We start from the raw sequence: 693,919 nt of genomic DNA, 5'->3' as shown, positions 1-693,919 counted from the left end.
AGTTATAGGGTCAAGTGACTAAGAGCATGTGGTGGATGCCTTGGCGATGATAGGCGACGAAAGACGTGATAGCCTGCGATAAGCTTCGGGGAGCTGGCAAATAAGCTTTGATCCGGAGATTTCTGAATGGGGAAACCCACCCGCAAGGGTATCGCATACTGAATACATAGGTATGCGAGGCGAACCTGGAGAACTGAAACATCTAAGTACCCAGAGGAAAAGACATCAACCGAGATTCCGAAAGTAGTGGCGAGCGAAATCGGAACAGCCTTCTAGTGATAGTCAGACGGTTAACAAAACGGAATGGAAAGTCCGGCCATAGTAGGTGATAGCCCTGTATGTGAAAACCGACTGGTGGTACTGAGCTAGAGAAAAGTAGGGCGGGGCACGAGAAACCCTGTCTGAATATGGGGGGACCATCCTCCAAGGCTAAATACTCATCATCGACCGATAGTGAACCAGTACCGTGAGGGAAAGGCGAAAAGAACCCCGGGAGGGAGTGAAATAGATCCTGAAACCGCATGCTTACAAAAAGTAGGAGCCCGCAAGGGTGACTGCGTACCTTTGTATAATGGGTCAGCGACTTACATTCAGTGGCAAGGTTAACCGAATAGGGGAGCCGTAGAGAAATCGAGTCCGAATAGGGCGTCCAGTCGCTGGGTGTAGACCCGAAACCAAGTGATCTATCCATGGCCAGGATGAAGGTGCCGTAACAGGTACTGGAGGTCCGAACCGACTAGTGTTGCAAAACTAGCGGATGAGCTGTGGATAGGGGTGAAAGGCTAAACAAACTTGGAAATAGCTGGTTCTCTCCGAAAACTATTTAGGTAGTGCCTCAAGTATTACCTGCGGGGTAGAGCACTGTTTAGGCTAGGGGTCATGGCGACTTACCAAACCTATGCAAACTCCGAATACCGCAGAGTACAGCTTGGGAGACAGAGCACCGGGTGCTAACGTCCGGACTCAAGAGGGAAACAACCCAGACCGCCAGCTAAGGTCCCTAAAATTGGCTAAGTGGGAAACGAAGTGGGAAGGCTAAAACAGTCAGGATGTTGGCTTAGAAGCAGCCATCATTTAAAGAAAGCGTAATAGCTCACTGATCGAGTCGTCCTGCGCGGAAGATGTAACGGGGCTAAGCCAGTTACCGAAGCTGCGGATTTGCAATTTATTGCAAGTGGTAGGAGAGCGTTCTGTAAGCCTGTGAAGGTGCCTGGTAACGGGTGCTGGAGGTATCAGAAGTGCGAATGCTGACATGAGTAGCGTTAAAGGGGGTGAAAAGCCCCCTCGCCGTAAGCGCAAGGTTTCCTACGCAACGTTCATCGGCGTAGGGTGAGTCGGCCCCTAAGGCGAGGCAGAGATGCGTAGCTGATGGGAAACAGGTCAATATTCCTGTACCGATGTGTAGTGCGATGTGGGGACGGAGAAGGTTAGCTCAGCCAACTGTTGGATATGTTGGTTCAAGCCTGTAGTCGTGCCTGGTAGGCAAATCCGCCGGGCTTAGATGAGGGTGATAACGAGTCTGCTTGCAGACGAAGTGAGTGATACCCTGCTTCCAGGAAAAGCCACTAAGCTTCAGCTACACACGACCGTACCGCAAACCGACACTGGTGCGCGAGATGAGTATTCTAAGGCGCTTGAGAGAACTCTGGAGAAGGAACTCGGCAAATTGATACCGTAACTTCGGGAGAAGGTATGCCGCAAGTAGGTGAACTTGTACAAAGGGAGCCCAAAGCGGTTGCAAAAAATCGGTGGCTGCGACTGTTTAATAAAAACACAGCACTCTGCAAACACGAAAGTGGACGTATAGGGTGTGACGCCTGCCCGGTGCTGGAAGATTAAATGATGGGGTGCAAGCTCTTGATTGAAGTCCCAGTAAACGGCGGCCGTAACTATAACGGTCCTAAGGTAGCGAAATTCCTTGTCGGGTAAGTTCCGACCTGCACGAATGGCGTAACGATGGCCACACTGTCTCCTCCAGAGACTCAGCGAAGTTGAAATGTTTGTGATGATGCAATCTCCCCGCGGAAAGACGGAAAGACCCCATGAACCTTTACTGTAGCTTTGTATTGGATTTTGAACGGATCTGTGTAGGATAGGTGGGAGGCTTTGAAGTGAGGACGCTAGTTCTCATGGAGCCGACGTTGAAATACCACCCTGGTGCGTTTGAGGTTCTAACCCAGGTCCCTTATCGGGATCGGGGACAGTGCATGGTAGGCAGTTTGACTGGGGCGGTCTCCTCCCAAAGCGTAACGGAGGAGTTCGAAGGTACGCTAGTTACGGTCGGACATCGTGACGATAGTGCAATGGCATAAGCGTGCTTAACTGCGAGACTGACAAGTCGAGCAGATGCGAAAGCAGGACATAGTGATCCGGTGGTTCTGTATGGAAGGGCCATCGCTCAACGGATAAAAGGTACTCTGGGGATAACAGGCTGATACCGCCCAAGAGTTCATATCGACGGCGGTGTTTGGCACCTCGATGTCGGCTCATCTCATCCTGGGGCTGTAGTCGGTCCCAAGGGTATGGCTGTTCGCCATTTAAAGAGGTACGTGAGCTGGGTTTAAAACGTCGTGAGACAGTTTGGTCCCTATCTTCCGTGGGCGCTGCAGATTTGAGGAAGCCTGCTCCTAGTACGAGAGGACCGGAGTGGACACACCTCTGGTGTATCGGTTGTCACGCCAGTGGCATTGCCGAGTAGCTAAGTGTGGAAGAGATAACCGCTGAAAGCATCTAAGCGGGAAACTCGTTTCAAGATGAGATCTGCCGGGGCCTTGAGCCCCCTGAAGAGTCGTTCAAGACCAGGACGTTGATAGGCTGGGTGTGGAAGCGCAGTAATGCGTTAAGCTAACCAGTACTAATTGCTCGTGAGGCTTGACCCTATAACTTTGATGACGTTGATCATCAAGGTGGTTATGCCAAGTAAGGCGCAGTCAAAATACAAAGCTGATTACAGACTCTATGAATTCGTTGTGTTGCTCGCAAGAGCAGCATGACAACAAGTTATGCCTGATGACCATAGCAAGTTGGTACCACTCCTTCCCATCCCGAACAGGACAGTGAAACGACTTTGCGCCGATGATAGTGCGGGTTCCCGTGTGAAAGTAGGTCATCGTCAGGCTCTTACAGCCCAAGAAACCCCGTAGCCCAAAGCTACGGGGTTTTTTGCTTGTTTGCGCAGAATACCTGTTCCGGCCCTGCGCGATGTGCGTGCGCCATGGTGGGTGCGCCGGCTTGAAAGACCAACATGCAACTGCAAGACATTCTGTATTCCCAAGGCTTCGGTATCCGCCGCGTGTGCTCGGGCCTGGTCCAGCAGGGCTGGGTGGAACTGTGGGACACCGAGGCCAACGACTGGGTGCGTTGCCTCGACTCCACGCAGGACATCGATCCTGAAGGCCTGCGCTATCGCGTACAGGGCGTGGAGTGGGCCTATCACGCGCTGGGCTATGTGCTGCTGCACAAGCCGGCGGGCACGGAGTGCTCGCAAAAGCCTTCAACCTATCCGAGCATTTACTCGCTTTTGCCCATGCCGTTGCGCCAGCGCCCGAACAAGGGTGCCGTGCAGGGCGTGCAGGCCGTGGGCCGGCTGGACCAGGACACGACGGGCCTGCTGCTGCTCAGCGATGATGGCCAGTTCATCCACCGCATGAGTTCGCCCAAGAAGCACGTGCCCAAGGTCTACCGTGTGACCACCAAGCATGCCGTGGATGCGCGGCAGGTGCAGCGCCTGCTGGAGGGCGTGGTGCTCGATGACGACCCCAAGCCCGTCAAGGCGGCTGCCTGCGAGCAGGTGAGCGAGCATGTGCTGGACCTCACGCTGACCGAGGGCAAGTACCACCAGGTCAAGCGCATGATCGCCGCCGTTGGCAACCGCGTTGAAGGCCTGCACCGCTGGAAGATTGGCGAGTTGGAGCTCACCGAGGACCTGCAGCCGGGCCAGTGGCGCTGGCTGTCGGTCGAGGACCTGGCCAAGCTCAAGGCCAAGTGAAGCTCTCTTGTCGTTTCCCATGATGAATTCCTCTGAGCCGCGCCCAGGCTGGGCCCTGCTGTGCACGGCCTTCGATGCCCCCACGCCGTACGCACTGCGCATCCGGCAGGACGTGCTGATCGTGGTGGATGGCCGCGGCATGATCGACGCCGTGCTGGAGCGGAACGACCCTCGGCGCACGACCCTGGAGGCCTTGCATGCGGCAGCGGGCACGCTGAAGCGCCTGCCCGAGGGCCAGTACCTTTTGCCCGGCATGGTGGACCTGCATGTGCATGCGCCGCAGTGGCCGCAAAGCGGCAAGGCCCTGGATGTGCCGCTGGAAACCTGGCTGCAGGAGTACACCTTTCCCCTGGAAGCGCGCTACGGCGATGCCGGCTTTGCCACTTCGGTGTACGACAGCGTGGTGCGTACGCTGCTGGCCAATGGCACGACGACGGCCATGTACTTCGGCACCATCCACGCCGTGGGCAACCAGGTGCTGGCCGAACGCTGCCTGGCCCTGGGCCAGCGCGCCCTGGTCGGCAAGGTGGCCATGGACGAGCCGTCGCAATGCCCTTCGTTCTACAAGGACGCTAGTGCCGCCGAAGGCATTGCCGAGACGGCGCGCTTCATCGACTGGCTGCGCCAGCATCCGGACAACGCGCAGCAGCGCGTGCTACCGGTGATCACGCCGCGCTTCATTCCTTCGTGCACCGACGAGCTGCTGCGCGGCCTGGGCGACCTGGCTGGACGCACCGGCGCCCATGTGCAAACCCATTGCTCCGAGAGCGACTGGGCCCACGCCCATGTGCTGGAACGCCAGGGCCGCACCGATGCGCATGCGCTGCATGATTTCGGCCTGCTCACGCGCCGCACGGTCGTGGCCCATGCCAACTTCCTCACGGCCGATGACGTGGCGCTGATGGCGCGCACGGGCGCCTCGGTGGCGCATTGCCCTCTGTCCAACTTCTATTTCGCCAACAGCGTTTTCCCCGCGCGCAGCGGCCGTGAGCAGGGCCTGGGCATGGGGCTGGCCACGGACATTTCGGGGGGCTACAGCCCCAGCATGTTCGACGCCTGCCGCCATGCCATGACAGCCTCGCTGGCCTTGCACGAAGGCGTGGATCCGGCGCAGACGGCCGCCCGGCGCGGCAGGGCGGGGCAGGGCGTGCAGGCCCGCATCGACCACGTCTTTGCACTATGGCTGGCCACGGCGGCGGGTGGCGATGCGCTGGACCTTCCCATTGGCCGCATCGAGCCCGGCCATGCCATGGATGCCCTGGCCGTCGACTGCCTGGCGCCGGACTCCAATGTGCAGATCTGGCCCGAGCAGGACGGCCCGGCCGACATCCTGCAGAAGATCATCCACCATGCCACGCGTGCCAATGTGGCCTGCACCTGGGTGCAGGGCGCGTGCGTGCACCGGCGCCAGGCGGCCAGCCCCGCCTGAAGACCGGCTGCGTTTGCGCACTGGCTGTTTCCCGCGTTTTCCGCTCCATGACCGAACCGACCTCCTCCTACGAAGGGCGCCTGATCGCCCGCCCTGACGACCGCGTCACGCTCTCCCAGGCCCTGTTGCTGGGCCTGCAGCATGTGATGGCCATGGACGTGTATGTCGTGCCCTTCATCATTGCCTCGGCCCTGGCGCTGTCGCAGGCCGACGCGGCGTCCATGATCCAGTCCACCTTCCTCGCAGCGGGACTGGGCACGCTGATCCAGACGGCCTGGTGCATGCGCATGCCCGTGGCACAAGGGCCTTCCTACATTCCCCTGGGTGCCATCCTGGCCGTGGCCTTTGGCGCGGGCGGCGGCTTCGGCGGCATGGGAGCGGTCTATGGCGCGCTGATTCCGGGCGCGCTCATCGTCATCGCGCTGGGTGCGCTGGGCTGGTTCCACCGCGTGATCCGCTGGCTGGTGCCTCCCATCGTCGGCGGCACCATCATCCTCGTGGTGGGGCTGTCGCTGCTGCCGATTGCGCTGAGCGCCAACGTGTTCGCGGTCCACGGCGGCATGACGGTCAACCAGTCCATCGCGCTGGCATCGGTATCGGCGGCGCTGCTGATTGCGGCCATGATGCTGGGCCTGCGCTTCGACAACCGGCTGGGCCGCTGGATGCGCCTGTCGTCGGTGATCATCGCGCTGGCTGGCGGCACGGCCGTCGCCTGGGGCATGGGGCTGTTTGCCTGGCAGCCCATTGCCGATGCGCCCTGGCTCACGCTGCCCAAGCTGGCGGGCATCGACTATCCGCTGCAGTTCTCGCTGCCCGCCGTGCTCACCTTCGTCGTGATCTACCTCGTGGTCATGGCGGAGACCACGGGCACGTGGTTCGCGGTCTCGGCCGTGATCAACCAGCCCATCACCAGCCGCCAGCTGGACCGTGGCGCCGTGGGCGAAGGCCTGAGCTGCAGCGTGGCCGCGCTGATAGGTGCCACGCCGGTCACCGGCTACTCCACCAACGCCGGCGTGATCTCCATCACCGGCGTGGCCAGCCGCATGGTTTTCATTGCAGCCGGCCTGGTGCTGGCCTGCCTGGGCTTCCTGGGCAAGTTCTCCGCACTGATCGCGGCCATTCCCTCGCCCGTGATCGGCGGCATGTTCGCCGTGGTCTGCGTGACCATTGCCATGGCGGGCATCCGCATCCTGCGCCATGTGCGCCTGGACGAGCGTGCCATGCTGGTGGTGGGCGTGCCCATCATCTGCTCCTTCTTTGCCACCCTGGCCCCCAAGGACTGGGTGCAGACCCTGCCGGACATGCTGCAGTACCTGCTGGGCTCGGCCGTGACCGTGGGCGCCATGGCCGCCATGGTGATGAACCTCATCCTGCCGCGCGCGCAGGATGACGACGCCCCGGCCAGGGACCAGGTGGTCTGAACGCCGCAGGGCCTGCTTCCCGCAAATCCATGCAAAAAAGGCCATGCGCAGTTGTTGCGCATGGCCTTTTTTGCTGGAAGAGGCGGGCAGGGCCGTGCGATTCAGCGCCGGTCCAGATCGTCGATGGAGGCGCTCCAGCGGCTGTCCCAGCTGCCGCGCTCGCGCACCTGGTCGATCTGGCGGCGGTCGCGCTTGGTGGGGCGGCCTTCGTGCTGGCTGGCGATGCTGCTGGCGGGCTCCGGCGCCAGCCGGCGCTGCTCTGCCAGCCGTTCGCGCTCGGCCAGGCTTTCGGCGGTTTCCTCGTACAGGGCCTGGGCCACGGGGGCGGGGCCCCGCATGCCTGAGAGGCCGCGGATGACCACGGTGCGCGGGACCTGGCCCTGGCGCAGGGCCACGGTGTCGCCGCAGCGCACCTCGCGCGCGGGCTTGACCAGGGCTCCGTTGACGGTGACGCGGCCCTTGCCGATTTCCTCCGTCGCCAGGCTGCGCGTCTTGTAGAAGCGCGCGCACCACAGCCATTTGTCCAGACGCATGGATTCGATATCGGTCATGGCGTTATTGTGCGCGCGGCGCGGGGTGCCTGCCAGTGGTCGGCTGCAGCGGAATCGCCACGTGCGCATGCAGTCCGCAGACCAGGCCTTGCCGGTAGATGTTGCGCAGCTCGATGGCGCCGCCCAGCGTCTGCACGATCTCGTGGCAGATGGCCAGCCCCAGGCCCGAGCCGCTGCGCGCATTGCCGGCCGAAAATGGCTGGAACAGCCTCTGCGCCAGCTCGCTGTCTATGCCCGGCCCGCTGTCGCGCAGGCTGAGCACGGCCTGGCTGCCTGCCTGGTGCACGCTGATGTGCAGGCTGCCGGCCGCAGGCATGTGGCGTATGGCGTTGTGCAGCAGGTTGCGCGTGAGCTCGCGCAGCATCCATTCGTGGGCAGGAACGGGGCAGGGCTCCGTGTCTATGGAAAAGTCGATGTCCTGCTCCGCAATCAGCGGCGACAGTTCGATGGCCACGTCGCGCACCACTTCGTCCAGCAGGCTGGGCGCGGGCGATGCGGGCTCGGCGCTGTCTTCCTGGCGCAGCTGCTCGACCTTGGCCAGCGCCAGCATCTGGTTGGCCAGGCGCGTGGCGCGGTCCACGGTGGCGCCGATTTCCTCAAAGGCCTGCTCGGCCGGCACATCGCCGCGCTGGGCCGACTGCAGCTGTGCCTTGAGCACGGCCAGCGGCGTGCGCAGCTGGTGCGACGCGTCGCGCACAAAGCGCTTCTGGTCCGACAGCAGCTGGCGCAGCCGCAGCATGAGCTGGTTGATGGCCTCCAGCAGCGGCTGCAACTCGCGCGGTGCTGAGGGTGCCGACAGCGGGCTCAGGTCGCCGCGCGGGCGCGATCGCAGGTCGCTGCTGAGCCGGCGCACGGGCTGTGTGGCGCGCTGGACGACGAAGATCACGATCAGCGCCACGGCGGCCACCAGCAGGGCCTGCCGCGCCAGCGTGGTGCGCAGGATCTGCAGGGCCAGCGCTTCACGCAGCTCCAGCGTCTCGGCCACCTGGATCACGGCCATGCCGCGCCCCTTGGCGCTGGCCACGGGCTGCAGCAGCACGGCCATGCGCACGGGCCGGCCCCGGAACTGTGCGTCGTAGAAGTCGACCAGGGCCGCGTAGGGCGGGCGCTGGGGAATGACGCCGTGCCACATGGGCAGCTCGCCAAAGCCCGACACCATTTCCCCCTCCAGCGTGGAGACGCGGTAGAACATGCGGCTCTGGTTGTCGGCCTCGAAGATCTCCAGCGCCGAGTAGGGAACGATGGCATGCAGCTGGGCGGACTCGTCATAGCCCGTCACATCCAGCTGCTCGCTGATGCTCTTGGCCGAGGCCAGCAGCGTGCGGTCATAGGCGGTGTTCAGCGCAGCCAGCGTCTGGTGGTACAGGCTCCAGGTATTGAAGCCAATGAACAGAATGACGGGCACGAGAATGCCCGTCAGCAGCTGGCGGCGCAGCGACCAGGGCTGGCGCGTGCGCGCGGGGGCGGGAAGGGGAAGACCGGGGTCGCGCATGGGCTGCGGTGAGTGGTGGAGTGCCTCAGGCCGACTCGGCCTTGAGCAGATAGCCCAGGCCGCGCAGCGTGACCAGCTGCACGCCCGTGCCCGACAGCTTCTTGCGCAACCGGTAGGCGACGACTTCCACGGCTTCGTACTGCACGTCCGACTCGCCGGGAAACACCAGCGCGAACAGGCGCTCCTTGGCCACGGCATGGCCGGGGCGTGCCAGCAGGGCGTGCATCAGGGCCAGCTCGCGCGGCGTCAGCTCCATGATCTCGCCATCGCGGTGGATGGCGCCGCTGGCCTTGTCGTAGCGCAGCGCACCCATGGCGATGGTCTCGGGCGGCGGCTTGGGCGTGAAGCTGTCGCTGCTGCGGCGCAGCAGGGCGCGCAGCCGGGCCTCCAGCTCGTCGAGGTCGAAGGGCTTGGCCAGGTAGTCGTCGGCACCGGCGTTCAGGCCCAGCACGCGGTCGCCCACGGTGCCGCGCGCGGTCAGGATGAGCACGGGCGTGCGCAGGCCCTGGCCGCGCGCACGCTCCAGCACCTGCAGGCCGTCCAGGCCGGGCAGGCTCAGGTCCAGCACCACGGCGTCGGGCTCGCGCACCAGCCACTGCGCCAGGGCCGAGGGGCCGTCGGCCGCCGTCTCCACCTGGATGCCGCGCCGGATCAGCGTGCGCTGCAGCGTGGTGCGCATGGCGTTGTCATCTTCTACGAGCAGCAATTGCATGGGCCGGACGTTAGCACCGGGCGCGATGCAGGCCATCGTGGCGAGAGCGATCTAGGGATTCCCCTAGGGGTTTGGACAGCCATTTGACAGGTAGCGAACCGATCATCGACAGCCTTACAACACAAGGAGTCAAACCATGCGTCGTGATACTTTTCTGAAGTCGCTGGCCGCACTGGCCGCCGCAGGCAGCCTGCCGCTGTCTGCGCAGGCTGCGGCAGCCGTCAAGATGATGCTGCCGGCCAACCCCGGCGGCGGCTGGGACACCACGGGCCGTGCCCTGGGCAAGGCTTTGCAGGACGCTGGTCAGGCTGCTTCCGTCACCTATGACAACAAGGGCGGCGCCGCCGGCGCCATCGGCCTTGCGCAGTTTGTCAACGGCAGCAAGGGCGATCCCAACGCCATGATGGTCATGGGCGCCGTCATGCTGGGCGGCATCATCACGGGCAAGCCGCCCGTGAACCTCACGCAGGCCACGCCGCTGGCCCGCCTGACCAGCGAGTACAACGTCTTCGTGCTGCCCGCCAACTCGCCCTTCAAGAACATGGCCGAGGTGATCGCCCAGCTCAAGAAGGACCCGGGCTCCGTCAAGTGGGGCGGCGGCTCGCGCGGCTCTACCGAGCACATCGCGGCGGCCATGATTGCGCGTGAAGTCGGCGTCGATCCCTCCAAGATCAACTACGTGGCATTCCGTGGAGGCGGCGAGGCGATCTCCGCCATCCTGGGCGGCAACGTCACCGTGGGCGGCAGCGGCTACAGCGAGTTCGCCGAGTACATCGGCACCGGCAAGATGAAGCCCATCGGCGTGACCTCGGGCCAGCGCCTGAAGGGCGTGGACGTGCCCACGCTCAAAGAGCAGGGCATCAACGTGGAGATCGGCAACTGGCGCGGCGTGTACGGCGCGCCCGGCATCACCAAGGCACAGCGCGATGCGCTGGTCGCCATGATCGAGAAGGCCACCAAGAGCAAGGCCTGGGCCGAGGCGCTGCAGAAGAACGACTGGACGCCTGCATGGCTGGCCGGCGATGCCTTCGGCGAGTTCGTGGACCAGGAGTTCGCGAGCCTGCGCGCCACCATGGTCAAGTCCGGCATGGTGTGATCGAGCTGCTGCACCGGCCTCTTGCGGGGTCGGTGCAGCAACAGGCCCGCACTCCTGCGGGCCACGGCAGGCGCCAGTCGCAGCGCCTGCTTCAAGAAGCGGAAGATGCCCGCGCGCCGCGCCAGCGGCTCGCAGGCCCCGGCGGCTTAATTTTTTCCCCACGTCTGCAGCGGTGGCCGGCCCCGGTCGCCGGTCCCGCTGCGGCCAGGAACTGACCATGTCCGAGTCCTCACAACCCAATCCACTTGCCACGGATGCCGCCCAGGCCGATGAGCCCAGCGGCTTTCCCTCGGTACGCGCGCAGACCATCGTCGGCTCCGGCGTGCTGCTTGTCGCCGCAGGCCTGGCCTTCGGCGCGCTGCAAATCCCTGGCGATGCCGGCTACGGCGGCGTCGGCCCCAATTTCCTGCCCTGGCTGTGTGCCTTGGTGCTCGCAGTCTGCGGCGCCTGGCTGGTCTGGGAGGCACGCACGGGCGGCTTTCGCGAAGCCTCTTGCGGGGGCGGCCACCCACGAGCCGACATCGGCGCCTTCGTCTGGGTGTCGACGGGCCTGCTGGTCAATGCCGTGCTGATCGGCACCGTGGGCTTCATCGTCAGCTGCACCGTCTGCTACGTGCTGGCCGTGCAGGGCCTGCGCCGTGCCGGCGGCCAGGCCCAGGCGGGCAAGCCCATCACCTGGGCCAAGGACGTGGTCACCGGGCTGCTGATCTCGGCGCCCGTGTTCTGGGCCTTCACGCAATTCCTGGCGATCAACCTGCCGGGCCTGACTGAGACGGGGTGGCTGTAATGGAAATCTTTGACGCACTGCTGGCGGGCTTTGCCACCGCCATCACTCCGGCCAACCTGCTGTGGGCCCTGGTCGGCTGCGCCCTGGGCACGGCCGTGGGCGTGCTGCCCGGCATCGGACCGGCCGTGGCCGTGGCCATGCTGCTGCCCATCACCGCCAAGGTCGATGTCACCGCCTCGATGATCTTCTTCGCGGGCATCTACTACGGCGCCATGTACGGCGGCTCCACCACCTCCATCCTGCTGAACACTCCCGGGGAGACCGCGAGCATGGTCACGGCCATGGAGGGCAACAAGATGGCCAAGAGCGGCCGCGCGGGCGCCGCGCTGGCCACCTCCGCCATCGGCTCCTTCGTGGCCGGCACCGTGGCCACCGTGGTCGTCACGCTGTTCGCGCCTTCGGTGGCCGACTTCGCCGTCAAGCTGGGCCCGCCCGAGTACTTCATGCTGATGGTGCTGGCGTTCACCACCGTGAGCGCCGTGCTGGGCCAGAGCGCATTGCGCGGCATGACGGCCCTGTTCCTGGGGCTGGCGCTGGGCTGCATCGGCATGGACCAGATCTCGGGCGCTGCGCGCTACACCATGGGCAAGATGGAACTGCTGGACGGCGTGGACATCGTGCTCGTGGCCGTGGGCCTGTTCGCCGTGGCCGAAGTGCTGTACGCCGCCATGTACGAAGGCAAGGTCGTCGATACGCAAAACAAGATGGGCCGCGTGCACATGACCGGCCGTGACTGGAAGCGTTCGTGGCCCGCGTGGCTGCGCGGCACCGTCATCGGCACGCCCTTCGGCTGCATTCCCGCCGGCGGCACCGAGATCCCGACCTTCCTGAGCTATGCCACCGAGAAGAAACTGGCCAAGGGCGAGGACCGTGCGGAGTTCGGCACCAAGGGCGCCATCGAAGGCGTGGCCGGCCCAGAGGCGGCCAACAACGCCACCGTGACCGCCGCGCTGATCCCGCTGCTGACCCTGGGCATTCCCACCAGCAACACCACGGCCGTGCTGCTGGGCGCCTTCCAGAACTACGGCATCAACCCCGGCCCGCAGCTGTTCAGCTCGTCCGCGGCCCTGGTCTGGGCGCTGATCGCCTCGCTGTACATCGGCAACCTGATGCTGCTGGTGCTCAACCTGCCCATGGTGGGCCTGTGGGTCAAGCTGCTCAAGATCCCGCGTCCCCAGCTGTACGCCGGCATCCTGATCTTCGCCACCGTGGGTGCCTACGGCATGCGCCAGAGCGCGTTCGACCTGTTCCTGCTGTACGGCATCGGCGTACTGGGCGTGATCATGCGCCGCTTCGACTTCCCCACCGCGCCCGTGGTGGTGGGCATGATCCTGGGCCCCCTGGCCGAGGCGCAGATGCGCAACGCCGTGTCCATCGGCGAAGGCAGCTGGTGGATCTTCCTGCAGCGCCCCATGTCGCTGACGCTGATCATCATCGTGGCCTGCGTGCTCATCGTGCCGCGCGTGCTCAAGCGCCTGCAGCCCAAGCCCTCGCCGCAGGCCACTGCCGGCTGACGCCAACCCGTTGCTAGCCGGCCCGTCGATGCTACGCATGGCGTCCACGGGCCCCTGACAGCCCCTGCCTTTCGAGGCAGGGGCTTTTTTCGTCAGCTGGTTGATGCCTTCCATTCACAGATGGTGTTCCAGCAGACCGTCTAGTCCCGCGCCGCCCTTGAATCCATGATCCTGCCATCCACAGACATCGGATTCCTTGCATGCGGCAACTTTTTCCATCGCTTTCCACGGCCTCGGGCGCGGCCCTTCTGGCGCTTGTGATTTCCACGCCAGCCATGGCGGATTCAACGGCGCCGGCGGGTTCGGCTGAAGCCTCCCACTGGGCTGCCACGTGGCAGGCCAGCCCGCAGCCGGTCTGGGGGGCGGATTTCCTCTTTCCCACCAATCTGCCCGCTGTGCTGCAGGACCAGACCGTGCGCCAGGTGGCACGCATCAGCCTGGGCGGGCCGCGCCTGCGCATCGTGCTGTCCAACGCCTACGGCGGCCAGCCTGTGACCGTGGGCAGGGCGACCGTGGCAAAGCCGTTGCCGGCAGGCGCCGTCGAGTCCGGCAGCCTGCAGGCCGTGACCTTTGGCGGCAGCGCGCAAGCCACCATTGCCGCAGGCGCATCCCTGGTCAGCGACCCTGTGGCCTTGCCGCTGGCCTCGCTGTCGCAGGTGGCCGTGAGCCTGTACCTGCCCGGTGCCACGCCTGTGCAGAGTTTTCACTGGGATGGGCGTCAGACCGGCTGGATCGTGGCGGGCGACCAGTCCGCGGCTGCGGCGCTGCGGACTTCGGACCCTGGCGCAATCAGCAGCACGGCCCGCCCGCTGTTGGCGGGCATAGAGGTCGAGGCAGAAGCTGCGGCGCCCGTGGTAGCGGTGATGGGCGACTCCATCACCGACGGTGCCACGGCCAGCCTGGACAGGGACAGCCGTTGGCCGGATTTCCTGGCCGCGCGCCTTGCGCCGCACGGCGCGGCGGTGGTCAATGCCGGCATCTCGGGGGCGCGCCTGCTGTCCGATGGCATGGGCGAGCATGCCCTGGCGCGGCTGGAGCGTGATGTGCTGGCCCAGCCCGGTGTGCGCAGCCTCATCGTGCTGCTGGGCATCAACGATATTTCCTGGCCCGGCACGGCCTTTGCGCCGCGGGCGCAGCGCCCCACGCTGCAGGACATGGCGGAGGGCTATCGCCAGCTGGTTGCCAGGGCGCGCAGCCACGGCCTGCGCGTGATCGGCGCCACCTTGCCGCCTTTCGAGGGCGCCTTGCCAGGCACGCCGCTGGACGACTACTACCAGGACGGCAAGGACGACCTGCGGCGGCAGGTGAATGCATGGATACGGTTGGGCGGCGCCTTCGATGCCGTCATCGACTTCGACGCCGTGCTGCGCGACAGCGCCCACCCGGCACGCATGGCGGCGCGCTTCGACTCGGGCGACCACCTGCATCCTGGCGACGAAGGCAACCGCGCCATGGCCAACGCGGTAGACCTGAACGCCATACTGCCCGGCCTGCCGCAGCGCTAGTGCGTCGCGGCGGCGGGGGCTGGCTTCCATATAAAATGCAAATGGTTCTCATTTGTCATGCGTCCCCGGCGTGCCTGCGCCCTGGGGCACAGGGAGGGGTACTGTGGCCGCCGCCAAGTTTGCGCTTCAGCAACAAGTCGAAATTCTCTACACCGATCACCATGGCTGGCTGCGCGGCCTGCTGCGCCGCAAGCTGGGCAATGCCTTTGATGCGGCCGATCTGGCGCACGACGTCTACCTGCAACTGCTGCGCACCGGCCGTGTTCCGCCGGCCGACGAGCACCGCCGCCATCTCACCCAGATCGCCAACGGCCTGGTGATCGACCTGTACCGGCGCCGCCGCGTGGAGGCGGCCTATCTTGAAGCGCTGGCCCTGCTGCCCGAGCAGATGGCGCCCTCCGAAGAAACACGTGCCCTGGCGCTGGAGGCGCTGGTGGAGATCGATGCCGCGCTGAACGGCCTGCCGCCCAAGGCGCGCAAGGCCCTGCTGCTGTGCAAGCTCGACGGCATGGCCTACCGAGATATCGCGGCCGAGCTGGGCGTGTCCGTGTCCTCGGTGGAGAAATACATCGCTGCCGGCCTGCTGGCCTGCTACCAGGCGCTGCACGGCGCCGTGTGCTGAGTGGCCGGCATGTCTTCATCTCCGGCATCGGCCGCGTCAGCCGCATCCACTGACGCCTGCGCAACTGCGTCCGCCAGCGAGCCGCTGGAGCCGGCCATCGTCCAGCGCGCCGCCGAATGGATGGCCCGGCTGTGGGCTGACGACGCCAGCGATGAAGACCGCGCCGCCTGCGCCCGCTGGCGTGCCGAGCATCCGCGGCACGAGCTGGCCTGGAGCCGGCTGCAGGCCTTTGACGACAAGCTGCGCAGCGTGCCCGGCGGCATCGCGCGGCATACGCTGGGGGACACCTCCGCTGCGTCGCCGGCGCCCCGGGGCCGCCGCCGTGCCATGCAGTTGCTGGGCCTCATGGCCACGGCCGGAGGCATTGCCCATGTGGTGCGCGGCACCGATGCATGGCAAATCGCCGCCGCCAGCCATGGCACGGCGCGCGGTGAAGTCCGAGAGATCACGCTGCCGGATGGCACGCAGGTGGTGCTGGCCTCGGCCTCGGCCATCGACCTGCGCTTTGACGAGGCCGAGCGCCTGATCCTGCTGCGCGCCGGCGAAATCCTCGTCACCACCGCGCCCGATCCGCAAAGCACACCCCGCCCGCTGCGCGTGCGCTCGCGCCACGGCACGGTGCAGGCCCTGGGCACGCGCTTCACGCTGCGCCAGGAAGATGAGCAGTCCCGCGTGGCCGTGTTCGAGGGCGCGGTGGAGGTGCGTCCTGCCAGGGCGCCGGGCCAGGTGGTGCGCGTGGATGCGGGGCAGGGCGCCGTCTTCACTGGCGAGCAGGCCCGGGCTCCGGTGCCTGCGCAGGAAAGTGCCGCCGCCTGGGCGCGCGGCGTGCTGGTGGCCGACAACATGCCGCTGGGCGAGCTGGTGGCCGAACTGGCGCGCTACCGCACGGGCCTGCTGCGCTGCGACCCGCAGGTGGCCGGCCTGCGCGTCACGGGCGTGTTCTCGTTGCGCGACACCGACCGCGCCCTGCACAACCTGGCCCTGGGCCTGCCCGTGCAGGTGGTCTCGCGCACGCGCTACTGGGTCACGGTGCAGGCGGCGGGCTGAGGCTTCTTTCATCGCGGCGCCTTACCCGTCTCTCGGAACCCGTTACCGGCTGATTCAACTTTCTGCCCCTGGGGATTGAGGGTTTGGCGTTCTCGTTCGGAAGACAGGCAAGAGCCCTTGTTTTCTGTTCTTTTCTGATCCGCCATGCCTTCCAGGAGAACCCATGCACTCACCCGAGGCCGATGACGCCCAGGCCGGCCCCGGCCCCATTGCGCAGACGCTGCAGCCCATCCGCGCGCAGCTTGTTCTTGCCGCGCTGCTGTCGTTTGCGGGCGCCGTGCTGGCGCTGGCGCCGCTGGCCGGCATCGCCCATATCGCGCGGCTGGCGCTGGCCGATGGCGGCATGGTGGCGGCAGATGCCTGGCGCGTCATCGCGCTGTGCCTTGTCTGCCTGTTCGCGGGCATGGCCCTGGTGTCGGCGGGCGAGCTGGTTGCCCATCTGGCCGACAACCGCCTCACCCACGGGCTGCGCCTGTCGGCCATGCAGCGGCTGGCGCGTGTGCCGCTGGGCTGGTTCACCGAGCGGGCCTCGGGCCAGGTCAAGCAGGCCATGCAGGACGACGTGGCCACCCTGCACGAGCTGACCGCGCACTTCTACACCACGGTGGGGCGCGGCGCGGGCACGGTGGCCGCTTCTGCGGTCTACCTGGTGGCCATGGACTGGCGCATGGCCCTGGTCTCGGCGCTGCCGTTCGGCATCTTCTTTCTGGTGATGCGCCATGCCATGCAGGCCAGCAGTGCCCACATGCCGGCCTTTGGCGCGGGACTGGCGCGCATCAACAACGCGGTGGTGGAGTTCGTGCACGGCATTCCCGTGGTCAAGGCCTTTGGCGCCAGCGGCCGAGCCCATGGCAGCTACCGCGAGGCCGTCGATGGCTTTACCGATGCCTTCCTCGGCTTTGCGCGTCCGCTGGTGTCGGCGCGCGCCAATGCCAATGCGCTGATCGCGCCCGTGGCCGTGCTGGGGGTGGTGCTGGCCTTTGGCACGCTGTTCACGGCCCTGGGCTGGATGGTGCCCGTGGACGTGCTGCCCTTTGCCCTGGTGGCGCCGGGCATCAGCGCGCCGCTGCAGCTGCTCAGCTTCAACCTGCATGCGCTCAATCACGCCACGGGCGCTGCCCAGCGCGTGCAGGCGCTGCTGCGCACGCCCGTGCTGGAGCAACCGGCCGCCGATCAATGCAGGCTGCCCCAAGGCTGCGAAGTCCGCTTCGAAGGCGTGGGCCATGCCTACGAGGCGGGGCATGACGTGCTCAAGGGCATGGATTTCACGCTCAAGCCCGGCACGGTGACCGCCGTGGTCGGTGCCTCGGGCGCGGGCAAGTCCACGCTCGCCCGGCTGCTGCTGCGTTTCTTCGACCCGAACGAAGGGCGCATCACGCTGGGCGGGGTGGACCTGCGGCAGATCGAGACCCGGCAGCTGTACCGCCACCTGGCCTTTGTGCTGCAGGACGTGCGCCTGGTGCATGCCAGCGTGCGCGAGAACATCGCACTGGGCCGGCCCTCGGCCAGCGCGCAGGAGGTGGAAGAGGCGGCGCGCGCCGCCCACATCCATGAACGCATCCTGGCGCTGCCGCGCGGCTATGACTCGGTGATCGGCGAAGACGCCCAGTTGTCCGGGGGCGAACAGCAGCGCCTGAGCATTGCGCGCGCCGTACTGCTGGACGCGCCCGTGCTGGTACTGGACGAACCCACGGCCGCTGCCGATGCCGAGAGCGAGGCTGCCATCCAGGAAGCCCTGTCGCGCCTGGCCGCCGGACGCACCCTGCTGGTCATCGCCCACCGGCTGGACACCGTCATGCATGCGGACCAGATCCTGGTGGTGGAAGGCGGAGCCATCCGCGAGCGCGGCAGCCATGCCGAGCTGCTGGCGCTGTGCGGACGCTACGCACGGCTGTGGGCGCTGGGCGGGTACGAGTCACAGCCCTCCCAATCCCTGCCTTCCACCCCCGCCCTGGCCCCGGAGCTGCCCCCATGCTGAAGACCCTGATGCAACTGCTGGGCGACGACGCCCGGCTTTTCCGCCGCTATGCCTGCATGGCCGTGCTGCATGGCCTGCTCAGCGGCCTGGTTGTCACCGCTCTTGTGCCCGTGCTGTCGCGCCTGCTGGCAGGCGATACGCGCGGCGCGGCGGCCTGGCTGGCCGTGCTGCTGGCGGGCGTGGTGTTGTGCTGGGCCTGGCAGCGCCAGGTGGAAAAAGCCGGCCTGGGCCTGGGCGCCGCCGTGCTGCGCGTGGCGCGCCACCGGCTTGGCGACCATGTGGCCCGCCTGCCCGTGGGATGGTTCACGCCCGAGAACACGGCCCGGCTCAACCACGTCGTTTCGCAGGGAATGATGGAAGTGGCCCAGCTGCCGGCCCATGTGTTCACGCCCGTGTTCAGCGGCGCCGTGGCGCCCGTTACCGTGGTGGCCGCGCTGTGTGCCATGGACTGGCGCATGGGCCTGATTGCGCTGCTGGCGCTGCCGCTGCTGGCAGGCGTGCTGCTGGTCACCGCGCACCTGGGTCGCCGTGCCGACGAGCGCCTGCAGCGCAGCATGGCCGGCGCCAGCCAGCGCATGGTGGAGTTTGCGCAGGCGCAGTCCGTGCTGCGCGCCTTCAATGGCGAAGGCGGCGGCACGCGCTGGCTGGAGCAGGCACTGGGCCGGCAGCGCGCATCGGGCGCGCAGTCCATTCGCCTGGCGGCGCTGTCGGGCGTGCTCAACGGCTGGGCCGTGCAGGCCGTGTTTGCGGCCCTGCTGGTGGCCGGCGCGCTGTGGCTGGACGAGCGCCTGGGCGGCGTTGCAGCACAGGGCATGGGAATGGAAGCCGCCATCCCCGTGATCGTGGCCCTGCTGCTGGCCTGCCGCCATGTCGATCCGCTGCTGGAGGTGGCCGGCTACGCCGACTCGCTGCGCGCCGCGCGCGTGCAGCTCGATGCCGTGCGCGACATCCTCGCGGTCCAGCCGCTGCCCGAGCCTGCCGTGCCCCAGGCGCCGCGCGATGCCTCGGTGGAGCTGCGCGATGTGGTGTTCCGCTACGCGCCGGGCCAGCCCGAGGTGCTGCGCGGCCTGAGCCTGCGCGTGGAGCCGGGCTCGATGACGGCGCTGGTGGGCGCCTCGGGCTCTGGCAAATCGTCCGTGCTGCGGCTGGTCGCACGCTTTTTCGATGTGCAGCAGGGCAGCGTTCTGGTGGGCGGCATCGACGTGCGCCAGATCGCGGGCGAGCGGCTGGCCGGGCAGATCAGCCAGATCTTCCAGGACAGCTACCTTTTCCAGGGCTCCATTGCCGACAACATCCGCATGGGCCGCCCGCAGGCCAGCGATGCCGAGGTGATGGAAGCCGCCCGCCAGGCCGGCGTGGCCGAGATCATCGAGCGCCTGCCGCAGGGCCTGGACACGCCGGTGGGCGAGGGCGGGGCGCGCCTGTCGGGCGGCGAGCGCCAGCGCATCGCCATTGCCCGCGCGCTCATCAAGGATGCGCCCATTTTGCTGATCGACGAGGCCACGGCCGCGCTGGATGCCGAGAACCAGGCCGCCATCGCCCAGGCGCTGGCGCGGCTGCGCGGCCGGCGCACGCTGATCGTGATTGCCCACCAGTTGTCCACAGTGGCCATGGCCGACCAGATCATCGTGCTGGACCAGGGCCGCGTCAGCGAGCAGGGCACGCCGCAGCAGCTGGCACAGGCGCAAGGCCTGTATGCGCGCTTTCTGGCGCGGCGGCGCGCCGCCAAGGGCTGGCGCATTGCGGGCACGGGCACGGTAGCGGGCACGGGCACGGGCACGGGCACGGGCACGGGCACGGGCACGGGCATGGGCGAGGACCTCCGTTGAGCGAGCCTGCGAAGCCAACGACAGGGACGCAGGTCCCGCGCCTGGCGCCGTGGCTGCTGCCGTTTGCCGCGCTGTGCTGCGCCTCCGTGCTCACCGGCGCGCGGCAGGTGGAATGGGGGCAGCTGCTGTCGCTGTCGGGCGATGCCTGGCTCACCCTCACGGCCAGCCGCCTGCCGCGCCTGGCAGCGCTGGTGCTCACGGGGGTGGGGCTGTCGGTGTGCGGCGTCGTGCTGCAGCAGATCGTGCAGAACCGCTTTGTGGAGCCTGCTACCTGCGGCGGTCTGGACGCGGCCAAGCTGGGCATTCTGGTGTCGCTGACGGTGGCGCCCGCCTCGGCCTTCACCTCGGGCGCGTGGGGCGTGGCCTGGCGCATGGTGTTCGCGCTGGTGTTCTGCCTGGGCGCCAGCCTGCTGTACGTGGCCATCATCCGCCGCATGCGCCTGCGCAACCTGGTGCTGGTGCCTGTGGTCGGCCTGATGTACGGCAGCGTGCTCAGCGCCATCGCCGAGTTCCATGCCTTCCGCCACAACCTGCTGCAAAGCATGCAGGGCTGGCTGCTGGGCGACTTCTCGCGCGTCGTGCAGGGCCACTACGAGATCATCTACCTCATCGTGCCCATCGTGGTGCTGACCTATGCGTTTGCGCACCGCTTCACCGTGCTGGGCATGGGCGAGGGCATGGCCACCAGCCTGGGGCTGAGCTATCCGGCGCTGGCCACGCTGGGCCTGGTGCTGGTGGCGGTCACCGTCTCGGCCACGGTCATCACCGTGGGCGCCATTCCCTTCGTGGGCCTGGTCATTCCCAACCTGGTGGCCATGCGATGCGGCGAGAACCTGGGCCGCACCCTGCCCATCGTCGCGCTCAGCGGCGCCTCGCTGCTGCTGGCCTGCGACATCGTGGGCCGGCTGATCATGCACCCCTTCGAGGTGCCGATCGGCCTGACGGCGGGCAGCGTGGGCGGCTTGCTTTTTCTCGTGCTCATCCTGCGCAGAAGGCCGTGATGCGCAAGGCCTTGCCTCAGACAACCGCATGGATTGCGGCTGCCGTGGTTGCCGTCGCGCTGGCGGCCTGCTTCGTGCTGCTGGGCTCGGGGCTGGACTTCGGCTACGTCATTGCACGGCGGCTGACGCGGCTGTCGGCCATCGTCATCGGCGGCATCTGCATTGCGCTGTCGTCCATCGTCTTCCAGACGCTTGCGGGCAACCGCATCCTCACCCCCGCCATCATGGGTTATGAGGCGGTCTACCTGCTGCTGCAGGCGCTGCTGGTGCTGGCCATGGGCGTGCAAAGCCTGGTGGTGCTGGGCCCCAGCGGCAACTTCTGGCTGTCGGTGGCCTGCATGCTGGGCTACTCCTGGGCCCTGCACCGCTGGCTGCTGGGCGGGGGCCGCGACAACGTGTACTTCCTGCTGCTGCTGGGGCTGGTGCTGGGCATGGTGATAGGCACCTTCACGCAGTTCGTGCAGCTGCGCATCAGCCCGGGCGAATTCTCGGTGCTGCAGGGCTACAGCTACACCTCGTTCAACCGCGCCCGGCCCGCGCAGCTGCTGTGGTCGGCGCTGATCGTGGCCGTGGCCTGCGTGATCGTGCGGCGCAGCCTGCCCGTGCTGGACGTGCTGGCCCTGGGGCGCGAGCAGGCCATCTCGCTGGGCGTGCACTACCAGCGCCAGCTGCGCCTGCAGCTGGCGCTGATTGCCGCGCTGGTGGCGGTGTCCACCAGCCTGCTGGGGCCCACGGCCTTCATGGGCATCTTCGTGGCCCACATCAGCTATGCGCTGGCGGGCACGGCGCGCCACCGGGTCACGCTGCCGCTGGGCTGTGCCGTGGCCGTGTCCATCTTCATCGCGGCGCAACTGGCGGTGGAGCATGTCTTCAACTACCGCACCTCGGTGGGCATCCTCGTCAACCTGGTATGCGGCAGCTACTTCCTTGCACTCATGGTGCGCGGGCGCGGCCGGGCCTGAGCCGAGCACCGGCGCCACCAAAAAACAGTCAAGCAATGCATGCCATTTTTCAGGAGAGAAAGCCCATGACCCATCTTTTCCGCATTCCCCACCGCGCGCCCATGCTTGCGCTGGCGGCAGCGCTTTGCCTGTCGGCCTGCGACCGGCCCGCCACACCCACGACCCAGGCCGCAGCGCCGCAGGCGGCGGGCACCGGCGAGTTCAAGCCCGTCACCGTGCAGCACCAGCTGGGCACGACGGTGGTGGAGCGCCCGCCGCAGCGCGTGGCCGCGCTGGACATGAACGAGGCCGACTTCCTCGACCAGCTCGGCGTGCCCATTGCCGGCATGCCCAAGGACTTCGTGCCCCACTTCCTGGCCCGGTACAAGGACGATGCCAACGTGCAGGACCTGGGCTCCATCGTCCAGCCCAACCTGGAGCGCGTGCATGCGCTCAAGCCCGACCTGGTGCTGATCTCGCCCATCCAGGCCAGCGCCTACCAGGAGCTTTCGGGCTTTGCGCCCACCGTGCATTTCGACGTGGACTTCAGGAGCAGCGGCACCCGGCACCTGGACACCGTGCGCGATCACCTGCTCACCCTGGGCCGCATCTTCGGCAAGCAGGACCTGGCGCGCGCCAAGGCCGCCGAGATGGACGACAAGGTGGCCCAGGCCCGGCGCGCCACCGAAGGGCGCAAGGAGACGGCCCTCATCGTCATGCACAACAACGGCGCCTTCACCTCGTTCGGGCCGCAGTCGCGCTACGGCTTTGTCTTCAACGCGCTGGGCGTCAGGCCCGCCAGCACGGCGGCCGAGGCCGACCTGCACGGCCAGCCCATCTCCAGCGAATTCATCCAGCAGGCCAACCCGGACATCCTCTACGTGATCGACCGCACGGCCATCATGCAGCGCCGCCCGGGCATGGATGCTGACGGCATGGACAACCCGCTGCTGCGCCAGACCAGCGCCTGGAAGAACAACCGCGTGGTCTTCGTCGATTCCGAGGCCTGGTACGTCACGGCGGCCAGCGTGACCTCGGTGAAGCTCATGGTCGATGACGTGCTCAAGGGCTATGGCGATGCGCCTGCAGCAGGCGCAGGTCCGGTGGCCGCTGCGGTTGCAAATTGATCGCATTCTCGATTGAGGGTTTGGCTTTCTCGTTCGGAAGACAAGGTGAAACACCCAACGCCTACCCGAATCGAAAGGAGTCCCGCATGGCACTACGCCATCCATCCCGCCCCGCGCACAACGGCGCATCGCGCGCCCTGCCGCACCCGGCCTTTGCCTGCAGGCACACGGCCATCGCCGTGCACATGCTCTGCATGGCGGGCCTGGCACTGGGGGGCCTGGCCGTGGCCATGCCGTCCGCGCTGGCGCAGGCGGCTGCCCAGGGGGCCGCATCTGGAGCCGCCTCCGGGGCGGCACCCGGCGAGGCCCGCCGCGCCTTCAGCATCCCGGCCGGCCCGCTGGGCCAGGCGCTCAACGCCTTTGCCGCATCGGCCGGCGTGGAGCTGACGGTGGATTCCAGCCTGCTGCAAGGCCGCAGCAGCGCAGGCCTGTCGGGCAGCTACAGCGTGGCCGAAGGCTTTGCCGAGCTGCTGCGCGGCCAGGGCCTGCGCGCCCTGCGCGAAGCCAACGGCAGCTACACCCTGGGCCGCGACCGCAACGCCGCAGCGCCCGTGGACGGCGGCGTGCTCATGCCTGCCGTCACCGTGCGCGCACAGGCTCAGCAGGCGCCGGAAGCCTATGCCGGCGGCCAGGTCTCCACGGGCGGCCGCATGGGCCTGCTGGGCGACAAGGACTTTATGGAGACGCCCTTCAACACCATCAGCTACACCGAGAAATTCATCGCCGACCGCCAGGCCCGCGACATCACCGACGTGATCTCGGCCGCCGACCCCACCGTGTTCAGCACGGGCATGACCGGCATCATCAGCGAGAACTACTCCATTCGCGGCTTCAGCTCCAGCATCGGCGATGTCACGTTTGGCGGGCTGTTCGGCGTGGCGCCGTTCTACCGCGCATCGCCAGAAATGTTCGAGCGCGTGGACGTGCTCAAGGGCCCCTCGGCCCTGCTCAACGGCATGCCGCCCGGCGGCTCGGTGGGCGGCACGGTCAACCTCGTGCCCAAGCGCGCGGGCGACGAGCCGCTGACGCGGCTGACCACCTCCTTCATGTCGGATGCGCAGCTGGGCGCCCACATCGACCTGGGCCGGCGGTTCGGCGAGCGCAAGCAGTTCGGCATCCGCTTCAACGGTGTGCTGCGCGACGGCGACGGCGCCGTGAACCACCAGGAAAAAGAGACCCGGCTGGCCTCGCTGGGCCTGGACTGGCGCGGCGACCGTGCCCGCCTGTCGGCCGACCTGTACAGCAGCGAGGACCGCACCGACGGCCTGAACCGCGGCATCAACCTGGCCGCAGGCCTGCCCGTGCCCAGGCCGCCCAAGGCCGACACCCTGCTCAACCCCAGCTGGGCCTTCTACGACACCAAGGACAAGGGCGCCATGGTGCGCGGCGAACTCGACCTGGGCGACCGCGTCACGGCCTATGCCGCCGTGGGCACCAGCAAGACCCGGTACCGTTCCACGGGGGCCTACCTGATCCAGGTCTTCAACACGGCCGGCGACTACCGCACCAACCTGGCCGACCTGGGCTTCGAGATGGACAAGAAGTCGGCCGAGGCCGGCCTCAAGGGCAAGTTCAACACGGCTGGCGTGGGCCACCAGTGGGCGCTCAACGCCACCTACTACACGCATACCGACAAGCAGTTCGGCCGCCGCAACGTGCTGGCCCAGGACTGGATCACCAACATCTACCACCCCATCTGGGGCCCGGCCACCAGCTTCAACGCGCCCCCGATCTCGCGCACCGAACTGCGGCTGACCAGCATCGGCGTGGCCGACACCCTGTCTTTTGCGCAGGACCGCGTGCAGCTCACCCTGGGCCTGCGCCGCCAGCAGGTGCTCAGCGACACCTTCAACGTGGCCACGGGCGCGCGCACCGCGCGCTATGACGAAGGCGCCACCACGCCCGCCGCCGCGCTGCTGGTGAAGGCCAGCGAGCGTGTCTCGGTCTACGCCAACTACATCGAAGGCCTGAGCCAGGGCGCCACCGCACCCATGACGGCGGCCAACGCGGGCGAAGTGTTTGCTCCCTACAAATCCAGGCAAAAGGAGCTGGGCCTGAAGCTGGACCTGGGCGACTTCGCCCACACCTTCAGCCTCTACGAGATCCAGCGGCCCAACGGCTACACCGATCCCGTCTCCAACGTCTTCTCCTTCGGCGGCGAGCAGCGCAACCGGGGCGTGGAATGGGGCTTCTTCGGCAACGTGGCCACGGGCGTGCGCCTGATGGGCGGCATTGCCTACGTACAGCCCAAGCTCACCCGCACGGCAGGCGGCGTGAACCAGGGCAAGCTGGCGGCGGGCGTGCCCAGGCTGCAGGGCAAGCTGGGCGTGGAGTGGGACCTGCCCGCCGTGCAGGGCCTGACGCTGACGGCCAACGCCACCAAGGCTTCCAGGCAGTACATCAATGCCGACAACTCGCTGTCCGTGCCGGGCCGCACCGTGTTCGACATCGGCGCGCGCTACGTGACCACGGCGGCCGGCCATCCGCTCACGCTGCGCGGCAGCATCACCAACGTGGCCAACAAGGCCTACTGGGCCACGCCGCTGTGGACCAGCCTCGGGCTGGGCGCACCGCGCACCTTCATGCTGTCGGCCACGGTTGATTTCTGAGCGATGACAGGGCGGCTTGCCGTCCATCAAGCCGCACCGAGCCTGCGCTGCCGCCCTGCGGGCTATAAACTAGCCCGGTCGGGCGGCAAAGCATGCCAGCCCCCTTGCCCTCCCGCCGTATACCAGGATGACAGACGCCTATGGACAGCCGCAATGACAGCATGGACCTGAGCGACGACAGCGTTTTCGAGAGCGCTGCGGAGTTGTTCCGTGCCATGGCGGCGCCCGTGCGCCTGAAGATCATCAGCGTGTTGTGCAATGGCGAGAAGAACGTGACCGAGCTGCTCGCCAGCATCGCCACCACGCAGCCCAACATGTCCCAGCACCTGAACACGCTGTACCAGGCCGGCGTGCTGGGCCGGCGCCGCGAAGGCGTCAGCATCTACTACTTCATCGCCAACGAGCAGGCTGCGCAGATGTGCTGCGCCATCTGCACCCAGGTCGCCATCGAGCAGGGCTGAGTGCCGCAGCCTGGCAGGGGCGACTCGGCTAGGATGCCATCCATGCCGCCCACACCCACCCTGGTCCAGCCCCTGCCGCTCGATGCCGACGGCATCCTCGCGCTGGCAGCGCGCTCCATGTTCCAGCTGTTCTCCACCATGAGCCAGGGCATGTTCCTGGCCGACAGGGCGGGGCGCATCGTCTGGGTCAACGAGGGCTACCAGCGCTTCCTGCCCGACCTGGGCGTGGCCTCGGTGGATGAGTTCCTGGGCCACATGGTCGAGGACGTCATTCCCAACACCCGCATGCGCCGCGTGCTGGAAACCGGCGAGCCCGTGCTCATCGACCTGCTCACCAACCGCGCCGGCACCTTCGTGGTCAGCCGCATCCCGCTCAAGGACGATGCGGGCGCGGTCATCGGCGCCATCGGCATCGTGCTCTTCGACCAGCCGGAGACCACGCTGCAGCCCCTGATCAGCAAGTTCGCCGTTCTGCAGCGCGACCTGGACGAGGCCCGGCGCGAGCTGGCCGCCCAGCGCAACCGCAGCCTGCGCGTGGCCGTGCAGGGCGAGCGCCGCGCCAAGTACAGCTTTGCCAGCTTTGTCGGCAGCAGCCCGGCCGCCGTGGAGGTCAAGCGCCAGGCGCGCCGCGCGGCCCAGTCGCTCAGCCCCGTGCTGCTGCTGGGCGAGACCGGCACCGGCAAGGAACTGCTGGCCCATGCCATCCACGCCGCATCGGCCCGCAGCGGCGGCCCCTTCGTCACCGTCAACATCGCCGCCGTGCCGGACGCCTTGCTGGAGGCCGAATTCTTCGGCGTTGCCCCCGGCGCCTTCACCGGCGCCGACCGCAAGCCGCGCGACGGCAAATTCCGGCTGGCCGACGGCGGCACGCTGTTCCTCGACGAAATCGGCGACATGCCCCTGAACCTGCAGGCCAAGCTGCTGCGCGCGCTGCAGGAAGGCGAGATCGAACCGCTGGGCTCCAACCAGCTCGTGCGCTTTGACGTGCGCGTGGTGGCAGCCACCTCGCGCGACCTGCCGCAGATGGTGCGCGATGGCCGCTTCAGGGAAGACCTCTTCTACCGCCTGCACGTGCTGCCCATCCGCGTGCCGCCGCTGCGCGAACGCAGGCGCGACATCCCGGCCCTGGTCGAAGTCCTCTCCGAAGAACTGGCCCTGCGCAACGACATGCCCCCGCCCGAACTGCTGCCCGACGCCCTGGCCCTGCTGGCCGGCCAGACCTGGCGCGGCAACATCCGCGAGCTGCGCAACGTGCTGGAGCAGGCCGCCATGCGCAGCGAAGACACCGCCATCAACGCAGAGCAACTGCGCGAAGTGCTGCGCTCATCCGGCGTGGAACCCGCCGCCCCCGCGCCCGGCCCAGAGACTGCACCCGCCCCGTCCTCTGCCCACAACAGCCCCGCCGACACCGACCTGCTGCGCCCCCTGGCCCAGCAGGTGGCCGAGCTGGAGCGCAAGGCCATCACCGCCACCCTGGCCGCCAACAGCGGCAACAAGCTGGCCACGGCGCGCCAGCTGGGCATCTCGCGGGCCACGCTGTATGACCGCATGGCGGTGCTGGAGCTGGGGGGCTGAGTCACCCGCCATCTGCAGGCTGTACCGTGGCCAAGAGGCAGGGCGATTCCTGCTGTTCCCCATCCCGGAGCCCATCCCGGAACCCAGTCCGTGAACATGAAAAACCTCCTTACCCGCCTCAAGACCGCATTCAGCAAGCCTGCACCCGAGCCCGCTCGCCCACGGGAACACCAGCAACACCAGCGCCAGCAGCAGGAACCCCAGGCGGATGCTGCAAAGGACGAAGTACTCATCAACGCCTACTGCACCGTCTGGGACCTTCCTGCGATTGACTTTCCGCACACGCTGGCCGGGCGCCGCGATCTGTCGGACCCCGAACTGGCACCGCATCTTTCCGGCTTTGTCGGCTATGTGCTGGGGCGCGGCGATGGGCAGATGACGCGCAACCGCTACCACGCCATGCGCCATATCCAGCGCGTGCAGCAGCACCTGAGCCTGGGCGTTGCGCCGGAGCAGCTCGATGCCTTTGCCGGCTGGGCGCAGCGCGCCAACGCCATCGCATTTCTGGCGGATGGCAGCATCCGCGACCCGCAGGGCCGCATCCTGCTGGCCGCCAACGGCGCCGAGCCCGATGAACAGGCCGCGCTGCCCTATCCGCAGCAGGCCTGGCAGCGCAAGCAGCGCAGCGAGCAGACGCTGGCTCAGCGCGGCTTCATGCCAGCGGCCAGCCTGCCGCCGCTGATCTCCGAGCCCGAACTGCGCATGCGCGCGCCCGACGAGATCGCCGCACGCGCCTTCGCCCTGCTGGCCGTGGCCGTGCGCGCCAAATCGCTGAACGAAGCAATGAACAGTGGCGAACCGCTCACACCCGAGCAGCTGTTCCAGCGCCTGCCAGCCGCCCAGGCCGCGCTCACCCCCAACGAGCGCGACTTCATGGCCGCTGCCCAGCCCTCCGAAGAGGCCATCGCCAAGTTCGGCTGGCGCTACGAAGCCGCGTACTTGCTGGAATGGGCGCTGGGCCTGGTCGATACGCTGCCGTTCCCCGATGCCATCTGCGACGTGCCGCTCACCTCGCGCGTCCTGCTGCAGGCCAGCGACTTGCAAGGCGCCCTGCATGCCGCGCGCATGCGGCCCGACAGCGAAATCCTCGACGCCCTGGACCAGCACTACCGCCTGCACTGGATCGTGCGCCAGGCCCAGGTGCAGGTGCAGCAGCAGCCCGCGCCCGCGGGGCTGAACGCCGACGTGCTCATGGAGCGCCACCACGCCCTGAACTGGCTGGTGCGCTTCGAGGGCAATGACTGGGATGACGTGGATACGCCGACCTGAGGCGTGCTGCGCAGGGCGCCTGGCTGCCGCGGCCACAGCTCAACTCCCGCCCAACTGCTCCAGCGTGATGCAGGCCAGCCACCTGCATCCATCCAATGGCCAGGCGGCGTCATCCGATATGCAGCGCCCTGTGGCGTCCATCTGGATACGGGTGACGTGGCGCGAAGCCCCGGGCTTTGAACGGCGGGCAGGCATGGCCAGCAAGGCTTCGGGCAGCGGCTGCGCTGGTGGGCTGGGTTGCAGTCCCTTGGGATTTTTGGCTGGGCGCAGGCGCTGCGGTGATCGCTCCATCCCAATCACCCACATCCAGAAGACTGCCGGGTCGCGAAATCGATGACCTGGCATTTCCAGCAGCAGCATGGCGCTGCCGCCCCGCTGCATGGCTTGGGCACAGCGCAGCGGAGCGAGGGCGGGGAAATTCTCAAGCTGCGCTCTCCAGCCGGGCAGCAACAACGCCAGAACCTGCGCCAGCTCCTGCGGGCCGGGCTGTGGCGTCAACTGCAGCGGCAATTGCACCTGCAGCCATGCCCGTTGTCGCAGCACGGCAGCGCACCGCCGTGCACACCACCAGGCGCCCAGCGGATCGGGCAGGCACTGGGCATCGGGAACTGCGGGCAGCGTGGCCCAGCGCGTCCTGCGCGAGGGTGTGCAGACCGCATACCGCCATTGCGTATCGAAGCGCAGGCCAGACATGAAGGTGCGAACGGCAGACTTGGTGGGGCTATGCATTGCGACGGCAGGCGTGCCACCGTCAGGCCGGTGCGGTCCTGGCTCCAAGCGTGACAGTTCCAAGCCAACGGCATGGGTGCCATGGCCCCTCGGCATTTTGCAGATGGCAGGACCCGTCGGCTTGCACCTGGATCCGGGTGGGGTATCCGCTGGACCAGGGGATGGTCCAGTCGAAGGGCAGGACCAGCAGGGCCTGGGGCGGTGCCATGGCTTGTATGTCCAGTGGCTGCCACGTGTCGGGTGCAACGCAATCTTCGGTGCACGGCAAAGGCAGTTGCGGCTCGTACCCCACCACCCAGGCCCAGAAAATGCCGGGCTTGGGGCCGTCACATTCCGGCGACTCCAGCATCAGCAATGCACTTCCTGCCTGCTCCACCGCATGGGCGCAGAGCAAGTGTGTCTCGGCGCATTGCGCATGTGCCTGCACGTTGCAATCGGGCATCAGCACATCGAGGATCTGCGCCATCTCCTGCACGACGGCAACAGCGGGCAGGTGAGTGGGAAGCTGCAGGAACAGCCAGCTTCGCTGCTCCAGCACCACGGTGCACCGGCGAACGCACCACCAGACGCCATAGGGGTCGGCCGGGGCAACGGGGTCGGATGCCATCGGCAGCTGTGTCCAACTGGTGTGGCCCGATTCCGTGCGTCTCCTGTATTGCCAGTGCTCATCAAAGCGCAGGCCGCAGATGAGGCGGTGATCGAGACGGATGTCTTCCTGCGGAACCTCCCGCTCACATGGCTCTGGTGCGTCGTCGGGCTTTTGCATTATTCGGATCCGGAAAGGCCGCCGTTGCCGGCGCTGTGGTTGTCCGACTGCGCCACGGTAATGGCCCCGATGCACCGGTACCGGCCCCGGCGCGCATCGATGCCATCCACACCGCACAGCCCTTCGCCATCCACCGTCATCCTCAAGGCGTGGTTCCTTGTCAGGGGAGATTTCGAGCCGAAGGGCCAGATCAGCAGGGCGCGAGGACGCCCGGGCACGTCAAAGGCCGAAGTGCGCTTGGCGCGCTTGAACTTCTCATGCATTTCCACGCCGACCACCCAGGCCCAGAAAACGGGTGGCGCGCCAACACTCAAATCTTCGGCCTGCAACTGCAGCAAAGAGCAGCCATTGGCAAGCAGCGCATCGGTGCTGCGCAGCAGCGGCGCCTGTGCCGTGCTCTCGTCGAGCACCTTGACGTTCCAGTCCGCAAGCATTGCGCCCAGGGCCAATGCCACATCGCCACATTCCGGCTGCACAGGCAGGCCCGGGGGCAGATGCACGGAATGCCAGGGCATGCGATTGAGCACCGCAACGCACTGGCGCACGCACCACCACGCGCGCTGTGGATCTGCTGCAGCCACGCCGCCTGCGCGGGTTGCCGGCAGTCGCGCCCAATAGCGACGGCCAGACGGCATGCGCGCCGCGTACGTCCACAGCCCGTCAAAGCGCAGCCCAGGGGTGAAGCGGTGGGTGACGTGCGCGGTCTCAGCCATGTGGAGCCTTGTCGTGGTGGACTTCAACACAGTGCGGGCCCCGTCAATGGCCCTGCATTGCCGCGTTGCGCGGGTGACCACGTGATTGCGGCAAGGCAGCGGCACTCGCGCCACTGCCCGTCAATGCCATCCACATCGCAGCGCCCGTCGCTGTTCATCTGCACCCGCGCCGCATAGCCGCAGGCCCAGGGCATGCTCCAGCCAAAGGGAATGGTCAGCAGCGCGGCAGGGCGGGGCGCGCGGCTTGCGGGCCATGGCTTCACCGGCGCGGGCCGCATCTTCTGATGCATCTCCACGCCAATCACCCAGGCCCAGAACGTGCTCTGCGGCCGCTGGTGCAGCGCCTCTGACTGCAGTTGCAGCACAGCTCCGCCCCCGGCCATCACTGCCTGGGTGCAGGACTGCATGGACATGTGCCCGGCCCCTGCGCTGAGCTGCACCTGCCAACGCGGCATCAGCGCGTGCAGAGCCAGCGCCACATCTTCCGGCCCCGGCCGCAAGGGCATGTCTGAAGGCAGATCCACCGACTGCCACATCTCCCGCCGCAGCACGGCAGCGCAGCGCCGCACACACCACCAGGCGCCATGCGGATCAGCCCTGCCCGCATCAGGCTGCCCCAGCGGCAGCCGCGACCAACAGGCCCGGCCCGATGGCGCGCGGGCGGCGTACTTCCAGCGCGCAGCGAAGCGCAGGCCAGGGGTGAAGTGGTGGGTGATGTGCATGGATGTAGGCGTCTGCGTCTAGTTGAAGCTTGTGCGGCCAAGTTGATCCAGAGTTTGGACAGCTTCACCGAAAGCGGTATGAGAAGTTTTAAGTTGAGCCATAGGCTGGCTCTTCAAAACTGGCGAATTCAAGTGAATTTGCACTAACTCTACCGTACCGAAATCGGTATAGCAAGATCAAAGAATGCTGCCCATGCGCAGCTTCGTGAACGCAACATTGGCCGAAAACGTTGCCCTGATGATCAAGGGCAAGGCGATCGGGCGTCTGCGTAGTGACATGAAGAATGCTGGATTCGACATCGGGCAGGGCACTTTGCAGCGCATCGTTGCCGGGGAAACCGGCGTGCGAATGGAGTCACTGCAAAAGTTTGCTGACTACTTCAGTGTGGACGTCGATACCTTGTTGCGAGGCCGTGTCGCGGAAGGTGAGGACTTCATCCAACTCGTCCGCCTGGATGTTGAAGCCGCGCCCGAACGCTCTCGAAAAACCAATCTTGTCGAGGAACTCGGGGCTCTCCAGTTCCGACGCGATTTTCTACGTGCTATCGGCGTCAGCCCGGTGAACGCGGGCATCGTCCATGTCACCGGAACCAGCATGGAGCCCACGATTCGGGACGGGGCTGTGCTCTTGCTCAATCGTGCGGATCGAACGCCGCGCCGTGGCAGCGTCTATGCATTCGCGTGGGAAGGGCAGATGCTTGTGCGGCGCTTTCAGCGGGTGGGCGATGTTTGGCATGCCGTGGCTGACAACGCTGATAAAAGCGAGCACCCGGATATCGTCATTGCTGGGAAGGCAGAGGGTCTGGTGCAAGGGCGAGCCATATGGGTCGGGGCCAAGCTCTGAGTCTGTTGTTGCTTGTGAATTCAACCGGTCGATGCAACACAATGACTGCACCTGGCGCAAGGAGTGCTGGCCATGAAGCAACGACCTCGGATCTACTACACCGAAGCACAGAAGGCGATGATGTGGGATCGCTGGAGCAAGGGCGATACCCTGCACCAGATCGGCAAGCTGTTCGATCGGCCACATACCTCCATTCAGAACATCCTGGCCGCAACCGGCGGAATCCGCCCGCCAGCGCGCCATCGATCACGATTGGCACTGACTCTCGCTGAGCGCGAGGAGATCTCGCGGGCATTGGCTGCGGGCGAATCCATCCACTGCGTTGCCGCGCGCTTGGGGCGAGCTGCATCCACTGTCAGCCGTGAGCTTCACCGCAACGGTGGCAAGAGTTGCTACAGGGCTGCGCGCGCCGATGAAGCAGCCTGGGAGCGTGCGCACCGCCCCAAGCCTTGCAAGCTGGCGAGCAATCCAGCCCTGGCGCAGATCGTGGCTGGCAAACTGCAGCATCGATGGTCGCCTGAGCAGATCGCCGGTTGGCTCAAACGGACCTACCCAGAGCAAAGGAGCATGCAGGTGTCCCACGAAGCCATCTATCGCACGCTCTTTGTCCAGACGCGGGGCGCTTTGAAGAAGGAGCTTCTGGAGCATTTGCGGCGCACCAGAGGCATGCGTCGTTCACGGCACTACACGCAAAAGACCAGTATCCATGGCCGAATCGTCGGTGCCGTCCCCATCAGCGAACGTCCGGCCTGTATAGAAGATCGGGCCGTGCCAGGGCATTGGGAAGGAGACTTGCTGTTCGGCGATGCTCATAGCCAGATCGCGACCTTGGTGGAGCGACACACGCGCTATGTGATGCTGGTCAAGCTGGTGGACAAAGACTCGTACACCGTGGCTGCGGCCCTAGCCAGACATGCCAGGAGCCTGCCGCATGAGCTCTACCGCTCCTTGACCTGGGATCGCGGCTCGGAAATGGCGGGGCACAAGCGCTTCACGTTGGCGACCGACATCCAGGTCTACTTCTGCGACCCGCACCATCCATGGCAACGGGGCACCAACGAGAACACGAACGGGTTACTCAGGCAGTACCTTCCCAAAGGCCTGGATCTGTCGGGCTACTCACAGGAGAGCTTGGATGCGATTGCAAGGCAGTTGAACCAGCGTCCCAGGAAGACGCTGGGGTTCAGAACACCTGCTGAAATGTTTGATGAGTGTGTTGCGTTGACCGGTTGAATCCACCTCCTGGACTGGTCAGTGAGCCCATTGGTCGCCCTCTACTTCGCGCTAGAGTCTGACGCCGATTCAGACCGAGTGCTGTACGCGGTCAAGTACTCCCGCTACATCCATGAGGTCGACCATCGGAATACTAGCCCCTTCGAAATTAAACAATCCGGTCGTTTCACAGCGCCGCTGGCATTTGACCGTATACGCGCGCAACGGGGAATTTTCACTATCCACCCTGACCCGACCAAGATATTTCATCCCAAAGGAATTAGAAGCTTCCTTATCCCGAGATCAAATGTGGATGACTTCCGCCGCCGCTTGTTCAAGTACGGCATTGATCACTGGCACATCTACCCTGATGCCCAAGGCCTGGGGCAGCAACTCGCATGGCAGTTCAAGAATAAGGTTGGACTGGGCTCACTCTTCTTGCAAGAATGATGAGTGATTTTCTGTCATGTTAGTTTAGTTAGAGGTATTATGAAGCCAAAATCCAACACTCTTTTCCATTTTACAAAAAGCAGTGAAAAATTGAAACTCATTTTGAAGAATGGTTTCTGGCCACGATATTGTTTAGAAGATATTAAATGGCTTGGGTATGAAGAGTTTGACTATATCGCCTACCCAATGGTCTGCTTCTGCGACATTCCTTTATCAAGAATATCCGAGCATATTGATTTCTATGGGGGATTTGGAGTTGGCGTAACAAGGCAGTGGGCTCATGCAAATGGGTTGAATCCAGTTCTATATACTGCTGGCAATAATCATATTGTGGATTCTTTTCGAGAGCTCAACGATCAATCAAACGAGTTTAGAGAGAAGGAGAAAACCGAATTAGCGAAGACAACTTTGCGATATCTGCTTGCACATTCAAAACCAACAAGCGGTACAATGGTCGTTGATGGTAAGCCTGTTAATAAAGACTTTTATCAAGAGTCAGAATGGAGATACGTTCCTAAGCATAAGAGCATCGAGGCTTACTTCACTAGATCTAGCTTCGACGATAGAGATGTTAATGAAAAAGCAAATTCTTTAACGAAGGAAAATTGCATTATTAAAGCAAGCCCGCAAGACATAAGGTATATTTTTGTTAGATCCGATTCCGATATTCCAAGTATAATAAATTTCTTGCAAACTGAGCTCGATCATTTTCCAAATGCTGATCTAAAGATCCTCATGTCACGCGTCGTATCGCTTGAGAGCCTAACAGTTGATATCTAGCCTTTAGAAAATCGAGCAAGGCAAGTGCCTTCATGATGTTGGCCCTGTATTCCCGACCTCGCCCTATTTGCAATAGGGCACCTGGTCTGCCGCCTGTTGTCGCCTGAACTCCCGAGGCGACCGCATTTTCAGCGAAGAATGCGGATGCACCTCGTTGAAGTGCTCGAAGGCCGCTGGCAGTTGCGCCAGTACCGTCTGCGCGTCACTTCGGTCCAGGCGCGCCACATAGTCGCGCTTGACGGTGTTGACGAAGCTCTCGGCCATGCCGTTGCTCTGTGGGCTGCAGACGGGCGTGTTGATGGGCTTCAGGCCCAGCGCGCGTGCCAGTGCCCTCGTTTCGGCGGCGATGTAGGTACCGCCGTTGTCACTAAGGAACTCCAACTCCTGGCCCTGCGGGACCGCTTCGACCGAGCCGAAGCGGCGCTCGACGACCTCGATGAGCATCTCGTGCACCGGCTCACCTGGCAGCCCTTTGCCCTCCCACGCGCGCCAAGCCATCACCTCACGGTCGCAGCAGTCCTTGGCGAATGTTGCCGTCACGGTCTGGCCCGAATCGCACTATGTTTCCAGACCATCGAAGGTCGCTGCGTGAGACCGCAAAACGGCCCTCATGCTTTTTTCTGCGGCGTACTTCACGGCTGCCTTGAGGATTTCGTTCTCCAAGGTTTTCTTGCCAAGCACGCGCTGCAGCTTGGCGATTTCCGCGCGGGCAGCCGCCAGCCCGTATTCCGGCACGACTGCCTCGCCAACGGAGACGGCAGTCAAAGCACTGTGGCGTTCGAGCTTGCGCCATTGGAGCAGCAGTCCAGCCGAGACGCCTTCCTGGCGAGCGACGAGCGATACGTTCATGGCTAATTCGTAGGTTCGACGCACCAGCGCCGCCTTCTCTGCGAGAGACCAGTGCCTGCGGCGCTGGTCCTTCACGACTACCTCTATTGACTCCGTATGCCTAGTCATATGCACAGTCTTGTTCCTATCTTCAAAGATAAGCGATAGGACGGGGCCGGGGAATCAGGGGGCTATCTCATCCGCGATCTCTAGGCTACTCTCGAGAGTAGTGACTTAGGATCGTATGTCGGTTGGTCGCGGCCGATCCACTCGCCAATGGTTGAAGAAGCCGTTCGACGGCAGGGAAAGGGAAACATCAATGCTCACTTTGGTCAAAGCGCAGGTGTGGAAATACAAGTCGATCGAGGATTCCACACCGGTTGAAATCGCTGATGCAGTGACGGTTCTTGTCGGCAAGAATGAATCCGGCAAGACCGCATTCCTCGAAGCTCTGCATAAGGCGCTGCCACTCGACGACACTGCGTATGACTATGTCGCCGACTATCCGCGTAAGGACCTAGTGCGCTATCGTCCGCAACACGAGGCAAAGAACTACCAAAAGGTCGCACAGTTGACATTCCGAATCGAGAAGTCGCTCGCCGACACGATCAACAAGGAAGTCTTTGGCGGTGCAGAGATCGTTAGTGCTGGCACCACGTTCACGCGTGACACAACGTTCGGCAATACACGCACCATCGGATTTTCCATTGATCAGAATGCGGCGCTCGCAGCCTTGCAGAAGCCGCTAGGTGACCTAGAGCACAAGGACGAAGTCTTCGCCGGCGCCGAGACGTTGACTGACGTACTGAACAAGATCGAAGCGCTTGACCTGCCGGCTGACAGCAAGCTGGCCACTTTTGCGGGGCAGTGGCGCGCGCGCGCGATAAAGGCGAACGGATGGGACTTGGTGGGTGGTCACATCTGGAAGACCTATCTGTCACCCGCTCAACCGAAGTTCCTCTACTTCGATGACTACAAGTTGCTCGAAGGAAAAATCAATTTGCCCTCTTTGCAGCAGCGCCAAAGCGCCGAGCAGCTAACTGACGCCGACGAAACTGCACAGGGTCTTCTCCAACTCGCTGGGACGACGCTGCAGGAGTTGATGAGCGATGAGGGCTACGAGACCGCGAAGGCCAAGCTTGAGGCAATCGGGCTGAACATCACGCAGAAGATCTTCGAGTTCTGGAAGCAGAACCAGGACTTGGACGTCGAATTTGATCTGAAGAGCGACGTCAAGGACGCCTCGCCCTACAACAATGGCGTCAACCTTTACATTCGCATCAAGAACCGTCGGCATGGCGTGACGGTGCCATTCGACCAGCGTAGCAAGGGTTTCATCTGGTTCTTCAGCTTTCTCGTCTGGTTCGACGCGGTTCAATCACGTGCAGCGACTAAGGACGCGCTGGTGCTGCTTCTGGACGAACCGGGGCTTAACCTGCACGCGCTGGCGCAGGCGGACTTCCTAGCTTACATTCGCGAGCTTTCAGAACAGCACCAGATCATCTACACCACACACTCGCCGTTCATGGTGGACAGCACCCGCCTGGACGATGTTCGTGTTGTGGAGGACAGAGTCAAAGAGGGCACCAAAGTCTCTGGTGACCTAGCCGGCTCATCGGATGAAAGCGTGTTCCCGTTGCAAGCTGCACTTGGCTACTCCATCGCTCAGAACCTGTTCATCGCCAAGAAGAACATCCTGATCGAAGGCCCGGCTGACTTGATCCTCTTACAGCACATGGATGCGCTGCTGGAAGCCAGCGGTAAGCAAGGGCTTGGTGACGCGATCCTCGTGCCAGTCGGTGGTCTCGACAAGCTGGCAACCTTCGTGGCGCTGCTCGGCTCGAACAAGCTGAAGCTGGTAGTGCTGCACGACCGCGCCGCCACGCCACACCAGAAATTGGAAGACTTGATTCGGCAGAAGCTGATTGAGCGTAAGCGCGTGCTTGACTTTTCGATGTTCGTCGAACCCCAGCCGAGTGAAGCTGATATTGAGGATCTGCTGCCGACGGACCTGTACGTCACCGCCTTCAACACGGCCTATGCAAAGGAACTCAAGGGGACTGTGCTGACAGCCGCCGAGCTTGGCGCTCATCCGCGCGTGGTGGAACGCATCAATCAGTGGCTTCAAACAAAAGGTATTGCGTTGTTGAAAGACGGTGGCTTCAACCACTATCGCGTCGCGCAGGCTGCTCTGCCGGCGCTTACCTCCGAAGCCTTGCAGCCAGACGATCTAGCGCGCTTCGAGCGGTTGTTTGACCGTGTGACAAACGTGCTATGAAACCACTTTGGAGACGCGTCGACTTCCGCGACCGGTCGCTGGCCGCGAACGTCCCGTTGGGGTGCGAGCAGGCGTACGACGCCCACCTGTCGATCGACCGCAATCAGCCTGAAGCCATCGCTCGAAAGTCTTCGCGCCACAACTACAAGAAGGGCAGTTGATGAAAAACCTACTGCGAAGGGCAGCGATCACGGCGTTGCTGGCAACTCTGGGTTGCAGCCAGCCGCCAAATGGCCGGTGGGAAGCGACGCAAAGCGTCGATGTTCTGCTGAAAAAGGGCCACCCGCAGACGGTGGCATTTGTCCTCAACGCAGGGGACGTTTGCGCACTCGGCCAGCAGTGGAGCTTTGAAAAGGAGCTGCGTTACAAGGAAGTGATCTGCCCCCAAGGCAAGGGCTGGATCACTTCCGACACGCCGTTCAAAAAGCTGAGCGGCTGAGTTGGCAATGGGGCGAGTGCTCGCAGCTCCCCTCAGAAGCTATGCATCAACCCCGCAGTCACCCCCGTAGCCACATCCTTGTTCTGCCCGCCCTGAAACCCTCCACTCCAGTGCGTGCGGTCCAGTTCCGCATACAGCTTGCTGCGGCGTGACAGCTTGTATTCCGCAAACAGCAGGGCGCGGGTGTAGCCGTCTGCGGCGCGGCCGCTGCGTTCGCGTTCCACGCGGTACAGGGCGGCGGTCAGGTCCAGCGTGCTGCGGGCGGACCAGGTGGCGCCCAGCGAGTGCACGCGCTGCACGGTGCGGCTGGTGGTGGCGTTGGTCTGGCCGTCGCTGCGCGCGGTGTTCAGCGCAAGGCGCAGCTTGTCCCATTTGTAGGAGGCGCCCAGGGTGGCGGCTTTCAGCTCCCACTGGTCTGCGGTCTTGAAGCGCTGGTAGGCGCCGGAGACGGTCCATGTCTTCGTGCCATAGGCCAGGCCCGCGCCGGCCGATGAGCGGGCGGAGCCGCCTTGCGCCGTCTCGCCAAAGCTGTACATGGCGCGGGCGGTGAGGCCGCCGAAGCGGCCGGTGTACTTGACCGAGTTGTCCAGCCGGTACGAGCCGGTGGTGGCGCCCGCGCTGCCGTATTCCACGCCCAGGCCGTGGCTGCTGAGCGCAGCGGTGGCGATGTTGGGGTTGAAGGCGGCGAAGCGCATGCCCACGGGGTCCACGGGGCTGATGGCATCTGCCAGCAGGTTGGTCTGGCGGCCCGCCGTGACCTGGCCCCAGCCGCCGCCCAGGCCCACGATGGCTGCGCGGTCGAAGAATTTGCTGGAGTTGGCGGTGGTGCCGGTGTCCAGGTTCAGGCCGGTTTCCAGGTTGAACAGGGCGTACATGCCGTCGCCCAGGTCTTCGCGGCCCCGAAACCCGAAGCGGCTGGTGGTGTTGACGCCGCTGGACAGCGCGGCGCCCGAGGTGTTGCTGGCCGCGTTGGCAGCGGTGAGGCCGCTGGTGTAGCGCACGCCGGTATCGGCAATGCCGTAGAGCGTGATGCTGGATTGCGCAAGGGCCGACAGCGGTGCGGCGGCGAGGGTGATCAGCACCAGGGTTTTGGTGTTCATGGGTGTGGCGAGGGTGATAGGGCTGGGCAGCGGCATGCCGCAGCAGTGCCGTTGCAGCGCCGCTGAATGGAGGTCGAACCGGGGAGGGGTGAAGGCCCCCTCTGTGTCGAGGGGCTGGAGTGCCTTGAGGGCCTTGAGGGCTCAGGGGCCTGCCGTCAGGGCTTGGCCGCCGGCTCCATGCCGGTGCTGCGCACGATGGGCGCGGCGGCGGGGGCTGCCAGGAAGCGGATCAAATGTCGCGCCGTGCCAGGGCTCTTGGCGCCGGTGGCCACGCCTGCGGAGAAGAACACACGCTGCTGCACTTCATCGGGCAGGGGGCCGACGAATTCCAGCTCCTTGAACGGCAGCAGTTCGCTGACCTGCTGGAAGCCGATGTCCGCATCGCCACGCAGCACCACGGCGCCCACGCGCTCGCTGAGGATGCGGGTGGCCTTGCCCTTCATCTGCTCGGCCACGCCCAGGCGCGGGAACAGTTCGTTGGCCAGATAGGTGCCGCTGGCGCTGGCCGAGTAGGCAATGGTCTTGGCATCCAGCAGGGTCTGCCTGAGTGCGTCCACGGTGCTGATGTCGGGCTTGGGCGTGCCCTTGCGCACGCTCATGCCGATCATGGAGCGCGCCAGGTCCACGCGGCTGCCCGCTTCCACCTTGCCTTGCGCTGCCAGGTTGTCCAGGGCCGAGTCGGCGAGGATGACCACGTCGAACTGCTCGCCCCGCGCCAGCCGGCTGGGAATGGAGTCCTGCGCATTGCCCATGGAGGCGCCGCGCGAGGTGACGACCTTGTGGCCCGTGGCCTGCTCGTACAGGGGTATCAGCTGGTCGTAGGCGGCAGAGAAGCCGCCCGAGGTGACCACGCGGATTTCATCTGCGGCGGCGGTAGAGGGCGCGGCAGCGCCCAGGGCCAGGCCCAGGCTGAGGGCGCCGCCCAGCAGCGCGCCCAGGGTGCGGCGGCGCAGGGTGGATGGCACGGAGGACTGCAGGGGGGTGGAACGGATGGCGGTCATGGTTTGTCTCCTGGTTTTTTATGGTTGGGGAACGGCTAACGGCTGCCGAGGGAATCAATCGGCGGTGATTTTTCGCTCGCGGATGATGCGGCCCCACTTGGCGTGCTCGGCGCCAATGAACTGGCCCAGTTCCTCGCGGGTGCCCGGGGCGGCGGTCTGGCCGTGCTTGAGCAGGTTGTCGCGCACTTCGGGGGTGTTCAGCACCTTGACCAGTTCGGTGTTCCAGCGGTCCAGCAAGGGCTTGGGCGTCTTGGCGGATGCCACGAAGGCGTACCAGTTGGTGGCGTTGAAGCCGGGGAAGCTTTCGGCCACGGTGGGCACGTTGGGCAGGTAGGCCGGGCGCGTGAGGCCCGTGGTGGCCAGCGGGATGAGCTTGCCCGATTCGATGTGGGGCAGGGCCGTGGGCGGGGCTGCGTAGAAGGAGGTCACGCGGTTGCCCAGCACGTCCTGCAGGGCGGGCGCACCGCCTTTGTAGGGCACGTGCAGGGTGTCGATCTTGGCGACATCGTTGAGCAGTTCACCGGCCAGGTGCGATGCGGAGCCGGGGCCGGTGGAGGCGAAGTCCAGCTTGCCGGGTTCGCGCTTGGCCTTGGCCACGTATTCGCCCAGGGTCTTGATGCCCGTGGCGGCCGGCACGACGAGCACGTTGGGAAAGTTCACGCCCATGGTGATGGGGGCCAGGTCCTTGAGCGGGTCGTAGCCGATCTTCATGAAGTGCGGCGCAATGGCCAGCGGGCCGATGGAGCCGAAGAGCAGCACCGAGCCGTCGGACGGGCCATTGGCCACCTGCGTGTGGGCCAGGTTGCCGCCCGCGCCGGGCTTGTTTTCCACGACCACGCTCTGGCCGATGTTCTCGCCCAGCTTCTTGGCGATGATGCGCGCGGCGATGTCGGCCGAGCCGCCTGCAGCAAAGCCGACCACCATGACCACGGGTTTCTTGGGGGGGAAGTCCTGGGCCTGGGCGGTGCCCACGGCCAGGGAAAGAAGGGCGGCCAGGGCGCCGCCCGCGATCAGTCTGCGTTGGTGCATGTCGTCTCCGTTTGTTGGTCTTGCCTGCCCGCAGGGGGCAGCGTTATCAAGGGCGCCATCCTATGCAGGGGCTGTTATTCTGTGAATTGCAACTTTTGGAGGGACTGTTGCATGCAGCGCATCAAATTCGACATGGGGGAGCTGATCGCCTTCGTGACCACGGCCGAGAAGGCCAGTTTTCGCCTGGCCGCAGAAGCGCTTTTCCTGTCGCCGCCTGCCTTGAGCCGGCGCGTGGAGCGCCTGGAGTCGGTGCTGGGCGTGCGGCTGCTGGAGCGCACCACGCGGCAAGTGAAGCTGACCGAGGTAGGCCATGAATTCCTGCAGGAGGCGCGCCGGGCCCTGGCCGGCCTGGACGAGGCCGTGCAGCGCGTGGATGACCAGGTCAAGCTGCGCCGTGGCCGCGTGACGGTTGCCTGCGTGCCTTCGGTGGCCACCAATCTGCTGCCCCCGGTGCTGAAATCCTTTGCCGTGGAGCAGCCCGATGTGCAGGTGCACGTCATCGACGAGAGCGCGCACCAGGTGGTGGAGGCCGTGCTGCGCGGGGAGGCGGATTTCGGCCTGAGCTTCACGGGCAGCCAGGAGCCGTCGCTGCGCTTTGAGGCGCTCACGCGCGAGCGCTATGTGCTGGCCATGCCGCGCAGCCATGCCTGGGCCGGGCGCAGCCAGGTGGAATGGGCCGAGCTGGCGGGCAAGCGCCTGGTGTCCGTCTCCCACCAAAGCGGCAACCGCCTGCTGCTGGACCAGGTCATGGCCGGCCTGCCAGAGCAGCCCGTGGCCTGGCACGAATGCAACCACGTCACGGGCGCCCTGGCCCTGGTGGAAGCGGGCCTGGGCCTGGCCGCCGTGCCCCAGCTGGCCCTGCGCCAGGACCATGCCCAGGTCTGCGGCGTGCCGCTGACCGCGCCCGATGTGTGGCGCACGCTGGGCCTGCTGCAGCGGCGCGATCGCATGCTCGGGCCTGTGGCGCAGGCGTTGCGGGAGTGTCTGGTGCAGGCCCAGGAAGCGGGCCGCTGAGCGGGAATGCCGGTTCGGCAACGGCCCGCTTGTGCGCGATGCAGATGCCCGCCTCGCTTGTGACCCGGATGCTCCCCCGAACAGCACCGACGGGGCAGGTTTAAGGCTTTATATGAGTTTTAATCATGTAATTGTGATATAAAACCATTTTACTTCATTGATTTGGCTCCATATCATCCGCTCCCATTGTTCGTTTGCATTTTGGGAAGCAGTCATGGCCATCACTTCACCTCGGACCGCATGGTCGCCACAACCGGCTCCCGCGTTGAACCCCGGCCATCTTGCGTGAGAGCAGCAATGACACGTCCACTTCGTCTGGTCGCCGTATCCGGCGGACTGCAGCGCCCCTCCAAGTCTGCCGCCCTGGCAGAGCATCTGTCTGATCTGATCGCCGACGAAGTTCCGTGCGAACAACGCCTGGTGGAACTGGGCCAGCTCGCGCCGCAGCTTGCCGGCGCGGTGTGGCGCCCGCAGTTGCCCGAGACGGTGGAGCGGGAGCTTGCGGCGGTGGAGGAGGCGGATGTGCTGGTGGTGGCCACACCGGTCTTTCGCGGCGCCTATACCGGACTGTTCAAGCACTTCTTCGACTTCGTCCACCAGGACGCCTTGATCGACAAACTCGTGCTGCTGGCGGCCACCGGTGGAAGCGAGCGCCATGCCCTGGTGATCGACCACCAGTTGCGGCCGCTGTTCAGCTTCTTCCAGGCACGCACCCTGCCACTGGGTGTCTACGCGACCGACAAGGATTTCTTGGACTACCGCCTGCACGACGAGGCACTGCTACAGCGGGCCGCGCTGGCGGTTCAGCGGGCATTGCCGCTGGTCGAGCTGAGGCAGCGCACCATGCCCCATCTGGCCGAATCAGCGGCTGTTGCCTGAAGAAAACAACGGTTTTCTCCCCACGCCCATGGGCCTCCTGAACTCATGAAGCTGCTGGCCGGCCAGGACGTGATGGTGGGCCAGGCGCAGGGGAACATCCCAGGAATTCATGGTTTGCCCTGTATCGGATTCAGGCAGCTGTCTTGGAAAAAGACACTGAATCTGTCCAATAGCCAGACACTTTCGGCCCTGGCACGGGCGGCCTGGCCCCGGGGGGCACAAGGCCGTCCCTGTCTTGGTGCCGCCTGGGTGCCGCCTGGGCGTGCCTGGCACAAAGCATGCATGGTCCCCTTGCAAAACGGCAGGCCCAGCCAGGCCATCAAGCCGCAAAACCCAAAGGAGACAAACCATGCACCGCCGCCGCTTCCTCCATTGCACCATCGCACTCGCCGCCATGGCCGCTGCAGCTCCTGCTGCACTGGCCCAGCAGGGCGAGATCCGCATTGCCCACGTCTACAGCAAGACCGGCGCGCTGGAGGCCTATGGCAAGCAGACCCAGGCCGGGCTGCTGATGGGGCTGGAGTACGCCACGGGCGGCAGCATGGCGGTGAATGGCAAAAAGCTGGTGGTGATCGAGAAGGACGACCAGGGCAAGCCCGACCTGGGCAAGAGCCTGCTGGCCACGGCGTATTCCGATGACAAGGCCGATCTGGCCGTGGGGCCCACGTCGTCCGGCGTGGCGCTGGCCATGCTGCCGGTGGCCGAGGAGTACAAGAAGATTTTGCTGGTGGAGCCGGCCGTGGCCGATTCGATCACGGGCGACAAGTGGAACAAGTACATCTTCCGCACGGGCCGCAACTCCAGCCAGGACGCCATCAGCAATGCGGTGGCCATCGACAGGGCGGGCGTGACGATTGCCACGCTGGCCCAGGACAACGCCTTCGGCCGCGACGGGGTGAAGGCCTTCAAGGACGCCATCAAGAAGGGCAAGCTGGCGCATGAGGAGTACCTGCCCGCCGCCACCACGGATTTCACGGCCGGGGCGCAGCGGCTGATCGACAAGCTCAAGGACCAGCCGGGCAGGAAGATCATCTGGATCGTGTGGGCCGGGGCGGGCAATCCGTTCAAGATCGCGGACATGGATCTCAAGCGCTACGGCATCGAGATCGCCACGGGCGGCAACATCCTGCCCGCCATGGCGGCCTACAAGAATCTGCCGGGCATGGAGGGCGCCACGTACTACTACTACGGCATTCCCAAGAACCCGGTGAACGAGGCGCTGGTGTCCATGCACTACAAGCAGTACAAGACGCCGCCGGATTTCTTCACGGCGGGCGGTTTCTCTGCGGCCATGGCCATCGTGACGGCGCTCAAGAAGACAGGTGGAGACACCAAGACCAACACGCTGATCAAGGCCATGGAGGGCATGAGCTTCGACACGCCCAAGGGCCAGATGACCTTCCGCAAGGAAGACCACCAGGCCCTGCAGAGCATGTACCACTTCAAGATCCGCGTGGACCCGGCGCTGGCCTGGGGCGTGCCCGAGCTGGTGCGCGAGATCAAGCCCGAGGAGATGCAGGTTCCCATCCGCAACGGCCGCTGAGCAATGCTGCGCACAGAGGATCTGACCATCCGCTTCGGGGGCCATGTGGCCGTCAACGGCGTGAGCTGCGCTTTCGAGCCGGGCACGCTGACGGCCATCGTGGGCCCCAACGGGGCGGGCAAGACCACGTATTTCAACCTGATCTCGGGGCAGCTCAAGGCCACGGCCGGGCGCGTGCTGCTGGGCGGGCGCGAGCTGACAGGGCTGGCCCCTTCGGCGCGCACGCGGGCCGGGCTGGGGCGAGCGTTCCAGCTCACCAATCTGTTCCCGCACCTGAGCGTGCTGGAGAACGTGCGCCTGGCCGTGCAGGCGCGCGACGAGGGGCCGCACTGGCGCGGCCTGAACCTGTGGAGCATCTGGAGCGACCACCGGGCATTGACGCAGCGGGCGCTGCACATCCTTGACCAGGTGGCCCTGTCCGCCCGGCGCGACGAGGCCGTGGCCGCGCTGCCGCATGGCGACCAGCGCAAGCTGGAGGTGGCCTTGCTGATGGCGCTGGAACCCCAGGTCTATATGTTCGACGAGCCCACGGCGGGCATGAGCCATGACGAGGCGCCGGTGATCCTGGACCTGATACGCAAGCTCAAGCAGGACCGCAGCAAGATCATCCTGCTGGTGGAGCACAAGATGGATGTGGTGCGCGAGCTGGCCGACCGCATCATCGTGCTGACCAATGGCACGCTGGTGGCCGATGGGCCGCCGGCCGAGGTCATTGCCTCGCCTGTGGTGCAGCAGGCCTACCTGGGTGTGGTGCCGGAGCAGGGCGCCGTGAAGGAGGCCGCATGAGCGCTGCCGCCAACCTCAACCCAAACCCCAACCTGCTCGAACTGTCGGGCGTGCACACGCATATCGGGGCCTATCACATCCTGCATGGCGTGGACCTGGCCGTGCCGCGCGGGCAGCTGACCATGCTGCTGGGGCGCAACGGCGCGGGCAAGACGACCACGCTGCGCACCATCATGGGCCTGTGGCGGGCCAGCCAGGGGCGCATCGCCTTTGGCGGGGCCGACATCACGGCCCTGCCCACGCCGGCGATTGCGCGGCTGAACATTGCCTATGTGCCCGAGAACATGGGCATCTTCGCGGACCTGACGGTGCAGGAAAACCTGCTGCTGGCCGCGCGCGGCGCCTCGCGCGCCGACCGCATGGACGCGCAGCGGCTGCAGTGGATCTTCGGCATGTTCCCGGCCGTTGAGAAGTTCTGGAACCACCCGGCCGGCAAGCTGTCGGGCGGGCAAAAGCAGATGGTGGCGGTGGCGCGCGCCATCGTGGAGCCGCGCGACCTGCTGATCGTGGACGAGCCCAGCAAGGGCCTGGCACCGGCCATCATCGAGAACATGATCGCGGCCTTCGCCCAGCTCAAGGCGGGCGGCACGACGATTGTGCTGGTGGAGCAGAACCTGGGCTTTGCCCGCCGCCTGGGCGACCGCGTGGCGGTGATGGACAACGGCCGCGTGGTGCACGCGGGCGGCATGGCCGAGTTCTCGGCAGACGCGGCGTTGCAGCAGTCGCTGCTGGGGCTTTCGCTATGAACAAGCTGAACAGGCTGGATGTGGATTTCAAGCCGCTGCTGCTGGTGCCCGTGCTGGCCCTGGTGGCGCTGCCGCTGGTGGGCTCGGGCTCGACCTGGCTGACGCTGACGGTGGCGGGGCTGGCCATGGGGATGATCGTGTTCATCATCGCCTCGGGGCTGACGCTGGTGTTCGGGCTGATGGATGTGCTGAACTTCGGCCACGGCGTGTTCATCGCGCTGGGTGCCTTCGTGGCCACCAGCGTGCTGGGCGCCATGGGCGACTGGACGGGGTCGGACCAGCTGTGGCGCAACCTGCTGGCCGTGCTGCCGGCCATGGTGGTGGCCATGCTGGTGGCGGGTGCCATCGGGCTGGCGTTCGAGCGCTTCATCGTGCGGCCCGTGTACGGCCAGCATCTCAAGCAGATCCTGATCACCATGGGCGGCATGATCATCGGCGAGGAGCTGATCAAGCTCATCTGGGGCCCGCAGCAGATTCCGCTGCCGCTGCCCCAGGGCATGAAGGGCGCCTGGCTGCTGGGCGATGCCGCCGTGGAAAAGTACCGCGTGGTGGCCGTGCTGGTGGGGCTGGCGGTGTTTGCGCTGCTGGCCTGGACGCTGTCGCGCACCAAGATCGGCCTGCTGATCCGCGCGGGCGTGCAGGACCGCGAGATGGTGGAGGCCCTGGGCTACCGCGTGCGCCGCCTGTTCGTGGGCGTGTTCGTGGCGGGCTCGGCCCTGGCCGGGCTGGGCGGGGTGATGTGGGGCATGTACCAGCAGAGCGTGGTGCCGCAGATGGGCGCGCAGGTGAATGTGCTGATCTTCATCGTGATCATCATCGGCGGGCTGGGCAGCACGGGCGGGGCGCTGATCGGCGCGCTGCTGGTGGGGCTGATGGCCAACTACACGGGGTTCCTGGTGCCCAAGGTGGCGCTGTTCTCCAACATCGCGCTGATGATGGCCATCCTGCTGTGGCGCCCGCAGGGCGTCTATCCCGTGGCCAACCGCTGAAGGAGTGATCGACATGCTCAACCGATTGCTTTCCGGCGACCTGCCGCGCAGCCGCGTGCTGGCGGTGCTGCTGCTGTTGATCTTCCTGGGGCTGGCGGCGGCGCCGTTCGTGTTCCCTGGCGTGAAGGCGCTGAACGTGGCGGCCAAGGTGCTGATCTTCGTGGTGCTGGTGGCCAGCTTCGATCTGCTGCTGGGCTACACCGGCATCGTGAGCTTTGCGCACACCATGTTCTTCGGCATTGGCGCCTATGGCGTGGCGATTGCATCGTCGCGCATGGGCGCGGGCTGGGGCGCGCTGGCGCTGGGCCTGGGCGCGGCGCTGCTGGTGTCGCTGCTGCTGTCGCTGGCCATCGGCCTGTTCTCGCTGCGCGTGCGGGCCATCTTCTTTGCCATGATCACGCTGGCCGTGGCGGCGGCGTTCCAGACGCTGGCCTCCCAACTGTCGGAATGGACGGGCGGGGAGGACGGGCTGAGCTTCAAGCTGCCCGAGTGGCTGTCGCCCAGCTTCGAGCCGTTCGAGAACGAGGTGCTGGGCGTGCTGATCGACGGGCGCATCATCACCTACTACCTGCTGTTCGTGCTGGCCGTGGCGCTGGTGCTGGCGCTGCTGCGCATCGTCAATTCCCCGTTCGGCCGCGTGCTGCAGGCCATCCGCGAGAACGAGTTCCGTGCCGAGGCCATCGGCTACCGCGTGGTGGTGTACCGCACCCTGTCCAGCGTGCTGTCGGCCCTGTTCGCCTGTGTGGCCGGTGCCATGCTGGCGCTGTGGCTGCGCTATAACGGGCCAGATACCTCGCTGTCGTTCGAGATCATGATGGACTGCCTGCTGATCGTGGTGATCGGCGGCATGGGCACCATCTATGGCGCGGCGATCGGCTCGGTGCTGTTCCTCATCGCCCAGAGCTATCTGCAGGACCTGCTGCGCGTGGCCAGCGAGGCCGCGCACAGCCTGCCCTGGCTGGCCGCGCTGCTGTCGCCCGACCGCTGGCTGCTGTGGCTGGGCGTGCTGTTTGTGTTGTCGGTCTACTATTTCCCCACGGGCGTCGTGGGGCGTCTGCGTTCTTCCCGCGCCGGAGCCTGACCAGGGCCCCTGGCGCATTCGTGCATCAGAGAACTACCACAAGGAGATGGGCATGTTGAAGCGTGAAGAGATGGTGTCGTCGATTCCTGCAACCCCGTGGCGCTGGGCCGTCACGGCGCTGGCGGCGGCCGCGCTGGCGGCCTGCGGCAGCGGCGAGCGTGAGCCCAGCAACGACCTGCCCAAGGGCTTTACCGAGCTGGGCGCCACGGTGTATCCGGCCACGGCCACCGGCACGGGTGCCACGGCAGCCACGCAGGACTTGCTGACGGGCGGCCTGGGCAAGACGGGCCTGGGCGCCGCAGCCGCGCCCCTGTACGCGGACCCGGCCAATCCCACGGCGGCGGAGCTTCGGCGCAATGCGCTGTACTCCAACTACCGGGGCATCCTGGACCCCACGGCGGGCGGCGGCTACGGCACGCTGTACGGCCCCAACATCACGGCAGACGGGCAGGTGACTGCGGGCGAAGGGCTGATCCCCGGGCGCGAGTACCTGGCCGTGCTGGACGACGGCACGGGCCGCAAGCAGACCATGGTGGCCGTGCAGGTGCCGGACAGCTTTGACCGCAACCGGCCCTGCATCGTGCTGGGCCCGTCCTCGGGCTCGCGCGGCGTGTATGGCGCCATCGGCACGGCGGGCGAGTGGGGCCTCAAGAAGGGCTGCGCCGTGGCGCTGACCGATGCGGGCAAGGGCGTGGGCCTGCACAACCTGAGCGACGACACCGTCAACAAGCTGGACGGCACGCGCGCCACGCGCACGGATGCGGGCAGCCTGTCCTTCTTTGCCGCACGGCTGACCGATGCGGCGCGCGCCGCCTACAACGCGGCGTTTCCCAACCGCATTGCCATCAAGCACGCGCATTCCCAGCAGAACCCTGAAAAGGACTGGGGCAACGACACGCTGGCCGCGGCCCGCTATGCGCTGTACGTGCTCAATGCCCGCTATGGCACCACGCAGGACCCCGTGCCCTTCGGCAAGGACAACACGCTGGTACTGGCGGGCTCGGCCTCCAACGGCGGCGCGGCCGTGCTGCGTGCGGCCGAGCTGGATGCGGACGGCCTGATCGACGGCGTGGTGGCCTCCGAACCCGTGACCGAGATGCCTACGCGCCAGGGCTACACGATTGCCGTGGGCAATGCGACCATGCCCAACCCGGGCCGCACGCTGGCCGAGTACACCACCTACGGCAACATCTACCAGCCCTGCGCGGCGCTGGCGCCCGATGCGGCGCTGACCGAGACATCCATCTTCAACTACATAGGCCTCACCGCCATGACGGCGCGTGCCGAGGCACGCTGCACCAGCCTGGCCGCCAAGGGCCTGGTCATCGGCGCCACCACGGCCGACCGCGCCGCCAATGCGCTGAGCAAGCTGCGCCTGTACGGCTGGACGCGCGACCACGACCGCATGCACAACGCCCACTACGCGCTGGGCAACGGCCCCATCCTGTCGGCCATGTACACCATGGCCTATGGCCGCTTCGGAGTGGATGCCAACCTGTGCCGCACCAGCTTTGCGGCCGCCAATGCCACGGGCGACGTGGTGCCCGCCACGGGGGCTGCGCTGGCCCAGAGCTTTGCCACGGCCAATGGCACGGCCAACGGCACGCCCGCCACGGTGGTCTACAACGACTCGGTGGGCGGGGCCAAGGCCTGGCAGTTTGCCGTGTCGCCCTCCACGCGCGTGGCCGACTTCGGGCTGGACAACGCGCTGTGCCAGCACGCGCTGGTGACGGGCTTCGATCCGGTGACCGGCTTCAACCTGTCCGAGAGCAGCGTGCCCACGCGCGCCCAGAGCGACGCCGTGCGCGCCGGCATCAACGAGGTGCTGCATACCGGCAGGCTGCGCGGCAAGCCCACCATCATCGTGGCGGGCCGCAGCGATGCGCTGGTGCCGGTCAACCACAATGCGCGCGCCTACACGGTGCTCAACCGTGGCCTGGATGGCTCCAGCACGCGGCTGCGCTATATCGAGGTGGTGAATGCCCAGCATTTCGATGCCTTCCTGCCGTTCTCGGGCTTCGACACGCGCTTCGTGCCGCTGCACCCGTACTTCAACCAGGCCATGGATGCCGTGTGGGCCAACCTGCGCAGCAGCACCGCGCTGCCCGCCAGCCAGGTGGTGCGCACCACACCGCGCGGCGGCCAGCCGGGCGCGGCGCCTGCCATCACGGCGGCCCAGGTGCCGCCCTTCGTGACGCGGCCCGCAACGGCCAACACCATCGAGGTCAGCGACGGGCTGATCCGCATCCCTGAGTGAGCCAGGCCCCGGGGCGGCCGGCTGCCACGGCGGCCGGCCGCTCCTGCACAGAGATTTCTTCCATGGCTTCCACAGCATCACCCTCGTCCGCATCCCCTTTTGTTGCCGTGCCGGATTCCCGCTACGCGCACTGCTCGGGCTATGAGATCCACTACATGGACTGGCAGCCTGCGCCCGGCGCGGAGCCTGCAGGTACGGTCATCGCCTGGCATGGGCTGGCACGCACGGGGCGCGATATGGATGCGCTGGCGCAGTTCCTGGCGGGGCAGGGCTGGCGCGTGGTCTGCCCCGACACGCTGGGCCGGGGACTGAGCCAGTGGAGCCGCGCGCCGCGCGAGGAATACCGGCTGAGCTTCTACGCCCGCATCGCGCGCGGGCTGTTCGATGCGCTGGGGCTGGAGCGCGCGCACTGGGTGGGCACGTCCATGGGCGGGGCGATTGGCACGGTCTGCGCCTCGGGTCTGTTCGAGCCTTCGCTGCGCGCACGCATTGCGACGCTGGTGCTCAACGACAACGCGCCGCAACTGGCTGAGTCAGCGCTGGCGCGCATCAGGTCCTATGCGGGCCAGCCCCCGGCCTTCGATACGGTGGGCGAGCTGGAGGCCTTCTTTCGCCAGGCCTACCGGCCCTATGGCTGGTTAAGCGACTCCGAGTGGCGCAAGCTCACCGAGACCAGCGTGCGCCGCCTGCCCGATGGGCGCGTCACGCCGCACTACGACCCGGCCATGATCGAGCAGTTCACGGCCCATGACGACGACTACGGCATCTGGCCGCACTACGACGCCCTGCAGATCCCCGTGCTGCTGCTGCGGGGCGTGGACTCGGACCTGGTGCTGCCCGAGGTGGCGCGGGAAATGACCACGCGCGGCCCCGGCGCGCGCGGCCTGCTGCACTGGCAGGAGGTGCCCGGCTGCGGCCATGCGCCGGCGCTGAACGTGCCCGCGCACTGGCAATGGGTGCTGGAGCATCTGCAGCGCGGCTGAGCATCAACCCGGGCCGGGCGCGGATGTTGCAGCCGCGCTAGCATTTGCGACGGGTGCAGCCTCGCCTTCTTTTTCGGGTGCGGGCACCGTCTGGGCAAGAGAGGCCTGACATGGGTTTTCTGGTGGAGCTGATCCGCGAGTACGGCTTCGGCATCGTCTTTCTCAATGTGTTCGTCGAGCAATTGGGCGCGCCGATTCCGGCCTACCCGGTGCTGGTCGTGACCGGTGCGCTGGAAGGCGCCGACTGGGTGCGCCTGCTGTGGCTGGTGGCCGTGGCCGTGAGCGCGGCGCTGATTGCCGACCTGTTCTGGTACCAGGCCGGCAAGGCCTACGGCCACCGTGTGCTGGGCCGCATCTGCCGCATCTCGCTGTCGCCCGATGCCTGCATCCGCCAGACCGAGACCGTCTACGGCCGCTGGGGCGCAAGGTCGCTGCTGGTGGCCAAGTTCGTGCCGGGCTTCGCCTCCATCGCCAGCGCGCTGGCCGGCGTGATGGGCACGCCGCTGCGCAGCTTCGTGCTGTATGACGGGCTGGGTGCGCTGATCTGGGTAGGCTCGGCCGTGTACCTGGGCTCGCTGTTCAGCTCCACGGTGGAAGACCTGCTGGGCGTGCTCACCGCGCTGGGCCAGTGGGGCCTGTTGCTGCTGGCCGTGGCGCTGGGGCTGTTCATCGTGCGCAAGTGGTGGCAGCGCCATCGCATGGTGCGGTCCCTGCGCATGCCGCGCATGTCGGTGCGCGAGCTGGCGGGCCTGCATGCCCAGGGCATGCAGCCCACGGTGATCGATGTGCGCGCCCTGCCGCAGTACCGCCAGGGCCATATCCCGGGTGCACAGTCCTGGGAGCTGCGCCCGCGCGATGGCGGCGAGTCGCATGCGCACCTGCTGCCCCAGCACGACCATCCCCACGGGGTGGTGGTCTATTGCGACTGTCCCAATGAAATCTCGGCCGCGCGGCTGGCGCGCCAGCTGCAGCGCGCGGGCTTCGCCAACGTGCGCCCGCTGGTGGGCGGCCTCAAGGCCTGGCAGGCGGCCGGCTTCGATGTGGAAACCGCGCCGCTGCCCGTGACGGCTGGCGCGGATGAGGGGCCGGCGCCCAGCGTCCCCTGACCTTGGCCTTGGTCTTGGTCTTGGTCTATTTGCCCGCCGGCATCGAGCAATGCCCGCCTTGCGTGGCCTTGCCCGAGCCGGCCGCGATCAGCGGTGCCTCGAAGCGCAGGTCCACGGGGGGCGAGTGCAGGTGGTCCCAGGCGAGGAAGAGGACGAGCACGGCCCAGAAGACCGCGCGCAGGCTGTTCTGTTGTGTCATGGCGGGTCCTTTCAGAAATTGAAGTGGCGGCGGATGCGCAGGCCGAAGATGGTGCCGGCAAAGGCCAGCGGCACCCAGATCCAGCCGTGGATGCTGCCCGTGGAGATGCCCGAGAGCATGGCGCCCACATTGCAGCCGAAAGCCAGGCGCGAGCTGTAGCCCAGCACCAGGCCTGCCACCAGGGCCACCATCCATTGCGTGCCCGTGAGCGGCTTGGCATTGACGGGCTTGGCGGCAGCCACCCACAGGGCGCCGCCCAGGATGCCGATGTTGGTGATGCTGGTCACGTCCAGCAGCACGGTCTCGTGCAGGCGCGCGGCGTTGCCGGGCTGGCTCCAGAACCAGTTGCCGGCCAGGTCCACGGCGCCTGTGGCGTTGGCGATCTTGGCGGCCCACAGGCCGAAGCCGTAGACCACGCCCCAGGGCTGGCCCGCAATGATGAGGTTGAGCGTGGCCAGCACGGCCAGCAGCACGGCGCCCACCACCCACTTGCGCACGAACAGCGGCTTGGCGGGGCGCTTGAGTGCCACATTGGCGCCACGCACATACCAGGCCACGCCCAGCGCGACCACGGCCAGCGCAGCCAGCGTGGCCAGCAGGGCAGGGGCCCAGCCCCAGGCCGTGACCAGGCCCACGGGCTGGGTGTTGCCCAGGTCCAGCCACCAGCCCAGGTGCAGGCTGCCCAGGAAGCTGCCGATGGCGAACACGGGCAGGATGGCCGCATTCATGGGAATGCCCATGCCGGCCTTGTACAGCGTGCCGCTGCCGCAGCCGTCCGCGATCTGCATGCACAGGCCGAAGACGAAGGCACCCACCAGCAGGCTGATGCTGGGCGGGCCCAGGGCAGCCGTGAGTTCGGGATAGTGGCCCAGCAGCGGCATGGCCAGCGCGGCGGCCAGCGCCAGCAGCAGCAACTGGCCGAAGACGCCGCTGGCGTCCTTGTCCTCGATCAGCATGCGCCAGCCGGTGGTGAAGCCGAAGCGCTTGCCGGCCAGCACCGCGCCCAGGCCCAGGCCCACGGCGAACAGCGCGGCCTGGCGCACCGAGACGCTCCACAGCAGCCAGCCAAAGAAAACGGCCAGGATGGCCGCGAGAGGAAGTCGTTTCATATCATTTTTCTCCATGCAGTCGCCCTCCCCCGCGAAGCGGGTAGAGAGGCGCCGTGCCACGGGGGAAGGCGCGCAAGCGCCTCAGGGGGTGTTTACTTGAACTTTTTTTCCCACCACTGCTTGGCGTCGTAGGCCAGGGATTCGGCGCGGCCGGGCTGGTTGGCCATGGGCGGCGCATCGGCCTGCTGCGTCCAGTCCACCATGGAGCCCGCATACAGCTTGACGCCCGGCAGGCCCGCGACTTCGGACAGGCCGAACCAGTCGGTGGCCGCCCAGTGGCCGGTGTTGCAGAAGGCCACCATGTCCTGGCCCTGCTCGCGCTTGACCTTGGCCGCGATCTGCTTGGCCGTTGCGGTATCGACAAAGGTGGAGGTGCCGGGCACGAACCACTGGTTGAAGTCCAGCTGCTGCGCGCCGGGCAGGGTGCCCGAGAGCTTGGCGGCCGGCGCGCGCGTCTTGCCCTGGTAGAAGGCGTCGGGGCGCGAGTCCACCAGGGCCGCGTTGCTGAGCCTGACGTGCTGGCCCACATCCTCGCGCGTGGCGATCAGGCTGGTGTCCAGCTGGGGCTGGTAGCTGCTGCGGGCCACTTTGACGGCCTCGTTGTCCTGCGGGAGCTTTTGCTCGTTCCAGGCCTTCATGCCGCCGTTGAGCACGGATAGCTCCTTGAGGCCCAGCAGCTTGAGCGTCCAGTACACGCGCGCTGCGGCGCCGAAGTCGGTGGCGTCCGCGCCCGTGGAGACCACGATGGCGTGGGTGGCCGGCGTCAGCCCCAGGGACTGCACGAGTTCGGTGAGCTTGGGCAGCTCGGGCAGTTCGCCGGGATTGGTGGCGGGGCCGCGCCATTTGCCGTAGGGAGCGTTGAGCGCACCGGGAATGTGGCGCTCGCCATAGGCCTTGGGATCGCGGATGTCGATGATGCGCACGGCGTCCTGGCCGGCGGCGGCCTGCACGCCTGCGGGCGTGAGCAGGGGTTCGGCGGCGTGGGCCGTGCCCAGGGCGGTGCAGGCAAGGCCCAGCGCCAGCAGCGGGGCCGCCAGGCGCAGAGCAGGGGAAAAGGTCTTGGTCATGATGGCTGGGGCCGGCCATGGAAGACCGGCGGGACAAGCAACAGAGGTGCAATTGTCCCGCTTGCAGCATCTATATACAAAGACGCTTATGCATTCTGCTCATGAGGCAGGGTTATATGGCGCGGTGCACAGGATGCAGGACGGCCTCAGCGCTGTGCGCCTACGGCCTTGGCGCGCTCCAGGCTGGCGTCCAGTTCGGCCTGCGGCGCCTTCTGCGTGGGCCAGCCCTGCAGGTGCTGCTGGGCGATGCGGCTCAGCGCCGTGATCCAGGGTGCGCTGTCGTTGAGGCAGGCGATGTACTCGAACTGCTCGCCGCCCGCATGCATGAAGGCCTCGCGCGCTTCCTGGCTGATTTCCTCTAGCGTTTCCAGGCAGTCGCTGGTGAAGCCGGGGCAGACCACGTCCACGCGCTTGGTGCCGCTGCGTGCCAGCTCGATCAGCGAGGGCTCGGTATAGGGCTCCAGCCATTTGGCCTTGCCAAAGCGCGACTGGAAGGTCACCAGGTATTGCGAGGGCGACAGGCCCAGGCGCTCGGCCAGCAGCCTTGCGGTCTTGCGCGATTCGCAGTGGTAGGGGTCGCCCAGGTGCAGCGTGCGCTCGGGCACGCCGTGAAAGCTCATGACCAGCTTTTCGCCACGGCCGTTGCCGCGCCAATGGGCCTCGATGCGCTGGGCCAGCGCGTCGATGTAGGAAGCGTCGTCGTGGTAGCGGTTGACGAAGCGCAGCTCGGGGATGTGGCGCTGGGTGCGGGCCCAGTCATAGACCGCGTCGAACACGCTGGCCGTGGTCGTGCCCGAGTACTGCGGGTACAGCGGCAGGATGAGGATGCGCGTGGCGCCCTCGGCCTTGAGGGCATCGAGCACGCTGGGGATGGACGGGTTGCCGTAGCGCATGGCATGGCGCACCAGCACGTTGTGCCCGGCCTCGCCCAGCCAGCCGCGCAGCAGCAGGGCCTGGCGCGCGCTCCAGTGCTGCAGGGGGGAGCCGTCCTTCTCATGCCAGACGGTGGCGTACTTGGCCGCCGACTTGGCCGGCCGCGTGCGCAGGATGATGCCGTGCAGGATGGGCAGCCAGGCAATCCTGGGAATCTCGACCACGCGGTCGTCGCCCAGGAATTGCGCCAGGTAGCGGCGCACGGCCGGGGCCGTGGGCGCGTCGGGCGTTCCAAGGTTGCACAGCAGCACGGCGGTGCGCTGGGGTTGGTCGTGGCGGAATGGGGGTTCTGGCGCAAAGCGGGATGGCATGGCCCCGATTGTGGCAGGACGCGGCGGCCAGCCATGCGAGCCCGATGACCCGGCGGCAGCCTGCAGCGGCTGCCTTCGCTATGCTCGGACCATGTCCCAAGCCACCACCGCTCCCCTCGCCGAATCCTCATTTGCCCCTGCACTGACCGCCTTGCAGCAGTTGCGCCGCAGCGGCCGCATCCGCGCCATATCCATCGATCTGGATGACACGCTGTGGCCTGTGTGGCCGGCCATCTCGCGTGCCGAACAGGTGCTGCTGGACTGGCTGCACACCCATGCGCCGGCCACGGCCGCGGCGCTGCGCGACGTGGCCGCCGTGCGCGCCATCCGCGTGCAGATCGAGCGCGATCGTCCCGACCTGGCCCATGACCTGAGCGGCCTGCGCCGCGAGTCCATCCGCCTGGCGCTGCAGCGCAATGGCGACGACGGCGCGCTGGCCGAGCCGGCCTTCGATCTTTTCTTTGCCGAGCGCCAGCGCGTGGACCTGTACGAGGACGCGCTGCCCGCCCTGCAGTTCCTGGCCGCGCGCTGGCCCGTGGTGGCCTTGAGCAATGGCAACGCCAGCGTGCATGTGGTGGGCATCGGCGAGCATTTCCATGCCGCGCTGAGCGCCAGCAAGGCCGGCATGGCCAAGCCCGATGTGCGCTTTTTCCACGCGGCAGCGGCGGCGGCTGGCGTGGCGCCTGACGAGGTGCTGCACATTGGCGACGACGCGCGGCTCGATGCGCTGGGCGCCATGGATGCGGGTATGCACGCAGTCTGGCTCAACCGCACGGGCGTAGCATGGCCTCACGAGGGGTCCACGCCCCACGTCACGGTGGCCAGCCTTGCGCAGTTGTGCCAGGGGCTGGCTGACAGCTGACCCTGCTTGCCCGCGAAGCCGCGCCACGCCATGCCCATCAGCCACAGCACAGCTTTCCTCCACCCCCCCGTCCTCCCCGCCGTGCGCAGCATCGGCTGGAAACACCCCCTGAGCTGGCTGGCGCGTGGCGCGCGCGACATGGCCAGGGCACCCTGGCTGAGCCTGGCACATGGCCTGGTCTTGACCTTGATCGGGTTTTTGATCTTGACGCTGGGGCACAATCGCTTTTGGCTGATGGCCGGGGCCCTGTCGGGGTTCCTGATCATCGGCCCTGTCGTGGCGACCAGCCTCTACGCCATCAGCCGCGCGCTGGAGCGCGGCGAGGCTGCCGATCTGTCCCTGGTGCGGCGTACCTGGACGCGCTGGCAAAACGGCCATGCGGCCAAGGCCGAGGGGCAGGGCGGCTACTGGTGCCTGGTGCAGTTCGGGCTGCTGCTGTCGCTGGCGGCCACGGGCTGGGTGCTGGTGTCGGCGTCGCTGATCACCGTGCTCTCGCCCGTGCGCATTGCCACTCCGGCGGATTTCGTGCAGCACGTGGTGCTGGCCCGCGACGGGCAGTTGTTTGCGATATGGCTGGCGCTGGGCAGTTTTCTGGCAGCGCCTATTTTTGCGTCCAGCGTGGTGGCCATGCCGCTGATGCTGGACAGGCGGGTGACGGTGCGCCAGGCCGTGCTGACCAGTTGGTTGGCCGTGCTGGCCAACCCTGTGCCTCTGGCACTGTGGGCCGCCCTCATTGTGTTGTTGACCCTGCTGGGCCTGGGCAGCTGGCTGCTGGGACTGGTGGCCGTGATGCCCCTGCTGGGGCACGCGAGCTGGCATGCGTACCGCGACCTGGTGGATGCGTCGACCTTTGCGGCGCGCTGAGCCGGACCGCCCGGCCTGACCGGACTTGCAGGGGAGGAGGTAGGACGGTGTTGTCGTGATATTCGGGTATACAGAAGAACAGATCGCCCATTTCTTCCTCACCTACGGCGTGGGGGCCTTCATCCTCTTCATGGTGTTCATCATCCTGCAGCTGGCACGCCAGTCCAAGGCAGGAAAGTTCGGCACCTTCGTGATCTTCCTGGGCCTGGGCGTGGGCTTTGTCGGCTACGTCGCCAAGATCGTCATCCAGTGGTGGATGGAGAGATGACGCCGCAGGCGTCACACCCATGAGCTGGACGGACTACTACCGCTTTACCGAGGGACGCAAGATATCTCCCTTGCTGGTGCAGGCGCTTGACGCGTTGGCGGGTGATACGGCAGATAAAGCGGCCATCGATCTGGGCTGTGGCGCGGGCCATGAGTGCCGCGTGCTGCTCCATACCGGCTGGCGCGTCCACGCCATCGACAGCGAACCTGCGGCCATCGAGGGCTTGCGCCCCCTGGCATCGCAGGCGTCCGGCGCTTTGACGCTGCAGGCTTGCCGTTTCGAGGATCTTTCCTCTTTGCCTGCAGCGCATCTGATCCACGCTGGACTGAGCCTGCCCTTTTGCCATCCTGAGTGCTTCGATGCGTTTTGGTCGCTGGTGCGTTCTGCGCTGCGTCCGGACGGTGTGTTCGCCGGTCATTTTTTTGGGCCGCGCGATGCCTGGGCCGATTCGCAGTCCATGAGCTTTCATTCGCGTGATCAGGTCTTGCGCCTTTTGGATGGCATGGAGCTGGTGGCCTTCAAGGAGTTCGATGGCATGGCCCCCAGCATGCGGGGTCCCAAGCACTGGCATCGCTTTGATGTCGTGGCCCGCAGGCCGGTGTCGTCGTAGTGCGGCGTTACTCGGCCTTGGCCCCCGCAGCCTTGATCACTGGGTCCCAGCGCTTGATTTCTGCGACGGTGTGCTGGCGCAGGGCGTCGGGGATGAGGCGGTCTGCGGGCGGGATGATGACGCTCATGTCCGTGAAGCGCTTGACCAGGGCGGGTTCGGACAGGGCGGTGCGCAGGGATTTGTTGAGGCGCTCGATGACGGCTTGGGGCGTGCCTCGCGGGGCGTAGAGGCCGTGCCATACGGCAAGCTCGAAGCCGGGTTGGCCAGCCTGCGCGAAGGTGGGCACATCGGGCAGGGAGGGCAGGCGTTCGCGCGTGGCGACGGCGTAGCCCTTGAGCATGCCCGCCTGTATGTGCGGGCCGGTGGACACGGGCTGGTCGCAGATGACATCGACATTGCCTGCCACCAGGTCCTGCAGGGCCGGACCCGTGCCACGGTAGGGCACCAGGGTGGCCTCGGTGGAGGTGGTCTGCAGCAGCAGCATGGCGCACAGGTGGGAGGTGGCGCCTACGCCGGCATGCGAGAAGCGCACTTCGCCCGGCTTGGCCTTCATGTGGGCGATGAAGTCCGCCAGCGTGGCGGGCGCAAAGCCTTTGCTGCGCACCAGGATCATGGGCACGTCGCCGGCCAGCGCGATGGGTTCCAGGTCGCGCCTCACATCGAAAGCGAGCTTGCTGTAGAGCGCGGGCGCCGTGGCGATGCCCATGTTGTGCAGCAGCAGGGTGTGGCCGTCGGCCTGGGCGCGTGTGACGCGGCTGGTGCCGATGGTGCCACCGGCGCCGCCCAGGTTCTCGACGATGACCTGCTGGCCCAGGTCGCGTGTCATGGCCTCGGCCAGCACGCGGGCCAGCACGTCGGTGGAGCCTCCGGCCGCGTAGGGAACGACGATGGTGACGGGCTTGTTGGGGAAGGCCTGGGCGGCAAGGCTGGCTGCTGCCAGCGCGGCGGCGAGAAGGGTCTGGGCGAGGGGATTGCGGATGAGGGGGCGCATGGGTTTGTCTCCTGGAGGCGCGTGCAGGGGCCGCCGGCTCTGTGCGGCCGGTTGTCGGTGGCGTGTTTGGTGGCGTGAGGCAGGAAGGCAAGGGCCGCATGCGGCCCTTGACGACGGCGAGACGGCGCAGGCTCAGGCCGGGGCCACGTATCTGTACAGCTCGGTATGGTCGGCGGCGGGTCCCAGGGACCTGGAGGCCTCGGCCGCCATGGCGCTGACCTGTTCGGCCAGTGCCATGGGCGTGTGCATGGCCTGGCCCAGCGACAGGGCAATGCCCACGTCCTTGGCCTGCAGCGCCAGCGAGAAGCCCGAGTTGAAGGCACCGTTCAGCATGAACTGGTGGGCCTTGTTTTCGGTGGTGTTGTTCTTGCCGGTGGAGGCATTGATCACGTCCACGATGGTGGCCGGCGCAATGCCGAAGGCCGCGCCTGCATGGATGGCCTCGGCCGTGGCGATCAGGGCCGCTGCCGAGACATAGTTGTTCAGCGCCTTGAGCGCATGGCCTGCGCCCACGGGGCCGACATGGGTGATGGCCTGGCCCATGCGCTGCAGCAGCGGCAGGTACTGGGCGAGCAGGTCCGCATCGCCGCCGACCATGATGGACAGCGTGCCCGCAATCGCGCGCTTGACGCCGCCGGAGACCGGCGCATCCAGCAGCCCGATGCCGTGCTCGCCCAGCAGGCCGGCCAGCGCCCGCGTGTGGCTGGGGTCGGCCGAGCTCATGTCGATGATGCAGGCGCCGGGTGGCAGGTGGGGGGCCAGTTCGCCCACCACGGCATCGACGATGCGGGAGTCGGGCAGCATGGTGAAGACCACGCTGCAGCCGGCAAAGTCGGCCGCGCCGGATGCCACGGCCACACCCGCATGCTCCTGCGCGAATCGTGCGGTGGCGGCGGGCACGGCGTCCCGGATGACCAGGGCGTGCCCTGCGGCGTGCAGCAGGTGGGCCATGGGCTGGCCCATCATTCCGAGGCCGATGAATCCTATGGTGGTCATGCTGCGTGCCTCAGATGTCCATCTCTTTGAAGACTTCCGACGCCACGCGGAAGGAGTCGATGGCGGCCGGCACGCCGCAGTAGATGGCGGTCTGCAGGAAGACCTCCTTGATTTCGTCCTTGCTCAGGCCGTTGTTGATGGCGCCGCGCACATGCAGCTTGAGTTCATGCGGGCGGTTCAGCGCCGTGATCATGGCCAGGTTCAGGAAGGAGCGCGTCCTGCGGTCCAGGCCCGGGCGGTTCCAGACATCGCCCCAGCAGTACTGGGTGACCAGCTCCTGCATGTCGATATTGAAGTCCGTGGCGTTCTGGATGGACGCATCGACATACTCGGCGCCCAGCACCTCGCGGCGGGTGGACAGGCCCTGCTCGAAGAGGGCGGGGTTCTTGGGGGCGTAGGCTCGGGTCATGAAAACTCCTGATGGAAGGCGGTGAAGGTGTCTTTCGGTGGAATGGATTTAATCAGATTGTCAGACAATCCTACTTGATGAAAATCGGGATTGCCTGCCGCGGCAGGTGCGTGTATGACAATCCGTCAGTCCGTCCGGCCCCTGGATTGGCAGGTAGGATTCATCCCATGAACCAGATGCTGCGTGTCCCCCGCGAAGAAACGTCGCTGCGCCAGCGCACGACGCAGACCCTGCGCACGGCCATCCTCGATGGCGTGTTTGCGCCGGGCCAGAAGCTGTCCGAGCGCGAACTGTGCGAGAGCCTTGATGTGAGCCGTTCGTGCCTGCGCGAGTCCCTGCAGCACCTGCAGGCCGAGGGGCTGATCACCATCGTTCCGCACCGGGGTCCCGAGGTCACGGACATCTCGGTGCAGGAAGTGCGCGATATCTACGAGGTGCGGGCCAGCCTGGAGGGCCTGGCCAGCCGGGGCTTTGCGCTGCATGCCTCGGCAGGCCAGCGCGCCGCGCTGCGCGCCAAGCTGGGCGAGCTGGCCGTGCCCGCCGTGGCCAGCGACAAGGTGGCCCTGCTGGCGATCAAGAACCAGTTCTACGACATCCTGATCGAGGGCTGCGGCAATCTGGTGGCCGGCCAGATGCTGCGGCAGCTGAACAACCGCGTGACGGTGCTGCGGCGCATCTCCATGTCCCAGCCCGGGCGCCTGCCGCAGACGCTGGCCGAGCTGGATGCCATCGTGACGGCAATAGAGCAGGGCGACGCGGACCAGGCCGCGCGCCTGAGCGCCGAGCATGTGCAAAAGGCCAGCCAGGGCGTGTTGCGCGCCATGGCCGAGAAGGCATGCCCGGCCAGCTGATGCCGGGGCCTGCGCCTGTACCTGGGAGCGTCAGTCCGTGTGCGCTCAGTCCGGCTTGACCTGGGCGCGCTTGAGCACTTTCTGCCAGCGTGTCTGCTCGGAGGCAATGAACTGCGCGAACTGCTGGGGCGTGCTGCCGATGGGCTCGGCCGCATCGCCCTGCAGTCGCTTGAGCGCGTCCGGCGCCTTGACGGCCTTGGCGCACTCGGCGGCCAGCTTGTCCACGTGGGCTCGGGTCATGCTGGAGGGGGCGAGCATGCCGTACCACTGCGTCATCTCGAAGCCCGGGAAACCCTGCTCGGCCACGGTGGGCACGTCGGGCAACTGGGGCAGGCGCTGGGTCGATCCCGTGGCGATGCAGCGCACCTTGCCTGCCTTGATGAAGGGCAGCAGGGCGGCGGCGCCGACCGAGGCGGCGTCCAGCCGGCCCGACATCAGGTCCGTCATCATGGGCCCCGTGCCGCGATAGGGCACGTGCAGCATGAAGATCTCGGCCGTCATCTTCAGGTACTCGAAGGCCAGGTGCCCGGCACTGCCATTGCCGGCCGAGCCGTAGCTGAGCTGGCCGGGCTTCTTCTTGGCGTAGGCGATGAGTTCGCGCAGGTTCTTGACCGGCACATCGGGGTGGACCACGTAAAGGCTGGGCACCTTGGCCAGCAGGCTGACGGGCTGGAAGTCCTTGTTGGCGTCGTAGGGCAGCTTGTCGAAGATGTAGGGATTGACGGCCAGGGTGCCGATGTGGCCCAGGATGACGGTGCTCTGGTCATCGGCGCGCGCCACTTCCTGCATGGCGATGTTGCCGGCCGCGCCGGGCTTGTTGTCCACGAAGACGTTCTGGCCCAGTGTCTTGGACAGCTCGGCCGCCGTGGAGCGCGCCACGATTTCCGAGCTGCCGCCCGGCGCAAAGGGCACGACAAAGCGGATGGGCCGCGTGGGCCAGGCGTCCTGCGCCAGCGCGGCCGCAGGCAGCAGGCCAGACAGGGCCATGGCGCCCGTGCCGGCCAGCAGTTGGCGGCGGCCGAGCGGGGGCAGGTCTGCGTGGTGAAGAAAGTCGCGCGAAGGCATGTCTGGTCTCCTGGATATCGTTGTAGTGGATGGTCCGCAGCAGATGCGGCGCCAGCGATGGTGGCGCTGGCGGCTGTCAATCTGCTGTCAAACCGGGGTCCGCAGGCTACGGAGATACCCGGGGGTCAGTCGGTGTGTGCTGTGCGATGGGCTGCGGCTGCGGCCTCGGCAGCCTGCATGCCGCTGCGCACGGCGCCTTCGATGGTGGCCGGATACGGCCCGTCCACATGATCGCCGCAGGCCCACAGGCCGTGGCCCAGCTCCAGGCCGGGCCGCTGAAGTTGGGGCAGGCAGGCGAAGGTGGCGCGCTTGTCGATCACGGTGCGCAGCGGGATCAGGCCATGCCAGCCCAGCTGGGCCTGTGCCTGGGCCAGCACCTGGGCCTGCAGGGTTTCGCGGTCCGATGCGCTGTCGCTGATGACGAAGGCCATCAGGCCCTGCGGGCCGCCGAGTTGTCCACGGTCGAAGACGAATTGCGCAGGCGCATCGGGCGTGGAGCGCAGCGCCAGCCAGGGCGCGCCCGGGGGCAATGTGTGGGAGGGATCGCCGGTCTGCGCATAGACGGTGGCAATGGGGCGGTGCTGCAGGTCCTGGGCCAGCTGCGCCCAGCGCTGCAGGGCTATGCCGTCGCGTGCAGGCAGGCTGTCGTGCTCGGCGGCGGTGAGTGCCAGGCGCGCGGCCTCGGGCGCGGGGCAGGCCAGCAGCACGGCGTCGAAGGGCGCGTCTTCGCCCTGGGCTGCGCCCAGCGTCCAGTGCGGGCCCTGGGGCTGCAGTTCGGCCACGCGGCTGCCCAGGCGCACGGCGTGGCCGCGCTCTTGCAGCCACTGCGCGGCCGGCGCGGGGAACAGGCTGCCCAGGTCATGGCGCGGCACCAGGAAATGCGAGCCGCCACGGCCGCTGAACAGCGCATCGCGCAGCACGCGAAGGAACACCGTGCCGCTGGCCAGGTGAATGGGTGTGTTGAGCGCCGAGATGCACAGCGGGTCGATGAACTCGCTGACCAGGCGCTGCGGCAGGCCTGTGCAGAGGTCGGCCACCGTGGCTTCGGCCGCACAGCGAAAGCCCGCCAGCCGCCAGCGCACGGCACGCGCCAGCAGGGCTGCACGCTCGCCCAGGCTCCAGCCGCGTGCGGTGGCAATGCCGGCCAGCGCATCCAGCGGCGCAGGCCAGTCGGGAAAGCGCAGGCCGCTGCCATCGGCGTAGGGCAGGGCCATGGGCTGGCGGTGCAGCGCCCGTTCAGGGTCCACGCCCACCTCGCGCATGAGGCGCAGGCTTTCGGTGTAGGCACCGATGAGGATGTGCTGGCCGTTGTCCACGCGCAGCAGGCCCTGTGGCGTGTCGAGGTCCATGCCGCGCGCACGGCCGCCGGGCTCGCGTGCGGCCTCGTGCAGGGTGATGTGCCAGCCGCTGCGCGCCAGCGCAAGGGCGGCCGCGAAGCCGGCCCAGCCGCCGCCGAGGATGGCGGCGCGCGGCTGAGCGGCGCGCGGCACAGAGGTGCGCGGCTTGTCTTTGGCGCTGTCTCTGCTCACCGCGCCATGCGCCCCAGCGCCTGCATCTTCCAGGCCAGCCAGAGCTTGCGCAGTGGCGGCAGGCTGATGCGCTGGTGCAGCACGCGGAAGTCGTCGGCCTCGATCTCGCGCAGCAGGGTGCGGTAGATGCTGGCCATCATCAGGCCGGGCTTTTGCGTGCGGCGGTCGGCCGCGGGCAGCAGGGCCAGGGCCTCGTCGTAGAGGCGGTGGGCGCGCTCGGCCTGAAAGCGCATCAGCGCGGTGAAGCGGTCCGAGTATTCGCGCTTGGTGATCTCATGCGCCTTGACGTCGAACTGCTGCAGCTCGCTGATGGGCAGGTAGATGCGTCCGCGCATGGCGTCCTCGCCCACGTCGCGGATGATGTTGGTCAGCTGGAAGGCCAGGCCCATCTTGTGGGCGTAGGCCGTGGTTTCTTCCTGCGTCTGGCCAAAGATGCGCGCGGCCACTTCGCCGACCACGCCTGCGACCAGGTGGCAGTAGCGCGCCAGGCCCGGGAAGTCGAGGTAGCGGGTCTGCTCCAGGTCCATGCGGCAGCCGTCAATGACGGCCTGCAGGTGGCGCTCCTCGATGGCGTAGACCGGGGCATGCGGCATGAGCGCCCGCATCACGGGATGGGAGGGCTTGCCTGCAAAGGCCTGGTGCACTTCGTTCTGCCACCAGCCGAGCTTGGTGGCGGCCACGCCGGGGTCGGAGACTTCGTCCACCACGTCGTCCACTTCGCGGCAGAACGCATAAAAGGCGGTGATGGCGGCACGGCGCTCGCGCGGCAGGAAGAGGAAGGCGTAATAAAAGCTGCTGCCCGAGGCGGCAGCCTTGTCTTGGACGTACTGATCCGGATTCATATGGGGCGGGATTGTCCCATGGACGGCTGGGAGCCAAAGCCTGGGTGTCGCAACGGCCGGCCCGCCATCACATGCGCAGGGCGCGCCACAGCAGCAGCGGCGCATCGGCCTTGCCGACGGTGGGGCGGCGGTAGAGGCTGGCGCCCTGCAGCGCATCGACCTTGTCCAGGATGCGCAGCCCGCCCTGCACGACCAGGCGCAGCTCCCAGCCGATGCGGCCCGGCAGGCGGTGCACCAGCGGTGCGCCGGACTGCATCAGTGCACGCGCCCAGGCCGACTGCTCGGCCAACAGTGCGCGCACGGCAGGGGTCAGTGCAGCTGGCTCGGCGCGCAGGTCTTCACGCCGCACGCCATGGGCGGCGCAGTCGGCATCGGTCAGGTAGTGGCGCCCGCGCGGCAGGTCCACGCTGAAGTCCTGCCAGAAATTGATCAGCTGCAGGGCGGTGCAGATGGCGTCGCTGCGGGCCAGCGATTCGGCATCGTCCACCCCGTACAGATGCAGCAGCAGCCGGCCCACGGGGTTGGCCGAGCGGCGGCAGTAGTCGAGCAGTTCGGCGCGGTCGGCGTAGGTGGTGCCGGAATCGGTCTTGTGCACGTCCTGCGCGAAGGCGCTGAGCAGGTCGTCCATCAGCGCCAGCGGCAGCTGGTGGGCGCGTACTTGCGGTGCCAGCCCCGCAAAGACAAGAGGCCAGGCCGTGCAGGCGAGCATGGGGGCCTCGCCTTCGGTGCCCAGCGCCATCAAGTCGGCACGGTAGGCGGCCAGCGCGGCCAGGCGCTCGGGCGGCGTGGCGTCGCCCTCGTCGGCCAGATCGTCTGCAGTGCGTGCGAAGTGGTAGAGCGCGGCAATCGGCGGGCGCAAGCGGGGCGGGCACAGCCAGGACGCCACGGGAAAGTTCTCGTAGTGCGTGACCGGGGCGGGGGAGGCGGGCAGGGTGGGAGCGGTGGACTTCACGGTGGCCGATTGTCGATGCTGCGCGCAAGGCCATGCATTTCACTTGACGGGCTCAAGGGCTTCTCCTAAATTACTAACCCGTCAGTCAGTAAACGGCGCCAGCCAGCTGCCGCGGCATGTTGCCCGGATCTTGCAGCCCGCAGCCGCTTTTCGCACCAGCCCTCCCGGATCCACATGCCCGACTTGCCATCGAACCCTGCCGCGCCCGCTTTGCCGCGCCATCTTCTTCTTGCCCCTCTGTGCCTGGCCGCCGCGCTGGCGCTGGGCGCCTGTTCCAAGGCCGAGCCGCCGCCCGAGCCGGTGCGCGCCGTCAAGCTGCTCACCGTAGGCGTGGGCGCGCTGGACACGCAACTGGAATACGCGGGCGAGGTGCGCGCGCGCATAGAGTCGCGCCTGGGCTTTCGCGTGGCCGGCAAGCTCGTTCGCCGCGAGGTGGAGCTGGGCCAGCACGTGCAGGCAGGTCAGTTGCTGGCGCGGCTCGATGCCAGCGACTACCGGCTGGGAGCTGACGCCGCGCGCGCCCAGGTGGCGGCCGCGACCACGCAGCGCGATCTTGCCGCCGCCGATGCGAGGCGTTACTCGCAGCTGAAGGCGCAGAACTTTATCAGCGGTGCGGAGCTGGAGCGGCGAGAGGCCACGCTCAAGTCCGCCCAGGCGACGCTGGACCAGGCCAAGGCGCAGCTGGCATCGCAGAGCAACCAGGAGGCCTATGCCCAACTGCTGGCCGATGTGCCCGGCGTGGTGACCGGCATAGACGCCGAGCCCGGCCAGGTGGTGTCGGCCGGCTCGCCCGTGGTGCGCATTGCCCAGGACGGCCCGCGCGACGTTGTGTTCGTGGTGCCCGAGGACAAGCGCGGCGCCATCCGCGTGGGCCAGAAGGTGAATGTGCGCCCCTGGTCGGCCGGCATGCAGCCGCTGCAGGGCCAGGTGCGCGAGGTGGCGGCCAGTGCCGATCCGGTCACGCGCACCTACCAGGTGAAGGTGGCACTGCCCGCGTCGGATGCGGCCGCCGTGCCGCCGCTGGGCGCGACGGTCCATGCGCTGCCCGAGGGCATGGGCCCCACGGGCCAGCCCGTGATCAAGCTGCCGACCACGGCGCTGCGCCAGGAAGGCGGCGGCGGCCAGGGCACGGCCGTGTGGGTGTTCGATGCCGCCAGCAGCACGGTGAAGCTGCAGCCCGTGCAACTGGCCACGGCCGATGGCAACGAGGCCGTGATTGCCGCCGGCCTGACGCCCGGCATGCAGGTGGTGGCCGCCGGCGTGCATGTGCTCACGCCTGGGCAGAAGGTCACGGTCTATCAGGACCGGTATGACAAGACGCAGCAGCCGGCACAGGCGCCTGCCGCCGCAGGTGCCGCAGCTTCCGCAGGTGCTGCGTCCAGCGGGGCGGCCCAATGAGCGGGCCCAAGCACAAGGCGCCGCAGGGCGGGCACTTCAATCTTTCGCGCTGGGCGCTGGACCATGTGGCGCTGACGCGCTATTTCATGGTCGTGCTGCTGCTGCTGGGCTTTGCCTCGTACTTCCAGCTGGGGCAGGACGAAGACCCGCCCTTCACCTTCCGCGCCATGGTGGTGCGCACCAACTGGCCGGGCGCCACGGCGCAGCAGATGGCCGAGCAGGTCACCGACAAGATCGAGCGTACGCTGCAGGAGGTGCCCTACGCCGACAAGATCAGCAGCTACTCCAAGCCCGGCGAGTCGCTGATCATCTTCCAGCTCAAGGACAATTCGCGCCCCGGCGATGTCCAGCAGCTGTGGTACACGGTGCGCAAGAAGATCGGCGACATGCGCTACACCCTGCCGCAGGGCGTGCAGGGGCCGTTCTTCAATGACGAGTTCGGCGATGTCTATGGCGTGATCTACGCCCTGCAGGCCGACGGCTTCAGCTACGCCGAGCTCAAGACCATGGCCGACGACGTGCGCCAGCAGCTGCTGCGCGTGCCCGATGTGGCCAAGGTCGAGCTGTTCGGCGTGCAGGACGAGAAGGTCTACATCGAGCTGTCGCAGCGCCGCCTGTCGCAGCTGGGCCTGGACATGAACCAGGTGCTCGGCCAGCTGGGCCAGCAAAACGCCATCGAGGGCGCAGGCGTGCTGCAGACGCCGCGCGAGGACGTGCAGGTGCGCGTGGCCGGCCAGTTCCTGGCGGTGGACGAGTTGCGCGCCATGCCCATCCGCGGCGCATCGGGCGCGCAGCTGCGCCTGGGCGATATCGCCGAGATCCGCCGGGGCTATGCCGATCCGGCCAATGTGAAGGTGCGCCACCAGGGCCGCGAGACGATTGCCCTGGGCGTGTCCATGACCAAGGGCGGCGACATCATCCGCCTGGGCAAGTCCCTGCGCGGCGCCGTGGGCGACATCTCGCGCACGCTGCCGGCCGGCGTGGAGCTGGCCAACATGCAGGACCAGCCCAAGGCCGTGGCCGATTCGGTCAACGAGTTCCTGCAGGTGCTGATCGAGGCCGTGGTGGTGGTGCTGGCCGTGAGCTTCATCAGCCTGGGCCTGCACAAGCGCGAGGGCCACCAGCCGCTGTGGAAGCGCTGGTACATCGATCCGCGCCCGGGTCTGGTGGTGGCCATCACCATTCCGCTGGTGCTGGCCGCGACCTTCCTGGCCATGTGGTACTGGAACATCGGCCTGCACAAGGTGTCGCTGGGCTCGCTGATCATCGCGCTGGGCCTGCTGGTGGACGACGCCATCATTGCCGTCGAGATGATGGTGCGCAAGATGGAGGAGGGCTACGAGAAGTACCGCGCCGCCACCTTTGCCTACGAGATCACGGCCAAGCCCATGCTGACCGGCACGCTGATCACGGCGGCAGGTTTCCTGCCCATCGGCATGGCCAAATCCATGACGGGCGAGTACACCTTCGCCATCTTCGCGGTGACGGTGATTGCGCTGGTGCTCAGCTGGTTCGCCTCGGTGTACTTCGTACCCTACCTGGGCATGCTGCTGCTCAAGCGCCCGCCGCACGCGGCCACGCTGCCGCCCGAGGTGGCCTCGGGCGAGGTGCCCATCGAGGAGACCAACCTCAATGCCTCGTCGGCCGAGCATGAAGTCTTCGACAGCCCGTTCTACAACCGCTTTAGGCGCGCCGTGAACTGGTGCGTGACGCACCGCTGGCTGACCATCGCCATCACGGTGCTGGTCTTCGCGCTGGGCCTAGTGGGCATGTCGCGCGTGCAGCAGCAGTTCTTCCCGGATTCCAGCCGGCCCGAAGTGCTGGTGGACATCTGGTTCCCCGAAGGCACGTCGCTGGCCGCCAACGAGGCCGTCACGCGCCGCGTGGAAGAGCGCTTCATGAAGCTCGACGGCGTGCGCACGGTCAGCGAATGGGTAGGCTCGGGCGTGCCGCGTTTCTACCTGCCGCTGGACCAGGTGTTCCCGCAGAACAACGTCTCGCAGTTCATCCTGGTGGCCCAGGACCTGCCCACACGCGAGCGTCTGCGCAAGGCGCTGCCGGCGCTGCTGGCCCAGGAGTTCCCCGAGGTGCGTGGCCGCGTCAAGCTGCTGCCCAACGGGCCTCCCGTGCCCTATCCGGTGCAGTTCCGCGTCTCCGGCACCGATCCGCAAAAGCTGCGTGCCTATGCCGACGAGGTCAAGCAGGCCATGATCGCCAACGCCGACATGCGCGGCGTCAACGACAACTGGAACGAGTCCGTCAAGGCCGTGCGCCTGGAGGTGGACCAGGACAAGGCGCGCGCCCTGGGCGTGAGCAGCCAGGCCATCGCCCAGGCGGCCCGCGTCATGCTCAGCGGCTCCACCGTGGGCCAGTTCCGCGAGGGTGACAAGCTCATCGACATCGTGCTGCGCACGCCGTATTCGGAGCGCGACGCCATCACCGACATCGCCAACGCCTACCTGCCCACGGCATCGGGCAAGTCGATCCCGCTCACGCAGATCGCCAAGCCCGTGATGGTCTGGGAGCCCGGCGTGATGTGGCGAGAAAAGCGCATGTTCGCCATCACCGTGCAGGGCGATGTGCGCGAGGGCCTGCAGGGCGCAACGCTGACCCATGCGCTGCTGCCGGGCCTGCGCGAGATCGAGGCGCGCTGGCATGCCGCGGGCGACACGGCCTACCGCATCGATGTGGCCGGCGCCGTGGAGGAAAGCTCCAAGGGCTCGGACGCCATCGTCGCTGGTGTGCCCGTGATGCTGTTCCTCACCTTCACGCTGCTCATGCTGCAACTGCGCAGTGTCAGCCGTTCACTGCTGGTGTTCATCACCGGGCCGCTGGGCATTCCCGGCGTGGCGGCGGCGCTGCTGCTGCTGGGCCGGCCCTTCGGCTTCGTGGCGCTGCTGGGCGTGGTGGCGCTGATGGGCATGATCCAGCGCAACTCGGTGATCCTGATCGACCAGATCGAGACCGACCGCGCGCGCGGCGTGCCGGCCTGGGACGCCATCATCGAGGCCGCCGTGCGCCGCCTGCGCCCCATCGTGCTGACGGCCGCCGCCGCCGTGCTGGCCATGATCCCGCTGTCGCGCAGCGTGTTCTGGGGCCCCATGGCCGTGGCCATCATGGGCGGGCTGATCGTGGCCACCGTGCTGACACTGCTGGCGCTGCCGGCCATGTACGCCGCCGTGTTCCGCGTGCGCCGCGAGCCCACGCATTGATGCGGCGAAAACGCAGAGGCCGCCGCTCAAATCCGGGGTATGGCAATGCACCCCGCAATTGCGGCTAGAATCTGCGCCCTGACCTAGGAGCCGCCGCGCAGGCGGCTCCCTCAAGAACCAGCGCGGGTGGCGAAATTGGTAGACGCACCAGGTTTAGGTCCTGACGCCAGCAATGGTGTGGGGGTTCGAGTCCCCCCCCGCGCACCACAATAAAAACCCGGTGTAATCCACCGAAACCCCCTCAAGCCCGTTTTCTCCTATGAAAACGGGCTTTTTTCTTGGTTCGACGCCTCTGTGCGTACCGGCCGAAGCTGGCAGGATCTGGCGCAAAATCACATCCCAATCCCGCACGGTTCCCGCATGCGATCCCGCATGACCTGGCGCGGGTAAAGGGGGCGTGGGTGGCGTATTTCCGAAAACTCAAAACGGGGTGGCGCGCAGAGGTTGAGCGAATGGGCGTGCGGCGCACAGCAGTGCGGCCGACAAAGGCGGAGGCTCAGGCATGGGCTGTCGCCGAAGAGGCTGCGATTTTGGCCGGCGCAAGGGGTGAGTTTCCCCGGCGCACCCTGGCCGAGGCCGTAGAGCGATATCGGTGCGAGGTCACGGACAAGAAGCCGTCATCGACGGCGCGGGCCGACAACCTGCGTTTCGACGCTTGGCTTCGCGAATTCCCCGAGCTGGCGGCCAAGGTCTTTCATGAGATCACGGGCGACGATTTGGCGCGCTGGCGTGATGCCAGGCTCAAACAGGTGTCCGGGTCCAGCGTGCTGCGTGAAGCACAGCAGTTTCGGCCTATCTGGTCGCTGGCCGTCAAGCAATGGAAATGGGCGGGCAAAAGCCCGTGGCCAGAAATCAAGCTCCCCGGGAAGGCCCACGCACGACGGCGCACGGGGCAGTGGTCTGAAATCCGGCTGATGCTGCGATCTGCAATGGTTTCCCCGCGTGTGGCTCCCGTGGCCCCCATGCAGCAGGCTGCGTGGGCCATGCTGGTGGCCCTGCATACCGGCATGCGCAGCGGCGAAATCCTGCGCATGTCGCGCAGCAACGTGGATTTGCGGCGCAAGGTCTACGAGCTGCCGCACCACAAGACAGAGGCCATCGTAGGGGCGCGGCGCGTACCACTGACAAGCCGCGCCGTGCGCCTGCTGCGCGTGCTGGAGGCTTCAGCCGAGGCTGCTGGGCGTGACGCCTATTGGACCATCAGCGATGCGAGCCGCGACACGCTCTACCGAAAGCTGCGCGATCGGGTGATGGTTGAGGGCCTGCGCTTCCATGACCTGCGCGCCACGGCCCTGACATGGCTCAGCAAGCGCGTGGACGTGATGACGCTGGCCCGCATCAGCGGCCATGTGGATATCAATGAGCTGTTCAATACCTACTACCGGGAATCGGCCGAGGACATCGCCGCACGGCTTTAGGCCATTTCATAACCCATCGGTTATTTTTTGCTTTTATCACCTATGGGTGATTTTGGAGCACGCCATGGATTACTTGTTGCAGTTGCCGCACCAATTGGCCCCACAACTCAAGTCATTGCGCAAAGCGGCCGGCATGAGCCAGGCCCGACTGGCTCACCTGCTTGGAATCTCCCAGGCCCGCGTGGCTGTGATAGAGCGCGATCCGCTGGCTGTCAGCGTCGGCCAGCTGGCGGAAATTTTGCGGCTGCTGGATGTTCAGTTGGTGCTGCGTGCCAATGATGTGCCGGGCTCTGGGCGCGAAGCCTTGGAGCTGCCGCCCGGCTGGCAGCGGCGCAAGCCACAAGGGCGCTGGTAGGCCCATGCAACGCTCAATGGCGCCCCTCTGCCCATGCTTTCACGTCAGCCACTCGCCAATAACGAATGCGGCGGCTGGCGTTGATGAAGGGCTTGGGAAAATCCGGGCGCTTGGTCAGGCGCGCGGTGACGTGCTCGCGGCTCAGGCCGAGGTATTCGGCAATTCCTTGAGTGTCCATACGGGGTGCGGTGCTCAGATGCGGGTTCATTTCGTTGGTTCCTTTGGGTGGTTTTTGAGACTGGTTTTTTTTGGGCTGGTTCGCACTCATGGGCTTACTTCTGGTGGCGCCGGCTCGATGGCATCGGCCCGGATGGTGCCGGCCAGGATGTGCGCGGCCAGCTTGTGAGCGCCGTCGAACACCTGGCCGGCGATGTCGCCGTTTTCGACAAGCAGATCGGCAGACAAGTCCGCAGCCGTTGCCAGCTGCGCGGCCCATGCTGAGTCCCAGCGGTTGCCATCGCATGCCATCTGCACCACCACTGCCAGGGAGTGGTGCAGGCCGTGGGCGTTGCGTTTTTCGGGCGGCAGGCGGGCCGCCACCTCGGCGCCGACGCCCACCAGCTTGGCCAGGTAGGCCAGCAGCTCCCGCTGCTCGCTGCCGTGGTCTGCCATGAGCATTGCCACGGACTTGTCGCACAGCTCGCGGGCCATGGCGCGCATTGCGTTGCCGCGCCAGATGGGCGCCGCGTGGGGGTTGTAGTGCTTGCGCCTGGTGTGCTTTTTCATGTTCTCAGCCCTTCTTTGGTGCCTTCGCGTTGCGTGCCGCCATCAGGTGCTCTCCCATAGCCCAGCGCGTCTGCAGCAGCGGTGCAATCACGCTGGGCGGCAAGGTATGCAACCTGGCCTGTTGCGGTTGGCCGGCCTGCATTGCAGGCAGCATCCGCACGAACACGTCTGCCATTTCCTCGCTGATGAACGCAGCGCATTGCATGCCGTCCACCTCAATGAACACGTTGATTGCTGTGATGGTCATGCCGTGGTCCCCATGGCCAGCCCCAGGGCAATCGGCCGCACCCAGACCGGCTGCGCCGACAGGATGAAGGTTTCGCCACTCAACGCGAGCAGCAGCGTTTCGCCCATGACGTGGGCGATGGCTTCGCCGGCCTCGCTGGGCACGGCATTGCCGATGCGCTCGCGCTTGGCCTGGTCGCTGGTGCCGTCCAGTTCCAGCAGCTCGTCGGGTTCGACCAGGCTCTGCAGGTGCGCCAGCTCCAGGGTGGTGAAAGGGCGGTGCCATGTGCCGTCCTCGGACACGATGCGGCAAACGAGCTTGTCAGCAGCTGCCGGCATGCGCGGATCTGCCACGCTCCAGCGGCCGTTGTCGTGGCATGCCGCGCCGCTGACGGCGCCGGCCTGGCTGTCCCAGGGCACCACTCCGTAGTGGCCGCCCGTGGTGTACGCGGTGCGCTCGGCGTCCATGCCGCTGCGCGGGTCGGCCACGGCAAACGCGCCCTGGCCCGTGGTGCTGCCGCTGATGACGGTGCCGGCGTGCGTGCCGTAGGGCGTCACGGCGTACTTGCCGAAGCTGGGTCCATCGCGGCGCGGGTCTGCGACGGCCTGGCCGGTGCCGTGGGCGCTGGTCACTGCCATGGCGGCACGGTCCCAGCGCACCACGCGGTACTCGTTCGAGTGCTTGGCGGGGCCGTGGTGGCGCGGGTCGGCCACGCTGTACGCGCCCTGGCCAGGGCCTTGCTGGCCGGCCACGGTGCCCGTGCTGGCATCCCAGCGGCGCACGCCGTAGGCCTGGCCATCGGACCACAGGGCCGACTGCTCGAATCGAGGGTCGGCCACGGCGAAATTGCCGCAGCTCGGCCGGCCCTTGCCGGTCACGGTGGAGCTGTGCCGTGTCCAGTCCTGCACGCCCAGCATGCCGGCGTGCATCTCGGGCACGATCAGATAGTCCCGCAGCGTGCCGTCCTCGATGGCCAGCCGGTTGAGGCTGCGCCAGTCGCTGCCGGCCTGCACGAATGCCAGGCGCACCCAGGTTTTCCACTGCAGGCTGGGCACGCGGTGCATGGGGCCTGCGCGCAGGTCGCCGGGCTGGAGCATGCGGCCCAGCACGTCGCCCACGGCGCGCAGCGGCTTGCTGCGGGGCTGGTACAGGAACGAGGGCACTTTTTCGGCGTGACGGGCCACCAGCAGGAAGCGGCGGCGGCTCTGCGCAAGGCCGCCGATTTCGCCGCAGTCGTGCGTCGTCTCGGCCACGGCGTAGCCATAGGCGCGCAGCAGGGCCACGATCTGGTCCAGCAGGTGCCGGCCACGCGTGGCGATGCGCGGCACGTTTTCGAAAATCACCAGCTCGGGCGGGTCATCGCGCCAGGCCTCCAGCATCAGCCACACGCCGCGCAGCGTCAGGCGGTTGAGGGCCTGGTACTTGTCGGTCTTGCTCTTGCCCTCGGACAGCAGGCCGCTGAATCCCTTGCAGGGCGCGGACAGAAACACGATGTTCGGGCGTTCGCCGCCAGCTGCTCGCTGAATATCCGCGGCTGTGGCTTCTTGCCAGTCCGCTGGCGGCTCGGCGCCGTGGAAGGTGCGGTATTGCTCGCGGTCGAACAGATCCAGCACGGTGCCGGGCACGCCGGCCAGGCGGCCGAAGTCGCGGATGCTGGCCGGGTCCACGTCGATGCCGCCCAGGCAGCGGAATTTCGCCTGCAGGTTGCCCACGCGAGGGCTCGCACGGTTGAAGCCGCGCGCGCCGCCGCCCAGGCCGCAGAACAGATGGAAGTGGCGGATTTCCACGGGGGTGGTGGTTCGCATGGTCATGCCCCCTTGCTCGCGTCGGCGTCGATGGTGGACCAGCTGCCGTCCAGCGGCATGCTGTGGCCAGCGCAGTGGGGCGTGCCCAGGTTGATGGGAGCGGCCGGCGCATGGGGCGCTGTTTCCAGGGCCTGCGTGATCTCGCACGTCACAACGTCTATCAGCTCCCGTCCCGTCACGAGCATGGCCTCGGGCCAATCCTCCGGGCTGTTGCGGTCGGGCAGCTCGGCCACGCGCTGGCACACGTTCGCGGCGATGGCGTTGGCATCTAAGGCGGGCACCGGCATACGTTTTATGTAGGTTCTCTGCCTCGGATCGGCGAGCGCTTTTTTCAGATCCGCCAGGCCTTCGGCAGACAGGTCCACGCCGCACGCATAGGCCGGCACCCGCTCCAGATGCGGCGCAGCAGGAATTCCAGTGGCGACGAACGCACCGCGCACGTTGAGCATGTCGCCCAGCACCTGCATGGCGGTGTGCAAATCCTGCTCATGGTTGCGCACCTCGCGCACAGGCGTGGCGCCCCAATCGGCGACGGGCGTTTTTGCCAGGTTGCCGGCCAGGCCGGCGCGCGTTGCCTCGATGGTGGCAATCAGCCACGCGAGGGTCAGTTGAGTGAGGGTCTGGGCCATGGCTCAGGCCTCCAGGCGTTCAACACGCAGCACGGGGCGGCCGGTGGCCAGGTGCGCCAGGTTGCTGGCCTGGTCAGCGGTGGCCGCGCTCAGGCTGTGGGTGGGCAGCAGGCCGGCGTCGGCCAGTTGCTCCAGCTCGCTGGCCTCGATGTGCTGGGGGACGATGACGGCGCGATAGCTGCGCAGGGTGGGGGTGGCGTGTTGCATGGTGGTCCTCTCGGTCGGTGGTGGTTGCGGGGTCAGGCGACCAGCTGCAGCTGGGCGGGGTTGGTGATGGGTGCGGTGGCGCGGGCCTTGCGCTGGCGGCGCGGCTTGGCGGCGGCCAGGCGTTCGCGCTCGGCTTCGAAGACCTTGGCCAAGTGGTTCGGCGCCATGTGCTCGCTGCGGATGTAGTCGCCATTGATGGAGCGGGCCCAGCAGTGCACGCGGGGCTCGGTGCGGCGGGCGGCGAGGGTGATTTCGGGCATGGGGTGGCCTCCTTTGCGGGATCAGCGGGAAAAAACGGGGGTGGGGGTGGTGGCGGCGGGCCGGTAGAGCACAGAATCGGGGCTGCTGGGACTGCTCCAGTCCTCTGCCTCGTGCCGTCCGCGCCCGAAAAGGGCTCGCAGCGTCTCGCCGCGCAGGCGGGCCGTACAGTTATTGAAACCAGTCCAAGGGCGCGCCAGCGGCGCGCGGTCAGCGCCCATCGCAAGCGCTTTGCCGCTATCGGCATCCGTGCACGTTGCGGGGTCGAAAGTCTCGGTTTCCTTGGCCACGCTGCGCCATGAAATGCGGCGCGACACCAGCCAGCGGCCGGCGCGGGTTTCAAGGCCCACCACGCGGCCCTGGCCCGGGGCAATCTCTTCGCCGTACTGGTTCACGGCGCCGGCCGGCACGGGGCGGCGTGCAATGCTCAGGTGCCAGCGGCCACGGCCCACGCAGTGGCCGCCCATGGCCTCCATGTAGCGGCGCCAATCGGCCTTGATGTCCTCGCTGTGCTTGTGGCATGCGCCCCAGGCCTGCCAGGTGGCGCGGTCGCCGTCCAGGCGCATGGTTTCGATCTGGTCTTTGCCCACGCGGCGCAGCTCGCGCCACACGCACACGCTGGGCATGCCAATGGCTTGGAACTGGCGAATGCCCCAGCACGCGGCCCAGGCGTCTACGCGGCGGTGGCCGGGCATATCACCCTGCTCCACGTCCCACAGCTGGCCCTGCACCACATCGAGGTGGTCAGCCAGGGCCGCATGGCCCACGCTCTTGGCGATGTACTTGGCCACATAGCCGGCCGCGCCGCCCGTGGTCATTCGCTTGACGTTGATTCGATTCTTGGCCGCGCCGCGTTCGTCGCCATCGTCTGCCAGCCATTTATCCCGAATGACCTGCTCCACGCGCTGGGCTGCGGCCTCATGCTCAGCCCAGACCAGGGCGTGCCAGTGGGGCGTGGCGTCGTGATGGGGCTCGGCCACGCGGATGCCGTACATGCGCACGCCGTCGCGGTCCAGCTGCGAGCGCACGCGCTCCCACTTGTTGCGCAGCCACAGCTGCGCATCGCGCGGGGTGCTCACGCCGTCATAGCGGGGATTGGGGCGGGGCCGGCCGCCGCTGCCCAGCGTCACGGCGTGGAAACGGCTGGGCGCTGTCAGCGTCAGGAACAGACCCACATGATTGCGGGCGTCTGCATATTCCTCGGCGCCACGGATGCGCGTCATCAGCTCGCCGCCGCGAATCACCGGGTTGGACGGGGACAGGGCCGCCAGCTCTGCCAGCGTGAACACCTGGCCGGCCTCGTTTTTGAACAGCGAGCGCTCCAGCGCCTTGGCGTTGCGCTCCACCTGCGCCGTGCGGCGGCGCACCGTGGCATTGCTGGCATAGCCTCCCGCAAAGCGGTTGACCACGCCCAGCTTGACGGCGCCGGCTTCCACCGTGCGCGTGACGTGTTTGCGCAGCAGGCGCCGCCACCAGGCTGAATCCATGGCACGCCGGATGGCAGGCTCACCCACCAGCGGCGCAGACTCCTGCACGCCCATCATGCGCAGCATCAGCCGCACCAGGTCCACGCGCGCCGGCAGGTCCATGGCCTGGGCCTGGGCGCCCGAATCCAGCTCGGCCACCTCTTCGGCCAGGCGCTTGGCCATTGCGCAGATCTCGTAGTCGCTCAGGTTCCACTCGGCCGCATTGCCGTGGCGCGCTGCAAAGTCGTCAATGGCTACCAGCGCGTCAAAGCACGCCGCCCACTCGGGCAGATTGCCCGCGCCCAGCTTGCCCAGGCCCATGGCGCGGATGGGCTGCAGCCACTGCGGCGGCAATGCCTTCTCCAGCGCCTGCATGGCGGCTTGCACCATGTGGGGCCTGGGCTTGTGGCGCTTCCATTCCTGCTGCGATGCAGTGCGCAGGCGGCGGCCGGTGGGCTTGGCGTTGAGCAGCGCGGACATGGCTAGTTCTTCACCGTCAGCGAATGCAGCTTCGCCATCTCGTCGGCCATGTAGCGGATCTGGGCCTTGATGGCATTGCGCTCAGGCGGTGGCAGCTCGCGCCACTCGCGGCGGCCCAGCTCTTCCAGCTCGCCCTCGATGCCCGCCAGCAGCAGCACCGACATGCGAATGCTGATGTGCAGCGTGGACCACTCGCGCGCCTCGGCATCGCTCCAGCGGCCATTGCTGGCGCGGTACACGGCATCGTCTTTCAGGCGGCGCAGATGCTCGCGGCACTCTGCGGGGGTCATGCGGGCAATGTGCGGCGCCACGGGCGGCGCTGGCAGGCGATGCAGCACGGGCGCCAGGGAAGGCGCAGCGTTGTGCACGCCCACCCACTGCAGGAATTGCGGTGCGGAGATTTCGGACAGGTTCACCGCGCACCCCCGTTCACGCGCACGGCGGTCAGGAACCAGGGCAGGCCGTAGATGCGTTCCACGGCGGCCTGGGCGGCTGCGCGGTTGGCGGCGCTGAGCACCAGGCGGCGGCGCACATGCAGCGCGTCCACATGGGTGATGGCGTATTGGCTCATGCTGCACCACCCTTGTCCATGGCGTTGATGCCACGCGCAAACTCGGCCGCTTCCATGAGAGCCCGGGCCAGCTCCTCCGCTGCGTCTGGCGTCAGGTCGCCCGTAGCCATTTCCGAGCCACCGCAGAAGCCCTGCAACATGTACATGTTGAGTGCCACCACGGCCGAATCAGTGGCGCGTAACCGTTCAGCAAACACGCGGTAGCTGACGCCCGCCCTGGCCGCATCAATGAAACCCTCTGTCATCTGCACTCGGCAGTCCCATTCAGGGGCATCCTGATGGGCCGCCAGGCTGCGAATGGATCGGGCCTTGCAGCCCGCGTCATGCAGCCCTTGCCACAAGCAGGCGAGCGCGTTGCCGTCCAGGCGCATCTGCATGGCATAGTCTCCGCCGCCAATGGCCAGCAAGACCTTTGCACCAGATACATCCTCGCCATCAGGCAGACACGAGTACACGGCCACGTCTTTGCCATCCATGGCCCCGCTGCCATGCTCTTGCCAATGGCCAAATCCATCCTTTGGCCACATTTCGGGGAGGTGTGCACTGCTCATGCCGCACCCCCTTGCGCCCCGGCCGCAGCAGCGCGCGGGTCCACGTAGAACGCCAGGTGCAGGCCGCCCAGGTCCAGCTCCACGGCAAAGCCGCCATCCTTGAATGCGGCCCTGTTGCGGGCCTTGCCGCCCATGCCCATCAGGGCCTGCAGCATGCGGCCGTTGCGGGCGCGGTCCTGGCCGCCGTGAATGAACAGGCCGCCGATGTTGGCGCACTCGTGGCCGCTCACGTCCACGCCAGCAGCGCGCAGCGCGGGCAGGTGCTGCTGCAGCCGCTGCAGGTCGCTGGCGAGGCCGTCAATTTCCTTGAGCCGCGCAGCGTGCCGGGTGTGCTCGGCCCGCAGGGCCTCATCCACCAGGGTGATCTGCTGCGCGGGCCGGGGCCTGCGGAGTTCAAAGAATTGCATTGCGTCCTCTCGGGGTTGCGTTTTTCAGGGTGAGCACGTCCCGCAGGGCCTTCTTTCAGGCTCCACAGGGCAGGGGGAACGGGGTAGGTGGGTGGGGCTCTAGGCCCCGGGGTCAGTCCGCTGGCGGACTGGTGCCGAACAGCTCCAGGGTCACAGGGGCGGTCTGCGTGGTGCGGTAGTCAGAGGGCTGGGCGCACGCCAGCTGCTCGCGCATCAGATCGCGGCGCACATGGGTGCTCAGGGGCAGGCGCACCGTGGGGTTGGGCGTGGCGCTGGGGCTCAGGGTGCGCGTGATTTCCATCGTTGCGCTGAACGTGTGGCCGCACTCGAAATTCGTGCAGGCGAAGGCGTACTCGCGCGTCAGGTTCGTGACCTGGTTGCTGCGGCGGATGGTGGCCGGGCTCTCGCAGTGCGGGCAGGGGATGCGGTGGAATTCGGATTTCAGGCGCGGGCCTGCGTCCTGGGCCTGCGTGTCGGCGGTTGTTTCCGGCTTGGACAGGTTGTTACAGCCTTGCGCGCCTTTTCGTACACCGGGGCGCGCCTTGGGGGCGGCCTTGCCGGCCCGGTGGCTTACAGCCAGGGCGGCCTTGGTGAATCCAAGATTCGGCTGCGTGCCGAGCAGGGGCTGGAAGGGGTTTGGAGCTTCCCGTGCCATGGCTGTGCCTTAGACGCGGTCGCCGGTAGCGTTGCTGTCGGTGGCGCGTGTGGTGAGCCTTGCCACGGCGCCGAGTTCGATGCGCCCCAGGTGCTCATACAACTCCATGCCCATCAAGTGGATCATGCGAGCGAAATTGCTCTGGCTGCGGCCTTCGTGGGATGCGCCACCTTGCACCGCGTGGCGCTCACCATTTGTGAGCCGCAGAGCAATTTGCTTGTCATGCACAAGTGGCTCGACCGTGGCCGAGCGGTGGCGGGTCTGGTGCGCTGGGGTGGTCATGTAGTATTTGGATCTAGGTTGTTACAAGGTGGCTCGATTTTTATCGACGAATGTCGAGTTGTCAACAGGAAAGTATCGGCGCATGTCGAATTTTTGCGAGAGGCTGAAAGAAGCCCGCAAGCATCTCAAGCTGAATCAGGGGGCTTTTGGCGCCCTTGCTGGCGTATCTGCTGAGACGCAGCTCAACTATGAAAAGGGCTCGCGTAAGCCCGATTCGTCGTACCTTGAGGCAGTGGCCGCACATGGGGTTGATGTCGCCTATCTGCTAACTGGTCTACGTTCGTTGGACCCTTGCGCTGCCCCGCACCCAAACCCAGGACAAACGCTTGCCGAGCGGCTGCAACAGGAGCGCAAGCGGCTGGAGTTGACCGTGGGCCAGCTGGCAGACAAGTCGGGCGTTGATCGCCTGGCACTCCTGAAATTTGAAGAGGGCGAGTTCGCACCCGACGCCAAGGCGCTGCAGCAGCTGCACGCCGTGGGCGTGGATGTGGGCTATGTGCTGCTGTCGCTGCGTGCAGGCGGCGGTGGCGTCGAGGCTGGCGCACTGCCCAGCGATGCCCAGGCACTGCTGCAGCACTACCAGCAGGCCGACGAAGAGGCGCAGGCCGCGCTGCGCACGCTGGCCGCCCGCGTGGCGCGGGCCTGAATCACCAATTCGCGCAGCCGCCCGCGCGGCAGCAAGCGCGACTTTCACAGAGAGGGAAAACCATGGCAATGATGGCTTGCAAGCAATGCAAAAAAGAGGTCGAACGTACCGCAAAGCCATGCCCACATTGCGGCGCAACGAACCCCGCAGTTTCCACGAAGCAAACAATCCTCGGCCTCGCCTCACTTGCCGCAATCGTTGTTGCGGTCGCCGTTGCCTGCAGCGACAGCAGCACCCCCAAGAGCACAGAGGCTGCAGCGCCGGCACCAGCGACTGCTGCCAGCAGCACCCCACCCACTGCAGAGGTTCGCCCGAATTTTGGCTTTGACTCCCAAGAATTCCGCACACGTTTCAACGCAGTGGCCAAGGAGGTCGGCAAGGAGTGGCTGATTCAGCAGCCTTTGACGATCAATTCCGGCAGCAAGAAGGACACATGGACTCACACGGCTGCACAGACCCCAATGGTTGGCACTGTGGACAAGCAAAGCGGCAACCTTGAGTCAATCCTGGTCAGCGTGACTGGTGGCGACGATGCGAAGTCCCTGAAAGCATTTGCCGTCCTGCACATTGTTGCCAATGCACTTGCGGCCAATGCCAAAAAGGATGATGTCTCTGAGGCTCTGATGCGCGTAGTAAAGAAGGCCCTCGACAACCCTGGCGGGGACCGTGCAAGTGAGAACGTCGGAGGTGTCAGGATCTCTGCCGGCGCCGGCGAGGGAATGGGTCTGCTCGTGACGTACAGCCCTGCCAAGTAGCCATGTCCGTGCGAGGTCTAGCCTTTGCCCTGCTGCTGTTGAGCTGGTCCATGATGACCTTCGCCGCCAACTATCCCTGCAGCGGCCGCAAGGGCGGCGTGGCGCATTGCTCTGGTGCGCAGTTTGTGTGCAATGACGGCTCGATCAGCGGTAGCAAGCGCCACTGCAGCGCCGAGCTAGGCCAGTCATCACCGCGCGCACTGCTGGCGCCCAGCCGGGCCGGGGCATCAGCAGGCGACTGCTCATGCCGATCCGGTGGCGTATGCACCGGACCACGGGGTGGGCAGTACTGTATTTCTGACTCTGGGAAAAAGAGCTATTTGAAGCGTTGAGCCGCCTAAAACAAAGGCCCGCTGCGTGCGGGCTTTTTTTCGGGTCAATCGGCCTGCGCAGTCTGCAGGGCGGCCAGCACCTTGCGCTGGTCCAGGGCGCTGGCCGCGCCGGCCCTGAGCATGACCAGCTGGCCGGTTTGCAGGTTGCGCGCCAGCGCGCCGATATCGTGGCCGCGCTGCACGGTGCCCAGCATTTGCCAGCCTGGCAGCTCCACCCACTGGTAGAGACGCCACGGCCCCGTGGCGTCTACCGTCAGCTTTGCCCGCTGGCTCATGCCCGGCTGTACCAACCCAGCCGAACCACCTCGGCCACCTCGATGGGCGCCCCGTCCATCTCTGGCGTCTGCAGCTCGATGAAGTGGCCGTAATCGTTGCTGTAGCTGGCGCCCTTGGCAGTGCCCAGCAGCTGCCAGTCGCCGTACAGGCTTTCCTGATGCACCAGGCCCTGGGCGCCTGTCACGGGGACGGCCTGCAGGGCGCGGGGGGCGGCGGCGGTGTTGGTCGCCGCGTACTGCACGCCGTGCATGCCCGGCTCGGTCTGCTCTGCGGCCCAGATGTACGAAATTGCGGTCATTGTGGTTCTCTCTTGCCCCTCATTGCCGGGAGGCGCCGGGCGGGCTGAATGCCCTGTAGGTAATCAGGCGGCCAGCTTGCCCTTTTTCACGGCCTCGCGCAGCACGCTGTTGACACGCGATTGCCAGCCTGTGCCCGTGGCCTTGATGGCCGCCAGCACATCTGCGTCCACACGCATGGTCATGGACAGCTTGGGCTGCTCCAGCGGGGGGCGCCCACGCCGGGCCAGCGGTTGCATTTCGGCGAGCATGTCGCCCGTGATTTCCATGGTGTCCGGGTCTTGTTCGATGCCCCGGGCAATGGCGGCATCTTCGGCCGCCGTGGGCTGGATCAGCCCCACTTTCTTAGATTGCTTCATAAGCCTTGACCTCTCTGGAGTTTGCCTTGCGGAGACTGACGATTCGCATGGTCTGCCCGCGCTGCACGAACACCACAACGTACAGCCGTTGGCCGATGACGGTGAAGCCGATTTCACGTACTTCGCCGTAGTCCCGGCGCGCATCCGGCATGCACAGGACATTGCTCCATTCGATGTGGCCCGCCATCTCCAGCGAAACGCCGTGCTTGTCGATGTTGGCCTGGTTCTTGGCGGGGTCGAATTCGATGTCCATGGGAATTATTGTACTTACGATAATTCCCAGGTCAAGGCTTTTTTGTATGTACGTTAATTGTCGTCGTCGGGTACTTCCGTCGCCGCATCATCCGCATCATCCTGGGCCTGCGCGTCGCCATCGCCCTGGCGCTCCAGCTCGATCTGCGTGGTGAAGCCACCATCGCCCAGGGCGTGCTCCACGGACTTGACCAGCCAGCCCTCGCCGTCAATCTCGGGTTTGAAGCCCTCCACGGTCACGGCCGCCTGCGGCATGAGGTGGGGCCGGCCCAGGGCCAGGGCCAGGCTCAGGGTGGCGGCGCCACGGTCCACGCGCTGCATCTCCGATTGCGCGGCCTGGCGCGCGGCCTCGGCGCTGGCGAAGTTGTCTTTCAGCGTCTTGACGCTGCCCGTCTTGGTGCCCGCCAGCACGCCCCTGCGGCGGGCGCGCTTGCCGTCAGTCCAGTAGGCGCGCACCCCGGTGTAGTTGGTGCGGTCTGCGGTGTGCCATCGGTGTTGGTCGCCCGATTCGCGCGTGATGTGCACGGGGGCAATGGGCTGGCCGCTGGCGTTGGTCCTGCTGTTGGTGCGCAGAAAGATCAGCTGCCCCTTTTTGACGGTGGCCACGGCGTCGTGCTGGCGTGCCAGGCGGGACAGAAAATGCAGGTCCGATTCGTTGGTCTGGTCGATGTGCTGCACCTTGCGCTCGGCCAGCTCAGGGGCAATGCGCGCCGGCAGGCTGTTGCGCGCGGCAATGTCTTGGACCACGGCGCCCACGGTGCTGTCGTTCCAGCTGTGGCTGGCACGCTCGCGCAGGCTCTTGGCCATGTCCGCGCTGCGGGCGCGCACGCTGATGCGGTCGGGGCTGCCGCCGTGCTCCACCTCATCCACCACAAAGCTGCCCTTGTCCACCAGACCCTCGTGCAGCCAGCCCAGGCGAATGGAGATGGTTGCACCCTTGGGCGGGATGGCCATGCGGCCGTCTGCGTCGTCCAGGGTCAGATCCAGCTGGTCGGCCTCTTCGCCGCGGCTTTCGCGCAGGCGCAATTCGATCAGTCGTTTGCCCACCTTGGGCGTGATGTTGACGCCGTTGATAGTGAGCTGATAGTCCGGCTGCTGGTAGGCGCCAGTGGCCTGGTTTTCGGTTGCCGCCATCACATCCACCAATCCCAGAAGTCGCCATCGTCCCAATCACCGCCGCCCGTGCCGCCATCGCTGCCGCCGCTGGGGTCGGCCTGGGCGTCGTCCACGCGGGCCAGCTCCACGCTGAAATCAATGCGGCGGGGCAGGCCTTCCTTCACGAACACGCTGCCGTTTTCGCTCAGGCGCTGGATGACCCAGGCGCCCAGGTTGTCCCCGGCCCCGTTGACCATGGCGTATGCGCTGCCGGCGTCGGCCATCTTGCGCAGTTCGTCCAGGGTCTTGCGGCCGCCACGGAATTCTGGAACGAACAGTCCGGTAAACGTGATGGTGTCATCGCCCTGGCCCACGTACTGGCGCGCCGGCCGGGCGCCCACGCGGCTGTTGCTGGGGTGGCGCCAGTCGGTTGCGCGCTGCATCTCTTGATACGCGACGGTATCCAGGCCAAACACGAATTGGCCCAGGGTCATCATTGGCATGGTTGGGCTCCTTTATCCCTCGGTGTCGCTGAGCTGGCTGAGCACGCGGGACTTGTTGGCGCGGTCGCGCTTGTCCAGCTCAGCCGCCACGGCGCGGGCTATGTCCTTGGGGTCCATGCCGGGCGCGGCATGAATGTTGATGATGGTGGGGCCGCTGGGCGCCGCCATGGGCGCGCCCGCGCCGGCCGCAGTGCCACGCCCCAGGGCGCTGCCGCTGGGTGCCATCAGCGGCGCGGGCGCCGTGATGGGCATGGCCTGGGCAGCGGCCAGCGCATCGGTGCCGGCAGCGGCCATGGGTGCGGCGGTGACGCCGGCCAGGCCCACGGCAGCCGCTGCGGCCAGGCCCTGGCCCTTCTGGATGCCCAGGGCTGCGCCCTCGGACACCCAGCCGCCGTATTCCATGAACACGCGCGAGGGGCTGGCAATGCCCAGCGTTTCCTTGAACCACTGGCCCACCGATGTGGCGGCACCCACCACGGTGTCTTTCAAGGCAGAGAGCTTGGCCGTTACACCACCAATCAGCCCATCAATCATCTGCCCGCCAATGGTTGCGAAGTTCCCTGCCATTTCCCACAGGTTGGCGAATAGCGCCTTCGCACCGGCTTTGATTTCTTCCCAACGGGTGATGACCAGATATGCCGCAGCAGCCAGGCCAACCAGAGCCAGAATGACGATGCCAATGGGGTTTGCGGCCAGGGCGGCATTCATGAGCCACTGTGCACCCGCGAATGCTTTGCTTGCCATGGCAGCAGTTCGCATGATGACGGTGCCCGCAACCATGGCCCCAGAGTGCAGTATCCAGGCTGCACGCACCGCCACGAGAATGCCGCGCATCCCCAGGATGGCGCCCTTGAGCAGAGCGAATCCGTAGCCCGCAGCGATGGCCACCACCTTGCCCAGCACGAGCGCCGCGACGAACAGAACAATGCCGCGCGTGACACCGGGATAGGCCTGGGTGAGCGCAGACAGGCGCTCCATCCATGGGGCCAACAGGGTCAGCCCGTCATTGAGCGCCGGCAGCAGCATGTTGCCAATGGAGATGCCCATGGCCGCCGCCTGGTTGCTGGCCAGTTTCAGGCGGTTGGCGGTGGTCGCTGCGCGCTTTTCGTACTCGGCATTCACGGCGCCGCCGTACTTGCTTTCGTCCGTGACCTTCTCAAAGTTTTCCTTCAAGGTGTCCAGCTGACTGAGCAGGGGTGCAATGGCCTTGATGGATTCCTTGCCGAAGAGCGTTTGCAGGGCGGCGGCCTGCTGGTATTTCTCCAGCCCGCGCACCTTGTCGAAGACGTTCATCATCGTGGCCGTGGCGTCCTGCTGCATGCTCTTGGCCACTTCGGTGGCGTCCAGGCCCAGGGCCTGCAGGCCCTCGCGCTGGCTCTTGGTGGCGCTTTCGCCGGCCACCAGGGCGAGCATCAGATTCTGGATGCCGGTGGACGCAACCTCTTCCTGCACGCCCATGCCGGCCAGGGTAGAGCCCAGGGCCGCCATGCCCCCGGCCGCCACGCCGGCCACGCCGCCCAGCGGACCCACGCGCGTGACGATACCAAGGATCTGCTTTTCATTGGCCGCGCCCGTGTTGCCCAGCAGGTTGATTTTGTCGGTGAGGGTGGCCACCTCGGGAACGGTCATGCCGAAGGCGGATTTCATCTTTGCCATGGCCTCGCCCGATTCCTCGGCCGTCATGTTGAAGGCCGTGCCCATCTTCACGGCGTGCTCCACAAAGCCCACCCCGCCCTCGCCACCCAGCAGCTGCTTTTCGTCCAGGCCGGACTGGCCGCCGAGGGCCATGATTTGCGCGATGTCCTTGGCCGCCATGGGCAGGCGCTTGGACAGGTCAATGGCGCTTTGGGACATGCGCTCCAGGCCGCTTTTGTCCAGGTCCATGACCTTGTCCACATCGGCCATGGACGACTCGAAGTCAACGGCCATCTTCAAGGGCGCGGCCAGGGATGCGGCCATGGCGGCGCCGTCAAACAGGGCGCCACGCGCATCGCCCCGGGCGGCCTTGTTGGCGTCCACGGCCGCGCGGTGCTTGTTGGTCAGCTCCTGCGCCTTGCGTTGGCGCTCCAGGGCCTTGGTGGTGCGGTCGATGGCCTCGCGCAGCTTGCCTTCTGCCTGGGCCGCATTGGTAATGCCCATTTCAGCCAGGCCGGCGCGCAGGCGTTTGGTCTGGTCAATCTGCCGCTGATAGGTGGCCGCGAGCTTTTGCACTGCGTCGCCAGCGGCGCGATACTGCCCGCCTGCGGCCTTGGCCGCCTCGCCGCCCTTGAGCATTTCCGCCACCAGCGCAGCCTTGGCCGTGCGCGCGGCCTGCAGTTTGGCCTGCGTTTCGCGCAGGCTGGCCTGCATGGCGTTGGCCTTGCCCACGGCGGCCTGCTGCTGCTGGAGCTTGCGCAGCACGTCCTGGGTGCTGCTCACATCCGTGTTCAGCGCACGGGCGCCCGCGCCTATGCGCTTGAGCGGGGCCGAAACCCGGTCGGCCAGGTCCAGCAGCACCTGCAGCTTGAGCTTATCCATGCTTGTTCATCTGTTGATAGCGGTCTGCAGCCAGGGCGCGCCAGTGCATCAGCTCGGCCAGGTCCATGGGGTCCATGTCGGCCGGCCGCCAGTGGAAGATGGCGGCCACGTCGGCCATGGCGTCCTCTACGCGCCCAGGGATTCCATGGCCATCGCCTGATTGGCCTTGGCCGTCTCCAGCTGCTTGGATGGCACCAAAAAATTGACCACCTCCGAAGCGCAGGCCACCAGGTCCACGGGGTCCATGGCCGCCACGTCTTCCCGCGTGAGGGTGGGGGTGGTGATGCGCGGCAGCAGCAGCATGACGGACTCGGCACGCAGGGTCAGCAGCTCGGCCAGGTTGATGCCGCGCAGTGCGCCGGCCAGGGGCTTGCGCAGCGTTACCACGTCGATGACGCCGCCGCCGCGCGGGATCGGTGTTTCCAGCGTGACGTTGACCTGCACGGTCTTGGCGCTGGGAGTGGTGTCGGTGGTCTTGGCTTGGGTGTCCATAGGTGCCTCGGTGGTTTGGTTGTGAAGAAAAAAGCGCCGGCCAAGGTAGTGGCCCAGGCCGGCGCGAAGGGCCGTTTCCCATGCGGCCGGAGACAGACGAGAGGGGAGGGGGAAAACTGTTTGCGGGTGCGGGCCGTCAGATGCCCAGGGCGGTGCGGGTCTGGGCCATGCGGTCCTCGCCGTGGACCTTCTCGACCAGGTTCACGAAGTCGATTTCAAGGATGGTTTCGCCGTCGATCACTTCCTTGTAGTAGCTCAGGCTGTACTTGAAGGTCTGCTCCACCATGTCTCCAGCCTTGGAGCTGCCGGGGTCGCGCTCGGTCAGGCGCCCGCGCATGACGACTTCGACGGCCTGCACGCCCTCGCTGTCATCGGTCTGCAGGGCGCCGGCAAAACGCAGCATCACGGCATCGTGCTTGGCGGCGCCCCATTGCTTCATCAGGCCCTTCATGTAGCCGGCCGCCTTGAGCTCGGCTTCCATCTTGTCCTGGCCCATGTCCAGATCAACGGGGCCATTCATGCCACCGCCCCGGTATTCCTCCACCTTGCGGGTGAGGGTGGGCAGGGTGACTTCGGGCATTTCGCCCATGTAGTTCTCGCCGTCAATGAAGGTGGCGAAGTTCTTGAGTTTGCGGGGCAGTCCCATGGGTTGGATCTCCTGTGTGCTGGAATGCGGCCGTGCTTATTGGCCCGTGCCCACGCGCATGGCGAAGTCGCCGAAATACTTGTCGGTGATGCGCTGGCGAAAGCCCAGATCCTCCAGCGGCGGCACGGGCGTGTAGTCGTAGTCAAGGACCAGCTTGCCGGCCTTGAGCGCTTCGGTGGTGTTGACTTCGGCGTCAAACCAGGCGCGGCCGTCGAGGATGTAGCCCAGGGCCTTGAGTTCGCGGAACTTGGCATTGATGCCTTCCACGATGTCTTTCACCATGCTGGGGTGCATGGGCTTGTCAACAAAGGCGAAATGACCTTCTGCCATGGTGTCGGCCAGCACCTGGGCGGTACGCACGCTGGACTCGAAGCGGAACAGTTCGTCCGTGCTGCAGGTGCGCGATCCCCAGAAGCGATAGCCCTGGGAATTGATCAGCGTGGTGACGTTGCCCTCATTGAGCAGGTTCGCGTCCGTCTCCGAGCTTTGCAGGTCGAAATACACGTCCTTGCTGATGCCCACCGGGCCATTGAGCGGCACGTTGGAGAGGGTCTTGTGCCAACCCTGCTCCACGTCGATGCGGGCGCGCAGCCCCATCGCATAGGCCACGGCCGGCGCATTGATGGCCTTGTTTGCCGTGGTGTTCCACGCTTTGAAGTCGGGCCAGATGACCATGGTTTCCCGGGCGCCGAAACTCCCTGCATACGCCAGGGCCTCGCTCACATCGTCGGCGCCGTGGGCCTGCACGTAGGCCATGGCGCGCAGCTGGATGGCGGCGGCCGTGAGGGCATCGGCCACGGGCTTGGTGTCCAGGCCCGGGGCTCCCAGGATGCGCGGCTTGACGCCCAGGTGCTGCTGCGCGGTGATCAGCGCCTGAATGCCGGAGCGCTTGCCGGCCACGTTTTCGCCAATGACCAGGCTGGTCTGGTCAGCCTCGATGGCTTCGGCTGTTTCGCCCGCGCCCACGGGCACGCGCACGATGACCAGCACGGGGCGGGACTGGTCCTTGATGAGCTTCAAGGCCTCGGGCAGCGTGCCCTTGGTGCCCGCCTTGTCCAGCGCTTTCTCGATGTTGGTGAAGAGGACAGGGGTATCGAAGGGGAAGGCATCGTCATCGGCTTCGGGGCCGGTGGCCACCAGGCCGATGACGGCTGTGGAGACGATGCGCAGCGTGGTGGTCCCGGTGTTGACTTCCGAGACGCGCACGCCGTGGTGGTAGCCGGCGAGTGACATGGTGATGGGCTCCTGCAGGGGTTCGGTGGGTGTGCGGTGTGTGTCTGCATGTTCCCCCGCCCGCGCGTAGGCGGCCAGCGATAGGGCCGGTGCGAGCCGGTGCTACCCCAAAGACAAAGCCCGCCGAGTGGCGGGCTTGCGGTGGTGGCACGGTTGGCGCGGCCAGGTCAGGCCGGCAGTTCGTCGGGGCGCGGCGGCGTGTCCGTGATCTGCAGCGCGCGGCCGTCTGCGATCAGGCCCACGGTTTCCAGCAGCTGCACGCCGGCCGCCACGTCCGGGTCGTCCAAGTCGATGAAGCTGGCCAGCTCCTGGTCCTTCAACGTGCTGCGCAGCTGGGCGGCCTGCTGGCGTTCGCCGCTGGTGGCATCGGCGCGGTCCACGGCGGCCCATTCGATGGCGGCGCGCTCGGTGGCGGTGAAGCGGCGGCGGAAGGCCAGCGGGGTGATATGGCGGTGGATCTGCGGCGCAGGCAGCTCCTGCTGCTCGGCCAGGCGCCAGCGGCCGGGGTACAGGGCCTGGGCTGCGGCCTCGTCGGCCACGATCGTGTTTTCCACGGTGCCTGCGGCGGTCATGATTTCAATGGTCGGCATGGCTATACCAGTCGTTTGAAAAGTCGGATGTAACCCAGGCCATCGCCCCCATTGCGGGCTCCGGTGTCTCCCCGGCCCGCCGAGGCGCCACGGCCTGGGGCGCTTTTGGTGGACGTGTCGGTGCTGCCGCTTCCGCCCGCGAACATGCCAGACAGGGCCGAATTGTTGGGGGCGCCCACGCCCGGGTCGCCAGCCGCGCCACCGAACAGGGTGATATCCCAGGGCCAGACGTAGGCGCCACGGGGCTGGCCATCCACGCCACCGGCCAGCGCCACGGCGTGGTCCCCTGTGGATGTATTGAGGTTGTAGGTTTTGCCGCCCAGATCCACCGCCGCGCCTGCCATGGGGGCCACGCCGCCGCCCATGGGTTGCCGGCCGCGCAGCCAGAAGTCTGCACCGGCCACGGTGGCCGCGACGGGGCTGCGCGCCGTGGGGCTGGCTGGCCCCGCATCGCCGCCCTGGCAGGTCATTAGCGTTGCGCCGTTCTGGCGCACAAGGGTGGTGCCGCCGGCAGGGGCGGGCGAGCCATCGGCCGAAGCCACGCCACCGCCCGCGCCAATCACAAAATCGATCACGTCACCCGCACGCACGGCCACCATCTTCACGCCCCAGGGCGCAGAGTTGCCGGGCGCGGCCGAGCGGCTACCGCCCGCGCCGCCGCCCATGCCGGTGAGGATGGCCCAGCCGTCATCCACCACGGTATAGCCGGCCGTGGCAGTGACCATTTCGGCACGCACCATGAGGCGCATGCCTGAGTCGCCCAGCAATTCGTCCAGATTGCGCATGCTCAGCCCTTTGTCAAAGTCCAGTTGTTGCTGCCTGCGAATTCAAGGCGCACGCGCCAGGCGCGGGTGTTGAATTTCACATCGTCGGCCACGCCGTTGATGGTGTGCGCCGCGTTGCCCCGCAGCAGCGTGAAATTGCCGGTGCGCCAGTTGCCCGATGGGTCACGCAGCTCGATGCGGTCACCCACGGACGGCGCAGCCGGCAGGGGCCTGCTGAAAGCCGCATCCACACTGAGCGTGTATTCCACGCCCGCGCGCAGGGCCTGGCCGTTGGTCGAGCTGTTGGCCGTTTCCTGGCGCAGTCGGCGCAGCGCCGTTTCGCCCGTTTTGGCCTGGTCGGCGTTGGTGGAATCGGCAACCGCCTGCAGGTGCACGGATTTGCTGCTGATGTCCTGCTCCAGCTGCGCCAACTCCTGGTTGACCTGCTGCATGGCCGCCGTCAGGTTCTGCCCCGCCTGCTGCGCCACTTGGTCCAGCCCCTGCAGCGTGGCTTGCTCCAGCGCTTGGAGCGCATCGTTTGCGGCCTTGGTGTCGATGCTCAGGCCCATGCCGTGCACCACGCCGTCCAGCAGGCGCAGCGCCGCGCGCAGGCGCACCACGTCGAATTCCAGTTTGTTGTCATGGTGGGGCAGGGGCAGCTGCAGGTGCTCCGTGGTTTCCTCCACGGGCGGCAGATCGGTGTCGGTGTCTTCGGTCTGACTCATGGCTGGCCTTTACAGAATGGCGGCGCGCAGGTTGTGCACCTTGGGCCGCGCCGTGCTGGTACCGGTGAGCGTGAGGCGCAGGCGCAGGCCCGTGCCGTTGACGCCCTGCAGGCGGTGGGTCATTTCGATGATGCCGGCCGTCTGCGGGCTGCTGGATGCAAAGGGCACGATCTGCCAGGCGCTGTTGCCGGCGATCTGCGCATGCACGGCCACGGCGGCGCCGGGCGGTATGTCTCCCTCGAAGATGACGCGCAGATCCGTGCCGCCTGCGGTGGCGATCACGGGGGTGATGTAGTCGCCACTGTCCAGCAGACTGCCCACGGCCAGGGCGGGCGCGGGCTCCAGCACGGGGCCCAGGCCGCTGCTGCCTACGCGCAGGGTTGCCTTCACGGTCACATCCCCGGTATGGGGCGTGTCCAGGCGCACGGGCTGGCCGGAGTCCGCGGCGATGCTGCGGGCCACGGCGCCGCTGCCGTCCAGCAGCTCGATGGCGTAGCCAATGCGGGCGCCGGCATCGGGCTGCTGTGCGCCGGCATTGACCAGCAGCATGGTGGCGCGGTCCACGGCCTGAGTGCCCAGCGTGACGGTTTTGCTGCTGGCCGTGTACTGCACGGCCAGCATGTCAAAGCGCAGCATGCGGTTGCTGTGGCGCGTGACGATGCCCGATGCGTTGACTTCCAGCAGCTGGCCCACGTCTGCGGCCGGCGCCGTGATCCAGCCGCCTGCAATGCCCGCCTCGCCCACCTGAGCGACGGCCAGCGCGGTGGTGGTGTCTGCCGCGCTGACGCAGATGGCATAGCTGGTGCGCGCCTGCAGCAGCACCGGCGCTGCCAGCAGCACGCGCGTGGCCGTTCCATCGGTCTTGATCTGGCCCATCTCCAGGCGCTGCTGGGCCTGGGCCGGTGCGGGCAGGCCTGCATCATCCAGCGGCCCCAGGGTGACGATGACGGGGCCGCCCGCTGCCGTGAAGTACAGATCCAGGGCCGCGCATTGCTGCGCCGCCTGCGGCGTGGTGATCTGGATGAGGGTGCTATACGACATAGGTGATGGTTTCCGAAGAGCTGCCCCGGGCGTTGTAGTAAGTGGAGTACATGCCATCGACGCGCAGGCGCAGCGCTGCACTGCCGACAAATTGCGCGGTGCCGCTGCTGCCGTAGTCGCCCGTAGCCTTGACAGCCTTGGCCCCCACGGGGATGCCGCTGGGGATGGTGAAGCGCCCGGCCAGCACGCCCGCTGCGTTGGCCACCAGGGTGCCGCCCGCCTGGGGGCTGGCCACCACGGTCTGCCCGTCGAATTGCAGCAGCTTGAGCGGCTCGCCTGCGTTGAATCCGGCGATGCTGAATTGCACCTCGATGCTGCGCATGGTGAGGCCGCTGGTGTCGATCAGGGCCGGGTCTATTTGCTGGGCGTACTGCTCGGCCAGCGTGCCGGTTTTCTCCATGGGAATGCCGATATAGGCGCCCGTGACCCAGACGGGATAGGCCAATTCCTTGGGGTGCTCCCAGCGGTCGCGGTCCGGGGTCAGCGTGATGGTGGCGGGCAGGGCGCCGGGGGTCGGCGTGCCGGTGATGACCATGGCGCGGCTGTAGCCGGTTTGGCTGATGGTCTTGGCTAGGGTGTAGTCCAGGCCCTGGCTGGTCTTGCCGTCGCCCAGGGTGTGGGCGTCCTCGGCCTCGTACAGCTGCAGCGCGCGGCCCGCGATCATGGCCGTCTGCGGCATACCCTGGTCGCGCATGCTGTTGTCGATCATGGGATCTGCGAAGTAGCCTTTTTTGAGCCCGCTGTATCGGCCGTTGATGTCCAGGGCCAGCCGCAGCTCGGCCAGGTCCATCTCCATCTCATCCATGCGCTGTTTGTAGCCGACGAGGGTGGGCATGGAGACGGTGCGCACGCCGTCGCCATCGGTGCGGCGGGTGTCCGGTTCCCAGCTCTGGTAGATGCTGGCCAGGGCCAGCAGGCCCTCGGGCACGTCGGGCGCCACGGGTTGCCAGGTGGCAGGCATGCCCTTGACCACATCCAGGCCACCAGCGGCGTTGATGACGATGCGGTCAATGCGGCGCAGCGCGTGGCGGTAGTCCACGAGGATCAGCGTTCCGGGCAGGGCGCCCGCAACGTCAAAGCCGCGCGTGGTCTGGTTCTGCACGCCCTCGGTGCTGATGTATTCGTAAGTGGCGGTGTAGGTGCTGCCCGGCGTGGGCTCGGCGCCGGCCGGGCTCCAGTCGATTTGCCCCGCCGTGAGCTTGTAGTCAATGTCTTTCTGGTAGGTGGTGCCGCCCTGCGTGATGCTGTTGATCTGCACCACGCTATTGACGGGCAGCGGATCTGCCGCACCCACGAAACTGCCGTGCACCACGGGGTCGGTGCGGCGCCGCTGGATACGCACCTGCGCGGGCTCCAGCACGGGCCAGCGGTCGAATGCCACATGTTGCAGATTCTCGGTGCTGCTGCTGTGGGGCTCGCTGCTGATGGCGGCCATGTCGGCCTGAGCTGCGAACACCAGGCGCCGGTCGGCGGGTACTTCCACGGCCGCACCGGCTACGCGGGCCGCGCCCGCGCCGATGGCGTAGACCTGGCGGCCCTCGCTGTCGTCCGCCAGCTGCAGGGCCTTGAGTCCGCGCACTGCGTAGGTGCCGCCCGCGCTGTCCACGTCATAGCGCTTGATGGCTTCGGCCACGGCATTGGCCTGCAGGCCTGCATCGCGCGGCTTGACGATGCCGTCTTCGATGGTCCAAACGGGGTAGAAGTCGCCCGCGCCCTGGCCCTGCAGACCCCAGGCCACGGTGAGCTTGACGCGGTCGGCGCCGGGCTCGCCGTAGCCGCTGGTTCCCACGGCGGGGTTGTAGAGGTCCGTGTCTTCCTCGGCCGTGACGATGCGTGTGCTGTAGTGCACGCCCACGGTGACGGTGCCTTGCACGGGGATCTGCAGCTGGGCAGCGGCCACGTCGCGCACGCCGCCGGCCAGGTAGATGCTGCCGGCCTCCAGCTGGCAGGCGCCGGTTTCGGCGTTGACGGTGCAGCGCGCGCCCGTGGTGATTTCGCCATCTGCGAACAGGGCATCGGCCACGCGGCGCAGCTGGTAGCGCGCCTCGGCCTGCATTTCGTTGGGCTCCGCCGATTGCGCTACGCGGTCGGCGTGGAACACATGGGCGATATAGCCCTTGGCAGGGTCGTGTCGGTTGTAGGAGGTCATGAGCGACTCACAGAGGGATGACGATTTCTTCCGTGGCCTTGGTCGTACCGCTGCGCAGCACTGGCGGGCGGTACTCCATGCAGTAGACGGTGCCCGGGTTCTCGATCTCGGCCGGCGTGAGGTAGCGCTGGCCAGGCGGTACGCCCGCCTTTGCCTGGGTGCCAAAGAAAACGCCGCATTCGCGCACGGTTTCGCCCTGGGCATCGGCAAAGGCAAAGGTGGTGCGCAGCAGCAGAAAGGGCGTGGGCACCGGGCTGGTCTTGTAGTAGACCTGTCCGGGCATTTCGATATCGTGATCCAGGGCGGTGCCGGGCACGGCATAGCCCACGTCCACCACGACGCGGCGGCCGATTTCGTCCATCAGTGCGGTGCTGGTGGACGGGTTGGCGGGCGGCGCAACCCATGCCCCATCACCACGCCCCCATGCGATATGTGCGCCCAGGGCGGCCAGGGATTTGGCCAGCGCAATGCGGCCGGCGTCTTGCAGTGTCTGCATGGCTTACTCCGTTGATTCTGTGGTCTTGCTGTGGATGTTGGATTGCTGCCAGCGTCCGCTGTCCCAGCTGCCCGTCCATCGGCGCGCGGGCGCGATGCGCGCCGGGGCGTTGCTGGCCGTCCAGACAACGGCGCCGGCAAGGCACTGCGCGGGGCGCGGGGCCGTGGTCGCTGCCCAGCTTTCGCCGCTGACGGACCATGGCGGATGCTGCGGACGTTGGGGCGCATGGCTTGGCGCCAGGTGCAACTGGCCGCCGCCCGCCAGGCGCTGCAGGCGGGCGTCCCAGCGCCACACATCGAGGCGCAGTTCATCGGCGCGGCGCATGCGGCCGCTGGTGTGCAGGTGGTTCGCGCTGCGCAGGGGCGTGAGCTTGGGCGCCTGGGCCTGGGACTGGTTGATGCGGCCTTGGCTGCCGATGACGGGCGGCTCACCCTCACCCACGTCCACGGGCGTGCCGCTGTCGTTGTCCCAGAGGGCGCCGTCCAGCTTGGGCGCGCGGTCCCAGCGCAGGGCGCGCAGATCGAAGCGGTAGAACACCCGGTAGAAATGGACGTGCAGCGGGATGCTGGCCCGCACCACATGGGCCATGCGCGCGATATCGGCATTGCTGACTTCGCGGCCCGGGTTGATGTGCAGTCGCGCGCCGTCCTCTTCCAGGGTCACGCTCAGATAGCCCTGCCAGGCCAGCGCGCGTCGCACGGCGGCGGCGCTGCCACGCTCGCGCAGCCAGGGCAGGCCCTTGGCCAGCAGCTCGCGCGGGTCGGAAAAATACCGCTCGAATTGCCCCAGCTGCCACTGCTGGGCCAGCCATGGCAGCAGGGCCGGGTGCTGGGCGGTGCTGGCCGGCTCGGCCGCGTCGGCCATGGTGCCCCAGTCGCGCGGCAGCGTGGTGTCTATCACGCGCTCCAGGCTGGTGGATGCCGGGGGCAGGATGCTGCGGCGCGCGTCCATCAGGCCACCCCTGCGTCGATCAGGTCCACGGCGCCCAGGGCCGGGAATTCGCCGGCAGCGATGGGCGTGATGGGCGCGGGCCGCGTGTTGTCCGGGTAGTCCACGGCGTGCACGCCATCGACGTGCAGCAGCGTGGTGATGTAGCTGCGTGCCACGCTGCCGTCCAGGCTGGCCATGCCGGCAAAGGCCGCCTGCAGGCGCGCCTGCAGCTGCTGCAGCAGGCCGGCCGGCGCGGTGCGCGTGCGGGTGATGCGGGCGGTGATGTCGATGGTGCGCGGCACGGCCACGGCCACATTGACGGGCACGCCCAGCATGCGGGCGTTGTCGGCATTCAGCGCCTCGGACACCAGCTGCCGCACGGCCTGGGCTTGGGCCTGGTCGGTGATCCACAGCATGACGATCACGCTGCCCGGCGCGGCCTGGCTGGCCCGCACGGCGCGCACCAGGGGCGAGGCGGTGAGGGCGTGAAATTCGTAGTGCTCTCGCGTGCCCTGGCCGGCCAGCGCGGCGATGCGCAGCTGCAGGCGGGTGCGCAGGCGGTCGTCGGCTTCGCCATCCTGGCGGGTCACGCCGTACTGCGCGGCCAGGTGGTCGAGGTCGCCGCCCGTGGCAAAGGCCAGCAGGTGGGCGCGGGCGGCATCGTTGACGCGGGCGCGGTACAGCAGCTCACGGTAGGCGCAGGCCTCCAGCAGCTTGACGATGGGATCTGATTCAAGCGCGAGGACTTCGGCCAGCTCGGGCGCGCGGGCCAGTATGTCGGCCTTGAGGTCGGCCAGGATCTGCTCGAAGTCCAGCGGCTCGATGATCTGCGGGGCGGGGAGGGTGGCCAGGTCTGTGCCCGGGGATTGGCTCATGGCGCGCCCCCGATGGTGACGGCCAGGCGCAGGGCGCGGGCCTTGGCGGCGGCGCCGGTCAGCAGGTTGCCCACCACGGTGATGGTGGCGCGGCCCTTGGTCAGCGGGTCGCGCTCGATGTTGAGCTGCTGCAGCTGCAATCGCGGCTCCCAGCGCATCAGGGCACTGGCGGCGGCGGACAGCAGGCGGATTTCAGTGGTGCGGTTGTCGGGCTGGTCCACCAGCGCGGGCACAAGCGAGCCGTAATCGCGGCGCATGACGCGCGTGCCGATGGGCGTGGCCAGGATGTCGCCGATGGACTGGCGCAGATGCTCCACCTCGGTGATGGCGCGGCCGGTGTTGCGGTCCATCATCACAGAGGCCCCCCGGTGTTGGCAGGACCTGGCTCCACGCCGCTGTGGCGGTGGCTGGCGAGGCTGATGCCCTGGGCCACGATATCCACGCTGGAGGTGATGCGCTCGGCCGTCATGCTGAGTGATGCGCCGCCCACGTTGAGCTGCAGGCTGCTGGGGGTCATGTGCAGGCGGCACTGGCCCTGCCCCACGTCCAGCGTGATGGATTCAAGGCAGAGGATTTCCAGGGCGCCGCGCAGCCACTGCAGGTAGTTGTCTTGCGCCCACTCCATGCGCTCGCATTCCGGCTGGTCGCTTGGCTGCGGCATGGCGTCGGAGTACAGGCCCACCAGGGCCACGCCCTGGGCCATGTCGCCGCCCTGGCACAGCACCACGGCCTGCTCGCCCACCACGGGCGGGGACCAGTGCCGGCCGCCCTGGGCGCCGCCAGCGCGCAGGGCGAGCCAGGGGAGCCATGCCGTGGTGTTGTCGCCCACCTTGACGCGCAGGCGGGCCGGGCTGGCCAGCTGCACGGCGGCCACGGTGCCGCGCCGGATCAGGTTCTCCAGGCGGCGGGCGGCCTCGTAGGGCGATTCGGTTTGTGCGACGGGCGATTCCATGGCCCCCATGGTGGCCACGCACGCGCGCGAAGGCCACAAGCATGGCCGGTGCCAGGCGGTGTAACCGCCGAGAGGCGATCTAGAGTTTCAGGTGCTGCAACACCAGGGTGCGCAGTTTGTCCAGATCCTCGTCGCCATAGCCCAGCAGCTCGCGTGCCGGGTAGTCGTAGCGCGGGCCTCGGCCCGGGTTCACGTCGTCGGTTTCGCCGAAGTGGTGGACGCGGGCCACGCGCTGGGCACGGCCCAGGAATTCGACCACGGCGCCATCGGTCTGGCCCTTGGCCTGCAGGGCTTTGGCGCGCTTGAGCTTGGCCATCATGGGGCCGGTCTTGGTTTCAAAGCGGGGCTTGCGCCGGCCCTTGAGCGAAGGGGGCGGCTTGCGCGCTTCCCAGCGGCTGCCGTCCGGCGCCTGCTGCTGCGTCATGCGGCGCGTGTTGGTGGTGCGCAGGCTGCGAGCCACCTGTGCGGCGAGGCGCTTGCGCTCGGGCGGGCTGAGCTTTTCGAGGAATGCGCCGGCCCAATCTTCCAGGGCCTTGAGTTCCTGGGCCATGGCTTACAGCGGCATGCGTTGGCGCCACACGGGCGGCAGAAATTCCCAGGTCGCCAGCTTTTGGTCCCGCATCCACAGCTCCCAGACTTCGAGCTGCCGCACGTCCTGGCCATCGAAGCGCTGCAGACCCACAGGGCCGGGCTCGGGTGGATGGGTGATTCGCAGGCGCGTGTCGTGGTCCGGGTCTGGTGTGACTATGGCGCGCTCTGTGAGTTCGATCTGTATGCCCAGGTCGTAGGTGGATGCGCCTATCGGTTCCACGCCGAAGCGTATGGCGTTCTCACGCTTGGCGGGGTTGTCGAACAGCTCGGGCTGGTTGACCTGGCACCAGGCCAGCAGCGGCACCATGATGGCGTCCGGGTGGCCCGCGTAGCCCAGCAGGGTGGCATAGGCGGTGTATCGGTACTCGAAGGACAGCGAGGCCGTGCCCGTGGCGATGAGGCGGCCGTCATCGCCATAGACGATGAAATTCTCAGGGTCGCGCGCCAGGTCGGGCGCGCATTGGGCCAGGAAGTCGCGCAGGCTCTGCAGCTTGAGCATGTCAGCCCCCCATGCCGGCCAGCGTCTGCTCGGTCCAGCGGTCCATGGCCTTGCGCATCAGCTCGTATCGGTCAATGCAGTAATTCAGCTCCCGGATTCCCTGGTCCCCATCGTGGGCGATGTCGGCAAGATTTGCTGCTGCCGTTGGGTCAAGTTGGGCATACGCGGTTTCAGGCCCAGCGGCTCCACCCTGGGCGGGGCCGCGTGGCGCAGCTCCACCGCAGGCGGGCACTGCAGGGACGATGGGGACGCGCACGCGGACAGTGCCAGCACGCACGCCAGCGACATGGGTTTGGTGAGAGGCATTGGCGTTTCCTTGGGTGGTTTCGAGTTTGGCTTTCTGGTCGGCGATCTGCATGCGCAAGTCGCGCTCTGTGTCGTCGCGCTCGGCGCGCAGCTTGTCCACAGCCTCGTCGGCCTTGCGCTGCTGATCCTGCAGGGCGGTCTGCTGGGCCTTGGCGGCGCTGCGCCCTTCGTAGAGCACGCCCATGTAGAACGCAGCCAGGAGCAAGGCCAGGAGCAGCACGCCCGTCAGAAGGAATTGCGAGCCGAGCAGGCCGCGCTGGTGATGGTGTGGTGTCACGTCAGGGCCTCCATGCAGGCGCTGTGCCGCGCGAGCTGCCGGGTCCAGACGCCGCGGCAAACGCGGTTGCCCGGCGTGCTGCAGTCAAAGCGCCAGCGGCGCGGCCGGCCCGCGCTGTCCCATTGGTAGGCGGTCCAGCCTGCGGCCTCCTGCCGGGCGCTGGTCATGTAGCGATAGGCCAGGTAGGACTGGCAGGCGCCGGCATAGTCGCCGGCCCGAGTGCGCACCAGCATCGAGGAACCGCGCCAGACGCCGCATCCATACTGGCCCGCGAAGTCCACGGCCTGGGCGAATTCAGCGGCATGCATGGGCGTGTCGCCCAGCGAGTCGCGCACGCAGGTGCCGTATTGCGCTTCCAGCAGGTTGGTGGCCAGCTGCCGGGCGCGCTCGCGCGTGATCGGCGGGTCAGCCATGGTCACGCGCGTGCCGTCCTCGTAGCGCGTGGCGCCGTGGCCGATGGTGGGCACATCGCCCTGCACCGGCACGATGGGCGCCGAGCTGAAACCCTCGGCCGCAATCCAGGCGGTGACGATGGCCGCGCCGATGCCCAGCAGCTTGGCGGGGATGCGCTGGCCGCTCATGCCTGCACCTTGCAGGCTGCGGCCTGGTCCAGCGCCTCGCGCGCCTGCTTGGCGCGGCGGTCTTCGCGTTCATTGCTCCAGCGCCACAGCAGGTATGCCGCCTGCAGCAGCACGTAGAGGATGGTCAGCGCCGTGGCCGTGTGGGTCATGGTCCAGCCATTGGCCACGTTCGCGGCCACGACGGTGACGGGCGGGGCGGCCTTGGCGCCCTCCAGGGCGGCGGTTCGCACAATGGTTTCGCGGTCCATATCAATCCCACAGTTGAATCATTGGGCGGGCCGGCGCGGGCGCGGCCACGAGTTCGACGGGCTCGCCAGCGCCCAGGCCTGCGGCACGCTTGGCCAGGCCTGGGTGGGCGTTGAGCGTGGCTTCCACGGCGCCGGCCGTGCGGCCGAGGTGGCGGTGGCACAGGGCGTCCAGCGTGTCGTGCTCGTGGGCGCGCACGGTGGTGGTGGGGCTGCTGCTGGCGGCCATGGCTACAGCAGCTCCACGGTGCAGCGGGCACGGCCCACCAGGTCGGCAATGGCCCAGCGCTGGTTCTTGCGGTGGTATTCCACCTTGGCCGCCAGGGCCTCGCGCACGGCTTCCTCGCCGCCGCCACCCACCTTGGTGGCCGCGCTTTCGCGGTAGGCCTCTTGCAGATCCGCCTGCAGGCATTCGTGCACGGCGCGGCGGTAGTGCAGGAGCTTGGCGCTCTCCCCGCCTACCTGCGGCGCTGGCACGTCGCCCAACTGCGCATAGCCCCAGCGTGCGCGCTGCTCGGCCGCCCACTCGGCCAGCTCGGCATTGACGCTGAGCATGGCGTCCTTGAGGGCCGGCAGCAGGCGGGGGCTGGTCGCGGTGCCGTCGAGGCGGCATGCGTCGCGCACGGCAGCGGGCGACATGTCCGGGAACCATCCGTCATTGGTCACGGTGGGCTCGGTGGCCGAGGTGGGCGGGTTGGCGGTGGCGATCATCGACATGGTGAACGGCGGCGGGGTTGTAGGTGGGCGGTGGTCCGTGGCGTTGGCCGTGCATGGCAGGGCCAGATGGCCGTGGCCACGGAGCCGCCCGGCGCGGGGGGTTCGCTCAGGTGGGAGGGTTGGACTGCAGCTCGGTCAAGCGGCGCTCCAATCGCTCCACGTCTTTTTTCACGCCCACCTTTTCAAACAAGGTGACGGCGCGTGTCAGGTGCTCCAGCGCGATTTGCACGGGCTGCAGCTCCAGCTGTTTAGGGTCCACCTCGGTGGTGGTCGTCTTGCCCATGGCGGCCCAGCCGATGGCCTTGTGCAGCTTGGCGCGCACTTGGTCATGGATGTCCAGGCCGGTGGTGAGCTGGTCCACCTTGGCCAGCGTGACCATGGCGTCATGGCCGGCCAGCTTGCCGGCAATGGCGGCCTCGGCGGTTTCCTCCATGACCACGGCCGGCAGGTCGCGGTTGTACTGGTCGGGCATCTTGAGCTGGTGACGCAGCGCGTAGTCGGCCAGCTCCAGGACGCGGGGCCAGTTGCCTACGTCGATCTGCCACACGAGCACTTCCACCAGCACCGGGTCTTGCGCGCCGGCATCGGCCTGCAGCACGCCGTCGATGTAGGCATCAAAGTCGGGCAGCAGCTTGACCTTGGCCGCGATCTTGTTGTCCACGGCCTTGATGTTTTTCAGCGTGGACTTGTGGGCGTGGAGCGTGGCCAGCATGAGCTGGTGTTCGCTGCCTTGCATGGGGCCGTGCGGGTCGATGGCGGCGGATGCGGCGGCCTCTTGTTCCGCCAGCACACGCATGCGGTGCAGGCGCGCGGGAGTCATTGGCATGGTGTGTTCCAGGTGGTGGCTTGCAACATGGGCCGCGCCGCTGAGCTGCAGCACGGCCCTGGCCCCTCGGCTTGGGGCCGGGCTATTCGATGAATTCGATGTTTTCGACGAAGGCGCACGCGCCGAAATCCTCGATCACATAGTCGTCGTTGGAGCTGTTGAAAAAGTCCACCTGGTTCATGGCCGGGTTGTCGATGATGGCCTTGCGGCGCGCATCGCGTTGCCAGTAGATGGATAGGTTTTCCAGCGGCGTGATGAGCAGGCCGCCGTCGATGAAGAACGGCACGGTCACGGCCTGGGTGCCGCCCAGGCGCATCTGGCTCACCACCATGTCGGCCGCCAGGCGCTCGCTGGGCAGATCGTTGTTGTTCACGATGGGGAACAGCTTGTCATGCATCAGGTCGTCGCTGCAGATGGCGCGCAGAGCCGCGCTCTTGCGGTGCCACGCATCGATAAGCGAGTGCTTGGCATCCATCGCCAGGGCGTCGAGGTTTTTATAGTCGCCACCCGGTCCCACGGTGACCTTGCCCGCCACCTTGCCGGAGGACATGACGCGCTGCGGCGCCTCTTCGCGCAGGCGTTGCAGCCACCCTTTGGTCAGGTCTTGCAGCAGCGGGTTGGTGGTCAGGTTGGTGGTGGCCTCGGCCTTGACGCCGTTCCAACCCACCATGATGCGGTCCAGCGCATTGCGTTCCGCGATCAGGTTGCTGATGCGCACCTGAAAGTCGGGGAAATGGGCCCAGGCATCCAGCATCGCGTACTTGATGTGCGTATCGGAATCGATCTGCCGGCATTCGTATCCGCTCTTGTCCTTGCCGGTCGGATCCTTGGTCTTGCGGGGGCCGTTCGCGTCGGTATCGGTGCGGCTGGCCACGGGGCGGGTCAGGCTCAGGCCCACTTTGTCGCCCTTCTGCGGCGTGACGGGCAGGACGCTGATGGACTTCAGGAACGAACTCGATTCCTGCATGCGAGTCTCCAGTTTCTGCTGGACGGAGGGCGACACGTTGAAGTGCCGGCCGACGCTGGCCACGCCCGACAGCTGGGCTTGCCGTTGCGTGTAGGCATCGAAGAGGGCAGCGGTTTCGTTGCGCATTGTGGGTTTCCTCGGTGATTCGTTGGTGGTCGGTTGGGCCGGTCGCGGCGGTCAGTAGTCGGCCAAGGCCTGGCCGTTGCCGCCCGTGGCGGGTGGGCGTTGATGGCCCGGCTGCTCCTGCTGGCTGAGCTTTTGAACGAGTTCTTTGTGCTGCGTTTGCAGTTGGGCGAACTGCCCGGCCATTTCGTCCTGCTTTTCCGCCATGGTCTTGAGCACCTTGCCGGCCTCGGCAAAGGCTTCCACCAGCGGTGCCTGGTCAGCCGTAGCGCTGTGCGTCTGCACAGACTCGGGCTTCTTCTCGGGCTGCGGCGGGGAGAGCTTGTCCAGCAATTTGGAGAACATGCCCACCACGGCCTGCATGGCGCCTGCCTCGCTGCCAGTAGGGGCGGCGGCTTCTTGCTCCAGCTCCAGGCTGAAATGCTCGGCGGCGGTGAAGAGGTTGCCCGGCTTGACCTTGCGGCCCGCCAGCGGGCTGGCGTTCGGGTGCTGCGCGGCAAACTGCAGCATCTCGGTGCCCAGGCTGGCCGGCGTGTCGGTGACGGCCAGGCCGACCATGTAGGCCTCGCCGGAGCCCGCGAAATCGGGGTCCACCTCGATGGAGGTATAGAGCTTCTGGCCCTTCTGGTTGATGGCGATCAGCGAGTCCAGGGGCTGAATCTGCGCATACAGCGCGAGCTTGCCGTCTGCCTCCTGCTTGGCCTGCACGGAAAGCACGTCGCCCTGGGCGGCAAACGAGCTGTCAGGCAGCAGGCCGCGCATGTGCTCGATCCAGACACGAGCGGCGTATTTCTTCGGGTCGAAGTTGCGAGCCATTTGCTCGATCCACGCCCGAGAAATGGTGCGGCCATCAGTAGTGGCACCTTCGGTAGCCACGCGGAACAACTTGGACTTTTTCATGTGTGCAGGTTGGCGAGTAGGTTGATAGGCCCCTTTTGGGGATGCCTCTATGCTCCCGCCGCACCGCGTAGGCGTCCAACTGAATGGCCGGTGCGAGGCGATCACAGCGGGCAAAGGTGATGCGCGCGCGCGAGGGCATGCAGACACTCGACGGCATGACTTCTGCCGTGCGCCGAAAGAGGCCTGCCAACCCCTTCCCCATCCAACCCGACGCCACGCCGGCCGACGAGGTGCAGCTACTGCATGACCTCACTGCAGACGGCGAGGCGGGCCAGCGGCGCCAGGCTCGAGCGCTGTACTGGATGGGGTGGCGCATCACCCATATCGCCGAGCACCTGGGCATTGCGCGCACCACGCTGCACGACTGGAAAAAGGCCGATGGATGGGATGCGGCCAAGCCCGTGGAGCGTGTGGAGGGCTCGCTGGAAATGCGCCTGTGCACGCTCATCCACAAGGAGGGCAAGGGCAACGGCGATTACAAGGAAATGGACGCGCTGGGGCGCGCCATGGAGCGCTTGGCGCGCGTGCACAAGTACGAGCGCACGGGCCGCGAAACGGATCTGAATCCGACCATTGAAAAGCGCAATGCCGGGCCAAAAAAGCAGCCCGAGCGCAATCACTTCACGTCCGAGGACGTGGACAAGATCACGCAGGCATTTCTGGATTCACTTTTCAACTACCAAAACACATGGTGGGAGCAGATCCAGCAGCGCACGCGCGCCATCCTCAAATCGCGCCAGATCGGGGCAACGTGGTACTTCGCCCGCGAGGCCCTGATTGATGCCCTGCAGACGGGCCGCAATCAGATTTTTCTTTCGGCCAGCCGTGCGCAGGCCCATGTTTTCCGGCAGTACATCATCGCGTTTGCCAAGGAGCATTGCGATATCGATTTGAAGGGCGACCCCATCGTCCTGAGCAATGGCGCCACGCTGTATTTCCTGGGCACGAGCGCCCGCACCGCGCAGTCGTATCACGGCAATCTCTATTTCGATGAATTCTTTTGGGTCAACAACTTCACGGAGCTTTGGAAGGTGGCCAGCGGCATGGCCATCCACAAGCATTGGCGCAAGACGCTGTTTTCCACGCCCAGCAGCCTGCAGCACCAGGCCTATGCGCTGTGGAGCGCCGAACGCATCAACAAGAAGCGCGCCAAGAAGGACCGCATAGAGCTGGACCTGAGCCATTCGCACCTGGCTGGAGGCTTCACCGGCGAGGACAAGATATGGCGGCAGATTGTCACGGTGCTGGATGCGCAGCGCGGCGGCTGCAATCTGTTCGACCTTGACGAGCTGCGCTTCGAGTATTCGGACGAGGAATGGGACAACCTGCTCATGTGCGGGTTTGTCGATGACACCTTCGCCGTGTTTCCACTGTCCACGCTGATGCGCTGCCATGCCGACAGCTGGGACGCATGGAGCGATTTCAAGCCTTTCACGTTGCGGCCGTATGGCAGCAAACCCGTCTGGATTGGCTATGACCCCAGCCACACGGGCGACTCTGCCGGCCTGGTGGTGCTGGCCGCGCCAGACAGGCCCGGGGGCAAATTTCGCGTGCTTGAGCGCATCCAGTTCAAGGAGCCGGACTTTGAGGACCAAGCCGAAGTCATCCGCAAGATGACGGAGAAATACAACGTGGCTCACATCTGCATCGACACCACGGGTCTGGGTCAGGGCGTTTATCAGATCGTTAAGAAGTTTTTCCCGTCCGTGAAGTCGCTGCAGTACAGCGTGGAAGTCAAAACGCGCCTGGTGATGAAGGCGCAAAGCCTGATGCGCGCCGGCCGCTTTGAATTCGATTCCGGCGACGTGGATCTGCAGCGCAGTTTCATGGCCATCAAACGCGAATTGACGGGCTCGGGCAAAAGCGTGACCTATGCGGCGGGCCGTGGCGGCGAGACAAGCCACGCGGATCTGGCCTGGGCCTGCATGAATGCAATGGATAACGAGCCGCTGGAGGCCGTCGCCGTGGGCGGCGTTTCCAGTCGCACGACTTTGGAGATTTTTGGATGACAGAACCCACAACCCCAGCGGGCACCATGACGGCGCCGGCCACTGCCGAGGCTTTCTCTTTCGGCGAACCCGAGGCCGTGCTGGACCGGCGTGAAATCTTGGACTATGTGGAATGCTGGCTCAATGGGGATTGGTACGAAACCCCCATCAGCTTCGATGGCCTGGCGCGCACCCTGCGTGCTGCCACCCACCACGAAAGCGCCATCCAGTTCAAGGCCCAGGTGCTCGCCAGCACGCTGCGCCCTCATCCGCTTCTGAACCGCGCCACGGTGCAGTGGGCTGCTCTGGACTTCCTTGTTTTCGGCAATGGCTACTTTGAGCGCCCGCGCAATCGTCTGGGTGGCTCATTGCCCCTGCGCCACGTACTGGCCAAGTACACAAGGCGGCATCGTGGTCTGAAACTCTTCGGGTTCCGCCGCACCTGGCAGGAAGAGCACACGTTTCCCGAAGGCAGCATTTGCCACATCCTCCAGCCCGATGTGCACCAGGAAATCTATGGACTGCCTCAGTACCTGGCCGCTCTGCAGTCCGCCTGGCTCAATGAGTCGGCCACGCTGTTTCGGCGCCGGTATTACAACAATGGGAGCCATGCCGGATACATCCTCTATCTGAGCGATCCCGAAGTGGCAAAAGACGATGTGGATGCGCTGCGCCAGGCCTTGAAATCTTCCAAGGGCATGGGCAATTTCCGCAATCTGTTTTTCCATTCGCCCGGCGGCAAAGAGAAAGCCATCCAACTGCTGCCCATCGGCGAGGCGGCGGCCAAGGATGAATTTTTCAACATCAAGAACGTGAGCCGCGATGACCAATTGGCCGCCCACCGCGTGCCTCCGCAGCTCATGGGCGTGGTGCCGGCCAATGCAGGTGGCTTCGGCGATGTGGTCAACGCTGCACGGGTGTTCGCGCGCAACGAAATCCTGCCCCTGCAGACGCGCTTCGCGCAGGCCATCAATGAATGGATGGGGGATGTTGTCTGCAGCTTTGACCCCTACCTACTGCCCAGCATTGAGCCGGCCCAGCAAGGCCTGGTGTAGACGGGAAACGATGGAACAAAGGGGCCTGCATGCAGGCCCCTTTTTCTTTGGCGCCTCAGCTGGTGGCGCGGTCCAGCGTCTTGAGAGCGGGTTGCAGCAGCTGCCGCACATGACAGGCAGGTATGGGGTTTGCCTGCGCCGCCTGCAGCAATGCATCCAGGGCAATCAGGCTCGCATAGATGTCCCGCGCTGCCGCATGCATCGGCTCATCCGTCTCATTGCTATCGCTCACTCGTGACCCCTTCTGTCTCTTGGTTCTGTGGAAATATACAGTGTTCTACTGTTTAAATATACAGTAGTTTTGAATCTGTAACTTTTCGCTTACGCACCTGCAGGCCTCCAGCGCGCTTGACCCATGCGCCCTGTCCCACCCCTTGCCGCTGCCCCGACGCGCTGCCCAGCGGCCCGCCACGCCCCTGCACGCCCCCATCGCAGGGCACCCCCTTTCCCGCCACCCTGCCGAAAAGCCCTATCTTGACCGCCAGCGCGCGCCGAGACCCCCGCCTCGCCCCCGCTCTAAATGTGTGGCTTTCGACGGCCCTGCCGGCCGGGCCCAGCGCCAAGCGCGGCGCGGCTTGCGCGGCGATGTGGCCTGTATTTCACATGACGATATTTGACGATCAAATAGGGCTTTTGACGGTTGCCCGGCGGCCTGCGTGGGCGGAGGGCTTGCGATAATCGCAACAACAAGCCCCGAGCCCCGCTGTAATCCCGCATTTGGTGCATAAGCTTTTGATTTTTATTGATTTTCGACCCGCCCCCCGCGCACCACGCACCAACGCCGCTCAACTGCGGCCAACACTGCTCAAGCCCGCTCCCTGTAGGGACGGCCCGTTTGCAAACGGATTGGGGGATTCCCCGCAAGTGGGTGCGTCCGGAGGTTAAAACCGCCTCGTTTATAATGTCCGGCTTCGCTTACATCACGGGTTGAGCGAACCATGTGCGGTCCCCAGCGGCCAGGCGCATGTGATGTAAGCCCTTGAAATCTGAGGTGCCGCGCGGCCGACTGGCTTTGGCTCGCGTTGCACCGTGACTTTTGCGCAATACGGTGCGGGCTGTACAGCAGCCGGCACGGTCCAATCCCTCATAGGAACAAACATGGCCGTTACTGTTGAAACCCTTGAAAAGCTCGAGCGCAAGATCACGCTGAGCCTGCCCCTGAACTCCATCCAGAGCGAAGTCGAGAACCGCCTCAAGCAAGTGGCGCGCACCGTGAAGATGGACGGCTTCCGTCCCGGCAAGGTGCCGATGAGCGTGGTGGCCCAGCGTTATGGCTATTCGGTGCAGTACGAAGTGCTCAACGACAAGGTCGGCGAGGCTTTCGCACAGGCTGTCAACGAAGCCAAGCTGCGCGTGGCCGGCCAGCCCCGCATCTCCGAAAAGGAAGGCGCTCCCGAGGGCGAGGCACAGTTCGAAGCCATCTTCGAAGTGATGCCTGAAGTCAAGATCGGTGACCTGACCTCGGCCGAAGTCGAGAAGCTGACCGCCGAAGTGGACGACGCCGCCATCGACAAGACCGTGGACATCCTGCGCAAGCAGCGCCGCACCTTCGCGCAGCGCGCCCAGGCCGATGTGGCCGTGGACGGCGACCGCGTGACCGTGGACTTCGAAGGCAAGATCGACGGCGAGACCTTCTCCGGCGGCAAGGCCGAAGACTTCCAGTTCCTGGTCGGCGAAGGCCAGATGCTCAAGGAATTCGAAGACGCAGTGCGCGGCATGAAGGCCGGCGAGTCCAAGACCTTCCCCCTGGCTTTCCCCGCCGACTACCACGGCAAGGACGTGGCCGGCAAGACTGCCGACTTCCTGGTGACGGTCAAGAAGATCGAAGCCGCCAACCTGCCCGAAGTGGACGAGGCCTTTGCCAAGGCCCTGGGCGTGGCTGAAGGCACGGTCGAAGGCCTGCGCGCCGACATCAAGAAGAACCTGGAGCGTGAAGTCAAGTTCCGCGTCCAGGGCCGCAACAAGCAAGCCGTGATGGACGCCCTGGTGTCCAAGGCCGAGCTGGAACTGCCGAAGGCTTCGGTGCAGGCTGAAGTCGCACGTCTGCTGGAAGGCGCCCGCGCCGAGCTGCAGCAGCGCGGCATCAAGGACGCCGACAAGGCCGAGATCCCTGAAGACGTGTTCCTGCCCCAAGCCGAGCGCCGCGTGCGCCTGGGCCTGGTGGTGGCCGAGCTGGTGCGCGCCAACGAGCTGCACGCCACGCCCGAGCAGATCAAGGCCCACGTGGAAGAGCTGGCCGCCAGCTACGAAAAGCCCGAAGACGTGGCACGCTGGTACTTCGGCGACCGCCAACGCCTGGCTGAAGTCGAAGCCGTTGTCATCGAAAACAACGTGACCGAGTTCGTGCTGGGCAAGGCCAAGGTCTCCGACAAGGCCGTGTCCTTCGACGAACTGATGGGCCAGGCCTGAGGGTTTGAGCACCGCCTGCCTGCCGCTTCGTGAGATCGGCGGGCGGGTTGGCATCTGCGGGGCTTGTGCTTTGGCGCACAAGCCCCATTTTCTTTCCGGATACGGCTAAAGTAGCCCCCTAGTACTGGAGAAAACATGAGCGCATTGGAAACTCAGGGTTTGGGCATGATCCCAATGGTCATCGAACAGTCCGGCCGCGGAGAGCGGTCGTACGACATCTACTCGCGCCTGCTCAAGGACCGGGTGATCTTCCTGGTGGGCCCTGTCAATGACCAGACGGCCAACCTCGTCGTGGCCCAGCTGCTGTTCCTTGAAAGCGAAAACCCCGACAAGGACATTTCGTTCTACATCAACAGCCCCGGCGGCTCCGTGAGCGCTGGCCTGGCCATCTTCGACACGATGAACTTCATCAAGCCCGATGTGTCCACGCTGTGCACCGGCATTGCAGCCAGCATGGGTGCCTTCCTGCTGGCCGCTGGCACCAAGGGCAAGCGCTTTGCGCTGCCCAATTCCCAGGTCATGATCCACCAGCCGCTGGGCGGCATGCAGGGCCAGGCCACCGAGATCGAGATCCACGCCCGCGAGATCCTCAAGACCCGCGAGCGCCTGAACAAGATCCTGGCCGAGCGCACGGGCCAACCGCTGGAAAAGATCCAGCACGACACCGAGCGCGACTACTTCCTGTCCGCCGACGAAGCCAAGGACTACGGCCTGGTCGATCAGGTGATCAACAAGCGCTCCTGAAGCCCGGAGGCTGTATGAGAATGGGCGGCGTTTTCCCCCTACGGAAAACGCCGCTTTCCATTTGGTTATCATCCTTTTCCATATTTCTGTAACAAGGCACCGACCCCATGGCCGAGAAAAAAGGCTCCTCCAGCGAAAAAAACCTTTATTGCACCTTCTGCGGCAAGAGCCAGCATGAGGTCAAGAAGCTGATCGCGGGTCCGTCAGTCTTTATCTGCGACGAGTGCATCGATCTCTGCAACGAGATCATCCGCGACGAGCAGCCCAGCACCGAGGCCAAGGACGGCCGAGGCGACCTGCCCACGCCCGCCGAAATCAAGGCCAACCTGGACAACTACGTGATCGGCCAGGACCTGCCCAAGCGCACGCTGGCTGTCGCCGTATACAACCACTACAAGCGCCTGCGTCACAAGGACAAGGCCGGCAAGGACGAGATTGAGCTGGCCAAGAGCAACATCCTGCTCATCGGTCCCACGGGCTCCGGCAAGACGCTGCTGGCGCAGACGCTGGCGCGCATGCTCAACGTTCCCTTCGTCATGGCCGATGCCACCACGCTGACCGAGGCCGGCTACGTGGGCGAGGACGTCGAGAACATCATCCAGAAGCTGCTGCAAAGCTGCGAATACGACGTCGAGCGTGCGCAGCGCGGCATCGTCTACATCGACGAGATCGACAAGATCTCGCGCAAGTCCGACAACCCCAGCATCACGCGTGACGTGTCGGGCGAGGGCGTGCAGCAGGCCCTGCTCAAGCTCATCGAAGGCACCATGGCCAGCGTGCCCCCGCAAGGCGGCCGCAAGCATCCGAACCAGGACTTCCTGCAGATCGACACGACCAACATCCTGTTCATCTGCGGTGGCGCGTTCGCGGGCCTGGAGAAGGTCATCGAGAACCGTACCGAGGCGTCGGGCATCGGCTTTGGCGCCACGGTCAAGAGCAAGAAGCAGCGCTCCATCTCGGAAGTGTTCCAGGAGATCGAGCCTGAAGACCTGATCAAGTTCGGCATCATCCCCGAGCTGGTCGGCCGCATGCCCGTGGTCACGGCCCTGGCCGAGCTGGGCGAAGACGCCCTGGTGCAGATCCTGACCGAGCCCAAGAACGCCCTGGTCAAGCAGTACAGCAAGCTGCTGGCCATGGAAGGCGTGGAGCTGGAGATCCGGCCTGCCGCGCTCAAGGCCATCGCCCGCAAGGCGCTGGCGCGCAAGACGGGTGCGCGTGGCCTGCGCTCCATCCTGGAGCAATCGCTGATCGGCACCATGTACGAGCTGCCCAATGCCGACAATGTCGAGAAGGTGGTGGTGGACGAGTCCACCATCGAAGACGGAAAAGCACCGCTGCTGGTTTACCGCGAGGCGGCCAAGAAAGCCTGATGCGCCGCTGCCTGCAAAGGTCCGGCAGCGCAAGTCCCTGTGGCCCGAAATCCTTTCGGGCTGCGGGGTTGAAATACACCGGTGGGCGGACCATCTTCCGCTGACAAACCGAGGATTCCCATGTCAGGACATACCCCTTTGCCTTCCACCCCCCTAGACCTGGCGCTGCTGCCGCTGCGCGATGTGGTCGTGTTCCCCCACATGGTGATTCCGCTGTTCGTGGGCCGCGCCAAGAGCATCAAGGCGCTGGAGCTGGCCATGGAGGGCGACCGCCGCATCATGCTGGTGGCCCAGAAGACCGCCTCCAAGGACGAACCCACGGCGGCCGACATGTTCGACGTCGGCTGCGTCTCTACCATCTTGCAGATGCTCAAGCTGCCCGACGGCACGGTCAAGGTGCTGGTCGAAGGCCAGCAGCGCGCGCTGGTCAAGCAGGTCATGGATGAAGAGACCCACTTCGTGGGCTCCGTCGTGCCCGTGGCGCCCGAGGCCGAAACCCACAAGCCCAGCGAGATCGAAGCCCTGCGCCGCGCCGTGACGCAGCAGTTCGACCAGTACGTCAAGCTCAACAAGAAGATCCCGCCCGAGATCCTCACCTCCATCGCCAGCATCGACGATGCCGGCCGCCTGGCCGACACCATCGCCGCGCACCTGCCGCTCAAGCTCGAGAACAAGCAGGCCGTGCTCGACCTGGTGGACATCAAGGAGCGCCTGGAAAACCTGTTCGAGCAGCTGGACCGGGAGGTCGACATCCTCAATGTCGACAAGCGCATCCGTGGTCGCGTCAAGCGCCAGATGGAAAAGAACCAGCGCGACTTCTATTTGAACGAGCAGGTCAAGGCCATCCAGAAGGAGCTGGGCGAGGGCGAGGACGGCGCCGACATCGAAGAGATCGAAAAGAAGATCAAGCTCGCTCGCATGCCTGCCGAGGCGCGCAAGAAGGCCGAGGCCGAGCTCAAGAAGCTCAAGCTCATGTCGCCCATGTCGGCCGAAGCCACCGTGGTGCGCAACTACATCGATGTGCTCACGGGCCTGCCCTGGAGCAAGAAGACCAAGATCAAGCACGACCTGGCCAATGCCGAGGAGGTGCTCAATGCCGACCACTTCGGCCTTGAAAAGGTCAAGGACCGCATCCTTGAATATCTTGCCGTGCAGCAACGCGTGGACAAGGTCAAGGCGCCCATCCTGTGCCTGGTCGGACCTCCGGGCGTGGGCAAGACCTCGCTGGGCCAGTCCATCGCCAAGGCCACGGGCCGCAAGTACGTCCGCATGGCGCTGGGCGGCATGCGTGACGAGGCGGAAATCCGCGGCCACCGCCGCACCTACATCGGCGCCATGCCGGGCAAGGTGCTGCAAAGCCTGGACAAGGTCGGCACGCGCAACCCGCTGTTCCTCCTGGACGAAATCGACAAGCTCGGCATGGACTTCCGTGGCGATCCGTCGAGCGCCCTGCTGGAAGTGCTGGACCCCGAGCAGAACCACACCTTCGGCGATCACTACGTCGAAGTGGACTTCGACCTCAGCGACGTGATGTTCGTGGCGACCTCCAACTCCATGAATATCCCGCCCGCGCTGCTGGACCGCATGGAAGTGATCCGCCTGTCGGGTTACACCGAGGACGAAAAGGTCAACATCGCCATCCGCTACCTGCTGCCCAAGCAGATCACCAACAACGGTGTGAAGGAAGGCGAGATGCGGGTGGAGGAATCCGCCATCCGCGACATCGTGCGCTACTACACGCGAGAGGCCGGCGTGCGTTCGCTGGAGCGCGAGCTGTCCAAGATCTGCCGCAAGGTCGTCAAGGGCCTACAGCTCAAGAAGCTGGAGCCCACCGTCGTCGTCACTGCCGACAACCTGCCTGACTACCTGGGTGTTCGCAAGTACACCTATGGCCGTGCCGAACTGAACAACCAGATCGGCCAGGTCGTGGGTCTTGCCTGGACCGAGGTCGGCGGCGATCTGCTGACCATCGAGGCCGCCATCATGCCCGGCAAGGGCGTGATCTCGCGCACCGGCTCGCTGGGCGACGTGATGAAGGAATCGGTCGAAGCCGCGCGCACCGTGGTGCGCAGCCGCTCGCGCATGCTGGGCATCAAGGACGAGGCCTTCGAGAAGAAGGACATCCACGTGCACGTGCCCGATGGCGCCACCCCCAAGGACGGCCCCAGCGCGGGTGCGGCCATGACGACGGCCTTCGTCTCTGCGCTGACGGGTATCCCGGTGCGTGCCGATGTCGCCATGACTGGTGAAATCACGCTGCGCGGTGAGGTCACCGCCATCGGCGGCCTCAAGGAAAAGCTGCTGGCGGCCCTGCGTGGCGGCATCAAGACGGTGCTGATCCCCGAAGAGAACGTCAAGGATCTCCAGGAGATCCCCGACAACGTCAAGAGCGGCTTGGAAATCATCCCCGTCAAGTGGATCGACCAGGTCCTCAAGGTGGCGCTGGAACGCGTGCCAGAGCCTCTGTCCGACGAGGAGGCCGCCGCCGTGGCCCCGGCGGAAACCAAGGCTGTGGAGCCTGCAGTCAAGCACTGAAGATGAAAAAATGTAGCGTTTTTCCTGAACCCTCCAAGAACTACGCTACAATTCATCCCATCGCAGCAAACGACGTTGTAGAATGTCAGGCTTCGATAGAAACGCGGGAATAGCTCAGTTGGTAGAGCGCAACCTTGCCAAGGTTGAGGTCGACGGTTCGAACCCGTTTTCCCGCTCCAGATTTTGAACATGCTTTCGGGTGTGTTCGGTTCTGGTGGCGGTTGGCTGCCAGAATGGATGATTCAAGCGGGAATAGCTCAGTTGGTAGAGCGCAACCTTGCCAAGGTTGAGGTCGACGGTTCGAACCCGTTTTCCCGCTCCAGTTTTGAATGTGCCTTGTGTACGTTCGATTCAGGTGACGGGTAGTTGCTTGAATGTTTGCGGGAATAGCTCAGTTGGTAGAGCGCAACCTTGCCAAGGTTGAGGTCGACGGTTCGAACCCGTTTTCCCGCTCCAGTTTCTAAAAGCTGCAGCAATGCTGTAGTTGTTTGATAGTGATATTGGCGCGATAGCAAAGCGGTTATGCCCCGGATTGCAAATCCGGTTAGACCAGTTCGACTCTGGTTCGCGCCTCCAAAAATTCATTGCGAAAACAGTTCAAAAGGCCCTTCGGGGCCTTTTTCTTTTTCTGCGTCAGGATCATTGCTTGTCCTTGCTGTCTGGTTCGAGCCAGCCCCGTGCCCGGTCAAGCTCCATCTCTCCCTCTCTCTAAAGTTTCGGCACTCTGCGAGTGGTTCAGGGCTTGTTCTTCTGTGACATGAAGAGAATTCCATTCTGTAATTCATTGCCAGTTCGGTGAATTATTTTGTTTCCAATTGTTCTACCTGGATCCTCGCCGCGAGCGTGCTTATTGGAAGTTGATTGGAAAATTGCAAAAAAGTGCAAATGGCTTGCCATTGGCAGTGGATTCAATTGGCCGGTCGTGGATATGATGCGCGCTTCATTCATCGGGAGGGATTATGAAGATCAAGCTATTGACGGCGATTGTTGCCAGCGGCGTGGTGCTGGCGGGTTGTAAAACCATGGAGTCCGCTGATGTGGGCGGGCTGCTGGATTCGGGCTCCACGGCCATGAAGGCCATGACACTCACGGATGACGATGTGGTCACGCTGTCCAACGACTCCTGCGCGGCCATGGATGCGCAGAACAAGGTGGCCGATGCCAAGAGCAAGTACACGGTGCGGCTGAACAAGGTCATTGCCAGCATGCCGCAGGCCGTCAATGGGAAAAAAGCCGTCTACAAGGTCTATATGACGCAGGACGTGAATGCCTGGGCCATGGCCAATGGCTGCATTCGCGTCTACAGCGGCCTGATGGATCTGATGAACGACGATGAATTGCGTGGCGTGATTGGCCATGAGATCGGGCATGTGGCGCTGGGCCATAGCAAGAAGCGCATGCAAACGGCCTATGCGGCATCGGCTGCGCGCTCGATTGCAGCCAATAGCGGCAATTCGGCGCTGGCCTCGCTGTCGCGCTCGCAGGCCGGAGATCTGGGTGAGAAGTTCATCAATGCCCAGTTCTCCCAGTCCCAGGAGTCGGCGGCTGATGACTATTCCTTTGACCTGCTCACGGAAAAGAAGATGAGTCGCCAGGGCCTGGTCACATCGTTCCAGAAGCTGGCCAAGCTCAGCGGTGGCAGTGGCGGCAGCTCCATCCTGAGCTCTCACCCCCCGTCTGAACAGCGCGCCAAGCGCATGCAGGACCGCATCGACGGCAAGTAAGCGACGGCATGGAGCGGGCTGCTGTGCGGGTGGGCATCGATCCGCTTCGACGTGGATTTTTTCCGGACTTGGTCCGGAGTGCCGGAAATCTGCGCTAGAATTCAAGTCTGCTCTGTGAGGCGCACAGCTTGACAGATATGCGGGAATAGCTCAGTTGGTAGAGCGCAACCTTGCCAAGGTTGAGGTCGACGGTTCGAACCCGTTTTCCCGCTCCAATTTATGATCTACAGACTTCCACTGACGTCTGTAAGTCATTGAAAAGAGGAGCTTCGGCTCCTTTTTTCATTCCAGCGAAAGCCACGGAAGTCCACTGACAGCCACCATTTTTGAGGCCAAAAACAAGGCCAAAGAATGCGGGTCGTGCCGGTTCCGGGTTGTTGCTGGGGTTGGATCGGGATGACAAGCAGCATCGGGCCTAAGTCCAAGACTTAGGAGCTTGATGATGACACTCTCTGATCTGACCGTGCGGCAAGCCAAGGCCGCCGAGAAAACCTACAGCATCCCCGACACCGATGGCCTCGGCCTGGTGGTCGCCCGCACCGGCGGCAAGTCGTGGCATTTGCGCTATTACTGGCTCGGCAAGCAAAAGCGCATCTCCCTGGGGAACTACCCCGAGATCGGTTTGCGCGAAGCGCGCACCTTGCGCGACGAAGCCCGGGCGCTTCTGGCAAAGGGCGTCAACCCCCATACCGATCGGAAACAGAAGCGACACGCGGTCAAGCTTGCGGCCGACTACACCTTCAAGGCCGTCTTCGATGCGTGGGTCGAGCATCGCCGCAAGGAAATCAAGGAGGGCAGGAACAGCACGCTGTCGCAAATCCTGCGGATCTTCAACAAGGACGTGCTGCCTAGCCTCAAGCAGATGTCGATCTACGACATTCGCCGGCCCCAACTCCTGGGCGTCCTGGCGAGGATCGAGGAGCGCAAGGCGTTCACCACTGCCGAGAAGGTCCGCACCTGGCTGGGGCAGTTGTTCCGCTATGCCCTCGTCATCGTGGAGGGGCTGGAAGCCAATCCGGCCTCCGACCTGGACGTGGTGGCCGAGCCCAAGCCCCCGGTGAACCACAACCCCTACCTGCATCTTCCGGAGCTTCCCGAGTTCCTGCACAAGCTCAGGCTCTACAACCCTCGTGGTTGGCAGACCCAACTCGGCATCCGGCTGCTGTTCCTGACCGGCGTGCGTACCGGCGAGCTGCGGCTGGCGACCCCGGACCAGTTCGATCTCGACCGTGGCCTGTGGATCATCCCGCCGCAGATCGTCAAGCAACTCCAAGACGAGATGCGCAAGGCCGGCAAGCGCCCGCAGGACGTTCCGCCCTACATCGTGCCGTTGTCCGTGCAGGCCATCGAGATCGTGCGCTACCTGTTGGGTGTGATGAGGCCGGCCCAGGTCCATCTGCTCACGCACCGCAGCGAACTCAAGAAGCGCATCAGCGAGAACACCCTCAACGCGGCCTTGAAACGAATGGGCTACGAGGATCAACTGACCGGTCACGGCATCCGCGGAACCATCTCGACGGCGCTCAACGAGATCGGCTATCCCAAGATTTGGGTGGACGCGCAGCTTTCGCACTCGGACCCGAACAAGGTGAGTTCGGCCTACAACCACGCCAAGTATGTTGAGCCGCGCCGCCGGATGATGCAGGACTGGGCGGATCGTCTCGATCTGCTCGAACAGGGCCAAGTGGAAGCGGCCAGCGCGCACCTCACGATCCATATCGAGGGCGTGCCGGCCATGGCAGAGGAGGACAAGCCCAACACCATCGTCGCTGCTGCTTCTGCGGCATCCGTTCCGCCTGTGGTGGCCGAACCCATCGTCGTGACGCCAAACGACGGGGGAATCACATTCCAGCGACTGTCGCAGGTACCACCGCCCCCGACGCATGCGCCAGAGCCGGAGGTGTCTGTCATCCAGCGCGAGCGCGAGGAAATGCTGGTCATCTACGAATCGCCGAGCAGTCTGCCGGTCCCGCTGTTCGGCAAGTTGGCCGGGAAGTCCAAGGACCAGATCAACCGCGAGCTGAAGGCGGGCAAGCTGCTGTCCATCAGCTTGGGCAACCGCGGGCAACGCGTGCCCGACTGGCAGCTGGTACCCCTCAAGCACAAGCTGGCACAGGTGCTCATGAACCAGTGCCCGCATGCGGATCCGTGGGACCTGTACCGGATGCTGACCCGCCCACATCCGGACCTGGGTGATCGCGCAGCCATCGACATCGTGACACCAGGAAATTTGGGCATGGTCGTGCGGGTCATCGCGGGCACCCAGCAGCAGCCAAACAGGCCCGGACCTGACTCGTCTGTGCAAGGTATTCCAGAGGAGACTCGCCAGCGCATTCAACGGTTGCTAAATGATGCGGCAATGCTCGAAAGTGCCTGACGCTGTTGGCGCGCATCCAGAACTGACCCACTTTCGGCGGTGGGGGGTGCGGATAAAAACTTGGACTGGTTTTATGCCGCAAGTCCAAGGCTCACCCGGTATTCAATCGGGCTGAGAGAGCCAAGGGAGATCTTGATCCGCTTCTCGTTGTACCAGCGGATGTAGTCGTCGAGCACCTCAATGAACTGCTCAACGGTGACGCTCTTCCAGTCCCGAGGATAGAACAGTTCATTCTTCAACCGACCGAAGAAGCCCTCGCACGCTGCGTTGTCAGGCGAGCAGGCCTTGCGGGACATGGAGCGGGTGAGCTTGGCCTCGCTCATTCTGGATAGCCAGCCAGGCCAGCGGTAGTGACCTCCGCGGTCTGAGTGGACCACTGGTCGATCGCTTGTCTCTGTGACGGTCTCTATGGCTGCATCCAGCATGGTGTTGACCAGCTCTGCATCCGGACTTGTGCCGATGGTCCAGCTCACCACCATCCCGTCGAAGCAGTCGATGATCGGCGACAGGTAGACCTTGCCTGCAGGGATCTGGAACTCTGTGATGTCCGTGAGCCACTTCTCATTGGGCGCTGCCGCCTGGAAGTCACGGTTGATGATGTTCTCGGGCGCGGGGCTGATCTCGCCCAGGTACGACGCGTAACGGCGCCGCTTTGGCTTCGCTACGACCAGGCTCTCCTGCTTCATCAGGCGCTGCACCACCTTCTCTGAGATCTGGCCTTGCTCTCGTGCCAGAGAGGCTTGCAGCCTGCGGTAGCCGTAGCAGCGGTGGTTCGACTCGAAGATCTCGGTGAGGGATTGGCGCACCCCAAGGTACTTGTCCCCCATTGCTGCACGAGCCCGATGGTAGAAGTACGAACTGCGCGCAAGACCCAACTGTGCAAGGAGCTCTGGCAGGCCATAGTTCTCCTTGAGGGCGTCAATCAGCAGTGTCTTCTCCCGGTTGGACAGGAGCTGCAGATCGACGCCCAGGCCTTTTTTTAACAGCTCATTGGCCTTGTTCAAGAGGTCCTGCTCAAGGCGCAGTTGCCTGACTTCGCGGCGCAGTATCTCAACCTGGCGTTCGAGCTCTTCTCGCTCTCGCGCCTGCGGTGATTGATCGGTGTGTTTCATGGATGCGGGTGCCTCACGTCCCAGAAGCTGGTTCTTCCAGTTGTACAACGTTGGCCGACACACGCCGATCTTGTCGGCAACAGCCTGCGCGCTTTCCTGCCGCGTGCAGAGCTCCACCACTCCCGTCTGCTTCAATGACTCGGGATACCTTCGCTGCCCAACACTACCGACGATTGCTTTCCTCGCCTCAGGAATGGCCTCGCGAATCCACTTTGTGAGCGTTCCACGACCGGGATACCCAAGGGCCCTCATCGTGGCTGCTATGCATCGATCATGGGCGAGGTAGTGCTCAAGGGCGGCAGCCTTTTGCGCCTGTGAGAACTTGGGCTCACGCCCCGCGTAGCCTTTAGGCAAGTCCTGGCGCTGCTGATATTCCCGATACCAACCTTTCAATGAGTTCTTGGTCGGGTATCCCAACTGCCTGATAGTGGGCTTGACTCGCATGCCCAGCTTGATGAAGAGCTCAACTGCTCGGATTCTGTCTTCGTAGGAATACATGAACTACCTTCTAGTAGTCCAAGTTTTCGTCCGCACCCCCCCTGGGTCAGTTTTAAGTGCGCGCCAACAGGGCAAGCAATGCAGCTAGGTACGAAGAGGCCACACCAGGCGCTATGGCGAGCCTGAGCTGTGGGCGTGGGCTGGTGGCGTCGTGCATGAGAGGCCCCAAGAAGCGATAAGACAAGGATGGAAAGTCTTCATGATAGCTAGTTTGAGTTAAACTTAACGTGGTTAAATTGTTTGGACTGTTCGACGCTTCCAAGGATGGAGAAGCGAACTGTCCGACGAGGCCGTCCCCCAGGAACTACCACTTTCGACGCCGAGCCAGCGTTGGCATTCGGAGCGGCCGTTCGTGTCGCCCGCCTGACGCAAGGTGTTGCTCAGGAAGAACTGGCTGCGAAAGCAGGGATCGAGCGATCGCACATGGGCAAAATAGAGCGTGGGGAGCACATGCCCACTCTCGCTCTGATCTTAAGAATCGCCGCCGGACTCAAGCTCAGTGCTGCGGAACTCGTCAGCGCAGCCGAACGCAATCTTCGTGCCGCGGCGCACGATTCAGATAGGCATTGACGCTTTAGTCACCCGGAGGTCCTCGCAGACGTTCGATGAAGCGATCCAGCGAAACCGATGAGTTGCTGCTTTCTGGCCGAAGCAGATAGGTTGTGATTACCGCCGTGTCCTGCGCCAGAGGGCGAATCACCACGTCCGGCCTCTGGCTGATGGGAATCTTGGTCGCCGTCATGAAACCAATCCCATAGCCTGCGCCGACGAGCGTTAGCATCATGTCCAGCGACGACACTTCTTCGACAACGTTGAGTCTGTGTTCCAGAACCTGTAGCAGCCGATTTAGTTCTCGGCAGTAGCCTTCGCAGGCCAGTTTGTCGCACAGAACCAGTGGGTGACCCTGAAGTTCGTTCAGCGGAACTTGCTTGTGCGCAAGAAGCGAGTGCCGCGCTGGCATGGCGATCACAATCGGGTCTCGCCAGATCGGTTCAGCCACGATGCCTTCGCCAACATCCGCCGCGTGTGCAAATCCGATCGTGAAGTCGCCAGACCGTAGGCCCCGTATCTGCTCGGTCAGCGGTACCTCGGAGAGACGTATCTCGACCTCGGGCTCTTCCGCGCGGCAACGAGCTAGGAACGCCGATAGTCGTGGGTCCATCGCACCATCGGAAATTGCAATGCGCAGGCTGCCCCTCAGGCCCGCGGCAATGGCTCTGGCATTTTCACGCGCTTGCTCCAGCACAGTGAAGAGTCGGCGGGTGTCCTGCAAGAATGCCGCCCCCGCCACGGTCAGCCGTGTGCCCCTGCGGTCGCGGTCAAACAGCGTGACCCCAAGCTCATCTTCCAATTCCTTGATCGCGCGAGACAAGGGGGGTTGCTCTATATGCAGCCTCTCGGCCGCCCGCGTGAAATGCAACTCCTCTGCCAAGACGACAAAGCATCGTAGATGACGCAACTCCATAAATCGGGCTCCTCGCAAGTCCTCATTCGCGCCAGATGTCCCGTGGACGAATCACGGTGGACGGGGAGGCTGGATCCATTTCAGGGAAGTTGATGCGCTTGACATCGCAAAAACTGGCACCTTGAGCGCTCGTGGTTGCTCGTGACGCGTCCCAAGCGCGCGCGCCCAATCGGGGCGCGCGTCTCTGTCACACTGTGCAGAAGCTTTGAAAAGCACCGCACACCCGCGGCGTCATCCGCCGTGCTCTTTTTGTAGCAGCGACCCGAGGCGAGCGACTTCATTGCTGGTGATCGCGATGTTGCGCCCATCCTTCGTCGACACCGAAGCTCCGACATTGAGATAGACGGCGCGCCCGAAGCGGCTTTCCTGTGCCATCTTTCCGTCCTTGAAGATGTACAGCGTTCCCCCGTCAGCCAAGGGAACCATTTCCTTGGCTGCTTGGGCTGCTGCATGACCGGCGAAGGCTGGCACGGAGAGAGCGCTCAACAGGGCGGCAATGACAATTTGCGATTTCATGATCGACTCCTTTGTAAAAACGACGACAACTTGCGCCGCGTCGTTAAATGTAGAAGCAGGCGGTCTACAGAGCGCTTACCCGTGCATTACATTCAATTCATGTGCTGTCATCTGCCGCCCATGAAGGACTAGGTTCCAGTGGGAGACAAGATGCCAAGCCATGCAACGCTCGCCAGAACCAAAACGGCCAAGGTCGCCTCCGTGAACAGACTCTGTCTAAGCTTGATGACTGCCTGTGCGCGATTGCCTGCCTTCAAAGCAGCCTCCAGGCTCGGGCTCAACCGATACCGATTGGCAGCAGCCAACGCCAGCATGCCTGCGAAAAGCAAGAGCTTTACCATCAGCAGCCGGCCATACAGCGTCGAGATGAGCGGATCAAACGATGGTCCGGCGATCAACAGGTAATTGAGAATTCCACTCACGACGAGTGCAGCCACGATCGCTGTACCTATGCGAGTAAAGCCATTCGACGTCCGACTGAGGACCGCTACCGGGTCTTGCGCGACATCCTGCTTGTGGGATGCCAGCATCAAGAACGCCACCAATGCGCCCACCCAAGCGCCCGCTGCCCAGAGGTGCGTGATATCCGACGCAAGATGGATGTAGCCGCGAACGCCGTCGTCCATCGCGCCGTGGCCTGCCCACGCAAGGGTCGCCAGCGCCACGCCGGTGGAGAGCGCCATCACTGCAAATCGCAAGGTAGCGTTCAATTTCAACATTGCGACGAGCACACACACCAACAGCGCGAGGATGCGAATGCACCAGGCGATGCCCATGTGCGTGCCCGTAATGAGCATGTCGAAGACGTGCGTTGACAGCTCCGCGTAGCTCTGGGCACCGGACATGGCCTTGGCCATGACCGTCATGCCCCACATCGACAGGGCAATGCCGATGGCAGCGGATGCGCCAATGAGGACGCGATAGCGGCGCGAGATCGTCGAGGATCGCTCGTCGTTGCCCAAAGCATAGAGACCGAACATGGCGACGCCAAACGCCGCCGCCAGGTCCAGATACAGCGCCAGGCGCAGGACGATGGTCAACCAATCCCCGGCCATGGGCTTACTTCACCTTGAAGGTGACGTTACCCGTGATCGGATGCGTGTCCGAGGAGACGGCACGCCATTCGACGCGATAGTCACCGGGCTGGAGCGCCTGTGCCGGCGTGATGACCATGGTCTTGCCGTCGCCGGCAGCCGCGACGCTGGCGTTGATCTTCATCGGGCCATGGCTCGCCATTCCCGGCATGCCAGTCATGACAAGGCTCGCGGCGGAGAACTGCGGCACCAGCGTCTCGGAGAACTTCAGTTCGATGGTGGCTGGCGCAGAAACCTGCGACTTGTCGGCCGGCGTTGAAGACACCAGCGAAGGATGCGCGAATGCGGCGGTGGCGAACAGACCAGCAGCGATCGGCGCGACGAGCTTGGCGATGAAATGTGAACGGGTCATAGAAGTTTCTACCTGGATGTGTGAGGTGTGGTTTAAGAACGAAATGCCGAGATAAGGCTTGCACCTTTGCAACGGCGTGGAACGAAAGAAACGGTTTGCTGGGCGATAGCAGGCTCCTGTAGTTTCAGAAAGAAAATCCGGTCACAGTCGGCTCGCTCTCAGGCGCAAGGCGTTGCCAACGACCGACGCCGAACTCAGGCTCATCGCCAATGCTGCGATCAGCGGCGACAGCAGCCAGCCCGTGAGGGGATAGAGAACCCCGGCGGCGATGGGGATGCCCAGCGCGTTGTAGAGGAAGGCGAACATGAGGTTCTGCTTCATGTTGCGCACGGTACTCACCGAGAGCGTGCGAGCGACAGCGATGCCACGCAGGTCACCCTTGACCAGCGTGACCTGGGCGCTGTTCATCGCCACGTCGGTTCCCGTTCCCATGGCGATGCCCACGTCTGCCTTCGCCAAGGCCGGCGCGTCGTTGATGCCGTCTCCGGCCATGGCGACGATGCGTCCTTCTTTCTGCAGTCGCTCGATCAACATGAGCTTGTCCGCCGGCTTGACCTCACCATGCACCTCGTCGATGCCTAGGCGTGCACCGACGGCTTTGGCGGTGGTCTGCCCGTCCCCGGTGGCCATGATGACCCGCAGGCCCGCAGCCTTCAACGCGGCCAGGGCCTCGGGGGTGCTGCCCTTGACCGGATCGGACACGGCGAGCAAGCCCGCGAGCTGCCCGTCCACCGCCAGGTACATGACGCTGGCCCCTTCGCCGCGCAGAGCTTCGGCCTGGGGTACGAGCGGTTCCACCGATACGCCAGACTGTTCCATCAGCACTGTGTTGCCCAACGCCAGTTGCCGGTGCTCAACCTTTCCGCGCACGCCGATGCCGGTTCCCGATTCAAAGCTCTGAGGCTTCACGAGTTGGAGGCCCTGGGCACGCGCGGCCTGCACGATGGCGTCGGCCAGGGGGTGTTCACTGCCCTGGTCCAGGCTGGCCGCAAGACGCAGCACCTCATCGTTCGTAAAGCCGGGGGCTGCGACGACCTGATCGAAAGCAGGTCGGCCTTCGGTCAGGGTTCCTGTCTTGTCGATGACGAGGGTATCGACCTTGCGAAGATTCTCGATCGCCGCGGCATCGCGGAACAGCACGCCCTGCGTGGCGCCACGGCCCGTTGCGACCATGATCGACATCGGCGTGGCCAGACCCAGCGCGCACGGGCAGGCGATGATCAGGACGGCCACCGCATTGATCAGTCCATAGACCCAGGTGGGCTGTGGCCCGAAGAATCCCCATACAAGGAGCGTCGTTACCGCAATGGCGACGACGGCCATCACGAAGTAGCCGGCAACGACATCGGCCATGCGTTGCATCGGTGCCTTGGAACGCTGCGCCTGGGCGACCATCTGGACGATCTGCGATAGAACGGTGTCCGAGCCGATCCGCTCCGAACGCATGACCAGCGCGCCGCTGGTGTTGAGTGTGGCCCCGATGACCTTGTCGCCCACGCGCTTGCTGACGGGCAGCGGTTCGCCGGTCAGCATGGATTCGTCAATCGAGCTGCTGCCCTCGTGCACGATGCCATCCACCGGCACCTTCTCGCCGGGTCGGATGCGCAGCAGGTCGCCGACGTGCACATGGCTGAGTGGCACGTCTTCCTCGCTGCCGTCCGCATTGATGCGCCGCGCCGTCTTGGGTGCCAGCCCCAGCAGCGACTTGATGGCTGCCGAAGTCTGGGAGCGGGCCTTGAGTTCCAGCACCTGGCCGAGCAGTGTCAGCGAGATGATGACGGCGGCGGCCTCGAAATACACGCCGACCCGTCCCATGGACATGAAGGAAGCTGGAAACACTTCCGGCGCAACGGTTGCCACAACGCTGTAGATGAATGCCGCACCCGTTCCCAGGCCGATCAGTGTCCACATGTTCGGGCTGCGGTTGACCACGGACAGCCAGCCGCGGGAGAAGAAGGGCCAGCCGGCCCACAGCACGATCGGCAACGACAGCACCAACTCGACCCAGCTCTGTGTACCCATGTCCATCAGGTGCAGCCGCTCGCCCAGCATCGCCAGCGCCAAGACCACGAGCGTCAGCGGCAAGGTCCACCAGAAGCGACGCGAGAAGTCACGCAACTCCGGGTTGTCGTCATCGAGGTCGGGCAGCAGAGGCTCCAGCGTCATCCCGCACTTGGGGCAGGTTCCCGGATGATCCTGGCGGATCTCCGGGTGCATCGGGCAGGTGTAGATGGTTCCGGGCGCGGTTGGCGATGCCGCCGGGGCCGGTGAAACTGCGGTGCTGGCATGGTGATGCGGTGCATGGCCGCTGCCTGTGCCTATGCCCGCGTCACCGCTGGCATATCGCGCCGGATCGGCGTCGAATTTGGCCTTGCATCCGGTGCTGCAAAACAAGTACGTGTTCCCCAAGTGCGTGGAACGGTGCTCCGACGCCGCCGTGACCGCCATGCCACACACCGGATCTCGCGTCGCGGCATCGGGCTGCGTGTGGCTTGAGGACCCGCCCGCGTCGTCACTTCCAGCATGGCTGGCGTGATGGTGGTGCGTATGCGGGCCGGACGTTGTGGCACCCGCCGCCATGCCTGCGTGCTCATGTCCTGAAGACTTGCTGGGTGAATTCATAGTGACAAGTGCCCTCCGCCGTTAACCTTTGGTGTCTGGTGATCGCAGCAGGCCGCAGGCGCGCAAGGAGACAAGCGCGGCGTCGCGTGCTCGCACGGTGCGAGTGCCTCGACTCATTGCTTCTGCTCCTTGGAGGCTGCGGCACCTTCCTTACCCTGACGCGCGGCATGATCGTGTCCGCCGTGGCCGTGACCACGGTGCATGAACAGGTGCATCAGCGGACAAGCCGCCAGCAGCAGGAAGGGGAGATAGCCGGCAACATGTGCCGTATGCTCCTTGAGCAGGAAATACGCGGCGACAGCGGCGATGATGAGGAACGCCACGCCGTAGCGCGATCGCCAGAACCGGGGGCGATCGCTGGGGGTCTGTGTGTGCTGATGCTGCATGGCATATCTCCACGGAGAAGGGTTGATGGATGGTCAGCGATGCGACTGATAGACCGTGCTGCTACCGTTTTTCCCAATCAGCAGCACGTCGTAGGCGTCCTTGCGTCCACCATAGGCCGGACCATCCATGCCGGGCGAACCGACCGGCATGCCGGGCGCCGCGAGGCCGATGGCCTGCGGGGCTTCGCGCAGCAAGCGTTGAATGTCCGAGGCAGGCACATGACCCTCGATGGCATAGCCGCCGATCTGCGCCGTGTGGCAAGAACCGTACTTCTGCGGGATGCCCAGCCGCGTGCGCGCTGCGGTGTTCCCGGTGTCGAGAACCTGCACATCGAAGCCTGCGCCTTGCAGGTGTGAGACCCAGTCCTTGCAGCATCCGCAGCTCGGGTCCTTCCAGACCTTGGCAATCGGTCGGCTCTGCGCCAGGCTCGGTCCTGCGAGTGCCATCACCAACAAGCCAGCGATCAATGCCTGGCGTCTCGGCACTTTGCCCTGGCTTCTGTCGTAGTGCATGTTCATGGATCGCCTCTCATCAGATGATCAAACCCGCTAGGTTCTAGAACCAGAATCGCACGCCAGCCACCCAGCGCGTCTGCTGCGCACGGCCGCCTTCGGCACGCACATAGTCCGCGGTGCGTCCGAAGCTGCCCGCCCGTTCCACGCCGATATAGGGGGCGAACTGGCGACTGAATTCATAGCGCAGGCGCAAGCCAGCAGACGCTTCGGCCAGGCCCTTGCCGATACCGCGTTCCGGGTCGTCCTTGCCATAAAACTGCAACTCGGCGCGAGGCTCCAGAATCAGTCGCTGGGTCAGCAGCAGCTCGTAGCTGCCTTCGACACGCAGCGCCGTACGTCCACCACTTCCCACGTAGCCCGTCGCCTCCAGCTCGAACCAGTAGGGGGCGAGGCCCTGGATGCCGAAAGCCAACCATTGACGGCTCGGGCCTTCCCCGTTATCCACCCGAACGCCGAGCTGGGTGTCCCAGTACGGTGCGACGGCGTGCCCCCAGAGAAGCTCGGTACGCGATTCTTCGAGCTTTCCTTTGGCGATATCGCCTTCGGCCTTCACGACGGCCTTGTTGTAGGTCGTCCCATACCACGCCTGGAGGTCGTAGGCCGTGGAGTCGTCTCCTTTGCGCGTGAAGCGGCGTTCCAGAGTTTCGCCGCGCAACGAAAAGAACCTGTGTTCGTCGGCCAGCATCAGCCGCGGCACACCGGGTACGGCGTAGTCGCCCGATCCCAATGTCAGGCCATTGGAGTAGCCATGCGGATCGCGGGCGTCAGGAGGCGCCGACCCGCCCTGCATCTGCATGTTGCCGTGATCCATGGCCGGGGCCGCGGTCGAGCCGCTCGCCGACGTCGCGTGACCCGCGTGCGGGTCGGCGGCAGGAGCCACGGTCTGAGTGGATGGCGCGGCCGTTTGAGCGTCGGCCTGGCCGTGCGCTGCATGGTCGTTCTGTGCTTGTGCCTGGGCGGCGACGCTTACCAGGGCCAGAAGCGTCGTGGCCAGTGCGCGAGTGGGGAGTGCTTTGGACATTCTTGGTCTTCCTTGTGCGCTGGGTTCAAGACACCACGACTTCGCGGAACATGCCGGCATCCATGTGGAACATCAGGTGGCAGTGCCACGCCCAGCGGCCGAGCGCGTCGGCTGTCACCAGGAAGCTGATGCGTTGTGCCGGCTGCACCGGCAGGGTGTGGCGGCGCGCAAGGAAGCGACCGTCGGGGCTTTCCAGCTCGCTCCACATGCCGTGCAGGTGCATGGGATGGGTCATCATGGTGTCGTTGTGCAGAATGACCCGCAGCCGCTCGCCGTGTTTGAAGTGCACCGGCGTGGACTTTCCGAACTCCAGCCCGTCCAGGGACCATGCGTAGCGTTCCATGTTGCCCGTGAGGTGCAGTTCGACCTCCCGGCCGGGGCCTCTCTTGTCCAGCGGCCCCGACGGGGTATGCAGATCCGCGAGGGTCAACACGCGCCGACCGTTGTTGCGCAGTCCGATGCCGGGGTCATCGAGGTTGGTGCGCGCCATGTCAACGCGCATGTCCGTGCTGGCACCATACTCGGTGCGAGCGTGGCGAGCAGTAGTGCTGGGCACGGCCAGTCCCCCCGCCGCCGCGGCGTGTTGGCTGTGATCCATCGCCATGCCACCGTGGTTCATGGCGCCGTGATTCATGCCTGCCATCGCCCCATGATCCATCCCGGACATCGAACCCGAGCCCATCCCGGTCATCCCGGTCATGCCCGTCATGCCCGTCATCCCGGTCATCTCCATGGCCTGGCCGGACCCGCCATGGTCCATGCCCCCCATCATGCCGCCCATCATGTCGTTCATGGTCAGCCATTCGACCGGATCGAGGGCAGGCACGGGAGCTTGAAGACCTTCACGCACGGCCAGCGTGGCACGCGCGTAGCCTGTCCGGTCCATCGCCTGGGCGAAGATCGTGTAAGCGTCATCCCGTGGCTGGACGATCACGTCGACGGTTTCGCCAGGACCGAATCGGAACTCATCGACGGTCACCGGCTCCACGTCAACACCATCGACGTGCACCACCGTGAGTTTCAGTCCTGGAATGCGTACGTCGTAGAAGGTGTTGCCCGCACCGTTGACCATGCGCAGCCGCACGCGCTCACCCGGTCGGAACAGCGCCGTCCAATTGCCGGCGGGGGTGACGCCGTTGGCCAGATAGGTCAGCGTGGCGGCAGACAGATCTGCGAGATCCGTCGGATTCATCCGCATCTCGTTCCACATCTTGCGCTTGTCGATCGCAGCGGCCGTGCCTTCGCGCGAGGCGTCCCGGAAGAAGTCGAAGACGGTAGGTTGGTTGTAGTTGTAATAGTCGCTTTGGGACTTGAGCTTGGTGAACACCCGCATCGGGTCTTCGTCGGTCCAATCCGAGAACAGCAGCACGTGGTCACGGTCGGCGTGGATGGTCTCGGCGCCAGCGGGGTCGATGATGATCGCCCCGTACATGCCCGTGAGTTCCTGGAAGCCGGAGTGCGAGTGGTACCAGTAGGAGCCGCTCTGCTGAACCTTGAAGCGGTACGTGAAGGTCTCGCCGGGAGCGATGCCATTGAAGCTGATGCCCGGCACGCCATCCATCTGATACGGCAGGATGATCCCGTGCCAGTGAATGGATGTGGCTTCACGCAGCTTGTTGGTTACACGGATTGTGACGGTGTCACCCTCGCGCCAACGCAATGTCGGTGCCGGCAGCGAGCCGTTGATGGTCGTAGCCACGCCTGGCTTGCCCGTGAAGTTCACGGGCGATTCGGCGATCACCAAGTCGAACTCGGTGCCCTTCAGCACAGGGGCGGCACCGCGCGTCGCGGAGCCTTGCTGGGCAAATGCCTTGAACGCCGGCGTGGACAGCCCAGCGAGAACGCCGCCGGCGGCTAACCCTTGGACGAAACGCCGACGAGAAAGGCCCTGTGTGGGCACGATAAAAAAGGGTGAACGAGGCGGCATGGCCTGAAATCCTCCATAGATGACTCGGAAGTCGTTCTAAACGCCACCCCATCCTGAGCGGCACAGTTCGACGCAATGCAGGTCATGCTATGGGTTGGGCACTTTCCATCGAATGACCCCTGAATTACATTCATGTAATGTTCGTGTCATGTTCGTGGAAGCTGGCAACCAGTAAATTGCTGATTGAAAGTGGATGAATGCGTACATCGTGAGCGGCTATTTTTCCGCGCCGTAGCGATTTCATGGGACATGCGATGAAACTGCTGGTCGTTGAAGACGAGAACAAGACGGCGGATTACGTCCGCCAAGGTCTCATGGAGGCGGGATTCGTCGTGGATCTGGCGCGCAACGGATTGGACGGACACCACCTGGCCATGGGCGAGACATACGATCTGGTGGTCTTGGATGTCATGCTGCCGGATGTCGATGGCTGGCGCATCGTGCGTGCCCTTCGAGATGCCGGTAAACAGGTCCCTGTGCTCTTTCTGACGGCGCGTGGCGGTGTAGACGACCGTGTCAAGGGATTGGAACTGGGAGCGGACGACTACCTCGTCAAGCCATTCGCGTTCTCTGAGTTGCTGGCGCGGGTGCGGACGCTGCTGCGACGCGGAAGCGCTCCGAGCCAGCCTGATCGCATCCAGGTTGCCGATTTGGTGCTGGACTTGGCGCGCCGGCGCGCAACGCGCGCTGGCCAACGCATCAATCTCACCAGCAAGGAGTTCGCGTTGCTTGAGCTCCTGGCCCGTCGCCAGGGGGAGGTCCTTCCACGGTCTCTGATCGCGTCGCAGGTATGGGACATGAATTTCGACAGCGACAGCAACGTCATCGATGTAGCCATCCGCCGTCTACGCGCGAAGATAGACGATGCGTTCAATCCGAAGCTCATCCACACCGTGCGTGGAATGGGATACACGCTCGATGCGCCCGATGATGCCCCTGCGCCATAAGCCGCGGCAAAGCCGTCCAGCGTCGCTTGCATTGAGGGTCACGGCCCTCGTTGGTATCGCCACGACCTTGGTGTTTCTTGTGTTCAATTGGGTCATTCTCCGGTCGTTGGAGCACCACTTTGCTCAACAGGATGCCCACGAACTGGAGGCAGTGACAACCGCTTTGGCTCAGCCCTTGCACCAGCTTGCAAGTGACATCGCAAGCGACGAACTGAAGCAACACTTGGCCAACGCAGTCGCAGGACATCATGGGATGACGTACGGCGTCTACGATGGGGCTGGCAATAGCATCTATGCCACGCCCGGTCCTGACCTGTCTAAACTTGCCAGTAGCAAAAAGTTGGTCAACCGCATCACCGCTGACGATTTGATCGTGTGGCAGGAGGATCAGAGGTCATATCGAGGTGTGGTGCTGCAACTGCCTGCTGACGATTCAGCGGCGCCCGGCTACCGCATCGTCGCTGCCATGGACATCGGCTTTCATCTCGACTTCCTGGCGGAGTTCAAGCGCATGCTCTGGTGGGCAACCGGCTTGGTCATGTGCCTGGCGCTCGGTGTGGCTTGGCTGGCGGTGCAGTGGGGCCACCTGCCGATTCGCAAGGTCAATGAAGAGATTCGGGCGATTCGCTCTTCAAAGCTGGATGTGAGGCTGGATCCTCGGGATGTGCCGATCGAACTGGCGGAACTGGTATTCGCCTTCAACGATATGTTGGCGAGAATCGAGGAAGGCTTCACCCGGCTATCACACTTTTCCGCAGACATCGCGCACGAGTTGCGCACGCCCGTCACCAACCTGGTCACGCAGACTCACGTGGCGCTTGGCCAGCCGCGCAGCAACGAGGAATACAGAGAAATCCTCTATTCAAATTTGGAAGAGTTTGATCGGATGGGACGCATGATTGGTGACATGCTGTTTCTTGCCCAAACGGAAAATGATCCCCGCAACTTGCGTCTGTCTACCATTGATCTGTCCGAATTGGTGCGGAGTCTGTTCGACTATTTCGAGGCGCTGGCAGAAGATAGCGGCATTACGCTTGGTGTTAAAGGGGCGATCGGCAGCATAGCGGCGGATCGGGAAATGCTCACCCGGGCGCTGAACAATCTTCTCTCGAATGCAATTCGACACACGCCTCGCGGCAAGAGCATCACGGTCTTGCTTTCGCAGGACGAGCAGTGGACAACGATCAGTGTGGTCAATCCCGGTGAGAGAATTCCTGAGCGCGATCTACCAAAGCTCTTCAACCGCTTCTACCGAGTTGATCCGGCACGGCAACGAAATACGGCGGGCGCCGGTCTTGGCCTTGCCATCGTGAAATCGATTGCGGAGGCACATGGTGGCTCCGTTGCCGTGACCTCCAGTGAGCTTGTCACCAGGTTTGACTTGGTATTGCCCCATCTGCGGCAGTAGTCCGAGGGCGCTGCGGTCCGTCCAGCCAACTGGCGTATCTCTTTGCCTGATTCTGGGATCTACCCGGCCGGCCACGTTGCTACGCGAGCGGGACATTTTTTCTCCGTGACTGCCACGTGCCCAGTCCTAGCGGCAGGCGCCGACATCATGCGCTTGTGTATCCCATCGCTACGTCCACACCGCGCGCGGGGGCCTTTGCTCGGTCGTGATCCGGTCACCGATCGTCGATAGCCTCAGCGGTCAGTGCCGAACGTCTGCCTGCTCGGCGCCTCGATCGCGCGCAGACCTGGCTGTGTGCGCTGAGCCCCTGAGGTGAGTTGGAAGTTGGTCTGCTGGTTCGTTGCGCGGGTATATGTACCCGTAGCTGGGTACAGAGAGTCTTATTGATCAAGATCAAGGTACTGCTATCAGGCGCCGGCTGCATATGAACGCAGCCAACCGCCAAAACTACCTATGCAGGTGTCCACTAAAACTTGACCACTGCACCCCGCCCGAAGGCTTCTCCGACTCGCCCGCTGACGCGGGCCAGGTCAACCCCACAACGACAGGCGAGAACGCCCCGCCATGCCTTGCAGCGCCGGTCTTGAGGCGTGGCGTGGAAGCTCCATAGCGATGCCGGGCGGGTTGTCCCTGAACCGCGTTGAGGACGGCACGCACCTGCACAACCTGCCGCAGCAAGCGCCAGCGTGTTCGCCAGCGTCCCGTCCATCGCGGCGGGGCGCTGGCCGGGCCGATCCGGCGCAGCCGGTTCGGCGGCATCGAGGGGCGCCAAGCATCGCGCGGCGGGGATAGCCCGCAGGGCTTTCCCCTGGAGGCAAGCGAAGCGCGCAGCGCCGCAGGCGCGAAGGCGTGAGCAACTGTCTTGAAAGTCAAGCCTCGCAAGCGCGCAGGCTCCATTCAATTGAAGCGTTTTGCCAATGATTCAATAAATGTTGTATTATCGAATCATGAACGAGACCCAAGCCATTTCCGCCCTCGGCGCCCTGGCCCATACCCAGCGGCTGCGCGTGTTCCGCGCCCTGGTGGTCGCCGGCCCCGAAGGGCTGACACCCAGCGTCCTCGCCGACCAGCTCGACGTGGCCCGCAACTCCCTGTCCTTCCACCTGAAAGAACTGGCCCATGCCGGCCTGGTCACCATCGAGCAGCAGGGCCGCAACCTGATCTACCGCGCCGACTTCACCCAGATGAATGGGCTGCTCGGCTATCTGACCGAGCACTGCTGCCAGGGCGGCGCGTGCGAGGTCACCGAATCCTCCTCTGCCTGTACTTCCTGCTGAAAGGATCACCCCCATGAAGCGCTTTCACGTCCACCTGCACGTCGATGACCTGAACCGCAGCATCGGCTTCTATTCCCAACTGTTCGCCGCGCAGCCCGCGCGCGTCGAAGGCGACTACGCCAAATGGATGCTCGAAGACCCGCCGGTCAACTTCGCCATCTCCACACGTGGCAACAAGCCGGGCATCGACCACCTGGGTATCCAGACCGACGATGCCGAGGAATTGGCGGTGCTGAAGGCCCGCGCCGAGGCGGCCGACATGACGCTGCTGGACGAGGGCACCACGACCTGCTGCTACGCGCGCAGCGAGAAGCACTGGATCACCGATCCGCAGGGCGTGGCCTGGGAGCACTTCCACACGCTGGGCAACATTCCGGTCTTTAACGAAGCGGCGCCTGCAGCGACTTCCGCCGCAGCGTGCTGTACCCCGGTGCGCGGCAAGCCGGTGGGCGTTGCGGTGAAGCCGGCTTCCTCCTGCTGCTGATGTGAGATACCCATGACCACCGACAAGACCTACAACGCCCTGTTCATCTGCACGGGTAACTCGGCCCGCTCCATCCTGGCCGAAGGCATCCTCAATGAATTGGGCCAGGGGCGCTTTCGCGCCTACTCGGCGGGCAGCCACCCCAAGGGCGAAGTCCACCCACTGGCGCTCGCCACGCTGGAGCGGCTGCACATGCCGACCGCCGGCTACCGCAGCAAGAACTGGGACGAGTTCGCGGCGCCCGGTGCGCCGGAGCTGGATTTCATCTTCACGGTCTGCGACAACGCCGCCGGCGAGGTCTGCCCCGTGTGGCCGGGGCGCCCGATGTCGGCGCATTGGGGTGTGCCTGATCCTGCAGCCGTTGAAGGCACCGACGAGCAGAAGCGCAAGGCGTTCACGGATGCGGCGCTGACGCTGCGCCGACGCATCGAATTGTTCCTGTCGCTGCCGATTCAGCGCCTGGATGCCATGTCGCTGCAGCACGAGCTGCGCAGCATTGGTACGAAGTGAGGTTGGCGCGATGAGTGTTGGAACCCAAACGGCCGGCCGCGTGCCGGCCGCCCCCACCATGAGCGTCTTCGAGCGCTACCTGAGCGTGTGGGTGCTGCTGTGCATCGTCGCCGGTATCGCGCTCGGCCAGTTCGCGCCGGGCGTGTTCCAGGCCATCGGCCGCACGGAAGTGGCTCAGGTCAACCTGCCCGTGGGCCTGCTGATCTGGGTGATGATCATTCCCATGCTGCTCAAGGTGGACTTCGGCGCTCTCGGCCAGGTCAAGCAGCACTGGCGCGGCATCGGCGTGACGCTGTTCATCAACTGGGCCGTCAAACCATTCTCGATGGCGTTGCTGGCGTGGATCTTCATCCGCCAGGTCTTCGCGCAGTGGCTCCCCGCCGACCAGCTCGACAGCTATGTCGCGGGCCTGATCTTGCTGGCCGCCGCACCTTGCACAGCCATGGTGTTCGTCTGGAGCCGGCTGACCGGGGGCGATCCTGTGTTCACGCTGTCGCAGGTCGCGCTGAACGACACCATCATGGTGTTCGCCTTCGCGCCCATCGTCGGCCTGCTGCTGGGCCTATCGTCCATCACGGTGCCGTGGGCCACGCTGCTGGTATCGGTCGGCCTGTACATCGTGATTCCCGTCATCCTGGCCCAGTTCTGGCGCCGCGCCCTGCTGAGCAAGGGCCAAGCCGCCTTCGACCGGGCGCTGGAGCGCATCGGGCCGCTGTCCATCGCGGCGCTGCTGCTCACGCTGGTGCTGCTGTTCGCCTTCCAGGGCGAGGCCATCATCCGCCAGCCACTGGTCATCGCCATGCTGGCCGTTCCGATCCTGATCCAGGTGTTCTTCAACTCCGGCCTGGCCTACTGGCTCAACCGCAAGGCGGGCGAGCAGCACAGCATCGCTTGTCCTTCGGCGCTGATCGGCGCCAGCAACTTCTTCGAGCTTGCCGTAGCCGCCGCCATCAGCCTGTTCGGCTTCCAGTCCGGCGCCGCGCTGGCCACCGTGGTCGGCGTGCTGATCGAGGTGCCAGTCATGCTACTGGTCGTTCGGATCGTCAACCAAAGCAAGGGCTGGTATGAGTGCGGCCCGAACCCTGCCCGCGGATAACCAAGACACGACTCATGAGCAACATCACCATTTACCACAACCCCACCTGCGGCACGTCGCGCAACGTGCTGGCTCTGATCCGCAACAGCGGCGAAGAGCCGAACGTTATCGAATACCTGAAGACACCGCCTGACCGCGAAACGCTGCAACGCCTGATCACGGACATGGGCGCGCCAATGCGCGCCGTGCTGCGTGAGAAGGGTACGCCCTATGCGGAATTGGGCCTCGATGACCCGAAGTGGGGTGACGAGCAGTTGATTGGCTTCATGCTCCAGCACCCCATCCTCATCAACCGGCCCATCGTGGTGACCCCGCTGGGCACGCGCCTGTGCCGGCCCTCAGAGGCCGTGCTGGACATCCTGCCGCAGCCGCAGCGCGGCGCGTTCCGCAAGGAAGACGGCGAAGCCGTGGTGGATGCGGAGGGTCGCAGGGTCTGAGACCTCCCGCACAAGCGGCAGGCAATCTGAAGTGAGGCTGGTATTATCGAATTTCGTTATCGATATTCGATATGAAAGAGAAACCTACTCCACGTGCCATGGAGCACCACGACCTGCTGTCGGGGCTGATCCGCCTGCATGTGCTGCACCACGCAGCCGAGCAGGAGATCTACGGGCAATGGATGATCGACGAGCTGGCCCACCACGGCTACCGCCTCTCCCCCGGAACGCTGTACCCGATGCTGCACAAGATGGAGCGCGACGGCTACCTCGTCTCCCGCCAGGAGCGTGAAGGGCGCACCGTGCGCAAGCTCTACACGATCACGCCCAAGGGCAAGGAAGGCTTGGCGCTGGCCAAGGACCGCATCCGGGAGTTCACCGGGGAGGCGATGCACAAATGACAGATTCCACCAACACCTTGCAGCATGAGGCCGCTGCCGCGCGCGGCTCACCCGTCGAAGTCTTCGGCGCCTTCCTCAAGCTGGGGCTGACCTCCTTCGGCGGGCCGATCGCGCATCTGGGCTATTTCCGCTCGGAGTTCGTCGAGCGTCGCCGCTGGCTGGATGACCGCAGCTACTCCGATCTGGTCGCCCTGTGCCAGTTCCTGCCGGGGCCGGCCAGCAGCCAGGTCGGTATGGCGCTGGGGTTGGGCCGCGCGGGCTGGCTGGGGCTGCTGGCGGCCTGGGCCGGATTCACCTTGCCATCGGCGATTGCGCTGATCCTGTTCGCCTTTGGCATCGCCGAGTACCAGGGGCTGGCCCAGTCCGGCTGGGTGCACGGGCTCAAGGTCGTCGCCGTGGCCATCGTGGCGCAAGCGGTCTGGGGGATGGCCAAGTCGTTGTGCCCGGACCGGCCGCGCGCCGCGCTGGCCATTCTGGCGGCGCTGCTGACCATGGTCCTGCCCTCGGCCGCGGGACAGCTTGCCGCCATCGCGGTGGCAGGGCTGCTGGGCTGGTGGACATTGAAGATCGCGCAACCCGGCGGCGGCCACGCCCACAGCTACCCCGTCTCGCGCAAGCTGGGCATCGTGGCGCTGCTGCTGTTTGCCGCACCGCTCGTCGGGCTGCCCCTGTGGGCGGCAGCCACGGACTCGTCCACGATAGCCCTGCTGGAAGGGGTGTACCGCTCCGGTGCACTGGTCTTCGGCGGTGGACACGTTGTGCTGCCGCTGCTGCAGGCCTCGGTGGTGCCCAGCGGCGTCGTGAGCAATGCCGACTTCCTGGCCGGCTACGGTGCGGCGCAGGCCGTGCCGGGGCCGCTGTTCACTTTCTCGGCCTACCTCGGCGCGGTCGCCCACGGACCGCTGCATGGCTGGATCGGCGGGCTGGCACTCCTGGGCACGATCTTCCTCCCCGCTTTTTTCATGCTGGTCGGTGCACTGCCGTTCTGGGAAGGGCTGCGCCACCGCGCGGGCATCCAGACGGCCATGGCCGGCATCAACGCCGGCGTGGTCGGTATTCTGGTGTCCGCCCTCTATGACCCGGTATGGACGAGTGCCATCCACAGCAAGGCGGATTTTGGGCTGGCGCTGCTCTCGTTCGGACTGCTGACGGTGGGGCGCGTGCCGCCGGCGCTCGTGGTGCTGTTAGCCGGGCTGGTGGGCTGGGTCATGGCGATGGGCGTCTGAATCTCATGTGGCACACCCTGACCATCCAGCTCCGACACGAAACCGCCGACGACATTGCCGCCATCGAAGCGGTCACGACCGCCGCCTTCGCTGATGCACCACACACCAGCCACACCGAGCAATTCATCGTGCGCGCCTTGCGTGCCGCCAACGAACTGACGCTTTCCATCGTGGCCGAAGAACATGGGCGCGTCGTCGGTCACGTCGCGCTGTCGCCAGTAACGATCACCCATGAGCACAGGCGAAAGACCGAGGGCTGGTATGGGTTGGGGCCGATCTCCGTCCTGCCGCCAAGGCAGGGGCGAGGCATCGGTTCGCGCCTGATGGAACAGGCGCTGTCTGAACTGCGGGCTATGCAGGCCGCAGGCTGCGTGCTGCTGGGAGATCCAACGTACTACACGCGCTTTGGCTTCCAGGCCCATGCGGGCTTGCAACTGCCGGGCGTGCCGCCCGGCTATTTCATGGCGCTGGCCCTGCATGGGACAGTGCCGGAAGGCATCGCGCACTACAGCGATGCCTTCAACGCCGCCGCCTGAGCCAGCGCGAAGGCGGCGGCGTTTTAATTCGGCTATTGGCCTTGAACACCGGGCGCGGCCACTGTCGCACCCGGATTTCGCGTCCACCGCGCCCAGGGCGGAACGGCCTGGGCGCGGTGCTGATCGCGGTTATTCCTTCGTCTCGATGCGCCACCACACAAAGCGAAGCGCCCCGGTCGAGGCCGGGGCGCTTGCCTTCGGCGCGGGTCAAGCGGCCAGTGCCTCGGCGGGTTCATCCGCCATTGCCTCGGTATCCTCCGGGGCGTCCTGCTCCGGGCCTTCTTCCTGCGCGGCCTCCTGCGGGCCTTCGGCCTTGAAGATGGCGGGCATCCAGCCGGTGCCATCGGCCAGCCGCTCGGCCTCGCTGGCAATGTCGGCCTTCTTGAGCTTCGCCAGCCGGGTGACGAATTCCGGTGCAAACGCGCCCACGGCATCCAGAATCACGGCCTTGGAAACGTGCTTGAAGTAGCCTTCTGCGGTCGGCTTCCACCATGCGGCCATGTCGAGGCCCACGGCCTGCGCCAGTTCTGCGCCGGGCTGGTGCGGCGTGGCACGGGGCGTCACCACGTCCACCGTGGAAGCCACGCACACGGCCAGCAGCCGCACCAGTTCGTCTTGCGACTTCGCCAGCAGCGCGGCGAACAGTTCGGCGCTGTCCTCCGGCAAGGCTTCCCCGGCTACCTGTTGCAGTTCGCGCAGCGCCACAGCGGCGGGCGACTCCGGCCAGTCCGGGGCCATGCCTTCCAGCCGGTCTTGCACTTTCAGGCTCACGCCCAGCGGCAGGTCGTGGCCGTGGTAGCTGTCCTGCAAAACCTTCTGCACCATGCCATGCACCAGCGCGGCCAGCGCGACGTGCGGATGCCGGGCCACTTCGATTTGCAGCGCCGCCGTGCGGTGGGCGCTCAACCGCTGCGCCAGCTGGTCGGACAGGCTCGCGGCCTTGGGCGGGTCGTCGGCGTCCTCGTGCTCCTCGTTGGCGGCTTCGCCTTCGGTGCTGCCGAAGCCGCGCCGCAGCTTTTCCAGCGTGCGCAGCGCCTTGGCCTCGGCTTCGCGCAGCAGGCCGCGATGAATAACAGCCTCGCCGTTGCGGTCGATGGTGACGATGGCACCGGCCACCTCGCGCACTTCGGGGGCGTAGCCTTGCAAGGCATTCTCCGCGTCTTGCAGTTCTCCGACCACCTGATCGCGCCGCTGTTCCAGCTTCTCGGCCTTGGCCTCGTCCTCGGCGTCGCAGGCTTCTTCCAGTTCGGCGTCGATCTTTTCGAGGCGGGTTTCCAGCGAGGCGATGCGGCGGGCCTCGCGGGTGGTCGGCTCGCGGCGGTGGCGCGGGGCGTTCTGGAACGCCTGCCGTTCCTCGTAGGCCAGATGCGGCACGGCCTCCACCCACGCCCAGCCCTCGGCGCGCACGTCCTCGGCCAGCGTTGCCAGCTTGTCGCGCACCAGCGTTTCCAGCACTGCGGTATCGGTGAGGTAGGTTCCGGCATCGCCTTCCGCGAACAGGTCGCGGCGGATGCCGCCGCCTGCCTGCCGGTAGGCGTCCAGCCCGACGAAGCGCACCAGCGCGTGCGCGGCGTCGATTTCGCGCTCGGTCAGGCGCTCGCGCAGCTTGGACGGGCTGCGCTGCCATTCCGGCGCACCATAGAACGTGGCTTCCTGCGCGGCGTGGTCGTCGGCGAAGGGACACAGCAAGACCGCCCCCTCACGCCACCCACGCACGCCGGTTTTCGGCAAGCGGAGCGCGCAGGCACGGATCAGCGAGCCGGGCCGGAGGCGCCAGCGATGGAAGCCCGACAGGGGCGAGACTCGCGCAGCGAGGCTCAATGCGCAGCACGACAGCGCGACGGCGGCACGCCGGGACGCCCGACTGCTTGGGACAGGACTACTCGTTGTCGGTCTTGCGCGGCTCGATGTGCAACTGTCCTTGACGTGCAGCCGGGCGTAGTTGCGAAGGTACAGCGTGTCGTACTGCTTATCGGGCGATGTCAGGTGCACCACCATCAGGAAGGCGGGGGACTGCTTTTGGACGGTGATGCCCTGGCGCACCACATCGCGGGCAGCCGGGCCTGAGCCTGGGCGACGCGGTTTTGTACCCGCACCGTCGCGTCATCGGCGTTGATGCCAGAACGGAAGGTGACCGTGGTCACCAGCACGCCGTCGGAGCCGGCGACAGACTTGATGTACATCATGCCTTCGACGCCGTTGATCTGCTCCTCCAGGGGTGTCGCCACGGTCTCGGCAATCACCTTGGGGTTGGCGCCCGGATACACGGCGCGCACCACGACCTTGGGATATTCGCTGATCGGCAGCGCCGGGATCGCGAGCAGGCCCGAGACGAAGATGACGATCGACAGCACAGCCGCGAAGATCGGCCTGTCCATGAAGAACTTGGAGAGGTCCATGGGCTAATACCTTGAAAGGAGTCCAGGGGGAAGCGCGCCGCGCCGCTCGTTGTGTGATACGTCCGATCGGTGGCGCGCTCCGGCGTGGTGCTTCATTTGGTGGCGGACGCGGGCGCCGCAGCAGCCACCATGGGCACCGCCGTGGCCTGCACAGGCATGCCCGGCAAGAACACCTTCTGCGCGCCGTTGACGATCACGCGGTCGCCCGCCGCCAGCCCCCCTCGCACGATGCGCAGCCAATGGGAACTGCCACCCAGTTTCACATCACGTCGCTGCGCCAGTCCATCCTTGTCTACGATGTAGACGTAGTTACGGTCGTGGTCGGTCAGCACCGCCTTGTCGTCGATCAACACGGCCGAGAATTCGCCGCTGCCGACCAGTCGCACGCGGGTATAGAGGCCCGGCGTGAAAACGCGATCCTTGTTGTCCAGCACCGCGCGCACGGCGATCGTGCCGCTGCCCCGGTCCACCTGGTTGTCGAGGAAGTCCACCGTGCCGGTGTGAGAGAAGTCCGCCTTGTCCGCCAGGGCGATCTGGACCGGCAGCTGGCCGCCTCGCTCGCTGGGGCGCTCTCCCTTGCGCGCCATGCGCGAGTAGCGCAGGAACGCCTTCTCATCGGCCTCAAAGTAGGTATAGACCCTGTCCTGGAACACGATGGTGGTTAGCACACTGGCTGCATCGCTGGCGGCCACCAGGTTGCCTGCGGTAAAGCGGGCACGGCTGGCGCGCCCGTTGATGGGCGAGCGCACTTGGGTCCTCTCCAGGTTCAACTGCGCCGTCTCCACCGCAGCCTGCGCGGCCTGCACCTCAGCCTGCGCGGACTCGTCAGCGGCGCGGCGCTGCTCCCAGGCCTCGGTGGAGACAGCCTGCTGCTCGACCAGCACCTTGGCACGTTGCGCCTCGCTTCTGCTGCGGCCGGCTTCGCTGCGCGCCCGGGTCAATTGCGCCTGGGCCCGGGCCAGTTCCGCGCGGTAGCTTCGGGCATCGATCATGAAGAGCACATCGCCCTTCTTGACCTCGTCTCCTTCGCGATAGGCGACCCGCTCGACGTAGCCAGACACCCGTGGGCGCAGCTCGACGCTCTCGATGGCTTCGATGCGTCCGTTGTATTCGTCCCATTACGTGATGGGCTTGATCTCGACCTGCGCGACGCTGACTTGCGGCGGCGGTGGATGGCCTCCGGCGCCAGCTCCGGCGTTCTCTTTACAACCTGCGAGCGCCATCGCGCTGAGGGAGATCAGTATCCAAAGCAGGCGCACGCCGCGAGGGTCGGAGCTGGAAGTCGTCATCTGAACAGGTTCCGTGGTCAGGTCGTAAAGCGAATGAAGCGAGCGCGATCGCGCTGCACGCTGTCCCCTGACGCTGCTTTCTTGGCAGCGCAAGACCATGAGCGACAGATGCGGCAGAGATCGAATCCCGTTGGTTGTCGGCTTCTCGTCTCGTCGCAGAACGCGCGCGCAAACCGACCTCGGCGGCATTACAAAGCCTCAAAACTTGAGGTCAAGCGATATCGACGTTCTGATTCGCGCCGTTGCGGATTGGTCCGCCGCGTCGCATTTTTGGACGGCTCTTGAGCCGCCGGTTACGCGAGAAGTGACAAGTAAGGATTGTTCGGTGGTGGCTCTGCGAACAGGAGCCGAACATCGTGCAATAGATAGCCATACAGGCGGCGGGACTTCCTGGGGCCTGTGACATCGCACGTCCAGATGTTCAGGCCCCTGGGCTTTTTGCGATGCAGTTGCAGGCGCTCGAAGCGCTTTTGTACCCATTGCCAATCCTGCTGGTTCTCCTGCTTGGCGAGAGTCCCGACCTGGGGGTGTTCTTGTGCGTAGCGTTGGAATACCCCGGGGCTGACCAGGTAGGCCGTGTCGCCCACCGTATGCACGAGCGCCTTCGCGTCGTTGATGACCAGCCGGCGGGTAGCGATACCTTGTTTCAGCCACGCCATGAAGTGCTCGCCCGATGGCTGCGCCGACGAGGACGTGGGCACCGGCGCTGATGACGGCACGGGCACCATCGAGGTTGGCGGTGGCGTTTGAGGGCCAGCGGCGGGTGCGTCGCCCGAGACGGCTTCCGCATCCTGTTGGGGAACAAGCAAATCGCCGATTCCTACCATCGCCAGCAGGTCCTCCATGACATCGGGTGCGGCTTGTGCGGCAGGCAAGTGAACCGGAGTCGCGGCGTCGACGCCCTCCCATGGAAGGGACTCTTGATCGTCGGTGGCTGGCTTTGCCGTCATTGCCGGCGAGGGCACCAAGGCATCGGCATTGTTGGGTGCCGGTGTCCCGTCGATTGCCACTGCCCCTGCGAAGGGCGCTGGCCGCTCTCCAGACTCCCAAATCAGCGCGGGAGCGAGACGCAGCAGGGTGAATGAGTGGGACCAGCCAGTCGTGCTGGTCACGGTCGCGCGCCAGACCGCCTTGCCGTCCGGCGTCGGTTGCAACATGCCGTGATCCTGCAGCACGTTGAAGACGGCGGTGTTGCTCGCGGGGATGCCGTCGACGCCTAGTGACAGCAGGTGCGCACGCAGCTTGTCCGAGACCGTCTTGCTTACCAGCCACAAGGCATCCTCGGTGATCCAGCCATCGGAGGCTTCCGGCTGGTTCAGCTTCAACTGTTCCTTGAGCAGGTAGCGCAGCCCGTCGAGCAACTTGCGCTGCAGCGCATGCTTGTGTGCAGCCATGGCGCGGGCCGGATCGCCGCCCAGTTCCTGGGCCACCGAAGCCCGGTCGGCCTGCACGACAAGTTCGCCCAGCACGCCGGCGCGCTCGTACTGGCCGGCCAGGACGTAGAGCAGCGGTCCCCACAGGTCGGGATAGCCACTGAGCCAGTCCAGGGCATCACGGTCGAGCAGTTGACGGTAGAGTAAACCTGTCGCGGCGCTGTGGAGCCGATATTCCCGATCGTCGCGGTAGCGGAAGCGGTATGGCTGGTGCAGCGGGCCGTGCCAGGGGTGCCACAGCGAGCCGTCGGACAGTTCGACGTGCAGATCGACGGCGATCTTGCCGATGTCGTGCAGCAGCGCGGCATAAGCGACTGCGGCAGTCCAGGCTTCAGACTGCGCCGCCTGGTCTTCGGGACTGCCGCCAATGGGCAGCAGATGGGACTGCCGCAGCTTGAGCGCATAGGCGACGATCTCCAACCCGTGATCCAGCATGCCGCCGGGGTAAGCGTGGTGATGGCTTTCCGATGCGGGGAATTGTTGGACCAACTCGGCGTAGTGCTCCAGCGGCGTGCGGTATAGGGTGGCGAACTGCCGCCGCGACAGCGACGTGCGCTGCCAGATGTGTTCCAGCAGCTTCTGCCGGCGCGGTGTTGCCAGCAGCGATGCGGCCGATTCGGGCCGCAGCAACCCTTTCGGGAGGTCGGTGGCGGGCGCTGGCGACGGGGCAGCGACCGGGGGCCGTTTTCGCTGGAACAGGGAGAGCATGCGGGTGTCCTCTGGGGGGCCGGCCGGGAGGCCTTTTCGCCTTTTCGAGGTAGGGCCTTTCCCCTTGCACCCCATTCCCTTGCCGTTTCGGCCCTTTGGCCTTTAACCGTTTCGGTATAGCCGGGCCTGGGTTGCGTCTCCAGCGTCAATGTGGAACCCGCACGAATGGATTGGACGGAGACCTGGCGCTGGCCCCTGCCTATGCTGCGGGGACGCTACCCCCGGCAGGTAGGCTCTCGCTCAGGCGACTAAGTTGACAAATGCGACAAGGGCGACTAGAGTGAATCCTGTCTCAAACCTGCTTGGGAGATGACCATGCCCACCGCCATTGAATTCATTGCCGATCGTCTGCCGCGCGTCACCGTGGAGGACGTGCGCCGTTTCGCGGATACCGTTGAAATCCGGGATGCGCCGGCTTTCGCGGCCGAGTTGCAGGCGTTCATTCACGAGCGCGTGGAGGCGGTAAAACTGCCAGCCAACCTCGAAGGCGAAACGGTGGAGCAGGCCCTGGCGCGCAAGGCGGCCGCGCTGCGCACCGAAACGCGCTGGACCCCGACTGAAACCGACGTCCAGCGAGGCCGCGCCGTGTTGCTGGAATCCTTCAACCAGCCGCACAACCTGCCGATCCCCGAGTACGCCAAGCTGGCGGACAAGTCGCGCCAGCAGATCTACAAGGACATCCTCGCGCGCCGGCTGCTGGCGCTGAATGTGGGGCCGCGCGGCCAGAAGCTGCCCGACTGGCAGCTCGACCCGGTGAAGCAGCAGTTGACCCAAACCGTGCTTCAAGAGGTCGAGGGCATCGACCACTGGACGATCTACCGCGCACTATCCGAACCGCTCGAAGGCTTGGGCGGACGCTCGCCGGTGGATGCGGTGACGCATGGCACAATCGATGACGTGGCCGAAGCGGTGTTCAACGTGCTGGGCGTCCAGGTGCATTGAGGCAAGACCGCCATGAGCCGCGAACTGCCCTTGTTCTTGATCGATGCGGGTGAACTGCTCCAGCATGTGAGCCGCGTCGTCTATCGGGGCAGCCCGCTGTACTATGGCCGCAGCGGCACCAATCGCTACGACGACCCGGCGCGGACCTACGGCGTGCTCTACCTGGGCCGCGACCTGTCCACGGCGCTGATGGAGTCGGTGTTTCACAAGCACCAGTGGCTGGCGGACGAGAAGCGCTCGATTGCGCTGAAGGAAGTCGAGAGCCGGCTCGTGCGGGCCGTGGGGGTCCTGGACGACGTGCGCTTGGCCGATCTCACGGCCGAGGGTGTCATGGCGGGTTACTTCGGCCTGAACCTGGAACAGTTGGCCAGCCGCGACTACACGCACACGCAGCAGGTGTCCGCCCAGGTGCATGCGATGCTCGGCGATGATGGCCAGCCGCTGTTCGACGGGGTGCTCTATCCGTCGCGCAACAACTATCCCGCCAAGAGCATCGCCCTGTTCGAGCGTGCGGCAGCAAGAGTCGGCGTTGTCGATGACATCGACCTGGTGGACCATGTGGACTGGCCGCGCTTCGTTGCCACGTATCGCGTCGGCGTGGAGCCTGATCCCGGGCCGGTGGAACCGGATGACGAAGCGTCCTGAAGCGGCAAGAGAGCACATTGAAGCCCCAAACAGAATGAAATGGACCAAACTGGAATAGGCATCCCTCTGTAGCAGGAGACGACCATGAACACCACGACCCGCATCAGCACCGCAGAACGCCTCGGCCGCACCTTTGGCCGCGGATGGCGCGCCTACGCGCGCGGCGAACGTCGGGCGTCGAACTGGTTGGTGTCCAAGGGGGTGCCGGCGGCCGTTGCCACCGCGCTCGTGTGGGTGGTCAAGCTGTCTGTGGTGGGATTGCTGCTCTACGTTGCTTTTTGGTTCGCACTCGTGTTGTTGGGCGTCGTGGCGGCGGCGTGGGCTGCTGCTGCCAATACCTCTGACGAGGACGAGTGGCCTTTCACCGATCTCACAGAACTGCGCAAGACACCGGGCTACGATCCCAATCTGTACAACGATACGTCGCACGAGTTGTACACCGACGACTGACGGACTCCGGGCTACTTCAGCTTGCCTCCCGTGAGTGCCCCAGCCCCCTTGCCCCCGGCTTGGCCGGCGCTCTTGCTGCCGTCCGACAACCCCTGAATGGCATGTCCCGCCCGAATTCCAACCCAGGTCAGGCTTGCCAGCCAGAATCCTGGCAGCACCAGGAACATCGTGCCCGCGACGAACATCAAGAGCATGTCGCCGAACGCATTGTTCAGCCCCACCAGCGGGTCGAAGTTCGTGTGTGGCCGGTTCCAGCCAAAGCCCCAGCCATAGAGCGCATCGAGGATAGTGCTGTCGATCCAGCGAGCGAGCTGGAACCAGAAATCCACGAAGAACAGCGCGAATTGCACGACGCTGACCGTGACGACCGTCTTCAGGTCATAGGTGCCCACGACCAGCACGAGCGGGATGCAGATGACCAGCGCCATCTTGAGCAAGGCGAGGACCATGGGTAGAGACTGTCTCACGACGTCCATGGCGGGAAACGCGGCAATCGCGCCGACGGCCATCCCAACGTCTCCCGTGGCCCGTGTCACGATGTTCGGCAAGGTCTTGTCGATCTGGCCTCCGTAGTCCGTATAGACGCTGCCCTGGTTCAACTTCTGCTGCCGCGGTGACGCGATGGCTCGGATCACCGAGTCGTCCACCTCGGCCCGGCTCAGGAACCCGGCCCAGCCCGCCAGGCGACTCAACAGGCTCGGGTCCACCTGACCCAGCAGGCGTGCCCGCAGGCCGTTACTTCCATCGCTCCACCACTGGCGGCAGGTCGGGTAGCCGCCACCGCTGGCCACCTGCGCAAGCCCTGCGTCGCGGGTGCTGTCATAGGGCCAGTCCTCGCGTGGGGTGCTGGAACGGTATGTGTCGTAGTAGCCGTTCGTGTCGGTGAAGAACCGCGATCCGATCCAGGTCACGTCGTGCATCTGCTGCTCATCGAGCTGAGGGCGCTGCATGAACAATTTGGCCCGTGCAGGCCCATAGCAATCCCGCGAGAAATCCGCTACTTCCTGAGCCAGCACCGGGTCATCGATGCGCGTAGCGTCGATCTCCATGCGCATCTGCCGCAGGTCCGTGCCGCACGGGATCGCTGCCACCGAAGCGCCCGTGACGGCGCGCGAGAGCGCGTGCATGAACGCCCACCACACCGGCACCGCTGTGCGGGAACACCACGCAGGTGTTGGACAGGCGCGGCGTCAGCTCCTGCCACTTGCCCGTAGAGGCATCACCCTCCATCAGCGCGCCGGCCGGCCAGTAGCCGTCGCGGGCGTTGGCAAGCAGCGGCTGGTACACGTGGATCTGCCCGCGGCGCGTGACGACATCACCGGCGCGCTGGGCCACGACGGCCCCGGATTTGTAGTCATCGGTCTGATGCAGGAAGCCGCCGCGCGGATAGACATTGCCCCAGAGGTTCATCGTGGTGCGCGCACCGACCTCGCGCATGCCCGGAATCAACGCCTCCGGGTAGGCCATTTCAGGCACGTTGTAGCGCCAAGCCAGCGTGTCCAGGGTGCTGAGTAGATACGGCATGAAGGCCGTGCCCGCGCCTTGGCAGAAATAGCCCGACGACGATGCGAACTGGTTGAATACCTCGCCGCCAGGATGGCCGATGACATCGCTGTTCTTGAATTTGGCGAGGTTGTTTTCGTGGTCTTCGTTCGTGGTCCCATCCCCACCTGCCTGTGCGGATGGGTTGGGCGTGCTCATCGCCTGCGCCTCGACCCAGGGGTTCTCTCCGGTGTTGCTGTAGCTGGAGACGACCGCATCGGGCACGTAGTGCCGGACCTTGGTGGATGTGCGCACCGTGCAGCCCGTCCAGGTGCAGTAGAGCCAGTAGCAGATGCCCACCACCCGGTACTCCAGGCAGTCCGGCGACATGACGGAGGACACGATGGTGGCGGTGTTCAAGGCGTAGCTGCCCGTGGCGCTGATCAGCAGCAGCGAGGCCACGGCGACGCGCAGGCGGCGCAGCAGGTCGAATGGGCGATGGGTCACGGCTGCATCCTCCGGTGTTGCTCGATGCGCGCGACGGCCCGGGCCACGTCCGGCTCGCCATAGACCACAAAGCGTTGATCCACCACGACGGCCGGGATGGTCGTGACACCCAAACTCCATGCGTCGGTGACGCCCTGGTAGGCGGTGCCGATGCGGCGCTGAAGATCGGTGCCGCCTTGCTTCAGGCGTTGCCGGACGATGGCTGCTGCCCGCTCAGGGTCGGCTGGAAGATTCGCGGAAAGCTCGGCCTCGATCCGGGGCGTTTCGCCCAACTCGATCAGTCGCTCGCCGCCCATGGTCTTGACCGGGTGGCGGCTGTCGGTGACGACCACCACGTCGGCGGCGAAGGTGGCCGGGCTGAACACCGCCAGAGACGTCGGCAGCGCCACGGCCAGGCCAAGGGTTCGCCAGCCTGGTGCGAACCGGGTAAAAGCTGCTGGCATGTCATGTGCCCCGGAAGTTGATCAGGGCCATAGTCAAACGCCGAACCCCAGGCGGCCCCAACAAACAATGCGCATCGCGGCCACCCCGCATACCTGCTTGCGTCGCCGCAAAGAAAAAAGCGGAGGCCGAAGCCTCCGCGCTGATCAACGAAGCAGTGCAACCCTTACAGCAGGCCGGACTCCGCAAAGGAGAACGGGGCACCCTGGCCGACGATGATGTGGTCCAGTACCCGCACATCGATGAGCGCCAGCGCGGCCTGCAGTTGCTGGGTCAGCATGCGATCCGCGCTCGACGGCTCGGAAATGCCCGAGGGGTGCTGGTGCGCGAAGACCACCGCGGCGGCCTTCAACTCCAGCACACGCTGCACGACGACACGCGGATAGACCGAAGTCGAGTTGATCGTGCCCCTGAACAACGGCTCGTAGGCCAGCACCTGGTGCATGCTGTCCAGGAACACCGCGGCGAATATCTCATTGGGCTCGGCGACCAGCTTCACGCGCAGGTAGTCGCGCACGGCCGTGGGGTCGAGGAGTTTCGCACCCGCTTTGAAAACCCGCTTCTCCAGCAGTGCAATGGCTTGCTGGATGATCCAGTCCTCGTGTTGGGCAGCGATGGCGGAAAGCGACTCCAGGCAGGAGTCATTGACGACGAAAGACATGGCGAACCTCCAGACGGTGAGATCGGAGGGCGCGCGCCCTGGGAGGGCAAGCCCTCCTGGGGAACGAACAAGGTGCATCCATCACCGCGGCAGCGGTGATCGTTCGCGGCCAGGATGCGAGGCGAACGGGTTTCGGTCAGCGCAGTGGACTGCGCCGTAGCCTTGAAGACCGGGGCTACCTGGGCATGTCGCCGACGACGTCGGCAGGCATTTCCGATGTAGTAGGTGTGGCGGCGGGATCGCCGGCCGCGAGCATGTCCATGGCCGACAGCAAGGCATCGCCCTCGATCGGACCCTGCAGTAGGATCGCCTTGCCGGTTTCGCGATCGTGCAGCCGCAGCGACGGCGTGGCGGTCACGCCGCTGCTCGTGGCTTCCGCCGTCTGGGTGCGGATCGGCGCCTCGGGCCGTTCGCTCGCCAGACACTGCTCGATGGCTGGCGTAAGGTCGGGGTACCGCAGGTCCTCGGGCAAGCCCTGGCCGTCGCTGCGCGTGTGGGCATAGACCCACTCGACAGCCTGCCAGAAGGCGGCATGGCCGCCAGATTCGCCGGCGCACTCCGCCAGGCTCGCTTCGGCAGACGCGGCCGGCTCATGCGCGGCCAACGGGAGGTGGTGCCATTGCAAGGCCACGTCCGCGTTGCCGGCCACCCAACGCTTGAGCACTGGGAAATAGGATCGGCAGAACGGGCATTCGAGGTCCGCGTAGAGCGTCAGCGTGAAACGCCCTTCCGGATTTCCCATCTGCCACGGAGGCCCGGCCACCTGCGTCACGCTGACCGGCGTTGAAGTCTGGGGAGTGGACTTGCCAGAATAGCGGGACACGAGCCAGATCAGCAGCAGCGCTACCAGCACGGCGGCCAACACCCAGGGCCAGCTGAGCCTCCAGCGCCGACGGCGGAACGCCTGTACCTGCATCGGAATGGATGGGCGTTTCTGTTCCATGGCGTTCTCCGGTGTACGGCAGATTCAGGGCAGGTCCAGGGTCGGCGACTCGATGCCACGTGCCCGGTCGATCTTCTCAGCCACCTTGAAGGCGGCATCCAGCTCGCTGACGCCGTGCTGCTGCATGAGCTGGTAGCGTTCTGCCTTCTCCTCGGGCTCGGTTTGCGCGAGCGCGAGGTAGAGACTTGGCGGCACGGCGCGGAACAGCACTTCCATGCTCTTGGAGAGGATGACGCCCTCGGTGAACTTGCCCGCTTCCTTGCGTGCGGAGAGCATCAGCGCCTTCTGCGCCGGCGAGAGTTCGCGGAACCTGGCGATCTTCTCCACTTCGTCCGGCGGCATCGACAGGCACACCCACCACTCGATCATGTTGAGCATGGGCTCTGCGGCGCGCGGCAGATCGTCGATGTTTTGCGTCGCCAGCCAGAACCAGGCGCCCAACTTGCGCCACATTTTTGTAATTTTCACGACATAGGGCGCGAGCAGCGGGTTCTTGGTGATGATGTGACCTTCGTCGGTCACGTTGACGATCGGCCGGCCCAGGTACTGGTCGCGCTCGGCGATGTTGTTCACCGTGCTGATCAGGCTGATGTAGGCGATGGAGAGCTGCGCGTTGTAGCCCTCGCGGGCATAGGTCGCCAGATCGACCAGCGTGATGTCGGCCTCGGGCCACGGCGTGCCGTCACGGTCGAACATCTCGCCGTCCGTGCCTTGGCAGAACATGTCCATCGCGTCCGCCATCTCCAGCAGCCGCACGCGCCGCATCTCGGGCAGCGTCGGGTCCTGGCCACGGGCGCGCAGCGCGTTGCGCACGTCGCGCGTGAGCACGGTGCGCTTTTCGGCCACGCAATGTTCGGCGGCGTCGAGGATGCACTGGCGGATCAGCGAGCGGTCGGCCCGCGTCATCCGCGCTTCTTCCTTGTCTTCGCCGCCCGTGATCATCAGCCGCCCTGTGATCTCCAGTTCGCCCAGCACGTCGCGCTGCTCGTCCGCTTCCATGGCCGAGGCATCGGGGGGCAGGTCTTCGTCCAGCGCGTCGGCATCGAGCGTCTGTACGTCGCTGGGCGTTTCGATCAGCCGGCGTGCGTCGGCGAACGGCGCCAGGCTGATGCCCGATCCGGGGGCCAGCTTGACCCGGTTCACGGTCAGGCCCAGGCGCCTGGCGAAGTCGCTGAACAGGCCGAAGCTGTTGCCGGCTTCCACGATGAAAAGCCGCGGCCGGTAGATGGCCGTCACCTGGTTCAGCAGGTTGTTGAGCGTGGCGGACTTCCCCGAGCCGGTGGGGCCAAATAGAAACAGATGGGCATTCATCTGCCGATCCAACCTGTTCAAGGGGTCGAACGTAATCGGGCCGCCGCCGCGATTGAACATCGTGATGCCGGGATGCCCCGTGCCCTGGGCGCGGCCCCATACTGGCGACAGGTTCGCCGCGTGCTGGGCGAACATCAGTTGCGTGTACCACCGGCGCCGGTCCTTGCCGGGGTTGTAGCAGCACGGCAGCCAGCGCAGGTAGCTGTTGAGCGGCGCCACCTCGTCGTCCTCGCGCACCGGCTGCAGGCCGGCGTTGAGCATCACGTTCGCGAGGTCCAGGCCGCGCCGATCCAGTTCCGCCTCGTCGCGCCCGCGTAGGTAGAACGCCAGAGTGCCCCGGTAGAGCTTGTGCGCGCTGCCGATCAGGGAGCGGGCTTCATGCACGTCCTTGAGCGTCTGCTCCGACGCCAGCGTCTCGCCCACAGCTTTCTTCGCCAGATGGTTGAGGTCCGATTCGAGGACGTCCTGCGGCGTGGCCACCATGGTGAGACACATCAAGGTGTCCTCGGGCATCTGGTCGAACAGCGTGTTGATCGCGTCCCCCTTGCGGGTCTCGCCGGTCAGGTGCCCGGTGCCGGGCGGCATGCGCAGCCGGTCGGTGATCAGCACGCGGTGCGGCATGCCGTCGAAGTACCAGGCCCCTTGCGCCACGTCCGAGCGCGGCTGCCCAAAGAACAGCCGCTGGCTGAAATCCCGCCCGCTCGCCAGCTCGATCTCGCCGGCCTCGCTTTCCTCGGTACTGTCCGGATAGCGCGCCAACGCGTAGAAGCGCTCCCGGTCCTCCACCCCAGGCCCGAGCAGCGTGGGGCGCGGGTTGAACCACCGCAGCAGCCAGTCGTGGACGTCGGCCGCGACCATGCGCCGGGCCTGGATGCCGGCGTTCGCCAGGCCGCCGCACAGGCGGTCGCAGACGATGCCCAGCATCTGCTCGGGTGTCTGGCCGCGGCGGTTTGCCTGTCCCTGTCCGCTCGCGCGGCGGTACACCACCATGCGCACGCGCCGCGTCTGGCCGCGCCAGCGCAGCCGCGTGACCACCGTGTCCTCGAACAGGCCGCCGGGCTTGGCCACAGCGCGCAGGTGGTGGCCGAAGAAGCGCAGGTAGAACTCGGTGAACGCCGAGCCGCGCGCACGTGGCTGCACGTAATCGCGCAAGGTCTGCATGTACTGGTCGAAGCTCGGTTCGTCCTGGGCATAGAGCTGGAGCACCCACGGGTTCTCGTCCAGTTCATCGAAGCTGTCCTGAAGCGCGTTTTCCAGGGCGTCGCGGGCATGCGCGAGCCAGCCGGGTTCCCGGCCTTCGGTGCCCAGCGGCACCAGCTCGTAGAAGGCGGCCACCGATTGGCCGTCCTCCAGGAGCATCGATTTCGACTCGGGCAAGAACTCCACCCAGGGCAGCAGTTCCACGAAGGACGGTGCGACGTCGTACAGCGCCTGCTCGTCGGCCACGGTCGCCGGCTTGCGGCCCTGGACCGCGGCGCCGGGTTCGGGGATGCCGGCTTGCTGCAAGGCCTCGACGTGGCGCTGCCAGCCGTCCGGCTGCTCGTCGGCGGCGGTGTCTTCGGCGCTGACGGCAGCCAGCTTCGGCCATGGAAGTTTCCACCGCATCAGTAGTCCTCCGTCCTCTCGCCAGGCATCGCGTACTGCACGCGCTGGTACAAGGGGAAAACCGTCGTGTAGCCCGGCACGGGAACGGGGTCGGTGCCGGCCAGGTGCGGGTACACGTACATCACGAGATCGGGATTGGGCAGACGCTGGAACTGGCGGTGAACCTCATTGCGCGCGGTGCGCGTGTAGCGCATCTGCTCGACAGGTGCGGCCTGCACGTCGGCGTCGGTCAGGGGCCGACGCAGGCTCTGGCGCGCATCGAGCAACTGGCGGCCGGCGTTCCGTCCGGCTGCGCCACCGCCGTCGCCGGCCTCCTGCTGCCAGATGTCCATCATCGTGCGGTCACCGTGGGTCAACAGCTTTTCCTTGCTGGTGGCGCAGCCGGCGAGCACCGCGACGGCGAGGGCCAGTGCTAGGCCACGGGCCAGGTTAGTCAAGTTCAAGGGCATGGCTTTCTCCTGCGCGGTGATCGACCTTGCGGCCTTCGGGATCGAAGTCGATGGCGAGCGGCTTTTCGAGGTGGACGGCAACCTTGGCGCCGGGTTGGACATAGACGGCGGCGAAGGCTTGGCCGTAGAGCTTGTTGACCCAGGCCGACATGTCCCGGACACCGCCCGCGAGAATCTGGCCGACCGCTTCTTGGCCGGTGATGCCCACGGTGCCGATGGAGCCGTCCGAGCCGACATAGGACATGCGGCCGCTGCCACTCTCGATGAGCGAGGCCACACCGGCACCGGCCGCGGTGATCAGGGCCTGCGAGCCGAGGTATTGCTGGGCGTTGCTGCGCCGCTCGCCGCTGACGCAAGGAATGCCGTGGGGATCGCTGATCCAGCCCAAGCCGTCGCGCTGTTGGTTGTTCTGCTGGTTGCCCTCGCGGTCTTCGGGGATCGTGCGAATCGTGCCGTCGTTGAAGACGAACGTGATGCTGCGCACCTGACCTCGCACGCACGAGAGCGTCCAGTCGCCCGAGGCGGTGCCGCTGAACACGGCGCCGGCCACGTCGGGAATGTCGATGCCATTGGCGGTCAGGTTGTCCGGCCCGACCAGAACTTTGAACGGATAGGGATCGTTGACCGTGCCGTCGATCGGCACGCGGCCGATCAGGGCCGTCATCGCCACCGATCCCATTAGCGTCGAGTTGGTCGGCACGGTATAGACCGGCTTGGCATTCTTGACCCCGGCGGCGCGGGCGCCCGCGTTGGCCACGGTTTCAGCGGTGGTTTCGAGCGTGCTCTGCGCCGGGCCGAAGCTCGTGGGGAAGCTCATGCCGCCGCTCGCGCCACGCCCCCCGTTGCGCCCCTCGGCGGGCTTTGCGTCGTCCGGCTCGACCCACCGCACGCCGCCCTCCATGCCGGCCTCGTCGCCGCCCTGCAGCCCCAGGCCCACGGGCAGGTCCGCATGGCCGCCGCCGCGCCCGCCGATGCTGTCCAGGCGCCGCTGCAGGTCGGCGAGCAGCCCTTCGGTCTGCTGGCGCGCGCTGGCCGCCTGCTCTTGGTCGCGGCGCAGGTTGGACCGCTCGGATTCGAGCGCCGAGTTGATGCGCTGGTCGATGGAGTTCTCGCGCTGGCGCAGCCGCTGGTTCTCTTCACGCTGCGACTTGTTGTCCGAGAGCGCGGTCTGAAGCTCGGTGCGCAACTGCTTCACTTGGGCAACGAGCGTCGCCACGGTGTCGCGCGGGGTGTCGCCTTCGATGCCCAGCGCCTTCATTTCCTCGGGCGTGAGCTGGGCGCCGTTGTCCGCCACGGGTGGCGCCGTGCCGCCTCCACCCGAGAACAGCCGGATACCGGCGAACAGCACCAGGATGGCGACAGGGATCATCAGCCACTTGAGCAGGCCGTTACTGCGCATGGCGGGCCTCCTTGGCGTTCTCGTCGCCGTCCGGCTGCGGCAGATGCACGGCAGGGTCGAAGCGGTGAATCGCCGGCAGCAGCGACTGCGCGAGGCCGCGGCCGCGCGTGACCAGGTACAGCACGGTCGTGTCCTCGGTCGTGCCGCGCGGGCCCAGCGCCTCGTGCTGGAAGGTGGCGGTGAGGAAATCGCCTTGCAGCACGCGCGGGTCGAGCGCGACCCAGTCGGCGCCGGTGTTGGTGAGGCGCACGGCAGTCACCCATTGGTCTTCCAGGCGCCACGACGCGAGCACGGCCGCGCGCACCGGCAGCGTTGGCATCAGTGTGTCCAGGTCGAGGTCGCGGGGAAGGTTGACCCGCATGACGCCCGGAAGCGGCTCGACGGTGCGCAGCGGTGCGTAGAGGTTCTGCGCGGCGAAGCGCGTCAGCACGACAGGGACCGGAGTTTCGCGCCGCGCGGTCCGCGCACCTGCCTGGCCCTGGGCGCGTGCCGGGGCCTCGGCACTGTCGGCCTGCTCGCCATAGCGTCCCGGTGCGCTGTCACCCTCGACGATGCGCACCGGCTCCAGCTCGGCTTCCCCGTCCTTGGGCGGTTCGGCTGCGATGTCCAGCAGGATCAGCGCGCCCGTGTCGGCGTCCTGCAGTTGCAACCGCGTGGGCTCGATCGGCTCGCTGGCACGCAGGTACACCGCGCCGCCCGCACTCTGCACGCGCAGGCGTTTGCCCACGCCTGCGGGCACGCCCACGCGCACGTTCCGGTCGATGAATACGATGCGTTCCTGACCGACCTTCAGCGGCACTGCCAGTGGCATGCGTTCCCAACGCAGGATCTCCACCGCCTGGGCGACGGGTGCCGCGGCCACGGCCAGTAGCCCCAGCAGCGCGAGTACAGGATGCTTCATGGGGTGTTTCCTCCTTGAGGCGCTTGCGGATTCAGGTCACTCGGCGCCGGGCGCGCCGGCTCCGGTGCACTGATGCGCTGGGGCGCGCCTTCGTAGCAGTCCAGCGCCAGGCCGAACGGGTTGCGGGCGGGATCGACGTCCACCCGCGTGACCTTGATCGGATAGCGCACCAGGGCGCGTTTGACCTGCTCGGCGCCGTAGTACTCGTCCGCCGTGATGTCCAGCGTCACCACCCAGTCGCGATCGGATACGGTGCGCACGCGCGCCGTGGGGTCGTCGCCATAGCCGCGGCCGGGAATCTCGTAGATGCCGCGCACGCGCTGACGCAGCTCGCCCGTGGAGCGGCGGTAGTCATAGTCCGCCCGCAGGAAGGCCTGGCAGGACGGGGTGAGGTACGGCGAGAGCGTATGGAGGTTGCGCGAGTAGTCTTCTTCGCCATTGGTCGGCCAGCGGTTCAGCGTCTGGAACACGTAGAACGTGAACGCATAGACCGATTCGGGCGGCACTTCCCACCACTTGCGGGTACTGCCAGAGCGCAGGTCGGGCGGGACGTGGATGGTCAGGTCGCGCGGCGCGCTCCACCAGCCGCCGCCCATGACCAGGGCGACAATGACCAGCGCGCCCGCGCCCAGGCGCAAGGTCTTGATGTGCGCCTGCAGGTGGGCGATCTCGTTCTTGAAGCGGCTCATCGCATGCTCCTGCGGGTGGACCAGAAGCCCGAGCGCGAGATCAGCACGTGGCCGCCCACCCAGCCGGCCATCAGCGGATGGCGCGTTGCGATGCGCCACTGCAACTGTCGATACAGCCAGGTGTCGGGGCGCCCACGCTTGAGGCGGCGCAGGATGCCGCCGCCGATGAACACGCCCAAGGCCACGCCCAGGACAACGAACGTCGGTGCGATGGCGATCGTGCGGAACACCCACGAAAGCGGCGCGCCGACCAGCAGGCCGGCCGCGCCGGACAGGCCGCAGCAGATCCACAGCTCGTCGGCGGTGAGGCCGCGCACGACCACGGGATGGCGGTTGAGCCGGTGCGGAAGGAACGTGACCGTCCCGTCCGCACGGACGTGCTGCTGCTCGGACATACCGGCCTCGCTTACAGGATGCCGGTGGCTTCGGTGAGCAGCCAGATGCCGATCACGAGCAGCACGGCGCCGATGGCGACCGTGAGGCCGAATTGGCCCCACGTCTTGCGGCCGGTGTGGATCTCCGCGTAGGTGCCGTAGGCGTGGTAGCAGACGCCGATGAACATCGACGCCACCACCAGCAGGGCCACGAGCATGATGATGTCGTAGCCGTAGTTGCGGATGGTCTCCATGATGCCGTTGCCGGTGCCGCGCGTCGGGTTCTCCAACTGCGGCAGACCTTGCGCGAACGACAGTGCGGGCAGCGCGGCGGCGCCCAGGGCCACGGCGGCGCGCTGGGCAAAACGGGAAGTGAGGTTGCGGTTGTGCATGGTCGGGCCTTTCATGTCAGGACAGGAGGAAGAAACTCAGGACGAGGTACATCGCGACGAAGCGGATGCAGACGCCGAGGAACTGGCGCTGGTTGAGGCGGCTCTCGGACCACCCCACATAGGCCGTTCGGATGGCCCAGACGCCCCACACGAGCAGGACCGCGAACACGACGCCGACCAGGACGGTCGCCATCGCGGAAGGCGCGATACCGCTGTTGGCTTGAAATGCCGAGACCTGGGCGCCGTTCATTGCTCGCCCTCCGCAGTCGTCTTCGGCGATGGCGAAGCGGCCCGCTCGGTGCGGTAGTCGCCGGCCAGTTCGGAGGGGTCGCGCGGCTGAGCGCGTGATGGCGTCAGGTGGAACTGGATGCCGGCGCGCACGCGCGCCAGGTCAGCCAGCAGCCGTGGGTAATCGAAGTGGTAGCGCTCGCCCGGCTGGATGGGGGCATGCGCGGCGCTGTCCGCGACGGTGCGTTCCAGCGCGTCGAGCTGGCGCAGCGCGGCGACCAACTCCTGGCGCTGCGCCGGGGACTCGGCCAATGCCATCGGGGACTGGCCCAGCACGAGGGCCGTCACGAAAAAAGTGGGCACGCCGCGATGCGCGGCGCGCAGCCAGATCGAAGCCACCATCGCGCCATTCCTGTGTGATCAGCAATGGGTTGATCGTGGAGATCAGGGCTGTTTCAGGCCGCAAACAATAGGAACTGGCGGACGACCGGATTGGGCATGCTGCGAGCGAACCTACAAAAGCACGGGTCGCGCTTCGATTATTGCGTTTTTCGAGTATTTCGAATATGATCGGCTCTGCAACCGTTTTCGCTTAGGAGCTACCCATGACCACCGCCACTGCCCAATCCAAGATGACCCTTCCCGCCGCGGGAGAGGTGAAGGCAGCCGTCCAGGGTCAACGTGCCTTGGCGGCTTACCTCGCAACCCAGTTCGAGACGCAGCACATCCAGATCTTTGATGACCACAAACAGGCTCATCAGGTGGAACTGCCTACCTCGGCTTTACGCCTGCTGGTCGACATCCTGGCCGAGTTGGCCGATGGCAATGCAGTAAAGGTGGTGCCCGTCCATGCAGAGCTGACGACCCAAGAGGCGGCGGACTTGCTCAACGTGTCCCGTCCCCATTTCGTCAAGCTGCTCGAAGATGGGGTGTTGGCATTTCATCGCACCGGCAAGCACCGCAGGGTGAGGTTCGCCGATCTGATGCAGTACAAGGAAGCGCGCGAGCGCGCCAGTGAGCAGGCGATGGCCGAACTCGCTCAGCAGTCGCAAGAGTTGGGAATGGGATACGAATGAGGCATTCCCCATTCACCGCCGTCTACGACGCGTGCGTTCTATATCCCGCGCCACTGCGGGATTTCCTGATGTGGCTCGGCCTGTCTGGCCGCTTCCGGGCGCGGTGGAGCCAAGCCATTCATGAGGAGTGGAAACGCAACCTGTTGATCAACCGCCCCGATCTCACCCGGGTTCAGGTCGACAGGACGTCGGATCTCATGGACCGGGCAATTCCGGACGGCTTGGTGGAGGGCTACGAAGCGCTCGTGGCAGGCCTGACATTGCCCGATCCGGACGACCGGCACGTCCTGGCTGCGGCGATTCGCTGCGGTGCGAGCGTGATTGTGACGTTCAACGAACGGGATTTCCCGAACGATCTGCTGGCTCCGTACGGCATCGAATCGCAGCACCCCGATGAGTTTGTGGACAACCTACTGGATCTGGACGCGGCCGCCGTGGTGTCGGCTGCGCAGCGCCAGCGTGCCCAACTCAAGCATCCGCCGATCGAGGTGGACCGCTATCTCGAAATCCTGCTGCGCCAGGGCCTTGTGCAAACGACCAAGGTGCTGGCGACCTATCGCACCATTCTCTGACCCGCCGAGAGCCACGGATGACCAAGAATCCTTCATCAGACGCCACTTTGCCGAAAGGCATCCATCGAAGCTGGAAGCTGCCGGACACGTCGCTGGGCGCCCTGTGGGATTCCATCGTCATGGACGAAGCTCTCAAGAAGCAGTTGCTGTCACAGGCGATCGTCAACTTCACGGTGCGCCCCAAGGTGGAGCGCACGGTACTCCCCCTGCACGGCGTGATCTTGTTGGTCGGCCCGCCGGGGACTGGGAAGACCTCCTTGGCACGGGGCTTGGCGCATCGTGTGGCCGAATCTTTTTCTTCTGCGAAGTTTCGATTGCTGGAAGTAGAGCCTCACACGCTGACGAGCTCTGCAATGGGAAAGACTCAACGCGCCGTGGCAGACCTGTTCTCGCAATCGATCGCAGAATCCGCAGCGGCGGGCCCGACGATCGTCCTTCTGGACGAGGTCGAAACGCTTGCGGCTGATCGAGCCAAGCTCAGCCTGGAAGCCAACCCGGTTGATGTGCACCGGGCCACCGACGCGGTGTTGGTGCAGTTGGACATGTTGGCCGAACGCAACCCGCATCTGCTGTTCGTGGCCACCAGCAACTTCCCACAGGCCGTCGACAGTGCCTTCCTATCTCGTTGCGACATGGTGATGGAGGTGCCACTGCCCGGCAAGGATGCCTGCAAGCAGATCCTGGTGGACTGCCTGAATGGCCTGGCAAAGACATTTCCGGGGATTGGCAAGCTTTCCTCGGCTCACCAGTTCGACGCGTGCGCTGGCGAGTGCGTCGGATTGGATGGTCGGGCCATTCGCAAGGTCGTAGCCAACGCCCTCGCGGCCGACCCGCAAGTGGCTATCGATCCGAACAAGCTTTCCGTAGAGCACCTGCGCAGTGCGATACGACAGGCAACGCAAATGCGCCTTCAAGGAGGGAAGCAAAAATGACCACCGTTGTCAGCCGGACGTTTCGCAGCTCGCCGCACCGCGATGCGTTGCAGACGTGGGATGCCATTGTCGAACTGCTCACTCAGGGCAAGGACGGCACGGCTCGCTCTGAACTCAGGGCCGTGGCGGGCGTGGCCGCCAGCTTGATCGCCGACCAGGCACCCAAGAGCGCGCCCATCGTTGCGACATGCGATGGACCACGGACCAGGATCTACTGCCTCTTCGACGAAGACGCGATCGATGGTGATGATGCCAACGAAGAAGTCTTGGGGTTCGAGCCGTTGAAGGGAGACTGGGGAGTCTCGCTGCCGTGTCCGAAGGAGCAGCTCGGCTGGGTGCAAACCGCGCTCAAAAAGCACAGTTCTCGCATCATTGCACGGGACTTGAGCCAAGGAATTGCCACGCAGGCGCAGGCCGATGCTGGACAAGCGCTGTCGCTCGACCTCGGAGGTTTCCTCAAGTCATGAGCACCGTCGCCACCTACTCGTACACGCACTCGGTTACCTATGTGACCGACAACATCCTCAAGAGCTTGAAAGACATCATCCTGCTCAGTGGGCTGGACCCCGAGCACTTCGCGGATCGCTGGGAGAGCAATACCCGAGCCATCAAGACGTGGCTCGGGACCGGTGATCTGCGCAAGGTGATTCTGGAGATCTACAACCCGGCAACCGACAAACTCGTGACCCGATGGGATATCGACATCGTGTATGGGTGGTCCGATGGCGACGGCAGCTTCTGGACAGATACCGAGCAGTTGAAGTACGCGATCAAGAAAGCTGGGCTGCTGCCATCGCAGGCCAAGTACAAGTTAATGCTCGATACAAAGCCAGGGCGGCCTGATGTGGAGGGGTGGAGCAAAGGAAGTTATCGCTCGACGGATGGAATGGTCAAGCAGAGCCTAGGCTCGACTGTCGAACACAGCGGCCTGGCGGGTCAGGCCGGATATTGGAGGCAACGCTGATGCTGTCGATCGATGAAGCTTTTCGCAAGTTCAAGTCGCGTCTGGAACTCAACGAACGCGAACAGAAGAATGCCTCGCAACGCCAGAACGAAGTGCGGGACTACCTGCAGACCAAGTTCGGCATTGCGCGCAGCTTCCTGACCGGGTCCTATGCTCGATACACGAAGACGAAGCCGCTCAAGGATATCGACATCTTCTTCGTGCTGAAGGACTCGGAGAAGCATTACCACGGCAAGGCCGCATCGGTAGTGCTGGATGATTTCCACTCTGCATTGGTGGAGAAATACGGTTCGGCGGCCGTGCGCAAACAGGCGCGCTCGATCAACGTGGATTTCGGTGTTCACATCGACGCGGAGGACAACACGGACTACCGGGTGGTCAGCGTGGATGCGGTGCCCGCATTCGACACCGGCGACCAGTATGAGATCCCCGATACGGCGTCCGGAAAGTGGATCAAGACGGACCCGGAGATCCATAAGGACAAGGCGACCGCAGCGCACCAAGCCTATGGCAATGAGTGGAAAGGTCTCGTGCGCATGGTGAAGTACTGGAACAACAATCCCAAGCACGGCGATCAGAAGCCGGTGAAGCCCTCGTTCCTGATCGAGGTAATGGCCCTTGAGTGTCTTTACGGCGGCTGGGGAGGATCGTTCGATCGCGAGATCCAGTCGTTCTTTGCCACGCTTGCCGATCGTGTTCATGACGAGTGGCCGGATCCCGCCGGACTTGGCCCGGCGATCAGCAACGATATGGATGCCGCGCGCAAGCAGCGCGCGCAGCAGCTGCTGTTCCAGGCGAGCCAGGACGCAAGCATCGCCATCGACCACGCGCGTCGTGGTCGCAATATCGAAGCGCTTCGCGCCTGGCGCGCACTGTTTGGCCCCAAGTTCCCACTGTCCTGATTCCATCGGCTTCCATACACGTCCCATCGAGGTACAGCATGTCCCAGTGGTCGCTTTCCCAGCTCCTGTCGTCCCTGCATGAAGACATCCAGCAGCGCTTGTCCGTAGTACGCAAGACCTTCGGTCACCCGGGTACGAAGGGGGATGCGAGCGAGAACGTCTGGATCGACATGCTGGATACCTATCTGCCCAAACGGTACCAGGCGGCGAAGGCGCATGTGGTGGACAGCCTGGGGAACTTCAGCCAGCAGATCGATGTGGTGGTGTTTGATCGGCAATATTCGCCTTTTATCTTCACCTACGAGAACGAGACGATCATTCCAGCCGAAAGCGTGTACGCCGTGTTCGAGGCCAAGCAGACGGCTGACGCGGGGCTTGTGGCCTATGCCCAGGAGAAGGTCGCCAGTGTGCGCAGGCTGCACCGCACGAGCCTGCCGATCCCGCACGCTGGCGGGACCTACCCAGCGAAGCCGTTGATTCCGATTCTGGGTGGCTTGCTCACCTTCGAGAGCGAATGGAGTCCTGCATTGGGCCCATCCATGGACAAGGCGCTGAACGCAAACCTCACCGAGGGGCGTCTGGACATCGGATGCGTTGCCGCCCACGGGCACTTTTTCTATGACCAAGCCAGCGGCGCGTACAGCTACACCAACGAAAACAAGCCGGCGACCGCGTTTCTTTTCAAGCTGATCGCGCAGCTTCAGTTCAGTGGAACGGTCCCCATGATCGATGTGGAGGCTTACGGTCAGTGGTTGACCAAGTGAGGGGTCGCTGTGGCAAGCATACGTTCGGAGTACCACCGGTTCCTGGCGCACTTGACGCAGCGGCACGTGCACGACGACGTGCGCCGGCTGGCGCACCTGGTGCTCGATCACCTGCAGCCACTGGCCGAGGTCGGTGCTGCACGCCGGGGGCGCTCCACGCGCTTGGCGCCGCTGGCCATCGCGCATCTGGCGCAGATGCCTGTCGCCTACGACGGGGACGCGCGCGGCCCCGAAAACGGGCCGGCGCTCGGGCGACTGCACCAGCTCGAAGTCGGGCCGTTTCGAGGATTCATGCGGCAGGAGACGTTCGACCTCAGCCATGACATCACCTTGGTCTACGGTGCCAACGGCACCGGCAAGAGCAGCTTCTGCGAAGCCTTGGAAGTGGCGATGCTCGGTTCGATCAGCGAAGCGCAGGCCAAGCGGGTCGACCAGCGGACGTACTGCAACAACGCTCGCCTGCGCCGCCACATCGCGCCAGTCCTGTCGTCTACGGCGGCGGGCGAGGCGCAGGCCGTCCAGCCCGACGAAGCTGAGTATCGCTTCTGCTTCATCGAGAAGAACCGCCTCGACGATTTCGCCCGAATCGCCGCGCGGACCCCGAGCGATCAGCGCCAGCTCATCGCCACCCTGTTCGGCGTGGACCAGTTCAGCGAGTTCGTGCGCGGCTTCAACCCCTCGCTCGATCAGGACCTGATGCTTGCCGGCGTGCAGGCGGCGCAGCTGGCGCAGCGTCGCCTGCAGTTGGCGAACTCCGAACAGACCATCGCCGCCTACCCGCAGAAGATCGCAGCGGTCGAGGGCCTGGAACAAGCTTTGGCGCAGCGCATGTCACCTGGCGCGACCTATCAAACCTGCGTGGACTGGCTGCTGGGTACGCCGCAGCAGCAAGGACGGCTACCGTATGTCCAGGCTCAGCTGGACGCCAACCCGCCTGCCATTCACGAGGTGACCCAGGCCCGCCTGCAAGCGTTGCTGGCAGAGGCCTACCGCGTCCAGGGACTGTGGCAAGCGTCTTCCGCGCAACTCGCGGCCCGCGCCGGCGAGGTGTCGTACGCGAAGCTCTACGAGGCCGTGCAAGCGTTGGCGGACGGGGCGACCGCGTGTCCGGCATGTGGAACCGAACTGGCCGCCGTGGCGCAGGACCCGTTCGCCAGGGCGCGAATGGGCCTGGAGCAGCTCGCGCAACTGGCCGTCCTGCAGCAGCAGGAGGCCGGGCATCGGACGCAGTTGAGCGAGGCGGTCCGAGCGCTGTGTGACGAAATGCGCCGCGTGGTGGCGGCGGCTGGGGTCGCTTGTCCTGCCGAATCGCAGGCCGCGGGCCTGCCACTGCTGCCTCCCACGTCGGCGGGCAATTGGCTCGGCGGCGGGGTGAATGGGGACCAGCGCGCCTGGCAAGCCCTCTTACGGATCGCACAGATCATCGAAGGCTTCGACGCGCAGGCGCGCGACGTGAATGCCCAGCGCGGCGCGATGGCCCAGGAGCGGGACCGCCTGCAACAGCATCAGCTGGAGATCGAACGGCTGCGGACCATGCGCACGACTGCGGATCAGGAGCTGGCGGCCGCCCGCCAAACCGTGGCCCAATTCGACGACGCGAACCGCGGCCTGATCCAGGCGGCCACGGACGAAATGCCGGTGGTGGTGCACCATCAGCGGGTCAAGGCCGCCTACGACGGCTTCCTGCCCGAGATTCAGGCATACCTGACCGCTCTGCCGGGGGTTCTGCTACAGGGGCTGGGAGACCAAGCCCGCCATCTCTACAACGCATTCAACCGGGCCGATCCGCCCGGCGATCTGCTGCACGCGCTGTGGTTGCCCGTGGCCGAGAACGGCAAGATCGAGGTGGAGTTCGCCGGCGAGCCGGGCGCGCGCTACGACGCGTTGATCGTCTTCAGCGAAGGGCACATCAAATGCCTGGGCCTGGCGATTCTGCTTGCCAAGAACCTCGCGCAGGGCTGCCCCGTGGTCATATTCGATGACGTCGTCAACGCGATCGACGACGACCATCGCGATGGCATCTGGCGTACCTTCTTCGAGGACGGTTTGCTCCACGGCAAGCAGGTTATCCTCACCTCGCACGCAGAGGAGTTCCTGCACCGCATCCAGCAGGAGTTGGGCGTGCGCCGCGCCGCGGCCATTAAGCGCTACAAGTTTCTCCCGCATCAGGGAGAGCACGAACTGCGGGTCGACAGCGACCCGCCAGCGAAGAACTATGTTCTTCTGGCCCAGCAGGCGTTGGCGGCTGACGAGAAACGCGAGGCACTGCGTCAGGCCCGGCCGGCGCTGGAGAGTCTGACGGACCGCCTGTGGACGTGGCTGGGTCGGCGGGCGGACGGCCGGATCGACATCAAGCTGAGCGGGCCCCGCGCGCCTTGGGAGCTGAACAATAAATGCACCAAGTTGCGGTCGGCCGTCGAGCGTATCGCGGCGCAACATGCGGGTGCGCCGGATGCCGTAGGGGCGTTGGTCCGGCTGCTCAATGTCAGCGGTACGAGTATTGAATGGGGTTACCTCAATAGCGGTGTGCACGACGCTCAGCGCGATCATGAGTTTGATCGGGCGACGGTAAGAACGGTCGTCGAGGCGGTTACGGCGTTGGATGCTGCTCTTGATACCCTGCAGAACCGATGAACGGCACACGGCTTTGCAGAGCCGTGCCGCCCGTGTCACCTCATAAGTACTTCTTGAAGCTGCCTGCGGTCAGGCTGACTGCCATCCCCAGCAACGCCGCGCTGGGCAGCAGGATGACCAGAGGATGCACCGATATGGGCAGAGCGAGATAGGTGACCCAAGGCAGCACGGCCAACGGCATCAGGCTGGCCTTCGCGCGGTGGTAGATGAAGCCGGATTCGCGGCCCGCGCCGAACCGGCGCACATCCCGTCGCACCAGGCCGTCAATCAGGCCGACGAATGCCGCCGTGAGGATCAGCGGCAGCGTGAGCACCAGGACCAGCAGGCGCACCAGGAAGGTGAGCGTCGTGAAGGCCGCAGCGATCAGGTAGCTTTCGGCCCAGACATAGACTTGGCTGATGTAGTAGCGGAAGTTGCGGCTCTGCCCGTGGCTGGGCGCGCGGACGCGCTCGGCGGTCTGGCTCATGCGCTCCAGCAACCCCGAGCGCACGAACACCCACTCGTACCCGGTATCCACCAACTCGTGCGCCGTGCGCCCGGGCTCCTGTACCACCACGCTGCGCGTGAAGTGGTTGGACAGGTGCCCGAGTTCGTACCGCAGCATCTGCTGGGAGTGGCGCCAGCCCTGGTCCTTCCAGAACAGGTGCATGCCGGCGCACTCCACCACGATCGAGAACAGCAGCGAGCCAATGAGCACCCCGAGCAGCCGGAACGGTAAGGTGATGGTGCCGACGATCAAGCCTTGGCGATGGTTCTGCTCCCGCTGCGCGGTCGAGGCGGCATCCTTCATGGCACGGCCTCGTTGCCCGCGCCATCGTCGGCGCCGGTGGCCACCGCGCCGGGCTCGGCCGCAGCGGCATCGTCCAGCAGGTCGTCGGGCAAGGCCGCATCCTGCAAGGCCGACGAGCTGGTGAACTCCCACCACTGCGTGGCCTCGCTGTAGCTCTGGCGCATGTACCCGGCCAGTTGCTGCAGGTCCGCCGGCATCACTTCATCCGGGTCCGGCGCCGGCAGCGGCATACGCACCTTCCAGAGCTGGCCGCCCTGCAGCAGCGCGAAGCACTGGCCCTTGGGCAGGCCGACGACGTGTGACGGCTCGATCATCGGCACGCTGGCCATGCTGATGCGGTCCTGGGTGTTCGACGTGAAATCCGTCGCGCCGCGGATGTCTGAGCTGTCCGTCGCGCCCGAGACGATGGTGGTTGTATAGACCTCGACCTTCGGCAACTGCCTCGTCAGCAGTTCCGCGGTGGCCGTCTCGCGCACGCGCAACATGAATAAATTGTTGAAATTCCCGATCACTTGGCCGGCCTTCGCGCGATTTCCGATGCGGGCCTCGATGTCCGAGAGCGTCTGCGTGTACGCCGTGACTTGCAGGCCGGCACCGCCGCCCTTGTTGATGAGCGGGATGAATTCATCGCCCATCAGTTCATTGAATTCGTCCGCGTGCACGTTGATCGGCACGCGAGCGCCAGCCACTGCGCCGGGCAGGCCATCGTCGATTCCGTGCTTGTAGATGTGTCCGGCCACCGAAACCAGGTCAGAGAACATCGAATTGCCGACCGCTGCGGCGACCTCGGCGTCAGACAACGCATCCAGACCCACATAGACGATGGCCCGCTTTCGGATGACCTGCATCCAGTCGAAGATCGGGCGCGGGTCGGCCAGGTCGGAGTAGTTCGGCGCCAGGAGCTGGGCGATCTTGCCGCTCGTGAGCTTTTCCAGCAGCGGCAGCAGCGATGCAACGATCTTGTCGAAGTAGGTCTTGTCGTAGCGCACCGCCGAGCGCAGGCCATCGAGCACAGGGTCGTAGTTGCGCGCCTGGGAGAGGTATTGCTCCAGCGCCACCACACGCTTCTCGCGCCCGATCATGTTCCTTGGGATGTTCTTCTCGTTGAGCTTGGCCTCGATCTGGACGATCACCTCCCAGGCCTTGGGCTCCGTCTTGGCAAAGTAGTGCTGGGCGTACTCAATGAACAGCGCGTCGATGTTGATGACGTGGCGCTGGATCAGCATGTAGTCCGGGCGCTGCCCCAGTTCCACCAGGGCGCGGGCGATGATGTTCACGAAGCGCCATGCGAACTCGCGGAACGCCGCGCTGTTGCCTTCGCCGGAGAGCTGCCCCGCGATGCGTGTCGCCACTTCCGAGATCCGACCGAAGCGGCCCACGGCGTTGTAGCGGGCGCTGATTTCCGGCCAGCCCAAGTGGAAGATGTAGAACTCGCCTTCGCGGCCAGCGCGCTGGGCTTCGACGTACATCCGTTTCAAGAGATCGGCATCCCCCTTGGGGTCGATGACGATGACGACCTCATGCTCGCCGGCAGCATTCCTGCGACGGATGTCCTGCGTGACGAACAACTCGGCCAGGCGCGTCTTGCCCACCCGCGTGGTGCCCAGCACCAGCGAGTGCCCGACGCGCTCGCCCAGCGGCAGGCTGACGTCCACTTCGTCGGGCTCGATGCCGTGCAGCCTTGGCAGGCCGCCGACAGGCGGCAACGGGCGCACGGGGTTGAAAGGCGCGTCCCAGCCGGTGAGCTTCGGCAGGCGCGAGAGCGGCAATGGCGCGAACTCCAGCCGTTCCTCCAGGCGCCTGGTCAGCCGGTAGGCCGGCGTCGGCTCGACGTAGCGGCGGAACTCGGGCCGGTACGTCTGCATCAGCCGATGCGTGTGCTTCTGCTCCCAGAGAAAGCCGCGCCCCACGAATAGGCGCTGCTGGCTGACCGGCACGTCCTTGCTGGTCATCACGTAACGCGGCAGACGGCGGATGTTGCGCCGGTAGCGCAGGATGATGCGGGCATCGCGGTAGCGGATCGCGCCGTAGGCGCCGAACGCCAAGGCGCTGCCGATGCCCATGGCCGGGCTCAGCGCGAGCGACCATGGGGCCACCAGGCACAGAAACGCGGCGCCTGCACACGCCGCGACGGTGTATAGCTCCACCGCTGGGCGTAGCAGAACCTCGACCGGCTGTTTGCCCGACATGGCTTCATTGCTCGATGCCGGTGGCCGTGATCAGCGCCGGGTAGTGCCGCAGGCCCAGGCGATCGGCCAGGTCGTCGCCGGCCACGGGCGCGAGCGGCACGCCCGGCACCAGGGCGCGCAGCCGCGCCAGGCCCTGCGCGGTCTCGACGTTGACGACCAGGCCGACCGCGCCACGTTCGCGCAAAGCGGCGGCGCGGCGCTGCAACCAGGCCCGGGAAGCCTCGTCGTCGCCGATGACCACGAACGGCCGCAGGCCGGGCGCTTCGATCACCCGTCGCGCGACGGTGCCGGGCGTGAGCTTGGCGCTGCGCACCGGCAGCATCGCGGCTTCGTCCGCCCGTGTGGCAGGAACCTGGGGCGTCGGGATGGACGGCCGCGCCGGTGCGTTGGCGCGCGGCTGGAGATTCAGGGCTTCGTAGTACGGCAATGCCGACGTGCCGCCACGGTCCTCGACAACGATCAGTGGCTCGCCGGCACGCGAGGCCAGCGGCAGGCCTGACAGCAGCATGAGTAGGCCCGTGAACGCGAGATGGGCGGGATGGGGTTTCGTCATGGGGAGGTCTCCTGGCGCGCCGCGAGGACCGCGGCGGCTGGTCGCGTGCCCTGCACGCGGGCAAGGTGGCGCGACACGCTGCGCCGATAGCGGGCGGCGGGCTCGCCGCCTGCGGGGCGGTGGTAGCGGCCGATCGCCAGCAGCCAGTCCTCGCCGGGGGTGTGCTGCTCCTTCAGGATCTCGGCGGCAACGGCCAGGTTGCGATACGGATCCAGCAGGTCGCACGCGCCGGTAAAGCGGTGCTTGTGGTAGCCGAGGTTGATCTGGCCCAGGCCCGCATCAATGCGCGTGTGCGGCGTGGCGCGCATCGCCTGCTGCAGGCCAGCGCAGGCGTCGGCGCGCGTGGCGAAGCGGCGCGACTGGCCGGCGACGTTGAGGGACCACGGCCACGGCACCAGGCGCCCGTTGCGCCGGATGCCGCTCTCCTGCAAGGCCACGGCGTAGAGCACGGTCGAGGGGATGCCTGCGCGCTGGGCGGCAAGCTGGTAAGCCGGTGGCGGAACCTCCTGGGCCAGGGCGGCAACGGCATACAGGCCGGCAGTGAGCACCAGTGCGCGCAGGGGCATGGCTACGGCTGGCGCTGCCATTGGCCGTTCACTTCGCGCACGGCGGCGGGCAGATCGCCGGGCAGGCCCAGTGACAGCCAGCGGCCGCCGTCGTGGTTGAGCGTGATGCTGCCGGCGCGCACGCGCGCCGGGTCGATCTGCGCGCGCTTGGCCCAGTCGCGGATGCGCGCGTCATCCTGGCGGCTGCCCACCATGTACAGGTCGAACTCCGCGCCCGAGGATTGCAGGCGCTGCACGAGCTGTCCGCAGGCTGCGCAGCCGTCCTTGACGAACACCGCCATGCGGCCGCTGCCGCGCAAGGGACTGCTGGATGGGCCGGCGCCCGGCTTGTCGTCGGGCAGGTTCACGCGCTGCATCCCCGGATTCAGGCGCTGCCAGGCCTCGTCGTAGGCGCGCTGGTAGGCGAGCAGCTTCTCGACGCGGCGCGCTTCCACCTGCACCTGCAGTTCCGCATAGCGGCGCCGTTCTTCGTCCGTGCGAGCTTCGATGCCCAGGGCGGACAGCGGGTCCAGGTTGGGCGAGTAGATACCCAGCGGCCCATCCATCAGCTCGCGGTAGCGTGCCCATTCTTGTGGCTGCAAGCCCCATTCGGTTGCCACCCGGTCGTCCAGCACGCGGGCGGCCAGCGGGCGCTCCTGGCTCTGTGCGTTGCGCGCCGAGGTCGTTGCGGGCTGCTGCGCCCAGGCGGGCCATTGCGACGACGCCACCAGGACCGCGAAAAGGAGGATCGACGGCTTCATGGGGTGCTCCGGTCAGGGAATCGCCACGCGGCGGGTCTGGTTGCCGGCCTGGAACACTGCGGTGTTGCCCTCGATCGCCTGCAGGCGCCACGGGCCGACCGCATCCCCGGGCAGCAGCACCTGAAGTTGGGCGGGCGTGAAGTCCCCGATGCTCGGCGCGACGGACACGCTGCGCTGGCCGGCGCGCAGTTCGGCGCCGACGACGCGGAATGGCAGCGGCGGCAGCTCGGTCTTGGAGGCGGCGGACGTGCGCGATGCGCGCCGCTGGGCGGGTGCGGTGGCACGCGCGGCGGCTTGGCGCGCCTTGATCTGCTCGACCTCCGCGCGCAGCGCCTGGAGGTCGTCGGCCGCTGCGTAGCCACTGAGAGATTTCTCGACCTGGGCCGCGCGTGCTTCCAGAATCTGGCGGGTGTCTTTGAGGTCAGCGTCCGTCGCGACGGCCGGGCGCTGCTGGATGGCCTCGATCGTCTCGGCCAAGCCAGTTGCCTGCGCTTCCAGGCGTTGCAGGCGGGAATCCAGCCGCTCCTGGTCGGCCTGGTCGCTGAGGGCCTGGTAGCCCAGGGCCGCCAAGACGCTGAGGAAGATCAACCAGAGCCACATCAGGCTCTGCACCACCACGGCGGCGGTCGATCGCTGGGCAGGTTGCGGGGCGTTCATGGCTGGCCTCCCGAAACCATGGGTGCCAGCGGGAACGTCTGCACCGCCTCGGTGGCGGGTGGCTCGGATGGGGACTCGGCGACCGCGCGATCGCCGGGCCGCTCGAAGCAGATTTGCCGTGCGCGGTCATCCGCGTGCAGTTCCCAGGCCGGGCCAGCCAGCGTGAGCAGCGCATCGCGCAAGGTCATGGGGCCGAGGTGCAGGTGTACCGCCGGCAACGGCAGCGCGTACAGCTCGATCACGGCATGCGCGGTCTGGCACAGGCCATAGCCGCTGCGTTTGAGCACGTGCCGAAGCCCATCCCCGACCGTGGCGCGGGCATCCTCGGGCATGGACACGTCGATGGTCTGCAACAACAGGTCGCGCTGCGCCGCCATGGGTGCCAGTTCGACCAGTGTGTAGCGGGCGTAGCGCACGACCGGGATGTACTCGGAAGCCTCGGGTTCAGGCGCGGCCAAGACTTCCGCGATGGTGTCGGGCGCGACCGGCGCAGTCGTCGTCGCGCAGCCACCGGCCAGCACCGACCACAGCAGGCCGAGAAATCCCGCCAGAAGGCGGCGTTCGGGATAGTGAAACCACGGTGGAGAGGGGCACATAGCTCGGCGTCCTGAAACATCCAGCCCTCACCATCGCCGCTCAGGCCGCGAGCGGCAGCAAACAATGCGAACCAGGCAGCGTCCGATTTACCGGGAGCGGCAAAAAAAACGGCCCCGAAGGGCCGTAAGTGGAACGTGTCATGCGGCGACAAGCTGCCGGGCCAGTGCGACCTCGACGGAATCACCGTCCTGGTTCAGGACATCGAGCCCGGATTCGGGCACGTCGCCCGAGGTGGACTGCGAGACCATGATCTTCTTGGCCATCAGCTCCAGGCAGGTCATCTGCGAGGAACCGGCGTAGCCGAGGTAGATCACACGCACGGGCTGCTTCTGCCCGATGCGCCAGGAGCGGCGTGCCGCCTGCTGGAGCGAGTACACGTTGTAGCCCGACTGCATGAACACGATCGTCGGGAACTCCAACAGGTCCAGCCCCGTCTTGACCAACTCGGGGTTGGTGATGAGCACGTCGATGCCACGGTCCAGTTGCTCGGCGATCCAGTCTTCGCGGCGGCTGGCATCCACGCTCGCGCGCAGCACCGCCACCTTGAAGCCTTCCTGCTCCAGCAACACCTTCAGGCGCGACGTGGTGTCGCGCGTGCCGGTATAGACCGTGTAGGCCAGGACCTTGCGGCCCTGCGCCTTCTCCTCTTTGCAGATGTCGATCAGCTCACGCTCCTTGGGGCTGATCTCGAACTCGTTGAACTGAGCCGGGACAAACGCCAAGGTGTTGCGCGTGCGCGGATGCACCACGGTCTCCGACCGGAAGCAGCAATCCGGCCAGGCCAGCAGCACGTTGAGGACCACACCCAGCAAGGTCGTATCGCGTCGCGCCAGAGCCTGTTTCAGCTCCGCGGTCAGCCGACCCGCCAGATCGCGGTAGGCCGCGGCTTGCGCCGTGTCCATCGCGACTTCACGGAACTCCTCGTCATACGGCGGCAGGACGTTGCCACCGATGTCCTTGAGCTTGAGAAAGATCGTGAACGGCAGGATGCAGCGCAGCACGCCCTTGGGGCCAAACCCCGGGGCCTTGACCGTGCGCACCGATACCTTGGTGCCCTTGGCCGTCTTGTGCGCCGTGCCGGTGCTCTCGGAGTAGATGTCCTTCAACACCCCGTGATCGCGCATGAACGCCATCGCAGCCGAGGTCATGCTGCCGCTCGTGGTCGGGCGGTAGCCGTCTTCGATCATCCGCCCAGGCAGGGCTCGGAACAGCAGGTAGAACAGGTCGTCCCCGTAGCCGCCCATCAGCGTGCCTGTCAGCAGCAAGGTCTTGCGAGCCTTCGCCGCCAGCACGCCCATGGCCTGGCCCTGGGCACTGCCACCGTTCTTGTACTCGTGAGCCTCGTCCGCTATGCACAGGTCGAACGTGCCTTGCGGCAGGTAGCGCTTGATGAACTCGGACGGCTGGTAGCCGCCCTCGCCAAAGCCGAACTCCATGTTGGCCATCGCACGCTCCATGCGCGTGGCCTGACGGTCGGAAAACACCAGCTCGCCGTTGCCGTCCATGAGGTTGATGAACTCATGGATGTTGTCGCCCAGCATCGACGCCAGGAACCCGTCGCCGAACTTCTGCATCAGCTTCTGCGCGGTGACTTCCCCGATAGTCGGGATGCGCTTCAAGGCTTTCAGCACGGCTGAGGACTGGTCGCTGCCAGACAGGCTGCGTGGGCGGATCAGCGTCCACAGGGGCGCGGCGCAATGGCTGCACTTCCTGCGGTATTCCTCGGCTTGGAGTGCGACCGGGTTGACCGGCTCGCCGTCGAGGTCGGTGATGACCGTGCCGCAGTCCGGGCAAGCCGCCACGTTGCCGTGACGGGTGCGTCGCTGGGTGAAGACGGGCTTCCAGTGGAACCCCATCCGCATCCTGACCCGGCCCAAGACAAAGAACTCCTGGCCCGTGGGCTGGACGTTCAACTGCTCGCGCAGCTTGATGAGCTTGACGAGCGTATCCGGCCCGTTGAGCACCCACACCTTGGCACCCGCCACTGTTTCCTGGATCTCGCGCCGCCACTTGTAAACAAGGTGCGGCGGGGAAAGAACCAGGGTGCGGCGGTAGCCTTCGGCGTTGAGCACGGCGGCCGTGGCGATGCCGACGGTCGTCTTACCGCAGCCCATTTCGCCATTGACGATCGCGGCGCGTTCGCCACGATCGATCAGCAGCTCCGCGGCGGCGTGGACGACTTCGGCCTGGGCCTGGAAGAGCTTGCGCTTGAGGCTGGCGACGATGAGTTGTCGGTGCGCCTGCGGCTGGCCGTTATAGACCGGCGGGTTGGCGCTGTTGAGGGCGTCGAGCAGTTCGTCACCGAACTCGCCGACGAAATCCTGAAGGCTCAGGGTCAGAGGGGAAGATTCCGCATCGAGCAGTTCGCCCTGTACGGGCGCGGCTTCAGCGGCAGTGGTTTCGAGATCGAGGGACATGGTGATGCTCCAATGAAAAATGGGGCATGCACCACCCCCAGCGGGGCAATGGCATGCCCCGCAGTGGGAAGGAAATCGGCGCTTGGCCGAGGTGGTCGAAGTTGCCGGCCGTGGCGGCCTGCTGGTGAATCGTGCTCAGTCTTCGGACGGCAGCACGATGACGGTGGCGCTGCGCTGCGCATCGGTGACGATGCGGATGGCCAGCCCCGGATGGATCACGTAGCGGGATTCCAGCGATGCACCTGATTGCAGTGCAGTGCTGTTGGCCTGCCATTGCTGGAGGTTGACGTCGCCCCAGTCGCCACGGGTGTGGCGCCTGAAGTACGGGATCGGGTCGAGGCGACCCGTGCGGACCAGGCGGTCGATGCCTCTGCTGAAGATGAGCGCACCGATTGGAAACGCCAGCCTGTGGCAGTAGGTTTCAACGCGATGTGATGCCATGGGCTCCTCCTTGATGAGTCATTGAGCCACGACACCCCTGGCGGAGTGAAGTGGCTCCGTCAGGTGGATGAAGACGACGATGGTGCTGTCAGATCATGTCCCGTTCTTCGGGAAGCTGGATCACCGTGGTCTGGTGGTCCTCGCTGGTTTTGACGATCAACACCAGTTCGGGCCTGATCCTGAAGTGGGAGATCATCGGATCGTCCCCACGGATTGCGACATCTTTGGCTTGACGGGTGGCCTCATCGGTCTCGCCCCAGTCACCGCGCACATGGCGCTGGACAAGAGCCAAGGGGTCGATCAGGCCTTTGCGGGCCAGCCAATGCACCTTCTCGCTCAACTGCAACGTACCTGGTGCGAACAACGGTTGCTTCTGCGGCGCGGGCCGCTTGAACAGGCTTGAGAACATGGGTGTTTCTCCTTCGAGGTGGTACAGCAGGACGGCAGCGCGTCCGGTGGATTAACGGATGGTCAGGACCTCGCCCCGTGTAGCGGAGCCGGGCGTCATGTCCCACGCGCGGATGACGGGCACGAACTTGTCGGTGAGGATGCGGGTCTCGGCGATGGAGCCGTCTTCGCGTTCGGTGAATTCGCGTTGAAGCGTCTTGTCCTTGTGGGTGTCACCTTTGACGACGAGCACGCGCCCGGTCTTGGAGCGCACAACCCCCGAGATCGCGCCCGCGGCCAGGGCCAGGGCGAGATGCCAGTGGGACAAGGCACGCGCTGGCGGACGCAGCGACTGCTGCGCGGCCCCCAGGTGCGTGTCCTGCGACGGCCAGAGGCCTTGCAGCCGGCCGACTTCATCGGCGAACTGCTCCGGCTCCATCGTCACGCGGAAGAAGTGCTCTGGCTCGGCCGGACTGGCGGGGACGATGTACGGCAGGAACGGCCATTCGCTCGGCAGCTCCTCGGCTTCGACTTCACCAAGCCCGACCTGCAGCAGCAGATTGCGCACGGCCTTGAGCCCATCGGGTGCCAGCTCGCGCTGACGCACCCTGCGGCCGAAGATCACCACTTGCTTGAACTGCGTCTCCACCGCTCGGTAGATCCGCAGATCGGTGTAGTGGCGCGTCAGCCAGCCGACCAGCTCGGCGTCGAGCACGTAGCCGGGGACGATGAAGACCAGCACGCCGCCATACTGCAATAGCGAGAGGCTGCGCTGATAGAAGAGCTTCTCGAAGCGGGCACGGCCCTGGCCCTGATAGCCGATGTTGCCGTTGACGTCCTTGGACAGGTCGCCATACGGTGGGTTGAGCCAGAGCAGCCCGAACGATTGCTTGGAGATCATCGTGTCCATCAGGTCCGCGTGCAGGCAGTGATCGACCAGGCCGCGGGCATGGCGCGCCCGCTCTGCGTCGAACTCGACGGCGAACGCCTTGGCATGCTCGCGCCCGAGGGCATGAGCCGCTTCGGCAATCGCCACGCCTTCGCCGGCGCAGGGATCGAGGATGCACATCGGCCCATTGGATTCAGGCGCACTGGGCATCAGTGCATTGAGGGCTCTTTCGAGCGTTGGTTCGTCGGTCGGGAAGTACCCGTTCTTCACGAAATTGCGGGCGAGCCGCGGGAACATGAGCGCCATGGAAGTCTCCTGGTTGGCGGGGATGATTGGCGAAGGCGCGCCTTGGCGTGCCTGCGCAGGTGGGTCAAGCCGCTACCGTTTCCGGCGTCCAAATCTTGGCCGGATAGGGATAGGCGGTGAGCACGTCACTGCGGATCAGCGAGCCGAGCGCCAGGGTCAGCGCCGGCACGTCGATGGCGAGCCGATGGCCCACCAAAGGCCCGAGGGCGAATGGCAGACGGGTCAGCATCTCGCGGCTTTGCAGCAGTTCCAGCACGGTTTCGCGCCAGTGGTCGAGCAACGGCAGTGGGCAGGTGTCCTGCACCAACGTCCACAGGCGGTCAAGCCGGTGGTCGCTATCGCGGGGCAGCAATGCCAGTGCGCTGGCGTTGGCCTTGTCGGGCTTGACGCAGCGGCGGTCGAACAGCCACACGTTGGACAGCGAACCGAACAGCGTTCGCCGGTAGGCGCGGGTCATGCGCTTTTCCAGGCGATCGACGTTGCTGACGAACACCGGGACGCTGCTGCCCTGGTCGGTGATGAGGTGGAACTGCTTCAGGCCCTGCTCGTCGCGCCCGAGGGTCAGGCGAGCCAGGAACTGCTGGACGGCGGTGTCCCGTGCCCAGATCGACAGGAAGATCAGGTTGCCCTGGTCATCGCCGACGCAAGCGTCGGCCATCACGTCCGGGCATTCGTCGATGCGGTACAGCGTGGTGGAAGAAGTGTTTGCGGGCATGGTGGTGTCCTCGGATGAACGGGAACAGCACCGCCCGCTGGGGCAAGTACTGCCCCAGGGGGTGGAAGAAAGCCGCTCAGTCCGGCTCGAACTGCCGGGTGTGCGGGTTGAAGTGCAGCGCCTCATCTACCGAAGTGATTGGCGTGAAGCCCTCCAGGTAGATGTTGTTGAGGTACTGGTCGCGGTAGGTCAGTGCCTGCCGTGCCTGTTCCTCGGTGAGACCGTTGCTGATGAAGTACTCCAGCATTTCCTCGTCGGAGGACACTTCGTCGTTGGACAAACTCCCTTCAACGAGTGCCAGCAACGAGGGCGGAAGCGTTGCCAGGATCGGGTCCATGTCGGTTCCTCCTGGCTCAGGCCATCGACGCCGCGGCGGATGCCGCGGATGCCGTGGGTGTGCGCCGCCGGGCGTGGTAGGCGCGAACGCCTGCACGCCAGTCGGCGGACTGCTCCGGTGCGAGGTCCAGATAGGACAGCGGGCACGTGTAGTAGTACGGGTGCATGGACTCGTCCAGCGGCTTGTAGCCCCACTGGCCGCCGCTGCGTTCGAGCAGATCGCAACGGATGTAGCGCAGGGATTGGCCCGGCGCCAGATGACGATGCACGCCTTCGACCTTGGCCGTCACTTCCGTGACGGACCAGAGGACGTTGCCGCGCAGCGCGTGGGCGATGACCTTGACGCTGGCGCGCTCGGTCTCTTGCGGTGCGATCAGTTCCGCGATCAGTTCAGACCGCGATTGGGGGGAGAAATACCAGCCCATGAGAGGCCTCCTGAAAAATGGAGCCGGAGGCCTCCCCGTGGGGGAGAACCCCCAGCGGGTGATGGAATACCGCGTGTGCGGCGAAGGAACCTATGCTTTGCCCTCAGTCCCAGTCGTCATCGTCGCGATCACAACCGGCCGGGCAGTAGCCGAACTCGATCCCATGCGAGCAGTGACCATGCTCCGCATTCCAGTCCTGGGTTTCCTGCCGTTCGGCAGGCGTTGCGTAGTCCCATTCCCGGGCTGCGATCTCCAGCGCTTGAGTGCGCTGGTCCTGCGGCAATCGACTGGCTTGCGTGTCGATCTCAGAACTGAAAAGCGTGACCCAGTGATCCCAGGACAGGCCGCAACCACGCTGGGCGTGCTCGGCGGCCGTCTTGCAGACCGCGCGCCACGCGGGTTCGTCCAGCGTGGAATGAGGTGCATCGCAAGCGATGGTGGACATGATGAAAACCTCCAGAAGAAAGCCGGAGCCTCCCCCGCATGGGGAAGTAACCCCGGCGGGTGGATGAAGAACACCGCGGATGCGGCGTCTGCGATCACGCAGGTTGCAGTTCGGCCTGGCGGCTCCACTCCTGCGTCTTGAAGTCCAGCGCGTAACCCAGTTCACCCAGGCGGGCGATCTGCGCGCGCAAGGTGCGGCGGTCGATGGTCGAATCCAGTTTCACGGACTCGCCCAGCGGCCAGAGCAGGCCGAACAGTCCGGCGTCGCCGTCTTCGGTGCCGCCGGGGGCAGCAGCCGCAGCGGGCGTCGGTGCATCCACGCCGAAGGGCGTGGTATCGACGAGAGGGTCCGCAGACACCTGCTCGGGGGCGGGCTTGGCGGGCCTGGACACCTTGGCGGGCTTGGCCGGCGTTGCCGCAGGCTGCGTCCCTTGCTCTTCATCGAGGGGATCGACATCCTGGGTGGCGAAACTGCGTGCTTCGTCACGGCTCAGTTTGTCGATGCCGTTGAGCGTCATTCCGTCGAGGCTGGCGCGGATTTCGAACCGCATGCCGCCACCGACCGGATAGGACCTCGGAAAGATGTAGCGGATGATGAACTCCCCGTCGTACTTGCCTTCGGGATATTGCTCCAGCTCGGGGTCCTTGACCTCGAACACACCGAGGTGCGTGGCGAGGCGACCCACCGTGAACGGGCCGTTTTTGCCGCGGATGGTGCGCAGCGTGAGCTGGCCCGGAACGACGATGGGCGATACCGATCTCTCGGGCGCCGATGTGGTTGCCATGATGGTTCTCCTGATGATGAATGACGGGCCGCCGACGGCACCCGGTGGATGAGAGGGAATGGGCCTCGCCCGAGATGGGCGAGGTCCGCTTGGCATCACGCCTTGAGTTGGCGCATACCTTCGGCCAGGAGCCACAGCGCCCGGTTCAGGCGCAGGTTCTGGTCGATGCCTTGCACCGGACGGGTGCGTTGATGGCGGCCGTTGGCCGAGCGTCCACTCAGCCCCCCTTTGACGAGGTTCTCCTGGACGCGGTTGAAGACGGCCCACAGGTCGTTCTTGCGGTCGTCCCATCGCCGAGGGGCCAGCAGTTGGCTCTCGGTGACAGGCGTGGACTTGGCCGGATCGTCGTACTTGAGTGCGAGCGCAGAGTTCGCAAAGACCTCCGCTTCGCCCTCATCGAGGGTGATGGTGCGCATCGCATCGCGCGCGTTATGCACGCGCTCGAAACCTTCGAGGACTCCGTAGGCACCTTCGATCACCTGGCTGGCCACGTCGCCCTTGTGGGGAACGCGGATGTCTGCGGTGGTGTCACCGCAAACCAGGCCGTTGTGGCAGACGAACCGGAACATGCCGGCGAGCATCTGATAGCTGCTCGTGCCGTCATGGCTGTTGAGCAGGATGATCTCGTTCGCCTCGTCGCCGTTGATCTGGCTTGCATGGCGAAGTCGGATGAGGTGCTTCGTGTACTCGCGCCGGTCTTCGTTGCGCACGCGCGTCTGACACACCATGAAGGGCTCGAAGCCCTCCTGGCGCAGCTTGGTCAGCACGGTCGAGGTCGGTATGTAGGCATACCGATCGGACCGGCTCCCATGTGGAGCGTCGGCGAAGATCGACGGAACGACGGCACGAATGCGGTCGTCCGAGAGTGGGCGATCAGAGCGCAGGATCGGGGATTGCGGAGCAAAGCGGGATACCAGAGACATGGCTGATCTCCTTTGAGAAATTCGACAACCGCGTGGCCGTGAGACCACGCGGAACTCGGGGGATGAAATGCGCAAGCACGCGTCCTGGGGACGCGGCGTACGTGGGGAGGAAAAGCGACAAGGCCCCGTGAGAGGCCGTGCCGGATCAGAACGAAGCAGCCAATGCCGGCTCCTGCTCCTGGACTTGCGCCTCGGGCTCGCGCTCGGCGGGCTCGGTGGCCGTGTCGATGGCATCGTCGGCTTCGGACGCGGATGCGTCTTCGGCCGGCGGCGCCTCGGCTTGCGCCTGGCTCGTCGGATAGACCTGGGTGCCGTCGATCTTGATGAGACCGATGTGGACCAGCGTCGATTCCAGGCTGGCGGCCGGTTCCCCGGCGTGCTCACCCTTGGTGCGGATGTACGGATCGATCTTCATGTCGTTCAGACGGAAGGCGATCAGCACCTTGCGGTCACCCTCGACGGCCTGAACGCACCGGCGAACCAGGTGCTCGGCTTCCGGGGTGGCGACGATGGTGTCGAAGTACCGATACTCCGGTTCATCGACAGGCCCGGCCAGTGCCGCGACGGTGCAAGAGAGGAACGAGTCGCCAGCTTTTGGGGTGACGTCCTTCACACGATTGAGATAGCCGATGCCGCGGGTGATCAACTCGTGCTGCTCGATCGAAGCCAGTTCGGCCCGGTCGATCAGTTCGGCCTTGAGCAGTCGCGCCTTGAGGGACGCGGCGGCCTGACCCTTCTGCTCACCCTTGTCGCGGATGTACACATCGCCCCAGAGGTCGCCGAGGCGGAAGCGCACCAGGGGCCGCTGCTTGGGATCGTCAACGCCGATGTAGCGCTGAACGAGCTTCTTGGCCTCGGCACCCGAGACCTTGACGTCGAAGTAGCGGTAGCTGGGGTCCCGGGCGGGGCCGACCAGCGCGGCGATGGTGCATGCCAGGAAAGGCTGCGCACGGCGGCCGCCCCGGACGGGCACTTCACGGACACGCTGGATGTAGCCGATGCCCGAGGTGTGGAGGTCGAAATACGATTTCTCGTTGGACGTGGTGTTCATGGTGAATCTCCATTGGGATGAAGCGGAGACACACCGGCCCACGCATGCGGGGAAGGTGCGTGACCCCGCGGTGGGTTGATAAGGCGAAAGCATCCGCCACCAGAGGCTGGTGGCCGCTCGCGGAAGGATGCGGTGCGAGCTGGCTCGGTCACGCAGTGGGAACTGCGCCGCAACCTCGAAGACCGATGGTTGCCTGGCATGTCGCTGACGACGTCAGCAGGCATGGGGCCAGCATGGCGGGGCCTCGCGCGCGCGGCAGCAATCAATCGGCACCCGGGCGCTTCCCTTTGTCCGCGCCACCCGGCGCCTGTCACAGGCACTTGGCGCCGCGCAGGTGCTCGGGGGTATCGGCGCGCGGACGGCCGGGACGGCTCCAGGCGCCGCCACCGCGCGCGCCGATCAGCCGCCAGCCGGCGGCGCGCAGGCTGGCGCCACCTTCGTCGGGCATGGTGTAGGTGAGCAGGCGTATGTAGCCCAGCGCCCTTGCCGCCTGCCAGGCCGCGCCGTAGAGCTTGCTGCAGGCGCTGGGTGTGCCGTCGGTGCACAGCCGCGTGACTTCCAGCGTCCAGGTGCCGCGCGACCGGGCGGCCGACAATGGCCACGCCGTGGATCAGGTCGCTGTCGCTCAGCGTGACGGCCAGGGCGAACTTCGCGCCCTGGACCGGGCGGTGGTGGCGATGGTGCGACAGAACGAATGCATTGGCCGTGCGCAGCGACACCGGTAGGAGGTGCAGCCTCGGCGAGGTCGATGGCGTGTTCATGCGGTTGTCTCCGGTGGCATGCCGGCGTTGTGGCCGGCGGGGCGTGCCTCGGCGGCTGGAGACAAACGCGCACGCGCGGCGATGGCGGCGGTGCGAACAAAAGAAGGCCCCCGATGCGGGGGCTGCGAGGCGGTTGCCGCGTCAGGCGGGAGGCACCACTGCTAAGGACAGGTGCGTGGCGGTGGCGGAAAGCACGAGATCGTCCGCCGAGTGCTGGAGGCGCGTGAACAGGCCGTCCTTCGGGTCGAAATACTCCGCGAAGTCATCGCCGCCCAGCTCGCGGCCGGCGAGGTGCCACCAGTCATCGAACGGGTCGGTGTCCGGGTTGCATCCGACGGCGTAGGCGAGCAGTGCCTGGCGCCCATCCGGGCGACGCTCCCCACGCTCGGCGAGGAAGTACACGCCCTGATCCTTGACCAGGACAATGCGGCACTGATTGGGGACGTCTCAGAAAACGGAAAATAAAGCACGCTAAGCCGGTTGCAGCGGTCGTAGCGGCCTGAACTTGCCCGCGCCGATCTTGGCGCTGCTGCGCCAGAGGTAATCGCCGGTCAGGTTGATGTGCTCCCAGCCCAGCGGCGACAGGTACTGCAACAGGGCGTCATCGACAGTCTGGCCGTGACCGCGTAAGGCGTTTGAGGCCCGTTCCAGATAGACCGTGTTCCACAACACTATGGCCGCCGTCACCAGGTTGAGGCCGCTGGCCCGGTAGCGCTGCTGCTCGAAACTGCGGTCGCGGATTTCGCCCAGCCGGTTGAAGAACACGGCGCGGGCTAGCGCGTTGCGGGCTTCGCCCTTGTTCAGTCCGGCATGCACGCGGCGGCGCAGCTCGACGCTTTGCAGCCAGTCCAGGATGAACAGCGTTCGCTCGATGCGGCCCAGCTCGCGCAGCGCCACGGCCAGGCCGTTCTGGCGCGGGTAGCTGCCGAGTTTCCTGAGCATCAGCGAGGCCGTCACCGTGCCCTGCTTGATCGAGGTGGCCAGCCGCACCTTGGCGTTGATCGCCTTGCCGGACGCCTGGAACTGCTGCTGATGCTTGTGCTTGGCAGCGTTGAACAGCTTGCCCAGGATGCGGTCGTGCAGGTCGATGATTTCGTCGGTGACGGTGGCCATGCCCTCGATGGCGAGCGCACCAGGGTCGCGTAGCGGCGCTGTGCCTCGAACTTGGCCAGATCGGCGGGCGTCATCTGGCCGCCTTCGCGGGCGATCTTGAGCAGGCGGTTCTGGTGCACCGACCGCTCGATGCCGGAAGGCAGGTCGAGCGCCTGCCAGGCTTTGAGGCGCTCGATGTGTTCGAGTATGTGGCGCGAGTTCGGCTTGACGGGCGACTGGCGCAGCCAGGCCAGCCAGGTCGTCTTGCCGTTGTCGTGGCGCTTGAGCAGATCGTCGAGGCGGTGCCGGTGGGTGGCCGACAGGGGATCGGACAAGGCCGCGTAGATGCGGCGGTTGGCGCGGCTGTAGGCGTTCATCGAACACCTCCCTTTTCCTCATCCGGCGCAACAGGACAGTTGCTTCACGTCCTTGTTGAAGGTCTGCGCCGCGAGCTTCAGTCCCTCGACCATGGTCAGGTAGGGGAACAACTGGTCGGCCAGCTCCTGCACGGTCATCCGGTGGCGGATCGCCAGCGCGGCCGTCTGGATCAGTTCGCCCGCTTCCGGCGCGACCGCCTGTACGCCGATCAGCCGCCCTGAGCCAGCTTCCGCCACCAGCTTGATGAAGCCGCGCGTGTCGAAGTTGGCGAGCGCCCTCGGCACGTTGTCGAGCGTCAGCAGCCGGCTGTCGGTCTCGATGCCGTCGTGGTGCGCTTCCGCCTCGCTGTAGCCCACGGTCGCCACCTGCGGATCGGTGAACACCACCGCCGGCATCGCCGTCAGGTCCAGCGCCGCGTCGCCGCCGGTCATGTTGATCGCGGCGCGCGTGCCGGCCGCCGCCGCCACATAGACGAACTGCGGCTGGTCGGTGCAGTCGCCGGCAGCAAAGATGTGCGGTGCGCTCGTGCGCATGGCGCGGTCGATGACGATGGCTCCCTGCGCATTGACTTCGACGCCTGCCGCTTCAAGGTTCAGGCTGCGCGTGTTCGGCGCGCGACCGGTGGCGACCAGCAGCTTGTCGGCGCGCACTTCCCCCTGCCCGGTGGTGAGCACGAATTCCCCGCCCGCATAGGCAACGTGGCTCGCCTGGGTGTGGTCCAGCACCTCGATGCCCTCGGCGCGGAAGGCGTCTGTTACGGCTTCCCCGATGGCCGGGTCTTCTCGGAAGAACAGCGTGCTGCGCGCCAGGATCGTGACCTGGCTGCCCAGCCGGGCGAAGGCTTGCGCCAACTCGACCGCCACCACGGAGGAACCAATCACGGCCAGCCGCTCGGGGAGCGAGCTGCTTTCCAGCGCCTCGGTGGAGGTCCAGTGGGGTGTGTCCGCAAGGCCCGGGATTGGCGGAAGCGCCGGGCTCGCGCCGGTGGCAATCAGGCAGCGGTCGAAGTTCACCTCGTGCGTGCCGCCGTCAGCGGTCGCCACGGTCAGCGTGCGCGTGTCCCTGAACCGGGCCTCGCCGCGCAGCACGGTGATGGCCGGAGTGCTTGCCAGGATGCCTTCGTACTTGGCATGGCGCAGCTCCTCGACGCGGCCTTGTTGCTGGGCCAGCAGCCGCTCGCGCAGTACAGCGGGCGCTGCGGCCGGCAGGCCAGCATCGAACGGGCTTTCGCGGCGCAGGTGGACGATGTGCGCGGCGCGGATCATGATCTTGGACGGCACGCAGCCGACATTGACGCAGGTGCCGCCGATGGTGCCGCGCTCGATCAGCGTGACGCGGGCGCCTTGCTCCACGGCCTTCAAGGCAGCCGCCATCGCCGCGCCGCCGCTGCCTATCACAGCCACGTGCAGCGCTTGTTCACCGCCAACATGCTTCGTTTCGCCACCGAGCCAGCCCAGCGCCTTGTCTAGCAGGCCGGCAGGCTTGTTCGGCGTGTCGGTAAGCCGTGCGCGATAGCCGAGCGTGGCCACTGCGGCAACCAGCGGGGCCACGCTCACGCCTGCATCCGCCTCGATTTCGGCCTGCCGCTGCGGATAGGACACCGAGGCCGCGCGCACGCCGGGCACGTTCGTCAAAGCCTGCTGGACGTGCTCGGCGCACGACGTGCAGGTCATGCCTTCGATGTGGAGGGTGATCGCCTCGGCCATGATTACGCCCTCACTGCTTGACGCTGGACGGGTAACCCGCGTTTGCGGTGGCCTTGGTCAAGGCGTCGGCATTGGTCTTGGCCTCGTCGAAGGTGACGACGGCCTCCCGCTTCTCGAAGCTGACTTCGGCCTTCTCGACGCCGGCGACCTTGGACAGAGCCGTCTTGACCGTGATCGGGCACGCGGCGCAGGTCATGCCGGGCACCGACAGGGTGACGGTCTTGGTGGCAGCCCAGGCGGGCGCGCTTAGAGCGGCGGCCAGGGCGATGAGGGTGGTGAGGGTGGTGAGTTTCTTCATGGTGATCTCCTTTCAGTAGAACAGCGGCAGGACGTAGGGAAACGCGAGGGCAACCAGAACCAGGGCGGCCACGATCCAGAAGATCACCTTGTAGGCAGTCCGCACTTGGGGCACGGCGCAAACGTCGCCGGGCTTGCAGGCATGGGCTGGTCGGAAGATGCTGCGCCAGGCGAAGAACAGCGCGATGAGCGCTGCGCCGATGAAGATCGGCCGATACGGCTCCAGCACGGTCAGGTTGCCGATCCACGCGCCAGAGAAGCCGAGCGCGACCAGGACAAGGGGGCCGAGGCAGCAGGCCGAGGCGAGGACGGCCGCGACGCCGCCGGTCGCCAGTGCGCCGCAGCCGTTCTTGGGTTCCGACATAAGGTTCTCCTTCCGGGACTTCGCTTGATGCTGTAACGTTACTTCCGTAGTCAACTACGGAGTCAAGCGCCATGGAGAACGCTCAAGAGAATCTGACCATCGGGGCCTTCGCCAAGGCAGCCCGGGTCAACGTGGAGACGATCCGCTTCTATCAGCTCAAGGGCTTGCTACCCCAGCCGGAGCGGCCCTACGGTCGCATCCGCCGCTACGGGCAGGCGGACGTGGCGCGGGTGAAGTTCGTGAAGTCAGCCCAGCGCCTGGGATTCAGCCTGGATGAAGTCGGCCAGCTCCTGAAACTGGAGGACGGCACCCATTGCAGCGAGGCGGCCGAACTGGCTGCTCACCGGCTGGCCGATGTGCGCGCACGCATGGCGGACCTCACGCGGATGGAAGAGGCCCTGTCGACGCTAGTGAGAGAGTGCAACGCGCACCATGGCAATGTTTCCTGCCCGTTGATCGCAGCTTTGCATTGCTGCTAAAGGGCCCACTTCGGCTCTTAGCGTACGATTTTTTTCCGTTTTCTGAGACGACCCCTGATTGGCGATGGCTTCGGTCAGCACGGGGCGCAGGTCAGCGCCTTTGAATCGCAGTGACATGGATGAAATCTCCTGTGTGGAAGAATGAGAAAGGCCTCCATCCGATGGGATGAAGGGCCTGTAGTGCACGCGGCCGGAACGGCTGGAACGCCGTGGCGGATGCCTCGGGTCAGCCGCAGGACCGCCCGGTTTCGCTGCGGGGCGTCATGCCGGGACGGCCTGGCGCTTGCGGGCCGCTTTCGCGTCGAGGATGCTCACGTCGATCTGGCGCCAGCGCCCGTCGTCGATGAGCCTCTCCAGCACTTCGCCGAGCATGTCGAAATACACCTCGTCGTGCCGATCGACCAGTTCGACCGATTCACCGTTCTGACGGTGCAGTTCCACCACGTAGGTGTCTCCGCCGCGGTCGTAGAGGATCGTCACCCGGCCCTCGAACTTCGCGGTCGAGACCGTGAAGCTGATCGCCGGCGGGGTCTCGATGATCTTGGAGGGCGTGGGATCGACCCAGGTGAAGTCGCGGGCACCGGCATCCACCAGCATGTGGGTGATGCGCCGGAAGCGATCGGGGGCCGGCATCTCCTCCAACTGCTCGATGAGCTGGCCCAACTCCATGCACTGCGGCGTGGGAATGGGCAGCTTGGCCGGCGCCGAGCCGAGGATGTGCCTCGTGATGGTGTACGGCGTGCCGTCCGAAGTCTCCTCGGTGATGACCTCCGGCGTGTCCGCGCGCAGTCCGTCGAAGCGACGACGGGCATAGGGTTGGACATGCACCTTGGCGCCTTCGGCAGGAACCGTGGTCACCAGGCTGGGATCGAGCACCGCGAACTCGGAAGGCTTGAGCTTGACGACGATGGCATCGTCGGTCGCGGCGACCACCTTGCCGTCGAAGGGTTGGGGGTCGATGGCGAAGCCCAGCGTTGAGGACAGCGGCTGATCATCGAACACGCGGTACTTGAACGACCGCACGTTGCGGGGCACATGGCCTGCGACCAGCGAAGGCATCATGGATTTGATGAGGGAACGATCCATGGGGAAACTCCTTGAGGAAAAACAAGGGATTCCCCGCCCGCAAGGGAGAGGTCCCTTGTGGGTGGCGTGGATGGACGCGGTAGGTCCGTAGGAAGAAACGACCAGCACGGTTTCCCGCGCTTGCAGCCTCGAAGGTCTCGACTGCCTGGGCATGTGCCGGCAACGCCGACGAACATGGGGCAAGCATGGCCCTGGGGCGGTCTGCCTGCCCGCAGGAAACGGCACCGCACCACAACCGTTTTCCTGTGCTGCGGGCAAGAAAAAGCCCCTCGAAAGGGGCTGGAGGAATCAGGCTTGGTACACGAAGTAGTGCTCGCGCTGACGCGGAAAGAACACGTGTTTCCACGTGTCGCCGCTTGTGTTGCCACCGTCGAAGACGACCATTTCGTAGTCGTCCACGTCGGTGTCCACCAGGTCGGCGCTGGCGATATGGCGCATGTGCAGCGTGCCGCTCATGCGCTCGAATACCAGGATCTGGCCGATGGCATCTTCCTGGCTCATGGCGTTGACGCAGGCTCCGAGTTGGTGCTCGAAGTCGGATGCGGGTGTGATGAGGTCGGGGAACATGGGATCGCTCCTGTGAAAGTGCGCCGGCCCGGCTCTCTGGCGGGAGACCGGGCCGGCATGCGGTGAGGACAAGGAAGGCCGGGGATGTGTGTGGCAGCTATTCGCCGGCCAGCGATAGGCCCGGCAACACGGGTGCGTCGGCATCGAGGATGAGGATGCGCACGTCGGCCTGGCCGGCCAGTTCAAGGATCTGTGCCAGCTCGTCCGGCATGCCCTTGCTGCGGTGCTCCTGCCGAAGCTGCTCGGCGGCGATCCCCTCGACGTCCTGCAGGTGCTGGTCCGTCCAGGGCGTGGAGATCAGCTTGACGCCGATCGCCGGGCTGTAGGGAATCCGGAACGCGATGAACAAAAAGGCCTCCGGCGTCGCGAGGTCAGCCAGGTTGGCCAGGTACTGGCCGGTTTCGCGGCTGATGTGCGCGCTGCTGATTTCCCAGCACCGGCTGTAGTAGCCGGTCTCGAAGCTCAACCGCTGCACGACTTCCCGTGCGGCCTCGGCCGAATAGGTGTCGCCAATGTGGACGGGGCGGCCGTCGAAGTCGTCGCCGTGGATCGCGTACACCACGGCACCCACCATGCCTTCGCCGCTGCCCCCTTCAGCCGCGTCGCATTCGGCGATCAGTGCGGCGCCGACAGGTTCGGTGCCAGTCCTGACCACCGCGAAGTCGCTGGTGATGATGCAAGGAGAAGAAACCAGCGCCGCGTCGCAGAGGTGCTGCTGGCTCGGGTGGATGTTTCGCCAAACATGCGGGCTTCCGTCCTCGTAGCTGATGGACAGCGTGCGGACGATTTTCAGATTCCAGTAGCCGCGTAGAAAGGGATTGGGATTCTGGGACATGGGATTTCTCCAACAGAATAATGATGGAGCAAATCCCCGCCACCGGGAATTGACCCCGGTGGGTGGAAAGAAAGGAAACAGCGTCAGGTGACGCTGATCGTTGGCGTTTGGGCCAATCGCTCGGCGACGCGCCGGCGCAAATTCATGCGGAATGGCTCGTCGCTGACGCCCGCCAGCAGATTGATGGTCTCCAGCGCGATCAGGGCCGAAGCCTCTTCGATGTCGGCGGCCACAATGGTCTTGCGCAATTGGTCGCCGAGCTGGAGGGCCTGGGAGGAGGAGCTGATGAAGCGGACCTCGCGGCTCAGGTAGCAGCCGTTGCCGCCGAACTCGAACAGCCGCGGCTTGCTGCAGTACCAGCAGCCCTCGAACTGGATGGCGGTCAGGTGGTGCCCGTCATCGAACCGGGTGGCGATCAGAAACAATGCGTCGAGATCGGCGGTGTCCTCGAACGAATGACGGTCGATCAAGTTCCCCAGCTCTTCGTCCTCATCGGCACGGAAGTGCACGGCGAGCAGTTCGAGCAGCGGCGGGATCGACAGCCCTTCGTCGTCCGGCATCGGAATACCGAGTTGCGTGGCCAGGTCTTCCAGGCCATCGAGCACGTCCGGCCATTGCGGATTGGTGGTCTCGGCGATCTGGGCGATGTAGGCCTGCCCGTTGCCGGGGTGGCTCTCGTCCAGCGCGAAGGCGCCGAACAGCGCCTGGATGACGGGCGTCACACGGTCGAGCACGAGAACGCCGGTGGCTTCGTAGTAGTTGTTGGCCATGAAGGCTCCTTTCGATGAATGAACGGAGCCAGCCCTTGCGGACGATGGCATCCGCAGGGGAAACCGCCTGATGCCGGATGGCGCTGGGCGGGGAGAAAACGCGAGGGACATGGCCTCGAACGAGGCGCATGTCCCTCATGGGGTCCCGTGAACGCAGTGATGAAGGTGTGCCAGGGACCGGCTCACCAACCGCTGTAGTTCAGCAGCAGGTCGGCGATCACCTGGCGACGTTGCAGATCGAGACCATCGAAGTCCGACAGTCCTTGGAAGTGGCAGCGCTTGAGCATGGCACCGCCCTCGCGCGCGTTGTAGAAGCTGAACATGGCGGACAGGAACATGCGTTCCCCGCTGCTCAGGACGCCGAGTGCGTCGTTGGCACGCAGCATGTCGGGACGCAGATCCCACTTGCTCTTTGCCTGGTTCAGGCCTTCGCGCGTGCCGTCGCCAAACCATTGCGGGCCTGCGATCTCGACGCCGCGCTTCCAGACCTCGAAGAAGGCTTGGGGCGCGGCGGCGAAATGCTGCTCTTCCCGCATGATCTGATCGACGACTTCCTGGGGCAAAAGCTGGTTCATGACGTGGTTCCTCCAGTTGGATCAGGGTGTGGCGAGCTGGGACCAGCCGCCTCTTTCGAGGGCACGTTGAGCCGCGGCATAGCTGCGGAAGTACTGGCAGGATTCCCGCGAAACGGGACCTTCTGTATCGCGCGTGCCGATGTAGTGGCCGGCGGCGCTATGCAGGATTTCGAGCGGCAGGAACTTGCCGCAATGGATCAAGGCCAACTGGCCGAAAGAGGCTTGCTGGGACATGGACGGGCTCCTTGGAAAAAGCGGGGCCTCGTCCCTCACGGGATGGCAGCTCCCGCACGCGGTTGAGAAAAAAGCATCGGCGTCACGGGTGACGCGCGTCCGCAGACTCGATGCGATGGCGGACTGGCGGGTAGCGCGGAAAGAATCCGCGGCAGCCTGGAAACTCTGGCTGCTGGCATGGTGCTGACGGATCAGCGACACATGCGGGCAGCTTCATGCGCGAGGCGAGCCGCGTCAGCCGGAAATCGGCATTTGCAACAGCCCCGATTGGCGAACGCGGAAAAAAGAAAGCCCCGCAATAAGTGCGGGGCTGTCAGGAGGATGAGGCGAAACTGGGTCAGCGAGGCCTGTCGCCCAGTACATGCTGCTTCCACAGGGCGAATGCCTCGTCCGGTCCCAGCTCTGCGAGGATGACGATGGGCTGGCCCCGACGGGCACGCAGCGATGCGAAATACGCTGGCCGGTCGGCGATGGCGTTGAGCTTGATGCCCTTTAGGAACAGCAACTGGCGGGGGCGAACTTTGGTGGTAACGCAGGCATGATTGCGCTTGTTTGGGGCAAAAGGGCCAGCGAAGCGGGCGGACACGGCCAGAAAACCGCGACGAACTACTTGTACTTGCCAGGCGAGGCGAACGGGTGACATCAGCATATCGCTATGCGGTAAAGAAGACCGTCCTAAAGCTTGCAGGATCCCGGCATAGCTTCATCATCACCTCTCCGTGACGGCTCATTGGAACGAAAAAGGCCAGCATCGCCGTGATGGACTTTCATAATTGCCAGGTCAACTGGCTTGCGTGCTGTTTATTCACAGCAAGGCATTGCGACGTCGTTGCAGCAATCGCCGCCATCGCAACAGGGCGTTGCAGCAAAAGCGGCGGTGGGCGCTAGCATGAGGGCCAAGCCGCGGCCGCTCATGCTGGGGGCCGTTCTCTTCAGATTGGTGTCCTGCACCGTGTGCATTGCGAATTTCCGGATCGTCCCAATGTCACTGGGACTCCTTTGTGGCGGCCGGGTTCTCCACGCTCATGAACGACTGGGCCACCAGCGCGATCGCCCCGCCCACGATGGCCATGTCAGCGATGTTGAAGGCGGGCCAGTGCCAGCCGTGCAGGTGAAAGTCGATGTAGTCGATAACGTGCCCGCGCGTGGCGCGGTCGAACGCGTTGCCCAATGCGCCGCCCAGAATGAGGCTGTACGAAAGGCCTTCCGTTTTGCGCAGCGGCCGGGAGAGCAGCCATGCGAGCCATGCCGATATTGCGAACGCGATCGCCAGAAAAAACCACCGCTGCCAGCCGCCCGCGCCAGCAAGGAAGCTGAACGCCGCGCCGGGATTGAGAGCGTGAACTAGGTTGAAGAATGACGCCACCTCGTGCGACCAACCCAAGGGAGTTGTCGCGTCAATGTAGCTCTTAGCTGCCTGATCGCCGGCGAATATAACGATCGCGAGTGAGTACCACTGCGTCTTGCGAAGAGATGGTTCATCCATTGTTCGTGCCGCCTTGAACTTCAGGAGGCGCAGCCCATTGACGACAACCAAAAGACTTGCCCCCATGTCAGCGAACACAGCCATCCACATGGTGGCATGCCCTGTGAACGTCAACGCAAGGAACACCGCCTTGATGCCAAGGGCCAGAACGATGTTCTGCGTGAGGATCGCCGCAGTGCTACGCGACAGCCGGATGAAGGCGGGGATCTTGCGCAGGTCGTCGTCCATCAGGGCGACGTCGGCTGTTTCGATCGCGGTGTCGGTGCCGGCCGCGCCCATGGCGAAGCCGATGTCGGCACGGGCGAGCGCGGGCGAATCGTTGATGCCGTCGCCCACCATGCCCACCTGGCCCTCGCCGCCGACCAGGCTTTCGATGGTCTTGAGCTTGTCTTCGGGCAGTTGGTCACCACGGGCTTCAGAGATTCCGACCTGGGCAGCGATGGCCGCGGCCGTGTGCTGGTTGTCCCCCGTCAGCATCAGCGTGCGCACACCCAGCGCCTGCAGGTCGGCCACCGCCTCACGGCTGGTTTCCTTCACGGTGTCGGCCACTGCAAAAATGCCGAGCACGGTCGCATCGTCCATCAGCAGGATCGCTGTCTTGCCTTGGCGCTCCAGGGTCTCCAGCCGAGCCTGGAGCGTCGCTTCGCTCAGGCCCAGCTCCTGGGCGAGCCTGTGGTTGCCCATGTGCAACATGCGCCCGGCGACGCGGCCGCGCACGCCGCGGCCAGGCAGCGCCGCGAAGTCGTCGACCTCGTGCAGCGCGATGCCGTCACGGTTCGCCTTGCGGGCGATGGCCTGAGACACAGGATGGTCCGAGCGTGCCGCGAGGCTTGCGGCCCAGGCGGCAACTTCCTGCGGCTCGCCGATCAGCGGCACGAAGTCGGTCTGCTCGGGCTTGCCATGTGTGAGTGTGCCGGTCTTGTCCAGGGCCAACGCCTTGAGCTTGCGCCCGCCCTCCAGGTAGACGCCACCCTTGATCAGGATGCCGCGTCGGGCGGCAGCGGCCAAGCCGCTGACGATGGTGACCGGCGTGGAGATGACCAGAGCGCAGGGGCAGGCGATCACCAGCAGTACCAGGGCCTTGTAGACCCAGTCAAACCATGCGCCGCCGAAGGCGAGCGGCGGCACGACGGCAACCAGCACGGACACCGCGAACACCGCCGGCGTGTAGACGCGGGCGAACTGGTCGACGAAGCGCTGCGTGGGCGCACGGCTGCCCTGCGCGGACTCCACGGCATGGATGATGCGCGCGAGCGTCGAGTCGCTGGCGCCTGCGGTCACCTTGTATTCGAAAGAGCCGGTCTCATTGATGGTTCCGGCGAAGACCTGGTCACCTTCGGCCTTCTCGACGGGCAGGCTCTCGCCGGTGATGGGCGCCTGGTTGATGGCCGATCGACCCGAGGTGATCAGGCCGTCCAGTGCGATGCGCTCGCCAGGACGCACGCGGACCACCGCGCCCTTTGCGACCTCCTTGGCCGGCAGCTCTGTCCATGAGCCATCGGCCTGCCGCACGGTCGCGGTCTCGGGCGCCAAGTCCATCAGCCCCCGAATGGCGTTGCGGGCGCGGTCCAGCGACTTCGCCTCGATCACTTCCGCCAACGCGAACAGGAACATGACCATGGCGGCCTCCGGCCAGTGGCCGATCGCCATGCCGCCGGTGACCGCGATGGCCATCAGGGCGTTCATGTTCAGGTTGAGGTTCTTCAGCGCGATCCAGCCCTTCTTGTAGGTGCTGAGGCCGCCGGTGAAGATCGAAACCAGTGCCAGCACGATCACGGCCCAATGATTGCCGTCGTTGACCCAGTACACGCCTTCGGCGGCCACCGCCGCAACGCCCGAAACCGCCATCGGCCACCAATTGGTCTTGTGCGCGGCCACCGGGGCATCGCGCGGCTCATCAGTCCTCTGGACCTCGGCTTCCATGCCCAGCGATTCGATGGCTTCGACTGCCGGCTTGATCGCGTCGGGTGTGTGCCGAACCGTGAGCGTGCGCTGCATCAGGTTGAAATCCATTCCCTGCACGCCCGGCATGCCTTGCAGCTTGCCGCGGATCAGACTTTCCTCGGTCGGACAGTCCATCTTCGCGATGCGAAGTACCGTGGTGGCTGTCTGCATGTCCTGCCGCGCAGCCTGCATTCCAATGGAAGCAAGCGCCTTCTCGATCGGCGCTGAGGTCGCCAGCGTGTGCTGGACTCCCAGCACACGCTGCATCAGATTGAAGTCGAGCGCGGTCACACCCGGCAGCTTGCCCAGCCGGTCGCGGATCAGCGCTTCTTCCGTCGGGCAATCCATGTTCTCGATCCGGTACGTCACCCGCTCGCCGATCGGCGGCGCGGAAACGGCAGCGGTTGGTTGCTGCTGCAGGGCCGAGGATGGGATCACAGCCGCGGCTTCGATCGGCCCCGTGTGGCCGAAGGTCTGCTCCTTGGCGCGCATGCCGATCGAGGCCAGGACCTGCTCCATCTGCGCGCGTGCCTGAGCGAGGTGTTTCACCGACAGGGTGCGCTCAGCGAGGTCGAAGTCGAGGTCCTGAATTCCCTCGACTGCCCCGAGGTGCGAGCGGATGAGTTTCTCCTCGCTCGGGCAGTCCATGTTCTCGATGCGGTAGGTGGTCGACACGGCGGCGTCTCGGACAGCCTGAGCCTTCATGCCCACCGAATTCAGCGCTTGCTCCAAGGCATCGGCCGAGACTTCGCGGTGCGAAATGGTCAACAAACGCTGCGGAAGATCGAACAGGAGCCGCTCGACACCGGGCATGCCCTCCAGCGTTCGCCGCACCAGTGCTTCCTCATTGCGGCAATCCATGTTGCTCACGTGGAAAACGGTGGTTTCAGTGCTGGCCTGCTCACTGGCGCACGCCGTCTGTTGGCCATTGCCGCCGGAGCAGGCGCATGGGCTGGAAGGTTCTTTGTTCATAGATCGCTCTTCATTGACAAGGTTTTCCCCGGATGCCATCATTAGAAAACCTCTAGTAGATATAGAGTCAAGTTTTTTATAGGAAGCAACCATGATGCGGATCGGTGAACTGGGCAAGAAGGCAGATTGCTTGGTGCAGACCGTGCGCTTTTACGAGTCAGAAGGCTTGCTGCCCGAGCCTGCACGTAGCGAGGGCAACTTCAGGCTCTATGACGAAGTCCATTTGCAGCGCTTGCTGTTCATCCGCCGCTGCCGGGCGAAGGACATGACGCTGGATGAGATCCGTCAACTGCTGAACTTACGGGATCGGCCAGAGTTGGGCTGCGGCGAGGTGAACGCGCTGGTCGACGCTCATATCGCGCAAGTGCGGACCAAGATGAAGGAATTGCGCGCCTTGGAGCGCGAGTTAATGGATCTGCGACGCTCCTGCGATAGCGCCCGAACCTCGCGCGAGTGCGGCATTCTCAACAGCTTGGCCGAGCCCGCCTGAAGCTCGAGCGTGTCATCGGTGCTGGAAGTGATCGGGTCCAGTTCTGAGAGCCACGTGCCGCGCTCCATCATGCGAAAGCGCGCGATTCTGACGTTTTGAGACGGCGTGCGACCGAGGGCGTGGCCCACAGGAGCCAGCGCGAGCCGGACGACCTGCGCGCCGCAATCTCCGCCACCTTACGGGTTCTCCAGGCCAGACCGAGCATCGCGGCGTGGCTGCGCAGGTGCAGGTGCAGGCCAAGGTAGCAGTGCGCCACGACGCGGCCCGACTCATGGGCACGCCACGCAACTCGCGATCGCTTCGCAAGAAGCCGCAAGGCCCGACTCGCGCAAGAATGCGACGTGGGCAAGATCGTATAGCCAGCAGCGCAAGCGTTTGCCGCTGCTGGCCGGCTCCGGAAGGGATAGACAAGCTGCGGGCCGTAGTCCATTGGAAAGTCCATCTTTCTTGAGTGTCACTCTTTGGCGCCCAGCGTGTGCTTTTGCGACCGGAAAGCGCTGAACAAGTGGCCCCCGGGCATCCAGAAATCGCCGTAGTTGACTTGGGCGTCTTCGTGCTCACGCTTGTGATGCCAGCGATGGGCTTCAGCCACCCCGATCAACAATCCCAACGGCCCGACCCGGTATCCCAGATTGGAGTGCTGGAAGGCCAGATGCACGACCAAGAAGCCGAGCCATGCGCCGACGGCCAACCACAGCTTGGAACGCCGCTACTGGCTCAACGGGGAGTGGAAAGGCCGCCCGCCCTCTAGCAAGGCGGCACAAGCGAGCGCGACGATCACTGTGAGTAGCTCCGTCGGAAAAGACGGCCGGCCGGTCGCGAGCTCGCCGAAGAGCACAACCGCAGTGGCGCCACGGATCAGTGGATAGCAGCCATACCGGATGACAGTCGCAATGAAGGGGGCGCATTGGTGCTCATCTGTTCTGTCCTAAAGCTCTGACTGGATTGGAAAACCTTCTAGCTACGGTAGAGTCAAGGGCGTCCGGGAAGACCCTGTGGCAAGTTCGTTGCATCTGCGCCTTGACTCTCCAGCCGCTACAGGCTTCAGCATCCATCGATTTGGAAGGAACAATGCATGGCTGAAAACCACAGAAATCACGAAAACGACGAGTTGGGCCGCCTAGATGCGAGCGATGCGAAGGACCGAAAGATTCTTCTGACTGTGTTGCTGATCAACCTGACGCAGTCCGCCGCCGGCATTGCCCTTGGCATCTGGGCTGGCTCTACGGCGCTGATGGGCGCCGGGTTGGACAACCTCGCCGATGCGTCGGTCTATGCGGTTAGCCTGTATGCCGTCGGTCGTGCGGCAACGGTCAAGGTGGGCGCGGCCCGCTTGTCGGGTTTCTTGCTAATCGGCCTGGCCGCGCTGCTGCTGTTGGAAGTCCTACGCCGCTTCGCTGGAGGGGAAGAGCCTGTCGGCCCAGCCATGATGGCCATGGCCGCGCTGAACGCGGCTTTGAACCTAGTGTGCCTCAGACTACTGCGCCGCCATCGCGGGGAAGATGTGAACTTCAAGGCGTCAGCGATCTTTACCAGCAACGACTCCATCGTCAATGGTGCGATTGTGCTGTCCGGGGTGCTGGTGATGGGGTTCGGGTCGAACATCCCGGATCTGGTGCTGGGCGTCATCGTGGCCGCAATCGCAGCGAATGGGGGGCGGGAAATCCTGCGCGAAGCATCGGAAACAGCTCGCCGTAAGGCGGGCACATAAGGCATGTTTTCGCCCAGTTCATCCCGAGGTTTACCTCTGCAAAAGAGGTAGTCCAGCCTTTGGGCTACGGCCTCGGCTGCAGCCGAGCGTACCATTGGCGATGGCCGCGCGATAGGCGGGCATGCCGTTCTCGACCTCCGTCTGCCGTACAGCAGCGGTGCGCAAGGTTGAGGGTGCATGTCGTCTCTCCTGTTCGTGTGGCCCAGGCCAATGGCCGGGCCGGGACGTTGATGGGCAGGAGAATGGCGCCGAAGGCCCAACGGCCTTCGGCTCGGGAGAAAAGAGGAACCACCCGTGGGCTGATTGGCAGGCCCGGTCGTCGCTAGAACCGTCTGCTCATCAAGCAATCACACCCGGCCCATGTCGTGGCTGGGGCCGGCATCGTCTGGCGCACATCCGCGCACAAAGGGAGCCCGTTTTTGCACCGGCGGGCACCGGCACCGATTACCGCTGACCACGAAGGGTCTCCCGGTGGCTCGTGCAGCCTGGCAAGCCACCGGGAGACCCTTCGCAGAGGGCGGAAGAAACGCAGATCAACAGAACGCGCGTGGTGCGGCTCGCAGAGAAGCTACCTTCAGGTCCCGCGGCCGGGGACGGCTGGGCGGGACGCGCACACGGATCAAGAAGGCGTTGCGCGCTGGGCGTCCCGCAGGGCATGCGGCGGAGTGCGGGACAGGGGCCACGCCGCCGAAGGCGGGCACGGCTCACGGGGAACGGGGGCGGTCAGGAGCCTTTGCGGCCGCTACGGCGCGGGCGCGAGGCGCCGCGCTTGGAGCTGCCGGATTCGACTGGCAGCGTGCCTTTGCAGTCCGGGTAGCGGCTGCACGACCAGAACGGGCCGCTCTTGCCGCTGCGCTGGCGCGTGGGTGCGCCGCACTGCGGGCATGCCGGCCCTTGGGGAACCTTGATGGACAGGGAGGCGCTGCCGTACTGCGCAATCAACTGCGAAATCCACGCGGCCTGCTTGCCGATGAACACGTCCAGGGTGAGCTGTCCGGCCTCGATCATGTCGAGCGCCTGTTCCCAGACGGCGGTGGTGCCAGGGTCGGCAATCGCCGCAGGCACGGCATCGATCAAAGTGAAAGCCGCATCCGAGGCGCGGATGGCGCGCCCCTTCTTCACGAGGTAGCCGCGAGCGATCAGGCCGCCGATGATGTTGGCCCGCGTCGCTTCGGTGCCGATGCCAACCGTATCCTTGAGCTTCTGCTTCAGGCGGGGATCGGACACCAGCTTGGCGACGCCTTTCATGGACTTGACCAACTCGCCTTGCGTGTACGGTTTGGGCGGCAGCGTCTTGAGTGCCTTGAGATCGACGTCGGCCACCTGGCATGCCAGGCCCTCATACAGTTTCGGCAGCGCGGGCAGCACCTGGGCGCGGACCGCAGTATCGCCCTCGCCATCACCGTCTTCGGCCTGCGGCTCGGCGAGCACCTGGCGCCAACCCGGGATGACAACCTGCTTGCCCGTGGCCGCCAGGTTCTGCCCCCCGCACGAAAACTTGGCCACAGTGCGGTCGAACTCGTGGTGAGGGAGGAACTGCGCCAGGTAATGCGACCGGATGAGCCTGTACACGGCCAGTTCCTTCTCGCTCATGGCGGAGAGCTTCGCCGGTTCGAGCGTCGGGATGATGCCGTGGTGCGCCGTGACCTTGCCATCGTTCCAGGCGCGCGAGCGCTGCGAGCGGTCGAGCTGGCCCATGATCGAGCGCAGCGAGGGATCGGTCTTGAGCAGGCTGTCGAGAACGGTGGGCACTTCGGCAAACATGCTCTCGGGCAGGTAGCCGGAGTCCGAGCGGGGGTACGTCGTGGCCTTGTGCGTCTCGTACAGGGCTTGGGCAATCTCCAAGGTTTCCTGCACGTCCAGCCCAAGCTGCTTGGAACACACTTCCTGCAAGGTGCCCAGGTCGAACGGCAGCGGCGGGCCTTCGCGGACACGCTCAGTCTCCACCGACACGACGTGGGCACTGCCCGCAGCGCGGATCTGCTGCATGGTCTGCTGTGCGACCGGCTGCCGCAGGCAGCGGCCTGCGTCGTCGGTGCACGCATCGGGTGGAACCCATTGCGCGGCGAAAGTCGAACCGCCTGCGAACAGGGACACGGCGATGGCCCAGTATGGTACGGACACGAAGCGCGCGATCTCGCGGTCGCGGTCCACAACGAGCTTGAGCGTCGGGGTCTGTACGCGGCCGACCGACAGCACGCCGTCGTAACCCGCCTGTCGCCCCAGCACCGTGAACAGCCGGCTCAGGTTCATGCCCACGAGCCAATCCGCACGGGAGCGCGCCAGCGCCGAGTGGTACATCGAAAGCGTCTCGGCCGAAGGCCGCAGCTTGCCCAGTGCCGCCCGAATGGACGCATCGTTGAGCGCCGACAGCCACAGGCGTTCGATGGGGCCGCGGTAGCCGCAAAGCTCCACGATCTCGCGGGCGATCAATTCGCCCTCGCGGTCGGCATCGGTGGCGATAACCAGGTGAGTCGCCTTCGCCAAGAGCGCCTTGACGACCTTGAATTGCGTGGCGGTCTTCGGTTTGACCTCGACCCGCCAGTGCTGGGGAATGATGGGCAACTGCTCAACGGACCATCGTTTGAGCTGCTCGTCGTAGGCCTCGGGCGGCGCCGCCTCCACGAGATGGCCGATGCACCAGGTGACCGTGACGCCGGAACCGTTGAGGCAGCCTTCACCGCGCTGCGTGGCGCCGAGAATCCGGCCAATGTCTTTGCCCTGGGAGGGCTTCTCGCACAAGAACAGCCGCATATCCGTCCATCCCGATTCCTGTTGTTCATGGAGTTGCTGGGATCGAGGATGCCGAGCGCAGCCCCTGGCAGCAGCAAACAAGCCGCATGCGGCAGCGACCGCTTTCACGCCGATGAAATGGCGAGTGCGGGGAAGGTGCGTGGCCGGAAGTGTGCGGGCCGAGAGCCGCGATTTCCGGGAGCGCGCGTGGAACTCGGTGGACGTTGGTGGAGCTATCCCCTGGGGATAATTCGCAGCGCATGGAGGGCGGCGAAGCACTGCGGCAGCCGCCCTCCATGCCCGATCACTTCCTGCGCTTGGTCTCTTTCGGCGCCGTCGATTCCTGGGTGGCCTGGGGCTTCGGCTCTGCCTCCTGTGGCTTCGGGCTGAGGGCCACAGACTCGATGCGGTACGGCAGGATGCCGACACTGCGCGCGTTGACCTGCCAAGTCTCACGCGGCTGATCTTCGTTGTCCGTCCAGGGGTCGCGCTCCATGCGGCCGACGACCAGCACCCGCATGCCCTTCTGGTAGAGCTGCTGCCAGCGGTCGGCGTCGTGGTGCCAGAGTTCCACCGGCGCCCAGAAGCCGCCGCGGTCCTCGAACTCGCCGCCCTTGGTGGGGACGGGGTTGTCGAAGTACACGTTCAGCCGGAGCAACCGGCGAGGATCGTCGTTGCCATTGGGGAATTCGCGGTACTCGGGAGGCGATCCGATGTTGCCCTCGCCGATGAATTGTGTGCTCATGTTGGAATCTCCGTGGTGGTTGAAATACCCGTGCCTCGTTGGGCTCGGGCGCGTGCTCGGATGGCAGGCGCAATCACCGATCGCGCACTGCGGCAGGAACGGACGCGAGCCGGCGCAGGTAGGTGTTGTCCGCCTGCGCGGCCTTGCTGGCGCATTCCTGTGCTTGCCTGCCCAGGGTGTGCAGCAGGCTGATCTGCATGTTCAGCATGACGCGCTGCAGTTCGATCTCGTGCAGGTCGTGCAGCAGGTTGACCGGCGTGCTGGGGCTCGCCATCAGCTCCTGCCACAACGCCACGCCCATGGCCGATCGATCGTGCTTGCGCCAGCGAAGAAAGGTCGTGCCTGCGCCAGTGGTCTGCTGGGCCAGCTCGACGGGAAGCAGGTGGAAGGGATGCCCGCACGCCTGTGGCAGCACCTGTCGCTGCGCCAGGGCAATCAACTCGTCGCGCATGGCGAAGCACTGGCTGGCCCAGGCCTCGAAGTCCCCTTTACCTTTAAAAGGCTTTAAAAGGCCTTTTAGAGAGGCCGCGTGTTCCAGCCGCATGAAGGCTGGCTGTTCCAGACGACGGAAGTAGCGCGGTTCGCGGTTCGGGTCGCTCATGCCGGTTCGTCCTCGCCGGCGGCTGTGGACTTGGCCTCGGCCGAATCGGCGGCAGCGCCTTCGTCGGTGGGAGATGCGGCTGCGGCAGCGCTATCACCACGCTGTTGCAGACCACGGCGCACGACGGGCGGCGCAAACTTCGAGCGGCGCATGCCTTCGAGCACGTCCTGCGGCAGTTCGCCGAACTTCTCCAATGCTGCCCGAGCTGCGGCGTTCTTGGCCGCGAAGTCGTCGCGGGTGCAGCCCGAGTAGCGGTATTGCTGGGCCAGGCTGAACAGGCTGCGCAGCGCGTGGGCACCTTCGTTGAGCCAGCGCTCCAACGTCGAGCGATCGATCAGCGCGGTGTGGTGGGCGAGGATCAGCTTGCGGGCGATGTCGTCGTAGTCGGCCAGCAGATAGACGGCGGCAAAGCCGAGCTGCGCGTTCACGAACAAGGGGAGCTTCACCGGCTGCACGTTGAGGTTCTCACCCAGGCTCAACGCCGCAGGCACGCCGGCCAGTGCCTGGTCAACCTGCTCGCGCAGCGATTGCAACGTGGTCCTGGTCTGGTCGAGCTTTTCCTCGATGCGCAACATCCACCAGTCGCTGTACGGGTCGTCCTGCTCCGAGCCGCGCTTCATCTTGTTCATCACGGCGATGTAGCCGTTCAGGCCGACGATGCCGGGTCGCCCCTCGGCGGCGGCGCGGCCATGCCAGATGCGCGAGGCGTGGTGGGTGTGCAGCGTCAGCGACATCGCGCTGCGCAGGGAGCCGAGGTTGAGTTGCAATGGTTCGTTGCTGGTTGCCATGGTGATCGCTCGCTGGTGGACAGGGAGCCGCCAGCATCCGCATGCAGCGGAAGGCAGTCAGTCAACAAACCGAAATGAGCCGACCCCCGGTTCTGTGCGCGCTGGCGGCGCAGCGCGCAACGGTCCCCTGGGGACCGCTCCGCAGATGGGCACTCACATCGGCGTTCCCGTCCTCGGTTGTTGACGGTATGCGTGCTGCACCGCACGTCGCGCTGCCGTTCGACACGATCCTTCGCCGCGCAGCCGTCCCCAGGGGACCGTTCCGTTGAGCGCCATGGAGGTCTGCTTCATGGTCTTGCATGCGCTCTACTCAGGTTTTGCGCAGCATGTCGCGCCGTCGCCCGGCGCTTCACCGCACAGCCGTCCCCAGGGGACCGTTTCTGCCGACCGCCATGGAGATCTACTTCACGGCTTTGACAAGCCCTGTGCTCAGGATTTGCGCAGCAGATCGCGCAGGCGCTCGATGTGCTGCCGGGCCACCTCGGGCGGCACGACGTTGCGCGGCGGCTCGGTTGGTGGCGCTCGCGCCGCCGATGGTGTTGGCGGTGCCGGGCCGGTCTGCTTGGCCCAGGCATTGAACTCGCCGCGCATGGCGCGCTGGATGATGCCGAACAGATAACCGGCGGGGTTGCGGATGCCATGCTTGCCGCACCGTGCGGCCCATTCGTCCAGCACGGCCTGCCGCAGGGCAGCGTCCACCTGCTGCAACGCCATCTTGGCTCCGGCCTGCTGTTCCGCCTTCAGTTCCGCGAAGCGCTTGGGCCATTGCAGGTCGCCCAGCGCACGCGCCTGCGCGGTAGTACGTACTTCATCAATACGACTACTACGTACTGTACGGTCCTGCTTCGAATTCCGAAGAGCGCCGTCTGGCGCGGGTTTCGGCCCTGCTTCGGATTCCGAAGATGGGCGATCGCCATTCCGAAGAAGGCTCGCGGGCCCTTCTTCGGAATCGTGGACCGCATCCTCCTGTGGATAACTTTCGGAGGCGGTGATGCCCTGGTCGGCCAGGCGCTCGGCGAGCACTTGCAGCCGCGACGGCAAGGTGCGTCCGGACAGCATCGGGTCGTCCGCGATCTCCTGGAGGGTGTTGAGTCCCACCACCTGGACGGCCTTGGCCGAATGCCCCAGCGACTGGCTGACCAGGGCCAGGTAGTCGGCGTCGAGTTGCATCGCCTCGAACGGCGTCAGCGGTTCGTCGTGCAGGACGTAGAGGTTGCCGAGGATGCGACCGGTCTTGGGGTCGCGCCGTCGTCGCACGAGGCTCAGCCAGCGCGTCAGGCGCAGCAGCGTCAGCGCCCGCGCCACGGTCTCATGGGAGGCCTGGCCTGCGCAGGGCATCGACGCCAGCCAGGGGCGCAACTGCTCATAGGTGGGAAATGCCGTGACGCCATCGTCGTTGAGCATCAATCGGAACACCTGCCAGGCGTTGCGCTCCAGCGGTGTCAGGCGGCGGTCGAGGAACAGCCGCCGCGGCACGCTCTCGTGCCGATTGCCACTGAACAGGAAGGCGTCGCCGGACGTAGGAGGCGTGGGCGTTGGAGCAGGCAGGGACGCGGGAGCGCCAGAGCTGGACTTGGGCGCGAGGTCCTTCAGCGCAGCGTCGAACAGGTCGGCGAGTGCGATGGGGCCAGGGCGCTGGGCTCGTGGGGCGGTGTCGTCCACGGCCATGGCCTAGCCCAATCCCTGATCGACCCAGTTCCTGATCGCGGCCCAGACCACCGAGAGCGGCAGCGACATGCCCTCGGCCAGGTCCATGGCCGCATCGAGAATCGAGGTCTCGTCCTCCAGATCGACGTTCCTGCTGCTGGTCACGGCTTTCCATTGCCGCCACAGTTCGGTGTCCTGGGTCTCGTCCAGGACGGGGTGGCGCCCCTTGCGCTTGGGCAGGCCGAGGATCTCCCGCCGCAGGGCGACTTCCTGATGGGTCAGGCCATAGAAGCGGCTGACCATCTCCGTGCTGGCCCCCAGCCGCAGCATGCGATCGACCGTGGCGATTTCCTTCTCCACGTCCTGTGCCTGGTTGAGCAGGCGCTGCAGCACTTCGCGGTTGACCGTGACCGAGCACCACGAGACGCTGGCGTTGGCCAGCACGCTGATCAGCGCGGGGTGCTTGAGCGCATCCAGCTCGGCCTCGCCGAAGCCCATGGCCTTGCAGCGGCGCAGTTGGCCGTTGCGAAGGTCATACAGCGCCTGGGCAATCACGGCCTGGTTGAGCGGATGCGATGTGGACATGCGGCCTCCCTCGCTCACGTCCCGGGCGCCGTGGTGCCGGCTTCCAGGTCCAGCAGACGCCGGGCGAGGCGCAGCAGCCGAAAGAGCTTGACCAACGCCGTGTCGCTCAAGCGCCTTGCGCCGCTGCCATGGCCTTGGCTCTGGCCGTGCAACAGGGTCGGCAGGTCGGCGGCGAGCTGCGCGCCGTCCAGGCCCGCTTCGGCGACGGGCTGACCCGTCAGGGAAGTGAGCAGCGTCAGCACCGCGCGGCCGAGCGGCGACGGGGCTTGGCCGCGGGCGCGGCACGCAAACCCGATGCCATCGGCGCGATCCTCGATGCACTCGTCCAGGCCTGCCTCCCCGGCGATCTCGCGCGCGAACTGCGCGATGTGGATGCGCAGCCGATCGGGCGTGTCCAGGCCGGCGTCGATGTACCAGACGTCGGAGATCGGATAGAGTCCGCCGGCTTGCACCGGGATGGACTGCAGCACGCTCGCCGAGAAGTCGGGCGGCAGCGCATCGCCCAACTGGTCGGCGACCATGCGCTGGATCGATTGGAGCCGTTCTGTCGTCGGTGCTGGCGAGACGATGTGCTCGCGAAGCAGATCGCCCGGTGCGGCCGGCTGGCTTCCCGTGGCCGCTTCGCCAACCGCCGTGTCGTCGTGGCGCAAGGTGGGCTCGGACGCCGGAGGGCTGGCGGGTGGAGGACCGGCCGCCGCTGCAGGCGTGGCGATGGACGATGCTGCGCCCGGCGGAGTCGGCGTGCCGGCGGTGGGCGAAGGCAACGCCGGCTGCGCCGCAGGTGGCGTCGGGTCACTGACCAGCGCCCGGTGGCGGCTTTCCGATTCGGTCAGGTCCAGCGCCAGCACGTCGTAGCCGATGCCCAGCAGCTCGGACATCTGGCCGATCAGCTCGTCTTGCACGCGCTGCGGCGCGAACTCGTCGCCCTGCGTGTCGAACTGCGCCAGCACCTCCTGAAAGAAACTGTCGAAGTCCAGCGGCAGCGAACGGTCCTTGGCGTAGTGCTCCCAGGTGCGTTTGCAGGCCGTGCGCATGACCGACAGCCGCTCGACCTGGTGGCGCCCCAGGCCGCCATAGAGCACAGTGGGAATGGCGGGCAGCAGGTAGCGCACCGCGTCGGCCATGCGGGTGATGTGCGACCGCTGGACGGGGAAGCCATCGGCCGCCAGGCGGCGGGCCAGTTCCGACTGGCTCAGGGCGGCGCCGCTCTCCTGCTCGTAGAACTCCCGTGCTTTCTCGACGCCGAGCGCGCGCTCGATGAACGTGAGGCCGCCGCGCAGTTCGTTCTCGGCAAGATGCCCGGTCAGCGCGACGATTTCACCGCGCTCCGGCCATGGTCGGAACAGGCACGATATGCGGAAGAAGCGTTCTTCCTTGGTCTCCGACCAGAGTTCGCGCAGGATCGCCAGTCGCGTGTTGCCGCCGTTGCGGATGATGTAGTGGTCCTCGCCGGGCCTGCGCGTGATGGCCGGCGCCGCGTCCAGGCCGCGCTCGCGGATGGATGCCTTGATTTCCTCGTAAGCCGGGTTGCGCTTCATGCGCGGGTCATGGTCGTAGGGCCGCAACTGGTCCAGCGTCACGACCATGGGCGTGTCCGCGATCGGGTCGCTCAAGGCCGTAGCCGCTGGGCCGCTGCGCTCGAAGCCGGCCGCGAGCAGCTTGCCTGCCATGTCCTGCGAGGTCATGTCAGCCATGGCCGCACCCCTCGCAGTCCCCACGACCGCCGGCCGGCGCCATGCGGGCCTCTCGCTCGGCGCGGCGGATCTGCGCACGGGCGTTCAATTCGGCCCGGTGGTCACTCGCTGTCGAACTCGTGTAGATCGCCGCGCAGCCGGCCTTGGTGAACTTGAGGTGCCCGCCCGGCGTGCGCTTGACGTGCCAGCCCTCACCGACCGCGAACTCGATCAGGGCGCGCAGCCGTTTGTGGCCGCGGGCCAGCTCATGTGCGTTCGCCATGGGGCCTCCCAGGATCAAGAGGTCGCTGCGGGCGGCCGGATACTTGAGCCAGTCGGTCCTGCCATTGCGGGAACAACTCGCTGGCGAGCGCGCGCATCGTGTCGAGCGCGGCAGGGGCGACTCTGCCGGGCGGCTGGCGGTGCTCGACCCGATGCACCGGCAGGCCGCGCGTTGCGGCACGTGGATACGCTTCTATGGCCGGCACGTCGGTGGCGAGCACGCGGATGCCGGCGCTGTCCTGGAACAGGTCGCGCAAGGCCTGCTGGATCAGCCGTGCGTTGGCGGACACCGGGTGGACGCGGTTGATGAGCAAGTGCAGCGGCGGCGGTTCGATGCCCAGGTGCCGGTACGGCGCAATGTCTTCGAGCAACTGCATGGTGCCGCGCCGCAGCTCGCGTGCCGCGAGGATCTCCGGCGTGACGGGCGACAGCGCGAGATCGGAGGCGAGCACCGCCATCTCCAGCAGCACGGAACGCGCGCCCTGGGTGTCGATCAGCACCAGGTCGTAGAGGGGAGCAAGTGCTGGCAGCAGATGCCGCAACCGCAGGCGGCCATCCGGCGCATGCAGCAACAACGTGTTCAGCTCGCCCCGGTGGTCGTCGGACAGCACCAGGTCCAGGCCCGCGATGATCGTGCGGGACACGAGCTGGCCAAGGTCGCGCTCGTTGAAGGCCAACAGCTCATAGATGCCGCCCGGCGCGCGCTGGGTCAGTTCGTAGTAGGAGGACAAGGTGGGCTGCACGTCGAGATCGAGCAGCAGCACGCGCAGGCCCGCGTCCGCGGCGAGCCCGCCCAGGTTGGCGGCCGTCGTGGTCTTGCCGACGCCGCCCTTCGTTGAAATGATGGACACGACCTGCATGGCGCTCTCCGGCTGGGAATGGGAAGTCCGCGGGAGAGCGGGTCAGGTCCGGTGGTTGAGGCGCTCGGCGATCCACTGGTCGATTTCGATCGAATCCCAGCCGACAGCGCGCACGCCCAGGCGCAGCGCCTGAGGGAACTGGCGCTTCTTCATCAGGTTGTAGATGTGGGCGCGTTTGAAGCCGGACTTCGCTTCGACTTCATCGAGCCGCAGGATGCGGCGCTCGTTCGGCGGGAGTACAGGGGTCTGCGACATGGCGGTCACTCCTGAACGCTCGGTGGCGTTTGTTGGCGTGACCTCTATTCAATAGACCTGGCTGCGGAAAGACATTGCAAATGCAATCTCCGCGATTGCACATACAAGCTGGATAACCTCATGCGCTTGCGCTACGAACGTACCTCTTAGCGTTGGCGAACTTTCCGTTTAAGGTGCGCTCAGTGATGCCCATGGTGCCGCCGTAGTGGGCGACCAATGCAGAGACAAGGGCCTCCTGCGTTTTGAAGCTGGAATAGGGCACGCCTGAAGGCGACTGGCTCAGCATCAGCGTCAACATCCCTCCAATGATGTTGAGATAGGTCGTTTCCGCCCGTTCGCTGATCTCGCATTGCTTGGATGCCAACAGCACCGAGGATTGCTTGAGTAGCGTGTCGTGCTGCTCCTGCAGTTCTCGCATCTCACGTCGGGCTTGTTCAAGCGCGGCCTGAAGGGCCAGCCGCTCCACGAGGATCGCCTGTCCTGTTTCCATGGTGATGAAAGGATGCGCCATGCGTTCGCCACGGCTGAACAGAAATCCTGGCCGGTGCTCGGGATAGTGGGTGCGCATCCAGCGTTTTAGATCGACATGGCGAACAGTCAGATCCAGAGAATTGAGCAGGTTCGGATCATTGAGCGTGATCCCGTTCTTGCCGTAGGGCAGCTCTCCGTTGAGGATGCCGTCATAGATACGTTCCGAGTGCAGCCGGCACTCATTCCATCGAGGGCAGTTCAGCGACCGAGGCAGGACACGCGGTGACGCGATCGTGGCCAGGATCATCGGGAGATACCGCAGCAACCCAGCCCATCGGATGGCCGCCTCGATGGGACGATAGAACACCTTTGATGTTGAAATGTCCTTGTGCATGTCTTCGTCTCCTTTCGGGTGCGCTACATCACCGGCTCCTTTCTTGCCCAAGGGCTGTTGTGTCGTTATGGCCTGCGACGGACGCTTGAGGCGATGCCCTAAGCGAAGGCGGAGGAGGCCATTGGCGTCCGCCGCAGGTGGCCTTGTCTTGCTTGATATGCAAGAATCGATCAGTTGCCGGCCCATCGAGCGATGAGGACGCAAGCTCGATATTGGCGCTCACGGTACCAGCGTCATAGGTGGCGCAAAGCCCATCAAGACCGATTTGGTATGGTCTGATATCCAGACGGTTCAAGACCAGCGAGTTGAAGCGTTCGACGCCCCTACGTCCAGTTGGGGACTGGAAATCAGCGGTTAGTGATGCATCGCTCCACATGCTGATATATCGACAAAGTATCTGCCGCAGTACCAGTGACCCTGCCAGGTTGCCCCAGCACATAGGAGACGGAGATGGCTGAACATTCCCATGAACATCAACATCACACATCCGGTCAGATGGGTAAGCACGGCCGACCATACGCCAAGTTCTGGGTGAACATGGTGTTGGGCCTCGTCGTCATGTACTTCGTAATGTTCAGCATGATCGACGGCGCCAGGGACTTCAGAAACAATCTCAACATGCTCTACATGGCGGTCACTATGTGGGCGCCAATGGGCATCTTCATGCTAGCGACAATGCCCGGCATGTTTCCAAACCGGCGGCTCAATCTCGTGCTGTACGGCTTGTTTGCCGTTCTCACACTCGGTTCTTTTGCCGCTACCCGTGCTCAAACCGGAATCGGCGATCGACAGTTCATCGCGTCTATGGTCCCGCACCATTCGGGAGCGATCCTCATGTGCCGCGAGGCGCAGCTCTCAGATCCGGAACTCGTCAACCTATGCCAAGCGATTTCCGATGGCCAGCGCGCGGAGATCGAGCAGATGAACCGGATTGCTGCACGCCTTCGTTGAGGCTGGCTGCCACTACACTGGCGCCGCGTTGCGCTCCGGCGAAGTTAGCCGCAGCGATGTAAAGATGAGTACTTGCGGTGTTCCGATGCCGGCGGTTGTGTCCTACAGCCGTCCAGGTGCCAGGTAGTCCACGCGACACCACCCCGCGCTGCCTGCGGAGCGAGCGCAAGTCATGATCGTCGCAAGTTGGAGTTCGATAGCGAACCCGCTCAGCAGCTGGACGCATCAGGCGTAACGACGGGTGGATGGATCATCCTTGGACGCTGGTGGAAGTGGTTGGATGAACTTTGTTGCCGAGGGCGAAAAACAAGGCTATAATTGAGTTCTTTGCTGATCACCACAGTGGAGAAAGTGATTGGGAAACAGAGACTTAGCGCTCTAGTGCATGACTCGTTTCCCGCTCCAATTCAGAAAAAAGGGAAGCGGTAACGCTTCCCTTTTTCGTTGGTGCTGCAGTTCGCAGGCATGAGCAGCTTGCGTTGGCCTGTGACGCTGCGGCGCAGGGCCCCGATGGTGAAATTGGTAGACACTGCGGACTTAAAATCCGCCGCTTCCGAACAGGGGCGTGCCGGTTCGATCCCGGCTCGGGGCACCATGAGCTATGTGCAGCAGCGTTCTGATGCTGCAATCTTTGTAGCAATTTTGCGTTGAGGCGAATGCTGCGGTTGCGCAATGTTTCGCGGTGCTGCGCAGTGCATGTTGCTGGCTTCGTGCTCTTGCAGCACCGCATTGTGGCCATGCGCCGCCAAGTCCTTGCCGGCTGCATTACGTGCGAGAATCCCTTCATCAGGCCCCGGGCTGCTTGCCTGGATGGCGCGGCTCGGGCAGACAGTGATGGCGATGCCTGCATGCGTTCCGTTGACATTGATCGTGGCACATGGTGCGGCGTGACAGGTGTGGCCAAACTCATCCCAGACGAGAACATGTCGAATTACAACGCTCCATTTGAAATCCACGTGCACGGCCAGGTGCTGCTGCGCCCCGACACGACCTACGAGCAGTTGCAGGAAGCGCTGGGCCCGCTGTGGAAGTATGCGGGTGCCCGCTCCCTGGCCGATGGCGCTGGCAGCGTCTACGAAGAAGAGCCCGGCATCCAGTTCGATACCAAGGAGCGCCTGCTCCAGGTGTGCTGGACGGTGCGCGGCGATGAGGACTTCCGCCAGTCGCTGGACGACATGTGCATGGGCATCAACGAGCTGGCCGAGCAGGGCGCTGCCATCGAGGTGACCTTCTACGACACCGAGTTCGACGAGGAAGAGGAGTCCGAAGAGGCCGAGTCGCGCGACGACTTCGTCATGCTCTTCGTGGGCCCGACGCCCGCGGCCATCATGCAGGTGCAGCGCGACCTGCTGGTGCAGGACGTGGTCAACCTGATGGAGCGCCATTTCGACGGCTCCGAGCTGGGTGGCGTGGTGCAGGAGATCGACAAGCTGTTCTCCCAGCGCTTCGACGCCCTGGTCAGCTCGCTGGAGATCGGCAAGCCGCCGCGCGGCATGGGTGGATCGGGTTCGGGCCACGGCGGCAACCGCCGCCCCCGCCACCTGCATTGAGCGCAAGGCGCTGCCCCGCGCAGCGTACAGCCATGGCGGCACAGGCCAGCACGCCCAAGTATTCCGGAGCAGTCACCGAGACCGTGCGCCGCCAGCGCGAGCAACGGCGCGAGGTGGCCGGTGGCGCGCTGCCGCTTCCCTACCTGTCCGCCTACCCGGCCGCGCTGCAGTCACAGGTGCGTGGCTGGCTGGCCGATGACAAGGCCGAGGCCTGGCTGCTGCGCAAGCATCCCGAGGCCCATGCCGTGCGCACGGACAAGAGCCTCTATGACTACGTGGATGCCCTCAAGGGCCGGCACCTGCGCAATGCCGGCACGCTGAACAAAGTGGCTTACGACGGCCGCATCCATGTGGTCCACAACGCCCTGGGCCTGCACACGCGCCGCGCCGTGGTGCAGGGAAGTCGCCTCAATGCACGGCATGAGATCCGCATCGGTGCACTGTTCAAGCAAGCGCCCGAGGCTTTTTTGCGCATGATCGTCGTCCACGAGCTGGCCCACCTGCGCGAGCCCGATCACGACAAGGCCTTCTACCAGCTGTGCACCCACATGGAGCCCGAATACCACCAGTTGGAGTTCGAGTTGCGGCTGTACCTGAGCTGGATGGACCACTCGGGCCGGCGCCTGTGGCAGGCGCAGCCGTGATTCAAGCGGCCGTGGGGATGGCGCTGGATTCGCCGACCTGAACGGACGAGCAGCATTGCGCGGGCAGATCCAGCCAGCGCGATGCCGCAGCCTGCAGGGCCTGCAGCGATCCCGTGGTCATCAGCTGGACCTGGCCCTCTGCCGCGGGCAAGGGGCCTGATTCGCTGGCCAGGGTGCCCAGTCGTTCCAGTACGCGCCGCGTCTGGCGTGCCACCGGGGCACCGGTGTCGATGAACTGGATGTCCGGCCCCAGCAGCGTGCGCAACTGCTCGCGGGCGAATATGTAGTGGGTGCAGCCCAGCACCAGGGAATCCATCTCGCCCGTCTTCTGTCCGAAGCTGCCCAGGGCATTCACATACCTGGCGCACAGGCGCGCGACCTCGGTGGCCATGGGGTCGGCGGGAACGGGCTGCTCCGTGCTTTCCTCGATGGCCTTGGCCAGACCGTCGCAGGGCTGGACATGGAATTGCACGCGCTGGCCATGGTCGGCCACCAACCGGGCAAAGCGCGCACTGCTCACCGTGCCGCGCGTGGCCATCACGCCCACGTGGCCGGTCTGGCTCGATAGCGAAGCGGGCTTGATGGCGGGCTCCACACCGATCAGGGGCAGTTCGGGCATTTCAGCGCGCAGCATGTCCACGGCAGCGGCCGTGGCCGTATTGCAGGCGATCACCAGTACCTTGATCTGGTGCTGCTCGCACAGGTGGCGCGCAATGGTGCGCGTGCGCTGCTGCACGAAGGCGTCGCCGCGTGCATCGCCATACGGTGCATAGCCGCTGTCGGCCAGGTAGATGAAGCGCTCATGCGGCAGCTCATGGCGCAGCGCCTGCAGCACGCTGAGGCCGCCGATGCCGCTGTCGAAGACGCCGATGGGAGAGGCCGGGGAGGTCATGTGGAGATGCGGATAAAGGCTTTTGGAGGCGGCGCCCAGTATGCCCGCTCGGGCGCGTTCATGCTCGGGCCATGGCTTGCTGCTGCAGCCATTGGGCATGTGTCAGGCGGTACAGGCAATGCCTGCGCAGCGCATGGCCTGCCGGCACCTCCGGATGGTCGAAGTCATGGGCGTCGCGCTCCATGCCCAGGCGCTGCATCACGGCCTGCGAACGCAGGTTGGACAGCGCGGTGAACGAGACGATGGACTCCAGATGCAACGCGCCGAAGCCGTGCGCCAGCGCCGCCCGCGCGCCTTCGCTGGCCAGGCCCTGGCCCCAGAAAGGCCGGGCGAGCCGCCAGCCGATTTCCACGCAGGGCGAGAACGGCAAAGACGCGGCGGGAGTGTGCAGCCCGATGAAGCCCATGAACTCGCCACTGGCAAGGTGCTCTGCCGCCCAGAAGCCCCAGCCGCGTTCCTCGATCAGTGCCTGGATCCTGTCTGCCATGGCATCGCTTTGTTCACGGCTGAGCAGTGCCGGAAAGTGCTCCATGACCTGTGGGTCGGCATTCAGCGCGGCAAAGGGCTGCCGGTCGCCGGCCTGCCACTGGCGCAGTATCAGGCGCAGTGTCCGCAGGGTCGCTACAGGGGAATGTGTGGTGGTCATGGTTGGAGAGGGCGCTGCAGCACCAGCAGATAGGCGGCCGCATGGCCGTGGAAGGAGTGGGGGATGAAGCCTGCCTTGCCTGCCAGCTTTTCCACGCTGGTGCGGCGCTGGAAATGCGGGTCGAAGACCAGCTCGGCCACGGCTAGCAGGCCGCCGGGGCGCAGGCTCTGAAACACGTCGGCCAGCGCGGCCTGGCGGTCCGGAATCTCTCCCAGCACGGCGGCCATCACGGCGCGGTCGTGCTGCTCGGCTGCCAGTTGCCCCTGGCCCAGCGCCGCCGCCTGGGTGCGCACATTCTCCAGCCCCTGCGCGCGCGCCTTGGCCGCCACCTGTTCGAGCATGGCCGGCTGCAGGTCCACGGCCAGCACCTGTCCCTGCGCGCCAACGGCACGTGCCAACGGCAGGGTGACGCGGCCTGGGCCGCAGCCCGCGTCCAGCACTTTCATGCCTGGCTGGATCTGCAGTTGCCCGACGATGAAGGCGGCCTTGTTGCTGGCCGCGAAGGGGTTGTCAAGCTCGACCATCCAGCGCAGCCAGGACGGGCAGGGCAGGACATGGCGGCGGGAGGACAGGCGCCAGGCCAGGCTGGTCACGGCCAGCAGGGCGATGAGGGCAAGCACAAGGGTCATTGTTGGGTATCCGGGGCAGGTTTGAAGGGGCGCAGTTTTGCACACATTGATGGTGCCGGTGAAGAGTCTTGCCGGTAGACGCTATATACGAATGCGGACAGAGGGTGTTTCTCCATCCATGCATTGGGCGGCAGATATCTTGTCTCTATCCATGATTTTTTTCGGAGATGCGGCTGAAGAATGTGGCGCACACTAAATGATGCAAGAGTTGTGCTGTGTACAAGCACATCGAAAGCCGGGTCAATTGTTCTGCCTATTGCGTGATGATGTACCTGCCATCACATGGTGGTTGTTGGAAATCTGCAAAAGGTGAACAAAATGGCAAAGAAAATTGCAATCCTCGGCGATAGCATCAGTGCTCAGCAAGGCATGTATGACGCGCCTTGGCCAGTATTGCTGCAAAGCTCCATGCAATCCGGTGGGGAATCCGTTGAAGTGACGGATCTGAGCAAGAATGGCTATACGTTCAGAAATGCCATGGACCAGCCCACTTATGGATCCATGACTCCCGCACAACGCTGTGTACAGGATAGTCCCGACATGGTGATCGTCGCGTTGGGTATTAACGACTTCTTCCAGCAAAGCGGCGAGAGCGTTGATGTGGTCAAGGCGAATGCCAAGAGGCTATTTGATTTCCTGCGAGCCCAGCTTCCCTCGGTCGTGATTTTATATGCCAGTGAAACTCCCTATGACAGGGTGCACGGCGCGCCGGCATCCTTGTTGAATCGGCATTTTCTGCCTGTATTTTTCAATAACGACAATGCCGGTCTCTTGAACCAGTTGTATTGCGCGGAAAATCTTGCCAATCCTGTGGCCGTCAGCCATCGATCTGCCATGGCGTCCTGGCTGGCACTGGATGAATATATCAAGGGTCTGGCCGTGGTCAACGGGAGTTTCGAGTTGCCCGTGTGGCCGTGCTGCCGCCTTGGCTTGGTAGGAACGGACGGGCTCCATCCTACCAATGTGGGGCACAAGTTTCTGCATTCAGCGGCGCGCAGGGCCATGGAGGATCTGGGTCCCGCCAAAACCCTGTTTCCCAAGCTGAGCACACAAGGTGACAATAGCTGGAATTCCTGGAAAAAGCTCTTCGACGGCGTATTGCAGGACAACGGTACAGAATATGTGGCCAAGCAGCCCGTGGCTGCAGATTTGCATGCAATGCAGTACTTTGGTCCATGGATTGCCGAAGTGTCTGACATGTGGTTTTTACCAACCCATGGAACACTCAATACCAGTACGACGAATTACATCCGCGGAAGCGCCCAGGTGTGGAGCGTGACGGGCGCGACACCAAAGGCACCGGTGTATTCCTCTATTAATGATGCACCCTGGGTTTTGCATTCCCGCTCCACGGATTCCCGTGGAAACTATCTGGATGCGGGATCTCTGGACGGCTTGCCGGATGGCAGCTACACCATCCGTTACCGTGTGGCCAATGAGGTGTTTCCGGCCGTGGTCGTCAAAATCAGTGGAGTGGCCGATGCAAAAGCCGATGGCTCCAATGCAACGGGCGCCTGGCCCATAAAGATCGCGGGTCCGGCTGCCATGGTGCGCCAAGGGTTTTATTCGGGCCGCAGCATGCCCAATGGACGGGTGATTCCCGCTTCTGCAAGGTTTCCATTGGATTTGGGCAGCGCGTGGGCCCAAGGTTGGCTGGAATCCGCAACTATTTCTACGGAAGGTCGGGTGTTCAATGGATGCCGCCTGAATTCTTCGGCGGGCTCCAGTTGCTGGATCAGGGTGAACGCACGGGCGACTGTCAGCGCCACCAGTGCAAACAAGCTGATATGGCTGGGCCTGTTTGTGGCCGACGCAGGCGGCACGCTCAAGAACACCATGGTCATCGGCGGCAGCTATTCCTCACCGCGGCCGGCCGAACTTGCCAGTGTTTGCGGTGAGGCCGTCGTGCCGTTGTTGCCCGGCGATCGCATGGCTCCCTGGATCTATGTGGTGGATGGAGGGTCTTCGGTGTCGGATGGGGGAGATGGGAATTTCTGGGAGTTCAGTGCAAACCTTGTCTACTGAGCAGGGAATGCCTGGAGATTCCCGGCCCCGATGAACGCAAATGAAAAACCGCCCGAAGGCGGTTTTTCTGCGCTTGCCGGAAGCCTCAGGCCGAGGCAATCTCAATGGTCTTGAACTCGCCGGATGCGATGCGCTTTTGCCATTCGGCAGGGCCGGTGATGTGGGCGCTGGTGCCGCCGGCATCCACGGCCACGGTCACGGGCATGTCCACCACGTCGAATTCGTAGATGGCTTCCATGCCCAGGTCCTCGAAGCCCACGACCTTGGCGTTCTTGATGGCCTTGGACACCAGGTAGGCGGCGCCGCCCACGGCCATCAGGTAGGCCGACTTGTGGTTCTTGATGGACTCGATGGCCACCGGGCCGCGCTCGGCCTTGCCGATCATGGCGATCAGGCCGGTCTGCTCCAGCATCATGTCGGTGAACTTGTCCATGCGGGTGGCCGTGGTCGGGCCTGCGGGGCCCACGGCTTCGTCCTTGACCGGGTCCACGGGGCCGACGTAGTAGATCACGCGGTTGGTGAAGTCCACGGGCAGCTTCTCGCCCTTGGCCAGCATGTCCTGGATGCGCTTGTGGGCGGCATCGCGGCCCGTGAGCATCTTGCCGTTGAGCAGCAGTGTGTCGCCGGGCTTCCAGCTGGCCACTTCTTCCTTGGTCAGGGCGTTGAGGTCCACGCGGCGCGACTTGTTGTAGTCGGGCTCCCAGTCGATCTTGGGCCACAGGTCCAGCGAGGGGGCGTCCATGTAGACCGCGCCGGAGCCGTCCATCACGAAGTGCGCGTGGCGCGTGGCCGCGCAGTTGGGGATCATGGCCACGGGCTTGGAGGCCGCATGCGTGGGGTACATCTTGATCTTGATGTCCAGCACGGTTGCCAGGCCGCCCAGGCCTTGCGCGCCAATGCCCAGGGCGTTGACCTTCTCGTACAGCTCCAGGCGCAGTTCCTCGACCTGGTCGAGCTTCTCGCCGCGCGCGGCCTTGGCCTGCAGCTCGTACATGTCCAGGTCTTCCATCAGGCTTTCCTTGGCCAGCAGCACGGCCTTCTCGGCGGTGCCGCCGATGCCGATGCCCAGCATGCCCGGCGGGCACCAGCCCGCGCCCATGGTCGGAACGGTCTTGAGAACCCAGTCCACCAGGTTGTCGCTGGGGTTCATCATGATCATCTTGGACTTGTTCTCCGAGCCGCCGCCCTTGGCGGCCACCGTCACGTCCAGCTTGTCGCCGGGCACGATCTGCACGTTGATGACGGCAGGCGTGTTGTCCTTGGTGTTCTTGCGCGCGAACAGCGGATCGGCCACGACCGAGGCACGCAGCGTGTTGTCGGGGTGGTTGTAGCCGCGGCGCACGCCTTCGTTGATGGCGTCTTCCAGGCCGCCCGTGAAGCCTTCCCAGCGCACGTCCATGCCCACCTTCAGGAACACGTTGACGATGCCGGTGTCCTGGCAGATCGGGCGGTGGCCGGTGGCCGACATCTTGGAGTTGGTCAGGATCTGGGCCATCGCGTCCTTGGCCGCCGGGCTCTGCTCGCGCTCGTAGGCGCGGGCCAGGTGGGCGATGTAGTCGGCGGGGTGGTAGTAGCTGATGTACTGCAGGGCGCCTGCGATCGAATCGATCAGGTCCTGCTGGCGGATCGTGGTGGTCATCGGTGGGGTGTCTTTTTGATCGGGGGAACAGGGGAGGGGAATCCCGGGGGCGATTATCGGCGCTGCGCGGCGGAAAGTGCACGCAAGGGGTGCAGTCTTGTACAAGAGTCGAGGGGTTTGCCTGGACAAGCCCGCCTCGGCGACACCTCAGTGGGGGATGGATGCGAGAGGTTCCCATTTGCGGAGTTACCATGGGCGGGTTTTTGCCATTGCGGCCCCGCCAGCCAGACATCCCCGAGCCACGCAGCGCGCGGCCCGCCGACCTGCCTCCAGCCAACTGCGCCGCGTTGTTTTCACCAAGGAGTCCACACCAATGACCGCGACCCGCCAGGAAAAAGACACTTTCGGACCCATAGCCGTCCCCGCAGACAAGCTTTGGGGCGCGCAGACGCAGCGTTCGCTGCAGAACTTCGACATCAGCGGCGAGCAGCAGCCGCGCGAGATCATCCACGCGCTGGCCCAGGTCAAGAAGGCCTCGGCCACCGTCAACCACAAGCTGGGCCTGCTCGACGAGAAGAAGACCCGGGCCATCCTGGCCGCCGCCGACGAGGTGATCGCCGGCAAGCACCCGGACGAGTTCCCGCTGGTGGTCTGGCAGACCGGCTCGGGCACGCAGACCAACATGAACGTCAACGAGGTGCTGGCCAACCGCGCCAGCGAAATCCTCGGTGGCGAGCGGGGCGAGTCGCGCCTGGTCCACCCCAATGACGACGTGAACAAGAGCCAGTCGAGCAACGACGTATTCCCGACCGCCATGCACGTGGCTGCCGTCACGGCCATCGAGCAAAAGCTGCTGCCCGCCATTGCCCTGCTGCGCAACACGCTGCAGGCCAAGAGCGAGGCTTATGCCGACATCGTCAAGATCGGCCGCACCCACCTGCAGGACGCCACGCCGCTGACGCTGGGCCAGGAAATCTCGGGCTGGGTGGCCCAGCTGGCCCATGGCGAAAAGCATGTGCGCGCCGCGCTGCCGCACCTGTACGAGCTGGCGCTGGGCGGCACGGCCGTGGGCACGGGCCTGAATGCGCCCAAGGGCTATGCCGAGGGCGTGGCGGCCGAGCTGTCCCAGCTCACCGGCTACCCGTTCGTGACGGCGCCCAGCAAGTTCGAGGCCCTGGCCTCGTGCGACGGCCTGGTCCACGCCCACGGCGCGCTCAAGACGCTGGCCGCCAGCATGATGAAGATCGCCAACGACGTGCGCTGGCTGGCCTCCGGCCCGCGCAGCGGCCTGGGCGAGATCTCCATCCCCGAGAACGAGCCCGGCTCGTCCATCATGCCCGGCAAGGTCAACCCCACGCAGAGCGAGGCGGTGACCATGCTGGCGGCCCAGGTCTTCGGCAACGACGTGGCCATCAACTTCGGCGGCGCCTCGGGCAACTTCGAGCTGAACGTGTTCCGCCCCATGGTTTCGCACAACTTCCTGCAGAGCGTGCGCCTGCTGGCCGATGGCATGAAGAGCTTCAACGACCACTGCGCCGTGGGCATCGAGCCCAACCGCGAGCGCATCACCGAGCTGGTGCAGCGCTCGCTGATGCTGGTGACGGCGCTGAACCCGCACATCGGCTACGACAAGGCGGCCTACATCGCCAAGAAGGCGCACAAGGAAGGCTCCAGCCTGCGCGAAGCGGCCGTGGCCTCCGGCCACCTGACCGGCGAGCAGTTCGACGCCTGGGTGATCCCTGCCAAGATGGTCGGCAACCTGTAGGACCTGCTGATGCAATCAAAAAGGGGAGCCGATCGGCTCCCCTTTTTTTGCTTCATGGCCTGGCTCAGTTGTCCGCCTGCGGGCGGCGCACGGTGCGGAACACATACTTGAGCGCGTCGCCGATGGTGCTTTCCCAGACCGGCCATTCATGCTTGCCGTTGACGATGCGCAGCTCGGCAGGCTGCTTGTTCCTGCGCAGCTGGGCGTAGAGCTGGGCGGCGTCGGACTCGATCATGAATTCATCGTCGTCGCCCGAATTGATGTACATGGGCACGCTGATCTTGCGGGCGAGAAAGCTGTCCCACAGCGCGGGGTAGTTGTAGCTTTTCCAGACCGTGGTGCTGTACTGGCCGCCCGTGTTGGGTTCGGCAAAGACCTTGACCGAGCGTGCCGAGGAATCGGCGGGCGGCTCTGGGTTGTAGATGGCGGGGCTCAGCAGGGCGGCGGCCTGGAATTTCTCCGGGTACTTGAGCACGTAGCGCAGCGCGCCGTAGCCGCCCATGGACAGGCCGCCGATCACGCGGCCATCGCGGCTGGTGAGGGTGCGGTACTTCTTCTCGACATGGGGGACGAGGTCCTGGAAGAAGGCCGTCTCCATGGGCTCCTTGAGGTCCACGTACCAGGTTGTTCCCGCGTCGGGCATGACGATGATGGCGGGCGGGATCTCCCCGTTCTGGATCAGCTGGTCCACCGTGCGCAGCAGGTTGCCCTTGACGGGCCAGTCGTTGCGCTGGCCGTCATTGCCGTGCAGCAGGTACATGACGGGATAGCGCAGCCTGGACTGGGCGTCGTAGCCCGTGGGCAGGTAGACGTTGTAGGTCCAGCTGCGCTGCAGCGTGGCGCTCTTGAACTCGGCGGCCTCGATGGAGCCGGCCTGGGCGGCCGGGCCGGCCAGCAGCGCGGCGGCCGCCAGCGTGCCGGAGGCGGCCTGGCGCAGGACGATGGAAAAGGAAAGTTGGCGCATGTTTTTTGTCTCCTGTGGTCCGTGGCAAGGGCCCACGGCTGCGCCAATGTAATCGAGGCCCTGGCCCCGCCTGCGCTCCGCGCGGCCGGGCCGTCGCCTCGGGGACCATGGTCCTCAGCCGGGCGCACGCTGCGCGTGGCGCAGCGCGCTGCGAAAGCCCAACTGCCCCACCATGCACGCCACGACCAGGGCCAGCGCGGCCGACAGCGCCGGGTTGCTGCCCAGGCTGGCGCCCAAGGTGCACAGGCCGCCCACGGCCATTTGCGTGCTGCCGTAGACACCGGCGGCCGAGCCCGTGAGGCGCGGATGCACGCTCAGCGCGCTGGCCAGCGCCGCAGGGCTGGTCAGGCCCGAACCCAGCGCGAACAGCACCATCAGCCCCACCACGATGGCCGGCGTGAGCTGGTTGAACAGGGCCAGCAACAGCAGCATGGCCGCGCTGGCCAGGCTCAGCAGATTGCCGTTGAGCATCAGCCGCTCCAGGGGCCAGTGGCGTATCAGCTGGCGGGCCAGCGCATTGCCCACGGCCATGCCGCCCATGAGCAGGCCCAGGTAGATGGCCACCTCATGCTTGGTGGAATGCAGCTGCTCGATGAACACGAAGGGCGCCGCCGCCAGGAAGGCATAGATGGACGTGGTGGCGCAGCCGCCGCCCACGGCAAAGCCCACGAAGGCCGGCGAGCGCAGCAGGCTGCTGTAGTCGTCGCGGATGGTGCCCAGGTGCAGGCGGCCCGTGGGCTGGCCGGTTTCGGGCAGCAGCTTCCAGATGCCGAAGGCCGTCACGCCGCCGACCACGGCCAGCGTGCCGAAGATGGCGCGCCAGCCCAGGGCGTCGTCGATGGCCGAGCCGATGGCCGGCGCGATGCCGGGGCCGATCATCATCATCAGGTTGAGCAGCGCCAGGCTGCCCACGGCGTTCTCGGGCGTGCTCGAATCGCGCGCAATGGCGCGGCCCAGGGCCAGGCCCGCGCAGCCGCCCAGCGCCTGGAGCAGCCGCGCGCCGATCAGCCAGGGGGCGGACGGGGCGAGAAAGGCCGCCAGGCTGGCCAGCGCATAGAGGATGAGTCCGGCCAGCAGCATGGGGCGGCGCCCCAGGCTGTCCGACAGCGGGCCATAGATCAGCTGGCCCACGCCCAGGCCCAGGATGTAGACCGTGATGGTCAGCTGCATCTGGCTGGCGCCGGCCTGGAGCTGGCGTGCCGCATCGGGCAGGGCGGGCAGGAACATGTGCATGGCCAGCGTGCCGACGATGGTCACGACCACCAGCAGCCACAGCGGCGCCTTGCGGCTGGCCGCTGCATGGTCCTGGGCGGGTGGCAGCGAAGAGTGCTCGGCCGCCATCTCAGGCAGCCTGCTCGTCGGGCAGGTCCGTGTCGCAGGCGGGCTCGGCGGCCATGGCCTCCAGCAGGCGCTGCAGCGTGGCATAGGCCGCACCCAGTTCCTCGGGCGGCACGGCGCCCAGCACCTGGGCGCGGGCCTGCTGCAGCAGGCCCTGCACGGCTTCGACCTGGGCATGGCCGGCTGGCGTGAGCTGGATTTTCCTGACGCGGCGGTCGCTGTCGTCCACGCGCTCTATCCAGCCCTGGGCGGCCAGGCCGTCCACCAGGCGCACGACCGAGGAGCTGTCCAGCGCCAGGGAATGGGCCAGATCCTTCTGGCGCATGGCCTCGGGCGAACGCGCCAGATGCATCAGCGGCATCCACAGCGCCTGGGTCAGGCCCATGGGCGCCAGCAGCCTGTCCAGCGTGCGGCGCCATTGCTTGTTGACTTGGCCCAGCGTGAACATGAAATGCCGCTGCACGCTGGCGGCATCGGCTTGCGCGGGCGGGGACTGGTCGGGAAGGGAAGACATCGTGGCATTCAAATAGTTGGCATTCCAATTATCTGCATGTCAACGATATCGTTTCCCGGAGCCGCCTGATACATCCGCAGGCGTCAGGGTTTTGGCCCCCGCAGGGGAGGCGGGGCCTACATGCCCAGGGACTTGAGCAGTTCGTCGGTGTCCGTGCTGCCGGCCGGTTCAGGCGCTGCGGCGGGGGCGCTGGCGTTGGCCTGCGCCATGAGGGCGTCCGGGTCGGGGCGCTCCTGCGGTTCGAAATCCACCACCTTGATGAACTCCGTGCGGTCCATGGCCAGCTCGAGATAGAAGATGTTGTTGTTGCCCGTGTAGAAGGTCACGCGGCGCGCCTCGGGAGAGTCGAGGTTGGCATCCACGCTGAGGTTGACCTGCTTGTTAAGGCGGATCATCTTGGGCTGGCTTTGCGTGATGTAGGTCTGAAGCTCGCGCTGGACCTTGCTGGTGAAGTCGCCCACCACCTGGTTCATCAGCTCGCCCATGACGTTGCTGACATCGTCGGAGGTGTAGGAGCTGGCAAGGTCCTCTTCACCCATGCCCATGCTCAGCATGTAGCTGCGGTACAGCTCCATGGCGGCGGCGGCCGAGAAGTTGATGATCACCAGGCCCGAAAAGCCGCCGTCCACCAGGACAAAGCAGCCGATGTCGGGCTTGAGGCTGGTCTTGGTGATGCGCTGCACCATGCCCGAATACTGGATCTGGCACTGCGTGGCCACCTGGAGCACGCGCGAGACGGAGTTGCAGAGGCTGATCAGCACGTCTTCCGTGCCATGGACGATGGGATGTTGGGGCTGGTTCATGAGGTCAACGGGACAAAATTGTGAGCGATTATGGGTGCAAGTCCGTTGTTTGCGACTGTTTGTAACATTGAAAGTCCAATGTGCCCCCTCCTGGGGCGGGGCTTGGCAGGCGGCCCCGAAAGCCGCGCTCAGCGAATCGCCTGCGTGGACTCGCGCACTATGCAGCGCCCCTGCATGACCACCTTGCGCACGGGCAGCTCGGGCGCATGCAGCCGCTCCATCAGCAGGCTGAAGGCCGTTCGGCCCATGGCGTCGATCGGCTGCTCGATGACGGTGATGGCGGGGGCCACCAGTTCTGTCCAGCGCTCGTTGTCGAAACCGGCGAGCGCCACATCGCCGGGTATGCGCAGGCCGGCTGCGCGTATCGCGCGCAGGCAGCCTTCCAGCAGCAGGCCGTTGCTGGCCACGAAGGCGTCGGGCCGCTGCGGCTGGCGCAGCCATTGCGTGACTTCGGCCTCGGCGGCATCGCTGGTCGGGGGCAATTGGCGCAAGTCGGGCTCCAGGCCTGCATCGCGCATGGCGGCCAGATAGCCGTCGCAGCGCTCGCGCGCCGTGCTGCTGGTGCTGCCGAAGACGCCTGCAATGCGGCGGCGGCCCTGTTCCACCAGATGCCTGACCAGGGTGGCGCAGGCCTGGGCGTTGTCCAGCACCACGCTGTCATGGAAGGCCGGGGCGCCCGCCCGGTCCACCAGGACAACGGGAAACTCCAGCTGCATGCGCTCGAGCTTGTGCAGGCTGGCCTGGGTGGGCGCAAAGATCAGCCCCGCGATGCGCTCTTCCTGCATGAGCTGCAGGTACATGGCTTCGCGCTGCGGGTCTTCGTCGGTATTGCACAACAGCACGCGCCGGCCCTGGCGATAGGCCTCGGCCTCGACCGCGCGGATCAGGGCCGTGAAAAACGGGTTGCGTATGTCGGCCACCAGCACGCCCATGGGCCCTGCGTCGCGCGCGCGCAGCCGGCGCGCCATCAGATTGGGCCGGTAGCCCGTGGCCTGCACGGCGGCCGCGACCCGCGCCCGGACTTCTTCGCTGACCGAGCCGCCCGCCAGCGCGCGCGATACCGTTGATTTGGAAACCCCGGCCGCACGGGCCACATCGTTGATGCTGATGCTCAATGCAATCGTTCCCGTTGGTTGTGGTGTGCCGCAGAGGATAACTCCAAAGAAATGCCGAGGTATGGCCGGATTGTGGCCAGGTTATGTTGCAGTGCAGATTGACTGATGGTTGGGAACGTTCCCACAATCCGCGCCATGATCAATGCCCATTCATCCCTCCCGGCGGTTGCACCCACCGCTTCTGCGGGCCTGCAGATCGCCGTGCGCCTCGACGCCAGGGTGCGCGACAAGGCCGACGCCATCGCCCAGGCGGCCCGGCTGCTCCAGGACCGTGGCTGCGTGGCCCCTGGCTATGCCACCGGCATGCAGGCGCGCGAGGCCCAGGCCGAAACCTTTCTGGGCCACGGCGTGGCCATTCCCCATGGCCGCGCCGAAGACCGGGCCCTGGTGCTGCGCGACGCGGTGGCCGTGCTCCAGGTGCGCGAGGGCCTGGATTGGAATGCCGGCCAGAACGTGCATCTGGTGGTGGCGGTGGCGGCACGCTCCGATGCCCACATCACCTTGCTGCGCCGTCTGGCCGGCCTGCTGCAGACACCCCGGCTGCAGGCGCTGTTCACCACCGGCGATGCGCAGCAGGTCATCGATGCACTCCAGGGGCAAGCGGACCCGGCGCCGCCTGCCGCCCGCCCGGCGGCAGTGGACCTGGCCGAGGCGCGCGAATGGACCATTGCCTATCCCAACGGCCTGCATGCGCGGCCTGCCACGCGCTGGGCGGAGGCGGCGCGCGGCTTTGCCTCGCGCATCCAGGTGCGCCATGGCGGCGAGGTGGCCGATGCGCGGCAGATGGCCAGCCTGCTGCAGCTGGGACTGCGCGAAGGCGACAAGGTCACCATCTCGGCAGAGGGCCCTGACGCCAGGGCCGCGGTCCAGCGCCTGTGTGCCGTGGCCCAGGCCCTGGTGGCCCAGGAACGTGCCGATGCCGACGCCGCTGCGCGCAAGGCGGCCGAATCGCCCGCCACGGGCTGGCTGCCGCCGCTGGCGCGGCCTGCCTTTGTGGGCCTGGGCGCCAGCCCGGGGCTGGCCGTGGCCCGCATCCACCAGTGGCGTGTGGAGGCCGCCGAGATCCCCGACCTGCCTGAGCCGCTCAGCGTGGGCGGCGGGCGGCTGCATGCGGCGCTGGCCGAGACACAGGGCCAGCTGCGCGCCCTGCATGACGACACTCGCCGCCGCCTGGGCGAAGGCGATGCGGCCATCTTCAGCGCGCAGGCCGAGTGGCTGGGCGACACCGGTCTCCTCACGCGCGCCTGCCAGTTCATGGTCCAGGGCCACGGCGTGGCCTGGGCCTGGGACCAGGCCGTGGAGGAGGGCGCTGCCCGTCTCCAGGCGCTGGACAACCCCGCGCTGGCCGCGCGTGCCGCCGACCTGCGCGACGTGGGCCGGCGCGTGCTGGTGCAACTGCAGCCCTCGCTGGCAGCGGCGGGGCCGGAGGGCCTGCCGGAAGGCGGCTGCATCCTGGTCGCGGCCGATCTTTCGCCCTCGGAAACCGCCCAGCTGGACACGGCGCGCGTGGCCGCGCTGGTCACGGCGCAGGGCAGCCCCACCTCGCACACGGCCATACTCGCGCGCACGCTGGGGCTGCCGGCCGCCGTGGCGGCAGGCGGCGGCGTGCTGGGCATGGCCGATGGGGCCCTGGCCATCGTCGATGGCGCCAACGGCCGCATCTACCTTGATCCCTCGGAGCAGGACCTGGCTTCGGCGCGTGCCCACATGGCCGAGCAGCAGGCACTGCAGGAACGCGTGGCCGCGCAGCGCAGCCTGCCTGCCATCACCACCGATGGCGTGCGCATCGAAGTCTGCGCCAACGTCAACCTGCCCGGGCAGGTGCCGCTGGCCCTGTCCCAGGGCGCCGAGGGCGTGGGCCTGATGCGCACGGAATTCCTGTTCCTGGAGCGCGGCAGCACGCCCGGCGAGGACGAGCAGTACGAAACCTACCGCGCCATGGCGCAGGCGCTGGAGGGCCGGCCGCTGATCGTTCGCGCGCTGGACATCGGCGGCGACAAGCAGGTCGCCCACCTGGAGCTGCCGCGCGAGGACAACCCCTTCCTGGGAGTGCGCGGCGCGCGGCTGCTGCTGCGCCGCCCCGACCTGCTGGAGCCCCAGATGCGCGCCCTGTACCGGGCGGCCCGCGATGGCGCAAGGCTGTCGGTGATGTTTCCCATGGTCACCAGCGTGCAGGAACTGCTGGCGCTGCGCGCGGCCTGCGAACGGCTGCGCGCCGAACTGGACGCTCCGGTCCTGCCGCTGGGCATCATGATCGAGGTGCCCGCCGCCGCCGTGCAGGCCGACGCACTGGCCCGCCATGCCGATTTCTTCTCCATAGGCACCAACGACCTGACCCAGTACGTGCTGGCCATGGACCGCCAGAACCCGCAACTGGCGGCCGAGGCCGACAGCCTGCATCCGGCCGTGCTGCGGATGGTGCGTGCCACCGTGCAGGGCGCTGCCACCTGCGCGCGCCCCGTGGGCGTCTGCGGCGGACTGGCCGGCGACCCGTTCGGTGCGCTGCTGCTGGCCGGGCTGGGGGTGGGCGAGCTGTCGATGACGCCCAACGACATCGCCGGTGTCAAGGCCGGCCTGCGCGCGGCCAGCCTGCGGCAGCTGCAGGCGCTCGCAGACAGGGCGCTCGGCTGCGAGGATGCCGCGCAGGTGCGGGCACTGGCCAAGGAGGTGACGGCATGAACGCCCCGCAAGCCATTACCGTGACCCTGAACCCGGCCATAGACCAGCTTGTGACCCTGGACGCGCTGCTGCCCGGCCAGGTGCAGCGCGCGCTGGGCAGCGTGCAGGCGCCGGGCGGCAAGGGCATCAATGTTGCCGCCGCCTTGGCGGGCCTGGGCATTTCCACGGCCGCGCTGGGCGTGCTGGGCAGCGACAACGCCGGCATGTTCGAGGCCTTGTTCGCCCAGCGCGGCATTGCCGACGCCTGCCTGCGCGTGCCGGGCCAGACGCGCACCAACATCAAGCTGGTGGCCGATGGCGGACGCCAGACCACGGACATCAACCTGCCGGGCCTGGCCTTGGCCGAAGCGCATCTGCACGCCGTCATGTCCGCGCTGGCCCGGTATCGGCGGCCCGGCCTGGCCGTGGTGCTGTCGGGCAGCCTGCCCGCCGGCCTGCCTGCGGACAGCTGGGCCCGGCTCCAGGCCCAGGCCGTGGCCGCCGGTGCCGACGTGCTGCTGGACACCAGCGAGGCCCCCCTGGCCGCCGCCCTGGCGACGGCCCCCCATGCGGCCATGCCCTGGGCCATCAAGCCCAACCGGGAGGAGTTGCAGGCCGCCACCGGCCAGCGCCTGGACGGCCGCGATGCGCTTCTGGCCGCCGCGCGCCGCCTGCTGGACAGGGGGCTGGGGCTGGCCGTGGTGTCCATGGGCGAGGAGGGCGCGCTGTTTGCCAGCGCGCAAGGCGCGGTGATTGCGCGGCCGCCGCAGCGCGCGCGCGGCAGCTCCGTGGGTGCGGGCGATGCCATGGTCGCGGGCATGGTGGCCGCGCGGCTGCGCGGACTGGATCTGGCGGACACCGCGCGCCTGTCCACGGCCAGCGCACTGGCCTGGCTGCAGGCCGCGCCCGCGCGCGAAGTCGATGCCAACCGCGTCCAGGCACTGGCTGCCAGCGTGCTGCTGGAGCCATGCCAGTGGCCGTGATCCCCCATTCTTCAGGAGCTTTCATGAACCCTCTTTTTGTGGTGATCGCAGCGGCCGGGCACGACGCCGAAGCGCTGCTGGCCGCCGAAGCCCTGCGCCATGCGGCCGGACAGCGTCCCTTGGCCGTGGAAGTGCGCGCCAGCGGCGGTGTGATCGGGCTGCATGCGGCCGATGCCGCCGCGCAGGCCGGGCAATTGCTGATCGTGGGGGATGCCGGCACCCATGACGATGCAGATACCGCCGCCGATGCCTCCCGCTTCGTGCAGGCCACCGTCGAGCGCTGCAGCCTGCGCGAGGCGCTTGATGATCCGGCCGGCGTGCTTGCACGCTGCGCTGCCGCCAGTCCCGCTGGCGAGCGCATGGGCGAGAACATGGGCAAGCGCATTGTTGCCGTCACCTCCTGCCCCACGGGCATCGCCCATACCTTCATGGCGGCCGAGGGCCTGCAGCGCGGCGCGGCGGCGCTGGGCCACGCCATGCGCGTGGAGACGCAAGGCTCGGTGGGCGCGCTCGATGCGCTGACGCCGCAGGAGATTGCCGAGGCCGACCTGGTCATCATCGCCGCCGACCGCGAGGTCGATCTTTCGCGCTTCGCGGGCAAGCCGTTGCTGCGCAGCGGCACCAAGCCGGCCATACGCGACGGCTCGGGGCTGATCGCCAAGGCGCTGGCCGAAGCCACCGTGCATGGTGCCGCCGTGGGCGCTGCTGCAGGTGGCGCCGCGCCCACGCCGGCCCGGACCCAGGGCGGTGCCTATCGCCACCTGATGACCGGCGTGTCCTTCATGCTGCCCTTCGTCACGGCGGGCGGCATTCTGATCGCGATGGCCTTTGCGCTGGGCGGCATCTATGTCCATGACGATGCGCACCAGGGCACGCTGGGATGGACGCTGTTCCAGATCGGCGCCAAGGGCGGCTTTGCGCTGATGGTGCCGGCGCTGGCCGGCTATATCGCCTATTCCATTGCCGACCGGCCCGGCATTGCGCCGGGCATGATCGGCGGGATGATCGCGTCCAGCATGGGCGCGGGGTTCATCGGCGGCATCGCGGCCGGCTTCATCGCCGGCTACGGCGTGGCCTTCATGGCGGCGCACATCCGGCTGCCGCAGGCGCTCAAGGGCCTGCTGCCCATGCTGATCCTGCCCGTGCTGGGCAGCCTGTTCACGGGGCTGCTGATGTTCTATCTGGTCGGTGCGCCCGTGGCCGAGCTGCTGCAGTGGCTGAGCGCCTGGCTGCGCGGCATGCAGGGCGCCAGTGCCTTGCTGCTGGGCCTGTTGCTGGGCGCGATGATGGCCTTTGACATGGGCGGGCCGGTGAACAAGGCCGCCTATGCGTTTTCCACGGGAATGATCGCGAGCCAGGTCTACACGCCCATGGCTGCGGCCATGATCGCCGGCATGACGCCGCCGCTGGGGCTGGCCCTGGCCACGCGCCTGTTTGCCGACCGCTTCACGCGCGAGGAGCGCGGCAGCGCCGCCTCGGCCGGCGTGCTGGGCCTGGCCTTTGTCACCGAGGGGGCCATTCCCTATGCGGCCCGCGATCCGCTGCGCACGATCCCGGCCCTGGTACTGGGCTCGGCCGTGGCCGGTGCCGTGTCCATGCTGGCGGGGGTGGAGCTGAAGGTGCCGCATGGCGGCATCTTCGTCGCGCCCATTCCCAATGCCGTGACCCACGTGGCCATGTATGCGGTGGCGCTGGTGGCGGGCGTGGTGGTCACGGCCATCGCCCTGCGCATGTTCAAAAGGCCCGCCGAAGCGGGCCTTTGAAGCAGGAAGCCGGGGGAGCGCCTGGCGCGGCTCCCCCGCAGCGTTCAGCGGGCTGCGGCGCGGGCCTGTTCCAGCCAGCCGTCGAAGGTCTTCTGGTGGGCCTTGATCCAGCCGTCCACATGGCGGTTGATGTCCGAAGGCTTGCTCTGGCCCTGGCTCATCATGTGGTTCTGTGCGCTGATGTCACCCACGGGGACCTGCATCAGCTCGAACAACTTGGCGGCATCGGGATGCTTGTCGGTGAAGGCCTTGTTGGCGATGATCTGCTGCTTGTTCACCACGAAGCCGTAGTTCTTGCCGTTGGGCAGCTTGGTGTCCAGCTTGGCCTGCTCGCCGGGCAGCGAGGAGAACGGCACCTCCAGCCATACCACGTCCTTGCCGGGCTTGAGCACGTTGCTCACCCAGTAGGGCGTCCAGGTGTAGTAGAGGATGGGCTTGCCGGCCTTGTAGCGCGAGATGGTGTCGGCGATCAGCGCCGAGTAGGTGCCCTGCTTGTGGGTCACGGTGTCGCGCAGCTTGTAGGCCGTCAGGTGGTGCTCGATCACGGCCTCGCAGCCCCAGCCCGGCGTGCAGCCGGTGAGGTCGGCCTTGCCGTCGCCGTCCGAGTCGAACAGCTTGGCGATCTTGGGGTCCTTGAGCTGGCCGAGGTTGGTGATCTTGTATTCGTCGGCCGTCTTCTTGTCCATCAGGTAGCCCTGGGCGGCGTTGTCCGAGTACACGCCCTTGCGGAACAGCTTGGCGTCGCCGCCCGCGTTCTTGTAGTAGTCGGCGTGCAGCGGGTTCCAGTGCGTGGCCAGGAAAGTGGCATCGCCATTGGCAATCGCCACGTGGGCCGTGGGGTACTCGACTTCCTGGAAGGGCTGCACGTCGTAGCCCAGTTTCTCCAGGGCCTTCATGACGATCAGGGTCTGGAAGCTTTCTTCAGCGATGGAGCTCTTGAGCGGCGACACCTTCACGCCCTTGCCGGGCTGGTCGCTGGCGGCCGATGCGCCTGCGCAGGCCAGTGCGATGCCGGCAGCCATCGTGGCGGTGCGCAGCCAGTGGCTGGCAGTGGCAGTTGGCAGTCGATTGTGGTTCAGGGCTTGGTTCATCCTCGGGTTCCTCCGTTGTGTGATGAAAGGGGAGTGGGCGGCCAGCCTGGCTGGCCGCTTTTCGGGAAGGCGGCGCGGCAGTGGGCCCATCCGCGCCGCAGTGAAGGCATTCAGCTGGTGCTGCCACGATGGACCGGCTTGTTGCCGGCGCCCAGCAGGCGGGCAATGCAGCCGGCGGGGCCGCTGTGCCACCAGCGCGCACCGCCACGGGTCGTCTGCCCCATGGCCTGGGTGATGCGGTCCAGCACGATGGCCAGCAGCACGATGCCCAGTCCACCCACGGTGGCCAGGCCCATGTCCAGGCGGCCGATGCCGCGCAGCACCATCTGGCCCAGGCCGCCCACGGCGATCATGGAGGCGATCACCACCATGGACAGCGACAGCATCAGCGCCTGGTTCACGCCCGCCATGATGGACGGCATGGCCAGCGGCAACTGCACCTTCCACAGCAACTGCCAGGGCGATGCGCCATAGGCGCGGCTGGCTTCGATCAGGTCGGGGCGCACCTGGCGGATGCCCAGGTTGGTCAGGCGGATCAGCGGCGGCAGCGCGAAGATGATGGTCACGATCACGCCGGGCACGTTGCCGATGCCGAACAGCATCACCACGGGCACCAGGTAGACGAAGGCCGGCGTGGTCTGCATGGCGTCGAGCAGCGGGCGTGTCCAGCGCTGCGCACGGTCGCTGGAGGCCAGCAAAATCCCCGCGGGCAAGCCGATGACCATGCAGAAAACCAGCGAGGTCAGCACCAGGGACAGCGTCACCATGGCCTCGGGCCAGATGTCCAGCATGGCGACCACCACCAGCGAGACGGCGGCGCCAATGGCCATGGCGCGGCCCGCGAACTGCCAGGCCACCAGGGTCAGGATCAGGATCAGCAGCGGCCAGGGCAGGGCCAGCATGGCATCGGTGATGCCCGACAGCGTGCCGTCGATGGGCGTGCGCACGGCCTGGAAGAAGGGGCGGAAATGGTGGACTACCCATTCCAGGCCGCTGTTGATCCAGCCCTGCACGGGCAGGCCGTCGGTGGTCAATTGGTGCCAGAGGCTGGCATGGGCGTCGTCGGGAACGCCCGAGCCGGCCGAGGCGCCCAGCCAGTCACCGCCTGCGGCATCACCGCCGCTGGCGGCGCCCCAGGGATCGGCCGGGGCATCGGGTGCCGGCGTGGCGGCGGTGGCCCAGGGATCGGCGCTTGTAGAGGCTGCAGAGGCTGGGGAGTCGGTGGAAGCAGGGGCTGCGCTCGCATCGGCCCAGGGATCGGTGGCGGCAGCGGCGGTGTTCGGGTTCAGGCTGTTGGTTGCATCGCTCATGCGGCATCTCCTTGTCGTTGTTCGATCGGCTCCACGGTGGGCGCGACGGTGGGGGCGACGGTGGGGGCGTTGGAGGCCGGGAAATGCGGGTTGAGCGTGACGGGCGGCACGATCTCCTGCGGCGGCGGCACGGGCGGCGTGTCGCGGTCCAGGAAGCGCAGCATGGTGGTGCGGCTGACCACGCCCATGAACTGGCCGTCGTCGTTGGTCACCGGCAGCGCGCAGGGCGCAGCGGCCACGGGCCCGAACAGCTCGGCCACCGGCGTGCCTGCGGACAGCGGCTCGACGTTGGGCAGGAAGGCGTGGCTCAGGCCCAGCATGCCCGGGCGGCCATGCAGTGCGTCGCGCAGCGATTGCGAGGACACCACGCCCAGGAAGCGGCGGCGCGCGTTGACCACATAGGCGTAGTCGCGGTCGGAGTCCTCCAGCAGGCGCTGGGCGGCGCGGCAGCCGCGGTCGCTGTGCTCCGACACCACGGTCAGGGCCTGGCGCGCAATGTCCCCGGCCTTGAAGACAGAGGCCGCATCCACGCCACGCACGAAGCTGCGCACATAGTCGTCGGCAGGGCTGCGCAGGATCTCGTCGGGCGTGCCGACCTGGATCACCTGGCCGTCCTTCATGATGGCGATGCGGTCGCCGATGCGCATGGCCTCGTCCAGGTCATGCGAGATGAAGACGATGGTGCGGCGCTGGATCTGCTGCAGGCGCAGCAGCTCGGACTGCATCTCCGTGCGGATGATGGGGTCCAGGGCCGAGAAGGCCTCGTCCATCAGCAGGATGGACGGATCGGACGCCAGCGCCCGGGCCAGGCCCACGCGCTGCTGCATGCCGCCCGACAGCTCGTCGGGATAGCTGGCGCCCCAGGCGCCCAGGCCCACCTGCTCCAGCGCGGCCTGGGCCTGCTTCTGGCGCTCGGCCTTGTCGGCGCCGGCCAGCTCCAGGCCGAAGGCCGTGTTGTCCAGCACCGTCATGTGCGGCATCAGCGCAAAGGACTGGAACACCATGGAGATGTCCTTGCGGCGCAGCGCGCGCAGATCGCGCTCGCTCAGGGCATTGATGTCCTGGCCATCGACCACGATGCGCCCGGCCGTGGGCTCGATCAGGCGGTTGAGCATGCGCACCAGGGTGGACTTGCCCGAGCCCGACAGGCCCATGACGACGAAGATCTCGCCGGCCTCGATGGTGAAGTCGGCGTCGAACACGCCGATGGACTGGCCCGTGCGCTCCAGGATCTCCTGTTTGCTCAGGCCTTGTTGGACGAGCTCGAGTGCGGTCCTGGGGTCGTCCCCGAAAACCTTGAACACATGATCGATGATGATCTGCTTGGCCACTGTGGCGTTCTCCTTTTGGGTGAGATGGAACACAGTCCAGCGTCCTCGACGGGCGAAGACGCTGGCGCGCAAGCCAAAAATGAAGCCCTGATGCCGTTCGCTGCAGGGGACGGCCGTCCCCCGTTGCTGGAATTCAAACAGGTGCGAAAGCACCCGAGACGGCTCGGATGGCACGCGAAGCGGTGCGCAAGAGCCAGAGGTCGAGAGCAGCCGGCGGCAAGCGCGCGCGGTGTCTCAGGCGGGCATCGTGGCTGAAGATCAGCCAGCGCGATGCCCCACAACATCAGGACCGAGTTTCGGCCCGGTTGACGGGGCTGTGCCGGGAGCACAACGATCCGCCGGAGGGATCGGCAGGCCGTGAAGACGGTGCCGATGACCTGCTTGGCAGGTTGTAAAGAAGCCGAAATTATATAAAACAGGTTTTACTGCGTCAAAACGCATGAGCCGGAAAAGGCCTGTTTCGGGCTGTTTCAAGCCCTTGAGGGCTGCAATCCGGTCAGTATTTGCTCACTTAATGAGAGCATAGAGATCATGATTCAAAAGGCATATGCTGTCATCGATGAATAAAATCGGTCAAGCGTCAGCTTGAGGAAAGCTTCAGGCCCGATCTGCGGCAAAAAGCGTGCCTGCGCCCGCCCATGAAAAAAGCCCCGCAGCGGCTGGCGCTGCGGGGCTTCGGTGAGGGATGCCGCCGGCTCAGTGGTTGCCGGCCGTGCTGTTGATCAGCTTGTCGGTGTAGGCGATGGCCAGGGCACTGGCCAGGAAGGTGACGTGGATGATGGTCTGCCACATCAGCACCTTGACGTCGTAGCTGCCTGCGTTGATGAAGGTCTTGAGCAGGTGGATGGAGCTGATGCCGATGATGGACAGGGCCAGCTTCACCTTGAGGATGGAGGCGTTCACGTGGCCCAGCCACTCGGGCTGGTCGGGGTGGCTGTCCAGGCCCAGGCGGCTGACGAAGGTTTCGTAGCCGCCCACGATGACCATGATCAGCAGGTTGGAGATCATCACCACGTCGATCAGCGCCAGCACCACCAGCATGATGATGGTTTCGTTGAGCGCGCCGATGGGCGCATCGTGCTTGTAGCCGATGCTGGTGATCAGCGCCTGCAGCGCTTCCTGGTTGCCGAAGGCGGCCTCGATCAGGTGCCACAGCTCCAGCAGGAAGTGCCAGACATAGACGCCCTGGGCGGCGATCAGGCCCAGGTACAGCGGCAGCTGCAGCCAGCGGCTGGCGAAGATCAGGGAGGGCAGGGGACGCAGGGGGGAGCCGGGGGCTCGGTTGGAGTTTTGCTGGCGGGCCATGGTGGTCGGTCGCGCTTGTCTTGCGTGGGGGCGTGGATGGGAGGGGACAATGGCCGTGGAAAACGGGCGCGCGATTTTAGCGGCGAAACAGGCCATTGCCGGTGACAGCCAGGAACTGCGGGGAATCCCCAGGTAGACGCGCCCAAGGGTGTTTCAGTCAGTGGCATGTAAGACCGGCCCCCGACAGTCACACCACAATTTTTATTTGGCCAGCCCAGGAGACAAGCAAGCATGAGCACCGCAACAGCATCCCCCATTGAATCGGTACTGGTGGAGAACCGGGTCTTCCCGCCGCCGGCAGACTTTGCCGCCAAGGCCCGCATCTCCGGCATGGAGCAGTACAAGGCGCTGTGCGCCGAGGCAGAGAACGACTACCAGGGCTTCTGGGCCCGCCTGGCGCGCGAGAACGTGGTCTGGTCCAAGCCCTTCACCCAGGTGCTGGACGACAGCAATCCCCCCTTCTTCCGCTGGTTCGCCGACGGCGAACTCAACGCCAGCGCTAATTGCCTGGACAAGCACATGGGCACGGCCGTCGAGCACAAGACGGCCATCATCTTCGAGGCCGATGGCGGCGAGGTCACCAAGGTAAGCTACCGCGAGCTGCTGGAGCGCGTCTCGCAGTTCGCCAACGCGCTCAAGGCGCAGGGCGTGCAAAAGGGTGACCGTGTCCTGATCTACATGCCCATGACCATCGAGGGCGTGGTGGCCATGCAGGCCTGCGCGCGCATCGGCGCCACGCACAGCGTGGTGTTCGGCGGCTTCTCGGCCAAGGCGGTGCAGGAACGCATCGTCGACGTGGGCGCCGTGGCGGTGATCACCGCCAACTACCAGATGCGCGGCGGCAAGGAACTGCCGCTCAAGGCCATCGTGGACGACGCGCTGGCGCTGGGCGGCTGCGAGGCCGTGCGCCATGTCTTCGTCTACGAGCGCACGGCCACGGCCTGTGCCATGACGGCGGGCCGCGACAAGACCTTCGGCGAGATCCTGGCCGGCCAGAGCACGGAGTGCGCGCCCGTGGCCGTGGATTCCGAGCACCCGCTGTTCATCCTCTACACCAGCGGCTCCACCGGCAAGCCCAAGGGCGTGCAGCACTGCACGGGCGGCTACGTGCTGTGGGCCAAGCAGACCATGGAGTGGACCTTCGACCTCAAGCCCAGCGACGTGTTCTGGTGCACGGCCGACATCGGCTGGATCACCGGCCACACCTACGTGGCCTATGGGCCGCTGGCCGCTGGCGCCACGCAGATCGTGTTCGAGGGCGTGCCCACCTTCCCCAATGCGGGCCGCTTCTGGCAGATGATCGAGCGCCACGGCTGCACCATCTTCTACACGGCTCCCACGGCCATCCGCTCACTGATCAAGGCCGCCGACAGCGATGCCGCCGTGCATCCGAAGAACTGGAACCTGTCCAGCCTGCGCCTGCTGGGCAGCGTGGGCGAGCCCATCAATCCCGAGGCCTGGATGTGGTACCACAAGCATGTGGGCGGCGAGCGCTGCCCCATCGTGGACACCTTCTGGCAGACCGAAAACGGGGGCCACGTGATCGCCCCCATGCCGGGTGCCACCCCGCTGGTGCCGGGTTCGTGCACGCTGCCGCTGCCGGGCATCATGGCCGCCATCGTCGACGAGACCGGCCACGAACTGCCCAACGGCGCAGGCGGCCTGCTGGTGGTCACCAAGCCCTGGCCCAGCATGATCCGCACCATCTGGGGCGACCCCGAGCGCTTCAAGAAGAGCTATTTCCCGGCCGAACTCGGCGGGCAGACCTATCTGGCAGGCGACGGCGCCGTGCGCAGCGAGGACCGGGGCTACTTCCGCATCACCGGTCGCATCGACGACGTGCTCAATGTCTCCGGCCACCGCATGGGCACGATGGAGATCGAATCGGCCCTGGTCGCCAAGACGGATCTGGTGGCCGAGGCCGCCGTCGTGGGCCGCCCCGACGATCTGACCGGCGAGGCCATCTGCGCCTTCGTGGTACTGAAGCGGGCACGCCCCACGGGCGAGGAAGCCAAGCAGATCGCCAAGGAGCTGCGCGACTGGGTGGCCAAGGAAATCGGCCCCATCGCCAAGCCCAAGGACATCCGCTTCGGCGACAACCTGCCCAAGACGCGCAGCGGCAAGATCATGCGCCGCCTGCTGCGCTCGATTGCCAAGGGCGAGGCCATCACCCAGGACACGAGCACGCTGGAGAACCCGGCCATCCTCGACCAGCTGGCCGAGACGAACTGAGGTCCGACACGACCGCCATGAAGAACCGGAGCCCTGGCTCCGGTTTTTTCTTGGCCGGACTGCGGGCGGCGCCCTGTCTTGCAGTCCTATTTTGTGTGGGCCGACAGCTCAGGCATGATGGTTGCGGTACAACCGAAGCTGTTGCTTTCACCACTGCCGAGGGAGGCCTTTCACCATGAATCTGAGAACCCTGTCGTTGCTGATCACCGTGGCCCTGATTGCGCTGCTGGCGGCATTCAACTGGAACACGCTGGCCGCGCCATCCGTCGTGTCGCTGGGCGTCACCGATGTCCAGGCGCCGCTGGGCGTGCTGATGCTGGCGCTGACCTGCCTGCTGGGCGTGTTCTTCGTCGCCTATGTGCTGTGGCTGCAGGGCTCGGTGCTGATGGAGGCGCGCCGACACGCCAAGGAAATGCAGGCCCAGCGCGACCTGGCCGACAAGGCCGAGGCCTCGCGCTTCACCGAGCTGCGCACCGTGCTGGAAGACCTGCATGCGCGTGACAAGGAGGTGCTGATGGCGCGGCTGGATGCGCTGGAGGCCCATCTGGTGCAGCGCGCCCAGGAGTCGGACAACAGCACGGCCGCCTATGTGGGGCAGCTGGAGCAGCAGGTACGCCTGCACCAGCAGCCCGGCACGGGCGCTGCGGACTACAGGTAAGGGGGCCGGGCCCGGATTCACCGGCGGACCATGAAAAAACCGCGCGACTTGCGTTGCGCGGTTTTTTTGCGGGCCCTGAGGCGGGGCCCCGAAGGAAAGGCGGAGCCTACTTCAGCGACATCACCCAGGCGGCCAGCTTCTTGGCATCGGCTTCGTTGACCTGGGGGTTGGCGGGCATGGGAACCGGGCCCCAGACGCCGCTGCCGCCCTTCATGATCTTGCCTGCCAGCTTGTCCACGGCGTCCTTCTGGCCGGCGTACTTGGCGGCCACATCCTTGTAGGAGGGGCCCACCAGCTTCTTGTCCACTGCGTGGCATGCCATGCAGTTCTTGGAGGTGGCAAGTGCCTGGTCGGCCATGGCGGGGGCCACGGCGGCGACGGTCAGGGCAAATGCAATCAATGTCTGCTTCATCATGAGTTCCTGGGGTGTTGTCGGGAATAATTATGCGAACCATTGTAGTGGGCGCGCATGCGTGATGCGTTACCTCGTGTGAAGCGCTTTGTGGCGAAGGAGAAGTGATGTATCTGTTGGGAATTGCGGTCCTGCTCACCCTGCTCAAGCTGGCCGATATCGAACCTGTCGCCACCTGGTCGTGGTACGTCATCCTGGGCGCCTATGGCTTGACGGCGGCCTGGTGGGCCTGGGCGGACATGTCGGGCTACACCAAGCGGCGCGCGGCCGACAAGATCGAACAGCGGCGCCTGAAGCGCATCGAAAAGAACAAGGAAGCCATGGGCACGGGCACGCGTTCGCGCCGCTGATCGGATCTGAATTGCGCAGCAGGCTTCGCCGCAGGCGATGCCTGGGGTCTGCAAAGGGGCGGTCCACGCCGGCCGGGGCATTCCTGCGCCCCAGCGGTGCGGCGGGTGCTGCGCCATAATCTTCGCCCAGACCCTGGCCTTCCCCACAGGACCAGGGACGGACCGAGACGACAGACAACTGGATTGCCCATGCCCGCATACCGTTCCAAGACTTCCACCGGCGGCCGCAACATGGCTGGTGCGCGCGCCCTGTGGCGTGCCACCGGCATGAAGGATGGCGACTTCGACAAGCCCATCATCGCCATCGCCAATTCCTTCACGCAGTTCGTGCCCGGCCACGTCCACCTCAAGGACCTGGGCCAGCTGGTGGCGCGCGAGATCGAGGCCGCAGGCGGCGTGGCCAAGGAATTCAACACCATCGCCGTGGACGACGGCATCGCCATGGGCCACGACGGCATGTTGTACTCGCTGCCCAGCCGCGACATCATCGCGGACTCGGTGGAGTACATGGTCAACGCCCACTGTGCCGACGCGCTGGTGTGCATCTCCAACTGCGACAAGATCACCCCCGGCATGCTGATGGCCGCCATGCGGCTGAACATTCCCGTGATCTTCGTCTCGGGCGGCCCCATGGAAGCGGGCAAGACCAAGCTGGCCAATCCCACCACGCACACGCTGGAGTTCAAGAAGCTGGACCTGGTCGATGCCATGGTGATCGCGGCCGACTCCAACTACACCGACGAGCAGGTCGCCCAGGTCGAGCGCTCGGCCTGCCCCACCTGCGGTTCCTGCTCGGGCATGTTCACCGCCAACTCCATGAACTGCCTGACCGAGGCCCTGGGCCTGTCCCTGCCCGGCAACGGCACGGTGCTGGCCACGCATGCCGACCGCGAGGAATTGTTCAAGCGCGCCGGCCGCCGCATCGTCGAGCTGGCCCGCGAGTACTACGAGCAGGAAGACGCATCCGTGCTGCCGCGCTCGGTGGGCTTCAAGGCCTTCGAGAACGCGATGACGCTGGACATCGCCATGGGCGGCTCCACCAACACCATCCTGCACCTGCTGGCCATTGCCCGTGAAGCCGAGATCGACTTCACCATGGCCGACATCGACCGCCTCTCGCGCCAGGTGCCCCAGCTGTGCAAGGTCGCGCCCAACACGCAGAAGTACCACATCGAGGATGTGCACCGCGCCGGCGGCATCTTCGCCATCCTGGGCGAGCTGGCTCGCGCCGGAAAGCTGCACACCGACGTGCCCACCGTGCACGCCAAGACCCTGGGCGAAGGCCTGGCGCAGTGGGACATCACCACCACCCAGGACGAAGCCGTGCGGCACTTCTACCTGGCAGGACCGGCCGGCATCCCTACCCAGGTGGCCTTCAGCCAGAACACGCGCTGGCCCAGCCTGGACCTGGACCGTGCAGAAGGCTGCATCCGCTCCTACGAGCACGCCTTCTCCAAGGAGGGCGGCCTGGCCGTGCTGACGGGCAACATCGCCCTGGACGGCTGCGTGGTCAAGTCGGCCGGCGTGGACGAAAGCATCCATGTGTTCGAGGGCACGGCCCACGTGACCGAGTCGCAGGACGAGGCCGTGCAGAACATCCTGGACGACAAGGTCAAGGCCGGTGACATCGTCATCGTGCGCTACGAAGGCCCCAAGGGCGGCCCCGGCATGCAGGAAATGCTGTACCCGACCAGCTACATCAAGTCCAAGGGCCTGGGCAAGGCCTGCGCGCTGCTGACGGACGGGCGCTTCTCGGGCGGCACCTCGGGCCTGTCCATCGGCCACTGCTCTCCTGAAGCTGCCGCTGGCGGCGCCATCGGTCTGGTGAAGAACGGCGACCGCATCCGCATCGACATTCCCAACCGCAGCATCAACGTGCTGGTCTCCGACGAGGAACTGGCCCGCCGCCGCGCCGAGCAGGATGCCAAGGGCTGGAAGCCCGCCCAGCCGCGCCCGCGCAAGGTCTCGGCCGCGCTCAAGGCCTATGCCAAGCTGGTGATGTCGGCCGACAAGGGCGCCGTGCGCGACCTGTCGCTGCTGGACGACTGACACCGGGCTGCACCGCTGCCCGGCGGTGCGCACCCGATGGAAATGAAAAGGGATGGAAGGCCTTGCGGCTTTCCATCCCTTTTTCTTTTCTCTTCTCTCAGGCCCTTGAGGGCTCTTGTTTCATCGTGGGGCGACCGGCTTGCCGTTTCATCGTGGCTGCCGGTTCGGGTTTTCATCGTGGAGCAAACAGCCCACTCTCATTTATGGGAAGTGCCTGAAAAACTGGCGCGGCCAAAACAAGGGACAGCGAGCAAGGGCCGCCCCGCCGCGAGGCTGTCGTCCCCCTCCCGCGAAGCGAGAGAGGGGGAAGGCGCGAAGCGCCTCAGGGGGAGCTTCATTCAGGCCGGTTCGCCCATCTTGCTTTGCAGGTAGTTGGGCAGGCCGATCTTCTCGATCAGGCCCAGTTGCTTCTCCAGCCAGTAGGCGTGGTCTTCCTCGGTGTCGCGCAGCTGGGCCAGCAGCAGGTCGCGGCTGTTGTAGTCGCCGTGGCGCTCGCACAGGGCCATGGCCGAGCGCAGGCTGTCGCGCACGCGGTATTCGGTGGCCAGGTCCTTGCGCAGCATCTCTTCTACGGTCTCGCCGGGCGTGAACTCGTGCGGGCGCATGTCGGGGCGGCCGCCCAGGAACAGGATGCGGCGCAGGATGGCGTCGGCGTGCTGGGTTTCCTCTTCCATCTCATGGCCGATGCGCTCGAACAGGCGCAGCAGGCCCTGGTCCTCGTACTGGCGCGAGTGGATGAAGTACTGGTCGCGTGCGGAAAGTTCGCCGCGCAGCAGCTCTATGAGGCATTCGATGACTTCTGGCTGGCCTTGCATGTTCTTCTTCTCCTGACTGTGTTGAACACCGCAAGTATCGCGTGAACCCCCGGATCGGCCAAAACGCCTGCCGCAATTCCCCGCGGGCCGCGCATTGCATGCATGCGCGACGCAGAAGCATTCGCATCGCCACCGGTCTGGGTGGAGGCGGGGCCTAGGGTAAACGCTGTATTGCTATGTCGAATAATAGTTATTTATCATAACGATTATGGATCCGAAGCATCGGTGTCCAACCTCCCATTTCCCTTTTGCACAAGGAAGCGCAATGAGCACCGAACGTACCGAAGAACAGACCGTGTCCTGCACCGTCGAAGGCCGCGTGGCCTGGGTGAAATTCAACCGCCCCGAAAAGCGCAACGCCATGAGCCCCCAGCTCAACCGCCAGATGATGCGCGTGCTCGACGACCTGGAGTTCCGTGACGACGTGGGCGTGGTCGTTCTGGCCGGTGAGGGCACGGCCTGGACTGCCGGCATGGACCTGAAGGAATACTTCCGCGAGACCGAGGCCACGGGCCTGGCCGGCACCCGCAAGGCCCAGCGCGAGAGCTATGGCTGGTGGCGCCGCCTGCGCTGGTTCCAGAAGCCGACCATCGCCATGGTCAACGGCTGGTGCTTCGGCGGCGGCTACGGCCCGCTGTTCGCCTGCGACCTGGCCTTTGCCTCGGATGACGCCAAGTTCGGCCTGTCCGAAATCAACTGGGGCATCCTGCCCGGCGGCGGCGCCTCCAAGGTGGCGGTGGAGCTGCTGTCCTTCCGCCGTGCCATGTACCACGCCATGCTCGGCGAGAACATCGACGGCCGCACGGCGGCCGAGTGGGGCCTGGTCAACGAATCCCTGCCGGCCGACCGCCTGCAGGCCCGCGTCACCGAAGTGGCCGAGGCCCTGCTGCAGAAGAACCCCATCGCCCTGAAGGCCACCAAGGACGCCATCCGCCGCGTGCGCGACATGAGCTACGACAACGCCGAGGACTATCTGGTGCGTGCCCAGGAAGCCGCCAACAGCTTCGACAACGAAGGCCGCAAGGAAGGCATGCGCCAGTTCCTGGACGACAAGACCTACAAGCCAGGTCTCGGAACCTACGACTTGAGCAAGCAAGTCACCCCCTGAGGCGCTTCGCGCCTTCCCCCTCTCTAACTCGCTTCGCGAGGGAGGGGGACGACACCCTCAGTGCGGGGCGGCGCGGCCGGCTTAGGCCCTTCCTCGGTGTCCCTCGCTTGGGCAGCGTCCACCACGCGCGGTAGGCCTCCCAGCTTTAATCATTGGAGACAAGAATGACAACGACAGAGATGGCGGCCGCCGTGCGGCCCGACATCGGCAGGCTGCTGAGGCCGCGTTCCATCGCCATCGTCGGCGCCTCGGCCACGCCGGGGGCGCTGGGCGCATCGGTGCTGGGCAATCTGGAGCGCAACGGCTTCGCTGGCGACATCCACCTGATCAATCCCAAGCGCAGCGAGATCGCCGGCCGGGCCTGCCTGGCTTCGGTGGACCAGCTGCCCGAGGGCGTTGACGTGGCCGTGCTGGCCATCCCCCAGCCCTTTGTGCTGGACACGGTGCGCGCGCTGGCGGCGCGGCGCGTGGGCGCGGTGGTGATCTTCTCGGCCGGCTTTGCCGAGGCAGGCGAGCGCGGCATGGCCGAGCAGCGCGAGATCGCACGCATTGCCGCCGAGGCCGGCATGGTGGTGGAGGGTCCCAACTGCCTGGGCTGCATCAACTACCTGCAGCGCGTGCCGCTGACCTTTGTCGAGGTGAATATCGACGCGCAGCAGGTCGATGCCGCGCGGCCCGCCATTGGCGTGGTCTCGCAAAGCGGCGCCATGATGACCGTGCTGTGCACCACGCTGGCCAGCCGCGCGCTGCCGCTGTCGCACGCCATCTCCACGGGCAACGAGGCCGCCAGCCATGCCGAGGACTATGTGGACTTCCTGCTGGAGCAGCCTTCCACGCGCGTGGTCGCCATGATCGTCGAGCAGTTCCGCCAGCCCGGGCGCATTCTGGCCGCCGTGGCCCGTGCGCGCAGCCTGGGCAAGTCGGTGGTGCTGCTGCATCCGGGCAAGAGCAGCGCGGCGCGCGCCTCGGCCGCCACGCACACCGGCGCCATGGCCGGCGACTATGCGCTGATGCGCACCAAGCTGGAACGCGCAGGCGCTGTGTTTGCCGAGACACTGGAGGAGCTGGGCGACATCGCCGAGATCGCCATCCGCTGCCCGGTGCTGCCATCGGCTGGTGCAGCCGGTGCAGCAGCTGCAGCTGGAGTTGCCGTGCTGGGCGAGTCCGGTGCCTTCAAGGCGTTGACGCTGGACTGGGCCGAGGAGCTGGGCCTGGCGCTGCCGGCCATCGGCGACGATGACTCGCCCGCGCTGCGGGCTGCGCTGCCCGAGTTCGTGGGCGTGAGCAACCCGCTGGACCTCACGGCCCAGGGCCTGGTCGAGCCGGACCTGTATTTCCGCACGCTGGATGCGCTGTTTGGCGATGCGCGCTTTTCCACCGTCCTGGTCGGCCTGATCCAGGGCGACCCGGTGACCTGCGGCATCAAGATGCCGCCCGTGCTGCGCGCCGTGCGCGAGCTGCGGCCGGCCAAGCCCGTCGTCGTGGCGGGCCTGGACGAGGGCGCGGCCGTGCCTGCCGAGTTCATCGCCGAGATGCGTGCGCTGGGCGTGCCGTATTTCCCCAGCACCGAGCGTGCCCTGCGCGCCGTGCAGCGCCTGACCGCCTTCAGCGAGCGCAGTTTCGAGTGCACCGATGCCCAGCCCGTCGCGCTGGCCCTGCCCGCAGGCCGCACGGTGGTGCCCGAGTACGAATCCAAGGCCGTGCTGGCCCAGGCCGGCGTGCCGTTTGCGAAGGGCCGCCTGGCCACCTCGGCCGAGCAGGCCGTGGCGATTGCGGCGGAGATCGGCTGGCCCGTGGCGCTCAAGGCGCAGTCGGCCGACCTCAGCCACAAGAGCGATGCAGGCGGCGTGATCCTGAACATTGCCGATGCGCAGGCCATGGGCGAGGCCTGGAGCCGGCTGCATGCGAATGTGGCCGCCTATGACAGCGCCATTGCGCTGGACGGCGTGCTGGTCGAGGCCATGGGCCGGCGTGGCCTGGAGATGATCATCGGCGCGCGCAACGATCCGCAGTGGGGTCCCGTGATCCTGGCGGGCCTGGGCGGCGTGACGGCCGAGATCATGCGCGACGCGCGCCTGCTGGACGCCGACCTGTCCACCAGCGAGGTGCTGCGCGAGCTGGACCGCCTGCAGGGCGCGCCGCTGCTGCACGGCTACCGTGGCGCCCCGGCGCTGGACCGCCAGGCGCTGGCCGAACTCATCGTGCGCCTGGGCCAGGTGCTGCGCGGCACGCCGGCCATCCGCGAGATCGACCTCAACCCGGTCATCGTGCTGCCCGAAGGGCAGGGCGTGGTGGCGCTCGATGCGCTGATGCTGGTCGAGCACAGCGCCGGCTGATGCCCGCGCAAGGGCTGGCGCGGCGCGCCGGCCCTTTTCATGCGCAGCCCTGTCTCGCTTTCCCGCTTTCTTTTTTCCGCTTTCCCTTCCTCCACAGGAGGTCTCCATGAGCCTGCCTTACCCGCCGGGCCGCGTGTCCACGCCCGCGCCGGCCGAGTCGAACGGACTCGGCTATGCCTACTACGTCACCATCATCCTGCTGCTGGCCTACACCCTGTCCTTCGTGGACCGCCAGATCCTGGGCCTGCTGGTGCAGCCCATCAAGAAGGATCTGCAGCTGTCGGACTGGGTCTTCAGCATCGTCCACGGCTTTGCCTTCGCCATCTTCTACACCTTCGTCGGCATCTTCCTGGGGCGCCTGGCCGACCGCTGGAACCGCCGCAACCTCATCGTCATCGGCATGGCGATCTGGGTGGTGGCCACGGCGGCGGGCGGCTATGTCACGGGCTTCGTCTCGCTGTTCGTGGCGCGCATGTTCGTGGGCGTGGGCGAGGCGGCACTGTCGCCGGCGGCCTATTCCATGCTGGCCGACTATTTCCCGCCCGAGCGCCGCGCACGCGCCATGAGCATCTACACCTCGGGCGTGTACATCGGCTCGGCCACGGCCTTCATCGTGGGCGGCCTGGTCATCCAGGCCACCAGCCAGGCCGGCGAGGTGGTGTTCCCGCTGCTGGGCAGCTTCAAGCCCTGGCAGGCGGCCTTCATCTTCGTGGCCCTGCCCGGCATTCCGCTGGTGGCGCTGATGTACACCGTGCGCGAGCCGGTGCGCCGGGGCCTGCAGGCCCGGGCCGCATCCGCCAAAGTGGCCGCGCCCGCGGGACCGGCGCCCGACCTGTCCCATGTGTTGCGCAACAAGCGCGCCTTCCTGCCGCTGCTGCTGGCGCCGGGCATCACGGCCATGATCACCTTCGGCGTCACGGCCTGGCTGCCGGCCACCTTCATCCGCCAGTGGGGCTGGACGCCCGGCGAGATCGGCCCGGCCTACGGCGTCATCATCCTGACCTTCGGCATTGGCGGCATGCTGCTCAGCGGCTTCCTGGCCGACTACCTCACGGCGCGCGGCAAGCAGGTGGGGTCGATCGTCATCTCGCTGGTGGCCACCGGCGTGCTCGTCATCACCGGCCTGGTGCTGGCCTTTGCGCCCACGCCCACGGTGGCCCTGGTGGCCGTGGCGGCCACCACCTTCTTTCTGGGCATGCCGGTGGCGCTGGCCCCGCCCATCCTGCAGGCGGTCACGCCCAACCAGCTGCGCGGCCAGGTGACTTCCATCTACCTGCTGCTGATCAACCTGATCGGGCTGGGCCTCGGTCCCTTCCTCGTGGCCTTTTTCACGGACTTCGTCTTCCATGACGAAAAGCTCGTGGGCCTGTCGCTGGGCCTGGTGTCCGCACTGGCCGCGCTGCTGTCCGTGCTGTGCCTGGCCAGCGCCATCGGTCCCTACCGCCGCCTGGTCGCGGCCACGGAGGGCCGGGCATGAGCGCGCAGGCATCACATTGCTCGCACTACCAGCCGCCGCTGCAGGACATCCGCTTCGTCCAGCAGCACTGGCTGGGCGCCGAGGGCGACTGGCGCCGCATGCCGGCCCATGAAGCCCTGGACCAGGAGACGGCCGACATGGTGGTCGAGGCGGCCGGGCGCTTTTGCGCCGACGTGCTGGCCCCGCTCAACGGCCCGGCCGACCTGCAGGGCTGCCGCTTGCAAGAGGGCAGGGTGCGCACGCCCGACGGCTTTCCCGCCGCCTATGCAGCCTTCGTGGAGGCAGGCTGGCCCGCACTGGCCTGCGCCCCCGACGCTGGCGGCCAGGGCCTGCCCCAGCTGCTGGACGCCGCGCTGCACGAAATGCTGGCCTCGGCCAACCATGGCTGGACCATGTATCCGGGCATCCTGCACGGCGCCTATGCCTGCCTGCACGCGCATGGCGACGAGCACCTGCGCGCCACCTACCTGCCACACATCGTCAGCGGCCGCTGGCTGGCCACCATGTGCCTGACCGAGCCCCAGGCCGGCTCCGACCTGGGCCTGCTGCGCAGCCAGGCCAGGCCCCGCGGCGATGGCAGCTACAGCCTGGACGGCAGCAAGATCTTCATCTCGGGCGGCGACCAGGATATGAGCGAGAACATCGTCCACCTGGTGCTGGCGCGCCTGCCCGATGCGCCTGAGGGAACGCGCGGCCTGTCGCTGTTCCTGGCGCCGCGCGGCATTCCCCGGGACGACGGCAGCTTTCTGCCCAACGCCATCCACTGCGACGGCATCGAAAAGAAGATGGGCATCAAGGGCAGCGCCACCTGCGCCATGCGCTTCGAGGGCGCGCAGGCCTGGCTGGTGGGCCAGCCCCACCAGGGCCTGGCTGCCATGTTCGTGATGATGAACTCGGCCCGCCTGCACGTGGGCCTGCAGGGCCTGGGCCATGCCGAGATGGCCTGGCAGCTGGCGCGCGCCTATGCGGCCGAGCGACGCCAGATGCGCGCCCAGCCCCGGCCTGCCGATGCGCAGGGCCCCGCCGACCCCATCGCCCTGCAGCCGGCCGTGCAGCGCATGCTGGCCGACCTGCGCGTCTGGACCGAAGGCATGCGCGCCATTGCAGGCTGGGTGGCGCACCAGCTGGACCTGGCCGAACAGGCGCCGGATGCCGAGGAGCGCGCCCAGGCCCATGCGCTGGCCTCGCTGCTCACGCCCGTGGTCAAGTCCTTTTTCACCGAGCGGGGCTTTGCGCTGGCCAGCGAGGCGCTGCAGGTCTTCGGCGGCTACGGCTATGTGCACGAGTACCGTATCGAGCAGACGCTGCGCGATGCCCGCATCGCCATGATCTACGAAGGCACGAACCAGATCCAGGCGCTGGACCTGCTGCAGCGCAAGGTGGCCTCCAGCGGCGGTGCCGCGCTGGCGCCGCTGCTGAAGGTGCTGCGTGAAGAGGCCGATGCCTGCGACGCCGCGGGCATGGAGACCGGCTTTGCAGGCGCGCTGCGCAGCTGGGCCGAGCGCATGCAAGCGCTGACGGGCGAGCTGTGTACCGGCGCTGCCGGCGACAGGCAATTGCTGGCGCGTTGTGCCGAGGACTACTTGCGACTGGTCGGCACGCTGTGCATGGCCTTTGCCTGGGCACGCGCGGCGCGCGTCAGCCTGCCGCTGGCCGATCCGGCGCTGCGCCGCTCCAAGGCGGACAGCGCGGCCTGGTTCCTTGCGCATGGCCTGCTGGATGCGGAGCACTGGCTGCGCCGCACCGAGGCCGCTGCCCGTACGCCGCTGCCAGCCGCCGTGGCTTGAGCGGGCTGCCGGGGCTTTTATGATGGAACGCCGCACCGGCCCTGCAGAACCGCAGGCGCCGGTGCGGCCTTGCTTCGTTGCGCCTTCTTCCTCTTCCGGATCCGTGTCCATGGACAGCTCCTTCGAACCCGCCGTCGACCAGTCGCGCCTGCAGCGCTTTCTGGGCTACCGCCTCACGCGCGCGGAAATCCACATCCACAAGCTGTTTGCGCGGCGCGTGGCCGAACTGGACCTCAAGCCCAGCGAGTTCTCCATCCTGGTGCTCATCCACGCCAACCCGGGCATCTACCTGCGCCAGCTGGGCGAGGCGCTGGACATCTCGCCCTCCAACCTGGTGCCCGTGGTCGAGCGCCTGGTGCAGCGCGGCCTCATCGGGCGCCAGCCCGATCCGCGCGACCGCCGGCTGCAGCAGCTGCACCTGACGGACGACGGCAGCGCACTGCAGGCGCGGGCCGAAGGCGTGGTGGTGCAGCTGGAAGACGAACTGGAGCAATTGCTCACCGCCACCGAGCAGCGCCATCTGCTGTCTGCCCTGGACAAGCTCACGGCCATCCAGGAAGGCCCGCAAGGCTGAGCGGGCGGGACGCCATCTTTCCAACCCCTGGCCGGCGCCGGCCATGCGGCGCTGCGGCACAATGCCGACCATGCTGATGTACCCGCAGATCGATCCCGTGGCCCTGCAGATCGGGCCCCTCGCCGTGCACTGGTACGGCCTGACCTATCTGGCCGCCTTCGGCCTCTTCCTCTGGCTGGGCACGCGCAGGCTGCGCCACCCGCCCTTCGTGCGCATGCAGGGCGACCGCGCCTGGACGCGCAAGGACGTGGAAGACATTCTTTTCCTGGGCGTGCTCGGCGTGGTCGTCGGCGGGCGGCTCGGCTACTGCCTGTTCTACAAGCCCGGCTACTACCTCAGCCATCCGCTGGAAATCTTCTACGTCTGGCAGGGCGGCATGAGCTTTCATGGCGGGCTGATCGGTGTCATCGGCTCCATGGTCTGGTTCGCGCGCTCGCGCGCACGCTCGTGGCTGGAGGTGGCCGACTTCGTCGCGCCCTGCGTGCCCACGGGCCTGGCGGCGGGCCGTGTCGGCAACTTCATCAATGGCGAACTGTGGGGCCGCTTTGCCAGCCCCGAGCTGCCCTGGGCCATGGTCTTCCCGCAAAGCGGCTCCATGCTGCCGCGCCATCCTTCGCAGGTCTACCAGTTCCTGCTCGAGGGCCTGCTGCTGTTCGTGCTGCTGTGGCTGTATGCACGCAAGGAGCACAAGCCGGGCCAGGTGGCGGCGGTCTTCCTGACCGGCTATGGTGCCTTCCGCTTCATTGCCGAGTACTTCCGCGAGCCTGACGACTTCCTGGGCCTGCTGTCGCTGGGAATGAGCATGGGCCAGTGGCTGTGCGTGCCCATGGTGATCGGCGGCATTGCCATGTGGCTGTGGGCGGCGGGGCGTCCGGCCTATCCGGCCCATGCGGGCAAGCCGGCCTGAACCTGGCTGGACACAATGCGAAGCGGGCCCTGGGCCCGCTTTCTTTTTGGCGTGGCGCGCGCGTGCTGGGGATTGCCCGAAGACAAGAACGCGACATCGGCGTACACGCGCTGGCGTACAGACTCCCATAATGTGAGCAGCAAGGGATTGTCATTGGCCCGTTGGCGGCATGACAGTCCCGTGACCGCTTGATATGGAGGAGTGTCTGAATGGGTCTGGCTACCGACTGGATTGCCCGCAATGTGTCCCGCTTTCGCAGCACCGAGGCCGCTGCGCCTGCAAAAAAGGCCGAAGGCGATGCAGCCAAGGCTCCCGCGCCGCGCGGCACGGCCCAGCGCCTGCAGGCCACCCTGCGCCGAGGCCAGGAAGTGCTGTCCCCGCGCGAGCTGCGCAAGCTCATGGAAGACCTGCAGGCTGCCGCCGACGCAGCGCTCAGCGATGTCGAGGGTGGCCGCCACGCGCAGCAGCTGATGGACTGGTATGCCCAGGCCGAGCTGCCGGCGCGCCAGGATTTCTGGGCGCTGATCGTCGAGCAGTTCGGCCCCGACACCGACGCCTTGATGACCGCACGCAAGCGCTATGACACGGCCACCAGCGACGCCGAGCGCGGCCATGCCGAGATGGATCTGCGCCGCGCGCTGATGTCGCCGCGCACGCGGCTGCTGCAGCGGTTTGCCCAGCCCCAGGGCGGCATGGGCTTTCTGGTGGACCTGCGTGCCGAACTGCTGGCACTGCCCAAGGCGGAGCAGCAGCGCTTTTCCGCGCTGGATGCCGAGCTGGAGCATCTGTTTTCCACCTGGTTCGACGTGGCCCTGCTGGAGCTGCGCCGCCTGAGCTGGGACTCGCCGGCCTCGCTGATCGAAAAGCTCATCCAGTACGAGGCCGTGCACGACATCCGCAGCTGGGCCGATCTCAAGAACCGCCTGGACAGCGACCGCCGCTGCTACGGCTTCTTTCACCCCCGCATGCCCACCGTGCCGCTGATCTTCGTGGAGGTGGCGCTGGTGGACAAGATGTCCGACAGCATTGCCCCACTGCTGGACGAGACCGCCGCAGCCTCCGACCTGGGCCGCGCCACCACGGCCATCTTCTACTCCATCAGCAACACCCAGACCGGCCTGCGTGGCGTGAGCTTCGGCGACTCGCTGATCAAGCATGTGGTGGAGACGCTGACGGGCGAATTCCCCCGGCTGCGCCATTTCGCCACGCTGTCGCCCATTCCGGGCCTGCGCGCCTGGATCGCCAAGCACGGCGACGCCATCCTGGAGAAGATGGACGAGCGCCAGCGCAAGGCCTTCGAGCTCAAGGCCGGCGGCATGGGCGCCGAGCACCTGCTGGCGGCGCTGGATGCGCCGCAGGATCTCAAGCCCGACGCGCCCGTGCGCCGCGCCCTGCTGTTCTGCGCTGCCCACTATCTGGGGCGCGAGACGGCCAAGGGCCGGCCGCTGGACCCGGTGGCGCGCTTTCACCTGGGCAACGGCGCGCGCGTGGAGCGGCTCAACTGGGCGGCCGACCTGTCGGCCAAGGGACTCAAGCAGTCGCTGGGCCTGATGGTCAACTATCTCTACGACCTCAAGCGCCTGGACAAGCATCGCGGCCTGCTGGCGCAGGGCCGCATACCGGTGTCCTCGGACATCGAAGCCCTGTGCAAATGAAAAGGGGCGCGGCGCAGGCCGTGCCCCTTTTCTTGCACAGGGATTGCTGCGCCTGACAACGAAGACAGCCTCAAAGAGGCGACAAGGAGACAAGTCATGCAAGCTTCCCACCCCACGGGGCGGCGCGCGGTGTTGCGCGCGGCCGGGGCCTCGATGGCCGCGCTGGCCCTGCCCATGGCAGCCCGCGCCGCGACGGACTGGCCGTCCAAACCCGTGAACCTGGTCGTGCCGTTTCCGGCCGGCGGGGGCACCGATGCCTTTGCCCGCCCGTTCTCGGCCCAGTTCGCCAAGAGCGCGGGCAAGACCCTGGTGATCGACAACCGTGGCGGCGCAGGCGGCACCCTGGGCGCCAGCTACGCGGCCAAGCTGGCGCCGGACGGCTACAACTTCTTCATGGGCGGCACCCACCATGTGATTGCGCCGTCCATGTACCCCCGCCTGGACTATGACCTGGAGCGCGACTTCGTCGCGCTGGCCCTGCTGGCCAGCGTGCCCCAGGTGCTGGTGGTCAACCCGCGCAACGTGCCGGGCAAGACCGTGCAGGATCTGCTGGCCGACCTGCGCAAGCAGCCGGGCAAGCTCAACTACGCATCGGCGGGCGCGGGCACATCGCACCATCTGGCCGGAGAGCTGTTCAAGCTGCAGACCAACACCTTCATCACCCACATTCCCTATCGAGGCGCAGGCCCGGCGCTGCAGGACCTGATAGCCGGCAATGTGGACATGATGTTCGACGGCCTGGGCTCCTCGGCCCAGCACATCAAGAGCGGACGCATCCGTGCGCTGATGGTCTCGGGCGACAAGCGCAACCCCGCCTTCCCGGACGTGCCCTGCGCGGCCGAGTCCGGCCTGCCCGACTACACGGTCACCACCTGGTACGGCCTGTGGGCGCCCAAGGGCACGCCGCAGGCGGTGCAGGCCCAGGTCATCGACCAGGTGCAGCGCATAGGCTCGGCCGAAGAGATCAAGTCCATCTGGGCGCGCAACGGCGCCGACTACGGCGGCATGAACCAGCAGCAGTTCGCGGCCATGGTGCATGGCGAGATCGCGCGCTGGGCCCAGGTGGTCAAGGCCTCGGGCGCCAAGCTGGAGTAGCGGACGAGGGGCCGGTCAGGGCGGGGGCAGGGCAGGGACAGGGCGGCGGCATGCGCGTGCATGTCACCACCCTGTCACGGGCCTTGGCTACGGTCCATCCCTTCTGAGATCCATCCTGGGAGGGAATATGAACAAGGCAGACAAGGTCCGCTCGCCCGCATCCATGCTGCTCGCGCTGGTCCTGGCTTTCGGCACGGCCACGGGCCTGGCAGGCTGCGGCGGCAGCGACGACGGCCCCGAGACCATCGGCTCGCTGCGGCTGATCGGCGACTACAGCATCAAGACCAAGACACTGTTCGACGGCGTGGAGTTCGGCGGCATCTCCGGCCTGGACCGCGCGCCCGATGGCAGCTACTGGGCCATCTCCGATGAGCGCGGCGGCGAGCGCGGCACGCCGCGCTTCTACAACCTGGGCATTCAGTTCGATGACAAGGCCATCCAGGCCGTGACCATCCGCAAGATGGTCACGCTCAAGGGCCGCGACGGCCAGCCCCTGCCCGGCACGCGCCGCACCGTGGACCCCGAAGGCATCCGCGTGGCGCCCAACGGCAACCTCTACGTGTCCAGCGAGGGCAACTTCAGCACCGACCCCGCCAGCCTGTTCCAGCCCTTCGTGCGCGAGATCAGGGTGGACGGCAGCTTCGTGCGCGACTTCGAGACGCCTGCGGCCTTCAACTACGTGGACAACACCACCAGCGGAGGGCGCAACAACAAGCTGTTCGAGGCCCTGGCCGTCACGCCCGACGGCAGCGTGTTCACGGCCAACGAGGATGCGCTGGTGGAAGACGGCCCCCTCACCACGCTGGCGGCGGGCAGCGTGGTCCGCGTCCTCAAGCTCGATCCGGCCACGGGCAAGTCCGGCGCGCAGTACGTCTACCAGCTGCCGAAGATTCCGCTGGACAAGGCCGCCAGCGGCAGCTTTCCGCCGGACAACGGCCTGCCCGAGCTGCTGGCGGTCTCCAACCACGAGTTCATCGCCATCGAGCGCGCCTTTGCCGACGGCGTAGGCAACACCATCCGCCTGACGCGCGCCACCATCGAGCCGGACACCACCGATGTGCGCAGCTTCAAGAGCCTGGTGGGCGCCAGCTACAAGCCCATGAAGCGCGAGCTGCTGCTGGAGATGCCCGTGACCTACCAGGGCGTTAAGCTGGACAACATCGAAGGCATCTCCTGGGGCCCGCGCCTGGCCAACGGCAACCGCACCCTGGTGCTGGTGGCCGACAACAACTTCGCGGACAACCAGGTCACGCAGTTCCTGGCCTTCGAAGTGCGGCCCTGAGCCCTCTTCGGGCTATCTCGGCTTGCGCGGGCGTTCATAGCCTGCGCTTGCGGGCGCGCCCAGCACCATGTCGGTGAAGGCGCTGCCGCCTGCGCAGATGTGCTGGCGCATGGCCTCGGCGGCCACCTCCGCCTGGCCCGCGCAGATCGCAGACACCACGGCCACGTGCTCCTGCTGCGAGCGCGCCAGCCGGCCCGGCTTCTCGAACATCCGGCCCCGGTAGGGCGTGATGCGCAGCCGCAGCAGCCGGGTCTGTTCCACGATGAAGTCGTTGCCGCTGGCCTCGTATATCAGTTCGTGCAACTGCATGTTGGCCTGCACATAGCCTTGGGCATCCTGCGCCTGGGCGCAGGCGGCGGTGTGCGCCAGCGCCACCTGCAGCCGCTCGCGCAGCTGCGCATGGATGCGCGTGGCGGCCAGCCGGGCCAGCACGCCTTCCAGCTCGGCCAGGCCTTCCATCATGGCCACCAGCTCGCGCGCATCCAGGCGCCGCACATAGATGCCCGAGCGCGGAACGATCTCCACCAGCCCCTTGGCCACCAGCAGCAGCAGCGCCTCGCGCACGGGCGTGCGCGAGGCGCCGAAGCGCTCGCACAGGGCCGGCTCGTCGATGGCATCGCCGGGCTGCATGGCGCCTGAGCGCAGCTCGTCTTCCAGCGATTGCCGTATACGCTCCTGCAGGCTGGACGTGGCCGGGGTTTTCTCCAATGGCTGCTTGGCTGGAAGCATTTTCTAATTCAAATATATCTGATTGCCTGACTGATACATATGACACCCAGACTCGACATCCAGGATCACCTGGCCACCATCACGCTGCAGCGCCCCGAAGCGGCCAACAAGCTGGCCCCCGAAGACCTGGGCACGCTGGTCGCGCATGTGGAGCTTATCAACCGCCGCGACGATGTGCGCGTGGTGGTGCTGCGCAGCGAGGGCAAGTACTTTTGCAGTGGCTATGATATATCAGAGATCCAAGGCAGCCAGACCGAGGGCAGCAGCTTCGGCGAGATGGTGGACGCCATCGAGCAATGCCGCGCCGTGACCGTGGCCGCCATCCACGGCGGCGTCTACGGCGGTGCCACCGACATGGCCCTGGCCTGCGACTTTCGCGTGGGCAGCACGGCGGCCGAAATGTTCATGCCGGCCGCGCGCCTGGGCCTGCATTTCTACGCGGGCGGGCTGGAGCGCTATGTCTCGCGCCTGGGCCTGGACACGGCCAAGCGGCTGTTCCTGACCTGCGAGCGCATCCAGGCCCCGGAGATGAAGGCCTGCGGATTCCTCACCCATCTGGCCGAACCCGCCGCCTTCGACGCGGCCGTGGCCCAGCTCACCGGCACGCTGGCCGCCATGGCGCCCATCCCTTTGTTCGGCATGAAAAAGCACCTGAACCTGATCGCGCGCGGCCGCCATGACGTGGCCGAGATCACGCGCGAGGTGCAGCGCAGCATCGCCTCCGAAGACCTGCAGGAGGGCGGCCGGGCCTGGCGCGAGAAACGCAGCCCGGAGTTCAAGGGGCGCTGAACCGCATCCTCCCGCATACACGCAGATTGCCCGTGGTGCTGCCTACCGCCCACAGCCCACGGAACCGGCGCGGCCCAACCCGGGGACACCGAGGAAGGACCGCTCCCGCACCGAGGGTGTCGTCCCCCTTTGGGGGAAGGCGCGCAGCGACTCAGGGGGTATCAATAAAGAGGAGACAAGCCATGTTCAAGCGTTTTGCACTGTCGTTGCTGCTGGCCGGATTGGCCGGTGGCGCGATGGCCCAGTCCTATCCCGCCCGGCCCGTCACGCTGGTCGTGGGATTTCCGCCCGGCGGCGGTGCCGACGCGGTGGCGCGCATCGTGGCCGACAAGGTCGGCAAGATCCTGGGCCAGCCCCTGCTGGTGGACAACCGCCCGGGCGCCGGCACCACGCTGGCGTCCGAGCATGTGGCGCGTGCAGCGCCCGACGGCTACACGCTGCTGCTGGGCAGCGCCAACATCTATGGCTCGGACCAGCTGCTCTACAAGAGCGCTCGCTATGAGGGCGCGCGCAATTTCACGGGCATCACGCGCTGGAGTTCGGCCCCCATGCTGCTGGCCGTGCGCAAGGATTTTCCGGGCCAGAGCGTGGGCGATCTGGTGGCGCTGGCGCGCAGCCAGCCCGACAAGCTCAGCTATTCCTCCTCGGGCGCAGGCGTGATCACGCACCTGGCCACGCTGTCGTTCGCGGGCGCCAGCGGCGGCCTGCGCATGCTGCATGTGCCGTTCAAGGGCGGGGCGCCATCGATACAGGCCGTGGCCGCTGGCGATGTGGACCTGACCTTCGGCACGCCGCCCTCGGTGCTGCCGCTGGCCCAGGCGGGCAAGCTGCGCATGCTGGCCGTGAGCACGGCCGAACGCTCGCCGCTGTTCCCCGATCTGCCGGGCATGAAGGAGTCCGGCGTGCCGGGCTTTGACTACACGTTCTGGTTCGGCCTGTTCGCCCCGGCGGGTCTGCCCGAGGACGTGGCGAAGAAGCTGTTCGATGCCAGCACCAAGGCGCTGGAAGACCCCGATGTGAAGGCCAGGCTGGCCAAGCAGGGCAATCTGGCCGCGCCCTCGGCATCCCTAGAGGAATTCCGTGCCTGGGCCCTCAAGGAAGGGCAGGAGTCCAAGGCCCTGACCCAGCGTTCCGGCGCCGGGCTGCAGTGAGACCCCCCCTGAGGCGCCACGCGCCTTCCCCCTCTCGCTTCGCGGGGGCGACGACACCCTCGGTGCGGGGGGCGGCCCTTCCTCGGTGTCCTGGACTTGGGCCCCGCCGGTCCCATGGGTTGTGGGTGTCGCGTCAAGCAATAGATAACGATATGGAAATCCCTATGAATGAACAAGCCACGGGCCTGCCGCTGCAAGGCCTTACTGTCATCGACCTCACGCGCGTGCTGGCCGGCCCCATGTGCACGCAGATGCTGGCCGACCTGGGCGCGCGCGTGATCAAGGTGGAGCAGCCCGGCACGGGCGACGATGCGCGCGGCATCGGGCCGTTCGTGGACGGGGGCTCGGCCTATTTCCTCTCGGTCAATCGCAACAAGGAGTCGATTGCGCTGGACCTCAAGCAGCCCCAGGATCGCGAGGTCTTCGAGCGCCTGCTGCAAGGCGCCGATGTGCTGGTCGAGAACTTTCGCCCCGGCACCATGGACAAGCTCGGCTATGGCTGGGAGACCCTGCATGCACGCCATCCCCGGCTGGTGATGACCTCGGTCTCTGGCTTTGGCCAGACGGGTCCCTACAGCGGCTTTCCCGCCTACGACATGGTGGTGCAGGCCATGAGCGGCATGATGAGCGTGACCGGCCACCCGGACGTCGGGCCCTGCCGCGTGGGCGTGTCCATCGGCGACCTGGGCGCGGGCCTGTACGCGGTCATCGGCACACAGGCGGCCTTGATGCGCCGCTCGCGCACGGGGCAGGGCGAGCGCGTCGATGTCTCCATGCTCGACTGCCAGGTGGCCTTGCTGGAGAACCCCGTGGCCCGCCTGGGCGCGCTGGGCAGCGTGCCGGGGCCAATCGGCACGCGGCATCCCTCCATGGCGCCCTTCGATGTGTTCGCGGCGCAGGACGGCTGGTTCGTCATCGCCGTGGGCAGCGATGCGCTGTTTCGCAAGCTCTGCGGCCTGCTGCAATTGCCCGAACTGGCCGAGGACGCGCGCTTTGCCGGCAATGCCCTGCGCTGCGAGCACCAGGCCGAGCTCAAGGCCGCGCTGCAGGCGCGCCTGCGGGACAGTCCCAGGGCGCATTGGCTGGGGTTGCTCACTGATAATGGCATCCCGGCGGGGGAGTACAACAGCGTGGCCGACATCGTCGAGCACCCCCAGGTGCGCGAGCGCGGCATGCTGGCCCAGGTGCAGACCCCCAGCGGCCAGACGCTGCGCGTGGCGGGCAATCCCTTGCAGGCCTCGCTCGGCCAGCCCCTGGTGCGCAGGCAGCCGCCCGCGCTGGACGCGGACCGCGAGCGCATCCTGCGCGAGCTGTCCGTGGCGCCGCCTTCGCCAATCCATGAACGTGCCTGAGATTTCCCGGTCCCCAGCGGATTCTTCCTTCTTCTTCACAGCCATGACCAACCGCAATCTGTTCGCTGCCTTGCGCGCCGCCTTTCCCCAGGATCTGCAAAAGTGGGCCGTAGAGGCCATAGGCGCTGACGGCGCCAGCCTGTTCTACAGCTGGGCCGACCTGGACCGTGGCAGCGCGCGCATGGCCAACCTGCTGCAGTCGCTGCAGCTGCCGCCCGCCAGCCGCATCGCCGTGCAGGTGGACAAATCGGTGGAAGCGCTGATGCTCTACCTGGCCACGCTGCGCAGCGGCCATGTCTTTCTGCCGCTGAACACCGCCTACCAGGCCGCCGAGATCGAGTACTTCGTGGGCAATGCCGAGCCCGCCGTCGTGGTCTGCACGCCGGCCAATTTCGGCTGGGTGTCCAAGATCGCCTTCACCTCGGGCGTGGCCCATGTCTACACCCTGGGCGACGACCGCAGCGGCACGCTGCTGGAGCGCGCCGCCCACCATGGCGACGAGCATGAGGTGGTGGAGCGCGGCGAGGACGATCTGGCCGCCATCCTCTACACCAGCGGCACCACGGGCCGCAGCAAGGGGGCGATGCTCACGCACGGCAACATGCTGTCCAACGCCGAGACCCTCAAGGACTACTGGGGCTGGCAGGACGGCGACGTGCTCATCCACGCGCTGCCCATCTTCCATGTGCATGGCCTGTTCGTGGCCATCCATGGCGCGCTGCTCAACGGCAGTCCCATGATCTGGCTGGCCAGGTTCGAACCCGGCACGGTGATCTCGCGCATGCGTGACGCCACCGTCTTCATGGGCGTGCCCACGCTCTACGTGCGCATGCTGGCCGATGCGCGGCTCACGCGCGAGGCGGCGGCCCACATGCGGCTGTTCATCTCGGGCTCGGCACCCATGCTGGTGGAGACGCACCGCGACTGGCAGGAGCGCACCGGCCACGTCATCCTGGAGCGCTACGGCATGAGCGAGACCATCATGCTGACCTCCAACCCCTACCGTGCCGATGGCCGCAACGGTGGCCAGTCCGAGCGCCGCGCCGGCACCGTGGGCTTTGCGCTGCCCGGTGTGGGCGTGCGCATCGTGGACGACGCAGGCCAGCCCGTGGCCGTGGGCGAGATCGGCAACATCCAGGTGCGCGGCCCCAATGTGTTCAAGGGCTACTGGCGCATGCCCGAGAAGACGGCCGAGGAGTTCACGGCCGATGGCTGGTTCCGCACGGGCGACGTGGGCAAGCTCGACGAGCGGGGCTATGTCAGCATCGTGGGCCGCAGCAAGGACCTGATCATCTCGGGCGGCTACAACGTCTATCCGGCCGAGATCGAAGGCTTCATCAACGAGCTGCCCGGCGTGGCCGAAAGCGCCCTGGTCGGCGTGCCGCACCCCGACTTCGGCGAGGTGGGCGTGGTGGTGGTGGTGCCGCGTCCTGGCGCTTCGCTCGAGCCCCAGGCGGTGGTCGATGCGCTCAAGGGCCAGCTGGCCAATTTCAAGATTCCCAAGCGCTGCTTCGTGGTGCAGGAGCTGCCGCGCAACACCATGGGCAAGGTGCAGAAGAATCTCCTGCGCGACCAGCACAAGCAGTTGTTCGCCTGAGTGGTCGCCAAGGCGCGGGTCGCGCCCTGGCCTGATTGAAAAAGCAAAAGGCATCGGCGCCGCCGATGCCTTTTTTTGTGCAGCGAAAGCCGAAGCTGCCGCTACCCTTCAGCGCAGTACCAGCACGGGAATGTGGGTGTGCGTGAGCACGTGCTGCGTCTCGCTGCCCAGCAGCAGGCGCTGCAGGCCCTTGCGGCCGTGCGAGGCCATGACGATGAGGTCGCAGTCGCGGCGCTTGGCCACGTCGATCACGCTTTCGGCCACCAGGTCGGACTTGACGATCTCCGTGGTCACGTGGACCTTGAGCGCCTGGCCCTTGGCGTGGATGGCATCCAGCACGGTCTGCGCGTTGGCCGTCCACTGGCCTTCGATGCGTTCGATCTGCTTGAGATCCACGGTTTCGCCGCCTTCGAAATAGCTGCGCGGATAGTGCTGGACCACCTTGACGACGATCACGCTGGCGCCGCACAAGGCGGCAAGGCCCAGGCCGCTGTCCACGGCCTTGTCGGAAAGCTCGGAACCGTCGGTGGCGATCAGGATGCGGTTGTACATGCGTGCTCCTTTCGTGTGTGCTGATGGGTGGGACGAAGTCAGCATAGACCCAACCATGAGTTAACGGTTGATTAATGTCAATACGCTTATCATGCCCCCCGATTACGCTAAGAACCATGCCCCACACCATTGCAGCCCCATCCAGCGAGGCGGCGGTGGCGGCGCCTGATTCAGGTCTCTCGCCCTCGCAGCAGGCCACGGCCCGGCTGCTTGATGATCCGCAGGAGTGGAGTTCGTTCGGACGGCCCGCAGGCCCCGCAACTCCCGCCGACCCTTCCAAAGAACCCACCGATTTCCCTGCCTGGGATTCGCACGTCGTTCTGGAGGGCATGCACTGTGCCGCATGCGCGCTGACCATCGAGGATGCGCTGCGGGCCGTGCCCGGGGTGGAGAAGGCCGAAGTCAGCGCAGCCACGCGCCGCGCGCGAGTCACCTGGCGCCACGAGCAGGTGCTTCCATCCCAGTGGATGGAGGCCGTGCGGCGCGCCGGCTACCAGGCGCTTCCTGCGCGCGATGCCTTTGCGCGCGAGCGCCGCCAGGCCGAAAGCCGCCGTGCGCTGTGGCGCTGGCTGGTGGCCGGCTTTTGCATGATGCAGGTGATGATGTATGCGTGGCCCGCCTACGTGGCCCGCCCCGGCGACCTGTCGCAGGAGATGGAGACGCTGCTGCGCTGGGCCTCCTGGGTCATCTCGCTGCCCGTGGTGCTGTTTTGCTGCGGACCCTTTTTCTCCAGCGCGCTGCGCGACATACGCCAGCGCCGCGTGAGCATGGATCTGCCCGTGGCGCTGGGCATGCTGATCACCTTCGTGATCAGCTCGCTGGGCACCTTCGATCCTTCGGGGCCCTTCGGCGAGGAAGTCTTCTACGACTCGCTGACCATGTTCGTCTTCTTCCTGCTGTCCGGCCGCTGGCTGGAGCTGCGGCTGCGCGACCGCACGGCCGGCGCGCTGGAAGCCGTGATGAATCGCCTGCCCGATGCCGTGCTGCGCGAGAACGCGGCCGGCCATTTCGAGCGCGTGGCCACGCGCCGCCTGCGTGCCGGCGACCTGGTGCGCGTGCTCAGCGGCGAGGCCTTCCCGGCCGACGGCACCATCGTGCGCGGCCGCACCCATGCCGACGAGGCCCTGCTCACGGGCGAGTCCACGCCCGTGCTGCGTGCCGAGGGCGACAGCGTCACGGCCGGCAGCTACAACCTGGACGCCGTGGTCGATGTGCGCGTGGACGGCGTGGGGGCCGACACGCGCTTTGCCCAGATCGTGGGTCTCATGGAAAGCGCCTCGCTGCAAAAGCCGCGCCTGGCCCAGCTGGCCGACAAGGTGGCGCGGCCCTTCCTGGTCGTGGTGCTGCTGGCCGCGCTGGGCGCTGCCATCTGGTGGTGGCCCACCGATCCCGGCAAGGCCATGATGGTGGCCGTGGCCGTGCTCATCGTCACCTGCCCCTGCGCGCTGTCGCTGGCCACGCCCGTGGCCATGCTCACGGCCGCCGGCACGCTGGCGCGCAGCGGCGTGCTGGTGCGCAACCTGCAGGGCCTGGAAGCGCTGGCCGCCGTGGACACCCTGGTGTTCGACAAGACCGGCACGCTCACACGCGACGGCCTGGCGCTGTCCTCGTTCGAGCCTGCGCGCGGCGAGGATGCCGACGAGGTGCTGGCGCTGGCGGCGCTGCTGGCGCGCCAGTCCATGCACCCGGCCTCGCGCGCCATCGCGCAGGCCGGCGCCCATGCCGCGACGCACTGGAAGCTGGACACCATGCAGGAAGTGGCAGGCCTGGGCCTGGACGCCTGGGTGCAGGGCCCGGGCGGACGCCGCCATCTGCGCCTGGGATCGGCCCTGCATGCGGGCGTGGCGGGCGAGCAGCCCGTGCAGGGCGTGTTGCTGGCCGAGCAGACCGAACAGGGCTGGCATACGCTGGCGCGCTTTGTACTCAGCGAGGACGTGCGGCCCGAAGCCGCCGCCGTCGTGCAGGCGCTCGGGAAGCAGGGCATCGCCGTGATGCTGCTGTCCGGCGACCGCGAGGACGCCGCACGCGCCATGGCGGCGCGCGTGGGCATCACCCAGGCCCACGGCGGCTGCAGCCCGCAGGACAAGCTGGAGCGGCTGCAGCAGGCGCAGGCAGCCGGCCACCATGTGGCCATGGTGGGCGACGGCCTCAACGACGGCCCAGTTTTAGCTGGAGCGCATGTCTCTTTTGCTTTTGGTAGAGCAGTGCCGCTGGCACAATCGCGCGCAGATTTCGTTGTTCTGGGCGACAGCCTGGAACTGGTGCTCCAGGCATGTCTGTTGTCGCGCCGCACACTGCAGGTGGTGCGCCAGAACATGGCCTGGGCTGCCGCTTACAACGCGGTGTCGATTCCACTGGCCCTGGCGGGCTTCATGCCTGCCTGGGTGGCCGGCCTGGGAATGGCACTGAGTTCGCTGCTGGTGGTGCTCAACGCCGCGCGCCTTGCGCGCAGCCTTCCACTGGCCTTGACGAATCACACGGGCACGCCTGCTGCGCCCGCAGCGTCCGTCACCATGCCGACGGGCTCCACCGCAACGGTGGGGAGGTTCTGACTATGGACATTCTCTATTTACTGATCCCGCTGTCGGTGGTGCTTGTGCTCGCCATCCTCGCGGCCCTGTGGTGGGCCGTCTATCGCGGGCAATTCGAGAGCGTGGAACAAGAGGGCGAACGCATTCTTCGGGACGATTGACGTGGGTCAACACGCCCGACAGCGAAGAAAGTAACACTTTGATAGCAATCTAAGGGGTGCACGATGGATAGTTCAAATAACAACGCTGTCTATTACGACGATACCGTCGTAAGGCAGTTCTCTATCATGGCCGTCGTCTGGGGAGTGGTGGGCATGGCTGTCGGGGTGTTGATCGCCTCGCAGCTGGCCTGGCCGGAACTCAACTTCGGCATTCCATGGCTGAGCTACGGACGCCTGCGTCCGCTGCACACGAACGCCGTGATCTTTGCCTTTGGCGGATCGGCGCTGTTCGCAACCAGCTACTACGTGGTGCAGCGCACCTGCCAGACGCGGCTGTTCATGCCCAAGCTGGCCAGCCTGACCTTCTGGGGCTGGCAGATCGTCATTCTCGCCGCCGCGATCAGCCTGCCGCTGGGCTACACACAGGGCAAGGAGTACGCCGAGCTGGAGTGGCCGATCGACCTGCTGATCGCCGTGACCTGGGTCTCGTATGCCATCGTGTTCTTCGGAACCATCGGCATCCGCAAGGTCCGTCACATCTATGTGGCCAACTGGTTCTTCGGCGCCTTCATCATCGCCGTGGCGCTGCTGCACATCGTCAACAGCGCGGCCATTCCGGCCGGCTGGATGAAGAGCTACTCGGCCTACGCCGGCGTGCAGGATGCCATGGTGCAGTGGTGGTACGGCCATAACGCCGTGGGCTTCTTCCTGACCGCAGGCTTCCTGGGCATGATGTATTACTTCATTCCCAAGCAGGCTGGCCGTCCGGTCTACAGCTACCGCCTGTCCATCGTCCACTTCTGGGCGCTGATCTTCACCTACATGTGGGCGGGTCCTCACCACCTGCACTACACCGCGCTGCCCGACTGGACGCAGTCCGTGGGCATGGTGTTCTCGCTGATCCTGCTGGCTCCCAGCTGGGGCGGCATGATCAACGGCGTGATGACGCTGTCGGGCGCATGGCACAAGCTGCGCGACGACCCCATCCTGCGCTTCCTGATCGTGTCGCTGTCGTTCTACGGCATGTCCACGTTCGAAGGTCCGATGATGTCCATCAAGACCGTCAACGCGCTGTCGCACTACACGGACTGGACCGTGGGCCACGTTCACTCGGGCGCCCTGGGCTGGGTGGGCCTGATCACCATGGGCTCGCTGTACTACCTGATCCCGCGCCTGTTCGGCAAGACCAAGATGCACTCGGTGGGCGCCATCGAGCTGCACTTCTGGATGGCCACCATCGGCATCGTGCTGTACATCGCCGCGATGTGGATCGCCGGTGTGATGCAGGGCCTGATGTGGCGCGCCGTCAATCCCGATGGCACGCTGACCTACACCTTCGTCGAAAGCGTCAAGGCCAGCTATCCGTTCTACGTGATCCGCGTGGCCGGTGGCCTGCTGTACCTGGGCGGCATGCTGGTCATGCTGTGGAACACCTGGAAGACCGCGATCTCCGGCCGTTCCGTGAAGGTGGCCGTGCCTGCCGTCGTGGCCCACGCCTGAGCGTCTAGGAGCATTACTCATGTCCGATCACAACCATAGCGCTCCCAAGAGCTTTTCCCACGAGAAGGTGGAAACCAACAATTTCCTGCTGATCGTGCTGACCCTGCTGGTGGTCGCCGTCGGCGGCCTGGTGGAAATCGTTCCGCTGTTCTTCCAGAAGTCGACCACGGAAGCGGTGGCGGGCCTCAAGCCCTACACGCCGCTGCAGCTGATGGGCCGCGACGTCTATCTGCGCGAGGGCTGCTACAACTGCCACTCGCAGATGATCCGCCCCTTCCGCGCCGAGACCATGCGCTACGGCCACTACTCGGTGGCGGGCGAGTTCGTCTACGACCACCCCTTCCAATGGGGTTCCAAGCGCACGGGTCCCGACCTGCACCGCGTGGGCGGCAAGTACAGCGACGAATGGCACCGCATCCACCTGAACAACCCGCGCGACGTGGTGCCCGAGTCCAACATGCCTGCCTACTCCTGGCTGGAGAAGAACAAGGTGGATGACACCGTGGTCGCCCAGCACATGAGCGCGCTGCGCAAGGTGGGCGTGCCCTACAGCGACGAGGAAATCAGCGGCGCCGCCGAGCAGGTCAAGGGCAAGACGGAAATGGACGCCGTCATCGCCTACCTGCAGGTGCTGGGCCGTTCGGTCAAGTAAAGGAGAGCGACATGGACATCACCACCATGCGCATCGTGGCCACGCTGGCCTCTCTGGCCTGCTTCATCGGTATCTGGTGGTGGGCGTTCGCCCGCCGCAACCAGGCCCGTTTCGAAGAGGCCGCCCAGCTGCCGTTCGAGCAAGACTGAGTCCCTCCACCAGAACGAGAACTTCCCATGAGCGATTTCGTAAACAACTTCTGGTCGATCTATGTCACGGCGATCACGCTGGGCGGCATCATCGGCTGCCTGCTGCTGCTGTATCTCACCGCACGCAAGAAGGTGGTCCCCTCGGCCGACAACACCACGGGCCACGTCTGGGACGAGGACCTGCGCGAGCTGAACAACCCCATGCCCAAGTGGTGGATGTGGCTGTTCATCATCACCTCGGTGTTCGGCTTCGCCTACCTGGCGGCCTATCCGGGCCTGGGCTCGTTCGCGGGCAAGCTGGGCTGGACGCAGCTGGGCGCCTATGAAAACGAGATGGCCAAGGCCCGCGCGGACCTGGAGCCGCTGTACGCCAAGTTCACGAGCATGAGCACCGAAGACATGGCCAAGGACCCCCAGGCCATGGCCATCGGCGAGCGCCTGTTCATGAACAACTGCGCGCAGTGCCACGGCTCGGATGCACGCGGCGGCAAGAGCTTCCCCAACCTGACCGATGGCGACTGGCTGCATGGCGGCACGCCCGACAAGATCAGGGAAACCATCACGGCGGGCCGCATCGGCATCATGCCGCCCATGGCCGCTGCCGTCGGCACGCCCGACGATGTGCGCAACCTCTCGCACTATGTGCTGAGCCTGTCGGGCAGCCCGCACGACTCGCTCAAGGCTTCGCTGGGCAAGTCCAAGTTCACGGCCTGCGCCGCCTGCCATGGCATGGACGGCAAGGGCAACCAGGCCCTGGGCGCGCCCAACCTGACCGATGACATCTGGCTGCACGGCTGGGGCGAGGCCGCCATCACGGCCATGATCAACAACGGCAAGCACAACGAGATGCCTGCCCAGAAGGACAAGCTGACCGAGGCGCAGATCGCGGTGCTTGCCTCCTATGTCTGGGGCATGTCGCACAAAGACGGCGCAGTCCGTCAATAAGGACAGGGGGCGGCGCTGCGGCGCCGCCTTTTTGCCTTTTGAGTTTTCAGATATTCCAAAAAACCAAGGAACCCACCATGAAGCCCGAGAACGGGGATGATGCCGGGAAGCCTCCCCGCAAAGTCATTCCGATCACGCCTGCCGACCCGGACCCGGGCCAGCTGGTGTCGATGTTCGAGTCCGAGAAGAAGGTCTACCCGCGCTCCATCAGCGGTGTCTTCGCACGCTGGCGATGGGCTCTGGTGTTTCTCACCCAACTGGTTTTCTATGGCCTGCCCTGGCTGGAATGGGGGCAGCGCCAGATGGTGCTGTTCGACCTGGGGGCGCGGCGCTTTTACCTGTTCGGGCTGGTGCTGTACCCGCAGGATTTCATCTACCTGGCGGGCCTGCTGATCATTTCGGCGCTGGCGCTGTTCCTGTTCACGGCCGTGGCCGGTCGCCTGTGGTGCGGCTTTTCCTGCCCGCAGACGGTCTACACCGAAATCTTCATGTGGGTGGAGCGCAAGGTCGAGGGCGACCGCAGCGCGCGCATGCGCCTGGACAAGAACGGCTGGACCTTTGAAAAGCTCTGGAAGAAGTCGCTCAAGCAGTTGCTGTGGATTGCCATTGCCCTGTGGACCGGCTTCACCTTCGTGGGCTACTTCGTGCCCATCCGCGAGCTGGGCGGCGAGCTGCTGGCGCTGCAGGGCAGCTGGCAGGTCTTCTGGGTGCTGTTCTACGGCTTCGCCACCTATGGCAACGCCGGCTACATGCGCGAGCAGGTCTGCAAGTACATGTGCCCCTATGCGCGCTTTCAGAGCGCCATGTTCGACCGCGACACCATGATCGTCAGCTACGACACGGGCCGGGGCGAGCCGCGCGCGCCGCGCACCAAGAAGGTGGACTACAAGGCCCAGGGCTTGGGCGACTGTATCGACTGCAAGATGTGCGTGCAGGTCTGCCCCGTGGGCATCGACATCCGCAACGGCCTGCAGTACGAATGCATAGGCTGCGGTCTGTGCATAGACGCCTGCAATTCCATCATGGACAAGATGGAGTATCCGCGCGGCCTCATCCGGCTGACCACGCAGAACGCCATGGCCGGCCTGTGGCGGCGGGCCCAGGTGCTGCGCCGCATCTTCCGTCCGCGCGTGCTGGTCTACTCGGCCGTGCTGATCGGCCTGAGCATGGCCATGATCGTGAGCCTGGCGCTGCGCCAGTCGGTCAAGGTCGACGTGATACGCGACCGGGCGTCGCTGTCGCGCATCGTCGCGGGCGGCAAGCTGGAAAATGTCTACCGCCTGCAGATCATGAATGCCACCGAGCAGGCCCAGCGCTACCGCATCAGCGCCCATGGCCTCGACGGGCTGGAGCTGGCGTCCGAGCAGGAGGTCGAGGTCGGCCCGGCCGAGACGCGCGGCATTGCGGCGCGGCTGCAGATTCCCTACGGTTCCGCCGAGCCGGGCTCGCACACCGTATTCTTCGATATCGATGCCGTGCATTCAGGCGCGGGACGCGCGTCCGAAAAGGCCGTCTTCCTGGTGCCCCGGTGATATGTCTGGCCGGCACCGCCCAGGCTGCGCCGGCTGTTTGAAAGAAAGAGGTTATCCATGTCTTCCAGTCCCGCAGTCTCCGCGCCCGCCACGGCCCCTTCGCATCCGGACGCCGGCAAGCCCTGGTGGAAGTTCGCCCATGTCTGGCTCGTGGTGGCCGGCCCGGCCGCCGTCGTGGTGGCTGGCGTGGTCACGGCCGTCATTGCGATCAATGGCGCCGATCCCGTGATTGATCCTGACTATTACCGCAATGGCATCACCATCAACGAGCGTGCCGATGGCGTGCGCGAAGTGCCCAAGAGCCTGGCGCCCGCGGTCACCGGCCGCAACCACGCGGCCACGCCCGCGCAGGACCATCCCACGGACCGCTGAAGGCAGGAAAATGCCGTGCACAAGGCCGCAGTCGCGGCCTTTTTGCATGGTGGATGGCATCTCCAGCATGCGCGAGGGCCAAGGGTTTCCTACAGGCAGTGCAGGGTGCGCAGGGCTTGGCACGGTGCGCGGGCGGCGCGCACAATGAAAGCCACCCCTCGACAGCTCAAGGAGATCGCTGATGTTGGCCCAACGCTGGATGTGGATTGCCTGGCCGGCCTTTCTGGCCGCCGCCGTGATGGAGATGCTGGTATTCGCCTTCGTGGACCCGCTGGAGCTGCACTGGCTCGGCGACCTGGGCTGGTCGCGGCAGGGAATCTACACGCTGGCTTTCTTCGCCTTCTGGGGCGTGACCATGCTGTCCAGCCTCATGACCACCATGCTGGGACGCTCCACGCACGATCTCAACGACGGCGTGGTCTCCGAGCCGGACCCAAATCTGGCCATGCAGGGCCTGGGGCGCGATTGAACCTGCGTGCACTGCAATGGCAATGAACAAGGCCCGCGACAGCGGGCCTTGTTCATTGCCGAGGGGCGGGGCCTTGCGGCCTCACTGGCACTGCTGGCTGTTGACGATGCGCTTGAGCGCGTCCGTGTCCAGGATGCGCAGATGGCGCTGGCGCACCTCGATGATGTTTTCCTCGGCAAACTTCGAGAAGGTGCGGCTCACCGTCTCCAGCTTCAGGCCAAGGTAGCTGCCGATTTCCTCGCGCGTCATGCGCAGCACCAGTTCCGACTTGGAAAAGCCCCGGGCGTGCAGGCGCTGCACCAGGTTGAGCACGAAGGCGGCCAGGCGCTCCTCGGCACGCATGCTGCCCAGCAGCAGCATCACGCCATGCTCGCGCACGATCTCGCGGCTCATGACCTTGTGCACATGGTTTTGCAGGGCCGTGACCTCGCGCGACAGGTCCTCCAGCTTGTCGAAGGGCATGACGCAGACCTCGGCGTCTTCCAGCGCGACCGCATCGCAGGTGTGGTGGTCGTTGACGATGCCATCCAGGCCGATGATCTCGCCGGCCATCTGAAAGCCCGTGACCTGGTCGCGCCCGTCCTCGGTGGCCACGCAGGTCTTGAAGAAGCCCGTGCGGATGGCATACAGCGAGGTGAAGGACTCACCGTTGCGAAACAGCAGGCCGCCGCGCTTGACCTTGCGGCGCGTGGCCACGATGTCGTCGATGCGCTGCATCTGCTCGGCATCCAGGCCCATGGGCATGCACAGCTCGCGCAGGTTGCAATTGGAACAGGATGCTTTGATGGTCTGAAGGTTCATGGAGTAAACATCAGCGGCGCAGCAGTGCGCCGGCGGTGACCTCGTGGATGGCGATGAGTTGGATCAAATTGTCGCAGCACTGCCGCGAACAACTCTTGATATGAGTCAAGGACGCGGCCAATGGGCTGCGGCACAGTGGACGACATTAGAGGAAAAAACCCATGACCGCTGTCACCCCAGAGCTGCTGCGTCGCTTCGACGTACCGGGGCCCCGATACACCTCGTTCCCCACGGCCGATCGTTTCGTGGAGGCTTTCGGTGCTGAAGACTATATCCTGGCACTTGAGCACCGCAAATCGAGTACCGCAGCGCGGGCCATGCCTTTGTCGCTGTATGTGCATGTGCCGTTCTGCGAGTCGCTGTGCTACTACTGCGCCTGCAACAAGATCGTGACGCGCCACCACGATCGCGCGGCCGTCTACCTGGACTACCTGGCGCGCGAGATGGCCTTGCACACGGCCCATTGCGGCAAGGGCCAGGCCGTCAGCCAGCTGCACCTGGGCGGCGGCACGCCCACCTTCTTCTCGGACGATGAACTGCGCACGCTGATTGCCCTGCTGCGCGAGCATTTCAAGCTGGAGCCGGGCGGCGAATACTCCATCGAGGTCGATCCGCGCACCGTCAGCGTCGAACGCCTGGCCGTGCTCAAGGAACTGGGCTTCAACCGCCTGAGCTTCGGCGTGCAGGACTTCGACGAACAGGTGCAGATCGCCGTGCACCGCGTGCAGCCGGCCGAGCAGGTGTTCGCGCTGGTGGCAGCGGCACGGCAGCTGGGCTTTGCCTCCATCAACGTGGACCTGATCTACGGCCTGCCCAAGCAGACGCCCGAGTCCTTCGAGCGCACGCTGGCCCAGGTCAATGCGCTGCGGCCCGACCGCATCGCGCTCTATGCCTATGCCCACCTGCCCGAGCGCTTCAAGCCGCAGCGGCGCATCGCGGCCGAGGACCTGCCCCAGGGCGCCGACAAGCTGGCCATGCTCTCGCGCTCCATCGCGGCCTTCATGGACGGCGGCTATGTCTACGTCGGCATGGACCACTTCGCCTTGCCCGAGGACGCGCTGGCCGTGGCCAAGCGCCAGGGCCGGCTGCATCGCAACTTCCAGGGCTACAGCACCCAGCCCGACTGCGACCTGATTGCGCTGGGCGTGTCGGCCATCGGCAAGGTGGGGGCCAGCTACAGCCAGAACGCCAAGACGCTGGAGGAGTACTACGACGCCATCGACGCCGGCCACCTGCCCGTGGTGCGCGGCCTGGCACTGTCGCGCGATGATCTGGTGCGGCGCGCCGTCATCATGGCCATCATGTGCCAGGGCGCCGTGCTGTTCGAGCCCATGGAGCAGGCCTGGCTGCTGGGCTTTCGCGAGTACTTCGCCCCCGAGCTGGCGGCGCTTCAGGACCTGCAGGCCAAGGGGCTGGTGCAGATCAGCGACGAGGGATTCCAGGTCACGCCCATGGGCTGGTACTTCGTGCGTGGCGTGGCCATGCTGTTTGACCGATATCTGCAGGCCGACAAGAACCGGGCGCGGTTTTCGAGGATCATCTAGGCCCCATGCTGTTGTCGCTGCTCTGGACCGCTTTGATCATGGGGCTCGTCGGCGGGCCCCATTGCCTTGCCATGTGCGCCGCGCCCTGCGGCGTGGTCACGGGCGGGGCGGGGCAGGGCACGGTACAGGGTGGTGGGCAGGTGGTCGCCGTCCATGGACTGCAAAGCCGGCTGTGGCTGCGCACGGCGCTGTTCCATAGCGGGCGGCTGGCCGGCTATGCCAGCCTGGGCGCTGCCTCGGCGCTGGCCATGGAAAGCCTGTCCTGGCTCACCAGCCAGACCACGGCGCTGCAGCCGTTCTGGACGCTGACCCATGTCGCCGTGATGGCCTGGGGCCTGGCCATGATGGTGCAGGCCCGCCAGCCCGCCTGGCTGGAGTCTGCGGGCCGCGCCGCCTGGCGGCGCGTGCAGCCCTGGGTGTCCGCCCCTGGCGGCACGCTGGCGGCGGGCTATGCCTGGGCGCTCATGCCCTGCGGACTGCTGTATTCGGCCGTGCTGGTCGCCGCGCTCAGCGGTGGCCCCTTGCAGGGCGCATCGGCCATGGCGGCCTTTGGCGTGGGCAGCGGGCTGTGGCTGGTGGCCGGCCCCTGGCTGTGGCGGCTGGGCCGCCAGCGCCTGAACGGCCTGCGTGCCGAATGGGGCACGCGGCTGGCCGGCCTGATGCTGGTGGGCGTGGCCGTATGGGCGCTGTGGATGGACCTGATCTACAAGCCCAGTCTCTGGTGCCGATGAACAACAGCGGGGGACAGACTTGGTCCTGAGGGTCGCGGATTGCCTGCAAGGCCCTCAGAACTGGAGATAATGCCCGAATCATCGGCTTACATTTGCCGATTCCTTCAGCCTCGGGGCCGTTGCCGCGCGTGAACCATTCCGTCCTCATCGATATCCGAGACCTCCGTCCGGGCATGTTTGTCCAGCTCGATGTTGGATGGCTGAACCATCCCTTTCCGGTCAGCAGCTTCAAGATCACCTCCAGCGCACAGATCCAGACCCTGAAATCCCTGGGCCTGGAGGCGGTGCGCTGCGTTCCGCACAAAAGCGACGCCTGGCCGGCCGAGGTGCGCACTCCGCCGCCGCAGCCGCTGCCCGCTGTGGCGGCCGCTGCAGCCGAACCCGCCGAGGAACCTGCACCGGCAGCGCCGCTGCTGCTGTCCGTGCCCAACTGGCGCGGCCGGCTGGAGGACTGCAATGCGCGCTTTCAGAAGGTGGAGCGTGGCTATGTGGCCATCGAAACCACCCTTGCCAGCGCGCCCGAGCAGGCGCGCATGCCCACCGAAGCCCTGGTCGACGGCTGCCTGGCCGAACTGGCCGGCCCGCAGGACGTGGCGATTCACCTCCTGTCCGATGGCGTGGGCAGCAACCAGAGCGTGCATGCCGTCAACGTGACCGTGCTCGGCCTGCTGCTGGGCCGGGCCCTGGGCCTGGAGGCTGCGCTGCTGCGCGACCTGGGCCTGGCGGCGCTGCTGCACGATGCCGGCAAGCCGGTGGCCGGCGCCGAAGGCATGCACGGCCTGGCCCTGGAGTCTTCCGTGCCCGACGCGCTGCGCGACCGCTACGAGCGCCATGTGGGTGAATCGGTGGCCATCGCCATGCGCATGGGCCTGTCGGCCCAGGTCACCACCGCCATCGCACAGCACCATGAATGGGCCGACGGCACGGGATTCCCGCTGAGCCTGGTGGCCGAGGACATGGAGCTCACGGGCCAGATCCTGGCCCTGGTCAACACCTATGACCGCCTGTGCAATCCCGGCGATGCGCAGACGCCGCACACGCCGCACGAGGCGCTGTCCATGCTGTTCAGCCGGCTGCGCGACAAGTTCGCCGCGCCCGTGCTCAATGGCTTCATCCGCATGATGGGCGTGTTCCCGCCGGGCTCGGTGGTGGAGCTGACCGATGGGCGCCATGCCATGGTCATGTCCGTCAATGCATCACGGCCGCTCAAGCCTTCGGTGATGGTCCATGACGCCAGCGTGCCGGCCGCCCAGGCGCCCGTGCTGGCGCTGGAGCTGTTTCCCGCGCTGGGCATACGCCGGGGCGTGGCTCCTGCGCAGTTGCCGCGCGACGCGCTGGACTATCTGTCGCCGCGCCGGCGTGTCTGCTATTACTTTGAACGGGCGGTGGAATTGGATCCGCCGAAGGTGGCGTCTTGAACAAGCAAGCGCTCAACCGCGCCTGGCCCCGCCTGCTCGATGCACTGCAGGAGGCGCTGTGGCTGATCGATGCCCGCAGCCTGAAGGTGCTGCGCGCCAACGCCGCCAGCGAATCCGTCACCGGCTATGAGACCGATGCCGCCGTGGGACTGCCCGTGCAGGTGCTGGCCGCCACGCCGCAGCAGCAGGCGTTCTGGAGCGACCCTTTCAACTGGCAGGCCGGCGCCCAGTTCATTTCCGAGGTGCGCCGTGCCGACGGCCAGCTGGCGCCCGTGGAGATGCGCGTGCGCGCGCTCGACGGCGAGGTGCTCCTGGTCAGCATGCTGGACCGGCGCGAGCAGGCGCTGCACGAGGCCGAATTCGAAAGTCTGCTGGGCGAGTTGCGCGCCACGCTGGAGTCGGCCGCCGACGCCATCCTGGTGTGCGATCCCGATGGCCGCATCCGCGCCTTCAACCACCGATTCGCCACGCTCTGGGGCATTCCCGAGGCGTTGCTGGTGCGCCGCAACGACGCGGCCATCCTCGATCACCTGGCCGGCCAGGTGCGCGATGCCGAGTCCTACGCGCAGCAGTTGAAGCTGCTGTCGGCCCAGCCCCTGATGGAAGCGTCCGACGTACTGGACCTGCGCGACGGCCGCATCCTGGAGCGCCGCGCCGTGCCCCAGCTGCGCCGGGGCCTGCCCATGGGGCGCATTTTCTCCTTCCGCGACATCACGGCCGAGGCCCAGACCCAGGCGGGCCTGGAGCTGGCTGCGCGGGTCTTCGAGTCCAGCCTGGACGGCATCTTCATCGCCGATGGCCACATGGACGTGGCACGCACCAACCCGGCCTGCGAACGCTTGCTGGGCGGCATGCCCGTGCAGGGCCGCACGGTGGAATCGCTGTTCGAAGCCACCGAAGACCCATCCGACACGCTGGGCGACCTGGCCCGCATACAGTGGCATCAAGGCGGCTTCTGGGAGGGCGACCTGTGGTTGCGCCAGGCCGGCGGTGCGCGCTGCGCCGTGCGCCTGTCCTGGGTGCCGCTGCGCAATGCGCAGGGCGACGTGGTGCAGAGCATCGGCTTCATGCGCGACCTCACCCAGCAGCGCGTGGCACAGCAGCGCATCGAACAGCTGGCCTACAGCGACGCGCTCACCGGCCTGCCCAACCGGCTCAATCTCACGGAGCGCGTGGATGCGGCCATTGAGGCCGCACGCGCAGGCGGCACGGTGTTCAGCATCCTGTTCATCGACCTGGACCGCTTCAAGATCATCAACGACTCGCTGGGCCACCAGTTCGGCGACCGAGTGCTCAAGCTGGTCGCACAGCGCCTGAGCGACTGCATGCGGCCGGTAGACATCCTGTGCCGCCTGGGCGGCGACGAGTTCGTGCTCTACCTGCACGGCTGCAACGCCGAGCTGGCTGCAGCGGTGGCCAAGCGCATCCTGCAGGAGATGGAGCGGCCCTTCCTGCTCGACGGCCTGGGTTTTTCCGTGCAGTGCAGCATCGGCGTGGCCCAGTACCCGGCCGACGGCCTCACGCTGGACGAGCTGATCCGCCAGGCCGACACGGCCATGTACCGCGTCAAGGAGCGGGGCCGGGGCCATTTCAGCTTCTACCAGCCGCAAATGAGCGCGGGCCTGCTGTCGCGCATGAAGCTGGAGCATGCCATGCGCCAGGCGCTGGAGCATGGCCGCATGGCCGTGTACTTCCAGCCCCAGGTGCACATCGACAGCGACCGCATCGTCGCGGCCGAGGCGCTGCTGCGCTGGACCGACCCCGAATTCGGCGTGGTCTCGCCCGGTGTCTTCATCCCGCTGGCCGAGGAGTCGGGCTACATCGTCACGCTGGGCGCCTGGGTCATGGAGCAGGCGGTGCAGGAGGCTGCGCGCTGGCAGAAGCAGGGCATGCCGATCAAGGTGTCGGTCAACGTCTCGGCGCTGGAATTTCGCCAGTCGGGCTTTGTCGAGCGCGTGACCGAGCTGCTGCGCCGCTATGGCCTGGAACCCCATCTGCTGGAGCTGGAGCTGACCGAAAGCATCCTGCTGCAGGATGCACAGGACATGGCGCTGCGCGTATGCCAGATCGCCGATCTGGGCGTGGGCATGGTCATCGACGACTTCGGCACCGGCTACTCCAACCTGGCCTATCTGAAGAAGCTGCCCATCTCCAAGATCAAGATCGACCAGAGCTTCGTGCGCGGCCTGCCCAGCGACGAGGGCGACCAGGCCATCGTTGGCGCCATCATCAGCCTGGGTCTGGCGCTGGGCGTGGAGATCGTGGCCGAGGGCGTGGAAACGCACGAGCAGCTGACGGCCATCCACCGCATGCAGGGCCACTATTTCCAGGGCTTTCTGTGCGCGCCGGGCCTGCCGCGCGAGCAATTCGGCGAATGCCTGCAGGCCCAGCGCGCCGGCATTGGCGCCATCGCCTACCGGCAGAGAATGGCCCAGGTGGCAAGCGCTCAGCTGCCCGCGCTCAAGCCCTTCCAGAGCATGTAGGCCGCCAGGCCGAACAGCAGCGTGGCGAAGATCCGCTTGAGCTGGGCCACGGGCAGCCGGTGCGCGGCCCGCGCGCCCAGCGGCGCGGTCAGCACGCTGCAGCAGGCCAGTGTCAGCAGGGCCGGCAGCCACAGGTAGCCCAGCGAATATTCGGGGCGTCCCGCATCACCGGCGCCTGTGAAGATCAGGCCTGCCGCATTCACCACGGCAATCGGAAAGCCCAGCGCCGCGCTGGTGCCCACGGCCATGTGCATGGGCACCGAGCAGCGCATCATGAAGGGCACGCTGATGAAGGCCCCGCCCGCACCCACCAGCCCCGAGATGAAGCCCAGGCCCGTGCCGGCACCGTACAGTCCCAGCGGCCCCGGCAGGGCGCGCGTGGCCGTGGGCTGGCTGTTGCTGCGCAGCATGCGCAGCGCCATGTAGCCGATGAACACGCCAAAGAACAGCGCCAGGTATTTGCCACGCAGCAGTGCGAAGACTCCCAGGCTGGCCAGCAGCCCGCCCGTGATGATGCCCGGCGCCAGGCTGCGCACGATGTCCCAGCGCACGGCGCCGCGACCGTGGTGGGCGCGCAGGCTGGAGATCGAGGTGAACACGATGGTGGCCATGGCCGTGGCGATCGCCATCTTCACGGACAGGTCCGGGCCGACGCCACGCTTGTCGAGAAAGTAGGTCAGAAACGGCACAAGCACCATGCCGCCGCCCACTCCCAGCAGGCCGGCCAGGAAACCGGAGCACAGGCCCAGCAGGGCCAGTTCGAGAAACAGCAGATCAGGCATGCGGCGGCAGATCGGTAGTGGAGGGGCGGGCAACAAAAAACCCGGCGCACCGTGGAGGTGCGCCGGGTTGGAATCAGGTGTCTGCAAAGACCACCGGGCCGTCATCCTGAACCGGGGTTCAGGGGGGCAAGGGCAGCCAGACGTTGGGTTCATCTGACGCGAGACGATCACGCTCGAATGGCAATGTACCAAGCCCTGGCTCATAGAGCATTGGTCCAAGGAACTATAAAGCCCGGCGGGTTTGCAGACGCCTCCATTCTAAGGCCGTTGATCAGGCCCGCGATCAAGTTCTTTGAACGGCATGGGCTTTTCATTGACATGGGCGATGCAATGAAAACAGCCTCCGAAGAGGCTGTCGTGCGGGGCAAGGAAAGGCAGCGGCGGCCCAGGCTCAGATCAGCCGCGCATCGCCCTCCAGGGCCTGGTCCAGGCGCAGCACCAGTTGCTCGGCAAGGGCCTGCTGGCGCGCACGCTCGGCCAGTTCCTCGGGGCTGGGCTCGGGCGGCTGGGATGGGGCGTTGTGCTGGGAAGCGGCCTCGTCATGCAGGGACTGCATCTCGGCCTGGGCCGTGGCCATGGCGCTTTCCTGGGCTTCGCGGTCCAGCACGTCGAAGGCCATGTTCAGCGCGGACAGCACGGCCACGCGCTCGCGGGAGCGGACCTTGCCGCTGTCGCGGATGCGGGTCATGGCCGTGTCCACACGGCGCACGGCTTCGAGCAGACGCTCTTCCTGGCCATCGGGGCAGGTCAGCACATAGCTTTGCTGCAGGATTTGCACTTCGATCTGCTTCATGGGCGTTCGGGGCGTCGGCGGTTGCGAAGGGGTCAGGCCCCCTGGTTGGAGGGCAGGCGCTCGATCAGGGCATCGACGCGGGCCCGGGCGGCGTTGAGCCGCGAGCGCAGCGAATCACGCTCCTGGGTCAGGGCCGCCACCTGCTCGGCGAGCAGCGCATTGGTGCGTTGCAGTTCCTCGTGGCGAACCAGCAGGCGCTCCACGCGCTCTGCAATGTGGTCGAGGGAAGTCTGGGAGGTCATAGACGCTGAGATTGTAGGACGTGCGAACGAAGTGAGCACATTCCGTGGAAGTATCCGAGGAAACCTGGTAACAGGCAGGCGTACACGGCTTGACGTCAGCGCCTTGCTCGGGTATTGGAGAGCGAGCGCCAGACTGTCTCACAAAATCGTAGCGCCATCTGTAGGACTCGTCTGCTTCGGCGGGATGTATTGCGTAAGCATTGGTTGCAGCCGCGGTGCGGGCGCGCACTACAATGCGCCGCGCGGAGCGAACACATGAACATTGACCTTGGCCAGGGCGGGGCACGCTGCCCGGCGCTGCTGATCACTTCCACGGCTTCGGGCCAGGGCAAGACCACGCTGACGGCTGCGCTGGCGCGGCTGCATGCGCGCCAGGGCCGGCGCGTGCGCGTGTTCAAGTGCGGCCCCGACTTCCTGGATCCGCACTGGCATGAACTGGCCAGCGGCGCGCCCGTGCACAGCGTAGACCTGTGGATGACGGGCGAGTCCGACATGCGTGCACGCCTGCACGCAGCCGCCTGCGAGGCCGATCTCATCCTGGTGGAAGGCGTCATGGGGCTGTTCGACGGCACGCCCTGCGCGGCCGATGTGGCCGAGCGGCTGGGCCTGGCGGTACTGGCCGTCATCGACGCCTCGGGCATGGCCGGCACCTTTGGCGCGCTGGCCCATGGCCTGCAGCACTATCGGCCGGGCCTGCGCTGGGCCGGCCTGCTGGCCAACCGCGTGGGCAGCGCCCACCATGCCGATCTGCTGCGTGCCGGCCTGCGCGATCCCTCGCTGTGGCTGGGCGCGCTGGCGCGCGTGCAGGGCAAGGGCGCCGCCTCGCTGCTGCCCGAAAGACACCTGGGCCTGGTCGCCGCACATGAACTGGACGATGCGCTGGTGCGCCTGGACGTGGCCGCCGATGCGCTGCAGGCTACGCCGCTGGGCCAGTTGCCCTGGCAGGCCGGGCCGGGGCAGGGCGCCAGCTGGCAGGACTGGTCCGTGGATTTTGAGCTGCCTGCCGAACGCACCGAGCAGGTGCAGCCCTGGCTGGCGGGCCGCACCGTGGCCGTGGCGCGCGACGCGGCCTTCAGCTTCATCTATGCGGCCAACCTCGACTGCCTGCGTGCCATGGGCGCGCGGCTGGCGTTTTTCTCGCCGCTGGCCGGCGAGCGCCTGCCGGATTGCGATGCGCTGTGGCTGCCCGGGGGCTATCCCGAGCTGCACCTGGATGCTCTGGCCGCCAATGCCGCGCTGCGCGGGGACATCGCCGGCCACGTGGCTGGCGGCCGTCCGGTCTGGGCCGAGTGCGGCGGTATGCTGGCGCTGTGCGAGCGACTGACCGACACCGCGGGCCGGACCACGGACCTCTGGGGCCTGTTGCCCGGCCATGCCTGCATGCAGCCGCGCCTGGCCGGACTGGGCATGCTGCAGCTGCCCACGCCCTGGGGCCTGCTGCGCGGCCACACCTTTCACTACAGCCGGCTGGAGACTTCCATGACCGAGGCCGGGCGCAGCAGCCGTCCGGGACAGGACGCCCATCCCGACCGGGGCGAGGCGCTGTACCGCCACGGCAGCGTGCATGCCAGCTATTTCCATGCCTGGTTTGCCTCGCAGCCGCGTGCCGTGGCCGCGCTGCTGGGCGCCGACATTCCCCCGGGGACCGCGTGATGACCGAGCCCATCTCCACCGTTTCGCTTCCCCGCAGCCAGCTCATTGTGGGTGGCCAGAAAAGCGGCAAGTCGCGCCGCGCCGAATTGCTGGCTCGCGCCTGGCTCGATGGCGCACCGGACCGCGAGGCCGCGCTGATCGCCACCGGCCAGCCCTGGGACGACGAAATGCGCGAGCGCATCGCCCGCCACCGGCGCGACCGCGCCGAGCGCGTGCCCGGCATGGCCACGCTTGAGGAGCCGCTGGACCTGGCCGCCATGCTTGCGCGGCACAGCACGCCGCAGCGCCTGCTGGTGGTGGACTGCCTGACGCTGTGGCTGACCAACTGGATGATGCCGGCCCAGCCTTCCGAGGAACTGGCGCGTGGATGGTCGGGCCAATGCGCGGCCTTTCTTGACGCCTTGGAGGGCGCGCCCGGCCCGGTGATCCTGGTCGGCAACGAGATCGGCCTGGGCGTGATCCCGCTGGGATCGCAGGTGAGGGCCTTCGTCGATGCGCTGGGCGTGCTCAACCAGCGCGCGGCGCAAAGCTGCGAAACCGTCACGCTGATGTGCGCCGGCCTGCCGTTGGCGCTCAAGGGTCCGCAGCCGTGAGGCCATGGCGTCCCGCCCTGTGGGGCCTGGCGTTGGCACTGGCGCTGTCTGCGGCGCAGGCTGCCATCCGGGTCACGGACGGGCGGGGCGTTCCGGTGGAGCTGCCACAGCCGCCGCAGCGCATCGTCAGCCTGCTGCCCTCGCTGACCGAAAGCGTGTGCGCGCTGGGCGGTTGCCAGCGCCTGGTCGGCGTGGACCGCTATTCGAACTGGCCGGCCCATGTGAAGACCCTGCCCGTGATGGGCGGCGGAATCGATCCCAACATCGAGGCCATCGTCGCGCTCAAGCCCGATCTGGTGCTGGTGTCCATGGCCTCGCGCTCGGTGGCGCGGCTGCAGGCATTGGGCCTCAAGGTCGTGGCGCTGGAGCCGCGCACCCATGCCGATGCGCAGGCCGTGCTGCGCACCGTGGGCCAGTTGCTGGACCTGCCGCCCGGGCAGGGTGTCGACCGGGTCTGGGCCGCCATCGAGGCGCGCATGCAGGAGGTGGAGCGCAGCATGGCCCCCGCGCTGCGCGGGCAGACCGTGTATTTCGAGGTCAACCGTGGCCCCTTTGCCGCAGGCGAGTCCTCGTTCATCGGCGAGACCCTGGCGCGCCTGGGCATGCGCAACATCGTGGGCGCGCAGCTGGGGCCGTTCCCGCGCATCAACCCTGAATTCGTGGTGCGCGCCGACCCGGACTTCATCCTGGGCGGCGACCGCAGCCTGGGCACTTCGGGCGAGCCCTATCCGGGCTGGGGCCGCATGCGCGCCATGCAGGCCGGGCGCGTCTGCCGCTTTGAACCGGCCGAGCTGGACGTGCTGGTGCGCGCCGGACCACGCATGGCCGAGGGCGCCGCGCTGATGGCGCGCTGCCTGAACGGGGCCGCACGGTGAGGCAGGCCCGCAGGCACCACAGCGGCCTGGCGGCGCCTTGGATGGCGCTGGCCCTGCTGGCCGTGAGTGCCCTGCTCATGCTGCTGGGTGCGGGCGTGGGCAGCACGGGCTGGGAAAGCGTGTGGGCGGCGCGCAGCGATCCGCTGTCCTGGCAGATCGTCACCGAGATCCGGCTGCCGCGCACGGCGGGCGCCTGGCTGGCCGGCGGCCTGCTGGGGCTGGCCGGGGCCATTGCCCAGGGCGTGTTCCGCAATCCGCTGGCCGATCCCTATCTGCTGGGCAGCGCCTCGGGCGCCTCGCTGGGCGTTGCATTGAGCATGGCGGCGCTGGGCGCCTCGCCCTTTGCACTGGCGGGCCTGGCGCGCCTGGGTGTCACGGGCGCGGCCTTTGCGGGCGCGGCCCTGGCCGTGCTGCTGACCCTGGTGCTGGCCCAGGGCGTGCACAACACCATGCGCCTGCTGCTGGCCGGTGTGGTGGTGGGGGTGGTGCTGGGCGCGGCCGCATCGCTGGTGCTGCTGATGAACCCGGACATCATGCAGGCCATGCAGGCCTTCATGCTGGGCAGCACCTCCTTCATCGGCTGGGGCGCCTGCGCGCTGATGCTGGCCGTGCTGCTGGCCACCGCCCTGGGCGCCTGGTGCCTGGGCCGCGTGCTCGACGGCCTGTCCCTGGGCGAGGCCACGGCCCACAGCCTGGGCCTGCCGCTGGCGCCGCTGCGCATGGTGCTCATCTTGCTGCTGGCGCTGGCCACGGGCACGGCCGTGGCGCAGACCGGGCTCATCGCCTTCGTCGGCCTGGCCGCGCCGCATCTGGTGCGCTCCATGGTGCGGTCCATGCACCGCTGGCTGCTGGTGCTCAGCGCCGGCATGGGCGCCGTGCTGCTGCTGGCCGCCGACCTGCTGGCGCGCTGGCTCATCGCCCCGCAGGAGCTGCCCGTGGGCGCGCTCACGGCCTTGCTGGGCGGCAGCTACCTGCTGTGGCTCGTGCACCGCCGCCACGCCCTGCGCGGCGGGGAGGGCGCATGACGGCACTGGCCCCCGCCTTGCAAGCGCGCGCCCTGAAGGTTCGCCTGGGCGATCGACAGGTCCTGGGCGGCCTGAGCCTGGCCCTGCCCGCCGGCCGCTGGACCGCCATCGTCGGCCCCAATGGCGCAGGCAAATCCACGCTGCTGCGCGCCCTTGCAGGCATGGAATCCGGCCCTGGCGTGCAAGGCGAGGTGGAGCTCCTGGGCCGCCCGCTGCGGCAATGGAGTGCGCGCGAACGGGCCTGCTCGCTGGCCTGGCTGGGCCAGAACCAGCCCGTGGCCGGCGACATGCGGGTCCAGGACGTGGTCATGCTGGGCCGCCTGCCGCACCAGGGCTGGCTGGCGGCGCCCAGCCAGGCAGACCATGCCGCCGTGGAGCAGGCGCTGCGCCAGACCCAGGGCTGGGACTGGCGCATGCGCAGCGTGGGCAGTCTCTCGGGCGGGGAGCGCCAGCGCGTGCTGCTGGCGCGCGCCCTGGCCGTGCAGGCCCGCGTGCTGCTGATGGACGAACCCCTGGCCAACCTCGACCCGCCGCACCAGGCCGACTGGCTCGAATGCGTGCAGGCCCTGGTCGCCCAGGGCCGCACCGTGGTCAGCGTGCTGCATGAGATATCGATGGCCTTGCAGGCCCAGGACCTGGTCATTCTCGACAAGGGGCAAGTGGTGCACCAGGGGGCCTGCGCCGACGCGGCCACGCATGCGGCGCTGGAGGCCGTGTTCGAGCACCGGCTGCGCATCCGCGCCATCGACGGGCAGTGGCTGGCCCTGCCACGGCTGCGGGGGCAAGCCGCAGCTCCCTGATTGCCTGTCGGAAAAAATGTCTCTCCATGCGCCGTATCTGAGTCGCTGGGCTCTGACCATCGATGGCCAGCCCCTGTCCACGCCGCGCGGTGTGTTGCTGCCCGTGCGCCAGGGCGGCACGCCCGCCATGCTCAAGATTGCGCTGGAGCCCGAAGAGATGGCCGGCGCTCGCTTGATGGCCTGGTGGAATGGCGACGGCGCTGCACCTGTGCTGGCCCAGGAAGGGCCGGCCCTGCTGATGCTGCGCGCCACAGGACCCGAATCGCTGGTGGAGATGGCCCGTGGCGCGCGCGATGAAGAGGCCACGCGCATCCTGTGCACGGCCGCCGCGCGCCTGCACTTGCACCAGCACCTGCCGAGCGCCCGGCCTTTGCCGTCTTTGGTGCCGCTGGCGCAATGGTTCCAGGCACTGCTGGTGAAGACCGATGAACCCGCCAGCCTGCTCGGCCTGTGCGCCACCACGGCGCGTGAGCTGCTGGCCGCACCGCGCGACGTGGCCGTGCTGCATGGCGATCTTCACCACGGCAATGTGCTGGACTTCGGCCCCCTGGGCTGGCTGGCCATCGACCCCAAGGGCCTGCATGGCGAGCGCGGCTTCGACTACGCCAACATCCTGAGCAATCCCGACCCCGCCAGCGCACTGGCGCCGGGGCGCTTTGCGCGCCGCATGGCCACCATTGCCGAAGTCTCGGGCATAGAGCAAAGGCGCCTGTTGCAATGGGTGCTGGCCTGGTCGGGGCTGTCTGCCGTCTGGAGCATGGAAGACGGTGACGATCCTGGCGCTGCGATGGCTGTGGCGCAAATGGCGGCTTCGGCATTGGCATGCTGAATTTTCAGACTGCGATACATCTCTTTTTCTGCCCCAACAGGGTGAAATAGCGCTTCACGGAAAAAGAGGGTGGAGGAATTTTTCGATGCTTGCCGATGCACTGGAGATGTTTGAGCAGCAGGGATTTGTCATCTGGCCAAGACCCATGGAGAAGGGCCTTCTCGACAGCTTGGTGGCATCTGTTGAAGCCATCCAGCGCAATGCGCAGGCCAGAACACTGGATCCGGCGTTGGACGAGCTGTTGGTATACGAGAAAGATCTGTCGGCCAGCAAGCGCGCCGGCTTGGATGGTGCCCTTACCGGAAACTCGATCTTCATTGTTGGAGATCCCGCCCGCTTTGATGAAGTCTTTGCAGAGACACTTCACGATGCCGCGCTTGTCTCGGCGGCAACGACGCTTCTTGGCGTGGACGAGGCAGTGGTCCATTTCATGAACGTGACCATCAAGAATCCCGGATTCGGACGGTCGATCTCCTGGCACCGCGATTATCCCAATGGGTATTTCTGCACCAGGGATTCCAGCTTTGTCCGTCTGATGATCTGCCTGGATGGCATGTCGGTGGAGAGCGGTGCCACCTGCTTCGATGCGGGCACTCATCGCATCTCCGACCAGGAGGCGCAGCAGCAGAAGGTGAGTGGCACCTGGCACACTCCCGATCCGGCCGACACCGTCACCGTGCAGTGTGACCCAGGCCAGATCGTGGCGATCCACCCGAAGGTGCTTCATGGCGGAGGCATGAATACCGGCTCTGGAATGCGGCGCAACGTCATCCTGCAGATTGGCACTCTGGGTGCAGAGCCCATGACACACGCCGAAGAATCTCTGACCGGCATCGTCATCGGCGCGAAAGGCTGCAGGGAACACCTGAATCGCTGAAGGCGTATCGGGGACGAGGCCAAGGCCATCGTGGACCGCGTGGTGAGGGGCATGATGCCTTCGCCCATCCTTCGCTCATCCCTCGTCCAAGGGCATCTGAAGGGCGCAGGCCGGCCTGGTTGTCCTGCCAGCGGAATTTTTCTAACATACAGAAATCTGTACGAAAGATCTTTGCAAAGGATCTGTGCGAGAAATCTGTACGAAATTCCTGCTCTGGGGGCCGTCATGAAGACCACGCTTGACCTCAACGATGCATTGCTGACCGAAGCAAAGACCTATGCGGCACAGCAGCACACCAGCCTGACGCGCCTGATCGAGGAGGGCCTGCAATTGCGCTTGCGCAAGGCCCAGGCGCCTGCCCGGCGCGTGCGCCTTCCCGTCTACCACGGCAAGGGCGGACTGGCACCGGGGCTGGACGCACTGAGCAACCGCGCGCTGCTGGATGCCGCCGGTCAGCAGGATCAACCATGACGCCCGATGTCAACCTGCTGGTTGCGGCATCGCGCAGCGACCACCCCCATCATTCGGTGGCCCGCGACTGGCTGGAGCAGGCCATGGCCGATGCCAGCCAGGGCGTGCTGCTGAAATTGCAGCCCATGGTGGTGGCGAACTTTCTGCGCCTGGTCACGCATCCGAAGATCTTCGTCAACCCGACTCCTATGGTCGAGGCTTTGCGCTTCGTTGACGCATTGCTGGCATCGCCCGGCGTCGAGCAGGCCGTGCTGGGTGCCGAATGGCCGGCGTTAAGGCAACTGTGCGCCGACAAGGCGCTTTCCGCCAATGACGTACCGGACGCTTGGCTGGCCGCTGCCGCCATCCACCAGGGCGAGCATGTGGTCAGCTTCGATGCCGATTTCAAGCGCCTGCTGCCGCGCTCCCAGTTCACCCGGCTGGCGCCCCAATAATTCCTTTCCTTTTCAGATTCCCCCAATCCATGACCCGCATCGCCCTCATCCACGCCCTCAGCCATTCCGTCGCTCCCATCAACGAAGCCTTTGCGCGCGACTGGCCCGAGGCGGTACGCATGAACCTGCTGGACGACAGCCTCTCGGCCGACCTGGCGCGCAACGGGCGCGGGCTGGACGCCGCCATGCACGAGCGCTTCCAGCGCTTGGCGCAGTACGCCGTGGACACGGGCGCGCAGGGGATCTTGTTCACCTGCTCGGCCTTTGGCCCTTGCATCGAGGCCGTGGCCGCGCGCCATGCGCCGCTGCCCGTGCTCAAGCCCAACGAGGCCATGATCGAAGAGGCGGTGCAGGCCGTGCAGGGCCAGCAGGGGGCCTTGGGTTTGATCTCCAGCTTCGCGCCCACGCTGCAGTCCATGCCGCCGGAGTTCCCGGCCAGCATCGAATTGGTGCCTGCCCTGGCCGATGGCGCCATGGACGCGCTCAACCGGGGCGACACCGCCACGCATGACCGCCTGGTGGTCGAGCAGGCCAGGGCCCTGGCTGCGCGTGGCTGCACGCGCATTGCGCTGGCCCAGTTCAGCATGGCGCGTGCCCGCGCCGCCTGCGAGGCCGCCACGGGCCTGCCCGTGCTCACCACGGTGGACAGCGCCGTGCGTGCCCTGCAGCGCCGGCTGGGCGTGCGCCTCGGTTAAAGTGGCGCTCCGCTGCGGCGCATGCCCGCCGCAGCGTGTGCAACTTTTGAGGACGACAGACCCATGCAGATCGAACAGGCCCCGACGGAAAAGCCCTATGAAAAGCCCGAAGGCGAACGCCGTGGCCTGGTGCTGGTGAACACCGGCGACGGCAAGGGCAAGAGCACGGCGGCCTTCGGCCTGGCCCTGCGCGCGCATGGCCGGGGCAAGTCCGTCAAGATCTTCCAGTTCATGAAGGTGCCCACGGCGCGCTTTGGCGAGCACCGCATGTTCGAGCAGCTGGGCATGCCCATCGAGGGACTGGGCGACGGCTTCAGCTGGAAGAGCCAGGACCATGAACGCTCTGCCCAGATCGCACGCGAAGGCTGGGAGCGCGCCCGCACGGCCATTCTCTCGGGCGATCACTTCCTGGTCGTGCTCGACGAAATCACCTATCCGCTGATCTACGGCTGGCTGCCGCTGGAGCCCGTGCTGCAGGCCCTGGCCGACCGCCCGCGCCATGTGCACGTCATGCTCACGGGCCGCCGCTGCCCCGAGGAAATCATTGCCGTGGCCGATACGGTCACGCGCATGGAACTGGTCAAGCACGCCTTCCAGGCCGGCATTCCCGCCCAGCGTGGTATTGAGGACTGATGCCGCCCGCAGGCCCGGCCTGCGGCGGACAATGGCGGCATGAGCAGCGAAACGCATTCCCGGGCGCCAGAGACCATTCCCGCCCAACCCTTTGCCGAGGCCGAGCGGGCAGCCGTCTACCGCGCGATCCATGAGCGGCGCGACATGCGCCATTTCTGCGGAGGCGAGGTCGCGCCCGATGTTCTGCTGCGCCTGCTGCGCGCGGCCCACCATGCGCCCAGCGTCGGCTTCATGCAGCCCTGGCGCTTCATCCGCGTGCGCGATGCGCAGTTGCGCCAGGGCATACACGCCGTGGTCGAGCAGGAGCGCCTGCAGACCGCCCGCGCCCTGGGCGAGCGCGAGGAAGACTTCATGCAGCTCAAGGTCCAGGGTGTGCTGGATGCGGCCGAGGTGCTGGTCGTGGCCATGCCGCCCGGGCGCGATGCCCATGTCTTCGGTCGCCGCACCTTGCCCGAGATGGATGTGGCCTCGGCCGCCTGTGCCATCCAGAACCTGTGGCTGGCCGCGCGTGCCGAGGGGCTGGGGCTGGGCTGGGTCTCGCTGTTCGATCCCGAGGTGCTGGCTGCGCTGCTGCAAATGCCCGTGGGCAGCCGGCCGCTGGCCGTGCTGTGCCTGGGCCCCGTGTCCGCCTATTACGCAGAGCCCATGCTGCAGCAGCAGAAATGGGCCAGCCGTGCACCGCTGCAGGACATGCTCTACGACGACCTGTGGGGCCAGCGCGCCGCCGGGGCGCCGCCGCAGGCATGAACGACAGCCATTTCTGGCAACTGTCGGGCGCCGCGTTCAGTCCGCTGTGGTGGAGCTGGCAGGCGCTGTCGCAGCCTGTGCCCGACCCCTGGGCCCGCCACGCCCTGGCCGCCGCGCTGGCCGTGCCCGTGGCCCTGCTGATCGACCGGCTCTGGGGCGAGCCGCCCGTGTGGATGCACCCCGTGGTCGCCATGGGCCGGCTGCTGGCTGCGGTTGGGCGAAGAATTGCCCCACGCGAAGAACATGTGCGCGACTGGCCACGCTTTGCGCTGGGCGCAGTCGCCTGGTGCCTGCTGGCGCTGCTGTTCTTCGCCATCTACGCGTTCATCCAGTGGCTGCTGCCGCCCATGCCCTGGTGGCTGGGGGCGCTGGTGCTGGGGGTGCTGCTCAAGCCCTTGCTGTCCTGGCGCATGCTGCGCGACGAGGTGCTGGCCGTGGAAGCCGCACTGCAGCAATCCCTGCCTGCAGGCCGCGAGCGCCTGACCTGGCTGGTCAGCCGGGACACGGCGCAGCTCGACGCAGGCCAGGTGCGCGAAAGCGCCATCGAAACCCTGGCCGAGAACCTCAGCGACTCCGTGCTGGCGCCGCTGTTCTGGTTTGCCGTGGCCGGCCTGCCGGGCGCGGCCCTCTACCGCTTTGCCAACACGGCCGATGCCATGTGGGGCTATCCGGGCTGGCGCGGGCAGGGCGATGACCGGCGCCACTGGCAATGGGCCGGTAAATGGACGGCGCGTGCCGATGACCTGCTCAACTGGATACCGGCGCGCCTGACCGCCTTGCTGCTGGCCTTATCCGGCCTGGCCGCTGGCCGACGTCCGGGCTGGAGTGCGCTGCGCCAGGACGCGTGCATCACCCCGTCGCCCAACGGTGGCTGGCCCATGGGCGCCATGGCAAGGCTGCTGGGTGTGCGCCTGGGCAAGCCCGGCGTCTACGTGCTCAACCCCGCAGGCTGCGTGCCGCAGGCGGCCGAGCTGCAGCAGGCCGTGGCGCATGCGGGCCGCGTGGTCGCCATGCTGGTGGCTGCAGGGCTGGCCGCCGCCCTGGTCATTGCATGGGCGATGGCAGGAAAGACACCATGAAACCGATCCCAGTCACCCACGGCGGCACGGATGCGCTGGGCGTGCCCGCGCACGATTTCTCCACCAACCGCAATGCCTGCGGACCTTGCCCGCAGGCGCTGGATGCGCTGTCCCAGGCACATGCAGCCCAGTACCCGGACCCGCACTACACGGCGTTGCGCGCACGGCTGGCGGATCTTCATGGCGTGCAGGCCGAGCGCATCGTCATCGCGGCCAGTGCCAGCGACTTCATCCACCGAATCACCATGCATGCGGTGCGAGAGGGCGCGGCCGTCGCCAGCCTGCCGGCACACCACTATGGCGACTACGCCCACGCGGCGCAGGTCTGGCGCCTGCCCCTGGCCGCGCGCGACGGCATCACCGAGGCCGGCCCCGGCCTGCACTGGGCCTGCGCGCCATCGAGCCCGCTGGGCCAGCCCGAAGATGTCTGGCCCCTGTGGACCGAGCCCGCACCGCCCGGCACCTGGCGCGTGATCGACTGCGCCTATGCGCCCCTCAGACTGGAGCCGGGCATGGAGCCCGCCGTGCCCTCCCTGGTGCGCGATGCCTGGCAGATGTGGACTCCCAACAAGGCCCTTGGCATGACCGGCGTGCGCGCGGCCTACGCCATTGCGCCCGAAGCCGTGCCGCACGACGAGATTGATGCCTTGCGTGCCCTGTCACCCTCCTGGCCCGTGGGCGCCCATGGCGAGGCCATGCTCACGGCCTGGACCGCACCGGCCACCCGGCAATGGCTGGCGCAAAGCCTGCAACGGCTGCGCGATTGGAAGGCGCAACAGATCGATCTGGTGCAGCGCCTGGGCTGGCAGGTGCTGCCCGGCTCGCAGGCCAATTACTTTGTGGCGCGCTGGCCGCAGGCACGGCAGGGCGACGCCATGCAGACGCGTCTGGCCCAACTGCGCGCGCAGGGCATCAAGCTGCGCGACTGCGACAGCTTTGGCCTGCCCGGCTGCGTGCGCATGGGCGTGCTGGCGCCTGCATCCCAGAACGCCTTGCTGGCTGCCTGGCAGCCAATGGAGAAACACCATGCAATCGAGTGAACCCGCCGCCGTGAACCTGCCCTTGCCCGAGCCCGGCCAGCGCCCCGCGCTGTGCGTGATGGTGCTGGGCACCAGCAGCGGTGCCGGCAAGAGCTGGGTGGCCACCGCGCTGTGCGCCTGGTACCGCGCCCAGGGCTACAAGGTGGCGCCCTTCAAGGCGCAGAACATGAGCAACAACGCGCGCGTGGTCTGCGCGCCGGGCGGTGCCTGGGGCGAGATCGGCACGGCACAGTACCTGCAGGCCCTGGCCGCAGGCTGCGCGCCCGATGTGCGCATGAACCCGCTGCTGCTCAAGCCCGAGGCCGACATGCGCAGCCAGGTCGTGCTGCTGGGCCGGGTCAGCGAGGAACTCTCGGCCTTGCCCTGGCGCGGCCGCAGCGCCCGCGTGTGGCCGCAGATCGCCGAGGCGCTGGACAGCCTGCGTGCCGACAACGACGTGGTCGTCATCGAGGGCGCAGGCTCGCCGGCCGAGATCAACCTGCATGCCAGCGACGTCGTCAACATGCGCGTGGCGCGCCACTGCGGCGCGCATTGCCTGCTGGTATCCGACATCGACCGCGGCGGCGCCTTCGCCCACCTCTACGGCACCTGGGCGCTGCTGCCGCCTGACGAACAGGCGCTGATCCGCGGCTTCGTGCTCAACAAATTCCGGGGCGACGCCAGCCTGCTGGCGCCCGCCCCGCAGATGCTGCAGGAGCGCACCGGCGTGCCCACCGTGGCCACCATCCCCATGCAGTTCCAGCATGGCCTGCCGGAGGAGGATGGCGTCTTTGACGACCGTGGCTCTGGAGGAGGCGTGGGGCGCGCCGTGCACACCACCATCGCCATCGTCGCCTACCCGCGCATCAGCAACCTCGACGAATTCCAGCCCCTGCTGCAGGTGCCGGGCCTGCGCGTGGTCTGGGCGCGCACGCCGGCCCAGCTGGCCGGCGCGGACTGGATCATCCTGCCGGGCTCCAAGGCCACGGCTGCCGATCTGGCCTGGATGCGGTCCCAGGGCCTGGATGCTGCCGTCGCCGCCCATGCGGCGGCAGGCCGGCAGGTGCTGGGCATCTGCGGCGGCCTGCAAATGCTGGGCGAGGCGCTGATCGACCTGCACGGCGTGGACGGCAACGCAGCCGGCCTGGGCCTGCTGCCGCTGACGACCCTGTTCGCGCCCGACAAGACTGTGCTGCCCGCCAGCGTGCAGCTGCCGCCGCTGCCAGGGGCTTTGGCGGCGCTGTCCGGCGTGCAGGCCCGGGTCTATGAAATCCACCATGGCCAGACCAGCGTGCGCCCCGACATGGTGGCTGCCGGCAGTGCCGTGGCCGAGCCTGTGCCGGGCCTGCTGTGGCACAGCCCTGACGGCCGCATCGCCGGCTGCTATTGGCACGGCCTGTTCGAGAACGCGGACGTGCTGCGCGCCCTGTGGGGTGCCGAGGTTCCCACGCTGGACAGCGTCTTCGCGCGCATGGCCGACGGCGTTCAGCGCTGGTTTGCCACCCAGGCTTGACCCAGGTCGGCGACCGCTTGCGCGTTGCGCGGCAACATGTAGGCCATGGACTGCATGCGCAGCCGTGCTGTACCGATAAATGGGGAGCTGGAAAACACGCATGCTTGGGCCTTGACTTTTTCACGAGGAATGGAGTGAAGCTATGAAGAATCCATGGATCCGTCCCCTGCAGCTGTGTATTGGCGCTGCCGTCCTGGGCATGGCCGGCCTGGCCACCGCCCAGCCCGGCCCCGGGCCTGATGGCACGCCGCCTCCGCCCCCCGCCGCGGAAAAGGCCAAGCCCCATCACCACCACAAGAAGCACGCCGAGCACAAGGGGCCCGCCAAGCGCGGCTATGACCGCCGCGACCCTGCCCAGCACGAGGCCGCCGCCGTCCAGGAGCAATCGCGCCGAGGCGGCGTCCAGTCGGGCGACAACTTCCAGCGCAATGCCGTGGCCCGCTGCGATGTCTTCAAGAACGAAGGCGACCGCCGCTCCTGCGTGGAGCGCGTCAAGGACGGCCAGGTCAGCGGCTCCGTCGAAGGCGGCGGCGTGCTGCGCGAGTACACGGAACAGGTTCCTGTAAGGCAATAACAGCGTCTGCTGTTATTCACCTGAGAAAACCCGCCGGGCCACGAAGCCGGCGGGTTTTTTAATGAGCGAGCTTCAAACGAAATGCTTGAAGATCGGATTGGCGTGGTGTATTGCCGAGCCGACTTCTGTCGGATGGCTGATCATTTGATTGATTTCAAAAAATCAGGATCTTCAATCAGTTCTTCGACACTCATTTTGATATTTTCCTTCAGCACGCCAAGCGCATTACCAAATTTATTGGTCTTGCGTTGAATGTTTTTGACTGCTGCATATACGATATTTCCTGAGGTTTCTTCTTTTACGGTGTAATTGACTTTGTAAGTCCAATCGATGCTGTAGCCTAGGTCATCAATGAAGAAATCTTGAATGTCTCCTGTCAGTACTTTCCCGCCCGAACTGGTATTTATGCCAACAAAACGGAGTTCAACAAAAACAGCATCTCGGATAAATTTCGATACGTCGCGATCCAGTTTTATTTCACCCATAGCTGTGTTACGTATCACATCCGGAGGCATGGGCTTGGATGTCTTTGGGTCTACAGCTGAATATGTAAACTCGCCGACAGCAAGACTGCCTTGAGCGGTCTTGGTAGAGCTTGGTGCGTAGTCAATCGTAAGGCCTGTGGGAGTGCCGCAGCCCGCCAAGGCGGTGGCAACGAACAGGGCAAACAGGATCCGCCGGCCGTATCTGTGAATTATTTTCATAGTTTCCTTTGTTTTACGATGTGTTACATATGGATTTGGGATTGTATCTGAACAATTTCCATTGCTGGCAAGGACGGCTCATAGTCTAAAAATTCGAGTGCGAAATGGACCGTTGCCGTGCACCTAACCGCAGTTCCAAGCCACAGCTGGTTTGGAGTCAACCCAGGTTGCTGTCGTGGGCCACGCGGCTCCAGGCGTCGTAGTCCATGCGTTGCTGGATGTCGCCGGTTTCAGGTCCACGACCAGACGCACCTGCGCAGGTGGTTGCGTTGAGGGCGGGGAACGTGGCCTGCAGCCACTCCTTCATCCACCCCAGCCCCTCGCTGGTAGCGTGCGCGGCCGCGCCGCGCGCGGGGCGGTATTCGCAGCCTATCCAGCCGTCGTAGCCCAGCTGGTCCAGCAGGCGGAACAGGTAGGGGTAGTTGACCTCGCCGACGTCGGGTTCGTGGCGTTCGGGCACGCCTGCGATCTGCAGGTGGCCCACGCGGCCCGTGGGCAGGTACTGGCGGATCTTCATGGCGAGGTCTCCCTCGACGATCTGGCAGTGGTAGAGGTCCATCTGGACCTGGATACCGGATTTGATCTGGGTCATACAAACCCATTCCACCCGCCCCGGACCGGCGCGCACCGGCAAGGCATTTCTATGATGGCGCCGTACTTCCCATATGGAAAAGGATTCAACCCATGCAAGCCTTCCGGATCGTGGTCATTGGTGCGGGGCAGACCGGCACTCCCTTGCTGCAGCAATTGCTGGACGCGCCCTTCGTGCAGTTGCTTGGGGTGGCCGACCTGGATTTGAACCAGCCCGGCATCGCACTGGCGCGCGCGCGTGGCGTGCCGGTCACCACACGGTTCATGGATCTGGTGGATGCAGCGGTGGACATCATCATCGACGTGACCGGCTCCCCCCAGGTGCGCGAGTCGTTGCGCAGCAAGATGGTGGAGACCGGCAACACGCACACGCTGATCATGCATGAGGCGATTGCGCTGCTGATGATGTCGCTGTCGGCCGGCCGGCTGGTGACCAGCAAGCACAGCGATCTGGAGTATTCCTGAACGCGGGCGGCCGCGCCTCTACAGAAATCCGATCGACAGCCAGGGCACGGCCGCCACCGCCACCGTACCCAGCAACAGCGCCAGCAGGTAGCCCACGATGGGCCGCAAGCCCTTGTCCGGGTGGATCTGGCCTATGGCGCAGGCTGCGTAGTAGCCCACGCCCAGTGGTGGGGCGAACAGGCCCAGGCCCATGGCGAGCACGGCGACGATGGCGTAGTGCACTTCATGGATGCCCAGGTCGCGTGCGATGGGAAACAGCAGCGGGCCGAACAGCACGATGGCGGGTATGCCTTCCAACACCGATCCGAGGATGACGAAGATCAGTAGCGAGACCGCGAGAAACGCGGGTGCCCCGCCGGGCAGGGCGGCCATCGCCTCCGCCAGCGAGCGCGAGAAGCCCGATTGGGTCAGGCCCCAGGCCATGGCCGTGGCAGTGCCGATGATGAGCAGGATGGCGCCCGACAGCGATGCCGTGGCCACGAGCATGGGCCCCAGGCGGCGCCAGTCGAACTGGCGGTAGATCAGCAGACCCGCAATGGCCGCGTAGGCAATGCCCAGGGTCGAGACTTCGGTGGCCGTGGCCACGCCCTCGACCACGGCCGCGCGGATCACGAAGGGCAGCGCCAGTGCCGGCAGGGCGATGAAGCCTAGCCGCGCGATCTGCGACCAGGGCTGGCGCTGTGTCTGCGGCGGCTGGTCATGGCGCGAGCGCCACCAGACGACCACACACAGCGACAGGCCCAGGGCCAGCGCCGGCAGCAGTCCGCCCGTGAACAGCGCTGCAATGGACACGCCCGTGACCGAGCCGATGGTGATCAGCACCAGGCTGGGCGGCACGGTTTCCGTCTGCGCGCCTGTGGCTGACAGCAGGGCCACCAGATCGCCTTCGTCCGCGCCGCGCTTGCGCATTTCGGGGAACAGTGCCGGAGCCACGGCCGCCATGTCGGCCGCCTTGGAGCCCGAGATGCCCGAGACCAGGTACATGGCCCCCACAAGCACATAGGACAGGCCGCCGCGCACATGGCCGAGCAGGCCCGCGAGAAAAGCCACCATGGCGCGCGCCATGCCCGTCATCTCGATCAGCAGCCCCAGGAAGACGAACAGCGGAACGGCCAGCAGGATGAGGTGGGACATGCCTTCGTCCATGCGCCCGACGATCACGGGCAGGGCGGTGTCCGTGGCCAGGGCCAGATAGCCGAGCGTGCCCAGGCCGAAGGCAAAGGCAATGGGCACGCCGCCGAACACGCAGGCCGCGACCACGCCGACGAAGAAGACCAGCAGGTTCAGGCGCCCCAGGTCCTCGAAGAGGCCGAAGATGCCGTTTGCCAGCACGAACGCCGCCATGACGGCGGCCACCACGGCCAGTGCCTTCCAGGCCGCCGCCTTTTCGCCGCTGCGCACCAAGCGCAGCACCGAGAAAACAGCCATCAGCACGATGCCGGCGGGCAGTGCCGCAGCGCGCCAGATGTTGGAGATTTCCAGCGCGGGCGTGGTGATGAAGCGCTCGTCCGCTGCCCATTCCCATGCGGGCCAGGCAACCAAGGCGAGAAAGGCCAGCGTGGCACAGGTGCCGATGGCATCGAACAGGGCTCGGCGCGCAGGCGACAGGCGCGAGAGCAGGGCCGTCATGCGCATGTGCTCGGCGCGCCGCAGTGCGATCACGGCACCCAGCATGGCCAGCCAGATGAAGAGCATGGAGGCCAGTTCATCCGCCCAGACCAGTGGCTGGTGGAAGACAAAGCGTGCCACCACTCCCGCAAACAGCACGCCGATATCGGCCAGCACCAGCAGGCCCGCCGCGCAAGCCACGGCCGCGCCCATCCAGCGGTCGATGCGGTCCCACGCGGTCCAGGCATCGTGCGGGGTATGGGCGGGCTTGTCCTGGGGCGCAGTCATGCCAGCGCCCCGACGCTGCGCTCGAGGATGGCCCAGGCCTGGTCACCGTGCTTGCGCTTCCATTCGGCGTAGAAGCCGGCCTTGCGCAACCGCTCACGGAAGGCGGCGGTGTCGGCAGTGTTGAAGGCCAGGCCCTTGGCGGCCAGCTCCTTTTGCAGGCCGGCGTTGAGCTCGGCGACATCGTCGCGTTCGCGCAGGCCTGCGGCATTGATGTGTCGCGCCACGATGTCGCGCAGGTCTGGGGGCAGTCTTTCCCAGGCGCGGCGGTTGGCCAGGAACCAGAAACCGTCCCACATGTGGTTGGTGAGCGAGCAGTACTTCTGCACCTCGTAGAGCTTGGCCGTGGAGATGATGGCCAGCGGGTTCTCCTGCCCGTCCACGATCTTCGTCTGCAGCGAGGAATAGACCTCGGCAAAGTTGATGGACGCGGGCGCGCTGTCCAGCGCCTTGAACATCGAGGTCCACAGCGGAGAGACGGGCACGCGGATCTTGAAGCCCTGCAGGTCGGCGGGACCCGCGATGGGGCGCGTGGAGGAGGTGATCTGCCGGAAACCGTTGTCCCAGATGCGCTCCATGGCCACCAGGTTGGCGTGGGCGATGCGTGCGCGGATATGGGCGCCCAGCTCGCCATCCATGGCCTTCCAGACACTGTCATAGCCGTCGAATGCAAAGCCCACGCCGCTGATGGAGGCTGCCGGCACCAGGGTGGACAGGATCAGGCCCGACAGCGTGAAGAACTCCACGCCGCCCGAGCGCAACTGGCCCAGCACATCGGTGTCCGAGCCGAGCTGCCCATTGGAGAAGACCTGGATGTCCACCCGTCCACCGGTCTCGGCCAGGATGGCCTGCGACATCTGCAGGGCCCGGATGTTCATGGGGTGCGTGGCGGGCAGGTTGTTGGCGTACTTGTAGCGGAATTCGGCCTTGCTGGCGAAGGCGCTGCGCTGTGAAAGGGCCAGTGGAAGGGCGCAGGCTGCGGCACCGTGCAGCACGTGGCGTCGGGAAAGGGTCATGGCTTGTCTCCTGAGTGTTGTCTTTGTGTCGTTCGGGCGCAAGCGGCGCGCGGGGGGGCGCATCACGGGGTCGGGGCGGCCTGCTCCTTTCCCTGCGTCATGTTCTGCAGCAGGCGTTCGCGGATTTCCTTCTTGACCACCTTGCCGTAGCCCGAGCGGGGCAGGGCGTCCCAGAAGTGGAACTGGCGCGGCCAGCGGTAGCGCGCGCAGCGGCCCTCCAGGTGCGCCAGCAGCGCCTCGGCCGTGAGGTCTCCAGCGGTGGCATCGGCACCTCCCCGCGCGACCACCACGGCCACGCCGATCTCGCCCCAGGTGGCGTCGGGCATGCCGAGCACGGCGACCTCGGCCACGGCGGGATGGGTCAGCAGCGCCTCCTCGACTTCGCGCGGATAGACGTTGGAGCCGCCCGAGATGTACATGTCCGATTCCCGCCCCGTGATGTAGAGCAGGCCCCGCTCGTCCAGCCGCCCGAGATCGCCCGTGTGGAACCAGCCGCCCCGAAAGGCCTGGGCCGTGGCCTCGGGGTTGTCGTGGTAGCCCGCAAAGACGGCGGGGCCGCGGCAGCATATCTCGCCGATGGCGCCCGTGGGAACGGGCTGCAACCGGTGGTCGAGGATGGCGACCTCCATGCCCGTGCGCGGGCGCCCGCAGGTTCCGATCAATGTGTCGGCGGTGCCGGTGCTGCCGTCGCTGTGCCCGTCGTCCAGTGCGTGCATGGAGGGCGTCAGCACGGTGATGCAGCCCGTCACCTCGCCCAGGCCGAAGTACTGCACCAGCACCGGGCCCAGCTTGTGCAATGCGCGCTGCTGGTCGGCGTGGTACATGGGCGCGCCCGCATAGACCACGTAGCGCAGCGATCCGTGGTCGAAGCGGTCCACCGCGGGGTCTTCCACCAGCAGCTTGACGATGGTGGGCACGGTGAAGAGATTGGTGACCCGGTGCCGCTGAACCAGCTCCCAGACCTCGGCAGGGTCCAGCCGGTCGGCGGTGGGCAGCACTGTGGCCGCACCGCGCGCCACGTTGAGCAGGGCATGTATGCCTGCGCCGTGCGACAGCGGTGCCACGGCAATGGAGCAGTCGCGCTCGTCCGTGCCCGGGATCAGGTCGGCAAGGTGGTTGGTCACCACGAAGGCCATCTGTCCATGGGTGAGCATCGCGGCCTTGGGCCGGCCTGTGGTGCCGGAGGTGTAGAAGAACCACAGCGGCGTATCGGCATGCACATGGGCTGTAGATGCGGGAGCGCCTGCGTTGTCATGCAGCAATTGCTCGTAGTCCTGCTCGCCCTGGCTTTCGCGAGGCCGGCCGATGGTGATCACATGCCGCAGCCGTGGCGAGGCGGCGCGCACGGCGTCCACATGGCCGGCGAAGCCCTCTTCGGCCAGCATGGCGGTGGCGCCGCTGGCGTGGCCCAGCCAAGCCACTTCGGATGGTGTAAGCCGGAAGTTGACCGGCACCCAGACGGCGCCGAGCCGGAAGGCGGCCCAGCAGCTTTCAAACAGGGCAATGCCGTTGCGAGACTGCACCAGCAGGCGGTCACCGGCCTGCATGCCCAGCGCGCGCAGGCCTTGGACCAGCGCATTGACGCGCGCATCGATCTGCGCCCAGGTCCAGCGGCGGTCGCCCTGGATCAGGCCGGGCCTGTCGGGAAACAGGGCGGCCGTCTGCGACAGCAGCAGCGACAGGTTGGCTGCCTGGGGCGCGGGGACTGCCGCGATGTCCGCAGGTGCAAGCCTGTTCATGCGGCCTCCAGCACGCTCAGGTAGTTGGCCACGGCCGCACCACCCATGTTGAAGACGGCGCCCAGCCGGGGCGCGGGCAGTTGCATGGCCCCGGCCGAGCCTGACAGCTGCATGGCCGCCATCACATGCTGGGAAACGCCTGTCGCGCCTATGGGATGGCCGCGCGACTTGAGTCCTCCCGACGGGTTGACGGGCAGCCGCCCGTCGCGGCATGTGCTGCCGTCGAGGATGGCGCGCGCGCCTTGGCCATGTGGCGCCAGGCCCATGGCCTCGTATTCCAGCAGTTCGGCCATGGTGAAGCAGTCATGTGTTTCCACGAAGCCCAGGTCGGCCAGCGTGACGCCTGCGTCGGCCAGCCCGCGCTGCCACGCCAGGGCGGCGCCTTCGAAGCGCGTGGGGTCCCGCCGCGACAGGGGCAGGAGGTCGTTGACCTGGGTGCGCGAGCGCCAGCGCACGGGCGCCACGCTGGCATTGCCGCAGGCCTGGCGCGAGATGACCAGGGCGGCCGCGCCGTCGGAGACCAGCGAGCAGTCCGAGCGCTTGAGCGGGCCTGCGACGAAGGGGTTCCTGTCCGAGGCGTGGCGGCAGAAGTCCAGGCCCAGGTCACGCCGCATGTGGGCGAAGGGGTTGTGCACGCCGTTGGCATGGTTCTTGGCCGCGATGGCTGCCAGTGCATCGCTCTGGTCGCCGAAGCGTTCGAAATAGCGGGTGGCGATCTGCCCGAACACGCCTGCGAAGCCCGCCGGTGTGGCAGCTTCCTCCTTCACGTAGGAGCAGCGCAGCAGGATCTCGGCAATTTTCTGCCCAGGCTGGGCGTTCATGATCTCGAAGCCCACCACCAGCGCGCAACATATGCGGCCGGACTGCACGGCGTCGAGCGCAGCCCAGATGGCAGCCGAGCCGGTGGCGCAGGCGTTCTCGCTGCGCGTGGCGGGCACATGGCGCAGTTCAGGCACGGCCAGGGCCACCAGGCTGGCGCTGAAATCCTGGGGCAGAAGGCCGCCATTGAAGTGGCCGACGAAGATGCCGTCGATGTCCCGGGGCTCCAGGCCGGCGGTTTGCAGTGCCGGGTCGATGGCGTCACGCAGCAGTTGCTCGGCATCGGCTGCGGCATGCTTTCCGAAGGGCGTGTGGCCCCAGCCGATGATGCGGGGTGGGTTCATGGCGTGGCTCCTGTGGTGCGGGCGGTGTTCAGGACTGCGCGGACTGCACGGTTGCCGGTGCCTCGGCCAGCCGGCGGCGCAGCGTGGGCAGACCCACGCCTGCGGCATCGAAGCCGCCGTCGACGGCCAGCACCTGGCCATTGATGAAGCTGGCCGTATCGCTGCAAAGAAAGCCCACGGCCTCTGCCATTTCCTGTGGTGTGCCGTAGCGGCCCAGCGGGATGGCGTCGTGGTAGTCGGAGCGTATGGCGACGCTGTGCACGAGCTTGGCCATCTCGGTCTCCACCGGCCCTGGCGCGATCACGTTGACGCGCACGCCCAGATTGCCCAGTTCCACCGCATGCTGGCGCGTCATGTGGATGAGGGCGGCCTTGCTCGTGCCATAGGCCACGCGCAGCGTGCTTGCCCGCAGGCCCGAGATGGAGGCGATGTTGACGATGGCTCCGCCGCTGCCGCCGTGGCCTTCGTTGCGAGCCATCCGGGCACCGAAGGCCTGCGTGCAGAGAAAGGCGCCGTCGAGGTTGGTGGCCATGACCGTGCGCCATTCCTCGAACGATGTCTCCAGCACGGGCTTGAAGACCGCCACGCCGGCGTTGTTGACCAGCGCATCCACGCGGCCCCAGCGCGCCATGACGGCGGTGGCGGCCTCGTCCACCTGCTGCGGGTTCGAGACGTCGCAATGCTGGCACAGCAGCCGGGCCGGGCAGTCCATGTCCTGCGCCGTGCGCTCCAGCGTTTCACTGTCGATGTCCAGCAGCGCTACGCGCCAGCCCCGCTGTAGAAACCATTCGCCGATGGACCGGCCTATGCCGCGCGCCCCTCCGGTGACCACGGCGACGCGTGCGGGGGATGGATGGGAATCTCGTTGGTTCATGGACAGGCTCCTGGATCCGGGGTCAAGGCAGAAGGGGTTTGGGGAAGCCACTCTTCGAGGGTCAGCTCGAAGGTGATGCAGACGGGGTTGGCTCCGGCCACGAAGGGGCCGCCATGCACCTGGCCGGTGGTGTCGGCGACCACGCCGCTCAGGCAGGCACGCAGCGAGCCATCGTCCTGGCAGCGCACCTCGCCGGCGAGGCTGACCACCTCGATGGCCGGCCCGCGCAGCAACAGGCAACCGCCGTCGGCGCGCGCCAGGCAGGCATCGACCAGGCTGCCCAGGGCGCCGCGCACGAAGGCATTGCGAAAGCCCTGCAGCGCGCAGAGCTTTTCCACGCTCAGCACCAGATCTTCGTTGGGGGCAATGCGTGCGTAGGCGACGCGGCCCATGCGGCCTGACTCGACCATGCGGGCCTCAGCCATGGCAGACCTGCGCGGCGGCCGGACGCATCAGGGACATGCGCGTTTCAGGGTCGTAGGCGATGCGCAGTCCGAACCCGTCCAGCGAGGTCGCCAGGGCGCTGACGGGCGCATTGACGATGCGGCAGCGCTGCGTGAGCACATGGCCGCCGAGCAGGTGGCCCTGTGCGCTGGAGAAGACGGCATGGCAGTGCAAAGCCGGATGCCCTGTTTCGGCGCAGCCGAGCGTGGCGTTGCCGAACAGCAGCCTGGCGGCCTGCAGTGTCGCGGGCGGGCCGTAGGTGGCCACGACATGGCCGCTGCGATCGGGTGGCGCCACGCAGAAATCCAGGTCTTCGAGATCGCCTTCCAGCAAGGTCAGCGAGGCACTCTCGACGCTGGCCGATGACAGTGCGCCGACGATGGCGTCGAACAGCGTCAGCCCGGGCGCCAGGGCCAGCCGCATGTGGAGCGCAGCGGGCGCTTGTCGGTGATCCAGTCGCACGGCGCTGCAGGGGCCGGGATGTATGAGGGTGCGTGGCCTGGGCAGGCCCGCGAGGCGCTCTGGCATGTTTGTCTCCTGCTGCTGCTTTGTATTCAGCTTGTGTTGTCCTGGGCGCGGGATGGTGCGTACAGGCCTGCAGCGCAGTCTAGGGATCTGGTTCAATGCAAGGAAATTTGCAATTCATATGGATCGATTTGCGGAGGCTATGAATGGACATGCGACATCTGCGGTGCTTCGTGGCCGTGGTCGAGGAGATGCACTTCGGTCGTGCGGCCGAGCGCCTGCACCTGACCCAGCCCCCCGTGAGCCTGGCCATCAAGGAGCTGGAGGAGGAGCTGGGCGTGACGCTGCTGGAGCGCACGTCGCGGCGCATCGTGCTTACGAAAGCCGGGGAGGATGCGTTGCGCGACGCCCGTGCCGTGCTGGCCGCTGCCGACACCATGCGGCGCCGCGCACGCGAGACCTCGCAGGGGCTCATGGGCTCCATGTCCATCGGGTTCATCAGCCTGCCGGCCTACTCCTTCCTGCCGGAAACGCTGAGGCGCTTTGGCGAGGACTATCCGCAGGTCCGGCTATCGCTGCAGGAGGGCACGACCGACCAGATTGCACATGACATCGAGAGCGGGCGGCTGGATATCGGCCTGGTATTTCGCACGCCGGACCTGCCCGCGTCACTGGACTCTGTGCTGGTGCGCAGCGAGCCGCTGGTGGTGGCCTTGCCCGAGTCCCACCCGCTGGCCCGCAACCGGCGCATCGCGCTGGAGAAACTGGCCCAGGAGCGTTTCCTGGGCTTCGAGCGCCACCAGGGGCCGTTGATGTTCGATGCCATCGTCTCCACCTGCATGCGCCACGGCTTCAGCCCCCGGCTGTTCGCGGCGCGGCAGATGCACACCATCGTCAGCCTGGTCTCTGGCGGTTTGGGCGTGGCGCTGGTGCCCGCCTGTGTGCAGGCCCTGCACCGTGAAGGCGTGGTCTACCGGCCCTTGCTGGGGGAAAGGACGGCCGTGGAGACGGTCGCCGTCTGGCGGCGTGCCGATGATTCGCCGCTGGTGCGGGCTTTGCGGGCGTTGTTGCCACGGCCTGCGGCAAAGAAGGCCGGGCTGGCCGCATAGCGTGCACGCCACCTGCTTCAAAGGGTTTCAGTTGAGCCTGCCCTCATCGCTTGCGATGCACGGCCATCTTTGCGTGGAAGGCAAATGACATTTTGTAGAATCCGCGCCGCTATTCAGCCATCACTTGCGCCAGTCTGCGCTCCACCACAATGAAGAAACGTGCCTTTCTCGCGACAAGCCTTGTCCTTGCCGCTCTGCTGCTTTCCGGCTGCGCCACGCGACCCATCGAGCCCACACAAACGCTCAATGGCACCGAAGGGGCTGTTGTCCTGAAGCTGATCACTGCCGGCACCGGCGAGTTGGACCCTGCGGATACGCTGAGCGATCTCGCTATCCGGCGTGTGCTCAATCCCGGGGAGGAGGCTACCGGACAGGACTCTGCGGTGTTGCTGCGTAGAAGAACCACAACGCTTTCCACCGCAGTCTTCAGCGGCATGGTGCGTCCCGGGCGCTATACGCTCGTTCAGTTGTCCGGTGGCCGCGGCAACATGTCGTACTACTATCCGCTCAGCCAGCGATTCGGCACGTTTGAGGTGCGGCAGGGGGAAGTCACCTTGCTGGGCACCCTGGTGATGCACCCGACCACGGGTCGCGGTTTCGTGACGGGCTATGTGGCTCCAGAGGCCGACATGATGGCCACGGTCAAGGAGCTCTATCCCGCGCTGGCACGGCAGACTCAGGGGCGACCCGCCCTGGGCTTCGACCCTGATTCGCGTCTGGCAGCCCAGGCTGGCCTCATGCCCAGGATCAAGATGCTTGCCTCGACATGGAATGGTCTCAACCAGTCGGCGGATGGAGAATTCCTGGCGGGCTCCAAATTGGGCAAGGTGCTTTGGCGCAAGGCAGACTCCAGCCGTTGGCAGGAGCTTGAAATAGGAACGCTGCGGGAGGTGGCCTTTGTGCGCCGTTGGCAGGGCGGCCTGCTTGCCGCAGGAGAGGAAGGGCTGTTGGCGCTGTCAGATGGGCAGGGGCAGAACTGGAAGATGCTGAACCCGCCCGACAACGCCTTCATCGCAGTGGCACAGCCGCTGCCGGATGGCCGCATTGCGGCCTTTGTCCGCCGAGACCGGGTGTGGACGGCCTATGCGGGCAGCGGTACCGACACGATTGTGTGGCAGAAGCTTGGGAGTTTTGACGACAGCATGTCGCTCAACATCGGCTGGAAGCGATCCATGGCCATCGCTTTGCCGGACCGTGCTGGCATTGTTCTTCCCAACGGGGAGATGCATCTCTACGACGGCCAGAGCCTGCACCGGCGGGCCACCGGTCAGTCGACTCTTGCCATTCAAGGACAGCCCGATGGCTCCATCGTGGCCCGTGTCGCCACCGTGGCCACCAGCACGCTCATCTCGCGCGATGGGGGCACCACCTGGAGCGATACCGGCCTGGGCCGCTTCGCCCTGACCCAGGCCTTCAAGGATGCGACGACCGGCTATGCGCTCACTGCCATCAATCCCGGCCTGTTCCCCGGCCCTTATGGCTTGATGACGACCCGTGATGGCGGCAAGACCTGGGTGCATACCGGCGAGTCGCCCGGTTTGGCCGGAAAGCTGGCCGTCCTGGAGATGGCTGTGGACCGGAGGGACGGCTCCCTGCTGGCTTTTCTTCCAGACAATGCCATCGTGCGCAGCACGGACGAGGGCGCGACCTGGCGCATTGTCAAGGACTTGCGTTGAAGGTGGGGGCTTGGCCTACAGCCACCCCTTCATCCACCCCAGCCCCTCGCTGGTAGCGTGCGCGGCCGCGCCGCGCGCGGGGCGGTATTCGCAGCCTATCCAGCCGTCGTAGCCCAGCTGGTCCAGCAGGCGGAACAGGTAGGGGTAGTTGACCTCTCCCACGTCGGGTTCGTGGCGTTCGGGCACGCCTGCGATCTGCAGGTGGCCCACGCGGCCCGTGGGCAGGTACTGGCGGATCTTCATGGCGAGGTCTCCCTCGACGATCTGGCAGTGGTAGAGGTCCATCTGGACCTGGACATTGGGCTCGGCAATGTCGGCCAGCAGCGCATGGGCCTGGTCCTGGCGGCTCAGGAAGAAGCCGGGCATGTCCCGGCCGTTGATGGGCTCCAGCAGGATGGCGATGCCGTGGGGCGCGGCCAGCCGTGCGGCGTGGCGCACGTTGGCGATGTAGGTGGCGCGCAGGGCATCGTCGCTGGCGCCTTCGGGCTTGAGGCCGGCCATGACGTGGATGCGCGGGCAGCCCAGGGCCTGGGCGTAGGCCACGGCGCTTTCCATGCCCTGGGCAAATTCCGCCTCGCGCCCGGGGATGCAGGCCAGGCCGCGCTCGCCCGCGTTCCAGTCGCCGGGCGGGGCGTTGAACAGCACCTGCTGCAGGCCGTTGTCCTGCAGTCGCCGGGCCAGTTGCTCGGGCGCGAAGTCGTAGGGAAACAGGTATTCGACGGCCTGGAAGCCGTCGCGCGCGGCGGCCTCGAAGCGGTCAAGAAAGTCCAGGTCGTTGTAGAGCATGGACAGGTTGGCGGCGAAGCGGGGCATGAAGGCTTTCCTGAAAACGGAGGCTGAGTGTGGCATCAGGCGCGCTGCAACGCGCCGAAGGCCTTGTTGAAGAAGTCCGTGGTGCCGAAGTTGCCGGACTTGAGCGTGAGGTGCAGCCCCTGCGGCGCCAGGGGCGAGGCGGCATGGCACCAGGGCACGCCAGGGTCGATCTGCGGCCCTATGCGCATCTGCTCGATGCCCAGCGCCTGCACGCAGGCGCCCGAGGTTTCGCCGCCGGCCACGATGAGCTGGCGCACGCCCATCTCGACCAGCCCCCGGGCGATGGCGGCGATGGTCTGTTCGACCAGTGCGCCGGCCTGCTCCACGCCCAGGCGGCCCTGCACGGCCTTGACGGCCGCGGATTCGGCCGTGGAGTAGATCAGCACCGGGCCGCTGGCGATGTGCTGGCGGGCCCAGGCCAGGGCCTTGCCGGCTTCGTCCTCGCCGGCGGCGATGCGCAGCGGCTCCAGCGCCAGGGCAGGGCGGCCCGAGGCGATGAAGTGCGCCACCTGCGCATTGGTGGCCACCGAGCAACTGCCCGAGACGACCGCCTGCAGGCCGGTGGCGGTTGGCAGGGCAGCGGCCTGGGCCGAGGGCTGTATGCCGAAGTTCGCGGGCAGGCCGATGGCCACGCCCGAGCCGGCCGTGACAAGCGGCATGCCGGCCAGCGCCGGGCCCAGGCGCAGCAGGTCGTCGTTGGAGACGGCATCGACCACGGCCATGCCCACGCCCTCGGCCTGGAGTGCGGCGATGCGCGCGCGGATGGCGGCCTCGCCCTGCGCGACGGCCACATGGTCGATCAGGCCCACCTTGCGCCGCGTCTGCGCCTGCAGCACGCGCACCAGGTTGGCATCGGTCATGGGCGTGAGAGGATGGTTGCGCATGCCGCTGTCGCTGAGCAGCACATCGCCCACGAACAGGTGGCCCTTGAAGACGGTGCGCTGGTTGTCGGGGAAGGCCGGCGTGGCAATGGTGAATTCGCAACCCAGCGCGTCCATCAGCGCATCGGCCACGGGGCCGATATTGCCCTGCGGCGTGCTGTCGAAGGTGGAGCAGTATTTGAAGTAGATCTGCGGAGCCCGGCCATCGGGGCCCTGGCCTCGCAGCCACTGCAGTGCCTGCAGCGACTGGGCGACGGCGTCGGCCGGCGCGATGGTGCGCGACTTGAGCGCGACCACGACGGCGTCCACGCCCTCGTCCACCGGGCCGGCGGGTACGCCAATGCTTTGCACCACGCGCATGCCTGCGCGCACCAGGTTGTTCGCCAGATCGGTGGCGCCCGTGAAGTCGTCGGCTATGCAGCCCAGAAGAAGGGTCATGGGGATTCCGATGGAGCCGGGGGCAGGGTGATGCCCGGGAAGATCTTGATGACGGCGCTGTCGTCCTCGCGGTCATGGCCGGCGGTGGATGCCTGCATGAACATCTGGTGGGCCGTGGAGGCCAGGGGCAGCGGGAATTTGCTGTGGCGCGCGGTGTCCAGCACCAGGCCCAGGTCCTTGACGAAGATGTCCACGGCCGACAGCGGGGTGTAGTCGCCGGCCAGCACGTGGGCCATGCGGTTCTCGAACATCCAGCTGTTGCCGGCGCTGTGGGTGATGACCTCGTAGAGCGCGGCGGCGTCGACGCCTTCGCGCAGGCCCAGGGCCATGGCCTCGGCCGCTGCCGCGATGTGCACGCCGGCCAGCAGCTGATTGATGATCTTCACCTTGCTGCCCGCGCCCGCGCTGTCGCCCAGGCGGTAGACCTTGGCGGCCATGGCGTCGAGCACGCCTTCGCAGGCGGCATAGGCCTCGGGATGGCCGGCCGTCATCATGGTCATCTGGCCCGACGCGGCCTTGGCCGCGCCGCCCGAGATGGGCGCGTCGATGTAGTGCACGCCCTGCGCCTGCAGCCTGGCCTCCAGCGCCACGGACCAGTTGGGGTCCACGGTGGAGCACATGATGAAGACGGAGCCGGGCTGCAGCGCGGGGGCGATGCCGCCTTCGCCGAACAGCACGGCCTCGGTCTGCCGGGCGTTGACGACCACGCTGACGATGATGCGGCAAGCGGCGGCCATGTCGGCCAGCGTGGCGCAGGCCGTGCCACCTTCGGCGGCAAAGGCGGCTGCGGCCTCGGGGCGGATGTCGTGGACATGCACGTGGTGCCCGGCGCGGCGCAAGCTTTGCGCCATGCCGGCGCCCATGGCGCCCAGGCCGATCACGCCGACGGCGCGGGGTGTGGCGGTGGTGTGGTTCATGGCTGGCGTCGGGGTGTCAGGTCATCGGCGATGTAGGCGCGCACGATGGCCGCAAAGTTCTCGTCGCCGCGCAGGCCCAGCCGGTCGGCGCGCGTGGTATCCCAGCGGCCGGGCCAGCTGCCGACGATGCGCTCGACCTTGTCGTCGGGCTGCCAGCTCACGCGGTTGGCCACTTCGTCGCCAGCCACTTCGCGCAGCGCGCGCACCATGTCGCCCGCGCTGACGGACACGCCGGGCAGGTTGATGGGGCGGCGGTCGGCGACGGCGCTGGCATCGAGTTCGCAGCCTGCGACTAGGGCCTCGACGGCGCGGCGTGGCGACAGCAGCCACAGCCGCGTGGTGGCGCCCACGGGGCAGTTGGCCGCGTCGCCGTTGAGGGGCTCGCGGATGATGCCGCTGGCAAACGACGAGGCGGCCGCATTGGGCCGGCCAGGGCGCACGCTGATGGTGGGCAGGCGCAGCACGCGGCCGTCGACAAAGCCGCGCCGCGTGTAGTCGGCCAGCAGCAGCTCGGCAATGGCTTTTTGCGTGCCGTAGGAGGACTGCGGGTTCAGGGCCGTGCCGTCCAGCACGGTGTCGGGCAGGTCGCCCCCGTAGACGGCCACCGAGCTGGTGAAGACCACGCGCGGCATGTGGCCCACGGCGCGGCAGGTCTCCAGCAGGGCGCGCGAGGCATCGAGGTTGATGCGCATGCCCAGGTCGAAGTCGGCCTCGGCCTGGCCGCTGACCACGGCGGCCAGATGAAAGATCACGGCCGTGTCCTGGTCTATGGCGCCGCGCAGCACCTGCGGGTCGGCAATGTCGCCCACCAGGGAGTGCACGCGCGTGTCGTCAATGGCCTGGGTGTCCACCACGTCGAGCAGGTCGATCTGGTGGATGGGCCAGCGGGTGCCGGCCAGCGTCAGCGCACCCTGTTCGAGCAGCTTGCGGGCCAGGCGCTGGCCCAGGAATCCGGCGCCGCCGGTGATCAGTACTTTCATGTGTCTTGGGGCTTGGGCTTGAAGGATGGGAAGAAGGGCCGGTCAGCGGTTGACCATCTTTGCGGGGGTGAGCCAGACCGCGATGGCGCCCACCACGAGCACCCCCGCTAGCACGAACATGCCGGCCTGCGTGGACTGGGTCAGGTCCTTGAGGTAGCCGATCATGTAAGGGCTGGCGAAGCCCGCGAGGTTGCCGACCGAGTTGACGATGGCAATGCCCGCCGCCGCTGCCGTGCCCGACAGGAAGGCCGTGGGCAGCGACCAGAACAGCGGCGCGCAGGTCAGCACGCCGGCTGCGGCCAGCGACAGGAAGATCAGGGAAAGAACGGTGTTGTCGGCGAAGAAGGCCGTCATCGCAAAGCCCACGGCGCCCATCAGCGCGGGCACGATCAGGTGCCAGCGGCGCTCGCGGCGCCTGTCGGCGCTGTGGCCCATCAGGTTCATCACCACGATGGCGCACAGGAAGGGGATGGCACTGAGCAGGCCGATCTTCAGCGCGCCCGTGACGCCCGTGGACTTGATCAGCGTGGGCATCCAGAAGGTCAGGCCGTACTGGCCGGCGACGAAGGCGAAGTAGATCAGGCACATCCACCAGACGCGGCGGTCGGCGAAAACGGCCTTGAGCGAATGCTTCTGGGCGCCAGAGTGCTGCTGGTCCAGCTCGATCTCGCGCGCCAGCAGCTGCTTTTCGGAGGCCGTCAGCCACTTGGCGCTGGAGATGCCGTTGTCCAGATAGAAGATGGTCACCACGCCGATCACCAGGGCGGGGATGGCCTCGATCAGGAACATCCACTGCCAGCCGTGCAGGCCATGGTCGCCGTGGAAGGCCTGCATGATCCAGCCCGATAGCGGGTTGCCGAAGATGCCGGCCACGGGGATGGCCGACATGAACAGCGCCACGATCTTGGCGCGCCGGTGGGCCGGGTACCAGTAGGTCAGGTACAGGATCACGCCGGGGTAGAAGCCCGCCTCGGCCAGGCCCAGCAGAAAGCGCAGGATGTAGAAGCCCGTGGGCGTTTCCACATACATGAACATGGCCGACAGAATGCCCCAGGTGATCATGATGCGGGCGATCCAGACGCGCGCGCCCAGGCGATGCATGAGCAGGTTGCTGGGCACCTCGAAGAGGAAGTAGCCGATGAAGAACACGCCTGCGCCCAGGCCGAACACGGTCTCGCTGAAGCCCAGGTCCTGGGACATCTGCAGCTTGGCAAAGCCCACGTTCACGCGGTCCAGGTAGGCGATCACATAGCACAGCATCAGGAACGGCACGAGGCGCCAGAACACCTTGGCGTAGGCGCGCGCCGTCTCCGGAGAGTCGGCCTGGGCAGGGTGGGCCCCGGCCTGGCCGGATGCGATATCCGTTGTCGTCATTTCAAGTCTCCCTTGGGTTCGCCGCTTGATTCGCCGCTTGGTGCGCCGCCTGGCGGCTGCGCGGCTGTGGATGGGCTGGGTGGTGGAATGCGGCCGTGGGCGCCGCTGTGCAAATCAGTAGCGCGCCCCGAAGGTGGTGCGCAGCTCGTCGATGGCGGCCGCGTCCAGGGGCTGCGGCCGGGGATGGGTCATGAGCCAGAGCCTTGCGGTCTCCTCCAGCTCTTCCAGCACATGGCTGGCCTGCTCCACCGAGCGCTCCCAGACCACGGGGCCCAGGCGCTCGAACAGGGCGCCGCGCACCTGGCCGGCCAGCGCGGCCACCTCGGCGGCGGCCTGCGGGTCGCCGGGCCGGCGGTAGCGGATCAGCGGGATGCGGCCCACCTTCATGACCTGGTAGGGGGTGATGGGCGGCAGCACCTCGTCCTCGCGCCAGACGCCGGACAGCGTCAGCGCCACGAGATGGGTGGAATGCGTGTGGATGACGGCACGCGCCTCGCCGTCATTGCCGTAGATGCCCCGATGCAGGACCAGGGTCTTGGAAGGCTTGGCGCCGCTGACCCAATGCCCGCCGGCATCGACCTTGGACAGCTCTGCCGGGTCGAGCCGGCCCAGGCAGGCGTCGGTGGGGGTGATCAGCCAGCCGTCATGCAGGCGCGCGCTGATGTTGCCGGCAGCGCCGACGGTGTAGCCGCGCTGGTAGAGGCTGGCGCCGGTGGCGCAGATCTGCTCGCGGATGCGGGATTCGTCGCTCATGGGTGAACGCCCAGGCAAAGGCCGGGTGTGCGGGGTGCAAAAAGAAGTGTGACTGACACTGTCATCATGTCATCATGTCATCATACAAATTTTGCGCAAAAACCCAAACAAGGTGAAAACCCTTGGCCATGCGCCAAGGGGTGGTTTCGGAGGTTCAGGGCTTGGCGGCCAGGATGTCGCGGGCCAGGCGTTCGCCGTCCTGCTCCCAGAAGCTGGCGTCGGCGCGGTGGATGCGGTCTATGGCGTTGCCCATGTGCGTGGCGGCGGCCTTGCGCGCGGCCTTGGGGTCGCCGGCCTCGATGGCCAGCACGATGCTGTGGTGCTCGCGTTCCACGGCCTTGCCGAAGTCCTCGCGCCGCGCCTCGTTGGCGCGCGTGATGCGCATGGCACCGCGCAGGAACTGTGACAGGTAGTCCAGCGTGCTGATCAGGAACGGGTTGCCCGAAGCCTGGGCAATGGCGCGGTGAAACGCCATGTCTTCCTCCACGCCGTCACGGCCCAGCCGCACGGCCTCGGCCAGGGCGCTCTCCGCATCGTGGATGCGCTGCATATCCTCTTCGCTGCGCCGCCGCGCCGCGAGTTCGGCCACCTCGGTCTCCAGTGCGCGGCGCACCTCGGTGATCTGGATCAGCGCATTCCTGCCAGCCGCCGGCAGGCCTTCGAAGTCCAGTGGCTCTATGCCTGCCGCCTTCACGAACACGCCGCTGCCCTGGCGCGATTCCACCAGGTTGCGCGACTTGAGCTGGGACACCGCCTCGCGCACGACGGTGCGGCTGACCTCGAGCTGCTGCACGAGCTCGGCCTCGGTCGGCAGCTTCTGCCCCGGCTGCAGGTTGCCGGCGCGGATGCGCGCCTCCAGCTGCCGGGCAACCTGGTCCGCAAGCTTGAGACCGGGCTGGATGGCAGAGAAGGAAACCGTCATGGAGGTGGGGGCTGGGGAGACACGTGTGGCAGTGATTGTCTCAGAACGGCCAGGGCTTCAGCGCCGGGGAGTGTGGTGACGCCTGGGCGCTGTCTTTCGGCCAAGCCTTCAGTCCCGGGGAGGAAAGATCCCGTTCAGGACAATGCACCATTGCATGCTCAGGAATGGATCGCGTATGGGAACAGGTTGGTTGTTCCCTGTGACTCCGACCGACGTGGTACTGCTCAGCGAGGTATCGGCTGTACCGCCCTCCCGGTAGATGCCTGCGTTCTGGGCTTGAGCCAGCATCCTGTTTGGGCCCGGCGTGGAATGGGTTGCCCCTTGGGTGCTGGCGGGCATGTTCGAGACGGTATGCGTGTGCGCGGGCAACTGGGACGGTGTGAGTGTCAGCTGTTCTCTGCCGCCGGCCTCTCCCAAGACGAAGGAGGAAAGTCCGGGGGCGCCGCCTGTGCCGATGGGAACGCGTCCGCGCAGGTCGGGAAGCTGGAAGGTGTTGACGCCATTGCCGCCATACGTCGTGCCAAGTATCGAAAACAAGGCGACGTTCTGGTTGATGGGAAGGGTCTGACCCGCCGCTGGAGCCGTGTTGCTGGGGCAGAAGCTGCCGCTGAACAGAAAGAGCTCTCCTATGTAGGCTTCAGCCGCGGCATGGGCCGTCGGAATGAGGGGGGTGGAAAAGGCGAAGGCCAGCGCGAGGGCGGTTTTGCGCAGGAAGGGAGTGGAAGGCAGGGGCATGGCGAAATCCTGTGGGTCTGTGCACAAAGGCTGTATCAGCGGGCGAGCATGAAGCAGATGCGGTCCAGCGTCTCCTGTTCAGGGTCCACCCAGCCGGGGGTCAGAACGATGCCGGCGAACGGGTCCCCCGTTGCCGCGATGGCCACGGCCCGGCCCTTGTTGGTGCGACTGTCCAGCAGCAGGGTGTAGCTGCCCGGGGCTACGGCGGGGTTGAAGGCGATCGTGAAGGGGCCGCTCGCGCCATTGCGTGCTGCTGCATAGCCTGCACCACTGCGGATAACGGCCTTGGTGGCGTCGCCCGGATCGGGTGCAACGCAGCCGTGGCGCACTTCGGCCAGACCTGTGACACCACCCATGCCCGTCGGTCCCATGGGACCCTGCGGGCCCACCGAGCCTTGGAGGCCGTTGCATACATAGCTGGTGCTGGTGATCTCTGCTGCATCCAGTACGCCGTTGCGGTTGGTATCCAGGCCCTGGCTGATGCGCTGACCGCCCGTGGCGCAGGTGGCGCCAGCAGCTTCTACCTGGGTCACCATCAGGGATTCCCGGCCATCGGTGCCCGCCGCGCCGACCGCTCCCGGGCTACCTGGCGCGCCTGCCGCGCCTGTAGTGCCGGCAGGTCCGGTGGCACCGGCAGGGCCGGTAGCGCCCGTGGCTCCCGTAGCGCCGGCAGGTCCGGTGGCACCGACGGAGCCCGTGGCTCCGGCAGCGCCTGCCGGCCCCGTTACTCCGGCAAGCCCTGTGGCGCCGGTGGGCCCCGCAGAGCCTGTGGCACCGGCGGGGCCTGTGGCGCCGGTAGCACCTGCCGGTCCTGTAGCGCCGGTAGGGCCTGCGTCGCCTCTGGGTCCTTGCGCGCCCTGCGTGGAGGCGGGATCGCAACGGCCCAGACTGCCGCTGGCGTCATGGCATACGTGGCTGGTGGATGTGGCGGGTGTGCCTGGCAGCCCGGGCAGTTGCACCTCTCCCGTGGGCTGTACGCGCAGCGCCGGGGTGTTGGGTGTGGAGTAGATGATCACGCCGCCACCCGCGGGGGGCGTGAGGCTGATGTCCGCCGCCCCGGCAGGACCGGTAAGCAGGGCGAGGACGGCGGTGGTGGCAAGGGCCACCGGACCGGCCGAAGTGGGGGGCAGTGGCCGACGGACAAAAAGAGGGGAAGGCATTTGACGGATGGCTCCTGTCGGCTAGGCCTCCGGCGGGGGCGCGGTACTTGGCGGCGCTGCCAGGGCTGTCCGGGTGTGCGAGGTGACCTGGCCTGATGTTGCGCAGGTCCAGGGCAAGGTAATGGGTAAGGTGGCTGGATTGGTACCGATTCTGCGAAATTGTGGATTTTTGCAAAATCACTGAAACTTGGTAAATTGAAATTGACTATTTGCCAGGACTGTGGTTTTCCAGTGCAGCCTGGCAATGGTCCGTTGCTGCTTGCATGGGCGCAATGCAGGTTTGCTGCTGTTGCAAGCCGCGTCTGCAGGATTCTTGCGGGCCTGCGCGGCGCGCGATACTTGCGCTTTTGCCATCTGCCTTACCGGGCCGAGCCCTTTTTCCATGCGAACCCCCACTACCGACTCTGCGGCCGCCGTGCCCGCCATCGCCTCGCTGGCCGATGCCGCCTTCACCCAGCGCGTGCAGCACGCCATAGACCACAAGACCAAGCCTTTGGGCGCGCTGGGGCGGCTGGAGCAGCTGGCGCTGCGCATTGCCTGCATCCTGGGTCAGGACAGGCCGGTGCTTCAGCAGCCGCAGATGCTGGTGTTTGCGGCCGACCATGGGCTGGCTGCGCGCGGCGTGTCGGCCTATCCGGTGGATGTGACCTGGCAGATGGTCGAGAACTTCATGGCCGGCGGCGCCGCCGTCAGCGTGCTGGCGCGCCAGCATGGGCTGGCGCTGAACGTGGTGGACTGCGGCGTGGCACGCGACTTTCCCGCGCGCGAGCAGGACCCCGACGACAAGCTTCCCCAGCCAGGCCAGCCGCGCCTGTGGCGCCGCAAGCTGGGCTACGGCACGCGCGACTGCAGCCAGGGCCCGGCCATGACGGCCACCGAATGCGCCATGGCCCTGCGCAACGGCGCGGCCCTGGTGCGCCAGTTGCCGGGCAATGCGCTGCTGCTGGGCGAGATGGGCATTGGCAATACCTCCAGCGCATCCTTGCTGCTGGCGCGGCTGTGCGGCGAACCGCTGGCCGAGGTCACGGGCGCTGGCACCGGCCTGGATGCGGCCGGGCTGGCCCGCAAGATCGGGGTGCTGCAGGAGGTGCTGCAGCTGCACGCCCAGGCCACGGAACCGCTGGACGCGCTGGCGGCCATGGGCGGCTTCGAGGTTGCCACCATGGTGGGCGCCGTGCTGCAGGCCGCCGCCGAGCGGCGCGTCATCGTGGTCGATGGCTTCATCACCACGGCCGCCGTGCTGGTGGCCAGCCGCCTGCAGCCGGCCGTGCTGGAGCGCTGCGTTTTCTCGCACCGCTCGGGCGAGCCCGGCCATGTGCGCATGCTGGCCCACCTGGGTGCCGAGCCGCTGCTGGACTGGCAACTGCGCCTGGGCGAAGGCTCGGGCGCGGCCCTGGCCTGGCCGCTGCTGGTGTCGGCCTGCGCCATGCTGGGCGAGATGGCCAGCTTTGCGCAGGCCGGGGTGAGCACGCGTTCGGAGCAGGCATAGCCGCTGGAGCCGCGCCGCGGCTAGCGCGGTAACGCAGCTGCCGCCAGCTTGCCCAGCCGCCTGACCAGCGCGCCGAAGCGCGCGGCATCGGTGTTGCCATAGCCGATCACCAGGCCGTTGTCCTGGGGCAGCGGTGCCAGGGCGAAGGACGACAGGGCGCCCGGGTTCATGCCGGCGCGGCGCGCCTGCTCCACGATGGCGCGGTCGGACAGGTCCGGCGGCAGCCGCACGGTCAGATGCAGGCCGCCGTGGCCACCCAGTACCTCATGCTCCACGCCCAGTTGCGTGGCCAGCGCCTCGCGCAGGGCTGCCTGGCGCTCGCGGTACAGGCGCCGCATGCGGCCCAGGTGGCGCGAGAACTGGCCGCTTTCCATGAAGTCCGCCATGGCCAGCTGCTCCAGTCGATGGCCGCCGCGCAGCATCTCCTGCACGGCGGATGCCGCGCTGGTGGCCAGGGCCTGCGGAAGCACCACAAAGCCCAGGCGCAGTGCCGGGAACATGGTCTTGCTGAAGGTGCCCACGTAGAGCACGGGCGCGTCCGGCACCTGGCCCTGCATGGCGGCGATGGGCGTGCCCTGGTGGCGGAATTCGCTGTCGTAGTCGTCCTCGATGATCCAGGCCCCCGCGCGGCGCGCGCGCTCCAGCAGGTCCAGCCGGCGCGCCACCGACAGCACGGCGCCCGTGGGATATTGGTGCGACGGCGTGATCTGGATCAGCCGTGGAGGATGGCTGTCCCACAGGCCGGGGGCGATGGCTGCGCCATCGGCATCCACGCGCAGTGTGCTGATGCACAGGTCTCCCCCCGCAAAGGCCGACTTGGCGCCCCGGTAGCCGGGCTCCTCCAGCCAGGCATGGTCGCCCGGGTTGGTGAGCAGTTGCACGCACAGGTCCAGCGCACCCTGGGCGCCTTCGGTGACGATGATGCGCGAGGCATCGCAGCGCACGCCGCGGGAGATGCGCAGGTGCTGCGCAATGGCCTGGCGCAGTGCGGGCTCGCCCGCAGGATCGCCATAGTCCAGCGTGGCGTTGGCGGGAAGGCGCAATGCGCGGTCCTGCGAACGGCGCCAGGCGGGCAGGGGAAACCTGTCCAGCGCGGGCGTGCCCGGCGTCAGGGGCAGGCTGCGGTCGATGGCATGGCGCGTGGGCGCGATGCGGTCCAGGCGCCGTGCCGTGCGGGGTGCGCAGGGGGGCGCGGCGGCCTCGGCGGCTGCCGTGGAATGTGTGGATACAGCCGCCACTCGCGTGCCCTGCCGGTCGGCGACCACATAGCCTTCGGCCGCCAGTTGCTCGTAGGCGATGAGCACGGTGTTGCGCGAGACTCCCAGATCCTCCGCCAGCGAGCGCGAGGCCGGCAGGCGGTCACCGGCCGGCAGCCGGCCAGCCAGGATGGCCTGCTTCAGGCGCTGGATCAGCTGGCGCTGGCGGGGAGCCGCTCCAGGGCCGGATTGCAAGGGACTGGTCAGCAGGTCGGAAGCGTGCATGCAATGGACGGCGTGGCACCATGAAATAAGGAGGATATGGCGCTTTCAATGATGCCACGCGGGCGTTATCGTGGCCCTGCCAAATGACCTGACCAGGAATCTCCCATGCCCCCCGCGCTCAACGCCCACTCCCAACCCGTAGGCCACGACCTTCCCAACTGGACCCCGCGCCAGCGCCCGCCGCGCACGCCCATGCAAGGCCGCTACTGCCGGCTGGAGCCGCTGTCCGCCGCGCGCCATGCAGCCGATCTGTTCGATGCCTTCAGCCAGGCGCCGGACGCCAGCGACTGGACATACATGTCGGTAGGCCCCTTCGCGGATGCCCAGGCCTATCTGCGCTTTGCCGAGGCCGCCCAGGCCAGCGATGATCCGCTGCACCACGCCGTCATCGACCTGGCCACGGGCCGTGCCATCGGCTCGCTGGCGCTGATGCGCGTGGACACGGCCAGCGGCGTGATGGAAGTGGGCTTTGTCTGCTACTCGCGCCAGCTCAAGCGCACGCGTGCGGCCACCGAGGCGCAGTTCCTGCTGATGCAGCGCGCCTTCGACGAGCTGGGCTACCGCCGCTACGAGTGGAAGTGCGACAGCCTGAATGCGCCGTCGCGTGCCGCAGCGGCGCGCCTGGGCTTCCGGTTCGAGGGGGTGTTTCGCCAGGCCGTGGTCTACAAGGGCCGCAGCCGCGACACGGCCTGGTTCTCCATCATCGACAGCGAATGGCCGGCGCTGCGCGCGGCCTACCAGCGCTGGCTGGAGCCGGGCAACTTCGATGCAGGCGGCGGACAGGTTCTTTCGCTGTCCAGCCTGATGGAGCAGGGAGCGCAGCCGGCTCAGGAGCCTGCCGGCGTGGCGTAGTAGGCCTGCAGCACCTCGATCAGGGCCTGCGCATGGCGCGGCAGCCGGCCCTGGTCGCGCACGAGGATGCGGCGCTCGCGCACGCTCCAGGCATCGGTCAGCTCGATCAGTGCCAGCCGCATGCTGTCGCTGTTGCGCCGTGCGGCGCTCTCGGGAACGATGCCGATTCCCACGCCGGCGCCGATCATGCGGCACATGGCGTCGAAGCTGGACAGCTGTATGCGCAGCTTCATGGGCTTGCCCAGGCGCTCGGTCACACCTGCCAGAAAGGTCTGCAGCGTGCTGCCCTGCTGCATGCCGATGGCGTCCTCGTCCAGCGTCTCGGCAAACGCAATGCGCTTGCGCCGCGCAAAGCGGTGGCCGCGCGGCGTGGCCAGCACCAGCCGGTCGGTGCTGAAGTGGATGGTCTGCAGGCCCAGCGTGTCCACCTGGCCGGCCACGATGCCCAGGTCGGCCCGGCCGTCGAGCACGCCGCGCGCGATCTCGGCGTTGGGCCGCTCCTGCAGGTCCACGTTCACGCGCGGGTGGTCGGCAAGAAAGGCGGGCAGGATCTCGGGAAGAAAGTCGGTCACGGCCGTGGTGTTGGCAAACACCCGCACATGGCCGCGCAGGCCGGCGCCGTACTCCTGCAGGTCGTGGCGCAGCTGCTCGGACTGCAGCAGCATGCCGCGCGCATGGTGCAGGAAGGCTTCGCCGGCCGGCGTGGGGCGCACGCCACGCGCCTCGCGGTACAGCAGGGGCATGCCCGCCTGCTCCTCCAGCGCCTTGATGCGCAGGCTGGCTGCGGCCAGGGACAGGTGCTGCCTTTGCGAGGCGCGCGTGAGGCTGCCCAGTTCGGCGGCATGCACGAACAGGCGCAGGTCCGTCAGGTCGAAGTGCATGAGGGGCATGAAAGGCGAAGAGGGCATGGGCGGGGTCAAGGCTTTGTCAATTCCGAAGGCCGGGTCAGGAAATGCGCGATTGTGCGCTGGCCCGGCACGGGCAACCATGCGGGCTTGCGACAAGAACAAATGGAGACATGACCATGCCGGATTCTTCCTTTCCCCTGCCGTCGAGCCTTTTGCACCGCCGAAGCCTGCTGGCCGCCGCACTCGCCTTGCCACTGCTGGGCCATGCCCAGGCCTGGCCCGCGCGGCCCATCGTGATGATCGTCCCGCAGGCGCCCGGCGGCACCAATGACATCGTGGGCCGGCTGGTCAGCCAGAAGCTGGCCGAGGTGCTGGGCTCCAGCGTGGTGGTCGAGAACCGGCCCGGTGCGGGCGGCAACATCGGCACCCAGGCCGTGGCCAAGGCGCCGCGCGACGGACATACCCTGCTGATGACCATCAGCAGCAGCCAGGCCATCAACCCCGCGCTGTACCGCAAGCCGGGCTTCGATCCGGTGAAGGACTTCCGGCCCATCGGCCTGATCGGCTCCGTGCCCAATGTGCTGCTGGCCCATCCCGGCTTTGCGGCCAAATCCGTGCCCGAGCTGATCACCATGTCCCGGGGCCGGCCCGACGAGTTCCGCTATGCCTCGGCCGGCAACGGCACGCTCAACCATCTGCTGGGCGAGATGCTCAACAGCATGGCGGGCATCCAGCTGCAGCACGTGCCCTACAAGGGCGTGGCGCCCGCGCTCAACGATGTGCTGGGCGGGCAGGTGCCGCTGCTGTTCGGCAGCCTGCCGTCAACGCTGCCCCATATCCAGGCCGGCCGGCTGCGCGCGCTGGCCGTGAGCGGCGCGGCGCGATCGCCGCTGCTGCCTGATGTACCCACCATTGGCGAAACGGTGCCCGGCTACAACGGCACGCTGTGGGTAGGGCTGTTTGCTCCTGAAGGCGTGCCCGCGCCGGTGCTGGCGCAGTTGCAGGACGGCATGGCCCGCGCGCTGGCGGCCGGCGATCTGCGCGGCAAGCTCGAAGCCTCCGGCGTGGAGCTGGCCGGCCCGGCCGACAAGCCCGTGTCACCGGACCGGATGGCGGCCCTGCTGCGCGAGGACATCGCCAAGTGGGCGCGCATTGTGAAGGACTCCGGCGCCTCGCTGGACTGAGCCCCGGCCCCTTCAGCCCTGCGGCTCCATGGCCAGCGCGAACAGCTCGCTGCGAAAGTGGATGCCCAGCCGTGCAAATGCGCGGTTACGGTAGGTCTTGACGGTGGGCAGGCTGAGGGACAGGTCGCAGGCAATGCCCTCGTGCGTCATGCCCTGCAGCAGCCGGGCGCAGACATCGAGTTCGCGCGGCGTGAGGCCGGGCTGTGCCTGCAGCAGGCGCATGCGCAGGGCGGGCAATGTCTGGCGCTGTCTGGGCTGGGGGGCTGGGGCCGCCGATGCCGCAGCCACGGCAGGCTGCGCCTGCGTCAGCGCGATGTGCTTGTGCGCCAGGGCCAGCAGCACGGGCGCCATGCTCTCGAAGCAGCCGATCTGCGCATCGCCCAGCGCCCTCTGGTGCTGGTGGCGGTAGAAGTTGACGGCAAACACACCGCCGTCGTCCTGGTGCTCGACGATGGATACGCGCTCGGCCATGCCGTGCGCGTCGTAGACCAGGGCGCGGTGCTCGCCTTCCACCTCCTGGGCCGTGATGTGGCACAGCGCCGTGCTGCGTGCCGGCGCTGTGCCGCCGTGCTTCCACGTGCTGTCGCGCAGATGGGGGCCTGAGAGATAGGCGCGCCAGCACTCGCGTGTGGTGTCACGCGCCTCGCTGCTGGCCGACAGGAACAGCTGCGGCCGGCTGCGCTGCCCCGTGCGGTAGACCGACCAGGAGGCGACAGGCAGCAGCGCGTTCATGGCCTGCAGCACCTGCAGGGCGAAGCCCGGCCCACCCAGGCTGGACACCATCTGGCCCAGCGCATGGCTGGACGCCTGGCCGGGCAAGGCGCTGGCGTCAAGGGCGGGGGAGGGGCAGGTCCAGTGTCTCAAGGGATGGCAGGGGCGGGCAGGGCGCTGTCATCTTCCGGGATGACGGCCTGCCCGGGCAATGGTGCTTATGCTAGGTCCCGATCCCATTCACCGGAGCCCCAGAACCATGCCAGATGACGTGCCGCAGCTTGCGGCCTTGCCCGATCCGCGCTTTCGCTTCTTCGCCGACCTGAGCGTGCAGGTGGGCCCGCCGCAGGAGGTCGGTGCCACGGCGCACGGCGGGCGCCGGCTGATCCCCATCCTGGGCGGCACGGCCCGGGGCGACGGCTGGAGCGCGCGCGTGCTGCCCGGAGGCGCGGACTTCCAGCGCATCGTGCACGGCGGGCTGGCCGAACTCGACGCGCGCTATGTGCTGGAGACCGATGCCGGCGACCTGATCTATGTCTGCAACCAGGCCCTGCGCAGCGGCGACCCGGCGCACATGGCCAAGCTGGCGCGCGGCGAGCCCGTGGACCCCGCGTACATCTATTTCCGCTGCGCGCCCCGCATGGAGACGGCCAGCCGGGCGCTGGGCTGGATCAACGAGCGCCTGTTCTTCGGCACCGGCGCGCGCCATCCCGATCGCGTGCAGATGCGCTTTCACGAGCTGCTCTGAGGGGGCCTTCCCCGCTTCGATACCTACAACACAGGAGACACAACACATGAACAACCCTGCATCCAAGGCGCGCCGCGCCGCCGTGGCCTGCACTCTTGCCGCCGTGCTGGCCACCGGCCTGGCTCCCTGGGCCGCGGCCAGCGCCCAGCCTGCATTTCCGAGCAAGCCCGTGCGCCTGCTCGTCGGCTTTCCTGCGGGAACGGGGCCGGACATCGTGGCACGCCTGCTTGCGCAAAAGCTGTCCGAGCAATGGGGCAACCTGGGCGTGGTCGTGGACAACAAGCCGGGCGCTGGCGGCCTCATCGCCGCCAGCGAGGCGGCACGCGCCGTGCCTGACGGCTACACGCTGATGCTGGGCGAGACCGGCCAGCTCAGCATTGCTCCCAACACCTACCAGCGCCTGCCCTACGATCCGCAAAAGGACTTTGTGCCCGTCAGCCAGGTCGTCACCTCCGACTTCGTGCTGCTGGTCAATCCGCAGAAAGTGCCGGCCCGCAATGTGCCCGACTTCGTGGCCTGGGCGCGCCAGCGCAAGGAGCTGTTCATCGCCACCTTCGGCGCCGGCACGCCAGGCCACTTCGGCGCCTTCATGTTCGGCAATGCCGTGCAGCTCAGGCCCGAGCCCGTGCACTACAAGAACACCAACGATGCCCTGGGCGGCCTGTTCAGCGGCGACGTGCAGGCCGTCTTCGCCACGGCGGCCCTGGCCGCGCCCCAGGTCAAGGCCGGCAAGCTCACGGCCCTGGGCAGCACGGGCGCCACGCGCACCCCGTCCATGCCCGAGCTGCCCACCATCCGGGAGCAGGGCTATCCGTCGCTGGAGTTCAATTCCTGGTTCGGCGTGGTCGCGCCCGCCAAGACACCGCCCGAGATCGTGGCCAGGCTGCAGGCCGACATCGTGCGCGCCCTGCAGCAGCCCGACAGCCGCAGCCGGCTGGAAGAGGCCGGTTTCCGCGTGACGGGCACCACGGGCGACGAACTCGCCCGCATCATGCGCGCCGACACGGTCACCTGGGGCAAGGCCGTGGCGGCCACGGGCTTCAAGGCCGATTGAAGCTCAGCGCTTGCCCGCAGCCGGCGCAGGCGTCTTGGGCGAGTAGTCGCAGTACGGCGCCACCACGCACTCCCAGCAGCGTGGCTTGCGGGCCTGGCAGACGTAGCGGCCCAGCAGGATGAGCCAGTGGTGCGAGTCCACGGCATAGGCCGCCGGCACGCGCTTCATGAGCTGCATTTCCACGGCCAGCGGCGTCTTGCCTGGCGCCAGGCCCGTGCGGTTGCCCACGCGGAAGATGTGCGTGTCCACGGCCATGGTGGGCTGGCCAAAGGCGACGTTCAGCACCACGTTGGCCGTCTTGCGGCCCACCCCGGGCAGGGCTTCCAGTTCCTCGCGCGTGCGCGGCACCTGGCCGCCGTGGCGCTCGACCAGGATCTGGCAGGTCTGCATCAGGTGTTTGGCCTTGCTGCGGTACAGGCCGATGGTCTTGATGTATCCCTCCAGCCCTTCAAGTCCCAGGTCCAGGATGGCCTGGGGCGTATTGGCCACGGGAAACAGCTTGCGCGTGGCCTTGTTCACGCCCACGTCCGTGGCCTGGGCCGAGAGCAGCACGGCAGACAGCAGCTCGAACACGTTGGTGTATTCCAGCTCGGTCTGGGGCGAGGGGTTGGCGGCCTTGAGTGTGGCGAAGAAGGGTTCGATGCTGGTGGTTTTCATTGTGGGAAGCGCGTGTCCATCGATGTGGCGAGCATTGTCGTGCAAGTGTGATTTCTAGGACTGTTCTGGTTTTTGATGTCTGCGAGGGCCAGATCGTCTGGTTATGCGGTTGCGGCGTTGACGTGCCGGGGCCGCATGGCAATAGTGGGCCGGATCGATTCCGCCGACACCACACATACAGACAACACGCCACCAGGAGGGGGCGACCGCATGGCCACTCGCAAGATATCCGTTTCTCCCGCGATCGCGGCGGCGCAGACCCTGCTGGGTGATGTCCGCGACCTGATCGAGGCCGCGCGGCTTCGGGTGGCTTCCACCATCAACAGCGAAATGACCCTGCTGTACTGGCATATCGGCCAGCACATCCATGACTGCGAATCCGAGGTGCGGCAGGCCGGCTGCAGCGACAAGGTCCTGCCCTCCCTGGCCGGGCATCTGGTCCAGGGCTATGGCGGCAGTTTCTCGGAAAAGAACCTGTGGCGCATGGTGCAGTTCTCCACCACCTTTCCTGATGAGCCCCTGGTCATCTCGCCCACGCGGCAGTTGAGCTGGGCGCATTTCATCGCGCTGATTCCGCTCAAGGACGCCCTGCAGCGCGAGTACTACGCCAGCATGGCGAGCATTGAGCGCTGGAGCGCCCGCACGCTGCGCAGCCGCATCGATTCCCGGCTGTACGAGCGCACCGTGCTGTCCTTCGATGCGGACACGCTGGTCGCGCAGGAGCCCACGCAGCGAGCCACCGAGCGCATGTCGCCAGCGCTGTTCATGCGAGATCCCTACATCCTCGACTTCCTGGGGCTGCACGATGCCTGGCAGGAGGGCGACCTGCAGGCGGCCGTCATCCGCGAGATGGAAGCCTTTTTCCTGAAGTCGGGCATGGGCTTCAGCCTGGTGGCGCGACAAAGGCACATGCAGATGGATGACCAGGATTTCCAGCTTGACCTGCTGTTCTACCACCGCAGGCTGCGGCGGCTGGTGGCGGTGGAGCTGAAGGTGGGCGAATTCGCGGCCGAGGACAAGGATCGGATGGAGCACTACCTGCGCTGGCTGGATCGGCATGAGCATGAGCCGGGCGAGGATGCGCCGCTGGGCATCATGCTGTGCTCAGGCAACAGCTCGGAGCAGATCGAGCTGCTGGAGATGGGCCGCGGCGGCGTCCAGATGGCCGAGTATCTGCCCGGCCTGCCTGCTCGCCATGTGCTGGCCCAGCGGCTGCGGGAGGCCACGCGCCGGGCGCAGTGGCACTGGGCACAGTGCCACCTGGAAGTCGGGCAGGGCTGAGCACGGGCCCCGGCCTGCAGTCCATCCCTTCCGTCTTTCTCTGCTTCTTCTACTTCGTCTTCCTACCCGGGAGGCAGCAGCTCCCGCAGATGCTCCACGAAGGCCCGCACGCCCTTGGACAGCGTGCGGCCTGCCAGCGTCTGCAGCTCGATGGCGCGTGCATTCATGCCGCGTTCGCGTATGGGCACCGCATGCAGTTCGCCACGGCGCACACGCTCGCGCATGGTGACCTCACCACCCAATGACAGGCCGCCGCCATGCAGCACGAAGTGCACCAGGGTCTCGAACTGGCCGCTGACCAGGGCAGGCTCGAACACCAGGCGCCGGTGGCTGCAGGCAATGTCGAACAGCTGGCGCGCGGTGTTGGCGTCCTCGGGCAGGGCAATGGCATGGGGATGCATCTGGGCCAGGGTGATGCTGGCATGCCGGGCCAGTGCGTGGTCGGGCCGCATGATGGCAACCACGGGCGAGACCTGGCGGTGCCAGACCTCGATATCGCGTGCCGCCGCACGGCTGTAGGTCAGGCCGACATCGGCCTCGCCGCCCAGCACGGCCTGGGTCACGGCGGCAGGCGCTTCCACGCGCAGGTGGAACTGCATGCCCGGGTACTGTTCACGAAACAGCGCCATGGCGCGCGGCAGGAATTCGATGGCAAAGCCGCCCGAGCTGCACACGCGCACCACGCCCCGGCGCAGGCCCTGCAGGGCCTCGATGTCCGAGACCACGCGGTCGGCCTCCAGCGCACCGCGGCGCGCGTGGGCGGCCAGCAGCTCGCCTGCCGGGCTGGGTGCCATGCCGCGCGGGCGGCGCTCGAACAGCGGCACGCCCAGCATCTCTTCCAGACCGGCGACCTGGCGGCTCACTGCCGAGGGCGAGACGTTGAGCCGCGCGGCGGCATCGCTGACCGAGCCGCTGCGCACCACTTCGAGAAAGTAGCGCAGGGCCGTGTCCTGAAGGCGGTTGGAAAGCATGTGGCTCCCATTTATGGTTTGCGGAAAACGCAACGATAAGCCGAGAAAATGGCGATTGTCGAAATATTTGCGCCTGCTTATGCTGACTTCGTTCTGTCACAAAAACGAGGAAATCCATGGAGTCAAGCACAAGCGCCGCTGCGCTGCAGCCGGGTCTGGCCACCGGGGGCGGTGCCGTGGTGGAGATGTCGGCCGTCGCGCTGTCCAAGGCCATCCACGGCCGCGAGCTGTCCTGCCTGGAAGTGCTGGATGCCTACTGCGCCCAGATCGACCGGCTCAACCCCGTGGTCAATGCGCTGGTGGCTCCGCTGGACCGGGACTGGCTGCGCGGCCGCTCCCGCGAGCTGGATACGCTGCTGGCGCGCGGCCAGAGCCTGGGGCCGCTGCACGGCTTTCCGCAGGCGCCCAAGGACATCATGCCGGCCGCAGGCATGGTCACGACCAAGGGATCGCCGATCTTCGCGAACCAGCTGTCGCAGGCCGATTGCGTGGTGTTCGAGCGCATGCGCGCAGGCGGTGCGCTCTTCGTGGCACGCAGCAATTCGCCCGAGTTCGGCCTGGGCGGCCATACCTACAACCCGGTCTACGGGACCACGCGCAATGCCTTCGATCCTTCGCGATCGGCAGGCGGCAGCAGCGGCGGGGCGGGCGTGGCCGTGGCGCTGCGCATGCTGCCCGTGGCCGATGGCTCGGACATGATGGGCTCGCTGCGCACGCCGGCCGCCTTCAACCATGTCTACGGACTGCGCACCTCGGTGGGCTGCGTGCCGCATGGCCCCTCGGAAGAGGTGTTCTTCCAGCAGTTCAGCGTCGCCGGCCCCATGGCGCGCGACATCCCCGACCTGGCCCTGCTGCTGTCCGTGCAGGCAGGCTTTGATGCGCGCCTGCCGCTGACCCGCCGCAGCGAGCCGCCCCAGGACTGGACCGCCCAGCTGCAGCGCGACTGCAAGGGCCTGCGCATCGGCTGGCTGGGGGACCTGGGCGGGCACCTGCCCACCGAGCCTGGCCTGCTGCAGACCTGCCGGGCGGCGCTGCAGCATTTCACGGCCGCAGGCTGCACGGTGGAGGAGGCCGTGCCGCAGTTCGATTTCGAGCGCCTGTGGCGCGCCTGGATCGACCTGCGCAGCTTCAGCGTGGCCGGCGCCAACGCCGCCTTGTACAACGATCCGGCCAAACGCGCCCTGCTCAAGCCCGAGGCCGTCTGGGAAATCGAGCGCGGCCTGGCGCTGCCGGCCATGGCCGTCTATGACGCGGCGCGCGTGCGCTCGGCCTGGTATGAAACATTGCGCCGCCTGTTCGACAGCTACGACTTTCTGGTGCTGCCCTCCGCCCAGGTCTTTCCCTTCGACGCAGCGCTGGACTGGCCTCACGCCGTGGACGGCCGTGAGATGGACACCTACCACCGCTGGATGCAGACCGTGGTGCCTGCCACCATGGCCGGCCTTCCGGCCCTGGCCGCGCCTGCGGGCTTCGGGCCGCAGGGCTTGCCTGCCGGGCTGCAGATCATCGGCCCGGCGCAGGCCGACCTGGCCGTGCTGCAGATCGGCCATGCCTATGACCAGGCCAGCGGCTTGTCGCGCGTGCGCAGCCCGCTGCTCGACTGAAGACTGACGACTGAATTGCCGCATTGAGCTGTTCCCAGGTTCCCGTTCCCTCGTTCCCCAGGAGATCCGTGCCATGGCCTTGTCCCGTTCCCGTTTTCTGTCGTGCCTGATGGCCGGCGCCGCTGTGCTTGCCTTGCCCTTGGCGCATGCCCAGGCCCAGTCCTACCCGGATCGCCCGATCAAGCTGGTCGTGCCCTTTGCGCCCGGCGGCGCCACCGACATCCTGGGCCGCCTGCTGGCCACATCGCTGGGAGAGCGTCTGGGCCAGCCCGTGGTGGTGGAAAACCGTCCCGGCGCGGGCACCGTGGTGGCGGGCGCGCTGGTGGCCAAGGCGCCGCCCGATGGCTACACGCTGCTGCTGGGCGCCAGCACCACGCTGACGCTGAACCCCGTGATCCGCAACCCGCTGCCCTACGATCCGCTGCGCAGCTTCACGCCGCTGGGCCTGGTGGCCGACATGGGGCTGGTGCTGGTGGCGCACAACGAAACGCCTGCACGCACCCTGCCTGAACTCGTGGCCCTGGCCAAGGCCGATCCGGACAAGCTGTCCTACGGCTCCTTCGGCACGGGATCCTCGGTGCACTTCGGCGGCGAAATGCTCAAGACCGCCACGGGCATGCGCATGGTGCATGTGCCCTTCAACGGCAGCTCGCCCAGCCTGACCGCGCTGATGGGCGGCCAGGTGCAGGTGGCCGTGGACACGGTGGTGGCCACCACGCCGCTGATCAAGGCCGGCAAGATCCGTCCCATCGCAGCGCTGGGCCCGCAGCGCCTGCCCCTGCTGCCCCAGGTGCCCACCGTGGCCGAAAGCGGCTACCCCGGCTTTGCCATGGACACCTGGTTTGCCTTCCTCGCACCGGCCGGCCTGCCCGCTCCCATCCAGAAGAAGCTGGAAAAGGCGCTGGCTGACACCATGGCCGAGCCGGCCATGAAGAAGAAGCTGGTGGACATCGGCCTGTCGCCCGCATGGGGTCCGGGCAGCGCGCTGCAGGAGCGCATCGAGCGCGAACTGCCGCAGATGCGCGCCGTGGCCGCCAGGGCCGACATCAAGGTGGATTGAACGCAGCTGCCTTCCGGGAAAGAGGGGGCAGAGATGGCGTCGTCCCCCTTGGGGGGCGCCGTGCAACGGGAAGGCGCGAAGCGACTCAGGGGACTTCTAATCGTGCAGGAAAGCTGCGGCAGGATTGGCGACAATGCAGGCTTCGCCTTTTCCATCGCATCGACAACGAGAATCCTGCCCATGCAATTCGCCGACCGTCTGAACAACGTAGAAACCTCCGCCATCCGCGAGCTGTTCAAGCTGCTGGGCAAGCCCGGCATCATCAGCTTCGCGGGTGGTTTTCCGGACAGCGCCATGTTCGACGTGGCCGGCATCAGCGCCGCCTCCCAGGCAGCGCTGCAGCAGGAGCCGGGCGCGGCGCTGCAGTACGGCGCCACCGAGGGCTACCAGCCGCTGCGCGAGCAGATCGCCGCCTTCATGGCCGGCAAGGGCGTGCGTGAGCTGGCCCCCGAGCAACTGGTGGTCACCACGGGCAGCCAGCAGGCGCTGGACCTACTGGGCAAGACCATGATCAACCCCGGCGACAAGGTCATCGTGGAAGGCCCGACCTTCCTGGCCACCATCCAGTGCTTTCGCCTGTACGGTGCGCAAGTCGTCAGCGCGCCCATCGATGCCGAAGGCGCCCAGGTCGATGCGCTGGAAAAGCTCATTGCCGAGCACCGCCCCAAGCTGGTCTACCTGATTCCCACCTTCGGCAATCCCAGCGGCGCCATGCTGAGCCTGGAGCGCCGCAAGAAAGTGCTGGAGCTGGCCGTCAAGTACCAGACCCTGGTGGTGGAAGACGATCCCTACGGCGACCTGTATTTTGGCGAGGCACCACCTCCCAGCCTGCTGGCCCTGTCCAGCCAGGTGCCCGGCAGCCGCGACTGGCTGGCCCATTGCGGCTCGCTGAGCAAGGTGCTCAGCCCCGGCCTGCGCATCGGCTGGCTGGTGGCCCCGCCCGAGCTGCTGGCCCGCGCCGTGATGTGCAAGCAGTTCAGCGACGCCCACACCAGCACCTTTGCCCAGGCCACGGCCGCGCAGTACCTGAAGTCCGGCGCCATGCCCGCCACGCTGGCCCATGTGCGCGAGGTCTATGCGCGCCGCGCCAAGGCCATGGGCGATGCGCTGCGCGAGCACCTCGGCGATGCCGTGGAATTCCTGCAGCCCCAGGGCGGCCTGTTCCTGTGGGTGCGCCTGACCGGCAAGGGCGGCGCGCTGGCCGATGCCGGCGAGCTGGCCAAGCGGGCCATCGCCCAGGGCGTGGCCTTTGTGCCGGGCGCGCCGTTCTTCGCGCAAAACCCCGATGCCACCAGCTTCCGCCTCTCGTTCGCCACGGCCGACGAGGACAAGATCCGCGAAGGCATCGCCCGCCTGGCCCAGGCGCTCAAGGCGTGAGCGTGGCTGGGGACAACGAGCGCAGGGGCGAACGCGACGAGGCCCAGGCCCTGCAGGCGCGCGTGATGGAGCTGGAGATCAAGGCCAGCTACACCGACGACCTGCTGGAGCAACTGAACCTGACCATCTACCGCCAGCAGCAGCAGATCGACCGGCTCCTGGACGAACTGCGCGACCTGCGCCGACGGGTGCCGGAGGGCGGGCCCGCCGGCGGTGCGACCCATCTGCGCGACGAGCTGCCCCCGCACTATTGAGTGCGCAGGGCTGCATGCGAATGCCCAGGCCAGGCCCTGCCTGGGCATCTTTTCATTCAAGCGGCTTGTTGGCCACGTGCTTCATCTTGCCCAGGAACAGGCGCAGGAAAAAGCCCGCCATGATCAGGATGAAGACGATGACGCCCAGGCTCATCAGCCCGTAGTCGGTGGAAAAGAGATCGATCATCAGCTTCACAAGTCCTCCTGTGGTTTGTAGGTATCGGTGGGGTCCCGATCCGACTATCGCCGTGGCATGGCGTGGAGGGCTTGTGATGGGTCAACGCGGCGGCGGGGCGGGTTTGCGGCAGCGCAAAGGGGCAAGCCCCTGCAAGCCCCTGCAAGCCCGGGAACTGGGCATGGGGTAGGAGTCGATCATCCAGGGCGAGCCAAGCCCATCACCCCCGCATGAACGGCAGGGGCACCTCCGCAGGAATCGGGCACGCATAGGGTCGGCCGCCGCGGCGCTCAAGCAGCTCCGCCTTGGCCTGGGCAATGCGTTCGGGCTGCTCCAGCAAGGCGATGGCCGTGGCCGCCAGCACCTGGGCGGCGCGCACCATGCCGGCGTGGGCCAGGCCGGACTGGCCTTGCGAGACCATCTGCCAGGAATGCAGCGGCGTGCCGAAGGCGTAGCAGGCCACCCAGGCCTGGACGGTGGGCGTGATCCAGCTCACATCGGCCACGTCGGTGGAGCCGAACAGGGTGTCCTCCACAGCGGGATCGTAGGGCGCCAGGCCCTCGAACACGGCCGGCACCTTGCCGCGCAGCACGCTGGCCAGCGGGCGGCTGACCTGGTCTACGTCATTGCTGTCCAGCGTGGCCTGGAAGTCGCCGGCCAGGCTGTGCAGTCCGGGGTCCACGCGCAGCGGGCCCAGGGCCTGCATCTGTTCGTACATGACCTGGTTCAGCGTGCGGTTCTGCAGCAGGTTGGAGCAGGCCTTGTCGAAGACGATCTCCAGCCGGCAATCCGTCATCAGCGCGGCGCCGCGCGCCACGTTCTGCACGCGCTCGTACAGTGCGGCCGCCTCGTGGTTGCGCGCGGCCCTCACCAGGTACAGCACCTCGGCGCGCGCCTGCACCACGTTGGGCGACAGGCCGCCCGAGTCGGTGATGGCGTAGTGCACGCGCGCATCGGTGGGCATGTGTTCGCGCAGGTAGTTCACGCCCACGTTCATCAGCTCCACGGCGTCGAGCGCGCTGCGGCCCAGGTGGGGGGAGTGCGCGGCATGCGAGGCCTTGCCGTGGAAGACGAACTTCGCCTGGATATTGGCCAGCGTGCTCTGGCTGAACACGCCGGAGAAGCTGGCCGGGTGCCAGGTCAGCGCCGTGTCCACATCGTCGAAGACCCCGGCGCGCGCCATGAAGGTCTTGCCCGATCCGCCTTCTTCGGCCGGGCAGCCGTAGTAGCGCACGCGCGCCTTGGCGCCGCTGCGGCGCAGGTGCTCCTGCAGCGCGATGGCCGCGAAATGCGCCGAGGTGCCCAGCAGGTGGTGGCCGCAGCCGTGGCCGGCCAGGCCCGGGCTGTCGGTGGACGGCGTGCAGACCAGGGCGCCGCTTTGCTGGTTCAGGCCCGACAGTGCGTCGTACTCGCCCAGGAACGCCAGCACCGGGCCCTCGTCGCCCCATTCGGCCAGAAAGGCGGTGGGAATGCCGGCCAGGGCGCGTGTGATGCGAAACCCGGCCTGCTCCAGCGCATCGATGTGCAGCTGGGCCGAAGCCGTCTCGGCATAGCGCAGCTCGGCCAGCGACCAGATGCTGTCGGCCAGGGCCGCCATGCGCGCGGACTGCTGCTGGAAGAAATCCTGGAGATGATCGACCGCGCTCATTCCGGCTTCACTCCTGCCTTGTCCAGCAGCGCCTTGTTGCGCTGCAGTTCGCTGACGATCTGGGCAGGGAAGCGGCCCTGGTCCATCTCGGTGACCGATGCGCCCAGCAGCTTCAGGTGCTTTTGCACCTCGGGCAGGCGCACGGCCTTTGTGGACGCTTCCTGCAACTGCCGGACGATGGCGGGCGGCGTGCCGGCCGGCACGACCAGGCCGAACCAGCTGATGCCCAGCTCGTTGAGCTGCGCATAGCCCAGTTCCTTGAAGGTGGGTACATCGGGCAGATCGGGCGAGCGGCTGTCGCCCGACAGTGCCACGGGGATGAGCTTGCCACCCTTGATCTGGGGCATGGCCGAAGGCAGCTGATCGGTCATCACCTGCACCATGCCCGCCAGGGCGTCGTTGAGCGCCGGGCCGTTGCCGCGATAGGGCACGATCTGGATCTGGGTCTTCATGGTCTCGTTGAAGGACGCCACCATCAGATGGCCCAGCGTGCCCAGGCCCGGCACGCCCGCACTGTAGGCGCCGGGCTGGGCGCGCAGCCTGGCCAGGAACCCCGCGAAATCCTTGACGCCCATCTTGGGATGGACCATGTAGACCGATGGCATGGTCACCAGGTTGGCCACGGGCAGGAGCCTGCCTTCCAGCCTGGCGGCGCGCGTATACAGCGAAGGGTTGATGGTGGCCGTGCTCACCGTGGCCATGCCGATGGTGTATCCGTCTGGCGCCGCCTGGGCAATGCTTTCGGTACCGATCAGGCCACCCGCGCCGGCCTTGTTGTCCACCACCACGGGCTGGCCCAGCGTGCTGCGCAGGCCTTCGGCGATCACGCGCGCGACGATGTCGGTGGAGCCGCCGGCCGCAAAGGGCACGATGAGCTTGACGGGCTTGCTCGGATAGGCGTCGGCCGCATGGGCCGTGCGGGCCAGGGTGAGGCCGCACAGCGCGGCGCAAAGGCCCGCGCCCAGGGAAAGCAGGGTGCGGCGCGGCAGGTGAGAGAGAGGCTGTAAGAGGGGCTTGGCTTGCATGGCATGGACTCCATCGACGGGGAGGGAGCCGCAGCCTGGGCCGTGCCGGCTCCCGATGCAGGCGACTATAGAAATCCTGCCGCCCGCGTGGGCCACGGTATTTGTGCCAAGCTATAAGCCGTTCCGATAGCTTGCCCTTTGCCGCCTGTGGCGCGCCAGGGCCTGCCTGGGGAAAACACCAAGATTCCCATGAGCCACGATTTTGACGACCGCGAAGGCCTGGACGATGCGGCCACGCCCCAGGGCCGGCTGCTGTTCTCGCGCCTGACCAAGCATGTGCGCCTGCGCCAGCTGCAGCTGCTGGTGGCGCTGCAGCAATGCGGCTCGGTGGTGCAGGCCGCCGCCACGCTGCACATGAGCCAGTCGGCCGCCACCCAGGCGCTGGCCGAGATGGAGCGCGTGCTCGACATCCGCCTGTTCGAGCGGCATGCGCGCGGCATACGCCCCACGCTGGCCGGCCAGACCCTGGTGGACACGGTGCGCGGCGTGCTGGCCGCGCTGGAGGAGGTGGCGGAATCGCTGGCCGCCATTCGCCGGGGCGCCGCGGCCGCGCTGCGCCTGGGCGCCATTCCGGCGGCGGCCCTGGCCATTCTTTCGCCCCTGCTGGCGCGGTTCTATGCCGAACACCCCGAGGTGCATGTCGATGTGCACGAAGACGCCAGCACCCGGCTGCTGTCCCAGCTGCTGGGCGGCGGGCTGGACGCGGTGTTCTGCCGCGAGCCGGCGCTGCTGCCCGGCCCCTTCGTCTTCGAGCCGCTGCTGGCCGACACGGCCGTGGTGGTGGCCGCACGCTCGCATGCACTGGCCGGGCGCCGTGGCGTGCCGCTGCAGGCCTTGACCGGCGCGCGCTGGGTACTGCCCACGGCCAACATCGCCGTGCGCGGGATTTTCGAGGCCGAGGTGCTCCAGGCACTGCCCGATGCGCCCTGGTTTCCTGTCTCCACCGTTTCCCTGCCGATACTGGAGGGCCTGTTGAGCCAGCCCGGCGCCGTGGCCCTGGTGCCGTTGAGCATCGCGCCGGGCCTGCAGACCCATGCGCGCGTGTGCCGGCTCGACGTGCAGCTGACGGGCCGGCTGGCGCCGCTGGGCGTGGTCCGCCGCCGCGACCGGGCGCCCGCCCTGCTGGACCAGATGCTTTCGCTGTGCGCGCAGGTTCTGCCGGCACCCCCGGCGCGCTGAAAGCGGGCGGCATGGCTTCTTGCGGCCCCCGGTTGCGGCCACAATACTGTCCGCGCGAAAACACGGCAGCACGGCCGGACCAGACAACAGAAAGCACGCAGAGGACCGCATGATCAATTGGTCGCTAGACGCCGATACCGTCACCCACAGCATCCAGCTGGCGCTGGCGCCGGTGTTCTTCCTGACGGCCGTGGCCGGCATGATAGGCGCCGTGGCCGGGCGGCTGGCCCGCATCATCGACCGCGCGCGCAAGCTGGAGGAACTGCTGCGCACGCCGCAGGAGGAGGAATTCATCGCGCGCAGCCTGACCGAGCTGCACTTTCTGCGCAAGCGCGGCCGGCTGGCCAATGTCTGCATAGGGCTGCTGACCGTCTGCGGCTTTTGCATCGGCCTGACCATTGCCCTGCTGTTCCTGGGCGAGGCCTACGGCATCAACGGCCATGGCTATGCGGTGCTGGGCTTTCTGTTCGGCGTGCTGATGTTTCTCTCGGCCCTGGCCTGCTTTCTCTGGGAAACCATCATGGCCACCAGCCTGCTGGACTTCCACACCCTGACCCGCGTGCGCGCGGCCGTGCGCACCATACAGCGGCCGGAACGCAACGACCAGGCCCAGGCTGAGCCGTCCACCCCGGCAGACGACACCGGCCGCCAGCCCTGAGCCGGGCGCGGACGGCGCCGCCGCCCCCTCACTCCATCGGGTCAAGACAGGCGGCTGCCGCCTGGATCACGCAGTCCGTCAGCCGCTGCAGGCTGGCCTGCGCATTGCGCGCATGGGCCCAGTACATGGGAATGTCCAGATCGTTGCCGGGCAGCAGCTCCACCAGGCTGCCTTCGGCCAGTTGCGCGCCGATCATCAGCGGCGGGTGCATGCCCCAGCCCATGCCCAGCTCGCAGGCCCGCGTATAGCCCTGGTTGGACGGCAGAAAGTGGCGCGGCGTGCTGCGCCGGCCTTCCGCGCCCAGGCGCTGCAGCCACTGGTCCTGCAGGCTGTCCTTGCGGCCGTAGCTCATCATGGGCGTGCGTGCCATGGCCTCGGGCGTGATGCCGTCCTTCAGGTAGCGGCGGATGAAATCGGGACTGGCGGCCGCCACGTAGCGCATGCGTCCCAGCGGCCAGGTGTTGCAGCCCGGAATGGCCGAGGACGTGGCCGTGACGGCGGCCAGCACCTCGCCCTCGCGGATGCGCTTGGCCGTGTGGTCCTGGTCGTCGATGCTGATGTCCAGCAGCTCGTTGCCGTCGCGCGTGAAGGCGGACATGGCGTCCATGAACCAGGTGGACAGCGAGTCGGCATTGACGGCCAGCTTGAGCGTGGGCAGGGCCGTCTGGCCCTCGGGCACCAGTTCGGGGTTCTTGCGGCGCAGGTCGTTTTCCAGCAGGGCGACCTGCTCCACATGCAGGCACAGGCGGCGGCCTGCCTCCGTGCCTGAACAGGGCTGGCCGCGCAGCACCAGCACCTGGCCCACGCGCTCTTCCAGCAGCTTGATGCGCTGGGAGACGGCCGAGGGCGTGACGTGCAGCTTGCGCGCCGCGCGTTCGAAGCTGCCTTCGCGCACCACGGCTGCCAGGGCTTCGAGTCCGGCGTAGTCGAGCATTTAGATATTCTTCATTTGATTGAGTAAATGTAATTTTACTTAACCATTTGCGAGCCAGACAATCCCTGCCCATGTGGACTGCAAATGTTTCTTCTTCCTGGCTGGCGGGCTTCACGGTCTGCCTGTCGCTCATCGTCTCCATCGGAGCCCAGAACCTGTATGTGCTGCGCCAGGCCGTGCACGGCCAGCATGTACGCGCCTGCGTGGCATGGTGCGTGGTCAGCGACGTGGTGCTCATCGGCCTGGGCGTGGCGGGCATGGCCCGGCTGCTGGGCGACAACCCCGATCTGGCCCGCTACCTGACCCTGGGCGGCGCCCTGTTCCTGCTGGCCTACGGCCTGATGGCGCTGTGGCGCATGGCCATGGCGCCCGATGCGCAGCTGGCCGCCTCGGGCGGGCAGCTGGCGCCGCGCGGCCTGCTGGGCGTGGTCTCCACGCTGGCCGTGATCACCTTGTTCAACCCCCATGTCTATCTGGACACGGTGCTGCTGATGGGCTCCATCGGCGCGCGCCAGGAAGGCGCGCTCAAATGGGTGTATGTGATTGGCGCCGCTTCGGCCAGCCTGTCATGGTTCGTGCTGCTGGCCTTTGCAGGCCGCCGCCTCAGGCGCCTGTTCGAGAAGCCGCGTGCCTGGCGGATTCTCGATGGCCTGACGGGGGTGATGATGCTGGCGCTGGCCTGGTGGGTGGCCGGCAGCGTCTGGGCGCCGGCCGGGGCCTGAGCCGGCCTGAGCCGGCCAGAGGCGGCAGGCTCAGCCCGCCGCCTGCTCCGGCTCCGGTGCCCAGGTGCCCACGGCCTCGATGAGGTTCCAGCTGTTGCACTCGATGCAGTAGTGGCCGGTGGTGCCGGTCTTCTGGCTCTCGGCCTCGATCACCACGCGGTGACCATGGCGCTGGGCCGGCGACAGCGGACGGATCTTGTCGTACTTGAACTGCTCTGCCAGATCGCCGCGAAAGGCGATGGTGATGCGGTCGCGCTTGGGGAAATAGTCGTTCTCGTACTTGTCGAGGGTGCGGATGGCCACCAGATTGGCCATGCTGTCCGGATGCGGTGCGCTCATTGAAGTCTCCCTGCCTGTGATGGCGTTCTATGTTCAAATCGATCTGATGACGGTGGTCAGGCATCCGTGGCTTGCGGCTGCAGCGGTAGCTGCAGCCCGGTCTTGACGCGTTCCAGCGCTATCGAGGTGGTGTAGCGCCGGATGTTGTCGTCCCCCGCAAACAGCCGAGCCGCCAGCGCCTGGTACTCCTCCATATCGGCAGCCGTGACGATCAATGAATAGTCGGCTTCACCGGTCACGTAATAACACTGCTGTACCGCGTCCTCCCGATCCACGCGTGCGCGAAAGGCCTGCGACAGATCGGGGCGCTCGTTGACCAGCTGCACGTTGATGAGCACGGTCAGCGGCCGGCCTATGCGCGCCGGATCGACCACGGCCACGTTGGCCGCGATCACGCCCAGCTCCTGCAGCCGCTTGATGCGCCGCTGCACGGCCGGCGCGGAAAGGTGCACGCGCTCGGCGATGAGGCGCTGTGGCGTGAGGTTGTCGCGCTGCATCACGTCGAGAATGGCGCGGTCGAAGGAGTCCAGGGCGATGGCGGGCATGGGCGGCTGGCGGCGAGAAGAGGAAAAGAGCGAATATTGCGTGAAGCGGCTCAAAAACGAGCTGTTTGCGCGGTGCGCTTGCAATATCGTACGCGCCATGACAACAAACATCACATGGAACCGCGCTTGGCCGCTGCTGGCCGTGCTGGGCTCGGTGACAGCGCTGGGCGTGGGAACGTCACTGGCCAAGCAGCTTTTTCCGGTGCTGGGCGCCCAGGGCACCTCGGCATTGCGCGTGGGCTTTGCCGCGCTGATCCTGGTGGCCATCTGGCGGCCCTGGCGCTGGACGCTGGCGCGGCCGCAGGCCTGGGCGCTGCTGCGTTTCGGCGTGGCGCTGGGCGCCATGAACCTGCTGTTCTACATGGCGCTGCGCACCATTCCCTTCGGCCTGGCCGTGGCCATCGAGTTCTCGGGGCCGCTGGCCGTGGCCATCTACCACTCGCGCCGGCCCGTGGATTTTGTCTGGCTGGCGCTGGCGGTGGCGGGGCTGGCCCTGATCCTGCCCATAGGCGGTGCCAGCGCCGGCGCCCTGGTGCTGGAGCCCGTGGGCATTGCCTGCGCCGTGGGCGCGGCCATCTGCTGGGCGCTGTACATCCTGCTGGGCCAGCGGCTGGGCAGCATTCCCAGCGGCCAGGCCGTGTCGCTGGGCCTGGTGTTCGCCGCCATGGTGGTGGTGCCCTTCGGCGTGGCCGAGGCGGGGGCCAAGCTGCTGCAGCCATCCATACTTCTTTTCGGGTTGATGGTTGCGGCCATCTCCAGCGCCTTGCCCTACACGCTGGAGATGATGGCGCTGCGCCGCCTGCCGCCCGCCACCTTCGGCATCGCGCTGGCAACGGAGCCCGCGATAGCCGCCCTCATGGGCATGCTGCTGCTGCATGAGCAACTGGTGGGAACGCAGTGGCTGGCCATTGCCTGCATCATGGGCGCGGCCATGGGCAGCGCCATCACGCGGCCGGCTGCTGCGGCCAAGGCGCCGGCGGAGGTGGCCTCCGCAGGCTGAGGCAAGGAATGCCAGCCACAAAAAAAGCGCTGCCCCGGCAGCGCTTTTTTTTTCGCAACGGTCGCAGCCGGCAAGGCTGCGGCCACCTCGCATTCAGAACGCGGGAACGACGGCGCCCTTGTACTTCTCGACGATGAACTTCTTCACATCAGGCGTGTGCAGTGCGTTCATCAGCTTGGCGATGTTGGGATCGTTGGCGCGGTCCTGGCGCGACACCACGATGTTGGTGTAGGGCGAGTCGGCACCTTCGATGAACAGCGCATCCTTGGTGGGATTGAGCTTGGCCTCGATGGCGTAGTTGGTGTTGATCAGCGCCAGGTCCACATCGCCCAGTGCGCGCGGCAGCAGCGGGGCTTCGAGTTCCTTGAACTTGAGCTTCTTGGGGTTCTTGGCCACATCCAGCGGCGTGGGCGTCAGGCTCTTGGGGTCCTTGAGCTCGATCAGGCCCTGCTTGGCCAGCAGGATCAGGGCGCGGCCGCCGTTGGAGGGGTCGTTGGGGATGGCAATGGTGGCGCCGTCCTTCAGATCCTTGACGTTCTTGATCTTCTGCGAGTAGCCGCCGAAGGGCTCCACATGGACCTTGCCATTGGGCACGGCCACCAGTGAGGTCTTGCGGTCCTTGTTGTAGCTGTCCAGGTAGGGCTGGTGCTGGAAGAAGTTCACGTCCAGCTGCTTGTCCTCGACGGCCGCATTGGGCTGCACGTAGTCGCTGAATTCCTTGATCTGCAGATCGATGCCCTGGGCCTTCAGCGCGGGCTTGATGTGATTGAGGATTTCTGCATGCGGCACGGCCGTGGCACCGACCTTGAGCACGTCGGCGGCCTGGGCTGTCAGTGCCAGCGTGGCAATCGCGATTGCGGAGAGGGCTTTCTTCAACATGACCGGAGGACTTTCTTCAACGGGTTGCGATAAAACGCCGCCGGCCCGGGAGAACGGCTCCGCGTCGGGCTTGGCGGCAGGCAGGCGCATAGTCTAGTGCTGCGCCAGGGGCCGCGTTGAACATTTTTGATATTTGGTTATAAGGCTGTGGTTTTTTATGCGGATTCTTGCGATGGCGCAGCGCGTACCATCGCCGCCATGGACTCCGAAATGCTGCAAAAGCTGGTGCTGGTACCAATGCCTTATGGCAAGTACAAGGGCCGGCTGATCGCCGATCTTCCCGGCAACTATCTGAACTGGTTCGCACGCGAGGGCTTTCCCAAGGGAGAGCTGGGCCAACTGCTGGCGCTGATGCAGGAGCTGGACCACAACGGCCTGTCGCACCTGCTGCAGCCGCTGCGCGACGGGCGGCGCTGAAGCGCAAGGCCCCTGAACCGGGCCCTGGCCCGGCACAGGCTCAGGGCGGAAAGCCTTCCACGGTATCCCGCAACTGAACGAGTACGGCCTCCAGTTGCGGCAGAGGCACCGAACCCAGTCCCAGGCGCAGCGCATGCGGGGCATGGGGTGTCGTTGCATAGGCGTGGGCCTGCGATACGGCGATGCCGCACTGGGCCAGCGCCGTGGCCGCCCGGTCCATCCGCAGCTCCCCGGGCAGGCGCAGCCAGAGGAAGAGCGAGCAGGGGTGGGCCAGCATCTGCATTCCTGCCAGCGCCTTGCGCGCAATCGCCTGCCGGCGCCGTGCCTCCTGTCGCATGCGTTGTTCCTGCTGCCGCACGGAGCCGCTGGCCATCCAGCGCGTGGCCATGGCCGTGACCAGGCCCGGCATGCTCCAGTGGCTGGCGCGCACCACGGCCTTGACGCGGCCTGCCCATGCCTGGGGCACCACCATGAAGCCGAAGCGCAACCCGCTGGCCACGCTTTTCGAGAGGCTGGAGACGTGAATGCAGCGCTCTGGCGCCAGCGTTGCGAGGGCTGCGGGCGCCTTGCCTGCCAGAAAGGCATAGGCAGCATCCTCGATCAGCAGGCAATCGTGGCGCCTTGCGATCTCCACCAGGCGCTGGCGCTGCGCCAGCGGCATCACCCATCCCAGGGGGTTGTGCAGCGTGGGCATGGCATGGATGGCGCGTATGCGCCGGCGCGCGCACAGCCGCTCCAATGCATCGAGGTCGGGACCCTCGTCAAGGGCAGGGACCGGCTGTAGGTCCAGGTCCTGGAGCTCGGCCAGCATCCTGAAGCCCGGGTAGGTCAGCGCGTCCACGGCCACCGCATCGCCGGGCCGCAGCAGCGCACGCACGGCAATGTCCAGTCCTTGCTGCGCGCCGTTGACCAGGAAGATGCGTTCCGGCTCGGCAGCCAGGCCGCGTTCGCGGGCAAGGAAGTCGGCCACGATGCGCCGCTCGTGCAGCCGGCCGCCGGGCGGCTGCTGGTGCATGAGCGCAGCCAGGTCGCCCGAAGCAGCCAGCTCGCGCAGCATGGAGCGCAACAGCCCGGCCTGCCCCGGCCAGGTGGGATGGTTGAAGGACAGGTCGGCCGTGTCCGAACTCAGGCGGGATTCGTCGCTGCCATCCCATTCGCGCTGCTGCGGCCGATCCCGCACAAAGGTGCCGCGCCCGGTTTCGCCGATGACCAGGCCGAGGGAGGCCAGCTGCGCATACACCTTGCTGGCGGATGCCACGGCCATGCCATGGCGGGCCGCGAGGTCGCGGTGCGTGGGCATCAGCGTGCCGGGAGCGAGCCGGCCGGCGCGGATGTCTTCGGCCAGCCGTTCAGTCAGCAGAGCAACGCGAGAGGCAGCCATGGAGTGTAGTTAGGACAATTTTTTGATTGTTCCAGTCTAGGTCATCACACTGGCGAGACGGGCATTCCCGGGCCTTGCCCTCCCGCTCCAGACAGGAAATCCATGCATCTTCCCCGCACTTATCTCCCCGTGCTCGACTATCTGCAGCGGCAGATCGAAGGGCGGCTTGCCGCAGACGAGGCCACGCACATGCACTATCCGACCGCGATCTCGCAGATGCTGGGGTTTCGCATAGTGGCCGTCGGCGAAGCCATGGCCGTCGTGGAGTTCGACGCCGATGCGCAGCGCCATGGCAACCAGCAGGGCACGGTCCATGGCGGGATGCTGTGCGAACTGGCCGATGCTGCCATAGGCACGGCGCATTCCACTTTGATGGAGCCAGGCCAGAGTTTCACCAGCATCGACCTGAAGGCGGCCTTCCTGCGCCCGGTCTGGCGCTCCAGGCTGTGCGCGCGGGCGTGGGCCGAGCACCGTGGGCGCACGATCAGCCACTACCGCTGTGAAATCGAGCGTGATGATGGCAAGGCCGTTGCGAGCATCGCCAGCGCCGTGATGACGCTGCGTGGAGAGCATGCGCAAGGCCGTTGAAGCAGCCGCTGGACAAAACAGAAAGGCCGCGACAGGCGCGGCCTTTTGCAAGGAGCAGGCGGTTTACTTGGCGGCGGCGCGGGCGGCTTCTGCCTTGGCCTTGGCTTCATCGGCCTTGCGCTGCAGCTCGGCTGCCTCGGTTTCGGCGGCCTTGGCCTTGGCTTCGGCCTCCTTGGCGGCAGCGTCCTTTTCAGGGGTCATGGCGCCGGCCAGCGCATTGCCGGCCATGGAGCCGGCAACGGCGCCCACGGCGGCGGCGCCCAGCGTGCCCATCATGCCCGGGCCTGCAGCACCTGCAGTGGCAGGTGCCGCTGCCGGAGCGGCGGCTGCGGCGGGCGCGGCCGGCGTTGCTGGCGTGGCAGGAGCTGCCGGGCTGGCAGGCGTTGCCGCCTTGCTGGCGGTGGGCGCCGCAGGCGCTGCGGGCTGGGCAGGGGCCTTGCCGATCGACGCCGGGCGCACGGACTTGCCGCCGCTGCCCATGCGCTTGGCCTGGGCCAGCGTGGGCACGGTCAGCGAGGCAATGGCCAGGGCGATCACGGAGGCAGTGGTGCGGAACGAAGTCTTCACGAAGGTTTTTCCAATCATGGTGGTCATGTGCACGGTCGGCGCAGGCGGGCCTGCGCCGGTCGGAGCGCCACAGGCCGCCCGTCTGCGGGCAGGCCTGCGGCCTTGGGTGTCACATGGGGATGGGGCAGGAGATTCCAAGCACCGGCATGCGGATACGCCGGTGTGCAGCCTGCTGTTGTAGGAGAGCCACCGGCGCTGAGGCGGTGGCCTATGGGGCTGCATCAAGCATTGTAGAAAAGACCGGGGCCTGCCGGAAAAGCAAGCCCACAAAACATTCTCAGCTATTGATTGCGGAGCAGTGCAGCGGCCTGCGCCAGCCCCCGCCGCCGGTTTTCAGCGCAGCACTTCCAGCAGGCGGTCCAGGCCGCCTTCGGTGATGGAGACCTTGGCCTCGTTGCGCACGCGCGGCTTGGCGTGGTAGGCCACGGACAGGCCTGCGACCTGCATCATGGGAATGTCGTTGCTGCCGTCGCCCACGGCGATGCACTGGTCGGGGCGAATGCCCAGCAGCGAGGCAACTTCCAGCAGCGTGCGGCGCTTTTCGGCGCCGTCGCAGATGTCGCCCCAAGGCTGCTCGATCAGGCCGCCGGACAGCGCGCCATCGCGCATCTCCAGCACGTTGGCACGCACGAAGTCGATGCCCAGCATGCCGCGCACGTGCTCGGCAAAGTAGGTGAAGCCGCCCGAGACCAGCAGCACCTTCAGGCCGGCAGCCTGCGCTGCGCGCACCAGGGTTTCGGCGCCCGGGGAGAGCTTCAGGCGCTCGGCCAGCACGCGGGCCATGTCGGCCTCGGTCACGCCGACGAGCTTGCCCACGCGCTGGCGCAGGCTGTCCTTGAAGTCGGTGATCTCGCCGCGCATGGTGGCTTCGGTGATGGCCGCGACCTCGGCCTTCTTGCCGGTGGCGTCGGCGATCTCGTCGATGCATTCGATGGTGATCAGCGTCGAGTCCATGTCGAACGCGATGAGCTTGTAGTCGGCCAGCTTCAGTGGCGGCTGGATGCCGCGGATCAGCAGTCCGGGCGCGAATTCGGTGACATCGGTCATGGGTGGGGCAGCAAAAAGGGACGGGCCGCCGGGCTGGCGGGTATCAGGCGCGAATCATATCCAGAGCCAGGGCCGCGCGGCGCAGTCACTGGCCTTGGCACTGCGGCGCGCCACGGCTTGTGCCTGGATGCGCCCTCAGGGCGCGGGCGGGCGGCGCAGGTAGATGGCGTCCGACCAGGTGGCCAGCCATTGGGGACGGAACACCACGAAGATGGCCGTCACCATGCCGGTGACCACGGCATCGCCCCAGGCCATGAGCCAGCGCGCAATGCGCGACAGGTCCTCGTTGACACCGGGAAGCGAGTGGCCTGCGGCCTGCGCCAGCAGGGCCGAGATGAAGACGCACAGCACCGTGCCCGCAAAGCCGCGCGCGAGGATGTAGACAAAGATCTGGTGCGGCAGCCAGCGCCGCAGCGCCGCACCCCAGAGCATGGCCAGCGTGGCGGGCACGATGCCCTGCCAGACCGAGATGCCCAGCGCATCTCCCCAGCCCAGGGCCGGCGACAGCAGGGCCGCCAGCCCGCCCACGACGAGCAGCAGCGGCACGGACAGCGGCCAGCCCAGCATGAGCACCACCAGCGGCGCCGAGGACCACTGCAGTTGCAGCGGCATGCGGTGCAGCGTGGGCAGGGCCCAGATCCAGGGCAGCAGCACGAGCACGCCCAGCAGCGGCGTGACCAGGGGCGAGGCCATGCGGTCCAGCGGCCCGCCCGGGCCCGGGCGGCCGGCCAGCATGCGCCAGGGGCGCAGCCACAGCGCGGCGGCCAGGGCCAGCAGGGCGATGCTCGCTTCGAGGAACATGGCTAGGACAACCCCTTCTATGCGGGCTGGGCCGCCTTTGCCTCCACCAGCGGCTGGCCCAGGCTGCGCAGCACGTCGCGCACCATCTGGGCGCGGTCCTTGGGGTTGTCCAGGGCGCGCTCTATGCGCAGCTTCTCGTTGCCGGCCAGCTTGATGTGCTTGTTCTTCTGGATGAGGTGGATGATGGCCATCGGGTCCACCGGCGGCTGGGGCTTGAAGGTGATGTTGATCACGCCGGGCGCCGCATCGACCTTGACCACGCCGTAGGGCTGGGACAGCACGCGCAGGCGGTGCACGTCGATCAGCGTCTGCGCCTGGGGCGGCAGCTTGCCGAAGCGGTCCACGATTTCTTCGAGCAGGGTGTCGATCTGGTCGCTGGTGCGGGCCGTGGCCAGTTTCTTGTAGAAGGACAGGCGCAGGTGCACATCTCCGCAGTAGTCGCCCGGCAGCAGGGCCGGCGCGTGCAGGTTGATGTCGGTGGAGGCCGACAGCGGGCTGAGCAGATCGGGCTCCTTGCCGGCCTTGAGGCTGCGCACGGCCTCGGACAGCATCTCGTTGTAGAGCTGGAAGCCCACCTCCATCATGTTGCCGCTCTGGTTCTCGCCCAGCACCTCGCCGGCGCCGCGGATTTCCAGGTCGTGCATGGCCAGGTAGAAGCCCGAGCCCAGTTCCTCCATCTGCTGGATGGCCTCCAGCCGCTGCTGGGCCTGCTTGGTCAGGCTGTCCAGGTCGGGCACCATCAGGTAGGCATAGGCTTGGTGGTGGCTGCGGCCCACGCGGCCGCGCAGCTGGTGCAGCTGGGCCAGGCCGAACTTGTCGGCGCGGCTGATGAGGATGGTGTTGGCGCTGGGCACGTCGATGCCGGTCTCGATGATGGTCGAGCACAGCAATATGTTGTAGCGCTGGGCCACGAAGTCGCGCATGACGCGCTCGAGCTCGCGCTCGGGCATCTGGCCGTGGGCCACGGCGATGCGGGCCTCGGGCAGGATTTCCTCGAGCTTTTGCTTGCGGTTCTCGATGGTCTCGACCTCGTTGTGCAGGAAGTAGCACTGGCCGCCGCGCTTGAGCTCGCGCAGCACGGCCTCGCGGATCACGCCCGTGCCCTCGTTGCGAACAAAGGTCTTGATGGCCAGGCGCCGCTGGGGCGCGGTGGCGATGACGGACAGGTCGCGCAGGCCTTCCAGCGCCATGCCCATGGTGCGCGGGATGGGCGTGGCCGTCAGCGTGAGCACGTCCACCTCGGCGCGCATGGCCTTCATGGCTTCCTTGTGGCGCACGCCGAAGCGGTGCTCCTCGTCGATGATCAGCAGGCCCAGGTTCTTGAACTGCGTGGACTCGGACAGCAGCTTGTGCGTGCCCACGACGATGTCCACCGAGCCGTCGGCAATGCCCTTGACGGCCGCCGTGATCTCCTTGCCCGAGCGAAAGCGCGAGACTTCGGCCACCTTGATCGGCCACTTGGAGAAGCGGTCCACCAGGGTCTGGTAATGCTGCTCGGCCAGCAGCGTGGTGGGCGCGAGAAAGGCCACCTGCTTGCCGCCCGTGATGGCCACGAAGGCCGCGCGAAGCGCCACCTCGGTCTTGCCGAAGCCCACGTCGCCGCAGACCAGGCGGTCCATGGGCTGGGGGCTGATCATGTCCTGGATCACGGCGTGGATGGCAGCGCGCTGGTCCGCCGTTTCCTCGAAGCCGAAGTCGTTGGCGAACTGCTCGTAGTCCTGGGGCGAGTAGCGGAAGGCATGGCCCTGGCGTGCGGCGCGGCGTGCGTAGATGTTCAGCAGCTCGGCCGCGGAGTCGCGCACTTGCTCGGCCGCCTTGCGCTTGGCCTTTTCCCACTGCGTGCCGCCGAGCTTGTGCAGCGGCGCGTCCTCGGGTGAGACGCCCGTGTAGCGGCTGATCAGCTGCAACTGGCTGACGGGCACGTAGAGCACGGCGTTGCCCGCGTACTCCAGGTGCAGGAACTCCTGCACGGCCGGCGTGCCGTCAGGGTTCTTCTGGCCCATGTCCATGTGGACCAGGCCCTGGTAGCGGCCGATGCCGTGGTCCGAATGCACCACGGGGTCGCCCACCTTGAGTTCGGACAGGTCCTTGATCAGTGCCTCGACATCGCTGACCTGCTCCTGACGGCGGCGCCTGCGGCCCGTGGGGCTGGTGGCGAACAGCTCGGTCTCGGTGACGAAGTCCAGGCCTTCCTCCACCCAGGCGAAGCCGTTCATCAGCCCGGCCGTGGCAATGCCCACCTTCTCGCCCGCATCGCCCTGGAACTCGGCCAGCGAGTCGAAGACCGGCGGGTTCACGCCCGAGGCGCGGAAGAAGTCCAGCAGGCTTTCGCGCCGGCCATCGGACTCGGCCAGCAGCAGGATGCGGTGGGCGCTGGCGGCAATGTGCTTTTGCAGGCGCGCCAGCGGGTCTTCCGCGCCGCGCACCACGGACAGGTCCTCCAGTTTCTGGAAGATGGCGCTGTCGGCCACGTCCTCGGTGCCTGGGCGCAGCGCGAGCTGGGCGTGCTCCTTGGCGCGCGTGTAGAACTGGTCGGCGGACAGGAACAGCACCTCGGGCGGCAGGGCCGGGCGCTCGGGGTCGCCCTGCACCAGGCGGAAGCGCTCCTTGGTGTCCTGCCAAAAGCGCTGGAAGGCCGGCTCCAGGTCTCCATGCATCACCACGGTGGCATCGGCACCCAGGTAGTCGAACACGGTGGCCGTTTCGTCGAAGAACAGCGGCAGGTAGTACTCGATGCCGGCCGTGGCAATGCCCTGGCCCATGTCCTTGTAGATGCGGCTGCGCGTGGGATCGCCCTCCAGCAGCTCGCGCCAGCGCTGGCGGAACTTGGCGCGCGCGTCCTCGTCCATGGGGAACTCGCGGCCGGGCAGCAGGCGCACCTCTGGCACGGGGTAGAGGCTGCGCTGGGTGTCGGGGTCGAAGGTGCGGATGGAGTCGATCTCGTCGTCGAACAGGTCCACCCGGTAGGGCTGCAGCGAGCCCATGGGAAACAGGTCGATCAGGCCGCCCCGCACCGCGTACTCTCCATGGCTGACCACCTGGGAGACATGCTGGTAGCCGGCCAGCGTCAGCTGGGCCTTGAGTTTGGCCTCGTCCAGCTTCTGGCCGCTCTTGAACTCGAAGGTGTAGCCGGCCAGGAAGGAGGGCGGCGCCAGCCGGTACAGCGCGGTGGTGGCGGGCACCAGCACCACGTCGGCGCCATGCTCCTTGTCGCGCTGGTTGATGCGCCACAGCGTGGCCAGGCGCTCGCTGATCAGGTCCTGGTGGGGAGAGAAGCTGTCGTAGGGCAGGGTCTCCCAGTCGGGGAACAGCGCGCAGCGCAGGCCCGGGGCGAAGAAGGCCATCTCGTCGATCAGCCGCTGGGCATCCGAGGCGTCAGCCGTGACGATGGCTGTCACCCGGCCAGCAGCCTTCTCGCGCTCGCCCAGGCGGGCCAGCAGCAGGGCGTCGGCGCTGCCCACGGGGCGGGGCAGGGTGAAGCGTTTTCCGGGAGTGAGCTTGGGCAGTTCCATGGTGCTTGGACGTGGGCGCCGCAGCGCCTGGGCGAAGTAACGACAAAACCCCTCGGCACGCGCAGAGGGGTATCGAAGCATTTTAGCCAGCACGCATGGCGGCCATGCAGGCATGCCCGCATGGCCATGGCGGCACATGGCCGTCACTACAATGCGCCACCATGACAGATCTGCTTGCGGCGGCTGCGCCCGCATCCCTGGAGCCGGCCCGCCTGTGGGCCTTGATCCCCTGCGCTGGCACGGGCTCGCGCGCCATCGCGCCCGATGCGCCTGCGCCTGAACTGCCCAAGCAATACCACCTGGTGGCCGGTGCGCCCATGGTGGCGCACACGCTGGCCGCCTTTGCGGGCACAGCGCGCGTGCACCACACGCTGGTGGTGATCGCGCCTGGCGACGACTTCTGGCGCCAGGGCCTGCCGGGCCCGTCGCCCACGCGCTACTCCACGGCGGCATGCGGAGGCGCCACGCGGGCCGAATCCGTGACCAACGGGCTCAAGGAACTGCTGGCGCGCGGTGCGGGCGCGCACGACTGGGTGCTGGTGCACGATGCCGCGCGCTGCCTGGTGACGCCCGCGCTCATCGATGCCCTGATCGACGCCTGCGAGCACGATGCCGTGGGCGGCCTGCTGGCGCACAAGCTGCCCGACACGCTCAAGACGGCCGTGGCCGGGCCCAGCGGGGTGCGCGTGGCGGGCACGGTGGACCGCAGCGACAAATGGCTGGCGCAGACGCCGCAGATGTTCCGCATCGCGCCGCTGCTCGATGCGCTGCAGCACGCCGGCTCGGCCGTGACCGACGAGGCCAGCGCCATGGAGGCCGTGGGCCAGCGCCCGCGCCTGGTGCCCGGCGGCGCGCAGAACTTCAAGGTCACCTATCCGGACGATTTCGCGCTGGCCGCCGCCGTGCTGTCGCAGCGCGAGCGCAGCACCACGCTGGAGCGATACCGGGGCCAGCGCGACCATCCGCAGGCGTCGGGCAATCCATTTTTCTGAACCTGGAATGTTTCACATGAATTTTCGTATTGGCGAGGGCTGGGACGTGCATGCCCTGGTGCCCGGGCGCAAGCTGATCCTGGGCGGCATCGAGGTGCCGCACGAACTGGGGCTGCTGGGCCATTCCGATGCCGACGTGCTGCTGCACGCCATCACCGACGCGCTGCTGGGCGGCGCGGCGCTGGGCGACATCGGCCGGCATTTCCCCGACACCGACCCCGAATTCCGTGGCGCCGATTCGCTGGTGCTGCTGGTGGAAGCGGCGCGCCGCGTGCGCGCCACGGGGCTGGAGATCGGCAACATCGACAGCACCATCATTGCCCAGGCCCCCAAGCTGGCGCCGCACATTCCTGCCATGCGCGAGCGCATCGCCACGGCGCTGGGGCTGGCGCTGGACCAGGTCAACGTCAAGGCCAAGACGGCCGAAAAGCTTGGCCCCGTGGGCCAGCAGCAGGCCATGGAGGCGCGCGCCGCCGCCTTGCTGTTCCGCGCCTGACCGGAGGTGGCCATCCCCATGGCAAAAGGCCCCGGCGATCGGTCAACGATCGCCGGGGCCTTTGTATCTGCCGAACGTATCTGACGAACGCGCGCTGCGGGCTCAGTCCTCGCCGTCCAGGGCGCCGTCCTGCGCACGCGGGGGCAGCTGGCGCTTGATCTGCGGGCGCTGCAGACGCTGCTCGGGCTCGGCACCCTTGGCCACGCCCGAGGCACGCTGCAACTGCACATGGGCAACCAGCCCGCCCGTGGAGGAGTTGGACAGCGCAAACACGCCGCCCATGCGCTGCACCGTCTTGTCCACGATGGACAGGCCCAGGCCCGCGCCCGCTGCGGCCGTGCGCGCGGAGTCGCCACGGAAGAAGGGCTGGGTCAGGCTGGCGAGCTGCTCGGGCGGCACGCCACGGCCATGGTCGCGGATGCGGATCACCACCCAGCTTTCGCGTTCCGATGCCGTCACGTCCACGTGGGTGGTTTCGGTCTCGGGCGTCTTGCCGTAGCGGCGTGCGTTCTCGAACAGGTTGGAGATCACGCGCGCCAGTTCCACCTCGTCGGCCAGCACATAGACGCCTTCGGGCACGGCCATGCTGATCTGCAGCTCGCGGTGGTCCTGCACAGCATAGACGCAGGAGGACACCACGGCATGCAGGTTCACCGGGTTGAGGGTGACATGGTCGGGGCGGGCGTAGTCCAGGAATTTGTCGATGGTGGCGTCGAGCTGCACGATGTCGGCCACCATGTGCTCGCGCGCCACGTCGTCCACCACGCTCATCTCGGTCTCCAGCCGCAGGCGCGCCAGCGGCGTGCGCAGGTCGTGGGAGATGCCGGCCAGCATCACCGCGCGGTCCTGCTCCAGCTGGGCCAGTTTCTGCGCCATGCGGTTGAAGCCGATGTTGACCTCGCGGATCTCGCTGGTGACGGCTTCCTCGTCGAGCTGGCTGGCGTCGAAGTCGCCATCTCGCACGCGGTTGGCCGCATAGCTCAGCTGCTTGAGCGGCCGGTTGATCAGGCGCGCGATGGCTGCCGCCCCCGCCAGGGACAGCAGGCCGGCCGTGATCAGCCAGATCAGCCAGGTGCGCCCGCTGGCCGGCGTGAAGCGCGAGCGGTCCATCAGCAGCCAGGTGCGGTCGCCATTGATGGTGAAGCCCACCCACAGCCCCGGCTCGCCATTGACGCTGCGCGCCACGATGGTGCCGTAGCCCAGGCGGCGCGTGAGTTCTTCGGTCAGGCGCTTGCCCAGCGTGCTCTGGTCCAGCAGCTCGAAGCTGTCGCCAGGCTCGCGCGGCAGAATGCGCACGCCTTCCTGGTCGGCCATGGTCTTGATCAGCGAGACGCGGTTGATGGCATCCGAATGCACCAGGGCCGCGCGGCTGAGGTTGACCAGCGAGGCGATCTGCTGGGCGGTGTGCAGCGTGCGCGGCTCGAATTCGAAGGCGCGCAGCGTCTGCAGCCACGCCAGGATGCTGCCCACCAACAGCAGGGCCAGCAGGCAGAAGGTACGCCAAAAAAGGTTGAGTCCCAGCGGAGAGCGCGCAGTCATGCGCCGCTCGTAGTCGAGGGGCGCAGGGCTTGTGGCGTCGTGGGGCGGGACGGTGAAGGAACTCATGGAATGCGGTTCGTCATTCTAGGGGCCGGCTGCGAGATTACGCCTGTGCCGGCCAGCCTGCGTTACCGGTTGTCTCGGGCGACAGGGTGAGGTTTTGGCGCTGCGCATTGTCAACGGCACATAAAACGTTACGGCCCCAACCCAGGGACGCCGAGCAAGAGCCGCCTCGCGGCGAGGGCGTCGTCCCCCTCCCGCGGAGCGAGAGAGGGGGAAGGCGCGCAGCGCCTCAGGGGGTGATGCATTTCAGTTCGCGCCGTCCGGTACGAATACATAGCCGACGCCCCAGACCGTCTGGATGTAGCGCGGTGCGGCGGCATCTTCCTCGATCAGCTTGCGCAGGCGCGAGACCTGCACGTCCAGGCTGCGGTCGAAGGGCTCGAACTCGCGGCCGCGCGCCAGCAGGGCCAGCTTCTCGCGCGACAGCGGCTGGCGCGGGTGGCGCACCAGGGCCTTGAGCATGGCGAATTCGCCCGTGGTCAGCGGCAGTTCCTCGCCGTTCTTTTGCAGCACGCGCGTGCCCAGGTCGAAGGTGAAGGGGCCGAAGCTCACCACCTCGTTGTCGCCGGAAGGCGCGCCCGGCGCTTCCTGCGGCGGGCGGCGGCGCAGCACGGCATGGATGCGGGCCAGCAGTTCGCGCGGGTTGAAGGGCTTGCCCAGGTAGTCGTCGGCGCCCACTTCCAGGCCCACGATGCGGTCCACATCCTCGCCCTTGGCGGTCAGCATGATGATGGGCGTGCGGTCGTTGGCCGAGCGCAGGCGGCGGCAGATGGACAGGCCATCTTCGCCGGGCATCATCAGGTCAAGCACGATCAGGTCCACCGTTTCGCGCAGCAGGATGCGGTTCAGCGCCTTGCCATCTTCGGCAATCATGATCTCGAAGCCTTCCTGCGTCAGGTAGCGGCGCAGCAGGTCGCGGATGCGCGCATCGTCATCCACCACCAGGATCTTGTCGGTGCGGTTGGTCGTAGTGGCCATGTTCATCCTCGGTCGGTCATTTGTAACAGCCGCCATTGTTACCAGCTTGCGCCGAAAAGTCTGGACAAACCCCCGAAATATTGCCGTGTGTTACAGATGTTGCGTTTAAATTTAGAACGGAAAATGTGTCTTTAGAATATTTAACTATGGGTTTTTCATGCTGATGCATTTATCGTTGCAATAATGTTGTCAATGGAGGAGCCGGCAGGCCTGCTTGGCTCCACACCTGTCACCATCTGGCGGCATGCCGTAGCGAAAGGGCGGCATGCAGTTGTATCCCTGAACTACCTTTCATTTCAAAGGGTGAACGCATGAGCAAGCTTTCCAAACAGCTGTCCCGCCCCTGGGTCAAGTCCGTGGTCGCGGCCACTGCGCTGGCCTGTGCCAGCGGTGCCTGGGCGCAGAACGCCGCCACGGCGCCGGCACAGCCTGCCAACGTGGTGCAGTTGTCTGCAGAAGGCTCGGTGGACGTGGTGCAGGACCTGCTGACCGCCACCTTGTCGGCCACGCGCGAAGGGCGTGATGCCGCCACGGTCCAGTCCCAGCTGCAGAAGGTGGTCGAGGCCGCCATGGCCGTGACCAAGCGCAGCGCCCAGCCGGGCCAGATGGATGTGAGCACCGGCAGCTTCGGCATCTATCCGCGCTATGGCAAGGACAACAAGGTGGAAGGCTGGCAGGGCCGCGCCGAGATTCTTCTGCAGGGCCGCGACTTCGCGCGCATCACGCAGACGGCGGCCCAGGTGCAGGACATGACGCTGTCGCAAGTGGGCTTCGGCCTGTCGCGCGAGGCCCGTGAAAAGGTCGAAGGCGAGGCCCAGGCCAAGGCCATCGAGCAGTTCAAACAGCGTGCCACCACGCTGTCCAAGAGCTTCGGCTTTGCCAACTACAGCCTGCGCGAGGTCAACGTGAGCAGCAGCGATACCTCGGTGCCCATGCCGCGTCCGCGCATGATGGCCATGTCCGCCAAGGCCGCTGGCGCGGAAATGGATGCCGTGTCCGTGGAAGCGGGCAAGGCGCAGGTGATGGTCCACGTGTCGGGCTCGGTGCAGATGTACTGAGCAGGCGTGGGCCGCCCATGAAAAAAGGAGCGCCGTGGCGCTCCTTTTTTGACGTGAACCGGTGCTGGCGCGCTTACTGCGCCGCCCAGCCGCCATCCATGTTCCAGGCCACGCCGCGCACGTTGGCTGCGGCGGGCGAGCAGAAGAACACGGCCAGTTCGCCCAGTTCCTCGGGCGTGGTGAACTGCATGGAGGGCTCTTTCTCGCCCAGCAGCAGCTTCTTGGCTTCTTCGTTGCTGATGCCGTGCTGCTCGGCCTTGGCGTCCACCTGCTTTTGCACCAGTGGCGTCAGCACCCAGCCGGGGCAGATGGCGTTGCAGGTGATGCCGGAGGTGGCGTTCTCCAGCGCCGTGACCTTGGTCAGCCCGACAATGCCGTGCTTGGCCGCCACGTAGGCAGACTTCTGCGCCGAACCCACCAGGCCGTGCACCGAGGCCACGTTGATGATCCGGCCCCAGCCCTTGCCGCCATCGGCCGCCTGCATCATGGGCAGGACCAGGCGCGAGGTGTGGAAGGCGCTGGACAGGTTGATGGCGATGATGGCGTCCCAGCGCTCGGGCGGGAAGTCTTCCACGCGCGCCACGTGCTGGATGCCGGCATTGTTCACGAGGATGTCGATCTGGCCGAAATTGCGCACGCTGTACTGGACCATGTCCTCGATGTCCGCCACGCGGCTCATGTCGGCGCCGTGATAGGCGACCTGGGCGCCGGCGGCCTGGCCTGCGGCCAGCACTTCGGCACGGGGGCCGTCCACATCGCCGAAACCATTGAGCACGATATTGGCGCCCTGGCGGGCCAGCGCCTTCGCGATCCCGAGGCCGATGCCGCTGGTCGAGCCGGTCACGAGGGCGGTCTTGCCTTTCAACATAGAGAGTCTCCGAATGAATGTACGATGCAACACAGCCATTATCGGCGCCGGCTCCGCGAATGCGTTTCCATGAATCATCCTACGCTGAACTACGTATCCTGCCCGGGGGTTGCCGGGCGTGCCTCACCCTGGAGCCGTACTGCCAGCCCGGCTGCTCAAGAGAATGCTTCGCACCGCATGGCTTATTGGGAATGGAATCGCACCGGCGATCCGCACCATCCCCATGTCGTGGTCTGCGTGCACGGCCTTTCGCGCCAGGGGCGTGACTTCGACGCGTTGGCCGAGCGGCTCAGCGAACGTGCCCGCGTGATCTGCCCCGACGTGGTCGGGCGTGGCGAAAGCGACTGGCTGCAGGATCCGGCCGCCTACCAGGTGCCTCTTTACGCAGCCGACATGCTGGCCTTGCTGGCCCAGGTGCATGCGCAGGCGCCTGTCGAACAATTGGATTGGGTGGGCACCAGCATGGGCGGGCTGATCGGCATGGCGCTTGCGGGCCAGCCGGGGCTGCCGCTGCCGGCGCCCATCCGCAGGCTGGTGCTCAACGATGTGGGGCCTGTCATCGAGTGGTCTGCCCTGGAGCGCATAGGTCAGTACCTGGGCAAGGGCGTGCATTTTGAAAATCTTGAGCAGGCAGCCCATGCGCTGCTCTTGATTTCCGAAGGCTTCGGCCCACATAGCGAAGGGCAATGGTTGCGATTGACGCGACCTATGATGCGGCCGGCCGCCGGTGGCGGCCTTGTCCTGCACTATGACCCTCAGATTGCGGTGCCCCTGCAGCACATGACGCGCGAGATGGCCCAGGCCGGCGAAGCGCTGCTGTGGCAGCTGTATGACCAGATCAAGGCACGCGTCTTGCTAGTTCGTGGTGCGCAGTCCGATCTGCTGACGGCGGCCACGGCACAGGGCATGGCGCAGCGCGGCCCGAAGGCGCATTGCGTGGAATTTGAAGGGGTGGGGCATGCGCCCACCTTCGTCGCAGCAGGGCAGGTGGCCTTGCTGTGCCGGTTCTTATGGGGAGAAGAGCGCTTGCCAAGCACCATGAATCTTGCCGAGCAGGCCAGGGAGAGTGACGAATGAAGACTGCCAGCAGCGAGGCCGCCGTGCAGGCGCCTTCGCCCGGCGCAGCCGCGCCGGGCCAGGTGCCGTCGGTGCTGCCGCACCTGATCACGGCCACGTCGCAGACCCTGCCCGAACAGGTCAACGCGCTGGCGCGCGCGCGCAGCTTTGCCGAGCCGCTGATCGCCACCGAGACCATGGAGTCCGGTGAGAACACCATGGCCCATGCCGATGCGGTGGCTGCCATCCTCAAGACCATCGGCGGCTCCGAAACCATGCAGGCGGCGATCTATCTGGTGCATGCCAGCGTGCACCTCAATCGCCCGCAGGAAGTGATCGCCAAGGCCTTTGGCGAGAATTTCGCCACCCTGGCCGTGGAAACCAACAAGCTCATGCGCGTGCAGGAGCAGGCACGCGGCGCAGAGCTGGGCGGCCAGTACCTGGACGATGAGGCCACGCAGACCGAGAACGTGCGCAAGATGCTGCTGGGTTTCTCGCGCGACCTGCGCGTGGTGCTGCTGCGGCTGGCGTCGCGCCTGCAGACGCTGCGCTACTACGCTGCCAGCAAGCGCCCGGTCTCGCCCGGCATTGCGCGCGAGGCGCTGACGGTGTTTGCGCCGCTGGCCAACCGGCTGGGCATCTGGCAGATCAAGTGGGAGCTGGAGGATCTGTCCCTGCGCTTCCTGGAGCCCGAGACCTACCGCGAAGTGGCCCGCCTGCTCGATGAAAAGCGCGTGGAGCGTGAAGCCTATATGGAGCAGATGCGCGCACGGCTGGAGGCCGACCTGCGCGCGCACAGCATCAGCGCCACCGTGCAAGGCAGGCCCAAGCACATCTACAGCATCGTCAAGAAGATGCGAGGCAAGTCGCTGAACTTCGACCAGGTCTTCGACATCCGCGCCATGCGTGTCGTCGTGCCCACGATCAAGGACTGCTACGCCACCCTGTCCTGGGTGCACGAGCAGTTCACGCCCATCGAGGCGGAATTCGACGACTACATCGCCAAGCCCAAGCCCAACGGCTACCAGTCGCTGCACACCGTGGTGCGCGACGAGACGGGCCGCGCAATCGAGATCCAGATCCGCACCCAGGCCATGCACGACCATGCCGAGCACGGCGTGGCCGCCCACTGGGCCTACAAGGAGGCGGGCACCAAGGGATACGCGGGTGTCACGGCCAGCAGCGAGTACGACGCCAAGATTGCCGTGCTGCGCCAGCTGCTGGCCTGGGGCAGCGACCTGGCGGGTGCGCACCATCGGGGCCTGTTCGAGGACCGCATCTACGTGCTCACTCCCGATGCGGCCGTCATCGAGCTGCCGCAGGGCGCGACGCCCGTGGATTTCGCCTATTCGGTGCACACCAGCCTGGGGCACCGCTGCCGCGGCGCGCGCGTGGACGGCGCCATGGTGCCGCTGAACACGCCGCTGCAAAACGGCCAGACCGTGGAGATCACCACGGTCAAGGAGGGGCGCCCCTCGCGCGACTGGCTCAACGCCGACCTTGGCTACCTGACCAGCAACCGGGCCAAGGCCAAGGTGCGTGCCTGGTTCAATGCCCAGGCCACGCACGAGACCGTGGCGCGCGGCCGCGAGGCGGTCGAGAAACTGCTGCAGCGCGAGGGCAAGACGGCCGTCAAGCTGGAGGAGCTGGCCGTTCAGCTCGGCTTCAAATCGGCCGATGCCTTGTTCGAAGTCGTCGGCAAGGATGAATACTCGCTGCGCAACATCGAGACCGTGCTGCGACCGGCCGAGGCGGAGGAGGAAGTCGAGGAATTCTCCCCGGTGCGCAAGGCACGTGGCACGGACTCGCCCAAGGGCGGCGTGCTGGTCGTGGGCGTGGATTCGCTGATGACGCAGTTGGCCAAGTGCTGCAAGCCTGCGCCGCCGGACGACATCCGGGGCTTTGTCACGCGCGGCAAGGGCGTGAGCGTGCACCGCTGCGACTGCTCCAACTTCCGTGAAATGGCAGCGCGCAATTCCGAGCGCGTGATCGACGTGGCCTGGGGCCAGCCCAAGGCGGCGGCCGTGGCCTCGGCCGTCTACCCGGTCGATGTGTCCGTGGAAGCGGCCGACCGGCAGGGCCTGCTGCGCGATATCTCCGAAGTCTTTGCGCGGGAGAAGACCAATGTCATCGGCGTGCAGACCCAATCCGTCAAGGGAACGGCCTGGATGACCTTCACCGTGGAAGTGGCCGATTCCGGTCGCCTCAACAAGGTGCTGGGCATTGTGGCCGCCGTGGCGGGCGTGCGTTCGGCACGGCGGCGCTGAGCCTGTTCGGGTATTTTTGCCGGAGTCCTGGAAAACCCGTGCTAGAATCACTTTCTCGAACAAACACAGGCGCGTAGCTCAGCTGGTTAGAGCACCACCTTGACATGGTGGGGGTCGTTGGTTCGAGTCCAATCGCGCCTACCAATTTTCCATTGCCAGATGGAATGCAAAAAGCCTTCTGATCACTCAGAAGGCTTTTTTGTTTGTGCGCCCGCCAACGATGGGGAGACTTGCCGGTCAAGGAGGCGGGCAGGGCCCGCGCTCCTCTGTCAGGAGGTCAGGTGCCGACTCCGGCCTGTGCCTGCAGGTAGTCGTTTTGCAGCAGGTACATGCGGATGGCGTTGCGGTACTGGCCGTTGGCGAAGAACTCGTCGATCAGCACGCCTTCCTGCACGAATCCTATGCGCGCGTAGATGTGGATGGCCTTCTCGTTCTCCTGGTCCACATGGAGAAAGATCTTGTGCAGGTTGAGCGTCTTGAAGCCATAGTCCAGCGCCAGCCGCGTTGCCTGGGCTGCGATGCCCTGGCCCTGCTGCTCGGGGGCGATGATGATCTGGAATTCGGCGCGCCGGTGGATCAGGTCGATCTCCACCAGCTCGACGAGACCGGCGCGATCGCCCTGGTGCTCGACGATGAAGCGGCGCTCGGTCTGGTCGTGCACGTGGGCGTCGTAGAGCGCGGAAAGCTCGTCGAAGGTCTCGTAAGGCTCCTCGAACCAGTAGCGCATGATGGCGGCATTGTTGTTGAGCAGATGCACGGAGCGCAGATCTTCGCGCTCCAGGGGTCTCAGGCGGATGCTGTGATTCATGCGCTCATTGTGCGAGAGCCGCGGTATCCGGCTGCAGGCCACGGATTACCAGCCGATAGATCAGATCGGCCGCCGTGTCGTAGTCGTCGGCGGTCAGTTCCGGCCGGCCCAGCAGCAGCGCGAACTGGGCCTGCTGGTCGGCGTAGGCCTGGGTCACGGACCAGAGGATGAACATCAGGTGGGTGAAATCCACGCGGGCAATCTTGCCCTGCGCCACCCAGCGCTCGAAGGCCTGCACGTCGGCTGCCAGCGCCGGGCCTACCTGGCTCGATATGGCCTGTCCGAAGCGGGGCGCGCCGGCCATCACCTCGCGCGTGAAGACACGGGAGCCATGGGGCCGCTCGCGCGAGGACTGCAGCTTGGCCCGGATGTAGATGCGCAGGGCCTCCGCCGGGTCGTCGCCGCGCAGCAGGTCGGACATGCCGGCCAGCCACTGCGTCAGCACATCGCCCAGCACGCGCAGATACAGCTCCTCCTTGCTGGCGAAGTAGTACAGCAGGTTGTGGCGGCTGAGGCCGGCGTCGTGCGCGATCAGTTCCAGCGATGCGCCTTCGAAGCCGTATTGCGCAAAGTGCAGTTCGGCCGTCTGCAGGATGTTCAGCTCCTTGCGCAGCCGTGCAGCGGTGGGCTTGCGCGTGGCCGATCGGGCCTGGGGGGAGGGCGCATTGTCAGAAAGGGTTGCCATTGCGCAGATGGTAAGTCGGGATAAGTGGCGCCATTTTGGTGCGATTGTCTGGCATCTTTCTTGCTGACGACTTTCTGGGTGATTTTACTGATTGGTAAATTTTTTCACCCGCGTAAATTCCGTTCCACCCCCAGTGCGCCCGACAAGAGGCGTCACTTGCACATGCGAGGACCACGATGAAACCTCCGAAGACTGTGTTGCTGGATCCGGGGCCTTGCAGGAGTTCCTCCTGCGGGCCGCCTTGCGTTGTCCGAGATGGCCCGGCATGGCCCTGCATGCCGTGTCCCCCTTCACGCCCTCAATCCTGACTCTGGAGGATGCACCATGGATAGCCCCGCGCACCGCGCCTGCGGCATTGCCGCCGGCCGCCTGAACCTGGCCGACTACGCGGCCAATTTCTCCGACGCCCACCCCCCGCTGAACCGCGCCCAGGCCCTGATCGAGGCCGAGCGCTGCTACTACTGCTATGACGCGCCTTGCACCACGGCCTGCCCCACCAGCATCGATGTGCCGGCCTTCATCGCCCGCATCGCCCAGGACAACGTCCGTGGCGCGGCGCGCGAGATCCTCACTGCCAACCCGCTGGGTGGCATGTGCTCCCGTGTCTGCCCCACGGAGCAACTGTGCGAGCAGGCCTGCGTGCGCAACACCCAGGAAGACAAGCCGGTCGAAATTGGTGCACTGCAACGCTATGCGACCGATGCCTTCATGGCCTCCGGTGGTGCACCGCTGTTCCAGCGTGCCGCCGCCACGGGCAGGAAGGTGGCCGTGGTCGGAGCTGGCCCTGCCGGCCTGACATGCGCGCACCAACTGGCGCTGCAGGGCCATGAGGTGGTGCTGTTCGATGCCCGGCCCAAGCTGGGCGGGCTCAATGAATACGGCCTGGCCAGCTACAAGACCCCCGGTGATTTTGCGCAAAAGGAAATCGACTGGCTGCTGTCCGTGGGCGGGATCACGCCGCGCAACAACCAGCGGCTGGGGCGAGATTTCACGCTGGATTCGCTGCTGGCAGAGCATGACGCCGTATTCCTCGGCCTGGGCCTGGCGGGCGTCAATGCGCTGGGCGCGGCCGAGCCGCAGGCCGAAGGCTTGCGCAATGCGGTGGACTTCATTGCCGACATCCGCCAGGCGGCCGACAAATCCATGGTGCCGGTGGGCCGGCGCGTGGTGGTGATCGGCGGCGGCATGACGGCGGTGGATGCGTCCGTGCAGGCCCGGCTGCTGGGGGCCGACGAGGTCACCATGTTCTACCGCCGGGGCAAGGATGCGCTGTCTGCCTCCTGGGTGGAGCAGGAATGGGCGCAGACCCATGGCGTCAACTTGCGGCTGTGGGCCGCGCCCCAGGAGATCCTGGTGCAGGACGGCAAGGTCTGCGGCGTGCGCATGGCTTGCACCCGCATGGAGGGCGACAGGCTGCAGGTGACGCAGGAGGTGTTCGACGTGCCGGCCGACATGGTGCTCAAGGCCATTGGCCAGACCTATGTCGCCACGCCGGCGGGCGCGGCCATTGCCTTGCGTGACGGCCGTATCGACACCGACGACGAAGGCCGCACCAGCGTGCCGCGCGTGTGGGCCGGCGGCGACTGCCGCGCCGGTGGCCAGGACCTGACCGTGCAGGCGGTGGAGCACGGCAAGGTCGCCGCGCGGGCCATGCACCAGGCGCTGACCAGCGCCGTGGCGGCCGGGGTTTGAGCGGCTGTGCCCGCGCTTTTCAAGGAGCATTGACATGGCAGACATCAGCAGCCGCTTTCTGGGCATTTCCAGCCCCAATCCGTTCTGGCTGGCCTCGGCACCGCCCACGGACAAGGAGATCAACGTCACCCGCGCATTCGAGGCCGGCTGGGGCGGCGTGGTGTGGAAGACGCTGGGCGAGGACCCGCATGTGGTCAACGTGAACGGGCCGCGCTACTCCACCCTCATGGCGCAGGACCGGCGCGTGATGGGCCTGAACAACATCGAGCTGATCACCGACCGGCCGCTGCGCACCAACCTGGAGGAAATGACCCGCGTGAAAAAGGCCTGGCCTGACCGCGCGCTGATCGCCTCGCTGATGGTGCCCTGCGTGGAGGAAAGCTGGAAGCGCATCCTGCCCATGGTGGAGGACACCGGCGCCGACGGGCTGGAGCTGAACTTCGGCTGCCCGCACGGCATGAGCGAGCGCGGCATGGGTGCGGCCGTGGGCCAGGTGCCCGAGTACATCCAGATGGTCACGCAGTGGTGCAAGCAGTACAGCCGGCTGCCGGTGATCGTGAAGCTCACGCCCAACATCACCGACGTGCGCTTTCCCGCGCGGGCGGCCAAGGCCGGCGGGGCGGATGCGGTGTCCCTGATCAACACCATCAACTCGCTGATGGGCGTGAATCTGGACACCCTGGTCATGCACCCCAGCACCGACGGCCAGGGCTCGCACGGCGGCTACTGCGGCCCGGCCGTGAAGCCCATCGCCCAGAACATGGTGGCCGAGATCGCGCGCGATCCGCAGACGGCGGGCCTGCCCATCTCGGGGATCGGCGGCATCACCACCTGGAAGGACGCGGCCGAATACATCGCGCTGGGATGCGGCAATGTCCAGGTGTGCACGGCGGCCATGGTCTACGGCTTTCGCATCGTGCAGGACATGTGCGACGGGCTGTCCAACTACATGGACGCGCACGGCTTTGCGCGCATCGAGGACTTCCAGGGCCGGGCCGTGCCCACGGTCAGGGACTGGAAGGACCTCAACCTCAACCACATCGACAAGGCCGTCATCAACCAGGACAGCTGCATCCAGTGCGGGCGCTGCCACGTGGCCTGCGAGGACACCTCCCACCAGGCCATCACTTTCAGCAAGGAGGGCGGTGTGCGCCGCTTCGAGGTGGATGACACCGAATGCGTGGGCTGCAACCTGTGCGTGTCCATCTGCCCCGTGCCCGAGTGCATCACCATGCGCAGCCTGCAGCCGGGCGAGGTGGACCCCCGCACCGGCCAGACGGTCACCGGGGAGTATGCGAACTGGACCACGCACCCGAACAACCCCATGCGCCAGGCCGTGACGGCGCAGGGCTAGAGGGGGCATTGCGGCAGGTCGGCGCACGGCCCGCATCCGGGCCGACCTGGCACGAAATGCGCTTGATGGAAAAAGTCAGACCCTGGATCAGCAATGGATTGGTGATTTCTCTCTTCGAGAAGGAGCTTCGCAATGTCGCATGCCCCGCATTCCGGTGAGTCCGCAGGCAGCCTGTGGAACCACGACCTCGCACCCACGCTGCCGAGTCAGCGAACGTGGACCTGGTACCACTTCGCCGCCCTGTGGATAGGCATGGTGATGTGCATCCCGGCATACACGCTGGCCGCCAGCATGATCACGAACGGCATGTCGTGGTCGCAGGCGGTGATGACGGTGTTCCTGGGCAATCTCATCGTGCTGATTCCCATGCTGCTCATCGGCCATGCCGGGGCCAGGTACGGCATTCCCTTCGCCGTGCTGGCCCGTGCCTCCTTCGGCACCCACGGGGCCAAGCTGCCCGCACTGCTGCGGGCCCTGGTGGCCTGTGGCTGGTACGGCATCCAGACCTGGTTCGGCGGCATGATGATCTACACCCTGCTGGGCGTGCTGCTGGGCCATCCGCTGGAAGGCGAGAAGATCGCGGGCCTGGGCATCAATGTGGGGCAGCTGGTGTGCTTTCTGGTGTTCTGGGCGATCCAGTTCTACTTCGTGGTGCATGGCATCGAGTCCATCCGCAAGCTCGAGACCTGGACAGCGCCACTCAAGATCCTGATCTGCTTCGTGCTGCTGGGATGGGTCTACCAGAAGGCCGGCGGCTTTGGCCCCATCATGGAGCAGCCTTCGCAGTACGCGCCGGGCGGCCCCAAGGCGGGCCAGTTCATGTCGGTGTTCTGGCCGTCGCTGACGGCCATGGTGGGCTTCTGGGCCACGCTGGCCTTGAACATTCCGGACTTCACGCGCTTTGCCAAGTCGCAGAAGGACCAGGTGGTGGGCCAGGCCATCGGCCTGCCGGTGCCCATGGGGCTGCTGGCCATGCTGGCGGTGGTGGTGACATCGGGCACCGTGGTGATCTACGGCAAGGCCCTGTGGGACCCCGTGGATGTCGCAAGCCGCATGACGGGCGCGGCCGTGCTGATCGCGCTCATCGTGCTGCTGATCGACACCGTGAGCGTGAACCTGGCGGCCAACCTGGTGGGGCCGGCCTATGACTTCTCCGCCCTGGCGCCCAGGAAGATCAGCTACCGCGTGGGCGGCTACATGACGGTGGCCATTGCCATCGTGATGATGCCCTGGAAGATCCTGGAATCGACCGAGGGCTACATCTTCACCTGGCTGATCGGCTACTCGGCACTGCTGGGGCCGATCGCGGGCATTCTGATGGTGGACTACTTCCTGGTGCGCAAAAAGCAGCTGGTGGTGGAAGACCTGTACAGGGAAGAGGGCGTCTACCGCTACTCCAACGGCTGGAACTGGGTGGCCGTGGCCGCCTTCGCCCTGGGCGTGGCGCCCAACCTGCCCGGCTTCCTGCACGCGGCGTTCCCCGCTGCATTCCCGAACGTGGGTGATTTCTTCAAGCATGCCTATGACTACGCATGGTTCATCGGCCTGTTCATTGCCGGCGTGGTCTACCGCATCGGCATGGCAGGCCAGGTGACCAAGGGCGCTCCCGCGCTGAGCAAGGCATAGGCCGGACCAACCAACAGGAGGCATGACGCTATGGGTCAATCACAGGGTTCGGTATGGGTGCGTGGCGGCACGGTGGTGAATGCAGACCGGCAGGAGAAGGCCGACGTGCTGTGCGTGGATGGGGCGATTGCGGCCGTGGGGCCGGATGTGGCGGCCCTGGTGCCGGCCGGGGCGCAGGTGATCGATGCCTCGGGGCAGTTCGTCATGCCCGGCGGCATCGATCCGCACACCCACATGCAACTGCCCTTCATGGGCACGGTCACGGCCGATGACTTCTACACCGGCACGGCGGCGGCGCTGGCCGGCGGCACCACCAGCATCATCGACTTCGTCATTCCCGATCCGCAGGAGCCGCTGCTGGACGCCTACCGCAAATGGCGCGGCTGGGCCGAGAAGGCTGCGGCCGACTACTCCTTCCACGTGGCCGTCACCTGGTGGAGCGACAGCGTCCATGCCGACATGGGCACGCTGGTGCGCGAGGAGGGCATCAACAGCTTCAAGCACTTCATGGCCTACAAGAACGCCATCATGTGCGACGACGAAACCCTGGTGAACAGCTTCAAGCGCGCGCTGGAGCTGGGCGCCATGCCCACGGTGCATGCCGAAAACGGCGAGCTGGTCTACCTGCTGCAGCAGGAAGTGGCCAAGATGGGCATCACCGGGCCCGAGGGCCATCCGCTGGCCCGCCCGCCCATGGTGGAGGCCGAGGCGGCTAACCGCGCCATCGCCATCGCCGGCGTGCTGGGCGTGCCCATCTACGTGGTGCACGTCAGCTGCACCGAGGCGGCGCAGGCCATTGCCGCGGCCCGTGCGCGCGGCCAGCGTGTGTATGGCGAGGTGCTGGCCGGCCATCTGGTGATCGACGAAAGCGTGTACCGCGACCCCGACTTCGCCAAGGCGGCCGCCCACGTGATGAGCCCGCCCTTCCGGGCCAAGGGCCACCAGGAGGCGTTGTGGCAGGGCCTGCAGTCGGGCCAGTTGCACACCACGGCCACCGACCATTGCACCTTCTGCGCCGCGCAGAAAGCCATGGGCCGGGACAACTTCGCCAAGATCCCCAACGGCACCGGCGGCGTGGAGGAGCGCCTGGCCGTGATCTGGGATGCGGGCGTGAACACCGGCCGGCTGACGCCCAGCGAATTCGTGGCCATCACCTCGGCCAACACGGCCAAGCTTTTCAACATCTATCCGCGCAAGGGCCTGGTCGGCGTGGGCGCCGATGCCGATCTGGTCGTCTGGGACCCTGCCGCCACGCACACCCTGTCGGTCAGGACCCAGCATTCCAAGGGCGACTACAACATCTTCGAGGGGCGCACCGTGCAAGGCATGCCCAGCCACACCATCAGCCAGGGCGTGGTGGCCTATGCGCAGGGCGATCTGCGTGCCGAGATGGGCAAGGGGCGCTATATCAAGCGCCCGGCCTTCGGCCCCAACTTCGACGCGGTGCAGCGCCGCGCCGCCACGCTGCAGCCCACGGCCGTGGCGCGCTGAAGCCCGCATGACAAGGAGACCGCAATGGATACAGATACCCAAGTGAAGCAGGACATCGCGCAGCTGCGCGTCAACGGAAGCCGGTTGTGGGATTCACTCATGGAGCTGGCCCGGATCGGCGCCACGCCCAAGGGCGGCGTCTGCCGCCTGACGCTGACCGACCTGGACCGCCAGGGCCGTGATCTGGTGACCCGCTGGGCGCGCGAGGCGGGCATGACGGTAACCATCGACAAGATCGGCAACGGCTTCATGCGCCGGCCCGGGCGCGACAACAGCCTGCCGCCCATCATGACGGGCAGCCACATCGACACCCAGCCCACGGGCGGCAAGTTCGACGGCAACTACGGCGTGCTGGCGGGGCTGGAGGTAGTGCGCACGCTCAACGACCACGGCATTGAGACCGAAGCGCCCATCGAAGTGGCCTTCTGGACGAACGAGGAAGGCTCGCGCTTCGTGCCGGTGATGATGGGCTCGGGCGTGTTCGCCAAGGCCTTCACGCTGGAGCATGCCTATGCAGCCACCGACTCCGAAGGCAAGACCGTCAAGGGCGAGCTAGAGCGTATCGGCTATGTGGGCAGCCAGGAGCCTGGCGACCACCCGATCGGCGCCTACTTCGAGTCCCACATCGAACAGGGCCCGGTGCTGGAGGACAACGCCAGGACCATTGGCGTGGTTACCGGCGTGCTGGGCATCCGCTGGTATGACTGCGTGGTCACGGGCATGGAGGCCCATGCCGGCCCCACGCCCATGGCCCTGCGCAAGGACGCGCTGCAGGTGGCCGCGCAGCTGATGCAGGAAGTGGTGGCCTGCGCCCACCGCCATCCGCCCCACGGGCGCGGCACCGTGGGCATGGTGCAGGTCCATCCCAACAGCCGCAACGTGATCCCGGGCCAGGTCAAATTCAGCATCGACCTGCGCAACGCCACCGATGCCGACTGCGAAGCCATGGACGCCGACATCCGCGCAGTGGCCGACCGCATCAGCCGGGAGACGGGCCTGCCCATAGCGATCAACCTGGTGTCCAGCTACCCCGCCCAACCCTTCCATGCCGACTGCGTGGATGCGGTGGCGCGCGCCGCCAAGGCCCTGGGCTACTCGCACATGCCCGTCGTCTCGGGCGCCGGGCATGATGCGGTCTACATGGCGCGGCTGGCGCCGGCCGGCATGGTCTTCATCCCCTGCAAGGACGGCATCAGCCACAACGAGATCGAGGACGCCACGCCCGCCGACATCACCGCAGGCTGCAATGTGCTGATGCACGCCATGCTGGAACGGGCCAGGGTGGCGGGTTGATCCAAAAAACTGCGCAACTTGCCCGGAAGCCCTGTTTTGCACTGCTATACTTGCGGCTTCAACAAACGACAGGCGCGTAGCTCAGCTGGTTAGAGCACCACCTTGACATGGTGGGGGTCGTTGGTTCGAGTCCAATCGCGCCTACCAAACAAAGCAGTCTCACCAGGGGCTGCAAAAAAGAAATCCCGCTTCAAGCGGGATTTTTTTTGCCCCAACGGTTGCATGGCGGCCATTTGCCGTGTCGCATGCGTTGATCCCCATCAGGGTTACTGCTGCGCCGGGTGCTGCAGGCGCTGCCTAGAATCTGTTGCAGTGCAATAGCCGATTGCCCGCACGAGCCGGTGCAAGCAGGCGCAAACAGGTACAGCAGGTACAAGAGGAGAAGCATTGCAATGCAAGAGACGACAACAGCCGCCGCCCCCAGCGCACAGCGCGTGATCAAGAAATACCCCAACCGCCGTCTCTACGACACCAACACGTCCTCCTACATCACGCTGACGGAAGTCAAGCAGCTGGTGATGGGCAACGAGCCCGTGGTGGTCAAGGACGCCAAGACGGGCGAAGACCTCACGCGCAGCATCCTGCTGCAGATCATTCTGGAAGAAGAGGCGGGCGGCGCCCCCATGTTCTCCGAGACCGTGCTGGCCAACATCATCCGTTTCTACGGCCACGCCATGCAGGGCTACATGGGCTCCTACCTGGAAAAGAACGTGCAGATGTTCACCGACTTCCAGAACAAGCTGGCCGAGCAGGCCCAGGGCACCTCGCCCGAGGCCTGGAGCCAGTTCATGCGCATGCAGCCGCCCGCCATGCAGAACATGATGAGCAGCTACATGGAGCAGTCGCAGAACATGTTCGCCCAGATGCAGGAGCAGATGCAAAAGCAGACCGAGCAGATGCTGGGCGCGCTCGGGATCAAGCGCAATAGCTGAGCTTGCAGGGATAAGTTCGGGGGCGGTTTACCAAGTTCGCGCAGAACTGGGACAATATCGCCCCTATGACCCCCACGAGCGACGCAACAACCATGACAACCCCTGCCGGCGCGGCCGCTCCGCGCGTGGGCTTCGTCTCCCTCGGGTGCCCGTAGGATACTGTATCTATACCGGAGTATAGAGAGGGTCGAGTCCGCCTAGCCGTAGATTTCGGTAGAGGTGGGATCAGATGCACTGTAAGCGTGTCATCGTCGATTACTACTAGCTTGTGTTGAAACTTTTGGACTGTGTTGGAACACCCGCGAAAAGAGACGGAAGTGCTAACTTCGTTCCCCGATAATGGGACGAATTTTTCAAAATCCACGGTGCCCCGATCCCATGTACGCCTAAAGGTCATAAAAATTCAAGTGTGCAAAAAAGCGAAGGTGTTTCTGTGCATCCTTCTTGGCATACATGCGGCATGGTAATTGACCTAGATTAATTTTCTGACTTTTCCTGGCTAATCTCGCGTTACAACTGAATGACGTTATAGTTGCGACGAATTTTCATAACTATTTTTGCTTTGTGTAGCATTTTGGTTGCAATTTATATTTTAAGCTGATGCGCAATGGCTGAATTTTGTGAAAAATTTACGGGATTCCTTAAGGATTGCTTTGGGAGGCGTAACGCCGTCAACGAAGCTCAAGAGTTGACAGGCGGAGAAATTGGTGCAGAGATGCCAATTAAGTCGTCTTCAGAAGATCGCCTCAGAAGAGTGGATTTTGCAAATCGTATTGCTGATGTTCTTTCCGAACTTAGCCTAATCGAAGGCAGAGTTTTTGCAATCCGAGGTGACTGGGGTTTTGGGAAATCCTCTCTTAAGAATCTGATAGGTGAGAAGCTACGAAAAAAGCGTGGCGGGGCGGATTGGATTGACTTTAATCCTTGGCAGTGGGGTGACAGTGATGCTCTTATTCGAGCTCTTTTTTCCCAGATAGCAGATCGCCTTGGTGGCCAGCATTCCTCTGCAGCACGAGCGCGTGCGGAAACACTGCGACGATATGGAGCAATTCTTGCGGGATCCGGCGCTCCTCTAAAGGAGGCCAGCGGATCGAGCATATTCATATCAAATTTACTGACCAATGCTTCTGTTATTGCGGTCGCATCGGCAGTTGGACTTAAGCTGCCGACAGCAGCATTTTTTGCCGCAGTTTTTGCCGTGCTTTCTTTTAGCATTCCGCTGATAGGGTGGGTACTTTCTTATGCAGGACGTGATAGAAGTGGTGAGCCGCTTGAAAAAATTCGCAGAGATCTAGAATCCCGACTTCGCGAACTCGATCGACCATTGGTGGTGTTCGTTGACGATATTGATCGTCTTGAGCCAGAGCAAATTCGGATTCTTATTAGAAACGTAAAGGCTAACGCAAATCTACCTAATATTATTTTTGTACTTCTGTTCCAGCCTAGCATTGTGGAGCAGGCGCTTGACCCGATTTCAGGAAACAATGGCCGCGCATTTCTAGAAAAAATCGTGCAAGCTAATTTTGATCTGCCTGCAGTTCCGGTGTCCGTAGTTCATCGTATTTTTGGTGAAGAGCTTTCTAGATTTGCTGGAGCATATGCTACAGAGGTAAATGGTTTCATAGAGCCAAGGTGGAGCAATGTTTTCATTGATTGTATCCAGCCGATGGTGAGAAATATTCGTGATGCCAAAAGATTGATTTCATCGATTGCTATACATACGCCATTACACCTGGATGGCGATGTGTTTGAAGTCAATATTGTTGATTTTCTCCTGTTGGAAGCTCTGCGAGTTTTTGAGCCAAATTTATATCAGTCTCTGTTTAAAAATAAGGAGTTGCTGCTCCAAACTAATCGATTTCAGGGTGATGGATATAAAGATTCGGATAAAGAAGCTATTGAGAAGCTTCTTGGTGTCTCATCCGCGGAGCGTAGAAGAATTGCTGTTGATGCGCTCAAACACCTGTTTCCTCGTACTGAATGGCTCTTTAGAGGTATGAGCTATCCAGATGGTTCTGATCAACAATGGTTGCAAGAAAAGCGAGTTTGCTCGTTCCGCTATTTTCCTAGCTATTTTGAGCTCCAGACAACAGCTGGTGAAATGTCGGAGCGCCGTTTTATAGAGTTTTTGTGTGCAACGAAGACAGAGGAGTCTCTGGCAGCCGCTATAGCCAGTGCTGAGGCAGATGGGCTTTTGCAGTCGCTCGCTGCAAGAATGGACGAATCAGTCGATAGGCTCCCTGTAGAGAATGCTGCAGTTTTGCTGCCTGGAATGTTTGAGATCGCAGAGAAATTGGCAAGTAGTCGAGGAGAGGATCCATTTAGTTCTCCTTGGGTTTCTGCGTGGCGATCAACTAGTTGGTTTTTGCATAGAGTGCCGGAGAAAATGCGCGGAGAGTTGGCTCTTGCGGCGTTGCGCAAGACGAAAGCTCTGGCCGTAGGTGCCTTGATGATTCAATTAAGCGAATCTTCTGCGGAGAAAAATGATGGGGTTACATTTCCTGTACTCAACTCAGAAGCTATTCAGATGATAAAGAATGAATGGCTAGATATTGTCAGAACGCTTTCTATCGAGTCGAATGCATTAATATTGCATCCACATCTGGTTTCTATTATCTATGATTGGAAAAATTATTCGCAATCATTTAATGAACCGAGAATGTGGGTAAATAATTATATAAAAAATGAAAAGGGCTTTGCTGAATTCATTGGAAAAATAATGAACAGGGGAAGGCGTCATACTGCAGGTGATCGGGTATCGGTTTCTTACAATACATTTGATAGACGTGTTATCGAGGATTTTGTTGGCATCGATGTTGCAAGAAACCGCTTGAATAATATTAATGTTTCGGATTATCCAGAGTATAAAGAGGCTTTGCAAACGTTAAGTAGCAACATTAATCAGTGGCTCTCCAATAAAGAAATTCAACGTGATGGATAATTAATTTCATTGTTTGCCCACATGTTGAAACGTCCTTTCAATGACTCCGATATGATTTATTCGTTTGTGGATTTTTCCTCAAATACTTATTTGAGTGTTGGGTGAATTTAATTTCTGATTTCGGATTTAATTGGATTGCTTAATATCCGAAGAAAACCTTTGCCTTGCAAAAAATTGCGATAGCAGTTGACCGCTACCGCCTGTGCTTCGCGTGCCACCTCCTTGCCGGCGGCCACGACTTGGCCATCCTCAGTGATGATGGCCAGCCGCCCAGGCTTGCCGTTGATGCTGACGCTCAGGCCCTCATGGCTCACTGCGCTGATTTGCACGCCCTCAATGGCGCCAGTGGGTTGTGTGCCGATCATGCGGGTTCCTCCTCTCGGCTCTTGCGGTACGGTCTGGTCGTGACCAGGTCGCTATCAGCTTGGAGCATTTCGCCACCGCTGCTCTCTGTACGAGCGATCAGCCTGCGCGTCACTTCCTGGATCTCATGGGCCGTGAGCTGCTGCAACTGGAATTCATGCAGGTCAATCGCGGTGGTGAGGGCGTCCAGCTCGTAGAAGTGCACAACGCTTGGGTGCCAGGCGCCGCCGGCGCGGCAGCGTGCGAAGTAGGCTTCGCATGCGGCCTGGGCGCTGTTGAAATGTTCGGCCAAGCCGCGGACGATGCCCCCGCGTTCTATCTCCTGGGCCACCTGGATAGTGCTGTGCATGACTGTGGCGTGCAGCTCCGTGGCTGTACCGGCGCGGATCTGGGCAAAGCACTCGCGCACTGGGCCGATGATGGAGGCGATCTCTTTGCTCGTCAGCTTGGTGCCGTGGTGATTGATCACGGCAAATGTGTCGGGTCGACCTGCCCAGCGGCTGCGGAATGGTTTACGGCGTCCGTTCATGCCAGGCTCTCCAGTTCCTTGGTAACGAAAATTGCAGCCTTGGCCACGGTGCCAGGCTTGCCCGAGAACTCCACTTGCCAGCCGTCTGCTGTGCATGCTGTGACGGTGCCTTCCTGCCAGCGGTAAGCGCTCTCCAGATTGAGCACACGCACACGCTTGTGCACGATAGGGTCTGCGGTGTAGGGCTCCAGCTCCTCGGGCTCGAAGCCTGCGCGCTGGCCTACGCCGGCGCCGAATTCCACGATCAGCGACAGATGGCCAGGCCGCACCACGCCCACGCGGCCGCACTCTTTGCGGGGCCTACCCGTCGGGCCTTTGAGGCCGACTTTGACGCGCACCAGGTCACCGGCCGCGAACGTGGGCGCCTGGCTGGTGGCTGCTTGATCTGCTGCCCCGGTGCCGGCGTCCGCGCTGTCCTGGCCATCGTCAGCGGTGTCAGTCTGCGCGGGCGCAGACTGCTGCGTGCCGGGGGCGTCTGCCAGGTCAACATCCGCGGCCGAAGGGGAGGGCGGCAGGCCCTGCGCAGCGTCAGCTGCGACTGGGCCTGCATCGTCGCCCTGTGCGGCTGCAGCCGCACCTTGAATGGGTGCCTGCGCGTCAGCGACAGGCGCCCCCTCGTCGCCTGATTCTTGGTCTTGGAGCGCGGCCGCGATAGCGGCCGAGGCTTCAGCGGCAGTCGTCTTCGGCTCAGCGCTCGCACGCGCAGCGGGGGATTTTTTGGCTTTGCCCTTCGCGCGACTCTCGCCAGCGCGCGCAGCGGGATCAAGGGGTAGATCCCCCTTCGGGGCAGCAGATACAGAGGCCTTTGCGGCTGCTCTAGCCTCGGCCTGGGCTTCTGCGGCACGCTGATTGGCCTTGGTCCTGGCCTTGACGGCTGCGATGTCTACGCCCCAGTGCGCAGCAACCAGGTGCAGGCCTTTGTTCGCGTCGGGGTCATCCTTCAGCCAGTAGCGATATTCGACATCGCCATACATCACCAGTAGCTGCAGTAGGTCGCCGGGCGCATCGTTGTCGGCGATGTGCTGCAACAGGCCCTCCACGGGGGCGACCTTGCCCAGGTCCAGCAGCTTGCACAGCTTCTTGGCGCGGTCTTGGCTGTAGGTTCTGGCGATGTTGCGGGCGCAGTAGCGCAGCAATTCATCGGACACTGGCGCGCCGCCAAGTTCGGAAAGCGCTTTCCAACTCTCTTCGAGCACGTCCCAGCGCCATTGAGTTTCATAGTCGCTTTTCCGCTTTTGGTCGGCGGCGCGCTTGGCCTGTTGCTGCTCGCGCTGGGCTTCCTGCTGGATCTTGTCGGCAGCCTCTTCCTGCTGGGCCTCCTTGAGCAGTAGTTGTGCCTGGTCTGCTGTGATCACTGCGACAAGTTCGCCATTCTTGTGGGGATTGGCGATCAGGGTGGGCAGGATGCCCTGCCTTTCCATGGCTTTGCCGATCAATTTGCGCAGGGGCTTTTCGGTGGGGCTGTCGCGCTTGTCATCGAGGCGCAGATAGCCGGCTACTTCACCGGACCAGGCGCTTGGCATCAGGGTCTTGGCTTCGCGGCCTTCGATGATGTGCTGCCCGCGCTCTACCGCTGTACGCTTGATGGCGATGGCGTGGGCCTCTTCCTTCTCGCGGTAGCAATTGGGGTCGGTGCATATGTCTGCACTGACATCGTTGAAGAGGTCGGGGTTCGCGCCGGTGCGTTTGGGGCAGGCCTTGCAGCTTCCTGCCGCCGGTAGCAGTGCCTCATCCGTCATCTTGAACGTGGCACTGTGCAGATTGAGCATGTAGTTTTGCTGGACATGCTCGGCGCAGGAGCGATAGCTGGGGGTGTCGCCCCTGTAGTTGGTCTCCGTGCAGTAGCTCAGCGCCTTGAGCTGCAGCCCCTCGTCGGGAATGCGAGCGATCAACTGCGCCTTGCTGAAATCGATCTTGCCCCTGCGCAGTGCGTCGCGGCCTTCCTCGCACAGGTCGAGCACCTTCATCACGTTGAAAATATACGTGCGGCTTTTGCCCACGTCCTTGGCGATTTCATCGGCCGTGGTGTTGCCCAGATCCAGCAGCTCGCGGTATCCCTCTGCCTCTTCCAGCTTGGTCACGTCTTCGCGCTGCAGATTCTCGATCACGGCCGCGCGCAAGGCGTCAGCGTCCGACATCGGGCGGATCATTGCGGGGATCTCTGCCAGGCCAGCGATCTGGCTGGCGCGCCAACGGCGCTCGCCTGCGATCAACTCGTACTGTGCGCGCTCGCGCTTTTCGGCCTTGGCCCATGCCTGCTCATCGGCAATGCGCGCTTCCGGCAGCGGGCGCAGCAGGATGGGCTGGTGCACGCCGGTGGCCTTGATGGAGTCGGCCAGTTCCTGCAGCTTTGCCGCGTCGAAGTGCTTGCGCGGGTTGCGCAGGCTGCGGGCGATGCTCAGGATGGGCACATTCATCATCAGTGCGCCGGCACCGGGCATGGGCAGGGCGGCTGTCGGGTTGTCGTTGGCAGTAGTCATGCGGCAAGACCCTCCTGCTGGCCCTTGATGCCAAAGGCGCGGCGCGCCGCGTTGCGCACTTCGGCTGTGACGCTGTGGCCGAACTCCTCCGGGTCCAGCAGATCGCGCACCAGGGCAACGCAGGCGGCTGTGTCGGGATCGACCCGGGGGCTGTCATAGATCACGCGGCGGCAGGCCGGTTGCCGCTGGATGTGCTGGATCATTTCCAGTGCTGCGGATTCCTGCGGGGCCAAAGGCGCGCCTACGCGGGGTGTGCGCAGATCCGATTCAACTTGGACTGCACCAGGGCCGACGTGCTTGATTTCGATGACGATTGCTTTAGCCATGAGCGGCCTCCAGAAGTTGCATTTGGGGTTGGATGGGGGCGGGCTCATGCAGGGGCTGTATGTCGCTGCAGTGGCCCAAGGTGTGGCGGATCTGGTGGACGGGCGCGGTGATGGATACACGCATGCCGCGCTTGAATGACTTGGCGCGCTGCTGGGCCTGCGCGCGAGCTGCTGGCGGGTAGACCTGCTCAGCCTTGACAGGCAATTGGCCTGGGCCGTCGCTGTCGATCAGCAAGCACAGGACTGGCATGGGTGTGCTGTCCACGCCCTGGGGCAGCGTGCGTACCTCGGCGTCTTGCACCAGGGTGCCGGTGATGACGATCAGTGCCATGGCGTGGCCCCGAACTTGAAGACGACGAGGGCACCGAACAGGGCCAGGACCAGGCAGCGCAGCACAGTGCGGCGGACGCGGCGTGGACGGTGCGGGCCGTCCATCTGGATGGGAGGGCGGCTCATCGTGCTGCCTTCGCGCTGATGGGGTGGCCGTGGCCAAAGAGCACCATTGCGCGGGCAATGGCATCAGCGGCGCCGGTGGCGCGGATCGTGTGGCGCGTGCGGCCGCACGTGACGGTGTAGATGGTCATCGCTCGCCCTTTACATCGGCCGTCAGCTTGACGCCGGCCAAGCCGGGGATGGACATCAGCACGTCGATGACGTGGCTGTCCGGGGGCGTGACGTCGAGGGCTATGTATGCCGCGCTGGCGGACTGCAGGATGTCCTGCTGCACCCGTGCATGCGCGGCGTCACACATGGCGGCGAGCCGATGCGGCCAGAGCAGGCACTCAGGCTGCTGGTTTTGCCGCTGCAGCGGCGTCGTGTCTACGGCGAGAGAGAGGGTGCAGACGTGTGCACTGTCTGCTGTACTGCTGCATTGCATGCCGGGCCTCCTATGCGGTGGAGGGCGCACGACCTGCATGCCGTTGCGCCCGCCTGAGCGAAAACTCAGGCAGACGCATTACACCATTCGGTGCATATTAGGTCAACACTGTTTGGTGTATATCTAGAATTCTTCGCCCTTCCAGATCTTCACCACTCGGGCGAACACCTCGAAGTCCATCCCATCAACGATGTCGAAGGGGTCATACAGGGAGTTGTAGCTCTTGGCTCGAACAACAAGTCCATTGATCGTGGGGATGCGTTGCAGTTGCTTCACAAACCCTTCGGTTCCCACTCGAAAGAAATAGACGCCATCTGTGTCCACCACCTTCACCCCCCTGTCAACGAGAAGAGGGTCACCTGGATTAAAGAGGGGCTGCATTGAAGGGCCGAAGCCGGTGACTATGGCGAGATTTTTGGCGCTGGTGATTCGCTGGACATTCATGTGTAGCCACTTCTCAGACACTGTCCACTGCTTGATCACGCCCGGTTGATCGGCTAGCACGATCCCATGGCCCATGCCTCCACCGGTCTCGTACTGCGGGATGCGGATGTCTCCCGCTGTCTTCATGGCTGCAGGCGCAGCAGCGATGGTCGCATCCTCATCAAGGATGGAATCCTGAAGCTGGTCGAGCCAGCCGGGGAGATGCTCAGGATAAAAATTTGCCTCCATCCTCCGAGCAATCTTTTCACCAAAGGACTTGCGGCCCTGCAGCATGTCGAGCAGCTGTCGAGTGGGAAGGTCGAAGCGGCGGGCTGCAGCTGACAGCGTGAGCTCGTCCACGATCTTTTGTGCGTTGCGGCGGCGAATGTCTGCGATTTCCATAGTGGTTGATTTGACCAGCCCGTAACCATTTGGTGAATTCCCCGAATGGTGTTCTTTTATGCACCGTTCGGTGTATAGTCTTGCGTCATGACTACCAAGACGCTGAAGGAATATTTGGGGGGCCTGAGTGGGCCTGCGCGCGAAGACTTCGCGCAGCGTTGCAAGACCTCTTATGGCCACTTGCGGAACGTCGCATACGGCAAGAAGCCTGCTGAGAGCCTTTGCATCCTCATCGAGCTGCACAGTGGGCGCGAGGTGCTGTGCGAGTCCTTGCGCTCAGACGTGATGTGGTGGGTCGTGCGTGGCTCCCATGCCTCTGTGTCTGGAGGCGCGAATGTCTAGCGTCTTGGCATCTGTTTTGCCCCCCTCCAGCTACCCGGCAACGTCGCCCGGGATTCGTCTCCTTCCCCAACTTGGTGCCGCACGCGCGGGAAGGCGTGTGCGGCTTGCGTTGCTTGCTGGAGTGGGTCTTTCTTTTCGTCATGCCCGCAGTGTCTTGCGCACCGCGGGTTGTCGCCATCCTGAAATTTCAGCCGTTCAAGGGGAACGGCCTAGCCGTCATCGCGCGGGGATGGCTTGCCACTCTTCGTCCGGTGCCTCTCCGTCCGGGCGCTTGATCCACACCAATTTGAGCCTGTCCAGCAGGTCATCGGATGCCCATCCAGGTAGCGGGCGCCATTCGGATTTGGGGTCGTGCTTGCTTTGGTCGAAGGCCGCTTCTTGCGCGGTGTTTTCGAGGGCGAACCGCACCAGCGTTTGGCTGGCGTTTTCTGTGATCAGGCGGTGATTGAAGGTGTACGCGGCTGCCCGGTTCGTGTCCGGGTCAAGCAGCAGCGAGTAGGGCAGTTCCTGTTTCTTTTTAAGGGGAAAACTCATGGTCAAGATCTTTCATTTGGTTGGTGCACAGGGCAGCGGAAAGTCTACGCATGCTCAGATGCTGAGCAAGTTTTTTGAAGCGCAAGGCCTCAGGTGTGCGGGGGTGGACGATCCCGACTCGGAGTTCGTTAAGGACCGTGATGGCGCTATGAAGCACTGGCCCGAAGCGGACGTGATTTTTCTGGAGCATCTGCCAGGGGAGCAGTTCAAGGCTTTGCCGTGCGACCAGGTCATTTCCTTGGCGCGTGGCAATGATGGCGAGGCCATTGTGCGTGATGCGCTTTCCAGCGCTCAGGACCGCATCCGCCGAGCAACACGCGATCAGTTGCTGGCGGCCACGGTAGACCCATCACTGCATCTGCCGGATGGTGAATTGTTTGTCACGGCTCGGATGCGTCGGCCGTACAGCAAGGCTGCAGAGGTGGTGCCGCTGCACGTTTCGCGCCTGCCGCTTTGATTGGTTGCCCCATGACCCGCCGCTATTCCGCGACCGACTGGCGCGACATCTTCTACAACGCGGTGCGTGAGGCGCCTGGCGGCGTGACGGCTGCCGCTGCATTCCTGACCGACCGCCGCGAAAAAGCGATTCATCCCGAGGATCTGCGTAGGCGTCTGCGTGGTGCTGATGGCGAGTCGCTGAGCACAGAAATGCTTGAGTTGCTGAGCGAGTGGCTGATCGATATGGCACGCCCAGACGCTCGGCGCTGGCTTCAGTCGTTCAACGCTCGTTTCTCCATGGCCTCCGCTTATCTGCCGCCCCCGCCGGAGGGTGGGTGGGCCTGCGAGGCCACGGCGATACGCCAGAAGGTGATGCAGATCACCGCGAAAAACGGATTGCTCGCAGGCATCTGCGCCCGCGTCACTGAAGACAACCAGATCGACAGTACCGAATGCGATGAGCTGGAAGCGGGCTGCATGGAAATCATCGAGCTGGTGTTTCGGCTGCGCCGCAATGCGCGCCGTGCCGCTGGCCGGTCGGAGGACTTCACATGAGGCCTGCAGGCGAGGTTCGCCAGGCGTTGGTCCTGGCTTGTGAGCAACTGGCTACGCCTGGCAGTGGTTGCACTTTGCGGGAGTTGGCTGATGCGGCGCGTGTGGGCGTGGATGCCTGCAGGCGTGCCGTAGACAACATGCGCCGCGCCGGCGTGCTGGTCAAGGTGGGCGAGCGACGCGTGAGCTACCGCAATCGGCCCGTGGCCCTGTATGCGCCCGTGGCCCAAAGGCCAGCGGCGAATGACGCTGATGGATGTGTGGGCCTGGCGCAAGCGCTGCGGGCCTGGGGGTAATCAATGGCGATGAGCAAGCTGCCGGTGGTTGGGACGCCGGCTTGTGTGGTTTTGCGTGCGCAAGGGGGTGTCTATGCAGGATCGTGAGGATCTTCCCCCCATCAAGTTTGCGGATTTGGCCGATGCGTTGCTCAAGGGGGCTGACCGTCTTGTGCCGGCCTGGCTGCCAGGGGGCGAGATTGTTGGCCATGAGTACAAGTGCGCCAGCCTGGCCGGGGGCAAGGGTGGCAGTTGCAGCATCAACCTCAACTCGGGGATGTGGAGCGATTTCCAGTCTGGCGAAAGCGGCCGCGATCTGCTCGATTTGTATGCGCAGATCCACGGGCTGAGCCTTGCCAAGGCCGCAATCCAGGTGGCGCAGGAGGAGGGACTTGAGGATGTCGCCGGACTTGTGAAATATGGATCACGCGCAGGAAAGTCTGCGTCTGTTGCCAATCCGCGCCCGCAGCCTGAGCAGTCGCCCAAGCGCGAGCGAGAGTCGGAGTGGAGCACGCTGCAGCCCGTGCCGGACTATGCGCCTGCGCCTACGTTCACGCACTATCACCGCACGGCCAGCGATCTTGTCCACACGGCAGAGTACCGCCTGGGCGGCGACTTGCATGGCTACGTGGCGCGCTTCCTGACAAGCGACGGCGGCAAGGACACGCTGCCTTACACGTTCTGCCTGTCTGCTAAGGACGGGGCCTGCAAATGGCATTGGCGCCAGTGGGATGAGCCGCGCCCGCTGTACCTGCCATCGCATCGCCTGCCCGAGGGCCGGACTGTGATCCTGGTCGAAGGGGAGATCAAGGGCGAGGTGCTGCAGCGGTTGCTGGATGCCATCTCGCCAGGCATCTATTGCGTTGCATCCTGGCCGGGAGGTTCCAAGGCCTGGAAGCGGGCGGATTGGAGCTGGCTGGCAGGCAATACGGTGCTGCTGTGGCCTGACTGCGATGCAAAGCACATGCCGCTGACTCCGGCTGAGCGCAAGTCTGTCAAGGGCGACGACGCGGCGCGCGAGGCGTTGGAGTCTGGCAAGCCTCTGCTCCCTGAGCAAAAACAGCCTGGCATGGCGGCAATGTTGGGCATTGGCAAGCTGCTGCGCGATACGCACGGCTGCACAGTGAGCATGTTGCCCATTCCCAAACCCGGTGATGTCAAGGATGGATGGGATGCACGCGATGCCATCGAAGCGGACGGATGGGACGGGGAAGCTGTTCTGCGGTTCTTCGGCCAGGCGCAGCCATTTATCGAGGCCGCGGCCGACCAGGCCGGCGAAGCTGCAGGCCCGGCGCCCGGCGCTAAAACCCCCGTTGGCACGGGAGGCGGTGGTGATGCGCCCCCGGGTGGCAGCGCTGGCTTTGATGAGCCGTTGGAAGATGACGGCCCGATGGTGCGCATCGGCGGGAAGATGGTCCCCGAATGGATGTCGTACTACTACGACGCCGAGAAATTCCGCTGGAACGTTTCGCGCAAACTGGTGATTGCCTGTCTTGAGCGGTTGCCTGAGCTGCGGGATGTGCTGGGGTACGACGAGCTGCGAAACACCGTGCAATGCCGCAAGGCTTGGCCGTGGCCCTACGCCCGGGCAGGCGAGGTGCGTAATGCTGATGCGCTGCTGCTGGGCAAATGGCTGACCGACACCTACGGACTGCCCAGCATCAGCAAGGCGGCACTTGATGAGGGCTTGCTGACCGTGGCGAGCACGCGCCGCTTTCACCCCATCCGCGAGTATCTGGCGGGGCTGACGTGGGATGGCAAGCCTCGGCTGAGCAAGTGGCTGATTCACGCCTTGGGCGAGACGCCCGAAACGCTGCGGCCTGCCATGTTCGAGTACCTGGGACTTGTGAGCAAGTATTGGGTGCTGGGCATGGTCTATCGGGTGATGGAGCCGGGCTGCAAGTACGACTATTGCCCCGTGCTCGAAGGGGCCGGCGGACTGCGCAAGTCCACCCTTGTCGAGGTGCTGGCCAGCAGCGAGTTTTACAGCGATACCGCCTTCGAGGTGGGGCGCGGCAAGGAGGCGCAAGAGCAGGTGCAGGGCATCTGGGTCTATGAGATCGCTGAGCTGTCGCACTTCAGCAAGGCCGAGGTGGGCGCCATCAAGGCCTTCATCTCCGCGAAGGTCGACCGCTACCGGGTGGCCTATGGAACCACGGTGGAGAGCTTTCCCCGGCAGTGCGTGCTGGTAGGCACCACGAATGAGGACACCTACCTGCGCGACCGCACCGGCAATCGCCGCTTCTGGCCTGTGCCCGTGCGCCATCGCATCAATACGGATTGGGTTGCCGAAAAGCGCGAGCAACTGCTGGCCGAGGCCTTCGCGTTGTACCTGCAGGGCGAGGCTTACATTCCTTCGCCCGAGCAGGAGGAGCGGTTGTTCAAGCCGATGCAGGACAGCCGCCTGGTGGAGACGGCGGTGGAGAGCGAACTGCTGCATGTGCTGACCCGGCCGTCCCAGCCGGCAGGTATCGGCGCATTGGTCAACCATGCGACGGATTTCGTGACCATGTCCCAACTGGTGCAGGCCCTTGCAGTGGATGCTGCCAAGGCGCCGCCCGGCCTGCAAACACAGATCACGGGCTGGCTCAAACATGAGGGCTGGGAGCGCGTGAAAAAGCAGGTCCATGGCGTGCGTGCCTGGGGCTTCGCGCGGCCGCGCAACTGGCCGCCAGAGGATCGCCCCAGCGGTCTAGACACGCCCGCGCCAGCTGATGAGTCAGCTCCTGCGGCGCCCGTTGTGCCCGCTGTCTACCTGGCTCCTCCTGTGCCCCCTAAGCCTGCTTCTGAGCCGGCGCCCTGGGATGTCGATGAGCCGTTCTGATCTTCAACCCTTTTCGATGTGGGCAGCGCTTGAAACGCGCCGTACCGCATGCGCTGCTGGAGGCGTGATTCGCTGCAGCGTGCCCAGTGCTGGGCCGGTGGTCGCTATGCGGCCCCGATGCGGAGCGGTGGCGGGGATGGCTTGCCCTTCGCCAATGACCTGAGTGTCCAAGTGTCCAGGGTGTCCAAGGTTTTGCTATGGACACCATCGGCCACCACTTCCCCATTTCCTGGGGTTGCAGCCGCTGCATTGTCTGTGCGGTTGGGCGGGTGGCCGGGCTTGTGCAGCGGCGGGCGGGCACAGGCTGGCGAGCAGGGGCGCGGGCGCGCTCGCGCGGATTCGGGCGGTTACCCGTTATCTCTATAGGTTGGGATGGACAGTATGGACACTCGGACACAAGCAGGATCAGCAGGGCCGGCAAGCAAGTCGGATGGGCAGCAGTGGACGGCAGAGGACAGGCGCCGCATCGAGCGGGGCCAGCAGATCATCAAGAGCAACATGCCCGGGGTCTACGGGCATATCTGCAAGGCCGCAGCGGCTGACAAAAGGGTCTGGGGTTTGGTGCGAATGGGGCTGGCAGGCCGCCCCAATTGCTTCTGGGCCATGGAGGGACAGCAGTTGGCAGGCACGCCCTTCGTCGCATGGGCGAGCCTGGACGCTCCGGCAAAGCTGTTGCAGCAGATGGCCCGGCCTGCATTCGTCTGCCTGCTCGGCCCACTGCCGCAGGAGGCCTGACCATGGCGCGCATCGAGCGAATCAAACAGCGGCTGGACAACTGGGCCTTGTGGCGTGCGCGACGTGATGGGCACGGCCTCGGCTTCCCATCGCAGAACATGCTCGCGGCCTGGATGGCGAGTGCCGAGCAGCGGCCCAAGCTGCGGGAGTCGGTCATACCCGTGCTGCACCTTGAGGCCGAGGAAACGGACAAGGCTGTCCAGTCCCTCAAGCCCAGCAAGCCGCATCTGCATCAGACCCTTGAGCTGATCTACCTGCGAGACCTGGGAGTGCAGGGCACAGCGAGGCGGATCGGCCGGGCGCCCTCTACTGTGCATGCTCAACTGGAGGCAGCAGACCGGGCCATTGATGAATGGCTGGTGGCAATGGTGCAGGAGCGGGAGCGCAAGCTGGCCCAGCTCTGGGCAGTCAAACCGCGCCCGGATAGTTTTACGTCATAGAGAGTCCTGGTACATTTCAGGCAACTTGTGGAAGGTGTCCCAACCCACTGACTGCAGGCAACCCGAACCCCGCCAAGTGCAAGCTTGGTGGGGTTTTCTTTTGCCCCCTCGGAGCATCTATGACAGCGGACAAGCGCAGGGCGATCAGCCGCAGGGACCACGACGAGCGGCGTGGTTCTGCAGCGTCTCGCGGGTATGGCAGCACTTGGCGTGCATGCCGTGACCAGTTCCTGCGCGACAACCCGCTGTGTGCGGACCATCTCAAGCGTGGCGAGTCGATCCCGGCGCAGGTTGTGGACCACATCATTGCGCCGCGCCTCGGCGAGGCCAAGCAGTCGGGCGATCCCGAGCGCATCGCTGCCGCGCAGCGCTTGTTTTGGAGTCGGTCGAATTGGCAGCCGCTGTGCAAGCTCTGCCACGACTCCGACAAGCAGCGGCTGGAGAAGTCCGGGCGCATCGCAGGCTGCGCGCCTGATGGCCGCCCGCTGGACCCGCGCCACCCGTGGAACCGTCCACGCACCGGCTCCGAGGGGGAGGGGGGGTGAAATTGTTCTACCCCTTTTGGCCCTAGACCGACCTGTTCTCTCCGTTCGCAAAATGGGCGGGGAAAAAGGGAGGGGGGGTATCGATAACAGGAGGATCTATGGCGGGAAATGCCAACTCCGGGCGAAGTGCTCGCCCCTCTTTCCTGGCGCTGGCCGGTGGGACCGCGAGCGGAAAAAAAGCCGCTGAGCTGCTGCGCGAGCAGGAAGAAAACACGGTTGCCGCGTGCGCCCCTGAGATGCCCGATGTGCTCACGCCCGAAGCGCGTGAAGAGTGGGCGCGCGTGTTGCCCGATCTGCTGACCCTGGGATGGGTGCACCGCATCGACGGCATGGCCTTGGCTTCCTACTGCGAGGCCGTGGCCGACTGGAAGCGCTTTCGCCGCCTCATCGTGGAAAAGAACACAGCGCAGGCCGAGGCCGGCGACGTGCAGACCTACGCGACGGGCGCCAAGCAGATAAGCGTCTGGCGCCAGTTGGCGAACGATGCAGAAAAACGCGCGAACGCCGCTGGCGCAGCGTTTGGAATGTCGCCCCTGGCCCGGCGAAGCATGAAAGCACAAGGTACACCGCAAGGGGAGCTGTTCGGCAATGACGAAAAGGACGCAGTCGAACGCTACTTCAGCAGGTGACTGCCGCGTGCGCAAGTACGCCCGGCGCGTGCTGCAGGGGCGAATCATCGCGGGGCCGCTGGTGCGTGCGGCGTGCAAGCGCCATCTGCAGGACCTCAAGGCCGGCCACAAGCGCGGGCTGATCTGGGACCAGGGCGCGGCAGACCGTGCCATTGGTTTTTTTGAGGATGTCCTCAAACTCAACGGCGGCCAGTTCGAGGGCAAGCCCTTCGTGCTGGCGCCCTGGCAGGCTTTCATCGTGGGCAGCCTTTACGGCTGGTACATGGCCGATGGATACCGGCGCTTTCGCGTGGTCTACATTGAGACAGGCAAGGGCTCGGGCAAAAGCCCGCTGGTCGCAGGCATCGGACTCTATGGCCTGACGGCGGACAAGGAGCAGCGCGCTGAAATCTACGCTGCCGCGACGAAAAAGGACCAGGCGCAGATCCTGTTCCGCGATGCGGTGGCCATGGTCAACCAGTCGCCGGCCCTGGCCTCGCGCCTGGTGCAGTCGGGCCGCGACGAAAAGGTGTGGAACCTGTTCTACGCCGAGACCAACAGCTTTTTCAAGACCATCGCTGCCGATGAGGGGCAGTCGGGTCCGCGTCCGCATGTCGGGCTGATCGATGAGGTGCATGAGCACAAGACGGCCACCGTGGTGGACATGATGATCGCCGGCACCAAGAACCGGCTGCGCGCGATGGTGATCATGATCACCAACAGCGGCAGCGACAAGAACACGCCCTGCGGCCAGTACCACGACTACGGTGCAGACGTGTGCACCGGCAAGGCAGAGGACGACCGTTTCTTCGGGTTCATCTGCTCGCTGGACAAGGGGGACGATCCGACCAGGGACGAACGCTGCTGGCCCAAGGTCAACCCGTCGCTGCGGTTTCGCCTGCCGGGCCAGCGCGAGGGCATCCCGGGCTATCAGTACCTGCGGGCACAGGTGCAGAGCGCGCGCGGCATGCCGGCCAAGCTGGCGAAGGTGCTGCGGCTGAATTTCTGCAAATGGACGCAGGCCGAGTCGCCGTGGCTCGACTGGGATATCTGGGAAGAGGCGCGCGAGACCGTGCCCATGCGCTTGCTGCGCGGCCGACGCGCCGTGGCGGGTCTGGACTTGTCCAGCACCACCGACCTGACGGCCTTTGTGATTCTGTTTTACCCAACCGCAGAGGACCCGTTCTGGCGGCTGATGGCCTATTTCTGGATACCGGATCACGCGCTGGACGAGCGGGAGAAACGCGACAAGGTGCCCTACCAGCAATGGATCGATGAGGGGTGGCTTGAAACCACGCCGGGCCGCGCCGTGAGCCGGCTCTTCGTGCTGCGCCGCCTGGTGCAGATCTGCGAAGCCTTCGAGATCCAGAAGATCGCCTATGACCGTTGGCGCATCGAGGATCTGATGCAGCTGATGGCCGACAACGGCATCACGCTGCCCGAGCTGGTGGGCTTCGGCCAGGGCTATCAATCCATGGGGCCGGCGGTCGATGAATTCGAGCGCCGGCTGCTGGGCATGGTGCCGGCAGAAGGGGATGAGGCCGACGAGATGGCCGAGGCCCTGGAAGTCATCGAGCGGCTGCGTCACGACGGTAATCCGGTCCTGACCTGGAACGCGGCCAATGCAGTCGTGACACATGACCCATCCAATAACCGCAAGGTCGATAAGTCCAAGTCTGTCGGCCGGATTGACGGTGTGGTGGGCGCTGTGATGGCCGTGGGAGTCAGCGGCAAGGGCTCGCAAATCAGCGGCCCATCGATCTACGAGGAAGAAGGGATAGGTATATGAGCTACAGGATTTTGTCGGCGGTGTGCGGCCTGGTCGGCTTCGGGCTGGTGGTCGCGGGCATCGCCCTGATGCATATCCCCTCGGCCCTGTGCTTCGCTGGGCTTTGCCTGCTTGGCTACGGCTGGCTGCTGGACAAAGTGGCGGCGGTTGTGAAGCGCCGGGAAGAGAACGCTTCGCGGCGCATGCAGCCTCCACCATCCGCACCATAAAGGATCACCATGTTTTTTTCTGATGTCCTGGCCAGCAGCGCGGATGGCACCCTGGTCAACAGCTCGGGCAGCTTCTGGCAGGGGCTGCTGGGCGCAGCCGGCAGCAGCAGCGCAGGGGTACGGGTCACGCCCGAATCTGCACTCGCCCTGCCCATCCTGCAAAACTGCGTCACGCTGCTGGCCGAGAGCCTGGCGTCCTGCCCTGCCGAGTTGTACGAGCGCACGGAGGACGGCGGCCGCAAGTCGGCCACCAGCCATCCAGCCTATGACGTGCTGCGCTTCGCCCCGAACGAAATGCAGACGCCCTATGACCGCATCGAGCTGTCGCAGATGAACGCAGGCCTGCGGGGCAACAGCTACAGCTTTATCGAGCGGCGCGATGATGGCAACGTCATGGCCCTGTGGCCGCTGGATACGGCCAAGGTGACCGTGCTCAAGGGGCCGGACATGCTGCCCTATTACCGGGTAGCCGGTATCCCTGACCCGCTGCCCATGCGCCTTGTGCACCATGTGCGCTGGGCCTCGCTCAATGGTTATACGGGCCTGTCCCCAGTGCAATTGCATGCGGAGTCCGTGGGCCTGGCGCAGGCGATCCGGCAGTACACGGGCAAGTCCTTTGCCAACGGTGCCACGGTCTCCGGTGTCATCGAGCGGCCCAAGGAAGCGGCGGCGATCAAGGACCAGAAAAGCATTGATCGCATCGTGGACCAGTGGGGCAACAAGTTCGGCGGTATCGACAACGCCAAAAAGGTCGCGCTGCTGCAGGAGGGCATGACCTTCAAGCCCGTTTCCATGAACAACGTGGATGCGGACGTGGCGGCCATTCTCAAACTGTCGGGCGTGGATGTGGCGCGCATCTACAAGGTTCCCTTGCCCATGGTCAATGACCTGGAAAAGGCCAACTACAACACGATCGAGCAGCTGCTCATCCAGTTCGTGGCCTTCTGCCTGCTGGCCTGGGCCAAGCGGCACGAGCAGGCCATGACGCGGGATCTGATCCTGCCGCAGGACCGGCGCCGCTACTACGTCGAATTCAACCTGTCCGGCCTGCTGCGCGGCGACCAGAAAAGCCGGTATGAGGCCTATGCCATCGGCCGGCAGTGGGGCTGGCTGTCGGTCAACGACATCCGTCGGCTGGAGAACATGCCGCCCGTCGCCGGTGGTGACATCTACCTGCAGCCGCTGAACATGACGGCCATGGGCAAGGGCCAGCCCGGTGCGTTGGGTGCACCAGGCAGCGAACAGGAAAAAGCAACCCGCATCGCGCTGGAAAGCGAGATGCGCAACGTAGAAAAGGCACTGGAGCAATGAAACGCCATCTCCTGCTGACCAACATGCTGTTCAATCAGCCGCTGCTGGCGACCCCCGAACTGCTGGACCTGGGTGTGCGCTGGGCCAATCAGTCCCTGCAGCTCAACATCATCAACATCGGTGCAGCGGCGCCGGCAGTGGCAACGCCGCGCGCCGACTATGGCGACGATGATGAGGGCGGCCCGCCGATGCGCAGCGGCGACAGCCGCGAGCGCACCGGCGTTGCCGTGGTGCCCGTGCATGGCATCCTTGTGAGCCGCAACGCCCACATGGACATGTGCGAGCGCATGACCAGCTATGAGCAGCTGCGCCGCGACATCAGCGCGGCCGTCGATGATCCTGCCGTCAAGCGCATCGTGCTGGACGTGGACAGCAACGGCGGCCATGCCGTCGGCGCCTTCGAGGTCGCGGCCGACATCCGCGAGATGTCCCAAGCCAAGCCCATCACGGCCATCGTCAACCACAACGCATACAGCGCCGCCTACCTGATCGCCAGTGCATGCACAGAGGTGGTACTGAGCCGCACCAGCGGCACGGGCAGCATCGGGGTGATCGCCTCGCACTACGACACATCCAAGCGCGAAGAGCAGATGGGCATCAAAGTCACCACGGTGTTTGCCGGTGCGCACAAAAACGATCTCACATCGCATGAGCCGCTGTCCGAGCAGTCGCTGCAGACGCTGCAGGATCTGGTCAACGAGTCCTATCAGCTGTTCACCCAGGACGTGGCCACCTATCGGGGCATGTCCGTGCAGGCCGTGATCGACACGCAGGCGAGGCTGTATCGCGGCCAGCGCGCCATCGATGCCGGCCTGGCAGACCGCATGGGCACGGCCCAGCAGGCCCTGGACGGCCTGGTGCGCGATGTTGCCGCCACGCGCCGGAACTCCTCATCCCTCGCACTGCGCGCCAAGGCGGCCGCTGTGCAGGCCACCCTCTGACCGCGTTCGCGGCAGTCCCGGCCCGCTTCGGCGGGCTTTTTTTTGTCCAAGGAAAAACCATGTCCCTTGTCACCAAACTCCGCAGCGAACGCGCCGAGGCGAACACCAAGCTGCAGGCGCTCGCCACCAAGGAATCCGGCGGCGCCACCCTGTCGGCCGAAGAGCTGCAGGAATTCTCGCAGCTGGAGCAGCAGATTGCGGATCTGTCCGCGAAGATCGCCCGCGCTGAATCGGCCGAACGTGCTGCAGCTGCAGCTGCCGTGCCGCTCAACGAATCGGCCGCAGGCATCAACGGCCCTCCCGGCAATCGCCCTGCCCACATCACCGTGACGGACAACGCGCAGGCCGGCACGCGCGTAGCCCAGATGGCCCGCATGATCGCTGCCGCCGGCGGCAACCAGATGCAGGCTGCCGAGCTGGCCCGCTCCAGCGGCATGGGCGAAGATGTGGTGATGGCACTGTCCACCACCAGTCCCGGCGCCGGTGGTGTCCTGGTCCCTGCGAACATGGCGCGCGAGGTCATCGAGTCTCTGCGGCCTACTTCCATCCTGCGCAGCTTCGGCGCCCGTCCGCTGCCGCTGGTCAACGGCAACATGGGCCTGCCGCGCATCAAGGGCAACACCACCGTGGGCTATATCGGCATGGACACGGACATCAACGTGACCGGCATGGTGTTCGATGACCTGAAGCTGCAGGCCAAGAAGCTGGCCGCCCTGGTGCCCATCAGCAATGACTTGCTGAAGTTCTCGGGTGTCAGCCCTCAAGTCGATGCCATCGTGGTTGCTGACCTGTTCACGAGCACGGGCCTGTATGAAGACATCACCTTTATCCGTTCCAACGGGAACGGCGGTGTCTCCCCGAAGGGCCTGCGCTACTGGGCTCCGGCCTTCAACATCGTCACAGCGCCTGCTGGCACGTCGCTGGCCGAGCTGGACGCATTCCTTGGCGGTCTGATGCTGCGCGTGGAAATGGCCAGTGCCAACCTGGCGGCCAGCGGCTGGATCATGAGCCCGCGCAGCATCCGTTTCCTGCAGGCCCTGCGCGATGGCAACGGCAACAAGGCCTATCCCGAGATCGAGCAGGGCAAGCTCAAGGGCTACCCCTTCAAGCTGTCCACGCAGATCCCCATCAACCTGGGTGCCGGCGGCGACGAGTCCGAAATTTACTTCGGCGACTACTCGGACTGCTACATCGGTGAGACCGGCGAAATGGTCCTCGCGTACAGCACCGAGGCCTCCTACAAGGACGGCAACGGCGACACCATCAGCGCATTCCAGCGCGATCAAACCCTGGTGCGCGTCATCACCCACAACGACTTCGGCCCGCGCCATGTGGAGTCCATCGCCGTGGGCGTCGGCGTCAAGTGGGGTAAGGACATGCTGGCCTGACCGCCAACCGCTCGGCACAGCCGGGCGGCCTGGACTGATCACCGAACCATTGAGAGGACATCGATATGAGCAAGCAGAAACCCGTCGCCGTGGTCTTCGCCAAGCCCTGGCGCGGCTACAACAAGGGCGAAACCGCCGGCTTCGACAAGGAAACCGCAGACGCCCTGCGCGAGCGCGGCATTGTCGAGGAGGAGGGCGAAGAGGCCGGGCGCCGCACCCGTACCAAGGCCGAGGGCGGCAAGAAGGCGGATGCGCCGCCCCCGCCCCCGGATGACCCCGCCAAGGGGGCCGACTCCGACGACAACGCCAGGCCCTGACCATGGCGCGCCGCTTGAGCTACACCGGCCCCCCGGTGCTGACTGCGGAGCTTGTCGCTCAGTGGTGCCGTGAGCACGTCGATGACTTGCAGCGCGAGCTGGTGGACGGCGTCATCGTCCCCGCCGTCACACAGATGTGCGAGTCCGAGACGGGCGCCGCCATCCGCGAAGCGCAGTACCAGGAGGACTGGACTGCTGCAGAGCGTGCCGATGGCGTGCTGGACGTCGGCCAGGTCAAGAGCATCACCAGCGTGCACATCCTGCGTGCCGGTGCAGCGCCTGAGCCCTTCACCGAGTACGAGCTGGGCCAGGACCAGCGCGTGGCCTGGCTGGAGTTCCCTGGTGGCCGCCCTGCTGGCGCGCTGCGCGTGCAGTACCTGGCGGGCGTGGATCTGGAAGCCTACCCTGCGGTCAAGACCTGGCTGCTGCTGCAGGCCGGCACGCTGTACCAGCAGCGCGAATCGCTGATCGTTGGCGGCACCGTCACGGATCTGCCCCTGAAATTCCTTGGCCACATGCTGGCCGAGATCATTGTGCCCACGCGGTTTTGAGGTGAGCCATGCTGAGAGCCGGAACCTTGAACAAGCAGATATCCATCCAGCAGCACAGCCAGGGCAAAGACGAGTGGAATACGCCCGCGCCTGGCGCCATCGCATGGGTTGAGGTGGCGAAGGTCTGGGCCAACATCCGGCACATGTCTGGCAGTGAAACTATTCGTGCCGGCGCCGAAGTGTCCACCGTGCGGGTCTCCATCCGCATTCGCTATCGCGCTGGCATCAACGCCGGCATGCGTGTTGTGCATGTCGGCCAGGTTTACGACATCGAGGCGCCATTGCCTGACTCGACCCGGCGCTGGCTCGACCTGGCGTGCAAGCTCATCCAGTGAGGTACGGCAATGGGGAATGGAACCAACTCTTTCACCATCCGTGCCGACACTGCCGCCCTGGATGATTTCCTGGATGCGCTGGGCGAAGCTGCCGACCAGGCCGTGCGCCCCGCTGCGCAGGCCGGCGCGCAGGTGCTCTACGAGGCGGTCAAGGTCAACGTCAGCTCCATAGGCAGCGTGACCGGCAACCTGGGCCGTGCGGTCTACCAGGCGTTCTCTCCTGAGCACTCCATCGATGGCGTGCAGGCGCAGTACCACGTCAGCTGGAACGCCAGGAAAGCGCCTCACGGCCATCTGCTGGAGAGGGGGTGGGTACAGCGCTACGCAGTGACCATCGCCAAGGGTGGCAAGTGGGTCACGCGAGTGCGGCCCGAGGCGCAGGGCAAGCCCCGGCCGAAGCGCCGCGCCACACAGGCCGAGAAAGATGCGTACTACGTGCCTAGGCCTGGGGGCCCCGTCCACCGGCTGGGATATTTCTTCGTTGCGCGCGCTGAGGACTCCATGTCCAAAGCCGTTGAGGCTGCGAATCTGGAGCTGCAAAAGCGCTATGACCAGGTGAAGTGACATGAGCTATGAACCCGCCCTTGTGGCCATCCTGACGGCGCTGTGTCCGAGGTCTTTGCCGGTGGTCGCCCCGTGGGGAACCAAGATGCCCTACGTGATATGGCAGCGCGTTGGCGGCCGTGCGATGCGCAACATCGACAAGCGGCCAACAGGCAATCTGCGCAATGGTCGCGTCAGCATCACGGTCTGGGATGAAACGCCCATCAAGGCCACGGCCCTGATCCGCCAGATCGAGGACGCATTGACGGCCTCCGATGCCATCCAGTGCACGCCGCTGGATGAACCTCTGGACATGTTCGATGACGGCGGCAGCGATGTCGTGATCTTCGGCATGCAGCAGAGCTTTTCAATCTGGGCGCGGCGATAGCGCTCAACACTTTTTCAACCCCGGCCCGCAGCAGCGGGCTTTTTTACGTCCGAAAGGAAAACGCCATGGGCGCACAAACCGTTGCCGGGACCAAGATCGGCATTTCTGCAGCACTGCCCGCCGCCTACGACAAGGATGGCTATGCGGCTTTGACCTTCTCCAAGATTGGAGAGATCACCAATGGCGGCAGCCACGGCCGCACTTATCAGGTGGTCAATCACAACCCCATCGATACGCGCGGCACCCGCAAGTACAAGGGCTCGTTCAACGAGGGGCAGAAGACCATCCAACTCGCTGTGGATGCCGCAGACCCGGGACAGATCATCGTCAAGGCTGCCCTCAACTCCGATGCCGCCTATGCCTTCGAGGTGAAGTACCAAGACGGCTCCATCGACTACTTCACAGGCCTTGTGACCAGCTGGTCCAAGTCCACTGAAAGCGTGGACAGCATGTACTCGGCCAGCGTCGGCCTGGAGCTGACAACCTCCAAGGATGGCGTCGGCATCATCGAAGTGCCCGCGCCTGTCGGCCCCTGACCCTTTCCCCTTTGGCCCTCGGGTCACCCCAGCACCGGCCCGGCTGTTTCGTCTCTCAGCGGAGGCGGGCAGTCGGGCGCGGGCATTTCCTTTTTCTCCGCTGAAAGATCGACATGACCAAAACCATCACCCAAGCCGTGGCCGTGGCCACATCCGCCGCCGTCGCTGCAGCTGAACTCGTGGACATCACCGCATTTGACCTGGTGGGCGCATGCGAGGCGGGCCACAAGTTCGTGCTGCGCAACCCGGATGGTTCGTCCACCGGCATCACCCTCATTGTGCGCGGCACGTTCGCACCCGAGGTGGTTGCCTGGAACTCCGGCGTTGCGGAAAAATTCCTCAACGAGCAGCGCGCGGCCCAGCGCCGGGGCAAGGCCCCCAAGGCCAAGACCATCGACGAGATGGAGGCCCAGAACATCGAGGGCGCCGTGGTGCGTGTCGCTGGCTGGGAGGGCGTCCGCCAGCCCTACAGCGCTGACCAACTGCGCGCCGCGCTCAAGCGCAATCCGCACTGGGCCGTTCAGATCATCGAGGAGTCCGACAGCCTGGGAAACTTTGGCGCGACCTCGGCATCCAGCTCCGAGGCTACGTAAAACAGCTGGCCTGGCTGCAGGCGCCCGTCGATCCGCCCAAGGGATCGAGCGAGGATGCGCCGCGCCAAAGCAGGGCGCAGCGCATGGGAGAGGATGCCGAGCTGCCGTTGCCAGAACTGGAGGACGGCTTTCACATCATCGCGGCGCTGATGGAGGTGGGGCCGGTTTCCTATGCGGGCATGGACCTGGCGCCCATCTCCTGGCCGGAGATAGCCGCCTGGCAGCAGGCCACGCGGTGCCCATTTCGCCCGCATGAGCTGCAGCTGCTGCGCAGCCTCTCGGCTGCCTATCTGGAGCAGTACCGACTGTCCAAAAGCGATGCCTGTCCATCGCCCGAGATCATGCGGCCCGACAGTGGCGAGCAGGCCAAAAAGCTGGCCGCCCACATCAAGGGCGTGCTGCGCGGGTGAGGGTGGATATAGCCCTTTGCTACCATTCCCCTCCTGCAACTGTGGGAGGGGATATGAAAGACAAATTTTTGGCCGCTTTGATCGCTCCGGCAATCGTAGTAGCTGTGTTGGGGTACGTGTTTTTTATGTCCTATAAATCTGGGGGTGAACCAGCAAAAAAACCTCCAGAAATCGACGCAAGAAGAAATGCTCTTTATGCTTGTGAAGAATCAATCAGGAAAAAGCTGCATGACCCTGGTTCAGCACAATTTCCCCCAAGGGGCGAATTTATAGTCACTCCGGTTTCTGAGCCGGTTAGTTATGACGTAATCGTGGATGTGCGCGCCAAAAATGCATTCAACGCACTTCGTCTAAATCGGTTCAAATGCGAGATCCGTGAATTATCGACTGGTACGAACGGAGGTATTTCCTGGAGGTCGAGCGTGCAAGCTATGTAGACCCTGGGTAATTTTCAGATCACCAAACCCGCCTATGGCGGGTTTTTCATTTCCAAGCCCTTCGGCCTAGCCGTGGGGCTTTTTTTGTTGCTTGGACGGTATGTATGACAGACACCACGCGCAAATCAAATCTTGAGTTTGGTGTACGCAACAACACCAAGGCCGGACTGTCGGAGATCAAGCAGGATGTCAAAGCCGTGGGCGATGAGGCTGCCCAAGCAGGTGCCAAGGCTGGTACGGCTTTCGACGGGATGGGTAAGAGCAGCCAGACGGCTGCGAGCAGCATTGACCGCAGCACGCGCAGCATCATCAGCTCCTTGGAGCGTGAGATGGCCGCCATGCAGGCTGGTGGCAAAGGCACTGCAGCCTATTACGAGACCATTGCCAAGCAGCGCGGCGCTGACATGGCCGCGCTGGGTCCGTACCTGCAGCAGATGCGCCTCTTCGAAAAGCAGGCCGAGGAATCGTTTAAGACGGTTGGGATGTCTGCCCGTCAAACGTCCGCCGCCATGCGCGGCGTGCCGGCCCAAATCAGCGACATCGTTGTGAGCCTGCAGGGCGGCATGCCCGTCATGACCGTTTTCATGCAGCAGGGCCTGCAGTTGCGCGACATGTTCGGCGGGTTTGGCGCTGCTGGCAAGGCGCTGGGTGCCACGCTGCTGGGCTTGGTGAATCCCTACACGGTTGCCGCCGCCGGTGTGGTGGCGCTCGGCGCGTCCATGGCGCATGCAGAGTCCACTCTGCGCGCGCACATGACGCTGATGAACCAGCTGGAGGCAACGGGTCGGGCCGGTTTCCTTAACAGCGAGGCCATCAAACAGCTCAAGCGAGACATGTCTGAGCTGCCGGGTATCAGCCGCAGCGCAGCCTCGGCCATCATCTCGGACCTAGTGCAAGTGCGCACCCTCGGAGGGGAGGCGCTGCAAAAAATTGCCCTCATGTCGGCGGACTTCGCCGCCGCGACGGGGCAAGATGCCGCCGGTGCTGCGCGTGAGCTGGCTAAAGCCATGGAGGAGCCAGACAAGGCGGCCAGGGCGCTGGATGAGGCCTTCAATTTCCTGACCCTGGAGCAATTGATCGCTATAGATGCGATGGTTGAGGCGGGCAACAAGGCAGGCGCTCAGCGACTCCTGCTGGATGCTCTGGGGCAGTCGCTTGCCGGGACGGCCGAGAAGCAGACGGACCTGCAGCAGGCGTCGAAGGAGTTGTCCAATGCGTGGGACAGCCTCATGGAGAAAATGGCGCCGTCCGCAGACACCCTGCGAACGATATCGGCCGGACTAGCCGGGGTTGTTAGGGGTGTGAACAGCCTGACGGAAGCGATACCGCGAGCGAACGCTGAGATCACCAAATGGCTGCCTGGCATGCAGGCAATGATGGGCCCTCTCGGCATGTGGGCACGCATCAAGGGCTTGCAGACTCTGGGTGCTGAGGCTGATGCCGGGCCCGCGCTGCCGAGTATCCCGACCGGAACGCCAGGGGCGGCGCCGAGCGACGGTGGTGGTGCCTCAGGGGAGGCCCGAACTGGCGTGAAATCTGCAGCCGATCAGGAGTTATCGGCGCTGCTGGAGGCCACGAAAGCCTACAAGGGCAAAAAGGATGCGGCGGAGGATCTGCGCAAGACTTTGGACCTCCTGCAGGCTTCACAGAGGCGGCTGCGTGAAGAGGGCCGCGGCGACTCCAAGGAGGCGGATGAGCTGCAGGCCCGCATCAACGGCATCAACGAAAAGATCAAGTCGCTGAGCAAGACGCGCGGCGATGGCGCCAAGAAAGAGCAGTCTGCCTATGCGGAACTTGCTGCCTCGATCCAAGCCAAGATTGACGCCAACAAGGCGGAAGTCACCCAGTCCGGCAAGCTCAACGACGCCCAAAAGGCCGAGATCAAGCTCAATGCCGATCTGAAGGAAGGCAAGATCAAGCTGTCGGCCGCGCATGAGGCCGACCTGCGCGGGCGCATTGGGGTCTGGAAGCAGCAGGAGAAGGATAAGGCGCAGGCCAAGGAAAACGTCGCGCTCTACCAGCAGCAGCTCGACATTGAAAAGCAGGTCACTGAGGACTACCTCAAGCGCTCCAAGGCCCTGGAGTCGGCGCGCCAGGCCATGGACGCTTACGAGAAGTCGGCGAAAGAGGACTTCGAGCGTCTGCAGCTGGAGGCGGGCCTCATCGGCATGAGCAATCAGGCGCGTGCTGTGGCCTTGGCCCAATACGATGCCGAGCTGGAGCTCAAGCGCAAGATTGCCGAGATAGACCGGCTGGATGCGACCACATCCCAAAAGGATGAGCTGATCGACCGTGCGCGCGTGGTCTCGTACCAGCGCGTGGCCAGTGCCCAGACCAAGGCCTACAACGACGAATGGAACAAGGCCTTTGACCAGGCCAGCCAGTCGCTCAGCGATGCGCTGATGGCGGGCGGCAAGAACGGCGCCGAGTACATCGAGGGCTTGTTCCGCTCCCTGGTCCTGCGGCCTGTGATCCAAGCCATCGTGGCGCCCATCGCCGGGGACATCGCATCAACTGTGCTGTCCATGCTGGGCATGGGTCCAAGTGGCAGCTCGGGCGGCGGTTCCGGCGTGGGCTTGGGCAACCTCTCCACCATGTACCGGCTGGGCACCTCATCAATGATGAAGGACTTCGGTCTGGGCCTGGGCAACCTGGTCAACAACGCCGGCGGCAAGCTCTACAACCTGGGCTTGGAGAAGGTGGGCAGCTCGCTGATCGACTTCGGGGACATGCTCACGAAGTATTCCGGGATCATCAACAAGGCGGGCGCTGCGTTCAGCTATGTCAGCGCCATCTTGAACATCGCGGATGGCAAGTGGGGCGCGGGCATTGGGGGGGCCGTCGGGCAATGGTTCGGTGGCCCTATCGGTGCGTTCATCGGCAACTGGATTGGCGGCTTGCTGGACAAGGCATTCGGCTCGCGTGGTGCAAACCACTCAGGCGGTGTTGCGTCCACTGCCACCACGGATCGTGACACGGCCGCGCGCCAGGCGCTGGGGACCGATGCCTGGGGCAACACTTGGGGCGACTTCACCAAGCGCGGCAACACCGAGATCGACAAGCAACTGGGGTCTTCGATCACATCGTGGCTGGACCTGTACAAGGCGTTGGCCAAGTTCTCCAACGGCACAGCCAAGGACATCGACATCGCCGGCGGCTTTTCGGTCAATCCAAAGTACGGCGACGAAGGCGCCATGGGCTTTTTCCAGATCCTGGACAAAGCCACCGGCGAGGTGTTGACCAAGTACAAAAACCGAGACCTGGATGCTGATCCGCAAAAGGCCTGGGCGCAGTACATGGCGGACATGGGCGGGGCGGTCATCGACCAGCTCAAGAAAGCCGATATCCCGGGCTGGATGCGCGAGGAGTTCGATGCCCTGGGTGAGAACATCACCGTTGAAGGTCTCAACGAAGCATTGCGCAACATCGCAATGATCGATGCGGCATTCCGTGGATGGGCTGACACGCTGGTGGGCTTCGCGGATCTGTCGGCCAAGGCCCAGACCGAGCTGCTCAAGTTCTCGGGTGGCATTGAGGCGCTGTCCAACAACATCAACGCCTTCTATTCCGGCTTCTACTCGGAAGAGGAGAGGGCGGGGATCATGCAGCGCCAGGTGAAAGAAGGGCTCAAGGCCTTGGGTGTGGATATCGACCCAGCTGATGGCGAGGCCGCAAAGAAGGCGTTCCGAAAGCTCATCGAAGACGCTTTGGCGTCGGGCAATACAGAGCTTGCGGCCAAGCTTTTGGCTCTGGCCCAGATGTTTGGTGTTGCAGCGGACTATGCCCAGAAAGCTGCGGAGACGGCGGCCGATGCGGCAAAGGCAGCAGCGGACGACGCAGCGAAGGCGCTGGCCGAATCTCGGCAGAAGGCCAAGGACGCCGCAATGGCGAACTTTGAAGCCGCTGTGCAGCGTGAACAGGACTACTGGAACGCCAGTGCCTCGGCTGCGCAGTCGGCCATCAGCAGCATGTCTGCGGTGCTGGCTACGCTGAAATCCAATGCCCGGGAGCTATATGGCACCGTGGACTCCACCCAGCAAATGCTGGCGGCGCGGGGGATGGTCTACATCGAAGAGGCCTTGGAGGGCGTGCGCGCGGGTCGCAAGATCACTGACTACAGTGATTTGAGTGACGCTATCAGCGCAGCCCGCAGCGGCATCAATTCCCGCGCATATGCCACGCAGTTTGAAAAGGACCGCGACGCGCTTGTGCTGGCGGGCCAGCTCGCTGACCTGGCAGAGCAGGGCGATGTCCAGTTGAGCCAGGAGGAGCGGCTGCTGAAGAACGCGCAGGAGCAGCTTGAGCGCCTGGATAAGACGCTGATCTACTGGCGCGAGCTGATTGAGGGCAACGAAAAGCACATCGATGCCACGTTGAGTGTGGAAGCCGCGATCAAGGCGCTCGAAGCGCTGCTGTTTCCTGACAGCCCTGCAGGATCTGGGGCTGGCGGCGGCAGTGGCGGCAAGACGCCGACCCCGAGCTGGGGGAGTGGAGGCGGTGGCGGGTTTGAACCCGCCTACAGCGGCAAATACAAGACGCCCACAGCGATCCTTGGCGGTGGCACGGTTATCTATGACTACGCAGATGCCGACTACTCGAAGAAGCTCGATGGTCTCTCGTCCACGTTCCATAAGTACGACGGCACGGGGGATTTCACGGGCCTTGCCAACGAGTTCAAAGCAGCTGGCGGATCGGCCCGGGATCTGGCGTACCTGTACGGCTTTTCCGAGGCGGATGTGCTCGCGGCCCTGGACCGTAACGGGATTCCACGCTTTGACGTGGGGACCAACTACGTGCCGCAGGACATGCTCGCGCAGATCCACGAAGGGGAGGCCATTCTGCCCAAGGCGTTCAATCCGTGGGCCGGCGCCGCTGGCCTGGCAGGGGCCGGTTCGAGCCGCGCCGACGCGCTGCTGGAAAGGCTGCTTTCCAGCGTGGAGCGGCTGGATGCACGGATGGCCGAAGTCAGCGAAAGCGCAACCGCGCTTTACGACCAGCACGACAGTGTGACGGAAGGCGGCAATGCCAACCGGGTCGAGGTCATGAACATCAAACAACTGGCGCAAGCCATTGCAGAGGAGATGCAGGCATGAACCCATCTGCGCGCGTCATGGTGCCCGTGAAGATCGTGGACGCCATGATTGCAGCGGGCACCACCGTGCCCGAGCCAAACACGGCCAATGGGGAGGTTGCGTGGGTCGCCAGTGGCAGCTATGCCATTGACGATCTGCGCACATCCAATGGGTCCGTCTATTCGTGCATACGTGTGCACTCTGGGCGAGCCACTCGCCCGGAACTCGACCCTGGCTACTGGCGCCGCAAAGGGCCGACAGATCGACAGGCACCTTTTGATGACTACTCGTCTACAAAATCGCGTGGCAAAGGGGTCGTCACGTTCGTGCTGACTCCGGGCTTTATCAATGGCGTCAGCGTCTATGGACCCGAAGGGGCAACCTATTCGCTTGTCGTCCGTGATGCTCCTGGTGGCGTTGTGATCCGTGAGAAGCACGGAGATCTTTATGCCCAAGCTGCAGGGCTTTGGGAGCTGCTCTTTACGCCGCTACCGGCCCTGGAAAAAGTCAGCATGGACGAAATTCCAATAGCGCCCAATGCAGAGGTCACGGTGACCATCCGAGCGCCTGGCAATGGAGCGGTTGCAGTGGGCGACATCAAGGTGGGTGACTGGCGCCCCTTGGTCGGCGACGCGGATATGGGGGGGGTGGAGCGAGGCGCGGAGGCGCAGCGCAAGCCCTACACCTATCGCAAATACAACGATGACGGCACGTATGACCAAGTGCGACGCGGCAATGCCCGCGACGTTTCCTGCCGCGTACTGCTGGACGCCGAGGAGGCGATGTATGCGGACGCAATTCTTGGCGAGATTCTCGATATGGCTGTGCCCTTCGAGGCCTCGAATCTTCCACGCCTTGGCTACCTCAACACGCTCGGCTTTGTCTCTGGAGCAATCAGGGCAGACGAGTGGGGGGTGACCTCTCTCACACTCAATATCAAGGGCAATATCTGATGGCAGTACAACCAGCAGCCACGCTCACGCCGATCCCGGAGTTTCCGGCGCTGTCGGATCGAGCGGCAGGCACCTACAACAGCAAGGCCTATACATTCGGCACGCACATGGGCGTTCCAGGGCCATTTGTGCCGGAAATCAATGCGCTCTCTGCCAATGTCCAGCACAACGCGCAGGAAGCAGTCGCTGCGGCGGGCGGCTCCGGTGATGCCAAGCTTGCAGCGGAGAAGGCGCGAGACGACGCGATCACAGCCAAAGGGCAGTCTGAAACTGCACGTGATGCGTCGGTCTCGGCAAGAGGTGGATCTGAGTCGGCACGCGATGGCTCGATCACAGCCAAGGGGCAATCTGAAGCAGCGCGCGACTTGTCCATCGCGGCCAAGGGCGGGGCTGAAACAGCCCGAGATGCTGCCGTCGCTGCGAAGAATGCATCGGAAGCTGCCCGCGACGCATCCAAGGCCTACCGCGACCAAGCTGAAGTATTCGCGTCTGCTCAACTGAAGGGCAGCAGCACAACCAGCGTCACACCTGGCGCCGGTGCGAAGACTTTCGGCATGGAGCCATCGCGCTCGTTTGTGGCGGGCATGTACCTGGTCGCCACGTCCACAAGCGACCCTGGTACGCGCATGAGCGGCTATGTCCAGAGCTACAACCAAGGCACAGGCGCTCTAGTTATTGGAGTTGACACGTTCGCGGGGACTGCAGCAAAAGCGGACTGGGTGATCGGGGTGGCTGCGCCAGGTGCTTCAGCCTGGATGACAACGCAAGTCATCACTGCATCGGCTGTCGCTGTGCCGGGTGTCTTCTACGTTCTGGCGGCTGCTGGGATCACGCTGACGGTGCCAATCAATTTCGCTGCAGGCCAGGCCTTTGGTTTTGGGATGTCTCGCGGCATCTGGGCCGCAAACATCGACTGGCAGTCAAACAAGCTCAAGGGCCGCAGTCCTGGCGTGATGCAACTGCTGTCCCAAAACGATTCGGCGGTATGTCGCTGGGTCAATGCAACGGATGGATTTATGGAGGCAGCATGAGCTTTTATTCGGATTACTTTGGCGGTGGTGGCGGGGGAAAACTGCGCTACCAGGAGTTCTTGGCGTCTGGGACGTTTACCCCTCCTGCGGCGCTTTTGGCGAGTGGCGGGCAGGGCTGGGTCTTGCTTGTTGGTGGTGGCGGCGGTGGAGGTTGTTCGCGGGGTGGCGGTGGCGGTGGAGGTGCTGTTCTGACATTGCCGATGACGTTTACCGGGCCTGTTGCGGTCACTATTGGCGCGGGGGGGGCTGGCGGGACTGCATCGGGGTTTGGTAACGGCACTGCGGGTGGCGCCACATCTGTTGGATCTGTGTATGTCCCAGGTGGCGGGTATGGCGCTGGCGGTTTGACTGGATACCAGCGAGGTGGCAACGGGGGGGCAGGCGGCGGTGGCAGCGGGGCAAGTACAGGAGGCGGTGGTGGCGGAGCCGGCGGCCCCGGCAACAACAGTGTCAGTGGAGGAGCCAGCTCGGCACGTGGCGGTGAGGGCATCTGGGGCGGTGGTGGTGGCGCCGGGGGCTCTGGCAGTGGTGGCGTTGGTGGTTTGGGCATCAACGGCTATGGCGGGGGTGGAGGAGGTGGTGGGGATTCGGCCACCAACGGTCCTGGACTGGGTATGTCTGGCGGCGGTAGTGGCGGCGTCGAAGGCAACCCTGGTGCGCCTGGTAGCGCTGGTGCGGCAAATCGTGGCGGCGGCGGCGGTGGTGGCGCTTACAACGCCGTTGGCGGCGCCGGTGGCTCTGGCTTTGTAAGGATCTGGTGGTACGAAGGGGGTGCGGACGAAAACTTGGACTACTAGAAGGTAGTTCATGTATTCCTACGAAGACAGAATCCGAGCAGTTGAGCTCTTCATCAAGCTGGGCATGCGAGTCAAGCCCACTATCAGGCAGTTGGGATACCCGACCAAGAACTCATTGAAAGGTTGGTATCGGGAATATCAGCAGCGCCAGGACTTGCCTAAAGGCTACGCGGGGCGTGAGCCCAAGTTCTCACAGGCGCAAAAGGCTGCCGCCCTTGAGCACTACCTCGCCCATGATCGATGCATAGCAGCCACGATGAGGGCCCTTGGGTATCCCGGTCGTGGAACGCTCACAAAGTGGATTCGCGAGGCCATTCCTGAGGCGAGGAAAGCAATCGTCGGTAGTGTTGGGCAGCGAAGGTATCCCGAGTCATTGAAGCAGACGGGAGTGGTGGAGCTCTGCACGCGGCAGGAAAGCGCGCAGGCTGTTGCCGACAAGATCGGCGTGTGTCGGCCAACGTTGTACAACTGGAAGAACCAGCTTCTGGGACGTGAGGCACCCGCATCCATGAAACACACCGATCAATCACCGCAGGCGCGAGAGCGAGAAGAGCTCGAACGCCAGGTTGAGATACTGCGCCGCGAAGTCAGGCAACTGCGCCTTGAGCAGGACCTCTTGAACAAGGCCAATGAGCTGTTAAAAAGGCCTGGGCGTCGATCTGCAGCTCCTGTCCAACCGGGAGAAGACACTGCTGATTGACGCCCTCAAGGAGAACTATGGCCTGCCAGAGCTCCTTGCACAGTTGGGTCTTGCGCGCAGTTCGTACTTCTACCATCGGGCTCGTGCAGCAATGGGGGACAAGTACCTTGGGGTGCGCCAATCCCTCACCGAGATCTTCGAGTCGAACCACCGCTGCTACGGCTACCGCAGGCTGCAAGCCTCTCTGGCACGAGAGCAAGGCCAGATCTCAGAGAAGGTGGTGCAGCGCCTGATGAAGCAGGAGAGCCTGGTCGTAGCGAAGCCAAAGCGGCGCCGTTACGCGTCGTACCTGGGCGAGATCAGCCCCGCGCCCGAGAACATCATCAACCGTGACTTCCAGGCGGCAGCGCCCAATGAGAAGTGGCTCACGGACATCACAGAGTTCCAGATCCCTGCAGGCAAGGTCTACCTGTCGCCGATCATCGACTGCTTCGACGGGATGGTGGTGAGCTGGACCATCGGCACAAGTCCGGATGCAGAGCTGGTCAACACCATGCTGGATGCAGCCATAGAGACCGTCACAGAGACAAGCGATCGACCAGTGGTCCACTCAGACCGCGGAGGTCACTACCGCTGGCCTGGCTGGCTATCCAGAATGAGCGAGGCCAAGCTCACCCGCTCCATGTCCCGCAAGGCCTGCTCGCCTGACAACGCAGCGTGCGAGGGCTTCTTCGGTCGGTTGAAGAATGAACTGTTCTATTCTCGGGACTGGAAGAGCGTCACCGTTGAGCAGTTCATTGAGGTGCTCGACGACTACATCCGCTGGTACAACGAGAAGCGGATCAAGATCTCCCTTGGCTCTCTCAGCCCGATTGAATACCGGGTGAGCCTTGGACTTGCGGCATAAAACCAGTCCAAGTTTTTATCCGCACCCCCGAATGATCAAAAACTACGCACTCATCAAAGGCGGCTGTGTCGAGCAAGTCATCGTTGCTGACGCAGATTTTGCGAACGCGGTCCGCGCACAGTGGGACCACGTAGCTCCGGCGCCTGAAGGCGTTGGCATTGGCTGGTCATGGGATGGCCAGGCGTTCGCCGCGCCCCCAGCACCTGACCCTGGGCCGCAGCCTACGCCCATGCGCCACATCAGCGTGGGAGCATTTTTTGACAGGTTCGGCACGATGAAATGGGCGATCCTGCGAGACCCAGACGAAAACTGCAAAGCAGTGGTGATGGACGCAAGCGTGCGCAAGTACATCGACCTGGACAACCCGGATTTGCCGGCGGGCCTGGCATTTCTGCAGGCTGCCGGGCACGCAATCGATCCTGGTGCGATCCTCGACGCGCCGATCCAGCCGCACGAGCTGCCCTGAAAGATGACATCCCACAACAAACCGCCCTCGGGCGGTTTTTTCATGCCCTGAGGAGGGCACATGGACAACAACTGGTTCGATCAACTTCTACCCAAAGTGCCGGGGATTCTCGGCAGTGCAGGAGCGCTTATGTGGATGCAAGGTACATGGCCTCGTAAGGGCGCAATGCTGGTGCTCGGCATCGCAGCGAGCAACTACGGTACGCCTGACTTCGTGTTGGCGACAGGCTTTTCCGAGGGACTGGCTGGCTTCGTCGTCGGCATGTTTTCGATGACTGCGGCCGACTGGGTGTTCCGGGCCTGGGATCAGTTCGCACTCGGGCCGCTGCTCAATGAGTGGGTACGCAAGCGCCTGGGGTTGCCTCCAAAGGATGGGGGTGCTGTATGACCCCCCATTTCAGCTTGGCTGAACTTACGGCCAGCACCACGGCGCAGCGCCAGGGCCTGGACAACACGCCCACGCCCGAGGCCCTGCAGCGCCTGGCACTCACGGCCGCAATGCTGGAGCGCGTACGTGCGCACCTGGGCGTGCCCATCATCGTGACCAGCGGCTACCGTTCCCGTGCTGTCAATGCCGCTGTCGGCGGCGTCACAAGCAGCGATCACGCAATAGGCGCGGCCGCTGACATCGTGGCACCCAAGTTCGGTGCGTCATATGCCGTGGCCAAGGCCCTGGCCCCGCATGTCAACGCCCTGGGCATCGGGCAAATCATCTATGAGAGCGTGGGCGGCAAGCACTGGGTGCACTTGTCCACACGCACGCCGGACAAGCCCGTCAACCGTGTGATCACCGTCAGCGGCAAGTCCACGTTGGTGGGCATACAGGAGGTGTAGATGCTGGCCCTCCTCAAATCCCGCGCCTGGCAGTTCCTGGCCATTGTGCTGGCCGCGCTGCTGCTTTGGCAGAGCGTAGGCCACCTGCTCGCATTGCGCGCGGCCGACAAGGCCCGGGCCGACCTGGCGACCGAACGCGCGGCCGCAGCTGCAGCGGCCGCCGAAACCTCCGAGCGCTATAGAAAATTGGAAGGGACCTACCGTGAAAATATTGACACCATCGCCCGTGAATCTGGCCAGGCACAAACCCGTGCTGCTGCTGATGCTGACGCTGCCCGCGCTGCTGCTGGCCGGCTGCGCGGCGACCTCGCCGATTACATCGCCACCCACCGTGCCGCCGCCGAGGCTCGCGCCGCTGCCGGACAGTGCGCGCCAGACACCGCAGCCCTCAATCTGCTCGCCGAGCTGCAGCGCCGCGCTGACGAGCGAGCGGGAGCGCTGGCGCGCATTGCTGACGACGCCCGCCACCGAGGCAGCGCCTGCGAGCGCGCCTATGGCGCAGGCAGCGCGATGATGGAGGGGGCACAGTAGGGCGCTAGGGCTACGAAGTGCGGCTATTGACGGCGCTGCACAACTACAAGCGGCTGCTTCCGACTGTCAAATAGGACATGTGGGCGTCTCAAGTTCAACTGCTTGATGCCGAATGATGTTCTAAGGCATTTCCACAACACTTGGGGCTGCGTACTAGAGGTAGTTCACGGTAGGTAGGTCGCTTCGTCCTACTTGTTCAGACGACCACGGGGTGACAGGTGAAAGGCATAACTGATAACATGCGTAACATGAACTTCCAAAGCACTAACCCAAAAACCATGACTTTTGGGTTCAAGCAAGGTGCACCACTTCTAGCTGGGCAGGCCGCTGATGCGTCTCGTCCCAAGCCTGTGATGGTGAATCGTGAACGGATGGACGCCGCGCTGGCCACCGCGCGCGTGATGGCCCCTCAGGGGATGAGCAGCGAGGAAAAGATGGCATTCCTTATGAGAGACCACACGCCTGCGAAATGAGTTTTACCTGGAGCTTCAACCTAAAATTTCAAGAAGAGTTTCAGCGATACCCTCTTGACCAGCGAAAGAGTATCGTCAATTTCTTGGACTTGTACGAAAAACACGGCTTGAAGGGGGATTGGTCCGTGTACCCGGGCAAGATGAGCCAGTCATGGCGAGGTCTGCTGTCAGAGCATCCAAATTATCGGTATACCAAGGATAATTTCCTTTATCACTATCACATTGGTATCCCGGATTACAGGCCTAGTGCAAACGCCCTGGCTCGTTACCAGACATCAGACTACTTGCTGCACTTTCAGTGGGAAGGTGGTGAGCACATCCACCTAGTAGATACCTGCGCTCATCATCGCTGGACGGGGGAATTTCAGCTGCCAGCACCTGAATATCTTGACCGTCAAAAAGCCGCCCCTGAGTTGCAGATGGCTGCGGATGCTGCGGGCGACAGCCAGGCGGTCTGATGGTTTGCTTTAGCGTAAATGGGTGGCAGCGATTCGCCCAGTTTTGAATAGTGTTAACCCACCTTGGTGCTTCGGCACTGAGGCGGGTTTTTTGCATTTATGGGCCGCACACAGGCTAGAAGGGCGTGGGGGCCTGACGACCTCCACCGGACCCACGCCACTGTAGACCAGCATGTCGGTCGCATCGCAAGTGCACCACCAGCGCTGGCCTTCCTTCTCGATCGTGTAAGCCTCGGGTGGTTGCAGCAGCATACGTTCCTCAGGGAGCCCAAGCCACGGCAGCATGCACAGCAGTGTCAATTGCTCAGACATTGATCTCTCCAGCTGGTTGACCATCCGGGACAATCCACCAGGATTGACGAACAAACTGATGGTCTACGCGCCAATCCTGCCCATTGAGTCTCAGGCCGCCCTTGATGAACTGCAGGTTGCAGTGATCAAGGGGTGGAATCAGCTCGTTGAGCCTGTGGGCATCCGGCGCTGGAAGCAGGTAGGCGCAGTCAAAGGGCATCCCCGTCTCGGGGCGTTTGGACTGTTTGCACAGCCAGCCATGCACCCCGGTAGCGCGAGCTTGCTTGGGGGTGAGGCGTCGGCCCTCTAAGTACAGGCGATAGACAGTGCACCACATGCTGATAATTTATACAGTATTTCGATGCCCGGCAAAAGTTGGTGCCTACTAAGTTTCTAGTTCGGAGCTTTGTTCGCCGGCAATCCAGTTTCCTTGCCTGTCCACCGTCAGCAAACGGGCCACGCCGCCGCGTGCGATCAGCACCAGGTCAATCTTGTAGTCGCGCTCCGAGGCATTGGGATCTGGATTGACGCCTCGGGCGTACACCACGATGCGCTCAAAAGTGTCCGCAACAAGCTGGCGGGCCTGCAGCCTGGGCTCGATCTCTTGTGCCTCCACGCCGTCAGCCAGTGCGCGCCAAGCGGCATCGGCGCCAGCGATGTCTGTGCGTGCCGCGCCGGCCAGGTCCAGTTCGGCCGCCTGCAGCTTGGCCTGAGCCGCAGCCAGATCGACCTCCAACTGGCGAGCGCGCCGTGCGAACACTGCCGGCGTGCCCTCTTCGGCGCTGGCCAGCATCGCGTCGGTGAGTTTGTCGAGCTGGGCGCTGATCTGGTCCACCTCCTGGCGTGCTGCTACCACCTGGGCGCGCGGGGCCTGGCTGCGGTCTGCCCCGTACAGCGCCTGCAGGTTCACGATGTCGCTGCAGTAGGACATGATGGCCCGCTCTACCGGCGCCGAGCTTGTGCTGCCCGACACAGGGCAACCGCCGCCATAGGCTGCCGCCGAGGCGCAAAGCAGACGCCGGTTTCCGTCGCGCAGGCGCCCGTCTGGCAGTCGATTCTTGGTGGCGAGGTGCTGGCCAGACATCGGGCGGCCGCAGTATCCGCAGATCGTGATGCCCAGCCCAGTGATGACATGCGGCAAATCTCCCTTCACCCGCCGGCGGCCGCTCTGCGCCGCCACCCGCTGCAGTTCCGTCCACTCGTCTGCACTCAATAGGGCAGGGTAGTAGTCACGCAACTGGTACTCCTCGCCATCGATGGCGATGGGCTTGATGCCAGCGAGTTGCGGCATTTTGAGCAGGCGGTAAATCTGGTGCGTCCTGTTTTCGGCAGACGTGGTGTAGAGCTGCAGGCCTTCGGCGTCAAGGCGCTGGACGATACCCTTGCCGCCGTGCCCCTGGACATACAGCTGCACAGCCCGGCGTACTGCGGCCGCACGGCCGGCGTCGATCTCCCACCCCCCCTCCACCTCCTTGACCCATTCCGGGTCATGTCCCTGGCGCACGTGCCCCCGGTACGTGCCGTTCTGCCATCCCTCGCACAAACGCCTGATGCTGGCCTTCACCCGCTTGCTCTTCGTGTCGCTTTCTTCGTGCGCGCGGATCATCACCAGCAGGCTGTAGACCAAATCCATGGGGTTTTCTTTGAGCCGGGCGCGGCTGTAGGCCTTTCCGTCGCTCGCCGTGACCACTGTGATGCCCGCATTTACAATCTGGGCCAGTTGCGCCTGGGCCTGGATGGGCTCGGCGCGAGAGAGGCGGTCCAGCCCCTCCACGATCAGCACAGATCCATGCGGTACACGTCCGTCCTCCACGGCCCGCAGGAACACCCCGAGCGCGCCACTTTTGATGTGCTGCTGGTGGTAAGCGCTCAGGCCCTCGTCGCGGAGGGTCAGGCTGCTGTCAAGCTGCAGGCCGTGCTCTGAGGCCCATTTTTCCGCGTATGCCAGTTGCCTGTCCGTGCTGCTCCCCGTTGACTGCTTGGGGTCCGAGAACCGCAGGTAGCTATAGACAAGACCTTTAGAAGTTTTTCCCATGAATGAAACTGCTGTCAAAGTGGATCGGCTGCCCCGTATAGGTATGGTATCCCTCGGGTGCCCCAAGGCACTCACGGACTCCGAACTCATCCTTACCCAGCTCAGCGCCGAGGGTTACCAGACCTCCAAGACCTTCGAGGGCGCTGACCTGGTGATCGTCAACACCTGCGGCTTCATCGATGACGCCGTGCGCGAGAGCCTGGACACCATTGGCGAGGCGCTGGCCGAGAACGGCAAGGTCATCGTCACGGGCTGCCTGGGCGCCAAGGCGGGCAAGGATGGCGGCAACCTGATCCAGGAAGTGCACCCCAGCGTGCTGGCCGTGACCGGTCCGCACGCCACGCAGGAGGTGATGAATGCCGTCCACACCCATCTGCCCAAGCCGCACGATCCCTTCATCGACCTGGTGCCGGGCGCCTTTGGCGAGGCGGGCATCAAGCTCACGCCCAGGCACTACGCCTACCTGAAGATTTCCGAGGGCTGTAACCACCGCTGCACCTTCTGCATCATCCCTTCCATGCGCGGCGATCTGGTTTCGCGTCCGGTGGGCGATGTGCTCAAGGAGGCGCGCGCACTGTTCGAGGGCGGCGTCAAGGAACTGCTGGTGATCAGCCAGGACACCTCGGCCTATGGCGTGGACGTGAAGTACCGCACGGGCTTCTGGGACGGCAAGCCGGTGAAGACGCGCATGCTCGAACTGGTGCAGACGCTGGCCGAGATCGCCGAGCCCTATGGCGCCTGGGTGCGCCTGCACTATGTCTACCCGTACCCCAGCGTGGACGAGATCATTCCGTTCATGGCCACGGGCCGCGTGCTTCCTTATCTGGACGTGCCCTTCCAGCACAGCCATCCCGATGTCTTGAAGCGCATGAAGCGCCCCGCCAACGGTGAAAAGAACCTGGAGCGCCTGCAGCGCTGGCGCGAAATCTGCCCGGACCTGGTGATCCGCTCCACCTTCATCGCGGGCTTCCCCGGCGAGACGGAGCAGGAGTTCGAGCACCTGCTGCAGTTCCTGCGCGAGGCGCAGATCGACCGCGCGGGCTGCTTTGCGTACAGCCCGGTCGAAGGCGCTGCCGCCAACGAGATTCCCGGCATGCTGCCCCTGGAAGTGCGTGAGGAGCGCCGCGCGCGCTTCATGGCCGTGGCCGAGGAGGTTTCCACTGCGCGCCTGCAAAAGCGCGTGGGCCAGACCATGCAGGTGCTGGTGGACAAGTCCGTGGGCCTGGGCAAGAAGGGTGGCGTGGGCCGCAGCTATGCCGATGCCCCCGAGATCGACGGCCTGGTGCACCTGCTGCCGCCCGAGAAGGCCAGCAAGACCTACAAGGTGGGCGACTTCGTCAAGGCGCGCATCGTGGGCACGCAAGGCCATGACCTGGTGGGCCAGCCCGTGTAAGCCTGCCGTTCTGCCATCTCCCGAAAACGGGCAAGGTTCTCCTTGCCCGTTTTTTTTGTCTTTTCCGGACCAGTGCCTGATATCGATCAAGGCGGCCGGACCTCTTCGCTGAAATGCTGTACCTACTTTGACGCAAAGAAAGGATGGCGCGAATGAACAGGACCATGAAGGCCGCCGTGGTGCGGGAGTTTGGCAAGCCGCTCACCATCGAGGAAGTCCAGGTGCCCAGGCCCGATCCCGGCCATGTGCTGGTGAAGATCGAGGCCTGCGGCGTCTGCCATACCGACCTGCACGCGGCGAAGGGCGACTGGCCCGTCAAGCCCAATCCGCCTTTCATTCCCGGCCACGAAGGCGTGGGCTATGTGGCCGCCGTGGGCGCGGGCGTCACCCATGTGAAGGAGGGCGACCGCGTGGGCATTCCGTGGCTGTACACGGCCTGCGGCCATTGCGAGCATTGCCTGGGCGGCTGGGAGACGCTGTGCGAGCAGCAAAAGAACACCGGCTACTCCGTCAACGGCGGCTTTGCGCAGTACGCGCTGGCCGATGCCAATTTCGTGGGCCTGCTGCCCGGCAGCGTGGACCTGATCGAGATCGCGCCCGTGCTGTGCGCGGGCGTCACGGTCTACAAGGGCCTGAAGGTCACCGACACCAGGCCCGGCAACTGGGTGGTGATCTCGGGCATCGGCGGCCTGGGCCACATGGCCGTGCAATATGCCAAGGCCATGGGCCTGAACGTGGCGGCGGTGGACGTGGATGACGACAAGCTGGCGCTGGCCCGGCGCCTGGGCGCACAGGTCACGGTCAATGCCATGACCACGGACCCGGCGGCCTATCTGAAAAAAGAGATCGGCGGCGCGCACGGCGCCCTGGTCACGGCGGTCTCGCCCAAGGCCTTCGAGCAGGCGCTGGGCATGGTGCGGCGCGGCGGCACGGTATCGCTCAACGGCCTGCCGCCCGGCAGCTTCCCGCTGCCCATCTTCAACATGGTGCTCAGCGGCGTGACGGTGCGCGGCTCGATCGTGGGCACGCGGCTGGACCTGCAGGAGTCGCTGGATTTCGCGGCCATGGGCAAGGTCAAGGCTACCGTGTCCACCGACCGGCTGGAGAACATCAACGACATCTTCGCGCGCATGCATGAAGGCAAGATCGAAGGGCGCGTGGTGCTGGACCTGAACGCCTGACGCTTTGCCCACCCCCAAAAAAACAGGCTTCCCTCGGGAAGCCTGTTTTGCATGGCGCACGCCTTACACCATGCGGCGGATCGGGCGCTTCTTCCACACCAGCTTGTAGTAGGCGGTCTGCAGGCACAGCGTCAGGGTGTAGGACAGCGGAAAGGCCATCCAGATTCCCATCAGCCCGAAGCTGCGGCTCAGCCACCATGCCATGGGCAGCTCCAGCACGGCGAGCACCGTGATGGTGATGGCCGTGGGAATGACCACATCGCCGCTGGCACGCATGATGGACGACAGGGCAATGAAGCAGCCCAGCAGCAGGCCGCTCCACAGCACGATGTACAGCAGCTCGATGGCCAGCACCAGCACCTGCTCGTCGGTGATGAACATGCCCAGCAGCGGCCGCGCGAACAGGCTGCCGATCAGGGCCAGGGCGGCACCCAGCACCAGGTTCATGCGTATGGCCGTGGCCGTGATGGCGCCCAGGCGCTCGCTGCGGCCAGCGCCGATGGCCTGGGCGCCGAGGATGGAGGCCGTGATGGCCACCGAAATGACCGGGAACTGCGCAAACGAGTTGATCTGGTTGACCGCACCGTAGGCTGCCGTGGCGCTGGAGCCGAAGCCGTTGACCAGCGACACGACGACCAGCCCGGCCATGGACGAGGCGATCATCTGCACGCCCGTGGGTATGCCCACGCGCAGGATGCTCTTGAGCAGGGTCCGGTCAATGCGCATGGCCTTCCACAGCGCGGCATTGGGCGCCAGCGGGCTGGCTATGCGGCGCAGCCGCCAGCCCAGCCAGGCCAGGGCCAGGGTGAAGCCCAGGATCATGGATACGCCCGCGCTGGCCACGCCCAGGCGCGGCAGGCCGCCCCAGCCCGCAATCAGCGCCGGCGTGCAGACCAGGCCCGTGCCGGTGGAGATCAGCAGGGCCAGCATGGGCGAGACCGTGTCGCCCACGCCGCGCAGCAGCGAGGTGGCCAGCAGGAACACGAACAGCCCCGGCATGCCCAGCAGCACGATGCGCGAATACAGCGTGGCCTGCTCCATGATGTCGGGCGGCGTGCCCAGCAGACGCATCAGCGGCTCGGTGAACAGTCCGCCGAACAGGGCCACGACGGCGCCGAACAGCAGCCCTATGCACATGGCCGTGCCTGCGATGGCGCGCAGCTTGTCGTGCATGCGCGCACCGTAGGCCTGGCCTATCAGCACCGAGGAGCCTGCGCCCAGGCCGATCACGAAGGCGATGAAGAGAAACATCACCGGAAAAAAGGCCGCGACGGCCGCCAGGGCCTGCACGCCCAGCATCTGGCCGATGAAGACGCTGTTGATGGTGCCCGACAGCGACTGCAGGATATTGGCCAGGACCATGGGGCCCAGGAACACCAGGAAGGTGCGCCACAGCGGCTGGGTGCCGTGGGCGATGGGCGGCCCGGCGGGGCTGGATGCGGCAGGCGCAGCAGCCTGGGGCAGAGGTTCGTTAGGTTTCGTCATGTTGTGTCTGTTAATGCGACGAGAAAATGCAATGGAAGGCGGGGGCTTCAGTCCTGCCCTGGCGATGGCGGCGAGGACCAGGCAGCGCTGCTCAGTTGCTGCAGATAGCTTCGCACATCCTCGGGCCAGGTGGCGGTGTGCCTTGCAAAGGCGTCGGCCTGGTGTGCAAAGAGGGCGCGGCTGGCGTCCTCGAAATGGGGCAGGTCGCCCGCCATCTCGCTCATGAATCGGTAGGCGGCCTCGGTGGCGGCGCGCACGGCATCCTGTGCGGCATGCTTGCCACGCGCCTCGTCCACCAGTCTGCGCAGTACGCCGGAGGCGCCGCCGGGCTGGCGGTTCAGCCATTCCCAGTGCCGTGGCAGCAAGGTGACTTCGCGTGCCACCACGCCCAGCTTGGGGCGGCCCACGCTGCGCGGTGCGGCGGCTTGTCCGGGTGCGGGCGATGCGGCCAGTTCGCTGCGCCAGTCCAGGTCCAGCCGCATGCCGCTGTGGTCGTCGAAAACCCACAGCGGCGGCGCCGATCCGCTGCCTTGCAGCTGCTGTTCATGGCTTTGCAGAAACTGCAGGACGGCAGGCCTGTTCCCCTGGAGCAGGCGGCCATGGCCCTGGAAGATGGTGTAGCTGGGTGCGGGCTCGGCGCCCGCCATGCAAGAGTCGGTAGTCATGTGCTGGATATTAGCCGGGTAAAATATGCAAGTCAATTAAACCCGGGTAAATATCTGCATGGATGCCGCGCGCCCAAAGAAAAAGCCCCTGGCAGAGACTGCCAGGGGCTTCGCAGAGGGAACTGCAGGCGTTGTTTAGACGCGCTTGCGGTACTCGCCCGTGCGGGTATCGATTTCGATCTTGTCGCCCTGGCTCACGAACAGGGGCACGGGCACTTCAAAGCCGGTGGCGATCTTGGCGGGCTTGAGCACCTTGCCCGATGTGTCGCCCTTGACGGCGGGTTCGGTCCAGGTGATTTCGCGTTCCACGGACGTGGGCAGTTCGCAGGAGATGGCCTTGCCGTCGTAGAACACGACTTCGGCCTGCATGCCGTCTTCCAGGTAGTTGATGGCGTCGCCCATGTTGGCGGCTTCCACTTCGTACTGGTTGTATTCGGCATCCATCCAGACGTACATCGGATCGGCGAAGTAGGAGTAGGTGCACTCCTTCTTGTCCAGGATCACGTTGTCGATCTTGTCGTCGGCCTTGAACACGACTTCGGTGCCCATGTTCGACAGCAGGGCCTTGAGCTTCATGCGCACGGTGGCGGCGCCGCGGCCACCGCGAGCGTATTCGGTCTTCAGGACGATCATCGGGTCCTTGCCGTGCATGATCACGTTGCCGGCGCGGATTTCTTGAGCGATTTTCATAGCTTGCTTGGCTGAGGTTGAAGCCGCTCAACAGGGCAGGCAAGCGAAGTCGCTGGGACGGTGCGCCTGCCGCAGTTCCGCGGCGGGTGCAACCCTGGTTGGTCGATGGCGGCCGGCTGGCGGTCGCCCGCAACGGCGCCTCCAGGGAGGCAAAACGTGCATTCTAGCTTTTTTCGGTCACGAAAGCTTGCAGCTGCTCAATCAATGGGGTCTGTTGCAGCAGCCGCGCGCGCGCGGCCAGTGCGCAGTCCTGCCATTGCTGCAGCAGCGCAGGCGTGATTGCGGGCAGGGTGCTTGCCGGTGCCATGCCGTTCCAGGCATGGTGGAAGGCGCGCAGGCTGGCCGGCGCCTGCAGCCAGTCCAGGAAGGCGTCGAGCTTGTCGTGGTGGGCGTCGTCGTGCTGGGGATAGATGTGCCAGACCAGGGGCTGGCCGGCCCACAGCGCGCGTACCAGCGAATCCTCGCCGCGCACCAGGTTCAGGTCGCAGGCCCAGAGCATCTCGTCGAACTGCGGCTGGGGGCAGGGCTGCAGCGCATGCCGGGTCACCGAACCGTGGTCTGCGGCGGTCACGCCGGCCATGGCCTGCTGCACCGCGGCTGCCGCGCGCCCGGGAGTCACCAGCAGATGCGTGGCCTGTGGTGCGGGCGGCGCAGCATGCAGCTGGCACAGCCAGTGCGGCAGGGCAGGGGGTTCGTAGCAGAACAGCGAGATGGCGCAATCACCGGTGCCTATGCCGTGGCGTGTGCGCCAGGCCTGCCGGCCCTCGGAAGCAAAAGCCGCCTGGCGCGCGGCCAAGTCCGGCTCGCGCAGCAGGCCGCCCGTGGCGGCCGTGAAGCCCGGGTAGAAGAACCAGCGCGTCAACCCCGCAGCCGGCCCCGACATCAGCGGCGAGGGCAGGCGGTGGCAGCGCTCCACATAGTCCTCTGCCGACAGGTATTCGAGGTTGATCCACAGCGGCGCGCGGCGCGCGATGGCCGCCAGAAAGGGCGGCGGAATCTCGCAGCCGAAGGCCTCGATGACCACGTCACCCACGGCCTGCGGAATGTCCTGCGCCTGCGTGGGCCAGCCGTGCACGCTGAGTCCGGCCGGGTGGGGCCGGGGCGCCATCCAGGCCAGGGCGCTGGCGTCGTCCATCCACAGCCGCACGCGCTGGCCGCGTGAGGCCAGGTCGGCCGCCGCGCGCCAGCACACGCCGATGTCGCCGAAGTTGTCTATGACCTGGCAGAAGATGTCCCAGGTCCGTGCGGCGGCCTGCTCTGGCAGAGGGTCCGGGGGGATGGGGTTGAAGGCAAGCATCGGAATCAGGGTTCGCACAGGTGTTCGACCAGCAACTGCGCCACTGGCGGCAGTGCCTCTTGCGAGCGCACGCACAACATCAGCTGGCGCTCGGCCCAGGGCTCGTCCAGCGCAATGCAGCGCAGCGGCAGGGCGCCCAGGTACAGGCGGGCACTGCCTTCGGGCAGGATGCCGACGCCCAGGCCCGAGGCCACCATCAGGCACAGCGCGTCATAGCCCGTCACCTTCATGCGCAGCCGCGGCTGCAGGCCCAGGTCGGCCGCGGCGCGCGTGATCTGGTGGTTGAGCGCGCTGCCGGCGTGCATGCCCACCAGGTCATGGTCCAGCACCTGGGCCAGCCGCAGCGAGCGCCGGCGCGCCAGCGCATGGCCTTGGGGGACGATGACGATGAGGCGGTCGCGCCGGTAGGGGCGCAGGCGGATCTTCTCTCCGTAGCTGCCCTGGTTGAGGATGCCGATATCGGCCTCGTTGTCGGCCACGGCGCGCGCGATGTCGCTGCTCACCCGCTCCTGCAGGCGCACGTCCACATGCGGGTGCTGGTCCAGGAAGCGCTGCAGCTGGGAGGGCAGGAACTGCGTGATGGCCGAGATGTTGGCCATCACGCGCACATGGCCGCGCAGGCCGCTGCCGTACTCGCGCATCTGCTCGCCGATGCCGTCCAGGTCATTGAGCACGCCGCGCGCCATGTTCAGCAGTGCATAGGCGGCGGCCGTGGGTACGCTGCCGCGGTTGCTGCGGGTGAACAGCTCCACCTGCAGCTGGCTCTCCAGCTCGGCCAGCCGCCGGCTGGCGGCCGAGGGGGCGATGTGTTCGCGTGCGGCGGCGCGGGCGATGGCGCTTTCCTCCATCACGGCCACGAACAGGCGCAGCGAGATCGGGTCGAGTTTCATGGGGTGGCGATTATCGCCCGGCCCCGCCCGACCGGGTTCTGCCATGCCGGTTTGCGATGGCAGCGTCGCGCTTGAGCGTTTTGCGGCCGGCGCGGACGGCGGCAAGATCGGCGCCGCGGCAATGCCATCGGAGGCCGGCCGCAGGAGACAAAGAGGAAGCGCTAACCCATGACACAACAGACAAGGCAGGCCCCCACACCCGGCGCGCTCAGCGGCGTGCGCGTGGTCGAGATGGGGCAATTGATCGCCGGGCCGTTCTGCGGCAAGACGCTGGGCGAATTCGGCGCCGACGTGGTCAAGATCGAGGCGCCGGGCGCGGGCGATCCGCTGCGCAACTGGCGCCTGATCAAGAACGGCACCTCGGTCTGGTGGCAGGTGCAGTCGCGCAACAAGCGTTCGGTGGCGCTGGACCTGCGCCAGCAGGAGGGCCAGGACATCGCCCGGCGCCTGATCGCCGAGGCCGATGTGCTGGTGGAGAACTTCCGTCCCGGCACGCTGGAGGGCTGGGGCATGTCGCCCGAGCAGCTGCATGCGCTCAACCCCGGGCTGGTCATCCTGCGCATCTCGGGCTACGGCCAGACCGGCCCCTACCGCGACCTGCCGGGCTTTGGCGTGATCGGCGAGGCCATGGGCGGCCTGCGCCACCTGACGGCCGAGCCGGGCCGGGTGCCGGTGCGCGTGGGCGTGTCCATTGGCGACACGCTGGCCGCGCTGCATGGCGTGATCGGCGTGATGATGGCCCTGTACCACCGCAAGGTGAACGGCGGTGCCGGCCAGGTCATCGACGTGGCGCTGCATGAGGCCGTGTTCAACGTCATGGAAAGCCTGCTGCCCGAATACAGCGCCTTCGGCGCCGTGCGCGAGGCCGCAGGCAGCGCGCTGCCGGGCATCGCGCCGTCCAACGCCTATCCCTGCCAGGACGGCTGGGTGCTGGTGGCCGGCAATGGCGACTCCATCTTCAAGCGCCTGATGGCCACCATCGGCCGCCAGGACCTGGCCGACGATCCGCAACTGGCCGACAACGCGGGCCGCGTGGCGCGCATTGCCGAGATCGATGCCGTCATCGGCGGCTGGACGCGCACGCAGAGCGTGCAGGCCGTGATGGACCAGCTGGCCGCCGCACGCGTGCCGGCCGGCAAGGTCTACACCGCCAAGGACATTGCCGAGGACCCGCACTACCGCGCCCGCGACATGATCCTCAGCCAGCACACGCGCGACGGCGACGACATCGAGGTGCCGGGCATCGTGCCCAAGCTCTCGCTCACGCCGGGTACGGTGCGCACCAGCGCCCCCCATGTGGGCGACGACACCGACGCGGTGCTGGCCGAGGCCGGCCTCACGGCCGAACAGATTGCGCTGCTGCGCAGCAAGGGAGTGATCCAATGAACGCCGTCCACACCACGGATGTCTGGCAGGGCGCGGGCCGCCGCGTTTTCTTCAACGAGGTCGGCACGCGCGACGGGCTGCAGATGGAGCAGGCCTTCGTCCCCACCGAGGACAAGATCGCCCTGGTCAATGCGCTGTCGCAGGCCGGCCTGTCCAAGATCGAGGTCACGGCCTTTGTCTCGCCCACCGCCATTCCCGCGCTGCGCGATGGCGAGATCGTCATGCGCGAGATCGAACGCCGCCCCAGCACCGTCTACACCGCCCTGGTGCCCAATGCCCGCGGCGCCGAGCGCGCCATCGAGGCGCGCACGGACGAACTCAACCTGGTCATGTCGGTCAGCGAGACCCACAACCTGTGCAACCTGCGCATGCAGCGCAGCCAGTCGTTCGCGGCGCTGGCCCAGGTCGTGGCCACGGCGCAGCAGGCGGGCGTGCCCGTCAACGTCTCGCTGTCATGCTGCTTTGGCTGTCCCATGGAAGGCGATGTGCCGCAGCAGGAAGTCTTCGGCTGGGTGCAGCGCTTTGCCGATCTGGGCGTGCAGGGCATCACGCTGTGCGACACCACGGGCATGGCCTTCCCGACCCAGGTGCGCGCCATGGTGGCCGCCTTCCGGCAGCGCTGGCCGCAGCTGGGCATGACCCTGCATTTCCACAACACGCGCGGCATGGCGCTGGCCAATGTGCTGGCCTCCATCGAGGCGGGCGGCGACCGCTTCGATGCCTCCATCGGCGGCCTGGGCGGCTGCCCCTATGCGCCGGGCGCCTCGGGCAATGCCTGCACGGAGGACATCGTCCACGCGCTGCAGCTCATGGGCTACGACACCGGCGTGGACCTGGCGCAGATCGTCGCGGCCGCGCGCAGCCTGCCCGCGCTGATCGGCCATGACACGGCCAGCCAGATCGCCAAGGCCGGCGCGCGGCTGGACCTGCACCAGCCACCGGCCGACTTTGCAGCCATCCGCGAACGGGCTTTGGCCAAGGGCTGAGGCCGGCGCGCATTCTCATTCACAAGAACCGAGCAAACCAAGGAGACAAAGATGAAGAAGATTCAACGCAGACAGATCGCAGCCGTGGCCATGGCCATCGCAGGACTGGGCCTGGGCGGCACGGCCGCGCTGGCCCAGGGCGGCTACCCCGCCAAGACCATCACCATGATCGTGCCGGCCGCAGCCGGCGGCACCACCGACCTGGCCGCGCGCATGGCGGCCCAGGCGCTGGCGCCGGTGATCGGCCAGTCGGTGGTGGTGGACAACAAGGGCGGTGGCAACGGCTCCATCGCGGCCAGCCTGGTCAAGCGTGCCGAGGCCGATGGCTACACCCTGCTCATGCAGTACTCGGGCTACCACGTGATCTCGCCCCACCTGACCAAGGCCCGCACCTGGGAGCAGGGCGACTTCCAGCCCGTGGCCAATGTGCTGTCGGCGCCGCAGATCATCGTGGTGCGGTCCGAGCTGCCCGTGAAGACGCTGACCGAACTCGTGGCCTATGCCAAGGCCAACCCGGGCAAGCTGAACTACGCCTCTTCCGGCAACGGATCGCTGCAGCACGTGACCGGCGCCATGCTGGAGCAGCAGGCCGGCATCAAGATGGTCCACGTGCCCTACAAGGGCACGGGCCCCGCGCTGCAGGACCTGCTGGGTGGCCAGGTGGACCTGACCTTCGGCACGGCGCCGCCCTTCATGCCTCATGTGCAAAGCGGCAAGCTGCGCGTGCTGGCCGTCACCGGCACGCAGCGCCTGCCCAGCCTGCCGGATGCGCCCACCACGGCCGAGGCCGGCTACGCAGGCGTCAACGCCACCTCCTGGTTTGCCGTGTTCGCGCCCGCCGCCACGCCCAGGCCCGTGATCGACAAGCTCACGGCAGACCTCAAGAAGGTCGTGGAGAACCCGGCCTTCAAGCAAAAGGCGCAGGAGCAGGGCGCCACGGCCGACTACATGAACCCGCAGCAGCTCGGCGCCATGGTCAAGACCGACTGGGCCAACTGGGCCCAGGTGGTCAAGTCCTCGAAGATCGAGGCCGAGTAAGAGCCCGCAGGCCCGCTGCGGCGGGCCCGGGCAGCGGCCACAATAGGCGCATGTCCGAACCCCATTCCGATGAACTGCTGGCCCAGGTGGCAGCGCTGCCGGGTCTGCCCGGCGTCTACCGCTATTTCGACGCGGCAGGCACGCTGCTGTACGTGGGCAAGGCCATCAACCTCAAGCGCCGCGTCTCCAGCTACTTCACCAAGAACCATGGCGGCACGCGCATAGGTCACATGGTGGGCAAGATCGCCCGCATGGAGACCACGGTGGTGCGCTCCGAGGCCGAGGCCCTGCTGCTCGAAAACAATCTGATCAAGACGCAGCAACCCAAGTACAACATCCTGTTCAGGGACGACAAGAGCTATCCCTATCTGAAGATCACGGGCGTCGCCGCGCGCGACGGGCGGGTTGGCGAGCCGGCCCACCAGCTCTTTGCCCGCATGGCCTACTACCGCGGCGCCGTGGACAAGCGCCACCGCTACTTCGGCCCCTATCCCAATGCCTGGGCCGTCAAGGAAAGCATCCAGCTGCTGCAAAAGGTCTTCAGGCTGCGCACCTGCGAGGACACGGTCTTCGCCAACCGCTCGCGGCCCTGCCTGCTCTACCAGATCAAGCGCTGCTCCGGCCCCTGCGTGGACCTGATCTCGCCCGAAGCCTATGCGCTGGATGTGCGCAATGCCGAGGCCATGCTGCGCGGCGAGACCCAGGAACTGCTGCGCCAGCTGGAGGCCCGCATGATGGAGCACGCCGGGCGCATGGAATACGAGCAGGCCGCCGAGGTGCGCAACCAGATGACGGCATTGTCGCGCGTGCTGCACCAGCAGGTCATAGAAACCGCCGACGACCGCGACGTGGACATCCTCGCCGTGAAGGTGCAGGGCGGCCGCGCCTGCGTGAACCTGGCCATGGTGCGCGGCGGCCGCCACCTGGGCGACCGGCCGTACTTTCCCGCCAACCTGGGCGATGCCGCCTCGGTCTACGCCGGCGAGGAAGAGGCCAGTCTTGCCGAGTCCGCGCGGCCGGTCGAGGAGATCGTGCTGGAGGCCTTCATCGCCCAGCACTACACCGGCGTGGCCGTGCCGCCCGTGCTCATCGTCAGCCACCCGGTGGACAAGAAACTGCTGGCGCTGCTGAGCGAGCAAGGCGGCGTGCGCATCACCGCCGTGCAGCAGCCGCGCGAGCAGCGGCGCATCTGGCTGGAGATGGCGCAAAAAAACGCCGACATCCAGATGGCCCGCCTGCTGGCCGAAGAAGGCTCGCAGCAGGCGCGCACGCGCGCGCTGGTCGAGGCGCTGGACCTGGCCTGCGAGAACCTGGACGAACTCACCATCGAATGCTTCGACATCTCGCACACGGCAGGCGAGGCCACGCAGGCCTCCTGCGTGGTCTTCCATCACCACAAGATGCAAAGCAGCGAATACCGGCGCTTCAACATCGAAGGCATCACGGGCGGCGACGACTATGCCGCCATGCGCCAGGTGCTGACGCGCCGCTACAGCCGCGTGGCCGAGGCGCAAAGAGAGGCGGGCGGTGCCGAGCTCACCGGCAAGCAGCCGCAACTGCCGGACCTGGTACTGGTCGACGGTGGCAAGGGCCAGGTCAGCATGGCGCGCGAAGTCTTCGAGCAGCTAGGGCTCGATGTCTCGCGCATCGTGGGCGTGGAAAAGGGCGAGGGGCGCAAGGTCGGCCTGGAAGAACTGGTCTTTGCCGACGGGCGCGAGAAGATCTACCTGGGCTACGACTCGGCCGCGCTGATGCTGGTGGCCCAGATCCGCGACGAGGCCCACCGCTTCGCCATCACCGGCATGCGCGCGGCGCGCGCCAAGGTGCGCGTGGGCGGCGGCAAGCTCGAGGAGATTCCGGGCGTGGGCCCCAAGAAGCGCGCGCGCCTGCTGCAGCGCTTCGGCGGCGTGCGCGGCGTGTCGGAAGCCACGGTGGAAGACCTGTGCAGCGTGGACGGCATCTCGGCCGCGCTGGCTGAAGATATCTACCGTGCATTGCATTGAAACGACTGTCCCGCGGGCTGCACCGCAGGCCCGCAAACAGAACCTCAAACACCAAGGTACGTGACACAATGGCGGCCATGTTTCTCACAATCCCCACCTTGATGACCTGTACGCGGATCGTCGCGATTCCGCTGATCGTCGGGGTGTTCTATGCGCCTTTCGACGTGGCGACCCGCAACCTGGTCGCCACGGTCATGTTCATCGTCTTCGCGGCCACCGACTGGCTCGACGGCTACCTGGCGCGCAAGCTCAACCAGACATCGGCCTTCGGCGCCTTCCTCGATCCCGTGGCCGACAAGTTCCTGGTCTGCGCCTCGCTGCTGGTGCTGGTGCATCTGCAGCGCACCGATGTGTTCGTGGCCCTGATCATCATCGGCCGCGAAATCGCCATCTCGGCCCTGCGCGAATGGATGGCCCACCTGGGCGCGGGCAAGAGCGTGGCCGTGCACATGCTGGGCAAGCTCAAGACCACGGCGCAGATGGTGGCCATCCCCTTCCTGCTGTACGACGGCCGTGTGTTCGGCATGATCGACACCGGCGTCTGGGGCCAGGTGCTGATCTGGGTGGCGGCGGTGCTCACCGTCTGGTCGATGGTCTACTACCTGCAAAAAGCCCTGCCCGAGATCCGCGCGCGGGTCACGCACTGAGGGCCTTTCCGGCCGTTCCCGGGATCCTGCGCCAGACACGTCAAACTGTCTGGCGTTGCTATTTTTTTGGAAGCATTTGAATCAGGCAGGGCAGCCGCTGCGGCGTCGTGGATGCGAAGCGGTGAGGCGCATTGCAGCACTGGCAAGGCCTGCGGCGGGCAAGTCCATTGTCAACCCTTGTCAATTCGTGAAGCCGCTAGCACCCGCTGCGCGCAAAAAACCGGCCGCAAAGCCAAAGCTGGCGCCAAAACCGCATAGAATCGTGCCCTGTCGTTGCGATGCACAGCGTGCATTGACACCTGGAAGGTCGATGGCTTTAATTCACCGATGCCTGCCCCGAGGCAAGCGTCGAACGGCAAGCCAGATTCCGTATCCGTCGCGCCGGGTTTCTGGTCGCGCCAAGTTGGTGGCCGCAGAGACATTCCATTCACTTATTTCTCCAGAGGCATCTTGTGAATAAAACCGAACTGATTGAGCACATCGCTAACAACGCCGACATCTCCAAGGCTGCGGCTGCTCGCGCACTGGATTCCACGATTGAGGCTGTGAAGAAAACCCTCAAAAAGGGTGGTACAGTGTCGCTCGTTGGTTTTGGTACATTCGCCGTTGGCAAGCGCGCCGCCCGCACGGGCCGCAACCCCCGCACCGGCGAGACCATCAAGATCAAGGCCGCCAAGGTTCCCAAGTTCCGTCCGGGCAAGGCATTGAAGGATGCCCTGAACTGACACCAGTCAAGGTGGGGTGCTTAGCTCAGTTGGTAGAGCGGCGCCCTTACAAGGCGTAGGTCGGCGGTTCGACCCCGTCAGCACCCACCACCAAAAACTGAATGAAATCAAGGCCCTAGAGACATCTAGGGTCTTTTTCTTTGCCCGTTTTACCCGCCAGAATGGTAGCCAAAGGGAGCGTCTACCAGCCGAGAATAGTTGTCTACCAACCTGCCTGGGCGTAGACTCGCGCCCCATTTGCAGCAGATCGGAGGCCGGCTTGGCAGGCAAGAAACAGTTCCCCAATGGCACCTGGCAGTACACGTTCAAGCGCCAGGGCGTGCTGGACAAACCGCTCTATTTGACCTTTGCGACCGAGGCCGAGGGCGACGAATATGCGGCCAGGCTGGATGCGCTCCTGGACCGAGGCATCGTGCCGGCGGAGCATCAGAAAGCTGAGGTGGTGCTGACGATCAAAGAGCTGGTGCGCGAATACGAGCGTGATGCGCATCCGTCGCCAAAGGATCGGAGTGCCCTCGGCACCATCCTCGAAAGCCGTGGTCACTACCCGCTGAGCGAGATCAATTCGGCTTGGGTGGACGGGTGGATCACGGAGATGAAGCGTGTGGAGAATCTGGCGCCGGCAACCATCCGCGCCAAAGTCGGGGCGCTGGCCAGATGCACAGACTGGGGCATGCGAAAGGGTCTGCTGTCCCTGCCTGATCATCCGCTGCGCACGCTGCCAGACGGCTATGCTCAGTACACAAAGACCGATGCCGCCCTGGCCGATGGCGGTGCGCGGACGGATGTGGAGCGGGACCGGCGTTTAGAACGCGGGGAGTATGAGGCAGTGCTGGCCGTGATCGATGGGGGGGTGCTCGCGCGCAAGCAGCGGCCGCTGAAGCTGGAGCATCAGGCGGCGCTGCGATGCCTGTTTGTACTGGCCGTGGAGACGGCAATGAGGATGCGCGAGATGTACACGCTGACGCTCGGGCAGGTGGACCTGCCACGGCGAACGGTGTTTTTGGACAAGACCAAGAACGGGGACAAGCGGCAGGTGCCGTTGTCCACGGTGGCAGTGGGAGTGCTGGAGAGCTACCTGCAGGGCCTTGATGTGCCCAGCCCGCAGTCGTTGATTTTCCCGTGGTGGTCGAAGCGCGATGAAGACCTGCATGCCACCACTGATTACCTGTCCAACCTGTATGCCGGGATCATGGAGCAGGCCGGCGCCAAGGGTCTGCGATTTCATGATCTGCGTCACGAAGCGACCAGCCGCCTGTTTGAGCGGACCACGCTGAGCGAGACGCAGATCATGAAGATCACGGGCCACAAGACGCAGCGCATGCTAATGCGCTACGCGAACCTGAGGGGCACGGACCTTGCCAACGCCCTTTGGTGAACGCTTGCGCACAAGGCGTTCGGCTGTCTGCTGGAGGATGGCTTTCTCGGCGTAGCGCACCACGTCTCGGCGCATCAGGACATATGCCCGGCCGATTTTGCCGGCTGGGATCTCGCCATCGCGCACCAGGTCCTCGGCTGTCTTGACGTGGATTTTGAGGATTTCCGCTGCTTCCCGGATGTTGAGCGTTTCGGTGTTGGTCATTGTTTTTTTCCTTTTTCTGTTGCTTTGGCGCGCTCGAATTCCACGACCCAGACCCAGGGGTTCTTGGCCCAGGAAGCTGGGCCGTTGATCGACTCCCAGAGGCTGCGGAACGACTCTCGCGGGCTCAGCGACCAGTCCTGGCTGGCTTGGTCCAGGTAGTTGCGGTAGCCGCATTCTGGGTCTCCTGCCATGCACTCGATGCCCTCGGCGCGCGCATCTGCATCGCTGATGTCTTGCAGGCGCTGCGCACGCAGAGCCGTGATCTCCAGCGAGATGCGGCTGGCCCAGCGGGGCATGTGGATGCCAGGTCGCAGCTTTCCCGGCCTGGTCTTCTCTGGTAGCGTGTCAAACCCGCGCCATTCACCGGTTCGCGAGCCGTCGGCCTCGAACTGGGTCGGCGCCCACGGCGTTCGATAGCCGGCGTCCAGGGCCTTATCGCCGCACACGGATGGCGAAAGGTGATCCAAACTTGCGGGGAAGCGGAAGGCCTCGCGCACCCACAGCCGGTCGCCAATCTCTCCTTGCTGGCAAGGCATCCACACGTCATCGTCGCAGTCAGGATGCTCTGCCCATGGCCACAGGGTGCCGTCATCGCGCTCCTCGACATCGAAGCCCCACTTGAGCTTCAGAATGCGCCGCGTCTGGGTCTTCGTGCCCGCGAGCAGGGCTCGGACCATCGGCGCCGAAAACAGGATCGGTCGTTCTTTCATGTGCTCTCCTTGTGCCCAGTGGGGCGCTGGAAAAGGGGTAGGGCGTGGGCCTCGGCACGCACTGCAGCGGCGGCCTCGGCGCCGTAGCCCCAGATGTCGCCGTTGGTAGGGTCGATCCGGCTCGGTGCGATGTACTCGGGGTGCAGCAGCTCGCCGCGCAGGACGTAGCCGCGCAGGGCCTCCACCAGCGAGCGCAGCGTGCCCCCATGGCTGAAGCCGCGCCAGCGGTGCGGATAGCCCATCACCTTGCCCGTGTAGACCCGCGAGCCCCGGTATTCGTCAATCCACCAGAGCCGGCCGCTAGCATCCAGCTCCAGGCGCGCGATGGCGCCGGATTCGCGGTTGCGGAAGAAGCGGCGGCCATGCCGGCTGATGATCTCGATCAGGGCATTGGCATGCCCCAGACGTTCGGTTTTGCTCACGATGCCGCCCCCCTTGGCTGCTGCCTGGGCTGCGTCGTGTGCCTTGCGGGCTTCGAGAGATGCAAGGGCTTCGGCGATGGCTTTGCGTGGAGTCACGCCGCTGCCGCAGGCCAGGGTTGCCTCGTCTTCGCCGAAGATCTGGGCATCCCACGGGCCTTCAAACTCGGGGATGACTGCGATGCGCTCGCGCTCCATGGCATCCAGCAGGGCCGTGTCGCTCGCATCCACTGCAGGCGCAGCAGGTGCTGCCAGCTTGGCGCGCGAACTCCATCCGGTCCAAGCGTTGTTCACGGCGCTGTTGTTGTAGTGTCGGTTCTGGCCACTGCCAAACGTGCTCAGATCGCCGCCATCCCTTTTGATCCAGGCCTCGAAAGCCTCGCGCTCATCGCCCACGGGCGCAGCAGGTGCCTTGGGCGCAGCGGCCAGCGCGTCGGCCTGAATGCCTTCCGCCACCTTGACGATCTTGAGGTAGTAGTGCTCGTTCACCACCCCTTCCAGAAAATCAAAGCGGTTGATGATTTCCTGCCCTGTCAGAGGTTGGCGCACCGGGGCTGCAGGCGCTTCCAGGGCGGGCGCTGCGGCGGCAGGCTCGCCAGCACGCACCAGGGCGACGGTGTAGGGCCGCAAGCTGGACAGGCTGGCCCCGCCATCCTTGCGCGCTCCGTCCATCGTCTCTGCTGTCACAACGCGGTCGCCTTCAGGCGTCATCCACGCCGCCACGCCCCACCTTGCCACAGCGACAGGAGCTGCCCCGGCGTAGAGCGGTTCTGACGTGTAGCCGTTGTCGTCGGGCGTCTCTGACAGCCATGGCTTGATCGTGGGGTCGCTCGGGTCGCTGATGCGGTAGCCGGCGATGGGCTGTTGCTTCGTTGCTGTCATGAGGCTTCCTTGGTGATGCGCCAGTGGCTGGCAGTGGTGTTGATGACGTGGCCTGCGCGCTGCAGCAGCTCGCAGGTCTGGGGTGGTTTGGAATTCACGGGATGCAGAAACAGGAAAGCCCTCGCGGCATACCGGGAGGGCTTCGGGGGAGGGGTGTGTCAGGACAGCGCCCATGCGCTGTGCTCATGCCTGGGGGTCAGCTGGCGGGCGTCTCGTCCCAGGCGCGGCCGTCGAGCTGTCGGCCTGAGGCTTTTTTGCCAAAGTGCTGCAGTGGCTCGTCTAAGGAGTAAGGCGTCGCGAGAGCGGCTCCATCGGTGCGGCTCCGGTCATAAGGCGCCCACTCTCCCCACTGCTTGAACAGGAATGGCACGCCAGCAGCGTTGCACTGGTCGCGCAGGCTGCGTGCCCAGGTGGGGTGCATGGGCCGCGCGCCGGGGCCGCTCTCGCCGCCGACGATCACCCAATGGATGCCGCTCTGGATCAGCCACGGCTGGCAGATCTTCGAGCCTCCGCCTTGGTCAAGGTCAGGCCCGGGGCGAGGACGCTCCAGATTCACAGGCCCCAGCAGCGGCTCCATGCTCAGGAAACGCACGCGCGCCGGCACGGCCAGCAGCTTCGGGATGTCGCGGTCTGCCTCGGCCTGGTTCACGATGGTGGCGCCGATCCACACATTGGGCAGCGGCATCAGGTCCAGCCATGGCAGGTCCTGGTCCTTGTCGTGCACCAGCTCCGCCATCATGGGGATGACGTTGCCGATGCGCTTCGTGAGCAGCAGCCAGTCAAGGTTCGGCGTCTGGTGGATCAGGGTGAACAGGTCGGCGCGCCATTGCGGGTCCACAGCGTTGTCGAACACGTCCGCCAGCGATGCACAGAACACGCGCTGGCGGCGTCCATGCTGAGCCATGAATGCATCAGCCTGCGCGTTCCAGCGGCGCGGCATGGCCCAGGTGGCAGGGCTGGTGCGACGGCGCGGCGCGCCTGGGCCCCAGTTCACGGCCTGGCCGCCGGCAAACCGCGCATTGCGGGTCTCGGCATAGCAGTGGTCACAGCCCGGGCCCACCTTCTGGCAGCCTTCCCAGGGGTTGAACGTGTGGTCGGTCCATTCGATCTTGCTGTTCTCGGACATTGTGGGTTCCATGCAAAAAGCCCGAGAGGCGACTGCCAAACGGGCTATGGGAGGGTAGGATTCGCCACCTAGGAAAGGAAGTGGCAATGGAGACTACTGAAATTTGCTTATTTTTTGGGGATTGGCAGATTCAGCGCTGGTGGTCTTGTATGACTAAAGCAGAGTGGTCGGGATGGATGCAGGTGCTCGGCGCATTTGCTGCTGTAATGATCGCAATATGGGTATCAAGATCTTCTATTCGTGATGAAAGGCGAATGGCTGTTATTGCATCGCGACATTTTGCGAAGGGCCTTATTCAGTCAATTCAAGTTCTTTCATGTGGAATTCAAGATGATAAAATTGCAGTGATTGTATTGTCCAATGCAACAATCATCGAGCAGTTATCATCTATTCAGAATTTGAGATCTGAACTCCTCCCGCCTGATGCCATGCGTGCGTTTGCGAATGTCAAGTTGACTGCAGTGCAGGTTTCCGTGATTGGAAAAGCATATGAAGGAAATGCAAGTGATGTGGATAAGCGAGAAGTTCTGAAATTTCTTGAATTTTGCGCTCTTGGGCTAAAGGAGGTGGCAAAGCAGCTTTTCGTGGCAATGAATTCTGTTTCGGCGGAGAAGTTTGATGCTTTCGACCTTGCTGACTCTATTATTCAATCCTACGAGGGAGTGAAAAATCTTCATAAAAGGAAATAGTGTCTTCTTATACCTCTGAACGGTCGGGAGCGGGGTGAGGTATTCGAACCCTCGAAGACAAGCGCATCTACTCTAGGCGTGGCGCAGTTCTTTTGCTGTAGTCACTGTTCGGCCGCTCCGGCAACCCCGCAAATCAGCGTGCACAAAATCTAGTCAATGAGTCATCGCCTGGGCTCCACGTCGCTGGTGCGGTGGACCAGGCCCTGCCAGTGCTGGCCCGGTGGCAATGGCGTGGTGTGGCCGGACCCGTCTGCTGTGGGCTTGGGCATTGCACCTTGCAGCGCTGGCGAATCAAGGAAGCCGACGCGCGAAGCCTTGGTGATCCGCGCAAACTCGATTTCTGCGCGCGAGCTGGCCACCAGGGTCTGGCCGATGTCGGTGATGGCGCGGGCGATCTGCGGCGTGGTGGCGCCGCTGCGCAGATCCTTGATGGTCTGGAGCAGCAGCGATTGCAGCTGGCCCATGCCGCTGGTTTCAGGTGGCGTGGGCTGGGTGTCGGTTGTGGTGGTGGTCATGCTCGGCTTTCTCCATTTCCTTGATCTCTTGGTCCAGCTGGCGTGTGAGTTGCCACACGGGCAGCAGGTCGATGGGGACGGCGGCCCCGTTGCTGCGGGACAGCTCTGCGCGCGAGATGCAGCGCAGGTTGCTGATGTCGAAATTGGAGGTGTCGCCGTCATGGAAGATGACGGCATGTCCCTCCGGGATGGGGCCGTGATGCTGCTCCCAGACGATGCGGTGCACCAGCGCCCAGCGGTTTGGCTCGGCCACCTTGCGCTTGAGGTAGCGGGCTGCATGTGGCAGCGCGCGTGGCGGCGTGGTCCAGCGCTCGGTGCCCACGGGCACCCAGGTCGGCGGCCTGTTGCCGGCTTTGAAATGGCTTCGACCCAGCTCCACGCTGTACCCGTGCAAGCCTTTGTTCCAGGGCCTGAAACCAGTGGTGAACTGCCCTTGCCGCCGGCCCTGCCGCAGCATGGAGGTGCTGTAGGTCTGGGACAGTACCGCCGGGGTCTTGTGCAGCCCAAGGCGGCTGGCCCGGGTGGCGATGTCCTGCATGGGCATGCCCAGCAGCTCGCCCAGGTCCTCATTGCTCATGTCGGCATACAGCAGCTGCAGCAGGTCATCAAGCTGCGTCCAGCGGCCTGCGCGCAGGGTCTTGGCGCCGGGTGCCTTTTTCACGCCCAGGTCATAGGCTCGCTGCTGCACATGCCTGGCCGAGCGCTGCAGGTGCGCAGCGACGGCGGCTGTGGGCTGGGTGGGGTAGTGCGCCCGCAGGTAGGCGTCATCATCGGCACGCCATGGCGTGTTCTTGCTCATAGCGGGAGACCGACCTGTTGCCCCTTGATCTGCAGCACGCGGCGTGCGTGGTTGCCGACTTCGGCGGTGACCGAGTAGCCGTAGCCATCCGGATTGATCAGCTCACGGATCAGGTCGAAGGCCTCGGCCACATCCGGCGCCAGGTGGCTGGCGTCGTAGGTGGTGGTTTCGAGGTTGGGCAGGTGCTGGGCCATGCGCAGCAGCTCCAGTGCGGCCGCGTCCTCGGTGTGCAGGCCGCGCCCAGGCACGGGCCGGGGCAGGTTGGTGGTCAGGGCAACGCGGCCCTCGTCGTCGGCGGAAATGGCAATGATGATTTGGCGGGTCATGGTGGTCTCCTGTGAAGTGGTGGGGGTCAGGACGGGGTGCCGTCAAGGTGTAGAAGGCGGTGGATCTGGTCGCGCGAGCGGTCGAACTGGACAGCCCACGCGGCGCGTTGGGTGATGAGCGGGCGACGTGCCTGCCGAGCGGCAAGGGCGTGGGCGTCGGCCAGTGCGAAGGCGTGGCGCAGCGCGTAGTGCCAATCGCTGGCCCAGTGGTGGTCGCGGTCAGCGGTGGCAGATGACGACATAGGGCCGGTCTCCGAATTGCTCCAGCGCCCAGGCGCATGCGTCTTGCGTGCAGGCGCCGATGAATTGCTGCTGCGTGCAGCCGCATTTGATGGTGAAGGTGCGCATGTGACTCCAGTGATCAGAGGGATGGAAGTTCCAGCGGGATCTGCTGGAGCTTGGGCGCGCTGGGCGCATCTGCGGCGCTGGCTTTGCGGCTGCGGCGCTTGGGCGCAGTGGCAGCAGCTGCAGCGCTGGCCAGCTGCTCGCGCGCCTTGGCAAACGTCTCTGCCACGTTGGTGGCTTCGCTGCGGCGGTAGATGAAGGCGCGATCCGTGAGCGGTGTCGTGGGGTGCGGGATGCGGGCGAGTTGCATGTGGGTCTCCGGCATGCAAACGGCCCGCTCAGTGGCGGGCCGTTGGTTGGTCAAAGAAGGTGGTGCCGCACCAGGCGTAGAGCAGCATTCCGCTGTGCCTGGCCTCGTCCAGCGCCGCATATCCCGCGTTGCTCAGCAGCGCGCATGCGCTCCAGATCAGCGGGTGGCCGGCGCCCTCGCGCTCCATCACGGCGCCTTCGGCCAGGTCGCGGAAGTAGACGGCCAGCCAATGCGGTCCAGGCGGCTGTAACGGTGGAAATTCTGGGTAGGGGATGCGCATAGCTGGGGTGCGCAATCAGTGATGAAGATTGGCGACCACAGCGTCCAGCCAGGGTGTTCCCCGGGCAACGGCTTCTGCGACTCGCCATCTGCCGGGTGCTGTCATGGTTGGGTGGGTATGCAGACAGCAATCGGCGGCCTGCTCGAAGCTGTCTGCGCCTTTGAGGCAAACCGGGCATTGCATCGGTTGACCGGAGTTGACTCCCGGGCAGCAGGCATCCGCTTCCCTTTCGATCTCATGTTCCTTGCGGCAGACCGGGCATCGGTAGATTTCTTCAGGAGGGCAGCACCCTGATGCATCCCTGCTTTCGCTGTATTCCTCGGCGCAGCAGGGGCACTTGAATAGCACAAGGCAGCCCGCTGTTTTGCTGCCCAATTTCATGTTGGGACCTGCGCAGTTCGCAGCTATCACGCGCGTGAAAAAGTCATGAGTCCGCATGGCGATCCTCGTGGTTGGTGGGGAAGAAAAGGGCCGGTGCCGCGTGGCGGCTGCGTGGGCGAGATGGCTGGTGGTTGCGAAGCGAGAAACCCAGGCCCGGCGAAAAAGAAGGCCGCATGTGCATCCAAAGGCGAAGTGCTTGAGAGGAGGTGGATGCGCGGCATCAAACCGAAGCGCCCTGCAACCCAAGGCGCTTGGGTTTGCCCTGCGTTGCGCAGGGCGGGCGCGCTGCTGGCGGTCAGCCCGACAGCCGGCAGTGCTTCAGCCATTACCCGCCATGGCTGCGGTGTGTGGGCGCCTCGATAGACGAGGTCATCCCCTGGCGGTCGTCATCACGCGCTCGGTGAAATCGGCCACGCTGGGCCGCAAGGGGGTTTTCAGGTCTTCGCGCCGCAGCTCCAGTGATTGGAGTGGGCGCCTGCCGGCCTGGGCGAAAGCAGGGCTCCGAAGGCAGCCCCATACTTCACAGCGTGGGGTGCTGGTCTTGTTTATTTCGCAGGGCGAGAGTGGTCGATAGATGGTCTGGGCTGAACCAGCCACAGTCTTGTGCCACTCTCTTTTTAAGGACCGGGGCGAGCCCGGCCGATGCCGTGGTGCCCAACGCGATCAAAGATGCGTTGGGCGAACTTTACTAAGAACTAAAGTGGCGGTCAACAAAAAGCTAAAGAAATCTTGAGAAATTTGTAAACATTGCTTGAGCCCGGGGGCAGCTGCTATCTAGCCGGTGCAGGCTTCGTAGATCCCGAGGCTGCGCGCGTCAGCTTGGCTGGAAGATGTTTGGTCTATGAGCGCAGCTTCAGATGTTGCGGCGAACCGCTTGAAGCCGGTGAACCCGCCGTATGAGTTTTTCCCATTGACCTCGCCGCACACCACTGCACCTTCTTGGAAGGCAACTAGGCGAACGTTTCTGAACTGAGCGCTCTGAGGGTCTTTCAGGGCATTCGATACGGCTGTTTTAGCGGAAGAAATTAAATCTTCTTCCGAATGACCAGAATACAAATAGTCTCGGTTAAACAAGGCATAGCCGCCGACTATCTTTATAGATATCTGACGTTCGTGAAGATATGGGTCATATTGAGGGGCTGTCACGCAGCCGGCCACAAGTGCAGCCATCAAAGATGCCGTTACAGTGATGCCCCTCATGGTATCTCCGTTAGAAAATTAAAGAGTCTTGTCCCACGCTGCCAGCAACGCGCTCAATGCACTCAACGTCTGAGCGCATCAACGTCATCGGCTCATACCTGTTATTGATGCTGACTAGTTGCAGCTCATCGTCCCGTATCCAGTTGAGCTGTTTTAGGAGACACTTTCCATCAGTCATTTTGACAACGACGTCCATGCCTGGCTGCGATTCTATGCTTGGGGTCACAATTACATATTCGCCCGCCCTATACCGTGGGTGCATTGAATCGCCCTTGATTCTTAATGCGAAGGCGCGTGGGTCTTGTGTCCAGAAATCAACCCAGCCATCAATTCCGTTGTCTTGAATGAGGTAGCCATCATCGCCCCCTCGGACGGCGCCTGTTACGGGGACACGACGAGGCTTTTTTTCGTTGGCCGCTGGGATGGGGCTGTTGTCATCTTCTGGTTTAGTCGCAAAACCATCCTCGAAGTAGCGTTCGCCCAGTCGCAGCTCGTTTGCAATGTTGCGTGCAGACCTCTCGCCAAAGCTCTTGGCTGGGTCAAGGAGTTGAGAGATGCGACCCTCGCTGACTCCTGCGGCGCGCGAAAACTCCACCTGGCTCCCTCTGTAGGGGGGTGAGTCGATCAGTGCCCGTAGGCGCTGTTTCCGATGCTGCGTCAGTGCGTCCATGTTTAGGAAATGGTAAACAATCTGAGTTTAGGAAATTGTTGACCCTCTCTTTAGAATGATCTAAAGTGAGGTGATGGAACTTAAGACTTGGCTTACTGCAGAGCGTGGCCGTTCGACGGCCTTGTCGGCTCATCTGTGTGTCACCTTGGGGCGCATCACCCAGATGGCTGATGAGGGCGTTCCTGCGAAGTACATGCTTGCTGTTCGTGACTTCTCCTGCGGGGCTGTGACGCTGGAGGAGATGTTGGCGCCCAAAGATGTGCGTCGTGCGACGAGCAGCGGCGGGGTGGCGCATGTTTGACGCCCTTGCTGGATGGTCTTCTGTTCATCTTGTCACTCTTGCAGAGATGCTTCGCAGCTGTGCAATCACTTCCGGTGCCGCGCTCCCGGTCTCCTGCATGCGTCGGCAGCACAGCTCGCTCCAGCGGGCCAGCGCGGCCGCGCTGAAACCGGCTCGGCCTTCGCCCTCCAGGACTTCGATCATCTGGCCCAGGAACAGCTCCAGGGCCTGCGCCCATTGGGGGCTGCCGATGTTGTCTGCTGTGGGCGTTGCGGGTGTTGTGCTGTGGGTCATGTCGATGGCTCGCAAGGGGTTGTGCTGATGAATGCAACTTTCTCAGTTGGCATCGCCCCTGGCTATGTCGAATCCGACCCCCAAGCCGACATTGCCGCCGGCATGGATGTGCTGGATGCGGCCTACCTGACGGCGCAGACCAGCCAGGGCGGTGTCAAGGCACTGGCCGTGCGCATGGGCATCAACGCCGGCACGCTGCAGCACAAGCTCAACACCAACAACGAAACGCACCACCTGACCCTGCGCGAGGCTGTGCAGCTGCAGGTGGTCACTGGCAATGCGGCGGTGCTGCATGCCATGGCCAGCCAGTTGGGGTACGAGTGCCGGCGCGCCCTGCCAGACCAGGCAGAGGGTGACCCGGTGGAGGCCTTCATGCATTTCCAGTCCGCCGTGGCCGAGGTCACGCGCGCTGCAGCTGATGCGCACCGCCAGCCGTCGCGCAATGCGGTGCGGCGGCTTGACCGCCAGGTGCAGGAACTCACCGTCATGGCTCAGTACCTGGCCCGCTCGGCACAGCAGCGCTTGGCCGACACCCCTGGAGGTGGCAATGCGTATTGATATCAAGCCTGAGGGCGGTGATCGATACAAGCGTGCCCTGGCCGGCCTGGATGGTGGGCAGATTGCTCAGGCCACGGCCGAGGCCATCAACATGGGTGTGGGCCGTGTGAAGAACGCCATGCGCGCTGAGATGCAGAGCGTTTTCGACCGGCCCACGGGCTATGTGCTGCAGTCGGTGCAGGTGGTCAAGAAGGCCACGGCCGGCGACCTCAATGCGCTGGTGGCGCCTACTTACATGGGCGGCAAGGGCGTGGACCCGCAGCAGATCCTGGCCGCTCAGGAGGATGGGGGCCGGCGCCGCGATAAGCGCAGCGAGAAGGCCCTGCGCACGGCAGGCATCTTGCCCGTTGGCTACCAGACCGCGATCCCGGCCACTCCCTACCCGGGCAGCGATGACGGGCGTGGAAACCTCAAGGGCTCGACCCTGGTACAGCTGATTGCCTACTTCCAGGCCTTCGGCGAGCAGGGCTACCGGGCCAACATGACCAAGGGGCGCATGCAGGCCCTGCACCAGCGCGGCGGCAAGGGCGCGCGCTTCATGGGGCCGGTGAAGGGCGTCCGCTACATCGTGGCCTATGGCCGTCTGCGCGGCGGTGCGCGGGCCACCGCGCGTGGCGAATACGACAAGCGGGCATCCAATCTGCCGCCCGGCATTTGGGCGGTGACCGGCACAGGCGACGCAGATGTGCGGCCGGTGCTGATGTTCGTTCGCGGCGGCAACTACAAGCCCCGCATCAGCCTGGACGGGGTGCGCAAGCGCTCTGGCATCGATGAGCTGGTTCCCCGCTGGGTCCGTGGCCGCGTCTATGACGCATTCAGGAAAGCCAGTCAGGGCTGACGGCCCGGCTGATATCAGGAGAGATAGACATGCAACACACCACCCAACAGGTGACCTCGCATGACACCAAGGCGGATTCTTTCTCCGCCATTGGCAATGCCACGCGGGTGCGCCTCAATGAACGGCTGTACAGCAGCCTGGCCGAAGCCCACCGCCGGGGGCAGCCTGCCCTGAGCCGGCGCGAGCTGCGGGACTTCCACAACGAGTGCACGGGCGAATGGCTGGAGATCTCCAGCGTGGCCAGCACGGTCAATGCCTTGGTCGCGGCCAAGCGCGTGGAAGAGGTGGCGGCGCGGGCCTGCTCCCTGCCGCCGCATCGGCTGGTCAAGCCTGTGCGCTGCCGCCTGCAGCAAGCGACGTTGACGGATTGAATTGATATCGAAGGTTGAGCAGGCATGAATCACTACCCCCACCACATCGGCGACTTCAACACCGCGACACGGCACCTGTCACGGCTGGAGCGTGCCATCTACCGTGACATGCGTGACATGTACTGTGACACCGAGGCAGCGCTGGACGGCTCCAGCTTCGATCTGCTGGCGCGGCGCCTTCTGTGCCGGTCGCCGGAAGAGATCGATGCCCTGCAGTTCGTGCTGGCCGAGTTCTTTACGCAGCTGCCCGATGGCCGATATCAGAACGACGAATGCGAGCAGATCGTGGCCCAGTTCCGCCAGCAGCAGGAGGGGCGCAACGAGGTCAAGAGCAATGAGCATCTGCGTCAGAAGCGCAGCAGGGCTAGGCGCAGTGCTATCTTTTCTGCTCTTCGTTCACTGGGCATCGTGCCCAACTTGAAGATGCAGATGGCCGAGTTGATGGCGCTATGTCGTCAGCATGGAATCGTGGTGACAGACACCAGTGTCACGCTCAATGGCATGGATTTGTTGGCTGCCGATACGGCTGGTGTCACGCCGCGTCACGCTGATGTCACGGCCAGTGACACGGCTTGTCACGGAGATGGCACGGGTAACCAGAACCAGAACCAAAACCAATACATACCCCCCAACCCCCCTGCAGGGGGGGCGAGTGGTGGACTGGCTATCGCCACGGCACTTGCAGGCAGCTTCCCGGAGCATCGGCGTACCCGGTTGGTGGACGTGGCCGACGCCGTGGCCGATGCCATCGCCCGTGGCGACGTGACGGCCGAGGAGCTGCTGGCTGCCGCTGAGCAGCAGCGTGGACTGCTGGCGGCGAAGGATGGCAAGGCCTGCCCCAGCATGCTGCGCTGGGTGCGTGAGCAGCGTTGGAAGGACGTTGTGATGCTGGCATCTGCGGCAGGCGAAGGGCAGCAGCCCGACAACTGGGCAGACACGCGCAGCGGCGTCGAGGGTATGGCGGCCAGCCTGGGCATGTCGGGCTACGACGACTGGTGCGATGCGCGAGCGGGGCAGGGCCTGCGGCGGGCTTTCGCGGACTACGAGGCGGCAGTGCATGCGCTGCTGGCCGAGCGTCAGGGGGTGTCGGCATGACGGTGCGCACCTTCATCGGCGCGGCGGCGCCCCTCTCGATGTGCTTAAAAAATAGGCAGGATCGCGGGTCCTTTTTGGCCCCCTTGGAAGCGGGTAATTCGAGCCGCGCTCTCGGACTGTTGTGCAACCTTCCTAAGGGGGTTAAGTGAAGGTCCTGCCTTACTTTGATGCTCCTATTTCGCAAGCACAATTTGCGGCTTTGATCGGTGTCAGCGAGGCCCGCGTGAGCCAGCTGGTGAGCGAAGGCGTGATCGTCCGTGGCGATACGGGCCACGAATGGCTGCTGGGCTACTGTGAGCGCCTGCGCGACCAGGCGGCTGGCCGTGCCTCGGCCGGTTTGGGCGGGCTGGACCTAGTCCAGGAGCGTGCGGCGCTGGCGCGCTCGCAGCGCGAGGCCCAGGACCTGAAAAACGCCGTCGCCCGTGGCGAATTCGCGCCCATCGGCGCCCTGGCGGACGTGCTGGGCCTGGCCAGCTCGGCCGTGGTGGACCGCATGGACCAGATCGAGGGCCAGTTGCGCAAGGCCTGCCCGGATCTGCCCGAGGATGCCCGCGTCACGGTGCTGCGCGTGCTGGCCGATGCTCGAAACGAGTGGATCCGTGTCACGTCCAAGCTGATCGGAGAGCGCGTGGCGGCCATGGCCGAGGCTCCTGACGAGGATGAGCTGGACGAGGAGGCCGCATTTTGAGCGCGCCCCTGTCGAGAGAAGCGATTTCCGCCATCCAGGCCGCCGCGCAGCTGGGCCTGTCCAGCCTGCGGGCGGACGCACCGCAAACACTGTCCGAATGGGCAGCCGACCACTTCCTGCTGGCCGGCGAATCCAGCCACCAGAAGGGCGGTTGGGTGGCATGGCCGTTTCAGATCGGGATCTTGGACTTCATGTCCGATGACCGCATCGAGGAATTGGCCGTCAAGAAGTCCAAGCGTGTCGGCTACTCGAAGATGATCACCGCCTTCGTCTGCTACAACATCGCGCACCGCCGCCGCAAGCAGGCGCTGTGGCAGCCCACGGACGATGACCGTGACAGCTTCGTCAAGACCGAGATCGAGCCCCTGCTGGACAGTAAGGATGGCGTGCCCTCGGTGATTGCTGCCCGCAAGCAGGGCAGCCGGGTCGAAGAGACCATCAAGTACAAGCCTTTCCGCGACAGCGTGCTACACCTGCTGGGCGGCAAGGCTGCGCGGGCCTATCGCCGGATCACGGTGGCCGTGGCCATCCTGGATGAATGGACGGCATTCGACCAGACCATCGGGGGCAGCAAGGACAAGTCCGCGGGCTCGCCCGGCACCCTGGCCAAAGGCCGGCTGGAAGGCGCTCCATACCCCAAGTTCATCGGCGGCAGCACGCCCGGCATCAAGGGCCTGTGCCACGTCAGCCGCGCCTGCGAGGATTCCGAGGACGAGGTCGATTACCTGATCGAGTGCCCGCGCTGCGAGGCCGAGCACCCGCTGACCTGGGGCGGCAAGGAGGCCATGCACGGCTTCAAGTGGGAGGCCGGCAAGCCTGAGACAGTGCGCCACATGTGCCCCCACTGCCGGGAGTCCATCAGCCAAGCCGAATACCTGCCCGGTGGCTGGCCGCTGACGGGCGCCTGGGTGTGCCGGCGGTCTGGCCGCCGCTTCGGCGCCGACCGCATCTGGCGCAATGCCGATGGCACGCCCTGCAGGCCACCGCGCACGCTGGGCGTGCACATCTGGGCCGCGTACAGCCCGCAGCGCACCTGGGCGTCCATCGTGGACGAGTTCGAGAAGGCCCACCGCGCCCTGCAGGAGGGTGATGCAGGCCCCATGACCTCGTTCACGAACGAAACACTGGGCCAGGCCTGGGAACTCAAGGGGGAGGGCACCGACGACCATGTGCTGCAGGCCCGCGCCGAACCCTATGCCATCGGCACGGTGCCCGTGGGCGGCCTGGTGCTGACGGCTGGCGTGGACGTGCAGCGCACCTGGTGGCAGATCAACGTCTGGGCCTGGGCGCGCGGCATGGAGAGCTGGATCGTGGACCGCCACATCATCGAGGGCAACCCATCCAGCGAAGCCGACTGGGCGCCCGTGACGGCCTACCTGCAGCGCCGCTACCGCCAGGCCTGGCACGGCGGCAGCCTGGGCCTGAGCGCCATCAGCATCGACTCGTCTGACCAGACGCAGGCGGTCTACAACTATGTCCGCACGCACCAGCACATGCTGCCCAACCTGCGCGCCATCAAGGGCGACAACAACGACAACCGCCCCATCGTCGGGCCGGCCAGCATGCAGGACATGGACTGGCGCGGCCAGAAGATCAAGCAGGGCATCAAGCTCTGGCTGGTGGGCGTGGACAACGCCAAGGATCTGCTGCTGGGCCAGCTGGCGATCACGGACGCCGGTCCGGGGTGCGTGCACTTCAGCGAGGACCTGCCGCGCGAGTTCTTCGAGCAGCTGACCGCCGAGCAGCGCATCCTGGCCAAGGTCCAGGGCCGCGAGGCCTACCGCTGGGTCAAGCGCCGCCAGCGCAATGAGGATCTGGACTGCCGCAACTACGCCATCCACGCGGCCATGGCCCAGGGCCTGCACAAGTACACCGATGCGCGCTGGTCGCAGGTCGAACAGATGGTGCAGCCAGCCCGCGACCTTTTCAGCCCACCCGAGGCGCCCGCCAGCGTGGCGCCGCCGGCTCCCACGGCTGCGCCCACGTCGGACGCGCCACCCGTTTCCGCCACCACCGCGCCCCGTGCGCCGGCCCCCGCGCCGCGCCGTGCGGCACCCGTTCGCCGCAACGGCGGCTTCTCCCGCTCCTGGTAGCCCCATGACCCCAAAGACCAACGCCCCAGCACCCCACATGGCCCCCGATGCGGCCAAGACTTCCGCCACGCCAGAGGCCGATTTCGCGCCCGATCTGGTGGATCGCATGTTCGACTATCTGGTCGATCTGCTGCCCGAGCTGCGCGGCAGTCCTGCCACGGTGGAGCGTGTCCAGCAGCAGCTGCGCAGGGAGTTTGCCAGCCAGGCAGCCTACATCTCCGCCCGATCCCCTGTGGACAAGGCCGAGGAGCGCCGGCAGGTGCTGCGGCTGTGGAATGGCCGCAATGCCACGGCCGTGGCGCGCACGCTGGGCATCAGCCGTGCCACTGTGTACAGGCACCTGAAGCAGCCCGGCTGAAACCGTCTCAGGTTTCTTGGAAATGAGACAGTTGCCCCGGTAGCGTGCGGCATATGAGCACGCTCCAAGACCTCCAGATGCGCCTCGCGCGCCTCAATGCCGCCATCCACAGTGGTGAACGCACCATTACCACCGAGGATGGCGCCTCCGTCACCTATCGCAGCCTGGACGAGATGAAGGCCGCGCGCCGGGATCTGCAGACGCAGATTTCGGCCGTGGCCGGCACTGGCCAGTCGCGCGCCCTGGTGGCGCGCTTTCGCTTCGCCGGCCTGCGGGACCGCTGATCATGCAGCGCCGTACCGTGTCCCGTAGGGCCTCCCCCACGCTGGTTGACCGTGTTGTCGGCTATTTCTCGCCCGCGCAGGGCGTGCGCCGCCAGGTCGCCCGGGAAATGCTGGTGCGCGCCTACGAGGGTGCCAGCCGCGCCGATGGCTGGCGCGTCAAGCGCTCCGGGGCCAGCCCCACGGCTGACCACGCCGCCGATGCGCGCGAGCTGCGCATGCGTGCGCGCTCACTTGCCCAGAACGTGCCGAACATCGTGCGCGCCGTCAATGCCGTGCTCGCCATGCGCGTGGGCCAGGGCATCGTGCCCGTGTGGGCCGACGATGGCCTGGCCAAGCGCTGGCGCGAATGGGTGCCCCACGCCGACTATGACGGCCTGCTGGACTTCTATGGCCTGCAGTACAAGGCCGAGCGCACGCGCGACGTGGATGGCGCCGTGCTCATCCGCAAGCACATCCAGCGCATGGGCTCCACGGTGCCGCTCAAGCTGCAGCTGTTGGAGATCGACTTTCTGGACGTGGAGCGCAACGGCGTGCTGGCCGGTGGGCGAGAGATCATCCGGGGCATCGAATACGACAAGCGCGGCCAGCGCCTGGCCTACTACTTGTTCGATCGCCACCCCGGTGATGCCGGCATGTGGACCCTGGGCCGCAGCGGCACCAGCCAGCGTGTGCCGGCCGATGAGATCATCCACTTCTTCGACCCCGAGCGCTCTGGCCAGCAGGACGGCATCACGCGCCTGGCGCCCATCATCGCCAAGGTGCGCGACCTGCATACCTACGGTGACTCCGAGCTGCAGCGCAAGCAGCTCGAATCTCGCATGGGGGTGCTGGCCGAGATGGGTGGGGATGGCGGCATGCCGCCGCCGCTGCCCGAGGAGGCCGCAGGGCAAAAGCCCGGCCTGATGGACCTGGGCGACCTCGCTGGCGGCGGCATCGTGGGCCTGCCGCCAGGCATGACCAATCCCACTTTCATCGAGCCCAAGGCCGTCCCGGGCTTTGGCGACTACATGAAAGGGGGTTGGAAGGAGGTGGCCGCAGGCTATCGCTGTCCCTACGAGCTGATGACGGGCGACCTGACCGAGGTGAATTTCAGCACCTCCCGCATGAGCATGAACCAGTTTCGGGCCGAGGTCGAATCCGAGCAGTGGCGCGTCACTGTGCCGCGCCTGTGCGCGCCCATTGCGCGGTGGTTCCTGGCGGCCGTGGATCTGGTGGCCCCGGTGCCGACCGATGTGGCTGCGCCGGACTGGAGCACGCCACGCTGGGCCAGCCCGAACCCTGTGCAGGACGTGGCCAGCGACCTGAGCGCCGTCAAGGGCGGCATGCAGAGCATCAGCGAAGTGATCCGGCGCCGTGGCTATGACCCAGAGGACGTTTTCACGGAGTTGGAGAGCGACCTGGTGCGTCTGCGTGAACGCGGCATCCTGCCGCTGCTGGCCGCGCTGTGGGGTGCGCAGAACCCCATCGATCTGGTGGCCCAGATGGAGGGGCAGGGGCAGAAGTGAAATCGTCTCAGTTTTCTTGGATTTGAGACAGTCAAACCGGAAAACTGAGCGCCATGCCACAAGCCAACGCCCAATCTTCCGCGCCCCAGGTCCACGATTTGCCGGTGCAGACGCGCGCCGCAAGCCTGGTCCCCGACACCTACAACGAGGCCGATAGCACGGTCGAGGTGGTCTGGACCACGGGCGCCATGGTGCGCCGCTACGACTGGTGGAACGACCGTCCCTACGACGAGGACCTGCAGATCACTCCCGAGGCCGTGGACATGGCCCGTTTTGACGCCGGCACTGTCCAGGTGCTGGACGGTCACCGCGCCTATGGCGGCGTGGCTGCCATCCTCGGAATTGCCGAGCGCGGCTGGATCGAAGGTGGTGAAGGCCGGGCCGTGATCCGGCTGAGTCAGCGCCCTGAGCTGGCCGGCATCGTGGCCGACATCCGCGCCGGGATCATCCGCGCCATCAGCTTTGGCTACAGCGTCCAGCGCTACGAAATCACCCGCGCCCAGGACCGCACGGACGGCATCAACGTCGATCTCTACCGCGCCGTCGCCTGGACCCCGCAGGAAATCTCTTTCGTCACTGTGCCTGCCGACCCCAACGCCGGCACGCGCAGCGCACCCACTTCCCAGGCCCCGTCCGGTGCAGCGCCCCAGGGCGGCATGCCGTGCGAGTTCTTCCAACGGGCAGCCGCCCAACCTACCACCCAGGAGCACCAACGTATGCCCCAAGCAAACCAAGCCGGTGAAGGCGGCCAGACCGCCAACACCACCCTGGGCACCGCGCCCACCAACGTCTCTCAGGTCCCGCAGAACCGCCAGGGCGAGGGTGCCCCGCAGCCCGCGCCTGCCGGTGCGTTCGATGGCCAGCGCGCCGCCGACATCGTTGCGCTGTGCCAGCGCCACAACCTGGCCGATCTGCAGGCCGACCTGCTGCGCAACCATTCCACCATGGACCAGGCCCGCGCCGCTGTGCTGACCGCGCTGGACCAGCGCAGCCAGGAGCAGGCCACCGGCCCCACGACATCGATTCGCACCGTGGGCGATGAGCACGAGAACCGCATGCGCGGCATTGAAAACGCGCTCATGCATCGCCTGAACCCCGGCGCCCAGCTGGATGACAACGGCCGCCAGTACCGCGCCATGACCATGGTGGAGATGGCGCGCGAGGTGGTCGAGGGGCTGGGCCAGAGGACGCGCGGCATGAGCCGCGCCGAGATCGTCAACGTGGCGCTGCGCGTGCGTTCCGGCATGCTGGGCACGGGCGACTTCCCAGCGCTGCTCGGTGGCGTGGGCCAGCGCGTGCTGCGTGCGGCCTATGACGAGGCGCCCAGCACCTACCAGCTGTGGGCGCGCCGTGCCTCCAACCTGCCGGACTTCCGCATCCGCCAGGCCATCGGCGTGGGCGGTGATGTCGAGCTTAAGAAGCTCAACGAGCACGGCGAGTACACCTACGGCAGCCTTTCCGAGGATGTCACGGGTTATCGCGCCTTCACGTTCGGCCGCTCGCTGGCGATCACCCGCCAGATGATCGTCAATGACGATCTGGACTCCCTGACACGTACAGGGACCAAGTTTGCCGCCGCAGCGCGGAGCCTGGAAAACCGTCTGGTCTATGGCCAGATCCTCAATAACCCGCCCATGTCCGATGGCGAGCCGCTGTTCGATGCCGAGCACAACAACCTGCTGACCGGCGCAGGGTCCAAGTTCTCGCTGGAAGCACTGTCCAGCCTGCGCACGCTGATGCGCAAGCAAAAGGGCCGGGACGATGAGACGCTGAACATCGCTCCGGCCTACCTGCTGGTCCCCTCCGACCTGGAAACCCTGGCCTACCAGTACACCAGCCCCAACTACCAGCCCACCAAGGCTGGCGACATCAACGAGTTCCGCACGGGAGGCCGCACGGCGCTGGAGCCCATCGTGGAGCCGCTGCTGGATGACGTGTCCACCACCGCCTTCTACCTGGCGGCCCGCGCCGGCCAGATCGACACCGTCGAGTACGCCTACGTGGACGGCTACGAGGGTCTGCGCACCGAGACCTTCTCCAGCGAAGACGTCGACGGCGTGAAGCTGCGCGCCAGCCTGGACTTTGCCGCCAAGTGCCTGGACTGGCACGGCCTGGCCAAGAGCAACGGCGCCTGAGCGCGCCGCCATCCTCACACACGCTTTCAGGAGTTCAACCCATGAAAAACTACCAACAGCGCGGCCACGTCATCGAGGTCCCGGCAGCTGCCGCCGCAGTGGCAGCAGGCCAGGCCGTGGCCATCGGTGCCATCCTCGCCGTGGCCAATGGCCCGGCCCAGGTCGGCGAGCCCTACAACGCCGAGCGCGTGGGCGTCTTTGTCCTGCCCAAGGCGGCAGGCACCGCGTGGACGCAGGGCCAGCCCCTGCGCTGGGATGTCGAAACCGGCGCATTCGCCGTTGGCGGCGCGGCCACGGCCGGCGACGTGACGGGGGCGGCGTTCGCCTTCGAGGCGGCCGACAGCGCGGCCACGCAGGGCGCCGTCTGCCTGCCCGGCGTCATCGGCACCGTCGCGGCCTGAGCGGGGCAGGGCAGGGCATGACGTTCCTCCTCATCCCAGGCGCCGAGCGGGCAGGGCGCGTGCGCTCTGCCCAGCAGCGGCACCACGCCAATGCGGTGGCTGTCTGGCAGGGCGGCGAGCCCTTCGGCGTCATCCTGCGGCGCGGCCCGCGCGAGGCCCTGGGGATGGTGGGCGCCTACGTCCTGGCCTGCCGGCTGCCCGCCGACATGGTGCCGGGCATCGCCCAGGGCGAGGCCATCGAGATCGACCAGGTCACCTACAGGATCGCCGAGCCGCCCCAGCCCGACGAGTCCGGCTGGCTGCTGCTGCAGCTGGAGGTGGCCTGACATGGCGCAGCACATGCAACAGCAGATCCTGGCCGCCTGGCGCGTGGATCTTGCGCTCGCGGCCACCCTGGCTGGCGACAAGGTCCGCGTCGAAGGTCGCAACGCATACCCGGTAAGTGCCCTGCCAGCCATTGATATCAGTGCGGCAGACGAGGGCATCGAACTCCTCTCGGGCGGGCGCGGTGGCTTGGCCGCGCTGCATCGGGAATTCCTGGTCGATGTCACCAGCATTGCCACAGGCGACCAGGCGCGCGAGCAGGCCATGGAGCTGCATGCGCAGATCGAGGAGCGCATGGGGCCTGCTGCGGGCGGCGTGCTGGCCGGCCTGCTGATCGCGCCACCGCGTCTTCGGGGCATCCGTGGGCAGTGGGACGACGCCGCTACCCAACCCATCTACATCGTGCGCGGCATGTGGCTGTGCCGATACCTCACCGCCGAGGGCGCCCCGCGCGGCCCGGCATCTCATCCCTGAAAGGAAACGACCATGGCAGTCCAAAACGTTCGTACCTCGGCCGGCAGCAAGCTGCTGATCTGCGCGGCCCGGCCAGCATCCTACGATGCCGCCGGCTTCCAGGCCCTGGCCTTCAAAGAGATCGCTGAGATCACCGACCTGGCCGAACTGGGCCGGGAATACAACCAGGCCACGCATTCGCCCCTGGCAACCCGCCGCATCGTCAAGCGCAAAGGCAGCTTCAACGATGGCAGCCTGTCCGTGCCCATGGCACGCGACATGGACGACGAGGGCCAGGTTCTGCTCAAGGCCGCCTCCATGTCCGACGACAGCTACAGCTACTGCATCCGCCTGCAGGACGGTTCGAGCCACTACTTCACGGCGCAGTGCATGAGCTTCAAGCTCAACGTGGGCAGCGTCGATTCCATTACGGCGCACACGGCACAGCTGGAAATCGACAACGACATCATCGAAGTCCCGGCCATCTCGTTCACGCTTGCCTACACGGCCGGCGCAAATGGTTCCATCGTGGGCGTCGCAAGCCAGACCGTGCTGCAGGGCGCCACGGGCAAGCCCGTGTTTGCGCAGGCCGCGGCCGGCTTCGACTTCGAGAAGTGGAGCGACAACAGCACGGAAAACCCGCGCTCCGATGCCAACGTGCTCGCCAACGTGGCGGTGCAGGCCAGCTTTATCCCCGAGTAATACGCCGCTGCCATGCCCGGCTGCGGCCGGGTGGCATGCCCCCTCTGTCTTTCATTCATCGCCACCACCATGCTCAAGCTTTCCCAACTGACCGTCGCAAACACAGCTCCCATGCATCTGAAGGATGCGGCAGGTGAACTCATGTTCTACAAGGACCCGTCGCACGGCGATGAGGCCAAGGAACTGCCTGTTCGCATTCACGTCTTTGGCCCTGGTTCCGAGGAGCATCGCCAGGCGCAACTGCGGGCCCAGCGTCGCGTCATGGCCCTGGTCAAGAAAAGCCGCCGTGCGTTGGAAGACCGGACGCCGGAAGAGCGCACGGCCGATACCGCCGTGATCCTGGCCGACATCACGCATTCGGTCGAAGGTCTGGATCTTGAAGGCCGTTCGGTGCGCGAAGCGATGCTGGCCCTGTACTCCGATCCAACTTGCGGGTACGTGGCTGACCAGGTCAACGCCTTCGCGGCCGACTGGGCAAATTTTTCCAAGAGTGCGCCGAAGGTCTGAGCCTTTACGTGCGCACATGGGCGTGGCTCAACGCCCCGCTCAAGACCAAGACCGGGAAAAAGGCTCAGCAGCAAGATGAAGAACCCAGGATCACACGCATCGAGAAAATCAGGGCAGAAGGCCGCGAGCCTGACCTGCCCGACCCTGGCCCGGCCGGCTATCTCCTCGAAGTGTTCTTCGACCTGGGGCCATCGCTGCAGTCGCCCATGGGCGAAACGCCCATCGGCTACGAGCAGCTGGTGGCATGGCAGTCCATTCACGGCGTGCAGCTCACGCCCTGGGAGGGCAAAACGCTCTGCGACCTGTCCATCGCATGGCTGGTCGCCAAGGACGCTGCCAAGGACCCTGGCGCCCCACGGCCAGGCAGTGTCGATGAGTCGCCCGAGCAAGCCGAGGAGCGGCGCGAGCGCGTGTCCAGCGGCCTGGGCGACATGCTGCGCTCGTTCCGACGCGCGCCGAAGTGATCTGCAGGGGGCTGCATGATCGGCTCCAGCAACATCAACTACCTGCGGTTCCTGATCACGGGCGACAGCTCGCAGCTGCAGGCCGAGGTCGAGAAGTCCAAGCGCACCGTCACGGGCATGGTCGATGGCATGGCCGGCTCGCTGGGGCGCCTGGGCACGCTGCTTGGTGGCGTGTTTGCTGGCGTTTCCGTCACGGCGTTCGTCGGCAAGCTGGTGTCTGTGCAGCGCGAATTCGACGTGCTCAACAGCTCGCTGGTCACGGTCACGGGCAGTGCCCAGGCCGCTGGCCGCGAGATGGCCTGGATCAAGACCTTTGCCAAGGACACGCCCTATGGGCTGGCTCAGGCCACCGAGGCTTTCGTTAAGATGAAGGCCCTGGGCCTTGATCCCACCCAGGCCAAGCTCACCAGCTTCGGCAATACGGCGGCCGGCATGGGCAAGAGTCTCATGCAGATGATCGAGGCCGTGGCGGATGCGGCCACGGGCGAATTCGAGCGCCTGAAGGAATTCGGCATCAAGGCGTCCAAGCAGGGCGACATGGTGGCGTTCACGTTCCAGGGCGTCACGACCCGGGTGAAGAACTCGGCCAAGGACATCACCGCCTATCTGGAGAACATCGGTAACACCGCCTTCGGTGGCGCCATGGAGCAGCGTGCCAAGACCCTGGACGGCGCCATTGCTGCCCTGGGTGACTCCTGGGACGAACTGTTCCGGACAATCAACGAAAGCACGGGGTTCTCCGAAAAGGCGGCTGGCGGCGTGCGCCTGGTCACCGATGCCATCGATGGTTTGGGTGGTGCCATAGCCAATCATCAGGGTCTGGTGGTTGGCATGCTTGGTGCGTTGGGTGGCGCGGCCACGGTGGCGGGCATCATGGGCGTGGTTGGCGCTATTGGGGTGTTGAGCGGTGCGTTCGTCGCCCTGGCAACCGTGGCGATGGCCAACCCTGTGACGCTCGCGCTGCTGGGTATTGGCGCTGTCGCTGGGGTTGGCGTGGCTACCGTAAGCGCCATCAGTAATTCCGTAGATGGTATTCACCGCTCAATTACGGGCCTGAAGGCCGAGATTGATCGGTTGGAGGGCGACAAGGCGTTCGCTGCGTCGAATGGTCGTGATGCTGCATTTCTCAAGAACATTGACTTGGGTATTGCAGAGAGGCGGAAGGCCATTGAAGAGCTGCAAGGCAAGCTCAGGGCGATTGACGACCAAGACCCGCGCAATCAAATGCGTTTCAAGGGGCGCGGGCAGTCGTTTGCAGATGAGGCGGCCCGGCTCGTTCAGGAAGAGGCCAAGGCAGAAGAGGAGTTGGCGGAGATTCGCCGCGGTCTGTACGGCGTCAACAAAGACTATCTGCCGCAGCTGCAAAAACTCAACGAGCTGCGCCAGGCCGGCCGCATCACAGAGGCTGCCTATGTCGAGCTGGTCAGCAAACTGGCCAAGGAAAACTACAAAGAAGACGAATCGGCCAAGGCCCGTGCCAGCTCTGCCAAGCAGCTGCACACGGCCTATGGCAGCCTGGTCGATTCCATTGAGGAAAAGATTGCCTCCCAGCGCCTGGAGATCTCCGGCGGCGAGAAGCTGGGAGAAGCCGACAAGCTGCGCATCAAGTATTCGCAGGATCTGCTGGGCTCGCTCAAGGGGCTCAATGCTGGAGAGCGCGCCAACATCGAAGCCAAGCTCAAGACCCTCAAGACGCTGGAGAAGGAAAACGAGGCCCGGCAGCAGGCCCTGAAGCTGGCCGAGGAGGAACGCAAGTACCGCCAGGAGTGGATGACCACCCAGGGCAAGACAGTCGAGGAGCTGACGGCCAGCAACCAGGCGCTGCGCGACGAGATCGAGCTGATTGGCCTGAGCGCCGAGCAGCAGCGCGTGGTCATCGAGCAGCGGCAACTGGCCATCATCCTGAGCAAAGAGCAGCAGCTGGCCGAGATGGAACGCTCCGCTGCGCTCACCGGCACCATGACCATGGAGCACGCGCTGCTCCAGCAGGAGATCGAGCTGCTGCGCGAGCGCCTGGGCCTGACCTCGGTGAAGGCCTCGCGCGAAGCCTCTGCAGAGGCTGCCAAGGCCAGTACCTCGGAGTGGCAGAAGGGGGTGGACCAGATCGGCCAGAGCCTGGCCGACCAGCTGATGCAGGGGGGTCTCTCGTTAGGTCAATACCTCAAGAATCTGGCGCGCACGCTGGTGTTCAAGCCGCTGATCCAGGCCACAGTCCAGATCGCTGGAGGTGCCCTGGGCGGTTTGTTTGGTGCACCTGCTGCTGCTGGCCAGAGCGGCGGCGCTGGCATGGGCATGCTCAACAACCTCGGCACGCTGGGTGCAGGTGCCCAGGCAATGTGGGGTTTCATGCCTGGTGCGTCGGCTGCCAGCCTTGCCGGTGCCAATGCCGTGGGCCTGGCCGGTGGCGATGCCCTTGGCGCCCTGATCGCGGGCAATGGCAGCTGGGCCGGTGTCGGCAGCAGCTTCGGTTCGCTGATGAGTGGCCTGGGGGCTGCCATGCCCTGGATTGCGGGTGCCATCGCCATTTTCTCGCTGCTCAAGGGTGGCCTGTTTGGTTCGCGTGGTGCCAACCACGTTGGCGCGGCCTATAGCACTACGGGCGCGGGCAATGACAAGGCAGCCGAGATGCTGTTTGATCGTGCTGGCGGTGACTGGTATGACGATCTGACCAAGCGCCACAACGCCGATCTTGAGAAGCAACTGGGCACCACCGTTGATTCGCTGTCCGATGTCTATAAGCGTCTCGCGCGCTATGCCGGTGACAGTGCCAAGCAGATCGATATCGTCGCGGGCTTCGCATCCAATCCGAAGTACGGCGACGAGGATTCCTACGGCTATTTCAAGCTGATCGACAAGGTGACCGGCGAGGTCCTGAGCAGCTACACCAAGCGCGATGGCGCGCTTGGTACGGACCCCACCAAGGCCTATGCCCAGTTCATTGCCGACATGGGCGGATCGCTGATCGAGCAGCTGAAAAAGGCTGATATCCCCAGCTGGATGCGCAATGTCTTCGATGACATGGGCGAGGAGATCACGCTGGAGAGCTTCAACGCGGCCCTGCAGACTGTGGAGCTGACGGGTGCCGCCATCGAGGGCTGGACCCGCAACATCACCAACTTCGGCAAGCTGGGCGATGAAGCCATTGCCAAGCTCATCAAAAGCGCGGGCGGCATCCAGGACCTGATCACTGGCATGGATGCGTTCTACACCAGCTTCTACAGCGAGCGGGAGCGCATCGAGAACGCGGCCAAGGCGGTGGACAAGGCACTGGCCGACCTCAAGATCGACATCGATCCCCGCATGGGCCAGGACGCCAAAGCCAAATTCAAAAAACTCATCGAGGACGCCATGGCGGCCGGCGATGTGGAGCTGCTGGCCAAGCTCATTCCGCTGGCCAAGGAATTCGGTGCCGTGGCCGATGCGGCTGGCCAGGTGCTGGACACGCTCAAGAACGAGCGCCGGCAGCTGGAAGCCGAGTACCTGCGCGCCACGGGCCAGACCGACAAATACCGTGAGGCCCTGCGCAAGCTGGCCACGGAGGGCATGACCGAAGCCGAGCGCGCTGCCTGGGACTACAACCAAGCGTTGCGCGAGGAAATTGCGCGCCTGGACCAGCGCACGGACCTGGAGCGCAAGCTGCTGGAACTGCAGGGCAACTCGGCCGAGCTGCGCCGCCGCGAGCTGGCTGCCCTGGACCCGAGCAATCGCGCCCTGCAGGAACGCATCTGGGCTATCGAGGACGAGAAGGCCGCCCAGGCCGCCGCATATGACCTGTTCCGCCGCGCAGTGGACCGAGACCGCGAAGCACTGCAGCAGCGCGTTTCTGTGGTGCAGGAGACCATCAATGCCATTGCCTCATCGGTGGGCGTGCTCAAGAGCGCAGCCGAGGAGCTTTACGGCACCGTCGATTCCACGGCGCAGCTCGCTGCCGCCCGGGGCATGGTCTACATCGAGCAGGCTCTGGATGGCGTGAGGTCGGGGCGCAAGCTTTCCGAATACACCGACATTGGCGGGGCCGTGCAGGCAACCCGGGCCGGTCTCGCATCCGGCGTCTACGCCACCGACTTCGAGCGCCGACGCGATGCCCTGGTGTGGGCGGGCAAGTTCTCGGAGCTTGGAGCGCTGGGCGAGTCGCAGCTGAGCATCGAGGAGCGATCTCTCAAGGCCCTGCAGGCGCAGATTGAGGGATTGGACACGCTGAACAAGCGTGCGGAAGAACTCGTGAACGGCACGGTTGAACTTACTGAAACAGTGCAGGCATATTTTGAGCGCCTGATTGCAGAGCTGTTTAAAACTGATGATCCAACGAAGCCGGGTGGTGGCAAGGGCGGTGCAACCGGTCCCAGTTGGGGAAGCGGGGGAGGCGGGTTTTCTACCGTCGATTCAAAATATAAAAAGCCTACTGCGATACTTTCAGGCGGCGCGGTTATCTACGAGCACGCAAATTCCGAGCAAGAGAAAAAGCTGGATGGCTTGTCCGGACTCTTCCACTCCTATGACGGAACTGGCGATTTTGTAGGCCTTGCCAATGCTATCCGTAACGCGGGCGGCACTGCAAGCGACCTCGCATATCTCTATGGATTCTCAGAGAGTGATGTGATTGCGGCGTTGGATAGAAATGGAATCCCTCGATTCGCCGACGGTGGATTGCATTCTGGGGGATTGCGCCTGGTCGGTGAGCGTGGTTGGGAGATTGAGGCTTCTGGGCCGGCGAGATACTGGAATCAGGAACAGCTTGGAAGGGCAATTGCTGGTAATTCCGGTGGCTCCGATTATGGTGCATTAGCTGCGTCCATTGACAGGCTGGAGCGGCGTCTGGAGAGACTTGAAATGCATATGGCCAAGACGGCCAACAATACTGCCAAACTGCCAGAATTTACGCAGCAGTTTGACACCGTGACGGGTGGGGGACAGATTATGCGTACTGGCAGCGGGGTCCGCTCATGAACATCCTTTTGCCAAAAGCAATCACACCTGGCATGTTTGGTGCTGGGACGACTATTCCCGAGGTTGACTCTGCTATCGGTGAAGTTGCGTGGATCTCAGGGACTGATTATGTGGTGAAGGATCGTAGGGTCTGGAAGGGCTATTCGTATGAGTGCGTTCAGGCTATTACAGGTTCTCCCATAAATTCAGTGGAGCCTGGTAGTGCAACAGCGGCAGGCTATTGGGAGAAGGATGAGAATTCGCCCAGTAACCGTATGGCTCCATTCGACAAATATCTATTCACGCGGGCAAAGCGAAAAGGTTCATTTACTTACGTTCTGAAGCCTGGATTTATCAACGGCGTCGCTATTTATGGAATCGAGGCTGATTCTCTTCGAATGAAAGTGCGAGCTGACGGCGTGGATCTAATGCCGCCGATAGAGATTGATTTATGGCAGCAGGCATTCGGAGAGTGGGAATACCTTTTTGGTGAGTTGCAACGAGGAACTTACTACACCCTGAAGAACCTGCCTATTCACCCGGATATTGAAGTGGAAATCACGATATCCCGTAATGATCCAGATGTAGAGGCGGCTGTGGGCTACATCAGTGTGGGGAATTGGAAGCGACTGCTATTTCCTGGAAGAGACGAGATGGGGGCTGCGCAGTACGGGGTGGAGGCGAGCACTCGGGATTATTCGTATGTGGAAGACAAAAAAGATGGAACTTATGTGGAGGTGCCGGGGAGGTTGGCAACAAACATCAATCTGTCTTGCGTGATAGATGCTGTTCAAGCGCCTGAAGCTAAATCCTTGTTGGACCAAATTCTGGGAAAAGCGGTTGCTGTTGAAGTGAGCGATTTGCCAAAGTATGGGCATCTTGCGACCGTTGGAAAAGTGACAGGGACAGTTCGTTCTACCGAATGGAACGAAGCGCAAGTTGATTTGCAAATAAAGGGGAATGTATGACTGAAATTTTTATACCTGATATTCCGGCTGCGCCGGTTGTTCCGCCGTATCCAGCTTTGGGAGCGCCCAATTTCAATCAGATGGCATATGCGGTTGGGACGGGGATGCCTGGCGTCGTGTCTGGGCTCAATGCCATTGCTGCGGCTGCGCGTGAATGCGCATTGGCTTCGCGTGCTTACGCTGTGCTGGGTGATGGGTCCAGGCAGCAGGCTGAAGCGGCGCGCGATGCCGCCGTGATTGCGAAGGGTGCATCGGAGTCTGCTCGCGATGCCTCCGTCATTGCGAAGAACGCATCTGAAGTTGCGCGCGATCTCGCTGTAGCGGCAAAAGGCGCATCGGAGGCAGCCCGCGACCTCTCCGTCTCGGCGAGGGGTACCTCAGAGGCGGCGCGCGATGCCTCGGTCATTGCGAAGAACGCATCTGAAGCTGCCCGCGACGCCTCCAAGGCCTACCGCGATCAAGCCGAAGTCTTTGCAAGCGGCCAGCTCAAAGGCAGCAGCAGCACGAGTGTGACGCCTGGCGCCGGCGCAAAGAGCTTTGCGATACAGCCTTCTCGCTCTTTCGTGGCAGGCATGTACCTTGTGGCCACGTCCACCAGTGACCCTGCCACATCGATGAGCGGCTATGTGCAGAGCTACGACGCCGCGACGGGTGCTCTGGTCATTGGAGTTGACAAGTTTGCAGGAGTGGCAAAGGCGGACTGGGTGATTGGCGTGGCCGCGCCTGGTGCCCCGGCATCCATGACGACTCAGGTGATCACTGCAAACACCAACGCCGTGCCGGGTGTGTTTTATGTCTTCGCCGTCGCTGGCATCACGCTCACGCTGCCCACGAATTTCAGCGCGGGCCAGCTCTTCGGCTTCGGCATGTCGCGCGGCATCGGCAACGCAAACATCAACTGGCAAACCAACAAATGCAAGGGCCGTAGCCCCGGCGTGATGCAGCTCCTCTCGCAAAACGATACGGCTGTGTGCATGTTGGTCAACGCGACGGATGGATTTATGGAGGTGGTGGGATGAGCACGTTCTCAGAATTTTTTGGCGGTGGCGGCGGCAAGCTGCGCTATGTCCGCCACACGACGAGCACAACCTGGACGCCACCGACCGACCTCATCGGCAACGGTGGGCAGTGCTTTGTGCGTATGACCGGCGGCGGCGGCGGTGGTGGCAATCAACTGTCCGGCTGTGGTGGCGGTGGAGGCGGCGGTGCGGTGATCGTTGAACTGACCACGATTCTTGCAGCCATCTCAATCGTCATCGGTGCGGGTGGTCCTGCTGCTGCTTCCTGGGGCATGGGGGGCAATGGGTCCCAGACATCCGTCGGGTCTCTTGTTGCGCCTGGTGGTGGCGGCGGATCTGGAAGCAGCACATCGGGCGCCTTTGCTCCCGGCCTGCCGGGCGCAAGCGGTGGCGGCGGGGCGGGCGCAAACCACGGTGGCGGCGGAGGCGGCGCAGCAGCCTCTGCGGTGGCAGCGACGGTGATGGGGTCTAGCTTTTCGCTGGGCGGCGCAGGCAGCTATGGCGGCGCCGGTGCGCGCGGGGCGGCTGGGGCAATGACCGACTCATCGCATGGAGCTGTCGGCCTTTACGGCCTGGGTGGTGGCGGCGGGGCGGGCGGTGGCTCTGGCGCTGCGTCGCCCGGGGGCAACGGTGTGAGCGGCGGCGCCAATGGCGGCACTGGCGCCACCGCTGCTACAGCGGCGCGCGCAAACAGCGGTGGCGGTGGCGGCGGTGGTGGCTACAACAATGCGAATGCATCTGCCGGTGCGGCCGGCGAGGTTCTGATCTGGTGGTACGTATGAGCAATAACTTTGCACTCATCAAGAGCGGCCGCGTCGAGCAAGTCATCGTTGCAGACGCTGATTTCGTGGAGACGATCCGCGCGCACTGGGACCACGTCGAGCCCGCGCCAGAGACTGTCGGCGCCGGCTGGACCTGGGACGGCCAGGCGTTCGCTGCGCCCCCAGCGCCTGACCCCGGGCCGCAGCCCGCGCCTGTGCGCCACATCAGCGTGGGCGCGTTCTTTGATCGCTTCGGTCCAATGAAGTGGGCGATCCTGCGTGACCCAGACGACAACTGCAGAGCTGTGGTGATGGACGCGAGCGTGCGCAAATATATTGACCTCGACAACCCAGACCTGCCTGCAGGACTTGCGATCTTGCAGGCGGCTGGGCACGCCATCGATCCGACGGCGATCCTTGATGCTCCGATTCAGCCGCATGAACTGCCGTGAGGTGCCTATGCAAGACGACTACGGCGACGCTATCAGCGTCAACACAGCTCGCACCATCAATGCACGTCTTGATGAGGGCGACGCTCGCATGACGCGCATCGAGGCGGATCTGCGCGCGAACACCGAGGCCACCGAAACAGTGCGTGCGAACACGGCTGAAATGGTGGAATTTTTCGCGGCTGCACAGGGCGCCTTCAAGGTGCTCAACTGGATCGGCAAGGCGGCAAAACCCATCACCTACATCGTGATGCTGGGCACGGCCGGCATCGCGTTCTGGAAGGCTTTGATGGTGGGCGGAGGTGGTCGATGAACGAGGCACTTCGCAATCGGCTCCTGGCCACGGCAGCGGGCTTGGCGGCCACCGCTGCCGGCGGCTATGTCGCCACGCAGGAGCTCGGGCCTAGCCCCGCTGTGACGCTGGCCCGTGAGATCGGGCTGCACTACGAAAGTAGCGGCCGGCACATTGGCACGCCCTACATCGACCGCCTGGGCAAGGGGCAGCCGCTGACCGTCTGCGCGGGCGTCACAGGCCCCGAAGTTGTGGCGGGGCGTTACTACAGTCCCGAGGACTGCGAGCGCCTGGAGCGACCCAAATACCGCGAGGCCGAGCGCTTGGCGCGTCGGGCGCTGCGGCACTGGGACAGCTACAACCTCTGGGTGCAGGCCAGCTTTATAGACATGGCCTACAACGTGCCCTCGGCGCTCGCACCTGACACAACGGTTATGCGGCTGGCGAACGCCGGGCAACTCGATGCTGCATGCCTGCAGATGCCTCGATGGGTCTACGGCACCGTGAACGGTGTGCCCACGCGGCTGCCAGGGCTTGTTGATCGCCGTGATGCGACCCGCGAGCTGTGCGCGCAGTGGGGCAGGGACGGGCATTTCAGCGCGGCGCTGGTCGCGGCAAAGGCGGCGCCGTGATCGCCGGTCTCAAGGCCTATGCGTGGCAGACGCTGGCCCTGGTCCTGGCGGCTCTGCTGGCCTGGCAGGCCATGGCACGGTTGGGCGCTGAGCGCGATGCGGCCCTGGCCCGCGCCGAACTGGCCGGCGAGCGGGAGGCATCGGCGACGGCCGCGCGCCAAGCATCTGAGAAATACCGCAAGCTGGAGGACAAGAACCGTGACGACCTGCACAACATCGACACCCAGGCCCGGCAGGTGCTGGCGCGCTCTGCAGCTGACGCTGACGCTGCCCGCGCTGCTGCTGGCCGGCTGCGCGGCGACCTCGCCAACTACATCACCGCCCACCGTGCCGCCGCCCAGGCTCGCGCCGCTGCCGGACAGTGCGCGCCAGACACCGGCGCCCTCGATCTGTTTGCCGAGTTGCAGCGCCGCGCTGACGAGCGAGCGGGAGCGCTGGCGCGCATTGCTGACGATGCCCGGGGCAGAGGTGGCGCCTGCGAGCGGGCCTATGACGCCGGCCGCGCGATGATAGAAGCGGTGCAGTAGTGCTGCGGGGTGCCGCTGCTGGCTGCGCCTTAGGCTTGCGCTCAGCAAGTTCGATTGCGCAACAGTTGCGCATACAATCCACGCATGACAGCCAAACCACCCACCGCCCACACGGCCGAAGAAATCACGGAATGGATTCAGCGCAATGGCCTCACGCAGACCGCTGCAGCCGAGGCCCTGGGTATCTCGCGTCGCATGCTGCTGTACTACCTGACAGGCGAAAAGCCCGTGCCCCGCACCGTGGCCCTGGCCTGCCTGGGCTGGGAAGTGGAGCGCGCAAACGCGGCTTGAGTGGCTTCTGAAAAAAGGCGTTGACTGCGCAATGATTGCGCATTAATATTCTTCCCATGGCAGCACACCGCCGCCAGCGGCGCCTCCCGTCAATGAGGGGCAAACCATAAAAGGATTCCCAATGCGCAAGATCGAAATCACCGAACTCGATGCCAACCTGCTGGCCGACCTCGAAGGCGCCACGCAAGGCTGGGAGCTGCACGAGGTGGCCGCTGATGACGCCGATGGCGTGTGGCAGGTGCTGTGGAACGCTGAGCACAACCGGGCCGGCCTGGTCTACGTGGGCAACGGCAGCAACGGCGCTACGCTGTGGACCGATGCCGAATCGCCTGCAGACGCCTATCGCCGCCTGCAGGCGGATGAGCTGTCCGCATGAGCCCCCGGAGCCGCCTGATCGTCACGCCAGGCGGTCCCTGGCGGCTGTATCAGCATATCGAGCTGCCTGGCTGGGAAATGCTGGGGACCGTCCAGCGGGACCATGAAATCGGCGCGCTGGCGCGCAACCTGCGCACCGGCCAGCTGGTCATGCTCAGGGGTGGCGCCGCATCAACTCTGGATCAACGCAAGGCCGGAGCATCCATGGCAGCGGCAACGAACGAAAGAGAACCGTCATGAACGCAGCAAGCCAGCTCATCAAAGAATTAAATGCTCGCCGCCCGGCCGCCCGTATCACCAGCTTTGGGGGGATGCCGCAGATGCGCTACCTGAGCCCCGGTGCGGCCGTAGGCGGCCACGAGGTGCAGTTACATTTTGATGACGATGCCGGCGTGGCCTATGCCTACCTCTACCACCCTGAGCGCGGCGAATGGGTCACCGCCCACCCCTTGGCCGAGGCAGAGGGCAAGGCCCGCGAGTGCATTGCAGCCAGGCGGCAGGAAATGGAGCGGCGCGGCCTGACCTTCGGCGAAATGGAGCGGCACCAGGCGCTCACAGCGGCCGCCAAGGCCCTTGTGCTGGCCTCGCCGAATGCACTGCTCACACCACCCTGGTGGCGCCAGGAGCGCAAGGCAGCTGCCTGACCAACAAAAAGCCCGCTGCGAGCGGGCTTTGTCTTTTCAGAAAGGTGCTGGCGAACTCTCGACAGATACCGGGCCAAGCCCGCAGTAGATGCGGTCCCCGTCAAGATCCGTGACGGCAAACCACCCGGGCTCGATCTCATCAATGAAGTAGTGCTCTGGACGGCCTGGCAGGATCTGGACCTCGGGTGTGCCAAACCATCGGGGCATGGTCAGCAGGGTGGGGTACAGCTCAACTTCAAGAGGCATTTTCATGGGGTCTCCTGGGGTTACGTGCGTGCAATGGGGATGTCGTCCAGCTCTGTCGTGTAGCGCGGTGTCCGGCGGTCCTGGCGCATGCCCCAGCCCGACTCCTGCAGCGCGCTGGCTATGCCCACGGTGCCCTTGCCATAGCGCTCGTTGAGCCGGTCCATGGCCTCCATAAGGGGGCTGTGGTCGCGCGCATAGTCGTTGGGCTCATCGAGCAATGAGGCTTGCTGCACTGCCACGGGGGACAGATCCAGCAGCATCACGCCAGCCTTCGACAGCTGATAGCCGGGCTCGTAGATCTTGGCGATCCCGCGCGCTGCAGCGCGCACCAGCAAGGCGGTGTCACTGCTGGGCTGGGGGAGCTGGACCGTGGTGCTGCGGGCAAAACGTGGGCCATCCCGGAATGGGCTCGTGTGCGCGAACACATGCACGGCGCCGGCCCTGTGGTCTTGTGTGCGCAGCTTTTCTGCCGCGCGCTGGGCAAAGGCGGAGACAGCCTCGACCAGCGGCGCCAGGTCGCTGACCGGGCGGCCGAAAGATCGCGTGCAGGCAATCTGCTGCTTTGGTGGTGGCTCATGCTCCAGCCCCAGGCAGGGCATGCCCTGCAACTCGCGCGCTGTGCGCTCCAGCACCACGCCAAAGTGGGCGCGCAGCTGCGGCTGTGGCGCGCGGGCTAGATCCCAAGCCGTGAAGATTTTGTGATCCAGCAGGCGCATCTTGATTCGGCGCCCCACGCCCCAGACGTCGCCCACGGGCACGCTTTCCAGCAGCGACTGCAGCTGTGCTGGCGAAAGCTCGGTGAGGTTGCATACCTGGGCCAGTGAGGCAGGGTAGCTGCCGGGCTTGCGCTCCGCGTCTTTGGCCACATGATTGGCGAGCTTGGCCAGAGTCTTTGTGGGTCCGATGCCGATGCACGTGGGGATGCCGACGCCACGCAAGATGCGGTCACGGATTGCCCAGGATCGGCGCGTCACGTCGCTCACGCCGGCCAGGCCTATGAAGCACTCATCGATGCTGTAAATCTCTTGCTCTGGGCCGAGGCCGGCAGCGAGAGACATCATTCGGTCACTCATGTCGCCGTACAGGGCGAAGTTCGCAGACAGCGCGACAAGCCCCTGGTGGACCCGATGCTTGACTTGGAAGAAGGGCTCGCCCATCTTGATGCCCAGCGCCTTGGCTTCTTCGGATCGGGCGATGGCGCAGCCGTCGTTGTTGCTGAGCACAATCACCGGCTGGCCCTTGAGCGAAGGTCGAAACACGCGCTCGCAGCTCACGTAAAAATTGTTGCCGTCCAGCAGTGCGAACATGACCTGATCTCACAATGTGCGGAACGACTTGACGGCACACGTCACCACGCCCCAGATCTCCAGCTGTTGGCCTTCTTTTGCCCGGATGTCGGGATACGTGGGGTTCTCGGGACGCAGCATCACCTGGTCGAACCTGGACCACAGCCGCTTGCAGGTGAAATCTCCATCGACCTCGGCAACCACAATGTCGCCGTGCTGCGGCCGCAGGTACTTGTCAACCACCAACAAATCTCCGTCAAAGATTCCCGCGCCCGTCATTGAGTCGCCGCGCACTCGCAAGAGAAATGTGCACTGGGGGTGCTTGACCATGATCTTGGCCAAGTCGATGCGGGCACAGCTAAAGTCTTCTGCCGGGCTTGGAAAGCCAGCGCGTACCGGGCTGTCAGGGGCCGGCAGTGGCATCGACGGCATCGTGGCTGCGATGGGGCTGGTGGGGGTAATGAGGTGGGGCATGGCCGAATTCCTTATGCTGTATAAATATACAGTAATCGGAGATTCCCTCAAGTCAGCGCGTTCCCGCGCTGTGGCGTATATGACCCGGCGAAGCGAGAGGCTGATGCGCGGAAGAAAGTAGAATGTTTCGCTTCGACTCCTTAAAGTTGGTGGGGCGAAGTTGGTAGACGCTGTAAGCTATTGATTTGTAACGGTGGAATTTTCCCTTACAAGGCGTAGGTCGGCGGTTCGACCCCGTCAGCACCCACCAAGAACAAAAGGCGAACGAAAGTTCGCCTTTTCTATTTCTGCCACTGAAAGACAGACCATGTTCGAATCCATCCGCAAGCATTCCAAGTTCGTGATGATCTTGTTGTTCTTGCTGATCATTCCCTCGTTCATCTTCGTGGGGGTCAACCAGAACTACTTCACCGAATCCAGCGTGATCGTCGCGCGTGTGGATGGACATGAGATCAAACAGGCCGACTGGGAGAACGCGCACCGCATGGAAAGCGACCGCCTGCGCGCCGAGAACCCCAACGTCGACCCCAAGCTGCTGGATTCGCCGCAGGCGCGCTACGCCACGCTGGAGAAGATGGTGCGTGACCAGGTGCTGGCCGCTGCCGTGCAGAAGATGCACCTGGCCGCATCGGATGCACAGCTGGTGCGCACGCTGCAGGAAATCCCCGCGATTGCCGCGCTCAAGAAGCCGGATGGCTCCATGGATGCCGAAGCCTACCGCGCCCTGGTCGGATCGCAGGGCCTGACGCCTGAGGGCTTCGAGGCCAATCTGCGCCGCGAACTGTCCATGAACCAGGTGATGGGTGGCGTCACGGGCACGGCCTTTGCGACCGACGCCCAGGTCAAGCAGGCCATCGATGCGTTGTACCAGCGCCGCGAAGTGCAGGTGGCACGCTTCGAAGCCAGCGCCTACGCCAGCAAGGTCCAGCCCACCGAGGCCGACCTCAAGGCCTACTACGACGCCCACACCAGCCAGTTCCAGCAACTGGAGCAGGCCAAGGTGGAATACCTGCTGCTGGATGTGCCCAGCATCGAGGCCGGCATCACGCTGAGCGAAGACGATGTGCGTTCCTACTACAACCAGAACGCCGAGCGCCTGGCCGGTCCCGAGGAGCGCCGCGCCAGCCACATCCTGATCAACGCATCCAAGGATGCCCCCGCGGCAGAGCAGGAGAAAGCCAAGGCCAAGGCCGAGGAATTGCTGGCCGAGCTGCGCAAGGACCCCAAGCGCTTCGCCGAGCTGGCCAAGGCCAACTCGCAGGACGGCGGCTCCGCTGCATCGGGTGGCGACCTGGGCTACTTCGGCCGTGGTGCCATGGTCAAGCCGTTCGAGGACGCAGCCTTCGGCATGAAGGTCGGCGACATCAGCGACGTGGTGCACAGCGACTTCGGCTACCACATCATCTCGCTGGTGGACATCAAGAAGCCCAAGGCACCGAGCTTCGAGCAGATGCGTCCCAAGCTGGAGGCCGAACTCAAGCAGCAGCAGGCGCAGCGCAAGTTCGCCGAACTGGCGGAAGGCTTCTCCAACGCGGTCTACGAGCAGTCGGACAGCCTGCAGCCCGTGGCCGAGAAGTTCAAGCTCACCGTGCAAAAGGCAGACCATGTGACGCGCCAGCCCGGCCCCAACGTCAAGGGCCCCCTGGCCAATCCCCGTTTCCTGGAGGCGCTGTTCTCCAGCGATTCGCTCAACAACAAGCGCAACACCGATGCGGTGGAGCTGGGTTCCAACCAGTTGGTGGCCGGCCGCGTGGTGGAGTACACGCCTGCCCGCACGCTGCCCATGGCCGAGGTCGGCGACAAGCTGCGCACCCTGTATGTGGCGCAAAAATCCGCCGAACTGGCCAAGGCCGATGGCGAAGCCAAGCTCGCCGCATGGAAGGCCAAGCCTGACGCGGCGCAATTGCCCGCAGCCAAGGTGATCAGCCGTGACCAGCCCGAAGGCCAGTCGCGCGAAGTGGTGGACGCTGCCCTGCGTGCGCCCACGGCCCAGCTGCCTGCGTGGACGGGTGTTGACCTGGGCGCGCAAGGCTATGCCGTGGTCAAGATCAACCGCATCGTCGAGCGTCCGGCCGATGATGCGCAGGCGGCTGCCGCGCAGAAGCAGGACTTCCTGCGAAGCTCGGCCGTGGCGGAAGCTATGGCATACTACGAGCTTCTCAAGAAACAGTTCAAGGTGCAGATCAAGGTCCCGCGCCCCTGATGAGGGAAATTTCTAGAAAAACAGAAATTTCAGAAATCAAGCAGTTTTTTGGAATAGAATAGCGTTCTTCTACGGTGGCTGTAGCTCAGTTGGTAGAGTCCAGGATTGTGATTCCTGTTGTCGTGGGTTCGAGCCCCATCAGCCACCCCAAATAAAAAAAATCCCCAGAGCAGAAATGCTCTGGGGATTTTTGCTTTGGGCGGCAGGGGGACTGCTTGTGCCCGGCAGCTTCAGGTGCGCCGGACAAGGTCCCTGCCGGCTGTGGCTGCATGGAGGATGGCGCCATCCTGCCCCTTGCCCGCTTCCCCCGATGCGCCGTTGTTCCTGCTGCACCCGATCCGTCACGCAACGCCTGTTCCAAAGCATTTGTCTGCTGGTTTTTGGCATATAATCGAATGCTTCAACGGTGGCTGTAGCTCAGTTGGTAGAGTCCAGGATTGTGATTCCTGTTGTCGTGGGTTCGAGCCCCATCAGCCACCCCAAACAAGAAAATCCCCAGTGCAGAAATGCACTGGGGATTTTTGCTTTGGGCGCAAACTTTATCTTCCTCGGGCTGGAAGCAGACGGGATATTCGCATGGCCAATTGCGCTGCGGCTGGATTGCGGCCGCGCATGCTGCGGTGGATTTTCAGGCGCTTGGTGCGAGGCCTGCCTGCCTGACTTCGGGACCTGCCGTATCGCCACCGTGGCCATGCCATGCCCGTTGCGCGGGCCGTCCCGCCGAGCTTGCGTGCACGGACGGCGGGCCGGGCTTGCTGGATGGGGTGTTGCGCTTTGCGCAGGTTTTTATAAGACAAGTCCTATATTTGTCCCATAACCTGTGTCAATAGGTGTTCCAAATTGCCTTTGCATTACGATTGCAAACATCAATCAAGAGCAATGGCGCAGGGCTTGCAGGCCTGTCGCATGGTTCCCCGGCAACGAGAAGCACGCTTGCATGAAAAACCCCGGTTACACGCGCAACGGCTGTCCAGGCGGCACGTGGCAATGGCCCCGTGGCTTCACCCTCATCGAGATGATGGTGGTGGTGGCGCTGGTCGCGATTCTGGCCGCTCTGGCCGCTCCTTCCTTCATCGCTCAAATAGCCAACCAGCGCGTCAGCTCGGCTGCGCTCGAGTTGCAGTCGTTGCTGCAGCTGGCTCGCTCCGAAGCGGTCTACAAACGGGTGGAAAGCAGCTTCGTGGGCGCGGGGCAGACATGGTCCGCCAAGTCGGGCGGGCAACTGGTGCGCGAGGCCCGGGTGCCTGATGCCGTGACCGTCTCGCCCTCCGGTGATTCTTCCCAGGGTGTCCTGTTCGAAACCACGGGGACCGCCAGGCAGTTCTCCGGCGCCAGCACGCTGTACACGCTGACCGTCACGGCTCACCATGCCACGCGCATGCAATGCCTGAGAGTGACTCGCGCCGGGCTTGTGCGCCAGCAGCGGCTGCCTGCCGGCGGCAGTTGCTGATGCGCGTGCAACGGGTCTGCCACATGTCCATTCCTTTTCCTTCTCGCAGGCAACGCGGCGCAGGCCTTATCGAGGTACTCGTCGCCGTGCTGCTGGTGGCCGTGGGGCTGCTGGGCGCCGTGCGCATCCATGTGCGTGCCATTGAATACACCGTGGATACCGAGCGTCGCCAGATGGCATCCATGCTGGCTTCCGAACTGCTGGAGACCCTGCGGGGGGACACGGCCACGGTCCTGGACGCGAAGGGCGCGCCCGTGGCGGAACTGGGCGGCTACCAGAAGCTGGAGGGTGCCGCGATGCCCGCGGCACCCGCGGCCTGCCAGCCTTTGCCGCAGCCGCGGGCGCAGCGCCTGGCCTGCTGGGGCGAGCGGGCCCGCAAGCTGGTGCCCGATCTCACCGAGGACCGCATCGACACCTCCTTCGCCGTGAGCGCCGATGCCGATGGCCTGGTGTCCGTGACGGTGGCCTGGCCGGTCAAGAAAGGCCAATGTCTGGATGGAAGCGACAATGAATTTTGCACATTCACGCTGCGGTCGCGGCTTTGAGCGCGGGCCGGGCGCACGGGCGTGCCGCATGCGCATGTCGTCCCAGGCGGGCCTGTCCCTGGTGGAGATTCTGGTGGCGCTGGCCATCGGCCTGTTCCTCGTGCTGATTGCCACCACCATCTACATGCAGGGGCTGTCGAGCTTCGGTTTTCGCGTGGGGCAGAGCGAGAACCTCGGCAACAGCCGGCTGGCGCTGGCCGTGCTGGACTCCGAGTTCTCCAAGGCAGGCTACAGGAGAGACCCTTCGCAGGCGATGTTCGACGCATTTCCTGCCGATTCCTCGCCCCATCCCAACGGCTGCCAGTTCGCCCAGGGACAGGCGCTCTATGCGGCTGACGCGCAGACCATCTGCCTTCGCTTCCAGCCCCGGGACGCTGCGGAAACCGACTGTGCGGGCACGCCGGCGAACCTGGGGGCCGCCGGCCCCTATGACGCTCCGGCGCCGGCGACCGGCATGTTCGCGGAGAAATACACCGTCGAAAGTGGTGTGCTGGTCTGCCGGGCCGCGCAGGAGGTTGTGCCGCTCGCCGATGGCGTGCGGGCGGTGCATTTCGAGTTCGGCATCGATCGGCAGACAGCGCCCGGCGCGATACGCAGGGTCGATGCCTTCACGGCCACGTTGCCCGGGACGCAGGAAGCCATCCGTTCCCTGCGCCTTGCCCTCTTGCTGGAAAGCTCCGGCAAGGTGACGCAGGGCATGACCTCCACCGTCTGCGAGCGTTGGGCGCAACTGGGCGGCGCCCGGGCCCGATGCGATGCGAATGCCGGCTCCCTGCTGCAACTGGCCACCGGCACGCTCACCCTGAGGAATCTGATGCCATGACCGCGCTGATCGGAGCCCGGAGCCGCCGCTGCATGTCCTGTGTCCTGCACGGGCGCCAGCGCGGCAATGCCTTGCTGGTGTCCATGATCATGCTGCTGCTGGTGTTGCTGCTGGCGGTGGTCGGCATGCGCGTGGCCACGCTGGAGGCACGCATCGCAGCCAACATGGTGGATAGCCAGCGGCTGTATGAAACCGCGGATGGCACGTTGCGAGAAGGCGAGCGCAAGCTGCTGGAGCATGCCGTCGCACTCAAGCCTTGCAATGGCGCCAGCACTCCGGTGGCCGAGGGCAGCGGCATTCCCTGCTCGGTATCCGATGTGCGTACGGACTCCATCGGGCTCGGTACGGATTTTCGGACGACCAAGGCCAAGGCGGCCGGGTTTCAGCAGCCCGATGGGTACTGGTATCCCCGATACATCACGACCGCCTGTCCCAAGTCGGGTAGTGCGACGTCCGCGCTGGATGCACCCGCCACCGGCTGCACGGACTTTTATGAGGTCAATGCCCAGGCCACGGAAAAGACGCAGGCCCAGGCCTGCGGAGCGCATGCGCTGTGCCTGCGGTCCAGCGTCAACATGTTCATAAAGTAAGCAGGGGAGGGAGCTTCAATGGCTCGCATTGCAAGTTGGAAGACCAGGCATGGCCCGAGGGGGCGCCAGGGCCGGGCACGCGCGTGGCCAGCCCTGGCGCTGTGGACGTGCGCATTGGCACTGGCCAGTACGCCGGCGCATGCCCAGGGGCGCGCGGACACCGTGCTGTCCCAGATGCCGCTGTTCGTGAACCAGGCGTTGGCGCCCTTGAACATGCTGGTGATGGGGCGTGACCACAAGCTGTACTACGAGGCCTACAACGATGCCTCCGACCTCAACGGCGACGGTGTGATCGATGTCGGGTACAAGCCGGACCAGATCGACTACTACGGCTACTTCAACAACAACGTCTGCTACAGCTATTCCAAGGGTGTTTTCGTGCCCTCGCAGGCAGCGACCGGAAGCAACAGGAAAAAGTGCTCGAACCACTGGAGCGGCGACTTCCTGAACTATCTGGGCACATCGCGCATGGACGCCATACGCCGCGTGCTCTATGGCGGCATGCGTGCGGAGGACACGGCTTCGCGCACCGTTTTGCAGACCGCCTACATTCCCAGGGATGCGCACAGCTGGGGCAAGGCCTATGACCCTGCGCGGGATGCCAAGGTCTACAGCATTTCGGACTATGCGCCGCTGCGCCCGCCGGCGGTCGGCACGCGCCATCTGTTTGCCGTCACCACGCTGAAGGAGACCACTGACGCCGTCACCCAGTTGCGCGTGCTCAATGACTCCTCGTTCCAGATCTGGGACTGGGTGTCCCAGGAGGGCTTTGCAGGGCAGAGCAACTGTGCAGGCGGCAATTCGTGCGCGCGGGCCAGCAGCAGGATCACCGACTACAACCTGCTTGTGGAGGCCTGCTCCAGCAGCAATGTCCAGTTGCTCGAGGCCAGCTGCAAGGCCTATCCCAACGGCGGCAAGACCGTCTACAAGCCCACGGGGCTGCTGCACGACTTCGGGGAGAACGGGAAGATGTACTTCGGCCTGCTCACAGGCTCGTACGAGAAAAACATCGCCGGCGGCGTGCTGCGTCGCAATATCGGCAATTTCGCAGAGGAAGTCGACCCTCAGACGGGCCAGTTCAAGACGGGTGTCAATGGCGTGGTCGCCAACATAGACCGCCAGCGGCTGATCGGCTACACCGGCGGCAAATACGTGGAATGCGGCTGGATCACGTCCGGCCCCATCAGTTCGCTGGACAAGCCTTCGAAGTGCGCCATGTGGGGCAATCCCATCAGCGAGATGATGTTCGAGACCATGCGCTATTTCGGCGGCGCATCCCAGGCCCTCGGCATCTATGACTACGCCGGCGGCTCCTCCAAGGATGCGTCCCTGGGTCTGTCCAAGCCCGCCTGGGAAACGCCCTACAGGGCCAAGGCCGAAGGCGGGGGCGGCTACCAGTACTGCTCCCGTCCCGTCATGACGGTGCTCAGCGACATCAATCCCTCCTACGACGGCAAGCTGCCCGGCAGCCGCTACGCGAGCGTCGGCGCCAGCGCCCTCAATGGCTTCAATGTCTCAGACGAGGTGGCGGCCATCGGCTCGGCCGAGCGCATAGACGGGAAGAACTTCTTCATCGGCCAGTCAACATCGGCCAATGCCGACCAGGCTCCTTCGGTCAAGACCATTGCAGACCTGTCATGGGCGCGCGGCCTGTCTCCCGAGGAGCCCAGCAAGGAAGGCACCTACTATGCCGCAGGCGTGGCCCGTTTCGGCGCCAGGAATGCCATCTTCGGCAACAGCCAGGGCAAGAATGCGCTGAGAACCTACTCCGTGGCCATTGCGTCACCGCTGCCGGAAATACGCTTTCCGATCGGCGGCAAGCGCTTTGTGACCATTGCGCCGTTTGCCAAGACCGTCTCCGGCAGTGCCGGTGGCAGCACCGTGAACAATGCGGTCTTCACGCCGACCAACCAGATCGTCGACTACTACGTGGTCAACATTGCCAACACGGGCAAGGCGGACATCGATGCCTCGGTCAATGGCGGGCGGCCCTATGCGGAGTTCCGCATCAACTACGAGGACGTGGAGCAGGGCGCCGACCATGACATGGACGCCATCGCGCGCTACACGATCGCGCTGCAGGCCGATGGCACGGTGAAGATCGACATGGTGTCCGAATACGCCGCTGGCGGCCTGGGGCAGCACATGGGCTATGTGATCTCGGGCACCACCAAGGACGGCATGTACCTGGAGGTGCGTGACAAGGACACCGCCTCGGCCTACTACGCCTACAACACGCCCCCCAATCGCGATCCGGGCTACTGCCGGGGCAGCATCTCGGCCCAGCAGCGCACGGAATGCTCGAACCTGGGGCTCACGGCCACCCGCAGCTTCACTCCCGGCAATGCGACCGACGCGGGCAGCTTCCTGAAGGGACCGCTGTGGTATGCCGCCAAGTACGGCGTGCCGGACCGCGACCCCTCCAAGATCACGGGAGATCCGGACAACTATTTTCTGGTGACCAATGCCGGCACGCTCAAGGACCAATTGACCAAGGCGTTCAACGACATCCTGCAGAACATCAGTTCCGTGACGGCGGTCAGCGTGGACATGCCCACGGCGACACTGGGCGAAGGCGCCGACCTGTACCGGACCACGTTCGAGGTCCAGTACTGGAGCGGCGATGTCATCCGCGAGAAGCTCACCACCAGCGACAGAACGCTGGTGTGGAGCGCGGCGGAACTCCTGTCGGAGCGGTCCGCCGATGACCGCAAGATCTACTACCCCAGCAGGACCGGCAGTGCCGTGTCGCTGAGCCCTTTCACGTACTCCAGTCTCAGCGGGCAGCGTTCCGATGCGTCCTGGCTGGCCGTGCTCAACACGGACCCGGCCACGAACTCCGCCGATGGCCAGGCAAAAAAGCGCATCGAGTTCCTGCGTGGCGAGGTGCGCGATGACTTGCGCGTGCGCAAGCCCCTGGCCAGCGGAAAGCCTAATGTGCTGGGCGACATCGTCAATTCCTCGCTGGTGCGGGTCAAGGGCGGCCTGTACCGCGCCTCCGCTGCGGACAAGCTGGAGGGCAGCACCACCTATGCCGCCTTTGCCGCGAAACAGGCTGCCAAGGAGATGCTGTATGTGGGCGCCAACGACGGCATGCTGCACGCCTTCGACGCGGCATCTGGCAAGGAGGAGTTCGCCTTCATTCCATCGGGGGTGAAGAATTCGCTCAATGTCCTGGCGTCCCGGTATGGCGCGGGCGGCGCTCCCCACCGCTACTTCGTGGACGGGACGCCCGTGGTCTCCGATGTCTACTTCGGCAACGCCTGGCACAGGGTGCTGGTCGGCAGCCTGGGCGCGGGCGGGCGGCAGGTCTTCGCGCTGGACGTCACGGACCCCACCTCCCCCCGGTTGCTGTGGGAGTTCGGCGTTGAACAGGACGAACGCATGGGTTACTCGATGCCAACGCCCGTCGTTGCGCGGCTCAACGACGCCGGCCGGTCCAAGGGCAGGTGGGTGGTATTCCTGTCCAATGGCTACCAGGCGTCGAACAGCGCCTCCGGCGAGTCCAGCCTGTTTGTGCTGGATGTCTCCAGTGGCGAGGTCATCCGGCGCTTTGATTTCGCAGCAGGCATGACGGCCGCAGAGCTGAGCGCGCTGCCTGCGCCGAAGAACGGCCTGTCGCGCGCCGCCGTGGTGGACAACAACGGCGATGGCAAGGTGGACGTGGCCTATGCCGGTGATCTTGCGGGCAATGTATGGCGCGTGGACCTGGCCAGCGGTGCCAGCGGCTCATGGAATGCGCAACTGTTCTTTGTGGCACGCGAGTCCGAACGCAGCGGCGGCAAGCGGCTGTCCATCACCACCGCGCCCTACGTGGTGCGGCACTCCAGCGGCAAGGGCGATGTGGTGGCCTTCGGCACGGGCCGCTTCATGACGGATGACGACAAGCTGGACATGCGCCGGCAATCGGTGTTCGGTATCTGGGATCGCTACGGCACACCCGCCACGACTGCGCCGCAGCCGCTGCCTACCGCCGGCAAGGGGCGCGGGGATCTGCAGGCCCAGCAGTTCACCCAGGTGAGCGGCTTTCCGGGCAAGTTCGCCCTGTCGGCCAACCCGGTCACCTGGTACAAGGACGCCACCAGCACCGCCGACTCCAATGTGCACAGCTGGGGCTGGTACGTCGATCTGCCGCGCGACGGAGAAAGACTGGTCTACGACATGAGCCTGTACGGGCGGGGACTGGTGTTCACCTCCATCCGGCCGCCGCTGGGCGACCCCTGCTCCGCGGGTCTGGCCAGCACGATCTACGCCATCGATCCCGACACCGGGGGCAAGACCGACTATGTCGCCTTCGATGTGAACGGCGACGGCATCTTCAACGCCTCCGACAACCTGGCAGGCCAGCAGGTCAACGGCCGCGAGGTGGGGCCGGGCAGGCCCACCATCAGCGGCGCGAAGATCTTCGACTCCAGCGGAAAGCCAAGCGGGGCGGGAGACCCAGTCAAGACCGGGGGCGACGATATCAACAGCGGAGTGGACCGGGGGCGACAGAGCTGGCGCCGCCAGCCCGCGAACCCGTGACCGCCATGCCATCCACAACACAAAGGGGCCTGCCGGCCCCGGCCGTCTGGCTGGCCCTGCGGGCCCCCGAGGAGAAATGCGTGCGCAGCAAGCTACATGGATTCACGCTGATCGAGCTGATGATCACGGTGGCGGTGGTCGCCATTCTTTCGGCGATCGCCTACCCCTCCTACCAGGAATACGTGCTGCGATCGCGGCGCGTGGAAGCGCAAAGCCTGCTGGGCGAGGCCGCCGCCCGGCAGGAGCGCTGGCGGGCGCAGAACGGCGGCTACACAAGCTCCGTCGCCAACCTCAGGCTGCCCTGGGGGGACAAGTCCGAGAACGGCCACTACACCCTGACGATGGCCACGTCCGCCAATGACGGCGGCTACACGCTCAAGGCCACGCGCACCGGCCGCCAGGCATCGGACAGGCGCTGCGGCGACTACACCCTGAACGCCCTGGGCGTGAAAGGCATATCGCCCCTGGGAACGGTGGAGGACTGCTGGCGCTGAGCGCCACCGGGGCCGGGGTCTCAGTCCTGCGCCTCATCCACAAATTCCACCATGGCCGCCGACACCTTGGGCAAGCGGCCTCGTACCCGTGCCGTGCTACCGCAGTCAGGTGCGTTGCGAATCCAGCTGCTCACCGTTCCTGGCCACTTCCTGCGCCTTGGAGTAGCTTTCGATCAGCAACTGGTACGGCGGGAAGACTGCGCTGTAGGCCTGCGCCCACTGCAACGCGTCCTCGCGGTTCCAGGTCTTTTGCACCTCCGAGCACACCGCCGCCGTGTCCATCGGCACGACACCAGCCTGCACGATGCGCGCCAGCGTGATCTCCTGCGCCATTTTCGAGTAGGTCCCCGAGGCGTCGATCACCGCGAAGACCTGGTAGCCCTCGTGCACCGCGGCGATGCTGGGAAAGGCCATGCAGACGCTGGTGATCGTCCCCGCGATGATGAGCTGCCTGCGCCCGGTGGCCTTGACGGCAGCGACGAACTCCGGGTTGTCCCAGGCGTTGATCTCGCCCTTGCGCGCAACGTACCGGGCATGCGGGGCGTACTGGTGGATCTCGGGGATCAAGGGGCCGTTCGGACCCTGCGGCACCGATGCGGTGGTGATGACCGGGATCTTCGCCAGTGTCGCTACCTTGGCGAGTGTGGTGGCATTGGCACGCACCTCGGTGAAGGGCATGTCCTTGATGGTCTGGAACAGGCCGCTTTGATGGTCGATCAGCAGCATCGCCGCATTGTCGGGATCGATGACCGGGCGGGCGCCGTTGAAGTTGGCGATGGTTTGGGGTGTGCTCACGGTCTTCTCCTCAATTGCCCTGGGTGAACGTGGTGTGGCTCGTGATCAGGTTGCGGTAGTCGGGGATGTGGTTGGAAAACAGAGTGCCCAGCCCCTGCACATCGTTGCGCCAGTCGCGGTGCAGTTCGCAGGCAGCGCCGAACCAGCTCATCAGTTGCACGCCGGCCTGCGACATGCGATTCCACGCCGCATCGCGGGTGATGGAGTTGAAGGTGCCGGAGGCGTCAGTGATCACGAAGACGTCGAAGCCTTCCTCGATGGCCGACAGTGCCGGGAAGGCCACGCACACCTCGGTCACCACGCCGGCGATGATGAGTTGCTTCTTGCCCGTGGCCTTCACGGCCTTGACGAAGTCCTCGTTGTCCCAGGCGTTGATGTTGCCGGGCCGGGCGATGTAGGGCGCCTGGGGAAACTGGCTCTTGAGCTCCGGCACCAGCGGTCCGTTGGGGCCGTTCTCGAAGCTGGTCGTCAGGATGGTGGGCAGCTTGAAATAGCTGGCGATGTCGGCCAGCGCCAGCACGTTGTTCTTGAACTTGTCCGGGTCGATGTCGCGTACAAGGGAGAGCAGGCCGGTCTGGTGGTCTACCAGCAGCACGGCGGCGTTGTCCTTGTCCAGGCGGACGTAGGGCTTGGTCATGGTGAATCTCCTTGGGGTTGCAAAGTGCCCGGGATGGGCGGTTCAGGCGCAGCCGTGCACGACCGGGGCAGCAGGCCCCGGCTGAACAAAGCCGCGTCGGGGGAAACATGCAGGACTCCCGGCGGGAGCCCTGCGGCGCTCAGTGCGCCATCTGGCCGAAGCGTCCGCTGTTGAAGTCGGTCATGGCCTGACGGATCTCGGCCTCGCTGTTCATCACGAACGGGCCATAGCCCACCACCGGCTCATCGATGGGCTCGCCGGACAGCCACAGCACGGTGGCGTCGCTGCTGCCCTCGATCTCCACGCCGCTGCCGGTGCGCTCCAGGTGCACCAGTTGTCCTTCCCGCGCGATGGCGCCGTTGACCAGCACCGAGCCGTGGAGCACCACCAGGGCCAGCGTGTGACCGTCCTTCGCGTCGAACCGGCCCACGCCGCCATGGCGGATGCGGATGTCCCACACGTCCATCGCCGTGAAGGTCTGCGCCGGGCCGCGGTGGCCGCCGAACTCGCCGGCAATCACCCGCACACGGCCCGCGCCTTCCGCCAGGTCCGCCCAGGGAATCTGCGCATCCAGCAGCGTCTGGTAGCCCGGCGCGGTCAGTTTGTCCTTGGCGGGCAAGTTGACCCAAAGCTGCACCATCTCGATGGTTCCGCCGCGTTCGGTGAAGGCGCGCGAGTGGAATTCCTCGTGCAGGATGCCGCCGCCAGCGGTCATCCACTGCACGTCACCGGGGCCGATCAGGCCGCCGGCGCCGGTGGAGTCGCGGTGCTCCAGCTCGCCCTGGTAGACGATGGTCACGGTCTCGAAACCCCGGTGCGGGTGCTGGCCGACGCCGCGCGGCCGGTCGGTCGGCCCAAAGGGCGTCGGCGCCGCGTGGTCAAGCAGCAGGAACGGGCTCAGGTGCTTGCCCAGCCCGTCGTAGCCGAACAGCGAGCGCACCGGAAAACCGTCGCCTACCCAGTGCATGCGGGGGGCGCTGTAGACACCGAGGATTTTCTTCATGCTGATCTCCTTGTGTCGCCGAGACAAAGGTCTTGGCTGACGGATAGAGAATAGGATTTGAACGATGAACGCGGTAGTCGTTAATATTTGCCATCAGAGTCCTATCTGAGGAACGATGAAGGCGGTGTGCAATGAAAGACCTGAACGACCTCTACTACTACGTGCAGGTGGTGGACCACGGCGGCTTTGCGCCCGCGGGCCGCGCGCTGGGGATGCCCAAATCCAAGCTGAGCCGGCGCATCGCGCAGCTGGAGGAGCGTCTCGGCACGCGCCTGATCCAGCGCTCCACGCGGCGATTTGCCGTCACCGAGACCGGCCAGACCTACTACGGCCACTGCAAGGCGATGCTGGTGGAGGCCGACGCCGCCGACGAGGCCATCGCGCTGACCCACGCCGAGCCGCGCGGCATCGTGCGCATGACCTGCCCGGTGGCGCTGCTCGATGCGCGCATCGCCGACATGCTGGCGGCCTTCATGGCCGCGTATCCGCGCGTGGAGATCCACCTCGAGGAAACCAACCGCCGCGTGGACGTGGTGGGCGAGGGAATCGACGTTGCCATCCGCGTGCGCCCGCCGCCGCTGGAGGACAGCGACCTGGTGATGCGCATGCTCGCCGAGCGCGGTCAATGCCTGGTGGCCTGCCCGCAGCTGCTGACAGGCGGCATCCCCCAGGTGCCCGCCGACCTGGCAGGCCTGCCGAGCATGGACCTGGGCCTGCCGCAGCACGAGCATGTGTGGCACCTGATCGGCCCGGACGGCACGCAGGCGGCCATCCGCCACCGGCCGCGCCTGGTCACGCGCGGCATGCTGGCGCTGCGCGCGGCGGCCTTGGCGGGGGTGGGCGTGGTGCAACTGCCCTCGATGATGGTGCGCGAGCAGATCGCGCGCGGTGAACTGGTCCACGTCATCCCGGGCTGGGCGCCACGGCGCGAGATCATCCATGCGGTGTTCGCCTCTCGGCGCGGGCTGCTGCCGGCCGTGCGGGCGCTGCTGGATTTCCTGGCAGAGCGGTTTGAGGCGCTGGACGAAGACTGAGCTGCCGGCAAGCCCCATGGTGGCGGTTGCAGCAGCTCATGGCTGCATCTCGCCTTGTGGGGCAAGGCTCTTGCCGCATGTCCGTTCAATGCGGGTGTTGGTGTCTGGATGGCATGCGCTTGGGTTGCTGCACCCAGACCTTGACCTTGTATTCGCCAGCCTTTTCGAACTGCAGCGTCAGATCGAAGCGATCACCCTCGCGCAAGGGCTGCTTGAGATCGATCAGCATGAGGTGGTGTGACTGGCCATGGCGCAACTGCACCTCCTGGCCTGCGGGCAGTTCGATGAAGGGCACTTCGCGCATGCGCATGATGTCGCCCTCCATCTTCATCTCATGCAGTTCCACGCGTGCGGCCGCTGGCGTGCTGGCCCCGATGAGCCGGTCGGCGTTCTTTCCCTTGTTCCTGATCCCCCGCAAATACGCCGCCCCGTTGCTGGAGCCGGCGATGGAGGGCGTGGCGTAGGGGTGGTCTATGACCAGGTCTCCCGCCCGGAAGTCATGGGCCCGTGCCGTCAGCGGCAGTGCCAGGGCACAGCCCATGCCCAGCAGCATTCCAAGCGCCTGGCGGCGAAGCATCGTGGTCATTTCCAGTTCCTTTCCAACAGGGCATCGGGGGTCCAGATCAGCCGCAGGCCTGCCACCGTATGGCCTTTGCCGGCAATGTGCTCGCGCCCGGCTTCAAGCGCGATCAGAACGCTTTTGACGGGGCGCCAGCCGGCCATGGCCGTGAAGCGGCGCGATGGGTTGTTGGGCAGCAGGTTGGCGTCCGTGGCCACCAGCAGGGCGCCCGGCCCGCTGACGCGATTGGTGCTTCTGAGCCATTCCTGGCGGGCACCGAATTCCCAGTGCGCGTGCGGCTGCCAGAGCACCTCCAGCCAGCCGCCCAGGGTGCGGCCCTGGTAGCGGGTGTCGCCGTTCTGGGAATAGAGGCTTCCGCTTTCGCGCCGCCAGATGCCTGCTGCGGTGAGCTGGACGCCGAGCAACGGCGTGGTCCAGGTGGCGCTGGCCCCGGCCAGGTCCACGGTGCCGTCGAAGCAGGTGATGTCGCGCAGGCTGGCGTTGCACTGTGGCGCCGTGTGGATGTGGCCGCTGTTGGAGCGCTGTACATAGGCGCCGCGGCCCTTGGGCTGCATCCGGCTGTAGAAGACGTCTGCCTGCACCGAGGTCCAGGCGGCGCTGGCATGCACGACGGGCGCCCAGGCGGCGTTGTCGCTGCCGGGAAAGCGCCGGGCGCGCCAAAGCCCCAGGTCAATGCCCTGCAGCCAGGACATGGCGCCTTGCAGGTGGGGACGCCAGGCGGCGTTGATGCCATCCTCGATCCAGTCGCCGTTGAAGGCCGCCCGCTTGGCCAGCGGCATCTGGCCGTAGCGGTCGAAGTGCCCGGCACGCGTGAGCACCTGCCCCATGGGCACGCGGTTGCGGCCTGCGCCCAGGGTCAGCTCGGCGTCTGAGCCGCTGCGCGCTTCCATCCAGGCGGCCTCCACGTGGGCTGGGTCGCTGTCGTGCCAGCCCATCGCGATGTTGGCCCCCAGTTGGGGAGATACGCGCAGGCCGGCGCCCAGGGTGCCATGCTCCAGCCGCCAGCCGCGCTGGTCGTCAGGCGTGTCGCCCAGGCCCAGCGTGCCGGCCAGCTTGGGCGCCGGCAAGGTGGAATCGCCATGGAGATAGGCGGCCACCGCCGCCATGTCGATGCGCAGGCCGTTGGTCTGCGGTATGCCGTCATCCAGGGTGTGCGCGGCGGCGCTGCCTGCCGACAAGGCGATGGCGATGGCTGCCGCCAGCGGTGTGCGTTGCGCGAGGAAGGTGCGTTGCATGCTATTGGCCTGCCTGCCGTGCAAAGGGATCGGCGAGCCTGGGGTTGGTGAGCAGCTCATGGTCCGTGAGGGTTTTGAGAAAGGCCAGCAGGTCGGCGCGGTCGTCGGCCGTCAGGGCGATCTGGTTGATGAAGTCGTTCTTGTTGGGGTTGGCGCGCCCGTCGCCGGCATGCGGGCCGGAGGTGATGTTGCGGCCACCGGCCGCATAGAACTGCAGCACTTCCTCCAGCGTCGCGATGCTGCCGTCATGCATGTAGGGGCCGGTGACTTCCACATTGCGCAGGCTGGGCGCGCGGAACTTGCCCATGTCCTTGAAGAGCTGGGTCAGTTCGTAGACGCCCCGGTTGGGTTCGGGGAAGGCGCCGGTGCCGCCGATGTTGTAGAGGCCCGTGTTGTGGAACGGGGTCTCGACGATGCGGCTGCCCGCGTGCACGATCTGGTCGTTGAAGTTGAAGCTGCTGTGGCAGTGGAAGCATTCGGCCTTTTCGCCGAAGAACAGGTTCATGCCGCGCTGCTCGGCCGGGTTCAGTGCCGTGCTGCCCTTGAGGTACTGGTCATATTTGCTGTTGCCCGAAAGAATGGTGCGCTGGAATGCCGAGATGGCGTGGATCACATTGCCCCAGGTGATGGGCGCTGCCTGGCCCGGGTAGGCCCTGGCGAAGCGCGGGCCGTAGCCGGTGTCGGCAGCCAGCCGCGCGAGGATTTCCTCCTTGTTGTTGTCGTTGACGCCCATCTCCACCGGGTCCGTGCCGAACAGCGGCGTCTCCATCTGCTTTTCAAGCGTGACCAGCGAGGGGTTGGCCCAGGTCAGCGTGGCGTTGTAGACCACGTTGGCCAGGCTCTGGGCGTTGCGCGGATGTGCGTGCCCTGTGGAGCCCAGTGATGTCGTCAGGCCATCGGTGAAGGCCTTGGACTGTATGTGGCAGCTCGCGCAGGCCTGCGTGCCGTTGCCCGAAAGGCGCCTGTCATAGAACAGAAAGCGGCCGAGCTCGGCCTTCTCCGCCGTCATGGGATTGGTGTCGGGCACCTTGGGGGTGGGGAAAAAGGAGGGCAGCGCCCAGGACCAGCCCGTGCTGCTGCCGGAGTCATCGTGGACGGCGGTGTCGCCGCCCCCGCAGCCCGCCAGGGCGATGGCCCCGGCAAGGCCGCACAGGGCGGCGGTCCATGCCGCCACCCGCCGAAGCGAATGGGGCTTGTGCATTACTTGGCCTCGGTACGGAACACGGTCTGGCCGCTGCCTTCATTGATGGAGCGGCCCGTGGTCAGATCGATCTTGAGCGCGCTGAAGATGGGCACGCATTCCGGATCGGTGGCCCCGGACATGCAGCCGGCGGCGCCGCCCAGGTCTTCCTTGACGTTCGAGCCCTGCAGCAGCTGCGCAATGTCCAGCACCACCTTCTGGGTGCCGGCATTGAAATCGCCGAACCCGAAATCCATGCGGTCCGGACGCGCGCAGCTGACCGTCTCGCCGGTCACGGGGTTGCCCGTGCAGCCGGTGGAGCCCAGGTGCACGTAGAAGGTCTTGCCGGGGGCGGCCGGCGCGGGGCGGGTCACGCCGCCCACGGGGTTGACCTCGATCTGGGCGAACTTGCGGCCGGCCTGCCAGGACCAGGCCAGGGCCTGCACATCGAGCGGCTTGGGCGCGACGGCATAGTCGGTGTGGTTGACCGAGGAGGGCACGCCCACGGTCATCCTGATGCCCTTGTACGTGCCTGCGGGCACCGTGCCCCGGACCTGCGTGTTCTGCGCCTGCGTGCCTGCGTCGGCGCATGCGCCGGTGCCGTCCTCCAGGTCGATCAGCGTCACTTCCTTGGTCTGCCAGTCGTTGACGTCCAGGGTGACGGCCACGGCCTCGCCCTTGTCATTGATCAGCGAGACGCCGCTCACGTAAAAGCGCAGGTCATGCAGGTCCACCGTGGCCTGGGTGGTTCCCATGCCGGCGATGGGAGTGCCGCATTTGGCGGGCAGGTTGCCGGCCTTGGCGGCGAACTCGATGGCCACGGGCTGGGGGCCCGTGGGCGTGGTGGGCGTGGTGGGCTGGCCGTTGTCACCGCCTCCGCCGCCACCGCAGGCGGCCAGCAGCAGCGGCAGCGCGGTGGCGATCAGGGCGAGGGGAAAGCGGGAGTTGTCAAAGTAAGTGGTACGCATGGGTAAACGGTTTCTTGGTGCCTGCGCTGGGGCCATGGTGGCGCGCAGGCGTGGGTAACCCTGCAGGCTGCGACACGGGTCGCGGCTTGGCATGGGAGAGGATTTGGGGAATGGGCGACGGCATGCCGCCCGTGCGGCCCTTTCGGGCTTCAGGGAAGGGGAGGCGCCCTGGGGGGAGTGCTCAGCACCACGCGCAGCACGGTGTCCCGCGGGCGCAGGGCCTGGGGCGGCAGCGGGGTGGGAGGCGGCGGCGCGGCAAAGCGCAGGTCCGCGCGGGACACATCAGGAGGGGCATCGCCCACGACCCGGCACAGCGGGCAATGCGCTTGGCCGGCTGCCGTGGTCTGCTCCTTGGCTTCAGGCTCCCCCGCAGCAGATGCCGGTTGCGCCTGCTGCAGGCCCAGGGGCGTGCAGACTTCCATGGCCAGCCGCGCCAGCGGGTCGCCACTGCCCTGGCCCGATGCCAGCACCATCGCCAGGGCAGGGTGCACAAAGGCGAACAGCAGCGCCGCAGCCATCCAGGCGGCAAAGCGCCGGCCCTGGTCGCGCCGCTGTCGTGCGCCCGGCAACGCCCACGGCCAGGCGGGTGGCCCGAAGGCCACCCAGCGCTTGATGCGGAGGCTGCTGCAGCGCATGGGCCCTGTGTCAGTGCTTGTGATCGTGGCCCGAGGGCGCCGCCTTGGTGGCCAGCGGGCGTACGGGCGCCTGCACCTGAACGGATTCACGCTTGCCGTCCTTGCCTTCGATGATGAGGGTTAGGGGCACGGTCTGGCCTTCCTGTACCTGCTGCTTGAGGTCCAGCAGCATCACGTGGTAGCCGCCGGGCTTGAGCTCCACGGTCTTGCCTGCCGGCAGGGCGATGGACGGCACCTGGCGCATCTTCATCACGTTGTCCTGCATGGCCATCTCATGGACTTCGACGACCGGCGTCAGGGGCGAAGTCGCTGCGACGAGCTTGCTGTCCTGGGCGGCCTGCAGTTTCAGGAAGGCGCCGGTGGCCTTTTGCTGCGGCACGGTGGCGCGCACCCAGGCATCACTGACGCTGACCTGGGCATTGGCGAATCCGCTGATCATGGCGGCGGCGAGGGCAAGCAAACGGACGTGGCGTTTCATGGGTTTCTCCTTCGTTGGCAAAAATGTCGTGTGTGTCGGGTGCGTGCCTGGTGCGCGACTGGTACGCGACTGGTGCGGTGGACGGCTGGAAGGTGTCCATCAGAAGCGCAGGTTCATGCTGGCATAGACGCCGCGCCCGTCGGCGGGCGAGTAGCCCGAGGAGCCGCTGTCATACCAGGCGTAGACGTACTTGCGGTTGGTGACGTTCTTGACCTGCAGGCCCAGGTCCATGGTGTCCGAGAGCCGGTAGCTGGCACCCAGGTTCAGCACGGCGAACTTGCCTGCGCGGCCCTGGGTATTGGTGCGCTCCAGGTAGTAGTCGCCCTGGGCATTGCCCCAGGCCGACAGCTTCAGCCGGTCCGTGGCCTGCCAGTCCATGCCGGCCGAGACCAGGTAGTGCGGCACGTTCTCGATTTCCTTGCCCAGGGTGGCGGGTGCGCTGGGGTCGGGCGCGGTGATGCGCGCCAACTGGTGGGAGTAGGCGATCCAGGCGGTGGTACGGGCATGGGGCTTCATGTTGAGCTGTATGTCGTAGCCCTTGCGCAGCGTCTTGCCCACGTTGCCCAGGCCGCCCGGGTCGGGCAGGCCGTCCACGCCCAGCACCCGGGCCACCTCGCCCGAGGCGCGCTGCTCCCAGTAGGCCACGCGGCCGTTGAGCCAGGGCAGGGGAGAGAACTTGACGCCCGCTTCCCAGCCATCATTGATGGAGGGCCTGAGGTTGCGATCCTGCGTGCGGTAGGCGTCGATGCCCGAGCCGATCTGGAAGGTCCGGCCCCAGTTCGCGTAGACGCTGGCCTGCTGGCTCAGGGTGTAGGCGATGCTGATCTTGGGCTGCTTGATCAGGCCGTAGTCATGCACGGGCGCGCGCGTGCCGGCCAGGCGGTCGATGAAGTGGCCATCCACGTCGTCAATGCGCAGCGCCGGGATGATCCGCAGGGCTTCGATGGGGCGGATCACGGCCTGCACATAGGCGCCCTGCGTATGGAGGTCGAAGTCCCAGTCGCGGAACTGCGAGGTCCGCACGCGCTCCGTGGTGCGGTAGCGCTGGCCCAGGTTGCTTTGCCGCTGGGCGTCCAGACCGCCTTCGAGCGTGAATTCATGCGCCCAGGCCACCTTGGGGCGCCAGGTCAGGGTGGTGATGGCGCCTTGCTGCTGCTCGTCGTTGTAGCGTTCCTGCTGCGATCCCGCTGCCGAGAAGCGTACCCAGCGCTGGTTCTCGTACTGGTTGGCGTAGACCTTGGCGGACAGCGACAGCTCGGGCGTCAGTTCGCCATCCAGGTGGGCGCTGAGCTGGCCGGTTTCCCGCTCGCCACGGTCGGCCGCCGCGTAGGCCGGGGAGCTACGCGGCGCCTTGATGGCTTCTTCGTAGCTGAGGTAGCCCGACTCCAGCGCCTTGTTGCGGTAGTAGCGCGCGATCACGCCGGTGCGCCAGCGGCCATCGTCCGAGGTGTAGAACCATTTGCCGGACAGGGACAGCTTGCGGGCATCGGCATGGTCCCGGTAGCCATCCGAATCGCGCCAGGCCAGGAAATAGTTCTGGCTCCAGCTGCCGCTCTCGATGCCCTTGGACACCTGCAACTCCTTGGTGCCGAAGCTGCCCACGGTCACGCTGGCACGGCCCTCGTTGCCGCCCGTGCGGGTGACCACGTTGGCATTGCCGGCGATGTTGTTGAGGCCGTAGCGCGCGTCATTGGTGCCGCGCACGATCTCGATGGCCTCGATGTCCAGCGGGAAGACTGCGTCCAGAAAGGGCATGCCCCCGGCGTTGTCATTGCTGGGGATGCCATCGATCAGCAGCTTGACCGCATTGATGCGGCCTTCGCCATTGAAGCCCCGGAAGGAGAAGCGCCCGGCATCCGTGCCCTGCTTGAACTGCGTGACCTGCACGCCGGGCGCCTTGGACAGCAGCTCCCAGCTGTAGTCCACATGCTCGTTCTCGAGGATGTCCGCGCCCACGATGTCCACGGAGCTGAACACGCTGCGCGTGGACAGCGGGCCGGAGGCCTTGGAGGTGATGCTGATGGTGCCCAGCGTCAGGGCGGAGTCGTCCTGGCTCAACGGTTGGGGGGCGGCCAGGCCCTGGGCATGGGCCGCCGAGGCCAGTGCCAGGGCGATGGACAGGGCCAGCGGGCTGCGCGAGAAGGAGAGGGAGACAGACATCACGTGAGGCGGACGGTGGATGGTGTGGAGGAGGCGATCGGCTCAATGGGCCGGATGTGCGGATGGGGGATGCTGGCCCTGCGCGTCCATATGGACCATGCCGTCGAACAGGGACAGCAGGGCGCGGCGCGGGGCGGGCATGGCGGACTCGGCCTGCACGACCTTGCTGGCCAGGCTGCGCGCGGCCGATGCAGACAGGCCAGCCATTGCCAGCATCTTGGGGTCCTTGAGTCCATCGCCGCCACAGACGGCCACCAGCCATTGGCCGTGCGCGTCGCGCCGCAGCAGGGCCCGGCCACCGCGATCGCCTTGTATCCATCCGGCGACCGCATGGCCGCCTTCGATGGAGATGGGTGCTACCTCCAGCCTGGCCTCGGGCTTGTCCCAGGTGGCCATCATGACGCTGCGGATGGCCGCCGCATCAGCCGATCCGGCCGTGGCGGGGGGCGTCGCGCCCGAGGCCGCCGCCATGGCGGGCAGGCCCAGGACCAGGGCCATCGACAGGGCGATGCTGCTCAAAGAAAGATGTCTCATGCGTGCTCCTTGTGCGGGCTGTGCGGGCGGGGGATCAGAAGCTGGCCGCCACGCCGATCTGTGCCGAGCGGCCGGGCATGGGGTAGCCGGGGCGATAGGCGTAGTTGCGGTCGAACAGGTTCTCCACGGCCAGGAAAACCTCTCCCTTGCTGCCCAGCGCAGGCACCGGATAGGCCACTCGCAGGTTGGCCACGGCAAAGCCGGCCACGCGCTCGGTGTTGGCGGCATCGGCGCCCCGCGCGCGGCTCAGCGCCCAGACTGCCGACTGGTACTGCGCATCGAAGGCGACCCGCACCGGGCCGGCCTTGCCATTGACGCCCAGCGTCAGCGCGCGGCGCGGGCTGTAGGGCAGGTTGTCCATGCTGGGGTCCAGCAGCGTCAGGCCGGCAAAGCCCGACCAGCCGCCGCCCAGCGCCTGGCGCAGCGACAGCTCCATGCCGCGCATGGTGTAGCCGCCCAGGTTGATGAACTGCGGCGGGGGCGGGACATTGGGCGGAAAGCCGAAGACATAGCGGTTCTTGACCTTGTCGTGGAAGATGCTGGCCTCAAGCTGCGTGGCCTGCGACAGCGTCCACTTGAAGCCCAGTTCGGCGTGGTCCATCTCCTCGGCGGACAGCTGCTGCCACGTGGAGCCCAGGGCCGGAATCAGCGATGCCAGTAGCGGCGTCTCCAGCCCGGGGTAGTTGATGCCGCGCGACAGGTTGGCGTAGACGGTGAACTGCTCCGAGGCCAGCGACAGGCCCGCATGGGGGGCCGCCTTGGAGCTGAACTGGCTGTGGTCGTACATGCGCAGGCCGGCGGAGGGCACCAGGCTCCATGTCGCCGACAGCGGGATCTCCTGGCTGAGTCCCGCATAGGGGGAGGTGATCCTGAAGGTGGGCGCCTGGAAAAATCCCTGCGGCGCTGGTGCGACGCGGTTGAAAGAGGCATCGCCAGAAATGCGGTCATGGTCCAGGCCGGCAGTGACGGTGGCCCCCTTCCAGGGCGAGAACTGTTCTTTCCAGCGCAGGCCGCTCATGCGGAACTTGTTGATGCTGTCGCCGTCCGGCGCGGGCTGGTCCAGCCAGTCGCCACGGCCATGGTTGCTGTACAGCTTGAGCTCGCCCCGCCAGTCACCATGCACGTGGGACACGGAGCTGCTGAACATGCTGGCCTTGGTGTTGTACTGGGGGGCTTGCGCCGCAGCGGCAAGCCGTGCGTCGCCAGGGTCCCTGGCCTTGTTGTCCACCTGCAGGAAGCTGGCCGCCACCGACCAGTTCGCACCCAGCCTGTAGCCAATGCGCCCCATGAGGTTGCTGAGCCGGCCATCCGCATTGGCGCGGTGGCCGTCCGAGCGCGCAAAGCCCTGGGCCAGGCTCCAATCCAGGTTGCCGCTTCTGCCCAGCAGACTGGCCTGTTCGGTGAGGGTGCCGTAGGAGCCCGCCGAGATCCTGGCATCCCCGTGCACGCCGTCCTCGGTGGCGCGGCGCGTGAGCAAGTCGATGGAGGCGAAGTTGTTGCCATTGACCTGGGGCTGCGGGCTCTTGTAGACCGTGATGGACTGCATGCCGTTGACGGGCAGCAGGTCCAGCAGGGGATGGCTCCACAGTCCCATGTAGAACGGAACGCCGTCCACATAGGTCTTGATCTCGCTGCCGGGCCGGCTCACGCCCATGCCGCGGATATAGACGGCGCCGCCCTGATCGCCGCCAAAGGCACCCACGGGGTTGTAGCGCGAGATCTGCAGACCGGGCGTGCGGCGCAGGGCCGAGGCCAGGTCCACCGCGTTCTGGTCGCGCAATTGGTCCTGGGCGATCACGGCCGAGTTGGAGGAAAACGCATCCAGCTCCATCTCTTCCACCACGGGGCGGGCATTGACGGTGACGGGGGCCATCCGAGGCTCCTGGGCATGCGCGCCGGCAGCCAGTGTGAGAAGGGCCGAGGCGATGGAGGACCTGTGGAAAACGGCCGGAATGCAGGTGAAGCGTTGGGCAAGCATGGGTGTGCACGCAGTCCGTCTGAACTGCGCAAATCATTGTTGGACGATCCAGGGCAGGCCGTTGCCCGTGCGCCGCACCGCCGGCCTGGTCACAGGCGGGCGCATTGGGGGCTTGGGGCAGGCCAGGAAATGACCTCGCAACCGGCGTGGCGCAAGGCCTTGCCATGGTGTCGCGGCCAAGGCAGCCGCGCTATCGATGCGAGGGAATCAGGCCTGTGCGGGAGGCCCGCGGGGCGGAAGCGGCGCGCCGACCAGGGCTGCGATATGGGCCGCTGCAAACGGATGCAGGGCTGCCGCCAGAGGATGGGGTTGTGCAACCGCCAGGCTGACGGGCGGCAGAGGCAATGCAGGGGCCAGGCACATCGAGCAATCGAGCGTGTGCTGACCTGGCGCCTGGGCCTGGCCCTCGTCGTCAAGAACCACCATGGTGATGGCTCCGCCGCTGGAGCAGATGAACTCCATGGTCTTGGGGTTCACGAAGGGCGAAGCGCCCGCAACACCCAGCGTCAGCAGGAACCACGCCAGGGCGAGGCGCTTCCAGAATGACGATGTGCGAAGGGTGTGCATAGCCCGCGATTATGGCGGCGATATCGGACCGACAGCAACCTTCTTGCGCAATGGCGGATGCAGATCCGGCCCGGTTGATCTTGGTCAAGGCGCTGCCGCCGCTTGAAGGCGGCGGATGGCAAGGCAGTTTTGCAGGGAACTCACAACAGCTTGCCAGGCAGTTGCCTCGCTCAACAGGCGATGGCCCCCCATAATGCGTACGCATGCAAACCTTGCGCAACTGCCTGATGCTGCCCCGCCTTGCTTTGGCGTGGTTCATGCTGGCATTGGCGATGGCCGTGGCGTCGCCCATCGTGCACCCGCGCTCCCTGGAAGTGGTTTGCACGGGCAATGGCAGCATGCAGGTGGTCGTTCTGGATGACGAAGGACAGGCGAGTGCCGGCACGCACCACTCGCTCGACTGTCCTTTGTGCCTGGTGGTCACGCCTGCCTTGCTTCATCCTTCGCCGGAGTTTGAACAGCCGCAGCCGTTGGGTTTGGCGGTGCAGCCCGTGGAGTCGGCGCGCATTGCCGCGCTGGTGGGGGCACCGCTTCCGCCCAGAGGTCCGCCGGCGCGCGTTTAAGCCTTGTGCGGCGGGCCCCGATGCCTGCCTCACCTTCGCCGCCGGGCCTTGTGGGGCACGGCAGGTCTCACTTGCACGCAAATCGCTCATGACCCGTTCCATTGGCCCCGCGATGCCCGAAGGCATCGTTCACACTTCTTCGTCCATCTTTTTGCAACGTTCTCGCCAGACCCGGGCCGTGGTGTTGCTCCCCATGGCGTTCGCTTGCTCGGCAAGCTGGGGACAGGCCTCCACAACCCTGGACACCATTACCGTGCGCTCATCCGGCGACAGCGCCCTGGAGCGCCCGCTGGCCACCGGCAGCCGACTGGATCTCAGCGCACGCGATACGCCCGCCAGTGTCGAAGTGATCACGCGCGAGCAACTGCAGGCCAGGGGCGACACTTCGCTGGTCGATGCAATCACCCGCTCCACGGGTATCACCAGCCTGGGGCATCCGGGCAACAGCGGCAGTTCGCTGTCGGCACGGGGCTTCACCGACACCACATCGGTCATGCGCTTGTATGACGGCACTCGCCAATATGGCGGTGTGGGCGTGAGTTTTCCCTTCGACACCTGGTCCGTAGACCGCATCGAAGTGCTGCGTGGACCGGCTTCCGTGATCTATGGCGATGGCGCCATTGGCGGGGTCATCAATGTGATTCCCAAGAAGCCCACGCGCAGTCCGATACGCAACGAGGTCCAGGCCACGGTAGGCACCGACGGAAAACGCGGCCTGGCCTTTGGCAGCGGCGGCGCAATCGATGAGCACTGGTCCTACCGCCTGGATGCCAGTGGCGACCGCGCCGACGGATGGGTTGACCGGGGTGATTGCAGCAACCGCACCCTCTCCGCAGCCTTGCGATGGGATCCGGTGCAGGACTTCAGCGTGCAACTGTCCCACGCGCTGGGCAGGCAAAAGCCCATGCGCTACTTCGGCACGCCGTTGATCAATGGAGTTCAGGATCCGGCGGTACGCGAACGCAACTACAACGTGGCCGACAGCCGCATCCAGTACAAGGACCGCTGGACCGAACTGGCGGCGCAATGGACGCCCTCCAGCAACGTGATCGTGCGCAGCAAGCTCTATCACATAGCCAGCGACCGCTACTGGCGCAACGCCGAGACCTACCTGTACAACGCCTCCACCGGCCTGATCGACCGATCCGGAAACACCGAGATCGCCCATGACCAGACGCAGACCGGCAACACCACGGATGCGACCTTCAGCGGCAGTCTCTTCGGCCGCAAGAACCAGGTGTCCCTGGGCTTCGATGTCAACCACGCGGCATTCCGGCATTCCAACAACACCTATGCGGGCAGCTCCGGTCCGGTGGACCCCTACAACCCCGATCCCGGTCAATACACCAGCTCCATTCCCTTCATTCCCCGCTATCGCAACAAGGCCGAGCAATATGCGCTGTTCGCCGAGGACCGCCTGGAGATGACGGACCGCTGGTCATTGGTGGCAGGTGCGCGGTTTGACCATGCAAATCTCTCGCGCCAGGACCTGGTGGCTGGTACGCAGGCCTTCAAGCGCAGCTACTCCAATGCGGGGTGGCGCTTGGGATCGGTCTACCAACTCCACCCCGGCCTGTCACTGTATGCCCAGGCATCCAAGGCGGCGGATCCGGTGAGCGGCCTGCTGATGCTGTCTGCCGCCAACGCCGCTTTCGACGTGTCCACAGGGCGGCAGTTCGAAATCGGCCTCAAGCAATCGTTCTGGGAAGGCAAGGGCGACTGGACGCTGGCGATGTACTCCATCACCAAGAACAATCTGCTCACGCGTGACCCTGCCAACCCCGCGCTGCGCATCCAGGTGGGGCAGCGGTCATCCAAAGGCATGGAGAGCACCCTGTCGATGCAGGTCGCCAAGACGGTCCGGCTGGATGCCAACGTGGCCTTGCTCAAGGCGCGGTACGACGACTTCAGCGAGTCGGTTGGCGGCGTCACCGTGTCCCGCAATGGCAACGTGCCCACCGACGTGCCTGAACGTGTCGCCAATGTCTGGGTGGGCTGGAACCTCGCTTCGAACTGGACACTGTCAGGAGGGCTGCGCCATGTCGGCAAACGCTATGCCGACAACGCCAATACCTTGAAGCTGGGGGCGTACACCACCTTCGATATGGCACTGCAATGGAAGGCCACTGCAGATACCACGCTGACGCTGCGCGGGTTCAACGTTCTGGACAAGCACTATTTCTCCACGGCCTACTACACCACGACGCAGTGGCTGGTGGGCGAGGGGCGGCGCGCGGAGATCACGTTGCATCACCGCTTCTGAAGGCGTAGCTGGCGAAAAGGTCGGTCTCCTTGAATGCCGCACAGGACTTCAGGAGCCGGCCGGTTGTAACGCTTCGAGCACCATCAACGCATCTCCCGCAGCCACAGCCTTTCCAGCTTGGCAATGCGCGGCAGCAATCCTGCCTGCCTGCCTGACTGGCTACCACCTGGAACTCCATCTTCATCGCTGGCCGATGGACGACGTCCTAAGCTGGATGTACCTGAAGCCCGAGACCAGCGCGGGCTCTTGGACTTCTTTGGATCTATTGGGATTTCTTGGGATGCCAGGATGGCCCCCGGAGGGGCTCGAATTGAACGATTGTTTCTAGGGAAAAATCTACGGAAAAATCAGTTTAGAAAAAAAAGTACCAACATAAATACCAACAAAAATGAAAGCAGCTTTCCTGTCTGTCTGCTGGCTGTACCTGGCCGTTGTGCTGGTCCTCTACATTCGCAAGATCGTGGGCCGGTCTATGAAGGCAGCGCTGGGCAGAGAGCTGGCGCTCGAGGCCTTGTTGATGGCGGTCTGGTGACGCAAACCTCGGCCGCACTTCTTGCCCTCTTGGGACCAGGGCGGCCCTTGTGAAAGCGACGTCTTTAAGCGCCTCTGAGTCGCCCGTAACCTTGAGCGGAGCATGAGCCGGCGCGACAGCTGCAGGGGCAATGCCGTTGCCTAGCCATTCTTCAATAACATGAAAAAAGTGCGCATCCAAGCACCTTGACTTGAGGTTGTAGCCTTTCTAGCAGAGCGAGGGCAGTCCAGGCAGCGATGACAGGCAGTCAGAACCTAAGTGAGCTTCCCGCTGCTCCCATTCGCGGTTTCTGCAAGTGCCAGGCACGCAGCCTTCAAGCGAACTCCCAGGAGGCCTAAAGAGGCTGCGTCCTGGTTACTCCAGTGGGCCATCACAATCGCACCTTCCGTCAAGCAGGAGATCAGCGTGGCTGTCGTGTGCGCTTCGGCCTCCGTCAAGTTCGGGTTGATTCTGCGTAGGATCGGGGCCAAAGCCTGGATGTATTCTGCGTAAATTTGCTTGAGCCAATCCGCAACGATGGGACGGTGGCGGCCCATCGCCCACACTTCGAAGTAGAGGTTTCGCACGTTGACGTCGCGAACAAATGTCCAGGCGTCGTCGAGGAAAACTTTCAGGTCATCTGTTGGGGACTCGTACTGGCCTTCTGCCAACTGCCTGGAGTACCGCATGAATTCCTCGGTCGAGGAAGTGATCGTTGCAAGAATGAGCGATTCCAGATCGCCGAAATGATGCTGAACGGTGTTGAGCCGAACGCCTGCTGCTGAAGCCACTTTGCGCAACGAGAAATCTGCATAGCCTTGTGCCAGGACCTCTTTCGACGCCTTCAGGATATCCGCACGCCTACGTTCGGACTGTACGGCTCGCACGCCCGGCGCGCCTGTTTCGGAGGCAGCGGACGGGGCGTTTTCGTTTTTGGGTTTTGTCATGGCATGGATTGAAGTCTGTCGGATCTCTGGTGATTATGGAGACGCTTCGATAGCGCCCACCTCCTGTCTGATTTAAGGTTTCAAGCCCCGCATGGTCTGCATGCGGGGCTTGAAACGAGCGCTTTTTGCCGAGCAGCGTTGGCTTCAGTTTGTGCTCGTGGCGAACCCCGCCGACACGCCTGGCAAGCGGGGCGTCAAGAAGCGTGCAAGTGATGTTTGTCCTGTGTCAGAGCTTGAGGTGGTCGCCCAGTTCGCTGTAGTTGACCTGCCAGAGGCCGGGCGATCCGATAGGGTACTGCGAGCGGAACCCGAGCAGGCGCTGGACGCGCGGCGACAACTGCCGAACGATGTCCATGCTGACCAGGAAGGGGTAGGCCTCTTCGCCGGTGAGAAAGCCTGGGTTGAAGGCGAAGGCAACGCCTCGGCGGTACTGGTCGGTGGTCAGGTTGGCGCCACCGCCATGGGCGGTTTTGCCGCTGAACAGGAGGACATCTCCTGCATTCATTTCGGCCGGGATGGTCTGCTCCGGCGTACCGCGATCTTCGAAATTTTCCCAGTGGTTGCTGCCGGGGATGACGCGGGTGGCGCCGTTCTTCTCTGTGTAGTCGGTGAAGGCGATCATGAAATTCATGGCGGCCTCGGGGCCCTTGGGGCCCATGCCGATGAACGGATACCAGTTCTCGAGGTCGCGGTGCAGCATCTGGGCCTTGTTGCCAGGGCCGATCTCGATCACCTGCGCGGTGGTCATCCAGTACGAGCCCGATTCCTCGAGGAAGATCGCATCGAGCAGGTTGTGCACCAGGTCGCGGTCGAGGATTTCCTCGCGGAAGGTCTTGCTGTGCGTGACCAGATTTGTCAGGCGCTTGGTGTTTGCGCCGTGAAACTCGGCAATCAACTCGATTTCGTGCGTCGATCCCGGCGCGAGTGCGTCCATCGGTCCCTGGATCTCGGCATTGAAGCTGTCGATCTGTGACTGGGTAAGGAAGTTCTTGATGATGACGCCGCCGTCTTCCTTGAGGATCCGGAGGATCTCGGCGATGGGCGTCGAGGTCGTGGCGGTGCGCAATGCGCTGATTGTCGGGGTCATGAAGCGTCTCCTTTGTGCCGGCAGGCATTGATTGACTTGATTGGTCATGTGACCTATCTTTTGAAATGATGGGATACATCGCACCGCGCTGTCAAGGGTGGCCACACCCCTCTTGAGGCATGTGGTGGACCTGCTCCGGTGCCGGGCACAACGGACGTCCCACCCATCAGCGGGAAGGGCCGCCGCGTCTTCCTTGTCGGCACGATTTCTCCAACGGCCGAGGCGGCTCGGATCGATGGAGACGCCCGTTTGCACGTCAGCTTCGCCTCGCATGAAATTGTCAGCAAGGGTTTCCCTGCCCTGTGTTCGTTACAGCTTCTCGAGAGAGAAAAACGGTGATTTCACCTTGACCGTGCTTGGACAGGCAGGCCTGCGAGGAGCCACCTGTCGATCCATTTTTTCCTGCCGTGGGTGATCCGGGTCGATCCCCGCGCTGTTCTCGATGGGATCTCCCTGACCCGGGAAAAGCTTGGGCGCGCGCCGTCTCATCCACCTACTTTTCCGCAGCGGCACCAGCATGAATCTGGACGCCCACGCTCCCTGCCGTTCGCTTGTGGGGGGTAGTTTCACTAACCGCATTTCCCCTATGTTGTTTATGTGGTCATGTGACCAATAATTTATTCACTTTGCTTGCGCAGATGCGCCGAAGAGAGCGTGAGTGGACGCGCAGATGGCGCGTTCGATGACTGAGACCTCCGTACAACCACACATCACAGGAGTAGTTCACGTGACCCCAGCAACACGATTCGTGGTGGCTGCGATTGGCGCCTTGGCAGCGGCGGGCGCTCCAGCCGCCGAGAGCCAGGACTGGCCGCTGCTCGGCCGCAATGCGGACATGCAGCACAACAGCCCCTTGCAAGCGATCAACGACAAGAACGTGGCGAACCTTGGCCTGGCCTGGTCGGCCGAGATGCCGACGAAGGACGGCATGGTCGGCAATCCGCTGGTGGTCGATGGGGTCGTCTATCAGAGCGCACCTCGCACGCAGGTGTTCGCGAACGACCTGAAGACGGGCAAGCTGCTCTGGAAGTTCGAAGCCCCAGTCAAGATGCCTGACGAAACGGGTGTTCCGCGTTGGGCATACAACGTGAACCGGGGCGTCGCGGTTAGCGGCGACCATGTCTTCTACGCCTCGGCGGACTGCAGGCTTTATGCGATCAACCGCAAGTCGGGCGCGCTCGCCTGGTCGGTGGAGGCCTGCGACGCCTCTCAGGAGACGGGCTGGTATGCCATGACCATGGCGCCGCGCATAGGCGGTGGCATGGTTTTCGTCGGCAACGCTTGCGGCGACAGCGGCATCGGCCGCGGCCACGTCGATGCTTTCGACGAGAAAACGGGCAAGCCGGTCTGGCGCTTCTACACCGTGCCGGACGATCCGGCGAAGGGCAAGCAGAAGACGCCCGAGCTCGAAAGGGCCGTGAAGACCTGGGGGAAGGACTGGCACTCCAAAACCAACGGCTGCGGCAGCGTCTGGGACGGCATGACCTACGACGCCAAGCTCCATCAGCTCTACATCGCCGTCGATGGCCCGGCGCCCTGGATCCCCACGCTGCGGGGCAAGGGGGCGGGCGACGAGCTCTACACGAACTCGGTCGTCGCGCTCGACGCGAGCACCGGCAAATACCTCTGGCACTACAAGCAAACGCCGAACGACGGCTGGAACTATTCGCCCAATGCCCCTTTGATGCTGGCCGAACTGCCCATCGGTGGCAGTTCGCGGCGCGTGGTGATGACGGCCCCGAAGAACGGCTTCTTCTATGTGCTTGATGCGAAGACGGGCAAGTTCATCTCGGCCAACAACATCGTCCCGGTCAACTGGGCAAGCGGCATCGATCCCAAGACCGGGCGCCCGATCTTCAAGGCCGAGGCACGCTACTGGGAAAAGAAGGATGGCAAGGCCGTGATCATTCCTTCGACGTCAGGGGCTCACAACTGGCATGCGATGGCCTACAACGAGCAGACCGGACTGGTCTATCTCGGCGCTGCCGTGGTGCCATCCCTGGCGGAAATGAAGCCGGACATGATCGGAGGTCTGGTCACGCACGATTATTTCGGCTACGAGGCCGCGAATGCGAAATACCGTCCTTATGGCGAGCTGATTGCCTGGGATCCTGTTGCCCAGAAGGCCCGTTGGCGGGTTCGGCGCGACATCCCGTACAGCGGCGGCACGCTGACCACGGCGGGCAATCTGGTGTTCCAAGGAACGGGCGACGGCAAGTTCGAGGCCTTTGCGGCAGACACCGGCAAGCGTCTGTGGTCGTTCGACACGGGAGGTGTGGGCATGGCAGCGCCCACGACTGTCTCGCAAGATGGCGAACAGATTGTCCTCATGCCGATCGGTAACGGCGGCGCGGCGTCCATCGGACAGATCCTGACGCGCGTCGCATCGACTGCACAAACCCGTGCATCGCCTTCCCGCCTTCTGGCATTCAAGCTGGGAGGGACCGCGACGCTTGTCAAGGCTGAACCCCAAGTGGTTCCCGAACCTCCTCTTCCGCGGCCTGCGAACAAGGCGCAAATCCACGCCGGGGCGATTCTGTGGGAGGGCAAGGGGTGCGTGTACTGCCACGGCCATGAAGCTGGCAGCGCCAACGGCAACGTGAAAGACCTGAGATTCAGTTCGGCTGAAACGCACGGACTGTTCGCCGGCATCGTCATCGGCGGCCTGCGCAAAGAGCAGGGCATGCCGGTATTCCAGGACATCACGATCGAAGAGGTCAACGCGTTGCATGCGTATGTGCTCGACCGTGCCTGGGCCGGGTACCTCGATGCCGGCAAGTCGAAGCCCTGAACCGCACATATCGAGGAGGCGAGCCATGATGACGGTACGCGAACGATTCCCCAGGCTTTTTGCCGCTGCGTTGCTCTGGCTGGCATGTGCGGGTTATGTATTTTTTGGAGGTATGCCCGCCTTTGTCGTCCAGATGGCCGCGGACTGGCACTACACGGCGACGCAACAGGGCGTGATCGCCATGGCCGAGGTGGTCGGCAATGCCATCGGCTCCCTGCTGCTCGTCTACGTGATCCACAGCCGAACGGCGCGCTTCACCTTGGCCTGCGGCTTGCTGATGCAGCTTGCGGGCAATGCGGCGATGTATGGCGACCCCGCGTTCTGGCTCGCCTGCTGCGAGCGGGTATTCGCAGGCATTGGCGGCGGCATCGTCTTCGGCACGGCCATTCGCTACGTGTCGTTGAACCCGCGCGCCGACACCTTGCTGCCGCTGATGGTGGTTTGCCAGTATCTCGGCATGACCTTGTTGACCTCGGTCATCGTGCCGGGGCTGGGTTCGATCGGCGCTTCGCTCATCTACTGCGCGGCGATGGCGGGCGTCTCTTTGTTCGTGCTGTTCTTCTTCATGGATGGATGCAGGGTGGTCGGGGAGTCGCCAGATGGCGAGCTTCCCGCAGTGAACGCCGGCGCCGCGTGGCTGGTGCTTGCATCCATCTTTCTGGTGTCGGCCTGCGCCGGCCTGGCATGGACCTTTCTGGAAGCCGTGGGCCTTGCTTCGGGTCTTGCGCCAGACCAGGTTCACAAAGCCATTGGCGCGTCTGCCGTGCCCACCGTACTGGTCTGCCTGTGCATGCCGGCACTGCTTCGTCGCGGCTGGGCCTTGTCGTCAGGGACGGTACTTCTGAGCGTCTGCGCGGCGGGTGCGCTGCTGCTGGCCACACCTTTGACCCCATGGACGTTTGCCGTCGGTGCAACGGCGTTCACCGGCGCCTGGATGGCTAGCGGGGTGGCGCAGTACGCAATGCTGCCGGGGTTCGACCCTGTGGGCCGGCATATCGCGCTGATCCCTGCCTGCGTCGGCATCGGTTCTGCGGTCGGATCGCTGGTGGGAGGAGGGCTGATCGACTCCTCTTCCGCCTTCGGTGTGGCGTACGACATCTCCGCGATCTTCGCCGTGCTGGCCATCGTCTCGATGCTGGCGGCCCACCGGTGGGGCGCACAACGAAGTGTCATTGGCGAGGCCCCGCTTCGCGATTCAACGAACTGACGCAACAGCGCAGCCCTGCGTTTCATCCCTGCTCGAAAGGACCCTCAGCATGAACCCCATGAACTGTCACCGCGCGGTTGCCATTGCCGCGGCCATGTCGATGTCGTTTGCCTACGCGGACGATGCCGGCAAGTTGGGCACAACCCTGTCGCCCTCGGGCGCTGAAAAAAGCGCCTCTGCCGACGGTGCTGTGCCGGTCTGGTCTCAGCCGGAGCCTCAGGGGGCAGGCTGGACATTCGGCAAGCGGCGCATCGAATTCTTCAAGTACAAAGACGACAAGCCCCTGTATGCCATTGATGCGGGCAACGTTGACAAGTACGCCGACAAGCTGGCGCCGGGCCAGGTCGAACTGATCAAGTCCACAAAGGGCTTCCGCATGGACGTGTACCCCAGCCGAAGGACCTGTGGCACGCCGGACTTTGTGGCGGAGAACACCAGGAAGAACGTCGGCTTCGCCAGGATGGCGAGCGACGGTGTTTCCTTGGAAGAGGCCCATGTTCCGGGATTCCCTTTTCCGATGCCGGGCAATGGCGCGGAGGCCATGTGGAATATGAAGCTGCGCTACCGCGGGCTGGCGTCGGGCATGCGCAATTCCCAGACCATCGTCTCTCCGCGCAAGGGCAGCGACGAATGGATCAAGGCGGCAAACGACATCACGGTGTTCGTCCCCTGGGGCGTCAAAGGCAGCACGCTGTTTTCGAAGGTGGACCGCATGGAGGCGGCGGTCTACTTCGCCTACAACGCACCGGCGGCGCTTGCCGGGCAGGCCGCGGTGGTGACCACCATCGCAGGCAAGCCCCAGGAGGCGCACTACTACTTCCCCGGCCAGCGCCGCGTGCGGCGCATGCCCACCTATTCCTATGACTCGCCCCAGATCGGCATGGACAACCAGGTCACGGTCGACGAGTCGTACGTATACAGCGGACCGATGGACCGCTTCGACTGGAAGCTCGTCGGCAAGAAGGAACTGATCGTCCCATACAACGCCCTGGGCATCTTCGACTTCACGGCCAAGGCGGACGACGTGCTGCTGCGCGATGCGCCTGCGCCGGCCGTTCGTCGCTATGAGACACATCGCGTCTGGATCGTGGAGGCCACCGTCAAGCAAGGTGTGCGCCATCTGGCACCCAAGCGCACGTTCTACCTCGACGAGGACAGCTGGGCGCCATTGCTGGCGGTGGACCAGGATGCGCAGGGCAAGGTCTGGAAGGTGCGCGAGGGCTACGCGATGCCTGTCTACGAGACAGGCACATGCGACGTCGCGGCGTACTCCCAATACAACCTGGCGGACCAGCGCTACTTCCTGGACTACACCTCGCTTGGGGCAGGCAGTGACATCCAGTACTACACCGAGGCTGCGGGCAACCCGCGCCTGAAGCGCGACTTCTACACCTCGGACAACCTCCGTGCCATCAGCGAACGCTGAGCAGGCGACAACACGCCGCGCAACGAGGAGAACTGCGATGCATCACAACTGGAGACTGGCGGCTCTGGTGGGCCTGATGGCCGCCGGTACCGGCCACAGGGCCTACGCTATCAATTTCGAGACCGAAGGTCTGAGGGGGTCTTTCGATTCTTCCATTTCACTGGGCACGGGAGTGCGCGCCCAGTCGTCGGCCTGTGGATTGGTCGTTGCCGGGGCCACGGGCAACGGCGCGCCTTCGGGCTGCCTCTCGCCCACATCCGGGATCGGAGATCAAGGCAACCTGAACTATGGCAGGGGCGATGCCTTCACCACCTACCTTAAAGGCAGCCACGAACTGCTGTTGAAGTTCCCGGAGGATGTCACGGTGATGGCGCGGGCCAACTGGGTGCGTGATTTCTCCGCGACACATACGACAGGCGTGCTCAGCGCGACCACGCCGCCCGGCATGGGTGGCCTCACCGGCAGTGCAAGCGAGGATCTGCGTTTCAAGGCCCGCTTGCTGGATCTCTGGGTGAGCAAGTCCTTTGCCATCGGCGAGCGGCAGGCGCGCGTCCGTGTCGGCAACCAGGTAATCAACTGGGGAGAGAGTCTCTTTTTCCCTGGTGGTATCAACGCCACCAACGCATTGGACTACATGCGCCTGGCACAGCCTGGCGTGCAGTTGAAGGAAGCCGTGCTGCCGGCGCCCATGGCCAGCTTCGCGACTGGATTGGGGCACGGGCTTAATCTGGAAACCTATGCGCAATTCGGCTGGAACAAGAGCTATCTCCCTCCGGTGGGGAGCTACTGGTCTTCGACGAATTCCCTGGGCAAGGGGATGGAAGACTTCGGATACGCAGGCAGCAAGGCTCGCAATGGTGGCCAATGGGGGGCGTCGCTGCGCTGGCAGCCGCCGGGGTCTGAGCTAAACCTGGGTCTCTATGCCCTGAACTACCACGACAAACTGCCCGCGCTGAAGATTGATCAAGCGACCTTCGCACCGTCCTGGGTGTATCCGGAGAACCGCAGGCTGTACGGCATCAGCGCGAATTTCCCCGTGGGCGATTGGGCCGTGGGCACCGAGCTGTCGTATCGGCCCCGGGATGCCGTGGCCCTGAGCCCCTTGGCTGGCTGCGCTGACCGTGACGGCCGCTGCTGGGTGGATGAGAAGCGCTTTCAGTGGCATCTGACCGGGGTCTATGCCTTCTCGCCCGCCAATACGCCGGATTTTCTGAAGCTGATCCGCGCCCAGGCGGCGAACCTGATGGTCGAGACCGTCGTGGTGCACTACCCCGGCATGCGGCGATCCTATGGCGGGGATCCCGTGTCCGCCGGCTATTGGGGATGGGGCCAGGAAACCGATCCCACGGCGGCGCCGCTCACCGGCGGAACGCGTACCTCGGCGGGTATCGCGCTCGACTTTAGCGTGACTTACGACGGAACCCTCATCCCAGGCTGGCAGGTCATCCCGGAGATCTACTACTCGCGGGCACTGACGGGCCGCACGCCGAACGCGTCGGCGATGTTCATGAAGGGGGCCCAACAGATGAACCTGATCGTGACGTTCATCCAAAACCCCGCGAAATGGCAGTTCGCCGTCAACTATGCACGCTTCTGGGGCGGCTCCTCGCCTTTCGATCAGCCCTTGCGCGACCGCGCCTTCGTCGGCGCCGTGCTGACTCGAAATTTCTGATGGGGAGCCGAACGTGACTTTTGCCGAGCGAAATTCCAAACGCGGCCTGCTGAAGCGTTTGGAAAGCTGGTTGTTTCAGCGGCGCGTAGCGGTGCTGGGTGTGCTTGCCTTGCTGACGGTAGGCATGGGCTGGTTCGCCAGCCAGCTGCGGATGGATGCGGGCTTCGAAAAGCAATTGCCGATCGGGCACGAGTATGTGCGGACGTTCAACGACTACCGCAACGACCTGCTCGGCGCCAACCGACTGATCATCGCGGTCAAGGTCCGCAAGGGGAACATATGGAGCCCGGCGGCACTGCAGCGCCTGTATGACGTGACGCAGGCGGTGACGTTCATGCCCTACGTCGAGCGCGCTAGCGTGCAGTCCCTGTGGACGCCAAACGCCTTTGTCAACGAGATCACGGAAGAGGGCTTCCGCGCCGACCCCCTGGTGCCAGGGGACGTGACGCCCGACCGGCTGGACGAGCCAACCATCCAGGCCATCGCGCGTTCGACGGCCCAGGGGGGCTTCGTGGGAACCCTGGTCTCACGCGACCAGTCCAGTGCCATGGTGACGGCCGATCTGTCCGAAGTCGATGCCCAGGGCCGGCACATGGACTATGTCGAATTCAACCATGAGCTCGAGCGCGTCTTGCGTGCGAAATTTGAAGACGACGCCTTCGAGATCCAGATCATCGGCTTTGCCAAACAGATCGGCGACATTGCCGACGGTGCCTCTGCGGTTCTGCTGTTCTGCGGTGTGGCGCTGCTGCTCACTGCACTGGCGGTGTATGGCTACTGCCGCTCATGGCGGCTGACCCTGCTGCCCATCGTCTGTTCGCTCTCCTCGCTGGTATGGCAGTTCGGGGCCCTGCGGATTCTGGGCTATGGCCTCGATCCCCTGGGTGTGCTCGTCCCTTTCCTGGTGTTCGCGATCGGGGTGTCGCACGGCGTGCAGCAGATCAACCACATCGTGCGTGAAGTGGCCCATGGCAAGAGCTGCGACGAAGCAGCCCGCTCGGCCTTCACGGGTTTGTTGATCCCCGGGACGCTGGCCCTGGTGACGGCCTTTGTCACCTTCATCACGCTGCTGATGATCCCGATCCCCATGGTTCGCGAGCTGGCCATCACCGCTGCGCTGGGCGTGGCATTCAAGATCGTGACCAACCTGGTGATGCTGCCCGTGGCAGCCTCGCTGATGCAGGTCGATCAGGCCTATGCGCTTCGCGTCGAGCAGTTGACGGTACGCCGGCAGCGTTGGTTGCGCCTGCTGGCGCAAGTAGCCGTTCCGCGCAATGCGGTCGTGGTGCTGGCCATTGCAGCTGTGGTGCTGGGGGCCGCAGTCTGGAACAGCCGCGACCGTGTCGTCGGTACGCTCGAAGCAGGCGCCCCCGAATTGCGTCCCGAGTCCCGGTTCAACCGCGATGCATTGGCGATCGCATCTGGATACGACCTGGGACTGGACTGGATGAGCGTGATTTTCGAGGCGCCTCCGCAGTCGTGCGACAACGTCGCTGTCGGCCAGTACCAGGACCGTTTCGTCTGGGCAATGCAAGGTGTGCCGGGCGTGCTGTCGATCAACTCATTCTCGTCGGCGCTGCGCCAGTACAACGAAGGCTACAACGAAGGCAACCCGAAGATGGGGGCGGTCCCCATCGACGGCGGCAACTACGCAGCGCTGGCCGTGGAGATCGCGCGCAGTCCAGGGCTCATGCGCAAGGACTGCAGCATGACGGCCGTGCATCTGTTCCTCTCGGACCACAAGGCCACCACCATCGAAGGCGTGGTTTCGGCGGTCAAGGCGTTCCGCCAGCGCGAACAGCTGCCAGGCGTCGCGATTCGCCTCGCGTCGGGCAACGCCGGCGTCCTGGCCGCAGTCAACGAGGAGATCGAACACAGCGAACTGCCCATGATGCTGTACGTCTACGCAGCCATCGTCGGACTGATCCTGCTGGTCTACCGGGATGTGCGGGCCGTGCTGGTGTGCTGCCTGCCTTTGGCGATCAGTACCTTCATCGGCTACTGGTTCATGAAGGAGCTGCAGATCGGCCTGACCGTTGCCACGTTGCCTGTCATGGTGCTCGCGGTAGGGATTGGCGTGGACTACGCGTTCTACATCTACAACCGGCTGCAGCTGCACATGGCCAGCGGGCAAGGCATCGTCAAGGCGCTGGAGCATTCCATCCTTGAGGTCGGGGCAGCGACCATTTTTACGGCGATCACGCTGGCCATCGGCGTGGCGACGTGGAGCTTCTCGTCGCTGAAGTTCCAGTCGGACATGGGCAAGCTCCTGGCCTTCATGTTCATGGTGAACATGGTGATGGCCATGACGGTGCTGCCGGCATTCGCGGTATGGCTTGAGAGGGCGCTGCCGCGCCGGGGGCCGGTCCGGTCCGTGGGCCTGATGGCGCATTGAACGCGGGGATGACGATGACAAGACGTTTGTACAAGTGGGCGGCCTGGGGACTGGCAGGGGCCATTGCCTCCGCGGCCTGGGCAATGGACGAAGTCAAACCCGTACCGGCCATGACATCTGCCATCGCGACTCAGGCGGCCATCCTGGGCAGCACCTGGGCGGGAACACGGGCCGTGGCGGTCGGCGATCGCGGCGTTGTGCTGCTTTCGGACGATGGCGGCGCACGGTGGCGTCAGGCGCGGTCGGTGCCGGTCTCCTTCACGCTGACATCGGTGAGCTTTGCCGATGCGCAGCATGGGTGGGCCGTAGGGCACGGCGGGTCGGTGATCGTGACGCGCGATGGCGGAGAAACTTGGCGCGTTCAGCGGGTCGTCACGACGGAGGATCGGCCGCTGTTCTCCGTGCACTTCTTCGATGCGCATTCCGGCGTCGCGGTTGGGCTGTGGTCGCTGGTTCTGGTGACTTCCGATGGCGGTGAAACCTGGCAGGAGCGGCCATTGCAGCCTATGCCCGGCGCCAAGAAGGCCGACCTCAATCTGCTGGGCCTCTTTGCCGGCAGCGATGGCGCGCTCTTTGCCGCCGCAGAGCGCGGCCAGGTCCTGCGCAGCGACGACCGCGGTGCCACCTGGACATACCTTTCCACGGGCTACAACGGAAGCCTTTGGTGCGGTGCCATGTTGGCGGATGGTGCGCTGCTTGTCGGCGGGCAGCGCGGCACGCTGCTGCGCAGCGAGGACCACGGCCAGACCTGGAAGCCATTGCGGCTGGATACCAAGAGCTCAGTCACCGCAATCGCGGGCGCGTCGCAGGGCGTGACGCTGGTGGGGCTCGACGGACTCCTAGCGCGCAGCGGCGATGGCCGCGATTTCACGATCGAAACCAGGCCCGACGGGGTGGCGATCACCTCCGCGCTGGTGACGCCGCGCGATGGGGGCAGACAAGCGCTGCTGTTCACACGCCGAGGCGTGGTGCGCGGCGGCGGGCCGCCCTAATGCACTGGCGTCCATTGCCAGCCTGAGGCCTGGCCTTCGCCCATCTTCAATTTCATCCAAACAGGAGACAAACGTGATCACCCAACCTCAGGCCGCGCTCGTGAGCGGCCAGCATCTCGACTTTATTGTCGTGGGCGCCGGCATCTCGGGTCTTGGTGCGACTTACAACACGCACAAGCGATTTCCCGATCATTCATTCGCCGTACTCGAAGCCATGGACGGATTCGGGGGCACCTGGTGGACGCATCGCTACCCTGGCGCGCGTTCGGACAGCGATTGCTACACCTACGGCTACAGCTTCAAGCCCTGGGAAACGGGACGCGCCATCGGCACGGCCGACGAGATCCGCGCCTACTTAGGTGAGCTGATCGAAGAGAACCAGCTGACGCGCCACATCTACTACGGACACCGGATCACGGCAGCCCGGTGGTCGTCCCAGGACAAGTGCTGGACGCTGGAAGTCACTCGTATCCATTCGGGCGAAACGCTGACGCTGACGACGAGTTTTCTGTGGATGTGCTCGGGCTACTACGACCACACCAAGGGCTACACGCCCGAGTGGTCCGGCATGGGTGAATTCAAGGGGCAGTGGGTGCATCCGCAGCACTGGCCCCAGGATCTGGACTGCACGGGCAAGCAGGTGGTCGTCATCGGTTCAGGCGCCACGGCCGCTACCTTGATCCCGTCGTTGGCGGACACCGTTGCACACGTGACCATGTTGCAGCGCTCGCCCACGTTTTTCGCGGCAGATTCCCCTATCCATCCGCTGGAGACACAACTGCGCGAACTGGATGTGCGTCCCGACTGGGTGCACGAGATCATGCGGCGCGCATTCGTTGCCAAGGTGGACAGCGAAGTCCGCATGTCCTTCGAGCATCCCGAGGAAATGCGCGCGTGGATTCTTGAGCAGGCGCGAGCCCTCCTGCCTGAAGGCTTCGACGTGGACAAGCATTTCAACCCGAGCTATCGCCCATGGCAGCAACGCATCGCGCTGGTTCCTGACGGTGACCTGTTTGCGGCCATCCGCTGCGGCAAGGCTTCGGTAGTGACCGACGGTATCGAGCGCTTCGACGCCACGGGCATCCAGTTGACCAGTGGAGCGCATCTTGATGCCGACATCGTCGTCACCGCGACGGGCTTCAACATGCAGATGTTCGGAGGCGTGCCATTTTTCGTTGACGGCGAGGCGGTGGACTTCACCAAGCGTGTCAGCTATCGCGGCGTGATGATCGAAGGCATCCCCAACATGGCCTACGTCATGGGCTACTTCCGCTCAAGCTGGACGCTGCGCGCAGACCTGGTCACCGACCTGGTGTGCCGCATCGCCGAGCACATGCAGAGGGAGGGTCACAGCATGGTGGTTCCCACCGTGCCTACCGCGGACGCTGACATGCCGCGCCTGCCCTGGATCGATTCGGAGAACGTCAACTCGGGCTACATCATGCGTGCCCTGCACCTGCTGCCCCGCCAGGGCGATCGTCATCCCTGGAAGCAAGGCCTTGAGTACGAAGAGGAGCGTGTCTCGTTCCCCTCGGTGCGGCCTGACGAAGAGGCCCTCACATACCGCTGATCGCTCATGACGCCTGCGACCCCTTCATCGCTCAAAAAAGAAAGCCATTCCATGTCACTCGATCCCCATATCGCCGGCGCCATGAAGATGCTGGCCGAGGCTGGCGCGAAGCCGCTGCACGAAGGCACGCCCGAGGAGGGCAGGGCCTTCTATCTGGCGACGACGGCCGGCGCACTGACGCCCGAGCAAGTCGTCCCCGTGGCCCGTGTCCAGGACATCACCGTCGGTGGCGCTGTCGGGCCACTGAAGGCCCGCGTGTACCGCCCGGAAGGCGAGGGCCCGTTTCCGACCGTGGCCTATTTCCACGGCGGCGGATTCGTCATTGGCGACCTGGACACGCACGACAACATCTGCCGTGACATCTGCCGCGGCGCGAGTGCCGTGGTGGTGTCCGTGGACTACCGGCTGGCGCCCGAACATGCGTTTCCTGCAGGCATTGAAGACGCCGTCGCGGCCACGAAATGGATCGTGGCGCATGCGAGCGAGCTGGGCGGCGGCCGCATCGTCGGCGTCGCTGGCGACAGCGCGGGCGGCAACTTCTCGGCGGTCGTCGCCCAGCAACTGCGCGATGAAGGTATCCCGCTGGCAGCGCAGTTCCTCATCTACCCCGCTGTGGATCATGTGGCGGCGCAGTACCCCAGTGTCGCGGAGAACGGCGAGGGATATCTGCTCGATGTGGCCACCATCAATTGGTTCTATGACCACTACGCGGGCGACTATCCAGACCCGATGGATCCACGCCTGGCGCCGTTGCAGGCCAAGGACTTGAGCCGGCTGGCACCGGCGCTGGTAGTCACGGCGCAATTCGATCCATTGCGCGACTCGGGCGCTGCCTACGCGGCGGCCATGAACGCGGCCGGCAGCCCCGCAAAACATATGCCGGGCCCAGGAATGATCCATGGCTTCTTTGAAATGGGACCGTGGTCGCCTGGCGCGCAACAGCTGATGCAGCGAAGCATCCAGCAATTCGGGGCGATGTTGCATGAATGAAGCGAGGGCCGTCACGCCTGTGCCGGCTTGAGATCAACGAGCTCGACGCTCACCGAGGCCCAATCACCATGAATACGATTTTTCTTTTGCTGGCCGATGTGCTGCTGATCCTTGCCGGGATCATCTATGGCGCGAAGTTTCTCAAAAAGCGCAATTATCTGTGTGGGATCGAATGGTTCGTCATGGCCATCTCAGGCACCCACTTCCTGTTGTGGGCGCTCTTGGGATGGGATTTCGGCTACAGCGTTGCGCATTTCTTCGATGCGTTCTCGCGGTCCTTCGGTTTTCCTGTGGTCGCGGTCGCGGGCATGATGGTGGTGACCCACAGCTACCAGCCCTCGCGCCTTGCGGATGTCCTGTATTTCCTGCTCGGTTTCGCAGGCGCTGCCGTGCTTGTGGCGGCCGACCATGCGCCGGCGTTCGCGGTCTACAAGCCGCCGTTCTACCTTCTGATGTGCCTGGTCTTCCTGGCCTATCTGGCGTACTTCGCCTGGAGGCTGCACAAAGCGGGAGAGGCGCTGCATGCGATGGGAACGGTGTTCGTTGCGCTGAGCGGCCTGGCCATCGCCGTCTTCTACGACTATGTCCCGATACCCGGCGACGACGCGGATCGCACGGTGTTCTACACCGCAGCCTTGTCCGTCTGGGCTTTCATGATGGTCGAGCTGTACTACGGCTATTGCGCACTCGAGCGTGCCACACAGGCGCGGTTCGGCGCCTATGCCCGTGAGCCGCTTGCCAAGACCCGTTTGCGCCGTCACGCCTGACAGCGCGCAAAGCCCCCCTCATCGCTTAATCCTTTGGAGTGCAATCATGGCTCACTGGCCAGACCTGGCTTCCCGTTCCCGGGAACTGTATGAACGCGGCTTGAAAGTGCTGCCCGGCGGCATCACGCGCACATTGCCATGGCAGGAACCTTTTCCGGTCTATGCCTCGTATGGCGAAGGGGCCTACGTGGTCGACGTCGATGGAACGCGCCGCCTTGACCTGCTGAACAACTTTGCCTCTCTGATCCACGGTCACGCGCATCCAGGCGTCGTGCAAGCCGTCCGTCACCAGGTCGGCAATGGAACGGCCTTCACGCTGCCCACGGAGCAGGAGGTCGCGCTGGCGGAAACCCTATGCGGACGGGCAGAGAGCTTCGAGCAGGTGCGATTCTGCAACTCGGGTTCGGAAGCCGTCATGAGCGCGATCAAAGCCGCCCGTGCGATCACGGGCCGGTCCAAGATCGTCAAGGCGGAGGGCGTCTATCACGGTGCCTACGACTATGCCGAGGTCAGCCTCGATTCTTCACCGTCGAATTGGGGCGAGGATCCGAACTCGATCGGCTACTCAAAAGGGGTGCCCAAAGGGGTGACCGACGATGTTGTAGTCATCCCCTTCAACGACGTCGAGGCCTCCGAGCGAATCATCCGCGCAAATGCTGCAGACATCGCGGCTGTCCTGCTCGACGCAGCGCCCAGCTATTTGGGATTCATCCAGGTCTCCCCGCGCTTCACCGACATGATTGAACGTGTGACCCGCGAGATCGGAGCACTTTTCATTCTTGACGAAGTCATCTCGTTCAGGTCTCACACGGGTGGCGCTCAAACGCTGCTGGGCATCCATCCGGATCTGACCACCTTGGGCAAGATCATTGGTGGCGGCTTCCCCGTCGGCGCAGTGGCGGGACGGCGTGAGCTCATGCAGATCTACGACCATCGCCAAGGCAAGCCCGGCTTGCCGTGGAGCGGCACCTTCACGGCCAACCCGGTCACGATGACCGCGGGCAAAGTCACGCTGGATCTGCTTGACGACAGCGCGATCGATCGCATGGCACAGCTGACTTCCCGGCTGGTGGGGGCGCTGAACCAGGCATTCGCGCGGTCCGGCTTTCCAGGGCAGGTCACAGGCTTCGGGTCGAGCTTCATGGTGTTCGGCCATCAACGGCAGGTGACCGATTACCGCTCCGGCTATTCCAGCCCTGAGGAAACAAAGCGCGTTGTCGCACTTCAACGCGCCTTGACGCTGGCGGGCTTCCATATTGCCCGCACCGGTAAGGCATTCCTTTCCACCCCGATGACCGAAGCGGACATCGAGAGCTTCATCAGCGCCGTCAGCCGCATCGTCGATGCGCGGCTGGAGCCGGTGGGCGCGGGGGTGGTGTCATGACTTTTCCCAAGAACCTGCGAGCGAGGGCCACACTGTGACGGACTACATCATTGTCGGCGGCGGGTCCGCAGGCTGTGTTCTGGCGAATCGACTGTCCGCGAACCCGGACGTCGAAGTCACGCTGATCGAAGCCGGCGGCTGGGACAGCAGTCCCTTCATCGGCATGCCGGCCGGCTATTTCCAACTGATGAAAACCGGGCAGATCGACTGGGGCTACAACACCGAGCCCCAGGAGCATCTTGCCGGCAGACGGCTGTTCTGGCCGCGGGCGAAAGTGCTGGGCGGATGCAGTTGCGTCAACGGCATGGTCTATATCCGAGGCAGCGCCACGGACTACGACCATTGGGCGGCTTTGGGCAACAGTGGTTGGTCCTTCGAGGATTGCCTGCCCTATTTTCTTCGTGCCGAGAACTGGAACGGCCCCAGCAGTCCCATCCATGGACACGACGGTCCGTTGCATACCAGCCGCTACGGTGTCCAGCACCCCTTGTCGAAGGCGTTCGTGGAGGCGGGCGTCCAGGCCGGATACCCGTACCGGGACGACTTCAATGGCGGTGAACAGGAAGGCTTTGGCCCCTGCGACAGCACGATCAAGGCCTACGGAAACAAGGGGATCCGGGCGAGCACGGCTTTCGCTTACCTGCATCCGGTCAAGGACCGAAAGAACCTCAAGATCATCACCAAGGCATTGGCCACCCGGGTCATCGTCGAGCATGGCCGCGCGGTCGGCGTCGAGTTTCTTCGCCGTGGCCGCAAGGAAGTTGTGCGTGCGCATCAGGAGGTGCTGCTGTCGGGCGGCGCGATCAACTCGCCGCAGCTGCTTCAGTTGTCCGGCATTGGCGATCCGTCGCATCTGCGCGCTGTGGGCATCGACGTCACGGTGGCATTGCCTGGCGTGGGCCAGAACCTGCACGATCACCTCTCCGTCGGAGTGCAATGCCGCTCGACGCAGCCCAACTCGCTCCTGACCTATGTGCGTCCCGTTCGTGCTGCCGCCGCCCTGGCGCGGTACATGTGGGACAAGGGAGGCCCTGGCGCGTATCACGGCGTGGAGGCGCTGGCCTTCGTGAAAAGCCAGCCCGATCTGATCGCCGCGGACATCCAGTACCACTTCGAGATGATCATGTACCGCGAAAACGGTCGGGTCATCATTCCCGAGCACGGTTTCACGCCCCTGTTCAACATCTCGCGCCCCAAGAGTCGGGGCTGGTTGAAGATCCAGTCGGCGGACCCCACTCAGCACCCGCGCCTTCAGCCCAACTATTTCTCGGATCCGGATGACATTCGCATCTATCGCGAGGGGATTCGTGTCGGCCGGGAAGTGCTGGCGCAAAAGGCGTTCGATCCCTATCGCGGCGTGGAGTACGCCCCCGGACCGCAGGCCACGACCGATGCCCAGATCGACCAGTACCTGAGGGAGAACGTCGAATCCGTCTACCACCCGGTAGGCACTTGCAAGATGGGCAGCGACGAGATGGCTGTCGTGGACGATCGGCTGCGCGTGCGCGGCGTGAGCGGCCTGCGCGTCATCGATGCATCCATCATGCCGACCATCGTGAGCGGCAATACCAATGCACCCACGATCATGATCGCCGAAAAGGCGGCGGATTTCATCCTCGCTGCGGGCTCCCGCGGCGCCAAGGCCGCGACCGCGGTCGCCGCCGTTGCGGCCTAGCGGTCCGCGGCATATCCCCTCAACCTCATCCCGTAGACAGGAGACTCGCGTGTTTGACCAAGAACTGCTGATCGGTTCCGCCTTTGTCGTGGGCGCGGAAACCAAGGAGAAGATCCTTAATCCAAAGACCGGGGCGCTGCTGACCGAATTGGCCGAAGCCTCGCTTGCGCAGGTCGATGCGGCGGTCGAGGCAGCGTCCAAGGCCTTCACCGCCTGGTCTCGAACCACGCCTGCCGAGCGATCGCGCCTGCTGTTGAAGCTGGCCGATGCCATTGAGAGCGCCGGCGAGGAATTCGCGACGCTCGAAGCGCTCAACTGCGGCAAGCCGCGCATCCGCGTGCTGGAGGATGAGATCCCGGCGATCGTCGATTGCTTTCGCTTCTTCGCCGGCGCCGCACGAACGATGCACGGCGCTGTGTCCGGCGAATACGTTGCCAACCACACGTCGATGATTCGCCGAGACCCGATCGGCGTCGTCGCATCCATCGCGCCCTGGAACTACCCTCTGATGATGGCGGCCTGGAAATTGGCACCCGCGATTGCTGGCGGCAATACGGTCGTGATCAAGCCTTCGGAGCAGACGCCCCTGACGCTGCTGAAGCTTGCGAAGATCATTGCGGACATCTTTCCCGCCGGTGTCGTCAACGTGGTCACGGGGCGCGGCGCTAGCGTGGGCGATGCGCTGATCCACCATCCGAAGGTGGCGATGGTCTCGCTCACCGGCGATATCGGCACGGGCAAGAAGGTGCTGCAGGCCGCGTCCAGGATCGTCAAGCGGACCCACCTCGAGCTCGGCGGCAAGGCGCCCGTCATAGTCTTCGATGACGCCGACCTTGCCAGCGTCGTGGAAGGCGTCAAGGTCTTCGGCTACTACAACGCTGGCCAAGACTGCACCGCCGCCTGCCGCATCTATGCCGGCAAGAAGATCTACGACAAGCTCGTTGCCGACCTTTCCGGTGCGGTCAAGAGCCTCAAGTTCAATCAGCCCAACGATGACGACAACGACCTGGGCCCACTGATCTCGGCCAGGCAGCAATCCCGCGTCGAATCCTTTGTTCAGCGGGCGTCTGAAAACAAGCACATCGAGATTACGGCGGGCGGCCACGTGGGTGGTGGTAGCGGCTTCTTCTACGAACCCACCGTCGTGGCTGGCGCGCTGCAAGGCGACGAAATCGTCCAGCGCGAAGTCTTCGGTCCCGTCGTCTCGGTGACGCGATTCGACGATGCCGATGAAGCAGTGCGCTGGGCCAACGATTCCGACTATGGCCTGGCCTCATCGGTCTGGACCCAGGACATTTCACGCGGCATGGCGACGGCCGCCCAATTGCAGTACGGCTGCACCTGGATCAACACGCACTTCGTGCTGACGAGCGAAATGCCGCACGGCGGCGTGAAGTCATCGGGCTACGGCAAGGATCTGTCCATGTACGCACTGGAGGACTACACGGTCGCGCGGCATGTCATGGTCAAGACAGGCTGAAACGATGCACAGGGTCAACGCGATCGCCGGCGCCCATGTGGCGCAGATCGAGGGCGGCAAGGGCGGCAGCCTCGAGCTTTTTTACTTATTGAAAACTGGTCAAAACACAAGGAAACAGGAACAGCATGCTCTCGCAATCAGCTCCTCTCGATGAACCTCTGGACGTCCTGATCATTGGGGCGGGAGTTTCCGGCATCGGCCTTGCCGCCTATCTGCGCCGAAAACAGCCCGGAAAACGCTTTTCCATTCTCGAGGCTCGAGAGCGGATTGGCGGAACATGGGATCTGTTCAAATATCCCGGCATTCGATCCGACTCGGACCTCTACACCTTCGGTTTCGACTTCAAGCCCTGGGTCAAGAACAAAACGCTGGCGGACGCACGGGACATCCTCGAGTACCTTCGCGAAACCGTTGAGGAGTTCGATCTGGGGCCGGTCATCCAATACCAGCAGCAGGTGGAATCGGCGGACTGGCTGAGCGGTGAGGGCCTTTGGGCGGTCCGGGTCCGCGACGGAATCGGCGGCGATGTCCGCACGGTCAGGACCCGCTGGCTGTTCAGCGCTGGCGGCTACTATCGATACGATCAAGGCTACAGCCCGCGCTTCGAAGGCTCGGAACGTTTCAAGGGGCGGATCGTGCATCCGCAGCATTGGCCTGAGGATCTGGACTACTGCGGCAAGCGCGTCGTCGTGATCGGCAGCGGCGCCACGGCAGTGACGCTCATCCCGGCGATGGCCGATCAGGTGGCGCACATCACCATGCTGCAGCGCACGCCTTCGTACATCATCAACCAGCCTGCTACCGACTCCGTCGCCGGCTTCCTGCAAAAGATACTGCCGGCCCAAACCGCCTACTCGCTGACCCGCTACAAGAACGCCAGGATCACTCTGGGGTTCTGGAGCTTTTGCCAACGCTTTCCGAAGCTGGCCCGAAAGCTTCTCGTGGGGCTCGTGCGCCGGGACCTGCCGAAGGGGTACCCCGTCGACGTGCACTTCAACCCGCCATACAACCCTTGGGACCAGCGGCTGTGCTCGGTGCCCGACGGTGACTTGTTCAAATGCCTCAGTTCGGGCAAGGCGTCCGTGGTGACCGACCAGATCGAGACCTTCACCGAATCGGGCATCCTTCTCAAGTCGGGCAAGGAAATCGAGGCCGACATCATCGTCACGGCCACCGGACTCAACGTCCAGCTCTTTGGGGGAGTGGCCTTGCGCAAGGATGGGCAGCCGGTGGTGTTGAGCGAAACATTGGCCTACAAGGGAATGATGTTGTCCGGTGTGCCGAACTTTGCCTTTGCCGTCGGCTACACCAACTCGTCTTGGACGCTGAAGGTCTGCCTGCTGTGCGATCACTTCTGCCGGCTCCTGGCTTACATGGATGAACATCGGCACGCCGTCTGCGAGGCACAGGCGCCAGAAGGGATCGAGACCCGCCCGCTGCTGGATTTCGGTGCAGGCTACGTGCAGCGCGCGCTGCACAGCGTGCCACGACAGGGACCCGGCGAACCTTGGGTCATGTCCATGGACTACTTCCGCGACGTCAAACTGCTGCGACGCGGGCGGGTGGCAGAAAAGTGCCTGGCGTTCTCGCCGGCCCCCGGCGCGAGTTCCCAGGCTCCGCTTGATCTGCGACTTTCAAAGGCTCGCGCATGAACACGGGAGACCTCTTCTGCAATATGGCCGATGGCCGACGCATCTGCTACCGCAGCCACGGCCCCGATGGTGGGGAGACGTTGATTCTGGTGGTGGGCCTGGGGTTGCAACTGACGTACTGGCCACAGGCCTTGATCGATGGTCTGGTAGAGGCCGGTTTGCGGGTGGTTGTCTTGGACAACCGCGACGCGGGACAGTCGTCCTTCACCGACGCCGAGCCGCCCAGCACATTCCAGCAACTCCTTCGCCGGCCCACGCGCGGCTACGACCTGGGGCACATGGCCAGCGATGTGGTCGGTTTGATGGATGCCCTGTCCATAGCCTCTGCCCACGTCATGGGGATGTCCATGGGCGGCATGATCGCGCAGACCCTGGCGGCGCGCCATGCCGAGAGGATGAAGTCGTTGACCTCCGTCTTTTCGACCACCGGATCATTGAAGGTCGGCCAGCCGGCGCTCAAGTCGATATTGCAGCTGATCCGTCGGCCGCCACGTGATCAGCGGGAGGCTGCTCGAGATTACGTCGACCTCTTGCGAGTGGTCGGCTCGAGCCTGGAGTGGAGCGAGCCTCGGCACCGGCAATATGCAGAACAAGCCTGGGAGCGCGGTGGTGGCCTGCGCAACAACGTCGGCACCGCGCGGCAGATCGGGGCAATCATCAATTCCGGTGATCGGACGGCCGAGTTGGGCCGCGTGCGGTGCCCCACGCTGGTCATCCATGGCGACCGGGATCTGATGGTGGCGACCAGTGGCGGTTACGCCACCGCAGCGGCCATCGGTGGCGCACGCCTGGTCATCTTGCCGGGCATGGGGCATGACATTGCACCGGGTCTGGTCAACATCCTCGTCGACCTGATCGCGGGACATGTGCGGTCCTGCCTGCGCCCTGCGAGCTAGGCGAGGGTGCTTGTCGGCCTTTGGGGCTTTGGCGCGCGCGACATCAGATCATGGTGGCGCCAAAGCCTTCAGCGATTCAACCAGCTCCTGGTGGGCCGGGGATTTTCGAACAGCCTCCGAACCTGCCTGCTGCAAGTCGCGGACGTCCTGTGCTTCGACCGTGAAGGCCGTCGGCACACGCAAAAGCCTGTAACGGAAACTGTCGTCGTCGACATCGTTCAGGCTTACGCTGACGACATATACCTCGCAATCTGCTGCAAACGGGCTGCCAGGCAAACCTCTGGTGCGCTGAATCTCGTTACGCCAGCGTTGCAGATCATCGTTGAGCATCGCCAGCGTCTGCTGGCTGTCGCGGGTCCCGGCACCAAAGATCAGTGTCTCCAATACCTGTGGAATGGTAGGGACCTGATCACTCTTGTCCACACGCTCGGCAAGCGCACGTGCAGAGTTGACTGTGACCAGCACCAGGCGATGGATGGAGCCAGCTTTTGCTTCAGGGAAGTTCGCGCCCATGGAGCCTACAGCGGTCATTTGATCGAGCAGCAAGCGAACGCCGAGGTTGTCGCTGACTCCGCCATCCACCAGGTGGATATAGGGGCGCTCCTTGGCATTGCGGTAGCTGACGGCACTGCGCCGCAATATGTGTGCGCGGTAGCCTGACGCGGGCTGGAGTACCGATGCTTTTACATCGGGACATTGGTCGGCATAGTTGCGTATGGCGACGGGCGACAGCAGCAGCGGTACGGCGGAGGACGCTGCAACTGCGAATGACAGTGGGGTAGCGTCAAGATCGGAGCAGATCAGCTGGAACTGTTCGGACGTGAAGTTGAAGGGGGCCCCGGTGGTCAGGTCGGTAGCCGTGATCATGAGGTCCGGTGCTCCAGGGCGGCTGCGAGCGTCGGCGAAGGTCTTGCCTTCGTAGAGCTTGTTCAGGCGATCCATCAGCAACTGCGTTCTGCCATACCAGGGTGAGGTCAATGTGTAGAGCTCACCAGGCCAGAACACATCGCGTATGAGACGGCTTTCGAATGGCGTGAGCAGGAATTCTGGCTCAAATCGCTTGAGCGTCGCGTCGCCAAAGGCTGCGTAGTGTGCGGCCAGGATGCTGCCACCTGACACGCCACTGATCAATACGGTCTCGTCCAGCAACGTCGTTGTGCGTTCTCCGATCTTGAACTCCTGCGCCTTGAGTTCACGCAGCACACCGAGGCCAAAGGCTGCGGCACGCGCACCCCCTCCGGACAAGGTCACGGCAACCATGACAGACTTTGGTTGATGCTGCTCGGCCGCTAGCACCTCCCGAGGCTGATGGGGATACGGTTCATTGATCCAGGGCCTGTAAGTGGAGCATCCTGCCAGCAATAAGATCGAAATGGCTTGCAGGGTGCGAGTCCAGGGTGAAGCTAACTTGCGCATGTGTATACCGTGAGGAAAGCCGGTGTCAATCTGCCTTGTCCTGGTGACCTGTACATGTTTTGCACATTTCAATCGAGCCGGATGGTGGGACGGAGCCGGGCATTCATCAGATCGACCAGCCACATCTGGCTGCCACGCCAGAAGCCATGCAGCTGGGCCTGGTGGCTGCGGTAAAGCAGTGCATGGCTCAGTTGCGCCAGGCGCCCTCTGAAGGTCACACCCTTGAACAAGCCTGTCTTGCCGAGCGAGCCATAGGCGTCATATTCACCCAGTGACACCAGGGCCCCCATATCACGGTACTTGAAATCCGGTGGTGATATGTCGTGCAGCAGTGCGGCTGGAAGATGGCGAATCAGGTGCTGCGCTTGTTGATGAGCAATCTGTGCGGTAGGAGGAAACGGCCGCTCGGCCCCCTCGGGTATCAGGCTGGCACAGTCGCCCAATGCATAGATGTCCGCGTCATGGGTAGTCTGCAATGAAGGGCGCACGATCAACTGATGGTTACGGTTGGTCTCCAGCCCATCCAGATCACTCAGAATCTCCGGGGCCTTGACTCCGGCCGCCCAAACCTTCAGTGATGCATGAACTTCCGTGTTGTCGCCCAACACGAAGCCGTGCGCATTGACCGCTGCCACACGCGTCGCGACCTTGACCTGCACACCCAGAGCTTCCAGCCGAGCTTGGGCACTGGCGGAAATATCTTCCGGAAAGGCCGCAAGGAGGCGAGGGCCGCTTTCTATGAGCGTGATGTTTATCCGCCTCTTCAGACCCTTGGCTCCATAGGCCTCTGCAGCGTCAGCCAAACCGACGAGTTCGGCAGCCAACTCCACACCAGTCGCTCCGCCACCAACGATGGCGATGGAAAGGGTGGCATTTTTCTCATTGCTGCCTTCGTGTCCCAGGCATTGGAGCAGCTGCGTGCGGATCTCCTGGTTGAATGCATCTGCCTGCAGGCGTGAGTCGATGGTGTAGCAGTGCTCGGCCGCACCCGGTGTGCCAAAGTCGTTTGCCTGGCTGCCTACTGCGATGATGAGCTTGGTATACGGAACGCTACGCTCCGGGACAAGCACCCGTCCGTCGGGTGCCAGCAGCGCCGCAATCTCCACTTGTCGCGACTCGCGGTCAACGCCCAGCAGTTCACCGGGCTCGTAAGAGAAATTGCAGGCATGTGCTTGTGCTATGTAGGCCGTTTGTTGCTGGTAAATATCGCGCGTGCCCGCTGCGATGGTGTGCAGCATGGGTTTCCACACGTGGGCGAACTCGCGATCAATCAGCAGGACTGGTGGCAGCTTGCTGCCGGAATTGGCACTCAGCTTGCCCATCGCCGTGGCTACGGCAAGACCTGCCACGCCACCACCTACGATGATGATCGGTGCTTGGGATGTATTCATGTCATGGTTCCCTGGGTAGAGATGTCCTGTCAGGCAGCTACCGCTTGGGCGTTATTGCGGCCTGTCAAGCGTGCTGCCCATTGGGCGATTCGGTCGCTGAACAGCAGTTCGTACAAGACAGGCACCAGGCCCAGCGTGATCAGGGTGCCGAGCATCAGGCCGCCGATGATGGTCACGGCCATGCCGGTCCACAAAGTGCCGGCAAACAGTAGCAGCGGGATCAGACCCACGATGCAGGTCATCTTGGTCATCACGATGGGGCGCAGTCGCGCTACCGCTGCCGCGACGACCGCTTCGCGCCGGGTCTTGCCCTCGGCCAGCTCTTCCTCGATCCGCTCGAGCAGCAGCACCGCGTTGTTGACGATGATGCCTGCCAGCGACAGCAAGCCGAACGTTGCCATGAAGCTCATGGGCTCTCCCGCGATCATCATCGCCGGCCCGACACCAATCATTGCGAACGGAATGATGGCGAGGATCAGCGCGAGCTTTCGGAAGGAACGGAACTGCCATAGGAACAGAACCAGCATGGCTACGGTTGCATGCGGTAGGTACTGCTCCAACGAGACGTTGGCTTCAGCGGAGTCTTCAATCTCTGCGCCCATTTCGATGCGATAGCCTGGTGGCAAGGCGATCTGGCTCACGACTGGAGCGGCAGCTTGTACCGCCTGCAGTGCCGTGCCATGGGTGCTGCGGCCCTCAACCGTCAAGGTGCGCACCAGGTTGCGGCGTAAGAGCGCTGCGGGCTCGAAGTCGAGGCTCACTGCAGCCATGGCCGAAAGTGGGTGCGGCGCCCCCCCATTGGCAGGATAGATGAGTGTATTGGCGAGGTTCTCCGCACTGGCGCGCTCGGAAGCCGTACCGCGTATGACCAGCGGTACCAAGGTGTCGTTGTCGCGCATGACGGATGCCTGAATACCGCTGTTGCGCGCTGCCAGCGTCGTCGCAATGTCTTCGCTGCTGATTCCCAGCGCTCGTGCCTTGGCTTGATCAATCTGTACATTCATGCGTGGAACACGGGGGCCCCAATCATCGCGAACCATCACCATTCCGGGAATAGGTCGCAGCGCAGCTTTCACCTGTTCGCCGATGGCTCGCAACACATTCTCGTCAGGCCCGGAGATCCGATAGGCAACCGCACCCGCGTCATTGCTGCTGCGCGAGAACAGCTTGGGGTCGATACGCACGTCCGGGTGATGGTCATTCATCCAGGCGGTGGTGCGTTCCATCACCGTCTTGAGTTGCTTGGCATCCTTCACCGTGACAGTGAAGTAGCCCACGTGAGAGGCTGGCATAGGAGGGGTCAGTGCCAGCACGACCCTGGGCCCGCCTTCGGCCACATAGCCAATGCTGGTGCTGACTTCGGGGTTCACCTGCCTGTCAGCGAGCCAGCGGCTCAGATCCTCTACCACCTGCTTGGTTTGTCGCGTGTCCGTGCCCGGCTGCAGCTCCAGCCCCATTTGGAACTGGGGGCGATCCGATGGCGGCAAGAAGCCTGCGGGCAGGTTGGCCAGCAGCAGCAGGGCACCGGTCAACAGCGCGACCATGAATCCCATGAAGATGGCTTTGTGCGCCAACAAGTACCGGATCACCTTGGCGTAGCCGGCATAGAAGCCGGTGAGCTGGGGTTCGGCGTGTGCATCGTGATTCTTGTCTGCCGGCTTGGGGTGGGCTTTCAGGAAGTAGTAGCAAAGCAGCGGAGTCACTGTCAGGCATAGGAGCCAGGAGCCGAGCAGGCACAACCCCAGAACGATGACCAGCGGCTTGAGGTATTCATTCGTTGTGGTGTTTCCAAAGAAGAAAGGAGAGAAGGCCAAAATGATGACCAGTGACGAGGTCAACAGCGGAATGGCAAGCGTCCGCCCGGCTTCGATGCAGGCGTTGCGGCGGTCTTCACCCAATGCGAGTCGCCGCTCCACGTCTTCCACGATCACGATGCCGTTGTCCACCAGCAGTCCCAACGCAATGATGATGGCCGCCATGGATACCGAATGCAGTTCAATCCCCAGGCTGCGCATGATGAGCAGCGTGAGGAGAATCGTCAGCGGTACGATGCTGCCCACCACCAGGCCCGCCCGCCACCCCAGGAAGAGGACGACCACGATCATCACGATGACCACCGTCTCGCCCATCACTTGGTTCATGCGACCCATCTCGGTCTTGACCACGTCGGGCTGGAAGGTCACGTAGTCCAGGCTGAAGCCCGCAGGCAACTGGGCCTGCAGCTCCGTCACGCGTTGCTGCAATGCGGCGCCCACAGTCTTGACGTTCTGGCCTGATCGCATCGAGATGCCCAACACCACGGCATCCTGGCCCTTGTAGATGGCCGCGCTTTCCGGAGGATCGGCCTTTTGCACCTGGAGACGCGCCAAGGCGCCCAGACGGATTTGGGCAGGGCCAAGGTGCGACGCGTCGGCGCCCTGGCGTGCCAATGGCACCGACAACATGAAGTTTTCCAGTTCGGCGACGGAGCGGATTTCGCCCGATGCGATTACCACACTGTTGACGCCAGCCAGAACAGCCTGGCCCCCTGACTGCACCACGTTCTGCTGGCGCAGTTGTTGCAGCACCGCAGCGGGCGACAAACCCAGACCCGCCATGCGTGCACGGTCGAACTCAAGATAGACACGGTCCTCTTGCCAGCCGTGCACGCTTACGCCCTGTATGCCAGGTAAACGGAAGATGCCTTCTCGCAGCATCTTGAGCGGCTCGCGCATCTCGCTCATGGAGAAGTCCGGCGCTGTCACGGCAATCGACGCGATTGCCACGCGGCCGAAATCGTCATCGATCTGAGCAGGCAAGGTACCCGTGGGGAACAGGGGTTCCACCTCCTGCACCTTGGCGCGCAATCGCTGCCATACCGGCATCAACTCCTTGACGTCTTCGCGCAAAGTAGCCTTCACCAGCACAGAGCCGGAGCGCACCGTGCTGACGACGTTTTTCAGTTCCGCCATCTGGCGCAGATTTTCTTCCACGGGACGGGCAATCAGCTGCTCCATGCGCTCGGAGGGCATGCCAGGATTGGAGATCATGATCACGGCATCACGTATCGTGACGGAGGGCTCCTCCTGCGAGGGAAAGCTCAGGAAGGTAAAGATCCCCGTAATCAAAATCAGCAGCGCGACAAAAAGGGTCAGCCTGCTGGATTGCAGCGCTCCTTCGGCCAGCTTCATGATTTCGCCCCTTTCAGGACAGTCTGGGGCACATGCACTACCACTTGTTGTCCAGCGTTCAGAAAGGCGGTGCCGGCGGTCACCACGCGGTCCCCGACGGATAAGCCCTGGTCGATGACAACCCGCCCGTGGGACGTCAAGTGGCCTGCGGTCTTGATAGGTCGCAACTCCAGTTTGTTTTCCTGATCGATCACGTACACCTGGGCCTGAGACGCTTCAGTGCCAGCCATGACCGCAGTAACGGGCAAGGTCAGTGTGGCAGCCTGGGCTGGTTTCTGTGGTAGCTCCACCGACACCATTCCGCCGCTTCGAAGTCCGGGGCTGCTGCTTCGTTCTGTGCGCTGGACGCTGTAAATGGCCTGAACCAGTGAGCCGTTGTCACTGCGTGTGGACAAGTATTCGAGCACCAACGGGAAAGTGCGTTCGCCACTGCGGCCCTGCGCCTTATCACCCACAGCAAGCGTACTGGCGACGGTATCCGGAAACATGGCAACCACCTCCAGAGCACTTCCCGCCTGCAACTGCAAAATGGTCTGTCCGGCAGACACGTCGGAATGTGGCTGTGCTTGTCGGCCCACCACTTCACCATCAAAAGGCGCGGTGATTTTTGTCAGGCTCAGGTCACGGCGTGCCGATGCAAGTGCGGCATCTGCCGCATCGAGCTGGCTGCGCGCCAGTTGGTGCGCAGCGCGAGCAGACTGCAGGGCAGTGGGGGAGATGATCTTGTCATTGGCAAGCATCTCCTGTTGATGGAGTTGGGTGCTGCGCTCTAGCAGCGATGCGGCTGCTGCCGCACGGTCCGCAGCAGCTTTGTCCACGCGCCATCGGGCAGGTGACTCGTCCAGCCGCGCAATCACTTGACCTGCCCGCACACGGTCGCCCACTTCGACGGAAATGGCCGTGAGTCGGCCAGATGTTTCAAAACCCAGATCAGTGCGTTGGCGCGCGCGCAACGTGCCGACAAAGTTATCTGCGCGGGATGCAATGCCCGCTTCGCCAACGACCTCGATTTTCACCGGTTTGGGCGTAGCCGTTGTAGTGGCGGCATGTTGTGTGCAAGCAGCCAGCGTGACGGTCGATAGCACGCATGCCAGTAACCGGGAGATGGAGTTGAGAGAGAAATGCATGATTGGATGCGTGTGTGAATGGTTCAGGGCAGTTGTGCAATCAACTCTTCAACAGTCTTCCTGACGGCATTGCGCTGCTCAGAGGTGAATTGGTGAAGACGGAGCAAATCAATGAGTTGCATCCCATCCATTGCCAGACTGATCAGCAAAGCGCGGCCTGGATCGGCGCACTCACTGGCGATACCGTAGCTGCGCTCGAACAAGGCCTGTACAGGTGGCAGCAGGTCAGGATGAGAGAAATGGGCTTCAAGCAGGTTGCGCATCAGTCGCTGCAGCTGCGGGGGCATTTGGAACGTCATTTCGACCAGTTCCATCATGGCGGACTGCAATTCGCTTTGGCTCCCGCGGGAGGCGTCATTCACGCGCGATGCGCGCTGCTCTTCGGCGGCGCGGCTGTAGAGATCGATGGTTCGGGCCATGCTTTCCACCACAGCCACCAGGAGCTCGTCGCGGGTCTTGAAGTGATATATGAGACCGGCCTTGGTCACTCCCGCAGCGGCAGCAGCAGCTTCAATGGTCAGTTGCTGAACCCCGCGCTCACTCACCAGGGCGGTAGCGGCGTCAAGGATCTTGTCTCGGGAGCTTGGGCGTCTTGTCGTCTTGGTCATGAAAACTCCACTTGAAAACTTATCTATACGTATAGTATAGTAATGTCATCGCAACGTCAACGCCTGGTCCTCATATGCTCGAAATTTCTCCACGTTCCCAACGCTTTCTCCGTCGACCCCTGCTGCTTGGCGTTCTCAGCCTGGCCGCTCTTGGCTTGGGAGGCTGCGCGTCGGTTCCGCCCTCGGTCGGGCCTGACGCTGCATCGGTGGACGTGCCTGGGCAATGGGGTGCCCCATACCAAGGTGTTGCTGCCGTCAACGCTGACTGGTGGACAGACTTCCATAGCGCTGAACTGGACCGTCTGGTCCGCATGGCACTGGATTCCAATCGGGATCTGCGCATCGCCACAGCCCGCATGGCCCAAGCCCAGGCACTGTTGGGAAGTGCTGAAGCCGAACGCCGCCCACAGTTGGGCGCCACAGCCGGTGCGCAGCGGGGGCGAGACAGCGCCGACGCAGTGAAGGCTGAACGCAGTTCCGTCGGTTTGCGCGCAAGCTGGGAGGTGGATCTGTTTGGGCGCGGCGCACTGGGCGTGGACGCCGCCAAGGCAGACATACAGAGCAATCGCCAGGCACTCGCTGCCGCGCGTATCGCTCTGGCTGCCGATGTCGCCACTGCGTACTTTGAACTGCGCACCCTGGATGCCCGCGTGGGGATGAGGCACGAAGTCATGACCTTGGCTGAGCGCCAGCTGCACGTGGCGCAGAAAAAATTTGAGGCGGGCCAGTCCAGTGCACTGGACGTTGAGCGCTGGAAGACAGAGCTTGCACAAGAGCGCGCGGCAGTCCAGCAAGTGAAGGGTGAGTTGCAAGTGCGTCAGCGACAGCTGGCGGTGCTGTTGGGCGCCAGCCAGCCACCGGTGCTGGATCTGAAGGCTGAAGCCGTCATGCCCCAGGCGCCCGCTCCCTTGCTGCCTGCCGATTTGTTGGAGCGCCGCCCTGATGTACAACGCCAGGCCCGCGCTCTGGATGCTGCGCTGGCACGGGTGGGTGTCGCCCGACGCGAGATTTACCCTCGCCTGCAGATCGCCTGGGCCGGTGCGCGCGAGCGGTTGGCGGCCATCGGTGGCTCCGCGTCTCCCATTTCCGTGGTGGGATACGGCATCTCGCTATCCCTGCCCATTCTGGACGGTGGCCGGATTCGCTCGAATGTAGAGATACAGGAAGCCCGCGCCCAAGAGGCAATGGCGGGGTACGAGCAGTCGATGATCTCCGCGCTGGCCGACGCCGAAACTTCGCTGGTGCAATGGTCGGCATCGGAAGCCAGTTTGCGCGAACTGCTGGATGCACGAGAGGCGGGCGACATGGCAGCGCAACGCGCGGCGCGCATGTTCGCTGCCGGCATGGCTGACGCCACGGCAGTGCTGGACACTCAACGCGAACAGCTGCGGGTACGGGACGCAGTCGCACAGGCCGAGGGGCAGCGCTGGACATCGGCCGTTCGTCTTCGCCGCGTGTTTGCCGGAACTGTCTGAATGCATCCCCTGTGTGCAAAAGCCGCGAAATCGATCTGACATTCATATGCCTTGACGAACAGAGATGTCGGATGACCAAAAGGCAGAAGAGGTTGCGTATCGGGAAGGTTGGAGATGTTTTGCTTGCACGCCCATGACCATCGAACTGGATGACAAGCTGGCCAGTGCGCTGGCACTGGCGGTGTCTCAACACCCAAGAGCAAACCTTGAACAGCTTGCACGCGCGGCAGGTACTTCCAAGGGAACGCTTTACCGAATCTGTGCGACTCGGGAGGGGATGATTGATTTGTTGATGCAACGCACTGAACGGCACATGCGAGAGGCGCTGGAAAAGGCAGATCTCACGCGGCTACCTTTTGCTGATGCGCTTCATCGCCTGACAAAACACCTTATGACCCATCGTGAGCTCTACCTGTTCTGGAGTGCCGTTGTATCGGTCGACCTCGGAGGTACCAAAGACCACGACATGAAAGGCTACGCGCTTTCCTTTTTTGGAGGTGCGCTCGAGGATTTTTTTTTAAGAGGGCAAAAGGCTGGCGTTTTCCGGATTGACATGTCAGCAAGATGGCTGGCGAAATCCTATAGCTTTTTGCTTTATGGCGCTCTCGATTCAGCCCAGAGAGGAGAGATTGCCACGTTGGGAATATCGGGAAGCGTGAACAAGATATTCCTGTGTGGTGCCAGTTCCGATCCTGCATCAGTCACATAGGGCAGGGTGCCTTGGCATCGCCGAAGATGGTGCGTACTATCTTGCCGCGGGTCGCGCCGCGCAGTCTCGTGCTACATGGATCAGGCGCTTGACCGTGCAGCCGGACCACGGCAATGCCTGCGGGTGCCAGGGGCCACTCACCTTGTCGGTGCCTCAGACCTGCATGCTGACGCATGCCATCCCCATTCCGAGTCCCTTGTCCAGCTCGGCGCCTTTCGCAGGATCGAAAAAGTGCATACCACGTTCTACAGATAAACCATTGCCACCCTCGCATCCTGGTCTGAAATGCCGGGAGAGGAACTGGCTGTTTCGATCCGGTTGCGCCCGGCCGCCTTTCCCCTGTAGAGGGCGGTATCGGCCTGTCGAAGGGCCTCTTCCATATCATGCGTGCCATGGAAAGGAGGCGAGATCCCGATAGTGACCGTGCAGCGCAGCGGATGACTGGAGCCAGCAACCGAGACCGCCTGGCTTGCAATGCCGGTGCGCAGCCGTTCTGCCAACTGTGTGGCGCCCCTGGTGTCCGTTTCCAGGCAAATGACCACGAATTCTTCGCCTCCAATGCGGCCTGCCAGGTCGCCGTGGCGTACGGTGGCGCGAAGCAATGCGGCCACGTGCCGCAGAACTTCATCCCCTGCCTGGTGTCCATGGGTGTCATTGATGCGCTTGAAATGGTCGACATCCATCAGTAGCAGGCATGTCGGCGCAGCGTTGCGGCTGTTGAAGTACAACTGCATCGCTTCTGAAATCCCTCTGCGATTGAGCAGATGGGTCATGGGATCGCGTGCCGCCATTGTGCGCAGGTCATCCGTCAGGCGCCGCAACACCAGCCAGACAATGGAGGGAGGCAGCACGGTCGCCAGGGTGGACATGTAAATGTAGAAAACCATCTGAAAGCGGCTTTCCATGTGCAGTGCTTCCAGGCCGCTGTCCATAATTTTCAAGAATTTCAATGCATTGAGCACACAGATGCCGCCAATCACAAAAGCAAAGAAAATCATTTCCCCGTAGAAGTCCTTGGCAAAAGTGCGTAAGCCATAGATGACGTTCAGTGTCATGGCGAAGAAGAGCACTGCCGACATTGCTGCGAGCATCGCGTAGCGTGCCACAGGCCCGGCGCTCCAATGCACCAGCCATTGCGCCATGCAGTAGGCCACTGAAAACGCGATCAACGGGCGCCACACTGGAACGGGCTGCCCAAAAAAACGCATGGCACCAAGCCACAGGCACGTCGGTAGCCATAGCTGGGCAAGTCGGCAATTTCCTGGCGCAGTTCGGCGAGCAGCCCTGCATCGTCGCTGGGTGTGCGATGGCTGCGGCCATCGGCCCAGTCTTCACCGCGCCCAATCAGGTCGGGCACATGCGAGCGCGCCAGCCCCATCATCCGCAGACCAGTTTTCACTGGTCGTCCCCGGGCAACAAGGGCGAGCGCGCAATCCACTTTTTTCTGCGACGTACTCCACGGCTTCCTTGAGGATTTCGTTCTCCAAGGTCTTCTTGCCGAGCACGCGCTGCAGCTTGGCGATTTCTGCGCGTGCAGCCGCCAGCTCGGATGCCGGCACGACTGCCTCGCCAGCGGAGACGGCGGTCAAAGCACCCTGGCGTTCGAGCTTGCGCCACTGGCACAGCAGTCCAGCGAAACGCCTTCCCGCCGAGCGACCAATGACACGCTCATGCCCAGTTCGTAGGTTCGGCGCACCAGCGCCGCCTTCTCTGTGAAGGGCCAGCGCCTGCGGCGCTGATCCTTCACGACTACCTCTATTGACTCCGTATGCTTAGTCATATGCACAGTCCTGTTCCTATCTCAGAAGACAAGCGATAGGGCGGGGCCGGGGAATTAAGGGGTTAACTCAAGGGCTGACAGCTGCAGAGCTGCCTTGGTTGTGGGCTGACCCCTGTATTCGTCTATTGAACGTAGAAGCTCTCCAGCTTTGCTTGGCTCGAGGACTGCTGCCATGTGCTTCACCACGATTGGCTCAAGAGCACCTTGCAGGTCAGAGACCGGGTTGCGCTCACATCGTCCCGTCTGGATGCCGTAGCGAAACACCTGCCCTGCTGTCTGGCGAAGCGTGTGAGCAGTTTCGCGTGCCCCTCGTTTTTCGACCTTGCGGAGCACGCCCAGCAGCAGGGGAGGGGGGATCTCAGGAAGCAACATGCGGCCCACATGCGGGAACAGATCCTTGGACATGTTGCGCAGCCATTTCTCTGCGTAGGTGTCGCTCCATGCACCGGACTTGACGCCATGAAATTCACGCACGACAGCCTCAAAAGTGCTCTCCTGGGCATGGGCGAGGGCGAGCTTCTGGACTTGCTTTGCAAGGCTGGGGTCGATGCTGGATGCGAGCTGTTCTCTGGCTTCATCGCGGCGACGGCGGGCCTGGGCGAGTCCTACAGTGGGATACACCCCTAGTGCAAGCGTCTTCTGCTTGCCTGCAAAGCGGTACGCCATGCGCCAGTACTTGCCAGACTCCTTCACGTGCAGGTACAAGCCATGCCCATCGGAGTGCTTCGATCCAGCGCTCTTGCTGGGGTCGTGTCTGAGGGCTTTGATGAAGGTGTCTGTCAGGGGCATTCAGGTCGTGTTGGCATCTTGCGTGTCAAGTACACGGGATACCAACAAACATCCTGGATGTCCCCGGATGCCGTTGGACGGCTTTGAACGCTGGATGTCCTTGAAGCCCAAGGCCAGCGCCTATTCTTGGACTTCTTTGAACTTCTTGGGATGCCAGGATGGCCTGCCCGGAGGGACTCGAACCCCCGACCTATTGCTTAGAAGGCAATTGCTCTATCCGGTTGAGCTACGGGCAGGTATGGCCGCTGACGGGCCAGCGCGGATCATACCCGCAATGGGCGGGCGCTCAGGGCTTGGCGGCGTGCCCTGGCGCCCTTGCCGTCATTCGGCGTCTTCTTCTTCCTCGAACACCACCGAAGGGGGGGCCATCACGCGCGCCATGTCGCTCAGCGTGGGCACCAGGCCGCGTGCGAGGTAGCTGTAGGGCGTGTCGGGCTCCAGCGCCGCAGCGGCAATATTGGCCATGGGCTGGTTCATCGACAGGTAGTAGCTGCCCACGGGTGCTTCGACGGCGCCGCGCGTGAGCGCATAGGCGCCGCTGGCGGGCGTGGCCGAGCGGGCCTCGTTGTACGAGTCGGCCAGCAGCTGGCCGGGCTCGGCCACCTTGAGCACTTGCAGGCCCAGCAGGCGCAGCCTGTCCACGGCGGTCTGGGCGCTGGCGGACAGCCAGTAGCCGCAGGAGCGCGGGCGCGACAGCGTGGTGCGGGCCTGCAGGGAGGCGTTCCAGTCCACGCGCACCTGCTGGTCGGCACCCGTGTCGGGCTGGATCATGGTGAGCGTGCGCTGCTCGGGCGTCTGCTCGGCCTGGACGGCGAGTTGCTGGTGGCAGGCGAGAGAGGCGGTCTCGCGCGCCACGAAGGCCTGCACCTGGGTGAGGTCCTTGGCGCGCTCGGCGCTCGAATGCAGCATGCGTGTGGCGGCGGTGACCAGGGTGTGCACGCGCCGCTGGATGTGGGCGCGGCCCAGGTCCGAGCCACGGCTGCTGACCAGATAGCCCACCGAGTTCTTGAGTCCGCTGATGTTGCGCAGCGAATCGGGCGCCAGGCTGCCCATGGAGATGGACTTGTCCTGCAGCTCCTGGCTGGTGGTGTAGTACCAGTCGCTGCTCAGGCCGGCTTGCGACAGCGCGGTGCGCAGCGGTGCCGTGTACCACTCGCGCGCAGCCTTGGTCACGAATTCATTCTGGTTGGCCGTGGCCGAATACTGCAGCAGGGCGTCGTAGCGCTGTATGGCCTGGTACTTCTGCAGGAAGATGCTGGCGGCCGGGAATTCCTGCAGGTCCACCACGGCGACGGGGCGGTAGTCGCGTGCCAGCGTGGCCAGGGCCTTGGCCTCCGGCGTGTTCAGGAGCAGGTGGTCATGGGCGATGTCGGTGCCATCGGCTGCATTGCGCGTGCCGGCTTCCACGGCATCGGGGTTGGCGCGCGGCACGAGGATCACGTTGATCTGCTGCAGCAGCGGCTCCAGCAGGCCGCCGGGAGCGAGTTCGCGGGCAATGATGAGCAATGCCTCGGTCCCTGCAGGCTCGTCGCCATGCTGGCCGGCCACGAGCATGACCGTGGGGCGGCGGCTGTCATACAGCGCCGACGGCTGGATGCCGGGAGCGTGCGTGGCCACCAGGGCCTGGATGGGGCTGCCGCGCTGCGAGCTGCCGGGCTGCACGATTCCCAGGCGCGTGTCGCGGCCCAGGGATTTGCTGGCCTGGCTGTTCAGCCAGGAAGACAGTTCGCTGGCCGTGGTGAACTGGTTGCGCTGCGGCGCCAGGCCGGGCGTGTCATAGCGCGTGGCCGGGTCGGGGAAGCGCGCCGCCACGGCCGCGTTGTAGGGCAGGGGGACGAGGTTGTTGGCCGGTGCGATCGGCTGCGTGGTCGCCTGGGGCACCACGGGTATTTCCGGGGCCGGGCGGGTGGGCGTGGCCACCTGGGGCTTGGAGGACGTGGGCCAGGGCGGCAGCGGCGTGCTGGAGCAGGCGGCCAGCAGGGCGGTGCATGCCAGGGCCGACCACCGCAGCCGGCCCTGTGGCAGCTCCGGATCGGGGCGCTGGCTGGAGGGTATGGCGGGTGGAGTCAGCAGTGTCATGGCGTGGCCTTGAGGAACCAGTCGTGGGGAATCTTGGGGAATCCGGGAAAAGGGGTGCGGCCTTCAGTCGCCGCAGGCCGCAATGCTATCGGGATGATAGCCATGCAGGCTTGCGGCGCGCTGTCGGCTGAAGGCGCAATCTGTGCAATGCAAAAGGGCTGCAGCCCCGGGGAGATGCAGCCCTTTGGGCTGGTGCAATGCCCGGCATGCCGCCTGGCACGCCGGGTATTCAGTGCAGGTCAGCGACCGTAGCCGCCGCGCGAGGAGCCGCCACGGCCACCGCCGCCGAAGCCACCACCGCCGCCGCCGCCACCGCGGTTGAAACCACCGCCGCCGCGGCGGCCGCGTTCGGCCATGGTGTCCACGCTGGTGCGCATCGGGTCGGGTTGGCCGCCACCGGCGCCGCCGCGCGGTCCGCTGCTGCGTGCATGGCCGAGCTGCGTGCCCAGGTGGGCATCAGCGCGCGGGGGCTGGTCGTCGAAGCGACGGCCACCGCCGCCTTCGCCGTCAGGACGCGGGCCGCGACGGGGGGCGTTCTGGGGACCTGCCTTGGGGCGGTGAGCAGCGCCGGAGCCGTTGCCCGGACCGTCGAAGCGGTCGCGGCGCGGCTTGTTGTTGGCGCCTGCGCCGGCGTGGTTGCGGCCACGGCCCTGGCCTCCTGCGCTGCCTTCGGAGCGGCCTTCGTCCGAGCCTGCCTTGGGTGCTGCCTGGCCACGGCCGCCTGCACGACCGCCGCGGTCGGGCTGGGCAGCCTTGTTGGTGCGGATGCGGTCCATCATTTCCTGGCGCGCGGCCTTGGCGGCGGCCTGCATGACGTCACGGCTGGGCGGCTTGCCCGCGCCGCCCCAGATGGTCTGGCGGCCCATGGCGATGGGTTCGGCCACTTCGCCTTCTTCCGGGCCGAAGCCTTCGAGCACCTGCACGGGGATTTCCTGCTTGGTGAAGCGCTCGATGTCCATCATGAAGCCTTCTTCGTCCATGCACACGAGGCTGACGGCATGGCCTTCGCGCCCGGCACGGCCCGTGCGGCCGATGCGGTGCACGTAGTCTTCGGAGACGTTGGGGATTTCGTAGTTCACGACGTGCGGCAGCTCGTCGATGTCGATGCCGCGTGCAGCGATGTCGGTGGCCACCAGTGCGCGCAGCTCGCCGGTCTTGAAGCCGGCCAGTGCCTGGGTGCGTGCGCTCTGGCTCTTGTTGCCGTGCAGTGCCATGGCGCTGATGTTGTTCTTGGTCAGGAATTCGGCAACGTTGTTGGCGCCGAACTTTGTGCGCGTGAACACCAGAACCTGGCTCCAGTTGTTCTCGTTGATGATGTGCAGCAGCACCTGCTTTTTCTTGCCGCGGCCCACGGGGTGGATCACCTGGGTGATGCGCTGCACGGTGGTGTTGCTGGGCGTGACCTGGATGGACTGCGGATTGCGCAGCAGGCCGTTGGCCAGGTCGCGGATCTCGTCGCTGAAGGTGGCCGAGAACAGCAGGCTTTGCTTTTCCTTGGGCACCAGGGCCAGCACCTTCTTGACGTCGTGGATGAAGCCCATGTCCAGCATGCGGTCGGCTTCGTCGAGCACCAGGACTTCGACGGTGGACAGGTCCATGAAGCCTTGCTGCTGCAGATCCAGCAGGCGGCCCGGCGTGGCGACCAGGATGTCCACGCCCTTCTTGATGCGGTCGATCTGGGGCTTCATGCCCACGCCGCCGAAGATGACGGTGGAGTTGATGTCCAGGTACTTCGCGTAGCTGCGCACCGATTCCTCGACCTGCGCTGCGAGTTCACGCGTGGGCGTCAGCACCAGGGCGCGGATGCCCTTGCCGCCGAACTTGTTGCGCGGCACCTGGCCTTGCGAGAGGCGGTGCAGCATGGGCAGGGTGAAGGCCGCGGTCTTGCCGGTGCCGGTCTGGGCGCCTGCCAGCAGGTCGTGGCCGGCGAGCACCGCCGGAATGGCCTGTGCCTGGATGGGAGTCGGGTTCTCGTAACCCTCCTCAAGCACGGCCTTCAGAATGGCGGGAGCCAGATTCAGTTCTTCAAATGTCATGTGATCAAAGATGCGCCCGTCCGGGGCGCTGGGTATCAGCCTGCCGAGGCAACCAGGGCGGTTGCCGGACCAGTCGTAGGCGGATGAGGTTCAATGTCGGGAGCCTGGAAAACAGCGTCCATCGTCCCCAGCTGGAATGCTGATGTCACGGGCAACTGGAACCCGCAACGCAGGGTATTGTCGCATGCGCCGATAATCACGGCTGGCGTGCAACCGATTTGTTGCCCGGTTTTTGCAGAAATCAACGATTCAAGTACTCGGACCAGAATGGCTCAATACGTTTTTTCGATGAACCACCTCACCAAGACCGTGCCGCCCAAGCGGCAGATCTTGAAGGATATCTCTCTCAGCTTTTTCCCGGGCGCCAAGATCGGCGTGCTGGGTCTGAACGGCTCTGGCAAGTCCTCGCTGCTCAAGATCATGGCCGGGGTGGACAAGGAATTCGAAGGCGAGGCGCTGCCCATGCAGGGCCTGTCCATCGGCTATCTGCCGCAGGAGCCTCAGCTCAATCCAGAGCACACGGTGCGCCAGGCCGTGGAAGAGGCCATGGCCGAAGTCAACGCGGCCCGCGCGCGCCTCGATGAAATCTACGCCGCCTACGCCGAGCCCGACGCCGACTTCGACGCGCTGGCTGCCGAGCAAGGCGAGCTGGAAGCCAAGATCGCCGCTGCCGGCACCGACTCCGAGCACCAGCTGGAGATCGCCGCCGACGCCCTGCGCCTGCCGGCCTGGGACGCCGTGATCGGCAAGCTGTCCGGCGGCGAGAAGCGCCGCGTGGCGCTGTGCAAGCTGCTGCTGTCCAAGCCCGACATGCTGTTGCTGGACGAGCCCACCAACCACTTGGACGCCGAGTCCGTGGAATGGCTGGAGCAGTTCCTGCACCGCTTCACCGGCACCGTGGTGGCCATCACCCACGATCGCTACTTCCTGGACAACGCTGCCGAGTGGATCCTGGAACTGGACCGTGGCCATGGCATTCCCTACAAGGGCAACTACTCCGAATGGCTGATCCAGAAGCAAAACCGCCTGGAGTCCGAGCAAAAGGGCGAGGAAGCCCGTGCCAAGGCCCTGAAGAAGGAACTGGAGTGGGTTCGCCAGAACGCCAAGGGCCGCCAGGCCAAGTCCAAGGCCCGTATCGCGCGCTTCGAGGAACTGAGCGATTTCGAATACCAAAAGCGCAATGAAACCCAGGAAATCTTCATTCCTGTGGCCGAGCGCCTGGGCACCCAGGTCATCGAGTTCAACAACGTCACCAAGAGCTTTGGCGACCGCGTGCTCATCGACAACCTGACCATGAACATCCCCGCTGGCGCAATCGTCGGCATCATCGGCCCCAACGGCGCCGGCAAGTCCACGCTGTTCAAGCTGATCGCGGGGCGCGAGCAGGCCGATTCCGGCGAAGTCATCGTGGGCCAGACGGTCAAGATGGCCTATGTGGAGCAGACGCGTGACGCGCTGGCCAATGACAAGACGGTGTGGGAAGACATCTCGGGCGGGCTGGACATCATCAACGTCGGCAAGTTCCAGATGGCCTCGCGCGCCTACGCAGGCCGCTTCAACTTCAACGGACAGGACCAGCAAAAGAAGGTCGGCAACCTCTCCGGCGGCGAGCGCGGCCGCCTGCACCTGGCCAAGACGCTGATCCAGGGCGGCAACGTGCTGCTGCTGGACGAACCCTCCAACGACCTGGACGTGGAAACCCTGCGCGCGCTGGAAGATGCGCTGCTGGAGTACGCGGGCACGGTGCTGGTGATCTCCCACGATCGCTGGTTCCTCGACCGCATCGCCACGCACATCCTGGCCGCCGAAGGCGATTCGCAGTGGGTGTATTTCGACGGCAACTACCAGGAGTACGAAGCCGATAAGAAAAAGCGTCTGGGCGAAGAAGGCGCCAAGCCCAAGCGCATGCGCTACAAGGCACTGAAGTAAGCATCAAAGGCAAGCCTCAAAGCGCCTCCGGCACGGGCTGGAGCCTGTATTCTTCGGGCCATGAATCCTCCACCCGTTTCTGTTGCCGCGTTGCAGGCCTGCCTGGTGCAGGCTGTCCGCGGCTCGGAGGCGCTGATCCTGCGGCTGCTGCAGCGCACGGCTCATGCCATGGAGCAGGCCGAGCTGCCTGGCTCCGGCCTGCCGCGCCGCGCTGAAATCCCCGAGGCGCTGGAATTGCTGGCCCGCCACCGGGCCGCCATGCTCAAGGGCTATGGGCTGGCGCTGCTGGAATGCTTTGGCCAATCCGGTGGCGCTGCCGCCTGGCCGCCGGTGCCGGGCATGTCCGGTGTGCCCGGCACCACCGATTTCGCCTCCCTCTCCCTGCTGGATGACTCCGTGCTGCAGTCGCAGCTGGCCCACCAGCGCCTGCTGCAGCATGTGGCGCCGCAGGTGGAGATCGCACTGGCCGAGCTCGATGCCCTGGTCAGCGCCATCCAGGGCCTGGACCGTGTCCAGCCCGAACGCAACCCGCTCAGGCCCCACAACTATGTGCAGGCGCTGCAGCGCGTGATCGACGACACCGGGGTCGAGCCCGAATGCGCCGCCTGCTGGCTGGGCTTCATGCGCGAGCATCTGGGCGCATTGCTGGTATCCGAGTACGGCCATGTGGCCCAGTCCCTGCGCGACCAGGGCGTGCAGCCTGCCGCCTATGGCGTGGCACCGCCGCCCGAGCCGGGCCGGCGCCAGACCGACATGCCGGGGCCGAACCGCTGGCGTGCGCCTTCACACTATGGCGATGCCGTGGCACAGAGCCGCGCCTACGGCGCCTTCGGCCAGCAGGCGCAGGAAGATGAGCTGACGCGGCGCCTGGTGGCCGCCCTGCTGTCCGACCCCCGCTGGATGGATTCACACCGCGAGGCGCCCGCTGCGGCGCCTTCTTCCATGCTGGCGCTGGCCCAACCATCCGCCTATTCCGTGCCCGGGCAGTTTGCGCCGGCCATGGACGGCGCAAGCCGGCTGCAGACCACCGCCTGGCAGGGCAGCGAGACGGCACCCACCGTGCTGGCGGCGCTGCCCGAAGGCTGGACCTCGCTGAGCTGCATGGCGCTGGAGTCCGTGCAGCACCACTCGGCCCAGCTGGAGCAGCTGATGCAGGCCCTGCAGCCGCAGGAGCCGCAGGAGCCTCCCCCGGGCGCGCGCGCCGACGACGGCGCGGCGCTGCATACGCTGCAGCGCATGATGCGCTTCATGGCCGCCGACACGCGCCTGCTGCCTTCCGTGCAGCGCACGGTGGGCCGGCTGGAGCCGCTGCTGCAGCAGCTGGTGGTCCAGGACACGCGCTTTTTCGAGGACCGCAATCACCCTGCGCGCCAGCTGCTCGACGAGCTGACGGCGCGCAGCCTGTGGTTCGACAGTGAGTCTGCACCGGGCTATGGCCAGTTCCTGCAGGTGGCCGATTCCGCTGCCATGCGGCTGGCGGCCCTGCAGCGCGCCGATGCATCGGCCTTTGCCACGGTGCTGCAGCAGCTGCGTGACGGTTGGGGCGGCAGCGGCATGCAGCCCGTGGGCCCGAGCGAAGCGCCTGAAGATGGCACGGTGACCGGCCCCGTCTCGGCCGCGCTCCGGCGCGTGGAAGGGCGGCGTGCGGACCCGCGCTGGCCGGAAACCGCCATGCCCCGGGCCGAGCAGATCGCAGCCGCCATCCGGCGCCTGCCCAGTGCCCAGGGCGTACCCGATGACATCCTGGAATTCGCCACGGGGCCGTGGGCCCAGGTGATTGCCAGCGTCCAGGAGCCTGTGGACGGCAGCGAGGCCCGCGACCCCGGCGGCTACCTCGCCCTGGTGCCCAGCCTGCTGTGGAGCGTGTCCGCACACGCCGGCCGCGATACCGACCGGCTGGTGGCGCTGGCGCCGCGCCTGCAGGCCCGGCTGCGCGCCGGCCTGCGCAGCGTGGGGCGCACGGAGGAGGAGATCCAGGCCTTTGCCGCGCGCCTGGCCGGCCTGCACCAGGATGCGCTGGATGCCGGTGTGGTCCGCCAGCCCATAGAGAGCGTGGATATTTATCTGGACTCCGTGCCGCCCACCGTCTATGGGTCGGACTCGGTGCTGGCGTCCCTGCCTTCCCGGTTCGATGCTGCCGGGCCCGGCCAGGCCAGGCCCGGCTCCTCGGCAGCGCGCCTGCCACAGTCGTTGTTCGGCGTGGCGGCCTCCATGCCGGTGCCGCTGGATGTGCCGCAGCCCATGGCGAGCGATATGGCGCACGAGATGGCCACCCTGACCGAGCAGGACCTGGAGCTGCCCGAGGCGCTGCAGGACGAGCTGCCTGCCCCCCCGGCCGTTGCGGCGTCGCCGACCAGGATGCCTGGCGAGCCTGCCGGGCCCCAGGTGACGCCGCATGCGACATCCGTGGCACCTGCACCTGCACCTGAACCTGTGGCGCCCGTGGTCTCCGAGGACTGGGCGCTGGGCACCTGGGTGGAGCTGTCCAATGCCCGGCAGAGCATCCGCACCCAGCTGACCTGGGTCAGCCCGCAGCAGACGCTGTTCCTGTTCACGGCCACGGATGGCAGCACCCAGTCCATGACGCGCCGCATGCGCGACAAGCTGCTGGTGCAAGGGCAGCTGCGGCGCGTGGACTGAGGCGCCTGCCGGACATGCGCCGGCGCCGATGGGGACGAATCGTGCCCAATTCGGGCGTTGCGGAGGTTGAGGCTTGAGGCGCGTCAAAAAGACAATGTCCTGCATCGATGCGCCCCGGATCATGGGGCGCATCACCACCGAATAGACCCCACCAGCAGGAGACAGGAACCATGGCGCGTTTGAGGATAGGCATCGTCGGAGCAGGCATTGGCGGATTGGCGGCAGCCAATGCGCTGCACCAGGCAGGGCATGAAGTATTGGTGTTCGAGCAAAGCCGGCAGTTCCTGCGCGTGGGCGCGGACATCAACCTCACGCCCAATGCCGTGCGCGCCCTCGATGGCCTGGGCGCCGACATCGCCGCCGCCGTGCGTGCCAGCGCCGCACGGCCCACGCACCGCATCAGCCGCAACTGGGACACGGGCGAGGAAACCTCACGCCTGACCATGGGTGACGAGGCCGAGCGCAAATACGGCGCACCCCAGCTCACCATCCACCGCGCGGACCTGCTGGCGGCCCTGGCCGATGCCTTTCCGCTGGACCAGGTGCAGTTGGGCAAGCGCGCCAGCCAGATCACGCAGAGGGGGCAAGGCGTGGACATCGCCTTCACCGATGGCAGCGAAGTGGCCGAGCTGGACGCACTCATTGGCGCGGACGGCATCCACTCCGTGGTGCGTGCGGCCCTGTTCGGCGCCGAAAGCCCGCGCTTCACGGGCGTGGTGGCCTTCCGCGCGGTGGTGCCTACCGAGCGCGTGCGCCATGTGCCCGACATCCAGGCCTTCACCAAATGGTGGGGCGCCACGCCGCAAAGCCAGATCGTGACCTTTCCGCTGAACCAGGGGCGCGATACCTTCATCTTTGCCACCACGGCCCAGGAATCCTGGCATGAGGAATCCTGGACCACGCCGGGCAGCGTCGAGGAGTTGCGCGGCTTCTATGCCGATTTCCATCCCGACGCGCGGGCGCTGCTCGACGCCTGCGACACGGTGCTCAAGACCGCGCTGTACGAGCGCGATCCCCTGCCGGCCTGGTCGCAGGACCGCATCACGCTGCTGGGCGATGCCTGCCACCCGATGATGCCCTTCATGGCCCAGGGTGCGGGCATGGCCATCGAGGATGCCGTGGTGCTGGCGCGCAACCTGGACGCTGCCCAGGGATCGCAGCAGGTGCCCGCTGCCCTGGCGCGCTACCAGGCCATGCGCATGCACCGCACCAGCGAGATCCAGATCGGCTCGCGCGGCAACAACTGGCTGCGCGCCGGTGGCAATGCCGATGGCGTCTACGGCTACGACGCCTGGGCGGTGGTACTGCAGGCCTGAACCCGGTCAGGGCCGGCAGGCGGCCAGCTCCCTGGCACAGGGCAGCTCCAGCCCTTCGGCCGTGGTCAGCGACTGCGCGGCCAGCACGGCGCGCACCGTGGCCAGGGCCACGGCCTCGGCGGCCATGGCGGACAGGGTCAGCATACCCAGCGAGTGCTCGGCCAAGCCCGTGCCCAGGGCGAACAGGGTGTCGCCATCGCTCATGGTGTGCACGGGTCGTATGGCGCGTGCCAGGCCGTCATGGGCCAACACGGCCAGGCGCTGGGCCTGGGCCTTGGTGATGCGTGCATCGGTGGCAACCACGCCGATGGTGGTGTTGGTGCCTGCCAGCAGCGGCCGGGGCTCTTCGCCGCGCAGCAAGGCACGGCAGGTGTCGTGCAGCTGGCGGCCATCGGGGCTGCGCGCGCCGGCCAGCAGCACGCCGCTGTGGGGATCGACCACATCGCCCACGGCATTGCAGGCGATCAGCGCGCCCACGGTGACGCCGTGCACGGTGAGCGAGGCCGTGCCGATGCCACCCTTCATGGCGCGATCCATGCCGAAGACCTTGCCCACGCAGGCGCCCATGCCGGCGCCCACATTGCCCTCGGCAGGCCGCGCGGCGCTGGCGGCCTGGCAGGCCGCATGGCCGGCATCGGCACCCGGGCGAATGCGGCTGTCGCCCACCGCCAGGTCGAACAGCACGGCGGCCGGCACGATGGGCACGCGGCCCACGCCCACATCCAGCCCTATGCCCTGCTCGTCCAGCCAGCGCATGGCGCCGCTGGCCGCGTCCAGCCCCCAGGCACTGCCACCGGAGAGCATGACGGCATGCACCTGCTGCACCAGGTTGGAGGGATGCAGCAGGTCGGTCTCGCGCGTGCCGGGGGCGGCGCCACGCACATCGCAGCCTCCCACGGCACCGCCGCGCGCCAGCACGACGGTGCAGCCCGTGGGCCGGCGGGCATCGGTGTGGTGGCCTACCTCGATGCCCTGTACGCGGGTGATGGAGCCGGGGTCTGAGTCGGTGCTTGGCATGCGCTGCTCTGCTCTGTGATGGACAGGCCTTCACCTTAGCCGAAACGGCAGCCCTGCACCCGGTCTTCAGCGCAGCACTTCCAGCTGCGTGACCACGAAGGCGCCCTGGTCCTGCTCGGCGCGAAAGCGCACCTTGTCGCCAGCCTTGAGGGCGGGCTCGGGTGCTGCCACGCGCAGCTGGAAGACCATGGTCATGGGCGGCATGCCCAGGTTCTTGAGTTCGCCGTGGCGCAGCGTGACCTTGCTGGTGCGTGCATCCCAGCGCGTGACCTCGCCTTCGCTGAGGTCCTGGCTGGCGGCGGCGGGTGCGGTTTCGGCAGATTGCGCGCCATGCGCCGCATGGTCGTGGGCCGTGGCCTGGGCACAGGCCCAGGCCGGGATCAGCGCGGCGGCAAGTGCCAGGCGCACGGCAAGGGCGGTACGGGACGTACGGGAAACAAGGAGGGCTGTGTTGTGCATGGTGTGCTCCGGGGTTCAGCGGTAGCTGGTGAAGGTGCGGGTGGAAACGTCGCTGTTCATGAGGTTCTTGGTGATGAGCAGCACCTCGTAGGGGTCCTTGCGGCCGCCGTACTCGGGGCCGTCCATGCCAGGGCTGCCCACGGGCATGCCGGGCACGGCAATGCCCACCGCCTTGGGCTTTTGCCTGAGCAGCTTGTGCACGTCGGTCGCAGGCACATGGCCTTCGAGCGCATAGCCTTCGACCAGGGCCGTGTGGCAGGAGCCCAGGCGCGCCGGAATGCCCAGTCTGGCGCGCACGGCGCTGTTGCCGGTGTCGTGCACGGTGACGGCAAAGCCGTTGTGCTCCATGTGCACCACCCAGTCCTGGCAGCAGCCGCAGTTGGGGTCCTTCCAGACCTCGACCGGGATGCGGGCCGTGGGTGCAGCCGCCCACAGCGAAGGGGCGGCGAATGCCGTGCAGGCCAGGGCCATGCGGCGCAGCGCACTGCGGCGCGGGTGGGCGGATGCCATGCGTTCATGTTTCATCGGGTGCTCCTGAAGGGGGGAAGAAGTGGCGCGCTCATTGCGTCACGGTGATGGTTCCGCGCATGCCGGCCTGGTAGTGGCCGGGGATGAGGCAGGCAAAGTCGAAGCTGCCTTCGCGGTTGAAATTCCAGACCAGGTCGCCGGATTGGCCGGGCGAGACATGGGCCATGTAGGGCTCGCCGTGCTCCATGGTGGGGAACTTGAGCATCATCTGCGCGTGCTCGTCCAGCGAGGCCGGCGTGCCCAGCACGATCTCGTGCATGACCTGGCCCTTGTTGGCCACGCGCAGGCGCACCGTCTCGCCGCGCCTGACGCTGATGCGCTCTGGCGTGAAGCGCATGTTGTCGCTCATGTCCAGGGTGATGGTGCGCCGGGCGGCCGAGGCATCGCCGGCAATGCCCCAGGGCTTTTGCTTCTTGACCGCGGCGGCCTTGGGAGCGTCATCGTGGGTTTCGCTGCCATGGGCGAAGACGGCGGCGGGGCCGGCAAGCAGTGCCGTGGCGAGGAGGAGGGCAAAGGTGTTCATGAGGGACTCCTTGGATGGCATCAGTGGTGCTCATGGCCCGCACCGGGCTTGCGCACGCTGGGTGCGCCGGGAGACTGGCCGGGCGTGGTCTGGCGCGGCGCGGAGGCCTCGGCCGCCGGCCCCTTCCATTCATAGGCCACGCGGCCCTTGGGGTGGGTGAACCAGCCCGGGTCGCCGTAGTCGTTGGCGCCCAGCTGCTCGCGCACCTTGAGGGTGGTGAACATGCCGCCCATCTCGAGGGGGCCGAAGGGGCCCGTGCCCGTCATCATCGGGAAGGTGTTGTCGGGCAGCGGCATTTCCATGGCGGCCATGTCGCCCATGCCGCGCTCGCCCATGACCATGTAGTCGGGCACGATCTTCTGGATCTTGCCGACCAGGCCCCGGTGGTCCACGCCGATCATGGTCGGCGTGTCATGCCCCATGGCGCCCATGGTGTGGTGGCTCTTGTGGCAGTGCAGGGCCCAGTCGCCCAGCTCGTCGGCGATGAACTCCACCTGCCGCATCTGGCCCACGGCCACGTCGGTGGTCACCTCGGGCCAGCGTGCGGACCGGGGCACGGGGCCGCCGTCCGTGCCCGTGACCTCGAACTCGTGGCCATGCACGTGGATGGGGTGGTTGGTCATGGTCAGGTTACCCACGCGCAGGCGCACGCGGTCGCCGCGCCGGGCGACGACGGGGCTGATGGCGGGGAACACCCGGCTGTTGAAGGTCCAGATGTTGAAGTCCGTCATCTCGGCCACGCGTGGGGTCATGGAGCCGGGCTCCACGTCGTAGGCCGACAGCAGGAAGGCGTAGTCGCGCTGGACCTCGGCGATCTGCGGGTGCGCCACCTTCGGGTGCGTGATCCACAGGCCCATCATTCCCATGGCCATCTGCACCATCTCGTCGGCATGCGGGTGGTACATGAAGGTGCCGGGCCGGCGCGCCGTGAACTCGTAGACGAAGGTCTTGCCGGGCGGGATGTGCGGCTGGGTCAGGCCGCCCACACCGTCCATGCCGTTGGGCAGGCGCTGGCCGTGCCAGTGCACGGTGGTGTGCTCGGGCAGGCGGTTGGTCACGAAGATGCGGACCTGGTCGCCTTCCACCACCTCGATGGTGGGGCCGGGGCTCTGGCCGTTGTAGCCCCACATGTTGACGAAGAAGCCCGGCGCCACCTCGCGCACCACGGGCTCGGCCACCAGGTGGAATTCCTTGACGCCTGCGTTCATGCGCCAGGGGGTGGTCCAGCCGTTGAGCGTGACCACGGGGCGGTAGGGGCGGCCGTTGGGCGGGGCCAGCGGGGCGGCCGTTTCGGCCGAGGACTGGGTCGCTGCCTCGGGCAGGGCGGCCAGGGCCACGCGGCTGACGGCGGCACTGGAGACGGCGGCCACGGCGGCGCCGGTGAAGAAATTGCGGCGGTTCATGTCAGTGGCTCGCTTCGTTGGTGGGGGTGGGCGCGGCAGCGCTGGCGGCAGCCTGGATGGCTCCCGGCGACGTGCCGGTCAGTGCCAGCTGCAGGTCGGTCTCTGCCAGCCAGAAGTCGCGCTGCGCATCGGTGGCGGTGGCCACGGCCTGGGCGCTGCTGCGGGCCTCGGCCAGCAATTGCCAGACGCTGACGAACATGCCGTTGTAGCGAAGCATGGTTTCGTCCTGGATGAAGCGGCGCAGCGGCAGCACCTCGGCCTGCTGCTGGTGGGCCAGGTCCCAGGCCGTGCGGTAGCGCATCCAGCTGCTGCGCGCCTCGGCGCGCGCCTGGATGGCGCCTTGCTGCAGCTGGGCCGCGCTGCGCTGCAGCTCGGCGCGCGCGCGGCCGCTGGCGGCGCCGCCCCAGTCGAACAGCGGCAGGGGCAGGTCGATCTCCCAGCCGCGTGTCACATCGCTGTGGCCGGTGGCCCGGTCCGTGGCGGTGTTGCGGCTGTAGCCCAGGCCGATGTCGCCGAAGATGGCGCCGGCGCGCGCCCAGCCCCGGCGCTCGCCCAGATGGTCCAGGTCGCGGCGCAGGGCGCGCAGGTCCAGGCGCTCGCGCAGCGCGGTGGCTTCGGCATCGTCCCCGGCGCGCAACTGCGTGGCGGCCTGCGGGATGGCGGGCAACTGGTCGGGCAGCTTGAAATCGATGCGCCGTCCCCACAGGCCCATCAGGCGGGCCAGTTGCTCATGCTCGGCCGTGGCGGCCAGGCGCGCACGCGCCAGCTGCGCTGCGGTGTCCTGCTGGATGCTGAGCTCGCGCGCCTGCTGCAGCCGGCTGAAGTTGCCCACGCGGGCCATGCGCCGCGCCAGCTCGGCCCCGGCCTCGGCAGCCTCGTGCATGCGCTCGCTGGCCGCCAGCTGCTGGCGTGCGGCCACGGCGCGCAGCCAGGCGCGGCGCGTGTCGGCGGCCAGCCGCAGCACGTCCTGCGCGGCGGTCAGGGTGGCCTGTTCCATTTGCATGCCCTGCCAGCGGCTGCGCCAGGGCAGGGTGATCAGGCTGACCAGGCCAAAGCTCAGCTGGCGCTCGATCTCGCGCTCGTCGCTGTTGACCATGCGGCCCAGGGTCAGCGTGGGGTTGGGCAGCGTCAGGGCCTGCACGCGGTCTGCATCCTGCACGCCCAGTTGTGCCAGGCGCGCCTGCAGGCCGGGGTTGTTGAGCAGTGCGATGCGCACGGACTGGTCCATGTCCAGTGGCTGGCGCAGCCACTCGTCGATGCGATGCTGCGCCGCGTCATGGGCCTGCAGATCGGTTGGCGGCAGTTCGGCGCCGTCCGGCAGGCGGCTGGCGGTATGGGACTGGACCGCGCCGCGCAGGCCGTCGGGCGAGATGCTGGCGCAGCCGGCCAGGGCCAGCACGGCAGCCATGGCGCCGACCAGCCGGGTGGGGGCGAAGACGGTGCGCTTCATGGCCGGCCTCCGTGCTGCAGGTGAGAGCCGTGCGGGGACGGCGCAGGCGTGGATCGGCCGGCCTGGGCCGCCTCCCAGCGCAGGATGTCCACATGGCCGTTGGGAAACTCGCCCACGGCGGCGTTGGCCTGGCGCCAGTCGGTCAGCTCGGTTTCCACGGCGCCGCTGGGCGGCAGGGCCGCATGGCGCAGGGGCAGGCTGGCGGCTGCCGGATCGATGGCGCCGGTCAGGCCTGCGGACGAAGAGGCCGGCGGATGCTTGCCGTCATGGACCTGGGCCCAGGCCGCGGGGCTGGAGACGGCAAGGGCCGCCAGCCCGAAATGGATGAGGGGGATGAGGGGGGCGAGAAAATGCGCGCGGCGCATGGTGATCTCCTGAATGCGTAACGGGTGACGCATCCGCAGCCAAGCGTCCTGCCATGCCCGAGAACGGGCTGCCCATGGGCAGGCGGCAGGGTGGGCGCGGACGCACTTCGGGCGTCAGGCTTCAGGAAATGGGTGGCTTGATGGCCTGCAGCTTGGCCGCGCTGGCAAAGCGCGTGCTGCCTTGGGGGCGCAGTGCGGCGGACGGCGCAGCGCCGTCCGAGCCGATCTGGCCAGGGGTGAAAAGGGCCGAATGGCAGATGCCGCACAGGGTGCAGCTGGGGCCGTGTTCATGCTCGCCGCAGCCGCCGCCCGCAGGGCTGCCGGCCTGGGGGGAGCAGTCTGCACTGTGCTCGGCGTGCGACGTATGCGAGGGGTGAGAGGGCTGCTCCGTGGCGTGTGCCGGATGCCGTTCATGGCTGTCCGGCGACTGCGCGATCTCCGGCGCATGGTGGTGGAGTGCGGAGTCCGACGCCAATGCGACGGCCGGAGCCGGGACGCCCATCACCGGAGCCGCCCCCATGGCCATGGCATCGCCCAGCAGGCCACGCAGGACCAGCAGCAAGACCAGGACAATGGACAAGGGGCGACGCATAGGCATGGATGATACCGGACGGTGCCACGAAGTTCCTCAGGTGCGGGCCCTCTGCCCGGGCGGGCGGCGCGTGGTGCGCAGTGCCTCGGCGATCAGCGCCGATATGGCGGGTGGCATGTCCATGGGCAGGGTGGCCGGCACCGTGGTGCGGCCGGTGTTGCCGCGCGGCAGCCGGTCCAGCAGATGGCCTGCGGGCACCAGGGCCAGGCGCAGCAGCTGGCCGGCGACCTCCCTGCCGTCGCGCAGCTGCAGCGCGTGGCGCAGCATCCAGCAGTGGGATCGCCAGTGCAGGCCCAGCAGCTGCTGGCCCAGCACATGGCTGGCCTCCAGCAGCAGCCAGCGCTGTGCGGGCGCCTGGTCCTGGCTTGAACGGAAGCTGTGCAGCAGGTGGGTGAAGGCGGCACGGCGCTGGGCGTCGGTCATGCCGCCTCCCTGTCGCTGCCCCAGCGGCGCAGCCGCAGGCCGTTGCCGACCACCAGCAGGCTCACGCCCATGTCCGCCAGCACGGCCAGCCACATGCTGGCGTTGCCGGCCAGGGCCAGCGCGAAGAACACCAGCTTGACGCCCAACGACAGGGCGATGTTCTGCCAGAGCACGGCGTGGGCGCTGCGCGACAGCTCCACCACCTCGGGCAGGCGGCGCAGGTCGTCGTTCATCAGCACCACGTCGGCGGTTTCCATGGCCATGCCCGTGCTGTGCATGCCGCCCATGGCAAAGCCGATATCGGCCTGGGCCAGGGCCGGCGCGTCGTTGATGCCGTCGCCCGTCATGGCGGTGGGGCCTCGTGTGCGTTGCAGCTTGGCCAGTGCGTCGAGCTTGTCCTGCGGCAGCAGGCTGCCGCGCGCGTCCTGGATGCCGGCTTCGGCAGCGATGGAGCGCACGGTGGCCGTGTTGTCGCCGCTGAGCACCACGGGCTGCACGCCCAGGGCCTGCAGGCGCGCCACGGCCTCGCGGGCCTGGGGCCGCAACGGGTCGGCCACGGCGAACAGGGCCCGCACGCCGCTGCTGTCGGCCAGCAGGGTCACGGTGCGGCCCTGGGCTTCGTGCATCGCCAGGCTGGCACGCAGCGCGGCGCTGTCCCAGCCTTGCTCCTGCACCCAGCGCAGGTTGGCCAGGGTCCAGAGCTGGCCGTCGATCTCGGCCTGCACGCCACGGCCGGGCAGGGCCAGCAGCTTGCTGACCGAGGCCCGCGCGGCATCGGCGGCCACGGCGGCGTCGGCCTGGAGGCCGGAAGCAATGGCGCGCGAGACCGGGTGGTCCGAGCGGCCGGCCAGGGCCAGGGCGCGCGCGGCGGGCAGGGCGGGGCCAGGGGCGGCGTCCCGGGCTGCATCCTCTTCGCTCCAGAACTTCCATTCGACCAGCTTCGGGCTGCCCGTGGTCAGCGTGCCGGTCTTGTCCAGGGCAATGGCGCGCAGCTTGCGCGCCGATTCCAGCGCCTGGCCTCCCTTGATCAGCAGGCCGCGGCGTGCAGCCGCCGTGAGCGCGCTGACCACGGTGACGGGGGTGGACAGCACGAGGGCGCAGGGGCAGGAGATGACCAGCAGGGCCAGGGCCTGGTAGGCCGCGTCATGCCAGCTCCAGTCCATGACCAGCGGCGCCAGCACCGCCAGCGCAATGGCCAGCACCAGCACGATGGGCGTGTAGACGGCGGCAAAGCGATCGACAAAGCGCTGGGTGGGTGCCTTGGAGGCCTGGGCCTGCTCCACGGCATGGACGATGCGCGCAATCAGGCTGTCATTGGCCGCCGAGGTGACGCGCATCTGCAGCTCGCCATCCTGGTTGATGCTGCCGGCATAGAGCTCGTCGCCCGGGGCCTTGTCGGCCAGGGCGCTTTCTCCGGTGATGGGCGCCTGGTTGACCGAGCTTTGGCCTCGCAGGACCACGCCGTCCAGCGGCACGCGCGCGCCGGGGGCCACGCGCACGGTGGCTTCCAGCGCCACGTCGGCGGCCGCCACGCGCTGAACGCTGCCGTCGGGCTGGAGCACGTCGGCCGTCTCGGGCGCCATCTGCAGCAGGCTGCGGATGGCATTGCGCGCGCGGTCCATGGCCTGGTCCTCGATGCGCTCTGCCGCGGCGTACAGGGCCATGACCATGGCGGCCTCGGGCCACTGGCCGATGGCGAAGGCTCCCGTGACGGCAATGGCCATCAGCGCATGGATGCCCAGCTTCAGGCGCAGCACGTCGCGGATGCCGGCCTTGTAGACGCCCAGCCCCGACAGGGCAATGGCCAGCACGGCCACGGCCATGCCGCCGTATTGCAGGGCCGGCACGCCGCCCTGGGAGCCGCTGAGCCAGTGGGCGGCTTCGGCCAGCACGGCTGCAATCAGCGCGGCCGTGATGCGCGGCCAGCCGGGCAGCACGCTGTGGTCATGGCCGGCATGGGGATCGCTCTCGTCGTGACCGTGGTCGTGATTGTGGTCGTGATCGTGGCCATGGCCCTCGCCGTGCGCATGCGAGTGGCCATGGGCCTTCTTGCGGGCCGGCGTGGGCTGGGTGATGGTGAAGGGCGCGCAGCAATCGGTGCCGCAGGCGGAAGACGGCGAAGTCGAGGCGGGCGTGGAATGGGCTGGGAAGGCTTTCAGGGCCTCGTTGCCCTGAGGGCTTGGCAGGCGATTGGAGTTCATGCGAGCATTGGAAACGGTGAAGTCACTTCAAGGTCAAGCATGTCACAGCATGAATCTGCGCGCTGGCGCATCGGCGAGGCGGCCAAGCGTTCCGGCGTGGCCGCCGCCAACATCCGCTACTACGAGAAGGAAAGGCTGCTCAGTGCAGGCGCGCGCGAGGACAACCAGTACCGGCTGTACAGCGACAGCGATGTGCACCGGCTGCGCTTCATCCGCCTGTGCCGCGCCATGGACATGTCGCTGGACGAGGTGCGCACCCTGCTGGCGCTGGACGGCGCCAGCAAGGCCGACTGCGTGGCCGCCAACGAAACCCTGGATGCGCACCTGGGCCATGTGCGCGAGCGCCTGGCCGAGCTGCGCGCGCTGGAGCATGAGCTGATGCAGCTGCGCAGCCAGTGCGACGGGTCGGCCAGCTACTGCCATCTGATCGAGGCCCTGCACGCCCAGGCCGACGAGCCGCTGGCGCCTGCCCTGGGCAGCACCGGCGCCAAGCGCCATGTGTAGCGCCGTCCGCGGCTGCCTGTCTTGCGCCGGCGTCCGACGGACCGTCCCGGTACGGCTCGCTATCATCGACCGATGAGCCTCAGCCACGCAGCCCTGTCCCTTCCCGACCGCATCTGGGCGGCGCTGCGCGACCATGCGCTGGCCTGGTGGCGCAGCGTCTACCTGGGCGCCGTGTTGCTGGTGCTGGCCATGTCCCCTTCCAGCTACCGGCGCGGCGCGCGGCGTGCCATGGCGCACCAGATCTATGTGCAGACCGGGCCCATCCTGCTGGGTTTCACGGCGCTGGCGGCGCTGTTGTGCGCGGTGATCACGCGCATCGTCATCGTCACGGCGCTGAGCTATGGGCTGTCGCGCTATGCGCTGGAGATGGTGGTGCGCGTGCTGGTGATCGAGCTGATCCCGCTGACGGCCGCACTGTTCGTGGCCATGCGCTGCACCATTCCCAACGGCACGCTGATTGCGCAGCTGCGCGCGCGGGGCCAGCTCCAGGCCTGGCAGGAGCGCGGCTCCGATCCGCTGCGCATGGCCCTGGTGCCGCGCGCCGCCGGTGGCGTGTTTGCCTCGGTCACGCTGGCCGTGCTCAGCTGCGTGGTGGCCCTGGTCACCGTCTACCTGAGCGTCTATGGCTTCACGCTGGCGGGCCTGGCCGGCTACACGCGCATCTTCGGCCAGATCTTCACGCCGGCCGTGACCCTGGTCTTCGTGCTCAAGACCTGGTTCTTCAGCCTCACCGTGGCCATCATGCCCATGGCTTCGGGCCTGTATGCGCCGCTGCGGCGCCACCGGCTTGGCGGCGCGGCGCTGGGCGGCTTTGCGCGCATGTTTGCCGTGCTGCTGGTGATCGAGGTGATCTCGCTCATGGGCAACTACTACTGAGCACGCCCGCTGAACTCCACGAACCCCACATGCACGGCAAGGCCCGTGCCAGAACAAGGAATGCCATGACCGATACGCGGCGCCCGCCGCCAGACCCCTGGGACGGCGAGGAAATCGAGGCCCTCAAGCCCGTGGCGCACCTGCGCGCCAAGGCGGCTGGACTGCTGCTGTTCACGCTGGTGCTGATTCTTGGATCGGCCCTGTACCTGCTGTACTCGCGCGGCGTGTTCGACGCCACGCAGCGCCTGGTGCTCACGGCCGACGACTCCGAGGGCGTGAGCGTGGGCATGGACATGACCTTCTCGGGCTTTCCGATCGGGCGCGTGCGCCGCATCGAGCTGGCCGAGGACGGCAATGTGCGCATCCTCATCGACGTGCCGCGCAAGGACGCGCACTGGCTGCGCGAGTCCAGCGTCTTCACCCTGGTCAAGGGGCTGGTGGGCGGCACCACCATCAAGGCCTACAGCGGCATCCTCAGCGATCCGCCGCTGCCCGACGAGGCCGTGCGCCCCGTGCTGCGCGGCGATGCCACGGCCGAGCTGCCGCAGATCATGTCCACGGCCAAGGAAGTGCTGGGCAACATCGCCCAGCTCACCGCGCCGGATTCGGCCCTGGGCGGGTCGCTGACCGAGCTGCGCGGCCTGGCCGGCCGGGCCCAGGGGCCGGGCGGCGTGCTCGGCGTGGTCATGGGCAGCGAGCAGGAGGCGCGCAAGGTCACGGCCCTGCTGGACCGCGCCAACGCCACGCTGGCCCGCATGGAGCGCATGGTGGCGCGGGCCGACAGCCAGGTGTTCGACGCCGGCGGCGTCATGCCCGAGGTGCGTTCCACCGTGGTGCAGCTCAACGGCCTGCTGGCCGACACGCGCCGCACGCTGGGCAAGGTGGACGCCGTGCTGGCCGAGGCCCAGGCCGTGGGCTCCAATGCGCGCGAGGCCACGGCCGACCTGGGCGCCCTGCGCGCCGAGGTCGAGGGCAACCTGCGCCGCCTCGAAGGCGTGCTGGCCGACCTGCAGCGCAAGTGGCCGTTTGCCCATCAACCGGAGTTGAAGCTGCCATGAGTGCTGCCGCCAAGAAACTTTCTGCCGCAACCCTCCTGGCGCGCCATGCCGTCGCCGGCGCCGTGCTGACCCTGGTGCTGGCCGGCTGCAGCAGCCGCCCGCCCGCGCCGGACTGGGCGCTGAATGCCGAATCTGCGTCCCAGCGCGCCTCCACCGCCTACCTGGAAGGCCGCCAGCGCGTGCAGGCCCTGGAATGGGACAAGGCCCGCGCCGAGGTGGCCGCCACGGGCCGCACCGACCTGGCCGCGCGCCTTGAACTGATGCGCTGCGCGGCCCAGGTGGCCAGTCTGGAATGGGACGACTGCCCCGGCTACCAGGCGCTGGCGCTTGACGCGGCGCCAGCCGAGGCCGCCTATGCGCGCTATTTGCAAGGCAGGCCCCGGCCCGAAGACATTGCGCTATTGCCGGAACTACAGCGCCCCGTGGCGCAGGCGCTGCTGGGTGCGCCTGCCTCGGCGCTGGCTGCCGTGGGCGCCATCAAGGAGCCGCTGCCCCGGCTGGTAGCGGCCGGCGCGGCCTTGCGGGCGGGGGCGGCACAGCCCCAGTTGCTGGAGCTGGGTGCCGAGACCGCCTCGGCCCAGGGCTGGCGCCGGGCGGTGATGGCCTGGCTGCTGCTGCAGGCCAGGGCCCATGATCAGGCGGGCGAGGTGGGCAAGGCCCAGGCCGTCAGGCGCAGGCTGGCGCTGCTGGAGAAGACGGCCAGCGGTGGAGGCGCATCGGCAGGTACATCAACCGGCGCATCGGCCGGCAAATGAAAACAGCGCCAGTCCGCAAGGGATGGCGCTGGGCAGGCATTTGCAGGCGCTTGCAGGGCCTACATCGACGACAGCAGGGCGCCCGGGTCTTTTTGCAGCAAGGTGTCTGCGGCCGGGGCGGCGCTGTCCAGCCACAAGGTGGCAACGCTGGCGGCGACGGCAAGCAATACCGTGGCGGTGAAGGCAATGAAGGGATGACGTCCGAAGGGGCTGGGTCTGCGCATGGTGCACCTCCTGTCTGGCAGCGCAGGCAGAGCATGGGGCTGGGCCTGGACTCCATTGCACACCGGATTGCGCAGCGTGGCTGTCGGACAATCGCTTTCTCTCTTGACGTTCGTGAAAAAAGCGGTGGGAGAAATTCCCTATCGATCTTCAGAAGGCCGAAAAAAAAAGCGAGGCAGGGCCTCGCTGAAAGTTCGGGACGTAAGTCCCCGGCCCGTGCTGGCAGGCCAGGCGTCGCCTTAGAAGCGGTGGCGGATACCCGCGATCAGGCTGGTGCCCGACTTCAGGTCCGTGATGCGGTCGTGCATCAGCACGGTGTACACATCGGTGCGCTTGGACAGGTAGTGGTCGTAGCCCAGGCTGGCCGTGGTGCGCGTGGAGTCCACGGCGCCGATCTCGGCCTTGGTGCGGGCGAGGGCTGCCTTGATGGTGCCGGCGCTGCTCACGGGCACGTCCAGGCCCAGCGAGTAGGTGCTGTTCTTGCGGTCCAGGTCCTTGACCTTGGCCTGGCCGTAGGTCGCGTACAGCTTGGCCACTTCGAAGTTGTAGGTGCCGCCCAGCATCCAGTCGGTCTTGGTGGGCATGACGGCCAGGCTCACGGGGTTGCTGATCTGGGCGCGTTCGTAGAAGGCCACCAGGCTCAGCGGGCCGCCGAAGTACATGGCGTTCACGCCGATGTTCTTCTTGCCGGAGTCGCCGCCCTTTTCACCGAACTGGTAGTGGACGTTGGCCTGCAGGCCGCCGAACTTGGGCGTGCTGTAGACGATCTGGTTGCTCCAGCCGGTGTCCGACGGCGTGGTCAGGTTGGCCGAGCCCCAGGCTGCCGTGCCCACGTTGGCGTGCAGCACCAGCGGGGAGATGGTGAAGGAGTCGCCGAAGGGGTTGGTCAGGATGGTGGGCAGGAAGTTGGGCGCCATGCCGCGGCCCAGGCGCACCGTGCCGAAGCCGCCGGACAGGCCGACGTTGGCATCGCGCGAGAAGTACGGGTCGCCGTCGAAGCGGCCGGGGCTGCCGGTGTCCACGCGCATGAAGGCCGTCAGCTGGAAATCGACCTTCAGGCCGCCGCCCAGGTCTTCCTGGCCCTTCATGCCCCACCAGGAGGTGGTCATGCCGCCCGAACCCACGACGCCCTTGCCGCTGGCGTCGCCAGCCATGCGCATGGAGCCGGCATAGGCGTCCACCAGGCCTGTCAGCTGGACCGAGCTTTGGGCGTGTGCAGCGCCGGCGCAGGCCAGTGCAGCGGCCAGTGCGATGAAGGAACGTTTCATGTTGAGGAGTCTTTCATTGTTGGATAGTGGAAACGGTTGGCCAGTGCTGTGACCGGGGCAGACGATGAGGCAAACGCCCTGGGCGGGCTATGTGGCAAACCTGGGACAGTGGCGTTTTCGCATCAGGGTCCGGCCGGTGTCGGCGTGCCTTTGCGGTGCGCGCGCGAGGCAGTCCAGACTGGCTAAGCCGCGTATTACAACGCATCCCAGCCATTGCACCGGCCAGAAAGTGGTGTCTTTGACACAGTTATGACGAAACTTAATTTGTGTTTTGCACTCTCGCGGCTTGAACGCTGCCGTGCACTGGGTTGGGGCCGGGGCACCAGGCCTGTGCAGCAGGTCCTTGCAAGAGGGCTCAAAGGTCAATTCAGGGCTCCTTGTTCGTCGGTTGGAGGAAGATTTCCGCCTGTTGCCAGGCCTGTGGCTGCAACTGATTGCAAACGGCGTGCCAGCCTGCAACCCGGCCACCGGCCTCCACGGGGGTCCATGAGCCGGGCATGTGTTTGCAGACGTGTCAGACTCGCGCCCATGTCCGAATCCACCCTGCTTGTTGCCGATGACCACCCGCTGTTCCGCGCTGCGGTGATCCATGTGCTGCGCGAGGCCCTGCCGCAGTTCGCCGTGCTGGAGGCCGCAAGCGCTGCGACCCTGGGGGCGGCGCTGCAGCAGCACCCCGAGATCGAACTGGTGCTGCTGGACCTGGCCATGCCGGGCGCGCGCGGCTTCTCCGCGCTGCTGCATGTGCGCGGCGAGTACCCCGACATTCCGGTGGTGGTGATCTCATCCAACGACCATCCGCGCGTGATCCGCCGTGCCCAGCAGTTCGGTGCCGCGGGCTTCATTCCGAAGTCGGCGCCGGCCGAGGCCATAGGCACGGCCCTGCAGGAAGTGCTGGACGGCGGCAGCTGGTTCCCGCCCATGGCCGCCGAGCGCTCCGAGGCCGACGCCGCGCTGGCCGCGCGGCTGGCCCAGCTCACGCCCCAGCAGTTCCGCGTGCTGCTGTGCCTGGCCGACGGCCTGCTCAACAAACAGATCGCCCATGAACTGGGGCTGGCCGAGAACACCGTCAAGGTGCATGTGACGGCCATTCTCAAGAAGCTGGAGTGCTACAGCCGCACGCAGGCTGCCGTGCTGGTCAAGAGCCTGGAGAACGACGGCACGGCCTGAACTCCATGCCGCGGCGTGCCGTGCCCCTACCGGTGGCGCAGCAGCATCTGGCTCATGAGCGCGCGCAGCGCGGGCGGGCGCACGGGCTTGGCCAGAAAGCCCCAGCCGCGCTCGGCCGCCTGGCGGCGCAGCATGCCGTCGCGCTCGGCCGTGACCAGGATCACGGGCGGCGACTGGCCCCAGCGCTGGCACAGCTGCGCGTAGACATCGGGGCCGTGCAACTGGCCCAGGCGCACATCGAGCAGCACCAGTTGCGGTGCCTCGCCGGGCGCGGCCAGCGCCAGCGCCTCGGCCGGGCCGCCGGCCAGCGGCACGCTGCAGCCCCAGCGCTGCAGCAGGGCGCGCATGGCGGTGCAGGACTGGGGATCGTCCTCCACATACCAGGCGTTCATGCCCTGCAGCGGTGCATCCTGGTCCGGGTCGCCGGTCTGCGCGCTTGCGGCGATCTGCGGCACGGCGCCCGGGTCGCCCAGCGGCACGCAGACCCAGAACACGCTGCCCCGGCCCAGTTGCGAGCGCAGGCCGATCTCATGGCCCAGCAGCCGGCCCAGGCGCTCGACGATGGCCAGGCCCAGCCCGGCACCACGGTCGTCGCCATGGCCCTCGTCCAGGCGGCGGAATTCCTCGAAGATCTCGTGCTGCAGGCTCTCGGGAATGCCCGGTCCCTGGTCGTGCACCTCGATGCGCAACTGCTGGCCCTGGCGCCGGCAGCCGATGACGATGCGGCCCTGGCGCGTGTAGCGTATGGCGTTGGACAGGAAGTTCTGCAGGATGCGGCGCAGCAGGGCCTCGTCGCTGCGCACGACGCAGCGCGTGTCCACCGCGCTCAGGCGCAGGCCCCGGCTTTCGGCCAGGATGCCGAAGTTGTGGCGCATGACCTGCAGCAGCGGGCCCAGCGCGAAGTCGCGCACGCGCACCTCCAGCTGGCCCGATTCCATGCGCGAGATGTCCAGCAGGCTGCCCAGGATGGCGTCCTGCGCGGCCAGGGCGCCGTCGATGCTGTCGGCCACGTGGCGGCCCGCCTCGTCATGCAGATGGCTGCGCAGCAGGGAGCTGAACATGCGCGCGGCGTTCAGAGGCTGCAGCAGGTCGTGCACCGCAGCGGCCACGAAACGGGTCTTGTAGCGGTTGGCCTGCTCGGCCTCGCGCTTGGCCTCGGCCAGGTCGCGCGTGCGCTCGGCAATGCGCTGCTCCAGCGCATCGGCCAGCGAGCGCAGCTCGCGTGCGGCGTTCTTGTAGCTGGTGATGTCGGCATAGCTGGTGACGAAGCCGCCGTCGGGCAGCGGGTTGCCGCGGATCTCCAGCACCGTGCCGTCGTCCTTGGTGCTTTCGCGCAGGTGCGGGCTGCCGCTGCGCAGATGCTGCAGCCGCCGGTGGATGGCCTCCTCGATGGGGCCGGGCCCCAGCAGGCCGCGCCGGGCGTTGTACCGAAACAGGTTCTCTATGGGCTGGCCCGTGCGCAGCAGTTCGGAGGGAAAGCGGAACAGCTCCACGTAGCGCGAGTTCCAGGCCACCAGGTTGAGGTCGGCATCGATCACCACCACGCCCTGGGGCAGGTGCTCCAGGCTGCGGCTCAGTCCCGTGTCGGCCTGGCGCGCGGCCTGGACGATGCCGTCCTGGGCCGTGCGCAGCTCCTGGGCATGCTGGCGCAGCACGGTTTCCAGCTCCAGGCGGCTGCGCAGGCGCAGCGCGGCCAGCCGCCTGCGCTGGCGCACGAACAGCACCAGCATGCCCAGGGCCAGCCAGCCCCCCGCCGCGGCCGCCGCCGCCCAGCGGCTGGCCACGGTGCTGGCCTGCGTGTCATGCAGCAGGTGCAACTGCCAGTCGCTGCCGGGCAGGGGCAGGGTCTGCCACAGCGTGGTGCCGGGCAGGGCGGGTTCCTGCATCTGCACCAGGCGGCTGCCTTGCTCCAGGCCCTGGCGCACCCGGTAGCGCATGGGGTGCAGTTCCTGGTCGATGTACTGGCGCGTGGCGGCCAGGTCCGCCTCGTCGGCGGGGCTCAGGGGTGACAGCAGGCGGTAGCGCCAGTCGGACTGGCTGGCCAGGAAGACCACGCCGTGCTCGTCCGAGGCCATGACCACGTCAGGCGTCTGCAGCCATTCGCGCTCCAGCTCCAGCAGCGCGATCTTGATCACCACCAGGCCCGCGACGGCGTTGTGCTCGTCCAGGATGGCCTGCGACAGGAAGTAGCCCGGCACGCCCGTGGTCAGGCCGATGCCGTAGAAGCGCCCGCTGCCGCGCGACAGCGCCTGCTGCACATAGGGCCTGAAGCTGTAGTCCACGCCCACGTTGCTGCGCGTCTCGCGCCAGTTGCTGGCGGCCAGGGCCGTGCCGTGGCGGTCGATCAGGGTCAGCGTGGACGACTGGCTGGCGCCGTTGGCCTGCTCCAGCTTGCGGTTGAGGGCATCGACCTCGGCGGGAGACAGCGGGTGGGTGAGGGCGGCACGCAGCTGCGCATCCAGCGCCAGCACCTCGGGCAGGGTTCGGTAGCGGTCTATGCGCTGGCCCAGGGCCTGGGCGTAGAGGCTGAGCTGGCGCTGCACGCTTTCGGCCTCGCCGCGCAGGGCGCGGTGGTAGACCAGCTCCCCGGCCAGCAGCATGCAGGCGAGCATGCCGCCGAACAGCAGCAGCAGGGTCCAGAAGGAGCGGCGTGAAGGGCGTCGAACGGGTTGGGGCATGGTGGTCTGGGCCCGATTGGGCGCCAGCTTGGTGCCTTCCAGGGACGGGAAGGGGTTGGGGATTACCCTGATTCTGCGTCCATTCTCCCTGGGAGAGCGCCTGCGCCTAATACCAATAGGTTATCGGCGCCGGAGGATGCCAGCGGTACAACCTGCACCTTCCCGCAACTTGCCGCACCTCGGTGGTGCGTCAACCCCACAGAAATCCTGCCGGAGCCGCACCATGCATGCCGTCCCCACCCACGCCGCCAGCCCCGAGCGGCTGCCCTTCTACCGCCAGCTGTATTTCCAGGTGGTGGTCGCCATCGTGGCGGGCGTGCTGCTCGGCCACTTCGAGCCCCAGTACGCCGAGCAGTTCAAGCCGCTGGGCGACGCCTTCATCAAGCTGGTGAAGATGATCATCGCGCCGGTGATCTTCCTGACCATCGTCACCGGCATTGCGGGCATGACGCACCTGCGCACGGTGGGCCGGGTGTTCCTCAAGGCCATGGCCTACTTCCTGTTCTTCTCCACGCTGGCCCTGGTGGTCGGCATGGTGGTGGCGCACGTGGTGCAGCCTGGCGCGGGCATGAACATCAACCCGGCCGACCTGGACCAGGCCGCCGTCAAGGGCTATGTGGCCAAGTCGCATGAGCTGACGCTCACCGGCTTTGCCATGGACATCATCCCCAAGACGCTGGTCAGCCCCTTCGTGGGCGACAACATCCTGCAGGTGCTGTTCGTGGCCGTGCTGTTCGGCATCTCGCTGGCCATGGTCGGCGACGCCGGCAAGCCCGTGCTCAACTTCCTGGAGGCGCTGACGGCCCCCGTGTTCAAGCTGGTCGGCATCCTGATGAAGGCTGCGCCGCTGGGCGCCTTCGGCGCCATCGCCTTCACCATCGGCAAGTTCGGCCTGGGTTCGCTGGTCAACCTGGCCTGGCTGGTGGGCTCGTTCTACATCACCTCGCTGCTCTTCGTGGTCGTGGTGCTGGGCTTCGTGGCGCGGCTGTGCGGCTTCTCGGTGCTCAAGCTGGCACGCTACCTGAAGGCCGAGCTGCTGCTGGTGCTGGGCACCTCGTCCTCGGAATCGGCCCTGCCTTCGCTGATGCAGAAGATGGAGCGCGCCGGCTGCGGCAAGTCCGTCGTGGGCCTGGTCGTGCCCACGGGCTACTCCTTCAACCTGGACGGCACCAACATCTACATGACGCTGGCCGCGCTGTTCATCGCCCAGGCCACCAACACCCACCTGACCCTGGGCCACGAGATCGCGCTGCTGCTGGTGGCCATGCTCAGCTCCAAGGGCGCTGCCGGCGTGACCGGCGCGGGCTTCATCACGCTGGCCGCCACGCTGGCCGTGGTGCCCGAGGTGCCGGTGGCGGGCATGGCCCTGATCCTGGGCGTGGACCGCTTCATGAGCGAGTGCCGCTCGCTGACGAACTTCATGGGCAACGCCGTGGCCACCGTGGTGGTCTCGCGCTGGGAAAACGAGCTGGACTACAGCAAGCTCAACGCCGCCCTGGACGGAGAGCCTGTGCAGGCCCTGCCTGCCGAGGCCGCCGTGGCCAAGGCCTGAGAACTCCCTGGCCAGGGCAAGGGCCGGCAACGGCCCCTGCCTGCCCCACCGCTGCGCCACCCCAGGGTGGCGCTTTGCTTTGTCTACTCGCCTGCCAAGCTGCCAAGCTGCCGGGCGCGGCTGACGAGCGCAGCGACAGCTCCAGCCGGTAGGCCAGGGCCACGAAAAGGCTTTGCGCCAGCCCCATGGCCGCCGTCAGCGCGCGAAAGCCGAAGGTGGCGCTGTCCTGCACGATCAGGGCCGCCTCGGCCTCGCGCGCAATGGGGCTCATGCGGCTGTCGGTCATGGCGATCAGGTGGGCGCTGCGCTGCCTGGCCCACTGCGCCACCTGCACGGTTTCGTCCGCATAGGGCATGAAGGAAATGGCGATCATCATGTCGCCGCTGCGCACCGACCGGATCTGCCCCTGCTGCATGCTGCCCAGCGCGCTGAACAGGCCTATGCGCTTGTCGGTGTGTTGCAGCGCATATTCCAGATACACGGCCACGGGAAACGAGCGGCGCGAGCCGGCGATCCAGATCGCCTGCGTGCCGGCCAGCAGCTCCACCGCCCGGTCGAATGCCTGACCGTCCAGGTTCTGGCGCAGCTGCTGCATGCCGGCCATGCCGCCTTTGAGGAATTCGTCGGCAATCTGCACGGGCTCCAGGGCGGCGGGGCCGGCCTCGACCATGTCGCGCACGCGCAGTTCATAGGCGCGGCCCGGCGCGATCTGCTCGGCAAGGCCTTCGCGGAACAGGCGCTGCATCTCGGAAAAACCCGAGAGCCCGAAATGCTTGGCAAACCGTACGACGGCCGAGGGCTGCACACCACATTGCGCGGCAAGGGACTGTATGCCTTGCAGGCCGAGCTGGTCGCGGTGGACCTCGATGTGGCGGGCAATGGCCTTGAGCTGCCGGCTCAGGCCATCGTATTCCTGGGCAATCTGCTGCAGGAGTCGGTCCACGGATGCGGGGGGCGGCGGGGAAGGGCTCATCGCAGGCGGGCCGGTGGGCGATCCCGGGGCAAGGGATCGACTGATTTCTGGATGGGCCATGATGCCATGGCGATCCCCGGGTCCCGGGCCGCTGGCAGCCCAGGCGGGGCATGGCATTCCCTAGCAGTAGTCCACCCAGATCCCGCCGGCATCGGCCGAGCGCACGCAGTTCTCCACCCAGCGCACGCCCTCGATGCCAGCGTGGATGTCCGGATGGAGGATGGTTTGCAGCGCCTCGCGATCGCGCCTGTCCGTGGCCTCCATCGCCAGCGCGAAGCGGTGGTAGAGGTTGGACCATGCCTCGAACAGGCCTTCCGCATGGCCTGCGCTGATGCGGTCTTCCTGCAGCGCGGCGGGGTGCAGATAGCCCATGCCGCGATCGAGCACCTGCGCCGGCTGGCCCTGGACTTCGTGGCGCAGCTGGTTGGGGTGTTCGTCCCACCATTCGAGGCTGGCCCTGGCGCCGATGACGCGCAGCTTGTGCCCATGCATGGAGCCGCTGTTGACCGCGCAGGCCCACAGGTAGCCCATGGCGCCGCCCTGGTACTGCATGAGGGTGAAGGCGTTGTCCTCCAGCGGGGCGCGGCTGCTGACGAAGCTCTGCCGGCTGCACATCAGCCGCTCGATCTTCAGCCCCGGCAGCATCAGCTGGGAAAGGTACAGCGGATGCGTGCCAATGTCGCCCAGCACATAGCTGGGGCCGGCAAAGGCCGGGTCCATGCGCCAGCGCGCGGCGGGGCTGGACTGCTCCACCGCCTCGCTGTGAAAGCCGTGCGAGAACTGCATCTGCACGATGCGGATGTCGCCCAGCTCGCCCCGCGCGATCATCTCGCGCGCCTGGGCGATGAGCGGGTGGCCGGCATAGCCGTAGGCCACGCCGACCATGCGGTTCCTGGCAAGGGACAGCTCCAGCAGCTCCTTGGCCTCGGCCGTGGTGAAGCACAGCGGTTTCTCGCAGACCACGTGCAGGCCTGAGAGCAGGGCGGCCTTGCAGATCTCGAAATGGGTGTTGTTGGGCGTGGCGATGGATACCGCGCGAATGCCGTCCGGGCGGCCGGCCTCGGCCTCGAACATCGCCCGGTAGTCGGCGTAGCAGCGCTGCACGTCCACGCCCAGTTGTTCGCCGAACCGGCGCCCGCGCGCGGCATCGATGTCGAACGCCCCGGCCACGAGCCGGAAATTGTGGTCGCGCAGCGCCGCCGACCGGTGCACATGGCCGATCTGGCTGTTGTGTCCGCCGCCGACCATGCCCCAGGCAATCGGGCGGCCGGGCAGAAGGGTTCCGTCGATCATGGTGTCCACCTTTGTGTTGCGTCTTCAGCAAAAGCGTCTTCAGCAAAAACCTGTGCGGGCCAGGAAGGCGCGGCTGGCGGCCACGTCGGGCAGGCTGGCACCCGCATTGCGCGGGTCGCGCTCCTGCTCCACCGTGATGCAGCCTGCATAGCCGATCTCCCGTAGCGTGGCGCCTATGGCCGGATAGTCGAGCACGCCTTGGCCGATGGGGCACATCACGCCCCGGGCGCAGGCGTCGAAGAACGCAATGCGCTCGCCCATCACCTGCCCGTACACCTGGGCGTCTATGTCCTTGAAATGCACGTATTCCAGCCGTGCCGCATGCCGGCGCAGCCAGCTTGCCGGGTCCATGCCGCTGTAGTGCAGGTGGCCGGTATCCAGGCACAGTCCGGCGGCCTGCGCCGGCACGTCGGCGGCGATGCGGTCGATCTCGTCGGCAAATTCGATGTAGCCGCCCGCATGCGGATGGATCACCGCGCGCACGCCGAAGCCGCTCCAGGCAAGGTGCGCTATCTGGCGGATGTGATCGACCATGGCGGCCCAGCGTGCATCGGACAGGCGCGGGGCGCGGTCCGGGTGGCCGGCCTCGAAGTCGCGCTCGGGGTGGCCCCAGTCCATCACCACGAGATAGGGCGCCGGGTAGCGTTGCCCGGCTGCAGCGGCCGGCCTGGGAAGCTGGCTGATGAGTCCGCAGATCTCGCGAGTCTGGCGCAGCAGCTGCGGCAGCCGGGCCGGCGAGACGAGATCGTCGAAGATCGTGCCGGCGGTGATGCACAGGCGCCGCTGCGTGAATTCCGTGCGTACCAGGGCCGCCTCGAGCGGGATGTAGCCGCAGGGGCCGAGTTCCATGCCCCGAAAGCCCGCCTCGCAGGCCTCGTCCAGCACCTGGCGCCAGGGCGGCAGGTGCGGGTTGTCCACGTTGTCCACGCCCCAGCAGCAGGGCGCGCAGCCAATGGTCAGGGACGCTGTCATGGTCGCAGTCATGGCGTCAGGGGCTCAGGGCTGGTAGAACGCCGGGCGCGCTGCGCTCGCCATGCGCTCTATCGCGCCGGAGGACTGCGCCAGCAGGCAGGCATCGGCGGCCACTGCGGCGGCGTAGCCGTCCCAGGCCGAGGGACCTGTCAGTTGCCGGTCGCGCACGCCGTCGATGAAGGCCTGCAGCTCCGCGTCGTAGGCGGCGATGAAGCGCTGCTTCCAGTCGGTCAGCAGGGGCGTGCAGCTGCTGGCCGCGCGCTTCATGGGCACGGCCGCAGGCTCCGGCAGGCGCGCGATGCCCGTCTCGCCCACCACTTCGCACTGGATGTCGTAGCCGTACCGGCAGTTGACGAATACCTCCACGTCGATGCGCACACCGCCCACGGTCTCCAGCAGGATGATCTGCGGATCGTTCAGATGCGGCAATGCGTGGCGCGTCTTCCTGGGGAACACCACCTGGGCGCTGGCGTAGTCGTCGTCCAGCAGCCAGCGCAGGACATCGAGCTCGTGGATCAGCGTGTCGGTGATGGCCATGCTGGTGGTGTAGCCCCCGGCCACCGTGGGATTGCGGTGCGCGCAGTGCACCATCAGGGGCGCGCCAATCTCGCCGGCGGCGATGACATGGCGCAGCGCACGGTAGCCCGCGTCGTAGGGGCGCATGAAGCCGACCTGCACCAGGCGCCGGCCCTGCGCCACCTCCGCTTGCACGATGCGCATGCAGCCTGCGGCGGTCACCGCCAGCGGCTTTTCACAGAACACGGGCTTGCCGTGGGCGATGGCCTCCAGCACCAGTTCCTCGTGCGAGGGACCCCAGGAGGTGACCAGCACCGCCTGCACCTGTGGCGCGGCGATCAGCGCCCGGCCGCTGTCCATGATCTCGATGGCCGGATCATGTCCGGCCACCACGTCCCGCGCCTGCTGCGCATCGATGTCTGTCACCGCCACCACCCGGGCGCCCGACAGCACCCGGGAGATCCTGCGGATGTGGTCTTGTCCGATGGCTCCGCAGCCTATTGCTCCGATCTGCAGCGTCATATGGTTCCCTTCTTTCAAAGCAATGAATGGCGGATGAAGTCCATGCTCTGGCGCAGCAGGGCTTCGTTGCTGTCCGCGTCCGTGATCCGGGCCGCGAACGGCTCGAACGAGACCGGGCCGCCATAGCCGCGATCGAGCAGTTCTCGCAACTGGGCGATGTTGCCCAGGCGGTCTCCTTCGCCGACCAGCACGCGGTGGCCGTCGCGCATCTGGCCGTCTTCGAGCCGGTGGTCCTCGACGCCCGAGACATGCACCAGCCCGGTCAGGTCGGGAAAGAAGATGTCTTCGCCGGCCAGGTAGTGGTGGAAGCTGTCGTGCACCAGCCTGAAGTGGCGTTCGCCGGCTGCGCCGTAGATCGCCTCGACGGCATCGGACTTGCGGCGCAGCGCGCACTCGGCAAAGCCCAGGGGCTCGACCAGTCCCTGCACGCCATGGCCATCGAGGAGGGGGCGCAGCTGCCTGAGGGCATGCACCAGGTCGCGCCGCCGCTGGCCGGGCGTGCGCGGGTCGGCCCTGTCGTTCAACGGGCACATGACCAGGGCCCGGGCGCCGCAGTCACGCGCGTACGCCGCCAGCGCGCGCGCCTTGCGCTCCAGGCCGGCGTCGAAAACGTCGAAGGGATACAGCGCGTTGATGGACACGATGGTGATGTCGGCCTGCCGCGCCGCGGCCTGGATGGCGGCGGGCGCCGTGCCGTCGCAGGTCTCGGCATGGGGCAGGTCGTTGCGGATCTCGATGGCCGACACGCCCAGGCGCCGGCACATGGCCAGGTAGCCGGCAAACGGCATGCGAGAGGCGCTGATGCGGTTGATGGCGAAATGGATGGGATTCGTCATGGGCCGGGACTCGGGTGGGAAGCGGTGGTCAGGGGCGCAAAGCGGTCCGGGAAATGCCTTTCCAGCTGTTGCTGTATCTGCTGGCGCATGAAGCGGCTGGATTCGGCCGCACGCTCTTCCCAGGCGAACACGCAGGACGACAGAACGCCGTCGAAGCCGGCGCTGCCCAGCGTGCCGAAGAACAGGTCCCAGTCGATCTCGCCCTGGCCCATGTCCAGGTGCTGGTGCACGCGGATGTGGTGCGAGCCCGGCGGGTTGACGATGTAGCGCAGCTGGCTGCTCTTCCTGTGGTCGAAGGTGTCGGCCACGCGTACATGGGCCAGCAGCGGCGCGGCTTCGCGCAGCATGGCGGCCATGTCGCCGCCGTAGTGGAAGGTGTGCGGGGCGATATAGGACAGCCGCAGCGCCTTCGAGCCCATGTTCCTCACGATGTCCATGGCCGGCCGCAGCTGCTCTATCCAGTCCTCCGGATGCGGCTCCACGGACAGCGTGATGCCTTCGCGCTCCAGGATGGGCAGCAGCTCGTCCATGGAGCGGAACCAGGCGGCCTCGCACATCTCCTTCGGATTCGCGCCGGCAGGACCGTTCACCGAGCGCTCGGGCGAGGCTCCACGGCCGAACTCCGAGACCATCAGCGCGCACTCCATCTCGATGGCCACCTCGATGGCCTTCTTCCAGCAGCGCATCGCCCATTGCCGTTCGTCCTCGAACGGGCTGGCCCAGCGGTACATGGGCTGCAGCGATGCCAGTGCCACGCCGCTGGCGCGCATGGCCTGGCGGAATGCGGCCATGCGCTCCTTGGTGGCGCGCGGCATCACCCACCAGTCCAGGAAATCGCTGCGCGGCGACAGCTCGATGTGCGCATAGCCCAGTTCGGCCACGGCCTGCGGCAGCCGGTCCAGCGGCTCGTGCCGGATCATGTAGGGATCGAGGGCGATTTTCATGGTGTCTGCCTGCAGGGCGCGCCGTCAGCGCCGCGCCTTCTTGTTGCGGTACTGGTCGGCGACCACGGCCGCGACGATGATGGCGCCCTTGACCATCTCCTGGTAGTAGGCGTCGATGCGGATGAAGGTGAAGCCCGAGGTCATGACGCCCAGGATCAGCACGCCGATCACCGTGCCGGTGATGCGGCCCATGCCGCCGGCCAGCGAGGTGCCGCCGATCACCACGGCGGCAATCGCATCGAGCTCGTACATGACACCCATGCCCGACTGGCCCGAGATGGCCCGCGCCGCCGTCACCGTGCCGGCGATGCCGCCGAGCAGGCCGGCAATCATGTAGACCCAGACCAGATGCCGCTGCACGTTGATGCCCGAAACCACGGCTGCCTGGCGGTTGGAGCCGATGGCATAGGTGAATTTGCCGAAGCGCGTATGGCGCAGCACCACGTGGAAGACGGCGGCGAGCACCAGAAAGATGATCACCGGATGGGCGCCGGAGCCGATCGCTGCGAAGTCGTCGGTCAGCATGGAGACGGGCGTGCCGTTGGTGAACCACTTGGCAAAGCCGCGTGCGGCCACCATGGTGCCCAGCGTGGCGATGAAGGGCGGAATGCCCGTGAAGGCGATCAGCGAGCCGTTGAGCAGGCCGACCATCAGGCCCACGCACATGCCGGCCGCCACCGGCCAGACCACGGGCAGGTCGGTCAGCTGCGGGAACACGGCACGCGGAAAGTCGGACACCTGTGCCAGGCTGGCGGACACCACGGCGGTGGCGGCCACCACCGAGCCCGACGACAGGTCGATGCCGCCGGTGATGATGACGAGGTTGACGCCCACGGCGATGATGCCGATCACCGCCATCTGCAGCACGATGATCTGCAGCCGCTCGGCGTTGAGCAAAAAGCTCTGGCCCACGGTGAGCCAGCCGGCCGCCTCGAAGAACAGTGCAATGCCCAGCAGCACCAGAAAGATGCTCAGTTCCGGCGGCCGCCTGGCCCGGTGCAGCGGGCCGGTGCCCGGGCCGGGCGGGGAGGGGGCCTGCGAAATCGATGGGGTATTGCTCATCTTGCCTGTCTCCGCTTGGGGTCCCCGGCTCAGCGGGAAGCCAGTTCCATGATCCGTACCTGGTCGGCGTCCCTGCGCTCGACGATGCCCGTCATGCGTCCCTCATGCATGACCAGGATGCGGTCGCTCATGCCCAGCACTTCGGGCATCTCCGAGGAAATCATCAGCACGGCCGCGCCCTCGGCGGCCAGCGTGCCGACAAGGCGGTGGATCTCGGCCTTGGCGCCGACATCGATGCCGCGCGTGGGCTCGTCGAGGATGAGGATGCGGGGCCGCGTCAGCAGCCAGCGGCCGATCAGCAGCTTTTGCTGGTTGCCGCCCGACAGGTTCTGTATCTGTTCATGCAGGCCGGGCGACTTGATGCGCAGCGTGCGCGCCATGTGCTCGCAGTCGCGGCGCAGCGCAGCCCGCTCGACGAAGCCGCACTTCACATGGCGGCTGCTCAGCACCGCCATCTCCATGTTGGCCTGCAGGTCCAGGCCCGTGAAGCAGCCGGTGTCCTTGCGGTCCTCGGTGAGAAAGGCCATGCCGTGCCGCATGGCCTGCGCGGGCGAGTCGATCTTCACCGGCCGGCCGTCGATGCGGATCTCGCCGCTGGTGGCGGGCACCACGCCGAACAGCGCCTCGGCCAGATTGGAGCGCCCGGAGCCCACGAGGCCGGCCACGCCCAGGATTTCCCCGGCGCGCAGCTCGAAGCACAGACCGCTGAACACGCCCTGCACGCCCAGCCCGTCCACGGACAGCACCACGTCGCCCAGGGCCACGTCCTGCTTGGGGAACATCTGTGTGATCTCGCGCCCCACCATCATGCGGATGATGTCGTCGCGCGTGACGTCGGCGGCCGCATGCGTGCCTATGTAGCGGCCATCACGGAACACCGAGAACTCGTCGGCGATCTCGAACAGCTCGTTCATCTTGTGCGTGATGTAGACGATGCCTTTGCCCTGGCTGCGCAGGTGGCCGATGATGCGAAACAGGTGCTCCACCTCCCTGTCGGTGAGCGCGGAGGTGGGCTCGTCCATGATCAGCACCTCGGAGTCGAAGGACACGGCCTTGGCGATCTCCACCATCTGGCGGCTGGCCACGGTCAGCGTGCGCACCTCGGCCCCGGGATCGATGCCGATGGCCAGCCGGTCGAACAGCGCCTGCGTGCGCTGGCGCAGCTGGCGGTGGTCGACCAGGCCGAGGCGGTTGAGCGGCTCGCGGCCAATCCAGATGTTCTCGGCCACGCTCATGCCGGGCATGAGGTTCAGCTCCTGGTGGATCATGGCAATGCCCTGCTGCAGCGCATCCAGCGGGCCGTGCAGCGTGACGGGCCTGCCCCTGAGGCGGATCTCGCCCTGGTCGGGCGCATGCATGCCGGCAATGATCTTCATCAGCGTGGATTTGCCGGCGCCGTTCTCGCCCATCAGCGCATGCACGCTGGCGCTGCGCACGCGCAGCTGCACATCGGCCAGTGCCACGACGCCGGGAAACGACTTGCCCACGCCACGCACTTCCAGAAGCCAGTCGCCAGCAGGGGATGGGGAAGCTGCAGGCCAGGGGGCGGCCTGCGGCCTGCCCGGCGAGACGGTGGGCATGGGCACTCCTTGGAGGACAGGTTGTGAAGAGGTGGCGGGGGTGACGGGGCGACGCGGACCAGGCGAGGCCGGCTCAAGGCCTGGCGTACTGGTCCATGTTCTCGGGCGTGACCAGTTCGAAGGGCACGTTCACGAAGCGCTCCACGGCCTGCTTGCCGGCCAGGCGCAGGGCGGCATCGACGGCATTGGCGCCCTGGCCCGCCAGGTTCTGGAAGACGGAGACCTTGAGGTCGCCGTTCTTCATGGACGCCAGCCCGTCCGGCGTGGCGTCTATGCCGGCCACGATCATGTCGGGCGTCCATTTCCTGGCCGACTTCAACGCGTTGATGGCGCCTATCGCCATCTCGTCGTTGTTGGCGAGGATGGCGTCGAACTTCATGCCCGAACTTAGCCAGTTCATGGTGATGTCCTGGCCCTGCGTGCGGCTCCATTTGCCTTCGCGCTTGTCCAGGATCTTCATGCCTGCGCACTCGCGGGTCGCCAGCACTTCCTCGATGTCGCGGGTGCGCACGCGCGCCGAGTCGTTGGACAGCTCGCCCATCAGCACCAGCAGGTCGCCCCGGCCGCCCAGCAGCTTGCAGACCTGGCGGGCCTGCAGCGTGCCCGACAGCTTTTCATCGGACGCGACCACGGCAGTGCCTGCGGGCAGCTTGTCGAAATCCACGGGCTGGCGGTTCACGTAGACCAGCGGAATCCGGGCGGCGCTCACCATGCGGGTGATCTTGGGCGTGGCGTCGGTATCGACCGGGTTGACGATGATGGCGTCGGCCCGCTGGGCAATCATGTTCTGGATCTGGCTCAGCTGCTTGCCCACGTCGTTGCCGGCGTCCTCGATCTGCACGCCGGCTCCGTGCTTTTTCGCTGCATCGACGATGCCGTTGCGCAGGATGGTCAGGCCCGTGTCGTCAAACAGCGCCATCGCCACGCCGATCCTGAGGGGCTGCACCGGGGCCTGGGCCTGCGCTGCCCGTGGCTGTGCCTGAGCCTGGCCATGCAACGGCAGGGCGGCCAGAAGGGCTGCGGCAATGGCAGCCAGCAGGTGTCTTTTACTCATCCCTCGTCTCCTTGTTCCTGAGCGGCAGCGGGCGCATGCAGGCCCCGCATGGACTCGCCACACACCGGATTGCACCGGACCGTGAGGGGAACTGTAGTTCCGCGCCGTGAAATTTTGGAAATTAATTTCTAAGTGATTACACCTAAGGAAAATAATTTCCAATAGTTTTAATCTTTCGGCCATGTTCTGAACGGCGGACATCGGAGACAAGGCAAGCCATGACAAGCACTGTGAGATTGACCGTCAGCCAGGCGCTGGTCCGCTACCTGGCGGCCTTGCGGGCCGAGGTCGTGCAGCCGGACGGCAGCACCTCCATCCAGCCCTATTGCGGCGGCGTGTTCGCCATCTTTGGGCATGGCAACGTGGCCGGGCTGGGCGAGGCCCTGCATGCCGAAAGGCACAGGCTGCCCACCTTTCGCGCCCACAGCGAACAGGGCATGGCCCATGCGGCCGTGGCCTTTGCCAAGACCCATTTCCGCCAGCGCATGATGGCCGTGACCTCCAGCATCGGCCCCGGCGCCACCAACCTGGTGACCTCCGCCGCGCTGGCGCATGTGGCGCGCCTGCCGCTGCTGCTGCTGCCCGGGGACATCTTTGCCTCGCGCCTGCCCGATCCCGTCCTGCAGCAGGTGGAGAGCTTCGAGCAGGGTGATCTGAGCGCCAACGACTGCCTGCGCCCGGTCACGCGCTACTTCGACCGCATCATGCAGCCCGGGCAATTGCTGGCGGCCTTGCCGCGCGCCATCCAGGTCATGACCGACCCGGCGCAGTGCGGCCCCGCCTGCCTTGCGCTGCCGCAGGATGTGCAGACCCAGGCCTTCGACTGGCCCATGGATTTCTTCCACCCGCCGCTGATCCTCCAGCGTCGCCCGCCGGCCGATGCCGCCGAGCTGGAGCAGGCCGTGGCCTTGCTGGCCTGCGCCAAAAGGCCGCTGATCGTGGCGGGCGGCGGCGTGCTGTACAGCCAGGCCTGGGAGGCCTTGCGCGTGTTTGCCGAAACGCATGGCGTGCCGGTGGCCGAGTCGCAGGCCGGCAAGGGCAGCCTGGCCTGGGACCATGCCCTCAACCTGGGCGCCATCGGCGTGACCGGCTCGCCGGCTGCCAACCACGCGGCCCGGCACTGCGATGTGCTGCTGGCCATCGGCACGCGGCAGCAGGATTTCACCAGCGGCTCGCAGGCGCTGTACAGCCAGGCCACGGTGCTGGGCCTGAACGTGCAGCCCTTCGATGCCGCCAGGAAGCGTGGCCGCCAGCTGGTGGCCGATGCCCGTATTGGCCTGGCCCAGCTGGGTGCAGGATTGGCCGGCTGGCGGGCCGATCCACGGTGGACCGAAGAGCTGCGCGCCCGGGCCTCAGCCTGGGCACAGCGCGTGGCGGAGCTGACATTGCACGTGCCCCAGGGCGAGCTGCCCTGTGACGCCGAGGTGATCGGGGCCTTGCGCGAGTCTGCCGCCGACGCAGGGCTGGACAGCGCCCGCAATGACGTCGTGGTCTGCGCGGCCGGCACGCTGCCGGCCGAGCTGCACAAGCTGTGGCGCAGCGGCCTGCCGGGCAACTACCACGTGGACTATGCGTATTCCTGCATGGGCTACGAGATCGCGGGCGGCCTGGGCGTGAAGCTGGCAAGGCCCGAGCGCGAGGTCATCGTGGTCGTGGGCGATGGCTCCTACATGATGCTCAACGCCGAGCTGGCCACCTCGGTGCTGCTGGGCCGAAAGATCATCGTCGTGGTGCTGGACAACCGTGGCTACGGCTGCATAGAGCGGTTGCAGATCCGCTGCGGCGGCGCCAGCTTCAACAACATGCTCGACGACTGCGTGCCGCAGGGCGGCGAGCGCTCGTCCATCGATTTCGCCCGCCATGCCGCTGCGATGGGGGCGGAGGCCGTCCATGTGGGCGGTGTGCAGGAACTGCGCCGCGAAATGCTGCGTGCGCGGGCGTCCCGCCGCAGCCAGGTGCTGGTGATAGACACCACCCACCACCGCACCACGGCCGACGGCGGCGCCTGGTGGGAGGTTGCCGTGCCCGAGGTCTCGGGCCGCCCCGAGGTCCAGGGCGCGCGGCGCGAGTACCTGCACCACAAGGCAGGCCAGCGGCGCTGACGCCGCGCCACCGTCGCCCCGCCCGATTTCTGCCCATCTGCCCATCTGCCTAACTGTCTAAGCGCCTATCTGCCCCAAGGAGGACTCGCATGAACTGGAAGGTTCGCATCGGTATCAATCCCCTGTCCTGGATGAACGACGACCTCCCTTCGCTGGGGGGCGATACGCCGCTGGACACGGCACTGAAGGAGGGCGCCGAGATCGGCTACGCGGGTTTCGAGCTGGGCAACAAGTTTCCGAAAACCGGCCCCGCGCTCAAGGCCAGGCTCGACGCGTACGGGCTGGCCTGCGTCTCCGGCTGGTACTCGGGCTTTCTGGCGCAGGCCGATGCGGGCAGCGACGACCAGGCCCTTGCCGCCGAGGCCGAGCGCTGCAAGCCCCACATGGACAGGCTGCGCCACAACGGCGTCGACGTGGTGGTCTATGGCGAATGCGCGGGCACGGTCCAGGGGCAGATGGGCACGCCTGTGTCCCGGCGCCCGCGCTTTGCCGACGATGCGGCCTGGCAGCGCTATGCGTGGCGGCTGGATGCCTTTGGCGCGCACCTGCTGGAGTGTTACGGCATCCGGCTGGCCTATCACCACCACATGGGCGCCCAGGTGGAATCCCCGCAGGATGTGGACCGCCTGATGGCGCTGACCGATCCGCGCAAGGTCTTTCTGCTGTTCGATACCGGCCATGCCTACTACGGCGGCGCGGCCGATCCGGCGGCGCTGCTGAAAAAACATGTGGCGCGCGTGGCGCATGTGCATTGCAAGGATGTGCGTCCCCAGGTGATTGCCCAGGCACGCCAGGGCGACTGGAGCTTTCTGCAGGGCGTGGTCAACGGCATCTTCACGGTGCCGGGCGACGGCGCGCTCGACTTCGAGGCGGTGCTGCGCACGCTCAGGGATGCCGGCTACCAGGGCTGGCTCGTGGTCGAGGCCGAGCAGGACCCCGCCATCGCGCCCGGCTACGCATACGCGAAAAAGGGCTACGAGACGCTGCGCGCGCTCGTGGAGCGGCTGGGCGCCTGAGGCCATCCGGCATCGAGGCATGAAAACCAAGGGAGGACAACGTCATGACATCTGCAATCCACCACGCCCTGCGGGGCCCTGCGGCCCGGGCCACCGTACCTTGCCTGTGCGCTGCGGCGCTGGCCGGCGCAGCCAGTCTGGCCGCGGCGCAAGGCAGCGTCACGCTGTATGGGCGCATCGTCAGCGGTGTCGACTATATGAGCCGCATTGCCGAGGGGCCGGGCCGGTCTTCCGGTCAACTCCGGCACGCCGGGCAATGGGGCGCGACCTGGTGGGGGCTGCGCGGGGCCGAGGACCTGGGTGGCGGCCTGAGCGCCGTCTTCCATCTCGAAAGCCAGTTCTCGGCCGACGACGGCACGGTGGGCGACAGCTTCTTCAGCCGCTATGCGGTGGTCGGCCTGCGAAGCCAGACGTACGGCACGCTGCTGCTGGGCCGGGCCATGGGCATTCCGGACGGCGAGGTCTGGGCGCTGGACCCCATGGGCCTGCAGGCCATGGGCGCGGGCACGCTGCAGGGCAACCGGACCTGGGGGTCGCGCCCCAATGCCATCAGCTACCAGTCGCCGGCCTGGGGCGGGCTCTCGTTTCGCACCCAGCTGGGGCTGAACGGGGAGGCGGGCCGTTCCCGGGCCTGGCGCCAGGCCGCCGCCAGCGTGGGCTATGAGCAGGGGCCGCTGGTGCTCAAGGCCTTCTACGAAGAAATCCGTGACGGCAACGGCGCGTTCAGTTCGCTCTACGCGGCATCGCGCCTTTACACGGTGGGCGCAACCTACCGCGTGGGCGGCCTGAAGCTGTTCACGGGCTACAGCCAGATCCGGTCAGGCCTCCTGACGGTGGCCGACGCCGACAACCCGGCAGGCGCCCGCAGGCAGCAGACCTACTGGATGGGCGCCAACTACCAGGCCACGCCGGCGCTGGTGCTGGTGGGCGGCGCCTACCGCGCCAACCGCAGTGGCGGCGGCGCCAGCCTGCTGAGCCTGGGGGCCAACTACCATCTTTCCCGGCGCACCATGCTGTATGGCACGGTCGGCACCCTCTCCAACGGGGGCACAGCCTCGTTCTCGGTGGAGGCCAACAGCGGCAAGCCGCTGCCCGGCTCCGGCCAGCAGGGGCTTTACGCGGGCGTCGTGCACTCGTTCTGAAGCCGCCTTTGCCGCGCATCAACCCTCAGCCCGGCCGGGTCAACCCCCGCTGGGCCGGCCCCCTTGGGGCGGGGCGGTGCCGCTTGGCTGTATTCTTGGCGCTTGCCTTCACGCAGCCTTGCGGCCGTCCCCAACATGCATTTGTCCAGACGCGAATTCCTCGGCGCCGGCGTGGCCGCCGCCTGTGCCTCGCTGGTCGGTTGCGCGGCCTCGGCGCCCGTGTCGGGCAGTTTCCTGCAGCCGTGGCGCAGCCATCTGGAGATGCCGCGCGACCAATGGCGCCAGCGCCTGGCCGCCACCCAGGCGCTGGGCTGCCGCGAGCTGTTCGTGCAATGGAGCGGCCTGCTGGGCGATACCGAGGCGGACAGCTGGATGCTGGCCGACGTGCAGATCGCCGACCTGCTGGACATCTGCACCGAACTGGGCATGGGCGTGCACCTGGGCCTGCCCTATGACGAGCGCTGGTGGAAGCAGATCAGCCTTGACAACGCCGCAGGCCCTGCGCCCTACCTTGCGCATATCGCCGAGCTGGGCGCCAGCCACATGTACGCCAGCACCTGGCCGCGCCATGCGGCCTTTCGCGGCTGGTACATCCCCTACGAGCTGGAGCAGTACCACTGGGCCGCGCCCGAGCGCATCGAGCTGCTGGTGAGCGCGCTGCAACCGCTGGCCCAGGCGGCAGCGGCCACATCCGGCCAGGCGCCCGGCATCTCCACCTATTTCAGCCAGCTGCAGACCCTGGGCAGCCTGCCCACGCTGTGGAGCATCCTGCTGGACCGCGTGTCCCTGCGCCCCATGGTGCAGGACGGCGTGGGCGTGGCGGGCCTGGGCAACTACGAGGCTCTGGCGCCGCTGCAGCAGATGCTGCTCGAGCGCAGGGCGCCGTTCGATCTCATCGTGGAACTGTTCGAGCAACTGCCGCCCGCGCGGCCCGATGGCTCGGACTTCCAGGCGCGCACGGCCAGCTTCGAGCGCGTGCGTCGCCAATGGGACGTGGCCCGCGACTACGGCGCCCAGCGCGTCGTTGCCTTCGCCATCGATCCCTGGGTGCTGAACGACACGCCCGAAGCCCGACAACTGCTGCGCGGGTGGAAATCCGCCGCGCGCTGAGCGGCAGGCGGCCGGGTCAGAAGCGCTTGGCGATGATCTCTCGCAGGATCTCGCTGCTTCCGCCGAAGATGCGCAGTGCCCTTGCATCGGCCCAGGCACGGCCGATGCCGTATTCCGCCATGTAGCCGTAGCCGCCGTGCAGCTGCAGCAGCTCGTCCAGCACCTGGCCCTGCAGCTCGGTGGCGTTGAGCTTGGCCATGGCGGCGGTGACGGAGTCCAGCGAGCCTTCCATGTGCTGGGCCAGGCAGTCGTCCAGGAAGACGCGCAGCATGGTGGTCCTGGCCAGGGCGTCGGCGAACTTGAAGCGGGTGTTCTGGTAGTCGAGCACGCGGCGCCCGAAGACCTTGCGGTTGCGCACGAACTCGGCAGCCTCGTCCAGCATGCCTTCGGTGGAGGCCGCCGCACGCAGCGCGATCGCCAGCCGCTCCTGCGCCAGCTCCTGGGTCACATGCTCGAAGGCTGCGTTCTCGCGCCCCAGCAGGTGGTCGGCCGGCAGGTGCAGCTCGTCGAAGAACAGCTCGCAGGTGTCCTGGCTGTGCTGGCCTATCTTGCGCAGCGCCGGGCCCTTGCCCAGGCCCTTCATGCCTTCTTCCACCACGAACAGCGACAGGCCGCGCGCGCCCAGGTCGGGCTCGGTGCTGGCCAGCACCACCATCAGGCCGGCGTTGACGCCGTTGGTGATGAAGGTCTTCTGGCCGTTGAGCACGTAGCCGCCGCCTTCACTCTCGCTCTTGCGGCGGGCGCGCGTGCGCACGGCCTTGAGGTCGCTGCCCGCGCCGGGCTCGGTCAGCGCGATGGCGCCGATCAGCTCGCCCGTGGCCATGCGCGGCAGCCAGCGGTCCTTCTGCACCTGCGTGCCGAAGTTCCAGAGATAGGGCGCCACCATGTCGGAGTGGATGGAAAAGCCGATGCCCAGGCAGTTGGCACGCGCCAGCGCCTCGATGACCACGGCCGCGTGGCCGAAGTCCCCGCCCTGGCCGTAGGGCGGGGGCAGGTCGCAATTGAGCAGGCCGCTGTCGCCAGCCTTGCGCCACAGGGCGCGCGGCGTGATGCCCTCTGCCTCCCAGTCATTGATGTGGGGCAGGATCTCGGTGGCCACGAATCGGTCCACCTGTTCCTTGAACAGCAGGTGGTCTTCACGCAATACGGAGCGGGTGCGCATGTCTGTGTCGGTCTCCTTGGGCTGGGTCAGGGGCGATAGGTGTCGGTGGCGCTGGCCTGGCCGCGCAGCACGGGGGAGGCGGCCGTACCCGTCATGAACAGGCTGTAGTGGTCGCCCGGCTGCAGCTGGGGCAGTGCCAGCGGCGCGCTGACGGCCTTGGCGCAGCTGGCACTGAGCTGGGCGGTGACCGGGTTGATGGAGCGGCTGGCCGATGCAGCCGGCGCCACGCCCGTGAACAGGGGCGTGCCCGCGGGCGCGACCTGCAGGCTGCCCTGGGGACAGTCCGTGGTGAGGTTGTAGAAACGCAGCTCGGCCTTGAGCGCGTCCTGGCTGCCGCCGGAGTCGTCGATGGCCGTGAAGCGCGTGGCCGCGTTCTTGCCCTGGCGCTGCGGCACCAGGGTGGTGAAGCTGCCCGGCGCCACCTTCATGCTGCCGGCGCTCTTGCCGTCCAGCTGGATGGCAAAGGGCGTGTCGCCCTTGACGATGGCGTAGCTGCTGGCCGGCTTGCTGCCGGACAGCGTCTGCTCGGGGCCGTCGGCGATCTTCACGCGCAGGCTGCCCGCGTCGGGGTGGACCACGCGCACGAAGGACGAGCCTGCGGGGGGGCGCGCGGCGTACAGCTGGGCTAGCGTGCCTTCGGCATGCGCTGCAGGCAGGCAGGACAGGGCCGCCAGCCCGGCCAGGGTGAACAGTGCTTGGCGCCTCACAGCGGAAAAAACGGAAGTCATGCCTGCAGATCCTTGTTTCATTGGGCGGGGCGCATGCGCGAGTCGAGGTACATGCGCTCCAGTTGCTTGCGGTCGGCCTTGTCGGTCTGGGTCAGCGGAAAGCCATGGCAGGCCAGCAGTTCCGATGGAATCATGTAGGGCGGCACGCGCTGGGCCAGCAGTTCGCGCCATCCGGCCAGGTCTTCGGGCAGGGGGTGCATGCCGGGCGGGCCGCTGCGGTCCAGGTCCACGAAGCCGATCATGCGCACGATGAAGCCGTCGGGCCGCTTGAGTGCCACCGCCGCGCCCGCGCGCACGCCGGGCAGGGTGGCCAGCACGGCATCGACCTCGGCCAGCTCGATGCGGTAGCCGTGCATCTTGATCTGGTCGTCGCGCCGGCCGTGGAAGGTGACCAGGCCCTCGCCGTCGATCTCGCCCAGGTCGCCCGTGCGGTAGCCGCGCTTGCCGTTGCGCATGAACATGCGTGTGGCGTGCAGGTCGGGGCGGTTGAGGTAGCCGCGCATCACGTGGTCGCCGGCCACGCAGATCTCGCCTTCGTCCAGGAAGACGTCGGCATAGGGCTTGGCCCGGCCGATGGGAAAGGGCAGCGGCGCGCGCTGGCGCAGCGCGGGGTCGATCTCCACCCAGGTGGTGGAGCAGGTGGCCTCGGTGGGGCCGTAGGAGTTGATGATGCGCGCCTGGGGAAAGCGGCTCCACAGCGCCTCGGCCACGGTGGGCGTGAGCGATTCGGCGCCGAAGACGAAGACGCGCAGGTCGGGCAGGTGCTGCTGGTCGAAGTCGGCATCCAGCAACTGCTGGCGCACGAAGGAGGGCGTGGATGCCCAGACGTTCACATGGGTGCGCGCCAGGTAGGCGGCAAAGGCCTGGCGGTCGGCAATGGTCTCGCGCGCGCACAGCACGCATGCACCGCCCGTGACCAGGGCGCCCATCCAGTTGAACAGCGAAAAGTCGAAGCTGAACAGCATCTGGTCCATGAACACCGGCGCCTCGCCCAGGGCCAGGCAGTCGCGTATCCAGCCGGCGAACAGGCCCATGCTCTCGCGCCCGATCTGCACGCCCTTGGGATCGCCCGTGCTGCCCGAGGTGAACATGATGTAGGCCAGCGATTTTTCCTGCAGCGGCTGCGCGGCGATGCCGGTGTCCACAAAGCTGCGGGCCTGCGCGTCGTAGCGCAGGCCGGCCTGCACCAGCGTGGCGATGCGCGCCATGCGCTCGGCCGGGTTGATCACGTCCACGGGGACAAAGGGCACGCCCAGGCGCAGGCAGCCGAGGATGGCCACGAGAAAGGCCGTCTCCTTGTGCCCCGTGATCAGCAGCGGCTCGTCGCGGCGAGCGCCGCGCGCCAGCGCCTGCTGCTCCCACTGCTCCACGGCCTGGGCCAGTTGCTGCCAGCTCAGCGTGCCGGCGGCATCGATGACGGCCGGCCGCTGCGTGCCGGCGTCGGGCTCGATGAAGTCGAAGCGGTCAAAACTGAATCGCATGCGGGCTCCTTGCGGCGGTGGGTGGATGGGGATGGCTGCGCAGGCCGGGCCGACAGTGCCGGCGTCTCATCACGCCTTGCGCTGCTCGGCCACGTACTGCGCCAGCGTTTGCACGGACTCCAGGTGCAGGTCGATCTCCGATGGCGGTATCTTGACGCCGAATTCCTTCTCGATGGCCAGGGCCACGTCCACGGCGGACAGCGAGTCCACCAGGCCCGATTCGAGCAGCAGCGTATCGGGCTCGACCGAGGTCAGGATGATGGCTCCGATGATCTGGGCAATCTTGGTTTCGATGTCATTGTGGGACATGCTTTTTTCTCCAACAGGCGTTTCAGAACTGGAAATACAGGAAGCGGGTTTCCTTGTGCAGGTTGACCAGGCACAGGAAGAGCAGGACCAGGGTCACGGCCGTCCAGCCCGCGCTGGGGCGCCAGCGCATCCAGGCCCGGGGCGCTTCCTGCACCTTGAACATGGCGGGCGAGAAGCGGCCCAGGATCTGGTGGGCATTGGGCGTGAACCAGGCAATGGCCAGCAGCAGCAGCACCAGGGCCAGCTGCATATGGTGGCCTATGGCCAGGCGGATGGCATCGCCCAGTGCCAGTCCCTGGACGTGGGACAGCGACTCCAGCGCCTCCACGCCGCGCAGGCCGGCCATGCCCTTGAGCAGCAGCATGGCGTCGCCCACGCCGTGGGCGCGGAAGAAGGTCTGGGCGATGAGCACGGCGATGAAGGTGATGACAACGCACAGCGCCTGCACGCCCCGGCCCGATTTGCGGGCGGCGGCCGGCTTGCGGCTGACCACGAAGATGCGCCAGGCATGGTTGACCGACAGGTAGAAGGCATGCAGCAGGCCGAAGATCACGTACTGCAGGCCGGCGCCGTGCCAGATGCCCGCCAGCCCCATGGTGAACAGCGTGGGCACGACGATGGTGGCCGCAAAGCCGCCCGGCGTGCGCGCGGCGCTCGATCCCACGGACAGCCCGCGCTTTTCGCGTGCGCGCGAGATGGCCATGGCCACGGGGTAGTACAGGTAGGCCGTGAGGTAACGCGTCAGCGTCATGTGCCAGCGCGCCCAGAAGTCGATGATGCTGCCGGCCTTGTAGGGCGAGTTGAAGTTCAGCGGGAAACGGATGCCGAACATGCGCGCCAGGCCCAGGGCCATGTCCGAATAGCCCGAGAAGTCGAAGTACAGCTGCAGCGCGTAGCTGAGGCTGGCGCCCCAGGCGGCCCAGAACTGCAGCTCGCCGGGCGCGGCGAAGCCGGCGTCCGCATAGGGTGCGATCTCGTCGGCCAGCAGCACCTTCTTGGCCAGGCCGATCACGAACAGCGTGCCCCCGATGGACAGGTTGTCCGCGCGGAACCGGTAGTTATCCGGCTGCGCGAACTGCGGCATCATTTCCTTGTGGTGCAGGATGGGCCCGGCAATCAGGTGCGGGAAGAAGGTCACGAACAGCACGTAGCTGAGCAGGCTGCGTTCCTTGACGATGCCCGAGCGGCAGTCCAGCAGGTAGCCGATCTGGGTAAAGGTGAAGAACGAGATGCCCAGGGGCAGGATCAGCTCGTGCATGCCGCCCTGCGTCAGCCCCCATTCGCCCAGGAAGTTGAACAGCGTGGCGAAGTACTTGTAGTGGAACAGTGCCGCCAGGTCCGCGCCCACGCCCAGCGCAGTCACCAGCCCCTGCAGCCGCGCATGGCCGGCAAAGCGCAGGATCAGCCGGCTCACCACGTAGTTGAAGGCAATGGACAGGGCCAGCAGGGCGACGAACTGCGGGTTCCACCAGCCATAGAAGACGAAGGACGTCAGGCACAGCCAGAACGCGGCCAGCCGCAGGCTGATGGCGCCGGCCAGGTAGTGGCCCGCCAGCGCGATGGGCAGGAACAGCAGCAGGAAAAGATAGGAGTTGAACAGCATGTAGCGGGCGGTTTCACGCAGGCGGGGAGGCGGCGTCCAGCTCCTTGAGCGCCGCTTTTTCATCGTCCGTCAGGGGCAGGGACAAGGTGTTTTCCGAGAACTCCCAGATCACCAGCCGCAGGCTGGCCGGCCAGGAGGCGCGGCGCTTGAGGGCGGACACCATGGCGCCGCTGAACTGGCCGCCATCCATGCTGAGGTTCCAGACTTCATGGCCCAGCGCGCGGCCCAGCTGTGGCGCGAAATTGCTGCGCAGGCCGTTGGAGCTGCCGGCCAGCAGCACCTGCACGGGCGGCGTCTCGTCCAGCAGGCCGCCGCCGCGCACGGGGGTGATGGCCTGGGGGCGTATTTCGTCGCGCTGCGGGCGCCAGCCTGCCGGTGCGTCGGCCAGGCCGGCCAGGGCCAGCAGGTCGCCGGGCAAGGGCTGCAGCGGCCCGGGTGCAGACTCCTCGAAGGCCTGGCTGCCGCGCTGCCCGCCCAGCAGCGGCAGCGCGGCCCGGGCCACGGCCAGGGCGGCGGCGCGTGCGCCCTCGGCGTTCATGTGCACGTCGGTGCGAAAGAACACGGGCTGCGTCTGCTCCTGGGCCTGCAGGGCGGGGCGCAGGTCGGCAAAGGCAATGCCGTCGGCCTGCAGGCGCTGCTGCCACAGGTCCAGGCGCTGGAGCATCACGGGTGCCACGGGCAGGCCGCACAGGTGGTCGGCCTCGATGCGCGACTTGTCGGGCACGGCCACCACCAGGGTGGCAATGCCCTTGTCCTGCAACTGCCGCGTCCAGTGGCGCAGCAGGCGCTGGCGCGCCTCGAAGGGCGCGGCGCCTACCCCGGGCTGGGGCCGCAGGCCGTCGCGGTAGAACATCCACTGCGGGCAGCCCAGGGCCACCTGCGCGCCCGTATCGCCCAGCAGGCGATAGCGCAGCGCGGCCTGGCCCGTCTCCAGCGAAGACTGGGCGGGCAGGCGCAGGCCCTTGTTCAGCGCCGTGCCCGCGCGGCCATCGAGCCAGGCGGCCAGTTGCAGCTCGCCGGCCTTCGGTCCCCCGCTGGCCAGCGTCCAGCCGCCCCAGGCCAGGCCCGACAGCAGCAGGGCACCCCAGATCCAGGCGTTGCGCCGGTGTCCTTTGTCGGTTTGCAGTTCTTGCGCGGTGGGGTCCACGGTGTCAGCCCTTGAGCGCGGCCCGCAGCCGCTCCAGCCAGGTGGCGTTGGGCATGAGTGAGGCGTTGTCCCACTGGCCGGCCGCGTTGGGGCCGTAGCTGTAGGTGGGCTCGAACATCTGCCACACCAGCACCTGGGGCTTGTGGGACTTGAAGGCCGGCGACTCCAGGTACTCCAGCAGCATGGTCCACTGGCCCACGTTGCCGGGCTTCCAGTTCAGCGAGACCGGGCGGTCCAGCAGGTTGGAGAGCTTTTGCGGAAAGCCGAAGTAGGGCTGGACCATGCTGTGGCCCGTCACATGGACGGGCGCGGGCTCGTCGTCGAGCAGGCCCTTGGCGGGGGCCTGGCGGCGCACGGTATAGACCTCGCGGCCCACCTGCTTGCGCTCTTCGGCGGTGAGAAAGAGCTCGGCCAGGTCGCCATAGCGGCGCTCGGTGACGGTGTCGCCCAGGGCCAGGCCGCTGCCGGCGCGGCCCGCCAGCTGGGGCACCTCGCCCTGGACCATGCGGGCCGTGGCTTCGGCCGTGGCGTCGGCCGCCGCCTGGGTCCAGTGCTGGTCGGTGCGGTAGAACACGTCCTTGCCGCTGTCGCGCACGGTGCGCAGCACGGCCTCGTCGTCGAAGCTGGGAATGCCTGCGCCCTGCAGCGCCTGCAGCACCTGCTTGTAGCGGCCCTGGACATCGGCGCTCATGGCCTTGCCATCGGGCATTTTGTCAGCGTAGAAGCGCACCTTGTCGGGCAGCAGCAGCACCTGCAGCTTCACGCCGCGCGCGGCCAGCAGGTTGCGCGCCTCGGTGATCAGCCGCGTGGATTCCGTGATGCCGGCGCGGTCCACCTGGGTCAGGCTGCCCCAGCCCGGAAACAGCCAGCCGTCCTTGCCCCTGAGAACGATGGAGGAGCTGTCCTGTGCCTGTGCCTGTGCCTGTGCCGTTCCCTGCGCTGCCAGCGCGCCCAGCACCAGGGCGCAGCCGGCCAGCCCGCGTGCGGCGCGCGCCATGCCCGAGCGCAGTCCGTGCAGGGCGGGGCGGGGTGCTTGCTTGGTCGAATCCATGGGAGCTTTCTCCTTTTCTCTTGTCTGTGTGGTGGCGGCGGCGGGGCGGGGCTTTCAATAGGACAGCGTCAGCGTCATGAACAGGCCCTTGGCGCGGTCGGCCTGGCCGCCGCCGATGTTGAAGCGGTACTGCATGGACCAGTCCAGATAGGACTGGGCCGTGCTGTAGTGGCTTTCGCGGAACCATTGGCGCAGGCTGATGCCCACGCCGGCGCTGGCCGACCAGCTGCTGCCATTGCCTTGCAGGGCCAGGGTCTGTCCCTGCTGGGCGGCCAATTGGGCTGCGGTGGGCGTGGCGCCAGGGGCGGCCTGCAGGGAACGCACTTGCACGCGGTTCCTCTGTTTGATCCAGTCGGCCGCGACCACGCCGAACGGGAAGATCACCAGGCCCTGGTTGATGCCGTCGGCGCGGAAGCTGCGCCCGATGCGGGCCTCGGTGGAGAAGAACCATTGCTCGCGCTTGTAGCGCCCCGAGCCGTCGCCCACCACGGCGCCATTGGTCTGGTCTGTCAGCGTGAAGCGCGAGGCCATGCTCTGGTTGGCATAGCCGGCCTGGCTGTAGCCTTCCATGGTGAACCAGCTGGAGCGGTCCGTGCGCCGGCCCGTGCCTTCGTAGAAGCCGTGGGTGACATAGGCCAGCCAGCCGCCCTGGCCCGCGCCCGCGCTGTACTTGGCCGAGATGGGATTGCCCAGTGCCGGGCCCGTGGGGTTGAGCGGATCGCGCCCGCTCATCAGGCAGCGCAGCTGGGGCGATTCAGGCGTGATGAAGCCCGAGCGCGTGGCGGAGCCGATGTTGAACTGGCGCTCTATGCCAAAGGTCAGCGCGTACTTGGTGGACGGCGTGAAGCGCATGCCCAGCGAGCCCGTGGTGGTGGGCAGGCCCGAGATGCCGCGGTTGTCGCCTGCCTGCACATTGATGGGCAGGCCCGTGCAGGGGTCGATGGCGCTTTGGCCCAGCGTGGTGCCGCCCCCGTCATGCAAGGTGCTGCCCAGCCGTCCGTAGACATCGAAGATGCGCGTCGATGAGTTGAGGAAGTTGGACGGGCGCCAGTAGGCCTCGGCCGTGCCGAAGACGGCGTCGCCGGCCTGGGTGAGGATGCCGTCCGAGAATGCACGCCCCGCCGGCCGCGCGCCCCGGTAGCCCAGGGAGACGATGGCGCCCCATTCGCGCGAGTAGCCGGAGACGGCGCTGCGCGCGTTCTCGCGCTGGCCCGGCGTCAGCTTGGCGGTGCCGGCATCGTCCAGGTCGATGGCTTGCTTGAAGGTGTGCACGGCGCCCCGGCTGTCGCCGGTGCCGGCCAGGGCATAGCCCTCGTCCAGCATGGCGCCCGCAGGCGCCTCGCCCGTGGCGCGGGCGGCACGAAAATCCTGCAGCGCCTTGGCCGGCTCTTCCTGGCGCGAGTACAGGTAGCCGCGCTGCATCAGCAGCTGGGCGTCGTTGGGGGTGAGGGACAGGGATTTGTCCAGCCGCAGCAGGGCCTGGCCCTGCTGGTCGCGGTTGCCTGCGGCCAGCGTGGTGGTCAGCAGCTTTTGCAGCTGCTCGTTGTCGGGGTCCTGCTCCACGGCCGTTTGCGCATGTTCGATGGCAGCCTTGTAGTCCTGGCGCGCATAGGCCGCATAGGCCTGGGCGCTGGGGCCGCCTGCGCCCTGGGCATCGGAGGGCTGCAGCTCGCAGACCGTTCCGTAGGGCGTGTCGCGGCAGTCCTGCAGCGGCGGCGGGTAGTCGGCCATGGCCAGGGTCTGCGAGGCACCGCGCGTATCGGCCACCATGGGCGTGTCGCGGCCCGGGCGCAGCCCATCGGCTTGCTTGAGGCGGCGGGCCACGGCTTCATCCTGTGCCGGCATGGGCGCCAGCAGCGCGCGGGCGCGTGCCGCATCGCCCGCAGCCAGGGCTGCGTCGGCCGCGATCAGGCGCAGGTTGGCCGATTGCTTTTCGTCCAGCCAGTCCTGCTTGAGCACGTCGTCGAAGTCCTCGTTGGCCAGCGTGGTCTTGCCCTGGCGCTGGCGTATGTAGCCGCGCATGCCCAGGGCGGCCGTGTCCTCGTTGTCCTGCGCCAGTGCCTCGTCGGCAGCCTTTTCCGCGTCGGGCAGCTGCTCGGCCAGCATGAGCGAGGTGATCAGCAGCAAGCGGTGCGATGCCGTTCCCGGCGCCAGCGCCACGGCCTCGCGTGCAAAGGGCACGGCCTGCGCCGGGTTGTTGGCGATCAGCGCCTGGTAGGCCTTTTGCGCGGGCAGCACGGCCTGGCTGCGGCGCAGGGTCTGGCGCTTGGCCACCAGGTCGCTTTTGTTGGGAGGCTCCAGGGACAGGGCGGCATCTGCGGCCTCGATGGCGGCGCCCAGCTGGTCCTGGGCTTCCAGCGCACCAATCCACAGCAATGCCCATTGGCCTTGCGTGGGGTCCAGGCGAAAGGCCTGCTCGGCCTTGCGCGCGCTGTCTGCATAGTTCCTGGCGTTGTAGTCGGCGTAGGCCTCGGTGGCGATGGGAAAGGCCTTGTTGTAGGCCTCGGAGGCCGTGGCCGCGCCGCCACCTGCGGCGGCCCCGCCTGCCGCAGCCGCGCGCACATTCGTCTCGGCCTGCTGCAGCGTGGCTTCGTCCAGCCCGGCGGCGCGGGCCGAGGCGATGGCCTTGAGCGCTTCCTCGTTCTTGCCCTGCCTTTGCAGCGAGTAGATCAGCAGCATGCGCAGGCGCAGCAGGTCGGGGCGCAGCTGTATGGCCGATGCGGCGGCGCTGGCGGCCCGCGCAAAGCGGCCGGCCTGGTAGTGGGCATAGGCCTGGTTGGCCAGCTGCCATGCGCGGCCCCTGAGCGGCGCCTCGGCCTTGACGGCTGCTGCGGCCTGCGGCCAGGCCGGCGGCGCGTTCCAGCCGGCGCCCAGCAGGGCGGCCAGGGGAGTGGGCGAACGAGGGGTGCGAGACGCTTCATATGCCGGCCCTTGGTGTGCTTGGATTGCCTGTTGCGGCCAAGCCGGGATGTGCCGGGGGATCGGTGGGCTCCCCCTGCTGGAAGCTGATGGCCTCGCGCAGCGTGGCCTCGTCGAGCCAGCCTTGCTCCATGAGGATGGCGCCCAGCGGGCGGCGTTCGCGCCGCTGGATCTCCAGCGCGCTGGCCAGCCGGGTTTCGTCGATGGCCTGCCAGGACAGCAGCAGCTCGCCCAGGCGCTGGCGCTGGTGCACCAACTGGTCTGTGGAGGGGAAGTCGTGCATGGTCTTGTCCCAGGCCAGGCGCTTGCCCGTGACCAGGTGGACGATGAACAGCTTCCAGGCGCGCGCCGCTGCCATGGCATTGATGAAGTTGCCGATCACCATGCGCGGGACGGACAGCAAGGCGTGCTCCCAGCCGTACAGGCGCGAGACGAACCAGGCGCGCTGCACCACGCGCAGCAGCAGGGCGACGACGTTGACGCTCATCAGCGTCACCAGCCAGCCATTGGGGGCGAACAGGGAGGGGTAGTAGACCGTCCACCAGCCCATGTGGTCGGCCAGCAGGAAGACCAGGAAGTTCAGCAGCAGCAGATAGGCCAGGATGGCCACGAAGGAGGTCACCAGCCCCTTGCGGTCGCGGAACAGCAGGTACTTGGTGGACAGCGGCCCGGCCCAGCCGACCTGGCTCCAGCCCTGCAGGCCGATGCCCAGCGTCCAGCGCGCCTTTTGCCGGTAGGCGGTCTTGAAGGTGTTGGGAAAGAACTCGCGTATGCCCAGCGGCATGGTGAGGGTGGACACCTTTTCCTTGCCCAGGCCGAACAGCGGCTTGCGCCGTATCACGTAGTCCACGGGGAATTTGCCGAAGATCTGCTTCATGCCCCGGCGCGCCAGCCGCGCGCCGATGTCGTAGTCCTCGGTCAGCGTGTCGGTGTTGAAGGGCTGGTTGTGGGTCTCGGCGGCCAGTTCCTCCATCGCCTTGCGCGAAAAGCAGGTGCCCACGCCGGCCGAGGGCACCATGTGCGACATGCTCTCGCGCACCACCAGGTCCTTGGTGTGCCATTCGGCGAATTCGTCCATGTAGGTGCCGGCCACCAGTTCGTACCACTCGCGCTCCAGCGAGGTCACGGGCAGCTGGATGAAGTCCATGCGCGGCAGCAGGTAGTTGTAGTACTTGAGTTCCAGCGGGTGCAGCACGTCTTCGCTGTCGTGCAGGATCAGGCCGGCAAAGGGCTCGGGCTGCAGCGTGTTCTGCTGGAAGATGGCCTGCACGATCCAGTTGAGGCAGTCGGCCTTGCAGGTGGGGCCGTCATGCGGCACCTCCACGCGGACCAGCTGGCGGTAGCGCCGGCGCATGCGCTCCACCTCGTTCTTGGTGCGCTCGTCGTTGCGGTAGGTGCCCACGAAGATCATGTAGTTCTTGTAGTCCAGCGTGCCCACCATGCTCTCGAGCATGGGCGCGATCACGTCGTACTCCAGCCAGGCCGGCACCATGATGGCCAGCGGCTTTTCCTCGACCTCCTGCAACTGCTGTGCCTTGAGCGGCTGGTAGCGGCGCTTGACGGTCAGCGCGCGCCAGGCCTCGCGCACCCAGTACCAGGCATCGATGAACAGGTCATCGATGCTGGACAGCAGGATGATGACGGCCACCACGGCGCTGGTGATCTCCAGCGCGTGGTAGTAGTCGGCCACCAGGTAGGGCCAGTAGAGGGAAGAGATCATGGTGATCGCCTCATGCCGTCGTCATCGTGGCTCGGGCCCGGCTCAGTGCCTGGGCTGCTTGCTGCGGGCCACCGCCCAGGCCAGCAGCACCAGCAGCACCACCACGACCAGCGCAATGGCGATGCCGGGCACGCTCCAGGACAGGAAGTTGCGCCATTCGTGGAAGGCGCCTTCGCGCGGACCGGACGGAATGCCGGCATCGGGGTTGCTGCTGTCGACCCAGGCCAGAGGGCCGTCACCGCCGATCACGGCAATGTTGCCGCGATTGAGCAGGAAGGGCTCGCCCAGGCCGCCAGTCCACTCGCCGATGGCACGCCACAGCACGCCCTGCTGGCCGCCGGCAGTGACGACTTCGGCCGAGGACAGCTGTTTCAGCCCCTTGATGTCCAGCCAGTCCAGCGACTTGCCGCGAATGCGCAGCTGCTGACCGTCCGTGACCGTCACCAGGGGCTTGGCGCCCTCCACCGGCACCTCCATGGCCACGAAGGGCATGGAAGGCTTGGCGGGTGCATCGGCCTGGGCCACGACCAGCTCGGCCTGCGAGGCCGACAGGCCGCTGGCGGCTGCCAGGTTGGCCATGCGCTCCAGCGCCGCCGGCGCGGCCGACAGGTAGCTGGCAGGCACCAGCAGCTGCGACCTGGCGCCCAGCAGGGGCAGCAGGCCGATGAAGCTGCCGTTGGGCTCGGCCTTGCCGGGCGTCACATAGCTGATGGCCGGCAGCACGCTGGCGGGATAGGGCTGGGGAATCTCGTTGCAGTCGGCCGAGTAGGGCTGGCGCTGCACCGACACGCGCAAGGTGTTGTTGATGCCCAGCGCGTAGCCGGGCACGCGGGCGCGCAGGCGCTCGGGCTGGCCGTTGGCGTCCAGCTGGCGGGCCGACAGCAGCATGCCGTTCCAGAACAGCGTGGCCACGGGGCGCGTGGCCGAGGCGCCGGGGGCTGCGGCCACGTACAGCGTGATCTCGCCCGGCATCCGGCCCTGCGAGGCGACGGCGCTCAGCGGGAAGTTCATCGTCCACTCGCCGCGCGACAGCACGTCGAAGCTGTCGGGGCTGCCGCCCAGGCTGGACAGGCGTATGCCCTTGGCCTCGTCCCATTGCGGGGGCTGGGCCGCAGCCACCGTCACGTTGTCGCTGACCAGCAGGCGCTGCAGGGCGGCCTCCTGCAGGCCGGCCACGCGCGCACCCGCATCGGAGGCCACGGCCAGCACCATCTGGCGGCCCATGGGCAAGGCTCGCAGTTGCTGCGAGGCCAGCGCCTCGCTGGCCAGCGGCGCGCGGCGGGCACGCCATTGCTGCAGCGCCTGGCCCGCATCGGGGTCGGCCGCCAGCTGGGTCTGCAGGGCCGCGAAGGCGGCGGTCAAACGCTGCTGCAGTGCCTTGTCGGCCACCACGATGTCGCCGCTGACCTGGGCTGAGCCCAGCATGATCAGCGCGCCCAGCTCGGCGTCACTGGCCAGCTTGTGCTGGGGCTCGGCGCCCCGCAGCGCGGCAAAGGCTGGCACGCCGGCCAGGGCGGCGGGAACCTCCAGGCCGCGCAGGTCGATCACCTCGCCCACGGCAGGAAGGGCCCGTACCTGCATGCGCCTGTTGTTGCGCTGCAGGCTGGCGCCGATGCGCCAGGCGCTGTCGAACGAGGCCTGCTCCAGCTGCCTGCCCGACACCAGCACGGTGGTGCGCACGGGCAGGGTGTTCCAGACATCCTCGATGGTGCGCACATCGCGCGGGTCCACGCGGTAGCTCAGGCGTGTCTGCGGCGAGATGGTCAGCGAGTTGGCGAGGGAGTGGTTTTCGTCGCAGCGCTGCTGGCTGTTGTTGCGGTTGCGCCAGTTCACGCCCAGGCGCACGAAGTCGCTGGCGCGCGCAGGCTGGGCCACGGGCAGGTTGCGCTGCAGCGTGCCTTCGCCGTCCGGCACGGTCTGGGATACGGCCGGCGTACCGTTGAGCGAGATCACCACGGTCGAGGTCCCCGGCTCTCCCTTCAGGTAGCGGCCATCGAAGGCGATGCTGGCATCGCCCAGAGGCAGGCCGCGCGGCACGGGCAGGTAGAAGTCCTGGGTGGCCGTGCCGGCCAGCACGACCGGGTCGACAATGCCCAGCTCCTTGAGCGTGACGCTGCGCTGCAGCCCGTCGCTGGCGCCCAGCTGCCGTATGGCGTCACCCAGCGCCGAGGCGGATGCCGTCTGGGCGAACAGGGCGCCCAGGCCCAGCAGCGAACCCAGCGCCCAGCGGGCCCCGGTGCGGGAAAACGAATGGCGGTGGATGGTCGGTTGCATGGGGGGCCTCTTTTTCACTTCGGTGCTCGGTTCGTGACGCGATTCGTGACACGTTCAGTTGCTGCAGGGCGGCTGCCGTTGCGTTGGGACTGGCGGCCTTCAGGCCGGCGCCAGGCCCTTGCCCATGGTGGCGAGGATGCCTGCCGGTCCGGCGGCAAACTCCTCGAAGGGCTGTCCCAGCAAGGCCCGTACGATGCGCTGCGAGGCCCGTCCGTCGCCATAGGGATTGATGCGGCGCGCGAACGAGGCGCGGTGGCCTTCATCGGTCAGCAGGCGGTTCACCTCGGCCACGATGCGCGCGCGCTGCGTGCCCACCAGCAGCACGGTGCCGGCCGATACGGCCTCGGGCCGCTCGGTCACATCGCGCATCACCAGCACGGGCTTGCCCAGGTAGGGTGCTTCCTCCTGCACTCCGCCGGAATCGGTCAGGATGATGCGGGCCCGCTGCATGAACCAGACGAAGTCCACATAGTCCAGCGGATCGATGAGGCGGATGTTGTCCATGCCGCCCAGCGTACGCATGACCACCTCGCGCACGGCAGGATTGAAGTGCACCGGGTAGACGATGAGCAGGTCCGGATGGCGCCGCGCCAGCTCGGCCAGCGCGGCGCAGATGTTCTGGAAGCCTTCGCCGAAGTTCTCGCGCCGGTGGCCCGTGACCAGCAGCAGCGGGCGCTGCGCGTCCACCCAGGGATGGCGCCCGGCAATGTCGCGGGCGAGCTCGGGCCGGGCATCGAGCCGGTCGCACAGCGTGGCCAGCGCATCGATGACGGTATTGCCGGTCACGGCGATGCGGCCCTGCAGGTTCTCGCGCAGCAGGTTGGCACGCGACGTGGGCGTGGGCGCGAACATCCACTGGCTGACCACATCGACCACGCGGCGGTTCATTTCCTCGGGAAAGGGCTGGGCCAGATCCCCCGTGCGCAGGCCGGCTTCCACATGGCCCACGGGAATGCGCCGGTGAAATGCTGCCAGCGCACAGGCCGTGGCCGTGCTGGTGTCGCCGTGCACGAGCACGTAGTCGGGCTTTTCCTGCTCCAGCACGCCGTCGGCGCCCGCCACCACGCGGGAGAACAGGCCGTTGAGTGTCTGGCTGGGTTGCATGACGGCCAGGTCGTGCCGGGCCTGCAGGCCGAACAGCTCCATCACCTGGTCCAGCATCTGGCGATGCTGACCCGTCACGCACACCACGCTTTCGATGCCGCGCGTCTGCGACAGGGCCGTCACCAGCGGCGCCATCTTGATGGCCTCGGGACGGGTCCCGAAAAACGAAAGAATTTTCATGCCAACCCCTTTGCGTCTTCTTGTGCTCTTCGCTCCTGCTTTGTTCTGGTGCTCCGCGCCGGGAGAGCGGGGGCCGTCTCAGCCCGAGGGCGGGCCGGGCAGGCTGCAAGGCGGTGTGGAATATACGTCGGGTTTTTGGCTTTTTCGATCGGCTTGGCGTCTCTGATTGAAAACTATCGTCAATTGAGTGAAATTGACGGAAATTAAGAGGACTTGAAGGGATTTTGTGACATTGCTTTCCATTTGGAACCTCCGTCGGATCTCTCACCCTGCAAGCCTCTTGCGGCTGGGCCTGAATGCTTGTTCGCGCCGCGCTGCGGTTGCACAAAGCTGCGCGCCTGGGTGCTTTGTTGCAGCTAGTACATCACTGAAACAAGGCTGTGCCTGTCGGACACCTGCGTATTGCATGCCCAGGCAGGGGTCTGCGCAAGGCTTGAGGGGCAGGTGCAGCCTGTGACTTTCCCTGATGCGCTGACGGCCTGCCGGGTGGATGCGGCGCGAGGCTGCGCGGGGCAGGACCCGGGCCGAATGCAGGCCCGGAAACGAAAACGGGCCCCGTGTAGGGGCCCGTTTTGCTGGGTGTATGGCGGAGAGGGCGGGATTCGAACCCGCGGTGGGGATTAGCCCACACACGCTTTCCAGGCGTGCGACTTAAACCGCTCATCCACCTCTCCGAAGCCCTCAATTGTAGCAGTGATTTCGGGCGTCCACGGTAAGAAACTGGTGCCGGCTGCGCTGGCCCGTGCGGCGATGGTTGCCTCACTCAGGGCCTGCAGTGCAACCGTGGCAATGCCGGGTGTTGCCTGTCCGGGCGCGGACAGGCGGGTAGTGACGGCAGGCAATACCGTGACATGGGACGGATTTGCGATGGGTTCAATGCATGCGCCTGGTGGTCATTTACTGATTTTCAGGGTGGAAAATGTAATGGAGTTCGTGTAAATGGAAGGTGCCGGAATGCGGTGTGAATCTCCGGTGCGGCGCGTCCATCTGTGGCGACATTTTTCATGTGTACAAGATGGTATTTTCATTGCCCATCTGCGTTGGTGCAAGCTATTGATATTGTTGATGTTTCTTGAAAAAAACACCGCCAATGAATTGGTATTTGCACGGGGTCCGGCAGGCAATGCAGGGGACGAATTACCTTCATGCGGCGTTGGATGCATTTTGCAACAGACATCGAATGGGAGCTTGTGGAAAATGCCTGCGCCGATGAAATGCAGCAGTAACGGATTTCCGTCTGGCAAATCATAGGAACTCGCTATCACCATGGCTTCCCACTCAATGCACGCCGATTCTTCATTTCGCCAGACGCCGGTATTGCCCGCACTGGCCTTCGGGCTTGTGGCGCTGCTGGGTACGACGGCGTTCGCTGCCGGGCTGCAGCGGCAGGTGCTGGAAAGCCTGCCGTCCGGCACGGCCAAGGGGGCGCCTGCCTATGAGTTGTCCCTGCCTGCCTGCACGGCGTCGGCCTGTCCCTTCGAACTGAGGCTGGTGCGTGCCGGTATGGAGCAAGGCAAGCCAGCGGCGCTGGCCTGGCCTGCTTCAAGAGGGCAGGCCCAGCTGGCGCCATCCGATCCGCTGTACGGCGTGGGCGATCCCTTGTCCGAGGCCGCGCAGCGCACGCGCGTCTGGACGACCGGCGAGGAAGAAGGCACGGTCACCGCCGCGGCGCGGACCTTGCGCCTGCCCGGCGTGCAAGGCGGGGCGCGCGCCTTGCTGGTCACGCAGATGGGCGGCTTCGACCATCCCAAGCGCCGCCATGCGCTCTATGTCGCCACGGCCCAGGGACCGCATCTGGCCTGGCAGTACGAAGAGCCTCCAGGCAGCTACCAAAGCTGGGTGCTGGCGCCCACGGGCCGGATCCCGGTGCTGCTGGTGCGCTATGACTCACCGCAGGACGACGCCCCCGACCAGATCGAGACCCGCAGCCTGCGCTGGAACGCAGGCCGGCAGGCGTTTGCCGAACAGGCATCGGCGCCGCCGGCTGCCGTGCAGGCCGTGGTGGCTGCGCGCTATGCCGGCGTGGCCGCCGCGCGTGCAGCGCGCGCGCAGCAGGCCGACTGCCTGGGAGGCTATGCCGTGGTGCTCACACGCCCCGCAGGAGCTGCGCCGCATCACGCCCTGGTGCAGGTGGCCGCGGATATGGCACAGGCGCATGCCGAATCGCTGCGGCTGCGTGCCTGCTCGGCCAGGCTGCAGCCGCGCACGGTGCCTTTGGCGCATCTGCTGCCGAAGGCGGAACAGGCGCCCGGCCGGAAACCTGACCGCAAGACCGATCCCGCCCGCTGAGCCCGTGCAGCGCGTGACACCGACAACCGCAAAGAGGGAAGACACATGCCAGACATCAAGGACAGCGTAGGCGAGGGCGGCAGCAACCAGGTCCATGACGTGGCCCTGCTGCAGGCCATGCTGCGCGTGGTGAAGGACGCCAAGAATGCACCCTATCTGGGCGTGGACTACGACGGCAGCTACGGCGCCCAGACGCGCGCCGCGCTGGAGCGTTTCCAGAACGACCACAAGCTGGCGGCGGCCAAGGCCGCGCCCGGCCAGCCGCAGGCCGGTGGCGCCAAGGAGGCACTGGGCCTGGCGGCAGCCGGTGGCGCCACGGTGGCCAAGCTCAGCGCCATGCTGCCTGCATCGCACCAGAACATGCGCTCCGCGAACAACTCCAAGACGGTGTATATCGAGGCCAAGGCCCAGGATGCGGCCACCAGCAAGGCCGCCATTGCCAACGATGCGGAGTACGAGCCCACCTTCCGCGCCAAGCTGGCCAGCCTGGTGCAGCAGATGTACGACACGCACAAGATCGCGCTGTGGATCACGCCCACCGGCCGCCGCCGCACCTTTGCCCAGCAGGCGGCAGAGACCCAGACCAAGGCCGGCCCCGGCGAGAGCAACCACAACTTCGGCCGGGCGGCCGACATCGGCTTCAAGCGCTTCCAGTGGGTCAAGGGCGACGGCAGCATCGTCACCGATGCCGACTGGCTCAACCAGCTGCATACCGCCAAAGCGGCCGATGCCGCGCGCTGGTGGGATGAGCGCGACCGCCTGGCCGCCAAGCAGGGCCTGCTGCCGCTGAAGTTCGAGCGCGTGCACCTGCAGGCCTTCGCCCAGGAAGGCGTGAGCAACCAGCGCTCGCTGGCCAAGCTGCTCAATGCCGTTTCGCAGAACAACATGCGCTGGAAATCCGCCTACCAGGCCGACCTGCAGTCCCAGGGCAAGCACTGGGTCACCGTGGGTTCGGCCAAGTCCATCTGGGCCGGAACGGCCTCCGTGACCAAGGCCGATCTGGCCAAGGCCCGCACCCTGGCCACGGGCAAGCAGGTGAAGGAAACGCAGATCACCCAGGACGAGGTGGCCGCCATGCGCCGCATGCTCAAGGCCGATTTCGAGCAGGCCGACCTGAACTGGTCCAAGTGGGCACCCGTGCCCTGAGCCCGGCCGGACGTCTGCCGCCTGCCGCGCGAGCAGGCGCCACTGCCGTGCATCTCCCGGAGAAAGCATCTTGAGAACCGACTATTCGAAGGGCGAGGCCGCGCTGCGCGTGCCCTTGCCCATGTCCATGCCCATTTCCCTGTCGCTTTCCGCCTCTGCCGGTGCGCCCACCGGGCCGCCCGCTGCGGTCCGTGCGCCGCAGGACGTGCTGTCCGGTGTGCGCGTCGCCTCGCAACTGCTGCAGGACTTTCGGCCCATCACCGAAAGCATCGAGTGGGAGCTGGGCCATCTGCATTGGGCGCAGGCGGGCCTGTTGACCTTTGCCGAGAACGAGGTGCCCTACGTGGTCAACAACAGCGGCCGTCTCTCCGAAGATGCGGCGGCCCTGCTGTTCCATCACTGCGCGGACACGGCGCCGCAGGGCACGATTGCCGTGCTGGAGCTGGGCGCGGGCTGCGGCCTGTTCGCGCGCATGTTCCTGCAGGCCTTCCGGCACCTGTGCCAGCAGGAAGGGCGTGATTTCGACCAGCGGCTGGTCTGCTACGTGACAGACGGCTCGCCGCGCACCGTTGCGCAGTGGCACGAGCGCGGCCTGTTTGCCGAGTTTGGCGGCCAGGTCGTGGCAGGCTGCTGCGACGCCATGCACCCCGAGGCCGTTCGGCTGCACGACGGCAGCACGGTGCCGCTGCCGCCGCTGCATGCCGTGTTCTGCAACTACGTGCTGGATGTGCTGCCCGCCACCGTCGTGCGGCGCCAGAATGGCGGGCCGGTGCAGGAGCTGCGCATACGCACCCGCCTGACGGACGATGCCCAGCTCGTGCGCCAGTACACCGCGCTGTCGCCGCATGAGATCCGCGCCCTGGTGGATCACGCGGATGCGGCCGAGCGCGCGCGCCTGCTGCCCCTGGTGGGCCTGTTCGAGCAGGAGACGGGATTTTTCGACTGCGGCGACGCGGCACTGTCGCCCTGGGTGGATGCCGCCCTGTCCGTCAGCCAGGACGCGACACGCCTGCTGGTCAACCACGGCGCCTTCGGCGCGCTGCAGACGCTGCAGCAGCGGCTGGCGCCCAAGGGCCTGGTGCTCATCAACGACTACGGCGCCTGCACGCCCGAGGCGGCGGCCCAGTCGGGCGCCTCCCAGCGCTTTGGCCGCACCAGCGCCATCGGCCTGAACTTCCCGCTGCTGGCGCAATTGTTCGGGCGCGAGGGCTGGCAGGTGCTGGCGCCTTCGGGCGATGCGCAAAGGGCCATCCATGCGCGGCTGCTGATCGGCGAGGGCTGCGAGCGCACGGCGGCCGCCTTTCTCAACCGCTTCAGCGCCGACGCGCAGCAGTTCTTCGAGGCCCCGGCCCATGAGGCCCGCACGCACCTGGAGTCGGGCCGGCAGGACGCCGCGCTGGAAAGCTACCGCCAGGCCATCACCCGCAGCCCGCGCGACTGGCGCCTGCTGGGCGAGGTGGCGGAGTTCGTGGGCCTGCAGCTGCGGGACTTTGCGGCAGGCATCGAGCTGGCGCGCAGCGCGCTGGAGCTCAACCCCTGGCTCAGCACCTGGCTGTGGAACGTGCTGGGCGACTGCCTGTTCTGCCAGGAGCAGTTTGCTGCCGCGCATGACGCCTACCTGCAGGCCGAGCGCATAGACCCGCGCGATGCCCGCACCCAGCTCAACCTGGCCTACACCTGGCAGCAGTGCGGCGACCCGGCGCGCGCGCTGGCCTGCATCGCCCAGGGCCTGGCGGGGGATGCGCATGGCGTGCACACGCAGCGCCTGATGGAAAAGCAGCAGCAGATCCTGGCGCAGATCGCTGCCCTGCGTGCCTCGCAGCAGCAGCGGCTGGCGCAGCGCGCGGCGCGTCTGCAGGCCGGGGCATAGGCCAGGACATAGGCTGGCAGGCCCGCCAACGGCCCGGCCTGCCAGCTTCAGTGCTGGCGGCCGGCCAGCCGCACGCCCAGCGCTGCCGCCGATGCCGCGCAGGCCAGGGCTACCACGCCGCCCCAGCCCCATTGCGCCAGGGCCAGAGCGCCCAGCGCGGAGCCCGAGGCCATGCCGATGAACACGCCCGTGAACAGCAGCGCATTGAGCCGGCTGCGCGCGGCAGGCTCCAGGCCATACACCAGGGTCTGGTGCGCCACCAGCGTGGCCTGGATGCCGAAGTCGAAACCGATGGCGCTGGCCACCAGCAGTGGCAGCTGTGCGCCGGCCGGCAGCCAGGGCGACAGTGCCAGCACGGCGAACGATGCCAGGGCCAGGCCCGCACCCAGGCAGGTCACGCGCTGCGGGCCGCTGCGGTCGGCCAGCCGGCCTGCCAGCGGGGCGGCCAGCGCACCGGCCGCACCCGCCAGGCCCAGGGCGCCGGCAGCGGCGCTGCCCATGTGGAACTGCTGGTGCAGCATCACGGCCAGCGTGGACCAGAACGCGCTGAAGGCCACCGACAGCAGGCCCTGTGCCAGTGCCGCGCGGCGCAGCGCAGGCTGGCTGCGCCACAGCTGCACCATGGAGCCCAGCAGCGCGCCATAGCCCAGTTGCGTGGTGGGTTTGAAACTGGGCAGCCCGCGCCACAGTGCCACCCCCAGCAGTGCCATGGCAGCGGCGGCCAGCAGGTAGACGCTGCGCCAGCCCCCATGCTCGGCCAGCAGGCCGCTGACCACGCGCGACAGCAAGATGCCCAGCAGCAGCCCCGTCATCACCGTGCCCACCACCTTGCCGCGCTGGTGCTCGGGCGCCAGCGTGGCGGCGGCCGGTACCACGTCCTGCGCCAGGGTGGCGGCCAGGCCCACGGCCAGGCTGGCAGCCAGCAGCGGCGCCAGGCCCGGAGCCAGTCCGCTGGCCAGCAGGGCCAGCATCAGCGCGGCGGTCTTGGCCAGGATGATGCGCCGGCGGTCCATGCGGTCGCCCAGCGGTGCCAGCAGCAAAATGCCCAGCGCATAGCCCAGCTGGGTCAGCGTGGGCACAAAGCCCACGGCGCGTTCGCCTGCGCCCAGGTCGGGGCCGAGCACCCCCAGCATGGGCTGGCTGTAGTAGAGCGAGGCCACGCCCACGCCCGCCGTGGTCGCCATCAGCAGCACCAGCGATGCCGGCACGCCGGCGCCCTGCGCGCCCGCAGCGGTTTGCATATGCGTAGATTGAATAGAAGACATGTTGAGGCGCCTGTCAGGCGCAGTTGAAAAGCGATGGCCGTAGTGTGGTGCGGCGCAGCACACCACGGTAGTGGCTGCGCCTGCAGAATCGATATACGCTTGGCGTATGACCCTTGCCGACCTTCCCCTGCCTTCTGGCACTGACCGCATCGAGCTGTTGCAGACCTTTGTGCGCATCGTCGAAAGCGGCAGTCTTTCGGCCGCTGCGCAGCAGATGTCCACCACCCAGCCCACGGTCAGCCGGCGCCTGCAGACGCTGGAGCGCGCGCTGGGCCTGCGCCTGCTGCGGCGCTCCACCCACGCCATGGCGCTGACCGACGACGGCCAGCGCTGCCTGGAGCATGCGCGCGAGCTGCTGGAGGCATGGCACGCGCTGGAGTCCGACCTGCGCGGCGCCCAGGACACGCCGCGCGGCCTGCTGCGCGTGGTCGCGCCCCACGCCTTTGGCCAGGACCAGCTCATGGCGCCGCTGCTGGCGTTTCTGGACCGCCATCCGGCCGTCAAGATCGAATGGCTGCTGCATGACCGCCAGCCGGACTTCATTGCCGAAGGCATCGACTGCGCCGTGCAGGTCGGCACCGTGGTCGACCCTTCGGTGATTGCGCTGCGCGTGGCCGAGGTGCCGCGCATTGCCGTGGCCGCGCCTGCCTTGCTGGGGCAGGGCAGCGTGCCCCAGCACCCGCGCGAACTGCAGGGCCTGCCCTGGATTGCGCTGCGCACCTTCTACCAGCGCGAGCTGGAGTTGCACCGCGTGGGCGATGAGCGGGTCTGCAAATCCTGGCGCCTGCAGTTCGAGCCCCGGCTCAGCACCGACAGCCTTTATGCGCTGCGCAACGCCGCCCTGGGCGGACTGGGCGCGGCCCTTGCCTCGGCCTGGATCGTGCGCGAGGATCTGGAGGCCGGTCGCCTGGTGCATCTGGCGCCCGACTGGCAGGCGGCGCCGCTGCCCGTGCATCTGGTCTACCCACCCGCGCGCCACCAGCCAGCGCGGCTGCGCGCCTTCATTGCGGCCATGCGGGAAGTCATGCCGGGCCTGACGGGAATGCGCGCGCCGCTGCCCTGAGTTGCTTGCTGCATCGTGTCCGCCCACGGCACCAGCCCCGACCTGAACCTGCCCGGTGCGCCGCGCAGTGTGATGTTGGCGCTGCGGCACAGCTTCTGAGGCTGCGCCCGGCATGGCCGGGCTTCTCCAAAAGACAAAGGCCCACGCGAGTGGGCCTTGGTCTAACCGGGCGTTGCCGTCTACTCGGTCGCCTTCTTCAGCGATTCCTTGGCGTTCTCTGCCGACTGCTTGGAGCGCTTGTTGTGGTAGTCCGACTTGACGTTGTTCACGGCCTTGCCGACCGGCCCGCTGTCCTTGGCCTTGGCGTCGGCCTGCTTTTCCTTCACCTTGTGGTCTGCAGCGTCGGCGGCTTCGGAGGCGGCCTTGCCCACCTGGGCATGGACGGGTGACAGGGCAGCGGCAGCTGCGAAGGAAATGGCGGTGGCAAGCAGCAGTTTCTTCATGGAATGCAATGTCCTGTGATGAGATGGCTGCATGGTGCGCCGGACCGCCGAGGCAACCGTGTAGGAGCAGGGCTTTGCACGGCGCGGGCGCTGCGGCCCACTCGCAGAAGGGCCGCCGACGGCAGCTTGCTTCAGTGTCCGACATGGTGCCGCCGGCCGAGCTTCTAGCCTTGAGCCAACCCCGTCACAACAAGGACCCCCCATGATCACAGCCGAACCCACCATGACCAATCTTTTCGACCAGCTGGGTCTGGACTCCAGCCCGGAGGGCATCAAGCAGTTCATCCTCTCGCACCGGCTGGAAAAGGACACGCTGCTGGTGGATGCACCGTTCTGGACCGACGCGCAACGTGCCCTGTTCTCGCAGCAGTGGCATGCCGATGCGACCTGGGCGCTGGTGGTGGACCAGCTCAGCGAGGCCTTGCATGCCGAGCCGGACCTCCAGGCTGCGCCTTCGCCCGCAATTGCCGGGCACGAGCAGGAGGCTCGTCCCTGATCCTGTGATGCAACCGCTTGCGATGAACCCGTGGTGCTTACAATTTTTCCGGCTCGTTCAACCCATTTGCCTACGGAGTCGTTCACATGCTGACCTCGACTGGTCTGGCGCCGGCCCCTGCAGGCTCCGACGCACAACTCCCCCTTGATCCGGGCCTTGCTGCTTTGGAGGCCTTTCCGGACGCAGTCTTCGTCGTCGGACTCGATGGACGCCTGGCGCGCTGCAACCGCCATGCGTTGAGCCTGCTGGAGCATTCCGGCGATGCCCTGGAGGGCAGTGTTTTCGAGGACCGCTTCGTCGCCAGCAGCGGGCGCGCAGGCTGGTTCAACAGCCAGTGCGAGCCCGCAGGCGCCGCACGGCAGGCCAGCCGCTGGCCCTTGCTGACCTGCACGGGACGCGAGCGGCCCGTGGCCTCATGCAGCTCGCGCGTACGGCTCGGCGATGGCAGCCTGGCCCTGCTGCTGAGTGTGCGCGAGGCGGATGCACCCCCGTCCGGGGCATCGCAGGCTCTGGCCGTGCCTTCCCGGTCCAGCCCTCTTTCCAGCGCCGAGCGCAGCTTTGCCTTGCTGGTGCAGAGCGTGACCGACTGTGCGATCTACATGCTGGATCCCGAGGGCCGCATCGTCAGCTGGAACCTGGGTGCCAAGCGCATCAAGGGCTATGAAGAGGACGAGGTCCTCCATACCCATTTCTCGCGCTTTTACACACCAGAGGACCAGCAGGCGGGGCTGCCACAGGCGGGACTGCGCACGGCCGTCAGCACCGGCCGCATGGAGGCCGAAGGCCTGCGCGTGCGCAAGGACGGCTCGCGTTTTTGGGCATCGGTCGTGATCGATGCCATCTACGACGAGGGCCAGCTGATCGGTTTTGCCAAGGTCACGCGTGATGTGACGGAGCGCAAGGCTGCCGAGGCCCAGCTGCGCCAGGCCTTGAAGATGGAGGCCATCGGCCGCTTCACGGGCGGGGTGGCCCATGATTTCAACAATCTGCTGATGGCCGTGCTCAGCAGCCTGGAATTGCTGCGCAAGCGCATGCCGCCCGACGATCGCCTGCGTTCGCTGGTGGAGATCGCCACGCGCGGCGCACAGCGCGGTGCCTCGCTGACCCAGCGCATGATGGCCTTTGCGCGGCAGCAGGAATTGAAGACGCAGGCCGTGGACGTCGCTGTGCTGCTGACCGGGATGCAAGGCCTGCTGCAGCAGACGGCTGGCCCGCATATCTTTTTGAAGATGGCCCTGGCCTCAGACCTGCCGCGCATCGCCACCGACCCCAGCCAGTTCGAGAGCAGCATCCTCAGCCTGGTTGCCAATGCGCGCGATGCCATGCCGGGCGGCGGCGTCATCAAGATCACGGCGGCCGTGGAAACCACGCTGCCGCGCCAGCTTGCGGGCCTGGCCTCGGGCTCGTATGTCTGCGTGCGCGTGGTGGACACCGGCGAGGGCATGGACGAACAGACACTCTCGCATGTGGTCGAGCCCTTCTTCACCACCAAGGGCGTGGGCAAGGGCACCGGCCTGGGCCTGGCCATGGTGGACGGGCTGGTGGCCCAGTCCGGCGGCAAGCTCGTGCTGCACAGCGCCCTGGGCAGCGGCACCACGGTGGAGATGTGGATGCCCGTCTCCAAGGACGAAAGCACGGCCTGCCATCTGGGCGGGCAAAGCGTGCAGGACGTGGGGCCCCTGGATGTGCTGCTGGTGGATGACGACCCGCTGGTGAGGGCCAATGCCTCGGCCCTGCTGGAAGACCTGGGCCACCGCGTCACGACCCTGGGCGCCGGGCAGGAGGCCATCGACCTGCTTGCGCGGCAGGCGCGCTTCGACGTGGTCATCTCCGACTACGCCATGCCCGGCATGAACGGCGTGGAGCTGGCCCGGCATATTGCAGCGCGATACCCGGGCCTGAACTTCATCCTGGCCAGCGGCTTTGCCGACATACCGGCACTGCCACCAGGAATGACGCGGCTGGCCAAGCCCTATTCGCAGGACGATCTACGCCAGCTGCTGCTTCAGTTGGTGAGGGCGTGAGCACCCATGGAGATGGCCTGCGAAGAGTTTTCACAAGCCATCACATCAAGATGGCAGGGTGGAAACAATGGCGCGATTGGCCTGTAAGTGGGCTTCAATCGACGCCAATTGCGCGTCGTAATCACTGATGACTTGCGCGGGGGTACTTCGCGGCATCCTTGTTTTTAGAAAAACAAGAGCGGGTATGACGATCAAGGAAAGCATCCACGCCAACGTGAGCGCAGTGTTGATGGCAGGCATCTTGATCTGGTTTATCGCCGTAGGACCCGCAAGAAGCAGGACGAGGAAGCTGATGCCGGTCAGCTTCAACCTTCGGCCACGTGCATGTGCACGCTTCTTTTGATGGGCTTCCAACGCTTGTGCACGCAGCGCCAGAATCTGCTGCTTTTCTTGCGTCAGCCTTGGAATGGCCAGTTCTGCCGCTGTGCGATCTGTGCCCCGTTGGATGGCGTGAAGGGAGTGTTCCACCTTTTTCAGTGAAATGATCCCGCCTTGACGTTCAAGAATTTGGGCGCTTCCGCAATGCGCGCAGATGAAGCGTTCCGTATCACTTCCAATCTCCAGTGGAGCGGAGCAATTGGCACAAGACAAGCTGTATATCGGCAAGCCACTCTCCCGTTTTTCTGGGGCAATCCAAAGCCAAAGCTGCCCATACATGCCAAGTCACCCGGCCGTATTCATTGCTTCGCCCATGGGCAGCGAGCCGGGCAGTGTAGCGCTGAATGCGGCGGGTTTGACGAGGCTGCATGCGCAGCCGGACCTGCTCCAGTTGTTGCAGCCGTGGGGGGAGGGCTCAGACACCTGCCTTCTCGAACAGCCGGCGCAATACCTGCATGGGCAGGAACCTGACCTTTCGCCGTTTCAGTTCCCGCCGGAACAGGCGCTCGCGTTCAATGAAGTTGATCTTGGGTTTCATCTTTTTTGGGGCTGCAATGGACGAAACGCGCCAATCTACTGGTGAACGCCGCAGCTGCTGTAACACCGTGTCAGCGATGCTTCGGGATTGCCGGTTGCCGCTCGGCCCTATGGCCCGCGCCATTGGGCATGCCGCACGCCCAGCTGCAGCTGCTGGATGCGGCGGTGGATGGTGGAGCGGCTGACGCCGAGCTGGCGCGCGGCCTCTGAGACGTTGCCCTGGCATTGGGCAAGCAGTTGCTCCAGCGCCTGTGCGGCGGGCTCGCTGGTGTTGCTGGCCAGGGCGGCGGTGCAGGGCGGGGCATTGTGCAGCGCGTCGGGCAGGTGGTCGGGCTCGATGCTGCCGTCGCCATCGTTCCCGCACAGGGCTGCGGCGTAGCGCAGCGCGTTGTGCAGCTCGCGCAGGTTGCCGGGCCATGCGTGCGCGGCCAGCAACGCGCGGGCCGCGTCGCCCAGGTGCAGATGGCTGCCCAGCGTGGCCAGCATCTGGTCGGCAATGGCCTGCAGGTCGCTGCGCTGGCGCAGGGCGGGCAGTTGCAGCTCGGCGGCATTGAGGCGGTAAAGCAGGTCTTCGCGGAAGCTGCCGCGCCGCACCAATTCGGCCAGCGGCCGGTGTGAGGCCGAGATGACGCGAACGGACACCGCCCGTGGCGCGCGGGCGCCCAGCGGGGTGATTTCGGATTCGGACAGCACCCGCAGCAGCTTGGCCTGCAGGGCCAGGGGCATGTCGCCGATCTCGTCAAGGAACAGCGTGCCCTCGTGTGCCGCAGCAATCAGCCCTTCGCGGCCCTTGCTGGCGCCGCCGGTCCAGGTGCCGGGCAGGTAGCCGAACAGCTCGCTCTCCAGCAGTGCCTCGGGAATGGCTGCGCAGTTACCTGCAGCAAGTTCATCACCTGCGGTAAGGCCGAATAGTCGCCATGGGGCGGCTGTGCCGCCCGCCAACCCAGCCTTGCAAAACAGAAAGTTCAATCATGAAAGCAGCACGTTTCCACGACCGGGGCGACATCCGCATCGAGGACATCCCCGAACCCGTGGTGGAGCCCGGCACCGTGGGCATCGAGGTGGCCTGGTGCGGCATCTGCGGCACGGATCTGCATGAGTTCATGGAAGGGCCGATCTTCATCCCGCCCTGCGGCCACCCGCATCCCATCTCGGGCGAGTCCGCATCCATCACCATGGGGCATGAGTTCTCGGGCGTGGTGGCGGGCTGTCCGAGCGGATTGCCGTCAAGCGCCGCTGGGTGCATCCCATCTCCGATGCCATTCCACTGGACCAGGCCGCGCTGATCGAGCCGCTGTCCGTGGGCCACCATGCCTACACCCGCAGCGGAGCGAAGGCCGGCGATGTGGCACTGGTGGGCGGCGCCGGCCCCATCGGCCTGCTGCTGTCGGCCATCCTCAAGGCCAAGGGCCTGACCGTCGTCATCACCGAGCTCAGTGCCAAGCGCAAGCAAAAGGCGCGTGAATCGGGCGTGGCCGATCACATCCTGGACCCCTCCGAGGTGGACGTGGTGGCCGAGGTGATGAAGCTCACCGACGGCAAGGGCGTGGATGTGTCGTTCGAACGTGCACAGCGTGGTCATGAAGCAGCTGGACGTGCGCGGCACCATTGCCTACTGCAACGACCACCAGGAAACCATCAAGCTGGTCGAGGAGGGCAAGATCAACCTCGAGCCCTTCATCACCCAGTGCATCCAGCTCGATGACCTGATGCCTGCCGTGTGGTCACGCTGCGCAAAGAAAAAAGCCCTTGATTGAATCAATCAAGGGCTTAGATCATTTTGGCGGAGAGGGCGGGATTCGAACCCGCGGTGGGGATTAGCCCACACACGCTTTCCAGGCGTGCGACTTAAACCGCTCATCCACCTCTCCGAAGACCGCGATTCTAGCATCGATTTTTTGGGGTGGCCGCGAAGTTTCCTGCATGCGTGATCGATATGCCCTGGACGGCTGGCGCTTCGGGCATGGCCCGTGCCTGCGCCTGCAGCCAGTTGCAGAAGATGTCGAGCCGGGTCTGCACCGCAGTGCTTCGGCGCAGCGCCAGGTAGCGGTAGCCGGAGGCAGTGAAGCCGAAGGGCGCCAGCAGGCGGCCGGCCTGCACGTCGTCCATCACCAGGTGCCAGGGGGCGACGGCCGCGCCCAGGCCGCGCAGCGCGGCTTCCAGCGTGAAGTAGTAGTGCTCGTAGACGGGGCCGGCCGCTGCGGGCGGGGCCATGTCCATGGAGGCGGCCCACAGGTCCCAGGCGTTGCGCCGGCCGCGCGTGTGCAGCAAGGGGAGGCTGGCCAGGTCTTCAGGCTGCTGGAGGCGTCCTGCCATGGCCGGGGACATCACCGGGCCCAGGTATTCGGCGAAAAGAGGCAGGGACGTCTCGTTGTCTGCAAGGGCCTCGCCGCTGTCGTGCGTGATGGCCGTGATGAGCAGGTCGCAGCCTTCGCGTGCAGCGTCGGTGCCGGTGTCGGTGGTGCGCAGGCGCACCTCGATGCCGGGGTGGTGCGCGTGAAAGTCGAACAGCCGGGGGATCAGCCATTTGACGGTGAAGGTGCTGAAGCAGGCCACGTCCAGAGGGCCTTCGTGGGCGTCGCCCAGGCTGCGCACCGCCTCATGGATCTGCTCGAAGGCCTGGGTCAGCGCCGGCTGCAGGGTGCGCGCTGCCGCGGTGAGCGTGGGGCGGGCCTTGGTGCCTGCGAACAGCGGCAGGCCCAGGTGCTGCTCCAGCTGCCTGACCTGGCGGCTGACGGCGCCGGGCGAAACGCACAGCTCGTCCGCCGCCGCCGTCATGCGGCCCAGACGTGCGGCGGCTTCAAAGGCGCGCAGGGCGGCCAGCGGGGGCAGGCGGCGGGTCATGGGTCGGGTCATGGGTCGGGTCACGGGGCGGGTGGAGGCTATGTGAGTTCCAGTTACATAGAACCGGCCGAATCATCGCTTTTCAGGCCATGGGCCGGTCGGTAGATTTGCCGCTTCGGCCGGCAATCCTGCGTGGATTCTGGCCGGACTTTCCATCTCCATTCGATCCCACAGCACATAGCACCATGCCCTTCGTCCACACCTATCTGCCCCAGTCCACCTCCACTTCCCAGCGCGATGCCGTCGTGCAGGGCATTCACCGGGCCCTGGTGGAGGGCATCGGCATGCCCGAGGACGAACTGTTCAACATGGTGCATCCGTACGCTCCCGGCCAGTTCGCGTTCAGCCGCAGTTTCAATGGGGTGGCGCGTTCGGATGCCGTGGTGGTGGTCGAGATCACCATGCGGCGCGGGCGCAGCGATGCGATGAAGAAGGCCTTGTATGCGGCCATTGCGCGCAATCTGCATGAAGGGGCGGGGGTGGCGCCGGCCGACGTGTTCATCTTCATGCATGAGAACGACTACTCGGACTGGTCCGTGGGCCATGGGCGCTTCGCCATGGGCCTGGTGCAGCAGGTGGGCGCACCCGCCTGATCCGCACAACACCGCTGCAATGAAAAACGGGCCGCGATGGCCCGTTGTTCATGGCGTGGCGGCGGCTCTCAGCTGGTGCGCTGGCCGGTCTGGATCATCTTCATGGCCGAGGTGATCAGGCTGGAGACTTCGGTCATGTTGCTGGGCACGATCAGCGTGGTGGTGGCGTCAGAGGCAACCTGGCCATAGGCCTCGACGGCCTTTTCGGCGACCTTGAGCTGCACGGCCTGCTCGCCACCGGGCTGGCGGATGGCGTTGGCCACGCGTTCGATGGCCTGGGCCGTGGCGTCTGCGACCGCCTTGATGGACTCGGCCTCGCCCTGGGCCTTGTTGATGACGGCCTGCTTCTCGCCTTCGGAGCGGGCGATGAAGGCTTCGCGCTCGCCCGTGGCGATGTTGATCTGTTCCTGGCGGCGGCCTTCGGAGGCTGCGATCAGGGCGCGCTTTTCGCGCTCGGCCGTGATCTGGGCCTGCATGGAGCGCAGGATTTCGGCCGGCGGCGTCAGGTCCTTGATTTCATAGCGCAGCACCTTCACGCCCCAGTTGAGCGCGGCCTCGTCGATGGCGGAGACCACCTGGGCGTTGATCATGTCGCGCTCCTCGAAGGTCTTGTCCAGTTCGAGCTTGCCGATCACGGAACGCAGCGAGGTCTGGGCCAGCTGGGTGACGGCCATGATGTAGTTGGACGAGCCGTAGCTGGCGCGCATGGGATCGGTGACCTGGAAGTAGAGGATGCCATCCACCTGCAGCTGGGTGTTGTCGCGCGTGATGCAGACCTGGCTGGGCACGTCCAGCGGGATTTCCTTGAGGCTGTGCTTGTAGGCCACGCGGTCCACGAAGGGCACGAGGAAGTTCAGGCCGGGCGTGAGCGTGCCGGCGTACTTGCCGAGGCGTTCCTTGACCCAGGCGTGCTGCTGGGGCACGACCTTGATGGACCGTGCGATGAAGATGGCCGCGATGACCAGAATGACGATGGCGATTTCCATGGTGTCTCCAGGCCCCGGAGGGGCATTCGGTGAAACAAGAGGGCGGCGGGACGGCTGGCGGATGGTGCCTGCCACTATGCCCGATGCAGATGCCCGCGCCGTGAAGCGCGGGCGTGGGGATGGGCAATCAGAGTTTGTCCACCAGCAGCCGGTTGCCGACGACCTCGGCCACGCGGTGCATGCCGGCAGAGGGCAGGTTGCCCGGACGGCTGATCACGGTCCATTGGGCGCCGCGGTAGCGGACCTGGGCCGTGCCGTCGGAGTTCCATTGCTCGACCATGACGGATTCGCCGACATCGAGGTTGACGTCGCGGTTGCTGGAGGCGGGCTGGCGGCTGGGCAGGCGCCGGCGCACCAGGTAGCAGGCCAGTACGAAGGCGCTGCCGAGCACGGCGGCAATGACGAGCTGGGCAATGGGCGCCAGGCCCATGTGGGCGCACAGCGCACCGACGATGGCGCCCAGTGCCAGCATCAGCAGATAGAAGCTGCCGGTCAGCAATTCGGCGATGACCAATGCGCCGGCGACGAGCCACCAGATGGTGGAATATTCCATTCCCAGACTCCCTGTTTATGACGGTTGCTTGTGTTTAGTGCACCACATTCTGGGTGAAAAGCCGCACGCTTCAAAGGCGCAATAAGGATATTCCTTACACTTCGCGCCTGTTTCGTTTTTTAGGCCCGCTCAGGTTACGGAGGCTGCCCCCATGAAGTTTCGCTTTCCCATCGTCATCATCGACGAGGACTACCGTTCCGAGAACACCTCGGGCCTGGGCATCCGCGCCCTGGCACAGGCCATCGAGCAAGAAGGTTTCGAGGTGCTGGGGGTGACCAGCTACGGCGACCTGTCGCAGTTCGCGCAGCAGCAAAGCCGGGCCAGTGCCTTCATCCTGTCCATCGATGACGAGGAGTTCTCGCTGGGTGGCGAAAGCGATCCCGTGATCCACAGCCTGCGCAGCTTCATCGGCGAAGTGCGCCGCAAGAACGCCGATGTGCCGATCTACATCTACGGCGAGACCAAGACCAGCCGCCACCTGCCCAACGACATCCTGCGCGAGCTGCACGGCTTCATCCACATGTTCGAGGACACGCCGGAGTTCGTGGCCAAGCACATCATCCGCGAGGCCAAGAGCTACCTGGAAGGCGTGCAGCCGCCGTTCTTCAAGGCGCTGCTGGACTATGCGGAAGACGGCTCCTACAGCTGGCACTGCCCCGGACACTCGGGCGGCGTGGCCTTCCTCAAGAGCCCCGTGGGCCAGATGTACCACCAGTTCTACGGCGAGAACATGCTGCGCGCCGACGTGTGCAACGCGGTGGAGGAACTGGGCCAATTGCTGGACCACAACGGCGCCATCGGCGAGAGCGAGCGCAATGCCGCGCGCATCTTCAATGCCGATCACTGCTACTTCGTGACCAACGGCACGTCCACGTCGAACAAGATCGTCTGGCACCACGCCGTGGCGCCCGGCGACGTGGTCGTGGTGGACCGCAACTGCCACAAGTCCATCCTGCACTCCATCATCATGACGGGTGCGATTCCGGTGTTCCTCAAGCCCACGCGCAACCACTTCGGCATCATCGGCCCGATCCCGCAAAGCGAGTTCTCGGTGGAGTCCATCCAGGCCAAGATCGCGGCCAATCCGCTGCTCAAGGGCGTGGATGCCAAGACGGTCAAGCCCCGCGTGCTGACGCTGACGCAGTCCACCTACGACGGCGTGCTCTACAACACCGAGACCATCAAGAGCATGCTTGACGGCTATGTGGCCAACCTGCACTTCGATGAGGCCTGGCTGCCGCACGCTGCCTTCCACCCGTTCTATGGCAGCTACCACGCCATGGGCAAGAAGCGCGCGCGCCCCAAGCACTCGGTGGTGTATGCCACGCAGTCCATCCACAAGCTGCTGGCCGGCATCAGCCAGGCATCGCATGTGCTGGTGCAGGACAGCCAGACCGAAAAGCTGGACCACCACCTGTTCAACGAGGCGTACCTGATGCACACCTCTACCAGCCCCCAGTACAGCATCATCGCCAGCTGCGACGTGGCCGCCGCGATGATGGAGCCGCCCGGCGGCACGGCCCTGGTGGAAGAGTCGATTCTGGAGGCGCTGGACTTCCGCCGTGCCATGCGCAAGGTCGAAGACGAGTTCGGCGACGACGACTGGTGGTTCGAGGTCTGGGGTCCCGAGAAACTGGCCGATGAAGGCGTCGGCTCGGCCCAGGACTGGATCATCCGCGGCCAGGACGCGGCGCCCAAGCGCTCCAAGGCCAAGAACGGCAAGGAGTTCGACAACTGGCACGGCTTTGGCGAGCTGGCCGACGGCTTCAACATGCTGGACCCGATCAAGTCCACCATCGTGACGCCGGGCCTGGACCTGGACGGCGATTTCTCGGACACGGGCATCCCGGCCTCCATCGTGACCAAGTACCTGGCCGAGCACGGCGTGGTGGTGGAGAAGACGGGCCTGTACTCGTTCTTCATCATGTTCACCATCGGCATCACCAAGGGCCGCTGGAACACCATGCTGACGGCGCTGCAGCAGTTCAAGGACGACTACGACCGCAACCAGCCGCTGGCACGCATCCTGCCCGAGTTCTGCCAGCAGCACCGCCGCTACGAGCGCATGGGCCTGCGCGACCTGTGCCAGCACGTGCACGAGCTGTACGCCAAGTACGACATCGCCCGCCTGACGACCGAGATGTATCTGTCGGACCTCAAGCCCGCGATGAAGCCCAGCGATGCCTACGCCCACATCGCGCACCGCAAGACCGAGCGCGTGGAGATCGACCACCTGGAAGGCCGCATCACCGTGGGCCTGGTCACGCCGTACCCGCCCGGCATTCCGCTGCTGATCCCCGGCGAGGTGTTCAACCGCAAGATCGTGGATTACCTGCTGTTCGCGCGTGAGTTCGCCAAGGAGTGCCCTGGCTTCGAGACCGACATCCACGGCCTGGTGGAGCTGGAGGACGCGGACGGCGAGGTGCGCTACTACGCCGACTGCGTGGCCCAGGCCGCTCCTGCCCGCAAGGCGCCGGCTGCCGGCAAGTCTGCGGCCGGAAAATCCGCAGCGGCCAAGGCGGCGGCCAAGCCGGCTGCCAAGGCTGCGGCAAAGCCCGCTGCCAAAAAGGCCGTGAAGGCTGCTGCCGTCAAGGCGCCGGCCAAGCGCCCCGCAGCGGCCCGCAAGGCCGGGTCGGCGCCGGAAGTCGGCACGGCTGCCAAGCCGGCGCGTGGCCGCAAGATGGTGCAGGTGGGCGATGATGGCCCCTTCGGCCGCACGATCTGATCGGCTGGCCGGCTGACGACGGCCCGTCAAAAAGGCGCGGTGCCCGCAAGGGGCGCCGCGCCTTTTTTCTTGCCCGCTGTTTGCCGCTCACTCCAGGCGGATCCTGGCATCGCGGATCAGCGCGGCCCAGTCCGTCTGCTCCTTGAGCAGGTACCGGGCCGCGTCCTGCATGCTGCCGCCCAGGGCCGTGCTGCCCTCGGCCTGCAGTTGCTGCTGCACGGCGGGCTGCTGCAGGGCCGCGTTCACGGCGGTATTCATCTTCTGCACGATGGCGGCCGGCGTGCCCTTGGGCGCGACGATCAGCTTCCAGTCCACGGCCTCGAAGCCTGCATAGCCCGACTCGGCCACCGTGGGTACCTCCGGCAGGATGGGCAGGCGCCTGGCCGAGGTCACGGCCAGGGCGCGCAGCTTGCCGCCCTTGAGCAGCGGATAGACGGCCTGGGGCGTGCCGAACATGTAGTGCGTCTGCTTGCCCAGCAGGTCGGTCACGGCCGGCGCTGCGCCCTTGTAGGGCACGTTGAGCACCTGGATGCCGGCCTTGAAGGCCAGCATCTCGCCGGCCAGGTGGCCCACCGTGCCCGTCGATGCCAGTCCCTGGCGGATGCCGCCCGGGTCGGCCTTGGCGTCCTTGACCAGGTCCTGCACCGATTTCCATGGCGAGTCCTGCGGCACGACCAGCACCGTGGGCTGGGCGGCGACCAGGGCCACGGGGATCAGGTCGGTGCGCGGGTTGAAGGGCATGCTGGGCAGCAGGGCGGGGTTGATGGCGAGGTTGGCGGTCTGGCCCATGCCGAAGGTATAGCCATCCGGCGCGGACTTGGCCACCGCATCCAGCCCGATGTTGCCGCCCGCGCCGGGCTTGTTGTCCACCACCACGGTCCATTGGTTCAGCGTGCCCACGCGCTCGCTGATCTGGCGCGCGACCGCGTCCGTGCCGCCGCCCGGCGTGTAGGGCACGACCATGCGCACGGCGCGCGAGGGCCAGTTGCCGGGCTGGGCCTGGGCCGCCAGCGGGAGCAGGGCGGCAGCCAATGCGGGCAGGGCGCACAGCAGCAACTGGCGGCGCGGGGCGGAACAAGGGCGGGCCTGGGTCAGTGTCTGTGTCCGGTTTTGGGCGGCCGGGTTGCGGTGGATGGCGGGCATGGTGTTGTCTCCGGGAATTTTGGGGAAAAGGCCTCCCCGCCGGGCGCGGGGCAAGCGTCGTCCGGTGTGGGGTGGATGGGGTGCAAGGTTGCAGGGGCGCCGCGCGTCGGGTGGACGGCGGCGGCTTCAGTGGCTCAGCCTGGCATCAATGGGAGGCCTTGGCGTGGCTGTCGGTGGCCTCGCCCTGGGCCAGGGCCAGGGCCTGCTCGCTGCTGTAGCCCAGTGCGGTGAGGATCTCCAGGCTGTGCTCGCCCAGGCGCGGGGGCGACAGGCGCACATCCAGGCGCTTGCCGTCCAGCGTGAAGGGCAGCAGCACGGTCTTGGTCTCGCGGCCATCGGGCAGGGTGATGGGGGCCAGCGCGCCCGTGGCGTTCAGGTGCGGGTCTTGCAGCAGGTCCTGCGGGCGTGCGATGGGGGCGAAGGGCAGGCCGTTCTTCTCGAAGACCTCGGCAATGTGGGCGGCGCTGTGCGGGGCCATCTTCTCGCGCAGCAGCGGCATCAGCCAGCTGCGCGCCAGCACGCGGTCGTTGTTGCTGCCAAGGCGCGGATCGTCGCGCAGCTCGCCCAGGCCGAAGGCATCGCAGAACAGGCGCCAGGCGCCGTCGCTGACCACGGCCAGGAAGATCTGCTCGCCGCCCTGGACCTCGAACACGTCGTAGATGGCCCAGGCCGAGATGCGTGCCGGCATGGGCGCGGCCGGCTTGCCGGTGACGGCGAACTGCATCATGTGCTGGGCGACCAGGAAGATGTTGTTCTCGAACAGCGCGCTTTGCACTTCCTGGCCGCGCCCGGTCTTCTCGCGCTGGGCCAGGGCAGCCATCGCGCCCATGGCGCCGAACATGCCGCCCATGATGTCGTTGACGCTGGCACCGGCGCGCAGCGGGTCGCCGGGGCGGCCCGTCATGTAGGCCAGGCCGCCCATCATCTGCACCACCTCGTCCAGCGCCGTGCGGTGCTCGTAGGGGCCGGGCAGAAAGCCCTTGTGGCTCACGTAGATGAGGCGCTCGAAGCGGTCCTTGAGGCTGTCGTAGTCCAGCCCCAGCTTGCGCATGGTGCCGGGCTTGAAGTTCTCGCAGACCACGTCGGCCGTGGCGATCAGGCGCAGCGCGGCCTGCTTGCCTTCCTCGGTCTGCAGGTCCAGCGTCACGCTCTTCTTGTTGCGGTTGAACAGCGGGAAAAAGCCCGAGCCCGAACCCAGCAGCTTGCGCGTGGCATCGCCGTCGCGGCCGTGGCCCACGGGCTCGACCTTGATGACTTCGGCGCCCAGGTCGGCCAGCATCATGCCGCAGGACGGGCCCATGACCATGTGGGTGAACTCGATGACGCGAATGCCCGCATAGGGCAGGGGCGCGGTCTGGCCTGCGGCCGTCTCGGGGGTAGTGGGTTGGCTCATGGAAAAACGGTGAATGAATGTGTGGGTTGTCGCCGCGGCTCAGGCCGGTGCGTAGGGGTGGGGCGCAAAGCCCTTGGGCAGTCCGGCCAGCGGCGTCATGCCGTGCAGCTCCTCGCCGGGCAGGCCTGCGGCCAGCGGCTGGCGGGCGGCGATCAGGCGATCGATGTCCACGCCGGTGCGGATGCCCATGGCCTCGAACATGAAGACCAGGTCTTCGGTGACCACGTTGCCCGAGGCGCCCGGCGCGTACGGGCAGCCACCCAGGCCGGCCAGCGAGGCATCGAAGGTGCGCGCGCCAGCCTCGTAGGCGGCCAGGCAGTTGGCCAGGCCCAAGCCGCGCGTATTGTGCATGTGGGCCGCGCCTGCATGTTCGCCCAGCTCGGCCCGCAGCCGTGTGAACAGGCGCCGCACCTGGGCCGGGTTGGCCATGCCCGTGGTGTCGGACAGGCCCGATTCGTCGGCGCCCGCCGCCACGCAGGCCAGGGCCAGTGCAATCACTTCGTCCTCGGGCACCAGGCCCTGCAGCGTGCAGCCGAAGGCCGTGGAGATGCCCGCCTCGATCAGGGCCTGCGGTGCGATCTCGTCGCGCAGCGCGGCAATGGCCCGCACCTCGTCCACCATTTGCATGGGGGTCCTGCGCACATTGGCCATGGAGTGCGCGGGGCTGGCCGATACGGGCAGGGTGACCTTGTGGACGCCGGCGCGCAGCGCAGCCTCGGCGCCGCGCAGATTGGGGACCAGGGCCATCACGGTGACGCCGGGCAGCGTGATGGCGTGGGCGACCACCTCGGCCGCGTCGGCCATCTGGGGCAGCAGCTTGGGCGAGACGAAGGAGCCGACCTCGATCTCCTGCAGGCCCGCATGGGCCAGGGCGTCGATCCACGCCAGCTTGTGCGCTGTGGACATGGTGGAGGCCACGGACTGCAGGCCATCGCGCGGGCCGACTTCGCTGATGAGTACGTCAAAACGGTGGGAGGACATGGGCAGGGACATCCGGTGGTGGGTGGCGATGACCGCAGGATTCGCCTGTTGACATCGGTTGCTTGAGTCGTTCTAATAGATAGAACTTGATTCTCTCTATTGAAATATTCCCTGCTGCACGCGCCATCGTCAAGCCTGCGTGCCTGGGGTTTTCCCTTGGGTGCCTTTTTATGCCTCGCAAATCAGTGACGGAATCGGTAGCCGACGAGAACGCCGCGCCGGGCGGAGTGGCTGCGGTGGACCGGGCCTTGAGCCTGCTGGCCGCCTTTCGCGACGGAGATGACGGGCTGACGCTGGCCCAGCTGTCGGAACGCACGCGCCTGTACAAGAGCACCGTGCTGCGGCTGCTGGCTTCGCTCGAACATGGCGGCTGGGTGTTGCGCCTGGATGATGGCCGCTATGCCGTGGGCCCGGCCGTGGCACGGCTGAACACCGTGTATGCCCGGCATTTCTCGCTGGACAGCGTGGTCATGCCCGTGCTGCGTACCCTGGTGCAGGCCACGGGCGAGAGTGCGGCCTACCACGTGCGCCAGGGGCAGGACCGGCTGTGCCTGTACCGCGTGGATTCGCCCCATCCCGTGCGCGACCATGCGCGCACCGGCGATCTGCTGCCGCTGGGGCAGGGTGCGGGCGGGCGGGTGCTGTCCGCGTTCGATGCCGAGCTGTACGCCGCATCGCGCGGCGGCAGCCGCACGCAGCTGGCCCGCGTGCGCGCCGATGGCTACTGCGCCATGGTGGGAGACAGGCACCGGGAGATCGCCGGGATTTCTGCCCCGGTCTTCAAGCGCGATGGAGAGTTGGCAGCGGCACTGACACTGACCATGCCAGCCCACCGCTACGAGGAGCGCCACGCCCGCCATGTGCTGGCGGCGGCGCGGGAGCTGGGGCTCTTGCTGCCCTGAGCCAGGCGTACGCGGTGCGCGGACTCAGCCCAGCGCCGTGTCCAGCACCATCATCAGCACAAAGCCCAGCATGAGGCCGCCCGTGGCAAAGGCCTCGTGGCCCTTGCGGTGCGACTCGGGAATGATCTCGTGGCTGATCACGAAGAGCATGGCGCCTGCTGCAAAGCCCAGGCCCCAGGGAAGCAGCGCGGCCGAGCCGCTGACGATGACTGCGCCCAGCACGGCGCCCAGCGGCTCCACCAGGCCCGATGCCATGCCCAGCGCCACGGCAAAGCTGCGCTTGTAGCCCGCAGCCAGCAGGGCCACGGCGACCACCAGGCCCTCGGGCACATCCTGGATGGCAATGCCTGTGGCCAGCGCATTGGCGCGCAGTCCGTCGTTGCCCGCATAGCCCACGCCGATGGCCAGGCCTTCGGGCAGGTTGTGCAGGGCAATGGCAAAGACGAACAGCCAGGTGCGCTGCAGCTTGCGCGCGCCTTGCGGGTCCAGGCCTTCGCGGCCCTTGATGAAGTGCTCGTGCGGCAGCAGCCGGTCCATGAGCATGAGCGCCGCGCCGCCCAGCAGGATTGCCGTGCCGATGACAGCGCCTGCCGCCCAGCCCCCGCCCCCAAACAGGCCCTGCGTACGCACCGCCTCCAGCCCCGGCAGGATCAGCGAGAAGGCGCAGGCCGCCAGCATGACGCCGGCGCCAAAGCCGAACAAGGTGTCCTGCGTGCGCTCGGACAGGCGCTGGGACAGCATCACGGGCACGGTGCCCAGGGCTGTCGCCAGCGCGGCTGCCGAGCCGCCGGCCAGGGCCTGGAAGACCACCGGATGGTTCTGGGCATAGGCCCAGAACTGGCTGGTGAGCGCCCAGGCGCCGGCCATCATGATGGCCAGGCCGATCCACAGGCGGATGTTGGACCGTACGCTGGTCTTGGAGCGGAAGCGTTGTGGCAGATCCATGCTGGTCGGGAATGGGTTGGGGCGTTGGCGGGCAGGCTTGGCCGATCAGCCGCGGGCTGCGGCGTAGCGGCGGGCCACTTCGGCCCAGCTGACTACGTTGTAGAACGCCGCGATGTATTCGGGGCGGCGATTCTGGTACTTGAGGTAGTAGGCGTGTTCCCACACGTCCAGGCCCAGGATGGGGGTGGCTCCGGAGCCGATGCCGGCCATCAGCGGGCTGTCCTGGTTGCCGCTGCTTTCCACGGCCAGCTTGCCGTCCTTGCCCACCACGAGCCACGCCCAGCCGCTGCCAAAGCGCGTGAGCGCGGCCTGGGTGAAGGCGGCCTTGAAGGCATCGAAGCCCCCCAGCTCCCTGTCGATGGCCTGGGCCAGCTCGCCCGAGGGGGCGCCTCCGCCACCCTGGTCTGCCGGGGCCATCACGGTCCAGAACAGGCTGTGGTTGGCATGGCCGCCGCCGTTGTTGCGCACGGCGCCGCGCACGCCTTCGGGCAGCAGGGACAGGTCGGCGATCAGCTGCTCCACCGGCTGGCTGCCGTGCGGCGTGTCCTTGAGTGCGGCATTCAGGTTGTTCACATAGGCCTGATGGTGCTTGGTGTAGTGGATCTCCATGGTCTGCGCATCGATATGGGGCTCCAGCGCGTCGTAGGCGTAGTTCAGGGGAGGCAGGGTGTAGTTGCTCATGTGGTTTCTTTCAGGGACTACGGGGGAAATCGGTGCGTCGAAGGCGTGTGGGGGGCGAGACCTGCAGTCAGTGCGCCAGCCGCGAGGGCAGGGCCGTTGCCGCGATGTCGAAGACCCGGGACGAGGCCTGCAGTGCAGCATCGATGGGGACTGGAATGGGAGAGGGCAGGCTGAGGTCAGGGGTTGCTTGCATCTCTGCTGGCTCCGAGGGTTTCAGAGATTCCTTGATATTGATCTGAGAATTGTATTATTCATGAGAATCATTCTCATTCAAAACAAAAATGACCTCAGTCAAGCCGATGTGTATTTCCTTGCGCGTGCAGGCAGGTCCCGCAGTCGTGGGTTTCGGGCGAAAAAAAGCCCCGCAGGCGGCAATGCCTGCGGGGCCGGTCGGGCGGCGGTGGCCGCTTAGACCTGGTCGGCCGACAGGCCTGCAGTCTGGCTGAAGCCGCCGTCCACGTAGGTGATCTCGGCCGTCACGCCCGAGGCCAGGTCGGACAGCAGGAAGGCGGCCACATTGCCCACATCCTCGATGGTCACGTTGCGGCGCAGCGGCGATGCATCGGCCACGCGGCCCAGCAGCTTGCCGAAGTCCTTGATGCCCGATGCGGCCAGCGTCTTGATGGGACCGGCCGAGATGCCGTTGGCGCGGATGGCGCGGCCGTCTGCCGTGCGGCCCACGGCCTCGGCCAGGTAGCGCACCGAGGCTTCCAGCGATGCCTTGGCCAGGCCCATGGTGTTGTAGTTGGGGATGGAGCGCAGCGCGCCCAGGTACGACAGCGTCAGCAGCGAGGACTTGTCGTTGAGGTAAGGCAGGGCCGCCTTGGCCATCGCGGGGAAGCTGTAGGCGCTGATGTCGTGCGCGATCTTGAAGCCCTCGCGCGACAGGCCTTCCAGGAAGTTGCCGGCGATGGCCTCGCGCGGCGCGAAGCCGATGCTGTGCACGAAGCCGTCGAACTTGCCCCAGGTGGCGCCCAGGTCGGCGAACAGCTTGTCGATCTGGGCGTCGTCGGCCACGTCGCAGTCAAAGATCAGCTTGGAGTCGAATTCTGCAGCGAATTCGGTGATGCGGTCCTTGAAGCGCTCGCCCACATAGCTGAACGCCAGCTCCGCGCCCTGTGCGTGGCAGGCCTTGGCGATGCCGTAGGCGATGGAGCGGTTGGACAGAACGCCCGTGATCAGCAGTTTTTTACCGGCGAGAAAGCCCATTGTTGTTCTCCAGAGGAAGTGAGTGGAAGTGCGCAGCAGCTGGCGGCGAAGGCGGGGCCCCGCGTCAGCGTTTGCCAGCGGGCGGCTGGCTGCGTGGTGCAGAATTGTCGCATGCGCCATTGGATGATTTCTTCGCTGCTGCTGGCCTCGGCGTGTGTGCCGGCGTGGGGCTCGCATGCCTATGCCCTGTGGGGAGAGCCCCGCTATGCCGAGGGCTTCAGCCATTTCGACTATGTCAACGCCAAGGCCCCCAAGGGCGGCGAGCTGCGCCTGGTGAGCAACCTGCGCATCTCCACCTTTGACAAGTACAACCCGTTCACCATCAAAGGATCGTCTCCGGCCTATCTGGCCGAACTGATGTTCGACACCCTGCTGTGGCCCTCGCTGGACGAGACCGCCACGGGCTACGGACTGCTGGCAGAGGATGTGCAGGCTGCCCCCGACGGCCTGTCGGCCACGTTCCGGCTGCGGCCGCAAGCGCGCTTTCACAACGGCAAGCCCGTGCTGGCTGCCGATGTCAAGTTCAGCTATGACACGCTGGTGGGGCCGCACGCATTGCCTGGCTACCGATCGCTGTTCTTCGATGTGGCGGGGGTCGACGTGCTGGATGAACGCACGGTGCGCTTTCGCTTCAAGCAGCCGAACCGGGAACTGCCGCTGGTTGTGGGCGCCATTCCCGTCTTCAGCCGCGACTGGGGCATGGAAAACGGCAAGCCCAAGCCCTTCGACCAGGTGGTGACGGATACGCCCATCGGCAGTGGACCCTACAGGATAGGACCTGTGCGCTTCGGCAAGGACATCACCTATGTGCGCGACCCGGACTACTGGGGGCGCGATCTGCCCGCGCGCGTGGGCACGGCCAATTTCGACCGCATCTCCGTCAAGATCTACCGCGACAACACGGCGAAGCTAGAAGCGCTGAAGGCCGGCGAGTTCGACCTGATGCGTTTTTACAGCGCTGGCGACTGGGCGCGGCGCCTGTACGGCAAGCGCTTCGACCGGGGCGAGCTGGTCAAGGGCGAATTCAGCAACAAGCTGCCCTCGGGGTTCCAGAGCTATGTGCTCAATACCCGGCGCCCTTTGCTGCAGGACGTGCGCGTTCGCCGTGCGCTGGACCTGGCCCTGGACTACGAATGGATGAACCGGCAGATGTTCTACGGCTCCTACCAGCGCGTGCGCGGGCTGTTCGGCAACACGGCCTGCGAGACCCATGGCGAGCCCTCGCCAGAGGAGCTGGCGCTCATGGAGCCCCTGCGCAAGAGCATTCCGCCGGAGGCTTTCGGCCCCATGGCCGAGCCGCCGCGCACCGATGGCAACAACTCGCTGCGTGCCAACCTGCGCCAGGCGCGGCAATTGCTGGCCGATGCCGGCTGGACCATTCAGGATGGCGTGCTGCGCAATGCGCGGGGCCAGGCCATGGAGCTGGAGTACCTGGACAGCAGCGAGTCGGGCATACGCCAGGTCTCGCCCTGGATACGCAATCTGGAAAAGCTGGGCATACGGCTGCGCTTTCGCTCGGCGGACTTTGCGCTGTACCAGCAGCGCGTGGAGAAGTTCGACTACGACATCATCTCCATTGCCTACCAGGGCACGAACAACCCGGGCCAGGAATTCGCCGACCTGTTCGGCAGTCGGGCGGCGGACACGGACGGCTCGGGCAATTTTCCCGGAGTCAAGAATCCCGCCGTCGATGCCTTGATCCGGCGCATGACCGAGGCCAAGACCGAGGCGCAGCTGTTGCCCGCGTGCCACGCACTGGAGCGTGTCATCGCGCATGGACACTACCTGATTCCGCAGTGGAGCGCGGGAACGCACCGCATGGTCTACGACTCCTGGCGGCTGGTGCGGCCCGCCGTGGTTCCCGCGTACGCGAAGGGCGAGAGCTGGGCCATGGATACCTGGTGGGCCCGCATGCCGGTGCTGACCGCGCCGCCTCCATGAGCGGGCGCTGCCGCCGCATCGTTGCGATCCGTTGCATGATGGGCACGCTCCCGGGCCGGGGTGCCCCCCGGCAATCGACATAATGCAGGACTTCTTATGTGGGCCTACATACTCAAACGCTTGCTGCTGATGGTGCCGACCCTGCTGGGCGTGCTGCTGCTGACTTTCGTGGTCGTGCAGTTCGTGCCCGGTGGCCCGGTGGAGCAGTACCTTGCCGAAGCCAAGGCCAGCGTGGGCCGTGGCGGCGAAGGCGGTGGCCTGGCCTACCGTGGCAACCAGGGGGTGGACCCCCAGCGCATAGAGCAGATCAAGGCCCTCTACGGGTTTGACAAGCCGGCCCATGAGCGCTTCTTCCAGATGCTCGGGCAGTTCGCGCGGTTCGATCTGGGGCGCAGTTTCTTTCAGAACAAGGATGTCTGGCAGCTGATCAAGGAGAAGCTGCCGGTCTCGGCCAGCCTGGGCCTGTGGACCTTTTTCATCAGCTACCTCGTGGCCGTGCCCCTGGGCATTGCCAAGGCCGTGCGTGCCGGCTCGCGTTTCGACTTCTTCACCACGCTGCTGATCCTGGTGGGCTATGCGATTCCGGGCTTTGTGCTGGGCGTGGCGCTGCTGGTGATCTTCGGCGGGCAGCTGCAATGGTTTCCGCTGCGCGGGCTGACCTCGGCCAACTGGGATGAGCTGTCCTGGGGCGCGCGCATCGTGGACTATCTATGGCATATCGCGCTGCCGGTCACGGCCATGGTGGCGGGCAGCTTCGCCATCACCGCCATGCTCACCAAGAATGCCTTTCTGGAAGAGATCCGCAAGCAATATGTGCTGACAGCCCGCGCCAAGGGCCTGTCGGAGCGGCAGGTGCTTTATCGGCATGTGCTGCGCAATGCGCTGATTCCCATCGTCACCGGCTTTCCGGCCGCCTTCATCGGTGCCTTCTTCACGGGCTCGCTGCTGATAGAAACGCTGTTCTCGCTGGACGGCCTGGGCCTGCTCAGCTATGACAGCGTGATACGGCGCGACTATCCCGTGGTGCTGGGCACGCTGTACCTGTTCACGCTGATCGGCCTGGTGACCAAGCTGGTCAGCGATCTTTGTTATGTGTGGGTGGATCCGCGTGTACGGTTTGACTAGGTACCTTCCGAGCCGCTTCGCGGCTTGCCCGGTATGCACGGCGCCCTGTATCGCGGGGGGCGGACGGGCGGCGCGTGGCGCCGGGCTTCGTTTCCTGGAGCGACATGGACACTGAAATGCAATCCGTTGTGGTTTCTGGAACGGGGCTGCCAGGGGCTGGGGCGGCTGCACCGCTGGCGGCGGCGGCGGTTTCGCCGGCGCGGCGGGCCTGGCTGCGGTTCAGGCGCAATCGGCTGGGATATTGGAGCCTGGTCGCTTTTTGCGTGATGGTGGTGCTGAGCCTGGGCGCCGAGCTGATCAGCAACGACCGGCCCCTGGTGGTGCGCTACGAAGGCCAGACCTACTGGCCGCTGTGGAACGATTATTCCGAGAAGACCTTCGGCGGCGACTTCGAGACGGCGGCCGACTATCTGGATCCCTACATCCGGGATCGCCTGAGCCAGGGTGGCAACTGGGCGCTGTACACGCTCAATCCCTACGGACCGCAGGCGCTCAACTACTTTGCGAGCTTGCCCAATCCGGCGCCGCCCTCGCGCGAGAACCTGCTGGGCACGGATGATCGCGGGCGCGATCTGCTGGCGCAACTGATCTACGGCTTTCGCGTGAGCGTGCTGTTTGCGCTGGCGCTGACGGCCTCCGGCGTGGTGCTGGGCGTGGTGACGGGGGCCATCCAGGGCTTTTTCGGCGGCAGGACCGATCTGGCGTTTCAGCGCTTCATCGAGATCTGGGGCTCCATGCCCGAGCTGTATCTGCTGATCATCTTCAGCGCGGTGCTGGCGCCCAGCGTCTCGCTGCTGCTGGTGCTGCTGTCGCTGTTCGGCTGGATGGGGCTGTCGGACTATGTGCGGGCCGAATTCCTGCGCAACCGCCAGCTCGACTACGTGAAGTCGGCGCGTGCGCTGGGCGTGGGCAATGGCGCGCTGATCTGGCGCCATCTGCTGCCCAACAGCATGACGCCCGTGGTCACCTTTTTGCCGTTTCGCATGAGTGCAGCCATCCTGGCGCTGACTTCGCTTGATTTCCTGGGCCTGGGCGTTCCGCCCGATACGCCCAGCCTGGGCGAGTTGCTGAGCCAGGGCAAGAACAGCATCGATGCCTGGTGGATCTCGCTGTCCACCTTTGCGGTGCTGGTGGTGACGCTGCTGCTGCTGACCTTCATGGGCGATGCGCTGCGCGATGCCCTGGACCCGCGCAAGGCCGCTGCCACCGATGCAGCTCCGGCCGTTGATGCGAAGGATGCCGCATGAACGCAGAGCAGCCGGCAATGGACATGCCTTCCGCCCCCGGTCGCGGCCGGACGCTGCTGTCTGTGCGCAACCTGCGCGTGCGCTTTGGCAGCAAGGACGTGGTGCACGGCGTGAGCTTCGATCTGGCGGCCGGTGAGAAGCTGGCGCTGGTGGGTGAGTCCGGTTCGGGCAAGACCATCACGGCGCTGTCCCTGCTGCGGCTGGCCGGTGACGCCCAGCTGGGCGGGCAGGCGCTTTTCGACGGCCGCGACCTCCTGCGCCTGCCCGAGCGCGAGATGCGGGCCGTGCGCGGCGGCGACGTGGCCATGATCTTCCAGGAGCCCATGACGGCGCTCAATCCGCTGATGACCGTGGGCGAACAGGTGGGCGAGGTGCTGCGCCTCAAGCAGGGGCTGACGCGGGCGCAGTCCCTGGCCCAGGCGGCCGAACTGCTGGCGACCACGGGCATTGCCGAGCCCGTGCGCCGTGCCCGCGCCTTTCCGCATCAGCTCAGCGGCGGCCAGCGTCAGCGCGCCATGATCGCCATGGCACTGGCCAGCAGCCCGCGCCTGCTGCTGGCCGATGAGCCGACCACGGCGCTCGACGTCACGCTGCGCGGACAGATCCTGCAATTGCTCGATGACCTGCAACGCCAGACCGGCATGGCTGTGCTGATGATCACCCACGACCTGCACCTGGTGCGGCGCTTTGCCGATCGCGTGGCGGTGATGGAGCGCGGGCAGCTGGTGGAGCAGGGCGAGGTGCCGGCGGTCATGGCAGCTCCGCGCCATGCCTACACGCGCAAGCTGCTGGCCAGTGTGCCGCGCCGCGATCTGGTCGAGGCGCAGGCCGGTACACCGGGGGCGGCTCCCGAGCCGCTGGTCCATGCGCAGGGCCTCAAGGTCAGCTACCCGGTGCCGTTGACGGGCGTGCGCGGCTGGTTTGGCCAGGGGCGTTTTGTTGCCGTGCAGTCCGCCGACCTGGACCTGATGCCCGGGCGCACCGTGGGTGTGGTCGGGGAGTCGGGCTCGGGCAAGTCCACGCTGGCCCAGGCCGTGCTGGGCCTGCTGCCGCATGAAGGCCAGCTGCGCATCGCTGGCCAGGCCTGGAGGCAGCCGGCCACGCGCAACTCGCCGGCCAATCTTGCGCTGCGGCGCAAGGTGCAAGTGGTGTTCCAGGACCCGTATTCATCGCTGTCGCCACGGCTGACGCTGGAGCAGATCGTTGGCGAGGGCCTGCGCGTGCACGCCCCGGCGCTCACGGGGCGGCAGCGCCGTGACCGCGTCGTGGACATGCTGTCTGCCGTCGGGCTGACGGATGAGCAGTTCCCCGGTCTGCTCGATCGCTATCCGCATGAGTTCTCCGGGGGCCAGCGCCAGCGTATCGCCATTGCGCGTGCCCTGGTGCTGGAGCCTGAAGTGCTGGTGCTTGACGAGCCTACCAGTGCGCTGGATGTGACCATTCAGCAGCAGGTGCTGGGCCTGCTGCAGCGGCTGCAGCGCGAACGTGGCCTGGCCTATCTGCTCATCACGCACGATGTGGACGTGATCCGCGCCATGGCCCATGACGTGGTGGTGATGAAGGATGGTGCCATCGTCGAATCCGGCCCCGTGGCCCAGGTGCTGGGCGCGCCGCGTGAGTCCTATACCCAGCGGCTGGTGGAGGCTGCTGGCTTTTCGGGTGACGGCATGCCCGAAGGGTTCTGAGTTCGCCGGCCTGCCGCCGGGCCGCTACCAGCTGCCTGTGGGATTGACCCCGTCCTGAAGAATCCACTGCACCTTGTCCACGGGCACGCCCAGCAGCCGGGCCTGGGCCAGCAGGCGCGCTGCCACGCCATCGGGCAGTTCAGGGGTGCGCGAAAGAATCCAGAAATAGCGCAGGTCCGAGCCGACCACCATGGCCCAGCGGTAGTCGGCATCCAGGGCCACCACGTTGTAGCCGCCGTAGAACGGTCCGAAGAACGAGACCTTGAGCGCCGCAACGCCGGGGCCATGCACCGTGCGGGCCTTGCCTTCAGCGGACTTCCAGCGCCGGCGGCCTGCGTCGTAGCCCCGGTTCAGCACATGCACGCTTCCATCGGGAAGCGGCGTGTATTCGGCCTGGGTGCGCTCCAGGCCTTTTTCGAAGCGGTGGTCTATGCGGGCCACTTCGTACCAGCGGCCCATGTAGCGCTGGATGTCCCAGCCGCGTACGGGCTCCACTGTGGCAGGAATGGGCGGGTTGCGCAGGCCCTTCCAAAGCAAGGCGGCTGCAGCGGCCCCGACGGCAAGCCCAGCCAGGCCTGCCGCGGGCCGAACCCAGGCAGGGCGGGGTGTGGACGGGGTGGTGACTTCTGTGCGTGGTTGGCGGGGTGACATCGTGCGGAACTCCGTGTTCAGGCAGAGCGCATGCCAGGGGCATCATGTGCGCTTGGCAGCGTGCTCCTACTTTAGGACAGAACGCCGGGCCGCGGTGTAGGCCGGCGCTGCCGGAACTGCGGCTGTGCGGGCTGCGCAACGCAGGAACTTTCCCTATGCCGGAGCAGGCCATGTGTTTTTTTATGCGCGGGCCTGCAGGTCTATGGCCTAATTGCGCGTTCTCATTTTTTTGAAGAAGGAAATGCCATGGGCAACAAGATCGTTACCGAAGCCGACCGCAAGTTCACTCCCCAGCCTCCCCTGCCCAACGGCGTCACCCTGCCGACGCCCGGCCGTGGCCAGCGCGTGAGCCGCGCCCGTGGCGCCCACACCCATACCAAGAAGAACCCCGGCAAGCGTCACCGCTGAGCACGGCGGGCCGCATGCATGCCTGCTGCGGCCGCGTTCTGAAAGCAAGAGCCCTCGAAAGAGGGCTTTTGCTTTTGGGGCGAATGCGCTCAGTGCTGCAGTGCCTGGAGCTTGCGGCGCAGCATCTGCACTTCCTCGATCAGGTCCGCCGTCAGCGCGGCCAGTTGAGGGTCGGCATCGAAGCTGTGCTCCAGATGGGCTATGCGGCGCGCGCGCACCAGCATGTGGCCGCTGAAGCGCCACTGTGCCTGCGCGTCGGCCGCGTCGCCGGCCGGCTCGTTCTCGCAGTACAGCACCCCGGTCTGCACGCGCTCCACCACCCAGGCGGTGTTGCGCTGGCAGTGGCGGGCGAGATCGTGCAGATCCAGTGCGCCTTCATCCAGCAGTTCTGCAGGTTCGTAGAAGGGATACAGCGGCGTGCTCATCGCGAGGCTCCTTGGCCCGTGCCGTGCTGGCGGGCATCGAACGAGGGGAAGGCCTGGGCCAGTGCTGCATAGGCCTGGCGCTGGGCGTCGGTCTTGGGCTCGGGCAGGGCGATGCCCAGCACCAGGTACAGGTCGCCCGGCGTGGCGGCTGGCAAGCCCTTGCCCTTGATGCGCAGCTTGCGGCCAGCGCGGCTGCCCGCGGGCACGCTGACCTCGAATTCACCGGCAATGGTGGCCACGCGGACCGGGCCGCCCAGTGCGGCTTCCCAGGGAGCCAGGGACACGGGCTGGTAGACATCCTTGCCCTCGGCCCACCAGCGCGGGTCGTGGCGCAGATGCACCTGCAGCAGCAGGTCGCCTGCCGGACCCTTGCCTAGGCCCTGGCCGCCCTGGCCTGCCAGACGGATCATCTGGCCTTCGCGCACGCCCTTGGGAATGCTGACCTGCAATTCCTTGTCCCGCGCCACCGGCCGCCCGTCCTCATCCAGCACCGTGCTGCGCAGGTGCAGGCTGCGCTGGGCGCCGTGGTAGCTGTCCAGCAGGTCCAGCTCGATGCTGGCGTGCTGGTCCTGCCCCCGCAGGTCGGGTGGAGGTCGGTGCTGCCCGCCGCCCGCATGGCGCGCGCGGGCGCCCTGGCCGAACATCTGCGAGAAGAATTCGCTGAAATCCGCATCGCCGTCCGGCATGGCGCCATCGCCGCTGCGAAAGTGGAAGTCCTGACCTTCCCAGTCCGGTGGCGGCTGGAATCCGCCGGCGCCTGCGTTGCGGCGGGGCGCATCGGCCAGCGCGTCGTAGGCGGCACGCTTTTCGGGATCGGACAGCACGGCGTTGGCTTCATTGATCTCGGCCATGCGTTGCGAGGCATCCGCTTCCTTGCTGATGTCCGGGTGGTACTTGCGCGCCAGCTTGCGGTAGGCCTTCTTGATCTCGTCAGCACTGGCCTGCCGGTCCACGGCCAGGATGCGGTAGTAGTCCTTGTATTCCATGAATTTCCGTCCTCCAGCCCTTGCGGGCGATGTTCTGGACAAGCCAGAAGCCAGCATAGCCCGGTCATGGCAGGGTCTCAACCGATGGGCCTTTTCCTGCTGGACTGGCATCTTGTGACGGGCTTACTACATTCGCGCGTCGGCAGGACGCAACAGGAGGCGTCGGACATGGCACATGGCAGGCGATGGCGGTACGGGACAGGGCTTTCAGGCGTCAAGGGGGCAAGGAGCTTGCTGGGCGCATGGCTGGCGGCCTGTGCATGCGGCGTGATGGCGCAGTCCGCCCAGCCGGCACCGGGCGTGCCGATGGCGGACCTGCCCCCCGCCGTGGTCAGTGCGCCTCTGCCCGATGTGGGCTCCATGGCGTCCAGGGTACTGGCCTGCACGGCCTGCCATGGTCCCGAGGGACGGGCCACACCCAGCGGCTACTTTCCTCGCATTGCGGGCAAGCCTGCGGGCTATCTTTACCGCCAGCTCAAGAATTTCCAGCAGGGGCGCCGCAGCTATCCGGCAATGAACCGGCTGATCGAATTCATGTCGGACGACTATCTGCGCCAGATCGCCGTGCATTTCGCAAGCCTTGAGCTGCCCTATGCGCCGCCCGTGCCGGCGCAGCTGCCGCCCGCCGACCTCGCGCGTGGCGAGCAGCTGGTGCTGCAGGGCGACGCGCAGCGGGGCCTGCCCGCCTGTGCTGCCTGCCATGGCCAGCGGCTCATGGGCGCGGGCGACGATATCCCGGGTCTGCTGGGCCTGTCACGCGACTATCTCAACAGCCAGATAGGCGCCTGGCGCTCGGGCCAGCGCCAGGCGGCCGCTCCCGATTGCATGGACCAGGTGGCCAAGGCGCTGACGCCGCAGGAAGTCGTGGCCGTCACGGCATGGCTGTCGTCGCGGCCTGCATCGGCGACGCCGGGAGGGCACGAGGCCTTGGCGCGCTCCTTGCCGCTGCGCTGCGGTGCGGTGGCCGCTGTGGGCGGTCAGGAGGGCAGGCCATGAGTGTCCAAGTGGAAAATCCGGCCAGCGCGAGCGTACGCGGGCGGTGGCCCCTGCTGGCTCTTGTGGTCCTGGCCCTGGTCCTGGTGGGGCTGCTGCTGGTCTGGCTCAACCTGCGGGGGGAGCAGGGGGTTCATGCCTATGGCCACGGCGGCTGGTCGGGATCGACCGAAACACAGGCCGCCCTGGTCGAGCGCGGCGCCTACCTTGCGCGGGTAGGCAACTGCGCTGGCTGTCACACGGCGGCGGGCGGTGCCGAATATGCGGGCGGGCGGGGCTTGCCCACCGCGTTCGGCACGCTGTACACCAGCAATCTCACCTCCGACAAGGAGACGGGCTTGGGACTGTGGTCGGCGCAGGACTTCTGGCGTGCGCTGCACAACGGGCGCTCGCGCGAAGGTCGCCTGCTGTATCCCGCCTTCCCGTATGACAGCTACACCCGCGTGACGCGCGCCGATTCGGACGCCTTGTTCGCCTATCTTCAAAGCCTGCCCGCCGTGCGCGCGCAGACGCCGCCGCATGCGCTGGACTTTCCCTATGGCTGGCAGGGGTCGCTGGCCGTCTGGCGGGCGCTGTTCTTCTCGCCGAAGGATTGGCAGGACCAGCCAGGGAAGGCCCCGGCCTGGAATCGCGGCGCCTATCTTGCCCAGGGGCTGGGCCATTGCGCGGCCTGCCATGCGCCGCGCAATGGCCTGGGTGCCTCCGGCCAGGCCATGTCCGGCGGCTTTGTGGCAGGGCAGTCCTGGTATGCGCCTTCGCTGCTCGATCCCGGCGAGGCGGGTGTGCGTGCCGGCCAGGAGTCCGCCTGGGTGCAGTTGCTGCAGACGGGGTCCGGCCCTTCAGGCTCGGCACTGGGCCCCATGGCCGAAGTCGTGGCGCGCAGCACCCAGCACTGGCAGCCACAGGATCTGCAGGCGCTGGCTTCCTATCTGCAGGAGCGGGGTGCTGCTGCCCCAGCTGCCGGCACAGACGGGCACGGCGCCATCAAGGCTGTGCAGCCTGGGCAGATGGCCTTGGGGCGGGCCGTGTACGAACGGCAGTGCGCGGTCTGCCATGGTGCGCATGGCCAGGGAACACCGGGCGCGTTTCCTGCGCTGGCCGGCAATGCTTCCGTGACCATGGCCGAGCCGCGCAACCTGCTGCTGGTGCTGCTGGACGGTGGCTATCCCCCGTCCACGCGGCAACAGCCGCAGCCGCATGGCATGCCGCCCTTTGGCCATGTGCTGTCTGACGCACAGGTGGCCGCCGTGGCCAGCTATGTGCGCAATGCCTGGGGCAACAAGGCGGCGGAAATCGGTACCATGGAGGTTTATCGCGCCCGGGAAGGGCGTGGTTTCTGAGAGGTTTTCCATGGATTCAATGGCCGGCAAGCTGCCGGACGACAGCGCGGCAGCCAGCCCCTGGTGGGTGGTTTGCCTGTGTGCGCAATGGTGCGGCGTTTGCAACCAGTACCGGAGCGCGTTTGCGGAGCTGGCCACCCAGTTCCCGCAGATGCACTTCGTCTGGCTTGATGTCGAGGACCGCGAGGATGTGGCCGGGGACCTGGACATCGAAACCTTTCCCTCTGTGCTGATCGCTGACGGCGAGCGCGCGCGCTTTCTGGGGCCGGTGCTGCCCCAGCCGGGCGTTGTGGCGCGCATGCTGCAGTCATTGGCCCAGGACCCTGGCGCGGCCCCGGCCGACCCCGCCGAAGCGCAGGCCCTTTTGCGGCGGCTTCAGTCGGCGCAGGCGCTTGAGCGCGTGGGCGCCTGAGCATCCGGCGGAGGGGTGTCCGCCCTGGCCTGGGCTGCCTTGCGCAGTGCCTGCCAGCGCCTGTTTTTGTACGGCGCGAACTTGGCCTGGAGGTCGTTTGCGGATACAATGGCATATTCACGACCAAACGGGCGGGTACCAACCGCCCTTTTTTTTGGGCGATCTTCGGGCGACCTTAGGGATTGCCATGGGGCTCGGCGCTGTTGGGACATGGCTGCTGCCAAGGTTCCAGGGGCGTTCCGGGTCTTTTGTGTTTGCAGGATTGAATTTAATTACACGTGGCACTACAGCAAATCGTTGAACAAACCGTGACAGGTCTGGGCTATGACCTGGTGGAAATAGAACGCTCGGCAGGCGGGCTGTTGCGCGTCACAATTGATTTGCCTTGGCAGCCCCCGGTGGAGGGCGAGCCGGTGGTGCCGGAGCAGTTCGTGACAGTCGAGGACTGCGAGAAGATCACGCGCCAGCTGCAGTTCGCGCTGGAGGTCGATGGCACGGATTACACGCGCCTCGAGGTCTCCTCCCCGGGCATCGACCGCCCCCTGCGGCATGAGCAGGACTTCATCCGCTTTGTCGGGGAAGTCATCGACCTGACCCTCAAGGAGCCCATCGGCGCCGCCGCTGAAGGGCAGGTCAGCGCCAATCGCAAGAAATTCCGCGGCACGCTGGAGCGTGCCGAAGGTGGTGGCTGGCAGATCGTCTGGAGCGACGAGCCACCCGTCAAGCCTGGCCAGAGGGTCAGCAAGAAGCGTGTTCCCGCGCCCCTGCAGGCGCTGGGTTTCACGCTGGAGGAGCTGCGCGAGGCGCGTCTGGCTCCCCTTGTGGATTTCAAGGGGCGTTCTGCCAAGCCGGTCTGATCGGAGCGGGCAGGGTACGTCGAATCATTGGGGCAGAAGGGCATTGCCATCCCCTTTCTGCGTGATTGAAATAGGAGAGTCGTCGCATGAATCGCGAATTGTTGATGTTGGTAGAAGCCATTTCGCGCGAAAAGAACGTGGAGCGCGATTTGGTGTTCGGTGCAGTGGAATCGGCCCTGGCCCAAGCCACGAAGAAGCTGTACCAAGGTGAAGTGGACATCCGCGTGGCCATCGATCGCGACAGCGGTAACTACGACACCTTCCGCCGCTGGCTGGTGGTGCCCGATGATGCGGGCCTGCAAAACCCCGATGCCGAAGAAATGCTGATGGACGCACAGGACCGCGTCCCCGGCATCTCCGAAGGCGAGTACATCGAGGAAGAGATCGAGTCGGTGCCCATCGGCCGCATCGGTGCGATGGCGGCCAAGCAGGTCATCCTGCAAAAGATCCGCGATGCCGAGCGCGAAATGCTGCTCAACGAGTTCCTGTCGCGCGGTGACCGGATCTTCACGGGCACGGTCAAGCGCATGGACAAGGGCGACATCATCGTCGAGGCCGGCCGTGTCGAAGGACGCCTGCGCCGCAGCGAAATGATCCCCAAGGAAAACCTGCGCAACGGCGACCGCGTGCGGGCCATGATCATGGAAGTGGACGCCACGCTGCGCGGCGCGCCCATCATCCTGTCGCGTTCGGCGCCGGAGTTCATGGTCGAGCTGTTCCGCAACGAAGTGCCCGAGATCGAGCAGGGCCTGCTGGAGATCAAGAGCTGCGCTCGCGATGCCGGCAGCCGCGCCAAGATCGCCGTGCTCAGCCATGACAAGCGTGTCGATCCCATCGGCACCTGTGTCGGCGTGCGGGGCACCCGCGTCAACGCCGTCACCAATGAATTGGCTGGCGAGCGCGTGGACATCGTGCTGTGGTCCGAGGACCCCGCACAGTTCGTGATCGGTGCGCTGGCTCCGGCCAATGTGTCGTCCATCGTTGTGGACGAGGAAAAGCACGCTATGGACGTGGTGGTTGACGAGGAAAACCTCGCCATCGCCATCGGCCGTGGCGGCCAGAACGTTCGCCTGGCTTCCGAGCTTACCGGCTGGAAGATCAACATCATGGACGCGGCTGAGTCTGCGCAAAAGCAGGCGGACGAGTCTGCTGTTGCGCGCCAGCTGTTCATGGAAAAGCTCGATGTGGACGAGGAAATCGCCAACATCCTCATCGAGGAAGGTTTCGAGACCCTGGAAGAAGTGGCCTACGTGCCGCTGCAGGAAATGCTCGAAATCGAGGCGTTCGACGAAGAGACGGTGAACGAGCTGCGCACCCGTGCGAAGGATGCCCTGCTGACGCAGGAAATCGCGCACGAGGAAAACGTGGGCAAGGTGTCGCAGGATCTGCTGACGCTCGAGGGAATGACTCCGGAGATCGTGGACAAGCTGGCCGAGGCCAATGTGCACACTCGCGACGATCTGGCCGATCTGGCCATCGATGAGTTGACCGAGCTGACCGGGCAGACCGAGGAAGAAGCGAAGGCTTTGATCATGAAGGCGCGTGAGCACTGGTTCACCGAAGGGCAAGAGTAAGGTCAGGGAGGTTCAGAGCATTTATGTCCAGTAATACGGTTGCCGAGTTTGCAAAAGAGCTCAACAAGACCCCTGACACGTTGCTGCAGCAGCTCAAGGCTGCAGGCGTCGCCAAGGACAACGCATCGGATGCGTTGACCGACGGCGACAAGCAGCAACTGCTCAGCCATCTGCAGGCCAGCCACGGAAGTGGCGCCAAGAAGATCACGCTGACCAAACGGTCCACCAGCGAGATCAAGCAGGCCGATTCGTCGGGCCGCGCCCGCACCATCCAGGTGGAAGTGCGCAAGAAGCGCACCTTCGTCAAGCGCGACGAGGCCGCCGAAGGCGCCTCCGATCCCGCTGCCGTTGCGGCTGCCCAGGAGCAGCGCGCGGCGTCGGAGCGCGAATCTCAGGAATTGGTGCGCCGCGAAGGGGAAGCACGTCGCCAGGCCGAAATGATCGGCCGGGAGGAGGAAGAATTGGCACAGCAACGCCGTGAGCGCGAAGAGCGCGAGCTAGTCCAACAGCGCGAGCGCGAAGCCGAAGAGCGCGCAGCCGCCTATGCGGCTGCCGAAGCCGCAAAGATTGTCGAGGCCAACCGCGCTAAGCAGGAAGCCTCGCGCGAGCAGGCTGCCGGCCAGATAGCGCGCGCTGAAGCCCAGCTCGCGGCACGCGCCAAGGCCGAGGAAGAGTCCAAGGCCCGTGCGGCCGAGGAAGCCGAACGCGCCAAGGATCTGGAAGACCGCCGCCGCAAGGCGCTGGCCGAAGCCGAAGCCATTCGCGCCATGATGGCTGCGCCCAAGAAGGTGCTCGTGGCCAAGAAGCCCGAAGAGCCCAAGCCCGTGGCAAAGCCTGCAGCGCCTGCTGCCGCCGATGCCAAGAAGACCACGCTGCACAAGCCCGCTGGCACGACCGCCGGCGGAGCCGGTGCGCGCGCGCCTGCCGGCGCCGGCAAGGAAGTCAAGTCCGCCAAGCTCTCCTCGAGCTGGGCCGGCGATGGCAAGAAGAAGGAAATCAAGACCCGTGGCGACAGCTCCGGTGGCGTGGGCGGCCGTTCCAACTGGCGCGGCGGCCCGCGTGGCGGCCGTCGTGGCAATGACCGCAATGACGGACAGCACCAGAGCGCGGCAACGGAATTCCGCGCCATCGAAGTGCACGTGCCCGAGACCATCACCGTGGCCGAGCTGGCGCACAAGATGTCGGTCAAGGCATCCGAGCTGATCAAGGTGCTGATGAAGATGGGCCAGATGGTCACCATCAACCAGCCCCTGGATCAGGACACCGCCATGATCGTGGTCGAGGAAATGGGCCACACCGCCAAGGTCGCTGCGCTGGACGATCCCGAAGCCTTCACGGCCGAGGAAGTGTCCCAGCAGGAAGCTGCCCAGGAGTCGCGCGCCCCCGTGGTCACCGTCATGGGCCACGTGGACCACGGCAAGACCTCGCTGCTGGACTACATCCGCCGCACCAAGGTTGCGTCGGGCGAAGCCGGCGGCATCACCCAGCACATCGGTGCCTACCATGTGACGACGCCCCGCGGCATCGTCACCTTCCTGGACACCCCGGGCCACGAGGCCTTCACGGCCATGCGTGCCCGTGGTGCACAGGCCACCGACATCGTCATCCTGGTGTGCGCTGCCGACGACGGCGTGATGCCCCAGACCAAGGAAGCCATCAAGCACGCGAAGGCGGCGGGTGTGCCCATCGTGGTTGCCATCACCAAGGCCGACAAGCCCGATGCCAACCTCGACCGCGTCAAGCAAGGCCTGGTGGCCGAGCAGGTGGTGCCTGAAGAGTACGGCGGCGAGTCCCCGTTCATCGCCGTGTCGTCCAAGACCGGCCAGGGCATCGACGAGCTGCTGGAACAGGTCCTGCTGCAGGCCGAAGTGCTGGAGCTGACCGCTCCCGTGGAAGCCGCTGCCAAGGGTCTGGTCATCGAAGCGCAGCTGGACAAGGGCCGCGGCCCCGTGGCCACGGTGCTGGTGCAGTCCGGCACGCTGAAGGTGGGCGACGTGGTGCTGGCAGGCCAGACCTACGGCCGCGTGCGCGCCATGCTGGACGAAGACGGCAAGCAGACCAAGTCCGCTGGCCCCTCCATCCCGGTGGAAATCCAGGGTCTGTCCGACGTGCCCCAGGCCGGCGACGACTTCATGGTGCTGCAGGACGAGCGCCGCGCTCGCGAAATCGCGACCTACCGCGCCGGCAAGTTCCGCAACACCAAGCTGGCTCGCCAGCAGGCTGCCAAGCTCGAGAACATGTTCGCCGAAATGGGTGCGGGCGAGGTCCAGACCCTGCCCATCATCGTCAAGGCCGACATGCAGGGCTCGCAGGAAGCACTGGGCGCATCGCTGCTCAAGCTCTCCACCGAAGAGATCCGCGTGCAGCTGGTCTACTCGGGCGTGGGCGGCATCAGCGAGTCCGACGTGAACCTGGCGCTGGCCTCCAAGGCCATCATCATCGGCTTCAACGTCCGGGCCGATGCCCAGGCGCGCAAGACGGCCGAGAGCAACGATGTGGACCTGCGCTACTACAACATCATCTACGACGCCGTCGAAGAGGTGAAGGCAGCGATGTCCGGCATGCTGGCTCCCGAGCGCAAGGAAGAGATCATCGGCATGGCCGAGATCCGTACCGTGTTCGTGGCGTCGAAGATCGGCACCGTGGCCGGCTCGTACATCACGCAAGGCCAGGTTACGCGCAATGCGCATTTCCGCCTGCTGCGCGAGAACGTGGTCATCTACACGGGCGAGATCGAATCGCTCAAGCGCCTGAAGGACGACGTCAAGGAAGTCAAGGAAGGCTTCGAGTGCGGTATCAAGCTCAAGAACTACAACGACATTCGCGAAGGCGACGTGCTCGAAGTGTTCGAGATCAAGGAAATCGCGCGCTCGCTGTAATTCGACATGGCAACACGCAAGTCCGCTGCGCCGAACCGCAGCTTCAAAGTCTCCGACCAGATCCAGCGGGATCTGGCGGAGCTGATCGCACGCGAGTTGAAGGACCCGCGCGTGGGCATGGTGACGCTGCAAAGCGTGGAGGTGACTCCGGACTATGCCCACGCCAAGGTCTACTTCAGCCTGCTGATCGGCGATCCGCAGGAGACGCAGGACGCCCTGAACCAGGCCGCAGGCTTCCTGCGCAACGGCCTGTTCAAGCGCCTGCACATCCATACCGTGCCCACGCTGCACTTCATCTACGACCGCACCACCGAGCGTGCGGCCGACATGAACGCCTTGATCGCCAAGGCCGTCTCCTCGCGCGGGAAGGAAGAGTAGCCCCATGAACGCGCCACGCACAAGGGTGCAGCGGCGCCCTGTGCATGGGGTGTTGCTGCTCGACAAACCGCTGGAGCTGTCCAGCAACGACGCCTTGCAGAAGGTCAAGTGGTTGCTGCGCGCCGAAAAGGCCGGACACACCGGCACGCTGGACCCGTTGGCCACCGGCGTGCTGCCGCTGTGCTTCGGTGCGGCGACCAAGTTCAGCCAGTTGCAGCTCGAAGCTGCCAAGACCTACGAGGCGATTGCGCGCCTGGGCCAGACCACGACCACGGCCGATGCCGAGGGCGAGGTGCTGCGCGAGCGCGCCATCGATCCCGCCGCCCTCACGGCCGAGCGGCTTGCCGCCGTGCAGGCGCAGTTCACGGGCCCCATCCGCCAGGTGCCGCCCATGTACAGCGCGCTCAAGAAGGACGGCAAGGCTCTTTATGAATATGCGCGTGCCGGCATCGAAGTCGAGCGTCCGGCGCGCGAAGTGACAATCCACGCACTGGAGCTTTCGCTGACGCAAGACAGCCAAGGCCAGCCGGCGATCCGGATGCTGGTGACCTGCAGCAAGGGCACCTATATCCGCACGCTGGCGGAGGACGTGGGAGAGGCCCTGGGCTGCGGCGCGCACCTGCGCGCGCTGCGCCGTATCGACACTGGCGGGCTGGGTGTCGAGCGCTGTATCTCGCTGGAGGCGCTGGCCGCCATGGGCGAGGACGAGCGTCTGCAGCAGTTGCAGCCTGTCGATGCCTTGCTGGCCAGCCACACGGCTGTCACGCTGGGCGAGCAAGATGCGGCCCGTTTTCTCACGGGCCTGCCCCGCAAGGGCGCTTGGGCCGATGCCGAGGCGGTGGCTGTGTATGGCGAAAACCCCCAGGCTCTGCTGGGGGTGGGGCGTGTGGTGCGTGGGGAACTCATCCCCGCCCGCCTGCTCAGTTCACTGGAAATTCAACAGATTTTGGAAGACACGCCGCGCCCATGACGCAGCGGCAATGGGAAAACACTATGAGCAAACAAATCCGCAATATCGCGATCATCGCCCACGTGGACCACGGCAAAACCACCATGGTGGACCAGCTGCTGCGCCAATCCGGAACCTTCGCCGAACACGAGAAAGTCGTGGACACGGTGATGGACAACAACGCCATCGAACGCGAGCGTGGCATCACCATTCTGGCCAAGAACTGCGCCGTGAGCTGGAACGACACGCACATCAACATCCTCGACACACCCGGCCACGCGGACTTCGGCGGTGAAGTGGAGCGTGCCCTGTCCATGGTCGACGGCGTGGTGCTGCTGATCGACGCGCAGGAAGGCCCCATGCCCCAGACGCGCTTCGTGACCAAGAAGGCACTGGCCCTGGGCCTGAAGCCCATCCTCGTGGTCAACAAGGTGGACAAGCCCGGTGCGCGTCCCGACTACGTGGTCAACGCCGCGTTCGACCTGTTCGACAAGCTGGGTGCCACCGACGAGCAGCTGGACTTCCCCGTGGTGTACGCCTCGGGCATCAACGGCTGGACCTCGCTGGAAGAAGGCGCTCCGGGCGAGCAGTGGGGCCCCGACATGTCGGCCCTGTTCGACACCATCCTGAAGCACGTGCCTTCGGTCAAGGGCGATCCCGCCGCTCCGCTGCAAATGCAGATCTCGGCGCTGGACTACTCCACCTTCGTGGGCCGCATCGGCGTGGGCCGCATCACCTCCGGCACGCTCAAGCCTTCGACCGACGTGCTGGTCATGGAAGGTCCTGACGGCAAGAGCTACAAGGGCCGCATCAACCAGGTGCTGAAGTTCCAGGGCATCGACCGCGTGCAGGTGACCGAAGCCGGCCCCAGCGACATCGTGCTGGTCAACGGCATCGCCGACCTGGGCATGGGCGTCACGCTGACCGACCCGCTGAACCCCCAGCCGCTGCCGATGCTCAAGATCGACGAGCCCACGCTGACCATGAACTTCTGCGTCAACACCTCGCCGCTGGCAGGTCGTGAAGGCAAGTTCGTGACCAGCCGCCAGATCTGGGACCGCCTGCAAAAGGAACTGCGTTCCAACGTGGCCCTGCGCGTCAAGGAAACCGACGAAGACGGCATCTTCGAAGTGTCGGGCCGCGGCGAACTGCACCTGACCATCCTGCTGGAAGAAATGCGCCGTGAAGGCTACGAGCTGGCCGTGTCCAAGCCCCGCGTGGTCTACCGCGACGTGGACGGCGTGCGCCACGAGCCCATCGAGCTGGTGACGGCCGACATCGAGGAAGGCCACCAGGGTGGCGTGATGCAGGCCCTGGGCGAGCGCAAGGGCGAGCTGGTCAACATGGAACCCGATGGCCGCGGCCGCGTGCGCCTGGAATACCGCATTCCTGCGCGTGGCCTGATCGGCTTCACCAACGAATTCCTGAACCTGACCCGTGGTTCCGGCCTGATCTCCAACATCTTCGACAGCTACGAGCCGCACAAGGGCGAAATCGGCGGCCGCAAGAACGGTGTGCTGATCTCCATGGACGAAGGCGAAATCTTCACCTACGCCCTGGGCAAGCTGGACGACCGTGGCCGCATGTTCGTCAAGGCCAACGATCCCGTGTACGAAGGCATGATCATCGGCATCCACAGCCGTGACAACGACCTGGTGGTCAACGCCACGCGTACCAAGCAGCTGACCAACTTCCGCGTGTCCGGCAAGGAAGATGCCATCAAGATCACGCCCCCGATCGACCTGTCGCTGGAATACGCGGTGGAATTCATCGAGGACGACGAGCTGGTGGAAATCACCCCCAAGAGCATCCGCGTGCGCAAGCGCCACCTGTCCGAGAACGAGCGCAAGCGCGCTTCGCGCGCAGGCGCATAAGCGCCGTGGCGCCGAGGGCGCGCGCAAGCCAGCCGGCTTCGCCGCCCTGATTGTCAAAGGCCGCATCCGCGGCCTTTGTCTTTTCTGCGGCGGCTTCTGCCACGCCGTCCGCCAGGCCGTCAGTCAGGCATTCAGCCGCAGCAGCAATTCGCGCAGGCGCTGGCCGGCCGCTGCGCTCTGGTGCGGGTTGAGCGCCAGGGCCAGGCCGATGGAGGGCAGGGTCCCGGCGTCTTGCAGCGTGCGGAACACCACGCCCGGCGTGCTGCCCTTGGCCACGACGGCCGGCACCAGGGCCACGCCCAGGCCCGCGCCCACCAGGCTGACCAGGGTCTGGGCCTGCACCGCATGCTGCTTGACCTGGGGCATGAAGCCCGCGTTCTGGCAGGCCAGTACCACCAGCGCATGCAGGCCGGGCACTTCGCTGGGACGGTAGTTGATGAAGGGCTGGTCGGCCAGATCCCGCAGCCGCAAGGCGGGCCGCTGCAGCAGCGGGTTGCCTTCGGGCAGCACGGCCACCAGTTCGTCCTTTTCCACGGGCGTGATGGACAGCTCGGTGGCCTGCGTCACCGGGTAGCGCAGCAGGCCGGCATCGAAATCGCCGCTGGCCACCTGCGCGCAGATCTCGCGCGTGGTCGATTCGGTCAGCACCAGGTCGATCAGCGGATATTCGCTGCGAAAGGCCTGCACCAGCCGTGGAATCAGCGAGAACGTGGCCGAGCCTATGAAGCCTATGTGCAGCCGGCCGCGCTCGCCACTGGCCGTGGCCTGCGAGACCTCCTGCACCTGGCGCGCATGGTGCAGTGCCAGCTCGGCACTTTCCAGGGCCGCCCGGCCTGCCTCGGTCAGCTCCGTGCCCCGGCGGTCGCGCTGGAACAGCTGCACGCCCAGGCTGTCTTCGAGCCGGCGGATGGATTGGGACAGCGGCGGCTGCGACATGTGCAGCTGCTCGGCCGCCTGCCGGTAGTTGAGCGTGCGGGCCAGGGTGACGAAGTGACGCAGTTGGCGCAGGTCCATTGATATCCACCGTGTATCAGCAATGCTGAATTAAGTCTTAGACGCGACTTCAAAGATATCAAATACTGGCTCCCTGAAGCAACATGGAGACCACAGTGCAGGCTGCGTTGACAGGGATTCGGGTGCTGGATCTGTCCAGCGTGGTGTTCGGGCCGCTGGCCAGCCAGGTGCTGGCCGACTATGGCGCCGAAGTCATCAAGATCGAGCCGCCGGCCGGCGACTCCACGCGCCACACCGGCCCGGCCGTGGAGCCCGGCATGGCGGCCATGTTCATGGGCACCAACCGCAGCAAGAAGAGCGTGGTGCTCGATCTCAAGCAGGACGAGGCGCGCCAGGCCCTGCATGCGCTGCTGGCCACGGCCGATGTGTTCATGCACAGCATGCGCCCGCAGAAGCTGGCCCCGCTGGGCCTGGACCCCGACACGCTGCGCGAGCGCTATCCGCGCCTGGTCTACGCAGGCCTGCATGGCTTTGGCGAGGACGGCCCCTATGCAGGCATGCCCGCCTACGACGACGTCATCCAGGGCATGAGCGGCCTGGCCGACCTGATGGAGCGCCAGACGGGCGAGGCGCGCTACCTGCCCACCATCGCGGCCGACAAGACCTGCGCCCTGGTGGCCGCGCATGCCGTGCTGGCGGCGCTGTTCCAGCGCGAGCGCAGCGGCCACGGCTGCTTTGTGGAAGTGCCCATGTACGAGACCATGGTGGGCTTCAACCTGGTCGAGCATTTCTACGGCATGCACTTCAGCCCCGCGCTCAGCGGCGCTGGCTACCCGCGCGTGATGGCGCCCTGGCGCAAGCCCTACCGAACGCTGGACGGCCACGTCTGCATGATGCCGTACACCGATGCGCACTGGCAGCGCTTCTTCGCCGCCGTGGGCCAGCCGCAGCTGGCCCTGGATGCGCGCTTTGCCAGCCAGGCCAGCCGCACGGCCCACATTGCCGAGCTGCTGGAGACCGCAGGCGAGCATGTGGCCCTGCACGGCACCCAGCACTGGCTCGATACCTGCCAGCGCCTGGAGATTCCTGCCGCCCCGGTGGCACGCATGGACGATCTGCCTGCCGATCCACACCTGCAGGCCACGGAGTTCTTCGTGCCGCTGCACGACGCCGCCATGGGCACCGTGCACCTGCCTCGCTCCTCCGTGCGCATGGATGGCCGGCAGGCCCCCATGGGCATGCCGCCGCGCCTGGGCGAGCACACAGTGGCGCTGCTGGCCCAGGCGGGCTGGAGCGCCGAGCGCATTGCGGGCCTGAATACCCCGCAACAGGAGATTTGAAATGACTGCAGACATCACTCCCCCGCCCGCCGCCTCCGCACCCGCCTGGAACGCCGTGCCCCGCATGGGCCAGGGCTTTTTCTGGCAGGACCTGCAGGTTGGCCAGCAGCTGCGCACCTTCCGCCGCACCGTGACCGAATCCGACCTGGTCGCCTTCATCAACGTCACCGGCATGCTGGAGGCCATCTTCATCGAGGACGGCTATGACGGCGGCGCCATCGCAGGCCGTCCCGTACCGGGCGCGCTGACCTATACGCTGATCGAAGGCTTCATCCTGCAAAGCATGATCCAGGGCACGGGCCTGGCCATGCTGGAGCTGCACCAGAAGATCCTCGGCCCCGTGCTGGTGGGCGACACCATCGAGGCCCTGGTCGAAGTCACCGCCATCAAGCCCACCTCCAAGGGCAACCGCGCCGTCGTCACCTCGCGCATCGAGGTCTTCAACCAGGGCCACCACAAGGTCATGGAGTACACGGCCGTGCGCCTGCTGGCCGGACGCAGCTAGACGGACAAAAGAATTCCCATAACGACACCAGGAGACAACAGCATGGACAAGAAAGGCAACAAGGCCGCGGGCAGACAAGGGCGGCGCAGGGTGCTGGCCGCCGTGGCGGCCTGCATGGCAGCCGCAGCGGCAGTGCCGGGAGCGGCCCTGGCACAGCAGCCCTGGCCCAGCAAGCCCATCACGCTGGTCGTGCCTTTCCCGCCGGGCGGGCCCACCGACCTGGTGGCGCGCGTGCTGGCCCAGCAGGTCGGCCAGCAACTGGGCCAGACCGTGATCGTGGACAACCGGCCCGGCGCCAACGGCAACATCGGCAACGCCCTGGTGGCCAAGGCCGCGCCCGATGGCTACACCGTGCTCTACAACACCTCGTCCATTGCGCTGAGCCCGTCGCTCTACAAGAAGATGAGCTACGACGTGAACAAGGACCTGATGCCTGTGGCGCTGACGGCCGTGGTGCCGCTGGGCCTGGTGGTCAACCCCAAGCTGCCGGTGAAGAACGTGCAGGAGTTCGTGCGCCATGCCAGGGACAAGGCGGGCCAGCTGTCCTATGGTTCGGCCGGCAACGGCAATGTCACGCACCTGGCGGCCTTCCAGGTCGTGCAGCACTACCAGATCGAGGCCAGCCACGTGCCCTACAAGGGCAGCGCGCCGGCCGACGTGGATCTGGTGGCCGGACAGATCGACTTCATGACGGACACCATCAACTCCGTCGCACCCTTCATCAAGGAGGGTCGGCTCAAGCTGCTGGCCGTGAGTTCCTCCAAGCGCCTGCCCAACTTCCCCGATGCACCCACGCTGGCCGAAAGCGGCATGTCCGGCTTCGAGGCCGGGGCCTGGCAGGGCGTGATGGTGCCGGCCAAAACGCCGGCCGCCATCATCCAGCGGCTCAACCAGGAGCTGATGCGCGCGCTCAAGGACCCGGGCGTGGTCGAGAAGCTGCAGCTGCAGGGCGCCGAAGGCCTGGGCTCCACGCCCGAGGAATACGGCGCCTACATCCGCAGCGAGATCAAGCGCTGGGCCGGCGTGGTCAAGAGCACGGGCGTCTCTCTGGACTGAGTGCGCTGCGGTGCGCGGCGGCTGCCCGCCCTGTCGTGCACTTGCGCAAATTGGCACCTGTTTGTCAGGGGTGGGCGCGGTTTTTCAGCTATGGTTGCGGCTCATTGCCCCGGGCTGCCGGGGCAGGGCATGCATAGCAACAAGGAGCAAGATATGACGGGAGCTGCCGGCGAAGTCCTCAGCGAAGTGCGGGGCCGCATGGGCATGATCACCTTGAACCGGGCCAAGGCGCTGAACGCGCTGTCGCTGGGCATGGTGCGCGATCTGCTGGCCACCCTGCTGGCCTGGCAAAAGGACGATCAGGTGCTGGCCGTGGCCATCCGCGGCATGGGCAAGGAAGGGGCCTTCGGCGCCTTCTGCGCGGGCGGCGACATCCGTTTTCTGCACGGCGCAGGCAGCACGGGCAATCCCCAGCTGGAGGACTTCTTCACCGAGGAGTACGCGCTCAACCACCTGATCCACACCTTCGGCAAGCCCTACATCGCCTTCATGGACGGCATCGTCATGGGCGGCGGCATGGGCATCAGCCAGGGCGGCACGCTGCGCATCGTCACCGAGCGTACCAAGATGGCCATGCCCGAGACGGCCATCGGCCTGTTCCCCGATGTGGGTGGCGGCTACTTCCTATCGCGCTGCCCCGGTCACGCGGGTGAGTGGCTGGCGCTGACGGGCGACGTGATCGGCGCGGCCGACGCGCTGGACTTCGGCCTGGCCGATGGCTATCTGCCCTCGGACCAGCAGCCTGCGCTGTGGGACGCCCTGGCCGCCGGCAGCTTTGCCGATGCAGCGGCCGTCGAGGCGCTGGTGAAGTCGAAGTTCACGGCCCCGGCCAAGCCAGCGGCCCAGCCCCGCGCCGAGATCGACCGCGTGTTCGCCCTGCCCACGGTGGCTGCCATGGTGCAGGCACTGGAAGCGGCGGATGGCGAGTGGGCGCAGCACACGGCAGCCACGCTGCGCAAGCGCTCGCCGCTGATGCTGCACGTGGTGCTGGAGCAGATTCGCCGCGCGCGCGGCATGACGCTGGCCCAGGACCTGCGCATGGAGCGCGACATGGTGCGCCACTGCTTTTACCTGCGCCCCGGCCAGAGCGAGACCATCGAAGGCATTCGCGCCCTGGCCGTGGACAAGGACCACCAACCGCGCTGGAACCCCGCGCGCATCGAAGACGTGCAGGACGCGCAATGGCGTGCCTTCTTCGACAGCCCCTGGCCAGTGCACTCGCACCCGCTGGCGGCGCTGGACTGATCGCGCGGCGGTTGCTCAAACCTCCAAGGGTTCAAAAGGCTATCCGGCACCGCGCCGGATGGCCTTTTTTTCGGTTTAGCAATCAGCGGGCTCCATGCGGCAGGAATGGCCTGCCAGCAGCCGTACCGCGTCGTCAATGCGCGGGCCCGGATCCCATTCGGGCACGGGCGGCGTCAGGCCCAGGGCCATCTGCCGCAGCGGCTCGGCAATGGTCATGGACAGCAACAGGTCGCAGATGACGTCGGGCTGCTCTGCCCTGAGCAACCCCTTCGCGCACTGGCGCCGCAGCCAGTCCACCAGCATGCCGCGGCCGCGCTCTATGCCGTTGCGCTGGTAGACCTCCAGCAACTCGGGCTTGGCGGGGAAATCGGTGGTGAGCAGGCGGAACATCCCCACCGCCTCGGCCGACAGCACGCGCGCGGCAATCACGCGCAGGATCTCGGCCAGCGCCGGAGCCACCTCTGAGGCCGACTGCGCATCGGCCGACAGGGCGGGGCGGAAACCGTCTGTCCAGCTGCGCACCACCAGGGCCACCAGATCCTCACGGTTGGCGGCAAAGCGGTAGAGCGTTTTCTTGGCCAGCCCCGCGCGCTTGGCCACGGCTTCCATGGTGGTGGCGGCATAGCCTTCGTTGAGCAAGAGCCAGGTGGCGGCGGCCAGGGCGGCATCGTTGGCCTCGTGCTCGGGCCGGGCCGGCCGCCCGCGCGGCCTGGGGGCCGCAGGAGTGATTTCGGATTCCATTGGATTTCTTGTCGTTCCGTTCGGTGTTGTGCAGGGTCGTGCCTGGTTGTGCAGCATTTTGTTACCCGGCTGGGATTATCCGATTGTTTGGAAACGTTGTTCGTTTCTTTAATATAAGATGGCTTTTCCTCATCAACCCAGGAACGGAAAACACCCATGAACTCCCATGCCTTCGAGCCCGACATTTCCCGCATCGACGAGCTGCTGCACATCACGCCGCTGCGGCTGGAGACGGGAATCCAGCGCCTGCCCAGCGGCTGTCTGGTGGTGGCCTGCCGCACCGACCTGCACGGCTGCAGCGGCCGCATGCTGGACTGGTGGTTCAAGTTCTTCGAGACCACGCAGCACATCAAGTGGTGGCATCCGCATGACCACATCGCACATCGCGGCTGGGATGCTCAATGGAAGAAGGGCGAGAGCTACATAGGCGCCTCCATCGAGGCCGTGGAGTCTCTGGCCGATATTCCGCCCGTGGCGGCCAGGCTCAAGTTCCATGATCCGCGCGAGCTGTTCGACCCTGCGCAGCTGGAGCTGGCCTTTGCCGAAAAACGCGCATCGGCCGCCGTCTATGCACGCATCGGCTTTGGCGAGCATGTGCAGTTGGATGCCAGCGGGGACCCGATGGACGGGCAGATGGTGCACCTGGCGCGCGATACGCCCTTTGGCTGCGTGCTGCGCAGCCGCTTCCTGCTGGGGCAGTCCTGCACGGACCCGGCGGCCGAGCTGCCCGACGCTCTGGGCCTGGGCCTGCTGCGCCACTGCTACACGGAGTTCACCTACCTGTCGCGCTTCCTGCCCTCGCTGTACTACGGCGAACATGGCAACGGCGAGGCGGCGCCGCTGCCCTGGTAGCCGTGGCCCCAGGCTTCAAAGCTGCTGGTGCACGGCCGTGGCCAGCTGCAGCAGCCGGTTGCGCGGCAGGGCGCCGCTGAGCGCATAGCCAAAGCCCTGGTCCACCCAGTAGAAGCTGGGCACGGGGCCGTCGCTGCTGAAGCGAAAGGCGGTCTCGCCACGCGTGGCCGGGTCCTCCAGCGCGCCCAGATACAGGGTGATGCGCTCGCCGGCCGCATCCTGGTACATGAACTGGGCGCGTGCGCCGCTGTCGCCGGGCAGCAGCCGGCCGCCCACCAGCTCATAGCCCAGTTCCGTGAGGGCTGGCAGCTTCAGCGGCCGGCCCAGGCGCTTGGAAAGCCATTGCAGCAAATGGGCCTGTTGCGCTGCCTCGACCTCGACCGGGTGGCGCTGCTCGGGCTGGTAGACCGCGTGGGCGACTGCTGCCTGATGGGCGAAGCGGGCAGGTGCGGCAGCGGCCAGCGTGTCCGCCGTTGAGGGTGCCGCAGGCGCTGCCTGCTGCCCGTGCACCAGCCAGCCCAGGCCGAAGGCCAGCAGCCAGCCTGCGGCCATGCCGCCCCAGCGCCACCATTGCTGCTGGCGCTGTTGCAGGCCCTGCAGCTGCTCGGCGGCGGCGCGCATTTCATCGGGCATGGGCGGTTCGCTGCGGGCGCCGTGCAGGGCGCGCAGCAGCTGCCGCTGGCGCTGCCATTGCTCCACGCGTGCTGCGCTGTCTGCATCCAGCTGCTCGCGCAGCGCCTGTGCCTGTGGGGCCGGCAGGCGGTCATCGACCAGGGCATGCAGCTGCTCGTCGGGGGTGGCCGTGGCAGCCGAGACACAGGAGGAGGGGGAGGTGGGGGCGGGGGCAGTCATGGCGGCCTCGTCATTTGAGCCGGCGCAGCGACGGGGCTGCGGCTTGGGGTGCAGCAGTCTGGGCGGGCGAAGCTGCGGGCGGTGCCTCCATCAGCTCGCGCAACCGGGAGCGTGCGCGCGACAGGCGCGACATCACGGTGCCCAGGGGCAGCTGCAGCACGCGCGCCGTGTCGGCATAGCTCATGTCCTCCACGCTGACCAGCAGCAGCACGGCCCGCTGCTCGGCGGGCAGGCGCTGCAGGCAGCGCTCCAGGTCCAGGGCAGCGTCGCTGCTGTCCTCGGGCGCTGCCAGGGACTCGGACAGGCTGTCGATGTCCAGCCACTGCCCTCGTGCGGCAGAGCGCCGCTGGTTCAGGTAGAGGTTGTGCATCAGGGTGAACAGCCAGGCGCGCAGATCGCCATCGGAGCGCCACAGCAGCCATTTGCGGCAGGCGCGTTCCAGCGTGTCCTGCACCAGGTCGTCGGCTGCCCAGGCATCGCCTGCCAGCAGCCGCGCGTAGCGGCGCAGGCCGGGCAGGTGCTCCAGGATCTGGCTGCGGTCCATGGGCAGGTCCGATCGCGCAGGGGGCCGGACTCAGGGGCGTGCGGTATGCCAGACGCCCATGACGCCGTCGCCCGTGGTATCGCCGGCCTTGCCGTCCTTCACCCAGTAGTACAGGGGCTTGCCCTTGTAGGCGATCTGGCTGCTGCCATCGTCGCGCTGGATCACGCTGTAGTTGCCGCCAGAGGGCGCCTGCTTGCCCATCAGGGGCGGCCAGTTGGTCGCGCAGGGGCCATTGCAGACGGACTTGCCACTGCCGGCCGTGTCCTTGTCGAAGGTATAGAGCGTCATGCCGTTGGCGCCGACCAGAATGCCGTTTTGCACGCTGACCGCACTGGGCGGCGTCTGGCCAGAGGCGTTGGCCGCAGGCGCGGAATAGCAGCCTGCCAGGGCCAATGTCAGGGCTGCCGTGAAGGCACAGGTACCAAGTTTCATGCCGAGCTTCTTCATCGCTGTCTCCGGTGCTTGCCGGCGCGCGAAATTGCGGCCGGACACTGCAATGAACACTGGGCCGTGCCGGTTTATTCCGCAGCAGTGCAAAAAAAGCTGCGGATGCCCGTCAACGGTTGAAGCTCTTCATGGCGCGCTCGACCTCGCGCTTGCCTTCGCGGTCCTTGATCACGTCGCGCTTGTCGTGCTCGGCCTTGCCCTTGGCCAGGGCAATGTCGCATTTGACATAGCCGTTCTTCCAGTGAAGGTTGATGGGCACCAGGGTAAAGCCCTTTTGCTCCACCTTGCCGATCAGGCGCAGGATGTCGTCCTTCTTGAGCAGCAGTTTCTTGATACGCGCCGCGTCGGGGTTGACGTGGGTGGAGGCGGTCTTGAGCGGGTTGATCTGGCAGCCGAGCAGGAACAGCTCGCCGTCCTTGACGATGACGTAGCCGTCCGTCAACTGCACCTTGCCGCTGCGCAGTGCCTTCACTTCCCAGCCGTGCAGCACGATGCCGGCCTCGAAGCGTTCCTCGAAGAAGTAGTTGAATGCGGCTTTTTTGTTGTCGGCGATGCGCGACTGTGTTTCAGGTTTCTTGGCCATGGAGTAATAGATGCGGCGAAAACCTGGAGATGAAAGGTCTCCCTACAATACTGGATTGCCGTCTTCCCGCCGTGCGGGATTTTAGTTTCGCCTTGCCGTCATTGTGACAGCCGGCTGTGCCATGGCGGCGCTGCCGGTGTTTTGCATGCCGTGCAGCCCGCCCCATTCATGAAAAAAGTCAACAAGTCCGTCCTGATCTGGTACAGCCCCCAAGAAATGTTTGCCCTGGTGACGGACGTGGCCCACTATGCCGACTTCCTTCCCTGGTGCGATCAGGCCAGGGTGCTGGAGCAGGACGAGCAGGGCATGACGGCCGAGGTGGGCATTGCATTCGGCGGCATGCGCAAGTCCTTCGTCACGCGCAACACGCACAGCGTGCTCGACGATGGCGGGCGCCAGGTCAGCATCCGCCTGATCAAGGGGCCGTTCTCGCGGCTGGAGGGCCACTGGATGTTCCGCCCCGTGGGCGACGGATCGCAGCGCGCCTGCCGTGTCGAACTGCAACTGGACTACGGTTTCGACAACATGGCCCTGGCCGCCGTGGTCGGCCCGGTGTTCGACCGCATTGCAGGCTCCATGGTCGATGCCTTCATCAAGCGTGCCGAGCAGGTCTATGGCTGAGGCCCAGCCCGCTGTGCGCATCACGCTGGCCTGCAGTGCGCGCGCCGGCGAAGTCGTCGAGCTGTTTCTGCAATTGCCGGCCGGTGCCACGATTGCCGATGCGGTGGCGGCGGCGGGCGGCTGGCAGGCGCTGGGCTTTGCGCAGGCCGGGCCGGCAGGCCTGTGGGGCCGCGGCGCGCCTTTGACGCAAGCCCTGCGCGACGGTGACCGAGTGGAGCTGTACCGGCCCTTGACCGTGGACCCCAAGGTGGCGCGCCGCGAGCGTTTCGCACGCCAGGGCGCTCGGGCCACGGGGCTGTTCCAGCGCCAGAGGCCTGGAGCCAAGGCCGGCTACTGAGCCGGCCCGGATTCGGCGATCAGCGCATTGCGCCGCAATCGGAGGCGATGATGGCGTCGGCGCGCTTGAGTTCCGCATCGCGCGTGGCGTCGTCCATGAAGCCGCGCTCGCCCTGCTCATTCGTGTAGCCCAGCAGGCGGCCCGAAGACAGCGCGGTCTTGGACTGCTTGGCGCGTGCGCAGTTGTCCTGGCGCTGCTTGGCAATCCGTTCCTTTTCCGCCTTGGCCTTGGCGGCCTCCTGGGCTTCGGCCTTGCGCTTTTGTTCTTCCAGGGCCTTGTCGGTGCCTGCGGGCTTGGTGTCCTTGGCGGCTGCGGCAGGTGCTGCCGGTGCCGCGGCGTCCGCCGCAGGCGCCGTGCCTGCATCCGCAGCTGCCGCAGCGGCGGAGGGCGCGGCGGCAGGCGGCGGTGTGCTGCCGCCAGGCTGGCGCAGGATGTTCTTGGCGGGAATGTCAGGAGGCGGTGCGCGGTCGCTGAAGACCTTGCGGCCTGTGGCGTCGACCCATTGCCACTGGGCGGCTGCGGGCAGCGAACAGGCGGCAAGCGTGACTAGCAAAACAAGCTTGATGGCGTGCATGGTGAGTTGGGGATCGGGCCGAATGGCCTACAGCATACATTGTGATCCGGCGCACGGGTACAATCCTTCTTTTGGAGCTCTCACATGCGCCTTCTCGGTAAAGCCCTGACCTTCGACGACGTCCTTCTGGTCCCCGCTTTCTCCCAGGTCCTGCCCAAGGACACTTCGCTCAAGACGCGCTTTTCGCGCAACATCTCCCTGAACATTCCCCTTGTGTCCGCCGCCATGGACACCGTGACCGAGGCGCGTCTGGCCATTGCCATCGCGCAAGAGGGCGGTATCGGCGTCATCCACAAGAACATGACGGCCGAGCAGCAGGCCGCCGAAGTGTCCAAGGTCAAGCGCCACGAATCCGGCGTGGTGCACGACCCCGTGGTCATCACCCCCGAGCACACCGTGCTGCAGGTGCTGCAGCTGTCCGAGAACCTCGGCATCTCGGGCTTTCCCGTCTGCGACGGCGGCAAGGTGGTGGGCATCGTCACCAGCCGCGACCTGCGCTTCGAGACCCGCTACGACGTCAAGGTCAGCCAGATCATGACGCCGCGCGAGCGCCTGATCACCGTCAACGAGAAGGACGGCACCACGCCCGTGGAAGCCAAGGCCCTGCTCAACAAGCACAAGCTCGAACGCATCCTGGTCGTGAACGACGCCTTTGAACTCAAGGGCCTGATCACCGTCAAGGACATCACCAAGCAGACCACCTTCCCCAACGCAGCGCGTGACAGCGCAGGCCGCCTGCGCGTGGCCGCCGCCGTGGGCGTGGGCGAGGGCACCGAGCAGCGCGTGGAGCTGCTGGTCAAGGCCGGCGTCGATGCACTGGTGGTGGACACGGCCCACGGCCACAGCAAGGGCGTGATCGACCGCGTGCGCTGGGTCAAGCAGAACTACCCGCAGGTGGACGTCATCGGCGGCAACATCGCCACCGGCGCCGCTGCGCTGGCACTGGCCGAGGCAGGCGCCGACGCCGTGAAGGTCGGCATCGGCCCCGGCTCCATCTGCACCACGCGCATCGTCGCCGGTGTGGGCGTGCCCCAGATCATGGCCATCGACAGCGTGGCCCAGGCCCTGCAAGGCACGGGCGTGCCGCTGATCGCCGACGGCGGCATCCGCTTCTCGGGCGACATCGCCAAGGCCCTGGCCGCTGGCGCCTCGACCATCATGATGGGCGGCATGTTCGCCGGCACCGAAGAGGCTCCGGGCGAAGTCATCCTGTACCAGGGCCGTTCGTACAAGAGCTATCGCGGCATGGGCTCCATCGGCGCCATGCAGCAGGGCTCGGCCGACCGCTACTTCCAGGAATCGAGCACCGGCAATCCCAACGCCGACAAGCTCGTGCCCGAAGGCATCGAAGGCCGCGTGCCCTACAAGGGCTCCATGGTCTCCATCGTCTACCAGATGGCCGGCGGCGTGCGCGCTGCCATGGGCTACTGCGGCTGCGCCACCATCGAAGAGATGAACAACACGGCCGAGTTCGTGGAGATCACCGCCGCAGGCATCCGTGAATCGCACGTGCATGATGTGCAGATCACCAAGGAAGCGCCCAACTACCGCGCCGACTGATCCAGGTCCAGCGCCTTGGCGCGAGATGGAAAAGAGGTCCGGGCAGCCGCTGCCCGGACCTCTTTTTTTCGTGCGCTCACGAAGCTCAGATGGTGAAGCTCAGATGACGACGCTCAAATGGCGAAGTTGTCCAGCACCGCGCCCGAGCTGGCGCTCGATGCGTTGAACGCGAACTTGGCCTGCACGCCCCGCGTGTAGCGTGGCGCGGGGGCCTTCCATGCCGCACGGCGCTGGGCGAGCACGTCTTCGGGCACGTTCAGCTGCAGCTGCAATGCGTGCGCGTCGATGGTGATCGAGTCGCCCTCGTGCACCAGCGCGATGGTGCCGCCCACGGCCGCTTCCGGCGCCACGTGGCCGACCACCATGCCCCAGGTGCCGCCGGAGAAGCGGCCATCGGTGATCAGGCCCACGCTCTCGCCCAGGCCGGCGCCGATCAGGGCGCCCGTGGGGGCCAGCATTTCCGGCATGCCGGGGCCGCCCTTGGGGCCCAGGTAGCGCAGCACCATCACGTCGCCGGCCTGTATCCTGCCGTCGAGGATGGCCGCCAGTGCCGATTGCTCATCGTTGAACACGCGTGCCGGGCCGGTGATGACCGGGTTCTTCAGGCCCGTGATCTTGGCCACCGCACCTTCCGGGCTCAGGTTGCCCTTGAGGATGGCCAGGTGGCCCTGCGGGTAGAGCGCATCCGAGAGGGGGCGGATGACCTGGGGGTTGGGCGGTTCGTCAGGCACGCCGGCCAGGGTCTCGGCGATGGTCTTGCCCGAGATGGTGATGCAGTCGCCGTGCAGCAGGCCCGCATTCAGCAGGATCTTCATCACCTGCGGGATGCCGCCCGCCTGATGCAGGTCCACCGCCAGGTATCTGCCGCTGGGCTTGAGATCGCACAGCACCGGCACCCGCTGGCGGATGCGCTCGAAGTCGTCGATGGACCAGGGCACGCCGGCCGCATGGGCGATCGCGAGAAAGTGCAGCACGGCATTGGTGGAGCCTCCGGTCGCCATGATCACCGAGACCGCGTTCTCGATGGACTTGCGCGTCACGATGTCGCGCGGCTTGAGGTCCATCTTGATGGCCTCGATCAGCACCCTGGCGGATTCCTTGGCCGAGTTCTCCTTTTCATCATGGGGATTGGCCATGGTGGAGGAGTAGGGCAGGCTCATGCCCAGCGCCTCGAACGCGCTGGACATGGTGTTGGCGGTGTACATGCCGCCGCACGAGCCCGTGCCGGGAATGGCGTGCTGCTCGATGTCCTTGAGCTCCTGGTCGCTGATCTTTCCCGCGGCGTTCTCGCCGACGGCCTCGAACACGCTGACGATGTTCAGGTCCCGGCCTTTCCACCTGCCGGGCAGGATGGTGCCGCCGTAGACATAGATGGCCGGCACATTGGCGCGCAGCATGCCCATCATGCCGCCCGGCATGTTCTTGTCGCAGCCGCCGACCACCAGCACGCCATCCATCCACTGGCCGCCCACGCAGGTCTCTATGCAGTCGGCGATCACCTCGCGGCTGACCAGCGAGTACTTCATGCCTTCCGTGCCCATGGACATGCCGTCCGAGATGGTCGGCGTGCCGAACACCTGCGCGTTGCCGCCGGCCTCCTCGATGCCTGCGATGGCCGCGTCCGCCAGCCTTTGCAAGCCGGAGTTGCACGGCGTGATCGTGCTGTGGCCGTTGGCCACGCCGACCATGGGCTTCTTGAAATCCTCTTCCTTGTAGCCCATGCCGTAGAACATGGAGCGGTTGGCTGCGCGCGCCTTGCCTTCGGTGATGTGGGCGCTTCGGCGGTTGATCTGGTTCGGCGGGGTCATGGCATGTCTCTCGTTGTGGGGGTTGGATGAGTATGGGCCGACTGATTCATCTGATCCAATCCTATTCATCGGCATGATTGATATGCTGGGCATATGAATGAGCCCCCCATTGATCTGCGCGTCTGGCGGCAATTCCTGGCCGTGGCGGACGAGCTGCACTTCGGCCGCGCCGCATCGCGCCTGCACATGACGCAGCCGCCGCTCACCCAGGCCATCGCCCAGCTGGAGCGCAGCCTGGACGTGGCGCTGTTCGAGCGCTCAAGCCGCCATGTCGCCCTGACGCCGGCCGGCGAGGCGCTTGTGCCGCAGGTGCGTGAGCTTCTGGCGCGGGCGGCGGCGCTGCCGGGGATTGCGCGGGCTGCGGCAGCGGGAGAAGTGGGGCGCGTGCGGCTGGCCTTTGTCTCCACCATCGGCTTCACCCGGCTGCCGCTGTGGGTGCGGGACTTCGTGGCAGGCACGCCAGGTGTGGCGCTGGAGCTGGTCGAGGCCACCAGCGATGTGCAGATGGAAGCCTTCGAGCGCGGGCAGATTGATGCCGGGCTGATGCTGCATGCCCCCGGGCATGCGCCGGCCGGCCTGGAGCGCCTGGCCGTGGGACGGGAAGCCATGGTGCTGGCCCTGCCGCAGCAGCATGCGCTTGCCGGTGCGGACCGGCTGATGCTCGACGAAGTGCTGGAGCAGCCGCTGGTGATCTTTCCGCGCCGCATCATGCCCTCGCTCCATGACGCGGTGACGGATCTGTACCGACGGCACGGACATGTGCCGCGCATCGCGCAGCAGGCGATACAGATGCAGACCATCGTGAACCTGGTCTGGGGCGGTATCGGCCTGGCCTGGGTGCCCGCCAGCGTGATGCAGTTCTGCAGGCCCGGCGTGGTCTACCGCGAGGCGGTTTTCGCCAGCGCCCGTGCAGGCAGCAAACCCGTTGCCCTGCCGGTCTGCGAGACCAGCCTGGCCTGGCCGGCCGGAGCCATGTCGCCCGCGCTGGCGCGGTTTGTCGGCTTCGTGCGCGAACAGCGCTGAGTGGCGTTCACCGACAGCCCCCCCGAGGCAAGGCCCGCGAATATCCGCATGGTTCTGGTCTGAATTTTTGGAAATTCTGGCCAGAATGATAGAATTCGGGCCAGGCCGGACACCAGGCCTGCTTTTGTTTTCAGCCCCGCCATGCAATCTGTCGGTATCTACGAAGCCAAGACCCGTTTCTCCGCCCTGATCGAACTTGTCGAGCAGGGCGAGGAAGTGCGCATCACCCGCCACGGCAAGGAAGTGGTGCGCATGCTGCCGGTGCGCCGCCGCCCCGTGATCACCGACGAGCAGATCGCCCGCGAGCTGGAGCAGATGCAGGCGCTGCAGGCCACGGTGCGGCCGGCCCAGCCGGCCCAGCCGGCACAGTCGGCACAGGCGCCGAACTCCACTACCCGACTGCGCCACGCAGGCCGGAGCCAGGCATGACCTCCTTCGTGCTTGATGCCTCCGTCACCGCCGCCTGGCTGCTGCCCGATGCCGCCAGCGTGCACACCCAGCGCCTGTATACCCGCATCCGCCGCCACGAAGTGGACCCGCAGGCGCCCAACCTCTGGCAGTGGGAGTGCGGCAACCTGATCGCCTCGGGCGTGCACGGCGGCCGCATTCCGCACAGCTCGGTCGAAGGCCTGTGGGGCGTGCTCGAGGCCATCCGCCACCGCGTGGAGCTGCACGAGCTGGCACCCGCCCAGCACAAGGCCGTGCTCGACGTGGCGCTGGACACCCGCCTGCCGGTCTATGACGCGGCCTACCTGTGGCTGGCCCAGTCGCTGCGCCTGCCGCTGGCCACCTTTGACGCGGCCCAGGCCGCCGCCGCCCGCAAGCGCGGGCTGGCGCTGCTGGCCCCTGAAGATTTCTGATCCCCTCCCATCACCTTTGCCTGAGATGACCATGCAACACGACAAGATCCTCATTCTTGACTTCGGCTCCCAAGTCACCCAGCTGATCGCCCGCCGCGTGCGCGAAGCCCATGTCTACTGCGAAGTCCACCCCTGCGACGTCAGCAGCGACTGGGTGCGCGAATTCGCCGCCGACGGCCGCCTCAAGGGCGTGATCCTGTCGGGCAGCCACGCCAGCGTCTACGAAGTGGACGACCGCGCCCCCGACGCCGTGTTCGAGCTGGGCATTCCCGTGCTGGGCATCTGCTACGGCATGCAGACCATGGCCACCCAGCTGGGCGGCAAGGTCGAAGGCTCGCACACCCGCGAATTCGGCTACGCCGAAGTGCGCGCCCATGGCCACACCGAACTGCTCAAGGGCATCGAGGACTTCGCCACGGCCGAAGGCCACGGCATGCTCAAGGTCTGGATGAGCCACGGCGACAAGGTCACCGAGCTGCCCCCGGGCTTCAAGGTCATGGCCTCCACGCCGTCCTGCCCCATCGCCGGCATGGCCGACGAGGCGCGCCGCTTCTACGCCGTCCAGTTCCACCCCGAAGTCACGCACACCGTGCAGGGCGCGGCCCTGCTCAACCGCTTCGTGCGCGAGATCTGCGCGGCGAATGCCGACTGGATCATGGGCGACTACATCGAGGAAGCCGTCGCCAAAATTCGCGAGCAGGTGGGTGACGAGGAAGTCATCCTCGGCCTGTCGGGCGGCGTGGATTCGTCCGTGGCTGCAGCCCTGATCCACCGCGCCATCGGCGACCAGCTGACCTGCGTCTTCGTGGACCACGGCCTGCTGCGCCTGAACGAAGGCGACATGGTCATGGAAATGTTCGAAGGCAAGCTGCACGCCAAGGTCATCCGCGTGGACGCCAGCGACCTGTTCCTGGGCAAGCTGGCCGGCGTCAGCGAGCCCGAGGCCAAGCGCAAGATCATCGGCGGCCTGTTCGTGGACGTCTTCAAGGCCGAGGCCGCCAAGCTGAAAGCTGGCGACGGTGGCCACAAGGGCGCCACCTTCCTGGCCCAGGGCACCATCTACCCCGACGTCATCGAGTCGGGCGGCGCCAAGAGCAAGAAGGCCGTCACCATCAAGAGCCACCACAACGTCGGCGGCCTGCCCGAACAACTGGGCCTGAAGCTGCTCGAGCCCCTGCGCGACCTGTTCAAGGACGAAGTGCGCGAACTCGGCGTGGCCCTGGGCCTGCCGCGTGAAATGGTCTACCGCCACCCCTTCCCGGGCCCGGGCCTGGGCGTGCGCATCCTGGGTGAAGTCAAGAAGGAATACGCCGACCTGCTGCGCCGCGCCGACGCCATCTTCATCGAGGAACTGCGCAACTGGACGGACGAAGCCACCGGCAAGAACTGGTACGACCTCACCAGCCAGGCCTTCACCGTCTTCCTGCCCGTCAAGAGCGTGGGCGTCATGGGCGATGGCCGCACCTACGACTACGTCGTGGCCCTGCGCGCCGTGCAGACCAGCGACTTCATGACCGCCGACTGGGCCGAGCTGCCCTACGGTCTGCTCAAGAAGGTGTCTGGCCGGATCATCAACGAAGTGCGCGGCATCAACCGCGTGACCTACGACGTGTCGACGAAGCCGCCGGCGACGATTGAGTGGGAATGATTGCGCAATAGGAAACGGCCGGGGTCGTCCGGCCGTATTTCCGAATCAAGCCCGCGGCACTGCGGGCTTTTTTCTGCCCGCCCGCCGTTGTTCAGTGGGATGCTGGAATAGCCGAATGCTCGCGCAGGTATGCCCTCAGCTTCGCGTCCGTGGCATACACATAGCACCCCTTCATGCCACGGGTCATCAAGGTGCGATAGGTGTTCTTGATGATGCTTTCCGCCAGCCGTGCGGCCTCGGCAGGCTGCTCCTTCGTCATCTTCACGAATCCCTTCATGGTCTTGTCATGTCTGTCCCTGGCTCGGGGCACTGCCACCAGCGTGTCGCCCATGATGGTCAGGTCTGGCCCGATGATGACTCCCACATAGTCCACTTCCAGCCCCTGGCAGGTGTGTATGCAGCCGACCTGTGCCACAGAGTTCGGTGCCACGATCCAGAGGCTGCCGTCCTGGTCCAGATTCCATTGGCGCTCGTAGTCTCCGATGACTACGTCCATAAGCTTGGGATTCTTCTTGCTGTTCCATGGCCAGCAGTAACCAGCCACAACGCGTGCCCGGTTGTTGGCGTTCTTCGTCTCGATGGCCTTGTGCAGATCCGAGGGGTCGTCAAACACCTGAAAGTCAAACGGAATATCTGCAAGGCTAGGGTTGGCGGTAGTTCGGATCTGCAACGTATGGTCTACCCAGGCCAGATAGCCGTCGGAGCCGGCGCACCGAAATTGGGAAGTCAGCGAATATTCCTCTACCTCAGCATTCCGCTCGGCTGCAAACTTGCGGATGATCTCCTTGGAACCTACATCCTTGAGAGTCACGCGCTGGTCTTCGTCGATGAAAAAGATGCTGCACTTGGCAGCTTCTATCAGCTCCTTGACCTGATGGGTGCCCAGATTCCCATAGAAGCCGCTTTTTTCGGTTAGGCGATGTGCTTCGTCCACGACCAAGACATCAAAGGCATCCTGCACGGTTTCCGTGAAGGAGCCTGATCCGCCGAAAAGATTGACCAGATGTGCGTTGTCGCGCGTCTGTATCAGCTTGTCGCTATAGACAGCGCGTGGGGCAGCGTTCTTGGAAATGTATTTGACGGTCAAGCCTTCGCGCAGAGCCGCAAGCAGGTTGACGGCGATCACCGACTTGCCGGTTCCAGGACCGCCCTCAATGATCAAGACGCGAGGCCTGCCGCTGGCGCTGGCCTGGCGGCATGCGGCCTTCGCAGCCTCGAACACTTCCTTCTGGTCGTCGATTAGCGCGAACTCGCTGTTGCCCTTCAGCAGCTTGCCGACCACATCCGCCAGCGCTTTGGATGGCCGCATCCTTCCTCGTTCAAGATCGAACAGCACCTGGCGGCCTCGGCCATGCCGGATGTGCTGTTTGATGAACTCGCGGAGTTTCTTGCGGTCTTCATCACCTTTCAGGAACAAAGGTGCCCGCTCGATATAGGGCTGGTACTGGGGGGAGTCGATGATGCCATCGGCGGCATAGTTGTGCAGGTAGGCGCAAGGCTTCAGCTGCAGCCCGCCGTCATAGATGGCCTCATTGAACCCCTCCAGAAATGCCGTGTACGACCACGCCTGGTAGCTGGGGTGAATGCGCGCCTGGTCAGGGCGCATTCCACCGCGCAAAAGCACGATGGCATCGCGGTCGGTGGCGCCGACCGATGACCATTGCTTGAGTTCGACCACCACCAGCCGTCGAGAGCCGTCGTCGGCATGTCCGGCAAGAATGACATCGATGCGTTTTGACGATTGCGGCAGGATGAATTCGACAGCGACCCCGATGTCGGGTGCGATTTCCGGGTCACGCAGAAGGCGGGCAATGTAGCCCAGCGACTCGCGCCATGATCGGATCTCCGCCTTGGCTACCTTGCGGTGAGTCGCTGCCTGGTACTTCGCGTAGATGACGTCTTCAATATCGCGTTCGTCGTAGTCGAGCAGGAATTGTGTCTTCTCGGCCTGATAAACGATCATGGCTCGGGCAGCTGGTCGTATTTGGTGCTGACGCCGCGCGACGCCTCGACAGGGTATTTGGCGGCGTTGGAAGCCAGCTTGCTGGCGATGGCTGCGTTGAGGTCCACGTCCAGCACATCCGCCAAGCGGATGAGGTACAGGGCGACATCGGCCAGTTCGTCGCGTACCGCCGAGGCGGTTTTAGGATTCGAGGCGGCCGAATGAGAGTCGGCCTCGGTCATCCATTGGAATATTTCGGTCAACTCACCCACCTCGCCCGAGAGAGCCATGACCAGATTCTTGGGTGAATGGAATTGCTGCCACTCCCGCTCTTGCGCAAACTGCCTCAGCGCGTGTACCGCGCCCGTCACGTCAATCAGACTTTTGTCCACATCCAGACCCTTTCGGAACGGATTGTTACCTATTCTGCAGTTCCTAGGACTCAGAGACCTGAAGTATCGCTGCGCCTAGGAAGATTCTGAGCCCGGGCGAGGCTTGGATGTAAGAACTAGCCGCCTGATTCCCAGGCCAGGTGCAAGCACTTGCGCGCAGACAGACGAAGTCCAGTGTTCCCCATGAAAGACATGGCTGCTACCAGACCAAGCATGCGTTTGTAACGTAAAGTACTATTTCTTTGCAATTTGCTGTGTGCTGCTGCGGACCTAGCCCGTGGGTATTGATTCCGCATGAAGATACTTCTCCCAAACGCTGATGGCTGTTGAAATCTCTCGCCTTCAAAGTCCTGCGGCCGTTCAGGCGGCGTTGGACGAGTTTTCACGTCTTGGTCGGACGGCATTCCTGAAGCGATACGGATTCGGAAAATCGCGCGATTTCTTGGTTCGCAATGCAAGAACCGGGCAGCTATGCGACTCCAAGGCCATCGTCGGAGCTGCGTTCGGCCATCAGTTCCCGCAGGAGGGACCGCTCAAGCCGACTGATTTCTCCGGTGGAGAGGCCACCGTCGTTCCTCGATTGCAGCATCTGGGCTTCGATGTCGTGCGCATTGGTGAAGACTGGACCTTCGATGAGGTGCAGGCCACGGTCGCGTCATATTTCGAGATGCTTTTGCTGGAGGCCGAGCAGCAGCGCTACACCAAGACCGAATTCAATGCGCAGTTGCGCCAGCGGCTGCGTGAGCGCAGCAAGGGATCGGTGGAGCTGAAGTTCCAGAACATCAGCGCCGTCCTGCATGACCTGGAGCTGCCCTTCATCCGCGGCTACAAGCCCCGGAGCAACGCTCAGCTTCTGTTGCGTCAGGCGGTGCAGCAGTTCGTCCTGAATCAGCCGGGCCTGGTTTCCCGTGTGGTGGATGCGATGGAGGAGGTCAAGACGTCTGCTGAGCAGAGCTTTCATGCCTGCCTGGTTGAACCGCCTGCGCTGGAGACAGTGGCGCAGTTGGCGAAAGACGGCGCCAAGGTCAGATTTCCACGCAAGACGAACTGGGCCCAGCGGGATGAAGCCAACCGGCATCTTGGCCGTGCCGGAGAGCAGTGGGTCATCGGATTCGAGCAGCGGCGACTTGTCCATGCCGGGTATCCGGAGCTTTTCCAGCAGCTGGACTGGGTGTCTGACCGGCTCGGCGACGGGAGCGGCTACGACATCCTCTCGCATGAGCGGCCCGGCGAGCATCGCTTCATCGAGGTCAAGACCACCAATGGCGGGCATGCCTCGTCCTTCATCATCAGCCGCAACGAACTGGATTTCGCAGCAGAGGCCGGGGATGCCTTCCATCTCTACCGGGTTTTTCAGTTCCGGGAGGAACCAAGGCTCTACATCCTGAACGGGCCGCTGGCGGACCAGCTGCACCTGGAGCCCATCGATTTTCGGGCGTCGTTCCGGCGCCTGGTGGGCTAACGCGCAGGTCGGCCGGGCCAGAGCTCCCCGCAGCTTTGAGCACAGGCACATGAAAGAGGGCTGAAGAGGGCTGCCCTGCGCATCCTCTGGAGCGCGACGACAATAGCCCATGATTCAAGAAAAACCCCTGGCGGCAACCGAACTGGAGCGGCCTGCCATGGCCTTGCGCACTCTTGCGAACGGAGTCCGGCTGCTGGCTCTGCCCATGCCGCATTTGCAGAGCGTCAGCGTGGGTGTGTTCCTGCGCGTGGGCTCCCGCGACGAGACCTCCACCAGCAACGGCATCAGCCATGTGCTGGAACACATGGCGTTCAAGGGCACGCACACGCGTTCCGTGCAGGAGATCAACCTGGATGCGGAGCGGCTGGGTGCGGAGGTCAACGCCTTCACCGGCAAGGACATCACCGGCTATTTCATGACCGGCCTGGGCTGGCATGCGCAGGCCTTGCTGGGAATGATTGCGGACATCGTGCTGAACAGCGTGTTTCCCGAGCATGAATTGCAAAGGGAGCTGCAGGTGATCCGGCAGGAGGCCATCGAGTACGAAGAGGACCCGGAGGACAGCGCCGGCGATCTGCTGGACCGCGCCATCTGGGGCGACGACCCCATGGGCATGCCGGTGATCGGCACGGTGGCCAATATCGAAGGCTTCACGCGGCAGGATCTGGTGCGCCATGTGCAGTCCCATTACGTGGGAGAAAAGACCGTCGTCGTCGCGGCCGGAAACTTCGATGTGCCGGCCTGGCTGGAGCAGGCGGCGCAGCTGTTCGCCGGCATGCCTGCGTCGGCCGATCCCGCTGTGGCGTTGCCCCCTCAGCCCGCAAAGTATGTGGGGCAGGCCCTGGCGCAACGCTTCACGCAGGTGTCCCAGGTGTTCGTGAACCTGGCCTATCCCCTGGTGTTCGAGCCGTTGCAGGGCGAGCATCCGCAGCGTGCGCGTCTCGTGGCCTCGCTGGCGGCCCATCTGCTGGGCGAGGGGATGTCGTCGCCCCTGGTCGATACCGTGCGCGAGCGGCTCGGACTGGCCTATACGGCCTATGCGGCGATGGAGGGCGGTGACGTCTGGGCCAATTTCATCGTGCATGCGGTCACGACGCCGGACAAGCTCGAAGCGCTGGTGGCAGCGACAGGCGGCCTGCTGCGCGCCCAGGCGGCCGGCATTGACCCCGTGCATCTGGAGCGGGCCAAGAACCAGCTGGCGGTCTCGCGGGTGCGCGCGGGCGAGCGGACCTACGCCACCATGGAGCGGGCTGTCGAGGACCTCTTTGCCCATGGCAGCGTGACATCCGTGGCCGAAACGCTGGCGATGATCGATGGCATCGGTGCCGAGGAAGTGCGCAAGGTCTTCGAGCGCATGCTGGCCCACCCTCCGGCGGTGGCCATCACCGGCAAGGGCGCCAATGCCCGGACCGTGCGGCAGCTGGCCGCAGGCCTGGCGGCCTGAGCCGGCAGCGCGCGGCCAGCGGCCAGCGGCCAGCCGCAACACATGGCGCTTTTCCCGTTGTCATGGAATTGGGGGAGCGGACTGCGGCGCGTTCCATTGCCGCTTGAGGTAGTGCGACTTCGGGTGCTCCTGCAGGAACACGCAGCACTGCACCCACGCCGCTGACTCCGGGTGCGCGTCGACGGCGCGCGAGAGATGCTCGAACACGGCCTCGGCCATGGCCGAGCACATCTGCGGCGGGCGCGGGTTGGTCAGCGTCAGGGTGGCGATCAGTTGCTGCGCGTGGGGGTCCTCGCCGCACAGTCCGACGGCGATGGGTGCCACGCGCGACTTCAGGTCCGCGAGCCGTGCCCATCCGCGCTCGGCCAGCGCAAGGTGCATGGCGTGCAGGACCGGCTCCCACTGGATCGACGGGAGCAAGGATGGCGATACCTCGATGGCGATGTGCGGCATGGGGCGGCGCCTTCAGTCGAGCTTGATGCCGACTTCGCGGATCAGCGTCTGCCAGCGTGCCCGCTCGCTGTCCAGCAGGCGTGCGAATGCCTGGGGCGAGTTGTCGATGGGCACCGAGCCGAGTTCGGCCAGCCTGTCCTGCGTGGCCTTGGCCGCCAGCGCCGCGCCCATGTGCTTGACCAGCCAGGCCTTGCGGTCGGCCGGGGTCGCGGCGGGCGCGAGGAAGCCGTACCAGCCGCTGATCTCGGCGTCCGCGCCCGATTCCTTGAGCGTGGGCACGCCGGGCAGCGCGGGAATGCGCCTGGCGGACGTCACCGCCAGCGCCTTCAGGCACCCGCTTTGCACATGCTGCAGGATGGCCGGCGTGGCTTCGAACACCATCTGCACCGTGCCGCCCAGCACGTCGTTGAGTGCAGGTGCGGAGCCGCGGTAGGGAATGTGCAGGATCGAGGTGCCGGTCTGGCGCTTGACGAGTTCTCCCGCCAGGTGCTGCGGCGTGCCGTTGCCGGCGGATGCGTAGGAGAACTTGCCCGGGTTCTTGCGCAGCCATTCGAGCGCCTCCTTGGCCGTGGTCGCCGGGAAGGAGGGATGCACGGCCCAGATCAAGGGCACCGAGGCGGCCCATGCCAGCGGTGTGAAGTCCTTGGCCGGATCGAAGTTGAGCCTGGAGTACAGCGCCGGGTTCGCGGCCATGGGGCCGAGTGCGCCCAGCAGCAGCGTGTAGCCGTCGGCCTCTGCGCGTGCCGCCGCCTCCGTGCCGATGTTGCCGCCCGCACCGCTGCGGTTGTCCACGATCACCGTGCTGCCGCTGTCCGTCTGCAAGGCATTCGCCATCAGGCGGGAGACGGCATCGGTGGTCGCACCTGCCGGATAGGGGCAGATGATGCGTATGGGCTTGGAAGGGAATGCCTGTGCGCGCGCCGAGGGGCTTGCGCCCATGGCTGAAATGGCCGTCGCCGTGCTGGCGTACTGAAGGAAGTTGCGTCGTTTCATCGGTGCTCTCGTGACCAGAGTTGTCTCGTGGCCGTAGTGTCGGCAGGCCCTTGTTTCTTCGCAATTCGCATTTTCTGGCCGCGCCTATCGGATAATCCGATGGCCATGTCCGCACGCAACCGCGACCCCCTTGATCTCGTCTCATTGCGCCAGTTGCGCTATTTCGTGTCGGCGATGCGGGCGCACAGCTTCAGTGCGGCATCGCGCGATGCCTCGATCTCGCAGGCGGCGCTGTCGGAGCAGATCGCCTTGCTGGAATCGACCCTGGACGTGCAGCTGTTCGACCGTGCGAGCGGGCGCGCCGTAGCCACGGCCTCCGGACATGAGCTCGACCGCCGGGTGTCGGCCTGCCTCAGTGAGCTGCAGGCGGCGCTGCGCGACGTGCAGGCGCGTGCGAGCACCGTGGCGGGCCTGGTGCGCATCGGCTTGGTGCAGTCCTACGCGGGATGCTGGGTACTGCCCGTCGTGCGCAGGGCCCAGGCGCAGTGGCCGCAGCTGGCGATCGCACTGCGCAGGCGCACCGCACAGGCCTTGGTGGAGGGCGTGTTGCGTGGCGATTTCGATCTTGCCGTCAGCTTCGACCCGGAGCCGCATGCCGATCTGGAGATCCTGGCCTGCTTCGACGAGCCCGTGGTGGCCGTGGGATTGAAGCCCCGCCGGCGGCGACGCCTGCTGGAGCTCAGCGAGGTCGCGAACCACCCCCTGGCCTTGCTGCCAAGCGAATACGCCATGCGGCGCCAGCTCGACAACGCCTTTGCGGCGCAGGGGCTGAAGCCGGGCGTGCATCTGGAGTCCGATACGCTGGAGGACCTGGTGCATGCCGCCCGTGAAAACGGCATGGTCGCGCTGCTCAACGGTGCCGCGGCAATGAGCCTGGACGTGCAGGACGCAGTCCCGTTGGCCGAAAGAAATCTGGGCCGGCAAGCCTGCCTGGTGCGCTCGCGCAGCCGTCACCACGGCTTTGCCGCCCAGTACGTATGGGACCAGCTGTCGGCGGCAACCCCCACGCTGCCGCCAGCGTGGGGGCGGCGCGTTGCAGCCGCGCGCTAGTCGTCGGCCGGATCCGTACCGCCCGGACCCGTACCGCCCGTCAGGGCACTTCCTTCAGGCCCACCAGTTGCAGGGGGCGTGCCAGCAGTTCGTCGAAGCGTTTCTCGAACGCCTTGAAGTACGGCATGCTGAAGTGCGCATCCAGCGCTGCCTGGTCCCTGAATGACTCCCGCATGTAGAAGGTGCCGGGGGTGTCCGCCAGTTCGAACAGCGTGTAGTCCAGGCATCCGGCCTCTTGCCGGGTGAATGGCACCAGCGCGCGCAGGGCGTCGCGCAGCTGGTCTTGCTGGCCGGCCTTCGCCTCGAGGATGGCCAGGTTGAAAATGGTCTCTGTCTTCATGGCTCAGCCCCAGTTCTCCAGCACCACCTTGCCGCGCGCCTTGCCCGACTCGATCAGGGCATGGGCGCGCTTGAGGTTGTCGGCGTTGATGCTGCCGAAGCGCTCGGCCAGCGTGGTGCGGATCAGGCCGGCATCGACCAGTGCGGCAACCTCGTTGAGCAGGCGGTGCTGGCCGATCATGTCGTCGGTGCCGAACAGGGCGCGGGTGAACATCAATTCCCAGTGCACCGACACGGACTTGCGCTTGAGCTTGGTGATGTCCAGCGACGCGGGATCGTCGATCAGGCCGAATTTTCCCTGGGGCGCGATCGCCTCGACGATCTGTGCGAAGTGCAGGTCCGTCTGCGTGAGGCTCACGATGAGGTCCACCGTGGGAAAGCCGATGCGCTTGAGTTCGTCGGCAATCGGCTGGCTGTGATCGATCACGTGGTGGGCGCCGAGCTCCTTGACCCAGGCCTGCGTCTCGGGCCGCGATGCGGTGCCGATGACGGTAAGGCTGGTCAGCCGCGTGGCCAGCTGCGTGAGGATGGAGCCCACGCCGCCGGAGGCGCCGATGATGAGCAGCGTCTTGTGGCTGGGGTGCTTGCCCGGCGCGATGCCCAGGCGGTCGAACAGCATCTCCCATGCGGTGATGGCGGTCAGGGGCAGGGCCGCAGCCTGTGCGAAGTCCAGCGACCTGGGTGCGTGGCCCACGATGCGCTCGTCCACCAGGTGCAGTTCGCTGTTCGTGCCAGGGCGCGCAATGGAGCCGGCGTACCAGACGCGGTCGCCCGGCTTGAACAGCGTGACTTCGGGGCCCACGGCCTTGACGATGCCGCTGGCATCCCAGCCCAGCACCTTGTGCGTTTGCCCCTCGGCGGGCGCGCCGCTGGCGCGCACCTTGGTGTCCACCGGATTGACGGACACGGCCCTGACTTCGACCAGCAGGTCGCGGCCGGTGGCCACGGGATCGGGCAGGGTGATGTCGATCAGCGATTCGGGTTGGCTGATGGCCTGGGGTTTCTGGTATCCAACGGCTTTCATGGTCGTGCTTTCAAAGGTTGAGGAAGAGGGGATAGCAAGGAGGGCGAGCAAGGAGGGTTTCAGGCAGTGGCCAGGGCTGCGTAGTCCGAGTAGCCGCGCGCGTCGCCGCCAAACAGGGCCTTCGGATCGAATGCGGCCAGCGGCGCCTGGGCGGCGTAGCGCGCCGGCAGGTCCGGGTTGGCAATGAAGGGGCGGCCGAAGGCGACGAGGTCTGCCAGGCCCTCGTGCAGGATGGCTTGGGCGCGCTCCGCGTCGTACTTGCCCGCAACGATCACCTTGCCCTGGTAGGCGCGGCGCAGCGCGTGGCGGAAGTCCTGCGGAATCTCGGGCGCATCGTCCCAATCGGCTTCCGACAGGTGGATGTAGGCCAGGCCGATCTCGTCGAGCCTGCTGGCCAGATGCAGGATGGTCTCGATGATCTGCGGGCAGTTCATGTTGCGCTGCGTGATGAAGGGCGCCAGGCGGATGCCGGTGCGCTCTGCCCCGACCTCGCCCGCCACGGCGGCCGCGACCTCTTCGGCGAAGCGCGTGCGCTGGGCGATGCCGCCGCCGTAGGCGTCGGTGCGGTGGTTGGAGGTGGTGCGCAGGAACTGATCGATCAGGTAGCCGTTGCCGCCGTGGATTTCCACGCCATCGAAACCGGCACGCATCGCATTGGCCGCGCCCCTGCGGAAGTCGCCGATCACGTCCTGGATGTCCTGTGCGCTCAGTGCGCGCGGTACGGGGCAGTCGACCATGCGGCCGACACCGTCGTCGCCGACCACCCAGACCTGCGCTTGGGGCGACAGCGCCGAAGGCGCGACCGGCAGGCCATCGGCGTGAAAGCTGGCATGCGACATGCGGCCAACGTGCCACAGCTGCAGCACCATGCGCCCGCCGGCGGCGTGCACCGCGTCCGTGACGCGGCGCCAACCGTCCACCTGCGCCTCTGAATAGATGCCGGGGGTGAAGCTGTAGCCTTGGCCCTGGCGGGAGATCTGGGTGGCTTCCGAGACGATCAGGCCGGCGCTGGCGCGTTGTGCGTAGTAGGTGGCCATCAATGCGTTGGGCACGTCGCCTGGCTGGCTGGTACGGCTGCGCGTCATGGGGGCCATCACCATGCGGTTGGGCAGGCTGAGCGGGCCGAGCTGCAGGGGGCGAAACAGGGGCGTGGAGGCGGTGGTCATGCGGTTCCTTGGCGGAGCTGTAGAGGTGTTGGGGTGGGAGCGGAAACCCGGTTCGCAAGTCGTCTGGGCATGGAGCGATGTTGACCTGGGTGTTTCAATTGAAAAAGACCCGCAGGACTGAAGGCGGCTTCAAAAGAAATTTGACGATGGGGTCCAGGCGCGGCCTGCACGACACCCGGGCGGATGGCCGTGCCGCGCCTGCCTGGCTACCATCTCCCCCATGAAAACCCAATACTTCGCCGCCACCTCACTCGACGGATTCCTGGCCACCGAGGACGACTCCCTGGACTGGCTGTTCCCGCTGGGCGACATGCAGGCCACGGGCTACCCGGAGTTCATTGCCGGCGTGGGCGCGCTGGCCATGGGGTCGGCCACCTACGAATGGATGCTGCGCCACGCGGAGACGGTGGCCAGGGAGACCGGGGCGGCGTGGCCCTATACGCAGCCTGCCTGGGTGTTTTCCAGCCGTGCGCTGCCTGGTATTCCGGGTGCCGATGTCCGGTTTGTCAGCGGTGATGTGCGTGCCGTGCATGCGCAGATGCAGGCTGCGGCAGGCGGGCGCAACCTTTGGATCATGGGAGGCGGGGACCTGGCGGGGCAGTTTTATGACGCAGGCCTGCTGGACGAGATGATCCTGAGCGTGGGCTCGGCCACGCTGGGCCGGGGCAAGCCGCTGTTCCCGCGCCGGGTGCTGCATCCGGTGTTGCGTTTGTTGTCCGTGCGGCAGATCGGCGAGGGCATGGCGGTGCTGCATTACGAGGTGCGCAAGAGCACGAGCTGACGGGCTCCCTGATTCGGTCTGCGCGCCGCTCAGTTCGCCTCCCCGCGCCCAGGCGCCGTCATCCCCGGAATGTATTCATTGGAGATGAAGCTGCGGCAGCGGTGCATGAAGGCTTCCACCACATGGCGGGGCTTTTGTTCGCGGGCCCAGGCCAGGCCCAGTTTCATGGGGCGGTGGTTGCCGTTCAGGTGCAGGTTGACGATCTTCTTGCCGTCCAGCGCGTGGGAGTTGCGCGGGCGCACGTTGACCAGGGAGTAGCCCACGTCGTTGGCGACCAGGGAGCGCACCACGTCGGGGCTGGCGCTGCGGGCCGCGATCAGGGGCGAGACGCCGGCTTCGCGGAACAGCGACATGAAGTATTCACGGCTCAGGGGCAGGTCCAGCAGGACCATGGGCAGCTGGGCCAGCGCCTCCAGCGTGGTGGAGCGGTGGTTGGCCAGCGGATTGAGTTCGCTGACGATGACCATGGGCGGCAGCTGGGCCAGGGGCTCGAAGCAGATGTCCGATTCGGCCACCAGCAGGTCGTAGGTGATGGCGACATCGATCTGCGCGGTGCGCAGCTTGTGGATCAGGCCTTCCTGGTGGTCCTCGATCTGCGTGACCGTGGCCTTGGGCTGGGCGCGCGCGAATCCCTGGCACAGCTCGGGGGCGACCATGGCCGCCAGCGTGGTGAAGCAGCCCACGCGCACGGGGCCGCGCACCTGGCTTTGCGCGCTGCTGGCCACGTCGTACAAGGCCATGGCCTGGTCGAGCAGGCTGCGGATCTCCCGCAGGACTTCGGCGCCTGCGGGCGTGACGGACAGGCCTTGCGCATGGTGGCGCACGAACAGCGGCACCTGCAGCTCCGCCTCCACCTGGGTGATGGCCGAGGAGATGGACGAGGGCGAGACGTGGATGCGGTTGGCGGCCTCGGCAATGCTGCCGAACTCGCCCGCTGCCACGCAGTATTCCAATTGTCTGAAGGTCAGTCGTGTCAGCACGGTGTGCAAGAGGTGGAGAGGGGGAGGGCGGCCAGGGTGATCCGCCGCGTAGTTGACCAAGCGGCGGACCGCGCTGCAAGAGGCCCTTCCCGCAAGGCGCCTGCATTGTGCGGCGGTCGGGACCCGGCAGCCTTCAGTCGCTGGCGTTGTGATTGCGAAACCATTGCGCCACCGCACCGTCGCCCTGGGCCGGCGCCTGCGTGGCCTTCACGCGGTCCGTCAGCCCGGCGGACTTGCCCACGAAGTCCAGCGGCGCATCCCAGTTGAAGTGCCGGTACACGGCCGCCGTCTGGGCGTAGGGCGGGCATTGCGCAAACAGCTGGAAGCTGAGCCGGTGGCCGGCGTGGTCCGAGTCGAGCAGGTCGCGCGCATAGGCCAGCAGCCTGCGGCGGTCGTCGGCCTGCGATTGCGGGCCGAGCGTGTAGAACTTGCGCAGCCAGGGGCCGGTTTCCTCGTTCTCGAAGCTGGCGTGGTCCGGCGTCAGGCAGACCTGGCCGCCGCACAGCTCGCGCACGGTGTTCATCATGTGGTGCAGCTGGCCGGTGGCCAGCGACCGTCCCGTGAACAGCAGGGACTGGTTGGGCATCATCAGCCCGGCCGGGCTGCGCTCGGCCAGCGCGATGGCGGCCGTGAGGTGGGCATTGATGCCTTCGCGGTAGCAGGCCAGGCCGGCCAGCCTGTCCTGCACGGCCTGCAGCTTCTCCACGCCGGTCTGGCGCGCGTTGTGCAGGGCCGTGCCTATCAGCATGTCGGCCAGCTTGAGGCTGCGCTGCAGGAAGGTGAAGGCCGAGTAGCGGTGCAGCGTCTCGCGCAGGAAATGGGCGGCCCGGGTGTGGCGGTAGAACAGCACGTTCTCCCAGGGAACCAGCACGTCGTCGAAGACCACGATGGCATCCACTTCGTCGAAGCGATGGCTCAGCGGGTGGTCCTGGGCCGATGCGCGGGCGGCCAGGCCCGGGCGGCAGATGAAGCGCAGGCCGGGCGCGCCCAGGTCGCAGATGAAGCCTATGGCGTATTCGGACTGCGCAGCGTCGCCCCAGTGCGCCAGCCCCGGCTTGGTGAAGGCCTGGTTGGCATAGGCGGCGGCGGTCTCGTACTTGGCGCCGCGCACGATGACGCCTGCATCGGTCTCCTTGACCACATGCAGCAGCACGTCGGGGTCCTGGTCCTGCGGCAGGCGCGAGCGGTCGCCCTTGGGGTCGGTGTTGGCCGATACGTGGAACAGGTCGCCACGCACCACGCGGCGGATGTGGGTGCGGATGTTGGCGGAAAAGCGCGGGTCCAGCTCGTTGAGCACGTCCTGGCCATCGAACAGCGACCACATCTCGCCCACGCTCTCGTCGCCCACGCGCATGACCACGCCGCCCATGTCCTCCAGCAGCAGGTCGGTGGCGCGGCGCTTGTCCCACCAGTCCTGGCGCGTCAGCGGCAGCTTGTGGGCGATGGGGTGGCGCTCGCCGTCGCCTTCGTCGTAGGTGAGCGCGTCGCGCAGCGTGGCCTCGTGCTGCAGGTCGTACATGCGCGCGCGGATGTCCACCAGCGGCTTGAACATGGGGTGGGTGGTCACGTCTTTGACGCGCTCGCCGTTCATCCAGACCCGCCGGCCATCGCGGATGGAGTCGCGGTACTGGCTGCCTGTCCTGATCATCAGCGGCTGGCCCACTTGCCGTCTTTGACCTCGTGCAGCTGCAGCTCCACGGGCACCTGCGTCTGGCCGTTGGCGTCGAAGGTCACGGTACCGGTCACGCCGTCGTAGCGTATGGCGCGGATGGCCTTGGCCACGGCCTGCCGGTCCTTGGTGCCTGCCGTCTTGAGCGATTGCAAAAGGATGCCGGTGGCGTCGTAGGCGTACTTGGTGTACGGGCTCTCGGAGTCGGCATAGCCCTTGGCGGCATAGGCGCGGCTCATGGCGTCCAGACGGGGGTTGGTCTGCGATTTGGGCGTGCCGACGATGGTGCCGTCCGCGGCCGGGCCGGCGATCTGGATGAGCTGCGGATCGAAGATGCCGCTGATGCCCAGCATGGGCTGCTTCATGCCCAGCTCGGCCATCTGCTTGCGCACGATGCCGGCCTCGGTGATCACGCCGCCGAAGTAGACCGCGTCGGGGTTCAGGCTCTTGATCTTGGTGAGGATGGAGCGGAAATCCGTGGTGCCCACGGGATAGCTTTCCTCGGCCACCACGCTGCCTTTTTCTGCCTTGTAGAAGCTGCCGAACGAGGCCAGGTTGGCGCGCCCGTAGTCGCTGGTGTCGGCAATGATGGCGATCTTTCTTGCGCCCAGGCCCGTGGCGGCCCAGGCGGCCAGGGGCTTGTTCTCGTTGACCAGGGTGGGCGTCACGCGCGTGGTGTTGGCGAAGTTCTGGTCGGTGATCTTGGGGCCGATGGCGCCCCAGACGATGAAGGGCATCTGCACGCGGTTGAACACCGGCAGCGTGGCCAGGGCCACGGGGCTGTTCCAGTGGCCTATGGCGCCCACCACGTCGCGGTCGTTGACCAGCTTGAGCGCGGCGGACACGCCGGTCTGCGGGTCGGAGGCATCGTCCAGCACCACGCCCTCCACCTTGAACGGCACGCCGGCCGTGGCATTCCACTGGTCTATGGCCAGCAGGAAGCCGTTCTTCGCGCCCAGGCCCTGCTGTGCGTTGCCGCCGCTGACGGGGCCGATGAAGCCCAGCTTCACGGTGGACTGGGACCAGGCCGCGCCGCAGGCCAGCGTGGCGGCGGCCAGCGCCAGGGCGGATGCGGCAAGGCGCCGGCGCGATGGCAGGAGGGCGGTGGATGTCGTGAAGGCTTGCATGGTCGGTCGGTCCTGTTCGGGTGAAGACGAAGGGCAGCCATGGCGGCCCGGGCGGGGCCCGGGGCGGCGGGGCGCCACGGTGCATGGCGGGCTGGCCGGCGCTGTCTGGCAACGCCGCCGGATCAATGTATCGCCGCACCGGCCCGGGACTGGATCGCGTTTTCCGAAGCAGCGCCTCGGCAAAAGCGACGCAGGTTTTGCGCGGTTTCTTGCTTCAATGGTTGCGTGACATGGAGACAAGCGAAGCCCCGCCAACCCGGCCGAACCCGACACAAGAGGAACCCTATCGATGCATGACGCGCTGTTCCAGCAACTCATCAACTGGCTGACCCTGGGCTGCATCTACAGCCTGCTTGCCCTGGGTTTCAGCCTGTTGTTTGGCGTGCTGCAGGTGATTCACTTTTCCCATGGCGACGTGGCCATGGTCGCCCCCTTCATCGCCCTGGCGGCCGTGCAGGCCCTGGCCACCGCGCTGGGCGGCTCGGCCCCCTGGCTGGTGCTGGGCCTGGCCTGCCTGGTGGCCATTGCGGCGGTGGGAGGGCTGGGCGTTGCCCTGGACCGGCTGGTGATCGGCCGCTTTCGCAATGCGCCGGCCATGATGCCACTGGTGGCCACGGTGGCGCTGGGCATCGTGATCCGCGAGCTGATCCGCCACCTGTACCCGCAGGGCAGCAATCCGCACGCGTTCCCGGCGATTGCGCAGGGGGCCGTTCCCACCCCGTTCGGGCCGCTGCCCCTGATCAGCGTGGTCTCGGTGCTGGTGGCGGTGGCGCTGGTGGGCGTGTTGCTCTATGTGCTGCACCACACGCCCATGGGCATGCGCATACGCGCCGTGTCGCAGGACCGCGAAACCGCGCGGCTGTTCTCGATTGCGCCGGGGCCGGTGTTTCGCAACACCTTCTTCATTGCCTCGGCCACCGGCGCGGTGGGCGGCATCTTCCTGGCCAGCTATGCGGGCGTGGTGCGCTTTGACTTCGGCGTGCAGGCGGGGCTGATCGGCTTTTCCGCCGCAGTGGTCGGCGGCCTGGGCCGGCTGGGGGGCGCCATTGTCGGCAGCCTGCTGATTGCGGCCATCGAGACCATCGTGCAGGGCTATGTGCCCAACGGCACCTCGTACCGCCTGGTGTTCGTGTTCGCCCTGGTGATCCTGGTGCTGATCTTTCGCCCCGCCGGCCTGTTCGGCGTTCAGAAAATGGAGAAGGTGTGATGCAGACAACGACGATACAGGCGCCGCCGCAGGCGGCACCACGGAGTGCGGGCTCGGCCGCCATCGTGCTGGGCGTGGCCCTGGCGGGCGCCGTGCTGCTGCGCCAGTTCCTGCTGGCCGAAAGCTGGATCACGGTGCTGGCGCTGCTGGCCTGCTTTGCCGTGGCCCTGGTCGCGGTGCAGAAACGCCCGGTGGTGGAAGACCGCATCGTGGCTGCCTTCGGCCAGTGCAGGCCGCTGGCCGTGGGCACGGGCGTGGTGCTGGCCCTGGTGTTTCCGTGGGTGCTGGGCGGTGACAGCTACGCCATGCACCTGATGATCATCGCCTGCCTGTACGCGGTGCTGGCGCTGGCGCTGAACTTCCAGCTGGGCAGCGCCAACATACCGAACTTCGCCACTGGCGCGTCCTACGGCATCGGCGCCTATGCGTCAGCCCTGCTGGCCATCCACTTCGGCGTGAGCTTCTGGATCTGCCTGCTGGTGGCCGCCGCCGTGGCCACGGTCTTCGGCTTTTTGCTGGGCCTGCCGTCCATGCGCACCCGCGACAGCTACCAGGCGCTGGTGACGATCGCCTTCGGCATCGTCGTGCACCAGCTGCTGATGAACCTGGAGTGGACGGGCGGCGCCAACGGCCTGGTGGGCATTCCTTCGCCCACATTGTTCGGGCATTCGTTCAACGACCCCATCACGCTGTGGGGCCACAGCCTGCCGGGACAGGCCAACTTCTACTACGTGGCCGTCGCCCTGCTGGGGCTGGCCATCGTCTCGGCGCAGCGCCTGCACAGCTCGCGCGTGGGACTGGCCTGGAATGCCCTGCGCGACGACGAGATCGCCGCACGCGCATGCGGCATCAACGTCACCTGGTTCAAGGTCAAGGCCTTTGCGGTGGACGCCTTCCTGGCGGGCTTTGCGGGCACGGTGTATGCGTTCTATGTGAGCTTCATCTCGCCGGACAACTTCACCTTCCTGGTGTCGGTGACCATCATGACGCTGGTGATCGCAGGCGGCATGGACAACACGCTGGGCGTGATCGTCGGCGCCTTCCTGCTGACCATGCTGCCGGAGAAGCTGCGGGCGTTTTCCGACTACCGCATCCTGTTCTACGGCCTGGTGGTGATCGCCTTCCTCATCATCCGCCCGCGCGGCATCTTCCCCCAACGGGTGCGCAACCATGAGCATTGATTCCCATCCCACCCACCATGCCGCGCCCGCAGGCCCGCTGGTCCTTGAGGGGCGTGGCCTGACCATGCGCTTCGGCGGCCTGACGGCGGTGCAGGGCGTGGACATCCACCTGGCGGCGGGCGAGGTGCTGGGCATCATCGGGCCCAACGGCGCGGGCAAGTCCACCTTGCTGAACCTGCTGACCGGCATCTACCAGCCCACCGAGGGCGAGGTGCTGCTGCAAGGCCGCTCGCTCAAGGGCATGGCCGCGCACGACATCGCGGGCGCCGGCATTGCGCGCACCTTCCAGACCAGCCGGCTGTTCGGCTCGCTGAGCGTGCTGGACAACGTGATCATCGGCATGCACGCGCGCACCCGCTGCGGCGTGCTCACCGCGCTGCTGCGCCCGGCCGTCTCGCGCGCCGAGATGAAGCGCTGCGCCGAGCGCGCCTGCGCGCTGCTGCAAAGCGTGTCCAGCGACCTGCACCAGCGCCGCAACGTGCTGGCCAGCAGCCTGCCGCAGGCCGACCGCCGCCGCCTGGAGATTGCGCGCGCCCTGGCCTCCGAGCCCCGCATCGTGCTGCTGGACGAGCCCTCCAGCGGCATGGACGACCGCGACACCGATGCGCTGATCGCCGACATCCAGCGCCTGCGCGAAGGCAATCCGGCGCTGGGCTTCATCATCATCGAGCACGACATGCGGCTCATCGCCACCTTGCCGCACCGCGTGATGGTGCTGGACTACGGACGCAAGATCGGCGACGACAGCTTCGAGGCGGTGCGCCGGCTGCCGCGCGTGCAGGAAGCCTATCTGGGCAGAAAGGCCAGCCATGCTTGAACTGGACTCCATCAGCACGCGCTATGGCGTGGTGAACATGCTCAACCAGGTCTCGCTGCAGGTGCCCGAGCACAGCATCGTCTGCCTGCTGGGCCCCAACGGCGCGGGCAAGACCACCACCTTCAAGGCGATCGCGGGCCTGCTGCCCGTGCACCACGGCGCCATCCGCGTCATGGGCCAGCCGCTGGCGCGCATGCGCACCGAGGACCTGGCCGGCCTGGGCGTGGGCTTCGTGCCCGAAGGCCGGCGCCTGTTTGCCGAGCTGACCGTGCAGGAGAACCTGAAGATCGGCCACGACGCGCTGCGCCCGCAGCAGGGCTTTGCCCAGGCGCTGGAGCGTGTGGTGGCCCTGTTCCCCCGGGTGGGCGAGCGCCTGTCGCAGGCGGCCGGAACGCTGTCCGGCGGCGAGCAGGCCATGGTGGCGCTGGGCCGCGTGCTCATGGGCGAGCCGCGCCTGGTGGTGATGGACGAGCCCACGCTGGGCCTGTCGCCCAAGCTCATCGAGGAGTACTTCGAGACGGTGCAGCGCATCCACAGCCAAGGCATCACCGTGCTGCTCATCGAGCAGAACGCCGAGGCGGCGCTGTCCATCGCCCACACGGGCTATCTGCTGCTCAAGGGCCAGCTGGTGGCCTCGGGCACGGCCAGCGAGCTGCTGGCCAACGACGTGGTGAAGCACCTGTACCTGTAGCGCCGCACGGGCGGCCTTCACCTCCTTCCCTTTTTTGTTGCGGACCACACCAAGGCAGTCGGCACCGCGCCGATGCGGGACGGCCTGCGCCTTTTTTCCTGAGAGACCCACACCATGACAGCTGAAATCCAAACCATCAACACGCTCGTGGTCGGCGCCGGGCAGGCCGGCATCGCGGCCAGCGAACACCTGAGCCAGCTTGGCGTAGAGCACCTGGTGCTGGAGCGCCAGCGCATCGCCCAGGCCTGGCGCACGGGGCGCTGGGACTCGCTGGTGGCCAACGGGCCGGCCTGGCATGACCGCTTTCCGGGCCTGGAGTTCAAGGGCGACCGCGACGGCTTTCCCGGCAAGGACGAGGTGGCCGACTACTTCGAGGACTATGTCCGCCAGATCAAGGCGCCCGTGCGCACCGGCGTGGAGGTCAGGCGGGTCACGCGCAACCAGGGCCGGCCGGGCTTCACGGTGGAAACGTCCGAGGGCGTGATCGAGGCCCGCAACGTGATCGCGGCCACGGGGCCGTTCCAGGTGCCGGTGATCCCGCCGATAGCGCCAGCTGCGCCCGCCGATGGCCGCCTGCTGCAGATCCATTCCGCGCACTACCACCGCCCCGCGCAGCTGCCCGAAGGCGCCGTGCTGGTGGTGGGCGCAGGCTCCTCGGGCGTGCAGATCGCTGACGAACTGCAGCGCGCGGGCCGCAAGGTGTTCCTGTCGGTGGGCGCCCATGACCGGCCGCCGCGCGCCTACCGCGGCCGTGATTTCTGCTGGTGGCTGGGCGTGCTGGGCGAATGGGATGCGGCCATTGCCAAGCCCGGCCGCGAGCATGTGACCATTGCTGTCAGCGGCGCGCGCGGCGGCCACACCGTGGACTTTCGCGCGCTGGGACACCAGGGCATCACCCTGGTGGGGCTGACCGAGTCCTTCGCCGATGGCAGGGTGCGCTTCAGGGACGACCTGGCCGAGAACATCGCCAACGGCGACGCCAACTACCTGGCCATGCTCGATGCGGCCGACGACTACATCCGCCGCAACGGCCTGGACCTGCCCGAGGAGCCCGAGGCGCGCAGGCGCCTGCCCGATCCGGAGTGCATGACCCATCCGCTGCGCGAACTCGACCTGGCCGCCGCAGGCATCACCTCCATCATCTGGGCCACGGGCTACAGGGTGGACTTCAGCTGGCTGCAGGTGGACAGCTTCGAGCCCGGCGGCAAGCCGCGCCACCACCGCGGCGTGGGCCATGAGCCCGGCATCTACTTCCTGGGCCTGCCCTGGCTGTCGCGCCGTGGCTCGTCCTTCATATGGGGCGTGTGGCATGACGCCAAGTTCGTGGCCGACCACATCGCCAAGCAGCGCCGCTACAGCGACTACGACGCCGCCGCCCGCAGCAGGTAGCAGGTAGCGCGCTCTGAGACACCTTCCCATCCACCCCCTGCAGGAGCCAGACCATGCCCACCCATACCCGCATCCGCATGTTCAACACCAAGGACACCTATCCCAACCAGTCGTTGGACAACGACCTGTGCCAGGCCGTGCGCGCCGGCAACACCGTCTATGTGCGCGGCCAGATCGGCACCGATTTCGAGGGCAACCTGGTCGGCCTGGGCGATCCGCAAAAGCAGGCCGAGCAGGCGATGAAGAACGTCAAGCAGCTGCTGGAGGAAGCGGGCAGCGACCTGTCGCACATCGTCAAGACCACCACCTACATCATCGACCCGCGCTACCGCGAGCCCGTCTACCGGGAAGTGGGCAAGTGGCTCAAGGGCGTGTTTCCCATCTCCACGGGGCTGTGCATCTCGGCCCTGGGGCAGCCGCAGTGGCTGATGGAGATCGACGTGATCGCGGTCATCCCCGATGACTGGCAGCCGCCGGCCAGCGCCTGAGCGTCAACCCCAGCAAGCACCTGGTACAGCCGCATCGGCAGGAGGAAGAAACCATGACTTTTTCGATTGTGGGGCGCTGCGAGCGCACCGGGCAGCTGGGCGTGGCCATCAGCTCGTCCAGCATTGCGGTGGGCGCGCGCTGCCCCTGGGTGCGCGCGGGCGTGGGCGTGGTGTCCACGCAGAACATCACGCTGCCCGCCCTGGGCCCGCGCGTGCTGGACCTGCTGGAGCAGGGCGCCGACCCCCAGGCCGCGCTGCGCCAGGCGCTGGACGACGGCAGCTGGCCCCAGTACCGCCAGGTCACCGTGGTGGACGCGCAGGGCCGCGCCGGCGTCTTCAGCGGCAGCCAGGCCCTGGGCATCTTCACCAGCGCCGTGGGGCGGCAGTGCGTGGCGGCCGGCAACCTGCTGGCCAGCGAACGCACCATCGAGGCCATGGTGCCGGCCTTCGAGCGCAGCGCGGCGCTGCCGCTGGCCGAGCGCCTGCTGGCCGCCATGCAGGCCGCCATGGCCGCGGGCGGCGAGGCCGGGCCCGTGCATTCGGCCGCGCTCAAGGTGGCGGGCGAGCACAGCTGGCCCATGGCGGACCTGCGCGTGGACTGGTCCGAGCACGATCCCATCGGCGCGCTGCAAGGCCTCTGGGCCGCCTACGCGCCGCAGATGCAGGACTACCAGACGCGCGCCATCGATCCCACGGCCGCGCCCAGCTACGGAGTGCCCGGCGATGAGTGAGGCGGCCGGGTAGCTGACACATCGCCTTGCCCGGGCGCACGGGCGTGTCGCGGCACTGGCATCGCGTTCACTTGGCGTCTGAAATCACGGGGGTATCGGGCGTCCAGCATGTGGTGCGGTTGCGGCCATTGCGCTTGGAGAAATACATGGCGGCGTCGGCCCGCTCCAGGCAGCGCTCGACCGATGCCTCGCCCTCGTCCATGAGGCATACGCCCAGGCTCACGGTGAAGCGTATCGGGCTGTCCTGGCCCTGTACGGACACGGCCAGCGCCGCCACGGCCTCACGCAGGTTCTCCGCGCGCCGCAGTGCGGTCGGGGCGTCCACGTCCGTCAGCAAGACGGCGAATTCCTCGCCGCCCAGGCGGCCCAGCATGTCGCCCTGGCGCAGCTGCTTGGACACCGCGATCACCAGATGCCTGAGCACCTCGTCGCCCACGCCATGGCCGAAGCTGTCGTTGACGCGCTTGAAATGGTCGATATCCAGCATGATCAGTGCCGACGGATGGCTCAGTCCCAGGCGCAGGTGCTCCAGCTCCGACTCCATGCGCGTGATGAAGGCCCGCCGGTTGCTGGCACCCGTGAGCGCATCGGTCAATGCCAGGGCTTCGAGCTGCGTTTCGCGCCTCTTGTAGTCGGTCACGTCGTGGAATACCCAGCAGTAGCCAAGCAGCCGCTCCTGCCTGCGAAGCGGCAGCAGCTCCGTTTCTATATGGCGGCCGTTGGACAGGGCAAAGATCGTTCGTTGCGACAGGGCGCCTGCCCCCGGTTGCGGTGCAGGCTGCAAGGCCGTTGCCATGGCCGGGGGCAAATAGGACAGCAAGGTCTGCAGGCTTTTCCCCACAAGGTCCGTGGCGGACAGCGGCAGCTCGAACAGGTCCACCAGCATTGCGTTGCTTGCCCTGATGCACTGCCCCGCATCGTCGGTCACCAGGATGCCCGACGGAAATTTCTCGATGATGGCCTCCAGCCGCTGCTGTACCTGGTGCAATGCGCTTTCCGCCTGATGGCGGGCATCTACGTCGAACAGTGTCCAGATCACATTGCCCTGGGGGTCTTCGGGATCCAGCAGTGCCCCCTGCATGTCGAACCAGCGCATGTGGCCGCCCTTGACCTTCAGTGCCCACTCGGTACGCACCGTGCCCTTCAGGCTCAGGCGCTCGTACAGCGATGCGAAGCTGTCGAAACTGTCGCTGGACGGATGCAGCTGCTGGAATGAGCACTGCGGCTCGAGCGCGCCCGCGGCAAGGCCGAAGCACTCGGCTGCCCGAGCATTGGCGTAGACGATGCTGCGGCGATGGCTGGCGACAAGCACCAAGGCGCTTCCGCGCTCCAGCAGGGCGCTCACCATATGGGTCTGCTCCACCCGTTCCTGGATATCGGTGTGCATTCCCAGCATGCGCATTGCCTTGTTGTCGGCATCGCGCAGGGTGACTTCCCCGCGCGATTCGATCCATCGCCAGGAGCCATCGGCCTGCCTTATGCGCATCTCGACACGGAATGGGTCGCCGTGTTCGAGGTGGCGCCTGAGCCGTTCCTGGACGCGAGGCTGGTCCAGTGGGTGCAGCAGATGCATGAAGCCGGCCACGGTGAACGAACCGAGTGCCTGGTCCGGCATGCCCAGCATCTGGTAGCAGCGGGCATCCCATAGCACCTGGTCGTGTTCGCGGTCCCACTGCCAAAGTCCGTCACGCACGGCACCGATGGTCAGCCGCAGCCGCTCCTCGCTTTCGTGAAGCGCCTTGCGCAGGCTTTCGTCCTGGGTGACATCGAGGATGTAGCCATGCCAGAGCACGGTTGCGTCGTCAGTGCGTTGCGGGCGTGCATGGCCCTGCAGCCAGCGCACGGAGCCATCGGCGGACTGTACGCGGTACTTGCAGGCCCAGTCCCCCTGGCTGCGCATCGCTTCGTCGATGGACCGCCTGAGCGCCGAGATATCTTCCGGATGAACCCGCTGTGCCAGGTCCTGCAAGGCGGTGTCTGCCGTATCCGGATCGATGCAGTGCATGGCATAAAAGCCGGGGTTGGCAAACGACAGAGCGTAGTGGCCGGCAGGGTCCCAGCTGTACTGGAACAGGCCGCCCGGCACTTCCTGCGACAGGAGATGAAAGCGCTCTTCGGACTGGACCCGCTGGTCCTCCTCCCGCCAGCGCTGGAACGCCAGCCAGGCCGTCAGCATCCCGCCCAGAAAAATCAGCAGCGTGCCTATGCCGTTGCGCCACAGGCTCTGCCGTATGGTCTCGTTGAGCGGGCCGAACACGGCCTCGTGGTCCAGCCCCGTGCTCACCAGTATCGGAAAGCCGCTGACGCGGCTCCAGGCATACATGCGCTGTATTCCGTCGGTGCTCGCCAGCACCTCGTAGGTGCCATGCGTGACATCGGGGGCAAACAGCGCCACCCGCTTCGCGGGCAACTGGCGCCCGAGCACCCGGTCCTGGTTCTGCGAGCGCGCAAGATAGGTGCCGTCCTCGCGCAGCAGCAAGATCACGTCGCGCGGGCTGTCGAAGATGGCCTGCAACTGCCGCGACAGGTACTGCGGCGACAGCGACACCACCAGCACGCCCGCAAACGCGCCACGGTGGTGCAGGGCGCGGCTCAGCTGGATACCCCATTGCCCGGAGACCCGTCCCTGTACCGGACGGCCGATGAAGGTTCCCTGCGTCAGGCCCTTCAGATGCGCCTGGAAATGTTCGCGGTCGAAAATGGACACGCCCTGCGCAGGCGGCTCCGAGGCTGCCAGGCTCGAATACACCACCTGGCCCTTCGCATCGGCCACGGCCACCTGGACGATGGTGCCGGGCGGATAGGCCTCCTGGACGCTGGCGACGGCCCGCCCGAACGCCTCGGAGTCACCCGACTCGTAGTCCTGGGCCAGGTCCCGCAGGGAATAGTTCAGGCCCGACAGCATGGTCCCGGCCTGCGCGGAAACCGCCTGGGACATCTGCGAGACGCGCAGCCATGCCTGATCCTGTGTGTAGCGCTGCATGTACTGGTGGCTGGCCAGCAACGCGGCCCAGTACAGCCCCGCTGCGAGCGCCATCAAGCAGACGCCTGCAATGACGGCCAACGATGTTCTTGCGTGCGAGCGCGAGGAAAGGGCGGGACGATGGATAGCGGTGGAACGAGAAGACATGCAACGCAGCGAGACAAGAAAAAAGATCTGCAACGCCAGCTGTCAACCGCAATGGCCCACCGATACAGCGCCCCGCACGCCACAGCGTTCGAGACGCAGGTCCTGCCTGCCGGTGGGCCAGAGCAACCGATATTACTCTGTGAATACGTCGCTCTATAAGCATGCTAACTCAGATAGGGGCCTGCGCGATAGCCAGCAAGTCAGGGCAGCAGCCGGCGCGCAGCCTATCCGCGCGTCCCGGATGTCTGGGGTGTCTTGGGTGCCCCGGTCCTGGCAGCGTCCTGGACCTGCCCGGGCTGCGCCTGTGGAAACACCCGCGCGCACAGGAAGTCCACCAGTGCCCGCAGCTTGGGCGAGGGGTGCCTGCTGGCGGGCCACAGCACGTGGAAGACATTGGTGTGCTCCATCCAGTCCGCCAGCACGGGTTGCAGCCGGCCGTCGGCCAGCGGCTCGCGGATGGAAAAATCCGGCAGGTAGGCGATGCCCAGGCCCTGCAGCGCAAAGCACAGCCGGGTTTCGATGTTGTTGCAGATCATGGAGGTGGGCAGTTGCAGCTCGGGCGCGCCCGCTGCGCGCCGCAGCACCCAGGGCTCCAGCTTGCCGCTGTGGGGGTAGCGGTAGTGCAGGCAGCTGTGTTGCAGCAGATCTTCGGGCACCCGGGGCGTGCCGCGCTGCGCCAGATAGCCGGGCGAGGCCACCAGCAGGTAGCCGAAGGCGCCCAGCCGGCGCGCGGACAGCCGGGAGTCGGCGGGCGCGCCCGTGCGCACCACGGCATCGAAGCCTTCCTCGATCACATCCACCAGCTGGTCCGTGAAGTCCAGGTCCAGCTCGATCTCGGGATAGGCGCGCATGAACTCGCCCAGCACCGGCAGCACCAGCGAGCTGACCAGGGGCAGGCTGACCCGCAGCCGGCCACGCGGCGCGGCGCTGGCCTGCGACAGCTCCAGCTGCGCGGCCTCGATCTCGGCCAGGATGCGCCGGCTGCGCTCCAGGAACAGCGTGCCCTCGGCCGTCAGCGTGATGCTGCGCGTGCTGCGGTGGAACAGGCGCACGCCCAGCCGGTCCTCCAGCCGCGCCACGCTCTTGCCGATGGCCGATGCCGAGACTCCCATCAGCCGGCCTGCCGCCACGAAGCTGCGGGTCTCGGCGACCTGCACGAACACCAGGAAACCGTTGAGGCTGTCCAAGGCCACTCCTTCATTGCGGACAGAAAGCTCCGCATAACCCGGAAATCTACCCCACTTTTTCTTTAATCGAGGGCTTTCTATCGTCAGGACCCTGTTCATTGATCCCGGGAATTCCCATGACGATTGCTCTTTCTGCGGCATCTGCTGCACCCGCTGCGCTGCCTGCAGCCCCGTTGAACTCGCCCCTGACCGACCGCATCCAGGCCGTGGTCCGGCAGGCGCTTGAGGCGCAGCGCCTGGTCGGCGCCGTGGTGCTGGTGGCGCGTGGCGGCGCCCTGGTCCACCGCCAGGCGGCCGGCTGGGCTGATCGCGAGCGCGGCCTGCCCATGGCCGTGGACACGGTGTTCCGCCTGGCCTCGGCGAGCAAGCCCATTGTTTCGGCGGCGGCCCTGGTGCTGGTGGCGCAGGGCCGGCTCGGTCTGGATGAGGGCGTGGACCGCTGGCTGCCGCAGTTCCGGCCCCGGCTGGCCGATGGCCGGCCGGCGCGCATCACCGCGCGGCAGCTTCTCAGCCACACGGCGGGGCTGGGCTACCGCTTCTTCGAGTCCGACGCACAGGGCCCTTATGCGCTGGCCGGTGTATCGGACGGCATGGATGGCTCGGGCATCAGCCTGGCGGAGAACCTGCGCCGCATCGCCAGCGTGCCGCTGCGGTACGAGCCCGGCACGGCCTGGGGCTACTCGCTGGCCACCGATGTGCTGGGCGCCCTCATTGAACAGGTGCACGGCAGGCCGCTGGAGCAGGCCGTGCGCGACCTTGTGGCCGGGCCGCTGGGCATGGCCGATACCGGCTTTGCGGTGACCGATGCACTGGCCGCACGGCGCGTGGCCACGGCCTATGTCAGCGATGTGCCGCAGCCCCATCCGCTGGCCGAGGGCGAGACCGTGTCGCCCTTCGAGGGTGCCATCGGCATCCCGTTCAGCCCGGCCCGCATCTTCAATGCGCGGGCCTTTGCCTCGGGCGGCGCGGGCATGGCCTGCACGGCCGGCGACTTCCTGCGCCTGCTGGAGGCCCTGCGCCAGGGCGGCGGAACGCTCCTGCCCGACGCGCTGGTCGCCGAGATGGCGCGCGACCAGACGGGCGGGCTGGAGCTGCCCGATGCGCCCGGGTTCGGCTTCGGACTGGGCTTTTCCGTGCTGCGCGACCCGGCGCTGGCCGCGTCGCCCGAGTCGGCGGGCACCTGGCGCTGGGGCGGGGCCTACGGGCATTCCTGGTTCGTGGACCGGGCACAGGAACTCAGCGTCGTGGCCTTCACCAACACCTTGTACGAGGGCATGTCGGGGCGCTTCGTCAACGATTTGCGCGACGCGGTCTACGGGGTTTGTGAGGTCCACGGGGCTTCGGGAGAGCCGCAATGAACGGAACAAGCCAGGACCGCCTGCCCGTTGCCTCCCTGCTGGCGCTGGCCATGGCAGCTTTCATCACCATATTGACCGAGGCGCTGCCGGCCGGCCTGCTGCCGCAGATGGCCCAGGGCCTGGCCGTGACCGAGGCCTGGGTGGGCCAGACCGTCACCCTCTACGCCATAGGTTCCCTGGTGGCCGCCATACCGCTGACGGCCGCCACGCAGGGCATGCGCCGCCGCCCCCTGCTGCTGGCGGCGATCGCGGGCTTTGTCGTCGCCAACACGGTCACGGCCTTGTCCACGCACTTTGCGCTGACCCTGGTGGCGCGCTTTCTGGCGGGGGTCTCGGCCGGGCTGCTTTGGGCGCTGCTGGCCGGCTACGCGGCACGCATGGTGCCCGGCCATCTCAAGGGCCGCGCCATCGCCATTGCCATGGTGGGCACGCCGCTGGCGCTGTCGCTGGGCGTGCCGGCCGGCACCGTGCTGGGCCAGTGGGTGGGCTGGCGGCTGTGCTTCGGCCTCATGAGCGTGCTGGCGCTGGCGCTCATGGTCTGGGTGCGCGCCCGCCTGCCCGACTTCGCGGGGCAGGCGGCAGGCCGCCACCTGCCGCTGCGGCGCGTGTTCACCCTGGCGGGCGTGCGCCCCGTGCTGTTCGTGGTGCTGGCCTTCGTGCTGGCGCACAACATTCTCTACACCTACATCGCGCCCTTCCTGGCGGAGGCGGGCATGGCCGCGCGCACGGACCTGGTGCTGCTGGTGTTCGGCGCCACCTCCGTGCTGGGCATCTGGATCACCGGCGTGCTGATCGACCGCCACCTGCGTGCGCTCACGCTGGCCAGCATTGCGCTGTTTGCACTGTCCACGCTGATGCTGGGCATGGCCGCTGATGCGCCGGCCCTGGTGTATGCGGCGGTGGCCGTCTGGGGCCTGGCCTTTGGCGGCGCCGCCACGCTGCTGCAGACCGCCATTGCCCACACGGCGGGCGAGGCCGCCGACGTGGCGCAGTCCATGCTGGTCACGGCCTGGAACATGGCGATTGCCGGCGGCGGCATCGTGGGCGGCCTGCTGCTGGCGCGCATGGGCGTGGGCGCCTTCACGCCCGTGCTGCTGGCGCTGCTGGGCGCATCGCTGGCCGTGGTGTGGGCGGCCAGGCGGCATGGGTTTCCTGCGGTGTGCAGGTAGGTAGGGAGGGAGCAGGGCGCGGCCTGCCCGCCTCAGGGGAACTGAGAGGTGCCAGGCTGCCGCTGAAGCGCTTCATTGCGCTGGCCCAGCCAGCCCAGCAACTGGCCCTTGTCCATCGGCCGGGCAATGTGATAGCCCTGTCCCTCCTGGCAGCCCATGGCGCGCAGTGCCTGCCAGGCGCTGGCGTCCTCTATGCCTTCGGCCAGGACCTGCAGGCCGAGCTTGCGGCCCAGCTGGGCGATCATTTCGGCGATGCGCGCTTCCTGTGATTCGCCAAGCTGGCGCACGAAGCTGCGGTCGATCTTGATGCGGTCCAGCGGCAGGCGCTCCAGGTAGCTCAGCGAGGAGTAGCCGGTGCCGAAGTCGTCGATGGCAATGGTCACGCCCAGGGCGCGCAGGGCGCTGAGCGTGGCCTGCAGCAGCTGGGTGGGCAGGACCGCGACGGATTCGGTGATCTCCAGCTCCAGCTGCGCGCCCTGCAGGCCGTGCTCGGTAAGGGCATGACGCACCGTCTGCAGGAAGCCCGGGTCCTGCAGCTGCACGGTGGAGACGTTGACGGCCATGCGCCGGGGCGCGCGGCCGGCATCCAGCAGTTCGCGCATGGTGCGGCAGGCCGTGGCCAGCACCCATTGGCCCAGCGGCACGATGAGGCCCGAATGCTCGGCCACGGGAATGAAGCGGTCGGGCGGCACGAAGCTGCCGTCCTGCCGTGGCCAGCGCAGCAGGGCCTCCAGGCCGACCATGGCATGGGTTTCCAGGTCCACCTGGGGCTGGTAGACCAGGAAGAGCTGGGCGCCGTCGATGGCGGCGCGCAGGTCGGACAGCAGCAGGGCGCGGTCGCGTGCCTCCATGCCCATGTGCTCGGAATACTCCAGCAGCTGGCCCCGGTGGTCGCGCTTGGCGCGCTTGAGGGCGATGGTGGCGTCCTTGACCAGGTCGGTGCCGGCCTGGCGTTCACGGGGCAGGTGCACGTAGCCGCAGGTCAGCGAGACCTTGTGCGGCACGCCGTCCACGGCCAGCGGCTGGCGCGCGCAGTCCAGCAACTGGCCCAGGGCCACTTCCCTTGTGGGGCCCAGGATGCCGAAGGTGTCCGAGCCCACGCGCGCCAGCAGCACGCCGGCGGGCAGGGCGCCGGCCAGGCGGCGGGCCATGGCTTCGAGCAGGCGGTCGCCGAAGCGGTGGCCCATCACGTCGTTGGTGGCGCTGAAGTCGTCGATGTCCACCAGGGCCAGCACATGGTCCTGCGTGCCGCGCCACACGCATTCGTCCACTTTTTCCACGAAGTGGGCGCGGTTGGGCAGGCAGACCAGGGGGTCGAAGTAGGCGGACTGGTGCAGGCGCTCCAGCAGGCCGCGGTTGTGCAGCAGCGTGCGCAGGTTGGCGCAGAAGACTTCGAGCAGCTGGCGGTCCAGTGCGCTGTGCGAGGCTGGCGCATCGATGAAGACGGCCATGTCCTGCTCGTCGCCCCGGCCTATGTACAGGGCCACGCCGCGCTGCACGCCGTAGATGTTGCGGCGGGTCTGCAGCGCCTGGCGCAGCAGGCGCAGGCCGCGCGAGGCCAGCACGGTGGCGATGGGCTGGTCGATGAGCCGGGCGAATGGCCCCGTGGCCGCGAGCACGCGGTAGGGCTCGGCCGGGTGCGTGCCCTCCGAGCAGACCAGGCCTTCGCTGGCCACGCCCAGCAAGGTGGCCAGCTGGGTGATCACGCCGCGTGCGAAGGCGTGCAGGTTGGTTTCCTCCAGCAGCGAGGCGCTGGAGCGCACCATCAGCTCCAGGCTGCGGCGGTTGGCCTCGATGGCGCACAGCTGCTCGTAGGAGCGCACGGCGGTCACCACGATGGCCAGCAGCCGGTCGGGCGTGAGTTCGGTCTTGGTGCGGCAGTCGTTGATGTCGTAGCGCAGCAGGGTTTCCAGATCGGGCGCCTGGCCCGGGCGGCCGGTGCGCAGCACGATACGGCTGTTGCGCAGGCCGGCCGTGTAGCGGATGAAGTCCACCAGGTCCAGCCCGGCGCCCGTGCCGTCGGTCACGGCGTCGAGCACCACCACGGCCAGGTCCTGCTCGCTGCGCAGCAGGTTGCGTGCCTGCGTGCCGGAGCGGGCGTAGAGGAACACCAGCGGCCGGCCGAACAGGCTGTGGCCTTCCAGCGCCAGGCGGAAGGCGGCGTGCACGTCGGGGTCGCTGTCCACGATCAGCACCCGCCATTCAGGCCCGGGCACGGGCGATGGCGGGGGCGGCTGCAGAGCCGGCTGCAGGAGGGCGGAAGCAGGGGCGGGCGCCCTGGGCGCCCGTGCGCGCATCACGAAACTCATGCCTCAGCCCTGTCCGTGTCCGCGCCGCTCAGGCCGTGGCATGGTCTGCCGCGCGCACGACCTGGTTGCGCCCGCTGCGCTTGGCGGCGTACAGCGCCTCGTCGGCCAGGCTGTAGGCCTCGTCGAAGCGGCCGCCGCTCGGGCGCCAGCTCACGCCGAAGCTGGCCGTGATGCAGCTGGCGTCGGGCAGGCCGAAGGGATGGGCCTCGATGGCGGCGCGCACCTGCTCGGCCACGCGCACGGCGCCGTCGCTGTCGTGCTGGGGCAGCAGCACGGTGAATTCCTCGCCGCCCACGCGGCCGATGTGGGCCGTGTCCGGCACGGCGGCCTTGAGGCAGCGCACCACGCCCAGGATCACGCTGTCGCCCACGGGGTGGCCGAAGCTGTCGTTCACGCGCTTGAAGTGGTCTATGTCCAGCACGATCAGGGCCAGGCCCTGCTGGGTGAAGTGGCGGTTCACGCGCTCGATGATGGCCGCGCGGTTGAGCACGCCGGTCAGCGGGTCGTGCGTGGCGCGGTATTCCAGCTCGCCGGCCAGCTCCTGCAGGCGCTGGTTGAGCTGGGTCATCTCCAGCTCGGCGCGGTCGCTGCGGCGCACCAGCCGGCGCGTTTCGCGCAGCAGGCGGTCATAGGCGGCCAGCAGCGCGCCCAGGGCCTGGTGGCAGGCCCGGGCGCCGGCCTCCTCGCCCAGCTCGTGGGCCGCGCGGGCCGCCAGCAGGGCCCGGTGCTCGGCATCGAAAAGATCTGCAGGAGCGGCGCAGGCGGCGGGTGCTGCCACGGTGTCCATCACGCGGCCTTCACGGGATGGCCGGTGAAGGCAATGGCGGCAAAGTCGTCGCGCAGCTCCTCGCCGAATTCGCAGATGGTGTCGTCTTCCTCGTCGTAGTACCAGTGCAGGGCCACGGTGCGGCCGGCCTCGGCGGCCTCGCTCAGCGCCTCGATGAGGTTGAACAGCATCTTGGTGCTGGAGCTGTTGAAATAGGCCAGCGCGATGTGCACCTGGATCGGTGCCTGCTGCTGCGCGGGCTGCGCCAGGGCCAGGTAGTCCTGCAGGCGGGTGAGGATGCCGCCATAGAAGGCGGCGGCGTTCTCCGGATAGGACTCGCCACGCAGGTGCAGCGTGTGCGTGTCGAACCGGAAGTCCACTTCCGGGGAGCTGGGGGTCGGAGCGATGTAGAGGTTGTCCATGCGTGATCTCGGTGCGTTGTCCGTGCCTGCGCGCCCGGCCTGTCCAGGTCCGGTGCCGGAGCGTTCCTGGCTGGCCGGTGCGGCTCAGAGCGTGGCTTTCAGGTAGAAGACGGGACGACCGTCCACGGTCTGGGCGGGATCGAAGTCGAACTGCAGCGGCTCGCGCGCATCGCGGGCCAGGGTCAGGAAACCCATGCCCGCGCCCTTGCTGCCTTCGGGCGCGTCGTCGCGCAGCGACTGGCGGCAGGCCTTCTTGATCTCGTCCAGGGTCATGCTGCGCAGGGCGTCGAGCTTGGCGCGCAGCGCCTCGCCCATGCCGGGCTCGATGGGGTTGGCGCACAGCAGCACGAAGCTGCCGTCGTCCTCGCGGCGGATGCAGACCGCGCCGTGGCGCAGCTCGCCATCGTCCTGGTGGGGCGGGGTCAGTGCATCGGCCGAGTAATGGATGATGTTCTGCGCCATCTCCACGAAGGACGAGAACAGCTTGCGCCGCGTGGGGCCGGGCACGCCGGCCACTTCCAGCTGCAGCCGCACGGCCTCGGCCATGGCCGCGACGATGTTCTGCGAGAAGTAGCCCACGTAGTAGAAGATCACCTGGTGCTGGCGCGCCAGGTGGAAGAAGCTGCCGTACTTGTCGGCGATCTGTGCTTGGGGCATGGGATGCATTCAGGTTCTGAAGCAGAAGAAGGTCAGGTCGTCACGGCGGTGGTGCTCGCCTTGCCAGGCCTGCAGGGCGTCCAGCAGGGCGCGGTTGATCTCGGCGGGCGTGCGGCCGGCCTGCTCCAGCAGCAGCTCGCGCAGGCGCTTCTTGCCGAAGGTGATGCCGCGCGGGCCGCCGACCTGGTCGATCAGGCCGTCGGTGGTGGTGAAGACCAGGGTGCCTGCGGGCAGCTCCAGGTCGATGTTGTTCCAGGCGAAGTCGAATTCGCTGTCCACATAGCCCACGCCCTTGCGCTGGCCGTCCACCACCTCCACCGCCTCGGCGCCGGGGCGCAGCAGGAACAGCGACAGGCGCGCGCCTGCAAAGCGCAGGCGCCGGTGCGCGGGCTCGAACCAGAAGCAGGCCGCGTCCAGCCCGTCGTCCGAGCCCGGCGTGCCGTCCTTGCCGTCGAGCTGGCCCAGCATCTGCTTGACGCTGCGGTTCACATGGCCCAGCAGCGCGGCCGGGTCGCGCGGGCCGTGTTCCTTGATGGCCTGGCCCAGGCTGCTGGTGGCGATCAGCGTCATGAAGGCGCCGGGCACGCCGTGGCCCGTGCAATCGGCCACGGTGGCAAACCAGCCATCGCCGTCCTGGCTGAACTGGTAGAAGTCGCCGCCGACCACGTCGCGCGGCTCCCAGACCAGGTCGGCGCCGGGGCAGGCGCGTGCCAGGGCCTCGCGCGAGCTGCGCAGCAGCGACTGCTGGATCACGCTGGCGTATTCGATGCTGTGCATGATCTGGCGGTTGCGCGCCACCTGCATGTCCGCCACCGCACGCATCAGCTGCAGGCCGTGGCCCACGCCCGCGAACAGGCCGCCGCGCGTGATGATGAAGCCGTCGGTCAGCGCCTTTTCACCGTACTCCACGGTCTTCACGGTCAGGGTGTCGATGTCGGTGGAGGCATCGACCACCAGCGGCTCCTTGTCCATGAAGGCGATGCAGCTCTTCTTGCCGTACAGCTCCATGCGAAACGGTTTGCTGAACTGCGACAGGAAGATGCTGCGGTTGATCAGGCCGATGGGGCGGTCGCCCTCCACCACGGGCAGGCTGGCCAGATCGCGGTGGCGCGTGAAGACCTCGAGCACCTTCTCGTTGGTCTCGTCGGCGGTCATGCAGGGGACGGGGGTGCACAGGTCCGCGGCGCTGGGTGGGCGGAAACGGGGCCGGGAATCGCTCAGGTAGGCGCGGGACTCATCCATGGAATGCACATCGCAAAATTGTTAGGGAATGTTACGATTTCCCTGTTTCAGTTTTGTGACGCGGATGGGCCTGAGGGGCAGGCACCTCTTTGGAGGACTGTGAGCCGACAGCCTTCGTCCTGGCGCGGCATGGCCGTTCGCGGCCTGGGGCTGCCGTCCATGCAGGCCATCGGGGTGGACAGGCTGCCTCGCTTCAGCTCAGGCCTTCGGCGCGCCGCCTGACCGCGTCCTCGTGCAGCGACTCGCTGAGCTGGTCGACCACGATGGCCCAAGAGGCATCGGCCTTGAGCTGCTCGGCCAGGAACTGGCGCTGCGCATCGCTCCAGTAGGGCGCATCCACCACATCCACATCGGCGGCCAGCTGGTGGGCGCGGATGAAATCGGCAATGGCCTGGTCGCTGGCATCCAGGCCCAGTTGCAGGAAGAGATTGGACATGCGGACGACGGAGTTGTTCATGGCGGCGTGTTCGGTGCGTGTGGGATCAAAGGGAGCCGGCGGGCCGGCTGCAGGAAGGGGCCAGGGCGCTATCTTCCCCGATTTGCAGGGCGCCGCAGGCCAGTTGCGGCAGCATGGCAGCGCGGGTAGGTGCAGGCTGACAGCCTGCCGCGCTCCGGGCCAGCGCGCGCCCGTCGACTGCCCCACTAGCATGGGGACATGAGCACTGCTTTCCCCGATCCCGCATGCCCGCCGACCTGATCGTGGCCCGTCCCGAAGGCCTGTACTGCGCGGCCGGCGATTTCTACATCGACCCCTGGCGGCCCGTGGAGCGGGCCGTGATCACGCATGGCCACTCCGACCATGCGCGCGCCGGCCACGCCCATTACCTGGCCCATGACGACAGCGCAGGCGTGCTGCGCGCACGGCTGGGCGCGGACATCACGCTGCAGACCCTGCCGTATGGCGAAGCCATCGATCACCACGGCGTGCGCATCTCCCTGCACCCGGCCGGCCATGTGCTCGGATCGGCCCAGGTGCGGCTGGAGCATGGCGGCCAGGTCTGGGTGGCCTCGGGCGACTACAAGACCGAGGCCGACGGCACCTGCACCCCCTTCGAGCCCGTGCGCTGCGACACCTTCATCACCGAATCCACCTTCGGCCTGCCCATCTACCGCTGGCCCCGCCAGCCCGAGCTCATGGCCGACATCAACGCCTGGTGGCAGGCCAATGCGGCCCAGGGCAGGCCCTCGGTGCTGCTGTGCTATGCCTTCGGCAAGGCCCAGCGCATCCTGCATGGGGTGGACAGCGGCATCGGCCCCATCGTCGTGCACGGCGCGGTGGAGCCGCTCAATGCCGTGTACCGCGCAGCGGGCGTGGACCTGCCGCCCACGCTGCGCGTCACCGACCCCGGCGTGGATGCACAACGGCTCAAGACCGCACTGGTGCTGGCGCCGCCTTCGGCGCAGGGCACGCCGTGGATGCGCCGCTTTCCCGGCCATGCCGATGCCTTTGCCAGCGGCTGGATGCAGCTGCGCGGCACGCGCCGGCGCCGTGGCGTGGACCGGGGCTTCGTCATGTCCGACCATGCCGACTGGCCTGGCCTGCAGTACGCCATTGGCGCCACGGGCGCCGAGCGGGTCTTCGTCACCCACGGCAGCGTGGCCGTGCTGGTGCGCTGGCTGCGCGAGCAGGGCCTGGACGCCCAGGCCTTCCAGACCGAATACGGCGATGAGGACGAGGCTGCCGCCGCCCAGGCTGCACCGGACGAGGCGCCCGCCCCATGAAGGACTTCGCCGCCCTCTACCGCGCGCTGGACGCCAGCACCGCCAGCCGTGACAAGCAGGCCGCGCTGCAGGCCTATCTGCGCGCCGCCGCGCCTGCCGATGCGGCCTGGGCCGTCTATTTTCTGGCCGGCGGCAAGCCGCGCCAGCTGGTGCCTACCAAGGTCTTGAAGGAGCTGGCGCGCGAGGCGGCCGGCCTGCCCGAATGGCTGTTCGACGAAAGCTACGAGGCCGTGGGCGACCTGGCCGAGACCATTGCGCTGCTGCTGCCGCCACCCGGTGACGCGCACGACCTGGGCCTGGCCGCCTGGGTCACGGACCACCTGCTGCCGCTGCGCGGCATGGCGCCCGAGGCGCTGGCGGACACGCTGCGCATGCAATGGGCGCGGCTGGCGGCCGATGAGCGGCTGGTCTACTTCAAGCTGATCACCGGCGCCTTCCGGGTCGGCGTGTCGCGGCTGCAGGTCACGCAGGCGCTGGCGGCCGTCAGCGGGGTGGATGCCAAGCGCATCGCCCAGCGGCTCATGGGCTACACCCACATCGGCGCGCGGCCCGGGGCGGCCGACTACCTGCGGCTGGTGGCAGGCGAGGAAGAGGGCGATGACGCGCATTCGGGCGAAGCCCGTGGCCACCCCTATCCCTTCTTCCTGGCCCATCCGCTGCAGTTGCCGCTGGAGCAGTTCGACGCCGTGCTCGGCCCGCCGTCCCAATGGGTGGTGGAGTGGAAATGGGACGGCATACGCGCCCAGATCGTGCGGCGCGGCAGCGGTGACGCGCTGGGCACCTGGATCTGGTCGCGCGGCGAGGAACTGGTGAGCGAGCGCTTCCCCGAGCTGCAGGCCATGGGCGATGCCTTGCCTGCGGGCACCGTGATCGACGGCGAGATCGTCGTCTGGGCTGCCCAGCAGGGCGAGGCGCCCGCCCATGTGCGCCCCTTTGCCGACCTGCAAAAGCGCATAGGCCGCAACACCCTGGGCCCCAAGCTGCTGCGCGAGCTGCCCGTGGTGCTGCTGGCCTATGACTTGCTGGAGGAGGGCGGCCAGGATCTGCGCGCGCTGCCCCAGCATGAACGGCGCGCAAGGCTGGAGCAGCTGGTGGCCGCCGTGGCGCATCCGGCACTGCTGGCCAGCCCCGTGCTGCAAGGCGACAGTTGGGCCGCCCTGGCCGAACTTCGCGAACAGGCCCGCTCCCTGGGTGTGGAGGGCATGATGCTCAAGGCCCGCGACGCCGCCTACGGCGTGGGCCGCACCAAGGACAGCGGCGTGTGGTGGAAGTGGAAGATCGATCCGCTGAGCGTGGACGCCGTGCTCATCTATGCACAGCGCGGCCACGGCCGTCGCGCCAGCCTCTACAGCGACTACACCTTTGCCGTCTGGAACGCGCCGCCCGGCACCGAGGGCCGCGCACTCGTGCCCTTCGCCAAGGCCTACTCGGGCCTGACCGATGCCGAAATGGCGCGCGTGGACGCCATCATCCGCAAGACCACGGTGGAGAGCTTCGGCCCCGTGCGCAGCGTGCGGCCCACCCTGGTGTTCGAGCTGGGCTTCGAGGGCATTGCGCGCAGCGCGCGCCACAAGAGCGGCATCGCCGTGCGCTTTCCGCGCATGCTGCGCTGGCGCGAGGACAAGCCTGTGCAGGAGGCCGACTCCATCGATACGCTGGCGGCCCTGCTGCCGCACTCCGACCCGTGACCCACCCTTGACGCACCGCGCCATGGCCACCCGTTCCCCCCACCCCCTCGCCACCGCCTGGCTTGCCGCACGGGGCTGGAAGCCCTTTGCCTTCCAGCGCGCCGTGTGGAAGGCGCTGGCCCAGGGCCACAGCGGCCTGCTGCATGCCACCACGGGCGCGGGCAAGACCTATGCGGTCTGGCTGGGCGCGCTGCAGGCCTTTGCGGGCCCGCCGCAAACCTCGATGCCGGCGCACACCGGAAAACGAAAACCGGCCTCCGCACCGCTCACCGTGCTGTGGATCACGCCCATGCGCGCCCTGGCGGCCGACACGCTCAAGGCGCTGCAGACGCCCCTGCAGGCGCTGGCCCAGGGCCATCCCGCGCTGGCGCGCTGGACCGTGGGCGCACGCACGGGCGATACGGGAAGCGCCGAGCGCAGCGCGCAGTCGCGCCAGCTGCCCACCGTGCTGGTCACCACGCCCGAGAGCCTGTCCCTGCTGCTGGCGCGCGCCGATGCGCGCGAGCTGCTGGGCTCCGTGCGCCTGGTGGTGGCCGATGAATGGCATGAGCTGCTGGGCAACAAGCGCGGCGTGCAACTGCAGCTGGCCCTGGCGCGGCTGCGCGGCTGGAGCCCGCAGCTGTGCGTCTGGGGCATGTCGGCCACGCTGGGCAATCTGGACGAGGCCATGCAGACCCTGCTGGGCCTGGACGAGCATGGCCAGCCGCGGCCCGGCGTACTGGTCCAGGGCCAGGTGGACAAGCGCCTGGTGGTGGACACCCTGCTGCCCGACCGGCCCGAGCGCTTTTCCTGGGCCGGCCACCTGGGCCTGGCCATGCTGCCGGCCGTGGTGCGCGAACTGGAGGCCACGGCCGGCTCCACCCTGGTCTTTGTGAATGTGCGCTCGCAGGCCGAGCTTTGGTACAAGGCGCTGCTGGAGGCCCGGCCCGACTGGGCCGGCCTGCTGGCCATCCACCATGGCTCTCTGGACCGGGGTGTGCGCGAATGGGTGGAGGCCGGGCTCAAGGCCGGCACGCTCAAGGCCGTGGTCTGCACCAGCAGCCTGGACCTGGGCGTGGACTTCCTGCCCGTGGAGCGCGTGCTGCAGATCGGCTCGGCCAAGGGCATCGCGCGGCTGCTGCAGCGCGCGGGCCGCTCGGGCCATGCGCCGGGCCGGCCCTCGCGCATCACCCTGGTGCCCACGCACAGCCTGGAGCTGGTGGAAGCGGCCGCCGCCCGCGCTGCCGTGCGCGCGCAGCAGGTGGAAATGCGCGCCAGCCCCCGCCAGCCCGCCGACGTGCTGGTGCAGCACCTGGCCACCGTGGCCCTGGGCGGCGGCTTCGTGCCCGATCAGCTGTATGCCGAAGTGCGCCGCACCATCGCCTATGCCGGGCTGGCGCCTGCGGTCTGGCAGTGGTGCCTGGACTTCGTGCACCGCGGCGGCCCCTCGCTGGCCGCCTATCCCGACTACCAGCGCGTGCGGCCCGATGAACAGGGCATCTGGCGCATGCCCGATGCGCGGCTGGCGCGCAGGCACCGCGCCAACATCGGCACCATCGTCAGCGATGCCAGCATGAGCGTGCAGATCCTGCATGGCGCGCGGCTGGGCAGCATGGAAGAGAGCTTTCTGTCGCGCCTGTCGCCCGGCGATGCCTTTGTCTTCGCGGGCCAGGTGCTGGAGCTGGTGCGCATCGAGGACATGACCGCCTACGTGCGCCGCGCCGCGAGAACGCGGCCCACCGTGCCGCGCTGGGCCGGCGCGCGCATGCCGCTGTCCACCGTGCTGGCCGACTTCGTGGTGCAGCAATTGGCGCTGGCGGCGGCGGGCGACTACCACTCGCCCGAGCTGCGCTGCGTGCGCCCCCTGCTGGAAGTGCAGCAGCGCTGGTCGGCCCTGCCCACGCCCGCCACGCTGCTGGCCGAAACCCTGCGCACACGCGAAGGCTGGCACCTGTTTCTCTATCCGTTTGCAGGCCGCCATGCCCATATGGGCCTGGCCAGCCTGCTGGCCTGGCGCGCCGCCCAGGGCGAGACGGGCACCTTCTCCATCGCCGTCAACGACTACGGGCTGGAGCTGCTGAGCGCCACCGAGCGCGACTGGGCCGCCATGCTGCCCGAACTGCTGCGCGCCGAGCCGGTGCAGGCCGTGGCAGTGCCCGGACGTGTCTCTGCCACGGAGGCGGGCGCCACGCGCAACACCGCCAATGCGGACCGCCACTGGGACCAGGCCGCCGACGATGCCCACCTGGCGGGTGAGGACGCCCATCACGCCCGCCATGCCCTGCTGCACGAAGTGCTGGCCAGCCTCAACGCCACCGAGATGGCGCGGCGGCGCTTCCGCGAGATCGCCCGCGTCTCGGGCCTGATCTTCCAGAGCCACCCGGGCGAGCGCCGCAGTGCGCGCCAGCTGCAGGCCTCGTCACAGCTGTTCTTCGAGGTGTTTCGCAAGTACGACGACAGCAACCTGCTGCTGCGCCAGGCCGACGAGGAAGTGCTGAGCCAGGAACTCGATGTCGCCCAGCTGCTGGCCGCGTTGCGCCGCATGCAGGCGCAGACGCTGGTGGTGAGCGCGCTGCGCCGTCCCAGCCCGTTTGCCTTCCCGCTCATGGTGGAGCGCTTTCGCGAAAAGCTCACCAACGAGCACCTGGCCGACCGCATCGCGCGCATGCTGGCCCAGCTGCACGAGGCGGCAGACGCCGGCGGTGCAGCCAGCGAGCCGCGCACGCAGGACCTGGTCCCGCCCGATCCGCCGCTGCGTCCACGGAAAAAACCCAAGGCAGACCAGCCCCCCGCCGTGGACGAGGACACGGCCGCCGTGCGCCGCACGCTGGATTTCTCGCTGCAGGCCACCGATGGCCCCGAGGCCGATGCCGCCAGCCGCCGCCCGCGCCGCGTGCGCAAGCCCTCGCGGCCCTTGCCGCTGCTGTAGAACCATTGCACCGCTGATGAAAGGCCACGCACCGTTGCCAAGTCCTGTTTCCCCCGACGCCCTGGCCGGCAGCCTGGGCATGTTCCTGGCCGGCGAGCCCGTGCACCTGCTGGCCCAGCATGCGCTGTGGTGGCCCGCCCAGGGCACGCTGTTCATCGCCGACCTGCACCTGGGCAAGGCCGCCACCTTCCGCGCGCGCGGCATTCCCGTGCCGGCGGGCACCACGCAGGGCAACCTGGAGCGGCTGTCGGCCCTTCTTCTGGGCCTGCCCGTGCGGCGGCTCGTGGTGCTGGGCGACTTCCTGCACGCGGCCGAGGCACGCAATCCTGCCGTACTGGCTGCACTGGCCCGCTGGCGCAGCCGCCATGCGGCCGTGGAACTGGTGCTGGTGCGCGGCAACCATGACAGCCACGCAGGCGATCCGCCGCCCGCGCTGGGCTTTGCCATCGTGGACGAGCCCTGGCACCTGGGGCCGTTCGCCGCCTGCCATCACCCCCCGCCGCCAACGCAGGACCTGCAGGCGCAGCAGGCCCGGCCCTGGCATGTGCTGGCCGGCCATGTCCATCCCGCCATCGTGCTGCGCGGCACCGGCCGCGACGCCCTGCGTCTGCCGTGCTTTGCCGTGCACGCTGGCTTTACCCTGCTGCCCGCCTTCGGCCTGTTCACCGGCATGGCCAGCCTGCCGCCCGAGCCAGGCCGCCAGCTCTTTGCCGTGGGCGCGGACCGGGTCTGGGCCGTGCCTGGGTGAGCCCAGGGATGTAATCGGGCGTAATTCTCCGCAAGGCCGTTGTTCCCTACAGTGACTCCCGCAGCAAGCGTGGCGGGACAGCAGGCAGTGCCCGGGGATGCCGCAGCGCTTTTCGTTCCACCAGGAGGAATGCATGGGCGTTCAACTCAATTTCTTCAACCAATCGAACGACGCGAACCACCCGCAGATCGTCATCTTCCAGAAGAACGTCGCCAGCGACCTCGATGCGCCTGCCGTGGCTTGGCGCGTCATCAAGTACTGCGGACAGGGCGACAACCATCCGTTCACCTTTCCGCTGGGCCTGCAGGTCGGCGCCAGCGACAGCCATGGCAACTGCACGCCGCAGCTGGAGGCGCAGTACGGCCAGCAGTTCCAGATGGCGCCGTCCACTGCCGGCGATCGCCTGGCGCCCGCAGGCTACGGCGCCAGCTCCAAGGAAGTGCAGGTGCTCAACGCGCTGCCCCAAGGCGCCATCAACGCCAGCTGCTACAAGGACGGCAGGCTGCTGGCCGTCAAGACCGCGATTGCCCCCCGGCAAAAGGCCGTCTTCGAATTCAAGCCCAGCATCTGGATCGGCGTGGCCTCGCACATCCAGCAGGGCCAGATCATGAACTCGGCCATCGTCTCCCAGATGAACACCGAAATCTCCCTGCTGGGCATCTCCCGTGCCGACATCGTGATGCGCGGCGGCGGCTCGGGGGCGAATTCCCGCCCCTTCTCGTTCTCGCTGGAGAACGTCGTGATGTGCTGATGCAGGGTCGCGGCAAGGGGAGGAGGCGGAGAAAGGGCAGTGAGGGGGCGGAGAGGGGACGCAAGGGCCTGTGCATGACACCCTGATGACGGCTGTCACATCCCTGTCATGGACGCAGCCAAGAATCCCGCACTTGCCCGGCCCGCGCGGGCCACTTCCGCAGGTGCTTCCTCCTCCCCATGACCGATGCAGCCTCCCCCCTGGCACAGGCCCACGAAGACGCAGGCCTGATCTGCGGCTGGCGCTTCTTCAGTGACACACGGCAGTGCGTGCAGGCCGTGACGGCGCCATCCGCCGCGCAGTGGCTGGCCGATGCCGCAGCCCGGTCCGATGCGGGCCGGCGCGATTTCCTGTGGCTGCACTTCAACCTGACCCACACCCAGTCCCTGCGCTGGCTGCAGCGCCATGCGGGCCTGCCCGACGTGTTCTATGCCGCCCTGCGCGAGGGCCTGACCTCCACGCGCATCGAGCGCGCCGACGACAGCCTGGTCGCCGTGCTCAACGATGTGAACTTCGAGTTCAACTTCGATTCGGCCGACATCGCCACGCTGTGGATCTGCCTGGACGAGCGCCTGGTCATCACCGCGCGCACCCAGCCGCTGCGCTCTGTCGATGCCCTGCGCGACGCCGTGCGCCGCGGCGACAGCCCCGCCAGCACTGCCGAGCTGCTGGAGCACCTGATGCGCACCCAGGCCGATGTGCTGGTCAAGGTGGTGCGCGAGACCACGGCGCGCGTGGACGACATCGAGGACGCCATCCTGGCCCAGCGCTACCACCATCCGCGCGCCCACCTGGGCCGGCTGCGCCGCCTGCTGGTGCGCCTTCAGCGCCTGCTGGCGCCCGAGCCCGCCGCGCTGTTCCGCCTGCTGCAGCAGCCCCCCGGCTGGATGGGCGAGGAAGACCGGCGCGGCCTGGCCGCAGCGAGCGAGGAGTTCTCGCTCATGCTGCGCGACATGCAGACCCTGCAGGACCGCATCAAGCTGCTGCAGGAAGAGGTGGCCGCCGCCGTGAACGAGGACAACAGCAACAGCCTCTTCGTTCTGACCGTGGTCACCGTGCTGGCCCTGCCCATCAACATCCTGGCCGGCCTGTTCGGCATGAACGTGGGCGGCATACCGCTGGCCGAGCACGAGCACGGCTTCTGGATCGTGGTGTCCATCGTCGTCGCCTTCACCGTCATCGCCGCATGGCTGGCGTTTCGCAAGAAGCGGTACAGGGATTAGGGCTCAGGCCGCCACAGCCCTTGCCCTCGCCCCGAACGCCATCGCCCGCAACTTGCCCAGCAGCGGCCACACCAGCATCAGCAGGGCCAGCGTGGTGATGGTGCCCGACAGGCCGTTGTGCCAGAAGATGCCCAGCTCGCCCTGGCTGGAGAGCATGCTCTGGCGGAAGGCGTCTTCCATGCGGTCGCCCAGCACGATGGCCAGCACCATGGGCGCCAGTGGATAGTCGAGCTTCTTGAACACGTAGCCGACCACGCCGAAGACCAGCATGAGCCAGATGTCCGTGGCATTGCCGTGCACGGTGAAGGCGCCGATGGCGCAGACCATGAGGATCATGGGCGCGACGATGGAAAACGGCACGCGCAGGATGGCGGCGAACAGCGGCACGGTGGCCATAACGATGACCAGGCCGGCGATGTTGCCCAGGTACATGCTGGCGATCAGGCCCCAGACGAAGTCCTTTTGCTCGGTGAACAGCAGCGGGCCGGGCTGCAGGCCCCAGATCATCAGCCCGCCCAGCAGCACGGCCGCCGTGGCCGAACCCGGAATGCCCAGGGCCAGCATGGGCAGCAGGGCCGAGGTGCCGGCCGCGTGGGCGGCGGTCTCGGGGGCGAGCACGCCTTCGGGGTTGCCCTTGCCGAAGCTGTCGGGGTCGCGCGAGAACTTCTTGGCCAGCCCGTAGCCCATGAAGCTGGCCGCCACGGCGCCGCCCGGCGTCACGCCCATCCAGCAGCCCACCAGGGCCGAGCGCAGCATGGTCAGCCAGTAGCGCGGCAGCCGGGCCCAGGTCCTGAACACCACCTTGAGGTCGATGGAGGCCTTCTTGCCCTTGAAGGCGAGGCCTTCCTCGATGGTCATCAGGATCTCGCTGATGCCGAACAGGCCGATCACCACCACCAGGAAATCAAAGCCGCGCAGCAGCTCCGTGGAGCCGAAGGTCATGCGCAGGTCGCCCGAGATGGTGTCCATGCCCACGGCCGCCAGCAGCAGGCCCACGGCCATGGCGGCCACGATCTTGGCCTTGGGCTCCTTGCCCATGCCGATGAAGGAGCAGAACGTCAGGAAGAAGACCGCGAAGAACTCCGGCGGCCCGAACTGCAGCGCGAACGAGGCCACGACCGGCGCCAGGAAGGTGATCAGCATCACGCCCGAGATGGCGCCGATGAACGAGCCCGTGAAGGCCGTGGTCAGCGCCGCTCCCGCGTGCCCCTGCTGGGCCATGGGATAGCCGTCGAAGGTGGTGGCCACCGACCAGGCCTCGCCCGGGATGTTGAACAGCACCGAGGTGATGGCGCCGCCGAACAGCGCCCCCCAGTAGATGCAAGACAGCAGGATGATGGCCGAGGTGGGCGACATGCCGAAGGTCAGCGGCAGCAGGATGGCCACGCCGTTGGGGCCACCCAGGCCCGGCAGCACGCCGACCACGATGCCCAGCAGGATGCCCGTGAGCATCAGCCCCGTGTTCTGCCAGGTGGTGACGGCCGCGAAGCCGTGCGCAAGGTATTGGAGTTCGTCCATGGTGTTGCTCCGTGGCGGCGACAGGGGTCAATAGCCGAGCCAGGCTTCAAGCGGACCCTTGGGCAGGGGCACCTTGAACTGGATCTCGAAGACGTAGAACAGCAGCACGCTGGTGAAGCCCGACAGCGCCACGGCCTTCCACCAGGGATAGCGGCCCGCAAACACCATGAAGCCCGTGATGAACAGCACCGAGGCCGCGTAGATGCCCAGCGGCGCGATCACGGCGATGTAGGCCGTCAGCGGCAGCAGCACCTGGGCCACGCGCCTGAGCTGCAGCCAGCTGGCGAACTGCTCCTGGCTGCGGCTGCGCAGCGCCTGCACGAAGACGGCGATGGCGCAGATGCCCAGCACGGCGCCCACGCGCAGCGGGAAGTAGCCGGCCTGCGGGCCGGTGTCGCTCCAGCCTGCGCCAATGCGCTGGTTGTCCCAGACCACGAGCACGGCCAGCGCCAGCAGCACGGCGGCCACGCCGTACTCCACATGGCGGCGGGACAGGCCGGGGGCCTGGGCTTCGGTGGCGGGGATGGATTCGGTGGCCGCGCTGGAGGGCTGGGCCGGGGCTGCTGCTGCCGCTGCCGCTGCATTGGAGGAGGGCGGGGCAAGGTGGATGGCGGTGTCCATGGCGCGGCTCCTCACTTGGCTGCGGCGGCGGCCACGCTGGCCGACAGGAAACCGGCCTTCTTCATGATGTCGAGGTGGCGCGTCTCGTCCTTGGCCAGGAAGTCCACGAAGGCCTGCCCCGTCATGTACTCGGGCTTGAGCGCGTTTTTCTCCAGGTACTCCTTCCACTCGGGCGTGGCCACCACCTTGTGCATCACGCCCGCATAGAACTGCGCCTGCTCGGGCGTGGTGCCGGGCGGCAGGAAGAAGCCGCGCAGCATGGTGTACTGCACATCCAGGCCCTGCTCCCTGCAGGTGGGGATGTCCGACAGCGCCTGGCTGCCCGTGACCTTGGCCGTGTACTCGATGCGCTGCGTGTCGAACACGCACAGCGCCCGCACCTGGCCCGCGCGCCACTGCGCCATGGACTCGCTGGGGTTGTTGACGTTGGAGTCGATGTGCTTGCCCACCAGCTGGGTGCTGGCCTCGCCGCCGCCCTTGTAGGGGATGTAGGTGAACTTCACGCCGGCGGCCTGTTCCATGTTGGCGGTGATGATCTGGTCCTCGCGCTTGGAACTGGTGCCGCCCGTCTTGAACTTGCCGCCGGCCTGCCGCGCGGCGGCCAGGTAGTCGGCGGGCGTCTGGTAGCCGGTCTCGGCATTGACCCAGAGCACGAACTGGTCCTGGGCAATCATGGCCACGGGATTCAGGTCGCGCCACTGGAAGGGCAGGGCCGTGGCCATGGGCAGGGTGAAGATGGCCGTGGAGGCCACCAGCAGCTTGTGCGGGTCGCGCGCCGAGGCCTTGACATCCAGAATGCCCTCGGCGCCGGAGGCACCGGCCTTGTTGAGGATGACCACGGGCTGCTCGATCAGCTTGTGCTTGGTGACGATGGCCTGGATCACGCGCGCCATCTGGTCCGAGGCGCCACCGGCCGAGAACGGCACGACGAGTTCGACGGACTTGGCGGGCTTCCATTGCGCCCAGGCGGCAGGGGCGGCGAGGGTGATGGCGGCGGTGGCGGCGAGGGTGGCGACGGCAGTTGCCGCCAGGCGGTTGCGGGGCGATGTCATGTCTCTTGTCTCCTGTTATTTCCTGGTATTGGTGCAATCCACGATCAAGGGGGCGAGCCATGTGCTCCGGCTCTGCCAAGGGTTTTCGGCGCGGGGCCGATGGGTTCAGGCGGCCTTGCGCAGCGCACCGGCTGCGGCGTGGGCAGCGAAGTAGTCCATGGACGCCTGCACGCCGCTGCCGGCCAGACGGATGCCGGACAGCTTCAGCCCCATCTCCACGCCCGCCACCATGGCCAGCAGCGTGAGATCGTTGCTGTCGCCCAGGTGGCCCATGCGGAACATGCGGCCCTTGAGCTTGCCCAGGCCCGCGCCCAGCGACAGGTCGAAGCGCGTGTGGATCAGGCGGCGCAGGGCGTCGGCATCCACGCCCTCGGGCGTGATCACGCCGGTGAGCACGGGCGAGTAGACCTGCGGATCGGCGCACTGGATGGGCAGGCCCCAGGCCTGGACGGCGGCGCGCACGCCGGCCGCCCAGCGCTGGTGGCGCGCAAACACCGTGTCCAGCCCTTCGGCCAGCAGCATGTCCAGCGATTCGGACAGGGCGTACAGCAGGTTGGTGTTGGGCGTGTAGGGCCAGTAGCCGGTCTGGTTCATCTCCACGATCTCGTCCCAGGCCCAGAACGACTTGGGCAGCTTCGCGCTTTTGGCGGCCTCCAGCGCACGTGGCGACAGGGCGTTGAAGCTGATGCCGGGCGGCAGCATCAGGCCCTTTTGCGAGCCGCTGATGGTCACGTCCACGCCCCATTCGTCATGGCGGTAGTCGGCGCTGGCCAGGCCCGAGATGGTGTCCACCAGCAGCAGGGCCGGGTGGCCCGCCGCGTCGATGGCGCGGCGCACGGCGGCGATGTCCGAGGTCACGCCCGTGGAGGTCTCGTTGTGCACCACGCACACGGCGCGGATCCGGCGCTCCGTGTCCTTGCGCAGCCGCGCCTCGATCAGCCCGGCCTGCACGCCATGGCGCCAGCCCGGCGCCTGGGGCAGGTGCTCATCGGAGCCGCCATAGGACAGGAACTCGGTGGACAGGCCCAGGCGCGTGGCCATCTTCTGCCACAGCGAGGCGAAGTGGCCGGTCTCGAACATCAGCACATGGTCGCCAGGGCTGAGCGTGTTGATCAGGGCCGCCTCCCAGGCGCCCGTGCCGGAGGCCGGATAGATCACCACCGGATGCCGGGTCTTGAAGACCTGCTGGATGCCGGCCAGCACCTTCAGGCCGAGCTGGCCGAACTCCGGCCCCCGGTGGTCGATGGTGGGCAGGCTCATGGCCCGCAGGATGCGGTCGGGAACCGGGCTGGGGCCGGGGATCTGGAGGAAGTGGCGGCCCGTGGGATGGTTGTCGAGCGTGAGCATGGTGCGTCCTTTCAAGGAAATGCCAGGTCGGTCTGCGGGGGAGGGTGTTTGCGAATTTTTGCATTCAAAATTCATAAATGCCTTGGTGATAACCATGAATACATTGAGAAATGCTTGCGTAAGAATGAATGCAAAATTCATTCGACCAGGAGAATCCATGGCGGAGATCATCGAGATTTCGCGGCTCGCCCTGCATGACCAGGTGGCGGCGCGGCTGCGCACCTGGCTGGTGGAAGGGCGCATACCGCCCGGCGCCAAGCTCAACGAGCGCGCGCTGTGCGAGCAGCTGCGCGTTTCGCGCACGCCGCTGCGCGAGGCCATCAAGCTGCTGGCCTCCGAAGGGCTGGTGGACCTGGTGCCCAACCGCGGCGCCGTGGCCGTGCGCCTGGGCGTGGCCGATGTGCTGCAGACCTTCGAAGTGCTGGCGGGGCTGGAGGGCATTTCGGGCGAGCTGGCCGCGCAGCGCATCAGCGAGCAGCAACTGGCCGAGGTGCGGGCCCTGCACTTCGAGATGCTGGCCAGCCATGCGCGCCAGGACCTGTCCGGCTACTACCGGCTCAATGCGCTGATCCACTCGGCCATCAACCGCGCCGCCGCCAACCCCGTGCTGGCCGAGACCTATGGCCGCATCAACGCCCGCGTGCAGTCGCTGCGCTTTCGCACCAACCAGGACGCGGCCAAGTGGAAGCGCGCCGTCCAGGAGCACGAACGCATGCTGGAGGCGCTGCAGGCGCGCGACGCCGCCGCGCTGCGCCAGGTGCTGGTCGCCCACCTGGAGCACAAGCGCGACACCGTCATCGCCCTGCTCAAGGCAGGCCAGATCTACCCACGAACCATGAACGAATGAGAGCCGCCATGCTGATGGAATCCACGCACCGCCTTGCCGCTTCCCCCGACGACACCGTGCCCGCCCCCGGCACCGTGCTGCCGCCTAACGATGTCTGCCAGGCGCTGGCGCGCCGCCTGCGCTCGGACACGCGCGGCCAGGTCCTGTTCGACGCCGCCTCGCGCGGGCGCTATGCCACCGATGCCTCCATCTACCAGATCATGCCGGTGGGCGTCTTCGTGCCCACCTGCGAAGAAGACATCGCCACGGCCCTGCAGATCGCCCGCGAGCTGAAGGTGCCCGTGCTGCCGCGCGGCGGCGGCACCAGCCAGTGCGGCCAGACCACGGGCGCGGCCCTGGTGATCGACAACAGCAAGCATTTGCGCAACATCCTCTCGGTGGACCCCGATGCAGGCACGGCCGAGGTCGAGCCCGGCCTGGTGCTGGACCACCTCAACGCCCGGCTCAAGAAGCTCGGCCTGTGGTATCCGGTGGACGTATCGACCAGCGCCCAGGCCACGCTGGGCGGCATGGCGGGCAACAACTCCTGCGGATCGCGCTCCATTGCCTACGGCAACATGGTGCACAACGTGCGCGGCGCCCGCGCCTGGATGGCCGATGGCGAGCTGCTGGACTTCGGCCCCGTCGCCCAGGCCACGGGCCGCACAGCGCGCATTGCGCAGTTCGTGCACGGGCTGGCGCAACAGCACCGCGAGGACATTCATGCCCACTGGCCCAAGGTCATGCGCCGCGTGGCGGGCTACAACCTCGACATCTTCGACAACCAGAGCGAGCGGCCCTACACGGCCGACGGCAGCGTCAACCTGGCCCATCTGCTGATAGGCGCCGAGGGCACGCTGGCCTACACGCGCTCGCTCACCCTGCAGCTCAGCGCGCTGCCGCGCGCCAAGGTGCTGGGCGTGGTCAACTTCCCCACCTTCCACGCGGCCATGGACTCGGCCCAGCACATCGTGAAGCTGGGACCCACGGCCGTGGAGCTGGTGGACCGCACCATGATCGAGCTGGGCCTGGCCAACCCGGCCTTCAAGCCCACCATAGAGACCGCGCTCATCGGCCGCCCGGCTGCCATCTTGCTGGTGGAATTCGCCGGCGACGACCGCGCCGCGCTGCTGGCGCGGCTGCGCCAGCTGGTGGAACTCATGGGCGAGCTGGGCCTGCCCGGCAGCGTGGTGGAAATGCCCGAGGAAGCGGCCCAGAAAAACCTCTGGGAAGTGCGCAAGGCGGGGCTGAACATCATGATGAGCCTCAAGGGCGACGGCAAGCCCGTGAGCTTCATCGAGGACTGCGCCGTGCCGCTGCAGCACCTGGCCGAGTACACCGACGCGCTCACCGAAGTGTTCGCGCGCCATGGCAGCCGGGGCACCTGGTACGCCCATGCCTCCGTGGGCACGCTGCATGTGCGGCCCATCCTGGACATGCGCACCGACGGCGCGGCGCGCATGCGCGCCATTGCCGAGGAAGCGGCCGAACTGGTGCGCAAATACAAGGGCGCCTTCAGCGGCGAGCACGGCGACGGGCTGTGCCGCGGCGAGTGGATTGCCTGGCAGTTCGGGCCCGCCATCACCGAGGCCCTGCGCGCCATCAAGCAGCACTTCGACCCGGACAGCCTCTTCAACCCCGGCAAGATCATCGATACGCCGAAGATGGACGATGGCCGGCTGTTCCGCTTTGCGCCCGCCGATGCGCCCCGGCCCTACCGGCGCATTCCCATCACGCCCGTGCTCGACTGGTCCGCCTGGAACGTGCAGGCCGACCCGGTCACCGAAGTCACCACGGCGCCCGGCACGGGCGGCGACGTCACCGGCGGCTTTGCCAAGGCCGTGGAGATGTGCAACAACAACGGCCACTGCCGCAAGTTCGACGCCGGCACCATGTGCCCCAGCTACCGCGTCACGCGCGACGAGCAGCACCTGACGCGCGGCCGCGCCAACACCCTGCGCCTGGCCATCTCGGGCCAGCTGGGGCCGGACGCCTTCACCAGCGAGGCCATGCACGACACCATGGACCTGTGCGTGGGCTGCAAGGGCTGCAGGCGCGACTGCCCCACGGGCGTGGACATGGCCCGCATGAAGGTGGAATTCCTGACCCACTACAAGGCCCGCCATGGCCACACGCTCAAGGACCGGCTGGTCGCCCATCTGCCGCGCTACGCGGCCACGGCCAGCCGCATGCCCTGGCTGCTGAACCTGCGCAACCGCCTGCCCGTGTTGCGCCAACTGGGCGAAAAACTGCTGGGCCTGTCCGCCCGGCGCTCGCTGCCGGCCTGGCGCAGCGACACCTTCTGGCGCGCGCCCGAAGCACATACCTTTCTTGACCGCGACCAGGCCCTGGCCCGCGCGGCGGCCGGCGAGCGCGTGGCCGTGCTCTTCGTGGACACCTTCAACGGCACCTTCGAGAGCGAAAACGCCCTGGCCGCCGCCCGCGTGCTGCAGGCGGCCGGCTATGCGCTGCACACCGCCAGCAAGTCCGCCAAAGAGGGCGGCGGCCACCACTGCTGCGGCCGCACCTACCTGGCCACCGGCATGGTCGAGCAGGCCAAGGCCAGCGCCGGTGCGCTGATCAACGCCCTGGCGCCCTTGGCCCGTGCCGGCATCCCCATCGTCGGCCTGGAGCCCTCCTGCCTGCTGACCCTGCGCGACGAAGCCCTGGTCATGGGTCTGGGCGAGCCTGCACAGGCCGTTGCCGCCCAGGCCCTGCTGTTCGAGGAATTCATTGCCCGTGAAGTGAAGGCCGGCCGCTTCGCGCTGCCGCTGCGCGCCGCCGAGGCGCCCATCCTCGTGCACGGCCATTGCCACCAGAAGGCCTTTGGCGCGGTCAGCCCCATCCTCGACGTGCTGCGGCTGATTCCCGGCGCCCAGCCCGAGCTCATCGAAAGCTCCTGCTGCGGCATGGCCGGCAGCTTCGGCTACGAGGCCAGCCACCACCAGGTCTCCATGGACATGGCCGAGGCGGCCCTGCTGCCGGCCATACGCCAGCGCCCCGAGGCCATCGTCGTGGCCGACGGCACCAGCTGCCGCCACCAGATCGCCGACGGCGCGGCGCGCGAAGCCGTGCATGTGGCGCGGCTGCTGGAAAGCCTGCTGGACGCCCGCTGACTGCCCGCTGACCGCCATCCTCCAACCCGCACAAGACCAAGGCACTCCCATGAAGCACAAGCCCTGCCTGGACCTCCAGGACATCAAGGCCATCGCCCAGGCCGCCGAGGCGCATGCCACGGCGCGCGGCTGGGCCGTCAGCATCGCCATCGCCGATGACGGCGGCCACCTGCTGTGGCTGCAGCGCCTGGACGGCGCGGCACCGGCCTCGGCCCACATCGCGCCGGCCAAGGCCCACGCCGCAGCACTGGGCCGCAAGGAAAGCCGGCTCTATGAGGAAATGATCAATGGTGGCCGTACCGCCTACCTGAGCGTGCCCGCGCTGCAGGGCCTGCTGGAAGGCGGCGTGCCCATCACCAGGGAGGGCCACTGCCTGGGCGCCGTGGGCGTCAGCGGGGTGAAGCCGGCCGAGGATGCGGAGGTGGCGCGGGCGGGGATTGCGGCGCTACAAGTTCTAAAGGAGTAAGGGCGCTGGCGGGCGTAGAACGCTTCAATCCAGCGACCAAAAGCCCAATCGGCCCAGGCTGCCGGCCAAGCCTATCCGAGAGATCCTCCAACTGTTCAACGTCGAGATATGCAGTTCTTGCGCATCAGTGAAGGCATTCATGGCGTTGAGCAATTCCGTCATGTTGCCCACGCCGGCACGATACCGGCCTCGAACGACTTCAAGCGCCTGTCGCGACTGGTCTTCGATCTCACTGGTGCGTTGAAGGCTTTCGGTCTCGGTTTTCAGCGTTTGGTAGTTAAGCCATACGTCGCGTGAAATCCGTTGAAGTGTGTCTTCCATGGCTGCTGTGCTTTCAGCTGCACGGGCTTGCGCATCGCGTATGCGGTATTCGCGCTCCATCCCGTCAAACAACGGGATGTTCAGTTGAACGCCCAGGCTGCTATCCGATTGGCGGAAGTCAGAGCCCAAGGCCGGCGGCTGCATGTTGCGCGAGCGGTTGATGCTCCCTGTCAGCGCGACATTGGGGCGACCATAGGCCCGGCTTTCTCGTACAGCCGCCTGCGCGGCACTCAGTCTGGCCTGCGCGGCCATCAAAGTGGGGTGTGTCTGCCGCGCGATTGCCAGCAGTTCTTCCAGCGCATCAACGAAGCCCGAGTCTGGCCGAGCAGTAGCAAGAGGCTCGACGCGCAGTGCAAGATGGGCAGATTGCCCCATCAACAGGGCCATGTCGCCCAGCACCTGCTCAAGCGAACCTTGCACGCGCGTCACTCTGAGACTGGCTCTAGATAGCGCGGTCTTCGCCTGCAGCATGTCGGACAACGCGGCTGCACCCGCCTGGTACCTGGCGTTTGCCGCTTGGTGGTTTTCATCCGCCAGATCCAGAACCTGCCGCGCCGCTTGTAAGCGTCCTTGGAGCGACTGCGCCTGATAGTAAAGCTGCACCGAGCGCAGGAAGGCTTGCTGCACGGCGGCTTGCCCGGAGGCATTTGCGGCGCGCAACAGCTGTCGGGCAGTCTCCAGCGCTGCTTCGCGGGCTCCGAAATCCAGCACCACCCAATGGAGGTTGACGGCGCCCGTGTAGGTTTGCCTGCTGCCGCCCGAGCCACCGCTTGTGCGCTGGATCTCGCTGTGTGCCTGTCTGGCGTCCAGTTGTGCGTTCAGCCTTGGCAAGTAAGCCGACTGTTTGAGCCCGACCTGGGC

Annotated in this window: 665 protein-coding genes, 15 tRNA genes, 2 rRNA genes and 14 pseudogenes (1 of these 696 cut by a window edge); 347 read left to right on the top strand and 349 right to left on the bottom strand. The window is 66.1% G+C overall.

Features of this window, described 5'->3' with window-relative positions; all coding sequences use genetic code 11:
- The first annotated feature begins 8 nt into the window (after positions 1 to 8).
- The 5 genes from ACRSCF_RS20910 (at position 9) to ACRSCF_RS20890 (ending at position 6,838) form a co-directional block, all read left to right on the top strand.
- A 23S ribosomal RNA gene (locus ACRSCF_RS20910) occupies positions 9 to 2,879 on the top strand.
- Between the two features lie 126 nt (positions 2,880 to 3,005).
- Positions 3,006 to 3,118: ribosomal RNA gene (rrf, locus tag ACRSCF_RS20905) — 5S ribosomal RNA — on the top strand.
- 126 nt (positions 3,119 to 3,244) lie between these two features.
- Positions 3,245 to 3,988 (top strand): 16S rRNA pseudouridine(516) synthase, encoded by a 744-nt coding sequence (locus ACRSCF_RS20900; RefSeq protein WP_016454025.1) that lies wholly within the window; start codon positions 3,245 to 3,247, stop codon positions 3,986 to 3,988.
- Positions 3,989 to 4,007: 19 nt separating this feature from the next.
- Complete coding sequence (gene guaD, locus ACRSCF_RS20895) at positions 4,008 to 5,417, top strand: guanine deaminase (protein WP_043792972.1); 1,410 nt, start codon at positions 4,008 to 4,010, stop codon at positions 5,415 to 5,417.
- Between the two features lie 47 nt (positions 5,418 to 5,464).
- Entirely contained in the window at positions 5,465 to 6,838 is a 1,374-nt protein-coding gene (locus tag ACRSCF_RS20890) for a uracil-xanthine permease family protein (protein ID WP_016449645.1), read from the top strand.
- 101 nt (positions 6,839 to 6,939) lie between these two features.
- Here the strand turns inward: ACRSCF_RS20890 and ACRSCF_RS20885 are convergent, their stop codons facing one another.
- The 3 genes from ACRSCF_RS20885 to ACRSCF_RS20875 are packed head-to-tail and all read right to left on the bottom strand — an operon-like array spanning position 6,940 to position 9,629.
- Positions 6,940 to 7,389: an RNA-binding S4 domain-containing protein gene (locus ACRSCF_RS20885; protein ID WP_016449644.1), complete on the bottom strand. Its 450-nt coding sequence runs from the start codon at positions 7,387 to 7,389 to the stop codon at positions 6,940 to 6,942.
- A 4-nt stretch (positions 7,390 to 7,393) separates the two neighbouring features.
- Positions 7,394 to 8,881 (bottom strand): sensor histidine kinase, encoded by a 1,488-nt coding sequence (locus ACRSCF_RS20880; protein ID WP_016449643.1) that lies wholly within the window; start codon positions 8,879 to 8,881, stop codon positions 7,394 to 7,396.
- Positions 8,882 to 8,906: 25 nt separating this feature from the next.
- Positions 8,907 to 9,629, bottom strand: coding sequence for a response regulator transcription factor (locus tag ACRSCF_RS20875; protein ID WP_016449642.1), 723 nt, complete (start codon positions 9,627 to 9,629; stop codon positions 8,907 to 8,909).
- A gap of 100 nt (positions 9,630 to 9,729) precedes the next feature.
- Between ACRSCF_RS20875 and ACRSCF_RS20870 the strand changes: the two genes are divergently transcribed.
- The 15 genes from ACRSCF_RS20870 (at position 9,730) to ACRSCF_RS20800 (ending at position 28,954) form a co-directional block, all read left to right on the top strand.
- On the top strand, positions 9,730 to 10,689 hold the full coding sequence (locus ACRSCF_RS20870) for a Bug family tripartite tricarboxylate transporter substrate binding protein (RefSeq protein WP_016449641.1): 960 nt from the start codon (positions 9,730 to 9,732) through the stop codon (positions 10,687 to 10,689).
- A gap of 217 nt (positions 10,690 to 10,906) precedes the next feature.
- Positions 10,907 to 11,476 (top strand): tripartite tricarboxylate transporter TctB family protein, encoded by a 570-nt coding sequence (locus tag ACRSCF_RS20865; protein ID WP_016454030.1) that lies wholly within the window; start codon positions 10,907 to 10,909, stop codon positions 11,474 to 11,476.
- A complete protein-coding gene (locus tag ACRSCF_RS20860; protein ID WP_016449639.1) occupies positions 11,476 to 12,990 on the top strand; it encodes a tripartite tricarboxylate transporter permease in 1,515 nt (504 codons plus the stop codon). The genes ACRSCF_RS20865 and ACRSCF_RS20860 overlap by 1 nt, the downstream gene beginning before the upstream one ends.
- A 200-nt stretch (positions 12,991 to 13,190) precedes the next feature.
- On the top strand, positions 13,191 to 14,495 hold the full coding sequence (locus tag ACRSCF_RS20855; protein WP_034368122.1) for an SGNH/GDSL hydrolase family protein: 1,305 nt from the start codon (positions 13,191 to 13,193) through the stop codon (positions 14,493 to 14,495).
- A gap of 103 nt (positions 14,496 to 14,598) precedes the next feature.
- A complete protein-coding gene (locus tag ACRSCF_RS20850; RefSeq protein WP_244386519.1) occupies positions 14,599 to 15,117 on the top strand; it encodes a sigma-70 family RNA polymerase sigma factor in 519 nt (172 codons plus the stop codon).
- 9 nt (positions 15,118 to 15,126) lie between these two features.
- A complete protein-coding gene (locus tag ACRSCF_RS20845) occupies positions 15,127 to 16,164 on the top strand; it encodes a FecR domain-containing protein (RefSeq protein ID WP_034368135.1) in 1,038 nt (345 codons plus the stop codon).
- A gap of 163 nt (positions 16,165 to 16,327) precedes the next feature.
- Positions 16,328 to 18,142 carry an ABC transporter ATP-binding protein gene (locus ACRSCF_RS20840; protein WP_034368119.1) on the top strand — a complete coding sequence of 605 codons (1,815 nt, stop codon included), beginning with the start codon at positions 16,328 to 16,330 and terminating at the stop codon, positions 18,140 to 18,142.
- A complete protein-coding gene (locus ACRSCF_RS20835; protein WP_034368117.1) occupies positions 18,136 to 19,971 on the top strand; it encodes an ABC transporter ATP-binding protein in 1,836 nt (611 codons plus the stop codon). The genes ACRSCF_RS20840 and ACRSCF_RS20835 overlap by 7 nt, the downstream gene beginning before the upstream one ends.
- A complete protein-coding gene (locus tag ACRSCF_RS20830) occupies positions 19,968 to 20,972 on the top strand; it encodes an ABC transporter permease (protein WP_279613694.1) in 1,005 nt (334 codons plus the stop codon). Before ACRSCF_RS20835 ends, ACRSCF_RS20830 begins: the two co-directional genes overlap by 4 nt.
- Positions 20,972 to 21,934, top strand: a complete 963-nt coding sequence (locus tag ACRSCF_RS20825; protein ID WP_034368114.1) for an iron chelate uptake ABC transporter family permease subunit — start codon at positions 20,972 to 20,974, stop codon at positions 21,932 to 21,934. The genes ACRSCF_RS20830 and ACRSCF_RS20825 overlap by 1 nt, the downstream gene beginning before the upstream one ends.
- A 65-nt stretch (positions 21,935 to 21,999) precedes the next feature.
- Positions 22,000 to 23,040 (top strand): siderophore ABC transporter substrate-binding protein, encoded by a 1,041-nt coding sequence (locus ACRSCF_RS20820; RefSeq protein WP_034368131.1) that lies wholly within the window; start codon positions 22,000 to 22,002, stop codon positions 23,038 to 23,040.
- An 86-nt stretch (positions 23,041 to 23,126) separates the two neighbouring features.
- Positions 23,127 to 25,649, top strand: a complete 2,523-nt coding sequence (locus tag ACRSCF_RS20815; RefSeq protein WP_244386515.1) for a TonB-dependent receptor — start codon at positions 23,127 to 23,129, stop codon at positions 25,647 to 25,649.
- A gap of 140 nt (positions 25,650 to 25,789) precedes the next feature.
- Entirely contained in the window at positions 25,790 to 26,110 is a 321-nt protein-coding gene (locus ACRSCF_RS20810; RefSeq protein ID WP_016449629.1) for an ArsR/SmtB family transcription factor, read from the top strand.
- Positions 26,111 to 26,152: 42 nt separating this feature from the next.
- On the top strand, positions 26,153 to 27,685 hold the full coding sequence (locus ACRSCF_RS20805; protein WP_034368108.1) for a sigma-54 interaction domain-containing protein: 1,533 nt from the start codon (positions 26,153 to 26,155) through the stop codon (positions 27,683 to 27,685).
- A gap of 96 nt (positions 27,686 to 27,781) precedes the next feature.
- Positions 27,782 to 28,954 carry a DUF4272 domain-containing protein gene (locus ACRSCF_RS20800; protein WP_244386513.1) on the top strand — a complete coding sequence of 391 codons (1,173 nt, stop codon included), beginning with the start codon at positions 27,782 to 27,784 and terminating at the stop codon, positions 28,952 to 28,954.
- A gap of 39 nt (positions 28,955 to 28,993) precedes the next feature.
- Here the strand turns inward: ACRSCF_RS20800 and ACRSCF_RS20795 are convergent, their stop codons facing one another.
- The 4 genes from ACRSCF_RS20795 to ACRSCF_RS20780 form a co-directional block, all read right to left on the bottom strand.
- Positions 28,994 to 29,470, bottom strand: coding sequence for a hypothetical protein (locus tag ACRSCF_RS20795; RefSeq protein ID WP_324622675.1), 477 nt, complete (start codon positions 29,468 to 29,470; stop codon positions 28,994 to 28,996).
- 235 nt (positions 29,471 to 29,705) lie between these two features.
- Positions 29,706 to 30,449 (bottom strand): hypothetical protein, encoded by a 744-nt coding sequence (locus ACRSCF_RS20790; protein WP_034368105.1) that lies wholly within the window; start codon positions 30,447 to 30,449, stop codon positions 29,706 to 29,708.
- On the bottom strand, positions 30,449 to 31,162 hold the full coding sequence (locus ACRSCF_RS20785) for a hypothetical protein (protein ID WP_016454042.1): 714 nt from the start codon (positions 31,160 to 31,162) through the stop codon (positions 30,449 to 30,451). The genes ACRSCF_RS20790 and ACRSCF_RS20785 overlap by 1 nt, the downstream gene beginning before the upstream one ends.
- A 23-nt stretch (positions 31,163 to 31,185) precedes the next feature.
- Positions 31,186 to 31,884 (bottom strand): hypothetical protein, encoded by a 699-nt coding sequence (locus ACRSCF_RS20780; RefSeq protein ID WP_016454043.1) that lies wholly within the window; start codon positions 31,882 to 31,884, stop codon positions 31,186 to 31,188.
- A gap of 193 nt (positions 31,885 to 32,077) precedes the next feature.
- Between ACRSCF_RS20780 and ACRSCF_RS20775 the strand changes: the two genes are divergently transcribed.
- From ACRSCF_RS20775 to ACRSCF_RS20760, 4 genes are all read left to right on the top strand, one after another.
- Positions 32,078 to 32,728: a S24 family peptidase gene (locus ACRSCF_RS20775; protein ID WP_244386509.1), complete on the top strand. Its 651-nt coding sequence runs from the start codon at positions 32,078 to 32,080 to the stop codon at positions 32,726 to 32,728.
- 72 nt (positions 32,729 to 32,800) lie between these two features.
- Positions 32,801 to 33,961: an IS30 family transposase gene (locus ACRSCF_RS20770; protein WP_016448150.1), complete on the top strand. Its 1,161-nt coding sequence runs from the start codon at positions 32,801 to 32,803 to the stop codon at positions 33,959 to 33,961.
- A gap of 21 nt (positions 33,962 to 33,982) precedes the next feature.
- Positions 33,983 to 34,390, top strand: coding sequence for a hypothetical protein (locus ACRSCF_RS20765; RefSeq protein ID WP_244386507.1), 408 nt, complete (start codon positions 33,983 to 33,985; stop codon positions 34,388 to 34,390).
- 39 nt (positions 34,391 to 34,429) lie between these two features.
- On the top strand, positions 34,430 to 35,170 hold the full coding sequence (locus ACRSCF_RS20760) for an abortive infection system antitoxin AbiGi family protein (protein ID WP_082254237.1): 741 nt from the start codon (positions 34,430 to 34,432) through the stop codon (positions 35,168 to 35,170).
- Positions 35,171 to 35,233: 63 nt separating this feature from the next.
- Here the strand turns inward: ACRSCF_RS20760 and ACRSCF_RS20755 are convergent.
- A pseudogene (locus ACRSCF_RS20755) lies at positions 35,234 to 36,127 on the bottom strand (integrase core domain-containing protein).
- A 190-nt stretch (positions 36,128 to 36,317) separates the two neighbouring features.
- Between ACRSCF_RS20755 and ACRSCF_RS20750 the strand changes: the two are divergent.
- Together ACRSCF_RS20750 and ACRSCF_RS20745 are read left to right on the top strand one after the other, a co-directional pair.
- A complete protein-coding gene (locus ACRSCF_RS20750) occupies positions 36,318 to 38,276 on the top strand; it encodes an AAA family ATPase (RefSeq protein WP_244386504.1) in 1,959 nt (652 codons plus the stop codon).
- A gap of 160 nt (positions 38,277 to 38,436) precedes the next feature.
- Positions 38,437 to 38,715 (top strand): hypothetical protein, encoded by a 279-nt coding sequence (locus tag ACRSCF_RS20745; RefSeq protein ID WP_034367470.1) that lies wholly within the window; start codon positions 38,437 to 38,439, stop codon positions 38,713 to 38,715.
- Positions 38,716 to 38,747: 32 nt separating this feature from the next.
- Here ACRSCF_RS20745 and ACRSCF_RS20740 read toward each other — a convergent pair whose 3' ends face one another.
- From ACRSCF_RS20740 to ACRSCF_RS20730, 3 genes are all read right to left on the bottom strand, one after another.
- Complete coding sequence (locus ACRSCF_RS20740) at positions 38,748 to 39,851, bottom strand: porin (protein WP_034367472.1); 1,104 nt, start codon at positions 39,849 to 39,851, stop codon at positions 38,748 to 38,750.
- Between the two features lie 119 nt (positions 39,852 to 39,970).
- Positions 39,971 to 40,816 carry a substrate-binding domain-containing protein gene (locus ACRSCF_RS20735; protein ID WP_034367475.1) on the bottom strand — a complete coding sequence of 282 codons (846 nt, stop codon included), beginning with the start codon at positions 40,814 to 40,816 and terminating at the stop codon, positions 39,971 to 39,973.
- A gap of 54 nt (positions 40,817 to 40,870) precedes the next feature.
- Positions 40,871 to 41,845, bottom strand: a complete 975-nt coding sequence (locus ACRSCF_RS20730; RefSeq protein WP_034367477.1) for a Bug family tripartite tricarboxylate transporter substrate binding protein — start codon at positions 41,843 to 41,845, stop codon at positions 40,871 to 40,873.
- A gap of 111 nt (positions 41,846 to 41,956) precedes the next feature.
- On the opposite strand from ACRSCF_RS20730, the gene ACRSCF_RS20725 reads away from it, so the two are divergent.
- The 10 genes from ACRSCF_RS20725 (at position 41,957) to ACRSCF_RS20680 (ending at position 53,229) form a co-directional block, all read left to right on the top strand.
- Entirely contained in the window at positions 41,957 to 42,859 is a 903-nt protein-coding gene (locus tag ACRSCF_RS20725; RefSeq protein ID WP_016449615.1) for a LysR family transcriptional regulator, read from the top strand.
- A gap of 297 nt (positions 42,860 to 43,156) precedes the next feature.
- Positions 43,157 to 43,738 carry an FMN reductase gene (msuE, locus tag ACRSCF_RS20720; protein ID WP_034367479.1) on the top strand — a complete coding sequence of 194 codons (582 nt, stop codon included), beginning with the start codon at positions 43,157 to 43,159 and terminating at the stop codon, positions 43,736 to 43,738.
- Between the two features lie 349 nt (positions 43,739 to 44,087).
- Complete coding sequence (locus ACRSCF_RS20715; protein ID WP_034367480.1) at positions 44,088 to 45,281, top strand: substrate-binding domain-containing protein; 1,194 nt, start codon at positions 44,088 to 44,090, stop codon at positions 45,279 to 45,281.
- A gap of 3 nt (positions 45,282 to 45,284) precedes the next feature.
- The gene (locus ACRSCF_RS20710) at positions 45,285 to 46,067 is read left to right on the top strand and encodes an ABC transporter ATP-binding protein (RefSeq protein ID WP_034367483.1); all 783 of its coding nucleotides are present in this window, start codon (positions 45,285 to 45,287) and stop codon (positions 46,065 to 46,067) included.
- Positions 46,064 to 46,813, top strand: a complete 750-nt coding sequence (locus ACRSCF_RS20705) for a branched-chain amino acid ABC transporter ATP-binding protein (RefSeq protein WP_016454051.1) — start codon at positions 46,064 to 46,066, stop codon at positions 46,811 to 46,813. Before ACRSCF_RS20710 ends, ACRSCF_RS20705 begins: the two co-directional genes overlap by 4 nt.
- Entirely contained in the window at positions 46,810 to 47,802 is a 993-nt protein-coding gene (locus ACRSCF_RS20700; RefSeq protein ID WP_034367485.1) for a branched-chain amino acid ABC transporter permease, read from the top strand. Before ACRSCF_RS20705 ends, ACRSCF_RS20700 begins: the two co-directional genes overlap by 4 nt.
- Positions 47,803 to 47,815: 13 nt before the next feature.
- Positions 47,816 to 48,883 (top strand): branched-chain amino acid ABC transporter permease, encoded by a 1,068-nt coding sequence (locus ACRSCF_RS20695; protein ID WP_016449609.1) that lies wholly within the window; start codon positions 47,816 to 47,818, stop codon positions 48,881 to 48,883.
- A gap of 52 nt (positions 48,884 to 48,935) precedes the next feature.
- Entirely contained in the window at positions 48,936 to 51,140 is a 2,205-nt protein-coding gene (locus ACRSCF_RS20690; RefSeq protein ID WP_244386502.1) for a D-(-)-3-hydroxybutyrate oligomer hydrolase, read from the top strand.
- A 62-nt stretch (positions 51,141 to 51,202) separates the two neighbouring features.
- Positions 51,203 to 52,123 carry an alpha/beta fold hydrolase gene (locus ACRSCF_RS20685; RefSeq protein ID WP_034367487.1) on the top strand — a complete coding sequence of 307 codons (921 nt, stop codon included), beginning with the start codon at positions 51,203 to 51,205 and terminating at the stop codon, positions 52,121 to 52,123.
- A 110-nt stretch (positions 52,124 to 52,233) separates the two neighbouring features.
- The gene (locus ACRSCF_RS20680; protein WP_016449606.1) at positions 52,234 to 53,229 is read left to right on the top strand and encodes a rhodanese-like domain-containing protein; all 996 of its coding nucleotides are present in this window, start codon (positions 52,234 to 52,236) and stop codon (positions 53,227 to 53,229) included.
- A gap of 25 nt (positions 53,230 to 53,254) precedes the next feature.
- Here the strand turns inward: ACRSCF_RS20680 and ACRSCF_RS20675 are convergent, their stop codons facing one another.
- From ACRSCF_RS20675 to hemH, 4 genes are all read right to left on the bottom strand, one after another.
- Positions 53,255 to 53,428 carry a hypothetical protein gene (locus ACRSCF_RS20675; RefSeq protein ID WP_016449605.1) on the bottom strand — a complete coding sequence of 58 codons (174 nt, stop codon included), beginning with the start codon at positions 53,426 to 53,428 and terminating at the stop codon, positions 53,255 to 53,257.
- Between the two features lie 11 nt (positions 53,429 to 53,439).
- Positions 53,440 to 54,537 (bottom strand): YeeE/YedE thiosulfate transporter family protein, encoded by a 1,098-nt coding sequence (locus ACRSCF_RS20670; protein WP_016454056.1) that lies wholly within the window; start codon positions 54,535 to 54,537, stop codon positions 53,440 to 53,442.
- Positions 54,538 to 54,629: 92 nt separating this feature from the next.
- On the bottom strand, positions 54,630 to 55,604 hold the full coding sequence (locus tag ACRSCF_RS20665) for a sulfurtransferase (protein WP_017404609.1): 975 nt from the start codon (positions 55,602 to 55,604) through the stop codon (positions 54,630 to 54,632).
- Positions 55,605 to 55,750: 146 nt separating this feature from the next.
- A complete protein-coding gene (gene hemH / locus ACRSCF_RS20660) occupies positions 55,751 to 56,848 on the bottom strand; it encodes a ferrochelatase (protein WP_034367489.1) in 1,098 nt (365 codons plus the stop codon).
- 91 nt (positions 56,849 to 56,939) lie between these two features.
- Between hemH and ACRSCF_RS20655 the strand changes: the two genes are divergently transcribed.
- From ACRSCF_RS20655 to ACRSCF_RS20640, 4 genes are read left to right on the top strand one after another with little or no spacing between them, the layout of a single operon-like run.
- Entirely contained in the window at positions 56,940 to 57,710 is a 771-nt protein-coding gene (locus ACRSCF_RS20655; RefSeq protein WP_016449602.1) for an HAD family hydrolase, read from the top strand.
- A gap of 30 nt (positions 57,711 to 57,740) precedes the next feature.
- Positions 57,741 to 58,574 carry a DUF2189 domain-containing protein gene (locus ACRSCF_RS20650; protein WP_016449601.1) on the top strand — a complete coding sequence of 278 codons (834 nt, stop codon included), beginning with the start codon at positions 57,741 to 57,743 and terminating at the stop codon, positions 58,572 to 58,574.
- 55 nt (positions 58,575 to 58,629) lie between these two features.
- Complete coding sequence (locus ACRSCF_RS20645; protein WP_016449600.1) at positions 58,630 to 58,842, top strand: DUF2788 domain-containing protein; 213 nt, start codon at positions 58,630 to 58,632, stop codon at positions 58,840 to 58,842.
- A 19-nt stretch (positions 58,843 to 58,861) separates the two neighbouring features.
- The gene (locus ACRSCF_RS20640; RefSeq protein WP_244386500.1) at positions 58,862 to 59,452 is read left to right on the top strand and encodes a class I SAM-dependent methyltransferase; all 591 of its coding nucleotides are present in this window, start codon (positions 58,862 to 58,864) and stop codon (positions 59,450 to 59,452) included.
- Between the two features lie 7 nt (positions 59,453 to 59,459).
- Here the strand turns inward: ACRSCF_RS20640 and ACRSCF_RS20635 are convergent, their stop codons facing one another.
- The 3 genes from ACRSCF_RS20635 to pcaC form a co-directional block, all read right to left on the bottom strand.
- On the bottom strand, positions 59,460 to 60,443 hold the full coding sequence (locus ACRSCF_RS20635) for a tripartite tricarboxylate transporter substrate binding protein BugD (RefSeq protein ID WP_244386499.1): 984 nt from the start codon (positions 60,441 to 60,443) through the stop codon (positions 59,460 to 59,462).
- A gap of 132 nt (positions 60,444 to 60,575) precedes the next feature.
- Entirely contained in the window at positions 60,576 to 61,439 is an 864-nt protein-coding gene (locus tag ACRSCF_RS20630; RefSeq protein ID WP_034367491.1) for an NAD(P)-dependent oxidoreductase, read from the bottom strand.
- A 10-nt stretch (positions 61,440 to 61,449) separates the two neighbouring features.
- Positions 61,450 to 61,848 carry a 4-carboxymuconolactone decarboxylase gene (gene pcaC, locus ACRSCF_RS20625; protein ID WP_034367494.1) on the bottom strand — a complete coding sequence of 133 codons (399 nt, stop codon included), beginning with the start codon at positions 61,846 to 61,848 and terminating at the stop codon, positions 61,450 to 61,452.
- 167 nt (positions 61,849 to 62,015) lie between these two features.
- Here pcaC and ACRSCF_RS20620 point away from each other — a divergent pair, with 167 nt between their 5' ends.
- A complete protein-coding gene (locus ACRSCF_RS20620) occupies positions 62,016 to 62,699 on the top strand; it encodes a GntR family transcriptional regulator (RefSeq protein ID WP_034367496.1) in 684 nt (227 codons plus the stop codon).
- Positions 62,700 to 62,744: 45 nt separating this feature from the next.
- Here the strand turns inward: ACRSCF_RS20620 and ACRSCF_RS20615 are convergent, their stop codons facing one another.
- The 4 genes from ACRSCF_RS20615 to hpnC all read right to left on the bottom strand — a co-directional run bounded on the left by ACRSCF_RS20615 (position 62,745) and on the right by hpnC (position 67,087).
- A complete protein-coding gene (locus ACRSCF_RS20615) occupies positions 62,745 to 63,764 on the bottom strand; it encodes a Bug family tripartite tricarboxylate transporter substrate binding protein (RefSeq protein WP_034367499.1) in 1,020 nt (339 codons plus the stop codon).
- A 125-nt stretch (positions 63,765 to 63,889) separates the two neighbouring features.
- Positions 63,890 to 65,293 (bottom strand): hydroxysqualene dehydroxylase HpnE, encoded by a 1,404-nt coding sequence (gene hpnE, locus ACRSCF_RS20610; RefSeq protein ID WP_034367501.1) that lies wholly within the window; start codon positions 65,291 to 65,293, stop codon positions 63,890 to 63,892.
- Positions 65,290 to 66,135 carry a presqualene diphosphate synthase HpnD gene (gene hpnD, locus ACRSCF_RS20605; RefSeq protein WP_016449592.1) on the bottom strand — a complete coding sequence of 282 codons (846 nt, stop codon included), beginning with the start codon at positions 66,133 to 66,135 and terminating at the stop codon, positions 65,290 to 65,292. The genes hpnE and hpnD overlap by 4 nt, the downstream gene beginning before the upstream one ends.
- 67 nt (positions 66,136 to 66,202) lie before the next feature.
- The gene (gene hpnC / locus ACRSCF_RS20600; protein WP_244386497.1) at positions 66,203 to 67,087 is read right to left on the bottom strand and encodes a squalene synthase HpnC; all 885 of its coding nucleotides are present in this window, start codon (positions 67,085 to 67,087) and stop codon (positions 66,203 to 66,205) included.
- 174 nt (positions 67,088 to 67,261) lie between these two features.
- On the opposite strand from hpnC, the gene ACRSCF_RS20595 reads away from it, so the two are divergent.
- From ACRSCF_RS20595 to ACRSCF_RS20575, 5 genes are all read left to right on the top strand, one after another.
- Positions 67,262 to 68,485 (top strand): efflux RND transporter periplasmic adaptor subunit, encoded by a 1,224-nt coding sequence (locus tag ACRSCF_RS20595; protein ID WP_034367504.1) that lies wholly within the window; start codon positions 67,262 to 67,264, stop codon positions 68,483 to 68,485.
- A complete protein-coding gene (locus ACRSCF_RS20590) occupies positions 68,482 to 71,697 on the top strand; it encodes an efflux RND transporter permease subunit (RefSeq protein WP_244386496.1) in 3,216 nt (1,071 codons plus the stop codon). The genes ACRSCF_RS20595 and ACRSCF_RS20590 overlap by 4 nt, the downstream gene beginning before the upstream one ends.
- Positions 71,698 to 71,817: 120 nt before the next feature.
- Positions 71,818 to 71,904 (top strand) — tRNA-Leu (locus ACRSCF_RS20585).
- Between the two features lie 245 nt (positions 71,905 to 72,149).
- Positions 72,150 to 73,115 (top strand): tyrosine-type recombinase/integrase, encoded by a 966-nt coding sequence (locus ACRSCF_RS20580; RefSeq protein WP_016454069.1) that lies wholly within the window; start codon positions 72,150 to 72,152, stop codon positions 73,113 to 73,115.
- Positions 73,116 to 73,179: 64 nt separating this feature from the next.
- Positions 73,180 to 73,470, top strand: a complete 291-nt coding sequence (locus tag ACRSCF_RS20575; protein WP_016454070.1) for a helix-turn-helix domain-containing protein — start codon at positions 73,180 to 73,182, stop codon at positions 73,468 to 73,470.
- Positions 73,471 to 73,483: 13 nt separating this feature from the next.
- Here the strand turns inward: ACRSCF_RS20575 and ACRSCF_RS20570 are convergent, their stop codons facing one another.
- The 14 genes from ACRSCF_RS20570 to ACRSCF_RS20505 form a co-directional block, all read right to left on the bottom strand.
- Entirely contained in the window at positions 73,484 to 73,738 is a 255-nt protein-coding gene (locus ACRSCF_RS20570; protein WP_016454071.1) for a helix-turn-helix transcriptional regulator, read from the bottom strand.
- Positions 73,735 to 74,196 (bottom strand): hypothetical protein, encoded by a 462-nt coding sequence (locus tag ACRSCF_RS20565; RefSeq protein WP_016454072.1) that lies wholly within the window; start codon positions 74,194 to 74,196, stop codon positions 73,735 to 73,737. The genes ACRSCF_RS20570 and ACRSCF_RS20565 overlap by 4 nt, the downstream gene beginning before the upstream one ends.
- Positions 74,197 to 74,200: 4 nt before the next feature.
- Entirely contained in the window at positions 74,201 to 74,443 is a 243-nt protein-coding gene (locus ACRSCF_RS20560) for a hypothetical protein (protein ID WP_016454073.1), read from the bottom strand.
- Positions 74,440 to 76,233 carry a DNA cytosine methyltransferase gene (locus ACRSCF_RS20555; protein WP_016454074.1) on the bottom strand — a complete coding sequence of 598 codons (1,794 nt, stop codon included), beginning with the start codon at positions 76,231 to 76,233 and terminating at the stop codon, positions 74,440 to 74,442. The genes ACRSCF_RS20560 and ACRSCF_RS20555 overlap by 4 nt, the downstream gene beginning before the upstream one ends.
- Positions 76,230 to 76,856, bottom strand: a complete 627-nt coding sequence (locus tag ACRSCF_RS20550; protein ID WP_016454075.1) for a hypothetical protein — start codon at positions 76,854 to 76,856, stop codon at positions 76,230 to 76,232. The genes ACRSCF_RS20555 and ACRSCF_RS20550 overlap by 4 nt, the downstream gene beginning before the upstream one ends.
- Positions 76,857 to 76,859: 3 nt before the next feature.
- Positions 76,860 to 77,063 carry a hypothetical protein gene (locus ACRSCF_RS20545; protein WP_016454076.1) on the bottom strand — a complete coding sequence of 68 codons (204 nt, stop codon included), beginning with the start codon at positions 77,061 to 77,063 and terminating at the stop codon, positions 76,860 to 76,862.
- 32 nt (positions 77,064 to 77,095) lie between these two features.
- Complete coding sequence (locus ACRSCF_RS20540) at positions 77,096 to 77,323, bottom strand: hypothetical protein (protein ID WP_016454077.1); 228 nt, start codon at positions 77,321 to 77,323, stop codon at positions 77,096 to 77,098.
- A gap of 21 nt (positions 77,324 to 77,344) precedes the next feature.
- Positions 77,345 to 79,267, bottom strand: coding sequence for a replication endonuclease (locus tag ACRSCF_RS20535; RefSeq protein WP_324622648.1), 1,923 nt, complete (start codon positions 79,265 to 79,267; stop codon positions 77,345 to 77,347).
- Positions 79,268 to 79,269: 2 nt separating this feature from the next.
- The gene (locus ACRSCF_RS20530) at positions 79,270 to 79,683 is read right to left on the bottom strand and encodes a hypothetical protein (protein WP_324622646.1); all 414 of its coding nucleotides are present in this window, start codon (positions 79,681 to 79,683) and stop codon (positions 79,270 to 79,272) included.
- Positions 79,680 to 79,838, bottom strand: coding sequence for a hypothetical protein (locus tag ACRSCF_RS20525; RefSeq protein ID WP_198818728.1), 159 nt, complete (start codon positions 79,836 to 79,838; stop codon positions 79,680 to 79,682). Before ACRSCF_RS20525 ends, ACRSCF_RS20530 begins: the two co-directional genes overlap by 4 nt.
- A complete protein-coding gene (locus tag ACRSCF_RS20520) occupies positions 79,835 to 80,389 on the bottom strand; it encodes a hypothetical protein (RefSeq protein WP_324622644.1) in 555 nt (184 codons plus the stop codon). The genes ACRSCF_RS20525 and ACRSCF_RS20520 overlap by 4 nt, the downstream gene beginning before the upstream one ends.
- Positions 80,386 to 80,796 (bottom strand): hypothetical protein, encoded by a 411-nt coding sequence (locus ACRSCF_RS20515; RefSeq protein ID WP_034368491.1) that lies wholly within the window; start codon positions 80,794 to 80,796, stop codon positions 80,386 to 80,388. Before ACRSCF_RS20515 ends, ACRSCF_RS20520 begins: the two co-directional genes overlap by 4 nt.
- Positions 80,797 to 80,908: 112 nt before the next feature.
- On the bottom strand, positions 80,909 to 81,451 hold the full coding sequence (locus tag ACRSCF_RS20510) for an ogr/Delta-like zinc finger family protein (protein ID WP_052151752.1): 543 nt from the start codon (positions 81,449 to 81,451) through the stop codon (positions 80,909 to 80,911).
- A 9-nt stretch (positions 81,452 to 81,460) separates the two neighbouring features.
- Entirely contained in the window at positions 81,461 to 81,733 is a 273-nt protein-coding gene (locus tag ACRSCF_RS20505; protein WP_034368495.1) for a hypothetical protein, read from the bottom strand.
- Positions 81,734 to 82,103: 370 nt separating this feature from the next.
- On the opposite strand from ACRSCF_RS20505, the gene ACRSCF_RS20500 reads away from it, so the two are divergent.
- Positions 82,104 to 82,379: a hypothetical protein gene (locus ACRSCF_RS20500; protein ID WP_324622641.1), complete on the top strand. Its 276-nt coding sequence runs from the start codon at positions 82,104 to 82,106 to the stop codon at positions 82,377 to 82,379.
- 62 nt (positions 82,380 to 82,441) lie between these two features.
- Entirely contained in the window at positions 82,442 to 83,134 is a 693-nt protein-coding gene (locus tag ACRSCF_RS20495) for a hypothetical protein (RefSeq protein WP_158528322.1), read from the top strand.
- A gap of 376 nt (positions 83,135 to 83,510) precedes the next feature.
- On the opposite strand, the gene ACRSCF_RS20490 is transcribed toward ACRSCF_RS20495, so the two are convergent.
- The 31 genes from ACRSCF_RS20490 to ACRSCF_RS20340 all read right to left on the bottom strand — a co-directional run bounded on the left by ACRSCF_RS20490 (position 83,511) and on the right by ACRSCF_RS20340 (position 105,689).
- The gene (locus ACRSCF_RS20490) at positions 83,511 to 83,741 is read right to left on the bottom strand and encodes a hypothetical protein (protein WP_432675084.1); all 231 of its coding nucleotides are present in this window, start codon (positions 83,739 to 83,741) and stop codon (positions 83,511 to 83,513) included.
- Positions 83,738 to 84,040 carry a hypothetical protein gene (locus ACRSCF_RS20485; protein WP_133073838.1) on the bottom strand — a complete coding sequence of 101 codons (303 nt, stop codon included), beginning with the start codon at positions 84,038 to 84,040 and terminating at the stop codon, positions 83,738 to 83,740. The genes ACRSCF_RS20490 and ACRSCF_RS20485 overlap by 4 nt, the downstream gene beginning before the upstream one ends.
- 63 nt (positions 84,041 to 84,103) lie before the next feature.
- Positions 84,104 to 84,397: a BrnA antitoxin family protein gene (locus ACRSCF_RS20480; RefSeq protein ID WP_034368505.1), complete on the bottom strand. Its 294-nt coding sequence runs from the start codon at positions 84,395 to 84,397 to the stop codon at positions 84,104 to 84,106.
- Positions 84,384 to 84,650 (bottom strand): BrnT family toxin, encoded by a 267-nt coding sequence (locus ACRSCF_RS20475; RefSeq protein ID WP_034368507.1) that lies wholly within the window; start codon positions 84,648 to 84,650, stop codon positions 84,384 to 84,386. Before ACRSCF_RS20475 ends, ACRSCF_RS20480 begins: the two co-directional genes overlap by 14 nt.
- A 53-nt stretch (positions 84,651 to 84,703) precedes the next feature.
- Positions 84,704 to 85,783: a contractile injection system protein, VgrG/Pvc8 family gene (locus ACRSCF_RS20470; RefSeq protein ID WP_034368510.1), complete on the bottom strand. Its 1,080-nt coding sequence runs from the start codon at positions 85,781 to 85,783 to the stop codon at positions 84,704 to 84,706.
- Positions 85,783 to 86,247: a phage tail protein gene (locus tag ACRSCF_RS20465; protein ID WP_034368513.1), complete on the bottom strand. Its 465-nt coding sequence runs from the start codon at positions 86,245 to 86,247 to the stop codon at positions 85,783 to 85,785. Before ACRSCF_RS20465 ends, ACRSCF_RS20470 begins: the two co-directional genes overlap by 1 nt.
- A gap of 12 nt (positions 86,248 to 86,259) precedes the next feature.
- Positions 86,260 to 88,764 carry a phage tail tape measure protein gene (locus ACRSCF_RS20460; RefSeq protein WP_324622639.1) on the bottom strand — a complete coding sequence of 835 codons (2,505 nt, stop codon included), beginning with the start codon at positions 88,762 to 88,764 and terminating at the stop codon, positions 86,260 to 86,262.
- Complete coding sequence (locus ACRSCF_RS20455) at positions 88,757 to 88,882, bottom strand: GpE family phage tail protein (protein ID WP_096915334.1); 126 nt, start codon at positions 88,880 to 88,882, stop codon at positions 88,757 to 88,759. The genes ACRSCF_RS20460 and ACRSCF_RS20455 overlap by 8 nt, the downstream gene beginning before the upstream one ends.
- A gap of 8 nt (positions 88,883 to 88,890) precedes the next feature.
- Positions 88,891 to 89,256 carry a phage tail assembly protein gene (locus tag ACRSCF_RS20450; protein ID WP_324622637.1) on the bottom strand — a complete coding sequence of 122 codons (366 nt, stop codon included), beginning with the start codon at positions 89,254 to 89,256 and terminating at the stop codon, positions 88,891 to 88,893.
- Positions 89,257 to 89,392: 136 nt separating this feature from the next.
- Complete coding sequence (locus ACRSCF_RS20445; RefSeq protein ID WP_034368518.1) at positions 89,393 to 89,902, bottom strand: phage major tail tube protein; 510 nt, start codon at positions 89,900 to 89,902, stop codon at positions 89,393 to 89,395.
- Positions 89,903 to 89,938: 36 nt separating this feature from the next.
- Positions 89,939 to 91,135, bottom strand: coding sequence for a phage tail sheath protein (locus ACRSCF_RS20440; protein WP_324622634.1), 1,197 nt, complete (start codon positions 91,133 to 91,135; stop codon positions 89,939 to 89,941).
- Positions 91,136 to 91,302: 167 nt separating this feature from the next.
- Positions 91,303 to 91,725, bottom strand: a complete 423-nt coding sequence (locus ACRSCF_RS20435) for a hypothetical protein (protein ID WP_034368520.1) — start codon at positions 91,723 to 91,725, stop codon at positions 91,303 to 91,305.
- A gap of 2 nt (positions 91,726 to 91,727) precedes the next feature.
- Positions 91,728 to 92,510, bottom strand: coding sequence for a hypothetical protein (locus tag ACRSCF_RS20430; RefSeq protein ID WP_324622631.1), 783 nt, complete (start codon positions 92,508 to 92,510; stop codon positions 91,728 to 91,730).
- A gap of 2 nt (positions 92,511 to 92,512) precedes the next feature.
- Positions 92,513 to 93,214: a hypothetical protein gene (locus ACRSCF_RS20425; protein WP_034368527.1), complete on the bottom strand. Its 702-nt coding sequence runs from the start codon at positions 93,212 to 93,214 to the stop codon at positions 92,513 to 92,515.
- Between the two features lie 9 nt (positions 93,215 to 93,223).
- Positions 93,224 to 94,255, bottom strand: a complete 1,032-nt coding sequence (locus ACRSCF_RS20420) for a hypothetical protein (protein WP_034368529.1) — start codon at positions 94,253 to 94,255, stop codon at positions 93,224 to 93,226.
- Positions 94,245 to 96,404, bottom strand: a complete 2,160-nt coding sequence (locus ACRSCF_RS20415) for a DUF4815 domain-containing protein (RefSeq protein ID WP_324622629.1) — start codon at positions 96,402 to 96,404, stop codon at positions 94,245 to 94,247. The genes ACRSCF_RS20420 and ACRSCF_RS20415 overlap by 11 nt, the downstream gene beginning before the upstream one ends.
- Positions 96,405 to 96,411: 7 nt before the next feature.
- Positions 96,412 to 96,900 carry a hypothetical protein gene (locus tag ACRSCF_RS20410; protein ID WP_034368876.1) on the bottom strand — a complete coding sequence of 163 codons (489 nt, stop codon included), beginning with the start codon at positions 96,898 to 96,900 and terminating at the stop codon, positions 96,412 to 96,414.
- 3 nt (positions 96,901 to 96,903) lie between these two features.
- Positions 96,904 to 97,851, bottom strand: coding sequence for a phage tail protein (locus tag ACRSCF_RS20405; RefSeq protein WP_324622627.1), 948 nt, complete (start codon positions 97,849 to 97,851; stop codon positions 96,904 to 96,906).
- Positions 97,851 to 98,705 carry a baseplate J/gp47 family protein gene (locus ACRSCF_RS20400; RefSeq protein WP_034368878.1) on the bottom strand — a complete coding sequence of 285 codons (855 nt, stop codon included), beginning with the start codon at positions 98,703 to 98,705 and terminating at the stop codon, positions 97,851 to 97,853. Before ACRSCF_RS20400 ends, ACRSCF_RS20405 begins: the two co-directional genes overlap by 1 nt.
- The gene (locus tag ACRSCF_RS20395) at positions 98,702 to 99,055 is read right to left on the bottom strand and encodes a GPW/gp25 family protein (RefSeq protein ID WP_034348225.1); all 354 of its coding nucleotides are present in this window, start codon (positions 99,053 to 99,055) and stop codon (positions 98,702 to 98,704) included. The genes ACRSCF_RS20400 and ACRSCF_RS20395 overlap by 4 nt, the downstream gene beginning before the upstream one ends.
- Before the next feature lie 2 nt (positions 99,056 to 99,057).
- Positions 99,058 to 99,657, bottom strand: coding sequence for a phage baseplate assembly protein V (locus tag ACRSCF_RS20390; RefSeq protein ID WP_324622625.1), 600 nt, complete (start codon positions 99,655 to 99,657; stop codon positions 99,058 to 99,060).
- Between the two features lie 79 nt (positions 99,658 to 99,736).
- Positions 99,737 to 100,207, bottom strand: coding sequence for a phage virion morphogenesis protein (locus ACRSCF_RS20385; protein ID WP_324622623.1), 471 nt, complete (start codon positions 100,205 to 100,207; stop codon positions 99,737 to 99,739).
- A 3-nt stretch (positions 100,208 to 100,210) separates the two neighbouring features.
- On the bottom strand, positions 100,211 to 100,747 hold the full coding sequence (locus tag ACRSCF_RS20380) for a phage tail protein (protein WP_034368880.1): 537 nt from the start codon (positions 100,745 to 100,747) through the stop codon (positions 100,211 to 100,213).
- Between the two features lies 1 nt (position 100,748).
- Positions 100,749 to 101,330, bottom strand: a complete 582-nt coding sequence (locus ACRSCF_RS20375) for a hypothetical protein (protein ID WP_052151763.1) — start codon at positions 101,328 to 101,330, stop codon at positions 100,749 to 100,751.
- Positions 101,327 to 101,911, bottom strand: a complete 585-nt coding sequence (locus ACRSCF_RS20370; protein ID WP_432675083.1) for a glycoside hydrolase family protein — start codon at positions 101,909 to 101,911, stop codon at positions 101,327 to 101,329. The genes ACRSCF_RS20375 and ACRSCF_RS20370 overlap by 4 nt, the downstream gene beginning before the upstream one ends.
- A complete protein-coding gene (locus tag ACRSCF_RS20365) occupies positions 101,908 to 102,159 on the bottom strand; it encodes a hypothetical protein (RefSeq protein WP_034368882.1) in 252 nt (83 codons plus the stop codon). Before ACRSCF_RS20365 ends, ACRSCF_RS20370 begins: the two co-directional genes overlap by 4 nt.
- 1 nt (position 102,160) lies before the next feature.
- Positions 102,161 to 102,385 (bottom strand): tail protein X, encoded by a 225-nt coding sequence (locus tag ACRSCF_RS20360; protein ID WP_034368884.1) that lies wholly within the window; start codon positions 102,383 to 102,385, stop codon positions 102,161 to 102,163.
- Between the two features lie 2 nt (positions 102,386 to 102,387).
- Positions 102,388 to 102,873, bottom strand: a complete 486-nt coding sequence (locus ACRSCF_RS20355; RefSeq protein WP_034368886.1) for a head completion/stabilization protein — start codon at positions 102,871 to 102,873, stop codon at positions 102,388 to 102,390.
- Positions 102,874 to 102,979: 106 nt separating this feature from the next.
- Complete coding sequence (gpM, locus tag ACRSCF_RS20350) at positions 102,980 to 103,699, bottom strand: phage terminase small subunit (RefSeq protein ID WP_052151764.1); 720 nt, start codon at positions 103,697 to 103,699, stop codon at positions 102,980 to 102,982.
- Positions 103,700 to 103,781: 82 nt separating this feature from the next.
- Positions 103,782 to 104,792 (bottom strand): phage major capsid protein, P2 family, encoded by a 1,011-nt coding sequence (locus tag ACRSCF_RS20345; RefSeq protein WP_324622617.1) that lies wholly within the window; start codon positions 104,790 to 104,792, stop codon positions 103,782 to 103,784.
- 51 nt (positions 104,793 to 104,843) lie between these two features.
- Positions 104,844 to 105,689 (bottom strand): GPO family capsid scaffolding protein, encoded by an 846-nt coding sequence (locus tag ACRSCF_RS20340; RefSeq protein WP_034368889.1) that lies wholly within the window; start codon positions 105,687 to 105,689, stop codon positions 104,844 to 104,846.
- A gap of 137 nt (positions 105,690 to 105,826) precedes the next feature.
- On the opposite strand from ACRSCF_RS20340, the gene ACRSCF_RS20335 reads away from it, so the two are divergent.
- Both ACRSCF_RS20335 and ACRSCF_RS20330 read left to right on the top strand, forming a co-directional pair.
- Positions 105,827 to 107,698 (top strand): terminase large subunit domain-containing protein, encoded by a 1,872-nt coding sequence (locus ACRSCF_RS20335; RefSeq protein ID WP_324622614.1) that lies wholly within the window; start codon positions 105,827 to 105,829, stop codon positions 107,696 to 107,698.
- Entirely contained in the window at positions 107,695 to 108,732 is a 1,038-nt protein-coding gene (locus ACRSCF_RS20330) for a phage portal protein (RefSeq protein WP_034368894.1), read from the top strand. The genes ACRSCF_RS20335 and ACRSCF_RS20330 overlap by 4 nt, the downstream gene beginning before the upstream one ends.
- A 55-nt stretch (positions 108,733 to 108,787) precedes the next feature.
- Here ACRSCF_RS20330 and ACRSCF_RS20325 read toward each other — a convergent pair whose 3' ends face one another.
- On the bottom strand, positions 108,788 to 108,964 hold the full coding sequence (locus tag ACRSCF_RS20325) for a hypothetical protein (protein ID WP_198818742.1): 177 nt from the start codon (positions 108,962 to 108,964) through the stop codon (positions 108,788 to 108,790).
- Between the two features lie 866 nt (positions 108,965 to 109,830).
- Between ACRSCF_RS20325 and tig the strand changes: the two genes are divergently transcribed.
- The 11 genes from tig (at position 109,831) to ACRSCF_RS20270 (ending at position 119,891) form a co-directional block, all read left to right on the top strand.
- Entirely contained in the window at positions 109,831 to 111,141 is a 1,311-nt protein-coding gene (tig, locus tag ACRSCF_RS20320) for a trigger factor (protein WP_016445087.1), read from the top strand.
- Between the two features lie 135 nt (positions 111,142 to 111,276).
- Positions 111,277 to 111,885, top strand: a complete 609-nt coding sequence (gene clpP / locus ACRSCF_RS20315) for an ATP-dependent Clp endopeptidase proteolytic subunit ClpP (protein ID WP_016445088.1) — start codon at positions 111,277 to 111,279, stop codon at positions 111,883 to 111,885.
- Between the two features lie 107 nt (positions 111,886 to 111,992).
- Positions 111,993 to 113,255 (top strand): ATP-dependent Clp protease ATP-binding subunit ClpX, encoded by a 1,263-nt coding sequence (gene clpX, locus ACRSCF_RS20310; protein ID WP_012204530.1) that lies wholly within the window; start codon positions 111,993 to 111,995, stop codon positions 113,253 to 113,255.
- A gap of 120 nt (positions 113,256 to 113,375) precedes the next feature.
- The gene (gene lon, locus ACRSCF_RS20305; RefSeq protein WP_016445089.1) at positions 113,376 to 115,790 is read left to right on the top strand and encodes an endopeptidase La; all 2,415 of its coding nucleotides are present in this window, start codon (positions 113,376 to 113,378) and stop codon (positions 115,788 to 115,790) included.
- Positions 115,791 to 115,893: 103 nt separating this feature from the next.
- Positions 115,894 to 115,969 (top strand) — tRNA-Gly (locus ACRSCF_RS20300).
- A 67-nt stretch (positions 115,970 to 116,036) separates the two neighbouring features.
- Positions 116,037 to 116,112 (top strand) — tRNA-Gly (locus tag ACRSCF_RS20295).
- A gap of 58 nt (positions 116,113 to 116,170) precedes the next feature.
- A tRNA-Gly gene (locus ACRSCF_RS20290) sits at positions 116,171 to 116,246 on the top strand.
- Positions 116,247 to 116,292: 46 nt separating this feature from the next.
- Positions 116,293 to 116,366 (top strand) — tRNA-Cys (locus tag ACRSCF_RS20285).
- A 383-nt stretch (positions 116,367 to 116,749) separates the two neighbouring features.
- A complete protein-coding gene (locus ACRSCF_RS20280; protein ID WP_016445158.1) occupies positions 116,750 to 117,514 on the top strand; it encodes a M48 family metalloprotease in 765 nt (254 codons plus the stop codon).
- A 139-nt stretch (positions 117,515 to 117,653) separates the two neighbouring features.
- Positions 117,654 to 117,729: transfer RNA gene (locus ACRSCF_RS20275), tRNA-Gly, on the top strand.
- Positions 117,730 to 117,956: 227 nt separating this feature from the next.
- Positions 117,957 to 119,891, top strand: coding sequence for a tyrosine-type recombinase/integrase (locus ACRSCF_RS20270; protein WP_003097548.1), 1,935 nt, complete (start codon positions 117,957 to 117,959; stop codon positions 119,889 to 119,891).
- 71 nt (positions 119,892 to 119,962) lie between these two features.
- Here the strand turns inward: ACRSCF_RS20270 and ACRSCF_RS20265 are convergent, their stop codons facing one another.
- On the bottom strand, positions 119,963 to 121,501 hold the full coding sequence (locus tag ACRSCF_RS20265; protein WP_033987675.1) for an IS3 family transposase: 1,539 nt from the start codon (positions 121,499 to 121,501) through the stop codon (positions 119,963 to 119,965).
- A 264-nt stretch (positions 121,502 to 121,765) separates the two neighbouring features.
- On the opposite strand from ACRSCF_RS20265, the gene ACRSCF_RS20260 reads away from it, so the two are divergent.
- Positions 121,766 to 122,071 carry a helix-turn-helix domain-containing protein gene (locus ACRSCF_RS20260; RefSeq protein ID WP_003097526.1) on the top strand — a complete coding sequence of 102 codons (306 nt, stop codon included), beginning with the start codon at positions 121,766 to 121,768 and terminating at the stop codon, positions 122,069 to 122,071.
- A 4-nt stretch (positions 122,072 to 122,075) separates the two neighbouring features.
- On the opposite strand, the gene ACRSCF_RS20255 is transcribed toward ACRSCF_RS20260, so the two are convergent.
- The 9 genes from ACRSCF_RS20255 to ACRSCF_RS20215 form a co-directional block, all read right to left on the bottom strand.
- The gene (locus tag ACRSCF_RS20255; protein WP_014833982.1) at positions 122,076 to 122,966 is read right to left on the bottom strand and encodes a LysR family transcriptional regulator; all 891 of its coding nucleotides are present in this window, start codon (positions 122,964 to 122,966) and stop codon (positions 122,076 to 122,078) included.
- Between the two features lie 231 nt (positions 122,967 to 123,197).
- Positions 123,198 to 123,482, bottom strand: a complete 285-nt coding sequence (locus tag ACRSCF_RS20250; RefSeq protein WP_003090336.1) for a CopK family periplasmic copper-binding protein — start codon at positions 123,480 to 123,482, stop codon at positions 123,198 to 123,200.
- Between the two features lie 128 nt (positions 123,483 to 123,610).
- Positions 123,611 to 124,537 (bottom strand): copper homeostasis membrane protein CopD, encoded by a 927-nt coding sequence (gene copD / locus ACRSCF_RS20245; RefSeq protein WP_003116797.1) that lies wholly within the window; start codon positions 124,535 to 124,537, stop codon positions 123,611 to 123,613.
- Between the two features lie 4 nt (positions 124,538 to 124,541).
- Positions 124,542 to 124,928, bottom strand: a complete 387-nt coding sequence (gene copC / locus ACRSCF_RS20240; RefSeq protein WP_003090319.1) for a copper homeostasis periplasmic binding protein CopC — start codon at positions 124,926 to 124,928, stop codon at positions 124,542 to 124,544.
- 141 nt (positions 124,929 to 125,069) lie between these two features.
- Positions 125,070 to 127,508 (bottom strand): heavy metal translocating P-type ATPase, encoded by a 2,439-nt coding sequence (locus ACRSCF_RS20235; RefSeq protein ID WP_207384528.1) that lies wholly within the window; start codon positions 127,506 to 127,508, stop codon positions 125,070 to 125,072.
- Positions 127,509 to 127,663: 155 nt separating this feature from the next.
- A complete protein-coding gene (locus tag ACRSCF_RS20230) occupies positions 127,664 to 127,936 on the bottom strand; it encodes a DUF2933 domain-containing protein (protein WP_003097518.1) in 273 nt (90 codons plus the stop codon).
- Positions 127,937 to 127,969: 33 nt separating this feature from the next.
- A complete protein-coding gene (locus tag ACRSCF_RS20225; RefSeq protein WP_003090303.1) occupies positions 127,970 to 128,455 on the bottom strand; it encodes a DUF411 domain-containing protein in 486 nt (161 codons plus the stop codon).
- A gap of 37 nt (positions 128,456 to 128,492) precedes the next feature.
- The gene (locus ACRSCF_RS20220) at positions 128,493 to 129,473 is read right to left on the bottom strand and encodes a copper resistance protein B (protein WP_005408883.1); all 981 of its coding nucleotides are present in this window, start codon (positions 129,471 to 129,473) and stop codon (positions 128,493 to 128,495) included.
- A 25-nt stretch (positions 129,474 to 129,498) separates the two neighbouring features.
- Positions 129,499 to 131,400: a copper resistance system multicopper oxidase gene (locus ACRSCF_RS20215; RefSeq protein WP_003097515.1), complete on the bottom strand. Its 1,902-nt coding sequence runs from the start codon at positions 131,398 to 131,400 to the stop codon at positions 129,499 to 129,501.
- Between the two features lie 254 nt (positions 131,401 to 131,654).
- On the opposite strand from ACRSCF_RS20215, the gene ACRSCF_RS20210 reads away from it, so the two are divergent.
- The 10 genes from ACRSCF_RS20210 to ACRSCF_RS20165 all read left to right on the top strand — a co-directional run bounded on the left by ACRSCF_RS20210 (position 131,655) and on the right by ACRSCF_RS20165 (position 139,722).
- Entirely contained in the window at positions 131,655 to 132,347 is a 693-nt protein-coding gene (locus tag ACRSCF_RS20210; protein ID WP_003097513.1) for a heavy metal response regulator transcription factor, read from the top strand.
- Entirely contained in the window at positions 132,331 to 133,755 is a 1,425-nt protein-coding gene (locus ACRSCF_RS20205; protein WP_003121551.1) for a Cu(+)/Ag(+) sensor histidine kinase, read from the top strand. The genes ACRSCF_RS20210 and ACRSCF_RS20205 overlap by 17 nt, the downstream gene beginning before the upstream one ends.
- A 929-nt stretch (positions 133,756 to 134,684) precedes the next feature.
- Positions 134,685 to 135,032, top strand: coding sequence for an ArsR/SmtB family transcription factor (locus ACRSCF_RS20200; RefSeq protein ID WP_003107245.1), 348 nt, complete (start codon positions 134,685 to 134,687; stop codon positions 135,030 to 135,032).
- 13 nt (positions 135,033 to 135,045) lie between these two features.
- Complete coding sequence (locus ACRSCF_RS20195) at positions 135,046 to 135,516, top strand: ArsI/CadI family heavy metal resistance metalloenzyme (protein ID WP_003107243.1); 471 nt, start codon at positions 135,046 to 135,048, stop codon at positions 135,514 to 135,516.
- A 12-nt stretch (positions 135,517 to 135,528) separates the two neighbouring features.
- Positions 135,529 to 136,026 (top strand): arsenate reductase ArsC, encoded by a 498-nt coding sequence (locus ACRSCF_RS20190; protein ID WP_003107241.1) that lies wholly within the window; start codon positions 135,529 to 135,531, stop codon positions 136,024 to 136,026.
- A 10-nt stretch (positions 136,027 to 136,036) separates the two neighbouring features.
- Positions 136,037 to 137,122 carry an ACR3 family arsenite efflux transporter gene (gene arsB / locus ACRSCF_RS20185; protein WP_003109696.1) on the top strand — a complete coding sequence of 362 codons (1,086 nt, stop codon included), beginning with the start codon at positions 136,037 to 136,039 and terminating at the stop codon, positions 137,120 to 137,122.
- Positions 137,123 to 137,136: 14 nt separating this feature from the next.
- Positions 137,137 to 137,559, top strand: coding sequence for an arsenate reductase (glutaredoxin) (arsC, locus tag ACRSCF_RS20180; protein ID WP_003107236.1), 423 nt, complete (start codon positions 137,137 to 137,139; stop codon positions 137,557 to 137,559).
- Between the two features lie 71 nt (positions 137,560 to 137,630).
- Positions 137,631 to 137,960, top strand: a complete 330-nt coding sequence (locus tag ACRSCF_RS20175) for a PadR family transcriptional regulator (RefSeq protein WP_015014846.1) — start codon at positions 137,631 to 137,633, stop codon at positions 137,958 to 137,960.
- Positions 137,957 to 139,186 (top strand): chromate efflux transporter, encoded by a 1,230-nt coding sequence (gene chrA / locus ACRSCF_RS20170; RefSeq protein ID WP_003107233.1) that lies wholly within the window; start codon positions 137,957 to 137,959, stop codon positions 139,184 to 139,186. The genes ACRSCF_RS20175 and chrA overlap by 4 nt, the downstream gene beginning before the upstream one ends.
- Before the next feature lie 17 nt (positions 139,187 to 139,203).
- Positions 139,204 to 139,722, top strand: coding sequence for a GNAT family N-acetyltransferase (locus tag ACRSCF_RS20165; RefSeq protein ID WP_023980163.1), 519 nt, complete (start codon positions 139,204 to 139,206; stop codon positions 139,720 to 139,722).
- A 207-nt stretch (positions 139,723 to 139,929) separates the two neighbouring features.
- Here ACRSCF_RS20165 and ACRSCF_RS20160 read toward each other — a convergent pair.
- The 4 genes and pseudogenes from ACRSCF_RS20160 to mobH all read right to left on the bottom strand — a co-directional run.
- Positions 139,930 to 141,396, bottom strand: a pseudogene (locus tag ACRSCF_RS20160) (chromosome partitioning protein ParB); the annotation flags it as partial.
- 243 nt (positions 141,397 to 141,639) lie between these two features.
- Positions 141,640 to 142,121, bottom strand: a pseudogene (locus ACRSCF_RS20155) (efflux RND transporter permease subunit); the annotation flags it as partial.
- A gap of 92 nt (positions 142,122 to 142,213) precedes the next feature.
- Positions 142,214 to 143,410 (bottom strand): annotated as a pseudogene (locus tag ACRSCF_RS20150) (efflux RND transporter periplasmic adaptor subunit).
- A 293-nt stretch (positions 143,411 to 143,703) separates the two neighbouring features.
- The gene (mobH, locus tag ACRSCF_RS20145) at positions 143,704 to 145,551 is read right to left on the bottom strand and encodes a MobH family relaxase (RefSeq protein WP_003109768.1); all 1,848 of its coding nucleotides are present in this window, start codon (positions 145,549 to 145,551) and stop codon (positions 143,704 to 143,706) included.
- Positions 145,552 to 145,866: 315 nt separating this feature from the next.
- Between mobH and ACRSCF_RS20140 the strand changes: the two genes are divergently transcribed.
- The 3 genes from ACRSCF_RS20140 (at position 145,867) to ACRSCF_RS20130 (ending at position 147,588) form a co-directional block, all read left to right on the top strand.
- Entirely contained in the window at positions 145,867 to 146,493 is a 627-nt protein-coding gene (locus ACRSCF_RS20140) for a hypothetical protein (RefSeq protein ID WP_003109769.1), read from the top strand.
- 12 nt (positions 146,494 to 146,505) lie between these two features.
- Complete coding sequence (locus ACRSCF_RS20135; RefSeq protein ID WP_003090219.1) at positions 146,506 to 147,138, top strand: RES family NAD+ phosphorylase; 633 nt, start codon at positions 146,506 to 146,508, stop codon at positions 147,136 to 147,138.
- Between the two features lie 84 nt (positions 147,139 to 147,222).
- Positions 147,223 to 147,588 carry a DUF3742 family protein gene (locus ACRSCF_RS20130; RefSeq protein WP_003090216.1) on the top strand — a complete coding sequence of 122 codons (366 nt, stop codon included), beginning with the start codon at positions 147,223 to 147,225 and terminating at the stop codon, positions 147,586 to 147,588.
- A gap of 11 nt (positions 147,589 to 147,599) precedes the next feature.
- Here the strand turns inward: ACRSCF_RS20130 and ACRSCF_RS20125 are convergent, their stop codons facing one another.
- From ACRSCF_RS20125 to ACRSCF_RS20060, 14 genes are all read right to left on the bottom strand, one after another.
- Positions 147,600 to 148,715 (bottom strand): conjugal transfer protein TraG N-terminal domain-containing protein, encoded by a 1,116-nt coding sequence (locus ACRSCF_RS20125; RefSeq protein ID WP_432675082.1) that lies wholly within the window; start codon positions 148,713 to 148,715, stop codon positions 147,600 to 147,602.
- Entirely contained in the window at positions 148,609 to 149,544 is a 936-nt protein-coding gene (locus ACRSCF_RS20120) for a TIGR03756 family integrating conjugative element protein (protein ID WP_432676114.1), read from the bottom strand. The genes ACRSCF_RS20125 and ACRSCF_RS20120 overlap by 107 nt, the downstream gene beginning before the upstream one ends.
- A gap of 29 nt (positions 149,545 to 149,573) precedes the next feature.
- Positions 149,574 to 150,020, bottom strand: coding sequence for a TIGR03757 family integrating conjugative element protein (locus tag ACRSCF_RS20115; RefSeq protein ID WP_023111668.1), 447 nt, complete (start codon positions 150,018 to 150,020; stop codon positions 149,574 to 149,576).
- Between the two features lie 164 nt (positions 150,021 to 150,184).
- The gene (locus tag ACRSCF_RS20110) at positions 150,185 to 150,679 is read right to left on the bottom strand and encodes a JAB domain-containing protein (RefSeq protein WP_003090203.1); all 495 of its coding nucleotides are present in this window, start codon (positions 150,677 to 150,679) and stop codon (positions 150,185 to 150,187) included.
- 175 nt (positions 150,680 to 150,854) lie between these two features.
- On the bottom strand, positions 150,855 to 151,622 hold the full coding sequence (locus tag ACRSCF_RS20105; protein WP_003090202.1) for a DsbA family protein: 768 nt from the start codon (positions 151,620 to 151,622) through the stop codon (positions 150,855 to 150,857).
- 24 nt (positions 151,623 to 151,646) lie between these two features.
- Complete coding sequence (locus ACRSCF_RS20100) at positions 151,647 to 154,538, bottom strand: conjugative transfer ATPase (RefSeq protein WP_033987683.1); 2,892 nt, start codon at positions 154,536 to 154,538, stop codon at positions 151,647 to 151,649.
- Positions 154,538 to 154,987 (bottom strand): TIGR03751 family conjugal transfer lipoprotein, encoded by a 450-nt coding sequence (locus ACRSCF_RS20095; protein ID WP_003109775.1) that lies wholly within the window; start codon positions 154,985 to 154,987, stop codon positions 154,538 to 154,540. Before ACRSCF_RS20095 ends, ACRSCF_RS20100 begins: the two co-directional genes overlap by 1 nt.
- Positions 154,968 to 156,386, bottom strand: a complete 1,419-nt coding sequence (locus tag ACRSCF_RS20090) for a TIGR03752 family integrating conjugative element protein (protein ID WP_020924934.1) — start codon at positions 156,384 to 156,386, stop codon at positions 154,968 to 154,970. Before ACRSCF_RS20090 ends, ACRSCF_RS20095 begins: the two co-directional genes overlap by 20 nt.
- Positions 156,376 to 157,287: a TIGR03749 family integrating conjugative element protein gene (locus ACRSCF_RS20085; RefSeq protein WP_003105643.1), complete on the bottom strand. Its 912-nt coding sequence runs from the start codon at positions 157,285 to 157,287 to the stop codon at positions 156,376 to 156,378. Before ACRSCF_RS20085 ends, ACRSCF_RS20090 begins: the two co-directional genes overlap by 11 nt.
- On the bottom strand, positions 157,284 to 157,976 hold the full coding sequence (locus tag ACRSCF_RS20080; RefSeq protein WP_003105641.1) for a PFL_4703 family integrating conjugative element protein: 693 nt from the start codon (positions 157,974 to 157,976) through the stop codon (positions 157,284 to 157,286). Before ACRSCF_RS20080 ends, ACRSCF_RS20085 begins: the two co-directional genes overlap by 4 nt.
- On the bottom strand, positions 157,973 to 158,371 hold the full coding sequence (locus tag ACRSCF_RS20075; RefSeq protein ID WP_003105639.1) for a TIGR03750 family conjugal transfer protein: 399 nt from the start codon (positions 158,369 to 158,371) through the stop codon (positions 157,973 to 157,975). Before ACRSCF_RS20075 ends, ACRSCF_RS20080 begins: the two co-directional genes overlap by 4 nt.
- 11 nt (positions 158,372 to 158,382) lie before the next feature.
- Positions 158,383 to 158,742: a TIGR03745 family integrating conjugative element membrane protein gene (locus ACRSCF_RS20070; protein ID WP_003090173.1), complete on the bottom strand. Its 360-nt coding sequence runs from the start codon at positions 158,740 to 158,742 to the stop codon at positions 158,383 to 158,385.
- A gap of 16 nt (positions 158,743 to 158,758) precedes the next feature.
- Positions 158,759 to 158,992 (bottom strand): TIGR03758 family integrating conjugative element protein, encoded by a 234-nt coding sequence (locus ACRSCF_RS20065; RefSeq protein ID WP_003050225.1) that lies wholly within the window; start codon positions 158,990 to 158,992, stop codon positions 158,759 to 158,761.
- A complete protein-coding gene (locus tag ACRSCF_RS20060) occupies positions 158,989 to 159,372 on the bottom strand; it encodes an RAQPRD family integrative conjugative element protein (RefSeq protein WP_003120001.1) in 384 nt (127 codons plus the stop codon). The genes ACRSCF_RS20065 and ACRSCF_RS20060 overlap by 4 nt, the downstream gene beginning before the upstream one ends.
- A gap of 203 nt (positions 159,373 to 159,575) precedes the next feature.
- On the opposite strand from ACRSCF_RS20060, the gene ACRSCF_RS20055 reads away from it, so the two are divergent.
- Genes ACRSCF_RS20055 through ACRSCF_RS20020 form a run of 8 tightly spaced genes read left to right on the top strand, consistent with a single transcriptional unit; the run spans position 159,576 to position 166,814 of the window.
- Positions 159,576 to 160,046: a helix-turn-helix domain-containing protein gene (locus ACRSCF_RS20055; protein ID WP_003050245.1), complete on the top strand. Its 471-nt coding sequence runs from the start codon at positions 159,576 to 159,578 to the stop codon at positions 160,044 to 160,046.
- Positions 160,043 to 160,618 (top strand): PIN domain-containing protein, encoded by a 576-nt coding sequence (locus ACRSCF_RS20050; protein ID WP_003109777.1) that lies wholly within the window; start codon positions 160,043 to 160,045, stop codon positions 160,616 to 160,618. The genes ACRSCF_RS20055 and ACRSCF_RS20050 overlap by 4 nt, the downstream gene beginning before the upstream one ends.
- Before the next feature lie 17 nt (positions 160,619 to 160,635).
- Entirely contained in the window at positions 160,636 to 161,550 is a 915-nt protein-coding gene (locus ACRSCF_RS20045; RefSeq protein WP_003105629.1) for a CBASS system CD-NTase-associated protein Cap6, read from the top strand.
- Positions 161,547 to 162,017, top strand: a complete 471-nt coding sequence (cap8, locus tag ACRSCF_RS20040; RefSeq protein WP_003105626.1) for a type III CBASS phage resistance system CD-NTase-associated protein Cap8 — start codon at positions 161,547 to 161,549, stop codon at positions 162,015 to 162,017. The genes ACRSCF_RS20045 and cap8 overlap by 4 nt, the downstream gene beginning before the upstream one ends.
- On the top strand, positions 162,014 to 162,514 hold the full coding sequence (gene cap7, locus ACRSCF_RS20035; RefSeq protein WP_003090159.1) for a type III CBASS phage resistance system CD-NTase-associated protein Cap7: 501 nt from the start codon (positions 162,014 to 162,016) through the stop codon (positions 162,512 to 162,514). The genes cap8 and cap7 overlap by 4 nt, the downstream gene beginning before the upstream one ends.
- A complete protein-coding gene (locus ACRSCF_RS20030) occupies positions 162,514 to 163,416 on the top strand; it encodes a CBASS oligonucleotide cyclase (RefSeq protein WP_003105624.1) in 903 nt (300 codons plus the stop codon). The genes cap7 and ACRSCF_RS20030 overlap by 1 nt, the downstream gene beginning before the upstream one ends.
- 38 nt (positions 163,417 to 163,454) lie before the next feature.
- The gene (nucC, locus tag ACRSCF_RS20025) at positions 163,455 to 164,180 is read left to right on the top strand and encodes a CBASS effector endonuclease NucC (RefSeq protein ID WP_003050273.1); all 726 of its coding nucleotides are present in this window, start codon (positions 163,455 to 163,457) and stop codon (positions 164,178 to 164,180) included.
- A 9-nt stretch (positions 164,181 to 164,189) separates the two neighbouring features.
- Positions 164,190 to 166,814 (top strand): AAA family ATPase, encoded by a 2,625-nt coding sequence (locus ACRSCF_RS20020; protein ID WP_003116812.1) that lies wholly within the window; start codon positions 164,190 to 164,192, stop codon positions 166,812 to 166,814.
- A 40-nt stretch (positions 166,815 to 166,854) separates the two neighbouring features.
- On the opposite strand, the gene ACRSCF_RS20015 is transcribed toward ACRSCF_RS20020, so the two are convergent.
- The 25 genes and pseudogenes from ACRSCF_RS20015 to merT form a co-directional block, all read right to left on the bottom strand.
- The gene (locus ACRSCF_RS20015) at positions 166,855 to 167,604 is read right to left on the bottom strand and encodes a TIGR03747 family integrating conjugative element membrane protein (protein WP_003109778.1); all 750 of its coding nucleotides are present in this window, start codon (positions 167,602 to 167,604) and stop codon (positions 166,855 to 166,857) included.
- Positions 167,601 to 169,793, bottom strand: coding sequence for a type IV conjugative transfer system coupling protein TraD (traD, locus tag ACRSCF_RS20010; RefSeq protein ID WP_003116813.1), 2,193 nt, complete (start codon positions 169,791 to 169,793; stop codon positions 167,601 to 167,603). The genes ACRSCF_RS20015 and traD overlap by 4 nt, the downstream gene beginning before the upstream one ends.
- A 4-nt stretch (positions 169,794 to 169,797) precedes the next feature.
- The gene (locus ACRSCF_RS20005) at positions 169,798 to 170,346 is read right to left on the bottom strand and encodes an integrating conjugative element protein (RefSeq protein ID WP_003109779.1); all 549 of its coding nucleotides are present in this window, start codon (positions 170,344 to 170,346) and stop codon (positions 169,798 to 169,800) included.
- A complete protein-coding gene (locus ACRSCF_RS20000; protein ID WP_003109780.1) occupies positions 170,343 to 170,933 on the bottom strand; it encodes a transglycosylase SLT domain-containing protein in 591 nt (196 codons plus the stop codon). The genes ACRSCF_RS20005 and ACRSCF_RS20000 overlap by 4 nt, the downstream gene beginning before the upstream one ends.
- Positions 170,915 to 171,652: a TIGR03759 family integrating conjugative element protein gene (locus ACRSCF_RS19995; RefSeq protein ID WP_003098886.1), complete on the bottom strand. Its 738-nt coding sequence runs from the start codon at positions 171,650 to 171,652 to the stop codon at positions 170,915 to 170,917. The genes ACRSCF_RS20000 and ACRSCF_RS19995 overlap by 19 nt, the downstream gene beginning before the upstream one ends.
- A 12-nt stretch (positions 171,653 to 171,664) precedes the next feature.
- A complete protein-coding gene (locus ACRSCF_RS19990) occupies positions 171,665 to 172,309 on the bottom strand; it encodes a hypothetical protein (RefSeq protein ID WP_003098888.1) in 645 nt (214 codons plus the stop codon).
- The gene (locus ACRSCF_RS19985) at positions 172,306 to 172,905 is read right to left on the bottom strand and encodes a PilL N-terminal domain-containing protein (protein ID WP_003098890.1); all 600 of its coding nucleotides are present in this window, start codon (positions 172,903 to 172,905) and stop codon (positions 172,306 to 172,308) included. Before ACRSCF_RS19985 ends, ACRSCF_RS19990 begins: the two co-directional genes overlap by 4 nt.
- A gap of 138 nt (positions 172,906 to 173,043) precedes the next feature.
- The gene (locus tag ACRSCF_RS19980) at positions 173,044 to 175,323 is read right to left on the bottom strand and encodes a helicase-related protein (protein ID WP_033987685.1); all 2,280 of its coding nucleotides are present in this window, start codon (positions 175,321 to 175,323) and stop codon (positions 173,044 to 173,046) included.
- Between the two features lie 135 nt (positions 175,324 to 175,458).
- Positions 175,459 to 175,764 (bottom strand): hypothetical protein, encoded by a 306-nt coding sequence (locus ACRSCF_RS19975; RefSeq protein WP_023095506.1) that lies wholly within the window; start codon positions 175,762 to 175,764, stop codon positions 175,459 to 175,461.
- A gap of 88 nt (positions 175,765 to 175,852) precedes the next feature.
- Positions 175,853 to 176,173 (bottom strand): hypothetical protein, encoded by a 321-nt coding sequence (locus ACRSCF_RS19970; protein ID WP_033987687.1) that lies wholly within the window; start codon positions 176,171 to 176,173, stop codon positions 175,853 to 175,855.
- 51 nt (positions 176,174 to 176,224) lie between these two features.
- A complete protein-coding gene (locus ACRSCF_RS19965; protein WP_432676112.1) occupies positions 176,225 to 177,370 on the bottom strand; it encodes a DUF6094 domain-containing protein in 1,146 nt (381 codons plus the stop codon).
- Between the two features lie 40 nt (positions 177,371 to 177,410).
- Complete coding sequence (locus ACRSCF_RS19960) at positions 177,411 to 178,061, bottom strand: hypothetical protein (protein WP_034000347.1); 651 nt, start codon at positions 178,059 to 178,061, stop codon at positions 177,411 to 177,413.
- A gap of 76 nt (positions 178,062 to 178,137) precedes the next feature.
- Entirely contained in the window at positions 178,138 to 178,398 is a 261-nt protein-coding gene (locus ACRSCF_RS19955) for a hypothetical protein (protein WP_033987689.1), read from the bottom strand.
- A gap of 16 nt (positions 178,399 to 178,414) precedes the next feature.
- The gene (locus ACRSCF_RS19950; protein ID WP_033987691.1) at positions 178,415 to 178,822 is read right to left on the bottom strand and encodes a hypothetical protein; all 408 of its coding nucleotides are present in this window, start codon (positions 178,820 to 178,822) and stop codon (positions 178,415 to 178,417) included.
- Between the two features lie 103 nt (positions 178,823 to 178,925).
- The gene (locus ACRSCF_RS19945) at positions 178,926 to 179,267 is read right to left on the bottom strand and encodes a hypothetical protein (RefSeq protein WP_023095512.1); all 342 of its coding nucleotides are present in this window, start codon (positions 179,265 to 179,267) and stop codon (positions 178,926 to 178,928) included.
- 94 nt (positions 179,268 to 179,361) lie between these two features.
- Entirely contained in the window at positions 179,362 to 180,051 is a 690-nt protein-coding gene (locus ACRSCF_RS19940) for a DUF3275 family protein (RefSeq protein ID WP_023095513.1), read from the bottom strand.
- 95 nt (positions 180,052 to 180,146) lie between these two features.
- Positions 180,147 to 180,974: a DUF932 domain-containing protein gene (locus ACRSCF_RS19935; RefSeq protein WP_033987693.1), complete on the bottom strand. Its 828-nt coding sequence runs from the start codon at positions 180,972 to 180,974 to the stop codon at positions 180,147 to 180,149.
- 145 nt (positions 180,975 to 181,119) lie between these two features.
- Positions 181,120 to 182,025, bottom strand: coding sequence for a DUF3577 domain-containing protein (locus ACRSCF_RS19930; RefSeq protein ID WP_003116825.1), 906 nt, complete (start codon positions 182,023 to 182,025; stop codon positions 181,120 to 181,122).
- A gap of 310 nt (positions 182,026 to 182,335) precedes the next feature.
- A pseudogene (locus ACRSCF_RS19925) lies at positions 182,336 to 182,786 on the bottom strand (XF1762 family protein).
- Between the two features lie 141 nt (positions 182,787 to 182,927).
- Positions 182,928 to 183,224, bottom strand: a pseudogene (locus ACRSCF_RS19920) (DUF3085 domain-containing protein); the annotation flags it as partial.
- Positions 183,225 to 183,257: 33 nt separating this feature from the next.
- A pseudogene (locus ACRSCF_RS19915) lies at positions 183,258 to 183,776 on the bottom strand (Tn3 family transposase); the annotation flags it as partial.
- Complete coding sequence (locus ACRSCF_RS19910; RefSeq protein WP_003098931.1) at positions 183,740 to 184,255, bottom strand: Tn3 family transposase; 516 nt, start codon at positions 184,253 to 184,255, stop codon at positions 183,740 to 183,742. The pseudogene ACRSCF_RS19915 and the gene ACRSCF_RS19910, both read right to left, overlap by 37 nt.
- Positions 184,256 to 184,273: 18 nt before the next feature.
- Complete coding sequence (gene merA, locus ACRSCF_RS19905; protein ID WP_003098932.1) at positions 184,274 to 185,962, bottom strand: mercury(II) reductase; 1,689 nt, start codon at positions 185,960 to 185,962, stop codon at positions 184,274 to 184,276.
- A 10-nt stretch (positions 185,963 to 185,972) separates the two neighbouring features.
- Positions 185,973 to 186,260 (bottom strand): mercury resistance system periplasmic binding protein MerP, encoded by a 288-nt coding sequence (gene merP / locus ACRSCF_RS19900; protein ID WP_003116826.1) that lies wholly within the window; start codon positions 186,258 to 186,260, stop codon positions 185,973 to 185,975.
- A gap of 12 nt (positions 186,261 to 186,272) precedes the next feature.
- Positions 186,273 to 186,623, bottom strand: coding sequence for a mercuric ion transporter MerT (merT, locus tag ACRSCF_RS19895; RefSeq protein ID WP_003116827.1), 351 nt, complete (start codon positions 186,621 to 186,623; stop codon positions 186,273 to 186,275).
- A 71-nt stretch (positions 186,624 to 186,694) separates the two neighbouring features.
- Here merT and merR point away from each other — a divergent pair, with 71 nt between their 5' ends.
- The gene (merR, locus tag ACRSCF_RS19890; protein ID WP_003098939.1) at positions 186,695 to 187,102 is read left to right on the top strand and encodes an Hg(II)-responsive transcriptional regulator; all 408 of its coding nucleotides are present in this window, start codon (positions 186,695 to 186,697) and stop codon (positions 187,100 to 187,102) included.
- A gap of 261 nt (positions 187,103 to 187,363) precedes the next feature.
- On the opposite strand, the gene ACRSCF_RS19885 is transcribed toward merR, so the two are convergent.
- From ACRSCF_RS19885 to ACRSCF_RS19840, 10 genes and pseudogenes are all read right to left on the bottom strand, one after another.
- Complete coding sequence (locus ACRSCF_RS19885) at positions 187,364 to 188,188, bottom strand: hypothetical protein (RefSeq protein WP_003098941.1); 825 nt, start codon at positions 188,186 to 188,188, stop codon at positions 187,364 to 187,366.
- 288 nt (positions 188,189 to 188,476) lie between these two features.
- Positions 188,477 to 188,755 carry a hypothetical protein gene (locus tag ACRSCF_RS19880; RefSeq protein ID WP_003116828.1) on the bottom strand — a complete coding sequence of 93 codons (279 nt, stop codon included), beginning with the start codon at positions 188,753 to 188,755 and terminating at the stop codon, positions 188,477 to 188,479.
- A gap of 97 nt (positions 188,756 to 188,852) precedes the next feature.
- Positions 188,853 to 189,590 (bottom strand): hypothetical protein, encoded by a 738-nt coding sequence (locus tag ACRSCF_RS19875; RefSeq protein ID WP_003116829.1) that lies wholly within the window; start codon positions 189,588 to 189,590, stop codon positions 188,853 to 188,855.
- A gap of 83 nt (positions 189,591 to 189,673) precedes the next feature.
- On the bottom strand, positions 189,674 to 190,360 hold the full coding sequence (locus ACRSCF_RS19870; protein WP_003116830.1) for a hypothetical protein: 687 nt from the start codon (positions 190,358 to 190,360) through the stop codon (positions 189,674 to 189,676).
- Between the two features lie 182 nt (positions 190,361 to 190,542).
- Positions 190,543 to 190,935 carry a hypothetical protein gene (locus ACRSCF_RS19865; protein ID WP_003116832.1) on the bottom strand — a complete coding sequence of 131 codons (393 nt, stop codon included), beginning with the start codon at positions 190,933 to 190,935 and terminating at the stop codon, positions 190,543 to 190,545.
- Positions 190,936 to 190,956: 21 nt separating this feature from the next.
- Positions 190,957 to 191,169 carry a hypothetical protein gene (locus ACRSCF_RS19860; RefSeq protein ID WP_003116833.1) on the bottom strand — a complete coding sequence of 71 codons (213 nt, stop codon included), beginning with the start codon at positions 191,167 to 191,169 and terminating at the stop codon, positions 190,957 to 190,959.
- Positions 191,170 to 191,506: 337 nt separating this feature from the next.
- Complete coding sequence (locus ACRSCF_RS19855; RefSeq protein WP_003108988.1) at positions 191,507 to 191,818, bottom strand: hypothetical protein; 312 nt, start codon at positions 191,816 to 191,818, stop codon at positions 191,507 to 191,509.
- A 336-nt stretch (positions 191,819 to 192,154) separates the two neighbouring features.
- A pseudogene (lspA, locus tag ACRSCF_RS19850) lies at positions 192,155 to 192,613 on the bottom strand (signal peptidase II); the annotation flags it as partial.
- A gap of 60 nt (positions 192,614 to 192,673) precedes the next feature.
- Positions 192,674 to 195,029, bottom strand: a pseudogene (locus ACRSCF_RS19845) (heavy metal translocating P-type ATPase); the annotation flags it as partial.
- A 110-nt stretch (positions 195,030 to 195,139) separates the two neighbouring features.
- Positions 195,140 to 195,304 (bottom strand): annotated as a pseudogene (locus tag ACRSCF_RS19840) (cation transporter); the annotation flags it as partial.
- A gap of 358 nt (positions 195,305 to 195,662) precedes the next feature.
- On the opposite strand from ACRSCF_RS19840, the gene cadR reads away from it, so the two are divergent.
- The gene (gene cadR / locus ACRSCF_RS19835; RefSeq protein WP_003098965.1) at positions 195,663 to 196,061 is read left to right on the top strand and encodes a Cd(II)/Pb(II)-responsive transcriptional regulator; all 399 of its coding nucleotides are present in this window, start codon (positions 195,663 to 195,665) and stop codon (positions 196,059 to 196,061) included.
- Positions 196,062 to 196,128: 67 nt separating this feature from the next.
- Here cadR and ACRSCF_RS19830 read toward each other — a convergent pair whose 3' ends face one another.
- Entirely contained in the window at positions 196,129 to 196,491 is a 363-nt protein-coding gene (locus ACRSCF_RS19830; protein ID WP_196495817.1) for a DUF3703 domain-containing protein, read from the bottom strand.
- Between the two features lie 24 nt (positions 196,492 to 196,515).
- A complete protein-coding gene (locus ACRSCF_RS19825) occupies positions 196,516 to 196,725 on the bottom strand; it encodes a hypothetical protein (protein ID WP_014747696.1) in 210 nt (69 codons plus the stop codon).
- Between the two features lie 411 nt (positions 196,726 to 197,136).
- On the opposite strand from ACRSCF_RS19825, the gene ACRSCF_RS19820 reads away from it, so the two are divergent.
- Complete coding sequence (locus tag ACRSCF_RS19820; RefSeq protein ID WP_003098972.1) at positions 197,137 to 197,772, top strand: cation transporter; 636 nt, start codon at positions 197,137 to 197,139, stop codon at positions 197,770 to 197,772.
- 723 nt (positions 197,773 to 198,495) lie between these two features.
- Here the strand turns inward: ACRSCF_RS19820 and ACRSCF_RS19815 are convergent.
- The 11 genes from ACRSCF_RS19815 to ACRSCF_RS19765 form a co-directional block, all read right to left on the bottom strand.
- Positions 198,496 to 200,526, bottom strand: a complete 2,031-nt coding sequence (locus ACRSCF_RS19815; protein WP_003116834.1) for a DNA topoisomerase III — start codon at positions 200,524 to 200,526, stop codon at positions 198,496 to 198,498.
- 283 nt (positions 200,527 to 200,809) lie between these two features.
- Positions 200,810 to 201,250 carry a single-stranded DNA-binding protein gene (locus tag ACRSCF_RS19810; RefSeq protein WP_003098976.1) on the bottom strand — a complete coding sequence of 147 codons (441 nt, stop codon included), beginning with the start codon at positions 201,248 to 201,250 and terminating at the stop codon, positions 200,810 to 200,812.
- A 73-nt stretch (positions 201,251 to 201,323) separates the two neighbouring features.
- Positions 201,324 to 201,851 (bottom strand): DUF3158 family protein, encoded by a 528-nt coding sequence (locus ACRSCF_RS19805; RefSeq protein ID WP_003098978.1) that lies wholly within the window; start codon positions 201,849 to 201,851, stop codon positions 201,324 to 201,326.
- Positions 201,848 to 202,639 carry a PFL_4669 family integrating conjugative element protein gene (locus tag ACRSCF_RS19800; protein WP_003116836.1) on the bottom strand — a complete coding sequence of 264 codons (792 nt, stop codon included), beginning with the start codon at positions 202,637 to 202,639 and terminating at the stop codon, positions 201,848 to 201,850. The genes ACRSCF_RS19805 and ACRSCF_RS19800 overlap by 4 nt, the downstream gene beginning before the upstream one ends.
- A gap of 429 nt (positions 202,640 to 203,068) precedes the next feature.
- Positions 203,069 to 204,307, bottom strand: a complete 1,239-nt coding sequence (locus ACRSCF_RS19795; RefSeq protein WP_003116837.1) for an STY4528 family pathogenicity island replication protein — start codon at positions 204,305 to 204,307, stop codon at positions 203,069 to 203,071.
- Between the two features lie 3 nt (positions 204,308 to 204,310).
- On the bottom strand, positions 204,311 to 204,871 hold the full coding sequence (locus ACRSCF_RS19790) for a DUF2857 domain-containing protein (protein ID WP_003090097.1): 561 nt from the start codon (positions 204,869 to 204,871) through the stop codon (positions 204,311 to 204,313).
- Between the two features lie 14 nt (positions 204,872 to 204,885).
- The gene (locus ACRSCF_RS19785) at positions 204,886 to 206,565 is read right to left on the bottom strand and encodes a ParB family protein (protein WP_004350508.1); all 1,680 of its coding nucleotides are present in this window, start codon (positions 206,563 to 206,565) and stop codon (positions 204,886 to 204,888) included.
- The gene (locus ACRSCF_RS19780; protein ID WP_003050422.1) at positions 206,558 to 206,827 is read right to left on the bottom strand and encodes a hypothetical protein; all 270 of its coding nucleotides are present in this window, start codon (positions 206,825 to 206,827) and stop codon (positions 206,558 to 206,560) included. Before ACRSCF_RS19780 ends, ACRSCF_RS19785 begins: the two co-directional genes overlap by 8 nt.
- A complete protein-coding gene (locus tag ACRSCF_RS19775; RefSeq protein WP_003098988.1) occupies positions 206,811 to 207,686 on the bottom strand; it encodes a ParA family protein in 876 nt (291 codons plus the stop codon). The genes ACRSCF_RS19780 and ACRSCF_RS19775 overlap by 17 nt, the downstream gene beginning before the upstream one ends.
- Positions 207,687 to 207,728: 42 nt before the next feature.
- Positions 207,729 to 207,941: an AlpA family transcriptional regulator gene (locus ACRSCF_RS19770; RefSeq protein ID WP_003090093.1), complete on the bottom strand. Its 213-nt coding sequence runs from the start codon at positions 207,939 to 207,941 to the stop codon at positions 207,729 to 207,731.
- A 118-nt stretch (positions 207,942 to 208,059) separates the two neighbouring features.
- Entirely contained in the window at positions 208,060 to 208,806 is a 747-nt protein-coding gene (locus ACRSCF_RS19765) for a hypothetical protein (RefSeq protein WP_003098991.1), read from the bottom strand.
- Between the two features lie 450 nt (positions 208,807 to 209,256).
- Between ACRSCF_RS19765 and ACRSCF_RS19760 the strand changes: the two genes are divergently transcribed.
- The 4 genes from ACRSCF_RS19760 (at position 209,257) to ACRSCF_RS19745 (ending at position 211,951) form a co-directional block, all read left to right on the top strand.
- Positions 209,257 to 209,757: a DUF305 domain-containing protein gene (locus ACRSCF_RS19760; protein WP_003098996.1), complete on the top strand. Its 501-nt coding sequence runs from the start codon at positions 209,257 to 209,259 to the stop codon at positions 209,755 to 209,757.
- 504 nt (positions 209,758 to 210,261) lie between these two features.
- Positions 210,262 to 210,352 (top strand) — tRNA-Leu (locus tag ACRSCF_RS19755).
- A gap of 328 nt (positions 210,353 to 210,680) precedes the next feature.
- Positions 210,681 to 211,307, top strand: coding sequence for a DUF6806 family protein (locus ACRSCF_RS19750; protein WP_013803265.1), 627 nt, complete (start codon positions 210,681 to 210,683; stop codon positions 211,305 to 211,307).
- Between the two features lie 32 nt (positions 211,308 to 211,339).
- The gene (locus ACRSCF_RS19745) at positions 211,340 to 211,951 is read left to right on the top strand and encodes a M48 metallopeptidase family protein (protein WP_016445160.1); all 612 of its coding nucleotides are present in this window, start codon (positions 211,340 to 211,342) and stop codon (positions 211,949 to 211,951) included.
- Position 211,952: 1 nt separating this feature from the next.
- On the opposite strand, the gene murI is transcribed toward ACRSCF_RS19745, so the two are convergent.
- The 3 genes from murI to ACRSCF_RS19730 are packed head-to-tail and all read right to left on the bottom strand — an operon-like array spanning position 211,953 to position 214,118.
- Positions 211,953 to 212,843, bottom strand: coding sequence for a glutamate racemase (gene murI / locus ACRSCF_RS19740; RefSeq protein ID WP_016453100.1), 891 nt, complete (start codon positions 212,841 to 212,843; stop codon positions 211,953 to 211,955).
- Positions 212,844 to 212,901: 58 nt separating this feature from the next.
- Complete coding sequence (locus ACRSCF_RS19735; RefSeq protein ID WP_034363032.1) at positions 212,902 to 213,489, bottom strand: GNAT family N-acetyltransferase; 588 nt, start codon at positions 213,487 to 213,489, stop codon at positions 212,902 to 212,904.
- Complete coding sequence (locus ACRSCF_RS19730; RefSeq protein ID WP_203399702.1) at positions 213,486 to 214,118, bottom strand: class I SAM-dependent methyltransferase; 633 nt, start codon at positions 214,116 to 214,118, stop codon at positions 213,486 to 213,488. Before ACRSCF_RS19730 ends, ACRSCF_RS19735 begins: the two co-directional genes overlap by 4 nt.
- 318 nt (positions 214,119 to 214,436) lie before the next feature.
- Between ACRSCF_RS19730 and ACRSCF_RS19725 the strand changes: the two genes are divergently transcribed.
- Complete coding sequence (locus ACRSCF_RS19725) at positions 214,437 to 216,143, top strand: SGNH/GDSL hydrolase family protein (protein WP_203399701.1); 1,707 nt, start codon at positions 214,437 to 214,439, stop codon at positions 216,141 to 216,143.
- An 85-nt stretch (positions 216,144 to 216,228) separates the two neighbouring features.
- Here the strand turns inward: ACRSCF_RS19725 and ACRSCF_RS19720 are convergent, their stop codons facing one another.
- On the bottom strand, positions 216,229 to 217,782 hold the full coding sequence (locus ACRSCF_RS19720) for a fumarate hydratase (RefSeq protein ID WP_013803260.1): 1,554 nt from the start codon (positions 217,780 to 217,782) through the stop codon (positions 216,229 to 216,231).
- 313 nt (positions 217,783 to 218,095) lie between these two features.
- Here ACRSCF_RS19720 and fumC point away from each other — a divergent pair, with 313 nt between their 5' ends.
- On the top strand, positions 218,096 to 219,487 hold the full coding sequence (gene fumC, locus ACRSCF_RS19715) for a class II fumarate hydratase (protein ID WP_016445164.1): 1,392 nt from the start codon (positions 218,096 to 218,098) through the stop codon (positions 219,485 to 219,487).
- A gap of 64 nt (positions 219,488 to 219,551) precedes the next feature.
- Here fumC and ACRSCF_RS19710 read toward each other — a convergent pair whose 3' ends face one another.
- The 5 genes from ACRSCF_RS19710 to ACRSCF_RS19690 form a co-directional block, all read right to left on the bottom strand.
- Positions 219,552 to 220,451, bottom strand: a complete 900-nt coding sequence (locus tag ACRSCF_RS19710; protein ID WP_034363042.1) for an alpha/beta hydrolase — start codon at positions 220,449 to 220,451, stop codon at positions 219,552 to 219,554.
- 114 nt (positions 220,452 to 220,565) lie between these two features.
- Positions 220,566 to 221,792, bottom strand: a complete 1,227-nt coding sequence (locus tag ACRSCF_RS19705) for a multidrug effflux MFS transporter (RefSeq protein ID WP_244386386.1) — start codon at positions 221,790 to 221,792, stop codon at positions 220,566 to 220,568.
- A gap of 1 nt (position 221,793) precedes the next feature.
- The gene (locus ACRSCF_RS19700; RefSeq protein ID WP_016453094.1) at positions 221,794 to 222,303 is read right to left on the bottom strand and encodes a MarR family winged helix-turn-helix transcriptional regulator; all 510 of its coding nucleotides are present in this window, start codon (positions 222,301 to 222,303) and stop codon (positions 221,794 to 221,796) included.
- Between the two features lie 116 nt (positions 222,304 to 222,419).
- Entirely contained in the window at positions 222,420 to 223,106 is a 687-nt protein-coding gene (locus ACRSCF_RS19695; protein ID WP_016445168.1) for a DUF3334 family protein, read from the bottom strand.
- A 128-nt stretch (positions 223,107 to 223,234) separates the two neighbouring features.
- Positions 223,235 to 224,221 carry a LacI family DNA-binding transcriptional regulator gene (locus ACRSCF_RS19690; protein ID WP_017407260.1) on the bottom strand — a complete coding sequence of 329 codons (987 nt, stop codon included), beginning with the start codon at positions 224,219 to 224,221 and terminating at the stop codon, positions 223,235 to 223,237.
- 135 nt (positions 224,222 to 224,356) lie between these two features.
- Here ACRSCF_RS19690 and ptsP point away from each other — a divergent pair, with 135 nt between their 5' ends.
- The 3 genes from ptsP to ACRSCF_RS19675 are packed head-to-tail and all read left to right on the top strand — an operon-like array spanning position 224,357 to position 229,625.
- A complete protein-coding gene (gene ptsP, locus ACRSCF_RS19685) occupies positions 224,357 to 226,900 on the top strand; it encodes a phosphoenolpyruvate--protein phosphotransferase (protein ID WP_244386384.1) in 2,544 nt (847 codons plus the stop codon).
- A complete protein-coding gene (locus ACRSCF_RS19680) occupies positions 226,897 to 227,862 on the top strand; it encodes a 1-phosphofructokinase family hexose kinase (protein ID WP_034363046.1) in 966 nt (321 codons plus the stop codon). Before ptsP ends, ACRSCF_RS19680 begins: the two co-directional genes overlap by 4 nt.
- Before the next feature lie 23 nt (positions 227,863 to 227,885).
- The gene (locus tag ACRSCF_RS19675) at positions 227,886 to 229,625 is read left to right on the top strand and encodes a PTS fructose transporter subunit IIC (RefSeq protein WP_034363049.1); all 1,740 of its coding nucleotides are present in this window, start codon (positions 227,886 to 227,888) and stop codon (positions 229,623 to 229,625) included.
- Positions 229,626 to 229,669: 44 nt separating this feature from the next.
- Here ACRSCF_RS19675 and proX read toward each other — a convergent pair whose 3' ends face one another.
- The 4 genes from proX to ACRSCF_RS19655 all read right to left on the bottom strand — a co-directional run bounded on the left by proX (position 229,670) and on the right by ACRSCF_RS19655 (position 234,662).
- Complete coding sequence (proX, locus tag ACRSCF_RS19670) at positions 229,670 to 230,716, bottom strand: glycine betaine/L-proline ABC transporter substrate-binding protein ProX (protein WP_244386382.1); 1,047 nt, start codon at positions 230,714 to 230,716, stop codon at positions 229,670 to 229,672.
- A gap of 110 nt (positions 230,717 to 230,826) precedes the next feature.
- A complete protein-coding gene (proW, locus tag ACRSCF_RS19665; RefSeq protein ID WP_070080511.1) occupies positions 230,827 to 232,026 on the bottom strand; it encodes a glycine betaine/L-proline ABC transporter permease ProW in 1,200 nt (399 codons plus the stop codon).
- Complete coding sequence (gene proV, locus ACRSCF_RS19660) at positions 232,023 to 233,357, bottom strand: glycine betaine/L-proline ABC transporter ATP-binding protein ProV (protein ID WP_156815080.1); 1,335 nt, start codon at positions 233,355 to 233,357, stop codon at positions 232,023 to 232,025. The genes proW and proV overlap by 4 nt, the downstream gene beginning before the upstream one ends.
- 696 nt (positions 233,358 to 234,053) lie before the next feature.
- Positions 234,054 to 234,662 carry a TIGR00645 family protein gene (locus ACRSCF_RS19655; RefSeq protein ID WP_016445176.1) on the bottom strand — a complete coding sequence of 203 codons (609 nt, stop codon included), beginning with the start codon at positions 234,660 to 234,662 and terminating at the stop codon, positions 234,054 to 234,056.
- Positions 234,663 to 234,893: 231 nt separating this feature from the next.
- Here ACRSCF_RS19655 and acs point away from each other — a divergent pair, with 231 nt between their 5' ends.
- Entirely contained in the window at positions 234,894 to 236,894 is a 2,001-nt protein-coding gene (acs, locus tag ACRSCF_RS19650) for an acetate--CoA ligase (RefSeq protein WP_016445177.1), read from the top strand.
- 175 nt (positions 236,895 to 237,069) lie between these two features.
- A complete protein-coding gene (locus tag ACRSCF_RS19645) occupies positions 237,070 to 237,552 on the top strand; it encodes a hypothetical protein (protein ID WP_016445178.1) in 483 nt (160 codons plus the stop codon).
- Positions 237,553 to 237,658: 106 nt separating this feature from the next.
- Here the strand turns inward: ACRSCF_RS19645 and ACRSCF_RS19640 are convergent, their stop codons facing one another.
- Positions 237,659 to 237,964, bottom strand: a complete 306-nt coding sequence (locus tag ACRSCF_RS19640) for a c-type cytochrome (protein WP_016445179.1) — start codon at positions 237,962 to 237,964, stop codon at positions 237,659 to 237,661.
- Positions 237,965 to 238,071: 107 nt separating this feature from the next.
- Here ACRSCF_RS19640 and ACRSCF_RS19635 point away from each other — a divergent pair, with 107 nt between their 5' ends.
- Complete coding sequence (locus ACRSCF_RS19635) at positions 238,072 to 238,314, top strand: TIGR04438 family Trp-rich protein (protein ID WP_016445180.1); 243 nt, start codon at positions 238,072 to 238,074, stop codon at positions 238,312 to 238,314.
- 189 nt (positions 238,315 to 238,503) lie between these two features.
- Positions 238,504 to 240,363, top strand: coding sequence for a dihydroxy-acid dehydratase (gene ilvD, locus ACRSCF_RS19630; protein ID WP_016445181.1), 1,860 nt, complete (start codon positions 238,504 to 238,506; stop codon positions 240,361 to 240,363).
- A gap of 338 nt (positions 240,364 to 240,701) precedes the next feature.
- Here the strand turns inward: ilvD (ACRSCF_RS19630) and bfr are convergent, their stop codons facing one another.
- The gene (gene bfr, locus ACRSCF_RS19625) at positions 240,702 to 241,178 is read right to left on the bottom strand and encodes a bacterioferritin (protein WP_016445182.1); all 477 of its coding nucleotides are present in this window, start codon (positions 241,176 to 241,178) and stop codon (positions 240,702 to 240,704) included.
- A gap of 265 nt (positions 241,179 to 241,443) precedes the next feature.
- Between bfr and ACRSCF_RS19620 the strand changes: the two genes are divergently transcribed.
- The 9 genes from ACRSCF_RS19620 (at position 241,444) to ACRSCF_RS19580 (ending at position 253,399) form a co-directional block, all read left to right on the top strand.
- Complete coding sequence (locus ACRSCF_RS19620) at positions 241,444 to 242,286, top strand: p-hydroxycinnamoyl CoA hydratase/lyase (protein WP_016445183.1); 843 nt, start codon at positions 241,444 to 241,446, stop codon at positions 242,284 to 242,286.
- A gap of 164 nt (positions 242,287 to 242,450) precedes the next feature.
- Positions 242,451 to 244,622 carry an acetate--CoA ligase family protein gene (locus tag ACRSCF_RS19615; RefSeq protein WP_016445184.1) on the top strand — a complete coding sequence of 724 codons (2,172 nt, stop codon included), beginning with the start codon at positions 242,451 to 242,453 and terminating at the stop codon, positions 244,620 to 244,622.
- Positions 244,623 to 244,728: 106 nt separating this feature from the next.
- Positions 244,729 to 246,099 (top strand): spinster family MFS transporter, encoded by a 1,371-nt coding sequence (locus ACRSCF_RS19610; RefSeq protein ID WP_016453086.1) that lies wholly within the window; start codon positions 244,729 to 244,731, stop codon positions 246,097 to 246,099.
- Complete coding sequence (locus ACRSCF_RS19605) at positions 246,096 to 247,886, top strand: acyl-CoA dehydrogenase (protein WP_016445186.1); 1,791 nt, start codon at positions 246,096 to 246,098, stop codon at positions 247,884 to 247,886. Before ACRSCF_RS19610 ends, ACRSCF_RS19605 begins: the two co-directional genes overlap by 4 nt.
- A 109-nt stretch (positions 247,887 to 247,995) precedes the next feature.
- Positions 247,996 to 248,460 carry a MarR family winged helix-turn-helix transcriptional regulator gene (locus ACRSCF_RS19600; RefSeq protein WP_016445187.1) on the top strand — a complete coding sequence of 155 codons (465 nt, stop codon included), beginning with the start codon at positions 247,996 to 247,998 and terminating at the stop codon, positions 248,458 to 248,460.
- Between the two features lie 61 nt (positions 248,461 to 248,521).
- The gene (lgt, locus tag ACRSCF_RS19595) at positions 248,522 to 249,367 is read left to right on the top strand and encodes a prolipoprotein diacylglyceryl transferase (RefSeq protein ID WP_223275185.1); all 846 of its coding nucleotides are present in this window, start codon (positions 248,522 to 248,524) and stop codon (positions 249,365 to 249,367) included.
- A gap of 209 nt (positions 249,368 to 249,576) precedes the next feature.
- The gene (locus tag ACRSCF_RS19590) at positions 249,577 to 251,022 is read left to right on the top strand and encodes a malonyl-CoA decarboxylase (RefSeq protein WP_016445189.1); all 1,446 of its coding nucleotides are present in this window, start codon (positions 249,577 to 249,579) and stop codon (positions 251,020 to 251,022) included.
- A gap of 96 nt (positions 251,023 to 251,118) precedes the next feature.
- Positions 251,119 to 252,117: a Bug family tripartite tricarboxylate transporter substrate binding protein gene (locus ACRSCF_RS19585; protein WP_244386380.1), complete on the top strand. Its 999-nt coding sequence runs from the start codon at positions 251,119 to 251,121 to the stop codon at positions 252,115 to 252,117.
- A 127-nt stretch (positions 252,118 to 252,244) separates the two neighbouring features.
- Positions 252,245 to 253,399 carry an esterase-like activity of phytase family protein gene (locus ACRSCF_RS19580; protein ID WP_244386378.1) on the top strand — a complete coding sequence of 385 codons (1,155 nt, stop codon included), beginning with the start codon at positions 252,245 to 252,247 and terminating at the stop codon, positions 253,397 to 253,399.
- 12 nt (positions 253,400 to 253,411) lie between these two features.
- Here ACRSCF_RS19580 and ACRSCF_RS19575 read toward each other — a convergent pair whose 3' ends face one another.
- Positions 253,412 to 254,128, bottom strand: a complete 717-nt coding sequence (locus ACRSCF_RS19575; RefSeq protein WP_034363052.1) for a GntR family transcriptional regulator — start codon at positions 254,126 to 254,128, stop codon at positions 253,412 to 253,414.
- Positions 254,129 to 254,167: 39 nt separating this feature from the next.
- Here ACRSCF_RS19575 and ACRSCF_RS19570 point away from each other — a divergent pair, with 39 nt between their 5' ends.
- The 4 genes from ACRSCF_RS19570 (at position 254,168) to ACRSCF_RS19555 (ending at position 259,017) form a co-directional block, all read left to right on the top strand.
- Positions 254,168 to 254,917 carry an enoyl-CoA hydratase/isomerase family protein gene (locus ACRSCF_RS19570; protein ID WP_017405751.1) on the top strand — a complete coding sequence of 250 codons (750 nt, stop codon included), beginning with the start codon at positions 254,168 to 254,170 and terminating at the stop codon, positions 254,915 to 254,917.
- Between the two features lie 182 nt (positions 254,918 to 255,099).
- Positions 255,100 to 256,068, top strand: coding sequence for a Bug family tripartite tricarboxylate transporter substrate binding protein (locus tag ACRSCF_RS19565; protein ID WP_016453082.1), 969 nt, complete (start codon positions 255,100 to 255,102; stop codon positions 256,066 to 256,068).
- Positions 256,069 to 256,232: 164 nt separating this feature from the next.
- Positions 256,233 to 257,420 carry a CaiB/BaiF CoA transferase family protein gene (locus tag ACRSCF_RS19560; protein ID WP_034363055.1) on the top strand — a complete coding sequence of 396 codons (1,188 nt, stop codon included), beginning with the start codon at positions 256,233 to 256,235 and terminating at the stop codon, positions 257,418 to 257,420.
- Between the two features lie 43 nt (positions 257,421 to 257,463).
- Positions 257,464 to 259,017, top strand: coding sequence for a malonate--CoA ligase (locus tag ACRSCF_RS19555; RefSeq protein WP_034363058.1), 1,554 nt, complete (start codon positions 257,464 to 257,466; stop codon positions 259,015 to 259,017).
- A gap of 108 nt (positions 259,018 to 259,125) precedes the next feature.
- On the opposite strand, the gene ACRSCF_RS19550 is transcribed toward ACRSCF_RS19555, so the two are convergent.
- Positions 259,126 to 259,569 (bottom strand): universal stress protein, encoded by a 444-nt coding sequence (locus tag ACRSCF_RS19550; protein WP_016445196.1) that lies wholly within the window; start codon positions 259,567 to 259,569, stop codon positions 259,126 to 259,128.
- Between the two features lie 116 nt (positions 259,570 to 259,685).
- On the opposite strand from ACRSCF_RS19550, the gene ACRSCF_RS19545 reads away from it, so the two are divergent.
- The 9 genes from ACRSCF_RS19545 to ACRSCF_RS19505 all read left to right on the top strand — a co-directional run bounded on the left by ACRSCF_RS19545 (position 259,686) and on the right by ACRSCF_RS19505 (position 267,880).
- On the top strand, positions 259,686 to 262,121 hold the full coding sequence (locus ACRSCF_RS19545; RefSeq protein ID WP_047327124.1) for a heavy metal translocating P-type ATPase: 2,436 nt from the start codon (positions 259,686 to 259,688) through the stop codon (positions 262,119 to 262,121).
- A gap of 2 nt (positions 262,122 to 262,123) precedes the next feature.
- Positions 262,124 to 262,261, top strand: a complete 138-nt coding sequence (ccoS, locus tag ACRSCF_RS19540) for a cbb3-type cytochrome oxidase assembly protein CcoS (protein WP_013803228.1) — start codon at positions 262,124 to 262,126, stop codon at positions 262,259 to 262,261.
- Between the two features lie 63 nt (positions 262,262 to 262,324).
- A complete protein-coding gene (ccoN, locus tag ACRSCF_RS19535) occupies positions 262,325 to 263,761 on the top strand; it encodes a cytochrome-c oxidase, cbb3-type subunit I (protein WP_016445198.1) in 1,437 nt (478 codons plus the stop codon).
- A gap of 19 nt (positions 263,762 to 263,780) precedes the next feature.
- Positions 263,781 to 264,413, top strand: a complete 633-nt coding sequence (ccoO, locus tag ACRSCF_RS19530; protein WP_016445199.1) for a cytochrome-c oxidase, cbb3-type subunit II — start codon at positions 263,781 to 263,783, stop codon at positions 264,411 to 264,413.
- A gap of 11 nt (positions 264,414 to 264,424) precedes the next feature.
- Complete coding sequence (locus tag ACRSCF_RS19525; RefSeq protein WP_016445200.1) at positions 264,425 to 264,562, top strand: cbb3-type cytochrome oxidase subunit 3; 138 nt, start codon at positions 264,425 to 264,427, stop codon at positions 264,560 to 264,562.
- Positions 264,563 to 264,589: 27 nt separating this feature from the next.
- Positions 264,590 to 265,507, top strand: a complete 918-nt coding sequence (gene ccoP / locus ACRSCF_RS19520; protein WP_016445201.1) for a cytochrome-c oxidase, cbb3-type subunit III — start codon at positions 264,590 to 264,592, stop codon at positions 265,505 to 265,507.
- A 77-nt stretch (positions 265,508 to 265,584) separates the two neighbouring features.
- On the top strand, positions 265,585 to 267,039 hold the full coding sequence (gene ccoG, locus ACRSCF_RS19515; protein WP_016445202.1) for a cytochrome c oxidase accessory protein CcoG: 1,455 nt from the start codon (positions 265,585 to 265,587) through the stop codon (positions 267,037 to 267,039).
- Between the two features lie 57 nt (positions 267,040 to 267,096).
- Complete coding sequence (locus tag ACRSCF_RS19510; protein ID WP_016445203.1) at positions 267,097 to 267,411, top strand: FixH family protein; 315 nt, start codon at positions 267,097 to 267,099, stop codon at positions 267,409 to 267,411.
- A gap of 181 nt (positions 267,412 to 267,592) precedes the next feature.
- Positions 267,593 to 267,880, top strand: a complete 288-nt coding sequence (locus tag ACRSCF_RS19505; RefSeq protein ID WP_016445204.1) for a hypothetical protein — start codon at positions 267,593 to 267,595, stop codon at positions 267,878 to 267,880.
- Positions 267,881 to 267,961: 81 nt separating this feature from the next.
- Here the strand turns inward: ACRSCF_RS19505 and fnr are convergent, their stop codons facing one another.
- Positions 267,962 to 268,681, bottom strand: coding sequence for a fumarate/nitrate reduction transcriptional regulator Fnr (gene fnr, locus ACRSCF_RS19500; RefSeq protein WP_016445205.1), 720 nt, complete (start codon positions 268,679 to 268,681; stop codon positions 267,962 to 267,964).
- A 161-nt stretch (positions 268,682 to 268,842) separates the two neighbouring features.
- Here fnr and hemN point away from each other — a divergent pair, with 161 nt between their 5' ends.
- The 4 genes from hemN to ACRSCF_RS19480 all read left to right on the top strand — a co-directional run bounded on the left by hemN (position 268,843) and on the right by ACRSCF_RS19480 (position 274,857).
- Complete coding sequence (hemN, locus tag ACRSCF_RS19495) at positions 268,843 to 270,225, top strand: oxygen-independent coproporphyrinogen III oxidase (protein ID WP_244386376.1); 1,383 nt, start codon at positions 268,843 to 268,845, stop codon at positions 270,223 to 270,225.
- A 5-nt stretch (positions 270,226 to 270,230) separates the two neighbouring features.
- Positions 270,231 to 270,956: a sulfite exporter TauE/SafE family protein gene (locus ACRSCF_RS19490; protein ID WP_016445207.1), complete on the top strand. Its 726-nt coding sequence runs from the start codon at positions 270,231 to 270,233 to the stop codon at positions 270,954 to 270,956.
- A gap of 173 nt (positions 270,957 to 271,129) precedes the next feature.
- The gene (locus tag ACRSCF_RS19485; RefSeq protein WP_016445208.1) at positions 271,130 to 272,374 is read left to right on the top strand and encodes an HD-GYP domain-containing protein; all 1,245 of its coding nucleotides are present in this window, start codon (positions 271,130 to 271,132) and stop codon (positions 272,372 to 272,374) included.
- Entirely contained in the window at positions 272,371 to 274,857 is a 2,487-nt protein-coding gene (locus ACRSCF_RS19480; protein WP_034363067.1) for a bifunctional diguanylate cyclase/phosphodiesterase, read from the top strand. The genes ACRSCF_RS19485 and ACRSCF_RS19480 overlap by 4 nt, the downstream gene beginning before the upstream one ends.
- Here ACRSCF_RS19480 and ACRSCF_RS19475 read toward each other — a convergent pair.
- The 3 genes from ACRSCF_RS19475 to ACRSCF_RS19465 all read right to left on the bottom strand — a co-directional run bounded on the left by ACRSCF_RS19475 (position 274,821) and on the right by ACRSCF_RS19465 (position 276,674).
- Complete coding sequence (locus tag ACRSCF_RS19475) at positions 274,821 to 275,639, bottom strand: sulfite exporter TauE/SafE family protein (RefSeq protein ID WP_047471170.1); 819 nt, start codon at positions 275,637 to 275,639, stop codon at positions 274,821 to 274,823. The two genes, ACRSCF_RS19480 and ACRSCF_RS19475, sit on opposite strands and share 37 nt — an antisense overlap.
- A 391-nt stretch (positions 275,640 to 276,030) precedes the next feature.
- A complete protein-coding gene (locus tag ACRSCF_RS19470; RefSeq protein ID WP_016445211.1) occupies positions 276,031 to 276,432 on the bottom strand; it encodes a cell division protein ZapA in 402 nt (133 codons plus the stop codon).
- A 32-nt stretch (positions 276,433 to 276,464) separates the two neighbouring features.
- A complete protein-coding gene (locus tag ACRSCF_RS19465) occupies positions 276,465 to 276,674 on the bottom strand; it encodes a hypothetical protein (RefSeq protein ID WP_012204637.1) in 210 nt (69 codons plus the stop codon).
- 255 nt (positions 276,675 to 276,929) lie between these two features.
- Between ACRSCF_RS19465 and ACRSCF_RS19460 the strand changes: the two genes are divergently transcribed.
- The 16 genes from ACRSCF_RS19460 to ACRSCF_RS19385 all read left to right on the top strand — a co-directional run bounded on the left by ACRSCF_RS19460 (position 276,930) and on the right by ACRSCF_RS19385 (position 290,491).
- Positions 276,930 to 278,327 carry a cobyrinate a,c-diamide synthase gene (locus tag ACRSCF_RS19460; RefSeq protein ID WP_126311829.1) on the top strand — a complete coding sequence of 466 codons (1,398 nt, stop codon included), beginning with the start codon at positions 276,930 to 276,932 and terminating at the stop codon, positions 278,325 to 278,327.
- Positions 278,327 to 278,920: a bifunctional adenosylcobinamide kinase/adenosylcobinamide-phosphate guanylyltransferase gene (locus ACRSCF_RS19455; RefSeq protein WP_017407402.1), complete on the top strand. Its 594-nt coding sequence runs from the start codon at positions 278,327 to 278,329 to the stop codon at positions 278,918 to 278,920. The genes ACRSCF_RS19460 and ACRSCF_RS19455 overlap by 1 nt, the downstream gene beginning before the upstream one ends.
- Positions 278,917 to 279,795, top strand: coding sequence for an ABC transporter substrate-binding protein (locus ACRSCF_RS19450; RefSeq protein WP_034363071.1), 879 nt, complete (start codon positions 278,917 to 278,919; stop codon positions 279,793 to 279,795). Before ACRSCF_RS19455 ends, ACRSCF_RS19450 begins: the two co-directional genes overlap by 4 nt.
- Before the next feature lie 41 nt (positions 279,796 to 279,836).
- Positions 279,837 to 280,820: a FecCD family ABC transporter permease gene (locus tag ACRSCF_RS19445; protein WP_016445215.1), complete on the top strand. Its 984-nt coding sequence runs from the start codon at positions 279,837 to 279,839 to the stop codon at positions 280,818 to 280,820.
- Positions 280,817 to 281,620 (top strand): ABC transporter ATP-binding protein, encoded by an 804-nt coding sequence (locus ACRSCF_RS19440; RefSeq protein ID WP_016445216.1) that lies wholly within the window; start codon positions 280,817 to 280,819, stop codon positions 281,618 to 281,620. Before ACRSCF_RS19445 ends, ACRSCF_RS19440 begins: the two co-directional genes overlap by 4 nt.
- Positions 281,621 to 281,636: 16 nt before the next feature.
- A complete protein-coding gene (locus ACRSCF_RS19435) occupies positions 281,637 to 282,449 on the top strand; it encodes an aminoglycoside phosphotransferase family protein (RefSeq protein WP_016445217.1) in 813 nt (270 codons plus the stop codon).
- 85 nt (positions 282,450 to 282,534) lie between these two features.
- A complete protein-coding gene (locus ACRSCF_RS19430; protein ID WP_034363074.1) occupies positions 282,535 to 283,326 on the top strand; it encodes a phytanoyl-CoA dioxygenase family protein in 792 nt (263 codons plus the stop codon).
- A gap of 225 nt (positions 283,327 to 283,551) precedes the next feature.
- Positions 283,552 to 283,797, top strand: a complete 246-nt coding sequence (locus tag ACRSCF_RS19425; RefSeq protein ID WP_016453068.1) for a DUF6364 family protein — start codon at positions 283,552 to 283,554, stop codon at positions 283,795 to 283,797.
- Positions 283,794 to 284,231 (top strand): TA system VapC family ribonuclease toxin, encoded by a 438-nt coding sequence (locus ACRSCF_RS19420; protein WP_016453067.1) that lies wholly within the window; start codon positions 283,794 to 283,796, stop codon positions 284,229 to 284,231. Before ACRSCF_RS19425 ends, ACRSCF_RS19420 begins: the two co-directional genes overlap by 4 nt.
- A gap of 29 nt (positions 284,232 to 284,260) precedes the next feature.
- A complete protein-coding gene (locus ACRSCF_RS19415; protein ID WP_034363079.1) occupies positions 284,261 to 284,926 on the top strand; it encodes an aspartate/glutamate racemase family protein in 666 nt (221 codons plus the stop codon).
- A 63-nt stretch (positions 284,927 to 284,989) separates the two neighbouring features.
- Positions 284,990 to 285,559, top strand: a complete 570-nt coding sequence (gene cobO / locus ACRSCF_RS19410) for a cob(I)yrinic acid a,c-diamide adenosyltransferase (RefSeq protein ID WP_013803210.1) — start codon at positions 284,990 to 284,992, stop codon at positions 285,557 to 285,559.
- A 39-nt stretch (positions 285,560 to 285,598) separates the two neighbouring features.
- The gene (gene bluB / locus ACRSCF_RS19405; RefSeq protein ID WP_074922981.1) at positions 285,599 to 286,306 is read left to right on the top strand and encodes a 5,6-dimethylbenzimidazole synthase; all 708 of its coding nucleotides are present in this window, start codon (positions 285,599 to 285,601) and stop codon (positions 286,304 to 286,306) included.
- Entirely contained in the window at positions 286,303 to 287,385 is a 1,083-nt protein-coding gene (gene cbiB, locus ACRSCF_RS19400; protein ID WP_034363159.1) for an adenosylcobinamide-phosphate synthase CbiB, read from the top strand. The genes bluB and cbiB overlap by 4 nt, the downstream gene beginning before the upstream one ends.
- Positions 287,382 to 288,425 carry an aminotransferase class I/II-fold pyridoxal phosphate-dependent enzyme gene (locus tag ACRSCF_RS19395; protein WP_034363080.1) on the top strand — a complete coding sequence of 348 codons (1,044 nt, stop codon included), beginning with the start codon at positions 287,382 to 287,384 and terminating at the stop codon, positions 288,423 to 288,425. Before cbiB ends, ACRSCF_RS19395 begins: the two co-directional genes overlap by 4 nt.
- Positions 288,412 to 289,917 carry a cobyric acid synthase gene (locus ACRSCF_RS19390; RefSeq protein WP_203399674.1) on the top strand — a complete coding sequence of 502 codons (1,506 nt, stop codon included), beginning with the start codon at positions 288,412 to 288,414 and terminating at the stop codon, positions 289,915 to 289,917. The genes ACRSCF_RS19395 and ACRSCF_RS19390 overlap by 14 nt, the downstream gene beginning before the upstream one ends.
- 142 nt (positions 289,918 to 290,059) lie before the next feature.
- The gene (locus ACRSCF_RS19385) at positions 290,060 to 290,491 is read left to right on the top strand and encodes a hypothetical protein (protein WP_016445226.1); all 432 of its coding nucleotides are present in this window, start codon (positions 290,060 to 290,062) and stop codon (positions 290,489 to 290,491) included.
- A 140-nt stretch (positions 290,492 to 290,631) separates the two neighbouring features.
- Here the strand turns inward: ACRSCF_RS19385 and ACRSCF_RS19380 are convergent, their stop codons facing one another.
- Positions 290,632 to 291,195, bottom strand: coding sequence for a hypothetical protein (locus tag ACRSCF_RS19380; RefSeq protein WP_013803205.1), 564 nt, complete (start codon positions 291,193 to 291,195; stop codon positions 290,632 to 290,634).
- A 292-nt stretch (positions 291,196 to 291,487) separates the two neighbouring features.
- A pseudogene (locus ACRSCF_RS19375) lies at positions 291,488 to 291,766 on the bottom strand (TIM barrel protein); the annotation flags it as partial.
- A gap of 113 nt (positions 291,767 to 291,879) precedes the next feature.
- On the opposite strand from ACRSCF_RS19375, the gene ACRSCF_RS19370 reads away from it, so the two are divergent.
- A complete protein-coding gene (locus ACRSCF_RS19370) occupies positions 291,880 to 292,251 on the top strand; it encodes an oxidoreductase (RefSeq protein WP_034363082.1) in 372 nt (123 codons plus the stop codon).
- A gap of 18 nt (positions 292,252 to 292,269) precedes the next feature.
- Here ACRSCF_RS19370 and ACRSCF_RS19365 read toward each other — a convergent pair whose 3' ends face one another.
- The 7 genes from ACRSCF_RS19365 to ACRSCF_RS19335 form a co-directional block, all read right to left on the bottom strand.
- Complete coding sequence (locus ACRSCF_RS19365; protein ID WP_154834729.1) at positions 292,270 to 294,147, bottom strand: TRAP transporter large permease subunit; 1,878 nt, start codon at positions 294,145 to 294,147, stop codon at positions 292,270 to 292,272.
- Positions 294,144 to 295,160: a TRAP transporter substrate-binding protein gene (locus ACRSCF_RS19360; RefSeq protein ID WP_154834728.1), complete on the bottom strand. Its 1,017-nt coding sequence runs from the start codon at positions 295,158 to 295,160 to the stop codon at positions 294,144 to 294,146. The genes ACRSCF_RS19365 and ACRSCF_RS19360 overlap by 4 nt, the downstream gene beginning before the upstream one ends.
- 62 nt (positions 295,161 to 295,222) lie before the next feature.
- Positions 295,223 to 296,899, bottom strand: a complete 1,677-nt coding sequence (locus ACRSCF_RS19355) for an acyl-CoA synthetase (protein WP_154834727.1) — start codon at positions 296,897 to 296,899, stop codon at positions 295,223 to 295,225.
- A complete protein-coding gene (locus ACRSCF_RS19350) occupies positions 296,896 to 298,062 on the bottom strand; it encodes an acetyl-CoA acetyltransferase (protein ID WP_034363084.1) in 1,167 nt (388 codons plus the stop codon). The genes ACRSCF_RS19355 and ACRSCF_RS19350 overlap by 4 nt, the downstream gene beginning before the upstream one ends.
- A 28-nt stretch (positions 298,063 to 298,090) precedes the next feature.
- Entirely contained in the window at positions 298,091 to 298,936 is an 846-nt protein-coding gene (locus ACRSCF_RS19345; RefSeq protein WP_047474082.1) for an SDR family NAD(P)-dependent oxidoreductase, read from the bottom strand.
- Entirely contained in the window at positions 298,933 to 299,361 is a 429-nt protein-coding gene (locus ACRSCF_RS19340) for a PPC domain-containing DNA-binding protein (RefSeq protein ID WP_017406556.1), read from the bottom strand. Before ACRSCF_RS19340 ends, ACRSCF_RS19345 begins: the two co-directional genes overlap by 4 nt.
- Entirely contained in the window at positions 299,354 to 299,908 is a 555-nt protein-coding gene (locus ACRSCF_RS19335) for a PCC domain-containing protein (RefSeq protein ID WP_432675081.1), read from the bottom strand. The genes ACRSCF_RS19340 and ACRSCF_RS19335 overlap by 8 nt, the downstream gene beginning before the upstream one ends.
- Before the next feature lie 143 nt (positions 299,909 to 300,051).
- Here ACRSCF_RS19335 and ACRSCF_RS19330 point away from each other — a divergent pair, with 143 nt between their 5' ends.
- Together ACRSCF_RS19330 and ACRSCF_RS19325 are read left to right on the top strand one after the other, a co-directional pair.
- Complete coding sequence (locus tag ACRSCF_RS19330; RefSeq protein ID WP_047217647.1) at positions 300,052 to 300,954, top strand: LysR family transcriptional regulator; 903 nt, start codon at positions 300,052 to 300,054, stop codon at positions 300,952 to 300,954.
- Between the two features lie 149 nt (positions 300,955 to 301,103).
- Positions 301,104 to 302,630, top strand: coding sequence for a WD40/YVTN/BNR-like repeat-containing protein (locus ACRSCF_RS19325; RefSeq protein ID WP_034363086.1), 1,527 nt, complete (start codon positions 301,104 to 301,106; stop codon positions 302,628 to 302,630).
- Between the two features lie 15 nt (positions 302,631 to 302,645).
- Here ACRSCF_RS19325 and otnI read toward each other — a convergent pair whose 3' ends face one another.
- The 10 genes from otnI to ACRSCF_RS19275 form a co-directional block, all read right to left on the bottom strand.
- Positions 302,646 to 303,443, bottom strand: a complete 798-nt coding sequence (gene otnI / locus ACRSCF_RS19320) for a 2-oxo-tetronate isomerase (protein ID WP_244386374.1) — start codon at positions 303,441 to 303,443, stop codon at positions 302,646 to 302,648.
- Between the two features lie 35 nt (positions 303,444 to 303,478).
- A complete protein-coding gene (gene otnK / locus ACRSCF_RS19315; protein ID WP_244386372.1) occupies positions 303,479 to 304,762 on the bottom strand; it encodes a 3-oxo-tetronate kinase in 1,284 nt (427 codons plus the stop codon).
- On the bottom strand, positions 304,759 to 305,679 hold the full coding sequence (ltnD, locus tag ACRSCF_RS19310) for an L-threonate dehydrogenase (protein WP_244386370.1): 921 nt from the start codon (positions 305,677 to 305,679) through the stop codon (positions 304,759 to 304,761). Before ltnD ends, otnK begins: the two co-directional genes overlap by 4 nt.
- Positions 305,676 to 306,659 carry a D-erythronate dehydrogenase gene (denD, locus tag ACRSCF_RS19305; protein WP_034363088.1) on the bottom strand — a complete coding sequence of 328 codons (984 nt, stop codon included), beginning with the start codon at positions 306,657 to 306,659 and terminating at the stop codon, positions 305,676 to 305,678. Before denD ends, ltnD begins: the two co-directional genes overlap by 4 nt.
- A 42-nt stretch (positions 306,660 to 306,701) precedes the next feature.
- Positions 306,702 to 308,033 carry an MFS transporter gene (locus tag ACRSCF_RS19300; protein WP_034363090.1) on the bottom strand — a complete coding sequence of 444 codons (1,332 nt, stop codon included), beginning with the start codon at positions 308,031 to 308,033 and terminating at the stop codon, positions 306,702 to 306,704.
- Positions 308,034 to 308,147: 114 nt separating this feature from the next.
- Positions 308,148 to 308,786 carry an aldolase gene (locus ACRSCF_RS19295; protein ID WP_034363092.1) on the bottom strand — a complete coding sequence of 213 codons (639 nt, stop codon included), beginning with the start codon at positions 308,784 to 308,786 and terminating at the stop codon, positions 308,148 to 308,150.
- Between the two features lie 154 nt (positions 308,787 to 308,940).
- Entirely contained in the window at positions 308,941 to 309,708 is a 768-nt protein-coding gene (locus ACRSCF_RS19290; RefSeq protein ID WP_016445234.1) for a FadR/GntR family transcriptional regulator, read from the bottom strand.
- Positions 309,709 to 309,816: 108 nt separating this feature from the next.
- Positions 309,817 to 310,443 carry a phage tail protein gene (locus ACRSCF_RS19285; RefSeq protein ID WP_133072889.1) on the bottom strand — a complete coding sequence of 209 codons (627 nt, stop codon included), beginning with the start codon at positions 310,441 to 310,443 and terminating at the stop codon, positions 309,817 to 309,819.
- A gap of 35 nt (positions 310,444 to 310,478) precedes the next feature.
- On the bottom strand, positions 310,479 to 310,979 hold the full coding sequence (locus ACRSCF_RS19280) for a DUF7151 family protein (RefSeq protein ID WP_034363095.1): 501 nt from the start codon (positions 310,977 to 310,979) through the stop codon (positions 310,479 to 310,481).
- Between the two features lie 801 nt (positions 310,980 to 311,780).
- On the bottom strand, positions 311,781 to 311,987 hold the full coding sequence (locus ACRSCF_RS19275) for a hypothetical protein (protein ID WP_133072888.1): 207 nt from the start codon (positions 311,985 to 311,987) through the stop codon (positions 311,781 to 311,783).
- Between ACRSCF_RS19275 and cobT the strand changes: the two genes are divergently transcribed.
- The gene (cobT, locus tag ACRSCF_RS19270; RefSeq protein ID WP_016445237.1) at positions 311,986 to 313,092 is read left to right on the top strand and encodes a nicotinate-nucleotide--dimethylbenzimidazole phosphoribosyltransferase; all 1,107 of its coding nucleotides are present in this window, start codon (positions 311,986 to 311,988) and stop codon (positions 313,090 to 313,092) included. The two genes, ACRSCF_RS19275 and cobT, sit on opposite strands and share 2 nt — an antisense overlap.
- A 20-nt stretch (positions 313,093 to 313,112) precedes the next feature.
- On the opposite strand, the gene ACRSCF_RS19265 is transcribed toward cobT, so the two are convergent.
- Entirely contained in the window at positions 313,113 to 314,573 is a 1,461-nt protein-coding gene (locus tag ACRSCF_RS19265; RefSeq protein WP_244386368.1) for a PLP-dependent aminotransferase family protein, read from the bottom strand.
- A 105-nt stretch (positions 314,574 to 314,678) separates the two neighbouring features.
- Here ACRSCF_RS19265 and ACRSCF_RS19260 point away from each other — a divergent pair, with 105 nt between their 5' ends.
- On the top strand, positions 314,679 to 315,425 hold the full coding sequence (locus ACRSCF_RS19260; RefSeq protein ID WP_244386367.1) for a GNAT family N-acetyltransferase: 747 nt from the start codon (positions 314,679 to 314,681) through the stop codon (positions 315,423 to 315,425).
- On the opposite strand, the gene ACRSCF_RS19255 is transcribed toward ACRSCF_RS19260, so the two are convergent.
- Positions 315,401 to 316,306, bottom strand: coding sequence for a LysR family transcriptional regulator (locus ACRSCF_RS19255; protein ID WP_174538880.1), 906 nt, complete (start codon positions 316,304 to 316,306; stop codon positions 315,401 to 315,403). The two genes, ACRSCF_RS19260 and ACRSCF_RS19255, sit on opposite strands and share 25 nt — an antisense overlap.
- Before the next feature lie 143 nt (positions 316,307 to 316,449).
- Between ACRSCF_RS19255 and ACRSCF_RS19250 the strand changes: the two genes are divergently transcribed.
- Positions 316,450 to 317,457 carry a tripartite tricarboxylate transporter substrate binding protein gene (locus ACRSCF_RS19250; RefSeq protein ID WP_034363166.1) on the top strand — a complete coding sequence of 336 codons (1,008 nt, stop codon included), beginning with the start codon at positions 316,450 to 316,452 and terminating at the stop codon, positions 317,455 to 317,457.
- 12 nt (positions 317,458 to 317,469) lie between these two features.
- Here the strand turns inward: ACRSCF_RS19250 and ACRSCF_RS19245 are convergent, their stop codons facing one another.
- Complete coding sequence (locus ACRSCF_RS19245) at positions 317,470 to 318,240, bottom strand: helix-turn-helix transcriptional regulator (RefSeq protein WP_034363169.1); 771 nt, start codon at positions 318,238 to 318,240, stop codon at positions 317,470 to 317,472.
- Between the two features lie 187 nt (positions 318,241 to 318,427).
- Here ACRSCF_RS19245 and ACRSCF_RS19240 point away from each other — a divergent pair, with 187 nt between their 5' ends.
- Both ACRSCF_RS19240 and ACRSCF_RS19235 read left to right on the top strand, forming a co-directional pair.
- Complete coding sequence (locus tag ACRSCF_RS19240) at positions 318,428 to 318,916, top strand: DUF3237 domain-containing protein (RefSeq protein ID WP_034363098.1); 489 nt, start codon at positions 318,428 to 318,430, stop codon at positions 318,914 to 318,916.
- Between the two features lie 46 nt (positions 318,917 to 318,962).
- Positions 318,963 to 319,970 carry a Bug family tripartite tricarboxylate transporter substrate binding protein gene (locus tag ACRSCF_RS19235; RefSeq protein WP_047217657.1) on the top strand — a complete coding sequence of 336 codons (1,008 nt, stop codon included), beginning with the start codon at positions 318,963 to 318,965 and terminating at the stop codon, positions 319,968 to 319,970.
- A gap of 3 nt (positions 319,971 to 319,973) precedes the next feature.
- On the opposite strand, the gene nth is transcribed toward ACRSCF_RS19235, so the two are convergent.
- Positions 319,974 to 320,627: an endonuclease III gene (nth, locus tag ACRSCF_RS19230; RefSeq protein WP_017406542.1), complete on the bottom strand. Its 654-nt coding sequence runs from the start codon at positions 320,625 to 320,627 to the stop codon at positions 319,974 to 319,976.
- A gap of 210 nt (positions 320,628 to 320,837) precedes the next feature.
- Between nth and ACRSCF_RS19225 the strand changes: the two genes are divergently transcribed.
- Positions 320,838 to 321,908 (top strand): PDDEXK nuclease domain-containing protein, encoded by a 1,071-nt coding sequence (locus ACRSCF_RS19225; protein ID WP_034363100.1) that lies wholly within the window; start codon positions 320,838 to 320,840, stop codon positions 321,906 to 321,908.
- A 62-nt stretch (positions 321,909 to 321,970) separates the two neighbouring features.
- Here ACRSCF_RS19225 and ACRSCF_RS19220 read toward each other — a convergent pair whose 3' ends face one another.
- Positions 321,971 to 322,879: a LysR family transcriptional regulator gene (locus ACRSCF_RS19220; RefSeq protein ID WP_016445247.1), complete on the bottom strand. Its 909-nt coding sequence runs from the start codon at positions 322,877 to 322,879 to the stop codon at positions 321,971 to 321,973.
- Between the two features lie 116 nt (positions 322,880 to 322,995).
- Here ACRSCF_RS19220 and ACRSCF_RS19215 point away from each other — a divergent pair, with 116 nt between their 5' ends.
- The 4 genes from ACRSCF_RS19215 (at position 322,996) to ACRSCF_RS19200 (ending at position 327,174) form a co-directional block, all read left to right on the top strand.
- Positions 322,996 to 324,483: an amidase gene (locus tag ACRSCF_RS19215; RefSeq protein ID WP_016445248.1), complete on the top strand. Its 1,488-nt coding sequence runs from the start codon at positions 322,996 to 322,998 to the stop codon at positions 324,481 to 324,483.
- 73 nt (positions 324,484 to 324,556) lie between these two features.
- Positions 324,557 to 325,543: a Bug family tripartite tricarboxylate transporter substrate binding protein gene (locus tag ACRSCF_RS19210; RefSeq protein ID WP_047472522.1), complete on the top strand. Its 987-nt coding sequence runs from the start codon at positions 324,557 to 324,559 to the stop codon at positions 325,541 to 325,543.
- A gap of 180 nt (positions 325,544 to 325,723) precedes the next feature.
- Positions 325,724 to 326,920 (top strand): PLP-dependent aminotransferase family protein, encoded by a 1,197-nt coding sequence (locus ACRSCF_RS19205; protein WP_244386364.1) that lies wholly within the window; start codon positions 325,724 to 325,726, stop codon positions 326,918 to 326,920.
- Positions 326,917 to 327,174: a SlyX family protein gene (locus ACRSCF_RS19200; protein WP_034363106.1), complete on the top strand. Its 258-nt coding sequence runs from the start codon at positions 326,917 to 326,919 to the stop codon at positions 327,172 to 327,174. Before ACRSCF_RS19205 ends, ACRSCF_RS19200 begins: the two co-directional genes overlap by 4 nt.
- Positions 327,175 to 327,226: 52 nt before the next feature.
- Here the strand turns inward: ACRSCF_RS19200 and ACRSCF_RS19195 are convergent, their stop codons facing one another.
- The 3 genes from ACRSCF_RS19195 to ACRSCF_RS19185 form a co-directional block, all read right to left on the bottom strand.
- Complete coding sequence (locus ACRSCF_RS19195) at positions 327,227 to 327,361, bottom strand: DUF3149 domain-containing protein (protein WP_016445252.1); 135 nt, start codon at positions 327,359 to 327,361, stop codon at positions 327,227 to 327,229.
- Between the two features lie 208 nt (positions 327,362 to 327,569).
- Complete coding sequence (locus ACRSCF_RS19190) at positions 327,570 to 328,997, bottom strand: M20 family metallopeptidase (RefSeq protein WP_034363109.1); 1,428 nt, start codon at positions 328,995 to 328,997, stop codon at positions 327,570 to 327,572.
- Positions 328,994 to 330,022 carry a tripartite tricarboxylate transporter substrate binding protein BugE gene (locus tag ACRSCF_RS19185; RefSeq protein WP_046240331.1) on the bottom strand — a complete coding sequence of 343 codons (1,029 nt, stop codon included), beginning with the start codon at positions 330,020 to 330,022 and terminating at the stop codon, positions 328,994 to 328,996. Before ACRSCF_RS19185 ends, ACRSCF_RS19190 begins: the two co-directional genes overlap by 4 nt.
- Before the next feature lie 189 nt (positions 330,023 to 330,211).
- On the opposite strand from ACRSCF_RS19185, the gene ACRSCF_RS19180 reads away from it, so the two are divergent.
- Positions 330,212 to 331,201, top strand: a complete 990-nt coding sequence (locus ACRSCF_RS19180) for a LysR family transcriptional regulator (protein ID WP_016453034.1) — start codon at positions 330,212 to 330,214, stop codon at positions 331,199 to 331,201.
- A gap of 109 nt (positions 331,202 to 331,310) precedes the next feature.
- Positions 331,311 to 331,859, top strand: a complete 549-nt coding sequence (locus ACRSCF_RS19175) for a DUF2721 domain-containing protein (RefSeq protein ID WP_016445256.1) — start codon at positions 331,311 to 331,313, stop codon at positions 331,857 to 331,859.
- A 28-nt stretch (positions 331,860 to 331,887) separates the two neighbouring features.
- On the opposite strand, the gene ACRSCF_RS19170 is transcribed toward ACRSCF_RS19175, so the two are convergent.
- Positions 331,888 to 332,793 carry an HTH-type transcriptional regulator ArgP gene (locus tag ACRSCF_RS19170; RefSeq protein WP_017404434.1) on the bottom strand — a complete coding sequence of 302 codons (906 nt, stop codon included), beginning with the start codon at positions 332,791 to 332,793 and terminating at the stop codon, positions 331,888 to 331,890.
- A gap of 71 nt (positions 332,794 to 332,864) precedes the next feature.
- Here ACRSCF_RS19170 and ACRSCF_RS19165 point away from each other — a divergent pair, with 71 nt between their 5' ends.
- On the top strand, positions 332,865 to 333,515 hold the full coding sequence (locus ACRSCF_RS19165) for a LysE/ArgO family amino acid transporter (protein WP_016445258.1): 651 nt from the start codon (positions 332,865 to 332,867) through the stop codon (positions 333,513 to 333,515).
- 30 nt (positions 333,516 to 333,545) lie between these two features.
- Here ACRSCF_RS19165 and ACRSCF_RS19160 read toward each other — a convergent pair whose 3' ends face one another.
- Both ACRSCF_RS19160 and ACRSCF_RS19155 read right to left on the bottom strand, forming a co-directional pair.
- The gene (locus ACRSCF_RS19160) at positions 333,546 to 333,854 is read right to left on the bottom strand and encodes a hypothetical protein (protein ID WP_016445259.1); all 309 of its coding nucleotides are present in this window, start codon (positions 333,852 to 333,854) and stop codon (positions 333,546 to 333,548) included.
- A gap of 56 nt (positions 333,855 to 333,910) precedes the next feature.
- The gene (locus ACRSCF_RS19155; protein WP_016445260.1) at positions 333,911 to 334,399 is read right to left on the bottom strand and encodes an Lrp/AsnC family transcriptional regulator; all 489 of its coding nucleotides are present in this window, start codon (positions 334,397 to 334,399) and stop codon (positions 333,911 to 333,913) included.
- 97 nt (positions 334,400 to 334,496) lie between these two features.
- Here ACRSCF_RS19155 and ACRSCF_RS19150 point away from each other — a divergent pair, with 97 nt between their 5' ends.
- Positions 334,497 to 335,399: an EamA family transporter gene (locus ACRSCF_RS19150; protein ID WP_016445261.1), complete on the top strand. Its 903-nt coding sequence runs from the start codon at positions 334,497 to 334,499 to the stop codon at positions 335,397 to 335,399.
- Between the two features lie 93 nt (positions 335,400 to 335,492).
- Here the strand turns inward: ACRSCF_RS19150 and ACRSCF_RS19145 are convergent, their stop codons facing one another.
- Positions 335,493 to 336,278 (bottom strand): MetQ/NlpA family ABC transporter substrate-binding protein, encoded by a 786-nt coding sequence (locus ACRSCF_RS19145; protein WP_017404430.1) that lies wholly within the window; start codon positions 336,276 to 336,278, stop codon positions 335,493 to 335,495.
- A 198-nt stretch (positions 336,279 to 336,476) separates the two neighbouring features.
- Between ACRSCF_RS19145 and ACRSCF_RS19140 the strand changes: the two genes are divergently transcribed.
- Positions 336,477 to 336,695: a DUF3820 family protein gene (locus ACRSCF_RS19140; RefSeq protein ID WP_034363114.1), complete on the top strand. Its 219-nt coding sequence runs from the start codon at positions 336,477 to 336,479 to the stop codon at positions 336,693 to 336,695.
- Between the two features lie 40 nt (positions 336,696 to 336,735).
- Here ACRSCF_RS19140 and ACRSCF_RS19135 read toward each other — a convergent pair whose 3' ends face one another.
- Entirely contained in the window at positions 336,736 to 338,076 is a 1,341-nt protein-coding gene (locus ACRSCF_RS19135; protein WP_034363116.1) for a PLP-dependent aminotransferase family protein, read from the bottom strand.
- 102 nt (positions 338,077 to 338,178) lie between these two features.
- On the opposite strand from ACRSCF_RS19135, the gene ACRSCF_RS19130 reads away from it, so the two are divergent.
- The gene (locus ACRSCF_RS19130; protein WP_034363117.1) at positions 338,179 to 338,664 is read left to right on the top strand and encodes a PaaI family thioesterase; all 486 of its coding nucleotides are present in this window, start codon (positions 338,179 to 338,181) and stop codon (positions 338,662 to 338,664) included.
- A gap of 63 nt (positions 338,665 to 338,727) precedes the next feature.
- Here ACRSCF_RS19130 and ACRSCF_RS19125 read toward each other — a convergent pair whose 3' ends face one another.
- From ACRSCF_RS19125 to mfd, 4 genes are all read right to left on the bottom strand, one after another.
- A complete protein-coding gene (locus ACRSCF_RS19125) occupies positions 338,728 to 339,258 on the bottom strand; it encodes a hypothetical protein (RefSeq protein ID WP_016453029.1) in 531 nt (176 codons plus the stop codon).
- Between the two features lie 306 nt (positions 339,259 to 339,564).
- Entirely contained in the window at positions 339,565 to 340,278 is a 714-nt protein-coding gene (gene serB, locus ACRSCF_RS19120; RefSeq protein WP_034363121.1) for a phosphoserine phosphatase SerB, read from the bottom strand.
- A gap of 135 nt (positions 340,279 to 340,413) precedes the next feature.
- Positions 340,414 to 341,079 carry a hypothetical protein gene (locus tag ACRSCF_RS19115; protein WP_034363124.1) on the bottom strand — a complete coding sequence of 222 codons (666 nt, stop codon included), beginning with the start codon at positions 341,077 to 341,079 and terminating at the stop codon, positions 340,414 to 340,416.
- Between the two features lie 17 nt (positions 341,080 to 341,096).
- Positions 341,097 to 344,591: a transcription-repair coupling factor gene (gene mfd, locus ACRSCF_RS19110; RefSeq protein ID WP_133072666.1), complete on the bottom strand. Its 3,495-nt coding sequence runs from the start codon at positions 344,589 to 344,591 to the stop codon at positions 341,097 to 341,099.
- Between the two features lie 161 nt (positions 344,592 to 344,752).
- Here mfd and ispD point away from each other — a divergent pair, with 161 nt between their 5' ends.
- Positions 344,753 to 345,583: a 2-C-methyl-D-erythritol 4-phosphate cytidylyltransferase gene (ispD, locus tag ACRSCF_RS19105; protein WP_034363171.1), complete on the top strand. Its 831-nt coding sequence runs from the start codon at positions 344,753 to 344,755 to the stop codon at positions 345,581 to 345,583.
- 16 nt (positions 345,584 to 345,599) lie between these two features.
- On the top strand, positions 345,600 to 346,079 hold the full coding sequence (gene ispF, locus ACRSCF_RS19100; protein WP_013803157.1) for a 2-C-methyl-D-erythritol 2,4-cyclodiphosphate synthase: 480 nt from the start codon (positions 345,600 to 345,602) through the stop codon (positions 346,077 to 346,079).
- A 102-nt stretch (positions 346,080 to 346,181) separates the two neighbouring features.
- On the opposite strand, the gene ACRSCF_RS19095 is transcribed toward ispF, so the two are convergent.
- Both ACRSCF_RS19095 and ompR read right to left on the bottom strand, forming a co-directional pair.
- Positions 346,182 to 347,684: an ATP-binding protein gene (locus ACRSCF_RS19095; RefSeq protein ID WP_012204699.1), complete on the bottom strand. Its 1,503-nt coding sequence runs from the start codon at positions 347,682 to 347,684 to the stop codon at positions 346,182 to 346,184.
- Positions 347,685 to 347,927: 243 nt separating this feature from the next.
- On the bottom strand, positions 347,928 to 348,665 hold the full coding sequence (ompR, locus tag ACRSCF_RS19090; RefSeq protein ID WP_017404718.1) for an osmolarity response regulator transcription factor OmpR: 738 nt from the start codon (positions 348,663 to 348,665) through the stop codon (positions 347,928 to 347,930).
- Positions 348,666 to 348,970: 305 nt separating this feature from the next.
- Here ompR and ACRSCF_RS19085 point away from each other — a divergent pair, with 305 nt between their 5' ends.
- Complete coding sequence (locus ACRSCF_RS19085) at positions 348,971 to 349,717, top strand: SIMPL domain-containing protein (protein ID WP_034363125.1); 747 nt, start codon at positions 348,971 to 348,973, stop codon at positions 349,715 to 349,717.
- 73 nt (positions 349,718 to 349,790) lie between these two features.
- On the opposite strand, the gene ACRSCF_RS19080 is transcribed toward ACRSCF_RS19085, so the two are convergent.
- Positions 349,791 to 350,585, bottom strand: coding sequence for a 3-hydroxybutyrate dehydrogenase (locus ACRSCF_RS19080; RefSeq protein WP_016445272.1), 795 nt, complete (start codon positions 350,583 to 350,585; stop codon positions 349,791 to 349,793).
- Positions 350,586 to 350,654: 69 nt separating this feature from the next.
- Between ACRSCF_RS19080 and ACRSCF_RS19075 the strand changes: the two genes are divergently transcribed.
- The 3 genes from ACRSCF_RS19075 (at position 350,655) to ACRSCF_RS19065 (ending at position 354,052) form a co-directional block, all read left to right on the top strand.
- Positions 350,655 to 351,662, top strand: coding sequence for an alpha/beta fold hydrolase (locus ACRSCF_RS19075; protein WP_198818594.1), 1,008 nt, complete (start codon positions 350,655 to 350,657; stop codon positions 351,660 to 351,662).
- On the top strand, positions 351,659 to 353,908 hold the full coding sequence (locus tag ACRSCF_RS19070) for a RelA/SpoT family protein (RefSeq protein ID WP_016445274.1): 2,250 nt from the start codon (positions 351,659 to 351,661) through the stop codon (positions 353,906 to 353,908). The genes ACRSCF_RS19075 and ACRSCF_RS19070 overlap by 4 nt, the downstream gene beginning before the upstream one ends.
- A gap of 67 nt (positions 353,909 to 353,975) precedes the next feature.
- A tRNA-Val gene (locus ACRSCF_RS19065) sits at positions 353,976 to 354,052 on the top strand.
- A 133-nt stretch (positions 354,053 to 354,185) separates the two neighbouring features.
- On the opposite strand, the gene speG is transcribed toward ACRSCF_RS19065, so the two are convergent.
- Positions 354,186 to 354,716, bottom strand: a complete 531-nt coding sequence (gene speG, locus ACRSCF_RS19060) for a spermidine N1-acetyltransferase (RefSeq protein ID WP_016445275.1) — start codon at positions 354,714 to 354,716, stop codon at positions 354,186 to 354,188.
- Positions 354,717 to 354,720: 4 nt separating this feature from the next.
- On the bottom strand, positions 354,721 to 355,401 hold the full coding sequence (locus ACRSCF_RS19055) for a TetR/AcrR family transcriptional regulator (RefSeq protein WP_016445276.1): 681 nt from the start codon (positions 355,399 to 355,401) through the stop codon (positions 354,721 to 354,723).
- 324 nt (positions 355,402 to 355,725) lie between these two features.
- Here ACRSCF_RS19055 and ACRSCF_RS19050 point away from each other — a divergent pair, with 324 nt between their 5' ends.
- The 8 genes from ACRSCF_RS19050 to ACRSCF_RS19015 all read left to right on the top strand — a co-directional run bounded on the left by ACRSCF_RS19050 (position 355,726) and on the right by ACRSCF_RS19015 (position 366,730).
- Positions 355,726 to 357,093 carry an NAD(P)-dependent oxidoreductase gene (locus ACRSCF_RS19050; RefSeq protein ID WP_244386363.1) on the top strand — a complete coding sequence of 456 codons (1,368 nt, stop codon included), beginning with the start codon at positions 355,726 to 355,728 and terminating at the stop codon, positions 357,091 to 357,093.
- Positions 357,094 to 357,127: 34 nt separating this feature from the next.
- Positions 357,128 to 358,447 carry an NAD-dependent dihydropyrimidine dehydrogenase subunit PreA gene (gene preA, locus ACRSCF_RS19045; RefSeq protein WP_013803150.1) on the top strand — a complete coding sequence of 440 codons (1,320 nt, stop codon included), beginning with the start codon at positions 357,128 to 357,130 and terminating at the stop codon, positions 358,445 to 358,447.
- Between the two features lie 132 nt (positions 358,448 to 358,579).
- On the top strand, positions 358,580 to 360,073 hold the full coding sequence (locus tag ACRSCF_RS19040) for an NCS1 family nucleobase:cation symporter-1 (protein WP_034363133.1): 1,494 nt from the start codon (positions 358,580 to 358,582) through the stop codon (positions 360,071 to 360,073).
- 30 nt (positions 360,074 to 360,103) lie between these two features.
- Complete coding sequence (hydA, locus tag ACRSCF_RS19035; protein ID WP_034363137.1) at positions 360,104 to 361,564, top strand: dihydropyrimidinase; 1,461 nt, start codon at positions 360,104 to 360,106, stop codon at positions 361,562 to 361,564.
- Positions 361,565 to 361,588: 24 nt separating this feature from the next.
- Positions 361,589 to 362,857, top strand: a complete 1,269-nt coding sequence (locus tag ACRSCF_RS19030) for a Zn-dependent hydrolase (protein WP_047217671.1) — start codon at positions 361,589 to 361,591, stop codon at positions 362,855 to 362,857.
- Positions 362,858 to 362,927: 70 nt separating this feature from the next.
- Positions 362,928 to 363,004: transfer RNA gene (locus ACRSCF_RS19025), tRNA-Val, on the top strand.
- Between the two features lie 245 nt (positions 363,005 to 363,249).
- Positions 363,250 to 363,789 (top strand): polyhydroxyalkanoate synthesis repressor PhaR, encoded by a 540-nt coding sequence (phaR, locus tag ACRSCF_RS19020; protein WP_016445296.1) that lies wholly within the window; start codon positions 363,250 to 363,252, stop codon positions 363,787 to 363,789.
- A gap of 607 nt (positions 363,790 to 364,396) precedes the next feature.
- Entirely contained in the window at positions 364,397 to 366,730 is a 2,334-nt protein-coding gene (locus ACRSCF_RS19015) for a KAP family P-loop NTPase fold protein (protein ID WP_324622612.1), read from the top strand.
- Between the two features lie 107 nt (positions 366,731 to 366,837).
- Here the strand turns inward: ACRSCF_RS19015 and ACRSCF_RS19010 are convergent, their stop codons facing one another.
- From ACRSCF_RS19010 to ACRSCF_RS18965, 10 genes are all read right to left on the bottom strand, one after another.
- Positions 366,838 to 367,095: a hypothetical protein gene (locus ACRSCF_RS19010; protein ID WP_034369322.1), complete on the bottom strand. Its 258-nt coding sequence runs from the start codon at positions 367,093 to 367,095 to the stop codon at positions 366,838 to 366,840.
- Positions 367,092 to 367,622 (bottom strand): hypothetical protein, encoded by a 531-nt coding sequence (locus tag ACRSCF_RS19005; RefSeq protein ID WP_034369324.1) that lies wholly within the window; start codon positions 367,620 to 367,622, stop codon positions 367,092 to 367,094. Before ACRSCF_RS19005 ends, ACRSCF_RS19010 begins: the two co-directional genes overlap by 4 nt.
- Positions 367,619 to 370,063, bottom strand: coding sequence for a ParB/RepB/Spo0J family partition protein (locus ACRSCF_RS19000; protein WP_432675080.1), 2,445 nt, complete (start codon positions 370,061 to 370,063; stop codon positions 367,619 to 367,621). Before ACRSCF_RS19000 ends, ACRSCF_RS19005 begins: the two co-directional genes overlap by 4 nt.
- Before the next feature lie 35 nt (positions 370,064 to 370,098).
- Positions 370,099 to 370,428 (bottom strand): hypothetical protein, encoded by a 330-nt coding sequence (locus ACRSCF_RS18995; RefSeq protein WP_139223855.1) that lies wholly within the window; start codon positions 370,426 to 370,428, stop codon positions 370,099 to 370,101.
- Positions 370,421 to 370,759, bottom strand: coding sequence for a hypothetical protein (locus ACRSCF_RS18990; protein ID WP_324622610.1), 339 nt, complete (start codon positions 370,757 to 370,759; stop codon positions 370,421 to 370,423). The genes ACRSCF_RS18995 and ACRSCF_RS18990 overlap by 8 nt, the downstream gene beginning before the upstream one ends.
- Positions 370,750 to 370,884 carry a hypothetical protein gene (locus ACRSCF_RS18985; protein ID WP_324622609.1) on the bottom strand — a complete coding sequence of 45 codons (135 nt, stop codon included), beginning with the start codon at positions 370,882 to 370,884 and terminating at the stop codon, positions 370,750 to 370,752. The genes ACRSCF_RS18990 and ACRSCF_RS18985 overlap by 10 nt, the downstream gene beginning before the upstream one ends.
- Complete coding sequence (locus ACRSCF_RS18980) at positions 370,881 to 371,012, bottom strand: hypothetical protein (RefSeq protein ID WP_324622608.1); 132 nt, start codon at positions 371,010 to 371,012, stop codon at positions 370,881 to 370,883. The genes ACRSCF_RS18985 and ACRSCF_RS18980 overlap by 4 nt, the downstream gene beginning before the upstream one ends.
- Positions 371,009 to 371,305 carry a hypothetical protein gene (locus ACRSCF_RS18975; RefSeq protein WP_034368363.1) on the bottom strand — a complete coding sequence of 99 codons (297 nt, stop codon included), beginning with the start codon at positions 371,303 to 371,305 and terminating at the stop codon, positions 371,009 to 371,011. Before ACRSCF_RS18975 ends, ACRSCF_RS18980 begins: the two co-directional genes overlap by 4 nt.
- A gap of 123 nt (positions 371,306 to 371,428) precedes the next feature.
- Entirely contained in the window at positions 371,429 to 372,130 is a 702-nt protein-coding gene (locus tag ACRSCF_RS18970; RefSeq protein WP_034368365.1) for a S24 family peptidase, read from the bottom strand.
- A gap of 558 nt (positions 372,131 to 372,688) precedes the next feature.
- Positions 372,689 to 373,006, bottom strand: a complete 318-nt coding sequence (locus tag ACRSCF_RS18965) for a hypothetical protein (RefSeq protein WP_034368370.1) — start codon at positions 373,004 to 373,006, stop codon at positions 372,689 to 372,691.
- Between ACRSCF_RS18965 and ACRSCF_RS18960 the strand changes: the two genes are divergently transcribed.
- From ACRSCF_RS18960 to ACRSCF_RS18805, 32 genes are all read left to right on the top strand, one after another.
- Positions 373,005 to 373,463 (top strand): ATP-binding protein, encoded by a 459-nt coding sequence (locus ACRSCF_RS18960; protein ID WP_158528318.1) that lies wholly within the window; start codon positions 373,005 to 373,007, stop codon positions 373,461 to 373,463. The two genes, ACRSCF_RS18965 and ACRSCF_RS18960, sit on opposite strands and share 2 nt — an antisense overlap.
- A gap of 11 nt (positions 373,464 to 373,474) precedes the next feature.
- Complete coding sequence (locus tag ACRSCF_RS18955; protein ID WP_034368375.1) at positions 373,475 to 373,999, top strand: hypothetical protein; 525 nt, start codon at positions 373,475 to 373,477, stop codon at positions 373,997 to 373,999.
- A 366-nt stretch (positions 374,000 to 374,365) separates the two neighbouring features.
- Positions 374,366 to 377,095: a VapE domain-containing protein gene (locus tag ACRSCF_RS18950; protein ID WP_324622607.1), complete on the top strand. Its 2,730-nt coding sequence runs from the start codon at positions 374,366 to 374,368 to the stop codon at positions 377,093 to 377,095.
- A 498-nt stretch (positions 377,096 to 377,593) separates the two neighbouring features.
- A complete protein-coding gene (locus ACRSCF_RS18945; protein ID WP_046988315.1) occupies positions 377,594 to 377,830 on the top strand; it encodes a hypothetical protein in 237 nt (78 codons plus the stop codon).
- A 2-nt stretch (positions 377,831 to 377,832) separates the two neighbouring features.
- Positions 377,833 to 378,270, top strand: a complete 438-nt coding sequence (locus ACRSCF_RS18940; protein ID WP_034368378.1) for a hypothetical protein — start codon at positions 377,833 to 377,835, stop codon at positions 378,268 to 378,270.
- 119 nt (positions 378,271 to 378,389) lie between these two features.
- Positions 378,390 to 378,815, top strand: a complete 426-nt coding sequence (locus ACRSCF_RS18935; RefSeq protein WP_034368381.1) for an HNH endonuclease — start codon at positions 378,390 to 378,392, stop codon at positions 378,813 to 378,815.
- A gap of 98 nt (positions 378,816 to 378,913) precedes the next feature.
- Positions 378,914 to 379,444 (top strand): P27 family phage terminase small subunit, encoded by a 531-nt coding sequence (locus ACRSCF_RS18930; protein ID WP_034368384.1) that lies wholly within the window; start codon positions 378,914 to 378,916, stop codon positions 379,442 to 379,444.
- 7 nt (positions 379,445 to 379,451) lie between these two features.
- Positions 379,452 to 381,212 carry a terminase large subunit gene (locus ACRSCF_RS18925; RefSeq protein ID WP_324622606.1) on the top strand — a complete coding sequence of 587 codons (1,761 nt, stop codon included), beginning with the start codon at positions 379,452 to 379,454 and terminating at the stop codon, positions 381,210 to 381,212.
- Complete coding sequence (locus ACRSCF_RS18920; RefSeq protein ID WP_034368385.1) at positions 381,209 to 381,421, top strand: hypothetical protein; 213 nt, start codon at positions 381,209 to 381,211, stop codon at positions 381,419 to 381,421. The genes ACRSCF_RS18925 and ACRSCF_RS18920 overlap by 4 nt, the downstream gene beginning before the upstream one ends.
- Positions 381,422 to 381,430: 9 nt before the next feature.
- Positions 381,431 to 382,732: a phage portal protein gene (locus ACRSCF_RS18915; protein WP_272206287.1), complete on the top strand. Its 1,302-nt coding sequence runs from the start codon at positions 381,431 to 381,433 to the stop codon at positions 382,730 to 382,732.
- The gene (locus ACRSCF_RS18910; RefSeq protein WP_034368389.1) at positions 382,729 to 383,673 is read left to right on the top strand and encodes a S49 family peptidase; all 945 of its coding nucleotides are present in this window, start codon (positions 382,729 to 382,731) and stop codon (positions 383,671 to 383,673) included. The genes ACRSCF_RS18915 and ACRSCF_RS18910 overlap by 4 nt, the downstream gene beginning before the upstream one ends.
- Positions 383,674 to 383,732: 59 nt before the next feature.
- On the top strand, positions 383,733 to 385,061 hold the full coding sequence (locus ACRSCF_RS18905) for a phage major capsid protein (protein WP_046988466.1): 1,329 nt from the start codon (positions 383,733 to 383,735) through the stop codon (positions 385,059 to 385,061).
- 65 nt (positions 385,062 to 385,126) lie between these two features.
- On the top strand, positions 385,127 to 385,378 hold the full coding sequence (locus ACRSCF_RS18900; RefSeq protein WP_046988465.1) for a hypothetical protein: 252 nt from the start codon (positions 385,127 to 385,129) through the stop codon (positions 385,376 to 385,378).
- Positions 385,379 to 385,380: 2 nt separating this feature from the next.
- Entirely contained in the window at positions 385,381 to 385,929 is a 549-nt protein-coding gene (locus ACRSCF_RS18895; protein ID WP_034368395.1) for a hypothetical protein, read from the top strand.
- A 26-nt stretch (positions 385,930 to 385,955) separates the two neighbouring features.
- On the top strand, positions 385,956 to 386,264 hold the full coding sequence (locus ACRSCF_RS18890; RefSeq protein WP_272206286.1) for a phage head closure protein: 309 nt from the start codon (positions 385,956 to 385,958) through the stop codon (positions 386,262 to 386,264).
- A 9-nt stretch (positions 386,265 to 386,273) separates the two neighbouring features.
- Positions 386,274 to 386,828: a hypothetical protein gene (locus ACRSCF_RS18885; RefSeq protein WP_034368402.1), complete on the top strand. Its 555-nt coding sequence runs from the start codon at positions 386,274 to 386,276 to the stop codon at positions 386,826 to 386,828.
- 1 nt (position 386,829) lies between these two features.
- Entirely contained in the window at positions 386,830 to 387,195 is a 366-nt protein-coding gene (gp17, locus tag ACRSCF_RS18880; RefSeq protein ID WP_034368403.1) for a tail completion protein gp17, read from the top strand.
- Positions 387,196 to 387,260: 65 nt separating this feature from the next.
- Complete coding sequence (locus tag ACRSCF_RS18875) at positions 387,261 to 387,731, top strand: phage tail tube protein (protein WP_046988464.1); 471 nt, start codon at positions 387,261 to 387,263, stop codon at positions 387,729 to 387,731.
- Between the two features lie 113 nt (positions 387,732 to 387,844).
- Positions 387,845 to 388,324 (top strand): hypothetical protein, encoded by a 480-nt coding sequence (locus ACRSCF_RS18870; RefSeq protein WP_046988463.1) that lies wholly within the window; start codon positions 387,845 to 387,847, stop codon positions 388,322 to 388,324.
- Positions 388,325 to 388,407: 83 nt separating this feature from the next.
- On the top strand, positions 388,408 to 388,734 hold the full coding sequence (locus ACRSCF_RS18865) for a hypothetical protein (protein WP_034368410.1): 327 nt from the start codon (positions 388,408 to 388,410) through the stop codon (positions 388,732 to 388,734).
- Between the two features lie 53 nt (positions 388,735 to 388,787).
- Entirely contained in the window at positions 388,788 to 389,171 is a 384-nt protein-coding gene (locus tag ACRSCF_RS18860; protein ID WP_272206285.1) for a hypothetical protein, read from the top strand.
- A 104-nt stretch (positions 389,172 to 389,275) separates the two neighbouring features.
- Positions 389,276 to 394,264: a phage tail length tape measure family protein gene (locus ACRSCF_RS18855; protein WP_034368413.1), complete on the top strand. Its 4,989-nt coding sequence runs from the start codon at positions 389,276 to 389,278 to the stop codon at positions 394,262 to 394,264.
- Positions 394,261 to 395,196 (top strand): hypothetical protein, encoded by a 936-nt coding sequence (locus ACRSCF_RS18850; protein ID WP_272206284.1) that lies wholly within the window; start codon positions 394,261 to 394,263, stop codon positions 395,194 to 395,196. Before ACRSCF_RS18855 ends, ACRSCF_RS18850 begins: the two co-directional genes overlap by 4 nt.
- Complete coding sequence (locus tag ACRSCF_RS18845) at positions 395,196 to 396,227, top strand: hypothetical protein (RefSeq protein ID WP_046988460.1); 1,032 nt, start codon at positions 395,196 to 395,198, stop codon at positions 396,225 to 396,227. Before ACRSCF_RS18850 ends, ACRSCF_RS18845 begins: the two co-directional genes overlap by 1 nt.
- Positions 396,182 to 397,024, top strand: coding sequence for a glycine-rich domain-containing protein (locus ACRSCF_RS18840; protein ID WP_324622605.1), 843 nt, complete (start codon positions 396,182 to 396,184; stop codon positions 397,022 to 397,024). The genes ACRSCF_RS18845 and ACRSCF_RS18840 overlap by 46 nt, the downstream gene beginning before the upstream one ends.
- Positions 397,025 to 397,034: 10 nt before the next feature.
- Positions 397,035 to 398,571, top strand: a protein-coding gene (locus ACRSCF_RS18835; RefSeq protein ID WP_034363009.1) for an IS3 family transposase whose coding sequence is annotated in 2 segments (ribosomal slippage) — positions 397,035 to 397,666 and positions 397,665 to 398,571 — 1,539 coding nt in all. Because the reading frame shifts where the segments join, the coding sequence is not laid out codon by codon here.
- 31 nt (positions 398,572 to 398,602) lie between these two features.
- Positions 398,603 to 399,037, top strand: a complete 435-nt coding sequence (locus tag ACRSCF_RS18830) for a hypothetical protein (protein WP_034368667.1) — start codon at positions 398,603 to 398,605, stop codon at positions 399,035 to 399,037.
- 60 nt (positions 399,038 to 399,097) lie between these two features.
- Positions 399,098 to 399,424 carry a hypothetical protein gene (locus ACRSCF_RS18825; protein WP_158528325.1) on the top strand — a complete coding sequence of 109 codons (327 nt, stop codon included), beginning with the start codon at positions 399,098 to 399,100 and terminating at the stop codon, positions 399,422 to 399,424.
- Entirely contained in the window at positions 399,421 to 399,870 is a 450-nt protein-coding gene (locus ACRSCF_RS18820) for a D-Ala-D-Ala carboxypeptidase family metallohydrolase (RefSeq protein WP_034368664.1), read from the top strand. Before ACRSCF_RS18825 ends, ACRSCF_RS18820 begins: the two co-directional genes overlap by 4 nt.
- Complete coding sequence (locus ACRSCF_RS18815; RefSeq protein ID WP_034368660.1) at positions 399,871 to 400,401, top strand: DUF2514 family protein; 531 nt, start codon at positions 399,871 to 399,873, stop codon at positions 400,399 to 400,401. It begins immediately after the preceding gene.
- A 248-nt stretch (positions 400,402 to 400,649) separates the two neighbouring features.
- Positions 400,650 to 400,874 (top strand): hypothetical protein, encoded by a 225-nt coding sequence (locus tag ACRSCF_RS18810; RefSeq protein ID WP_158528324.1) that lies wholly within the window; start codon positions 400,650 to 400,652, stop codon positions 400,872 to 400,874.
- On the top strand, positions 400,871 to 401,332 hold the full coding sequence (locus ACRSCF_RS18805; protein ID WP_198818732.1) for a hypothetical protein: 462 nt from the start codon (positions 400,871 to 400,873) through the stop codon (positions 401,330 to 401,332). Before ACRSCF_RS18810 ends, ACRSCF_RS18805 begins: the two co-directional genes overlap by 4 nt.
- A gap of 304 nt (positions 401,333 to 401,636) precedes the next feature.
- Here the strand turns inward: ACRSCF_RS18805 and ACRSCF_RS18800 are convergent, their stop codons facing one another.
- Positions 401,637 to 401,960 (bottom strand): hypothetical protein, encoded by a 324-nt coding sequence (locus ACRSCF_RS18800; protein WP_432675079.1) that lies wholly within the window; start codon positions 401,958 to 401,960, stop codon positions 401,637 to 401,639.
- A 48-nt stretch (positions 401,961 to 402,008) separates the two neighbouring features.
- Positions 402,009 to 403,658, bottom strand: coding sequence for a recombinase family protein (locus tag ACRSCF_RS18795; RefSeq protein ID WP_324622604.1), 1,650 nt, complete (start codon positions 403,656 to 403,658; stop codon positions 402,009 to 402,011).
- Here ACRSCF_RS18795 and rimO point away from each other — a divergent pair.
- Together rimO and adhP are read left to right on the top strand one after the other, a co-directional pair.
- Positions 403,657 to 405,051 carry a 30S ribosomal protein S12 methylthiotransferase RimO gene (gene rimO / locus ACRSCF_RS18790; protein WP_034368655.1) on the top strand — a complete coding sequence of 465 codons (1,395 nt, stop codon included), beginning with the start codon at positions 403,657 to 403,659 and terminating at the stop codon, positions 405,049 to 405,051. The genes ACRSCF_RS18795 and rimO overlap by 2 nt on opposite strands.
- A gap of 152 nt (positions 405,052 to 405,203) precedes the next feature.
- On the top strand, positions 405,204 to 406,232 hold the full coding sequence (adhP, locus tag ACRSCF_RS18785; RefSeq protein WP_244386361.1) for an alcohol dehydrogenase AdhP: 1,029 nt from the start codon (positions 405,204 to 405,206) through the stop codon (positions 406,230 to 406,232).
- 63 nt (positions 406,233 to 406,295) lie between these two features.
- Here adhP and ACRSCF_RS18780 read toward each other — a convergent pair whose 3' ends face one another.
- From ACRSCF_RS18780 to ACRSCF_RS18760, 5 genes are all read right to left on the bottom strand, one after another.
- Positions 406,296 to 407,717 (bottom strand): MATE family efflux transporter, encoded by a 1,422-nt coding sequence (locus tag ACRSCF_RS18780; protein ID WP_046983666.1) that lies wholly within the window; start codon positions 407,715 to 407,717, stop codon positions 406,296 to 406,298.
- Between the two features lie 47 nt (positions 407,718 to 407,764).
- Positions 407,765 to 408,364, bottom strand: coding sequence for a DUF2239 family protein (locus ACRSCF_RS18775; protein WP_034368652.1), 600 nt, complete (start codon positions 408,362 to 408,364; stop codon positions 407,765 to 407,767).
- A gap of 153 nt (positions 408,365 to 408,517) precedes the next feature.
- A complete protein-coding gene (efp, locus tag ACRSCF_RS18770; RefSeq protein ID WP_016445346.1) occupies positions 408,518 to 409,072 on the bottom strand; it encodes an elongation factor P in 555 nt (184 codons plus the stop codon).
- 163 nt (positions 409,073 to 409,235) lie between these two features.
- Complete coding sequence (gene earP / locus ACRSCF_RS18765; RefSeq protein WP_244386359.1) at positions 409,236 to 410,369, bottom strand: elongation factor P maturation arginine rhamnosyltransferase EarP; 1,134 nt, start codon at positions 410,367 to 410,369, stop codon at positions 409,236 to 409,238.
- 5 nt (positions 410,370 to 410,374) lie between these two features.
- Positions 410,375 to 411,259 carry a LysR family transcriptional regulator gene (locus tag ACRSCF_RS18760; protein ID WP_017406152.1) on the bottom strand — a complete coding sequence of 295 codons (885 nt, stop codon included), beginning with the start codon at positions 411,257 to 411,259 and terminating at the stop codon, positions 410,375 to 410,377.
- 168 nt (positions 411,260 to 411,427) lie between these two features.
- Between ACRSCF_RS18760 and ACRSCF_RS18755 the strand changes: the two genes are divergently transcribed.
- The 8 genes from ACRSCF_RS18755 to ACRSCF_RS18720 all read left to right on the top strand — a co-directional run bounded on the left by ACRSCF_RS18755 (position 411,428) and on the right by ACRSCF_RS18720 (position 419,422).
- Positions 411,428 to 412,645 (top strand): CaiB/BaiF CoA transferase family protein, encoded by a 1,218-nt coding sequence (locus ACRSCF_RS18755; RefSeq protein WP_016453012.1) that lies wholly within the window; start codon positions 411,428 to 411,430, stop codon positions 412,643 to 412,645.
- Positions 412,642 to 413,631: a hydroxymethylglutaryl-CoA lyase gene (locus ACRSCF_RS18750; RefSeq protein WP_034368650.1), complete on the top strand. Its 990-nt coding sequence runs from the start codon at positions 412,642 to 412,644 to the stop codon at positions 413,629 to 413,631. The genes ACRSCF_RS18755 and ACRSCF_RS18750 overlap by 4 nt, the downstream gene beginning before the upstream one ends.
- Before the next feature lie 51 nt (positions 413,632 to 413,682).
- Positions 413,683 to 414,669, top strand: coding sequence for a Bug family tripartite tricarboxylate transporter substrate binding protein (locus ACRSCF_RS18745; protein WP_034368647.1), 987 nt, complete (start codon positions 413,683 to 413,685; stop codon positions 414,667 to 414,669).
- Positions 414,670 to 414,719: 50 nt separating this feature from the next.
- Positions 414,720 to 416,672: an excinuclease ABC subunit UvrC gene (uvrC, locus tag ACRSCF_RS18740; RefSeq protein WP_034368645.1), complete on the top strand. Its 1,953-nt coding sequence runs from the start codon at positions 414,720 to 414,722 to the stop codon at positions 416,670 to 416,672.
- A gap of 77 nt (positions 416,673 to 416,749) precedes the next feature.
- The gene (gene pgsA / locus ACRSCF_RS18735) at positions 416,750 to 417,319 is read left to right on the top strand and encodes a CDP-diacylglycerol--glycerol-3-phosphate 3-phosphatidyltransferase (RefSeq protein WP_026062576.1); all 570 of its coding nucleotides are present in this window, start codon (positions 416,750 to 416,752) and stop codon (positions 417,317 to 417,319) included.
- Positions 417,320 to 417,771: 452 nt separating this feature from the next.
- Complete coding sequence (locus ACRSCF_RS18730) at positions 417,772 to 418,044, top strand: HU family DNA-binding protein (protein ID WP_012204727.1); 273 nt, start codon at positions 417,772 to 417,774, stop codon at positions 418,042 to 418,044.
- A 14-nt stretch (positions 418,045 to 418,058) separates the two neighbouring features.
- A tRNA-Val gene (locus ACRSCF_RS18725) sits at positions 418,059 to 418,134 on the top strand.
- Positions 418,135 to 418,303: 169 nt separating this feature from the next.
- Positions 418,304 to 419,422 (top strand): site-specific integrase, encoded by a 1,119-nt coding sequence (locus tag ACRSCF_RS18720; protein ID WP_324622603.1) that lies wholly within the window; start codon positions 418,304 to 418,306, stop codon positions 419,420 to 419,422.
- Here ACRSCF_RS18720 and ACRSCF_RS18715 read toward each other — a convergent pair.
- The 4 genes from ACRSCF_RS18715 to ACRSCF_RS18700 form a co-directional block, all read right to left on the bottom strand.
- A complete protein-coding gene (locus ACRSCF_RS18715; protein ID WP_034368642.1) occupies positions 419,369 to 419,626 on the bottom strand; it encodes a helix-turn-helix domain-containing protein in 258 nt (85 codons plus the stop codon). The two genes, ACRSCF_RS18720 and ACRSCF_RS18715, sit on opposite strands and share 54 nt — an antisense overlap.
- Complete coding sequence (locus ACRSCF_RS18710; RefSeq protein WP_432675078.1) at positions 419,623 to 420,336, bottom strand: hypothetical protein; 714 nt, start codon at positions 420,334 to 420,336, stop codon at positions 419,623 to 419,625. The genes ACRSCF_RS18715 and ACRSCF_RS18710 overlap by 4 nt, the downstream gene beginning before the upstream one ends.
- The gene (locus ACRSCF_RS18705; protein ID WP_324622601.1) at positions 420,333 to 421,637 is read right to left on the bottom strand and encodes a hypothetical protein; all 1,305 of its coding nucleotides are present in this window, start codon (positions 421,635 to 421,637) and stop codon (positions 420,333 to 420,335) included. The genes ACRSCF_RS18710 and ACRSCF_RS18705 overlap by 4 nt, the downstream gene beginning before the upstream one ends.
- 196 nt (positions 421,638 to 421,833) lie before the next feature.
- Entirely contained in the window at positions 421,834 to 422,763 is a 930-nt protein-coding gene (locus tag ACRSCF_RS18700) for a phage Gp37/Gp68 family protein (protein WP_432675077.1), read from the bottom strand.
- 86 nt (positions 422,764 to 422,849) lie between these two features.
- On the opposite strand from ACRSCF_RS18700, the gene ACRSCF_RS18695 reads away from it, so the two are divergent.
- A complete protein-coding gene (locus tag ACRSCF_RS18695) occupies positions 422,850 to 423,452 on the top strand; it encodes a hypothetical protein (RefSeq protein ID WP_324622599.1) in 603 nt (200 codons plus the stop codon).
- A gap of 161 nt (positions 423,453 to 423,613) precedes the next feature.
- On the opposite strand, the gene ACRSCF_RS18690 is transcribed toward ACRSCF_RS18695, so the two are convergent.
- The 10 genes from ACRSCF_RS18690 to ACRSCF_RS18645 form a co-directional block, all read right to left on the bottom strand.
- On the bottom strand, positions 423,614 to 423,967 hold the full coding sequence (locus tag ACRSCF_RS18690; RefSeq protein ID WP_034368279.1) for a hypothetical protein: 354 nt from the start codon (positions 423,965 to 423,967) through the stop codon (positions 423,614 to 423,616).
- Entirely contained in the window at positions 423,927 to 424,766 is an 840-nt protein-coding gene (locus ACRSCF_RS18685) for an HNH endonuclease signature motif containing protein (protein WP_324622598.1), read from the bottom strand. Before ACRSCF_RS18685 ends, ACRSCF_RS18690 begins: the two co-directional genes overlap by 41 nt.
- On the bottom strand, positions 424,763 to 425,092 hold the full coding sequence (locus ACRSCF_RS18680) for a hypothetical protein (RefSeq protein WP_034368277.1): 330 nt from the start codon (positions 425,090 to 425,092) through the stop codon (positions 424,763 to 424,765). The genes ACRSCF_RS18685 and ACRSCF_RS18680 overlap by 4 nt, the downstream gene beginning before the upstream one ends.
- 26 nt (positions 425,093 to 425,118) lie before the next feature.
- Positions 425,119 to 425,334 (bottom strand): hypothetical protein, encoded by a 216-nt coding sequence (locus ACRSCF_RS18675; RefSeq protein ID WP_034368274.1) that lies wholly within the window; start codon positions 425,332 to 425,334, stop codon positions 425,119 to 425,121.
- Positions 425,312 to 425,440, bottom strand: coding sequence for a hypothetical protein (locus tag ACRSCF_RS18670; RefSeq protein ID WP_324622597.1), 129 nt, complete (start codon positions 425,438 to 425,440; stop codon positions 425,312 to 425,314). Before ACRSCF_RS18670 ends, ACRSCF_RS18675 begins: the two co-directional genes overlap by 23 nt.
- 13 nt (positions 425,441 to 425,453) lie before the next feature.
- Entirely contained in the window at positions 425,454 to 425,687 is a 234-nt protein-coding gene (locus tag ACRSCF_RS18665) for a hypothetical protein (RefSeq protein ID WP_324622596.1), read from the bottom strand.
- A gap of 28 nt (positions 425,688 to 425,715) precedes the next feature.
- Positions 425,716 to 425,967 carry a hypothetical protein gene (locus ACRSCF_RS18660; protein ID WP_034368267.1) on the bottom strand — a complete coding sequence of 84 codons (252 nt, stop codon included), beginning with the start codon at positions 425,965 to 425,967 and terminating at the stop codon, positions 425,716 to 425,718.
- A 1,155-nt stretch (positions 425,968 to 427,122) separates the two neighbouring features.
- Positions 427,123 to 427,548 (bottom strand): hypothetical protein, encoded by a 426-nt coding sequence (locus ACRSCF_RS18655; protein WP_158528315.1) that lies wholly within the window; start codon positions 427,546 to 427,548, stop codon positions 427,123 to 427,125.
- A 10-nt stretch (positions 427,549 to 427,558) separates the two neighbouring features.
- Positions 427,559 to 428,218 (bottom strand): S24 family peptidase, encoded by a 660-nt coding sequence (locus ACRSCF_RS18650; protein ID WP_082254199.1) that lies wholly within the window; start codon positions 428,216 to 428,218, stop codon positions 427,559 to 427,561.
- Between the two features lie 325 nt (positions 428,219 to 428,543).
- A complete protein-coding gene (locus tag ACRSCF_RS18645) occupies positions 428,544 to 428,792 on the bottom strand; it encodes a hypothetical protein (RefSeq protein WP_034368256.1) in 249 nt (82 codons plus the stop codon).
- Between the two features lie 27 nt (positions 428,793 to 428,819).
- Here ACRSCF_RS18645 and ACRSCF_RS18640 point away from each other — a divergent pair, with 27 nt between their 5' ends.
- The 28 genes from ACRSCF_RS18640 (at position 428,820) to ACRSCF_RS18505 (ending at position 452,452) form a co-directional block, all read left to right on the top strand.
- The gene (locus tag ACRSCF_RS18640) at positions 428,820 to 429,350 is read left to right on the top strand and encodes a phage regulatory CII family protein (RefSeq protein WP_052151744.1); all 531 of its coding nucleotides are present in this window, start codon (positions 428,820 to 428,822) and stop codon (positions 429,348 to 429,350) included.
- Positions 429,340 to 430,188: a hypothetical protein gene (locus tag ACRSCF_RS18635; protein ID WP_324622595.1), complete on the top strand. Its 849-nt coding sequence runs from the start codon at positions 429,340 to 429,342 to the stop codon at positions 430,186 to 430,188. The genes ACRSCF_RS18640 and ACRSCF_RS18635 overlap by 11 nt, the downstream gene beginning before the upstream one ends.
- Positions 430,189 to 430,217: 29 nt before the next feature.
- Positions 430,218 to 430,559 (top strand): hypothetical protein, encoded by a 342-nt coding sequence (locus ACRSCF_RS18630; RefSeq protein WP_034368253.1) that lies wholly within the window; start codon positions 430,218 to 430,220, stop codon positions 430,557 to 430,559.
- Between the two features lie 24 nt (positions 430,560 to 430,583).
- The gene (locus ACRSCF_RS18625) at positions 430,584 to 431,654 is read left to right on the top strand and encodes a YdaU family protein (protein WP_324622594.1); all 1,071 of its coding nucleotides are present in this window, start codon (positions 430,584 to 430,586) and stop codon (positions 431,652 to 431,654) included.
- 223 nt (positions 431,655 to 431,877) lie between these two features.
- On the top strand, positions 431,878 to 432,342 hold the full coding sequence (locus tag ACRSCF_RS18620; protein WP_307838092.1) for a hypothetical protein: 465 nt from the start codon (positions 431,878 to 431,880) through the stop codon (positions 432,340 to 432,342).
- Positions 432,339 to 434,435, top strand: a complete 2,097-nt coding sequence (locus tag ACRSCF_RS18615; protein ID WP_324622593.1) for a phage terminase large subunit family protein — start codon at positions 432,339 to 432,341, stop codon at positions 434,433 to 434,435. The genes ACRSCF_RS18620 and ACRSCF_RS18615 overlap by 4 nt, the downstream gene beginning before the upstream one ends.
- Positions 434,436 to 434,439: 4 nt before the next feature.
- On the top strand, positions 434,440 to 434,793 hold the full coding sequence (locus tag ACRSCF_RS18610; RefSeq protein WP_034391993.1) for a helix-turn-helix domain-containing protein: 354 nt from the start codon (positions 434,440 to 434,442) through the stop codon (positions 434,791 to 434,793).
- Between the two features lie 53 nt (positions 434,794 to 434,846).
- Positions 434,847 to 435,077, top strand: coding sequence for a phage head-tail joining protein (locus ACRSCF_RS18605; RefSeq protein ID WP_324622592.1), 231 nt, complete (start codon positions 434,847 to 434,849; stop codon positions 435,075 to 435,077).
- A 2-nt stretch (positions 435,078 to 435,079) separates the two neighbouring features.
- The gene (locus tag ACRSCF_RS18600) at positions 435,080 to 436,582 is read left to right on the top strand and encodes a phage portal protein (RefSeq protein ID WP_034368246.1); all 1,503 of its coding nucleotides are present in this window, start codon (positions 435,080 to 435,082) and stop codon (positions 436,580 to 436,582) included.
- 53 nt (positions 436,583 to 436,635) lie between these two features.
- Complete coding sequence (locus ACRSCF_RS18595; RefSeq protein WP_324622591.1) at positions 436,636 to 438,717, top strand: prohead protease/major capsid protein fusion protein; 2,082 nt, start codon at positions 436,636 to 436,638, stop codon at positions 438,715 to 438,717.
- 41 nt (positions 438,718 to 438,758) lie between these two features.
- Complete coding sequence (locus ACRSCF_RS18590) at positions 438,759 to 439,118, top strand: DUF2190 family protein (RefSeq protein WP_324622590.1); 360 nt, start codon at positions 438,759 to 438,761, stop codon at positions 439,116 to 439,118.
- A gap of 17 nt (positions 439,119 to 439,135) precedes the next feature.
- Positions 439,136 to 439,444 carry a head-tail joining protein gene (locus tag ACRSCF_RS18585; protein ID WP_324622589.1) on the top strand — a complete coding sequence of 103 codons (309 nt, stop codon included), beginning with the start codon at positions 439,136 to 439,138 and terminating at the stop codon, positions 439,442 to 439,444.
- A gap of 13 nt (positions 439,445 to 439,457) precedes the next feature.
- Positions 439,458 to 439,916, top strand: coding sequence for a hypothetical protein (locus ACRSCF_RS18580; protein ID WP_324622588.1), 459 nt, complete (start codon positions 439,458 to 439,460; stop codon positions 439,914 to 439,916).
- 12 nt (positions 439,917 to 439,928) lie between these two features.
- Positions 439,929 to 440,597, top strand: a complete 669-nt coding sequence (locus tag ACRSCF_RS18575) for an InlB B-repeat-containing protein (protein WP_034368239.1) — start codon at positions 439,929 to 439,931, stop codon at positions 440,595 to 440,597.
- A gap of 69 nt (positions 440,598 to 440,666) precedes the next feature.
- On the top strand, positions 440,667 to 441,104 hold the full coding sequence (locus tag ACRSCF_RS18570) for a hypothetical protein (protein WP_034368237.1): 438 nt from the start codon (positions 440,667 to 440,669) through the stop codon (positions 441,102 to 441,104).
- Positions 441,105 to 441,112: 8 nt separating this feature from the next.
- Positions 441,113 to 441,568 carry a phage tail assembly chaperone gene (locus ACRSCF_RS18565; protein ID WP_324622587.1) on the top strand — a complete coding sequence of 152 codons (456 nt, stop codon included), beginning with the start codon at positions 441,113 to 441,115 and terminating at the stop codon, positions 441,566 to 441,568.
- A gap of 15 nt (positions 441,569 to 441,583) precedes the next feature.
- Entirely contained in the window at positions 441,584 to 446,515 is a 4,932-nt protein-coding gene (locus ACRSCF_RS18560; protein WP_324622586.1) for a tape measure protein, read from the top strand.
- Positions 446,512 to 447,462, top strand: coding sequence for a hypothetical protein (locus ACRSCF_RS18555; RefSeq protein WP_082254198.1), 951 nt, complete (start codon positions 446,512 to 446,514; stop codon positions 447,460 to 447,462). The genes ACRSCF_RS18560 and ACRSCF_RS18555 overlap by 4 nt, the downstream gene beginning before the upstream one ends.
- Positions 447,459 to 448,481 (top strand): hypothetical protein, encoded by a 1,023-nt coding sequence (locus tag ACRSCF_RS18550; RefSeq protein WP_432675076.1) that lies wholly within the window; start codon positions 447,459 to 447,461, stop codon positions 448,479 to 448,481. Before ACRSCF_RS18555 ends, ACRSCF_RS18550 begins: the two co-directional genes overlap by 4 nt.
- Positions 448,478 to 449,263 (top strand): glycine-rich domain-containing protein, encoded by a 786-nt coding sequence (locus ACRSCF_RS18545; RefSeq protein WP_432675075.1) that lies wholly within the window; start codon positions 448,478 to 448,480, stop codon positions 449,261 to 449,263. The genes ACRSCF_RS18550 and ACRSCF_RS18545 overlap by 4 nt, the downstream gene beginning before the upstream one ends.
- Positions 449,260 to 449,694, top strand: a complete 435-nt coding sequence (locus tag ACRSCF_RS18540) for a hypothetical protein (RefSeq protein WP_432675074.1) — start codon at positions 449,260 to 449,262, stop codon at positions 449,692 to 449,694. Before ACRSCF_RS18545 ends, ACRSCF_RS18540 begins: the two co-directional genes overlap by 4 nt.
- A 7-nt stretch (positions 449,695 to 449,701) precedes the next feature.
- Positions 449,702 to 450,004 carry a hypothetical protein gene (locus ACRSCF_RS18535; protein ID WP_034364896.1) on the top strand — a complete coding sequence of 101 codons (303 nt, stop codon included), beginning with the start codon at positions 449,702 to 449,704 and terminating at the stop codon, positions 450,002 to 450,004.
- A complete protein-coding gene (locus ACRSCF_RS18530; protein ID WP_324622584.1) occupies positions 450,001 to 450,615 on the top strand; it encodes a lysozyme in 615 nt (204 codons plus the stop codon). The genes ACRSCF_RS18535 and ACRSCF_RS18530 overlap by 4 nt, the downstream gene beginning before the upstream one ends.
- A complete protein-coding gene (locus ACRSCF_RS18525) occupies positions 450,612 to 451,142 on the top strand; it encodes a DUF2514 family protein (protein WP_052151660.1) in 531 nt (176 codons plus the stop codon). Before ACRSCF_RS18530 ends, ACRSCF_RS18525 begins: the two co-directional genes overlap by 4 nt.
- 84 nt (positions 451,143 to 451,226) lie before the next feature.
- The gene (locus ACRSCF_RS18520; protein WP_052151661.1) at positions 451,227 to 451,433 is read left to right on the top strand and encodes a helix-turn-helix domain-containing protein; all 207 of its coding nucleotides are present in this window, start codon (positions 451,227 to 451,229) and stop codon (positions 451,431 to 451,433) included.
- 121 nt (positions 451,434 to 451,554) lie between these two features.
- Positions 451,555 to 451,809, top strand: coding sequence for a hypothetical protein (locus ACRSCF_RS18515; RefSeq protein WP_052151662.1), 255 nt, complete (start codon positions 451,555 to 451,557; stop codon positions 451,807 to 451,809).
- Complete coding sequence (locus tag ACRSCF_RS18510) at positions 451,806 to 452,048, top strand: hypothetical protein (protein WP_034364899.1); 243 nt, start codon at positions 451,806 to 451,808, stop codon at positions 452,046 to 452,048. Before ACRSCF_RS18515 ends, ACRSCF_RS18510 begins: the two co-directional genes overlap by 4 nt.
- On the top strand, positions 452,045 to 452,452 hold the full coding sequence (locus ACRSCF_RS18505) for a hypothetical protein (RefSeq protein ID WP_158528261.1): 408 nt from the start codon (positions 452,045 to 452,047) through the stop codon (positions 452,450 to 452,452). The genes ACRSCF_RS18510 and ACRSCF_RS18505 overlap by 4 nt, the downstream gene beginning before the upstream one ends.
- Before the next feature lie 36 nt (positions 452,453 to 452,488).
- Here ACRSCF_RS18505 and ACRSCF_RS18500 read toward each other — a convergent pair whose 3' ends face one another.
- Genes ACRSCF_RS18500 through ACRSCF_RS18490 form a run of 3 tightly spaced genes read right to left on the bottom strand, consistent with a single transcriptional unit; the run spans position 452,489 to position 454,458 of the window.
- The gene (locus tag ACRSCF_RS18500; protein WP_082254147.1) at positions 452,489 to 452,704 is read right to left on the bottom strand and encodes a hypothetical protein; all 216 of its coding nucleotides are present in this window, start codon (positions 452,702 to 452,704) and stop codon (positions 452,489 to 452,491) included.
- A 14-nt stretch (positions 452,705 to 452,718) separates the two neighbouring features.
- Positions 452,719 to 454,005, bottom strand: a complete 1,287-nt coding sequence (locus ACRSCF_RS18495; RefSeq protein WP_126312334.1) for a Y-family DNA polymerase — start codon at positions 454,003 to 454,005, stop codon at positions 452,719 to 452,721.
- A gap of 9 nt (positions 454,006 to 454,014) precedes the next feature.
- Positions 454,015 to 454,458: a LexA family protein gene (locus tag ACRSCF_RS18490; protein WP_034364905.1), complete on the bottom strand. Its 444-nt coding sequence runs from the start codon at positions 454,456 to 454,458 to the stop codon at positions 454,015 to 454,017.
- Between the two features lie 307 nt (positions 454,459 to 454,765).
- Here ACRSCF_RS18490 and ACRSCF_RS18485 point away from each other — a divergent pair, with 307 nt between their 5' ends.
- The 9 genes from ACRSCF_RS18485 (at position 454,766) to ACRSCF_RS18445 (ending at position 465,087) form a co-directional block, all read left to right on the top strand.
- A complete protein-coding gene (locus tag ACRSCF_RS18485; RefSeq protein ID WP_034364908.1) occupies positions 454,766 to 456,661 on the top strand; it encodes a SurA N-terminal domain-containing protein in 1,896 nt (631 codons plus the stop codon).
- 74 nt (positions 456,662 to 456,735) lie between these two features.
- A tRNA-His gene (locus tag ACRSCF_RS18480) sits at positions 456,736 to 456,811 on the top strand.
- 256 nt (positions 456,812 to 457,067) lie between these two features.
- Positions 457,068 to 457,143, top strand: a tRNA-His gene (locus tag ACRSCF_RS18475).
- Positions 457,144 to 457,598: 455 nt separating this feature from the next.
- On the top strand, positions 457,599 to 458,111 hold the full coding sequence (locus ACRSCF_RS18470; RefSeq protein ID WP_034364911.1) for a GspH/FimT family pseudopilin: 513 nt from the start codon (positions 457,599 to 457,601) through the stop codon (positions 458,109 to 458,111).
- A gap of 23 nt (positions 458,112 to 458,134) precedes the next feature.
- Positions 458,135 to 458,656 (top strand): type IV pilus modification protein PilV, encoded by a 522-nt coding sequence (gene pilV, locus ACRSCF_RS18465; protein ID WP_223275162.1) that lies wholly within the window; start codon positions 458,135 to 458,137, stop codon positions 458,654 to 458,656.
- Positions 458,657 to 458,684: 28 nt separating this feature from the next.
- On the top strand, positions 458,685 to 459,479 hold the full coding sequence (locus ACRSCF_RS18460; protein ID WP_034364914.1) for a prepilin-type N-terminal cleavage/methylation domain-containing protein: 795 nt from the start codon (positions 458,685 to 458,687) through the stop codon (positions 459,477 to 459,479).
- Positions 459,476 to 460,069 (top strand): pilus assembly PilX family protein, encoded by a 594-nt coding sequence (locus tag ACRSCF_RS18455; protein ID WP_016445407.1) that lies wholly within the window; start codon positions 459,476 to 459,478, stop codon positions 460,067 to 460,069. Before ACRSCF_RS18460 ends, ACRSCF_RS18455 begins: the two co-directional genes overlap by 4 nt.
- A gap of 114 nt (positions 460,070 to 460,183) precedes the next feature.
- Complete coding sequence (locus ACRSCF_RS18450; protein ID WP_432675073.1) at positions 460,184 to 464,593, top strand: pilus assembly protein; 4,410 nt, start codon at positions 460,184 to 460,186, stop codon at positions 464,591 to 464,593.
- An 80-nt stretch (positions 464,594 to 464,673) separates the two neighbouring features.
- Complete coding sequence (locus ACRSCF_RS18445) at positions 464,674 to 465,087, top strand: type IV pilin protein (RefSeq protein ID WP_193584847.1); 414 nt, start codon at positions 464,674 to 464,676, stop codon at positions 465,085 to 465,087.
- Between the two features lie 105 nt (positions 465,088 to 465,192).
- Here ACRSCF_RS18445 and ACRSCF_RS18440 read toward each other — a convergent pair whose 3' ends face one another.
- The 3 genes from ACRSCF_RS18440 to ACRSCF_RS18430 all read right to left on the bottom strand — a co-directional run bounded on the left by ACRSCF_RS18440 (position 465,193) and on the right by ACRSCF_RS18430 (position 467,522).
- Positions 465,193 to 465,882, bottom strand: a complete 690-nt coding sequence (locus ACRSCF_RS18440; protein ID WP_016445410.1) for a hydrolase — start codon at positions 465,880 to 465,882, stop codon at positions 465,193 to 465,195.
- A gap of 10 nt (positions 465,883 to 465,892) precedes the next feature.
- Positions 465,893 to 466,519 (bottom strand): isochorismate family cysteine hydrolase YcaC, encoded by a 627-nt coding sequence (ycaC, locus tag ACRSCF_RS18435; protein WP_016445411.1) that lies wholly within the window; start codon positions 466,517 to 466,519, stop codon positions 465,893 to 465,895.
- Between the two features lie 139 nt (positions 466,520 to 466,658).
- Positions 466,659 to 467,522: a pirin family protein gene (locus ACRSCF_RS18430; protein ID WP_016445412.1), complete on the bottom strand. Its 864-nt coding sequence runs from the start codon at positions 467,520 to 467,522 to the stop codon at positions 466,659 to 466,661.
- Positions 467,523 to 467,653: 131 nt separating this feature from the next.
- Between ACRSCF_RS18430 and ACRSCF_RS18425 the strand changes: the two genes are divergently transcribed.
- Positions 467,654 to 468,556, top strand: a complete 903-nt coding sequence (locus ACRSCF_RS18425) for a LysR family transcriptional regulator (RefSeq protein WP_016445413.1) — start codon at positions 467,654 to 467,656, stop codon at positions 468,554 to 468,556.
- An 85-nt stretch (positions 468,557 to 468,641) separates the two neighbouring features.
- On the opposite strand, the gene ACRSCF_RS18420 is transcribed toward ACRSCF_RS18425, so the two are convergent.
- The 10 genes from ACRSCF_RS18420 to ACRSCF_RS18375 all read right to left on the bottom strand — a co-directional run bounded on the left by ACRSCF_RS18420 (position 468,642) and on the right by ACRSCF_RS18375 (position 478,871).
- On the bottom strand, positions 468,642 to 469,142 hold the full coding sequence (locus ACRSCF_RS18420) for a copper chaperone PCu(A)C (protein WP_016445414.1): 501 nt from the start codon (positions 469,140 to 469,142) through the stop codon (positions 468,642 to 468,644).
- Complete coding sequence (locus tag ACRSCF_RS18415) at positions 469,139 to 470,371, bottom strand: hypothetical protein (RefSeq protein WP_016445415.1); 1,233 nt, start codon at positions 470,369 to 470,371, stop codon at positions 469,139 to 469,141. Before ACRSCF_RS18415 ends, ACRSCF_RS18420 begins: the two co-directional genes overlap by 4 nt.
- Before the next feature lies 1 nt (position 470,372).
- Entirely contained in the window at positions 470,373 to 471,572 is a 1,200-nt protein-coding gene (locus tag ACRSCF_RS18410; protein WP_016445416.1) for a methanobactin export MATE transporter MbnM, read from the bottom strand.
- A complete protein-coding gene (locus ACRSCF_RS18405; protein WP_244386352.1) occupies positions 471,572 to 472,519 on the bottom strand; it encodes an MbnP family copper-binding protein in 948 nt (315 codons plus the stop codon). The genes ACRSCF_RS18410 and ACRSCF_RS18405 overlap by 1 nt, the downstream gene beginning before the upstream one ends.
- 149 nt (positions 472,520 to 472,668) lie before the next feature.
- Positions 472,669 to 473,154: a DUF2946 family protein gene (locus ACRSCF_RS18400; protein ID WP_017404965.1), complete on the bottom strand. Its 486-nt coding sequence runs from the start codon at positions 473,152 to 473,154 to the stop codon at positions 472,669 to 472,671.
- Positions 473,155 to 473,164: 10 nt separating this feature from the next.
- A complete protein-coding gene (locus tag ACRSCF_RS18395) occupies positions 473,165 to 473,632 on the bottom strand; it encodes a copper chaperone PCu(A)C (protein ID WP_013803107.1) in 468 nt (155 codons plus the stop codon).
- Positions 473,633 to 473,731: 99 nt separating this feature from the next.
- Positions 473,732 to 475,792: a TonB-dependent receptor gene (locus ACRSCF_RS18390; protein ID WP_244386351.1), complete on the bottom strand. Its 2,061-nt coding sequence runs from the start codon at positions 475,790 to 475,792 to the stop codon at positions 473,732 to 473,734.
- Between the two features lie 42 nt (positions 475,793 to 475,834).
- On the bottom strand, positions 475,835 to 476,326 hold the full coding sequence (locus tag ACRSCF_RS18385; protein ID WP_016445420.1) for a copper uptake system-associated protein: 492 nt from the start codon (positions 476,324 to 476,326) through the stop codon (positions 475,835 to 475,837).
- Between the two features lie 34 nt (positions 476,327 to 476,360).
- Positions 476,361 to 478,199 carry a TonB-dependent receptor gene (locus tag ACRSCF_RS18380; RefSeq protein WP_034364998.1) on the bottom strand — a complete coding sequence of 613 codons (1,839 nt, stop codon included), beginning with the start codon at positions 478,197 to 478,199 and terminating at the stop codon, positions 476,361 to 476,363.
- A gap of 312 nt (positions 478,200 to 478,511) precedes the next feature.
- Positions 478,512 to 478,871 carry a hypothetical protein gene (locus ACRSCF_RS18375; protein ID WP_016445422.1) on the bottom strand — a complete coding sequence of 120 codons (360 nt, stop codon included), beginning with the start codon at positions 478,869 to 478,871 and terminating at the stop codon, positions 478,512 to 478,514.
- A gap of 203 nt (positions 478,872 to 479,074) precedes the next feature.
- Between ACRSCF_RS18375 and ACRSCF_RS18370 the strand changes: the two genes are divergently transcribed.
- The 3 genes from ACRSCF_RS18370 to ACRSCF_RS18360 all read left to right on the top strand — a co-directional run bounded on the left by ACRSCF_RS18370 (position 479,075) and on the right by ACRSCF_RS18360 (position 482,229).
- Positions 479,075 to 479,434 carry a DUF2946 family protein gene (locus tag ACRSCF_RS18370; protein WP_016452463.1) on the top strand — a complete coding sequence of 120 codons (360 nt, stop codon included), beginning with the start codon at positions 479,075 to 479,077 and terminating at the stop codon, positions 479,432 to 479,434.
- An 88-nt stretch (positions 479,435 to 479,522) separates the two neighbouring features.
- Positions 479,523 to 481,697, top strand: coding sequence for a TonB-dependent receptor (locus tag ACRSCF_RS18365; RefSeq protein ID WP_324622582.1), 2,175 nt, complete (start codon positions 479,523 to 479,525; stop codon positions 481,695 to 481,697).
- Between the two features lie 388 nt (positions 481,698 to 482,085).
- Positions 482,086 to 482,229 (top strand): hypothetical protein, encoded by a 144-nt coding sequence (locus ACRSCF_RS18360; protein ID WP_193615983.1) that lies wholly within the window; start codon positions 482,086 to 482,088, stop codon positions 482,227 to 482,229.
- Positions 482,230 to 482,483: 254 nt separating this feature from the next.
- Here the strand turns inward: ACRSCF_RS18360 and ACRSCF_RS18355 are convergent, their stop codons facing one another.
- Both ACRSCF_RS18355 and ACRSCF_RS18350 read right to left on the bottom strand, forming a co-directional pair.
- Entirely contained in the window at positions 482,484 to 483,155 is a 672-nt protein-coding gene (locus ACRSCF_RS18355) for a TetR/AcrR family transcriptional regulator (protein ID WP_080649903.1), read from the bottom strand.
- 226 nt (positions 483,156 to 483,381) lie between these two features.
- Complete coding sequence (locus tag ACRSCF_RS18350; protein ID WP_289241877.1) at positions 483,382 to 484,290, bottom strand: phytanoyl-CoA dioxygenase family protein; 909 nt, start codon at positions 484,288 to 484,290, stop codon at positions 483,382 to 483,384.
- A 679-nt stretch (positions 484,291 to 484,969) separates the two neighbouring features.
- Here ACRSCF_RS18350 and ACRSCF_RS18345 point away from each other — a divergent pair.
- From ACRSCF_RS18345 to ACRSCF_RS18280, 14 genes are all read left to right on the top strand, one after another.
- Positions 484,970 to 487,033, top strand: coding sequence for a PQQ-binding-like beta-propeller repeat protein (locus ACRSCF_RS18345; protein ID WP_016445428.1), 2,064 nt, complete (start codon positions 484,970 to 484,972; stop codon positions 487,031 to 487,033).
- Between the two features lie 25 nt (positions 487,034 to 487,058).
- A complete protein-coding gene (locus ACRSCF_RS18340; RefSeq protein WP_034364926.1) occupies positions 487,059 to 488,240 on the top strand; it encodes a YbfB/YjiJ family MFS transporter in 1,182 nt (393 codons plus the stop codon).
- A 49-nt stretch (positions 488,241 to 488,289) separates the two neighbouring features.
- Entirely contained in the window at positions 488,290 to 489,666 is a 1,377-nt protein-coding gene (locus tag ACRSCF_RS18335; protein ID WP_016445430.1) for a DUF1329 domain-containing protein, read from the top strand.
- A gap of 37 nt (positions 489,667 to 489,703) precedes the next feature.
- Complete coding sequence (locus ACRSCF_RS18330; protein ID WP_126312318.1) at positions 489,704 to 491,338, top strand: DUF1302 domain-containing protein; 1,635 nt, start codon at positions 489,704 to 489,706, stop codon at positions 491,336 to 491,338.
- Between the two features lie 13 nt (positions 491,339 to 491,351).
- Positions 491,352 to 493,733 carry an efflux RND transporter permease subunit gene (locus ACRSCF_RS18325; protein ID WP_244386342.1) on the top strand — a complete coding sequence of 794 codons (2,382 nt, stop codon included), beginning with the start codon at positions 491,352 to 491,354 and terminating at the stop codon, positions 493,731 to 493,733.
- 83 nt (positions 493,734 to 493,816) lie between these two features.
- Positions 493,817 to 494,725: a WD40/YVTN/BNR-like repeat-containing protein gene (locus ACRSCF_RS18320; RefSeq protein ID WP_236884656.1), complete on the top strand. Its 909-nt coding sequence runs from the start codon at positions 493,817 to 493,819 to the stop codon at positions 494,723 to 494,725.
- 73 nt (positions 494,726 to 494,798) lie between these two features.
- Positions 494,799 to 496,295, top strand: a complete 1,497-nt coding sequence (locus tag ACRSCF_RS18315) for a flavin-containing monooxygenase (RefSeq protein WP_016452455.1) — start codon at positions 494,799 to 494,801, stop codon at positions 496,293 to 496,295.
- Positions 496,296 to 496,346: 51 nt separating this feature from the next.
- On the top strand, positions 496,347 to 497,285 hold the full coding sequence (locus ACRSCF_RS18310) for an alpha/beta hydrolase (RefSeq protein WP_016452454.1): 939 nt from the start codon (positions 496,347 to 496,349) through the stop codon (positions 497,283 to 497,285).
- A 68-nt stretch (positions 497,286 to 497,353) separates the two neighbouring features.
- Entirely contained in the window at positions 497,354 to 498,052 is a 699-nt protein-coding gene (locus tag ACRSCF_RS18305) for a hypothetical protein (RefSeq protein WP_034364932.1), read from the top strand.
- Between the two features lie 46 nt (positions 498,053 to 498,098).
- Complete coding sequence (locus tag ACRSCF_RS18300; protein WP_016445437.1) at positions 498,099 to 499,436, top strand: aspartate aminotransferase family protein; 1,338 nt, start codon at positions 498,099 to 498,101, stop codon at positions 499,434 to 499,436.
- Between the two features lie 34 nt (positions 499,437 to 499,470).
- Positions 499,471 to 501,111 carry a choline dehydrogenase gene (locus ACRSCF_RS18295; RefSeq protein ID WP_016445438.1) on the top strand — a complete coding sequence of 547 codons (1,641 nt, stop codon included), beginning with the start codon at positions 499,471 to 499,473 and terminating at the stop codon, positions 501,109 to 501,111.
- 49 nt (positions 501,112 to 501,160) lie between these two features.
- Positions 501,161 to 502,591, top strand: a complete 1,431-nt coding sequence (locus ACRSCF_RS18290; protein ID WP_034364935.1) for a gamma-aminobutyraldehyde dehydrogenase — start codon at positions 501,161 to 501,163, stop codon at positions 502,589 to 502,591.
- Positions 502,592 to 502,716: 125 nt separating this feature from the next.
- On the top strand, positions 502,717 to 504,243 hold the full coding sequence (locus ACRSCF_RS18285; RefSeq protein ID WP_016445441.1) for a flavin-containing monooxygenase: 1,527 nt from the start codon (positions 502,717 to 502,719) through the stop codon (positions 504,241 to 504,243).
- Complete coding sequence (locus ACRSCF_RS18280) at positions 504,240 to 505,139, top strand: alpha/beta fold hydrolase (RefSeq protein WP_016445442.1); 900 nt, start codon at positions 504,240 to 504,242, stop codon at positions 505,137 to 505,139. The genes ACRSCF_RS18285 and ACRSCF_RS18280 overlap by 4 nt, the downstream gene beginning before the upstream one ends.
- A 48-nt stretch (positions 505,140 to 505,187) precedes the next feature.
- Here ACRSCF_RS18280 and ACRSCF_RS18275 read toward each other — a convergent pair whose 3' ends face one another.
- The 5 genes from ACRSCF_RS18275 to ACRSCF_RS18255 all read right to left on the bottom strand — a co-directional run bounded on the left by ACRSCF_RS18275 (position 505,188) and on the right by ACRSCF_RS18255 (position 512,851).
- Positions 505,188 to 506,399 carry a patatin-like phospholipase family protein gene (locus ACRSCF_RS18275; protein ID WP_432675072.1) on the bottom strand — a complete coding sequence of 404 codons (1,212 nt, stop codon included), beginning with the start codon at positions 506,397 to 506,399 and terminating at the stop codon, positions 505,188 to 505,190.
- 224 nt (positions 506,400 to 506,623) lie between these two features.
- Positions 506,624 to 507,946: an NAD(P)/FAD-dependent oxidoreductase gene (locus ACRSCF_RS18270; RefSeq protein WP_026062277.1), complete on the bottom strand. Its 1,323-nt coding sequence runs from the start codon at positions 507,944 to 507,946 to the stop codon at positions 506,624 to 506,626.
- A gap of 29 nt (positions 507,947 to 507,975) precedes the next feature.
- Positions 507,976 to 511,116 (bottom strand): efflux RND transporter permease subunit, encoded by a 3,141-nt coding sequence (locus ACRSCF_RS18265; RefSeq protein ID WP_244386341.1) that lies wholly within the window; start codon positions 511,114 to 511,116, stop codon positions 507,976 to 507,978.
- Positions 511,113 to 512,243: an efflux RND transporter periplasmic adaptor subunit gene (locus ACRSCF_RS18260; RefSeq protein WP_016452446.1), complete on the bottom strand. Its 1,131-nt coding sequence runs from the start codon at positions 512,241 to 512,243 to the stop codon at positions 511,113 to 511,115. The genes ACRSCF_RS18265 and ACRSCF_RS18260 overlap by 4 nt, the downstream gene beginning before the upstream one ends.
- A gap of 23 nt (positions 512,244 to 512,266) precedes the next feature.
- Positions 512,267 to 512,851 carry a TetR/AcrR family transcriptional regulator gene (locus tag ACRSCF_RS18255; protein ID WP_016445447.1) on the bottom strand — a complete coding sequence of 195 codons (585 nt, stop codon included), beginning with the start codon at positions 512,849 to 512,851 and terminating at the stop codon, positions 512,267 to 512,269.
- Between the two features lie 74 nt (positions 512,852 to 512,925).
- On the opposite strand from ACRSCF_RS18255, the gene ACRSCF_RS18250 reads away from it, so the two are divergent.
- Positions 512,926 to 514,326, top strand: coding sequence for an efflux transporter outer membrane subunit (locus tag ACRSCF_RS18250; protein ID WP_227472661.1), 1,401 nt, complete (start codon positions 512,926 to 512,928; stop codon positions 514,324 to 514,326).
- A 133-nt stretch (positions 514,327 to 514,459) separates the two neighbouring features.
- The gene (locus ACRSCF_RS18245; RefSeq protein ID WP_046240228.1) at positions 514,460 to 515,035 is read left to right on the top strand and encodes a TetR/AcrR family transcriptional regulator; all 576 of its coding nucleotides are present in this window, start codon (positions 514,460 to 514,462) and stop codon (positions 515,033 to 515,035) included.
- A gap of 245 nt (positions 515,036 to 515,280) precedes the next feature.
- Here ACRSCF_RS18245 and ACRSCF_RS18240 read toward each other — a convergent pair whose 3' ends face one another.
- The 6 genes and pseudogenes from ACRSCF_RS18240 to ACRSCF_RS18215 all read right to left on the bottom strand — a co-directional run bounded on the left by ACRSCF_RS18240 (position 515,281) and on the right by ACRSCF_RS18215 (position 521,719).
- Positions 515,281 to 516,177 (bottom strand): GGDEF domain-containing protein, encoded by an 897-nt coding sequence (locus tag ACRSCF_RS18240; RefSeq protein ID WP_227472663.1) that lies wholly within the window; start codon positions 516,175 to 516,177, stop codon positions 515,281 to 515,283.
- 68 nt (positions 516,178 to 516,245) lie between these two features.
- A pseudogene (locus ACRSCF_RS18235) lies at positions 516,246 to 516,815 on the bottom strand (transposase); the annotation flags it as partial.
- 54 nt (positions 516,816 to 516,869) lie between these two features.
- Positions 516,870 to 517,604 (bottom strand): tyrosine-type recombinase/integrase, encoded by a 735-nt coding sequence (locus ACRSCF_RS18230; RefSeq protein ID WP_034364941.1) that lies wholly within the window; start codon positions 517,602 to 517,604, stop codon positions 516,870 to 516,872.
- Between the two features lie 159 nt (positions 517,605 to 517,763).
- A tRNA-Arg gene (locus tag ACRSCF_RS18225) sits at positions 517,764 to 517,840 on the bottom strand.
- 85 nt (positions 517,841 to 517,925) lie between these two features.
- Complete coding sequence (locus ACRSCF_RS18220; RefSeq protein ID WP_126312011.1) at positions 517,926 to 519,683, bottom strand: M14 family metallopeptidase; 1,758 nt, start codon at positions 519,681 to 519,683, stop codon at positions 517,926 to 517,928.
- 239 nt (positions 519,684 to 519,922) lie between these two features.
- Entirely contained in the window at positions 519,923 to 521,719 is a 1,797-nt protein-coding gene (locus ACRSCF_RS18215; protein ID WP_016452439.1) for a DEAD/DEAH box helicase, read from the bottom strand.
- Between the two features lie 267 nt (positions 521,720 to 521,986).
- On the opposite strand from ACRSCF_RS18215, the gene ettA reads away from it, so the two are divergent.
- The 3 genes from ettA to ACRSCF_RS18200 all read left to right on the top strand — a co-directional run bounded on the left by ettA (position 521,987) and on the right by ACRSCF_RS18200 (position 527,604).
- Positions 521,987 to 523,648 carry an energy-dependent translational throttle protein EttA gene (ettA, locus tag ACRSCF_RS18210; RefSeq protein ID WP_016449924.1) on the top strand — a complete coding sequence of 554 codons (1,662 nt, stop codon included), beginning with the start codon at positions 521,987 to 521,989 and terminating at the stop codon, positions 523,646 to 523,648.
- A 60-nt stretch (positions 523,649 to 523,708) separates the two neighbouring features.
- Complete coding sequence (locus ACRSCF_RS18205; protein WP_244386336.1) at positions 523,709 to 526,288, top strand: DUF1631 family protein; 2,580 nt, start codon at positions 523,709 to 523,711, stop codon at positions 526,286 to 526,288.
- Positions 526,289 to 526,458: 170 nt separating this feature from the next.
- Positions 526,459 to 527,604: an FAD-dependent monooxygenase gene (locus ACRSCF_RS18200; RefSeq protein WP_244386335.1), complete on the top strand. Its 1,146-nt coding sequence runs from the start codon at positions 526,459 to 526,461 to the stop codon at positions 527,602 to 527,604.
- Positions 527,605 to 527,610: 6 nt separating this feature from the next.
- On the opposite strand, the gene ACRSCF_RS18195 is transcribed toward ACRSCF_RS18200, so the two are convergent.
- From ACRSCF_RS18195 to ACRSCF_RS18150, 10 genes are all read right to left on the bottom strand, one after another.
- Complete coding sequence (locus ACRSCF_RS18195) at positions 527,611 to 528,621, bottom strand: P1 family peptidase (RefSeq protein WP_034364945.1); 1,011 nt, start codon at positions 528,619 to 528,621, stop codon at positions 527,611 to 527,613.
- 66 nt (positions 528,622 to 528,687) lie between these two features.
- Positions 528,688 to 529,080, bottom strand: a complete 393-nt coding sequence (locus ACRSCF_RS18190; RefSeq protein WP_016449920.1) for a copper-binding protein — start codon at positions 529,078 to 529,080, stop codon at positions 528,688 to 528,690.
- Between the two features lie 15 nt (positions 529,081 to 529,095).
- Positions 529,096 to 529,605: a DUF411 domain-containing protein gene (locus ACRSCF_RS18185; protein ID WP_034364949.1), complete on the bottom strand. Its 510-nt coding sequence runs from the start codon at positions 529,603 to 529,605 to the stop codon at positions 529,096 to 529,098.
- 34 nt (positions 529,606 to 529,639) lie between these two features.
- The gene (locus ACRSCF_RS18180) at positions 529,640 to 530,131 is read right to left on the bottom strand and encodes a cupredoxin domain-containing protein (RefSeq protein ID WP_034364952.1); all 492 of its coding nucleotides are present in this window, start codon (positions 530,129 to 530,131) and stop codon (positions 529,640 to 529,642) included.
- A 20-nt stretch (positions 530,132 to 530,151) separates the two neighbouring features.
- Complete coding sequence (locus tag ACRSCF_RS18175) at positions 530,152 to 531,534, bottom strand: multicopper oxidase family protein (RefSeq protein ID WP_034364954.1); 1,383 nt, start codon at positions 531,532 to 531,534, stop codon at positions 530,152 to 530,154.
- Between the two features lies 1 nt (position 531,535).
- The gene (locus ACRSCF_RS18170; protein WP_244386333.1) at positions 531,536 to 532,984 is read right to left on the bottom strand and encodes a TolC family protein; all 1,449 of its coding nucleotides are present in this window, start codon (positions 532,982 to 532,984) and stop codon (positions 531,536 to 531,538) included.
- A complete protein-coding gene (locus ACRSCF_RS18165; RefSeq protein WP_244386332.1) occupies positions 532,981 to 533,349 on the bottom strand; it encodes a hypothetical protein in 369 nt (122 codons plus the stop codon). The genes ACRSCF_RS18170 and ACRSCF_RS18165 overlap by 4 nt, the downstream gene beginning before the upstream one ends.
- A 121-nt stretch (positions 533,350 to 533,470) precedes the next feature.
- Positions 533,471 to 533,929, bottom strand: coding sequence for a hypothetical protein (locus ACRSCF_RS18160; protein ID WP_239009424.1), 459 nt, complete (start codon positions 533,927 to 533,929; stop codon positions 533,471 to 533,473).
- A 48-nt stretch (positions 533,930 to 533,977) separates the two neighbouring features.
- Complete coding sequence (locus tag ACRSCF_RS18155) at positions 533,978 to 534,364, bottom strand: DUF3703 domain-containing protein (RefSeq protein WP_016449914.1); 387 nt, start codon at positions 534,362 to 534,364, stop codon at positions 533,978 to 533,980.
- Complete coding sequence (locus ACRSCF_RS18150; RefSeq protein ID WP_244386331.1) at positions 534,361 to 536,565, bottom strand: heavy metal translocating P-type ATPase; 2,205 nt, start codon at positions 536,563 to 536,565, stop codon at positions 534,361 to 534,363. The genes ACRSCF_RS18155 and ACRSCF_RS18150 overlap by 4 nt, the downstream gene beginning before the upstream one ends.
- A 39-nt stretch (positions 536,566 to 536,604) precedes the next feature.
- On the opposite strand from ACRSCF_RS18150, the gene ACRSCF_RS18145 reads away from it, so the two are divergent.
- From ACRSCF_RS18145 to ACRSCF_RS18130, 4 genes are all read left to right on the top strand, one after another.
- On the top strand, positions 536,605 to 537,069 hold the full coding sequence (locus ACRSCF_RS18145; protein WP_017404568.1) for a Cd(II)/Pb(II)-responsive transcriptional regulator: 465 nt from the start codon (positions 536,605 to 536,607) through the stop codon (positions 537,067 to 537,069).
- A gap of 72 nt (positions 537,070 to 537,141) precedes the next feature.
- Complete coding sequence (locus tag ACRSCF_RS18140) at positions 537,142 to 537,945, top strand: MlaE family ABC transporter permease (protein ID WP_034364961.1); 804 nt, start codon at positions 537,142 to 537,144, stop codon at positions 537,943 to 537,945.
- 65 nt (positions 537,946 to 538,010) lie between these two features.
- Positions 538,011 to 539,003, top strand: coding sequence for an MlaD family protein (locus ACRSCF_RS18135; RefSeq protein WP_012204766.1), 993 nt, complete (start codon positions 538,011 to 538,013; stop codon positions 539,001 to 539,003).
- Positions 539,000 to 539,758 (top strand): hypothetical protein, encoded by a 759-nt coding sequence (locus ACRSCF_RS18130; RefSeq protein ID WP_244386328.1) that lies wholly within the window; start codon positions 539,000 to 539,002, stop codon positions 539,756 to 539,758. Before ACRSCF_RS18135 ends, ACRSCF_RS18130 begins: the two co-directional genes overlap by 4 nt.
- Before the next feature lie 59 nt (positions 539,759 to 539,817).
- Here ACRSCF_RS18130 and ACRSCF_RS18125 read toward each other — a convergent pair whose 3' ends face one another.
- Positions 539,818 to 539,982: a hypothetical protein gene (locus tag ACRSCF_RS18125; RefSeq protein WP_016449910.1), complete on the bottom strand. Its 165-nt coding sequence runs from the start codon at positions 539,980 to 539,982 to the stop codon at positions 539,818 to 539,820.
- 237 nt (positions 539,983 to 540,219) lie between these two features.
- Positions 540,220 to 541,248: a porin gene (locus ACRSCF_RS18120; RefSeq protein WP_016449909.1), complete on the bottom strand. Its 1,029-nt coding sequence runs from the start codon at positions 541,246 to 541,248 to the stop codon at positions 540,220 to 540,222.
- Positions 541,249 to 541,776: 528 nt separating this feature from the next.
- Here ACRSCF_RS18120 and ACRSCF_RS18115 point away from each other — a divergent pair.
- The gene (locus ACRSCF_RS18115) at positions 541,777 to 542,415 is read left to right on the top strand and encodes a LuxR C-terminal-related transcriptional regulator (protein WP_016449908.1); all 639 of its coding nucleotides are present in this window, start codon (positions 541,777 to 541,779) and stop codon (positions 542,413 to 542,415) included.
- Between the two features lie 26 nt (positions 542,416 to 542,441).
- Here ACRSCF_RS18115 and ACRSCF_RS18110 read toward each other — a convergent pair whose 3' ends face one another.
- Complete coding sequence (locus ACRSCF_RS18110) at positions 542,442 to 545,093, bottom strand: hybrid sensor histidine kinase/response regulator (RefSeq protein WP_034364964.1); 2,652 nt, start codon at positions 545,091 to 545,093, stop codon at positions 542,442 to 542,444.
- Positions 545,094 to 545,316: 223 nt separating this feature from the next.
- Between ACRSCF_RS18110 and ACRSCF_RS18105 the strand changes: the two genes are divergently transcribed.
- Positions 545,317 to 546,645, top strand: coding sequence for a dicarboxylate/amino acid:cation symporter (locus ACRSCF_RS18105; protein WP_016449906.1), 1,329 nt, complete (start codon positions 545,317 to 545,319; stop codon positions 546,643 to 546,645).
- A gap of 118 nt (positions 546,646 to 546,763) precedes the next feature.
- On the opposite strand, the pseudogene ACRSCF_RS18100 reads toward ACRSCF_RS18105, so the two are convergent.
- The 9 genes and pseudogenes from ACRSCF_RS18100 to ACRSCF_RS18060 form a co-directional block, all read right to left on the bottom strand.
- Positions 546,764 to 547,618, bottom strand: a pseudogene (locus ACRSCF_RS18100) (MurR/RpiR family transcriptional regulator); the annotation flags it as partial.
- Between the two features lie 120 nt (positions 547,619 to 547,738).
- A complete protein-coding gene (locus ACRSCF_RS18095) occupies positions 547,739 to 548,911 on the bottom strand; it encodes a Gfo/Idh/MocA family protein (protein ID WP_034365007.1) in 1,173 nt (390 codons plus the stop codon).
- Positions 548,912 to 548,950: 39 nt separating this feature from the next.
- The gene (locus ACRSCF_RS18090; protein ID WP_126312004.1) at positions 548,951 to 549,883 is read right to left on the bottom strand and encodes a TIM barrel protein; all 933 of its coding nucleotides are present in this window, start codon (positions 549,881 to 549,883) and stop codon (positions 548,951 to 548,953) included.
- 24 nt (positions 549,884 to 549,907) lie between these two features.
- Entirely contained in the window at positions 549,908 to 550,921 is a 1,014-nt protein-coding gene (locus tag ACRSCF_RS18085) for a Gfo/Idh/MocA family oxidoreductase (protein WP_126312003.1), read from the bottom strand.
- 14 nt (positions 550,922 to 550,935) lie between these two features.
- Positions 550,936 to 551,757, bottom strand: coding sequence for a TIM barrel protein (locus ACRSCF_RS18080; RefSeq protein WP_034365010.1), 822 nt, complete (start codon positions 551,755 to 551,757; stop codon positions 550,936 to 550,938).
- Positions 551,754 to 552,701 carry a sugar phosphate isomerase/epimerase family protein gene (locus ACRSCF_RS18075; protein WP_016452425.1) on the bottom strand — a complete coding sequence of 316 codons (948 nt, stop codon included), beginning with the start codon at positions 552,699 to 552,701 and terminating at the stop codon, positions 551,754 to 551,756. The genes ACRSCF_RS18080 and ACRSCF_RS18075 overlap by 4 nt, the downstream gene beginning before the upstream one ends.
- Before the next feature lie 24 nt (positions 552,702 to 552,725).
- Positions 552,726 to 553,763, bottom strand: a complete 1,038-nt coding sequence (locus tag ACRSCF_RS18070; protein ID WP_016449899.1) for an ABC transporter permease — start codon at positions 553,761 to 553,763, stop codon at positions 552,726 to 552,728.
- A gap of 29 nt (positions 553,764 to 553,792) precedes the next feature.
- Positions 553,793 to 555,343, bottom strand: a complete 1,551-nt coding sequence (locus tag ACRSCF_RS18065) for a sugar ABC transporter ATP-binding protein (protein ID WP_034364969.1) — start codon at positions 555,341 to 555,343, stop codon at positions 553,793 to 553,795.
- Positions 555,344 to 555,416: 73 nt separating this feature from the next.
- The gene (locus tag ACRSCF_RS18060; RefSeq protein ID WP_034364972.1) at positions 555,417 to 556,397 is read right to left on the bottom strand and encodes a sugar ABC transporter substrate-binding protein; all 981 of its coding nucleotides are present in this window, start codon (positions 556,395 to 556,397) and stop codon (positions 555,417 to 555,419) included.
- Positions 556,398 to 556,615: 218 nt separating this feature from the next.
- Between ACRSCF_RS18060 and iolD the strand changes: the two genes are divergently transcribed.
- From iolD to ACRSCF_RS18040, 4 genes are all read left to right on the top strand, one after another.
- Complete coding sequence (iolD, locus tag ACRSCF_RS18055) at positions 556,616 to 558,499, top strand: 3D-(3,5/4)-trihydroxycyclohexane-1,2-dione acylhydrolase (decyclizing) (RefSeq protein ID WP_244386319.1); 1,884 nt, start codon at positions 556,616 to 556,618, stop codon at positions 558,497 to 558,499.
- A gap of 89 nt (positions 558,500 to 558,588) precedes the next feature.
- Entirely contained in the window at positions 558,589 to 559,515 is a 927-nt protein-coding gene (iolE, locus tag ACRSCF_RS18050; protein ID WP_074923389.1) for a myo-inosose-2 dehydratase, read from the top strand.
- Between the two features lie 44 nt (positions 559,516 to 559,559).
- A complete protein-coding gene (locus ACRSCF_RS18045; RefSeq protein WP_244386317.1) occupies positions 559,560 to 560,657 on the top strand; it encodes a porin in 1,098 nt (365 codons plus the stop codon).
- A gap of 135 nt (positions 560,658 to 560,792) precedes the next feature.
- On the top strand, positions 560,793 to 561,767 hold the full coding sequence (locus ACRSCF_RS18040; protein ID WP_324622556.1) for a DUF4434 domain-containing protein: 975 nt from the start codon (positions 560,793 to 560,795) through the stop codon (positions 561,765 to 561,767).
- A 16-nt stretch (positions 561,768 to 561,783) separates the two neighbouring features.
- On the opposite strand, the gene ACRSCF_RS18035 is transcribed toward ACRSCF_RS18040, so the two are convergent.
- The 12 genes from ACRSCF_RS18035 to ACRSCF_RS17980 all read right to left on the bottom strand — a co-directional run bounded on the left by ACRSCF_RS18035 (position 561,784) and on the right by ACRSCF_RS17980 (position 578,119).
- Positions 561,784 to 562,929: an acyl-CoA dehydrogenase family protein gene (locus ACRSCF_RS18035; protein WP_016452419.1), complete on the bottom strand. Its 1,146-nt coding sequence runs from the start codon at positions 562,927 to 562,929 to the stop codon at positions 561,784 to 561,786.
- Between the two features lie 26 nt (positions 562,930 to 562,955).
- Positions 562,956 to 563,657 carry an alginate O-acetyltransferase AlgF gene (locus ACRSCF_RS18030; protein WP_432675071.1) on the bottom strand — a complete coding sequence of 234 codons (702 nt, stop codon included), beginning with the start codon at positions 563,655 to 563,657 and terminating at the stop codon, positions 562,956 to 562,958.
- A 17-nt stretch (positions 563,658 to 563,674) separates the two neighbouring features.
- Positions 563,675 to 565,138 (bottom strand): AMP-binding protein, encoded by a 1,464-nt coding sequence (locus ACRSCF_RS18025; protein WP_244386314.1) that lies wholly within the window; start codon positions 565,136 to 565,138, stop codon positions 563,675 to 563,677.
- 69 nt (positions 565,139 to 565,207) lie between these two features.
- Complete coding sequence (locus tag ACRSCF_RS18020; protein WP_016449889.1) at positions 565,208 to 565,447, bottom strand: acyl carrier protein; 240 nt, start codon at positions 565,445 to 565,447, stop codon at positions 565,208 to 565,210.
- 22 nt (positions 565,448 to 565,469) lie between these two features.
- Positions 565,470 to 567,050: an MBOAT family O-acyltransferase gene (locus ACRSCF_RS18015; protein ID WP_016452417.1), complete on the bottom strand. Its 1,581-nt coding sequence runs from the start codon at positions 567,048 to 567,050 to the stop codon at positions 565,470 to 565,472.
- A 13-nt stretch (positions 567,051 to 567,063) separates the two neighbouring features.
- Positions 567,064 to 568,197: an alginate O-acetyltransferase AlgX-related protein gene (locus ACRSCF_RS18010; protein WP_070080487.1), complete on the bottom strand. Its 1,134-nt coding sequence runs from the start codon at positions 568,195 to 568,197 to the stop codon at positions 567,064 to 567,066.
- Positions 568,198 to 568,201: 4 nt separating this feature from the next.
- The gene (locus tag ACRSCF_RS18005; protein WP_244386313.1) at positions 568,202 to 569,248 is read right to left on the bottom strand and encodes an alginate O-acetyltransferase AlgX-related protein; all 1,047 of its coding nucleotides are present in this window, start codon (positions 569,246 to 569,248) and stop codon (positions 568,202 to 568,204) included.
- Between the two features lie 54 nt (positions 569,249 to 569,302).
- On the bottom strand, positions 569,303 to 571,927 hold the full coding sequence (locus ACRSCF_RS18000; protein WP_432675070.1) for an NfrA family protein: 2,625 nt from the start codon (positions 571,925 to 571,927) through the stop codon (positions 569,303 to 569,305).
- A 238-nt stretch (positions 571,928 to 572,165) separates the two neighbouring features.
- Entirely contained in the window at positions 572,166 to 573,887 is a 1,722-nt protein-coding gene (locus ACRSCF_RS17995; RefSeq protein WP_074924255.1) for a glycosyl transferase family protein, read from the bottom strand.
- Between the two features lie 42 nt (positions 573,888 to 573,929).
- The gene (locus ACRSCF_RS17990; RefSeq protein WP_244386310.1) at positions 573,930 to 576,161 is read right to left on the bottom strand and encodes a cellulose biosynthesis cyclic di-GMP-binding regulatory protein BcsB; all 2,232 of its coding nucleotides are present in this window, start codon (positions 576,159 to 576,161) and stop codon (positions 573,930 to 573,932) included.
- Positions 576,162 to 576,260: 99 nt separating this feature from the next.
- On the bottom strand, positions 576,261 to 577,445 hold the full coding sequence (wecB, locus tag ACRSCF_RS17985) for a non-hydrolyzing UDP-N-acetylglucosamine 2-epimerase (protein WP_016452411.1): 1,185 nt from the start codon (positions 577,443 to 577,445) through the stop codon (positions 576,261 to 576,263).
- A 584-nt stretch (positions 577,446 to 578,029) separates the two neighbouring features.
- Positions 578,030 to 578,119 (bottom strand) — tRNA-Ser (locus ACRSCF_RS17980).
- Between the two features lie 592 nt (positions 578,120 to 578,711).
- Here ACRSCF_RS17980 and ACRSCF_RS17975 point away from each other — a divergent pair.
- The 3 genes from ACRSCF_RS17975 to ACRSCF_RS17965 all read left to right on the top strand — a co-directional run bounded on the left by ACRSCF_RS17975 (position 578,712) and on the right by ACRSCF_RS17965 (position 582,750).
- Positions 578,712 to 579,734 (top strand): hypothetical protein, encoded by a 1,023-nt coding sequence (locus ACRSCF_RS17975; protein WP_227472547.1) that lies wholly within the window; start codon positions 578,712 to 578,714, stop codon positions 579,732 to 579,734.
- A gap of 45 nt (positions 579,735 to 579,779) precedes the next feature.
- Positions 579,780 to 580,880, top strand: a complete 1,101-nt coding sequence (locus ACRSCF_RS17970; protein WP_034364978.1) for a peptidoglycan-binding protein — start codon at positions 579,780 to 579,782, stop codon at positions 580,878 to 580,880.
- Positions 580,881 to 580,950: 70 nt separating this feature from the next.
- The gene (locus ACRSCF_RS17965; RefSeq protein ID WP_154834661.1) at positions 580,951 to 582,750 is read left to right on the top strand and encodes an SAM-dependent methyltransferase; all 1,800 of its coding nucleotides are present in this window, start codon (positions 580,951 to 580,953) and stop codon (positions 582,748 to 582,750) included.
- Positions 582,751 to 582,797: 47 nt separating this feature from the next.
- Here the strand turns inward: ACRSCF_RS17965 and ACRSCF_RS17960 are convergent, their stop codons facing one another.
- Positions 582,798 to 584,015, bottom strand: a complete 1,218-nt coding sequence (locus ACRSCF_RS17960; protein WP_126311993.1) for an MFS transporter — start codon at positions 584,013 to 584,015, stop codon at positions 582,798 to 582,800.
- Between the two features lie 106 nt (positions 584,016 to 584,121).
- On the opposite strand from ACRSCF_RS17960, the gene ACRSCF_RS17955 reads away from it, so the two are divergent.
- Positions 584,122 to 585,078 (top strand): LysR family transcriptional regulator, encoded by a 957-nt coding sequence (locus ACRSCF_RS17955; protein ID WP_126311992.1) that lies wholly within the window; start codon positions 584,122 to 584,124, stop codon positions 585,076 to 585,078.
- 179 nt (positions 585,079 to 585,257) lie between these two features.
- Here ACRSCF_RS17955 and ACRSCF_RS17950 read toward each other — a convergent pair whose 3' ends face one another.
- The gene (locus ACRSCF_RS17950) at positions 585,258 to 585,521 is read right to left on the bottom strand and encodes a hypothetical protein (protein ID WP_016452405.1); all 264 of its coding nucleotides are present in this window, start codon (positions 585,519 to 585,521) and stop codon (positions 585,258 to 585,260) included.
- Between the two features lie 202 nt (positions 585,522 to 585,723).
- Between ACRSCF_RS17950 and ACRSCF_RS17945 the strand changes: the two genes are divergently transcribed.
- Positions 585,724 to 586,017 carry a DUF2789 domain-containing protein gene (locus tag ACRSCF_RS17945; RefSeq protein WP_016452404.1) on the top strand — a complete coding sequence of 98 codons (294 nt, stop codon included), beginning with the start codon at positions 585,724 to 585,726 and terminating at the stop codon, positions 586,015 to 586,017.
- Positions 586,018 to 586,103: 86 nt separating this feature from the next.
- Complete coding sequence (locus tag ACRSCF_RS17940; RefSeq protein ID WP_034369316.1) at positions 586,104 to 588,041, top strand: hybrid sensor histidine kinase/response regulator; 1,938 nt, start codon at positions 586,104 to 586,106, stop codon at positions 588,039 to 588,041.
- Positions 588,042 to 588,086: 45 nt separating this feature from the next.
- Here ACRSCF_RS17940 and ACRSCF_RS17935 read toward each other — a convergent pair whose 3' ends face one another.
- Complete coding sequence (locus ACRSCF_RS17935; protein WP_239009420.1) at positions 588,087 to 588,509, bottom strand: hypothetical protein; 423 nt, start codon at positions 588,507 to 588,509, stop codon at positions 588,087 to 588,089.
- 64 nt (positions 588,510 to 588,573) lie between these two features.
- On the opposite strand from ACRSCF_RS17935, the gene ACRSCF_RS17930 reads away from it, so the two are divergent.
- The gene (locus ACRSCF_RS17930; RefSeq protein WP_223275261.1) at positions 588,574 to 589,002 is read left to right on the top strand and encodes a hypothetical protein; all 429 of its coding nucleotides are present in this window, start codon (positions 588,574 to 588,576) and stop codon (positions 589,000 to 589,002) included.
- Between the two features lie 62 nt (positions 589,003 to 589,064).
- Here ACRSCF_RS17930 and ACRSCF_RS17925 read toward each other — a convergent pair.
- Positions 589,065 to 589,835, bottom strand: a pseudogene (locus ACRSCF_RS17925) (sigma 54-interacting transcriptional regulator); the annotation flags it as partial.
- A 92-nt stretch (positions 589,836 to 589,927) separates the two neighbouring features.
- Here ACRSCF_RS17925 and ACRSCF_RS17920 point away from each other — a divergent pair.
- Positions 589,928 to 590,242, top strand: coding sequence for an alcohol dehydrogenase catalytic domain-containing protein (locus ACRSCF_RS17920; RefSeq protein ID WP_227472546.1), 315 nt, complete (start codon positions 589,928 to 589,930; stop codon positions 590,240 to 590,242).
- Positions 590,197 to 590,661 (top strand): zinc-binding dehydrogenase, encoded by a 465-nt coding sequence (locus ACRSCF_RS17915; RefSeq protein ID WP_244386308.1) that lies wholly within the window; start codon positions 590,197 to 590,199, stop codon positions 590,659 to 590,661. The genes ACRSCF_RS17920 and ACRSCF_RS17915 overlap by 46 nt, the downstream gene beginning before the upstream one ends.
- A gap of 76 nt (positions 590,662 to 590,737) precedes the next feature.
- Here ACRSCF_RS17915 and ACRSCF_RS17910 read toward each other — a convergent pair.
- Both ACRSCF_RS17910 and ACRSCF_RS17905 read right to left on the bottom strand, forming a co-directional pair.
- Positions 590,738 to 590,827: transfer RNA gene (locus ACRSCF_RS17910), tRNA-Ser, on the bottom strand.
- A 13-nt stretch (positions 590,828 to 590,840) separates the two neighbouring features.
- Positions 590,841 to 591,800, bottom strand: coding sequence for a LysR substrate-binding domain-containing protein (locus tag ACRSCF_RS17905; protein ID WP_017403991.1), 960 nt, complete (start codon positions 591,798 to 591,800; stop codon positions 590,841 to 590,843).
- Positions 591,801 to 591,985: 185 nt separating this feature from the next.
- On the opposite strand from ACRSCF_RS17905, the gene ACRSCF_RS17900 reads away from it, so the two are divergent.
- Positions 591,986 to 592,393: a tautomerase family protein gene (locus tag ACRSCF_RS17900; RefSeq protein WP_016448908.1), complete on the top strand. Its 408-nt coding sequence runs from the start codon at positions 591,986 to 591,988 to the stop codon at positions 592,391 to 592,393.
- A gap of 68 nt (positions 592,394 to 592,461) precedes the next feature.
- Here ACRSCF_RS17900 and ACRSCF_RS17895 read toward each other — a convergent pair whose 3' ends face one another.
- Positions 592,462 to 593,379 carry an SPFH domain-containing protein gene (locus tag ACRSCF_RS17895; RefSeq protein WP_016448907.1) on the bottom strand — a complete coding sequence of 306 codons (918 nt, stop codon included), beginning with the start codon at positions 593,377 to 593,379 and terminating at the stop codon, positions 592,462 to 592,464.
- Positions 593,380 to 593,506: 127 nt separating this feature from the next.
- Positions 593,507 to 593,932 (bottom strand): NfeD family protein, encoded by a 426-nt coding sequence (locus ACRSCF_RS17890; protein WP_016448906.1) that lies wholly within the window; start codon positions 593,930 to 593,932, stop codon positions 593,507 to 593,509.
- Between the two features lie 151 nt (positions 593,933 to 594,083).
- Here ACRSCF_RS17890 and ACRSCF_RS17885 point away from each other — a divergent pair, with 151 nt between their 5' ends.
- The gene (locus tag ACRSCF_RS17885) at positions 594,084 to 596,657 is read left to right on the top strand and encodes an arginine/lysine/ornithine decarboxylase (RefSeq protein WP_203399587.1); all 2,574 of its coding nucleotides are present in this window, start codon (positions 594,084 to 594,086) and stop codon (positions 596,655 to 596,657) included.
- Between the two features lie 87 nt (positions 596,658 to 596,744).
- On the opposite strand, the gene ACRSCF_RS17880 is transcribed toward ACRSCF_RS17885, so the two are convergent.
- From ACRSCF_RS17880 to ACRSCF_RS17870, 3 genes are all read right to left on the bottom strand, one after another.
- On the bottom strand, positions 596,745 to 597,800 hold the full coding sequence (locus ACRSCF_RS17880) for a Bug family tripartite tricarboxylate transporter substrate binding protein (RefSeq protein WP_034364339.1): 1,056 nt from the start codon (positions 597,798 to 597,800) through the stop codon (positions 596,745 to 596,747).
- 145 nt (positions 597,801 to 597,945) lie between these two features.
- Positions 597,946 to 599,193, bottom strand: coding sequence for a CaiB/BaiF CoA transferase family protein (locus ACRSCF_RS17875; RefSeq protein WP_034364341.1), 1,248 nt, complete (start codon positions 599,191 to 599,193; stop codon positions 597,946 to 597,948).
- 39 nt (positions 599,194 to 599,232) lie between these two features.
- Positions 599,233 to 600,186 carry a hydroxymethylglutaryl-CoA lyase gene (locus ACRSCF_RS17870; protein ID WP_244386307.1) on the bottom strand — a complete coding sequence of 318 codons (954 nt, stop codon included), beginning with the start codon at positions 600,184 to 600,186 and terminating at the stop codon, positions 599,233 to 599,235.
- A gap of 158 nt (positions 600,187 to 600,344) precedes the next feature.
- On the opposite strand from ACRSCF_RS17870, the gene ACRSCF_RS17865 reads away from it, so the two are divergent.
- A complete protein-coding gene (locus tag ACRSCF_RS17865) occupies positions 600,345 to 601,076 on the top strand; it encodes an IclR family transcriptional regulator (protein ID WP_034364346.1) in 732 nt (243 codons plus the stop codon).
- Positions 601,077 to 601,100: 24 nt separating this feature from the next.
- Here the strand turns inward: ACRSCF_RS17865 and ACRSCF_RS17860 are convergent, their stop codons facing one another.
- The 4 genes from ACRSCF_RS17860 to fabI form a co-directional block, all read right to left on the bottom strand.
- Positions 601,101 to 602,021 carry a ZIP family metal transporter gene (locus tag ACRSCF_RS17860; protein WP_016448900.1) on the bottom strand — a complete coding sequence of 307 codons (921 nt, stop codon included), beginning with the start codon at positions 602,019 to 602,021 and terminating at the stop codon, positions 601,101 to 601,103.
- A gap of 45 nt (positions 602,022 to 602,066) precedes the next feature.
- Positions 602,067 to 602,702, bottom strand: coding sequence for a superoxide dismutase (locus tag ACRSCF_RS17855; RefSeq protein ID WP_043790189.1), 636 nt, complete (start codon positions 602,700 to 602,702; stop codon positions 602,067 to 602,069).
- Positions 602,703 to 602,769: 67 nt separating this feature from the next.
- Positions 602,770 to 602,895: a hypothetical protein gene (locus tag ACRSCF_RS17850; protein WP_279613667.1), complete on the bottom strand. Its 126-nt coding sequence runs from the start codon at positions 602,893 to 602,895 to the stop codon at positions 602,770 to 602,772.
- 215 nt (positions 602,896 to 603,110) lie between these two features.
- Positions 603,111 to 603,911, bottom strand: coding sequence for an enoyl-ACP reductase FabI (gene fabI, locus ACRSCF_RS17845; protein ID WP_016448897.1), 801 nt, complete (start codon positions 603,909 to 603,911; stop codon positions 603,111 to 603,113).
- Between the two features lie 111 nt (positions 603,912 to 604,022).
- Here fabI and ACRSCF_RS17840 point away from each other — a divergent pair, with 111 nt between their 5' ends.
- The 4 genes from ACRSCF_RS17840 to ACRSCF_RS17825 all read left to right on the top strand — a co-directional run bounded on the left by ACRSCF_RS17840 (position 604,023) and on the right by ACRSCF_RS17825 (position 609,909).
- On the top strand, positions 604,023 to 605,852 hold the full coding sequence (locus tag ACRSCF_RS17840; RefSeq protein WP_034348785.1) for an extracellular solute-binding protein: 1,830 nt from the start codon (positions 604,023 to 604,025) through the stop codon (positions 605,850 to 605,852).
- Between the two features lie 96 nt (positions 605,853 to 605,948).
- Complete coding sequence (locus ACRSCF_RS17835) at positions 605,949 to 606,977, top strand: microcin C ABC transporter permease YejB (RefSeq protein WP_016448895.1); 1,029 nt, start codon at positions 605,949 to 605,951, stop codon at positions 606,975 to 606,977.
- A gap of 116 nt (positions 606,978 to 607,093) precedes the next feature.
- Positions 607,094 to 608,224, top strand: coding sequence for an ABC transporter permease (locus tag ACRSCF_RS17830; RefSeq protein WP_235434632.1), 1,131 nt, complete (start codon positions 607,094 to 607,096; stop codon positions 608,222 to 608,224).
- Positions 608,221 to 609,909, top strand: coding sequence for an ABC transporter ATP-binding protein (locus ACRSCF_RS17825; RefSeq protein WP_046240372.1), 1,689 nt, complete (start codon positions 608,221 to 608,223; stop codon positions 609,907 to 609,909). The genes ACRSCF_RS17830 and ACRSCF_RS17825 overlap by 4 nt, the downstream gene beginning before the upstream one ends.
- A gap of 24 nt (positions 609,910 to 609,933) precedes the next feature.
- Here the strand turns inward: ACRSCF_RS17825 and ACRSCF_RS17820 are convergent, their stop codons facing one another.
- Positions 609,934 to 610,560, bottom strand: a complete 627-nt coding sequence (locus ACRSCF_RS17820; RefSeq protein WP_016448892.1) for a lipocalin family protein — start codon at positions 610,558 to 610,560, stop codon at positions 609,934 to 609,936.
- 246 nt (positions 610,561 to 610,806) lie between these two features.
- Between ACRSCF_RS17820 and ACRSCF_RS17815 the strand changes: the two genes are divergently transcribed.
- Positions 610,807 to 610,968 (top strand): hypothetical protein, encoded by a 162-nt coding sequence (locus tag ACRSCF_RS17815; RefSeq protein ID WP_012204826.1) that lies wholly within the window; start codon positions 610,807 to 610,809, stop codon positions 610,966 to 610,968.
- A gap of 89 nt (positions 610,969 to 611,057) precedes the next feature.
- Here ACRSCF_RS17815 and ACRSCF_RS17810 read toward each other — a convergent pair whose 3' ends face one another.
- Positions 611,058 to 611,393 carry a MerR family transcriptional regulator gene (locus tag ACRSCF_RS17810; RefSeq protein WP_034364349.1) on the bottom strand — a complete coding sequence of 112 codons (336 nt, stop codon included), beginning with the start codon at positions 611,391 to 611,393 and terminating at the stop codon, positions 611,058 to 611,060.
- On the bottom strand, positions 611,390 to 612,379 hold the full coding sequence (locus tag ACRSCF_RS17805; protein ID WP_244386305.1) for a DnaJ C-terminal domain-containing protein: 990 nt from the start codon (positions 612,377 to 612,379) through the stop codon (positions 611,390 to 611,392). The genes ACRSCF_RS17810 and ACRSCF_RS17805 overlap by 4 nt, the downstream gene beginning before the upstream one ends.
- A gap of 168 nt (positions 612,380 to 612,547) precedes the next feature.
- On the opposite strand from ACRSCF_RS17805, the gene ACRSCF_RS17800 reads away from it, so the two are divergent.
- From ACRSCF_RS17800 to typA, 9 genes are all read left to right on the top strand, one after another.
- Positions 612,548 to 613,375, top strand: coding sequence for a c-type cytochrome (locus tag ACRSCF_RS17800; RefSeq protein WP_016452385.1), 828 nt, complete (start codon positions 612,548 to 612,550; stop codon positions 613,373 to 613,375).
- The gene (locus tag ACRSCF_RS17795) at positions 613,372 to 614,712 is read left to right on the top strand and encodes a c-type cytochrome (RefSeq protein WP_203399584.1); all 1,341 of its coding nucleotides are present in this window, start codon (positions 613,372 to 613,374) and stop codon (positions 614,710 to 614,712) included. The genes ACRSCF_RS17800 and ACRSCF_RS17795 overlap by 4 nt, the downstream gene beginning before the upstream one ends.
- 10 nt (positions 614,713 to 614,722) lie before the next feature.
- Positions 614,723 to 615,124, top strand: a complete 402-nt coding sequence (locus tag ACRSCF_RS17790; protein WP_016452383.1) for a thioredoxin family protein — start codon at positions 614,723 to 614,725, stop codon at positions 615,122 to 615,124.
- A 278-nt stretch (positions 615,125 to 615,402) separates the two neighbouring features.
- Positions 615,403 to 615,981 (top strand): ribosome maturation factor RimP, encoded by a 579-nt coding sequence (rimP, locus tag ACRSCF_RS17785; protein WP_026062108.1) that lies wholly within the window; start codon positions 615,403 to 615,405, stop codon positions 615,979 to 615,981.
- 86 nt (positions 615,982 to 616,067) lie between these two features.
- Positions 616,068 to 617,555 (top strand): transcription termination factor NusA, encoded by a 1,488-nt coding sequence (nusA, locus tag ACRSCF_RS17780; RefSeq protein WP_016448885.1) that lies wholly within the window; start codon positions 616,068 to 616,070, stop codon positions 617,553 to 617,555.
- 23 nt (positions 617,556 to 617,578) lie between these two features.
- Positions 617,579 to 620,434 carry a translation initiation factor IF-2 gene (gene infB / locus ACRSCF_RS17775; protein WP_016448884.1) on the top strand — a complete coding sequence of 952 codons (2,856 nt, stop codon included), beginning with the start codon at positions 617,579 to 617,581 and terminating at the stop codon, positions 620,432 to 620,434.
- A 6-nt stretch (positions 620,435 to 620,440) separates the two neighbouring features.
- Positions 620,441 to 620,812, top strand: coding sequence for a 30S ribosome-binding factor RbfA (rbfA, locus tag ACRSCF_RS17770; RefSeq protein ID WP_016448883.1), 372 nt, complete (start codon positions 620,441 to 620,443; stop codon positions 620,810 to 620,812).
- 4 nt (positions 620,813 to 620,816) lie between these two features.
- A complete protein-coding gene (gene truB, locus ACRSCF_RS17765; protein WP_016448882.1) occupies positions 620,817 to 621,782 on the top strand; it encodes a tRNA pseudouridine(55) synthase TruB in 966 nt (321 codons plus the stop codon).
- Between the two features lie 23 nt (positions 621,783 to 621,805).
- On the top strand, positions 621,806 to 623,635 hold the full coding sequence (typA, locus tag ACRSCF_RS17760) for a translational GTPase TypA (RefSeq protein WP_034364351.1): 1,830 nt from the start codon (positions 621,806 to 621,808) through the stop codon (positions 623,633 to 623,635).
- Between the two features lie 123 nt (positions 623,636 to 623,758).
- On the opposite strand, the gene ACRSCF_RS17755 is transcribed toward typA, so the two are convergent.
- Positions 623,759 to 624,649: a LysR family transcriptional regulator gene (locus tag ACRSCF_RS17755; protein WP_034364354.1), complete on the bottom strand. Its 891-nt coding sequence runs from the start codon at positions 624,647 to 624,649 to the stop codon at positions 623,759 to 623,761.
- 83 nt (positions 624,650 to 624,732) lie between these two features.
- Here ACRSCF_RS17755 and ACRSCF_RS17750 point away from each other — a divergent pair, with 83 nt between their 5' ends.
- The 4 genes from ACRSCF_RS17750 (at position 624,733) to ACRSCF_RS17735 (ending at position 628,735) form a co-directional block, all read left to right on the top strand.
- On the top strand, positions 624,733 to 625,929 hold the full coding sequence (locus tag ACRSCF_RS17750; RefSeq protein ID WP_034364356.1) for a CaiB/BaiF CoA transferase family protein: 1,197 nt from the start codon (positions 624,733 to 624,735) through the stop codon (positions 625,927 to 625,929).
- A gap of 1 nt (position 625,930) precedes the next feature.
- The gene (locus ACRSCF_RS17745) at positions 625,931 to 626,434 is read left to right on the top strand and encodes a MaoC family dehydratase (protein WP_016452378.1); all 504 of its coding nucleotides are present in this window, start codon (positions 625,931 to 625,933) and stop codon (positions 626,432 to 626,434) included.
- Positions 626,435 to 626,476: 42 nt separating this feature from the next.
- Entirely contained in the window at positions 626,477 to 627,490 is a 1,014-nt protein-coding gene (locus ACRSCF_RS17740) for a Bug family tripartite tricarboxylate transporter substrate binding protein (RefSeq protein WP_016448877.1), read from the top strand.
- A gap of 153 nt (positions 627,491 to 627,643) precedes the next feature.
- Positions 627,644 to 628,735 carry an enoyl-CoA hydratase/isomerase family protein gene (locus ACRSCF_RS17735; RefSeq protein ID WP_034364358.1) on the top strand — a complete coding sequence of 364 codons (1,092 nt, stop codon included), beginning with the start codon at positions 627,644 to 627,646 and terminating at the stop codon, positions 628,733 to 628,735.
- 75 nt (positions 628,736 to 628,810) lie between these two features.
- On the opposite strand, the gene ACRSCF_RS17730 is transcribed toward ACRSCF_RS17735, so the two are convergent.
- Entirely contained in the window at positions 628,811 to 629,476 is a 666-nt protein-coding gene (locus ACRSCF_RS17730; protein WP_034364360.1) for a TetR/AcrR family transcriptional regulator, read from the bottom strand.
- A gap of 156 nt (positions 629,477 to 629,632) precedes the next feature.
- Between ACRSCF_RS17730 and ACRSCF_RS17725 the strand changes: the two genes are divergently transcribed.
- The gene (locus tag ACRSCF_RS17725; RefSeq protein WP_016448874.1) at positions 629,633 to 630,328 is read left to right on the top strand and encodes a DAPG hydrolase family protein; all 696 of its coding nucleotides are present in this window, start codon (positions 629,633 to 629,635) and stop codon (positions 630,326 to 630,328) included.
- Between the two features lie 15 nt (positions 630,329 to 630,343).
- On the opposite strand, the gene ACRSCF_RS17720 is transcribed toward ACRSCF_RS17725, so the two are convergent.
- The 4 genes from ACRSCF_RS17720 to smpB all read right to left on the bottom strand — a co-directional run bounded on the left by ACRSCF_RS17720 (position 630,344) and on the right by smpB (position 632,754).
- Positions 630,344 to 631,180, bottom strand: a complete 837-nt coding sequence (locus ACRSCF_RS17720; RefSeq protein ID WP_034364362.1) for an anti-sigma factor family protein — start codon at positions 631,178 to 631,180, stop codon at positions 630,344 to 630,346.
- 10 nt (positions 631,181 to 631,190) lie between these two features.
- Positions 631,191 to 631,724 (bottom strand): RNA polymerase sigma factor, encoded by a 534-nt coding sequence (locus tag ACRSCF_RS17715; protein ID WP_016448872.1) that lies wholly within the window; start codon positions 631,722 to 631,724, stop codon positions 631,191 to 631,193.
- 30 nt (positions 631,725 to 631,754) lie between these two features.
- A complete protein-coding gene (locus ACRSCF_RS17710; protein WP_016448871.1) occupies positions 631,755 to 632,171 on the bottom strand; it encodes a hypothetical protein in 417 nt (138 codons plus the stop codon).
- 109 nt (positions 632,172 to 632,280) lie between these two features.
- Positions 632,281 to 632,754 (bottom strand): SsrA-binding protein SmpB, encoded by a 474-nt coding sequence (gene smpB, locus ACRSCF_RS17705; RefSeq protein WP_016448870.1) that lies wholly within the window; start codon positions 632,752 to 632,754, stop codon positions 632,281 to 632,283.
- 168 nt (positions 632,755 to 632,922) lie between these two features.
- On the opposite strand from smpB, the gene ACRSCF_RS17700 reads away from it, so the two are divergent.
- Together ACRSCF_RS17700 and ACRSCF_RS17695 are read left to right on the top strand one after the other, a co-directional pair.
- On the top strand, positions 632,923 to 633,375 hold the full coding sequence (locus tag ACRSCF_RS17700) for a type II toxin-antitoxin system RatA family toxin (protein WP_016452375.1): 453 nt from the start codon (positions 632,923 to 632,925) through the stop codon (positions 633,373 to 633,375).
- Complete coding sequence (locus ACRSCF_RS17695) at positions 633,368 to 633,712, top strand: RnfH family protein (protein ID WP_212645939.1); 345 nt, start codon at positions 633,368 to 633,370, stop codon at positions 633,710 to 633,712. Before ACRSCF_RS17700 ends, ACRSCF_RS17695 begins: the two co-directional genes overlap by 8 nt.
- A 19-nt stretch (positions 633,713 to 633,731) precedes the next feature.
- On the opposite strand, the gene ACRSCF_RS17690 is transcribed toward ACRSCF_RS17695, so the two are convergent.
- A complete protein-coding gene (locus ACRSCF_RS17690) occupies positions 633,732 to 634,286 on the bottom strand; it encodes a DUF4124 domain-containing protein (RefSeq protein WP_034364364.1) in 555 nt (184 codons plus the stop codon).
- 84 nt (positions 634,287 to 634,370) lie between these two features.
- On the opposite strand from ACRSCF_RS17690, the gene guaB reads away from it, so the two are divergent.
- Complete coding sequence (guaB, locus tag ACRSCF_RS17685; RefSeq protein ID WP_013803023.1) at positions 634,371 to 635,846, top strand: IMP dehydrogenase; 1,476 nt, start codon at positions 634,371 to 634,373, stop codon at positions 635,844 to 635,846.
- 113 nt (positions 635,847 to 635,959) lie between these two features.
- On the opposite strand, the gene ilvD (ACRSCF_RS17680) is transcribed toward guaB, so the two are convergent.
- Entirely contained in the window at positions 635,960 to 637,654 is a 1,695-nt protein-coding gene (gene ilvD, locus ACRSCF_RS17680) for a dihydroxy-acid dehydratase (protein ID WP_244386304.1), read from the bottom strand.
- Positions 637,655 to 637,747: 93 nt separating this feature from the next.
- Between ilvD (ACRSCF_RS17680) and ACRSCF_RS17675 the strand changes: the two genes are divergently transcribed.
- The 4 genes from ACRSCF_RS17675 to guaA all read left to right on the top strand — a co-directional run bounded on the left by ACRSCF_RS17675 (position 637,748) and on the right by guaA (position 641,185).
- Positions 637,748 to 638,677, top strand: coding sequence for a LysR family transcriptional regulator (locus tag ACRSCF_RS17675; RefSeq protein WP_034364366.1), 930 nt, complete (start codon positions 637,748 to 637,750; stop codon positions 638,675 to 638,677).
- A 141-nt stretch (positions 638,678 to 638,818) separates the two neighbouring features.
- A complete protein-coding gene (locus ACRSCF_RS17670) occupies positions 638,819 to 639,106 on the top strand; it encodes a type II toxin-antitoxin system Phd/YefM family antitoxin (protein ID WP_034364368.1) in 288 nt (95 codons plus the stop codon).
- Positions 639,103 to 639,537, top strand: coding sequence for a type II toxin-antitoxin system VapC family toxin (locus tag ACRSCF_RS17665; RefSeq protein ID WP_012204856.1), 435 nt, complete (start codon positions 639,103 to 639,105; stop codon positions 639,535 to 639,537). Before ACRSCF_RS17670 ends, ACRSCF_RS17665 begins: the two co-directional genes overlap by 4 nt.
- A gap of 31 nt (positions 639,538 to 639,568) precedes the next feature.
- Positions 639,569 to 641,185 (top strand): glutamine-hydrolyzing GMP synthase, encoded by a 1,617-nt coding sequence (gene guaA, locus ACRSCF_RS17660; RefSeq protein ID WP_034364424.1) that lies wholly within the window; start codon positions 639,569 to 639,571, stop codon positions 641,183 to 641,185.
- Positions 641,186 to 641,276: 91 nt separating this feature from the next.
- Here guaA and ACRSCF_RS17655 read toward each other — a convergent pair whose 3' ends face one another.
- The gene (locus ACRSCF_RS17655; RefSeq protein ID WP_017406803.1) at positions 641,277 to 643,148 is read right to left on the bottom strand and encodes a DUF2075 domain-containing protein; all 1,872 of its coding nucleotides are present in this window, start codon (positions 643,146 to 643,148) and stop codon (positions 641,277 to 641,279) included.
- Positions 643,145 to 643,519: a nucleotide pyrophosphohydrolase gene (locus tag ACRSCF_RS17650; protein ID WP_016448215.1), complete on the bottom strand. Its 375-nt coding sequence runs from the start codon at positions 643,517 to 643,519 to the stop codon at positions 643,145 to 643,147. Before ACRSCF_RS17650 ends, ACRSCF_RS17655 begins: the two co-directional genes overlap by 4 nt.
- Before the next feature lie 319 nt (positions 643,520 to 643,838).
- Here ACRSCF_RS17650 and ACRSCF_RS17645 point away from each other — a divergent pair, with 319 nt between their 5' ends.
- Both ACRSCF_RS17645 and ACRSCF_RS17640 read left to right on the top strand, forming a co-directional pair.
- Positions 643,839 to 644,981, top strand: a complete 1,143-nt coding sequence (locus ACRSCF_RS17645) for a DUF3883 domain-containing protein (RefSeq protein WP_016448214.1) — start codon at positions 643,839 to 643,841, stop codon at positions 644,979 to 644,981.
- 157 nt (positions 644,982 to 645,138) lie between these two features.
- Positions 645,139 to 646,425: a M16 family metallopeptidase gene (locus tag ACRSCF_RS17640; RefSeq protein WP_034364426.1), complete on the top strand. Its 1,287-nt coding sequence runs from the start codon at positions 645,139 to 645,141 to the stop codon at positions 646,423 to 646,425.
- A 60-nt stretch (positions 646,426 to 646,485) separates the two neighbouring features.
- Here the strand turns inward: ACRSCF_RS17640 and ACRSCF_RS17635 are convergent, their stop codons facing one another.
- Positions 646,486 to 646,845, bottom strand: a complete 360-nt coding sequence (locus tag ACRSCF_RS17635) for a 5-carboxymethyl-2-hydroxymuconate Delta-isomerase (RefSeq protein WP_237426717.1) — start codon at positions 646,843 to 646,845, stop codon at positions 646,486 to 646,488.
- Between the two features lie 45 nt (positions 646,846 to 646,890).
- The gene (locus ACRSCF_RS17630; RefSeq protein ID WP_244386302.1) at positions 646,891 to 647,871 is read right to left on the bottom strand and encodes a Bug family tripartite tricarboxylate transporter substrate binding protein; all 981 of its coding nucleotides are present in this window, start codon (positions 647,869 to 647,871) and stop codon (positions 646,891 to 646,893) included.
- A gap of 105 nt (positions 647,872 to 647,976) precedes the next feature.
- Here ACRSCF_RS17630 and ACRSCF_RS17625 point away from each other — a divergent pair, with 105 nt between their 5' ends.
- A complete protein-coding gene (locus ACRSCF_RS17625) occupies positions 647,977 to 648,921 on the top strand; it encodes a LysR family transcriptional regulator (RefSeq protein ID WP_244386301.1) in 945 nt (314 codons plus the stop codon).
- Positions 648,922 to 648,961: 40 nt separating this feature from the next.
- On the opposite strand, the gene ACRSCF_RS17620 is transcribed toward ACRSCF_RS17625, so the two are convergent.
- The 3 genes from ACRSCF_RS17620 to ACRSCF_RS17610 are packed head-to-tail and all read right to left on the bottom strand — an operon-like array spanning position 648,962 to position 651,450.
- Positions 648,962 to 649,261: a putative quinol monooxygenase gene (locus ACRSCF_RS17620; protein WP_012204863.1), complete on the bottom strand. Its 300-nt coding sequence runs from the start codon at positions 649,259 to 649,261 to the stop codon at positions 648,962 to 648,964.
- 3 nt (positions 649,262 to 649,264) lie between these two features.
- Entirely contained in the window at positions 649,265 to 650,284 is a 1,020-nt protein-coding gene (locus ACRSCF_RS17615) for a zinc-binding alcohol dehydrogenase family protein (protein WP_016448208.1), read from the bottom strand.
- Between the two features lie 59 nt (positions 650,285 to 650,343).
- Positions 650,344 to 651,450 carry an alkene reductase gene (locus tag ACRSCF_RS17610; protein WP_016448207.1) on the bottom strand — a complete coding sequence of 369 codons (1,107 nt, stop codon included), beginning with the start codon at positions 651,448 to 651,450 and terminating at the stop codon, positions 650,344 to 650,346.
- A 220-nt stretch (positions 651,451 to 651,670) separates the two neighbouring features.
- Here ACRSCF_RS17610 and ACRSCF_RS17605 point away from each other — a divergent pair, with 220 nt between their 5' ends.
- A complete protein-coding gene (locus tag ACRSCF_RS17605) occupies positions 651,671 to 652,231 on the top strand; it encodes a dihydrofolate reductase family protein (RefSeq protein ID WP_034364371.1) in 561 nt (186 codons plus the stop codon).
- A 29-nt stretch (positions 652,232 to 652,260) separates the two neighbouring features.
- On the opposite strand, the gene ACRSCF_RS17600 is transcribed toward ACRSCF_RS17605, so the two are convergent.
- The 3 genes from ACRSCF_RS17600 to ACRSCF_RS17590 all read right to left on the bottom strand — a co-directional run bounded on the left by ACRSCF_RS17600 (position 652,261) and on the right by ACRSCF_RS17590 (position 656,007).
- A complete protein-coding gene (locus ACRSCF_RS17600) occupies positions 652,261 to 653,211 on the bottom strand; it encodes a LysR family transcriptional regulator (protein ID WP_244386300.1) in 951 nt (316 codons plus the stop codon).
- Positions 653,212 to 653,344: 133 nt separating this feature from the next.
- Entirely contained in the window at positions 653,345 to 654,859 is a 1,515-nt protein-coding gene (locus ACRSCF_RS17595) for a 4-hydroxyphenylacetate 3-hydroxylase family protein (protein WP_034364430.1), read from the bottom strand.
- Positions 654,859 to 656,007, bottom strand: coding sequence for a branched-chain amino acid ABC transporter substrate-binding protein (locus ACRSCF_RS17590; protein WP_034364373.1), 1,149 nt, complete (start codon positions 656,005 to 656,007; stop codon positions 654,859 to 654,861). Before ACRSCF_RS17590 ends, ACRSCF_RS17595 begins: the two co-directional genes overlap by 1 nt.
- 289 nt (positions 656,008 to 656,296) lie before the next feature.
- On the opposite strand from ACRSCF_RS17590, the gene ACRSCF_RS17585 reads away from it, so the two are divergent.
- The 7 genes from ACRSCF_RS17585 (at position 656,297) to ACRSCF_RS17555 (ending at position 662,511) form a co-directional block, all read left to right on the top strand.
- Positions 656,297 to 657,214: a branched-chain amino acid ABC transporter permease gene (locus tag ACRSCF_RS17585; RefSeq protein WP_034364375.1), complete on the top strand. Its 918-nt coding sequence runs from the start codon at positions 656,297 to 656,299 to the stop codon at positions 657,212 to 657,214.
- The gene (locus tag ACRSCF_RS17580; protein ID WP_016452302.1) at positions 657,214 to 658,395 is read left to right on the top strand and encodes a branched-chain amino acid ABC transporter permease; all 1,182 of its coding nucleotides are present in this window, start codon (positions 657,214 to 657,216) and stop codon (positions 658,393 to 658,395) included. Before ACRSCF_RS17585 ends, ACRSCF_RS17580 begins: the two co-directional genes overlap by 1 nt.
- Positions 658,385 to 659,212 (top strand): ABC transporter ATP-binding protein, encoded by an 828-nt coding sequence (locus ACRSCF_RS17575; RefSeq protein WP_034364433.1) that lies wholly within the window; start codon positions 658,385 to 658,387, stop codon positions 659,210 to 659,212. The genes ACRSCF_RS17580 and ACRSCF_RS17575 overlap by 11 nt, the downstream gene beginning before the upstream one ends.
- Entirely contained in the window at positions 659,205 to 659,903 is a 699-nt protein-coding gene (locus tag ACRSCF_RS17570; protein ID WP_016448200.1) for an ABC transporter ATP-binding protein, read from the top strand. The genes ACRSCF_RS17575 and ACRSCF_RS17570 overlap by 8 nt, the downstream gene beginning before the upstream one ends.
- Positions 659,904 to 660,017: 114 nt before the next feature.
- Positions 660,018 to 661,292: a flavin-containing monooxygenase gene (locus tag ACRSCF_RS17565; protein ID WP_034364377.1), complete on the top strand. Its 1,275-nt coding sequence runs from the start codon at positions 660,018 to 660,020 to the stop codon at positions 661,290 to 661,292.
- Positions 661,293 to 661,345: 53 nt separating this feature from the next.
- Positions 661,346 to 661,780 (top strand): RidA family protein, encoded by a 435-nt coding sequence (locus ACRSCF_RS17560; RefSeq protein WP_012204875.1) that lies wholly within the window; start codon positions 661,346 to 661,348, stop codon positions 661,778 to 661,780.
- 53 nt (positions 661,781 to 661,833) lie between these two features.
- Positions 661,834 to 662,511 carry a DUF1028 domain-containing protein gene (locus tag ACRSCF_RS17555; RefSeq protein WP_034364380.1) on the top strand — a complete coding sequence of 226 codons (678 nt, stop codon included), beginning with the start codon at positions 661,834 to 661,836 and terminating at the stop codon, positions 662,509 to 662,511.
- 67 nt (positions 662,512 to 662,578) lie between these two features.
- Here the strand turns inward: ACRSCF_RS17555 and ACRSCF_RS17550 are convergent, their stop codons facing one another.
- Complete coding sequence (locus tag ACRSCF_RS17550; protein ID WP_082254132.1) at positions 662,579 to 665,548, bottom strand: diguanylate cyclase; 2,970 nt, start codon at positions 665,546 to 665,548, stop codon at positions 662,579 to 662,581.
- A gap of 317 nt (positions 665,549 to 665,865) precedes the next feature.
- The gene (locus ACRSCF_RS17545; protein ID WP_244386290.1) at positions 665,866 to 666,828 is read right to left on the bottom strand and encodes a LysR family transcriptional regulator; all 963 of its coding nucleotides are present in this window, start codon (positions 666,826 to 666,828) and stop codon (positions 665,866 to 665,868) included.
- Positions 666,829 to 666,944: 116 nt separating this feature from the next.
- Between ACRSCF_RS17545 and ACRSCF_RS17540 the strand changes: the two genes are divergently transcribed.
- Both ACRSCF_RS17540 and ACRSCF_RS17535 read left to right on the top strand, forming a co-directional pair.
- Positions 666,945 to 668,186, top strand: coding sequence for a serine hydrolase domain-containing protein (locus tag ACRSCF_RS17540; protein ID WP_244386276.1), 1,242 nt, complete (start codon positions 666,945 to 666,947; stop codon positions 668,184 to 668,186).
- A complete protein-coding gene (locus tag ACRSCF_RS17535) occupies positions 668,183 to 669,355 on the top strand; it encodes an MFS transporter (protein ID WP_244386274.1) in 1,173 nt (390 codons plus the stop codon). Before ACRSCF_RS17540 ends, ACRSCF_RS17535 begins: the two co-directional genes overlap by 4 nt.
- A gap of 32 nt (positions 669,356 to 669,387) precedes the next feature.
- Here ACRSCF_RS17535 and ACRSCF_RS17530 read toward each other — a convergent pair whose 3' ends face one another.
- The 6 genes from ACRSCF_RS17530 to ACRSCF_RS17505 all read right to left on the bottom strand — a co-directional run bounded on the left by ACRSCF_RS17530 (position 669,388) and on the right by ACRSCF_RS17505 (position 675,208).
- Positions 669,388 to 671,664 carry a putative bifunctional diguanylate cyclase/phosphodiesterase gene (locus ACRSCF_RS17530; RefSeq protein WP_244386272.1) on the bottom strand — a complete coding sequence of 759 codons (2,277 nt, stop codon included), beginning with the start codon at positions 671,662 to 671,664 and terminating at the stop codon, positions 669,388 to 669,390.
- 28 nt (positions 671,665 to 671,692) lie between these two features.
- Positions 671,693 to 672,451: a GGDEF domain-containing protein gene (locus ACRSCF_RS17525; protein WP_016448192.1), complete on the bottom strand. Its 759-nt coding sequence runs from the start codon at positions 672,449 to 672,451 to the stop codon at positions 671,693 to 671,695.
- Positions 672,451 to 672,852 (bottom strand): DUF1987 domain-containing protein, encoded by a 402-nt coding sequence (locus ACRSCF_RS17520; protein WP_016448191.1) that lies wholly within the window; start codon positions 672,850 to 672,852, stop codon positions 672,451 to 672,453. Before ACRSCF_RS17520 ends, ACRSCF_RS17525 begins: the two co-directional genes overlap by 1 nt.
- Positions 672,853 to 672,936: 84 nt before the next feature.
- Positions 672,937 to 673,509 carry a SiaB family protein kinase gene (locus ACRSCF_RS17515; RefSeq protein WP_016448190.1) on the bottom strand — a complete coding sequence of 191 codons (573 nt, stop codon included), beginning with the start codon at positions 673,507 to 673,509 and terminating at the stop codon, positions 672,937 to 672,939.
- A gap of 9 nt (positions 673,510 to 673,518) precedes the next feature.
- Positions 673,519 to 674,751 (bottom strand): SpoIIE family protein phosphatase, encoded by a 1,233-nt coding sequence (locus tag ACRSCF_RS17510; protein WP_016448189.1) that lies wholly within the window; start codon positions 674,749 to 674,751, stop codon positions 673,519 to 673,521.
- Between the two features lie 193 nt (positions 674,752 to 674,944).
- Positions 674,945 to 675,208 (bottom strand): DUF2789 domain-containing protein, encoded by a 264-nt coding sequence (locus tag ACRSCF_RS17505; protein ID WP_034364437.1) that lies wholly within the window; start codon positions 675,206 to 675,208, stop codon positions 674,945 to 674,947.
- 224 nt (positions 675,209 to 675,432) lie between these two features.
- On the opposite strand from ACRSCF_RS17505, the gene ACRSCF_RS17500 reads away from it, so the two are divergent.
- The 6 genes from ACRSCF_RS17500 to ACRSCF_RS17475 all read left to right on the top strand — a co-directional run bounded on the left by ACRSCF_RS17500 (position 675,433) and on the right by ACRSCF_RS17475 (position 683,791).
- Positions 675,433 to 676,473 (top strand): ligase-associated DNA damage response exonuclease, encoded by a 1,041-nt coding sequence (locus ACRSCF_RS17500; protein ID WP_017404396.1) that lies wholly within the window; start codon positions 675,433 to 675,435, stop codon positions 676,471 to 676,473.
- Positions 676,470 to 678,161 (top strand): ATP-dependent DNA ligase, encoded by a 1,692-nt coding sequence (locus ACRSCF_RS17495; RefSeq protein ID WP_244386270.1) that lies wholly within the window; start codon positions 676,470 to 676,472, stop codon positions 678,159 to 678,161. The genes ACRSCF_RS17500 and ACRSCF_RS17495 overlap by 4 nt, the downstream gene beginning before the upstream one ends.
- A gap of 22 nt (positions 678,162 to 678,183) precedes the next feature.
- Positions 678,184 to 681,069: a ligase-associated DNA damage response DEXH box helicase gene (locus ACRSCF_RS17490; RefSeq protein ID WP_244386267.1), complete on the top strand. Its 2,886-nt coding sequence runs from the start codon at positions 678,184 to 678,186 to the stop codon at positions 681,067 to 681,069.
- Between the two features lie 16 nt (positions 681,070 to 681,085).
- The gene (gene pdeM, locus ACRSCF_RS17485) at positions 681,086 to 681,817 is read left to right on the top strand and encodes a ligase-associated DNA damage response endonuclease PdeM (protein WP_034347934.1); all 732 of its coding nucleotides are present in this window, start codon (positions 681,086 to 681,088) and stop codon (positions 681,815 to 681,817) included.
- 133 nt (positions 681,818 to 681,950) lie between these two features.
- Positions 681,951 to 682,568: a hypothetical protein gene (locus ACRSCF_RS17480; protein WP_016448183.1), complete on the top strand. Its 618-nt coding sequence runs from the start codon at positions 681,951 to 681,953 to the stop codon at positions 682,566 to 682,568.
- Positions 682,569 to 682,747: 179 nt separating this feature from the next.
- Positions 682,748 to 683,791 carry a transporter gene (locus ACRSCF_RS17475; protein WP_016448182.1) on the top strand — a complete coding sequence of 348 codons (1,044 nt, stop codon included), beginning with the start codon at positions 682,748 to 682,750 and terminating at the stop codon, positions 683,789 to 683,791.
- 3 nt (positions 683,792 to 683,794) lie between these two features.
- Here ACRSCF_RS17475 and ACRSCF_RS17470 read toward each other — a convergent pair whose 3' ends face one another.
- The 4 genes from ACRSCF_RS17470 to ACRSCF_RS17455 all read right to left on the bottom strand — a co-directional run bounded on the left by ACRSCF_RS17470 (position 683,795) and on the right by ACRSCF_RS17455 (position 688,329).
- Positions 683,795 to 685,309, bottom strand: a complete 1,515-nt coding sequence (locus ACRSCF_RS17470; protein ID WP_133073034.1) for a tripartite tricarboxylate transporter permease — start codon at positions 685,307 to 685,309, stop codon at positions 683,795 to 683,797.
- Between the two features lie 27 nt (positions 685,310 to 685,336).
- Complete coding sequence (locus ACRSCF_RS17465; RefSeq protein ID WP_133073033.1) at positions 685,337 to 685,930, bottom strand: tripartite tricarboxylate transporter TctB family protein; 594 nt, start codon at positions 685,928 to 685,930, stop codon at positions 685,337 to 685,339.
- Positions 685,931 to 685,941: 11 nt separating this feature from the next.
- Positions 685,942 to 686,982, bottom strand: coding sequence for a Bug family tripartite tricarboxylate transporter substrate binding protein (locus tag ACRSCF_RS17460; RefSeq protein WP_244386265.1), 1,041 nt, complete (start codon positions 686,980 to 686,982; stop codon positions 685,942 to 685,944).
- Between the two features lie 105 nt (positions 686,983 to 687,087).
- Complete coding sequence (locus tag ACRSCF_RS17455; protein WP_012204896.1) at positions 687,088 to 688,329, bottom strand: pyridoxal-phosphate-dependent aminotransferase family protein; 1,242 nt, start codon at positions 688,327 to 688,329, stop codon at positions 687,088 to 687,090.
- A gap of 157 nt (positions 688,330 to 688,486) precedes the next feature.
- Here ACRSCF_RS17455 and ACRSCF_RS17450 point away from each other — a divergent pair, with 157 nt between their 5' ends.
- Genes ACRSCF_RS17450 through ACRSCF_RS17440 form a run of 3 tightly spaced genes read left to right on the top strand, consistent with a single transcriptional unit; the run spans position 688,487 to position 692,737 of the window.
- The gene (locus ACRSCF_RS17450; protein WP_244386262.1) at positions 688,487 to 689,176 is read left to right on the top strand and encodes a GntR family transcriptional regulator; all 690 of its coding nucleotides are present in this window, start codon (positions 688,487 to 688,489) and stop codon (positions 689,174 to 689,176) included.
- 8 nt (positions 689,177 to 689,184) lie between these two features.
- Positions 689,185 to 692,271, top strand: a complete 3,087-nt coding sequence (locus ACRSCF_RS17445) for an FAD-binding and (Fe-S)-binding domain-containing protein (protein WP_244386260.1) — start codon at positions 689,185 to 689,187, stop codon at positions 692,269 to 692,271.
- Positions 692,272 to 692,320: 49 nt separating this feature from the next.
- Positions 692,321 to 692,737, top strand: a complete 417-nt coding sequence (locus ACRSCF_RS17440; RefSeq protein ID WP_034364385.1) for a heme-binding protein — start codon at positions 692,321 to 692,323, stop codon at positions 692,735 to 692,737.
- A gap of 24 nt (positions 692,738 to 692,761) precedes the next feature.
- Here ACRSCF_RS17440 and ACRSCF_RS17435 read toward each other — a convergent pair whose 3' ends face one another.
- On the bottom strand, positions 692,762 to 693,919 hold the 3' portion of the coding sequence (locus ACRSCF_RS17435; protein ID WP_244386256.1) for a TolC family protein. Its footprint extends 96 nt past the window's final position; 1,158 of the gene's 1,254 nt are visible here — the last part of the coding sequence; its start codon lies beyond the right edge, outside the window; the stop codon is at positions 692,762 to 692,764.

This window comes from Delftia sp. 11MD (assembly GCF_050907895.1).
Classification (GTDB): Bacteria; Pseudomonadota; Gammaproteobacteria; order Burkholderiales; family Burkholderiaceae_C; genus Comamonas; species Comamonas tsuruhatensis.
Note: the sequence above shows the minus strand (reverse complement) of the source record. Positions and strands in the feature narration are given on the sequence as shown.

Excerpts from the sequence above, each read along its gene's own strand:
- ccoN (WP_016445198.1), top strand. The coding sequence starts at position 262,325 with ATGGATAGTTCAAATAACAACGCTGTCTATTACGACGATACCGTCGTA.
- murI (WP_016453100.1), bottom strand. The coding sequence starts at position 212,843 with ATGACCTCCCCGGCCTCTCCCATCGGCGTCTTCGACAGCGGCATCGGC.
- ccoS (WP_013803228.1), top strand. The coding sequence starts at position 262,124 with ATGGACATTCTCTATTTACTGATCCCGCTGTCGGTGGTGCTTGTGCTC.
- ACRSCF_RS18700 (WP_432675077.1), bottom strand. The coding sequence starts at position 422,763 with ATGTCCGAGAACAGCAAGATCGAATGGACCGACCACACGTTCAACCCC.
- ACRSCF_RS18470 (WP_034364911.1), top strand. The coding sequence starts at position 457,599 with ATGAAAAACCCCGGTTACACGCGCAACGGCTGTCCAGGCGGCACGTGG.
- ACRSCF_RS18285 (WP_016445441.1), top strand. The coding sequence starts at position 502,717 with ATGCTCTCGCAATCAGCTCCTCTCGATGAACCTCTGGACGTCCTGATC.
- ACRSCF_RS19280 (WP_034363095.1), bottom strand. The coding sequence starts at position 310,979 with ATGGTGACCCAGGTAGAAGCTGCTGGCGCCACCTGCGCCACGGGCGGT.
- ACRSCF_RS18865 (WP_034368410.1), top strand. The coding sequence starts at position 388,408 with ATGGGAGAGGATGCCGAGCTGCCGTTGCCAGAACTGGAGGACGGCTTT.
- ACRSCF_RS20545 (WP_016454076.1), bottom strand. The coding sequence starts at position 77,063 with ATGCAACACGCCACCCCCACCCTGCGCAGCTATCGCGCCGTCATCGTC.
- ACRSCF_RS20340 (WP_034368889.1), bottom strand. The coding sequence starts at position 105,689 with ATGAAAAAGTCCAAGTTGTTCCGCGTGGCTACCGAAGGTGCCACTACT.
- ACRSCF_RS20595 (WP_034367504.1), top strand. The coding sequence starts at position 67,262 with ATGCCCGACTTGCCATCGAACCCTGCCGCGCCCGCTTTGCCGCGCCAT.
- ACRSCF_RS18965 (WP_034368370.1), bottom strand. The coding sequence starts at position 373,006 with ATGAGTTTTCCCCTTAAAAAGAAACAGGAACTGCCCTACTCGCTGCTG.
- truB (WP_016448882.1), top strand. The coding sequence starts at position 620,817 with ATGAACGCGCCACGCACAAGGGTGCAGCGGCGCCCTGTGCATGGGGTG.
- copC (WP_003090319.1), bottom strand. The coding sequence starts at position 124,928 with ATGACCCGTTCACATTTCATCGCCAAGCTCGTCGCGCCGATCGCTGCT.
- guaD (WP_043792972.1), top strand. The coding sequence starts at position 4,008 with ATGATGAATTCCTCTGAGCCGCGCCCAGGCTGGGCCCTGCTGTGCACG.
- ACRSCF_RS19525 (WP_016445200.1), top strand. The coding sequence starts at position 264,425 with ATGGACATCACCACCATGCGCATCGTGGCCACGCTGGCCTCTCTGGCC.
- ACRSCF_RS17695 (WP_212645939.1), top strand. The coding sequence starts at position 633,368 with ATGGCTGAGGCCCAGCCCGCTGTGCGCATCACGCTGGCCTGCAGTGCG.
- ACRSCF_RS19075 (WP_198818594.1), top strand. The coding sequence starts at position 350,655 with ATGAATCATCCTACGCTGAACTACGTATCCTGCCCGGGGGTTGCCGGG.
- ACRSCF_RS20000 (WP_003109780.1), bottom strand. The coding sequence starts at position 170,933 with ATGGCAGCGCCAGCCGTAGCCATGCCCCTGCGCGCACTGGTGCTCACT.
- ACRSCF_RS19935 (WP_033987693.1), bottom strand. The coding sequence starts at position 180,974 with ATGTCTCTGGTATCCCGCTTTGCTCCGCAATCCCCGATCCTGCGCTCT.
- ACRSCF_RS17745 (WP_016452378.1), top strand. The coding sequence starts at position 625,931 with ATGACTGCAGACATCACTCCCCCGCCCGCCGCCTCCGCACCCGCCTGG.
- ACRSCF_RS17675 (WP_034364366.1), top strand. The coding sequence starts at position 637,748 with ATGAATGAGCCCCCCATTGATCTGCGCGTCTGGCGGCAATTCCTGGCC.
- ACRSCF_RS20560 (WP_016454073.1), bottom strand. The coding sequence starts at position 74,443 with ATGACCATCACAGCAATCAACGTGTTCATTGAGGTGGACGGCATGCAA.
- ACRSCF_RS20725 (WP_016449615.1), top strand. The coding sequence starts at position 41,957 with ATGCAGCGCATCAAATTCGACATGGGGGAGCTGATCGCCTTCGTGACC.
- ACRSCF_RS19820 (WP_003098972.1), top strand. The coding sequence starts at position 197,137 with ATGGCTGAAAACCACAGAAATCACGAAAACGACGAGTTGGGCCGCCTA.
- ACRSCF_RS20130 (WP_003090216.1), top strand. The coding sequence starts at position 147,223 with ATGAACACCACGACCCGCATCAGCACCGCAGAACGCCTCGGCCGCACC.
- ACRSCF_RS18135 (WP_012204766.1), top strand. The coding sequence starts at position 538,011 with ATGACCGATACGCGGCGCCCGCCGCCAGACCCCTGGGACGGCGAGGAA.
- ACRSCF_RS19780 (WP_003050422.1), bottom strand. The coding sequence starts at position 206,827 with ATGGCGAACGCACATGAGCTGGCCCGCGGCCACAAACGGCTGCGCGCC.
- ACRSCF_RS18215 (WP_016452439.1), bottom strand. The coding sequence starts at position 521,719 with ATGACATTTGAAGAACTGAATCTGGCTCCCGCCATTCTGAAGGCCGTG.
- ACRSCF_RS19695 (WP_016445168.1), bottom strand. The coding sequence starts at position 223,106 with ATGAACCAGCCCCAACATCCCATCGTCCATGGCACGGAAGACGTGCTG.
- ACRSCF_RS19070 (WP_016445274.1), top strand. The coding sequence starts at position 351,659 with ATGAAGACTGCCAGCAGCGAGGCCGCCGTGCAGGCGCCTTCGCCCGGC.
- ACRSCF_RS20555 (WP_016454074.1), bottom strand. The coding sequence starts at position 76,233 with ATGACCATGCGAACCACCACCCCCGTGGAAATCCGCCACTTCCATCTG.
- fumC (WP_016445164.1), top strand. The coding sequence starts at position 218,096 with ATGACCGCGACCCGCCAGGAAAAAGACACTTTCGGACCCATAGCCGTC.
- ACRSCF_RS18715 (WP_034368642.1), bottom strand. The coding sequence starts at position 419,626 with ATGACCAACACCGAAACGCTCAACATCCGGGAAGCAGCGGAAATCCTC.
- mfd (WP_133072666.1), bottom strand. The coding sequence starts at position 344,591 with ATGGAACTGCCCAAGCTCACTCCCGGAAAACGCTTCACCCTGCCCCGC.
- ACRSCF_RS20030 (WP_003105624.1), top strand. The coding sequence starts at position 162,514 with ATGCTGTCGATCGATGAAGCTTTTCGCAAGTTCAAGTCGCGTCTGGAA.
- ACRSCF_RS18645 (WP_034368256.1), bottom strand. The coding sequence starts at position 428,792 with ATGACCCACAGCACAACACCCGCAACGCCCACAGCAGACAACATCGGC.
- ACRSCF_RS18815 (WP_034368660.1), top strand. The coding sequence starts at position 399,871 with ATGCTGGCCCTCCTCAAATCCCGCGCCTGGCAGTTCCTGGCCATTGTG.
- ACRSCF_RS18155 (WP_016449914.1), bottom strand. The coding sequence starts at position 534,364 with ATGACCGACGCCCAGCGCCGTGCCGCCTTCACCCACCTGCTGCACAGC.
- bfr (WP_016445182.1), bottom strand. The coding sequence starts at position 241,178 with ATGCAAGGCCAGCCAGAAGTCATCGAATGCCTCATAGAGCTGCTGCGC.
- ACRSCF_RS20125 (WP_432675082.1), bottom strand. The coding sequence starts at position 148,715 with ATGCACGCGCTCTCGCGCGCCGTCACGGGCGCTTCGGTGGCAGCGATC.
- ACRSCF_RS20665 (WP_017404609.1), bottom strand. The coding sequence starts at position 55,604 with ATGACCAAGACCTTTTCCCCTGCTCTGCGCCTGGCGGCCCCGCTGCTG.
- ACRSCF_RS20450 (WP_324622637.1), bottom strand. The coding sequence starts at position 89,256 with ATGGACACCCAAGCCAAGACCACCGACACCACTCCCAGCGCCAAGACC.
- ACRSCF_RS18710 (WP_432675078.1), bottom strand. The coding sequence starts at position 420,336 with ATGAAAGAACGACCGATCCTGTTTTCGGCGCCGATGGTCCGAGCCCTG.
- ACRSCF_RS17895 (WP_016448907.1), bottom strand. The coding sequence starts at position 593,379 with ATGGAAATCGCCATCGTCATTCTGGTCATCGCGGCCATCTTCATCGCA.
- ACRSCF_RS18870 (WP_046988463.1), top strand. The coding sequence starts at position 387,845 with ATGACCAAAACCATCACCCAAGCCGTGGCCGTGGCCACATCCGCCGCC.
- ACRSCF_RS19855 (WP_003108988.1), bottom strand. The coding sequence starts at position 191,818 with ATGCTGATGTCACCCGTTCGCCTCGCCTGGCAAGTACAAGTAGTTCGT.
- ACRSCF_RS20390 (WP_324622625.1), bottom strand. The coding sequence starts at position 99,657 with ATGGAATCGCCCGTCGCACAAACCGAATCGCCCTACGAGGCCGCCCGC.
- ACRSCF_RS19370 (WP_034363082.1), top strand. The coding sequence starts at position 291,880 with ATGCAAGCCTTCCGGATCGTGGTCATTGGTGCGGGGCAGACCGGCACT.
- ACRSCF_RS20230 (WP_003097518.1), bottom strand. The coding sequence starts at position 127,936 with ATGCAGCATCAGCACACACAGACCCCCAGCGATCGCCCCCGGTTCTGG.
- ACRSCF_RS20485 (WP_133073838.1), bottom strand. The coding sequence starts at position 84,040 with ATGACCGCAATTTCGTACATCTGGGCCGCAGAGCAGACCGAGCCGGGC.
- ACRSCF_RS19085 (WP_034363125.1), top strand. The coding sequence starts at position 348,971 with ATGAGCAAGCTTTCCAAACAGCTGTCCCGCCCCTGGGTCAAGTCCGTG.
- hemN (WP_244386376.1), top strand. The coding sequence starts at position 268,843 with ATGACCGCTGTCACCCCAGAGCTGCTGCGTCGCTTCGACGTACCGGGG.
- ACRSCF_RS18245 (WP_046240228.1), top strand. The coding sequence starts at position 514,460 with ATGACCATCGAACTGGATGACAAGCTGGCCAGTGCGCTGGCACTGGCG.
- ACRSCF_RS17450 (WP_244386262.1), top strand. The coding sequence starts at position 688,487 with ATGGCGGAGATCATCGAGATTTCGCGGCTCGCCCTGCATGACCAGGTG.
- ACRSCF_RS20840 (WP_034368119.1), top strand. The coding sequence starts at position 16,328 with ATGCACTCACCCGAGGCCGATGACGCCCAGGCCGGCCCCGGCCCCATT.
- ACRSCF_RS19115 (WP_034363124.1), bottom strand. The coding sequence starts at position 341,079 with ATGTTCCTCGAAGCGAGCATCGCCCTGCTGGCCCTGGCCGCCGCGCTG.
- ACRSCF_RS18405 (WP_244386352.1), bottom strand. The coding sequence starts at position 472,519 with ATGCGTACCACTTACTTTGACAACTCCCGCTTTCCCCTCGCCCTGATC.
- gpM (WP_052151764.1), bottom strand. The coding sequence starts at position 103,699 with ATGCCAATGACTCCCGCGCGCCTGCACCGCATGCGTGTGCTGGCGGAA.
- ACRSCF_RS20415 (WP_324622629.1), bottom strand. The coding sequence starts at position 96,404 with ATGACCTCCTACAACCGACACGACCCTGCCAAGGGCTATATCGCCCAT.
- ACRSCF_RS17440 (WP_034364385.1), top strand. The coding sequence starts at position 692,321 with ATGAAGCACAAGCCCTGCCTGGACCTCCAGGACATCAAGGCCATCGCC.
- ACRSCF_RS19325 (WP_034363086.1), top strand. The coding sequence starts at position 301,104 with ATGAAGAAACGTGCCTTTCTCGCGACAAGCCTTGTCCTTGCCGCTCTG.
- ACRSCF_RS20685 (WP_034367487.1), top strand. The coding sequence starts at position 51,203 with ATGGCTTCCACAGCATCACCCTCGTCCGCATCCCCTTTTGTTGCCGTG.
- ACRSCF_RS19365 (WP_154834729.1), bottom strand. The coding sequence starts at position 294,147 with ATGACTGCGCCCCAGGACAAGCCCGCCCATACCCCGCACGATGCCTGG.
- ACRSCF_RS20360 (WP_034368884.1), bottom strand. The coding sequence starts at position 102,385 with ATGGCCGCCAGCAGCAGCCCCACCACCACCGTGCGCGCCCACGAGCAC.
- ACRSCF_RS20055 (WP_003050245.1), top strand. The coding sequence starts at position 159,576 with ATGACCACCGCCACTGCCCAATCCAAGATGACCCTTCCCGCCGCGGGA.
- ACRSCF_RS19340 (WP_017406556.1), bottom strand. The coding sequence starts at position 299,361 with ATGGCTGAGGCCCGCATGGTCGAGTCAGGCCGCATGGGCCGCGTCGCC.
- ACRSCF_RS17700 (WP_016452375.1), top strand. The coding sequence starts at position 632,923 with ATGAAAAAAGTCAACAAGTCCGTCCTGATCTGGTACAGCCCCCAAGAA.
- ACRSCF_RS20885 (WP_016449644.1), bottom strand. The coding sequence starts at position 7,389 with ATGACCGATATCGAATCCATGCGTCTGGACAAATGGCTGTGGTGCGCG.
- ACRSCF_RS17630 (WP_244386302.1), bottom strand. The coding sequence starts at position 647,871 with ATGAAACGACGCAACTTCCTTCAGTACGCCAGCACGGCGACGGCCATT.
- ACRSCF_RS19575 (WP_034363052.1), bottom strand. The coding sequence starts at position 254,128 with ATGCTTCCAGCCAAGCAGCCATTGGAGAAAACCCCGGCCACGTCCAGC.
- ACRSCF_RS19345 (WP_047474082.1), bottom strand. The coding sequence starts at position 298,936 with ATGAACCAACGAGATTCCCATCCATCCCCCGCACGCGTCGCCGTGGTC.
- copD (WP_003116797.1), bottom strand. The coding sequence starts at position 124,537 with ATGGCCGGGGATTGGTTGACCATCGTCCTGCGCCTGGCGCTGTATCTG.
- ACRSCF_RS19980 (WP_033987685.1), bottom strand. The coding sequence starts at position 175,323 with ATGTCCCTCGATCTCGAAACCACTGCCGCTGAAGCCGCGCCCGTACAG.
- ACRSCF_RS18330 (WP_126312318.1), top strand. The coding sequence starts at position 489,704 with ATGCATCACAACTGGAGACTGGCGGCTCTGGTGGGCCTGATGGCCGCC.
- ACRSCF_RS20630 (WP_034367491.1), bottom strand. The coding sequence starts at position 61,439 with ATGACCACCATAGGATTCATCGGCCTCGGAATGATGGGCCAGCCCATG.
- ilvD (WP_016445181.1), top strand. The coding sequence starts at position 238,504 with ATGCCCGCATACCGTTCCAAGACTTCCACCGGCGGCCGCAACATGGCT.
- ACRSCF_RS17950 (WP_016452405.1), bottom strand. The coding sequence starts at position 585,521 with ATGAAGAAACTGCTGCTTGCCACCGCCATTTCCTTCGCAGCTGCCGCT.
- pilV (WP_223275162.1), top strand. The coding sequence starts at position 458,135 with ATGTCCATTCCTTTTCCTTCTCGCAGGCAACGCGGCGCAGGCCTTATC.
- ACRSCF_RS18520 (WP_052151661.1), top strand. The coding sequence starts at position 451,227 with ATGACAGCCAAACCACCCACCGCCCACACGGCCGAAGAAATCACGGAA.
- ACRSCF_RS17735 (WP_034364358.1), top strand. The coding sequence starts at position 627,644 with ATGACGGGAGCTGCCGGCGAAGTCCTCAGCGAAGTGCGGGGCCGCATG.
- ACRSCF_RS19130 (WP_034363117.1), top strand. The coding sequence starts at position 338,179 with ATGCATCTTCCCCGCACTTATCTCCCCGTGCTCGACTATCTGCAGCGG.
- ACRSCF_RS18000 (WP_432675070.1), bottom strand. The coding sequence starts at position 571,927 with ATGCTGCTGATCTACTCGCTGCAAAGGCAGGGCAAGAACGAGGAAGCG.
- ACRSCF_RS20680 (WP_016449606.1), top strand. The coding sequence starts at position 52,234 with ATGGGTTTTCTGGTGGAGCTGATCCGCGAGTACGGCTTCGGCATCGTC.
- ACRSCF_RS20880 (WP_016449643.1), bottom strand. The coding sequence starts at position 8,881 with ATGCGCGACCCCGGTCTTCCCCTTCCCGCCCCCGCGCGCACGCGCCAG.
- ACRSCF_RS17865 (WP_034364346.1), top strand. The coding sequence starts at position 600,345 with ATGCCTCGCAAATCAGTGACGGAATCGGTAGCCGACGAGAACGCCGCG.
- ACRSCF_RS17870 (WP_244386307.1), bottom strand. The coding sequence starts at position 600,186 with ATGTCCCTGCCCATGTCCTCCCACCGTTTTGACGTACTCATCAGCGAA.
- ACRSCF_RS20255 (WP_014833982.1), bottom strand. The coding sequence starts at position 122,966 with ATGGAGTTGCGTCATCTACGATGCTTTGTCGTCTTGGCAGAGGAGTTG.
- ACRSCF_RS19415 (WP_034363079.1), top strand. The coding sequence starts at position 284,261 with ATGACCCGCATCGCCCTCATCCACGCCCTCAGCCATTCCGTCGCTCCC.
- ccoG (WP_016445202.1), top strand. The coding sequence starts at position 265,585 with ATGAAGCCCGAGAACGGGGATGATGCCGGGAAGCCTCCCCGCAAAGTC.
- ACRSCF_RS20735 (WP_034367475.1), bottom strand. The coding sequence starts at position 40,816 with ATGACCGCCATCCGTTCCACCCCCCTGCAGTCCTCCGTGCCATCCACC.
- ACRSCF_RS20565 (WP_016454072.1), bottom strand. The coding sequence starts at position 74,196 with ATGAAAAAGCACACCAGGCGCAAGCACTACAACCCCCACGCGGCGCCC.
- ACRSCF_RS17565 (WP_034364377.1), top strand. The coding sequence starts at position 660,018 with ATGACAGCTGAAATCCAAACCATCAACACGCTCGTGGTCGGCGCCGGG.
- ACRSCF_RS20705 (WP_016454051.1), top strand. The coding sequence starts at position 46,064 with ATGAGCGCTGCCGCCAACCTCAACCCAAACCCCAACCTGCTCGAACTG.
- ACRSCF_RS17810 (WP_034364349.1), bottom strand. The coding sequence starts at position 611,393 with ATGAGCACGCCGCTGTATCCCTTCTACGAACCTGCAGAACTGCTGGAT.
- proX (WP_244386382.1), bottom strand. The coding sequence starts at position 230,716 with ATGAACCAAGCCCTGAACCACAATCGACTGCCAACTGCCACTGCCAGC.
- ACRSCF_RS18120 (WP_016449909.1), bottom strand. The coding sequence starts at position 541,248 with ATGAAACGTTCCTTCATCGCACTGGCCGCTGCACTGGCCTGCGCCGGC.
- ACRSCF_RS18935 (WP_034368381.1), top strand. The coding sequence starts at position 378,390 with ATGACAGCGGACAAGCGCAGGGCGATCAGCCGCAGGGACCACGACGAG.
- nusA (WP_016448885.1), top strand. The coding sequence starts at position 616,068 with ATGAATCGCGAATTGTTGATGTTGGTAGAAGCCATTTCGCGCGAAAAG.
- ACRSCF_RS20115 (WP_023111668.1), bottom strand. The coding sequence starts at position 150,020 with ATGCCAGCAGCTTTTACCCGGTTCGCACCAGGCTGGCGAACCCTTGGC.
- ACRSCF_RS19095 (WP_012204699.1), bottom strand. The coding sequence starts at position 347,684 with ATGAGTTCCTTCACCGTCCCGCCCCACGACGCCACAAGCCCTGCGCCC.
- ACRSCF_RS19985 (WP_003098890.1), bottom strand. The coding sequence starts at position 172,905 with ATGTGCCCCTCTCCACCGTGGTTTCACTATCCCGAACGCCGCCTTCTG.
- ACRSCF_RS18940 (WP_034368378.1), top strand. The coding sequence starts at position 377,833 with ATGGCGCGCATCGAGCGAATCAAACAGCGGCTGGACAACTGGGCCTTG.
- ACRSCF_RS17610 (WP_016448207.1), bottom strand. The coding sequence starts at position 651,450 with ATGACCACCGCCTCCACGCCCCTGTTTCGCCCCCTGCAGCTCGGCCCG.
- ACRSCF_RS17900 (WP_016448908.1), top strand. The coding sequence starts at position 591,986 with ATGCCCTTCGTCCACACCTATCTGCCCCAGTCCACCTCCACTTCCCAG.
- ACRSCF_RS18075 (WP_016452425.1), bottom strand. The coding sequence starts at position 552,701 with ATGAAAATCGCCCTCGATCCCTACATGATCCGGCACGAGCCGCTGGAC.
- ACRSCF_RS18690 (WP_034368279.1), bottom strand. The coding sequence starts at position 423,967 with ATGACCACCACCACAACCGACACCCAGCCCACGCCACCTGAAACCAGC.
- ACRSCF_RS19300 (WP_034363090.1), bottom strand. The coding sequence starts at position 308,033 with ATGACGACAACGGATATCGCATCCGGCCAGGCCGGGGCCCACCCTGCC.
- ACRSCF_RS17795 (WP_203399584.1), top strand. The coding sequence starts at position 613,372 with ATGAGTGTCCAAGTGGAAAATCCGGCCAGCGCGAGCGTACGCGGGCGG.
- ACRSCF_RS20810 (WP_016449629.1), top strand. The coding sequence starts at position 25,790 with ATGGACAGCCGCAATGACAGCATGGACCTGAGCGACGACAGCGTTTTC.
- ACRSCF_RS19265 (WP_244386368.1), bottom strand. The coding sequence starts at position 314,573 with ATGCACGCTTCCGACCTGCTGACCAGTCCCTTGCAATCCGGCCCTGGA.
- ACRSCF_RS18575 (WP_034368239.1), top strand. The coding sequence starts at position 439,929 with ATGGCAGTCCAAAACGTTCGTACCTCGGCCGGCAGCAAGCTGCTGATC.
- ACRSCF_RS18755 (WP_016453012.1), top strand. The coding sequence starts at position 411,428 with ATGACACAACAGACAAGGCAGGCCCCCACACCCGGCGCGCTCAGCGGC.
- ccoO (WP_016445199.1), top strand. The coding sequence starts at position 263,781 with ATGTCCGATCACAACCATAGCGCTCCCAAGAGCTTTTCCCACGAGAAG.
- ACRSCF_RS17975 (WP_227472547.1), top strand. The coding sequence starts at position 578,712 with ATGGCTTCCCACTCAATGCACGCCGATTCTTCATTTCGCCAGACGCCG.
- ACRSCF_RS19425 (WP_016453068.1), top strand. The coding sequence starts at position 283,552 with ATGAAGACCACGCTTGACCTCAACGATGCATTGCTGACCGAAGCAAAG.
- ACRSCF_RS18670 (WP_324622597.1), bottom strand. The coding sequence starts at position 425,440 with ATGCGCACCTTCACCATCAAATGCGGCTGCACGCAGCAGCAATTCATC.
- ACRSCF_RS18600 (WP_034368246.1), top strand. The coding sequence starts at position 435,080 with ATGCAGCGCCGTACCGTGTCCCGTAGGGCCTCCCCCACGCTGGTTGAC.
- ACRSCF_RS20460 (WP_324622639.1), bottom strand. The coding sequence starts at position 88,764 with ATGGATAAGCTCAAGCTGCAGGTGCTGCTGGACCTGGCCGACCGGGTT.
- otnI (WP_244386374.1), bottom strand. The coding sequence starts at position 303,443 with ATGCCCCGCTTCGCCGCCAACCTGTCCATGCTCTACAACGACCTGGAC.
- ACRSCF_RS17995 (WP_074924255.1), bottom strand. The coding sequence starts at position 573,887 with ATGATCTCTTCCCTCTACTGGCCCTACCTGGTGGCCGACTACTACCAC.
- ACRSCF_RS20540 (WP_016454077.1), bottom strand. The coding sequence starts at position 77,323 with ATGCCCGAAATCACCCTCGCCGCCCGCCGCACCGAGCCCCGCGTGCAC.
- ACRSCF_RS18015 (WP_016452417.1), bottom strand. The coding sequence starts at position 567,050 with ATGCTGTTCAACTCCTATCTTTTCCTGCTGCTGTTCCTGCCCATCGCG.
- ACRSCF_RS18375 (WP_016445422.1), bottom strand. The coding sequence starts at position 478,871 with ATGCACACCCTTCGCACATCGTCATTCTGGAAGCGCCTCGCCCTGGCG.
- ACRSCF_RS17890 (WP_016448906.1), bottom strand. The coding sequence starts at position 593,932 with ATGGAATATTCCACCATCTGGTGGCTCGTCGCCGGCGCATTGGTCATC.
- ACRSCF_RS20260 (WP_003097526.1), top strand. The coding sequence starts at position 121,766 with ATGGAGAAGCGAACTGTCCGACGAGGCCGTCCCCCAGGAACTACCACT.
- ACRSCF_RS19255 (WP_174538880.1), bottom strand. The coding sequence starts at position 316,306 with ATGCACTTCGACCTGACGGACCTGCGCCTGTTCGTGCATGCCGCCGAA.
- ACRSCF_RS19865 (WP_003116832.1), bottom strand. The coding sequence starts at position 190,935 with ATGAACCAGCTTTTGCCCCAGGAAGTCGTCGATCAGATCATGCGGGAA.
- ACRSCF_RS18195 (WP_034364945.1), bottom strand. The coding sequence starts at position 528,621 with ATGCCAAGCACCGACTCAGACCCCGGCTCCATCACCCGCGTACAGGGC.
- ispF (WP_013803157.1), top strand. The coding sequence starts at position 345,600 with ATGAATTTTCGTATTGGCGAGGGCTGGGACGTGCATGCCCTGGTGCCC.
- ACRSCF_RS18220 (WP_126312011.1), bottom strand. The coding sequence starts at position 519,683 with ATGACACTGCTGACTCCACCCGCCATACCCTCCAGCCAGCGCCCCGAT.
- ACRSCF_RS20220 (WP_005408883.1), bottom strand. The coding sequence starts at position 129,473 with ATGTCCAAAGCACTCCCCACTCGCGCACTGGCCACGACGCTTCTGGCC.
- ACRSCF_RS18400 (WP_017404965.1), bottom strand. The coding sequence starts at position 473,154 with ATGCGCTGCAGCAGCCTCCGCATCAAGCGCTGGGTGGCCTTCGGGCCA.
- ACRSCF_RS19830 (WP_196495817.1), bottom strand. The coding sequence starts at position 196,491 with ATGGACTACGGCCCGCAGCTTGTCTATCCCTTCCGGAGCCGGCCAGCA.
- ACRSCF_RS17535 (WP_244386274.1), top strand. The coding sequence starts at position 668,183 with ATGAACGGAACAAGCCAGGACCGCCTGCCCGTTGCCTCCCTGCTGGCG.
- ACRSCF_RS20890 (WP_016449645.1), top strand. The coding sequence starts at position 5,465 with ATGACCGAACCGACCTCCTCCTACGAAGGGCGCCTGATCGCCCGCCCT.
- ACRSCF_RS19600 (WP_016445187.1), top strand. The coding sequence starts at position 247,996 with ATGGACAGCTCCTTCGAACCCGCCGTCGACCAGTCGCGCCTGCAGCGC.
- ACRSCF_RS19975 (WP_023095506.1), bottom strand. The coding sequence starts at position 175,764 with ATGGCATCACATCGCGTTGAAACCTACTGCCACAGGCTGGCGTTTCCA.
- ACRSCF_RS17525 (WP_016448192.1), bottom strand. The coding sequence starts at position 672,451 with ATGGACACCGTGGCAGCACCCGCCGCCTGCGCCGCTCCTGCAGATCTT.
- cap7 (WP_003090159.1), top strand. The coding sequence starts at position 162,014 with ATGAGCACCGTCGCCACCTACTCGTACACGCACTCGGTTACCTATGTG.
- ACRSCF_RS18590 (WP_324622590.1), top strand. The coding sequence starts at position 438,759 with ATGAAAAACTACCAACAGCGCGGCCACGTCATCGAGGTCCCGGCAGCT.
- ACRSCF_RS17665 (WP_012204856.1), top strand. The coding sequence starts at position 639,103 with ATGACCTCCTTCGTGCTTGATGCCTCCGTCACCGCCGCCTGGCTGCTG.
- ACRSCF_RS20405 (WP_324622627.1), bottom strand. The coding sequence starts at position 97,851 with ATGGACGCGCGCCGCAGCATCCTGCCCCCGGCATCCACCAGCCTGGAG.
- ACRSCF_RS18760 (WP_017406152.1), bottom strand. The coding sequence starts at position 411,259 with ATGAAACTCGACCCGATCTCGCTGCGCCTGTTCGTGGCCGTGATGGAG.
- ACRSCF_RS19470 (WP_016445211.1), bottom strand. The coding sequence starts at position 276,432 with ATGAAGCAGATCGAAGTGCAAATCCTGCAGCAAAGCTATGTGCTGACC.
- ACRSCF_RS18005 (WP_244386313.1), bottom strand. The coding sequence starts at position 569,248 with ATGGATTCGACCAAGCAAGCACCCCGCCCCGCCCTGCACGGACTGCGC.
- ACRSCF_RS18300 (WP_016445437.1), top strand. The coding sequence starts at position 498,099 with ATGGCTCACTGGCCAGACCTGGCTTCCCGTTCCCGGGAACTGTATGAA.
- ACRSCF_RS18745 (WP_034368647.1), top strand. The coding sequence starts at position 413,683 with ATGAAGAAGATTCAACGCAGACAGATCGCAGCCGTGGCCATGGCCATC.
- ACRSCF_RS20780 (WP_016454043.1), bottom strand. The coding sequence starts at position 31,884 with ATGCACATCACCCACCACTTCACCCCTGGCCTGCGCTTCGCTGCGCGC.
- ACRSCF_RS19390 (WP_203399674.1), top strand. The coding sequence starts at position 288,412 with ATGCAATCGAGTGAACCCGCCGCCGTGAACCTGCCCTTGCCCGAGCCC.
- ACRSCF_RS19800 (WP_003116836.1), bottom strand. The coding sequence starts at position 202,639 with ATGGCAACCAGCAACGAACCATTGCAACTCAACCTCGGCTCCCTGCGC.
- ACRSCF_RS20825 (WP_034368114.1), top strand. The coding sequence starts at position 20,972 with ATGCGCAAGGCCTTGCCTCAGACAACCGCATGGATTGCGGCTGCCGTG.
- ACRSCF_RS19655 (WP_016445176.1), bottom strand. The coding sequence starts at position 234,662 with ATGGCCCGCCAGCAAAACTCCAACCGAGCCCCCGGCTCCCCCCTGCGT.
- ACRSCF_RS17490 (WP_244386267.1), top strand. The coding sequence starts at position 678,184 with ATGGCCACCCGTTCCCCCCACCCCCTCGCCACCGCCTGGCTTGCCGCA.
- ACRSCF_RS20440 (WP_324622634.1), bottom strand. The coding sequence starts at position 91,135 with ATGTCACTCGCCGGCTACCACCACGGCGTGCGCGTCTCGGAAGTCAAC.
- ACRSCF_RS18830 (WP_034368667.1), top strand. The coding sequence starts at position 398,603 with ATGATCAAAAACTACGCACTCATCAAAGGCGGCTGTGTCGAGCAAGTC.
- ACRSCF_RS18185 (WP_034364949.1), bottom strand. The coding sequence starts at position 529,605 with ATGAAACATGAACGCATGGCATCCGCCCACCCGCGCCGCAGTGCGCTG.
- ACRSCF_RS20845 (WP_034368135.1), top strand. The coding sequence starts at position 15,127 with ATGTCTTCATCTCCGGCATCGGCCGCGTCAGCCGCATCCACTGACGCC.
- ACRSCF_RS18850 (WP_272206284.1), top strand. The coding sequence starts at position 394,261 with ATGAACCCATCTGCGCGCGTCATGGTGCCCGTGAAGATCGTGGACGCC.
- ACRSCF_RS18105 (WP_016449906.1), top strand. The coding sequence starts at position 545,317 with ATGCATGCCGTCCCCACCCACGCCGCCAGCCCCGAGCGGCTGCCCTTC.
- ACRSCF_RS19585 (WP_244386380.1), top strand. The coding sequence starts at position 251,119 with ATGCAAGCTTCCCACCCCACGGGGCGGCGCGCGGTGTTGCGCGCGGCC.
- ACRSCF_RS19175 (WP_016445256.1), top strand. The coding sequence starts at position 331,311 with ATGATCAATTGGTCGCTAGACGCCGATACCGTCACCCACAGCATCCAG.
- ACRSCF_RS19885 (WP_003098941.1), bottom strand. The coding sequence starts at position 188,188 with ATGGATCGTTCCCTCATCAAATCCATGATGCCTTCGCTGGTCGCAGGC.
- ACRSCF_RS19335 (WP_432675081.1), bottom strand. The coding sequence starts at position 299,908 with ATGCCAGAGCGCCTCGCGGGCCTGCCCAGGCCACGCACCCTCATACAT.
- ACRSCF_RS18990 (WP_324622610.1), bottom strand. The coding sequence starts at position 370,759 with ATGGCACTGATCGTCATCACCGGCACCCTGGTGCAAGACGCCGAGGTA.
- ACRSCF_RS20700 (WP_034367485.1), top strand. The coding sequence starts at position 46,810 with ATGAACAAGCTGAACAGGCTGGATGTGGATTTCAAGCCGCTGCTGCTG.
- ACRSCF_RS19010 (WP_034369322.1), bottom strand. The coding sequence starts at position 367,095 with ATGATCGGCACACAACCCACTGGCGCCATTGAGGGCGTGCAAATCAGC.
- ACRSCF_RS18550 (WP_432675076.1), top strand. The coding sequence starts at position 447,459 with ATGACTGAAATTTTTATACCTGATATTCCGGCTGCGCCGGTTGTTCCG.
- ACRSCF_RS17830 (WP_235434632.1), top strand. The coding sequence starts at position 607,094 with ATGCAATCCGTTGTGGTTTCTGGAACGGGGCTGCCAGGGGCTGGGGCG.
- ACRSCF_RS17605 (WP_034364371.1), top strand. The coding sequence starts at position 651,671 with ATGAAAACCCAATACTTCGCCGCCACCTCACTCGACGGATTCCTGGCC.
- ACRSCF_RS20695 (WP_016449609.1), top strand. The coding sequence starts at position 47,816 with ATGCTCAACCGATTGCTTTCCGGCGACCTGCCGCGCAGCCGCGTGCTG.
- ACRSCF_RS18570 (WP_034368237.1), top strand. The coding sequence starts at position 440,667 with ATGCTCAAGCTTTCCCAACTGACCGTCGCAAACACAGCTCCCATGCAT.
- ACRSCF_RS19350 (WP_034363084.1), bottom strand. The coding sequence starts at position 298,062 with ATGAACCCACCCCGCATCATCGGCTGGGGCCACACGCCCTTCGGAAAG.
- ACRSCF_RS19040 (WP_034363133.1), top strand. The coding sequence starts at position 358,580 with ATGTCGCATGCCCCGCATTCCGGTGAGTCCGCAGGCAGCCTGTGGAAC.
- ACRSCF_RS19030 (WP_047217671.1), top strand. The coding sequence starts at position 361,589 with ATGGATACAGATACCCAAGTGAAGCAGGACATCGCGCAGCTGCGCGTC.
- ACRSCF_RS20205 (WP_003121551.1), top strand. The coding sequence starts at position 132,331 with ATGCCCCTGCGCCATAAGCCGCGGCAAAGCCGTCCAGCGTCGCTTGCA.
- pcaC (WP_034367494.1), bottom strand. The coding sequence starts at position 61,848 with ATGACCCGAGCCTACGCCCCCAAGAACCCCGCCCTCTTCGAGCAGGGC.
- ACRSCF_RS19140 (WP_034363114.1), top strand. The coding sequence starts at position 336,477 with ATGGACTCCGAAATGCTGCAAAAGCTGGTGCTGGTACCAATGCCTTAT.
- wecB (WP_016452411.1), bottom strand. The coding sequence starts at position 577,445 with ATGAAAATTCTTTCGTTTTTCGGGACCCGTCCCGAGGCCATCAAGATG.
- ACRSCF_RS18795 (WP_324622604.1), bottom strand. The coding sequence starts at position 403,658 with ATGGGAAAAACTTCTAAAGGTCTTGTCTATAGCTACCTGCGGTTCTCG.
- ACRSCF_RS20210 (WP_003097513.1), top strand. The coding sequence starts at position 131,655 with ATGAAACTGCTGGTCGTTGAAGACGAGAACAAGACGGCGGATTACGTC.
- ACRSCF_RS19355 (WP_154834727.1), bottom strand. The coding sequence starts at position 296,899 with ATGAACAGGCTTGCACCTGCGGACATCGCGGCAGTCCCCGCGCCCCAG.
- ACRSCF_RS20330 (WP_034368894.1), top strand. The coding sequence starts at position 107,695 with ATGACAGAACCCACAACCCCAGCGGGCACCATGACGGCGCCGGCCACT.
- ACRSCF_RS19760 (WP_003098996.1), top strand. The coding sequence starts at position 209,257 with ATGGCTGAACATTCCCATGAACATCAACATCACACATCCGGTCAGATG.
- ACRSCF_RS18425 (WP_016445413.1), top strand. The coding sequence starts at position 467,654 with ATGAAAGACCTGAACGACCTCTACTACTACGTGCAGGTGGTGGACCAC.
- ACRSCF_RS18515 (WP_052151662.1), top strand. The coding sequence starts at position 451,555 with ATGCGCAAGATCGAAATCACCGAACTCGATGCCAACCTGCTGGCCGAC.
- ACRSCF_RS19170 (WP_017404434.1), bottom strand. The coding sequence starts at position 332,793 with ATGCTCGACTACGCCGGACTCGAAGCCCTGGCAGCCGTGGTGCGCGAA.
- ACRSCF_RS20420 (WP_034368529.1), bottom strand. The coding sequence starts at position 94,255 with ATGTCGTATAGCACCCTCATCCAGATCACCACGCCGCAGGCGGCGCAG.
- ACRSCF_RS20655 (WP_016449602.1), top strand. The coding sequence starts at position 56,940 with ATGTCCCAAGCCACCACCGCTCCCCTCGCCGAATCCTCATTTGCCCCT.
- ACRSCF_RS20355 (WP_034368886.1), bottom strand. The coding sequence starts at position 102,873 with ATGTCGATGATCGCCACCGCCAACCCGCCCACCTCGGCCACCGAGCCC.
- ACRSCF_RS18150 (WP_244386331.1), bottom strand. The coding sequence starts at position 536,565 with ATGAACTCCAATCGCCTGCCAAGCCCTCAGGGCAACGAGGCCCTGAAA.
- ACRSCF_RS20430 (WP_324622631.1), bottom strand. The coding sequence starts at position 92,510 with ATGCGCAATCTGGACGAATTGCTGGGCGACTCAGGCATGCGCCTCATG.
- ACRSCF_RS17645 (WP_016448214.1), top strand. The coding sequence starts at position 643,839 with ATGGCTGTTGAAATCTCTCGCCTTCAAAGTCCTGCGGCCGTTCAGGCG.
- ACRSCF_RS18975 (WP_034368363.1), bottom strand. The coding sequence starts at position 371,305 with ATGCAATGCAGCAGTACAGCAGACAGTGCACACGTCTGCACCCTCTCT.
- ACRSCF_RS18625 (WP_324622594.1), top strand. The coding sequence starts at position 430,584 with ATGAATCACTACCCCCACCACATCGGCGACTTCAACACCGCGACACGG.
- ACRSCF_RS18110 (WP_034364964.1), bottom strand. The coding sequence starts at position 545,093 with ATGCCCCAACCCGTTCGACGCCCTTCACGCCGCTCCTTCTGGACCCTG.
- ACRSCF_RS19635 (WP_016445180.1), top strand. The coding sequence starts at position 238,072 with ATGTATCTGTTGGGAATTGCGGTCCTGCTCACCCTGCTCAAGCTGGCC.
- ACRSCF_RS19330 (WP_047217647.1), top strand. The coding sequence starts at position 300,052 with ATGGACATGCGACATCTGCGGTGCTTCGTGGCCGTGGTCGAGGAGATG.
- ACRSCF_RS18305 (WP_034364932.1), top strand. The coding sequence starts at position 497,354 with ATGAATACGATTTTTCTTTTGCTGGCCGATGTGCTGCTGATCCTTGCC.
- ACRSCF_RS19360 (WP_154834728.1), bottom strand. The coding sequence starts at position 295,160 with ATGACCCTTTCCCGACGCCACGTGCTGCACGGTGCCGCAGCCTGCGCC.
- ACRSCF_RS18930 (WP_034368384.1), top strand. The coding sequence starts at position 378,914 with ATGGCGGGAAATGCCAACTCCGGGCGAAGTGCTCGCCCCTCTTTCCTG.
- ACRSCF_RS18130 (WP_244386328.1), top strand. The coding sequence starts at position 539,000 with ATGAGTGCTGCCGCCAAGAAACTTTCTGCCGCAACCCTCCTGGCGCGC.
- ACRSCF_RS17940 (WP_034369316.1), top strand. The coding sequence starts at position 586,104 with ATGCTGACCTCGACTGGTCTGGCGCCGGCCCCTGCAGGCTCCGACGCA.
- ACRSCF_RS20105 (WP_003090202.1), bottom strand. The coding sequence starts at position 151,622 with ATGGAACAGAAACGCCCATCCATTCCGATGCAGGTACAGGCGTTCCGC.
- ACRSCF_RS19545 (WP_047327124.1), top strand. The coding sequence starts at position 259,686 with ATGCCCCACACCATTGCAGCCCCATCCAGCGAGGCGGCGGTGGCGGCG.
- ACRSCF_RS17960 (WP_126311993.1), bottom strand. The coding sequence starts at position 584,015 with ATGTCTTCTATTCAATCTACGCATATGCAAACCGCTGCGGGCGCGCAG.
- ACRSCF_RS17860 (WP_016448900.1), bottom strand. The coding sequence starts at position 602,021 with ATGGATCTGCCACAACGCTTCCGCTCCAAGACCAGCGTACGGTCCAAC.
- ACRSCF_RS20535 (WP_324622648.1), bottom strand. The coding sequence starts at position 79,267 with ATGTCCGCGCTGCTCAACGCCAAGCCCACCGGCCGCCGCCTGCGCACT.
- ACRSCF_RS20505 (WP_034368495.1), bottom strand. The coding sequence starts at position 81,733 with ATGACCACCCCAGCGCACCAGACCCGCCACCGCTCGGCCACGGTCGAG.
- ACRSCF_RS20800 (WP_244386513.1), top strand. The coding sequence starts at position 27,782 with ATGAAAAACCTCCTTACCCGCCTCAAGACCGCATTCAGCAAGCCTGCA.
- ACRSCF_RS17500 (WP_017404396.1), top strand. The coding sequence starts at position 675,433 with ATGCCCGCCGACCTGATCGTGGCCCGTCCCGAAGGCCTGTACTGCGCG.
- ACRSCF_RS19620 (WP_016445183.1), top strand. The coding sequence starts at position 241,444 with ATGAGCACCGAACGTACCGAAGAACAGACCGTGTCCTGCACCGTCGAA.
- ACRSCF_RS19185 (WP_046240331.1), bottom strand. The coding sequence starts at position 330,022 with ATGCAAGCCAAGCCCCTCTTACAGCCTCTCTCTCACCTGCCGCGCCGC.
- ACRSCF_RS19285 (WP_133072889.1), bottom strand. The coding sequence starts at position 310,443 with ATGCCCCTGCCTTCCACTCCCTTCCTGCGCAAAACCGCCCTCGCGCTG.
- ACRSCF_RS20250 (WP_003090336.1), bottom strand. The coding sequence starts at position 123,482 with ATGAAATCGCAAATTGTCATTGCCGCCCTGTTGAGCGCTCTCTCCGTG.
- ACRSCF_RS19705 (WP_244386386.1), bottom strand. The coding sequence starts at position 221,792 with ATGGCGGCCGAGCACTCTTCGCTGCCACCCGCCCAGGACCATGCAGCG.
- otnK (WP_244386372.1), bottom strand. The coding sequence starts at position 304,762 with ATGACCCTTCTTCTGGGCTGCATAGCCGACGACTTCACGGGCGCCACC.
- ACRSCF_RS18905 (WP_046988466.1), top strand. The coding sequence starts at position 383,733 with ATGTCCCTTGTCACCAAACTCCGCAGCGAACGCGCCGAGGCGAACACC.
- ACRSCF_RS18260 (WP_016452446.1), bottom strand. The coding sequence starts at position 512,243 with ATGCATTTCTCTCTCAACTCCATCTCCCGGTTACTGGCATGCGTGCTA.
- ACRSCF_RS20370 (WP_432675083.1), bottom strand. The coding sequence starts at position 101,911 with ATGAGCGGCCAGCGCATCCCCGCCAAGCTGCTGGGCATCGGCGCGGCC.
- ACRSCF_RS20050 (WP_003109777.1), top strand. The coding sequence starts at position 160,043 with ATGAGGCATTCCCCATTCACCGCCGTCTACGACGCGTGCGTTCTATAT.
- ACRSCF_RS19795 (WP_003116837.1), bottom strand. The coding sequence starts at position 204,307 with ATGGCCGTGGACGACACCGCCCCACGAGCCCAGCGCCCTGGCCCCATC.
- ACRSCF_RS18420 (WP_016445414.1), bottom strand. The coding sequence starts at position 469,142 with ATGACCACGATGCTTCGCCGCCAGGCGCTTGGAATGCTGCTGGGCATG.
- ACRSCF_RS17520 (WP_016448191.1), bottom strand. The coding sequence starts at position 672,852 with ATGGACAACCTCTACATCGCTCCGACCCCCAGCTCCCCGGAAGTGGAC.
- ACRSCF_RS20820 (WP_034368131.1), top strand. The coding sequence starts at position 22,000 with ATGACCCATCTTTTCCGCATTCCCCACCGCGCGCCCATGCTTGCGCTG.
- ACRSCF_RS20075 (WP_003105639.1), bottom strand. The coding sequence starts at position 158,371 with ATGTCCGAGCAGCAGCACGTCCGTGCGGACGGGACGGTCACGTTCCTT.
- ACRSCF_RS18175 (WP_034364954.1), bottom strand. The coding sequence starts at position 531,534 with ATGAACCGCCGCAATTTCTTCACCGGCGCCGCCGTGGCCGCCGTCTCC.
- ACRSCF_RS18460 (WP_034364914.1), top strand. The coding sequence starts at position 458,685 with ATGCGCATGTCGTCCCAGGCGGGCCTGTCCCTGGTGGAGATTCTGGTG.
- ACRSCF_RS17945 (WP_016452404.1), top strand. The coding sequence starts at position 585,724 with ATGATCACAGCCGAACCCACCATGACCAATCTTTTCGACCAGCTGGGT.
- ACRSCF_RS19465 (WP_012204637.1), bottom strand. The coding sequence starts at position 276,674 with ATGACCTCCCAGACTTCCCTCGACCACATTGCAGAGCGCGTGGAGCGC.
- ACRSCF_RS19580 (WP_244386378.1), top strand. The coding sequence starts at position 252,245 with ATGAACAAGGCAGACAAGGTCCGCTCGCCCGCATCCATGCTGCTCGCG.
- ACRSCF_RS20445 (WP_034368518.1), bottom strand. The coding sequence starts at position 89,902 with ATGGGACTGCCCCGCAAACTCAAGAACTTCGCCACCTTCATTGACGGC.
- ACRSCF_RS17970 (WP_034364978.1), top strand. The coding sequence starts at position 579,780 with ATGCCAGACATCAAGGACAGCGTAGGCGAGGGCGGCAGCAACCAGGTC.
- ACRSCF_RS18030 (WP_432675071.1), bottom strand. The coding sequence starts at position 563,657 with ATGACTTCCGTTTTTTCCGCTGTGAGGCGCCAAGCACTGTTCACCCTG.
- ACRSCF_RS18705 (WP_324622601.1), bottom strand. The coding sequence starts at position 421,637 with ATGACAGCAACGAAGCAACAGCCCATCGCCGGCTACCGCATCAGCGAC.
- ACRSCF_RS19565 (WP_016453082.1), top strand. The coding sequence starts at position 255,100 with ATGTTCAAGCGTTTTGCACTGTCGTTGCTGCTGGCCGGATTGGCCGGT.
- ACRSCF_RS20045 (WP_003105629.1), top strand. The coding sequence starts at position 160,636 with ATGACCAAGAATCCTTCATCAGACGCCACTTTGCCGAAAGGCATCCAT.
- ACRSCF_RS20740 (WP_034367472.1), bottom strand. The coding sequence starts at position 39,851 with ATGCCGCTGCCCAGCCCTATCACCCTCGCCACACCCATGAACACCAAA.
- ACRSCF_RS19875 (WP_003116829.1), bottom strand. The coding sequence starts at position 189,590 with ATGTCCCAGAATCCCAATCCCTTTCTACGCGGCTACTGGAATCTGAAA.
- ACRSCF_RS20215 (WP_003097515.1), bottom strand. The coding sequence starts at position 131,400 with ATGCCGCCTCGTTCACCCTTTTTTATCGTGCCCACACAGGGCCTTTCT.
- ACRSCF_RS19430 (WP_034363074.1), top strand. The coding sequence starts at position 282,535 with ATGCTTGCCGATGCACTGGAGATGTTTGAGCAGCAGGGATTTGTCATC.
- ACRSCF_RS20770 (WP_016448150.1), top strand. The coding sequence starts at position 32,801 with ATGAAGCAACGACCTCGGATCTACTACACCGAAGCACAGAAGGCGATG.
- pgsA (WP_026062576.1), top strand. The coding sequence starts at position 416,750 with ATGTTTCTCACAATCCCCACCTTGATGACCTGTACGCGGATCGTCGCG.
- ACRSCF_RS20805 (WP_034368108.1), top strand. The coding sequence starts at position 26,153 with ATGCCGCCCACACCCACCCTGGTCCAGCCCCTGCCGCTCGATGCCGAC.
- ACRSCF_RS20745 (WP_034367470.1), top strand. The coding sequence starts at position 38,437 with ATGAAAAACCTACTGCGAAGGGCAGCGATCACGGCGTTGCTGGCAACT.
- ACRSCF_RS17740 (WP_016448877.1), top strand. The coding sequence starts at position 626,477 with ATGGACAAGAAAGGCAACAAGGCCGCGGGCAGACAAGGGCGGCGCAGG.
- ACRSCF_RS19205 (WP_244386364.1), top strand. The coding sequence starts at position 325,724 with ATGCAATTCGCCGACCGTCTGAACAACGTAGAAACCTCCGCCATCCGC.
- ACRSCF_RS20900 (WP_016454025.1), top strand. The coding sequence starts at position 3,245 with ATGCAACTGCAAGACATTCTGTATTCCCAAGGCTTCGGTATCCGCCGC.
- ACRSCF_RS20495 (WP_158528322.1), top strand. The coding sequence starts at position 82,442 with ATGGCAATGATGGCTTGCAAGCAATGCAAAAAAGAGGTCGAACGTACC.
- ACRSCF_RS18510 (WP_034364899.1), top strand. The coding sequence starts at position 451,806 with ATGAGCCCCCGGAGCCGCCTGATCGTCACGCCAGGCGGTCCCTGGCGG.
- ACRSCF_RS20235 (WP_207384528.1), bottom strand. The coding sequence starts at position 127,508 with ATGGCGGCGGGTGCCACAACGTCCGGCCCGCATACGCACCACCATCAC.
- ACRSCF_RS19790 (WP_003090097.1), bottom strand. The coding sequence starts at position 204,871 with ATGTCCACATCGCATCCGCTCAACCAGGCCGTGATTGCCCAGGCGCTG.
- merR (WP_003098939.1), top strand. The coding sequence starts at position 186,695 with ATGGAGAACGCTCAAGAGAATCTGACCATCGGGGCCTTCGCCAAGGCA.
- ACRSCF_RS18270 (WP_026062277.1), bottom strand. The coding sequence starts at position 507,946 with ATGAATACATCCCAAGCACCGATCATCATCGTAGGTGGTGGCGTGGCA.
- ACRSCF_RS19730 (WP_203399702.1), bottom strand. The coding sequence starts at position 214,118 with ATGACCCTTGTGCTTGCCCTCATCGCCCTGCTGGCCGTGACCAGCCTG.
- ACRSCF_RS18750 (WP_034368650.1), top strand. The coding sequence starts at position 412,642 with ATGAACGCCGTCCACACCACGGATGTCTGGCAGGGCGCGGGCCGCCGC.
- ACRSCF_RS19765 (WP_003098991.1), bottom strand. The coding sequence starts at position 208,806 with ATGCACAAGGACATTTCAACATCAAAGGTGTTCTATCGTCCCATCGAG.
- fabI (WP_016448897.1), bottom strand. The coding sequence starts at position 603,911 with ATGGGCTTTCTCGCCGGTAAAAAACTGCTGATCACGGGCGTTCTGTCC.
- ACRSCF_RS19240 (WP_034363098.1), top strand. The coding sequence starts at position 318,428 with ATGCCAGATGACGTGCCGCAGCTTGCGGCCTTGCCCGATCCGCGCTTT.
- ACRSCF_RS19815 (WP_003116834.1), bottom strand. The coding sequence starts at position 200,526 with ATGCGGCTGTTCTTGTGCGAGAAGCCCTCCCAGGGCAAAGACATTGGC.
- ACRSCF_RS20865 (WP_016454030.1), top strand. The coding sequence starts at position 10,907 with ATGTCCGAGTCCTCACAACCCAATCCACTTGCCACGGATGCCGCCCAG.
- ACRSCF_RS18065 (WP_034364969.1), bottom strand. The coding sequence starts at position 555,343 with ATGCCCACCGTCTCGCCGGGCAGGCCGCAGGCCGCCCCCTGGCCTGCA.
- ACRSCF_RS17580 (WP_016452302.1), top strand. The coding sequence starts at position 657,214 with ATGCAGACAACGACGATACAGGCGCCGCCGCAGGCGGCACCACGGAGT.
- ACRSCF_RS18035 (WP_016452419.1), bottom strand. The coding sequence starts at position 562,929 with ATGCGCACCCGCTCCGTATTGCGTGAAGACCACCTGCTGTTCAAGGAA.
- ACRSCF_RS19910 (WP_003098931.1), bottom strand. The coding sequence starts at position 184,255 with ATGAACGCCTACAGCCGCGCCAACCGCCGCATCTACGCGGCCTTGTCC.
- msuE (WP_034367479.1), top strand. The coding sequence starts at position 43,157 with ATGACACGTCCACTTCGTCTGGTCGCCGTATCCGGCGGACTGCAGCGC.
- bluB (WP_074922981.1), top strand. The coding sequence starts at position 285,599 with ATGAGCAGCGAAACGCATTCCCGGGCGCCAGAGACCATTCCCGCCCAA.
- ACRSCF_RS17875 (WP_034364341.1), bottom strand. The coding sequence starts at position 599,193 with ATGAGCCAACCCACTACCCCCGAGACGGCCGCAGGCCAGACCGCGCCC.
- lon (WP_016445089.1), top strand. The coding sequence starts at position 113,376 with ATGTCAGGACATACCCCTTTGCCTTCCACCCCCCTAGACCTGGCGCTG.
- ACRSCF_RS19420 (WP_016453067.1), top strand. The coding sequence starts at position 283,794 with ATGACGCCCGATGTCAACCTGCTGGTTGCGGCATCGCGCAGCGACCAC.
- ACRSCF_RS18455 (WP_016445407.1), top strand. The coding sequence starts at position 459,476 with ATGACCGCGCTGATCGGAGCCCGGAGCCGCCGCTGCATGTCCTGTGTC.
- ACRSCF_RS17880 (WP_034364339.1), bottom strand. The coding sequence starts at position 597,800 with ATGCCCGCCATCCACCGCAACCCGGCCGCCCAAAACCGGACACAGACA.
- ACRSCF_RS20480 (WP_034368505.1), bottom strand. The coding sequence starts at position 84,397 with ATGAAGCAATCTAAGAAAGTGGGGCTGATCCAGCCCACGGCGGCCGAA.
- merA (WP_003098932.1), bottom strand. The coding sequence starts at position 185,962 with ATGGCCGAGGCGATCACCCTCCACATCGAAGGCATGACCTGCACGTCG.
- ACRSCF_RS19675 (WP_034363049.1), top strand. The coding sequence starts at position 227,886 with ATGAACCCTCTTTTTGTGGTGATCGCAGCGGCCGGGCACGACGCCGAA.
- ACRSCF_RS17530 (WP_244386272.1), bottom strand. The coding sequence starts at position 671,664 with ATGAGTTTCGTGATGCGCGCACGGGCGCCCAGGGCGCCCGCCCCTGCT.
- ACRSCF_RS20070 (WP_003090173.1), bottom strand. The coding sequence starts at position 158,742 with ATGCACAACCGCAACCTCACTTCCCGTTTTGCCCAGCGCGCCGCCGTG.
- ACRSCF_RS20670 (WP_016454056.1), bottom strand. The coding sequence starts at position 54,537 with ATGAAACGACTTCCTCTCGCGGCCATCCTGGCCGTTTTCTTTGGCTGG.
- ACRSCF_RS19880 (WP_003116828.1), bottom strand. The coding sequence starts at position 188,755 with ATGTTCCCCGACCTCATCACACCCGCATCCGACTTCGAGCACCAACTC.
- ACRSCF_RS18610 (WP_034391993.1), top strand. The coding sequence starts at position 434,440 with ATGACCCCAAAGACCAACGCCCCAGCACCCCACATGGCCCCCGATGCG.
- ACRSCF_RS18910 (WP_034368389.1), top strand. The coding sequence starts at position 382,729 with ATGAAACGCCATCTCCTGCTGACCAACATGCTGTTCAATCAGCCGCTG.
- ACRSCF_RS20550 (WP_016454075.1), bottom strand. The coding sequence starts at position 76,856 with ATGGCCCAGACCCTCACTCAACTGACCCTCGCGTGGCTGATTGCCACC.
- ACRSCF_RS20060 (WP_003120001.1), bottom strand. The coding sequence starts at position 159,372 with ATGGTGGCTTCGATCTGGCTGCGCGCCGCGCATCGCGGCGTGCCCACT.
- ACRSCF_RS20365 (WP_034368882.1), bottom strand. The coding sequence starts at position 102,159 with ATGGACCGCGAAACCATTGTGCGAACCGCCGCCCTGGAGGGCGCCAAG.
- ACRSCF_RS17905 (WP_017403991.1), bottom strand. The coding sequence starts at position 591,800 with ATGACCCGCCGCCTGCCCCCGCTGGCCGCCCTGCGCGCCTTTGAAGCC.
- ACRSCF_RS20650 (WP_016449601.1), top strand. The coding sequence starts at position 57,741 with ATGCCCATCAGCCACAGCACAGCTTTCCTCCACCCCCCCGTCCTCCCC.
- ACRSCF_RS17855 (WP_043790189.1), bottom strand. The coding sequence starts at position 602,702 with ATGAGCAACTACACCCTGCCTCCCCTGAACTACGCCTACGACGCGCTG.
- ACRSCF_RS18395 (WP_013803107.1), bottom strand. The coding sequence starts at position 473,632 with ATGAAACGCCACGTCCGTTTGCTTGCCCTCGCCGCCGCCATGATCAGC.
- ACRSCF_RS18595 (WP_324622591.1), top strand. The coding sequence starts at position 436,636 with ATGCCACAAGCCAACGCCCAATCTTCCGCGCCCCAGGTCCACGATTTG.
- ACRSCF_RS17625 (WP_244386301.1), top strand. The coding sequence starts at position 647,977 with ATGTCCGCACGCAACCGCGACCCCCTTGATCTCGTCTCATTGCGCCAG.
- ACRSCF_RS19290 (WP_016445234.1), bottom strand. The coding sequence starts at position 309,708 with ATGACGGTTTCCTTCTCTGCCATCCAGCCCGGTCTCAAGCTTGCGGAC.
- ACRSCF_RS18675 (WP_034368274.1), bottom strand. The coding sequence starts at position 425,334 with ATGTCGTCATCTGCCACCGCTGACCGCGACCACCACTGGGCCAGCGAT.
- ACRSCF_RS18845 (WP_046988460.1), top strand. The coding sequence starts at position 395,196 with ATGGCAGTACAACCAGCAGCCACGCTCACGCCGATCCCGGAGTTTCCG.
- ACRSCF_RS19610 (WP_016453086.1), top strand. The coding sequence starts at position 244,729 with ATGAGCCTGCCTTACCCGCCGGGCCGCGTGTCCACGCCCGCGCCGGCC.
- ACRSCF_RS17670 (WP_034364368.1), top strand. The coding sequence starts at position 638,819 with ATGCAATCTGTCGGTATCTACGAAGCCAAGACCCGTTTCTCCGCCCTG.
- ACRSCF_RS17730 (WP_034364360.1), bottom strand. The coding sequence starts at position 629,476 with ATGGAATCCGAAATCACTCCTGCGGCCCCCAGGCCGCGCGGGCGGCCG.
- ACRSCF_RS17455 (WP_012204896.1), bottom strand. The coding sequence starts at position 688,329 with ATGCTCACGCTCGACAACCATCCCACGGGCCGCCACTTCCTCCAGATC.
- nth (WP_017406542.1), bottom strand. The coding sequence starts at position 320,627 with ATGAAAACCACCAGCATCGAACCCTTCTTCGCCACACTCAAGGCCGCC.
- ACRSCF_RS20385 (WP_324622623.1), bottom strand. The coding sequence starts at position 100,207 with ATGGCCCAGGAACTCAAGGCCCTGGAAGATTGGGCCGGCGCATTCCTC.
- ACRSCF_RS19180 (WP_016453034.1), top strand. The coding sequence starts at position 330,212 with ATGAGCCACGATTTTGACGACCGCGAAGGCCTGGACGATGCGGCCACG.
- ACRSCF_RS20110 (WP_003090203.1), bottom strand. The coding sequence starts at position 150,679 with ATGTCTTTCGTCGTCAATGACTCCTGCCTGGAGTCGCTTTCCGCCATC.
- ACRSCF_RS20065 (WP_003050225.1), bottom strand. The coding sequence starts at position 158,992 with ATGAACGGCGCCCAGGTCTCGGCATTTCAAGCCAACAGCGGTATCGCG.
- ACRSCF_RS18350 (WP_289241877.1), bottom strand. The coding sequence starts at position 484,290 with ATGACCAATCAAGTCAATCAATGCCTGCCGGCACAAAGGAGACGCTTC.
- ACRSCF_RS17840 (WP_034348785.1), top strand. The coding sequence starts at position 604,023 with ATGCGCCATTGGATGATTTCTTCGCTGCTGCTGGCCTCGGCGTGTGTG.
- ACRSCF_RS19220 (WP_016445247.1), bottom strand. The coding sequence starts at position 322,879 with ATGCTTTCCAACCGCCTTCAGGACACGGCCCTGCGCTACTTTCTCGAA.
- ACRSCF_RS19190 (WP_034363109.1), bottom strand. The coding sequence starts at position 328,997 with ATGAGCGCGGTCGATCATCTCCAGGATTTCTTCCAGCAGCAGTCCGCG.
- pdeM (WP_034347934.1), top strand. The coding sequence starts at position 681,086 with ATGAAAGGCCACGCACCGTTGCCAAGTCCTGTTTCCCCCGACGCCCTG.
- ACRSCF_RS20280 (WP_016445158.1), top strand. The coding sequence starts at position 116,750 with ATGAAGATCAAGCTATTGACGGCGATTGTTGCCAGCGGCGTGGTGCTG.
- ACRSCF_RS18495 (WP_126312334.1), bottom strand. The coding sequence starts at position 454,005 with ATGTTCGCACTGCTGGACGGCAACAATTTTTACGTGAGCTGCGAGCGC.
- ACRSCF_RS20710 (WP_034367483.1), top strand. The coding sequence starts at position 45,285 with ATGCTGCGCACAGAGGATCTGACCATCCGCTTCGGGGGCCATGTGGCC.
- cobT (WP_016445237.1), top strand. The coding sequence starts at position 311,986 with ATGCGAACCCCCACTACCGACTCTGCGGCCGCCGTGCCCGCCATCGCC.
- ACRSCF_RS20175 (WP_015014846.1), top strand. The coding sequence starts at position 137,631 with ATGAAAGAGAAACCTACTCCACGTGCCATGGAGCACCACGACCTGCTG.
- ACRSCF_RS20095 (WP_003109775.1), bottom strand. The coding sequence starts at position 154,987 with ATGCCCTTGAACTTGACTAACCTGGCCCGTGGCCTAGCACTGGCCCTC.
- ACRSCF_RS18810 (WP_158528324.1), top strand. The coding sequence starts at position 400,650 with ATGAACTTCCAAAGCACTAACCCAAAAACCATGACTTTTGGGTTCAAG.
- ACRSCF_RS18280 (WP_016445442.1), top strand. The coding sequence starts at position 504,240 with ATGAACACGGGAGACCTCTTCTGCAATATGGCCGATGGCCGACGCATC.
- ACRSCF_RS18365 (WP_324622582.1), top strand. The coding sequence starts at position 479,523 with ATGACCCGTTCCATTGGCCCCGCGATGCCCGAAGGCATCGTTCACACT.
- arsB (WP_003109696.1), top strand. The coding sequence starts at position 136,037 with ATGAGTGTTGGAACCCAAACGGCCGGCCGCGTGCCGGCCGCCCCCACC.
- ACRSCF_RS19805 (WP_003098978.1), bottom strand. The coding sequence starts at position 201,851 with ATGAGCGACCCGAACCGCGAACCGCGCTACTTCCGTCGTCTGGAACAG.
- ACRSCF_RS18580 (WP_324622588.1), top strand. The coding sequence starts at position 439,458 with ATGCAACAGCAGATCCTGGCCGCCTGGCGCGTGGATCTTGCGCTCGCG.
- ACRSCF_RS19735 (WP_034363032.1), bottom strand. The coding sequence starts at position 213,489 with ATGACCACCACACATTCCCCTGTAGCGACCCTGCGGACACTGCGCCTG.
- ACRSCF_RS18190 (WP_016449920.1), bottom strand. The coding sequence starts at position 529,080 with ATGCACAACACAGCCCTCCTTGTTTCCCGTACGTCCCGTACCGCCCTT.
- cbiB (WP_034363159.1), top strand. The coding sequence starts at position 286,303 with ATGAACGACAGCCATTTCTGGCAACTGTCGGGCGCCGCGTTCAGTCCG.
- nucC (WP_003050273.1), top strand. The coding sequence starts at position 163,455 with ATGTCCCAGTGGTCGCTTTCCCAGCTCCTGTCGTCCCTGCATGAAGAC.
- typA (WP_034364351.1), top strand. The coding sequence starts at position 621,806 with ATGAGCAAACAAATCCGCAATATCGCGATCATCGCCCACGTGGACCAC.
- ycaC (WP_016445411.1), bottom strand. The coding sequence starts at position 466,519 with ATGACCAAGCCCTACGTCCGCCTGGACAAGGACAACGCCGCCGTGCTG.
- ACRSCF_RS18370 (WP_016452463.1), top strand. The coding sequence starts at position 479,075 with ATGCAAACCTTGCGCAACTGCCTGATGCTGCCCCGCCTTGCTTTGGCG.
- ACRSCF_RS20615 (WP_034367499.1), bottom strand. The coding sequence starts at position 63,764 with ATGCCTTCGCGCGACTTTCTTCACCACGCAGACCTGCCCCCGCTCGGC.
- ACRSCF_RS19080 (WP_016445272.1), bottom strand. The coding sequence starts at position 350,585 with ATGTTGAAAGGCAAGACCGCCCTCGTGACCGGCTCGACCAGCGGCATC.
- ettA (WP_016449924.1), top strand. The coding sequence starts at position 521,987 with ATGGCTCAATACGTTTTTTCGATGAACCACCTCACCAAGACCGTGCCG.
- ACRSCF_RS18380 (WP_034364998.1), bottom strand. The coding sequence starts at position 478,199 with ATGGCCCCCGTCACCGTCAATGCCCGCCCCGTGGTGGAAGAGATGGAG.
- ACRSCF_RS20835 (WP_034368117.1), top strand. The coding sequence starts at position 18,136 with ATGCTGAAGACCCTGATGCAACTGCTGGGCGACGACGCCCGGCTTTTC.
- ACRSCF_RS18205 (WP_244386336.1), top strand. The coding sequence starts at position 523,709 with ATGAATCCTCCACCCGTTTCTGTTGCCGCGTTGCAGGCCTGCCTGGTG.
- ACRSCF_RS18335 (WP_016445430.1), top strand. The coding sequence starts at position 488,290 with ATGAACCCCATGAACTGTCACCGCGCGGTTGCCATTGCCGCGGCCATG.
- ACRSCF_RS20470 (WP_034368510.1), bottom strand. The coding sequence starts at position 85,783 with ATGGCGGCAACCGAAAACCAGGCCACTGGCGCCTACCAGCAGCCGGAC.
- ACRSCF_RS19640 (WP_016445179.1), bottom strand. The coding sequence starts at position 237,964 with ATGAAGCAGACATTGATTGCATTTGCCCTGACCGTCGCCGCCGTGGCC.
- merT (WP_003116827.1), bottom strand. The coding sequence starts at position 186,623 with ATGTCGGAACCCAAGAACGGCTGCGGCGCACTGGCGACCGGCGGCGTC.
- ACRSCF_RS18070 (WP_016449899.1), bottom strand. The coding sequence starts at position 553,763 with ATGAGCAATACCCCATCGATTTCGCAGGCCCCCTCCCCGCCCGGCCCG.
- ACRSCF_RS18360 (WP_193615983.1), top strand. The coding sequence starts at position 482,086 with ATGAAAGCAGCTTTCCTGTCTGTCTGCTGGCTGTACCTGGCCGTTGTG.
- ACRSCF_RS18255 (WP_016445447.1), bottom strand. The coding sequence starts at position 512,851 with ATGACCAAGACGACAAGACGCCCAAGCTCCCGAGACAAGATCCTTGAC.
- ACRSCF_RS18805 (WP_198818732.1), top strand. The coding sequence starts at position 400,871 with ATGAGTTTTACCTGGAGCTTCAACCTAAAATTTCAAGAAGAGTTTCAG.
- ACRSCF_RS19645 (WP_016445178.1), top strand. The coding sequence starts at position 237,070 with ATGAATCTGAGAACCCTGTCGTTGCTGATCACCGTGGCCCTGATTGCG.
- proW (WP_070080511.1), bottom strand. The coding sequence starts at position 232,026 with ATGAGCGATGCAACCAACAGCCTGAACCCGAACACCGCCGCTGCCGCC.
- ACRSCF_RS19860 (WP_003116833.1), bottom strand. The coding sequence starts at position 191,169 with ATGTCCCAGCAAGCCTCTTTCGGCCAGTTGGCCTTGATCCATTGCGGC.
- ACRSCF_RS20760 (WP_082254237.1), top strand. The coding sequence starts at position 34,430 with ATGAAGCCAAAATCCAACACTCTTTTCCATTTTACAAAAAGCAGTGAA.
- ACRSCF_RS17920 (WP_227472546.1), top strand. The coding sequence starts at position 589,928 with ATGAAAGCAGCACGTTTCCACGACCGGGGCGACATCCGCATCGAGGAC.
- ACRSCF_RS18085 (WP_126312003.1), bottom strand. The coding sequence starts at position 550,921 with ATGACGCTGCAGATCGGAGCAATAGGCTGCGGAGCCATCGGACAAGAC.
- ACRSCF_RS18665 (WP_324622596.1), bottom strand. The coding sequence starts at position 425,687 with ATGCAACTCGCCCGCATCCCGCACCCCACGACACCGCTCACGGATCGC.
- ACRSCF_RS18385 (WP_016445420.1), bottom strand. The coding sequence starts at position 476,326 with ATGAGACATCTTTCTTTGAGCAGCATCGCCCTGTCGATGGCCCTGGTC.
- denD (WP_034363088.1), bottom strand. The coding sequence starts at position 306,659 with ATGAAAGTACTGATCACCGGCGGCGCCGGATTCCTGGGCCAGCGCCTG.
- hpnD (WP_016449592.1), bottom strand. The coding sequence starts at position 66,135 with ATGAATCCGGATCAGTACGTCCAAGACAAGGCTGCCGCCTCGGGCAGC.
- ACRSCF_RS18080 (WP_034365010.1), bottom strand. The coding sequence starts at position 551,757 with ATGACGAATCCCATCCATTTCGCCATCAACCGCATCAGCGCCTCTCGC.
- ACRSCF_RS20395 (WP_034348225.1), bottom strand. The coding sequence starts at position 99,055 with ATGGACCGCAACACCGGCCGCGCCATCACCGAGGTGGAGCATCTGCGC.
- ACRSCF_RS18025 (WP_244386314.1), bottom strand. The coding sequence starts at position 565,138 with ATGCGATTCAGTTTTGACCGCTTCGACTTCATCGAGCCCGACGCCGGC.
- ACRSCF_RS19870 (WP_003116830.1), bottom strand. The coding sequence starts at position 190,360 with ATGGCCAACAACTACTACGAAGCCACCGGCGTTCTCGTGCTCGACCGT.
- ACRSCF_RS18955 (WP_034368375.1), top strand. The coding sequence starts at position 373,475 with ATGACCCGCCGCTATTCCGCGACCGACTGGCGCGACATCTTCTACAAC.
- ACRSCF_RS18980 (WP_324622608.1), bottom strand. The coding sequence starts at position 371,012 with ATGACCATCTACACCGTCACGTGCGGCCGCACGCGCCACACGATCCGC.
- merP (WP_003116826.1), bottom strand. The coding sequence starts at position 186,260 with ATGAAGAAACTCACCACCCTCACCACCCTCATCGCCCTGGCCGCCGCT.
- ACRSCF_RS20590 (WP_244386496.1), top strand. The coding sequence starts at position 68,482 with ATGAGCGGGCCCAAGCACAAGGCGCCGCAGGGCGGGCACTTCAATCTT.
- ACRSCF_RS20855 (WP_034368122.1), top strand. The coding sequence starts at position 13,191 with ATGCGGCAACTTTTTCCATCGCTTTCCACGGCCTCGGGCGCGGCCCTT.
- ACRSCF_RS17505 (WP_034364437.1), bottom strand. The coding sequence starts at position 675,208 with ATGAACAACTCCGTCGTCCGCATGTCCAATCTCTTCCTGCAACTGGGC.
- ACRSCF_RS18125 (WP_016449910.1), bottom strand. The coding sequence starts at position 539,982 with ATGCGCAGACCCAGCCCCTTCGGACGTCATCCCTTCATTGCCTTCACC.
- ACRSCF_RS17930 (WP_223275261.1), top strand. The coding sequence starts at position 588,574 with ATGAAGCGTTCCGTATCACTTCCAATCTCCAGTGGAGCGGAGCAATTG.
- ACRSCF_RS17585 (WP_034364375.1), top strand. The coding sequence starts at position 656,297 with ATGCATGACGCGCTGTTCCAGCAACTCATCAACTGGCTGACCCTGGGC.
- ACRSCF_RS19770 (WP_003090093.1), bottom strand. The coding sequence starts at position 207,941 with ATGTCGCAGACCCCTGTACTCCCGCCGAACGAGCGCCGCATCCTGCGG.
- ACRSCF_RS17805 (WP_244386305.1), bottom strand. The coding sequence starts at position 612,379 with ATGGAATACAAGGACTACTACCGCATCCTGGCCGTGGACCGGCAGGCC.
- ACRSCF_RS18900 (WP_046988465.1), top strand. The coding sequence starts at position 385,127 with ATGAGCAAGCAGAAACCCGTCGCCGTGGTCTTCGCCAAGCCCTGGCGC.
- ACRSCF_RS18415 (WP_016445415.1), bottom strand. The coding sequence starts at position 470,371 with ATGCAACGCACCTTCCTCGCGCAACGCACACCGCTGGCGGCAGCCATC.
- ACRSCF_RS19440 (WP_016445216.1), top strand. The coding sequence starts at position 280,817 with ATGACGGCACTGGCCCCCGCCTTGCAAGCGCGCGCCCTGAAGGTTCGC.
- traD (WP_003116813.1), bottom strand. The coding sequence starts at position 169,793 with ATGTCGGGCAAACAGCCGGTCGAGGTTCTGCTACGCCCAGCGGTGGAG.
- ACRSCF_RS19710 (WP_034363042.1), bottom strand. The coding sequence starts at position 220,451 with ATGCGCCAACTTTCCTTTTCCATCGTCCTGCGCCAGGCCGCCTCCGGC.
- ACRSCF_RS20790 (WP_034368105.1), bottom strand. The coding sequence starts at position 30,449 with ATGCAAAAGCCCGACGACGCACCAGAGCCATGTGAGCGGGAGGTTCCG.
- clpP (WP_016445088.1), top strand. The coding sequence starts at position 111,277 with ATGAGCGCATTGGAAACTCAGGGTTTGGGCATGATCCCAATGGTCATC.
- ilvD (WP_244386304.1), bottom strand. The coding sequence starts at position 637,654 with ATGACCCCGCCGAACCAGATCAACCGCCGAAGCGCCCACATCACCGAA.
- ACRSCF_RS19055 (WP_016445276.1), bottom strand. The coding sequence starts at position 355,401 with ATGGCAACCCTTTCTGACAATGCGCCCTCCCCCCAGGCCCGATCGGCC.
- ACRSCF_RS19490 (WP_016445207.1), top strand. The coding sequence starts at position 270,231 with ATGCTGTTGTCGCTGCTCTGGACCGCTTTGATCATGGGGCTCGTCGGC.
- ACRSCF_RS20085 (WP_003105643.1), bottom strand. The coding sequence starts at position 157,287 with ATGAAGCATCCTGTACTCGCGCTGCTGGGGCTACTGGCCGTGGCCGCG.
- ACRSCF_RS20490 (WP_432675084.1), bottom strand. The coding sequence starts at position 83,741 with ATGAGCCAGCGGGCAAAGCTGACGGTAGACGCCACGGGGCCGTGGCGT.
- ACRSCF_RS18995 (WP_139223855.1), bottom strand. The coding sequence starts at position 370,428 with ATGGCTAAAGCAATCGTCATCGAAATCAAGCACGTCGGCCCTGGTGCA.
- ACRSCF_RS20400 (WP_034368878.1), bottom strand. The coding sequence starts at position 98,705 with ATGAGCCAATCCCCGGGCACAGACCTGGCCACCCTCCCCGCCCCGCAG.
- ACRSCF_RS18945 (WP_046988315.1), top strand. The coding sequence starts at position 377,594 with ATGCCCGGGGTCTACGGGCATATCTGCAAGGCCGCAGCGGCTGACAAA.
- ACRSCF_RS18680 (WP_034368277.1), bottom strand. The coding sequence starts at position 425,092 with ATGACCCGCCAAATCATCATTGCCATTTCCGCCGACGACGAGGGCCGC.
- ACRSCF_RS17820 (WP_016448892.1), bottom strand. The coding sequence starts at position 610,560 with ATGTCACCCCGCCAACCACGCACAGAAGTCACCACCCCGTCCACACCC.
- ACRSCF_RS19245 (WP_034363169.1), bottom strand. The coding sequence starts at position 318,240 with ATGGTGTCCAGCCTGGGTGGGCCGGGCTTCGCCCTGCAGGTGCTGCAG.
- ACRSCF_RS20140 (WP_003109769.1), top strand. The coding sequence starts at position 145,867 with ATGCCCACCGCCATTGAATTCATTGCCGATCGTCTGCCGCGCGTCACC.
- ACRSCF_RS18505 (WP_158528261.1), top strand. The coding sequence starts at position 452,045 with ATGAACGCAGCAAGCCAGCTCATCAAAGAATTAAATGCTCGCCGCCCG.
- ACRSCF_RS20690 (WP_244386502.1), top strand. The coding sequence starts at position 48,936 with ATGTTGAAGCGTGAAGAGATGGTGTCGTCGATTCCTGCAACCCCGTGG.
- ACRSCF_RS18885 (WP_034368402.1), top strand. The coding sequence starts at position 386,274 with ATGGGGAATGGAACCAACTCTTTCACCATCCGTGCCGACACTGCCGCC.
- ACRSCF_RS19275 (WP_133072888.1), bottom strand. The coding sequence starts at position 311,987 with ATGGAAAAAGGGCTCGGCCCGGTAAGGCAGATGGCAAAAGCGCAAGTA.
- ACRSCF_RS18685 (WP_324622598.1), bottom strand. The coding sequence starts at position 424,766 with ATGAGCAAGAACACGCCATGGCGTGCCGATGATGACGCCTACCTGCGG.
- ACRSCF_RS18410 (WP_016445416.1), bottom strand. The coding sequence starts at position 471,572 with ATGCACAAGCCCCATTCGCTTCGGCGGGTGGCGGCATGGACCGCCGCC.
- ACRSCF_RS20580 (WP_016454069.1), top strand. The coding sequence starts at position 72,150 with ATGGGCGTGCGGCGCACAGCAGTGCGGCCGACAAAGGCGGAGGCTCAG.
- ACRSCF_RS18340 (WP_034364926.1), top strand. The coding sequence starts at position 487,059 with ATGATGACGGTACGCGAACGATTCCCCAGGCTTTTTGCCGCTGCGTTG.
- ACRSCF_RS19125 (WP_016453029.1), bottom strand. The coding sequence starts at position 339,258 with ATGACCACCATGATTGGAAAAACCTTCGTGAAGACTTCGTTCCGCACC.
- ACRSCF_RS19460 (WP_126311829.1), top strand. The coding sequence starts at position 276,930 with ATGAACATTGACCTTGGCCAGGGCGGGGCACGCTGCCCGGCGCTGCTG.
- ACRSCF_RS20675 (WP_016449605.1), bottom strand. The coding sequence starts at position 53,428 with ATGACACAACAGAACAGCCTGCGCGCGGTCTTCTGGGCCGTGCTCGTC.
- ACRSCF_RS19960 (WP_034000347.1), bottom strand. The coding sequence starts at position 178,061 with ATGCCCGCAAACACTTCTTCCACCACGCTGTACCGCATCGACGAATGC.
- ACRSCF_RS19505 (WP_016445204.1), top strand. The coding sequence starts at position 267,593 with ATGTTGGCCCAACGCTGGATGTGGATTGCCTGGCCGGCCTTTCTGGCC.
- ACRSCF_RS18920 (WP_034368385.1), top strand. The coding sequence starts at position 381,209 with ATGAGCTACAGGATTTTGTCGGCGGTGTGCGGCCTGGTCGGCTTCGGG.
- ACRSCF_RS18140 (WP_034364961.1), top strand. The coding sequence starts at position 537,142 with ATGAGCCTCAGCCACGCAGCCCTGTCCCTTCCCGACCGCATCTGGGCG.
- cadR (WP_003098965.1), top strand. The coding sequence starts at position 195,663 with ATGATGCGGATCGGTGAACTGGGCAAGAAGGCAGATTGCTTGGTGCAG.
- preA (WP_013803150.1), top strand. The coding sequence starts at position 357,128 with ATGGCAGACATCAGCAGCCGCTTTCTGGGCATTTCCAGCCCCAATCCG.
- ACRSCF_RS19590 (WP_016445189.1), top strand. The coding sequence starts at position 249,577 with ATGGGTCTGGCTACCGACTGGATTGCCCGCAATGTGTCCCGCTTTCGC.
- ACRSCF_RS18660 (WP_034368267.1), bottom strand. The coding sequence starts at position 425,967 with ATGCGCATCCCCTACCCAGAATTTCCACCGTTACAGCCGCCTGGACCG.
- ACRSCF_RS17460 (WP_244386265.1), bottom strand. The coding sequence starts at position 686,982 with ATGACATCGCCCCGCAACCGCCTGGCGGCAACTGCCGTCGCCACCCTC.
- ACRSCF_RS19395 (WP_034363080.1), top strand. The coding sequence starts at position 287,382 with ATGAAACCGATCCCAGTCACCCACGGCGGCACGGATGCGCTGGGCGTG.
- smpB (WP_016448870.1), bottom strand. The coding sequence starts at position 632,754 with ATGGCCAAGAAACCTGAAACACAGTCGCGCATCGCCGACAACAAAAAA.
- ACRSCF_RS18780 (WP_046983666.1), bottom strand. The coding sequence starts at position 407,717 with ATGACGAAACCTAACGAACCTCTGCCCCAGGCTGCTGCGCCTGCCGCA.
- ACRSCF_RS17990 (WP_244386310.1), bottom strand. The coding sequence starts at position 576,161 with ATGCAACCGACCATCCACCGCCATTCGTTTTCCCGCACCGGGGCCCGC.
- ACRSCF_RS19955 (WP_033987689.1), bottom strand. The coding sequence starts at position 178,398 with ATGGACCCGATCCTGGCAACGCTTCCGCCCTCGTTGCTGGCACTCGTT.
- speG (WP_016445275.1), bottom strand. The coding sequence starts at position 354,716 with ATGAATCACAGCATCCGCCTGAGACCCCTGGAGCGCGAAGATCTGCGC.
- ACRSCF_RS17590 (WP_034364373.1), bottom strand. The coding sequence starts at position 656,007 with ATGCAAGCCTTCACGACATCCACCGCCCTCCTGCCATCGCGCCGGCGC.
- ACRSCF_RS19750 (WP_013803265.1), top strand. The coding sequence starts at position 210,681 with ATGTCGAATTACAACGCTCCATTTGAAATCCACGTGCACGGCCAGGTG.
- ACRSCF_RS19950 (WP_033987691.1), bottom strand. The coding sequence starts at position 178,822 with ATGGGCTGGTATTTCTCCCCCCAATCGCGGTCTGAACTGATCGCGGAA.
- ACRSCF_RS18875 (WP_046988464.1), top strand. The coding sequence starts at position 387,261 with ATGGGCGCACAAACCGTTGCCGGGACCAAGATCGGCATTTCTGCAGCA.
- ACRSCF_RS19940 (WP_023095513.1), bottom strand. The coding sequence starts at position 180,051 with ATGGCAACCACATCGGCGCCCGAGAGATCGGTATCGCCCATCGTCGTT.
- ACRSCF_RS17480 (WP_016448183.1), top strand. The coding sequence starts at position 681,951 with ATGGGCGTTCAACTCAATTTCTTCAACCAATCGAACGACGCGAACCAC.
- ACRSCF_RS20570 (WP_016454071.1), bottom strand. The coding sequence starts at position 73,738 with ATGAGTGCGAACCAGCCCAAAAAAAACCAGTCTCAAAAACCACCCAAA.
- ACRSCF_RS18560 (WP_324622586.1), top strand. The coding sequence starts at position 441,584 with ATGATCGGCTCCAGCAACATCAACTACCTGCGGTTCCTGATCACGGGC.
- ACRSCF_RS19050 (WP_244386363.1), top strand. The coding sequence starts at position 355,726 with ATGGATAGCCCCGCGCACCGCGCCTGCGGCATTGCCGCCGGCCGCCTG.
- ACRSCF_RS19555 (WP_034363058.1), top strand. The coding sequence starts at position 257,464 with ATGACCAACCGCAATCTGTTCGCTGCCTTGCGCGCCGCCTTTCCCCAG.
- ACRSCF_RS20345 (WP_324622617.1), bottom strand. The coding sequence starts at position 104,792 with ATGCGCAACGAAACCGCTGCCCTCTTCGATGCCTACACGCAACGGCAA.
- iolE (WP_074923389.1), top strand. The coding sequence starts at position 558,589 with ATGAACTGGAAGGTTCGCATCGGTATCAATCCCCTGTCCTGGATGAAC.
- ACRSCF_RS17710 (WP_016448871.1), bottom strand. The coding sequence starts at position 632,171 with ATGAAGAAGCTCGGCATGAAACTTGGTACCTGTGCCTTCACGGCAGCC.
- ACRSCF_RS20785 (WP_016454042.1), bottom strand. The coding sequence starts at position 31,162 with ATGGCTGAGACCGCGCACGTCACCCACCGCTTCACCCCTGGGCTGCGC.
- ACRSCF_RS17715 (WP_016448872.1), bottom strand. The coding sequence starts at position 631,724 with ATGGACCGCAGCCAGATCCTGGAGCACCTGCCCGGCCTGCGCCGCTAC.
- infB (WP_016448884.1), top strand. The coding sequence starts at position 617,579 with ATGTCCAGTAATACGGTTGCCGAGTTTGCAAAAGAGCTCAACAAGACC.
- ACRSCF_RS20515 (WP_034368491.1), bottom strand. The coding sequence starts at position 80,796 with ATGCAATTCTTTGAACTCCGCAGGCCCCGGCCCGCGCAGCAGATCACC.
- ACRSCF_RS18915 (WP_272206287.1), top strand. The coding sequence starts at position 381,431 with ATGTTTTTTTCTGATGTCCTGGCCAGCAGCGCGGATGGCACCCTGGTC.
- ACRSCF_RS19700 (WP_016453094.1), bottom strand. The coding sequence starts at position 222,303 with ATGTCTTCCCTTCCCGACCAGTCCCCGCCCGCGCAAGCCGATGCCGCC.
- ACRSCF_RS20335 (WP_324622614.1), top strand. The coding sequence starts at position 105,827 with ATGCAGACACTCGACGGCATGACTTCTGCCGTGCGCCGAAAGAGGCCT.
- ACRSCF_RS19165 (WP_016445258.1), top strand. The coding sequence starts at position 332,865 with ATGTGGACTGCAAATGTTTCTTCTTCCTGGCTGGCGGGCTTCACGGTC.
- ACRSCF_RS18430 (WP_016445412.1), bottom strand. The coding sequence starts at position 467,522 with ATGAAGAAAATCCTCGGTGTCTACAGCGCCCCCCGCATGCACTGGGTA.
- ACRSCF_RS17620 (WP_012204863.1), bottom strand. The coding sequence starts at position 649,261 with ATGAAGACAGAGACCATTTTCAACCTGGCCATCCTCGAGGCGAAGGCC.
- ACRSCF_RS18060 (WP_034364972.1), bottom strand. The coding sequence starts at position 556,397 with ATGAGTAAAAGACACCTGCTGGCTGCCATTGCCGCAGCCCTTCTGGCC.
- ACRSCF_RS19235 (WP_047217657.1), top strand. The coding sequence starts at position 318,963 with ATGAACAACCCTGCATCCAAGGCGCGCCGCGCCGCCGTGGCCTGCACT.
- ACRSCF_RS17790 (WP_016452383.1), top strand. The coding sequence starts at position 614,723 with ATGGATTCAATGGCCGGCAAGCTGCCGGACGACAGCGCGGCAGCCAGC.
- ACRSCF_RS18090 (WP_126312004.1), bottom strand. The coding sequence starts at position 549,883 with ATGACAGCGTCCCTGACCATTGGCTGCGCGCCCTGCTGCTGGGGCGTG.
- hemH (WP_034367489.1), bottom strand. The coding sequence starts at position 56,848 with ATGCCATCCCGCTTTGCGCCAGAACCCCCATTCCGCCACGACCAACCC.
- ACRSCF_RS18555 (WP_082254198.1), top strand. The coding sequence starts at position 446,512 with ATGAACATCCTTTTGCCAAAAGCAATCACACCTGGCATGTTTGGTGCT.
- ACRSCF_RS18165 (WP_244386332.1), bottom strand. The coding sequence starts at position 533,349 with ATGCGCCGCGCGCATTTTCTCGCCCCCCTCATCCCCCTCATCCATTTC.
- ACRSCF_RS20510 (WP_052151752.1), bottom strand. The coding sequence starts at position 81,451 with ATGGCACGGGAAGCTCCAAACCCCTTCCAGCCCCTGCTCGGCACGCAG.
- ACRSCF_RS18490 (WP_034364905.1), bottom strand. The coding sequence starts at position 454,458 with ATGCCCCACCTCATTACCCCCACCAGCCCCATCGCAGCCACGATGCCG.
- ACRSCF_RS20195 (WP_003107243.1), top strand. The coding sequence starts at position 135,046 with ATGAAGCGCTTTCACGTCCACCTGCACGTCGATGACCTGAACCGCAGC.
- ACRSCF_RS18860 (WP_272206285.1), top strand. The coding sequence starts at position 388,788 with ATGAAAGACAAATTTTTGGCCGCTTTGATCGCTCCGGCAATCGTAGTA.
- ACRSCF_RS20090 (WP_020924934.1), bottom strand. The coding sequence starts at position 156,386 with ATGCGCAGTAACGGCCTGCTCAAGTGGCTGATGATCCCTGTCGCCATC.
- ACRSCF_RS18020 (WP_016449889.1), bottom strand. The coding sequence starts at position 565,447 with ATGTCCCACAATGACATCGAAACCAAGATTGCCCAGATCATCGGAGCC.
- ACRSCF_RS19445 (WP_016445215.1), top strand. The coding sequence starts at position 279,837 with ATGGCGCTGGCCCTGCTGGCCGTGAGTGCCCTGCTCATGCTGCTGGGT.
- cap8 (WP_003105626.1), top strand. The coding sequence starts at position 161,547 with ATGACCACCGTTGTCAGCCGGACGTTTCGCAGCTCGCCGCACCGCGAT.
- tig (WP_016445087.1), top strand. The coding sequence starts at position 109,831 with ATGGCCGTTACTGTTGAAACCCTTGAAAAGCTCGAGCGCAAGATCACG.
- ACRSCF_RS18855 (WP_034368413.1), top strand. The coding sequence starts at position 389,276 with ATGACAGACACCACGCGCAAATCAAATCTTGAGTTTGGTGTACGCAAC.
- ACRSCF_RS18240 (WP_227472663.1), bottom strand. The coding sequence starts at position 516,177 with ATGGCGCAATGGCTGGTGCATTGGAGCGCCGGGCCTGTGGCACGCTAC.
- fnr (WP_016445205.1), bottom strand. The coding sequence starts at position 268,681 with ATGAACCTTCAGACCATCAAAGCATCCTGTTCCAATTGCAACCTGCGC.
- ACRSCF_RS20475 (WP_034368507.1), bottom strand. The coding sequence starts at position 84,650 with ATGGACATCGAATTCGACCCCGCCAAGAACCAGGCCAACATCGACAAG.
- ACRSCF_RS18040 (WP_324622556.1), top strand. The coding sequence starts at position 560,793 with ATGCATTTGTCCAGACGCGAATTCCTCGGCGCCGGCGTGGCCGCCGCC.
- ACRSCF_RS18095 (WP_034365007.1), bottom strand. The coding sequence starts at position 548,911 with ATGATCGACGGAACCCTTCTGCCCGGCCGCCCGATTGCCTGGGGCATG.
- ACRSCF_RS19810 (WP_003098976.1), bottom strand. The coding sequence starts at position 201,250 with ATGAGCACACAATTCATCGGCGAGGGCAACATCGGATCGCCTCCCGAG.
- rbfA (WP_016448883.1), top strand. The coding sequence starts at position 620,441 with ATGGCAACACGCAAGTCCGCTGCGCCGAACCGCAGCTTCAAAGTCTCC.
- ACRSCF_RS18825 (WP_158528325.1), top strand. The coding sequence starts at position 399,098 with ATGGACAACAACTGGTTCGATCAACTTCTACCCAAAGTGCCGGGGATT.
- phaR (WP_016445296.1), top strand. The coding sequence starts at position 363,250 with ATGCAAGAGACGACAACAGCCGCCGCCCCCAGCGCACAGCGCGTGATC.
- ACRSCF_RS19970 (WP_033987687.1), bottom strand. The coding sequence starts at position 176,173 with ATGTTCTCAAGCCTGTTCAAGCGGCCCGCGCCGCAGAAGCAACCGTTG.
- ACRSCF_RS19015 (WP_324622612.1), top strand. The coding sequence starts at position 364,397 with ATGGCTGAATTTTGTGAAAAATTTACGGGATTCCTTAAGGATTGCTTT.
- cobO (WP_013803210.1), top strand. The coding sequence starts at position 284,990 with ATGCAGATCGAACAGGCCCCGACGGAAAAGCCCTATGAAAAGCCCGAA.
- ACRSCF_RS18045 (WP_244386317.1), top strand. The coding sequence starts at position 559,560 with ATGACATCTGCAATCCACCACGCCCTGCGGGGCCCTGCGGCCCGGGCC.
- rimO (WP_034368655.1), top strand. The coding sequence starts at position 403,657 with ATGAATGAAACTGCTGTCAAAGTGGATCGGCTGCCCCGTATAGGTATG.
- mobH (WP_003109768.1), bottom strand. The coding sequence starts at position 145,551 with ATGCTCTCCCTGTTCCAGCGAAAACGGCCCCCGGTCGCTGCCCCGTCG.
- ACRSCF_RS20875 (WP_016449642.1), bottom strand. The coding sequence starts at position 9,629 with ATGGCCTGCATCGCGCCCGGTGCTAACGTCCGGCCCATGCAATTGCTG.
- ispD (WP_034363171.1), top strand. The coding sequence starts at position 344,753 with ATGACAGATCTGCTTGCGGCGGCTGCGCCCGCATCCCTGGAGCCGGCC.
- adhP (WP_244386361.1), top strand. The coding sequence starts at position 405,204 with ATGAACAGGACCATGAAGGCCGCCGTGGTGCGGGAGTTTGGCAAGCCG.
- ACRSCF_RS17640 (WP_034364426.1), top strand. The coding sequence starts at position 645,139 with ATGGCCTTGCGCACTCTTGCGAACGGAGTCCGGCTGCTGGCTCTGCCC.
- ACRSCF_RS18650 (WP_082254199.1), bottom strand. The coding sequence starts at position 428,218 with ATGGACGCACTGACGCAGCATCGGAAACAGCGCCTACGGGCACTGATC.
- ACRSCF_RS17755 (WP_034364354.1), bottom strand. The coding sequence starts at position 624,649 with ATGGACCTGCGCCAACTGCGTCACTTCGTCACCCTGGCCCGCACGCTC.
- ACRSCF_RS18265 (WP_244386341.1), bottom strand. The coding sequence starts at position 511,116 with ATGAAGCTGGCCGAAGGAGCGCTGCAATCCAGCAGGCTGACCCTTTTT.
- ACRSCF_RS17515 (WP_016448190.1), bottom strand. The coding sequence starts at position 673,509 with ATGCCCCAAGCACAGATCGCCGACAAGTACGGCAGCTTCTTCCACCTG.
- ACRSCF_RS17475 (WP_016448182.1), top strand. The coding sequence starts at position 682,748 with ATGACCGATGCAGCCTCCCCCCTGGCACAGGCCCACGAAGACGCAGGC.
- ACRSCF_RS18775 (WP_034368652.1), bottom strand. The coding sequence starts at position 408,364 with ATGGCGGGCGCCGAGCCCGCACCCAGCTACACCATCTTCCAGGGCCAT.
- ACRSCF_RS18500 (WP_082254147.1), bottom strand. The coding sequence starts at position 452,704 with ATGAAAATGCCTCTTGAAGTTGAGCTGTACCCCACCCTGCTGACCATG.
- ACRSCF_RS17725 (WP_016448874.1), top strand. The coding sequence starts at position 629,633 with ATGAACTCCCATGCCTTCGAGCCCGACATTTCCCGCATCGACGAGCTG.
- ACRSCF_RS20815 (WP_244386515.1), top strand. The coding sequence starts at position 23,127 with ATGGCACTACGCCATCCATCCCGCCCCGCGCACAACGGCGCATCGCGC.
- ACRSCF_RS20465 (WP_034368513.1), bottom strand. The coding sequence starts at position 86,247 with ATGCCAATGATGACCCTGGGCCAATTCGTGTTTGGCCTGGATACCGTC.
- ACRSCF_RS19990 (WP_003098888.1), bottom strand. The coding sequence starts at position 172,309 with ATGAACGCCCCGCAACCTGCCCAGCGATCGACCGCCGCCGTGGTGGTG.
- ACRSCF_RS17800 (WP_016452385.1), top strand. The coding sequence starts at position 612,548 with ATGGCACATGGCAGGCGATGGCGGTACGGGACAGGGCTTTCAGGCGTC.
- ACRSCF_RS19930 (WP_003116825.1), bottom strand. The coding sequence starts at position 182,025 with ATGAACACCACGTCCAACGAGAAATCGTATTTCGACCTCCACACCTCG.
- ACRSCF_RS18250 (WP_227472661.1), top strand. The coding sequence starts at position 512,926 with ATGCTCGAAATTTCTCCACGTTCCCAACGCTTTCTCCGTCGACCCCTG.
- ACRSCF_RS19005 (WP_034369324.1), bottom strand. The coding sequence starts at position 367,622 with ATGAACGGACGCCGTAAACCATTCCGCAGCCGCTGGGCAGGTCGACCC.
- ACRSCF_RS17465 (WP_133073033.1), bottom strand. The coding sequence starts at position 685,930 with ATGGACACCGCCATCCACCTTGCCCCGCCCTCCTCCAATGCAGCGGCA.
- ACRSCF_RS18115 (WP_016449908.1), top strand. The coding sequence starts at position 541,777 with ATGTCCGAATCCACCCTGCTTGTTGCCGATGACCACCCGCTGTTCCGC.
- ACRSCF_RS19195 (WP_016445252.1), bottom strand. The coding sequence starts at position 327,361 with ATGATCGATCTCTTTTCCACCGACTACGGGCTGATGAGCCTGGGCGTC.
- ACRSCF_RS18820 (WP_034368664.1), top strand. The coding sequence starts at position 399,421 with ATGACCCCCCATTTCAGCTTGGCTGAACTTACGGCCAGCACCACGGCG.
- ACRSCF_RS19745 (WP_016445160.1), top strand. The coding sequence starts at position 211,340 with ATGGCGGCACAGGCCAGCACGCCCAAGTATTCCGGAGCAGTCACCGAG.
- ACRSCF_RS20635 (WP_244386499.1), bottom strand. The coding sequence starts at position 60,443 with ATGCGCCCCCTCATCCGCAATCCCCTCGCCCAGACCCTTCTCGCCGCC.
- ACRSCF_RS19775 (WP_003098988.1), bottom strand. The coding sequence starts at position 207,686 with ATGCAGGTCGTGTCCATCATTTCAACGAAGGGCGGCGTCGGCAAGACC.
- ACRSCF_RS18180 (WP_034364952.1), bottom strand. The coding sequence starts at position 530,131 with ATGAACACCTTTGCCCTCCTCCTCGCCACGGCACTGCTTGCCGGCCCC.
- ACRSCF_RS19150 (WP_016445261.1), top strand. The coding sequence starts at position 334,497 with ATGACAACAAACATCACATGGAACCGCGCTTGGCCGCTGCTGGCCGTG.
- ACRSCF_RS17560 (WP_012204875.1), top strand. The coding sequence starts at position 661,346 with ATGCCCACCCATACCCGCATCCGCATGTTCAACACCAAGGACACCTAT.
- ACRSCF_RS18200 (WP_244386335.1), top strand. The coding sequence starts at position 526,459 with ATGGCGCGTTTGAGGATAGGCATCGTCGGAGCAGGCATTGGCGGATTG.
- ACRSCF_RS18230 (WP_034364941.1), bottom strand. The coding sequence starts at position 517,604 with ATGCCCCTGACAGACACCTTCATCAAAGCCCTCAGACACGACCCCAGC.
- ACRSCF_RS19995 (WP_003098886.1), bottom strand. The coding sequence starts at position 171,652 with ATGAAGCCGTCGATCCTCCTTTTCGCGGTCCTGGTGGCGTCGTCGCAA.
- ACRSCF_RS20380 (WP_034368880.1), bottom strand. The coding sequence starts at position 100,747 with ATGCTCAAGCTGCAGAGCCTGCGCGACTTCCTGGCCCAATGCGCGCCC.
- chrA (WP_003107233.1), top strand. The coding sequence starts at position 137,957 with ATGACAGATTCCACCAACACCTTGCAGCATGAGGCCGCTGCCGCGCGC.
- ACRSCF_RS17570 (WP_016448200.1), top strand. The coding sequence starts at position 659,205 with ATGCTTGAACTGGACTCCATCAGCACGCGCTATGGCGTGGTGAACATG.
- ACRSCF_RS18485 (WP_034364908.1), top strand. The coding sequence starts at position 454,766 with ATGTTCGAATCCATCCGCAAGCATTCCAAGTTCGTGATGATCTTGTTG.
- ACRSCF_RS17445 (WP_244386260.1), top strand. The coding sequence starts at position 689,185 with ATGCTGATGGAATCCACGCACCGCCTTGCCGCTTCCCCCGACGACACC.
- ACRSCF_RS18800 (WP_432675079.1), bottom strand. The coding sequence starts at position 401,960 with ATGTGGTGCACTGTCTATCGCCTGTACTTAGAGGGCCGACGCCTCACC.
- arsC (WP_003107236.1), top strand. The coding sequence starts at position 137,137 with ATGAGCAACATCACCATTTACCACAACCCCACCTGCGGCACGTCGCGC.
- ACRSCF_RS17955 (WP_126311992.1), top strand. The coding sequence starts at position 584,122 with ATGACCCTTGCCGACCTTCCCCTGCCTTCTGGCACTGACCGCATCGAG.
- ACRSCF_RS19455 (WP_017407402.1), top strand. The coding sequence starts at position 278,327 with ATGACCGAGCCCATCTCCACCGTTTCGCTTCCCCGCAGCCAGCTCATT.
- ACRSCF_RS19225 (WP_034363100.1), top strand. The coding sequence starts at position 320,838 with ATGGCCACTCGCAAGATATCCGTTTCTCCCGCGATCGCGGCGGCGCAG.
- ccoP (WP_016445201.1), top strand. The coding sequence starts at position 264,590 with ATGAGCGATTTCGTAAACAACTTCTGGTCGATCTATGTCACGGCGATC.
- ACRSCF_RS18530 (WP_324622584.1), top strand. The coding sequence starts at position 450,001 with ATGAACGAGGCACTTCGCAATCGGCTCCTGGCCACGGCAGCGGGCTTG.
- ACRSCF_RS17885 (WP_203399587.1), top strand. The coding sequence starts at position 594,084 with ATGAAGTTTCGCTTTCCCATCGTCATCATCGACGAGGACTACCGTTCC.
- ACRSCF_RS19210 (WP_047472522.1), top strand. The coding sequence starts at position 324,557 with ATGGCCTTGTCCCGTTCCCGTTTTCTGTCGTGCCTGATGGCCGGCGCC.
- ACRSCF_RS20715 (WP_034367480.1), top strand. The coding sequence starts at position 44,088 with ATGCACCGCCGCCGCTTCCTCCATTGCACCATCGCACTCGCCGCCATG.
- ACRSCF_RS19435 (WP_016445217.1), top strand. The coding sequence starts at position 281,637 with ATGTCTCTCCATGCGCCGTATCTGAGTCGCTGGGCTCTGACCATCGAT.
- ACRSCF_RS20435 (WP_034368520.1), bottom strand. The coding sequence starts at position 91,725 with ATGCCGACCATTGAAATCATGACCGCCGCAGGCACCGTGGAAAACACG.
- ltnD (WP_244386370.1), bottom strand. The coding sequence starts at position 305,679 with ATGAACCACACCACCGCCACACCCCGCGCCGTCGGCGTGATCGGCCTG.
- ACRSCF_RS17850 (WP_279613667.1), bottom strand. The coding sequence starts at position 602,895 with ATGCAAGCAACCCCTGACCTCAGCCTGCCCTCTCCCATTCCAGTCCCC.
- ACRSCF_RS20265 (WP_033987675.1), bottom strand. The coding sequence starts at position 121,501 with ATGTATTCCTACGAAGACAGAATCCGAGCAGTTGAGCTCTTCATCAAG.
- ACRSCF_RS17510 (WP_016448189.1), bottom strand. The coding sequence starts at position 674,751 with ATGGATGAGTCCCGCGCCTACCTGAGCGATTCCCGGCCCCGTTTCCGC.
- ACRSCF_RS18985 (WP_324622609.1), bottom strand. The coding sequence starts at position 370,884 with ATGAGCCGCCCTCCCATCCAGATGGACGGCCCGCACCGTCCACGCCGC.
- ACRSCF_RS18635 (WP_324622595.1), top strand. The coding sequence starts at position 429,340 with ATGCGTATTGATATCAAGCCTGAGGGCGGTGATCGATACAAGCGTGCC.
- ACRSCF_RS18145 (WP_017404568.1), top strand. The coding sequence starts at position 536,605 with ATGTCACAGCATGAATCTGCGCGCTGGCGCATCGGCGAGGCGGCCAAG.
- ACRSCF_RS18170 (WP_244386333.1), bottom strand. The coding sequence starts at position 532,984 with ATGAAGCGCACCGTCTTCGCCCCCACCCGGCTGGTCGGCGCCATGGCT.
- ACRSCF_RS19560 (WP_034363055.1), top strand. The coding sequence starts at position 256,233 with ATGAATGAACAAGCCACGGGCCTGCCGCTGCAAGGCCTTACTGTCATC.
- ACRSCF_RS20270 (WP_003097548.1), top strand. The coding sequence starts at position 117,957 with ATGACACTCTCTGATCTGACCGTGCGGCAAGCCAAGGCCGCCGAGAAA.
- ACRSCF_RS18950 (WP_324622607.1), top strand. The coding sequence starts at position 374,366 with ATGCAGGATCGTGAGGATCTTCCCCCCATCAAGTTTGCGGATTTGGCC.
- ACRSCF_RS18275 (WP_432675072.1), bottom strand. The coding sequence starts at position 506,399 with ATGGTTGCCGTGACCTTGTCCGGAGGGGGTGCGCGTGCCGCAGCCTTT.
- earP (WP_244386359.1), bottom strand. The coding sequence starts at position 410,369 with ATGCTTGCCTTCAACCCCATCCCCCCGGACCCTCTGCCAGAGCAGGCC.
- ACRSCF_RS20525 (WP_198818728.1), bottom strand. The coding sequence starts at position 79,838 with ATGAGCCAATACGCCATCACCCATGTGGACGCGCTGCATGTGCGCCGC.
- ACRSCF_RS20015 (WP_003109778.1), bottom strand. The coding sequence starts at position 167,604 with ATGAAGGATGCCGCCTCGACCGCGCAGCGGGAGCAGAACCATCGCCAA.
- ACRSCF_RS20080 (WP_003105641.1), bottom strand. The coding sequence starts at position 157,976 with ATGAGCCGCTTCAAGAACGAGATCGCCCACCTGCAGGCGCACATCAAG.
- ACRSCF_RS19615 (WP_016445184.1), top strand. The coding sequence starts at position 242,451 with ATGACAACGACAGAGATGGCGGCCGCCGTGCGGCCCGACATCGGCAGG.
- ACRSCF_RS20455 (WP_096915334.1), bottom strand. The coding sequence starts at position 88,882 with ATGGCCGACGTGGCCGCCATCTTCCACTGGCGGCCGGCCGACATGGAC.
- ACRSCF_RS19145 (WP_017404430.1), bottom strand. The coding sequence starts at position 336,278 with ATGTTGAAGAAAGCCCTCTCCGCAATCGCGATTGCCACGCTGGCACTG.
- gp17 (WP_034368403.1), top strand. The coding sequence starts at position 386,830 with ATGAGCTATGAACCCGCCCTTGTGGCCATCCTGACGGCGCTGTGTCCG.
- ACRSCF_RS20750 (WP_244386504.1), top strand. The coding sequence starts at position 36,318 with ATGCTCACTTTGGTCAAAGCGCAGGTGTGGAAATACAAGTCGATCGAG.
- ACRSCF_RS18840 (WP_324622605.1), top strand. The coding sequence starts at position 396,182 with ATGTCGCTGGGTCAATGCAACGGATGGATTTATGGAGGCAGCATGAGC.
- ACRSCF_RS18585 (WP_324622589.1), top strand. The coding sequence starts at position 439,136 with ATGACGTTCCTCCTCATCCCAGGCGCCGAGCGGGCAGGGCGCGTGCGC.
- ACRSCF_RS20190 (WP_003107241.1), top strand. The coding sequence starts at position 135,529 with ATGACCACCGACAAGACCTACAACGCCCTGTTCATCTGCACGGGTAAC.
- ACRSCF_RS17815 (WP_012204826.1), top strand. The coding sequence starts at position 610,807 with ATGGGCAACAAGATCGTTACCGAAGCCGACCGCAAGTTCACTCCCCAG.
- ACRSCF_RS18655 (WP_158528315.1), bottom strand. The coding sequence starts at position 427,548 with ATGAGGGGCATCACTGTAACGGCATCTTTGATGGCTGCACTTGTGGCC.
- ACRSCF_RS20410 (WP_034368876.1), bottom strand. The coding sequence starts at position 96,900 with ATGCAGACACTGCAAGACGCCGGCCGCATTGCGCTGGCCAAATCCCTG.
- ACRSCF_RS17750 (WP_034364356.1), top strand. The coding sequence starts at position 624,733 with ATGGAGACCACAGTGCAGGCTGCGTTGACAGGGATTCGGGTGCTGGAT.
- ACRSCF_RS19160 (WP_016445259.1), bottom strand. The coding sequence starts at position 333,854 with ATGAGCGCACCGCATCCGGACAGCATGGCCAATCTGGTGGCCATCCGC.
- ACRSCF_RS19605 (WP_016445186.1), top strand. The coding sequence starts at position 246,096 with ATGAGCGCGCAGGCATCACATTGCTCGCACTACCAGCCGCCGCTGCAG.
- ACRSCF_RS20870 (WP_016449641.1), top strand. The coding sequence starts at position 9,730 with ATGCGTCGTGATACTTTTCTGAAGTCGCTGGCCGCACTGGCCGCCGCA.
- ACRSCF_RS18390 (WP_244386351.1), bottom strand. The coding sequence starts at position 475,792 with ATGTCTGTCTCCCTCTCCTTCTCGCGCAGCCCGCTGGCCCTGTCCATC.
- ACRSCF_RS19295 (WP_034363092.1), bottom strand. The coding sequence starts at position 308,786 with ATGAGCGACGAATCCCGCATCCGCGAGCAGATCTGCGCCACCGGCGCC.
- ACRSCF_RS17720 (WP_034364362.1), bottom strand. The coding sequence starts at position 631,180 with ATGACTGCCCCCGCCCCCACCTCCCCCTCCTCCTGTGTCTCGGCTGCC.
- ACRSCF_RS19570 (WP_017405751.1), top strand. The coding sequence starts at position 254,168 with ATGACACCCAGACTCGACATCCAGGATCACCTGGCCACCATCACGCTG.
- ACRSCF_RS18895 (WP_034368395.1), top strand. The coding sequence starts at position 385,381 with ATGGCGCGCCGCTTGAGCTACACCGGCCCCCCGGTGCTGACTGCGGAG.
- hydA (WP_034363137.1), top strand. The coding sequence starts at position 360,104 with ATGGGTCAATCACAGGGTTCGGTATGGGTGCGTGGCGGCACGGTGGTG.
- ACRSCF_RS20730 (WP_034367477.1), bottom strand. The coding sequence starts at position 41,845 with ATGCACCAACGCAGACTGATCGCGGGCGGCGCCCTGGCCGCCCTTCTT.
- ompR (WP_017404718.1), bottom strand. The coding sequence starts at position 348,665 with ATGAACATGGCCACTACGACCAACCGCACCGACAAGATCCTGGTGGTG.
- ACRSCF_RS20200 (WP_003107245.1), top strand. The coding sequence starts at position 134,685 with ATGTTGTATTATCGAATCATGAACGAGACCCAAGCCATTTCCGCCCTC.
- ACRSCF_RS20775 (WP_244386509.1), top strand. The coding sequence starts at position 32,078 with ATGCGCAGCTTCGTGAACGCAACATTGGCCGAAAACGTTGCCCTGATG.
- ACRSCF_RS19215 (WP_016445248.1), top strand. The coding sequence starts at position 322,996 with ATGGAGTCAAGCACAAGCGCCGCTGCGCTGCAGCCGGGTCTGGCCACC.
- ACRSCF_RS17655 (WP_017406803.1), bottom strand. The coding sequence starts at position 643,148 with ATGATCGTTTATCAGGCCGAGAAGACACAATTCCTGCTCGACTACGAC.
- ACRSCF_RS18545 (WP_432675075.1), top strand. The coding sequence starts at position 448,478 with ATGAGCACGTTCTCAGAATTTTTTGGCGGTGGCGGCGGCAAGCTGCGC.
- guaB (WP_013803023.1), top strand. The coding sequence starts at position 634,371 with ATGCGCCTTCTCGGTAAAGCCCTGACCTTCGACGACGTCCTTCTGGTC.
- iolD (WP_244386319.1), top strand. The coding sequence starts at position 556,616 with ATGACAAGCACTGTGAGATTGACCGTCAGCCAGGCGCTGGTCCGCTAC.
- ACRSCF_RS19380 (WP_013803205.1), bottom strand. The coding sequence starts at position 291,195 with ATGAAAATAATTCACAGATACGGCCGGCGGATCCTGTTTGCCCTGTTC.
- ACRSCF_RS17595 (WP_034364430.1), bottom strand. The coding sequence starts at position 654,859 with ATGATCAGGACAGGCAGCCAGTACCGCGACTCCATCCGCGATGGCCGG.
- uvrC (WP_034368645.1), top strand. The coding sequence starts at position 414,720 with ATGTCCGAACCCCATTCCGATGAACTGCTGGCCCAGGTGGCAGCGCTG.
- ACRSCF_RS17550 (WP_082254132.1), bottom strand. The coding sequence starts at position 665,548 with ATGGCGCTCGCAGCGGGGCTGTACTGGGCCGCGTTGCTGGCCAGCCAC.
- ACRSCF_RS18535 (WP_034364896.1), top strand. The coding sequence starts at position 449,702 with ATGCAAGACGACTACGGCGACGCTATCAGCGTCAACACAGCTCGCACC.
- ACRSCF_RS19000 (WP_432675080.1), bottom strand. The coding sequence starts at position 370,063 with ATGCCCGGTGCCGGCGCACTGATGATGAATGTGCCCATCCTGAGCATC.
- ACRSCF_RS18960 (WP_158528318.1), top strand. The coding sequence starts at position 373,005 with ATGGTCAAGATCTTTCATTTGGTTGGTGCACAGGGCAGCGGAAAGTCT.
- ACRSCF_RS20640 (WP_244386500.1), top strand. The coding sequence starts at position 58,862 with ATGAGCTGGACGGACTACTACCGCTTTACCGAGGGACGCAAGATATCT.
- efp (WP_016445346.1), bottom strand. The coding sequence starts at position 409,072 with ATGAAAATCGCTCAAGAAATCCGCGCCGGCAACGTGATCATGCACGGC.
- ACRSCF_RS19155 (WP_016445260.1), bottom strand. The coding sequence starts at position 334,399 with ATGCCCGCCATCGCCCTGGACTCCTTCGACCGCGCCATTCTCGACGTG.
- ptsP (WP_244386384.1), top strand. The coding sequence starts at position 224,357 with ATGATCAATGCCCATTCATCCCTCCCGGCGGTTGCACCCACCGCTTCT.
- ACRSCF_RS20860 (WP_016449639.1), top strand. The coding sequence starts at position 11,476 with ATGGAAATCTTTGACGCACTGCTGGCGGGCTTTGCCACCGCCATCACT.
- ACRSCF_RS20520 (WP_324622644.1), bottom strand. The coding sequence starts at position 80,389 with ATGAGCAGTGCACACCTCCCCGAAATGTGGCCAAAGGATGGATTTGGC.
- ACRSCF_RS17575 (WP_034364433.1), top strand. The coding sequence starts at position 658,385 with ATGAGCATTGATTCCCATCCCACCCACCATGCCGCGCCCGCAGGCCCG.
- ACRSCF_RS17825 (WP_046240372.1), top strand. The coding sequence starts at position 608,221 with ATGAACGCAGAGCAGCCGGCAATGGACATGCCTTCCGCCCCCGGTCGC.
- guaA (WP_034364424.1), top strand. The coding sequence starts at position 639,569 with ATGCAACACGACAAGATCCTCATTCTTGACTTCGGCTCCCAAGTCACC.
- ACRSCF_RS18970 (WP_034368365.1), bottom strand. The coding sequence starts at position 372,130 with ATGGAAATCGCAGACATTCGCCGCCGCAACGCACAAAAGATCGTGGAC.
- ACRSCF_RS19250 (WP_034363166.1), top strand. The coding sequence starts at position 316,450 with ATGCCGGATTCTTCCTTTCCCCTGCCGTCGAGCCTTTTGCACCGCCGA.
- ACRSCF_RS17470 (WP_133073034.1), bottom strand. The coding sequence starts at position 685,309 with ATGGACGAACTCCAATACCTTGCGCACGGCTTCGCGGCCGTCACCACC.
- ACRSCF_RS18540 (WP_432675074.1), top strand. The coding sequence starts at position 449,260 with ATGAGCAATAACTTTGCACTCATCAAGAGCGGCCGCGTCGAGCAAGTC.
- ACRSCF_RS20575 (WP_016454070.1), top strand. The coding sequence starts at position 73,180 with ATGGATTACTTGTTGCAGTTGCCGCACCAATTGGCCCCACAACTCAAG.
- ACRSCF_RS17615 (WP_016448208.1), bottom strand. The coding sequence starts at position 650,284 with ATGAAAGCCGTTGGATACCAGAAACCCCAGGCCATCAGCCAACCCGAA.
- ACRSCF_RS17555 (WP_034364380.1), top strand. The coding sequence starts at position 661,834 with ATGACTTTTTCGATTGTGGGGCGCTGCGAGCGCACCGGGCAGCTGGGC.
- ACRSCF_RS17835 (WP_016448895.1), top strand. The coding sequence starts at position 605,949 with ATGTGGGCCTACATACTCAAACGCTTGCTGCTGATGGTGCCGACCCTG.
- ACRSCF_RS19385 (WP_016445226.1), top strand. The coding sequence starts at position 290,060 with ATGAAGAATCCATGGATCCGTCCCCTGCAGCTGTGTATTGGCGCTGCC.
- lgt (WP_223275185.1), top strand. The coding sequence starts at position 248,522 with ATGCCGACCATGCTGATGTACCCGCAGATCGATCCCGTGGCCCTGCAG.
- ACRSCF_RS19260 (WP_244386367.1), top strand. The coding sequence starts at position 314,679 with ATGCCCCCCGCGCTCAACGCCCACTCCCAACCCGTAGGCCACGACCTT.
- ACRSCF_RS19510 (WP_016445203.1), top strand. The coding sequence starts at position 267,097 with ATGTCTTCCAGTCCCGCAGTCTCCGCGCCCGCCACGGCCCCTTCGCAT.
- ACRSCF_RS19135 (WP_034363116.1), bottom strand. The coding sequence starts at position 338,076 with ATGGCTGCCTCTCGCGTTGCTCTGCTGACTGAACGGCTGGCCGAAGAC.
- acs (WP_016445177.1), top strand. The coding sequence starts at position 234,894 with ATGAGCACCGCAACAGCATCCCCCATTGAATCGGTACTGGTGGAGAAC.
- ACRSCF_RS20620 (WP_034367496.1), top strand. The coding sequence starts at position 62,016 with ATGAACCAGATGCTGCGTGTCCCCCGCGAAGAAACGTCGCTGCGCCAG.
- ACRSCF_RS19720 (WP_013803260.1), bottom strand. The coding sequence starts at position 217,782 with ATGACCACCACGATCCGCCAGCAGGACCTGATCGATTCGATCGCAGGC.
- ACRSCF_RS20100 (WP_033987683.1), bottom strand. The coding sequence starts at position 154,538 with ATGCGGTGGAAACTTCCATGGCCGAAGCTGGCTGCCGTCAGCGCCGAA.
- ACRSCF_RS19680 (WP_034363046.1), top strand. The coding sequence starts at position 226,897 with ATGAACGCCCCGCAAGCCATTACCGTGACCCTGAACCCGGCCATAGAC.
- ACRSCF_RS17540 (WP_244386276.1), top strand. The coding sequence starts at position 666,945 with ATGACGATTGCTCTTTCTGCGGCATCTGCTGCACCCGCTGCGCTGCCT.
- ACRSCF_RS18310 (WP_016452454.1), top strand. The coding sequence starts at position 496,347 with ATGTCACTCGATCCCCATATCGCCGGCGCCATGAAGATGCTGGCCGAG.
- ACRSCF_RS20135 (WP_003090219.1), top strand. The coding sequence starts at position 146,506 with ATGAGCCGCGAACTGCCCTTGTTCTTGATCGATGCGGGTGAACTGCTC.
- ACRSCF_RS20225 (WP_003090303.1), bottom strand. The coding sequence starts at position 128,455 with ATGAACATGCACTACGACAGAAGCCAGGGCAAAGTGCCGAGACGCCAG.
- ACRSCF_RS19945 (WP_023095512.1), bottom strand. The coding sequence starts at position 179,267 with ATGTCCACCATCGCTTGCGATGCACCTCATTCCACGCTGGACGAACCC.
- ACRSCF_RS20005 (WP_003109779.1), bottom strand. The coding sequence starts at position 170,346 with ATGACGAAACCCCATCCCGCCCATCTCGCGTTCACGGGCCTACTCATG.
- ACRSCF_RS19785 (WP_004350508.1), bottom strand. The coding sequence starts at position 206,565 with ATGGCTGACATGACCTCGCAGGACATGGCAGGCAAGCTGCTCGCGGCC.
- ACRSCF_RS19475 (WP_047471170.1), bottom strand. The coding sequence starts at position 275,639 with ATGCCTGATCTGCTGTTTCTCGAACTGGCCCTGCTGGGCCTGTGCTCC.
- ACRSCF_RS19550 (WP_016445196.1), bottom strand. The coding sequence starts at position 259,569 with ATGTACAACCGCATCCTGATCGCCACCGACGGTTCCGAGCTTTCCGAC.
- ACRSCF_RS18605 (WP_324622592.1), top strand. The coding sequence starts at position 434,847 with ATGAGCACGCTCCAAGACCTCCAGATGCGCCTCGCGCGCCTCAATGCC.
- ACRSCF_RS19725 (WP_203399701.1), top strand. The coding sequence starts at position 214,437 with ATGGCAAAGAAAATTGCAATCCTCGGCGATAGCATCAGTGCTCAGCAA.
- ACRSCF_RS20425 (WP_034368527.1), bottom strand. The coding sequence starts at position 93,214 with ATGAGTCAGACCGAAGACACCGACACCGATCTGCCGCCCGTGGAGGAA.
- ACRSCF_RS17690 (WP_034364364.1), bottom strand. The coding sequence starts at position 634,286 with ATGCACGCCATCAAGCTTGTTTTGCTAGTCACGCTTGCCGCCTGTTCG.
- ACRSCF_RS18630 (WP_034368253.1), top strand. The coding sequence starts at position 430,218 with ATGCAACACACCACCCAACAGGTGACCTCGCATGACACCAAGGCGGAT.
- clpX (WP_012204530.1), top strand. The coding sequence starts at position 111,993 with ATGGCCGAGAAAAAAGGCTCCTCCAGCGAAAAAAACCTTTATTGCACC.
- ACRSCF_RS18355 (WP_080649903.1), bottom strand. The coding sequence starts at position 483,155 with ATGACAAAACCCAAAAACGAAAACGCCCCGTCCGCTGCCTCCGAAACA.
- ACRSCF_RS17495 (WP_244386270.1), top strand. The coding sequence starts at position 676,470 with ATGAAGGACTTCGCCGCCCTCTACCGCGCGCTGGACGCCAGCACCGCC.
- ACRSCF_RS18695 (WP_324622599.1), top strand. The coding sequence starts at position 422,850 with ATGGAGACTACTGAAATTTGCTTATTTTTTGGGGATTGGCAGATTCAG.
- serB (WP_034363121.1), bottom strand. The coding sequence starts at position 340,278 with ATGACCGATGTCACCGAATTCGCGCCCGGACTGCTGATCCGCGGCATC.
- ACRSCF_RS18640 (WP_052151744.1), top strand. The coding sequence starts at position 428,820 with ATGAATGCAACTTTCTCAGTTGGCATCGCCCCTGGCTATGTCGAATCC.
- ACRSCF_RS19485 (WP_016445208.1), top strand. The coding sequence starts at position 271,130 with ATGTTTGTCCAGCTCGATGTTGGATGGCTGAACCATCCCTTTCCGGTC.
- ACRSCF_RS18320 (WP_236884656.1), top strand. The coding sequence starts at position 493,817 with ATGGACGAAGTCAAACCCGTACCGGCCATGACATCTGCCATCGCGACT.